General features: G+C 49.1%; 884 protein-coding genes, 9 tRNA genes, 2 other RNA genes, 35 pseudogenes, 3 riboswitches and 3 other annotated features (2 of these 936 running past the window's edge). Of the genes and pseudogenes, 435 read left to right on the forward strand and 495 right to left on the reverse strand.

The window, feature by feature from the left end; genetic code table 11:
- Window positions 1–134, forward strand: partial view of a VENN motif pre-toxin domain-containing protein gene (locus RS889_RS10490; protein ID WP_315710633.1) — the 3' end only. Its footprint begins 1,432 nt before the window's first position; the window shows 134 of its 1,566 coding nt (coding positions 1,433–1,566); the start codon falls outside the window, past its left edge; its stop codon occupies window positions 132–134.
- Window positions 135–151: 17 nt separating this feature from the next.
- Window positions 152–451 (forward strand): Imm40 family immunity protein, encoded by a 300-nt coding sequence (imm40, locus tag RS889_RS10495; protein WP_071598755.1) that lies wholly within the window; start codon window positions 152–154, stop codon window positions 449–451.
- Between the two features lie 39 nt (window positions 452–490).
- Here the strand turns inward: imm40 and RS889_RS10500 are convergent, their stop codons facing one another.
- Window positions 491–580 (reverse strand): SymE family type I addiction module toxin, encoded by a 90-nt coding sequence (locus RS889_RS10500; RefSeq protein WP_315710995.1) that lies wholly within the window; start codon window positions 578–580, stop codon window positions 491–493.
- 335 nt (window positions 581–915) lie between these two features.
- On the reverse strand, window positions 916–1,128 hold the full coding sequence (locus RS889_RS10505; protein WP_315710636.1) for a hypothetical protein: 213 nt from the start codon (window positions 1,126–1,128) through the stop codon (window positions 916–918).
- Here RS889_RS10505 and RS889_RS10510 point away from each other — a divergent pair.
- Window positions 1,120–2,064, forward strand: a complete 945-nt coding sequence (locus tag RS889_RS10510) for a VENN motif pre-toxin domain-containing protein (protein WP_315710637.1) — start codon at window positions 1,120–1,122, stop codon at window positions 2,062–2,064. The two genes, RS889_RS10505 and RS889_RS10510, sit on opposite strands and share 9 nt — an antisense overlap.
- Window positions 2,061–2,279 carry a hypothetical protein gene (locus RS889_RS10515; protein ID WP_315710638.1) on the forward strand — a complete coding sequence of 73 codons (219 nt, stop codon included), beginning with the start codon at window positions 2,061–2,063 and terminating at the stop codon, window positions 2,277–2,279. The genes RS889_RS10510 and RS889_RS10515 overlap by 4 nt, the downstream gene beginning before the upstream one ends.
- A gap of 39 nt (window positions 2,280–2,318) precedes the next feature.
- On the opposite strand, the gene RS889_RS10520 is transcribed toward RS889_RS10515, so the two are convergent.
- Entirely contained in the window at window positions 2,319–2,411 is a 93-nt protein-coding gene (locus RS889_RS10520) for a SymE family type I addiction module toxin (protein WP_315710997.1), read from the reverse strand.
- 56 nt (window positions 2,412–2,467) lie between these two features.
- On the opposite strand from RS889_RS10520, the gene RS889_RS10525 reads away from it, so the two are divergent.
- Genes RS889_RS10525 through RS889_RS10540 form a run of 4 tightly spaced genes read left to right on the forward strand, consistent with a single transcriptional unit; the run spans window position 2,468 to window position 5,588 of the window.
- Window positions 2,468–3,691 (forward strand): VENN motif pre-toxin domain-containing protein, encoded by a 1,224-nt coding sequence (locus RS889_RS10525; protein ID WP_315710639.1) that lies wholly within the window; start codon window positions 2,468–2,470, stop codon window positions 3,689–3,691.
- Entirely contained in the window at window positions 3,654–4,499 is an 846-nt protein-coding gene (locus RS889_RS23785) for a hypothetical protein (RefSeq protein WP_425475124.1), read from the forward strand. Before RS889_RS10525 ends, RS889_RS23785 begins: the two co-directional genes overlap by 38 nt.
- Before the next feature lie 6 nt (window positions 4,500–4,505).
- Window positions 4,506–5,147 carry a toxin C-terminal domain-containing protein gene (locus tag RS889_RS10535; RefSeq protein ID WP_315710640.1) on the forward strand — a complete coding sequence of 214 codons (642 nt, stop codon included), beginning with the start codon at window positions 4,506–4,508 and terminating at the stop codon, window positions 5,145–5,147.
- Between the two features lie 3 nt (window positions 5,148–5,150).
- A complete protein-coding gene (locus tag RS889_RS10540) occupies window positions 5,151–5,588 on the forward strand; it encodes a hypothetical protein (protein ID WP_315710641.1) in 438 nt (145 codons plus the stop codon).
- A 38-nt stretch (window positions 5,589–5,626) separates the two neighbouring features.
- Here RS889_RS10540 and RS889_RS10545 read toward each other — a convergent pair whose 3' ends face one another.
- Complete coding sequence (locus tag RS889_RS10545; protein WP_315710999.1) at window positions 5,627–5,719, reverse strand: SymE family type I addiction module toxin; 93 nt, start codon at window positions 5,717–5,719, stop codon at window positions 5,627–5,629.
- 381 nt (window positions 5,720–6,100) lie between these two features.
- Between RS889_RS10545 and RS889_RS10550 the strand changes: the two genes are divergently transcribed.
- From RS889_RS10550 to RS889_RS10570, 5 genes and pseudogenes are all read left to right on the forward strand, one after another.
- Window positions 6,101–7,696: a VENN motif pre-toxin domain-containing protein gene (locus RS889_RS10550; protein ID WP_315710642.1), complete on the forward strand. Its 1,596-nt coding sequence runs from the start codon at window positions 6,101–6,103 to the stop codon at window positions 7,694–7,696.
- A gap of 71 nt (window positions 7,697–7,767) precedes the next feature.
- On the forward strand, window positions 7,768–8,076 hold the full coding sequence (tnpA, locus tag RS889_RS10555) for an IS66 family insertion sequence element accessory protein TnpA (RefSeq protein ID WP_315707813.1): 309 nt from the start codon (window positions 7,768–7,770) through the stop codon (window positions 8,074–8,076).
- Window positions 8,076–8,444: an IS66 family insertion sequence element accessory protein TnpB gene (tnpB, locus tag RS889_RS10560; RefSeq protein ID WP_290180505.1), complete on the forward strand. Its 369-nt coding sequence runs from the start codon at window positions 8,076–8,078 to the stop codon at window positions 8,442–8,444. The genes tnpA (RS889_RS10555) and tnpB (RS889_RS10560) overlap by 1 nt, the downstream gene beginning before the upstream one ends.
- Before the next feature lie 45 nt (window positions 8,445–8,489).
- Window positions 8,490–10,087: pseudogene (tnpC, locus tag RS889_RS10565) on the forward strand (IS66 family transposase).
- A 227-nt stretch (window positions 10,088–10,314) separates the two neighbouring features.
- On the forward strand, window positions 10,315–10,590 hold the full coding sequence (locus RS889_RS10570) for a DUF6966 domain-containing protein (RefSeq protein WP_315710643.1): 276 nt from the start codon (window positions 10,315–10,317) through the stop codon (window positions 10,588–10,590).
- A gap of 50 nt (window positions 10,591–10,640) precedes the next feature.
- Here the strand turns inward: RS889_RS10570 and RS889_RS23790 are convergent, their stop codons facing one another.
- Entirely contained in the window at window positions 10,641–10,730 is a 90-nt protein-coding gene (locus RS889_RS23790) for a SymE family type I addiction module toxin (protein WP_241771509.1), read from the reverse strand.
- A 384-nt stretch (window positions 10,731–11,114) separates the two neighbouring features.
- Between RS889_RS23790 and RS889_RS10580 the strand changes: the two genes are divergently transcribed.
- The 6 genes and pseudogenes from RS889_RS10580 (at window position 11,115) to yqfB (ending at window position 12,808) form a co-directional block, all read left to right on the forward strand.
- Complete coding sequence (locus tag RS889_RS10580; RefSeq protein WP_315710644.1) at window positions 11,115–11,354, forward strand: hypothetical protein; 240 nt, start codon at window positions 11,115–11,117, stop codon at window positions 11,352–11,354.
- Window positions 11,339–11,575, forward strand: a pseudogene (locus tag RS889_RS10585) (site-specific tyrosine recombinase XerC); the annotation flags it as partial. The gene RS889_RS10580 and the pseudogene RS889_RS10585, both read left to right, overlap by 16 nt.
- Window positions 11,575–11,859, forward strand: a complete 285-nt coding sequence (locus RS889_RS10590) for a damage-inducible protein J (protein WP_315711000.1) — start codon at window positions 11,575–11,577, stop codon at window positions 11,857–11,859. The pseudogene RS889_RS10585 and the gene RS889_RS10590, both read left to right, overlap by 1 nt.
- Window positions 11,856–12,161 carry a type II toxin-antitoxin system RelE/ParE family toxin gene (locus RS889_RS10595; RefSeq protein WP_315710645.1) on the forward strand — a complete coding sequence of 102 codons (306 nt, stop codon included), beginning with the start codon at window positions 11,856–11,858 and terminating at the stop codon, window positions 12,159–12,161. Before RS889_RS10590 ends, RS889_RS10595 begins: the two co-directional genes overlap by 4 nt.
- Window positions 12,162–12,248: 87 nt before the next feature.
- Window positions 12,249–12,365, forward strand: a pseudogene (locus RS889_RS23795) (hemolysin); the annotation flags it as partial.
- Between the two features lie 101 nt (window positions 12,366–12,466).
- A complete protein-coding gene (gene yqfB, locus RS889_RS10600) occupies window positions 12,467–12,808 on the forward strand; it encodes a N(4)-acetylcytidine aminohydrolase (protein WP_425475148.1) in 342 nt (113 codons plus the stop codon).
- Window positions 12,809–12,892: 84 nt separating this feature from the next.
- On the opposite strand, the gene RS889_RS10605 is transcribed toward yqfB, so the two are convergent.
- Window positions 12,893–13,990, reverse strand: coding sequence for an NAD(P)/FAD-dependent oxidoreductase (locus RS889_RS10605; protein ID WP_315710646.1), 1,098 nt, complete (start codon window positions 13,988–13,990; stop codon window positions 12,893–12,895).
- Between the two features lie 292 nt (window positions 13,991–14,282).
- Here RS889_RS10605 and RS889_RS10610 point away from each other — a divergent pair, with 292 nt between their 5' ends.
- The 3 genes from RS889_RS10610 to RS889_RS10620 all read left to right on the forward strand — a co-directional run bounded on the left by RS889_RS10610 (window position 14,283) and on the right by RS889_RS10620 (window position 17,753).
- Window positions 14,283–15,008, forward strand: a complete 726-nt coding sequence (locus tag RS889_RS10610) for an ABC transporter ATP-binding protein (RefSeq protein WP_315710647.1) — start codon at window positions 14,283–14,285, stop codon at window positions 15,006–15,008.
- 82 nt (window positions 15,009–15,090) lie between these two features.
- On the forward strand, window positions 15,091–16,023 hold the full coding sequence (locus RS889_RS10615) for an ABC transporter substrate-binding protein (protein WP_315711003.1): 933 nt from the start codon (window positions 15,091–15,093) through the stop codon (window positions 16,021–16,023).
- A 74-nt stretch (window positions 16,024–16,097) separates the two neighbouring features.
- Window positions 16,098–17,753 (forward strand): ABC transporter permease, encoded by a 1,656-nt coding sequence (locus RS889_RS10620; protein ID WP_315710648.1) that lies wholly within the window; start codon window positions 16,098–16,100, stop codon window positions 17,751–17,753.
- A gap of 368 nt (window positions 17,754–18,121) precedes the next feature.
- On the opposite strand, the gene RS889_RS10625 is transcribed toward RS889_RS10620, so the two are convergent.
- On the reverse strand, window positions 18,122–18,400 hold the full coding sequence (locus RS889_RS10625; protein WP_315710649.1) for a YrhK family protein: 279 nt from the start codon (window positions 18,398–18,400) through the stop codon (window positions 18,122–18,124).
- Window positions 18,401–18,720: 320 nt separating this feature from the next.
- On the opposite strand from RS889_RS10625, the gene RS889_RS23800 reads away from it, so the two are divergent.
- From RS889_RS23800 to RS889_RS10675, 11 genes are all read left to right on the forward strand, one after another.
- The gene (locus tag RS889_RS23800) at window positions 18,721–18,870 is read left to right on the forward strand and encodes an asparagine synthase-related protein (protein ID WP_425475149.1); all 150 of its coding nucleotides are present in this window, start codon (window positions 18,721–18,723) and stop codon (window positions 18,868–18,870) included.
- 147 nt (window positions 18,871–19,017) lie between these two features.
- Window positions 19,018–19,182 carry a diguanylate cyclase gene (locus tag RS889_RS10630; protein WP_315710650.1) on the forward strand — a complete coding sequence of 55 codons (165 nt, stop codon included), beginning with the start codon at window positions 19,018–19,020 and terminating at the stop codon, window positions 19,180–19,182.
- Between the two features lie 535 nt (window positions 19,183–19,717).
- A complete protein-coding gene (locus RS889_RS10635; RefSeq protein ID WP_021016134.1) occupies window positions 19,718–20,056 on the forward strand; it encodes a PRD domain-containing protein in 339 nt (112 codons plus the stop codon).
- Window positions 20,057–20,115: 59 nt separating this feature from the next.
- Window positions 20,116–20,472, forward strand: coding sequence for an SFCGS family glycine-rich protein (locus RS889_RS10640; protein ID WP_315710652.1), 357 nt, complete (start codon window positions 20,116–20,118; stop codon window positions 20,470–20,472).
- 2 nt (window positions 20,473–20,474) lie between these two features.
- A complete protein-coding gene (locus RS889_RS10645; protein WP_021016132.1) occupies window positions 20,475–20,774 on the forward strand; it encodes a DUF4312 family protein in 300 nt (99 codons plus the stop codon).
- Between the two features lie 33 nt (window positions 20,775–20,807).
- Window positions 20,808–21,584, forward strand: a complete 777-nt coding sequence (locus RS889_RS10650; RefSeq protein ID WP_315710655.1) for a DUF4311 domain-containing protein — start codon at window positions 20,808–20,810, stop codon at window positions 21,582–21,584.
- 14 nt (window positions 21,585–21,598) lie between these two features.
- Entirely contained in the window at window positions 21,599–22,246 is a 648-nt protein-coding gene (locus RS889_RS10655) for a DUF4310 family protein (RefSeq protein WP_021016130.1), read from the forward strand.
- A gap of 56 nt (window positions 22,247–22,302) precedes the next feature.
- Window positions 22,303–23,436 (forward strand): amidohydrolase/deacetylase family metallohydrolase, encoded by a 1,134-nt coding sequence (locus RS889_RS10660; RefSeq protein WP_315710656.1) that lies wholly within the window; start codon window positions 22,303–22,305, stop codon window positions 23,434–23,436.
- On the forward strand, window positions 23,420–24,541 hold the full coding sequence (locus RS889_RS10665) for a DgaE family pyridoxal phosphate-dependent ammonia lyase (RefSeq protein WP_315710658.1): 1,122 nt from the start codon (window positions 23,420–23,422) through the stop codon (window positions 24,539–24,541). Before RS889_RS10660 ends, RS889_RS10665 begins: the two co-directional genes overlap by 17 nt.
- The gene (gene dagF / locus RS889_RS10670) at window positions 24,538–25,278 is read left to right on the forward strand and encodes a 2-dehydro-3-deoxy-phosphogluconate aldolase (RefSeq protein WP_315710659.1); all 741 of its coding nucleotides are present in this window, start codon (window positions 24,538–24,540) and stop codon (window positions 25,276–25,278) included. Before RS889_RS10665 ends, dagF begins: the two co-directional genes overlap by 4 nt.
- A gap of 141 nt (window positions 25,279–25,419) precedes the next feature.
- Entirely contained in the window at window positions 25,420–27,330 is a 1,911-nt protein-coding gene (locus tag RS889_RS10675) for a BglG family transcription antiterminator (protein ID WP_315710660.1), read from the forward strand.
- Window positions 27,331–27,452: 122 nt separating this feature from the next.
- On the opposite strand, the gene RS889_RS10680 is transcribed toward RS889_RS10675, so the two are convergent.
- Entirely contained in the window at window positions 27,453–27,797 is a 345-nt protein-coding gene (locus RS889_RS10680; RefSeq protein WP_315710662.1) for a DNA-binding protein, read from the reverse strand.
- Between the two features lies 1 nt (window position 27,798).
- Window positions 27,799–29,529: a pectate lyase gene (locus RS889_RS10685; protein ID WP_315710663.1), complete on the reverse strand. Its 1,731-nt coding sequence runs from the start codon at window positions 29,527–29,529 to the stop codon at window positions 27,799–27,801.
- A 232-nt stretch (window positions 29,530–29,761) separates the two neighbouring features.
- On the opposite strand from RS889_RS10685, the gene RS889_RS10690 reads away from it, so the two are divergent.
- Together RS889_RS10690 and RS889_RS10695 are read left to right on the forward strand one after the other, a co-directional pair.
- Window positions 29,762–34,771, forward strand: coding sequence for an AvrE-family type 3 secretion system effector (locus RS889_RS10690; RefSeq protein WP_315710665.1), 5,010 nt, complete (start codon window positions 29,762–29,764; stop codon window positions 34,769–34,771).
- Window positions 34,772–34,804: 33 nt separating this feature from the next.
- Complete coding sequence (locus tag RS889_RS10695) at window positions 34,805–35,227, forward strand: type III secretion system chaperone (protein ID WP_315711005.1); 423 nt, start codon at window positions 34,805–34,807, stop codon at window positions 35,225–35,227.
- 146 nt (window positions 35,228–35,373) lie between these two features.
- Here RS889_RS10695 and RS889_RS10700 read toward each other — a convergent pair whose 3' ends face one another.
- The 5 genes from RS889_RS10700 to RS889_RS10720 form a co-directional block, all read right to left on the reverse strand.
- Complete coding sequence (locus RS889_RS10700; RefSeq protein WP_315710667.1) at window positions 35,374–36,303, reverse strand: carbohydrate ABC transporter permease; 930 nt, start codon at window positions 36,301–36,303, stop codon at window positions 35,374–35,376.
- A 3-nt stretch (window positions 36,304–36,306) separates the two neighbouring features.
- Window positions 36,307–37,581 carry an extracellular solute-binding protein gene (locus RS889_RS10705; protein WP_315710669.1) on the reverse strand — a complete coding sequence of 425 codons (1,275 nt, stop codon included), beginning with the start codon at window positions 37,579–37,581 and terminating at the stop codon, window positions 36,307–36,309.
- Window positions 37,582–37,643: 62 nt separating this feature from the next.
- Window positions 37,644–38,444 carry a carbohydrate ABC transporter permease gene (locus tag RS889_RS10710; protein WP_290179108.1) on the reverse strand — a complete coding sequence of 267 codons (801 nt, stop codon included), beginning with the start codon at window positions 38,442–38,444 and terminating at the stop codon, window positions 37,644–37,646.
- Between the two features lie 11 nt (window positions 38,445–38,455).
- Window positions 38,456–39,580 carry an ABC transporter ATP-binding protein gene (locus RS889_RS10715; protein WP_315710671.1) on the reverse strand — a complete coding sequence of 375 codons (1,125 nt, stop codon included), beginning with the start codon at window positions 39,578–39,580 and terminating at the stop codon, window positions 38,456–38,458.
- Window positions 39,581–39,705: 125 nt separating this feature from the next.
- Entirely contained in the window at window positions 39,706–40,506 is an 801-nt protein-coding gene (locus RS889_RS10720; protein WP_315710672.1) for an SDR family NAD(P)-dependent oxidoreductase, read from the reverse strand.
- A gap of 215 nt (window positions 40,507–40,721) precedes the next feature.
- Here RS889_RS10720 and RS889_RS10725 point away from each other — a divergent pair, with 215 nt between their 5' ends.
- The 12 genes from RS889_RS10725 to RS889_RS10780 all read left to right on the forward strand — a co-directional run bounded on the left by RS889_RS10725 (window position 40,722) and on the right by RS889_RS10780 (window position 54,936).
- Complete coding sequence (locus tag RS889_RS10725) at window positions 40,722–41,522, forward strand: BtpA/SgcQ family protein (RefSeq protein ID WP_021016116.1); 801 nt, start codon at window positions 40,722–40,724, stop codon at window positions 41,520–41,522.
- Between the two features lie 24 nt (window positions 41,523–41,546).
- A complete protein-coding gene (locus RS889_RS10730) occupies window positions 41,547–43,064 on the forward strand; it encodes an FGGY-family carbohydrate kinase (protein WP_315710673.1) in 1,518 nt (505 codons plus the stop codon).
- A complete protein-coding gene (locus tag RS889_RS10735; RefSeq protein ID WP_021016114.1) occupies window positions 43,054–43,686 on the forward strand; it encodes an HAD family hydrolase in 633 nt (210 codons plus the stop codon). Before RS889_RS10730 ends, RS889_RS10735 begins: the two co-directional genes overlap by 11 nt.
- Window positions 43,687–43,878: 192 nt before the next feature.
- On the forward strand, window positions 43,879–44,730 hold the full coding sequence (locus RS889_RS10740; RefSeq protein ID WP_315710674.1) for a DeoR/GlpR family DNA-binding transcription regulator: 852 nt from the start codon (window positions 43,879–43,881) through the stop codon (window positions 44,728–44,730).
- A gap of 334 nt (window positions 44,731–45,064) precedes the next feature.
- A complete protein-coding gene (locus tag RS889_RS10745; protein WP_315710675.1) occupies window positions 45,065–46,789 on the forward strand; it encodes an ABC-F family ATP-binding cassette domain-containing protein in 1,725 nt (574 codons plus the stop codon).
- Between the two features lie 369 nt (window positions 46,790–47,158).
- A complete protein-coding gene (locus tag RS889_RS10750; RefSeq protein WP_315710677.1) occupies window positions 47,159–47,881 on the forward strand; it encodes a FadR/GntR family transcriptional regulator in 723 nt (240 codons plus the stop codon).
- Complete coding sequence (locus RS889_RS10755) at window positions 47,878–48,882, forward strand: ABC transporter ATP-binding protein (RefSeq protein ID WP_315710678.1); 1,005 nt, start codon at window positions 47,878–47,880, stop codon at window positions 48,880–48,882. Before RS889_RS10750 ends, RS889_RS10755 begins: the two co-directional genes overlap by 4 nt.
- Window positions 48,879–49,937 carry an ABC transporter ATP-binding protein gene (locus tag RS889_RS10760; RefSeq protein WP_315710680.1) on the forward strand — a complete coding sequence of 353 codons (1,059 nt, stop codon included), beginning with the start codon at window positions 48,879–48,881 and terminating at the stop codon, window positions 49,935–49,937. Before RS889_RS10755 ends, RS889_RS10760 begins: the two co-directional genes overlap by 4 nt.
- Window positions 49,938–49,970: 33 nt before the next feature.
- Window positions 49,971–51,488 (forward strand): ABC transporter substrate-binding protein, encoded by a 1,518-nt coding sequence (locus tag RS889_RS10765; RefSeq protein WP_315710681.1) that lies wholly within the window; start codon window positions 49,971–49,973, stop codon window positions 51,486–51,488.
- A 15-nt stretch (window positions 51,489–51,503) separates the two neighbouring features.
- Entirely contained in the window at window positions 51,504–52,445 is a 942-nt protein-coding gene (locus tag RS889_RS10770) for an ABC transporter permease (RefSeq protein WP_021016106.1), read from the forward strand.
- Between the two features lie 2 nt (window positions 52,446–52,447).
- Complete coding sequence (locus tag RS889_RS10775; RefSeq protein WP_315710682.1) at window positions 52,448–53,320, forward strand: ABC transporter permease; 873 nt, start codon at window positions 52,448–52,450, stop codon at window positions 53,318–53,320.
- Window positions 53,321–53,334: 14 nt separating this feature from the next.
- Window positions 53,335–54,936: a gamma-glutamyltransferase family protein gene (locus tag RS889_RS10780; RefSeq protein ID WP_315711007.1), complete on the forward strand. Its 1,602-nt coding sequence runs from the start codon at window positions 53,335–53,337 to the stop codon at window positions 54,934–54,936.
- Window positions 54,937–55,060: 124 nt separating this feature from the next.
- Here RS889_RS10780 and RS889_RS10785 read toward each other — a convergent pair whose 3' ends face one another.
- The 6 genes from RS889_RS10785 to RS889_RS10810 all read right to left on the reverse strand — a co-directional run bounded on the left by RS889_RS10785 (window position 55,061) and on the right by RS889_RS10810 (window position 60,679).
- A complete protein-coding gene (locus RS889_RS10785; protein ID WP_315710683.1) occupies window positions 55,061–55,540 on the reverse strand; it encodes an HTH domain-containing protein in 480 nt (159 codons plus the stop codon).
- A gap of 111 nt (window positions 55,541–55,651) precedes the next feature.
- Window positions 55,652–56,608 (reverse strand): HpcH/HpaI aldolase/citrate lyase family protein, encoded by a 957-nt coding sequence (locus RS889_RS10790; RefSeq protein ID WP_315710684.1) that lies wholly within the window; start codon window positions 56,606–56,608, stop codon window positions 55,652–55,654.
- Entirely contained in the window at window positions 56,608–57,687 is a 1,080-nt protein-coding gene (locus RS889_RS10795; protein WP_315710686.1) for a cysteine protease StiP family protein, read from the reverse strand. The genes RS889_RS10790 and RS889_RS10795 overlap by 1 nt, the downstream gene beginning before the upstream one ends.
- A gap of 1 nt (window position 57,688) precedes the next feature.
- Complete coding sequence (locus RS889_RS10800; protein ID WP_315710688.1) at window positions 57,689–58,462, reverse strand: HAD family hydrolase; 774 nt, start codon at window positions 58,460–58,462, stop codon at window positions 57,689–57,691.
- A complete protein-coding gene (locus RS889_RS10805; RefSeq protein WP_315710690.1) occupies window positions 58,455–59,597 on the reverse strand; it encodes a phosphoribosyltransferase domain-containing protein in 1,143 nt (380 codons plus the stop codon). Before RS889_RS10805 ends, RS889_RS10800 begins: the two co-directional genes overlap by 8 nt.
- Complete coding sequence (locus RS889_RS10810; RefSeq protein WP_315710692.1) at window positions 59,594–60,679, reverse strand: ATP-grasp domain-containing protein; 1,086 nt, start codon at window positions 60,677–60,679, stop codon at window positions 59,594–59,596. The genes RS889_RS10805 and RS889_RS10810 overlap by 4 nt, the downstream gene beginning before the upstream one ends.
- Window positions 60,680–61,030: 351 nt before the next feature.
- Here RS889_RS10810 and RS889_RS10815 point away from each other — a divergent pair, with 351 nt between their 5' ends.
- Genes RS889_RS10815 through RS889_RS10835 form a run of 5 tightly spaced genes read left to right on the forward strand, consistent with a single transcriptional unit; the run spans window position 61,031 to window position 64,963 of the window.
- Window positions 61,031–61,621: a TerD family protein gene (locus tag RS889_RS10815; RefSeq protein WP_290183002.1), complete on the forward strand. Its 591-nt coding sequence runs from the start codon at window positions 61,031–61,033 to the stop codon at window positions 61,619–61,621.
- Window positions 61,618–62,781 carry a TerD family protein gene (locus tag RS889_RS10820; protein WP_315710693.1) on the forward strand — a complete coding sequence of 388 codons (1,164 nt, stop codon included), beginning with the start codon at window positions 61,618–61,620 and terminating at the stop codon, window positions 62,779–62,781. Before RS889_RS10815 ends, RS889_RS10820 begins: the two co-directional genes overlap by 4 nt.
- A 24-nt stretch (window positions 62,782–62,805) precedes the next feature.
- Entirely contained in the window at window positions 62,806–63,261 is a 456-nt protein-coding gene (locus tag RS889_RS10825; protein WP_021016095.1) for a tellurite resistance TerB family protein, read from the forward strand.
- Window positions 63,262–63,288: 27 nt separating this feature from the next.
- On the forward strand, window positions 63,289–64,332 hold the full coding sequence (locus RS889_RS10830) for a TerC/Alx family metal homeostasis membrane protein (protein WP_021016094.1): 1,044 nt from the start codon (window positions 63,289–63,291) through the stop codon (window positions 64,330–64,332).
- Between the two features lie 52 nt (window positions 64,333–64,384).
- The gene (locus tag RS889_RS10835; RefSeq protein ID WP_315710695.1) at window positions 64,385–64,963 is read left to right on the forward strand and encodes a TerD family protein; all 579 of its coding nucleotides are present in this window, start codon (window positions 64,385–64,387) and stop codon (window positions 64,961–64,963) included.
- Window positions 64,964–65,125: 162 nt separating this feature from the next.
- On the opposite strand, the gene RS889_RS10840 is transcribed toward RS889_RS10835, so the two are convergent.
- Entirely contained in the window at window positions 65,126–65,809 is a 684-nt protein-coding gene (locus RS889_RS10840; RefSeq protein WP_315710697.1) for an HAD family hydrolase, read from the reverse strand.
- A 581-nt stretch (window positions 65,810–66,390) separates the two neighbouring features.
- On the opposite strand from RS889_RS10840, the gene RS889_RS23805 reads away from it, so the two are divergent.
- Together RS889_RS23805 and RS889_RS10845 are read left to right on the forward strand one after the other, a co-directional pair.
- Window positions 66,391–66,882 carry a DUF2946 domain-containing protein gene (locus RS889_RS23805; RefSeq protein WP_425475150.1) on the forward strand — a complete coding sequence of 164 codons (492 nt, stop codon included), beginning with the start codon at window positions 66,391–66,393 and terminating at the stop codon, window positions 66,880–66,882.
- Complete coding sequence (locus tag RS889_RS10845) at window positions 66,834–68,273, forward strand: PepSY-associated TM helix domain-containing protein (RefSeq protein WP_315710699.1); 1,440 nt, start codon at window positions 66,834–66,836, stop codon at window positions 68,271–68,273. Before RS889_RS23805 ends, RS889_RS10845 begins: the two co-directional genes overlap by 49 nt.
- 389 nt (window positions 68,274–68,662) lie before the next feature.
- Here RS889_RS10845 and RS889_RS10850 read toward each other — a convergent pair whose 3' ends face one another.
- The 4 genes from RS889_RS10850 to RS889_RS10865 are packed head-to-tail and all read right to left on the reverse strand — an operon-like array spanning window position 68,663 to window position 72,440.
- A complete protein-coding gene (locus RS889_RS10850; RefSeq protein ID WP_315710700.1) occupies window positions 68,663–69,808 on the reverse strand; it encodes an MFS transporter in 1,146 nt (381 codons plus the stop codon).
- A gap of 10 nt (window positions 69,809–69,818) precedes the next feature.
- Window positions 69,819–70,301, reverse strand: a complete 483-nt coding sequence (locus tag RS889_RS10855; protein ID WP_315710701.1) for an NUDIX hydrolase — start codon at window positions 70,299–70,301, stop codon at window positions 69,819–69,821.
- Between the two features lie 4 nt (window positions 70,302–70,305).
- Window positions 70,306–71,388, reverse strand: a complete 1,083-nt coding sequence (locus RS889_RS10860) for a DegT/DnrJ/EryC1/StrS family aminotransferase (RefSeq protein WP_315710703.1) — start codon at window positions 71,386–71,388, stop codon at window positions 70,306–70,308.
- An 11-nt stretch (window positions 71,389–71,399) separates the two neighbouring features.
- On the reverse strand, window positions 71,400–72,440 hold the full coding sequence (locus RS889_RS10865; RefSeq protein ID WP_315710704.1) for a zinc-dependent alcohol dehydrogenase: 1,041 nt from the start codon (window positions 72,438–72,440) through the stop codon (window positions 71,400–71,402).
- A 479-nt stretch (window positions 72,441–72,919) separates the two neighbouring features.
- Here RS889_RS10865 and RS889_RS10870 point away from each other — a divergent pair, with 479 nt between their 5' ends.
- Both RS889_RS10870 and RS889_RS10875 read left to right on the forward strand, forming a co-directional pair.
- Complete coding sequence (locus RS889_RS10870; RefSeq protein WP_315710705.1) at window positions 72,920–73,480, forward strand: recombinase family protein; 561 nt, start codon at window positions 72,920–72,922, stop codon at window positions 73,478–73,480.
- 49 nt (window positions 73,481–73,529) lie between these two features.
- Window positions 73,530–76,016 (forward strand): annotated as a pseudogene (locus RS889_RS10875) (Tn3 family transposase); the annotation flags it as partial.
- Between the two features lie 20 nt (window positions 76,017–76,036).
- Here the strand turns inward: RS889_RS10875 and tnpC (RS889_RS10880) are convergent.
- From tnpC (RS889_RS10880) to tnpA (RS889_RS10890), 3 genes are read right to left on the reverse strand one after another with little or no spacing between them, the layout of a single operon-like run.
- Window positions 76,037–77,623: an IS66 family transposase gene (gene tnpC / locus RS889_RS10880; protein WP_315710706.1), complete on the reverse strand. Its 1,587-nt coding sequence runs from the start codon at window positions 77,621–77,623 to the stop codon at window positions 76,037–76,039.
- Between the two features lie 45 nt (window positions 77,624–77,668).
- Window positions 77,669–78,037, reverse strand: a complete 369-nt coding sequence (tnpB, locus tag RS889_RS10885; RefSeq protein WP_290180505.1) for an IS66 family insertion sequence element accessory protein TnpB — start codon at window positions 78,035–78,037, stop codon at window positions 77,669–77,671.
- The gene (gene tnpA, locus RS889_RS10890; RefSeq protein WP_315707813.1) at window positions 78,037–78,345 is read right to left on the reverse strand and encodes an IS66 family insertion sequence element accessory protein TnpA; all 309 of its coding nucleotides are present in this window, start codon (window positions 78,343–78,345) and stop codon (window positions 78,037–78,039) included. The genes tnpB (RS889_RS10885) and tnpA (RS889_RS10890) overlap by 1 nt, the downstream gene beginning before the upstream one ends.
- 87 nt (window positions 78,346–78,432) lie before the next feature.
- Here tnpA (RS889_RS10890) and RS889_RS10895 point away from each other — a divergent pair.
- A pseudogene (locus RS889_RS10895) lies at window positions 78,433–78,969 on the forward strand (Tn3 family transposase); the annotation flags it as partial.
- Between the two features lie 263 nt (window positions 78,970–79,232).
- On the opposite strand, the gene RS889_RS10900 reads toward RS889_RS10895, so the two are convergent.
- From RS889_RS10900 to pth, 4 genes and pseudogenes are all read right to left on the reverse strand, one after another.
- Window positions 79,233–80,195, reverse strand: coding sequence for an NAD(P)H-dependent flavin oxidoreductase (locus tag RS889_RS10900; RefSeq protein WP_315710707.1), 963 nt, complete (start codon window positions 80,193–80,195; stop codon window positions 79,233–79,235).
- 507 nt (window positions 80,196–80,702) lie between these two features.
- Window positions 80,703–80,906 (reverse strand): annotated as a pseudogene (locus RS889_RS10905) (phage integrase central domain-containing protein); the annotation flags it as partial.
- Window positions 80,907–81,032: 126 nt separating this feature from the next.
- Window positions 81,033–82,124 (reverse strand): redox-regulated ATPase YchF, encoded by a 1,092-nt coding sequence (ychF, locus tag RS889_RS10910; RefSeq protein WP_315710709.1) that lies wholly within the window; start codon window positions 82,122–82,124, stop codon window positions 81,033–81,035.
- A gap of 128 nt (window positions 82,125–82,252) precedes the next feature.
- A complete protein-coding gene (pth, locus tag RS889_RS10915) occupies window positions 82,253–82,843 on the reverse strand; it encodes an aminoacyl-tRNA hydrolase (RefSeq protein WP_315710711.1) in 591 nt (196 codons plus the stop codon).
- 362 nt (window positions 82,844–83,205) lie between these two features.
- On the opposite strand from pth, the gene ychH reads away from it, so the two are divergent.
- The gene (gene ychH / locus RS889_RS10920) at window positions 83,206–83,472 is read left to right on the forward strand and encodes a stress-induced protein YchH (RefSeq protein WP_315710713.1); all 267 of its coding nucleotides are present in this window, start codon (window positions 83,206–83,208) and stop codon (window positions 83,470–83,472) included.
- 220 nt (window positions 83,473–83,692) lie between these two features.
- Here ychH and prs read toward each other — a convergent pair whose 3' ends face one another.
- The 3 genes from prs to lolB form a co-directional block, all read right to left on the reverse strand.
- Entirely contained in the window at window positions 83,693–84,640 is a 948-nt protein-coding gene (gene prs / locus RS889_RS10925) for a ribose-phosphate diphosphokinase (RefSeq protein ID WP_021016081.1), read from the reverse strand.
- A 131-nt stretch (window positions 84,641–84,771) separates the two neighbouring features.
- On the reverse strand, window positions 84,772–85,635 hold the full coding sequence (gene ispE, locus RS889_RS10930) for a 4-(cytidine 5'-diphospho)-2-C-methyl-D-erythritol kinase (protein WP_315711009.1): 864 nt from the start codon (window positions 85,633–85,635) through the stop codon (window positions 84,772–84,774).
- Window positions 85,636–85,647: 12 nt separating this feature from the next.
- On the reverse strand, window positions 85,648–86,271 hold the full coding sequence (gene lolB, locus RS889_RS10935) for a lipoprotein insertase outer membrane protein LolB (protein WP_315710715.1): 624 nt from the start codon (window positions 86,269–86,271) through the stop codon (window positions 85,648–85,650).
- 210 nt (window positions 86,272–86,481) lie between these two features.
- Between lolB and hemA the strand changes: the two genes are divergently transcribed.
- The 5 genes from hemA (at window position 86,482) to kdsA (ending at window position 91,660) form a co-directional block, all read left to right on the forward strand.
- Window positions 86,482–87,738, forward strand: coding sequence for a glutamyl-tRNA reductase (hemA, locus tag RS889_RS10940; protein ID WP_315710716.1), 1,257 nt, complete (start codon window positions 86,482–86,484; stop codon window positions 87,736–87,738).
- A 42-nt stretch (window positions 87,739–87,780) separates the two neighbouring features.
- Entirely contained in the window at window positions 87,781–88,863 is a 1,083-nt protein-coding gene (gene prfA, locus RS889_RS10945; protein WP_021016077.1) for a peptide chain release factor 1, read from the forward strand.
- Window positions 88,863–89,729, forward strand: coding sequence for a peptide chain release factor N(5)-glutamine methyltransferase (gene prmC / locus RS889_RS10950; protein WP_315710718.1), 867 nt, complete (start codon window positions 88,863–88,865; stop codon window positions 89,727–89,729). The genes prfA and prmC overlap by 1 nt, the downstream gene beginning before the upstream one ends.
- Window positions 89,730–89,957: 228 nt before the next feature.
- A complete protein-coding gene (sirB1, locus tag RS889_RS10955; RefSeq protein ID WP_315710719.1) occupies window positions 89,958–90,767 on the forward strand; it encodes an invasion regulator SirB1 in 810 nt (269 codons plus the stop codon).
- Between the two features lie 38 nt (window positions 90,768–90,805).
- On the forward strand, window positions 90,806–91,660 hold the full coding sequence (gene kdsA / locus RS889_RS10960) for a 3-deoxy-8-phosphooctulonate synthase (RefSeq protein WP_021016074.1): 855 nt from the start codon (window positions 90,806–90,808) through the stop codon (window positions 91,658–91,660).
- A 61-nt stretch (window positions 91,661–91,721) separates the two neighbouring features.
- Here kdsA and ydgH read toward each other — a convergent pair whose 3' ends face one another.
- Window positions 91,722–92,669 (reverse strand): DUF1471 family protein YdgH, encoded by a 948-nt coding sequence (gene ydgH, locus RS889_RS10965; protein ID WP_021016073.1) that lies wholly within the window; start codon window positions 92,667–92,669, stop codon window positions 91,722–91,724.
- Between the two features lie 532 nt (window positions 92,670–93,201).
- Here ydgH and pntA point away from each other — a divergent pair.
- Together pntA and pntB are read left to right on the forward strand one after the other, a co-directional pair.
- Window positions 93,202–94,731: a Re/Si-specific NAD(P)(+) transhydrogenase subunit alpha gene (gene pntA, locus RS889_RS10970; protein WP_315710721.1), complete on the forward strand. Its 1,530-nt coding sequence runs from the start codon at window positions 93,202–93,204 to the stop codon at window positions 94,729–94,731.
- A 10-nt stretch (window positions 94,732–94,741) separates the two neighbouring features.
- Window positions 94,742–96,130, forward strand: a complete 1,389-nt coding sequence (gene pntB, locus RS889_RS10975; protein WP_021016070.1) for a Re/Si-specific NAD(P)(+) transhydrogenase subunit beta — start codon at window positions 94,742–94,744, stop codon at window positions 96,128–96,130.
- Window positions 96,131–96,224: 94 nt separating this feature from the next.
- On the opposite strand, the gene uspE is transcribed toward pntB, so the two are convergent.
- The 4 genes from uspE to RS889_RS10995 form a co-directional block, all read right to left on the reverse strand.
- Complete coding sequence (gene uspE / locus RS889_RS10980; protein ID WP_021016069.1) at window positions 96,225–97,187, reverse strand: universal stress protein UspE; 963 nt, start codon at window positions 97,185–97,187, stop codon at window positions 96,225–96,227.
- A 125-nt stretch (window positions 97,188–97,312) separates the two neighbouring features.
- Window positions 97,313–98,065 carry a fumarate/nitrate reduction transcriptional regulator Fnr gene (gene fnr, locus RS889_RS10985; RefSeq protein WP_021016068.1) on the reverse strand — a complete coding sequence of 251 codons (753 nt, stop codon included), beginning with the start codon at window positions 98,063–98,065 and terminating at the stop codon, window positions 97,313–97,315.
- A 266-nt stretch (window positions 98,066–98,331) separates the two neighbouring features.
- Window positions 98,332–99,057, reverse strand: coding sequence for an SAM-dependent methyltransferase (locus tag RS889_RS10990; protein WP_315710725.1), 726 nt, complete (start codon window positions 99,055–99,057; stop codon window positions 98,332–98,334).
- A 10-nt stretch (window positions 99,058–99,067) separates the two neighbouring features.
- On the reverse strand, window positions 99,068–99,325 hold the full coding sequence (locus tag RS889_RS10995; RefSeq protein WP_315710726.1) for a YjhX family toxin: 258 nt from the start codon (window positions 99,323–99,325) through the stop codon (window positions 99,068–99,070).
- A 547-nt stretch (window positions 99,326–99,872) separates the two neighbouring features.
- On the opposite strand from RS889_RS10995, the gene RS889_RS11000 reads away from it, so the two are divergent.
- Window positions 99,873–100,463 (forward strand): hypothetical protein, encoded by a 591-nt coding sequence (locus tag RS889_RS11000; RefSeq protein ID WP_315710728.1) that lies wholly within the window; start codon window positions 99,873–99,875, stop codon window positions 100,461–100,463.
- Between the two features lie 176 nt (window positions 100,464–100,639).
- Here RS889_RS11000 and RS889_RS11005 read toward each other — a convergent pair whose 3' ends face one another.
- Both RS889_RS11005 and RS889_RS11010 read right to left on the reverse strand, forming a co-directional pair.
- Window positions 100,640–103,348 (reverse strand): response regulator, encoded by a 2,709-nt coding sequence (locus RS889_RS11005; protein WP_315710730.1) that lies wholly within the window; start codon window positions 103,346–103,348, stop codon window positions 100,640–100,642.
- Between the two features lie 257 nt (window positions 103,349–103,605).
- Entirely contained in the window at window positions 103,606–104,733 is a 1,128-nt protein-coding gene (locus RS889_RS11010) for an ROK family transcriptional regulator (RefSeq protein ID WP_425475151.1), read from the reverse strand.
- A gap of 523 nt (window positions 104,734–105,256) precedes the next feature.
- Here RS889_RS11010 and RS889_RS11015 point away from each other — a divergent pair.
- From RS889_RS11015 to RS889_RS11040, 6 genes are all read left to right on the forward strand, one after another.
- The gene (locus RS889_RS11015) at window positions 105,257–106,336 is read left to right on the forward strand and encodes an ABC transporter ATP-binding protein (protein WP_315710732.1); all 1,080 of its coding nucleotides are present in this window, start codon (window positions 105,257–105,259) and stop codon (window positions 106,334–106,336) included.
- A complete protein-coding gene (locus tag RS889_RS11020; protein ID WP_315710733.1) occupies window positions 106,333–107,187 on the forward strand; it encodes an ABC transporter permease in 855 nt (284 codons plus the stop codon). The genes RS889_RS11015 and RS889_RS11020 overlap by 4 nt, the downstream gene beginning before the upstream one ends.
- 4 nt (window positions 107,188–107,191) lie before the next feature.
- Entirely contained in the window at window positions 107,192–108,025 is an 834-nt protein-coding gene (locus RS889_RS11025; protein ID WP_315710735.1) for an ABC transporter permease, read from the forward strand.
- A gap of 31 nt (window positions 108,026–108,056) precedes the next feature.
- Window positions 108,057–109,172 carry an extracellular solute-binding protein gene (locus RS889_RS11030; RefSeq protein ID WP_315710737.1) on the forward strand — a complete coding sequence of 372 codons (1,116 nt, stop codon included), beginning with the start codon at window positions 108,057–108,059 and terminating at the stop codon, window positions 109,170–109,172.
- Between the two features lie 70 nt (window positions 109,173–109,242).
- The gene (locus tag RS889_RS11035) at window positions 109,243–110,004 is read left to right on the forward strand and encodes a glycerophosphodiester phosphodiesterase family protein (RefSeq protein ID WP_315710738.1); all 762 of its coding nucleotides are present in this window, start codon (window positions 109,243–109,245) and stop codon (window positions 110,002–110,004) included.
- Window positions 110,005–110,021: 17 nt separating this feature from the next.
- Window positions 110,022–110,786 (forward strand): inositol monophosphatase family protein, encoded by a 765-nt coding sequence (locus tag RS889_RS11040; protein WP_315710739.1) that lies wholly within the window; start codon window positions 110,022–110,024, stop codon window positions 110,784–110,786.
- Window positions 110,787–110,858: 72 nt separating this feature from the next.
- Here the strand turns inward: RS889_RS11040 and RS889_RS11045 are convergent, their stop codons facing one another.
- The 7 genes from RS889_RS11045 to RS889_RS11075 form a co-directional block, all read right to left on the reverse strand.
- Window positions 110,859–112,061: an IS256 family transposase gene (locus RS889_RS11045; RefSeq protein ID WP_315710741.1), complete on the reverse strand. Its 1,203-nt coding sequence runs from the start codon at window positions 112,059–112,061 to the stop codon at window positions 110,859–110,861.
- 74 nt (window positions 112,062–112,135) lie between these two features.
- Complete coding sequence (gene ltrA / locus RS889_RS11050) at window positions 112,136–113,659, reverse strand: group II intron reverse transcriptase/maturase (protein WP_315707905.1); 1,524 nt, start codon at window positions 113,657–113,659, stop codon at window positions 112,136–112,138.
- An 891-nt stretch (window positions 113,660–114,550) separates the two neighbouring features.
- Window positions 114,551–115,177: a LysE family translocator gene (locus tag RS889_RS11055; protein WP_315710742.1), complete on the reverse strand. Its 627-nt coding sequence runs from the start codon at window positions 115,175–115,177 to the stop codon at window positions 114,551–114,553.
- Between the two features lie 35 nt (window positions 115,178–115,212).
- Entirely contained in the window at window positions 115,213–115,815 is a 603-nt protein-coding gene (locus tag RS889_RS11060) for a formyltransferase family protein (RefSeq protein ID WP_315710744.1), read from the reverse strand.
- Window positions 115,816–115,847: 32 nt separating this feature from the next.
- On the reverse strand, window positions 115,848–116,156 hold the full coding sequence (locus tag RS889_RS11065) for a PLP-dependent aminotransferase family protein (RefSeq protein ID WP_315710745.1): 309 nt from the start codon (window positions 116,154–116,156) through the stop codon (window positions 115,848–115,850).
- Entirely contained in the window at window positions 116,128–116,388 is a 261-nt protein-coding gene (locus RS889_RS11070; RefSeq protein ID WP_315710747.1) for a hypothetical protein, read from the reverse strand. The genes RS889_RS11065 and RS889_RS11070 overlap by 29 nt, the downstream gene beginning before the upstream one ends.
- A 121-nt stretch (window positions 116,389–116,509) precedes the next feature.
- The gene (locus tag RS889_RS11075) at window positions 116,510–116,917 is read right to left on the reverse strand and encodes an SGNH/GDSL hydrolase family protein (RefSeq protein ID WP_315710748.1); all 408 of its coding nucleotides are present in this window, start codon (window positions 116,915–116,917) and stop codon (window positions 116,510–116,512) included.
- A 206-nt stretch (window positions 116,918–117,123) separates the two neighbouring features.
- Between RS889_RS11075 and RS889_RS11080 the strand changes: the two genes are divergently transcribed.
- Window positions 117,124–118,560 (forward strand): aminotransferase-like domain-containing protein, encoded by a 1,437-nt coding sequence (locus tag RS889_RS11080; RefSeq protein ID WP_315710749.1) that lies wholly within the window; start codon window positions 117,124–117,126, stop codon window positions 118,558–118,560.
- 226 nt (window positions 118,561–118,786) lie between these two features.
- Here the strand turns inward: RS889_RS11080 and RS889_RS11085 are convergent, their stop codons facing one another.
- The 5 genes from RS889_RS11085 to RS889_RS11105 form a co-directional block, all read right to left on the reverse strand.
- Entirely contained in the window at window positions 118,787–120,421 is a 1,635-nt protein-coding gene (locus RS889_RS11085) for a ferritin-like domain-containing protein (protein WP_315710750.1), read from the reverse strand.
- A gap of 113 nt (window positions 120,422–120,534) precedes the next feature.
- On the reverse strand, window positions 120,535–123,033 hold the full coding sequence (locus RS889_RS11090; RefSeq protein WP_315710751.1) for a putative virulence factor: 2,499 nt from the start codon (window positions 123,031–123,033) through the stop codon (window positions 120,535–120,537).
- Window positions 123,030–126,017 carry a virulence factor SrfB gene (locus RS889_RS11095; protein WP_315710752.1) on the reverse strand — a complete coding sequence of 996 codons (2,988 nt, stop codon included), beginning with the start codon at window positions 126,015–126,017 and terminating at the stop codon, window positions 123,030–123,032. The genes RS889_RS11090 and RS889_RS11095 overlap by 4 nt, the downstream gene beginning before the upstream one ends.
- Before the next feature lie 2 nt (window positions 126,018–126,019).
- On the reverse strand, window positions 126,020–127,363 hold the full coding sequence (locus RS889_RS11100; RefSeq protein WP_315710754.1) for an SrfA family protein: 1,344 nt from the start codon (window positions 127,361–127,363) through the stop codon (window positions 126,020–126,022).
- 237 nt (window positions 127,364–127,600) lie between these two features.
- Window positions 127,601–127,963 (reverse strand): winged helix-turn-helix transcriptional regulator, encoded by a 363-nt coding sequence (locus RS889_RS11105; protein ID WP_037382004.1) that lies wholly within the window; start codon window positions 127,961–127,963, stop codon window positions 127,601–127,603.
- A 170-nt stretch (window positions 127,964–128,133) separates the two neighbouring features.
- Between RS889_RS11105 and RS889_RS11110 the strand changes: the two genes are divergently transcribed.
- The 3 genes from RS889_RS11110 (at window position 128,134) to RS889_RS11120 (ending at window position 130,221) form a co-directional block, all read left to right on the forward strand.
- Complete coding sequence (locus tag RS889_RS11110) at window positions 128,134–128,991, forward strand: SDR family oxidoreductase (protein ID WP_315710756.1); 858 nt, start codon at window positions 128,134–128,136, stop codon at window positions 128,989–128,991.
- A gap of 721 nt (window positions 128,992–129,712) precedes the next feature.
- Window positions 129,713–130,126: a hypothetical protein gene (locus tag RS889_RS11115; protein WP_315711192.1), complete on the forward strand. Its 414-nt coding sequence runs from the start codon at window positions 129,713–129,715 to the stop codon at window positions 130,124–130,126.
- Window positions 130,057–130,221, forward strand: a complete 165-nt coding sequence (locus RS889_RS11120) for a cellulose-binding domain-containing protein (protein WP_315711012.1) — start codon at window positions 130,057–130,059, stop codon at window positions 130,219–130,221. Before RS889_RS11115 ends, RS889_RS11120 begins: the two co-directional genes overlap by 70 nt.
- Before the next feature lie 79 nt (window positions 130,222–130,300).
- Here RS889_RS11120 and RS889_RS11125 read toward each other — a convergent pair whose 3' ends face one another.
- The 3 genes from RS889_RS11125 to RS889_RS11135 all read right to left on the reverse strand — a co-directional run bounded on the left by RS889_RS11125 (window position 130,301) and on the right by RS889_RS11135 (window position 134,169).
- A complete protein-coding gene (locus RS889_RS11125; RefSeq protein ID WP_315710757.1) occupies window positions 130,301–131,578 on the reverse strand; it encodes a right-handed parallel beta-helix repeat-containing protein in 1,278 nt (425 codons plus the stop codon).
- Window positions 131,579–132,112: 534 nt separating this feature from the next.
- A complete protein-coding gene (gene gap, locus RS889_RS11130) occupies window positions 132,113–133,123 on the reverse strand; it encodes a type I glyceraldehyde-3-phosphate dehydrogenase (protein WP_315710758.1) in 1,011 nt (336 codons plus the stop codon).
- An 80-nt stretch (window positions 133,124–133,203) separates the two neighbouring features.
- Window positions 133,204–134,169, reverse strand: coding sequence for a GlxA family transcriptional regulator (locus tag RS889_RS11135; RefSeq protein ID WP_315710759.1), 966 nt, complete (start codon window positions 134,167–134,169; stop codon window positions 133,204–133,206).
- Between the two features lie 219 nt (window positions 134,170–134,388).
- On the opposite strand from RS889_RS11135, the gene RS889_RS11140 reads away from it, so the two are divergent.
- Window positions 134,389–134,994: a transglycosylase SLT domain-containing protein gene (locus tag RS889_RS11140; RefSeq protein WP_425475125.1), complete on the forward strand. Its 606-nt coding sequence runs from the start codon at window positions 134,389–134,391 to the stop codon at window positions 134,992–134,994.
- Between the two features lie 130 nt (window positions 134,995–135,124).
- A complete protein-coding gene (locus RS889_RS11145; protein WP_315710762.1) occupies window positions 135,125–135,373 on the forward strand; it encodes a cupin domain-containing protein in 249 nt (82 codons plus the stop codon).
- Window positions 135,374–135,622: 249 nt separating this feature from the next.
- On the opposite strand, the gene RS889_RS11150 is transcribed toward RS889_RS11145, so the two are convergent.
- Window positions 135,623–136,318, reverse strand: coding sequence for an AzlC family ABC transporter permease (locus tag RS889_RS11150; protein WP_315710764.1), 696 nt, complete (start codon window positions 136,316–136,318; stop codon window positions 135,623–135,625).
- Window positions 136,305–136,604: a hypothetical protein gene (locus RS889_RS11155; protein ID WP_315710765.1), complete on the reverse strand. Its 300-nt coding sequence runs from the start codon at window positions 136,602–136,604 to the stop codon at window positions 136,305–136,307. Before RS889_RS11155 ends, RS889_RS11150 begins: the two co-directional genes overlap by 14 nt.
- A gap of 293 nt (window positions 136,605–136,897) precedes the next feature.
- Between RS889_RS11155 and RS889_RS11160 the strand changes: the two genes are divergently transcribed.
- The 8 genes from RS889_RS11160 (at window position 136,898) to RS889_RS11195 (ending at window position 145,993) form a co-directional block, all read left to right on the forward strand.
- Window positions 136,898–137,170, forward strand: coding sequence for a YjbD family protein (locus tag RS889_RS11160; protein ID WP_021016026.1), 273 nt, complete (start codon window positions 136,898–136,900; stop codon window positions 137,168–137,170).
- Between the two features lie 267 nt (window positions 137,171–137,437).
- On the forward strand, window positions 137,438–138,265 hold the full coding sequence (locus tag RS889_RS11165) for a mannosyl-3-phosphoglycerate phosphatase-related protein (RefSeq protein ID WP_315710766.1): 828 nt from the start codon (window positions 137,438–137,440) through the stop codon (window positions 138,263–138,265).
- A gap of 16 nt (window positions 138,266–138,281) precedes the next feature.
- The gene (locus RS889_RS11170; protein ID WP_315710767.1) at window positions 138,282–139,508 is read left to right on the forward strand and encodes a glycosyltransferase family protein; all 1,227 of its coding nucleotides are present in this window, start codon (window positions 138,282–138,284) and stop codon (window positions 139,506–139,508) included.
- 95 nt (window positions 139,509–139,603) lie between these two features.
- On the forward strand, window positions 139,604–140,659 hold the full coding sequence (locus tag RS889_RS11175; RefSeq protein WP_315711014.1) for an aldo/keto reductase: 1,056 nt from the start codon (window positions 139,604–139,606) through the stop codon (window positions 140,657–140,659).
- A gap of 23 nt (window positions 140,660–140,682) precedes the next feature.
- Window positions 140,683–141,432, forward strand: a complete 750-nt coding sequence (gene ydfG, locus RS889_RS11180) for a bifunctional NADP-dependent 3-hydroxy acid dehydrogenase/3-hydroxypropionate dehydrogenase YdfG (RefSeq protein WP_290182928.1) — start codon at window positions 140,683–140,685, stop codon at window positions 141,430–141,432.
- 109 nt (window positions 141,433–141,541) lie between these two features.
- Window positions 141,542–144,307, forward strand: a complete 2,766-nt coding sequence (locus tag RS889_RS11185) for a cation-translocating P-type ATPase (protein ID WP_315710768.1) — start codon at window positions 141,542–141,544, stop codon at window positions 144,305–144,307.
- On the forward strand, window positions 144,304–145,383 hold the full coding sequence (locus RS889_RS11190; protein WP_315710769.1) for an AI-2E family transporter: 1,080 nt from the start codon (window positions 144,304–144,306) through the stop codon (window positions 145,381–145,383). Before RS889_RS11185 ends, RS889_RS11190 begins: the two co-directional genes overlap by 4 nt.
- A gap of 241 nt (window positions 145,384–145,624) precedes the next feature.
- Window positions 145,625–145,993 carry a DUF1283 domain-containing protein gene (locus tag RS889_RS11195; protein WP_315710770.1) on the forward strand — a complete coding sequence of 123 codons (369 nt, stop codon included), beginning with the start codon at window positions 145,625–145,627 and terminating at the stop codon, window positions 145,991–145,993.
- 76 nt (window positions 145,994–146,069) lie between these two features.
- Here RS889_RS11195 and bioD read toward each other — a convergent pair whose 3' ends face one another.
- The 3 genes from bioD to RS889_RS11210 all read right to left on the reverse strand — a co-directional run bounded on the left by bioD (window position 146,070) and on the right by RS889_RS11210 (window position 149,156).
- Entirely contained in the window at window positions 146,070–146,735 is a 666-nt protein-coding gene (bioD, locus tag RS889_RS11200) for a dethiobiotin synthase (RefSeq protein WP_315710771.1), read from the reverse strand.
- Window positions 146,736–146,903: 168 nt separating this feature from the next.
- Window positions 146,904–148,121 carry a sugar metabolism global transcriptional regulator Mlc gene (gene mlc, locus RS889_RS11205; protein ID WP_315710772.1) on the reverse strand — a complete coding sequence of 406 codons (1,218 nt, stop codon included), beginning with the start codon at window positions 148,119–148,121 and terminating at the stop codon, window positions 146,904–146,906.
- A gap of 141 nt (window positions 148,122–148,262) precedes the next feature.
- Complete coding sequence (locus tag RS889_RS11210) at window positions 148,263–149,156, reverse strand: LysR family transcriptional regulator (RefSeq protein ID WP_315710773.1); 894 nt, start codon at window positions 149,154–149,156, stop codon at window positions 148,263–148,265.
- 139 nt (window positions 149,157–149,295) lie between these two features.
- On the opposite strand from RS889_RS11210, the gene RS889_RS11215 reads away from it, so the two are divergent.
- Window positions 149,296–150,552 (forward strand): MFS transporter, encoded by a 1,257-nt coding sequence (locus RS889_RS11215; RefSeq protein ID WP_315711016.1) that lies wholly within the window; start codon window positions 149,296–149,298, stop codon window positions 150,550–150,552.
- 124 nt (window positions 150,553–150,676) lie between these two features.
- On the forward strand, window positions 150,677–151,615 hold the full coding sequence (gene tus / locus RS889_RS11220; protein ID WP_315710775.1) for a DNA replication terminus site-binding protein: 939 nt from the start codon (window positions 150,677–150,679) through the stop codon (window positions 151,613–151,615).
- Between the two features lie 144 nt (window positions 151,616–151,759).
- On the opposite strand, the gene fumC is transcribed toward tus, so the two are convergent.
- Window positions 151,760–153,163: a class II fumarate hydratase gene (gene fumC, locus RS889_RS11225; protein WP_315710776.1), complete on the reverse strand. Its 1,404-nt coding sequence runs from the start codon at window positions 153,161–153,163 to the stop codon at window positions 151,760–151,762.
- Between the two features lie 176 nt (window positions 153,164–153,339).
- On the opposite strand from fumC, the gene manA reads away from it, so the two are divergent.
- The 3 genes from manA to add all read left to right on the forward strand — a co-directional run bounded on the left by manA (window position 153,340) and on the right by add (window position 157,322).
- On the forward strand, window positions 153,340–154,524 hold the full coding sequence (gene manA, locus RS889_RS11230) for a mannose-6-phosphate isomerase (protein ID WP_315710778.1): 1,185 nt from the start codon (window positions 153,340–153,342) through the stop codon (window positions 154,522–154,524).
- An 81-nt stretch (window positions 154,525–154,605) separates the two neighbouring features.
- The gene (locus RS889_RS11235) at window positions 154,606–156,144 is read left to right on the forward strand and encodes a YdgA family protein (protein ID WP_315710779.1); all 1,539 of its coding nucleotides are present in this window, start codon (window positions 154,606–154,608) and stop codon (window positions 156,142–156,144) included.
- Window positions 156,145–156,308: 164 nt separating this feature from the next.
- On the forward strand, window positions 156,309–157,322 hold the full coding sequence (add, locus tag RS889_RS11240; protein WP_315710781.1) for an adenosine deaminase: 1,014 nt from the start codon (window positions 156,309–156,311) through the stop codon (window positions 157,320–157,322).
- Between the two features lie 277 nt (window positions 157,323–157,599).
- On the opposite strand, the gene RS889_RS11245 is transcribed toward add, so the two are convergent.
- The 17 genes and pseudogenes from RS889_RS11245 to RS889_RS11325 form a co-directional block, all read right to left on the reverse strand.
- The gene (locus RS889_RS11245; RefSeq protein ID WP_315710783.1) at window positions 157,600–158,052 is read right to left on the reverse strand and encodes an acyltransferase; all 453 of its coding nucleotides are present in this window, start codon (window positions 158,050–158,052) and stop codon (window positions 157,600–157,602) included.
- Window positions 158,053–158,116: 64 nt separating this feature from the next.
- Window positions 158,117–158,554: pseudogene (locus RS889_RS11250) on the reverse strand (recombinase family protein); the annotation flags it as partial.
- A 97-nt stretch (window positions 158,555–158,651) separates the two neighbouring features.
- A complete protein-coding gene (locus RS889_RS11255; protein WP_315710785.1) occupies window positions 158,652–159,530 on the reverse strand; it encodes a F0F1 ATP synthase subunit gamma in 879 nt (292 codons plus the stop codon).
- Window positions 159,527–161,074 (reverse strand): alternate F1F0 ATPase, F1 subunit alpha, encoded by a 1,548-nt coding sequence (locus RS889_RS11260; RefSeq protein WP_315710786.1) that lies wholly within the window; start codon window positions 161,072–161,074, stop codon window positions 159,527–159,529. The genes RS889_RS11255 and RS889_RS11260 overlap by 4 nt, the downstream gene beginning before the upstream one ends.
- Complete coding sequence (locus tag RS889_RS11265; RefSeq protein WP_315710787.1) at window positions 161,064–161,867, reverse strand: F0F1 ATP synthase subunit B family protein; 804 nt, start codon at window positions 161,865–161,867, stop codon at window positions 161,064–161,066. Before RS889_RS11265 ends, RS889_RS11260 begins: the two co-directional genes overlap by 11 nt.
- A 3-nt stretch (window positions 161,868–161,870) precedes the next feature.
- A complete protein-coding gene (locus RS889_RS11270; RefSeq protein ID WP_315710788.1) occupies window positions 161,871–162,152 on the reverse strand; it encodes a F0F1 ATP synthase subunit C in 282 nt (93 codons plus the stop codon).
- Window positions 162,153–162,170: 18 nt separating this feature from the next.
- A complete protein-coding gene (locus RS889_RS11275) occupies window positions 162,171–162,872 on the reverse strand; it encodes a F0F1 ATP synthase subunit A (protein ID WP_021016002.1) in 702 nt (233 codons plus the stop codon).
- Window positions 162,862–163,158, reverse strand: a complete 297-nt coding sequence (locus RS889_RS11280; protein WP_021016001.1) for an N-ATPase subunit AtpR — start codon at window positions 163,156–163,158, stop codon at window positions 162,862–162,864. Before RS889_RS11280 ends, RS889_RS11275 begins: the two co-directional genes overlap by 11 nt.
- The gene (locus RS889_RS11285) at window positions 163,151–163,486 is read right to left on the reverse strand and encodes an AtpZ/AtpI family protein (protein ID WP_021016000.1); all 336 of its coding nucleotides are present in this window, start codon (window positions 163,484–163,486) and stop codon (window positions 163,151–163,153) included. Before RS889_RS11285 ends, RS889_RS11280 begins: the two co-directional genes overlap by 8 nt.
- Window positions 163,479–163,883, reverse strand: a complete 405-nt coding sequence (locus RS889_RS11290) for a F0F1 ATP synthase subunit epsilon (RefSeq protein WP_315710793.1) — start codon at window positions 163,881–163,883, stop codon at window positions 163,479–163,481. The genes RS889_RS11285 and RS889_RS11290 overlap by 8 nt, the downstream gene beginning before the upstream one ends.
- On the reverse strand, window positions 163,858–165,288 hold the full coding sequence (atpD, locus tag RS889_RS11295; protein ID WP_315710794.1) for a F0F1 ATP synthase subunit beta: 1,431 nt from the start codon (window positions 165,286–165,288) through the stop codon (window positions 163,858–163,860). The genes RS889_RS11290 and atpD overlap by 26 nt, the downstream gene beginning before the upstream one ends.
- Before the next feature lie 289 nt (window positions 165,289–165,577).
- Complete coding sequence (locus RS889_RS11300) at window positions 165,578–166,576, reverse strand: bile acid:sodium symporter family protein (protein ID WP_315710796.1); 999 nt, start codon at window positions 166,574–166,576, stop codon at window positions 165,578–165,580.
- Between the two features lie 93 nt (window positions 166,577–166,669).
- Window positions 166,670–167,719, reverse strand: a complete 1,050-nt coding sequence (locus RS889_RS11305; protein WP_315710797.1) for an oxidoreductase — start codon at window positions 167,717–167,719, stop codon at window positions 166,670–166,672.
- Between the two features lie 280 nt (window positions 167,720–167,999).
- Window positions 168,000–168,941, reverse strand: coding sequence for an arabinose operon transcriptional regulator AraC (gene araC / locus RS889_RS11310; protein WP_315710799.1), 942 nt, complete (start codon window positions 168,939–168,941; stop codon window positions 168,000–168,002).
- Between the two features lie 99 nt (window positions 168,942–169,040).
- Complete coding sequence (gene araH / locus RS889_RS11315) at window positions 169,041–170,030, reverse strand: L-arabinose ABC transporter permease AraH (protein WP_315710800.1); 990 nt, start codon at window positions 170,028–170,030, stop codon at window positions 169,041–169,043.
- Window positions 170,031–170,048: 18 nt separating this feature from the next.
- Window positions 170,049–171,572, reverse strand: a complete 1,524-nt coding sequence (araG, locus tag RS889_RS11320; RefSeq protein ID WP_315710802.1) for an L-arabinose ABC transporter ATP-binding protein AraG — start codon at window positions 171,570–171,572, stop codon at window positions 170,049–170,051.
- Window positions 171,573–171,742: 170 nt separating this feature from the next.
- Window positions 171,743–172,726: an arabinose ABC transporter substrate-binding protein gene (locus tag RS889_RS11325; RefSeq protein WP_290182895.1), complete on the reverse strand. Its 984-nt coding sequence runs from the start codon at window positions 172,724–172,726 to the stop codon at window positions 171,743–171,745.
- A 375-nt stretch (window positions 172,727–173,101) separates the two neighbouring features.
- On the opposite strand from RS889_RS11325, the gene RS889_RS11330 reads away from it, so the two are divergent.
- The 10 genes from RS889_RS11330 to dtpA all read left to right on the forward strand — a co-directional run bounded on the left by RS889_RS11330 (window position 173,102) and on the right by dtpA (window position 185,147).
- Complete coding sequence (locus RS889_RS11330; protein ID WP_315710804.1) at window positions 173,102–174,787, forward strand: ribulokinase; 1,686 nt, start codon at window positions 173,102–173,104, stop codon at window positions 174,785–174,787.
- A 61-nt stretch (window positions 174,788–174,848) separates the two neighbouring features.
- Complete coding sequence (gene araA, locus RS889_RS11335) at window positions 174,849–176,354, forward strand: L-arabinose isomerase (RefSeq protein ID WP_315710805.1); 1,506 nt, start codon at window positions 174,849–174,851, stop codon at window positions 176,352–176,354.
- A 381-nt stretch (window positions 176,355–176,735) separates the two neighbouring features.
- Window positions 176,736–177,317, forward strand: coding sequence for an electron transport complex subunit RsxA (gene rsxA, locus RS889_RS11340; RefSeq protein ID WP_021015989.1), 582 nt, complete (start codon window positions 176,736–176,738; stop codon window positions 177,315–177,317).
- On the forward strand, window positions 177,317–177,895 hold the full coding sequence (gene rsxB / locus RS889_RS11345) for an electron transport complex subunit RsxB (RefSeq protein ID WP_315710808.1): 579 nt from the start codon (window positions 177,317–177,319) through the stop codon (window positions 177,893–177,895). Before rsxA ends, rsxB begins: the two co-directional genes overlap by 1 nt.
- Window positions 177,888–180,023, forward strand: coding sequence for an electron transport complex subunit RsxC (gene rsxC / locus RS889_RS11350; protein ID WP_315710810.1), 2,136 nt, complete (start codon window positions 177,888–177,890; stop codon window positions 180,021–180,023). The genes rsxB and rsxC overlap by 8 nt, the downstream gene beginning before the upstream one ends.
- A complete protein-coding gene (gene rsxD, locus RS889_RS11355) occupies window positions 180,024–181,079 on the forward strand; it encodes an electron transport complex subunit RsxD (protein WP_315710812.1) in 1,056 nt (351 codons plus the stop codon). It begins immediately after the preceding gene.
- A gap of 9 nt (window positions 181,080–181,088) precedes the next feature.
- Entirely contained in the window at window positions 181,089–181,718 is a 630-nt protein-coding gene (gene rsxG / locus RS889_RS11360; protein WP_315710813.1) for an electron transport complex subunit RsxG, read from the forward strand.
- The gene (locus tag RS889_RS11365; RefSeq protein ID WP_021015984.1) at window positions 181,715–182,410 is read left to right on the forward strand and encodes an electron transport complex subunit E; all 696 of its coding nucleotides are present in this window, start codon (window positions 181,715–181,717) and stop codon (window positions 182,408–182,410) included. Before rsxG ends, RS889_RS11365 begins: the two co-directional genes overlap by 4 nt.
- Window positions 182,407–183,042: an endonuclease III gene (gene nth, locus RS889_RS11370; RefSeq protein ID WP_021015983.1), complete on the forward strand. Its 636-nt coding sequence runs from the start codon at window positions 182,407–182,409 to the stop codon at window positions 183,040–183,042. Before RS889_RS11365 ends, nth begins: the two co-directional genes overlap by 4 nt.
- A gap of 587 nt (window positions 183,043–183,629) precedes the next feature.
- Window positions 183,630–185,147, forward strand: a complete 1,518-nt coding sequence (gene dtpA / locus RS889_RS11375) for a dipeptide/tripeptide permease DtpA (protein ID WP_425475126.1) — start codon at window positions 183,630–183,632, stop codon at window positions 185,145–185,147.
- Between the two features lie 58 nt (window positions 185,148–185,205).
- On the opposite strand, the gene cysB is transcribed toward dtpA, so the two are convergent.
- Together cysB and topA are read right to left on the reverse strand one after the other, a co-directional pair.
- Window positions 185,206–186,180, reverse strand: coding sequence for an HTH-type transcriptional regulator CysB (gene cysB, locus RS889_RS11380; RefSeq protein WP_315710815.1), 975 nt, complete (start codon window positions 186,178–186,180; stop codon window positions 185,206–185,208).
- A 341-nt stretch (window positions 186,181–186,521) separates the two neighbouring features.
- A complete protein-coding gene (gene topA / locus RS889_RS11385) occupies window positions 186,522–189,119 on the reverse strand; it encodes a type I DNA topoisomerase (protein ID WP_315710816.1) in 2,598 nt (865 codons plus the stop codon).
- A 432-nt stretch (window positions 189,120–189,551) separates the two neighbouring features.
- Here topA and RS889_RS11390 point away from each other — a divergent pair, with 432 nt between their 5' ends.
- Both RS889_RS11390 and RS889_RS11395 read left to right on the forward strand, forming a co-directional pair.
- Entirely contained in the window at window positions 189,552–189,821 is a 270-nt protein-coding gene (locus RS889_RS11390; RefSeq protein WP_021015978.1) for a YciN family protein, read from the forward strand.
- Window positions 189,822–189,848: 27 nt separating this feature from the next.
- On the forward strand, window positions 189,849–190,526 hold the full coding sequence (locus RS889_RS11395) for a class I SAM-dependent methyltransferase (protein ID WP_315710818.1): 678 nt from the start codon (window positions 189,849–189,851) through the stop codon (window positions 190,524–190,526).
- Between the two features lie 240 nt (window positions 190,527–190,766).
- On the opposite strand, the gene sohB is transcribed toward RS889_RS11395, so the two are convergent.
- Window positions 190,767–191,813 carry a protease SohB gene (gene sohB, locus RS889_RS11400; RefSeq protein WP_315710819.1) on the reverse strand — a complete coding sequence of 349 codons (1,047 nt, stop codon included), beginning with the start codon at window positions 191,811–191,813 and terminating at the stop codon, window positions 190,767–190,769.
- 317 nt (window positions 191,814–192,130) lie between these two features.
- Here sohB and RS889_RS11405 point away from each other — a divergent pair, with 317 nt between their 5' ends.
- Window positions 192,131–192,892, forward strand: coding sequence for a YciK family oxidoreductase (locus RS889_RS11405; protein WP_315710820.1), 762 nt, complete (start codon window positions 192,131–192,133; stop codon window positions 192,890–192,892).
- Window positions 192,893–192,937: 45 nt separating this feature from the next.
- Window positions 192,938–193,528: a cob(I)yrinic acid a,c-diamide adenosyltransferase gene (gene cobO, locus RS889_RS11410; protein WP_315710822.1), complete on the forward strand. Its 591-nt coding sequence runs from the start codon at window positions 192,938–192,940 to the stop codon at window positions 193,526–193,528.
- 68 nt (window positions 193,529–193,596) lie between these two features.
- On the opposite strand, the gene rluB is transcribed toward cobO, so the two are convergent.
- From rluB to rnm, 3 genes are all read right to left on the reverse strand, one after another.
- On the reverse strand, window positions 193,597–194,469 hold the full coding sequence (gene rluB, locus RS889_RS11415; RefSeq protein WP_290182869.1) for a 23S rRNA pseudouridine(2605) synthase RluB: 873 nt from the start codon (window positions 194,467–194,469) through the stop codon (window positions 193,597–193,599).
- A 173-nt stretch (window positions 194,470–194,642) separates the two neighbouring features.
- Window positions 194,643–195,263 (reverse strand): L-threonylcarbamoyladenylate synthase, encoded by a 621-nt coding sequence (locus RS889_RS11420; RefSeq protein ID WP_315710824.1) that lies wholly within the window; start codon window positions 195,261–195,263, stop codon window positions 194,643–194,645.
- A gap of 81 nt (window positions 195,264–195,344) precedes the next feature.
- Window positions 195,345–196,220 carry an RNase RNM gene (rnm, locus tag RS889_RS11425; RefSeq protein WP_315710825.1) on the reverse strand — a complete coding sequence of 292 codons (876 nt, stop codon included), beginning with the start codon at window positions 196,218–196,220 and terminating at the stop codon, window positions 195,345–195,347.
- Window positions 196,221–196,449: 229 nt separating this feature from the next.
- Window positions 196,450–196,553 (forward strand) — a sequence feature (Trp leader region).
- A gap of 22 nt (window positions 196,554–196,575) precedes the next feature.
- On the opposite strand from rnm, the gene RS889_RS11430 reads away from it, so the two are divergent.
- The 6 genes from RS889_RS11430 to trpA are packed head-to-tail and all read left to right on the forward strand — an operon-like array spanning window position 196,576 to window position 203,142.
- The gene (locus RS889_RS11430) at window positions 196,576–198,138 is read left to right on the forward strand and encodes an anthranilate synthase component 1 (RefSeq protein ID WP_315710826.1); all 1,563 of its coding nucleotides are present in this window, start codon (window positions 196,576–196,578) and stop codon (window positions 198,136–198,138) included.
- Window positions 198,138–198,716: a glutamine amidotransferase-related protein gene (locus tag RS889_RS11435; RefSeq protein WP_315710827.1), complete on the forward strand. Its 579-nt coding sequence runs from the start codon at window positions 198,138–198,140 to the stop codon at window positions 198,714–198,716. Before RS889_RS11430 ends, RS889_RS11435 begins: the two co-directional genes overlap by 1 nt.
- Before the next feature lie 14 nt (window positions 198,717–198,730).
- Window positions 198,731–199,729 carry an anthranilate phosphoribosyltransferase gene (gene trpD, locus RS889_RS11440; RefSeq protein ID WP_315710829.1) on the forward strand — a complete coding sequence of 333 codons (999 nt, stop codon included), beginning with the start codon at window positions 198,731–198,733 and terminating at the stop codon, window positions 199,727–199,729.
- 7 nt (window positions 199,730–199,736) lie between these two features.
- Window positions 199,737–201,143: a bifunctional indole-3-glycerol-phosphate synthase TrpC/phosphoribosylanthranilate isomerase TrpF gene (gene trpCF / locus RS889_RS11445; RefSeq protein WP_315711020.1), complete on the forward strand. Its 1,407-nt coding sequence runs from the start codon at window positions 199,737–199,739 to the stop codon at window positions 201,141–201,143.
- The gene (trpB, locus tag RS889_RS11450; RefSeq protein WP_021015966.1) at window positions 201,140–202,330 is read left to right on the forward strand and encodes a tryptophan synthase subunit beta; all 1,191 of its coding nucleotides are present in this window, start codon (window positions 201,140–201,142) and stop codon (window positions 202,328–202,330) included. Before trpCF ends, trpB begins: the two co-directional genes overlap by 4 nt.
- Window positions 202,330–203,142, forward strand: coding sequence for a tryptophan synthase subunit alpha (gene trpA, locus RS889_RS11455; RefSeq protein ID WP_315711022.1), 813 nt, complete (start codon window positions 202,330–202,332; stop codon window positions 203,140–203,142). The genes trpB and trpA overlap by 1 nt, the downstream gene beginning before the upstream one ends.
- 228 nt (window positions 203,143–203,370) lie before the next feature.
- Here the strand turns inward: trpA and ompW are convergent, their stop codons facing one another.
- Window positions 203,371–204,006, reverse strand: coding sequence for an outer membrane protein OmpW (gene ompW / locus RS889_RS11460; RefSeq protein ID WP_315710831.1), 636 nt, complete (start codon window positions 204,004–204,006; stop codon window positions 203,371–203,373).
- 282 nt (window positions 204,007–204,288) lie between these two features.
- Here ompW and RS889_RS11465 point away from each other — a divergent pair, with 282 nt between their 5' ends.
- The 4 genes from RS889_RS11465 (at window position 204,289) to yciA (ending at window position 206,694) form a co-directional block, all read left to right on the forward strand.
- Complete coding sequence (locus tag RS889_RS11465; RefSeq protein WP_315710832.1) at window positions 204,289–204,651, forward strand: YkgJ family cysteine cluster protein; 363 nt, start codon at window positions 204,289–204,291, stop codon at window positions 204,649–204,651.
- Window positions 204,652–204,767: 116 nt separating this feature from the next.
- A complete protein-coding gene (locus RS889_RS11470) occupies window positions 204,768–205,520 on the forward strand; it encodes a YciC family protein (protein WP_315710833.1) in 753 nt (250 codons plus the stop codon).
- 128 nt (window positions 205,521–205,648) lie between these two features.
- Window positions 205,649–206,212 (forward strand): septation protein A, encoded by a 564-nt coding sequence (locus RS889_RS11475; protein ID WP_021015961.1) that lies wholly within the window; start codon window positions 205,649–205,651, stop codon window positions 206,210–206,212.
- 53 nt (window positions 206,213–206,265) lie between these two features.
- The gene (gene yciA, locus RS889_RS11480; RefSeq protein ID WP_315710835.1) at window positions 206,266–206,694 is read left to right on the forward strand and encodes an acyl-CoA thioester hydrolase YciA; all 429 of its coding nucleotides are present in this window, start codon (window positions 206,266–206,268) and stop codon (window positions 206,692–206,694) included.
- Between the two features lie 56 nt (window positions 206,695–206,750).
- On the opposite strand, the gene tonB is transcribed toward yciA, so the two are convergent.
- Window positions 206,751–207,473: a TonB system transport protein TonB gene (tonB, locus tag RS889_RS11485; protein WP_315710837.1), complete on the reverse strand. Its 723-nt coding sequence runs from the start codon at window positions 207,471–207,473 to the stop codon at window positions 206,751–206,753.
- Window positions 207,474–207,704: 231 nt separating this feature from the next.
- Between tonB and RS889_RS11490 the strand changes: the two genes are divergently transcribed.
- Together RS889_RS11490 and RS889_RS11495 are read left to right on the forward strand one after the other, a co-directional pair.
- Window positions 207,705–208,001, forward strand: coding sequence for a YciI family protein (locus RS889_RS11490; RefSeq protein WP_315710839.1), 297 nt, complete (start codon window positions 207,705–207,707; stop codon window positions 207,999–208,001).
- A 130-nt stretch (window positions 208,002–208,131) separates the two neighbouring features.
- On the forward strand, window positions 208,132–209,799 hold the full coding sequence (locus RS889_RS11495) for a methyl-accepting chemotaxis protein (protein WP_315710840.1): 1,668 nt from the start codon (window positions 208,132–208,134) through the stop codon (window positions 209,797–209,799).
- 92 nt (window positions 209,800–209,891) lie between these two features.
- Here RS889_RS11495 and RS889_RS11500 read toward each other — a convergent pair whose 3' ends face one another.
- Window positions 209,892–210,068: a YciY family protein gene (locus RS889_RS11500; protein WP_021015956.1), complete on the reverse strand. Its 177-nt coding sequence runs from the start codon at window positions 210,066–210,068 to the stop codon at window positions 209,892–209,894.
- A gap of 208 nt (window positions 210,069–210,276) precedes the next feature.
- Between RS889_RS11500 and cls the strand changes: the two genes are divergently transcribed.
- Both cls and RS889_RS11510 read left to right on the forward strand, forming a co-directional pair.
- Window positions 210,277–211,737 carry a cardiolipin synthase gene (gene cls, locus RS889_RS11505; RefSeq protein WP_315710842.1) on the forward strand — a complete coding sequence of 487 codons (1,461 nt, stop codon included), beginning with the start codon at window positions 210,277–210,279 and terminating at the stop codon, window positions 211,735–211,737.
- Between the two features lie 55 nt (window positions 211,738–211,792).
- Window positions 211,793–212,116, forward strand: a complete 324-nt coding sequence (locus tag RS889_RS11510; RefSeq protein ID WP_021015954.1) for an HI1450 family dsDNA-mimic protein — start codon at window positions 211,793–211,795, stop codon at window positions 212,114–212,116.
- Between the two features lie 87 nt (window positions 212,117–212,203).
- On the opposite strand, the gene oppF is transcribed toward RS889_RS11510, so the two are convergent.
- The 6 genes from oppF to RS889_RS11540 form a co-directional block, all read right to left on the reverse strand.
- The gene (gene oppF, locus RS889_RS11515) at window positions 212,204–213,214 is read right to left on the reverse strand and encodes a murein tripeptide/oligopeptide ABC transporter ATP binding protein OppF (RefSeq protein ID WP_315710843.1); all 1,011 of its coding nucleotides are present in this window, start codon (window positions 213,212–213,214) and stop codon (window positions 212,204–212,206) included.
- The gene (gene oppD / locus RS889_RS11520) at window positions 213,211–214,200 is read right to left on the reverse strand and encodes an ABC transporter ATP-binding protein (RefSeq protein ID WP_416354407.1); all 990 of its coding nucleotides are present in this window, start codon (window positions 214,198–214,200) and stop codon (window positions 213,211–213,213) included. The genes oppF and oppD overlap by 4 nt, the downstream gene beginning before the upstream one ends.
- 17 nt (window positions 214,201–214,217) lie before the next feature.
- A complete protein-coding gene (gene oppC, locus RS889_RS11525; RefSeq protein ID WP_021015951.1) occupies window positions 214,218–215,126 on the reverse strand; it encodes an oligopeptide ABC transporter permease OppC in 909 nt (302 codons plus the stop codon).
- Between the two features lie 13 nt (window positions 215,127–215,139).
- Window positions 215,140–216,060, reverse strand: coding sequence for an oligopeptide ABC transporter permease OppB (oppB, locus tag RS889_RS11530; protein WP_021015950.1), 921 nt, complete (start codon window positions 216,058–216,060; stop codon window positions 215,140–215,142).
- 88 nt (window positions 216,061–216,148) lie between these two features.
- Complete coding sequence (oppA, locus tag RS889_RS11535; RefSeq protein ID WP_315710845.1) at window positions 216,149–217,786, reverse strand: oligopeptide ABC transporter substrate-binding protein OppA; 1,638 nt, start codon at window positions 217,784–217,786, stop codon at window positions 216,149–216,151.
- Window positions 217,787–218,766: 980 nt separating this feature from the next.
- Entirely contained in the window at window positions 218,767–219,411 is a 645-nt protein-coding gene (locus RS889_RS11540) for a YchE family NAAT transporter (RefSeq protein ID WP_315710846.1), read from the reverse strand.
- 538 nt (window positions 219,412–219,949) lie between these two features.
- On the opposite strand from RS889_RS11540, the gene adhE reads away from it, so the two are divergent.
- Together adhE and hns are read left to right on the forward strand one after the other, a co-directional pair.
- On the forward strand, window positions 219,950–222,649 hold the full coding sequence (gene adhE / locus RS889_RS11545; protein ID WP_315710848.1) for a bifunctional acetaldehyde-CoA/alcohol dehydrogenase: 2,700 nt from the start codon (window positions 219,950–219,952) through the stop codon (window positions 222,647–222,649).
- A 1,565-nt stretch (window positions 222,650–224,214) separates the two neighbouring features.
- On the forward strand, window positions 224,215–224,622 hold the full coding sequence (gene hns / locus RS889_RS11550; RefSeq protein WP_315710849.1) for a histone-like nucleoid-structuring protein H-NS: 408 nt from the start codon (window positions 224,215–224,217) through the stop codon (window positions 224,620–224,622).
- A 130-nt stretch (window positions 224,623–224,752) separates the two neighbouring features.
- Here the strand turns inward: hns and galU are convergent, their stop codons facing one another.
- The 3 genes from galU to rssA all read right to left on the reverse strand — a co-directional run bounded on the left by galU (window position 224,753) and on the right by rssA (window position 227,846).
- On the reverse strand, window positions 224,753–225,655 hold the full coding sequence (gene galU, locus RS889_RS11555) for a UTP--glucose-1-phosphate uridylyltransferase GalU (RefSeq protein WP_021015945.1): 903 nt from the start codon (window positions 225,653–225,655) through the stop codon (window positions 224,753–224,755).
- 199 nt (window positions 225,656–225,854) lie between these two features.
- Window positions 225,855–226,871 (reverse strand): two-component system response regulator RssB, encoded by a 1,017-nt coding sequence (gene rssB, locus RS889_RS11560; protein ID WP_315710852.1) that lies wholly within the window; start codon window positions 226,869–226,871, stop codon window positions 225,855–225,857.
- A gap of 72 nt (window positions 226,872–226,943) precedes the next feature.
- Window positions 226,944–227,846 carry a patatin-like phospholipase RssA gene (gene rssA / locus RS889_RS11565; RefSeq protein ID WP_315710853.1) on the reverse strand — a complete coding sequence of 301 codons (903 nt, stop codon included), beginning with the start codon at window positions 227,844–227,846 and terminating at the stop codon, window positions 226,944–226,946.
- A gap of 127 nt (window positions 227,847–227,973) precedes the next feature.
- Here rssA and RS889_RS11570 point away from each other — a divergent pair, with 127 nt between their 5' ends.
- The 5 genes from RS889_RS11570 (at window position 227,974) to RS889_RS11590 (ending at window position 229,953) form a co-directional block, all read left to right on the forward strand.
- A complete protein-coding gene (locus RS889_RS11570) occupies window positions 227,974–228,441 on the forward strand; it encodes a YchJ family protein (protein ID WP_315710854.1) in 468 nt (155 codons plus the stop codon).
- A gap of 77 nt (window positions 228,442–228,518) precedes the next feature.
- Complete coding sequence (purU, locus tag RS889_RS11575) at window positions 228,519–229,367, forward strand: formyltetrahydrofolate deformylase (protein ID WP_021015941.1); 849 nt, start codon at window positions 228,519–228,521, stop codon at window positions 229,365–229,367.
- Between the two features lie 151 nt (window positions 229,368–229,518).
- Window positions 229,519–229,603, forward strand: a tRNA-Tyr gene (locus RS889_RS11580).
- A gap of 46 nt (window positions 229,604–229,649) precedes the next feature.
- Window positions 229,650–229,778: non-coding RNA, RtT sRNA (locus RS889_RS11585), on the forward strand.
- Window positions 229,779–229,824: 46 nt separating this feature from the next.
- Window positions 229,825–229,953: non-coding RNA, RtT sRNA (locus tag RS889_RS11590), on the forward strand.
- 66 nt (window positions 229,954–230,019) lie between these two features.
- Here the strand turns inward: RS889_RS11590 and RS889_RS11595 are convergent.
- Window positions 230,020–230,640, reverse strand: coding sequence for a trimeric intracellular cation channel family protein (locus RS889_RS11595; RefSeq protein ID WP_021015940.1), 621 nt, complete (start codon window positions 230,638–230,640; stop codon window positions 230,020–230,022).
- A 21-nt stretch (window positions 230,641–230,661) separates the two neighbouring features.
- A riboswitch (glycine riboswitch) is annotated at window positions 230,662–230,758 on the reverse strand.
- A 233-nt stretch (window positions 230,759–230,991) separates the two neighbouring features.
- On the opposite strand from RS889_RS11595, the gene xthA reads away from it, so the two are divergent.
- Complete coding sequence (xthA, locus tag RS889_RS11600; RefSeq protein ID WP_021015938.1) at window positions 230,992–231,798, forward strand: exodeoxyribonuclease III; 807 nt, start codon at window positions 230,992–230,994, stop codon at window positions 231,796–231,798.
- Window positions 231,799–231,837: 39 nt separating this feature from the next.
- On the opposite strand, the gene RS889_RS11605 is transcribed toward xthA, so the two are convergent.
- The 3 genes from RS889_RS11605 to RS889_RS11615 all read right to left on the reverse strand — a co-directional run bounded on the left by RS889_RS11605 (window position 231,838) and on the right by RS889_RS11615 (window position 234,684).
- The gene (locus RS889_RS11605) at window positions 231,838–232,140 is read right to left on the reverse strand and encodes a DUF1496 domain-containing protein (RefSeq protein ID WP_315710855.1); all 303 of its coding nucleotides are present in this window, start codon (window positions 232,138–232,140) and stop codon (window positions 231,838–231,840) included.
- A complete protein-coding gene (locus RS889_RS11610; RefSeq protein WP_021015936.1) occupies window positions 232,137–234,059 on the reverse strand; it encodes a DNA topoisomerase III in 1,923 nt (640 codons plus the stop codon). The genes RS889_RS11605 and RS889_RS11610 overlap by 4 nt, the downstream gene beginning before the upstream one ends.
- A gap of 73 nt (window positions 234,060–234,132) precedes the next feature.
- On the reverse strand, window positions 234,133–234,684 hold the full coding sequence (locus RS889_RS11615) for an NAD(P)H nitroreductase (RefSeq protein ID WP_315710856.1): 552 nt from the start codon (window positions 234,682–234,684) through the stop codon (window positions 234,133–234,135).
- A 182-nt stretch (window positions 234,685–234,866) separates the two neighbouring features.
- On the opposite strand from RS889_RS11615, the gene sppA reads away from it, so the two are divergent.
- From sppA to pncA, 3 genes are all read left to right on the forward strand, one after another.
- On the forward strand, window positions 234,867–236,717 hold the full coding sequence (gene sppA, locus RS889_RS11620; RefSeq protein WP_315710858.1) for a signal peptide peptidase SppA: 1,851 nt from the start codon (window positions 234,867–234,869) through the stop codon (window positions 236,715–236,717).
- Between the two features lie 86 nt (window positions 236,718–236,803).
- Entirely contained in the window at window positions 236,804–237,823 is a 1,020-nt protein-coding gene (ansA, locus tag RS889_RS11625; protein WP_315710859.1) for an asparaginase, read from the forward strand.
- A gap of 11 nt (window positions 237,824–237,834) precedes the next feature.
- Window positions 237,835–238,473 carry a bifunctional nicotinamidase/pyrazinamidase gene (pncA, locus tag RS889_RS11630; protein ID WP_315710860.1) on the forward strand — a complete coding sequence of 213 codons (639 nt, stop codon included), beginning with the start codon at window positions 237,835–237,837 and terminating at the stop codon, window positions 238,471–238,473.
- Between the two features lie 78 nt (window positions 238,474–238,551).
- Here pncA and RS889_RS11635 read toward each other — a convergent pair whose 3' ends face one another.
- Window positions 238,552–238,827: a YeaC family protein gene (locus RS889_RS11635; protein WP_315710861.1), complete on the reverse strand. Its 276-nt coding sequence runs from the start codon at window positions 238,825–238,827 to the stop codon at window positions 238,552–238,554.
- A 63-nt stretch (window positions 238,828–238,890) separates the two neighbouring features.
- Complete coding sequence (gene msrB, locus RS889_RS11640) at window positions 238,891–239,307, reverse strand: peptide-methionine (R)-S-oxide reductase MsrB (protein WP_315710862.1); 417 nt, start codon at window positions 239,305–239,307, stop codon at window positions 238,891–238,893.
- Window positions 239,308–239,656: 349 nt separating this feature from the next.
- On the opposite strand from msrB, the gene gapA reads away from it, so the two are divergent.
- The 3 genes from gapA (at window position 239,657) to RS889_RS11655 (ending at window position 242,316) form a co-directional block, all read left to right on the forward strand.
- On the forward strand, window positions 239,657–240,652 hold the full coding sequence (gapA, locus tag RS889_RS11645; protein ID WP_021015929.1) for a glyceraldehyde-3-phosphate dehydrogenase: 996 nt from the start codon (window positions 239,657–239,659) through the stop codon (window positions 240,650–240,652).
- A 192-nt stretch (window positions 240,653–240,844) separates the two neighbouring features.
- Window positions 240,845–241,303 (forward strand): IS200/IS605 family transposase, encoded by a 459-nt coding sequence (gene tnpA, locus RS889_RS11650; protein WP_315711024.1) that lies wholly within the window; start codon window positions 240,845–240,847, stop codon window positions 241,301–241,303.
- Between the two features lie 143 nt (window positions 241,304–241,446).
- Window positions 241,447–242,316 carry a D-hexose-6-phosphate mutarotase gene (locus RS889_RS11655; protein WP_021015928.1) on the forward strand — a complete coding sequence of 290 codons (870 nt, stop codon included), beginning with the start codon at window positions 241,447–241,449 and terminating at the stop codon, window positions 242,314–242,316.
- A 47-nt stretch (window positions 242,317–242,363) separates the two neighbouring features.
- On the opposite strand, the gene RS889_RS11660 is transcribed toward RS889_RS11655, so the two are convergent.
- Together RS889_RS11660 and RS889_RS11665 are read right to left on the reverse strand one after the other, a co-directional pair.
- Window positions 242,364–243,218, reverse strand: a complete 855-nt coding sequence (locus RS889_RS11660; protein ID WP_315710864.1) for an aldo/keto reductase — start codon at window positions 243,216–243,218, stop codon at window positions 242,364–242,366.
- A gap of 117 nt (window positions 243,219–243,335) precedes the next feature.
- Window positions 243,336–244,085, reverse strand: coding sequence for a MipA/OmpV family protein (locus RS889_RS11665; protein ID WP_315707384.1), 750 nt, complete (start codon window positions 244,083–244,085; stop codon window positions 243,336–243,338).
- 469 nt (window positions 244,086–244,554) lie between these two features.
- On the opposite strand from RS889_RS11665, the gene RS889_RS11670 reads away from it, so the two are divergent.
- Entirely contained in the window at window positions 244,555–246,489 is a 1,935-nt protein-coding gene (locus RS889_RS11670; RefSeq protein ID WP_021015925.1) for a PrkA family serine protein kinase, read from the forward strand.
- Between the two features lie 37 nt (window positions 246,490–246,526).
- Window positions 246,527–247,801 carry a YeaH/YhbH family protein gene (locus RS889_RS11675; protein ID WP_315707385.1) on the forward strand — a complete coding sequence of 425 codons (1,275 nt, stop codon included), beginning with the start codon at window positions 246,527–246,529 and terminating at the stop codon, window positions 247,799–247,801.
- 162 nt (window positions 247,802–247,963) lie between these two features.
- Here RS889_RS11675 and RS889_RS11680 read toward each other — a convergent pair whose 3' ends face one another.
- The gene (locus RS889_RS11680; protein ID WP_315707386.1) at window positions 247,964–249,214 is read right to left on the reverse strand and encodes a D-amino acid dehydrogenase; all 1,251 of its coding nucleotides are present in this window, start codon (window positions 249,212–249,214) and stop codon (window positions 247,964–247,966) included.
- Between the two features lie 287 nt (window positions 249,215–249,501).
- Here RS889_RS11680 and RS889_RS11685 point away from each other — a divergent pair, with 287 nt between their 5' ends.
- Complete coding sequence (locus tag RS889_RS11685; RefSeq protein ID WP_315707387.1) at window positions 249,502–251,037, forward strand: SpoVR family protein; 1,536 nt, start codon at window positions 249,502–249,504, stop codon at window positions 251,035–251,037.
- An 82-nt stretch (window positions 251,038–251,119) separates the two neighbouring features.
- On the opposite strand, the gene fadR is transcribed toward RS889_RS11685, so the two are convergent.
- Window positions 251,120–251,839, reverse strand: coding sequence for a fatty acid metabolism transcriptional regulator FadR (gene fadR / locus RS889_RS11690; protein WP_021015921.1), 720 nt, complete (start codon window positions 251,837–251,839; stop codon window positions 251,120–251,122).
- A 230-nt stretch (window positions 251,840–252,069) separates the two neighbouring features.
- On the opposite strand from fadR, the gene nhaB reads away from it, so the two are divergent.
- The 4 genes from nhaB to RS889_RS11710 all read left to right on the forward strand — a co-directional run bounded on the left by nhaB (window position 252,070) and on the right by RS889_RS11710 (window position 256,552).
- Window positions 252,070–253,644, forward strand: a complete 1,575-nt coding sequence (gene nhaB, locus RS889_RS11695) for a sodium/proton antiporter NhaB (RefSeq protein ID WP_315707388.1) — start codon at window positions 252,070–252,072, stop codon at window positions 253,642–253,644.
- A gap of 318 nt (window positions 253,645–253,962) precedes the next feature.
- Entirely contained in the window at window positions 253,963–254,493 is a 531-nt protein-coding gene (gene dsbB / locus RS889_RS11700; RefSeq protein WP_021015919.1) for a disulfide bond formation protein DsbB, read from the forward strand.
- A gap of 542 nt (window positions 254,494–255,035) precedes the next feature.
- Window positions 255,036–256,022, forward strand: coding sequence for a TIGR00341 family protein (locus tag RS889_RS11705; protein ID WP_315707389.1), 987 nt, complete (start codon window positions 255,036–255,038; stop codon window positions 256,020–256,022).
- Window positions 256,023–256,330: 308 nt separating this feature from the next.
- Entirely contained in the window at window positions 256,331–256,552 is a 222-nt protein-coding gene (locus RS889_RS11710; RefSeq protein ID WP_021015916.1) for a hypothetical protein, read from the forward strand.
- Here RS889_RS11710 and RS889_RS11715 read toward each other — a convergent pair.
- The 29 genes from RS889_RS11715 to RS889_RS11855 all read right to left on the reverse strand — a co-directional run bounded on the left by RS889_RS11715 (window position 256,549) and on the right by RS889_RS11855 (window position 279,614).
- On the reverse strand, window positions 256,549–257,085 hold the full coding sequence (locus RS889_RS11715; protein ID WP_315707390.1) for a hypothetical protein: 537 nt from the start codon (window positions 257,083–257,085) through the stop codon (window positions 256,549–256,551). The genes RS889_RS11710 and RS889_RS11715 overlap by 4 nt on opposite strands.
- Window positions 257,086–257,087: 2 nt before the next feature.
- Complete coding sequence (locus RS889_RS11720) at window positions 257,088–259,160, reverse strand: tail fiber protein (RefSeq protein ID WP_315707391.1); 2,073 nt, start codon at window positions 259,158–259,160, stop codon at window positions 257,088–257,090.
- Between the two features lie 197 nt (window positions 259,161–259,357).
- A complete protein-coding gene (locus tag RS889_RS11725; RefSeq protein ID WP_315707392.1) occupies window positions 259,358–260,083 on the reverse strand; it encodes a baseplate wedge 1 family protein in 726 nt (241 codons plus the stop codon).
- On the reverse strand, window positions 260,076–261,278 hold the full coding sequence (locus RS889_RS11730; protein ID WP_315707393.1) for a baseplate J/gp47 family protein: 1,203 nt from the start codon (window positions 261,276–261,278) through the stop codon (window positions 260,076–260,078). The genes RS889_RS11725 and RS889_RS11730 overlap by 8 nt, the downstream gene beginning before the upstream one ends.
- On the reverse strand, window positions 261,278–261,628 hold the full coding sequence (locus RS889_RS11735; RefSeq protein ID WP_021015911.1) for a contractile injection system sheath initiator: 351 nt from the start codon (window positions 261,626–261,628) through the stop codon (window positions 261,278–261,280). Before RS889_RS11735 ends, RS889_RS11730 begins: the two co-directional genes overlap by 1 nt.
- 61 nt (window positions 261,629–261,689) lie before the next feature.
- On the reverse strand, window positions 261,690–262,292 hold the full coding sequence (locus RS889_RS11740) for a Gp138 family membrane-puncturing spike protein (RefSeq protein WP_315707394.1): 603 nt from the start codon (window positions 262,290–262,292) through the stop codon (window positions 261,690–261,692).
- Window positions 262,289–263,182, reverse strand: a complete 894-nt coding sequence (locus RS889_RS11745; RefSeq protein ID WP_315707395.1) for a phage protein — start codon at window positions 263,180–263,182, stop codon at window positions 262,289–262,291. The genes RS889_RS11740 and RS889_RS11745 overlap by 4 nt, the downstream gene beginning before the upstream one ends.
- On the reverse strand, window positions 263,175–263,465 hold the full coding sequence (locus RS889_RS11750) for a phage baseplate plug family protein (RefSeq protein ID WP_021015908.1): 291 nt from the start codon (window positions 263,463–263,465) through the stop codon (window positions 263,175–263,177). Before RS889_RS11750 ends, RS889_RS11745 begins: the two co-directional genes overlap by 8 nt.
- Window positions 263,462–264,100 (reverse strand): phage baseplate protein, encoded by a 639-nt coding sequence (locus RS889_RS11755; protein WP_315711026.1) that lies wholly within the window; start codon window positions 264,098–264,100, stop codon window positions 263,462–263,464. The genes RS889_RS11750 and RS889_RS11755 overlap by 4 nt, the downstream gene beginning before the upstream one ends.
- Window positions 264,101–264,102: 2 nt before the next feature.
- Complete coding sequence (locus tag RS889_RS11760; RefSeq protein ID WP_315707396.1) at window positions 264,103–265,806, reverse strand: glycoside hydrolase family 104 protein; 1,704 nt, start codon at window positions 265,804–265,806, stop codon at window positions 264,103–264,105.
- A gap of 51 nt (window positions 265,807–265,857) precedes the next feature.
- Complete coding sequence (locus tag RS889_RS11765; RefSeq protein WP_315707397.1) at window positions 265,858–266,289, reverse strand: hypothetical protein; 432 nt, start codon at window positions 266,287–266,289, stop codon at window positions 265,858–265,860.
- Between the two features lie 314 nt (window positions 266,290–266,603).
- Window positions 266,604–267,314 carry a hypothetical protein gene (locus RS889_RS11770; protein WP_315707398.1) on the reverse strand — a complete coding sequence of 237 codons (711 nt, stop codon included), beginning with the start codon at window positions 267,312–267,314 and terminating at the stop codon, window positions 266,604–266,606.
- 112 nt (window positions 267,315–267,426) lie between these two features.
- Window positions 267,427–267,612: a hypothetical protein gene (locus RS889_RS11775; RefSeq protein WP_315707399.1), complete on the reverse strand. Its 186-nt coding sequence runs from the start codon at window positions 267,610–267,612 to the stop codon at window positions 267,427–267,429.
- Window positions 267,609–267,995 carry a hypothetical protein gene (locus tag RS889_RS11780; RefSeq protein ID WP_315707400.1) on the reverse strand — a complete coding sequence of 129 codons (387 nt, stop codon included), beginning with the start codon at window positions 267,993–267,995 and terminating at the stop codon, window positions 267,609–267,611. The genes RS889_RS11775 and RS889_RS11780 overlap by 4 nt, the downstream gene beginning before the upstream one ends.
- Window positions 267,996–267,998: 3 nt before the next feature.
- Entirely contained in the window at window positions 267,999–268,403 is a 405-nt protein-coding gene (locus RS889_RS11785; RefSeq protein WP_021015899.1) for a hypothetical protein, read from the reverse strand.
- Window positions 268,404–268,409: 6 nt separating this feature from the next.
- On the reverse strand, window positions 268,410–269,567 hold the full coding sequence (locus tag RS889_RS11790; protein WP_315707401.1) for a DUF3383 family protein: 1,158 nt from the start codon (window positions 269,565–269,567) through the stop codon (window positions 268,410–268,412).
- A 7-nt stretch (window positions 269,568–269,574) separates the two neighbouring features.
- On the reverse strand, window positions 269,575–270,099 hold the full coding sequence (locus RS889_RS11795; protein ID WP_315707402.1) for a phage neck terminator protein: 525 nt from the start codon (window positions 270,097–270,099) through the stop codon (window positions 269,575–269,577).
- Between the two features lies 1 nt (window position 270,100).
- The gene (locus RS889_RS11800) at window positions 270,101–270,520 is read right to left on the reverse strand and encodes a hypothetical protein (RefSeq protein WP_315707403.1); all 420 of its coding nucleotides are present in this window, start codon (window positions 270,518–270,520) and stop codon (window positions 270,101–270,103) included.
- A 2-nt stretch (window positions 270,521–270,522) separates the two neighbouring features.
- Complete coding sequence (locus RS889_RS11805; RefSeq protein ID WP_315707404.1) at window positions 270,523–271,110, reverse strand: hypothetical protein; 588 nt, start codon at window positions 271,108–271,110, stop codon at window positions 270,523–270,525.
- Window positions 271,107–271,517, reverse strand: coding sequence for a DUF4054 domain-containing protein (locus RS889_RS11810; protein WP_021015894.1), 411 nt, complete (start codon window positions 271,515–271,517; stop codon window positions 271,107–271,109). Before RS889_RS11810 ends, RS889_RS11805 begins: the two co-directional genes overlap by 4 nt.
- A 41-nt stretch (window positions 271,518–271,558) precedes the next feature.
- The gene (locus RS889_RS11815) at window positions 271,559–271,936 is read right to left on the reverse strand and encodes a hypothetical protein (RefSeq protein ID WP_315707405.1); all 378 of its coding nucleotides are present in this window, start codon (window positions 271,934–271,936) and stop codon (window positions 271,559–271,561) included.
- A gap of 2 nt (window positions 271,937–271,938) precedes the next feature.
- On the reverse strand, window positions 271,939–272,874 hold the full coding sequence (locus RS889_RS11820) for a DUF2184 domain-containing protein (protein ID WP_315707406.1): 936 nt from the start codon (window positions 272,872–272,874) through the stop codon (window positions 271,939–271,941).
- 17 nt (window positions 272,875–272,891) lie between these two features.
- A complete protein-coding gene (locus tag RS889_RS11825; protein WP_021015891.1) occupies window positions 272,892–273,398 on the reverse strand; it encodes a structural cement protein Gp24 in 507 nt (168 codons plus the stop codon).
- Window positions 273,398–274,597 (reverse strand): DUF2213 domain-containing protein, encoded by a 1,200-nt coding sequence (locus tag RS889_RS11830; protein WP_315707407.1) that lies wholly within the window; start codon window positions 274,595–274,597, stop codon window positions 273,398–273,400. The genes RS889_RS11825 and RS889_RS11830 overlap by 1 nt, the downstream gene beginning before the upstream one ends.
- An 11-nt stretch (window positions 274,598–274,608) precedes the next feature.
- Window positions 274,609–275,475: a minor capsid protein gene (locus RS889_RS11835; RefSeq protein ID WP_315707408.1), complete on the reverse strand. Its 867-nt coding sequence runs from the start codon at window positions 275,473–275,475 to the stop codon at window positions 274,609–274,611.
- The gene (locus RS889_RS11840) at window positions 275,408–276,799 is read right to left on the reverse strand and encodes a DUF1073 domain-containing protein (protein WP_315707409.1); all 1,392 of its coding nucleotides are present in this window, start codon (window positions 276,797–276,799) and stop codon (window positions 275,408–275,410) included. The genes RS889_RS11835 and RS889_RS11840 overlap by 68 nt, the downstream gene beginning before the upstream one ends.
- A 2-nt stretch (window positions 276,800–276,801) precedes the next feature.
- A complete protein-coding gene (gene terL, locus RS889_RS11845) occupies window positions 276,802–278,442 on the reverse strand; it encodes a phage terminase large subunit (protein ID WP_315707410.1) in 1,641 nt (546 codons plus the stop codon).
- A gap of 5 nt (window positions 278,443–278,447) precedes the next feature.
- A complete protein-coding gene (locus tag RS889_RS11850) occupies window positions 278,448–278,933 on the reverse strand; it encodes a DUF2280 domain-containing protein (protein ID WP_315707411.1) in 486 nt (161 codons plus the stop codon).
- Between the two features lie 33 nt (window positions 278,934–278,966).
- On the reverse strand, window positions 278,967–279,614 hold the full coding sequence (locus RS889_RS11855; RefSeq protein WP_425475076.1) for a putative metallopeptidase: 648 nt from the start codon (window positions 279,612–279,614) through the stop codon (window positions 278,967–278,969).
- Between the two features lie 66 nt (window positions 279,615–279,680).
- Here RS889_RS11855 and RS889_RS11860 point away from each other — a divergent pair, with 66 nt between their 5' ends.
- Entirely contained in the window at window positions 279,681–280,142 is a 462-nt protein-coding gene (locus tag RS889_RS11860; RefSeq protein ID WP_315707412.1) for a hypothetical protein, read from the forward strand.
- 118 nt (window positions 280,143–280,260) lie between these two features.
- Here RS889_RS11860 and RS889_RS11865 read toward each other — a convergent pair whose 3' ends face one another.
- The 5 genes from RS889_RS11865 to RS889_RS11885 all read right to left on the reverse strand — a co-directional run bounded on the left by RS889_RS11865 (window position 280,261) and on the right by RS889_RS11885 (window position 282,911).
- Window positions 280,261–280,482: a hypothetical protein gene (locus RS889_RS11865; RefSeq protein ID WP_315707413.1), complete on the reverse strand. Its 222-nt coding sequence runs from the start codon at window positions 280,480–280,482 to the stop codon at window positions 280,261–280,263.
- A 326-nt stretch (window positions 280,483–280,808) separates the two neighbouring features.
- A complete protein-coding gene (locus RS889_RS11870) occupies window positions 280,809–281,324 on the reverse strand; it encodes a lysis system i-spanin subunit Rz (RefSeq protein WP_315707414.1) in 516 nt (171 codons plus the stop codon).
- Window positions 281,297–281,827 (reverse strand): lysozyme, encoded by a 531-nt coding sequence (locus tag RS889_RS11875; RefSeq protein WP_315707415.1) that lies wholly within the window; start codon window positions 281,825–281,827, stop codon window positions 281,297–281,299. Before RS889_RS11875 ends, RS889_RS11870 begins: the two co-directional genes overlap by 28 nt.
- 2 nt (window positions 281,828–281,829) lie before the next feature.
- Window positions 281,830–282,069: a phage holin gene (locus tag RS889_RS11880; protein WP_021015876.1), complete on the reverse strand. Its 240-nt coding sequence runs from the start codon at window positions 282,067–282,069 to the stop codon at window positions 281,830–281,832.
- 122 nt (window positions 282,070–282,191) lie between these two features.
- Complete coding sequence (locus RS889_RS11885) at window positions 282,192–282,911, reverse strand: Mom family adenine methylcarbamoylation protein (RefSeq protein ID WP_315707416.1); 720 nt, start codon at window positions 282,909–282,911, stop codon at window positions 282,192–282,194.
- Between the two features lie 351 nt (window positions 282,912–283,262).
- Between RS889_RS11885 and RS889_RS11890 the strand changes: the two genes are divergently transcribed.
- Window positions 283,263–283,781, forward strand: coding sequence for a hypothetical protein (locus RS889_RS11890; protein ID WP_315707417.1), 519 nt, complete (start codon window positions 283,263–283,265; stop codon window positions 283,779–283,781).
- A gap of 4 nt (window positions 283,782–283,785) precedes the next feature.
- Window positions 283,786–284,673: a Kiwa anti-phage protein KwaB-like domain-containing protein gene (locus RS889_RS11895; RefSeq protein WP_315707418.1), complete on the forward strand. Its 888-nt coding sequence runs from the start codon at window positions 283,786–283,788 to the stop codon at window positions 284,671–284,673.
- A 22-nt stretch (window positions 284,674–284,695) separates the two neighbouring features.
- Here RS889_RS11895 and RS889_RS11900 read toward each other — a convergent pair whose 3' ends face one another.
- The 12 genes and pseudogenes from RS889_RS11900 to RS889_RS11955 form a co-directional block, all read right to left on the reverse strand.
- Window positions 284,696–285,043 carry an antiterminator Q family protein gene (locus RS889_RS11900; RefSeq protein ID WP_315711030.1) on the reverse strand — a complete coding sequence of 116 codons (348 nt, stop codon included), beginning with the start codon at window positions 285,041–285,043 and terminating at the stop codon, window positions 284,696–284,698.
- A 41-nt stretch (window positions 285,044–285,084) separates the two neighbouring features.
- On the reverse strand, window positions 285,085–285,369 hold the full coding sequence (locus tag RS889_RS11905) for a DUF1364 domain-containing protein (RefSeq protein ID WP_315707419.1): 285 nt from the start codon (window positions 285,367–285,369) through the stop codon (window positions 285,085–285,087).
- On the reverse strand, window positions 285,366–285,959 hold the full coding sequence (locus RS889_RS11910) for a DUF1367 family protein (RefSeq protein WP_315707420.1): 594 nt from the start codon (window positions 285,957–285,959) through the stop codon (window positions 285,366–285,368). The genes RS889_RS11905 and RS889_RS11910 overlap by 4 nt, the downstream gene beginning before the upstream one ends.
- Window positions 285,960–286,000: 41 nt before the next feature.
- Complete coding sequence (locus tag RS889_RS11915; protein ID WP_021015870.1) at window positions 286,001–286,249, reverse strand: hypothetical protein; 249 nt, start codon at window positions 286,247–286,249, stop codon at window positions 286,001–286,003.
- 97 nt (window positions 286,250–286,346) lie between these two features.
- On the reverse strand, window positions 286,347–288,086 hold the full coding sequence (locus tag RS889_RS11920; RefSeq protein WP_315707421.1) for a DNA cytosine methyltransferase: 1,740 nt from the start codon (window positions 288,084–288,086) through the stop codon (window positions 286,347–286,349).
- Between the two features lie 281 nt (window positions 288,087–288,367).
- Window positions 288,368–288,841, reverse strand: a pseudogene (locus RS889_RS11925) (class I SAM-dependent methyltransferase); the annotation flags it as partial.
- Window positions 288,834–289,523, reverse strand: coding sequence for a hypothetical protein (locus tag RS889_RS11930; RefSeq protein ID WP_315707422.1), 690 nt, complete (start codon window positions 289,521–289,523; stop codon window positions 288,834–288,836). The gene RS889_RS11930 and the pseudogene RS889_RS11925, both read right to left, overlap by 8 nt.
- Window positions 289,520–289,804 carry a MarR family transcriptional regulator gene (locus RS889_RS11935; RefSeq protein WP_315707423.1) on the reverse strand — a complete coding sequence of 95 codons (285 nt, stop codon included), beginning with the start codon at window positions 289,802–289,804 and terminating at the stop codon, window positions 289,520–289,522. Before RS889_RS11935 ends, RS889_RS11930 begins: the two co-directional genes overlap by 4 nt.
- A 49-nt stretch (window positions 289,805–289,853) precedes the next feature.
- Complete coding sequence (locus RS889_RS11940; protein ID WP_084297634.1) at window positions 289,854–290,399, reverse strand: replication protein P; 546 nt, start codon at window positions 290,397–290,399, stop codon at window positions 289,854–289,856.
- Complete coding sequence (locus RS889_RS11945; protein ID WP_315707424.1) at window positions 290,308–291,285, reverse strand: DnaT-like ssDNA-binding domain-containing protein; 978 nt, start codon at window positions 291,283–291,285, stop codon at window positions 290,308–290,310. Before RS889_RS11945 ends, RS889_RS11940 begins: the two co-directional genes overlap by 92 nt.
- A 73-nt stretch (window positions 291,286–291,358) precedes the next feature.
- The gene (locus RS889_RS11950) at window positions 291,359–291,919 is read right to left on the reverse strand and encodes a toxin YdaT family protein (protein ID WP_315707425.1); all 561 of its coding nucleotides are present in this window, start codon (window positions 291,917–291,919) and stop codon (window positions 291,359–291,361) included.
- 2 nt (window positions 291,920–291,921) lie between these two features.
- On the reverse strand, window positions 291,922–292,152 hold the full coding sequence (locus RS889_RS11955; RefSeq protein ID WP_315707426.1) for a helix-turn-helix transcriptional regulator: 231 nt from the start codon (window positions 292,150–292,152) through the stop codon (window positions 291,922–291,924).
- A gap of 108 nt (window positions 292,153–292,260) precedes the next feature.
- On the opposite strand from RS889_RS11955, the gene RS889_RS11960 reads away from it, so the two are divergent.
- From RS889_RS11960 to RS889_RS12015, 12 genes and pseudogenes are all read left to right on the forward strand, one after another.
- A complete protein-coding gene (locus tag RS889_RS11960; RefSeq protein ID WP_315707427.1) occupies window positions 292,261–292,644 on the forward strand; it encodes a helix-turn-helix domain-containing protein in 384 nt (127 codons plus the stop codon).
- A 505-nt stretch (window positions 292,645–293,149) separates the two neighbouring features.
- On the forward strand, window positions 293,150–293,341 hold the full coding sequence (locus RS889_RS11965; protein WP_315707428.1) for a DUF1482 family protein: 192 nt from the start codon (window positions 293,150–293,152) through the stop codon (window positions 293,339–293,341).
- A gap of 473 nt (window positions 293,342–293,814) precedes the next feature.
- A complete protein-coding gene (locus tag RS889_RS11970) occupies window positions 293,815–295,458 on the forward strand; it encodes a RecE family exodeoxyribonuclease (RefSeq protein WP_315707429.1) in 1,644 nt (547 codons plus the stop codon).
- A gap of 320 nt (window positions 295,459–295,778) precedes the next feature.
- Window positions 295,779–296,441 carry an exodeoxyribonuclease X gene (exoX, locus tag RS889_RS11975; RefSeq protein WP_315707430.1) on the forward strand — a complete coding sequence of 221 codons (663 nt, stop codon included), beginning with the start codon at window positions 295,779–295,781 and terminating at the stop codon, window positions 296,439–296,441.
- Window positions 296,441–297,109, forward strand: a complete 669-nt coding sequence (locus RS889_RS11980) for a DEAD/DEAH box helicase family protein (protein WP_021017449.1) — start codon at window positions 296,441–296,443, stop codon at window positions 297,107–297,109. The genes exoX and RS889_RS11980 overlap by 1 nt, the downstream gene beginning before the upstream one ends.
- A gap of 17 nt (window positions 297,110–297,126) precedes the next feature.
- A complete protein-coding gene (locus tag RS889_RS11985) occupies window positions 297,127–297,831 on the forward strand; it encodes a hypothetical protein (RefSeq protein ID WP_315707431.1) in 705 nt (234 codons plus the stop codon).
- A 60-nt stretch (window positions 297,832–297,891) separates the two neighbouring features.
- Entirely contained in the window at window positions 297,892–298,110 is a 219-nt protein-coding gene (locus RS889_RS11990; RefSeq protein ID WP_315711032.1) for a TraR/DksA family transcriptional regulator, read from the forward strand.
- Window positions 298,111–298,207: 97 nt separating this feature from the next.
- The gene (gene xisR, locus RS889_RS11995) at window positions 298,208–298,462 is read left to right on the forward strand and encodes an excisionase family protein (RefSeq protein WP_315707432.1); all 255 of its coding nucleotides are present in this window, start codon (window positions 298,208–298,210) and stop codon (window positions 298,460–298,462) included.
- 33 nt (window positions 298,463–298,495) lie between these two features.
- Window positions 298,496–299,386 (forward strand): annotated as a pseudogene (locus RS889_RS12000) (Arm DNA-binding domain-containing protein); the annotation flags it as partial.
- 102 nt (window positions 299,387–299,488) lie between these two features.
- Window positions 299,489–300,661 carry an IS21 family transposase gene (gene istA / locus RS889_RS12005; protein ID WP_315707433.1) on the forward strand — a complete coding sequence of 391 codons (1,173 nt, stop codon included), beginning with the start codon at window positions 299,489–299,491 and terminating at the stop codon, window positions 300,659–300,661.
- Entirely contained in the window at window positions 300,661–301,458 is a 798-nt protein-coding gene (gene istB / locus RS889_RS12010; protein ID WP_315707434.1) for an IS21-like element helper ATPase IstB, read from the forward strand. Before istA (RS889_RS12005) ends, istB (RS889_RS12010) begins: the two co-directional genes overlap by 1 nt.
- A 74-nt stretch (window positions 301,459–301,532) precedes the next feature.
- Window positions 301,533–301,913: pseudogene (locus tag RS889_RS12015) on the forward strand (tyrosine-type recombinase/integrase); the annotation flags it as partial.
- Between the two features lie 26 nt (window positions 301,914–301,939).
- Here the strand turns inward: RS889_RS12015 and RS889_RS12020 are convergent.
- The 3 genes from RS889_RS12020 to RS889_RS12030 all read right to left on the reverse strand — a co-directional run bounded on the left by RS889_RS12020 (window position 301,940) and on the right by RS889_RS12030 (window position 303,786).
- Window positions 301,940–302,386, reverse strand: a complete 447-nt coding sequence (locus RS889_RS12020) for a YcgN family cysteine cluster protein (RefSeq protein ID WP_315707435.1) — start codon at window positions 302,384–302,386, stop codon at window positions 301,940–301,942.
- 100 nt (window positions 302,387–302,486) lie between these two features.
- Complete coding sequence (locus RS889_RS12025; protein WP_315707436.1) at window positions 302,487–303,143, reverse strand: fumarylacetoacetate hydrolase family protein; 657 nt, start codon at window positions 303,141–303,143, stop codon at window positions 302,487–302,489.
- A 364-nt stretch (window positions 303,144–303,507) separates the two neighbouring features.
- A complete protein-coding gene (locus RS889_RS12030) occupies window positions 303,508–303,786 on the reverse strand; it encodes a YcgL domain-containing protein (protein WP_021015854.1) in 279 nt (92 codons plus the stop codon).
- A gap of 136 nt (window positions 303,787–303,922) precedes the next feature.
- Here RS889_RS12030 and minC point away from each other — a divergent pair, with 136 nt between their 5' ends.
- Genes minC through minE form a run of 3 tightly spaced genes read left to right on the forward strand, consistent with a single transcriptional unit; the run spans window position 303,923 to window position 305,710 of the window.
- On the forward strand, window positions 303,923–304,603 hold the full coding sequence (minC, locus tag RS889_RS12035; protein ID WP_315707437.1) for a septum site-determining protein MinC: 681 nt from the start codon (window positions 303,923–303,925) through the stop codon (window positions 304,601–304,603).
- Between the two features lie 21 nt (window positions 304,604–304,624).
- Window positions 304,625–305,437 carry a septum site-determining protein MinD gene (gene minD, locus RS889_RS12040; RefSeq protein ID WP_021015852.1) on the forward strand — a complete coding sequence of 271 codons (813 nt, stop codon included), beginning with the start codon at window positions 304,625–304,627 and terminating at the stop codon, window positions 305,435–305,437.
- Window positions 305,438–305,440: 3 nt separating this feature from the next.
- Entirely contained in the window at window positions 305,441–305,710 is a 270-nt protein-coding gene (gene minE / locus RS889_RS12045) for a cell division topological specificity factor MinE (RefSeq protein WP_021015851.1), read from the forward strand.
- Window positions 305,711–305,915: 205 nt separating this feature from the next.
- Here the strand turns inward: minE and rnd are convergent, their stop codons facing one another.
- The 5 genes from rnd to yoaA all read right to left on the reverse strand — a co-directional run bounded on the left by rnd (window position 305,916) and on the right by yoaA (window position 312,507).
- Window positions 305,916–307,037, reverse strand: coding sequence for a ribonuclease D (gene rnd, locus RS889_RS12050; protein ID WP_315707438.1), 1,122 nt, complete (start codon window positions 307,035–307,037; stop codon window positions 305,916–305,918).
- A 232-nt stretch (window positions 307,038–307,269) separates the two neighbouring features.
- Entirely contained in the window at window positions 307,270–308,940 is a 1,671-nt protein-coding gene (gene fadD, locus RS889_RS12055) for a long-chain-fatty-acid--CoA ligase FadD (protein ID WP_315711034.1), read from the reverse strand.
- 206 nt (window positions 308,941–309,146) lie between these two features.
- On the reverse strand, window positions 309,147–309,728 hold the full coding sequence (locus RS889_RS12060) for a Slp family lipoprotein (protein ID WP_315707439.1): 582 nt from the start codon (window positions 309,726–309,728) through the stop codon (window positions 309,147–309,149).
- A gap of 98 nt (window positions 309,729–309,826) precedes the next feature.
- On the reverse strand, window positions 309,827–310,525 hold the full coding sequence (gene tsaB / locus RS889_RS12065; protein WP_315707440.1) for a tRNA (adenosine(37)-N6)-threonylcarbamoyltransferase complex dimerization subunit type 1 TsaB: 699 nt from the start codon (window positions 310,523–310,525) through the stop codon (window positions 309,827–309,829).
- A gap of 68 nt (window positions 310,526–310,593) precedes the next feature.
- Window positions 310,594–312,507 (reverse strand): DNA repair helicase YoaA, encoded by a 1,914-nt coding sequence (gene yoaA, locus RS889_RS12070; protein ID WP_315707441.1) that lies wholly within the window; start codon window positions 312,505–312,507, stop codon window positions 310,594–310,596.
- 165 nt (window positions 312,508–312,672) lie between these two features.
- Between yoaA and RS889_RS12075 the strand changes: the two genes are divergently transcribed.
- A complete protein-coding gene (locus RS889_RS12075) occupies window positions 312,673–313,017 on the forward strand; it encodes a RidA family protein (RefSeq protein WP_315711036.1) in 345 nt (114 codons plus the stop codon).
- Window positions 313,018–313,035: 18 nt separating this feature from the next.
- Here the strand turns inward: RS889_RS12075 and RS889_RS12080 are convergent, their stop codons facing one another.
- Window positions 313,036–313,233, reverse strand: coding sequence for a YoaH family protein (locus RS889_RS12080; RefSeq protein ID WP_021015844.1), 198 nt, complete (start codon window positions 313,231–313,233; stop codon window positions 313,036–313,038).
- A gap of 150 nt (window positions 313,234–313,383) precedes the next feature.
- Here RS889_RS12080 and pabB point away from each other — a divergent pair, with 150 nt between their 5' ends.
- The 3 genes from pabB (at window position 313,384) to RS889_RS12095 (ending at window position 317,052) form a co-directional block, all read left to right on the forward strand.
- Window positions 313,384–314,769, forward strand: coding sequence for an aminodeoxychorismate synthase component 1 (gene pabB / locus RS889_RS12085; protein WP_315707442.1), 1,386 nt, complete (start codon window positions 313,384–313,386; stop codon window positions 314,767–314,769).
- Window positions 314,770–314,787: 18 nt separating this feature from the next.
- Window positions 314,788–315,384, forward strand: a complete 597-nt coding sequence (locus tag RS889_RS12090) for a CoA pyrophosphatase (protein ID WP_315711038.1) — start codon at window positions 314,788–314,790, stop codon at window positions 315,382–315,384.
- A gap of 306 nt (window positions 315,385–315,690) precedes the next feature.
- The gene (locus RS889_RS12095) at window positions 315,691–317,052 is read left to right on the forward strand and encodes an L-serine ammonia-lyase (protein WP_315707443.1); all 1,362 of its coding nucleotides are present in this window, start codon (window positions 315,691–315,693) and stop codon (window positions 317,050–317,052) included.
- A 231-nt stretch (window positions 317,053–317,283) separates the two neighbouring features.
- On the opposite strand, the gene RS889_RS12100 is transcribed toward RS889_RS12095, so the two are convergent.
- Window positions 317,284–318,837, reverse strand: a complete 1,554-nt coding sequence (locus tag RS889_RS12100; RefSeq protein WP_021015840.1) for a TerC family protein — start codon at window positions 318,835–318,837, stop codon at window positions 317,284–317,286.
- Between the two features lie 832 nt (window positions 318,838–319,669).
- Here RS889_RS12100 and manX point away from each other — a divergent pair.
- The 5 genes from manX to mntP all read left to right on the forward strand — a co-directional run bounded on the left by manX (window position 319,670) and on the right by mntP (window position 323,818).
- Window positions 319,670–320,632 carry a PTS mannose transporter subunit IIAB gene (gene manX / locus RS889_RS12105; protein WP_315707444.1) on the forward strand — a complete coding sequence of 321 codons (963 nt, stop codon included), beginning with the start codon at window positions 319,670–319,672 and terminating at the stop codon, window positions 320,630–320,632.
- Window positions 320,633–320,699: 67 nt separating this feature from the next.
- Window positions 320,700–321,500 (forward strand): PTS mannose/fructose/sorbose transporter subunit IIC, encoded by an 801-nt coding sequence (locus tag RS889_RS12110; protein ID WP_315707445.1) that lies wholly within the window; start codon window positions 320,700–320,702, stop codon window positions 321,498–321,500.
- Between the two features lie 14 nt (window positions 321,501–321,514).
- Window positions 321,515–322,357 carry a PTS mannose transporter subunit IID gene (locus RS889_RS12115; RefSeq protein WP_315707446.1) on the forward strand — a complete coding sequence of 281 codons (843 nt, stop codon included), beginning with the start codon at window positions 321,515–321,517 and terminating at the stop codon, window positions 322,355–322,357.
- Between the two features lie 47 nt (window positions 322,358–322,404).
- Entirely contained in the window at window positions 322,405–322,863 is a 459-nt protein-coding gene (locus RS889_RS12120; protein WP_021015836.1) for a DUF986 family protein, read from the forward strand.
- 194 nt (window positions 322,864–323,057) lie between these two features.
- Window positions 323,058–323,196, forward strand: a riboswitch (yybP-ykoY riboswitch).
- Window positions 323,197–323,245: 49 nt separating this feature from the next.
- Complete coding sequence (gene mntP, locus RS889_RS12125; protein WP_315707447.1) at window positions 323,246–323,818, forward strand: manganese efflux pump MntP; 573 nt, start codon at window positions 323,246–323,248, stop codon at window positions 323,816–323,818.
- A 52-nt stretch (window positions 323,819–323,870) separates the two neighbouring features.
- Here mntP and rlmA read toward each other — a convergent pair whose 3' ends face one another.
- The 3 genes from rlmA to RS889_RS12140 all read right to left on the reverse strand — a co-directional run bounded on the left by rlmA (window position 323,871) and on the right by RS889_RS12140 (window position 325,151).
- Window positions 323,871–324,698 (reverse strand): 23S rRNA (guanine(745)-N(1))-methyltransferase, encoded by an 828-nt coding sequence (rlmA, locus tag RS889_RS12130; RefSeq protein WP_315707448.1) that lies wholly within the window; start codon window positions 324,696–324,698, stop codon window positions 323,871–323,873.
- 87 nt (window positions 324,699–324,785) lie between these two features.
- On the reverse strand, window positions 324,786–324,995 hold the full coding sequence (gene cspE, locus RS889_RS12135; protein WP_005968829.1) for a transcription antiterminator/RNA stability regulator CspE: 210 nt from the start codon (window positions 324,993–324,995) through the stop codon (window positions 324,786–324,788).
- 39 nt (window positions 324,996–325,034) lie between these two features.
- Window positions 325,035–325,151 carry a DUF2627 domain-containing protein gene (locus RS889_RS12140; RefSeq protein WP_071790862.1) on the reverse strand — a complete coding sequence of 39 codons (117 nt, stop codon included), beginning with the start codon at window positions 325,149–325,151 and terminating at the stop codon, window positions 325,035–325,037.
- Window positions 325,152–326,298: 1,147 nt separating this feature from the next.
- Between RS889_RS12140 and RS889_RS12145 the strand changes: the two genes are divergently transcribed.
- A complete protein-coding gene (locus RS889_RS12145; protein WP_315707449.1) occupies window positions 326,299–327,165 on the forward strand; it encodes a fructosamine kinase family protein in 867 nt (288 codons plus the stop codon).
- A 37-nt stretch (window positions 327,166–327,202) separates the two neighbouring features.
- On the opposite strand, the gene RS889_RS12150 is transcribed toward RS889_RS12145, so the two are convergent.
- Complete coding sequence (locus tag RS889_RS12150) at window positions 327,203–327,751, reverse strand: YniB family protein (protein WP_315707450.1); 549 nt, start codon at window positions 327,749–327,751, stop codon at window positions 327,203–327,205.
- 193 nt (window positions 327,752–327,944) lie between these two features.
- Between RS889_RS12150 and hxpB the strand changes: the two genes are divergently transcribed.
- Complete coding sequence (gene hxpB, locus RS889_RS12155) at window positions 327,945–328,610, forward strand: hexitol phosphatase HxpB (RefSeq protein WP_315707451.1); 666 nt, start codon at window positions 327,945–327,947, stop codon at window positions 328,608–328,610.
- Window positions 328,611–328,656: 46 nt separating this feature from the next.
- Here hxpB and RS889_RS12160 read toward each other — a convergent pair whose 3' ends face one another.
- Window positions 328,657–328,989, reverse strand: coding sequence for a cupin domain-containing protein (locus RS889_RS12160; RefSeq protein ID WP_021015830.1), 333 nt, complete (start codon window positions 328,987–328,989; stop codon window positions 328,657–328,659).
- Between the two features lie 337 nt (window positions 328,990–329,326).
- Here RS889_RS12160 and kduI point away from each other — a divergent pair, with 337 nt between their 5' ends.
- The 10 genes from kduI (at window position 329,327) to RS889_RS12210 (ending at window position 340,119) form a co-directional block, all read left to right on the forward strand.
- Window positions 329,327–330,163 (forward strand): 5-dehydro-4-deoxy-D-glucuronate isomerase, encoded by an 837-nt coding sequence (gene kduI / locus RS889_RS12165; RefSeq protein ID WP_315707452.1) that lies wholly within the window; start codon window positions 329,327–329,329, stop codon window positions 330,161–330,163.
- Window positions 330,164–330,245: 82 nt separating this feature from the next.
- A complete protein-coding gene (kduD, locus tag RS889_RS12170) occupies window positions 330,246–331,007 on the forward strand; it encodes a 2-dehydro-3-deoxy-D-gluconate 5-dehydrogenase KduD (RefSeq protein ID WP_021015828.1) in 762 nt (253 codons plus the stop codon).
- 258 nt (window positions 331,008–331,265) lie between these two features.
- Window positions 331,266–332,897 carry a pectate disaccharide-lyase PelW gene (gene pelW, locus RS889_RS12175; protein ID WP_315707453.1) on the forward strand — a complete coding sequence of 544 codons (1,632 nt, stop codon included), beginning with the start codon at window positions 331,266–331,268 and terminating at the stop codon, window positions 332,895–332,897.
- Window positions 332,898–332,939: 42 nt separating this feature from the next.
- A complete protein-coding gene (locus RS889_RS12180) occupies window positions 332,940–333,830 on the forward strand; it encodes a carbohydrate ABC transporter permease (RefSeq protein WP_021015826.1) in 891 nt (296 codons plus the stop codon).
- Complete coding sequence (locus RS889_RS12185; RefSeq protein WP_021015825.1) at window positions 333,823–334,725, forward strand: carbohydrate ABC transporter permease; 903 nt, start codon at window positions 333,823–333,825, stop codon at window positions 334,723–334,725. Before RS889_RS12180 ends, RS889_RS12185 begins: the two co-directional genes overlap by 8 nt.
- Before the next feature lie 13 nt (window positions 334,726–334,738).
- The gene (locus RS889_RS12190) at window positions 334,739–335,866 is read left to right on the forward strand and encodes an ABC transporter ATP-binding protein (RefSeq protein ID WP_290182778.1); all 1,128 of its coding nucleotides are present in this window, start codon (window positions 334,739–334,741) and stop codon (window positions 335,864–335,866) included.
- A 15-nt stretch (window positions 335,867–335,881) separates the two neighbouring features.
- Window positions 335,882–337,171: an ABC transporter substrate-binding protein gene (locus tag RS889_RS12195; RefSeq protein WP_315707454.1), complete on the forward strand. Its 1,290-nt coding sequence runs from the start codon at window positions 335,882–335,884 to the stop codon at window positions 337,169–337,171.
- Window positions 337,172–337,423: 252 nt separating this feature from the next.
- Entirely contained in the window at window positions 337,424–338,137 is a 714-nt protein-coding gene (locus RS889_RS12200) for an oligogalacturonate-specific porin KdgM family protein (protein ID WP_315707455.1), read from the forward strand.
- A 315-nt stretch (window positions 338,138–338,452) separates the two neighbouring features.
- On the forward strand, window positions 338,453–339,418 hold the full coding sequence (gene paeX / locus RS889_RS12205) for a pectin acetylesterase PaeX (RefSeq protein ID WP_315707456.1): 966 nt from the start codon (window positions 338,453–338,455) through the stop codon (window positions 339,416–339,418).
- A gap of 131 nt (window positions 339,419–339,549) precedes the next feature.
- Window positions 339,550–340,119: a metal-dependent hydrolase gene (locus RS889_RS12210; protein WP_315707457.1), complete on the forward strand. Its 570-nt coding sequence runs from the start codon at window positions 339,550–339,552 to the stop codon at window positions 340,117–340,119.
- A gap of 94 nt (window positions 340,120–340,213) precedes the next feature.
- Here the strand turns inward: RS889_RS12210 and osmE are convergent, their stop codons facing one another.
- Window positions 340,214–340,543 (reverse strand): osmotically-inducible lipoprotein OsmE, encoded by a 330-nt coding sequence (osmE, locus tag RS889_RS12215; protein ID WP_315707458.1) that lies wholly within the window; start codon window positions 340,541–340,543, stop codon window positions 340,214–340,216.
- 226 nt (window positions 340,544–340,769) lie between these two features.
- On the opposite strand from osmE, the gene nadE reads away from it, so the two are divergent.
- The 3 genes from nadE to RS889_RS12230 all read left to right on the forward strand — a co-directional run bounded on the left by nadE (window position 340,770) and on the right by RS889_RS12230 (window position 343,068).
- Entirely contained in the window at window positions 340,770–341,594 is an 825-nt protein-coding gene (gene nadE / locus RS889_RS12220; protein ID WP_315707459.1) for an ammonia-dependent NAD(+) synthetase, read from the forward strand.
- Window positions 341,595–341,676: 82 nt separating this feature from the next.
- Window positions 341,677–342,558, forward strand: a complete 882-nt coding sequence (gene yddG / locus RS889_RS12225; RefSeq protein ID WP_315711040.1) for an aromatic amino acid DMT transporter YddG — start codon at window positions 341,677–341,679, stop codon at window positions 342,556–342,558.
- A 153-nt stretch (window positions 342,559–342,711) separates the two neighbouring features.
- Window positions 342,712–343,068 carry a nitrous oxide-stimulated promoter family protein gene (locus RS889_RS12230; protein WP_315707460.1) on the forward strand — a complete coding sequence of 119 codons (357 nt, stop codon included), beginning with the start codon at window positions 342,712–342,714 and terminating at the stop codon, window positions 343,066–343,068.
- A gap of 125 nt (window positions 343,069–343,193) precedes the next feature.
- Here the strand turns inward: RS889_RS12230 and tnpA (RS889_RS12235) are convergent, their stop codons facing one another.
- The 15 genes from tnpA (RS889_RS12235) to icd all read right to left on the reverse strand — a co-directional run bounded on the left by tnpA (RS889_RS12235) (window position 343,194) and on the right by icd (window position 359,963).
- A complete protein-coding gene (gene tnpA, locus RS889_RS12235; RefSeq protein ID WP_315707820.1) occupies window positions 343,194–343,652 on the reverse strand; it encodes an IS200/IS605 family transposase in 459 nt (152 codons plus the stop codon).
- Window positions 343,653–343,833: 181 nt separating this feature from the next.
- Window positions 343,834–344,130, reverse strand: coding sequence for an integration host factor subunit alpha (gene ihfA, locus RS889_RS12240; protein WP_009112984.1), 297 nt, complete (start codon window positions 344,128–344,130; stop codon window positions 343,834–343,836).
- A 4-nt stretch (window positions 344,131–344,134) separates the two neighbouring features.
- The gene (gene pheT, locus RS889_RS12245) at window positions 344,135–346,522 is read right to left on the reverse strand and encodes a phenylalanine--tRNA ligase subunit beta (RefSeq protein WP_315707461.1); all 2,388 of its coding nucleotides are present in this window, start codon (window positions 346,520–346,522) and stop codon (window positions 344,135–344,137) included.
- 15 nt (window positions 346,523–346,537) lie between these two features.
- Complete coding sequence (gene pheS, locus RS889_RS12250; RefSeq protein WP_021015814.1) at window positions 346,538–347,521, reverse strand: phenylalanine--tRNA ligase subunit alpha; 984 nt, start codon at window positions 347,519–347,521, stop codon at window positions 346,538–346,540.
- A 110-nt stretch (window positions 347,522–347,631) separates the two neighbouring features.
- Window positions 347,632–347,755 (reverse strand) — a sequence feature (Phe leader region).
- The gene (gene pheM, locus RS889_RS23810; protein WP_157831396.1) at window positions 347,706–347,750 is read right to left on the reverse strand and encodes a pheST operon leader peptide PheM; all 45 of its coding nucleotides are present in this window, start codon (window positions 347,748–347,750) and stop codon (window positions 347,706–347,708) included. (Overlaps the previous feature by 45 nt.)
- A gap of 141 nt (window positions 347,756–347,896) precedes the next feature.
- The gene (gene rplT / locus RS889_RS12255; RefSeq protein ID WP_021015813.1) at window positions 347,897–348,253 is read right to left on the reverse strand and encodes a 50S ribosomal protein L20; all 357 of its coding nucleotides are present in this window, start codon (window positions 348,251–348,253) and stop codon (window positions 347,897–347,899) included.
- A 42-nt stretch (window positions 348,254–348,295) separates the two neighbouring features.
- Window positions 348,296–348,493: a 50S ribosomal protein L35 gene (gene rpmI / locus RS889_RS12260; RefSeq protein WP_021015812.1), complete on the reverse strand. Its 198-nt coding sequence runs from the start codon at window positions 348,491–348,493 to the stop codon at window positions 348,296–348,298.
- Window positions 348,494–348,589: 96 nt separating this feature from the next.
- Complete coding sequence (infC, locus tag RS889_RS12265; RefSeq protein ID WP_071790861.1) at window positions 348,590–349,132, reverse strand: translation initiation factor IF-3; 543 nt, start codon at window positions 349,130–349,132, stop codon at window positions 348,590–348,592.
- Window positions 349,133–349,135: 3 nt separating this feature from the next.
- Window positions 349,136–351,064: a threonine--tRNA ligase gene (gene thrS / locus RS889_RS12270; protein WP_315707462.1), complete on the reverse strand. Its 1,929-nt coding sequence runs from the start codon at window positions 351,062–351,064 to the stop codon at window positions 349,136–349,138.
- A 486-nt stretch (window positions 351,065–351,550) separates the two neighbouring features.
- Window positions 351,551–351,826: a YebO family protein gene (locus tag RS889_RS12275; RefSeq protein ID WP_021015809.1), complete on the reverse strand. Its 276-nt coding sequence runs from the start codon at window positions 351,824–351,826 to the stop codon at window positions 351,551–351,553.
- Between the two features lie 181 nt (window positions 351,827–352,007).
- On the reverse strand, window positions 352,008–352,799 hold the full coding sequence (gene kdgR / locus RS889_RS12280) for a DNA-binding transcriptional regulator KdgR (RefSeq protein ID WP_021015808.1): 792 nt from the start codon (window positions 352,797–352,799) through the stop codon (window positions 352,008–352,010).
- Window positions 352,800–353,008: 209 nt separating this feature from the next.
- On the reverse strand, window positions 353,009–354,175 hold the full coding sequence (gene ogl / locus RS889_RS12285; protein ID WP_021015807.1) for an oligogalacturonate lyase: 1,167 nt from the start codon (window positions 354,173–354,175) through the stop codon (window positions 353,009–353,011).
- 290 nt (window positions 354,176–354,465) lie between these two features.
- Window positions 354,466–355,350 carry a protease HtpX gene (gene htpX / locus RS889_RS12290; protein ID WP_315707463.1) on the reverse strand — a complete coding sequence of 295 codons (885 nt, stop codon included), beginning with the start codon at window positions 355,348–355,350 and terminating at the stop codon, window positions 354,466–354,468.
- 451 nt (window positions 355,351–355,801) lie between these two features.
- The gene (locus tag RS889_RS12295; protein WP_021015805.1) at window positions 355,802–357,973 is read right to left on the reverse strand and encodes a sensor domain-containing phosphodiesterase; all 2,172 of its coding nucleotides are present in this window, start codon (window positions 357,971–357,973) and stop codon (window positions 355,802–355,804) included.
- Between the two features lie 736 nt (window positions 357,974–358,709).
- On the reverse strand, window positions 358,710–359,963 hold the full coding sequence (gene icd / locus RS889_RS12300; protein WP_290182752.1) for an NADP-dependent isocitrate dehydrogenase: 1,254 nt from the start codon (window positions 359,961–359,963) through the stop codon (window positions 358,710–358,712).
- A 101-nt stretch (window positions 359,964–360,064) separates the two neighbouring features.
- Between icd and rluE the strand changes: the two genes are divergently transcribed.
- The 3 genes from rluE to mnmA all read left to right on the forward strand — a co-directional run bounded on the left by rluE (window position 360,065) and on the right by mnmA (window position 362,375).
- Entirely contained in the window at window positions 360,065–360,721 is a 657-nt protein-coding gene (gene rluE, locus RS889_RS12305; protein WP_315707464.1) for a 23S rRNA pseudouridine(2457) synthase RluE, read from the forward strand.
- On the forward strand, window positions 360,714–361,160 hold the full coding sequence (locus RS889_RS12310; RefSeq protein ID WP_315707465.1) for an NUDIX domain-containing protein: 447 nt from the start codon (window positions 360,714–360,716) through the stop codon (window positions 361,158–361,160). Before rluE ends, RS889_RS12310 begins: the two co-directional genes overlap by 8 nt.
- A gap of 102 nt (window positions 361,161–361,262) precedes the next feature.
- Complete coding sequence (gene mnmA, locus RS889_RS12315; protein WP_315707466.1) at window positions 361,263–362,375, forward strand: tRNA 2-thiouridine(34) synthase MnmA; 1,113 nt, start codon at window positions 361,263–361,265, stop codon at window positions 362,373–362,375.
- Window positions 362,376–362,637: 262 nt separating this feature from the next.
- Here the strand turns inward: mnmA and RS889_RS12320 are convergent, their stop codons facing one another.
- Entirely contained in the window at window positions 362,638–364,305 is a 1,668-nt protein-coding gene (locus RS889_RS12320) for a methyl-accepting chemotaxis protein (RefSeq protein WP_315707467.1), read from the reverse strand.
- A gap of 764 nt (window positions 364,306–365,069) precedes the next feature.
- Between RS889_RS12320 and hflD the strand changes: the two genes are divergently transcribed.
- The 5 genes from hflD (at window position 365,070) to RS889_RS12345 (ending at window position 370,711) form a co-directional block, all read left to right on the forward strand.
- Window positions 365,070–365,702 carry a high frequency lysogenization protein HflD gene (gene hflD, locus RS889_RS12325; RefSeq protein WP_315707468.1) on the forward strand — a complete coding sequence of 211 codons (633 nt, stop codon included), beginning with the start codon at window positions 365,070–365,072 and terminating at the stop codon, window positions 365,700–365,702.
- Between the two features lie 143 nt (window positions 365,703–365,845).
- Window positions 365,846–367,216, forward strand: coding sequence for an adenylosuccinate lyase (purB, locus tag RS889_RS12330; RefSeq protein WP_315707469.1), 1,371 nt, complete (start codon window positions 365,846–365,848; stop codon window positions 367,214–367,216).
- Between the two features lie 176 nt (window positions 367,217–367,392).
- Window positions 367,393–368,076 (forward strand): two-component system response regulator PhoP, encoded by a 684-nt coding sequence (phoP, locus tag RS889_RS12335; protein ID WP_315707470.1) that lies wholly within the window; start codon window positions 367,393–367,395, stop codon window positions 368,074–368,076.
- A gap of 1 nt (window position 368,077) precedes the next feature.
- On the forward strand, window positions 368,078–369,529 hold the full coding sequence (phoQ, locus tag RS889_RS12340) for a two-component system sensor histidine kinase PhoQ (protein WP_315707471.1): 1,452 nt from the start codon (window positions 368,078–368,080) through the stop codon (window positions 369,527–369,529).
- Between the two features lie 60 nt (window positions 369,530–369,589).
- Window positions 369,590–370,711 carry a ribosomal protein uL16 3-hydroxylase gene (locus RS889_RS12345; protein WP_315707472.1) on the forward strand — a complete coding sequence of 374 codons (1,122 nt, stop codon included), beginning with the start codon at window positions 369,590–369,592 and terminating at the stop codon, window positions 370,709–370,711.
- Between the two features lie 159 nt (window positions 370,712–370,870).
- On the opposite strand, the gene pepT is transcribed toward RS889_RS12345, so the two are convergent.
- The 8 genes from pepT to RS889_RS12385 form a co-directional block, all read right to left on the reverse strand.
- A complete protein-coding gene (gene pepT, locus RS889_RS12350; RefSeq protein WP_315707473.1) occupies window positions 370,871–372,139 on the reverse strand; it encodes a peptidase T in 1,269 nt (422 codons plus the stop codon).
- 274 nt (window positions 372,140–372,413) lie between these two features.
- Entirely contained in the window at window positions 372,414–372,644 is a 231-nt protein-coding gene (locus tag RS889_RS12355; RefSeq protein WP_021015792.1) for a FeoC-like transcriptional regulator, read from the reverse strand.
- A 55-nt stretch (window positions 372,645–372,699) separates the two neighbouring features.
- Entirely contained in the window at window positions 372,700–375,027 is a 2,328-nt protein-coding gene (gene feoB / locus RS889_RS12360) for a Fe(2+) transporter permease subunit FeoB (RefSeq protein ID WP_315707474.1), read from the reverse strand.
- A gap of 14 nt (window positions 375,028–375,041) precedes the next feature.
- Entirely contained in the window at window positions 375,042–375,281 is a 240-nt protein-coding gene (locus RS889_RS12365) for a FeoA family protein (protein ID WP_315707476.1), read from the reverse strand.
- Between the two features lie 11 nt (window positions 375,282–375,292).
- Window positions 375,293–375,541, reverse strand: a complete 249-nt coding sequence (locus tag RS889_RS12370) for a FeoA family protein (RefSeq protein WP_315707477.1) — start codon at window positions 375,539–375,541, stop codon at window positions 375,293–375,295.
- 328 nt (window positions 375,542–375,869) lie between these two features.
- Window positions 375,870–377,885, reverse strand: coding sequence for a carboxy terminal-processing peptidase (gene prc, locus RS889_RS12375; RefSeq protein WP_021015788.1), 2,016 nt, complete (start codon window positions 377,883–377,885; stop codon window positions 375,870–375,872).
- 19 nt (window positions 377,886–377,904) lie between these two features.
- Window positions 377,905–378,633, reverse strand: coding sequence for an RNA chaperone ProQ (gene proQ, locus RS889_RS12380; RefSeq protein WP_021015787.1), 729 nt, complete (start codon window positions 378,631–378,633; stop codon window positions 377,905–377,907).
- Window positions 378,634–378,717: 84 nt separating this feature from the next.
- Window positions 378,718–379,224 (reverse strand): GAF domain-containing protein, encoded by a 507-nt coding sequence (locus RS889_RS12385; RefSeq protein WP_037381569.1) that lies wholly within the window; start codon window positions 379,222–379,224, stop codon window positions 378,718–378,720.
- 962 nt (window positions 379,225–380,186) lie between these two features.
- Between RS889_RS12385 and RS889_RS12390 the strand changes: the two genes are divergently transcribed.
- The gene (locus RS889_RS12390; RefSeq protein ID WP_315707478.1) at window positions 380,187–380,378 is read left to right on the forward strand and encodes a YdfD/YebW family protein; all 192 of its coding nucleotides are present in this window, start codon (window positions 380,187–380,189) and stop codon (window positions 380,376–380,378) included.
- A gap of 418 nt (window positions 380,379–380,796) precedes the next feature.
- Here the strand turns inward: RS889_RS12390 and RS889_RS12395 are convergent, their stop codons facing one another.
- Entirely contained in the window at window positions 380,797–381,609 is an 813-nt protein-coding gene (locus RS889_RS12395) for a phage repressor protein CI (protein WP_037380923.1), read from the reverse strand.
- A gap of 637 nt (window positions 381,610–382,246) precedes the next feature.
- Between RS889_RS12395 and RS889_RS12400 the strand changes: the two genes are divergently transcribed.
- The 23 genes from RS889_RS12400 (at window position 382,247) to RS889_RS12510 (ending at window position 398,870) form a co-directional block, all read left to right on the forward strand.
- On the forward strand, window positions 382,247–382,756 hold the full coding sequence (locus tag RS889_RS12400; protein WP_315707479.1) for a replication protein B: 510 nt from the start codon (window positions 382,247–382,249) through the stop codon (window positions 382,754–382,756).
- 79 nt (window positions 382,757–382,835) lie between these two features.
- Window positions 382,836–383,063, forward strand: a complete 228-nt coding sequence (locus tag RS889_RS12405) for a DUF2732 family protein (RefSeq protein ID WP_315707480.1) — start codon at window positions 382,836–382,838, stop codon at window positions 383,061–383,063.
- Window positions 383,063–383,287: a TraR/DksA family transcriptional regulator gene (locus RS889_RS12410; protein ID WP_021015781.1), complete on the forward strand. Its 225-nt coding sequence runs from the start codon at window positions 383,063–383,065 to the stop codon at window positions 383,285–383,287. Before RS889_RS12405 ends, RS889_RS12410 begins: the two co-directional genes overlap by 1 nt.
- A gap of 96 nt (window positions 383,288–383,383) precedes the next feature.
- The gene (locus tag RS889_RS12415) at window positions 383,384–385,648 is read left to right on the forward strand and encodes a replication endonuclease (RefSeq protein WP_315707481.1); all 2,265 of its coding nucleotides are present in this window, start codon (window positions 383,384–383,386) and stop codon (window positions 385,646–385,648) included.
- A 105-nt stretch (window positions 385,649–385,753) separates the two neighbouring features.
- Entirely contained in the window at window positions 385,754–385,975 is a 222-nt protein-coding gene (locus RS889_RS12420) for a hypothetical protein (RefSeq protein WP_290182726.1), read from the forward strand.
- 840 nt (window positions 385,976–386,815) lie between these two features.
- On the forward strand, window positions 386,816–387,019 hold the full coding sequence (locus RS889_RS12425; RefSeq protein ID WP_021015776.1) for a tail protein X: 204 nt from the start codon (window positions 386,816–386,818) through the stop codon (window positions 387,017–387,019).
- A gap of 2 nt (window positions 387,020–387,021) precedes the next feature.
- Window positions 387,022–387,231, forward strand: coding sequence for an HP1 family phage holin (locus tag RS889_RS12430; RefSeq protein ID WP_021015775.1), 210 nt, complete (start codon window positions 387,022–387,024; stop codon window positions 387,229–387,231).
- Window positions 387,215–387,724: a lysozyme gene (locus RS889_RS12435; protein WP_315707482.1), complete on the forward strand. Its 510-nt coding sequence runs from the start codon at window positions 387,215–387,217 to the stop codon at window positions 387,722–387,724. Before RS889_RS12430 ends, RS889_RS12435 begins: the two co-directional genes overlap by 17 nt.
- On the forward strand, window positions 387,721–388,152 hold the full coding sequence (lysB, locus tag RS889_RS12440) for an Rz-like lysis system protein LysB (protein ID WP_315707483.1): 432 nt from the start codon (window positions 387,721–387,723) through the stop codon (window positions 388,150–388,152). Before RS889_RS12435 ends, lysB begins: the two co-directional genes overlap by 4 nt.
- The gene (gene lysC / locus RS889_RS12445; RefSeq protein ID WP_237160186.1) at window positions 388,040–388,276 is read left to right on the forward strand and encodes an Rz1-like lysis system protein LysC; all 237 of its coding nucleotides are present in this window, start codon (window positions 388,040–388,042) and stop codon (window positions 388,274–388,276) included. The genes lysB and lysC overlap by 113 nt, the downstream gene beginning before the upstream one ends.
- Window positions 388,242–388,709, forward strand: a complete 468-nt coding sequence (locus RS889_RS12450; RefSeq protein WP_315707484.1) for a phage tail protein — start codon at window positions 388,242–388,244, stop codon at window positions 388,707–388,709. Before lysC ends, RS889_RS12450 begins: the two co-directional genes overlap by 35 nt.
- 277 nt (window positions 388,710–388,986) lie before the next feature.
- A complete protein-coding gene (locus tag RS889_RS12455; RefSeq protein WP_315707485.1) occupies window positions 388,987–389,628 on the forward strand; it encodes a phage baseplate assembly protein V in 642 nt (213 codons plus the stop codon).
- Entirely contained in the window at window positions 389,625–389,972 is a 348-nt protein-coding gene (locus RS889_RS12460; protein ID WP_021015770.1) for a GPW/gp25 family protein, read from the forward strand. The genes RS889_RS12455 and RS889_RS12460 overlap by 4 nt, the downstream gene beginning before the upstream one ends.
- Before the next feature lie 4 nt (window positions 389,973–389,976).
- A complete protein-coding gene (locus RS889_RS12465) occupies window positions 389,977–390,885 on the forward strand; it encodes a baseplate assembly protein (protein WP_315707486.1) in 909 nt (302 codons plus the stop codon).
- Entirely contained in the window at window positions 390,878–391,489 is a 612-nt protein-coding gene (locus RS889_RS12470; RefSeq protein ID WP_315707487.1) for a phage tail protein I, read from the forward strand. Before RS889_RS12465 ends, RS889_RS12470 begins: the two co-directional genes overlap by 8 nt.
- Window positions 391,490–391,714: 225 nt before the next feature.
- Entirely contained in the window at window positions 391,715–392,818 is a 1,104-nt protein-coding gene (locus RS889_RS12475; RefSeq protein ID WP_315707488.1) for a phage tail protein, read from the forward strand.
- Window positions 392,818–393,432, forward strand: a complete 615-nt coding sequence (locus tag RS889_RS12480) for a tail fiber assembly protein (protein ID WP_315707489.1) — start codon at window positions 392,818–392,820, stop codon at window positions 393,430–393,432. Before RS889_RS12475 ends, RS889_RS12480 begins: the two co-directional genes overlap by 1 nt.
- A 259-nt stretch (window positions 393,433–393,691) precedes the next feature.
- Window positions 393,692–394,849 (forward strand): phage tail-collar fiber domain-containing protein, encoded by a 1,158-nt coding sequence (locus RS889_RS12485; protein ID WP_315707490.1) that lies wholly within the window; start codon window positions 393,692–393,694, stop codon window positions 394,847–394,849.
- Window positions 394,849–395,463 (forward strand): tail fiber assembly protein, encoded by a 615-nt coding sequence (locus RS889_RS12490; protein ID WP_315707491.1) that lies wholly within the window; start codon window positions 394,849–394,851, stop codon window positions 395,461–395,463. Before RS889_RS12485 ends, RS889_RS12490 begins: the two co-directional genes overlap by 1 nt.
- 325 nt (window positions 395,464–395,788) lie before the next feature.
- Window positions 395,789–396,925 (forward strand): phage tail protein, encoded by a 1,137-nt coding sequence (locus tag RS889_RS12495; RefSeq protein WP_315707492.1) that lies wholly within the window; start codon window positions 395,789–395,791, stop codon window positions 396,923–396,925.
- A gap of 1 nt (window position 396,926) precedes the next feature.
- The gene (locus RS889_RS12500) at window positions 396,927–397,136 is read left to right on the forward strand and encodes a hypothetical protein (protein ID WP_315707493.1); all 210 of its coding nucleotides are present in this window, start codon (window positions 396,927–396,929) and stop codon (window positions 397,134–397,136) included.
- Between the two features lie 14 nt (window positions 397,137–397,150).
- Complete coding sequence (locus tag RS889_RS12505; RefSeq protein ID WP_315707494.1) at window positions 397,151–397,357, forward strand: tail fiber assembly protein; 207 nt, start codon at window positions 397,151–397,153, stop codon at window positions 397,355–397,357.
- Window positions 397,358–397,517: 160 nt separating this feature from the next.
- On the forward strand, window positions 397,518–398,870 hold the full coding sequence (locus tag RS889_RS12510) for an esterase-like activity of phytase family protein (protein WP_315707495.1): 1,353 nt from the start codon (window positions 397,518–397,520) through the stop codon (window positions 398,868–398,870).
- Window positions 398,871–399,038: 168 nt separating this feature from the next.
- On the opposite strand, the gene smrA is transcribed toward RS889_RS12510, so the two are convergent.
- The gene (smrA, locus tag RS889_RS12515; protein WP_315707496.1) at window positions 399,039–399,602 is read right to left on the reverse strand and encodes a DNA endonuclease SmrA; all 564 of its coding nucleotides are present in this window, start codon (window positions 399,600–399,602) and stop codon (window positions 399,039–399,041) included.
- A 332-nt stretch (window positions 399,603–399,934) separates the two neighbouring features.
- Between smrA and RS889_RS12520 the strand changes: the two genes are divergently transcribed.
- The 10 genes from RS889_RS12520 (at window position 399,935) to RS889_RS12565 (ending at window position 410,151) form a co-directional block, all read left to right on the forward strand.
- The gene (locus RS889_RS12520; protein ID WP_021015754.1) at window positions 399,935–401,104 is read left to right on the forward strand and encodes a phage tail sheath protein; all 1,170 of its coding nucleotides are present in this window, start codon (window positions 399,935–399,937) and stop codon (window positions 401,102–401,104) included.
- 14 nt (window positions 401,105–401,118) lie between these two features.
- Window positions 401,119–401,640, forward strand: coding sequence for a phage major tail tube protein (locus tag RS889_RS12525; protein ID WP_290182699.1), 522 nt, complete (start codon window positions 401,119–401,121; stop codon window positions 401,638–401,640).
- A 64-nt stretch (window positions 401,641–401,704) separates the two neighbouring features.
- Window positions 401,705–401,995 carry a phage tail assembly protein gene (locus RS889_RS12530; RefSeq protein ID WP_315707497.1) on the forward strand — a complete coding sequence of 97 codons (291 nt, stop codon included), beginning with the start codon at window positions 401,705–401,707 and terminating at the stop codon, window positions 401,993–401,995.
- A 32-nt stretch (window positions 401,996–402,027) separates the two neighbouring features.
- On the forward strand, window positions 402,028–402,147 hold the full coding sequence (locus RS889_RS12535) for a GpE family phage tail protein (protein ID WP_071790860.1): 120 nt from the start codon (window positions 402,028–402,030) through the stop codon (window positions 402,145–402,147).
- On the forward strand, window positions 402,140–404,443 hold the full coding sequence (locus tag RS889_RS12540; protein ID WP_315707498.1) for a phage tail tape measure protein: 2,304 nt from the start codon (window positions 402,140–402,142) through the stop codon (window positions 404,441–404,443). The genes RS889_RS12535 and RS889_RS12540 overlap by 8 nt, the downstream gene beginning before the upstream one ends.
- A 13-nt stretch (window positions 404,444–404,456) precedes the next feature.
- Window positions 404,457–404,951, forward strand: coding sequence for a phage tail protein (locus RS889_RS12545; RefSeq protein ID WP_315707499.1), 495 nt, complete (start codon window positions 404,457–404,459; stop codon window positions 404,949–404,951).
- Window positions 404,948–406,141, forward strand: coding sequence for a contractile injection system protein, VgrG/Pvc8 family (locus RS889_RS12550; protein ID WP_315707500.1), 1,194 nt, complete (start codon window positions 404,948–404,950; stop codon window positions 406,139–406,141). The genes RS889_RS12545 and RS889_RS12550 overlap by 4 nt, the downstream gene beginning before the upstream one ends.
- A gap of 97 nt (window positions 406,142–406,238) precedes the next feature.
- Window positions 406,239–406,454: an ogr/Delta-like zinc finger family protein gene (locus tag RS889_RS12555; RefSeq protein ID WP_021015748.1), complete on the forward strand. Its 216-nt coding sequence runs from the start codon at window positions 406,239–406,241 to the stop codon at window positions 406,452–406,454.
- Between the two features lie 382 nt (window positions 406,455–406,836).
- A complete protein-coding gene (guaD, locus tag RS889_RS12560) occupies window positions 406,837–408,144 on the forward strand; it encodes a guanine deaminase (RefSeq protein WP_315707501.1) in 1,308 nt (435 codons plus the stop codon).
- Between the two features lie 237 nt (window positions 408,145–408,381).
- On the forward strand, window positions 408,382–410,151 hold the full coding sequence (locus RS889_RS12565) for a sensor domain-containing diguanylate cyclase (RefSeq protein WP_315707502.1): 1,770 nt from the start codon (window positions 408,382–408,384) through the stop codon (window positions 410,149–410,151).
- Between the two features lie 40 nt (window positions 410,152–410,191).
- Here the strand turns inward: RS889_RS12565 and RS889_RS12570 are convergent, their stop codons facing one another.
- On the reverse strand, window positions 410,192–410,845 hold the full coding sequence (locus RS889_RS12570; protein WP_315707503.1) for a metallophosphoesterase: 654 nt from the start codon (window positions 410,843–410,845) through the stop codon (window positions 410,192–410,194).
- Between the two features lie 371 nt (window positions 410,846–411,216).
- Here RS889_RS12570 and RS889_RS12575 point away from each other — a divergent pair, with 371 nt between their 5' ends.
- Window positions 411,217–411,621 (forward strand): hypothetical protein, encoded by a 405-nt coding sequence (locus RS889_RS12575; protein ID WP_315707504.1) that lies wholly within the window; start codon window positions 411,217–411,219, stop codon window positions 411,619–411,621.
- Between the two features lie 258 nt (window positions 411,622–411,879).
- The gene (locus RS889_RS12580) at window positions 411,880–412,113 is read left to right on the forward strand and encodes a hypothetical protein (protein WP_021015743.1); all 234 of its coding nucleotides are present in this window, start codon (window positions 411,880–411,882) and stop codon (window positions 412,111–412,113) included.
- Window positions 412,114–412,296: 183 nt separating this feature from the next.
- Here RS889_RS12580 and RS889_RS12585 read toward each other — a convergent pair whose 3' ends face one another.
- From RS889_RS12585 to RS889_RS12630, 10 genes and pseudogenes are all read right to left on the reverse strand, one after another.
- Window positions 412,297–413,853 carry a 2-isopropylmalate synthase gene (locus RS889_RS12585; protein WP_315707505.1) on the reverse strand — a complete coding sequence of 519 codons (1,557 nt, stop codon included), beginning with the start codon at window positions 413,851–413,853 and terminating at the stop codon, window positions 412,297–412,299.
- Window positions 413,850–415,124: an MFS transporter gene (locus RS889_RS12590; RefSeq protein ID WP_315707506.1), complete on the reverse strand. Its 1,275-nt coding sequence runs from the start codon at window positions 415,122–415,124 to the stop codon at window positions 413,850–413,852. Before RS889_RS12590 ends, RS889_RS12585 begins: the two co-directional genes overlap by 4 nt.
- A complete protein-coding gene (locus RS889_RS12595; protein ID WP_315707507.1) occupies window positions 415,121–415,714 on the reverse strand; it encodes a cysteine hydrolase family protein in 594 nt (197 codons plus the stop codon). Before RS889_RS12595 ends, RS889_RS12590 begins: the two co-directional genes overlap by 4 nt.
- Before the next feature lie 17 nt (window positions 415,715–415,731).
- On the reverse strand, window positions 415,732–417,615 hold the full coding sequence (locus RS889_RS12600) for an FAD/NAD(P)-binding protein (protein WP_315707508.1): 1,884 nt from the start codon (window positions 417,613–417,615) through the stop codon (window positions 415,732–415,734).
- Window positions 417,612–418,808 carry a pyridoxal phosphate-dependent aminotransferase gene (locus RS889_RS12605; protein ID WP_021015735.1) on the reverse strand — a complete coding sequence of 399 codons (1,197 nt, stop codon included), beginning with the start codon at window positions 418,806–418,808 and terminating at the stop codon, window positions 417,612–417,614. Before RS889_RS12605 ends, RS889_RS12600 begins: the two co-directional genes overlap by 4 nt.
- 48 nt (window positions 418,809–418,856) lie before the next feature.
- Window positions 418,857–419,864: a TauD/TfdA family dioxygenase gene (locus RS889_RS12610; protein ID WP_315707509.1), complete on the reverse strand. Its 1,008-nt coding sequence runs from the start codon at window positions 419,862–419,864 to the stop codon at window positions 418,857–418,859.
- Window positions 419,865–419,899: 35 nt separating this feature from the next.
- A complete protein-coding gene (locus RS889_RS12615) occupies window positions 419,900–421,837 on the reverse strand; it encodes an aconitase family protein (protein ID WP_315707510.1) in 1,938 nt (645 codons plus the stop codon).
- Entirely contained in the window at window positions 421,834–422,211 is a 378-nt protein-coding gene (locus RS889_RS12620; RefSeq protein ID WP_315707511.1) for a cupin domain-containing protein, read from the reverse strand. Before RS889_RS12620 ends, RS889_RS12615 begins: the two co-directional genes overlap by 4 nt.
- Before the next feature lie 29 nt (window positions 422,212–422,240).
- The gene (locus tag RS889_RS12625; RefSeq protein ID WP_315707512.1) at window positions 422,241–422,792 is read right to left on the reverse strand and encodes a TetR/AcrR family transcriptional regulator; all 552 of its coding nucleotides are present in this window, start codon (window positions 422,790–422,792) and stop codon (window positions 422,241–422,243) included.
- A gap of 486 nt (window positions 422,793–423,278) precedes the next feature.
- A pseudogene (locus RS889_RS12630) lies at window positions 423,279–423,520 on the reverse strand (IS256 family transposase); the annotation flags it as partial.
- A gap of 577 nt (window positions 423,521–424,097) precedes the next feature.
- Here RS889_RS12630 and RS889_RS12635 point away from each other — a divergent pair.
- Genes RS889_RS12635 through RS889_RS12645 form a run of 3 tightly spaced genes read left to right on the forward strand, consistent with a single transcriptional unit; the run spans window position 424,098 to window position 426,415 of the window.
- Window positions 424,098–425,012 (forward strand): TauD/TfdA family dioxygenase, encoded by a 915-nt coding sequence (locus RS889_RS12635; RefSeq protein ID WP_315707513.1) that lies wholly within the window; start codon window positions 424,098–424,100, stop codon window positions 425,010–425,012.
- 12 nt (window positions 425,013–425,024) lie between these two features.
- Entirely contained in the window at window positions 425,025–425,837 is an 813-nt protein-coding gene (locus tag RS889_RS12640) for a sulfite exporter TauE/SafE family protein (RefSeq protein ID WP_315707514.1), read from the forward strand.
- A 2-nt stretch (window positions 425,838–425,839) separates the two neighbouring features.
- Window positions 425,840–426,415, forward strand: coding sequence for a GNAT family N-acetyltransferase (locus RS889_RS12645; RefSeq protein WP_315707515.1), 576 nt, complete (start codon window positions 425,840–425,842; stop codon window positions 426,413–426,415).
- A gap of 225 nt (window positions 426,416–426,640) precedes the next feature.
- Here RS889_RS12645 and RS889_RS12650 read toward each other — a convergent pair.
- Window positions 426,641–427,635 (reverse strand): annotated as a pseudogene (locus RS889_RS12650) (transposase).
- Between the two features lie 182 nt (window positions 427,636–427,817).
- Between RS889_RS12650 and RS889_RS12655 the strand changes: the two are divergent.
- Window positions 427,818–428,219: a YybH family protein gene (locus RS889_RS12655; protein ID WP_315707516.1), complete on the forward strand. Its 402-nt coding sequence runs from the start codon at window positions 427,818–427,820 to the stop codon at window positions 428,217–428,219.
- A 376-nt stretch (window positions 428,220–428,595) separates the two neighbouring features.
- Here RS889_RS12655 and RS889_RS12660 read toward each other — a convergent pair whose 3' ends face one another.
- Both RS889_RS12660 and RS889_RS12665 read right to left on the reverse strand, forming a co-directional pair.
- Entirely contained in the window at window positions 428,596–429,048 is a 453-nt protein-coding gene (locus RS889_RS12660) for a hypothetical protein (protein ID WP_315707517.1), read from the reverse strand.
- Between the two features lie 32 nt (window positions 429,049–429,080).
- Entirely contained in the window at window positions 429,081–429,410 is a 330-nt protein-coding gene (locus RS889_RS12665) for a hypothetical protein (RefSeq protein ID WP_315707518.1), read from the reverse strand.
- 518 nt (window positions 429,411–429,928) lie between these two features.
- Between RS889_RS12665 and RS889_RS12670 the strand changes: the two genes are divergently transcribed.
- Entirely contained in the window at window positions 429,929–430,276 is a 348-nt protein-coding gene (locus RS889_RS12670) for a hypothetical protein (protein ID WP_315707519.1), read from the forward strand.
- Window positions 430,277–430,574: 298 nt separating this feature from the next.
- On the opposite strand, the gene RS889_RS12675 is transcribed toward RS889_RS12670, so the two are convergent.
- Window positions 430,575–430,757 carry a hypothetical protein gene (locus RS889_RS12675; protein WP_315707520.1) on the reverse strand — a complete coding sequence of 61 codons (183 nt, stop codon included), beginning with the start codon at window positions 430,755–430,757 and terminating at the stop codon, window positions 430,575–430,577.
- A gap of 94 nt (window positions 430,758–430,851) precedes the next feature.
- Window positions 430,852–431,082: pseudogene (locus RS889_RS12680) on the reverse strand (hypothetical protein); the annotation flags it as partial.
- A 24-nt stretch (window positions 431,083–431,106) separates the two neighbouring features.
- On the opposite strand from RS889_RS12680, the gene RS889_RS12685 reads away from it, so the two are divergent.
- From RS889_RS12685 to RS889_RS12700, 4 genes and pseudogenes are all read left to right on the forward strand, one after another.
- On the forward strand, window positions 431,107–431,385 hold the full coding sequence (locus RS889_RS12685; protein ID WP_021015725.1) for a type II toxin-antitoxin system RelE/ParE family toxin: 279 nt from the start codon (window positions 431,107–431,109) through the stop codon (window positions 431,383–431,385).
- Complete coding sequence (locus tag RS889_RS12690; protein WP_315707521.1) at window positions 431,385–431,669, forward strand: HigA family addiction module antitoxin; 285 nt, start codon at window positions 431,385–431,387, stop codon at window positions 431,667–431,669. Before RS889_RS12685 ends, RS889_RS12690 begins: the two co-directional genes overlap by 1 nt.
- Window positions 431,670–431,720: 51 nt before the next feature.
- Window positions 431,721–431,930: pseudogene (locus RS889_RS12695) on the forward strand (tyrosine-type recombinase/integrase); the annotation flags it as partial.
- A 266-nt stretch (window positions 431,931–432,196) separates the two neighbouring features.
- Entirely contained in the window at window positions 432,197–432,409 is a 213-nt protein-coding gene (locus RS889_RS12700; RefSeq protein ID WP_315707522.1) for a hypothetical protein, read from the forward strand.
- Between the two features lie 4 nt (window positions 432,410–432,413).
- On the opposite strand, the gene RS889_RS12705 is transcribed toward RS889_RS12700, so the two are convergent.
- Together RS889_RS12705 and RS889_RS12710 are read right to left on the reverse strand one after the other, a co-directional pair.
- Window positions 432,414–440,450 carry an LPD38 domain-containing protein gene (locus tag RS889_RS12705; protein ID WP_315707523.1) on the reverse strand — a complete coding sequence of 2,679 codons (8,037 nt, stop codon included), beginning with the start codon at window positions 440,448–440,450 and terminating at the stop codon, window positions 432,414–432,416.
- A gap of 91 nt (window positions 440,451–440,541) precedes the next feature.
- On the reverse strand, window positions 440,542–441,093 hold the full coding sequence (locus RS889_RS12710; RefSeq protein WP_315707524.1) for a hypothetical protein: 552 nt from the start codon (window positions 441,091–441,093) through the stop codon (window positions 440,542–440,544).
- Between the two features lie 497 nt (window positions 441,094–441,590).
- Here RS889_RS12710 and RS889_RS12715 point away from each other — a divergent pair, with 497 nt between their 5' ends.
- Window positions 441,591–441,917 carry a hypothetical protein gene (locus RS889_RS12715; protein ID WP_315707525.1) on the forward strand — a complete coding sequence of 109 codons (327 nt, stop codon included), beginning with the start codon at window positions 441,591–441,593 and terminating at the stop codon, window positions 441,915–441,917.
- A 57-nt stretch (window positions 441,918–441,974) separates the two neighbouring features.
- Window positions 441,975–442,661, forward strand: coding sequence for a hypothetical protein (locus RS889_RS12720; RefSeq protein ID WP_315707526.1), 687 nt, complete (start codon window positions 441,975–441,977; stop codon window positions 442,659–442,661).
- A 118-nt stretch (window positions 442,662–442,779) separates the two neighbouring features.
- Here the strand turns inward: RS889_RS12720 and RS889_RS12725 are convergent, their stop codons facing one another.
- Window positions 442,780–443,043 (reverse strand): hypothetical protein, encoded by a 264-nt coding sequence (locus RS889_RS12725; protein WP_315707527.1) that lies wholly within the window; start codon window positions 443,041–443,043, stop codon window positions 442,780–442,782.
- Between the two features lie 186 nt (window positions 443,044–443,229).
- Between RS889_RS12725 and istA (RS889_RS12730) the strand changes: the two genes are divergently transcribed.
- The 4 genes from istA (RS889_RS12730) to RS889_RS12745 all read left to right on the forward strand — a co-directional run bounded on the left by istA (RS889_RS12730) (window position 443,230) and on the right by RS889_RS12745 (window position 446,533).
- Window positions 443,230–444,402 carry an IS21 family transposase gene (istA, locus tag RS889_RS12730; RefSeq protein ID WP_315707433.1) on the forward strand — a complete coding sequence of 391 codons (1,173 nt, stop codon included), beginning with the start codon at window positions 443,230–443,232 and terminating at the stop codon, window positions 444,400–444,402.
- Window positions 444,402–445,199, forward strand: a complete 798-nt coding sequence (istB, locus tag RS889_RS12735) for an IS21-like element helper ATPase IstB (RefSeq protein WP_315707434.1) — start codon at window positions 444,402–444,404, stop codon at window positions 445,197–445,199. Before istA (RS889_RS12730) ends, istB (RS889_RS12735) begins: the two co-directional genes overlap by 1 nt.
- 195 nt (window positions 445,200–445,394) lie before the next feature.
- Entirely contained in the window at window positions 445,395–445,976 is a 582-nt protein-coding gene (locus tag RS889_RS12740) for a ComF family protein (RefSeq protein WP_315707528.1), read from the forward strand.
- Between the two features lie 2 nt (window positions 445,977–445,978).
- Window positions 445,979–446,533 carry a hypothetical protein gene (locus RS889_RS12745; RefSeq protein WP_315707529.1) on the forward strand — a complete coding sequence of 185 codons (555 nt, stop codon included), beginning with the start codon at window positions 445,979–445,981 and terminating at the stop codon, window positions 446,531–446,533.
- A gap of 9 nt (window positions 446,534–446,542) precedes the next feature.
- Here the strand turns inward: RS889_RS12745 and RS889_RS12750 are convergent, their stop codons facing one another.
- From RS889_RS12750 to RS889_RS12980, 47 genes and pseudogenes are all read right to left on the reverse strand, one after another.
- The gene (locus tag RS889_RS12750; protein ID WP_315707530.1) at window positions 446,543–446,668 is read right to left on the reverse strand and encodes a hypothetical protein; all 126 of its coding nucleotides are present in this window, start codon (window positions 446,666–446,668) and stop codon (window positions 446,543–446,545) included.
- 48 nt (window positions 446,669–446,716) lie between these two features.
- Window positions 446,717–447,160 (reverse strand): annotated as a pseudogene (locus tag RS889_RS12755) (transposase); the annotation flags it as partial.
- Between the two features lie 91 nt (window positions 447,161–447,251).
- Window positions 447,252–448,559, reverse strand: coding sequence for a hypothetical protein (locus tag RS889_RS12760; protein ID WP_315707531.1), 1,308 nt, complete (start codon window positions 448,557–448,559; stop codon window positions 447,252–447,254).
- 12 nt (window positions 448,560–448,571) lie between these two features.
- Complete coding sequence (locus RS889_RS12765; protein ID WP_315707532.1) at window positions 448,572–448,832, reverse strand: bacteriocin; 261 nt, start codon at window positions 448,830–448,832, stop codon at window positions 448,572–448,574.
- Window positions 448,832–449,215 carry a hypothetical protein gene (locus RS889_RS12770; RefSeq protein WP_315707533.1) on the reverse strand — a complete coding sequence of 128 codons (384 nt, stop codon included), beginning with the start codon at window positions 449,213–449,215 and terminating at the stop codon, window positions 448,832–448,834. Before RS889_RS12770 ends, RS889_RS12765 begins: the two co-directional genes overlap by 1 nt.
- A gap of 9 nt (window positions 449,216–449,224) precedes the next feature.
- Complete coding sequence (locus RS889_RS12775; RefSeq protein WP_315707534.1) at window positions 449,225–449,914, reverse strand: hypothetical protein; 690 nt, start codon at window positions 449,912–449,914, stop codon at window positions 449,225–449,227.
- Window positions 449,915–449,922: 8 nt separating this feature from the next.
- Window positions 449,923–450,294 carry a hypothetical protein gene (locus RS889_RS12780; protein ID WP_315707535.1) on the reverse strand — a complete coding sequence of 124 codons (372 nt, stop codon included), beginning with the start codon at window positions 450,292–450,294 and terminating at the stop codon, window positions 449,923–449,925.
- A gap of 9 nt (window positions 450,295–450,303) precedes the next feature.
- The gene (locus RS889_RS12785) at window positions 450,304–451,254 is read right to left on the reverse strand and encodes a hypothetical protein (RefSeq protein WP_315707536.1); all 951 of its coding nucleotides are present in this window, start codon (window positions 451,252–451,254) and stop codon (window positions 450,304–450,306) included.
- Entirely contained in the window at window positions 451,251–452,408 is a 1,158-nt protein-coding gene (locus tag RS889_RS12790) for a phage tail tip fiber protein (RefSeq protein ID WP_315707537.1), read from the reverse strand. The genes RS889_RS12785 and RS889_RS12790 overlap by 4 nt, the downstream gene beginning before the upstream one ends.
- Window positions 452,405–454,030: a hypothetical protein gene (locus RS889_RS12795; protein WP_315707538.1), complete on the reverse strand. Its 1,626-nt coding sequence runs from the start codon at window positions 454,028–454,030 to the stop codon at window positions 452,405–452,407. Before RS889_RS12795 ends, RS889_RS12790 begins: the two co-directional genes overlap by 4 nt.
- A gap of 127 nt (window positions 454,031–454,157) precedes the next feature.
- A complete protein-coding gene (locus tag RS889_RS12800; protein WP_315707539.1) occupies window positions 454,158–454,553 on the reverse strand; it encodes a tail fiber assembly protein in 396 nt (131 codons plus the stop codon).
- Complete coding sequence (locus RS889_RS12805) at window positions 454,553–456,061, reverse strand: prophage tail fiber N-terminal domain-containing protein (protein WP_315707540.1); 1,509 nt, start codon at window positions 456,059–456,061, stop codon at window positions 454,553–454,555. The genes RS889_RS12800 and RS889_RS12805 overlap by 1 nt, the downstream gene beginning before the upstream one ends.
- Before the next feature lie 12 nt (window positions 456,062–456,073).
- Complete coding sequence (locus RS889_RS12810) at window positions 456,074–456,706, reverse strand: phage adaptor protein (RefSeq protein WP_315707541.1); 633 nt, start codon at window positions 456,704–456,706, stop codon at window positions 456,074–456,076.
- Window positions 456,706–457,284, reverse strand: coding sequence for a hypothetical protein (locus RS889_RS12815; RefSeq protein ID WP_315707542.1), 579 nt, complete (start codon window positions 457,282–457,284; stop codon window positions 456,706–456,708). Before RS889_RS12815 ends, RS889_RS12810 begins: the two co-directional genes overlap by 1 nt.
- Window positions 457,284–457,721 carry an HWE histidine kinase domain-containing protein gene (locus tag RS889_RS12820; protein ID WP_315707543.1) on the reverse strand — a complete coding sequence of 146 codons (438 nt, stop codon included), beginning with the start codon at window positions 457,719–457,721 and terminating at the stop codon, window positions 457,284–457,286. Before RS889_RS12820 ends, RS889_RS12815 begins: the two co-directional genes overlap by 1 nt.
- A gap of 65 nt (window positions 457,722–457,786) precedes the next feature.
- Window positions 457,787–458,170 carry a hypothetical protein gene (locus tag RS889_RS12825; RefSeq protein ID WP_315707544.1) on the reverse strand — a complete coding sequence of 128 codons (384 nt, stop codon included), beginning with the start codon at window positions 458,168–458,170 and terminating at the stop codon, window positions 457,787–457,789.
- A 57-nt stretch (window positions 458,171–458,227) separates the two neighbouring features.
- Window positions 458,228–459,451 carry a phage capsid family protein gene (locus RS889_RS12830; protein WP_315707545.1) on the reverse strand — a complete coding sequence of 408 codons (1,224 nt, stop codon included), beginning with the start codon at window positions 459,449–459,451 and terminating at the stop codon, window positions 458,228–458,230.
- A 59-nt stretch (window positions 459,452–459,510) separates the two neighbouring features.
- The gene (locus RS889_RS12835; protein WP_315707546.1) at window positions 459,511–460,587 is read right to left on the reverse strand and encodes a hypothetical protein; all 1,077 of its coding nucleotides are present in this window, start codon (window positions 460,585–460,587) and stop codon (window positions 459,511–459,513) included.
- A gap of 323 nt (window positions 460,588–460,910) precedes the next feature.
- Window positions 460,911–463,034, reverse strand: a complete 2,124-nt coding sequence (locus RS889_RS12840) for a portal protein (RefSeq protein WP_315707547.1) — start codon at window positions 463,032–463,034, stop codon at window positions 460,911–460,913.
- Window positions 463,034–464,716 (reverse strand): terminase large subunit, encoded by a 1,683-nt coding sequence (locus RS889_RS12845; RefSeq protein WP_315707548.1) that lies wholly within the window; start codon window positions 464,714–464,716, stop codon window positions 463,034–463,036. Before RS889_RS12845 ends, RS889_RS12840 begins: the two co-directional genes overlap by 1 nt.
- On the reverse strand, window positions 464,713–465,585 hold the full coding sequence (locus RS889_RS12850; protein ID WP_315707549.1) for a terminase: 873 nt from the start codon (window positions 465,583–465,585) through the stop codon (window positions 464,713–464,715). The genes RS889_RS12845 and RS889_RS12850 overlap by 4 nt, the downstream gene beginning before the upstream one ends.
- A 63-nt stretch (window positions 465,586–465,648) precedes the next feature.
- Window positions 465,649–466,086 carry a RyR domain-containing protein gene (locus RS889_RS12855; RefSeq protein WP_315711043.1) on the reverse strand — a complete coding sequence of 146 codons (438 nt, stop codon included), beginning with the start codon at window positions 466,084–466,086 and terminating at the stop codon, window positions 465,649–465,651.
- 90 nt (window positions 466,087–466,176) lie between these two features.
- Window positions 466,177–466,557, reverse strand: a pseudogene (locus RS889_RS12860) (Gp49 family protein); the annotation flags it as partial.
- Window positions 466,558–466,600: 43 nt separating this feature from the next.
- Window positions 466,601–467,140 carry a hypothetical protein gene (locus RS889_RS12865; RefSeq protein ID WP_315707550.1) on the reverse strand — a complete coding sequence of 180 codons (540 nt, stop codon included), beginning with the start codon at window positions 467,138–467,140 and terminating at the stop codon, window positions 466,601–466,603.
- 75 nt (window positions 467,141–467,215) lie between these two features.
- The gene (locus RS889_RS12870; protein ID WP_315707551.1) at window positions 467,216–467,467 is read right to left on the reverse strand and encodes a hypothetical protein; all 252 of its coding nucleotides are present in this window, start codon (window positions 467,465–467,467) and stop codon (window positions 467,216–467,218) included.
- Window positions 467,464–467,784 carry an MFS transporter gene (locus RS889_RS12875; RefSeq protein ID WP_315707552.1) on the reverse strand — a complete coding sequence of 107 codons (321 nt, stop codon included), beginning with the start codon at window positions 467,782–467,784 and terminating at the stop codon, window positions 467,464–467,466. The genes RS889_RS12870 and RS889_RS12875 overlap by 4 nt, the downstream gene beginning before the upstream one ends.
- On the reverse strand, window positions 467,784–468,377 hold the full coding sequence (locus tag RS889_RS12880) for an N-acetylmuramidase family protein (RefSeq protein WP_315707553.1): 594 nt from the start codon (window positions 468,375–468,377) through the stop codon (window positions 467,784–467,786). Before RS889_RS12880 ends, RS889_RS12875 begins: the two co-directional genes overlap by 1 nt.
- A 144-nt stretch (window positions 468,378–468,521) precedes the next feature.
- Window positions 468,522–469,208 carry an Abi-alpha family protein gene (locus RS889_RS12885; RefSeq protein ID WP_315707554.1) on the reverse strand — a complete coding sequence of 229 codons (687 nt, stop codon included), beginning with the start codon at window positions 469,206–469,208 and terminating at the stop codon, window positions 468,522–468,524.
- A gap of 14 nt (window positions 469,209–469,222) precedes the next feature.
- Window positions 469,223–470,425 carry a TIGR02642 family protein gene (locus RS889_RS12890; RefSeq protein WP_315707555.1) on the reverse strand — a complete coding sequence of 401 codons (1,203 nt, stop codon included), beginning with the start codon at window positions 470,423–470,425 and terminating at the stop codon, window positions 469,223–469,225.
- A gap of 347 nt (window positions 470,426–470,772) precedes the next feature.
- The gene (locus RS889_RS12895; RefSeq protein ID WP_315707556.1) at window positions 470,773–471,363 is read right to left on the reverse strand and encodes a BRO-N domain-containing protein; all 591 of its coding nucleotides are present in this window, start codon (window positions 471,361–471,363) and stop codon (window positions 470,773–470,775) included.
- Between the two features lie 248 nt (window positions 471,364–471,611).
- The gene (locus tag RS889_RS12900) at window positions 471,612–471,875 is read right to left on the reverse strand and encodes a hypothetical protein (protein ID WP_315707557.1); all 264 of its coding nucleotides are present in this window, start codon (window positions 471,873–471,875) and stop codon (window positions 471,612–471,614) included.
- Window positions 471,868–472,326 carry a VRR-NUC domain-containing protein gene (locus RS889_RS12905; protein ID WP_315707558.1) on the reverse strand — a complete coding sequence of 153 codons (459 nt, stop codon included), beginning with the start codon at window positions 472,324–472,326 and terminating at the stop codon, window positions 471,868–471,870. The genes RS889_RS12900 and RS889_RS12905 overlap by 8 nt, the downstream gene beginning before the upstream one ends.
- Window positions 472,327–472,345: 19 nt before the next feature.
- Window positions 472,346–473,260 carry a hypothetical protein gene (locus RS889_RS12910; RefSeq protein ID WP_315707559.1) on the reverse strand — a complete coding sequence of 305 codons (915 nt, stop codon included), beginning with the start codon at window positions 473,258–473,260 and terminating at the stop codon, window positions 472,346–472,348.
- 193 nt (window positions 473,261–473,453) lie between these two features.
- Window positions 473,454–473,942: a hypothetical protein gene (locus tag RS889_RS12915; RefSeq protein WP_315707560.1), complete on the reverse strand. Its 489-nt coding sequence runs from the start codon at window positions 473,940–473,942 to the stop codon at window positions 473,454–473,456.
- A 39-nt stretch (window positions 473,943–473,981) separates the two neighbouring features.
- Window positions 473,982–474,284 carry a DUF1364 domain-containing protein gene (locus tag RS889_RS12920; RefSeq protein WP_315707561.1) on the reverse strand — a complete coding sequence of 101 codons (303 nt, stop codon included), beginning with the start codon at window positions 474,282–474,284 and terminating at the stop codon, window positions 473,982–473,984.
- Window positions 474,277–474,741: a hypothetical protein gene (locus RS889_RS12925; RefSeq protein ID WP_315707562.1), complete on the reverse strand. Its 465-nt coding sequence runs from the start codon at window positions 474,739–474,741 to the stop codon at window positions 474,277–474,279. Before RS889_RS12925 ends, RS889_RS12920 begins: the two co-directional genes overlap by 8 nt.
- 10 nt (window positions 474,742–474,751) lie before the next feature.
- Window positions 474,752–475,399, reverse strand: a complete 648-nt coding sequence (locus RS889_RS12930; protein ID WP_315707563.1) for a DUF1367 family protein — start codon at window positions 475,397–475,399, stop codon at window positions 474,752–474,754.
- Entirely contained in the window at window positions 475,396–476,061 is a 666-nt protein-coding gene (locus RS889_RS12935) for a phage N-6-adenine-methyltransferase (RefSeq protein ID WP_315707564.1), read from the reverse strand. The genes RS889_RS12930 and RS889_RS12935 overlap by 4 nt, the downstream gene beginning before the upstream one ends.
- Window positions 476,058–476,879, reverse strand: a complete 822-nt coding sequence (locus tag RS889_RS12940) for a DNA adenine methylase (RefSeq protein WP_315707565.1) — start codon at window positions 476,877–476,879, stop codon at window positions 476,058–476,060. The genes RS889_RS12935 and RS889_RS12940 overlap by 4 nt, the downstream gene beginning before the upstream one ends.
- Window positions 476,876–477,127 carry a DNA translocase FtsK gene (locus tag RS889_RS12945; RefSeq protein WP_315711045.1) on the reverse strand — a complete coding sequence of 84 codons (252 nt, stop codon included), beginning with the start codon at window positions 477,125–477,127 and terminating at the stop codon, window positions 476,876–476,878. The genes RS889_RS12940 and RS889_RS12945 overlap by 4 nt, the downstream gene beginning before the upstream one ends.
- Window positions 477,110–478,009: pseudogene (gene rdgC, locus RS889_RS12950) on the reverse strand (recombination-associated protein RdgC); the annotation flags it as partial. The gene RS889_RS12945 and the pseudogene rdgC, both read right to left, overlap by 18 nt.
- Window positions 478,010–478,012: 3 nt before the next feature.
- Window positions 478,013–478,822 (reverse strand): hypothetical protein, encoded by an 810-nt coding sequence (locus RS889_RS12955; RefSeq protein ID WP_315707566.1) that lies wholly within the window; start codon window positions 478,820–478,822, stop codon window positions 478,013–478,015.
- A complete protein-coding gene (locus tag RS889_RS12960; RefSeq protein ID WP_315707567.1) occupies window positions 478,809–479,762 on the reverse strand; it encodes a helix-turn-helix domain-containing protein in 954 nt (317 codons plus the stop codon). The genes RS889_RS12955 and RS889_RS12960 overlap by 14 nt, the downstream gene beginning before the upstream one ends.
- Window positions 479,759–479,956: a DUF4222 domain-containing protein gene (locus RS889_RS23815; RefSeq protein WP_315707568.1), complete on the reverse strand. Its 198-nt coding sequence runs from the start codon at window positions 479,954–479,956 to the stop codon at window positions 479,759–479,761. Before RS889_RS23815 ends, RS889_RS12960 begins: the two co-directional genes overlap by 4 nt.
- Window positions 479,899–480,105 carry a hypothetical protein gene (locus RS889_RS12970; protein ID WP_315707569.1) on the reverse strand — a complete coding sequence of 69 codons (207 nt, stop codon included), beginning with the start codon at window positions 480,103–480,105 and terminating at the stop codon, window positions 479,899–479,901. Before RS889_RS12970 ends, RS889_RS23815 begins: the two co-directional genes overlap by 58 nt.
- Window positions 480,102–480,458, reverse strand: coding sequence for a hypothetical protein (locus RS889_RS12975; protein WP_315707570.1), 357 nt, complete (start codon window positions 480,456–480,458; stop codon window positions 480,102–480,104). Before RS889_RS12975 ends, RS889_RS12970 begins: the two co-directional genes overlap by 4 nt.
- Window positions 480,459–480,474: 16 nt before the next feature.
- Complete coding sequence (locus RS889_RS12980; protein ID WP_315707571.1) at window positions 480,475–480,744, reverse strand: hypothetical protein; 270 nt, start codon at window positions 480,742–480,744, stop codon at window positions 480,475–480,477.
- Between the two features lie 104 nt (window positions 480,745–480,848).
- On the opposite strand from RS889_RS12980, the gene RS889_RS12985 reads away from it, so the two are divergent.
- The 4 genes from RS889_RS12985 to RS889_RS13000 all read left to right on the forward strand — a co-directional run bounded on the left by RS889_RS12985 (window position 480,849) and on the right by RS889_RS13000 (window position 483,159).
- Window positions 480,849–481,517: a LexA family protein gene (locus RS889_RS12985; protein ID WP_315707572.1), complete on the forward strand. Its 669-nt coding sequence runs from the start codon at window positions 480,849–480,851 to the stop codon at window positions 481,515–481,517.
- Window positions 481,518–481,538: 21 nt separating this feature from the next.
- Window positions 481,539–482,258, forward strand: a complete 720-nt coding sequence (locus tag RS889_RS12990; RefSeq protein WP_315707573.1) for a hypothetical protein — start codon at window positions 481,539–481,541, stop codon at window positions 482,256–482,258.
- A gap of 7 nt (window positions 482,259–482,265) precedes the next feature.
- Window positions 482,266–482,568 carry a hypothetical protein gene (locus tag RS889_RS12995; protein ID WP_315707574.1) on the forward strand — a complete coding sequence of 101 codons (303 nt, stop codon included), beginning with the start codon at window positions 482,266–482,268 and terminating at the stop codon, window positions 482,566–482,568.
- Window positions 482,569–482,841: 273 nt separating this feature from the next.
- Complete coding sequence (locus RS889_RS13000; protein ID WP_315707575.1) at window positions 482,842–483,159, forward strand: hypothetical protein; 318 nt, start codon at window positions 482,842–482,844, stop codon at window positions 483,157–483,159.
- 150 nt (window positions 483,160–483,309) lie between these two features.
- Here RS889_RS13000 and RS889_RS13005 read toward each other — a convergent pair whose 3' ends face one another.
- Complete coding sequence (locus RS889_RS13005; RefSeq protein ID WP_315707576.1) at window positions 483,310–483,588, reverse strand: hypothetical protein; 279 nt, start codon at window positions 483,586–483,588, stop codon at window positions 483,310–483,312.
- Window positions 483,589–483,682: 94 nt separating this feature from the next.
- Between RS889_RS13005 and RS889_RS13010 the strand changes: the two genes are divergently transcribed.
- The 12 genes from RS889_RS13010 to RS889_RS13065 all read left to right on the forward strand — a co-directional run bounded on the left by RS889_RS13010 (window position 483,683) and on the right by RS889_RS13065 (window position 491,309).
- Window positions 483,683–483,943 (forward strand): hypothetical protein, encoded by a 261-nt coding sequence (locus RS889_RS13010; RefSeq protein ID WP_315707577.1) that lies wholly within the window; start codon window positions 483,683–483,685, stop codon window positions 483,941–483,943.
- A gap of 125 nt (window positions 483,944–484,068) precedes the next feature.
- Complete coding sequence (locus RS889_RS13015) at window positions 484,069–484,323, forward strand: KTSC domain-containing protein (RefSeq protein ID WP_315707578.1); 255 nt, start codon at window positions 484,069–484,071, stop codon at window positions 484,321–484,323.
- 68 nt (window positions 484,324–484,391) lie between these two features.
- Window positions 484,392–484,772 (forward strand): hypothetical protein, encoded by a 381-nt coding sequence (locus tag RS889_RS13020; RefSeq protein ID WP_315707579.1) that lies wholly within the window; start codon window positions 484,392–484,394, stop codon window positions 484,770–484,772.
- Window positions 484,773–484,871: 99 nt separating this feature from the next.
- A complete protein-coding gene (locus tag RS889_RS13025) occupies window positions 484,872–485,018 on the forward strand; it encodes a hypothetical protein (RefSeq protein ID WP_315707580.1) in 147 nt (48 codons plus the stop codon).
- An 80-nt stretch (window positions 485,019–485,098) separates the two neighbouring features.
- Window positions 485,099–486,148, forward strand: coding sequence for a hypothetical protein (locus RS889_RS13030; RefSeq protein WP_315707581.1), 1,050 nt, complete (start codon window positions 485,099–485,101; stop codon window positions 486,146–486,148).
- Window positions 486,135–487,733 (forward strand): YqaJ viral recombinase family protein, encoded by a 1,599-nt coding sequence (locus RS889_RS13035; RefSeq protein ID WP_315707582.1) that lies wholly within the window; start codon window positions 486,135–486,137, stop codon window positions 487,731–487,733. The genes RS889_RS13030 and RS889_RS13035 overlap by 14 nt, the downstream gene beginning before the upstream one ends.
- Before the next feature lie 131 nt (window positions 487,734–487,864).
- Window positions 487,865–488,281 carry a hypothetical protein gene (locus RS889_RS13040; protein ID WP_315707583.1) on the forward strand — a complete coding sequence of 139 codons (417 nt, stop codon included), beginning with the start codon at window positions 487,865–487,867 and terminating at the stop codon, window positions 488,279–488,281.
- Window positions 488,282–488,297: 16 nt separating this feature from the next.
- Window positions 488,298–489,104 (forward strand): hypothetical protein, encoded by an 807-nt coding sequence (locus tag RS889_RS13045; protein WP_315707584.1) that lies wholly within the window; start codon window positions 488,298–488,300, stop codon window positions 489,102–489,104.
- Between the two features lie 85 nt (window positions 489,105–489,189).
- Window positions 489,190–489,384 carry a hypothetical protein gene (locus tag RS889_RS13050; RefSeq protein WP_315707585.1) on the forward strand — a complete coding sequence of 65 codons (195 nt, stop codon included), beginning with the start codon at window positions 489,190–489,192 and terminating at the stop codon, window positions 489,382–489,384.
- A gap of 41 nt (window positions 489,385–489,425) precedes the next feature.
- A complete protein-coding gene (locus RS889_RS13055; protein ID WP_315707586.1) occupies window positions 489,426–489,902 on the forward strand; it encodes a hypothetical protein in 477 nt (158 codons plus the stop codon).
- Window positions 489,903–489,982: 80 nt separating this feature from the next.
- Window positions 489,983–490,249 (forward strand): excisionase, encoded by a 267-nt coding sequence (locus RS889_RS13060; RefSeq protein WP_315707587.1) that lies wholly within the window; start codon window positions 489,983–489,985, stop codon window positions 490,247–490,249.
- Entirely contained in the window at window positions 490,224–491,309 is a 1,086-nt protein-coding gene (locus tag RS889_RS13065; protein WP_315707588.1) for a site-specific integrase, read from the forward strand. The genes RS889_RS13060 and RS889_RS13065 overlap by 26 nt, the downstream gene beginning before the upstream one ends.
- 311 nt (window positions 491,310–491,620) lie before the next feature.
- Here RS889_RS13065 and RS889_RS13070 read toward each other — a convergent pair whose 3' ends face one another.
- Window positions 491,621–491,959 carry a YebY family protein gene (locus tag RS889_RS13070; RefSeq protein WP_315711046.1) on the reverse strand — a complete coding sequence of 113 codons (339 nt, stop codon included), beginning with the start codon at window positions 491,957–491,959 and terminating at the stop codon, window positions 491,621–491,623.
- 232 nt (window positions 491,960–492,191) lie between these two features.
- A complete protein-coding gene (gene ftnA, locus RS889_RS13075) occupies window positions 492,192–492,701 on the reverse strand; it encodes a non-heme ferritin (protein ID WP_315707589.1) in 510 nt (169 codons plus the stop codon).
- Window positions 492,702–493,224: 523 nt separating this feature from the next.
- Here ftnA and RS889_RS13080 point away from each other — a divergent pair.
- Window positions 493,225–493,455, forward strand: coding sequence for a DNA polymerase III subunit theta (locus RS889_RS13080; protein ID WP_315707590.1), 231 nt, complete (start codon window positions 493,225–493,227; stop codon window positions 493,453–493,455).
- A 59-nt stretch (window positions 493,456–493,514) separates the two neighbouring features.
- On the opposite strand, the gene copD is transcribed toward RS889_RS13080, so the two are convergent.
- Together copD and copC are read right to left on the reverse strand one after the other, a co-directional pair.
- Window positions 493,515–494,390, reverse strand: a complete 876-nt coding sequence (gene copD, locus RS889_RS13085) for a copper homeostasis membrane protein CopD (RefSeq protein ID WP_315707591.1) — start codon at window positions 494,388–494,390, stop codon at window positions 493,515–493,517.
- Between the two features lie 3 nt (window positions 494,391–494,393).
- Window positions 494,394–494,771 carry a copper homeostasis periplasmic binding protein CopC gene (gene copC / locus RS889_RS13090; protein WP_315707592.1) on the reverse strand — a complete coding sequence of 126 codons (378 nt, stop codon included), beginning with the start codon at window positions 494,769–494,771 and terminating at the stop codon, window positions 494,394–494,396.
- 216 nt (window positions 494,772–494,987) lie between these two features.
- Between copC and RS889_RS13095 the strand changes: the two genes are divergently transcribed.
- On the forward strand, window positions 494,988–495,203 hold the full coding sequence (locus RS889_RS13095; protein WP_315711189.1) for a hypothetical protein: 216 nt from the start codon (window positions 494,988–494,990) through the stop codon (window positions 495,201–495,203).
- 61 nt (window positions 495,204–495,264) lie between these two features.
- On the opposite strand, the gene RS889_RS13100 is transcribed toward RS889_RS13095, so the two are convergent.
- Window positions 495,265–497,301 (reverse strand): S9 family peptidase, encoded by a 2,037-nt coding sequence (locus RS889_RS13100; protein WP_315707593.1) that lies wholly within the window; start codon window positions 497,299–497,301, stop codon window positions 495,265–495,267.
- A gap of 217 nt (window positions 497,302–497,518) precedes the next feature.
- Here RS889_RS13100 and purT point away from each other — a divergent pair, with 217 nt between their 5' ends.
- Window positions 497,519–498,697, forward strand: coding sequence for a formate-dependent phosphoribosylglycinamide formyltransferase (gene purT / locus RS889_RS13105; RefSeq protein ID WP_315707594.1), 1,179 nt, complete (start codon window positions 497,519–497,521; stop codon window positions 498,695–498,697).
- Between the two features lie 121 nt (window positions 498,698–498,818).
- On the opposite strand, the gene RS889_RS13110 is transcribed toward purT, so the two are convergent.
- Window positions 498,819–499,460 (reverse strand): bifunctional 4-hydroxy-2-oxoglutarate aldolase/2-dehydro-3-deoxy-phosphogluconate aldolase, encoded by a 642-nt coding sequence (locus RS889_RS13110; RefSeq protein WP_021015706.1) that lies wholly within the window; start codon window positions 499,458–499,460, stop codon window positions 498,819–498,821.
- A 160-nt stretch (window positions 499,461–499,620) separates the two neighbouring features.
- On the reverse strand, window positions 499,621–501,096 hold the full coding sequence (zwf, locus tag RS889_RS13115; protein ID WP_315707595.1) for a glucose-6-phosphate dehydrogenase: 1,476 nt from the start codon (window positions 501,094–501,096) through the stop codon (window positions 499,621–499,623).
- Window positions 501,097–501,461: 365 nt separating this feature from the next.
- Here zwf and RS889_RS13120 point away from each other — a divergent pair, with 365 nt between their 5' ends.
- Together RS889_RS13120 and pyk are read left to right on the forward strand one after the other, a co-directional pair.
- Window positions 501,462–502,331, forward strand: coding sequence for a MurR/RpiR family transcriptional regulator (locus RS889_RS13120; RefSeq protein WP_021015704.1), 870 nt, complete (start codon window positions 501,462–501,464; stop codon window positions 502,329–502,331).
- A gap of 186 nt (window positions 502,332–502,517) precedes the next feature.
- Window positions 502,518–503,960 (forward strand): pyruvate kinase, encoded by a 1,443-nt coding sequence (gene pyk / locus RS889_RS13125; protein WP_315707596.1) that lies wholly within the window; start codon window positions 502,518–502,520, stop codon window positions 503,958–503,960.
- Window positions 503,961–504,092: 132 nt separating this feature from the next.
- On the opposite strand, the gene lpxM is transcribed toward pyk, so the two are convergent.
- The 3 genes from lpxM to znuA form a co-directional block, all read right to left on the reverse strand.
- Window positions 504,093–505,067: a lauroyl-Kdo(2)-lipid IV(A) myristoyltransferase gene (lpxM, locus tag RS889_RS13130; RefSeq protein ID WP_290182667.1), complete on the reverse strand. Its 975-nt coding sequence runs from the start codon at window positions 505,065–505,067 to the stop codon at window positions 504,093–504,095.
- 154 nt (window positions 505,068–505,221) lie between these two features.
- Window positions 505,222–506,598 carry a murein DD-endopeptidase MepM gene (gene mepM / locus RS889_RS13135; RefSeq protein ID WP_021015701.1) on the reverse strand — a complete coding sequence of 459 codons (1,377 nt, stop codon included), beginning with the start codon at window positions 506,596–506,598 and terminating at the stop codon, window positions 505,222–505,224.
- Window positions 506,599–506,613: 15 nt separating this feature from the next.
- A complete protein-coding gene (gene znuA, locus RS889_RS13140; RefSeq protein WP_315707597.1) occupies window positions 506,614–507,591 on the reverse strand; it encodes a zinc ABC transporter substrate-binding protein ZnuA in 978 nt (325 codons plus the stop codon).
- Between the two features lie 74 nt (window positions 507,592–507,665).
- Between znuA and znuC the strand changes: the two genes are divergently transcribed.
- Complete coding sequence (znuC, locus tag RS889_RS13145) at window positions 507,666–508,424, forward strand: zinc ABC transporter ATP-binding protein ZnuC (RefSeq protein WP_315707598.1); 759 nt, start codon at window positions 507,666–507,668, stop codon at window positions 508,422–508,424.
- Window positions 508,421–509,206, forward strand: coding sequence for a zinc ABC transporter permease subunit ZnuB (znuB, locus tag RS889_RS13150; protein WP_315707599.1), 786 nt, complete (start codon window positions 508,421–508,423; stop codon window positions 509,204–509,206). Before znuC ends, znuB begins: the two co-directional genes overlap by 4 nt.
- Window positions 509,207–509,359: 153 nt before the next feature.
- On the opposite strand, the gene ruvB is transcribed toward znuB, so the two are convergent.
- The 7 genes from ruvB to aspS form a co-directional block, all read right to left on the reverse strand.
- A complete protein-coding gene (gene ruvB / locus RS889_RS13155) occupies window positions 509,360–510,364 on the reverse strand; it encodes a Holliday junction branch migration DNA helicase RuvB (RefSeq protein ID WP_315707600.1) in 1,005 nt (334 codons plus the stop codon).
- A 7-nt stretch (window positions 510,365–510,371) separates the two neighbouring features.
- A complete protein-coding gene (gene ruvA, locus RS889_RS13160; RefSeq protein ID WP_315707601.1) occupies window positions 510,372–510,989 on the reverse strand; it encodes a Holliday junction branch migration protein RuvA in 618 nt (205 codons plus the stop codon).
- A 178-nt stretch (window positions 510,990–511,167) separates the two neighbouring features.
- The gene (locus RS889_RS13165; protein ID WP_315707602.1) at window positions 511,168–512,217 is read right to left on the reverse strand and encodes a HoxN/HupN/NixA family nickel/cobalt transporter; all 1,050 of its coding nucleotides are present in this window, start codon (window positions 512,215–512,217) and stop codon (window positions 511,168–511,170) included.
- 268 nt (window positions 512,218–512,485) lie between these two features.
- Window positions 512,486–513,007, reverse strand: coding sequence for a crossover junction endodeoxyribonuclease RuvC (gene ruvC, locus RS889_RS13170; RefSeq protein WP_315707603.1), 522 nt, complete (start codon window positions 513,005–513,007; stop codon window positions 512,486–512,488).
- A 43-nt stretch (window positions 513,008–513,050) separates the two neighbouring features.
- Window positions 513,051–513,794 (reverse strand): YebC/PmpR family DNA-binding transcriptional regulator, encoded by a 744-nt coding sequence (locus RS889_RS13175; RefSeq protein ID WP_290182659.1) that lies wholly within the window; start codon window positions 513,792–513,794, stop codon window positions 513,051–513,053.
- A 23-nt stretch (window positions 513,795–513,817) separates the two neighbouring features.
- On the reverse strand, window positions 513,818–514,261 hold the full coding sequence (gene nudB, locus RS889_RS13180) for a dihydroneopterin triphosphate diphosphatase (protein WP_315707604.1): 444 nt from the start codon (window positions 514,259–514,261) through the stop codon (window positions 513,818–513,820).
- Window positions 514,258–516,069 (reverse strand): aspartate--tRNA ligase, encoded by a 1,812-nt coding sequence (gene aspS / locus RS889_RS13185; protein ID WP_315707605.1) that lies wholly within the window; start codon window positions 516,067–516,069, stop codon window positions 514,258–514,260. The genes nudB and aspS overlap by 4 nt, the downstream gene beginning before the upstream one ends.
- A gap of 286 nt (window positions 516,070–516,355) precedes the next feature.
- Here aspS and RS889_RS13190 point away from each other — a divergent pair, with 286 nt between their 5' ends.
- Window positions 516,356–517,189, forward strand: coding sequence for a DUF72 domain-containing protein (locus tag RS889_RS13190; protein WP_315707606.1), 834 nt, complete (start codon window positions 516,356–516,358; stop codon window positions 517,187–517,189).
- Between the two features lie 147 nt (window positions 517,190–517,336).
- Here the strand turns inward: RS889_RS13190 and RS889_RS13195 are convergent, their stop codons facing one another.
- The 3 genes from RS889_RS13195 to RS889_RS13205 form a co-directional block, all read right to left on the reverse strand.
- Entirely contained in the window at window positions 517,337–517,675 is a 339-nt protein-coding gene (locus tag RS889_RS13195) for a type II toxin-antitoxin system YafO family toxin (RefSeq protein WP_315707607.1), read from the reverse strand.
- Window positions 517,676–517,737: 62 nt separating this feature from the next.
- Window positions 517,738–518,031: a type I toxin-antitoxin system antitoxin YafN gene (yafN, locus tag RS889_RS13200; RefSeq protein WP_290182652.1), complete on the reverse strand. Its 294-nt coding sequence runs from the start codon at window positions 518,029–518,031 to the stop codon at window positions 517,738–517,740.
- 973 nt (window positions 518,032–519,004) lie between these two features.
- Window positions 519,005–519,163 (reverse strand): DUF3309 family protein, encoded by a 159-nt coding sequence (locus tag RS889_RS13205; RefSeq protein WP_315707608.1) that lies wholly within the window; start codon window positions 519,161–519,163, stop codon window positions 519,005–519,007.
- 745 nt (window positions 519,164–519,908) lie between these two features.
- On the opposite strand from RS889_RS13205, the gene RS889_RS13210 reads away from it, so the two are divergent.
- The 3 genes from RS889_RS13210 (at window position 519,909) to cmoB (ending at window position 522,125) form a co-directional block, all read left to right on the forward strand.
- Window positions 519,909–520,304: an MAPEG family protein gene (locus RS889_RS13210; protein ID WP_315707609.1), complete on the forward strand. Its 396-nt coding sequence runs from the start codon at window positions 519,909–519,911 to the stop codon at window positions 520,302–520,304.
- Between the two features lie 109 nt (window positions 520,305–520,413).
- Window positions 520,414–521,157: a carboxy-S-adenosyl-L-methionine synthase CmoA gene (gene cmoA, locus RS889_RS13215; RefSeq protein ID WP_315707610.1), complete on the forward strand. Its 744-nt coding sequence runs from the start codon at window positions 520,414–520,416 to the stop codon at window positions 521,155–521,157.
- Entirely contained in the window at window positions 521,154–522,125 is a 972-nt protein-coding gene (gene cmoB, locus RS889_RS13220) for a tRNA 5-methoxyuridine(34)/uridine 5-oxyacetic acid(34) synthase CmoB (RefSeq protein WP_315707611.1), read from the forward strand. The genes cmoA and cmoB overlap by 4 nt, the downstream gene beginning before the upstream one ends.
- A gap of 58 nt (window positions 522,126–522,183) precedes the next feature.
- Here cmoB and RS889_RS13225 read toward each other — a convergent pair whose 3' ends face one another.
- The 3 genes from RS889_RS13225 to RS889_RS13235 form a co-directional block, all read right to left on the reverse strand.
- Window positions 522,184–522,444 carry a hypothetical protein gene (locus RS889_RS13225; RefSeq protein WP_315707612.1) on the reverse strand — a complete coding sequence of 87 codons (261 nt, stop codon included), beginning with the start codon at window positions 522,442–522,444 and terminating at the stop codon, window positions 522,184–522,186.
- Between the two features lie 226 nt (window positions 522,445–522,670).
- A complete protein-coding gene (gene cutC, locus RS889_RS13230) occupies window positions 522,671–523,435 on the reverse strand; it encodes a copper homeostasis protein CutC (RefSeq protein WP_315707613.1) in 765 nt (254 codons plus the stop codon).
- 188 nt (window positions 523,436–523,623) lie between these two features.
- Window positions 523,624–524,208 carry a VOC family protein gene (locus RS889_RS13235; RefSeq protein WP_315707614.1) on the reverse strand — a complete coding sequence of 195 codons (585 nt, stop codon included), beginning with the start codon at window positions 524,206–524,208 and terminating at the stop codon, window positions 523,624–523,626.
- Window positions 524,209–524,399: 191 nt separating this feature from the next.
- Here RS889_RS13235 and argS point away from each other — a divergent pair, with 191 nt between their 5' ends.
- The gene (argS, locus tag RS889_RS13240; RefSeq protein WP_315707615.1) at window positions 524,400–526,130 is read left to right on the forward strand and encodes an arginine--tRNA ligase; all 1,731 of its coding nucleotides are present in this window, start codon (window positions 524,400–524,402) and stop codon (window positions 526,128–526,130) included.
- 145 nt (window positions 526,131–526,275) lie between these two features.
- Here the strand turns inward: argS and murJ are convergent, their stop codons facing one another.
- The 4 genes from murJ to rimJ form a co-directional block, all read right to left on the reverse strand.
- Window positions 526,276–527,811 carry a murein biosynthesis integral membrane protein MurJ gene (gene murJ, locus RS889_RS13245; protein ID WP_315707616.1) on the reverse strand — a complete coding sequence of 512 codons (1,536 nt, stop codon included), beginning with the start codon at window positions 527,809–527,811 and terminating at the stop codon, window positions 526,276–526,278.
- A 221-nt stretch (window positions 527,812–528,032) separates the two neighbouring features.
- A complete protein-coding gene (locus tag RS889_RS13250; protein ID WP_315711047.1) occupies window positions 528,033–528,926 on the reverse strand; it encodes a Gfo/Idh/MocA family protein in 894 nt (297 codons plus the stop codon).
- Between the two features lie 35 nt (window positions 528,927–528,961).
- Window positions 528,962–529,627: a YceH family protein gene (locus RS889_RS13255; protein ID WP_315707617.1), complete on the reverse strand. Its 666-nt coding sequence runs from the start codon at window positions 529,625–529,627 to the stop codon at window positions 528,962–528,964.
- A 30-nt stretch (window positions 529,628–529,657) separates the two neighbouring features.
- Window positions 529,658–530,242, reverse strand: a complete 585-nt coding sequence (gene rimJ / locus RS889_RS13260) for a ribosomal protein S5-alanine N-acetyltransferase (protein WP_315707618.1) — start codon at window positions 530,240–530,242, stop codon at window positions 529,658–529,660.
- 310 nt (window positions 530,243–530,552) lie between these two features.
- Here rimJ and mdtH point away from each other — a divergent pair, with 310 nt between their 5' ends.
- Both mdtH and RS889_RS13270 read left to right on the forward strand, forming a co-directional pair.
- Window positions 530,553–531,755, forward strand: coding sequence for a multidrug efflux MFS transporter MdtH (gene mdtH / locus RS889_RS13265; RefSeq protein ID WP_315707619.1), 1,203 nt, complete (start codon window positions 530,553–530,555; stop codon window positions 531,753–531,755).
- A 130-nt stretch (window positions 531,756–531,885) separates the two neighbouring features.
- Window positions 531,886–532,449: a lipoprotein gene (locus RS889_RS13270; protein ID WP_315707620.1), complete on the forward strand. Its 564-nt coding sequence runs from the start codon at window positions 531,886–531,888 to the stop codon at window positions 532,447–532,449.
- Between the two features lie 113 nt (window positions 532,450–532,562).
- Here the strand turns inward: RS889_RS13270 and tnpA (RS889_RS13275) are convergent.
- From tnpA (RS889_RS13275) to RS889_RS13285, 3 genes and pseudogenes are all read right to left on the reverse strand, one after another.
- Window positions 532,563–533,022 (reverse strand): annotated as a pseudogene (tnpA, locus tag RS889_RS13275) (IS200/IS605 family transposase).
- A 199-nt stretch (window positions 533,023–533,221) separates the two neighbouring features.
- Window positions 533,222–533,800, reverse strand: coding sequence for a TorD/DmsD family molecular chaperone (locus RS889_RS13280; RefSeq protein ID WP_315707621.1), 579 nt, complete (start codon window positions 533,798–533,800; stop codon window positions 533,222–533,224).
- Between the two features lie 30 nt (window positions 533,801–533,830).
- Window positions 533,831–534,568, reverse strand: a complete 738-nt coding sequence (locus RS889_RS13285; RefSeq protein ID WP_315707622.1) for a phosphatase — start codon at window positions 534,566–534,568, stop codon at window positions 533,831–533,833.
- Window positions 534,569–534,827: 259 nt separating this feature from the next.
- On the opposite strand from RS889_RS13285, the gene RS889_RS13290 reads away from it, so the two are divergent.
- A tRNA-Ser gene (locus RS889_RS13290) sits at window positions 534,828–534,917 on the forward strand.
- A 225-nt stretch (window positions 534,918–535,142) separates the two neighbouring features.
- Here RS889_RS13290 and tam read toward each other — a convergent pair.
- Window positions 535,143–535,913, reverse strand: coding sequence for a trans-aconitate 2-methyltransferase (gene tam / locus RS889_RS13295; protein WP_315707623.1), 771 nt, complete (start codon window positions 535,911–535,913; stop codon window positions 535,143–535,145).
- A gap of 173 nt (window positions 535,914–536,086) precedes the next feature.
- Between tam and RS889_RS13300 the strand changes: the two genes are divergently transcribed.
- Together RS889_RS13300 and RS889_RS23820 are read left to right on the forward strand one after the other, a co-directional pair.
- The gene (locus RS889_RS13300) at window positions 536,087–536,209 is read left to right on the forward strand and encodes a hypothetical protein (RefSeq protein WP_315707624.1); all 123 of its coding nucleotides are present in this window, start codon (window positions 536,087–536,089) and stop codon (window positions 536,207–536,209) included.
- A gap of 6 nt (window positions 536,210–536,215) precedes the next feature.
- Window positions 536,216–536,449 (forward strand): helix-turn-helix domain-containing protein, encoded by a 234-nt coding sequence (locus RS889_RS23820; RefSeq protein ID WP_425475077.1) that lies wholly within the window; start codon window positions 536,216–536,218, stop codon window positions 536,447–536,449.
- Between the two features lie 278 nt (window positions 536,450–536,727).
- Here RS889_RS23820 and RS889_RS13310 read toward each other — a convergent pair whose 3' ends face one another.
- The gene (locus tag RS889_RS13310; protein WP_315707625.1) at window positions 536,728–537,270 is read right to left on the reverse strand and encodes a flavin reductase family protein; all 543 of its coding nucleotides are present in this window, start codon (window positions 537,268–537,270) and stop codon (window positions 536,728–536,730) included.
- 152 nt (window positions 537,271–537,422) lie between these two features.
- On the opposite strand from RS889_RS13310, the gene RS889_RS13315 reads away from it, so the two are divergent.
- Together RS889_RS13315 and catB are read left to right on the forward strand one after the other, a co-directional pair.
- Window positions 537,423–537,511, forward strand: a tRNA-Ser gene (locus RS889_RS13315).
- 312 nt (window positions 537,512–537,823) lie between these two features.
- Window positions 537,824–538,462: a type B chloramphenicol O-acetyltransferase gene (gene catB, locus RS889_RS13320; RefSeq protein ID WP_315707626.1), complete on the forward strand. Its 639-nt coding sequence runs from the start codon at window positions 537,824–537,826 to the stop codon at window positions 538,460–538,462.
- A gap of 75 nt (window positions 538,463–538,537) precedes the next feature.
- Here the strand turns inward: catB and RS889_RS13325 are convergent, their stop codons facing one another.
- Window positions 538,538–539,440, reverse strand: coding sequence for a DMT family transporter (locus RS889_RS13325; RefSeq protein ID WP_315707627.1), 903 nt, complete (start codon window positions 539,438–539,440; stop codon window positions 538,538–538,540).
- Window positions 539,441–540,342: 902 nt separating this feature from the next.
- Here RS889_RS13325 and RS889_RS13330 point away from each other — a divergent pair.
- Genes RS889_RS13330 through RS889_RS13345 form a run of 4 tightly spaced genes read left to right on the forward strand, consistent with a single transcriptional unit; the run spans window position 540,343 to window position 543,962 of the window.
- Entirely contained in the window at window positions 540,343–540,531 is a 189-nt protein-coding gene (locus RS889_RS13330; protein ID WP_315707628.1) for a hypothetical protein, read from the forward strand.
- The gene (locus RS889_RS13335; RefSeq protein WP_315707629.1) at window positions 540,519–541,877 is read left to right on the forward strand and encodes an ATP-grasp domain-containing protein; all 1,359 of its coding nucleotides are present in this window, start codon (window positions 540,519–540,521) and stop codon (window positions 541,875–541,877) included. Before RS889_RS13330 ends, RS889_RS13335 begins: the two co-directional genes overlap by 13 nt.
- Before the next feature lie 18 nt (window positions 541,878–541,895).
- Complete coding sequence (locus tag RS889_RS13340) at window positions 541,896–542,999, forward strand: arginine deiminase family protein (protein WP_315707630.1); 1,104 nt, start codon at window positions 541,896–541,898, stop codon at window positions 542,997–542,999.
- A gap of 15 nt (window positions 543,000–543,014) precedes the next feature.
- The gene (locus RS889_RS13345; protein ID WP_315707631.1) at window positions 543,015–543,962 is read left to right on the forward strand and encodes a DMT family transporter; all 948 of its coding nucleotides are present in this window, start codon (window positions 543,015–543,017) and stop codon (window positions 543,960–543,962) included.
- Window positions 543,963–544,066: 104 nt separating this feature from the next.
- Here RS889_RS13345 and RS889_RS13350 read toward each other — a convergent pair whose 3' ends face one another.
- Window positions 544,067–544,801 carry an SDR family oxidoreductase gene (locus RS889_RS13350; protein WP_315707632.1) on the reverse strand — a complete coding sequence of 245 codons (735 nt, stop codon included), beginning with the start codon at window positions 544,799–544,801 and terminating at the stop codon, window positions 544,067–544,069.
- A gap of 82 nt (window positions 544,802–544,883) precedes the next feature.
- On the opposite strand from RS889_RS13350, the gene RS889_RS13355 reads away from it, so the two are divergent.
- Window positions 544,884–545,543: a TetR/AcrR family transcriptional regulator gene (locus RS889_RS13355; protein ID WP_315707633.1), complete on the forward strand. Its 660-nt coding sequence runs from the start codon at window positions 544,884–544,886 to the stop codon at window positions 545,541–545,543.
- A gap of 70 nt (window positions 545,544–545,613) precedes the next feature.
- Window positions 545,614–546,018 (forward strand): GFA family protein, encoded by a 405-nt coding sequence (locus RS889_RS13360; RefSeq protein WP_021015661.1) that lies wholly within the window; start codon window positions 545,614–545,616, stop codon window positions 546,016–546,018.
- A gap of 37 nt (window positions 546,019–546,055) precedes the next feature.
- Here the strand turns inward: RS889_RS13360 and dld are convergent, their stop codons facing one another.
- A complete protein-coding gene (dld, locus tag RS889_RS13365; RefSeq protein ID WP_315707634.1) occupies window positions 546,056–547,834 on the reverse strand; it encodes a D-lactate dehydrogenase in 1,779 nt (592 codons plus the stop codon).
- Window positions 547,835–547,989: 155 nt separating this feature from the next.
- Between dld and RS889_RS13370 the strand changes: the two genes are divergently transcribed.
- The 10 genes from RS889_RS13370 to RS889_RS13415 all read left to right on the forward strand — a co-directional run bounded on the left by RS889_RS13370 (window position 547,990) and on the right by RS889_RS13415 (window position 558,681).
- A complete protein-coding gene (locus RS889_RS13370; RefSeq protein WP_315707635.1) occupies window positions 547,990–548,874 on the forward strand; it encodes a LysR family transcriptional regulator in 885 nt (294 codons plus the stop codon).
- Between the two features lie 259 nt (window positions 548,875–549,133).
- Window positions 549,134–549,388 carry a type II toxin-antitoxin system Phd/YefM family antitoxin gene (locus tag RS889_RS13375; RefSeq protein ID WP_315707636.1) on the forward strand — a complete coding sequence of 85 codons (255 nt, stop codon included), beginning with the start codon at window positions 549,134–549,136 and terminating at the stop codon, window positions 549,386–549,388.
- Window positions 549,381–549,644, forward strand: coding sequence for a Txe/YoeB family addiction module toxin (locus RS889_RS13380; RefSeq protein WP_315707637.1), 264 nt, complete (start codon window positions 549,381–549,383; stop codon window positions 549,642–549,644). The genes RS889_RS13375 and RS889_RS13380 overlap by 8 nt, the downstream gene beginning before the upstream one ends.
- 424 nt (window positions 549,645–550,068) lie before the next feature.
- Complete coding sequence (locus tag RS889_RS13385) at window positions 550,069–551,715, forward strand: NAD(P)-binding protein (protein WP_315707638.1); 1,647 nt, start codon at window positions 550,069–550,071, stop codon at window positions 551,713–551,715.
- 16 nt (window positions 551,716–551,731) lie between these two features.
- Window positions 551,732–555,304: a pyruvate:ferredoxin (flavodoxin) oxidoreductase gene (gene nifJ, locus RS889_RS13390; protein WP_425475152.1), complete on the forward strand. Its 3,573-nt coding sequence runs from the start codon at window positions 551,732–551,734 to the stop codon at window positions 555,302–555,304.
- Window positions 555,305–555,466: 162 nt separating this feature from the next.
- A complete protein-coding gene (locus tag RS889_RS13395) occupies window positions 555,467–555,982 on the forward strand; it encodes a P-loop nucleotide/nucleoside kinase family protein (protein WP_315707640.1) in 516 nt (171 codons plus the stop codon).
- A gap of 146 nt (window positions 555,983–556,128) precedes the next feature.
- Window positions 556,129–556,437, forward strand: coding sequence for a BufA1 family periplasmic bufferin-type metallophore (locus RS889_RS13400; protein ID WP_315707641.1), 309 nt, complete (start codon window positions 556,129–556,131; stop codon window positions 556,435–556,437).
- Window positions 556,438–556,475: 38 nt separating this feature from the next.
- Complete coding sequence (gene bufB / locus RS889_RS13405) at window positions 556,476–557,399, forward strand: MNIO family bufferin maturase (RefSeq protein WP_315707642.1); 924 nt, start codon at window positions 556,476–556,478, stop codon at window positions 557,397–557,399.
- Complete coding sequence (locus tag RS889_RS13410) at window positions 557,396–558,154, forward strand: HvfC/BufC N-terminal domain-containing protein (protein WP_315707643.1); 759 nt, start codon at window positions 557,396–557,398, stop codon at window positions 558,152–558,154. The genes bufB and RS889_RS13410 overlap by 4 nt, the downstream gene beginning before the upstream one ends.
- Window positions 558,155–558,165: 11 nt before the next feature.
- Complete coding sequence (locus RS889_RS13415) at window positions 558,166–558,681, forward strand: DoxX family protein (protein WP_315707644.1); 516 nt, start codon at window positions 558,166–558,168, stop codon at window positions 558,679–558,681.
- 44 nt (window positions 558,682–558,725) lie between these two features.
- Here the strand turns inward: RS889_RS13415 and RS889_RS13420 are convergent, their stop codons facing one another.
- The gene (locus RS889_RS13420) at window positions 558,726–558,929 is read right to left on the reverse strand and encodes a zf-HC2 domain-containing protein (protein WP_021015650.1); all 204 of its coding nucleotides are present in this window, start codon (window positions 558,927–558,929) and stop codon (window positions 558,726–558,728) included.
- Entirely contained in the window at window positions 558,923–559,552 is a 630-nt protein-coding gene (locus tag RS889_RS13425) for an RNA polymerase factor sigma-70 (RefSeq protein ID WP_315707645.1), read from the reverse strand. Before RS889_RS13425 ends, RS889_RS13420 begins: the two co-directional genes overlap by 7 nt.
- Before the next feature lie 170 nt (window positions 559,553–559,722).
- Here RS889_RS13425 and RS889_RS13430 point away from each other — a divergent pair, with 170 nt between their 5' ends.
- Complete coding sequence (locus RS889_RS13430) at window positions 559,723–560,076, forward strand: carboxymuconolactone decarboxylase family protein (protein ID WP_021015648.1); 354 nt, start codon at window positions 559,723–559,725, stop codon at window positions 560,074–560,076.
- 116 nt (window positions 560,077–560,192) lie between these two features.
- On the opposite strand, the gene RS889_RS13435 is transcribed toward RS889_RS13430, so the two are convergent.
- Entirely contained in the window at window positions 560,193–561,314 is a 1,122-nt protein-coding gene (locus RS889_RS13435; protein WP_315707646.1) for an NADH:flavin oxidoreductase, read from the reverse strand.
- Between the two features lie 100 nt (window positions 561,315–561,414).
- On the opposite strand from RS889_RS13435, the gene RS889_RS13440 reads away from it, so the two are divergent.
- The gene (locus tag RS889_RS13440; RefSeq protein WP_315707647.1) at window positions 561,415–561,801 is read left to right on the forward strand and encodes a winged helix-turn-helix transcriptional regulator; all 387 of its coding nucleotides are present in this window, start codon (window positions 561,415–561,417) and stop codon (window positions 561,799–561,801) included.
- Window positions 561,802–561,872: 71 nt separating this feature from the next.
- On the forward strand, window positions 561,873–562,463 hold the full coding sequence (locus RS889_RS13445) for a class I SAM-dependent methyltransferase (protein WP_315707648.1): 591 nt from the start codon (window positions 561,873–561,875) through the stop codon (window positions 562,461–562,463).
- A gap of 32 nt (window positions 562,464–562,495) precedes the next feature.
- Here the strand turns inward: RS889_RS13445 and cueO are convergent, their stop codons facing one another.
- From cueO to cmoM, 6 genes are all read right to left on the reverse strand, one after another.
- Entirely contained in the window at window positions 562,496–564,196 is a 1,701-nt protein-coding gene (gene cueO, locus RS889_RS13450; RefSeq protein ID WP_315707649.1) for a multicopper oxidase CueO, read from the reverse strand.
- Between the two features lie 138 nt (window positions 564,197–564,334).
- Window positions 564,335–565,648 (reverse strand): NAD(P)/FAD-dependent oxidoreductase, encoded by a 1,314-nt coding sequence (locus tag RS889_RS13455; protein ID WP_315707650.1) that lies wholly within the window; start codon window positions 565,646–565,648, stop codon window positions 564,335–564,337.
- Between the two features lie 172 nt (window positions 565,649–565,820).
- Window positions 565,821–570,260, reverse strand: a complete 4,440-nt coding sequence (gene mukB, locus RS889_RS13460) for a chromosome partition protein MukB (protein WP_315707651.1) — start codon at window positions 570,258–570,260, stop codon at window positions 565,821–565,823.
- Window positions 570,257–570,991 (reverse strand): chromosome partition protein MukE, encoded by a 735-nt coding sequence (mukE, locus tag RS889_RS13465; RefSeq protein WP_021015641.1) that lies wholly within the window; start codon window positions 570,989–570,991, stop codon window positions 570,257–570,259. Before mukE ends, mukB begins: the two co-directional genes overlap by 4 nt.
- On the reverse strand, window positions 570,972–572,294 hold the full coding sequence (mukF, locus tag RS889_RS13470; protein WP_315707652.1) for a chromosome partition protein MukF: 1,323 nt from the start codon (window positions 572,292–572,294) through the stop codon (window positions 570,972–570,974). The genes mukE and mukF overlap by 20 nt, the downstream gene beginning before the upstream one ends.
- Window positions 572,291–573,076 carry a tRNA uridine 5-oxyacetic acid(34) methyltransferase CmoM gene (gene cmoM / locus RS889_RS13475; RefSeq protein ID WP_315707653.1) on the reverse strand — a complete coding sequence of 262 codons (786 nt, stop codon included), beginning with the start codon at window positions 573,074–573,076 and terminating at the stop codon, window positions 572,291–572,293. The genes mukF and cmoM overlap by 4 nt, the downstream gene beginning before the upstream one ends.
- Window positions 573,077–573,232: 156 nt before the next feature.
- Between cmoM and elyC the strand changes: the two genes are divergently transcribed.
- Window positions 573,233–574,027, forward strand: a complete 795-nt coding sequence (gene elyC, locus RS889_RS13480; RefSeq protein WP_315711048.1) for an envelope biogenesis factor ElyC — start codon at window positions 573,233–573,235, stop codon at window positions 574,025–574,027.
- Between the two features lie 5 nt (window positions 574,028–574,032).
- Here elyC and RS889_RS13485 read toward each other — a convergent pair whose 3' ends face one another.
- The 8 genes from RS889_RS13485 to tmaR all read right to left on the reverse strand — a co-directional run bounded on the left by RS889_RS13485 (window position 574,033) and on the right by tmaR (window position 583,772).
- Window positions 574,033–574,926, reverse strand: a complete 894-nt coding sequence (locus tag RS889_RS13485) for a YcbJ family phosphotransferase (RefSeq protein WP_021015637.1) — start codon at window positions 574,924–574,926, stop codon at window positions 574,033–574,035.
- 242 nt (window positions 574,927–575,168) lie between these two features.
- Window positions 575,169–576,434 carry a pectate lyase PelN gene (gene pelN, locus RS889_RS13490; protein ID WP_425475078.1) on the reverse strand — a complete coding sequence of 422 codons (1,266 nt, stop codon included), beginning with the start codon at window positions 576,432–576,434 and terminating at the stop codon, window positions 575,169–575,171.
- 447 nt (window positions 576,435–576,881) lie between these two features.
- The gene (kdsB, locus tag RS889_RS13495; protein ID WP_315707655.1) at window positions 576,882–577,634 is read right to left on the reverse strand and encodes a 3-deoxy-manno-octulosonate cytidylyltransferase; all 753 of its coding nucleotides are present in this window, start codon (window positions 577,632–577,634) and stop codon (window positions 576,882–576,884) included.
- Window positions 577,631–577,813, reverse strand: coding sequence for a Trm112 family protein (locus tag RS889_RS13500; RefSeq protein WP_021015634.1), 183 nt, complete (start codon window positions 577,811–577,813; stop codon window positions 577,631–577,633). Before RS889_RS13500 ends, kdsB begins: the two co-directional genes overlap by 4 nt.
- 51 nt (window positions 577,814–577,864) lie before the next feature.
- A complete protein-coding gene (gene lpxK / locus RS889_RS13505; protein ID WP_315707656.1) occupies window positions 577,865–578,875 on the reverse strand; it encodes a tetraacyldisaccharide 4'-kinase in 1,011 nt (336 codons plus the stop codon).
- Window positions 578,872–580,620, reverse strand: coding sequence for a lipid A ABC transporter ATP-binding protein/permease MsbA (gene msbA / locus RS889_RS13510; protein WP_315707657.1), 1,749 nt, complete (start codon window positions 580,618–580,620; stop codon window positions 578,872–578,874). Before msbA ends, lpxK begins: the two co-directional genes overlap by 4 nt.
- Window positions 580,621–580,659: 39 nt before the next feature.
- Window positions 580,660–582,912: a ComEC family protein gene (locus RS889_RS13515; protein WP_315711049.1), complete on the reverse strand. Its 2,253-nt coding sequence runs from the start codon at window positions 582,910–582,912 to the stop codon at window positions 580,660–580,662.
- Between the two features lie 521 nt (window positions 582,913–583,433).
- The gene (gene tmaR, locus RS889_RS13520; protein WP_315707658.1) at window positions 583,434–583,772 is read right to left on the reverse strand and encodes a PTS system regulator TmaR; all 339 of its coding nucleotides are present in this window, start codon (window positions 583,770–583,772) and stop codon (window positions 583,434–583,436) included.
- Between the two features lie 318 nt (window positions 583,773–584,090).
- On the opposite strand from tmaR, the gene sbcB reads away from it, so the two are divergent.
- Window positions 584,091–585,518: an exodeoxyribonuclease I gene (gene sbcB, locus RS889_RS13525; protein WP_021015629.1), complete on the forward strand. Its 1,428-nt coding sequence runs from the start codon at window positions 584,091–584,093 to the stop codon at window positions 585,516–585,518.
- Between the two features lie 63 nt (window positions 585,519–585,581).
- Here sbcB and RS889_RS13530 read toward each other — a convergent pair whose 3' ends face one another.
- The 4 genes from RS889_RS13530 to RS889_RS13545 form a co-directional block, all read right to left on the reverse strand.
- Window positions 585,582–586,037: a helix-turn-helix domain-containing protein gene (locus RS889_RS13530; protein ID WP_315707659.1), complete on the reverse strand. Its 456-nt coding sequence runs from the start codon at window positions 586,035–586,037 to the stop codon at window positions 585,582–585,584.
- A gap of 2 nt (window positions 586,038–586,039) precedes the next feature.
- Window positions 586,040–586,321, reverse strand: a complete 282-nt coding sequence (locus RS889_RS13535) for a type II toxin-antitoxin system HigB family toxin (RefSeq protein ID WP_315707660.1) — start codon at window positions 586,319–586,321, stop codon at window positions 586,040–586,042.
- 376 nt (window positions 586,322–586,697) lie between these two features.
- A complete protein-coding gene (locus tag RS889_RS13540; RefSeq protein WP_315707661.1) occupies window positions 586,698–588,059 on the reverse strand; it encodes an APC family permease in 1,362 nt (453 codons plus the stop codon).
- Window positions 588,049–588,192: a hypothetical protein gene (locus tag RS889_RS13545; RefSeq protein WP_021015625.1), complete on the reverse strand. Its 144-nt coding sequence runs from the start codon at window positions 588,190–588,192 to the stop codon at window positions 588,049–588,051. Before RS889_RS13545 ends, RS889_RS13540 begins: the two co-directional genes overlap by 11 nt.
- Before the next feature lie 190 nt (window positions 588,193–588,382).
- Here RS889_RS13545 and RS889_RS13550 point away from each other — a divergent pair, with 190 nt between their 5' ends.
- On the forward strand, window positions 588,383–588,703 hold the full coding sequence (locus RS889_RS13550) for a hypothetical protein (protein ID WP_315707662.1): 321 nt from the start codon (window positions 588,383–588,385) through the stop codon (window positions 588,701–588,703).
- 104 nt (window positions 588,704–588,807) lie between these two features.
- Here the strand turns inward: RS889_RS13550 and RS889_RS13555 are convergent, their stop codons facing one another.
- From RS889_RS13555 to RS889_RS13595, 9 genes are all read right to left on the reverse strand, one after another.
- Window positions 588,808–589,551: a flagellar brake protein gene (locus tag RS889_RS13555; protein WP_315707663.1), complete on the reverse strand. Its 744-nt coding sequence runs from the start codon at window positions 589,549–589,551 to the stop codon at window positions 588,808–588,810.
- A 254-nt stretch (window positions 589,552–589,805) separates the two neighbouring features.
- The gene (gene citG / locus RS889_RS13560; RefSeq protein WP_315711050.1) at window positions 589,806–590,666 is read right to left on the reverse strand and encodes a triphosphoribosyl-dephospho-CoA synthase CitG; all 861 of its coding nucleotides are present in this window, start codon (window positions 590,664–590,666) and stop codon (window positions 589,806–589,808) included.
- A 25-nt stretch (window positions 590,667–590,691) separates the two neighbouring features.
- The gene (gene citX / locus RS889_RS13565; protein ID WP_425475079.1) at window positions 590,692–591,234 is read right to left on the reverse strand and encodes a citrate lyase holo-[acyl-carrier protein] synthase; all 543 of its coding nucleotides are present in this window, start codon (window positions 591,232–591,234) and stop codon (window positions 590,692–590,694) included.
- Window positions 591,231–592,760, reverse strand: a complete 1,530-nt coding sequence (gene citF, locus RS889_RS13570; RefSeq protein WP_315707664.1) for a citrate lyase subunit alpha — start codon at window positions 592,758–592,760, stop codon at window positions 591,231–591,233. Before citF ends, citX begins: the two co-directional genes overlap by 4 nt.
- Window positions 592,761–592,860: 100 nt before the next feature.
- Complete coding sequence (gene citE, locus RS889_RS13575) at window positions 592,861–593,736, reverse strand: citrate (pro-3S)-lyase subunit beta (protein WP_021015620.1); 876 nt, start codon at window positions 593,734–593,736, stop codon at window positions 592,861–592,863.
- A complete protein-coding gene (citD, locus tag RS889_RS13580; protein WP_290182583.1) occupies window positions 593,733–594,026 on the reverse strand; it encodes a citrate lyase acyl carrier protein in 294 nt (97 codons plus the stop codon). The genes citE and citD overlap by 4 nt, the downstream gene beginning before the upstream one ends.
- A 33-nt stretch (window positions 594,027–594,059) precedes the next feature.
- Complete coding sequence (gene citC / locus RS889_RS13585; protein ID WP_021015618.1) at window positions 594,060–595,106, reverse strand: [citrate (pro-3S)-lyase] ligase; 1,047 nt, start codon at window positions 595,104–595,106, stop codon at window positions 594,060–594,062.
- 79 nt (window positions 595,107–595,185) lie between these two features.
- A complete protein-coding gene (locus RS889_RS13590) occupies window positions 595,186–596,064 on the reverse strand; it encodes a fumarylacetoacetate hydrolase family protein (RefSeq protein ID WP_315707666.1) in 879 nt (292 codons plus the stop codon).
- A 64-nt stretch (window positions 596,065–596,128) separates the two neighbouring features.
- Complete coding sequence (locus RS889_RS13595; RefSeq protein ID WP_290182580.1) at window positions 596,129–597,502, reverse strand: 2-hydroxycarboxylate transporter family protein; 1,374 nt, start codon at window positions 597,500–597,502, stop codon at window positions 596,129–596,131.
- Window positions 597,503–597,933: 431 nt separating this feature from the next.
- On the opposite strand from RS889_RS13595, the gene RS889_RS13600 reads away from it, so the two are divergent.
- Entirely contained in the window at window positions 597,934–599,577 is a 1,644-nt protein-coding gene (locus RS889_RS13600; RefSeq protein WP_315707667.1) for an ATP-binding protein, read from the forward strand.
- The gene (locus RS889_RS13605) at window positions 599,567–600,262 is read left to right on the forward strand and encodes a response regulator (RefSeq protein WP_021015614.1); all 696 of its coding nucleotides are present in this window, start codon (window positions 599,567–599,569) and stop codon (window positions 600,260–600,262) included. The genes RS889_RS13600 and RS889_RS13605 overlap by 11 nt, the downstream gene beginning before the upstream one ends.
- Before the next feature lie 112 nt (window positions 600,263–600,374).
- Here RS889_RS13605 and RS889_RS13610 read toward each other — a convergent pair whose 3' ends face one another.
- Window positions 600,375–601,028, reverse strand: coding sequence for a hypothetical protein (locus tag RS889_RS13610; protein WP_315707668.1), 654 nt, complete (start codon window positions 601,026–601,028; stop codon window positions 600,375–600,377).
- A 358-nt stretch (window positions 601,029–601,386) separates the two neighbouring features.
- A complete protein-coding gene (locus RS889_RS13615; protein WP_315707669.1) occupies window positions 601,387–602,211 on the reverse strand; it encodes an NAD-dependent epimerase/dehydratase family protein in 825 nt (274 codons plus the stop codon).
- Window positions 602,212–602,403: 192 nt separating this feature from the next.
- Window positions 602,404–602,524 (forward strand) — a sequence feature (His leader region).
- 67 nt (window positions 602,525–602,591) lie between these two features.
- Here RS889_RS13615 and hisG point away from each other — a divergent pair.
- The 8 genes from hisG to hisIE are packed head-to-tail and all read left to right on the forward strand — an operon-like array spanning window position 602,592 to window position 609,657.
- A complete protein-coding gene (gene hisG / locus RS889_RS13620) occupies window positions 602,592–603,491 on the forward strand; it encodes an ATP phosphoribosyltransferase (RefSeq protein WP_021015611.1) in 900 nt (299 codons plus the stop codon).
- A 5-nt stretch (window positions 603,492–603,496) separates the two neighbouring features.
- Window positions 603,497–604,807: a histidinol dehydrogenase gene (gene hisD, locus RS889_RS13625; protein ID WP_315707670.1), complete on the forward strand. Its 1,311-nt coding sequence runs from the start codon at window positions 603,497–603,499 to the stop codon at window positions 604,805–604,807.
- The gene (gene hisC, locus RS889_RS13630; RefSeq protein WP_315707672.1) at window positions 604,804–605,874 is read left to right on the forward strand and encodes a histidinol-phosphate transaminase; all 1,071 of its coding nucleotides are present in this window, start codon (window positions 604,804–604,806) and stop codon (window positions 605,872–605,874) included. Before hisD ends, hisC begins: the two co-directional genes overlap by 4 nt.
- Window positions 605,875–605,889: 15 nt before the next feature.
- Window positions 605,890–606,957: a bifunctional histidinol-phosphatase/imidazoleglycerol-phosphate dehydratase HisB gene (gene hisB, locus RS889_RS13635; protein ID WP_315707673.1), complete on the forward strand. Its 1,068-nt coding sequence runs from the start codon at window positions 605,890–605,892 to the stop codon at window positions 606,955–606,957.
- Entirely contained in the window at window positions 606,957–607,547 is a 591-nt protein-coding gene (gene hisH / locus RS889_RS13640) for an imidazole glycerol phosphate synthase subunit HisH (RefSeq protein WP_315707674.1), read from the forward strand. The genes hisB and hisH overlap by 1 nt, the downstream gene beginning before the upstream one ends.
- Window positions 607,548–607,553: 6 nt before the next feature.
- Window positions 607,554–608,291, forward strand: coding sequence for a 1-(5-phosphoribosyl)-5-[(5-phosphoribosylamino)methylideneamino]imidazole-4-carboxamide isomerase (gene hisA / locus RS889_RS13645; RefSeq protein WP_315707675.1), 738 nt, complete (start codon window positions 607,554–607,556; stop codon window positions 608,289–608,291).
- On the forward strand, window positions 608,273–609,049 hold the full coding sequence (hisF, locus tag RS889_RS13650) for an imidazole glycerol phosphate synthase subunit HisF (RefSeq protein WP_315707676.1): 777 nt from the start codon (window positions 608,273–608,275) through the stop codon (window positions 609,047–609,049). Before hisA ends, hisF begins: the two co-directional genes overlap by 19 nt.
- Window positions 609,043–609,657: a bifunctional phosphoribosyl-AMP cyclohydrolase/phosphoribosyl-ATP diphosphatase HisIE gene (hisIE, locus tag RS889_RS13655; protein WP_021015604.1), complete on the forward strand. Its 615-nt coding sequence runs from the start codon at window positions 609,043–609,045 to the stop codon at window positions 609,655–609,657. Before hisF ends, hisIE begins: the two co-directional genes overlap by 7 nt.
- Before the next feature lie 109 nt (window positions 609,658–609,766).
- On the opposite strand, the gene RS889_RS13660 is transcribed toward hisIE, so the two are convergent.
- Window positions 609,767–611,671: an amidohydrolase gene (locus RS889_RS13660; RefSeq protein WP_315707677.1), complete on the reverse strand. Its 1,905-nt coding sequence runs from the start codon at window positions 611,669–611,671 to the stop codon at window positions 609,767–609,769.
- 368 nt (window positions 611,672–612,039) lie between these two features.
- On the opposite strand from RS889_RS13660, the gene RS889_RS13665 reads away from it, so the two are divergent.
- Entirely contained in the window at window positions 612,040–612,129 is a 90-nt protein-coding gene (locus RS889_RS13665) for a SymE family type I addiction module toxin (protein ID WP_425475153.1), read from the forward strand.
- 222 nt (window positions 612,130–612,351) lie between these two features.
- On the opposite strand, the gene ihfB is transcribed toward RS889_RS13665, so the two are convergent.
- The 5 genes from ihfB to serC all read right to left on the reverse strand — a co-directional run bounded on the left by ihfB (window position 612,352) and on the right by serC (window position 618,001).
- Complete coding sequence (ihfB, locus tag RS889_RS13670) at window positions 612,352–612,636, reverse strand: integration host factor subunit beta (RefSeq protein WP_021015603.1); 285 nt, start codon at window positions 612,634–612,636, stop codon at window positions 612,352–612,354.
- A gap of 87 nt (window positions 612,637–612,723) precedes the next feature.
- On the reverse strand, window positions 612,724–614,406 hold the full coding sequence (rpsA, locus tag RS889_RS13675) for a 30S ribosomal protein S1 (protein ID WP_037381511.1): 1,683 nt from the start codon (window positions 614,404–614,406) through the stop codon (window positions 612,724–612,726).
- A 119-nt stretch (window positions 614,407–614,525) separates the two neighbouring features.
- Complete coding sequence (gene cmk, locus RS889_RS13680; RefSeq protein WP_315707678.1) at window positions 614,526–615,203, reverse strand: (d)CMP kinase; 678 nt, start codon at window positions 615,201–615,203, stop codon at window positions 614,526–614,528.
- Between the two features lie 182 nt (window positions 615,204–615,385).
- Complete coding sequence (gene aroA, locus RS889_RS13685) at window positions 615,386–616,675, reverse strand: 3-phosphoshikimate 1-carboxyvinyltransferase (RefSeq protein ID WP_315707679.1); 1,290 nt, start codon at window positions 616,673–616,675, stop codon at window positions 615,386–615,388.
- A gap of 240 nt (window positions 616,676–616,915) precedes the next feature.
- Window positions 616,916–618,001, reverse strand: a complete 1,086-nt coding sequence (serC, locus tag RS889_RS13690) for a 3-phosphoserine/phosphohydroxythreonine transaminase (RefSeq protein ID WP_315707680.1) — start codon at window positions 617,999–618,001, stop codon at window positions 616,916–616,918.
- 253 nt (window positions 618,002–618,254) lie between these two features.
- On the opposite strand from serC, the gene ycaO reads away from it, so the two are divergent.
- The 4 genes from ycaO to pflA all read left to right on the forward strand — a co-directional run bounded on the left by ycaO (window position 618,255) and on the right by pflA (window position 624,890).
- A complete protein-coding gene (gene ycaO, locus RS889_RS13695) occupies window positions 618,255–620,018 on the forward strand; it encodes a 30S ribosomal protein S12 methylthiotransferase accessory factor YcaO (protein WP_315707681.1) in 1,764 nt (587 codons plus the stop codon).
- Between the two features lie 549 nt (window positions 620,019–620,567).
- Window positions 620,568–621,425, forward strand: a complete 858-nt coding sequence (focA, locus tag RS889_RS13700; protein WP_315707682.1) for a formate transporter FocA — start codon at window positions 620,568–620,570, stop codon at window positions 621,423–621,425.
- A gap of 58 nt (window positions 621,426–621,483) precedes the next feature.
- Window positions 621,484–623,766, forward strand: a complete 2,283-nt coding sequence (gene pflB, locus RS889_RS13705) for a formate C-acetyltransferase (RefSeq protein ID WP_315707683.1) — start codon at window positions 621,484–621,486, stop codon at window positions 623,764–623,766.
- 389 nt (window positions 623,767–624,155) lie between these two features.
- Entirely contained in the window at window positions 624,156–624,890 is a 735-nt protein-coding gene (gene pflA / locus RS889_RS13710) for a pyruvate formate lyase 1-activating protein (RefSeq protein WP_315711053.1), read from the forward strand.
- On the opposite strand, the gene RS889_RS13715 is transcribed toward pflA, so the two are convergent.
- Entirely contained in the window at window positions 624,884–626,188 is a 1,305-nt protein-coding gene (locus RS889_RS13715; protein ID WP_315707684.1) for a cytosine permease, read from the reverse strand. The two genes, pflA and RS889_RS13715, sit on opposite strands and share 7 nt — an antisense overlap.
- 268 nt (window positions 626,189–626,456) lie before the next feature.
- Here RS889_RS13715 and RS889_RS13720 point away from each other — a divergent pair.
- The 4 genes and pseudogenes from RS889_RS13720 to RS889_RS13735 form a co-directional block, all read left to right on the forward strand.
- Window positions 626,457–627,128 (forward strand): annotated as a pseudogene (locus RS889_RS13720) (LysR family transcriptional regulator); the annotation flags it as partial.
- An 85-nt stretch (window positions 627,129–627,213) separates the two neighbouring features.
- Complete coding sequence (istA, locus tag RS889_RS13725; RefSeq protein ID WP_315707433.1) at window positions 627,214–628,386, forward strand: IS21 family transposase; 1,173 nt, start codon at window positions 627,214–627,216, stop codon at window positions 628,384–628,386.
- The gene (gene istB, locus RS889_RS13730) at window positions 628,386–629,183 is read left to right on the forward strand and encodes an IS21-like element helper ATPase IstB (protein WP_315707434.1); all 798 of its coding nucleotides are present in this window, start codon (window positions 628,386–628,388) and stop codon (window positions 629,181–629,183) included. The genes istA (RS889_RS13725) and istB (RS889_RS13730) overlap by 1 nt, the downstream gene beginning before the upstream one ends.
- A gap of 55 nt (window positions 629,184–629,238) precedes the next feature.
- Window positions 629,239–629,520, forward strand: a pseudogene (locus RS889_RS13735) (LysR family transcriptional regulator); the annotation flags it as partial.
- On the opposite strand, the gene RS889_RS13740 reads toward RS889_RS13735, so the two are convergent.
- Window positions 629,517–630,668, reverse strand: a complete 1,152-nt coding sequence (locus RS889_RS13740; RefSeq protein ID WP_290182552.1) for an MFS transporter — start codon at window positions 630,666–630,668, stop codon at window positions 629,517–629,519. The pseudogene RS889_RS13735 and the gene RS889_RS13740 sit on opposite strands and share 4 nt — an antisense overlap.
- Before the next feature lie 418 nt (window positions 630,669–631,086).
- Between RS889_RS13740 and RS889_RS13745 the strand changes: the two genes are divergently transcribed.
- On the forward strand, window positions 631,087–631,737 hold the full coding sequence (locus RS889_RS13745) for a DsbA family protein (RefSeq protein ID WP_315707685.1): 651 nt from the start codon (window positions 631,087–631,089) through the stop codon (window positions 631,735–631,737).
- A gap of 58 nt (window positions 631,738–631,795) precedes the next feature.
- Here RS889_RS13745 and dmsD read toward each other — a convergent pair whose 3' ends face one another.
- The 11 genes and pseudogenes from dmsD to lrp all read right to left on the reverse strand — a co-directional run bounded on the left by dmsD (window position 631,796) and on the right by lrp (window position 646,954).
- A complete protein-coding gene (gene dmsD, locus RS889_RS13750; protein ID WP_021015590.1) occupies window positions 631,796–632,410 on the reverse strand; it encodes a Tat proofreading chaperone DmsD in 615 nt (204 codons plus the stop codon).
- Window positions 632,411–632,561: 151 nt separating this feature from the next.
- A complete protein-coding gene (locus RS889_RS13755; RefSeq protein WP_315707686.1) occupies window positions 632,562–633,422 on the reverse strand; it encodes a DmsC/YnfH family molybdoenzyme membrane anchor subunit in 861 nt (286 codons plus the stop codon).
- 1 nt (window position 633,423) lies between these two features.
- Complete coding sequence (locus tag RS889_RS13760) at window positions 633,424–634,041, reverse strand: DMSO/selenate family reductase complex B subunit (protein ID WP_021015588.1); 618 nt, start codon at window positions 634,039–634,041, stop codon at window positions 633,424–633,426.
- A 10-nt stretch (window positions 634,042–634,051) separates the two neighbouring features.
- Complete coding sequence (gene dmsA / locus RS889_RS13765) at window positions 634,052–636,493, reverse strand: dimethylsulfoxide reductase subunit A (RefSeq protein WP_315707687.1); 2,442 nt, start codon at window positions 636,491–636,493, stop codon at window positions 634,052–634,054.
- A 251-nt stretch (window positions 636,494–636,744) separates the two neighbouring features.
- A complete protein-coding gene (locus tag RS889_RS13770; protein ID WP_425475154.1) occupies window positions 636,745–639,189 on the reverse strand; it encodes a DmsA/YnfE/YnfF family dimethyl sulfoxide reductase in 2,445 nt (814 codons plus the stop codon).
- Between the two features lie 339 nt (window positions 639,190–639,528).
- On the reverse strand, window positions 639,529–640,824 hold the full coding sequence (serS, locus tag RS889_RS13775) for a serine--tRNA ligase (protein ID WP_315707688.1): 1,296 nt from the start codon (window positions 640,822–640,824) through the stop codon (window positions 639,529–639,531).
- 107 nt (window positions 640,825–640,931) lie between these two features.
- Window positions 640,932–642,275, reverse strand: a complete 1,344-nt coding sequence (locus RS889_RS13780; protein WP_021015584.1) for a replication-associated recombination protein A — start codon at window positions 642,273–642,275, stop codon at window positions 640,932–640,934.
- Window positions 642,276–642,282: 7 nt separating this feature from the next.
- A complete protein-coding gene (gene lolA / locus RS889_RS13785) occupies window positions 642,283–642,897 on the reverse strand; it encodes an outer membrane lipoprotein periplasmic chaperone LolA (RefSeq protein ID WP_425475080.1) in 615 nt (204 codons plus the stop codon).
- A gap of 193 nt (window positions 642,898–643,090) precedes the next feature.
- Window positions 643,091–645,346: pseudogene (locus tag RS889_RS13790) on the reverse strand (DNA translocase FtsK); the annotation flags it as partial.
- Window positions 645,347–645,829: 483 nt separating this feature from the next.
- Window positions 645,830–646,255: pseudogene (locus RS889_RS23825) on the reverse strand (DNA translocase FtsK 4TM domain-containing protein); the annotation flags it as partial.
- A 204-nt stretch (window positions 646,256–646,459) separates the two neighbouring features.
- A complete protein-coding gene (lrp, locus tag RS889_RS13795) occupies window positions 646,460–646,954 on the reverse strand; it encodes a leucine-responsive transcriptional regulator Lrp (protein WP_021015581.1) in 495 nt (164 codons plus the stop codon).
- Window positions 646,955–647,163: 209 nt separating this feature from the next.
- Between lrp and RS889_RS13800 the strand changes: the two genes are divergently transcribed.
- The 7 genes from RS889_RS13800 (at window position 647,164) to treA (ending at window position 655,621) form a co-directional block, all read left to right on the forward strand.
- Complete coding sequence (locus RS889_RS13800; RefSeq protein WP_315707690.1) at window positions 647,164–647,379, forward strand: hypothetical protein; 216 nt, start codon at window positions 647,164–647,166, stop codon at window positions 647,377–647,379.
- Window positions 647,380–647,580: 201 nt separating this feature from the next.
- Entirely contained in the window at window positions 647,581–648,543 is a 963-nt protein-coding gene (gene trxB / locus RS889_RS13805) for a thioredoxin-disulfide reductase (protein ID WP_315707691.1), read from the forward strand.
- 351 nt (window positions 648,544–648,894) lie between these two features.
- Entirely contained in the window at window positions 648,895–650,661 is a 1,767-nt protein-coding gene (gene cydD, locus RS889_RS13810) for a heme ABC transporter permease/ATP-binding protein CydD (protein WP_315707692.1), read from the forward strand.
- Window positions 650,662–650,680: 19 nt separating this feature from the next.
- Entirely contained in the window at window positions 650,681–652,402 is a 1,722-nt protein-coding gene (gene cydC, locus RS889_RS13815) for a heme ABC transporter ATP-binding protein/permease CydC (RefSeq protein ID WP_315711055.1), read from the forward strand.
- Between the two features lie 194 nt (window positions 652,403–652,596).
- Complete coding sequence (gene aat, locus RS889_RS13820) at window positions 652,597–653,307, forward strand: leucyl/phenylalanyl-tRNA--protein transferase (RefSeq protein ID WP_290182543.1); 711 nt, start codon at window positions 652,597–652,599, stop codon at window positions 653,305–653,307.
- A 110-nt stretch (window positions 653,308–653,417) separates the two neighbouring features.
- Window positions 653,418–653,636, forward strand: coding sequence for a translation initiation factor IF-1 (infA, locus tag RS889_RS13825; RefSeq protein ID WP_002211347.1), 219 nt, complete (start codon window positions 653,418–653,420; stop codon window positions 653,634–653,636).
- Between the two features lie 329 nt (window positions 653,637–653,965).
- A complete protein-coding gene (treA, locus tag RS889_RS13830; protein WP_315707693.1) occupies window positions 653,966–655,621 on the forward strand; it encodes an alpha,alpha-trehalase TreA in 1,656 nt (551 codons plus the stop codon).
- Window positions 655,622–655,981: 360 nt separating this feature from the next.
- Here treA and clpA read toward each other — a convergent pair whose 3' ends face one another.
- Together clpA and clpS are read right to left on the reverse strand one after the other, a co-directional pair.
- Window positions 655,982–658,258, reverse strand: a complete 2,277-nt coding sequence (gene clpA, locus RS889_RS13835) for an ATP-dependent Clp protease ATP-binding subunit ClpA (RefSeq protein WP_315707694.1) — start codon at window positions 658,256–658,258, stop codon at window positions 655,982–655,984.
- Window positions 658,259–658,288: 30 nt separating this feature from the next.
- Window positions 658,289–658,609 (reverse strand): ATP-dependent Clp protease adapter ClpS, encoded by a 321-nt coding sequence (gene clpS / locus RS889_RS13840; protein WP_290183118.1) that lies wholly within the window; start codon window positions 658,607–658,609, stop codon window positions 658,289–658,291.
- Window positions 658,610–658,948: 339 nt separating this feature from the next.
- On the opposite strand from clpS, the gene cspD reads away from it, so the two are divergent.
- Window positions 658,949–659,170: a cold shock-like protein CspD gene (gene cspD, locus RS889_RS13845; protein ID WP_021015572.1), complete on the forward strand. Its 222-nt coding sequence runs from the start codon at window positions 658,949–658,951 to the stop codon at window positions 659,168–659,170.
- Between the two features lie 99 nt (window positions 659,171–659,269).
- On the opposite strand, the gene RS889_RS13850 is transcribed toward cspD, so the two are convergent.
- The gene (locus RS889_RS13850; RefSeq protein WP_315707696.1) at window positions 659,270–660,928 is read right to left on the reverse strand and encodes a DUF2813 domain-containing protein; all 1,659 of its coding nucleotides are present in this window, start codon (window positions 660,926–660,928) and stop codon (window positions 659,270–659,272) included.
- A gap of 195 nt (window positions 660,929–661,123) precedes the next feature.
- Between RS889_RS13850 and RS889_RS13855 the strand changes: the two genes are divergently transcribed.
- From RS889_RS13855 to RS889_RS13870, 4 genes are all read left to right on the forward strand, one after another.
- Window positions 661,124–662,026: a LysO family transporter gene (locus tag RS889_RS13855; RefSeq protein WP_315707697.1), complete on the forward strand. Its 903-nt coding sequence runs from the start codon at window positions 661,124–661,126 to the stop codon at window positions 662,024–662,026.
- A gap of 179 nt (window positions 662,027–662,205) precedes the next feature.
- Window positions 662,206–663,858, forward strand: coding sequence for a hydroxylamine reductase (gene hcp / locus RS889_RS13860; RefSeq protein WP_315711057.1), 1,653 nt, complete (start codon window positions 662,206–662,208; stop codon window positions 663,856–663,858).
- A gap of 70 nt (window positions 663,859–663,928) precedes the next feature.
- Window positions 663,929–664,936 (forward strand): NADH oxidoreductase, encoded by a 1,008-nt coding sequence (hcr, locus tag RS889_RS13865; protein WP_315707698.1) that lies wholly within the window; start codon window positions 663,929–663,931, stop codon window positions 664,934–664,936.
- Window positions 664,937–665,077: 141 nt separating this feature from the next.
- Entirely contained in the window at window positions 665,078–666,544 is a 1,467-nt protein-coding gene (locus RS889_RS13870) for a DUF2867 domain-containing protein (RefSeq protein WP_315707699.1), read from the forward strand.
- Here RS889_RS13870 and RS889_RS13875 read toward each other — a convergent pair.
- A complete protein-coding gene (locus tag RS889_RS13875) occupies window positions 666,541–667,380 on the reverse strand; it encodes an N-acetylmuramoyl-L-alanine amidase (protein WP_315707700.1) in 840 nt (279 codons plus the stop codon). The two genes, RS889_RS13870 and RS889_RS13875, sit on opposite strands and share 4 nt — an antisense overlap.
- 6 nt (window positions 667,381–667,386) lie before the next feature.
- Window positions 667,387–667,710 (reverse strand): heavy metal-binding domain-containing protein, encoded by a 324-nt coding sequence (locus tag RS889_RS13880; protein WP_315707701.1) that lies wholly within the window; start codon window positions 667,708–667,710, stop codon window positions 667,387–667,389.
- Window positions 667,711–668,025: 315 nt separating this feature from the next.
- On the opposite strand from RS889_RS13880, the gene artP reads away from it, so the two are divergent.
- The 5 genes from artP (at window position 668,026) to RS889_RS13905 (ending at window position 671,992) form a co-directional block, all read left to right on the forward strand.
- Entirely contained in the window at window positions 668,026–668,754 is a 729-nt protein-coding gene (artP, locus tag RS889_RS13885; protein ID WP_315711059.1) for an arginine ABC transporter ATP-binding protein ArtP, read from the forward strand.
- Between the two features lie 19 nt (window positions 668,755–668,773).
- Window positions 668,774–669,505, forward strand: a complete 732-nt coding sequence (gene artJ / locus RS889_RS13890) for an arginine ABC transporter substrate-binding protein (protein ID WP_021015563.1) — start codon at window positions 668,774–668,776, stop codon at window positions 669,503–669,505.
- 11 nt (window positions 669,506–669,516) lie between these two features.
- Complete coding sequence (gene artQ, locus RS889_RS13895) at window positions 669,517–670,233, forward strand: arginine ABC transporter permease ArtQ (RefSeq protein ID WP_037380860.1); 717 nt, start codon at window positions 669,517–669,519, stop codon at window positions 670,231–670,233.
- Window positions 670,233–670,904 (forward strand): arginine ABC transporter permease ArtM, encoded by a 672-nt coding sequence (gene artM / locus RS889_RS13900; RefSeq protein WP_021015561.1) that lies wholly within the window; start codon window positions 670,233–670,235, stop codon window positions 670,902–670,904. Before artQ ends, artM begins: the two co-directional genes overlap by 1 nt.
- A 353-nt stretch (window positions 670,905–671,257) precedes the next feature.
- On the forward strand, window positions 671,258–671,992 hold the full coding sequence (locus RS889_RS13905) for an arginine ABC transporter substrate-binding protein (protein ID WP_315707702.1): 735 nt from the start codon (window positions 671,258–671,260) through the stop codon (window positions 671,990–671,992).
- A 36-nt stretch (window positions 671,993–672,028) separates the two neighbouring features.
- Here the strand turns inward: RS889_RS13905 and rlmC are convergent, their stop codons facing one another.
- From rlmC to nfsA, 9 genes are all read right to left on the reverse strand, one after another.
- Window positions 672,029–673,165 (reverse strand): 23S rRNA (uracil(747)-C(5))-methyltransferase RlmC, encoded by a 1,137-nt coding sequence (gene rlmC, locus RS889_RS13910; RefSeq protein WP_315707703.1) that lies wholly within the window; start codon window positions 673,163–673,165, stop codon window positions 672,029–672,031.
- 64 nt (window positions 673,166–673,229) lie between these two features.
- Window positions 673,230–673,667: a YbjO family protein gene (locus RS889_RS13915; RefSeq protein ID WP_315707704.1), complete on the reverse strand. Its 438-nt coding sequence runs from the start codon at window positions 673,665–673,667 to the stop codon at window positions 673,230–673,232.
- 123 nt (window positions 673,668–673,790) lie between these two features.
- Window positions 673,791–674,636 (reverse strand): putrescine ABC transporter permease PotI, encoded by an 846-nt coding sequence (gene potI / locus RS889_RS13920; protein ID WP_315707705.1) that lies wholly within the window; start codon window positions 674,634–674,636, stop codon window positions 673,791–673,793.
- Window positions 674,633–675,592: a putrescine ABC transporter permease PotH gene (gene potH / locus RS889_RS13925; protein ID WP_425475081.1), complete on the reverse strand. Its 960-nt coding sequence runs from the start codon at window positions 675,590–675,592 to the stop codon at window positions 674,633–674,635. Before potH ends, potI begins: the two co-directional genes overlap by 4 nt.
- A gap of 16 nt (window positions 675,593–675,608) precedes the next feature.
- On the reverse strand, window positions 675,609–676,742 hold the full coding sequence (potG, locus tag RS889_RS13930) for a putrescine ABC transporter ATP-binding subunit PotG (RefSeq protein WP_021015555.1): 1,134 nt from the start codon (window positions 676,740–676,742) through the stop codon (window positions 675,609–675,611).
- Between the two features lie 116 nt (window positions 676,743–676,858).
- Window positions 676,859–677,968 (reverse strand): spermidine/putrescine ABC transporter substrate-binding protein PotF, encoded by a 1,110-nt coding sequence (gene potF / locus RS889_RS13935; RefSeq protein ID WP_021015554.1) that lies wholly within the window; start codon window positions 677,966–677,968, stop codon window positions 676,859–676,861.
- Window positions 677,969–678,358: 390 nt separating this feature from the next.
- A complete protein-coding gene (locus tag RS889_RS13940) occupies window positions 678,359–678,838 on the reverse strand; it encodes a YbjN domain-containing protein (RefSeq protein ID WP_315711061.1) in 480 nt (159 codons plus the stop codon).
- Between the two features lie 114 nt (window positions 678,839–678,952).
- Complete coding sequence (rimK, locus tag RS889_RS13945) at window positions 678,953–679,882, reverse strand: 30S ribosomal protein S6--L-glutamate ligase (RefSeq protein ID WP_021015552.1); 930 nt, start codon at window positions 679,880–679,882, stop codon at window positions 678,953–678,955.
- Window positions 679,883–679,894: 12 nt separating this feature from the next.
- Window positions 679,895–680,614 (reverse strand): oxygen-insensitive NADPH nitroreductase, encoded by a 720-nt coding sequence (gene nfsA / locus RS889_RS13950; RefSeq protein WP_315707706.1) that lies wholly within the window; start codon window positions 680,612–680,614, stop codon window positions 679,895–679,897.
- 343 nt (window positions 680,615–680,957) lie between these two features.
- Between nfsA and RS889_RS13955 the strand changes: the two genes are divergently transcribed.
- The gene (locus RS889_RS13955; RefSeq protein WP_315707707.1) at window positions 680,958–681,221 is read left to right on the forward strand and encodes a GrxA family glutaredoxin; all 264 of its coding nucleotides are present in this window, start codon (window positions 680,958–680,960) and stop codon (window positions 681,219–681,221) included.
- A 134-nt stretch (window positions 681,222–681,355) separates the two neighbouring features.
- Here RS889_RS13955 and ybjM read toward each other — a convergent pair whose 3' ends face one another.
- Window positions 681,356–681,724 carry an inner membrane protein YbjM gene (gene ybjM / locus RS889_RS13960; protein ID WP_315707708.1) on the reverse strand — a complete coding sequence of 123 codons (369 nt, stop codon included), beginning with the start codon at window positions 681,722–681,724 and terminating at the stop codon, window positions 681,356–681,358.
- A 314-nt stretch (window positions 681,725–682,038) separates the two neighbouring features.
- On the opposite strand from ybjM, the gene RS889_RS13965 reads away from it, so the two are divergent.
- Together RS889_RS13965 and deoR are read left to right on the forward strand one after the other, a co-directional pair.
- A complete protein-coding gene (locus RS889_RS13965) occupies window positions 682,039–683,733 on the forward strand; it encodes an aspartate:alanine antiporter (RefSeq protein ID WP_315707709.1) in 1,695 nt (564 codons plus the stop codon).
- Window positions 683,734–684,061: 328 nt separating this feature from the next.
- The gene (gene deoR, locus RS889_RS13970) at window positions 684,062–684,832 is read left to right on the forward strand and encodes a DNA-binding transcriptional repressor DeoR (RefSeq protein WP_315707710.1); all 771 of its coding nucleotides are present in this window, start codon (window positions 684,062–684,064) and stop codon (window positions 684,830–684,832) included.
- Here the strand turns inward: deoR and RS889_RS13975 are convergent.
- The gene (locus tag RS889_RS13975; RefSeq protein ID WP_315707711.1) at window positions 684,829–686,043 is read right to left on the reverse strand and encodes a serine hydrolase; all 1,215 of its coding nucleotides are present in this window, start codon (window positions 686,041–686,043) and stop codon (window positions 684,829–684,831) included. The genes deoR and RS889_RS13975 overlap by 4 nt on opposite strands.
- A gap of 558 nt (window positions 686,044–686,601) precedes the next feature.
- Between RS889_RS13975 and RS889_RS13980 the strand changes: the two genes are divergently transcribed.
- Window positions 686,602–687,420: an alpha/beta fold hydrolase gene (locus RS889_RS13980; protein WP_315707712.1), complete on the forward strand. Its 819-nt coding sequence runs from the start codon at window positions 686,602–686,604 to the stop codon at window positions 687,418–687,420.
- A 173-nt stretch (window positions 687,421–687,593) separates the two neighbouring features.
- Here RS889_RS13980 and RS889_RS23830 read toward each other — a convergent pair.
- Window positions 687,594–687,739 (reverse strand): annotated as a pseudogene (locus RS889_RS23830) (methionine ABC transporter permease); the annotation flags it as partial.
- Between the two features lie 551 nt (window positions 687,740–688,290).
- Between RS889_RS23830 and RS889_RS13990 the strand changes: the two are divergent.
- Both RS889_RS13990 and rimO read left to right on the forward strand, forming a co-directional pair.
- The gene (locus RS889_RS13990; RefSeq protein WP_315707713.1) at window positions 688,291–688,908 is read left to right on the forward strand and encodes a glutathione S-transferase family protein; all 618 of its coding nucleotides are present in this window, start codon (window positions 688,291–688,293) and stop codon (window positions 688,906–688,908) included.
- A gap of 177 nt (window positions 688,909–689,085) precedes the next feature.
- Complete coding sequence (gene rimO / locus RS889_RS13995) at window positions 689,086–690,489, forward strand: 30S ribosomal protein S12 methylthiotransferase RimO (RefSeq protein WP_021015543.1); 1,404 nt, start codon at window positions 689,086–689,088, stop codon at window positions 690,487–690,489.
- Between the two features lie 70 nt (window positions 690,490–690,559).
- Here the strand turns inward: rimO and RS889_RS14000 are convergent, their stop codons facing one another.
- Window positions 690,560–690,688, reverse strand: a complete 129-nt coding sequence (locus RS889_RS14000) for a hypothetical protein (protein WP_315707714.1) — start codon at window positions 690,686–690,688, stop codon at window positions 690,560–690,562.
- Here RS889_RS14000 and sanA point away from each other — a divergent pair.
- A complete protein-coding gene (sanA, locus tag RS889_RS14005; RefSeq protein ID WP_315707715.1) occupies window positions 690,687–691,451 on the forward strand; it encodes an outer membrane permeability protein SanA in 765 nt (254 codons plus the stop codon). The genes RS889_RS14000 and sanA overlap by 2 nt on opposite strands.
- Here the strand turns inward: sanA and yeiB are convergent.
- From yeiB to RS889_RS14020, 3 genes are all read right to left on the reverse strand, one after another.
- Window positions 691,448–692,626: a DUF418 domain-containing protein YeiB gene (gene yeiB, locus RS889_RS14010; protein WP_315707716.1), complete on the reverse strand. Its 1,179-nt coding sequence runs from the start codon at window positions 692,624–692,626 to the stop codon at window positions 691,448–691,450. The genes sanA and yeiB overlap by 4 nt on opposite strands.
- A 187-nt stretch (window positions 692,627–692,813) precedes the next feature.
- Window positions 692,814–693,479 carry a GTP cyclohydrolase I FolE gene (gene folE / locus RS889_RS14015; RefSeq protein ID WP_290182507.1) on the reverse strand — a complete coding sequence of 222 codons (666 nt, stop codon included), beginning with the start codon at window positions 693,477–693,479 and terminating at the stop codon, window positions 692,814–692,816.
- A gap of 449 nt (window positions 693,480–693,928) precedes the next feature.
- The gene (locus RS889_RS14020) at window positions 693,929–695,605 is read right to left on the reverse strand and encodes a methyl-accepting chemotaxis protein (protein ID WP_315707717.1); all 1,677 of its coding nucleotides are present in this window, start codon (window positions 695,603–695,605) and stop codon (window positions 693,929–693,931) included.
- 993 nt (window positions 695,606–696,598) lie between these two features.
- Here RS889_RS14020 and RS889_RS14025 point away from each other — a divergent pair.
- The 4 genes from RS889_RS14025 (at window position 696,599) to RS889_RS14040 (ending at window position 700,016) form a co-directional block, all read left to right on the forward strand.
- A complete protein-coding gene (locus RS889_RS14025; RefSeq protein ID WP_021015538.1) occupies window positions 696,599–697,465 on the forward strand; it encodes a LysR family transcriptional regulator in 867 nt (288 codons plus the stop codon).
- 92 nt (window positions 697,466–697,557) lie between these two features.
- Window positions 697,558–698,679, forward strand: a complete 1,122-nt coding sequence (locus RS889_RS14030) for an S-(hydroxymethyl)glutathione dehydrogenase/class III alcohol dehydrogenase (protein WP_021015537.1) — start codon at window positions 697,558–697,560, stop codon at window positions 698,677–698,679.
- A 20-nt stretch (window positions 698,680–698,699) separates the two neighbouring features.
- Entirely contained in the window at window positions 698,700–699,539 is an 840-nt protein-coding gene (gene fghA / locus RS889_RS14035; RefSeq protein WP_315707718.1) for an S-formylglutathione hydrolase, read from the forward strand.
- Between the two features lie 264 nt (window positions 699,540–699,803).
- Complete coding sequence (locus RS889_RS14040) at window positions 699,804–700,016, forward strand: KTSC domain-containing protein (protein ID WP_021015535.1); 213 nt, start codon at window positions 699,804–699,806, stop codon at window positions 700,014–700,016.
- A 213-nt stretch (window positions 700,017–700,229) separates the two neighbouring features.
- Here the strand turns inward: RS889_RS14040 and RS889_RS14045 are convergent, their stop codons facing one another.
- From RS889_RS14045 to RS889_RS14065, 5 genes are read right to left on the reverse strand one after another with little or no spacing between them, the layout of a single operon-like run.
- Window positions 700,230–701,303 (reverse strand): alpha/beta hydrolase family protein, encoded by a 1,074-nt coding sequence (locus RS889_RS14045; RefSeq protein WP_315707719.1) that lies wholly within the window; start codon window positions 701,301–701,303, stop codon window positions 700,230–700,232.
- 5 nt (window positions 701,304–701,308) lie between these two features.
- Window positions 701,309–702,046: a 2-oxo acid dehydrogenase subunit E2 gene (locus tag RS889_RS14050; RefSeq protein ID WP_315707720.1), complete on the reverse strand. Its 738-nt coding sequence runs from the start codon at window positions 702,044–702,046 to the stop codon at window positions 701,309–701,311.
- Entirely contained in the window at window positions 702,024–702,263 is a 240-nt protein-coding gene (locus tag RS889_RS14055; protein WP_021015532.1) for a phosphopantetheine-binding protein, read from the reverse strand. The genes RS889_RS14050 and RS889_RS14055 overlap by 23 nt, the downstream gene beginning before the upstream one ends.
- The gene (locus tag RS889_RS14060; RefSeq protein ID WP_315707721.1) at window positions 702,260–704,014 is read right to left on the reverse strand and encodes an HAD-IIIC family phosphatase; all 1,755 of its coding nucleotides are present in this window, start codon (window positions 704,012–704,014) and stop codon (window positions 702,260–702,262) included. The genes RS889_RS14055 and RS889_RS14060 overlap by 4 nt, the downstream gene beginning before the upstream one ends.
- Window positions 704,015–704,044: 30 nt before the next feature.
- Window positions 704,045–705,070, reverse strand: coding sequence for a 3-oxoacyl-ACP synthase III family protein (locus RS889_RS14065; RefSeq protein WP_315707722.1), 1,026 nt, complete (start codon window positions 705,068–705,070; stop codon window positions 704,045–704,047).
- Window positions 705,071–705,644: 574 nt separating this feature from the next.
- Between RS889_RS14065 and RS889_RS14070 the strand changes: the two genes are divergently transcribed.
- Entirely contained in the window at window positions 705,645–706,868 is a 1,224-nt protein-coding gene (locus tag RS889_RS14070) for a sugar transporter (protein ID WP_315707723.1), read from the forward strand.
- A gap of 148 nt (window positions 706,869–707,016) precedes the next feature.
- Here RS889_RS14070 and tnpA (RS889_RS14075) read toward each other — a convergent pair whose 3' ends face one another.
- The 3 genes from tnpA (RS889_RS14075) to yieE form a co-directional block, all read right to left on the reverse strand.
- The gene (gene tnpA, locus RS889_RS14075; RefSeq protein WP_315711063.1) at window positions 707,017–707,475 is read right to left on the reverse strand and encodes an IS200/IS605 family transposase; all 459 of its coding nucleotides are present in this window, start codon (window positions 707,473–707,475) and stop codon (window positions 707,017–707,019) included.
- 241 nt (window positions 707,476–707,716) lie between these two features.
- The gene (locus tag RS889_RS14080; RefSeq protein WP_315707724.1) at window positions 707,717–709,207 is read right to left on the reverse strand and encodes an amino acid permease; all 1,491 of its coding nucleotides are present in this window, start codon (window positions 709,205–709,207) and stop codon (window positions 707,717–707,719) included.
- 153 nt (window positions 709,208–709,360) lie between these two features.
- Window positions 709,361–710,230 carry a DNA-binding transcriptional regulator YeiE gene (yieE, locus tag RS889_RS14085; RefSeq protein ID WP_290182491.1) on the reverse strand — a complete coding sequence of 290 codons (870 nt, stop codon included), beginning with the start codon at window positions 710,228–710,230 and terminating at the stop codon, window positions 709,361–709,363.
- A 114-nt stretch (window positions 710,231–710,344) separates the two neighbouring features.
- Here yieE and RS889_RS14090 point away from each other — a divergent pair, with 114 nt between their 5' ends.
- The gene (locus RS889_RS14090) at window positions 710,345–711,427 is read left to right on the forward strand and encodes a YeiH family protein (RefSeq protein WP_315707725.1); all 1,083 of its coding nucleotides are present in this window, start codon (window positions 710,345–710,347) and stop codon (window positions 711,425–711,427) included.
- 69 nt (window positions 711,428–711,496) lie between these two features.
- Window positions 711,497–712,345 carry a deoxyribonuclease IV gene (gene nfo / locus RS889_RS14095; protein ID WP_315707726.1) on the forward strand — a complete coding sequence of 283 codons (849 nt, stop codon included), beginning with the start codon at window positions 711,497–711,499 and terminating at the stop codon, window positions 712,343–712,345.
- Between the two features lie 241 nt (window positions 712,346–712,586).
- Here nfo and fruA read toward each other — a convergent pair whose 3' ends face one another.
- From fruA to fruB, 3 genes are read right to left on the reverse strand one after another with little or no spacing between them, the layout of a single operon-like run.
- Window positions 712,587–714,272: a PTS fructose transporter subunit IIBC gene (gene fruA, locus RS889_RS14100; protein ID WP_315707727.1), complete on the reverse strand. Its 1,686-nt coding sequence runs from the start codon at window positions 714,270–714,272 to the stop codon at window positions 712,587–712,589.
- Between the two features lie 16 nt (window positions 714,273–714,288).
- A complete protein-coding gene (fruK, locus tag RS889_RS14105) occupies window positions 714,289–715,227 on the reverse strand; it encodes a 1-phosphofructokinase (protein WP_021015523.1) in 939 nt (312 codons plus the stop codon).
- The gene (gene fruB, locus RS889_RS14110; RefSeq protein ID WP_021015522.1) at window positions 715,224–716,357 is read right to left on the reverse strand and encodes a fused PTS fructose transporter subunit IIA/HPr protein; all 1,134 of its coding nucleotides are present in this window, start codon (window positions 716,355–716,357) and stop codon (window positions 715,224–715,226) included. The genes fruK and fruB overlap by 4 nt, the downstream gene beginning before the upstream one ends.
- Before the next feature lie 334 nt (window positions 716,358–716,691).
- Between fruB and RS889_RS14115 the strand changes: the two genes are divergently transcribed.
- The gene (locus tag RS889_RS14115; protein ID WP_315707728.1) at window positions 716,692–717,870 is read left to right on the forward strand and encodes a sugar efflux transporter; all 1,179 of its coding nucleotides are present in this window, start codon (window positions 716,692–716,694) and stop codon (window positions 717,868–717,870) included.
- Here the strand turns inward: RS889_RS14115 and RS889_RS14120 are convergent.
- Complete coding sequence (locus RS889_RS14120) at window positions 717,840–718,127, reverse strand: YkgJ family cysteine cluster protein (RefSeq protein ID WP_021015520.1); 288 nt, start codon at window positions 718,125–718,127, stop codon at window positions 717,840–717,842. The two genes, RS889_RS14115 and RS889_RS14120, sit on opposite strands and share 31 nt — an antisense overlap.
- 206 nt (window positions 718,128–718,333) lie before the next feature.
- Here RS889_RS14120 and yeiP point away from each other — a divergent pair, with 206 nt between their 5' ends.
- Together yeiP and RS889_RS14130 are read left to right on the forward strand one after the other, a co-directional pair.
- A complete protein-coding gene (yeiP, locus tag RS889_RS14125; RefSeq protein ID WP_021015519.1) occupies window positions 718,334–718,906 on the forward strand; it encodes an elongation factor P-like protein YeiP in 573 nt (190 codons plus the stop codon).
- Window positions 718,907–718,988: 82 nt separating this feature from the next.
- Entirely contained in the window at window positions 718,989–719,966 is a 978-nt protein-coding gene (locus RS889_RS14130) for a CobW family GTP-binding protein (RefSeq protein WP_315707729.1), read from the forward strand.
- A gap of 140 nt (window positions 719,967–720,106) precedes the next feature.
- Here RS889_RS14130 and RS889_RS14135 read toward each other — a convergent pair whose 3' ends face one another.
- From RS889_RS14135 to RS889_RS14210, 16 genes are all read right to left on the reverse strand, one after another.
- Window positions 720,107–720,781, reverse strand: coding sequence for a GIN domain-containing protein (locus RS889_RS14135; protein WP_315707730.1), 675 nt, complete (start codon window positions 720,779–720,781; stop codon window positions 720,107–720,109).
- 15 nt (window positions 720,782–720,796) lie between these two features.
- Complete coding sequence (locus tag RS889_RS14140; protein ID WP_315707731.1) at window positions 720,797–722,134, reverse strand: cytochrome P450; 1,338 nt, start codon at window positions 722,132–722,134, stop codon at window positions 720,797–720,799.
- Window positions 722,118–723,095, reverse strand: coding sequence for a beta-ketoacyl-[acyl-carrier-protein] synthase family protein (locus RS889_RS14145; protein ID WP_315707732.1), 978 nt, complete (start codon window positions 723,093–723,095; stop codon window positions 722,118–722,120). Before RS889_RS14145 ends, RS889_RS14140 begins: the two co-directional genes overlap by 17 nt.
- Complete coding sequence (locus RS889_RS14150; protein ID WP_315707733.1) at window positions 723,092–723,952, reverse strand: hypothetical protein; 861 nt, start codon at window positions 723,950–723,952, stop codon at window positions 723,092–723,094. Before RS889_RS14150 ends, RS889_RS14145 begins: the two co-directional genes overlap by 4 nt.
- Window positions 723,949–725,070, reverse strand: a complete 1,122-nt coding sequence (locus RS889_RS14155) for an acyl-CoA dehydrogenase family protein (RefSeq protein WP_315707734.1) — start codon at window positions 725,068–725,070, stop codon at window positions 723,949–723,951. Before RS889_RS14155 ends, RS889_RS14150 begins: the two co-directional genes overlap by 4 nt.
- A 210-nt stretch (window positions 725,071–725,280) precedes the next feature.
- Complete coding sequence (locus RS889_RS14160) at window positions 725,281–726,231, reverse strand: 3-oxoacyl-[acyl-carrier-protein] synthase III C-terminal domain-containing protein (protein ID WP_021015512.1); 951 nt, start codon at window positions 726,229–726,231, stop codon at window positions 725,281–725,283.
- Window positions 726,232–726,251: 20 nt separating this feature from the next.
- Window positions 726,252–726,941: a hypothetical protein gene (locus tag RS889_RS14165; protein ID WP_315707735.1), complete on the reverse strand. Its 690-nt coding sequence runs from the start codon at window positions 726,939–726,941 to the stop codon at window positions 726,252–726,254.
- Window positions 726,934–728,088, reverse strand: coding sequence for an acyl-CoA dehydrogenase family protein (locus RS889_RS14170; protein WP_315707736.1), 1,155 nt, complete (start codon window positions 728,086–728,088; stop codon window positions 726,934–726,936). Before RS889_RS14170 ends, RS889_RS14165 begins: the two co-directional genes overlap by 8 nt.
- 126 nt (window positions 728,089–728,214) lie before the next feature.
- Window positions 728,215–729,756 (reverse strand): AMP-binding protein, encoded by a 1,542-nt coding sequence (locus tag RS889_RS14175; RefSeq protein WP_315707737.1) that lies wholly within the window; start codon window positions 729,754–729,756, stop codon window positions 728,215–728,217.
- Entirely contained in the window at window positions 729,725–731,242 is a 1,518-nt protein-coding gene (locus tag RS889_RS14180) for an AMP-binding protein (RefSeq protein WP_315707738.1), read from the reverse strand. The genes RS889_RS14175 and RS889_RS14180 overlap by 32 nt, the downstream gene beginning before the upstream one ends.
- Complete coding sequence (locus RS889_RS14185) at window positions 731,239–731,499, reverse strand: phosphopantetheine-binding protein (RefSeq protein ID WP_290182474.1); 261 nt, start codon at window positions 731,497–731,499, stop codon at window positions 731,239–731,241. Before RS889_RS14185 ends, RS889_RS14180 begins: the two co-directional genes overlap by 4 nt.
- Complete coding sequence (locus tag RS889_RS14190; protein WP_315707739.1) at window positions 731,492–733,075, reverse strand: class I adenylate-forming enzyme family protein; 1,584 nt, start codon at window positions 733,073–733,075, stop codon at window positions 731,492–731,494. The genes RS889_RS14185 and RS889_RS14190 overlap by 8 nt, the downstream gene beginning before the upstream one ends.
- A complete protein-coding gene (locus RS889_RS14195) occupies window positions 733,072–734,028 on the reverse strand; it encodes a 3-oxoacyl-[acyl-carrier-protein] synthase III C-terminal domain-containing protein (RefSeq protein WP_315707740.1) in 957 nt (318 codons plus the stop codon). Before RS889_RS14195 ends, RS889_RS14190 begins: the two co-directional genes overlap by 4 nt.
- Window positions 734,015–734,890 (reverse strand): hypothetical protein, encoded by an 876-nt coding sequence (locus RS889_RS14200; protein ID WP_315707741.1) that lies wholly within the window; start codon window positions 734,888–734,890, stop codon window positions 734,015–734,017. Before RS889_RS14200 ends, RS889_RS14195 begins: the two co-directional genes overlap by 14 nt.
- 25 nt (window positions 734,891–734,915) lie before the next feature.
- Window positions 734,916–736,223, reverse strand: coding sequence for a type III PLP-dependent enzyme (locus RS889_RS14205; protein ID WP_315707742.1), 1,308 nt, complete (start codon window positions 736,221–736,223; stop codon window positions 734,916–734,918).
- Entirely contained in the window at window positions 736,210–736,509 is a 300-nt protein-coding gene (locus RS889_RS14210) for a hypothetical protein (RefSeq protein ID WP_021015502.1), read from the reverse strand. Before RS889_RS14210 ends, RS889_RS14205 begins: the two co-directional genes overlap by 14 nt.
- Window positions 736,510–736,884: 375 nt before the next feature.
- On the opposite strand from RS889_RS14210, the gene RS889_RS14215 reads away from it, so the two are divergent.
- Genes RS889_RS14215 through RS889_RS14235 form a run of 5 tightly spaced genes read left to right on the forward strand, consistent with a single transcriptional unit; the run spans window position 736,885 to window position 741,030 of the window.
- Window positions 736,885–737,745 carry a hypothetical protein gene (locus tag RS889_RS14215; protein ID WP_315707743.1) on the forward strand — a complete coding sequence of 287 codons (861 nt, stop codon included), beginning with the start codon at window positions 736,885–736,887 and terminating at the stop codon, window positions 737,743–737,745.
- A 12-nt stretch (window positions 737,746–737,757) separates the two neighbouring features.
- Window positions 737,758–738,012 (forward strand): acyl carrier protein, encoded by a 255-nt coding sequence (locus RS889_RS14220; protein ID WP_021015500.1) that lies wholly within the window; start codon window positions 737,758–737,760, stop codon window positions 738,010–738,012.
- The gene (locus RS889_RS14225) at window positions 738,009–738,680 is read left to right on the forward strand and encodes an acyl-CoA dehydrogenase family protein (protein WP_315707744.1); all 672 of its coding nucleotides are present in this window, start codon (window positions 738,009–738,011) and stop codon (window positions 738,678–738,680) included. Before RS889_RS14220 ends, RS889_RS14225 begins: the two co-directional genes overlap by 4 nt.
- 12 nt (window positions 738,681–738,692) lie before the next feature.
- On the forward strand, window positions 738,693–740,051 hold the full coding sequence (locus RS889_RS14230) for a hypothetical protein (protein WP_315707745.1): 1,359 nt from the start codon (window positions 738,693–738,695) through the stop codon (window positions 740,049–740,051).
- The gene (locus RS889_RS14235; RefSeq protein ID WP_021015497.1) at window positions 740,041–741,030 is read left to right on the forward strand and encodes an alpha/beta fold hydrolase; all 990 of its coding nucleotides are present in this window, start codon (window positions 740,041–740,043) and stop codon (window positions 741,028–741,030) included. The genes RS889_RS14230 and RS889_RS14235 overlap by 11 nt, the downstream gene beginning before the upstream one ends.
- Window positions 741,031–741,046: 16 nt before the next feature.
- Here the strand turns inward: RS889_RS14235 and RS889_RS14240 are convergent, their stop codons facing one another.
- The 5 genes from RS889_RS14240 to RS889_RS14260 are packed head-to-tail and all read right to left on the reverse strand — an operon-like array spanning window position 741,047 to window position 748,283.
- Entirely contained in the window at window positions 741,047–742,363 is a 1,317-nt protein-coding gene (locus RS889_RS14240; RefSeq protein ID WP_021015496.1) for a sensor histidine kinase, read from the reverse strand.
- Entirely contained in the window at window positions 742,363–743,814 is a 1,452-nt protein-coding gene (locus RS889_RS14245; protein ID WP_021015495.1) for a sigma-54-dependent transcriptional regulator, read from the reverse strand. The genes RS889_RS14240 and RS889_RS14245 overlap by 1 nt, the downstream gene beginning before the upstream one ends.
- 37 nt (window positions 743,815–743,851) lie before the next feature.
- Window positions 743,852–746,284 carry an ADOP family duplicated permease gene (locus RS889_RS14250; RefSeq protein WP_315707746.1) on the reverse strand — a complete coding sequence of 811 codons (2,433 nt, stop codon included), beginning with the start codon at window positions 746,282–746,284 and terminating at the stop codon, window positions 743,852–743,854.
- A gap of 10 nt (window positions 746,285–746,294) precedes the next feature.
- A complete protein-coding gene (locus tag RS889_RS14255) occupies window positions 746,295–747,002 on the reverse strand; it encodes an ABC transporter ATP-binding protein (protein ID WP_021015493.1) in 708 nt (235 codons plus the stop codon).
- Between the two features lie 12 nt (window positions 747,003–747,014).
- Window positions 747,015–748,283 (reverse strand): efflux RND transporter periplasmic adaptor subunit, encoded by a 1,269-nt coding sequence (locus tag RS889_RS14260; RefSeq protein WP_315707747.1) that lies wholly within the window; start codon window positions 748,281–748,283, stop codon window positions 747,015–747,017.
- A 347-nt stretch (window positions 748,284–748,630) separates the two neighbouring features.
- Between RS889_RS14260 and RS889_RS14265 the strand changes: the two genes are divergently transcribed.
- The 6 genes from RS889_RS14265 (at window position 748,631) to yejF (ending at window position 756,108) form a co-directional block, all read left to right on the forward strand.
- Complete coding sequence (locus RS889_RS14265; protein WP_315707748.1) at window positions 748,631–749,347, forward strand: phosphatase PAP2 family protein; 717 nt, start codon at window positions 748,631–748,633, stop codon at window positions 749,345–749,347.
- Between the two features lie 398 nt (window positions 749,348–749,745).
- Window positions 749,746–750,318, forward strand: a complete 573-nt coding sequence (mepS, locus tag RS889_RS14270) for a bifunctional murein DD-endopeptidase/murein LD-carboxypeptidase (RefSeq protein ID WP_315707749.1) — start codon at window positions 749,746–749,748, stop codon at window positions 750,316–750,318.
- Between the two features lie 261 nt (window positions 750,319–750,579).
- Entirely contained in the window at window positions 750,580–752,388 is a 1,809-nt protein-coding gene (locus tag RS889_RS14275) for an extracellular solute-binding protein (protein WP_315707750.1), read from the forward strand.
- Window positions 752,389–752,397: 9 nt separating this feature from the next.
- Window positions 752,398–753,492, forward strand: coding sequence for a microcin C ABC transporter permease YejB (locus RS889_RS14280; protein WP_315707751.1), 1,095 nt, complete (start codon window positions 752,398–752,400; stop codon window positions 753,490–753,492).
- Window positions 753,489–754,514, forward strand: a complete 1,026-nt coding sequence (locus tag RS889_RS14285) for an ABC transporter permease (RefSeq protein WP_315707752.1) — start codon at window positions 753,489–753,491, stop codon at window positions 754,512–754,514. Before RS889_RS14280 ends, RS889_RS14285 begins: the two co-directional genes overlap by 4 nt.
- 1 nt (window position 754,515) lies before the next feature.
- The gene (gene yejF / locus RS889_RS14290) at window positions 754,516–756,108 is read left to right on the forward strand and encodes a microcin C ABC transporter ATP-binding protein YejF (RefSeq protein ID WP_315707753.1); all 1,593 of its coding nucleotides are present in this window, start codon (window positions 754,516–754,518) and stop codon (window positions 756,106–756,108) included.
- Window positions 756,109–756,167: 59 nt separating this feature from the next.
- On the opposite strand, the gene RS889_RS14295 is transcribed toward yejF, so the two are convergent.
- The 3 genes from RS889_RS14295 to rsuA all read right to left on the reverse strand — a co-directional run bounded on the left by RS889_RS14295 (window position 756,168) and on the right by rsuA (window position 758,869).
- The gene (locus RS889_RS14295) at window positions 756,168–756,512 is read right to left on the reverse strand and encodes a YejG family protein (protein ID WP_021015485.1); all 345 of its coding nucleotides are present in this window, start codon (window positions 756,510–756,512) and stop codon (window positions 756,168–756,170) included.
- A gap of 374 nt (window positions 756,513–756,886) precedes the next feature.
- On the reverse strand, window positions 756,887–758,011 hold the full coding sequence (locus RS889_RS14300) for a Bcr/CflA family multidrug efflux MFS transporter (RefSeq protein ID WP_425475155.1): 1,125 nt from the start codon (window positions 758,009–758,011) through the stop codon (window positions 756,887–756,889).
- Between the two features lie 159 nt (window positions 758,012–758,170).
- Window positions 758,171–758,869, reverse strand: coding sequence for a 16S rRNA pseudouridine(516) synthase RsuA (rsuA, locus tag RS889_RS14305; protein ID WP_315711064.1), 699 nt, complete (start codon window positions 758,867–758,869; stop codon window positions 758,171–758,173).
- A 245-nt stretch (window positions 758,870–759,114) separates the two neighbouring features.
- On the opposite strand from rsuA, the gene RS889_RS14310 reads away from it, so the two are divergent.
- From RS889_RS14310 to rplY, 3 genes are all read left to right on the forward strand, one after another.
- A complete protein-coding gene (locus RS889_RS14310; RefSeq protein ID WP_021015482.1) occupies window positions 759,115–759,354 on the forward strand; it encodes a YecH family metal-binding protein in 240 nt (79 codons plus the stop codon).
- A gap of 3 nt (window positions 759,355–759,357) precedes the next feature.
- Window positions 759,358–761,118 (forward strand): DNA repair helicase RadD, encoded by a 1,761-nt coding sequence (gene radD, locus RS889_RS14315; RefSeq protein WP_315707755.1) that lies wholly within the window; start codon window positions 759,358–759,360, stop codon window positions 761,116–761,118.
- 136 nt (window positions 761,119–761,254) lie between these two features.
- Window positions 761,255–761,539, forward strand: coding sequence for a 50S ribosomal protein L25 (gene rplY, locus RS889_RS14320; protein WP_315707756.1), 285 nt, complete (start codon window positions 761,255–761,257; stop codon window positions 761,537–761,539).
- 85 nt (window positions 761,540–761,624) lie between these two features.
- Here the strand turns inward: rplY and RS889_RS14325 are convergent, their stop codons facing one another.
- Both RS889_RS14325 and yejK read right to left on the reverse strand, forming a co-directional pair.
- Complete coding sequence (locus RS889_RS14325; RefSeq protein ID WP_315707757.1) at window positions 761,625–762,143, reverse strand: GFA family protein; 519 nt, start codon at window positions 762,141–762,143, stop codon at window positions 761,625–761,627.
- Window positions 762,144–762,428: 285 nt separating this feature from the next.
- Complete coding sequence (yejK, locus tag RS889_RS14330) at window positions 762,429–763,436, reverse strand: nucleoid-associated protein YejK (protein WP_021015478.1); 1,008 nt, start codon at window positions 763,434–763,436, stop codon at window positions 762,429–762,431.
- A 176-nt stretch (window positions 763,437–763,612) separates the two neighbouring features.
- Between yejK and RS889_RS14335 the strand changes: the two genes are divergently transcribed.
- The 5 genes and pseudogenes from RS889_RS14335 to RS889_RS14355 form a co-directional block, all read left to right on the forward strand.
- Window positions 763,613–763,840 carry a YejL family protein gene (locus RS889_RS14335; protein ID WP_021015477.1) on the forward strand — a complete coding sequence of 76 codons (228 nt, stop codon included), beginning with the start codon at window positions 763,613–763,615 and terminating at the stop codon, window positions 763,838–763,840.
- A gap of 13 nt (window positions 763,841–763,853) precedes the next feature.
- Window positions 763,854–765,626, forward strand: coding sequence for an LPS biosynthesis-modulating metalloenzyme YejM (gene yejM, locus RS889_RS14340; RefSeq protein WP_315707758.1), 1,773 nt, complete (start codon window positions 763,854–763,856; stop codon window positions 765,624–765,626).
- Window positions 765,627–765,704: 78 nt separating this feature from the next.
- Window positions 765,705–765,781 (forward strand) — tRNA-Pro (locus RS889_RS14345).
- A 177-nt stretch (window positions 765,782–765,958) separates the two neighbouring features.
- Window positions 765,959–766,212, forward strand: a pseudogene (locus RS889_RS14350) (integrase arm-type DNA-binding domain-containing protein); the annotation flags it as partial.
- A pseudogene (locus tag RS889_RS14355) lies at window positions 766,201–766,449 on the forward strand (DUF927 domain-containing protein); the annotation flags it as partial. The pseudogenes RS889_RS14350 and RS889_RS14355, both read left to right, overlap by 12 nt.
- Before the next feature lie 74 nt (window positions 766,450–766,523).
- Here the strand turns inward: RS889_RS14355 and RS889_RS14360 are convergent.
- Window positions 766,524–766,673: pseudogene (locus tag RS889_RS14360) on the reverse strand (transposase); the annotation flags it as partial.
- A gap of 54 nt (window positions 766,674–766,727) precedes the next feature.
- Between RS889_RS14360 and RS889_RS14365 the strand changes: the two are divergent.
- The 4 genes from RS889_RS14365 (at window position 766,728) to RS889_RS14380 (ending at window position 769,563) form a co-directional block, all read left to right on the forward strand.
- Window positions 766,728–767,381, forward strand: a complete 654-nt coding sequence (locus RS889_RS14365; RefSeq protein WP_315707759.1) for a hypothetical protein — start codon at window positions 766,728–766,730, stop codon at window positions 767,379–767,381.
- Window positions 767,382–767,383: 2 nt separating this feature from the next.
- Window positions 767,384–767,725 (forward strand): hypothetical protein, encoded by a 342-nt coding sequence (locus tag RS889_RS14370; protein ID WP_021015472.1) that lies wholly within the window; start codon window positions 767,384–767,386, stop codon window positions 767,723–767,725.
- 679 nt (window positions 767,726–768,404) lie between these two features.
- Complete coding sequence (locus RS889_RS14375; protein ID WP_315707760.1) at window positions 768,405–768,959, forward strand: hypothetical protein; 555 nt, start codon at window positions 768,405–768,407, stop codon at window positions 768,957–768,959.
- Window positions 768,960–769,074: 115 nt separating this feature from the next.
- Window positions 769,075–769,563 (forward strand): hypothetical protein, encoded by a 489-nt coding sequence (locus RS889_RS14380; protein WP_021015470.1) that lies wholly within the window; start codon window positions 769,075–769,077, stop codon window positions 769,561–769,563.
- A gap of 242 nt (window positions 769,564–769,805) precedes the next feature.
- Here the strand turns inward: RS889_RS14380 and RS889_RS14385 are convergent, their stop codons facing one another.
- The 4 genes from RS889_RS14385 to RS889_RS14400 all read right to left on the reverse strand — a co-directional run bounded on the left by RS889_RS14385 (window position 769,806) and on the right by RS889_RS14400 (window position 773,775).
- A complete protein-coding gene (locus RS889_RS14385) occupies window positions 769,806–770,825 on the reverse strand; it encodes an NADP-dependent oxidoreductase (protein WP_315707761.1) in 1,020 nt (339 codons plus the stop codon).
- Between the two features lie 42 nt (window positions 770,826–770,867).
- The gene (locus RS889_RS14390; protein WP_315707762.1) at window positions 770,868–771,686 is read right to left on the reverse strand and encodes an oxidoreductase; all 819 of its coding nucleotides are present in this window, start codon (window positions 771,684–771,686) and stop codon (window positions 770,868–770,870) included.
- A gap of 140 nt (window positions 771,687–771,826) precedes the next feature.
- Window positions 771,827–772,609: an SDR family NAD(P)-dependent oxidoreductase gene (locus RS889_RS14395; protein WP_315707763.1), complete on the reverse strand. Its 783-nt coding sequence runs from the start codon at window positions 772,607–772,609 to the stop codon at window positions 771,827–771,829.
- 74 nt (window positions 772,610–772,683) lie between these two features.
- Window positions 772,684–773,775: an alkene reductase gene (locus RS889_RS14400; protein ID WP_315707764.1), complete on the reverse strand. Its 1,092-nt coding sequence runs from the start codon at window positions 773,773–773,775 to the stop codon at window positions 772,684–772,686.
- A 138-nt stretch (window positions 773,776–773,913) separates the two neighbouring features.
- Here RS889_RS14400 and RS889_RS14405 point away from each other — a divergent pair, with 138 nt between their 5' ends.
- Together RS889_RS14405 and RS889_RS14410 are read left to right on the forward strand one after the other, a co-directional pair.
- Window positions 773,914–774,468, forward strand: a complete 555-nt coding sequence (locus tag RS889_RS14405; RefSeq protein WP_315707765.1) for a TetR/AcrR family transcriptional regulator — start codon at window positions 773,914–773,916, stop codon at window positions 774,466–774,468.
- Between the two features lie 409 nt (window positions 774,469–774,877).
- Complete coding sequence (locus RS889_RS14410; protein ID WP_021015463.1) at window positions 774,878–775,360, forward strand: cold-shock protein; 483 nt, start codon at window positions 774,878–774,880, stop codon at window positions 775,358–775,360.
- 72 nt (window positions 775,361–775,432) lie between these two features.
- Here the strand turns inward: RS889_RS14410 and RS889_RS14415 are convergent, their stop codons facing one another.
- A complete protein-coding gene (locus RS889_RS14415) occupies window positions 775,433–775,621 on the reverse strand; it encodes a hypothetical protein (RefSeq protein ID WP_315711190.1) in 189 nt (62 codons plus the stop codon).
- A gap of 87 nt (window positions 775,622–775,708) precedes the next feature.
- Between RS889_RS14415 and RS889_RS14420 the strand changes: the two genes are divergently transcribed.
- Window positions 775,709–776,248: a DUF2058 domain-containing protein gene (locus tag RS889_RS14420; protein WP_315707766.1), complete on the forward strand. Its 540-nt coding sequence runs from the start codon at window positions 775,709–775,711 to the stop codon at window positions 776,246–776,248.
- A 172-nt stretch (window positions 776,249–776,420) separates the two neighbouring features.
- Here RS889_RS14420 and RS889_RS14425 read toward each other — a convergent pair.
- Window positions 776,421–776,572: pseudogene (locus tag RS889_RS14425) on the reverse strand (IS5/IS1182 family transposase); the annotation flags it as partial.
- Between the two features lie 317 nt (window positions 776,573–776,889).
- Complete coding sequence (locus RS889_RS14430; protein WP_315707767.1) at window positions 776,890–777,828, reverse strand: alpha/beta hydrolase; 939 nt, start codon at window positions 777,826–777,828, stop codon at window positions 776,890–776,892.
- Window positions 777,829–777,898: 70 nt separating this feature from the next.
- On the opposite strand from RS889_RS14430, the gene RS889_RS14435 reads away from it, so the two are divergent.
- Window positions 777,899–778,834 carry a LysR family transcriptional regulator gene (locus tag RS889_RS14435; protein WP_315707768.1) on the forward strand — a complete coding sequence of 312 codons (936 nt, stop codon included), beginning with the start codon at window positions 777,899–777,901 and terminating at the stop codon, window positions 778,832–778,834.
- A 13-nt stretch (window positions 778,835–778,847) separates the two neighbouring features.
- Here RS889_RS14435 and RS889_RS14440 read toward each other — a convergent pair.
- From RS889_RS14440 to RS889_RS14455, 4 genes and pseudogenes are all read right to left on the reverse strand, one after another.
- A pseudogene (locus RS889_RS14440) lies at window positions 778,848–779,114 on the reverse strand (hypothetical protein); the annotation flags it as partial.
- Window positions 779,115–779,320: 206 nt separating this feature from the next.
- Complete coding sequence (locus RS889_RS14445; protein ID WP_315707769.1) at window positions 779,321–780,919, reverse strand: APC family permease; 1,599 nt, start codon at window positions 780,917–780,919, stop codon at window positions 779,321–779,323.
- A gap of 727 nt (window positions 780,920–781,646) precedes the next feature.
- Window positions 781,647–782,087 (reverse strand): GNAT family N-acetyltransferase, encoded by a 441-nt coding sequence (locus RS889_RS14450; protein ID WP_290182417.1) that lies wholly within the window; start codon window positions 782,085–782,087, stop codon window positions 781,647–781,649.
- A 162-nt stretch (window positions 782,088–782,249) separates the two neighbouring features.
- On the reverse strand, window positions 782,250–782,948 hold the full coding sequence (locus tag RS889_RS14455; RefSeq protein ID WP_315707770.1) for a DJ-1/PfpI family protein: 699 nt from the start codon (window positions 782,946–782,948) through the stop codon (window positions 782,250–782,252).
- A gap of 107 nt (window positions 782,949–783,055) precedes the next feature.
- On the opposite strand from RS889_RS14455, the gene RS889_RS14460 reads away from it, so the two are divergent.
- Both RS889_RS14460 and RS889_RS14465 read left to right on the forward strand, forming a co-directional pair.
- Window positions 783,056–784,024 (forward strand): GlxA family transcriptional regulator, encoded by a 969-nt coding sequence (locus RS889_RS14460; protein ID WP_315707771.1) that lies wholly within the window; start codon window positions 783,056–783,058, stop codon window positions 784,022–784,024.
- Window positions 784,025–784,213: 189 nt separating this feature from the next.
- Window positions 784,214–784,714: a hypothetical protein gene (locus RS889_RS14465; protein WP_315707772.1), complete on the forward strand. Its 501-nt coding sequence runs from the start codon at window positions 784,214–784,216 to the stop codon at window positions 784,712–784,714.
- A gap of 36 nt (window positions 784,715–784,750) precedes the next feature.
- On the opposite strand, the gene RS889_RS14470 is transcribed toward RS889_RS14465, so the two are convergent.
- The gene (locus tag RS889_RS14470; protein WP_315707773.1) at window positions 784,751–785,092 is read right to left on the reverse strand and encodes a GlpM family protein; all 342 of its coding nucleotides are present in this window, start codon (window positions 785,090–785,092) and stop codon (window positions 784,751–784,753) included.
- Window positions 785,093–785,323: 231 nt separating this feature from the next.
- Here RS889_RS14470 and pemB point away from each other — a divergent pair, with 231 nt between their 5' ends.
- A complete protein-coding gene (gene pemB, locus RS889_RS14475) occupies window positions 785,324–786,646 on the forward strand; it encodes a pectinesterase PemB (RefSeq protein WP_315707774.1) in 1,323 nt (440 codons plus the stop codon).
- A gap of 149 nt (window positions 786,647–786,795) precedes the next feature.
- Here pemB and RS889_RS14480 read toward each other — a convergent pair whose 3' ends face one another.
- The 7 genes from RS889_RS14480 to RS889_RS14510 form a co-directional block, all read right to left on the reverse strand.
- Entirely contained in the window at window positions 786,796–787,257 is a 462-nt protein-coding gene (locus RS889_RS14480; RefSeq protein ID WP_021015453.1) for an Hsp20 family protein, read from the reverse strand.
- Between the two features lie 207 nt (window positions 787,258–787,464).
- A complete protein-coding gene (locus tag RS889_RS14485; RefSeq protein ID WP_315707775.1) occupies window positions 787,465–788,775 on the reverse strand; it encodes a purine-cytosine permease family protein in 1,311 nt (436 codons plus the stop codon).
- A gap of 102 nt (window positions 788,776–788,877) precedes the next feature.
- Window positions 788,878–789,855: a 5-oxoprolinase subunit C family protein gene (locus RS889_RS14490; protein WP_315707776.1), complete on the reverse strand. Its 978-nt coding sequence runs from the start codon at window positions 789,853–789,855 to the stop codon at window positions 788,878–788,880.
- Entirely contained in the window at window positions 789,845–790,726 is an 882-nt protein-coding gene (locus RS889_RS14495) for a 5-oxoprolinase subunit B family protein (RefSeq protein WP_021015450.1), read from the reverse strand. Before RS889_RS14495 ends, RS889_RS14490 begins: the two co-directional genes overlap by 11 nt.
- Before the next feature lies 1 nt (window position 790,727).
- Window positions 790,728–792,116 (reverse strand): acetyl-CoA carboxylase biotin carboxylase subunit, encoded by a 1,389-nt coding sequence (locus RS889_RS14500; RefSeq protein ID WP_315707777.1) that lies wholly within the window; start codon window positions 792,114–792,116, stop codon window positions 790,728–790,730.
- A 33-nt stretch (window positions 792,117–792,149) separates the two neighbouring features.
- Entirely contained in the window at window positions 792,150–792,398 is a 249-nt protein-coding gene (locus RS889_RS14505) for an acetyl-CoA carboxylase (RefSeq protein WP_021015448.1), read from the reverse strand.
- Window positions 792,399–792,417: 19 nt separating this feature from the next.
- Window positions 792,418–793,209, reverse strand: a complete 792-nt coding sequence (locus RS889_RS14510; protein WP_315707778.1) for a 5-oxoprolinase subunit PxpA — start codon at window positions 793,207–793,209, stop codon at window positions 792,418–792,420.
- 128 nt (window positions 793,210–793,337) lie between these two features.
- On the opposite strand from RS889_RS14510, the gene RS889_RS14515 reads away from it, so the two are divergent.
- Window positions 793,338–794,252, forward strand: a complete 915-nt coding sequence (locus RS889_RS14515; protein WP_021015446.1) for a LysR family transcriptional regulator — start codon at window positions 793,338–793,340, stop codon at window positions 794,250–794,252.
- Window positions 794,253–794,312: 60 nt separating this feature from the next.
- Here RS889_RS14515 and RS889_RS14520 read toward each other — a convergent pair whose 3' ends face one another.
- The gene (locus RS889_RS14520; protein WP_315707779.1) at window positions 794,313–795,482 is read right to left on the reverse strand and encodes an MFS transporter; all 1,170 of its coding nucleotides are present in this window, start codon (window positions 795,480–795,482) and stop codon (window positions 794,313–794,315) included.
- An 88-nt stretch (window positions 795,483–795,570) separates the two neighbouring features.
- Here RS889_RS14520 and RS889_RS14525 point away from each other — a divergent pair, with 88 nt between their 5' ends.
- Entirely contained in the window at window positions 795,571–796,065 is a 495-nt protein-coding gene (locus RS889_RS14525; RefSeq protein WP_315707780.1) for a MarR family winged helix-turn-helix transcriptional regulator, read from the forward strand.
- A 106-nt stretch (window positions 796,066–796,171) separates the two neighbouring features.
- Here RS889_RS14525 and tnpA (RS889_RS14530) read toward each other — a convergent pair whose 3' ends face one another.
- The 3 genes and pseudogenes from tnpA (RS889_RS14530) to ompX all read right to left on the reverse strand — a co-directional run bounded on the left by tnpA (RS889_RS14530) (window position 796,172) and on the right by ompX (window position 798,069).
- Window positions 796,172–796,630 (reverse strand): IS200/IS605 family transposase, encoded by a 459-nt coding sequence (gene tnpA, locus RS889_RS14530; RefSeq protein WP_315711024.1) that lies wholly within the window; start codon window positions 796,628–796,630, stop codon window positions 796,172–796,174.
- 251 nt (window positions 796,631–796,881) lie between these two features.
- Window positions 796,882–797,341, reverse strand: a pseudogene (gene tnpA, locus RS889_RS14535) (IS200/IS605 family transposase).
- A gap of 212 nt (window positions 797,342–797,553) precedes the next feature.
- The gene (gene ompX / locus RS889_RS14540; RefSeq protein WP_315707781.1) at window positions 797,554–798,069 is read right to left on the reverse strand and encodes an outer membrane protein OmpX; all 516 of its coding nucleotides are present in this window, start codon (window positions 798,067–798,069) and stop codon (window positions 797,554–797,556) included.
- 373 nt (window positions 798,070–798,442) lie between these two features.
- Here ompX and rhtA point away from each other — a divergent pair, with 373 nt between their 5' ends.
- The 5 genes from rhtA (at window position 798,443) to glnQ (ending at window position 802,947) form a co-directional block, all read left to right on the forward strand.
- Window positions 798,443–799,321, forward strand: coding sequence for a threonine/homoserine exporter RhtA (gene rhtA, locus RS889_RS14545; protein ID WP_315707782.1), 879 nt, complete (start codon window positions 798,443–798,445; stop codon window positions 799,319–799,321).
- A 582-nt stretch (window positions 799,322–799,903) separates the two neighbouring features.
- Entirely contained in the window at window positions 799,904–800,407 is a 504-nt protein-coding gene (dps, locus tag RS889_RS14550) for a DNA starvation/stationary phase protection protein Dps (protein WP_315707783.1), read from the forward strand.
- A gap of 391 nt (window positions 800,408–800,798) precedes the next feature.
- The gene (glnH, locus tag RS889_RS14555; RefSeq protein WP_315707784.1) at window positions 800,799–801,542 is read left to right on the forward strand and encodes a glutamine ABC transporter substrate-binding protein GlnH; all 744 of its coding nucleotides are present in this window, start codon (window positions 800,799–800,801) and stop codon (window positions 801,540–801,542) included.
- Between the two features lie 26 nt (window positions 801,543–801,568).
- On the forward strand, window positions 801,569–802,228 hold the full coding sequence (gene glnP / locus RS889_RS14560; protein ID WP_021015439.1) for a glutamine ABC transporter permease GlnP: 660 nt from the start codon (window positions 801,569–801,571) through the stop codon (window positions 802,226–802,228).
- Window positions 802,225–802,947 (forward strand): glutamine ABC transporter ATP-binding protein GlnQ, encoded by a 723-nt coding sequence (glnQ, locus tag RS889_RS14565; protein ID WP_021015438.1) that lies wholly within the window; start codon window positions 802,225–802,227, stop codon window positions 802,945–802,947. The genes glnP and glnQ overlap by 4 nt, the downstream gene beginning before the upstream one ends.
- Before the next feature lie 98 nt (window positions 802,948–803,045).
- On the opposite strand, the gene RS889_RS14570 is transcribed toward glnQ, so the two are convergent.
- Window positions 803,046–804,914 carry a M3 family metallopeptidase gene (locus RS889_RS14570; protein ID WP_315707785.1) on the reverse strand — a complete coding sequence of 623 codons (1,869 nt, stop codon included), beginning with the start codon at window positions 804,912–804,914 and terminating at the stop codon, window positions 803,046–803,048.
- Between the two features lie 45 nt (window positions 804,915–804,959).
- Window positions 804,960–805,925, reverse strand: coding sequence for a DNA-binding protein YbiB (gene ybiB / locus RS889_RS14575; protein WP_315707786.1), 966 nt, complete (start codon window positions 805,923–805,925; stop codon window positions 804,960–804,962).
- A 292-nt stretch (window positions 805,926–806,217) separates the two neighbouring features.
- On the opposite strand from ybiB, the gene RS889_RS14580 reads away from it, so the two are divergent.
- Window positions 806,218–807,696: a SulP family inorganic anion transporter gene (locus tag RS889_RS14580; RefSeq protein WP_315707787.1), complete on the forward strand. Its 1,479-nt coding sequence runs from the start codon at window positions 806,218–806,220 to the stop codon at window positions 807,694–807,696.
- A gap of 66 nt (window positions 807,697–807,762) precedes the next feature.
- On the opposite strand, the gene dinG is transcribed toward RS889_RS14580, so the two are convergent.
- Window positions 807,763–809,883, reverse strand: a complete 2,121-nt coding sequence (gene dinG, locus RS889_RS14585) for an ATP-dependent DNA helicase DinG (protein ID WP_315707788.1) — start codon at window positions 809,881–809,883, stop codon at window positions 807,763–807,765.
- 200 nt (window positions 809,884–810,083) lie between these two features.
- On the opposite strand from dinG, the gene RS889_RS14590 reads away from it, so the two are divergent.
- Window positions 810,084–810,191, forward strand: coding sequence for a hypothetical protein (locus tag RS889_RS14590; RefSeq protein ID WP_021015433.1), 108 nt, complete (start codon window positions 810,084–810,086; stop codon window positions 810,189–810,191).
- Window positions 810,192–810,356: 165 nt separating this feature from the next.
- Here the strand turns inward: RS889_RS14590 and bglX are convergent, their stop codons facing one another.
- Together bglX and RS889_RS14600 are read right to left on the reverse strand one after the other, a co-directional pair.
- A complete protein-coding gene (bglX, locus tag RS889_RS14595; RefSeq protein ID WP_315707789.1) occupies window positions 810,357–812,666 on the reverse strand; it encodes a beta-glucosidase BglX in 2,310 nt (769 codons plus the stop codon).
- A gap of 381 nt (window positions 812,667–813,047) precedes the next feature.
- A complete protein-coding gene (locus tag RS889_RS14600) occupies window positions 813,048–814,388 on the reverse strand; it encodes an aspartate aminotransferase family protein (protein WP_315707790.1) in 1,341 nt (446 codons plus the stop codon).
- Window positions 814,389–814,872: 484 nt separating this feature from the next.
- On the opposite strand from RS889_RS14600, the gene RS889_RS14605 reads away from it, so the two are divergent.
- Window positions 814,873–815,649: a DeoR/GlpR family DNA-binding transcription regulator gene (locus RS889_RS14605; RefSeq protein WP_315707791.1), complete on the forward strand. Its 777-nt coding sequence runs from the start codon at window positions 814,873–814,875 to the stop codon at window positions 815,647–815,649.
- A 112-nt stretch (window positions 815,650–815,761) separates the two neighbouring features.
- Window positions 815,762–816,448: a glutathione S-transferase family protein gene (locus RS889_RS14610; protein ID WP_315707792.1), complete on the forward strand. Its 687-nt coding sequence runs from the start codon at window positions 815,762–815,764 to the stop codon at window positions 816,446–816,448.
- A gap of 200 nt (window positions 816,449–816,648) precedes the next feature.
- On the opposite strand, the gene pbpG is transcribed toward RS889_RS14610, so the two are convergent.
- Window positions 816,649–817,611, reverse strand: coding sequence for a D-alanyl-D-alanine endopeptidase (gene pbpG, locus RS889_RS14615; protein ID WP_315707793.1), 963 nt, complete (start codon window positions 817,609–817,611; stop codon window positions 816,649–816,651).
- 324 nt (window positions 817,612–817,935) lie between these two features.
- On the opposite strand from pbpG, the gene RS889_RS14620 reads away from it, so the two are divergent.
- Window positions 817,936–818,616, forward strand: coding sequence for an epoxyqueuosine reductase QueH (locus tag RS889_RS14620; protein WP_315707794.1), 681 nt, complete (start codon window positions 817,936–817,938; stop codon window positions 818,614–818,616).
- A gap of 85 nt (window positions 818,617–818,701) precedes the next feature.
- Here RS889_RS14620 and cyaB read toward each other — a convergent pair whose 3' ends face one another.
- Window positions 818,702–819,241: a class IV adenylate cyclase gene (gene cyaB, locus RS889_RS14625; RefSeq protein WP_315707795.1), complete on the reverse strand. Its 540-nt coding sequence runs from the start codon at window positions 819,239–819,241 to the stop codon at window positions 818,702–818,704.
- A gap of 695 nt (window positions 819,242–819,936) precedes the next feature.
- Window positions 819,937–820,872, reverse strand: coding sequence for a tRNA dihydrouridine(16) synthase DusC (gene dusC / locus RS889_RS14630; protein WP_315707796.1), 936 nt, complete (start codon window positions 820,870–820,872; stop codon window positions 819,937–819,939).
- A gap of 180 nt (window positions 820,873–821,052) precedes the next feature.
- Between dusC and RS889_RS14635 the strand changes: the two genes are divergently transcribed.
- Complete coding sequence (locus RS889_RS14635) at window positions 821,053–821,538, forward strand: DUF2127 domain-containing protein (protein ID WP_315707797.1); 486 nt, start codon at window positions 821,053–821,055, stop codon at window positions 821,536–821,538.
- Window positions 821,539–821,682: 144 nt separating this feature from the next.
- Here RS889_RS14635 and rhlE read toward each other — a convergent pair whose 3' ends face one another.
- Complete coding sequence (gene rhlE, locus RS889_RS14640; RefSeq protein WP_315707798.1) at window positions 821,683–823,047, reverse strand: ATP-dependent RNA helicase RhlE; 1,365 nt, start codon at window positions 823,045–823,047, stop codon at window positions 821,683–821,685.
- A 472-nt stretch (window positions 823,048–823,519) separates the two neighbouring features.
- Here rhlE and hlyD point away from each other — a divergent pair, with 472 nt between their 5' ends.
- The 5 genes from hlyD (at window position 823,520) to clsB (ending at window position 829,832) form a co-directional block, all read left to right on the forward strand.
- Window positions 823,520–824,524, forward strand: coding sequence for a secretion protein HlyD (hlyD, locus tag RS889_RS14645; protein ID WP_315707799.1), 1,005 nt, complete (start codon window positions 823,520–823,522; stop codon window positions 824,522–824,524).
- Complete coding sequence (locus RS889_RS14650) at window positions 824,511–826,274, forward strand: ATP-binding cassette domain-containing protein (protein ID WP_021015420.1); 1,764 nt, start codon at window positions 824,511–824,513, stop codon at window positions 826,272–826,274. The genes hlyD and RS889_RS14650 overlap by 14 nt, the downstream gene beginning before the upstream one ends.
- Window positions 826,231–827,403 carry an ABC transporter permease gene (locus RS889_RS14655; protein ID WP_315707800.1) on the forward strand — a complete coding sequence of 391 codons (1,173 nt, stop codon included), beginning with the start codon at window positions 826,231–826,233 and terminating at the stop codon, window positions 827,401–827,403. The genes RS889_RS14650 and RS889_RS14655 overlap by 44 nt, the downstream gene beginning before the upstream one ends.
- A 9-nt stretch (window positions 827,404–827,412) precedes the next feature.
- Complete coding sequence (locus RS889_RS14660) at window positions 827,413–828,519, forward strand: ABC transporter permease (protein WP_315707801.1); 1,107 nt, start codon at window positions 827,413–827,415, stop codon at window positions 828,517–828,519.
- A 68-nt stretch (window positions 828,520–828,587) separates the two neighbouring features.
- Window positions 828,588–829,832, forward strand: a complete 1,245-nt coding sequence (clsB, locus tag RS889_RS14665; RefSeq protein ID WP_315707802.1) for a cardiolipin synthase ClsB — start codon at window positions 828,588–828,590, stop codon at window positions 829,830–829,832.
- 62 nt (window positions 829,833–829,894) lie between these two features.
- Here clsB and RS889_RS14670 read toward each other — a convergent pair whose 3' ends face one another.
- From RS889_RS14670 to moaA, 6 genes are all read right to left on the reverse strand, one after another.
- On the reverse strand, window positions 829,895–830,605 hold the full coding sequence (locus tag RS889_RS14670) for a Bax inhibitor-1/YccA family protein (RefSeq protein WP_315707803.1): 711 nt from the start codon (window positions 830,603–830,605) through the stop codon (window positions 829,895–829,897).
- A 263-nt stretch (window positions 830,606–830,868) separates the two neighbouring features.
- The gene (moaE, locus tag RS889_RS14675) at window positions 830,869–831,321 is read right to left on the reverse strand and encodes a molybdopterin synthase catalytic subunit MoaE (protein WP_315711066.1); all 453 of its coding nucleotides are present in this window, start codon (window positions 831,319–831,321) and stop codon (window positions 830,869–830,871) included.
- A gap of 2 nt (window positions 831,322–831,323) precedes the next feature.
- A complete protein-coding gene (gene moaD, locus RS889_RS14680) occupies window positions 831,324–831,569 on the reverse strand; it encodes a molybdopterin synthase sulfur carrier subunit (RefSeq protein WP_021015414.1) in 246 nt (81 codons plus the stop codon).
- On the reverse strand, window positions 831,566–832,063 hold the full coding sequence (gene moaC / locus RS889_RS14685; RefSeq protein ID WP_315707804.1) for a cyclic pyranopterin monophosphate synthase MoaC: 498 nt from the start codon (window positions 832,061–832,063) through the stop codon (window positions 831,566–831,568). The genes moaD and moaC overlap by 4 nt, the downstream gene beginning before the upstream one ends.
- An 8-nt stretch (window positions 832,064–832,071) precedes the next feature.
- Complete coding sequence (gene moaB / locus RS889_RS14690) at window positions 832,072–832,584, reverse strand: molybdenum cofactor biosynthesis protein B (protein WP_315707805.1); 513 nt, start codon at window positions 832,582–832,584, stop codon at window positions 832,072–832,074.
- Window positions 832,585–832,617: 33 nt separating this feature from the next.
- A complete protein-coding gene (moaA, locus tag RS889_RS14695; protein ID WP_315707806.1) occupies window positions 832,618–833,607 on the reverse strand; it encodes a GTP 3',8-cyclase MoaA in 990 nt (329 codons plus the stop codon).
- Window positions 833,595–833,742, reverse strand: a riboswitch (molybdenum cofactor riboswitch). It overlaps the preceding gene by 13 nt.
- 396 nt (window positions 833,743–834,138) lie before the next feature.
- On the opposite strand from moaA, the gene yvcK reads away from it, so the two are divergent.
- The gene (gene yvcK, locus RS889_RS14700; RefSeq protein ID WP_315707807.1) at window positions 834,139–835,089 is read left to right on the forward strand and encodes a uridine diphosphate-N-acetylglucosamine-binding protein YvcK; all 951 of its coding nucleotides are present in this window, start codon (window positions 834,139–834,141) and stop codon (window positions 835,087–835,089) included.
- Here the strand turns inward: yvcK and uvrB are convergent, their stop codons facing one another.
- Together uvrB and RS889_RS14710 are read right to left on the reverse strand one after the other, a co-directional pair.
- Window positions 835,090–837,102, reverse strand: coding sequence for an excinuclease ABC subunit UvrB (gene uvrB, locus RS889_RS14705; protein ID WP_021015409.1), 2,013 nt, complete (start codon window positions 837,100–837,102; stop codon window positions 835,090–835,092).
- A gap of 586 nt (window positions 837,103–837,688) precedes the next feature.
- Window positions 837,689–838,117: a TOBE domain-containing protein gene (locus tag RS889_RS14710; protein WP_315707808.1), complete on the reverse strand. Its 429-nt coding sequence runs from the start codon at window positions 838,115–838,117 to the stop codon at window positions 837,689–837,691.
- 418 nt (window positions 838,118–838,535) lie between these two features.
- Between RS889_RS14710 and RS889_RS14715 the strand changes: the two are divergent.
- Window positions 838,536–838,676: pseudogene (locus RS889_RS14715) on the forward strand (TonB-dependent siderophore receptor); the annotation flags it as partial.
- Window positions 838,677–838,874: 198 nt separating this feature from the next.
- Here RS889_RS14715 and RS889_RS14720 read toward each other — a convergent pair.
- Entirely contained in the window at window positions 838,875–839,879 is a 1,005-nt protein-coding gene (locus RS889_RS14720) for a LacI family DNA-binding transcriptional regulator (RefSeq protein ID WP_315707809.1), read from the reverse strand.
- 310 nt (window positions 839,880–840,189) lie between these two features.
- Between RS889_RS14720 and RS889_RS14725 the strand changes: the two genes are divergently transcribed.
- The 7 genes and pseudogenes from RS889_RS14725 (at window position 840,190) to tnpC (RS889_RS14755) (ending at window position 847,551) form a co-directional block, all read left to right on the forward strand.
- On the forward strand, window positions 840,190–841,386 hold the full coding sequence (locus RS889_RS14725; protein ID WP_315707810.1) for an L-talarate/galactarate dehydratase: 1,197 nt from the start codon (window positions 840,190–840,192) through the stop codon (window positions 841,384–841,386).
- Window positions 841,387–841,458: 72 nt separating this feature from the next.
- The gene (locus RS889_RS14730) at window positions 841,459–842,769 is read left to right on the forward strand and encodes an MFS transporter (protein ID WP_315707811.1); all 1,311 of its coding nucleotides are present in this window, start codon (window positions 841,459–841,461) and stop codon (window positions 842,767–842,769) included.
- A gap of 270 nt (window positions 842,770–843,039) precedes the next feature.
- Window positions 843,040–844,212, forward strand: a complete 1,173-nt coding sequence (istA, locus tag RS889_RS14735) for an IS21 family transposase (RefSeq protein ID WP_315707433.1) — start codon at window positions 843,040–843,042, stop codon at window positions 844,210–844,212.
- The gene (gene istB, locus RS889_RS14740) at window positions 844,212–845,009 is read left to right on the forward strand and encodes an IS21-like element helper ATPase IstB (protein ID WP_315707812.1); all 798 of its coding nucleotides are present in this window, start codon (window positions 844,212–844,214) and stop codon (window positions 845,007–845,009) included. The genes istA (RS889_RS14735) and istB (RS889_RS14740) overlap by 1 nt, the downstream gene beginning before the upstream one ends.
- 233 nt (window positions 845,010–845,242) lie before the next feature.
- Window positions 845,243–845,551: an IS66 family insertion sequence element accessory protein TnpA gene (gene tnpA, locus RS889_RS14745; RefSeq protein ID WP_315707813.1), complete on the forward strand. Its 309-nt coding sequence runs from the start codon at window positions 845,243–845,245 to the stop codon at window positions 845,549–845,551.
- Window positions 845,551–845,919, forward strand: coding sequence for an IS66 family insertion sequence element accessory protein TnpB (tnpB, locus tag RS889_RS14750; protein ID WP_290180505.1), 369 nt, complete (start codon window positions 845,551–845,553; stop codon window positions 845,917–845,919). Before tnpA (RS889_RS14745) ends, tnpB (RS889_RS14750) begins: the two co-directional genes overlap by 1 nt.
- Before the next feature lie 45 nt (window positions 845,920–845,964).
- Window positions 845,965–847,551 (forward strand): annotated as a pseudogene (tnpC, locus tag RS889_RS14755) (IS66 family transposase).
- A gap of 333 nt (window positions 847,552–847,884) precedes the next feature.
- On the opposite strand, the gene RS889_RS14760 reads toward tnpC (RS889_RS14755), so the two are convergent.
- The 6 genes from RS889_RS14760 to uvrY form a co-directional block, all read right to left on the reverse strand.
- Window positions 847,885–847,971, reverse strand: a tRNA-Leu gene (locus tag RS889_RS14760).
- A gap of 8 nt (window positions 847,972–847,979) precedes the next feature.
- A tRNA-Cys gene (locus RS889_RS14765) sits at window positions 847,980–848,053 on the reverse strand.
- Between the two features lie 37 nt (window positions 848,054–848,090).
- Window positions 848,091–848,166, reverse strand: a tRNA-Gly gene (locus RS889_RS14770).
- 141 nt (window positions 848,167–848,307) lie between these two features.
- On the reverse strand, window positions 848,308–848,856 hold the full coding sequence (gene pgsA / locus RS889_RS14775) for a CDP-diacylglycerol--glycerol-3-phosphate 3-phosphatidyltransferase (RefSeq protein WP_021015392.1): 549 nt from the start codon (window positions 848,854–848,856) through the stop codon (window positions 848,308–848,310).
- Between the two features lie 56 nt (window positions 848,857–848,912).
- Window positions 848,913–850,745 carry an excinuclease ABC subunit UvrC gene (gene uvrC / locus RS889_RS14780; RefSeq protein WP_315707814.1) on the reverse strand — a complete coding sequence of 611 codons (1,833 nt, stop codon included), beginning with the start codon at window positions 850,743–850,745 and terminating at the stop codon, window positions 848,913–848,915.
- Window positions 850,738–851,394 carry a UvrY/SirA/GacA family response regulator transcription factor gene (uvrY, locus tag RS889_RS14785; protein WP_021015390.1) on the reverse strand — a complete coding sequence of 219 codons (657 nt, stop codon included), beginning with the start codon at window positions 851,392–851,394 and terminating at the stop codon, window positions 850,738–850,740. The genes uvrC and uvrY overlap by 8 nt, the downstream gene beginning before the upstream one ends.
- Window positions 851,395–852,037: 643 nt before the next feature.
- Between uvrY and RS889_RS23835 the strand changes: the two genes are divergently transcribed.
- Window positions 852,038–852,208 (forward strand): DUF2594 family protein, encoded by a 171-nt coding sequence (locus tag RS889_RS23835; protein ID WP_425475082.1) that lies wholly within the window; start codon window positions 852,038–852,040, stop codon window positions 852,206–852,208.
- A gap of 446 nt (window positions 852,209–852,654) precedes the next feature.
- Here the strand turns inward: RS889_RS23835 and RS889_RS14790 are convergent.
- A tRNA-Lys gene (locus RS889_RS14790) sits at window positions 852,655–852,730 on the reverse strand.
- Between the two features lie 352 nt (window positions 852,731–853,082).
- Here RS889_RS14790 and cycA point away from each other — a divergent pair.
- Window positions 853,083–854,492, forward strand: coding sequence for a D-serine/D-alanine/glycine transporter (cycA, locus tag RS889_RS14795; RefSeq protein WP_315707815.1), 1,410 nt, complete (start codon window positions 853,083–853,085; stop codon window positions 854,490–854,492).
- A 107-nt stretch (window positions 854,493–854,599) separates the two neighbouring features.
- On the opposite strand, the pseudogene RS889_RS14800 reads toward cycA, so the two are convergent.
- Window positions 854,600–854,866 (reverse strand): annotated as a pseudogene (locus RS889_RS14800) (LysR family transcriptional regulator); the annotation flags it as partial.
- A 374-nt stretch (window positions 854,867–855,240) separates the two neighbouring features.
- Between RS889_RS14800 and RS889_RS14805 the strand changes: the two are divergent.
- From RS889_RS14805 to RS889_RS14845, 9 genes and pseudogenes are all read left to right on the forward strand, one after another.
- Window positions 855,241–855,316: transfer RNA gene (locus RS889_RS14805), tRNA-Asn, on the forward strand.
- Between the two features lie 161 nt (window positions 855,317–855,477).
- Window positions 855,478–855,621 (forward strand): annotated as a pseudogene (locus RS889_RS14810) (Arm DNA-binding domain-containing protein); the annotation flags it as partial.
- 75 nt (window positions 855,622–855,696) lie between these two features.
- Window positions 855,697–857,322 carry an ISL3 family transposase gene (locus RS889_RS14815; RefSeq protein WP_315707816.1) on the forward strand — a complete coding sequence of 542 codons (1,626 nt, stop codon included), beginning with the start codon at window positions 855,697–855,699 and terminating at the stop codon, window positions 857,320–857,322.
- A gap of 48 nt (window positions 857,323–857,370) precedes the next feature.
- Window positions 857,371–857,679, forward strand: a complete 309-nt coding sequence (tnpA, locus tag RS889_RS14820) for an IS66 family insertion sequence element accessory protein TnpA (RefSeq protein WP_290180506.1) — start codon at window positions 857,371–857,373, stop codon at window positions 857,677–857,679.
- Complete coding sequence (gene tnpB / locus RS889_RS14825) at window positions 857,679–858,047, forward strand: IS66 family insertion sequence element accessory protein TnpB (RefSeq protein WP_290180505.1); 369 nt, start codon at window positions 857,679–857,681, stop codon at window positions 858,045–858,047. Before tnpA (RS889_RS14820) ends, tnpB (RS889_RS14825) begins: the two co-directional genes overlap by 1 nt.
- Before the next feature lie 45 nt (window positions 858,048–858,092).
- Entirely contained in the window at window positions 858,093–859,679 is a 1,587-nt protein-coding gene (tnpC, locus tag RS889_RS14830; RefSeq protein WP_315707817.1) for an IS66 family transposase, read from the forward strand.
- Window positions 859,680–859,820: 141 nt separating this feature from the next.
- On the forward strand, window positions 859,821–860,123 hold the full coding sequence (locus RS889_RS14835) for a MarR family winged helix-turn-helix transcriptional regulator (RefSeq protein WP_315707818.1): 303 nt from the start codon (window positions 859,821–859,823) through the stop codon (window positions 860,121–860,123).
- A 30-nt stretch (window positions 860,124–860,153) separates the two neighbouring features.
- Window positions 860,154–860,363: pseudogene (locus RS889_RS14840) on the forward strand (NAD(P)-binding domain-containing protein); the annotation flags it as partial.
- A 23-nt stretch (window positions 860,364–860,386) separates the two neighbouring features.
- On the forward strand, window positions 860,387–861,055 hold the full coding sequence (locus RS889_RS14845) for a nitroreductase (RefSeq protein ID WP_315707819.1): 669 nt from the start codon (window positions 860,387–860,389) through the stop codon (window positions 861,053–861,055).
- 457 nt (window positions 861,056–861,512) lie between these two features.
- Here RS889_RS14845 and tnpA (RS889_RS14850) read toward each other — a convergent pair whose 3' ends face one another.
- The 6 genes from tnpA (RS889_RS14850) to RS889_RS14875 all read right to left on the reverse strand — a co-directional run bounded on the left by tnpA (RS889_RS14850) (window position 861,513) and on the right by RS889_RS14875 (window position 866,205).
- Window positions 861,513–861,971, reverse strand: a complete 459-nt coding sequence (gene tnpA, locus RS889_RS14850) for an IS200/IS605 family transposase (RefSeq protein WP_315707820.1) — start codon at window positions 861,969–861,971, stop codon at window positions 861,513–861,515.
- 185 nt (window positions 861,972–862,156) lie between these two features.
- Entirely contained in the window at window positions 862,157–863,452 is a 1,296-nt protein-coding gene (locus tag RS889_RS14855; RefSeq protein ID WP_315707821.1) for a 6-phospho-beta-glucosidase, read from the reverse strand.
- On the reverse strand, window positions 863,445–863,780 hold the full coding sequence (locus RS889_RS14860) for a PTS sugar transporter subunit IIA (RefSeq protein WP_021015381.1): 336 nt from the start codon (window positions 863,778–863,780) through the stop codon (window positions 863,445–863,447). Before RS889_RS14860 ends, RS889_RS14855 begins: the two co-directional genes overlap by 8 nt.
- A 35-nt stretch (window positions 863,781–863,815) precedes the next feature.
- Window positions 863,816–865,108 (reverse strand): PTS sugar transporter subunit IIC, encoded by a 1,293-nt coding sequence (locus RS889_RS14865; protein WP_315707822.1) that lies wholly within the window; start codon window positions 865,106–865,108, stop codon window positions 863,816–863,818.
- 124 nt (window positions 865,109–865,232) lie between these two features.
- On the reverse strand, window positions 865,233–865,538 hold the full coding sequence (locus tag RS889_RS14870; RefSeq protein WP_315707823.1) for a PTS sugar transporter subunit IIB: 306 nt from the start codon (window positions 865,536–865,538) through the stop codon (window positions 865,233–865,235).
- Between the two features lie 40 nt (window positions 865,539–865,578).
- The gene (locus tag RS889_RS14875) at window positions 865,579–866,205 is read right to left on the reverse strand and encodes a GntR family transcriptional regulator (protein WP_315707824.1); all 627 of its coding nucleotides are present in this window, start codon (window positions 866,203–866,205) and stop codon (window positions 865,579–865,581) included.
- A gap of 711 nt (window positions 866,206–866,916) precedes the next feature.
- On the opposite strand from RS889_RS14875, the pseudogene RS889_RS14880 reads away from it, so the two are divergent.
- Window positions 866,917–867,081, forward strand: a pseudogene (locus tag RS889_RS14880) (IS30 family transposase); the annotation flags it as partial.
- A gap of 267 nt (window positions 867,082–867,348) precedes the next feature.
- Here the strand turns inward: RS889_RS14880 and RS889_RS14885 are convergent.
- Complete coding sequence (locus tag RS889_RS14885; RefSeq protein WP_021015377.1) at window positions 867,349–868,515, reverse strand: iron-containing alcohol dehydrogenase; 1,167 nt, start codon at window positions 868,513–868,515, stop codon at window positions 867,349–867,351.
- Window positions 868,516–869,229: 714 nt separating this feature from the next.
- On the opposite strand from RS889_RS14885, the gene RS889_RS14890 reads away from it, so the two are divergent.
- The 4 genes from RS889_RS14890 to RS889_RS14905 all read left to right on the forward strand — a co-directional run bounded on the left by RS889_RS14890 (window position 869,230) and on the right by RS889_RS14905 (window position 873,649).
- Window positions 869,230–869,685 carry a MarR family transcriptional regulator gene (locus tag RS889_RS14890; RefSeq protein ID WP_037380807.1) on the forward strand — a complete coding sequence of 152 codons (456 nt, stop codon included), beginning with the start codon at window positions 869,230–869,232 and terminating at the stop codon, window positions 869,683–869,685.
- A 29-nt stretch (window positions 869,686–869,714) separates the two neighbouring features.
- A complete protein-coding gene (locus RS889_RS14895; RefSeq protein WP_315707825.1) occupies window positions 869,715–870,893 on the forward strand; it encodes an efflux RND transporter periplasmic adaptor subunit in 1,179 nt (392 codons plus the stop codon).
- 11 nt (window positions 870,894–870,904) lie between these two features.
- Window positions 870,905–872,431 (forward strand): DHA2 family efflux MFS transporter permease subunit, encoded by a 1,527-nt coding sequence (locus RS889_RS14900; RefSeq protein ID WP_315707826.1) that lies wholly within the window; start codon window positions 870,905–870,907, stop codon window positions 872,429–872,431.
- A gap of 195 nt (window positions 872,432–872,626) precedes the next feature.
- Window positions 872,627–873,649 (forward strand): sugar kinase, encoded by a 1,023-nt coding sequence (locus RS889_RS14905; RefSeq protein WP_315707827.1) that lies wholly within the window; start codon window positions 872,627–872,629, stop codon window positions 873,647–873,649.
- A gap of 147 nt (window positions 873,650–873,796) precedes the next feature.
- On the opposite strand, the gene RS889_RS14910 is transcribed toward RS889_RS14905, so the two are convergent.
- The 14 genes from RS889_RS14910 to RS889_RS14975 form a co-directional block, all read right to left on the reverse strand.
- Window positions 873,797–874,975: an acetyl-CoA C-acetyltransferase gene (locus RS889_RS14910; protein ID WP_315707828.1), complete on the reverse strand. Its 1,179-nt coding sequence runs from the start codon at window positions 874,973–874,975 to the stop codon at window positions 873,797–873,799.
- Window positions 874,976–875,180: 205 nt separating this feature from the next.
- Window positions 875,181–876,158: a SphA family protein gene (locus RS889_RS14915; protein ID WP_315707829.1), complete on the reverse strand. Its 978-nt coding sequence runs from the start codon at window positions 876,156–876,158 to the stop codon at window positions 875,181–875,183.
- Between the two features lie 36 nt (window positions 876,159–876,194).
- Window positions 876,195–877,553, reverse strand: coding sequence for an MFS transporter (locus tag RS889_RS14920; protein ID WP_315707830.1), 1,359 nt, complete (start codon window positions 877,551–877,553; stop codon window positions 876,195–876,197).
- 272 nt (window positions 877,554–877,825) lie between these two features.
- Entirely contained in the window at window positions 877,826–878,470 is a 645-nt protein-coding gene (locus RS889_RS14925; protein ID WP_315707831.1) for a 3-oxoacid CoA-transferase subunit B, read from the reverse strand.
- On the reverse strand, window positions 878,457–879,131 hold the full coding sequence (locus RS889_RS14930) for a 3-oxoacid CoA-transferase subunit A (protein ID WP_315707832.1): 675 nt from the start codon (window positions 879,129–879,131) through the stop codon (window positions 878,457–878,459). Before RS889_RS14930 ends, RS889_RS14925 begins: the two co-directional genes overlap by 14 nt.
- 2 nt (window positions 879,132–879,133) lie before the next feature.
- Window positions 879,134–880,303: a thiolase family protein gene (locus RS889_RS14935; protein WP_315707833.1), complete on the reverse strand. Its 1,170-nt coding sequence runs from the start codon at window positions 880,301–880,303 to the stop codon at window positions 879,134–879,136.
- A complete protein-coding gene (locus RS889_RS14940; protein WP_315707834.1) occupies window positions 880,300–881,172 on the reverse strand; it encodes a beta-keto acid cleavage family enzyme in 873 nt (290 codons plus the stop codon). Before RS889_RS14940 ends, RS889_RS14935 begins: the two co-directional genes overlap by 4 nt.
- A gap of 488 nt (window positions 881,173–881,660) precedes the next feature.
- A complete protein-coding gene (locus tag RS889_RS14945) occupies window positions 881,661–882,656 on the reverse strand; it encodes an enoyl-CoA hydratase/isomerase family protein (RefSeq protein ID WP_315707835.1) in 996 nt (331 codons plus the stop codon).
- A gap of 733 nt (window positions 882,657–883,389) precedes the next feature.
- Window positions 883,390–884,307, reverse strand: coding sequence for a LysR family transcriptional regulator (locus tag RS889_RS14950; protein WP_315707836.1), 918 nt, complete (start codon window positions 884,305–884,307; stop codon window positions 883,390–883,392).
- Window positions 884,308–884,881: 574 nt separating this feature from the next.
- The gene (locus RS889_RS14955) at window positions 884,882–886,396 is read right to left on the reverse strand and encodes an ABC transporter substrate-binding protein (RefSeq protein ID WP_315707837.1); all 1,515 of its coding nucleotides are present in this window, start codon (window positions 886,394–886,396) and stop codon (window positions 884,882–884,884) included.
- Window positions 886,377–887,411, reverse strand: coding sequence for an ABC transporter ATP-binding protein (locus RS889_RS14960; protein ID WP_315707838.1), 1,035 nt, complete (start codon window positions 887,409–887,411; stop codon window positions 886,377–886,379). The genes RS889_RS14955 and RS889_RS14960 overlap by 20 nt, the downstream gene beginning before the upstream one ends.
- Window positions 887,401–888,393 carry an ABC transporter ATP-binding protein gene (locus tag RS889_RS14965; RefSeq protein ID WP_315707839.1) on the reverse strand — a complete coding sequence of 331 codons (993 nt, stop codon included), beginning with the start codon at window positions 888,391–888,393 and terminating at the stop codon, window positions 887,401–887,403. The genes RS889_RS14960 and RS889_RS14965 overlap by 11 nt, the downstream gene beginning before the upstream one ends.
- Window positions 888,390–889,235, reverse strand: coding sequence for an ABC transporter permease (locus RS889_RS14970; RefSeq protein ID WP_315707840.1), 846 nt, complete (start codon window positions 889,233–889,235; stop codon window positions 888,390–888,392). Before RS889_RS14970 ends, RS889_RS14965 begins: the two co-directional genes overlap by 4 nt.
- Window positions 889,232–890,170 (reverse strand): ABC transporter permease, encoded by a 939-nt coding sequence (locus tag RS889_RS14975; protein WP_315707841.1) that lies wholly within the window; start codon window positions 890,168–890,170, stop codon window positions 889,232–889,234. Before RS889_RS14975 ends, RS889_RS14970 begins: the two co-directional genes overlap by 4 nt.
- 380 nt (window positions 890,171–890,550) lie before the next feature.
- On the opposite strand from RS889_RS14975, the gene RS889_RS14980 reads away from it, so the two are divergent.
- Window positions 890,551–891,306 (forward strand): LuxR family transcriptional regulator, encoded by a 756-nt coding sequence (locus tag RS889_RS14980; protein WP_315707842.1) that lies wholly within the window; start codon window positions 890,551–890,553, stop codon window positions 891,304–891,306.
- A gap of 102 nt (window positions 891,307–891,408) precedes the next feature.
- The gene (locus RS889_RS14985; protein ID WP_315707843.1) at window positions 891,409–892,308 is read left to right on the forward strand and encodes a proline iminopeptidase-family hydrolase; all 900 of its coding nucleotides are present in this window, start codon (window positions 891,409–891,411) and stop codon (window positions 892,306–892,308) included.
- A gap of 108 nt (window positions 892,309–892,416) precedes the next feature.
- Here the strand turns inward: RS889_RS14985 and RS889_RS14990 are convergent, their stop codons facing one another.
- The gene (locus RS889_RS14990; RefSeq protein ID WP_315707844.1) at window positions 892,417–894,453 is read right to left on the reverse strand and encodes a choline transporter; all 2,037 of its coding nucleotides are present in this window, start codon (window positions 894,451–894,453) and stop codon (window positions 892,417–892,419) included.
- Window positions 894,454–894,824: 371 nt separating this feature from the next.
- Between RS889_RS14990 and betI the strand changes: the two genes are divergently transcribed.
- The 3 genes from betI to betA are packed head-to-tail and all read left to right on the forward strand — an operon-like array spanning window position 894,825 to window position 898,621.
- The gene (gene betI, locus RS889_RS14995; RefSeq protein WP_021015359.1) at window positions 894,825–895,412 is read left to right on the forward strand and encodes a transcriptional regulator BetI; all 588 of its coding nucleotides are present in this window, start codon (window positions 894,825–894,827) and stop codon (window positions 895,410–895,412) included.
- Window positions 895,413–895,438: 26 nt separating this feature from the next.
- A complete protein-coding gene (gene betB / locus RS889_RS15000) occupies window positions 895,439–896,911 on the forward strand; it encodes a betaine-aldehyde dehydrogenase (RefSeq protein WP_315707845.1) in 1,473 nt (490 codons plus the stop codon).
- 24 nt (window positions 896,912–896,935) lie between these two features.
- Window positions 896,936–898,621 (forward strand): choline dehydrogenase, encoded by a 1,686-nt coding sequence (betA, locus tag RS889_RS15005; protein ID WP_315707846.1) that lies wholly within the window; start codon window positions 896,936–896,938, stop codon window positions 898,619–898,621.
- Window positions 898,622–898,787: 166 nt separating this feature from the next.
- Here betA and potE read toward each other — a convergent pair whose 3' ends face one another.
- The 9 genes from potE to RS889_RS15050 all read right to left on the reverse strand — a co-directional run bounded on the left by potE (window position 898,788) and on the right by RS889_RS15050 (window position 911,016).
- Window positions 898,788–900,116, reverse strand: coding sequence for a putrescine-ornithine antiporter (gene potE, locus RS889_RS15010; protein ID WP_315707847.1), 1,329 nt, complete (start codon window positions 900,114–900,116; stop codon window positions 898,788–898,790).
- A 78-nt stretch (window positions 900,117–900,194) separates the two neighbouring features.
- Entirely contained in the window at window positions 900,195–902,357 is a 2,163-nt protein-coding gene (speF, locus tag RS889_RS15015) for an ornithine decarboxylase SpeF (protein ID WP_315707848.1), read from the reverse strand.
- A 454-nt stretch (window positions 902,358–902,811) separates the two neighbouring features.
- Entirely contained in the window at window positions 902,812–902,916 is a 105-nt protein-coding gene (gene speFL / locus RS889_RS15020; RefSeq protein WP_157831385.1) for a leader peptide SpeFL, read from the reverse strand.
- 782 nt (window positions 902,917–903,698) lie between these two features.
- Window positions 903,699–904,187: an arginine repressor gene (locus tag RS889_RS15025; protein WP_021015354.1), complete on the reverse strand. Its 489-nt coding sequence runs from the start codon at window positions 904,185–904,187 to the stop codon at window positions 903,699–903,701.
- Between the two features lie 122 nt (window positions 904,188–904,309).
- On the reverse strand, window positions 904,310–905,713 hold the full coding sequence (locus RS889_RS15030) for a YfcC family protein (protein WP_021015353.1): 1,404 nt from the start codon (window positions 905,711–905,713) through the stop codon (window positions 904,310–904,312).
- A 130-nt stretch (window positions 905,714–905,843) separates the two neighbouring features.
- Window positions 905,844–906,848 carry an ornithine carbamoyltransferase gene (argF, locus tag RS889_RS15035; RefSeq protein ID WP_315707849.1) on the reverse strand — a complete coding sequence of 335 codons (1,005 nt, stop codon included), beginning with the start codon at window positions 906,846–906,848 and terminating at the stop codon, window positions 905,844–905,846.
- 100 nt (window positions 906,849–906,948) lie between these two features.
- Window positions 906,949–907,863 carry a carbamate kinase gene (gene arcC, locus RS889_RS15040; protein WP_315707850.1) on the reverse strand — a complete coding sequence of 305 codons (915 nt, stop codon included), beginning with the start codon at window positions 907,861–907,863 and terminating at the stop codon, window positions 906,949–906,951.
- A 22-nt stretch (window positions 907,864–907,885) separates the two neighbouring features.
- Window positions 907,886–909,106: an arginine deiminase gene (gene arcA, locus RS889_RS15045; RefSeq protein ID WP_315707851.1), complete on the reverse strand. Its 1,221-nt coding sequence runs from the start codon at window positions 909,104–909,106 to the stop codon at window positions 907,886–907,888.
- An 812-nt stretch (window positions 909,107–909,918) separates the two neighbouring features.
- Window positions 909,919–911,016: a linear amide C-N hydrolase gene (locus tag RS889_RS15050; protein ID WP_315707852.1), complete on the reverse strand. Its 1,098-nt coding sequence runs from the start codon at window positions 911,014–911,016 to the stop codon at window positions 909,919–909,921.
- 625 nt (window positions 911,017–911,641) lie between these two features.
- Here RS889_RS15050 and RS889_RS15055 point away from each other — a divergent pair.
- On the forward strand, window positions 911,642–911,986 hold the full coding sequence (locus tag RS889_RS15055; protein ID WP_021015348.1) for a SymE family type I addiction module toxin: 345 nt from the start codon (window positions 911,642–911,644) through the stop codon (window positions 911,984–911,986).
- A 98-nt stretch (window positions 911,987–912,084) separates the two neighbouring features.
- Here RS889_RS15055 and RS889_RS15060 read toward each other — a convergent pair whose 3' ends face one another.
- The 4 genes from RS889_RS15060 to efeU all read right to left on the reverse strand — a co-directional run bounded on the left by RS889_RS15060 (window position 912,085) and on the right by efeU (window position 916,364).
- Complete coding sequence (locus RS889_RS15060; protein ID WP_315707853.1) at window positions 912,085–912,771, reverse strand: hypothetical protein; 687 nt, start codon at window positions 912,769–912,771, stop codon at window positions 912,085–912,087.
- A 295-nt stretch (window positions 912,772–913,066) separates the two neighbouring features.
- Window positions 913,067–914,362: an iron uptake transporter deferrochelatase/peroxidase subunit gene (gene efeB, locus RS889_RS15065; RefSeq protein WP_315707854.1), complete on the reverse strand. Its 1,296-nt coding sequence runs from the start codon at window positions 914,360–914,362 to the stop codon at window positions 913,067–913,069.
- A gap of 11 nt (window positions 914,363–914,373) precedes the next feature.
- Entirely contained in the window at window positions 914,374–915,498 is a 1,125-nt protein-coding gene (efeO, locus tag RS889_RS15070) for an iron uptake system protein EfeO (protein WP_315707855.1), read from the reverse strand.
- 20 nt (window positions 915,499–915,518) lie between these two features.
- Window positions 915,519–916,364: an iron uptake transporter permease EfeU gene (gene efeU / locus RS889_RS15075; RefSeq protein ID WP_315707856.1), complete on the reverse strand. Its 846-nt coding sequence runs from the start codon at window positions 916,362–916,364 to the stop codon at window positions 915,519–915,521.
- 358 nt (window positions 916,365–916,722) lie between these two features.
- Here efeU and RS889_RS15080 point away from each other — a divergent pair, with 358 nt between their 5' ends.
- The 4 genes from RS889_RS15080 (at window position 916,723) to RS889_RS15095 (ending at window position 920,795) form a co-directional block, all read left to right on the forward strand.
- On the forward strand, window positions 916,723–917,040 hold the full coding sequence (locus RS889_RS15080) for a DUF134 domain-containing protein (RefSeq protein ID WP_021015343.1): 318 nt from the start codon (window positions 916,723–916,725) through the stop codon (window positions 917,038–917,040).
- On the forward strand, window positions 917,015–917,527 hold the full coding sequence (locus RS889_RS15085; RefSeq protein ID WP_315707857.1) for a NifB/NifX family molybdenum-iron cluster-binding protein: 513 nt from the start codon (window positions 917,015–917,017) through the stop codon (window positions 917,525–917,527). The genes RS889_RS15080 and RS889_RS15085 overlap by 26 nt, the downstream gene beginning before the upstream one ends.
- 197 nt (window positions 917,528–917,724) lie before the next feature.
- A complete protein-coding gene (locus RS889_RS15090; RefSeq protein ID WP_021015341.1) occupies window positions 917,725–918,066 on the forward strand; it encodes a carboxymuconolactone decarboxylase family protein in 342 nt (113 codons plus the stop codon).
- 770 nt (window positions 918,067–918,836) lie between these two features.
- Entirely contained in the window at window positions 918,837–920,795 is a 1,959-nt protein-coding gene (locus RS889_RS15095) for a methyl-accepting chemotaxis protein (protein ID WP_315707858.1), read from the forward strand.
- 66 nt (window positions 920,796–920,861) lie between these two features.
- Here RS889_RS15095 and RS889_RS15100 read toward each other — a convergent pair whose 3' ends face one another.
- Window positions 920,862–921,377 (reverse strand): Lrp/AsnC family transcriptional regulator, encoded by a 516-nt coding sequence (locus RS889_RS15100; protein WP_315707859.1) that lies wholly within the window; start codon window positions 921,375–921,377, stop codon window positions 920,862–920,864.
- Window positions 921,378–921,537: 160 nt separating this feature from the next.
- On the reverse strand, window positions 921,538–922,746 hold the 3' portion of the coding sequence (gabT, locus tag RS889_RS15105) for a 4-aminobutyrate--2-oxoglutarate transaminase (RefSeq protein ID WP_315707860.1). It continues 108 nt past the right edge of the window; the window shows 1,209 of its 1,317 coding nt (coding positions 109–1,317); its start codon lies beyond the right edge, outside the window — the gene reads right to left on this strand; its stop codon occupies window positions 921,538–921,540.

Raw genomic sequence — 922,746 nt, forward strand, 5'->3', positions numbered from 1 at the left:
TAATTACTGGTGGCGATGGTATAGAGCGTCTGAAGTTAGAGATATCAGGTAACTATCGTGGGAAAGAAGGCATTTTCGAATATATCCGGGAGCCAAACGGCTCTATAAATCATCGTCTTTTTGTTCCTAAATAATTGATAAGGTTAATGATGTGATTAATAAAATATTAGAGTTATATGCCCGGTGTGGGAAAAGTCTTTTGGATGATGGTATTAATGATGCAGCGCTGCCGATATCTGTCGTAAATGAGGCTCTGGAGTTATTTGAAAAAGCCAAATGGACAGTGCTTGGGGGGGATGTTTATCAATACGAAAATAATAAAATGAATAATTTTTATGCGGATTGGTACTGTAATTTGGTAACACCTTCTGATAGTTGCAATCATGCAAGAGAGCATTTAAGAAAACTACACGGTAATAATATTTATGTCACTTTTACAATAAAAGGTTGAAACGATCCCGGCCCGTGCCGGGATCGTCGTTTTTACCGGTTAGATCCTAATCTCCGCCTCAATCACTAATTTACCCCGCTCAGCGGTAATCATCACCGGCTGGTCGGTGTTAAAGCCGAGCTCTTCCAGCCAACATCCGAACGTGAACCGTTAATCAGACTCAACTGAAGGACAGGAAATGTTTTGTGGCCATAGCTACGCTGGCTGTGATCCCCAAAACAACCGGGTCAGGGCCATGCCCCGACACCCCAGCGCTAAAACAAACGGCGCAACTGATAGGGGGAAATAGGTGGGCAAGCCATCGACATCGTTCGGACGCAGGGGGCTATCAAGGCGGAGAAAGCGGCGGAAGCGAGCGGCGAGTCGAAAGTAAACCGCCCGGCGGATGATGCGCCGGAAAAAGACTGGGAAGATTACAAAAAGGCGCTGACGGAGACCCCGTCCTATAAGGCGGCGATGAAGGATTATGGCACGGGAGGGGATTTCCAGCGGGCGGCCCAGGCAGCAACGGCGGCGCTGACGGCGCTGGCGGGCGGGGATATCCAGAAAGCGCTGGCGGGGGCGTCGGCACCGTATCTGGCGCAACTGGTGAAAGCGGCCACGATGCCGCAGGATGGCAGCAAACCGACGGCAGCAAACCGACGGCATCGGATATCGCGGCGAATGCGATGGGCCACGCGGTGGTGGGGGCGGTGGTAGCCGAACTTTCCGGTCAGAATGTAGCCGCCGGTGCAGTGGGTGCCGCTGGTGGCGAGCTGGCGGCGCGAAGCATCATGGCGTATCTGTATCCGGGCAAGGAAACGAAAGACCTGACGGAAGAGGAGAAACAGTCGGTAAGCGCGCTGGCGACAGTGGCCTCAGGACTGGCCTCCGGGCTGGTAACGGGAGATACTACCGGCGCGGCCAGCGGCGCCCAGGCGGGCCGTAATGCGGTGGAGAATAACTTCTTCGCACCACCCATGCCGGTGGTCGTGGGAGGTGAAGCGGCTGCGATGGCGGGAGCGGTGGGACAAGGCGTTCGTCAGGGCGGTGGGAACGCTGATGACGAAGATATGGGTGGCAGTTGTGAAGGCACCCGTGAGCAGTGTGCGGTACGTGATGGAACCCGTGGGCCGGGGCATGTTCTAAATGGTGATGGTTCTTCAACTGATGCACAGCCGAATGTCAGTAAAAACCTAAGTGATCAGGAGAAAGCGGAACTGGGTGGCTCGGGTTCAGGTACACCAGGAGGTTGGGGGCCGCAGGATGAGGAGAACGCGAGGAATCAGACAGATAATCAAATCGGAAAATGGTCTATTGATGAGCTATCTGATGGAGCTAAACACATCGACCCAGCTTCTAAAAAAGGGGATTTGACTCTTGCTGGACGTGCTCTTCAAAAACATGGAAGTCGTGAGGGGAGCTCATTCCCTTCAGCAAAGGGCAATCCATCAGCTATAAATGAACAAGGCCAAAAAATTGTAGATAGCATTTTGAACGACCCTAATAAGTCAGTCGTTCGGAGTAATACAGGGCGTTATGGGCAAGTGACCGACGTAATTTCTTCTAGTGGGCGTGGGTTACGTTATGACGCACAAGGTAAACTTATAGGCTTCTTGGAACCACCGAAATGACTAGTAAATTAACTGCGCAAATAGCAAGTTTGCCAGACCGAGATAACGTTGTTTACGAGATTTATTATGGAACTAATCAAGTTGCAGAGATCTCAAATGAACCTGATCTTGGTCTGCAAATAGAGATTTTTACTTGCTCTGATGGGGGAAACTGGATTTTTAATTTTAATGAATTCCGCTCTCTTATTGAACAAGCAGAAATAAATATTACATAATGATGAATCCCGCCTCTGTTGGCGGGATTTTTGTACCCGTCAGATTACTCTAATCTCAGCCTCAATCACCAATCTGCCTTTCTCCACGGCAATGATCACCGGCTGGTCGGTGTTAAAGCCGAGCTCTTCCAGCCAACGTCCGAACGTGAACCGTTAATCAGATCCAACTGAAGGGCAGGAAATGTTTTGTGGCCACAGCTACGCTGGCCGTGATACCCAAAACAACCGGGTCAGTACGCCCCGACACCCCCGCGCTAAAACAAACGGCGCAACTGATAGGGGAAATTGGTGGGCAAGCCATCGACATCGTTCGTACACAAGGAGCCATCAAGGCGGAGAAAGCGGCGGAAGCGAGCGGCGAGTCGAAAGTAAACCGCCCGGCGGATGATGGGTCGGAAAAAGACTGGGAAGATTACAAAAAGGCGCTGACGGAGACCCCGGCCTATAAGGCGGCGATGAAGGATTATGGCACGGGGGGCGATTTCCAGCGGGCGGCTCAGGCAGCAACGGCGGCGCTGGCGGGCGGGGATATCCAGAAAGCGCTGGCGGGGGCGTCGGCACCGTATCTGGCGCAACTGGTGAAAGCGGCCACGATGCCGCAGGATGGTAGCAAAGCGACGGCATCGGATATCGCGGCGAACGCGATGGGCCACGCGGTGGTGGGGGCGGTGGTAGCCGAACTTTCCGGTCAGAATGTAGCCGGCGGTGCAGTGGGCGCCGCTGGTGGCGAGCTGGCGGCGCGAAGCATCATGGCGTATCTGTATCCGGGCAAGGAAACGAAAGACCTGACGGAAGCGGAGAAACAGTCGGTAAGCGCGCTGGCGACAGTGGCCTCAGGACTGGCCTCCGGCCTGGTAACGGGAGATACTACCGGCGCGGCCAGCGGTGCACAGGCGGGCCGTAATGCGGTGGAGAATAACTTCTTCGCACCACCGATGCCGGTGGTCGTGGGAGGTGAAGCGGCTGCGATGGCGGGAGCGGTGGGGCAAGGCGTTCGTCAGGGCGGTGGGAACGCTGATGACGAGGATATGGGTGGCAGTTGTGAAGGCACTCGTGAGCAGTGTGCGGTACGTGATGGAACCCGAGGACCGGGGCATACCGAGTTACCGATAGCGGATAAAGACCCGACAGGCGGCAAGCTGGAAAACCCGGCACCGGCGGAGAACACGGCCACCACGTTGACGACACCGGACCAGTCAGGGGAAAATGGTGCCAGCGATACCGGTAATCCGGAGGGCGCGCCAGCTACCGCCGGAAATACCACCACGACGCCTATCCCGGATGGGCCAAATAAAGATGATTTGGCTTATCTGGCTATAGGAGATAAACCTGCAAACTTATCGCCTGAAGGTTCAGCAAGAGCAGGGGCATTCAATGAGGCTAAAAGACAATCTGGCATCCCTGTTAGCTAAAGCCCGAGCAGAGTATCTCCAAACGTTGACAGACGCGACAATGTTCAACCCGGCTATATATATGAGTTTGAAGTACCGAAGCCTGGTGGCGGAACTCAAAAAGTATATATTCGTGATGATGCCGGTGGACATTTCTATGGGGATGATTCCAGCCAAAACCGTGGCGCACACTTTAATGATGAGAAAGGTAATCACTATGACTATTAATTATATTAAACGACATGCTGAAAATTTAAATGTCAAAAATGATATTGCTAATTTCAATGGGTTACTTTTTTCATTGGATGGTATTTCAGCTGTAAGCTGGGAGCTGCCGGGGTGTTCACGGAGAGAATATGGTGAGCAATTGTTGAAGGATATATATACTGCCATCACTGGTAATAATAGTGATGGTATTCATGTAATGGTGCAACTAGTGCCAGAACAGCCTGATACTGCAATAGTTAACTATAAAAAAACTTGGGGTTTGATTGAGCATTCAGGTGTGAATTTAGATAATATTTTCGATAAAAGATCCTTTATTGATAATGGAGTTAAAGGACTTGTGTTAACTGGGTTTGGATATATTTTTAATACAGAGGATGGTGAGATACAAAAATTAATAAACGTGGAAGAAAAATTGTTTTTTTCAAATTTATCGCCAGACATTGACATTAATAATAACTCTCAATCGGATCGTCTTACACAGTGGTTACATAATATTTTGCTCAATGATGGGATCATTTTTTTTCTCTTGGGTCGTTTTGATGAAAAAGACTCAGAGGTTGTTGCTTTAGGTAGTAAATATGCTTTGAGAAAAATCATGTAATTCATTTTGGAAAATAACTTCTTCGCACCACCGATGCCGGTGGTTGTGGGGGGGGGGGAAGCGGCTGCGATGGCGAGAGCGGTGGGACAAGGCGTTCGTCAGGGCGGTGGGAACGCTGATGACGAAGATATGGGTGGCAGTTGTGAAGGCACCCGTGAGCAGTGTGCGGTACGTGATGGAACCCGTGGGCCGGGGCATACGGAATTACCGATAGCGGATAAAGATCCGACTGGTGGCAAACTGGAAAATCCGGCACCGGCGGAGAACACGGCCACCACGTTGACGACACCGGACCAGTCAGGGGAAAATGGTGCCAGCGATACCGGTAATACGGAGGGCGCGCCAGCTACCGCCGGGAATACCACCACGACGCCTATCCCGGATGGGCCGAGTCAGGATGACATAGCGTATCTGGCCTTAAAAGGAAAAGAGGAGCAGGAAACGGCTGGAAAACTGGGTTTTGATCGAAGAATCCCAGCACCTAAAGCACCATTCAACTCACATGGGCGGCCTGTATTTTTTGATGGCAAAACTTATATCACACCTGATATTGACAGCCATAATATTACAAATGGTTGGAAGATGTTTGACCGTAAAGGAAAACGCATGGGTACCTATGACAGTGATCTAACCAGGATTAAGGATTAAGCAATGTTTGGTATATTTCCTAATGGTTCACCTATCAATGAAAATGATGAGATGGTTCTTCCTACATCTATTATTATTGATTCATTTACAGAACCAGTTCACATACCTTTATCATATTGGAATTTTGACGATTACAAGCAAAGCTGGCTGATGTCTCTTAAAGAAGGTATACACAGTAAAAAGCATGCTGCTTTAGCTGTGTCAATGTATGAGCCTGATCACACGAATTTTATCTTTGTCTGGGTGGTATATTTTTCTGATAATGAAGTCTTTGTTCAAAATAGCATTTTATTTTTAGATGAATGTCCGGGTTTTACTCCTAAAAATATAAATAACTTTATTGAACCACGTACTACACATAATGAAGACGGTATGAAAATATCTGAGTGGCATACTGATCTGAAAAGTATTTTAGATTTTTACAATACTCTTAAAGGCTGAGATGAATCCCGCCTCTGTTGGCGGGATTTTTGTACCCGTCAGATTACTCTAATCTCAGCCTCAATCACCAGCCGCCCGCGCTCCACGGTAACAATCACCGGTTGGTCGGTGTTAAAGCTGAAGTCTTCCAGCCAACGTCCGAACGTGAACCGTTAATCAGACCCAACTGAGGGACAGGAAATGTTTTGTGGCCACAGCCCGCTGGCCGTGCTCCCCAAAACCATCCGGTCAGGGCCATGCCCCGACACCCCAGCCATAAAACAAAACCCCCGGTATGGCCGGGGGGGACGTCGGTTACTCGGCGAACTTCAGGCCGCCGGGGTAATGGTTGAGCCAGTTGGCGGCGGCGTCCGAGTCAAAGGGTTCAATGCTGAGTCCTTCCAGACAGTACGGACAAAAACCGGCTGGATACCGGCACGCTGGGCTGGAGCGATATCGGCAATAAAGCCAGGTTCTCGGTATCACACACGGGTATCGGACTCAGCGCCAGCCCGTCGCTGAGCGGCACGGATATGCTGAAATCGGCGGCGTTGACGGTGCCGTCGGCACTGATGGCGATGGGCAGTGGCGGCAACGCCAGCAGCAGCACCTATGCAGCGGTCAGCGACGGTACGCTGACAGTCCGTAATCAGACTCAACTGAAGGACAGGAAATGTTTTGTGGCCACAGCTACGCTGGCCGTGATACCCAAAACAACCGGGTCAGTACGCCCCGACACCCCAGCGCTAAAACAAACGGCGCAACTGATAGGGGAAATTGGTGGGCAAGCCATCGACATCGTTCGGACGCAGGGGGCCATCAAGGCGGAGAAAGCGGCGGAAGCGAGCGGCGAGTCGAAAGTAAACCGCCCGGCGGATGATGCGCCGGAAAAAGACTGGGAAGATTACAAAAAGGCGCTGACGGAGACTCCGTCCTATAAGGCGGCGATGAAGGATTATGGCACGGGGGGCGATTTCCAGCGGGCGGCTCAGGCAGCAACGGCGGCGCTGACGGCGCTGGCGGGCGGCGATATCCAGAAAGCGCTGGCGGGGGCGTCGGCACCGTATCTGGCGCAACTGGTGAAAGCGGCCACGATGCCGCAGGATGGTAGCAAAGCGACGGCATCGGATATCGCGGCGAACGCGATGGGCCACGCGGTGGTGGGGGCGGTGGTAGCCGAACTTTCCGGTCAGAATGTAGCCGGCGGTGCAGTGGGCGCCGCTGGTGGCGAGCTGGCGGCGCGAAGCATCATGGCGTATCTGTATCCGGGCAAGGAAACGAAAGACCTGACGGAAGCGGAGAAACAGTCGGTAAGCGCGCTGGCGACAGTGGCCTCAGGACTGGCCTCCGGGCTGGTAACGGGAGATACTACCGGCGCGGCCAGCGGCGCCCAGGCGGGCCGTAATGCGACCGAGAATAACTTTTTGAGTGCGACGGAAGCCGACAGGAAAGCGGTGCTGGAGCGCAGGGAAAAAGCCGGAACACTGACGGCGGACGAAGCCAAAGAACTGGCGGATACCCGCAAGCTGGATAAAGACCGCGATCAGGCCATCCACGACATCTGTACGCAGGGCAACAAATCAGGCGGGGCGTGCTCGGCACTGGTGGCTCAGGCGCAGCAGGCGCTGAATACCTATGGCGGCAATGTCAGCTACAACCTGATATTTAAAGACCTGTACCCGCAGGACGCGACCAATGCGAGCGCCATCCTGAAAGGGCTGGATGAAGGGAGCATCACCCGCGATGCGGCCATCACCGCCATAGCGAAAGCGACCGGAAAAGGCTGGGATGAGGTGGCGTCGCAGTATGATTCCGTCATGACGGCTCATGCTATTACGGTAGCACTGGCTGGTGTGTATGGGATGAAATCGACTGTTCCAGATAGTAAGGGAATAACACCTGCTTTAGAGTCTGGAGAATATTCAGCAATCAAACCCGGCCCATTGAAACCTTCAATGGCGGAAACATTTTCCGGTGGACGTTATCAGGAAAAAACCTTTACTGAAGATACAATTTTGTATCGAGCAGGGGTGAGTGATACTCCCTTTGGGCAATATTTTAGTTTCGAGAAGCCGACAAGTGTGATTCAAACGCGAATTGATAAAGCGGTACTTCGTAAGCGCCCTTAAATCGGCATCTTTTTTTCAGTGATTAACTGCGCCACACTGCCGCTGTCTACCCTAAACACCGAGGCGCAATCATGACATCTCAACAGCGGGCCGAGCATTGGCGCGAACAGATCACCACCTGGCAAGCATCCGGTCTTTCTGGCCAGGTTTTCTGCCAGCAACAGCAGCTGACATACCACCAGTTTGTTTACTGGCGGCAAAAATATTGTACCGATAACCCGACTCAAGCGCGGGCCCCAGGGTTTGCCAAAGTCACCGCCGACATCACCCACGTCGACACCCCAACCGAGCTGACACTCTCATTGCCCAATGGCCTGGTGATCACCGGTCTTAATGACCGCAATGTTTCCCTGCTGGGCGCTATTCTCAGGCAACTCTGATGCGTAACCGTGACTTACGCCCGGCGCTGGCGATGCCACAGATTTTTCTTTATCGCGCACCCATCGATTTCCGCAAGCAGGTCAACGGGCTGGCGGCGCTGATAGAACAGGAATTGGGACACGATCCTTTTACCGGGGCGCTGTATGCTTTTACTAACCGCCAGCGCAATAAAATCAAATGTCTGATGTGGGAAGACAATGGTTTTGTCCTTTATTACAAGGCGCTGGCAGAGGAGAAGTTCAAATGGCCCAGTCTGGCCGATGACCTGTTACCCCTGACCGGGGAGCAGATTAACTGGCTGCTTGATGGTTACGATATCAGTCTACTCAATGGGCATAAAAAACTGCATTATGATGGCGTTAATTAGTCGAAACAGGAAGCATCAGGTGGCTGTTTTTGTTATAATTTAACCATGAAAACGCCCACTTTCCCGCCAGCCGAAAACCCGGACAACCGCAGTTTATCTGCGGTTGAATTGCTGGCGCAGGTCGAGAAACTTCAGCAGCAGCTTCAGCAGCAGCTTCAACATCGCGAATGTTATATTTCCCTACTCGAAGAACTGCTCCGCCTCAAAAAAGCCCAACAGTTTGCCGCCAGCAGTGAGCGGCATACTGACCAGATTGCCTTGTTCGATGAAGCCGAACTGGACGTGGCAATGGAGTCCTTGTTGGCTCAACTGCCGGATGACGTATCGCCGCCCCACCGCCGTCAGGCACCCAAAAACGCCAACGCGGTTTCTCCGATAGTCTGCTGCGTGAGCGTGTGGAGTTGTGCCTGTCCGACGAAGAAAAAGCCGGTGCCCGCACCACCTTCTTCAGCAAGGTTAAAGAAGAGCTGGCGTTTATTCCCGCCCAGTTAAAAGTCATCGAATACTGGCAGGAAAAAGCGGTGTTTGACCGCGATGGCGAGGAGTTTATCGTGGCTGCCCGCCGCCCGGTCCATCCGCTGGGCAAATGTTTTGCCACCACCGCCTTGCTGGCGTATATCATCGTCGCCAAATATGCCGATGGGCTGCCGCTGTACCGCCTGGAAAACATGCTTGCCCGCAGTGGCCACCCGGTAGGCCGCACCAATATGGCCCACTGGATCATCCGGTTAGCCAAGGTATTTGCCCCGCTGCTGGCCAGGTTGCGTGACGTGCAAAACAGTGGCCGTTACCTGCAAATGGATGAGTCCCGCATCCAGGTGCTGAAAGAAGAAGGCAAAACCGCCCAATCGGACAAATGGATGTGGGTGATACGCGGTGGCCTCCCGATAAACCCTCAGTGCTGTTCGAGTATGACCCGAGCCGCGCGGGTAGTGTTCCCGTGCGCCTGTTGGCGGGATTCACCGGTATTTTGCAAACCGATGGTTATGCCGGTTATGACGCGGTGTGCCGTGAAAACAATCTCGTGCGTATCGGCTGCTGGGATCATGCCCGGCGCAAATATATTGAAGCGGGCAAAGCGGTCCCCAAGGGCGCAAAATCTGCCAAAGGCAAACCCACTAAAGCGGATGTGGCGCTGGGCTACATCGGTAAACTGTATGGCATTGAACGGAGCCTCGCAGGGGCGCAGTGAAGCGGACAAATACCTGGCCCGTCAGCAATATAGCCTGCCGTTGCTCAATGCCTTTAAACTATGGCTGGAGCAGAATGTCGGCAAGATAATGAAAGGCTCGCTGACCCGTCAGGCCATGGACTACACGCTCAACCACTGGGCAGAATTGATAGGCTATTGCGATCATGGGCAGGTGAACATCAGCAATGCGTTGGCGGAAAATGCCATCCGCCCGTTTGCGGTCGGTCGCAAGGCATGGCTATTTGCCGACAGTTCGCAGGGCGCCAGCGCCAGTGCCGGGTGTTATTCCTTGATCGAAACGGCGAAGGCCAATCAGTTAGAGCCGACGGCGTATATCCAGTATGTGCTGGATCACATCGGCGAGGCGGATACGCAAGAAAAACTCGACGCGTTATTGCCCTGGAATGTGGACCTGGTCCCCTTTTTAAAAAATGTGTCGCAGTATGGATAGGGGGAGTACGTCGATTTAACGGCGCTTACGGTACTTCCTGTATGGCCTACTGGGGATAAGTCGCCTATAGATACCACATTCGGCATTAAAATCCCTGCCGGAACTAAATACTATGTCGGTGAGGTTGGTTCCCAAAGTGGATTTTATGTTGGGGGAACTCAGCAGGTTGTAATACCAACACCGTGGAAGTTACCCGGAGTTGAGATGATCTCTAAAGAGCCTTTGAAATGATAAAATCTGTTGAAATTAAAGAAGTATTGAATGAAATGGCGTTTTTATTGGTCGACTGTAATATGAATGACTGGTCACATATATTACTGCGACTGTGTAACTACATTGATGATGATCCACAAGATGCGATTTATAGAATTCTTAATTTGTACAGTGGCATGGGATCTTTGAATGATCTTGTGTTGTGTAAAAATGGACAAATGCTACAGGCTGAGAATGATATCTTTGATGAATTAAGAACTCGTTTATATGAGTTGTCTGTGTCTCATTAGCAACAAAAATCCCAGCCCCTAAAAAAGGCCGGGATTTTTATATTTAGTCGTCAGAACCTTAGCTCAGTCTCAATGACCAGTTTACCGCGCTCGACAGTGACAATAACCGGCTGGCCGGTGTTAAAACCGAGATCTTCCAGTCAACGTCCGAACGTGAACCGTTAATCAGGCCCAACTGAAGGACAGGACATGTTTTGTGGCCACAGCTACGCTGGCCGTGATCCCCAAAACCACCCGGTCAGGGCCATGCCCCGACACCCCACCGATAAAATAAACACCCCCGGTATGGCCGGGGGTGAAGGGTGATTACTCGGTGAACCGCAGGCCGCCGGGGTAATGGTTGAGCCAGTTGGCGGCGGCGTCCGGGTCAAAGGGTTCAATGCTGAGGCCTTCCAGACAGTGCGGACAAAAACCGTCTGGATACCGGCACGCTGGGCTGGAGCGATATCGGCAATAAAGCCGAGTTATCGGTATCACACACGGGTATCGGACTCAGCGCCAGCCCGTCGCTGAGCGGTACGGATATGCTGAAATCGGCGGCGTTGACGGCGCCGTCGGCACTGATGGCGATGGGCAGTGGCGGCAACGCCAGCAGCAGCACCTATACAGCGGTCAGCGACGGTACGCTGACAGTCTGTAATCAGGCGCAGCAGACGCAGGATGTGACGATGCTCAGCCACGACGTCGAACATGCCAACAACGCGCTGAGCCCCATCTTCGACAAGGAGAAGGAACAAAAACGGCTGCGATACAGGCGATGCTAGGGCATGCGAGTATCGAATCCACGCAACTTTACACGCAGGTCTCAATCCGTGCGCTGTCGGCAGTCCATGCGAGTACGCATCCGGCGGAGCGAGAGGTTGAGGAGAATATCGGGCTGCTGGCTGACCTGATGGCGGCAGAGCAGCCGGAGGTTGAGCGTGACAGGCCGGAAAATAGCCTGCATAATGACAACACAAATGACACCACAAAGGTGATGAGATGATGGGAACAATCCACTTCAGAATAGATGAGGAAACCAAGCGTCTGGCGATGAAGGCAGCGGAAAGACAGCAAATGAGCCTGACAGAGGTGATGCGTCAGCGGGCAGAGGAACTGGCCGCAGAGGAGCGACGCTATCAAAACAGTGAGCATGAGGGCTGGCTGGAGCAGCAGATACTGGACGCGTTCAGCCGTTATAAGGACGGGGAAGGCGAGTTTATCAGTAACGAAGAAATGAACCACCGTATGAATGAACTGAAAATGCAGGCAGCACGGGGTAAACTGTGACATCAGCCGTTCAGTGGGAAAAACAGGCACAGGCAGATCGTGAGGCCATCTTCCGTTATCTGTACAGAGAAGCGGGATTAGCGGTAGCCAGTGCCACGGATGAGCGGTTCGTCAGCATGGCCGACATCCTTCAGGATAATCCGCAGGCGGGAGTGAAAGCAGGGAAGACGGAGAAACAGCGGAAACTGGTGGTTCCACGCTTCCCGTTCATCATCGTGTATGCCGTTGAAGAGCATGTGGTTCGTGTACTGCGCGTACTGCATACCTCGCGAAAAATAGCGGGACATTACCGTAAGAGTTAGCTCTCACCGGGCGAGTGCGCCGGGAGCGGGAGCGGCAGTCAGCCCTGTGGGCGGGGGTAAACGTCCGCCCGGCCAGCGTTGTGCGGCGGCAACGCCAGCAGCAGCACCTATTCAGCGGTCAGCGACGGTACGCTGACAGTCCGTAATCAGGCGCAGCAGACGCAGGATGTGACGATGCTCAGCCGCGACGTCGAACATGCCAACATATGTTTTGGCTAGACTTGGTTTTTTTTGCCGGATTGCCGGAACGCGCATTGCTGGGTATCGCTTGTTGCTATGCGCTATTTCGCGAGATTCGCTTTACAATGGAAAATATTCACAGCCAACCAAGAGATAGCTACGTGAAAAACATTACTTTCTATAGCCGTTTTGAAGCAGACATCATCGCAGGACGTAAAACCATCACCTTGCGCGATAAAAGCGATGCAGATTATGTACCGGGCGATAAAGTCAGCGTGGCTCGCTATGAAGACAACCAGTTTTTTTGTGATATTTCGGTAAAGTCGGTCAAGCCAATCAATTATGACTGCCTGGACGAATCGCACGCCAGGCAAGAAAACATGACCTTGCCAGAATTGAAAGCGGTGATCGCCGATATTTATCCCGGGATCACCGAACTTTATATGATTGAGTTTGAACGTTGCTAAGCTCAGGACTATAGCAGCCAAGCCAAATGCGGCTATTCAAATTGATATCCTCAGACGCGCTTTCTATGGTGCTTGCAAACTACCTCAGTAAGCACGTTGTGGGCGGTAAGGTGACAACGCTTCCATCGTTTGTCCCACTATTTCTTGTGTGACCAGTCGAGCCAGTAAAGGTGACAGGGTCACCCCGCTGTGTGTGACTACCGTATAATATCCCGTTACTCCCTCCGTCGGGCCAACAATTGGATAGCCATCGACCGGTAAAGCGCGGATACCCATGCGTGCCTGATAATGCTCGGGTTTCAGCAAAGCAAGTTTTGGCCACACCGGGCTGGCCTTTTGCAGAATATCCTGAGCCAGCTCGTTTACCCGTGTAGCTGGCGTGCTTTCATTGATGTCATAGACGCCTTCATTGGGACAAATCAACGTGGCGCCATTACCATCAGGACGGCAATGGAATAGCGGCGTGGCCAACACGTGTTTCACCGGCGCATATTCGGCAGGAACGCTAATCAATATCCCGGTGGTAGGTGCTAATTTTGTTGCCAATGTATTGATATAAGGTGGTTTATCTGACCATCGACCGCTGGCATTGATAGTCATATCGGCATAGTGAATATGGCCGTCAGCCGTTTTAACCCCCGTAACAACGCTCTTCTCATGTAGCACTTCAACGACTTTGCTGCCGGTCACTATTTTCGCCCCAACGCTCGCGCTGGACTGAAGAAGCAGCCGGATGTATTGCTGAGTATCAACCCAGCCTTCAGAGGGAAACCAACCAATGATGCCTTGTTCGCCATCAAGCTGCATATCCGGTTCGTACTGTTGTAATTGCGCGGCGCTGATCCATTCAGCGGGATAATTCAATTGCTGGAGTTCATCCAGATTATCCTTCATCGCTTGTTGCTGATCGGTCGCGCGCCATTCTAGGCAGCCGGTCAGATGAAGCCAGGGTGCATGCCCAAATCGTTCAGCCAATTCTCGGTGCGCCTGCATACCTGAAGCATTGAGTCGATGATAGGCAACTGGCGGCTTGCTATGGGAATTTATCCAGGCGAAGGAATTGGCGCTGGTACCTTTACCGGCATCAGAAGCATCAAACAACGTAACGGAAAGACCGGCCTGTGTCAGTTCCCAGGTAAGGGAAGCACCAATCATGCCTGCGCCAATAACGATGATTTTCATGAGCTCTCCAGAAAGTGATGGATCTGCGCGGCCTAGGTACCGCAACGAACATGACTAAAAAGACAAATGGTCTTATTAATCAATAAAGTAGACAGAAAGTTCTCGGTGCGAAACTTTTTTATACCTTTAAGCCGCTCCCCATATATCGTCATATTTGTGCAATAAACCATCACTAGACTCGCAGCTAACAATAAATCCCAAAGAGGATAGTACCCATGACTAAACCAGTCCCTTGGCCGGTGGCGCTCGTCCGTGCATCTAACCGCGGAATTCCCTTCGCTTTGGTCGCACAATGAGTGAAAACGGCTTCACGCCCCCTGCTGCGATCCGCGTAGAAAATGTTTTCCATTATTTCTCCGCCAATCCTGTGTTAAACAATATCTGTCTTGAGGTGCCCAAAGGCGCCATTATGGCGCTGCTTGGTCCTTCCGGCTGCGGTAAAAGCACGCTGTTAAAACTGCTGGCCGGACTGCTGCATCCTGGCGCTGGTCGTCTTTTTTTTGGCGAACAAAAAGTCGTCGATGGCCGTTTCAGCCTGCCGCCTGAAAAACGCGATCTGGGGATGGTTTTTCAAGACTATGCTCTATGGCCGCATATGTCGGTGGCGCAAAATGTGGCATTTCCGTTGCGAATGCGTGGCGTCACGGCCCAATCACGTCGGTTGCGTGTATTGGAAGCCCTCGATCGTGTGGGGTTGGCCGACTTCTCTCAGCGTCAACCTGCAGAACTTTCGGGGGGTCAACAACAACGCGTGGCCTTGGCGCGCGCCATCATTGCCGAACCCCAAATTCTACTTTTCGATGAGCCGTTATCCAACCTTGATCGCAATCTGCGCGAAAGTCTTTGTGAAGAGATGGCGGCGTTATTACGGCAATTGGGCACCACCGCAGTATATGTCACTCATGACCCACATGAAGCACAAACTTTAGCTCACAGCATTGCCCATATGAATCAAGGCGCGATTGAACGAATCGATCAGCTGGACGTTGTTTCCCGAGTCACTCCTTTTGTTGCATAACCTTTAGTGGAATTACTAAATGAGCACATTTAAAAACAAAACTCGTCAACCTTCCTTTATCAAAACAGGTCTACTTACTGCAATGACGTTCACTTTTGCACTGGCAGCGGCTAACGCACAGGCGTTGACTGTCTATACCGCAGGCCCTGGTTCTCTGGCTAAAAAACTGGTGGCTGGTTATGAAAAACAAACTGGCGTTAAGGTCGAAGTTTTTCAGGCGACCACCGGCAAAGTCATGGCGCGTCTGGATGCCGAGCAAGCTAATCCACGCGCCGATGTGTTGATTTCCGCCTCCTGGGATACTGCTTCAAGTCTGGAGAAACGTGGCTGGCTGCTACCTTATCAAAGCCCTAACGCTATGCATGTGCCGGCAGCTTTTAAAACGCCTTATTATGTCGCTCAGGGGATATCTGCGCTGGGTATTGTCTGGAACACCAAAAGCGGCACGCCGGAGCCAAAAGATTGGCAAGACCTCGCCCAACCGGCATTTAAAGATAAGGTCACTATGCCAGACCCTTCACTTTCCGGTGCCTCTTTGGATTTGTTGATAGGTTTGCAAAATGCATACAGTGAGCAAGCATGGAAACTGTTTGGCGCACTCAAAGCCAACGGTATGATCATTGCGGGGCCGAATGCCCAAGCGCTTACACCGGTCTTGCAGGGCGCAAAAGCCGCCGTGTTTGGCGCGGTTGACTATGTTGCGTATAACAGAATACACGCGGGGGAAGCAATTAAAGTGATTTTCCCTGCCAGTGGAACAGTGATCGCCCCACGTCCAATGATGATCCTTAAAAGCAGCAAAGAGCCGGCGCAGGCAAAAGCCTTTATCGACTATGTACTGTCTCCGGAAGGTCAGAAACTGGTCGCTGATACCTGGTTAATGCCAGCCCGAGATGATGTTGCTGCCAAACGGCCTCTGTTTAATTCACTAAAAATCTTACCCGCAGAAGCCGCTAATTCGGTCGATCGCAAGTTGGTTCTGGATAAATTTGCCACCTTGTTTGCCGCCAAATAAGTCGACGATAGCGCGTGTCTTTATCTTCCTTGTAATGAGCCGGCGGAACATCCCGTCGGCATAGTGCTTCTGAAATGAATAAAAATACGCTGCTACCCCTATTTACCGGCAGTGCTTTACTGTTGTTGGTGGCGGTGCCTGTTACTTTTGTACTACTACAGGCCATTTTCCCCCATCTGGACAGTGGCTCCTTTGGCGCACCATTCAGCGCCTTTGCTCGCATTTTCCATGACTCACAGTTCCCCGTATTACTAAGTGGAACGCTTAAGCTCGGTCTCGGCGTGGCATTGGGCAGCGCGTTGGTGGGTATTCCGCTTGGCACCCTACGTGGCCTTTTTGCTCTACCTTGTGCCGCACTGTGGGATGTGCTGTTTTTGATCCCTTTCCTGTTCCCGCCATATCTGGCTGCGCTTTCGTGGATGTTGGCGCTGCAATCACACGGTTACGTTCAACAACTATTGTTGGTCGACTTCAACAACGTTCTGTTTTCTCTGCCAGGATTGGTGATGGTGATGACGCTGAATGTGTTCCCGGTGGTTTATTTTGCCGTTTCCCGCAGCATGGCAGCCAGCGGGAGCCGACTGGCGGACGTGGCGCGAGTACACGGAGCGGGTCCCTGGCGTGCATTTTTCAGCATCACGCTCCCGTTGGCACTGCCAGCGATTGCATCAAGCCTGTTACTGGCTTTTACTCTGGCAATTGAAGAATACGGCGTACCGGCCGCATTAGGCAGCCGCAGCGGGGTAGCGGTGCTGACTACCGGCATCGAACAACGTTTAGCCGACTGGCCTATCGATATGCCTGGTGCCGCGGGGCTTTCAGTCGTTCTGGTGGCCATTGCCTGCTGCGCCTACTGTGTACAACGCGCCATCATCGCCGGAAAAAATGTGGAGACAACCTCGGGAAAACCCACCGCTGTAGTGCCGAGATCTCTGGGTTATGGGCGTTACCCGGCTATTCTTCTGCTCAGCCTCGTTGCTTTGGTCTCTGTTGGCGTGCCGTTAGCCTCAATGCTGGCAACGGCTTTCACGCGCACGCTTTCTGGTGGGCTAACCTGGGACAACATCACCCTGAGGCATTTTATCGTGCTGTTTGATGTGCAGGGGGATGCCCTGGGCGCGCTGACAACCAGTCTCAGCCTGGCGATAATCACTGCCCTGATTGTTGGTGCAGTAGGTCTCCTCGCTGCCTGGCTTGTCGTCGCGCAACGCATCCGCTTTGCCGCCTGGATTGACGCACTATCGCTGTTTCCCGCGGCCTTGCCGGGTATCGTCGTTGGCGTTGGCTTGATCCTTGCCTGGAATCGCAGTTTCTGGCCGGTTACGCCTTACAACACGTGGGGAATTCTGCTACTGGCATACTGCTGTCTGCTGTTGCCTTATCCTGTGCGCTATGTCAGCGCGGCGATCAAACAGATTGGTGAAAATCTGGAAGCTGCCGCCAGAGTACACGGTGCGAGTGCGGCGCAGGCATTGCGGTTAATTATGCTACCGTTGGTCTGGCCGAGTCTGTTGGCGGCGATGATGATGGTGTTCGCCGTGGCATCACGGGAGCTGGTCACGTCGCTCTTGCTTGCCCCCGCCGGGGTACAAACCGTTTCTGTGTTTGTCTGGCGACAGTTCGAGCAAGGCTCGGTGGGTGATGGTATGGCGATGGCGAGCCTGGCTGTTTTACTCACCTTGTCCGTGATGCTGTTTGCTGTCAGATTGCAAAACCGGCAACTTCGTTAAGTATATGCGCCGCCAGCAAATCGTTTATGCAGGGCCGGCAATGCACAATGAGGATACTTCTAATGCCGGATATTGCAGTCGGCAGTAGTTTCAATCAATTTTCTGTTCTAAATGAAATGATACCGCAGACGTGAAGATGGTATCACTGACATCGGAGCACAGCGTTCGGTGGCTCGGTCGGCGATAGCAGAGTTGCAGGCTGACGTGTACCAGAAAGCTCGGAAATAGATTGAGCGGAGAGGGAAGCGTTCAAGCCAGAGGTAATCTGATAGTCATCTGTATCAATAACCGGTAATGGTTGGTATCAGGATACGCCATTGGTGAAAAACTGCTATCTTCTCACCAGTCGCTACTTAATCGCACATTCTCTAAGGAGAGTCTGCTGGCGCATTCTGTATTTTCCGGTAAATATTCCTGACATGGATAAGCCCTGCCAGTTTGATTGCCGGTTTTAGCATCAGTTGCGCACTGCCGACGATAAAAAGCCAAGTACCATCAATCACTAAGGTATTATCTAAAAAAAACACGCTGCCAACCAGAAACCATAACGCAATAAAAAAGTCATTCAGTGCCCCCAAAGCTTCATAGCGATGCTTAATAACAAGATGTTCTCCCGCTACAGAAAACACGGTTCTATCAGTTAACATAATGGCTCCATCTGTGTTGTAGCGTTCTATACGAAGTGGGTGGTCATAATGAAACCACGTCGCTTTACTGGGTGCATGAGTGCTCTTCTGCGTGAAGGAAAATTGATAGTTCCAGGTCTGATAGTGCCAGTGAAGCGTTGTTTTCAGTGGTTCTGGCAGGGCGTTGTCATCATGCCTCATTTACTGCCCACGAGTTGTTGACCATATAAGGACGTCCCGCGTTGTGCAAGTGCTGAATTAAGTCCCTGTGTGCATTTATCCCAGAGTGCTTAAGAGCCACGTTGATCTCTGCCACTCTTTTGCGTGCGGTTTTGCAACGGTTGTTACCGGAGAGTTCTTTTTCTATTGCAGCAGGATTCAGCGGTGGCCTGGATTCAAGTATTGTCGCGGCGACAGTGGCTCAATGCGGTTATCGTGTTCATACCTATGGGCTGTTTATGAGCGCTGAATTTTTTATATTTTTCCTCTGAGATTTACCTCGCTATTATTTGGACCTTTACCATATCAGGACTGCCGTTAAGAGATGGATTACTTGCTGCCTTTACGACACTGATATATATCTTTTTCATGGCATTCATGAGCCATATGGTGCCAGGTTTCCTGCTCCTTCATTTATTGTGGACTGGCTCGATATTGGCCATTTTAAACAAGTCAATGACGAATATGGTCATGCCATAGGAGATAACGTATTAATATATTTTAGCTCGTTAATAAAAAATCATATTTGTCGAAATGACTACGCCTTACGAATGGGAGGAGAGAAACGTTCTGTATTTTGCTAACCAATACTAACCTGTCTAAAGCTACTATCGTCATAAAAAATACATGATGCTACAAATACCCATCTGATCCCTATCGTAGGATATAAAACGGTGAGTATAGGGGTAGCTCAATATTATTTTGGGAAAACTAAAAATGTACTAAACAATGCTGATATGACTATGGAACACGCTAAAAAAATGGTCAAAATACTTATCAGATACTCTAATTTGAGGGGCGGTTGTAAAAGTCTTCGGTGAAGACGCATGTCAGTGACGCCTTTTTTATCATACTTCCTTATCCGCTTTACTGGTTTTTTCCGCCATTTTCCCACCAGGGATTTATTATCATAAAAATAGGTAGAGTGTCATAACCGTTTAAGATAGATGGATTTTCTCTGTAATGATCCCACTGGTGGGGGAGATAACTTATTCTTATTATTGTTCAATTTCCACTTTAAAGTGGAAAAAGTGTGTCTACAAACCTTACCGTGTCGGGGTTAGTTTATTTTCAACGCTAATTATTAATATTGTTCGTCACGGGAACAGGAGTATTGCGGTGAGTAATGGAGCGGTAACGGTAAATAACGTAGTGAGTCCCGAAAGTATTCAGATATTGGCAGACAACGTGATGGTGCAGATTGGTGATCTGTTTACCGCTAAAGCGATTCATCCAAACGCCGTACAGCAACAGATGTTGGCTTCCCATGTCCAGGCGATGGCGCGGCGTTCACTAACCGGTGAGTCCCTGCCAGATGTCGATGCGGAGCTGTTTGAGGAGATCTCCACCGATTCCATGCAACTGGCAGCCGAGGTCGTGGCGCTGTTCGGTAATCTTCCTGTTGAAGAGTCGTGGCTGCTTTCGGTGCATTTTGAGGTCGCCAGGGAAAATAAATAACGCGAGCAACATGGCCGCGTAGTCCCTGATTTTTGAACCAACATATTAAGGAACACAACATGGTAACCGTAGTCATTGGTGATCGTTTAGGTAAAGGTCAAAAAGTTGCCATCGGCGTAGAAAAAGCCGGCGGTCGGGCAGTGGTCGTGCCGGGTGTCGCGGCAGACATGAAGCTTGGTGATGTCATGAAAGCGGAAAACGCCGATTTTGGCATCTCCTTCTGCGGTAGCGGTGGTGCCGGCGCGATTACTGCACAGAATAAATATGGCTATAAAGCGAAACACGGCATGCGCTCTATTGATGAGGGGGTCACTGCGATTAATGACGGCGCCACGGTGCTGGGTTTTGGCTTCATGGATAAAGAAGAATTGGGTGAACGGCTGGTACAGGCCTGGAACAAGAAACACGGCAGCTAACCATGAAAGAACAATTCACCACCATGGTGAAGGTCAGCGGTAAAGGCGACAGTAAAGCGAAAGCCTTTGCCGATGCACTCAGCCAGGTACAGAACCAGGTGCTTCGAAACACCAATAAGATTCTGCTGCGTATTGAACCACAGAACGTGAAGGTGATTCGTGCGCAGGAGAGTGTGAGAAAGGAGCGCTTTCTGTTCTTCTTTCTGGCGCGTGAGCGGCGGAGCTACAGCGTGGAGCTGGAGATTACCGTCAACGTTACCGTAATTGATACTGATAAGGTGACATTTACGGCGGCGAAATAAAAACGTTAGGCGATAAGACGAAAGGAAAAACTGATGTTTTTAATAATTTTGTTCAAGTCGTTAATCATCGGCGGGTTAGTGGGTGTGGGTGTCGGCGCAGGGGCCGCACGCATGTTTCACGCACCGACCACGCAGGGGATGGGCGCATTTCGTACACTAGGTGAATTAAACTCATGTGAGGGCGATCCGGCTTCTCATTTCTCTTTTGGACTGGGTTTTTTCTTCAATGCCTGGGCGTCCTCAGTGGCGGCCGGCGCTTTTACGCAGGATGTTGATCATCGCATTATCCCCCATTGGGGTGCGGCGGCCTTGATGGTGAAAAACCGTAACGTGGCTGAAACCCTGCACGATCCGAAAAAAATGGCTATTGCCTGCGGCCTTATCGGCATGGTTGTGGTGGCCTTTCTCAACACCACGGCTTCTGCTGTACCGGCTGCGCTACAGGTTACAGCGGTGAAGGTGCTGGTGCCCGCGGCTAACCTGCTGGTGAATACCGTTATGCCGGTGATTTTCTGGCTGGCGGCGATCGATGCGGGTAAAAAATCGGGTTTCTGGGCCACGATTTTCGGCGGTCTGGCGCAGATGATCATGGGGAATGCCGTACCGGGACTGGTACTGGGTATTCTGATCGGCAAAGGGGTGGAAGAGAGCGGATGGCATAAGGTCACTCAGGTGATGATGTGCGCCATCATTCTGCTGTTTGTCTTGAGCGGCTTCTTCCGCGGCTTTGATATGAAACTGCTGCAATCTTTCCATTTGGGCATTCCGGGCTGGCTGGATCTGATTCACCACTCCCTGAGCGGTAAATAACGAGGACAATGACAATGGACGAAACAAAAAGCGGTTTTTGGTATGCCGACTGGTCTTTTCCCATCTTTGTCGGCTTGATCTCCTCCGGAGTGTTTGCCGGTACACACATGTATTACCTGTATGGTATCGGTGCTTTTAATGAAGTGGCTTTTGTCTCCATGCTGCGTTCCGGTATCTCGACCGGCGTGTATGGCGCGGTAGCGGCATTCGGCGCCAGTTTCCTGTTTGCCCGCATCATCGAAGGTTCGCTGGTGGGGATCCTCGATATTGGCGGCGCGATCCAGACCGGCGTCGGTCTGGGCGTTCCGGCGCTCTTGCTTGGCGCGGGCATCGTATTTCCGGTGGCCAACTTTGCCGCATCACTGGTGACGGGTCTGCTGCTGGGGCTGGCAATCGGCTACATCATCATTTTGGCGCGTAAATTCACCATCAATCAGAGTGATTCCACTTACGGTGCAGATGTGATGATGGGGGCGGGTAACGCTTCGGGCCGTTTTCTTGGGCCGTTGATCATCCTTTCTGCCATGACTGCCTCCATTCCTATCGGTCTGGGAGCGTTGGCGGGCGCGCTGGTGTTCTATCTGTGGAGTAAGCCTATCACCGGTGGCGCGATCCTCGGTGCCATGATCCTGGGTGCCATCTTCCCGATTACCATTAGCTAAGTTGTCCTTGTGGTCTGCCCTGGGTGGGCAAACCACTGTTCAAGGAGTTATAGATCATGTTCGATCTCATTATCCGGCGTGCGCGTCTGACCGATGAACAACAGGTCGATATTGCTATTCATGACGGTAAAATTGTCGCCGTCGGACAGGTAGTGGGAACGGCGAAATGCGAGCGGGATCTGGCGGGACGCTACTATCTGAGTGCCGGCTGGATTGATTCCCATGTGCATTGTTACCCCAAATCGCCGATTTATCATGATGAGGCGGATCGCATTGGCGTCAGTACCGGTGTGACGACGGTGATTGATGCGGGTAGCACTGGCGCGAACGATATTGATGATTTTTATGCCATTACCCGCAGTGCCGCCACGCAGGTGTATGCGCTGCTGAATATCGCCCGTACCGGCATTGTGACGCAAAACGAACTGGCGGATATGCAACAGATTGATCCGCTAGCGGTGCGCGATGCCGTGCAGCGTCTACCGGATTTTATCGTCGGTATCAAAGCGCGGATGAGCAGCAGTGTGGTGGGTGAACACGGTATTAAACCGTTGCAGCGCGCAAAGGCTATCCAGCAGGAGATCGGCGGTCTGCCGTTGATGGTTCACATCGGCAATAATCCTCCCGATCTTGATGAAATCGCCGGGTTGCTGACTGCCGGTGACATTATCACTCATTGTTATAACGGCAAGCCGAACCGCATCCTTACCCCGGCAGGCACATTGCGGGAGGCCGTTAAACAGGCGATTGAGCGTGGTGTCCGGCTGGATGTCGGCCACGGTAACGCCAGTTTCAGTTTTGAGGTAGCGCGCATCGCCATCGCACAGGGCATTCTGCCTGACACCATCAGTTCGGATATTTATTGCCGTAACCGCATCCACGGTCCGGTGCGTAACCTTGCACATGTGATGTCGAAATTCTTCAGCATCGGCATGACGTTGCCGCAGGTTATTGACCGAGTTACCTGGCGGGCTGCCGATGGTCTGCGCCTGCAAAACAAAGGTCGTATCGAGGTGGGTCTTGATGCTGATCTGACCATTTTTACTGTTAAACAGGGCGCTTGTCCGTTCATTGATTCCGAAGGGGAACATGTGCAGGGCGAGAAATATCTGATGCCGCTGGCGGTGGTTGCCGCCGGCCAGTGGATAGTGACCGACGAAGGGAAAACAAACGATGTGTTCGGTGTATGAAAAATATGGTTTAAAACAGGTTATCAACGCCTCCGGGCGGATGACCATCCTCGGTGTTTCCACACCGTCCGCCGATGTGGTGGATACTGTGCGGTACGGTCTTAATCACTATTTTGAAATGAAAGATCTGGTGAATAAGACCGGCGCTTATATCGCCGGGTTGTTGAATGTGGAAAACGCGGTGGTGGTCTCCTGTGCTTCTGCGGGCATTGCCCAGTCGGTCGCGGCGGTGATCGTCAAAGATAATGACTGGCTACTGGATAACCTGCATGCTTCACCACTGACCGTGCCGCATGACATTGTGTTGCCGAAAGGTCACAACGTGAACTTCGGCGCGCCAGTTGGCACCATGGTGGCGCTGGGTGGCGGTCGACTGGTGGAGGCGGGTTATGCCAATGAATGTTCGCCGGAACAACTTTCTGCGGCAATTACCTTGCAAACCGCAGCAATCCTCTATATCAAATCCCACCACTGTGTCCAGAAAAGCCACCTCAGCGTGGCGCAGGCGGCCGTCGTGGCGGCTGAACACGGTGTACCGTTAATCGTTGATGCGGCGGCGGAAGAAGATTTGCAGGGCTATTACCGTGCTGGTGCCGATTTGGTTATTTACAGCGGGGCGAAAGCCATCGAAGGGCCAACCAGCGGTCTGGTGATCGGTAAGCATCACTATGTTGAGTGGGTGAAACGCCAATCAACCGGGATTGGTCGCGCGATGAAAGTGGGTAAAGAAGGTATCCTGGGCCTGACGCAGGCGATTGAAAACTACCTGACCCAGCAGAAAGTGACCGGTGCGCAGATGGTGGAAAAAATGACCCCCTTTATCGCTGATCTCAATAGCCTGCAAGGTGTCCGTGCCCGCGTGGTGTGGGATGCCGCTGGACGCGATATCGCCCGTACTGAAATTCATTTCGACGAAGCGGTGATTGGCCGTACCACTGGCGAGGTGGTGCTGGCGTTGAAAACCGGTGATATCGCCATCTATTTCCGCGGCTACAAAGCTAATGAAAGCATTATTGAAGTCGATGTGCGCAGTGTTACTCCAGAGCAGCTAGATACCATTTTTATTTGCATGAAGACTTTATTAACAGGAGATAAAAGCGCATGACGTTGACACCCAAATTCTATAATGATCGTGTGTGCCTGAATGTGCTGGCGGGCTCCAAACAAAATGCGCGTGACATATGGCTGGCTGCCGATGGGTATGTGCTGGTGGGGGTGTTGTCGAAAAATTATGACAGCGTCGACGCCGCCGTGGCGGATATGCTCGACTATGCTCAACTGATCGATAATGCCATTTCCGTTGGGTTGGGTGCGGGTGATCCGAATCAGTCGTTGATGGTGAGTGAAATTGCTCGTCAGATTCAGCCGCAGCATGTTAATCAGGTATTCACCGGCGTGGGTACCAGCCGGGCATTGCTGGGGCAATCGCAGACGGTGGTGAATGGACTGGTATCACCAACCGGTACAGTTGGAATGGTGAAAATTTCCACTGGTCCGTTGAGTTCTCTGGCGCCTGACGGTGTTGTTCCAATAGAGACTGTCATTGCGTTACTGAAAGATATGGGCGGCAGTTCGATCAAATATTTCCCGATGGGCGGGTTGAAATCGATTGACGAGTTCACCGCGGTGGCACAAGCCTGCGCCAGGCATGATTTCTGGCTGGAGCCGACAGGTGGTATCAGTCTGGATAATTATGCCGAGATTCTTAAGGTGGCATTGGATGCCGGTGTGAGCAAAATCATTCCGCATATTTACAGCTCAATTATTGATCCAGCGTCTGGCAACACACGGCCTGATGATGTTCGAGCGTTATTGACGATGACTCAACAGCTACTGGCATAACAAACGTGTTGTATAACCCTGGGCGGCCAACTTTATGGTTCGGAGGAAACAGATGGATAACGGGCAATTCTCTGGTTTGCCGGGAATGAAGATGGCCGCTGCCGATCATATGTGTAAATTCGTAACATGGGATCAAATCACGTGAGATTTCCCAACCAACGATTGGCGCAGTTGTTTGATGCCCTGAGAAATGAACCTCTGCCGCAGGGAGAGTTGGCACGGCGTTTTGCCGTGTCGACACGCACTGTACGTACTGATATCACGTCGCTCAACGAGTTGCTGGCGGATCACGGCGCGAGTTTCGTGCTCAATCGTGGTGAAGGTTACCAGCTAAAAATTATTGATTCAGCCCGTTACGATGACTGGTTGCAAGCGTCGCCATCTCGGTTGAATGTGCCGCGAACTTCGGCAGAGCGCGTACATTATCTGTTAATGCGTTTTCTGACCTCCGCTTTCTCTCTTAAACTGGAAGATGTGGCGGACGAATGGTTTGTCAGCCGGGCGACACTGCAAAATGATATGGCTGAAGTGCGGGAATGGTTGAACCGTTACAGTCTGTCACTTGAGGCCAGACCTCGCTACGGCATGAAACTGTTTGGCGGCGAAGTCTCAATTCGTACCTGTCTGACCGATCTGCTGTACCAGATTGAGCAGAATGATAACGATAACCCACTGCTCAGTGCTGATGTGCTCGACCGTGGTATGATGTCGATGTTACAGCCGTTGCTACATCAATGTCTTTCTCGCAGTTCGATTCGCATGACGGACGACGGGGAGCGCTATCTGCAACTTTACTGCGCTGTGACGATACGGCGCATCAACGAAGGGTATCCACTTTCCGATTTCGTTGCTGAAGGGGTTGATGAGGATGTGTGCCATGCGGCACAAGATATCATCCAGGTCATGCGGTCGTTGACCAGTAAACCGATTTCTCTGCCGGAAGAGGCCTATCTGCGGGTGAACATTGCTGCACGCCGTGTGCAGGAGATTACACCGAGCGCCATCAGTGCTGACGACAGTAATTCCCTGGTGGATTACATCCTCAGTTACATCAACAAACACTACAATTTCAACCTGCAAAATGATCCACAACTGCGCGCTGACCTGTTTACCCATGTCAAAACCATGATTACCCGCGTGCGCTATCAGATTCATATTCCCAATCCACTGCTGGCCAACATCAAGCAGCACTATCCTATGGCTTACGACGTGACGCTGGCGGCGGTTTCCAGTTGGGGCAAATATACGCCTTATGTCATCAGTGAAAATGAGATCGGTTTTCTGGTCTTACATATTGGCGTTGGTTTGGAGCGCCACTACAACGTCGGTTATCAGCGCCATCCTCAGGTGTTATTGGTTTGTGACACTGGAAATTCTACCATCCGCATGATTCAGGCCGTGTTGATGCGTAAGTATCCGCAAATTGTGGTGAACACCGTTAGCTCGCCGCGGGAATATCAGGCGATGCCGAGCATTGAAGCTGATTTTGTTATTTCAACCACCCGCTTGAACGAAAAAGATAAACCGGTGGTGGTGATATCGCCATTTCCTACCGGCTACCAACTGGAACAGATCGGTAAGCTGGTACTGGTGGATCGCACCAGGCCGTACATGCTGGAGCGGTTTTTTGACGCACAGCACTTTCACATCATCAATACGCCGATGGATCAATCACAATTGTTCCGCTTGCTGTGTGATCAGCTTGAGCGGGAAGGGTATGTCGATGCGGCATTTTATCCTTCGGTGGAAGAGCGAGAAGCTATTGTCAGCACCATGCTGGGTGAAGGGATTGCATTACCGCACTCGCTGGGATTGTTAGCAAAAAAAACCGTGGTGTTTACCGTATTGGCGCCGCAGGGCATTGCCTGGGGCGATGAAACCGCTTATGTTATTTTCTTGTTGGCGATCAGCAAAACCGAGTACGAAGAAGCCATGGCGATCTACGATCTGTTTGTCACTTTTATGCGGGAGCGGGCGATGACACGTTTGCGCGAAAGCCCCGACTTTGCCAGTTTTAAAGCGGTCGCGATGGATTGTTTAAGTCGGCTGTAGCTTCGGTATTATCGCCATTTATCTGGCCGTTTCCCGAACATCAGCAACCTGCACATCGCGTGTTACACAATGAGAAAAGCCAGCAAATTATTGCTGGCTTTGGTGTGTAAATGGCGCTCATGTCACAGCACTTGTCGCTGCTTCTGTAAGGTTATTAGCTGGTCGGCAATAGAACGGATAACCCAGAAAGCTGTTTGTCCGATATCACTGCTTAAACCAGGCGAAACATCATTATCCTCATTTTTCAGAAAATCATTCTCCAGCGAATCAACAAAAGCATCAAAGTTAAACTGACCTGTTCGTGGCTGATCTTTCTTATTGAGCACCTGATTTAATCGACCACTAACCATTTGGATGGCTTGCTCAAAAGCCTGACGTTGTGCCGGGGTAATGTATCCCCCGCGATGAACAAGCTCGACCCAACGGGGTGGTGATTCCACATCGTGTTTACTTACACCTCTATGCATATTATTTCACCTGTAGATGGGTTGATTCAGGAACCTTGTAGTGATTTTTCACGTTGTTAAGGGTGGCATGGCTCACATCGACATTCAGACCTTCACTGTCACTTTTCACGAAGGAGAACTTGCCGTTTTCCGCATCGATGTTGCTCAGGTTCAGATTCCAGTTGCCTTGCTGGCCACCGTTCGTCCGGACAAAGGTTCCGAAATCTTTCGCCTTGAAGTTATCAACGTTGAAGTTGGCATCGGCATTTAACTGAAAGATTTTGTCAGATGCGCCCTGTGCACTGCTATTGGTGATGTTGACATTCGCCGGTTTACCACCGACGTTATCTTTCACGGTTAATGCGTCTTCACCAACGTTGGTCCAGTGCACGTTGTCAATGTTGGCATCACCATGCAGATGAATGCCGTCCGCCCCGTTAGCCCCCAAAATAATGTTCTTAACGGAACCGCCATCAGCGACTTCAAACAGCGGTTTCTGTCCTTCTTTCTGATCTCCCGTTCCTAACCCCGGGCCTGCGGTGTAAGTTTTACCTTTGCCATCAAAGACTTCACCGGCACCAACCTTGATAGGTTCATGGAGCACGATAGCATTGGTATTATCTGCAGTGGGGAAGGATACATCGTCAAGACCGCGGGTACCGCCAGTGGCCCCGATTCCGGTCAACGATGTTGGTGAAGAGTCGCTACCGGCAAATGAGGTATCACCGCCCACGGAAGGTGTACCGCCGCCAGTGCCACCACCGCCCACGGAAGGTGTACCGCCACCAGTGCCGCCACTGCCCACGGAAGGCGTACCGCCGCCAGTGCCGCCACCGCCCACAGAAGGCGTGCCGCCACCAGTGCTGCCACCGCCCACAGAAGGCGTGCCGCCACCAGTGCCGCCACCGCCGGCACCTGAGGTCGTCGGCGTAGACATACCACCGGAGTCACCTGATCCACTCTGTGGGTCACCAAATTGACTCTTTTGGTTGTCCATCAGGCGGGATAATAACTCCAGTATCATCATCAGCAATTTGTTATCACTGATCTGTCCACCACCATCCTTCGTAGGAGAAATGCCGTTATTCAGTGCACTTTCACCAGTATCTTGTAACAGTGAACGGCTGAGATCTTGCGGGTTCTGTGTATTTCCTTGTGTGCCGGACAGCGGTGAGGTGCCGGTGTTGTTGCCCAGACTATCTGCTGTGTTTTGGCCATTCGGTGTGCTTTGACTACTTTGTGCGCCTTGGCCGTTTTGTGTCCCTTGCTTTGGCATCAACACATCCAACATTTTCGCTAACAGATCGGTTAGACTGCCGCTGCTTTGGCTATTTTGACCGAGCCCGCTGCTCTGATCTAAACCACTTCCGAGTCCATTGCTACTTCCGAGTCCATTGCTACTTCCGAGTCCATTGCTACTTCCGAGTCCATTGCCACTTCCGAGTCCATTACCACTTCCGAGTCCATTGCCAAGCCCACTACCACCGCTGCCCAAGGCATCACTACTGCGGCTCAATGGGTTGGTCGCGCCATTCTGATTACTGCTGTTACCCAGCATGTTGGGCAACAACGCAGCCAGGATGGTTGCCAGTGCTTCAACTACCTGCGATTCCTGGGAGGTTGATTTACTCTGCGAAAGACCACCGCCAAGGCCGGTATTGTTGTTCAGCCCCCCCACACTGCCAAGGCCGCCTGGCCCTGATGAGCTCATACCGGCACTGGGAAGTGTCAATGAAAGATTAATGTCAGCCATAAATTCGCCTTTTTAAACAAAGAAGCAGATGCGCGTTCGTGAAAACGCGGTATGTGTAAAACGAACAAAACGCGCTTGCTCGTTGCTTTTATGTAAAAAAAATGGCCGGTAGGTTCCTGCTTCAGAACAGATAAGTAACAACACTATTTTTTATCCGACTGGAACCGATAGTCATCGACTGACACTTATCAGACAAATCCCCCCTAATCCATGTCAGCGCCGGGAGTCAGTTATGTTGGGCAATATCAATAATATTCAACATCAGCAATCTGTAGAGGAAATCCAGCCTGCTTCATCTCAGAGCACTCCGTTGACTCAGGGGAGAACAGCGTTAACACCGCAGAAAGGGGCGGCTTCTTTGGAAAAGGAAGGTATGCACAGTGTCAGCATGCCTAAGGTCAGTCAGCAAATGCAATTGCCTGAAAATAAGGGGGTGCAGCGTGGCCGATTTTCTAATCTGAAAGGGGCTTGGACGGAATTACTGAAGAGTGAAAAGACAGATAACACAACTGGCACGCATCAATCTGAAAAATCGGGAAAGCCGAGAATAGTAGCCAGCATTTCAGGTGCGCAGAAAAAAACCTCGGTGAGTCTGGGTAGCCTGATGATGGCTGACCGGACAAACGCTACCTTGTTGCGGGGCGTAGCGTCACCGGTAACACTGGATAGTAAAGGCAAGCTCGAGCTTGGTGTCGGTATTACCGATAATGTAAAGACCCTGTTGCAGCAAACGCTGGGCAAACACGACCAGCCATTTATTGCGGCGTATTCCAGTCAAGATAACCTGCAACATGTGTTGATGGATAAAAGCGGGAACCTGTTTAGCCTGCAACAACACGATAACGGATTTACCGCCTTGCATAGCAGCCAGCCCAGCGAGGCAAAACATGCACTGGATCAGCAACTGGGTAAAGAAGGTGGGACGTTTGCGTTACAGGTGGACAAAGGCAGTGCGCAAATCACCTTACAGGCGCAGCCTAGGAATGGTGTACCCGTAAAGTTGCAGGAAACGTTATCACTGCCGGGGAAACTCCATCATTCACTGTTGACCGGGATTTACCAGCAACCGGAAACGGCCAGACAGAGCGGTGGGGAGAGTCTGCGCCTGCACGAAAACAAGCTGTTTGCGTTAAATGATGTGACTGGTGAATGGCAGAAAAAAAGTGATGAATCCTATAACTATCTTTCCCGTCAGGCTGACGGCAATCTTTACGCCATAAAAGACGTTCATACGCTGAGCAATCTCTCTGATGGAGAGGAGTCAGTAAAGTTCGATGACAAAATAAAATCCTATGCTGCTAATACACAAGGGCAAGTGGCGCTACTCACGGCAAAAGAAATCGGCTTACCGCAACTGCGTTTATTGCGTTCAACCAGTGCGCCTCCGGATTTGCATCAATCAATTAAATTCAAGCTGGAGGGTACACAGGCGCTGGAGCGTGGTAGTGAGCATGTTAATGCCACCGTCGTTGGACTGGCCGAACAAAAAATTTTTATTGCGGATGATAAGGGCGACATTTTTACCGGGAGCTTACCCCAGGCAGGCGATCATATGGTGCAATTACAGCGACATGTCAGCGTAGATCTGGATGCCTTATTGGGCGTTGATCACAAGGTTCAGGGGTTTGTAAACGATGAGCAGGGGAAAATTCATGCGCAGGTTAGTGATGCTGCCGGACAAAAACATCTGGCCCCGATGGGCAATGATCCTCAGGCCGGATTCAAACCGGGTTGGAATCTGAGTGATTCACTGACGATAGATAATAAAAAAGGGTTGGATCAAGCATCGCCTCCTGCACATGAAATGCTGGACATGGGGCGCCTGGGCACCATGGCCTTGCATGAAGGCAAGGTGCATTACATGGACAATACCACCCAGAGCTGGACGAAGACGGATGTGGGGGCCAGTCAGTTAAAACGGGGACTGGACAACCAGGCTTATGTGCTTGATGGCGGTCAGGTCAAAAAGCTTTCTATCAATCAACAAGCTGACAGCGTCCAGCATGGACACAACAATGTGTTTGCTTTTAGCCAGGCCCGCAATACGTCTTCCGCGGGAGAAGCACTGCCGGGGTTAGAGAAAAACAGTGGTGTTATCTCCATGGCGGTGATTAATGCCAACAAATACATTTCCGCTAATAGCAAAGGTGAACTTCAGTTACATCAGGTAAAACCGGGCATGGATAGAATTGCCGTCCCTTCCCAGCCATTGCCCACGGCCGGGCTTGAAGGGGACGTTAAAGATCTGACACTGGATAAAGATCACAACCTGTTTGCGCTGAACAAAGAGGGTCGAGTATTCACTCTGGCGAGCCACGATTGGCAGGGTGGGGCTCAAACCCGCAGCGCGGCCCGTTGGCAGCTAGTAGAAACGCCGGCAGAGGGCAAAATCGATCGACTTGGCAGCACTAAAAATCATGAAGTCCTCGCTTCGACAGTCGATGGCTCCGGGCACTACTTAACCCCTGGTGGGTGGAAAGCGAAAGGTGCCGGGAACCAGACCGCGACAGCGCCGCAATCTCGTGAAGCAGAAACGGTTTACAATCGCCTGGCTGACGCGACCAAAACGGTACGTCTGCCCGGAACGGGCGTGACACTGACCGGCTCGGCCCAGATATTTGGCAAAATGTCACAGGAAAGCGCCAAGCTGGAAAGTAAATTCACTGATCGTGTGCGTGCTCATGTATTTGGACTTATCAAGGAAACGCCTGAAAACATCGGGGACAGCATTAAACACCACTTTAATGGTCGGGAGGGTTTGCAACCGCTTTATGATACCCAGGCCTCTCTGTTCAAACAGCTGGAAAGTGCCAATGCACCCTATAACCGTACCAAACCCCCTGTAGCTGAGGATTTGAAAACCAAACTGGATATGCTTGATCTGGGAGAACAGGGGAAAGCGTTGGTTGAAGCACTAAAATCTTTCCATAATGATCTGGAAGCCAGTTCGGCCAGGTCGGCGCTGATGCTGGGTAAACATCAGGGACTGGTGAAAGACGATGGCCGGATTAATCATGATTTTGCGCCGTCCGCCATTAAGTCTCTGGTGCAGGGGATTAATCCGCAGCGTTCCGGTAAAAATCTCAGCGAAGCGTTGATAACAGCCATATTGGTTAATCCGCCGTCACAAAACAGTAAGGCTATCAGTCTACTTAAACAGTTTGTGATGAAAAATGTGGATATGAGCTACCAAAATGACAAGGTGGCGACCAACTCGCATCGTGATATTCATGACCCGATGGCGTTGACCAAATCCCGTCTGGTACTGGATACCCTCACCGTGGGCGATCTGCATAAGGTTACTGACCAACTGGCAACATTGTCAGGGAAAAATCCCACTGCTGCGGATTTGCAACCGATGAAAGACGCGTTGACTCAACTGCGTGATCAGCAATATGGCGGCAATGAAGTGAAAAAAGTGACTGACATGGGCTTTACTAACTTCAAAACATTAGAAGCTGATTATGATGCGATCAGATCCTTTGCCAAAGCATTCCAGAATGAAAACCACGCCGTTAGTGTGACGTCACGCACCGCATTGCAGGCTGGCTCCCAAAAAGAATTGCTGCAAAAAATGAAAGACACCATTTTGTCGCTGGATAATGGAGAGAATCTGAGCTTTAGCCGTAACTATAACGGCGGGTTAAGTACGCTCTATGTGCCAGCACTGAAAAGTCTTCCCGTTCCCATCGTCCCAGGAGGTGGGTTGACGGGGGACAGAACCTATAACCTGAGCTTTACCCGCAGTGATAATGGAATCGATGTCAACTTTGGTCGGAATGGCGGAGTGACCGCCAAAGCTTCGGTGGGGACCGGTTATCAACCCATTGATACCCAAAAAACTGTCGCGTTGGATAAGGAACATAACCTCACGTTCGATCTGCGCGCAGGTGCCAGCGTTGCTGCCAGTGCAGGTTCCGTATCACAGAATGGGCTGACATTTACCTTGTCTGAAGATGAGTTGCCTGAGTTCATCGATTCGCTGTCAAAAGGCATGCTTAACCCGATGACGTTGGCGGAAAAAGGGACTCAGCATCGGGTACAAGAAGGTTTTTCAATACGTTTTAACGTTGATGCTGGTGCCACACTGGATGGACGAGCTGGTGTAAATCTTACTAACACCGGAGCTTCACCTGACTCAGTAACAGCCAGGGCATCGGTCGGCATCAGTGTTGGCAGTAATCTGTTATCGGCCACCCATGAACACAGCACATCGCGAGGCGAGTTTACCGAAGAAAATTCGACGACCAACAATCGGGCCCGTTTCTTTAATCAGGCGTCGGTTGGTGCTAACGCTGGCTTGTATGTAGGGATGGTGCATTCCGATAAAAATGGGGTATGGCCGATAGGAACGGCAACCGGGGTTTCCGGGACCATTTCGGTTGATGCCAAAACCAACCATAGCATCACTATGCAGGTGAAAGCGGCGGAGCCATTACAGCGTAAAGAGGTGGAAAAATTGATTACATCATTAGGGAAAGCGTTTAGTGACCCGGAAACCGCTCAAGTGCTGAAAGGCATAAACACCTTGACGGATACCGATGAAAAACTGGCCATTTTGAACAAACACTGTGCAGTCAAAACCCCTGATGATGACACTCAGTATGCGGCGCTGCAAAGTCTGAAACAAAGCACTGGTCAGCATGAAACCGCCAAAAAACAGGGGATTGTACTATCCGAATCCAGCTATATCACGACGTACACCAACCTGTCGAAGCTTGACAGTAATGGCATTCTGCATGCGTTACACCGTCTGGTTAGCGATAATTTACCGCCAACTAATGCGGATCGGATAAAGGGTTTTATGAATGAAAACCCGGCATTAAAAGCAGTGATTAATCATATGCAAACGCTAGGTAATGCAACCGCCAGTGTCACGCTGGAATTAAAAGATGATGTAAAAGCGAAGGTAGGGAAAGGCATTCAGGAAAGCAGTCTGGGCAAGAAGGATCTGGAAGCCATCTTCAAAGACAGTAATAACCTGCGAATAGCCTCTATCAAACTTAACCAGACGGTAAGCAAAAAAGAGGGATTGACGATCCCCATGCCACTACTCGGCGGTGCTAGCAGTGCCAATGTTTCCATGAGCAAACTGTTGGGGAAAGTTAACTTCAGCTACGGACAGAATCAGGAAACGCCGCGCAACTATAGTCTGGAAGGCAGCATTGCCAAAGCGGCACCAGAAGTCGCGAATGCACTGCATAATTTGCAAAAAGAAAGCATTGAACTTGCTAAAAACTAAGTGGCTTCAGGGACTATCAACAGGAGAGAAATGATGACATCAGCACAACAGAGAGCGGCTCATTTGCTGCATTACTTTGGCCGTTCCTGCCGGACGGAAATCACGCTTAATGAGGGTATTTGTGTTCTGCTTGGCGATGATGGTCAGGAAGCCGCAGTCATTGAAGTACCGGAACATAGCGATAGTCTACTGGTCCATTGCCAGATACTGAACCTGCAAGGGGAAGAGAACCCGGTTGTTTATAAATTGATGCTGCAACTGAACTTTGAAATGGCGGCGATGCGCGGCTGCTGGCTGGCGCTGGATGAATATCACAATCTGCGTCTTTGCGCCCAGCATTCACTGGAAACACTGGACGAAGTCAGGTTTAGCGCTATCTTGTCCGGTTTTATTCAGCAGGTGAAAGAGGCGCAGAGTTTCATCGCTTCATTATTGGAAAAAACACGCGCAGCCTGAGAATCGCCATCAGGTCTCGTATCACTCGATACCTGGCGAATAGTATTGTTGGATCTCGTCACCGGATGATGTTCCCGTGATGAAATCCAACCTCTTCCAGCAAGGGTTTATCGCCACAATTCCCTGGTGCGCCAGCGTTGATGCTTTCACTGACGGCGTCGTTCAAGCATGGCGAAAAAGATAACCGACATGATTAAAACGATCAGTAAGAGCATTAACGCCGCGGCGGCGCCTTCGTTGATGGTCAGCCCGAGGAAAGCACGGCGATAGGCAAAGAAACTCAGCACTTCGGTTGCCGACCCCGGACCGCCGCGCGTCAAGATATAGGGAAGATCGTAGGTTCTTAGTTCATTAATCAACTGAATCACTACGGCGATGGCGGAGACAGGACGTAACATAGGCAGCGTGATATACCAAAACTGCTGCCATCGACGTGCGCCGTCAATCTCCGCCGCCTCGTAGGGATCCTTGGGTAAGGCTGCCAAACCGGCAGCCAGGATCAGCACGACAAATGAGACCTGTTGCCAGATATCAATACCGGCCATGGTCCAGAACGCCAGCGTCGGGTTGCCCAGCCAATCCAGAGCGGGTAGACCGGCGCTTTGCAGCATGTGGTTAACGATCCCGAGGTTCGGTTGCAGCAGCATACGCCATATCAGCGCCACACTGACCGGCGACATCGCCATCGGGATAGTCAGAAGGGCAAAATAGACCGGGCGCATTTTCACTACCCGGTTGAGCATCAATGCTATGCCCAGACCAATGATAAATTCGCCGGATACAGTCAACACCGAATACCGTATCGTCAGCCAGGCCGCAGACCAGAACGCCTCATCACTGAGGACAGAGACGATGTTTTCCAACCCGGTAAAGGGCGCCATATGCGGAGCCAGCAACGTGTAGGATGAAAAGGCCAGCATGATGGCATATACCACCGGAAAACCAAGCACAATAGTCAGTGTCGCCATGCCCGGCGCGGCGAATGCCCATCCTGTCAGACGAAAACGGTCAATGCGGGAAAGCTGGCCGGGCTTGATGGCATTCGCCGTTGAATAAGAGGTTCTGATCGGCATCATCACTTATTTCTTCATCAGTTTTTTAAGTTGATCGGCGGATTGCGTCAGTGCGTCATCGATCGTGCTGTTACCGCCAGCGACCTGGGATAACGCCGTGCCCAATACGTCTTCATATTTGGCTGAATAGGTAAAAATCGGGAATGATTTGCCGGAAGCCACCACTTTTTCCGCATCAGCATAGTAAGGGTATTTTGCCAATACGCTGGCATCTTTATAGACATCCGCACGTACTGGGGCATGTCCTTCAAGTGCCCGAGCGATACTGATGTCTTTGCTTTGTACCCACTGAATAAAAGTCCAGGCGGCGGCTTTTTCTTTATCCGTGGTGTTCTTGGGTATGCCCCATCCCCAGCCGCCGCTTTCGCCGTGTCCACCCGGCATGGTGCTTAGCGCCAGTTTCCCTGCCACCGCCGGACAGGTTTTCGGATTGTCGAGCGTCGGCAGCATCCACCAGTAAGAGACCATGCTGAAGGCTTTGCCGCTGCACATCAGCCGAATGGTATCGTCCAGGGTGGCGGACAAGGCGCCGGTTTGTGCTCCGTTTTTGATGGCATCGACGTAAAGGCTCATGGCTTTTTTGCCAGCGGCGTTGTCGAGCACTACCTTGTTATTGGCATTCAGATAGTTGCCGCCTGCGCTAAACAGATAATTGGAGAATTCCATACTGTTTGGATCGCCGCGCTGTCCCTGCATGGCTGCGCCAGGGTTGCCCGTTTGCTGTTTGATGAATTTCACCAGGGTGACATAGTCATCAAGCGTTTTTGGCAGTTCCAGCGGTTTGTTGAAGGTGGCCTGGTATTTGGCCTGCAAGTGCTTATCTTTAAGCATATCGGTACGGTAAATCATCCCCATGGAGTAGTTATACATCGGGATAAGCTCGATCTTTTTCGGGTCGGTATTGAGCAGTTTTACCGTTGATGGAATGAATGCCGATATATCAAAGCCCGATTTTTTCACCCTGGGCGTCAGATCGGTCAGCCAGTTGGCGCGAGAGAACTCTCCGGCCCACAAAAAATCCACTTCAAGCAGGTTATAGTAGCTCTGTGGCGAGATAAGCTGCGGAACCAGCTTGTCGTGCATATCGCCATAACCGATTTTTTCAAACTCCACTTTGATGTGATATTTGTTCTCGAATTCAGGCAACATTTTTTCGATAATAGTGGTTTCGGGAACATCTTCCATCAGGGCCCGCAATACGATCTCTTTTGCCTGCGCCGTTGAGCAAAGCCCTGACAAAATCAAACCGGATAACAATGCTGTCTTTGTCTTGTTAAACATAAATAACTCCTGGTATATGAATGCCGGGATGCTAACGGCGGTGGTTACAAAAGCGCGTCTGGTTATTTCACACCACCAAAGGTCAACCCTTTGACGATGTAGCGCTGGATAAAATGTGAAGCGATAATCAGCGGCAGAATGGCCAATACTATGCCGGCCGAGACTTTACCTATCTGTATGCCATTCGAGGTTTGTAAGGCGGCAAGCGCCACTGGGATGGTGGCGGTTTGCGGGCCGCTTAGCACCAAGGCAAAGAGAAACTCGTTCCAGGACAGGATAAAGCCAAGCACGCCCGCGGCGGCCAGACCCGGCAGTGAGACCGGCAGTACAATATGCCAGAATGCCCCCCAGGCGGTGGCGCCATCGGTCATCGCCGCCCATTCAAGATCGACTGGTATCCCCTCGAAGAACCCCATTAAAATCCAGGTCAGGAAGGGCAGGTTGAGTGCGGTATAGACCAGGGTCAGACCGACCAGTGAATTGGTCAGACCCAATGAGCGCAGCACCGCAAAGGCCGGTAGAACCAACGCCACGGCTGGCAGCATTTGTGTGGCCAGCATGATAAACCGGGCCGACTTACCGCCGGTCTTGAAGCGAGCAAAGGCATAACCAGTCGCTGCGGCAAACGGCATTGCCAGCAAAACAGAACAAAAGGAAACGATCAGGCTGTTGCCGTAATGGGTAAGAAAATGGTTGCTTCCTATCAAACCTACATAATTTTCAGCAGAGAAACCCGGAAAGATATCGCTGCTGTAGGACATCGATTCCGGCACCAGGCTGGTGCGGACGATCCAGATAATAGGGGCGACCACCAGAAGGCAGGCGAAGATCAGGCCAAGATGCAATCCAAATTTACGTAACATGTCGGGATCCCTCAGTTCTGCGGATGAGAAATAGGGTGACGTGGAACCACATTCCCTGAATCCGGATCAAAAAGGTGCAGCGGATTGGGATCCATATAGACGGTAATAGCGTCATCGATTCGTGGTCGGCTATGTTGATCCAGTCGGACGATGACCGGTATGCCATCTATCATGCCGCTGACGATATTATCGGCCCCAAGGGACTCGACCGAGGTAACGTTCAGGTTCACCGGCTGCCAGTAGGGTTGACGCTGATGCGCATGAAAATCTTCCGGGCGAATACCCATAATCATCTTCTTCCCCCGAAGGTGTGCATAATCGGCGTACATGTGATCAGCAACTTTCAGCATTGGACCGTCTTTGAGTTGTAACCATAATGTGCCGTCGATTTCGGTAACGGCGCAGGCCAGCAGATTGATGGGCGGGGAGGAAAGAAACCTGGCCACAAAGGTGTTAACCGGATTTTCATAAACCTCCAGTGGCGCGCCGATCTGTATCAGATAGCCATCACGCATAATGCAGATACGATCCGCCATCGTCATGGCTTCAACCTGATCATGGGTGACATAAATCATGGTTTTGCCGAGCCGCCGATGTAGTTTGATCAGCTCACGGCGCATTTCCGCACGTAATTGGGCATCCAGATTGGAGAGTGGTTCGTCCAGTAAGAAGGCCTGTGGTTCACGCACAATGGCGCGTCCCAGGGCAACACGTTGACGCTGGCCGCCAGACAGCGCTGCCGGTTTGCGGTGAAGCAGCTTATCCAGACCCAGTAATGCCGCGCTTTCAGCGATTTTCGATTCGATGACGTCTTTTGGCGTTCCACGCATCTTCAGGCCAAAAGCCATATTCTCCGCCACCGTCATATGCGGATAGAGCGCGTAGCTCTGAAAGACAACCGCAATATTGCGGTCGCGTGGCGCGACATTGTTCATATTTTGCCCATCGATCAGTAAAGCGCCTTCACTGATGCTTTCCAGACCAGCAATCATCCGCAACGTAGTCGATTTCCCGCAACCAGAAGGGCCGAGGAAAATGACAAACTCCCCATCGCGAATTTTCAAATTCACATCACGAACACTGTACTGACTGTTGTTATAGGCTTTTGAAACGCTCTGCAACTCAATGGATGCCATGCTCTTATACCTCTGTCATACCCGTGATGTTCAGGCCGACCGGGCTTCCGATCCTGCCTGATAATGTTGATGAATCCAGTTTGATGTCAGACATGGCTGTCAACGTGTTGTTTGTATTTGTGCGTTTAACCGGTGTATACACCACCGGTCACGTTAACACCCTGGCCCGTCATAAAACGGGCGGCATCTGAACTCAGAAACGCCACCACATCGGCGACATCTTCCGGCGTCTGAAGCCGGCCGAGCGGTGTCTGACTGATATAATCCTGAACAACCTGTTCGGGTGATATACCACGCAGTGTAGCTTCCCATTCAACTTCTCGTGTTTGCATGCCGGTTTTAACAAATCCCGGGCAAACAGCATTCACGCGAATGCCCTCAACAGCCAGCTCGCGAGCCAAAGCCTGAGTCCAGCCCAATACCGCGAATTTGCTGGCGGAGTAATGTGCCAGCAATGGTGCGCCAACTTTCGCGGCCAGTGACGCGGTATTCACGATAACGCCCTGTTTTTGCTGTACGAACTGACGAGCGGCTATCTGATTGGTAAGAAAAATACCGCGAATATTGACATCAAAGTTGAAATCCCACTCTTCATCGGTGATATCCAGCGCACGCTGCATGGTGGAAACGCCCGCATTGGCTATTAACAGTTGATAACCACCAAGCATTGCCGTTACCTGGGAAAATCCCTCGATAACCGACTGACGGGAACGCACATCAATGCCGAAAGAGAAACAGTGTTCACCTAATGATGCAGCCGCGTTTTTGGCCGCCATGTCGTTGATATCGCCGATGGCGACAGTCATTCCCTGAGCCAGTAACGTGCGGGCAATTGCCAGCCCGATACCGGTAGCGCCGCCAGTGACAATCGCCGTTTTCCCCTTCAATCCTGGGTAATATCCAGGCACTGCTAATACGTTGTTCATCGTTTTTTCCTCCGGTGATGATTATTTATTACACTATTAAAACGGACAAATCAAAACAAAATTAACTTGATTAAAACATTTATCTTCATATTATATGTTAATTATGTTTGTATTTGTTTACATTATCCATGATCGCACGGTATGGCGTATGCGATCCGTGTCAGCTAATTCCTTAAGGGACTGACCAGTCCCCTGTTAACTATCTGGAGTACGTCATGATTTTCGATTTTTTCGGTAGCAAGAAAAAAGCAGTTATCGCTATGGCTCACATTGGTGCGCTGCCTGGAACGCCGCTTTATAACGCCGACGGAGGTATTAACCGGCTTATCGACGATGTGCTAAGCGATGTGGAGAAGTTACAAGAGGGCGGGGTCGACGCCATTATGTTTGGCAATGAGAACGATCGTCCGTACGTATTTAACGCCGCGTTGGAAGGCGTCGCGGCGATGTCAGCTATTGTTCAGGCGGTAAAACCGGTGTTGAAAGTGCCATTTGGTGTTAACTATCTGTGGGACCCGAAAGCCAGTGTCGCTATTGGCGCCACCACTGGGGCCAGTTTCGTACGTGAAATTTTCACTGGCGTGTTCGCCTCTGATATGGGGGTCTGGGCTCCAGATTGCGCCGCCGCATCCCGACTGCGTCACAACCTGGGGCGCGATGACATGAAGCTGCTTTTCAATATTAACGCGGAGTTTGCGCACTCACTCGATAGCCGTCCCATCGAGTTACGCGCACGCAGTGCCGTATTCTCCTCAATGGCTGATGCTATTCTGGTTTCCGGTCCCATCACCGGCGAACCGGCGGATCAATCCAACCTGCGTAAAGTGTGCGAAACGGTGCAGGATGTACCGGTATTTGCCAACACTGGCACTAACATTGATAACGTCAGTGATATCCTGAAAATGGCCGCTGGCGTGATTATCGGCACGCACTTTAAAGTTGATGGATGTACGTGGAACACCGTAGACGGTGATCGTGTGAAGCGGTTTATGGATGTGGTTGAACGTCAACGTTAATAGCCAGCAAATACAGGAGGTTGTATGAGCTGTTTACTGGGTATTGATATCGGAACGACATCGACTATCGGCATACTGATTCGTTTACCGGATCACGTGCTGGGCATTGTCTCCCGTCCGGTGACGTTGTCCTCCCCGAAACCGGGGTGGACGGAAGAGTCTCCTGACGAATGGTGGAAAAACCTGGGGGAAATCACGCGGGAGCTGCTGCAAAAAAACGACGTTGTACCCGCAGACATTGCCGGAATTGGCGTTACCGGCATGCTGCCAGCAATTGTTTTGCTTGATGATAGTGGCCAGTTGCTGCGCCCCAGTATTCAGCAAAGTGACGGGCGTTGTGGCGAGCAGGTGGATCAGATGCGTGGGGAAGTGGATGCTGATGCGTTTATCCGTCAGGCGGGGAATGGTATCAACCAGCAACTGGCTGGTGCCAAAATTCGCTGGCTGGAGCAATATGAACCCGATGTGTTTGCGCGTATCGCCACCGTGTTCGGCTCCTATGATTTTATTAACTGGAAGCTGACTGGTGAGCGATGTATTGAGCAAAACTGGGCGCTGGAAGCCGGTCTGGTCAATGTAGTCACCGATGAGATTGACGACCAACTGGTGAGCTTCGCACATTTACACCGTGATGCAGTGCCTCGACTGGTCAAATCTGATCAGATCATCGGTGCAGTGACAGAGGAGGCGGCGCGTTGCACCGGGCTGATGGCCGGTACGCCAGTTGTTGGCGGCGCGGCCGATATGATAGCGTCGGCACTAGGCGCGGGTGTGACACATTCGGGCGATATTCTGCTGAAATTTGGTGGCTCGGTTGATGTATTGACCGCATCATCAACGATTCGACCCGACCCGCGGCTGTATCTTGATTACCATCTTATCCCGGGGCTTTATATGCCCAATGGTTGTATGTCTACCGGTGGATCCGCCCTGAACTGGTTCGCGGATAATTTTGCGGGTCAGCATCTGGCCACCGCGACAGCGCAAGGGCTGTCCCTCCATCAGTATCTCGACATACTGGCCGCAGCTCAACCGGCAGGTTCGGACGGATTGCTGTGCTTGCCCTATTTCCTGGGAGAAAAAACCCCATTACACGATCCGCTGGCTCGTGGGGTGTTTTTCGGGCTGACGCTATCACACAATGGCGGCCATTTCTGGCGTGCACTGCTTGAGGCATATGCTTATGCCATCTACCATCATATAGAGACGCTGCGTGATATCGGCTATCCGGTTACGCGTTTTATCGTCTCGGATGGAGGTTCCCACAGTCGGCTATGGATGCAAATTGTCGCTGATGTGCTGATGGTTCCGCTCCAGCGCCTTAGTGGACATCCCGGCTCCTGTCTTGGGGCGGCCTGGACTGCGGCGATGGGCGTCGGGGTCAGCGAAGACTGGAACGGTGCCAGTGAATTTGTTCACTTCAGCGAGGTTATTATGCCGAATCCTGACAATGAGGTCTGCTATCGTGAGGGGTATCGGCTGTTCAGAGCGCTGTATGAAGGTTGCAAACCGCTCACGCATCGAGGGTTTAATGAAATTTAAAGCTGTTGCCTGGGATGTGGACGGTACGCTGGTTGATAGTGAACCGCTGCATCATCGTGCATTACTGGCCGTGTGCTCACGCTATGGGGTCGATCTCAGTGATATTACAGAGTCTCGCTTTTGCGGTGTGCACATCAACGATGTTTGGCACATATTACGCGCGCGCCTGCCTGAGGATCTGGCTCAGCAGGAGTGGTTGACCGCTATTGAAGATTATTACATCGCTCGCAGCGATGAATTGGTGCCGATAGCGCATGGAAAGGACGCTATTGTTACACTCAGAAATAACGGTATTCGGCAGGCCAGTGTCTCCAATTCATCTCGACGTATTGTGGAGGCTAATCTGCGCACCATCGGGGTGCTGGACATGATGGAATTTTTAGTGACGTTGGATGATGTCAGCGCGGGCAAACCCGATCCCGAACCTTATCGCCTGGCGACGACGCTTTTCGATTTGACTCCAGGCGACGTGCTGGCGGTGGAAGACAGTGTAACCGGCGTTTTGGGGGCTTGTGCCGCCGGGCTGACTGTCGTCAGTTATACTCAAGGCGCGCCTTTGCATCCCGGCAGCATTGCCGTCAAGGACCTGAGTAACATCACTGCGCTCGTTTTATCAGAATGATCTATTTGCCCCATTCCGAGTTTCATGCATCAGGATGGGGCAATTTCCGCACCAGAATCTTCCATCTCTCGCCATAAATCAAACAAAAACGAACATTTTTTGGTTTTAAAAAATGTTAATCTACCATAGAATTAAATGCCCGGAGAGCGGCATTCAAATAACGTCGCCGCTCATTTCTAACGGATTTGATGAATGACCGAGAGGCATATCGCAGTGGCAGGTGATGAATTTAAGGAAAATGGCGGCTCTGTCCGTCCGCGCTATCTTTCTCAGGAGAGAAAAAATCATATTCTGGAAGCGTTGATTGGAAAGGGGAGCGTTACGGTTAGCGATGTTTCCAAAACACTGAACGTATCAGAAATGACAGTGCGACGTGACCTGATAGAGCTGGAAACTGAAGGCCGGCTGTTGCGCGTTCATGGTGGTGCGGTGCTGCCCGCAACAGAAAGTCAGACAGTTATGGATAATGAGCCAGCCAACTTTGAGGAGCGACTGCAACTGCGTGCTGACGCCAAGTCGAGGATTGCGACGGCAGCGGCGGCAATTGCCAGTCGGCACCTAACCATCGCACTGGATATTGGTACCACGACTCTGATGTTGGCGGAACGCCTTCTCCATTGCGGCAGAATGAAAATCTTCACCAACAGCATCCGGGCGGCTTATATTTTGGGCCAGCGCGATGCATTGCCTGATGTTTATCTGGCCGGTGGCTTGGTTCGGCAGGACGAAATGGCCATTGTGGGCCCTTCAGCACTCGCACAGTTCGAACAGCTCTGGTTTGATGTATCGTTTACCAGCGTTGCGGGGTTGACCGGTGCGGGATTGTACGACAGTTCTTTTGAAGAAACGGAAATGAAGCGCGTTTACCTGCGGCGTTCAGGTTACAAAGTCGTGCTGTGTGATTCAGCCAAGTTCCAGCATATGTCGCTAGTACATATCGCTTCGTTGCAGGATATAGATATGCTGATCACGGATATTGCACCACCGCCAGCGCTGGCGACGGCGCTTGATGTCGCTAAGGTTGAGGTATTGATTGCGAAATAGACTGGCCCCCATTTTGCAATCCAGTCTGAGCGTAGTTATGGTTATGGCCATCATTTGGCGGGAGCAGGGCATAGTGGCAAGAAGCAAATATTGTCGCTACAATCCCTTTGTCCATTAACTAACGGAATACAAGGAGGATCATATGCTGCGCTGTGAATTGTTTAACACTTCATATCCTTTTGGTAATTGCCATAGCTCAAGCGTTATCGGTATCGTGCTGCGATAACTTCGGCTTGAGCGAAGCAAACCACTAATCTCCTTCCCTCGGGCTTACCGGGTTATCGTCAGCGATGTTTGACGAGGTACTGCTGTACCTATAACTTTTGAGTAAGCAATGAGCACTTTACTAACTGCACAATCTCTCTGTGTTGATACGCCTTTCGGTCCACTGCTGACTGATATCTCCCTTACCTTGAGTAAAGGCGACCGCCTGGGACTTATCGGTCATAACGGTTGTGGGAAAAGTACACTGTTAAAACTGCTCGACGGCACGCTCTCGCCGACTAGTGGCTGCGTGACCAAGGCAAACCACTGTCTGTTGGCCCGCGTTGAGCAACATCTTCCGATGGCGTTGCATTCCCTGACCATGCTGGATGCGGTTCTGATACAGCTCTCTGAGGCTGAGCGAGCCAGCGAAGGTTGGCGGGCGGAAGCTTTACTCGCCAGCATGGGTTTTAGCGATCAGGACTGGCGTCTCGCCGCTGGAACCTTAAGTGGTGGGCAGCATACCTGTTTGTTGCTGGCCAGGGCGTTAATCAGCACACCGGATTTGTTGTTGCTTGATGAACCGAGCAATCATCTGGATTTACCAACATTATTGTGGCTTGAACAGTTCCTGCAACAATGGAACGGCAGCTTTGTGCTGGTCTCTCATGACAGTCAACTGCTGGATAACGTCACGAACGGCAGTTATATCCTGCGTGATCAGACTTTGCACTTTTTTGCACTGCCTTGTACCGCCGCGCGTAACGCTCTGGCCGAACGTGACCGCAGCGACGCGTTGCGGCAAAAAGCGGAGCAAAAAGAGATCGATCGCATCACCGCCAGCGCTAAACGGCTGGCGATATGGGGCCAAGTCTACGATAACGAAGATTTGGCACGCAAAGCCAAGCAAATGGAAAAGCAGATTGGACGCCTAAAGCAGGAACAAACAGACGTGACGGCCGGCAGCCAGTGGCAGCTGACGCTGCATGGTGAAGCCCTGCCAGCCGATCGTTTGTTGGAAATGAAAAACCTACAAGTGAGTCCATCGCCTGACAGTTCAACGCTTTTTACCTTGCCCTTACAGCGCGTGAAAAGTGGTGATCGGGTGGCCGTTATCGGTCGTAACGGCTGTGGTAAGTCTTCATTATTGCGTCTGTTATGGCGACAGTATCAGCAACCGGTTGGTGGCGATGCCATTCGCCTGCATCCGCGGGTCGATATGGGCTATTACGACCAAACGCTGCATCAGCTGCGTGATGAGGACACACTGCTTAATGCTTTGGAACCTTTCGCTCCGCGAATACATGATAGAAAAATGGCGCTTATCAGTGCCGGTTTTCCATGGGAGCGTCAGCAGCAGACTGTTGATACTTTAAGCGGTGGCGAGCGCTCAAGATTACTGTTTGTGGGACTGTCTCTGGCGCGCTATTCGTTGTTAATGCTGGATGAGCCAACCAACCACCTGGATATTGAAGGCAAAGAGGCGCTGGTGCAGACGCTGCAAACTTTTGCCGGTGGTGTGTTATTGGTGACACATGACCGGGTGTTGATGAGCCAGAGTTGCAATCGCTTCTGGCTGATTGATAACGGTATGCTGAGCGAGTGGCATGACCTTGATCGCGTATACGAACGCTTAAGCACCATATCCCTCATCTCTGTTGAGGCAGTAAGTCCAACACCGCCAGTGATAAAGGATGCCTGTCATAATGAGGATAGGCTACTGGAGCGATTGATCGAGCTTGAGAAGACGCTGGCAGATGATCTGTCTCGCAAGGAGAAACATCAAAAACCGGCATTGCAAGTACAGTGGCGTAAGGAGATAGCAACGATCAAAACGCGACTGGCGCTGGAGTAATAAAATGTCCCCCTCGAGTAGAGGGGGATTTATCTATGTTGTACTCCATTCGGAGACTACTCAGAATCGGAAACAGGTTATCTGTCTTTCTGCACCATCATCCTTTTATCGCTTGATTTCCTTGCTCCAGCACTGTGCATGCATTGTCTGAAGACGGTGCTGTTCTTCAGGCCGGCTATCAATAGGTAGCAAGCTTCCCCTTACTTTTCATCACGCTATCGAAATCAGCCATAGCTTTTTCTGAACCAATAAACAATTGGTTCGAAATTTGCCTGTTATTTGTACGAACGCTATCAGTGATAACACATTGAGAAGTCGATAAATGCGTAATGACGGGATGAAATAAGACAAAAGGGGAATGAACCAATTATGACTGGTTCTGATGGTCTGAGGGCGAATTCCAGTTCCGCACTGGAAAAAATGCGTCAGCTGATTCAACAGCATGACGACCGACCTGATCAGCCGCTGCCGACCGAGCGCGAGCTGGCGGAGCTGTTTGGTGTCGGGCGGCGAGAAATCCGGCGGGCGCTGGATGTGCTGGAAGAGGAAGGACGTATCTGGCGCAAGCAGGGCAAAGGGACTTTTGTCGGCCCGGCAGCGCCGGTACAACCGCTGGTACTACAGGATCTGCCGCAGCAGTCAAATTTGCTGGAGGTCATGGAAGCCCGTTTGCAACTGGAGCCGGGATTGGCGCGATTGGCGGCGTTGCGGGCCAGTAAAGAGCAAATTGCGTTGATGTCGCGTTTACAGGAACGTATGCAACCGATCGCGCTGGACGATGGCGACCAACATGAGCTGTGGGACAGCGCTTTTCACCGTGCTATTGCGGAAGCGGCAGGCAATCGTCTGATGCTGAGTTTGTTTGACGCCATTGACGCCATTCGGCGTGAACCGGACTGGCAGCATCTGCGCATTCAAGCGCGTACGCCATCGCGTCTTGTTCACTACGACCAGCATCATCAGCGACTGGTGCGGCATATCGCTGCTCGTCAGCCAACGGAGGCCGCCGCAGCTATGCGAGAACATCTGTTGTCGTTGCAACAGGCGTTGATGGATGCGATTCACTGCAATGATGATGAGGAACAATTATGACGCATCCTAACCCGGTGCCGGTTCTGCACCTGCGTAATCTACAGGTGCAGTTTCAGGGTTCTCCCGTCACGGTTCTGGATGGTATCACTCTGACATTACAGGCGGGGGAGACGCTGGCGTTGGTGGGGGAGTCCGGCTGCGGTAAGAGTATCACCTCGCTGGCGCTGATGGGGCTGTTGCCGACCAGTGCACATATCATCAGCGGAGAAATGGTCTTCAACGGGCAGGATCTACGTGCGCTACAGGCCCGGCAATACGCCGATTTACGCGGTAATCAGTTGGCGATGGTATTTCAGGAGCCGATGACTTCGCTTAATCCGGCGTTCACCCTTGGCGATCAGTTAAGTGAGGCGGTGTTACGACATCATGCGGTTAGCCACCGAGAGGCGATGGAACGGGCGCGGGCGATGTTGCAGAAAGTACAGATTCCGGCAGCGGAGATGCGTCTGCGATCCTATCCACACCAGTTGTCTGGCGGCATGCGTCAGCGAGTGATGATCGCCATGGCATTGATCAATCGACCCGTGCTGCTGATTGCCGATGAGCCGACCACCGCGTTGGATGTCACTATCCAGGCGCAGATTCTGGCGCTGTTGCGACAACTACAGCAGGAAACCGGCACCGCGGTGCTGATGATCACCCACGATTTGGGTGTGGTGGCGGAAGTGGCGCAACGGGTCGCGGTGATGTACGCCGGACAGGTGGTGGAAACCGGCCTGGTAGCCGACATCTTTGACGATCCACAACATCCTTACACGATTGGACTGATGGGGGCTATCCCCAGTATGGGAACTCGCCAGCACGCGCTGTCCACTATTCCCGGTCAGGTGCCGTTGCCGGAAGCGATGCCAGCGGGGTGCAGGTTTGCCACCCGTTGTCCGTTTGCGCTGAAGGGGTGCCATCAGGAAAAACCACCGCTGCACAGTGTGAGCGATCAGCATGCGGTGGCTTGCTTCCGTGCCCCGCTGGAAACCCATGTCACCCCGGAGATAACCCCATGACCCAACCGATTCTCGAATGTCGCGATCTCAGCAAAACGTTCCCCGGACCGGCGCGACTGTTCCAGCGTAATCAAGAGGTGACGGCGGTAGATCGCATTTCACTACAGGTCAGGGTCGGGGAGACGTTGGCGATTGTCGGTGAATCCGGATCGGGCAAGTCTACGTTAGGACGGCTGTTGCTGCGCTTGTTGCCTGCTTCCGCCGGGCAAGTGTTATATCAGGGAGAAGAAATCACCCATGCCAGCGGTGCGCGCCTCAACCAGTTACGCCGAGAACTGCAAATTATCTTTCAGGACCCGTTTGCTTCGCTCAATCCGCGTATGACCGTAGAAAGCCTGGTGGGCGAACCGCTGTGGCTGCACGAATCGCTGTCGCGGGCGGAGCGCCGGCCACGGGTGGATGCATTGTTGCGTACGGTCGGGTTACCGTCAGCATGGGCGTCACGTTATCCACACGAGTTTTCCGGTGGACAGCGCCAGCGTATCGGTATCGCCCGGGCGTTAGCCTCCGGCCCCAAACTGCTACTGGGTGACGAACCGGTTTCTGCGCTGGATGTGTCGGTGCAAGCGCAGGTGGTGAATCTGCTGGAGAACCTGAAAACCCAGTTTGGGCTGACGCTGATTATCGTGGCACATGGATTGGCAGTGATCCGCCATATGAGCGATCGGGTCGCAGTGATGTATCTCGGTCAGATCATTGAGCTGGCGCCGGTGGACGATCTGTTCAATGCGCCGCTACATCCCTATACCCAGGCGTTGATGGCGTCGGCACCCCGATTGCAGCCCGGTAGCGACAGAGTATTGCCGGTGTTGCAAGGGGATCTGCCCAACCCTGCCGCGCCGCCGACGGGGTGTCGTTTTCATACCCGATGCCCCCACGTTCGTGACGAGTGTCGTCAGCGTGAGCCGATCGCACAGATATTACCTGGCGGACGGCTGGTCGCCTGCCATCGTTGGCGGGAACTGCAAACTGACCGTGGTGTTATCACTATCGCACCACCGTCTGCCGCTTTTTTACGCCGTCGCTCGCTGTTCGAGCAGGCGGTTCGTCAGTAATCGCAACCTTAACCCGTTTGGAGAAGCATAGTGATGAAAGCCCGTCATACCCTGTTGAGTATACTCGGTAGCATGCTGCTGCTGGGCACCGGTGCGGCCGCACAGGCCGAGAGCATTATCCGTATCGGGCTGGGGGCCGATCCAGACATGCTGGACCCTCATCTGGCGCGCACCTACTACGGCCGTTTTGTGTTTGCGGCGATGTGTGACCGTCTGGTGGATGTGGACAAAAATCTGAAGGTTGTGCCGGGACTGGCGACTGACTGGTCATGGAGCGCCGATGGTAAGACGTTGACCATGAACCTGCGCCATGGTGTCACCTTCCAGGATGGTGAGAAATTCGACGCTCAGTCGGTGAAGTTCAACATCAATCGGGCGATGACGCTGCCGGGGTCGCTGCGTAAAAGCGAACTGTCTTCTGTGGCGCGTATCGAGGTGACCGGGCCATATCAGGTGATGTTTCACCTTAAAAACCCGGATGCCGCGTTGCTCAGTCAGTTGACCGATCGTGCTGGTGCCATGCTGGCACCGCAAGCGGCAGCCAAACCGGATTTTGCCATGCATCCAGTCTGTTCCGGGCCATATGCCTTTGAAAGCCGCGTTCAGCAGGATCGCATTGTACTTAAGCGTTTTAATAACTACTGGAACAAAGCGGCCTACCATTTTGACAAAGTGATCTTCCTGCCGATTCCAGATGCCTCGGTGCGGTTGGCGAACCTGCGTGCGGGTGATCTGGATTTGACCGAAGGCATCAGACCTAGCGACGTGAAGACGGTGGCATCCAATCCGGATCTGCGCCTGGAGAAAGTCACCGGACTGGGGTATCAAGGCATTACCTTTAACATTGCCAACGGCAAGACGAATACGGCTAATCCCTTTGCCAAAGATGCCCGGGTGCGTGAAGCCTTCTCGCTGGCTATTGACCGAGAAGCGCTGAATCAGGTGGTGTTTGAAGGGCTGTTCACGCCGGCCAATCAGGCGTTTTCACCGGTCAGCCCGTACCATGTCAACCTCCCGGTGGCGGCACGAAATGTGGAAAAAGCCAAAGCGTTGTTGGCGGCGGCTGGCGTGAAACCACCGGTTAATGTGACGTTGCTGGTAACCAATAATCCTACCGCTCAGCAGGTCGGACAGGTGATTCAGGCCATGGCTGGCGAGGCCGGGTTCAATGTGACCTTGCAGATGAGCGAGTTCGCCACCTTGCTGGATCGCCAGCAACGCGGCGATTTTCAGATTAGCTTGTCGGGCTGGTCCGGTCGGCCAGATCCAGATGGCAATATTTTCTCCTTCATCTATAGCAAAGGTGGGTTGAATGATGGTCACTACAGCAATCCGCTCGTGGATAGCTGGCTGATCGAATCGCGTCAGGCTAACGATGTGGCGAAGCGTCAAGCATTGTATGCCAAGGTAGTCACCCAGCTACAGACAGATATGCCGTTGGCCTACCTCTATTTCGAGCCGCGTATTTTTGGTATGACCAAAAAACTCACCGGATTTACGCCATCACCGGACGGACTGGTGCGGCTTGCCGGTGTAAAAATGGCGCCGTGATGGCGGGGAGCGACCATGCTTGAGTTGATTGGGAAGCGTCTGTTGCTGGCAATCCCCACGCTGTTACTGGTTAGTATCATGGTGTTTGCTTTGCAGAAACTGCTGCCGGGCGATCCGGTGCTGGCGATGGCGGGTGAGGAGCGGGATCCCGCGGTGATCGCGCAACTTAGGGAAGCTTATCATCTAAATGATCCCCTTTCGTCGCAGTACCTTTACTGGATAGAGGATGCGCTACAGGGAAATTTGGGAATATCGCTACGCACCAAAGAGCCGGTAACGACGTTGATTGCCAGCAAGTTGCCAGTGACGCTGGAGTTGTCGCTGCTGGCGATGCTGGTGGCGCTGACGATGGGTATCAGTGCCGGCATTATCGCGGCGGTACGCAAGGACAGCTGGGTCGATCGCACTACCAATCTGCTGGCGCTTTCCGGCATATCGGTACCGCATTTCTGGCTGGGGATCTTACTGATTATGCTGTTTTCAGTGCACCTGCAATGGTTGCCGGCCTCCGGTTATGTGCCGCCGGGAGAGGATCTGGCGCAGAACCTCAAAACGTTGCTACTGCCAGCGCTGGTGTTAGGCACCGGGTTGGCGGCGACGTTGATGCGCCATACCCGGGCGGCGATGATCGACGTGTTGCAGGCAGATTACATCCGTACCGCCCGCGCCAAGGGATTGCTGCCGGGTAGGGTGATTCTCAAGCATGCGTTTCGCAACGCGCTGGTGCCGGTGATCACCCTGACCACGTTATTGTTTGGTGAACTACTGGGTGGGGCGGTGCTCACTGAGCAGGTATTCACCCTACCTGGTTTTGGCAAGATGATTGTCGATGCAGTGTTCAATCGGGATTATGCGGTAGTGCAGGGGGTGGTGATGGTGGTGGCGATCAGTTTCCTGTTACTCAACCTACTGGCGGACGTGCTGTACCTGCTGATTAACCCGAAAATGCGAGGCTGACGATGAGTGATGCGCTGGTTTCCTATAACGCTGTGCTGCGCAAACCGCGCAGTAGGGTGCTTGGCAAGTTTTTGCGCAATAAAAGTGCGCTGGCGGGAGCGGTGACTGTCACGCTGTTTATAACGCTGGCACTGCTGGCCCCCTGGTTGGCGCCGTTTGATCCGATTAAGACCAACTTTTTGGCGGTGCGCAAGCCGCCATCGACGTTGTACTGGTTGGGTACTGATGAGCTAGGGCGCGATATCCTCTCCCGTCTGATTTGGGGAGCGCGAACCTCATTACTGGCCGGGGGGGTCTCGGTGATGATTGCGCTGGTGATCGGCGTGCCGCTGGGACTGATTGCCGGTTACTGGCAGAAGCTGTGGGATGGTGTGATTTCACGGGTTATTGAAGCACTGTTGGCATGTCCGTTCCTGATTCTGGCGATTGCGTTGGGGGCATTTCTTGGCCCCAGCCTTAGTAATGCCATGATCGCCATCGGGTTGTCGGCGATGCCGATTTTTGCTCGTCTGACCCGCGGGCAGGTAATGGCGATCCGTAACGAAGAGTATATCGATAGCGCACGGGCTATCGGTCTGCCAGACCGCTGGATTGTGTTGCGCTACGTATTGCCGAATGTGTTATCGCCGATTCTGGTGCAGGCGACGCTGGCGATTGCGGCGGCGATCATCACCGAGGCCAGCCTGTCATTTCTTGGTCTGGGACAGCAGCCGCCTGCGCCGTCGTGGGGCGCGATGTTGAATACGGCCAAAGGCTATATGGAACAGTCTCCCTGGATGTCGGTGTTTCCGGGGCTGGCTATTTTTCTCACGGTGCAGGGTTTCAACCTGCTGGGTGATGGACTGCGAGATGCGCTTGATCCGCGTAACGACTGATAAAAGGAACCATGATGAGTGGAGCTGTTGATTTTTCCGTAGGGTATCCGTCCTGGCGTGTACCGATGATGGGGGATAACGCGGTGGCAACGTCGCAACCGCTGGCGGCACAGGCTGGGCTGCGCATGTTGCTGGCCGGTGGTAACGCCGTAGATGCGGCGATCGCCACCGCCATGACGCTGACGGTGGTGGAGCCGACGGGGAATGGTCTTGGCAGTGATGCGTTCGCCATCGTCTGGGACGGGCAGCAACTGCATGCGCTCAATGCCTCGGGTCGGTCTCCGGCTGCCTGGTCACCCGAGCGCTTTTCTCACCTGACAAAGATGCCTGAAAAGGGCTGGGAGTCGGTGATTGTGCCGGGTGTGGTTTCCGCCTGGGTGGCGCTGGCGGAACGTTTTGGTTCATTACCACTGACCACGCTGGCGCAACCGGCAATCGAGTATGCCCGCCAGGGTTTTCCGGTGTCGCCGTTGATCGCGCATCTGTGGCAGCGAGGTTATGACAAGTTGCACGATCAGCCCGGTTTCAGTGCCTGTTTTGCGCCGCAAGGTTGTGTACCGCGAGCGGGTGAGATCTTCCGTAATCCCGATCTGGCGGATTCGCTGGAAAAAATCGCTGCCACCAACGGCGAAACTTTTTACCGTGGAGAGCTGGCTCATAAGATCGCCGCGTTTGCCGATGAACACCAGGCGGCATTGACGCTGGCGGATTTGAGCCGCCACCGTGCCGATTGGGTGCCGACACTGTCCCGGTCGTTTGCCGGTGGCTCGGTGCATGAATTACCGCCCAACGGACAAGGTATTGCGACATTGATCGCGCTCGGCATTCTCGAACAGTGGGATATCGGTCGCTACGTGCCGGACTCCGTACAGTGGCTGCACCTGTCGATTGAAGCCATGAAACTGGCGCTGGCGGATCTGGATCGTTATGTGGCGGATGCCGCACACATGGCATTCCCGGCTGAAAAATTGTTGTGTGATGACTACCTTAAACAACGCGCGGCGTTGATTGATCCGCAACAGGCCGGTGATTTCACCTTTGGCGCCCCCAACCAGAGTGGCACGGTATATCTGTCTACCGCCGATGCCAGTGGCATGATGGTGTCGTTTATTCAGTCCAACTACATGGGGTTCGGCTCCGGAGTGGTGGTGCCTGGCACCGGCATCAGCTTGCAAAATCGCGGTGCGGGGTTTGTGCTGGAGGAAGGGCATCCGAACCAGGTGGCGGGCGGAAAACGCGCTTTCCACACCATTATTCCGGCGTTTGCGCTGGATACGCACGGCCAGCCGCTGATGTCGTTTGGTGTGATGGGGGGACCGATGCAGGCGCAGGGACACTTGCAGATGGCATTGCGCATCATGCTGCACGGTCAGAACCCTCAGGCGGCGATTGATGCGCCACGCTGGCGGGTGGAACAGGGACGTCGAGTGGTAGTGGAACCGTCGCTGGCGCGTAATACACTGGCAGCGCTGCGCGACATGGGCCATGACGTGGTGGTGGAAGATCCGCTGCAAACTTACAGTTTTGGCGGTGCGCAAGTAGTGATGCGCAATCCGCACGGCGGTTACATTGCCGCCACCGAAAGCCGCAAGGATGGTCAGGCGTTGGTGTTCTGACGTGTTATCCGATGGGGTCTGACGTTGAGCTCGCCGTTAAGCGTCAAGCCGACGTCGCCGGGTGTCCAGAAGACTATCCTTCAGGACACACCTCGTCATCTATCTTGACGGAGAGATCTCAACGTTACTTTTGCGCCTGTTGACCATTTGGTATTAGTGAAGAGGATAACGCTGCAATATGCCGGTCTACTAACAGTTCCACGACATCGCTGCGGGTGGTGTTGGCGAGAATGGATAACTGGTCGATTCTTCTTAACACTGACATCCGTAGAGAGAGCGAGACAGATTTCTTTTTTTCTTTGTCCAGAGATACTTGTCTCACAACATCTCCTGACTTTAGCTCTCCACTCGCGGTTAATACATCATTCATCCATTTTAAGGCTTTTTTATCCAGCAGCTTTGACTCGATAAGTTGATAAGTATGCGTTGCCTTACTGTATTTTATATCGGCTGAATAACTGTCTCGTAGCTCTTTCAGGGCACGCGTTAATGTGGGTTCTGAACAGGCAAGCTGAGTGATGATTTTCTTCGCCGATACAGGGTGCCTGGAACTCAACAGGATCGCCAATCGGAAAATGCGTGCTTGTCGGGTGCTGAGTTGCATGATTATTCAGTGCCTGTCGTCAATTTAAGGGGAGTGCTGTTGCTCATATTCAGGTATACATCTGGAGTGATGCTGAGCGCTTTTCGGAATATGAATTTCACTTGTCTATCCTCAGCTTTGATTTGTTAACGTGATGAACCTGACGGCATCTTGCGCGCTATCCTGGGCAATGCCGTAAATCTGTGCCTGTTCGAGGATTCGTGCGGCCCAGCGGCGGTGGGTCGCCGGTTCACACATCGCGCCCTGTGATTTGAAAACAGCCTGGCTGGAGTTAAGGATCCGCAGGGCATCTGCATGATCAGCAGATGACACCATGAGCGCCTGTTCGATCTTGGCGATTTGATTTGGGTGAATGGCCGTCTTGCCTACCAGTCCGTGCGCCATGTCGAGCGCCAGCTCACGCTCCATCACTTCATGGTCATCAATATGTTCACACACCGGTGAGGTCAGGGCGAAGTCACGTGAACCGAACACAGCCACCAGCATTTTAATGACATATCCCATAGGGCTGTCATACAACGTGAGATAGCGTGGACGGCGTAGCGAGATGACATTCATCAGGTCATTGCCACCGATACGCAATGCGATGATTCGATCATGACAAGGATGGTCTACCAGCACCGTGGCCAGCTTACGCATTTGTACTACATCAAAGACATCTTCGGTCTCCAGTGTTGGCATCATGCACAAGTGCGTGTCCTTTACGATAGCCCACCACACTGGCAGGGAAGCCAGGGTGAATTTGGGGAGCACCAGTCCGTCAATCGGAGTGAGACTTTCTGTTTCAGTCAGTAGCTTACCCATTTCAGCATGGCGCGGACGGATAAACACCAGCGGCCATTCGGCACCATAACCAGCCTCTTTCGCACGGGTTAGCGCTGACAGCACTTGCTTTACGTTGTGCAGGGCAACAGGCACGTCCGTTTCACTGACGGCATCCTCAAGACAGATGACGATAGAGCGTAGCCCCTCAATTTCATTATTCAACACACATTGGGTGATGTCAGTGCGCGTCGCAGGCATGTAGAGTGTGGCGCCCAGCCGATAGGGAGATAGTCTCTTTGTCATCAGTGAACCTTCTTAATAATGGTGACAGCGCGGTATTGTCCGATACGGTCACCCACTTCAGTGATGGTGATGTTCTTTTCGCGGGCCAGATATACCAGCAGGGCCACATCAGGATCGTCTACTGAACGAACCAGCACATGTTCCGGAACCCGGCGCAATACGGCACGCGTCGCTTCTGCAATACCGGGTTTAATCCGATTGATACTGGAAATATGGTACTCCTCGGTCAGCGCCGTAATGACTTGCTCGCTCTGCACTTTCAGGTGCGCGTAATTTTCTGGCTCCCACTGGCTGGGGGCAATCGCTTTGATATCGAGTTTTTCGCGACAATCCGCCACTGTATCAACCAACTGTCGGCTACATTCGAACGGGCTAAGGTGGTTGCACTTCACACAACCGTGCAGACCTTCTGACGACCAGATAGAGCGCGAGATGAGCCCGGATACGGGGGCTCCCATGATACCGAACGGGATCAGCCAATCATCGTCACTGGCAGCCAGCCACGAACATCCGCACGGATCAGCCAGCACCACTAATCGTGGTCGAAACGGGTAACCTGGACGCCCGGACAGCGACTGTTGTAGCTGACGGGTAATCGCGCCTTTTCCCGTCCAGCCGTCAACAAACACTACCCCATCGGTGCCGTGCTGTGCCTCGATCCAATCCATAGCGGTTTCATCAATACCCCGGTCGCGGATGATGCTTATCCCGTAATGATGTGAGCGCTTTCCCATTGCCCGTAACGTCTGGTGCAACATGACGCCCAAAGGGACGCCAGCACGCACCAGGCTGACCAAGACAATCGGTGTATCGCCAAAACGGTTCACCAATGCCTTGGCCAGCATAACCACTTCAGTCGCCAGCCGAACGGCCCCTTGATCGAGCGCTCGCGCAAACAGATCCAGATGCCAGTCCGTCGGCTCGGGTTCTTGACTCAACATGTCTGAGTAATGCCTGGCGCCAGACTGAATAAGTTGCTCCTTCATCTCGACCGGCGTCATTTCCATTTCCACCAGTTTGAGCAGAAAGTGAACGTCATTCGGGAGATATGAGCCAGAAAACGGGGTGAATGCTTGCATATTATTCCTCTCCGAAAATGTGGGTGCTGATCTGCCTGGCGAACTGGCTTTGTTGTGGCATCCCAAACCAGTTGCACAGCTTCATAAACCGATGGTCGCTGAGGCTATCTCCCAGCCCAATGACCGGAAACACGCCGCGTTCTGCCCGCAGCTTATTGAGCAGGAATTGTGTGGCGAGGCCTTTTTCTACGGGCATGGGTAACCACGCAATATTGTTGCTGTTGCGATGGATGTAAAACCCTTCGGATGAGAACTTGCCTTCGATTTCATCGCCGAGGGTGTACAGCTCTTCGAGTCGGGTACTGTCAGTGTGTTTCATCACCAGATACACGGGTGTATCGTTGTATTCGTAGTTGATCCGCGCCCAGCCGTTGACATTACGTTCTGCCATTAGCGTGGTGATGCCACCTTGTAGGTCGAGCAGACGTTCACGGTATACCGCCAGACTGGCCAACATGTGCGCTTTCCATTCCTCGTCAGGATCTCCTTCTGGCGTGAGGATCACTGCACCGTGAGTCGTAATAGACCATGAGCGAAAGGGGATAGTGACGCGGCTTATCTCTTCGGTGCCACGGGCCGTCACTGGAATAACGTCAGCATGTTCAAGCAACCAGTCCACCAGCATAGACTGCTCTTCACTCATAAAGCTGCGTGGGGTCATGGAGCGATCTAATGCACCCGGACGGAAAGGTTTCTGCGCCAGTTCATCGACCATCTTGCGACGCGTCTGAAACAGGGTGTCATCGAGATCTGAAAGAATAACGGGTTTATTCATAGGAGATGACTTCTACTGTGGGGGCAACACGGTTAAGCGCGTCCAGCAGTGACGGATCGACACTGTCGGCTGGTGTTTCGACACACAGCAGAATTCGGTCAAACAGCTGGTGGGCAACGTTATACACAAAGTTAGGAATACCCAAGCCATAGTTGTCTGCGAAGGCAATGGTCGATTCAATGGCAAACCCGGTAGCAATTGGTGACCGGGTCGTACAGCTGAATTTGACCTGCGCCCCTGCGTTTTCGAGACGTTCGGCCAGCAGTAATGGTTCCCAGACAAACTCCCCGGATCCCAGCACCAGGATCTTTTCTCCAGATGATGTTGTAATAGCATTGCCCAGATCACGTGCTGGTGCTGCCATCCCAAGGCGACCCCAACTCTGTTTGCCGGTGATCGGTACGTTTCCGGTGGCAGTCTTGCTAACGCAAGGCATGACTGGGATAGGGGCATTGGGATTTTTCTCCCAATGCCAGTCGCCCTGAATGAGAGAAACCGTGGTTACAGGTAGCGGACATTGTGCCTCAATTGCATTGCCGCTCCAGTCGGTCAACGTCACGGTTACAACGCGCTCCAGTTGCGTCAGGCCGGCATGCACGCGCAGCGACTCCAGCAAATTAATGAAGGTATTGCCGGTGGTGGCTTCGTCATCCACCAGCACCAGGCTGCGTGCATCACGCACGCGAGCACGCAATATCGGGTCGGTAGGGTGATAAAGAAGGTGATCCGTAGCGTGACTGTGGTTTTCTTTAAACTCACACAGCAGTTCACCCTTCATCGGATGACGTGTGGAGCTCAAATACACTGAGTGCTCAAAGTGACGCATTGCTTCATCAAAGACGCCGGCACCCAACCCCACGGCGGTTTCCGCCATACCAATAAAGAGTACCGGTCCAGGCAGGTCAGACGGAATTTGCTGCGCCAACTGCCGATAGGCCGAACGTATGGTAAAGGGGGATACCGGGATATGCCTCCCCAGCACTTTACTGACGAATAAAAATGCGCGCTTTGGGTTCCGGCGCTCAGCAATATCAAATAAGGTATCCAGAGAATGTGTGCCGCCAGTCGGAGTGACGGTCAGCGTACCGCTGGAGAGTTCCCGGCGATAGACAGGGAGTGCATTGAAAGTACTCATGTATCACCTTTACTAAAGGATAGATTATTCAGTGTCGGGTTGTAGACCCCTACATCGATGAATGAGCGCACGACAGCGGGGGTGAAATTGCCCGTTGTCTCGGCGATAACAGCTTCCGACTCTTCGATAAAACCGAGCTGGCGCATGGCAAATAGACCCGACAGATTTACGCCGCTATGGCGGGTATAACCAATGCCGCCTGATGGACGCAGGTTGATTTCAAGTAACACTGGCGCGCCATTGTCATTGTCTCGGGTCTGAACATTCACCAGACCATCAGCTTGCATAAGCTCAGCACAAGACTTTCCTAGTTCATAGGCCGGGCCTGATTGCTCAAGATATTGCAGAGCACCTTCTTTACGGCGGGCGACTGCCGCGATGACCTTTCCCCGCTCCACCAGCATGTCGACCGAGTACTCAGGGCCGGGCAGGTAGGGCATTAACACTAACGGTTCGAGGGCGTCCTGTTGCTCTAGCGCATGCAGGTAAATCTCAGGGTGTACTTCGCGGCTATCAGGATGTGTGAATGCTGCCATTGCACTGGCATTGTCATCAAAATGCCAGAATCCCATGCCATAAATACCGGTGACGGGTTTCACACAGAGCAATTTTTTACCGGAAGGAGAATGCCTATTAGTTTCAATATGATAACGCAATTCTCTGGCTGTCTCCACGCGAATGGACGGCACAACCGGGAGACCATGCTCTTTCATGAAATTGGCGAACTTGACCTTATCATTGGCCAGCTCAAACATAGCGGTGCTTGTGGCGCCGGTTGTCAACGCGACGCCCAAAACCTCAATATCCTGACGGTGTGTTTCGAACCACTGGCAGTTACGCCCCGTATGGATGACGCTAACGCCATAGCGCTTCACGGTTGCAGTAATAAAGGCCAGACGCTGCTCATCTTCATGAGGCTCGATCAACGCAATATCAGCTAGAGAAAGTATTTCATTTCGACTGTGGCGATGAGATGCAATAAGAGTGACGTTTTTATTAATTTTTTTACAATAATCTTTAATGCCTAAAATAATATCACGTTGTGATGACAAACCTTCCATTATCCAAATTACATGACTCATCGGTTTTTATATTCCAATAATGAGAGGTGAGGAAAAATCAATCTACGAGTCTAAGTAGACATTTTACTCATGTCAATCATGATATGATTTTTATGGCTGCGTGAATTATTACAAAACAATTCTTATATTTTCTGAAAAAATATGTCAGTTAGTGTAAAAAATAAAATAAAAATCAATTTAAAACAATATGTTAAAAATTAACATACAAAAGAAGACTAAATTATGGGTTGTGTGGTAACTGCATCATGATATGATTTTTTCAGTATATGAATTAAAAATTTAAGAAATAATGGCTCACCCTATCGCTGAAGGAATAAATAATGACTCAATCTATATCTGAAGGAATAAATAATGGTTTCATTAAGTAAAAACCAAACCGTTTCACTCAGCAAAAAAACATCTTCTCTAAATCAACTTCAATTTGGTTTGGGGTGGGATCCATTAAAGAAGAAAAAAGGGTTATTAAGCAGTCTGTTTGGCGGTGGTAGCGACTCAATTGATTTAGACGCGGGTTGCGTTTTGTTAGACAGCACGGGAAAAGCCCTCGATACTATTTGGTTTAGAAAACTGAAATCAAATTGTGGCTCCGTTGTGCATTTGGGGGACAACCTGACTGGTGAAGGTGAGGGCGACGACGAAGTGATCACCGTAGACTTGGCCCACCTGCCATCGCAAGTCGAGTATCTCGCGTTCACGGTAAACAGCTTCCGGGGCCAGACTTTCAATGAGGTCGATAACGCGTTCTGCCGAGTGGTCGATCAGGCTGGGGAAGAACTTGCACGTTACCAACTGACTGAGCAGGGATCTCACACGGGTATCATCATTGCCTCTTTGTATCGTAATGGTGGTAACTGGGATTTCACCGCTCACGGTAAAGCCTCAAGCGGCCGCACCATTGATAATATGCAGGCAGATATCGTTGCAACGGTGGTGCGCCAATGACGATGACGCCAGGGGGGAATGCTCCCGTACTTTCACAACTGCTGACCGTTCGTGTTATCTCTGGTGTTCCGGTCGACGCCTCTGCGTTCCGTCTCTATGCTTCAGGTAAAGTGCAGGGCGATGCCGACATGGTGTTTTACGGCCAGCCGGTGAATGACGATACGTCTGTTCGGCTCTCCGGGGCTGGAACGGATACCGCGTTTACCGTCGATATCAGCCGCTTGCGGCCAGAAGTGCAAAAGTTAGCGTTTACGGCTACTTGTGACGGTAATTTGACGCTGTCGGGCCTTAAGCACCTCTCCGTGCAAGTTGAATTGAACGGCAGCGTATTGCTCGTGGGGAACGTCGATATTCTCGGGCGTCAGGAAGCTGCGCTGATCCTGGGTGAACTCTATCGACGAAATACGGAGTGGAAATTCCGCTTTATCGCTCAAGGTTTCAACGGCGGGCTTAAACCCCTGGCTGAACATTTTGGCGTTGATATCAGTGACTCTCCGGCACCCACCGGTACGCCGAGCCCCGCGCCAGCCCCTGCACCGGAACCTGCAAAAATCAGCCTGAGCAAAGTGTCTCTGACCAAAGAGAAACCGGCTATCAGCCTTGCCAAGCGAGATAATTTCGGCCAAATCCGAATCAACCTCAACTGGAATCAGGGCGACGGTTCTTCTGGTGGTTTGCTCGGCATGTTCAGTAAATCCAAAGGTATTGATCTCGATTTGGGGGCGTTTGTTGAACAACAAAGCGGTACAAAAGATGTCATTCAGGCATTGGGTAATCGATTTGGGGCATTTGACCGTGAACCGTTCGTTGAGTTGCAAGGTGATGACCGCACCGGTCAGGTCAGCGACGGTGAATGGCTGCACATCAATGGTCGTGAATGGAAAAATATTCGACAAGTTCTAATTTTTGCCTTCATCTATGAGGGTGTGGCGAGCTGGGATAAAACAGACGGTGTGGTGACAATCCATATGCCCGATCAACCCCCGATCGAGTCTCGTTTAACGGAAGGATCTAACCGCCATAGCATGTGTGCGATTGCGCGCTTGGTGAATGAGAACGGGGCAATAAAGGTTGAGCGTATCAACCAGTTCTTCAGTGGCCATCGGGAGATGGATAAAGCATTTGGCTGGGGTTTCCATTGGACTGCTGGTTCTAAATAATTATTTAAAATAAGAGGATTAGACATGGGTATCTTCGACAAAGTTAAAGACGCAATCAATGCCGGTCGTAGTGAGTTGACCAAACAGGTCGGGCGTTATAAGAACAAAAAGTTCATGCAGGGTACGGTGGCCGTGTGTGCCCGGATCGCTGTAGCCAGCGATGGAGTCAGTGCCGAAGAAAAGCAAAAGATGATCGGCTTTCTTCAGGCTTCACCTGAGTTAAAAGTATTTGAAACTAAAGAAGTCATCGAATTCTTTAACGAACTGGTGACCAGCTTTAACTTTGACTATGACATTGGTAAAGGCGAAACCATGAAATACATTCTGGCACTGAAAGATCAGCCAGAAGCCGCTCAGTTGGCTGTTCGTGTCGGGATCGCTGTTGCCAAAAGCGATGGTAACTTCGATCAGGATGAGCAAAGTGCGGTTCGCGAAATTGCTGTGGCGCTTGGCTTTACCGCAGCGGAATTTGGTCTCTAACTTTAATACACTGGCTTAAGGGCTATTATGGTATCCACGCATATTGGTTTCCCGGCTGAAACCGTTACGGTTTTTGTTGTTCTGGCTATCGGGGCCATTTTTGTCGACTTGTTCATGCACCGTCATGACGAGCCGATTTCATTAAAAAGCGCGGCGCTATGGACAGTTTTCTGGATCGCCATTTCCATGCTATTTGCCGGTTTTCTCTACATTCATCATGGTGCTGAAGTGGCAAGCCTGTTTGTTACCGGGTATGCATTGGAGAAAGTCCTGTCGATTGACAACCTGTTTGTAATGATGGCTATCTTCTCGTGGTTTTCAATACCGGATAACTACCGGCATCGCGTTCTGTACCTGGGGGTCATCGGCGCCATCGTGTTCCGGGGCATCTTTGTTACCATCGGGGCCGGGTTGTTAACATTGGGGCCGTGGGTCGACATTGTCTTTGCGCTGGTCGTTGCCTGGACCGCCGTGATGATGCTCAAAAAGAGTGGCGACGACGAGGCTATTGAAGATTATTCACAGCACATTGCCTACCGACTCGTGAAGCGTTTCTTCCCTATTTGGCCCAAATTAAAAGGGCACAGTTTTCTGTTGAGCCAGAAGGAAGTAAATGCCGAGCTTGCCAAACCGGAAAACAAAGATATCAATGTCGGGCGTGCAGGAAAGGCACTCCTTTACGCGACTCCGCTGATGCTCTGTCTGGCGGTAGTTGAACTATCTGACGTGATGTTTGCCTTTGACTCTGTTCCGGCTGTCATTGCGGTGAGTCGTGAACCACTGATCGTATATAGCGCCATGATGTTCGCCATCCTTGGTCTGCGTACCATGTACTTTGTTCTGGAAGCACTCAAGCAATACCTGGTTCATCTTGAAAAAGCGGTCATCGTGCTGCTGTTCTTCATTGCGGTGAAACTGGGTCTCAATGCAACCGACCATCTGTGGCATCACGGCTACGAAATATCTGCCAATGTGAGTCTGCTGGTAGTTCTAGGGGTTCTGGCTCTGGGTATTATTATCAGTGTGCTGTTCCCCGGTAAACCTGAAGCTGAGGAAGGAAAAGCGGGCTAATCCCCCTTATCACTCCACTTTGAATATCAACGTTAATATTGAGGATGTAATTATGGGAGTTTCTCTTTCTAAAGGTGGTAATGTTTCTTTAAGCAAAGAAGCACCAACAATGAAAAATATGTTGGTGGGTCTGGGCTGGGATGCTCGCTCAACTGATGGACAGGATTTTGACCTTGATGCGTCAGCGTTTCTGCTTGCCAGCAATGGCAAGGTACGCGGAGATGCAGACTTCATTTTCTATAATAATCTGAAATCATCTGATGGTTCCGTTCTGCACACGGGTGATAACCGCACAGGTGAAGGCGATGGTGATGATGAAGCACTGAAGGTCAAACTCGACCAGATCCCGGCAGACGTAGATAAGATCGTATTCGTGGTCACCATCCACGATGCGACGGCTCGTCGCCAGAGCTTTGGCCAGGTTTCTGGTGCTTTCATTCGCTTGGTAAATGACGATAGTCACGTTGAAGTCGCTCGCTATGATCTGACTGAAGATGCGTCAACAGAAACCGCGATGTCGTTTGGTGAGTTATATCGCCATGGCACCGAGTGGAAATTCCGGGCAGTAGGTCAGGGTTATGCGGGGGGGTTGAACTCCGTGTGTGCACAGTACGGTATCAACGCGTCTTAATCGCGACAAAGTAAAACGCAGCAGGTGATTGCCTGCGCTAAGAGTATTTAATGTTACAGGCGTTCTGAATGGTAGTTTCTCTGATTAAAGGCGGCAACGTATTTAACTAAAGAAGCATCAGCCATGCCTAACAGCCCCGGTGGTAAAACATCGGGGCTTTTTTTATTGTTCAGAGGACTTGCTGTGTAGCGGTTTGATTATAGCGAGAGGCGGGTTTCGCCTGGCCCATGCACCGTGAAAGTGACGCCAGTACGGTTCCTGCGCCGCGGCCAGCATCTCATAGTCTCCGCGGGTATCACCCCAGGCTCGAAGATGGTATGCGGAAAGTGGACCGTACTCAGCTTCCAGACGCTTGACTTTCTGGGCACATCGGCAATTTTGACCGCTTATCCGCCCGGTAAGCACGCCATCTTTCATGTCTAAATTTGTACCTATCAGCCGGATACCCAGACGCGCTGCGAATGGTTTCAACACTATCGCCGGAGACGCTGAGCAGATCGTCACGACAGCACCAGAGTTGATCTGTGTTGCCACCGCTATCAGTCCGGATGGGCGCATTAAACGCATCCAGTACCGATCGCAAAATTCGGCAGCCTTCTGTTCAACCCACGTAGCCTCGACACCGCTTAGGAACGCGTGGATCAAGGCATCTTTCAGTTCATCGCGAGTCAACTGACGGCCAATATATTTCATTGCGGGTAATACCAGTCTCATTAGACGCCAGGCAAATACACGATTACCAAAGGCGAATCGCAGGAAAGGCACAAAGCTGTCACGCTTGGTCAACGTGCCGTCAAAGTCAAAGACGGACAGTAATTTTTTCTCGCCTGATACATCGCTAACCATCGTTTAATGCACTCCATCTATGGTGATTGTTACCAACAAACTGCGGGAAGGATACCAACTGCTATAGTCGATAGCGGAATTGTACTCATACTTCAGGCACTAGAAACAAAAATCCACGTAATTGTGTGGATTTTAATGGTTTCACCTGTCCGGCAAAGATATTCAGATATCTCTACGAGACGATGGCGTTGAACAGTGAAATAAATTCCATCTCATTGTTTTATAATATTTATTGGAATGGATGATCATTTCATACTCACTATTGTACTCAGATTGGTTCTTTTATTTTTGCTTTCTTTTTCCTTGGTCTAAAGATGACAGAGAGGAACTGAAACATGTGTCTTGCCTGGCAGGGCGCTAATTGATCCCGAAACCATATTGTTGGGAAAGTGGCAGCTTTTCAATTATGGTGTACTGCGTTCCTTTGTTTCGTAACATTCGATTTGTTTTTGGTTTACTTTTCTAAGCAAAACCTTAACATCTAGCCTCGTTTCCCTGACTCTGACGCATTCCTTTTAATGATGTATTCGCGCCGACTGATCGCTCGCCTGACCACATATGTTGCGATGTTCGCCATATTGATGCTGTCTGGTGCGCCCATAATCTCAAGGCATTTGCAGTGTGCGGGATTACTGACGTCTGTACAACATGACAAAGGTGAACCTACCGGGCACTCATCTATGCGTGTGTCCGGTATGGCGAACACGTCTATGGAAGAGGAGGCAGGGAATTCTTTAGCTCAACATGGTATCGCTGGAGAAGACAGTGCCTGCGGTTACTGCGATTTGTTGATTCATGTCCCGTTGTTACTGTGGTTATTCGTCCCAGCTCTCTGGCTTATGCTGTCCTCCCGGCGAGAAGCGGTTAGTATTACGGTTCCTACCCTTTATTTGTGTCTGAATGCGGTTTTCTTTCATAGTCCCAGAGCACCACCGTACGTTTCAGTTCGTTGCAAATTATCATCCGCGCGGAAAAGAGTGGCTTCCGCTGTCGGATATTTTTCGATAACTGAAACGGTGAAATCATGTCAAATTCTTCGACAAACACACTGGCAGTTTGTGGTGCGTTTTTAAATCTCATCCGGCGCCTGCACTTCTATATTGGGCTGTTTGTTGCGCCTTTTATTTTTGTCGCGGCACTGACCGGAACGCTTTATGTGCTTACGCCACAACTGGAAAATTACCTTTATAAAGATGCGTTGACTGCATTGCCCGTAGGTGAGGCAAAACCTCTGTCTGTGCAAATCACTGCGGCCCGCCGCTATGCGGGTGAAATGCTGAAAGTTTATGCGGTTCGGCCCGCGCCACAGGCGACGGAAACTACACGTGTGCAGTTTGTCAGCGGTGACCTGGGACCTTCAGAGTCGTGTTCCATATTTGTTGATCCTTATTCTCTGGACATAAAAGGTGATATGACCGTGTACGGGACTTCCGGTGTGTTGCCGTTGCGGTTGTGGCTGGATCGGCTACATCGCGGGCTATTGCTGGGCGATCCTGGACGAAACTACAGTGAACTGGCGGCATCCTGGCTCTGGGTCGTGGCGCTGGGCGGTGTTGTACTCTGGCTGGGAACTCGCCCTTGCCGCAAAGCGAAGAAGGTAAAGGGCCATTTTGCTGTTTCCCGATACTGGCATATTACGCTGGGGCTGACGCTACTCGCCGGATTACTGTTTTTTTCTGCAACGGGATTAACCTGGTCGCAATGGGCGGGCGGAAATATCGATCATTTACGCACCTCGCTGAACTGGCTCACACCACAGGTCAATACTGACCTCGGAGTTGCAAAACGGACTGCGCCAACCGATCTACATGCTGAGCATCATGCAAGTATGTCCCTGTCAGGAATGAACATGGCAAATACATCCCCTCATCAGATGGCGATAAATCAGCCTGACAGTGATTGGGATAAGGTGCTTGCCGCTGCGCGAGCTGCCGGAATCTCTGCGGCAAAAGTTGAATTGCGTCAGCCTAAAGGAGAAGGGAAGGCATGGACTGTAACCGAGGTGGATCGTAGCTGGCCGACCCAGGTGGATGCGGTATCGGTAAATCCGCGGACGTTTGCAATTGTCGACCATGTATGGTTTGACAACTTTCCGCTGGTTGCCAAATTGACTCGTTGGGGTATTGACGCGCATATGGGGATTCTGTTCGGACTGCCGAATCAGTTGGTACTGGCGTTTTTTGGCTTTGCACTGTGCGGCATGATCGTCCTGGGTTATCGGATGTGGTGGTTACGACGCCCCTCTATTGCACGAGTTAACCCGCTGGATACGCTTTCCGGCGCGTGGCTGATGTTGAATGGTTTGCAGAAAATGCTGGTGTTAGTTATCACGGTCCTGTTGGGATATGCGCTGCCGGTAATGGGAATCAGTCTCCTTTTCTTTATGCTAATTGATATCTGGCGTTGGCGACGCCTCAACCGTGATATTTCCCGACATAAAAAAGCACGCAAAATCTACTGTTGAGGCTGATTATGTTCAGGCGAAATTTGCCGGTAAGCTTGAGCAGGTATACAGATAAAGTTCAATCGAGTAACGCCACACGGGAACGTGTGGCGTTGTACAATAAAACCCGGCCCGGGCGACATTCAGTACCCGACACATTGTCATGACTCTCCATAGACATAGGGTAATGCCTGTGTCATTCTGGAAAACACATTGTTAACATTGCGGTGTATTAAGGGGGCTGAAGCCCAACCGTACGAAAACGTACGCTAAGTACGTTTTTTAACCACACATCAAAGCTATTAGGTCAGCCTGAAAAGCGGGTAACATCATGCGGCAAAGTTATTTATCATAAAATTCAGTGTCATCCTATGTTCTATATTTTCTAGATCCAAACTTAAGTTATTACGTCAGTTGCTACTACCCTCACCGCCAACGGATGTGTTCAAGCCTGACGTCACGTATCTTCTAATTCTCCATTGCGGAGATATCGCAAACAACACCAGCGGAATACCAATCCAAATCAAAGAATCAGCCACCCCAATTCTTCTGGCCAACTCAACAACCAGAGCGGATACCAGTAAATTTATAAAGGTTAACAATGAGGTATTTCGACGAGAGGAAAATAGGTTACTAGCAAGCACTTTAGCTGCTGTCCGGGACTGATAGACGCCAGCGATAAAATATACGATCCCTAGCATAAGAAACTCAACCCACATACTAGGGGTGTAATGGCAGAGAATAAATGTAAGAACTAGCCCGAAGGATAAAGCAGTTCCAGCAGCCGTCTTGATCCTGTGTTTGAGTAAGCTCCCCAGGCGATAAGAAAGGGCACTTGTTGTAATGCCGGCGCAGATCATCCATTCAGGATGTGAAGTATTCACACCGAATAATGTCGGGATAAGAGACAGGATGAAATACAGCATTGATGACCAGGATATCATGGAGATGACGTTGCAAATGAGGTTGGTTCTAGTGAGCGCTTCCTGCTTCCTTGTAATCCCTCTATCTTTCAGTGGTTTCCTGATAAACCCTGTCATCAGAAGAAAACAAGCCACACCATAGACTAACTGCAGCTTTAGCAGAAGCGTAAAAGATGCAAGGGTAATCACCGCTGCTGATAAAAAAGGGATTAGCGTCGCTACATACAACAGCGTCTGATTTCTTAACCGATAACTTTCTGCAATTTCCTCTTCATTTTCTGAATTTGCTACCAGCAGCATGCAGAACAGATAGATGATCCCGGCGCTAAAACCGGTGACAAAACGTGATATCAGGAACGACTGTAGACTGCTGCTTGAACCCGCGAAGAGAGACGCTACGCAAAATATCATGCAAAATAAAAGCGCAAAGAGGACATTTTTCCTGCCATTAAGCAAAAAAGCGCCAATCAGCTGACCTACGGCAAGTCCGCTCAGATAGGTTGAAAAAAAAACCTGCCCATTAAGGGCAGGTAAACTTTGCTGTAAATAGGGTATCGCAGGCGCTAACAAATCCATGCTTACCGGATTGATTGCAGCCAATATTACCACTGAAATGCGGTAAAAAAATGACATAGGGTTCCTGCTAAATATTTGAATAGGATCTTTTCACTGAAATAGCCCTTTTTATCAACGACGGGAATTCACGCGGTGTCGGTAACGATTCAATTTCAGAGACCGTCAGCCACTTAAATTCACCCTCAGCATTTATAAGGTTAGCCGGCAGGATACAAAGATAGATCATATCCAGGTGCCAGTGCCATCCACCCGTTTTTTCCGGGATTTTTTCGCAAAGTAGGGTGAGAGGTATTGGAAGTTCAGCTACCCTTGCGGGATCCAGGTCCAAAGACTGATGTTCCTGAATCTGGCACGATATAATGGTTGGCGTAACGCCTACTTCCTCGAACACCTCGCGTAACAGTGCCTCCTGCGGCTCCTCATTCTCCTCGATATGACCACCGGGATAGAGCCACATCTGCAATTTCTTATGAAAATGCATCAGAATGCGATCATGTTCATCTAGGATAATCGCCGAAGCGGTGAAATGCTTAACTCCCTCACGAAGCATAGGATTAAATCTCATTCAGAATGTTGGCGATTTGTTCAATATCCTGTTCTGTAATTCCAGGATGTACTGGGATCTGGATAAGCCGCTGAATCATGTTTTCTGAATTAGGGCAGTTGGCTGAAATATGGCTGTAAACCTCGCGCTTGTAAAACACGTTATAACCATATTTGACTTGATCGATAACTATACCGGCATCGTTCACTCTACGAAGCACTGTTCCCGGATCAGAAACGTCACTGTTCAGCTTAAATACCAGATTGTAGTAATTAGGACGCCCATCGCCAAAGCTGAGCTCGTCAAACGGCCGACCTGGCTTAAGCCGTGACTTAACTGCGTCAGCATTGGTCCTGCGAATGGAGACCTGTTCCTCGATATCAGGCAGTCTAGCAATACCCAGTGCGGCTTGTAGAGCACCCAACTTGTAGTTCACGCCGGATCTTTTACCTGACAGGTTGCCCAGTCGGGTAAATGTCGTCAGGTTTTGAGCGGTTTCCTGACAATCTGTAAGTACGAATCCACCTTCTCCGGTCGCGAGGATCTTACGATCATGCGTTGAGAAACAACTCATGTCACCAAAGGTGCCGGTAAACTTGTTGCCGAATTTAGCACCGTGGGCATGCGCGCAGTCTTCAATCAGGGGAATGCCATGTTCTGCCAGGATTTTTCGAGTTTCATCCTGATTGAAGGGATAACCCCATAAAGGAACGATCAATGCAGCCTTTGTTTTGCTGCTGATGGATTTGCGCAGGCTGTCCGGGCAAAAATCCAGACAGTTTTCACGTACATCAACGGGGACAGGGATTGCCCCATTTTCAGTAACTGGAAAGAGCGAAGGCAGGACCGCAGGTGCCGGGACGAGAATTTCATCTCCCGGGCGAACACCGGCACACCAGAGTGCTGCCTGGATTGCGGTGCTTCCGGAAGATACAGCTATAGCGTGTTTAGCACCAAAGTATGAAGACAGCGTATTTTCATAAATGCCAATAATGTCTGCTGTTCCAGATAATTGTCCATCGCGTAAAATAGACAGAATCATTTCTTCGTCGCGAACAGAATGATGCAGGTATTTGTCAGATATTTTTTTCATTATTACCGCACTCAGTATTTAATTATAATGCCGACATCATCGCTTTCACCCTGACATAATTCAGAGTAAAACTGCGGAATGTCTGCGAAATTTACTTCTTTAGTCAGGAGCGATTTCTCTGGCTCGATAATACCGCAATCCAGAAGCTTTCTGGTTGTCTCAATAAGGCGGTCTGCAGACCACTGAGGAAATCCCCGGTGAGGACATTCATTTACCGACATCGAGCTGATGAGTTCGACCCGGTTACGGTGGTATTCCTCACCGAGGTTGAGAGCATTAGCCTGACCGGTATAGGTCGACAAGGTAACGACGCGGCCGCCAACTGAAACTGAGCGAATACAGTCATTTAATGCACTGAAATTTGTCGAGGCTTCGATGGCGAAATCAACGCCAGTTTCCTTCGTATTTTGCTTGATGTACTCAGCCACGTTAGTGCTTATTGGGTCAATGACTTCGATCCCCTGAGCTGCTGCGACCCGCCTGCGTTTTTCACAAATATCTGTTGCGAAAATTCGGGTTACCCCGTTCACTTTGAGAAGTTGCGCGGTTAACTGCCCGACTACACCCAATCCGGTGACAAGAGCAGTGGCGCCAATGTACGGGCGTGCGTCGTGGACACCGGCCAGCGCAACTTTAGCAAGAACACGGAAAGTATAACGTCTGGGATCGACCCCCGGAACGCACAGCCCCCTTGCCGCTTCATTTTCAGACACAACGTACTCAGTCTGGTGAGGGCGATCGAGCCAGACATAATCGCCTTCTTTCACTTGTGTGACGTCTAAACCGACATTAATGACTTTGCCAACACAGCTATATCCCAGCGAGACAGGGAACTCTTTAAGCGCCCCATACTGATCGCCAAACAATCGATAATCATCTGACCACCCCTTATGAAAACGTGCGATAGAACCGTTAATCGTGCTTACTTCTGTTCCAGTGCTGATTAAAGAGTAAATACTATTTATGTGAACACTAGAGCTATTCATCTCTTTCAAAGTGGATTTTTCCAGAACCACTTTTTGTTTTTGCACTGCCCTTGCCAGTAATACCATCACTTCATTCCTTTTTTTAGTGGATTCGGTATTAATGCATATTTTTGTTAAAAAAATATTTCAGTTCTAACACTCCTGTTAACAGGAGGAATCATAAAGCCTAATTAACTTTACCTTTTATAGTAATCAAGTGTTTTTTTGTTTTATTCTAGAGAGTGAAGGTCTATGCCCGAGAAATTTCCGCTGATCAATCAGCCGGTTGCGGACTAAAAGACGCAAAAGGAACAACATCTGCGGTTGGTAAACTCAAACTGATTGAAAATTAGCCTCAACGTGGTTTGTTTTCCTAACTCCAAGCTGACCTCTGTTAAAAGGAATATGAACGGTGAAGTAAAAGCAATGCCTAGTTGAGTTATACCCTAACTTGACGTCAGGCCGGACAGTGAAAAACTGTCAGAATAAAGTCACTCTGCATATTTATTGACACAAGTAATTAAAGGTCATAGATTCTTTCCTGACACATTCAGTATTGGAGGCGTATGAAAGGTCAACGTATTGGCTATATCAGGGTAAGTAGCTTTGACCAGAACCCAGAGCGGCAATTGGATCAGACTCAGGTGGATAAAGTCTTTGTCGATAAAGCATCGGGCAAAGATACCCAGCGGCCAGAGCTGGATTCACTGTTGTCATTCGTGCGTGATGGAGACATCGTGGTGGTTCATAGTATGGACCGGCTGGCTCGTAACCTGGATGATTTGCGCCGTCTGGTACAAAAGCTTACCCATAAGGGTGTGCGTATCGAATTTGTTAAAGAATGTCTTACATTCACTGGCGAAGATTCACCGATGGCAAACCTGATGCTCTCAGTGATGGGGGCTTTTGCCGAGTTCGAACGTTCTTTAATCCATGAACGTCAGCGTGAAGGCATCGCTTTAGCCAGGCTGCGTGGAGCTTACCGTGGACGGAAAAAATCATTGTCCTCAGAACAACAAATTGAAGTTCGACGGCGAGCAATGGATGGTGAGAAAAAAGCCCAGCTTGCTCGCGAGTTTGGTATTAGCCGTGAAACGCTGTATCAATATCTGAAACAGTCTGATTAACATCTAATTTTTATGTATTCGTATGTGATCCGTAGCCAGGGAGGCACTTTTGCCAGCAGATTTTTTAAACGCGGAACAGCGTGCCAGTTATGGCCAGTTCTCTGGTGAGCCTAATGACATTCAGCTTGCTCGTTTCTTTCTGCTGGACGAAGTGGATATGGATTTCATTAACAACCGGCGCGGAAGGGCAAACCGGCTGGCAGTGGCATTGCTGATTGGCAGCGTTCGATTTCTTGGCACATGGCCTTATGACTTGTCAGCGATCCCGACCAACGTACTGTGGTTTGTTGCCCGACAGTTGGGAATATCCGATACGAGCGTTCTGTCCGACTACTCCAGAAGAGAAACTACGCTGCGTGAACATCAGGCACTGATCCGTCGTCAGTATGGCTATCATGATTTTTCGTGGCCGTGGACTTTCAGATTGAGCCGGTTACTGTTCACCCGCAGCTGGCTCAGCAACGAACGACCGGGTCTGCTTTTCGATCTGGCTACCAGTTGGCTTCTGCAAAATAAAATACTGTTGCCGGGCGTCATCACGCTGACCCGTCTGATATCCGAAATACGTGAAAAATCAGCAGACAGGCTCTGGTCACGTCTGTCCGGGCTGGCATCAGGTGAGCTGTGCTCATTACTTGAAGAACTGTTACAGGTGCCTGACGGAGTACGTACCTCACGTTTTGATCAGTTAAGAAAAGGTCCTGTTGCCATCAGTGGCCCAGCATTTAATCAGGCCGTTGCGCGCTACCTGAAACTGAAAGCATTTGGCATGCAGGATCTCGACTTCACCGGTATTCCTCCGGTGCGTTTCAATGCACTAGCCCGGTATGCTGATATGATTTCAGTGTACAAAATAGCCCGGATGCCGCCCGCAAGACGAACAGCTATGCTGGTTGCCTTTGTCCGTTCCTGCGAAATATCGGCACTGGATGACGCGCTGGACGTTCTGGATGGGATTATCGCTGATATTGGCCGGGAGGCGAAAAAAATTGGGCAGAAAAAACGACTGCGGACACTGAAAGACCTTGATAAGTCAGCATTAGAACTGGCACATATCTGCTCGGTGCTCCTGGATGAAAATATTGACAGTGAGTTGATCCGCTCGACAATATTCGGGAAATTTCCTCCGGCCAGGCTGGCCGATACCATCGCATTTATAAACACCATCGCCCGACCTTCTGACACCAGTTTTCACGATGAAATGGTGGAACAGTATGGGAGAGTCCGCCGCTTTCTTCCCTGTTTGCTGGAGAATATTGAATTCAGCGCCGCTCCGGCAGGTGAAACCACGCTGGAGGCTATACGCTACCTTGCGGCGATCCGGTCAACCCGGAGGCAGCATATTGATGATGCGCCAATGGCGATAATTACCGGCCCCTGGAAACGACTCTGCTATGGCAAAGACGGCCATTTATCCCGACAGGGCTATACCCTTTGTGTTATGAATAAGTTACAGGACAGTCTGCGACGTCGGGATATTTACGTCGCACGGAGCGAGCGCTGGGGAGATCCGCGGGCTAAACTTCTCCAGGGGCAGGACTGGCACACCAACAGAGTTCAGGTATATCGCTCCCTTGGGCATCCCCTCAACGCCGGAGAGGCCGTCAATGCACTGACCCGGCAGCTGGACTCTGTGTACCGACAGGTCGCTAAAAATTTTGCCGATAATCAGGCTGTTTCACTGGATTTCACCGGTAAACGCACGAAGCTGACCATTGCTCATCTGAACGGACTGGATGAGCCGCCGACGCTGAAGTTACTCTCGAAACGTATATCTGACCTGCTGCCAATTGTCGATCTGACAGAACTCCTTCTTGAGATTAACGCGCATACAGGATTTGCAGATGAATTTACCCATGCAAGCGAGGCGGGCGCGCGTATGGATGACCTGACAGTCAGTATATGCGCGGTATTGCTGGCTGAAGCTTGTAATATTGGCATGGAGCCCTTTATTCGACCCAATATTCCGGCGCTGACCCGTTATCGTCTGAGCTGGACCAAACAAAATTATCTCAGGGCAGAAACGCTGGTAAAAGCAAACGCCAGACTGGTTGATTACCAGTCTACTCTGCCTCTGGCTCAGAAATGGGGCGGTGGTGAGGTGGCCTCTGCGGATGGCATGCGGTTTATTGCCCCGGTACGAACGGTACATGCAGGCCCCAACCGAAAATATTTTGGCTCCAGTCGCGGGATCACCTGGTACAATTTCATTTCAGATCAGTACTCCGGATTTCATGGCGTTGTCGTTCCAGGCACGCTAAGGGATTCCATTTTCGTGCTGGAAGGGCTACTGGAGCAGCAAACCGGACTAAACCCGACTGAGATAATGACAGATACAGCCGGTTCCAGTGATCTGATCTTTGGCCTTTTCTGGCTGCTGGGCTATCAGTTTTCACCCCGCCTGGCCGATGCCGGGGCTTCTGTATTCTGGCGAGTGGATAAAGATGCAGATTATGGCGTACTGAATGACATCGCCCGCAATGCTGCCAATGCCCGAAAGATAGAGCAACACTGGGATGACATGATGGTAAGCGCCGTTAAATCGACGTACTCCCCCTATCCATACTGCGACACATTTTTTAAAAAGGGGACCAGGTCCACATTCCAGGGCAATAACGCGTCGAGTTTTTCTTGCGTATCCGCCTCGCCGATGTGATCCAGCACATACTGGATATACGCCGTCGGCTCTAACTGATTGGCCTTCGCCGTTTCGATCAAGGAATAACACCCGGCACTGGCGCTGGCGCCCTGCGAACTGTCGGCAAATAGCCATGCCTTGCGACCGACCGCAAACGGGCGGATGGCATTTTCCGCCAACGCATTGCTGATGTTCACCTGCCCATGATCGCAATAGCCTATCAATTCTGCCCAGTGGTTGAGCGTGTAGTCCATGGCCTGACGGGTCAGCGAGCCTTTCATTATCTTGCCGACATTCTGCTCCAGCCATAGTTTAAAGGCATTGAGCAACGGCAGGCTATATTGCTGACGGGCCAGGTATTTGTCCGCTTCACTGCGCCCCTGCAGGCTCCGTTCAATGCCATACAGTTTACCGATGTAGCCCAGCGCCACATCCGCTTTAGTGGGTTTGCCTTTGGCAGATTTTGCGCCCTTGGGGACCGCTTTGCCCGCTTCAATATATTTGCGCCGGGCATGATCCCAGCAGCCGATACGCACGAGATTGTTTTCACGGCACACCGCGTCATAACCGGCATAACCATCGGTTTGCAAAATACCGGTGAATCCCGCCAACAGGCGCACGGGAACACTACCCGCGCGGCTCGGGTCATACTCGAACAGCACTGAGGGTTTATCGGGGGGGCCACCGCGTATCACCCACATCCATTTGTCCGATTGGGCGGTTTTGCCTTCTTCTTTCAGCACCTGGATGCGGGACTCATCCATTTGCAGGTAACGGCCACTGTTTTGCACGTCACGCAACCTGGCCAGCAGCGGGGCAAATACCTTGGCTAACCGGATGATCCAGTGGGCCATATTGGTGCGGCCTACCGGGTGGCCACTGCGGGCAAGCATGTTTTCCAGGCGGTACAGCGGCAGCCCATCGGCATATTTGGCGACGATGATATAGGCCAGCAAGGCGGTGGTGGCAAAACATTTGCCCAGCGGATGGACCGGGCGGCGGGCCGCCACGATAAACTCCTCGCCATCGCGGTCAAACACCGCTTTTTCCTGCCAGTATTCGATGACTTTTAATTGGGCGGGAATAAACGCCAGCTCTTCTTTAACCTTGCTGAAGAAGGTGGCGCGGGCGCCGGCTTTTTCTTCGTCGGACAGGCACAACTCCACACGTTCACGCAGCAGGTTGGCGGAGAAACCGCGTTGGCGTTTTTGGGTGCCAGACGGCGGTGGGGGCGGCGATACGTCATCCGGCAGTTGAGCCAACAAGGACTCCATTGCCACGTCCAGTTCGGCTTCATCGAACAAGGCAATCTGGTCAGTATGCCGCTCACTGCTGGCGGCAAACTGTTGGGCTTTTTTGAGGCGGAGCAGTTCTTCGAGTAGGGCGATATAACATTCGCGATGTTGAAGCTGTTGCTGAAGTTCCTCGACCTGCGCCAGCAATTCAACCGCAGATAAACTGCGGTTGTCTGGGTTTTCGGCTGGCGGGAAAGTGGGCGTTTTCATGGTTAAATTATAACAAAAACAGCCACCTGATGCTTCCTGTTTCGACTAATTAACGCCATCATAATGCAGTTTTTTATGCCCATTGAGTAGACTGATATCGTAACCATCAAGCAGCCAGTTAATCTGCTCCCCGGTCAGGGGTAACAGGTCATCGGCCAGACTGGGCCATTTGAACTTCTCCTCTGCCAGCGCCTTGTAATAAAGGACAAAACCATTGTCTTCCCACATCAGACATTTGATTTTATTGCGCTGGCGGTTAGTAAAAGCATACAGCGCCCCGGTAAAAGGATCGTGTCCCAATTCCTGTTCTATCAGCGCCGCCAGCCCGTTGACCTGCTTGCGGAAATCGATGGGTGCGCGATAAAGAAAAATCTGTGGCATCGCCAGCGCCGGGCGTAAGTCACGGTTACGCATCAGAGTTGCCTGAGAATAGCGCCCAGCAGGGAAACATTGCGGTCATTAAGACCGGTGATCACCAGGCCATTGGGCAATGAGAGTGTCAGCTCGGTTGGGGTGTCGACGTGGGTGATGTCGGCGGTGACTTTGGCAAACCCTGGGGCCCGCGCTTGAGTCGGGTTATCGGTACAATATTTTTGCCGCCAGTAAACAAACTGGTGGTATGTCAGCTGCTGTTGCTGGCAGAAAACCTGGCCAGAAAGACCGGATGCTTGCCAGGTGGTGATCTGTTCGCGCCAATGCTCGGCCCGCTGTTGAGATGTCATGATTGCGCCTCGGTGTTTAGGGTAGGCAGCGGCAGTGTGGCGCAGTTAATCACTGAAAAAAAGATGCCGATTTAAGGGCGCTTACACATGATGCGCTTGGCGGGTTCTCTGACGCTGGGGACAATCCGGGCATCAGTTTTAATTCGTTCATTGTTGAGCAGCGATCGCCCTTCAGGGTTAACACAGGCCATTATCGAAGCTGGGAAAATTAATAAAACACTGTATCTGCTAAATTATATTGATGATGAGGATTACCGACGTCGCATTCTGACCCAACTCAACCGGGGAGAAAGCAGACATGCTGTCGCTAGAGCAATTTGTCACGGACAGAAAGGCGAGATCAGAAAACGCTATCAGGATGGGCAAGAGGAACAACTGGGCGCTCTGGGGCTGGTGACCAATGCCGTCGTGCTCTGGAATACCATTTATATGCAGGCGGCACTGGCACATTTACGTGATGGGGGCGAAGCCATTAATGAAGACGATGAGTTTCGGCTGTCACCACTGCGCCATGCGCATATTAATATGCTGGGTCACTATACATTCACGCTGGCAGAACAGGTAACAAAAGGACAGCTAAGGCCACTTAAGCAAGCGGAAGAGAGCGATGAATGGCCTTTATAATTATCTTTCGTCATGGCAGCGAAAACACCATTCTGGTTAAAAAATATACTTAACGTGCGTTTTCGTACGGTTGGGCTTCAGACCCCATTAATCAACGGAGAGCAGGTCGCTTCCTGTAAACGAAGATGAAAGTATTATATAAAACAATTAATTAAGAACACATGCTAAAAGAAATCATCGCTAAATGGTCATAATGATTCCCTTTGGGATGGGCACTATAATCCTCTGACTTTGAAATCATTGCCACTCGCTTTATATACCAATTAATGCGCTGAATCCCACTGGGATACATGTTCGTATCCTGCTATGAATTCCAGCATAATTTCGCTTGCGGGTAATATGGCATTCAACAACCCAACATTCTGACCAACTACCACACTTCCATTGACAATATCTCCCTCGACAGCAGCCTTGTGAAGCGACCCCTTACCCAGTTCACGGATGTGTTCGCAGGCATCAGCAAGGGGAAATTCCCGTTCCAGTCTTAACATTTCGTCTGTCAGATGATTTCTGATACCACGTACACCATCACTTGCACAGACACCAGTAAGTACAGTGTCTCCTTCTTTTGCCGAGATGATTGCATTTTTGTAATTTATGTGAACAGGGCACTCTTCAGCGAGAAGAAAACGGCTGCCAATCTCAACGCCTGACGCACCAAGCATAAATGAAGCGGCGACACCTCGACGATCAGCTATACCACTGGAATTGATGACAGGAATGGAAACGGCATCGGCGACTTGTGGAATCAGCGAGAATGTACCTGTAAAATCGAAAATATGTCCGCCACCATCACTTCCCTTGACTGATATGAAATCAATCCCAGCGGATTTGAAAAAAATCGCCTCTTCGACGGAGGATACCTTTCCGATGGTTGTTACTCCGTGGCTTTTGAGTTTGTCTACGTAATATGGGATTGTATTAAAGAAATCAGGCGATGTTTCAAGTTCGATGACCTTAACATTCTCACTCAGACAGATCTCAAGTAACTTATTGGCAATGGGCAACGCTGTGATAATGTTAAAACCGAACGGCGCATTAGTCATCGCTTGTGCCAAATGAATCTCTTTAACTACAACTTCTGGGGGACAAAACCCCAACCCCATAATCCCTAATCCACCGGCATTAGATACGCTGGCGGCAAGTTTACTGTCAGATGCCCAGGCCATAGGACCTTGTATTATTGGGTAACGAATACCTAACTTTTCACATATTTGATTGTTCATATAAAACCCAACCCGCGTAAACGGCCTTATTTTTAATAAAAATTTAACGACATGTCAGCTAATACATCAGGAAGCAGCGAGGCACCGACGCCCTTCTCATAATCTACATAATTACAAAGAACTGAGATGTACCACTTGTGCCCTTATATTTGGCAATCTGATTTGCGGTATTAAAAAGTATTAACTTTGTTAATTAAAAGGTGTTGTTATGTTGATTGAAGTTGATTTCACATTTCATTACTTGCTAATAGACAATATCAGTCAAGCAGAGTGGATGGTGAATCGTCACGGATAATCTAAATAGCTATATGGACACCTCCCCGATATAAGTACGGGCAGATCTTTTTCTGACAAAGTAGCCACACACATATATCCGGCTTCGTGAGCCCTGATGAACATCCGTACTCTCTGCCCTCATTAGTGCCATATTCGGTCGTTCATGATTATAAAACCACTGCCATTGCGTCGCGTATTCCTGCAATTCATTAAGTGATGAAAACAGATAACGGTTTCCTGAAGAATTTTAAGAATATGGTGCGAGGTGATTTCCCTGATAGGGAGTATGCCGATGGTAGGGAAAACCACACGCTCAAGCATATTAAGTAGGCGCGTTTTGGTGATGTCGGCCCAATCTTTCATCGGCAGCCACTCTTTGGCGATAAGCTCAAAGGTGTTGGATGCGTCGTTGACCTTGCGGATCTTATCTAACTTTGATTGTGCTTCTACGAGTTAATCTGAGACGTCATAAAAACAAAAATCCACGCAATTGCATGGATTTTATAGGGTTTGTCAGTCTTCATGAGATGCGTTGAGATCCCATGAGACAACACATTTTATTTAGACGTTGAACAGGAAGTTCATAACATCGCCATCTTTAACGATATATTCCTTGCCTTCGGCGCGCATTTTGCCGGCTTCTTTCGCGCCTTGTTCACCCTTATAAGTGATGAAATCCTCATAAGAAATCGTCTGAGCGCGGATAAAGCCTTTTTCGAAATCAGTATGAATTTTACCGGCTGCCTGCGGAGCCGTCGCACCGACAGGAATAGTCCAGGCGCGAACTTCCTTTACACCAGCCGTGAAATAGGTCTGTAGGTCGAGGAGTTCGTAACCAGCACGGATAACGCGGTTGAGTCCCGGTTCTTCCAGGCCCAGTTCAGCCATAAATTCATCGCGTTCGTCATCATCGAGTTCAGCAATATCGGATTCCACTGCCGCACAGACAGGCACCACGACAGAACCCTCTTTTTCCGCAATCTCACGAACTTGATCAAGATACGGGTTGTTTTCAAAACCATCTTCGTTGACGTTAGCGATGTACATGGTGGGTTTCAGCGTCAGGAAACTCAGATAGCGGATAGCCGCTTTCTCTTCCGTGCTCAGATCCAACGCCCGTAACATTTTTGCGTTTTCCAACTGTGGTAAGCATTTTTCCAGTGCTGACAGCTCGACTTTTGCGTCTTTATCGCCACCTTTGGCTTTTTTCTGTACGCGGTGAATCGCACGTTCACACGTATCCAGATCTGACAGCGCCAGCTCGGTGTTAATGGTGTCAATGTCGTCAGCGGGATTCACTTTTCCTGAAACGTGAATGATATTGTCATTTTCGAAGCAGCGGACTACGTGACCAATGGCTTCAGTTTCACGGATATTCGTCAGGAACTGGTTTCCCAGGCCTTCACCTTTTGATGCGCCTTTTACCAACCCGGCGATATCAACGAATTCCATCGTTGTTGGAAGTATTCGTTGAGGTTTTACGATCTCTGCCAGTTTCTCCAGACGCGGATCCGGCATTGGCACTACGCCGGTATTTGGCTCGATGGTACAAAACGGGAAGTTGGCCGCTTCGATACCGGCTTTGGTCAGCGCATTGAACAGTGTGGATTTACCGACGTTAGGCAGCCCAACAATACCGCATTTGAATCCCATGTTTATATCACCTTAAATAACTTATTAATCAGGCCATTAGATTCATTGGCCTGTCAAAATGAAAATATTCCGGCCAATTATACACATAATGATGCTTTAACTCGATCTGCCGTCATCATGCCGTATGACTATAATGACGCTTTAAAGGCGTGCAGACGGTTCATTGCTTTGGTCATGTTTTCTTTCAACAGAATATCCGTGCAGTAGATAGCTTCGTCAATCGCCTGATCAATCAGCGACTGTTCACTGACAGGCGGCTTGCCAAGAACAAAACCAACCACTTTATTTTTATCACCCGGATGGCCAATACCGATCCGTAAACGGTGGAAATTGGGATTGTTTCCCAACTTATTGATAATGTCTTTCAAACCGTTATGACCACCATGGCCGCCACCTAGTTTCAGTTTGGCTATCCCTGGCAATAAATCCAGTTCGTCATGGGCGACCAGAATTTCATCTGGTTGAATGCGATAAAACGTTGCCATCGCTGTAACCGCTTTGCCACTCAAGTTCATGAAAGTGGTAGGTACCAATAAGCGGATGTCGTGCCCGGCAAGTATCAGACGTGAGGTGTAACCGAAGAACTTGCTTTCTTCTTTGAGTGGCTGCCGGTGGGATTTTGCCAGACGGTCAACGTACCAGGCGCCAGCGTTATGACGGGTCGCAGCATATTCAGCGCCCGGATTTGCCAGCCCCACAATGAGTTTGATGCTGCTCACAATACAGTTCCAGATTACGCGTTACATACCGTAACGCAGAGTAAAGTCACTAAAACGGGTGCGTTAGTTTACACGGACAACCTGGCAATCACCAAGTATCGGCGATGTTTGCAAGAGAAAGAAGCGAAGCGCAGGGATAAGCGAGTAATTGAGCATAACCTGCGTGCCTGCAACTTGATAGATGGCGGGTATCGATTGGTTATTATTGACCTGTGTTTATTGTTTAACATGTGTACGGAATTTGTTTTTTATCTGTGACCTTTCACTCAATGTCAATAGGGATAATGTCTATAATTATAAAGAATAGTAATGGAATGCAGCGACATCCTCATTATTTCCACAGATATTTCTGGAGGTGAAATATGAAACATAAACATTCTGTAGCTGTAGGTAACATATTTATGGGGTTGGGTATGCTACTGATGATCCTGGGGATCGCTTATTCTATCATTGGTCAGTTGCCTAAGTTGGATTTGCCCGGCGCCTCAAATTACGTTGAACTGATAGCTATTTTCGTCGGAGCCATTTTATGGTTGGTGGGGGCGCGTATCAGTGGCAGAGAGCATGTGGCTGACCGCTATTGGTGGGTAAAGCATTTTGATAAACGTTGCCGCCGGCAAAATCATTAATCATGGTAATAAAATCATGTTGAGTGTGAGGTAATAAAAACCGGCAAGACTATAACGGTTCTTTATTGTCTCTCTATTTTTAGTATTTTGGGTTGTTGCTTTTTTCTTTACAGCCTTACAGCCAATTACATCGTTTAGTAGCTTATTGAAAATAATTAAAAAAACAAAAACGCCACCGATAAATTGGTAGCGTTTTTTTCTGCTTATCGTGTTGTGTGACTTAATGTTCAAACATGGCAGAAATAGATTCTTCATTACTAATACGGCGAATCGCTTCCGCCAACATGCCAGACAGCGTCAACATGCGTACATTCGGTAACGATTTGATTTTGTCAGTCAACGGGATGGTATCGCAGACAATAACTTCATCAATAACCGAATTCTTGATGTTGTCATAGGCATTGCCGGAGAAAATTGGGTGCGTAGCGTAAGCAAATACACGCTTGGCGCCGCGTTCCTTCAGAGCTTCGGCTGCTTTGCACAGTGTTCCTCCAGTGTCGATCATGTCGTCAACCAGGATGCAGTCACGACCGGCGACGTCACCGATGATGTGCATTACCTGGGAAACATTAGCGCGCGGACGACGCTTGTCGATGATAGCCATGTCGGTATCGTTCAGCAGTTTGGCGATAGCGCGGGCACGTACCACACCACCAATATCCGGAGAAACCACAATAGGATTATTCAGATCCTGTTGCAGCATATCTTCCAGAAGGATCGGGCTACCGAAAACATTATCCACAGGGACATCAAAGAAACCTTGGATCTGTTCAGCGTGAAGATCAACCGTAAGTACCCGGTCAACACCTACGCTAGAGAGAAAGTCGGCAACCACTTTGGCTGTAATCGGCACACGGGCAGAACGTACACGACGGTCTTGGCGCGCATATCCGAAGTAGGGAATAACCGCAGTGATACGTCCCGCAGAAGCGCGGCGCAGGGCATCGACCATGACAACCAGTTCCATCAGGTTATCATTGGTGGGTGCACAGGTGGACTGGATGATGAATATATCACCACCGCGTACATTTTCGTTAATTTGCACGCTGACTTCACCGTCACTAAAACGACCAACAGCGGCGTCGCCAAGGCTAGTGTACAAACGGTTGGCAATACGTTGTGCTAGTTCCGGGATGGCGTTACCAGCAAAAAGCTTCATATCAGGCACGAGAAGAACCTCAGGCTTGCGTCCAGAGAAATACCATATCGGCGTGAAACCGGGGTGCATGCCACGCAGATACAATATGCATACGGGTGTAGGAATAAAGGCGTTAAAAGACCACTGATGCCGGTGGTTTTTTAGCGACCCTCGAGTTGCCCGGAAAGCGTGCGTTGCAAAGGTGAAATGTTAACACCTTGTGCGACAAAGCCATTCAGCCATCCCGGGGCCCGGTCAAGCACCTGACGAGCAGCAGACTCAGTGTCGAATTCAGCAAACACACAAGCACCAGTGCCAGTCAGGCGCGCCGGGGCGTATTCTAACAGCCATGAAAGTAGCTGTTCAACCTCACGAAAACGTTTTCTTGCAATAGGTTCACAATCATTGACGAAAGTCTGCTTTAACCGTACCTCCAGCGGACAAACGGGAGAGTCACGTTTTAGGTCAGGATCGTTGAAAATGAGTGGTGTAGGAATATTAATGCCCGGGTGAGCGACCAAATACCATTTTTCCGGCGGTGACGCGGGGGTGAGTTTTTCTCCTACACCTTCAGCAAAAGCGGCATAACCGTGAACAAAGACTGGCACATCTGCTCCCAGCGTCAAGCCAATCTCTGCCAGCGTAGTGCGATTTAATCCACATTGCCATAGATGGTTTAGTGCCACCAGGATAGTGGCGGCATTGGATGAACCGCCACCCAGTCCGCCACCCATAGGCAGCCGTTTTTCAATGGCGATATCGGCTCCCGCCACGGGCAGTCCATGTCGTTGACCGTAACGTTGTAACAGGGTTGCCGCACGGATTATCAGATTTTGCTCGTCCGGTACCCCGATAATTGGGGTGAGGAGCTTAATAAGGCCATCCTGACGTGGCGTAATGGTGACAGTGTCACCATAATTCAGAAATTGAAACAAAGTTTGTAGATTATGATAGCCATCGGCACGCCGTCCGGTGATGTACAGAAACAAATTTAGCTTGGCGGGGGAAGGCCATTGATTATCCAGTGAATATGTCACTTACTGAACCGTCCAGTTATCCATCTTGAGTTTGATGCGTTGTTCACCTTGTGTCAGTTCCAGACTTTGTGGCAACGGCGGAATGCTGTCTTGCATATACCCCAGGTAAGTGACATTCCAGCGTTGATTCCCCTGATGATACGTGAGGTTACGCAGCAGGTAATGATCATCCAGTGAATAATCCTGGGCATCTCCCGGGATACCGAGCATCCATTGACGCAGACTGTCGAGCGGAATCGCCATGCCTGTCAGTTGCTGTACCATATATTCCGCATCTTTCCCTACATAGCGCTTACCTTGATTGTCGATAATCTGCACATTTTCAGGTTGAGCTCTCAGTTCCAGCTCGGTGCTACCCAACGGGCTGGTCAGTAGCAGGCGATAGCGTTGAGGTGAGAATTGCTGCAGGAAGAATCGGGCATAAAGTTTCTTCCTATTAGAGATATAGGCAAAGGATCCGCGTGTTTGATATTGGGTCAAATGCTGTACCTTGCTCAGGTGATCCTGCCACTGAGGTGAGGTCGGGCTTTTACCCGGAACGTTGGGTTGAGTAAGGCTACAGGCTGTCAGTAATAGACAGGCCAATGGCAGTAACCGCAGGCAACGGACGGGTTTTATGGTCATATTACTATTGTCCTATAAAGCATGATGGATTCATAACAATGCGTCACGCTAACGGGCTTGGTCCTCAGCGTCAATCATTGTTATTTTTCCCGTCAGATACAATTTCGAATAACGAGAGGCATATAGTGTCGCTTTTCTTGCTTGTCTGCATCAAGTAGAATGCTTAACAGATGAAACCCATACTAACATCGGTATTACTCAGAACTATCCATGACCCTGCTTGCGCTTGGTATTAATCATAAAACTGCACCTGTTTCTCTGCGAGAACGTGTAGCCTTCTCGCCAGATACTCTGGGGCAGGCGTTACATAGCCTGTTACAGCAACCGCTGGTGCAGGGAGGCGTGCTGCTGTCTACCTGCAACCGTACCGAGTTATATCTCAGTGTCGAGGATCGGGAAAACCAGCGGGAACAGTTAGTCAACTGGTTATGTGAATACCACCGGCTAGACCGGGATGATGTGCAAAAAAGTGTCTACTGGCATGAAAACAATGCTGCAGTCAGTCATCTGATGCGCGTCGCCAGCGGATTGGACTCCCTGGTGTTGGGTGAGCCACAAATTCTGGGCCAGGTGAAAAAGGCGTTTGCAGAATCACAGCGTAAACACTCTCTTTCTGGTGAACTTGAACGGTTATTTCAAAAATCCTTTACCGTAGCAAAACGAGTGCGTACCGAAACGGATATCGGTAGCAGTGCTGTGTCTGTCGCATTTGCTGCCTGTACGCTGGCCCGTCAGATTTTCGAATCACTGGCTGAGGTCAATGTTATGCTGGTGGGGGCGGGAGAAACTATTGAGCTGGTTGCCCGCCATCTGCGAGAGCATCGGGTAAAACGCATGGTTATTGCCAATCGTACTCGTGAGCGGGCCCAGGCATTGGCTAATGAAGTGGGGGCGGAAGTTATTACACTGGCGGAATTGGGTGAACAGTTGGCGTATGCCGATATCGTAATCACTTCCACGGCCAGTACGCTGCCAATCATTGGCAAAGGCATGATGGAAAGAACACTAAAGGCGCGACGTAACCAGCCCATGTTGATGGTGGATATTGCTGTTCCGCGAGATATCGAGCCGGAAGTAGGGAAACTGCCCAATATCTATCTTTACAGTGTGGACGACCTGCAAGCGATTATTCAGCATAACCTGGCGCAGCGTAAGGCTGCCGCCGTTCAGGCTGAGTCTATTGTTCAACAGGAAAGTTCAGAGTTTATGGCCTGGCTGCGGGCGCAGTCGGCTGTTGAAACCATTCGTGATTATCGAGCTCAGGCAGATAGCCTGCGTGCAGAAATGACAATGAAAGCCATGGTGGCAATTCAACAAGGCGGCGATGTTGAATCCATTGTGCAGGAATTGACATACCGCCTGACAAATCGCCTGATTCATGCTCCTACCAAATCTCTCCAGCAGGCTGCTCGCGATGGTGATCTGGATCGTTTGCAGATTTTGCGTGACAGCCTCGGACTGGATTAGCATTCTTTTCTCTTTATATTCAAACAGGATTTAACATCACGCATGAAGCCTTCTATTGTTGCCAAACTGGAAGCGTTACAAGAGCGCCATGAAGAACTCCAGGCGTTGCTTGGTGAACCTACTGTTACTGCCGATATGGATCGTTTCCGGACGTTATCCCGTGAGTATGCGCAGCTTACGGATATTACTCGTTGTTTTCAGCGTTGGCAGCAAGCGCAGGACGATGTCGCCACAGCGGAAATGATGCTGGACGATCCGGAAATGCGAGAAATGGCACAGGAAGAACTTAGAGACGCAAAAGTTTCAGGTGAAGTAATGGAACAAGAGTTGCAAGTTCTGCTCCTGCCCAAGGATCCTGATGATGAACGTGGCTGTTTTCTGGAAATTCGAGCAGGTACTGGTGGTGACGAAGCCGCGCTTTTTGCTGGTGATTTATTCCGCATGTACAGCCGCTACGCTGAGTCATGCCGTTGGAAAGTGGAAATCATGAGCGCCAGTGACGGCGAGCATGGCGGCTATAAAGAAGTGATTGCCAAGGTTATTGGCGAGGGAGCATACGGACAACTGAAGTTTGAGTCTGGTGGACATCGCGTGCAACGGGTTCCTGCCACAGAATCTCAGGGCCGTATTCATACGTCGGCCTGCACCGTGGCGGTTATGCCGGAAGTTCCAGAGGCCGAGCTGCCGGAAATCAGCCCGTCGGATCTACGCATCGATACTTTCCGTTCTTCAGGAGCGGGTGGGCAGCACGTCAACACGACAGATTCCGCTATCCGTATTACGCATATTCCGACCGGTATCGTGGTGGAATGTCAGGATGAACGTTCACAACATAAAAATAAAGCCAAGGCGTTGTCAGTGTTGGGTGCCCGTATTCGTGCTGCTGAAATGCAGAAACGCCATCAGGAAGAGGCTTCCACGCGACGAAATCTGCTGGGGAGCGGCGATCGTTCAGATCGAATCCGGACGTATAACTTCCCGCAGGGAAGGGTGACCGATCATCGCATCAACCTGACGTTATATCGTTTGGATGAAGCGATGGAAGGCAAGCTGGAAATGCTGATTCAGCCGATTGTGCAGGAGTATCAGGCTGACCAGTTGGCTGCGCTTTCAGAGCAAGAGTAATGGATTATCAATGCTGGCTGGCTCAGGCCATCGCACAACTCTCGGGTAGTGAAAGTCCGAAGCGGGATGCGGAGATTTTACTTGGTTTCGTCACTGGCAAGCGGCAGACATTTTTACTGGCTTTTGGTGAAACCCAATTGACAATAGAACAGCACCAGCGGTTGGATATGCTACTGGCTCGACGGGTAAAAGGTGAACCGATTGCTTATCTGACCGGCGAGAAGGAGTTTTGGTCATTGCCGCTGTCCGTTTCACCAGCCACGCTGATTCCTCGGCCAGATACAGAATGTCTGGTGGAGCAGGCTTTACGATATTTGCCTGCTACTCCGTCATCCATTCTGGATCTCGGTACTGGTACGGGTGCTATTGCGCTGGCTATAGCCAGTGAGCGTCCAGATTGCGATATTATCGGTATTGATATTCAACCAGAAGCTGTTGTGTTAGCCCAACATAATGCTGTGCGTCTGGGGCTGACGAATTGTCGGTTTTTAACCGGGAACTGGTTTTCCCCTCTTACGTCTCAACAATTCACGTTGATTGCCAGCAACCCACCTTATATCGATGCATCGGATCATCATCTCGCTGAGGGTGATGTCCGATTTGAACCTGCCAGTGCATTGGTGGCAACCGAATCGGGCATGGCTGATTTACGTATCATCATCAAGCGTTCGATAAATTTTCTGCAGGAAGATGGATGGTTACTACTGGAGCATGGTTGGCAACAGGGTGAAGCCGTGCGTCAACTTTTACAACAACAAGGTTTTTGTCAGATCGTTACCTGTCGGGATTATGGAGGCAATGAACGGGTTTCGCTTGGTCAATGGACAAAGCAGGATACTAACGCATTATCGTCTGCCATTGTGTAGCTGCATTATTCTGCTGGTGGTTACGCATTTTATCTGTTTTCCGTTGGCGAAAGCTGGCTGACGAAAAAACGGTTTGGCATTATTATTGACATTCCTTTGGCGCTATGGCGCGGAAGGTCACGCCTATACGGATCAAAATCCGCTGCTGGCGTTCGTAACTCACCTTGGTGACCTGTTCCCGATTATTCGGGTGCCGCTTATCAAGTTACCTGTGCTGATGGAATACCTATGAGTTCTATTGCTGATTTTGAATTCAACCGTTCACAGTTAAGTGAAGGCGTTATTTTAGTTTCTCAGGCCATACGTCGTGATTTCCCCACACAGCGTGTGCGACACGATCTACAACAGTTGGTTGATGAGGCCAGGAAAGTCATTCCTGAAAACCTGGATCATGATCAACGGCTTGAAAAGCTCATCGTGCTTTTCTTCAAAACCTGGGGCTTTGGTGGCGCTGGCGGAGTGTACTGCCTGTCTGATGTCTTGTGGTTGGATAAAGTGCTTGAGTCTCGCCAGGGGATGCCTGTCTCTTTGGGGATTGTTTTCCTGCATATTGCTCACCAGTTGGCGCTTCCATTGATGCCGGTCGTTTTTCCCACCCAGTTGATTCTGCGCGCTGATTGGCTGGATGAGGAAATGTGGCTGATCAATCCATTGAATGGCGACACGCTCAATGAACATGTGCTGGAAGTCTGGCTAAAAGGCAACATCGGACCTTCTGCCAAGTTGATCGATGAAGATCTCGACGAAGCAGAAAATATCATGATTGTCAGAAAAATGCTGGATACGCTGAAAGCGGCTCTGATGGAAGAAAAACAAATGGAACTGGCGTTACGCGCCAGCGAAGCTGCATTGCAGTTTGACCCGGAAGACCCTTACGAAATTCGTGATCGCGGATTGATTTATGCTCAGTTGGATTGTGATCACATTGCGATTTCCGATCTGAACTATTTTGTCGAGCAATGCCCGGAAGACCCGGTGAGTGAGATGATCAAGATTCAGATTCATTCTATTGAGCAAAAGCAGATAGTGTTGCATTAATCGCTGTTTTTTGATTTATCCGACATAAAGGTAAGAATATGAATAACAAAGTGGTCAAAATCGGGGATATCCCGGTTGCCAATCATCTCCCCTTTGTCCTGTTTGGTGGAATGAATGTGCTTGAGTCGCGTGACTTGGCAATGCGTATTTGTGAGCATTATGTCACGGTCACACAAAAACTCGGTATTCCCTATGTTTTCAAAGCCTCTTTCGACAAGGCCAATCGTTCATCCATCCATTCTTATCGTGGTCCGGGCCTGGAAGAAGGGATGCGCATTTTTCAGGAACTGAAACAGACTTTTGGTGTGAAAATTATCACCGATATTCATGAGCCACAACAGGCACAACCCGTTGCTGATGTGGTCGATGTGATTCAATTACCGGCGTTTTTGGCCCGACAGACTGATTTGGTTGAAGCGATGGCGAAAACAGGTGCGGTTATTAATGTGAAAAAACCACAATTTATCAGCCCGGGGCAAATAGGCAATATTGTTGATAAATTCAAAGAAGGGGGCAACGATCAGGTTATTTTGTGTGATCGTGGCACAAATTTCGGCTATGACAATCTGGTCGTCGATATGCTCGGTTTCAACGTGATGAAACAAGTGTCTGATGGTGCGCCAGTTATCTTTGACGTCACTCATGCGCTGCAATGCCGTGATCCGTTTGGTGCAGCATCGGGTGGACGGCGTGCTCAGGTCGCAGAATTGGCGCGGGCAGGAATGGCGGTGGGGCTGGCAGGCTTGTTTATTGAAGCACATCCTGAACCCAACAGTGCCAAGTGTGACGGTCCCTCAGCATTACCATTGGATAAGCTTGAACCTTTCCTGTATCAGATCAAAGCTATTGATGATCTGGTGAAAAATTTTCCGGAACTGGACACCAGCCATTAATTGAGCACGTATGCGTTCCATAAAAAACCCGCTTCCGGCGGGTTTTTTATGGGGTAAAAATTTACTTATACAGGTCGGCACTGATCGTGTAGCGATTGCCTCTTTCCTGCCACTCTCTGGTGATGTGATAGTACTTAGCCCCTTTCTTTCCCGCTTCCTTAGCAACAGCTTCGGAGATATCCGTCGGGGAAGTAAAATTGTCCCGCAGGGTAATAGAATCAAACGGCGCCATTTGGGCGGCGGTGGCATTGTTCAACTCCTGAACCTTTTTGCCATTATCCAGGGTGACAGTGTAACGGTTATTGGGTGAGCTTTGCGTCTGAAAGAAATTACCTACTTTATTACTTAAACTGGAGGAAAACGCTACACCAGGAATTTCCACTTTAGAAGCTGCCGCACCGCCTTCCGCTAAAGCAGCTTTGCCAGCATCAGAATCTGCCGGGATAACATCGGGACTCTGAACCCGACGCTTAGGTGCATCTTTTTTATAAATAAACGCCGTAATACTCTGACTATTGCCATCGGAGTTGATATCGACTTGTCGCACAATAAAGAATGAGTATGCACCTTTTGCTTTTGCCGCGTTGGCTATGCTTTCCTCGATGTCTGGCTGATTAGAAAAAGAGCCATTAACGGTTACGGTATCATAAGGTTCCAGCTTGACGGCTTCATTTTTGGGTAACTCTTTAACACCGTTAAATTCCCGATAAACGACATCGTGGGTGGCCGGAGGCGCATCTTTATGGTACAGATCTACCGTAACAGCCCATCGCCCACCGTTAACTTCCGAAGTGCCCTGAATATAAAACGCGTCAGCCCCATGTTTGTCAGCCTGTTTGGCAGCATCTGCTGCGGCTTGATAGATGGCGTCATAGCGTCCCATGAACGTGATACGCTCAAAGGGTTTTATTGATTGTGCTTTTTCTGGAGTAAGTTCCTGCGCAGCCTGCGCCGAAAACGTTAATATTGAAAAGAGGGTGGATGCAATAACGCTGGTTTTCAGCTTCATAAAAAATCCTTTCTTCTGACGTAATACGGTTAATTCGTACTGGCCACTCTAGGTTCTATGTTGTAGCGGATGATTATGACACGGAACAATCTCCATTGCTTCAGCATTTTAAGTAATATCCTAGAGGGAGTGGCTACGAATAATGGCGATAAATTGGCTGCAATGAAAACGATTAATAATAGTAGTGAATGGTATTTTTTGCATCATAAAGCATATTTATAGACATTAGCATTATTTAACAAGCATGTAACACGTGGTTTTTGTGAATTGGTGCAGAATATTGTTATGTTATTAATGCTAAAAAAGCGTGTAATAAGTGTTATATCTGACCGAAAATTGGGGTTGTCACCCGCCATAACTCCGCTTTTAGCACAAAATGGCTTTACATGTGGATTATCAATCATATTTTCAGTAGGTTATAACTGAGTTTGCCGTCATGGCAATGGGGTTGAACAGTGACGACAAACTGTTTTTCACGTGGGTGACAATAATAGATGGTCTTCGTTAAAAAATAAGCGAAAAGGGATTCAGTATGCGTATTGGTGTACCAAAAGAACGGTTGACCAATGAAGCCCGGGTCGCAGCTACACCGAAAACGGTGGAGCAGCTGCTGAAGTTGGGTTTTGAGGTCGCAATAGAAAGTGGAGCAGGGAAACTTGCCAGTTTTGACGATTCTACTTATGAACAGGCTGGCGCGACCATTCTGGGAAAAGAGGATGTTTGGCAAAGCGATATTATCCTGAAAGTCAATGCGCCGCAGGATGATGAAGTTGAGATAGTCCGTGCAGGCAGCACGATAATCAGCTTTGTCTGGCCGGCTCAGAACCCTGAATTACTGCAAAAGCTGGCTGAGCGACAGGTAACGGTATTAGCCATGGATTCAGTGCCGCGTATTTCCCGTGCGCAATCCATGGATGCGCTCAGTTCAATGGCCAATATCGCGGGTTACCGTGCCATTGTGGAAGCTGCACACGAATTTGGCCGCTTCTTTACTGGGCAGATTACCGCTGCCGGTAAAGTGCCTCCGGCAAAAGTCATGATTATTGGTGCCGGTGTGGCGGGTCTGGCGGCAATTGGTGCGGCGGGCAGCCTGGGGGCTATTGTCCGTGCGTTTGATACACGACCTGAAGTGAAAGAGCAGGTCAAAAGTATGGGGGCCGAGTTCCTCGAGTTGGATTTTGAAGAAGAGGCAGGCAGTGGTGATGGCTATGCCAAAGTCATGTCTGAGGCTTTTATCAATGCCGAGATGGCCCTGTTTGCGGCGCAAGCCAAAGACGTGGATATCATTGTCACCACTGCATTGATCCCTGGGAAGCCAGCACCACGTCTGATTACCAAAGAGATGGTATTGAGCATGAAGCCCGGAAGCGTGGTCGTCGATTTGGCGGCGCAAACAGGCGGTAACTGTGAGCTTACGGTCGCCGATCAGGTTACGCTTACGGAAAATGGCGTCAAAATCATTGGTTACACCGATCTGCCGAGCCGTCTACCAACCCAATCTTCACAGCTCTATGGCACCAATCTGGTGAACCTGCTCAAGTTGTTGTGTAAAGAGAAAAACGGTGAAATAGATATTGATTTTGAAGACACCGTTATCCGCGGTGTTACCGTGGTTAAAAATGGCGAAATTACCTGGCCAGCGCCGCCAATTCAAGTCTCAGTCCAACCGCAGCAAGCGAAACCCGATGTGGTAATGGAGAAAAAGGAAGTCAAAAAGTCTTCACCGTGGAATAAATTCATTTTCATGGCGGTGGCTATTGCGTTGTTTGGCTGGTTGGCTAATGTGGCTCCAAAAGAATTTCTCTCGCATTTCACCGTGTTTGCACTGGCCTGCGTGGTGGGATACTACGTGGTGTGGAACGTGAGTCATGCTCTGCATACCCCGCTAATGTCGGTCACCAATGCAATATCAGGCATTATTGTGGTGGGCGCATTACTGCAGATTGGCCATGGTGGATGGGTATCGTGTTTATCCTTCATTGCCGTATTGATCGCCAGCATTAATATTTTCGGTGGTTTTACCGTCACTCAGCGCATGCTGAAAATGTTCCGCAAGAATTAAGGGGTAGCACATGTCTGGGGGATTAGTTACAGCAGCGTACATTGTCGCTGCCATTCTGTTTATTTGTAGTCTCGCTGGGTTATCCAAGCATGAGACATCCCAGCAGGGAAACATTTTCGGTATTACCGGGATGGCTATCGCCTTACTGGCAACGATTTTGGGACCTCATGCCGGCAATATCGGCTGGATCATCATCGCTATGCTGATTGGTGGCGCGATTGGTGTCTATCTGGCACGTAAGGTGGAAATGACTGAAATGCCGGAACTGGTTGCCATTCTGCACAGTTTCGTGGGTATCGCCGCAGTACTGGTAGGATTCAACAGTTTTCTTGATCACGGAGAAATTACCGATGCAGTAATGGTAAATATCCATTTGACGGAAGTTTTCCTGGGGATCTTTATTGGTGCGGTGACCTTTACCGGTTCAGTGGTGGCTTTTGGTAAACTGCGCGGCCTTATTTCCTCTAAGCCGTTGATGTTGCCTCATCGTCATAAGATGAATCTGGCGGCGCTGGTCGTTTCTTTCCTACTGCTCCTGTTATTCGTAAATACTGGCAGTGTTGCATTGCAGTCCATTGCGTTGTTATTGATGACCGCTATTGCGCTGGTCTTTGGTTGGCATCTGGTGGCATCCATTGGCGGTGCGGATATGCCAGTGGTCGTTTCAATGCTGAACTCCTACTCTGGTTGGGCGGCGGCGGCGGCGGGTTTCATGCTGAGCAACGATCTGCTGATTGTCACCGGGGCATTAGTCGGCTCATCGGGTGCGATCCTGTCGTATATTATGTGTAAGGCGATGAATCGTTCTTTCATCAGTGTAATTGCCGGTGGATTTGGGTCTGATGGTTCTTCTACCGGAAGTAGTGAAGAAGTGGGAGAGCATCGTGAAACGTCTGCGGAAGAGGTTGCAGAGTTACTGAAGAATTCCAGTTCGGTGATTATTACTCCGGGGTATGGAATGGCGGTGGCACAGGCACAATATCCAGTGCATGACATTACCGACAAGCTGCGAGCTCGGGGTGTGAAGGTCCGTTTTGGTATTCACCCGGTTGCTGGACGTTTACCTGGACACATGAACGTGTTGCTGGCTGAAGCAAAGGTTCCGTATGACATCGTGTTGGAAATGGATGAAATCAATGATGATTTTGCTGATACCGATACGGTGCTGGTTATCGGTGCTAATGACACGGTAAACCCGGCGGCACAGGAAGATCCGCATAGTCCGATCGCAGGTATGCCGGTGCTGGAAGTGTGGAAAGCACAGAATGTTATCGTTTTTAAACGTTCAATGAATACCGGTTATGCGGGCGTTCAGAATCCACTGTTCTTTAAAGAGAATACTCAAATGCTGTTTGGTGATGCCAAAGCGAGTGTGGAAGCGATTCTGAAAGCACTGTAACGGGTGGATAGGCTATAGCGTTTCATTGAAGGGTGCACAATCAGGGGAAATTAACCCCCTGATTGTCAATAAACCCAGGTATGAGATCGGAATTTTACTCTGTTTTATCCTCGTTATTATCGTTTCCCTGAACGATTGGAGAAACGAAATCCTCGGGTTTTATCGCCAGCAAATCGCATTTCAGGTGATCAATAACATGCTCGACAGTGTTACCGATAAAGGCGGCGGACAGTCCTGTACGCCCCAGAGAACCCAACACCACCACCCCAGCCTGTAAGTGTTCCGCTAGATCAGGAATGACTTCTTCTGGCAGCCCTTTTTCAACATGGGTTAGTCGTTCATCCAGATTAAATTTCTGACGTAGCGCTTTCATGGCAATCAAATGTTGCCCACGAATGGCATCGTTGTAGACGCTGGGGTCAAAATCAGGCAGTTCAATGGCAATATTGATGGGGGTTACCGGGTAGGCACCAACAAGATGGACTTCTGTTTGGTTTACCTGCTTGGCCAATTCCAAGGTTTCGGTAACCAGTTTTACATTAAGTGGGTCGTGATAAGGGTCTTCACTCGCCAGATTGACAGCAACCAAAGCGCGTCCGCCTTCCGGCCAGGGCTGATCTTTTACCATCCATACCGGGCAAGGACATTTACGCAACAGTTGCCAGTCAGTAGGTGTAAAGATAACGGCTTCCAGCCTGTCATGCTGGTGAGCCATTTTGAGCAATAGATCATGCTTCCCGGTAATGACTTCCTGAATGATGGCTTCAAAGGGTTTATTGTGCCAGACTACTTTAATATCAATAGAAACGCCTGCATCAATATAGTGTTTGCATTGTTCTGCAATCCATTCAATACGTTGAGCGATGACGCCCTGTCGCATCTCTGTTCGTTCATCGGGTGAGAGCAGAGTGGTCATTTCGTAAGAAAAGTCGTAAATAGGCAGGAACGCCTTGATACGGCCGCCAAGCCGTTGAATCAGGTAAACAGCGCGACGTAATGCCGGTTGGTCATCTTGATCAGGGTCAATAGCTACCAGTAGGTTCTGATACTTCGCCATAGGGTCCTCCTAACGACTGTCAATCCACAGCCAGTAAATTAAGAGTACCTCAATGAAATCGCTTTGAACAACTGATGATGGGCGCTGGATCAATAATTCAGAAAAATCATTGATCCGGCAATAGGTTAGGCGTTGCTTTTGGCAGCACCCGCCAGCTCGGCCAGCGTCTCATTGTTTTCAATAGTGATATATTTCCCTTTCACCGCTAACATGCCGCTTTTCTGGAAGCGTCCCAGCAAGCGACTGATAGTTTCTACCGTCAGTCCCAGGTAGTTGCCAATATCGCCACGGGTCATGGTGAGACGAAACTCGCGCGGAGAGAAACCGCGTTGGGCAAAACGACGTGAGAGATTATAGACAAATGCCGCCAGACGTTCCTCGGCATTTTTCTTTGACAACAACAGTATCATGTCCTGATCGCCTCGGATTTCACCGCTCATCAGGCGCATTATCTGCTGGCGCAAATTGGGCATTTTACCGGAAAGGTCATCAAGTGTTTCGAAAGGGATCTCACAGACCATAGACGTTTCCAGAGCTTGCGCAAAACTGGGGTGCAGGGCACTGCCAATCGCGTCAAACCCCACTAGGTCACCGGCCAAATGAAAACCGGTGATCTGTTCGTCACCCTGTTCAGTAATTGTATAGCTTTTTATGGTGCCGGAACGAATGGCGTACAGCGACTTGAGTTCATCACCCGCTTTAAACAACGCCTGTCCTTTCTGGATTGGTTTTTTTCGTTCAATGATATTGTCGAGTTGATCCAGCTCGTGCTCGTTCAAGGTAAACGGGATGCAAAGCTGGCTTATGCTGCAATCCTGACAATGAATTGCACAACCACCAGACTGAATGCGTCGAATTATTCGCTTTTCCGGGATCATAGATTTTGCTCAGGCAATAATTGATATTGGTCAATTTTAACAGCTTTTATTGCGGCTGATAAGAGCCCTTATTCCAAGAACAGATTTATAAATAGTGAGCTAACTAATGTTTTAAGCGACTATTTATCAAAAAGGGATGCTGCGGGCGGGTGTTGCGTTATATCATTAATTTTATAGCGAAAGGTTTTCTGTGGCAGTAAATACCGTTTATTTCGTGGAAATTCTCCCCGCCTTTGAAAGGCGGGGAGGAAATTAGAGGCGAGGTCCTATAAAACTTTCCGCCCTACGATTTGGATAATGTTGAAATATTTTCCGGCCCCTGCCTGCATTATGGGAATCATTTTTTGAGTATGCCAACTGGGTGATTGCAGATATTCATCCCATGCCTGCTGGCATGAGTTCATTTCGCGCAGCATGGTGATTTTTATGCCAGGTTCTTTTCCCCATAAAGCCTTCCACCAGTTACAGGAATAAAAATACCAGTCTGGTGTCCAGAAAGGTTGAACCTCCTCCGGCAACTGACCTTCTGGGTAGTCTTGTATAAATCCAGGTACGGCAACCGCTATCAGTCCACTTTTTTTTACAAAAGGCAGGAGTTTTGACAGCATGATTTCGTTACTGCCGAAGTACTGATAAGCATCCACACTTATGATCATGTCAAAGTATTCATGAGCAAATGGGATCTCTTTCGTTGCATCTACCAAAAGAGGAATTATTTTAGATTCAAGCCCCAGCCCCGCGAACCGCTTCGCGTTTTCGGTAGGGGAGATCCATAAATCGGCTGCAAATACGGTCACATCATATTTTTCCGCAAGCAGAATGGAAGAAATTCCCGTTCCGCAACCGAGGTCGAGAATACGCATACCCGGAGAAATGGGGAGCATATTTGCCATTTCTTCCATAATGCGCATGGCATTCGGCCCCATCATCGTTTCCAGAAGAAAGGATTTGTCATAGTTGTCGGTAAAAGGTGTGCTCATCGTCATATTCATGACTTACTCCTTAGCGATTGTCCGGCTGGGCGCGAACGTTGTTCAGCCCGGTGGTATTGATGCGGTAGGGCTGACCATTGACAGACTTAATCAGCTTTTTAGTTTTGAGTTTTTTGAAAACGGCGAGTGTGCAGTCGCTGAGCAACAGCCCTTCGCGGCTGTAGCATTCAACGGATGTGACGCGGCCTGAAGCATTACGGACGTGCATGATACGTCCACCTTTGGCGAGAACATGTAAGGTACGTTGTTCCTGACGGGATAAATTCATACTGAAAAACCTGCTAATCATCATGTGCAAAAACGAACTAACACCCGCAGGTGTTTGCGTAAGGTTTAAGCGCAGCGATAACCAGTCCGGCCTGAGAAGGTCGGGAAGCTGATTATCTGATGATTACATTCTCCAGCATCAAAGCCTCGGTATGAGATGAAAGGTATTTACACCGTAAATGATAACACGCTTAAACTTCATGAAAATGATTTAACCTAAGAAATGTGACCACTGACGTCGTAGTACCGCAGTTCGGATTGTGGCAAATGGTGGTGGTATTCATGGTCAATATCCATCAGGAATGTTCAATACGTTGGGCTGGATGATGACCAAAGCAATGGTCAGAATGAAGATAGCGCTGGCTATCCACATAATGCCTCCGGGTAGATACGGGTTATTTCATGGTTCAGGTGTACGCTTTCCTTCAATGGAGTTAAATGCCGAAAAATCTTGGGGTTGTGTGACAACGACAACGAATTATACATCTCACAGACACACAGCTTTTGGTCTCAGGTATATTCATATTTAAATGAGGGAGGATGAATTAATGCAATTTACTTTTCTAAGTAAGCGTGTGATCTATGGAATGTTGCTGGCGCTACCACTGTATGGCTATGCGGATCAGAATAATGCTGATGTTATTGCCGGTTATACCACTCAGGATTTGGCTGCTGCATTACCCACTTCGGCCGATGGATTAAAACGGCGTAGTATTAACGTCGACCCCGCCAGTCATGCCGTTGAGGCCGAATATATTGAATCAGCGACCAAACGCAAAGCGCTGGTTACCCTTTATGCACTACCTATGGACAGTAGCGGCAAAATACCTGAAGCAAAAAACGAAGATGAGCCTTATTTGAAAGCTGTGCTTGCCAGTGCCGAGAAAGAGATGATTCGCCAGCGTATCAGACCGGAAAAACGGGAATTGGTGACGGATTCCGGGCTTACGTTTAATTGTCTGGAGACAATGATTAATAATAAGGTGCTGCATTTATTATGCGCAACCACTGTTAAAGGGCGTGTGATGGAAGTTCAGCCGGTGACCGTCGTTGATGATAAAACATTCGATGAGGCTAGCAAAAAGAGTGATGATTTAATTGCGGCGCTGGCCAGGAGTGTGGTGGGTTTCAAAAAGTGAGGGATTCATCCTGGCATAAGTTGGTACTTTTTATGTCTTCCAGAACGCTTGATGGATTTCATCAAGCGTTCTGTGGGTATTCGATTTCTCGTTGATTCACAGACATGGTATGACGCATGAGGCGTTCGTTATAGATCATTCGGGATTCATCAATTAAAGCGTCTTTCGTGGAAAAATCACCCTGTATAGCCGTCATCAACTATGGTTTGCAGCGATTTTAGCAGCCGGAAACTCAATGGTTTCAGTTCAATTGCCAGTTCATCAAGTTGGGTTAGATCATGCTGCCTGGCCGCGTGTTCTATCCGTTGCAATAGTGCTACCAACTCATCGCAACCAAAGTTGCTGCTTTCACCTCGTAATTTATGTGCTTCCTGCTGAACTGTTTGTAGTTCACGTTCGTTAATCGCGGTATGAAGCGTTGCGATCGAATCCGGGAACCTTTGGATGAAAATGGCTGACAACTCTTTCATTAATGCTGTATCGCCATAAAAGCGTTGTAATAGAGTCTGCTCATCCAGCGTCTCACGTGTGGGATCAGGCAATGGCGTAAGTTTCTGCTCTTGAGTCATCACCCGGTGAATTTCCTGCTGTAGTGCCTTCATGGTGATAGGTTTGGCAAGATAACCGTCGAAACCGTGTTGCAAACAATACTCCCGGTCTCCCTGCATGGCATGAGCGGTCAGCGCGATGATGATATGGTGCTGTAATGCGGGCTGATGGGACTCCATGTCGCGGATAATCTGTGTGGCTTTTCCGCCATCCATTTCCGGCATTTGCAAGTCCATAAAAATCAGGTCGTAATCAGTTTCATCGAGTTTTTCCAGCACTTCCATGCCGTTGTTGGCAACATCACATTGATGGCCCAGCTTATTCAAAAAATTGACCGCCAGTTTCTGATTTACCAGGTTGTCTTCCGCCAGCAGTATGCGGTAAGCCTCCAGGGAGTCTGGCTGGGGCGTTGCCGGTTCCTCTGGCACCGCCAGACAGTGCTTTCCGGTAAACGATTTGACGATAATGTTGAACAGTTCGCTCTGCGCGATAGGTTTACTGAGAACGTGGGACACACCAAGCGCTGTTAATGCGGTCGAATCCATAGCGCGACCCATGGAACTCAGCATGATAAAAGTACTATTGTGGAACGCGGGCATAACGGAAAGAGTGGCGGCTAGCGATATACCATCCATGTCAGGCATCTGCACGTCGAGCATAATCAATGGAAAATCACTGTTGCTTTCCACCAGTGATAGCGCTAATGCGCCACTGCTGACTGTAATGGGGCAGAGTCCCATATTGCGCAGCATATCTTTCATCAGACGCAGGTTAGTTGCATTGTCATCCACCACCAGTACCTGTGTACCGAGGAGTTCGGCGGGAAGTACCAATGATCGGACATCAGTATGGCAGGAAAGAGGAAAAGGTAGGGTAAAGCTAAAGGTACTGCCTTCTCCTGGCACGCTTTCGACCACTAGTTTCCCTTTCATCATTTCCACCAATCGGGCAGAGATTGTCAGCCCCAGACCGGTTCCGCCGTACTTGCGAGTGGTGGATGCATCGACCTGACTGAATGATTCAAAAATCAGTTTCTGTTTCTCGTCGGGAATACCAATACCGGTATCATGTACCAGAAACAGAAGACGGTCGTTGTGGGGGACCAGGCTGATTTTCAGTAAAATTTCGCCATGATGAGTGAATTTCAGCGCATTACTGACTAGATTGTTTAGCACCTGACGTAAACGGAGGTTATCACCCTGTAGCATCTGTGGAACATCTTGAGAGATATCGACCAGCAATTCGATGTTCTTCTCTGTCGCGTCCGGCATAAAAGGGCGGATTATTTCCTGAATAAAAGGGCGTAGCTCAAAATCCTCTTCATTCAGGACAATCTTTCCCGCTTCAATTTTGGAAAAATCGAGAATATCGTCAATGATGTGTAACAGGGAACGAGCGGAGTTATACACCATGGTGATGTAATCATGCTGCTCATGGGTCAGTTTCGTATCCAGACAAAGTTGTGCCATACCTAAAATTCCATTCATTGGCGTACGAATTTCGTGACTCATGTTTGCCAGAAACAGACTTTTGGCTTCGTTGGCGGCTTGCGCGGCAGCAGCAGACTGACGTGAGAACGCTTCAGCTTCTTTATGGCTGGTGATGTCCTGCATGGTACCGATAACTCGTTCTATTTTTCTTTCTATCGTCAAGCTGCTGATTTGTCCGGACAGCAGCATCCAGCGATAGTGACCGTCGAAATGCAGAATACGGATTTCACAGTCAAAAATAGGAAGTCGTTGGTTGCTGGCGGCATGTAACAGATTGGTGACGGTTTTCCGGTCATCAGGATGGGTTAGCGCAGCCAGCAGGTTGGAAGAATAATGCCAGGCGATGCGTGGATATCCTAACAGCGCCAAAAAAATATCACTCACCTGCAAGATATCTTCTCTGGCGTTCCAGTCCCATATGCCAATATGAGTGGATTCCGCTATCAGCAAAAAATCTTCATGGAGTTGTTTGCGAGAATTGAGGACTTCGCTGTAGCGGGTAATATCGGTATGCAGACTGACTCTGCCTCCATCCGGAGTATGACTGATCTGAATAAACAACTTGCGGTCAGGTAACTGCCGAACTTCATAGTGGCTGTCCAGACGGCTGCGTTTGGCCATAGCATCAATTAATGATTGTCTGTTTTCTGTGTCATCTGAAATGTATCCGGCAGAAATGAAACTGGCGACCAGATCATGAAGGGTGATGCCTACTTTCAGCACATCCTTGACTTCCGGATAGAACTCAATGGCTTTTTGGTTAAACGCTATCAGCCGGTCATCTACATCATAAACCAGTATGGCGGCATTCAGATGATCAAGCGCAGGGGCAAGTAGCTCAGTCATAAATCTCCCTAAGACAGATTGTTGGTAGCATCCCTTTAATGACGTAATTACGTAGCACAGTGTTAACCGAAATATGAGCTAATGGTGAAGGTAATTTAATGAGTGTAGTCGTCCATTACGCTTATGGCGCATTAAGATCTGAAAGTGTTTGATGAATAAAACCCATTTGGTCTGCGTAACCAAATGGGTTCAGGAACGGTATCTAAGAGAGAACGGCGCTTATGTTCAGGATGAGCAGCGTCGGAATGAGAAGATATTCAGGCAAAATAGCACGCTTTGAATGGCATCATCGCCGCGCCGACTACGGAAGGATCGCCTGGGATCTGACTGAGCAACATGCGCGGATAGTAGGCGTTGCATCCATAGCGCTGTATCTGGACCGTCAGTGGAATCTGTAACAGCATTTCTCCCAGCGCATGAGGCAGTTCACCACCGAACACAATGGCTTGCGGATCGATTATAGCGCGCATGGCATCGATAGCCCGATTAAGATAAGGGCCAATTTCTTCCACCCACTCGGCGACGCCAGGCCAGTCAGGATTGAAGTCGCGCCTCAGGGCACTGACGGAATGGATATCAATACCGCAGTTGTTCAACCGCTTGATGAGTTCTCCCAGTGCCGGACGGGAATGGCTCTCTTGTGCGGTATAAATACGGCTTATTTCACCGGCATTTCCAAATGAGCCAACAAATGGTTTGCCATCAATAATAATGCCGCCGCCAAAACCGTAATTAAAAGAAAAATAACCGAATGTGGGGTAATCCAATCCAGCGCCGAGTAGGGATTCGCCCAGTGCGCCAGTCGTGCCGTTATTTTCCGTCCAGACTGCCATATCGAACAGGGCGTGTAACTCATGTCTAAGATCTACCAGCGACCAGTCACGTAAGGGTTCGGGAGCATTAAACATACGCGTTTCCCCTATCAGGAAACCCGCCATGGCAAATCCGACGCCGACCACATCTGATGCAGAAATACATTTATCCAGCAGTGCCTGACGGACACGATCTTTTAGCATGATCATGGCACGGGCACGGTTATGAAGTGGGATATCCAGTACCTCTTCATGTATAACATGGCAGGCAAAATCACACAGGCAGAAAGAGACGCTATCCGTATTGACGGAAATGCCGATGCTATAGCGTGCTGTAGACATTAATGTCAGTGCCGGACTGGGTTTGCCGCGCCCATGAACAATGGTTTTTCCCAGCTTCAGTAAACCGCGTTCCAGCAAGGCGTCAATAATGCGGTGCACGGAAGGTTGAGTAAGGTTGGTTAGTGGCGAAATAGCTGAACGCATCACGTTTTTATGACGGCGAACTATCTCCAGTACCATCCGCTCATTTACTGACACGCTGTCATTACTCTTGCCATTCAGCAGAGGCATGTTATGGATTTTTTCATGGTTATTCATCATCAGTCGAAAGTGCATTTCCGTTGTATTTGAACATGTTCCTGCCGTGTTATCACGACCCCGAAAGTAACGGGTAACTCAGTTGGGTATTTCATTGTTAATTATTAAACACAATGAATGATAAATAAAATTTTTCACTTAAAAACATTAAGTATTGGATTAAATATGAACTTTATTGAGTAATTCCAATAAATATATATTGTTTTTCATTGAGTTAATTTTCTTGAAGGTATTTTCATTTTTATGAAATATAATTGAAATTATTATCATTCACAATGCATTATAAATAAAAAATCACGAAGCATAAAGACCGATGACATCAATACCTATCCAATAGATTGCGAGCCGCAGGAAGGTGGGAAGTGAAGGAATCCCGATGAGATAAAGGTGAGTGATTTGGGTAACTGAGCGCCGCCAGCGCACCTGCAACCTGCAACTTGCAAGATGGCAGGCATACCGTGACAGAAATTGACGCTTTGTTTAAGGAGATACAAACATGAGCAAGTTAGCGGTCGATGGTGTCAGCCTGCGCTTCGATAATACTCCGGTACTGAAGGAGATATCATTTAAGGTCGAAGAAGGGTGTTTTATTACGCTTCTCGGCCCTTCGGGATGTGGGAAAACCACTTTGCTACGGGCCATCGCAGGGTTTATTCCTTTGGATGCGGGGAGTATCCATATTGGTGGGAAGAATATGGCGGGGGTGACACCGGAACGGAGAAATACTGCGATGTGCTTCCAGTCTTACGCACTGTTTCCTCATTTGACCGTAGCGGAGAATATTGCCTTTGGCCTGAAACAAAAACGATTCCCACAGAAAGAGATTACCTATCGTGTTATGGAGACGGCGCTGAGCGTGTCGTTGGCTGGGCATCTGGATAAATTGCCGAGCCAGCTCTCCGGCGGGCAGCAGCAGCGCGTAGCACTGGCCCGTTCTATGGCGGTTCGGCCTGATGTAATGCTGTTTGATGAACCTTTGTCCAATCTGGATGCCCGGCTACGGGAGCAGCTGCGTCTGCAAATTCGAACACTTCAACGTAAACAGGGTTTTACTGCTGTGTATGTGACGCATGATCAGGCGGAAGCGTTGGCGATGTCCGACGTGGTCATTGTGATGGATGCCGGCACCATTGTGCAGATGGGAACACCGCAGAATATCTACTATCAGCCGGTAAATCGGTTTGTGGCTGATTTTGTGGGTACTGCCAATATTATGATTGGCAATGTAATTGCCCGTGACGAGGTCGGCGGTTGTTACCGAATCACCACCGTGCTGGGCGAAATGGTAGTCACGTCTGAAGAACCGCCGTTGTTTACTCGCGTTTATGTCTGTTGGCGGCCAGAAGATGCGGCTTTACTGCCCGAACGGAGCATAGGGCAGAACATTTTTCCGTTAAAGATTAAGCGACAAATATTTCTCGGTAATCTGACGGATATTGAGGGGTGCTCTGACAATAATGATAACGCTACATTCCGTGTGCAACAGCTGGGATATAAACCGCTGACAGAAGGGACGATCTATTCTTTCTCCGTTGCTTCCGACAAGCTTCATTTCCTGAAGGAGAGGGTGGCATGAGATCGCCATGGTATGCCTATCTGCTGTTACTTCCGGGGTTGGGAACCATTATTGTGCTGATAAGTGCCGTGATTGGCATGACTATCTCCCAGTCGTTTGGATTCTTTAACTTTGCGGGGCACAGCGGTTTTTCGTTGCATTTTTGGCAAACCATCCTGAATGACTCCCAGCTTTGGCGTGCCTTTTTCTATTCGGCACGTATCGCCGTGTTGAGCGCCATATTCTCTATCGGGCTTGCCTATCCAGCGGCTATCTGGTTGCGCAAGCCGTTTCCGGGGTCATCCATGATTGGCGCATTATTGAAAGCACCGCTGCTGGTGCATGGGCTGGCAGCCGCGTTTCTGTTTGTGAATTTCATTTCTTATCAAGGTTTTCTTAATGCTGCGTTGGTAAAACTCGGTCTGATTGAACGCCCGATACGGATGCAGAACGACAACTATGGCATTGGGGTGATCTTGTTGCAAACCTGGAAACAGATGCCGATGGCTTTGCTACTCCTCACCGGTTCCGTGCAAGCAATCAGTAGTGATCTGCTGGATGCGGCTCGCAATTTGGGTGCGGGTCGCTGGGATCGGTTTCGTCGCATCATCCTACCGTTGACACTGCGTGCGTTGCAGACAGCCACGGTATTGATTTTTATTGGTGCTGCTGGCGATTTTTCGTTTCAGGTGGTGGCCGGGCCTGTCAGCGTTAATTCCATGGCACAGTTCATGTTACGCACTCAGCAAGAGAGTGCCGCTGGCTGGAATATGGCGGCGGTAGTGGCCGTCATGCTGATGCTGTTATCCCTGTGTGGTGCTGCCCTGATGGCGCTGTCTGTTCAGTCATTTGTTCGAACCATAAGGAATTGATTTAATGCCACGTACCCGTCTGGATACCCTGAACAAATTGTTGGTTCTAGGGGTACTCGCACTAGGGATGGTCTGGATAATTCTACCGTTTGCCATGGCGGTGTTGTGGTCGCTGGTGGACCCGGGTCACCCCTGGTCTTATCCGGCAATTTTCCCGCCGAAGCTATCGTTTGAACGCTGGATAACATTGTGGAATACCACATCGTTACCGCTGACGCTGATGCACAGTTATTTGCTGGCCCCGACTGTTACAGTGATAACCTTATTGCTGGCATTGCCTACGGCATATGCCTTCGGACGGCTGACTTTTTATGGCAAGAATGTTGCCTGGCTATTGACACTGTTACCGCTGGTATTACCCAGTTTTGTGATTGCGGTCTTTTTTTCATCGTTGTTAACTCGGTTCAACATCTATTCACGTTTCATCGGGATTCTCATCGGTCATACGGTACTTTTTCTGCCTTATGCCATCCGTATCATCAGTGTTTCTTTCAACCAGGTTCGGCAGGATTTGATTGATGCCGCTCGCAATTTGGGTGCATCCAGGCTGTCGGTGTTCTGGGTAGCCCATTGGCCAATACTGAAGTCAGGGTTACTGGCATCTTTGATCATCGTGTTTGTTCTCTCAATTGAGGAGTTTTCTGTCTCCTTTATCATTGGTGCCCCTGATTTTATTACCGTACCTACCATGCTCTATTCGTATCTCGGATATAACTTCATTCGGCCTGACGCTGCTGTTGTCACGCTTATTCTGGTCGTCCCCAATGTACTATTGATGCTTATTCTGGAAGGTTTCCTGAAAAATGTCACACCAACAGCATTGATTGGAAAGGGCTAATGACGACTGTTACTGTTAAGGAAATCTACCGATGCTAAAGATTTTTACGGTCATTTTTCTGGCGACACTGTTTTTGCCATTTTCATGGGGATACGCCCAGGATCTGTCATCAATGCGCTGGGATGAGGTGGTGGCTGAAGCGCGTAAAGAAGGGCAACTTAACTGGTTTAACTGGTATTTTCAGGATCGTTTCCGACAGCAAGTAAAAGCGTTTGAATCGGAATACGGGGTTAAAGTCACGATTCCGGATGGTAGTTTACAGGCCAACATTAATAAATTATTGGCAGAAAAGAACCGGACTCAGGGCGATATCGATGTACTTTCCATTGGTGCGGATCAGCTTGATTCTTTTGATGTGACGAAATTGTTCTGGGGTCCATTGCAAAACCGGCTCCCCGATAGCGAAAAGCTTCGTTTCAAGATGGCGGGGATGGATTCGCATGGATACGCCGTCGCATTTTGGGGGAATCAATCGGTTATAGCTTATAATTCGGCCCGATTAAACGAGGCTGATGTGCCACGAACACTGGATCAGTTTGAACACTTTATCCGGAAAAACCCCGGAGAACTGGCCTTTAATGTGGAAAATGGTGGATCCGGGCCGGCATTTATTGAAGCGATTACCCGCAAACTGGTGCCTGATGTGAATTATCGCCAAGGTGATGCCTCGCCAGATGTATTGCGTCGTTTGGCTCCGGCCTGGGCATGGTTCAACAAATATAAAGGCGATTACGTGATTACCGCCTCCAATGCTGACAGCATCACCCGCCTCAATGCAGGTGAATTCGAATTATCCCCTTCCTGGGAAGATTTTGTGCTCGGGTTACAGCATCAAGGCGAAATTTCACGGGACATAAAATTTTATATTCCTGATTTTGGCATGCCCGGTGGCGGCAACGTGGTGGCTATCCCGGCGAATGCCAAACATAAAGCGGCCGCGCTGGTCTTTATCTATTGGTTGACCCGCAGCGACACACAGGCGCATTTCCATCAGGTATTCGGCTCTGCTCCACAGTCTAAAGATATGAATAACAACGTTAGTCATCCTTCCACTGAACTTGATCGCACCAAGTCGCTTGTCTGGGCAAAAAAGCCACTTGGGGATGAGATAAGAAAACAGTTTGTCGACAATGTATTGATGAAATAAACGCTGATTTTCATTCAAAAGTGCAGGTTGGCTCTGGCTACCTCTTATGCTCATACACCAGGGAAATATTATGTCTGAGACGATATGCCACTATCCGCAAGAACATCGGATTGTGGTGCCGGAAACGTTGATTGCACACCGTGGTGCATCGGCACTGGTTCCGGAAAATACGCTGGCCGCGATGCGCAAAGCGGCGGAGATGGGCGCCAAATGGCTGGAAGTGGATGTGAAGCTCTCGCGTGACCGCCACCCGGTGATCATTCATGATGACAAAGTCGATCGTACTACCAACGGTCAGGGGTATGTTGCCGGGCTGACGTTCGAACAGATTCGTTCACTCGATGCACGCGCTACGTTTGGCAGTGAATTCGCAGGGATCAGGATACCGTCTTTGCAAGAGCTGATTGAATGTGTATTGGAACTGGATGTTGGATTACAACTGGAGCTGAAACCTACTGCCGGGGATGATATCGAAACCGCAGAAATTTCGCTCAACATACTAAAAACCCTGTGGCCTGCTAATCGTGAACAGTTATTCATTTCCAGCTTCTCCATCCGTGCGATTCACGCTGCGGCGCGTTTGTTGCCGGATGTTCCCCGCGCATTTGCTGTTTCGGTGCCGCCACGAGATCCCCGGGCATTATTGCAGGAAACACACTGCCAGATTTTGCATTGTCAGGCACAACTGACGGATATCGAGGCGCAGAAACGGCTGGCTGACAGCGGTGTTGAATATGCGGTCGCGGTCATCAATGATGCCGGGCGGGCGCGCGAGTTTCTTAACGGAGGGGCGCAGACTGTTTTGTCGGATATTCCCGATCTACTTGGTTAACTTAAGGGAGGTTCTTCATGTCTGAATTACAGCGGCGTTTTGAAACGGCTAACTTGGTGGTTGACGAGGCTGCACAATTGGCACGCCAACTATTTGCCAAACGTGAAACCCTTATACCGGAACAAAAAGCAGTGCATGATTTTGTCTCTGATGCTGACCGACAGATAGAACAGCTTATCTGGGCGCGTCTGCGACATGAGTTTCCCAACGATGCCCTGTTAGGCGAAGAAAGGGGGGATGACGTGAATGACACATTCTGGGTAATTGATCCGATTGATGGCAGCAGCAACTTTTTACGGGGTTTGCCACTGTGGGGGATTTCTCTGGGATATGTCGAAAATGGTCTGGCGATGGTAGGAGCCATCGTATTACCGATGCTAGGTACAGCACTTTCGGCGGCAGTTGGATGCGGAGTATGGCGCAATGGTATGCCTTATAAACGGCAGGTGGATTTCCCAGAGGTTCGACTGGTGGGAATGGGAGACAGCTCAGGCTGGCCGATTACCGAAGTTATGCTGATGGATAGTTGCCTGCGGGATGAAGGATGGTCAGTGGCCAGATATCATTGTGCAACCATTGGCCTGAGTTTTGCCGCATTGGGGTTTACCGACGGTTATATCGAAAAGAATACCAGCATCTGGAATGTCGCCGCAGGCACGGTTATCTGCGCGGAAGCCGGACTGGTGGTGAAGTATCACGGTGCATATATGACGGGCAAAATGAATATTTCTACCGCGGTACCGGCGGTTCAGAAAGTGGTAGAACCATTTTTTTATTCATAAGACTGGCGCTGTATAAGACAACCTGATGATACCGAAGGAGAGCGTTCAGAATTCTGTGTCACGTTAAAAACTCTATAGCGTTATCACACTATTCAGTCGCCCTTCAAAATAAATGGCTAACTGCGACAATGTCAAATTCCAGCTCTGGATCGGCATTGTCCATTTCTCCTGTGCATTCATCAGTCCCAGATAAAGCAGTTTCAACAGGCTGTTTTCATTCGGAAAAGCGCCTTTGGTTTTGGTCAGTTTCCTGAACTGACGGTGCACCGATTCTATCGCGTTGGTTGTGTAGATCACTTTGCGTATGTTAGCCGGGTAGCGGAAGTACGCTGACAGGTTTTCCCACTTGCGCCGCCATGACTGGAGCACCACCGGATATTGCTGACCCCATTTGGCCTCCAGCTCATCCAGTGCCGTTTCTGCGGCTTCTTTTGACACTGCACGATACACCGGCTTCAGGTCGGCCATGAAGGCTTTATGGTGCTTTGAGGCCACGTATTTAATCGAGTTGCGTATCTGGTGAATAACGCACAACTGCACCTCTGTCTGCGGATAAATGCTGTTTATCGCCTCCGGGAACCCAGTCAGCCCGTCCACGCAGGCTATCAGGATGTCTTCAACGCCACGGTTTTGCAGATCGCTTAATACAGATAGCCAGAAGTTTGCCCCTTCGCTTTCCGACAGATACAGACCCAGAACTTCTTTTTTGCCTTCCAGATTCAGCGCCAGCACAGTGTAAAGGGCTTTGCTCTGGTAACGGCCATCCTCGCGGATTTTATAGTGAATGGCGTCCAGCCAGACGAAAGGATAAACTTTCTCCAGCGGGCGCTGTTGCCACTGTTTTAACTCAGGAATGACTTTATCGGTGACGGCACTGATGGTGGCGGTAGACACGCTGAATGCGTATAAATCTTCAATCTCCCGGCTGATATCCTGGTAACTCATCCCCAGCGCAAACAGACGAATGATTTTGCGCTCGATCTCATCGGACAGTGTGGTCTGATGCTTTTTCACCAGTTGAGGCTCAAAAGTGCCATTACGATCGCGCGGAGTCGTCAGTTCGAAGCTGCCGGTCGGGGCTTTAATGGTTTTTTTACCAGAGCCGTTTTTACGGTTGGCTTCCACATCTGAAGCCAAATGGGAGTCAAGTTCCGCAGACAGGGCTGCTTCAGTTAACTGTTTGATTAACGGGGTTAAGATGCCATCTTTGCCGGTCAGTGACTGACCGGACTGTAGCGCTTTCAGGGCTTTGTCGAAATCAAAGGGTTGGGACATTTGTCATTCCTTTTTGATGATATATTACTGGAATGAGTCGGATAAGAGAGCCGCATTTCTGCGACTCCCTCTCCTCAGAACCGTGCGTGCAAGTTTTCCTGCACACGGCTCAAGCCCTCCATAAGGCCAGAGATACCTGACCCAGCAACCCACTGTTGTGAAGGATATTTCCGCATTCGCTCTTTAAAGTAATCAAGGTATTCCACATCGTAAGGATTGGCGGCTGAACGGATTTGTCTGTGACGTCGTATTGGCGTTGCCGAAGCTTGTTTCAGGCTGATGGTCCTGATTTCGCCACTTTTCACCCGATAGACCGCGTGAAATATCCAGCGTCGCAATCCTCTGCTGCCATAATACTTTCGGCAGAGCCAGCCGGCCGATTTCCTGCTATGTTTTCGCCTTATCATCCGATAGAGCGCCCGAAAAATGACGGCGTCAATTTTACTGAAGACGGCTTTTGCCACCACGTGTCGATAATAGTTTACCCAACCCATCAGTTTGCGGTTGAGAAGGCCTAGTAACGTTGCAGTGGGTAAAGCTATGCCTGCTTTGATCTCTTTTCGAATAATATCAAGGAAAGATTTGATGCTGCTTTTTGCAGGTTTAATCAGCAATTTGTTTCCATACTTGCGAACATTAAACCCCAGAAAATCAAATCCCTGCGAGATTGAAACGATCGAAGTCTTTTCTTCAGATAACGTTAACCCTCTTTCCTGCAGGAATACCGTTACTGCCGGTTTGATCATGTTTTCCAGCTGTTCTTTTGAACTTCCGGTTATCACAAAATCATCGGCGTACCTGACCATATGAACTTTATCAGCGGGTCTCGTGATGCTTTTCAGCATTGATTCCATGCCGTCCAGAACGCCATTAGCCAGACAAGGGGAAATTATTCCACCCTGCGGCGTCCCTGCAGCGGTTGAGAAAAGCTGCCCTTTCTCCACAAACCCTGCCTTCAGCCACTGCGCGAGTACTCTGCGCTCGACGCGGAGATGTTGTATCATCCAGTCATGGCTGATGTTATCAAAACAGCCTTTAATATCCCCTTCGAGGATCCATTGCGCTGATGACCTCTGAGCCAGCACCACAAAACACCGTTCTATTGCATCTGCGGCTGAGCGTTTTGGCCGAAAACCATACGAGTGATGATCAGCTGTAGTCTCTGCCACGGGTTCTGTTGCCAATAGAAAAAGTGCCTGCATGGCACGATCATGCATCGTTGGGATCCCTAACGGCCTTGTTTTGCCATTCTTTTTGGGAATATGGATACGTCTTAGAGGCTGAGCCTGATAACCCCGGCAGGTCAGCGCTTGAGCCGCTTGCCATTTTTGCTGCGGATTTACCCATAATGCGCCATCAATACCTGGAGTATTACGCCCCCGGTTCGATGTGACGCGTTTCACTGCCAACAACTTCGCCTGATGAGACCGGGTAAGAAGTCGTTGGAGCACACACACTTTATTCCAGCGCTGTGCTTTGGTTGCCTTGGCGATACGCATCTGTGATCGAAATACATCATCCTCCACCTGTTGCCAGTCGATCGATGACCACATGGACGATGCTGAAGGTGCACCGCATTGGCTTGTGGCCTGCGTCATTTGCGTTCCCTCATAACGTCGATATTCCCGATTTTCTCGCCAGAGAAGACCCACTGGACGTCAGCCCCCTTTCGGGTCGGTTAAAAAAAAAAAACCGTATATCGGTCATTACAACCGATCATTCGCTTCTTCCAGCGTCCCGTTCCCGCACAACCATGGCTTGCTCTCACGAGTTCGCTACCTTACGGAGTTGTACGGGATTACCACGTTCCGTTCCTGTGACTCAAGAGGTTAGGTCCCCCGTTAACACCGGCGATACACCACTCACGATGTCCCATCTGTGAGAGAACATACCTGATCGCGTGCCTTTTTGGCTGAAGCCTGACAGCCGCTTTGGCTTCTTAAGTATTACGGTGCTTATCGGGGTTTGCTTATGCTGACCATACCCTTATCCCTGGCGCCTTCACCGCCTGCGGCTGGCAGTTTCAGATTGAACCTCACGGTCCGCTCTTACAGATAATCCGTGGCTACGTTGTCCCCGGCGCTTTGCACATTGAAATTACTCTCAACGCACAGCCGGGTAGGGAACTGCTGGTGAGACAGCAGGTTTCTTCGCACTGATTACTACATACTGGCTGAAACAATCGCAGGAACAGCCTCGTGTCGCACCACGGAATTTCTAACACTCCCTACCGAAGTGCTTAGCCATATTCATAATCTCTTCGGGAAACTGCCCACACACGGTTATTAATGTGTCTGAGGTAGGAAAAATAGGGATCTGGCATTGTCTCTCAGCATGTCTCATCTGTTCTGCTTACTCCACCATTTCGTCATGAAAATTATTGTTATGGGGCCGGCCTCATACCCCTACGCTTACAATGAAAAGGCCCGAGTCAATGGAATCTTGAACTCAGGCCTTTAACTGTCCATTATTTGCGAACAGCGCTTCGCTTATCGAAGTGAAAGCAAAAAGCCGATCGCCACCAGTGCATAGAAGCCGGCGCAGATTAAGTCAAAGCTGCGCCGGGCGCGGTTAAGGTACTTTTCTGCCGTGCGTGAGGCGAAAATCAGCGCATACAGGCCAAATATCACCACGCCTAAAAGCGCACACGTCGCTACCAGAAAGTAGCCTTCCCACTGCGGAGCGCCACTCGACAGCCCCACGCTGGTGACGGTAAACCAGGTTAATGCAGCTTTGGGATTGCTCAAGTGTAACCCCAGGCCCTGCAGATAATAGCCGCGCAAATATTGATGCTGTCGCGTCGTCCGGGCAGAGAGATCGCTCGGACGAAAAGCGCTGCGCAACGCTTTGAAAGCCAGCCAGAGTAAATAGGTCGCCCCCAGCAGTTTAAGCCAGACCATAAAACTCTGCGAAGAGATCAAGATGGCTGACACACCCAGGGCTGTTAACATTCCCCAGCAAATTGAGCCTGAAATCACACCGGTTGCCAGCATCAGACCGGCTTTACGGCCATAATTCATCGCCGCATTGGCGATAGAAAGATTTCCCGGGCCCGGCGAAGCCGTACCTATGCTGTAAACCAGCAGTGCCGCAAAAAACGAAGACATATCCCACATACATTCACCCGACTAAAGAGTACTTCTGAGCGGTATCACTTGAAGCAGCGGTGATCCGGTTCATTTTCCCGTACAGTTAACATCCAGTTTTTTAATTCAGACTGTTTATAAAGCCGCTCTCCCCAATGATATTCAGAAACCGGTAACGGTTTACCCTGAACGATATAGTCACACATCAATCGCGCAAATTGTTGCAGGCAGGAAATGCCAACGTGCATACGCAGTGAAGAGGCCGTTGCACCGGGGGCAATCGTAAAATTGGCAACGTCAATGATTTGTCCGCTGTCTACTGAATAGGCCATATGATGACAGGTTGAACCGTAGGTCTCATCACCATAATAAATCGCATAGTGCTGGCTGCCTAAACCCCGGTAACGAGGAGGGGCAGGGTGAAGGTTAATCGCCCCTTTACGCGCTCTTTTATAGATGCGCTCAGGAAAAATAAAGTCTCCGCGATACGAAATAATCCAGTCACCCTCCCAGTTTTCCAGGTGTTCTGGCCACGCATCACCGGGATCCCAACAGAATACTTCGACGTCTGAAAAGATCGTTTTCGCAAATTCAACGCCCAGGTCACACCAGTCCATGGTGCAGACTGAAAGTAATACTTTATCTTTACAACGTAAGTCTTCAGACATTGTTCATCCTCTTCCTGTTAAATTTCGTCTTTTTACTTCAGATATAATTTTGAAAGCACTGTGGTGAACCGTTCGACCATCAGCGCCAGCTCGTCATCGCTGGCAATAAAAGGGGGAGCAAACAAAATATGTTGCCCATTGACGCCATCGACCGTACCGGTACCGGGATACAGCAGCAGACCGTGTTCCAGTCCTGCCGCTTTTAAACGTGACGCGAAGTGTTGAGGTGGTGTTAAAGGGTTCATGCTGTAGCGGTCAGTGACAAATTCAATACCCGTGAACAAACCTCGCCCGCGGATATCACCTATATAATCAAGACCGTGCAGCGACTCTTTCAGCATGGCCCGAAAAAATTCTCCAGCCCGATATACGCGCGGAAGTAGCTGCTTTCTGCCTGCAAAAGCAAGCCTGCCAGGCTTTTTTAGCCTGCTCAGACCACGCTTTAATTTCAGCCGCCAATAGCTCAACGGAAGAAATAGCAGAAGAGATTTTTATTCTGATTGTCTCGGTCAGTGTCTCATCACCGATCCATATTTCTGGAACCTGCGTGTCTTTGAATTTTTTACGCCACACGTTACTTCCTTTTTAATGTCTTAAAACATGGGGTAAATTGAGGAGTCGCTCTTTTTTTTCTTCTTTTTTCGAGAGAAAACAGAGAGTATTTTTTTAAAAACTGCATCTTTCTTTCCTTTTGTTAAATAGCATCAAGGATAATTTGTGAAACTTTCCTGTGACCGTGGTCCGTAAAGTGGATACGATCCACAAATATCCATTCGTCGTCTTTAATGGCATCGCGAATTAATGGCGTATTATTTATGAAAGGAATGCCAAGTAAAGAACGCACTGTTGTCGCACCGATACCAAATACAGTCGAGCTTCCGGCTAAAAGTTTGTATCCCTTCTCACCATTATGTTCTGCAACAGAGAAGATTCTTTTATCTTTCTCTGCATATCTGAAGCCAAATTTATCAGTATTTACGACGGGAGAAACATGCGAGACAGGATGGAAATACATCAGGTAAGGCAACCATCTTACCAGCCCACCATCGGTAAATTTTTCTTCATATTCTCTCATGTAAGGAATAAGACTTTGACGATTCATGGTTACCGGCACACTCGCTAAAGGGTGATATTTACCGTGAATTAGTTAACCATGACGGTCTGACAGATATAAGATACAAATATAATTTTTTTTCATGATAATGTTGCGATAATTAACATTAAAAATCGGATAACTGATGTCGAACTGTGCTTTTTTTCAGTACAGTAATGTTAAAATCCCCCACTGTCAGGTTTAACTAATTAATCATGAAACTTTATATGAGCGTGGCAGAACACCTGCGTGAACGGATCGCAAAGGGCGTTTTTTCTGGCGGGACGCGTTTGCCTTCGGTACGGACCTTGAGCAACGATCACGGTGTCAGCTTAACCACGGTGCAACAGGCCTATCGTCAGCTTGAAAGTGATGGTTTAATCGAATCAAAACCCCAGTCTGGCTATTATGTTAAAACGATACAGACATTGCCTCACCCTGCAGAAGCCAAAGATAGCGTGGATCTTTCGACTGCGCACTCAGAGTTCCAGGAAAGCATGGCGTTTGAATACTATATGGAGCATCCCGGCCTGCTGCTTGGAACAGGCTATCCATGCATAAATGCGCCATCCATGACCCCGTTGTTTACCGCTTTACATCGCCAGACAAAATATTACGTTAAGCTTCCTCAGACACGGCGGGATCCTGCGGGTTTACTGGCTTTGCGCGAGCATATTTCGCGTTTGATGCTGGATGCGGGCTGCCAGAGCCAGGCAGAGGATGTCATTATTACCAACGGGTGTAAGGAAGCGCTGTTTGTTGCTTTAAAAGCCTGCTGCGAGCCAGGAGATTTAGTGGCTGTTGAATCACCTTGCTACTTTGGTATTCTGGAACTGTTCAAAATTGCGGGCGTTAAACCGGTAGAAATTCCTGCCGATCCTGTGCACGGTTTAAGTCTGGAGGCACTTACCGTGGCGCTGGAAACATTGCCGATTAAAGCCGCTTATCTTTCGCCAAACTGCAACAATCCGCAAGGATACACAATGTCAGATGTCCGCAAGCGCCATTTACTTAATATGGCGGATAAATATGACATTACGTTGATTGAGGACGATATCTACAGTGAGCTCAGCTACCTGTTACCCCGGCCACGGCCAATAAAATCCTGGGATAGCCAAAATCGCGTTATTTTATGCAGCTCTTTCTCTAAAACTTTGACGCCTGATATTAAAACGGGGTGGATCTATGCTACTCGCCAGCAGAATAAGCTACTCAATTTAAAATTGATGACCTCCGGTATGACGGCATTAACACCACAGCTGGCAATTGCTCAATTTATCGAACAGGGCCACTATGCAAAACATATTCGCAGAATGCGCCGACTTTATCGACAACACCTGACCATTGCTCAGGAGAATGTATTAGCGCATTTCCCTGAGGGCACGCATTTTACTCTGCCGCAAGGCGGCTACCATTTGTGGATTAACTTACCAGGTGAATTACGGGTTAGCGAACTCTGCAACCAGTTAGAGCTGAAAAAAATTAAAATTTCCCCGGGCACCCTATTTTCTCCACGAAAACGCTTTTCTTCTTCGATAAGATTGAGTTATTCCTCACTGCATCTGTGTGATGCTCACGGGATGATCGCATCACTGGCAAAATCAGTGGAGCAATGTCTTATCGAGGCAAAAACGCCTGCGTCTGGCCTTTAACATTTAATCAGGCAGACCGGGTCGGCAATGGCTACGACTCAACGATTGTTCCTGAGTGAATCAGGACAATGCGGACGGCAGAGCATTACTGGAACGCGTACCACACACGGTTATTAATGTGTCTGAGGTAGGAAATAGGGATCTGGCATTGTCCCTCAGCATGTCTCATCTGTTCTGCTTGCCCGTTCGTCGCAAGGACGGACTGCGGTGAAAACCGTAATCGTCGTTATGACGGGGGATGAGGTAGATCGGCGGGCAGGGTGGAAGCATGAGGCGCAGCCAGCGCAGCCTGAATGCGCATTGGGTTAAAATATTGACGCATCAAGGTGACTTTATGGTCATCATTGAATTCATAGCGGATCGCCCAGTCATAGCTGTAAGGTACCCGCGTAGATTTTGTAATACCTTGTTCGCCACCATAGGTCATCGCCTGGTTATCGCTGAAAAACATTTTATCGATGCCAACACTGCTGAACTCGACGGTTTGTTCCATCAGTGACCAAAACCGACTAAACCCTTCATGTCCATAGAACACCCCGGCATAGGGGACATCTAATGGGCCGGAAATATCCCAAATGATATTTTCAGCCATACAGGCCATCGCCATTTGCAGATTACCGGTGGAATAGGCATGTTGCAGCTTTTCCAGTGTCACCTGATTGTTGGCGAAAACCAGTGACTGACTTTTGACCGGTTTCGACGTTTTGTTCGGTGTATATTCAAAAGTAGGTGCACAGTGATACTCGTTATCACCAGGATACGGATTGGCGGTAATTGCCCGGAAATCGTCGCGCAGTGAACACATGGCGATCACGGCAGGCATCAGTTTTTGTGGCTTGCCGGTAAGACCGGTTTGCAGGTTTTCCAACAACTCACAGTAGTGGCGGTTAAAGCGAATAATAGCCTTACGAGCTTCACCTTCCGGATAATCACTGACTTTTGCACCACTGTGCGTTTTCACTGCACTATGCCATGGGATCTCCAGCGGTTCGCCGGTAGGGCCGCTGGCAATGGTATCGTCAAGGGTATAGCGGCGTTCACAGTGAATCTCGTTAAAACGGAAATAGTGGGCGAGTTCGTTATCTTCACTGCGCCAGATAGAATGAGCGGTACCTTCACCCTGGTGACTAATCAACCGTATCGCCTTAACTGCATTTTCCAAATTCAACACCGTAATGACACGACTACCCTGATTATACTGAAACTGCTCTGGGCAGATTTGCCGCTGAGGGTCGCCGCAAAATACGGCAGACTCACCAAAAGTAGCGACTGCTGCTCTAAGACGTGATTCGATGTAGATATAAAACTCACCGATGGTCATATCACTACAGACATGGCTGGCAATTACTTCGGGGCGGATATGTTTGGGATGCTCAATCTGCATCGCTTGCGCGATGGCGTGCTGAGAAAAAGCATGTAATTGTATTTCAATATCATCTATGCCGTAAGGCAAGGGGGCCGGGTAGTCAGGCAAAAAATCAGGGCTATTTACTGTAGGTGTACCACCGATAGCATTGAGAATATTGGCAACCAGAACAAAATGCAGCATCTCTTCAATAACCACCGAGCGAATAACGTCCGGTACCCGATTGTCTATGTGTTCATCCAGGCTGTAAAGCATGGTTAGGTAAGGCGGGATGGTGGCATGTTCCAAGACCATTGCCTTTTGCAGCAATGTTCTGATATCTGCCAGTTCCTGAGCCAAATCTTTATGACTGGTCAGTTTGACGTAGCCGTACTCCCTGAACATGACTTCCGACTGTTTTTGTGCGGTTTGCTCATGTAGATTCATGGTGATAATCCCGTCCTGATTAGATTTCAGCGGTCGCAATTCTGGCTGTGACAAATCGTCTGCTGTCATGATGAGCGTACCGGCTATAAATATCATGAAATCATAGTAGCTTCACGTTACATGCTGGTTTTTCGTTCGATATCGTGTGCTATGACACACTCTCTATTTACGCGGTCCAGGCATTATTTGGTTTCCGGTTTAATCTGTGCCAGTAATTGACTTAAGCGTTCACGCTGAACAGGGCTGACATCTTTTCCGGCGGAATAGCCCGCATTCTGAATAATCATCTCGTTGAGACCTATCAGCCAATCATAGATATAGAAGGCGGTATTGTTGGTTGGTGTGACTGACAGTTTTGTCAGTCGTCGTGAGGCTCCGAAATTGACTGCCGGTTGCTCCGGTTTGGCGAAAATTTTATGCCCCCGGTTAATGCGACTGTCAGGGCGATCGGTTTCTTTGATCTGATGGAAACCCAACCAGGCCACAAAGTCGCCTAATACAGTCAGCACCCGTGAAACCTGGCGATCAGCCTTATTCTCACGATTAATGCCCAACTGTTCGGAATCAATCAGCATGGTGCGAAGATTTTCTTCGATATTCAGCCGAATACTGGCAGTAATAAGTTCTTCAACCAGCATCTCTATGGTTGGTTTGGCGATGCCGAGCAGTTCTATCATGGCCGCATTTTCTGGCATGCTACGCAAGTAATTGATCCAGAAACGGTAGACGTTACGGGCAAACTCGGCTTCATAGCCATGATTTTCCAGTGGTTCAGTCTCAAGAGGAATCAGTGCTTCCTCGTTTTCTACTTCCGGTTCTTCGCTAAACAGATCGATATCCATCCCTACGCCAAAAGGCTCAAAATTTGCCAATGGTGTGACAATGTCACTATTTTTTTGATGATGGATATAATGGTGTTGCTGCACTTGCTGTTGCAAGTACAGCCGACGTAAATCGTCACGAGACGGAAGCAAACGCTCCAGTAATTCGCCGTGTACGCCGGTACGGGTTTGCAGCGATTTGAGCATGGTTTCGGCGATATGCTGTTTTTTTATCGGGTCATCAGCGCCTGTTGGTTGATACCAGCAGCCCAGCAGGTTATCCGCCAGATCACGTTGCAATTCACTCAGTTGTTCATCGATACGACCTAATTTTACTTCTCGGTGTACCTCTGCATTCAGCCAGGTGGTCATGCGATTGACACCTCGTTTGTCCATCGCCAGCATCGTTCCCCAGGCATCACCAGGACTCCCCACATAGCGCTGCACTGCTTCATCATTGTTTTGTCCATGTGTAAAGCGACGATCAAATTTGGTGACAGCCCATATCAGGCCGGGTTTACGGCGACTACGCGTCTGGGTATTTTCCCCCTGAGTGTGCCGCACCCAATAATCCAGTGCTTTTGCCACGGGTTTGACATCTGATTTATTACCGGCGGCAGTACATACCATCAGCAGGTTCATCTCTTGATTATCGGTATAACGCTCAAGTAGATAGGAGCGTTTGGCCCGTAACAGCATGTGCGCCAGCGGATGAGGTTGGATGTGGACGGATAGGTTAGGTTCATCGTCCTCATTTTTTACTTCATTCGAGGTGATGACTTCTTGACTAAATCCCGGAAAATCCAGCAGGTCAACTTGTTCAAATAAGGCTTCCCGGGGCGGTGACTGCAAGGGAATCTGTAATTCGGTGGTTAACATGACCAACTCGGCCAATGACAGCTCGACGGATTTTGCTGCACGACCATTGACTATCGGGCGTACCTGCACACTGAAATCGGAAGGGCTGTTAAGCTTATCCAGCATGGCGGCGTTAAGAATGCCATTGTCGGGCTGTAAGTTTTCATCCACCAGAATGCTGATCGGCGCCAGCACTTTGTGTGAGCCGGAAAGATGCTGAATTGCATAAGCAAAATGGCGATGAATAGCGGAAAGATCGCTGAGTTCTCCCCATAGAATGGAGAACAGGCTGGCGCGGTCATCAATACTAAGATAGGGTGCTAAATCGACTGCCAGCGGCCAGAATTTACTTTCCAGTTGTTTTTGCCTTTTTGCATCGTGTCGCACCATATAGTCCCATAGCGCGACCACGTCATCACCACTCATACCTGCAACGGGTTCTGGCTGGCGATGCATGACAAACATCTTCAGATGTTCGTCAATATGCTGTTCATCGAGCTCGTAAAACGTGGTGTGCTGATTGAAATCATGCAGAAAGACATTCGCAATGATTTTGGCGATATCCGTCTCATTCAACAGAAATAACTGAACCGGATTGGGGGTATTTTTACCTTCCACCTGTCGAGTGAAACGGGTGACAAACGCGTTAGGGCGATTATCCAGATTAAGGTGTTTCTGATAGTCCAGCGTTAATCCTCCCACAGAGGTTTCCAACTGGTTATTTTCACCGGATGCCAGTGAGGTAATGAGATAGGATTTTCCGGCTTGCGCGAGTCCAAAAAAGCCGATGGCAATTTCTTTTGGTGAAGAGTCGGCAAGACCACGCGTTTTGTTGCGGCTGCGGCGCAACTTGACGATCAGACGGTCGGCTTCCATATCCAGTCGCGGTACATGGCGACGGTTTTCCTCCACCCAATCTATCGCCTGATCGACACCTTGTAATACTGCCTGTAACTGGCGGCTGAGGCGGGTTGATAGCTGCTTGGGTGTTAAAGGTTTCATTTTCTGAATACGCTCCCGCTATCGATCCAATAATGTGTCATGCCGGGTCCAGTACTGGATAATGTGTTCAATCTGAGCCTCAAATGTTGTAGCGGGACAGGATGTCCATTGCCCAGGATGGCTTCTGCTATTTGAAAATATTCAGGCGTATCATGATTTTCACCTTTTACGACCTCCAGTCTGACGCGCAATACGCTGTCGCCAGCGACTTTACGCGCCAGTTCCGCATCAACAATAGATAGCATATAGAGCGGGGAGGCTGGCCAGCGTTCATTGTCCAGTTGGCGAAAGCCAAGGCACAGTGAACCCCGTACCTCGAAGCCGTCCTGAGCGTCGAGTGTGAAGTCGGTCTGGTCCAGATCAATGTCACTGTAGTAAACATTATCTGCAGTCAGGGCATTGTTGCTATCCAACATTCCGAGGTAACGGATGGTGGAATAGGGTTGGAAGTCGCCCGCTTTGAAATAGAAACCGGGTAAACGTAAATCCAATGCTAGCAGGCATAGCATGGCGCCTACTGCTGCCGTAGATTTCGGGTTTTCAATTCGTCCGCGTTTGTTGAATGGATACCAGTCACTGGTGTGATAGCCATCCAGTGACAGCATGCGATTGATCGGTAGTGGTTGCAGATGACGGAACAGCGCTTGAATGCCCGGAAAGCGAGAAGGTCGACCCGTTAGCAATAAAACATCACAGGAATACAGCGAAACCACCTCGGACATTAACCGCAAATGCTGGGTAATACTCATCCGATTAGACAGAAATTCGCCATGCAACTTGCTTAATCGCACAATCAGCGGTACCCGCAGGATATCAAAGGCCGTTCCTTCCTCGGGGAGTTCGCGCTGTACTTCGTTATTAACGTAATCCAGAACCTTTTGGGTCGGAACCTGAGACAAACAGTCGGCAAAAAGAGTATCAATCTCGGCATTGAGATCCAGAGGATCAAAACGTTCATAAGCTTCAAGAATGGCCTGTCCAATCGGAATGAAAATCTGCAATGTCACCTGCTGGCGCAATGTCAGTTGCCCATCCATCCGACCTTCACTGCCAAATAGACGTGTCATCAACCCGTCAGTGTTGGTCATCCCCGCCTTTTTGAGTGCGGCCTGTAGTGCTGGCAGAATGTACAGCTGGATCACATCCAGCAGAATATCGTCGCCGGCGACTTTGAAACCTTCACGAAACAACAGGCGTGGAATGATCTTGACGTTACTGCCAACGCCATCGTCCAGCCAATATTGGGTTATGGCCAGATCTGTCGTGCCACCACCGATATCAATGGAAGCGATGCGCAACGTCTTTCCTGGCTGTTCATCTTCAGTCAGCTCTTTGTCCGGGCGAGCCATACTGGCAAAAAACGCTTCCGCTCGCCCGCCGAAATTGACTTGCGCCTCATTATAGAGGTACACCATCTGTCCGCAGGTGGCTTCATCCCACTCCATTTGCACATCAGGGACTGGTACCTGGCTTCGGCGTTTATCTTCCGGTGTTTTGAAATCATCATCGGCGGGATGCCATCCGATGGCTTTCCATACCAGACCAATTGCTTCATTCATTCTGCGGCGGAAAATTTCACGCTCCGGTTTTGGCATGGCGGAGGGTAAGGTCAGAATGATATTACGCAATTGGCGTGGGGCGGTGGTATGGATCATTTTTGAGCGTTGTGTTGCGCTATTTATTTGCATCAACGCTTGCGCCAGCAGTTCAGACAACATGAAAGTCATCAGTGAACTGCGGCTGTAGAGCGGCGCAAACACTGGCAATCGGTCATCAAGTGGTAAATCGAATAAGGGCTGACCTTCGTCATTGACCAGCATTGTCAATGGCATAGTGGTCGCCAGCGGTTCTTGCATACTGGTTCCCATTACCTGACTGAAACGCCAGCCTGGAACATATGGCTCTTCATCCCACAGATAACGTCGTGGGCTTGAGATGCCGCTTGATCCTTCGGTTCCCTGACGTTGCAACGCCAGACGAATGGCCTCTCGGCCTACGCGGATAATGGAGGGCCAGACAAAAGCATCATCACGGCCACTTTCAAAGGAAAAATCCGGTTTGCCAAATTTGGCCGGAGAGAACTCGGCCCGGCTGTTAAACAGTTCGTTATATAAGTAGTGTGGTTGGCTGAGATCACGTATTTGCAATTCATAAGTTTGTTTCAGACCATTGCTTTCATCGGCATGATCTTCCACCAGAATACCGGCCGTATGAGAGTTGCCAACATCCAGAATCAGGTCGACATTGACCGCGGGCTCCTGCAATGTGCTGGCATTAATTCGGATTTCCGGCATATTGAGCTGACTACCCAGAATATCCAGTAGGTTGAGATAGTGTGCCTGATATTCAAACTCCCGCAGAGCAAGCTTGATATCACGAACGCTGCGATTCTCCAGCAACGTCGCCTGCTGAGTAAAGACTTCGCGCAGCCAACCGTCCACCCAGGTGAGATCCAGAAACTCATTCAGTTCGTCACTATGGTATGCTAGGGTAAAGCTGCACCCGCTCTTGATGTCGTTTTCATTGGGGGCCAGTGATTCATATTCATGGCCTTCCGGATACACTTTCGTATCAAAAGCTACACAGATGCGGTAGGCATTACCTTCATCATCGGGTTCATCCAGTGCTAAAATCTGTACTCTGGCCCAGTTATCCGGCCCGCCCATAAAAGTACGTGGCGGGTTGAAACGAAAAAAAGGCAGTGGTAACCAGACTTTATTTAGCAAAGTCAGTGACTGTTTCAGCGTGAAACTGGATTCGGGTTTTGCTATTTCAGGTAACATGCCCATGTCACCCGGCAGAATATATTTGCCGTTATTTTCATTGTAGATCAGTCGCAATAATGGCCCGTTACTGCTTTTACGCACGAAACGATTAGCCATACCCGCGTCTCCGTCTGACTTTAATGCAAAGTCCAGAAACTGAATCCCGCTGTTTTGAATCAGCGTAATGCGCTGTTTATAATCAGTGATTGTTGCCAGCATTATTATTTACTCTCACGCTTGATCGTTACCGGTAAGATAGTGTCAGCATCGTAATGGGCGTTACATTCGGCGACATCAGTCAATGCCTGCCGGGCACAAATAATCTCCGGTATCCGATATCTGGAACCATCGCTACAGTGGGCTTTATACCGGCTGTTAATCACCAGATTACCGGATCGATGTAAGCCGGCTGAAACGTCGGCCTGACAGGTAATTCCTTCGTTATAAGTGAACCGCACTTTACCTTTACCATTTTTGATCTGGTACTTCAGTACTGGCGGCGTGCCGGTAAGCGGATTCTTAACATTAACGGTCGCGCTCCACTTACCACTCAGGAAGCTGACTGACCCTATTTTTACGTCGGCTGCCGACATCATCAGCAGGTCTTTGGTTTTATCTATCGTGGCTGGCGTTTCCGGCGCTTTTTTAACCGGTGTGGGCGGTATATATAAAATGGCCTGGTCTACAGGCACGGATATTACTGGTAGCGCCTGAAGGGTTTCCTGCGGTTTTGTCACTGTGATTTCTGATGTACCCAGTACCCGCTTTTCCGGTTTGATAGTGGCAACGACCAAGGCCTTGCTCTCCGGTGTTTCAGACACGCAGCCTCTAATCTGCATTACCAACGTGACCAGCAGCGCCGCACCGGGAGCAAGCCACCAAAACCTGAGCCACGGGGTGCTGGTTGCCAACGTGACCGTCGGCGGAGTGGGTTCTCCGGGTAACGGAGCTGGTGGGGGCGTGAGGGGCTCTGGCACTATTGGCGTAACCGTGGGTTTATCATCAACAGATGAGACTGCTGGGATGGGCGTCGGTTCTGGCGTGATTTTTTCTTCTATTATTACTTCTGGTATCTCCGGCGGTTCAACCGGTCGGAGACATGCCAACGCATCCAAACGTGATTTTTTACCAAGATTGACGAATCCCCAGAATGTCAGTACCGGCTTGTCATCAACCAGATAAACATGATTAGGGCCTGGAAATTGGATGGCCTTGGCCAGCAGGACGCCAAACAGTTTCTGCGCCGGTTTGTCTGAACTTTGTGCTCTCAGGCTGATCTCAGCAACAATCTTCTGATATTGCTCAAGCTGTTGAAGTGCGGTCTCTCGTTGTTCATCGCTGGCCGCTACCCAGGATGTGACGTTGCCATCAATAGGCGAATACCAATTGATGCGTTCACCGTTTTCATTGGGTTGGGGGATGGCCAGACAGTTGGCAATGTGCTGTTGTTTACGAAGACGCAATGTTTCCCGTAGCTGAAGCGCTGAAGTATAAACCGGCTGACCGTTCTCACCCAACGCAAGAAAATCGTCTAAATTTCCACTGCGTAAAAATATTTTTGTCACGCCAAAGGGACCTTTTGTTATAAACAGCCAAGGCAGAGAAGCCGTGTGTAATCTGCAATTATAGATAGTCTAATTCTGATGATAGAGAATCAATGCGTTGAAGAAGTGACAAAACTGACAAATATTCGCGTCATTAGCATACGAATACATCAGTATTACGCTAATTGTGTGCGACAGAATGCCAAAAAAAATAGATGAGAGCCCGTTTAGGTGAAGAATGTCGGATTAGCATCGACTTCATTTATGGTTTTCATCATACAGATGGCGCTGTGCCATAATTTGGTGGATGTTGGTTTCCAGCCAGTCGGCCAATCCGGCAATTCGTTCCTGTATTTCTTCTCCTAACGGAGTCAGCGAATATTCAACGTGTGGGGGCACAACGGGGTAGGCGATACGTTTGATGAAGCCATCCTCCTCCATATAGCGCAGCGTCTGTGACAGCATCCTTTCGCTGACACCGCCAATTTTCCGACGTAGTTCGCTGAATCTTAGTGTTTCATCTTTTAGCGCAATGAAGATCAATACGCCCCAGCGGCTGGTGATGCGTTTAAGAATGTCTCTGGAAGGGCAATTGACATTCAGTAACTCTCCACGCTGCATCTTTTCTGAGAGTGAATCGAAAACAGGCTGATTTTTTTTCAAACTAACATTCCTGTAAGTACTTACTTAAAGTTAGTTTAAGCTATATGCTTTATTTCAGACAACTTTTTTTGTCATCCCCTCATCATGATCTACGCTTGATGTTGAAACTTTTTAAAAAGGAGTTCGTTATGATAGCGATCACAGGTGCGACAGGTCAGCTTGGCCATTTGGTTATCAATATACTGCTGAAAACTATTCCACCAGATCAAATTATTGCTGCGGTGCGTAATCCTGATAAAGCCAGTGAGTTGGCTGCACAAGGTGTCATTGTTCGTCTGGCGGACTATAACCGGCCTGAAACGCTGGAAGCAGCATTTGTCGGTGTGGATAAATTATTATTGATCTCATCCAGCGAAGTTGGACAACGGGAAAAACAACACAAAGCGGTTATTCAGGCGGCTAAAAAAGCAGGGGTTGGCTTGATTGCCTATACAAGCCTACTGCATGCTGATACGTCCCCGTTGGGACTGGGTGTTGAGCATCGTGCCACTGAAGCGGCTCTGAAGGATTCCGGTATTCCTTATGTGTTGTTGCGCAATGGCTGGTATACCGAAAACTATGCCGCCAGCACTGTGTCGGCATTAGCCCACGGTGCTTTTATTGGTGCGGCGGGAGAAGGGCGCATTGCATCTGCTCCGCGAAAAGATTACGCCGAAGCGGCTACCGTTGTTTTACAGCTTGATGATCAGGCGGGGAAAGTCTACGAACTGGCAGGGGATAGTAGCTATTCTTTGGCCGAGTTTGCTGCTGAAATCAGTAAGCAGAGCGGAAAAAACGTCAACTATGTGAATCTTTCCGAAGCCGACTTTGCCAAGGCTTTGAAAGATGCAGGGCTTCCGGCAGGATTGGCTGAGATGCTCGCTGATTCCGATGCCGGTGCAGAGAAAGGCGCTCTTTTTGATGACAGTCATACTTTGAGACATTTGATTGGTCGCACAACAACCCCCTACGCCGATGTTATTAAAGCAACACTGGCTACGCTTTAAACAGCTGCGTGAGATATCGTGCTGGACAAACCTGACCGCAGTTGGTTTGCTATTCTATTCTCTATTTCCCTATCCCTGCGTAGCAGGGATTTTTCTTGTACAGTCATCTTCTGATGACTGAATTATAGATTTCTGACATAACATTCTGTATTGAATAGTCCCTGCCGTATCAAATCATTAGTTAAATTTAATCTAACGGAAAGTTAATTACCATTTTGCTTTGAAATTCTATTTTTAATACGCCAGATATTATTTTTGTGCGGATGTAAATACGTTCTGGCACTATCATGAACGTGGTACTGGAAAGATTAACAATAAACCTTCTTATACGGTGGAACAGGCAGCGTCTCAGATTGAACGCGGGAATTCGAGCATAATCGTGCCGGTCCAAAGTCACGAAATAGTCACCCATACCGGCACTGCATATTGCGGATTATTATTTTGTTGAATCAAAGTCACCATTATAAAATAACATGCAACTATTAGCGCGTTAATTAGTCAAATAAAAAATCATTAAGTCATGAAATAAGCCAATACCTAAATATGACAGAACATCTGGATTTATAGGTGAATGTTTACTATAAATAATAATGCTTCATCATAATTCAGTATCATCATACTACTACATAAGTAATGATATAAAGAATAAATATAACCAAGCTATTTGTTTTTTAAAATCCAAAAAAACAGTATTTAACCACTGTGAAATGGAGATTCATATATGCCTCTTTTCTGTTTAAATGAAAAATCAGTAATCAATAGTGAAAACCATTTCCTCTGCAAAAACGTTTTTCTATCTTGCGTTTATTTAGGATTAAGTATTGTCTGTCTTTCCCATAATGAGTGGGCAAGCGTTGAGCCTTTATCTGTCAGCGGTAATAAAATTTATGCAGGTGAACAAGTAAAAAGCTTTGCTGGGAATAGTTTATTCTGGAGTAACAATGGCTGGGGGGGAGAGAAATTCTACAAATCCTCCACAGTTACCATGCTAAAAAATGAGTGGGGGTCAAGTATTATTCGTGCACAAGTGAGTCAACAACGTCTACAAGTTGTAATAATGTCAGTATTTATCCTGACTGGGTTAGTAAAGACTGGGATGGTGGACAAGCAAACCATAATGAAGCTGGTGAGTTAATCATCTATAAAGGCAATCTTTATAGTGCGAACTGGCATACGTCATCAGTGCCAGGTAGCAATAGTTCCTGGACTCTTATGGGGGTCTGTGACTGATATTCCAATCTTATTTAAGTCATGAAAAACAGGGCTGCATAATATTAATATGCAGCCCTGTAAAAAAATGAATAGCCGACTAATCCCGCTCAAATGCACCTAAATCAGGTGCACTTCCGGAATAACTGATGCCGCTTTCTTTAGACCCAGCATCAATTAATTGCGAGGTAGAGGATAAACGGAATAAGGCGGTGTCCGGTAATGACCCATCAGTGTTACGTGATGTTGTCGCCAATGACGTATCCAGGCTGACAAAATCAGAAGAAGAAGCGCTTGGGCCTGTATCCCATGAGTCATATTTTGCATTGGCATTTTTGACAGTGACCGATCCCGATAAAGACACGTTATTGCGGAAATAATGCGTTTGGCCGGAATCAACGCTGCTCCCAAAACCAAAATTAATACCGTTTTTGTATGCGGTGTTGTTTATAACGGTAACACCGCCGGCATTATTATTCTGATCGAAACCTTTATTTACATTGCCGAAAGCTACAGAGCGAGTGATAAGATGGTTACCAACAGCGGCATTTCCACCTAACTTGAAACCGTTGCCGTTACCACTGAATGAACTGTCATTCCAGTAGTCGATTCCATTACGAAAGGCCCAGCTATTTTTAATGACAACTTTCTCAGAACTGTCATATAGATCAAATCCATCATCAGAGTTTTCCCAGGCACGACAACCAACAAAACTATTCCCCGGTCCTTGAGTTTGTTTCGGTCCAAAGCCATCAGCCATACTGCCATTCTTCTTAGGATCATAGTTGCGGTAGGCATCCGAATTAATCACTGTGTTATATGAACCACCTTTATTAATTTCCAACCCCGTATTTCGGTTATGGTGAAAAGTCATATTTTCGAAAGTATTGTGACTGCCAGTAACGTAGGTACCTTGATAGCCAGCGCGAGTTACATCAATTCCTTTGAAGTACCAATAATTTCCTGTCACATAGAAACCGAAGGAGTTTTGTACCCACTGGTCATCCGGGAATGAAAAATCAAACACCGCCCGACCACAATTTGCAGTAGCAATATAAATGGGTGAGCTACTACTTCCAGACTTACTGAAGGTAATCGTATTTTTGTTGCCTTTGGTATAAGTAATCGTATAAGTACCGGGTTTCAATAAAATCATTTCTCCTGCTTTCACTGCTGTTACCGCAGTATTAAAACTCATCGGAGAATCAAAACTACTGCCACTATTACTGCTCGACCCCCCTGTAGTAACATAATAAATACGACTCGCACTAACACCACTGATACCACTGCTACTGCACGTCGCGGCTAATACGACTCCGCTGTTTGCCAGCATAAATATTGCCAATCCGGTATTGAAAATATAATTTAAATTTTTCATTTATTGCCTCATTACGTTATAAAAACCATATACTCAAGCAGCCTTAAGTGGTATTTCTTTATAAATATCACTTGGGGTAAAAAGACAGGCAGCAATTTGAGTGACAAGTGATACTTGTCGAAAATTCCCATTGGAAGGGAATACCATTCCTTCGGTTATATTCCACAACGATGGTGATAAGCACGCTATATCCTGCATATTGAGGTAGCTTGAGTATACAAGGTTTGTCGCATGGCGATATGCAGACGATCTAATAGAATAGTGACAGCTGTAGATGTATATTCGGTAAATAAATTTTTTTATAATAAAATGCCATTAGTAATAAAATTTCATAACTTAATATTGCACTAATAAAAATTGGCACAATTAAGGCGTTAGTTTCGATCGGTATCACACAATCATAAATTGGTAGAACAACCATTATTAGTTACAACATACAGTAGATAATTTAAAACAGAGCGCTCATCTGTAAGTCATGTAAAAATACCGCCAAAAGGCGGTATTCATTAAAACGTCTAGCAGGGAGAAAAGGGATTATAAGCCTCGTTTTTCCATCAGCAGGGCCAGATCAACCAGACGGTTTGAAAAGCCCCATTCGTTATCGTACCAGGCAAGAATTTTGACCAGCTTACCACCGATGACGAGTGTAGAAAGTCCATCGATAATGGATGAGCGCGGGTCGCCGCGGTAGTCGCTTGATACTAGTGGTTCTTCGCTGTAGCCCAGAATGCCTTTGAGCGGGCCGGATTCAGCGGCGTTACGGAACGCCGCATTAATCTCTTCAATTGTCACTTCACGTTTCAGATTTACGGTCAAATCGACGATGGAGACCACCGGAACGGGAACCCGCAGCGAATAGCCGGTCATGCGGCCATCTAGTTCCGGGATGACTTTACCTATCGCTTTCGCCGCACCGCTGGAATAAGGGACAATCGAAACCGCGGCGGCACGCGCACCACGTAGATTCTTTTCAGGTTGATCGTGCAACGCCTGACTGTTGGTATAGGCGTGAGTGGTGTTCATCAACCCGTGCTCAATCCCAAAGGTTTGATGTAGAACCTGGGCAGCCGGAGCCAAACCATTTGTTGTGCAACTGCCGTTGCTGACCACTTTGTGTTTGGCCGGATCGTACTGCCCGTCATTCACACCCATGACGATAGTGATATCGTCGTTCTTAGCCGGTGCGGAAATAATGACACGTTTCGCGCCACCTTTGATGATATGCACTTCAGCTTTGGCTTTTTCAGTGAAGAAACCAGTAGCTTCAATCACGATATCAACACCAACGCTACTCCATGGAATCGCTGCTGGATCTCTTTCGGAGAAAACCCGGATGGCTTTGCCATCGACCAGCAACTGGCCTTCACCAGCTTCGACATTAGCTTTTAACGTGCCGGATAATGAATCGTATTTCAGAAGATGGGCAAGAGTCTTACTGTCGGTGAGATCATTAATTGCAACCACCTGGAAATCGTTACGACCCAGCGCGGCGCGCAAGACATTTCGGCCAATCCGGCCGAATCCATTGATACCTACTTTGACCATGATCAATACCCCTTTGTTATCTGACTTGCATTTAATGTAGAGCGAAAGGAGATTGGCGTAAATGACAATAAAGAATCAATTTACGCCATCAGGCGTGAGTAGAAGCGTTCTCTGTATTCTGTTGGTGTGAGCTGCAAATTTCTTTCGAAAACACGCCGCAGATTGAGGCCATTGCCAAACCCAGTAGTGAACGCGATGTGTTCGATGTTTTGTTTCGTTTGTTCAAGCCGTTGTCTGGCGGCACTCAGACGAACTTCCTCAACATATTTAGCCGGGGTAATTCCGATTTCACGGGTGAACACACGGGTGAAATTCCGCGGGCTCATGGCAACGCGTTCCGCCAGATTTTCGACAGATAAGTCATCAGCAAGATTTTCAGAAATCCAGGACTGAAGATCACGAATCGGCCCTTCACTGGCCTGATTCAAAAGATAGCGGCTGAATTGTGACTGCCCTCCAGGGCGGCGGAGGAACATCACCAGATCCTGTGCTACATCGCGAGCCAGATTGAACCCATAGTCGTCCTCAACCAGAGCGAGAGTAAGGTCAAAACCAGAGCTGACGCCGCCTGACGTCCAAACATTCCCATCCTGAACATAGATCGGACCACGCTCGACCGTGACCTGAGGAAACTCGGCTTGCAAAGTATCGAGCAGTCGCCAATGCGTGGTGGCATGACGTCCGTCAAGCAGACCGGTTTTAGCCAAAAGCATTGCACCGCTACAGATGGAAACCACACGCCGAGTGTGGGGCGCCGCACGTTGAATCCAATCAACGACGCTGGCGCCTTCTTCTTCGGTCAGGCCTTTGCCGGTAATCATGATGGTATCACGCGGAAGTTCAGGGTTGAGATCGCAAAGTCGGTGGTCGGCCAGCAGGTTCAAGCCTGACGCACCGTGAACCACATGATGCGGTTGCGTGGTGGCAACGGTCACCTGATAGGCCGAATTTGGCATCAGGCAATTCGCCTGCATAAGAATGTCGGCGATACCCGCCGCTTCGAACAACAAGCCCCCATCCGGGACGATAATCAGAAATGTAAGCATGGCATTAAAAATACAATTTGTATTAAATATGTCAAGTGATGGATGTCTATGATAAACCGGATAGACAGAGAGCAGGGTACTGACGCAGATATTCGCACTTTTAGTAAACGAGATCAGCGTAAAACGCCATTTAATATATGACCCTCGGTAACGATAACGGTATCTTGTCAGTGTCCGAAATCACGTACTTACTTTTGCTTATTTAACCTTGGTAATTCCATGACTTCACTACTCAAACATTCGTCACGATTAGGCATGTTTATCATACTGATGATTTTGGCAGGCTGCTCCAGCAAACCTCATTATAAGAAATATGACCCGCACGCCTATGATGATGAGATTAAGGAAGCTGCTGACAATTATAAAGTTGATCAAAAACTTATTAAGGCGATCATCCAGGTCGAATCCAATTTTAATCCAGAAGCGGTAAGTCCTTCAAATGCAATCGGTTTGATGCAACTTAAAGCGTCCACCAGTGGCTGTGATGCGTACCGTTACAAAGGTAAACGTGGCTGTCCTGATGACGACGATTTACTGGATCCGGAAACCAATATTGACCTGGGAACGGCGTATATCAGCTCGTTGCAGCATCAACAACTAAATTGGATCAACAATCCGGTCACGCGGCGTTACGCAACCGAAGTAGCCTATGTCAACGGTGCGGGGGCATTGTTGCGGACTTTTTCAAGTAACCGGCAAGCTGCTATTCGGATGATTAATCAACTGACACCGGCAGCTTTTAGCTGGCATATCCGTCAACATCATCCAGCACCTCAGGCACCGAGATATATGGCGAAAGTTGAGAAGGCCTATGCCGGTTTATAGTCGTTAACGTATTAAATAGACGGATGCGCTACGTGAATTCTAAGATTTCATCAGTACTGCAATGCAGCAGAATTCACGTAGCGCGATCACATAGAAAGATGAAAAATACGCAGCGAAAGGAGATAGTTGAATGACAACCAATTTGCTCACCAATTTTCCTGAAGCGGCTCTTGGAAGAGAAGCTGAAACTTTCGAGGTATTACTCACGCGGCCAGATATTCGCATCGAGAGAATTATTTCAACCGGGCAATCGAGTCCACCAGGATTTTGGTATTGTCAGCCGCAAAGCGAGTGGGTAACGGTGTTACAAGGTTCTGCCGGGTTACGATTTGAAAATGAATCTGATGTGCGGGTTGTGAATATTCCGGCATCGTGTTGAATGGACAGATCCCCAAAAACCAACGATTTGGTTGGCCGTTCATTATAGTGTGGATGCGGCTCCGGATGAGGCAGGAGAGGCGTAATACCGTAATAGTTGCCTGGTGCATCATCATAAATCATATTTAACATAATATACATTATGCGCACCAACATAGAATCAGACAGAATCTGACGTTTTGTGGGTACCGTAACCCCAGCACCCCAGAGAAAGTAGAAATACATGCTAATAAAAACCCAAAAATAATGCTTATCGGTCATAGCAAAAACTTATTAAAAGCGTGATGGCGAGAACCATCATCAGATTGATAACGCCTCCCCACCATAAACTGACTGCGCAGGAAAGAAGCGCCACAATTTGTGCTAACAATTGGTCTCTGTCTTTGCCCATTTTTCCCAAAGAAGAAGCGATAAAGATAGCCACGATAATCGTTATATTTTCAGCAAAATCTTTTCCCGCTACAGAAGCAAAAAAATAACCGACCAGGGTTCCGGTCAGCGCCGTGCCATAAAGTGTGAAACTCACTGTATTACAGTAACGACGGGTCAGCGGATATTGTTCCCTGCGTAACGACATCAGGGTAAACGCCGCGTTCGCCATAACCAGAATGGAAGGAATATAACCAGCCACTCCTTCTTTCATGCTGCCGCGTAAACTCAACGTAAATACCATAAATCGCAGGTTGATGCTTAACGCAGAGATTAACACCATCACAAATGACAGAGTATGTTGCGAAACCTCTAGTAACGTCATCTGTAGAGGGGCTGACATTAGTGCTCCACTGAATAATAAACTGTGGAAAAAACCCAGCCCTTGTTGATAACTCAGCAGTCCAATCATGCTGAATGACAATAAAAGCGTAAATACAAATGGCAAAGCATCCCCTACCCCTTGTAAAATCTCACTCTGGCTACCAGGTATCATTTTGGAATCAGGCGGCAGCATTACGCATCATCTCTATTTTTTGCTGATAATCAGTTGCTTTCTTCAGATAAAACTCTGTGCTGTAACGGGGAATAAACTCCTCTACGACTGCTTTACAAATACGCCGTTCCCGGAGGGTCTTCTCTTGCAGATAATCATCAATGATAAGGTTATCCCACGTATTTATAAATTGTTTCCTGCTTCCCTCTGCTATATTTTTACATATTGATTGATATAAATTATTAATATGAAGGTAATAATTTTTACGGAAAGAATACATTTGTGTTGATAAATAATTATTTTCCATAGAGTAATAACCCGTCATCAGTCTATTGACCATAATGCATATCAAAATTCCATAATTAGTTTAAAAATAGCATTGGTTAATAAAAAGTAAACAATGTGTTCATGGCATGTTTGTTAAGAATTATTTCAGAATGATAATTTGCAGTGATATCAGAACAAAGCAAAAACAGATTACAGACTACCTAGCTAGCGCAGTTGATATGGACGCTTGATCACACAGTTTCCGATTTTTATGAGTTCAGCGCTGTTTTCCTCTACAATGATAGCACCCTCTCTTTTATCAGGCCGATTCTCATGCCAGAACCCAGACTGACCCAGAAGGACATGACGGAAAGTGAACAGCGTCAACTTAAGACACTGCTCGATCAGGAAAGAAAAAAACACGGACGTCCGCTCACTAATTCTGAAAACAATCATATTAAAGATGACTACATCGATAACCTCATGAAGGAGCGCGAGACTGCCGCGAAGCAACTCACCGCGCGTAGAAAGAAAAACAAATTCAAACCTGATACTTCCGTGACTTACGAATGGTCTGCCAACATTCATCTGCGTGGCCGCCGCTAGGTTTGTTATTGTTGACGATGTGAGTTTATGGTGGCTATGCCGTAAATTCACGTCGCTGGCCGCGTTACCTTTATTATCCAATATCTTATTGAAAAAACTGATTTAGTTCCCCTTCTCTATTCTCGCTGTTTCATGCTTGTTGGCGTTAATTATGATAACCGCTATTCTTATATAGAATAAGTAAATGTGATTTTTATTATATTTATCATATTGATACGATACATACCTCTCCAATTGGGAAACGGTTCAGAACCAGAAGGAGATTGAATGCCTGAATTGAGTTCTGCGTTGATAGTTTTTAGCGATTTGGATGGTTCTCTGTTGGACCACGATACTTATAGCTGGGAACCGGCAATTCCCTGGCTGGTCCGGTTGCAGCAGCATCAGGTACCAGTGATTATTGCAAGCAGTAAAACGGCTGCTGAAGTGGTACCACTACAGCAAGCAATGGGACTGCATGAATATCCTTTTATCGCTGAAAATGGTGCGCTTGTTACTTTACCGCGCAGTTGGTCATCACATCCCGATTATCCCCGTAAGATTTTTAATGCTGACTATTCGTTTATCTGCCAGGTATTAGGCACATTACATAAAGAGTATCAATTTGATTTTCAAGGATTCTCTGACATGGATGATGAGAAGGTCTCCGATATCACCGGTCTGGGGATCGAGGAGTCTGCATTAGCCCGTCAACGTGAAGCTTCTGAACCGTTGCAGTGGTTTGATGATGACATCGCTTTAGGTCGATTCCGGCAATCATTGGAGAAATACGGCTTGTCTTTGACACAGGGTGGCCGTTTTTATCATGTGATGGGTCGTGGTGTCAGCAAGGGAAATGCCGTCAATTGGCTGACATCACAGTATGTGCAACAACGAAAAACAGAAATGCTCACAATTGGGTTGGGCGATGGCCCGAATGATGTCTCAATGCTGGAATCCACTGATTACGCTGTCATTATCAAAAACAAATCTCACTTGCACGTGACAATGTCACAAAAAAATCATAATAAGATATACCTCACTCAGCAATCTGGCCCGTCAGGATGGAGTGAAGGCCTTAACCATTTTCTCGCTGATGGCGAGTCGATTATTTAACGTGAGGGGAACCGGTATGAGTGATTTTTATCAGGATGGCATTATTACGAACTTTCATAATCTTACTCAGCGCAGTGTGGAAGAGCTTGAATATGAACTACAGGTTTTTTCCGGGCAGAACAGTATGGGACTGATCCTCCCTTCCCTGTTTTCTGAACTGGAGGGACCGGCGCTTAGTAAGATTATTGACCTATTGGCACAGGTTCCCTATCTCGGTGAAATAGTGATCGGATTAGATCGTGCCGATCGTGATCAGTTTGAACATGCACGCACGTTTTTCTCTCGGTTGCCACAACGGCACCGTATCTTATGGAATGACGGCCCTCGCCTTACGGCGTTAAGTCAGGAATTGGCCGAAAAAGAGTTGGCGCCGATGGAACCAGGCAAAGGACGTAATGTCTGGTTTTGTGTCGGGTACACTTTGGCTTCACGGCGTTCGTCTTGCATCGCTCTACATGATTGTGACATTGTCACGTATGACCGTAGCATGTTGGCCCGGCTGCTCTACCCGGTCGCCAACCCAAACTTCCATTACGACTTTTGTAAGGGTTACTACGCTCGGGTAGCTGAAGGAAAGTTGAATGGGCGTGTCGGGCGTTTGCTGGTGTTTCCGCTGCTGAAATCGTTACGTAGTGTCTACGGTAATTCAGACTATCTGGAGTATATGCGCAGTTTCCGTTATCCCCTGTCAGGAGAATTCGCCATGCGCAGCCATGTGCTACGTAACTTGCGAATACCCAGTGATTGGGGGCTGGAAATCGGCGTGCTGTCGGAAATTTACCGAGGCACGTCAATCAGCCGCATCTGCCAGGTGGATATCGCTGATAATTATGATCACAAGCACCAGCCGATGTCGGAAACAGATCCAACGTCTGGCTTGCAACGCATGGCGCTGGATATCACCAAAGCGCTGTATCGTAAGCTGGCGATTCAGGGGGTGAATATTACTACAGATTCATTCCGGGTACTGCGCGCCACCTATTACCGAACAGCGCTGGATATGATCGATGCATTTGAACATGATGCGCGTATGAATGGTTTGCATTTTGATCGTCATACTGAAGAGTCTGCGGTGGAGTTGTTCTCGGATGTTATTACCCTATCCGGCCAGATTTATAGCGAAAGCCCCGGCGATAAACCGTTTGTTCCCAGTTGGAGCCGGGTTCAGTCAGCATTCCCCGATATTCTGGAACGCCTTTATGAGGCTGTTGAGGCAGACAATCAGGAAATCAACGACGGATGAATATTCAGTGATTGCTACGGTATCACTTTACTGGATTTTTTGTATAAAGTGGCACAGAGTCATTACTGTCTTGCAACCAATCAGGGAGTTAAATGATGGAATATCGTCTGTTAGGCCACTCCGGTCTCAAAGTGTCAGTCCTGAGTTTGGGCACCATGACATTTGGCGGTCAGGGAAAGTTTGCGAAAACCGGAAACACGGACCTGCAAGGTGCGCGTCGCCAGATTGATCGTTGTATTGATGCCGGGATAAATCTGTTTGATACCGCTGATGTTTACTCCAGCGGTGAATCGGAAAGAATTCTTGGTCAGGCAATCAAGGAAAAACGCCACCAGGTGTTGATCGCCAGTAAAGCTCGTTTTCCCATGGGCGATGGACCGAATGACCGAGGGTCATCACGCCATCATATTATTCGTGCTTGTGAAGCCAGTCTGAAGCGATTGGGTACGGATTATATCGACCTTTATCAATTGCATGAATGGGATGGCCTGACACCACTGGAAGAGTCGCTTGACGCATTGGACTATCTGGTACGCAGCGGTAAGGTTCGTTATGTCGGGATTTCCAATTTTTCCGGTTGGCACCTGATGAAAACGTTACATCTTTCTGAAAAATCAGGTACCGCGCGCCCAATAAGCCAGCAAATTCATTACACGCTACAGTCTCGGGAAGCAGAGTATGAATTGCTGCCTATAGCGCAGGATCAAGGCGTCGGCGTATTGATATGGAGTCCGCTGGCCGGTGGGCTGCTATCCGGGAAGTATCGGCGTGACCAGGCACCCGATGGTACGACACGGCATCTGGAACACTGGAATGAGCCACCGGTTCGGGATGAAGGTTTGTTATACAATATCGTCGATGTGCTGGTCGAGATTGCCGGGCAGCATGGTGTTTCGGCGGCGCAGATTGCACTAGCTTGGCTATTATCTCGCCCGTCGGTCAGTTCAGTGATCATCGGTGCTCGTACGGATGATCAATTAGAGGATAATCTTAAAGCGGTGGATATTGTACTTAACCCGCAAGAGATTGCACGGTTGGATGAAGTCAGTCGCCCGCCACTGATCTATCCCTATTGGCATCAGGCTCAGACCGCCGCTGATCGTCTTTCCCCCGCTGATTTATCGTTGATCGCCCCTTATCTGAAAAAATGAAATAGCCGTTAGAGGAAAACAGCATGATTATTTTTGTTACTGGTGCCACAGCCGGATTTGGTGAAGCCATTACCCGAAGATTTATTAAAGAAGGTCATAAGGTTATCGCCTGTGGACGTCGCCAGGAGCGTTTGGATGTACTGAAAGATGAACTGGGAGCGTCTCTGCATACCCTGCGTTTAGATGTTCGCAATCAAAAATCAATTGATCAGGCTATCACGTCGTTACCTGCTGCATGGCGTAACATCGACGTTCTGGTGAATAATGCCGGGCTGGCGCTGGGTTTAGAACCCGCTCATAAGGCTTATGTGAATGACTGGGAAACGATGATCGATACCAACAATAAAGGGCTGGTCTTTGTGACCCGCGCACTGTTGCCTGATATGGTAAAGCGTAATATTGGCCATGTTATTAATATGGGTTCCACTGCGGGTAACTGGCCATATGCCGGCGGCAATGTGTACGGTGCCAGCAAAGCGTTTGTACGTCAGTTCAGCCTGGGGCTGCGTGCCGATCTGTTTGGTACCCGTGTGCGAGTGACCAATATTGAACCAGGACTGGTCGGTGGTACCGAGTTCTCGGCGGTGCGTTTTAAAGGTAATGAGGACAAAGTTCATCAAACTTATGATAAAGCAGACCCTCTGATGCCGGATGATATCGCCGAAGCGGTATTTTGGGTTGCTACTCTGCCTGCACACGTTAACATCAACACACTGGAAATGATGCCGGTCAACCAGACTTTCGCTGGGTTGAAGGTGTATCGAGACGAGTGATAGCGTGGGTTTTACCCTAATACTGCTTACTTCAGCCGATTTTTAGAGAAAACATCACGTTTGGTTTCCAGAGGGACACTGAGCGTGATGGGTACATTAGGGTACTTAAATGGAAAATTCATCCGATCCTCTGCCTACATGGCACGCACTCCCGGTCGAACAGACCTTCAGTATACTGAAAAGCTCCGACGACGGCCTGTCATCGACGGAAGCCTTGGCTCGGTTGAACAAGCACGGGCCGAATTATATCGAGCGCGGACCACGCCGCGGTGTGCTTAAGATCCTGCTGCGTCAGTTGTCCGACCCGTTAATCTACGTGCTGATCGCCGCCGGGCTGATCGCTGCGTTGATGGGCAAGGTTACCGACGGAGTGGTCGTTCTGACGGTCGTGGTGATCAACACCTTGGTTGGTTTCGCGCAGGAAATGCGTGCGAGCAAAGCTATCGAGGTATTGAGCAACTTAATGCCGCAGCAGGCAACTGTCACGCGCGACGGCGATGCGACCGTTGTACCCGCACATGAACTCGTACCTGGCGACGTGTTGCTACTACAGCCAGGCGATCAGGTGTCGGCCGACGTCCGGCTGTTTGAAACCAACGGGCTACAAGTCGAAGAAGCAATGCTTACCGGTGAGTCGGTGCCAGCAAGTAAGTTCGAAGCACCGGTGAAGGCCGAGGCGGTGCTTGGCGATCGGCGCTCAATGGCGTTCGGCGGCACGCTGGTCGTTGCCGGCACCGCGAAGGGCATCGTCATCGCCACCGGTGCCCGTACCGAACTCGGCCGCATTTCGCAACTGCTGAGCGAAACGGTCGAGCTGGAGACGCCGCTGACACGCCGGCTAGGCCACATGGCGCGGACGATCACGCTGGGGATCGTGATGGTCGCCGTGCTGATCTTCGTCGTCGGACTGCTGCGCGAGTACCCGTTGATCCACAGCGCACTGGCGGCGATCACGCTGACGGTTGCATCAACCCCCGAAGGGCTGCCAGCTGTGATCACGATCGCCTCGGCGATCGGTGTGCGACGGATGGCGCTGCGCAAAGCGATCATCCGCCATTTGCCTGCAGTGGAGACGCTCGGCAGCATTACTGTCATCTGTACCGACAAGACCGGAACGCTAACGCGCAACGAGATGACCGTCAAAGCGCTGTGGACACCGACGGGAACCGTCGCAGTTACTGGAACCGGTTATGCGCCCGAAGGTGAACTGCATAATAACGATGATTTGGCACCTGCCGCGTCCGCAGTGGCGACCGAACTGCTGCGCGCTGCTGTTCTTTGCAACGACGCCACGTTGGAAAACGATGGCGGTCGCTGGAAGATCGTCGGCGACCCTACCGAAGGTGCGCTCGTCGTTGCCGCGCGCAAGGCGAAGCTCAATGAAGACGAGCTGCGCGAGGCTTACGCGCGCTTGGACGAGATTCCCTTCAATTCCGAACAGCAGTTCATGGTGACTTTACATACCAACGCTAAGGGTGGCCAGCTGGTTTGCATCAAGGGTGCACCGGAGGTGGTGGCCAAGCTGTGTCCGGTGATTGATGGTCAGTCGATTGAGTTCGACATTGTCCAAGGGGCAGCGCATTCACTGGCTGAACGCGGCATGCGCGTGCTTGGTGTCGCCACTGCCCAGGTCGACACTATCCCGAGCCTCGAAGACGCCACATGGCGGCGTGAACTGCGCCTGCTCGGTCTGGTGGGAATGGTCGATCCACCCCGAGAAGAAGCTATCGAGGCCGTTCGCGCCTGCCAGCGCGCCGGTATTGTAGTAAAGATGATGACGGGCGATCATCCGGCTACCGCACGTACGATCGGCACCCTGTTCGGGTTATTCGACGGCGAAGGTGATGGTGCACAAATTGTTACTGGCCACCAGATCGAGACGACCTCCGATGCCAATCTCGTCGCCCTGGTACGTAAGACGCACGTGTTTGCACGCGTGGAGCCCGAACACAAGCTACGGCTCGTCAAGGCACTGCAGGCCGATGGCCAGGTGGTAGCGATGACGGGCGATGGCGTCAACGACGCGCCGGCACTGAAACGTGCTGAGATCGGCGTGGCCATGGGAATAAGTGGCACGGCGGTGGCTAAGGAAGCCGCCGACATGGTGCTCTCCGACGACAACTTTGCTTCGATCAGCGCGGCGGTGGAAGAAGGCCGCCGCGTCTATGACAACCTCTTGAAGTCGCTCGCCTTCATCCTGCCGACGAGCCTTGGGCAGGCGATGATCATCTTGGTTGCCGTGTTATTCTTCCCGATCGTCGACGGACATTTGCAGATGCCGATCGAACCGGTGCAAATCCTGTGGGTCAACCTTGTCGTGGCGATCGCCCTCGCCTTACCGCTCGCGTTCGAAGCCCGAGAACCGGACCTGATGGACCGCCCACCAAAACCACCGGACGAACCGTTGATCGGACCTTTCCTGGTTTTTCGCACGTTTTTGGTCGGCGCACTGATGACCATGGGTGCAATGAGCCTGTTCTTCTACGAGTACCACTCCGACCTCGCGGCCGGCATTGCGCCCGTGCTCGCGCGTTCGCAGACAGTAGCCGTTACGACGATAATCCTGTTCCAGTGCGCTTACCTGCTGAATTGTCGGTCGCTGACGGAGAGTGCGTTCCGCATTGGGCTGTTCAGCAACCGCTATGTCTATTTCGGGATCGCCGCCACGCTCGTACTACAATTGTGCTTCGTCTATATGCCGCCACTGAACGCACTGTTCCACACCCATCCACTCGACGCGACGGACTGGATCGCACCCACGCTAGTCGCGCTGGCCGGGCTACCGGTGCTGTCGCTCGAAAAGCACTTCTGGCGTCGGCGAGGTAAGTCCGCACACGACGCAATGGCAACGCAACGAGAGGCACGAAGACCATGAACGAGTCCGATCCCGTCAATCGCCAGCAACCATCTGCTGCGGGCTTCTGGTCCGAGCGTGGATTGTCCAACCTCGCATTGCTCGCGCTCACCGTTCTGGCATTGCTGCTATGCTATCTGATCGCGCGACCATTCATTACCTCACTGGCTTGGGCCACGGCGCTTGCGGTGATCGGCTGGCCGCTGCACCGTTGGATTGTCCGTCGCATTCACTGGCCCACTGCCGCGGCCTCGCTGTCCGTCACCATACTCTCGTTGCTACTGATAGTGCCGTCCGGCATGGTCATCCCCAGCATGATCGACGAGGCTCTCAGCGGATACAGACTTCTCCGGACACAGATCGAGTCCAATGTCTGGGACGAAGCGCTCTCTCAGCATGTCTGGATCGCACCGGCATGGGAGTGGCTGCGACAGCGCCTGGATCTCGGCGATTTGTTGCAGCGTGCGGGATTGGTGCTGACTGCGATCGGTTCTTTTACGGTAAAGTCATCGTTCGTGGGAACGATCAAATTCGTTCTGACGTTCTTCTTCCTCTTCTATTTTTTGCGGGATCGTGACGAGTTGCTTGCGAGCGTTCGATCTTTGTTGCCACTGTCGCAGACCGAAACGGAACGGGTCTTCCGCGTGGTCAGCGACACTATCTTTGCGACGATGTATGGCAAGGTGCTCGCCGGTATCGTCCAGGGTGCTCTCGGTGGCCTCATGTTCTGGTGGCTCGATCTGCCGGCGGCTTGGTTTTGGGCGATCGTAATGGGGTTGCTGTCGATTATCCCGCTGCTAGGACCACCGATTATCTGGGCACCAGCAGCACTGCTCCTGCTGCTCAACGGTGAATGGGGACATGCATTGCTGCTGGTGGTCTGGGGCGCGGCCGTGGTCGGGCTCGCGGACAACCTACTCTATCCGATCATCGTCGGCAAATACCTGCGCTTGCATACTGTGCCGCTGCTGATTGCGCTGATCGGCGGGGTCGTCGTGTTTGGCGTGGTGGGATTCTTTGTCGGTCCAGTCGTACTCGCGCTTACCATGGTGGCGTTCGAGATCTGGCGTGCGCGAGCTGGGATCTCATCAACCTGACCGGCACTTGTGACGTAACAGCGCCAAGTTCAGTTCGCTACATCCATTCTCCAAGCTATTAACTTACAATTTTCCCGTTTTCTGAGATGAATATATTAGGATTTTCCCTGCGTTTTTGATATTTTCACCAAGCGGATGATGGTTTCATCAATATCAGGAATGGTATATCTCCTTTGTTGTTAAATAAGCGCTTGTATTTAATTAATTGTATTAACCAAAACTGTTTTGTCAGGGTGACAACATGAATCGAAAATTTCCCACATCATTGCTGCGTGCCTTGATTCCTCTGTCGCTGGTTGTGTTTGCTGGTATTAGCACTCCCAGTATTGCTGAAACACACCAGATTATTATTGATAATGGTAATAGCGCCATATCAAAAGAAGCTGTTCGTCAGAGTAAAGAAGATCGGAACGAGACTCGAAATCTACGTAACAAAAAAGTGAAGATCGAAGAAAAATTGGCAGATCGTCAGTTAAGAAATATCGATCGTGAAGATAGGGCGCTTGATTCTGCCGAAAGATGTAAAAATAGCAGCAATTTTAATGCCTACTGGGAAAGTTCTTCCGCACGTTGTCTGGACCGTAGAACCGGTCGTCCGATTAATCCGTAAACACGCCCCCTGCTTCCTGTTCCTTTTTAGGGCAGGAAGCAGTGATAGCCCAAACATCTTTTCGATACAGTAAACACTATTGATTGATGGCGGAAAGATCAATATAGAAGGACAAATCCCGCTGTTCCGCTCGAGGCAAATAAGGTAATTCGCCTAGCTGCGGGGCCGGGATTTTTTTACGCAGTGCATTAATGATGTCAGCATAATTAGCCAGACCAGGATTGATACGGTTGGCTACCCAACCAACCAGTGGCAGACCATCATTCAATATGGCCTGTGCGGTTAACAGTGCATGGCTGATACAACCCAGCTTGATGCCAACCACCAACACGACGGGTAATTGTTCCTGCACGACCCATTCAGAGTATATACGCATGTCGTTCATGAGTGTACGCCAGCCGCCGCTGCCTTCGACAATGACCACATCTGCCAGATTACTAAGTTGTTGCAAACCTTCAGTCATGGCACTGTAATTAATCGGTGTTTCGCTGGCACTGATCTCATCTTCCAGTAGAGCAATTGGATTGATGAGATTATAAGGAAGGTCCAACGTTGATGCCTGTTGCAGAATGAGCGCATCTTTGCTGCGTAGCCCTTCTGCAGTTTCCATGCACTCTTTGGCTATCGGTTTATAACCCACTACTGCCTTTTGGGTTTTCGATAGCGTTTGTAATAACGCTTTGGATACAACCGTTTTACCTACGGCGGTATCAGTACCAGTAACAAACATGCGTTTTAACATGAAAACACCACTCCAGAAGTACCATCTGAAAACATAGACCAAGAGCCTGAACAGACTGCTGAGAACCAAAGTCTAGGCTAAGGGAGATCAGAGCAGTTTGCGTTAGCTCAATGTTTTGTTTTTCAGTGGAAATCAATGGTATTTCTGCGAAAAGTCTGACGGGGAAGATTATCCCTGTAACAGTTTCACCAACAGCGATCCGTTATAGAGAGCATCTTTGACCAGTGCGGCACCCGGCATTGTGCCCTGGTTATAGAAATAAGTGGCTTCTACGTGAAGATTATGACTGTAAGCTGGCAACGATTGTTGTTGAATGCACGACATAATTGCTGGATAGAGAATACTTGACGCCTTGTTCAAGGGCGAGCCTACCAAGATTTTATCAGGGTTAAACAGGTTTACCATAATGGCCACGATGCGACCGACATTGTTCCCTACCCCGATGATAATGTCCTTTGCCAGTTGGTCACCTTTTAGTGCTGCTTCGCACAATGAATCAACCGTAAGCGGCGATCCATGTAATAGGGAACTCATGGAGGTATTAAGACGTTGTTGGGCTAGTTCCAGCATGTTTTCAGTGCTGGCAACGGTTTCCAGACAGCCATGATTACCGCAGTAACAACGTTTGCCATACGGGTCAACCTGCGTGTGGCCAATTTCCACCAGATTACGACTGCCAACATGCAGAATCCGTCCATCGGTGATAATACCCGCCCCTACGTTATGATCGATAACAATCTGAATGACGTTCCGACATCCGCGGGAAGCGCCATACAATGCTTCCGCCATTGTCCAGGCGCAAATATCATGCTGCAAGAACACAGGAACGCCGGTTCGTTGTGATAATTCCGGGCCGATGGCCATCTCTTCGACATCATAAAATGGCATCCGGTGGATAATGCCAGTGGTCGAATCAATCATCCCTGGAGCAGTAATAGCAATCGCGGTGAGACGTTCGAGCTTTTTCTGATGCCGAATGAAGAACTGATCGATTTCCAGCAGAATTCGATTCAGTAAAGGTTGTGGGTGTTCTGTGGGTAATGATACCGTCTCTTCAACCACCAGTTTACTGCTCAGATCACGCAGCGCCAGGGTAATGATATTGCGGCTGATCCGGATTGAAAGGTAGTGCCAAGCCTCGGTATCCAGTATCAGTCCGATGGCGGGACGGCCCCGACTGCCAACATCCTGATACTCTGTTTCCTGCACCAGATGGGCTTCCATCAGTTCCCGGACAATTTTGGTAATACTGGCTGGCGCGAGCTTAGCCTTTTTGGATAATTCTATGCGTGACACGGGTCCATGTTGATCAATCAATCTATAAACCGTTCCCGTATTCATCTGCTTGATTTGATCAATATGTCCGGGCTGACCGCTGGCTATCACTCTGACCTGACTCCTGGTTTTTAACGCATTGTTGGTATTTTTTACACTGCAAAATAAAAAAACTGTCGCTATGGTGTAGTTTTTATGAAAAGCCGTCAAATATTTGATTCGTTATGTGATTCGCTGCACACATTTACGACATTATTGACGCAGCATAAGTGAAATAAGCGTCTGTGCCGCTGTATTGATTGGCCGATTTCGATGAGTAACCAGCCACACCTCACTGATGGCATCCTGTTCAGACAGCGACAGATATTTCACGCCATCCACCCGGATACGCATAAATGAAGCGGGAAGAAGAGACACGCCCAATCCTGATGACACCAATCCAACAATGGTCATTGCCTCACCGACTTCCTGCGTAATATACGGTGTGATGCCATAGTTTTTCAGCAAGGTCAGTGTCTCATCGTAAAGCGCAGTGCCGACTTCACGGGCAAAAAAAACAAAAGGTTCGTTTGCTAACTGCTGAATGCTAATGGTTCTACCCGGTGTCGAAGCGAGCGGGTGTTCCTCATGAACCACCGCGACCATCGCTTCATGTAGTAACAATTGATGGCGCAGTGCATCCGGCAAAGGATTATTACGCATTACTCCCAGATCAAGTTTGCCGCTGAGTAATGGTTCAATTTGCTGCTTGGTATTGGTTTCCTGCATTTGGATATGCACTTCCGGGTAGGATTGACGGAAGTGCAGCAAACTTTGTGACACGGCCTTGATAAATGGGGCTGACGAGGTAAAACCAATATTCAGTTCGCCGATCTCTCCCCGCTGGATACGGGCAGCCCGTTCTGCGGCCTGATTGACCTGATTGATGATAGCCCAGGCTTCTTTTAGAAACTGGGTGCCGGCTGGCGTCAAACGTACAGTTCGATTGTTGCGCTCTAATAGCCTGGCGCCAATCTGCGCTTCCAGCAATTGTATTTGCTGACTCAACGGTGGTTGGGAGATCCGCAGTTTTTCAGCTGCACGTCCAAAATGTAGTTCCTCGGCGACCGCGATGAAGTAGCGAAGATGTCGTAGTTCAATATTCATATTTTAAACATATCATTTATTATTATTAATATATTATACAAAACAATCGATTAATCCTATGATCCCCATCACTAATTGATTATTGCTGTACCAGCTTGGATAAGGATTTATTTTGAGTACCCCGCTGTCTTCCCAGGGAATGCCGGTTTCCGTCATTGATGACATTCAGGATTACCGTGAGAAACACACGTTCGATCACAAAGTGAAAACCCCTTTTATCAAACGAGGTACTCCCGCTTTTATGCGAGTCACACTGGCACTGTTTTCCGCCGGTCTGGCAACATTCGCGTTGCTGTATTGTGTACAACCCATTTTGCCCGTGCTTTCGGCCGATTTTGGTATATCACCGGCAACCAGCAGTCTGTCATTATCCATATCCACCATTATGTTGGCGGTCGGTTTACTGTTTACCGGGCCGATATCGGATACGGTAGGACGTAAAAATGTAATGGTGGTTTCTCTACTGCTGGCATCAATTTGTACTCTGATCAGTACCTTTATGACCAGTTGGCATGCCGTGTTAATTATGCGTGCCATGCTTGGATTATCGCTGAGCGGCGTTGCCGCCGTTGCCATGAGCTACCTTAGTGAAGAAATACACCCCAGCGTATTGGCTTTTTCCATGGGGCTATATATTAGTGGTAACTCTATTGGGGGAATGAGTGGTCGTCTGATTACCGGCGTATTGACCGATTTTTTCTCGTGGCGGGTGGCTGTAGGTGCTATCGGCGTATTGGCATTACTGGCAGCGTTGACCTTTTGGCGCATTCTGCCTGAATCCCGCCATTTTAGGGCCGGATCATTACGACCAAAATTCTTACTGGTTAATTTAAAACTGCACTGGCGGGATGACGGTCTACCGCTGCTGTTTGTTGAAGGGTTCCTACTGATGGGCACCTTTGTCACGCTTTTCAATTATATCGGTTATCGTTTGCTTTCCGCCCCGTACAACCTGAGCCAGGCTGTCGTTGGTTTACTGTCAGTGGTCTATCTCACCGGCACCTACAGTTCACCTCGTGCGGGAGCCATGAGCGTCCGATTTGGCCGTGGACCCGTATTAATCGCGGCAGTATTACTGATGATGTTCGGTTTAATATTGACGATTTTTTCATCATTAGCGATCATTTTGATCGGTATGATGCTGTTCAGCGCTGGTTTTTTCTCGGCCCACTCAGTCGCCAGCAGTTGGATTGGTATACGTGCTCGACGGGGTAAAGGACAAGCATCATCAATGTACCTGTTTTTTTACTATCTTGGTTCTAGTCTGGCGGGTACCACCGGCGGTATTTTCTGGTATGCCTATGGCTGGACAGGAGTTACGTTATTCTTGATAGTCTTGCTTTTCATTGCATTGTTTATCAGCTATCGCCTCAAATTACTGCCGCGCCTGTCATAATAAAATCCATGTAATGATGGCCTGAATATCCTTTTTCCCCTGCTTAACGATAATGAACTCATTGTCTAAGTGGGGGATTTAAAGTATATATTAATGTATGTTGTAACTAAATGGTTCGATAATAATGTCACGCTACGATCTGATAGCTCGAATGAATACCTGTTTTACCACTCTGGAATATCATTTGACGGAAATGGTTTCTCTATTTTCTGGTTTCCAGTTACTGGCGGGGAGCGTTTTTGTTTTACCAGACATCCCAAAAGGTAAAGAACATGACCCAATAACCCAAATAACCGTAACCCCGTTGATGGGTTCTGCGGCTTGCCAACTGGGATTGGCGCATTTCCAACGTTTGTTTATCCACCATCACGCAGAATCAATTAGCAGTAAAGCTGCCATTCGCTTGCCAGGAGCGTTGTGCTTTTCCGTCGATCATCAACAATATCTGCAAGCCTATCAGCTGATTGACACCATCAATGCGCTGAAAAAAGAGCTGGAACACATGATTACCGTTGAATCCGGGTTGGAGCCAGAACAACGCTTTGATTTCGTGCATACCCACTTACGAGGGTTAATCACATTAAGCGTTTATCGAACCATTACGCTGATTACCAACCCCACCTCCGTACGTTTTGGCTGGGCCAACAAAAATATTATCAAGAACATCAGCCGGGATGAACTACTGGAAAAATTAGAAAAAAGCCTAAAAACCGGCCGTAGTATGGCCCCTTATAGCAAAACACAATGGTCAGAGTTACTGGAACAGGAAATAGCGGATGTTAAACGCCTGCCAGAACAGGCGACACTGAAAATAAAGCGACCAGTAAAGGTTCAGCCTATCGCCAGAGTCTGGTATCAGGAGCAACAAAAACAGGTACAACATCCCTGTCCATCGCCATTGATTGTGCTTTGTCAGCACGAGTACGGCGACTCAAAACCAACGATCGGAGAATTGAACGATTACGATGTAGATAACATTCAGTACAAACACAAACCCAAGGCGAAAGCGCTGCGTCTACTTATCCCCCGCCTGCACCTGTATACCGATGAAGAAGTGTCATAACGGTAATGCGTTCGCTATAAGTCATAGCCGAAGTGACACTGTCACAAATGTGTTGCTATCTACCTGCATGTAAACGTTCAGGTTTCAAATAGAAATGATGAAGCTGACATCGCTCACCGGCGGGGTCACCCGTCAGCATGACCTCTATGATTTCAATTTCAGGCTACCGACCATATCATCGGGACGAACCCATTGTTCAAACTGTTCATCGGTCAGATACCCTAGCTGTAGTGCAGAAGCTTTTAATGTCAGCCCCTCTTTATGGGCTTTTTTCGCAATTTCTGCGGCTTTATCGTAGCCAATATGCGTATTTAACGCCGTAACCAGCATCAGTGAATCATTCAGTAACTGCGTAATTCTGTCTCTGTTCGGCTCTATACCCACCGCACAATGCACATTAAAGCTGTTCATCCCGTCGGCCAGTAAACGAACCGATTGCAGAAAATTATGAATAATCATTGGCCGGAAGACATTGAGCTCAAAATTACCGGCAGCGCCCCCCATATTAACGGCAACATCGTTCCCCATGACCTGACAACAAAGCATCGTCATGGCTTCGCACTGAGTGGGGTTGACTTTACCAGGCATAATCGAGCTTCCTGGTTCATTTTCCGGAATGCGTAATTCACCAATACCGCAGCGGGGGCCAGAAGATAGCCAGCGTACATCATTGGCAATTTTCATCAGCGAGGCAGCCAATCCTTTCAGTGCGCCATGTCCATGAACCAAAGCGTCGCAGCTTGACAGGGCTTCGAATTTATTCGGTGCAGTCACAAAAGGATGCCCTGTCAGTTCGGCCAACTCGGCTGCCACTCGAGTGGCATATTCCGGATGGGTATTCAGTCCGGTTCCCACAGCAGTTCCTCCCAGAGCCAACTCGCACAAATGGGGAATGCTGTTCTCAATATGCCGGTGACTATGTTGTAGCATGGCGACCCAGCCAGAAATCTCCTGCCCCAGAGTTAACGGAGTGGCATCCTGTAAATGCGTACGGCCAATTTTCACAATGTTGCTAAACTGCCCAACTTTGGTGGTCAGCGTCTGTTGTAATGTTCGTAATGCCGGGAGCAAATGTTCAGTTAGCGCAATAACCGCCGCCACATGCATCGCCGTAGGGAAGACATCATTGGAACTCTGGCTCTTGTTAACGTCATCATTTGGATGCACCAACCGGCTATTGCCCCGCTCGCCGCCCAGTAATTCGCTAGCCCGGTTAGCCAGGACTTCATTCATATTCATGTTGGTCTGGGTCCCGGAACCGGTCTGCCAGATGGCCAAAGGAAATTCGCCAGCATGGTCCCCTGCCAGCACTTCATCAGTGGCCTGAATGATGGCCTTCCCACGCGCCTCCGGTAGTAGTCCCAGGTCAATATTGACTTTCGCCGCCGATCGCTTGGTTTGAGCCAGTGCATACAGCAATGCTTGTGGCATTTTTTCTTCGGAAATACGGAAATGTTCTAAAGATCGCTGTGTCTGCGCACCCCATAGCCGTTCAGAAGGCACTGTTATTGATCCCATAGAATCGTTCTCGATACGTGTAGCTGCCATTATTTTCCCCTTGGATAACGCGTTGATCGAATAGCAGAATCACCGTTACATCGTCTGGTATCGCGGCACATAAAGCATTACCATGATTGCAAACTGAAGTAGTTAATTAATACTCTCTTATTATTAACCATTTTCATCATAAAAATTAACAATCCTTTTAATGGCAGGAATCCGTTATGCAAAGAATGCTTAATCGCATCCAACACTATGCCTGGGGCAGTAAATGTGCATTAACAGAGAAATATGGAATTGATAACCCTGATAATTTGCCCATGGCCGAGTTATGGATGGGTGCCCACCCCAAGAGCAGTTCCTGCCTGGTTGATGAACAAGGACAACAACACAACCTGCGAGAGGTGATAGCCCAAGATTTAGCCGGCCATTTAGGGGCGGCGGTAGCACAACGATTCGGGGAACTCCCTTTTCTCTTTAAAGTGTTGTGTGCAGCCCAACCACTTTCCATTCAAGTTCACCCCAGTAAAACAGCATCCGAATTAGGGTTTTCTCGTGAAAATGCGGCGGGTATTCCTTTAGATGCGGCAGAAAGAAATTATAAAGATGCCAACCATAAACCAGAGTTAGTATTTGCGCTGACGCCGTTTCTGGCTATCAACGGCTTTAGAGATTTGTCTGAAATTGCCACCCTGCTACAGCCAGTCGCCAACGCACATCCCGCCATCACGACCTTTTTGGGCCAACCGGATGGCAAGAACTTGTCCATATTATTCGCCAACCTGCTGAGTATGGACGGAGAGCAAAAAGAAAATGCGATTGGCGTACTAAAGAATGTATTAAAGAACCGGAACGACGGCCCCTGGGCGGCCATTCATTACATTATTCAGTTCTATCCAGATGATAGTGGCTTATTTTCACCACTATTGCTGAATGTGGTTACGTTGCAACCGGGTGAAGCAATGTTCTTATTCGCAGAAACACCTCATGCCTATTTGCAAGGCGTAGCATTAGAGGTGATGGCCAACTCTGATAATGTGTTACGTGCCGGTCTGACGCCCAAATATATTGATATTCCCGAATTACTGGCTAATGTGAAATTTGAACCCAAGCCTGCTGACAAATTACTTACGGTGCCAATCAAACACGGTAATGAACTTGATTTCCCTGTTCCGGTCGATGACTTTGCTTTTTCTCTGCATTATCTTGCCGATGAGGCACACGCGTTGACTCAGGATAGCGCGGCGATTGTCTTTTGTATGGATGGAGAAGCGGTATTGGAAAAAGGCCGTCAGCAAGTTGTACTTCAACCGGGTGAATCGTGTTTTATCCCGGCTTATGAATCTCCAGTTCAGGTTCGGGGACAAGGATGCATTGCACGCGTCTATAATAAGTCATTAACTGCCTGATGTTACTCATCTCCAATTGCATGCATACCCTGGGTATGACAGGTATATTGCACAAAAATCGACTAAAAGGATGTATATAAAGTGACAAAAAAATCATTAGTGGCCGCTGGGATTATTGTTGCGCTTGGTGCCGTCTGGACAGGAGCGTCCTGGTTCACAGGAAAGCAAATAGAAAAAAATGTCGCTAAATTTACCGTCGACATCAATGCCCGGTTGAAAGAAGCTTACCCGAATGCCGGGTTAACTGTTGTTTATCAAGATTACCAGCGTGGCATATTCAGCAGTCACCTGACGTATGTACTGCAATCTGACGGCTCCGCTAATGGCCATCAACTCTTATCCGCCAGTGATAAAGTGATATTTAATGAAACTATTTCTCATGGCCCATTTCCACTGGCACAGATTAAAAAATTCAATCTGATGCCGGCCATGGCATCAGTACACAGTGAACTGGCGAACAGTGATCCCTTGAAATCGTTATTTAAATTAACCAAGAATAAGCCATTCTTCACCGCAGAAACCCGAGTTGCCTACAATGGAGATACCCGCTCTGAAATTGTATTGATACCAGTTGATTATCAAAGCGAAGAACAGAAGTTTTCTTTCAGCGGCGCAACAGTAGAGGCCGATATCAGCCACGATTTGCGAGCAGCTCACGCTGTAGGAACAGTCAGTGGACTGACGATTGAGAAGAAAAACCCGTGGGGACAGACAGAAACACTGAGTATTCAGGGATTGGCGCTAAACAGCGATACACACAAAGGCAAGTTTGATATCAATCTGGGTGATGGGAAAATTGTGCTAAAGAGTATGGAGCTGCAAGTTCAAGGTGGCGCTCCGGTCACTATCAACAATTTTGTGGTATCCAGCCATATAACAGAAGATCAAACCAATATAGCGGGTCAACTGGCATTGGGTATCGATTCCCTCATTCTGCGCGATCAAAATCTGGGATCAGCCAAGATGAACATCAGCTACGACAGATTTGACGGATTGGGGGTGAAACAATTCGCTGAAGATTACCAGAAAAAAGCCGAAGAGCTGATGCAGGTCGACCTGGATCCTGAAATATATCAGCAGCAGATTGCCATGTTGGTACTTCAGCATCTTCCTCAGTTGCTTAAGGGCAATCCCAGCATAAAAATTTCACCTGTCAGTTGGAAAAACGCCAAAGGGGAAAGTACATTTACCCTATCTCTGGATCTGACCGATCCATTGAAAACAGACGCAGCACCTCAATCTCAACTGTCTGATGAAGAAGCCATTTTCCGCAAATCAGTCAAAAATCTGGATGCGAAATTAAATGTGCCGATAGATATGCTGACAGAATTAATGGTTCAGGTTGCGCCAAAAACGTCAACCGATGAAGAAAAGAAACAGCTCGAAGCCATGGCCCGCCAGCAAGCGCAACTCATGGCCAGTCTGGGTGAGATGAGCCAGGTAACCGTAACCAAAAACAACGCCATTACCAGCTCACTGCAATACAGTGATGGTATGGTAACCTTTAATAATCAAAAGATCCCGCTGGCTAAATTTATTGCCCCACTCATCACGCAGCCGGAAGGAAATAACATAGAAGAACAGACGCCCAACGCTCAGAAAAAACCCGTAACACAATAACCATCTGATTGCCCCCGTGAACTGACTTTCACGGGGGTTGCTTTAAGTAATATCTACGTAGTGATACTCACTTTTTTCCCAACAAATGGTAATTCGGTGGTGTTTGTTCTTATACTGCACAGTAATTCACTGCCAATTGATTTTATTGATAACAAGAGTAAAAAATGATTGATCCGCATATCCCTTTGACGGATATCCACCGCCATCTTGATGGCAACATCCGCCCACAAACTATTCTTGAACTGGGACGGCAATTCAACATTGACTTGCCGGGAAATACCCTGGAATCACTACTCCCACATGTTCAGGTTACTGACACTGAACCCAATTTACTGAGTTTTCTGCAAAAGCTGGACTGGGGCGTATCCGTGCTGGGGTCGTTGGATGCCTGCCGACGAGTCGCTTACGAGAACGTTGAAGATGCGTTGCGCGCCGGTCTGGATTACGCCGAACTACGCTTTTCTCCATATTACATGGCGATGAACCACCAATTACCAATTGAAGGTGTAGTTGAAGCGATCATCGATGGCGTCGCTGCCGGCTGCCGCGATAATAATCATGACATCATGATCCGGTTGATTGGCATCATGAGCCGCACTTTTGGCACTCAGGCCTGTCAACAAGAGCTGAGTGCCCTGTTAGCGCATAAAGACCATATTATTGCACTCGATCTGGCGGGTGATGAACTGGGTTTCCCTGGCGAGTTGTTCACCCCCCATTTTAATCAGGCGCGAGATGCCGGTTGGCATATCACGGTACATGCCGGTGAAGCCGCTGGCCCAGAGAGCATCTGGCAAGCGATTAATCAATTGGGCGCGGAACGTATTGGTCATGGCGTGGCGGCTATCATTGATGCATCACTGATGAAGTATATGGCTGAATATCAGATAGGCATTGAATCCTGTCTGACATCAAACCTGCAAACCAGTACCGTAAACTCGTTGGCAGAACATCCACTGGCGCATTTCCTGCATCACGGCATCCCGGCTACCATCAATACCGATGACCCCGCCGTTCAGGGGATTGATATTGCCCATGAATACCAAATTGCGGCACCACTGGCAGGCCTTTCACCAGAAGATATTCGTCAGGCACAAGAAAATGGTCTCAGCGTGGCGTTCATTACCGACCAGGAAAAACTACAGATCCGTCATCGGGTTCAGCAGCGGCAGGCATAAATTATATTGAGTATAAAATAAATATCCTCCGGCATAGCCGGAGGTTTTTCATATGCGCCTATAAGGCTCTGTTACCAGCTGCGCCCTAACAGGCGCATCGCGATCTGACATTTGCATCTATGGATTACTTACAGCCCGTAAACGGGCTACCCGGATATGGGATCGAAGAGCGGGAATATGCGAGGGAAGTGAGAGAAAAAAGGTCGAAATATCCCTTAAAAAACAATGCCGACCACCTTAAGTGACCGGCATTAGCCGTAACAGTCCCTTTTTCTTTTCATAATGGCCGGATTAATCTTGCCGGGTTCCCTGCATAAACTCCTTTTATCTCGATCTGTTTAACCACGACGGAACCTGCACCAATGACGGAACCACTGCATATATATGGTGACAGAATGGCGGCCCCGCTGCCCACAGTGACCGAATCTCCAAGGGTAATGGTGATCCAGTTATCCGATGACGGATCCGGAGCTCCGGAACGAAACAGATCGTTAGCGAATGTTACGTTATGACCAATAAAGCAGTTCTGACCTAATGTTACGTTTTCACAAATAAATGTGTGTGACTGGATTCGGCTTCCAATTCCAATTACACACCCTTTTTGAATCTCAACGAAAGGACCAATGAATACATCATCCCTGAGTTCACATTCATAAATATTGGCAGGTTTGATGATTGTGACATTTCTCCCTGAAATCACGTCGCGAACTTCACTTTCTATCAATTTCATTGACTTATCCGGAATAAGGTCTAATTAATAAACCGGGATTATTGTATGTTAAAACTATTTATTCTCAGACTCCGACTTTATAAAGAGCCTGTATCCGGCAAACCTGTGAAGCACTGTAACCTGTTGCATCCGCAGTTTCCCGGATACTCAGGTTTTTCACTTGCCGGTAATACAATACTTTCTGGTGTCGCTCAAGATCGGCCTGTTTTCCCCGGTATTTCCCCAGCGTATGCGTCCGTTCAACCCCTTTTTTTTGCCTCTGACAGCAGCTCAGCCAGTCCTTATGCGACATTGTGGCCATCAGATCTATCAGCATATTGTTGATGGCAGTAATAACAGCACGGGTGATCGGATCAGACTGCGAGGGGTCTTTATCCGACAACGCTTGCCATGAAGTCGGAACATCCAGACTGACAATCCGAAGTTCATGTTGATCAATCTGCTTTTTCAGCGTCATCCAGTCGCTGTTACTAAGACGAGTCAGACGGTCTGCTTGGAAAACGGAATATCCTACGTTAAGCCCGTTTATCAGCATTTTTTTGCTGCAATCGGTTTGGTCTGCATATTGATGAGTACGTCGATTTAACGGCGTTTACGGATCACCGGTCATAAGCCCCAAAACCAGAAACAACGTCGAACAACTCTTCGTCGATAGCACTCTGACGCAATCGGTGAAAATCACTGCTCAGCGTTTCTAAAATCTCACCAATATTTTTTTCTGCACGTTGCATTGCCGTCAAACGGCAGATATTTTCACTGGCCAGTGATTCGGCGCATGCACGGAACAAAGAAACAAAAAAATACTCTCGCACAAATGCAAACATGGTTCGTGCAATATCCGGCATCACCTCTGGCAAGTTATTAGATGGCCAGTGACGACTGGCCATCTCACGGTACCATTCGTCATCCAGTGGCAATAAACGCTGACAGATCGGTTCACTGATAGCCCCTGAAATAGAGCGATTGTAAAACAGGTAAACAGGGCCAATTTTTCCCCGAGTTCGCCAACTTTCCATTTCAAGCAAAACATGTCCGACCAGTGATGTGATCGCACCGATTGAATTAGGTAACTGAAAGTTTGCCCCAACGCTGAGCTCGCTGTTGGCCAGACGAGCCTTGATTCGCTCCCCAACGGCCCAGACTATTTTCCGTCCAGGCAATTTTCCCAGCGTCTCGACAGCGAACTCAACAAGAAGATCATTGAACTGGCCAACCAGCCCCTGATCTGAACCGAAAATCACCGCACCGATGGCACCTTCACTTTCGCGTTTTAACTGACCGGTAACAGCGGGATGCTGCTGCTGACAGCAAGCAAGAAGGCCGAGTTGTATTGTTCGATTATAGTCATCCAATGAGCGTACGGCATTCTCATACTGGCTGATACTCGACGCCGCCATGGCTTTCATTGTGCGTACCACAGATTCGAGATCAGTCGCAGTGCCAATCTTGTGATGCAGGCTGACAGTGGTATTACTCAAGATCCCTCCTTGATAGCCAGTTCTGGCAAGAAGGCGATCAACGCCTGCTCCGCAAGTTGAGTTATCAACGCCTTGTCCGCCTCACTCAGTGTATCGGCCGTCTCTAATTGTGCCGCTAATTCGTCCGGCATATCGGCAGCCGCGGCATAAATGGCCAGCTCGGCGTCAACCATTCGGGTTAGCGGCACCCGGTCAAACAACCCGGCAGTCAATGCCAATAAAACCGTAATTTGTACGGGTACCGGCAATGGCGACAATTCCTGCTGCTTAAGACAAGCTCGTATACGCAACCCATGATCGAGCTGTTGGCGGGTTGATTCATCAAGGCGGGCACCGAAGCGGGAGAAACTTTCAAGTTCCTCAAACTGGGCATAAGACAATTTCAAATCACCCGCTACCATCCGATAAGCAGCGCGTTGCGCCTTACCACCGACACGTGACACTGATTTACCAACATCAACCGCCGGCAACACGCCGAGTTCGAAAAGCACGGGTGACAAGTAGATTTGCCCATCAGTGATTGAGATCAGATTGGTCGGAATGTAAGCCGATATATCCTGAGCCTCTGTTTCAATGATCGGCAAGGCAGTCAGCGACCCTCCTCCCAAATCTGGACTTAAATGGGTAGCTCGCTCCAGCAACCGCGAGTGAATATAAAAAATGTCGCCGGGAAAGGCTTCACGACCTGGTGGTCGACGTAGTAACAAGGAGAGTTCACGATAGGCGCGAGCATGGTGAGTCAAATCATCATAGACCACCAGCACATCCCGCCCCTCCGCCATGAAATATTCAGCTATGCTGGTCGCCGCATAGGGCGCGATATAAGCTAACCCAGGCGGGTCATTACCTTCCGTGACCACCACGACGGTATAAGCCAATGCGCCCTTTTCACGTAGCGCAGCGATAACTTTTGCCACACCGGAAGCACGCTGACCGATGGCACAGTAAACACAGAGGACGTTCTTATCGTGTTGATTGAGGATGCTATCAAGCGCAATGGCCGTCTTACCGGTCTGTCGATCTCCGAGGATCAACTCACGTTGACCACGACCAACCGGGATCAGCGCATCGATAACCTTGATACCCGTCTGTAACGGTACAGTAACCGGGGCCCGATCCATGATCGGCGTCGCCGGTCGTTCAACCGGCAAGCGAGTACCGCCCAACAGCGGCTCTAACCCATCGAGCGGTCTTCCTGTTGGATCAATGACCCGACCAAGCAACCGCTCACCGACAGGCACATCAACCACATGACCACCACGCTCGACGAGATCACCGGCCTGCAATAACCAGTAATTGCCAAGCAGGACAACGCCAATTTCGTCTTCGTCGACATTGAAGGCAATACCCTCAATGCCGCCAGGAAAATTAAGAACTTCCTCAAAACCCACACCTGGCAGGCCGGATACCTTGGCAATACCGGCCGCAATGCTAGAAATTCGCCCAAATTCACGAGGTTTCAGCTGTGGAGCGAACACTTCACACGCTGTGTCTATGCTGGAGAATGTCTGATCCAGGATATCGCTTAGTGGCTTAGTGCTCATTGACAATACCCTCTTCCGGGATGGCATTCTGAGCCGTCTTCACGTTGAGTAGTTCAATAACACCGTTTTCCATCTCGGCCAGGTATTCGGCAATACTCCATGCCACCTTTTGCCCATTGGCGCTCAACTCAATACCGCTGACCATTTCTGGGGCCGTTTCAAAACATAACGTCGTTTTAGCGCCAAACAGTTCTCTGACTTGAGTTTCAATAATCGTCCGGTCTGTGGCTGGCAGCTCAAAAACCGTACGCACAACAATCGGCTGGGCCGCTACGAGCAAAGCATCCACCAGCTTTTGCTTTTCATCCGTGCTCAAATTTTGTAACCGAGCCACAAAAACCAAAACCATCCGTGTTTCCAGCGTCACATCAGCCAGATCAACCAATGTTTTGCGAGCAATAGAAAATATCTGTTGTCGCGTGCGGCGGCTGATCTCCTGCTGTAATTCCTGCGCTTCACTTTGCAAACGTTCCTGACATTTGGCACTCAGAGCTATCGCCTCCTCACGGGCAGCATCAAGCAGGCGCTGACGTTCATCATTCGCCGTCTTCTTTGCCTGACTCAGCAATGAGGCTCTCTCTTTGTCAAAGGCCGTATTCTTATGTTGAAACTCATCGCGGGCCTGCTCTGCTTCCGCCTTCTTGGCATCAGCATAGGCCAGTTCTCTTTCTATCCGTTGCTCTCGTGCATCAATGGCATTAAGTATGGGAAGATAGAGAAAGTGCTTCAGTAACCAGACCAGAATCAGGAAGTTGAGAACCTGCGCGCCAACGGTGAACCAGTCTATAAGCATGGTCTACTTTCCAGTTATCTGAGTGATGGCATAGTTCCAGAATGGATTGGCGAAGAGCAGGATCATCGACACCACAAAACAGTAGATGGCTACCGACTCGATCATCGCAAGCCCGACGAATAGAGTACGTGTAATGGTTGCCGATGCATCGGGTTGTTGTGCCAAGGAACTGAGTGCTACGGCGACAGCCCGACCTTCGCCTAGCGCTGGGCCAATGCTGCCAATAGCGATGGTTAAGCCGGCTGTAATGATCGAGACTACCGCAATAACTGTCATACTATCCATGGTAATTCCTTTCGTTGTTTATGTTTTTACTTCAGCGCTATCTTCTTGGTTTGGTGTACGAGCGCGTGTCGCTGCCGCGATGTAAACCGCTGCCAGAATACTGAAAATGTATGCCTGCACCATGCCGGTCAACAGCCCCAAGACACTCATGACGATCGGAAAAATAAACGGGGTAATGGTCAGCAGGATGGCAAGGATCATCGTTCCACTCATCATATTGCCAAAAAGTCGGGCAGCCAGAGCCAGAGTGCGTGAGAGTTCACTGATGATATTGAAAGGCAACATGATGACTGTCGGCTTCAGATAGGTATTCAGGTATTCCCTTGGGCCACAATTGGCGATACCGAACATAGGGACGGCGATGAAAACACAGATAGCCAGTGCCGTCGTAGTAGATAACGAACCCGTGGGTGGCTCGTAACCAGGCACAATGGTGCATAGGCTGGCCAAGCCGATGAACAAAAACAATGTGCCAAGAAAGGCCAGGTACTGGCGTGGGTTTGTCAGGCCCACCTCGCCAATCTGCGTGACAATGCCCGTCACGACGATCTCCAACAGGTTCTGCCAGCGACTACGCGTGAGCCCGTGCGACAAACGCCGCGTAACAAGATAGGAACCCAGCGTCAGCACCAGCATCAACACCCAGGTATAAACAATGGTGGCATTGATATTGAACCAGCCCCACTGCCAGAAAATAATGCTGTCGGGACTAAGATGCATGATTGTTTTCCTTAATCACGATACTCGGACGGGTTACCCGTGAGATGGCCCATCGAGCCATGCTGAATCCGAGCAAGGCCGCTAGCCAGTTTTGCCAGTCTTTGCCGCAAACCCAATAGAAGCCGGGTAACACAATCATCAAACGGACCAACAGGCTGGCGAAAAACCACTGAGCCACACGCGGCGACGACATCGCCCGCTGAACCGTCCACCACAGGCCACCAAAAAATACGACACCAAATACAACACCCGCCAGCAACGGCACTAAAACTCCTGAGTCAATCATCGTCGTCAGACTCCTGTTTGCGTATTTCCTGACCTTCTTTGACCACCCAGCGCCACGCGCTAAAGCACCCCAACATCAAACCAGCGACCAGCAGTGCCAGTGTCCATGATCGTCCACCTGGGTACCGAGCATCCAGCCATAGGCCCAACGCCGCACCGAGCAGTGTCGGTAACGCCACAGACCAACCGATCATCCCCATCATGCCCAGCCCAGTCCAGACAGTTCGCGTCACATGGCGCTGCGCGTTACGCTTGCGTGCGGCCTTGAGGCCAACCCGCTGGCTGAAATCACTCTTGCCAGAGGAAGACTTGCCATTTTTATTACTCATGATGCCAGACAGTAAAATGGCGAATAAAACTGCTCTCAAGTTTCGCTAGTACCGAACGCACATTTTTTTCCTGTTCATTCAGCTTCAGAAACTCCTGTTCGATTGCCTCATGGAGCTCCTCCAGCGCCATGCCACCGATGGCATTACGCACGGAAACCAATACTTCCTTACCGGTTTTAACCAGTACGCCTTCGTCAACCGCAAGACAGACCTCGCCCTCGTCCGCAGTTTCATAAACCAGGATGCCTGGTACCAGCGACGAGACGCAGTCGAGTCGGTTTGGCAGCAAACCGAAGGATCCGCCAGGTGATTCAGCGACGATCCGCAACACATCATGTTTCTCAGCGAATACTTTAAAGGGCAGCAAGATCTTAAGCTGCATGCTCGTTATCGACATGTTTATCCTCCGCCGTTTCCTTGATAATCGCTTCGTCAATGGCTCCGATCATATACAAGGCGCTTTCCGGTACATCCTTGAACTCATCGCGCAGGATACGCTCACAACCGTCCAGAGAATCCTCAAGACTCACCTGCCTACCTTTCAGACCAGAGAATTGTTCAGTGGTAAAAAACGGCTGAGTAAGAAAACGCTCCAGTCGACGCGCCCGCCCGACTATCTGGCGGTCTTCGGTTGATAATTGTTCCAGGCCGAGCATAGCGATGATGTCCTTGAGGTCGGCATATTGTGCCAGCGTCCGGCGGATCTCCTGCGCCAACGCGTAATGCCGTTCACCTATAATACCCGGCGTCGCCATTTTTGAGTTTGACTGTAGAGGATCAATGGCTGGATATAGCCCCTCGCTGGACATTTTTCGTGACAGAACAATAGAAGCGGAAAGATGTGAGAAGGTATGTACCGCCGCCGGATCAGTAAAATCATCCGCAGGGACATAGACCGCCTGAATAGACGTGATGGCGCCAGTATCAGTATTAGCAATACGCTCTTCCAGTTGAGCCAGTTCCGTACTCATGGTCGGCTGGTAACCGAGCCGGGATGGCATCTGTCCCATCAGTCCAGACACTTCCATGCCAGCCTGAATAAACCGGAAGATGTTATCAACCAGCAAAAGAACATCTCGATGTTCATCGTCACGAAAATATTCAGCCATCGTCAACGCGGCATGACCGACCCGAAAACGGGCACCCGGTGGCTCATTCATCTGGCCAAAAACCATCACCATATTGTTAAGCACACCCGCGACCTTCATATCTCGATAAAGTTCTTCCCCTTCACGGCAACGCTCACCAATCCCACAGAAGATGCTGACGCCCTCATGCTGCCCCACCATGTTGTGGATCATCTCCGTCAACAACACAGTCTTACCCACACCCGCGCCACCGAACAGGCCGGCCTTGCCACCGCGTTCCAGTGGAACCAGAACATCAATAACCTTGATACCCGTTTCAAAAACCGTCGATTGGGTCGAACGATGCTCCAGTGAAGGTGGCGTGTTATGCACACTACGCCATTGAACTGCTGCCGGGGCGGGAAGTTGGTCGATAGCATTACCAAAGACATCGAACATCCGCGATAAAATTTCTTTGCCAACCGGTGCCAACAAAGGGCCCCCACTATCAACAACTTCCATGCCGCGGGCCAGTCCCTGCGTTGGCGTCAGGGCGATACCTCGCACACGCTGTGCATCAAGTTGCGACTGGATTTCAATAAAAATCTCGCCATCCTTCCCCGCATGCAACAGAGAATGAATTGGCGGTAGTATGGACTGAAAGAAAATATCGACTACACTGCCACGGATTGAAACGATGACGCCTTTATTTAATGAATTATCAATACTTGTCATACACTTCTCCTCGGCCCAGTATTAGTCTAGTGCAGAATCGAAGGATTTGTGACATGGCTGGAAACCAGAGCGGCCTAATCGATGGAAAAACATCATGATTAACGCGCTCTGAATGCTTCAGCTTATTTCAGGCAGGCATCAGCAACCTGATGCCAGGCGTGACGATCAGAAAGGTTGATAGTCGCCTCGATGATCACGACAGGTAACCCTGTCTGAAAAGGCAGGCGTAATCAACTGTCGTGTCGTCGAGAATATCAGTGGTAGCATTCCGTGATAGAACGCTTATTGATCAAGCTTTATCGGTCACCGCAATATCTTCATTTTCAGCACGCTTGGCATAGCGCTGTGCCAATGCAGCACAAACCATTAGCTGAATTTGATGAAATATCATCAACGGCAACACCATTGCCCCAACCGCAGCAGCAGGGAATAAAACATTCGCCATGGGGATCCCATTAGCCAGGCTCTTTTTCGAGCCACAGAACACAATCGTGATTTCATCTGCCGTGCTGAATCCCATTTTACGGGCCACCACCGTGTTGATCACCAGAACAATCGATAACAACACTATGGAGCAAACGACGACAGATAGCAGAGCCCAGCCATCAATCTGCTTCCAGATGCCTTGTACGACCGCTTCACTGAATGCGACATACACCACCAGCAATATAGATGACCGGTCAGTAATATTTATCCATTTCCGGTGGCGTTCCACCCAATGGGCAATCAGCGGACGGGATAAATGCCCCACCACGAAAGGCACCATCAACTGCATGATGATCGAGCCAATCGCATGCAGCGTATCGGTTTTCCCGCCCTGGGAGTGCATCAATAATCCCACCAGAACCGGCGACAAAAACACGCCCAGGATGCTGGAAGCTGACGCACTGCAAACCGCGGCGGCGATATTACCTCTGGCCATTGAGGTATAAGCGATGGCGGATTGCACCGTTGCAGGCAAGGCGCATAAATAGAGGAAGCCAAGATACAGTGTAGGTGTCAGTACACCAGGAACCAAAAAGGACATACCGATTCCCAACAATGGGAAAAGAATAAACGTGCTGCTGAAGACGACCAGATGCAAACGCCAGTGGCCAAGGCCTGAAGTAATTGCTTCGCGAGACAGTTTGGCACCATGCATAAAAAACAGTAATGCAATGGCCGCTGTAGTCAGTCGCTCGAAAAACACCTTCGCAATCCCTTCACAAGGGAAAAATGATGCAGTAACCACCACCAGAATTAAAACCAGTAAAAACTTATCAATTCTCAAGCGTTGTAACCATGCCATAGCCAGCTTATATCCTATGCGATAAAAAGACAGACAATCCTAGGATCATCTGCCTAAACAAAACGTTAATATCGACAATAAAAAGCAGAATCGCTAGCTATTTTTAAGCGTAACCGTTTTTTTCTGTTCATAGGAAATCAATCCCAGCTCAATTAACTCCATCACTTTGATAGCCTGATATATCGGGACCGGATTTTCCCCTTTTCCAAGTAGCGCACCGCTCACCGCTGCGTAATAAGCTGGATAGTTACCCGGTATGGTAGGTACGTTCTGTTCAGTAACAGCACCATCACGGTATAACGTTAACACGCCATCGCGTTTATCCTGCCCCCAATCTGCGTGTGCCTCCGGGCGCTCACCCGCTTTCAGACGGGCTTCCTGCGGATCCAGCCCGTACTTCACATAACTACCGTGGGAACCATGAATGATGTAACGAGCCGATTCTGCCGCCGCCAGCATACTGGCATGCAATACGACACGACGTTGCGGATAAATCAGCGTGGCATGAAAATAGTCGATGGACTTACCACCTGGACGTAACTGGGCCATATCCGCCTGAATCGCTACTGGCATACCAAACAGTTGCAGTGCCTGATCCAGCACATGGGGACCTAAATCGTACCAGATGCCGCTGCCCTCACTACCATCTTCACGCCAGCGTTGCCGTATTTCCGGACGATAGCGATCAAAATGGGATTCCATGTAGATGACATCCCCCAGAATTCGGGTGTGCAGCAAACTCTTCAACGTTAAAAAATCGCTGTCCCAGCGGCGATTGTGGAACACCGAGAGTAACTTGCCGACATGTTCTGCCAACAGATTCAGCTCATAGGCTTGTGACAACGTCACGGTAAAGGGTTTATCTACCACGACATGTTTACCCGATTCCAGTGCCTGCTTGGCCAATGGAAAGTGCGTATCGTTAGGGGTTGGAATGACGATTAAATCAATATCAGGATCGTTGAGCAGTATTTGCGGATCAGGTACAACCCGCATCGCTGGCCAATCAGTATGGACTTTGCTGGCATCACTGCTGGAAATCGCCGCCAGTTCCATGCCGGGTGTTGCGGCAATTAACGGCGCATGAAACGTTTTACTCGCATAACCATAGCCCAATAACCCAACACGAATGGTATCAGCCATAAAAATTCCCCTTAGCCTGAGAACCTGCCCGACAGGTTCTTATTTACGGTCATGAAACCTCAGTATATACCTGTCATCTTTCAAGTTGCAGGTATCGGCATCACTGCCCGGCTAAGGCATGTTTTTTGGAATTCACTGTAAGCAACATTCAAATCTGTTCCAGGCGGATCAAATCACGTAGGCAAAAACACCAGGACTTATTCGATTGTGTTTTCCCGCATTTTTGATATCTAGGGGGATACTTATGTTTCTATAAAAATTTATTTATCAGATAGTTCTATCATGTTGTTACCACCCGTACCCCTTTAGTCTCATCCACTTCCCAGTTAGCGGCGACGGTGATCTTCTCTGACAGATGATTAATTTCACTGTTGCGGCGGCGAAAATCACTTGGGCTGACACCCACACGTTTACGGAAAACACGGGAGAAATAGAGCTGATCGTCATATCCCACTACCCGACCGATGTTGGCAATGGATTCCTGCGTCGTCTGCAACAGAAGCTTGGCACGGATGACGCGCTGATCTTCACGCCAACGCAATATATTGATTCCCACCTGTTCGCGGAACAAATGCGCCAACCGTGACGGCGACAGACAAACATGCCGGGCAACTTCATCAATTCTCAATTCATCCGACAGATTACTGGTAATAAACTGACAAGCTTCGATCACTCGAGGATCCATGATTCTTTGTGGACTGAGCGGGTCTTCCTCCATCGCACGTAACAATAACCGCTCTAGCAGATTCATCGCCAGTTCTTCCGAAAAACGCCGTCCAGACTGATGGGTTTGCTCGATACTGGCAAATAGCTGGTCAAACTCTTTTAACAGGTGAGCCGGCAGGCTCAATCGTCCAACATCGCAACTCTTGCTGTGCCATTCCAGCCAATCCGTCCAGTAAGCCCGGGGCCGAAAATAAACCCAACGATGATACCAGCAGTCATTATCAGGTGAACGTCCATAATAATGACGCGATTTGGGTGGGAACAAGAGCAGGTCGCCAGAATTGCAATAGAACGTATTATCGCCATCCAGCACTTTCCCCTGCCCTTTAATGGTCAGGTTAATGATGTATCCTTTCATGCCGTCTGGACGATCGATAAAAAAATCCAACGGCCCACCTGCCAATATCGGTGTTAACCCTGCCACCAGATACGCGTTAAACGAGTAGCCGGGTAGCAACGGATTGGACTGAGATTCATGCGCCAAGCGGTGATACATTAAGCCTCCCGATCATACCGGGTAAGAGTGTACTGACCACGCCGATAGCGCTCAAAGTGCTATCGGCGTCTATGTTGTTAGGCATCCTTCTGCCAATAACTATACTGTCTTCTTCGAGAGTTGTTTGTAACGGTCAAAGATCACCGCCGCCAACAGAATCAAACCACGTACCACATACTGAGAAAACGGCGAAATGTTCAGCAGGTTCATGGCATTTTCTACTGTTCCCAGAATCAGGACCCCGGCGACCACATAGGAAATCTTGCCAATCCCCCCTTTTAATGACACCCCACCCAATACACAAGCGGAAATAACAATCAGCTCATAACCAATAGAGGTCATTGGCTGACCACTGGTCATACGAGATGCCAGAATGATACCAGCCGCCGCAGAAACCAGCCCTGACAGACCAAAAATAATGATTTTGGTACGCACGACGGGGACACCGGCCAGACGTGACGCTTCTTCATTACCGCCAATGGCCAGTGTATTACGACCAAATGTGGTTTTATTAAGCAGCAATCCAAATATGATCATACAGCCGATAGTAATCCAAATAGGCGCTGGCAGCCCTAACCAGTTGGCATAGCCAAGCGCGAAGAAACGCTCGTCTTCAATCCCAACCGCTTTACCATCAGAAATAATGTAAGCAAGGCCACGCACGATCTGCATCGTCGCCAGTGTGGTGATCAGTGCATTAATTTTCAGTCGAGCGATAACAAAACCGTTCAGCAGACCAAATGCCACCCCCAGTAACAAACCCGCCGCAATACCCACCAATAAACTGCCGCTGAAGTTAATTACCACGGCAGTGGTTACCCCAGCGCAAGCAATTATCGATGCAACCGACAGGTCAAAATCACCGGAAGCCAGGCAAAACAACATACCGCACGCTACCATGCCGGACATGGAAACCGCCAGCCCCAGTCCTTTCATGTTAATAAACGATCCAAAATTGGGAACAAACACAACACATGCAATAAATAACACTGCAAAAACCACCAGCATGCCGTAATTATCCCAGATACGGGATATCCCGATGCCACTCTTGATCTTCTTCTCTGGTGTGGTAGACGTAACCGTTGACATTATTATGCTCCTTTGCGGTTAAGCAACCGCGGAATCAATAGCAGGGGTTTGTAACATCGCCAGACTCAATGCTTTCTGTTCGCTGGCCTCATCGTGCAGGAGTTCACCGGAAACGGCACCTTCACGCATCACAACAATGCGATCCGCTAATCCAAGCACTTCAGGTAAGTCACTGGAAGCAAACAGGACCGCGATCCCTTGCTTGGCCAGCGTATAAATGACGTGATAAATTTCATGCTTCGCTCCCACGTCGATACCGCGAGTGGGTTCATCAAGCATGATGACGCGCATCTCTTCCGACAGCCAGCGGCCCAAAATAGCCTTTTGCTGGTTACCGCCGGAAAGATTCATGATCAACTGTTCTGGTGAAGGTGTTTTAATATTCAGCGCTTTGATTTGCTGATCTGCATTTTCGGCTTCCCAGCGATTATTAATAAGAAAACCACTCTTCACGCTTTTACGGCGCGCACTGATATTGATGTTATCGCGCACCGAATGTACCGGAATGATACCGTCCGCCTTACGATCTTCCGGGCAAAGCATCAGCCCCTGGGTAATGGCATCAATCGGCGAGGTAATTCGGACCGGTTGCCCATCCAGCAACACTTCTCCCCCGGTAATCTTCGTGGCGCCAAACAGTCCTTTCATTAATTCACTGCGACCCGCACCAACCAGTCCGAACAACCCGACAATTTCGCCACTGCGTACACTGAACGATATGGGGGATTTCACTCCTTCGGCTTTTACCTCATGCAGGGTCAGACGTTCTTCACCATGTTCCCGAGGTTCATATCCATAGATATCACCAAGATTACGGCCCACCATGGCTTTGACCAGCGACTCATGATTGGCCTGCCGTGTATCTTCGAACGTTTTTACATAACGGCCATCCTTGAACACAGTAATGGCATCGCTGAGCGTAAAGATCTCTTCCATACGATGTGAAACATACAGGATGACCCGTCCCTCACTACGCAACTCACGGATCACCCGGAATAATTGTTCAATTTCGCGGGCAGATAACGAGCTGGTCGGTTCATCAAAGGCAATGATTTTGGCGTTTCTGGCCAACGCTTTGGCGATTTCCACCATCTGCCATTGGCCGATGGAGAGATATTTCAGCGGGGTATCAGGATCAATGTCCAACCCCAGATGTTGCAGTTGCAACCCGGCTTCATAACGCAACAGGGAGTAATTCACCATCCCGCCTTTATGAGGTAATTGCCCCAGATAAATATTTTCTGCGACTGTCATCTCCGGTATCAGATGCAATTCCTGATAAATAATCGCCACACCGGCGTTTAGCGCCTCCATGGTGTTATTAAAGTGGACAGGCTCGCCCTTAATATGAACTTCTCCCTGTGATGGGGTATAATTACCGCTCAGAATTTTCAACAGCGTTGACTTTCCGGCGCCGTTTTCACCCATCAACGCATGGATTTGTCCTGCATGGCAGGAAAAACTGATATCGTCCAGCGCCTTAACACCGGGAAAGTTTTTACTAATCCCGTGAAACGATAAATAGGGTGACTGTGCTGTCATTTCGGCTTCCTCATGGTTAACGCCTGTGATTACCCTTGTCGGGCAAACACGGCAGCCTTTCGGTTACGGATCGGGTTTTTTAGTATTGTTATAATCCGCTGATCAACGATCTTGACACCAACACTGGCGTTTGGCTTGCCAGCGTTGGCGTCATACCATCCTGTCTCTGATTACATCAGGCCTTTTTTCTTCAGCTCGACTTTAAAGTTGTCGCGAGTAATTAACACCACGTCCGTCACTTCGGTGAATTTCGGCGGCGCTATACCTTTAGTCACCCAGTTAAACAGCATCTGGATACTCTTGTAGCCGTGGATGTCCGGGCTCGGCAGCAGAGAACCATAGAAGCCGGTGGCTTTATCTTTGGAAAGTTCGCTGATCGCATCCACACCATTAATCCCGATACCAATGACATTCTCGGGCTTGAAGCCTTGTCCTTCTGTCGCGCGTACGCCACCCAGGACCGTATTGTCATTCATCCCGACTATCAGCCAGTTTTTCACTTCAGGATGCTGTACCAACATAGAGTTAGCGGCATCAAATGCCCCAGGGATATCGTTGGATTTAGTCGGAACCTGATAAATCTGTTTTGCCGGGAAACCGGCGGCTTTCAGTGCATCCATCGACCCGGTGGTACGGCGGCGGGCCGTATCAAGTTCATCGGCTGTGATGGCCATAACCGCCGTGTCTGCCACTTTCCAGCCACGTTTATTCATCTCTTTCCACAGTTCCTGGCCCTGGCGCTCACCAATTTTGGTAGCCGCCATCATGACCAGTGGAACATTGGTCATCGGTTTGCCGTTCGCACCAACAAACTGATCATCAACAGCAATCACTTTCAATCCATAGCTACGGGCTTTCGCCACAATTGCAGGCCCCAATTTCGGATCAGGAGTACAGATAACAAAACCTTTCGCTCCATTGGCTGCCAGGCTGTCAATAGCATTCAATGTTTTTTCACCATCCGGTACAGCAATCTTGATGACTTCAAAACCAAGATCTTTGCCAGCCTTATCAGCAAACTTCCATTCGGTCTGAAACCAGGGCTCTTCGGGCTGCTTGACCAGAAAACCCAATTTCAGAGTTTCCGCTATAGCTGATTGTGACATAATTGCTGTCAGTCCAATCACCGCTAGCGCTTTAGTGAATTTATGCATGGTCTTCTCCGCTGTTTTTTTCTCTATAACACTTCAATGATTTAAAGTGTGTAAGCGTTATTAGTAAGGTAACGTCGGTCTGAACAACGTAAAAATGCACTGATTTATTGAGGTTGAGATATTCAGCATCGCTCAGACGCTGTTTGTTTTAGCTGTTATCTTCACCAAGAATGGAGAGCGTTATCACAGAAGAGAACTACAGCTGGTTTATGCATACATTTAGCGAATTTAACCTAGCGTTAACTTTTGACAGACGTCACAAAATGATTAGTAGTGACAGAAAAATGCATACATCTAGCTAACGGCTCCTCACGTCATGCCGACGTCCTGTCTATCGTAACTAACAGTTAAAATAGAATTAACGGGAGCAGAAAGATGAGTGCGGGTGCGATTACCATTGGTCTCGACTTTGGCAGCGACTCAGTACGTGCCTTAGCCGTCGACTGTCAAAGCGGGCACGAGCTCGAAACAGAAGTTATCTATTATCCGCGCTGGCGCCTGGGACAGTATTGCCAGCCTGCCAACAACCAATTTCGCCATCATCCTTTGGATTACATAGAATCACTGGAACAGGCCATTCGTGTGGTGGTATCACGGCTTTCCGTGGTTCAGCGTCAGCAGATTGTAGGTATCGGTGTGGACTCGACCGGATCAACGCCTGCGCCGATCGATGAACAAGGCGAGATTCTGGCTCTGCATCCAGAGTTTGCCGAAAATCCCAATGCCATGTTTGTGTTGTGGAAAGATCACACAGCAATAGAAGAAGCGGAAGAAATCAACCGTTTGTGCCGTAGCGGACAGTTCCCGGACTATAGCCGTTACATCGGTGGTGTTTACTCATCGGAGTGGTTTTGGGCCAAGATTCTACATGTTTCTCGGCAAGACCCTAACGTACGGCAGGCTGCGGTTTCCTGGATTGAACTGTGCGATTGGGTACCCGCGTTACTGTCGGGAACCACAGCGCCACAACACATCCGCCGTGGACGTTGCAGTGCCGGACACAAGTCACTCTGGCATCCTGACTGGGGTGGCGTTCCGCCAAAAGCCTTTCTGGAAGCGTTGGATCCCTGCCTGACAGAACGACTGCAATACCCGCTGTTTACCGATACCTGGACTGCCGATCTCCCTGTGGGGAAAATCACGCCAGAATGGGCGCAACGCCTGGGTGTCCCGGAAACAGTGATGCTTTCCGGCGGGGCATTTGACTGCCATGTCGGCACGGTAGGTGCTGGCGCCCAACCTTACACACTGGTTAAAGTCATTGGCACGTCTACTTGCGATATTTTAATCGCGGATGAAGCTACCGTGGGTGAAAAGACCATCGCTGGCATCTGCGGCCAGGTCGATGGCAGCGTGGTGCCAGGTTACATCGGGCTGGAAGCCGGTCAATCCGCTTTCGGTGACATGTATGCCTGGTTTGGTCGATTACTGAGTTGGTCACTGCAACAGGCAGCTAAAGATCATCCTGAATTAACGGCCCAGATGGAAGCGACGCAATCCAAACTGCTGGAGCGCCTTACCCAAGACTGGGCAGCTAATCCGACACTGGATCACCTACCGATTGTGCTCGACTGGTTTAACGGTCGCCGCACCCCTTTTGCCAATCAGCGACTGAAAGGTGTTATTACCGATCTGAATCTGGGCACTGACGCCCCTACACTGTTTGGCGGTTTTATCGCCGCGACCGCCTTCGGTGCACGCGCCATTATGGAATGCTTTGAATCACAAGGCATCCCGGTAGAGAACATTCTGGCATTAGGCGGCATTGCCCGTAAATCACCCACCATCATGCAGGTCTGTACCGATGTTATGAACCGGCCATTGCAGATTGTCTCTTCCGATCAATGCTGTGCTCTGGGTGCCGCTATTTTTGCCGCCGTAGCCGCTGGCATTCATGCCGATATTCCAACGGCTCAACGTCATATGGCCAGCAGCATCGAGCGAACATTGACACCAGACAAACACCGTGTAGCCCGTTACCAGCAATTGTATGAACGTTATCAACAGTGGTGCCAAATGGCTGAACCCGCTTACCGCGCCACATCAAAACCCGGGGCCTAGTCAGCCAACAACCGTATATAGACGATTACATCTCCCTCTGGGATAAGAAACAGGAGTTATCATGGATCACTTTAAGCAGCTTGAGGTCTGGTTTGTTATTGGCAGCCAGCATCTTTATGGCCCGGAAACTTTACGTCAGGTAAAAGAAAACGCCGAAAAAGTGGTAAACGGCCTGAACAGGGACGCTGCACTACCGGTTAAACTGGTGCTCAAACCGCTAGTCAAAACCCCGGATGAAATCACTGCGTTATGCCGTGATGCCAATTATCAGGACAACTGTATCGGTTTGTTAACCTGGCTACACACCTTCTCTCCCGCCAAGATGTGGATTGGTGGTCTAAGTATTCTGAACAAACCCTTGTTGCAGTTCCATACCCAGTTCAACGCCGAAATTCCGTGGGATACCATGGATATGGACTTTATGAACCTGAACCAGACCGCGCACGGAGGTCGGGAATTTGGTTTCATTGGTGCCCGTATGCGCCAGGCGCATCAGGTAATCGTCGGTTACTGGAAAGATAAAGCCGCTCATGAACGTATTGCCCAATGGATGCGTGTTGCGTCCGCTATTCAGGAAAGCAAACAACTGAAACTGGCCCGTTTTGGCGACAACATGCGTGAAGTTGCGGTGACCGAAGGGGATAAAGTTGGTGCACAGATTCAGTTTGGTTACTCCGTCAGCGCCTGGGGACTGGGTGATCTGGTCGGAGTGATAGACGATGTCGGCCAAGGGGATATTGATGCCCTGATTGAAGAGTATGAAGCGACCTATACCCTGACGAACGCCGTGCAACTGCATGGTCCAAAACGCCAGAATCTGTTAAATGCCGCACGCATCGAACTGGGGATGAAACGTTTTCTGGATCAAGGCGGATTCAAAGCGTTTACCACTAACTTTGAAAACCTGCATGGTCTGAAGCAGTTACCCGGTCTGGCTGTCCAGCGCTTGATGCAGCAAGGTTACGGTTTCGGTGCCGAAGGTGACTGGAAAACAGCAGCACTGCTGCGCATCATGAAAGTGATGTCCCATGGTTTAAGCGGCGGCACCTCGTTCATGGAGGATTACACTTACAACTTCCAGCCAGGAAACAATCTGGTTGTCGGATCACACATGTTGGAAGTGTGCCCCAGCATAGCGAAAGAACCAAAACCCATTTTGGATGCCCAGCATCTGGGAATTGGTGGCAAGGAGGATCCCGCTCGCTTGATCTTCTCTGCTCCGGCAGGGGCGGCGCTGAATGCCAGTCTCATTGACCTGGGAGATCGCTTCCGCTTGCTGGTGAATGCCGTGGATGCGGTTGAACAGCCCCACCCACTGCCAAAACTACCTGTCGCCCGAGCTATCTGGCAGGCACAACCCTCACTGGAAGTGGCAGCCGAAGCTTGGATTATCGCCGGTGGTGCGCATCATACGGTGTTCACTCAGGCCTTGAGCCTTGATTACCTGCGGATGTACGCGGAAATCAATAACATTGAACTGGTAGTGATCGACAATCAAACCAGCCTGTCTGCGTTTAAAGATGCGCTACGCTGGAACGAAGTCTATTACAAACTGTGCAGCCGATAAGATAACCGGCCATTATCAGTCAATAAGCTCGCGGTATATTCAGGGGTTTTCATCATGAGGCATCGGTTATCGGTGCCTCACATTGCTGATTCATGTCGTCCACATACCAAAATCAATCTGCTGTTTTGCGGCTTAACCGTGTCTTACTACCTACTGCTATTCCACTATTTTTCATTACTTCCGACAATCTCTAGGTCTGGCAGTTTTCTTTTTAGCTGTCACTGACGGCAGTCGTAATGCTTTTTCACCTTTATTTCAACAACAAACGATGTATTCTCTCCCTCAAAAGAATCTCTCAGCCGAATATCCCTACATTGGGTAATGTTGTCGAATGGCGGACAATGCCTGATAATATGCCGGTTTTGTTTCTTAGGCACTACAATGACCGATTACGCACTTTTATTTGTTGGCACCATCCTGGTCAATAACTTCGTTCTGGTGAAGTTTCTGGGACTCTGTCCGTTCATGGGGGTTTCCAAAAAGCTGGAAACCGCTATCGGGATGGGGCTGGCTACCACCTTTGTCATGACGCTGGCGTCCATTTTTTCCTGGCTGGTAAATGCCTTTATCCTGCTGCCACTGGATTTGGTCTATTTGCGGACACTGGCGTTCATTCTGGTATTCGCCGTCGTCGTTCAGTTCACCGAGATGGCCGTGCGTAAAACCAGTCCGGCGCTTTATCGCCTACTCGGTATTTTCTTGCCGTTGATTACCACCAACTGCGCTATCCTCGGCGTCGCTCTGCTCAACGTAAACCAGTCACACAACTTCTTTCAGTCCGCCGTGTATGGTTTCGGTGGTGCAGTCGGCTTCTCCCTGGTGCTGGTATTGTTTGCTGCTATTCGTGAACGTATTGCCGTTGCTGATGTGCCAGCGCCGTTCCGCGGCGCTTCCATTGCCTTGGTTACCGCCGGGTTGATGTCTCTGGCCTTTATGGGCTTTACTGGCCTGGTGAAATTCTGATGAGCACGATCTTCATAGCCATGATGGCATTAAGTGCTCTGGCGTTAGTGTCCGGGTTAATTCTGGGCTTTGCTTCCCGCCATTTTAAGGTAGAAGAAGATCCGATTGTCGAACAGGTGGAAAACATGTTGCCGCAAAGTCAGTGTGGTCAATGTGGCTATCCTGGCTGTCGCCCTTATGCACAAGCCATCGCCCTGAATGGTGAGCAAATCAATAAATGCGTACCTGGCGGCGAACCGCTGATGTTGAAACTGGCAGAGCGGCTGAATGTTAAACCACTGCCGTTAACCGATGCGGTGTCCTCACAGAAACCCGAACGTAAAATTGCCTGGATCGACGAAAGCAATTGTATTGGCTGTACCAAGTGCATTCAGGCTTGCCCGGTCGATGCCATTGTCGGCAGTACCCGCGCCATGCATACGGTAGTCAGTGATCTGTGCACGGGGTGCGATCTTTGTGTCGCTCCCTGCCCGACCAATTGTATTGAATTACGACCTGTCGCCCCGACGCCAACAAGCTGGAAATGGGATCTCGATACTATTCCGGTGCGCCTTATCCAAGTAGAAAACCATGTTTAAGCTGTTCTCAGCCTTCAGAAAAGACAGAATTTGGGACTTCGAAGGGGGAATACATCCTCCGGAAATGAAAACGCAGTCCAGCCGAATTCCTTTACGCCAGGTTCCGTTACCGGCATATTTCATCATTCCGCTCAAACAGCATCTCGGACCGGAAGGTGAACTGTGCGTTAGCGTCGGCGATAGCGTACTGCGTGGTCAGCCGCTGACTCGTGGCGTGGGAAGAACGCTGCCTGTTCATGCACCAACGTCAGGCACAGTTAATGCCATCCGCCACCATATGACGGCACATCCGTCAGGGCTGTCGGAACTCAGTATTATTATTATCCCGGATGGAGAAGACCGCTGGGGAGAGCGTCAGACTATGACAGATTATCGTCGCGCCTCCGCGGACACCCTGTTGGCACATTTGCATCAGGCCGGTATCGCCGGGCTGGGTGGTGCCGGTTTTCCTACTGCCGCCAAATTACAAGGTGGGTTGCCTGGTATTGAAACCCTGATTATCAACGCCGCCGAGTGTGAACCCTACATCACCGCGGATGACCGTCTGATGCAGGAGTGTGCGGATGACATTGCGCTGGGTGTGGATATCCTCGATCATTTACTACAGCCGCAACGCATTCTGCTGGGCATTGAGGACAACAAACCGGAAGCGATCACGGCACTAAAACAGGCATTGCAAAACTATCCCAACATTCAGATACGGGTTATTCCCACTAAGTATCCTTCCGGCGGTGCCAAGCAACTAACAAAAATTCTGACCGGGAAAGAGGTGCCTTTCGGCAAACACTCCTCCTCTATCGGTGTACTGATGCAAAATATTGGAACGGTATATGCGATTAAACGCGCCGTAATAGAGGGAGAACCGTTAACTGAACGGGTCGTCACGCTGACAGGGGAAGCCCTGCGCCAACCCGGCAATGTCTGGGCGCGTCTGGGGACACCGGTAAGACATTTGCTGCGCCACGCCGGATACCATGTTAATAACGCACGCCCGATGGTAATCATGGGAGGTCCGTTGATGGGCTTTACCCTGCCTGCATTGGATGTTCCCGTTGTAAAGATCAGCAACTGCATTCTCGCCCCCTCCAGTGATGAGTTTCAGCCGCCGGAAGATGAACTCGCCTGCATTCGTTGCAGCAAATGCGCAGATGTCTGTCCGGCGGGGTTATTGCCACAACAGCTCTTCTGGTTCAGCCAAGGTCAGGAGCACGAAAAAGCCCGTAACCATCATCTATTCGATTGTATTGAATGTGGTGCCTGTGCTTATGTCTGCCCCAGCAATATTCCACTGGTACAGTATTATCGTCAGGAAAAAGCGGAAATCAGAGCGCAGGATCAGGACGCCCAGCGTGCGGCACAAGCCAAAGCCCGTTATGAAGCCCGCCAGAGCCGCCTGGCACGGGAGAAACTAGCGCGTGAACAGCGTCATAAACAGGCTGCATCCACCACGCCAACGACAGATAAACAGGCAGTGATAGCCGCGCTGGAAAGAGTTCGTAACAAACAGACTGCACCAACACTGCAAGTGGCTATCCCCATTCAGCCAGGCCAAACACCGGATAACCGTGCCATTATCGCAGCCCGGGAAGCACGTAAAGCACTTGCACGGGAAAAGCAGGCAGAAAAATCACCCGATACGATAGCCGACACCGTAACTACGCCGCCTAAAGCTGCTGTGGCTACGGCGATTGCGCGTGCCAAAGCGCGCCAGGCTGAACAGCACATTCAGCCATCGGCCACAACGGCCGCCGTGTCACACGAATATCCCTCATCGACTACCGATCCTCGTAAAATAGCGGTTGCCGCCGCAATCGCCCGGGTGAAAGCCCGTAAAGCCGCACAGGCTCAGAACGGCGTTGATGAACCGAAGAACACCGCAGAAGACGCCCTATCACGGGTAAATCAGGCGGAGAACAGTTGTTCGTCGTCAACGGAAAACATACGCGATAAAGCACGAACAGTTGCTCAACAGCGCGAGGTCATTACCCGTAAAGAAGCGGAACCCGTCACGATCCCCCATGATGACGGTATTCTTGCTGATCCGCGTAAAGCGGCGGTTGCCGCCGCGATCGCACGGGTAAAAGCCCGAAAAGCCATACAGGCATCGCAAAAGTCTCAAGAGGAATAAATGGCTTTTAAAATAGCGAGTTCCCCGTTTACCCACAATCAGCAGACAACCCGTAATATCATGCTGTGGGTCATCATGGCCAGTATTCCCGGTATAGCGACCCAGGTTCATTTTTTCGGCTACGGAAACCTGATTCAAATCGGGATTGCCATCGTCACGGCATTGATGGCAGAAAGCCTGGTGTTGTCGCTCAGAAAATATCCAGTCATCGGCACGCTCACAGATAATTCCGCATTATTGACAGCCATATTGCTCGGTATCAGTTTGCCACCATTGGCACCTTGGTGGATGATCGTGCTGGGTAGCGCATTTGCCATTATCATCGCAAAGCAACTTTATGGTGGTCTGGGCCAAAACCCATTCAATCCAGCGATGATTGGCTATGTGGTATTGCTGATTTCTTTTCCAGTACAAATGACCAGTTGGCTTCCTCCGGCAGGATTCCAATCCGTGCCCATCGGTTTTCACTATACCTTGCTGGCCATTTTTACCGGCCACGATGCGTCAGGCATGGCGGTTCAACAGCTTATTCAGGGTGTTGATGGGATCACCCAGGCAACACCGCTGGACGCGATTAAAACCGGGTTACGTTCTGGCCATTCCGCTTCAGTTATCCTGCAACAACCGTTACTCAGCGGCATAATTGCTGGGCTGGGCTGGCAGTGGATTAACCTGGCGTTCCTGCTGGGCGGCCTGTTCCTGCTGCTGAGCAGAATCATCCATTGGCACATTCCATTCAGTATGTTACTGGCACTTTCCCTTTGTGCGCTGATCGGTTGGTTAATCAAGCCGGAAACCTGTGCGCCACCCATGATGCACCTGTTCTCCGGTGCCACCATGTTAGGGGCATTTTTTATCGCTACCGATCCGGTTACTGCCTCCACCACCAATCGAGGCCGCCTTATTTTCGGTGCATTGATAGGCGTGCTGGTATGGGTCATCCGCACTTACGGCGGATATCCAGACGGTGTGGCTTTTGCCGTTTTGCTGGCCAACATCACGGTGCCATTGATTGATTACTTCACCAAACCGCGGGCATATGGCCATCTTCGCTAAGGAATCATTATGTTGACAACCATGCGTCGCCATGCCGTGACGCTGGCGATATTTGCCGCGCTGACCACGGGTCTAACAGCTGTGGTTTACCACCTGACCCAAAACGCCATTTCCCGGCAAGTGCAGGAACAGCAAAAAATGCTGCTGGACCAGGTGATTCCTGCGACGCTTTATGACAACGATCCTCTGCATGAGTGTTACGTTGTCACTAATGATGCTCTGGGCAACATCGCCCCCCATCGAGTATTCATCGCCCGTAAGGGTGGCCAACTTATTGCTGCCGCACTGGAGAGCACCGCCCCTGATGGCTACTCTGGTTCCATTCAATTACTTATTGGCGCTGATTTTCATGGTACGGTATTAGGCACCCGGGTGATTGAGCAGCATGAAACGCCTGGATTAGGCGATAAAATTGATATTCACGTCTCGAACTGGATCCTGAGTTTTACTGGCAAAACAGTACAAGGACAAAATGACCCTCGCTGGGCAGTGAAAAAGGATGGCGGGGAGTTTGATCAATTTACCGGAGCGACCATCACGCCTCGCGCCGTGGTCAACGCGGTTAAACGCAGCACGTTATTCTTGAAAACATTGCCGCCACGTCTTGCCACCCTTACCCGCTGTGGAGAAATCCAATGAGTGATCCCAGAGAACTTTTTATACAAGGATTATGGAAAAACAACTCTGCATTGGTGCAATTGCTGGGGTTATGTCCGCTGTTAGCCGTTTCCTCCACCGTCACCAATGCACTGGGGTTGGGGTTAGCGACAACACTGGTTCTGCTGTGTACCAACGTTGCGGTATCGGCACTGCGCCGCTGGGTTCCGGCAGAAGTCAGGATCCCTATTTATGTGATGATTATTGCTTCGGTAGTCAGTGTGGTACAGATGCTGATCAACGCCTATGCGTATGGCCTGTATCAATCACTGGGGATTTTTATTCCCTTGATCGTCACCAACTGTATCGTCATTGGTCGTGCTGAAACATTTGCTTCTCGGAATCCCATAATACCTTCGGCGCTGGATGGATTAGCGATGGGACTAGGCGCCACCGGAGCCCTCCTCGTGCTGGGCGCCATGCGTGAGATTTTAGGCAATGGTACGGTGTTTGATGGGGCCGATCGCCTGTTAGGGAGCTGGGCCAGCGTATTGCGTGTCGAGGTGATCCACCTTGACTCTCCATTCCTGCTGATGATCCTTCCACCCGGTGCGTTTATTGGTCTGGGGCTGATGCTGGCGGGTAAATACGTAATTGACGAGAAACTCAAACAGCGCCATCAGGCGGTACAACACTCTGCGACATCTTCAAAGGCTGAGGCAAAATTATCATGAACAAGGAAAAGCGGATTACCATTTTAGCGCGACTGCGAGAAAACGATCCTCATCCCACAACAGAGCTTCATTACGCCTCTCCGTTTGAATTGCTGATCTCTGTATTACTCTCCGCACAGGCTACCGATGTCAGTGTGAACAAAGCCACGGAAAAACTTTATAAAATTGCCAATACACCACAAGCAATGCTGGATTTAGGCGTGGATGGAGTCAAAACCTACATCAAAACTATCGGGTTATTTAACAGCAAGGCGGAAAATGTGATAAAAACCTGCCGTATGCTGATAGAGCATCATCAGGGGCAGGTTCCGGAAGACCGCGCCGCACTTGAAGCTCTGCCCGGCGTAGGTAGAAAGACAGCCAATGTTGTACTGAATACCGCTTTCGGTTGGCCAACCATTGCCGTCGATACGCACATTTTTCGTGTATGCAACCGAACAGGGTTTGCACCGGGCAAAAATGTCGAACAGGTAGAAGAAAAATTGTTAAAAGTGGTACCCGCCGAGTTCAGAGTCGACTGCCACCACTGGCTGATTCTGCATGGTCGCTATACCTGTATTGCCCGCAAACCACGCTGTGGTTCTTGTCTGATTGAAGATCTGTGCGAGTTTAAAGAGAAAACATACGCGTAACATCGGTTACGCTCCTTTCCTCAACGCATGGCGCATCAAAGCATCGCGTTTTATGACCGTCACATCGTTTTATTTCCTTTTTGTAACTATTACCTAATCAACCAATAATTCTGGTCGATTTATTTTTTTCTATCGTAAATTTAGTCATGAAGTATTGATCTAAAACTCCGTTCATTTTTATCCAAAACCGATCACTTTCATTTTTTAGTTAATTCCGTATGAAATAAGTAAAACAACATATATATCTTGATAAATACACATAACTGCCAAATAAATTCCAACATATAGCTAATAGTCAAGATTATTATTCTTAATTAAATTTTACACTGATTGTTTCAATATAAAGATTCAAGTTAAAACGAAGATACAAAATTAAAATCTACATAACAATTCATTTTTAGTCTTATTACACTGTAAAAACCATATGTAACCAAACATGTCAAATGACTTGTCTGTGTCGAGAATAGAGTCAATATAAGCGCCCTTTGTCCTTCTCATAACAACAAAATCAGATACAGAACAGCTGTATCACGCTTGTTATTTTCTCGCTTAAAAAAACGAGATACCAACAATCAGAGGTTTTTTTAGTGTCTTCAGCAAACAAAAACAACACGCCTTCTGAAAGCGTCAGTATGAATGCGTTCAAACAACCAAAGGCGTTCTATCTCATTTTCTCTATCGAACTGTGGGAGCGTTTTGGTTACTACGGTTTACAAGGCATTATGGCCGTCTATCTGGTCAAAATGTTGGGAATGTCGGAAACAGATTCCATTACACTGTTTTCTTCGTTCAGCGCCCTGGTTTATGGCTTTATTGCCATTGGTGGCTGGCTGGGAGACAAAGTATTAGGAACCAAACGCGTCATTGTACTTGGCACAATGACGCTGGCGATAGGTTATGCCATGATCGCCTACTCCGGCCATGATCTATTTTGGGTTTATGCTGGTATGGCAACCATTGCGGTGGGTAACGGGCTGTTCAAAGCCAATCCCGCCGCCTTGCTCTCTACCTGTTATGCCAAGGATGATCCACGCCTTGATGGCGCGTTCACCATGTATTACATGTCGGTGAACATCGGCTCATTCTTTTCCATGCTGGCGACACCTTGGCTGGCGGTACATTATGGCTGGAATGTGGCATTTTCCCTCAGCGTCATAGGCATGGTATTAACCCTGGTCAACTTCATGTTCTGCCGTAAGTGGGTGAAAAAATATGGTTCACAGCCCGATTTTGTACCGATCAACATTCGAAAACTGCTGATGACGCTGGTCGGGATTGTTGCCCTGATCTGTATTTCAGTCTGGCTACTGCATAACCAACTCGTTGCCCGTTGGATGCTGGCTATTATCTCTCTGGGCATTATCCTGATTTTCGCTAGAGAAACATTCCGCTTGCACGGTACGGCACGTCGCAAAATGATCGTCGCCTTTATATTAATGATTGAAGCCGTCGTATTCTTTGTGCTTTATAGCCAGATGCCGACCTCACTTAACTTCTTTGCCATCCGCAATGTTGGGCACTCCATTTTTGGTATTGCCTTTGAACCGGAACAGTATCAAGCACTAAATCCGTTCTGGATCATGGTTGCCAGCCCGTTCCTGGCGGCAATATACAATAAAATGGGCGATCATCTGCCTATGCCACACAAGTTCGCTATTGGTATGGTGCTCTGTTCCGGCGCATTCCTGGTACTCCCCTGGGGAGCCAGCATGGCCAATGAACAAGGTATTGTTTCGGTTAACTGGCTGATAGCAAGTTATGCGCTACAAAGTGTGGGTGAGCTGATGATTTCCGGTCTGGGTCTGGCTATGGTGGCACAGTTGGTGCCGCAACGCCTGATGGGGTTCATTATGGGAGCCTGGTTTCTGACTACGGCGGCGGCGGCGCTGATCGCCGGTAATGTTGCCAGCCTGATGGCTGTACCGAAAAATGTGGTGGATGCTCATGAGTCACTGGCTATCTACAGCCATGTCTTTCTACAGATTGGTATCGTAACCGGCATTATCGCCATACTCATGCTATTGACCGCGCCGAAGCTGACGCGTATGACGCAAGAAGAACACACCACAGAAATAGCGACTGGTATTATCAACATCACCCAGTAAAACCTTCTCATATAAAAGCCTGAGATGTATATATCTCAGGCTTTCCATTTTTACTGCCTTACTTCACTGGCAGACTAATATCTTTAAACATCAATTCGATTTCTTCATTGGAACGTAATGCAACGGCTGTGTCGACGACATCCCGAGTAAGATGTGGAGCAAAACGCTGAATAAAATCATACATATAACTACGCAAAAATGTACTGCGACGGAAACCGATCTTCGTCGTACTATAGCCAAAAATGCTATCCGCATCGAGGGTCACCAAATCGGGATCGGTCAGTGGATCGACGGCCATATTCGCAATCACACCCACCCCTAACCCTAACCGTACATAGGTTTTAATCACGTCTGCATCTGTGGCAGTAAACACAATTTTCGGGGTAAGACCTGCACGGTTAAACGCGGTATCCAGCTCTGAACGGCCGGTAAAACCGAAGGTATAGGTTACGATAGGATAGGAAGCCAGTTCTTCAATAGTGATAGTGGTGTTAGACGCCAGGGGATGATCAGGGTTCACCACTACCGCACGGTTCCAATGGTAACACGGCAACATAATCAAATCGTCATAGAGGTGTAGTGCTTCCGTTGCAATGGCAAAATCTGCGGTGCCTTTTGCTACCGCCTCCGCTATCTGAGTCGGTGATCCCTGATGCATATGCAGAGATACCTGAGGATAACGTTCAATAAAGCCTTTAATCACACTTGGCAGCGCGTAACGAGCCTGAGTATGTGTCGTTGCGACATAAAGCGACCCTTTATCTGGATAAGTATGTTCTCCGGCGACGGCCTTGATGGCATCTACCTTGGATAACACTTCCCGGGCAATACGGATGATTTCCTGACCCGCAGGCGTTACCTGTGTTAAGTGTTTTCCGCTGCGGGCAAAAATTTGAATCCCCAGCTCATCTTCTAACATTCTGACTTGTTTACTGATCCCTGGTTGAGAAGTGTAAAGGCCTTCTGCAGTAGAGGAAACATTCAGGTTGTGATTAACAACTTCAACAATATAACGAAGCTGTTGCAGTTTCATAATATATTCCATCCCAGATTGAATAATGCGCACACCATCTTTAATTTTTTGATCATCACTGCAAAAGAACTCACTTCACCCCTAATAAACGGCATATTTTTTCACCATTTAAATGACATTTAATCATAAAAATATATTTTATATAACCACTTTCTTTTTCGCCCACAGAGAAACTATCAGTATGAAGAAAGCGTTATATTTCTCTCATGACCCTGGTAGCGTATTATCACCCTTGACAGATTACACTCACCTTATGCAGATCAAAAAAGCCAGCCTAAACAGGCTGGCCATAAAGCATTTGGTTTTATTAACCGGGATACCTGAGTCTATCGGCAAAAAAGCTATTTCTTTGTCTCAACCCATTTTCCGTCTACATAAAATGCTGACCACCCAGTAGCCTTACCCTCTTTCTCTGAAGAAACATACTGCTGTTTGGTCTTACGGCTAAAGCGGACCAATGTTTTATTCCCCTCGTTATCCGTTATCGGAGCATCAGCCAGATAACGTAGTTTCTCCGGCAACCGATCTTTGAAACGAAACAGCTCTTCGACCAATGGTGCCCTCGTCTCACGAGATTTCGGGAACGTATTGGCGGCCAGAAAAACACCCGCAGCACCATCACGTAGTACGAAATAAGCATCGGATTTTTCACAAGCCAATTCAGGCAGCGGTACAGGATCTTCCTTTGGAGGAGCAACCTCACCACTGCGCAAAATCTTGCGGGTATTACCGCAGCTCTCATTAGTACACGCCATATACTTACCAAAACGCCCCATCTTCAGGTGCATTTCCGAACCACACTTCTCACACTCCACCACTGGGCCATCATAGCCTTTGAGACGAAACTCGCCGTTTTCTATTTCATAGCCATCACAAGATGGATTATTACCGCAGACATGCAGCTTACGCTGATTGTCGATCAGATAACTATCCATAGCGGTGCCACACTTCGGACAACGACGGCGAGCACGCAGTGCATTGGTTTCGGCTTCATCACCTTCCAGTATGTTCAGCACTTCGGCTTCTGGAATCAGGTTGATGGTGGTTTTGCAGCGTTCTTTCGGCGGTAGAGCGTAACCTGAGCACCCCAGAAAAACGCCCGTACTGGCGGTACGAATCCCCATCTTGCGACCACAGGTCGGGCAATCGATGCTGGTTAGCACCATCAGATTGGGTCGCATTCCCCCCGCTTCCGGTTCCTGCTCAGCGGTTTCCAGTTGCTGGCTGAACTCGGCGAAAAACTCGTCCAGCACGGCTTTCCATGCCGCCTGATTGTTCGCGACCTGGTCTAAGCTACTCTCCATGCGAGCAGTAAAATCATAGCTCATCAGCTCGCGAAAATTATCTTCCAAACGGTCAGTAACAATTTCCCCCATTTTTTCGGCATAGAAACGACGGTTTTCAACCCGTACATAACCACGATCCTGAATGGTGGAAATTATTGATGCATAAGTGGAAGGACGGCCAATGCCACGTTTTTCCAATTCCTTCACCAAAGACGCTTCACTGTAACGCGCAGATGGTTTGGTAAAGTGCTGGCTTGGTAACAGTTTTTCTAACGTCAGTGTTTCGCCCACCTCAACGGATGGCAATGTACGATCTTCATCACCTTTGCGTAACGCCGGAATCACTTTGGTCCAGCCATCAAAACGCAAAGTACGGCCTTTGGCACGGAGCTGGTAATCATCGGCTTTCACCACCAGCGTGGTGGAGTCGTACTGTGCAGGCGTCATCTGACAGGCCAAAAACTGACGCCAGATCAGCTGATACAATTTCTGGGCATCCGCTTCCATATCTTTCAGTTGTTCAGACAAAACCTTGACATCTGAAGGACGGATTGCTTCATGAGCTTCCTGCGAATTCTCTTTACTGCTGTAAAAATTCGGCGACTCAGGCAAATAACGCTGACCGAATTCGTCGCTGATATATCCGCGCACCATATTCAACGCATCCTGACTCAGGTTAGTCGAGTCAGTACGCATATAGGTGATATAACCCGCTTCATATAAGCGTTGGGCCATCATCATGGTTTTCTTGACGCCAAAACCCAAACGGGTACTGGCTGCCTGCTGAAGCGTCGATGTAATAAAAGGAGCGCCAGGCTTACTACTGGTCGGTTTATCTTCACGCTCAGCCACGACATAACGGGCTTTTTCCAACAAACTGACGGCCGACTGCGTCTGAACCTGATTGACTGGCTTAAACGGTTTTCCGTTATGGTGTGTTACCTGCATTTGCAGCATGACGTCATGGGCCGTTTGCATCTCGGCGTGAAGTTCCCAGTATTCTTCTGGGACAAACGCCTTTATTTCTCGCTCACGATCCACCACCAAACGCACAGCCACGGACTGCACACGTCCCGCCGATAACCCTCGGGCAATTTTCTTCCATAGCAAAGGCGATACCATGTAGCCTACGACCCGATCCATAAAGCGACGGGCCTGTTGGGCATTAACACGATCGATGTTCAACTCACCAGGGTTTTTAAATGCCTGCTGGATCGCATTTTTGGTGATTTCGTTGAACACCACACGACTGAACCGTTTTTCATCCCCACCAATTATTTCCCGCAGGTGCCACGCAATGGCTTCCCCTTCGCGGTCAAGGTCGGTAGCGAGATAAACATGGTCTGCTTGTTCTGCCAATGTCTTCAGCTCAGAGACGACCTTTTCCTTGCCCGGCAGGATTTCATAATTCGCATCCCAACCGTGATAAGGATCGACCCCCATTCGGTTGACCAGCGCCGATTTTTCATCTTTTTTGACGGCTTTTTTAGTTTTGCCGTTGGTTGAGTCCGAACTCTTCTTACTACCGGAGCCACTGGTTGGCAAATCGCGCACATGACCGACGCTGGATTTCACCACGTAGTCATTGCCTAGATACTTATTGATCGTTTTGGCTTTTGCCGGGGACTCAACTATGACGAGAGCTTTACCCATATTTATGGTTACCTACTGAATTCTTTAAAAAAGTAAAAATCTTCGCAGGCATCTATCGCTACTTTCAGCATCAGATGCTCAATTAGCCGCCTGTTACGGGAAAATCGTTCTGTTATCGTGGTATCAGGCCGGATATCGCCGTCTACCTTACCGCAACTCTATGATCTATCTGTGGTATTCATTTACTACATTGTAGTCACAAACAAACGCAGGCAGCTATGGTGTAAAGAAATTATTCCGCTGACTATACAAAATCCCACACTCTACCTGATAAATAACGTCACGCAACCTAATTAGCATATCTCGCTCTTTTCACTGATGAAGAGACTAAGCAGTATCGGCAGATTGTATGAAAAAATGTAGTCCAATTGCGGGAAAGTCACGTCAGGCAGTACAATGCCCTGAAGATTGTTGATGCAGGAGTATGAGCACATGTCCGATTTTATACACTCAAATGAAGAAAAAATATCGATCGATCGCCAGGCACTACTGACTGAAGCCAACATGCTGATAAAAAATCATGACGATTATCTACATGGTATGGAAGCCAACGACGTGGAGCAGAAAAATGGCATACTGATTTTTCGCGGTGAGTATTTTCTCGACCAGGATGGACTACCGACACTGAAAACTACGGCCGTATTTAATATGTTTAAACATCTGGCTCATGTGCTGTCGGAGAAGTATTACCTTGCGGATTAAAGAAAGTTGACGCTATGAACAGTGACAATGTCTATTTATGAGCGGCTTTACCAGACATTAAAAAGTGAGGGTGACCCGGCCTGGACCGGCGCAGGTTACGAGAGGGCCTGGCATTATCTGACAGCCACGATACAAACTTTGCAACAGGCTGGCATTATACCTGCGCCCGGTTCCACCTGTCTTGAACTGGGATGCGGCAATGGTGCCATGGTATCATTGTTGCTGGCCCGGCAAGGATATCTGGTTGATGGTGTGGATATTTCACCTACCGCAATTACCTGGGCGCAGGAGAAATTTTCCGCCGAAGGCCTGACTGGTCGTTTTCAACAAGGGGATGTTTGCGTGCTGGATAACTATGCTTCCCAACAATTCATGGTGGTCTACGACGGCTGTTGTATCCACTGCCTGATTGGGGAACAACGGCCACGTTGCTTCAGCCAAATTAAGCGCGTCCTCAAATCCGACGGGATATTCATCGTCAGCAGCATGTGTGGAGAACCCAAAAGACCGCAGGACCGTGAAAATTATGATGCGGAACACTATCAGCTCAGGAAAGAGGGCCAACCCTGGCGAACGCTTATGCCTTTGCCATTGTTACGAAAAGAACTGGCTGAACATGGTTTTGAGGTATTCCATGAATCGGTCAATGATAACCCATGGTGGAACCATGCGACGCTTTGCTGCCGTATATTGGACAAAACCTGAGGGAACGTGTTAATTAACACTCTACTCCACGTCCACCCAGTTTCAATACTGACAATATATGATTATGGTGAGCAATAATTTGCTCAAAAGAGACGCCTCTCCCGCTACAGGTCGAATCGTCAACACCCTTTAAGACAAAAAAATCCCGCCTGATATTGATAGCCCTTTGCAGAGTTGTCAGTTATCCAACTCTTGTGGGCCTTGCAAAACGGCGGGCCTTTTCATTAACAATCGATTCAGTTACAACCGCGGCTGGTTCCCCCGCTGCCACCAGCGCAACATCATTCTCTCTACCGTGTCCCCGGTGCTACCTGTCAATCGATCGATCAGGCGTTTACGGCGGGTATAACGCACGGCCAACACCTCATGTGTGGCAATTTCCGCAATCAGTAAATCGTCGCTGGTACCAATGGCATCAACCAATCCCAGATCTCTCGCCTGTGATCCAAACCAATGCTCCCCTGTCGCCACCGCATCAATATCCAGTGAAGGGCGCATTTGTTGAACAAACTGTTTGAACAACTGATGAGTTGCATTCAGCTCCTCACGAAATTTCTCACGTCCTGCTTCCGTGTTTTCGCCAAATAGCGTCAATGTCCGTTTATATTCGCCAGCCGTATGTAACTCGACATCAATGTCTTTATTTTTCAACAGCCGGTTGAAATTAGGGATCTGTGCTACAACACCAATGGAACCTACAATAGCAAACGGGGCTGCAACAATGCGATCCGCCACGCAAGCCATCATATAGCCGCCGCTGGCAGCCACTTTATCCACTGCCACGGTAAGACGGATCCCGCCCTGGCGTAAACGCTGTAACTGAGATGCAGCCAACCCATAACCGTGAACCACACCGCCAGGACTTTCAAGACGCAACAAGACCTCATCTTCCGTTCTGGCTACTGCCAGAATGGCGGAAACCTCTTCTCGCAGTGAACTGACTTCGCCAGCATCCATACTGCCATTAAAATCAAGGACGTAAAGACAGGGTTTGATCGCTTTCGTATCCCCCCTTTTAACGCGCTGCTTTTCCTGTTTAGCGGTTTCCTTTTCCTCTTTTTTATTTTTCTTCAACAACACCTTGCGTTCAGCATCGCTTATCGCAGCCGCTTGCATATCCCGCTGCATCTCGCGATATTGCTCACCCAGATTAACGACCTGTAGCTCACCTTTACGCTGGCGTTTACGTTGGGTCATACTGAATATCAACACCACCAATACGCCGATTGCGACGACGATGGTCAGGATTTCTGCCAGGAATAAACCATACTGAGAAAGTAACTCCACAAATACCGCCTTCATTGACCAAATTATGAATATAATCTTGATTATTAACTAACTACAACATTGCGTACGTTGTACGCTGTCTCTATAACGTAACGTATGGCGCGACCAATGGCGATGATCTTCATGCTTAATCCATACTTTCCGCTACTTTTTGTGACGCAGTTTGAGGTAAATCGCCGCAGTCTCATTGAAACCCCTTATTGTTTCAGGCATAAAAAACCATCATTGCCTTTTCTATTATCAGGTTGTTCACCTGAGTAAAGACAATAGACAACCTGAAAACCGGCATGCCACAGCCAAGGCAAGAGGATATTGCTGTGTATTACACACCCAAAAAAGACCTTTTAAAACGAAGAATTATATTAGTTACCGGTGCTGGAGACGGTATTGGACGAGAGGCTGCACTCACCTATGCTCGTTTTGGTGCCCACATGGTTTTGTTGGGCAGGACAGAAAGTAAGCTACATGATGTAAAACGACAGATTGAGCAAGAGTGTGGTACGTCGTCGTTGGTAATCCCCTGCGATATGCTGACAACCACTTCAGAACAATTTTTCTTGATAGCAGAACAGATGTCTCAGTCCATTCCTCAACTTGATGGTGTGCTGCATAATGCTGGTCTGCTAGGTGATATTGCTTTAATGGCGGATCAATCAGTGGAGCATTGGCACCAGGTAATGCACGTCAACGTCAACGCGACATTCATGCTTACCCAGGCGCTGTTACCGTTATTACTGAAGTCCCCGAGCGCTTCATTGGTATTCACCAGTTCAAGCGTAGGCCGTCAGGGACGTTCCGGCTGGGGAGCCTATGCAGCTTCGAAATTCGCTACTGAGGGAATGATGCAGGTACTGGCAGAAGAGTATCGCCACAAAAACCTGCGAGTGAACTGTATTAATCCCGGCGGCACTCGTACCGCTATGCGCGCAGCTGCTTTTCCGAATGAAGACCCGGACAAGCTCAAAACACCAGCGGATATTATGCCGCTTTATCTTTATTTGATGGGTGATGACAGCCGACGTAAAACAGGAATGAGTTTTGACGCCCAACCCGGTAAAAAACCGGGGACCGTCGACTAATCGCGACATCCCACACCCTAAAATAAGCACTGGGGAAACCCCGACATGAATGATGAACGACATCAGCAGCGTCAGCAACGTTTGAAAGAAAAAGTCGATGCCCGCATTGCCACCGCAACCCAGCTACGCGGCATTATCATGATATTTACTGGCAATGGAAAAGGAAAAACCACCGCAGCCTTCGGCACGATAACTCGAGCTGTCGGACATGGACTGCAAGCAGGCGTGATTCAGTTTATCAAAGGAGAATGGCCCAATGGTGAAAAAAACCTGCTGCAACAGCATGGTGTCGAATTTCAGGTCATGTCTACTGGCTTTACCTGGGACACACAGAACCGGCAAACCGACACCGAGGCGGCACGTCTCGTGTGGCAACACGGAAAACGCATGCTGGCTGACCCGCAATTGGATTTAGTGGTGCTGGATGAGCTGACATACATGATCAGCTACGATTATTTACCGCTGGATGAGGTGATTGAAGTATTGAATGCGCGACCTTCGCACCAGAGTGTGATTATCACCGGACGAGGCTGCCATCGTGATTTACTGAACCAGGCCGATACTGTGACCGAAATGCGCCCGGTGAAACATGCTTTTGATTCAGGGATCCAAGCTCAGCAAGGCATTGACTGGTAATCACACAAATAACATCAGGATCAAATAACATCAGGATACTGTGCATTGTGCAAGTATCCTGACGCATGCTAACCGTTACGTTTAGGCGCGTTACGGCGCGTGGTACTCACTTGGCTATGTCGTTTCACGGCACGACGGATTTGATTGGCTTTGACACGCCGACGTTCGCGTTCCACGGGCAGTTTGCTAACGGTTTCTGGTGTAAGTTTAACCAATTCACGCAGATAATTGACATCCGTGAGGTTCATTTCTGCCCAGCCACCACGGGGTAACCCTTTGGGTAGTTGGATATCACCGTAACGAACACGGATCAACCGGCTGACCTGTACGCCAACGGCTTCCCACAAACGACGCACTTCACGGTTACGTCCTTCGGTCAATGTCACGTTATACCATTGGTTTAATCCTTCACCCCCCTGGTAGCGAATCTTGCGGAATGATGCCGGGCCATCATCCAACTGTACGCCCTTGCTGAGTTGTTTGATTTTTTCATCATTTACCTCACCAAACACACGTACAGCGTACTCCCTTTCTACTTCCTGGCTGGGATGCATTAATCGGTTTGCCAGTTCACCATCCGTAGTAAACAACAGTAATCCAGACGTATTAACATCAAGACGACCTACTGCTACCCAACGAGAACCTTGAATTTTTGGTAAACGGTCAAACACGGTAGGACGACCATCTGGATCGCTGCGGGTGCAAAGTTCGCCTTCCGGTTTGTAATACATCAGCACGCGGCATACTGTTTGCTCGGTATCCCGAACAACAACCACATGACCATCAATACGGATTTTTGTCGCGTTGGTGACCTCAACACGATCGCCCAGCGTGGCAATTTTACCATCAACGCTAATTCGTCCCTGCTGGATCATACTTTCAATTTCACGGCGCGAACCATGACCTGCGCGCGCCATCACTTTCTGTAGCTTTTCGCTCATCGAGCAACCTCTAAGTGTCGCCTTCCCAGGCGTCGGGGGATGGATCTGTTACCAGCTGTAGCGGTAACTCATGGAAAAATAATGAGTTATAAAAAATAATGGCGCGATTATACAGAGATTCGCGCCATTTGTATGCCAAATGTTAGCCCCAATGAAGGGAAATCCACCACCATCTATAGAAAAGGGGTGACATCTCCGGTACCTTCCCGAACGACCTGCGGCGACGTGTCGGTCAAATCAATCACGGTGGTCGGTTGTTGCCCCAAAGAACCACCATGAATAACCAGATCCACTCGTTTTCCCAAACGTTCCTGTATCTCCTCCGGATCTGACTCCGCAAAATCATTGCTCGGCAAGATTAATGTCGTGGACATCAGCGGTTCGTTCAACGCTTCCAACAGTGCCAATGCTATTGGGTTAGAAGGAACACGCAGACCGATGGTTTTACGTTTTTCATTCATCAGGCGGCGCGGAACTTCTTTTGTTGCTTTCAGGATAAAGGTGTAATTCCCAGGGGTATTGTTTTTAATCAGACGAAATGCCGTATTATCCACATAAGCATAGGTGGATAATTCGGACAGATCGCGACACACCAGTGTGAAATTATGATTATTGTCCACGTTGCGTATACGGCAAATCTGTTCCATCGCGGATTTATCTTCCAACATACATCCCAGTGCATAGCCAGAATCCGTAGGGTAGACAATAACCCCCCCCTTATGCAGCACTTCCACCGTCTGATTAATTAGTCGTAATTGAGGGTTCTGTGGGTGAATATAGAAAAACTGACTCATACTACCTTATGCCTCCCAAAACACAGCGCACCAGTCTTTTGCTCATCAGCAGTCCGCTGATCTGATCGCGCCAGCAGATACTCACCGTTGCGTCAGCGCCGCATGCTGCCACACCGGCTCAACATCGCCAGGTAACCACAACTTACGACCTAACTCAATCCAGGCACAGGGTTGATGAAAATCTGAACCCTGAGATCCCAGCAAACGATATTCCCGCGCATAACGCGCCAATTGCAAACGCTCATCAGGTGCCTGCTGGCACTGCGCCACTTCCATTGCATCACCACCACAATCGGTGAAATGACGCAGTAGCCGTTTCAACCACTTAGCCGTTAAATCATAGCGTCCAGGGTGAGCCAGCACTGCAACACCTCCTGATTGGTGTATTGCGTCTATAGCCTGTTGTATTGTACACCACTGTGATGGAACATAACCGGTTTTCCCTTTTGCCAGGTACTTCTTAAAGACCTGACTGATATTCTCCGCACGCCCTTGTTCTACCAGATAGCGGGCAAAGTGCCCACGGGTTATCGTGCCGCCAGCGGCCAGTCGGGCGGCACCGGCGAACGCGTCAGGAATTTGTGCCTTTTCCAACCGCAAGCCGATATGCTCCGCCCGTTGCAAGCGGTAGTCGGACTGTTGCTGCAACAAGTTTACCAGTGCCAGATGACTGCAATCCTGCCCCAGCCCAACAATATGAATTTCATGGTTTTCCCACAATGTTGAGATTTCAACACCGGTAATCAATCGCAACGGCAAAGAACACTGGCGAATCGCGGTCTGCGCCTCATCCAGTGCAGCCGTCGTGTCATGGTCGGTAATAGCCAGCACACCGACCCGCATCTCAACGGCACGCTGAACTAGTTCTGTTGGCGTCAGTAGTCCGTCGGATGCTGTCGTATGGCTATGCAAATCATAAAGCGGAAAAGAAGAAAGTATCGAAGACGCTTCTGGCACAGTGGTTATTTATCCAGTCAGGAGTGAAGACTTGACGGCATCATGCCATTAACAAAGGGAAAAGGATAAGAAAGAATCGGATTTTCTGACTATAGGTACTCTGTGTGAAACACCTTAAAAATAACCTGAATTTTTTATTGACTTATTTACTTCGTTCCAGTTAACTAGTACACAAGTTCAGCGAAACGCAAGGGATACGATAATGGCAATGCTGTTTAAAAAGAAAAATGCAGGTTGGTGGCGCTCTTCCCTTTCGCGGGCGGAGTAATCACGCATAGCTGTTATCAGAACATGCAGATATCCCAAAGCCCGCTCATCAGCGGGTTTTTTTATGGGCAAAACAAGAGTAAAGATAATGCAGACAACACAATCCGAACTTGAACTCCTGAGTACTGAGGCTACTTACCACAACAATCCCAGTGCGATGTTTCATCAGCTCTGTGGTGCCAGACCTGCCACACTGTTGCTGGAATCAGCTGAAATTGATAGTAAGCAAAACCTGAAGAGTCTGTTGATCGTTGACAGTGCATTGCGCATTACCGCACTGGGTCCCCAGGTTTTCATACAGGCGCTAACCGCTAACGGCGCGTCATTGCTACCATTACTGGATGATGCCTTTCCGCCCAGTGTGATTATTGAAGCGCGCCCCAATTGTCGCGAACTGACTTTTCCTGCTACAGACATGATACAGGATGAGGATGCACGTCTGTGTTCCCTTTCCGTATTTGATGCCCTTCGTCAGTTACTGACACTAGTAAAGTGTCCCCCCAACGAACGTGAAGCCATGTTTCTAGGTGGACTGTTTGCCTACGATCTGGTCGCCGGATTTGAGGCATTACCACCGCTGGGACAACAACAGCGTTGCCCGGACTACTGTTTTTATCTGGCTGAAACCTTGGTGATTGTTGATCACCAACAACAAGTCACTCACATTCAGGCCAGCCTGTTTACGTCAGACGGTGCCGAACGTCAGCGTTTGCAGCAACGACTGAAACAGTTACAGCATCAGTTGCTTCAACCCGCCCCGCCTCTGCCTTGTCAGTTCGTTGAGAGTATGACGCTGAGCTGTAATCAAAGTGATGAAGACTATGGTGAAGTAGTCAGTCAGATGCAACAGGCTATCCGCATCGGGGAAATTTTTCAGGTCGTTCCCTCCCGACGTTTCTCTCTGCCCTGTCCTTCCCCGCTGTCTGCTTATCAAACGCTGAAGGATAACAATCCCAGTCCGTATATGTTCTACATGCAGGACCAGGATTTCACCCTGTTTGGCGCTTCACCGGAAAGCTCCCTGAAATACTCAGCTGACAATCGTCAGATTGAAATTTATCCAATTGCCGGCACCCGCCCCCGAGGACGCCATGCGGATGGTTCCCTGGATCGCGATCTGGACAGCCGTATCGAGCTGGAAATGCGTACCGATCATAAAGAGCTGGCAGAGCATTTGATGCTAGTGGATCTGGCACGCAACGATCTGGCGCGGATCTGCGAGCCGGGTAGCCGTTACGTGGCCGATTTGACCAAAGTTGACCGGTATTCATTCGTGATGCATCTGGTTTCCCGCGTAGTCGGCACGTTACGAGCCGATCTGGATGTACTACATGCCTATCGCGCCTGCATGAATATGGGTACGTTGAGCGGGGCCCCCAAAGTACGCGCCATGCAGCTGATTGCCAATAGCGAAAAGAACCGGCGAGGCAGCTATGGCGGCGCCGTCGGGTATTTTACCGCACACGGTGATCTGGATACCTGCATCGTCATTCGTTCCGCCTATGTGGAAGATGGCATAGCCACGGTTCAGGCTGGCGCCGGTATCGTGCTGGATTCCGATCCCCAGTCTGAAGCCGATGAAACCCGTAACAAGGCCCGTGCTGTTTTACGCGCCATTGCCAGCGCCCACCACGCCAAGGAGGTGTTCTAATGGCGGATATCCTATTGCTCGATAACATCGACTCGTTCACGTACAACCTGGTCGATCAACTGCGGGCCAGCAAACATCATGTTGTGGTTTATCGTAATCAACTCCCCACCAGCGTGATAATCGAGCGTCTACAACAAATGGAAAACGCGATTCTGATGCTGTCTCCCGGTCCCGGCACGCCCGCTCAGGCCGGTTGTATGCCCGAGCTGTTGCAGCAATTACGTGGACGATTGCCAATCGTCGGTATTTGTCTTGGGCATCAGGCCATTGTCGAAGCCTACGGCGGTCATGTTGGTCAGGCCGGGGAAATCCTGCATGGTAAAGCCTCTTCTATCGAACATGACGGACAGGAAATGTTTAACGGCCTGCCAAAGCCCTTACCGGTAGCGCGTTATCACTCGCTGGTAGGCAGTAACATTCCCGACGAACTTATTGTCAATGCCCGCTTTAACGATATGGTGATGGCGGTTCGTCACAATGAACATAGGGTCTGTGGTTTTCAATTCCATCCTGAATCCATACTGACCACCCACGGTGCACGGTTGTTGAATCAAACCCTGGAATGGGCACTGGCATAGCCAAGGAAAAAATCATGAAAAGTATTCTCGAAAAACTCTATTGTGCAGAAACGCTCAGCCGCCAGGAAAGTCACCAGTTATTCCGTGCCATTGTCCGGGGTGAACTGGAGCCGACCCAATTGGCCGCCGCGCTGATTAGCATGAAAGTCCGTGGTGAACATCCAGACGAAATCGCCGGGGCTGCCGCCGCACTACTGGAAGATGCTCAACCGTTTCCACGCCCCGACTATCTGTTTGCCGATATCGTTGGTACCGGTGGCGACGGTACCAGCAGCATTAATATTTCCACAGCTAGCGCATTTGTCGCGGCCAGTTGCGGAGTGAAAGTGGCTAAACATGGTAATCGCAGCGTATCCAGCCGCTCCGGCTCTTCCGACCTGCTGTCAGCATTTGGTATTCGTTTGGATATGTCGGCACAGACATCTCGTCAGGCACTAGATGAACTTGGGGTATGTTTCCTGTTTGCTCCGCAATATCACACCGGGTTTCGTCATGCAATGCCGGTTCGGCAGCAGTTGAAAACTCGCACGGTGTTCAACGTACTGGGTCCGTTAATCAACCCGGCACATCCACCACTGGCGTTGATCGGCGTTTACAGCCCGGAACTGGTTCGCCCTATTGCTGAAACACTGAAAGCATTGGGTTATCAGCGCGCCGCAGTAGTACATGGCGGTGGTATGGATGAAGTGGCCATTCATGCTCCTACTCAGGTAGCCGAGCTACGTGACGGTAATATAGACGTGTATGAATTGACTCACCGCGATTTTGGATTGGACAGCTTTCCACTGGCGGCATTGCAGGGCGGCACGCCCGAAGAAAACCGTGATATTCTGGCACAACTGCTACAAGGTCACGGTGAACGTGCCCATGAAGCTGCGGTCGCCGCCAACGTCGCGTTGCTGTTGAAACTGTTTGGACAGGAAGATCTGCGACAAAACGCGCAACAGGCACTGGAAGTGATACATAGCGGGCAGGCATATCAGCGCGTTGTTGCCTTGGCCGCCAGAGGATAATGATGTGATGCAAGACACCGTATTAACTAAAATTGTACGCGACAAAGCGTTGTGGATCGAGGAACGTCGGCAACAGCAGCCACTGGCAGATTTTCAACATCTGGTGAAACCCAGCCAGCGCAGCTTTTATCAGTCACTAAAACGCGCTCACCCGGCGTTCATCCTTGAATGTAAAAAAGCGTCTCCCTCAAAAGGGTTGATTCGTACCGATTTTGATCCGGTGGCGATAGCCCGGGTTTATCAGGATTACGCGTCGGCAATTTCCGTATTAACAGATGAAAAATACTTTCAGGGCAATTTTGAATTTTTGGCCCAGGTCAGCGCAACAGTCCCACAACCGGTACTGTGCAAAGACTTTATTATTGACCCTTATCAAATCTATCTGGCCCGGCATTATCAGGCGGATGCCATTCTGCTAATGCTCTCTGTTCTGGATGATACGCAGTATCGGCAATTGGCCGCGGTGGCGCACAGCCTGAACATGGGCGTATTAACGGAAGCCAGTAATGAAAGCGAATTACAACGCGCTATTCATCTTGACGCGCAAGTTGTCGGGATTAATAACCGGGACTTACGTGATCTCTCCATCGATCTGAACCGAACCCGCACGCTGGCACCACGTTTACCCGCCAGCGTTACCGTGATTAGCGAATCAGGCATCAGCCGCTTTGCAGACATCCAGGCGCTCAGCCCGTTCGCTGACGGTTTTCTGATTGGCAGTTCCCTGATGTCTGAGCCGGATCTTGCCTTGGCCGTACGCCGGGTCATTCTGGGAGAAAATAAAGTCTGCGGGCTGACTCGACCCGAAGATGCTGCCGTCGCCTATCAGGCCGGTGCTGTTTATGGTGGGCTGATTTTTGTCGAGTCATCTCCCCGGTATATTTCCGTCGCACAGGCTGAAACCATCATCACGGGTGCGGCGCTGCGTTATGTCGGTGTATTTCGTGATGCAGCAATTGCCGATATCGTCACAACAGCAGAGAAACTTAATCTGGCTGCGGTTCAATTGCATGGACATGAAGATCAACACACCATTAACGCATTACGCCAACAACTTCCAACACAATGCAAAATCTGGAAGGCCCTGGGTGTGAATACCACACTACCTGACCTTGAACTGGAAAACGTCGATCGCATCGTGCTGGATAATACCCAGGGTGGCAGTGGTAAGACGTTTGACTGGTCCTTGCTGCACGGACACACACTAAATCATGTGTTACTGGCTGGTGGATTGAGCACAGAAAATACAGCCCAGGCCACTACGTTCGGTTGCGCCGGTCTGGATTTTAATTCCGGCGTGGAAAGCCAACCGGGTATCAAGGATCCACAGAAAATCGCGGCGGTGTTTAACATCCTGCGCACTGCGCAGCAACATCGCGCCCCATTGAATCAAATAAAGACAGGCTTATTATGACGTTACTTAATCCTTATTTTGGTGAGTTTGGTGGACAATACGTACCACAAATACTGATGCCAGCGTTGCGCCAGCTTGAAGATGCATTCGTCAATGCACAGCGTGATCCTGAATTTCAGGCCGAGTTTACTGATCTGTTGAAAAACTACGCCGGGCGCCCCACAGCGCTGACCTTATGTAAAAATCTGACGGCGGGAACCCGCACCAAACTTTACCTGAAACGGGAAGACCTCCTGCACGGTGGCGCGCACAAAACCAACCAGGTTCTGGGACAGGCATTGCTTGCCCTGCGTATGGGGAAAACAGAGATTATCGCTGAAACCGGTGCGGGTCAGCACGGAGTGGCAACGGCGTTAGCCTGTGCGCTTCTTGGGCTAAAATGCCGTATTTATATGGGAGCGAAAGATGTAGAGCGCCAGTCGCCGAACGTATTCCGTATGCGACTGATGGGAGCGGAAGTCATCCCGGTACACAGTGGTTCCGCTACACTGAAAGACGCCTGTAATGAGGCGCTGCGAGATTGGTCTGGCAGTTATGAACAAGCACATTATCTGTTGGGAACGGCCGCCGGCCCACATCCCTATCCCACGATTGTTCGGGAATTTCAGCGGATGATCGGCGAAGAAACCAAGGCGCAAATGCTCGAAAGAGAGGGCCGCCTGCCAGACGCCGTACTTGCGTGTGTTGGGGGGGGCTCCAACGCCATTGGTATGTTTGCCGACTTTATTGACGAGCCAACGGTTCGCCTGATTGGTGTTGAACCTGCAGGGTTGGGCATTGAAACCGGACAGCATGGCGCTCCGCTAAAACATGGCCGGGTCGGTATTTACTTTGGTATGAAATCGCCAATGATGCAGACGGCTGAAGGCCAAATTGAAGAGTCCTATTCACTTTCCGCCGGACTGGATTTCCCATCAGTGGGGCCACAGCATGCTTATCTCAATAGCATTGGTCGGGCGGATTACGTCTCAATAACCGATGATGAAGCATTGGATGCTTTTAAAGAATTGTCCCGCCATGAAGGGATAATTCCGGCGCTAGAGTCTTCTCACGCATTGGCTTACGCGATCAAAATGATTAAAGCAGAGCCAGAGAAAGAACAAATCCTGGTCGTTAACCTTTCCGGTCGTGGGGACAAAGACATTTTTACAGTTCACGATATTCTGAAAGCTCGGGGAGAAATATGATGGAACGTTACCATGCCTTGTTTAGTCGATTGGCAGAAAAGAAGGAAGGTGCTTTTGTACCTTTTGTGACACTCGGTGATCCTTCCCCTGAACTATCACTACAAATTATTGATACGCTGGTTGCTTCGGGGGCCGACGCACTGGAATTAGGCATTCCGTTTTCCGATCCGCTGGCGGATGGCCCAACGATACAGAATGCGACCTTGCGAGCCTTCGCTGCCGGAGTGACGCCTGAACATTGTTTTGAAATGCTCACGGTTATCCGCCAGAAATACCCTGAATTGCCAATGGGATTACTGATGTATGCCAATCTGGTGTTCAGCAATGGTATCGACGCATTTTACCAGCGCTGCGCCCAGGTTGGCGTCGATTCTGTACTGGTTGCGGATGTTCCTCTGGAAGAGTCAGCACCATTCCGTACTGCGGCGCAGCGTCACAACATTGCGCCTATCTTCATCTGCCCACCCAATGCAGATGATGAACTGCTACGTGAAATTGCATCTCACGGGCGTGGCTATACTTATTTGCTGTCCCGTGCCGGAGTTACTGGGGCGGAAACCCGGGCTCAGTTACCGCTGCACCATCTGTTGGCCAAGCTGCATGAATACCACGCCGCCCCACCGCTACAAGGGTTTGGCATTTCCGATCCCACCCAGGTCGAGCTGGTATTAAAAGCGGGTGCCGCCGGCGCCATTTCTGGTTCTGCCATTGTAAAAATTATTGAACAACACCAGAAGCGACCAAAAGAAATGTTGGAACAACTAAGTGAATTTGTCCGTAGCATGAAAGCGGCGACCCGCCCTTCACGCTAAAAGCGTCTCATTGTGTAATGAGTAATAATCAACTCATTCATCTGACATCATGCAGGAAATAAATACCCGACAGAATGAGATAGAAAAGCGGCGGGATAACTATTCCGCCGCTTTTATTTCACATAAAGTACCCTTTCGTCGTTAGTTTATTGTGAAATAAATTCAGTTAACAAGCCATACAATAACTAAGCGAAGGCTACCGCTTTTTCATCATATATTGATATCAACTCAGAACTTGTAACCTACGGCAAACATAAATAACCAGGGATCAAGACGAGTGCTGACAGTTTGATCTTGACCGCTCGCCTTGAATTTCACATCAGTGTTAATATCCATCCACCAGAGAGACATATTCAGTAACCAGTTTTTATTCAGGTTATAATCCAACCCAGCCTGGGCGGCTATCCCCCAGGAGTCAGTGAAACTTAAATCACTTAACCCATTGTTTTTGCCGGTTTCATTGAATTTTTCATCAAAGAAGGTCGTATAGTTCACACCAACCCCTAAATAAGGGCGCAGCTTGTCTTCTTTTTGTCCAAAATAATACTGAGCCATTAATGTAGGGGGCAGATGTTTCACTTCCGCAATTGTACCAAGACCATTTAAGCCTACTTTATGCTGGAACGGCGTAGCTGCCAGTAACTCCACACCAATATTATCAGTTGCCATATAAGTGAACGTTAATCCCAATTGAGTATTGTTATCAACGTTAAAAGACCCTAATGACCCCAGCACATTATCTGAACCTTCATTAGGACGTAAAATAGCCGTACCTGCACGAACAATGATATCACCCGCTTGATTAGCCTGCGCAAAAGCTGGCATTAACGCTGCTGCCATTAATAATAAAGACGCCTTTTTCATTACCCACCCCTTTTGTATGGTTTAAAGTCGAGCGCAATATACCCCCGGGTAAGTATTCTTGTTTTAATCCAGATCACATCTTGACATGTTTCTTGGTAAATTTTTACACACATCAATTTGCTCTAAGTCATTAAAAATACAAGACTTGATCTAAATCAAAAATCGACCTTAAGGCATAAAAACGGCATTGAAATAAAAACTGTCACAGGATTCATTTAGGCGTAAATTTCTTCTTCTACTGCGCATGATTCAATACTGACGAAAGTCGGCGGGATAATCAGAATGAGTGAATACATCAGCCCCTGTATGCAATGCGGTGCTTGCTGTAGTTATTTTCGCGTTTCTTTCTATTGGGCCGAAGCTGATGACGGTGTGGGCGCCGTTCCTGTCTCGCTAACGGAACCTATATCTCCTTTTCTGCGTTGCATGCAGGGAACAAACCGTAAATCGCCTCGTTGTTGTGCATTAGACGGTGAAATTGGTATTGCGGTCCGGTGCCGAATTTACGCCAATCGACCTTCCACTTGTCACGAATTTTCTCCGTCAGGAGAAAATAGCCAGATAAACGAAGCTTGCGATCGTGCCCGCGCCTATTACGGACTTCCTGCGCTTATAGCAACCAGAGTGATTAAACTTAAGGATTGAAGTTCGGAACAAAAAGAAACAGATAATCGTGATTACTGTCGGGGTGCCACTGTCTAGCGTAACGAGTTACAATCAGCCACCAAGTTAGATTGATAACCTTTTGCCAAGGAGTTTTCATGCCTATCACGGCCAGTACGTTGTACCGTGACACGATGTATTTTGCGCGTAACCAGTTTGCCAGCATCCTGATGCTGGCACTGTCGGCAGCGTTGATTACTGTCGTTATCAACCATGTTTTTACACCAGATAGCGACCAACTACAGCTACTGAACAGCAACAGCCTTAACCTCTCTTCTGTCAACCAGCCGGGATTGAGCGAGCTCATTCAGCAAATGACGCCAGAACAACAACTCGTCTTGTTAAAAGCGTCAGCGGCAGGGACATTTGCATCACTTGTCGGTAATGCATTGCTTACGGGTGGAGTACTGATGTTGATCCAGATGGTATCCGCCGGTGCCCGCACCAGCGCCTTGCGAGCAATCGGCGCGGCGGCACCATTATTGCCAAAACTGTTACTACTGCTCCTGATATGTACCTTGCTTATCCAGGTCGGTGTATTGCTGGTAATCGTACCGGGCATATTATTGGCAATTGCATTGAGTTTATCGCCCATCATAGCCATTAGTGAAAAGCGTGGGATTCTCTTCTCCATGCGCGCCAGTAGCAAACTGGCCTTTGCCAATTTACGGATTACCGCACCGGCGGTTATGTTATGGCTTATCGTCAAAGTTATTCTTTTACTATTGGCTGCTAAAATGCCGCTGGTTTCACCGACTGCATTGGCAGTGATAATAAATGGTGCCAGCAACTTTATTTCCGCGCTGTTACTGATTTATCTGTTCCGTCTGTATATGCTCTTACGCGCCTGACATCCAAGGTGCTACTATTCAAGTGGCACCAGCCTCTGGCTTTACCGGTGGTGATGTGACAGTATGACTTCTGATAGAGCCATAAGACGGTCTATCGCCAATACAAGGTTAAGCGACGGATTACCACAATGAAGCAACTTCTTGATTTTATCCCCCTTATTGTTTTTTTTACTTTTTATAAGCTTTACGACATCTATGTTGCCTCCGGCGCATTGATCGCCGCTACGGCCGCATCACTGCTCATCAGTTGGTTTATCTATCGCAAAATTGAAAAAATGATGCTGATTACCTTCGTTATGGTTGTCATATTTGGTTCCCTGACGCTGATATTTCATAACGACCAGTTCATAAAATGGAAAGTCACTTTTATTTATACCCTGTTTGCAGCTGTGTTATTAGTAAGTCAGTTTGTCATGAAGAGACCTATTATCCAGCAGATGCTAGGCAAGGACATCACTCTGCCACAGCAGATATGGGCAAAACTTAACGTCTCATGGGCGCTCTTTTTCATTATCTGTGGCCTGGCAAATATTTATATTGCCTTCTGGATGCCGCAAAGTGTTTGGGTTAATTTCAAGGTGTTTGGATTAACCGGTCTTACGCTGGTATTTACCTTACTGTGTGGGCTCTACATTTATCGCCATCTATCGATTGAACCGGGAAAGCCGGAACATGATGAACGCGATACCTAATTTGACGCTTAAACACGTATTCATATTACTCACACTTTTTAGTTGATACTACGATGAACAAACAAGACGTAATACTACCCCATGGTGAATTGGTACTCCGAACACTGGCGATGCCTGCGGATACCAATGCTAACGGTGATATTTTTGGTGGCTGGTTAATGTCCCAGATGGATATTGGCGGCGCGATTCTGGCTAAGGAAATCGCGGAAGGTCGAGTGGTTACCGTTCGTGTAGACGGTATGACCTTTCTCAAATCAGTGGCTGTCGGCGACGTAGTTTGCTGTTATGCCCTTTGTACCCGTACTGGTCGCAGTTCAATCACCATCAATGTAGAAGTGTGGGTGAAGAAAGTCTCTTCCGAACCCATTGGACAACGTTATCGAGCCACCGAGGCACTGTTTACCTATGTAGCGGTTGACGATGACGGAAGACCACGAGAATTGCCATCTGGAAAGAGCCATTTTACGCCAGATAAGGGATAATACCCTAGAATGGCGCTATCTTAATGATAGCGCCTAATCTCCCGATATTGAGACAATCACTCCATCGCCGCCCCACCATTAATTTTGAACATAATGGTCACCACCAAATCCTTGGCTGGCTTATTCTCTTCATAACGCCATTTACGCATCGCTTGTTTGATAGCACGCTCAAACATATTTTTAGGTTCAGCCGATAACACGCGCACATTATCCACTCTGCCGGATGCGTTAACGTCAAATTGCAACTTAACTCGCCCTTCAATGCGCAAGGCAAAAGCACGCGCCGGGTATTCCGGTTGCGTACGACTGAGAGGCCGAGGACCGGACGATGGCACGTTAACGGTTGGAGACTGCCTAACCGGCGCCGTGTTTACCGACAGTAACGGCTCATCACTGGTGAGATGTGACGGTGGCTGTTTCTCTACAGCGCGCTGGCGAATAGGCGGTTTGGATGGTTTGACTTTCTTCACTGGTTTTGGTTTTGGCTTGGGCTCAGGCAATGGAACCGGAACCGGCTCAGGTACGGGTTTTGGCTGTAGTTCAGGTTCATGCATTGACTCCGAAGGTGACGTTTCTTTGGGCCGTGGCGCCGGGGCTGCCTCCAGTACAGCGGGATTAACCATCACCACACTGATGGGTTGCGATTCCGTTGGTAAAGTTGTTGTGGGATTATTCAGGGATGCGTACAGCAGTCCGGCAATCACTAGACAATGAAAGCCAACTGAAAGAATGAAAGGCCATGAGAATCGACGAGCAAGGAAAAACTTTTTTTGCGGCATAGTATTACATTGTCCTCTTAGGACTCCGATTTTAAATGCAAATAGCAATCATATTCAATACCGTTAGGCTACATTGTTAAAAACCGATGATTAAGATGGATATTCAGCTACAGCGTCAATCAGTTTCCCTTTTACAGACATTCCCTATGCTAGAATCTCCGTTCTGAAACGTTATCTCAAAACATCTCCCGCTATCACTCGGCATAGCGATGACTACTGAGGGCTACTTTAATGCTTTATCTTATTTACGCTACTGACACACCTGATGCCTTACCGCAACGTCTGGCTGCCCGACCAGATCATCTGGCCCGACTGCAAACACTGCGAGATCAGGGCCGTCTTTTAACCGCTGGGCCGCTCCCCGCCGTTGACAGTGAAGACCCCGGCACAGCAGGTTTTACCGGTTCAGTTATCATCGCTGAATTTGACTCCCTGCATGAGGCCGAATTCTGGGCGGAGGCCGATCCTTACGCCGCAGCAGGCGTCTATAGCAGCGTCACGGTGAAGCCGTTCAAGAAAGTTTTTTAATTCTAAAATGATGGGGATCAATAGCAGTATCAATAAGTCAGATCTCCATTCCTTCGACTATTATCTGAAATATTTTAGTCATTTAACGATGATATTTTGACGACTCTTAATCTGTAGAGAGTCAAAATATATGTTAATGTCCACAACATCACAAACCAGGAAATGGCGCAGACTCCATCAATATCGGCTGAGTTTCCTTTCCGGTTTGTTGTTGATTATCGGGTTATTCTCTTTACTGCAAGTTTTTTCAGTCGGGATCATCTCAAAAACCATGACTCAGGTGCGGCTAGATAGCGCCGCCAATGAAACATTACGACAGCAACAAGCATTAATGGATCAATCCCGCATGGAGATCATGAATGCCAGTGACAAACTGAATCGCGCAGGCATCTATTTGATGGTTGATAAAGAGACAGGCTCTGTCGGCAGCTGGCACAGCCTGATGAGTGAGGCAGAAACGTCTTTGCAACAAGCCGAGAAACATTATCAACAACTCAATACCCGCACCGCCGCACAGAAAAATCCAGCCTTTGCCGCGTTGAAAGTCAGTTACCAACAACTCTATGCCGGTCTGCAAGAAGTGGCGGAAAGCATTAAAAAAAGCAATCAGATTGATATTTTCTTCTCCGTCCCTATTCAGGCTTACCAAAACGACTTCACCAAAAAGTACTTTCGTTATCTGCAGGACAATGACACTCGACAGAAGCAACACAGTCAGAAATTACTTAACAACCTGGATGAAGCGCATACCATTTTCATCATCGTGCTGGGGTTATTAATGATAGTATCCGCCATGGTATGGGCAGGCGTGAATAAAACCATTATTCGCCCCTTGAAGCGTATTACCGATCATTTGCAATTAATTGCCGCAGGTGATCTCTCTCATACGATAAAAACTGAAAAACGCGCCACCCGTGAAATATCCCAATTAAATGACAGTGTGATCCAAATGCAAAGCGGATTGGTTGACCTGATAAATCAGGTTCGCCAAGGCATCGAAAATATGGTGGTACAGCTTGATCATGTCACCAATGATAACCAGACGCTATCGACTCAAGCTAACCGTCAGTCACTGGAGCTAAAAGCCACCACTGAGCATATTATCCAGCTCAGTCAGCATTTGGAGCAGAATTCACATCATACTCAGCAGGCCAGTCACCATGCAGAAGAAACCAGCCACATCGCTGAGCGTGGCGAAGACATGATGAATGATGTCAAAAACGCCATGTTGAATATTTCCGGGCGCACCAAGGAGATGACGGAAGTTATCAGTATGATTGAAAATGTTGCGTTTCAAACGCACATTTTGTCGTTGAACGCTGCCATTGAAGCTGCCCGCGCCGGTGATATGGGGCGGGGATTTTCCGTTGTGGCGCGGGAAGTGGGAACACTAGCGGCACAGAGCAGCAACTCTGCACAAAACATTAATGTCCTGATTCGTGAATCTGATGACAGTGTAACCACCGGCGCACAATTGGTAACCCGTTTGAATGACAGTTTGCAGGAGATCATTCGGGCAGCTAAAGAGACATGCACATTCCTGAACGACATTGCCACTATTTCACTGCAACAAAACCAGAGTATCCACGAAGTCACCAACCGAATCAGTACGCTTAACGATACGGTCCGGCAAAATGCCGGGCAGGTAGCAGCATCGGCTCAAACTTGCACATCATTACTGGAACAAGCGGAACAACTAACCGCTTCGGTCTCTCTGTTTTCATTACCCCGACCGGCTGATCCCGCGCCACATGGTGCCGCCGCCGCAGCAGCATCAATGATACCGGTATTATCCTAGCGTCAAGACACCACTAACATTTCTATTCGGGACGATAGCTCTGCGCCAAGGATGGTGCAACATCAAACAGAGCGCATCAGACAGTATCGGTTTTACCATTCATACGCTACCGCATACAGTAAAGCTCGGCGCTGGTGTTTCTGCTGTAAGTAACGAGCATAGCGAATATGACAATAGCTGCGAGACTGGGCTTCAAGCCAACGGCTGCGGCGGCGTTGTATCTGACGCTGCATTCTCCAGCGACTGACTTCATTCCGACTGCGTTTCATAGCATGACTCTTTTTATCAAGTGATGATTTTTTTCGGGGAACGTGCGGCGCACATTATAGTCTCTTCAATTAATGCGCCAAGCCCTGTTTGAAATTTAGTGTGGTGTAATGCGCTATTTTATTCAGACTAAAGGAATTTCCCCTTTACGCAAACTATGCGTACACTCTGAAGACATACACTTGCCAAAAGGAATGATGTCTCTTAATCATGACAACATTTTATACCATGCTTAGTGGAGTAATTGTTTTCGGTTACTGGCTACTGATAGCAGGTGTCACGCTGCGGATTCTGATGAAACGGCGCGCAGTTCCCTCAGCCATGGCCTGGCTGCTGGTGATTTATATTCTTCCACTGGTAGGTATTGTGGCCTATCTATCTTTTGGTGAACTCCATTTAGGAAAGCGTCGGGCCGAACGAGCGAGCAAAATGTGGCCGTCAACCGCAAAATGGCTGCGTGAACTCAAAGAATATCACCATATATTTGCGACTGAAAACAGTGTGGTTGCCAGCGCACTGTTTCAACTTTGCGAACACCGTCAGGGTATCGGCAGCGTAAAAGGGAATCAACTTCAGCTGCTAACCTCGTTCGACGACACAATCAAGTCACTGGTCCGCGATATTGAACTGGCTCGTAGCAATATTGAGATCGTATTTTACATCTGGCAACAAGGCGGATTGGTAGAACAAGTGACACAGTCACTTATAGCGGCGGCACAACGTGGTGTTCACTGTCGAATTTTGTTGGATTCAGCGGGCAGTGTGCAGTTTTTTCACAGTACCTATCCTGATGAGATGCGAGCCGCCGGTATCGAGGTGGTACAGGCGCTAAAAGTCAACATTCTGCGTGCTTTCCTGCGCCGCATGGATTTACGTCAGCATCGCAAAGTCATTTTGATTGATAACCGCATTGCCTATACCGGTAGTATGAATATGGTCGATCCACGCTACTTCAAGCAAGATTCAGGGGTTGGGCAGTGGGTTGATTTAATGGCGCGCGCAGAAGGTCCGGTTACTACCACCATGGGGGTCATTTACAGTTGTGACTGGGAGATGGAAACCGGAAAACGTCTACTGCCACCGCCACCTGACGACAACATTATGCCGTTTGAACAAGAAAGTGGCCACACTACCCAGGTCATTGCTTCTGGTCCTGGCTACCCGGAAGAGCTGATTCACCAGGCATTATTGACGTCGGTATACGCAGCCCGAAAACAATTAATCATGACCACTCCCTACTTCGTGCCAAGCGACGATTTATTGCATGCCATCTGCACAGCAGCTCAGCGTGGTGTAGATGTCAACATTATTGTACCGGACAAAAATGACTCGGTGATGGTTGGTTGGGCCAGTAAAGCTTTCTTTAGCGAACTACTGGCCTCTGGAGTAAAAATCCATCAATTTAAAGGCGGTTTGCTACATACCAAGAGTGTGCTTGTTGATGGGCAGCTAAGTCTGATTGGTACTGCAAATCTGGATATGCGCAGTTTGTGGTTGAATTTTGAAATTACACTGGTCATTGATGATGAAGGGTTTGGGAGTGATCTTGCCTGTGTGCAGGAGGATTATATCGCCCGGTCTCAACGATTAAATATCAATGTGTGGCAAAAACGTCCTTATTGGCAGCGGATTGTTGAGCGTTTATTCTACTTTTTCAGTCCACTGCTATAAATGGGCTATGCCCTCGTGTTCTAATAGTCTCATTATATTTTCACAGGAATGTTGTATGGATTTAAATAATCGTCTGACCGAAGATGAAACCCTGGAACAGGCTTACGATATTTTTCTGGAGCTGGCGCCAGAAAACCTGGACCCGGCAGATATTTTGCTGTTCAACCTTCAGTTTGAAGAGCGCGGCGGTGCCGAGTTATTTGATCCGGCAGAAGATTGGCTGGAGCATGTAGATTTCGATCTGAATCCTGATTTTTTTGCCGAAGTCATTATTGGCCTGGCAGAACATGACGGTGAAGATATTAATGATATTTTTGCCCGTGTTCTGATTTGCCGAGAAAAAGACCATAAGCTTTGCCATATTCTATGGAAAGAGTAATCCAGGTAAATAATCATTCATATAAGCGTTGAAAACGATTGCACTACTCTTGAAAGTCGAGCCGGGATTATCCCGACCCGGCTTATTTCATTGTTGTGGCAGAGGGTCGACTTTCAAACATGAAACCGCATGGCGAAAACTACCTTCCAGCACGGGGCGTGTTTTAACACACTCCGGTCCGGCAATCGGGCAGCGGGTACAGAACACACATCCAGTCGGTGGGTTAATGGGTGAAGGAAGGTCACCTTCCAGCAACTGAATCTGCTTATTCCGCTCTTTATCCGGATCTGGAATCGGTACCGCCGACATTAACGCCCGAGTGTAAGGGTGCAGTGGATTATGGTACAGCTCATCATAAGTGCCCAGTTCTACCGCATGGCCCAGATACATGACCAACACCCGGTCAGAGATGTGTTTAACCACAGATAAATCATGCGCAATAAAGATCAATGATAATCCCATTTCACGCTGCAACTGCTGCAACAGATTCACTACCTGTGCCTGAATTGATACATCCAGCGCCGACACCGGTTCGTCGCAAATGATCAGTTTTGGCTCCAGAATCAACGCCCGGGCGATCCCGATTCGCTGACACTGCCCACCGGAAAACTCATGCGGATAACGGTTGATCAGGTTTGGCAACAGCCCCACTTTCATCATTATCGTCTTAACCCGATCCTTGACGTTCTGGCGGGATAACTTCGGATGATAGGTGCGCAGTGGCTCAGCAATAATGTCCCCGATGGTCATCCGTGGGTTCAGCGAAGCCAGCGGATCCTGAAATATCATCTGGATATCGTTGCGCACTTCCCGCCACTGCGTATTTCCCATTCCCAATAAATCGTTACCCATCCAGGTAATACTGCCACCGGTGGCTTTCACCAGGCCGATAATGGCGCGGGCCAGTGTAGATTTTCCACAACCGGACTCTCCAACGATCCCCAGCGTTTCACCTTGATACAATCGCAGAGTGACGCCATCGACTGCTTTCAAGCGCATTGGCGGCTGCCAGAACCACTGCTTTTCATCCCGGACATCAAAATGAACTTTCAGCTCGTCCACTTCAAGCAGGATTTTTTTATCGTCCATCAGGCTCATAGCAACTCCTCCACGCGTCTAAAACAAGCGCGCAGTCTACCTTCTCCAAATGGTGTCAATGCAGGTGGCTGATTGCAACGTTCCTGCGCATACGGGCAACGTGGTTGGAAAGGACACCCTTTCGGTAAACGCAGCAGATTAGGAGGATTACCTGGAATAGTGGCCAACACTTCATTTTCAGCATCAAGACGAGGAACTGCATTAAGTAAACCGATAGAGTAAGGATGTGTCGGATTATAGAACACCTCGCGCGCTGTACCGTATTCCATAGTACGTCCCGCGTACATCACCAATACCTTGTCACAGATACCGGCGACTACGCCCAGGTCATGAGTAATCATAATGATAGCTGTATTAAATTCACGCTTGAGCTCATTAAGCAACGTCATGATCTGCGCCTGCACCGTCACATCCAACGCCGTAGTGGGTTCGTCAGCGATCAGCAGTTTTGGGCGACATAACAGCGCCATGGCAACCATCACCCGTTGGCGCATCCCACCAGAAAATTCATGTGGATACATACGCATACGTTTTCTGGCTTCTGGCATTTTTACCGCATCCAACATCTGGATTGATTCTTCAAACGCTTCACTCTTGCTGAGCTTCTTGTGCAGCATCAGCACTTCCATCAACTGTTCCCCTACTCTCATATAAGGGTTAAGCGACGTCATCGGATCCTGAAAAATCATGGCGATTTCTTCAGCACGTAGCCGGTTCAACTCACGCTCAGGCAGATTCAGAATTTCCCGTCCATTGAAACGCGCCGAACCAGTAATATGTCCATTGGTGGCCAGCAATCCCATCAGAGCAAACGCGGTCTGGGATTTACCCGAACCAGACTCGCCAACAATCCCCAATGTTTCACCTGAATTCAGAGTAAAATTAAGATCATTCACGGCGGTCACATCACCATCCGGCGTATCAAAAGTTACGCGCAAATCTTTTACGTCCAACAACACGTCCTGGGGCTCTGACGTATTCATCATGGTCATGAAGCGCCTCCTTAGCGATCTTTCGGATCGAGGGCATCGCGCAAGCCATCGCCGATAAAGTTAAAACAAAACAAGGTGATTACCAGAAACCCTGCCGGATAAAACAGTAACCAGGGTGCAACCTCCATCGAGTTGGCACCATCGTTCAGCAGTGCGCCCCAACTACTTAGCGGTTCCTGCGTACCTAAGCCAAGGAAACTCAGAAAGGATTCAAACAAAATCATGCTGGGAACCAGCAATGATGCATATACCACCACCACACCCAACACATTGGGAACGATATGGCGTAATACAATCCCGCGCGTGGATACGCCACAGACCAGTGCGGCCTCGATGAACTCTTTGCGCTTAAGGCTCAGGGTTTGCCCACGCACAATTCGCGCCATATCCAGCCATGACACCATGCCAATAGCCACAAAAATCAACAGGATATTCTGACCAAAAAATGTCACCAACAGAATAACGAAAAACATAAATGGGAAAGAATTCAGAATCTCCAGCAGACGCATCATTACCGAATCGACTTTACCGCCAAGGTAACCGGACACCGCGCCGTACAACGTCCCCACGACGACTGCAATTAGCGCTGCTGCCACACCCACCATCAGGGAAATCCGGCCGCCGATGGCAACCCGTACCAGTAGGTCGCGACCCGATGAATCGGTACCAAAATAGTGTCCGGAAGCCAGATCCGGCGCACTAGACATCATGTTCCAGTCAGTATCGGCGTAATTAAATGGCGAGAGCATCGGCGCGAGAATGACAAACAGGGTAATGAGTATCAGAACGATCAAACTGGTTAATGCCGCCCGGTTATGTATAAAACGACGCCGGGCATCCTGCCATAGACTGCGTCCTTCAATTTCAAGTCGTTCACTAAAGCTATCTACTGCCTCAAGGTTACGTTTATTCCAGAACATCAGCTCCCCCGGTTCAGTAACGGATCTTCGGATCGATAACGGCATACAGCACGTCAATGATCGCATTAAACAGAATGGTCAACCCACCCACCAGGATGGTAAGACTAAGCACCAGCGAGTAGTCGCGGTTCAATGCCCCGTTGACAAACAACTGGCCGATACCCGGCAACCCAAAAATGGTTTCTACCACCATCGAACCGGTAATAATCCCGACAAATGCCGGCCCCATATAGGACAGTACCGGCAACAGTGCCGGTTTTAGTGCGTGGCGAAAAATAATATGTCGCATTGGCAAGCCTTTGGCCCGGGCGGTACGAATAAAGTTGGAATGCAACACTTCAATCATTGAGCCACGAGTAATACGAGCGATACTGGCGATATAGGCCAAAGACAGTGCCACCATCGGTAAAATGACATACTTTGGTGCCCCACCATTCCAGCCACCACCTGGTAGCCAATGCAGTGTGATGGAAAAAACCAATACCAGTAACGGCGCCACCACAAAGCTGGGAATCACCACCCCGGTCATGGCAAATCCCATTACGGTATAATCCCACTTGCTGTTTTGATGCAGTGCTGCGACCACGCCAGCGCTCACGCCCAAAACCACCGCCAGCAGAAAAGCCGCCAATCCAAGTTTGGCGGATACCGGAAAGGCACTTCCCACCAGATCATTCACCGAATAATCTTTATATTTGAACGACGGTCCGAAATCCCCATGCGCTAACTGCCATAAATAATCACCATATTGTTTAATCATGGGATCGTTAAGGTGATATTTGGCTTCAATATTAGCCATGACTTCGGGAGGAAGCGTTCGCTCTCCGGTAAACGGGCTGCCGGGTGCCAATCGCATCATAAAAAACGAAAGGGTAATCAAGATGAACAATGTTGGAATTGCTTCAAGACATCGACGAAAAATAAATTTTAACATTGACCTTACCTATAAAGCCGGTCTGAAAGTTTAACGTTAATTACCAAAACCAAACGGGACTGTGTGGTAACACAGTCCCGTAGGAATATTAATGTTTGATAATGTAAAGGTTCTTAACGTAGACATTATCCAGCGGATCTTTACCGGTTAAGCCACCCACATAGGGTTTCACCAAGCGAGTGTTGGCGTAGTAGTAAACCGGAACAATCGCGGCATCATTTTCTAACCGTATTTCCGCTTGTCGATAAAAATCGGCCCGTTCATCTTCGGTTTTGGCCGCCATTGCTTTTACCATCAACGCATCAAACACCGGGTTTTTGTAATGGGCGGTGTTGCTGCTGCTGTCGGAAATCATAATGTTCAGGAACGTGGACGGCTCGTTATAGTCTGCACACCATCCCGCGCGGGCCAGGTCATAATTCCCCTGATGACGGTTATCCAGGAAGGTTTTCCATTCCTGATTATCCAGTTTTACCTCAACGCCAATGTTGTGCTTCCAGATAGACGATGCCGCGATCGCCATTTTTTTATGCAGATCGGAAGTATTGTACAGCAGATTAAACGTCAATGGTTTTGCGGCAGTATAACCGGCTTCAGCCAGTAATTTTTTCGCTTCAGCATCGCGTTTTTCCTGCGTCCAGCTAAACCACGCCGGCGCGGTTAATTTCAGACCGTCAATATACGGCGGGGTAAAGCCATAAGCCGGAATATCACCCTGATTTTTCACTTTGTTAGTGAGGATATTTTGACTCAGACCTAAAACCAACGCCTTACGTACTCTGGGATCGTTGAACGGTGCCTTCTGATTATTAATTTCGTAGTAGTAAGTGCAAAGATAAGGATTGACTTTAACTTCGTTCGGGATCTCTTTTTTCAACTTCTGGAACAGTTCTATTGGCAGATAGTTATAGGTCATGTCGATTTCACCGCTGCGATAACGGTTAACATCAGTCACTTCAGATGAAATCGGCAAATAGGTAACTTTGTTAATCACAGTGTGGGCGTTATCCCAGTAATACGGATTACGTACCAGCACCATTTTTTCGTTAACCACCCACTCTTTCAGCTTATAAGCACCATTGCCAACCCAATTTTCTGGCCGCGTCCATTTTTCACCAAACTTTTCGACAACGGCTTTATTTACCGGGAAAGTCGATGGATGAACCAACAATTTATAAAAATAGGGAACGGGTTCGCTCAACGTCACTTCCAGCGTATGGTCATCCAGCGCTTTTACACCCAGCGTATCCGGGGATTTTTTACCGGCCACCACATCATCAATATTGACAATATGACCAAACTGCAAATAACTGGCATAAGGCGAGGCGGTTTTCGGGTCGGAAACACGCCGCCAACTGTAAACAAAATCTTGAGCGGTAACCGGATCGCCATTAGACCAACGGGCATTCTTACGCAAGTGGAACGTCCAGACTTTAAAATCCTTGTTATCCCAGCTCTCAGCCACCCCTGGAGCAGGATGACCATCAGGGTCAGTAACCAGCAAGCCTTCCAGCAGATCACGCGAGACATTGGATTCAGGCACCCCTTCAATCTTGTGCGGATCAAGCGAAGCGACTTCAGCACCATTATTACGCACCAGTTCTTGCTTGGCTGCCAGTTGCACACCGGCTGGCACATTAGCAGCCCAGGCAGAGGCACCAGCGGAGGCACCCAGAACTGAGAGAATACCGATGACAAGTCGTTTTTTTGTTGTTTTAGTTACCATTTTATTATTTTGCTCCTGTATTTACTATTATCGCGCCAATAAGCGCCACATAACCCTGCTTAAAGCACCAAACGTTTGACATCAGAGGAACGTATCTGGTGATTTCAACATTTAGTGATTGAGAGATCGTTTATTTATATAGCATCTGAACCGATTACCGACTGTACATCACTTAAAATAAGGCAGTGATTGTCTGAGGCAGGCGGGGTCAGAAATGTCATTACGCATCTCATCTGCTGCCAGAAATCAACAGCGTATATATGTCCTTCCCTACCTATAGAAAGGTGATTAAATACTCAAAATACATCTTTATAATATCGCAGTGACACATGCCATCTTTTCAAGAAAACACAAAGCGCTTTGGAAGCCATGGGCTGCCGATATCCGTTTCTGGGAAGCCACAAAATCAGAGATACTGTTATCTATCATTTGCCCTGTTATCTAATCTAGTATAGGTATGTTTTCCATAAAATTAACTTATGCATAACCACAGTATGAAAAGTAACGGTTCCGAACGTATCAAAAGAATTCACCTGCGCCAATAGATTTTATATGTTGTTACTTAATTTTCTTTTCTATCCTCATAACGATACACCTACCTTAGATTACTAACAGCAACGCTGTTCTGATGAATTCCACAAATAAATAAATTGCTTATTTTTTAGATTATAACTTTAACATATAACACGTTAACAACATAAAATTTACATAAATGAAATAAAACAATATATTATTCTTTGTCGTAAAATTGTGATCATAACAGCACAAAAACGTAGATTTGTGAAAAAATTAACAACATGCTCGTATGGGCGACAAGGATAGATTGTTCAGCATTCCTCAGTTCACGTAAGTATCAATGTCTTAACAGCATGAGAAATAGATAAGATTTTTTTATCTTAATATCCATAGTAAAAGAATGGAAAAGGCAGGATATAATCCTGCCTGATCATCAGAGGACATAATTAAAAGAGAGAAGAAAATTAAAGCAGCCCAGGGAAAATGGCTTTTATGCCTGTCACAATAAACTCAATGCCCAGAGACATCAGTAGTAACCCCATAATACGGGTGACAACGTTGATTCCCGTCTGCCCTAATACTTTGACCAAAATAGGTGCCACACGGAATAACAGCCAACAGCAAAAAGCAAAAATGGCAATCGCCAGAGAAAGTCCAAATAAATTCAACCAGCCATGGTACCTGGAACTCCATACAATGGTTGAACTGATAGCGCCAGGCCCGGCCATCAGGGGTAAGGCCAGTGGCACAACACCAATGCTTTCACGATTGGCAGTTTCCGTTTTTTCTTGCTTATTCTGTTTATCTTCCCCTAATTTACCGCTGATCATTGACATCGCAATGGTGACCACCAATATTCCTCCGGCAATACGGAATGAATCAATAGAAATTCCGAACAGCCGCAGAATACTGTCGCCAAAGAAAAGAGATCCCCACAGAATACCGACGACTGAAAGATTGGCGGTCAAATTGGTCTTGTTACGCCCAATCGTCCCTTGATAATTAGTCATGCTAATGAAAACAGGCAAGATACCAATAGGGTTGACCAACGCAAACAACCCGATAAAAAACTTGATATAGCCGGAAAAATCTAACATGGGCTGCATCACAAACTACCTCAAATGGATTAATGTGAAAGCTAGGAACCTTCGCGGCGCTACTGTAATGTAAGTAATGGCGCTAATCCATTACTTGATAGACATCTCACCTGTCATTTTTTCTCTATTTTCGATATAAACAGTGAAGTTTCGATATAAACAGTGAAGGATTGTATTTGATGATGCTGGTTGTTTTATCTACAGAGGCACAATGTTGATAATGATTCTCATAAACGCGTTGCTGAATGGAGTCAGCATGGATAATTTTAGATAGAGATCACAAAATCACTCTCTGTAAGTCGGTATGCTTCTTCTATAGCAAAGGACGGAAACCAGTAAGACATTCATAGACAGGAATTGACACCATTTGGGAAATTGAAAGAGAAAAAAGGAAACTACCAAGCTCTTTGAGTCAATGGAATAAGAACTAATGACACAAGTAATCCATAAGACTTTTGTCATCACCGTATAATCGAGTGTGGTTATCTATACTTCTTACTTGTTCGACAGACCATTGACTGAAAGAATTTAACATTATCAGGAGAGCACTATGGCCGTAACAAATGTTGCTGAACTTAACGCACTGGTTGCACGCGTAAAAAAAGCGCAGCATGAATTTGCTAACTATTCTCAAGAGCAAGTTGATAAAATTTTCCGCGCTGCCGCACTGGCCGCCTCAGATGCTCGCATACCGCTGGCAAAAATGGCTGTTACCGAATCCGGTATGGGGATTATTGAAGACAAGGTCATCAAAAACCATTTTGCCTCTGAATATATCTACAATGCTTATAAAGATGAGCAAACCTGCGGTGTCTTATCTGAAGATAAGACCTTCGGAACAATCACCATCGCGGAACCTATCGGTATTATCTGTGGTATCGTTCCTACGACCAATCCGACGTCAACCGCAATTTTCAAAGCATTAATCAGCCTGAAAACCCGTAACGGCATCATTTTCTCCCCTCACCCGCGCGCTAAAAACGCGACTAATAAGGCCGCTGATATCGTGTTGCAGGCCGCTATCGCTGCAGGCGCACCGAAAGATATCATCGGTTGGATTGATGAACCTTCTGTTGAGCTTTCCAATCAGTTAATGCACCACCCTGATATTAACCTGATCCTGGCTACCGGTGGTCCTGGCATGGTGAAAGCGGCATACAGCTCAGGAAAACCGGCTATCGGCGTCGGTGCGGGTAATACCCCGGTCGTCGTTGACGAAACCGCTGATATCAAACGTGCAGTCGCCTCCATCTTGATGTCAAAAACCTTTGATAACGGTGTTATCTGCGCGTCTGAACAATCCGTTATTGTGGTAGACAAAGCTTATGATGCCATGCGTGAGCGTTTTATGACTCATGGCGGTTACATGTTGAAAGGCAAAGAATTGGAAGCCGTTCAGGGTGTTTTACTGAAAAATGGCGCACTGAATGCAGCTATTGTCGGCCAGCCCGCGCCTCGTATTGCGGAAATGGCAGGTATCACTGTTCCAGCTGAAACCAAAGTGTTGATCGGCGAAGTCACCAATGTTGATGAGTCCGAACCTTTTGCTCACGAAAAACTCTCCCCTACGCTGGCTATGTATCGGGCCGATGATTTCGAAGATGCCGTCGTCAAAGCTGAAAAACTGGTGGCTATGGGGGGGATCGGTCACACATCCTGTCTGTACACCGATCAGGATAACCAGACTGCGCGGGTTAATTACTTCGGCGACAAGATGAAAACCGCCCGTATTCTGATCAACACCCCAGCATCCCAAGGTGGGATTGGGGATCTTTACAACTTCAAACTCGCACCGTCATTGACATTAGGTTGTGGTTCTTGGGGCGGTAACTCCATCTCCGAGAACGTCGGGCCGAAACATCTGATCAACCGCAAAACAGTCGCTAAGCGAGCAGAAAATATGTTATGGCACAAGCTCCCCAAATCAATCTACTTCCGTCGTGGCTCTTTGCCAATCGCACTGGAAGAAGTGGCAACAGATGGTGCTAAACGCGCCTTTATCGTGACCGATCGCTTCTTGTTTAATAACGGTTACGCTGATCAGATCGTTGATGTACTGAAAAATTGCGGATTGGAAACCGATGTCTTCTTCGAGGTGGAAGCTGATCCAACGCTGAGCATCGTTCGCAAAGGCGCCGAACAGATGAATTCGTTCAAACCCGATGTCATTATCGCGCTTGGCGGTGGTTCACCGATGGATGCTGCCAAAATCATGTGGGTCATGTATGAACATCCTGATACCCACTTTGAAGATCTGGCATTGCGCTTTATGGATATCCGTAAGCGTATCTACACCTTCCCGAAAATGGGTGTAAAAGCGAAATTAATCGCGGTCACGACAACATCCGGTACGGGTTCTGAAGTGACACCGTTTGCGGTAGTTACCGATGATGCCACTGGTCAGAAATATCCGTTAGCAGACTATGCACTGACACCCGATATGGCGATCGTTGATGCCAATCTGGTTATGAACATGCCAAAATCCTTGTGCGCTTTTGGTGGCCTGGATGCCGTTACCCATGCACTTGAGGCTTATGTTTCTGTCCTGGCGAATGAATATTCCGATGGTCAGGCTTTACAGGCGCTGAAACTGCTGAAAGAAAACTTACCTACGAGCTACCACGAAGGCGCAAAAAATCCGGTCGCCCGTGAACGTGTACATAACGCGGCCACTATCGCCGGTATCGCTTTTGCCAACGCCTTCCTTGGGGTATGTCACTCCATGGCGCATAAACTGGGATCTGAATTCCATATCCCACATGGTTTGGCTAACGCCCTGCTAATCTCAAACGTGATTCGCTACAATGCCAATGATAACCCCACCAAACAGACAGCATTTAGCCAGTATGACCGTCCACAGGCTCGTCGTCGCTATGCTGAAGTGGCTGACCATCTGAAACTCGGCGCTGCGGGTGATCGTACGGCACAAAAAATTGAAAAACTGCTGATCTGGCTGGACGAAATAAAAACAGATCTGGGCATTCCAACGTCTATTCGGGAAGCTGGCGTGCAAGAAGCCGATTTTCTGGCCAAAGTTGACAAGCTTTCCGAAGATGCGTTCGATGATCAGTGTACCGGCGCTAACCCACGTTATCCGTTGATTTCTGAATTGAAACAGATCCTGATGGATACTTACTATGGTCGCCCATTCACTGAGCAATCTGGCGCAGGCAACAAGCCAACGGTTACACCTGTCGCGACTGCGCCGGTAAAACAACAGGAAAAGAAAGCGAAAAAGTCCGTTAGTTAATCATGGACAATAATGTACTGATTTAACTTGCTAAAAAAGCCCTGTTTTCTATGAAAGCAGGGCTTTTTGTTTCTGTATGGTGATTCCTTGTATCTGTAGAATCCCTTCTACTGATACACCATAATTCCCGATGGACACCAACATCCTGCCATAGACAATAAAACGCTGTAAAACGCAACATAACGCGCTTATTGCTTTCTACATATAAACCCAAGCTTAGACCGTATAAATCGTTTCTGATGCCTATTCTGAAAGGTATATCAACAATCTCCCCATATCACCGACACGGCTAATCCGTTACAGACCAGCTACCGACAAAATGATAAGGGTGGTTAATACATGGCCAAATTATCCGTTACCAACAAACCACGTCCGCAATAAAATAGCGGCTGATATTTATCCATAACGCTGAAAGTCTGAGTCAGGTTGGTCCAAAAAATTTTCCTGTTATCAGGAACACGCTTCCATACCGTCCGTGCTCCCAAACGTAACGAATGTTAATTTATGCAACGCGTAATCCAATAAACAAATAGACATGCCTAGCCTAAAAATAAGGTCAATTATTAATATGGAAAGTTAACGTTTCCAGATGAATAACCACCTATTAATCGCCTTGTTCCGACCAGTCGTGATATACGTTTATAATGCTCATAGTAAACAAGTTTGCCGCTTTCATTCCCCCTGATACGGGACTGTCCACCATCAATATCAACCCACACCGAAGCATCCAGAGTAATACATTTACCCGCAACCGCCCCCTACAACACGCCGTTTTAAGTTCAACTCTTCGACAATACCAGCTAATAAATAATGACTATCACTAAATGGTTAGCAACAAAAGCCACTACCTGTACCATACAGAAAATGGAAATACTCAATGTGCTACAGCATCTGACTACCCGTAAAAATTACCAACCTTCGCCATATCAGTTAACACGGTGAATAGTTTGCTGGCGATACGCTTTCCTCAACAGGCCAAATAACATCAACCAACACTTCAAGCGATATTCCTGATGATTAAGAGGCCAGGTCACTGGTCTACTTACCCATTTCGACCTGATAATCTAATTCGTTTTACTGCCGCTAAACAGCCATACCCCTCGTCTGTCAGTTATAGGGAAATAACAATAGCATCATGAGTTTTCTGTGTTTCTTTGTTTGAATAGAAATAAAACAAGAACACATTGTACCGTACTCAAAAGCCCCCATATGCCACGATAAGATCGTTAAAACTTGTTGAAACATCGTCACATCAAACCAGTATCATGTCAGTATTATCCTATGGATTCGTCTGATAAACGTTCATCCACGCAGAAGATAAACAATTCCAATAACGTTTCCCTCTGTAAACTATATGCCCGGCGTTAACTGATTTGATACAGACGACATCTGTAACGGAATGTATTACGAACTCCCACAACTTTTATATTGAGTAGTCATAACGTGATTATCGTTTTAAATCTGCCAAATTTTATCATTATTACAAATCTACCTATTGCAGAAAATAAAATAGCGCTCTATTATCTTATCACTGCCACCAATAATATTATTTTGAGATTAAAACAATGAGCGAAGCACTTAAGATTCTAAACAACATCCGTACTCTGCGTGCCCAGTCAAGGGAATGTAGTCTGGAGACTTTGGAAGAAATGCTGGAGAAACTGGAAGTCGTAGTTAATGAACGCCGCGATGAAGATAACCAGGCTCAGGCAGAAATTGAAGAACGTACACGCAAATTACAGCAATATCGAGATATGTTGATTGCTGATGGTATTGACCCGAACGAATTGCTACAGTCACTGGGGTCTGCCAAAGTTGCAGGTAAAAGCAAACGTGCTGCACGTCCAGCCAAATATCAATATACTGATGAAAATGGCGAACTAAAAACTTGGACTGGTCAGGGTCGTACACCGGCGGTTATCAAGAAAGCCATTGAAGAACTGGGCAAATCTCTGGATGATTTCCTACTCTAATCGATATTGGAATAAATTCTGTTTTTTAAAATACCTCCTGTCAGACAGGGGGTATTTTTATATCATACGACTAGTCGTTTTTATCCCTCGGCAAGGTACTATGCCAAGGGATAAAAGGATATTATTTGGCTTATTTGTTAATCGTTTCTTTCAGCCATTGTGTAAATTCATTGCCTAGCGTGCCATGCCGCATACCATATTCAACAAAGGCAGACATATAACCAAGCTTATTACCACAATCGTGACTGATACCTTTTAGGTGATAAGCATCAACCGTTTCTTTTTCCATAAGCATGGCAATGGCATCAGTAAGCTGAATTTCGTTTCCTGCACCAGGAGGTGTCTTTTTCAACAGATCCCATATCTGGGCGGAAAGGACATAACGGCCAACAACAGCTAAATTGGAAGGTGCTTCAGATGCTTTTGGTTTTTCAACAATACCGACCATCGGCGCGCTATCACCAGGTTTCAACTCTCGCCCCTGACAATCTACAACTCCATAGCTGCTGACATTATCTACAGGCTCGACCATAATCTGGCTGTTTCCCGTATGATAAAAACGCTGCAACATTTCACTCAGGTTGTCGTTATTCAGATCGGATTCGTATTCATCAATAATCACATCTGGCAAAATAACGGCGACAGGCTCATCACCAACTAATGGATGTGCGCAAAGTACTGCATGCCCTAACCCTTTTGCCAATCCCTGACGGACTTGCATAATAGTCACATGCTCTGGGCAAATAGACTGAACTTCATCTAATAGCTGACGCTGAACTCGCTTTTCCAGCATGGCTTCCAGTTCAAAGCTAGTATCAAAATGGTTTTCAATAGAATTCTTGGATGAATGGGTAACCAGAATAATTTCGTTGATACCTGCTGCAATACATTCGTTAACAACATACTGAATTAAAGGTTTATCTATCAGAGGTAGCATTTCCTTAGGGATAGCCTTGGTTGCAGGGAGCATTCGTGTTCCAAGTCCAGCCACGGGAATAACCGCTTTTTTTACTTTTTTATTAACAATTGACATAAACAACCTCGTATATCTTGTTCAAATAATAAGCTTTATTTATCCGGGACGTAAAATAGCGAAAGTATATCAGCTTCAATGGGCAATACTCATCCAACCTAGCGTACTGACAAAATAGAACATCAATAAGTGACATAATAGGAAATAATAACGGCAAAGCCACATAAACTGCAGCAAACAGACCACAGTGACTATCAGATTATTCTGTAGAAAGCATCAAGCGTAGTCGCCCACCGCTCCCCCATATTTGACATTGCCATGACTCACAATGATAACTGAGCTGATTCAGATAAGCGCCGTTCATCGTCCCCAATGGAACACCACTGTTTAGTGCCAGCTGATTCTCGTTTACGTTTAACGTGGCATGCAAACCAGCAGAAATCAGAATCAATCTATTTAGTTCTCGATGATAATAACCCACCAAAAGTGGAAACTGGCCTTTTAGGCTGGCTTTACGTAACAGCTGATTTACCTGCTTTAGCAGAATAGGTAACTCTGGTAGCCGTCGTCGTTGGTGAGCCAAATGCTCCTGCAGCAATTCATTAAATAGAGTCCGCAATAATAATGCAGCCAGGACCCCATTATTATTGACTCCCTGGGTAACATCCAGGCAGTAGAAAGCCAATTCGTTTTCAGATAATGCAGCAATATCCAATACCAGCCCAGAATGGTCTGCTACGGTGAGTTGGCGATAATTGATCCGACATCCGGCAATAGTTTGCTGTACCGGCGGTTGTAATTGTTTAAGCAGTTTAATCGCGGCCGTTGGTGACTGATTCAGGGAATCCATGTCCTGCATTAATTGTTCCACTTCATTAGCCTGGGACATAAACATATCAGGATATAGACAGGACATCACGGATTCACGCAAGCGTGAATAGTCACGAATCGGTTTTAACAGCACATCCTGCACACCTAGACGTAATATTTTTGCGACATCAGCCATTTGACTTGTCGCTGAAACGACGAGAATGGGTGTAGTCGCATCATGTAATCTCAGACGCTCAACAAATTCAAATCCCCCCATTGTGGGCATATTGAGGTCACAGATAATCAAATCGGGTGGATGACGCGCTGCCAGACTTAGTGCTTTCAAGCCGTTTCCAGCTTCATGAATATTGGCTCCCAGTGATGTCAAATAACCCGCCAGCACAGAACGGAAAACAGCTTCATCTTCGACGATTAAAATATGTTTACCCGTTAGTGGTTGTGCCATTGGCGACCTCTTTCTCCCAACATATTTATTGTTACTCTTATTTTTTGTCTCAGGTTCACAGCCAAGCGAACTTTACACGGATCCATCTATAAGTAGTAACAACTCATCCCTTTTTTTTTCAACTGCCAGCCGTCCCGCATCAATAGCCTCTTGCGCACGGTGAAAATCAAGCGTAGAGATTTGAGGGCAATGGGGTTGAATCAGTATATCGGGAGGGTCACCCGCCATACGATTCATCTTGAGACGGTTTTCCAAGATATGGATAGACGTACTCATGATCTCCATAGCGTTAGGTATGTTTCCTGGCGTCCGTCGCAAACTGCGGGTTAACCGATCACGAATTCGTCGGGGCCAGCCTCGCAAGCGTCTATCAGTCTCATTTCCTATTAGCTTCTCTGACATGAGGTCATGGTGTTTCAAATTGGCATCATGTTGTAAATCAACGGCAATAACCACATCCGCCCCCATGGCCCTAGTCAACGAAACCGGAACCGGATTGACAACAGCCCCATCAACTAACCAGTAGCCATTAAACAACACTGGAGATAGCAACCCTGGCATGCTGCATGAGGCTCGGATAGACAGATGTAGATCTCCTTGCGTCAGCCACAGCTCTCTGCCAGTACTCAGATTAGTCGCTACGGCTCCGTATTTGATGGCACAGTCTTCAATATATCGTGTATCAAGCAAGTCTCTTATATAATTGAACACCCGATCACCTCTCAATAACCCTCCTTTACTCCAGGAAAAATCCATCATCCGAATAACATCCCAATAGCGGAAACGGCTGACCCAACGTTCCATGTCGTCCAGATGATGCGTAGCATATGCCGCACCAACCAATGCCCCAACCGAGCAACCAGCCACGATTTCGATCTCCACTCCCATATCCTTCAATGCGTTAATCACTCCGATATGAGCCCACCCCTTTGCCGCTCCCGAGCCTAGTGCCAGACCGACTTTTACCTTCCGCATGGTTTTGCCTCCATCTGTTTTCATTTTAGCTTACATTGCTACTTTCAGGACTTTGAGTAACATACGAGATGCCTTATTGAGGCTTTCTCATTATTTCAACGTTATACCAAGTCTTGTAGGAGATATTGTGTCGGAATGTTGCCCGTGTGGTAGTGGTCAGTCGTATGAAACATGTTGCCAACCCTATATAAACCAGATGATTCCTGCTCTCAATCCAGTCTTATTGATGCGTTCACGCCACACAGCCTATGTTAGACAAGATGTAAATTACCTGATCTCGACCTGGCACCCCGACTGCCAAGCAGAAAACTGGCGCAGTAGCATTACCGAAAGTTGTGCAGACACTCACTGGCTTGGTTTGACGATCATTGCCCAGACACCCGGTAAAAATAAGGATGAAGGCTACGTTGAATTTGCAGCACGCTACACCCCAACCCAGACACCCCGGCATTTGATGGTAATGCGAGAACGCTCGCGCTTCCTTCGTTATGATGATCGCTGGTACTATGTCGATGGTGTTCATCTACAGACTGGCAGAAATGACCATTGTCCATGTGGTTCCGGCAAAAAATACAAAAAATGCTGTGGACAGTAACATCTATAGGCAGAGACTCCGGTGCGATATAGCGATACAATCCGCCGATTTACGTTTTAGACAGGATTCACATTTCTATGCAATCCCATAATATACAAAGAAAAGTATTACGTACTATTTGCCCTGATGCGAAAGGGCTGATCGCTAAAATCACCAACATTTGCTACAAGCATGAACTTAATATCGTGCAAAACTCAGAATACGTAGACCACCGAACGGGTCGTTTCTTCATGCGTACAGAGCTGGAAGGTATTTTTAATGATACAACCCTGCTGGCCGATCTTGATGGCGCATTACCGAAAGGTTCGATCCGAGAACTGAGCAGTGCCGGCCGCCGCCGAATTGTTATTCTGGTAACAAAAGAAGCACATTGTCTGGGTGATCTGTTGATGAAATGTGCTTATGGTGGTCTGGACGTAGAAATAGCCGCAGTTATTGGCAACCATGATACCTTGCGGTCCCTGGTCGAACGTTTCGACATTCCGTTCCATCTGGTCAGCCATGAAGGGTTAAGCAGAGAAGAACACGACCTCAACATGATCGCTCAGATCGATCAGTTCAAGCCCGACTATGTCGTGTTGGCAAAGTATATGCGCATACTGACGCCGGCTTTCGTACAGCATTACCCGAATCAGGTCATTAATATTCACCACTCTTTTCTACCTGCCTTTATCGGTGCACGCCCGTACCATCAGGCTTACGAAAGAGGAGTAAAAATCATTGGCGCCACAGCGCACTATGTCAATGACAGCCTTGACGAAGGTCCGATCATCATGCAGGACGTTATCCATGTTAATCATACTTATACGGCAGATGATATGATGCGTGCCGGTCGTGACGTGGAAAAAAATGTATTAAGTCGGGCACTCTATCAGGTGCTGGCACAACGCGTATTCGTTTACGGTAATCGCACGATTATTCTGTAATTCTTACAGCTACGTTATTTTTCGCTCACAAGACCGACAGATGGCATAAAAAATCGGCAAACAGCTCTGTTTCTGCTGTTTCCGTCTTTACAGGGGCGCGACATTTGATATGATGCGCCCGCTTAACGCGAAAGACGATTTTTAGGCCAGTGGTGGGGTTCCCGAGCGGCCAAAGGGAGCAGACTGTAAATCTGCCGTCACAGACTTCGAAGGTTCGAATCCTTCCCCCACCACCATCTCAGATATACTCCAACACTCCCCCTTGTAGAGACAATTCAGAATGTTCCCGAGTGAAGGGGAAGGTGAAGAACCTTCGCCAAGGTTCGACAAAACCGTAGGTTTTGAACAATGCCTATGCATTGGCCCGCAGGGCAAGGAGCGCAGCGACGCGTAATCCTTCCCCCACCACCATCTCAGATATACTCCAGCACTCTCCCCTGTAGAGACAATTCAGAATGTTCCTGAGTGAAGGGGAAGGTGAAGAACCTTCGCCAAGGTTCGACAAAACCGTAGGTTTTGAACAATGCCTATGCATTGGCCCGCAGGGCAAGGAGCGCAGCGACGCGTAATCCTTCCCCCACTACCATCTCAGATATACTCCAGCATTCCCCCCTGTAGAGACAATTCAGAATGTTCCCAACGCTTGCCAGCGCTACTCTTTCCAGCGCCCCGGTATATAGGAGAATACCGGCAATTTCCAGGACCAGCGGATAGCGGCCAATCGCACAACCAAACCGATAACAAATGAGATTAATTGGTTGACGTCATGATTGAAAGACAGTTTCCCCAATCCCAAATAAATCAGGGCAACCAGTAGCGATACACTGGCATACAGTTCTTTGCGCAATACCAGCGGCGTTCGGTTACAGAAGATATCCCGCAGAATGCCACCGAATATACCAGTGGTAATCCCGGCCATCACCACGACAGTCACCGAGTACCCTAGCCCCAGAGCAACATTACAACCGATGATGGTAAAAGCGATCAACCCCATGGCATCCAGTACCAAAAACAGTTGCTGTAGATGATGCATAACCCGGGCAATAATAATAGTGAACAAACCAGCCCCGATGGTGAGGTAAATATAAGCCGGATGTTGTGTCCAACCGATGGGGTAGTTTCCCAGCAGGATATCCCGCACGGTGCCGCCGCCTAACGCAGTGATGAAGGCGATAAGAGAAACGCCAAAGATATCCATATTACGACGTCCGGCGGCCAGCGCCCCCGACATACTTTCCGCAGTGATGGCAATCAGATAGATGTAGGTCAACACACAAGAACCCCTGTGAAATGCGCCCCTCCCTCTGTCCTGTTTACCTGAGAGTTTAGCAGCCAACGCTGCTTGCCCCTTCGGTGGATTACCTGAGCAATCTCTCTCCAGTTGGCATCAATGGAATTCGCAGTATGGCAGCCTGAGCGATTATGGGAGTTTGCGCCTTCGGCGGGGTACTAAATTTAGTGCCCTCTCTCCTGCGAGTCGCGGAGTATACGGGCTCCGATAAAGGTGTTCAACCAACCATCAGTGATTCTTATTACAAAAAATACGCCTTCACATCCTGTGTCGTGACTCTGTGTACCGGTTTCTGCTAACATCAGTGCACATTCTTTAACAATGGCAGCGAACATGAAGTTTGTTTCTTTTAATATCAATGGACTGCGTGCCAGACCACATCAGCTGGCTGCACTCATCGAACAGCATCAACCTGACGTTATTGGCTTACAGGAAACCAAAGTTCATGACGACATGTTTCCACTGGAAGACGTTAGCCAGTATGGCTACCATGTTTTTTACCATGGTCAGAAAGGGCACTATGGCGTAGCGCTATTGACCAAAAATAAGCCACTGGACGTAAGACGCGGATTCCCCACTGATGAAGATGACGCGCAGCGGCGTATCATCATGGCTGATATTGCAACATCCCGCGGCAAACTCACCGTTATCAATGGTTATTTTCCTCAAGGTGAAAGCCGTGTTCATCCAGTGAAATTCCCGGCCAAAACCCGCTTTTATCAAGATTTGCAAGAATATGTTGAACAGCATCATAAAGCCGATCAGCCGCTGATTATCATGGGGGACATGAATATCAGTCCAAGCGATCTGGATATCGGTATTGGTGAAGAAAACCGCAAACGCTGGCTGCGGACAGGCAAATGTTCATTTCTGCCAGAAGAGCGTGAATGGATGGCTCGTTTACAGAATTGGGGGCTAGTTGATACATTTCGGGCCGCTAACCCAGAGTCAAATAATCAATTTTCATGGTTTGATTATCGTTCCAGCGGCTTCGACACTAACCGCGGACTGCGTATTGACTTGATATTGGCAAGTCAACCGTTGGCGGACTGCTGCACCGGAACCGGTATTGACTATGTCATCCGGGCAATGGATAAACCATCCGATCACGCACCAATATGGGCGGAATTTTCACTTTAAACCAATAATGGCCTGCGCATTTTGTGTTAAGGCCATTGCTTATTTGACTATCTGCCATATCAGGTTATTGGTACCCAATGACTGTTTGTCCCTCACGCATTGCAGCAAAACGCCTTCCGTTTTCAATACCGCACCTTCTGAATAGCTTTTATTCTGATAAATGCAGCAACTCATGCAGTTGGTGGGCACTTCACGTGATGTATTATTCCCGTTTCCCCAGACCACTTGTGGAGGCACGGGTACCACAATGTCAGTATTCGTTTGGCCCGTCTGATTGGCCTGAACCAATGAAGGCAGCATCGCAGCTGCACCGACAACGAACAGAAAAATAAACCGTCTCATGGATGTTGTTCCTTTGCTTTAGACTGTGGCTTCCGCCGTTTTTTCCCGCTCACCTGTGCAGGTGGCAATCCTTTAAACGCAGTAATATTACCGCTCTGTTTTGCCTGCTGAATCAACTCATATAGCGACTGAGTCAACGGTTGCATGAAATCCTGATAGCGGCAGTGCTTTTCGCTGATTTGTGTCAACGTCGCCTCCCAATGCGCTGTCATGTCCGGATGTGCCGCGCTGGGTGGTAATGAATGAATCAGAGCCCTGCCGGTTTCACTGGCGTGAATATAACGCCCTTTTTTGATTAGGAAGGCCCGTTTGAACAGTAACTCAATAATCCCCGCTCGCGTGGCTTCCGTCCCTAACCCATCGGTAGCACGCAGGATCTTCTTCAGCATTTTATCTTGTACAAACCGGGCAATCCCGGTCATGGCTGAAAGCAACGTCGCATCAGTGAAATGACGTGGTGGTTGCGTCTCCCGCGCCACGACCTCTCCTCGTTCGCAAAGTAATTCATCGTCTTTGGCGACAACAGGCAACGGCATTCCTTCATTCTCTTCATCCCGTTCTTTGCCTCCCAACAAGGTTCGCCAGCCCGCTTCCGCCAAAAAACGCGCTTTAGCCACAAACTTTCCCCCGGCAATATCCAGCTCGATAACACACTTGCGGAATACAGCATCCGCGCAAAACTGCATCAGATATTGTCGGGCGATAAGACCATAGACTTTGCTTTCATTATCAGTCAGCACCGTGCGGGTACTGCGTGCTGTTGGGACGATGGCATGATGCGCATCGACTTTACTGTCGTTCCAACAGCGATTGCGTCGTTCACTATCTACTGCCGGCTGAGGCAACAAATCTGGCTGATGCGTGCCAATCGCCTTGAGTACCGCATGACGTCCGGCAAAATGCTCTTCCGGTAAATAACGGCTATCAGATCGAGGGTAAGTGATCAACTTATGGGTTTCGTATAGACGCTGGCAAATATCCAGCACTTGCTGGGCACTAAGCCCAAAACGTTTGGCCGCTTCAATCTGCAACACAGACAGGGAGTATGGCAACGGCGCCGTTTCTGATTCCCGTTTATCACTATAGCTCGTAACAGTGGCTGGCTGCCCTTCGATACGTTTGACCACATGTTCGGCCAACGATCGATGTAACAAACGGCCCTCTTCATCCTGATAAGGCTCACAGGACTCACTGGGTTGCCACAGTGCGATAAAGCGTTCGCCAGCAGGTGTCAGAATATGGGCTTTTACTTCAAAATAATCTTTGGGTACGAAATGCTCAATCTCTTCATCGCGCCGGACCACCAGTCCAAGAACCGGCGTCTGGACGCGGCCAACAGACAACACACCGCTATAACCGGCGTTTCTTCCCAACAATGTATATGCCCGGGTCATATTGATGCCATATAACCAGTCAGCACGCGAACGAGCCAGTGCGGACACACATAATGGGATAAACTCCCGGTTTTCACGCATCCGGGAAACTGCACGCTCCACGGCTTGTGGGTTAAGATCGTTAATCAGACAACGATGTACATGCTGTCGCTTTTCATCCGAAAGTGAAAGATATTCCAACACTTCATCCACCAGCAACTGCCCTTCACGATCCGGGTCGCCAGCATGAATAATTTCATCCGCCTGCGCCAACAGCCGTTTAATGGCATTTAACTGCTTGCTGACCGACGGACGCGGCTGTAACAGCCATTTTTGCGGAATAATCGGCAGGTCAGCCAATGTCCAGCGCGTATAGCGGCTGTCATAGGCATCCGGCTGTGCCTGTTCCAGCAAATGCCCGATACACCAGGTAACAACATCGTGCTCACCACAGGCGATATAGCCATCACCGCGCCGATGTGGCTTGGGTAGAACATCAGCAATCGCACGAGCAAGGCTGGGCTTTTCGGCAATAAACAGTCGCATTTTTCACCGCAATACAGACAGTCATTTCTTGTAAGCCATCTTCATAAAGGAATGAAGATGGCGTTGATAATCATCAGAAATAATTAACAAACTTTTTCGTGTCGAGTGGCGTTACCGTTAGGGAGGCTTTGAGTTGAGGTGTACCAAGGTAAAGGAAACCGACAATCTCATCCTGCGGTCGACAACCAAATGCCTCACGTACCAGATTGTGATGAGTCCAGGCACCACTGCGCCAAATGCCATTAAACCCCTGGGCTTGCGCGGCCATTTGCATGGCATGAACGGCGCAACCAGCCGAAACCACTTGCTCCCACTGAGGAACTTTGGGGTTTTCTTCACAGTGCGCAATCACGGCAATGATCATCGGCGCCCGAAACGGAGACTGACGGGCTTTTTCTATAACCGCTTCATCCAGTCTATCCTGCTGTGCAGCCTGCATCAGTACAGCACTAAAACGGGACAGCCCCTCATCCTGAATAATAAAAAAGCGCCAGGGTTGCAGCGCGCCATGGTCGGGAGCCCGCATCCCGGCATGAATGATATTATCAAGCGCATCGCCGGATGGTGCAGGGGTAATCAATCGAGATGCCGAACGACGATTTAGTAATAATTCAAGAGCATCCATCACACTTCTCCTGTATTACATCGAGTGCCAGTGATAAGACAAATATGCGCGCCACGTTATCACAGGTAGAAGTTTTGTTACAAGTTAGCCACCTGACCGCATATTTCGGACATGATAAAAGCTGACTTTTTTCTATCGGCTCATTAGGATACTAAACTGTTTCTTCCGTTTTCGGAGTTATCATGCGCACGATGTGGCGAATTTTTAGTGGGTTAGTTAAGTGGATCTGGGGTCTACTCAATCTTATCCGTGAATTTATACTCAATATTTTTCTTATCCTATTGATTTTATTAGGTGTCGGGATTTATAACCAAATCAGAGCCCCTCAGGAAGAACCTTCCCGTGGCGCACTGTTGCTTGATTTAACCGGTGTCGTGGTAGACAAACCCTCAGTCAACAACAAACTGCGTCAGTTTGGCCGTGAGTTTTTGGGAGTTTCCGCCAGCCGGCACCAGGAAAATTCCCTGTTTGATATTGTTGACAGTATCCGCCAGGCTAAAAACGATAGTAATATCACCGGGATAGTCATGGACCTGACGGATTTAACCGGTGCTGACCAGCCTTCCCTGCAATATATTGGTAAAGCGCTGCGCGAATTCCGTGATAGTGGGAAACCCATCTACGCGGTCGGTGATAATTACAACCAGATACAGTATTACCTGGCTAGCTACGCGAACAAGATTTACCTGACTCCGCAGGGCAATGTCGATCTGCATGGTCTTGCGACCAACAATCTCTATTACAAAACGCTGTTGGATAAATTGAAGGTAACAACCCACGTCTTCCGGGTCGGCACCTATAAATCAGCGGTTGAGCCATTCATCCGTGACAATATGTCTTCAGCGGCTCGCGAAGCAGACAGCCGTTGGATCAACATCCTGTGGCAGCATTATCTGGATACTGTTGCAGCCAACCGTCAAATTACACCGCAACAACTTTTCCCAGGAGCTGAAGGGATTCTGGCGGGATTACGTGCAGTTGACGGCGATACGGCGCGCTACGCGCTGGAAAATAAGCTGGTCGATGAAGTGGCCTCACACACGATAATCGAACAGTCATTGATAAAAGCGTTCGGCTGGGATGCGAAAGACAGAAATTTCAATTTCACCAGTATCTACGACTATACACCGACTAAACCGACACCGGACGCCAACAAAATTGCGGTGATCTTTGCCGATGGAATGATCGTCGATGGGTCGGAAACCCCAGGTTATGTTGGTGGTGATACCACTGCCGAGCAAATTCGTGAGGCCCGGCTCAACCCTAAAGTCAAAGCGGTTATTTTACGGGTTAACAGTCCAGGTGGTAGCGTTAATGCCTCCGAACGAATCCGTTCCGAACTGGAGGCAGTTCGTCTGGCTGGAAAACCGGTTGTCGTTTCTATGGGCGGAATGGCGGCTTCCGGTGGTTACTGGATATCAACTCCCGCCAATTACATTATTGCCAGCCCCAGTACACTAACCGGTTCTATCGGTATTTTTGGTGTGATCAATACCTTTGAAAACTCCCTGGATAGCATTGGTGTTCATACTGACGGTGTAGCCACATCACCATTAGCCGATCTGGCTGTAACCAAGTCATTACCCCCAGTATTTAGTCAACTTATGCAACTAAATATTGAGCGTGGTTATAAAAACTTCGTGTCACTGGTTGCTAAATCACGGAAGAAATCGACTGAGCAAATTGATGAAATCGCTCAAGGGCACGTTTGGGTGGGTAGCGATGCCAAAGCCAACGGCCTGGTGGATCAATTAGGCGATTTTGACGACGCAGTGAAGAAAGCCGCTGAGCTGGCAAAACTCAATCACTACCAACTAAGCTGGTTTATGGAACAGCCAAGCCTGTTCGATGTCATGTTTAATCAGGTGAGAGGTTCCGTTTATGCCATGCTGCCTTCAGCGTTACAGGCCATGCTACCCGCACCAGTAGCGCAATTGGCGGAAACCATTCGTTCACAACCGTCTATCCTGAATAAGATGAACGATCCACAAAATCGGTATGCGCTCTGTCTCACCTGTGGAGATATCCGCTAAACATACTGACAGCCCGGTAAGACGCCGGGCTGTTTTCCTGCTGGTTACATTTATCGTCCAGCGTTTTATCTCTTGTAATGATATCCATGCAAAAAAAATCCATTTATGTTGCCTATACCGGCGGTACCATTGGTATGCAACGCTCAGAAAACGGCTATATTCCCGTCTCCGGTCATCTGCAGCAGCAGGTAGCCAACATGCCGGAATTTCATCGACTGGAAATGCCGTCTTTCACCATTCACGAATACACGCCGTTAATCGACTCTTCGGACATGACACCGGCGGACTGGCAATCTATCGCCAATGATATTCAGCAACACTATGATGATTATGATGGTTTTGTCATTTTGCATGGCACAGACACCATGGCATTTACGGCATCCGCACTCTCCTTCATGTTGGAGAATCTTGCCAAACCGGTAATAGTGACAGGGTCACAAATTCCATTGGCTGAACTGCGCTCGGATGGCCAGACTAATCTGCTGAATGCGTTGTATGTAGCCGCCAATCATCCAGTGAATGAAGTCAGTCTGTTTTTTAACAACAAACTGCTGCGTGGAAACCGAACCACTAAAGCTCATGCTGACGGTTTTGATGCGTTTGCATCCCCCAACTACCCTCCGTTGCTGGAAGCCGGTATCCATATCCGTCGATTAGCGCCACTACCACAAACACCAGCCTCCGGTGCGCTGATCGTCCATAACATTACGCCGCAACCCATTGGCGTTATCACTATTTATCCCGGTATTTCCGCCGATGTCGTCAGCAACTTTTTGCGCCAGCCCGTCAAGGCACTGATATTGCGATCTTATGGTGTCGGTAATGCCCCACAAAGTTCCGGACTGCTTAATGAACTTCGCCAGGCGTCAGAGCGAGGCATTGTGGTCGTTAATCTGACACAGTGCATTTCAGGACGAGTCAATATGGAAGGATACGCTACCGGTAACGCACTAGCGCAAGCCGGTGTCATCAGTGGTTTCGATATGACGGTTGAAGCCGCACTTACAAAGCTACATTATTTACTCAGTCGTGATGATCTCTCGCCAGTCGATGTCCGCCGTCTGATGCAGCAAAATCTACGCGGTGAGCTGAGCGACAAAGATTAAGAGGAACAGTTATGAACAGAGCGTTATTACTGATCGATTTGCAGAATGATTTCTGTCCAGGCGGCGCATTGCCGATAACTGACGGTGGCCAGGTTATTTCAGTAGCCAATCGAGCCATTGAAGCTTGCCAGGCAGCTACTGTTACAGTTATCGCCAGTCAAGATTGGCATCCGGCGAATCATAGTAGCTTTGCTATCAATTCTGGCTCAGTGGTGGGGGAAATAGGTGAATTAGACGGTTTGCCACAGGTTTGGTGGCCGGTTCATTGCGTACAAGAACAGACCGGCGCCGATTTTCATGCTGATCTCAATCGCCAAGCCATAAACTGGGTTGTACGTAAAGGTACGCAAAGCAATATCGACAGTTATAGCGCCTTTTTTGATAACGGGCATCGAGCTAAAACCTGCCTGGACGATTGGCTGAAGGCACACAGTATTAACCGACTCACCGTTATGGGACTGGCGACAGACTACTGCGTTAACTATACCGTGCTGGACGCTCTGTCCTTGGGATATCAAACGGAAGTATTGGTCGAAGGATGCCGGGGCGTCAATCTACAGCCGCAAGACAGCCAACTGGCGCTTCAAAACATGGCGCATCATGGTGCCACATTGATAGACTTGCCGACGTTTATCGACTCTCTTTCATAAAGTGTGTGAGCCGATCGGAATAACCCGTAGTAACATCAATTACGACGGGTTACTTAAAATCAGGATGCTTTCAGTTGCCTAATCCTGTGGTTTCAGTGTAATTATTGGTGCTTCCTGAAATTGCTGTTTCAGTGCTTGCTTACTTTTTATTTCAATTTCACCTTGTGTATTAATGCTCATGTGTTCCGCATCAATATTATGCTGGGACTGCCACAGCATCACTATTTGCAACGAATTTTCTTTCTGTTCCGCAGTCAGTGACACACCATCCGGCCATTTACCTAATTCGACAGCCGTTACCAGTCGCTGATAAATTTCCGGGGTCATAGTATTGATCAAGTCATCAAGTTGCATCTGTCTTCCTGCCATCCAACACGTTTTGCTGAAACGTTTCAAGTCATTAGATTATGAAACCCATTATCCGTCTATTTTTTCTCCATCGTCCGTATCAGTGAAACTGAGTGACGTGGAGTTCACACAGTAACGCTCACCGGTCGTCTCCGGGGGACCATCAGGGAACACATGACCTAAATGGGCATCACAATGACCACATCGGATTTCGATCCGTCGCATATTGTGTGAATAATCATCCAGATAACGAATCGCGTCGATGGATACCGGTTGATCGAAACTCGGCCAACCACAGCCAGAATCATATTTCCGGTCAGAGTAGAACAACGGCTGCTGGCAACACAAGCAGTGATAAACGCCAGTTTGCTTGTTATGAAGAAACTTGCCTGAATATGCCGGTTCGGTGCCCCGCTGTTGTGTGACATAACGCTGCATTTCAGTCAGACGCTCCAGCGCAGGTTGAGAAGATGTATCTTTTGTCATGGCTTTCTCACAGAGACTTAAAGCATTATCTACCGATGTGGTTTTTAATTCTAACAAAAAATTAACACCTGAGTAGGCCATTTTGGCCTACACTATGACCCAATAGCAGGGCATAATTTTAATTGTGATCTCCGTCTCAATTATGTTTGTGATAGGTGTTCTATTGATGAGGTATTCCTCATATCATTGAGGCATATGATCTAGTTACACTGATCGCTGTTTTATCGTGCAAAGATTGTTCAGAGTTTTGACTTATAGCAACTATTGACACGATTCCGCTTGACGCTCAGTAAGGTTTTTGTAATTTTACAACCAACCTTTATTCACTAACCCATAGCTGGTGGAATATATGACTATTAAAGTAGGTATCAACGGATTTGGCCGCATCGGCCGTATTGTTTTCCGCGCTGCACAAGAACGTTCTGACATCGAAATCGTTGCTATCAACGATCTGTTAGATGCAGACTATATGGCTTACATGCTGAAGTATGACTCCACTCACGGTCGTTTTAACGGCACCGTTGAAGTGAAAGACGGCCATTTGGTAGTTAACGGCAAAACTATCCGTGTTACCGCTGAAAGAGATCCGGCTAACCTGAAATGGGGCGAAGTTGGCGTTGATGTCGTTGCTGAAGCAACCGGTATCTTCCTGACCGACGAAACTGCTCGTAAACACATTCAGGCTGGAGCCAAGAAAGTCGTTTTGACCGGTCCTTCCAAAGATGCTACCCCGATGTTTGTAATGGGTGTAAACCACAAATCTTATGCTGGACAGGACATCGTTTCCAACGCATCTTGCACGACTAACTGCTTGGCTCCGTTGGCAAAAGTTATCAATGACAATTTCGGTATCGTTGAAGCATTGATGACCACTGTTCATTCAACTACCGCTACTCAGAAAACAGTTGATGGCCCGTCTCACAAAGACTGGCGTGGTGGCCGTGGCGCGTCTCAGAACATCATTCCATCGTCTACCGGTGCAGCCAAAGCTGTAGGTAAGGTCATTCCTGAACTGAATGGCAAACTGACGGGTATGGCGTTCCGTGTACCGACCCCGAACGTATCTGTGGTTGACCTTACTGCCCGTCTGGCAAAACCGGCTTCTTACAAAGAAATCTGTGCGGCTATCAAGGCAGCTTCTGAAGGCGAACTGAAAGGCGTTATGGGCTACACGGAAGATGACGTGGTTTCTACCGACTTTAACGGTGAAAAACTGACATCTGTGTTCGATGCCAAAGCTGGTATTGCTTTGAGTGACACTTTTGTGAAGCTGATTTCCTGGTACGATAATGAAACTGGCTACTCCAATAAAGTTCTGGATCTGATCTCCCATATCTCTAAATAACCGGGTGATCGATAGATGAAAAAGGGCGACACCGTGTCGCCCTTTTTATTGTCTATAGAAAACCCCCAGCTAGGCTGGGGGTTCCGTAAAGCTTTCAGCTATAAGTCGGTTATAAAAACCCCTTTCGATTTGTTAAAACACCTTGCGGTCTGGCAACTGCAAAAGTTAAACAAAAAATTGAAAGGGGGTCCCATGGGGGACGAAAAGAGCTTAGCGCACACCCGATGGAACTGTAAATATCACATCGTTTTTGCGCCGAAGTACCGAAGGCAGGTGTTCTATGGAGAAAAGCGTAGGGCAATTGGCGGCATATTAAGAAAGTTGTGTGAATGGAAAAACGTGAACCTCGTGGAGGCAGAATGTTGTGTGGATCACATCCATATGCTTCTGGAGATCCCGCCGAAGATGAGTGTGTCGAGTTTTATGGGATACCTGAAGGGTAAGAGTAGCCTGATGGTTTATGAGCAATTTGGCGATTTGAAGTTTAAATACCGAAATCGAGAATTCTGGTGTCGAGGGTATTATGTAGATACGGTGGGAAAGAATACATCGAAGATACAAGAATACATAAAGCACCAATTGGAGCAAGATAAGTTGGGTGAGCAACTCTCGATCCCATATCCGGGTAGCCCGCTTACGGGCCGTAAGTAATCCATAGATGCAAATGTCAGATCGCGATGCGCCTGTTAGGGCGCGGCTGGTAACAGAGCCTTATAGGCGCATATGAAAAACCTCCGGCTATGCCGGAGGATATTTATTTGCTGGTTAGTAACAAACAACAAACGGGCAATATCATGAACGATAAAGTTTTCTCTCTCCCCATCCTTCAACAAATCACACCTACAATCAGTCAACGTCAGTTAGATCACCTACCGGTGATCGTGGTGGAACATCCGCAAGTTCGTGCTGCCATTACACTACAGGGTGCACACCTGATAAGCTGGCAACCGCAAGGAGAGCACCCGGTATTGTGGCTGAGCGACAATACACCGTTTACAGAGAATGTTGCCATCCGCGGCGGCATACCAATCTGTTTCCCCTGGTTTGGTCCAGTATCAGAACCGAATCATGGCTTTGCTCGTCTGCTGCCGTGGGAGTTCACATCTCACAGTGAAGATGAGAAAGGTGTTCACCTGGCATTCACTCTGCGTGATAATGCCAAAACACGCGAACAATGGCCGCATGAATTCACGCTCATTGCACGTTTCAATTTAGGGAAAGAGTGTCACATTGAATTGGAATCACATGGTGATTACAGCATTACCAGCGCGTTACATGCTTACTTCCAGATTGGTGACATCAAGCAGATCAGTATTAGCGGTCTGGGCGAGACGTTCATTGATAAGGTTAATCAAGGGAAGATAGCAACTCAGCAGGGCGATTTGCGCTTCACCGATCGCACCGATCGCATTTATACCCAGCCACAAGCAATCAGTAAAATTCACGATCCTGAATTGCATCGCACTATTGAGATACACCACACTCATCACAGTGATGTTGTGTCATGGAACCCAGGTGCAGAATTGTCCCACACTATCGCGGATATGACGGATGACGGTTATAAAACATTTGTCTGTGTGGAAACTGCACGCATCAACCAGCCGTTTACCGCGACGACACATACGCCAGCCAGGTTATCGACGACCATTAAGATCAAAAAGTAGCCTACGTATTACGTCTATGGCTGGCAGATACCAGCCATATTTCTCGGTTACACCACGTCCAGCATTTGCTTGTGTGATAGTGCAGGGAAAGCCTTGTCCAACAAGGCAATATCTTCCGTGCTCAATGTTACCAACAGTACCTTTGCGTTTTCTTTTACATGTACTTCTGAGCTGGCTTTAGGAATGGCGATTACTCCATGCTGGCGAATCACCCAAGCCAATAGTACTTGTGCTGCCGAAAGCCCATGTCGCCGCGCAACCGTCATCACTGCTGGCGCTTTCAATAAATCACATTTCAACTTTCCAGCCTGTGCCAACGGGCAATACGCCATGACCGGAACATGTCGTTGTTGACACCACGGTAATAAATCATACTCAATACCACGCGAAGCCAGATGATAAAGAACTTGGTCGGTCATGCACTGTTCACCGCCATTCAACGACCACAATTCCTGCATATCATCCACATCCAGATTGGATACACCCCAACGGCCAATTTTCCCGGCCTGCTGCAATTGCTCCATGGCAGCAATCGTATCCACCAGAGGAATATCGCCTCGCCAATGCAGCAGGTAGAGATCAATATATTCCGTCTGTAAGCGCTTCAGACTACGTTCACAAGCCGCTATGGCTTTCTCACCTCCCGCATTATGCGGATAAACCTTGGAAACCAGATACACCTGGTCGCGACGCCCTCGAATCGCTTCGCCTACGACGTCTTCGGCCCCGCCCTCTGCATACATTTCAGCAGTATCAATCAGTCGTAATCCCTGTTCTATTCCAACTCGCAGCGCCCTGACCTCTTCAGCTTTTTGCTGCGGGTTTTCTCCCATATACCAGGTTCCCTGACCGATAGCCGGCACACTCGAACCATCAGGAAATGTTACCGTTTTTACTGCCATAATTGTCGGGCCTCTTTCTACGTGGGCAACACTAAACTTCACGCACTGAAAGTATGCAAATAGAGTAACAGCGCCCCATTACTGTGCAACAAGCGCACAATAGGTGAGCAGAACGACTCAGAAAGTATAACTAACCCCTGCACCAAACAGCAGACTGTAGTTTTTATCTACTATCGGGCTATTTTTTACCTCATCAGCCAGATGAGTGTAACGGCTGGTTACCCACGCGTTCCATTTTTGACTGATTTTGTAGTTTGCTAGCAGTTCCACATAAGGAGACCAACTGTCATTCGGGTTATAGCTACTCAAGCCCGAACGTGCGGATTCACTATCAGAAACACCATAATAATAGCGGTTCTGATTCTTGCTGTCCCAAGTTACCCCGACACTAGGTGTTATGCTCCAGTCGTCCATGTTAAAACGATACAAATAGGCGAGATCCCCGGTAAGACCATTACTGTTATCCAACGTATCCCCTACCAATGACGTGCGTATTGTCCCCCAATCTTCATCATGCATATATGCAATACCGGCCATCAACGTACTACGGCGTCTATCTAACTTCTGTACTTGGGCATCACTACTATCGCTGGGCTTGAAACCAAAGGGAAAATAACTGGCAGTTAGCGAAAGTTTGTTCCGCTCATCATTCCATAGGTAATATCCCCCTCCCAAGCCATGAAAATAAAAATTTTCACTCTCATAAGAAAAAAATGGAAGGGGATCTACATGAGTATCGTCTCCCTTATATATCGAGTTTTCCCCGATAATCCCTCCCCCTAATGCGAATTCGCCCGCATAAGCAGAGGATGCAACTAACGTTCCGGTAACCAATACCGTTAAAAGTGATAGTTGACATTTTTTCACAGTTATCTGTTTCCTGTTCAGATTTGCATCGTATTAAGATTGAGTCGTTATCATTTCTGGCAGTTACCCGGTCAACCACTTCTAGCAGTTACTTGTCCAACCAGATTGGAGGCCGATACATAGTAACCACTTTATCTGTTAAAAACGATAACAATTCGAATGCACATGTTAGCTATGGCAAATGATATTATATGTAATGCTACTGAAGTGAGTCATTGAAATATCTTAAAAAATGTTGGGGGAATAGAGGAAATTTCACGGATGCAAACTACGCTTTAAACAGAAGGAGAAATTTTCCTTGAGTTCATGCTGTAAATTTATTATCACAGCACTCTGCACCACAAGTTGGCATAAGGGTTGCTGTACTCAGAGAGAGTTTCTTCTTTTGGGAGAGCCAACCATTATATAGGCCACATGCATTCCATTCGCTCTCTTACTCTGTGTTAATCGACGAAGGACGGGCATCGCTATGAACATATTTGATCACTACCGTCAGCGCTACGACGCTGCCAAAGATGAAGAGTTCACTCTGCAGGAATTTCTTGCCATCTGTCAGCAGGATCGCAGTGCGTATGCAAATGCTGCCGAACGGTTATTAATGGCCATTGGCGATCCAGTAATGGTGGACACCGCACAGGAATCGCGTCTGTCCCGCTTATTTTCTAACCGGGTGATTGCCCGATATCCTGCGTTTGAAGAATTCTATGGCATGGAGGAAGCGATTGAACAGATCGTGTCTTATCTCAGACATGCCTCACAGGGTTTGGAAGAGAAAAAACAGATTCTCTATTTGCTGGGTCCGGTTGGTGGGGGTAAATCATCCTTGGCGGAACGCCTAAAAGTACTGATGCAGCGAGTGCCAATTTATGTGCTCAGCGCCAATGGCGAACGGAGTCCGGTTAACGATCATCCGCTAAGTCTGTTTAATCCACAGGAAGACGCCTCTATTCTGGAAAAAGAGTACAACATTCCCCGTCGTTATCTCGGCACAATCATGTCCCCATGGGCAGCTAAACGCCTACAGGAGTTTGGCGGAGACGTTACCAAATTCCGTGTTGTTAAGGTCTGGCCGTCAATTCTGGGCCAACTGGCTATTGCCAAAACCGAACCTGGCGATGAAAACAATCAAGATATTTCAGCACTGGTCGGCAAAGTAGACATCCGTAAACTGGAACATTATGCCCAAAACGATCCCGATGCCTACGGGTATTCCGGTGCATTGTGCCGTGCCAACCAAGGCATAATGGAGTTCGTGGAAATGTTCAAAGCACCGATTAAAGTGCTGCATCCATTGTTGACTGCGACTCAGGAAGGCAACTATAACGGTACGGAAGGCATCGCGGCCCTGCCATTCAACGGTATTATTCTGGCCCACTCCAACGAATCCGAATGGGTACAATTCCGTAATAATAAAAACAATGAGGCCTTTCTTGACCGTGTTTATATCGTGAAAGTTCCTTATTGTCTGAGAGTGTCTGAAGAGGTCAAGATTTACGATAAGTTACTGAAAAACAGTGAATTATCAGACTCTCCTTGTGCACCTGGCACGCTGGAAATGCTGGCTCGTTTCTCCATATTGTCGCGACTTAAAGACCCGGAAAATTCCAGCCTTTATTCAAAAATGCGGGTCTATGATGGTGAAAGTCTGAAAGATACTGACCCGAAATCAAAATCGTATCAGGAATACCGTGACTATGCCGGTGTGGACGAGGGAATGACTGGCCTTTCCACCCGCTTCGCCTTCAAAATTCTTTCTCGAGTATTTAACTTCGATCACGGTGAAGTGGCAGCAAATCCAGTACATCTGTTTTATGTGTTAGAGCAACAGATTGAGCGTGAACAATTCCCACAAGATATAGCGGAAAAATATCTGGAGTATCTGAAAGGCTATCTGATTCCAAAATATGCGGAATTTATTGGCAAAGAAATTCAGACCGCCTATCTCGAATCCTACTCGGAATATGGACAAAACATTTTCGATCGCTATGTCACCTACGCCGACTTCTGGATTCAGGATCAAGAATACCGAGATCCAGATACCGGACAATTGTTTGATCGTGAATCGCTTAACGCCGAGCTGGAAAAAATCGAAAAACCGGCTGGTATCAGCAATCCAAAAGATTTTCGTAACGAAATTGTCAATTTTGTGCTGCGTGCCCGAGCCAACAACAATGGGCATAATCCAAACTGGACCAGCTATGAGAAATTGCGCACCGTCATTGAGAAAAAAATGTTCTCCAACACGGAAGAGTTGTTGCCGGTCATTTCGTTTAATACCAAAACCTCGACAGACGAACAGAAAAAACATGATGACTTCGTTGACCGCATGATGGAAAAAGGCTACACCCGGAAACAGGTTCGCTTGTTGTGCGAATGGTATCTGCGTGTGAGGAAGTCGTCTTGATGCAGCATATCGCCAGGCAACATCGTTTGGGGGAATCATGGCCTATTTCATTGATCGACGGCTAAACGGAAAAAACAAAAGCGCGGTTAACCGCCAGCGCTTTTTACGCCGTTACAAGTCGCAAATAAAACAGTCGATTTCCGAGGCCATCAACAAGCGTTCGGTAACCGATATAGATAACGGGGAATCCATCTCGATTCCTAATGCAGATATCAGCGAGCCGACGTTCCATCAAGGCCAGGGGGGCGTGCGCCATCGTGTCCATCCAGGCAATGACCACTTTGTCGAGAATGACAAGATCGAGCGGCCGCCGAGCGGAGGTGGCAGCGGTTCTGGTCAGGGGGACGCCAGCCAGGACGGTGAAGGACAAGATGAATTTGTCTTTCAGATTTCAAAAGATGAATATCTTGACCTGTTGTTTGAGGATCTGGCTCTACCAAACTTGAAAAAAAACCAGCACCAACAGTTGACTGAATATAAAACACATCGGGCAGGCTACACCGCCAATGGGGTTCCTGCCAATATCAGCGTGGTGCGTTCACTGCAAAACTCCCTCGCCCGTCGAATGGCAATGACTGCTGGGAAACGCCGTGAACTGCATCAACGGGAAGAAGACCTCGCGTTACTGGAAAATACCGAGCCAGTGCAATTATTGGAAGAAGAACGCCTGCGTAAGGAAATTGCCGAACTACGTAAACGTATTGACAGAGTGCCATTTATTGACAGCTTTGATCTACGTTACAAAAACTATGAGCGACGACCCGAACCTTCGAGCCAGGCCGTCATGTTCTGTCTGATGGATGTGTCAGGGTCAATGGACCAGGCAACAAAAGATATCGCCAAGCGCTTTTATATTCTGCTGTACCTGTTCCTCAGCAGAACCTATAAAAATGTTGAGGTGATATATATTCGCCACCATACTCAGGCCAAAGAGGTCGACGAGCAGGAATTTTTCTACTCACAGGAAACCGGGGGCACAATTGTCTCCAGCGCCCTGAAATTGATGGAGGAAGTGGTAAAAGAACGTTACGACCCTGCACAGTGGAACATTTATGCAGCACAAGCTTCAGATGGCGACAATTGGGCTGATGACTCACCACTATGCCATGATCTGTTGGCTACCCATCTGCTGCCAATAGTACGGTACTACAGCTATATAGAGATTACTCGCCGTTCTCATCAAACCTTGTGGCGAGAATATGAACTGCTGCGGGATAAATTCGATAACTTTGCCATGCAACATATCCGCGATCAGGCTGATATCTACCCAGTGTTCCGGGAATTGTTCCATAAACAAACAGTTGAAAAATAATCAGTTATCAGCCAGCATTGGATCGTGCTGGCTGACCATCTCTCAATTATTCATCTCAGTTTAATCATTCTTTAACCAAGCGACTTGTGTTTTATCTTTCAATACGTCTTTAGCCTATTGCAGGTAGCGCATAAAATCGCCGGTCAGCGCAACATGGGAAGATTAGGCATAACGGGAAAATGATAGGTCATCTGATTCAATATCCGGCGTTTTTTCAGAGATAATATCCGCCAAGAGCTGCCCTGAGCCACAGGCCATGGTCCATCCCAATGTACCGTGACCCGTATTTAGATACAGATTTTGCAGCGGCGAACGTCCAACCAGCGGAGTACCATCTGGAGTCATCGGTCGCAGACCAGTCCAAAACGTTGCCTGCTCTATCGATCCGCAATGAGGGTATAGATCGCGGACCACCATCTCCAGCGTTTCACGCCGTTTAGGATTCAGCGAAAGATCAAACCCAGAGATCTCTGCCATACCCCCGACACGAATACGTTGATCAAAACGGGTAATCGCGACTTTATAGGTTTCATCCAGTACAGTAGAAACCGGAGCACTCGCTTCATCCGTTAACGGAATAGTCAAAGAGTAACCTTTCAAAGGATAGACCGGAATTTTGAACCACTGCTGCAGTAAATTGGCAGAATAAGAACCACATGCCACGACATAAGCATCAGCAGTGATTTTTTCGCCATCGCATTGCACACCGGTAACCCGCTGCCCCGCTACCTCCAGGTACTGGACAGTATGACCGAAACGAAACGTTACGCCTGCCCCCGCCGCCATCTGCGCCAATTGTTTGGTAAACAGCTGGCAGTCACCGGTTTCGTCATGAGGCAAGCGCAATCCCCCGGTCAGACGGTGACTGACACCGGCCAAAGCAGGCTCTACTGTTATCAGTTCGGATGTCTCCAGCAATTGATAGGGAACGCCTGCATCCTGCAACACCGCGATATCACGGTAAGCGTTCTCATATTGCTGCTGGGTACGAAACAACTGCAATGTCCCGCCCTGCCGGCCTTCATAATGAATAGCTGTTTTTTCACGTAATACCTGCAGGCAATCACGACTGTATTCCGCCAGTCGGACCATCCGAGCCTTATTAATCTTGTAATGCGAAGTGTCACAGTTGAGCAACATTTGCCACATCCAACGCAATTGTTCTGTCGAAAAATCGGGACGAATAGCCAATGGTGCATGGCGTTGAAACAACCATTTTATCGCTTTAATCGGTATACCCGGCGCAGCCCAGGGGGCAGAGTAACCGGGAGAAATCTGTCCGGCGTTACCGGCACTGGTTTCCTGTGCTGGTTCTGGTTGCCGGTCAACAACAGTGACCTCGTGCCCTGCCTGTGTTAGATACCAGGCCGAACTGACACCAACAACACCACTCCCTAAAATAACCACCTTCATCGTTACTTATCTCCCCACCCTTTGCTTTTTTGCCGCGAAATCTGCTGAATAAAGGCTCTAATACTGGAATAAAAGACTACTTTAGCATTTAGATAATAATTGTCATCAATTGCAGATATAGTTTTTATCTATTATGAGAGGCAGTAGACTGGACGTATGATTGAGTATCGATCCTAACTTGCTTTTTCTGCCAAGCTACCGATTTACCATCATTTTTCCCAGATTGAACTACGATTTAGTTATGTCGGCACGATAATGTGATGACAGCAATTGTGAGGGGCGCACTGATGGCTATAACGATTGATGATCGGATACAAAACCCACAACGTCTGAATGATGGACCTGACTGGACGTTCGATTTATTGCAAATCTATCTGGATGAGATAGATCGGGTAGCCAAACTGTACCGGTTGGATACCTATCCCCACCAAATTGAAGTAATCACCTCCGAACAAATGATGGACGCCTATTCCAGTATTGGGATGCCCATCAATTATGCACACTGGTCATTTGGTAAGAAATTTATTGAAACAGAACAGCGCTACAAGCATGGTCAGCAAGGGCTAGCGTATGAAATCGTTATCAACTCTGATCCTTGCATCGCCTACCTGATGGAAGAAAATACCATGACAATGCAAGCGTTGGTAATAGCCCATGCCTGTTATGGACACAATTCTTTCTTCAAAGGAAATTATCTGTTTCGTAGTTGGACCGATGCCAGTTCAATCATTGATTACTTAATATTTGCCCGTCAGTATATTGCACAGTGTGAAGAGCGTTATGGTGTTGATGAAGTCGAACGGCTATTAGATTCTTGCCATGCATTGATGAGCTACGGTGTTGACCGCTACAAACGTCCACAAAAGATCTCACTGGAAGAGGAAAAGTCACGTCAAAAAAGCCGTGAAGCTTACCTGCAAAGTCAGGTCAATGATTTGTGGAAGACGCTTCCACGCAAAGAGCAGGAAATCTCACCAGAAAAATCACGTCGTTTCCCATCCGAACCTCAGGAAAATCTGCTTTACTTTATGGAGAAAAATGCGCCGTTACTTGAACCATGGCAGCGTGAAATACTTCGTATCGTGCGGAAAATAAGCCAGTACTATTATCCGCAAAAACAAACACAGGTTATGAATGAAGGTTGGGCCACATTCTGGCACTACACCATCCTTAATCACCTCTATGATGAGGGGCGGGTATCTGATCGTTTTATGATGGAATTTCTGCACAGCCATACTAATGTCATTTACCAGCCGCCTTACAATAGCCCTTACTACAATGGTATTAATCCGTATGCATTGGGTTTTGCCATGTTCCAGGATATCAAACGCATCTGCCAGAATCCGACGGATGAAGATCGTTATTGGTTCCCGGATACTGCCGGCAAGGACTGGTTAGATACTCTGCACTTCGCCATGCAGAATTTTAAGGATGAAAGTTTCATCAGTCAGTTCCTGTCACCCAAGATAATGCGTGATTTCCGTCTGTTTACCGTATTGGATGACGACAACAACAATTACCTCGAAATTGCGGCAATCCATGATGAAAAAGGCTATCACAAAATTCGGCAGGAACTTTCTGCCCAATACAATCTGAGTAATATAGAACCTAATATTCAGATTTGGAATGTGGATTTACGAGGCAACCGTTCATTGACACTGCGCTACGTTCCACAGAACCGGGCTCCACTGGATAAAAGCGCGCATGAAGTGATGAAACACATATACCGACTGTGGGGGTTTGACGTTTATATGGAGCAAATGAACGAGGATGGCAATATCGAACTGTTAGAACGCTGTCCGCCTCGGAATAATTCGCTATAGCTAGTTTGCGTTATATTAACGTACACAACGATAAACGGGGAGTCTGCAGTGCAGATTCCCCGTTATTATTGCCTTCTGACGACTATCGATGACCTTCCGCCAGATCGTGTGGGATGGCACTCTGCATACTGTGCCAAATCACACTGCTTTCCTTGCCATAATGACGAACTGTCTCTAATACTTGCTCATAAAGCCCATCATGGCACATGGCATCCAACCGACGATAGAATGCCAACGCCAGCTTACGCGCATCCGGGTTAGAGAAATAGTAACGCCCAACGCGTAAATACATCCCTTTTAATCCATTCAGAATTAGCCCATATATCGGATTGCCGGAAGCAAATGCCAGCCCACGGAAAATATTGTAATCCAGTTCAGCGACAGCATCAGCGCTATCATTTACTGATTCAACTGGCTTAAGAACTTCCTGAGCTTGCGCTGGATTAATCCTCAGTGCCGTGCGAATAAAAATGCCGGCGATATTGGTACGAACAGCTAACAGATTGTCGATCAATTGTGGAACGCTGTCGTGATCCAGTCGAGCCAGTGTTTCAAGAATATTGAGACCTGACGTTTCCCAAAAGTTATTGATTTTTGTTGGCTTACCGTGCCGAATTGTTAACCAGCCATCACGCGACAACCGCTGCAATACTTCACGCAGCGTAGTACGTGTCACGCCAATCAGTTCGGAAAGCTCCCTTTCTGCCGGCAGAATGGACCCAGGAGGAAATCGATTATTCCATATACTTTCAATAATATACTCTTCCGCGAATCCCGCCGGACTTTGCGCCTTTATAACCATAAGTTTATATTCCGTAGCGATGTTTACCAATGAAAGTCAACATCATCATACCAAACGAACTCTTCAGCACATAGCATACAGGACTTTAAAAGACAAATTCGACATAAAAACTGTGATTAAAGACAATTCCATTCAAACAAACAGGGATATACTTTCCGTTCTGATATAAATTTCTTCAAATACAATTTATATTGTTAAACAATTTTAACGGTAAGGGAAAAAACACGACAATGTTGGACATACCTGTTCACAGTATTCTCCTCAAGAATTTTTTAGGTAAATCACCAGACTGGTACAAACTCGCCATACTGCTGTTTCTCGTTATAAACCCATTGCTGTTCTTTTTTGTCAGTACTTTCGCTGCCGGGTGGTTACTCGTCATCGAATTTATTTTCACTCTGGCCATGGCATTAAAATGTTACCCCTTGCAACCAGGCGGATTACTGGCACTGGAAGCGATATTCATTGGCATGACCAACCCAGACCAAGTGTGGCATGAAGTCACTGGCAACATTGAAGTTTTATTATTGTTAGTATTCATGGTTGCCGGCATCTACTTCATGAAACAGCTGTTGCTGTTTGTGTTTACCCGCTTACTACTAAATATCCATTCAAAAATTGGGTTATCTCTTGCCTTCTGTATTGCGGCAGCGTTTCTTTCCGCATTTCTGGATGCATTGACCGTGATTGCGGTTATTATTAGCGTAGCAGTTGGTTTTTATGATATTTATCATCGATTTGCCTCAAGTCAGGGTGAGTACACGGATATCAATGATGATAGCGGCCTGACAGAAGAGGCGCATAAACAATCACTAGAACAGTTCCGCAGCTTCCTACGCAGCCTGTTGATGCATGCCGGTGTTGGCACAGCATTGGGAGGAGTGATGACCATGGTAGGCGAACCGCAAAACCTGATTATTGCCAAAAGCGCGGGTTGGGATTTCGTCAGTTTCTTTCTGCGGATGACCCCTGTTACCATGCCAGTATTCTTATCCGGCATTCTGATTTGTGTTCTGGTTGAACGCTTTAAGCTGTTTGGGTACGGCAGTACATTGCCCGCCATTGTGCGCAATGTGCTGCAAGACTATGACCGGGAAGCAACAGCCAAACGTACGTCACAGGATCGTGCTCGTCTGGTAATACAGGCTCTCATTGGCATCTGGTTGATTATCGCGCTGGCGTTTCATTTTGCTGAAGTAGGATTAATCGGCCTATCGGTGATTATCCTTGCCACTTCTCTCGGCGGCATCACAGAAGAACATGCTATTGGGAAAGCCTTCCAGGATGCGCTACCTTTTACCGCCCTGCTGACAGTCTTTTTTACTATTGTGGCAGTGATCATTGATCAGCATTTGTTTAGCCCTATCATTAATTTTGTCTTGCGATCATCTTCCAGTTCACAGATGACGCTGTTTTATCTGTTCAATGGTCTACTGTCATCTATTTCAGATAACGTGTTTGTGGGTTCGGTTTATATCAATGAAGCGCGGCACGCCTACGAGCAAGGAAGCATTTCTCTGCGACAGTTTGAATTGTTGGCCGTGGCCATTAATACCGGGACCAATCTACCTTCAGTGGCAACACCAAATGGTCAGGCAGCATTTCTGTTTCTGTTGACATCTACACTGGCCCCCTTGATTCGGCTCTCTTATGGCCGAATGGTTTGGATGGCGCTACCTTATGCCATAACGATGACACTGGTCGGTTTGCTGTGCGTCGAGTATACACTGGTCCCACTTACCGATATCTTTTTGAAATTGCAATGGATTACCTATCCGACAATTCCTTTATCAGTCGGTCATTAATCCAGATAAGTTGTATATAGTATGGGGTAGGACTGGTAATATTAGCGCCGGTCCTGCCTCAGGCAGTATTGAAAACCAACGTGATTTTACGCAGCAAAAGCCTATCCTGTCAGGCGTTGTTGACACAGCCACTTGATAATGATTACAACACCCAGGCGCACCAGAAAAATATCTTTCTGACATTAGAAAACAGTCGTTGTTGCATGAGTATGATCTGATTCAATATGGTAAATGATTGCGTCCTAATGGGATAAGTTTTACATGATGGCAGTGAGTTTCCACTACCAATTCGATTGTTTCTAGTATGGAATTTTTGTTATGTTGCGATTTTTGAACCGTTGCTCCCGTAAGCGCGGCACTTGGCTACTAATGGCATTAACGGCCTTTGTCCTTGAATTGGTCGCGCTTTACTTCCAGCATGTGATGCTACTGAAACCCTGTGTGCTGTGCATTTATCAACGTAGTGCGCTGTTTGGCATTATGGGTGCCGGTCTGGTGGGAGCTATTGCTCCGTCAACCCTGCTGCGCTATCCCGCTATTGCATTATGGATATACAGTGCGGCAGAAGGCTTGGGGCTGGCCATAAAGCATACTGATGTTCAATTGCATCCTTCACCATTTAACACCTGTGACTTCTTTGTCAGTTTTCCATCCTGGCTACCGCTGGATAAATGGCTACCTGCTATTTTCAGCGCTACCGGAGACTGTGCTGAACGTCAATGGCATTTTATGAATCTGGAAATGCCACAATGGATGATAGTGATCTTTGGTGCCTATCTGCTGGTCGCTGTACTGGTCTTGGTTGCACAACCTTTCCGGCCTAAACGACGTGACCTTTTCGGACGTTAATCCACTCCCCGCCATGATTGGGCATTATTTGGCCCAATCATGCTTATAAACATAGCTAGCATTAAAAAACGTTGATCTGCTCCCCCTTTGGCTAGAGCTTGATAGCCGTTTCCTGTCACTACTATTTGTCATTTCGTCGTTAAAGATATTCAACCCGTGTTCAATTGGGCCAAGGTGATCCTGAGTTATCACATCTGGGACTTCTATTTGAACATTTAGCATCTTGTCCTCTTATGATTGACTACTATTTTTTCTTGAACCGTTCCCCTGCCACCTTATTCCCGGGATTCAGATCAGAGTGCAACGTCTTGACGAGGCGGTGAGCTCTTGGCCCCATTTTCTTGAGCTATTATTTATAATTGAAGCGCTAGAGAACGACTGGCATTGAGATTAACGCTGACAAGAGTGGAGTTTCCATCGGGAAGAAGTAACACAGCGTTACCCGTGTGGGAATTGCTAAAACAGATAACAATACGGTGACAGCCTGACTCGGTCGTGCATCAAAAGGGAGAGACTCAATGGCGCTACGCTTGCTCGAATTGGTGTTGCAGGAGAGGGATAGCGGCGACGTCCGCGAGCTTCTTAAGGATTGCAAGGTACTTGAACACCGACATATCCGGTTGACCGATGACGAAGTGCTGGTGCGCATTCTGTTGGATGCAGTGCAAAGTGAAACGGTATTGGATTTACTGGAGAAACAATACACCGGCAGAGAGGGCTACCGGGTAATGGTCCTGCCGGTCGAAGCGACATTGCCACGCGCCCAGGTGGAACCAGAGGAAACTGCCGCGCCCGAACCCTCTGCGCCAGAAGAAAAAACGCCCGAGCGGATCGGCCGCGAGGAGTTGTACGAAGACATTAAGAACGGCGCGCAATTGTCACGGGTCTATATGGCACTGGTGGCGCTGTCCACGGTGGTGGCGGCCATTGGCCTGCACCATAACAACGTGGCTGTCATTATCGGAGCAATGGTAATTGCGCCGCTGCTCGGTCCAAGCATTGCGCTGTCGCTCGGCATTACATTAGGCGATGTGTCGCTGCTTCGGAAAGGGCTCCTGACGGCGCTGGCAGGGAATGCGTCGGCATTGGTATTGTCCGTGCTCATCGGTTTACTTCTGAACGTGGACCCGACGTTGTCCGAATTGGCGTTGCGCACCCAAGTAGGTCTGGGCGACATCGTGCTGGCACTGGCGTCCGGCTGCGCAGGCGCGTTGGCATTCACAACGGGAGTATCGACTGCATTGATTGGCGTCATGGTGGCGGTAGCAATGTTGCCGCCACTAGTGACCTCAGGTCTGCTGTTTGGTGGTGGGCATCCTACCTTGGCCATGGGAGCCCTTTCGCTGTTTCTGGTGAACTTGATTTGTGTGAATCTGGCGGGAGTAACGACGTTTTTGATACAGGGTATCAAACCGACGAACTGGTGGGATAAGGTTCAGGCCAAGAAAGCCACGCGTATTGCGATTGCGCTATCGATTGTCCTGTTGGCGGTGCTGGTCGGCATAATCCTGCTAGTACACAAGGGTTGAATAGGATGGGAAAAACATGCCCCACTCATATTCTGTGTGACCAATAATACCATATAAATCAGATGTTCAACGCGCCCAATCAGGCTTGTTGAGGACAGGCAGTAGTATTTCTCAGCTCTGCGTCTTTGTCCGAATTATCTGAGTAAAAAGCCATAGTTACCGCAGTCGATTTATGCTCTTGCGTTCTCTTTTAGATCGTCTGCGGTACTTTTATGTCCCATCCATGCCCCACAGTCCGCAGCTCTCTTTATTCGTCACTCATATGCCTGTACTATCAATAGTGTTACTTCACATACAAAAACGAAATCATGAAAACCATTGATTATCACGGAACGACGATCTGCGTATTAGACGACAACGACATGCTGACAGATTGCCCGATAGGCTCTTATGCAGTTATCGAAGACTCTGGATTTTATGTTGCTGTTCGTGTCGATGAGAAAGACGCGCCAACAATTCACACAGACCCAGTCCCCACACTTGAGGATGCACTCGACATTATCGCCGAGCAGCATGCGTTCTTTTCTTAAGATGCGCGAACAATCCTATTAGTAATGTAGAAATAATCAATACCTCTATATCTCCAGTCAAATCTGAACCTGACCGCTCGACCGACAAAAAAACCGTTCAAGTAGAATCCGGAAAGATTTAGGCCGAGTCGTATTGGCGTAACTTTAGCTTTAAATGAAACGGGATTAGGATATGGAGTCTTGTAGGCTTCAGTGCCATTTGTAGCCATGGAATATTCCATGTCATCGTCATCTATAGCGACAACTTGCGAGCTAGTAAGTTGGTAATCAGTTCCTGTTGGATAGAATGCAAATCCGTCACCTGTTTGAGTCATAGTTACCCACGTAGATGTGGAGGGGGTAATATACAGGCTATTCCCCTCACTAGGGTCCCACTGAACCGATTCGGACGGAGTTGCGGGGAATATTTTTTTAAACGTCCCGTTATCATTAATCCATGCTGCAGCGACGGATTTAAATTTTCCACTATCATTGATATTCAGCGCAGTGACCGGGCCGAAAACGCCCCCAGAATTTTTGCGATAAATCGGCATGGTTATTCCTCCACCTGATACCAGATATGGCCTGCACTATAACTGCTGGCATCGGTCGGCACCGCATCGGTCGAAATGGTGTAACTCACTCCGAGGTTTTGTCGCGCCACTGTCGCATTCGTCACATCAGAAAGGTTATTAGCAGACGTCAAGAATTCGCTCCCCTCTTTTAACCACGAACTAAAAGCTGGCGTCGTGGCTGTGGTATCAACACAGTAGCGGTGATAAACCTCCGTTGTGTTATAGGGATAATAAATCTGGCGAATACCAGTGGCGGTGGTTTTAATAACGTCCAGCATACCGGCCAGCGCGACCGGATAATTCCGTGCCAACGTCGCGCTGGTTAAGGATTGAAACTTACGGCCCGGTGAAAGCACGGTATTCAGATTTTCAGTGCCGAGCGTTACGTTAGCCTGTGGAACGGCACCAACATCATCAGCGGTCAGACTGTCTTGGGTTGCCAGTGCTTTTAATCCCAGATTGGTTCGTGCCGTTGCTTGTGCTGTGCTGCCCTTTCCCGCTATTTCAGCGAGGTTTTCGTTAATCTGGAGATATGTTTCCTCCTCCTCAATTTCTATTGACGTAATCACTAATGACTCAGTGACTCCCGAGTTTGTCCCTGTCAGTGACAGCGTTGCCGTTCCTGCTCCACTGATGGTCAGCGTGCCACTACTGGACAGTGATGCGATAGATGAATCAGAAGATGAGGCGTTTACTGTCTCGGTATAATTATCAGGGAAATAGGTTACCGCGATCGAATAGCTGTTACCGGCAATCAATTCTGAAGGAGCAGAACCGATGGCAATGGCGGTCAGATAAACATGCTGGGTGATCGTTGCCGTTGACGCCAGGCCAGTAGAGATACTGGCAATGATGGTCTGCGTGCCGCTTTCGCCTGTCTTTGACGTATACAGACCGTTACTGTCAATACTGCCCAGCGAACTATCCGATACAGTCCACAACACTGGATAACTGTCAGCCAGGGTACCCGGTAATACAGTGGCCGAGAATAGCTGTGTCATCCCCGCATTCAGAGTTTTGGTTCCCGGCGTAATGACAATCGCAGTAGGTGTCTGTTCTCCGGCAACGGCCTCGGCCTTGTCGGTTTTAATAATATACATCGCAGCAATGTTGGTTGGTCGAGTTTCAGTGGCTGTACGCACCACACGTGACGCATCAAACGAATATTTACGCAACTCAAGATCGTCCTGATTGCCAGGATCACCAGTGCCGGCGCCGCCTTCATCAGCAAACGCCCCAGAGACTCCCTGACCCGCTCGACTGGTAGCCACAATATCAGCAATAAACGAACCGGTAATGTTCTGCAATGCATCGTCCTGATAAGACCCGATGCTTCTCGATGAGTCAGGATCAATGGTAGACCCATTGGCCCAGGCACGCACAAAACGCCCTCGCCAGTCAGGAACGCGCCCGCCTGGATATATTGCGACCAGCTTCGGGTTTTCTCTGATATCAAAACTCTGCCCGTTCAGTTCCAGCCAGCCATCCGGCGGTGTAGAAGCACTCCATAGGATGATCGCTCCAACTGGTAACAGGTAGGGTGCCATTGCCTCGGTAATGGTCGATTTCAGCTTGTTGTCCAGATAGGATGCCGCAGCATGCAAACGTCGGGGGGTGATCACCTGCGTGCTGCCTTCACCAGCAATCGCTTCCTCTTCGGTCGCCTCAAGCTGGATATACACCTGCCATTTAGTTTCGTCGACACCCGGTGTCGCGGTGTTATTGTCGACGAGCGACAGGTACAACACGCCGTTATATTCTACGACGACACCAGCATCATAGCCGAACGCGGCGCCGTTGTTATTCGCTGTCGTGATCCACTCTGGATATGTGTTTGTCTGATACTGACGAATAGCCGTGGTAATAGCGTTCAGTACACTATTCATCGCCTCGCGTTCAACGGGTTTCGCGTTCGCATCAGCCGCCGGGTCTTTTGCGTAGTCCGGCCCCCATCCCGAGGGATAGTTCACACTACCATCGCTGGTAGTAGTGTCGGGAATGGCCTGGGTATCTCCGCTTGACGCGAACGGCACACGGAAAAATTTCTGATCCATTTATTGATCTCCAGAAATGAAAAAACCGCGAGGTGCGGCCATTGGAATATTGGTTTAGTGGGTTATTGCAATTAGGGGTATGACGCCTCAACGTTCACCCATTCGCATAGTGGCGTCTGGACCTGAGCACGAGCTACAACAATGAAATCGGCGCCGACATTTGGTGTGGCACTAAAATTACCATCAGCATCGGTGACCTATCGTTCTGTCACCGTAGCGCCACTTGGCAGCGTGTAAATCAGCGTGATATCGACATCAGACACGATAATACCCGCATTCGCTGTCAGATCGCCGGATAACACGCTATTGGCGAGCGTGATGGTTAATTTCAGATTGGTGTAAATCTTAATGCCGTCGCCGTGCCAGAATGGAGCGCAGAAATTGGCATAGTGCTGGCCGAATCCGAACGGTTTGTATGTGAGAACGCGAACATCCTTCATCCCAACACCTTGCGGTCTGGGTATCAGATCGTAATCACGGATTAATTTTTGCGTGCCAACATCGACGTTATGCGTAAACCAGATCAGGCGCATTGTCATGTCCTGACCGTCCAATAACCGAGTTGGTTCATTCATGATGTAGTCGGCAGCAAACTGGATTTCGTCAATTGTGGCCGCGCTATTGTTCTTGAATATTTTCGCCTTGATCATTCGGCGAAATAGCTCGTCATTAACTGGTGCGGGTTGGCACGCTGGATAGAACGTCCCGATCGGGCGTGTGCGATAACCAACGATTCGCCCGCAGATATCAAGTTGCTCCCCCTCCGCCGTGTTGATATTCAGCATCTGTTGAATTTTGTCGGCCTGGTCTTCTATGTTGGCCTGTGCGATATCCGGTAATGTTTTTAACCATGCAATCAGTTTCGTAGCGTTTTTATACTGCCAATAGGCGCGGGAAAGTGCTTTTTTCTGGTGGTCATACATAGGTCACCTCGATATTGTCTACACTAAAAACACCGAGCTGGTTAAACGCAATATCGACAGCCACACCGTTCATTGTTGCCGCCGAGGTGCCAACGTAAATCGTATTCACAAATCCATCGCCAGCAACAATATAGTTAACAGGCGTAAACAGTCGCCCCGCGCCAACGTTCTCTCCGATATGAAACCCGGTTTTTGCAAACCCGGTAGTCCGTCCAAATCCAATACTGGCATATTCGACGATTGCGCTTTTGATGCTCGCGTCATCAAATCGACGATCACTGGCGATTTCGACACGGACAAAAATAGAAATGAACTCAGGTCGGAAAAATGTGGCATTAAAGGGATTTCCGCCAGGCGTAACCGTATCAATGCTGATCTTGTTGGGGATACCCTCGTTATAACGATTCAAACCACAACCAGGGTTTTTCCTTTTCGCCATAGTTGCCACGATGTCATCTATCTCACCACCATCGATGAAAATCGCCATGGAATGCCCATAAACACCGTTTTTATCCAGCACCGATTCGGTATTCTCGTAAATGCGACGCTGTTTAACCCCGTCCAGATTGACCAGCGCGGCATCGATATTGTCAATCTGGTTATTGCCGGGGAACGCAACAGATTCATTGCGGCGAATGCGAAATACATTATCGGATTCCTCATCCTTCCCCAGCGATGCCGGATTATTATTTGTAACTGAGGTGATGCCACCAATTGGAGTAGCAATAATGGACAGGTTGTTGCTATTCCCTCCCTGAGCACCGGCCGTTGTGCATGTCACATTAACGGAGGACGAACCGCTATTGTTTGTCACTACAGTGTTGTCGGTTGCCCACAGCGTGTTAGTAATACGATTGCGAACCAGCGTACCCACCGGGATTTCTACTAATGGGATGCCTGTAAATGTGACGGTGGCAGTGGAGAACGTCGCATCAAGCCGTGTAATACCAGCAAACGCCGCGATACGGTCAAGTTGCTGGCCGATGGCTGAATTCGGATCAGCGGAGTGGTAAGCGCTGATAACAGCCTCATCAAGATTTGCCAACATCTCGCACCATGCAGCAATAATGAGCCCGTCCGGTGATTCAGGATTGATATTCCAGCCATCATCAATATCCAGGTAGCGCTGACGCATCACCATAATATAGCTATTCAGCGTTTTGCCGGTTACACCGTCTTTGGTAATTTCAGCCATCAGATAATTTCCTCGTCAAACAGCAATTCGAACTGTTCGTTATTGATATCCATCAGCGCGGCGTAAATAGTGATTTTTCGTGTGGGCTGGTCGATGTTGAATTCAAAACGGGTGATACCGACTACACCCGGCGAAGTCAAAATTCGCTGCTTGATATTGGCTGCGGCAATGTCTGTTTGGGTTTTACCGAGGACGCTCTGAAACCACTGAGTACCCTCCGTGGCATCAAGAAAATACTCACTGAAAAATAGCCTCAACCGTCTGATAATTCCCTGCCGAGTCGCCTCTTTACCGGTTACAAAATGCTCATCGTGCGTGACAATGTCACCATCTGCAAAATTTCGGATCACGGCTGAATCCCCATAAAAAAAACCCAGCGGATGCCGGGACCTGATGTGTGATGGCTAGGTGTTACTGCGGGCCGTTAGTGTTGCCGCCACCTCGCTCTACACCGCTGTGAATGTGATCGCTACCGATGTTCGTACCGTTGTGCACCAGTCCGGAGGAAGTTAGCTCCAACGTCTGACCATCAGCGGTGAGCCTCACCCCTTTATCGGTGAGGTGAATTGTGACAGTGCCGGCGGAATTGCTCATGCCTATGCCAGACGTGGGCAGATCGGGAATGGCGGTTTTTAGTGAGCGATAACCAGGTGAGAAAAAAGCGTCACTCGCGCTGAACATTTCAGGGCCGGTAGGTGGTGCCGGCCCTCCCATATCCAGCCATGCATCAACTGAACGCTGACTAAAATGAATGTAACCCTCAGTACCTGCGGGTAACTCATGGAACACCGACCAATCAGCAGAGCCAGGGAATTGCACAGGGACATTGACGAGCAATGGCAACGTCTGAACAGTGCCATCGCTCATCTGGCGCTGAATACCACACTCTATCTGGGCTCGTTGAGTGCTGGGATAGTAGGCAACAACATGGCCGGGCATACCGATCATTAAGCCACCAACCATCTCCATGCCAGCGGACTGAATAGCTGAAAATAGCGGGTTCGTGCTTTTCATTGGGCTGTACTCCACTGGCAGCGCAACATAGTGCGCCAGTCATCATTCCAGAAATCGCCCTGATGTGTAGTTGATAGCACCCGGAATGATCCCGTCCTCCGCTGGATATTCGCCATATCATTTAGCCCGGTGTTGTACATACCGCTGTAATTTATCGTCCAAAAATCAGAGCGTATTTTTATCAAGTCACCGGGCTGGATAATATGGTTAAGGCGAACATCAACCTCCAAATCCTCTTTATACCAACGCGGGGAACTTTCCATGCCGTTATCCGCGTTGATTTCATAATAAGTAGTTGGGCGCGTAGCCCCCTCACGAATTAGCGTGGTTTTATTCTCAGATAACAGCCAGTCATAACGCCACGCCACTTTCATAGCATTTAAAAAGTTTCGGCTCGATGTATACGGCAACGTATATCCATGATTGAAGACGGGGAGATCGGAGAAGTTACCCACGGTTTCAACTGGTGGCCCGAATGAGCGCGCCACGTCCTGTAATATTTCTATTGCCTGCGTTTTTTCTCCCCACGTTTTGCCAATCGTTGCATCAGACCACATCACAGAGTAGCAATTTAAACGCAGGTATACACTGGCACCATCGCGACCCACTTCCACGCTGTTTATCTGGCCTGAGAATATGTCACCAGACGATTCCTCATAGCCCGCTGATAATCGAACCATTCCGTATCGTTGACTATTTTTATCGAATTTTTGGATAAATTGCCGATATTGATAAGATACTCCGTAAATCATAATCATGGCCGTTGCCACTTGATTATTGGGCATATTAGTAATCAGAAATTTAACCTGTGTGGGCGGCTCACAGGTCAACTTATTACCCTCTGCCGATGTAATTTCAAGATTGTAGGTTCGCCCGAATAATCTAGTCATTTGGATACCAAATCAGGTTATTAGTGACACCAAGATTAGTTAGTGTCGGCGTTTCACCCTCCAGCACGATTTTCCCGATGCTGGTATTCAAACCAGAAAGCAGATCAACACCGGCATGTAATCCACGACCGGGAGCGATCGGCTCGTTATTGGCATCACGAATATCAACGACGAAATAGCTATACCGAGTTAACCAGCGAACATTGAATCGTAGCAGCATGTTATTGAGCGTTGAGGTAAATGAAAAATCGGCCAGTCCACGAGTAAGAGGGATGGTCTTCATTGTGGTGTCACCTCCCCTAAATGCACATTTGCCTGCCCCTGAGTGGCCGCTGAATCACCAGTTGGAAGCCTACTATTTATCGTCGTCGCCGCGTCGTTATTTCGGTTTTTTATCAGCAGGGAGCGCATTTCCACAACGATTTCCTGCCCACCCTCGTTCTGCTTATTCTTTTGAACTCTGGTGTTAGTGATAATCATGTTGTCGTATGAGGAGTTAATGCCAACAACGGTTAATATGTTTTTTTCGACCTGTAATTTTCGCAGGTCCAACAACGCTGACTCTGAACGTTTTGTTCCCGATGCCACAAATGACAGCCCTGCTGATGCCGCTAACCCAGCCAGCGCCGCAGCGCCGCCTCCCAGAAGAGAACCTGCAGCACCGACAGCGACACCAGTACCGATCCCCGCAATACCTGAAAACTGCCCCATCAATGCTTTAACCGGATTGTCTGAAATCGCAACGGTCATCACGATAGTCATGGGGCGTGTGACAGCGTTGTCGCTTGCTTTCTCGCCCGTTTCTAACGGGTACTCGCTAACATCCGTTCGCAGCTCACTGGATTCCTCCAGTATTGCATCAAAAAAAATCCCGCCGATTTCCGGGCGGGATTTATTGAACACTCCGACGATTGACATGATCACCACCCGTTTCTGTTAAATGACTGCGCAAGGTTTTCCCCTGTCTCCGTTAATGCCTTTCCTATTGAGTCTTGCACTTGTTGTTCATTCAGACCCAATCCAGAAATATTCAGTTCTACATGCTGAGTAACGGTGACGGGCTGAGAAGACTCAGATCGGCTGGCAGATGGGTTGTACGGCGCGGCACTGCGTTGATAATTGTAGTCGGGTAGATAATACCCTTCCATTTCTGCAGCACTGCGTTTCGGTTGCGCATAGGGCGATGATGGTAGAGACGCCCATACGCCACCCAGGTGATTAGTCGCATCCATGAAATTACCGTTCAGCACGTTATCAAGCTGTCCCGCGCGTTGAATAAGCCATAGCGCAGCCAAATCCTGGTTTTGCGGTGAAAAGTCGTTTAACCCCAGTGTTTTTGCTGCCTCATCCCATGATTTTTGCGTGAATTGATAGCGCCCCGCTGCCGAGGTTTTATTCCACATTCCGTTTGTCTGCTGGAAGTTTTTCAATTGTCTAGGATGATCGGCCAGGCTGGCAACCTGCCCGCCACCAAACATCGTGTGATAACCGGAATTCATGTATCCACTGGTGCCCTCGGCGCGTGAAATAGCATCGAGATAAGAACGGGCGTTGGGATTGTTAAGGGCATCGTGAAGATTTACAGCTTTCTGCCTTTGGTATGCGTCAAAGGGAGTTACACCACCGCCTGGTAATGGTTTTCCGGGATTGCGCTGCTGCCAGTTCAAAGCCGGATTACTCATGGCGTGGGCATCATTGGGATCGACAAAGGCATTCTCAGGGATAAGAAGTCCCAAAACCGTCCGTTTGAGAAATTTAGAGCCTCCACTTGCCGCCGCACTTGCACCACCACCTCCGCCACCAAAACCAAGCATTCTCTTACCTATACCCAACGCGCCTACCGTTCCACCGATACCAGCAGCAGTAATTAGAGCTTCAGAAACTTCTGGGTTCGCTTGAATGAATTTATTGATGGCCTCAAGAAATGAGTTAACAATGGGCAGTAACTTCCCACCCATTGAATAGGCAAGAATCTCAAAGTTCCTGCTTAAATCAGTCATTTCGTCGTTAAATATTTGGGAATTTTTGAGTAATTTTTCATCTATCGCATATGGATTTTTATCTGACTTTTCTTGCGACTCTCTGAAAAAATTTGGCCCCATTTCCATCAGTCTGGTTATAGGCGAGTCTTGACCAAACCCGCCGCCCTCACGCAGGAATGCTCGTTGGTCATAATTCATTTTTTGATAACTATCTATCAGGTATTTCAGTCCATCTTGTTGGCTCATTTGGGAAAATGCTGTCGGGTTAAACGCCTCGCCCCAATACGCCTTGCTATTGAGCTCCCCGTATTTAGCCTTTCTTTGCAATTCAGGAATTATTTTTGCTATATCGTGTGCAGCATCTGGAGATAGATTTAAGCGACGCATCGCCACTTCCAGCCCCTGAATCTGGCGGATGGTAAAACCCGTATTGTCGCTGAGGCGTTTCATTTCTAACGCCGAGTTAGCCACACCACTAGTCAGAGCCTTAATACCAAGCCCTACACCGGCAGCAGCGGCCAGTTGCAACATCCCATCAGTTACGCCTTTTATCGCATCAGCGCCCTTTTGGAATGATTTAGCATCGGTTTCCAGCCCAAGCGAAACCAACAGGGAATCGATTGTTCCTGCATTTTCAGACATTTCACTTTCTCCAGGCATAAAAAAACCCGATCAATGTCGGGTTCTTGTTAATCAGTTTGTCTTTAATTTCCATTCGGTTATAGACACTGGCGATAACCTGAAAGACTCTATTCTTTTATCGTATCTAAGTTTCATATCCAAAGAGAATGAGTACTCTCCAACAGGAATGTTATCTATATTTGCAGGCCAAAAATCCTGAACAGAAACGATGTTACGATTCCGGTCATAAGATGATATCTTCATCTGAATACCTACGGGGCGAGTACATCCATTGTATATAGTCGCTGCGCCACGAAGATATTCAGATTCAGCCCTGTCAAATCCTGCATTAAAGGAGGTAACTGTTATTTTTGATATATCACAGATAGAAGTATTTTTTCTTGAAACTTCGTCTTCTTTAAAAAAACCAAAATACAAAAGCAAAAAATATATAACAGCAGCCAGCAGCACTAGTCTTATTAACTTATCAAAAAAAACACTCACATCCTTGCCCTCAATAAATAGATCCGTAGGAAGCCTATCGGCCCCAATCGCCCAATCTTTACGCTGTTATTTTGTCAGGATTTCGCGTCGTCAGGATCGGTGGTATTAGTGTTCTCTCTACCATTGATGATTTCATCTTCGCCCTTTGACGATGAGGGATGTTTTGTAACCGAACAGCAGGCCACCGGCCATATCAGTTAAGCGCTGAAGGATCCCCATAGCGCTAATAAACCAACACCATATTTCGGTAGGTTCTGGCGAGACTTGGGGTTCCTCAGCTCATCTGACGGGTTTTGTTGGTTTGGATTTACGTGCTATTCATCTTTGTCAAAGTTGTGATCGATAACTGACGGTCCACACCCATAAAACTTATCGCCAGCTTGGATAAGGAATTTATGGCGCTTTTCAGATGGATTAAAACGAGCCGTCATCCTTCCATTATTGAACGTAAAGGAATATTCATGGCCATTCCAATGAGCATTTCGCCCAATTTCAACCCCATCAGCGATGATTATGGCTGGAAACTTCCCGGTAATCATCGTTACGTCATTCCAAACAAGGCAGCTAGTGGTAAAGGCGTGTTTCTCCTTCATGAAATATTTTTTTGCGCGTGCTGAATCCATTTTCTCTACCATTTTCATTTCATTGTCAGCTTTTTCCTGTTCAGTTTGCATCCCATCTAACGCGGTACATGATGCCCATTGCTCTGTTGTTTTGGTTATTCGATCAGAAATAGCAAAGTTTGATTTATCGATATTAGCAGCAAAAACTTTTGTTTTGTCATCAAGAAAAATCATTCCATTACGTTGCGTCGTCAACGGAGGTGTAAAAATATAAGAGCCATTAGGTCGATATGCTTTAAATGATTTTCCATCAAACTCAACCCTGCCTTGCCCCATCAGAACCATTGGAGAATTAACGCCTTTTGATATATCGGCTTTAGCGTATTCACAATTCAGCAGGTCAGAAGCAAACGAATTACTGGTGGCTAATAACATTGCAACTACAACTAAACACTTCCTCACATCCCTATCCTCATCAATAAATAATGGGATTAATCTTAACAGAGATCGGGCAACAACAAAGTCTGCACAGCCGCCTTTAACTCTTCTTGAAAAAACATCCTTCTCGACTACGCTACCCTTTCGCCTTCTCTCTGGCTCTCTCAAATCCTTCAATCAGATCGTCGATCACATCATGCATCGCTTGCACATCATCGAGCGCATACGTTCCATCGAGCATATCCGACCATTTCGCCAGCGGCGGGCAGGCATCACCCGCCCCTACACACGGACGCCAGAGAAACCAATCTTTGACAGTCACTGGATTATCGGTGTTGCCTCTGCGCCGTTTTCGCTCCCTGCGCTGAGCCGCCAGAAAGGGCCTACATTCTCCCGCAGTAACAAGCCGACCAGCAGTAGGTAGTTATGCACTGAATCCTGAAACAGATTCTCCGCCACCGGCACACCGTCGCCATCACGAACGATATTACCGTTTTTGATGCACAGTTCTTTCAGACGATTGAGCGCTAGCGTATCAGCACTGGCAAGAGACACAACCAGCCCCATATCAGACGAGCCCTCGCCCAGCGCCGGAAGAATGCCGTTTTTAGTGGCAAGTTGTAGCATTTCGAGCTGATCTTTTGCTGATGCTGTGGCGCCGCTGTACATCACGCCGTCGATTTCAACTTCAATTTTACGTCCCATCGGTTAGGTTTCCTCACTGTCTGCAAATTCAAAAATAAACTGTTCGTCAGATATGCTGGTTTTACCGCCGCGCGTCACTGAGCCACGGTTGATCATCACGCCATCGAATCCGGCGAAATATTCATTGGTGCCGCTCTGATAAAATGTGAATGTCGCATCTACACCCGTTTTCTCCACGGCCAGCAACTGACGTACCTGGTCTGAGCCTGGCATTAGATTGATGGTGACTCGTTTGGCCCGGGTCTGGTTATCCAGTCGAACAGATGAGCCACCAATGCCGCGTTTTAACGTTGCTCGTGGTTCAAGATCTTCAATCGTAATCGGCGGGTCAGTATCACCAAACTCATCAATAGGGATACCAAAAATCGTGAGGTTAGCGCCGTCAGCGCCGTATTGATGCATTGTCATTGGGTATTACTCCACGTAGACGTTGATTTCAGCGACGTGACCAGCGCGGGAAAGAATAACGAGTATCTTGGTTGCCGGATATTCACGCGCTCGGCGCTGGGCAGTAGTCAGATTGAGAACATCTTCCGGTTTTGCCTGAACGACGAAGCCATAAGTCGCCGTTTTTTCTTCCCCGGTTTCAGAGTCCGTGTAAATTCCCTCACCGAGCACACCGTTGTCATAGAATCGCTTACACGTAGCCGACACAGCAGAAAGCAGCCCTGCGTAATCACGCGGCGTCAGGGCACGTTTTGAACCGGCATTGGCGATGTAGTTGTAACCGTCCACCTGGATATGATTTTTCAGCACATCCAAGTTAATTACGTCATCCATAAATTCGTCATACGACGACATGGATTTGGTATTGATGGCCCGGCAACTGTCCGTTTCTCCCGCCAGCTCGATTTCAGTGAAAAAAGCGGTATTTTTCGATTTCAGGGCAATGTAAGCACTGGTCGCCAAATCGTCGCCAGTAATACCAGTCAGCACCTGATATTCCGCAGTGATAGCCGAATTTTTGGACATGGGTTTGAACTTGTTGAAGGTGGCCGCAAGTTGGACCATCGTATAAGCCTGTGAAGCGTCGGTTTCGATGGCGCTTGCCAGTCGGTAGCCCATGAAGATATGGCGGTTTCCCTTCGCTGACATTACCGCTGCAATATCAGTGGTAGACGAAGAGTTGGTGGCACCAGCTTCACTGGTCGTCACCCATATTGGATGCGCAGAGGTATCCGACCAATCGCCCAACGGAAGCAGATTTGCCGACGTCAGGTCGCTATTTTTAAAAAAGTAGTGATAGCGCCAGGCGGTGTCTTCCGCTTTATTTACAGTCACAAGGATGGTGGCATCATCAGGATCCTTCATCCACACCGTAATGGTTTTTGGTTTCGGGATCTGCGTAAAATACCGGGTGGCAATCAAGTAAATATCACTAGTGGTGGCAAGGTCTTCAGCAACTTCAGTAGGTGAACTGTAATCCCGATACGTATCAGCATCGAATGTTACACCGTTCGCAAGATCGCTTTGGTCAGCAAAGACGAACGCCGTAGAAAAATCACCGTACCCCAGCCCGGCAGAGGTCAAATAAAGATTGACCGGAATAATATTATCAACGGAATAAGACATAATCCCCTCAGTTTATTTCGGTTTGAATGAGACTGAACCCCGCCGCACGCAGCACAGCGTACGTTACGGTTTGTTCAATGAATAAGTGGATGTCAGCCTGCCAGCGCGGCTGGATGCCCGCCTGTAATGTTCCGGTAAGGTTTCGGCATGTGCTGACGTGTCGCCAGGCTATTTCGTTGCGGTAAAGGAATTCACTGACGGGTTGGCGGAAATTGGCATTTTGCAACCGCATGATGGCCGTGTCTCCGCCCTCGTTAATGATGTTCACGGAGAGCATGAATTCCATCGATGTGGCGACGGTTTCGCTTAAGTCCTGCCACTGCCCCAGTTCGGAATCGACGTCCTCCGTTGCCAAAATTAATTCACGCCGCGTCTGTGACCAGCCATAGGCGCGTACCGGGATCGGTTTATAGGTGGCATACAAGCCAGTCGGGGCGTCACGCCCTTGGTCAGCGAGAATGACGGTTTGAACGCCCGACGCTAAGGAGACCAGTTGTTGTAATACGTCGTGCAGTTCGTCAATAGTCTCCATATCAGCCGGCACCTCTGTAACGCTCAACCACGGCACGGCAGAAATTACGCCACGGCCGGTTATCACACGACATCACCCTCCACTGCCGCACCGTCTGCCCGTCACTGAATTCCAGCAGGTCAGAGAATTTGCCGTTGTCGTCCGGATAGAGATAGGTCATGCCATCGTTGATATGAACCACACGCACATCCTGCGGGTTAGCCGTGCCGCCCATGCCCATTAGTATCTGTATGTCTTTCCATTTGGCGGTCTGTACGTTAATGCGTTCCAGTTTGATGGGATCATTCTGTTGCTGTTCCCATTTACCACCGGGTCCGGTATAACCGCCAGCACCGGCGCGAATCAACCAAACGCCACCAGGTATAGGGGAATTAAACGTTGAGTCGATATGTCCATGCATATCCAGACCGTTACCGAACATCGTTAATCCTCCACAACGTGCGTGATAGCGCCTTTCAGAGTGCCATGGTTGACCAGAGGCTTAGCCGAGCCTTTCTGACTGATTGTCGATGGTGCATTCGCTGGTTGAATCCCATGCTCAATGGCTTCCTTGCAGTAGCCAGCAGCCTTCGCCCCGATTTGATCCAGCATTTGAAAGGCGGTGATTTCTCCGCGTGTCACAGCGCCAGTAAGTGAACGAAAGGCTTTTTTGATGTTGTCCTGATTCTGACGTAGCGGGACGCGCAGAAAAGAACGCTCGGGAATGTTAATGGTGTGCGGGCCTGTAACACCCAGTTGCATGAGCCCCGCGCCATTTTTCATGAACCTTACTTTGCCAGCTACCGCATCTTTCTCGTTGCGGTAGCCGTAACTTGTGCCGCCTGGGTGTTGAATGGTGCCGCCGAACTCATTCACAGCGCCAATAACAACCAATGGCGTACCATCATCGCTATTGCCAGAGCCAGCAGGCAATCCCACCAGCACCTGTTTTTTAGCCATGACACGATCCTGAATCTGCTTGAGCTTCTGCGCGATTTTATTACCGCCACGCACCTCCGCATTGAATTTCATATCATCAGTCCCCCGGTACCCGCGCGACGACGCAGGCGCATAAACTCTACGCCATACGTTGTTAGCGGCAGATCGCCATTAATCGTCAGGTCATCCATGGTCACAGATGGCACAGCAAACGATGTGGATTCATCCCCCACAGATTTACCTGAAATGGCGTAGGCTGCACCAACATCACCCGTAGCTGAACGTTGGCGCATAATGATCCGGTGAGCGGCAAACGCGAACATGCCACGCTTTTTGATGCTCACCACCCGACCGTCCAGGTAAACGCCCCAGCGCTTACCGGTTTCTGCATCACCCTCTTCCAGAGCAATAATTACCGCCGAATTCGACCACGTAGTTTCGTTGCCAAATTCGGGGTAATAGTCTCGGAAATCAGTGACTATTTGCGCTGTGATTTCCATTGTTACCCCTGAAATAAAAAACCCCATCACAGTGACGGGGTTTATTCGGTTTCGGTGGCATCCGTGCTGACGCTGCTTTCACCAGAGTCAGAACCTGAACTATCGACAGCTGCCTGTTTCGCCGCCAACGCCTCATTAATGGCTTTCTGTAACGTGGCGGCTTTCGCTGCTGACGGCGATTTTTTGCCGATCAATAACTCATACTGCTCACGCAGCGTGGTAATGTCGGTCTCGATGGCATCCGTGCTGACGCGTTCTGTTTCCACTTCAATCACGGAAATCCAGCCCCGCTTAGCGAACAAGTGATCAGTAAAATCACCTTCCAGCTTGAATATCAGGCCCGGAGCAATGGTATGCCGTTTTCCTTTGGCATCCGTTACTACGACCGGGGCGCTACTCTTGTTCGTTACTTTCTGCATAATTACACCCCATCGACATAGTGAGCCGCCTTCGGGATACGCCACTCGGTACCACCTGTGCGCAAGATTGCGGGAACCTTGAAGTTCACATTATCTGCCGTCGCCGGAGCGAGAAAACGGAGAGGCATTACGTCATGCCCTTTCACTACGCGGATTTCTTTCTTGTACACCGCTATGCGATCCGTTCCACCCGTTCCTACACCTTTCAGCAGAATGTCGTCATCGAACGTCATGTCCTTAAAGTTAATTCGCAGGAATTCCAGCAATGTAACGTTTGACGCGTTCTGCGAGGACAGCAGCGTACGCATCAATAACTGAAACTGTTCAGGCGGCAATACGAATGCGCTGGGACGATGAACGGTCAGCGTATTATCCAGGTAAACCTGGTTATAGGCCGCACCGAAGAAATCGAGGATCGGCTGCGTACCATTCGTCGGAATAGCCGCGACCAGAGCAGCCAGCTTAGATGTGGCCACTTCGAGCGACACGTTAGAACTGGTATAAAGACCCTCGCCGATATCGTCATGACCCAGCATGTAGATTTTATTCAGCCCCTGCTCTACCACATCACGAACAGCTTGGCCGCGCTCGGCATCCAGATTGACGTTGTTCATCATGGCAAAGCCGATTTCTTCCAGCGTGTAGGTGTAACCCAGCGCCGCAGTTTTGATTTCGTGGAATCCCTGGTTCATCGCGATATCCACCGTCGGAACATCGGTAGAGTTAGGACCAAAAACCTGTAACTCGCCGCGAGCATCAATCGAACGAAAAGCGACCACTTTCACCCAGTCTGGTGCGCTATTATCAAGCGGTAGCAGCGAGCTGTATTTATACTGCGGATATTCCAGTCGATAAATTTCCGACTCGATATATGCAGCCTGCTGAACCAAAAATGACAACGCGGATACCGGGCTGACATCAAAAACACTTCGTTTCATGAATTTTTTCCTTTCTCTTATGCGTTCAGGATGCCATCAACGCGGATCTCGCCAATCTCACCAGCTACCACGTCATCAACCCATTTAACCTGATTAAGAACCAGCAGACCGTCCCCTGTTCCAGTGGTTAATCGCCCCTGATTTTCACCAGCAACCAGGTTTACACTGACCGTATCGCCTGCACTAGCACCATCAATGCACAGCGCAAACATACCGCCGCGCCGCAGGATCGATGCCGTATGATCAACGTCATATCCAGTACTATAATCAGGAGGGTTAACGGGCACGCTGTTACTGAACTCGGCCATCGAACGCACAGAAAACCCGATAATGTCGTTAGCGGTCGTAGTGGTGGAAACCGGTGCGCACGATCGGGCTGCTTCGCCCCGAACAACTGCACGTCCAAACTGAATCAGTGCGGTTTTCACGCGTCGAGACACAACCTCAACCACATCAATCGTAGAAATTTGCCCTTCGTACGCCTTACCTCGATAAAGTGTAAAATCACTCTGAGCAATAGCCATTATTTAGCCTCCTGTGTACCGTAGCGTTTATCCAGCCATGCCTGACGAACGCTGTCGCGTGTTGTCTGCGCGTCGCCAGTTTTGGCGCGTCTCATGTCTTTACTAAAACCACGTAGTGAGTCATTGGACGATTTATCAGGATCGCTTTTGTCTGGGTCTTCTTCTTCCTCGCTTTCCCGGCGCTCTTCTTCCGCATCAAAATAAGCGGTTACGTATGCATCGGGGGCTTTATCCCAGGATTCGTACTTGCGGCATTTAATGCCTGCCGAATCCAGTGCAGTGCGTTTGATTTTCAGCGGGTCGAGTGAATCACAGGAGAATTTTTCACCTGCGATTTTCACAGCGGAATCACGAACAGAAACCACTTCGGCTATCAACCGTGAAATCGAGTCTTCGGACGTTTTCTCCTTCAGCTTTTCGATCTCTTCGTCTTTCGCGTCAGCCTTGGCTTTTTCCTTTTCCAGTTCCTCTTCCGTTTGGTCTTTCGCCTCCTCGGCCTTTTCTTTCTCTTCCTCGGCATCCTTGACGCGCTGGCGCAGGCTGTCGATTGTCGATTGGATCAGCGTATGTGCGTTTTCGTCGGCCACTTCGACCTTTACGCCGCTGTCCAGCGTCACTTTTGGCATGGGTTTTACTCCCGTTGGTTTGTTGTCGAACAGACGTGCCTTGTGTCCGGCGCGAGCCTGGTCACACAACGCAATGTGATTAATGGTGATGTCGCGCTGGACATATTCGTATGCGGTACCGTCCGGCGCGATACCCGGCGTGTTGTCATATTCAGAGGTATAACCGGCGGATAGCTCCACCTTGCCTTTGTCTATTTCATCAATGGCCTGCTGGTCTTTGATTAGTAAATCGACAACGACATAGCCCTCATCATCTGTGCGTCCGGGCGATGTTGCATGTCCGGCAGTCACCTCCTTAAACGTGGTTGAGTTCACCAAGTTGTCGGGGTGATCAATGGTGACATCCATGTTGTCGTAACTCGCCAGACTATCCGGTTTAAACACCTCCTCCGGCGGTCTGTAGACATTAACGATTTGACCGGGTGGCCTGTCACTCAATCCCAACTCAGATGCCAGATACTGCTGGATACCGACGCGAGCAACCCGCCCGGGGACTTTTAAATAGCCCTCAGGAGTGATTTCGCGTTGAGACGGGATAGGATAGGACACGCGGTCACGAACAGTGATCCGCATAGTTTTTCCTGTTAGTAGTCGAGCCCTTTAATTTGGGGGATAGCGTGGCAGCGGCAACCGATGTGACATCTGCCGGGGAATAAGCCTGTCTGGCCGTTATATCTGGCTCCACGCGACCAGAGATAGACGCCGTCTCCATACCCGGCATTAGTGCGAGCAATCACAAAGCATTTGATTTTCGCCAATGGGTATTTGCCCGCCGGATTACCAGAAACGCGCACGTCCTGTGATGTTGACCAGCGAAAGCGATCAATACCGGCGTTCTGCTGCCTCGCACTGGTGATATCAGCCTGAATTCTTGCTGTCTGGTCACGGGCTATCAGATGAGCGCGGTTATAGGTTGCTCCAGTAACATGCTGGAGATTACGAACAATCGTAGTAAGAGAGTCGCCGCGCAGGATGCCGTCAAACACCTGCCTTTGAATGTCTTCAAAATAATCCGACGATAGCGATTTAATCAGCGCTACATTGCTCTCTATTGACGCATCGACATAATCAACAAGGTTGTTGTTGACCATTAACGCGGTCATATCGATACCGATGGCCCGATTGATTTGCTCGACGAACGCTTCTGTACTCGCTGACTCAGCACGACTGACAACGCGTTGGGAAAGCCGCTCGGTTTGCCGCCGAAACGTCATACTCATAAATCGCTCTGACGCCTGCCGTATGGCCTCTTTCAAAATGTCAGTGAGATAACTGTCTGCCGTGTAATTCCGGCGCAACACCGGAACCAACGCCTCATCTACCACCTGCGCCATTTGCTGAATGATTTCGCGCAACTGTGCCCGATAAAAGCGCTCAGCATCATCATTCGGTTGGATTGGCCGGATCGATGCCCGGCGGCGTATTGGCGTTTTCGCCAGCAGCGTTTGCAAGTTCTCCAAGCCTGAACTGATAATCACCTTCTCGTTCGGCCTTTTCGTCAGACTCGATGTTGGTAATATCAGACTCGTCGATACCATAAACACCTTGCTCCATCAGTTTACGCGCCACCTGAGACGGCCTGACAACGCGTTGCTGTAGTCGGATATCATCCGCCTGCGCATCAGCCAGCCGCTGTGCCGACAGTTCAGAGTCTGTCGGCTGTGCCAGTGGCGCAAACTCGAAATCAAGACCATCAGGCATCGTACCCAGCGTTGAACGAATTAACACCTCGTCAATAGGCTTCAGAAACGGTCGATACTGCGATTCCTGTCCCCCCCGAATGGTGTTGTAGTAGTTATTCATATCGCCCTGGCCACTGTCGCCCACCCCTTTTGATTGAACGCCAAACAATCGCGTCATTGGAATACCGGCGGCGCCCGAGGTCCACTCCATCAATGCATTGAGTATTTCACCAAGTCCGCCGAACGATAACTGCTTGCGGTCTAACTGCTCGTCTTTATCCAGCAACGCCAATCGGTACAGCGATTTCATCATGCCGAAAATGTTGTAGCGCTTCGCTATAGCGTCATCCATATCGCCGGATGATAAGTCGTTAGCTAAGTTAGCTCTGTTGATAACATCGATGTTCGCCTCTTGTATCAGAGCTGCTATACCGCCCTTGGCTGACACGGCATCTTTGATATCCTCCAGGCAGCGACGTAGCCGGCTATCATCCCATCCGGCATTAATCATTCTCAACCGCATGGGCAGCGGTGCGCCGGGGGCTTTAACGAAATGGCTGTAATGAATTCGCTGGGTACCGCCGTTCACAACATAGTAATCCGGCAACATGTAATTCTCTGCCATCGGATCGGTCACATTGAACGCCTGCCCGTTAATAAACATTCGATCCAGAACCAGAAGGCGCTTTAACGATCCTTTTTGTATTTTTTTTAGCTCCAGCGGCTTATCAAATGACTGATCGGTAATCATCAATATGCCAGCACCGCCGTACACCCCCGCCCACTTGAATGCTTCCTGCGTTACCGATTGGACGTTGTACTGCTTTTCGGCTTCACGAATTGCTGTAGCATCATCTGATGCGAACTCGCGCCACTCCCGGGTAGCGTCGTCAACCGGAAAATCAATAATTGCGCGAGCGATCCAGTTTTCGACGTAGGCCGCTTCCAGCTCGCTGAAATCCTGCATCATGCCAAACTGGAAACGGTTGAACATGCGGCGGTCACGATCAGTGCCCATGCCCGTCATCACGTTAGCGAGCCCGTCGCTAGTCACCCTGATTCGGGGTTTAGAACCGTATTTGTTATCGGTCATCGTTAAACCCATCCCCACCCGGCACCCGCACCGGAAATTAATTCAATATCAATCGCATCCATGAACGTATCCAGGATGTCATCATTTTTGTGACTATCGTCAGCTGAGAAGTCGGCGCATTCGGCCAGCGCAGGCATAACCCAGTCGGTTTTTGCTGCTACCGTGCCGTCTTCGTAATAAACCTGATCAATACGCTGTCCGTCGTCCGTCATTAGCGCAGGGATGAACACCTTCCCGATTTTCATTTGAGGAACAGTGTTGAGGCAGCGGATCAGTTTGTTCTGTCCCGCGCCGCGAGGAATTTCCAGCACAGGAATGCTCTTGCGTTTTTTCAGTGTGGTGATGAGTCCCTGTCCGGCTTGTTTGTCCTCGATCCCCATATGCCGCAGTGGCGCGGGTTTCTTGCGGTTAAATGGCTTCCACTTTTCCCACAGCTCGATGGCTTTTTTCAGCAGGTCTTCCGGGTCCCACTTTCCACGAACGCTATCGATGAGATAGAGATTGCCGTCAACGCCCATGCCCACCAGCGAAAACACGGTGTAATCGTTGAAGTCTTCTACCTTGCCAGAGTTGGTATCAACATAGACGGCGCGATGCGTCAATTGAGGGAGGTGCGAATAACGTTTAAACCAGTCGGTATCAATCAGCCCACCGGTCAGCGCGCGCGGCCGCTGCATGTACTGAGACATGAACGTGTATTCGTCACGCTCCCACAGCCGCATCAAATCGCCGACGTATTCGTTTACGGGCCAATACGACCAATAACGAACGCCACCGACAACAACACTTTCAGTATCCTTGACCGCAAACCAGCACAGCGAACGCCATGGCTCAGGCAGCGAATCGATGTATTCCTCGTTGACCAGCGCCGGAATAGTAACGTGATGGAAATCCATCCCCATGCCGCCCGCGAGCATGAATCCTGTCGCATCGTCTGTGTGTAGTCGTTGCTGGATACTGACGAACGGCGTCGGATGGTCTTTCGATTTATCGCCACGTCGTGAACGAATGGTGTTTACCAGCAGGCGATTTGCATTATCTCGCTTGGTGCCGGAAAACATATCCTCCGGTTTGTTGTAGTCGTCGAGACAGACAAACCCGGAAAAGTCAGCGCCTGGGTACCCGGCACGACCACCGGTAATTTGCCCGCCGCTGGAGCGTGAAACTGTCTGGCCTACAGTGCGCCCGCGAGCATTCACCACCTCCCATTCTTCCGCCTGGTTCACACCAAATCGGCATGGCCATAGGGATTGATATTCAGGGCTGGCGATAATGTCACGGGTGCGTCTGCTGTTACGCTTAACCAGCGTGTCAGCGAATGATATGTTGAGATTACGAAATCGCCGTAGCCGTTCCGTTTGCACCAGCATGTTGATGTATGCCGGAAGGTGAACAGAAACAAACTCCGTTTTTGTCCCGCCTGGCGGAACGTTGATAATCAAATTACGCGGTTGAAGCTTGTTGGCTAGCAAGTCGTCAATTTTCGACGCCATCATGCGGTGATGCCAGTTCACCAATAGGCGATCACCCTGAAGCATTTCGAACCACAAGCGCGTGAAGTTTAAAAATGATTTCTCAGACTTGGATTTCAGAGCTACCCGTGCTGGGAAATCCAGATTTTCCCATTCGAGTAGTTCGCTCATGATAGTCAATCCAGGTCAGGTAGGTTTTTCTCCAGCGCTTGCTGCGCCTTAGCGTAATCTTCCGGGGTGTAGCTAACTTGGTTAACCGGCCCACCATCTTTGCCTGTCAGCTCGACCTTATGCTTGTTTGAGTAAGCATCACCAACTTCCTTCGCCGCCTGCTCAATAAGCTGAGCGGTCAAGGCGAAGTTCCTCATCCCCTCTGTTCGGTCAGCCATTCGGTTAAGCGTGCGTAGCCGATACGCCTTATTTGCAATTGGGATATCACCAATTTCGCTCTGAAAACGCTCGCGGGTGGCATCAAATAGATCAATCCATTTTTGGCTAAGTTTTTTAGCCATTGCGTTCGTAGGATTGTATTGAGATACCTGCTGCCTCGTAACCTTGATGTTATATTCAACATTTACAAGCTCTATGACTTTTGATGGGGATTCAAAACACGCTAAAGCCTGAACAATGAAGGATTTGACCTCTGTTGATAGAGCCGCCATTGGCCGCCTCCATGACAATCTAAATAAAGCTAACTACGCCATTTTCAATAAACACGTTCCGCACGCTCTTGCGACATCAACGTGAGCAACCTCCGGTCTGTTATTTGCCGCGCCAACCATTTCCTGCACGTCTTTGTCAGCCCCATAGCGACGAACCACACCAACGAATTCTTCAACATCGTGGCCGCGCAGTTTAAGAACCGGCTGACCTTCTTTGTTGAATTTCGGCGCACCAAATTCATCTGTGACTTGGCAAATGTGGTAAAGCTCGTGTTCCACCAGGGCACAGAAATCCAAATCAGAGCATTCAGCACAATAATCGGCTGCCGAAGTGATGATGAATGTCGGGACTCGACCGAACCATTCAAGCATCTGCTGTTCCATTCTGGCTTTTTGCCACCCACCAGCGCGCATAGAAACCTGTTCGCATTGACCGAGTACAGTTCGCCCTTGTTTTTCAAATGTCGATGAAGCCCACATAATGCAAAGGTCAGCATCAAGCAGATGTGAGTGATCAGGATTATGGAGAGCGCCGTCTTCGCTAAGTATCTGCTCATTTATCCACTCGCTAATACCATCTGCAGGCTGAAGACTGATGTATGGATTTGGTATCAGAGGGTTCCAAAAGGACATCGACGGGTATGGCCTTTTACTTTCAAGGTCCCGGTCCGGTTTTACCATTGTATATTCATCCTAAATTTTTATCGTCACGCGCCGTTAATGTAAAAAAGGATATTGGAGTACCACATGATTGAATATTTACTGGTTGGCGGTGGAATATTAATCTTTATGCTGTTTGCTTACCTCATTTGCCACATCTGGCTTAGGCGCAACACGGGCAAACTATCAAAATTTACCTTTAAAGACAGAAGGAAGGCCGATGTTTCACTGCACATACAGCTAGGCAAATCACCGGTTGGAGATATGGCTGGGCAGTTAATGTTCTCGTACCTGAGGTCTGCATTACGTGAGTTGAAAGCTTGTGGTTACAAAACAGTTAAATTCAGAAGTCATTTGGTGCGTAGAGAGCATGAGGAAAGTTTCCGAACCTTTCTTATGCACGAAGGTATGTCCATATCAAAACTTTCTTATATTCCAACCCCACGTTACGACCGCTTATCTATCTACGCAGAAATGTTTGCACGAAGGCAGAGCAAACCCCACGTTCACCATGAAACGGCTCAAGTCGTCATACAATTAAAAAAATAAGAAACCGCCCGGAGGCGGTCATCAAAGGTATTTATCAAGCTGCTTTGAAGCACTCTATTCAGATTATCTGGATATCAGTAAATAAGCCGAATGTTGGTAACGAACTATGTTTGCCATATCAGACTGAAGGGTCCATTCCTATTTTTTTAGCCATAATTTCAATAGATAACTTCAAAGCTTCGCTTTTATAGTTATTTTTACTTGTGAGCCTCCACAGTTGATGCACGATGTCCTCTGATTTGTTTACTTGATCAAGAGCAACAACAATCTTCCCGTCGTACTCATCAATCACGATCAAGTCACCCTCATCATCTATATATGCCAGTTGTTGGTTATTCATTTATTTCCTCTGCTGTAAATAGTACACATAAGAAAATATAGAATATAAATTGTACTATCACAGGCATTCAGTGAATGCCTACTGTAATACCTACTCAACCAGTTGGCTGAATTTCGGCGTAGTATTCTTTGCCCTGTTCAAACTGGTTGAAAGCGTCAGAGTTTGAAATATGGATCTGGCCGCTTGGTGTGAACTTTGACCAGTCCTCATTCTTATGGCTGCCGGAAGTGACGGCGTTCACATGGATGGTGCTATTTGAATCGTCATCTGCCTTCTGAATGAAATGGCAGCGAAATCTTCGCTTTTACAGTCATGGCATTTTCCTGTCAGTTAATTTTACAATGCTTCTGGGCTTCAATGGCATAGCCCTGAAGGTATTGGATCACTTGCTCGTCTCTGCTGGTTGACTCTCTGAGACTGAGAACAGCTTGTCCACCTGCTGGCGTGAGGTCGATTTGTACTGCATCGCCCAAGCTGCCGGTGCCGGAAGTGCTGTTCCCGACGAGCTGGCAGGTAGCAAGGTTTGCGGTTGCGATTTGCACCCGACGAGTGCCAGCAGCGATATCAGCACGCAACTTCTCATTCTTAGCCTGTTCATCTGCCATTTCCTTCGTGTGCAGAGCATCCAGCGCTGCAAGCGCAATCTGTGCTGCTTCGGTGCGTTTCTTCTGATTTGTCAGGTTAATCACAGCTTGATCGCTTTGTTTTTTCAGCTCGGCTATGTGGGATTCATTCAGTTTTGAAACATCAACATCCCACCGCAAACCCTGAACGTACCAACCGATAGCTATACCGACCATCAATGCCACTACCGTTACTTTCCAGCTTGGGAGGATAGACATAACGTACGCTCCTTATCGCGACGAACCACCAGCCCCGGCAATTTTTTACCACCGCCATATACCCAACGCGGGAACTGCTCACACGCTGCATGAATATTTCCGGCCCGAAATAACTGGAACATCGTTGATTTTTGCATCGTCTGGCAGCCGGCATTAAAAGCGATACTTGAGGCAGCGCTGAACGCACCATCCGGCAACTTTTTCCCGTTTGCGTATCTGTCAACGCAACGTTCAGCGTCGAGTATATTTTTCTGCCAGTCTGCCGCGATTTGCTGATCGGTCTTTCTGGCTCCATCTACCACACCGTGAGTGTTTCCGATTCCATCAGTGAGAATGCCAGCTGGACACACATACGGATCACGACGACAAGATTCAGCATTGCCGATCAACTCTAACCCACGTTCATTTGTACGAACCTGTCCGTTAGAAACCACGATGGCAATTATTGTCATTACGGAACACACTACACCAACAGCACCACCCGCTTTCTTAAAGTTGGCCATGATTAATCTCCGCGAATAATCGTCTTCCCTAACGAGGCCGCTGCCTCTATTGCTCGGGTTTGTCTGCGTTGAAAATAAACATTCGTGAAATACGTCGCGATAGCCACTACGATCCCGATAATGACCGCCGCCTGGCTCCAGTCGATGTGGTGAAACCAATCGAAAAATTTTCCTAACGCGATTAGCAGGCCGGATGACGAATACGCCCCAGCCGTCGTTATTTTCTCAGGCATTTTAATCATGCTCCGGCCTCCTCGATGTTCCCGAGGGTAGTGAATCTGCCCTTAGAATTGATCGTCAGATTTTGCAGGGGCAGAAAAAGGAAAAGCCCACCGAAGTGAGCCTTGAAGGTTGTCTTTTTTGCTTACTTTGTGTTTGGCTTTGGATATGGGAGAGGGTTAAACAATTTCGTATTAAGTCGCTTCTTCGCTCTCTTATTAAGAAAACGTATATACCTGAATTGCGTAAATTTATGAGCTGTAGCTCGGTGGACGTTGGCCTGTAAGTGTGATGCCCTGGAACCTGCTTTCCCGGATTTCGTTGTCAGCGCAATTTTGTGATACCACTCACCATCTAATTCATAAAATGTGCTTTGATGGCTTCCAATGTACTCAAAATTACTGGCCTGATACACGACGCCGAACCGCCCACACCGTTCATCAGCAAACGTCTGTACCCATTCAACAGCAGGGTACAGTAACTTAATGGTTTTCAATGCGTAGCTAATTGAACGAGATTCTGTATTACGCGGCATCCGGTCATGAACCCACAGTCGGTTTAACTCCATATACTGTTTGTTGCCTGTTCCTGTAACGATTTTTGATGCGCTACTGGGGTTCATTGCGTATCCCCATTGCATTACGCCAACCAAATCCCGTCCGCAGAATATTCCGAGATGCAGGTAGGAGTTATTCACAACGCGCTTACTGTAGTGGAAATTACAGATGACCAAGCGCGCCAACCAAACAGGAATTTTTGCTACATGCAGATCTGAGCATCCAAAACCGACTGTTTCACCGGCATAAATGACAGGGACAGGATTACCTACTGAACGTGATACGTTCGTTTTATATTTACTGGTCATTTATACAGCATTCCGATATTATCGACCCGCTAGCTAGCTGGGCCTCGGTTTACTTCATGACCTTGCGCGTGAGGTAAATGATCGTTGATAGTCTGACTACTATCAGCGATCGCCCACTTTCCTGAAGACATAAAAAACCCCGCTCAATGGCGAGGTTTGACAAAAATAAGATATGTGGCTAAGTAACCACTCTTATCACGTTACGATAGTTTTTGCGTACGCGTTAGTTTTTTTTTATGCACATAGATGATAGGGTTAAAATTCTAACAAAAAAGGAATTTGGTGATGGATACTCGAGGTTCATTGACCTACAATACTGTATACATGAACAGTATTTGTAAGGATTAGCTTATGAACAAATTAGCCCGTTTATTATTAACAGCTAGCTCTATCGCCCCAGTTTGTCTAACGCTTATGTTTATTGGTTGGATGGAAGATTCAACGTGGCTATTAATTTATAGCTTTTATACATGTGTCACTAGCTGGGTTTTATGTATTTCACTCATAAAATTTGCTAAGTGTAAACTGGAAACACTTTATAAAAATATTAGTACTCTTTCTCCTGCTAACAAAGAAGTTACTAACTATTTCTTAAGTTATTTGTTCCCTTTGTTAGGAACGGGCTCAATTGCAGAAAATAAAATGTATGCAATTTTCTTTTACATCTCTCTTTTAATTTATATTTCTTTTTCGGAAAATTATAATTTCAACCCCGTATTATCTCTTCATGGATATAAATTTTATGAAGCCGAGGATGATACCGGAGTAGGTTTTGTATTAATATCTAAGGAAATAATAACAGATATTAAAAATAAGTCATTTTCAGTTGTGCAACTCACTGACTACACATATCTACATATCAAAAGGTGAATATATGCCTCTTTTTGCTTTAATGGATGATCAAAGCGCCACAAAGATACTTAGAATTCAGCTAGATCGAGCGGCTAATGCACTTGTGTCTAGAATATTTAGTGATCAAAAGACTCGTTTTGAAACACATCACATGACAAAAGTATCTTTTTTTGCTGGTTATACCCCCAGTTGCAGTGAATGTTTCGAGTTAGATAATTTTAACGATTCGACTCTTTTAATTGATGCCGTGACCAGAAACACTGCCATACCAGTGTGGGATCCAAACATTATAGGGATTGATCATATTAAAGCCTTGTTTGTCGGGGTTAGTGCACCAACAAATAACAATATCATTGCTATACAAACTTTCACCAAAAAGCAAATTCTAGACACTTCCAAATCATTCGTAATGCAGTTATTGGGAAATGCAAATACATTTAGCCAAGCTGCAAACGTTGGTTTTAATATTGATGACAAACTTGTCGCAATAATTGATGGGAATAAAATATTTTTTAAAAGCTTTTTCAAATTAAGAAGTATTTTTGATATGACTCCTTACTTTCAAGAAGCAACAGATGACCAACTGGATGATTTTGCCAATCATGCCAGCTTTTATTTACCAGCAGGCTTTGATATTAAGAACATTGCAGATACTCCAATAAGAAGCAAGGTTACATTAGTTAACAATAGTGGAATCCTCAATTCTCAAAACCTAGTAATCTTAAAATCTGCCGCCCAGAAAATAAATTTTCCGCTACAAACTCAGATCACTGGCACAATTGAGAAAATAATCATGCCATCTACAAAAAAAGAAATAAAAGCACTACTTGACTTCTTAGATGAGGATATATTTACATCTGATCTATCACAACAGGTATTTAAGTCAAATTCAAAACGCCCATATGTATAATGGGCGTCACTAAATATCAATATTAATACTTTAATATGGAAAATAGTCCTTCAATGAACCCTAGGGCTATTTGCAAATCTTTCCTAACCGTACCATCTGAGCATTTTCTTCTTTTCGCAATCGCCCTTAGCGATATATTGAAAACGTAGTGCAGAATAACTAATTCATACTCTTCAATTCTATATTTTTTTAATCGTGCAACACAACTATCAATCATAATGCCGTCATCATCACAGCACTGTGTCCGTGATTTATTGGTATACGGTAACAGCCCTTTAAACCCTGCGGCAATAGGTTGCCAATCCACCTGGCTATTATCATTGGCGGCCCATGCTCCCCAAAGCTCTAATAGATATTGAATATCAGGCATTGGTTTTTCCTGCTCTAGCGGCAAGCTTTTCGGCACTGAACTCATAACTTCCCTTCCTTTCGTAAAATATACTGTGTACGCATTACGCCCTCGGCGTGATAAAGATGGGCTGTTTCGGTGTTAATGTGACGCGTTCTACGGTCTATTTCGTCGTGGCATGCACTACACGCCCATGCGCCCTGGATATCATCTGGTTTGATTCCAGTCCCGCAGGTTCCAGCAAGGCGATAATGCGCTAACACCGTTGTCTCACTGTTGAAGTTGCACACACCTGGTATGCGGATCTGACAATCGCGGCCACATGCCTCTTTTTTGAAATTAGTCATGCGGTGTACTCCAGCAACTGCGCAGCAGCGTTTTCTGCGGCCTGCTGGGTGGGAAATGTGCGGCGGAGAATGAAATTCCAGAGCACATCAAGGGTGGATTTATACAGGTCGTTGAATTCCAAATCGTCCATTTTAGCGAACGACACGGAACGGGCTTCTTTGTGGATACTGCCATCTGGCATGATGAAAGCATCATAGTGACCAGCCTCAACAGTCACCCAGCGGCGGAAGGCATCAAAAGATTTAGCAGCAGAAATATTGACGACACGTTGCTGTGACACTTCATCGAAATAGGCGTCAGCAACAGTATTCAGGGCATCTTCTACACCAATTTGACCAGCAAGGAAGCGGACGTAACCGCGAACGAACTCTCGTTCAGGTTGTGAAATGGTACCGCCGACCGGTTCCCAGTAATCAAAACCGAGGCCCAGCAGGGAGAAGTATTTGCGATGAAAGGCCGGATTACGCGCCTTTTTGAAGTCAGCAGAAATAACCGAACCAATTTTCAATCGATTCAGGTAGTCGCGTGTATCTGGTGCAGATGGGATGAGTATTCCACCAGCGGATTTTATAAGTGATAGTTGCGCCATGGTGTTCTCCATTGGCGCAGCAGGTCATAGGTTGTTCAGGCCTATGAGGGAATGTTACCAGAGGTGCTGGTAATTCGGTAGCCTGCTTTCTCCAGCATTTGCATAAACAACGAGGGCGTACCCACTATTTCATCATGCTGCAGAGGCATAAACGAAACCATATCTCCACTCCTATACATTAGCGCCCGATCACAATCCGGGAAATCCATGAACTTCGCTACAACAACCTGATCACGGCACCTAACCACCGCATAGCCAGTGGCTGGCAATTGTTCCTGTTCTTCGGCCACTCCAACTCCCTTTTTTAATAACTGTACAAATATACAGTAATAATTATTGACCTTAGCTAACACAATTGCAACGAAAAAGGAGTTGTTGTGGACTTGATCACGCAGCTACCTCCTGCCGTGCCACGCACATTTCCGGCAGATTGGCGCGAACAAGCGCCTCTGCGAACGGCGGCGGTACAGCATTGCCGCAACGCGCCACCTGCTTATCTTTCGCGTATTTGGTTCCGCGATAATCTTGATCGATGATGTACCAGCTCGGGAATCCCTGCGCTGCGTAAAGCTCGTGCGGCTGCAACATGCGCATGCCGATATCGACGATCTGATAATCGACGCCCTCGACAGTGACTAGGCCGAACCTGTCATTCGTGGTGACTGTGTGCAAGGGCCCACCCAGGCTGACGCCTTCTTTCTCATTGCCATAATACTTGAGCAGGAAAGCACGAACTTCGCCGATGTGCAGGCCGCCGGCTGTGATAGTCGGTGCAGGTTCGGTGACTGGCTGGCCGTCTTTGCAGGTGCCGCGCAGCTTAATCAGGTTGGATGTGACCAGTGCGTGATGATCCGTTGTAGTGACCGTGTGCGCCGGTTCATCCATCGCTGCGCCAGGACCGGTGTAGTTGCCGCCGTAATGTTTCGCCAGAAACGCGGATACCAGCTGCGATTTTCCTCCGCCACCAGCCGTTATCGTGCCGTTGGGTTCATCAGCACCATGCCCCACGCTATTTCCGAACTGACGAGCAATGACCGGAGCGATCAGCGCGGTGTGGCATTCTTTCAGGATTGTGTTCATTGGTAGGTCAATACAGCGCGGCTTTGCTGAATATTTCGGGCCACCTGCACCAGCAAGAAACGGCTGTACCAGCGCATAGCCGGGCGTTTTAGTGATCGTCTGCAACGGCTCGTTCAGCGACTGCCCACGGAAACAATCGTATTTCGTCCGGTTGCTGGTGTGGTTGCACTTCACGATAAACGGCGATGGGTTATTGATGACAAACCGCTCTAACCCCCGCGCTATACGGCGCAACGTGTTTTCAGCCAGCGGCTTTTTGCGCTCGAAAATCGACGGGCAAGGAATCGACCAGTCGATACATTCGGCTGCTGTGCGCCACGGCGCCAGCTTCCCACTTTGCACGTCCAGTGATTTCGGATCCCCGTGGCTCGCAGCAGGCCATTCAACTGGCTGGCCGTCACAACGCATCACCATGAAGAACCGGCGCCGCCTGGTCGGCGCGCCGAAGTCGCAGGCGCGTAACTCTTTGTGGTCAACAACGTAGCCCAGACCGGCGACCAGGCGGCGAACATCGTCGCTGTTAACATTGATGTTCAGCACTTCGCAACACTCAGCAATTGCCGGATGATCCGCTGCAATGCCGGTGGTCAGCATACCGATGAAAGCAGCAAAGGTTTTACCAGCGCGCGCCGGATCCGGATGCTCTGTACCGTCGTCAGCAGTCAGCAGAGGTCCCCACGTTTTAAACTCCTCTACGTTCTCCAGCATCATCACTCTTGGCCGTTTTACCAGCGCCCAGCGGATCACAATCCACGCCAGACCACGAATTTCTTTCTTAACTGGTTTGCTACCCTTCGCTTTACTGAAGTGACGGCAATCCGGGCTGAACCACGCCAAACCGACAGGATGGCCAGCGGTCGCCGCAATTGGGTCAACATCAAACACGGACTCGCAGTAATGCAGCGTATCCGGGTGATTTGTGCTGTGCATCGCAATGGCGTTTTCGTCATGGTTAATCGCGATATCCACGCTGCGACCCGTTGCCAGCTCAATGCCGGTACTGGCCCCGCCGCCGCCCGCAAAATTATCAACAATGATTTCACTCACGAGTAATTCTCCATGGCATTGACCAGTGATTTGGTCGCTTTGACGATGTCCGGTACCGACATTTTTTCCAGCCACATACGATTAATGTGATGATGTAACCGACGCTGATGATGCGCCGGAATTTCCCCAGCGCGTTCAACCTGCGAGTAGACCATTTCAACTTCTGCAGGCCATACCGTTTCCGGCACATCCACCAGCATCATCGATTCCAACTCGATAATACGTCTGGTGGCGTATTGCAGGAGTGGATCGGTATCCTCCGCCACCGCTGGCAACACGCCGTCTTTCAGAAAACAGATCCAGTGTGTATTCGAGCGTTTGCCGGATTTATGCCCTATTACAGGCTTATGCTCCGTCAGAGTCAGAATCAGGCTTACAGGAATATGCGTTTCGTTCCATTTGAAAATAAGCGTACCTCTAGGCCGCAGCACCCGAAATGCCTCACGAAAACCAGCACGCAAATCATCTCGCCATGTTTCTTTGTTCAGCGCTCCATACTTGGCGCGCATGTAGCTGTCGTCACCAGCACGAGCAAGATGCGGCGGATCGAATACTACCAGGCTAAAATTTTCATCGGCGAACGGCAGGCTGCGAAAATCAGCGATCACATCAGGTGAAATCTCCAACGTCCGGCCATCACACAATGTATGCGTTTCCTGACGGATATCACTGAAAACGGCACGCTGATCGCTCTTATCGAACCAGAACGCGCGGCCACCGCAACACATATCAAGAATTGGTGATACATCAGTCATGCGTCACCGTCCTTACGTTCAGTGTGTCTGTGTAGCGTACCCAGCACGCAGCCGCGCCATCTTCTGTATCGAATATGCTCACTAGTATCCAGCCTGTGCCGTTCGGCGGTGTTGGGTTCCATGCCGAAACCGTGTCGCTGTCGTAAACGCATTCTTCGCAAAAATCGGAAGACATAAACGTGTAGTCGTGCTCCATACCACGTTCAGCGTGCCAATTACGCACATCTTCTGCCGTCGCCCCTTCTTCAAACGGCGGGTTGTATGCGGGGTGATACCAAAATCCACTCTCATCGCGCTCAGGGAGCACAGGCCTAATGCGGGGATCATTCACGGACTGCGGGTCGACGGCGTCATTGCAGGCTTTTTCGATTAATGGAATGACCTCTGGCGTGACACCATCCAGTAATTCTCTCAATTCCGATTGTTCAGAGCGTAGCGAAAGAATCTCCGCATTCAGCCGAGTACATTCCGTTACAACACCAGCCAGTACAGATTTGTCTGGTGGAATATCCAGCGCATGACGAATACATTCCACCTCACGTGACATACTGGATTCGGTAGACAAAAGCCGTTCAAGTCGATTGGCAATGGAAGCCAAAAACTGCCCTTTTAGTGATTGATCATCCGTGGCCATTGAGCGAACAACTTCAATCATCACCGCTGTAGACATTTCAGGTTTCATGCCCGTACCTCCGCCAATAGCTGATTAAATTGTTCCTGCCGGGGGTGTACGCCAAATTTCGGTACTTCAGCATATCCGTCGAACGTCGGATAATGCAGGTGACGACCATTAGCACCGGTGCCATTTACACAGACAATCCCTTCATCTTTCAATTCGCGGATTTCCTGGCTTACTACGGAGACACTCAAGTTTAATCGGCGAGCTATTTCTCCAATAGTCGCCCCCTCGCTGGTCTTGATATAGCGAGTAACACGCTGTTTAGTCGTTAATTTTTTGGTCATTGGTCAAATCTCGATTTGTTTATCATTCGCCCATAATTCGGGCCGATTATTAATCAAAATATCCAGCGGCTTTTTTCCGCAGATACTCCGCGTGCAGCAATTGCGCCGGTGTTGGCCCACTCGGGTGCTGGGGTGCTGCCAGTTGGCGACGAATCGGCGGGATACTCATGCCATTACTCACGTTTTTTACCCACTTCGTCAGCAGCCGTTCTGCTAGCCGCTCCAGTTCTCCAGTCGTCATGCGTTTCTCAACACCAGCACGCCGCATTTCGATGCAGATGTGATACAACACCGGGTGGTGCCAAGGGAATTTGTCACTGCTGGAATAGCGATATGACTCGTTTCTCCAGCGCTTGTATTCAGCCATTACGTCATCGGTATTCAGGCCAAACGGGTTGGCGCCGCACTCTGCGGTCAGCGCCATAAATTCGGCCAGGTCTGGTGGCCACGTGTTTCCAGCGGCACAACGCGAAACGCAGCCATTACACACTCGAGTTATCTGGTCACTGGTCATGCTCCCAATCTGAGTAATCCACAGCTCGTTCGGCCGATTGCCATTCTTCGTGATCCAACGGTTCGAATAGATCTTTCCCATCGTTTCCCACATTGCCCATGCCATTTCCTGCGCGTTCACGTTCCCAACGTTCACGTTCTGCCCTGATTTGCTGTACTGCTGTTGATTCGCCACTGTTGTTGGCCTGATTTGTTCCTGCATTTGAACCTCCGATTGATTTTCTCATTGACTCCTGACGGCGCTCGTACAGCACGCTGTCAGCAAATTTCTGTTCCCACTGGACGTGATTGAATACTTTCCCATCCGCTTTCCAGAACGCAGTAAACCTTTCCAAATCTGTAGTGGTGTACCCCGGATCCGGCCCGTCAAGAATTCGGTTCCAAAGCGCAACCCGTTTTCGGAAGTCCGGAGAAGGTTGCCAGCCCGAGTACATCGTGAATTTTCCAATCGGGATGTCTATGTCATCCAGGTAGTCCGGCAGTGTCGGTTCAGGTGGTGTTTGAGTTTCTGATTGAACCTCTCCGCTTAAATTTTCATCGCCCCCTATAGAGAGAGGTTTATCTTTTAGATCTTCTCTTCTCTTCTCTTCTCTAGTCCGCTTTTTGTCTGCATTGGGTGCGGACGATTTGCGGATGTTTCTTTTCCTGTCTGCCTCCTGCGCCCGACGTTTTGCCGATTGCCCGTTATGCTCAGAAAATCTTGGCATACATAGGCTTACATCAACGTAATCTAGCCAGCCAACGGCAATCATTGCATCAGCGAAACCGGGAAAACCGATCATGTCGTCGAGTGTCTTTGGTGAGTACCCGTCTAGCATTCCGTCAACTGAATGCGCGTCAAACAGACACCATGCGGCATGTAATGCGCCGATTACGCGCAATCTGTCCGCATTGAGTGCGGACGCAATGCGGACGACTTTCGGATGCGTATGCAAATCAGCGCGCATCTTTATCCAGTCTCCGGCCATCAATTAACTCCTGGTCATTAGTTACTAATGTCTCTCATTCAAAAGACGGTGTTGGTTATTGGTCAAAACTCGATTAAAAACATTGCCCCAGCATTGTGGCCACGCTGCTGAGAACCGGTCCCCAGCTATCCGGCGGCATTAAGCGCATCAGCGCTTCAACGCCTTCCCTAACTTCTTTTTCAAGAACATGAACCTTGGCACCGAGTATTTTTGCCTGTTGAGCTTCAGAACACTCCTTGATTGCAGCAGCCACTAGCTCCGCCTCCGTTCTCCCCTTCTTCAAGCCATACCGTCGGGCAATTTCAATCGGCATTACGTCGGCAATCACCGGAGTTAATTGCGCGATATATCCGGCGTATCGTGCCGAGTTGAACGGGTTGTCCAGCCAGCGAAAAATGTTCTGCCTGTTGTTGCGGGCAGAATCACCCAGTTGCAAGCCACGTCCACCATGACGACGCCATTCATCAACAACCAACTGCGCGATAGTGTCCTGCGCCCTGCCCGGCAATGTTTTCTGCCACGCTTCCACGGCTTCACGAACGACTGCATGAGCGGCGACAGAACGACGAGACTGATTCTGTGATTTCAAAAATCCTGATTTTGCATAGTTATCATCCTGAGAAGAGATGTGCATGGTTAGGCTTCCTGTTCCTTGAAAGCTTGATTTGTTGGTGGAAAAACGCTGTCTAACGAGCACTCAGCGCCAAGTCTGTTGAGTGTTTCAACGATAACGCGGCATTCCCTTAGCCCAGGTTTTCGTAACCCAGTCTCATAATTAGAGAGCCGGGATTGCCTCCAGCCAAAAGCATTAGCCATCTGTTTTTGAGTTAAGCCGAGCGCTATGCGCTCCTTTGCAATATTGTTCATTTTTACCTCGCTTATATGCTTCACCAAGATATTAAACACGAGTCGTGTTGATTTATCAACACCAAATGTATTTTGAACGATAACACGGTACGTGATAGAAATAGATACATGAATATCAATGAAAAAATCGCTGCCCGCTTAAAGGAAGCAAGAGAAAGGAAAGGGATATCTCAAAAGGTTCTGGCTGACTGGTGCGGCTGGGCGCAGTCGCGCATCGGTAACTATGAGACAGGCTCTCGTAGCATAGGTGCAGATGACGCAATGGTTCTCGCGTCAGTTCTGGACATCACTCCGTCTGAATTGATGTTTGGTGATAATGGCGATCCAAGTCAATGGATGGGTGATAGAGAGCAAAAGATGCTTGAGCTTTTCCGGCAACTTCCCGAAGCTGAACAAAACCGAATGATCGACCTCTTCCAGCTTCGATTGAAGGAACTGGATGAATACGTGGATAAGTACCTCAGGGGCAGATATAAGCCCGTTGATGAGTGATCTATGCTGTAGTAAAGCCATAGGTACTGTACTAGCAATACTGCGACTCGCCAAATTCAGCTTTTAATCTAACCTGCGTTTATACATCTCCTCATCCCGCCTAGGCGGGTTTTTTTGTACCTCGTCAAATCCCTCTCATTAAAAAAACACAACTCGTGTTGACAGTTAATATCTTTTTGTGTTTTATTATAAACACACAACGCAGTAACGCCACAACGCATAACCCACGGAGCAATACCCCGAGTTACTCAGTGATGCGAAGAGGCTAAGTAGCCAGCCCGAGGCGTATGAACATGACGGCAGTTGCTGAGAGGTAGCAAACGCGCAGCAGGTTAGAAACGTTCCGGCGACCCGCCGTTAAGGGCAATGAGGGACTGATGATTAACCACCAGCAGTTACGAGAAGCACAACGCATGGCCGCAGCCGCAGTATCAAGCCGCGACAAAAAAAAATGGGAAGAGGCTAAACGCCTTTTTCGGCAGGCAACAGGGAGGACTTTGCACTAATGGGAACATTATTCGCGCTCGTTATCAGCGTTTGCATGCTGAACGGCAACTGTGATGACGCAGTTCTGGGCGTTTATGAGTCCAAGCAGGAATGCGTTCAGGACATGTATGTTCAGCGCGTTCACGGTGAATGTTATCCAGTAGAAGGGATTGTCTCCACGGGCGATGGCCAGCGCCCCGCTACACGTTAATCGAGTTTTGACCAATTGCCATTTGTTGGCCTGTTTGCCAGCACTGGGGAAAACGCTACACGAACGGTGAGAGCCCGGGCCGGAGACGTAACCGGCAACTGAATTAGATTCGGAACGGGTCGCCCGACTTTAAGTCGGTGGTGTTCTGGAGAAGGCGAACGACAAGTAACCCTCCCTGTCACGGCAGTGAACGCGGTTTCGCACCATATCCCGCGTAAAGAATGCCCCGTGAGGCTCAAAGTGCCGTCCGCTCCACGTTACGGAGCACCAATTGCTGTGTGTAGTCTTTCGGCGGTGCGGGTTTATTACTTTACCAATCCGTCGCTTTTTAAAACGCAAAAAACCGCCGAAGCGGTTTAATGCGCCGATTCGCCGACCAAAGCAAATCGGAATCGAGTTTTGACCAATAACCACTCCCTAAGGGCGCAATCAATGGCTCAGGGGATTCTACAACCCGAAGGAGCGAAAACGCAATGACACCCTATGCGTATTTTATCGAGGCATACCAAAAATCAGGCAAAAAAAACCTGTTCATCACTCTTGACGCTAAAAACGATGCCCGTGCCGAGCGTGAAGTTCTCAATATTCTTGATGATAACGAGATCGCCGTTGGTCGCGGTACTGACTATAAAAATCCAGTCCGCACCCATTACCCCGTATTCGATGATCTGCCAGAAGATGGTGTTCTGGATGACACCTGGTGTGACAGAAACGTGTTGGAAGAAGACGGTCTGACATGGCAAAAAATCCCCAGCGCTGAACCCTCATCAATCAACATTCAGAACGACCATGCTGCTGTTACCAGTCAGCAGAAAAAAACAGTACCGGATGGGTTTATTGCTATTGAGGACGCCACATTTAACCAGCGCGTGCTGGCGGGATGGCTATTCGGCTCGTTCTCATCTGACGATCTGCTGGCACAAAGTCAGGTTCTTGAAATTAACATGTTACAACACGATATGGACGCTACTTACGCCCAGAACGTTCTGTTAGCACTGAACAACGCCAGAGAGCTATTGCAGCTACAGCACTGCTACATCGAAACGCTGTTTGACCTCATTGATTCTATAAAATCAATATGGCCGCTCAATGGAGCGTCGCCGAGCGTCGGCAGTATCGTCACGTTCGCAAAAGAATGGATTAACGCACACAACAATCAGTCCGAATCATCTAATGGTCCGTTACGTGAAGATATTACCGCGAAGTGGGTCGCAAAACAGGGCATAAAACGCACTAATGCAGGCACGAACGCAGGTGGTAACAATCAAACTGATCGCGGCAATGACATCACGCACTCTCTTGATTTTCTGAATAAAGAAATAGCGATGGCCACCCTGCCGATGGATTTTGATATCTATGAAATACCCGGCCCCATACTCCGCCGGGCCAAAGAGATTATCGCTAACAAAGAAGAGCCATTTAATACGTGGAGCCAAAAGTTACTCAACATGCCCGGTATTCTGGATTTTTCCCGTGCCGCGATTTTCGCGTTAATTCGCAATGCGATCCCAGACATCACCAAGATGCCCGCATCAATGCAGCCGTATATCAATTCCAGCCTCACAGAGTCAAACCACGCACACCCCTCACTGGAATTATTAACGCTAGCACGTCACCTGCCCGCCATCACTGAACCGGGCAACACCACCGAAACCAATAATGGCACCGATTCAACGTTGGAAAATACCAAACTAGGCAGCACTGACGCTCAGCCAGAAATGAAAAACCTTGGCGGCGGCATGTTCTCTATTGATGGATTGTCTCAGAAAGCCACCTCAAATGAGGGAGAAAAACCGGAAAATCATTCCGAGGAGGTTGGTGATGTGCAGATGGAAACGAATGTCGGTCAGTCAAGCGAAGCTGTTACTTCGTTACCACCAACAACGAACGAACATGGCACGGTTGAAGAAGCGGCCGCAAATCTGGCGAATGCGATGAAGCGCTGTACTGATGCTATCCCGTCAGTACAAAAAATCGAACCACGAAATATTGCAGAAAATATTCCTGCCAGGACTAATAGCGAACACGTCGAAAAACTCGAGGCCCGTATAGCTCGTCTTGAAGGGGTTCTGGCGTCATTTGCTGCTGCATTTACAACTGCGGAGGACACGCTGTGAAGAAATATTGCGACCATTGCCTGGTACAGCGTGAAAGTGACGAGCTAAGCACTTACCCGGTGAAACGCTATATGGGCATAACTCAGATGCACTTCTGCAAAGACAAGCCCTGTTATCAAGAGTACGTGAAAGCAAATTTTTCACGCCTCAATTTCCGGAGGCGGGCATGTTAACTCACCCACTAGAGCATCAGGTAGCGCTGCAGTGCATCGCGTTGATATGTCTAAACAGCGGCATTTCGCCCACAGACCTTGAATTTATCGCTCTCAAGCTCGCGGAGTATGACGCAGTTTGTGACGCCATTACGGATGGAGAAAATCATGTTACGAGTCATTGATACGGAAACCACCAGTTTTGAGGGTGGCATCGTCGAGATTGCCAGTGTCGACATTGTTGATGGCGTCATCTGTAATCCTATGAGCGATCTGGTTCGTCCACCCGAGGCTATCAGTTTTGAAGCGATGGCGATTCACCATATCACTGAGGATATGGTTGAAAGCGCACCACTAATTAGCGAGGTTGTTGGTCGCTATTTGGGGGCCGATGCTTACGTTGCCCACAACGCGGCGTTTGATAAAGCAAAACTGCCGCAAATTGATTCCCCATGGATTTGCACAATGAAGCTGGCACGGAAACTATTCCCGGATCATGCCAGCCACAGCAACCAGTACCTGCGTTACAGCCTAGGACTGAAGCCCGAATTACCGGAAGGTCTCTACGCCCACCGCGCACTATATGACTGTTATGTCACCGCTGAATTGCTCATCTATATGGGACGCATGGCGCAATGGACTATGAGGGAAATGCGGGAAATAACAAACAACCCGTCCCTGCTCCACGCCATGCGCTTCGGCAAGCACAAAGGGAAAACCTTTGCGGAACTGTCAAAAGTGGATCCCGGGTATCTGCGCTGGTTGATTTCCAGTGATATGGATGAAGACATCAAATACACGGCCAGACACTGGCTTAACGGGGGCATCTAATGGGAACGCCAGTGCTGATCCTCGGTGACTCTGGCGCAGGCAAGTCATACAGCTTGCGCAATTTCAATCCCGATGAAGTGATGCTGCTGCAATGCATTCCCAAAATGTTGCCATTCAAATCTGCAGGTTGGAAATTGCACGGTAAAGAATTGCCGGACGGAACTAAACAGCGCGGGAACGTTCTGCGCTCTGATAATTGGGAAATTGTACTGGATACAATTTATCGAATGGTCAAGTCACCTACACGCCGCGTGCTGATCATTGACGATTTCCAGGTTGTCATGCAGCACGAAAATATGAATCGGGCCTATCAGACCGGGTATGCAAAATTCACAGAAATGGCGGATCACGTCTGGCGGATCATTACTGCGGCCACGCTGTTACCTGACGATTTCCGCGTTTATTTCCTAGCTCACACAGAAGAGAGCGAAGGAAAAATCAGGATGAAAACCACCGGGAAAATGTTGAATGAAAAGCTGACGCCTGAAGGATATTTCTCAATCGTGCTGAGGGCTATCAAGAAAGACGGCAAGCACGTATTCCTGATTAAAGGCGATGACAATGATACGGCCAAGGCACCGCCAGATATGTTTCCAGATAAAACGGAAATGGATAACGACCTGAAAGCGGTCGATGTGGCAATCACCGAATTTATGACAGATTTATAAAGATTAAGGATCACACCATGAATCAACCAATGAGTTTTGTCTGGAATGCCGACGCTGCAGAAATGGCGAAAAAAGCTGGAACATCTGCCGGAATAAGTGAAACAGGTGCGTACGAGGGCGTCGTAACCTCTGCAATCTATACATTTGGCCGGGACGGAAGTCAGTCCCAGGCGCTGGAACTGTCTCTTGATTCGAATGGAGCCAAGGCTAACTACTTGCGCATTAATTTCATCGGCAAAGATGGGCAGCAAACGTTCGGAATGGGATTGGTCTCTGCTCTGATGTGGGTTGCTCAAGTGAAGCAAGCTCAACCTGTGCAAGTACCGACTGCCGAAGGCACAGAATGGCACTGCCCCGCATTGGAAGGGAAGAAAGTCGGTTTGTTTCTGCAGAAAGTCCTCTACACGAAACAGGATGGATCGGATGGATATAAATTTGAAGTGCGTCACGTGTTCCAGCCAGGAACGCGCCGGACGTATGCCGAACACGCGGAGAACGCGCCTGCAGAAGCAATAGTAAATCTTGAAAACTCAATGAAAGACAAAGACGAACGAAATCACGACCACCGGCAATCAACAGGTCAACGCGGCGGACAGCAAGGGAACCCTTACACATCAGGAAATCCCTATGATCGACAAAATGGCATTCCCCAATCCAAGCTCCAGCAGGCCGCAGCACAGCAACAATCAGAACCCCTTTACGACGACGATATTCCGTTTTGAGTGCCGGAAATTTTAATGGTCTGGGAGGTGGAAACCTCCCCATTAATAGAAGAGAAATTTATGGCAGATGATATCGATCGCGCTAGTGAAACTGAGGATTTACAACGTTCCGTGGCTATAAGCTCTCACCGCATAGATAGAACTGCTGTGTCAGCAACCGAATGCAAAGAATGCGGTGATGCCATTGAAGAGGCCCGGCGCCGGGCATACCCAGGCTGCACGCTGTGCCTCACCTGCAAAGAGGCCAGCGAGTCCCGCGCGAAGCATCGGAGGACATGATGTTCCGCCTTACCGATCAAACATACGCAGGCCGGTCAGATGGACTGTCTGATTTTGAATTATCAATGACCCCGGACGGGGCTAACTGAGGGAAATCATGGGTGAAGTAATGATGATGATCGTCTCCCCGGGAAAATGGGTTTCAGAAGAGCAGCTCATCGCTCTGAAAGGCATAAAAAAAGGAACCTTGAAGAAGGCTCGTGAGAAATCTTTTCTTGAAGGGAAAGAATACAAACACGTCTCGTTCGACGGGCAACCGTGGGATAACAGCCCCTGTTTTTACAATCTCGATGAAATTGATCGCTGGATCGAACGTCAGGCATCAGCGAAACCGCGTCGGCAATTTGCTTAAATACCCTTACCATCAACCAGGCGAGGAATCGTTATGAGTAAGTACCCTACAGGAGTAGAAAACCACGGTGGTACGCTGCGACTGTGGTTTATCTATCAGGGTGTGCGTGTAAGGGAAAGTTTGGGTGTTCCTGACACACCCAAAAACAGGAAAGTGGCAGGTGAATTACGTACATCCATCTGTTACGCCATAAAAATAGGGATGTTCAACTACGCGGTGCAGTTTCCGCAGTCACCTAATTTGCGTAAATTCGGTTTTGTTCAGCCAGAGGTCACACTGAAAGAATTGGCTGTACGGTGGTTGGAACTGAAACGCATGGAAATAACAAAGAATGCGCACACCAGATATGTTTCATATATCAAAATCTGTACAGAAATACTCGGGCCAGAGAAAACTGTCGGTAGATTTAACAATGAAGACATGCTACTTGTCCGAAAAGAACTGTTGACCGGTTATCAAATTTGCGGAAAGCATCAGAAAAACCGTTCGGCTAAAAAGGGGCGTACGGTAAGAACAGTAAACGTCTATATGAACTGTCTGGGCGGAATGTTTCGTTTTGCCGAACTCAATGGATATATAGAAAAATCACCATTTTCTGGCGTTGACCCTCTTCGCAAAAGCAAAGCCGAACCAGACCCATTAACGAAAGATGAATATGCTCGCCTACTTGACGCGTGTCCCTCTGAGCAAATCAGAAACCTATGGATCCTCGCGGTGAACACCGGTATGCGCCATGGTGAAATATGCGCACTGACATGGGAAGACATTGACCTAAAACACTGGACGATCACTATCAGCAGAAATATTGCTATCAAAGGACACTTCACGCCGCCAAAGACCGATGCGGGCAACCGGGTTATTAATCTGACTCAGTCAGCCATTCAGGCACTGAAAAACCAGATGGCATATACGCGCATGGGAAAACTGTTAGCGCCAGTGATATAAGACGGTAATTCACCATTAGTATTGTCCGCTCCACCCTACATGTTGTTTCCTTTAGGTTCTCACACCAGAAAGGACATCAACATGCTGAGCAGAGAGGACTTTTACATGATAAAGCAAATGCGCCAGCAGGGTGCGTACATTGTCGATATTGCGACTCAGGTGGGTTGCTCTGAACGAACTGTCAGACGCTACCTCAAATACCCTGAACCGCCAGCCAGAAAGACTCGCCACAAAATGGTTAAGCTGAAACCGTTTATGGACTACATTGACATGCGCCTGGCCGAGAATGTCTGGAATAGCGAGGTCATCCTCGCGGAAATTAAGGCAATGGGCTATACCGGCGGGCGTTCCATGCTGCGTTACTACATCCAGCCCAAACGTAAAATGCGCCCATCAAAAAGAACGGTTCGCTTCGAAACCCAGCCGGGATATCAGCTCCAGCACGACTGGGGCGAAGTCGAGCTGGAGGTTGCCGGGCTACGGTGTAAAGTTAACTTCGCGGTTAATACGCTGGGGTTCTCCCGACGCTTCCATGTCTTCGCCGCGCCAAAGCAGGATGCTGAACACACCTATGAGTCGCTGGTTCGCGCCTTCCGCTACTTCGATGGCAGTGTGAAAACTGTGCTGGTTGATAACCAGAAGGCAGCGGTGCTGAAAAATAACAACGGAAAAGTGGTGTTCAACTCCGGGTTCCTCTTGCTGGCCGATCACTATGACTTCCTGCCACGGGCCTGCCGCCCACGCAGGGCCAGAACCAAAGGAAAAGTAGAGCGGATGGTGAAGTATCTCAAGGAGAACTTCTTCGTCCGGTACCGCACGTTCGACAGCTTCGCTCATGTTAACCAGCAACTGGAGCAGTGGATGGCGGATGTTGCTGATAAACGGGAGCTTCGCCAGTTCAAAGAAACACCGGAACAGCGCTTCGCGCTGGAACAGGAGCATCTGCAGCCGTTGCCGGATACAGACTTCGATACCAGCTACTTCGACATCCGCCATGTGTCCTGGGACAGTTATATCGAGGTTGGCGGCAATCGTTACAGTGTTCCTGAAACCTTGTGTGGACAGCCGGTCTCAATACGGATCTCACTGGATGATGAGTTGCGGATCTACAGCAATGAGCAACAGGTGGCGTCACACCGACTCTGTTCAGCATCGTCTGGCTGGCAGACTGTGCCGGAACACCACGCCCCGCTCTGGCAGCAGGTCAGCATGGTAGAACATCGCCCACTGAGTGCTTATGAGGAGTTGCTGTGATGCATGAACTTGAAGCGCTGCTGAGTCGCCTGAAAATGGAGCACCTGAGCTATCACGTTGAAAGCCTGCTGGAGCAGGCGGCTAAAAAAGAGCTGAACTACCGGGAGTTCCTGTGCATGGCGCTGCAGCAGGAGTGGAACGGCAGACATCAGCGCGGCATGGAGTCCCGACTGAAGCAGGCGCGTCTGCCATGGGTCAAAACGCTGGAGCAGTTCGACTTCACCTTCCAGCCGGGCATCGATCGTAAGGTTGTCCGGGAGCTGGCCGGTCTGGCGTTCGTGGAGCGCTGCGAGAATGTAATCCTGCTGGGTCCTCCAGGTGTCGGGAAAACCCATCTGGCCGTTGCTCTCGGCGTGAAAGCGGCGGATGCAGGGCATCGGGTACTGTTCATGCCACTGGACAGACTGATCGCGACGCTGATGAAAGCGAAACTGGAAAACCGGCTGGAGCGCCAGTTACAGCAACTGAGTTATGTCCGGGTGCTGATCCTGGATGAAATAGGCTATCTGCCAATGACCAGAGAGGAAGCCGGCCTGTTCTTCCGGCTACTGAACCGTCGATATGAAAAAGCGAGCATCATCCTGACGTCAAATAAAGGCTTCGCAGACTGGGGAGAGATGTTTGGAGATAACGTGCTGGCTACGGCGATCCTGGATCGGCTGCTGCATCACTCAACCACGCTGAATATCAAAGGAGAAAGCTATAGGTTGAAGGAAAAACGTAAAGCTGGAGTGCTGACCAAAAACGCCACGCCAATCAGTGACGATGAAATGGCGGAAAGCGGACAGCATCAGTAAAGAAAGCATCTAGCGGGCATGAAAATGGCAAATAACGGTCAAAGATCGTGGCGTTGACAAAACAACACGATATAGAGGTGCATCTAAGGGAATTCGGGAAAACACGAATCGATTTATGCAGCTTCGTCTTTGTGCCTAAACTTACGGCGAGAAACGGGAAAGGGGGAGACTGGTATGCCCCAGGTTCATTCGGCGCGACATGGAATCAATTATTGAAACGTGCGGGTATTCGGCATCGAAAAGCATATGAATCCAGACATACTTTCGCGTGCTGGGCGCTCAGTGCTGGAGCAAACCCAAGTTTCATCGCAACACAAATGGGGCACACTTCGGCTCAGATGGTTTACAGCGTTTATGGAAAATGGATGACCGACAACAACGTGGATCAGATGAGTATTTTGAACGCGAGTTTTATCTCTGATGCCCCACCCATGCCCCACGCATATTCTGTGTGACCAATAATACCATATAAATCAGATAGTTAACTCGCCCAATCAGGCTTGTTGAGGATATGATCTTGCCAGTCCACCACGTCGTTTTCCCGTACGGCAATATAGCGTACCGATATTTGTGCCTGATGCATCGCCGCCTTTGAGCCAACAATCAGTGGATGCCAATGTGGCAAGCTTTTCCCTTCATGGACCAGACGATAAGCGCACGTTTCCGGTAGCCAATTGAACGTGACTAAATTCTCTCGCGTCAGTTTGATGCAATCCGGTTCATATTCAAAACGACGTGAATAATTGCGGCACTGACAATTTTTGATATTCAATTGATTACATGCCACATTGGTGAAATAAACCTCTTCGGTGTCCTCATCAATAAGCTTATGCAAGCAACAACGCCCACAACCGTCACAGAGAGCTTCCCACTCCTCATCAGACATTTCAGCCAGCGTTTTTTGTTCCCAAAAAGGTAATTGCTTCATTGAGGTATCCATGGTGACAAACGGGAAGCACTATATAACGGTTTTATTGATGCTAAACAAGAGCCCACCCCACCCGTTGTCACAGCAGGCAGCACCCTGCTCATATAACGCGGGTATTCAGGGTATTTTCGTTCAAGGTAATGGTCAGTATATCCCCGGATTGAAGTGGTCCCACGCCCTGAGGTGTTCCTGTCAGTATGATATCTCCGGCACGTAGTGTGAAAAAACGGCTCATGTAAGCGATCAACGGCAGGATCGGCGTGATCATGTCACGTGTATTCCCTTGCTGACGTATCTCGCCATTAATACTAAGCCCTAATTCAGTCTGCTGTGGATCACCAAATTCCGACACGGAAATAAAGCCAGAAATAGGACAAGAACCATCAAAACCTTTGGCCTTTTCCCACGGTTGCCCCGCCTTTTTGAAATTTGCCTGCAAATCACGCAAGGTCAAATCCAATGCCACCCCATAACCGGCAATTGCACGGGCCACAAGCTCTTCATTCGCCTGTTTTAGTGGTGTACCGATCAATACCGCCAGCTCCACTTCATGATGTACGGAACCCAAATGCTTGGGAATGGCCACAGGTTGACACATATCGCACAAAGCCGTTTCCGGCTTAATGAACAGTACTGGCTCAACGGGGGTCGCACTACCCATCTCCCAGATATGCTCCGAATAGTTGCTGCCCACACACACTACCTTGTTGACCGGGACATCCAACAACGCGCCCTGCCAGTCTCTATGCTGATACATGTTTCTTCTCCTGACCTGTTTATTAATGAACCATTGCGTCATTGACACCATCACCTTGATACCAATAGCAATTAAAGGCAACAACTCAAACCATGATAGTACAAAAACTGTCATATACTGAAAAGGGTCTGCGCTACATTCTGCGGGAGGAACCGGTCAGATATCTGAGCACAAAGCACGCCATATGATACAGAAAATGTGAAATAGCATCCTGCATCTTCAGCCTGACACCCCTGTATATAAATCAGTATAAAACAGATAAAAAGGACGATATTACTCTTTCCCCTGACTTATTCTGACTACAGACTTAATGAAATTAAGTCGCTAATTATGTCTACATCCTCAGGTATTATCCTAAAATAATTCAGGTATCACTTTTTACACTTACCTGATGAGCATTTAATAAATTTTCTGTCACTGGCGGTAACTGCAGATAAAATCCCTGCTCATTCAAACACTGCTTTACTTTTTCTATATCGGCTGAAGCCAGTTTTTTACTGCCATTCAGCGGTAATAACATTACCAAATGAGGTTCACCGAAACTTTTCATTAACGTTTCCGGCACACGGGAAAAATCGTCTTTTTTTTCGACATACAGATATGTTTGGTCGCGTTTAGCGCTTCGATAGATCACACAAAACATTTTTTTTACTCTAATTAATGGAAGCGGTGTCTTGCCTGTATATTCATGTAACTATAACATGCTTGCAGCGCTCTGGAATATCATGCCTCGAATGTTAGTTCGGGGATTTAAAGATGCTGAAACTGAGTCAGGATAGATGTCACAAACGCCAATTGAGCTAAAAGGCAGTAGCTTTACCTTATCGGTTGTTCATTTGTATGATCAACAACCCGAGGTGGTTTATCAGGCACTGCAAGAAAAGATCGAGCAGGCTCCCGCGTTTTTTAAAAATGCGCCGGTCGTAATTAATATTTCGATGCTGACTGCAGAAGCAAACTGGACAAAACTGCAGCAAGCCATTTCGTCCACCGGGTTACGTGTTGTCGGCGTCAGCGGGTGTAAAGATGCAAAGTTGAAAGCGGCGATTGAACAAGCCGGTTTGCCGCTGTTAAGCGAAGGGAAAGGCAAACATCGGGTGACGGAGCCTGTTGCACCAGCGACAATCAAAACCAAGGTGGTGAACACTCCGGTGCGTTCCGGTCAACAGATTTATGCTCGCAACTGCGATCTTATCATCACCAGCAGCGTTAGCGCAGGCGCCGAAGTGATCGCCGACGGTAACATACATATTTATGGCATGATGCGGGGCCGCGCCCTGGCAGGCGTATCTGGCGATGTTCAAAGCCAGATTTTTTGCACGCATCTGTCTGCTGAACTGGTATCCATCGCCGGTCGATACTGGCTCAGTGACCAGATACCGGAATCCTATTTAGGACAGGCTGCACGGTTAAATCTCAACCTGCTGGATAACGTTCTAAACATCAAACCTCTAGATTAAGCCCTTGACAAGGAATCATTTATGGCACGCATCATTGTTGTTACATCGGGTAAAGGGGGCGTTGGCAAGACCACTTCAAGTGCGGCCATTGCTACCGGTTTAGCCCAAAAAGGGAAGAAGACGGTTGTCATTGATTTTGACATCGGTCTTCGTAACCTTGACCTGATTATGGGATGTGAACGCCGGGTGGTTTACGATTTTGTGAATGTCATTCAAGGTGATGCCACTCTAAACCAGGCATTGATCAAGGATAAACGCACCGAGAATCTGTACATTCTGCCCGCTTCCCAGACCCGAGATAAAGAGGCGTTAACCCGCGATGGCGTGGAAAACGTACTTAACACTCTGGCCGAAATGGAGTTCGAGTTTATCATCTGCGACTCGCCAGCCGGTATTGAGACTGGCGCGCTGATGGCGCTTTATTTCGCTGATGAAGCCGTTATCACCACCAATCCGGAGGTTTCTTCAGTACGCGACTCCGATCGCATTCTGGGTATCCTCTCTTCCAAATCACGTCGTTCTGAACGCTCCGAAGAACCGATTAAAGAGCATCTGCTGCTGACCCGTTATAATCCAGGCCGCGTTAATCGTGGTGATATGCTCAGTATGGAAGACGTACTGGAAATTCTGCGCATTCCCGTGCTTGGTGTTATTCCGGAAGACCAGTCAGTGCTCCGGGCGTCAAACCAGGGTGAACCCATCATTCTGGATGGGGACTCCGATGCCGGGAAAGCGTATGCTGATACGGTGGATCGTTTGTTAGGAGAAGAACGGCCTTATCGCTTCATTGAGGAAGAGAAGAAAGGTTTCCTTAAACGACTTTTTGGGGGATAAATAATGGCCCTACTTGATTTTTTTCTGTCCCGAAAAAAAACGACAGCAAATATTGCCAAGGAACGGCTGCAAATTATTGTCGCGGAACGACGTCGGGGGGACAGTGAGCCCCATTATTTGCCGCAATTAAAGCGGGATATTTTAGAGGTCATCTGTAAATATGTACAGATAGATCCCGAAATGGTGACAGTTCAGCTAGAACAGAAAGGCGATGATATATCGGTGCTTGAACTGAATGTGACATTGCCTGAACCTGAAGAAACACCTAAATGATCCCTCCGTTCTAATTATCCCCTGCAGAAATTGCAGGGGATTCCATATTTATCTAGTGTTACTGCTTGTTCTTATTTTACCCTTCCTACGAACAATTTCATTACTATTAATAAGCCAGACTAATTATTCTCTCTGAATTACCATAACAGGACAGCAGCAGAGAATATTCATGGTGGGATAAAATATCACCTACGCTGACAAAAAATTAATAGTTCGCCAAAATTTCTCGCAATGCGTCACCCAATAATTCATTACGCCAACCAGCAAGCAGCTCGGGTTTGCTTTCCTGATGTGCTAATTTCCAGTGCCAATTCAACAGACGATTAATTTGGCGGCGGGAGGCCAGCAATTCAGCAGATAAACCACTATGCTCACTACAGCTTTGAATTAGCGACTTGATCTCTTTAAAGACTTTTTTATAACCAGGATATTCGATCAGATTGATTACTGGTGGTGGATAATCCGCCTCGGCCAAATTACGGCTCTCCTCCACCAGCATTAACAAGGTTTTACCATGATAGCGGATTTCCGGACCGCTTAATCCCAGTGAATCCATCTCACCCAATGAATTTGGCAGGAAACGGGCAACCTGCCAGAGATGCTCTTCTCTGACAATAAAATTAACCGCACTATCACGCTCTCGGGCTTTACGTAACCGCCAATCGGCCAATCGCTGCAAACAAGCCAGATGGCACCCTCGCAACTGCCAGGCATTATTGATATCTCGATACGCCAGCGCTGGATCGACAACCTCTTGACGACGCTGACAAAGCAGCTTGCATTCATCCAGTGCCGCCTCTAACCAGCCCGCTACTTTAGCTTCCTCCACCAGCCTCAAGGCCATCGGTAACAGATAAAACACATCGGCGGCGGCATAGTCACACTGTTTCTCACTTAGTGGACGAGCGATCCAATCCGTGCGTGACTCGCTTTTATCCAATGTAACCTGCATATACTCCTCTACCAGCGTTGCAAAACCACAAGAAAGCGGACGGCCAAGGAAAGCCGCCAGGATCTGGGTATCAATAAAAGGTGTGGGAGTCATACCGAACGCATTGAGAAACACTTCAAGATCTTCACTGCCTGCATGCAGAAATTTCACTACCTGCACATCCTGTAACAACGCCTTAAACGGCGTCCAATCGCTGATAGCCAACGGATCAATAAGCGAAAGCGCATCACCGTCATACAATTGAATCAATCCCAATTGCGGATAATAAGTGCGGGTGCGGACAAATTCAGTGTCCAGCGCCACATGAGTGACACGGCGCGCCTGCATACAAACCTGCTGTAACCCGGCATCGGTAGTGATTAACTGATAATTCAAAACATCGTTCTCTTGGTTGTGTCCAACAAATGGTTGTGACAATAAAAATAAAGCCGGTCAAACCGGCGTTCAGAATAGTGCGCCAGACTGCCCAATAATGGGCACAATACGAAGGAATGGGTATCACCCTTGGCTTAGAAACACTGGCTGTGACTGATGAGGCTATCATAACGTGTTCTGCTGATTCAGTCAGGCCTGTTCAATATACCTTTTTCGCAAGAGCAGGCATCATTCAGGCGGCTGATTGATCACTACGTAATTCCCGGCGCAGGATCTTACCGACCATAGACTTCGGTAATTCATCTCGAAACTCAAAAAGTCTGGGGACTTTGTAACCCGTAAGGTTTCGACGACAGTGCGTAATCAGTTCATCTTCCGTCAGAGAGGGATCCCGACGGACCACAAAAACTTTTACCGCCTCACCGGAAAACTCACTGGGCACACCAATAGCTGCAACTTCAGACACTTTGGGATGTTGACTGACCACTTCCTCAATTTCATTCGGATAGACATTAAAACCAGACACCAGAATCATGTCTTTCTTGCGATCGACAATTCGCAAAAAACCCTGTTCATCTGCGGTCACAATATCACCGGTGAGCAGCCAGCCCTCCTTCAATATATCCTCGGTTGCTGCAGGCTGTTGCCAATAACCCCGCATCACCTGTGGCCCACGTACCCATAACTCACCAGGTTCACCCGGTTCAACATCATTGCCATCTTCACCTACAATGCGAACATCGGTAGAGGATACCGGTAAACCGATACTGCCATTGTAATGTTTCAGATCATAAGGATTACCCGTTACCAGTGGTGAGCTTTCTGTCAGTCCATAGCCTTCCAGTATGTGATGTCCGGTCAGCTTTTCCCAACGCTCAGCCACCGTTTTCTGTACTGATGCCCCACCGCCCACCGACAGACGCAGTGTGGATAAATCCAGTTGTTGAAATTCACGGTTATTCAACAGCGCGTTGAATAGCGTATTGACACCCGTCATCGCGGTAATAGCGTATCGGCTGAACTCTTTCACCATTTCCGGGATGTCTCGAGGATTGGTAATCAGCAGATTCTGTCCACCCATTTCAACAAACAACAGGCAGTTCACTGTCAGGGCATAAATGTGATACATCGGCAATGCAGTGACAACCAGTTCATGTCCCTCTTGCAATAGCGGACTGTAGGCCGCCTTCGCCTGCATCAGATTAGCCTGCATATTGCGGTGCGTCAGCATCGCTCCTTTGGGTATACCGGTCGTACCACCGGTGTACTGCAAAAAAGCCAGATCATCGTTAGTAATATCCGGCTTCACATACTGTAGCCGGCGCCCCTGCTGCAAAGCGAGACGGAATGAGATGGCACCCGGTAGGTGATATTTCGGTACCAGTCGCTTGATATATTTCACCACAAAGTTAACCAGTGTCCCCTTGACCGTAGAAAGCTGATCTCCCATACGAGTCAAAATAACGTGCTTAACTTGCGTGTTATAAACCACTTTTTCCAGCGTATGCGCAAAATTGGAAACAATCACAATAGCACTGGCGCCACTGTCTTTAAGCTGATACTCCAACTCGCGAGGGGTATAGAGCGGGTTGATATTTACCACAACCATACCGGCACGCAAAACACCGAATAACGCCACCGGATATTGCAATAAATTAGGCATCATCAGTGCAATGCGATCACCTTTCTGCAGTTTCAGCTGGTTTTGCAAATAGGCGGCAAACGCTCGACTACGCTCTTCCAACTTACGGAAGGTCATCACCTCCCCCATATTAATAAACGCAGGTTGATCGGCATAGCGTGTCACCGCATTTTCAAACAACTCAATCAGGGATGAATAACGATCCGGATCAATTTCAACCGGCACATCGACCGGGTAACGGGCTAACCAGATTTTTTCCAAGGCGGCACTCCCGAGATTTTTTCTTAGTGGCATGCTCAGTCCCAGTCTTGAGTGGCTTTTAACATTATTTTAACGCGACTTGCTCACTGGAAAATAAACAATGTCCAGGTTGAGAGGCCGATCACTTATTTCAACATTTTACAATCAATGCAAAAAATAAGGCGACCAAAGTCGCCTCTACTACAACAAATAGCATTACGCCATTGTTATTCTGTCACTACTGACTCAATCTGGGCAGGTCCGTATTCCATACTATCGCCCCAACCAGGTCCCCAGCCATATGGATATCGCTGTCCCCACCACGGATCATAAGCACGTGGTGGCAGAACCACCTGTTGAACCACACGCCAACGCTTATAACCCTGAGCATCAATTACCACATAACGATAAGGCCTATGACCGATTGTGCCTTGTTCTGTCCCGGTAATAGGCCCGACAACTGTCACCAGTTGGTTTTTAAAATCCACCGGTTCGAGGAAACCTTTTACATAAGCAATAAAACGCCCATCGGAGAGTGCGCCCAGGCGCGGACGAGCGCCATCATCTAGCGGCATACTGCTGATTTCCAAGCGAGTTCTATCCGCCTCATTACGAATACCAACCACCCGTCCACCGAAACGTGACTCCTGACCGACGTACAACGAGGGAGCATTCATTACCCGAACCAAATCAGTCTGCGGTGTCGGAGAGGTTCCCCTAATCGCTTCCGGCACCGTCACACAGCCAGTTAACAATCCGCTGGTCACCAGCAGTACACCATATATTTTGAAACGTAGTGATGAATACATGATCTGAACACCACACAAAGAGTGATTGATTGCCATAGCACGCACTTTTTTCACAACCTGATAGTTAGACTATAAGGCATTCCTTAAGTTGCGGTTTACTACCGGCCCGGTAACTTCTTCCATGTGACTTCATTGCGTAAATAGCATGGCTGAGCCATCTCGACACTTACTGACAGCCCCGCCTGCCACTGCTGGATAGCCAGCGGCAACATATCTTCAGCATGTGGCAACAGCACGCCACTATCCTGTAATGAAATAACCGGATGACGCACTAAATCCGGATAAGTTTGCCAACCAGTACCTGCTGTGGCCCAGTTGCCTTCAAGTGTTGCCGTCTGCGTCTGTACCTGTTGCGGTGTCAACACCGCTTCCGTATCACCACCTAACCAGGCACCGTTAGCATCGTGGCGATACTCTGCCCAATACACTTCGCTCATTCTGGCATCGATAGCGGCCAGGACCTGGGTAGCACCGGTAAACCGGAATGCTCCCTGCGCCATTGTCGCCAGCGTGGAAATGCCAATCATCGGCAAATTTGCGCCCAAAGCCAACCCTTGCGCAATACCAATACCAATGCGAACGCCGGTAAAACTTCCCGGCCCTTGTCCGAAAGCCAGCACGTCCAGATCGCAGAGCGACAGACTGGATTCGGTCAGGATTTGCTGCACCATCGGCAATACGCGCTGGGTATGTTCGCGGGGACAGACTTCAAATAACGAATGGATTTCACCATCATTCCATAGTGCAACGGAACAGGCTTCTGTTGCGGTATCAAGCGCTAAAATTCGCGTAGACATGCCAACCTCAGGCAGGGAGAAAAAATCTTAACGGCGCGCATGATAGCACAGCGCCAAATGGATTGCCGTCACGGTTTCATCGTCAGGAAATCAATTGCCTGAGCGATATCCCGTGTGCGAGGCGCAGGTGGCAAGCTATTGAGAAAAACCTCGCCATAAGGACGCATCACCAAACGGCTGTCGCAGATAACCAGCACGCCTCGGTCATCAACATCGCGGATCAGGCGTCCCACACCTTGCTTCAGTGTGATCACTGCATCTGGCAGTTGTATTTCACCAAAAGGATCACCGCCATGCACACGACAATCTTCCATTCGTGCTTTCAGCAATGGGTCATCTGGTGAGGTAAAAGGGAGCTTATCGATAATCACACAGGATAGCGCATCCCCACGCACATCCACGCCTTCCCAGAAACTGCTGGTTGCCACCAGTAACGCATTGCCAGCGGAGATAAACTGAGACAACAACTGTGGTTTACTGGTTTCTCCCTGTAATAACACGGGTAGCGTCAATGATGCACGAAACTCAGCCGCCAGATCGCGCATCATCTGATGCGAGGTACACAACATAAAACAGCGCCCCTGATTCGCCTCAATTAACGGACACAATATGCGGGCGAGCTGTTTTGCCGCACCAGGGCGGTTAGTTTCCGGCAGGTAACGCGGGACACACAGTAATGTCTGACGCGTGTAATCAAAAGGGCTAGGCAATAACAACGTAGTGGCATTATCCAGACCAAGACGCGACGTAAAATGTGCAAGCTGATCATTCACTGACAGGGTGGCTGAGGTAAATATCCAACTGACGGGTTTTTCTTTCATCACATCACGGAAGCGATCCGCCACCGACAAGGGTGTCAGTGCCAATACAAAATGGCGGGCATTGCATTCATACCAGTAGCTATAACCTGATTGCTGAACATCCAACAGACGTTTCAGACGGCTACGAAACAGCGTTGCACGATCAAAAGCGGCATCCAGCAATGCCGAACGTCCCAGGGATAGTTTTGCCACGTCATAGCAAAGCTCAAGCGCATCATCAAGCAGTGTCAGTGAGCATTGAAGAGATGCGTCTGTGACAATGTCACGTAAGTTACCCCGAAAACCGGGATCACCCAGCGCCAGACGAAAATCCTGTGTACTTTGCATTAACCGATCAGCACTTTTCTGCAACTGTGCGGCATCACGGACTTCAGTGCGGTAAGCAATAATCATGTCTTTCGCCAGGTCCATCAGTTGGCGACTGGAAAGCTGCTGACCAAAATATTGGCTGGCGATATCCGGAATCTGATGTGCTTCATCAAAAATAACCACATCGCTATCTGGAATCAGTTCGGCGAAGCCACTCTCTTTTACCACCATATCAGCCAGATACAGATGATGATTTACCACGACAACATCCGCGTCCATCGCACGTCGACGTGCCTTGACGACGAAACAGTCTTTATAGTGAGGGCAATCGCTTCCCAGGCAATTGTCGTTGGTACTGGTGACCAACGGCCAGACCTGACTGTCTTCGGCTACTTCACCACAGTTACCGATGTCACCATCCAACGTTTCTGATGACCACCGCCGTAGCCATACCAGTTCTCTCAGGGTTTCCACCGGCAGATCCCCCCCCGCCAGTGATTGCTGTTCAAGCCGCTCGGTACACAGATAATTAGCGCGTCCCTTCAGCAATGCCAACGATCCCTGATAATTCAGAGCTTGTGCCACGGTAGGCAAATCGCGGCTATAAAGCTGATCTTGCAATGCTTTTGAACCGGTGGAGATAATGACTTTCTTACCGGCACGTAATGCCGGGGCCAAATAGGCATACGTCTTACCGGTGCCGGTTCCTGCTTCCACCACCAATGGTTGTTGTTGTGCGATGGCCTTTTCTACCGCCGCTGCCATTTGCCGCTGTGGCTCACGCGGTTTAAATCCGCTGATGGCCAGTGCCAACACACCATCGGTTGCAAAATCATCGCTTACTGATGCCACTCTGCCTCTCTTGATTTCTGATGTTCCAGAACGGATATTGGAGGCTGATTATGTCAAGCCTGTCCTCAGGGCACCACTTTAATCAACCGCTAAAGAATGCAGTGGTGAAAGAATATGGTAGTCTCATGCACTTTATCGTCATGACTGAATACGAGGTCACCAATGATGCCAATCACCCGCATCAATCCAGAACAACGCTGGTCGGATGCTGTCATTTACAATCACACGTTGTACTATACCAGCGTGCCGGAAAATCTGGATGAAGATGCACAGGCGCAGACTGAAAACGCGCTGACTGCACTGGATAGTGTTTTACAACAAGCAGGAACGGATAAAAGCCGTCTGTTGGATGTCACCATTTTTCTGGCTGATGCAGGGGACTTTGCGGCCATGAATGTCGCCTGGGATGCCTGGGTCGTTTCCGGCAGTGCCCCGGTTCGCTGCACCGTACAGGCAAAACTGATGAATCCGCGATTTAAGGTCGAAATCAAAGCTATTGCGGCGATCTGACTGACAGAGAATGCGGTGTTATTCCTGGTCCGCATTCTCATCATCTTCATCATCAAACATGGCGGAAACGTTCTCCCCCTGATGGCTCTGACGTAGCGCCGCAGCAACCAGAGCGATTGCTTCACCACTACTTAACCCTTCAGCCATAAGCGCGTGAATTTCCTCCACTGCCTGCTGTTGCTGTTCATGCGTCAACGCCGGGGTACCTGCGTACATTGTTATTCTCCTGAAACGGTTTTCATCATGATACGTTGTACGGCTGCGCCGTATGCCTACAATTTATGGTACGCTTACATGTCTGAAATTGGCCATTAATCTACATTAACCACATACTCCGGCCATCAGCATGATAAGAACCGAGAACCTATGCAAACCCCGATAGTCTACCATGCACTTCCATACCAGCCTGATGCTTTATTAACGCTTTTCGCTGCATTATCACACCGCCCCTGGTCGATGCTGTTGCATTCCGGCTTCGCCGAACACGTGCATAACCGGTTCGACATACTTGTCTCCGACCCATTAGTCACCTTGCAGACCCGTGGAAACAGCACCGAAATTGATGTAGATGGTCACTGTCATATTTCTGAACAAGACCCGTTCAGTCTGCTAAAACAGCAGATGGACACGCTGGGCCTTCACGCGGACTCCCATCCTGATTTTCCATTTCAGGGCGGTGCACTGGGATTGTTTGGTTATGACTTAGGACGCCGGGTAGAGCGAATCCCCAGTATTGCCCTTCAGGATATCGATGTACCGGATATGGCTGTAGGCCTCTATGACTGGGCATTGATTGCCGACCATCATAAGCAAACCTTGACACTGGTGGTACATGGCAATCCCGATGCCCGACTAACCTGGCTTAATGCGCTGCCTGCCGCGGTTCACTCCCGTGATTTCAGACTCAGTAGTCCCTGGCAAGCCAATATGTCCCGACAGCAGTACGGTGAAAAATTCCGCCGTATTCAGGATTATCTGCACGCAGGTGATTGTTATCAGGTCAATCTGACACAACGTTTCCACGCACATTACGACGGCGATGAGTGGCAGGCATTTCTACGTCTTTCAGCCAGTAATCGCGCACCATTTTCCGCCTTTCTCCGGCTACCTGAAAACACGATCATCAGCACCTCGCCAGAACGTTTTCTGTGGTTGCATGATAACCAGATCCAGACTCGCCCAATCAAAGGGACATTGCCGCGATTAGCTGATGCGAACGACGATGCCAGACAAGCTGAGCGGCTGGCATCGTCAGGCAAAGACCGAGCAGAGAATCTTATGATTGTCGATCTGCTGCGCAACGACATTGGCCGGGTGGCTGTTCCTGGTACTGTCAGCGTCCCTGAATTGTTCATCATTGAACCATTCCCGGCAGTACATCATCTCGTCAGCACCATTGAAGCCACACTACCGGACCACCAGCATGCCACGGATCTGCTTCGGGCCTGTTTTCCCGGTGGTTCTATTACCGGCGCACCGAAAGTCCGAGCGATGGAGATTATTGAAGAACTGGAGCCACAACGACGTACTGCATATTGTGGCAGTATTGGTTATTTGAGCGTCTGTGGCACAATGGATACCAATATTACTATCCGTACCCTGGTCACCGCTCAACACACGATTTACTGCTGGGCAGGTGGCGGTATTGTCGCCGACAGTCAGGAGCAATCGGAATATCAGGAAACGTTTGACAAAGTTGGGCGGATTTTGCCGTTACTAGAACAAACTATTCCGGACAAAAACAGGCATTGATTTGTGACACATTCAATAATGGAACACAACGTGTTATACCCTTACCCATTGCGACAGCCGTTCAGTCTGGAACGGTTCATCACCCGTTTTCAATTGCAAAGCGCACCTTTGCTGACCCCCGCCCGTAATCATCGCCATGCAGCGGTACTGGTGCCAATTATTCGTCGTGCCGAACCCACATTACTGCTGACCCGCCGTGCCCCCTGGTTGCGGAAACATGCCGGGCAGGTCGCCTTTCCCGGCGGTGCTGCCGATCCGGGAGATAGCTCTCTGATCGAAACCGCATTACGCGAGGCTCAGGAAGAAGTTGCAATATCACCCAACGCGGTTCAGATACTAGGCACGTTACCCGCACTGGACAGCAGCAGTGGCTATCAGGTCACGCCTGTCATTGGCTTATTACCAGCAGATACACCGTTTCATCCCAGCGAAGATGAGGTTGCCGAGCTATTTGAAATACCGCTCTACGAAGCATTTTCTCTGACCCGTTACCATTCATTGGACATTGAACGAAATCAACAGCGTCATCGGGTTTATCTATCATGGTATCAGCAACAGTTTGTTTGGGGACTGACTGCCACGATCATCTGTCAGCTTGCATTACAGGTATCCTAATTGGTCAGTACAGATCTTGCTCTTTATTGCGCGGATAATTGACGATTGCGTTCTTATGTTCATATCATTTCAATAACGGCTTAATCTATTAGTGGTATTTATTTTGCCCTGCATGCTAATTGCAACGTAACCCACCTTTTTCCCCTAAACAAAACAGATGTACTATAAGTTCTATTGCAAGATGGCATAAGTTTATTTCATGCGAAAAAAAGAACATGTCAGTATACTCCCCTCTACAATAGCGGCGATCCATCGAGTTTTATTCTAGCCATCGGCAGCATCCTGCGCTTTTAAAGGAGTTTCAGTGTGATAAGCGTATTCGACATGTTCAAAATCGGTATTGGCCCCTCTAGCTCTCATACGGTTGGACCGATGAAAGCCGGTAAGCAATTTGTCGATGAATTAAAACAGGCATCGCTATTGGTCGCCACTACTCGCGTATCAGTTGACGTCTATGGTTCCCTTTCATTAACCGGCAAAGGGCACCACACCGATATTGCGATTATCCTTGGTCTGGCGGGGAATATGCCAGATACAGTGGATATTGATGCGATTCCCGCTTTCATCCGCGATATAGAGCAACGCGAACGGCTGCTGTTATCCGGTGAACATGAGGTCGATTTCCCCCGCGAAGGTGGGATGGTTTTCCGCAGTGAAAATTTACCTTTGCACGAAAACGGAATGACTATCACGGCTTTTGCCGGTAACAAAACACTCTTCAGCAAAACCTACTATTCCATTGGTGGCGGTTTTATTGTGGATGAAGCCAACTTTGGTAAAACCATTGAGAGCACCATTAGCGTACCACACCCCTATCGCTATGCCCTGGAGATACTGGCTCACTGCAAACAAGGCGGTTTATCCATCTCAGGCATGATGATGCGTAATGAGCTGGCACTGCATAGCCGTCAGGAAATTGACGACTATTTTGCCGCCATCTGGCAAACCATGCGTGCCTGTATTGATCGTGGCATAAATACCGAAGGCGTACTACCTGGTCCGTTACGGGTTCCCCGTCGAGCAGCGGCATTACGCCGTATGTTAGTCTCTTCTGACAAACTGTCTAACGACCCGATGAATGTGGTGGATTGGGTTAATATGTTTGCGCTGGCAGTCAATGAGGAAAACGCTGCTGGCGGACGTGTCGTCACCGCCCCCACCAACGGCGCTTGCGGCATTGTCCCCGCTGTACTGGCTTATTATGACCATTTTATTGAACCAGTAGGTCCGGGAATCTATCTGCGTTATTTCCTGGCAGCCGGTGCCATCGGTACACTCTACAAAATGAACGCCTCGATTTCCGGCGCAGAAGTGGGTTGTCAGGGAGAAGTCGGGGTAGCCTGCTCAATGGCAGCGGCCGGACTGGCAGAATTGCTGGGTGCCAGTCCAGAACAAGTGTGCGTCGCTGCGGAAATCGGGATGGAACACAATCTGGGGTTAACCTGCGATCCGGTTGCCGGTCAGGTACAGGTTCCCTGCATTGAACGCAATGCAATCGCTTCAGTAAAAGCCATTAATGCCACACGCATGGCAATGCGTCGTACCACCGAGCCACGCGTTTCGCTGGATAAAGTGATCGAAACCATGTACGAAACGGGTAAAGACATGAACGCCAAATATCGAGAAACCTCACGAGGTGGCCTGGCAATTAAGGTACAGTGCGACTGACTACCATTTTCGACACCCGTCGTTATCACATCATTTCATCGTTCGATTATCTGCAACAAGATCAAACCTGGCGCGGGTAGTCGCCATACCCGCCCATTAAGACGAAAACCAGGGATGGCATACGGAGCAGCATCCATCAGCTAACTGCACCCGTATGCGCCCTTAATTATCACGTTCAAATGATTAGCATTACCGTGCTGGTAACACGTTCTTCTATCCACTATCTGGTAATTAACGCGCATCTTCCCGAGTCGGGTCAGGAATACGTTCAACCCGGACCAGCTCAACTCGATAGTCTGTCGCCGCTATAACCTGGAAACGCAGTCGATGCAGCTCAACGATATCCCCCACTTTAGGAAATTCATCACTGTGCGCCAGCAGCAATCCTGCCAGCGAAGTGTAGTCTTCTTTCGGGTCCACCAGCTCGCTGCTGTTGAGTACCTGCTGCAATGCGTGTAGCGCCGTTCCCCCTTTCACCAGCCAGCCATTGCCATCTGCCACAATATCCAGTGTTTCGTCTTCATCCGGAAATTCACCGGCAATCGCTTCAAGCACGTCCAATGGTGTCACCAGCCCTTGTATAACGCCAAATTCGTTGCTTACCATGACTAAACTGCCCTTGGCCCGGCGCAGTACCGGCAACAAATTAATGACGTCAAGCGTCTCCGGTACAACAATTGGCGGGTTGGCAGCGGCAAAATTTTCGACATCCGCATGTTCTTCCAAAGCAACCAGCAAATCTTTAGCGCGCACTACCCCAACCAGTTCATCCAACTCGCCCCGGCACACCGGAAACAAACTGTGCGGCGTATCTAGCAATTGTATGCGGATTGCCTCAACCGAACGCTCGCAGTTCACCCAGGAAATATCCGTGCGTGGTGTCATGACACTACGTAATGTTCGGGAAGCCAGCGTCAATACACCACTAATCATGTAACGCTCTTCCTCAGCGAATGTCTCTTCGGACTTCAGCAGTGGCTGAGCCTCATCATGCTCAATCATGGCTTTGCGAGCGCCCATCAAGCGCAAAATGGCTTCAGCTGTACGCTCACGCATCGGACGATGTGATTGATGCTTGATAAAGTTATGACGGGCTATCTGATTAAACATCTCAATAAGAATGGAGAAACCGATGGCCGCATACAGATAGCCTTTAGGAATATGGAAACCAAAACCTTCAGCCACCAGGCTCAAACCAATCATCAGCAGGAAACTCAGGCACAGAACTACCACCGTCTGATGAGCATTTACAAAACGAGTCAATGGTTTGGAAGCCAGTAGCATCATGCCCATGGCAATTACCACCGCCGTCATCATGATACCAAGGTGATTAACCATACCTACTGCGGTAATCACGGCATCCAGTGAAAAAACCGCATCCAGAATCACTATCTGCGCCACAACCACCCAAAAGCTGGCATGGGTTCGTCCATCATTTACATCAAGTGGTCGATTTTCTAACCGCTCGTGCAACTCCATCGTGGCTTTAAACAATAAAAATATCCCCCCGACGAGCAGAATCAAATCGCGGCCGGAGAAACTGAAATTACCTACATGAAATAATATCCGGGTCAGCGTCACCATCCATGAAATCAACGAGAGCAATCCAAGCCGCATCAGCAACGCCAGCAATAAACCGATAATGCGTGCTTTATCACGTTGTTTTGGCGGAAGTTTATCCGCCAGTATGGCGACGAAAACCAGATTATCGATACCCAAGACAATTTCGAGTACCACCAACGTCAGTAAGCCTGCCCAGATTGAAGGATCCAGCAAAAATTCCATGTCAGACTCCAGGAAATGAACGAGCAAATGACAACGATGTCACTGCAATGGGGGAAATTAATAAGAAAACAGAATCAGCAAAATGCCAAGGATCACCAAAACAGCTGATTGAAGGAAAAGGAAAAACGCCAGCAAAGGCTGACATAAAGAGAAAAAATCGTCGGTGACAGTCCATGGGATGGGCGTCCGCCCGAAACTCCTCTGAAATATTAGGGATATCAACTTTATCAGGTTGTTTATCCTTTTCACAAAGATTTTCTCAATCACTGTTTTTGGGCGTAAATTTGTAACATCTCAGTGAGTTATTCCATATTTGCATAACAGATCACTCATCGTTCCTCTAATTATGGAGCGATATCACATAATTTATTTTTTCACTCCGTAAAATAAATCCCGTTAATACATGTTCGCGCCTGTTTCGGTAGGCATATAATATGCTTCATAAATTTCAGGATGCAGGAAGACGACAATCGAGCCACTGGAGACAGACGACAAACGGCAACTTGAAAGATGATGGGTATATACAAACAGGTTGATTGCACTAACATTCAACCGTTGCAACACATCATATGCGCATGGAGATAGCGAGCCCAGTCCGATTCCCGGATCAATCGACTCACTGTTTGAAGTAAACTATTGAACAAGGAACAACCTGAATCGATTCATGAATAGTGCGATGCCATACATATATTTTTGTATCAAAAAAATAAGCAAGAAAGTTTCTTACGACCATACTGATATCACTGCGGATAAAAATTCATCCCGATGATTTATCCGCATTATCTGACACATTACACACTCTACGAGATAGTGACTAATGAGGAGGTAGCAAGTGAGTATTGCGATTATGTTGTGCACTCACGGAGCCACTGCCGGTCCGCTGTTAAAAACAGCTGAAATGATTCTCGGCGAACAGAGCAACGTTGCCTGGATGGATTTCGTGCCCGGAGAAAATGCTGAAATATTAATTGAGAAATACCAGGTCAAATTAGCTGAACTGGATACATCTCAAGGCGTACTTTTTTTGGTTGATACCTGGGGAGGTAGCCCGTTTAACGCAGCCAGCCGTATCGTTACCGATAAAGAAAATCATGAAGTTATTGCCGGGGTAAATATTCCTATGCTGGTGGAAACTTTCATGGCCCGTGATGATAACCCCGGGTTCGCTGAATTGGTTGCCATTGCAGTGGAAGCAGGTCGTGCTGGGGTAAAAGCACTGAAAACCGCCGATACGGAAAAACCGTCGGCACCCGAAGCAATATCACCAACAACAAAGGCTGTTCCCGTGGCAGGTGCTGGTGGACATATGGAAATCGGTCTGGCCCGTATTGATGACCGCCTGATTCATGGGCAGGTTGCCACCCGCTGGACTAAGGAAACCAACGTTAAACGCATTATCGTTATCAGTGATGAAGTGGCAGCGGATACCGTTCGTAGAACGCTGCTGACACAAGTCGCCCCACCGGGAGTCACGGCTCACGTGGTTGATGTTGATAAAGCAATTCGTGTTTATAACAATCCAAAATATGCCGCAGACCGCGTCATGCTGCTTTTCACCAACCCAACTGACGTGCTTAAACTGGTGGAAAACGGTGTCAAGATCACTTCGATCAACATTGGTGGTATGGCTTATCGTCAGGGAAAAATCCAGGTGAATAATGCCGTTTCTATTGATGAGAAAGACATTGAGGCCTTCAAGAAACTTAATGAACGTGGTATCGAGCTGGAAGTCCGAAAAGTCTCAACCGACAGCAAACTCAAGATGATGGATTTAATTAACAAGATGGCGAGTTAACGCAGCAACAAAATAGGGTTTATAACGGTTTAATTACTCAGAAATCTATTCTCACAGGAGAAGTACAATGGAGATCACCACACTTCAAATTGTGCTGATATTTATCGTAGCTTGTGTCTCGGGCATGGGATCTATTCTTGACGAATTCCAGTTCCACCGCCCGTTGGTCGCCTGTACGTTAATCGGCTTTGTATTAGGTGATGTAAAAACAGGGGTTATTATCGGCGGTACGTTGGAAATGATCGCGTTGGGTTGGATGAACATCGGCGCTGCTGTTGCGCCTGATGCCGCACTGGCTTCTATCATTTCCACCATTTTGGTTATTGCTGGTGGTCAAAGCATTGGGGCCGGTATTGCCTTGGCTATTCCTCTGGCCGCCGCAGGCCAGGTGCTCACCATTATTGTTCGTACTATTACTGTCGCTTTCCAACATGCCGCAGATAGCGCGGCGGAACGCGGTAATCTCTCCGCTATCAGTTGGATTCACGTTTCTGCTCTGCTGCTACAAGCCATGCGTATCGCCATCCCGGCAGTGATCGTTGCCGTTTCTGTGGGTACGGAAGTGGTACACTCCGCACTCTCGTCTATCCCAGAGGTGATTACCAATGGGCTGACTATCGCCGGGGGGATGATCGTTGTCGTCGGTTACGCCATGGTCATCAATATGATGCGTGCTGGCTATCTGATGCCATTCTATTATCTGGGTTTTGTTACCGCGGCTTTCACCAACTTCAACCTGGTCGCTCTGGGTGTCATTGGCGTGGTAATGGCTGTGTTATATATCCAGCTCAACCCGAAATACAACAAAATGCAAGGCTCCTCTGCTGAGGCATATAGCAAAAACGACCTTGATAACGAACTGGACTAACAGGAGTGAGAGAAATGGTTGATTCAACACATGATAAAAAACTCACGGCCAGCGATATCCGCGCGGTATTTATTCGCTCCAACCTGTTTCAGGGGTCGTGGAACTTTGAACGTATGCAGGCGTTGGGTTTCTGCTTTTCCATGGTGCCGGTGATCCGTCGCCTCTACCCGGAAAACTCGGAGGAACGGAAACAGGCTATCAGACGCCATCTGGAGTTCTTCAATACTCAACCGTTTGTCGCCGCCCCGATTCTTGGGGTAACGATGGCGATGGAAGAAGAACGTGCTAACGGTGCACCAATTGATGATGCTGCCATCAACGGTCTGAAAGTTGGGTTGATGGGGCCTCTGGCTGGTGTCGGCGATCCAATATTCTGGGGAACCGCTCGTCCGGTTTTTGCTGCCCTCGGGGCCGGTATCGCAATGAGCGGTAGCTTGCTTGGCCCGATTCTGTTCTTCGTACTATTTAACCTGGTGCGTTTGCTGGTCCGTTACTATGGCGTAGCGTATGGCTACCAGAAAGGCGTCGCCATTGTTGGTGACATGGGTGGTGGACTGCTGCAAAAACTGACTGAAGGTTCATCCATTCTCGGCCTTTTCGTCATGGGGGCACTGGTTAATAAGTGGACACACGTGAATATACCACTGGTGGTTTCACGAATAACCAACGCAAACGGACAAACAACCGTTACTACGGTACAGTCTGTTCTGGACCAGTTAATGCCCGGTCTGGTGCCATTATTACTGACCTTTGGATGTATGTGGCTGCTACGGCGTAAGATTAATGCGCTGTGGCTGATTATTGGCTTCTTTGCCATTGGTATTTTTGGTTATTGGATCGGCCTGTTGGGGCTGTAATTTGTACGTCCGGGGGGAAACCCCCGGCACGCTTCACGGAGCCATACATGTCAGTTACCGATATTGCCTTGATAATTTCTATTATCATTGCCCTGCTTTACGCTATCTATGATGAGTTCATCATGGCTCGACTTCAAGGCACTACCCAGCTCTGTGTCTATCTTCGTCGCAGCAATCGTCTGGATACATTTATTTTTATCGGTCTTATCGCCATTCTTATTTATAAAAACATCACCACTCAGGGAACACCATTGACGACCTTTTTACTTTCTTTTCTGGCGTTAGTGGCAATATATATCGCTTATATTCGACATCCAAAATTATTGTTCAAATCACAGGGTTTTTTCTATGCCAATATTTTTATTGCGTATCGTCGTATTAAAAATATAAATTTATCTGAAGATGGCATTCTGGTGATAGAACTTGAACAACGGCGTTTGCTAATTAACGTTCAACAATTGGATGATCTAGAAAAAATATATAATTTTATGATTGAAAATCAATAAGTTATATATTTTTTATTTATTCACATCAACCGAAAAATACTCCACAAAAAATATGGTGTTATTTTAACCACATTGATTTGTTGCTATTTTAACCAACTATTTCATTTATATCAGAAATGAAAATTATTATCACTTGCCATTATTAAACCCTACCATCTTTGCTGTTGTTTCCTGCCTGAATAATATGTTAGTGTTGCGCAGTCATTGGGGAGTAGCCGATTCCTGAAGAATTTATCAGGAATGTTCGTGTCAACATACTCGTTTTCTAAAAACGTGGTGCGAACGGCCAAGCTGGCAGGCGAGACCATAGACACGGGATTCACCGTTATGGTTGGGGGTGAATGACGTGGATATGGGAACCGTCCAGCCGAGGCTATGAACTATGAATTTATCTGCAACGCTTATTCTTGCTTTTGGCATGTCAATGGATGCTTTTGCTGCTTCCATTGGTAAAGGTGCCACACTGCACAAACCTCGCTTTAGTGAAGCTATCCGCACCGGTTTAATCTTTGGCATCATCGAAGCCATAACACCGCTTATCGGTTGGGCACTGGGGTTTTATGCCAGCCGTTTTATTGCCGAATGGGACCATTGGATAGCGTTTAGTCTGCTGTTAATACTTGGCGGACGTATGATTGTGGGAGGCATGAAAAACAAGGACACCTGTCAGTGCGAAAAGATCAGTAAACACAGTCTGTTTATTTTAATTTGCACTGCGATAGCAACCAGCCTGGATGCATTGGCAATAGGCGTGGGACTTGCTTTCCTACAGGTTAATATTTTTCATACCGCAATGGCGATTGGGTGTGCGACCATGATTATGGTAACGTTCGGCATGTTAATTGGTCGCCACGTTGGGCCTATTCTTGGCAAGAAAGCAGAGATTATTGGTGGTCTGGTGCTGATAGGCATTGGCTGTAATATTCTTTATGAACACTTGATCAATTTAGCCTGATATTTTATCCGCAGCAGTTTTTGTCTGCGGGTAAAACAACACTAGCTGTTTTTCATTCAACCTGACGCTGATGAGTACGAATGATAAAATCGGTTTCACACGCGAAACTTTCCCGTTCTTTTAATTGCTGTCCCACACCCGGCGCCGCCCGCCATGCGAATGGTGTCATCTGTAATAATGCGGCGCTTTCTTGCCCGGTGAGCACCATTTGATATTGCACGCTATGTTCATCAATTTGATTGAAACCAGACAATGTTTCTTCTCTGATCGGATGCAACATCACATCCTGATATACCTGGGCCTTCAATTGATAAAGATGTCTAGGGCCTGGCGATACCGTGATAACAATGCCGCCAGGTTTCACCACCCTCTTTAGCTCTTCGTCATTGCAAGGCGCATAAATTTTCAGCACAGCATCCATTGATCCAGGATTAAATGGCAAACGCTGGCTGGATGCTACGCAAAAACACACCTGCCGGTAACGTTTGGCGGCTCGCTGAATAGCCACTTTGGAGACATCCAGTCCATATACCTGTATAGCATTGTGTTGCGACAGACAGTCGGCTAGCGCCGCTGTGTAGTACCCTTCCCCACAGCCGATATCCAGAACGGTTGTCGCAGACGGAGACAGTCGGTAATCAAGATGACCCGTTAGATAGTCTCGCAATGGCTGATAATGCCCCGCATCAAGAAATACGCGTCGGGCCTGCATCATTTCGGCACTATCACCTGGCTGTTTTGAGCGTTTGAACTGTACTGGTAATAAATTCACATACCCTTCTCTGGCACAATCAAAGTGATGATGGCCACATGACCAACGTTGTGATTCCAGGTTCAAAGGCTGATGGCACAATGGACATTGGTATGGTGCTAAAAACATTCCCATTCTTTTTCTTTTTGATTAACTGTTGGAAACCAGAAAACAAAAAACCCGCACCAAGGCGGGTTTTGCTACGTAGGCTGAAAATTACAGCGCAGTAACGTTAACGGCAGACGGACCTTTCTGACCATCCTGAATTTCAAACTCTACATTCTGGCCTTCTGCCAGTGTTTTGAAGCCGTTACCTTGAATTGCAGAGAAGTGAACGAACACATCTTTGCTGCCATCAGCCGGAGTGATAAAACCAAAGCCTTTAGACTCGTTGAACCACTTAACCTGACCTTTAATCTTTGCCATTTCAAAATTTCCTTTAATAGTTTAAACCGCACAGAGGCGTCATACATACAAATCAGAGTCGTTACTGCTTGAGGCACTAAAATAAGGATCGGCAGAGAAGTGGTATTCAACGCTAACGTTTGTACTCATAACTTCTTTACTGAAAATGCCATTCATATACAGAACTGTACCTCGTTTTACCCAGATGCGTTATTACACACTCTGTAATCATTGGCAAGCCATTTTTTGCCAGTGATGGACATGCCGCACAAATTAGGTCTTTTAATGTCTTACTAATATATCAATTCGCATTAAGTTGCTATATTGAACACAGAAATACATCATCAGACGGCACGCCCAATGATTTGATTATGTGCATAATATCGTGATTACGCAAGTCGATACGCTTAATTAATTGAGCTGACACGTTAAACATAACAAAACATTATTACCATACTGTGTAGAATGTACAAATTCAGTACAGGAAATTGTGTTCGCGCCCACTAACTACTGTGTAAGTGGTGTTACTTATTCGTTGAAAATGATAAGAAAATCTTTCTCATGCGATCAGGTGCCAGAATGGTTTGTTACAGTTACCTCATGTGATTGCTTGTCAAGGCAATAATAATGAAACAAAGATGATATAAAGCCTCTTATTTTATTGTCATCACTACTTGCATGATGAAATTGTTTGCTAAAATAAATAGTTCAACGTTGCATCAGCACTTTCCCTAAACCGTTCGAATAGCTATTCAGTAATCTCGATAGTGAACTTTTTTAATGGTGATAACACTATTATTTCTAATCAGTCAGGTTTATATGCTTGGCAGCAAACAGAAGGAATTAACGCGCAATATGCCTGGTTAACTTAGCCTCACATTGATACCTTGAGGTGAATACAGTTTGAGCAGACGCGGCTGTAAGCCACAACATCAGGATTATCAATAAAATAAAAATTCGGTGCTGGCTATATTTTCTGTTTCATTGCTTATACTTTCATGCTCCCTGTTGGTTTCCTCATTCGGGCAATGTCGTTTCCGTCTATTGGAAGAGCAGCTAAGGGATGCCGATGAATCGTCGGTCATCACGTCAAAATGCACTGCCATACTCCGCAGTTGCTAATCGATCCCTGATGATTATTATTGTGGTTCACAGTGACAACAGCGGATTATCGACGATAGTGTATTCCACAGCATCACGACTTTTCGCTCAGCTATCCCGTTAATAAACACGTAAAGTCTCGGGTGTGCGTCAGATTCAGTTTTTGTACTGCATAAATCGCTAACGTAATGATATATCGGAAACATCGACAGGAGATGACCCCATGTGGCAGACAATTAGCCAATTACTGGAAGAACGGCTGGGACCTGGCGAAATGCTGGAACGTCGGGAGCTACCCGGAGGTGAGACTCACCCTGCATGGTACCTGCGCTATGGTGAGTATACGATTTTTGTAAAATGCGATGTACGGGAAATGCTGCCAAAATTCATGGCGGAGGCCGAACAGCTTGAGCTACTGGCTCGCAGCAAAACCGTAAATGTACCCAAAGTTTATGGCGTAGGTCACTTTCGGGATGACAGCTTTTTGTTGCTGGAATATCTGACCATCAAACCATTAGATGCCCACAGCGCCTGGTGTCTGGGGGAACAACTGGCACACTTGCATCAGTGGAGCGATCAACCCCAGTTTGGTCTCGATTTTGACAATGATCTATCAACAACAACTCAGCCCAATAGTTGGCAACGACGCTGGTCAACATTTTTTTCAGAACAACGCATTGGCTGGCAACTGCAACTAGCCGAGGAAAAAGGTATGCATTTCGGCGAGATTAATACACTGATTGCACAGGTCGAGGAGCGTCTCGCTGGACACCAGCCGCAACCTTCATTACTACACGGTGATTTATGGCCCGCAAACTGTGCCGCCAGCCCTCAAGGAGCCTATCTGTTTGATCCGGCCTGTTACTGGGGAGACAGAGAATGCGATCTGGCCATGTTGCCACTTTATCCCGCCTTACCGCCACAAATATACGATGGTTATCAAAGCATCTGGCCGCTGGATAAAGGGTTTGTGGAACGACAACCTCTTTATCAGATTTATTATCTGCTTAATCGCGCCAATTTATTTGGTGGTAGACATATTGTTGCCGCTCAACAGGCTATCGAACAGCAACTCTACTTAGCGGACTGACTACGGAGCCGACATTTATCTGCTCCGTAATAAACGCTCAGACCGCCAGCCCTAGCAGTTTCAATACCATATAGCCAATGGCGGCCACGATGACCGGCAATACATACAGGGGGAAATACTGAACCAAAATCGTATGTCGGGGCAGTATTATCAGCGATTCCAGTTGCGTTTTTGTTTTACCGTCGACGCCTTTTATTTTCTCCAGGATGAGTTGATCTTCCAACCCTTCACGGATGTGTATCACCTGCCGGGACAACCGAGCGCCGGATACTTGCATTGCCAAACCAACAAACATGAGCATGTAGATTAACCAGAACATTATGGTAGAAATAGCCTGTAACTGGTTGAAATCAGGAACCGGCGAGTTATACCAAAAAATATCCAGAAAAGGTGTATTAAAACGTAGAACTTCCACAACCAAATGCAGAAAGTCCTGCATCACCCCATTAATTCCTTGTTTTCTCTCTGTAAAGGCATGGATAAGATTTGCCAGTGAAATCAGTGTCGAAAGCATAGCCGGAATAAAAACAATCCATCCCGCGATACGTTTAACCACGGCAACACGGCCAGCCTGTTGATACGTCATGAGTTCCCCTTGTGAGTGACGCAGTATAAAAATGTCGCCAATCCGATAACAAACAGTGTAGACACATAAAAACCCGTTAGCAGGGTACTTCACGTTTACACCGAGTCAATATTTCTTTCTGTATCTCCTTTATTGGTAATACGTTAACGTATAATGATGGCTTTTAGCGTTTCTTTCCCCAAGGAGCTTGGTGATGACCCCTGTTTACCCGATTAACGCCGTGATTTTTGATATGGACGGATTACTGATTGACTCGGAACCACTATGGGAAATGGCTGAACTGGAAGTGATTGCATCACTGGGCATCGATACTGCGTTAAAGGAAACCATGAGCGACACACTGGGGCTACGTATTGATATGGTAGTTGATCTCTGGTATCAACTGGCTCCCTGGTCCGGTCCGGATCGCGAAGAAGTTGTCTCCCGTATCATCGATCGCGCAATAGCGTTAGTGGACGAACGTCGCCCACTCCTTCCTGGTGTTGAACATGCCTTACAACTGTGTCGCCGGCAAAACCTGAAAATCGGACTTGCGTCGGCATCTCCCGATCGAATGTTGCTGCAAGTACTACATATGTTTAACCTGGAACATTATTTTGACGTACTTGTATCAGCAGAACACTTGCCTTACAGCAAACCGCATCCGGAAATTTATCTACAGACGGCACGGGATCTCGGAGTTCATCCCTTGCAATGTGTCACGCTGGAAGATTCCATCAACGGTATGCTTGCCACCAAAGCAGCGCGAATGCGCTCAATCGTGGTTCCTGCCAAAGAATTACAACATGACCCACGCTGGGTACTGGCAGATAAGAAACTGATGTCTCTGCAACAGTTACATGTGAATGATGTGATGTGATGACGGAAAGAGCATCGGTCAAAACGTGACCGATGCTGACACACTGTCAGAGGAAATCTGCGCGTTTGGGAGAAAATGTGTCGATCAACACACTGCCCTCTTCCAATGAGATAACGCCGTGCATTTCATTTTTCACAGCCATATAAGCATCACCGGTTTTCAGAATTCGCTTTTCACCTTCAATCATCACTTCAAAGCTACCCGCTGCCACATAAGCAATCTGATCGTGGATATCATGTTTGTGAGGCGTGCCTATTGCCCCCTTGGCAAAATGTACGCAAACCATCATCAAATCATCGCTCCAGCTGATGATTTTGCGTTTGATGCCATCACCCAACTCTTCCCAAGGTGTTTCATCGTCAATAAAGTACCGTCTCATGCTTTCTATCTCCTTATTCATCGTATCTCTGGTCCACCTGCTGCTGATTTACAGGAATGGAATAATTGTAAATACCGACATTCTAGTAACATCGGTACAGGATGAAATATAAAATAAGCAAAACCATGACGATCCTCAAGAAATAAATAAAACATTATTTCATTTTTATTGAATTAACATCCCAACCACACTATCATCGCACTATAACAAGAAAGTACCGGGCAACACAGGCACAGGTGCCGTTGTCACTGCCACGCAATGACACTTGTGCCGCTTGGCGCTTTCATTCAGGGCTTAACACCCATTCTTTATTCTGTCTGAAAAACGAGGCTCATTAATGCAAGTTCGTCAAAGCATTCACTGCGACCATGCCAGACAACTCGATACAGCTGGCCTGCGTCGTGAATTTCTGATTGAGAGAATCTTTGAAGCTGATGCCTACACCATGACATACAGCCATATTGACCGCATTATCGTCGGCGGTGTTATGCCGGTACATGCTGTCATCACCATCGGTGATGAAGTTGGCAAGCAATTGGGTGTCAATTATTTTCTGGAACGCCGTGAATTGGGCATCATTAATATCGGTGGTGCTGGCGTTATCGTGGTTGATGGCGAACGCTATGACATCGACAACGAAGAAGCGCTATATATCGGCAAAGGAGCCAGTGATATTCGGTTTCAGAGTATATCGCCCAAGCATCCTGCCAAGTTTTATTATAACAGTGCGCCGGCACATACCACCTACCCGACACGCAAAATCACACAGACAGAGGCATCGCCGCAAACACTCGGTGAAGACGCCAGCAGCAATCGCCGCACCATCAACAAGTATATCGTTCCTGACGTTTTACCAACTTGTCAGCTCACCATGGGCCTGACCAAACTGGCAGAAGGCAGTCTCTGGAATACCATGCCGTGCCATACACATGAGCGTCGCATGGAAGTTTACTTCTATTTTGATATGGATGAGGAAACAGCCGTATTCCATATGATGGGGCAACCGCAGGAAACCCGTCACATTCTGATTCATAACGAGCAGGCGGTGATTTCACCGAGCTGGTCAATTCATTCCGGTGTTGGCACCAAACGCTACACCTTCATTTGGGGCATGGTTGGCGAGAATCAAGTTTTTGGAGATATGGATCCCGTCAAAGTTAGCGAATTACGCTAATCGCTATTAACCGGAATTACTGATATTCCCCTACAGTAACAGCGCACGACGAGGTATTGTCGTTTACAGAGAGATTAAGGCTATGATTTTAGATTCCTTCAATTTGCAAGGTAAAGTTGCACTTATCACAGGTTGTGATACAGGACTGGGACAAGGTATGGCTATCGGCCTGGCACAGGCTGGTTGTGATATCGTCGGCGTCAACATTGTTGACCCCAAAGATACCATTGAAAAAGTCACTTCCTTGGGGCGCCGTTTCCTGAGTCTGACTGCGGATATGAGCAACATTGCCGGCCATGCAGCACTGGTTGAAAAAGCGGTTGCTGAATTCGGCAAGGTAGATATCCTGGTTAACAATGCTGGTATCATTCGTCGTGAAGATGCGATTGATTTCAGTGAGAAAAACTGGGATGACGTGATGAATCTGAACATCAAGAGCGTATTCTTCATGTCTCAGACCGTTGCCCGGCAGTTCATCAAGCAGGGTCACGGCGGTAAGATCATTAATATTGCGTCTATGCTGTCCTTTCAGGGTGGGATTCGTGTACCGTCTTACACTGCATCCAAAAGTGCCGTTATGGGGATCACCCGCCTGATGGCCAACGAATGGGCAAAACACAATATTAACGTCAATGCTATCGCCCCTGGTTATATGGCAACCAATAACACCCAACAATTGCGCGCCGATGAAGAACGTAGCAAAGAAATTCTGGATCGTATCCCGGCTGGTCGTTGGGGTCTGCCGCAGGATTTGATGGGGCCATCAGTATTCCTGGCTTCCAGCGCCTCTGACTACATTAATGGCTATACCATTGCTGTTGATGGTGGCTGGTTGTCGCGTTAAGTTTTTTTGGATCTTTAATGTGATGCAAGGCACAATCCTGAATTGTGCCTTTTATTTATCTATCAATATCTTACTCATAAATTTCTATTTCTCTCACGCTTCCAAAGCCTTTCAAAAAATTTTCAAAACAACGTTCCGACTTTGATCACACTTTCGATATTGTGTGCATGACGGATGGGCGGGTAGCGCAATATAATCAATCGAAACAGCGTTTCTATTTATAAGGAACCGTCTAACAGTTCCATGAGAAGGTGCTCCATGAGTATTTTTAGTCACTTAGACACCAGCAAAGAAATACAGCTCGATTTATGGCTCGCCGCGCTGAACAGCCATATTGAAAAAATACAGCAATATGGTCACAGCCACAGTAATCCGACACCGTTATTGGCTGATGGCTTCGATGTACAAACGAGAGCGCCAGTTGTCTGGAAATTTCCTGATGGGCACGATGCTCCCATTTCTAATTTTGCCAGCCAGCAAAATTGGCTTCGTTTGTTAGATTCCATGAGTATCGTCACAGAAATAGAGAAATATCAGAAAACGGCTATTTCCCAATGTGAATTTTTCTTTTCTCACTTTGTTGACGAAAATAGTGGTCTTTTCTATTGGGGTGGACATCGCTTTATTAATCTGGACTCGTTGAAAAGCGAAGGACCAGAATCAAAATCTCTGGTGCATGAATTAAAACACCATTTACCCTATTACCCGTTCTTGCACCGCATTAATGCTGAAAAAACACTTCATTTTCTACAGGGCTTCTGGAACGCACACGTCGAGGATTGGAACTCACTGGATTTAGGTCGTCATGGTGATTATGCCAAACCACGCGATCCACACGTTTTTATGCACACGCACCATGATGTGGTAGACCCTGCAAAATGGCCTGAATTACCGCTGACGAAAGGGCTTACTTTTGTCAATGCCGGTACTGACCTGATTTATGCCGCCTTTGCCTATGCACAATTTAGCGGGGATAAACAAGCAGCCTTATGGGGAAAACATCTCTATCGTCAATATGTATTGGCGCGCAATCCGGAAACCGGAATGCCGGTGTACCAATTCAGCTCGCCCTTGCAACGCCAGCCGATTCCGGACGACGATAATCAGACACAGTCCTGGTTCGGCGATCGCGCCCAACGCCAGTTTGGCCCGGAGTTCGGTGCCATTGCCCGTGAAGCGAATGTGTTATTCCGGGATATGCGTCCATTGTTGATCGACAGCCCACTGGCGATGCTGGATATCCTGCATCAGCACCCTGACAGTGACATGCTGGAATGGGTGATTTCCGGGCTGAAAAACTATTACCAATATGCTTACGACGCTGACAGTAATACGTTGCGCCCCATGTGGAATGACGGTCAGGACATGACCGGTTATCGTTTCAAACGTGATGGTTACTACGGAAAAGCAGGGACAGAGCTTAAGCCTTTTCCACTAGAAGGTGATTATTTATTGCCACTGGTGCGTGCTTACCGACTGAGTGGTGATGTGGAATTGTACACACTGCTCACCACCATGCTGGAGCGTCTGGGAAAAGGCGGATTAAGTACGGTTGCGACCCCATTTCTACTGCTTGCCATGATAGAACTGGCTGAACATCAGCAATCAAAAAAATGGGCTGATCATGCCTGGGCATTGGCAGAAATATTATTTGAACGTCATTTTCATCATGGTCTGTTAACCCGTTCAGAAAAGCATCGTTATGTTCGTCTGGATGACCCCTTCCCTTTAATTTTGCTGGCGCTGGTTGCCGCCTGCAAAAACAAACTGAGCAAATGCCCGCCCATACTGACACCGGGGGGATATGTACACGGAGACTTTCGCATTAATGGGGAAAATAGGGTCATCTATGACATAGAGTTTATTTATCCTGAATTATTAACACATTAATTTTATTTTTACTGGTTCACAATTACTAAGTAGGTAAGCATTATGAATGAAAACAGAATGCTGGGGTTAGCCTATATCTCTCCTTATATAATAGGGTTGATAGTTTTTACCGCTTTCCCCTTTATTTCTTCTTTCATACTCAGCTTTTCTGAGTATGACCTGATGAGTCCGCCAACATTCACCGGTCTGGAAAATTACCACCGGATGTTTTTGGAAGACGATCTCTTCTGGAAATCCATGGGTGTTACATTTGCCTATGTATTTTTGACCATTCCTTTGAAACTGATATTCGCGTTGCTAATCGCGTTTGTTCTTAACTTTAAATTACGTGGTATTGGTTTCTTCCGTACTGCTTACTATGTTCCCTCCATTCTGGGCAGCAGCGTAGCCATTGCCGTATTGTGGCGAGCACTGTTTGCTATCGATGGACTTTTGAACAGTTTCCTTGGCGTACTGGGTTTCCATGCCATCAACTGGCTTGGTGAACCTTCTCTGGCACTGTTTTCTGTGACCCTATTACGTGTCTGGCAATTTGGTTCCGCCATGGTGATCTTCCTTGCCGCACTACAGAATGTCCCTCAGTCACAATATGAAGCCGCGATGATAGATGGGGCTTCCAAGTGGCAGATGTTCATGAAAGTTACCGTACCATTGATTACACCGGTTATTTTCTTCAACTTCATCATGCAAACCACACAGGCATTCCAGGAATTTACCGCGCCTTATGTCATTACTGGCGGTGGTCCTACCCACTATACCTATCTGTTCTCACTTTATATTTACGATACGGCATTCAAGTATTTCGATATGGGGTACGGCGCAGCGCTTGCCTGGGTTTTGTTCTTGGTTGTAGCCGTGTTTGCGGCAATTTCCTTCAAATCATCTAAATACTGGGTGTTCTACTCCGCCGATAAGGGAGGAAAAAATGGCTGATATGCATTCACAAATGTCTGCACAGGATATTGCAGCAGAAGAAGTACGCCGCACACTGCGTAAAGAGAAACTCAATGCAGGCATTCGTTATGTGATTCTGTTGTTTGTTGGCCTGCTGATGCTCTACCCATTGGTCTGGATGTTTTCAGCGTCTTTTAAGCCAAACCGTGAAATTTTCACCACGCTCAGCTTATGGCCGACACACATCACGTGGGATGGTTTTATTAACGGCTGGAGAACGGGGACGGAATACAACTTCGGTCACTACATGATTAACACGTTCGAGTATGTGATTCCGAAAGTCATCCTGACCATTATTTCCTCCACTATCGTGGCGTATGGCTTTGCCCGCTTCGAGATCCCGTGGAAAAACTTCTGGTTTGCCACACTGATTACCACCATGTTGCTGCCCAGTACCGTGTTGTTGATCCCTCAGTACATCATGTTCCGTGAAATGGGCATGCTGAACAGCTACCTGCCATTGTATCTACCGCTGGCATTCGCAACACAAGGATTCTTTGTGTTCATGCTGATTCAGTTCCTGCGCGGTGTCCCACGTGATATGGAAGAAGCCGCTCAGATTGACGGTTGTAACTCCTTCCAGGTGTTGTGGTATGTGGTAGTGCCAATTCTGAAGCCGGCCATTATCTCGGTAGCACTATTCCAGTTCATGTGGTCCATGAACGACTTTATCGGCCCGCTGATTTACGTTTACAGCGTTGATAAATACCCGATTGCGTTGGCTCTTAAAATGTCTATTGACGTTACAGAAGGCGCACCGTGGAACGAAATTCTGGCAATGGCAAGTATTTCAATCCTGCCATCCATCATCATTTTCTTCATGGCTCAGCGCTACTTCGTTCAGGGCGTTACCAGCAGCGGAATTAAAGGTTAATTGAGGATCTATCATGGCTGAAGTTGTTTTCAACAAACTGGAAAAAGTCTATTCCAACGGTTTCAAAGCAGTGCACGGTATCGACCTAACGATCAAAGACGGTGAATTCATGGTTATCGTTGGTCCGTCTGGCTGTGCTAAATCCACAACCCTGCGCATGTTGGCTGGTCTGGAAACCATCAGTGGCGGTGAAGTTCGTATCGGTGAACGCATCGTCAATAATCTGGTACCCAAAGCACGTGGCATCGCAATGGTGTTCCAGAACTATGCCCTCTACCCACATATGACGGTACGCGAGAACCTGGCGTTTGGTCTGAAGTTGAGCAAGATGCCCAAAAGCCAGATCGAAGATCATGTCAACGAAGCGGCTAAAATTCTGGAGTTGGAAGACTTGATGGACCGGTTACCGCGTCAGCTATCCGGTGGTCAAGCGCAGCGTGTCGCTGTCGGTCGCGCCATTGTAAAAAAACCGGATGTATTTCTATTTGATGAGCCCTTATCAAATTTGGATGCCAAACTGCGCGCCTCAATGCGTATCCGTATCTCGGATTTGCATAAAGAGTTAAAGAAAAGCGGTAAACCAGCCACCACAGTCTATGTAACTCATGACCAGACCGAAGCCATGACAATGGGTGATCGTATCTGCGTCATGAAGCTAGGCCACATCATGCAGGTGGACACGCCAGATAACCTGTATCACTACCCGAAAAATATGTTTGTGGCCGGTTTCATTGGTGCGCCGGAAATGAACATCAAACCCGGACAGTTACTTGAGCACGATGGTCAGATCGGATTGAAAGTCGGTCACTATCCCCTGCTACTCAACCAGTCACAACAGAGCAAAGTTCAAGATTATGTAGGCAAAGAGATCTGTTTCGGTATACGTCCCGAATACGTCACTGTTTCAGAAACCCCTTTCGAAACCAGTCACTCACAGGGTGAATTGGTCCGCGTAGAAAATATGGGCCATGAATTCTTTATGTACATAAAAGTTGATGGCTTTGAATTAACCAGCCGTATGCCTTCCGACGAAGCCAGGCTGATTATCAAGAATGGCCTGCATCGCCAGGTATTCTTCCAGTTTGATATGGATAAATGCCATATCTTTGATGCAAAAACAGAACAAAATATCTCTCTATAACAGGAGTAGTAATCGATGAAAAAAGTGATCCTACGCACATTAATTGCCTCATCTCTGGCACTGTTGGCACATCAATCTTTTGCAGCAGATCAGGTTAATCTGCGTGTGTCATGGTGGGGCGGTAACGGACGTCACCAAGCGACACTGAAAGCCATTGATGCATTCCACAAACAGTACCCAAACATTGACGTTAAGGCAGAATATACTGGTTGGGATGGACATCTCTCTCGTCTTACCACACAGATTGCCGGTAATACTGAACCCGATGTAATGCAGACCAACTGGAACTGGTTGCCTATTTTTTCCAAAAATGGCGATGGCTTCTATGATTTGAACAAAGTGAATGGCCCGCTGGATCTATCACAGTTCAGCCCCAAAGAGCTGCAAGCTACGACTATTGACGGAAAATTGAACGGCATTCCTATCTCCGTCACAGCCCGGATGTTCTACTATAACGACGAAACCTGGAAAAAAGCGGGGCTGTCCTATCCGAAAACCTGGGATGAACTGCTGAACGCCGGTAAAGTATTCAAGGAGAAACTGGGAGATCAATACTATCCCGTCGTTCTGGAACATCAGGACTCGTTGGCGTTGTTACGTTCTTACATGGTGCAGAAATACAACATTCCTGCCGTGGATGAAAAGGCGAAAAAATTCGCTTATACCGAGGCACAATGGGTTGAGTTCTTCCAGATGTATAAAAAAATGGTCGATTCCCATGTTATGCCATCATCGAAATACTATGCCTCGTTCGGCAAGAGCAATATGTATGAAATGAAACCGTGGATTGCGGGTGAATGGGCGGGTACTTATATGTGGAACTCTACCATTACCAAGTACTCTGATAACTTGAAAGCGCCTGCCAAGCTGGTACTGGGAGACTACCCCATGTTACCAGGTGCCAAAGACGCAGGTCTGTTCTTTAAACCTGCACAGATGTTTTCTATCGGTAAATCTACCAAGCATCCGAAAGAAGCCGCGATGTTAATCAACTTCTTACTGAACAGTAAAGAAGGTGTACAGGCCATGGGCCTGGAGCGTGGTGTACCATTGAGCAAATCCGCCGTCGCGCAATTACGTGCTGATGGCGTAATTAAAGATAGCGATCCATCGGTAGCAGGCCTGACTATGGCACTGTCTTTACCACATGCAATGAAAACATCACCTTATTTTGATGATCCGCAAATCGTAGTACTATTCGGTGATGCCATTCAGTATATTGACTACGGTCAGAAGTCGGTGAAAGAAACAGCAAAATATTTCCAGCGTCAAGGTGATCGTATTCTGAAACGTGCCATGAGATAATAATAGAAGTTATTTATTATATTAATAACCCTGCCATACCCATGGCAGGGTTATTTTATTAAAAATGAAACAGATCATATATTCCCATTGATCGCCATCACAAAATGAAACCAAGTTTCAATTTTTAATATTCAAACCGATCTTGATCACAAAATAGATTTAATATGTCCTTAAAATAGAACCTGCTTTAAAACGAAATATTGCGTCCTTCAATTTTTTGCTTCACTCCTTAATTAATAGGGAAAATTAAAAATGAAATTAAAACTACTCGCTCTGGCTGTAACGTCATTAATTAGTGTAAACGCACTGGCGGTATCAATTGATTACCGGCATGAATGGCGGGATACTGCGAAAGGTGACCAACGGGATCGCTTATTAATATCAAACCGATTCGCCAATGGTTTTGGATTATCTTCAGAAGTATCATGGAAACAATCCAGTGCAGACAGCACGCCGAATAAGCCGTTTAATGAACAGGTTAGCAATGAAACTGAAGTGATTGCGAGTTATCTCTATAAATTCAATCAAACTTTTTCGCTGGAAAGTGGCTTTAGCTTAGTCTCCGGGTCCACATACAATACTTATCGTCCTTATCTTCGCGGTGGAGTAAAATTTGCCGATGACTGGACTGCCACACTGCGTTATCGCCCTTATTACAAACGTATCAGTGGTAATATTGGTAGTTCAAGTAATACGGCTGAGAATGGTTATAATATTACCGCAAATGTCGGCTATACGTTTCTCAAAGATTATAATATTTCTTATGAATATGACTTCAAGAAAATTAACCATGCCGGAGCAAAGAGCTATGACAACCATAGCTACAATGCCGATCATCAGGTTAAATTATCTTATAAATGGGATAAAAACTGGAAGCCTTATATTTCTTTATCCAACCTCGCAGATAACGGCACCAGCGATCATCGTCAAACCCGTTATCGTGTAGGTGTAGTCTACACATTCTAATAGGTAACGGCAGACTGCCTTGCTTGTTATAGAAGGCGGTTTATATTCTCGGATAAATTAAATTGATAACTGGTTTGGTTTTAAATTACATATTTATAATCATTGCTTGTGAATTTATTTTAATAACGCTATCATTAATTGAGTTTGATATTCCTGTGTCTAACTACCCTCTTTACGAATGAACGTTATTTGTTTAGTCATCATTTTATAGCGGACATTTTCTCCGATAAATGTCCGTTTTTTTTTGCTGAAAAAACAATATATCGAAACTGACTCTTTTCACTATTGCACCTATTACAAACCAAAAGGTATATCATGATTCTCCGTTTATTAATTGCCGGAACCATTATGATGTCAGTTAATGGATTCAGTTACTCCCAGTCGACTTTCCCCGTCTGGCCACAAGAGGAAGCTCCTGGGGCAGCGACCTCACACGCACAACCACAGGTCGTGGAAAGAAGCAAAAACCCGGCGTTGCCCGATCGAGCCGCCACCGGCGTTCGTAGCCCGGAAATTACTGTCTATCCAGCGAGTAAACCTAATGGAATCGCGCTACTCATCACACCAGGCGGCGCCTACCAACGAGTTGTTCTGGATAAAGAAGGCAGTGTATTAGCCCCTTTCTTTAATCAACAAGGCTATACCCTGTTTGTGATGACCTATCGAATGCCTGGTGAAGGTCACAAAGAAGGTGCAGATGCTCCGTTAGCCGATGCACAACGAGCTATTCGTAGCTTACGCGCCAACGCTGGCAAATGGCATATCAATCCACAACAAATTGGCATTATGGGTTTTTCTGCCGGTGGTCATGTTGCTGCCAGTCTTGGTACACGATTCGATCAGGCTGTTTATCCCGCCCAGGATGCTATTGACAAACTAAGTGCCCGGCCTGATTTTATGGTGTTGATGTACCCTGTCATTTCCATGCAAACAGCTATTGCCCACAATGGGTCCAGGATTGCACTGATAGGTCATCATCCTACCAATGCACAGATTAATCGCTATTCTGCCGAAACACAGGTTACCGATCAAACACCCCCAACATTTTTGGTCCATGCGGTGGATGATCCTTCCGTTGCTGTTGATAATAGTCTGGTTATGTTTTCGGCATTACGGGCGCATCATATCCCGGTTGAAATGCATCTGTTTACGCAGGGTAAACATGGTTTTGGTATCCGTGGGACCCAGGGATTACCCGTCGCAACCTGGCCGCAATTACTGGATAACTGGATTAAATCATTGCCAGCCATAAAAAAAGAAAATGATCATGCGGGGAAATAATCTTTATTGATGAATGGTTACCAATAGTATGATTAATGTCATCAATAAAAATAAATAGTTACGCTGTCACTGCTTTCGTCACTCATCACGATCTCCTATACTGTATAAAATAACAGTTTTCGAGACGTTTCATGACTGCGGAAGGACACCTTCTCTTCTCTATTGCTAGTGTTATCTTGGCTAAAAAAATAGAACTATCGCCCGCGCTGGCCGCAGGAGACTGGTGGCATATTATTCCAGGTGCGTTACTGACGGCCTTGTTGCCAGATATCGATCATCCTAAATCAGTGCTGGGGCAACGGTTAAAGTGGATTTCCGTTCCTATCGCCCGGGCATTTGGTCACCGCGGTTTTACCCACAGTCTGTTGGCAATCATGCTCGGGCTCTATTTTATCCATACCCAGTTACCTACTGACTGGCTAATACCCACTGATGCCTATCACGCCATGATCGTTGGCTATCTTAGCCATATCGCTGGCGATATGCTGACTACCGCAGGAGTTCCGCTACTATGGCCATGTCGCTGGCGCTTTCGTTTGCCTATCCTGAACAGTCAAAAAGGTAATCAACTGGAGCGTATCCTCTGCATTGGATTGATTGCCTTTTCAATCTTTCACCCCCAACAACCGCTTGATGGCTGGAACGACACGCTGTCAATTAAGCTTTTCCAGCACCGTGTTCATCAATTACTCATCCCATAATATACAAAACTGGCACAATATTAATATCTGACCATTTTCACAAAAAAAACCGGAGGCGGTTACCCTCCTCCGGTATGATTATACTCAACCTGAATTAATGCTGTGGATTCGTATCGTACTCCTGACAGCTTTGGAAACCCTTGTTCATAACGTGGCCCGTTTCATCAAAGCTAACGAAATAATGCTGAACCTTGCCATCATGCGTTCCCAAGATATAAGTATCACACGTTCCCCTGGCATTGACCATTGTAACGGTCGTCGAAGGAGAACCGGCAATTTGGTTCACTTGCTGCCTGGTCATACCTTTATTCACATCTCTTACCACGGGTTTTGTTAAATAGTTTTCAGCCCGATTATATGCTGTACATCCAGAAAGCATCACCGCACCTGCGGCAATACACATGATGAGTCGACCATTTTTCATTGAGGTACCCCATTTTTATATCCATTAGACTTAAGACTAGATGAGAATGTGTGGCTTCTCAAACCGAAACGCTGCTTTTGATAAGATAAAAGTTGGCACCAATAACACTAATCTCGTGTAAAACTCTCCGCACATGACTTGTTCTTTTACTCTGTGGCAGTTAACGTTAATCTTTAGCAATGAGAATAATTATTCTGGCGTATCAATAAGTTCAGGAGGGGGTTGTATGTCATTACAGCAGGAAATCATCCAGGCGCTAAGTGTAAAAAGCACCATCGATCCAGCGCAGGAAATCCGTGTGAGTGTTGATTTTTTAAAAGATTATCTTAAAGCACACCCATTTATCAAAAGTTTGGTATTAGGAATTAGTGGTGGCCAGGATTCGACCCTCACTGGCAAACTATGCCAAACCGCCATTAGCGAATTGCGCAATGAAACCGGAAAAGACGATTACCAGTTCATCGCTGTTCGTTTGCCGTTCGGTGTACAGGCCGATGAACATGACTGCCAGGACGCCCTTGCATTTATCCAACCAGACCGAGTGTTGAAAGTAAACATCAAGCCAGCCATAGAGGCCAGTGAAGCGACCTTGCGTGAGCTAGGTATTGAACTGTCCGATTTTGTGAAAGGCAATGAAAAAGCACGTGAACGGATGAAAGCTCAGTACAGTATTGCGGGCATGAACGCAGGTCTGGTGGCGGGAACGGATCATGCTGCTGAAGCCGTAACGGGTTTCTTCACCAAATACGGTGATGGAGGTACGGATATCAATCCAATCTTCCGTTTGAATAAACGCCAGGGGAAAGCGTTGTTAAAACTGCTTGGCTGCCCGTCCCATCTCTATACCAAGACCCCCACAGCAGATTTGGAAGATAATCGGCCGGCTCTGCCTGACGAAGTGGCGCTTGGCGTCACTTATGAAAAAATTGATGATTATCTGGAGGGCAAACAGATTGATCCGAAAGATGCAGCAATCATCGAAAACTGGTACAGCAAGACCGAACACAAACGTCGTCCGCCAATTACCGTTTTTGACGACTTCTGGCGTTAATTGACATAACTCAATACGTTATGCGGATGCCATTATGACATCCGCTTTTCATTGGACCCCATCTTAAGCCCTCATCATGGAAATAACGTCACAACGCGCTACGCTGGTTGGATTAAGTGCCATACTGCTTTGGAGTACGTCTGTTGGACTAATACGAAGGTTGACAGAATCGCTGGGCCCTCTTGGCGGAGCCGCAATGATTTACTCCTCCAGCGCACTATGCCTTATTCTGTTCAATGGTTTTCCTCCCATTAGAAGTCAATCCAAAATCTATTTACTGCTAGGTGGAGCCCTGTTTGTCTGCTATGAGATCTTTTTTTCTCTGGCTATCGGTTTTGCAAGTAATCGTATGCAGGCTATGGAATTGGGAATGATTAATTATCTCTGGCCTTGTCTGACTATTCTGTTCGCCATCGTTATTAACCAACAGAAAAGTCGCTTTTTCCTGTGGCCAGGTATTGCGCTGTCATTAGCCGGTATCGTATGGATCATGAAAGGCGATGGTGTCTGGTCACTATCACTCATGTGGCACAACATTATTGCCAACCCCGTAGCTTACGGATTGGCCTTTGCCGCCGCTATTGTCTGGGCACTGTATTGCAATGTTTCTCGCCGTTTTGGTGGTGGTAAAAGCGGTATTTCACTGTTCTTTGTTGCGGTATCAGCGGTGTTGTGGCGTCAATATCTGTTCAGCGAAGAACCCGTGCTTTCCTTTTCTCTGACCACGGTGTTGGAATTGCTGTTTATCGCAGGCTCTACGGCATTATCGTATATGGCGTGGGACATCGGCATACAGCGGGGTAATCTCACATTGCTGGCCACCGCATCTTACTTTACGCCAATGCTATCTGCATTACTGAGTGCATTATGGCTGAATATTATCCCCACCTTTTCGTTCTGGCAGGGAGTTCTCATGATCACGGTAGGATCACTGCTGTCCTGGATGGCAACACGTTCCTCATAAACGTATTTTTTCGCCCCTTGATCGATAATGTGCATTCCATCTTTATTCTTGTGGTGTTGTGGTGTGAACCACTATTTCATCATTTATAAATTGCATATAAAATATATCTATTAACTCAAGCACTGTGCAGCAGGAGATGGGAGAAATAATATTATGCCGGGGAAACGAATCCAACGAGAAATCCATACTGTCAGCTTGATGATTGATCTGTATGAAAAAAGGCATCCAGCACCAGAAAACGATGCCGACCGTTATGTTCATCTATTCCAATATGCGGTGAATCGTCTGGAAAGATGTTACTTTAAAGAAGAAAAACCGGCCTGCAAACAATGCCCCATCCATTGCTATCAACCAGCAAAACGCGAAGAAATCAAAACAATAATGCGCTGGTCAGGACCACGAATGCTGTTGTATCACCCTATTCTGGCTATCCGTCATTTAATAGATGACTATCGCCCAGTGCCCCCTCACCTTGTACCCAAAACAAAGAAACCCTCTAGCGATACCTAAAGTTCATCGCTCACTCAAATAAATATCCTCCGGCATAGCCGGAGGTTTTTCATATGCGCCTATAAGGCTCTGTTACCAGCCGCGCCCTAACAGGCGCATCGCGATCTGACATTTGCATCTATGGATTACTTACGGCCCGTAAACGGGCTACCCGGATATGGGATCGAGAGTTGCTCACCCAACTTATCTTGCTCCAATTGGTGCTTTATGTATTCTTGTATCTTCGATGTATTCTTTCCCACCGTATCTACATAATACCCTCGACACCAGAATTCTCGATTTCGGTATTTAAACTTCAAATCGCCAAATTGCTCATAAACCATCAGGCTACTCTTACCCTTCAGGTATCCCATAAAACTCGACACACTCATCTTCGGCGGGATCTCCAGAAGCATATGGATGTGATCCACACAACATTCTGCCTCCACGAGGTTCACGTTTTTCCATTCACACAACTTTCTTAATATGCCGCCAATTGCCCTACGCTTTTCTCCATAGAACACCTGCCTTCGGTACTTCGGCGCAAAAACGATGTGATATTTACAGTTCCATCGGGTGTGCGCTAAGCTCTTTTCGTCCCCCATGGGACCCCCTTTCAATTTTTTGCTTAACTTTTGCAGTTGCCAGACCGCAAGGTGTTTTAACAAATCGAAAGGGGTTTTTATAACCGACTTATAGCTGAAAGCTTTACGGAACCCCCAGCCTAGCTGGGGGTTTTCTATAGACAAAAAAAAAGGCCGCTTACGCGGCCTTTGGTTTAACTCTTCATTCTTTGGGTGAAGCGTTTTCTACCCGACTTTTCAATTTCTGCCCCGGACGGAACGTGACCACACGACGCGCCGTAATCGGAATATCTTCGCCAGTTTTTGGGTTACGTCCCGGTCGTTGGTTCTTGTCTCGCAAGTCAAAATTACCAAAACCAGACAATTTGACTTGCTCGCCATTTTCCAAAGCGCGACGAACTTCTTCAAAAAACAGCTCGACTAGCTCTTTGGCATCCCGTTTGCTCAGCCCAAGCTTTTCAAACAGGTATTCTGACATTTCAGCTTTTGTAAGCGCCATAGGTTCAATCCCTCAAGGATGCTTGGAATCGCTGTTTTAATGCCGCCACACATTGCGCAACCGTAGCGGCAATTTCCTCTTCTGCCAGTGTACGAGAGGTATCCTGCAATATCAGGCTAATAGCCAGGCTCTTATACCCTTCCGCTACGCCCTTTCCTCGGTACACGTCAAATAAGTTTACGCCAACTAACTGATTTGCGCCAACTTTCTTGCATTCGGTTAAAACATCGCCTGCGAGCACGTTTTCAGAGACGACCACAGCGATGTCGCGACGATTAGACGGGAAGCGTGAAATGTCCTTCGCATCAGGCACCACGCGGTCTGCAAGCCGATCCCAGCAGACTTCAAACACTACAGTACGCCCATTCAGATCCAGTTTACGTTCCAGCTCAGGATGAATGACACCAATAAAACCAATGCGTTCTTCACCTAAATAAATTGCAGCACTTTGCCCTGGATGTAATGCCGGGTTCGCCTCAGCACGAAATTCAATGGCTGACTGCTTACCTGTCAATGCCAGAATAGCTTCCAGATCACCTTTCAAATCATAGAAATCAACAGCCTGACGGGTCAGATCCCAGTGCTCTTCATACCGCGTTCCAGTAATCACCCCTGCCAACATCATATCCTGACGAATGCCCAGGTCTGCACTTTGATCCGGAACAAAGCGTAAACCGCTTTCAAACAGACGTAGACGGCTTTGCTGACGGTTCTGATTATAGACTATCGCTTCCAGTAAACCGCTCCACAGTGAGAGTCTCATCGCGGACATTTCAACCGAAATCGGACTAGGCAGAATCAAAGCCTCTTCATCTGGATGAACCAGAGACTGAATTTTGGGATCAACAAAACTGTAAGTAATTGCTTCTTGGAATCCACGGTCAACCAACATGGTTTTCACTCGTTTGAGCGACAAATCCGCTTCACGATGCTGAGTCATTGTCAGTGGTGCCAGCGTCGCCACATTGGGAATATTATCATAGCCATATATGCGTGCGACCTCTTCCACCAGGTCCTCTTCGATTTCCATATCGAAACGCCAACTTGGTGCTACCGCCTGCCATCCAGCATTGGTTTTCGTTACCTGACAGCCCAGATGGCTCAGGATAGTGCTGACTTTTTCATCGGCAATATGATGACCAATCAGCCGATCCAGCTTTTCTCGGCGCAGTTCAATGGTGGCTCGAACAGGTAAGTCTTTTTCGCTAGTAACATCAATGACCGGCCCGGCATTGCCGCCACAGATATCCAAAAGTAAACGGGTAGCACGTTCGATAGCCTTATGTTGCAAGGCCGGGTCAACACCACGCTCATAGCGATGGGACGCATCCGTGTGCAGACCATAACGACGGGCACGACCAGTGATAGACAGCGGGTTGAAGTAAGCACACTCCAGCAACACATCCTGTGTGTCCTCATTTACACCCGAGTGTTCCCCACCGAAAATTCCACCTATAGCCAGAGCCTTTTGGTGGTCCGCAATCACCAGTGTGTCACTGTTCAATGTGGCATCACTACCATCCAACAGGCGCAGAACTTCGCCATCTTTGGCCATACGCACGACAATACCACCTTCCAGACGGCTCAGATCGAAGGCATGCATGGGTTGTCCCAGTTCCAACAAGACATAGTTGGTAACATCCACCACCGGATCGATAGAACGAATACCGCAGCGCCGCAGTTTTTCACTCATCCACAGCGGTGTTGTCGCCTTAATATTAATGCCCTTCACTACCCGGCCCAGATAACGCGGACAAGCTTGAGTCGCCTCAACGCTAATCGGAAACGTATCCTGAATAACGACATCAACCGGTGCAATTTCCGGTTCAGTCAACGCCAACGCATTCAATACAGCCACATCACGTGCGACCCCCAGGATGCCCAGGCAATCCGCACGGTTCGGTGTCACACTGATTTCGATAGTGTGGTCATTGAGCGCTAAATAGTCACGGATATCGCTACCTACTGGGGCATCCAGTGGTAACTCAATGATGCCACTGTGATCATCGGTAATAGCCAACTCCGAAAATGAACACAACATCCCTTCCGAAGGTTCACCACGCAATTTTGCCGCTTTGATTTTAAAATCGCCGGGAAGAACAGCCCCCACGGTTGCGACTGCAACTTTCAAGCCCTGACGACAATTCGGTGCGCCACAAACGATATTCAGCAGGCGTTCACCTCCAACATTAACCTTTGTTACACGCAACTTATCCGCATTAGGGTGCTGTGCGCACTCCATCACTTCCCCAACAACAACACCATGGAAGGCGCCAGCAACAGCTTCAACGCCATCGACTTCAAGACCCGCCATAGTAATTTGTTCAGATAAGGCATCGCTGCTGATTGCTGGATTAACCCATTCGCGTAACCAGAGTTCACTGAATTTCATGATGATGTATCCGCCTTATTTAAACTGTTTGAGGAAGCGTAAATCGTTTTCAAAGAATGCACGTAAGTCGGTGACGCCATAACGCAACATCGTCAGGCGTTCCATACCCATGCCGAATGCAAAACCAGAGTAAACTTCTGGGTCGACCCCCACATTACGTAGCACATTCGGATGCACCATGCCGCATCCCAAAACTTCGAGCCATTTACCATTTTTACCCATTACATCCACTTCAGCTGAAGGCTCTGTAAAAGGGAAATAGGAAGGACGAAAACGGACCTGTAAATCTTCCTCAAAGAAGTTGCGCAGAAAATCATGCAGCGTCCCTTTCAGATTGGTAAAGTTGATATTTTTGTCAATAATCAACCCTTCCATCTGATGGAACATCGGCGTGTGCGTTTGATCATAGTCGTTACGATAAACACGGCCTGGCGCAATAATGCGAATCGGCGGCTGCTGTTTTTCCATTGTACGAATTTGCACGCCTGAAGTCTGTGTACGCAACAAGCGCCCGGCATCAAACCAGAATGTGTCATGATCGGCGCGTGCAGGATGATGACCGGGAATATTCAACGCATCAAAGTTATGATAGTCATCTTCAATTTCCGGACCTGATGCCACTGAAAATCCCAGTTCGCCGAAAAAAGTTTCAATCCGGTCAATGGTACGGGTTATCGGATGTAGCCCCCCGTTTTCCATGGTTCTCCCTGGCAGAGAAACATCTATTGTTTCTGCGGCCAGGCGAGCATTCATTTCAGCTGATTCCAGTGCTTGTTTGCGGGTATTCAGCGCTTCCTGAACATCCTGCTTTGCCTGATTGATTACCGCACCCGCGGCGGGACGTTCTTCAGCAGGCAGCTCGCGCAGCGAGGTCATCTGAAGGGTTAAGTGACCTTTTTTACCCAGATATTCAACACGCACATTTTCCAGTGTAGTGATATCTTGAGTCTCTTCTATGGCTGTTCTGGCTTTGGCAACCAGCTCTGCGAGATGTGGCATTGCATTCCTCTTCTTCTGCCTGTATGTCCAATGATCATAATTGGAAAAGTATGGTTATCAGTGCGCATGTAACAACGATGATCCTGCCATTAAATACATTTCCGGGATCAAATAAAAAAGCCTCCACAGAGGAGGCTTAAGCGCTACTTTTTGTTTCTTTTCTTACGCGCAAAGCCCCTGGGATTCAGGCGCTAAAGAAAAAAAAGAAACGGAAAATAGCAGTTTGCATACTTGCGTTACCTTGTCATCGTCTAACTTGTTGAGAATATAAACACATTTTCTTCGTTTTCGAAAGACGGAAAATATAAATTCATTCATCAATACGATTTATCATAAAACGGAAAAGAGGGAGACAAGCTCCCTCTTTTAGCTGGCTTACACCAGTGCTAATTTCGCTTTTTCGACCAATGCACTAAAGGCAATTTTGTCGAATACGGCGATATCAGCCAAAATCTTACGGTCAATTTCAACAGAGGCTTTTTTCAAGCCATTGATGAACTTACTGTAAGACAAACCATTCTGACGGGCTGCTGCATTGATACGTGCAATCCACAGCTGACGGAACTGACGTTTACGCTGACGACGGTCACGGTAAGCATACTGACCAGCTTTGATTACTGCCTGGAAGGCAACACGATAAACACGCGAACGGGCACCATAGTAACCTTTCGCTTGTTTCAATACTTTCTTGTGACGTGCACGGGCAACTACACCACGTTTTACGCGAGCCATATGCTCTCTCCTAATGTCTTATTCTGAATTAAAAAAAGTTACTTATGCGTAAGGTAGGCACGCAACGACCAAGCCCAAATCTCCTTTGGAGACCAGACCTTTCGGACGCAGATGACGTTTACGTTTAGTCGCCTTTTTGGTCAGAATATGACGCAGGTTAGCATGCTTACGCTTAAAACCACCATTAGCGGTTTTTTTGAAGCGTTTCGCGGCGCCACGTACTGTTTTAATCTTTGGCATTATTATTTCCACTTCGCATTGTTAATTAACAACGAACCAGATAAGGCGAACAAAACGCGCCACATAAAAGTAGCGCGGATATGTTACTTGAATGCCTTACTGTTTCTTCTTCGGTGCAAGCACCATAATCATCTGGCGGCCCTCGATCTTCGTCGGGAAGGACTCAACAACTGCCAGTTCACTCAGATCGTCACGAACGCGATTAAGCATTTCGATACCAATCTGTTGGTGTGCCATTTCACGTCCACGAAAACGTAGTGTTATTTTGGCTTTATCACCATCTTCCAGAAAGCGAATCAGGTTGCGTAGTTTGACCTGATAGTCGCCATCATCGGTACCAGGTCGGAATTTGATTTCCTTGACCTGAATAACTTTTTGCTTCTTCTTCTGCTCTTTAGTGGCCTTACTCTTCTCATAGAGGAACTTGCCGTAATCCATGATTCGGCAAACCGGCGGCTCGGCGTTCGGACTGATTTCTACTAAATCGACACCTGCTTCCTCGGCTTTTTCTAACGCTTCATTCAGGCTGACAATACCAAGCTGTTCGCCATCAATACCCGTTAGACGTACCTCGTGTGCGCGAATTTCTCTGTTGATGCGATTAGGACGCGCCGGTTGAACTCGTTTTCCGCCTTTAATACTTTATTCCTCCAATTGATGAAGACTACGGCTGCGAATCTCTTCCTGCAGCTTACTGATCACTTCACGGACATCCAGGCTCCCCAAATCCTTACCACGACGAGTACGGACTGCAACTTTACCTGCTTCAACTTCTTTGTCGCCGCAGACAAGCATATAAGGAACACGCCGCAAAGTGTGCTCGCGGATTTTAAAGCCTATCTTCTCATTTCTCAAGTCTGCTTTGACGCGAATTCCTGCTTCCTGCAGTTTTCTGGTTAATTCGCTGACATAATCAGACTGATTGTCGGTGATATTCATAATCACCACCTGTACCGGAGCTAACCATGTTGGGAAAAAGCCTGCGTATTCTTCTGTAAGAATACCGATAAATCGCTCCATAGATCCCAGTATAGCCCGGTGAATCATTACTGGTACCTGACGTTCATTACTTTCTCCGACATAAGAAGCATTCAAACGTCCAGGTAATGAAAAGTCGAGCTGCACCGTACCACACTGCCAGGCACGATCCAAACAATCATGCAGAGTGAATTCGATCTTTGGACCGTAAAACGCCCCCTCTCCCGGCTGGAACTCAAACGGAATGCTATTTTCCGCCAACGCTGCGGCTAAATCATCTTCAGCACGGGTCCACATCTCATCAGTACCAATACGTTTCTCAGGACGAGTAGAAAGTTTCACTACAATCTTTTCAAAACCAAAAGTGCTGTACATGTCATAAACCATTTTTATACAGCTATTTACTTCACTACGAACCTGATCTTCAGTACAGAAAATATGCGCGTCATCCTGCGTGAAACCGCGAACCCGCATTAAACCATGCAGCGAACCTGATGGTTCATTACGGTGACAACTACCAAATTCGGCCATACGCAACGGCAAATCACGATAAGATTTGAGACCCTGATTAAAAATTTGCACATGTCCTGGGCAGTTCATCGGTTTAATGCAATATTCACGGTTCTCAGAAGACGTCGTAAACATGTGTTCTGCATAATTTTCCCAATGCCCCGTTTTTTCCCACAGGACACGATCCATCATAAACGGGCCTTTTACTTCCTGATACTGGTACTCTTTGAGCTTCATACGAACAAAGGCTTCAAGCTCACGGAAAATTGTCCAGCCATCGTTATGCCAGAATACCATGCCTGGCGCTTCTTCCTGCATGTGGTACAAATCAAGCTGTTTACCGATTTTACGGTGATCACGCTTGGCGGCTTCTTCCATACGTTGCAAATAAGCACTTAACTGCTTTTTATCCGCCCATGCGGTGCCATAAATACGTTGCAGCATTTTATTTTTGCTATCACCCCGCCAGTAAGCACCTGACGTTTTCTGTAATTTGAAATGGTGACAAAACCGCATATTCGGTACATGCGGACCACGGCACATATCGATATATTCTTCATGATGATACAGACCAGGATGGTCGTCATGGCTGATATTTTCATCAAGGATAGCGACCTTATAGACTTCTCCGCGGGTCATAAATGTATCGCGCGCTTCCTGCCAGCTCACTTTTTTCTTGATGACATCGTAATCTTTGCTGGCCAGCTCATGCATACGCTTTTCAAGCAGGTCAATATCTTCCTGAGTCAGCATGTGATCCAAATCGATATCATAGTAAAAACCATGATCAATCACCGGACCGATCGCCATTTTGGTGTCTGGCCATAATTGTTTAATAGCATGGCCTAACAAATGCGCACAGGAGTGACGGATAATCTCTAGACCGGCGTCATCTTTAGCGGTGATGATTGCCAGTTCGACATCCGATTCAATCGGATCGGTTGCATCGATCAATTCGCCATTTACTCGGCCAGCGATACAAGCTTTCGCCAGACCTGGACCAATATCCATGGCAACATCAAGAGGAGAAACTGAGCGGTCATAATGGCGTTGACTACCATCAGGAAGTGTAATAACAGGCATGATAATTCCCTTATTTGCAGTGGTGACCCACACGCAAGATCACATACAAAAGATAATTGTGTTTTATTTCAGTGAGTGAGAACTTTATTTAACCCACAATTGTTAAATATGTCCCAAACGGTTAATCCAAGAGATTACTATGGCTCGTCTAATTGGTTTGAAGCAACCAGTAAACTCACCCCGTAACTCGACGGCGTAGAGTAGCATCATGCAGAGACGCATTCCACCTACTATGGGCAAATATACTGCCATAACAGGCAATTATTCATGCTTATCTCTAACAGACTCCATTTCATTCATCATCAGATACAAGAGCACCCCATAAGATACATCCTCTAATCAATCAGGTCAGAATGCCAGTTCTCGGGATTCTACTTAAGAAAGCGCCTGTATGTTTTAACTGACATGTCATCGTTCTACTTTGCGCTGGGTTTGTATGAAAATTAGGGATAGTAATGCTCTATAACCCACCCTCAGCGTCCCATATCAACGTTCCGGGATCACATCTTTGAAATAAATATCTTCATCAGCGTTATACTCTGAATCCGACGGAGTATTACCTTGATCTCTGCCCACAGCCGTCACCAATGTCTGCAACAGATCAGATTGCAGCTTCTGTTGTTCCACGATTTCCTGTAGCAGTCTGATTTGTTCATTAGCTCGAACACTGATCCGATTAATAAAAAACCAGATGAACATAATCAACAACATGACCAAAACAACAAAAATACCCCCTAACGAGCTTGAAGCTACTTCACTCATGTCGAACCCTATTAACATTGGCTGATTAAAACGAATACTGTAGCACCGAGTCTCGGGTAAATTCGACCCCGAATTATGCTGTCCATACAATTACAGATAGATATGCTGCGATATATGATCGTTTTTTAATGGCAGTAAAAAGCCTGTCACCAAGACAGGCTAATCTAAGTCAAACCCAGATTCAGAATGGGTAATCGTGATATCCCATCTGTTCAGAAATATTGCGAGCGGCGGTATGCAGCATCGCTACATACTCCTGCTTATTGTCCTCAGAAAAGCGGATAGTGGGAAACGATACGCTCAAACCCGCGATAACCACGCCAAAACGGTCAAAGACAGGAACAGCAATACAACGCAACCCTTCTTCCTGCTCTTCATTATCCTCGCCATACCCTTGGCTGTGGACCAGGTCAAGCTGAGGTAACAGCTCCTCAGCACTGCAAAGCGTACGCGGTGTACTGCGTTTGAACTCTACCAGTTTCAGGATTTCTTTTACTTCCTCACGGTCACGCCAAGCCAGTAAAACCTTACCAATTGCAGTACTGTGTAATGGATTACGGCGGCCAATACGCGAATACATCCGCAAGTTATACATAGAGTCGATTTTATGGATATAGACGATACTGTCTTCATCCAACGCCCCCAAATGAATAGTTTCCCGCGTGAGTGCAGAAAGTTCCCTCATCTGAATATCAGCGCTGCGGATCAAATCGACGTTTTGTAGTGCCTTCGCTCCTAGTTCAAACAATTTTAGCGTAAGCGAGTATTTTTCCGACTCACCTTCCTGAGCAACATAGCCTAAAGACTTCATCGTTTGTAGGAAACGATAAACTGTACTTTTAGACATCATGACACGCTGTGAAAGCTCAGTGATACCAATTTCACGTTCTTCGCCTAACGCCTGCAAGATACCAAAAACCTTCAAGACAGACGACACGGAATCGGGTTGTTTATCTAAATCTGCAATAGCCATTTTGGTGGTTACCCTACTCAGTTTTTTTGTTTTAAAAAAAATAGAACAATGGTTTTAGTATAAAGGGAACACTTTGAGTATGGCAATGGAACAATCATCTATAATCGACACTCTCAATAAGTTGTTGGTTATAAGCGTTGCCTCTCTGATATTTACCTAACATCAAAAAGCTAGAAACCACGCCTGATTGCACGTGGTTTCTTGAAGCATTATTGCCAGACAGAGTCCGGCACTTTCGCCAGATATAATGCTGGCATACCATCCATATCAGATGTAAACAAAATTTGTTTATTATCCGGTGTAAAAGATGGATGCGGATGGGTTACTTGGCGATCTCCCTCCAGAACGTCCCAGGAGGTGTTATGTTGAGCGACCCGATGTTGTTTACCCGTTTTCATATTAAATACATACAAGAAAGGATCATTTTCAATCTTATAACCACCATCGTCCTTCACATCTACTGGCGCATTGGAGCCATCACCCACCATTAACGTACCGTCATAGTTACTCATCAAGTGTGAACAGGCTGGCATTTCCATCAATTGCCGGTTTTCTAATGTTACGGGGTCAATACTACAGATAAAACGATTCGTACTGCCTTTCATATAAGAGACATAAACAAGGGCGGAACCATCTGGAACCCAGAATTCATGAGTACAACTTTCACCCGGTGCATGCTCTTTCACCTTCCGCATGTTGCTACCGTCCTCATTAATGAACCACATACGGGCATCGACCAGATCATGCGGTCCCTCATGGCAGAAGGCAACGGTATTATCATCGCCAGGGCGATAGATTGGATGTCCAAGCCATTGGTTTTCTTTAAGAATGGTTTTTGCCTTACCCGTCTGTAGGTCTACACAAATCAAGCGGCAACATGGATTAGTGAAATAGAACTCCTGAAACTTTTTCCAATCAGTAAGCGGTTTCCAGTCCTCTTTTTTAATTTCAATCCCCACCATCTTGCTACAATCAGAATTAGCCACCCAAGTACCGTATCCAACCCAATCATCCGGAACCTGATAAATGGTCGATTCTTCCAGTGTTTCCAGATCCACGCGCATCAAGTTACGTGTCTTTTTTACGTAATAGAGTGCATCATCTTTCGGTGATAGAAATCCTCCAAACGTATTATCACCCGTCCCTTCTGTTAGCTGTGTTGCCTGTTGTTTTTTAAGATCCAGTAAATAATAGTTCCACGAACCGTCAAAAGCGCCACCAAATAACAAGTTACTTCCATCATTACTGAAACATTTCTGATAAAAATAATTGCGGTGACAGATGACATCGGGAGGAGTGAGACGTACAACGTCAGTACCAGTTACTGGATCCTGGTAGGTATGAAACGTGAAAGGAAGCTTATTACCTTTAGCCATCTGTAAATCCTTAGCGCTTATCATGAAGAATCTGATGTCGTCTGAGAACTATGTTGCAACGTAGCTCAAACAGTTCACCTGTAATATTGATATTTTAGAAACATCGTTTCACTTTTCCGTGATCGTGGTTTTATTTTATGAAATATTTCAGATGTTTTCACTCACTGTTTGATTTGAGGCAAGATTATTTTATCCAGTACTGGAAAATAGACAGTGTTGTCATTATCCCTGTTTTTCAAAAAAAAAGGCCCCATTCGGAGCCTTTATCGACAAACTAGAGAAGACGTTAGTTATTTCAGGTATGAGCCATTACGAAGTGCTTCGATGCGCTTATCCAGTGGCGGATGAGACATAAACAGTTCACTAAATGATTTAGACTTACCATTAATACAAAACGCCATCATACTGCTATCTTCTTGTGGCTCGTAACTGGTTTTCAGACGCTGTAAAGCAGCAATCATTTTTTCCCGACCTACTAACGTGGCTGAACCGGCATCGGCATGAAATTCACGATAACGGGAAAACCACATCGTGATAATACTGGCCAAAATGCCAAATAGCAGTTCCAAGACCGTCGCGACCGCAAAATAAACCAGTGGATTTCCACCACTGCCTTCCTCACCATCATCTCTGTTACCTGAAAGGAAACCAGAAACCACTTGGGCAAGAAGCCGTGAGATAAAGATGACAAAGGTGTTAACTACTCCCTGAATCAACGTCATGGTAACCATATCCCCATTGGCAACATGACTGATTTCATGGGCGATAACTGCTTGAGCCTCATCACGGTTCATATTCTGCAACAGGCCACTGCTGACAGCGACCAAAGAAGCATCACGGCGAGCACCCGTGGCAAAAGCATTGATATCAGGAGAATGGTAAACAGCAACCTGCGGCATAGTAATGCCTACTTGCTGTGATAGTTCTCTAACGGTGGTAAGCAGCCAGCGTTCTGTTTCATTACGTGGTTGTTCAATCACTTCACCACCGACTGAACGCAATGCCATCCATTTCGACATCAACAGTGAAACAAAAGCGCCGCCAAAACCAAACAGTCCGGACATGATCACTAATCCTTGTACACTGCTGGACTGAATTCCTGTCAGGCTGAGCACTAACCCGAATACCAACATCACCGCCAGGTTGGTGATAAGGAAAAGCGCAATACGCATCATATGGATCTGATTCCCTCACTCAATGAAAACAACACCAGAATGGTGTCTGAAACATTGATATCGTATGGTCTGCCGTAATGTTTTCAAGCATTCTTAACGTTTCAGTTACTAAATACACATAACTTTACATTCTCCTCTACCACCTCAGGCAAAAAGGAGGAATTTTTTAGGCACAAATACATTTATCTTTCCCATGCAATACACTTACTGCCACTTTGTACAAAACCATATGGAAGCCAAAAAAGAATCAATAAATGCCGGGATAGTAGTAAGGAGCGATATGATTTTTAATGCGGATATAAACATTATTTGCAAGTACGTTCTGGTTATTTTTTAATTGGGTTGCTCAAAAAGCGCCCCTTCATTAAGCAAAAAGGCAACTGATTAAAAATCATCACTCTACCAAAAAATGGTTGATTTTAAGACAGTGCCTTTCCGCTGTGGCCATCAATTACACTGTGTTAGATTCCTTACCTAATCCAAGTAATTTCTCAAACTCAACAGCAGGTACAGGACGCCCAAACAGATATCCCTGAGCCTGTTCACACCCTTTATTTCTTAATCGCTCATACTGTTCCTGCGTTTCAACGCCTTCAGCAATAACATTCAGACCAAAACTTTTGCCAAGGTAAAGAATAGCGCGAACGATTGCCGCATCAGGGGGAGAATCACACATGGCAAAAACAAAAGTCTGGTCAATTTTGAGCCGAGTTACCGGATAATTTTTCAACATACTTAACGAGGCATATCCGGTACCATAATCATCAAATGCGATACCAACGCCTTCGTCACGAAGCTCGTTTAAAAGCTGCAACATATTTTCATCATGTCGAAGAATGATATTTTCGGTGATTTCAAGCTCCAAAGCGTCCGGGGGCAATCCAGTGAGGGATAGTACCGACTTTATATTTTGTGCCAGCATTCCAGAACGGAACTGAGCAGCAAACAGATTAACACTGATACGAAAATCTTTGGCACCGGCATTGCGCCAATCCGCAGCCTGCCAGCAAGCTGTTTGTAAAACCCAGTCACCAACACGCTCGGCCCATGGACCTCGTTCCAATGCTGCAATGAAAGCAGCAGGACTCAGTAATCCTTTATAAGGATGTCGCCAGCGTAGCAGCGCCTCAGCGCCAACAATCCGATTATCAATCAGGCTGACCTGCGGTTGATAAAATACCTCAAATTCACTCTGTTCATACGCACGAATAAATTCCAGTTGGAAAGCATGCTTGGCTTGAAAAACTTCCCTTAACTCACGAGTGAAGAAACGGTAACAGTTACGCCCCTCTGCCTTAGCCTGGTATAACGCCAAATCAGCACTGGTTAACAGATCCTGCACCGATACTCCGTTGGACGGGTGCATGACCAAGCCAATGCTGGCACTGGTATTGATCTGCTTATCCTCGATAATAATAGCCTGAGAAATATCATAGATAATCCGTTCAGCAATATTTGCTGCCAGTCGGGGATCATCAAGTCGAGGCAGCAGCAAAGCAAATTCATCTCCGCCCATACGCGCCACAAGATCATCGCTACGGACACTGGCCTGCAACTTTTTTGCTACACTGATAAGAATTTCATCCCCGCTGGGGTGGCCCAAACTATCGTTAATATATTTAAAACCATCCAGATCGATTATCATCACGCACACGGAGGAACCGACCTTCACTACTTGCTCTAAAGTCGATGTCAGTAACGTCCGGTTGGCAAGCCCTGTGAGCGGATCACGATGAGCTTGAAGAAATAACCGTTCTTCATAACGCCGACGCTCCATCGCATCTCGCAAAATGGCGCAGTAACTGGCAGTATTATTCTCTTTCCACATAGACACGGAAATTTCGATCGGAAGTAGCGCACCACTCATGGTCCGGGCTTCACGTTTAATGCTACCGCCTTTGAGCTGCGCCGTGCTGTCCATAGAAAGATGATGAAGCTGAACCACAAACATATCAGGTACCACTGTGCTGATGTGCTGGCCAACTATCTGTTCTCTGGTATATTCCAGCATTTTTTCAGCCGATTCATTCCAGAAGGTGATAATCCCTTTCTCATCAACACATAAAACGGTGTCTGGTGATGTTTTTGCGATATGTTCAAAACGTATCTGACTATCCATCCTAGCCAATTGAAGCCGCCGCATTTCCAACTTATCCATAACTAATGCAGCCAAATCCTGCAAGTTATGAGCATCTCTTGCACTGAACGATGTTCGCGGTTTCTGGTCGATAATGCTAAGCGCACCAATAGCATAACCAGTGGACGTTCGCAGCGGAATCCCAGCATAGAACCTGATGTGGGGTTTTCCGATCACTAGAGGACTATTTTTAAAACGGGAATCTTTGCGAGCATCAGAAATAACCATAATCCTTTTTCTGAGGATCGTATGGGTACAAAATGAAATTTCACGTGGCGTCTCACAAGTTGAAACCCCTGTGCCGACCGCAATGAGCTGACGCTCTCCTTCCAGAAGAGAAACTAATACGATAGGAACATTAAAAACATTTGCCGCCAGGTTAGTCAGATTATTAAAACCAGAATCAGACAATGGGCAATTGATACCATACTCACTCAACGCCGCAAGCCGGTTTTGTTCATCTTTATTTACTGGGGCTCGACTCATGGGGTTCCCCTTACATTATCCATTGTTTTAGCTGTCAAAATTTGTAGCTGGTTGCCATAGAACTCAGTGCCGTTTCTTTTTGATCACACAAAAACAGGTTATCGATGGAGAAAACCACCGACCTGTTGATTAGTGATAATACGATAACTGTCTACTATCCTTTTTTGCCTGTTTACCTTGTTGAAATGGTTACATCACTCAATACAATTGCCAAGCAGTGTTTGACACAATAGCAAAATGCAGGCATTGAGAAAGCATTATGATAAAAAATTTTGCGCTGTTCTTACACCCTTGAGATCAGTAATCAAGGAATAAATACATTAAGTTACCTAAGTAAATTACTTTATGTTACAACGGAAAATGCCAAGATTTGCAAAAAATAAAGGATTAAAAATTATCATCTCTATGCATAGATAATAGTACATCTAATACTCATCAGCGAAATAGCAGACTCACCACGACAGCTAAATTAAGAACATTGTGGTGAAAAAACCACTCTTTGTCATTAATCTTCACGCTACTGGTGAAAGTGGGCACTATTCAATATTAATTGGGGAAAAACACGGCGTTACATACTCAGAGAGAGCACTTCCTCACATGAGAAACATGGACTCGATCAGCACAACTAAGAGGGAAAAATCCCATTAGATGGACGTAAATGCTGATTCAAAACTGACAAGTTGTAATAACGAACCCCACGAAACTCAAGTGTCGTGAGGTTCAAAATTATAATATCTTACATATTGTCAATAATATCTTGCGCAAACTCACTGCATTTACGCAATGTCGCACCATCCATCAGACGTTCAAAATCGTAAGTTACAGTCTTATTTTTAATCGCCCCTTCCATGCCTTGAACAATCAGGTCAGCGGCTTCAAACCATTCCATATGGCGTAACATCATCTCTGCAGACAAGATAATAGAACCAGGGTTGACCTTATCCTGGCCCGCATATTTTGGTGCAGTGCCATGAGTAGCTTCAAATAGCGCACACTCGTCACCAATGTTGGCTCCCGGGGCAATACCGATACCACCGACCTGCGCGGCCAAAGCATCTGAAATGTAGTCACCATTCAGGTTCATGCAAGCGATCACATCATATTCAGCCGGACGCAGTAAAATTTGTTGCAGGAACGCATCGGCAATAACATCTTTAACAACAATATCTTTACCCGTTTTCGGATTCTTGATTTTTACCCATGGTCCGCCATCAATCAGTTCACCGCCAAACTCTTCGCGAGCAAGCTGATATCCCCAATCTTTAAAGGCCCCTTCAGTAAACTTCATGATATTGCCTTTATGCACCAGCGTGAGGGAATCACGGTCATTCGTGATGGCATATTCAATCGCTGCGCGTACCAGGCGTTTGGTCCCTTCTTCAGAGCACGGCTTCACACCAATACCACACTGCTGTGGGAAGCGGATTTTAGTAACGCCCATCTCTTCACGCAGGAATGTAATCACTTTATCTGCTTCAGCAGTACCTGCTTTCCACTCAATGCCTGCATAGATGTCTTCTGCGTTTTCACGAAAGATCACCATGTCAGTCAGTTCCGGATGTTTTACCGGGCTTGGCGTCCCTTCATAATAACGAACCGGACGCAGACAAATATAAAGATCCAGTTGCTGGCGTAGCGCTACGTTTAAAGAGCGAATACCGCCACCGACTGGTGTTGTCAGAGGGCCTTTAATCGCCACACGATATTCACGAATCAAATCCAGCGTCTCTTCTGGCAACCAGACATCTTTACCGTAAACTTGTGTTGATTTTTCACCGGTATAGATTTCCATCCAGGAAATAGCACGTTTTCCCTGATAAGCTTTTTTTACTGCAGCATTAACAACATGAATCATGGCAGGAGTAACATCGACACCAATACCGTCCCCTTCAATGAACGGAATAACCGGGTTATCAGGAACCACCAATTTACCCTGACTATCAACTGTGATTTTCTGACCTTCCGCCGGTACAACTACTTTGCTTTCCATTAACCTCTCCTTCGAGCGCAATTTTGTTAATGAGTTGTAAGATGTATGCCGATACTACTTGAATATTCAGCTCACGCCAATCGCAAACCATTTCGAGTATAATGTTTTTGTCATTCGCAACCAGTAAGAAGATGAATAAATTCTCTGTTAGAAATCACAAGTTTAAACGTTTCAGCTCACGGTCGTTCAAAAAAAACACACCTGCTTCTCAGCTGCGTCGTATTGTGCTGTTTAATAAACCTTTCGATGTACTATCACAGTTCACAGATGAGGCCGGACGAACAACACTGAAGGACTATATACCATTCAGTGACATCTATGCGGCAGGGCGTTTGGACCGCGATAGCGAAGGGCTGATGATCCTGACCAACGATGGTGTTCTTCAGGCCCGTCTGACACAGCCCGGCAAACGAACACCTAAAATCTATTATGCGCAGGTTGAAGGTATCCCTGATAACACGGCACTCGCGCAGTTTAAAGCTGGTCTGGCATTAAAAGACGGACGCACGCTGCCAGCAGACGTCGAGATAGTTCCTGAACCAGCATGGTTATGGCCCAGAATCCCCCCTATTCGCGATCGGAAATCTATCCCGGTGTGTTGGCTAAAAGTTACTCTGTACGAAGGCCGCAATAGACAAGTACGCCGGATGACGGCTCACATAGGTTTTCCTACACTGCGGCTGATACGTTACAGTATGTTGAATCATACCCTGGAGGGACTACTCCCTGGGGCATGGAAAGAGGTAGATAATGTTTAGACCCCACGTCACTGTCGCCTGCGTTGTCCAGGCGGAGAGTCATTTTTTGATAGTGGAAGAAATTATTAACCATAAACGGCTCTGGAATCAGCCAGCCGGGCACCTTGAAGCCGATGAGACATTGATTCAGGCGGCCAGTCGTGAGTTGTGTGAAGAAACTGGCATACAAGCCATGCCACAGGCTTTTCTGCAACTGCACCAATGGATCGCCCCAGACCATACGTCTTTTTTGCGGTTCTGCTTTACTATCGATCTGCCTGAACGTGTTGCGACCATGCCACAAGACAGTGATATTGACTGTTGCCACTGGCTGACCGCAGAAGAAATCATTCATTCAGATCAGTTACGCTCCCCGCTAGTCGCCGAAAGCATCCGTTGTTATCAACGTGGTCTGCGTTATCCACTCGCTTTGCTGGAAGCCTTTAACTGGCCATACTAAAGCAGCAGCAGAAGGCGGTGCAGCCCAATAGTCAACATGCTAAAATGCACCACCCGTTTTTTGCCTTAACGCATTATATATTTTTCAGTTTGTGAGACTCTCATGTCAGATAACAGCCAGAAAAAAGTAATTGTCGGTATGTCCGGCGGTGTCGATTCTTCCGTTTCCGCTTACCTGCTTCAACAACAGGGATATCAGGTCGAGGGCCTGTTCATGAAGAACTGGGAGGAGGATGACGACACAGAATACTGTTCTGCCGCTACTGATCTGGCCGATGCACAAGCCGTTTGCGACAAGCTGGGTGTCGAGTTGCACACAGTAAATTTCGCCGCAGAATACTGGGATAACGTTTTTGAACACTTCTTGGCGGAATATAAAGCGGGACGCACGCCGAACCCCGATATTCTGTGCAACAAGGAGATCAAGTTTAAAGCCTTCCTTGAATTTGCCGCCGAAGATCTGGGTGCCGATTTTATTGCCACTGGGCACTATGTCCGGCGTCAGGATATTAATGGAAAAAGCCACCTGTTGCGTGGTCTGGATGGCAATAAAGACCAAAGCTATTTTCTTTATACACTCAGTCATCAACAATTGGCACAAAGCCTGTTTCCGGTCGGTGAACTGGAAAAACCGCAGGTCAGAAAAATTGCCGAACAATTGGATTTAGCGACGGCTAAAAAGAAAGATTCCACTGGCATCTGTTTTATTGGCGAGCGTAAATTTCGCGAATTTCTGGCTCGCTATCTACCGGCTCAACCGGGCGCCATTATCTCAGTTGATGATGGGAAAACGATGGGTGAGCATCAAGGGTTGATGTATCACACATTGGGACAGCGCAAAGGCCTGGGTATCGGTGGCGTGAAAGAAGGCGGTGACGATCCGTGGTATGTCGTAGATAAGGACGTCGTGAATAATATTCTGTACGTCGCTCAGGGTCATGAACATCCAAGATTGATGTCTGATGGTCTTATCGCCCAACAATTGCATTGGGTTGACCGCAATCCACTCACCCATGAACTGCACTGTGTGGTCAAAACCCGTTATCGACAGGCTGATATTCCATGCACGGTTATCCCCATCGACGGTGACCGGATTCAGGTTCGCTTTGGCAAGCCAGTCGCTGCTGTCACACCAGGACAATCTGCCGTTTTCTATCAGGATGAAATCTGTCTTGGTGGAGGCATTATCGAAGAGCGTCAACCCGCTTACGATTAACCGTGTTACTCTTTTCGCATGGTAAAGGATGCCAGGTGGTGTCCTTGAACTTGACAACAAAGTGCACATCGCGGCGATAATCGAAAGATTGTAAAGACACTGCAAGTACCTCCTTGTAAGCTCAAGCCGCGCCATCCTTGACGCGGATGCTTTACTCTTCTCTCCCATTATCACTGTTCTGACACCGCACATAAGTTTGCCAATGATCGGCAGGTGCCAGATGGCGCCTTTTTACTTATTGCATTAACGTATTCGGCAACAATCAGAATTTTTCCCAGTTGTTATCATTAGATACCATTTTTTTCTCTGACGTTGCGCCAGGGAGCGCTATTGGTTGTGATCTGCTGCTTTCTCTCTCTGGTGAACGTTCATCTGACTCCGACATCTGAAAAATAGAAACGATTTCCGTCAAACGTCGTGCCTGTTCTTCAAGCGATGCTGAAGCAGCCGTTGACTGTTCAACCAATGAGGCGTTCTGCTGAGTGACACTATCCATCTCTACAATCGCTTGGCCTACCTGGGAAATACCCTTACTTTGCTCATTGGAGGCGGATGCAATCTCACCCATAATATCGGTCACGCTGGTTACAGCTTTAACAATGTTATCCATTGCATCACCCGCACGAGTGACTTGCGTTGACCCCATGTTCACATTATTGACAGATTCCCCGATAAGTCCTTCTATCTCTTTGGCCGCCTGCGCACTACGCTGTGCCAGACTCCGCACCTCACTGGCAACTACAGCAAATCCTCGCCCCTGCTCTCCGGCTCGCGCAGCCTCCACTGCTGCATTCAACGCCAGAATATTGGTCTGGAAAGCAATACTGTTGATAACGTTAATGATATCGGCAATTTTCTGAGAACTGCTACTAATTGCCCCCATAGTTTTAATCACTTCGCCAACGATATCACCCCCTTCATGTGCCGTTTTCGACGCATTCTGTGCCAACACGCTTGCCTGGCTGGCATTGTCAGCGTTTTGTTTCACCGCAGCACTGAGCTGCTCCATGCTGCTCGCAGTTTCTTCAAGCGCAGAGGCCTGTTCCTCGGTGCGTGAAGACAAGTCGGTATTACCGGAAGAAATTTCACTGGTTCCACGATAAATAGCTTCAGAGCTGCCACGGATTTCCGAAACAGTTTTTACCCAGTTATCCTGCATTTGCTGCACATAAGGAACGAGCTGACCTACACAGTTTCTTCCGGTATTTACCATTCTGGTATACAAATTACCGACAGCCAGAACTTGCAGATGCTTTTTGATTAGCTCAAGTGGTTTGATAACATAGGTTGCCAGATAACGGTCGGTGAGCAATACAATGATAAAACCGACGATCAGCGCAGCAATCAACATTTGCTGGCATCGGTTCACCCATACAGAAATGCGGTCCTGAGCTTCAGCTTTTAACTGGAATATAGCCTTGTTGTATTGCTCGATGGCTACCGTAAAATTGTTACGCAGCGAAGGGAAAATTTGAGTCAGTTTTTTGGCATCATCAATCCGATTCGCTTTGATGGCATCCGCTAACGGCGTGACACCTTCGGTGAAAAGTTTATAGGAGCTGTTGTAGATTAAACCAATAATCTTAGGATCAATGTTGACATGATCAATAGATTTAAATTGATCAAGCCCTTCCTTTAATTTATCCATCTCTTTTCCAGCCATCATGAGCTGGATATCCGCTAGTGAAGAATTGTCCTTGATTCTTGCGTCTAACGCACTGTAAAGCTGGTTTTGAACACGATAATAATGTGCATTAGCATCATTTATAATATCGCCATTTCCTTGCTGAACATTCGTCAACTGTAACTCTTCAGTCAATTGATCCAGTGAGTAAAGCGCAAATGCTGACACCCCTCCCCATAAAATACAAAATAGGATAAGAATCAAAACCATCATAGTTCTTATTTTTATATCTCGAAGAAATCTCATAATTCTACCCCTGATAAAACGCGTTACGTATTAACCTCAATGAAATGAGGTAATTATGGCTTTTCCGCTGGAACTCGCCCTATGGAGAGTCTTGCATCCGGCTAAGAAATAAAGTTCTATTTTATTATCGGCACGCTGAGGAAAATCTTTGATCATTAATTTGAATCTGCTCAAACTTTTGATATTGATTTCACATGCATCATAACGTCTATTTAAATAACCACTCATATGGAAAAAATGAATAACAACGGTTAAAAATCAAAAACGCAAATAAAAAAAACAAAATACAGTTTTACTTATAATTATTACTGATAGATACCAACAATAATCATTTATTCCATATAACACTTCATGCAGAAAATGAATCTTCATTAAATGACAACCCATCATACTTTCTACATAAAAAGAGATAATAACGTAGGAAACCAATCCCATTCAGACTGTCTGTAGACAGTTAATCGATTACAAAGTAGTCAAGCGAAACAAAGATATGCACATTATCTTCTTGTATTGCCATACATAACCAGCAATTGGAAAAACTGCATCTGTATATTTCTCTCTATCTGGCCCTACCAGAGGCTGTGTTCAACCAGCGTTTTATGGCATGATCTACTGAATTCAGCATTGCACTCCAGTACAAATGTGGAAGTCCAACATCAATTCAACTATCACTACTGATAAAAGGATTGCTCAATACTTTCTCCATGCGCCATCCAGCAAGGCACCCATGCAGGCTATTATAAAGAACAATGACAGGAGCAATTGTGGCTAAAAATTATCACGACATTACGCTGGCATTAGGCGGTATCTGCCAATCTGCCTGTCTGGTTCAACAACTGGCACATCAGGGCAACTGTAATAGCGACGCTCTGAGAACCTCGCTTAACAGCATATTGATCGTGAACCCTGCCACTACACTGGACGTTTTCGGCAATGAAGAAAGTAACCTGACAACAGGGTTGAAAACCTTGCTAAGTATACTGAATAGCACCCGTGGAGATCTTAATACTGAGTTGTCCCGCTATACATTCAGCCTCATAGCACTTGAACGACGCCTCGATAAAAATCGTTCAGCATTCAATGAACTGGGTAGTCGTATCAATCAATTGGGCCGACAGACAGAACACTACGATTTGCTTTCCGATACTATCATCAATGTCCTGGCTGGTATTTATGTGGACGTTATCAGCAAATTAGGTCCGCGTATTCAGGTTACAGGTTCAGTTGATATATTAAAAAACAATCAGATTCAAGCTAAAGTCAGAGCCATCTTACTGGCGGGTATCCGCTCAGCAGTCCTGTGGCAGCAGGTCGGTGGTGGGCGTCTACAATTAATGTTTGCTCGCAACGCACTGGTAAAACACGCCCAACAGATACTGTCACACTCTTATGCCTGATTATGCCTGATGATCTCCCCGGAATGATGGAGATTACACCATAAGAGTGGTGGTCGCTTATTCCGGTTCGGCCACCAGCATGCGATACTATTACAACAATACATTTTATTTTTTGTTAAACCCAATCTCAGGAGTTGCTTGCAATGGAATTATCCTCACTGACCGCCGTTTCCCCTATTGACGGACGCTACGGCGATAAAGTCAGCATGTTGCGCACTATTTTCAGTGAATATGGTTTACTGAAGTTTCGTGTGCAGGTTGAAGTACGTTGGCTGCAAAAACTGGCGGCCTGTGCAGAAATCCAGGAAGTTCCTGCATTTGACGCTGACGCAAACGCTTTCCTTGATAGAATTATCAGCGAATTCAGTGAAGAAGATGCTGCTCGTATTAAAACCATCGAGCGTACCACCAATCACGATGTCAAAGCTGTAGAGTATTTTCTAAAAGAAAAAGTGGCTACCGTACCTGCCCTGCATGCGGTCAGCGAATTTGTTCATTTCGCCTGCACCTCGGAAGATATCAACAACCTTTCCCACGCACTGATGCTGGGTACCGCACGCCGCGAGATCATCCTGCCTTTCTGGCGTAATATCACTGATGCCATCAAACAGTTAGCCCATCAGTATCGTGATATTCCGCTGTTGTCCCGTACCCATGGACAGCCAGCAACACCGTCTACCATTGGGAAGGAATTTGCCAACACAGCCTATCGAATGGAACGCCAGTTGCAGCAATTGCAACAGGTTGAAATAATGGGGAAAATTAATGGTGCCGTCGGCAATTATAATGCACATATGGTCGCCTATCCTGATATTGACTGGCATCAATTCAGCGAAAGTTTTGTGACGTCACTGGGTATCACCTGGAACCCGTATACCACACAAATTGAACCGCATGATTACATTGCCGAACTGTTCGATTGCATGGCACGCTTCAATACCATTCTGCTTGATTTTGACCGTGATGTTTGGGGTTATATTGCCCTTAATCATTTCAAGCAGAAAACCATTGCGGGTGAAATTGGCTCCTCCACAATGCCACATAAAGTGAATCCTATCGACTTTGAAAATTCCGAAGGCAATCTGGGATTATCTAACGCCGTATTAGGACATCTGTCCAGCAAATTGCCGGTTTCACGCTGGCAGCGTGACCTAACGGATTCAACCGTACTTCGTAATCTCGGCGTCGGTGTAGGCTATGCCGTAATCGCTTATCAGGCTACGCTTAAAGGCATCAGTAAACTGGAAGTAAACTGTGCTCATCTGGCCGATGAATTGGATCATAACTGGGAAGTGCTGGCTGAGCCGATTCAAACGGTAATGCGCCGTTATGGTATTGAGAAACCCTACGAAAAGCTGAAAGAGCTTACGCGCGGTAAACGTGTCGACGCTGAAGGAATAAAGCGCTTTATTGATGGGCTGGCGCTGCCTGAAGCAGAAAAAGTCCGCCTGAAAACATTAACGCCCGCTAATTACATTGGTCGCGCGTTGAAAATGGTTGATGAACTGAAATAAGTTATTCCCTACTTGGCAGGCGAAACTCTGTCTGCCATCATTTCTACTTCCGTTTGTTTACCTGCCGTTTATGGCAGTTATGGATAATCTTATCCGTCATTATTGCCAACCGTGTGATATTGGCTCGCCGCTATAATCAAAACACCTTCCTTCAGGATCCACTCAGAGAAAAAACCATGCGTATTCTTATTGTTGAAGATAATGTTCTGTTACGCCATCACCTGAGTGTTCAGATGAATGAGATGGGACATCAGGTGGATGCGGCCTCTGATGCCAAAGAAGCCGATTATTTTCTCCATGAGCACGCACCAGACATTGCCGTTATCGATCTAGGGTTACCGATTGAAGATGGCACCAGTTTGATCCGACGTTGGCGGGCACAGCAGATCAAACTGCCAATTCTGGTATTAACCGCCCGAGAAAGCTGGCAGGAGAAGGTCGCCGTTCTGGAAGCCGGGGCCGACGATTATGTCACCAAGCCATTTCACATGGAGGAAGTAGTCGCTCGCATGCAGGCGTTAATGCGTCGTAACTGTGGCCTGGCATCACAAATTATCAGCATTCCCCCGTTTGAGATCGATCTGTCTCGCCGGGAATTACTGGTCCGTGGCATCAACGTAAAATTAACAGCTTTTGAATACACCATTATCGAAACGTTAATTCGTAACTGTGGAAAAGTCGTCAGCAAAGAATCGCTAATGTTACAACTCTATCCCGACGCCGAACTACGTGAAAGCCACACCATTGATGTACTCATGGGTCGACTGCGCAAAAAATTACAGGCCATAGACTCCCATGAAGTCATCACGACGGTCAGAAGTCAGGGCTATCGCTTCGATATCAGTATGCACCAGGACTGATATGAGCAAAAAAAAACCACTCTCACTACGCTTTCGCTTCTTGATCGCCACTGCAGCGGTCGTACTGGCGCTCACCCTTTCTTACGGCGGTGTCGCTATCGTGGGGTACAGCATCAGCTTTGATCAAACGTCTTTTCGCCTATTGCGTGGTGAAAGCAACCTGTTTTATAGCCTGGCGCAATGGCGGGATCACCAACTTACTATCACTATCCCCGCAGAACTGGATATTAACTATCCAACATTGGTATTTATCTACGATAAACAAGGAAAATTATTGTGGCGAGAACATGCTGTACCAGCGCTGGAGGCGCTGATTAAACCCGAGTGGTTACAACGGACCGGCTATCATGAGTTAGATACAGACCCCCGTACCAGCAGCGCCGTACTGTCCGGCAACGCACAGATCATGAACAAGTTACAGGCGTACAATTCCGAGGATGATGCGCCACTGACACACTCTGTCGCCGTTAACATTTACCCGGCATCTGAACGCCTACCGTCACTCACCATTGTCGTTGTTGACAAAATTCCACAAGAGTTGCAACAGTCTGATGTCGTATGGGAATGGTTCCGCTACGTTCTTATCGCCCACCTCTTGCTAGTGCTACCGTTGTTATGGCTAGCCGCACACTGGAGTCTGCGCCCCATCAAACATCTGGTTCACCAAATTGGCGAGTTAGAAAACGGCACCCGCGATCAGTTAGATGAGAGCTCGCCTCGAGAACTGCATAGTCTGGTACGTAACCTCAATACATTGCTGAATAATGAGCGTCGGCGCTATCACAAATACCGCACCACGTTAACCGATTTGACGCACAGTCTGAAAACCCCGCTGGCGGTATTACAGACCACATTAAGGACATTACGCACCGGCAAGGATATTACTATTGAGCAGGCAGAACCGATTATGCTGGCGCAAATCAGCCGCATCTCACAACAGATTGGCTATTATCTGCACCGCGCCAGTATGCGTACTGAGCATCTGGTGATAGGCCGGGAAGTTCATTCCGTCCCCGCCCTGCTGGATAGCTTGTGCTCCGCGCTCAATAAAGTTTATCAACGTAAAGGTGTTGTACTCACGCTGGATATTTCCCCGGAACTGACATTTATCGGAGAAAAAAATGATTTCATGGAAATAATGGGCAATATTCTGGATAACGCCTGTAAATACTGCCTGGAATTTGTGGAGATCAGCGCACAATATTCCGAACAGAGATTACATCTGATTGTTGAAGATGATGGCCCCGGTGTTCTTCATAGCAAACGGGAATTGATTTTCCAACGCGGACAACGAGCCGATACACTTCGTCCTGGTCAAGGTATCGGTTTGGCGGTGGCAATAGAGATTATTGAGCAATATCAGGGTGAAATTCTCATCAGCGACAGCTCGTTGGGTGGAGCACGCATAGAAGCCATTTTTGGCCACCAGCACCTTAATCAGAATGAGGGATAAAAGACAGTACATCCGGCTTCCGCTATAATTGTTGCCAGCTCCCATTACTGGAAATATGTCATGGACTATCAACTTAATCTCGACTGGCAAGATTTTTTAGCACGCTACTGGCAAAAGTGTCCGGTCATTATCAAAGGTGGATTCTCTCCTTTCCTGGATCCGATTACCCCCGACGAACTGGCTGGTTTGGCACTCGAAAATGAAATAGACAGTCGTCTGGTCAGTCATCAAGATGGCCGTTGGGATGTGAGCCACGGCCCGTTTGAAAGCTACGACCATCTGGGGGAAACCAATTGGTCTTTGCTGGTTCAGGCCGTCGATCACTGGCATGAACCGTCCTCTGCGTTAATGTCCCCATTCCGTAAACTGCCTGACTGGCGTATTGACGATTTAATGATATCTTTTGCCGTGCCCGGCGGCGGTGTTGGTCCGCATATCGATCAATATGATGTGTTTATCATTCAAGGCACTGGTCGTCGCCGCTGGCGGGTCGGAGACAAAATGCCAATGAAACAGCATTGTCCTCATCCTGATCTGCTTCAGGTTGGACCGTTTGACGCCATTATTGATGAAGAAACTTTGCCAGGCGACATTCTGTACATTCCACCCGGTTTCCCACATGAAGGCTATTCACTGGAAAACTCGCTAAACTATTCGGTAGGTTTTCGCGCACCCAATGCTCGCGAGCTGATAAGCGGTTTTGCCGATTACGTATTGGCTCATGAATTAGGCAACTATCGTTATAGCGACCCTGACATCCAAACACGTGAACACCCTGCAACTATCCTGCCACAGGAATTGGATGTTCTGCAGCAGATGATGCTGGATCTGGTGCAACAAAAAGACTCGTTTCAGCAATGGTTTGGTGAATTCATTTCCCAATCCCGTCATGAACTGGATCTGGCACCACCTGAGCCGCCTTATCAGGCCGGAGAGATTTATGATCTCATGCAGCAAGGAGATTCACTGCGTCGTCTGGGAGGGTTACGAGTCTTGTGGCTGGGAGAAAGCTGCTTTGTGAACGGAGAAGAGTTTCGAAGTCCACATCAGGATGCGCTTTCAGCCCTTGCCCAGCATTCTGTCATCGACATGACGATGCTCAACGGTGCATTAGACGATCCGTCATTTCTCGCTCAGCTTACCGTACTGATAAACAATGGTTATTGGTACTTTGCTGATTAACACGAAAAATGGGCAGAGAAATACTGCCCTCTTATTGACACAGAGTACGGTCAGTTCGTTCGATATCTACAGCCGAAGAGATCCCTGCGCTTTTCAGGGATAACAGGATTAACGCCGTACACTTATCAACCGGGGATGATGTTTCGACAACATTCCCTTTTATACTTTTGCAGAAACTGGACTACCGGCAGTGTGTAAGGTACGAGCCTGCAACGCGGTTAATTCTGCAATACGCATAATGACAGATACTGCGCTTTCCATCCCTTCTAATGTGATGAATTCATGCTTACCGTGATAGTTATAGCCGCCAGTAAATAGATTCGGACAAGGCACCCCTTGAAATGACAACTGAGCCCCATCGGTACCACCTCGGATTGGATTCAATATCGGTTCAATATTACAATCCCGCATAGCTTGTTGTGCCAGCGCAACGACATGTGGATGTTGTTCAATTTGCTCACGCATGTTGTAGTAACTGTCAGTAATAGTCACTTCAATATAACACTCTGGATGTAGACCTTTCCCGACCTTTTCTGCAATCTCGATCATTGTCTTTTTGCGTTTTTCAAAACCGTCACGCTCAAAATCACGAATGATGTAATGCAGTTCTGCACGCTCAACCGTTCCCTTGGCACTATGAAGATGATAGAACCCCTGATAACCGTCAGTATGCTCTGGAACCTCCGTTGCAGGGACTTCCTGATGATAGCGTGTCGCCAACGTTAGCGCGTTAACCATGACACCTTTGGCACTACCAGGATGAACATTGTTACCAACAATTTTTACCATCACGGATGCGCCATTGAAGTTTTCGCACTCTAGCTCACCGACACCACCACCATCTACGGTATAGGCCCACTGGGCATTGAACGCATCGACATCAAAAAAATGCGGGCCTTTCCCTACTTCCTCATCTGGCGTGAATGCAATACGAATTTCACCATGAGGTACCTGCCGCTTCTGAAGCCGAACCATTGATGTCACAATTTCTGCAATCCCGGCTTTATCATCTGCCCCCAACAGGGTTTTACCATCGGTGGTGATCAGCGTATGTCCAAGCAAATGGTGCAGAACCGGAAACATCACCGGCGATAACACCTCATCACCGATACCCAGTGCGATATCACCCCCACGATAGCTTTCGACAATCTGCGGATTGACGTTTTTCCCGCTGTAATCCGGCGATGTATCCATGTGGGCAATAAAGCCGATGTTCGGCACGTCCCAGGCCACATTGGTAGGTAGTGTCGCCATGACACACCCATGCTTACTTAATGAGACCTGTTCAAATCCCAGTTCAAGCAGTTCCTGCCGTAGTGCGTGAGCAAGCTTAAGCTGGCCTTCAGTACTCGGAACCTGCCGAACACCGGCTTTGGATTGCGTATCGAAAGAAACGTAATTTAAAAAACGATCGAGTAATTTATCCATCTTTGCCCCCCGGAGCCTGAATTTCATTATGAAGAGGGCAATAGGAGCAGATATTGCGTCAGGTCAGTTTTTGTTTTGTTTCACGACTTAACTATCACTAACCGAGTCGCGCCAGTATGCTGGCATGCCATGACGAAGACATAAAGCACATAAAAAACTTCGCTCGGAAACGCAACGCTTCGGCAACAAACTGGAAAAATATGAAAGGTGTGTATTCAGATAAAAAAAGGCAGGCGTTGCCTGCCCATAATAATAGTCAAAGGTGGGAATGGATCTATACAGATCCCAGCCATTCATAATATTGGCTAATACCTTTATCACAAGAACAGCAACTACCACATTTACCGTTATCCACTGTGCGATGACAACGTATTTTGCCCTTCTGAACCCATACATCCAGCATCCCTTCGACAACACCCGGTTCGGCGTGAAATGTCATGCTGATGTCACGTAGAGAAACCTTTTGTTTTTCACGCACAAAGTCACGCAATTCAATTAAGGTCATTCTTTTCTCCTTAACGTTCCCGGCGGGAACAATATTTCCCGCGGTCACAAAACTTTTATTTCAATTCGTCTGCCATTACACGCTGTCTCGGCGGAACACCTTTACGACGTAGCAGCATAATTGTGGTAGTAAATACCACCAGCACTCCCGCTATGGCCAACATGGAATATTGCGGATGCTGGGCAAACCGGCCAATTTGGTAAACAATGACAGCCGAGCCATACCCCAGTTGAATCGTCCAGGCTATGCAAAATAACGTCCATGCGGTGCCGACTTCACGCCAGACGGCAGAAACGGCGGCAACACAAGGCACATACAACAACACCATCAATAGGTAACTGAATGCGCCCAATTTGCCATCAAACAGTTGCGAAATTACGGTCAGTGAAGTAACCGAAAATTCATTCTTCGCTGCCACTGTCGCGGTATCACTTAAATCCCCGATCTCAATACCCAAAGGATTAAGCAGCGCATTGCCAAGCTTGCTGAAGTTCTCGGGAATAGTCGCCAGCGCTTCTGATACACCATCCACTAAACTGAATGGTTTTTTTTCTTCTTGCGTTCCGCCTTCCTGATGAGCCGCCATAGCACCATAAAGCGAGTCCAGTGTCCCTACCACCGCCTCTTTAGCAAAGATGCCCGTAAATACGCCGACAGCAGCCGGCCAGTTATCATCTTTGATACCCATGGGTTTAAACACCGGTACAATCTTCTGCCCAATGGCCGAGAGCACAGATTTTTGTGTATTCTGATTGCCAAATGATCCATCAACACCCATAGAATTGAAGAAGCTCAGGATCATGACAACCATTACAATTAGCTTCCCGGCTCGCAATATAAACCCTTTAAGCCGCTCCCAGGTCCGAATCAACACACTGTGCAATCCCGGTAAATGATAAGGAGGAATCTCCATCACAAATGCGGCTGCATCCCCTTTTAACGCCGTATTTTTTAGTATGAACCCCGTTGCTATAGCGGCGACAATACCAATCAGGTACAAGCCAAACACCAGATTTTGACCACCGCGGGTAAATAAGGCCGTCGCAAATAACACATAAACCGGCAATCTCGCGCCACAGGACATAAAAGGCGACATCATTACCGTAACCAAACGGTCACTGTGTCTCTCCATCGTTCTGGTTGCCATTATCGCCGGTACATTGCACCCGAACCCCACAATCAACGGGACAAATGCCTTACCTGGCAACCCCATGCTGCGCATGAAGCGATCCATCACAAACGCTGCACGCGCCATGTAACCAGAATCTTCCAGATAAGAAAGGAACAGATACAGACAACCAATAACCGGGATAAAAGTGGAAACCGTTTGAATACCACCGCCAATGCCATCAGCCAACAATGTTTTCAGCCACTCAGGCACATGCATATTCAGCAACAGTTCACCAAACCCATCGACAAAAATCGTACCAAACAGCTTATCGAAGAAATCAATGAATGCGCTGCCAACATTGATGGTGAAGACAAACATCAGATACATCACAGCCAGAAAGATCGGGATGCCGAAAAAACGGTGGAGAACAATGCGATCAATTTTATCCGTCATCGTTGCTGAAACTTCACCACCCCGGGTAATAGCAGCATTCGCTATAGTGGCGACAAACCGATAACGTGCGTCGGCCAAGAAAATGTCCAGTTCATCCTCATAATCCGCAACCAATGCAGCAATCGTCTCATCAGCCTTAGTCAACAACGGTTCAGGTACGCGACTGCGTACTGTCACGTCTCCCTCCATCAACTGGATAGCCAACCAATAGGCATTAGGAATATCAGCAACACCATGCAGTGTTAGTGCAATTTCCTGCGCAGCTAGTCGTAACGGTTCATCATACGGGATGGTTATCTGCGGTGTGGCGGGGTTTTCCAATGCAGTTTGACACATCAATCGCAGGTCATTAATTCCCTTCTTCTGACTGGCAGTCACAGGAATGACCGGACATCCTAATTGCCGTTGCAATTCTGCGATATCAATGTTCAACTTGCGGGAAGCTGCGATATCCATCATGTTCACCGCCACCACCATGGGAACATTCATGTCCAGTAATTGAGCGGTCAGATAAAGATTACGTTCCAGATTAGACGCATCAATGATATTAAGTACCAGATTTGCTTCACCGGAGAGGATGTAGTCACGTGCCACACGCTCGTCTTCTGAACTTTCGGATGACGGATTCAGAGAGTAAACACCGGGGAGATCCACCAGCGTCGTCAGTTGATTTTGATAACGGTAATAGCCAACTTTCTTTTCTACCGTAACACCCGGCCAGTTACCTACTGTCTGCTTACCGCCAGTAAGGGCATTAAATAAGGTTGTCTTGCCACAGTTGGGGTTACCTACTACACAAATAACAGGTTGTACATCCATAAAAAATTCCTTACCTACCGCGCACTTTTAACATTTTCCAGAATCAGAATCTGGACTTCGGCTTTACGGACACTGATCGCTGCACCACGCAGGCGTAATTCAATAGGGTCACCCAACGGCGCTACCCGAGAAACCGTAAATTCCACCCCTGGCGTAACCCCCAATGCCAACAGGCGCTTACGATAATCAGCCGATCCCTTTTGAAACCCGACCACTCGCCATTTAGTCGCGACGGACAATACTTCCTGTGCCATGGTTTTCCCCTTTATAAGCCTGAACCCTGAGGAGAAACCCAAACTTGTTTCCCCGTATCCCAATTGATTGCCACACGGCCATCACCGGCAGCCAACATCAATGGTTGATTAGCTTCACGTTGAATCACTCGAACATTGCCACCCACACGTATGCCCAGTTCAGTCAGGCGTTGCTGACTTTCTCCCGTCAAGCGGATTCGGGCAACAATGGCATTGGCATTAAGGGGAATATCGAGCAGAGTTTGAAGACTTAAGGCCATACATCATTCCTTCACTAAAACATCAATAAGTTCGCATTTACTGAAAGGGACTTTATCTCTCAATCACTTTGTGAAAATGATAAGTGATAACTATTATCAATAATATTCCTATCAATAGCTATTCTTTTGACGCACATCAAACTAAGAAGAAATAATCCTGGCCACAACTTTTCATTCGTGTCGATACATAGTCGATAGTGCTTTCACAAGCGGAGCTGAAAGGAAATTGCTAATCATCCCGGTAAGGCAGGAAGCGTGGGTATTCAGTAAGAAGTAAAAAAAACCCCGTCCAGATTACTGGTCGGGGCTTGATAGCCATCAGAAAAAACTATTTCTTCTGCTGCTGAGCCAAATCCTCAGCAATCTGTACAGTTTCATCCAGATACGGATCAGGGCCTTGATAATCCTTCGGTAGCGCATCCAGCGATTTCAACAATGGTTTGCCTTGACGTTTAAAACGCTCATTAATGCGCTGTAAACGCAACGCTTCATCTTCATTATTCTCTTTTTCGCGTTGTGCCAAATTGAGAGAAACATGATTAAGCTTATCTTTCATTTCATTATAACGGGCGACATCCTGCTCGATAAACTGGAATTCGGGATCCTTCGCAATCCGTTCCTGGTGCCGTTTAATCAGCTCTGGCAGTATTGATGAGAAATCACCGACTTTGCTGTAATTAGCCGCTTTAATGCTATCCCATGGCAAAGCGTTATCCTCAAACTTCTCTCCGGTGTCCACGGTCTCCGTACCGGTTGGCATCATGATATCTGGCGTGACGCCCTTTCGCTGAGTGCTGCCACCATTAATACGGTAGAACTTCTGAATTGTGTATTGCACCGACCCCAACGCTGGCCATTCCGGACGCAACATCTGGTCATAGATCCGGTTCAGAGAGCGATACTGCTGTACAGTCCCTTTCCCGAATGTCGGCTCACCGACGATTAATGCACGTCCGTAATCCTGCATCGCCGCAGCAAAAATTTCCGACGCCGATGCACTGAAACGGTCGACCAAAACAACTAGCGGTCCCTTATAATAAACGATGCCGTCAGTATCGCTATCCTCACGTATCTTACCGTTATTATCACGTACCTGAACCACTGGCCCACTTGGAATAAACAGACCGGAAAGGCTTACAGCTTCAGTCAACGCGCCACCACCATTGGCACGCAGGTCGATGACGATACTGCTGACATGATCTTTTTCCAGCTTCTGTAACTGAACCTTCACATCATCCGTCAAACCAACGTAAAAACCGGGAATATCCAGTACGCCGACTTTATCTTTCCCTACCTTTTTCAACGTCATTTTGACAGCACGGTCCTCCAGGCGGATACGCTCACGCGTCAGTGTCACCACCCGTGTCTTGGCACCTTTACCTGCTGGCAGAATTTCCAGACGAACCTTACTGCCTTTCGGGCCCTTAATCAGCGCAACAACATCATCCAGACGCCAACCGATAACATCCACCGTCGCTTTGCCAGCCTGTCCAACCCCTACGATGCGATCGCCGACATTAATATGTTTACTTTTTGCTGCCGGGCCACCAGGTACCATAGAGTTGATGACCGTGTAATCATCATCCATCTGTAATACGGCGCCGATGCCCTCCAGAGACAGACTCATTTCCGTATTAAACTGTTCAGTATTGCGGGGGGACAAATAGCTAGTATGCGGATCTATTTCCCGAGCAAAAGCATTCATGATCAATTGAAAAACATCTTCACTATTACTCTGCACCAAACGTCGAATTGCGTACTGATAACGTTTGGTCAATGTGTTTTTAATTTCCTGATCACTTTTGCCAGTCAGTTTCAGATTCAGCCAATCATATTTAACCTTGGCATCCCACAAGTGGTTCAGCTCGTCGACACTCTTAGGCCACGGAGCCTTGCTACGATCAAGATCGATAGTGTCATTACCATTGAGGTTTATCGGCTTGTTCAATAACGACAACGCATATTGATAACGTTCGAAACGTCGCTTCTGCGTCAAGTTATACAATGCGTAGGGCAAATCCAGTTTACCCGCTTCCAGATCCTCACCCAGTTCACCTTTTTTACTGGAGAATTGAGCTATGTCAGACGCCAGTAACACGTTATGACTGTAATCCAGCATATTGAGATAGCGGGCAAAAATTTTACCGGAGAATTGTGCATCCAGCGTAAATCGTCGGTAATGAGAACGCAGGAAACGCAAAGTAACACGATTACTCACTGTTGCATGCTGGGGTTCCGGATGCAGTTGAGGGATCTGATCGACGCGTGTAATGGTTTCACTGGCGAAACTGCCGCCCGCCAGCAGAAAGCAGGCTAATACGGTTGCTTTTACTAATTTGTTCATGCCCAGGTTGGCCTCCGTATCAGAACTGCAAATGTTCTGCGCGTACGATCATTGCCAAACCTGAAGTGAGTTGAACCCTGACTTCACCTTTAGCAATCTCAAGCACAGTGGCATCCATGGCATTTTTGCCAGCTCTGACTTTAATTTCCTGACCGATTTGCAGTTTAGATATATCCGTAACCACATCTCGCTGAGTCTGTTTTTCCTCACGGACAGGTTTGGACTGGCGTGATTGAGATTTGTCTGTCGACGAAGACGGAGGGGGAATCTGCGTTGGGCGAGAAACAGTCTGACGCGGTCGGCGAGCAGCAGCACCGGAGTCATCCCGATCACGACGAGGAGCAGAACGCTTGCGGACGGGTTCAGTCACTTCTCCCGCTTCACGTTTCTTCGCTTGTTGTTCCGCTCGCTGGGCCTGAACACGGGCTTTTGCCTCTTCCAGTTGTTTACGTGCATGTTCCACATGTTGCTGTTCAAGCTCTCCGCAAGGATTACCATCTAAATCAACACGCTGAGCACCTAGTTTGATGCCATACAAATAACGCCAACTGGAAGTGTAAAGCCTCAGAGCAGACCGCAATTGTGTTTTGCTGACATGATCTGATTCAGGTACATGTGCGACCAGATCCTGAAAGATTCCGATCTTCAACGGACGGGCTTCACCTTCACTGGTGAAGCAAAGCGGGAACCGCTCCGCCAAATAAGCAATAACTTCTTTACTACTGTTCAACTTAGGTTGATTTTCCATGAAATTTCCTGATTACAACGGGTTTGCCAACCAGCGCGGGCATGAACAGGCGCCATTATAATGACGCCATCGGCAATTGCTACGTTATCCGTGTCCCAACATGAGAGAATTAATAAAATTAGATATATCACTCTGTTCAAGCTGAGTGCAAAGTACCGCAACCAACGCCTTAAGCCCTTCTTCATCAGCGGCGTCAAACCGTTGATAAATAATGCTATCAATATCCAGTACACCAACAAGCTGCCCACCAACCTGCAACGGCAGCACAATTTCAGCATTGCTTGCCGCATCACAAGCAATATGGCCGGGAAATGCATGAACGTCCCCTACACGCTGTACCCGATTTTCCGACACAGCGTGGCCACAAACGCCTTTACCCGCAGGAATACGAACACAGGCGACATGGCCCTGGAACGGCCCAAGAAACAAGGTATCTCCTTCTAACAAATAAAACCCTGCCCAGTTCACGCCTTCAAGCCGCTCGAACAGCAAAGCGCTGCTGTTTGATAATATAGTGATAAACCGATTTTCACCTGCAATTAATGAGGATAAGTCACGCACTAACTCATCATAGAATTGTTGTTTTTTCATAAAAATACGTTTTTCTTTGTAGATCATTCAGCTACTGGTATCAAATTTATATTAAATAAGTATTCAGGTCAGGATGCTACAAGATTTATCTGTCTGCACAAAATATCTCTGTTGAATATCGACATAATACAGGAATGCCATTGTGCGCTCAGGTACTGATTATTGCGCGACAATAATCACATGATATAAATCATTCAAGTTACAATCATTAATACTAATAATACCCATCATGAACAATAAGATAACGTTAAAGTATCAACCCTTCTCATTATGTGGCTTATCCTGAGGAACACACAAGTGAGTAGTTTAACCGCATTTTTCGCCAGCCATCATTCAGTTAAGCTATGATAATCGTGGACCAGTTAACCCGTTGGCAAGAAATGTAAAAAATTCGCAGGATAATACATCCTGTTCTGTTAAGTTATTTTTACAGATCCGTCATGGCCGCGCCTCAGTAAGAACACGTTCCACATTACAGCTATCGTACTAATCCACAGATGAAGACCCACGCTCTCTTATCCTGGTGGCCAGCCTCGCTACTATAGGCCATTTATCTGCAATAGCAGCGATAATTCCCACTCCGGCATTCAGCGCCCATCGCACTCCTGACTTAGGATAAAATCCGTGGTTTCCTTAAAGGCTACCGTGGCAACATGAGGCCATCGTGGCGTAGCCGATCCATTTGCCGAACCGGCATTCTCTCCCAATCGTGAACAAACGTGTGACTGGTTCAAAGATAAAGATGCCCTCTCCAGATGATTCGCCGGCTCCCGCACGAATCAGTCCGCGATGGTGCATACGTGGGCGTCAAACATCGTTGATGGATTATTCAACGCTGATGACGGTTATCTCGTTCAGCACCGATATCACCACATTATGTATTTTCATCTACAATCTTTTTATGAACCAAGAAATAAAAAACAGTTATACCTATACCGGTCGATAAAAATATTGAGGAAAACATGTTCGTACTGGTGATTTTTGTTTGTTATCTGGGTAACGGCTGTGACGAACTTGTGATCGATGCTTATTTCACCGAATCGCAATGTCTCAGAGCCATGAGCGAACAGCGTATTCGTAATGGAGGTTGTTTGCCTATTGAAGACATCATTGATGGTTTCTGGATCCCCGCACAAACGTACAGCGATTTATGAACCTGATTGCCAAAGCTCACGTTTCTCAGTTCTCAGTGTTATAGTTTTGAAATACGCACATCTCAGTAAAAATACACAAAAAGTGGCAGCGACACAGATATACATTCACGACGCTGCCAAACGGGATGGTTACTACTCTATTTTTATTATAATTTTTTATATTCATTAGAATTCATGCGATTGCCGCCGTTCTGTATTTCAAAATCTATCGGGAGTAGACAACCATCATGTTGGTAATGATATTCACTTTATTTTCATATCGATACTGAACGCAATAATCGAAAGTAGAATGTTAAATATCATTAGCTAAAGCGCACTCCCATTAAAGTAGTGACAGGAAACAGGTTCACCACTCTATTTATATACAGTATTACACAATTTTAATATTGGGCAACAAAGTGCAGTTTGCAATAAACGATCAGATATTCATGGTAAGCGTCAATATTACAAAACCCAGTGGAGTCACCTCATCCACACCACATTGGAAGTGAGAAGAACTCCCCACCACATTAATCTTGCGACCCGGTAACAGCGCAACGTCATAAATATCGCTTTTACCATCAATATCCAGCAACCAACGCCCATTACTGACGCTCGTCACCCCAGTATCCACCAACCATGATGCGGAACTACTTTCGATCCGCAAAGGATTAAGCAATCCTTTGGGTAAAAACTGTGGGTCAGCCTTCCAGTGTGCAGCATCGTACAATTTGCCGACCTTAAGCATTTTGCAAGGGATCGGAATAATATCCGTTTCCTTATCCTCATCACTGCGACTTTCCGCCTGAACAGCCCGTCCCTTACCAATAGCTAACCATTCCAGCGAAACTCCAGTATCAAGTGCGCAAGCTATCACAACATCACCAGGGAAAAAGTCTCGACGAATCCAGGTGCTGATAGTACCAGGTGCGATTCCCAGTAAGTCACCTAACTCTTTTTGCGTACTAAAACCGTAGGCATCCAACATTCGACGGAGTACCGCTTTACCACCGGAAGATAAAATCTGTTCATAAAGTACCTTACCTTTCAACGGTGTTCTACCAAGCACATTATTTGAATTTGCGAAATTCCCCGTAACTAACCACCCAGCATCCGCGCCAGTATCAAGTGCACACTTAAGGATGATATTACCAGGAACATTTTCACGCTGAATCCAGTTACTGATTGTGTTTGTAGGAATTTCAGTAACTTCACTCAATTCCTTTTGAGTTTTTACCCCATAGCTTGACATGATACGTTCAAGTACAGAGGCTGCTACTGCAGTACTACTATTTATATTCAAAAACACCTCGAGAGTATTTACATATACACGTAATGTGTTCTATAGTGTCTCCACGCCACATGTATCACCATACAACACCATAACCTGCAGGAGATATTGCTTTATGTCTGATGACATTGCAATCCAATCACACCTTTCTAAGGGAAATCTTACTGTCGAATACCCAACGCCAGTGATACGAATACCTAAGCCATTCCATCGCCACAGTGGCGTAATCAAGTACACCATCACTCATCACGTTTCATTTACTAAATGAGGTAAATAGAGTGGCCCGGTGAACAGTTCAGATGTCTTTACATCCCAAAAATGGTGTATCAACAGGACTATATTACTGCTCAATTTCCTAACCAAAACTTTTATATTCATTCGCAAATGCAAAAATATGGAAAGAAACACGTTTTAGTGACAAGAAATCACAACAGATACTTGATAAATAGCAACTATTTGTGTCGAGAGGCCATCATAGAACAACTGGCTGTCACTATGCCAAACCATAATTCGACAAATCGAATTCCATGATAATAGCATCAATCGTTTCATCAAAATTGTTTCGTTCATCATGCAATTTATGACGGAGACATCTGTTATGACATCACATTATGCGGTTACAGCCACACATCTACAGGAAATGCCGGCAAAATTGCGAGCACTGATCGGAAAATATTTTGCAGAACCACGCTGGCGGCACACTTGCTATTTTTACAACCGGATGTCAGAGCGCTATCGGCGAACAATCTGCTTCCATGCCGGATTGGGCAATAGCGATACGGTGTATCAACTGGAAGAGATGGATGAAACCACCCGCGAACGGGTAATTAGCGCACTCGATGAACTACGCCAGGCCTTCAATCATCCACCGCGGCTATCAACACCAGTTCTTGGTTTTATTCATCGACTTTCTATCAGTGAGCGCCGAACACTGTTTTTCCATGCCGGATTATCAGCCACTGAATTTAACCAACCAATCCAAAGAATAGAGGACCAAAGTTGTACCTGGAGTACGTCATTGCTGGTGGCACTGGATGAGCTGAAAACACTGTTTGATGACACCCCGGCCATTCTCACCAGTGTAAAACCTGAAAATTATACCCGGTAACTCAAGCTAGATCAGATTAAAGCATTAAGCGCGGTCGCAATAGCGACAGGCTTCCTACCGTCTGAAAAGGATAAATATCTTGAAAAATCAATCATTATCACACCATTACCAGCCACAGGCTGCTTTTGACCGAGCGCTCATAACACGACGCGAAGAGCTGCTGTCAGAAGCGGCCCGTTTTTACGCAGGTTATCTAAAACAACTGGCCGCTCACGCCCAACATGAACACCTTTCCACACCTGAGATCGTCGAACTACTTTGTCTGGAAGCAGAAAAAATTCAGCATCAGGTAGGGGAACGGTGCTAATGGCAGACAGTATGGATATCTCCCAAGAACAACAAGCGTTAATACTATCAGCCCAGATTGCCAGTGCCCGCAAATTGCCGACGCAGATATCAGCACATACCTGTGAAGACTGTGATGCAATAATCCCGGAAGCACGCCGGCTGGCCATTCCTGGTGTCACTTGCTGTGTGTCATGTCAGGAAATTCGGGAACAGAAAAAACGCCGCGTTCAGGGGTCATCATGACAATTTCCCGACCCGTTGCTGTCCTGATTGACTGGTCGTCCGTCAGGACCATCTTTTTCTTTTGTATCAATTAATTGTCTTTCAGAGTGACTGCACATGACACGATCAGTCCGGGGGCGGTTCCCCCCGACACTGCCACCTCCGTTCCCCGGTAGACACGACACTACGTTCGTTGGGCCTTATCCATGGAATGCACCGCGTCCGGCAATTGGTCAAGAAATATCGTCGCTGTCTTGTGAAGAGATGCATCAAGGACAGGCTGTACTATTACGCCTGAATACATTGCCGCGTTTTCTTGCCACTCATTTCCAACGGCGTTTTGAATTTCTCAAACAAAATCAAGGATTACAGACTGCATTTCGTTATCTACGGATGGTTGATGAACGGCTTTGGTCACGTATTGAAGCTATTAACGCACGACATCAGATGAATATCAGCATGTCGCCCCGTTTTCTCAACAACGAGGATAATTATCAATGCTTACCGGATATGTCTGATAAAACCTTGCGCACATTTGCCAGTCATATCGCCAGACAAATGCATGACGCTTATAACGATCTCAGTGATGAATATCTTGCTATGCACCAAGGTGACAGACAGCAACTATTTACTGATGCGGCACAACAATGGCTATACGGAAAAGTTGCCGGAATGGCTCGGGCCTTTAACATTGCGCCCCTGCATTGGCATAAATATCAAAAAAAACGCCTCACGCAACGCAACGCCTTCGCAGCACTCATCCGTCTGGTTACAGAACGTTGGTGGGAGCGCCAGTTAAAAAGCCAACGTGCGCGTTGGCGTGAAGCGTTATTAATAGCTATTGGCCAGGTTACCAGAGCGACCTCTCCTTATGCCAGCCAGCAGGCGATACAAGACATCCATGCACGCCGGATATCTAACCTCGATTTTTTGAAAAGTTGTGAATTGGAAAATATCCACACTGGAGAACGCATTGAGCTCATTGACAAAGTTATGTCCAGTATCGCCAATCCAGAAATCCGACGAATGGAACTGATGAGCACCATTGCCGGTATTGAGCGCTATGCTTGCGAGCGGGGTGACATCGGTATGTTTATTACGCTGACGACCCCATCCAAATATCACGCTACCTGTGTCGTGGGCCAGGAAAAACGAGTTCTGCTTAATCGGCATTGGAATCATTCATGCTATACCCCAAAAGACGCTCAGCATTACCTGGTCAGAATGTGGGGTAACATTCGCACTGCACTGAAAGATCGCAAATTATCGGTTTATGGACTGAGAGTCGTAGAGCCTCATCATGATGGCACCCCACACTGGCACATGATGCTGTATTGCACCCGAGAACAACGGCAAGCCATCGTTGATATCCTACGCCACTACGCGCTGAAAGAAGATGGAAACGAAGCGGGTGCCCAACAAAACCGTGTCGATTGCAAACATTTGAATAAAGGCGGAGCAGCGGGATACCTTGCCAAGTACATCGCCAAAAATATTGATGGCTATGCTCTGGATGACGAACTGGACAACGAAACCAACAGACCATTAAAAGAAACCGCAGCCGCAGTCACTGCCTGGGCTTCAACCTGGCGCATTCCACAATTCCATTTTATCGGATTACCCACTATCGGCGCCTATCGAGAGTGCCGGCGTATCCGCACTATGTCACTGGAAAAGCACTTTGATAAACAAATCGAAGCCGTAAGGCAAGCAGCCGATATCGGCGACTTCGCCGCTTACATCCAAGCTCAGGGGGGAGCCAACACCCCCCGGATCCGACAATCTGTGCGCGTCGCCCGAACACTGAGCGATTCTCTTAATGTTTATGATGAAAAAATCGCAAAAGTCACCGGCATTTTTTCTCCCCGCTATGGTACGGAGCACATCTTCACAACGCGTCCAAATGAGTGGCGTATCGTTAGCAAATCTACTGAATCAGAGACATCCCATTTAACCCGCGATGTTGCAACGCCTTGGAGTTCTGTCAATAACTGTGGGTCGAATGCGAGACGTCCTCTTCTGCGGCAAGCGAATGTACAGTATCAACCCTGCAATGATGGGAACTCATCCACACAATCAGCTTCTATTGACTGGCAGGATGAGAACGTAATGCGGACGCTGGCCATTTCAGTTCTCCGACAAACCCCTCCGCGTCGTTTCCTGCAACAACCAGTGGATCCCACAAAGGATCTCCCACGAACGCCATCATCTCGTTTGACTCAAACGCAACGCCAACAGTTGGTTTATCTGAAAACGGCACTCCGGCAACAAGGTGTCGCAACATCACGTTGGGAACGGGAGGCACTGGCCCGTGGCGCTACCATAATTGTAGAAGGCCAGAGAATTCATAATCTTCAGAACTGGAATTCGATTAAAAAATGATTAAAGACACATTATATAGTCACATCTTATGAACTTATGTATTGACGAACATTTCAATATATAAAATACTGTATATAAATACAGTCTACCAATGGAAAAGGTATCGTGGAACAAACTGAGAACACAGGGTTATCCCTATCAAGGATTAGATTGATTGCTGATATGTCACTAATATCACAATGTAATCCTGAAGAAATGAAAATCGCCATGTCATTGATTGCGGATTTGTCTCACAACGCCATATCCACCGATGATTATCAAAAAATTCTTAAGAGTTATGGCAATTTTCAACTATTGGATACGTGGTTAGCGCAGCATGGACAGTAAGACATTATGATCAGTAATATTCAGCAGGAGTTCCACTGGCTAGAATTAAAAACATCATATCTCCCTTTCCCTTTATGTCCGCCAGATACAAAATCTTCTCCTCATTTCAGTTTTTTTGCTGAAACCATGTCCATGGGGCTGCCTTAACGCGTAGGCCGGTTTGATTATTACGTATCATCGCCCATGACTTTTTTTAGGTGTCATTTGGTAAACCACCGACCACACGTTTCTGCCTTTGCCGATGACACCTCCGGGTGTGAATATCTCTCTGTAACAATGAGTATATCCAACACAAAGATTGTATTGATCTTTCCCGTCTCTGAACTATCAACTCGTCGTTGAAAATAGTGTCTTTACACGCCGAACCCCGCTGATGTCAAAGGTATGTCGTACTCTCTGTAAGTATTGGCATCGGCTATTCCCCATCGCTACTCGCTCAGAAACCCATCGTCTGGCGCTTTCCCTTTTCATTTAGTGCTGAAACCCACCTTCGGTTTGACTTTCCATTTACACCGTCTTCATCGGTTAACCACTGAGCATCACGGCACATAGGTGGTTGTATGTAATAAGGAACAACCCCCCTTCGTTGCGATATGTTCCCTGGCCCAGGAGGATAGCAGGCCTGACATCCACTGTTTTTATTCATTCTGAGGTTTCATGTCCACACGATTACCTAACGCTCAATCAGAGCGTGATCCGTTGATAAAAAGCCTATTTTTCTGGCTTGGCGTTCAGCCAAAAATCATGTTCGTCAGACAAAGCATTAAAACGCCATGTCGTCATGCCGCAAACATCGAACAACTGTGCAATACCCGTTCTTCTCTGAGTGGAGATTGTTAAATGAAAATTTATGCCCACCAAGACGATACCCTTGATGCCCTATGCTATCGCTACTACGGCCGCACACAAGGCGTTGTGGAAACCGTACTGCAATCGAATCCTGGCCTTGCCGATTTGGGCCCAATCCTTCCCCACGGTACGGCAGTTGAGCTTCCTATTATCCAGTCCTCATCGACACGTGAAACTATCAATATCTGGGAATAACCATGGAAAAAGCCACCTCTACTATATCTTATGCTGTCGCCGTTTTTCTGGCCTGGTTTGGTGGATTGTCATCACAAGATATTGCTTTTTTCGTCGGTGCCGCTGTCGGCGTAGGAACCTTTCTGGTGAATTGGTATTACCGGCGAAAAAGTTATCAATTACTGCGGCGCACGAACTTGCGACCCGAGGTATTCGATGAACTCAACCGCTAAGCGCTGTATTGCCGCCACGGTATTGATGCTAGCGGCCCTGCTACCCGACTATTCCCGGCTACATACCTCCAGAAATGGATTGGCACTCATTGCCAATCTGGAAGGTTGCCAACTGTCGCCTTATAAATGCAGTGCACATGTATGGACTAACGGTATTGGCCACACGGCCGGTGTATCCCCCCATCACACCATTACGGAACAGGAAGCGGCGGCCAATCTCGTTTCAGATGTGATTAATGTAGAACATGCGTTGTCCCGCTGCATGCCGGTAAAGATGCCGCAGCCGATCTATGACGCAGTTGTAAGCTTTACCTTTAATGTCGGCTCCCGCGCTGCATGTCAATCCACGTTAGCCTTTTTCATTAACAAACAACGCTGGCTCGACGCCTGTAATCAATTATCACGCTGGATTTACATCAACGGAGTGATTTCTCCTGGCCTGGAACAACGTCGCAAACGGGAACGGACGCTCTGTCTAACGGGGGTGATGTGAAAACATTACTGATACTACTGGTGTTATCTGCTGGTCTCATCGCCGGATTGATATGGCAAACCCACCATCTGAGTCAAGAACTGGCTTCTGCTAACCAGACGCTGGGACAGCAAAAAAACACGCTGATAGCCCAGGAGGTCACTATCAATACGCTACAGGAAACATCGCAACACAATACTCAGGCACAGGCAGAACTTCAGGCTAAGACAGAGCAGGCCGGGCAGTTAGCTACTACCCGTAGCCGAGAAATAACGAGGTTGCTCAATGAAAACAAAAATCTGCGGCGTTGGTATCAGTCTGCTTTACCTGACGATATTGTCAGGCTGCACACACGCCCAGCCTTCAACCAGCCCAACGATTATTTACGCTGGCTGTCCGACCGTACACAGCTGTCCGATTCCGGGAAGCCAGCCCAAAAGCAACGGTGACTTAAGTGCCGATATCCGTCAGTTGGAAAGTGCGCTGATCAATTGCGCACTACAGGTGGAAACCATTAAACAATGTCAGGAAAACTATAATGCAAAAACCACAAAGTCTGCGCCTCGCGCTTAATGCCATGTTCCCCAGTTTGCAGGCGAACCCTGAGCTACTGCAATCTACAATAGAAAAAGGCGCTATTGCCTCAACATTGGCTACATCACTATCATTTGAATATCAGTACAAACTGGTATTATCACTGAATAACTTCAGCGACAATCTGGATACATTATTTGTGACGATTCTTTCCTGGTTGCGTACCCACCAGCCGGATTTGATGACACGGGAAGCCGTGCGTAATCGCGGATTCAGGTTCAATATCAGCCAGAATACGGATGGCACAACAGCAGTACGCATTACGCTAAAGCTCACTGAACGTAACTGGGTTCGGGAAGAAAACGAATCTCTCTACCTCACCTATGAACCTGAGCCCACACCACCAGAACCCGTCACGCGTCCAATGTCGTTATACATTAATGGTAATTTGATAAGCCAGTGGAGTAAGTAATTTACCTGTTATAGCGGGTCACTGAATTAACGTGGCCCGTTGATTACCCCAACGCCTTCCTATTTCATCTCAATTACGCTTGTCCGTTTCCATCCACTTTATTCCCACCCTCCTCCTTAATGCCTGTTGGAAGCCAATCCCGGTGCGGAGTGTACGTCTATCAACAATGCCAGTACCGGTATCATGACCGACCGCGTTTATCAGTAGTAATTGTGTCAGGCACCGGCGGACCACCTCGCATTGCGCCAAAACATTGGAAACTTCATGCTTTCCTCCCATGAATACATATGAATATCTCTCCGAAATCCAGCGCGCATTACGCAACCTGATCCGTGTCGGTGTTGTTACTGAAGTCGATACTCAACAGGCCCTCTGTCGCGTGCAAACCGGTGACATGGTTACCGGATGGCTCCACTGGTTGTCTCGCCGCGCCGGACGTTCCCGCGAATGGTGGGCACCCTCAGTGGGTGAACAGGTTGTACTGCTCTCAATGGGAGGTGAGCTCAATACTGCATTTGTTCTACCTGGCATATTCAGTGATAACCATCCGGCACCTTCGGTATCCGCTGATGCCTGCCACATCCGTTTTCCTGATGGGGCCGTCATGGAATATGAACCAGCAAACGGCGCACTCTCCGTTACTGGAATAAAAACCGCCAACATCGTAGCGACAGAATCTGTGGTCGTTACCACTAAAAACGTCACCATTAACGCCAGCGAAAAAATCACGCTGGATACACCCGAAGTAGTTTGTACCCACAAGTTGACCACCCAGACAATCGACATTCAGCAAGGCGGCACCATAACCGGTGATGTAGCCCACTCGGGTGGTAGCCTGACGTCAAACGGCGTGGTGGTACACACCCATCAACATAGCGGCGTGCAAAGCGGTGGCGCCACCACGGGAGGGCCATTATGACCACCAGTTATACCGGTATGAATCGCAACAACGGTGAGAGTCTGAGTGATATCAGCCATCTGCGTCAGAGCGTGCGTGACATTCTGATCACTCCTCAGGGCAGCCGGGTGATGCGTCGCCAATACGGTTCACTGTTGTCAACATTGATTGACCAACCACAAAGCCCGGCGGTCAAACTCCAGGTGCAGGCTGCTTGCTATATGGCATTATTGCAGTGGGAGCCGCGCTTAAAACTCACTGCCATTACGCTAGAAAGCTATTACGACGGCCAGTTAGTTGTCGATATTACTGGCGCCTACACCGATACCGGCGACACCCTTTCGTTAACCGTTCCTGTGAGTTGATACCATGCCCATCATTGATCTGAGCCAGTTACCTGCCCCCAGCGTGGTCGAAACGCTGGATTTTGAAACACTATATGAAGAACGCAAAGCAACACTGCTCTCGCTTTACCCATCGGACCAGCTTGATGCCATTTCTCGCACACTGGCGTTGGAATCAGAGCCGCTGGTGAAGTTGTTGCAGGAAAATACCTATCGGGAAATACTGCTGCGCCAACGCATCAACGAAGCCGCACTGGCAGGCATGCTGGCCTTTGCTCAAGGAAATGATCTCGACCAGTTGGGTGCCAATGTCAACGTTTCCCGCCTGGTAGTCACCCCGGCGGATGATACAACCATTCCTCCAACACCCGCGGTCAGGGAATCAGACTCCGATTTCCGGGTTCGTATTCAGCAGGCCTATGAGGGGCTGAGTGTCGCTGGCTCTGTCGGTGCCTATCAGTTCCATGGACGCAGTGCCGATGGTCGTATCGCTGATGTTTCTGTTATTAGCCCCAGTCCGGCGAGCGTTATCGTTTCAGTCCTATCCCAGGAGAATAATGGCAGCGCCAGCGATGAACTGATAGCTATTGTTAACACCGCACTGAATGCCGAAGACGTTCGACCGGTGGCCGACCGAGTAACAGTACAATCAGCGGTGATCGTTCCTTATCAAATTGAAGCGACGCTCTATCTCTATCCCGGCCCCGAAGCAGAACCGGTTCGTGCAGCGGCCGAACAAAAACTGACAAGCTACATCAGTGCCCAACATCGGTTGGGTCGTGACATCCGTCGCTCAGCCATTTATGCCGCGTTACACGCAGAAGGGGTTCAGCGAGTAGAGTTGGCGCAGCCCGCCGCCGACATTGTTCTCGACGAGACTCAGGCCTCATTTTGTTCTCATTACCAGTTAACCCTGGGAGGTACTGATGAGTAACAACTGCTTGTTACCACCCGGTTCTTCCACCCTGGAACAAGCTGCCGCTCAAACGGGTGCCGAGTTGGAAAAAACGCCGATCCCGCTGCGTCAGCTCTGGAACCCTGATACCTGCCCGGTCAGCTTACTTCCCTACCTGGCCTGGAGTTTATCTGTCGATCGCTGGGATGAAAACTGGCCAGAGACCACCAAACGTAAAGTCATTAAAGACTCGTTTTTTATTCATAGACACAAGGGAACCATTGGCGCATTAAAGCGAGTCGTTGAGCCACAAGGCTATCTGATCCGCATCAAGGAATGGTGGCAGACCGGTGGTGAACCAGGCACATTCCAACTGGATATCGGTGTGCAGGAGAACGGCATTACTGAAGAGACATTTCAGGAACTGGAGCGATTGATTGCCGATGCTAAACCGGTCAGCCGCCACCTGCTGGGATTAAACATCAATCTGGACAGTCGGGGCACGACCTATCTGGGGGCCAGCCTCTACAGTGGTGATGAACTCACCATCTACCCGTATTTCCCGGAAACCATTTCCGTGTCGGGCAGTGACGTGAACGGCGCAGCCGTTCATCTCATCGACAGCATGAGCATCAGCGTCTGACTTACCATTCCTGATTTCCAACCTCCTCCCACAGCCAGCTTCTGCTGGCTTTTTTTCTATGGGCTGTTGTGCCATCGGCATGACTACGCTCACGGCGTGTCCTGGCAGCCGCCAACAGGCATTATTGATTTGTTCGATTAGCCAAACACAAACAACTTATTCAGATGTTTTTCATCGATGTCGCACCACACATCATGTTCAATTACGGCGATATGAGAGGACTACATGAGTACGAAATATTTTACCCTGCTGACCAATATCGGTGCAGCGAAACTGGCAAACGCCACCGCGCTGGGTGAGCGTCTTGCTCTCACTCAGATGGCGGTGGGTGACGGTGGCGGCACACTGCCCGCTCCCGACCCAACGCAAACTCAACTGGTTAATGAACAACACCGAGCCACGATCAACACGTTGAGCATTGACCCGGGAAATACCAACCAGATCATCGCTGAGCAAATTATCCCGGAAAACGAAGGCGGCTGGTGGATCCGTGAAATTGGGTTGTATGACGGAGACGGTGATTTGATCGCTGTTGCCAACTGCCCGGAAACCTATAAGCCACAGTTACAGGAAGGTTCTGGCCGGATTCAGACTATCCGCATGATCCTGATAGTCAACAGCACCGATGCCATTACGTTGAAACTAGATCAATCGGTGGCATTAGCAACACGTTCATACGTGAATGGCAAATTTTCCGATGCAACACTAACTGGTACACCGACCGCGCCCACCGCCGTCAGCGGCAACAGTTCAGACCAGATTGCGACCACTGCGTTTGTCACGGCGGCGACCGACGAGGTGGATGCTGTTCTGGCGAAAAAGCTAGATATTGCCGAACTGGTTGGCATCCCGCTCCCCTGGCCGCAGGCCACCGCACCAACAGGATGGTTAAAATGCAACGGTCAGGCATTCGATACCGCGTTATATTCCAAGCTGGCCACGGCGTATCCGTCCGGCACTTTGCCCGACCTGCGTGGTGAGTTTATTCGTGGTTGGGATGATGGGAGAAGTATTGATATCGGCCGGGCGATAGGCAGCCAGCAATCCGCGACGGCCATCAGAACAGGTGTTATGGATTACAACGGGACTGATATTGATAGCTCTGGTGTGTATATCGGTATTGCGCATGCCGATCCGGATAGCTCGGTAAACACAATAAATTATGCAAATCAGAGATTTCCAAACGGGGTGTTAATGTCAACAAATAGCCTTTCTGTAGACAATGGAGTGGCGGGAAACGCGAGTAATTTCGTGTTCAAAGATGGCGTGAACTGGTTCACAGTTCGTCCTCGCAACCTGACATTTAGCTACATTGTGAGGGCTGCATAATGAGCGATTCAATTCAGGCACAAACACACCTCGATAATACCGGGCTGGCCGAAAACGCGGGCTGGATAACAGTCTATCATGTTGACCCTCAAACCCGTGAATACCGCGGGGCCAGTGATGAATACCTGATGCAGGGCGTCGGTATTCCCGCCAACAGCTACGCCGATGAACCCACGCCACCCGAAGCTGGTCAGGCATTACGCCGCACAGCAGACGGTAGCGCATGGGAACAGGTACCGGATTATCGCGGCCAGACGGTATACGGCACGCAAACTGGCCAGGCGCAAACCGTCACCGCCCTCGGTAATTTACCGGATGATGTGACACTGATAGCACCAGCAACGTCGTATGATAAATGGGATGGCAGCGCGTGGGTAACCGACACTGACGCCCAACACGCCGCCGCCGTCACCGTTGCACGGCAAGAACTAGCAACACGCCGCCGCACCGCCAATGACCGTATTAATGAATTAACCTATGCAGTGGATCTGGCGCTGGCAACCGACGAAGAAAAAACGGCCTTGACCGACTGGAAAAAATATGTGGTATTCCTAAGTCGCATTGATACCGCTACCGCGCCGAATATCGACTGGCCGACGGCGCCGACGTTGTAATGCTGAAATACCGCAACAACGTTCCTCCGCAACTAGACCAACGTTCTTATTACAGAGGGATAACACTGCTCGGTGTTGTCTCCCTTCTTATCCAACGCCTGTAACGTGCTTCGGCAAAAAACGCTCCCCATAATACCGTCACCCAATCACAGCGAAACATATCTGCCAAATAACATCCTTTTTCTTCTGCGATGTGCTTCGAAACTTCGCTGATGTCGCACTGCGGCATCATTCCATTCCAACCGTATGAGTAATCTGCATGAGTACAAAATACTTTGCTCTATTGACAACTATCGGTGCGGCAAAACTGGCGAATGCCACTGCGCAGGGTAATCGCCTTGCCATCACTCAGATGGCGGTGGGTGACGGTGGTGGCACGCTGCACGCTCCGGACCCCAACCAGGCCAAACTGATTAATGAACAACGCCGGGCCGCACTCAACACGTTGAGTATTGACCCGGAAAATACCAACCAGATCATCGCGGAACAGATTATCCCAGAAAACCAAGGCGGCTGGTGGATCCGTGAAATTGGTTTGTATGACGCAGATGGCGACTTGGTCGCTGTTGCCAACTGCCCGGAAACCTATAAGCCACAGTTGCAGGAAGGCAGTGGCCGCATTCAAACCGTGCGCATGATTTTGATTGTCAGCAGTACCGAGGCAGTGACGCTGACAATCGATCAGTCAGTAGCGCTAGCAACACGTCAATATGTTGATAACGCGATTATTGAAGTCAAGGCCTATGCGGATAATGTGTTGTCCGAACATGTTGCCACCGTTAATCCACATCAACAATACGCCCCGATTAACAGCCCGGCATTGACCGGAACACCAACCGCGCCGACCCCGGCACAAGCGACAAACAGCACACGGATTGCCACCACGGCCTTTGTTACCGCTACAACAACCAGTCTATCGGCTAGCGTCACATCGGAACTGGCGTTAAAACTGGGTATCAGCGAACTGGTGGGCATCCCGCTCCCCTGGCCGCAGACCACCGCACCAGCCGGCTGGTTAAAATGCAACGGTCAGGCATTTGATACTGCGTTATATCCCAAGCTGGCCACGGCGTATCCGTCCAGCACTTTGCCCGACCTGCGTGGTGAGTTTATTCGCGGCTGGGATGATGGGCGAGGTGTTGATAGTGGACGCACACTATTATCGCAGCAATCCCACGCGATGCAGCAAATGACAGGCAGTGTACCCGGGGTGCACGCACAAACATTGGGGGCCCAATTCGGGGGGTTAGGAGTATTAAAAACGTACCATGTTGACAGCACAATAGCCCCAGCAGCTGGGGGGGGCGACTATGGCGGGTTTGTTTTGGAATTCGATAACAATGTCACCGGTATAAACGTATCGACAGAGAATAGGCCACGCAACCTGGCATTTAACTACATTGTGAGGGCCGCATAATGAGCGATTCAATTCAGGCACAAACACACCTCGATAATACCGGGCTGGCCGAAAACGCGGGCTGGATAACGGTCTATCATGTCGACCCTCAAACCCGTGAATACCGCGGGGCCAGTGATGAATACCTGATGCAGGGCGTCGGTATTCCCGCCGACAGTTACGCTGATAAACCCACACTACCTGAAGCCGGTCAGGCACTACGCCGCAGTGATGACGGTAGCGCGTGGGAACAGGTACCCGATTATCGCGGCCAGACGGCATACCGTACCCAGACCGGCCAGGCGCAACCCGTCACCGACCTCGGTGATTTACCGGATGATGTCACGCTACTGACCCCGGTAACGGCGTTTGATGTGTGGGATGGCAGCGCATGGGTAACCGATACCAATGCTCAACACGCCGCTGCCGTCACCGTCGCACAACAGGAACTGACCACGCGTCGCGCAATCGCTAACGCCCGTATCGAGGAACTCACCTACGCGGAGGAACTCTCCATGGCAACCGACGAGGAAAAAACCGCATTACTGGCGTGGAAAAAATATGTGGTATTCCTGAGTCGCGTCGATACCGCTACCGCGCCGGATATCGACTGGCCGACGGTGCCGGAGAACTAACTTCGCCACAGTCTTTTCCACTCACTCCAACTTTACGTGGTGTGATATATCGTTCAGACGTGCGTTTATCACACCCGTATAAGCTGGCTTTTTGTTTTAAAAGCACCGACAACATTTCGTGTTTTTTATCGTCATCATCCACATAACAGTTTATCTGCCGAATATTCTTGTCGTGCCATACAGCTATAAACGCGCATTACGTGTCCTCACTCCAACCAACAGGCATCATTATTTTGTTCGCTTAGTAACAACCCCCGATTCTGATTTCCTTCACTGGTGTTGTACACCAACATCATTTTCAACCACAGTTGTATAAGTAGGTTATATGAGTACAAAATACCTTGCTCTATTGACGAACGTCGGCACGACGAAACTGGCGAATGCCACCGTGCTGGGTAATCGTCTTGCCATCTCGCAGATGGCGGTGGGTGACGGTGGTGGCACACCACCCACGCCCGATCCGGCACAAACCAAACTGATTAATGAACAACGAAGGGCTGCTCTCAGCACTCTGAGTGTTGACCCTCAAAATGCCAACCAAATCATCGCTGAACAAGTTATTCCTGAAAACGAGGGCGGTTGGTGGATCCGTGAAATTGGCCTGTATGATACTGACGGCGATCTGGTCGCTGTGGCTAATTGCGCCGAAACGTACAAACCCCAATTGCAGGAGGGTTCCGGGCGTATTCAGACTGTACGCGTGATTTTGGTTGTCAGCAGTACCGAGGCAGTGACGCTGAAGATTGATCCCGCCGTAGTGTTGGCGACACGTCAATATGTTGATAACGCAGTTATTGAAGTCAAGGCCTATGCGGATAATGTGTTGTCCGAGCATGTTGCCGCCGCCAATCCCCATAAACAATATGCCCCGATTAACAGCCCGGCTTTGACTGGCACACCGACGGCACCGACACCAGCGAACAACGACAACAGCAAGAAACTGACCACGACGGAGTTTGTGGCCAATGCTTTAGTGGGTAAACTGGCCAAAGACCAGAACGGCGCGGATATTCCCGACCCTGCGCTCTTTGTCAAAAACCTTGGTTTAGGAGATGCGGCAAAACTCGGGGTCGCTACAACGGTACAAATGCAAGCAGGAGTCGCAACAGATGTACTGCCTAACGTAGCTACAGTGATGGGATTATTTAGCAAACGTGCATTTGCTACGAATGACTACATCCGGATCCCGGATGTGCCAGGTGGCTTGATTTTGCAATGGGGAACTATCTCATCGGGGAGTGGTGGCGATGCAGCCTGGGTTTATCCCACCCCGTTTCCAACTGCCAGACTTTGTGCGCTTGGAACGATCTGGCGGTTAGGTGTTCTCCAGTCTGATTATTCAACTATTTCTTTGAATGATGCGTCCGATCCAACACCTAAAATCCTCAGTAACTTCAACTTGCGCGTTAACGGAATCGGTGGAGTAGGATATACCGCTTTTGTCTTGGCGCTGGGATACTAAAATGACAACCGCATATTTCTCACCATCCATGAATTCTCTCATTCCTGTAGCATGGAAAGACGATGGCACTTATACAGAAGATGCATGGTCATCTGATGCAGTGCTCGCGACAGATGAAGAGGTGATAACCTTCTGGAAACAAACTCCGCCAACAGGGAAAATACTGGAACAGTCGATGAACGTCCTGCATGGGTTGATGAACCAGCGTTAACCCAAGCTCAACAGGTGGATCTGGCTGAACAGAAAAGGCGACCATTGCGCAGTGCTGCTGATTCAGAAATCGCATGGAGGCAGGATGCTGTTGATTCAGCTATCGCCACAGAGCAGGAAGCAGCAGGCCTCGCATCCTGGAAGAAATACCGGGTACTTTTGATGCGAATTGATACATTAACCGCCCCCGGTATCGACTGGCCGATGGTGCAGACGTTGTAATTAATTTCGCCCACACATCCTAATTGCGGTGGGATATCTCACCGCATCTTATCCCGCGTTATTATCATTCATTACGCTACCGCTTTATCCCTCGTCATAAAACTGTCGCATTCCAGATTTAGTGTATTTCAGCCAATTCGATAATTATCGGGATACTACTATGCGCGTTTGCCTTTCTGCACTGGCTGTTGCCTTATTATTCCAAACCGCTCAGGCGGCGGATATTCATACTGAACATTATCAAATCACATTCCCTGCCAACGACCATGTTGCCTACAACGGTGCATGGAAGGCTAATTTCCCCGCTGGTTTCCCCATGGGGGTCGGTTCCGGGCTGGTATTTACCGGACGTAATGGCGATAAATTGACGTTTACAACCGTCACTGATCGTGGGCCGAACGCCGATGCACCGAAATATCAGGGCCATGACGCTAAAATTTTCGCCACGCCAGATTTCACCCCGTCATTAATGACGATTACCGTTGATGGCAAAACAGCGCAGGCAACGGCACTGCGTAAAATTCACGATGATCAGGGCCCCATCAGTGGCTTGCCGTTACCCAGTTCTCTAGTGGGAACTACCAATGAAATCGCCCTGAATGATGTTTTAAAACAACAATCTGATGATAGCCGTGGGCTGGATACGGAAGGGATTACGCCTGATGGCAAAGGCGGCTTCTGGCTGACGGATGAATATGGTCCATTTCTGATTCATATTGATGCCCAAGGAAAAATTCTGCAAAAATTCGGCCCGACGCCGGAGAAAAATGAACAAGGTATTGCGAGTGGATTACCCAATATCATCAAATGGCGCCAACCAAACCGCGGTTTTGAAGGGATAACCCGGATGCCAGATGGCCGCATTCTGGCCGCGGTGCAAAGTACGCTGAACATTGACGGGAAAACCAAAAATCGAGCGATATTTACCCGTCTGGTCAGTTTCGATCCGGCAACCGGTAAAACGGCGATGTATGGTTATCCGCTTGATGTTAATCACTGGAAAAAAATGGCAGATGCCAAGATCGGTGATATGGTCGCGCTGGATAACCATCAGGTGCTGGTTATTGAGCAAGGTGCGGATAAAGAGAAGGTAATGCACAATATTATCTATCGTGTTGACCTCAACAAAGCAACGGATCTGACACCTTTCGATCAGCAACCGGCCGAGTGGGATAATGCAGCAACGCTCGCCAAACGCGGCATCACTCTGGCAAAGAAACAGGAAGTTGTCGATCTGCGCAAACTCGGCTGGCAGCCGGAGAAAGCCGAAGGACTGGCGCTTATTGATGCCAAAACGCTGGCCGTCACCAATGATAATGATTTTGGTATGCAGGCCGTGCTGATTAATCCAGTGGATGGAGTGAAAAAAATCGGTAACTATCAGGCCGATGAAAGCGGAAAATTGTCGTTAGATGGCAAACCCACAGCAACGAGCATCGAATTAAAACCCTTACCTGCCAATGAATCATCTAGCCAGATTTGGATCATCCATCTGCCAAAAGCGCTGAAATAATTACCGTATTAACCGCATTTTCCTGTCCATCCCGGAGACTATTCCAGGATGGATAGTCTCCCGATTTTTCTCGCTGAGTCGCATTGCGTTGCCAAATAAGCGATTAACGGGTTGCAACGGCTACGACCGATCTTTTCAGGTACAGAACGTTATCATGGGGAATACCACTCACCGGCTGCGCTTGGCATGGCGTTCACGATTATCCAGACGGGACTGCTCAGATTTTCTCAGTGCCACATAACAGGCACCGGTCCCACCATGAAAAGGCTGTGCAACGCAAAAAGCCTGTACCGCATCAAACTGTGGCAACCAGCGCGACAGGTAGTTACGGATTACATTTGCATGTGATTTATCATGTCTGCTTTTACCATGAATAATCAATAAATTACGCAGATGATGTTTTTGCGACTGTTGCATGAAAGCAAATAAGTTCTGCCGGCAGGTTTCCACCGGCTGGCGTAGTAAATTCAAACTGGCATCCAGTTGATATTTTCCTTGATGCAATTTGTCCAGAACACCTTGCTGAATTCCATCACGCTTGAACTCAATCGGTTCGGCACATGGGAAAAGATCAATAAACCCGGTAATCAGAAAATTATCCGGCTCAGACACTTCACACGGCCTGACAGTCGTGTTGAGAGGCGAAGGCTTCAGATAAACGATGGATGAAGGTGCCAGCGGTTTGACGTCATCCATAGCATGTTGAAACAGCATTTTCTCGTCGGCGTTCATATTGATGCCCTCCACGCTCGCGCAGACAACCCCCCTACTATAACGGGAGTGATAGAAAATATCACACCCGTACTGCGCCGGGTTTTATACACCGATTTATTTACTGATGTCATGAGCAATGATAAACAACTATCGTCTTCCGCTTTTGATTCCCATTCTTTAATAATTGAATAATTTCAATTGGTTAAATAAATTCAGGAACAAATAACCTCACTATTTCGCACCAGATTAGCTCGGCATTGTTGTGTCATCCCGTGCTAAACCTGGTTTTGATGCTCCTGCTTCACAAACGCGGCACCATTAGCTGCACCCCACAACAGGAGACATTCTGGATGAGTGATTTTCATCACGGCACGCAGGTCGTCGAAATCAACGACGGAACCCGCGTAATTTCCACCGTATCAACCGCGATTGTCGGCATGGTCTGTACCGGACCAGATGCTGATGTCACAACCTTTCCACTCGACACCCCGGTATTAATTACCGATGTCATCACTGCCGCAGGCAAAGCAGGTAAAACCGGGACACTGGCCGCTGCACTACAGGCGATTGGTGACCAGACCAAACCAGTTACCATCGTTGTCCGTGTTGCTGAAGGCGCCGATGAAGCCGGAACGGTATCCAATATCATTGGCGGTTCCACTGCCGATGGAAAATATACCGGGATGAAAGCCTTGCTGGATGCGCAGGCTGTCACTGGCGTGAAACCGCGCATTCTTGGCGTTCCTGGGCTGGATTCTCTGCCGGTCGCCACAGCACTGGCGTCAATATGCCAGTCACTGCGTGCTTTCGGCTACATCAGTGCGTATGGCTGTAAAACGCTGTCAGAAGCGATCAAGTATCGCGACAACTTTAGTCAGCGTGAACTGATGTTGATTTGGCCGGATTTCATCGCCTGGGATACCACGGCGAATGCCAGCGCCAATGCCTATGCCACCGCTCGTGCTCTGGGTCTGCGCGCCAAAATTGACCAGGATACCGGCTGGCACAAAACACTGTCTAACGTTGGCGTTAACGGCGTCACTGGCATTTCCGCCAGTGTGTACTGGGATCTGCAAACCATTGGTACCGATGCCGATCTGCTCAACGACGCTGGCGTTACTACGTTAGTGCGTAAAGACGGGTTCCGCTTCTGGGGTAACCGTACCTGTGCAGATGATCCATTGTTCTTGTTTGAAAACTACACCCGCACGGCGCAGGTTCTGGCTGACACCATGGGTGATGCGCATATGTGGGCCGTTGACAAACCGGTAACCGCTACACTTATCCGCGACATTATTGAAGGTATCAAAGCCAAGTTCCGCGAACTGAAATCCAACGGTTACATCATTGACGCCGACTGCTGGTTTGATGACAGCGCCAATGACGAAGCCACCCTGAAGGCGGGAAAACTGTACATCGACTATGAGTACACCCCTGTTCCGCCATTGGAAAATCTCACACTGCGCCAACGCATCACCGATAAATATCTGGTGAATCTGGCCGCATCCGTTAACAGCTAAGGAGCCACAGACACATGGCACTGCCACGTAAACTGAAATACCTCAACCTGTTTAATGACGGTTTGAGCTACATGGGACAGGTCAATTCCATCACCCTGCCGAAGCTGACTCGCAAACTGGAAAACTACCGCGGAGGCGGTATGCACGGCGCGGCATCAGTGGATTTTGGTCTGGATGATGACGCACTGGTACTGGAATGGTCTATGGGCGGTCTGCCCGACGAAACCTTCTGGAGCCAATATGCTCTGCCGGGCGCCGATGCGGTGCCGCTACGTTTCGCCGGCTCTTATCAGCGCGACGACACTGGCGACGTCACTGCTGTTGAAATCGTTATGCGCGGTCGTCATAAAGAGATCGATAGCGGCGCAAGTAAGCAAGGTGAAGAAACCGAGGTAAAAATCTCCACCCAGTGCACGTATTACAAACTGACCATCGGCGGCAAAGAGATGATCGAAATCGACACCATCAACATGATTGAACGTGTCAATAGTGAGGATCGTCTGGAGCAACACCGTCGTGGTATCGGCCTGGCCTGATACATCACTCTAATCTGACCAGCTTCGGCTGGTCATCCTTTTGACCTTTTTTGAGATACTTATCATGACGGCTGAAACAACAGTACAAGACAATGTAGTTATCCTGAACACTCCTATCAAACGCGGCGAGATACTGATTGAATCCGTCACACTGATTAAGCCTACCACTGGCACGCTGCGCGGTATCGGCCTGGCTGCGCTAGCCAATGCCGATGTGGAAGCGTTAATTAAAGTACTACCCCGTATGACCTACCCTTCTTTGACGGAAGCTGACGTGATCGCACTGGAACTGCCAGATCTGATCGTACTGGCGGGCAAGGTGATCGGTTTTTTGTCGCCGAGCTTGGCACACTAACGCTGCCTTCCAGCCTGACGGTTGACGATTTGATGGCCGACATTGCAGTCGTTTTTCATTGGCCGCCATCAGAGCTTTACCCCATGAGCCTGGCTGAGCTTGTTCACTGGCGTGCCAAGGCGTTACAACGAAATGGACAACCCAATGAATAGTTCCCCTCAGCTGCGAGCATTTGCACTTGCCACTACTCAGGCGTCATACCGCCTTTATGACGCCGAGCAAGGCATTAAGTCGGTCAATGATAGTCTGGACACTATCCAGGCGAATTTTAAAAAACTGACCGAACTGGCCGATTTAGTCTCTCAGGGCAGCACGCATGTTATTGATCTCATCAATGATGGTAAAACGGCAAGAAGCCTGAAAGATCGGGTAAAGGCGCTTAAAGCGCCTTTTATTCCCACGGTTGCACAACGTAAAACACAAAACACCGCCACTGACAGCACTGAGCCATTAAAAAATGTAGATAATTCAGAGTCATCCAACAAAAACAGAAGCATTGAACAGAAAAACCGCCCCCAAAAAGTCAATGCAAAATCAAAACCGCGTCGCAATAAAAAACAGAAGCTGAAAACGGGAAATCGCCCGCAAGGTAACATCACCCGTCATCCTCAGACACAACCCGAAAATACGACTGGCAGCACTCCCCACACGGAAAAAAACAGCGTGGGAAAAGGACAGAAACTGATTGCCAGGGTCAGGAAAGGGGCAGGAACCGCCAAGGTATTTGCGCAGAAAAGCGCCGCTCTGGCACAAGCATTCGGTGAAAAAAGTGCGGAATTTCTTAAACCAGGCTATGACTTCTCCCAGAAAAACGCTGAATTACAGGCTAGCCTGGGCCTGAATTCAAACTCGACCGATGCCAGCAGACTTAAAGATCAAGCACGCCACATTGCTGACACCACCCCGCTTTCGCCTGCTGAGGCAACAGATGCACAGCTGACCATCAAAAAACTGGGCGGCAATAAAGATACCATACTGGCAGCAGCGCCAACGACAGTTGCCATGTCTCAGACTAATGGCGGAAGTATTGAAGATAATGCGGCGATGTTGCTTAAAACACGTGATGCATTTGGACTCGCCAGCAGTGCATTACCTCACTTGGGCGATGTCATTACCACCACACTTCAACAAAGCGAAACGACTTTCGACGGATTCAAAACCGCAATAGACACAGTCGCGCCGGTCGCCAAATCGGCCGGTATGAGTGTAGAAGAAACCAGTGTAATGCTCGGTGCTCTGGCACATGCAGGCATTACAGGAAGCGAGGCGGGAAATGGCAGTCTGGCAGTACTGGAGAGTTTAAAAAATCCGACAGAGGTGGCTCAACAAGCGCTGGGACAATTAGGTGTAACTACCGTTGATGCTAGCGGGCAGGCCAAATCTTTATTTGCCGTACTGGATGAATTGCATTCCAGTTTTAAACGCCAAAACATCGATGCTTCACAGCGTAACCAATACATGAATACCCTATTTGGTCCGCAGGGAGCCACTTCCGCTAACGCCTTAATGACCCAGTCGCAAAACGGCACGGTTTCACAACTGACCGATAATATCAGCAACGCAGACGGCAGTGCTAACACGGCGTTATCCGTACGACAGAACAGCCTGTCCGGCGATATCAGTGCGCTTCAGTCAAGCTGGGAAGGACTCAGAACCGACATTTTCACCCAGCAAGATGGAGCAATTCGTGATTTGACTCAATCAGCAACTCACTATCTGTCTCTACTCGACCAGTGGATCCAAAAGAACCCCGCCGTTGCCAGCACAATCGGCAATATTCTGGCTGCCGCAGAAACATTCGCTTCTGTCGTCGCAACCATTGGTTCGGTAGCGCAGACAGTGATTAGTGCCATCGATGGCATTATGTCAGCAGGCAAATTAATCGGGCCGCTGTTTATCACAGTTTTTCGTCTGGTTGGATCACTACTGAGCCTATTGATGACACCAGTAGGACTTATCGCCCTCGGTGTCGCTGCTGTTGTTGGTGGAGGATATGCCTTATGGAAATTCTTTAGTGGCAACGATGATGCGAAGAAGAAGCTAAATGAAGCCCAGGATCGCATGAGTAGCAACAGTGAAAATCCGCTTTTAGCGGAGTCCGCAAATAAATATCTCAGTGAACACAACAACGCCAAAGAAACGCTGAATCTGCCACAAAGCAACCCCATTACCGATGCGCAATCCGCTGTATCGTCCGGGAATGTGAGTGCCGACGCGGGGAATACGCTGGGCAACGCGACAGAAAACCGCAATTACACCGCGCTGGCACCCGTGAATAACAGAAGCTATACCGACAGCAGTGTCATCAATAACAACGTACAGGTAACCGTGCCGGAAGGTTCCTATCGCGAGCAGATAAAACAGTACATCGACGACGCGCTGAATAAACAAGCTCAGGAACATCAGAATCGCCAGTTGAATTATATGACCGCCGACGCCCTTAATTAAGGAATTATTGCTCATGATGTTAACCCTAGGACTATTTGTTTTTCACCTCCGGACCCTGCCCTATTCGACCTTGAAGCGAGATGTGAGTTATCGCTGGAAAGGAAACGAACGAATTGGATTACGTAATGCTTATCAATATCTTGGGAAAGGGGATGAATCGATAACTCTTGCCGGCACGTTAATGCCCGAGGTTTCTGGCATTACCAGCAGATTATCGATGGCAGCCTTGGAATATATGGCGGCGTCAGGTCGGTCCTGGCCGCTGATTGAAGGGAGCGGCACCATTTACGGCATGTTTGTCGTCGAAAGCTTTAACTATACCGGCTCTCAACTATTTTCAAACGGCAGTGCCCGCAGCATCGCATTCACCCTGACGCTCAAGCGTATTGATGAATCACTCATTTCAACATTTGGCGATCTTTACGACCAGGCAACACAGTTATACAACGACAAGGTCGCTCCCGCATTGTCTGAGGCGACGAGTGCTATTGGAGGATTGCTGTCGTGATTACCAATAATCGCATTGATATTGGCGCCCAAATGGCGCCAGATTTTCTGATCACGTTGATAAAAAACGAGACTGCCGCTTCATCGAGTACAACCGGGTCGCAACAGAACACCGTCAACATCAGCCAGCGTCTAATCTCAATGAGTCTCGAAGATAATATTGGTTTTGCGTCAGATAGCCTGACAATAACCCTGGATGACAGCGACGGACAGTTACAGATGCCGCAGCGTGGAGAAAAAATAGCCGTCAGTATTGGCTGGAAAGGTCAATGGCTAACGCGGAAAGGGAGTTATATCGTCGATCAAATCACTTATACCGGTGCCACAGATAAGATCACGGTGGTGGCCCGCAGCGTGGATTTTCGTGGCACGTTTAATAGCCCGCGTAGTGATTCCTATCACGCGACGACACTTGGCGATATTGCCAAAACCATTGCTGAACGCAATGAACTAAGTGTTGCGATCGACACGTCATTGTCCCTGAAAACCATCGAGCATGTTGACCAATCAAACGAATCGGATGTGAAATTCATCAGCCGGATAGCCCGTCAATATGGCGCCACGGTGACCCTTAAAAACGATGTGCTGATTCTGTTTATCGCTGGTTACGGGAAATCGATCAGCGGTAAGTCACTGGCCACCGGATTGATTGAGCGCCGTGATGGCGATTCGCATAAATTCTCTATTGTGGACCGGGAATCGAAACCGGTGGTGATAGCAAAATGGCACAACTACAGAGATGCAAAAACACATTTTGTGAAGATTTCAACCAGGGAAGTTCAAACGACTGACTCCAGCATTACACATCCCAAGGCACAATCAACGACCGCCACGCAACAAACATCGGGGAACTCGCTATCCGGCGATCAACAAAACACCATCACGCTGCCAAAAAGTTATGCAAACAAAGACGACGCCACGCAGTCAGCTGTTAGCAAGTGGGCACAGCTTCAACGCGAAAGCGTTCAATTCACGCTTAGGCTTGCCAAAGGGATGGAAAAACTGATCCCCGGCATGTTAGTGAATATCAAGGGGTTCAAGCAAATCATTGATGATAGGCTCTGGAATATCAAAAAGTTGACGCACACTATTTCCAGCACGGGTTTTGTCACCGAAATGGAACTGGATGTGATGATGCTCGACCTGGAATACGATATTGAGTACGGCATTGAGAATGAAAAAAAATTGTAGGTTTATTTTGCAAACTTTAAGTTTGCAAATTCGAATTTGGTGCTACAATGAACCTGTAACGTACTTGATTAACCCGAACATATAAGGTGATTTCAAAATGATGCATTGTCCATTGTGCCGCCACGCCGCCCATGCCCGCTCCAGTCGCTATCTTTCAGAAAATACGAAAGAACGTTATCACCAGTGTACTAATGTGAATTGCGGCCATACATTCGTGACGATGGAAGCGGTTACGCGTTCCATTATGGTTCCGGGAAAAACCGAACCCGTTGAAGAACAGCGCAGCGATAAATCCAATACTCTCAGTGTCTGAGTTTCTTTAGTCTCCTCTCCTTCTCTGTCCGTCTTCCCCACCGCCCGGTGGGGCTTTTTGATCATATCAACGCGCGCGTAATCCTTGACTGCCCCTCGTGATACCACCAGTTACATTAAAAAAACTTATTATTGACGCACAATCACCTGTGCTTTTAATATCAGTTTGCTTTTACTGATTTTCAGTCACTTGCCGTGCCAACACGTTCGGATAAACCGTTGAGCGCGGTAAGCAGATGAACCTTCATGACGATGGTGTTACTTCCCGCCTGCACTATCAAAAATCAGACTTTATTTCCATTTCATAAACTCTGATGTCAGGATTGATTTTTATGGACAAATTTCTTCGTTACACACTTGTAATTCTATTTATGGGGATATGCATGACTGCTGAGGCCGACACCCAGGCATACCGTGCCAGCGTGTTATATTTTGTCGCCGACCCGCAGCACGATGCACAGGCGACTCATTTCCTTGAAGATGGTTTACTGGTTATCCGCGACGGTAAAGTCGTTGAAGCCATTGATTACACCAGCGTACCGACTGCTCGCCTGAAGAGACTTCCCATCACCGATTATCGCGGCAAACTACTCTTGCCCGGATTCATTGATACGCATATCCATTTTCCACAAACAGAAATGATTGCGTCTTATGGTGAACAATTGCTGGCGTGGCTCAATACCTATACTTTCCCTACCGAACGCAAGTTTGCTAACGCAGACTATGCCCGGCAGCGTGCTGATTTTTTTATTCAGGAGCTCCTGCGTAACGGCACCACCACCGCGATGGTGTTCGCCACGGTATATCCACAATCGGTTGATGCTCTGTTCAACGCGGCGGCCCAAAAAAATATGCGGCTGATTACAGGTAAAGTGATGATGGACCGCAACGCGCCCGATTATTTGCGCGATACGACGCAGCAAAGCTATGAGGACAGTAAGGCGCTGATCAAAAAATGGCATCACCATGGGCGGCTGCTGTATGCGGTGACGCCACGCTTCGCGCCCACATCAACGCCGGAGCAGTTGGCGCTGGCGGGTCGGCTGCTTAAAGAATTCCCGGATGTCTATTTGCAAACGCATCTTAGCGAAAACAAAAATGAAATTGCCTGGGTAGAATCGCTGTTTCCAGAAAGAAAAAATTATCTGGATGTCTATGCACACTATGGTCTGACCGGGTCTCATTCCGTATTTGCACATGCAGTTCATCTGGATAGCGATGAAATCCATACGCTATCTGCCAGTCACTCTGCCGTAGCATTTTGCCCAACCTCAAATCTGTTTCTGGGCAGTGGTCTGTTCCGGCTGCGTCCGCTGAAAAACGCCGGTATCCGCGTCGGTATGGGAACCGATGTCGGCGCAGGAACCAGTTTTTCACTGTTGCAGACACTGAATGAAGGCTACAAAGTGCAGCAATTACAAGGCGAAAAACTGTCAGCGCGCGAAGGGTTATATCAGGCGACATTGGGTGGTGCCACGGCATTATCGCTGGATGATAAAATAGGGAATTTCTTACCCGGTAAAGAAGCGGATTTTGTGGTATTGGACTGGGCCGCCACACCGTTACAACAGTTGCGGCAGAGTCAGGCCCACTCGCTGGATGAAAAGCTATTTGCCTTGATGATGCAAGGTGATGATCGCAACATTCTGGCGACCTATGTCAACGGCACTCGCGTCTACTCGCGCTTATAGAGCGAAAAACCGGGTACGGCGGGTACCCGGTTTTTCTACGATCCCCGGCAAGCTGTCGTTACAGCCATTTAGCAGCGTAAATTCCTGGTAATCCGCCCTGCCACCGCTTTCCTGCATCTAAAGATATAGTCGTTATAATTATGTCATCACTATCGCATGGCTGGCTATCCCATGCTTTTCAACTCCACAGGAAGGAGAATTAACAATCCACAACAACTCAATATATAAGGCATAAACATGACGCCTCTTGGACCTGACAGTACTGAGGAACATCGGAGCACTCTTCTGCGAATGATGAATATTCTTGATGCGCAACCGATCGAAGAAATGGAACACATCACGCGCATTGCCCAGTCCTTTTTTCAGGTCAGTAATATAGTAATTTCGTTGCTGGATACTAAACGGCAGTGGTTTTTACCGCGCCAGAATCCGCCCAGGTCGGAGACACCGCTGATTGCCAACGATTCACATGAAAACGCGCATTTTTACAACGATCCGACAGTGACCGATGAAAAACACATCCAGTTTCATGCCTGCTATCCCTTGTGCTCTGTTCACGGTATCTCGTTAGGCACACTCTGTTTGTATCACAATAAATCGAGAGCATTTACCACTACACAACTTGAGCAGTTAGGTGACCTGGCATATATGATACAAACCTGCCTGCAGAAAATGGAGATAGAAGCCGAGTCAGCAATCACACATGATATGCTGCGCAAAACCAACTATATCAACACGCAGATTTTCTCACGGGCCGCCATCGGACTGGTGCTGATGTCACTGGACAAGCGACCTTTAAAAGTTAATCCGGCCATATGTACCATGCTGGGTTATAGCGAAAAGCAGTTATTAAACACAGCGATGAAAGATATTACTTTCCAGGATGATTTACCGATATCAAATGCGTTGTATGACCAAATACTGCGGGATAATGAGCATTATGGGGTGATCCAGAAACGGTATATCACCGCTGATGGCTCTCTGTTATGGGCAATGGTATCAATTTCCATGTTGTACAACCCGGATGGTAACCAATATGGGCTACTGCTGGCGATCAGTGATATCAGCGAGCAAAAAGGCGCGGAATCAGCACTCATCACCTTAAGTCATGACCTGGAACAGCGCGTTGAACAACGCACCCAGGAACTGCAACGCAGTCACAACTTTATTCAGGATATTACCGACCATATTCCGGCGATGATCTCCTGCATTAGCCCAGACAATACCTTTACCTTTGCTAACCGCCATCTGCGTTCACTATTGGGATACAGTGACAATAGTTTTTATCATCTGGATATCCGCGGTATTATACATCCGGATATCGTAAATCTCTTTATCAGGAAACTGGAAGAGTCACGTCAGCAACACAAACCGATATTTTTTGACCATTCCATTGATATTCCTCCGAAAAAGAAAATCACGCTCCATACTGAAATGGTCCCGGCCGAATCGCCGGAAAATGGTACTTACGTGCTTTCCACAGATATCACTAAACTGACATCACTGCGCGATCAGCTTGAGTTTGAAGCCAATCACGACCACCTGACCGGGCTACCCAATCGACGAGCGATAATCGCCTATCTGACCCATCTCGCCGGGAAACAACGCCACAGAGGTTTGGCTCTGCTGTTTTTCGATATTGATAACCTCAAATATTATAATGACCACTACGATCATGATTTTGGTGATCGGGTTATCAAGGCTTTTGCCCGTATTCTACGCAAACACACCCGTTCCGATGATCTGATTGGTCGATTATCCGGTGACGAATTTGTAATGATCGTCCATGAGAAAAAGAATCTGATTAAAGAGGTGGATGCCATTAGCAGGAAACTGAAGTTCTATATTGAAAGGCCCATACGGATCAAAGGGGAAACCCTGTCTTTGTCAGCCAGTATGGGAAATACCCTGTTGAGCAAAGATGTCAAATTAGATGTAAGTGAATTTATTCGTCAGGCTGATGCCGCGATGTATCAGGTTAAACGGAATAGAAGCCGGAAGGTCTGAACAAAACGGTGTCATTCTCACCAAAAGTTTACTGCTGGCTTCATTGAAGCTGAATCAGGGTTAATTTTTGGGAAAAAAACGCCCCGGTGTCGATGTAATACTGATTCCAGCAGGTTTCAGGTTTATTGGTCGGCGTGTGGCCGAAAATGAACAAATCGGCCCCGGTTATCGGACCGCCAATCTTGTTCATCGCGTTACTGATACGCTTCCTGTTCCAGAGAACCTGGTTCAGATCAATAGTTTGTTCAAACGCATAGACGTCCGACGGATAATCCGCGTGGGCGATCACCGTCACGCTTCCCCCCGTATTAACCTCGATGACATAGGGTAATTGAGCCGCGTTCACCAGCAACGCGTTGACCAATAGCGCCTGATTATGCTCAAGACGAAAATACCAGCCACCCCCGTTATACACCCAGTTGGTGATGTTCCCGTCGTCGCGCAGACTGTCGATCGCCATTTGCTCATGATTGCCTCGCACAGCCCTGAACCATTTCTGATTAATCAGTTCAAGGCATTCAACACTCTGAGGACCGCGGTCTATCAGGTCACCAACCGAAATCAGCAAGTCCTGTCCGGTGTCGAAGCCAACATCATCAAGTTTGCTCAGCAGCAACTGGTAGCAACCATGCAAATCACCTACAACATAGATGTGCGACCACGCTGAACCATCAATTCGTTGATAGATATCCATTGCCGTTGCCCCGCAAAAACAGAGTGATAGTCGCTTGGGTTACCATGATTATAATCACGTCAGCGGCGAACGCGCCCAGTTTCCCGATAAAAAAGTGAATAGCAGTGAAGTGTCATCCTTATATTCTATCGTTTTACACAGCACCACGAACAAATAGTGATTTTGACCCATTCAATATTGTTATCTACAGTTAAAGCGTTAGCTATATATACCCGATAGAATTCAATATGCAGGAAAGTGACACGCCTATAGGTACTGTCGTACTTACCCAAGTAAGTGATTCAGATAAATAATGGCACTGACATATTTGCAATTTAAAAAATATCGGGTGTCTCACTTAATGTAATATTCACGATACAGGAACAAATATAATGCAGCGAGAAATCACTCCGCGGTGTTGCGGTTTTGCTACCACTTCAGCGTTACTCGTGTTACTCGTCACCTCCGCTAGTGCGTTAGCCGCTAATATCAGCGGCACACTCACCAATTACAAGGGCAGAGGTACGAACTTTACTTATGTCGAACAAAGGTACGGTGGTGCTGGTGCGGGTCCTCGTGGTATCCGCATTATGTCGGGCACCCGTGACCAGACGTATAAATTCAACCCTAATCCGCATGATGATCGCTGGTATAACAAGAATCAGACGGCATTCTACAGGCAGGCTGCCGAAGCACTGGCCGACGCCTACCTGGCCAAGACGACCAATCCCATGTTCCCAAGATATGGTTTTAAATCCACCATTGGTAACGTTGAGTATACTTATAATCAGCCATAATGTGGCTGGTAGCACAGCGACGGACTCGACGATTTATCATGATAATCGTCTGTCCATTCAGAGAATGGATTCTAATGATATTGTCGATGGCCTGTAAATATTGAGCATTTATTTCAGGCCAGATAAAAACACCATACATTCACGCCGCGATATTAAATATCACCCGTATTGAAAGTACATTTCGTTTTAATAGACGCTATTCAGATAATGCAATCCGTATCATGTTATACTGTACATCCTTCTGTTGAGTACCCATTCATGAAATCAGATGACACGCTAGACTGGTATCCAGCCCAGCTCCCTCCCGTTAAAATCATATTAGGCAATGCGGTGCTTGAGGTTTCAAAACTCGGTCGCCCCATTAATACCAGAACGTTGCTTGAGTTTCTTCAGGTAACTCAGGAAAAACAAAAACGGCGTGATGACAAAATCGCCATGCAAACAGCCATTGATGTACTTAGAGATAATCAGAGAATACATGGACGAATTTAATGATTAAAAACCGTCGCCACCGCCCTCAAGACCGACGCCGCGGCGGCCTATTTTTGCGGTCCGTTATTCTGGCCATTTGCAGTCGGTTGAAATTGAAATAAGGAAGGCCCGCTAATGGACCTTCCTCTTCAGGAGTTACTTTTTATATTGGCAGGCACTCTGCTTTACTAAATATTTGCATCTTCACAGACAACGGTCTGTCTGGTTTTCTGTTACGGCTGGCAGTGACATAACCAGTTGAAACCAAGCCTTATTCCGGCTTTCAGCTTCGCTATGCCCCAGTCCAACCCCGAAGACAAAATCATTTTGCCATGTTGCCCAGACGTAACTCATAATCTGCGAATCCCTGGTCCGGTGGCTATCCCATTGTGGTTGCAAATTATATTGAGTGGCATCTGGTCGTTCGTCATCATGGCTGAATTTCTTGGCCTCAACGTCGAAGAAAGCCAGAAACTGGCGATATAAAAACTCGTGCCCCAGTTCCTTATTACAGATATCAGCCATCACCTGGATATGCTGTTGAAAACGAATTAACAGCGGACGGGGTGGACGAATACCGTAATAATAATCCAGTAAATACCCCAGCCCCCCTTTACCCGACTGTCCATTAATCCTGATGATCCCTTCGTAATTACGTCCTATATCATGTGGATCAAGCGGTAAATAAGGTACATCCCAGTATGTCCGATATTTTTGTAACTCCAGAGATTTACGGATTGCATCCTGATGCGAGCCAGAGAATGCTGTGAATACCAGACTACCGGCATAAGGGTGGCGAGCCGGTACAGCCATACCGGTGGAGGATTCATAAATATTCACCACTTTAGGTAGGGAGCGGAAATCGATCATGGGATCAATGCCCTGGACGAGCATATTAAGTCCAAGCGTCACCAGGTCGACATTACCGGTTCGTTCTCCGTTGCCAAACAGCGTTCCTTCGACACGTTCGGCACCGGCGAGCATGGCCATCTCCGCTGCTGCAACCGCACATCCACGATCGTTATGCGGGTGGATACAGAGGGTCACTTTATCCCGGTGATGCAATTGCCCAGATATCCACTCTATTTGATCTGCATAGACATTGGGTGTACTCAGTTCAACGGTCGCAGGGAGGTTGATGATAATATTGCGTCCCGTTTCGCCAACCCACAGATCGATAACCGCATTGCAGATTTCCACTGCAAAATCCATTTCGGTAGCAGTAAAACTTTCCGGCGAATATTGCAGAATCCAGCGTTGCTCAATGGGTTCCATTGCAGCCATCAGCCAACGGATGCCCTGCAATGCCAGTTCTGTCACCTGCGTACAGGAAAGATTAAAAACCTGCTCCCGCTGTTGTGGTGAGGTGGAGTTATAGAGATGAATGACCGCCTCTGGCACGCCGCGTAATGATGCTACGGTTTCAGCAATCAGACTTTCCCTTGCCTGTGTCAATACCTGTATCCGCACATCATCAGGAATCAACTGCTTATCAATTAATGCACGAACAAATTGATAGTCAGTTTCGGAGGCCGCGGGAAAACCCACCTCGATCTCCTTGTATCCCATTGCAATCAGTTGATGGTAAAGCGCCAGCTTCTGTTGCATTTGCATAGGCTCGGGTAATGCCTGATTACCATCACGCAAGTCAACGCTACACCAACGGGGGGCTTGCTTTAACATTCTGTCCGGCCACTGCCGTTCCGGCCAGCTAAATGGTGTTGAATGACGGTACTTCACACCAGAGAGTTGTGCTGTCATACCGTTTCCCTCGATGTTGTGACGTCCACTTTCGGAAAGAAAATCAGTGCAATAACGGCACACAATGCCGATGCCAGCCAGACGCTACTCCAGCTCATTGAGGTTTGTAGCCAGGGAATGGCAATTGGCGTGATAAACATCACCACAAAAACACTGGTATTTCCCATTGCCAGTGCGGTTCCTGCCCTCTTTGCCCCGGCCATTGAAGCAAGTTCCGTATATGCCACACCATGCCATGCTGAAACCACCATGCCAGACAGAATAAACAGGCCGACCAACAGTAAAACTATTTCCCGCGTGTGCGATAACGTTGGCCATAACCACACCAGTACACTCAATAGAACAAAGGAGAGGATGCTTAACAGCGTACAGCCACGAAGATAACCTTTGCGGTTTTTCTTCTTGTCGGTCCAGCGCCCGCTCCAGATACGCAGTACCATGGCACCGATCTGAATCACCGCAAGGCAGACGGAAACCACGACCACATCAATATGTGCAAAGTCATGCAGAAATACGGAACCGAACGTCAGTAGCGCAAACTGTGGGCCGCATAAAATGCCAATTGCCAGCACGATCTTCCAGATCGCCGGGTCATGCAATGGCCCTTTGCCGGTTATGGGGGCGGCAACGGCTGTCACATGTCTTTTTTCTCTTGCAAGATCAGGTTCGTGCAACCAGAGCCAGGCATAGTATCCGGCGACAACACACAGCAACGCGGAAACGATAAATAGAACGACAAACCCATAACGTGCTGCCAGCCAGGGCAGCAAAAGCGCTCCCAACCCATACCCCATAGGAACCGCCGTCTGGCGGATACTCATCGCCAGACCCCGTTCCCCTTCCTGAAACCAGGCCATGATCGCCCTACCACTGGAGCCATTGACACTACTTCCCAGCAACCCGATACCCAGAACGCCGGCAATCAACAGCCAATAGGCTGGCACAAAACCGTTATGCGGCGCCGCAAATGCCGCCATCAACAACAACATGGCACCGGTGCTTAACAGCCCGGTAATCAAAACCGGCCGATCACCCCACCGGTCTGTCATTAACCCCCAGGGCAGCTCACTGATAGCGATCCCAAGCCCCAGCATCCCGAGGACAAACCCCAACTCAGCATTAGTAATATGGTAATCGGCCCGCATAAAAACAGCCGTCGCAGGCAATCCGCCGACGACCATAGAGAAGCATGCATTGGCGGCCACACCAATACTTAGTACTTTCCAGCGATGGCGTACACCACGCAGTGTTGTTGTCACAGTATCAGTCATTGGATTGCCTCCGGTGATTTTTTCGGTGCTGTAATAAGCGAGAGTTCTGCCGTTGTAGACAAGGTTGCTATGCTGCTGATAACTTCCAGGCCAGCCTGATGTTTCACTTCACTGATTGCGGATACGGCATCCTTCAGCACTATGATGTTAAAACCACGATCATGAGCACTCATCGCCGTTGCCAGAACAACAAATTCGGTTGATATGCCAGCAAGGATCAGGGTATCTACGCCCATACTTCGCAGCGTTAGCTCCAGGTTAGTTTGGTAAAATGGATCAACGCGGTGTTTGCGAATAACGTTCTCTTTAGAAAGTGGCGCTAACTCGGCGATAATATCTGTCGACCACGTATTGAAGCACAGCAGGTGATTGTGGCGTGCTATGTCAAATATTTCAGATCCGACCGGACATTCGACATAGTTTTCAGAAAACCCGACCACCACATGCAATACAGGAATTTGGCTGGCGCGAGCAAGTTCAAGCGCCTGGGCTGCATGTTTCACCACATCATTTTCTTTGGCCTGCTGAAAATAGCCCATCTGTGCGTATACACCATGGGGGTGGACAATTTCATTGAGAAAATCCAACATCAGTAACGCCATTTTCTTCATTGTCTAATATCCTGATTCAGGTTCGGGACGACGGGTAAGGCCGTCAGAATGTGTTCTGCAATAGCATCCGCATCACAAATAAAATCCGTCCAATAGCCCGGACGACTACTCCCCGCAGACATAAACCATCGTGTGTGTTCACTGGGTATTCCGATAACATAGAGTTGCCGGACAGCTTCTCCCTGCTGGTTTAGAGGATGGAAAGGTGCACGTGTTACAGCGACGCCCCCGGTTACCACCCGTGTATTGCCATCGTCCGGCGTAAAGTTTTGCCAGATACCACGCCGGCAGAGTGCCCGGGTAAGCGGTGATATATCCCGTGCCAGATCCTGGGAAGGCACCCTGGCATCCAGGAGTGTCTGTACATGCCAGACGGCGCCTTCGACCTGTGGAGAGGTGAGTTCAAAACAGCCCGACGCATCATCACAGGAAATCTGCATATGTGGCCCGACGACATGCAGAATATTTGCATCTATCAGCGCCAGCATTTGTCTTGTGCGATACCGTGGTGGACCTGCGGAAAGCAACGCACTAACGGGAGAATAACGGTGGAGAAACGCATCCCTGAAGGATGACGGCGTCAATCCACCGAAGTCGACCACTCTGCGGACAAGGCCGCGCGTATCGCGCAGCGTATCCAGGGCAGCCTTCAGTGGGTTATCAACATTCCCTCCTTCGGCCTCCAGATAATCACGGACAAGCTCTTCGCGAAGTACGGCACGGAAATGGTCCGCTGAGATAAACTGGCGAGCACCGAACGGATCCCCAAGCTGATAAATATCCAGCGCAGGTAAGTCTGTAACACCAAAATTTCGAGCGATATCGGGAAGGGAGTCAAACGCCTCTTCAGGCAAGGACTGTATATAATGACGGAATTCAATTTCTGCCGATGCACCATAGCGCTGACGAATTACTGTTGCGTACCATGTCAGATTGACCTCTGCCATTAGCAGAGGTAACACCTCACGATCAAAGTCAACTTGTCCTCGCAGGGCAAGTGCCTCGGCATGCTCAGGTGTAAACAGAACACTCTCATAGCGAAAATTATGGTGCTTCTGATTCCGTCCACGGCCAGGAATCGGCAAACTACTCCGCGAACCGGCAATTAATTGAGGTTCACGACCCGACGGCAGGTAGCGCAGCGAACCGTCAGGTTGTTCTTTGAATTCGCCTCCTCGCGCGGTTGTCAACGCCGCCATTACATCCAAAAAAGAGAGTCCCAAACCCAGGATGCCGACATGACTCCCTGCCGGGATCGTATCCAGCGGCATATCTGCCGCCGAATCACCCTGGATCCAGTGCAGTCCTGGGTGGTTTTCAGCGAAGTTTTGCCATTGCTGTTCCTGAATTGAGAGCCGATTTTTAGGATGTCCGGTGGCAATGACGACGCGATCCACAGTCAGCGTCTTGCCATCCAGAAAATGTAAAGTTGCCTGCTGTTCGTCAACAGGAATGATATCGACAACCTCTGCTTGTCGAGGGAAAAAACGCTGTGTATCGGTGAGTGATTTTTTAATACAGTCCAGGACAAACTGCATGTATTCACCATAGAGTGCCCGTGGAGCCCAGGCATTGGTGCCAGGAAAATCATCGCGAGTCTGTTTCCACCAGATTGCCAGGGACGGTCCACTGCCAGGTCTGGCATTTTCGACATCTCCCTCGCCAGAAAAGGCGGACACCTCTTCGGCAACAGTGTTCATTACAAAGCAACTGTCTTGATCCTGGCGCCATATCCGCCCGGTTCCTGGATGCTGTTTGTCGATGTAGTGGATATCGATCTCGGCATTCGGCTGGCTCTGCAACCTGGCGGCTAAACGTTCCAGTACGGACAGCGCCCGTGGACCGTTGCCGATAATGGCAATACGTAGCGGCGTCGTCATGACACCTCCCGTAATACATCATATTTGGCAATAGACTGTGTGATGCTATCCATTGCAGCGACAATAGTTTCCATTGCTCCCGCAAAAGATAATCTGATCGCCATTGATTCTTCTTTGCCAAATGCGGTTCCGGGGGTTACAGCGACATGCGCATGGGTGAGCAACCAGTGCGTAAATGCCTGTGCATCTCCCATATCCAGCCCACTGATATCGGCATAGACATACAGTCCTCCCTCGGGGGCCCGGCATTCGATACCGTCTATCATATTCAGGCAACTGACCATAAAATCACGGCGTTTTCGGTATTCCGTTACCATATCAAGCATGGGTTGCCTATCACCTATTAGTGCGGCCAGTCCCCCTTGCTGGATAAATGAACCTGCGCAACCCACACTGTGTTGCTGTACCTTCAGCATTTCATTCAGCAGGTATTCCGGAGCGCAGAGATAGCCCAAGCGCCATCCCGTCATTGCCCAGGCTTTAGAGAAACCACTAATCGTTACCGTCCGCTCGAACATTCCAGGCTCGGCCGCAATGCTCCGATGAGGATCGGGAATGTAGCGTATGTGTTCATAGATCTCATCCATGACGACGAAAAGATCATGTTCCTGGGCAACCTGACAGACAGCCTGAATTTCATCCTCAGTAAGAATGCGCCCGGTTGGGTTATTTGGATTGTTGAGCAGTAATACACGCGTTTTGTTGGTGATACAGCTCTTCAATGCCTTACGGGTTAACTGAAACTGATTCTCACGCTTTAACGGTAAGGCAACTGCTTTTGCTCCAGCCATTTCAGCCATCGCTATATAACTCACCCAGCAAGGTGAAGGGATAACAATCTCATCTTCTGGATTAAGTAATGTCATCAGGGTAATAAATAATGCATGTTTCGCTGAGGGGGTAACGATAATATTTTTATCCCAACTAACAGGGAGATGATTTTCCTCAAAAAACTGATTAGCTATTGCTTTTAACAAGCTGGGAGATCCTTTGCTTGCTGTATAATGTGTAATACCATTTTTCATAGCTGAAACAGTAAAGTTTACTATATATTCAGGTGTGGCAAAATCTGGCTCTCCCCCACCCAAATCATAAATTACTTTACCTTCCGCTTTCATTAATTTCACTTTATCAAGAATGGCATAGGTTTCAGAAAGGCCTATGCGTTTAACACGATCGGCTACGCATCTCATATTAGATTTTCTGCTTTTAATAGATGGGAAAATTATTTTTATAACGAATTAATCATTAACACGTCCAAATATTCCGTTATCCCAGTAGTCCTTATACTGCGCTGCTTGTTTCTCGTCACGAAAGGCATATGTTTTTAATAGCCAGCGACGCGCAGCATTTTCTTTATTCTGAATATCAATTTTCTCCCGATTATGCAAACCATCCTGGTTAGCAAAAACCAACAGATCCCCCTGAATAATACGGTGGCGTTGTTTTTCTGCTTTTGTCATTGCCTGCATAAAAGCAATCAGTGCTTCTTTTGCCTGAACCGGAGCACATGGGGCAACCTGGGTCAATGTGTCCAAATAACGAATACTGTGATGGTTTTTAAGGATAGCATGGTCTGGCGAACTGATCTGACGGCTATTTGTCTCACGGGAATAAACATCAAACTCCGTTCTGTACCATGGCTGACGCAGTGCTTCCTGCAACTCTTCTGACAAATGCTTTATTAGCTCTTTGCCATCAATATAGCCGGTAAAAATCAGCTCTTCATCAGGACAACGCAAACCGAGTAGCGTGACAAAATCAGCACGTACCGCATGTGCTGTACGATCGTTGTGATAAACAAGTTCGCTGTCACTAAACCCGGTTAATTGTCCACTGTATTTCCGAATTGCAACGACATCAGTAAAGAAGTCTCCATTATGGCGACTGCCATATGCCAGAAGTGGTGTGCCTGTTAACAATGAAAAGGTTTCAAGTAATGCTTCACCAATAAACGTTTTTTTCTTTTTATATTTATCTGCAAGTGGATTGTCAGGGTCTAATTCCGGAATATCCGTATCTCGTGGACAATTACGTAAAACATGAATATCACTGATACCCTGTTTTCTTTCATCCTTTATTAAATTGCAAATATCAACAAAAAAGCGTGGCACTTTTTTTAATTGGCAAAGCTCACTGACTACATATTTAAATTCTTGATAGTGTACATAAGGACTTATAACAATTTGATTAAAAAAACGAGTTAATTGCTTATTCTCTTCATCTGAGAAATGATAAAAAGGCTTCATGATTTTTTGCATCCTGTCAATGGAATTGTAATTAATCAACCGTACTGAACTTTCAAATCATTGAATGAAATTATTTCACCCTTTATTGCACTGGCAACCACCGTAGAAGGACTGGCAAGCCAGACTTTTCCTGGTCCGGAACGTCCCGGGAAATTTCGATTAATCGCACTGATCGCTACTTGGTTGTTATTAATAGAGGAACCAGGGCCGCAATTTGCGCAGGCACCACAAGCAGGTTTCAATAATATTGCCCCGACTTTTTCGAAAGTCTCCAGATATCCTTGTTCGCGGCAATATTCATAAACATCCATAGTGCCAAATTGAAGATATAACATGACTTCTGATGAGCGTTTTTTCCCTCGCTGTACCGCCCAGTGGAGAACCTTATGATACTCATCAAAGTCATCCCGTTTGCCTGCAGTACATGATCCCCCGTAAGCAATGTCGATTTTTACGGGTTCAGTCAGTTGCGACAACGCCAGACCATTACCCGGATCGCCGGGATAAGCAACCATGGGGGTCAGTTCCCGACAGTCAATTTCTATAACGGAGGCATAACTCGCGCCTTCATCACTGCACATCCACGGTTCAATAGTGAAGTTAATACCACGACGCTCTTTCAGAAACGCAACCGTATTGGCATCAGGCGCAATCAGTCCGGACACACCGCCCAGTTCGGCAACCATGTTGGTCAGCGTGATACGATCATCAATAGATAATCGTTCAATAGTATCGCCACAGAACTCAAAGACCTTGCCAATCCCGTTGCCCTGACGGATCCATTCCGTAGCCAGCAGGCGAAGTATCATATCTTTTGCCCCGGTTCCTTCTGGCAAAATACCGGTGAAAACGACCCGCACGCTTTCAGGCAGCGTCAGACGAAAGGCTCCAGTTACCATGCTAGCTGCCATATCTGTGCTGCCAACACCGATGGCGAGGCAGCCCAATGCCCCACAATGCGGGGTATGGGAGTCAGTACCGATAATCAACTGGCCTGGCAGTGCATAGCGTTCAGCCATAAGGGCATGCGAGATACCTTCTGCGCCATCACCATCTGAATTATAACGGTGTGCATTAAGTCCCCATTCCTGGGTAAATGCCCGATGCACAGCCAGCAAATGTTCAAGATCGCCAGTTAATTGCTGTTCCACATGAACCTTACTTTGATACATGTAAGGAAGATGATCTTCGAAGGTAATGATCGATTCAGGCTGCCAAAGTGCCAGATCATGGCCAAAAGTGCGTTTTAACATATGGCCGCACATGGCGGTGTAGTATTCATGGATAAAACGCCAATCCGGGCGTAGTTGTACTACATTGCCTGAAGAATGCGTTTCAGCGAGTACATGGCGGGCGATAATCTTCTCGCATAACGTCATGGCTTTCCCTGCCATGACGGTTTCAGCCAGCTTTGGCTCGCCCTGCTGTTCCAGTTGTGTTTTCCACCAGGACAGCAGCCCACCAGACTGAATAATTCGACGAGAAGTCTCTTCTCGATCGGCAGTAATCTCCTCAAGCGTGATGGTTTCGCCTCGTTCCAGCCTGGCAATCAATCCCATGTCGGTCGATGTCAGCAGACCGATATTATCTGCATTCTGCCGATAGATACGCTCAAAACTTTCAGCGACTACCAGTTGGATCCCCGCCGCTTTTTCCGCTACCGGACTGTGTTCACGCGACGAGCCTTTACCGTAGCGCAAACCACCTACAACAATATTTATTCCGGCTTTTATAATGGCGTTTTTACCGATGGGGTTCTCGTTTCCGCATTTTAGTCCAGTCCAGGTAAAGCTCCCCAGTCGCTCGTCATAATATGCCAGCGCCGGAATGGGGGTAATTTCATCCGTTGAAATGTTATTGCGTAAAGGCCGGGAGGACGCCAGTGTTAATTCCTCCCCACGCAACTGAGCTGCGATTTTTTGAGGGTCCTCCGCCAGAAATAAAATTCTGGACTGCATCAGAATGGGTTTCATGCTACAGCACCCGTCAATTCTGACTCTACACGATCACCCCATGTTGCATATATCAGTGCACCCTGAGGTGTGCGCCAGGCATGCTGACTCCCTGGCGCATAACAGATAAGGTCACCTGGATGATAAACACCATTGTCGTCTTCAAATGATCCATCCAGAATCAGGAATGTTTCGTGTCCTTTATGGAAATGGGATTTTGCCGATGCTCCAGGAGCGCAATGCACCAGTGCAATGCGCTGTCCGGAATCATCATGGAAGATATCAAAAATGCGTGCGTTCTGGCGGCCAAGCGCACTATGTTCGTCCCATTTAATCGCATTAATGTCTTTAATCACCGAAAATAAATTCATGGTAACGGGTAAACCGTTATTCATTTCTTTTCTCCATAAGACCAGCATGACCTTTAGTTGAGCATTTCAGTCACTCCAGCGATGGCCTGTTTATAATAAGCTTCGGACTGTGTCGCCCGGGCAATAACAAACGCTCCCTGCATGACTGAAATAAGTGTTAATGCTGTATTTTTAACATTCAGATTGGCGGAGAACTCTCCGGATGCTTTACCGAATTCGAGTACTTTCTCTATCTCGCCAATCAACCATTCGAAATTATTTGCAATCGGTTCACGGAGTAAGTCATTACCGATAATTTCACTGTCCTGCGCCAATCCTCCCATTCGACAACCAGAAAGAATGTCGCGCTCACGCTGCAAGTAGTTCTCAATGCGTTCACGGGCACTTTTCTGGGTATGTAAAATTCCGGAAATCTCATGCTGCAATTCCTCGGCATTACGCAGAATTGTCTGACGAGCCAGATCTGCTTTACCTTTGAAGTGGTGGTACATGCTTCCCTGCCCTACACCAGAAACCTGCTGTATCTCTTTCGGGCTAGTGTTGGAGTACCCCTTCGTCCACAAAAGTTCTTGCATCGTTTTTATCAGTGCGTCTTTAGCTTTCATTTTGTACCTATTAGTATGTAAAATGGCAATCACAAAAAAATAAAAAGTTGTTAATTCTAAAATCATAAAGTTTGTCTATTGTTAATTTTATGTTTACTTTTGTGTCCAGCATAAAAAACCATTCCTTCATCCTTATGTGCGAGCGATCACAGTTAAGTGTCTTAACATCAATGCGTTTACTAACACAGCATTGGTAACAGTAAACGTCTTGGTAGTGTGTCTGATTGAGGTTGTTTTTCATTCCACCCTGCTCCTTAGCATGTAACAAAAATGGAAACTTTCGGAAGTGTAGCATGCTCAGAAAATAGGCTAAGCAGTCAGATGGCGAGCAAAACGAGGATGGAGTAATGGTGTTTGAACGACGCTCAACCCGATTTTGTCATAGTCTTTGTTAAATATATTATCGAAGCTCCTCACGAAGCACCATTCTGTAGATCTCAGGCACATGTTGAGAGCGTTAATAATTCTGTATCACGTTAAAACTCACTACAACGTAATCACTTTATTGAGGCAACCTTCAAAATAAATCACTAAGCGGGACAATGTCAAATTTCAGCTCTGGATCGGCATTATCCATTTTTCCCGCGCACGCATCCGCCCCAGACAAAGTAACATTAACATGTTGTTTTAATTAGTTAAAATGCCATTTTTATCAACTTTATAAATTGACGATACACCGATTCAATCGCATGTGTCGTGTAAATCACGTTACGGATAGTCGGCGGATGGGGGGCAAGCATTTTACTTAAAATGGCATCCTTGCGAGCCTGAGGTAAACGCGACATGAAGATACTCCTGCCCCCTGGATTGAGGATGAAATTCCGAAAAAGGGATCTTCTCAACTACTCTGACACGGGGGGCCTGAAAGGGAATCCCACTCCTGAGTCACGAAGTGCGAAGGTGGGGGAGAATGTCAAATATGACAAGCATGAATATTATTAGCATAAAAATATTATCATCATGAGAACAACTGCACACTTATCCTTACGTCTAAAAGACCCTATAATTTGTTGACATGCTAAAAAAGCGGTCTTTTTTAGTGATAAATATCACACTTTTTGTAAATTTTATGTAAATAAAAACATATATTTTATACAGTCTCCCGCCTTTATTTTTTCATACGGTATTACTCCCCCTGTCTTGATACACCTGTAATGTGTAGGTTATAAATTATAACGTTAATTTGTTATTACTTACGATTAACCAGTTTTAGTTTAGAGGGCGATATAAACACGAAAGAATATCACTTACAGTAAACTAGTAATTTAGACACATTAATGGAAGCTTTAAGACAAGGGTTGTTACATGAAAAATGGACTTATACTTGCTATAGCTGATCAAGTTCACGATGCGCTTCCTGTTCCGGTGGATCAATTCAGAAAGAGACTTGATGAGGAATATTTTGTTATATGGAAATTACCACACTTCAGAACTGAAACACTTACAGAAACTCCGGTCCTCCCAAGTTATGCCGACTACGTAGAATCAAAAAATGCAGACTTGCATGGTGCCTATTTGTCTGCACATTTTGAAGCAGGCCTGTGGCCTGTTGTTTACGAGGGGGAGAATGACGGGCATCTCATTCGTCATGTTTGTCCGATGATGCATTCAGAAAATAAAATCAGCTCGCAGGGAGCTAAACATGATTTTTATCCGCACGTTGATAACCCCGATTTGTCTATAACTGGAGAGGTACCCTCAAGGCTATTCGGTTGTTGTCCGGATACCTTAACGTTGCTGTGTTTACGTAAAGAGCCTGGCGTTAATACCAGTCTGTTGAAACTAGATCAGATTGTGTCTCAACTTTCTGAAAAAATGCTTAATACACTAGCACAACCGCTTTTTATAATCAGACGGCCAGCAAGTTTTTCTACATCGTCTTCAGTCGAGGGGGTACCTGTTATTGTCAATAAAGACGGGACTTGGTACTCGCGCTTCGACTGGCACAATACAATTGGTATGACGCCTGAAGCAGAACTAGCGCTAGAAAAAATCCGTTATCTTACACTTGAGCGCGATCTTTGGTTCGACGTACCTCTTGAGCCAGGTGATGCTGTTACATTCTTGAATCAAAGAACCCTGCATACACGCAATGCCTTCGAACCACGGTTTGATGGTTCTGACCGATGGCTACTCCGAATTTTCGGAATGAAAACTCGTCCATTAGAAACGCAACTCCTTGATCCGAATCGCTGTCTTCATCATTTACGTACACTGTAAGGGACATTCAGAATGTTTGAATTTGTGAATCACTCAATTTTTGTTGAGGGAAGTATTATTGCCCGATATCTTGTCGTTGGCATATTGTTGTTAATGATCGCTTCATTTGTGGCAGGATATATCGATGCGATTGCAGGAGGTGCAGGATTAATCCTTATTCCAGCTTTTATTCTTACGGGACTGCCACCACAACTTGCATTGGGTCAGGAAAAGCTTGTCAGCACTATCGGAACGATAGCGGCAATTAAAAACTTCATCAAAAATAAATCGGTGATATGGACCGTAATTCCTGCAGGGCTAATATCCGCTCTCGCTGGTGCCTATGTCGGTGCAAAGGTGATACTACTCCTTCCAGCCGAAACATTGTCTATTGTAATTGTGGGGCTACTTCCAGTTGGATTAATTGCAGCCACTGTAAAGGGGAAGATAAAGGAATCGACTGACAAACCGATAAGAACGAGTTTTATTGCTGTTTTTATCGTTTGTTTTATCGTCGGATTCTATGATGGTTTCTTCGGCCCGGGTACCGGAAGTCTGTTCATCATAGCCTTAACTGTCATAAATAAATTTGGATTATTACAGGCCTCGGCAACAAGTAAAATATTCAATTTCTCATCCAATATTGGAGCATTCGTTGCGTTTGCTATCGCCGGAAAAATGGCTTACTTGATAGGTATTCCGATGATTGCCGCCAGTCTGATTGGCAATCATATTGGTAGCATGCACGCAATTAAAACAAACGGAGAAATTATCCGAAAAGTTCTGTTTGTTTCCGTTGGAGCTATGATGGTGACTCTTTCCATTAAATACTTTGTAGGAATGTAAGCATGACTATCGAATCCGGTAATACTACAGTACGTCTGGCGAATAAAAATGATATTCAGCAGGTAAAAAAACTGCTCGAACGTTATCATGCCAAAAATCTTGAAGGTGAACAGCGGGAAAATGGTTTTGTCACCACCGATATGACAGAGGAGCAACTGACTGCACTGTGTGAAAGTGAACAGGGCGTGGTGATCGCAATCGATAAGAACAGCAACAACGTTATAGGACTGCTTTTAGGTGCGTCATGGCAGTTTCTGCAACCGTGGCCAATGTTTGATTATATGGCTAGCATTCTGAAAGAGTATTCATTTCAGGATAGAGCACTGGATGCAAAAAGTTCTTATCAGTATGGTCCTATTTGTATAGCTGACGAGTTCCGTAGTTGCGGAATTGGTGAGCAGCTTTTAGCTTATCAGCGTCGGGTTTTCGCTGCACGTTATTCCGTAACTGTTACCTTTGTTAACGAACTCAACCCCCGTTCGTATGCCTTCCATTCCCGTAATAAATTTGAAGATATCGGATTCTTCAACTTTAACGGTAATAAATACCACATGATGGCGCTACCAACATTTGACTGACCTCCTCCCCGCCCTTTACTGTTGTCTTGGATAACTTTAGGGCGGGGAAGGATGGCTCAAGCGCCCGCAAGGGCGCTATTGCGGCAAAAGCTTTGTAAGCACCAGGAATGGTTTTAATGTCCGGCCTAGGCGTCCTGCTTGAGATTAAGAGGTGCCACTCCCCGTCCTTCTTTACGTGTCAATACCGATTGAATTGTGGGTCTTCCGCAACTTGGGTGGAGCCCTTTACGCCAGAGGGCTCATTACTCGTCGTCGCAGTAACTCGAAGCTGGCCCGGCCATACATCTGCCGTTTTAGCATTCTCAGGCGATTTACATGCCCTTCGACTACACCGTTACTCCATCTGCTGGTAATAGCTTCACATATTGCTGCTGCATCAGCTTCCATCCCGGCTGCAACACGCTGAAGCTCAACAGGGCCGTTTTCGCTGACATGAGTGAACCATTTGCCTAGCTGTGGCTTGTTTTTGGTTTTCAGGATCTGGTAGAAGTCCAGCGCCAGTTGCTGCGCTATTTTCAACTGCGGTTCTTTTTCACACATCAGCCCGATGAAGCGGGAAGCATAATTTTTTTCGCCCCTTATTATTCGCCAGGGCATCAACCAACGGCTCACGCGCGAAGCTGATGGAAGCCTGGCTGGCGCAGTAACAGATGCGCTCCCGCCTTTACGCCATCGGTATCAAGATTGACTATTAACGTGCCGTAACGGTGACCCCGATGCCATGCCCATTCGTCGATACCAACATGGGGCGTGCCTGCCGGTTTCGGCTCCGGGGTATTGATCACCCTGCGAAGAAGAGTATCTGCACTGCTACAGAGACCAACTGCCGTTGCCGCCCGCCTTCCTGCCTCACCTCCCGCTATTAATCCCAAGTGACGCTGTAAATTTTGTAACGCCAGCGAAGACTGCTGCCGTGAACCTGCGAAGGGAGCCAACGACTCGGCAAAAATTTTGCGTGGACAGGCCGGGTTACGACAGTACCAGTGGCGGATGGAAAATATCAGCCATAGAGCCTGGCCTGAGCAGGGTAGATGCTGTATCCGGCGCCGGCGACAACTATGAACAGAGTCGCTGCGCTTAAGGCATTCAGGACATAGTGCTGTTTTGCGTTTGCCACGGAGATGGAGGGTTATACCATCAGGACTAATAACTTGTCGGCCGTATTGCCATCCGCAAGGTAACTGTAAAAGTGTCTTAAGTGAGGGCATTGCGTTATCCATAACTTAAAACAGCTTAGATCCTTGTTAACTAGAAAGTTTCATCAATATTTCTCCACCCAAGTTGCGGAAGACCCATTTTTACATCGGTACTAACAGTTATCAAACGGCACCCGCTGTTTTTATTGCTCCTCCGGCCGGAATATAGCACTCTGGGTTATCAACTTTACTAGCCAGGTGTTTTTATGGATCATCCGGTTAAAAAATTAATACAACATGCAGATATCGCTATAACAGCGGAGGATTTCGATACCTTAATGACCTTCTACTCCGATGATGCCGTACTGATTATCAAACCAGAGTTGCAAGCAGTGGGTAAACAGCAGATTAAAAAAGCTTTTATCGCTATCGCTGAATACTTCAACCACAGCATTGAAGTCAGCCAGGGTGACATGATGGTTATAGAATCTGGCGATACGGCATTGGTTATTATGGAAACAATGCTGAAGACTCAAGATATACATGGTATCCAGAATGACATAACCCGCAAGGCAACCTATGTCTTTCGTAAGTACGATGACGAGAAATGGCTATGTGTTATTGATAACTCCTACGGTACTGACCTGCTAACCAATACACATGAATAAAATGACAATAAAAAACCGCTCCGGTGAAATACCCAAGATATAAGGCTTACTTAATCAAAGCGACGAGGTTAATTTTTCAGTGTTTTTGTGTGGCTGTGGTCGTTTCACTGGCTCCAGCGTTGTTGGATACTCCAGCGCATTACCTGGTATTTTAGCCCCAGTCCCCGGCGGCCAGCTCATTATCCAGTATCTGATCACCTGGAGAGGCTTATAGGGCATGTGAGTTCACGCTAATCAGATAACATAAAACCCACCGTCAGGTGGGTTTTATGACTTGTTGAATAAATCAGATTCAGTGCAAATTCCCGGCGATAAATACATCTCAGGCAACAGGCGAATTATTAGGTTGCACTTACCGCTTACGACGACAAAATTATTACCACACACTCTCTTTTCCATCTATTACATATTTCAGTATATATTCAGTTGGTGATGTAGGGATCTTGGTATTTTTCTTATATTCCATATAACTTTCTACCGTCATCCATTTATGTAACCACCACACATGCTCTGGGCCAGCTGTAAAAAAAACCTCATTTGTAACTGGGTTAATGAGGGTAAAACTAATTTCTTTCTTATGCTGATGATCCGGCCACCACATTTTAGGCTGCCAGCTTTTGTAATAAATTCCAACTTCAGCGCCAAACCCACCCACGAGCCCCGGCATGTAAGATGGACAAAAACCCTTCCAGAGTTGGATTACCACATCACGACCATTAATCTTTGTGTCAATAACCTTAGTGTCATATTCAGGCCAATGCATTAGGGCCGTGCATGGGAAATGCTCTGCTAAACCTTCAGGAGGAAGCTCAGTGAATTTATAACTCATTATTTTCCCCTTTTTATATTTACTTTCTATATTCAAAGATTGTGTGTAGTAGTCAATAAAAATGGGCCATCTTTTTCAAGTTTAACGGCTTTGTTGAATAAATCGAACTTTTGGTCACTATTAGTGATTAGATCACTCGCTTCCTGATGACATCCTGGCATTCCGTAGCAAAACAGGCATGCAAAATTATCCAACTGAGAAAAATACAGCAAGGTGCGTATCGTCTGCTGGTTGGCTCCTACTTTTAAACTCTGGCATTCGGTGTCGATTTTCACTGACCGTGAGACAACCCGCCAGCCGACCACCTGATATTCCAGGTCTATAATTTTCGGTTGGCAACGCACCCTTTCCAGCTGTTCCATTTCAGTGGGGATAACCAGCATATTGCGACACGGTTGTTAGACAATACCCAATGCAGCCAGAATGACGTTGAGTTTTCCCTATTTTCCTGTTTTTTTGTCATCGGTGTTGAAATTCATGACATTCTCCTTTATTTTTAGGCCGTTAGTTAGTTCAACTCTATCTGACTACTTCTCAAAAGTGACAGTGTGCGGTTAAATGCTATCTATAACATACGAACAAATATGCACCATTCGTCAATGCCTGGACTACATATAAACAGTCTCTACCTTGAGTAAGTGAACGTTTATAGCCTGCAATTTAATTTTCCTCTGGAGGATAGCCAAATTATGGGAATGGCCAGGTGAACATTGAAATTTCACCAAAAATTTATTTGGGATGATGCAAAAAAGACACGTGCAAAAGAATTCTTCTCGAGAGAAGTATAGGCGCACGGCGGCTTCCACTGAGAAAACCCTGGGTTGATTTAGATGTGAGCCAGACAATCTACTTTCAGAAAAAAAAGAGGATGTTAACTATAATGGCAACGAGAATTAAAATGGAAAACCTCAAAACGGGCGAGTGTGTGGATGGTTTTTATGGCTATTCATGGACGAGTCTTTTCTTTGGTTTTCTTCCCGCGTTGTTCCGAAAAGACTTCATTACTTTTATTGGTTATTTCGTTATATGGGCGATATTAGCCACATTTACCTTAGGTGTGGGTAGTCTTCTAGTGACCTTAGCGTGGTCTTTCATCTATAACAAATACTATACGACGAATTTGCTGAAGAAAGGCTTTGCCTTTGCTGGCAATCATACTGAAAACGAGATAGCCGCAGGTCGTATCGGGGTAAAACTGAATTCTCAGAATTGTTTGACCGTCTCCTGAGACCAGCCAGTCTCTATCAGATAACAGCCTCATATCTATGGGGCTGTTTGTCTAATCCCGTAGATCCAGTGACACAAATCCTGCCTGACGACGGGGTTTTATACGAGACAGACGTTATTCTTGCGTTAAATAGAGAGAATCATTAAACGCATCTTTCTGTTCTTTCAAATAATCTCAACCGCAGTTATTGCGGCACTATAAGTGCCTGTTCCTACAGGGATATCAACGATCTTAGTCCCAATGTTCAGTATAAAATCTGGTTTGTACTTGCTGGAATATTTTACTGCTGTGGTTATCTCTAATTTAGCCGGGACGTTGAGGCTAATACTTTCCGGTAGCGCTTTTTAGCATCATCTTTTTTAGCGCCATTAATTGCATCAGTAAATTCCTGGATTTTATACTTAATAGCACTCTTATAATCATCGGCATTACCTTCTGGCATCAAGAAATCATTTGCGCTTTTGTCTTCAAATGTCTTCAAAAATCATTTCTACCGATATGTGGACAAGCTAAGAGCAAAAATTCACTGATATATTGAGAGTCCACCTGTAAGCATCCTGGTAAACCGAACCATTCAGATAATCAACCAGTAACTGAGTGCGGCGGTGCTCCTCTTCCAGATGTTCCCGTTCTTCTTTCCGTTTTGCGTAATACGTTTTCACGGTAAAAAATGCCGAGATAATAGCACCAATGGCAAAAATGTGGTCTTGAAGGCTTAGGGTAGAAAAAAATGCCAATGAGCCAGAGGTGGTTAATATAAAAATGAGTGTTGTGTTATACGCAACACCTGATATAGTGTTTCTCATGACGCAACAGCAGGAAAGCGATTAATGATTAAAAGCTTCAAGCATAAAGGGTTGCGTCAGTTCTTCGAAAAAGGCTCCACCGCAGGAATAGACGCAAAGCAAGCTGGGAAAATCAGACTTCGTCTCGCGGTTATTGATGCAGCGGAAGAGATAAAGGATATTGACCGCCCTGGCTACAGTCTCCACCCGTTAACCGGAGACAAAAAAGGGCAATGGTCCATAACCGTCACAGGGAACTGGCGCATTACATTTGAATTTATCGATGGGAATGCCTACATCGTTAATTATGAGGATTACCACTGATGACTATGCATAATCCCCCGCATCCGGGGGAAATTATTGCCGAAACCTTAGAAGAGTTGGGTGTAGGTATCAGAGAACTCGCCAGAGCACTCGGTGTAGCGCCTTCCACTGTGCAACGTCTTGTTGCGGGTAATGCTGCTATCAGTCCTGAAATGGCAATAAAGCTATCTGCCGTTCTGGGTAGCTCGGCGAAGTTCTGGCTAAACCTTCAGGACAACTACAGTCTATGGGTAGCTCAGCAGACCGTTGACACGTCAACCTTGCACAAACTTGTTGCTGCATGATAAGAGGCCACTACGGTGGCCTTCATGTAATTACAGGATGCTCTAAAATTGATGACAAAAGGATTTGTAACAGCGAGGAACGCGACAGGGAACACTTTTGATGAAAATCCACCGACATTTCATGAGATAAGAAGCCTGGCTGGCAGATTATATGAGAAAGCATATGGAAAGGAATTCGCTCAGAAGCTACTGGGTCACAAGTCAGCAAAAATGACCGATAAGTATCTGGATACAAGGGGAAAGGAATACACTTATCTGTAAAAGGCCGGATATCGAATTTCGGACAAATTTCGGACATTTTCGGACAAATGAAAATAAATCGTTTAAAATCAATGTATTAAAAAAAGACCGAATACGATTCCTATAGCTGAGAAATTATAAATATATTTTTATATATCAATTAGTTACGATGATTTTTGAGCTTTAGGCACCTATCAATACCATTATTATATGATCAATAATATCAAATGCTTATAAAGCATTTAGGAAAAATTCGGAAAATTTTCGTTCAACCTATAAGGATATATATGTCATCTACCATCTTTACTATTTGTTTAATTATGGCCGCCGTCATGATCACTATTCACCCGGTATTTTCGATTCCTTTTATCATCGGTGCATTTCTGATAACCAGCAAAGGAAATATGGAAATGGACAGCGCTACCAGCATCATTGTAGGCATTGCCGGTACTCTATTTTTGCTGTCCTTTATTATGATCATTCGCAGTTGGTTGAAGTAATAAACTACTTATTGAAATAAGGATGTACCCTTTCGACCACCTGCTGAACAATCACATTACGTTGGGCCAGCATCTTATCGATGCGCTCCCGCTTCTGCTCCGCTGTCAGTGATTTATCAATCCTGACCATTTCTATTTGGTCATTCAGTTGACGTACCTGTCGCTGCGTTGCTGTCATTGCCCGGCGCTGAGAAAGTACCGCCCTGTTATTCTGCGCCAGTTGGTTGGCATCCTCAATGCGGCCCTGCTTGCGATAGGCATTAACGGTGCTGTTAATCTGGTTAGCCTGGGCCATCAGCTTGTAGAAGTCATCGGCAAACTGCGACGATTTTGCCGGGTCAGATCCCCGCAGGAACGACTTGATGACCGGCAACTCATCCAACCGCAGAGCGGGAGACTCACCGTGATCCCCCAGATGACGCATGAATATATTCGTTACCCCCATAATGTAAGCGCCCAACGTTCCGGTATAGCCCTGGACAATATGATCCAGCATCTTCGGCGAGAGGTTAGTCGCCCCCCCAATTCCACGCATTAACAGGCTGCTTTGTTGGTTATATCGTGCGCCGGCAATCAAATTGCGGTCAGCCATGTTTTCTATTGGGCTGCCACGGAAGAAGTCATAGTTAACGTAAGCTTCTGCAATCGGCTTCACCACCTGCGGAATCGGATTGAACGCCATGGTTTCAAAAAACTGACGCGCCATAATCTGGCCGAATTTTGCCGCGCTGTCTTGACCATCCAACGCACGAGCAAATCGTTCCGGCAGCGTGCCGAACATAAGCCCTATCTCAAATGGTTTCGGTAACCGGATGTGCTGCCCGACGATCCATGCATGCCAATAGGCATCTTTATCCCAGTCTGGTAATTCCTCATACCGATCATCATTACGATTCATCAACCATAGCGCCAAGGTCGCAGCGGCAATCAGCCCACCACGTTTCAACACTTCGCGTGGGTTATCGTTGATAGCCCGGCCCAGTTTGCTCAATCCCTGTAGACGAGCGTTAAAGAACGGCAGCATATCGCTCAGGTTGATAATGGTATTACTGGCACCGTGCATGCTGAAATCCATTAAGTCACGGGCTTCAAACGCCGCCTGCGCCCGGCTTTTACCCTCCTTGAGCGCAACATCATAGGTAGCGATACGGTTTGCGTTTTCCGCCCCTTCACTGACCTTCTTGTATTTTTCCAACGCCCAGCCGATCTTATCCATGACCTCTTTACCGTTACGAACTATAGAGGAATCGAATTCCCGAATCTGACTATCCGTGTATCCTTTACGGCGCAGAATTTTACGGATATTGACCGCGGTTCCTGCCGGATCATAAACGTTGGAGTATCCACCACCAAAGGTGGCACCCGCAAACATCATGTCCAATAACGTGTCATCCTCACGCATCACTTTTTGCAAGCCATCCCATGAGGAGCGAATCGGTTTGAAGCCATCATTAATCGCCCATGAATGGAGTGAATCGCGGATAAAGTTGCGGATGATAAAATCAGGCATGGAAGTGGTGCCGACAGTGAGCACTTTTTTAGCCTGACGGGCTGCACGCATAAACAATGAGTGGCTGCGCTGCATATCGATCATGGTGAAAGCCCGGTATAAATCAGGGTCATTGACCTGGATCAGATGCTCTTGCCCATTGATATAGACCTTAGCCACACTCTTCCCGATCCGTTGGTAATCCATTTTGTTCGGGTTGTCGATAACCTCCAACATGCCGGTATCGGCCAGGTTAACCACCGACCGTCGCATGGCTTCGTTCTTCATGGAAGCATCAACAGATTTGGCGACATAGTTAAACAGGTTTTCGATGGGATCCTTGATAGTGAGTTCGCTGCCTTTCAGTTTGCGGATCGTACTGCTTTGGTTGGCAATACCGCGCGTTGTCCAGGGACCGTGCGTCTCGCCGTTTTCTGCTTCACGATAATACGGCAGATACCAGGCATCTTCCCACGTTGCCCGGTTTTCGGGATCAATCAGCCCCATATCCTGCTGCAGGTCGATAATGGACTTGATAAAAGCGTCATATTTTTTCTTCTGCTCGGAAAACAGTTTTTCATTGCCACGATCCAGTGACTTCATGTAGGCAATTTCATCAGCCGTGAAGTTGTTCTCTTTCCCTTCTGCCAGCAAGCGCTCTGACCGATGCCCGGCAATCCACTTGAGGAAGTTTTCGCGGTGACTGCCCAAAGCATCAAAGATCCCCATCAAAGCGTCTGCTTTGCCGGTTCCCGGTATTCGCTCGGTGATCCCCTCCTGCTTGTTATAACGCACCAGACCATGTTCCAGTGCCGCGGCAGAAACAGAACCGGCCCCCGCCGCCATGCGTGCTGCTGTATACCCGGAGACGGTAGCCGCTGATTTATCCACCTGATCCTCGGCATACTTCAGCGGTGCCAGGCCGTCAAAAGTTTTGGTATTCAGTTTGCGGAAAGTTTCTTGCCACCACTGCTTAAGCTCTGTCCGATCTTTATCGGCGGCCATTTGATAGAAATCTTTAGCTTTATCAAACCAGCCTTTTTCGACGTTGAAGCCCATTTTACGGGAGGTTTCAGCGTCCATCGCAGGGCTGGCAGAGCGAGAATAGCGCGCCCGATTCTTGCGGATATCGGCGGATGAGAGTATATTTTTACTTGATTCTGCGGGGTCGCTCTCCTTCGGCAATTGAAGCTCCTGTGAGTATCGGCGATTGGCAGAATCCGAACCCTGATAAGAACGCTCCTCCTTGGGCAATTGGAGCCCCTGTGAATGAGGGTTATCAGGGTTTTCTTTTTCTCGGCGATAAAGAATCAGTCCCTCCCTCTCCATTGTTTTAATTTTCTTACCATCCTCCGTGCCATAAACCGATGCGATCTTATTGACTTCAATACGTCGCAGAGCTGCGCTCAGGTGAACAGCCGAAACAACAGGATTTCCTTTCACGTCATTTGCTTCGAGCAGCGCCACCACAGCATTATCCTGAGTGGCCGAACGATATATCGCTATAGGATCGTGCATTAGCTCCGGTAACCGCTCAATGACAGAAATGGGAACATCATGTTTTACACCATTGGTCGACTTACGCACCGTATCGCGGTTGATGTATATATCCAGGTTCGGTGCGCCCAATGCCCGTAACACCGGTGGTGTTCTACCTATTTTGATGGACATATCACCCGACCTTAGCGAGCGCATCGCCTTATCCAGATCGGCACGATACTGCTCGGCCTCTTCCGGCAACGGTTTCAGTGGATCAACATCATCGGCTTTCGAGTACAACGCATCGGTACGCGAGAACGTATCATCAAATTCCCGTGTCCCCGGCTGTTCACCGTCATACATTGCCGTTTTCTTGAAGCGGCCAGAAATGGTATGCAGGATATTACGGACTTCTGCCGGAGTGATGTCGGCATGAGACAACAACCCCACCTTACGCAGCGCGTTGGTTAGCAACGAGACAAAACGATCCCACGCCATACCGAGTTTACCCAGTTCACTACGCTCAGCCATGTGTGCCAAAAACTCGTTGGCTTGCGTCTCTAATGGCTCCTGGCCATAGGATTCTTCTACCTGGTGCCACACGTCCTGAATGACTTTGTTCTTGCTTTCGCGTGTCTGGTGCAACACGCGCATGATACGGTCATATTCCACATCCCCGATCACTGACGCCAGACCATGATGCGCGATGATTTCATGGCGCAGTTTGGCGCGAAGCTCTCGGCCATTGGCAATGTTCTCAGCAATGATGATCGCCCGGCTGAGTTCCGGTTGATAAATCGCATGTACGGTACCGAATTCCTCGGGGATACCGTTAGGCATCATGGCAGCCGCTTCCGCCTGGGTTGCTACCGCTTTCACCTTGATCTTTGCCGCACCATTCAGATGGTGAACAAACATATCCGACGCCAGTTGAACCTCATCCCGCGTCATAGGCTTTGATGGTTTGTCGCCGCTTTTGCTGAAGCTGCCATCATGGATAATATTACCGTCGCCGATGTCGGTACCAGAAACAGAAACGCCCCCAGATTTGGAGGCGTTTTGTCGTGAATAGAAGGCGGTTCCCCGCGTTGTCTCTCGGGTTTTCAACGTTCGGAAAAGAGCATCAAAAGCGTCACGGACGCCGCCATCCAACTCCTGCTGTGTCGGGTAAGCATAAGTTTTCGGGTCGGCGTGCTCATTGGCCTTGCGAATATTCACCAGGTACTCATTACTGATGCCAGCGCGTTCCGCTTTGTCCAGAATGTAACGTTCGAATGCCCGTGCCGCCATTTCCAGATTCGTTGCCCAGTAAGGTTTGCTGCGGGCGCTATCCAGCACTGCCGCCCGCTCAGCCATGCCACTGTTTTTAACAGCCGTCATTGCCCTTTTAAAAGCATCATAAACTTCCGAGCGTACCGGATAAGTAGCCTCTACCCACTTCCCATTCTGAATGACACGATGGCGACGGGATGATGCCGACATAAAACCATCACCGCGTCCTTTATTGTCATAACCGTTTCGATCCGCCTGACCAAAGTAATTATCGAGCGCGTGGAACCACTCATGCGCCAGAGAACCCGCCCCCTTTCCCTTGGTCAAATTGATGACCACTTCACCCGGTTCATAGTGCGCTTTAGCACTATTGCTGCCGCCACGCCCACGCGCACCAAAAGCCAATCCCAGTTCACCATTCAGCGACAGTGCCTTTTCTGGCACGTTTAGCACGTCAGCCATGTCACTCAATGAATCAAATGCATCATTGAGATCAGCATGCCGCCTTACATCTTCAACGTAATTACCAAACTGGACACCACGAAAACCAAACGCATCACTGAACTGTTCGGGCGTCACATCCCCTTTACGACGTTCCGGGCCAGTACGTTTCTGATTTTCAGGATTACGCTGCTCTTCACGGGAGATCTTGCGCAATTTTTCCAGCTTTTCTTCCAGCACTGGTCGGTTATTTTTCAGATAATCTCGGGCCGCCGAGCTACTTTCAAAACCCGACTTTAACGGCAGAACATGAGAACCGCCTTTATATCCAAGGAATAGCTGACCATCGGTTCGGCGGCGGAACACCTCAATTTTCGACGGCTTACCTGATGGTTTTTCTGCTGTGATGTTGATCTGTGGTTCAAGATAGGCTTTCGCGATTGGCAGCAACGCCTCTAGTGTGTCGGCATTGACGCCCGGAATTGCCCTCCCGTTTATCTGACTCAGGCTATATATCGTTTTACCATGGGGGAATGTCTCCCCGTTGTACGTGGTGTAATGCCCCACACTGACACGGTATCTGGCGGCATCTTTCATCTGTTCTGGAGGAAACTGCGAAATAAGTTCTATCGTATCGGCCATCTGTCTCAGGTTTACCCGGCTGCGCATGTTCTTCTGAAAATCGTCAAACGGGACATGGCCCGATAGCAAATCATTGGCCAGTGATTTCATGCTAACGACATTTTCCGCCCAGGTTGCCACATGTGAAGGCCGGGCCGGTTTATTCGGAATATGCGCCCGTAATACGGCCAGTGAGGCAAGGATATGGTTACTCACGCCCGACTCGGCCATTTTGGTGTATTCAGGGTGAGGAAAGGTTTTAGATAATGGCTGCGTCTGCACATCAGAAGGACTGGTTTCCTCCTCCATCGCTTTTGAGAATTGTCCCCAGCGATGTTTTGCCGCCCCATGCAGTTCCTCGCCAAAATCAGTGATCTTGCTCTGGGGTTTTTCTTGGGTCGGTAAGCGAACGGCATAACCACCATCCACCGATTCCACCGTTGCCCCCGGCATTTTTGCCCACTTGGAAAAACGTGCCACACGTTCGCTGGAATAGGGCTGGTTTTCGGTAAACATCTTCAGTTCACCGGGCGGCTGACCTTTCGCATAGGCTTCCGTTTCTGCATCGACAGGGACACCCGCGACCTTGTGGCGGCCATCGGTCAATTGATGAGGTACAGACTCACCGCCCATGGTTTGGGCAAACTCACGAACCTGACGCTGGCTTTTCGTTTCTCCAGCCGTGAACTGTGGCGGCTGGCCCGTTTGCCCTTCGTCAAAGGTGGGTGAACCTGAGAAAATGATGTTTTTATCTTCAATCGCATTAGTCGGCGACGTTTCCCCATCATAAACCCGGCTGGCACGCCCCACGTCATTCCCTGTCTGGGGATTTCGCTCTGCTGGAATAAACTGCTGCCCACGGACTTGCTGACCATGATCAAACTGTGGCCCGCTCCCGACTTGCTGCTCATCCGTTACCGGTGGGTGGATATCCCCCGGCATGGCAATCACGGAGGTTTGCCCCGGCGCAGGAAGTCGCGGTGTGCGTGATGCCCGAATGTGTTCAGCCTGCTGCAAAATAGCCTGTTCTTCCGGCGTGTAACCCTGATCACCCTGCGTTATCTGCTGTTGAATCAACTCGTCAGCGGTCGGTGATGGTTGCTGTTCTGATAAAGCTTGTTGAACTTCGCTATCTTCAGCGAAGCCCTGGATGCGCGGATCTTGTCGGAGATAAGCGGGCGTATCGCGGAATTCATCGATCTGACTTTGCGGCGTACCCGCTACATTTTGCTGTGGCTTATCCGTACCACTGGTTACCGATATCACTGGCCCACCATCACGCCATTCGCCGGTATAACCCGGAGGCGGAGAATCATCGCCCATTTTTACCACCGGAATGGATGAACCGCTCCCTTCCGATGATTCCTGACCTGATGCTTTCCATTCAGGCACATCAACTTGTGGCGTATCACCATTGGCAGGTTGTTGATTACCGGTCGCGTCATCGGTTGCCGCTTCTGTTTCCGTTTGTCGCCCCGTTGTTTTCCCACGCATGCCACCTACCGCACCAATAGCACCGCCCATGCCCGCGCCGACTACTGCATTGTTCAACCCGGTATCAACAACCCCCTTCATCGGATCAATGTTTTGCCCGGCAGTGTCAATCAACTGCTGGTTTTGGGCATAGCGCTGACCTGCTCCTTGGGCAAATTCAGTTGTTCCTTCAGCTACGGCCCCGGCAGCAATTCCTTTCAGGACACTGGCGGCTGCTTTCCGGGTTAACAGTGACAGTAAGGTATGATCACCCAGTGTTGATGCCGCAATATTCACCGCCAGCAGGTGTGGGTCTGCCGTGACGGATGTAGCTGCCCGATCTGCCGTCATGTTGCGTGCCAGCGTCAGTTTTTGCGTGTCATCCAACTGGGCATGCTGAGGATCAGAATCAATGTCCGCGAAAGCCTGCTGGAATGTTTTGCTTTGTGCCAGGTCATTGAATGACAGCGAGTTGACCTCACGGCGCATATCTATTCCGCCCTGCCCCTGTGCAGATCCCGCCATGGTACTGACAAAGGTGGTTTTGCCCGCTACTGCCGCCGCACGGTCTGCCGTCTCTTTTGCAAGTTGTCGTGCTGCTTCTTCCGGCATCTTTTGGCTAAGCCGATTAAACGTGGCACGCTCAGCCATTTCCCTTGCGGCTGATGCTCCCAGTTTGGACATTCCACCCGAAGTTACAATCTGCGCGATGGAGGGGACAGCATTGAGCAACCAGGCATCTTTATCAAACAGACCTTCACCGGCGCGTAACCCGATAATATTGCCATCTTTGTCCCGCTCCGCATTAACAAAGTCCAGCGAGGCCGCTTTCTTCGCACCTTCGCTGTAGGAATCCTTGATTTTCTGTGATGCTGTCCCAGCAAGATTGCCCACGCCCTGAATAATCGCATTGCCTGCCCGCGACAAGGGATTACCTGCATTCTGGCGCATGACCTGCACCATCTGCTCATCAAGTCCCAGCGGGTTAGCGGCGCCCTGTTCAGCCTGTTTGTTATCCAGTATCTGGTTGCCTGCGCGAAATAGTTCCGCACCGGCCGCCACCATATCCAGCGGCGCAGCTACAACGGCTTTCCCAATATCGCCCAGCGTCGCACTGGCTTCTACCGGCTTTTTGTTCCAGTTATCAGGAGAAAAGAACTGGTGATCAAAATCTCTGGATTCACCGGGTTGCTGGATGTTCAGCCCTTGGCGGTTATTGTTATCAACCTGCTGTTCAGGGCGTTGCTGCTGCGGATCGTAGGCCATATGCTGTGCTACTCCAGATTACGGGCAAAAAAAAACCCCGCTGTTTAAAGCGAGGCTGGGTATCTTTGGGGAATTTAGCGCGTATCAGTGTTTATGGAAAGTTCAGAGCAAGGTTAAATGTTGTTTTTGACAACCAGCCTGCAACTTTTATTAGAGGAGTAAGGTCGCCCTCTGCATTTATGCTGGTAGTGTACTCTGCAATGTCGCGGCGCATTGCTTCGACAATCAAATGTTCATCATCGACCTGATCATCAATGCATCTGAAGTTGATGTCACCAATTTCATCGCCATTTACGCGAAAAAAAACAATGCACGGCAGTGCAATCTGATCTGCAACGCCTAGCGCCTGCATGAAATGCAAATTAAATGTGTTTGCGTGCAACTCAGTCGCCGCAGCATGGAGGTAAAAAAGTGTTATATCTTTACCTGTTTCCGCATTGAGTATTTCAAACCCCCGGGCACTTTTCAGAGCACTTCTCACGGGGCCATGGTTCATGTCATAAAAAATAAACGCAAAGGCCCTGGCACGCTTGTCTCTAACATGTTCTTGGCAGATCGTATCAAAAGTCTCAACGAATTGACTGTATCCCAGCCCCGTAGCACGGGCCCCATTGCCTTTTCCGTCTAAAAAGATCGTATACATAAATTTTTCCGCTCATCATCTATAGGCCCTATGATGTCATATATTCTAGTATGTCTCCTGACATTACCCTTTGATGAACTTATTATTTCTTTCACTACTTAGGCGGCATAATGCATTGGCAATGTGAGTATTGCGAACCAAACCGACCTAGTTCCTTAATCGTAGCAACTAACTTCCGCTTTTCGCTGTGAGTTCAACGGGCCGCTCCGTGCCAGAAGCGGAAGTAGCTAATAACAGTCTGTGTTGCTCAAAGGGGAGCAGGTTAACATTCGCAATTCGATCTCAGCCGCAGCCCCGAAACGGCAATTGCGGCGTTTCGGCGGCCTTGAGTCTGGCAGCGGCATGGGCATTAAATCTGGTGGGATACTTTCGATTAAAGCATCTCAAGTTAGTGTCGATAAGGGATAGGACAACAATTTGAACATCAAATATCCGTATCAAAAGATGCATTTTTTTATGTCCGTGTTAGACTGACGAAAAGAAATAGGAGGTGCGAAATGACTACATTACGCCGTATGCCAGCCCTCAGCCCGGAAGAAATCCGCAAAATTTCTGAAAAAGCCGTGGCGAATGTCGCTGCGCAGAAAATCGTTACGACTAACTCAAAAATGCCATCGGTACACAGTCCTGATGGTGGGGCGCTGTTACGCAAAGTGAACGCGCGAGCTTATCGCTGCACGAAAGATGCGGCTCCGTTAAATGCAGCGGCATCAGGCTTAGTTGAACGCGCTCGCGCGTTGGCTGGCTCTGTATTATCACAGAGCAGCGGGCGTCAATATATGCAGGATTCATTTAATCAGGTACGCAAAACCAAAAAAGCGTAACTCCGGTTTATCGACAAAAGCCCCTGACGAGGGGCTTTTTTTTGTTTTTGGTGAACTATGGCTCAGCAATCTAAAAAGTGGGTTTTTACCGAACTGGTAAAAGACCCCAATAACATCGAACAACTCATTTCATATGCAATTTATAAAGGGTTCAAGGACGAATTTGCCCGGAATGCCCGTGCTGCTGAAAAAACAGAACCAGAAATAGAAACGGAGCTGATGGCATATCACGATCAATGCCTCCAGTCGCCGAGACAGTTAGAGGTTTTCCGAAAGAGCGCTAAGGATACGCTGGATGGGTATATAGCCCGTGTAAATGGCGAATTGGAATTACGTTTGAATACAATATTTGCACAGCAAGAGGCGGACTACCAAAAGCAGATCAAAGCTCTGGAAAAGGACAAAAAGGCGGCTGAAAAAACGGCGTTGAAGCAGCTGCTGGCGGGGGCAGAGAAATATAGCAAACAGGTAACAAAGCCGGTGGGCGCTGTTGAACATATCCAGAAATATTGTAAGGCGTTCCTGAAATTCATGTTTTCGGGCGTCCCAAAACTTTTTGCGACAGCATTCTCAGTGTCATTAATGTTTGCTGTATATGGCTGGGCTAGCGGTGATGGCACATCTGCTGTCCGCATAGGCTTGCAGAAGTGGATAGATATGACGTTTCCGGCAAAAGAAGGGAAAAACGCGCCCAGCGAGGCAACCAATAATGCCCCGCGAAATGGTGCGGGGACAACTGATTAACGGCGGCGGCTCGATTCGGGACAATCTCGAACTTCCGTTTCTCACTCGCGGCGGACTTTCAGCTCAGTTAGCTCGTCCGCCTCGTGCAAAGGGCGGACGTGGCCAACATCATCCTTTGTTAAATAAAGGGGAGCAGGTCAACCGAGCGCGCTGCAGGGCTATAATTGCCGTCGCAATACATTCTTAGCATGGACGAAATCATTAACTTTCGTTTGGCCAGCTGGCTGCACTGCTTCTCATCGGCTGCGACCGTGGCGCAAAAAGTATTCAGTGGCATAACGCTCATGAAAAAGAGCGTGACGCCATAATGCAGGAGTTCATTAAAGAACCCAACCCGCGCGGAACCGAGAACTGCCGCAATGACATCGATGCCTACATACAAGGTGGTCACACCATCAAGAAAAGCAGCCCTAACCAGAAGTGGTAAACGTCCAACAGGCCACCGAGAGAAGTTTTTTACGCACTATTGTTAGCGCCAGTGATATAAGACGGTAATTCACCATTAGTATTGTCCGCTCCACCCTACATGTTGTTTCCTTTAGGTTCTCACACCAGAAAGGACATCAACATGCTGAGCAGAGAGGACTTTTACATGATAAAGCAAATGCGCCAGCAGGGTGCGTACATTGTCGATATTGCGACTCAGGTGGGTTGCTCTGAACGAACTGTCAGACGCTACCTCAAATACCCTGAACCGCCAGCCAGAAAGACTCGCCACAAAATGGTTAAGCTGAAACCGTTTATGGACTACATTGACATGCGCCTGGCCGAGAATGTCTGGAATAGCGAGGTCATCCTCGCGGAAATTAAGGCAATGGGCTATACCGGCGGGCGTTCCATGCTGCGTTACTACATCCAGCCCAAACGTAAAATGCGCCCATCAAAAAGAACGGTTCGCTTCGAAACCCAGCCGGGATATCAGCTCCAGCACGACTGGGGCGAAGTCGAGCTGGAGGTTGCCGGGCTACGGTGTAAAGTTAACTTCGCGGTTAATACGCTGGGGTTCTCCCGACGCTTCCATGTCTTCGCCGCGCCAAAGCAGGATGCTGAACACACCTATGAGTCGCTGGTTCGCGCCTTCCGCTACTTCGATGGCAGTGTGAAAACTGTGCTGGTTGATAACCAGAAGGCAGCGGTGCTGAAAAATAACAACGGAAAAGTGGTGTTCAACTCCGGGTTCCTCTTGCTGGCCGATCACTATGACTTCCTGCCACGGGCCTGCCGCCCACGCAGGGCCAGAACCAAAGGAAAAGTAGAGCGGATGGTGAAGTATCTCAAGGAGAACTTCTTCGTCCGGTACCGCACGTTCGACAGCTTCGCTCATGTTAACCAGCAACTGGAGCAGTGGATGGCGGATGTTGCTGATAAACGGGAGCTTCGCCAGTTCAAAGAAACACCGGAACAGCGCTTCGCGCTGGAACAGGAGCATCTGCAGCCGTTGCCGGATACAGACTTCGATACCAGCTACTTCGACATCCGCCATGTGTCCTGGGACAGTTATATCGAGGTTGGCGGCAATCGTTACAGTGTTCCTGAAACCTTGTGTGGACAGCCGGTCTCAATACGGATCTCACTGGATGATGAGTTGCGGATCTACAGCAATGAGCAACAGGTGGCGTCACACCGACTCTGTTCAGCATCGTCTGGCTGGCAGACTGTGCCGGAACACCACGCCCCGCTCTGGCAGCAGGTCAGCATGGTAGAACATCGCCCACTGAGTGCTTATGAGGAGTTGCTGTGATGCATGAACTTGAAGCGCTGCTGAGTCGCCTGAAAATGGAGCACCTGAGCTATCACGTTGAAAGCCTGCTGGAGCAGGCGGCTAAAAAAGAGCTGAACTACCGGGAGTTCCTGTGCATGGCGCTGCAGCAGGAGTGGAACGGCAGACATCAGCGCGGCATGGAGTCCCGACTGAAGCAGGCGCGTCTGCCATGGGTCAAAACGCTGGAGCAGTTCGACTTCACCTTCCAGCCGGGCATCGATCGTAAGGTTGTCCGGGAGCTGGCCGGTCTGGCGTTCGTGGAGCGCTGCGAGAATGTAATCCTGCTGGGTCCTCCAGGTGTCGGGAAAACCCATCTGGCCGTTGCTCTCGGCGTGAAAGCGGCGGATGCAGGGCATCGGGTACTGTTCATGCCACTGGACAGACTGATCGCGACGCTGATGAAAGCGAAACTGGAAAACCGGCTGGAGCGCCAGTTACAGCAACTGAGTTATGTCCGGGTGCTGATCCTGGATGAAATAGGCTATCTGCCAATGACCAGAGAGGAAGCCGGCCTGTTCTTCCGGCTACTGAACCGTCGATATGAAAAAGCGAGCATCATCCTGACGTCAAATAAAGGCTTCGCAGACTGGGGAGAGATGTTTGGAGATAACGTGCTGGCTACGGCGATCCTGGATCGGCTGCTGCATCACTCAACCACGCTGAATATCAAAGGAGAAAGCTATAGGTTGAAGGAAAAACGTAAAGCTGGAGTGCTGACCAAAAACGCCACGCCAATCAGTGACGATGAAATGGCGGAAAGCGGACAGCATCAGTAAAGAAAGCATCTAGCGGGCATGAAAATGGCAAATAACGGTCAAAGATCGTGGCGTTGACACTATTCCCGGTGTTCTGTAAAAACCGCCAATGAGACCGAACCTTTATCCCAGACGCTTTCATTAAAACCACACTTTAAGAATGTTCTTAATTGGCATATTTTCATTCATATCTTGTAACAAGTGAGGGAAACACCGATGGAAGTGAACATCAAAGACATTGCGGGCAACTGGAATCGTGGTGTGGTACTGGACAAGCACAGCAAGTACAGCGTGGTGATAAGGCAAAACGAGTGGGGCCATAACATTTACGACACTACGCGTACTGAAGTGGGCGAAGCTCTCTTTCAGCTTAAGTACAGGTCTGACTGGAGTCAGGTTTATCCGTTGGCTCAATGCCTTTATGATGAAGCATATCCACTGTTTGAAAAGGTTGGGTTCATCCTTCCTATGGCTGCTTCTAATGTCCGTGCACGACAGCCTGTTACAGAGATTGCTCAGGCACTAGCAAACTTAGCCGGTGTTCCCTGCTCTGACAATCTCCTGTTGAAAGCTCCTGGCGGTGTTTCACTTAAGAATCTGCATACCAAAGAGGAAAAAGTTGAAGCCATTGGGAACAGCTTTTCCGTAAACCCTATTATCACCAGTCAAGGACGATGGAACGTTTTAGTGATTGATGACCTATACCATACGGGAGCATCAATGGAGGCTGCTTGTGCGGCGCTACGCGGCTATAATAAAATCAATAATATTTACGTTGCGGCTCTTACTTGGAGATAACCATGACGACGATTTTCGTTGCTGGCTCTATAACCATCAAAGAACTTGATCCTCTCATCATTGAGCGGTTGAAGAAGATTGTAGACAAAAAGTATCGTGTGGTTGTTGGTGACGCTAACGGCGTGGATTCATCAGTTCAGCGAGCGCTTATGGCGTTGAATTGTGAAACCACCACAGTTTTCAGCAGTTCGCCAAAGCCGCGAAACAACTTAGGTGCGTGGCCCGTGAATGTTGTCAAAACAGATTACAAGCGCGGAACACGTGAGTTTTACACTGCTAAAGATATCCAGATGGCCGAGAAGGCTGATTGTGGTCTGATGGTGTGGGACTGCAAGAGTCCTGGTACGCTTAATAACGTAGTAGAGTTACTTCTGCGAAATAAGTATTCGGTGGTGTTCGTCAACAAAATGCGTGACTTTATTAAAGTTAAAACGCCTGACGATATTGATACGCTGATAAAAATGATGAAAACGACCGATCTGGAAAAGGCAGAAGACAAAATCAGTTTAAGCGGCAAGCTGGCGCGTTTGAAAAACAATCAGATGGCTTTGCTGTAATCATTCACTTCAATTCAGACAAAACCGCCGCCAGGCGGTTTTGTTACGCCCTTTTTCTAGCGTGTGATAAAGTTCACGATAGGCACAACTGTCATTGACCACTTCAGCTAACTGAAGTTCAATGACCATGAGCATTAGCTTACCTAGTTACCGCTCCATCGCGGCAGTGACGCAGCCATATGGCTTTTTTCTCAGGACCAGCAGGGCTGCCGCCTCCGCCAGGGCCTTTTCTTTGCGCGCCAATTCACGCTCCAGCCCTTTGATTTTCTTTTGGGCCTGTTTTTGCGACTGCCGGGTATCGACTTGTGGCGTCTGGAGAAAATCCTGTATCCACTGCGCTATTTGTTCAGGATAAAGCCCTTTGCGACGGCAGTATTCGCTCAGTTCGGCTTCACTGAGTGTCGCGGTTTCAACGATGACGGCAAAACGGGCTTCTGTCGACCAAAGGTCTGTGGTTTTATTGGCTCCGGGCACTGGTTTTCCCTCCAATTTGGCTTGGACCCGCCAATGATAAAGGGTAGCTTCTGATATCCATTCCTGTTGTGCAAGTGCGGTGACGGTCATGTTGTAAGGAGGAAGTAATTTAGCTAATACAGCGGCCTTACGCTCTGGTGAATAACGTTTCATAACAGGCTCCGTTGCCCCATAGAGATTTTCAGTTTGGGGTGTCAACTATCCTGCCAGAGGGGGACCCATTTAAATAATAGGTTATTAGATATTATTGCCCCAACCTCGGACTTGCCTGCTGCATTTCCCTCAGTTGCTGGGCGATCCCGGAATTTGTCTTCTGCGTAGCCAATTTTCTTTCTTCTGCATATTTCGCATCCAGATGATCTTTGGACAGATTGTTGCCAGGGGTATACGCAGCCGCGACCTGTTTTACAAACGCTATTTTATCAGGGTCACCATCTGCCCACTGAGCCAGTACAGGCGTTACACGGTCAGGCACCGCCTTTCCGTATGAGTGAGAAATTTGATCATCCAACTTGTCAAATTGAGCACTGATTGCATCTGCATTCGATGGATCTTTGGCAATCGCTTTGGCCCGTTCTTTTTGAGACGAGATCATGTCTGTGCGATAACCTTTGGCATCTTCTCGTTCCTGCTTAGCGTTCCCATTCACCAGCCGATTCATAAAATCAGCCCGAGCTGGTTGGTTTAACTGTCCCACCATTTGCCCATAACCTCTCAATTCATCCATAAAACGAGACAATGGAATGGGTGCTACCGCATCATTGGGATCAGTTGAACCGTATCGAGTCATGGGCTTCAGGGCTGATGTGCCGTCATTATAATTCACACGTACAGAAGGAATAATTGATTTACCGTCCTCAGAAACGCCCAATGCCCCCAGTTCTTTAGTTTTAATAATTTTCCCTGTTTGTGGATCTTTTTCACCGATATTACGCTGCAAATACGAGGAGAAGACACCGTTTGCAGCCTTCAACACATCCGGGTCATTAATATCTCGTTTACCGGTTAAAACCTCCGGCACCAAGCGATTAATGTTCATCACGTTATTGATCGCGTCTTTGCCATAGAAACGTGTCGGGTGGAGAGGGTTATCAGGAGAAATTCGCTTATAAAGTTCGGGATCAACATTGCCAGTTTTATCCAGGCCATCATAAAAGGCACGGACAACCGGCATTTCATCCTGAAATCGCTGATTGCGTTTGTTCTGCCCCTGTTGATAATTGAATTCAGTCTGGCGCATATTCAACTCTTGCTGACGTAATCCTAGCCCTGCCTTTTGGATGCCCACCTGTTGCTGATCTAACGCATTCCTGAGCGAAAAACGGTAGTCATCCTCTTTATCCCGCTTAGTTTGTCGCTCAAAGTTACGGCTATCCGCCTCTTTACCATAATTGAATTGCTCCTGAGCCAGTCCAAACCGTCGATCTGAATTCTGTTGCTGCTGGCGCAATACCACATCCCTGAGTCCCAGTTCTTTTTCCTGAGTAATCGCATTGTTAGCCATGGAAAACCCTGCGGTAAATCCATCCGCCAGCCCTCGTAAATCCGCCATATATCCCCCAGATTAAAATAAGTTACTCGCCAGCAAACCCACTGCGGCACCGACACCCATACCTACCGGCCCACCCCACGCGCCATACGTTGCGCCAATCGCCGCACCTGCCCCGGCACCCATGCCGGCCATCTGCATTTGCCCTTGCTTTTGCTGGGCTTTCAGTTGTTGGTTAGCCGATTCGCGTTGTTGCTCCAGTTCTGCCGACTGCTGCATGCCTTGCATAGCCTGTTGCCGGGTTTGTGCGGCGATATCCAGTAATCCATAGCCCATTATTGTGTACTCCCGCCGATATCCAGTAGATTGCGCAGTGATGTCGCGCCCCCGGTCAGAATTGAAAGTTGACGATCTGACTCCGCCTCACGAATGCCGTTTTTCGCTCCGGCTGTCGACAGCACCGCTTTCAATCCCAGGCTATTGTCACTGGCGTTATTCGTGGTTGTCGTTCCATAGCGGGCTTGCTGATTTGCTGCCCCTACGGTTGATGTGTTGAGCGCTTGTTGTTGTGTCGCGTCGGCTCTGGCCAGTTGGTTATTCATCAACTGCCCACTGGTTGATAGTTCCATCAACCCCTGCAAACGCGGGTAGTAACGTTGCATCCAGTCGGAATACTGCTGTCGGGTAATGTTGGCAAAAGTATCTGATGCGGCTCCCATAGCACCCCCTTATTGGTAAATACTGTTTCGGAAATTGGTTGAAAGGCCCATCGCACCAGAACCAGCATTTGATGATACGGAACCAAATACACCATTGGTGGCCGGTGTGGTTTGCATCGCAGGTTTTGTCAGGCTGGATAACCCATAATTGCGAACCGCTGCACCGCCCACGGCGCCAGCCAGGCTTTTTAGTGACTGGTTTTTTTCGAGGGCGCTTTGTGCATCTGAAACCGCCTTCTGCTGTGACGCAGCCGCGATGCTCTGATACCCCTGTAATGCCTCCGCTTTTTGTCCAGCCCCCAAAGCCTGAACATCTTGTAACCCGGCGACATACTTGTTTTGCTGCTCGGTCTGAGCCCGATTAGTCGCGTCGATAACCCCGGATGCCTGATCGGTTGCCAAATCACCAAGCGTGCCCTGAAATTTACCGCTGCTGGGATCAACCCCCGCCGCCGTCATCGTATCGGCTGCCTGGCGTCGTGCCTGCCCGAACTCTTGCTGATACCCCAGATTGACATCACCCGCGAGGTTGTCGTATTGGGTGTCATCATTAAGTTGATCGACCTTATCCATGAACAGGTTTTCATAAGGCTTCAGCTCATTCTGATAGAGGCTCCACTGTTGCCGGGCAACATCTGCCGCCGCCACCTGCTGTGATGTTTCCTGAACCTCGGTACTGCCACTGCCACTTTTTCCCATATGTCACCTCATACCGGTATACGAAATTTCATCAAACCAAACTCATCCGGTAGCCGCTCAAACCCCAGCCGCTGTGCCACCCGGATAAACCCTTTCCTGACGGTGTAGAACTCCGCCCAACGTCCGCCAGCCATGCGAGTGAGTTCCTGCACATGAGGCAGATAATGCGTCAATGCATCCTGTCGGGTACTCACACCCAGCCACACCACGACATACGGAATACCGTAGTAATTCCTTGGTCTGAGAACGATCCGGGTATCATCCGTACCAAAGCAAAACGCCCGCTTGTTATGGCAGGCGTTCTGTATATTTTTGATGAGATTGCCGTCACGGGTATCTCGCTCGACACGCCGGACTAACGTCAATAAATCATTTTTCATCAGCAGGGTTCAGAAGTGGAAATAATCAGCGGCATCAATAAAGAGGCTATTTAGTTCAGACATCTGTAAATAGCGGGTTGTTGTGTTCCAACGATACGGGACAGGTAAAATCGCATTACCACTATTCCCTAACGCATACTGGTAGTCTCCTTTCGTCGCCACATTCTGAGGGATAAACATCGGACGAGAGATACCTTCAAACACCGTTGCCCCAACATCCCGAATTCTTCCTATCCGACCGGTACCAACCTGTTTCTGGCCGGAAGCAAATGCCAGCCCACCATTGGCCGCATAGATATTAATCCCCCATGTCCCAGGAACGGGATTCCCTCTTTCGAGAATGACAATTTTGGCTTTCAGTGAATGACCGTGCGTGTAGTTGTCAGTTCCTCTCAAGAACACACGTAGCGCCAGATCGCTGGAATAGGTATGGATGATCGAATAGTTCTGATTATCGATATAGAAAAAACAAACGCTGTTCTGAGCGGTGTAGCGGGAATTAATTTTCACCGGACGCCATCCGGTATAAATATCAACTTCACCAACGAATGACGTATTGTAGATATAGTTATTGTCCGACAAACCTATATATCGATTGTTCCCATAGATATTAAATCCGTAGGAACCATAAGCACCGCCCGCTAACTGCGGAATAAGATAAATGATATAAAACAGGCCGTAAAACCAGACATTACTTCCCCCTGCGTCAATATAAAGTTCAACATGTCCCGATGCATTAATTCTGTAACGCATCTGCTTGGTATAATCAGTAGGCGATGGAAATGGGTCAGAAATATAAACCACCAGGTCATACCCTACAGGAGGCGTGTATTGTGTATCGTAGCGATAAATAACGCCCTGCGGGGTGACACCTGATGCCCCGATAGCAACAAACATCGAGTCTGCCGTAAACTCATACGGAATACCGTCATCTGGCGTGATCATGATGCCATACGTCATAGCCGCCCCACGCGAACGCGTAATACACCATTGTCATCAAGTACATCTAGCCGGTCATTGGATATCTTCATGCCTGTATTATTGGTAGAAGAATTGATCATTAGCTGCCCGGACGCCGATATGCTGACCAGCTGACCAAAGCGGGCATTTCCCAGCGGATCCACAGTAAACCCGCCGCTCTCTATCCGTGCAGTTTTGATGTACGGGGACACAATTTCGATACCGGCCTTCACGCTGTCTGCCACAATTTGCTGCGCGGTCAGAATTTTTATTACCGCGTCTTTGGCAACCAGTTCATCAATAATGACCTTACCATCGCTGTTGATAACAAACGGCGTGGCATACTTTCCTGAATCATCAGGATTATTCGGGTTAAATACGAAAAACTGGCTGGCCGCAATGGCTACCTGGCTGATTACCTTACCCGATGAATCAACACCTGCGACGATCCCTATTCCGGCGGTAACCTCTCCCGCCTGCGCTTTTGTGCTCCACATCGCCTGGTAGGCTGTAGAGCCATGTTCATCAATATTGGAAATTGCCTCGGCGTTTGTTTTGACTGCCACTCCGGCATCCTTCAACCCGGAAGCCAGGTCATCAATTAATGGCGAAGTATTAATCTCGTCATTAATCAGATCAACAATAGCGGCCACATCAGGTTTTGTTTCCGCATAGGTGCCAGCCGCTGAATTGTAGGGGCCAGGAATCCCCAGCGAATTGACATGCCTAATCCAGTAATACCCTTTCCATGCCGGATCAACCGGGTCGCTGTACACACCCGCCGCTGACGAGGCAACCAATACAGCATCCGCCAGATTATCGTCCGGAGAGCGGTAAATTTCCGTCAGTGAACGTCCTCGGTAATTCGGCATGTCCCACTCAAGCAGCACAAACGCAAAACCTCCCGTCACGTTGAAGCCCGTCGGCTTAGGCGGTTTTTGTATTGAGCCTCCGGCATTCCCATTGGTGGCTTCACCGGCCTGAATAAGCGTTACCTGCCCCCCGATGCGTTTCAGGTTCGCCAGTCCCAGCGTCACCAAATCGCCGTAGGTCACCGCCTTATTCTTGCCATCACCGCGCTGCCCGGTCAGTGTTTCAATATTCTCCGTCAGTGCGGCACTGTCTGTCCCGGCCCTGAATTTTGTTTTAGTCATGCAGGCATTTCCTGTAACGATGTCGATAATGTCAGGCGATCAACTTGAGCACTGCCATAAATAGCCACCTGCCATCGACTGCCCCGCACTGGCGATATTTTCGTGTTCGAACTGCGTATGCTGCCCGGTGGCAACTGTAATATGGCCCGGCCATCCACATAAATAATGACGCCGATTGCGGCCAGATCGCTCCCCATCAACCGTAAGCATGAAAAGGCGGTAGACTGCGGAGCCAGAAACAGTTTTGATTTCCACTGAAAGTTAACAGGCGTCTCGGCGGTACCGAATGTGAAAAGCTGCTGGCCTTTGACAATGTACAGTTGATCGCTTTTTTCCTCGTTAAAAGCGGCATCCCATGCACTGGTAAAATAACGGATATCCATATTCACGGGGTCGAAGATAAAACCAGATACCCCCAACTCATCATCAAACAGTGCCACATACTCATTTTCCAGACGCCAGGCGCGGATCGTCGTCGGATTGAATGATTTCCGCCACTGCCGGGCCTCAATAATGGAGGCGGTCGCAATAGCTGCTGAACCATCCGCGCCAATCGATACCAGACCATTAGGCGACGCATACAAGACAAAGCCATCCATCGCCACCATGCTGGCAGCAGATACACACGAAAGGCTACTCTGAGGATGATCCCCCGTGATGTTTGACGGTGTAATACCGCTGAAGATATACGGCTGGGCAGTGGTGCCCACCACCAGTGTGGTGCCAATGGCAGCGATGGACACAATTTCATGCTGTGTGGTCTGTTTGTTTGAATCCTTCCAGGCATAGGGCAGATAGGCTTCACTGAACATGACCTGATTGCCCATAAAACCGGCGGCGATGCCATTACTCATCATACACAATCCGCTCATCCCATCCGGTGGCATAAAGTAGTCATAGGTTTCCAGCGTGGCGCTGAGCTGAGAATCCGTAATATTGTCGATAAACGTCTCAACCGCGATATCCAGCTCGGCTACCAGCAAAAAGTCTGCGGCCTCGCTACTGGTCGCTGAGCGATAAATCCGCCGCTGGGTAATGTTGTGATTCTGCTGCCCCGGAGGTTGTAGTTTCAGCTCAACCGAACTGCCGGTGTAGGTGATCGTCAGCTCTGAGGATGCCGGTCCCGGTGGTCCTTCTTCTCCATACGCGGTGACATAAGTCTCCGTGTAATAGCGTGTCTCATCGTCAGTTGCCGAACTGTCAGTAACACCATCGGGGGGTGTTATTACGCCAATAACGATGGGATTGGCAGGTACCGGGACACCTAACCGGAAATACGCCGCCGGGTAATTCCCTTGACCGGCGGTAGCCATCGGCGCACTGGTCACTTTAGGAAATTCCCCATCCGTGTAATAAACCCGTGTATAGGCATCATTAGCCACCGGACTGCGAATTGCATACACCGTCTTATTCCACGCAAACCAAAAATCATCCCGATAGTGGAAAATGGTTTTAGGCTTAACGGCAAATGACTTGAGCTGATCTTCATCCTCTCGCATCGGCGTAATCACTCCTCGGCGAAAGTTGCAGTTCTGGGCAGAGACTGCCGCCCCGTCAGGCAGCATGTGTTCAACGCTGCGCGGCATTTCTCCACGCATAGAGGTGATATCAATTGCTGGCATTGGATAAAGCCTGAACAGTGATTGGCGGAAATAAAAAAGCCCCGCTGTTTGAAGCGAGGCTGGGTATCTTTGGGAAATCTAGCGCGTAATTACTGTGGACGAAAGTAAAAATTGAACATCGGCAAAGTTACATTACAGGGTGATCTGGCCAAACAATATCGGGTGCATGATTTATATCGATAGATTCAAGATTTTTCATATAGATCCGCCACGCCATTAAGTTGTTCTTGTCGCTATCACTGATGATGCCCAGTAATAAATCGGTTTGCCAGTTAAGGATACGGCCTTGAGCCTCTGTCAACAGAGCTGATTTTTTCTGTTCCGCCGCCGCCACTAATTCATGGGATGTTAGCTCTAATGGTGGCGGTTCATGGAACGCCGCCCCATCATATAGCCAGCCAATGCCTACCGGTACGTCAGCAAGAACCGTAGAGCCGTTTTCCGCTTTCCATTCTGTTTGCCCATCCCACATGACGGTATTGACGACGACGCCATTGTTTACTACAGCATATACGCTGGACATTATGCGTACTCCCAAATAATCAAACAGCCTTGTGTACCAGAACCACCCGGCATTCCTGCCAGCCCGGTGCCTGAACAAGCGCCCCCGCCGCCAGCACCATAGCCTGACCCATCCGCACCGCTGGATAAGTCATCACCTCTTCTATACCGGGGAATGCCACCACGCCCGAGCGGTGAATCGCCACCCCGACCAGAAATGAGAAATGTCCCCATGATGATGCCAGGTGTACTTGCTTCACCATGAACCGTCTCGATAAGCACACCACTGGCGTCAACAACCGGTGCATCAGCAGCAGAGAACTCAGAGGAGCAAACACTATTGGCTGGAAATGAATACGCCCCCTTGCTCATTTTGCCACCGGGGCAACGTAATAGCGTTCCTAGCGCTGTATCTCCGCCCGCCGTACCTTCTCCGACTGTACCCGATGCGGTTGTCCCCGCAACACCACCACTGCCCTTGGCTCCAATCGTGACAGCCACTGGTGCTGACGGAACAGGAAACTTGGCTTTTCCATAGGTTCCAGAAACACCACCGCCTGCAGCAGAGTACAGATTTTCGCTCGGAGATGAAGACCCGCCACCACCAGCCCCACCGCCAACACCGGCAACAATGATGAATGTTGTGCCAGTAGTTGGCGTATAAACACCGGAAGAGGTAAAGATCTGTACGTTCACTAGTCTTCCCGTACCATCACCTAACCCAAGGTGCTGAAGAAAAGCCGCCTTATCGGGAATATCAGCACCGTTCTGGTCTTTGGTCAGCTTCCCCACTAACGCGTTGGTCACAAACGCCGTCGTGGCCAGCGTCTTGCTGTTGTCATTGTTCGCTGCGGTCGGCGCGGTCGGCGTTCCGGTTAATGCCGGGTTTTCCAATGGGGCATATTGCGGATGTGGATCTGGAGCCGTTAAATGGTCGATGAGTTGAGTCGCGGATTGGCTGAGCGAGTTTGCCGCCTGCTCTGCCTTTTGCCTTGCGTCTTCTGCGGCGGCACTAAATTGGCCGGATTGATTAGCAAATGTCTGGGCGTTATTGGCTGATGCGTTTGCGCTTTCAACTGCCTCACTCAGGGTACGGGCATATCCCGCAGCGGCCAGCCTGGCGTCATTAGCCTCTTTTACGGCGGCGGAGGCAATGGCTTCTGATTGTTTGATAACCGCTTGTCGGCTCGTCACATCCGCCAGGATTTCACGAAAATAGACAATCGATGACGGCGTAACGGATTGCTCTATCATTTGCTGACGCAGCAACGCATTAAGCGTGCTGGGCGTAGTTTGATCGTTAACAGATACCGTGCCATATACGCTGTTCTGACCATTCGCTTGCAGGGTTAATGCGTATTCGCCTAACGCTAAATCAATGCGGTATTCACCCTGGCTATTGGTGATAATTGACGCCGAAAAACCATTCAGGACTGCGGCACTGTTAGCAATCGCGGTAAACGTAATTTCAGCGTTGGAGACAGGCTCACCCGCCGGAGTCACTAACACACCGGAGATTAAAACACTCATGAGGTCATTACCTTATTGTTTCTTCTGATCTGCGGCAGTGTCGGTCTGCGTTTTAACCCCGAGTAGATCGACAAAGGTTTGATAGTGCTGGGAGGCCAGTGTGGCGTTATTACCGTTCTCCGCATCCTTACTGAAGGCACGAAACAGGATCCACTCCAACACCGGATTGATATACAGCTCATTTAACGGAAATGCGCGTTCATTACCCGATGACAGATCAGCAATCACCGCTGCGGGCGGTAGCCGGGCCACATTGATTTCAAGTTGCGTCCCGGCTTGCGCACCGGGAAAACACCAGAACCATTGTGGCGTTTGTGCGTCATAGACATAACACTCCACGGCACCGGTCATGGTATGCCAGTCGGGGTAACTGCTATCCAGAACATCGCGGGCAATCGGCTTGACTGCCCTTCCGCCACTCACGCGGATAATATCCAGCAACCGGATAGCTTCTGTCGGTAACTGCTGTCGGGTACCGGGCACGCAGTCGAACACCTCAATCACCGAGCCAGCATCCGGGCGGATGATGATCACCGCATTGATAGCGTCGTTGAAGTAATCCAGCAGTTCCGATTTGGACCACCGTAACCACAGCGAGTCCATCAACTGCGTGTTGGCGCGGCCAATAATGTCGTTAATGGTCATCAGTAGAACTCATGCTTTCTGACTGGGTTACTGAACCCATTGATCGGTGAATTGTCGGCGGCGTCTCGATAGGCACGGCGGCACCCCTCAATGAAAATGGCATGGAAATAGGTGGCCCGTTGCGGATCACTCCACGGCTGATTGAGCATCAGAAATAGCTGTTCCAGCGCACCAGCGGCAATCACATCGGTATAATCATCCGCCAGCACATCAGGCACTTCAGTAGCACCACGCCGGGGCTGAAGCGCAAAGATGATCGTCACCTTCTCCAGCGACCGAAGAAATACCATGTCATTGGCGGTCACTGACGAAAAATCATCACCCGCCGTCAGGAGCCGGGGATCATCCCCCGCCAGCAACACCTGTAAGCGCTTGACGCATTTTACCGGTTGGGCCTCATCACACAGTTGATACACTTGCCCCGGACTCACCACGGGTAATGTCTGGCTGCCACGACAAAACAGCGATTCACGGCAGAATGACATCGAGGCTTCCAGAATCGCCTCCCGCATCATGAGATCCAGCGGGCCGGTAATATGCCGCCGGACAGCGGGGAAAAACACGTCAAGCGTAGCCATTACTCAGCGGCCTTTGCTTTTAGCGCATCACGCACCCGAGCACGGAAATCATCCACCTTTTCCTGTGCGCCTTGCTTCAGATCCAGATCTTCCGACTCCACCAATGTAGCCAGTTGTGTCGAGGTCAGTTTAGCCAGGTCAATATCATCATTCCCAACCTTCACCAAAAAACTATTGGCAGCTGCCAACGCCGCCAGTCGCGCTTGTTCGGTAGCCACCGCTTTTGCCTGTGCTTCAGCGTTTTTGTCTGCGTTCTCCAGTACCGCTTTCATCTCGTCTGAACGAACCCATACCGTGGGAAAATCCAGTAATTGATGTGCGATTGCGGGTTCCACCGCTACAGGTTGGTGACGTGGGAAGATCAAACGGGAACCGGTAATGGTGTCGCGTTTTTTATCTTTGGTGCCGATGTAGGCAATCGAAATGGTTTCAGCCATTGCTTTTCTCCGTAAAAAAACCCGCCAAAGCGGGTTAGCGATGATTCAATGATAAATGTCAGGACTCAGACACCCATAGCAACATACTGGACATTGACCACCAGCCGTCCAGTGGCCGCACCGCCCGCGATGACGGCCGTGATGATTTCACCATCATCGGCAGTAGTGTACGGAACAATCGGCACCGATTTAACAACGGCGGATGAGTGCGCCGCCGCCGGAACCAATGTCGCCTGGCCGCTCTTGATTTCGACTGTCACATCAGCGCCCAGCGCATCACTGATCACATCAACCGTATGAATACGCATACCCACCGGCATTTCCAATAGCTGCACCACATCATCCATTGCCGCCGCATTCAAACTGACCTGACCTACCGCGACCGAAACATTGCCATGCGTCCCCTGATAAACCGTGTCACGCATGGTTTTGGCTTGAATAGTTGCCATATTTTTAAGTCTCCAGATAACGAGAAAGCAGGCCGAAGCCTGCCTTGATGGATGGGATTAACGACCAGTAGTAATCGCCGAGTCAACCACGATCACGCCGTGGTCATTGATACGTCCATCCTTCTGCTGGAAACGGATTTTTTTCAGGCCGTTAATCCAGCGGATAGACACTTCCGTGCCATTGTCATGGTCCACTTTCTTTTCGTGGTAGCCGAAGTGACCACCACCTTCACCCGAACCATAAGCATTCGCCAACGCCTGCCCGCCCAGCAAGATTGCACGGTCAATTGTGGTTTTGGCTTCTTTCTCGGCAATGGTTGCCGCCAGATCGTTATTGGATACAACGACAGATGAACCCGGATTAAAACGTACCGGCATACCGGTGTACTTGCGCACCAGGATGTTACGCCACATGGCGCACTCGCCCTTAAACAGTGGATGGTCAAACCCTTTGGAACGTTGCATAACGCGGGACAACATCGCCTGCCAGTCTTTACCGGAAGTTGAGGTATACCAGTCATTCCACTGACGTGGGGTCACGTTCAGGACGTAATACGGATCCTCATTCGCCATTTCGTCTTTCGACATTTTGACCGGCTGAATGGGATGCGCCATTTCGTCAATGAACAACGACAGGTTATCCACCACGGACAGCGAGAACAGATCGGCGGCGTCCAGCCCTTCAAACGTCGCGGCATCACCGGCAAAGAAGTGACGATTGTAGGTCGGTGGGAGAACATCGTTAATCATGATTTTGCCAAACTCATCATGATCCGACAGCGGAAGGATGGTGTCATCGGCAATAAAATCACCGCGAGCACCGGCCAGATGCACCGTTGCACACTGATCCTGTAGATCGTTAAAATAGGTTCCCAGCAGGGTACGAGCCGTTTTGTTCAGGTTGTGCTTGAACCGCTGCTCAGACATCTTCCCACCCGCGTCCACCAGGTGACGGCCCTGGTTGATTTTGAGAGAGAAGTCAGCGAACGCCAGATTTTCGCCGCGCCCTTCCAGCTTCGCATCCCCCATGGTCGGACGTTTACTTAATTTGTGGACAATCTGCATATCCACTTCGTCGCCCTTGCTCTTTTGCAGATCAGTAATACGCACCACCGGTGCGGTATAGCTGGTTTGCTTAACGCCCTTTTGATCTGGTGTTACCGCTTTCGGCGCTTCTTGCTGCTCAGTCATTATGTTCACGAACGAGCGGTTACGGTTGGCTGCGGTAAACAGCGCAACCTGCATCAGCTTATTCGCCTGGGCGGAGGTAATGGTGGTCATAAAGACTCCTGAAATAAAAAAGCCCGCACAGCGGCGGGCTCAGGGATTAACGGTTATTGTCAGATGGCCTGTTCCAGCAACGCGTCAATCTGCGCGTCTGTCATCCCCGCAAACATCACTTGCAGTTGTTCAGGACTCGCATTAGCGGCCTGCTCAATCTGCGAAGTTGCTGAGGTAGCCGTTGAACCAATATCTGACGGTGAAGCGGGTACAGACGCCACGGCTGTCGCTGCCGCCAGTGCCTCTGCCGCTTTTTTCTGAAGTTCTTCGGTTGTCGGTGGCGTAACCTCCGGTGTGACGGAGGATTGCGGCGGACTCACGGCTTCCCCATAGGCAGCGCGAGTCCGCTTCACAACCTCACCAAATCGTTCAGTAAGTGGTTTGTCTTTCCATGCAGGATCATTTTGCAGTGCGCCATCGATATGACACGCCAGTGTGAATCGGTCCGGGTCATCGCCCTGCCACGCTTTGAGGTCCGGCGTTGCGTCCAACGCCATCATTAAGGGATCAGCAGTGGCGTGCGTCGTGGCAGAAGACATTGCCGGGGATGGCTGAGCGTGCGTTCCCTGTAGGTATTCCACTTTCTGCACCAACGCATCCAACACACCGGCCAGATCGGGGAATGACTCACGAACGGCGTTAATCTGCTCGGGTGTAATCTGCGTTTTTTCGGGTAACTGCGCGGGCTGTAATCCGGCAGCGTTAATTTGCCGGGTAAAGACCTCCAGTTGACGACGCGCATCGGCCAGTTCGGCTTCGGTACGTTGACCACTTTCGGCAATACGGCGGCGTTCAGCGCGTTCGGCTTCCAGCACGTCATACGGGATAACGTGTTTACCATCCTTACTGAGGATACCTTTCGGCTGCACGCCCGGATCATTATCCGCGTTGGTGCCGTTATTCTGTTGCTCCGCAGTCACGCCCGGCGTCGGCGTGTCATTACTGGTATCGCCCGCACTTGTCTGCGTTGCATTGGTCTGATCCGTAACCATCTGCTGGTTGGTTATCTCCGGTGTCGCTGTCGCCGTGGCTGGCGTACTGGCGGCAGTAGTATCAGAAATATCCACATCCCCCAGCGTCTCCAACAATGTTTCCAGCTCTTCCGGTGTTTCATTACCCGTTAATTCAAATTCCACAATATGACTCCTGCATGTCTATTTGTCGGATAGATCCGAGAGTGAGAGGCGTATCGCTGCCCATGCGAATAAACGCCCTGTGACCAAAGCGCTTATCGGCATAAACAAAAAAGCCCACCGAATGGCGGGCACGAATTTGTGGTATAAAAAAACCGGAGTGGCTTTTAAGGCATACTCCGGTATCTTTGGGGAATCTAGCGCGTTACTACTTATTATTCAATAGCTGGGAGTTTCGATTATGCAACTTAGGAAAATGATATTTTTATTCCGTCAGTGGTTTAAGCGCATATTTAAAACCTGCAAGGCTGAAATCCTACAAGAACTTAAAGAGGTATAGAGTCAATCTGTCCCTGAATGGTATTCATCATCTGCGCGTTAAGCGCGTCTATCTCTCGTGTCGTATTCTCCATGTCCTGAAGAATCTGCCCGGTTTCGGCCTGGGTTTTAGCGTCGCTGAAACGCTGACTTTCCGCCAGCACCGCGTCACGCTGGGCCTGTGCCGCAATACGTTTTGCTTCGGCCTCAATCTTGGCAACTTTGCCCGCCAGCTCCCGCATTGCCAGTTGTTGCTGTTGCATCTGTAACTGCTGTTGCTGTTGTGCCGCCTGCTGCTCTTCTGTTGTCATTTCATCCGGCGCTTTCGGCGTACCCAGCGCACCACGGATCCGCTCAATGAACTGGGATTTATTCGGCACATCCAGCAGCTCAATCCACATATCCAGCACCACCGCCTGCGCTTGTGGCGGCAAACCGGAAATCACCTGGGACATGCGCTCGGCCAGTTGCGATTTATAGGCTGGCGTCTGCTGGATCGGTGCCAGTGCGATATGCGCCCGCAGCCGGGAAACATCATTCGTCATCTGACCGGATTCATCCTGCGCATTAACCGTGACCACCTGTTTCCGTTGCGGATCATCGCGGTTGATCACCACGTTATAATTGCGTCGTCGGGTTAAGTCTTCCAGCAGATAAGACAGCAACAATTGTCCAACTTGCTGACAGGCGAACTGATAGTTATCGTTGATCTCCGCCAGCGTGGTCGCGCCCTGTTCAACCAGGTTACTGATCGCCACACCCGAAGAGGCGCTGGAGTCCTGCCCCAAAAAAGCCGAGTAAACCCCCATGCCATCCTGAATCAGTTTCATGCTTTCCTGCATAACCTGAAACTGTTGCTGTGCCACCTGAAAATCCTGTTGAATAGTCAGCGCATCCGCCGCGGTAGTTTTGTTCTTTCGATCCGGGTTGAGGTTAACGACGCCATCCGGCCGCTCGATTTCCTCCAGCAGTTGTTTATCCGTCATATTCGTGGCGTCAGTGTCTTTGATAACGCGCTTGGCCTGTAACAACCAGGTCAGTTTGATACGCCGAAAATTAACCTCATCCTGTGCCGGGATGGCACGGCAGGCCAACCCATAGGGCGCTCCGGATTTATCCTTGCGGTATCCCCAGAATGGGGCCAGTGGAAACATACCTTGCGGTGCAAAACACGGACGATCAGCAACGAAATGTGGCCCGACAAACCACGCCTCACGAATACGGCTGACACGCGCCATTGTTATCGTTACCCGACCTGTCGCCACTGCCACCGCATGCATGACGTTATGCTTATCAAACTGAACGACTCGACCGCTCTGTAACTCCATGACCGGCAATTGCTGGTATGTCCGATAATAGATCACTTGCAACATCACACGTTTGCGATTGGCCGATACCCATTCGGTTTCTTTCCGGCTCCACTGGGTATACTCCTCATAGGCGCTGATTAATGCCGACTCCTGACCTTCGGCCAGATCGGTTTGCACGAAGCCCAGCCAGTCGTTCAATGAGTAATTGATAACATCGGTCATCTGCGGGAAAGTGGCTTTCACCTCATCAACATCCACCCAGCGCTTACGCATCAACCAGCGACAATCACTCAAATCGGCTTCCCGGCTATGCCAGTCCCAGAACACCTCATTACGGTGAACTGTGCTCACCTTGTAACGGTTACCAAACGGATCGCTATTGCGACGCACTTCAACCCATGACAATCCCGCCTTAACCTGTTCGGCATAAGCATCGGCCCGCGCTTTATTCAGCCCGGACAGCCGACAGGCATCGGAGAATTCCGCATTCACCGCCTCGGCCAGCTTCTCCATTTCATCATCCGGATCGTCAGCAATCACCATCAGGTCGGTGCGTGTCTTGGCTTCCATACCCAGTACACCGTCAATGGTTGGCGCAATCAGGTTATGCATAGTCAACGGCTGGCCGCGTTCGCGCAATTTCGCTACCACTTCCGGCGCCAGTTGATCACCATCGTAATAGGCACATGCAGTATTGGCCGTGGTGCGCCAGTCTGGTTGCGCATCAATATCCGATGAAATATCCAGTAATTGACGCTGTGTGAAACGATCGCGGTTATCCTGCTGCGGCTGGGCCTCAGCTTCAATAATGGCTGTATTCATCAGTGTGACATCCAGTGAGTGAGGGTAGATCTGTCAATAGGTTTAAGTTTCGGACGGGCAGGCATCCGCGCCCGCATTTCCTGTGCGATGGCATAGCTCATCACCTGGTCATCGAAGCATCCGGTTTGCGCATTCATGCGGCCTTTCGGGTCATAAACATAGGTATTCAGTTCGTTGATGGTGCCGACCCAGCGAATGCCGGACGCAGTTTCGCGCAGCAATGTTTTCAGTCCTTCCACCACAATCGGCTTGCTCTGTGCAGTGGTCAGCCAGCCCAGCTTCGGCGTTTCGTCATCATTGTCCCGATCCAGATACTGTTCAGCATAAATAGCCCGCAGCGGGTAAATCTCGCGTAATTTCTGCAAGACAGCGTGGCCGTGGTTATTACGTTCCGGGCCGATAAACGCGGTGTTGTACCAGCGCCCGATATGGGCCAGCAGTTGTGCAAACAGTTCAGCATCCAAATGACCGAACCAATGGGCAACCTGCTCACCGGTGGATTTCTTCACTACATCAAATGAAGATCGGTCACCGTTTTCCAGCCCTTCGGCAATATCCGCACCGATGGCGTAATCTTCATCGGGATCGGGCAGTTCCCACACCAGCAAATGATTCAACAATGTGCGCTGAAGTTCGTCTTTGCTACCGTCTCGCAACGACTGAACCTTTGTACGCTTACCGGTGACCGGTTCAACGTCATACACAATGGCAGGCGGCTTACACTTCCCTTCGGCTTTCATCACAGTAATCGCCGCGAACACACGGCGACCAGAGGTCAGAAACGCTTCTTGCGGCGTGGAAGGAAACTCCTGCTTCATTTCCTCGCCCTGCTCAATCTCTTTGCGGATATACCATTGCTTTTGCTCGTCACTCAACGTGATGTGCATGGCTTCGTCAACTGCCGCAAAATATTCCTGATGGTATTTACTCAGGCGCAAGCCACCTGCCGGTGCCGGTGAGGAATACTTCGGATCCTGCCACCAGGCATAGAAGTGAAACTTGTAGTCTTGCGCGGACAGATCGATATTCGCCTGCTTCATTTCCATAGCCCGCGTGCTCATGGTATGGAAATCCCCGCCGACACCTTCCGCTGTAGATTCAATGAACACGATACATTTGTCAGCGATGGCATTCAGCGTACCGGTGCGCAGCTCTTGCGCTTTGGCCGGGTATTTTGCGCAGATTTTACCGTGCTCCGAGATATGCAAGCGTTGAACCGAACCGGAACGAAAAGACGTTGCTACCTGGATGCTGGAGCCGTGGGCAAACAACATATAGCCACCATTCGCTCCACTGCGACGCTCAGTCACTCGAAAGCAGCCGCGCAACCACTTGGGTAAATTATCGAATGGTACGGAAATCTTGGTACGGAATATCTCACCGGAGGCTTGCCGGTCCTGCGCCACAATGCCGCACTTCAGGTTATTGCTGAACAGTGCCTGATCCAGCAGGTAGATATCTATCGCGGTGGAAAACCCCAACTGCCGGGCTTTCAGAATAATGTTCTTGTTATGCATCTTCCTGAACAACGCGTACTGTGCGGGGCGCATTTTAAAGATCACCAGTTCGCCATACTCGTTCTCAACCTTGTACAGGTGATTCAACCGCCACCACGGATCGGCAAGATGTGACTTGATGAACGCGATCTGCTCCTGTTCCGTCGTCGCGTCAACGTCACTCACAACATCCCATCCTTGTTGCCTTCGCGCAGTTCATTGACAACACCTGACAGCGGTGTTTCCACGCCCTGATTTTCAGACGTGATTTTCTCTGTTTCAGCTTTCAACTTGGCGGTGGCGGCCTTAATGCGGTGAGTGTCGGCTGTCAGCCGGGGAACATTTACCGCATCGAGCTGTAATTTACTCAGGCTGTTTTCGATAGATTCAATGCGGGCAATGTTGCGGTCCAGACCGGCCTCCGCCTTGATCATCTTGTCGTACAGTTCGATGCGAGATTCGATGGACTCGGCGTTCTGCAAGTCCGTCATGATCTGATTCAGCGTTTTAGTGACCGACAATGCGCGGGCGCGGGTGAATATCAGTTCATCTTGCAGATCGGATTCTTTGGCGGCGTCGAAAAGCTCATCAGCATCGAGATACCGGGAATACGCAGAGTGTTTACGCGGGATTTGGTTACCAGGCTCGAACGCATTGGCCGGCGCGGCGAAATTTCCGCCTAGCTTATTACCCTCTGCAAAATGCCCGTTGGCGGCCCGTTGCGGTTGCGGCTCCGTTTCTGGTTGCTGAGGATCAACGTCGTCGTCATTCGCATTCAGCGATACATTTTCATCACTATTGCTGTTCCCACCAAGGTTTTCAGCACTTTTGCCATTCGCAGTTTTCTGTTTGCGAATTTGCGAATCACTCTTTTGCGAATTGCGAATCTGCGAATGCTGTTCAAAGAAATCTGTCGCAGCCTTTATCGTGATATGTCGCTTTGCAGAACTGTATGGCACGTTATTTCTTTCGCACCAGTCAGCCGGGGATATTCCTGTTTCTGAATATGCAGCGGCATACTCAGCCAGCAACTTTTTCCAATCGTACTTTGCCATAGCATCCTACTGAATAAGCATTATCGAGCCACCTCTGGGAAGTGACTCTGTAATGCCGCTGGATTATTTGAATGCGTGGACTACAGCGCGAAACAGGTAATCTTTCACCTGCTGTTCTTTAGGAAGCTGGTCATACGGGACAAAGCACGGGTGCTTTTTCTTCTCTGCGTCTTTTACTGGGCCATACGCCCAACCTTCAGCCTGTTTCTGTGCCAACCAACTGTTATGTGACGCTTCAGGGCCACGTTCACCATTTAGATGGAATTCTACGCCGTTACGGGCGCTATCTTTCTGCCAGTCTGGCGCATCATCCCACGACATTTGACTATGATCGCCCAACGCAACGCAGTAGGCGCGATTGACTTCGTGGGATACTCTGGCGATCAGGTCAATGTTATATCCTGCGCCTTCAGACTCAAAATTACCCGCACCGACACTCGACTGCTCTTCAAATGCCAGTGCTGTCCCGCCTTTACCGGTAGTTGCCTTTACATCTCCCATCAGAAAAAACGGAATGCCGTTGATGTTCACGCGCTGGTTACGTTGCAAAGTGGTAGACTCAACATCATCCGGTAGCGGTTCTGAAAGTGATTGCTCATAAAGGCGCTGCTTCAGCAAATACCCTTCCAACTGCCAGATTTTGTTAACCGCGTTCTGCCGGGCAATCTTGCGGCCAATCTCAGGATCAAAGTTTTCAGGTGACGCACAAGCTGATTCTCCAGTGACAGTGAAGTCATTTTCCAGCACCAAAACACAGAAAGTCAGCAAACGTAATGCGTCCGGTGATTGGCGTGATGCGGCTGCATTAATGGCACCACCAGAGAATGCTGTATCTTCCACAGACTTAGAGTCCCCCTGGTAAGCAGTGAAGTAATGTTCACTGCGAATAATGCTTTCAATATGCTCCAGTGTCACCCGAGGTGCGGTTAAACATTTGGCCTGAATCTCTTTTTCAATGTGTTGATCGGTGATTTGTGTCATGGGATTACTCTTTTCTGGTCGTAAAAAAGCCCCACTAATGTGAGGCTCGGGTTAATTCTGCTTCACGTATTCCCGTCAGTTGACTATTAGCCTGGTCAATCGCCGTTAATAGCGGGTCAATCCAGTAAATCGCCTGTGCGTATGTCAATCGGCAGGTGGTGGCAGCGGCACCAGCACTGGTTGTGTCAGTTCGGCTGGCAGTGGTGTGCATTGCGCTGGCACGTAAACGGTACGTGTGGTCGAGCAACCGCTTAGCCACATCATCAGGCACGCACTGGCGACCAGCCGGATCGCGTTTGATGATAGTGCGGTAAACAATCTGTTTTTCATCGGATTGGCTCTTAATGTTAATGGCGTACTGATTGGCCTCAGCCGCGATCTGGTTGAAGTGCTGGAACGCTAAAGCTTGCCCGGCAATGATTGATTGCTGACTGGTGCTAACATCCACTGCGTGCGTCTTATCGCGCTCCGCGATAGCTTTATCCCAGCGCAATCCCTGGATATACCAGCCCATAGCGAATGCAGCGACCATCATGCTGCTATCCAGTAACAGTTTGAATTTCGTGGTTAACATGGTTTCTCTGTTAAAAAGTGGAGGAATTGATGACGGTGGCAGATTCAGATCTTACATAGCGTTGTCATGTCGACTTTATTTTGTCTTTTTTTTAATCAATTTAAGGGTTTTCAGTACAAAATGCCGAATCGCCAGCATCGCTACACAGAGCAAAATAATGTTATCTGCCTGCCAGTCTGAACCGTCCCCACCAATCAACGCCCCGACACATGACACAGAAAGCGCCGAGTACAAAATCTTACCGATAATGCCGTCTCTAACGTGGTCGCTGAATACACACCATCCAGCCCACAACAGAATAGTGACGTAGGCGGTGGTGATAATCATTGCGCACCTCCACCGAACCGGGATCGGATAAGCCCCCATAAGTCGGCGACTTCAATGGCCTTGATGACAGCGGCAATAAGTGAGCCGCCGAATGCTCCCAGTAGAAAGCCAATCCCGCCAGCCGACGAAGGATTGATATTGAAATAATCGCCAACAATCCCAGTCAGGTAATGAGCACAAGCACTGCCCGTGAAAACAAAAATAGCGATACCTTTCGCCGTTCTCAGATCACGTTGAAACGGGATGGAAATCAATGCGCCAATAAGCCCAGCAACAGCCCATTGAAATTGATCCCATAGCTTGGCTAGCCATTCCATCAGGCCACCTCCTGATATTTTTTAAACGCACTGGCCAGCTTTGAGTCATACCGGTTTCTCGCGTAGTGAGTGCCATTGTAAATACGCGCAAACGTTGCCCAATCTCGCTCGTCCAGTGCTTTCAACAGGCGGCGATCTGCTTTAATGAAACGCACAAAGGTATCAAGCTGGCCCGCAGCGCTATATTGCGCATTGATGAAAGCCTGCATGGTGGCGTAACCACAGGTTTCCCAGTGATAGCCCATGATTTGGAATGCTCCCCAAGACGCAGACTCCAGCGCGCAGAAACGGTCGATGACATTCGCTGCCCGGTCCATATCCTTATCTTCTTTATCGAGAGGCTGGTAACTGCCTGGTTTACGGGAAACCAGATCGGGATATTTGGCAAGCTCAGCGTCAGCCCTTGCGGTATCAAAGCGCTTCTTTAGCCGCTGATACATCACATGGGGTTCATACTGAACTTTTACCCTTCCGTCTGGCAGGAAGCCGCTGCCATTACTTTCAACTTCGGTGACAGCTTTCACGGAAGCAACCGGCACTCCCAGCGCATCAGCCGCCACCCGGTAATCAGCGAGGGTGAGAGTTTTTGACATGTCGCACTCTGTATGTAGGAAATAAAAAAGCCCGCAGGGCGAACCATGCAGGCTTGAGGACTGACCAATAAAAAACCGGAGCAGCTTTTGAGGCATACTCCGGTATCTTTGGAGAATTTAGCGCGTTGTCAGATCAAATTCAATCTATTGATGCTTAAGCCGACAGGCATCTATAAAGTCACGCCCCAATTCTGTTCTGGTAACAACGTCAAAATTAACCCCCCCACCGTAGGTTGCTGTTGGATCGATGCAGCCTAATCTAGCTAAATTTGCAAGAGACAAAACAATTTCCTTGGATGGCCCATTTTGCATTTTTTCCATAATATTTGCAGCTATTCCTTTATCAATTCCTTGTGGCAAGTCTTGAATATAAATACCTTCTCGTCTATCTTCATCATCAGAGTATATTTTATCCAGGGTTAATACATCCAACGCGGATAAATTCTCCAATATAGATATATGGACTCTTTTAATTTCATTTTTCATCTCCGCATTTGACGCATTGATTAATAAACTTGCCCATTTATCTTGAAGATAATCATCCTCCTCCATGCTTGCTGCTTGAAAAATTGGTATGGCTATTTTCATTGGGACCGTTCTACTTGGCAACGCTAAGCCATACTCTGCTGATAATTCTTCCGTTCTCTTCATCAACCTTAGTTGTCTTTCATACCGAATAAACTTCAGCTTATCCTCATAGATCCCTATGCCTTGCTCAAGTGGGCCAGAAATGTATTTAGCGATAAAACCACCAAACTGTTTTGCCGCTTCAGTAATATTGCCGACAGCTTTAGACGCTTCCTGAACAGCCTTAGCTTCTTCATCAGCCATGTTAGCCAACCTCTTTAAGCACCAATTTCCATTTTGAACCGTGATGATAATATACTAACCGTAGTGCTTTCATTAACATACAACCACCCCATACAACGCTTCACCAGCGCCAGATACTGCGGCCACTCTTCCGCTGTTATCACAGCCCCTATGTTAGCCAGCGATCCCCGCAAATGTTCATAGGTTGCGGTGATTCGTCCATGCCCGCCACATTCATTGCAGAGCGCGATTGTTGGCCTTGGCGTTTGCCCGGTTCCACTACAGCGCGGGCAGATGTTACTACGCATCGCCTGCTGGGTGGCCCATGCTTTCAAACTCTGGTGTTCGGCGTCGATCCTCGCTGACAGCGTGGCAATTTGCAGACCGATAACCTGATATTCCTGGTCTGTAACTTTTGGCTGGCAACGCACCTTTTCCAATTGTTTTATTTCGGCACGGAGCAAATCACTATTCTTGCGAACCTGCGTGGCTTTATATCCATACCTGCATAATAATCTACTGACGTGATTAATCTGTGCGGGCAAATTACGCTCCAGCACCATGCTCAATGCAAGTTGGCAGGCGCTTTCCGCATATTTCAGATTAAACCGCCTATTTACCCAGTCTGTAATAGCAGATCGGATCCGCTGTTCGGCCTGGCTATCATGCCGATATTTTGTCATCAGCACATCATACCCCACTGAATTATGATGCTGTGCCGAGGCAAACGCGCCCAGTATTTGTTCTTTGCTAAGAACTGCTTGCCCGCGCCCTACATTCAGTGATTCAATGCTCATACAGCGCGGATCGTGCATCTTGATAAGTTGTTCTATGGCTATGGTCATTTGGTCAGTCCTGTTATGCATGGTATTAGCCAATATTATTATCCAAATAACATAATGCAACCATATATGAATCAAAAAAAAGTAGGGATACATAGTGACTTTTGAATTATTTTTTGGCGACAGACTACAATTATTATTCTGTATGATGGCATTTACTTTAGTAATAATAACTATTAGTTTGATTATTGACAAAGACACGCCCGCATCAATTGTGATCATAATTGGAATAATACTGATAGTAATTTCAGGCACCGCTCTTTGGTACATTGAGTGGATGAAAACCGCTATAGAATCATTGTATAATTCAAATAAGGTTTCACTAGATTTCTTAAATAAATTCAACAAGCGATCAAATGTATTTATGTATATGTTCCCGTTTGCATCTGCTGCCATTGGTACAAATTTAATTTCAGATGCAATAACAAAAAAATTACATTACAACAAACCACTAACATTGATTAAGATTTTGATTTTCACCTATGAGATGGCGATAGGACTTTTTAAATTCATTGTTGCAATTCCACTTATCTTACTTCTTCCGTTTATATTGTTAATTGAACTCATCATTAAAAATAGATGGCGATTATCTCTTTCCTGTAGTTGTTTGAAACGTTATCTTTTTCTTAAAATTCTCAAATCAGACATCATATTAAGGAATGTTAGAAAAAAATAATATAAATTTCATACAGTAAAACTATCTTAGCGCATCAATTATAGAGTTGATGCGCCGATTAGAACAACTAAACCCTAACCAACTTATCCCGGTTCACCGCCCCTTCAACAAACCCTGTCGGACGATAGCCGAGATCCGAAGCAATACCGTTAGCTATAGACTTAAATGTATTCCCCTTGCCTTTCATTTCTACGCAACCGCCAAATACGGTGTCATAAATGAACATCTGAACCAGATAACGGTATTCGTTATCCGTATTACTTACGGGGAAGTTAACTGAGGGACTGTGGTTAGCAGACTGGTCGCTGGTTAACTGGTGAGCTTTTTCAACTTCTCGATCCAACACATCCAGCACCCAGCGGCGAAACTCTTTGGCTACCGGTGTGCGGGCGAACATGGCGATCAGGTGGGCGCCGCGCAGTGAGAAGATGCGCACATCTTTTTCGCTGTTTCCGTTGCCGAACCCCTTGACGGTCAATTTGACGATCAAGGTCATCTGCGGGGAAAACTCGTTACTGTTACGCGCATAGATACGGCTAACTGAATCCGATGTCTGATATCCCAACGCACGGGTAATATCGGCGGCAGTAAGCCAAAGTTGGTTATTGCGAGTTACAACGTTGAATTGGTGATCGTTGAAGGATAAGGATGTAGTCATAGCTTTGCACCTTTCGATATTTTGAATTTACCCCTTTTGAGAGGGTGACCGGGCGCTCAAAACCGTCGAAAGTCGGCGGGCGTATTCCCCTTGCGGGTGTTGTATTAGCCACACGCCCGGCCATAGATTCAAAATTCAGGCACAAGAAATCCGCATAACTTTCGGGTGCGGTGTCCGCTTTCGATGTAAGGTGTTTTGAGCACCTGTGCGGAGTATGTGATAGCTAGCGCGGCGTTGTCAAGGCGAGATCATTTCAATCCATACCTGTGCATGTAACTGCGTATGCAGACATCATACTTTGTCTGCTCTTCTCCGTTCGCCCAAACATCACGGAAAATCGTGTCATCACTCACTACTTCTTTGGAATAATCGCGCTGGATGATGTACGGGCGCTTGCATGATGCATAAGCAAATGCATATCCTCTTAATACTGGCATCAATATGTATAAAACATATACGATTACTAGTGCAATCAATGCATAAACAACTTTCAAAGGTATTTTTTTAATCATTGTGACGTATTCCTTCCCCAACAAATCTTTGTATCCCATTAACTGCCTGATCAAATCCAAAACAGCAAACCGCACGATGCCCAGCAGACTCCAGACGATTAATCCATCGTTCTTGCTGTTTTGTCAGCTTACCGTCCTTCGCTTTCATCTCAATCCACAAGCCAGCGTATTTGCCGCGAGGAAGTGCCAGAAACAGATCCGGCCCACCAGCACGAACACCAAGCCGTTTTGCATTTTTCGCTGCTTTCGGCCCGCGCTTACCCTCGTTCGGAATATGTATCAGATAATCCCCGATGCAAATGCTATCAATCATGGTCTTATCTGCCCACTCAATCAACGCCGCTTGCTCTTCCAGTTCAGCCTGGTGATAGACTTTGCACACCTTACCGTTGCGGGTTTCAAGCTTGGCTTTGGTGCCGATTAAATTTATAGCTTCGAGTTGATTTATCATTCATCTATCAATCTAATGTCTAATCAAAAAGATAATTATATTTTTCTGGTAACAGTGCAAATTCACCCCAGCCAACGTGCCCTACGCAAAGACCAAGCCCATTGACAGTTACAATTCCGTACATTAATAAAATTCGCCCTCGGCTATTATCATCTATACCTTTATCACGAGAGTCTTTATTATTTTGCTTAAAATAAAAATCCTTATATTCACCACTGTTAGCCCAAGAAAGTCTTGTCATTCTTATTGAAGAATCCCATGGTTGACTAAAGCTACTTAGTATCTTTCCATAATAGAGCTTTGGCACATTTACAATGTCTTTGACGATATTTATATCTGTCAACAATCTATCTAATCTTTCTGCGTTTTTTTCATCAGGCAACACATAATACTTATAATAATTTTTATCAAAATTACGACATATACCTGCAACTGTGGTTATTTTTGAGGGTAACTTGAAACTTTCTCCACGGTGACGCCCAATAGGAACGTCACTTTCCTTTCCATCCATGTCTTCAATATGATTTTGATCGTAATCACCGCCCACGCCTTCTGGAAGTTCAGGCCTTTCCTTCATAAATGACTCAACTATTGCAAGTTGATCATTTGCAATTGCCTTTTTAACTTCTTCTTCTGAGTTATATTTTTTACCCTTGGCTGTTTTTGTGCGAAGGTTACAGTGTATATGAGAAAAAGAGGGTAAGTGGGCAAAGCTAGGATTTCTCCCGTCAGTTGCTCTGTCTTTATTTTGAGGTCGTCTTGATAAAGGAGTGGAACATTCTGGGCAAAAAATATGATGACTCATATCTACTGTAAATTCACTGGGTAATACTCTCTTTCCGTGAGTTTTCAGTTCAAGTAGTGAATCAGGATCAAACTTCCAATTAGGGTGGTAGAAAGCAAATTTAATTCTGAAGGTACTCTCATCTTCCATTTTGCACCTCACAAATAAAGTTTTTCTCTTCTATATCCCAATAAATCATAACTTACAATTAGTTAGATCATAATTTTCAGAAATTACAAATATCTAATAAAAGGTATGTAAAAGAGTTTTCTTCCTCTCCTGCTCACCAGTCATGTGACACTTGCCCATCAATCACATCATGACAAAACGAGCGGGATACAACTCACTCCTCCCAAACTCGAAGGTTTCCACTTCTCCATAGTTCACCATCCCAGGAAATAACATCACTGAGTTCTTTACACATAGGATGTTGCCTCAATCTTGGCGAACCATCTTTTTTAAACCATTTACTAACCAATGTTATAGGATTAGGTGGGTAAGACCTTCTCTTTTCGTTAAGTTCTGGTTGCCAGAAATAAATGATTATGGCCTCCGCAATCTCAAGAAAATGTCTTGATGCCTCAACAGGGTAAACGATAGAACCTAGCCAGAACTCCTGTTCCTTTGTCACTTCAAACACTTTATGGTGAGATTTAAACCTTCTTAAATAGCTACCTTCTGTAATTCCACAATACTGAATTGTCGCCTCCCTTTCATATTTTCTTTTCCCTGTTGCAAGATAAAGACCATTATCCCACTCAGGATTATTCTCTATGTCTGAATAAATATATGGTCCGCGCCAATCAATAACTACCGTAGTGTGTGCTGCCATCTTCCCTTTTTCCTTAAATACTTAGGCTTCTAATTTATATCAATAAGCCTGTGACCCATTTTTTATTGTTAAATACAGCGCCTGAAGCAACGCCTCTTCCTTCTCTCCCGGTCGCCAGTCATACGGTACTCGTCCATCAATAACATCATGACAAGACGAACAGCCGTATACAGCCCAGAAGTCATCGCCTTTATATCCCATACCGTGTGTAGGGCTGGGTAAATGGCACAATACCGTCGTTTCCGGATTGCTATTGCAGATGCCTGGGATCTGAAGCGTGCAAACCTGCCCACGGGCAGACTCACGTAACATTTTTGAACGGTATGCAGGTGACTTAAACATTCTTTTCCCTCATCAACTTAATATCACCTACCCGCTTCAGTACAAATTGCAGTTCCTGGTTCGCCGAATGAATCTGCCCATTAATCTCGCTGAGCCGGTTCTGCGCATTTCGCACACGGCCTTTACAGTTCGCTTCCTCGCGTTTCAGCTTTTCCAATCCTTCACGATGCGATTTAATTTCCAGCCTTAGCGAACGCAGTTCCCATTCAACCTTTGTTTCTTGCTTTGCCAGAGCCAGCATGTGATCAAACGGCTCCAGTATTGCGCCGCATAGACGGCACATCACCTGACGCTCATGCTCGGAAACCATAACCTGTTCATGTCGACAGGTTCGTCTTTCGGGCTTCGGCGCTTCAACGAAATTACGCATTTCTTTGATATCGGCATTACTATCAAAGTGTTTAGTGAATTGGAGCACATTATTGCTGTCGTCAGGAAAATCCGTATTGTCGCTCATTGGTCAGTCCTCAAAAATTCATCAACTGATTAACTGCGTTTTCCATTTCGTATTCATCAGAAAAATATTGGCTCAATGTCTCGTTCCAGATCACGCCAAATACGCCGTGATAAACCTTGTCGAACTTCTCCTGGCCCATGTTGACAAACGCAATGCTCCAGCGCTGTTTTAGTGTGCCGCCATCTGGGTTAGGTGCCAGATCGTAAAATCCGGCTTTAATCATGACGTGGTTTAAATAGGCATCCTTGGTCTTAACAGCTTCAGCATCAAACCGACGTCGGCGCTCATCTGCAACTTCGTCCAACGTTTCGGCAGCAATTCCTTTTGTGATGTTGTTGTAAAGCGATAGATCGTCGGCCATTAGCGCAAACTTCTTGGCAACCCGGTGCGCAATCCATGATTCTGATCTACTGACAAACGACCACGCCGGTTCCCAATACGCAAAGCCCAGCTCGAGCAATTTCCAGAATTTGCGGTGATGTTTGATATTGCGCCGGTCGCCAACTGGCGTAAGAGAGATTGGAGTGCCGATTGGCACCCCTTTCATTACTTCACGATCATGGTCGGTGCAGTATTTGATGGCGCCACCAGGTAGCAGCACACCTAATGCTTCGGTTTTATGCTTCTTCGTGGATTTTGTGCGCGTTGTAGTTGTCATGCGGCAACCTCCCCTGACAAGCGCCCTGCCTCCCTGCGAATCTGCACCAGAAACGCTTCCCCGTTCGACATCAGTTTCTCACGCTGAATGTAGCTAATCGCCGGGCCGTTCCATGTCTTATCAAAAACGGCGATTGCTGCGCCAAACCCTGCACTGCTGGCAACCTGAGAGGCATCTTTGGGTTTGAACCAGGTAGGAACCTCAAATCCTATACGACCACGAATGAATGCGACGTGATCAGCATGTTCCGGCCACCAGACTTCGGACGTTGCCGACTTGATGAGGAATACATACCGCCCGCCCCGCTCCCGCATTTCTGCGGCATGGGCCATGATGTGACGCATACCGGTGATGTATTCACCCTCATGCATTTTTGCCGTGCTGTAGGGTGGATTGGCAAATGCTGCGCCATTGAGTTCACTCAGCCGCACTGACCAATCCTGCGCCAGAGCGTTGGAGTCTGCGGTGTAGAAATCAGGACATTTGCTGTTTTCACCGTCCGTGAACAGATCCAGCACCAACGGCCCGAACATCGCATTGATACCCCAAAAAAGGGCGTCTGGCGTGCGCCACTGGTCACCGATATCTTTAAGTTTGTGGTCATTTCCCTGCTTTTGAGCGGACAACACCTGAGCATATTCACTATCGGAGAAGTTAGTCATACAGCACACTCCTTCGCTTCACATGACGGGCTGAACCACAGGCATTCCATGCGTAATGTCGTACCACGACCACCGCTTATACGCGCCTTTTTAGTCTGCTTTTTCCAACCTTTCAGATAATCGTTATAGAATTCGCTGTCGTAGCCGCTGATCATCACCATGCCTTGCAACGTATTAGCAACGGCTAATAGTTGCTCATGCCCTTCTATATTCATTTCATGGCGATAGGTGCCGCCACGCCATGATCTAACCTCTGGCAGATATGGCGGATCGATGTAATGCAAAGTTGTAGGCACGTCATGAGCGCGCATTATCTCCAACGCGTCCTTATTCTCTATAATCACGCCCTGCAGGCGCTGACAAAGAGCGGCCAAATTATCTGGGTAACGGGCCCATAAATCAGCGGCAGTGGCATATTTCCGCTTGGTATCTCCACGGAATCCCGTTCTAGCAGCAGCGCCACCGCTCCCAAACCCCATGGTCGCCCTTATCACCATCCGACGAGCACGCTCTACCGGTTCGTCGCAATACTCGTATGCTTTTGTAAATTCCTCACGGGAATACGGTGTCAGCAAACAGGCATCCCGCAGTTGACGGTTAAGATCCAGATCGCGCAGTACACGGAAAAAATTCACAACATCGCTATCAAGATCGTTGTACACCTCTGCATAGCTACGCGGCTTTTGTAGGAGTACACCAGCCGCACCGCCGAACGGTTCTACATAACACGTATGCACTGGCATCAGTTCAATAATCCATGGCGCCAGGCGGAATTTGGCACCGTGATAACGGATAGCGGGGTGTTTGATAGCGGTCATACTGCAACCTCCGCAGCCAACACCTTACGAATACCGTTATGTGCAGGTGCCGCGATCACGCCTTTGTTCTCCAGAACTTCAATCAACCTGGCCGCACGGTTGTAACCAATCCGAAAGTGGCGTTGTAGCTGGGAAATGGACGCCTCAGTTTTGCCGGAAAGGAAAGTGGCCGCATCGTTTAACAGCGGATCGTTGTCCAGCGTATCACCATCAGGTTCTGCCTGTACTTTGCGGGTTTCTCCGCCCAGAGCATCAACCAGCGCACTGATCAATGCCGCAAACTCTCCTGTCAGCACTACAAAATCAGCATCAAAACGCAGGGCGTAATCATCGTGGTCGATATCATCATTCTGCTCGAACAGCGCATCACTGAATTTCAACTTTTTCAGACTACCGTCGTCACTCAGAACAAAAGAGATCCGCTCCTGCCAGTCCAGCGACAGTTTGGTCACCAGCTTGCCCGCACGGATATGGTTGGTAATTTCGTCACTGGTCAGATCCTGATGCTTACTGCGCAGGATGCCGTCCTCTTCCAGCACCGCTTTCAGCTCTGCTTCGTCCTGTAATGCGAAATCAGCCGGCGCATTGCCGGAACGCACCCACTCGGTTAACGTCAGTTCAATCGGGGTTTCCAACGTCAGCGGCACAACCGGCAGCGAACCGAGAGTTTTACGCAGTAAGGCCAGTGCGTCTTCCGCTTTCTTGGCGCTGGCCGCATCAACAATGATCAACCCGGCCCCTGCGTTAACCCAAAGCTGGGTGATATGGTATTTACTGAACGCACGCGGTAGCAGCGTCTGGATCACCTCGTCTTTCAGCGCATCTTTCTCGGTTTTCTTCAGCTTGCGGCGTTGTTCGGCTTCCAGCTTTTCCACTTTCGTCGCCAGCTCGCGTTTAACGACTGGCGCAGGCAGGATTTTCTCTTCACGCTGTAACGTGAGAAGAATTTGCCCGGTAACGTGGCGAGATAATGCCTCACCCTCACCCATCGGCGAGATCCAGCCGGTTTTCGCGCTATCGTGGCGCCCACATGGCGTGAACACAAACGCTGCCAGTTGCTGTTCCAGATCGTCCAGATTCAAAGGGCGAGACAGGCGATAGATCAGTGCATTTTTGAAATTAATACTCATTGGTCAGTCCTTAAATTGGTTTTCATCCGCCGTACTGTGGTCAATAGCCTGGCGTAGTTCAGTGTGATACCGTGTTTCTAATGCCTTGTTGAGTTGCGCTTTTCGTTCCTCCCATTCCTGTTGCCTTTGTGCTTCCCGGTGTGTTTTCCGATCTAGCAAATACCCGGAAAACGCCTGTATTTTTTCCAGCATCTGTTCTCGCTTGTCCGGCTTTATCTTTGGCGGAGAAAGTCTGTCGGGAGGCGACAAATACTTATCCGCGACTGGTGCGGGCAGCAGCCCGGTATTAACCGCGTTCTGAACTGCGCCGGACACAGCCCCTTTGTTCCAGCCTTCAGAAACTTTCCATTCAGGTAGTGCTCCCAACGCCTGAGCCGCCGCTATCAGCCGGTCATAAGCAGCGATGAACGCCATCCGTGCGCCGACATGATCGCCATCAGTAAAAATCGGGCTGGCGATACTCCATGCCTGTGCAATCTCAGCGGTCCAGACAACCGTGTTGGCTTCATCCTGTGCCGGGAGTGCAATGGCCCATGCCTCATTGGCGCTGATCCACGATGGGCGGCCCATGATGCCCTGAATGTTACGGATGATATCGGCAGGTTTGGGGGCAAATCTCCCTTGCTCCGGATCAGTAATCCACTGGCTTAATGCCCGGCGAATCAGGGAAATATCGAATGATCCAACCGCGTTCCAGTACAAGCGGATCACCGGTTTGGATGAGTCTTTGCCATACACCGAAAGCGTCGCTTTCATCAGTTCGGCGAATTCCCGCATCATCGCCAGTTCGGTGGATTCATCAGTGGTTACCATCTGAATTCCTCCGATTGGCCAGTGCCTGAGCCTCTTCCTCCAGCCATTCATCGAAAACCTGCGTGTTTCTGGCTTCCAACGCTTCCTGACGGTTGAGCGGTACCGAATTTCGATTAGGCGAGTTTCGATTCTCCAGCCATTCGAATTTAAGCCCCTGCCACCCCGCCGCCATCGCTTCACCCAATGCCTGATCGACTGCCCATCCCGCATGAACGGCTGCCTTCGTCAGTTCCTGACCAAGGATATTCACCACGGTTTGCGTAATCGGCGCTCGTTTGGCTCTTCGGTGTTTTACGTAATCACGCCAGACCTGATCACTGGGCATTGCCGGGAATGACGAGAAATCAAAATCATCCAGAGGTGATTTCAGCGCGGTTTTACGCACGGACGTAATTTGTGGATCCTGTTTTGAATTTACTTGTGGATCATGTTTTGAATTTACTTGTGGATCATGTTTTGAATTTACTTGTGGATCGCCTCCAGATTCTGGAGGGTGAAAACGGTCTGAACCTCCAGATTCTGGTGGGTGAAAACAACTTGAACCTCCAGATTTCAGAGGGTCAGATTTTGAACCGTCAGATTCTGGAGGGTGAGAAATTGACATCCGTTTAGCTAGTCTGGCGGCTTTCACCTTGGCAATTTCTTGCAACGCGATTTCTTCCAGTCGTTCGGCATTCAGGTAATACAAATTTGAAGTGTTGCGATTACCTTTACGACGTCCTTCACGGTATAACCACCCAGCCTCCTCCAGCTCTGACATAGCGCCACGGATGGTGCTTTCGCCTGCGCCAAGTTGTCTGGCTATTGTTTCTACGCTTGGGTAACTTATGCCTTCATCGTTTGAATAATCCGCCAGTCGCGCCATTATCATGAGCTTTGTTCCCTTAATGCCGGAGACGGCACACGCTTCCCATACGTGGCCGAGTAACTTACTGCTCATTTGACCTCCGTATAATATTTTTTAAATTTCCACAGCGGTTGGCTGCATGGATGCTCATACCCGGTACGCATAAAAATGATCTGCTTGTTAGCCAGTGACATGAACCACCACGCCGCGCTGATCCCGAAAATACCGGTCAATGGTTTTGACTTCTTCTGACATTGCCGTCCCTCTTTTGGATTTTCAAAGAGCATTGCTGGCGGGAATAAAACACTCGAGTTATACCGGACAAAGCCCCTGAGATTGCCAAACTCCGGGTTTTATCCCCGGTAATATCCAGCTGTTCACCAACAATGCTGGCTATCAGATCAATAGACTCTGTAGTGCTCATTTTCTGTTTCATCGCGGTGTTCCTCCCAGTAATGGCAACAGCCAATCAGGAATGGGTAACCCAGCCGCATTTAGCTCAGATTGAACGTGCGCCAGCATTTCCGGGGACTCTTCAAACATCGCCAGAAAGCCGCGGATCGCAGCGGTGTTGGTTTCAACGGCGGGATTGGATGACATGGCTTCGGCAACACTTTTGATGGTTGTTGCTTCACTTTCGGTCCAGCGAGTTTTGATCTGGTTCTCTCGCAAAATATGGAACGGCAAACCAACCTTGCCGACTTTCTTGCGGGAAAGTAGATCTTTGCGAACGCTAGAACCGATCGCAGCCCCTGCCGTTGGCCCGGCAAGTTGATGTATGGTGGTCATTGGTCAGTCCTTAGTTTTACTGTTTTTCTGGTTTGGTCAGAACCAGGTTTAGGTTTTCGGGGTTACGCCCGTAGTCGGCAGGGTTGTAAATATATGGAATGTCTGTAGATATATGGCAGAGTAAGGCGACCTTTTCTGGTAACCCTCTCTTCCGATAGGTTTTTATTGCTTCATAAGAACATTCAAGGGCGGCTGCCGCCTGATAAGGACTATTAAAATGCCTGATTACTTTCTCAGCGGCATCTATACGTTCCTTAAGCCGAGTCGCCTTAACACTGTTTTCCATGGTCTTTTCACTCATTGAAAAGGTATAACTATACCGATATTGCAAATATATACCGAAATTATACCGGTAGCAAAGTTTATTGAAGTTGAGTTACTTTTATACCTATGAATAAATATGAAACTCTTGGTGAGCGCTTGCTAGCGCGACGTGAAGAACTCGGCATGACTCAAGAAACACTTGCAGACAAGGCGGGGATAACACGAATGGCTATAAGCAAAATCGAGCTTGGTGCTACACAAAAGCCCCGAGCTGATAATCTTTTTTCACTCGCTAAGGCTTTAAAAGTGAACCCAAACTGGCTTGTTTCCGGTAAGGGTGATAAGGAACTGGTGGTTTCTGATCTTGTGATAGATAACGCAACACCAGTAGAAGTTTTGACAAGGGAAGTTCCATTGATTAGTTGGATACAAGCAGGTTCATTTACGGAAGTAACCCTTCTCCCAAGAGAAGATTATTTATACTACCCTTGCCCAGTGAAGTGCAGTGAAAATTCATTTGCTCTGAAAATTGAAGGCGAATCAATGTTACCGAGATTTGAGCCAGGAGACATTATTTATGTTGACCCTGAGTTAATTGATCCACCAAGCGGAAAATATGTGATTGCTCGACTTAATGGCAACTTTGAAGCCACCTTCAAGCAGTTGCAGGTAATGGATGGGAAGCATTACCTTAAAGCTTTGAATCCTGATTATCCCCCTGAAGCAAGATTTTTAAAAGTTAATGGTGAATGTGAATTAATAGGAACAGTTATTTGTCATGTAAAACCAGTTTGAAATGACTAAAAGGATTTGGTTATGGACAAGAATAAAATAATAACCCCATATATAAATTTGTTGACTCACACTGTTTTGATTTCATTCATAGCCATGATGGCCGGTGAAGCGTTAAAAGGAACAATATCATTAAATATTTTGATTGCTAAATTTATACCGTATCTTTCCGTGGGGTTGGTTGGTCTTGTATTATCAGTCTTTATATCGAGAAAAAATAAAGAACAAGGAAATTCTATCATTCGGCTATGGATTATAGTCATAATAACAACATCTCTACTTACATACTCAGAACAACATAAGGCCGTTACGAAAAGAACCCCAGAGATCCGGGGACAAGCTGTTGTTAGTAACAATAAGACCACTGTTAGCAATGAAGAAACTGAGTTAGCGAAAAAATATTATTCTGAAATGATGTCAATGCCAGAATGGAATGGTTACAAGAAGATTGATATTCTTGATCGGTCTATCTCGGCAGCTAAGATAAAGATGAAGCGCGATACCATGAGAGAATCAGATTGGTATCTATACACATACATAACCGAATATCTTGGAAAATCATCAAAGGTAAAAATAGACAGTAGTGAAGTATTATCACAAATACGGCATTACCCATTACAATACTTATTACCTTTTAATCAAGATATATCGCAATCACTTTTTCAGAAAGAACCCAAAAAGGAAACTATGGAGCTTGCCATGAAAATAATGATTGACTCGGTCATAAATTCAGTACCGGAATAATTAGATCATGAAAAAAGGCGACATCAAAACAGAAAACATTAAAAAAGTAAGCATCGCTTATTACATTGTGATTTTATTTATAATATATGATAAAGAACCTGATGCTAGTCTATTTAGGCTTGTTGTTAATGCTGGATTCATGTTTTTCTGGTCAATATTTGTAGGTGGAGTCATTGCTATCATAGCATTTCCGATAGGGGGGATGTTCATCAGTGTAAGTAAAAAAACAAGCGACTTCATCATTAATCACTCGTTTTCCATCGTTATTCTTTTAGGATTTATCGCCATTCTGTTATCTCTTTACAACTAAACACTCCTCCAGCCTTAGATCTCAATTCAAAAAAATTTTTCCAGTAAATCAACAACAAACAAAAAATACCGAAACTTTACCGAAAATAACATTGAAAAAATACCGGTATAGTTATACCTTTAATCCATCCCAGACGGGAACGCTCTTTAACAGTCAGGTTAAGTTACACATACCAACGGTCTGCATGTACCGGTGTGACGGCTACGGCTAATCATGCTTATCACCAGTGCGTCTTTACGAGGATGCAGCGGTGACGAATCAGGAGATATACGGATGAAACGAATCGCGGTGATCTACGCAGAAAACGATGTGATTGGTGACAGGATGTTCACGCCTCTACTGGCGCAAACACTCCATCGCTATGCAGACATGATCCAAAATCAGGAAGCGGGACATACCTCTCCAGAAATTTATGAAGATCCTAACGGCACTCACCTGACCATTTTGGGCGGAGCCTGGGAAGGCGGGTTTCTACCGTCACCACTGCCACCGGAATTTAGGTTCAAACATGAAGAGCAGCAAAATGAGGAGCGGCGCGGCACAAATGGCAAGTTAAAAAAAAACTTCGGGCGTCGTGGAAAATCAAAGTAAACGGCGTTGGCAAATGGGACACACGTAGCCGCCGACGTTACGAAAGAGATATGGTGATATTTCACTCGTCTTCTGGCAAATCAACGCCAGAGCAAATCAAGAGGCATAAAAAACGAGCAATGAAATAGTCCAGCCCGCTGTGTTTGGTGATCATTTGAGCAAGTTGGTTTTGTCTATCACTTTGCTATCAAGGGCATTTTGATCATCAACTGATATATCCATAGCCTCGTGACCTTCCATTGCGCCTGCCCTTTCCGCAAGCGCTGCACGGATACTCGGAATACCAGCTAATAAGCGCTCAGCATGTAGGCTGATCTGAATAGTTTTGCACTTGTAGCACGAATACTGTTTGACGTTTTGGTGGTCAGCAAAGTTGTACTTGGTAGCAATCCCGCACAGCGGGCACTGACCGTTAAAAGAACCTTCCATATCAAAATCCTTACTTGTTGTGGTGACAGCAAGGATAGCACGGCCGGGCGTGGGTAAATAATCCCGGCACGAACCGAACGATAAGGACTGATCAATGACCAAATCACACCAGAAACGCCGTACTGCCATGACCAGGCAGAACAGGGAAAAGATCCAGCGCATCGCCAGGCGTAAAAGCGACCGTGTGGGTAAAGCCCTCCTGACCACCGTGCGCTGTAAACCGATGCCAGACTTGCCGCCGATCCGCAAAACCGGCAAGAAGCAGGAACCCGACAGCGACCATTACGCCGGTTTTACAGCAGTAGGACGGCAAAAATTGCGGGGTAGCAGCACCATTCCCCGTGGCATTTACTGATAACCCTCAAGCTCACTTCTGTGGGCTTTTTTTTCGCCTGAAAAGCGAATTTTACGCCTCACCAGGGCATACCCACTGGCCACCTTCGGGTGGCCTTTTTTATACCCAAAACCAAGGACCGACCAATGACCATCACGATGACCCCCGTCTCATCATCCCAGATCCACAGCATCGGCCACGACCCGGCGACCAATACGCTGGCGATCCGCTTTAACGGTCGCAATAACGTACCCGGTACCCTCTACCACTACAGCAACGTTAGTGCTGATACTTTTGCGGCATTTTCCGGCGCGAAATCTGTCGGCTCCCATTTCTATCAACACATCAAGCCCCACACCGATCGCTTCCCGTATCAGCGCATTGATGAAAAACAGTCTTAAACAGTGGTTTTATGCCATGCGTCCGCAAGCCGGGCGCATTTGTAAACCCATTCACAGAGAGATAACGCATGAGTGAATTCAACTATCAACGGATGTTAGAAGAACGACTGGAAGCCTATGAGCGTGTTTTAGCTGCCAGCCCAGACGAGCAAGCGCAGTTGGAGAAACGTATAGCATTCAAGCGCCGCTTCCACCGCATGAGTACGAGGTTAAAAACTATCGTTAAAAATTGTTCATCAGCAGGCAGTGATCACCTACCAGCATCGGCGATAGCCGAATCCCTCGCGATGGATAGTTATCTTGATGACGTTCAGGAAGAGATTTTCATGCGGGTGGCAAAGGCCGAACGTGCCATGGAGCTGGATGCTGCGGCAATGCTGAGTTGCGCAGCCCATTCGACTAGCACAGAAAGAGAAAAGCCCCAGCCGAAGCTGGGGCTATCCCGATAATGCGGCGACCAAACCGCAAAATCTTAAGGACTGACCAATGACCACGAAGGTCATTAGCAGCTGATCGGGGGACCAACCCCGATCGCTATGGAGAATACCATGCAAACCGACTCAATTAAACGCATCCAACATCATTACCGTCTTGGCAGCCACAATATTCACCACCATCCACAGCAAGAACACGGTCTGATATTCGTTATCGCCATCGTGGTCGCTGCATTTTCCACTCTGGCATTATTTTCTTAATCGTCCGGCTGCGAGGCTCAACGCCTCAGTCGTCCGTATCAGCGAATAAGCCACGATCTACATATAGGGACACTTTCACCATGAATTACCCCGAACCTCAAAACGCATTGTCTGTCCGCCAAGAGTTTGGCGGCACCAATAGCACACTGGCAGTACAGGAGACAGCATCAACAGCCGTAGCGGCACAAGCCAAGGCAATGGTTGAAGCGCGTTATGTGATGGCATTACAACGCCCACGAAATTGGGATCAAGTACGGCAAGATCTGATGCGTGAGTGCCGCCGCCCCAGTTTTGCTAATAACAAAAGCGCCTACTACCGCAAACCCATAGGAAATGGAGTGGAAGGTTTGGGTATCCGCTTTGTTGAAGTCGCACTGCGTTGCATGAAAAATGTGCTGATCGAAACTTCCATGATTTTTGAGGACGAAACGAAAGAGGTTCATCGGGTATCCGTCACCGACCTGGAATCAAACCTCACTTATCCGTTAGACGTGCGAGTATCAAAAACAGTCGAGCGCTCTAAGCCAATGGATGACGGCTCTTACATATCAGTGCGCAAAAACAGCTATGGGAAAGACGCCTACACCATTCCAGCTAATGATGACGATTTACTCAATAAACGTGGCGCCCAAATATCTAAAGCCATTCGAACACTTGGTCTGCGTATCATTCCCGGCGATATGCAGGACGAAGCCGAGGAGATAATTAAGGCGGTACGTCTGGATGCAGCGGCAAGGGATCCTGATGCAGAACGCAAACGGATCGCTGACGGTTTTGCTGGTATCGGGGTGAAGGTATCCGATTTAACCGAGTATTTGGGCCATTCGCTTGAAAGCTGCTCTCCCACTGAGTTGGTTAATCTTCGCGGGCTTTATGGCGCAATACGTGATGGTGAGGCCACATGGAACACGGTCATGGAAAACAAACCTAACCAGCCCACCACCAGTTCAAAAGTTACCGTTTACCCGGATGATCTCTTCGCTACCAATCTAAAAAAATGGCAGCAATTAATGGAAAGCGGCAAAAAATCAGCACAGCAAATCATCGCCACTGCCGGCAGCAAATACACCTTAAGTGAACAACAACTCAACGCCATTCGCGATCTGGAGCCAATCAATGCAAATCATTAATGTCCAACAGGGCACACCCGATTGGCACGCACTGCGTGCCAAATATTTCACCGCCAGCGAAGCCCCTGTGATGATGGCGGCCTCGACTAAAATGCGCCGCGACGAACTGCTGGCGATGAAAGCCACCGGCACCGAACGCGAGATCAGTGATTGGGTACAGAAAAATCTGTTTGATAAAGGCCATGAGCAGGAAAATTCCGCCCGCTCCATCATCGAAGAGCTGATCAATGATGAACTCTTCCCCGCTACCGGTATTGATGACGATGGCCGTTTGCTGGCATCGTTCGACGGCATCACCATGATGGAAGATACGCTGTTTGAACACAAAATGTGGAATACGTCGCTGGCTGAGCATGTACGTAACAAAGCGTTACCCGCTGAATACTATTGGCAACTTGAACAGCAGCTATTGGTCAGCGGTGCTGGTCATGTCATTTTTACCGTATCAGACGGCACACCAGACAACCTGGTCTGGATGGACTACCAACCGGTTGCAGGCCGGGCCGAATCACTCATCGCTGGATGGAATCAGTTTGAGCAAGATTTGCAGAACTATTCAGCCCCGGTAATCAATGAGTTGCCCCAGGGGAAAGCCATTATGCGCCTCCCGGCGTTACTGGTTGAGATTGAAGGCACGGTGAAACAATCCAATCTGGCCGTGTATCAAGGTCAGGCATTGGCCTTTATTCGCGCTATCAACACTGATTTAAGCACCGATCAGGATTTCGCCGACGCAGAAGAAACGGTCAAGTTCTGTGAAAAGGCGGAAAAAGAGCTGGATCTGATTAAGCAACAGGCTCTGTCCCAGACAGAACAGATCGACCTGCTGTTTCGCACTATTGATACACTGCGTGAGGAAATGCGTGGCAAACGTCTGGAACTCACTCGTCTGGTGAAATCGCGTAAAGATGAGATCCGGGCAGATATTATCACTGCTGCTAAAGCCGCATTAGCCGACCATATTACCGCGTTGAATGCCCAATTGGCGGTCGTTACATTACCAGTGGTCACCGCCGACTTCATCGCAGCGATTAAGGGGAAAAAGACGCTGACGTCACTGCAAAGTGCAGCCAATGACGAACTGGCGCGGGCCAAAATCGAAGCTAATCAGTTGGCGGCTCAGTACCAGCAAAACCTTAAATTGTTCGATGCCGTTCCACCAGAATATAAGAATCTGTTTGCAGACCTGAATCACATTGTTGGCAACGACTGGGAGCACCTGCAATTACTGATTGAACAGCGCATCGCCCACCAAAAGAAAGCAGAAGAGGATCGGCAAAGGGCTGAAGAGACAAGGAGGGAACAGGAACGGTTGGCAGCAGCGGCAATACCAGAACAAACCGTGCAGTCGATGCAATCAACACGGCAACCACTATATGCGCCGGGTACGATTAAATTTCCAGATACTTTAGGCACCAGTGAAACACTTGCGGTTATGCAACCCAAGCCAGATATGGACAAGTTGCTTATGGGGTTAATCGCCGACCTGGCTCAATCAGGAGTCAAAATCAGCAACTCCGCCAGCAAGAAGCTGCTTGAAGCTGTTCAGGCAGACAAGATCCGCGCATTCTCACTGCGTTTTTAATCCCCCCGCTCCAGCGGTATTTTCAGGAACCCCATTATGACAACCACCACAACCGTCGCTGACGTGTTGGAATCATCCCTGCGCCCCGTTCGGGCGCAACTCGACTGCCAAAAACGCCGCGAGGCCGCCTGATGGAAGAAGAATTGCACTTAGGTGTACTGTATAAGCCTGTCGATGACCACTGCGATTGGTTGCAGGTTCTCATTTACCGAATGCGGGTACGGGCCTCTATCCGTGAAAAAACACCTTATCGGCCCGAACCCAAACCTATTCATATTGGTGGCCGATGCCACTCAAAATCGCAGGAAGCACCACATATTGGTGCCAGACGATACTACTCAGCACCCATCATGCTATCTGTCTACCTGCTCCATCGCCGGGGCATCAACGAAAACCTGATCGCCAAAGAGACCAGTATTCCCATTGGAGATATTCGCAAACTGTTGCTGCACAAAACACAAGTTCAACGTAAACAATGGCAACTCGCCCAGCAATTACCACTGCCGTCGAAAGCGGTGATTTTAGAGCGTCTAGTGAAAGAAATGTGAAAACAAGGACTGACCAATGACCAATACCACACATGATGTAACCGTAAACGCCACCAGCCTGGCGACTGATATTGCAGCTCACTGTACCGCCTTTGAGCAATCGCCAGAATACGCGGAAATGATCCGCGTTCACGTAACTAAACTGTATGAAAAGGCTATCGAAGATACATTCCGTTGGGGAAAATTCCCTGATTCCGTCAAGAAGGCGCTGGAATCAGCCCTGCCCGCTAATATCAGTGAAATAGTTGATCTACCGCGTTATAACTTGCTGATGGCGAAAACGCTGGCTGCACAATGGGAAAATCAGGCTGTGTCAGACCAACTCATCACAGCGATGCGCGATAAAGTCACTGCGTTTATCAGCGATCATCAGATACCTGCTTTCATTAACGCTTCCGACCTCTGGACCGCTTACATTGAGGACCACAGAGAAGAAGCCGCTCAGGAAGGATGGGAACGCCCCGAAGTCCTTATGAAATACAGCGAATATGGTGGTTTCCAGGTTGGTTTAGAAAAAGAACCTTATAAAGAGCGTAGCTGGTCAAGTAGTAACCGCAAAACGCATCCGTTTGAGTTTAGTGACAACCTTTATTTATCTGAAGCTGTTGAATATGAAGGTAACAAGAAAAAAGTGATTACTCACGATGGGCACCCGTGCTATAGCCTTTACTCCGGCAAATGTGACGGCGATATATTGGGTAAAAAAATCATTTCCTTCCGTACCCGATTTGAAAAATTGGTCGCTGCTCTCTATTACGGTGACAGCCTGTTAGTGCTCGATCAGGATGATACCGACGACGTGTACTACCCCGGTTACGACTAACCACACAATACCTTCACTAAATATCACCACCCCGGACAGTGATGTGGTGATCCCCTATTTCTCAATAATACCGAAGGAGGCCACCTTGTTCGGTCTATTTCTTTATGTCTGTTACACGTTCCAGCCATGCCAGTACGAGCCACAAGGCTGGGTCTACCCTGACTGGCAAAACTGCGAAGCCGATATCCGGACGCAGAAGTTACCTCGTGCTTATGAGTGTCTGCCAGTGGAAGCTGTGCTGATAACCAAGGCAGATGACAATGAACATGTCGATGAGTAACCGCCTCAGCGATTTTTTATTTTCAATATAAGGAGCACAGCATGAGCGAGTCATGGGGAGTTCCGTTCCCAGAATCAGATAAGGGATATTGCGGATATCCTATTTACTGGAAGTATTTTGAAACGATCGAGGAAGACGGAATCAAGGTAATTTCTCAGCAATACATCGCATTTCACCAGACCGAGCATTACGCATTTTTATGCCCTGCTTTCTGGGCGAAAATCTATGACATAGAACGAGACAAGGAACGTTGGCTGACTGCATGGAAAAATAAGACTGCACGACACTCAATTAAAAAAGTGGCGAAATCAGCGGAGCGCTCTTTTGCATTTTCATCAAAACAATTAGCGCTTGAAAGTTTACTGCGGCGTAAGAAATATCATCTTCTCCGACTTAAGCAAGATATCGCGGTAATTAATACCGTTGTCCAAGAAATGGAAAAGTTAGATATGTCTTCACCGCAAGCATCCTACAACTTTGGACACAATGTCGAAACGGTAACCTGGCATTTCGAATAATCAAAGCCCCTTCCCTACACACACCAAACGACCACAATAAGGGCGTGTCATTGACATGCCCTTTTATTAAGGACTGACCAATGACCAAACTATTAACGCTAGAAGAATGGGCCAAACGAAATTATGAACAACCTGTCCCGTCCCAGCAAACACTCTGGCGCTGGGCGAGAAATGGGAAAATTTACCCTGCACCAGAAAAACACGGCAGAGAATATCGGGTGCATGAAGAAGCCTTTTACATCAACCCCAAAAGCTTCTCTCTGGCCCGAAAGTTAATTCAGGAAAAACAAATTCAGTCACCGTTAGTAGAGAGAATTTTCCATGGCAAAAAGGCCGGAAAAGTATGACGCCAATCTGCCTAGAAACCTTACTTACAGGCGCTCACGTAAGGTTTTTTACTGGAGAAATCCCATCACCGGTGAAGAGATATCGTTGGGACAGATAGCCCGCAGGGATGCTATATCTCAGGCTATCCAGGCGAACAATTATATTGAATCAAACTTTCATCCAGTGGCACTGCTGGAGCGGTTAAATGTCAGCAATGTGGTGACTTTATCAAAGTGGTTGATGCGGTATTCCGAATTACTAAAACGCAGGGATCTGGCACAAAACACGCTCAGAATGCGCACACTTCAGATTGGATATATTGACAAGAAACTTGGGAGGATGACGATTGATAAAATTACGACTAAACACATTGCGGAATTCATCAACAGCTACGTTGACGCAGGTAAAGACTCAATGGCTGCCGGATTACGCTCTGTTCTTTCGGATGCCTTTCGGGAGGCCATCGCTGATGGCCTGATCAGTAATAATCCAGTAGAACCAACCAGAACACCCTCCCCGACAGTTCAGCGAGAGCGCCTTACCCATGAGGCGTTTTGCAAAATATACCAGGCATCACTACATCAGCCTACGTGGGTCTGTTTAAGCATGATGCTCGGGCTGATAACCGGTCAACGTCGCGATGACATTCGTCAGCTAAAAAGATCTGATATCCACCATGGAAAGCTCTGGGTGATACAGCAAAAAACAGGAATGCAGATCGCGATACCACTTTCACTGAGATTAGCGAGTATGAATACATCAGTAGATGAAGTTATTCAGCGTTGCTTGGAGGATAGTAAGAGTGAGTATCTGATTAGCTCCAATAGTCGGAAATCGGGCAGAACGCCAGGCGCGCTTAACGCCGACTCAATCACTAAAGCATTCGTCAAAGCGCTCAAAGAAACGGATCTGACCTATCAGAAATCACCGCCGAGTTTTCATGAGATCCGTAGTCTCGCGTCCCGGCTTTATGAGGCCGAATATGGAAAAGAATTTGCTCAAAAATTGCTTGGGCACAAGTCAATGAAAATGACCAATGTCTACCTTGATAGCCGCAAAAATGAGTGGGTAGAAATTTAGGCCGGATATCGAATTTCGGACAAATTTCGGACATTTTCGGACAAATGAAAATAAATCGTTTAAAATCAATGTATTAAAAAAAGACCGAATACGATTCCTGTATCCGGTCTAGGGAAATGGCTCTAGGGAAAGAGCCGTGCGCTAAAAGTTGGCATTGTTCAATCTGTACTAGCTTACTGTTCAAGCATAGACAACCCTCACTGGTTTGCCAGTTTGTTGCGCAGGAAGGTTCTTAAAAACGGAATTTTATGTACACTTTGTGACAATTTGCGCAAACCAAAAATTTAACCGACATCAGTCACCGATATATGTTAAGGACACAGTAATAACGCCCGGTCAATAAAGGGTTGTAGGCTTTTTTTCTGACCCGGGTGTTCAGGATCGTCCCGTCGGATAATATCGATGGATTGCGCCGTAACCTTTCCGGTTTGCATCTGTACCTGGGCCGTATCATTGAGTGGATATTGCATTAGCGTACTGGGATTAAGCACGTACAATGCGTGGTCCGCACGACACATTAATTGAACTTCCTCTCGAGTAAACGCCCAACGTTCACCGTATTCCAGCTTACTGATAGTGACCAGTTGAGCCGCCGCCAATGCGTTGCCGGACAACGTGGTTAAAACAAGTGATAACAGTAGTTTCTTCATCATGATATTCCGCAGCAGTGTTGCTTTCAGCACAGTACATAACTGAGCGCTATTAGCCTGAAATTCAGTCGGTTGTTGGCGGATCATAGCCGCTGTATTCAATGAAGTCGAGCCAGCGGAATAGACCCGGTCAAAGGGCAGAGCAATCAGGCTAGGCGTGGGGGGCGATTCCTTTTGAAACCACCTCACGCCTTGATAATAGAAAGGAATATTATGCGGTGCTTAAACAAAATCAGGCCGAAGCGGACGTGCCGATCGACATTTTTTTGAGATCCTGGTCGATAAAGAACAGACCACCTTCGGTGTTGTTGACCATAGCCAGCTTGTCCAAAATAGATTTGAACAGTTTTTCTTCTTCATGCTGTTCGGAAACATACCACTGTAGGAAGTTAAACGTGGAATAGTCATGCTGCGACATCGCAGCGTGGGCCAGTTCGTTGATTTTACCCGTAATGAGTTGCTCATGTTCGTATGTCAACTTGAACACATCTGTCAACGATGAAAAATCGACTGGTGGCGCCGCAATGGTACCCAGCACAGGCATACTGCCGGTATCATTCAGATAATTAAACAGCCGATGCATGTGCTGCATTTCTTCCTGCGATTGCGATTTCAAAAATAGGGATGCGCCTTCAAACCCTTTGTCGCCGCACCAGGCGCTCATCTGCAAATACAAATTTGCAGAGTAAAACTCCAGGTTGAGCTGATCGTTCAACTGATTAACCATCGCTTTTTTTAACATGACAACCCCTTATTTTACTGGCCAAGTGACTGGTACTGCTTTCAGTATGCACTGAAATAATAAAATTAAAAACAGATCATCAACCCGATGTCGCCACCCTCGCTTACCCCCTGAAAGGCGACAGGCATAGCAGGTATTGTCTGGCAGCACTGCATATAGGCATACGTTAACCAATAGAAATATATACCCGTCATACTTCAAGTTGCAGGTGTGTTGACTGCGTTCGTTCACCCGAATCACTTACCTGAGTAAGCTCCTCGGGATTCACTCTCTTTCCGCCTTCCTGCAACTCGAATTATTTGGGGTATAAAAAATAGTGCAAACAATAAGTTGCCAGACTCATTTTCCACTGGGGTCATTAATTATTACCTGCATAGTTCGTTATAATTAATGCCATTGTTTTAGCTTAATTTCCCTACATAGCGTAAGTGTTCTTATTCTACCTACTCCTTGCCATTTGTCGGGGACTGATTTATTTTCTGTGCGCGGCATGTGTAACTGTAATAGACAGAGGAATATCAGTATGAGTCACAATCTGGCGGAACTTCCATTCGAAGAGATGGAAAAGGTAAATGTGGATCTGGCCGCTTCCGGTGTGGCATTCAAAGAGCGTTATAATATGCCGGTCATTCCTCAGGAGATTGAGCAACAACAGCCGGAGCATCTACGCAGCTATTTTCGTGAACAGGTGAGTTATTACCGCCAACTGTCACTCCAATTTTCCACCCTGCCCTATGAGCCGAAAGCCAAGTAATGCCATGTGCATCTGCATCATCAGGTGAAAGATACTGCCATGCTGGCCATTGGCGGGTATCAAGCCGGTGCCTGAGTGGCAAAAATGCTGACCAGCATGAGTACCACTGTCGCGAGAGCAAGTTCCAGTTGCGTCAGGCGTATAAGCTTGTGCCGTGCCGTTGCGCTTTCCTGCCGCAAACGAGGAACCAGCCAGTAACGATTAGCCAGGGCTATCATTACCATTAGTGCGACAAGAAAAATCTTCACCGACAACAGCTGGCTGTAAAGGGCGAAGCTAACCAGTGGCAAGCCAAGGATCATTACGCTATTGATGATCCCGGTCACGATGACAAGCGCCACAGCCAGATGTCCATAACGAGAGAAACGCATCATGATGCATATAGCATCGGTGCGGTTTTGCATCTGTCTATCCCGCATCAGAATCAATAGTGGCAATAGCCCGCCTACCCAAAATGAAGCGGCGATCAGATGCACAACCTGATTGATACGCTGTAGTGCGCCAGGCCAACCATCCAGCATCACTGCATGTCCGACAAACGCTAACCCACACAGTTGAGCGAGACCGGATACCAACAATACTCGTTGTCGCACCTCGCCATGCAAGGTAAATGCAATACCGGCGATGAGCGGCAGGATTATCTGCCAGCGCCATGCCATACCGAACTCGGTGCCCAGCACCGCTTGCCATGTTTCCCAGTCAGCGATGTTATGCCAGTCACCGCTCATTAGTCCGGTTTGCACTGCCAGCAGTGCGCTGGCGCTCAACAACGCCAGCCAGACCATGCTCATCAGGATCGAGTGCAAACGTGCAGCCAATTGCGGCCTGAAATGCTTAGGTGAAAGCAATGCGCTGTAAAATGCACTGCCCGTCAGTAACATCACCGAGGTAAAATGCAGCCAGCGTAACAGGATGTACAAGGTTTCTAGCGTCATGATCTACTTCACGCGGAAGGTATAGGCTCCTTTGGTTTTATGACCATCAACTGACAACGCATGCCACTTCACCTGATAACGTCCACTCGACAGCGGTTTTGCCAATACGACGCTCAACTGATTATGCATCCCTGGCGTGAGCTCGGTTTTAGCCGTTGAAATTCGTTGATGATTGCTTCCGGTGAGTTCAATACCAGTGAAAGCCGGCTCAATATCTTCAGAGAAGTTCAGCTTCAATACTTTTGGTGAGACATTAACTTGTGTATTGGCTGCCGGCTCCTGACTTTTCAGCTGGGCATGCGCCAACACCGGTGAGGAAAAAACGACAGTAATCGCTAATGCAGCAGTACTCAAAATGGCAGGTGATTTTAGGTTAAACACGGTTTTCTCCAGTTATATTGCGACGAGAGTGGCACCGGGAGGCGTCCCGGAGAATCCGCAGCATATCTGCCAGACTACGTTATGTCGAGACGGCCACTGATTGGGTACAACCCGACATGTCTTGTCAAACCACGCATCAGCCATCAGTACTATTCCAGCGCGGCGCGGCAAGCAGTGGTATGACAGGATTGTGGCATTATCCAGCGAGGTGTGCAGATGACATTTTTAGACATTAAAAACTGTTTTTTTCGCTTGCATCTGTACGCAAACAGGAGGTTAATGAACAGGCAAACCACACTTTTACCAAGAGAGGCGAGTATGAGTAAAGGAATGGACAGCAAGAAGGACGGTAAGAAAAAACCACAGAAAACGGCCGCTGAAAAGCGCGCTGAAAAACGTGCCAAAAAAGGCCAACAAACAGACATTGTTTAACCCCAACCTTGCCACGACAAGTAAACCCGCGCCAGCGGGTTTACTCTGAATAACCCTCTGACTAGACCTTCTCCCGAATCATCAGGATAAACGCATACTCCAGCGCAATATCTTCATAATGTGTAAAACGGCCAGACTTGCCACCGTGACCGGATTCCATATCGGTATAGAGCAGTAACAGGTTGTCATCGGTTTTAAATTCCCGCAATTTAGCTACCCACTTTGCCGGTTCCCAGTATTGCACCTGAGAATCATGTAAGCCGGTGGTCACCATCATGTGTGGGTAATGCTGGGCCTTCACACCATCATAGGGACTGTATTGGCCGATATAATGGTAATACTCGGGCTGGTTCGGATTTCCCCACTCATCATACTCACCGGTCGTTAGTGGAATCGACTCATCCAGCATGGTAGTTAATACATCCACAAACGGCACCTGCGCGACTACGCCCTTAAACAATTCCGGTGCCATATTCACTACCGCGCCCATCAATAATCCCCCCGCACTGCCGCCCATGGCAAACGCCTGTTGCGGGTCACCATACCCTTGTGCCAGCAGCGACTGGGATACATCGATAAAATCAGTGAAAGAGTTCATCTTGTTTAGCAAACGACCATCGTCATGCCATGCTTGCCCCAACTCACCCCCGCCACGAATATGGGCCAGCGCAAAGACAAACCCCCGGTCGAGCAGGCTGAGACGGCTGACACTGAACTCAGGGTCCATACTGCTGCCATAAGCGCCGTAGCCATACACCAACAGCGGATTTTTCCCCAGTTGGCACGTCTGGCGATGGTATACCAGTGATACCGGTATCTCTTCACCGTCGCGCGCGATAATCCATAGTCGCTCGCTACAATAGTCCTCAGTGTTGAAATTTTTCACTTCGGCCTGCTTCAATCGTTGCTGCTGGCCGGTAGCCATATCCAACTCATACAGTGTGCTGGGCGTCGTCATTGAGGAGTAGCCATAGCGCAGTCGTGAGGTTTCCGGCGTCGGGTTGTACGCCAGCCAGGTCACATAGCTGGGGTCGCTAAAATTGATGCACTGCGCCGTACCACTCTGCCAATCGATATAGCGAATATGGGTCAACCCTCGCGACCGTTCTTCCACCACATACCAATCGCGGAACAACGAGAATCCTTCCAGAATACATTCCGTTCTTGGAGCAATCAGAGTCCCCCACTGCGCCTCCTGCCCGTCAGTGGCACGATACAGGCCGAACGTTTTACCCTCTCTGTTGGAGCGGAGATAAAAATAGTCACCATAATGGTCGAGATCATATTCATGATCCTTACGGCGCGGCACAAACATCTGTGGCATGGCTTGCGGATCACGGGCATCGAGCAACAGGACTTCACTGTTGGTGGTACTGCTGAGATGAATCAGGATGTAACGTTCAGAGGTGGTTTTTTCCAGGCTGACGTAATAGGTATCGTCCTGTTCTTCGTAAATCAGTACATCTTGCTGAGGATCGCTGCCGATGCGATGGCGGTAAACCTGATATGGCAGCAGCGTCTGCGGATGTTTGCGCACATAATAGATGGCCGTGGAATCGGCGGACCATTCGGTGACAGCCGAAACATGTTCGATCAGGTCCGGCAACCATTCGCCGGTGGTGAGATCACGCAGGCGCACATCATATTGGCGACGGGAGAGGAAATCTTCCGAAACCGTCATCAGACGATTGTTCGGGCTGACATCCAGTGATCCCACGTCGTAAAAGTCGCCATTTTCCGCTCGTTGGTTGCCATCCAGCAACGTTTCCCACGGTTCCGTCGCTGACACTGGCTGGCGCAGATAAACCGCATAATCTTTACCCGACTCATAACGGTTCTGATAGCGGTAGCCATTCTTTACATAAGGTACGGAGGTATCTTCACGGGGAATACGCTGCACCATTTCATCATAGAGCGCCTGTTTTTGCTCTTGGCAGGGCGCCATAACCTGTTCGCTATAGCGGTTTTCCTGCTCCAGCCAGGTCAGTACATCCGGATTGTTACGCTGGTCATCGCGCAGCCAGTAATAGTTATCAATGCGGGTTTCTCCATGCCGGGTTAATGGATGGGGACGCTTTTCAGCGCGCGGGGCTTTCATGACACGTAATTCCTTCTGGTGAAAAAATAAAATTCGCTATACAGGAGCATCAGACAATGGGGGAAAAGAGTGGCACGAATTTTCATCCGAATCCAGGCGTGATCACGCATCCCGATAACAGTTGCTGTGCATTTAGCTATAATCCGGTACGGATGCGTACGCAAACGTTTTCGTTTATACTGCGGCGATTTTTACAACCCGATCAGGTACTAAAGTTATGTTAACAATGGGAACGGCTCTGCGTCCCGGCGCGACCCGCGTTATGTTGCTGGGCTCTGGCGAACTGGGAAAAGAAGTGGCGATTGAATGTCAGCGTATGGGGATCGAGGTCATTGCCGTCGACCGCTATGCTGATGCACCGGCGATGCAGGTTGCCCACCGCAGCCATGTCATTAACATGCTGGATGGCGAGGCGTTAAAGCAGTTGGTGGAAAGCGAACGTCCGGATTATATCGTGCCGGAAATTGAAGCCATCGCCACCGACATGCTGGTCGCGCTGGAGCAACAGGGACATCATGTCGTGCCCTGCGCGCAAGCCACCCGGCTGACCATGAACCGTGAAGGCATTCGCCGTCTGGCGGCTGAAACCCTGGGACTCCCCACCTCCCGTTATCATTTCGCCGACAGTGAAGCCAGCTTCCATCAGGCGGTTAACGCCATCGGTTACCCGTGTATTGTAAAACCGGTAATGAGCTCTTCTGGTAAAGGTCAGAGCCTGATTCGTGAACCACAGCAACTGGAACGTGCCTGGCGTTATGCGCAGGAAGGCGGTCGGGCCGGCGGTGGCAAAGTGATTGTGGAAGGGCTAGTGCAATTTGATTTTGAAATCACATTGCTGACTATCCATGCCGTTGACGGTATCCATTTCTGCGACCCGATCGGTCATCGTCAGGAAGATGGCGACTATCGCGAGTCCTGGCAACCGCAACAGATGAGCAGTGAAGCACTGGCGCGGGCCAGGCACATTGCCAGCGAAGTGGTGGAAGCATTGGGTGGTTTCGGTCTGTTCGGCGTTGAACTGTTTGTCTGTGGTGATGAGGTTATTTTCAGCGAAGTGTCTCCCCGGCCACACGATACCGGGATGGTCACGCTGATCTCTCAGGACTTGTCTGAATTTGCGCTGCATGTGCGGGCGTTTCTGGGCTTGCCGATTGGCGCCATCCGTCAGTATGGCCCATCCGCCTCAGCGGTGATCCTGCCGGAGCTGACCAGTAATGACGTTCGCTTCCACGGATTGGAACAGGCGCTGCAAGCGCATACCCAGATTCGACTGTTCGGCAAACCGGAAATTAGCGGTAAGCGCCGTATGGGCGTGGCGCTGTCCACTGCGGAAAATACGGATGCGGCGGTCCAACTGGCAAAAGCGACGGCCAGCGCGGTGAAAGTCAGCGGCTGAACGCCCCTGCGTGAAGATGGGTGGATCAGGCCAGGCGTTATCTTCGGGAAAGGATGTCTGACACCAACACGAATTGAATGAGTAACCGATAGATTCCCGCCCGTTGGGCGGGAATATGGCCTTATGCCTTGGCGCCAGCCACCGCTTCGCGAGCCAGTTCGGTGATACGCGCATAATCACCGCTTTCCAATGCATCCACCGGTACCAACCAGGAACCCCCTACGCACAGCACGCTTTTCAGTGCCAGATAATCACGATAGTTTTTCGGTGTGATCCCACCGGTCGGGCAGAAACGGATTTTCCCGAATGGCCCGGCAATGGCCTGTAGCGCCTTCACACCACCATTGGCTTCCGCCGGGAAGAATTTGAATTCACGCAATCCATAATCCATCCCCAGCATCAATTCAGACACAGTGCTAATACCCGGAATCAATGGAATGGTGCCGTCAATAGCCGCTTTCAGCAGCGGTTCGGTCAGACCCGGACTAATGGCAAACTGCGCACCGGCTTCAGTCACTTGCGCCAATTGCTGTGGGTTGGTCACCGTACCGGCACCGACAATAGCGTCTGGGACTTCTTTGGCAATCAGGCGAATCGCGTCTACCGCGCAGTCAGTACGTAGTGTCAGTTCCAGCACACGGACACCACCAGCTACCAGGGCTTTTGCCATAGGTACGGCATGTTCCAACTTGTTAATCACAATCACAGGAACAACCGGACCGGCTGTCAAAATCTGTTCCGCACTGGTCTTCCAGTTTTTCATCTAGGGTAATCTCCAGTCATGCCCGCAAGGGGCATCATTAATTGTCTGGCGCGCCCCTGCCACAGGGATCCACAGTTACCCACGGATGTCCGACCGCACCGTTAGCTACACAAAAAAACCCGACAAACGACCACCCCAAAAAACCAGGGTGGCGGCGCCATTACTCTACTTCATTCCAGGAGCGTCCATCGCGGGTAATCATCGCAACCGAGGCAACCGGGCCCCAGTTCCCCGCTGGATAAGGCTTAGGTAAATCATTGTCCATGCCCCAGGCTTCCATAATGGAATCAACCCATTTCCAGGCTTCTTCTACTTCATCACGACGAACAAACAGCGCCTGAATGCCGCGCATGGTTTCCAGCAGCAAACGCTCATAGGCGTCAGCCAGATGCTGTTGATTAAAGGTTTCGGAGAAACTCAGATCCAGCTTGGTGGTTTGCAACCGGTGTTTATGCTCCAGCCCTGGGATCTTGTTCAGGATCTGGATTTCAATACCTTCATCCGGCTGTAAACGAATAATCAGCTTGTTCTGTGGTAACTGCTGATAAGAATCATGAAACAGATTCAACACCGGATTTTTGAAATACACCACCACTTCAGAACATTTGCTCGGCAGTCGCTTACCGGTACGCAGGTAAAATGGCACACCGGACCAGCGCCAATCGTCAATATCCACACGAATCGCCACGAACGTTTCGGTGCTGCTGGACTTATTGGCGCCCTCTTCTTCCAGATAGCCGGGCACTTTCTTACCTTGTACAAAACCCGAGGTATACTGCCCGCGTACCGTGGTTTCATGCACGTTGGTACGGTCGATACGGCGCAACGAGCGCAGCACCTTCACTTTTTCATCACGGATGCGGTCAGTGCTGAGATCAGATGGCGGCGACATGGCAATGATAGTCAGGATTTGCAACAGATGGTTTTGGATCATGTCACGCATTTGACCGGCCTGGTCAAAATAGCCCCAACGTCCTTCAATCCCCACTTCTTCCGCCACGGTAATCTGCACATGGTCGATAGTGCGATTATCCCAGTTGTTCGCGAACAGCGAATTGGCAAAACGCAGCGCCAGTAGGTTCAGTACGGTTTCTTTACCCAGATAGTGGTCAATGCGATAGACCTGGCATTCGTTAAAGTACTCCGCCACCTGATCGTTAATTACCCGTGACGACGTCAGATCAGTACCCAGCGGTTTTTCCATCACCACACGAGCCGGTTCTTTGTTCAGCCCGGCTTTACCCAGGCCACGACAGATCGCACCAAAGGTGCTGGGCGGCATGGCAAAATAGTTAATGGTGGCGCGATTTTCTTGATCGAGCATCGCTCCCAGGCGCTCAAACCCGGCGGTATCCTCAACATCCAGTTGGCAGAAATCCAGCCGTTCGCTCAGTGTTTTCCATAATGTTGCATCCAGCGGCTCTTTGAGAAAGGTATCAAACGCTTCCTTCACCACCTCGATATAAGCGGTTTTATCCCACTCCGCCCGGCCCACGCCGATAATACGGGTATCCGGGTGAATATGGCCTGCTTTTTCCAATTGATACAGTGAAGGCAGCAATTTACGGCGCGCCAGATCGCCCTTCGCACCGAAAATCACCAGGTCACACGCCTGGGCTGTAGAAGTTACCGCCATTTTCAATCTCCTCATAGCAGGATGCTGTAATTTTATTACAGTAATAATGTACTCTTTTTGACTATAACCAGTAAACCCGTAATAAAATAACAAGAAATATTGCTTCTAATGTGACAATACTTCATATCGCAGGTGTAAACACGGGTAAATAGGCTACAAAATCATCAAAAAAAGAAATTTTCTGTCTTTTATGACAGTTGATTACTATTCTGAAAGTTAGACACAAGTCATGTTCTGGAAAAAAAGCACATAACTTCGCATGTTGTTCTCTAACAACCTTTACAGGGCCGTAGTATATTTCCACAAACCCCGTATTGGTTTCACCTTTGGCTGAAATCGAAAATACCATAGATGGTCTTTGTCTTATGAATATGCTGGAAAAAATCCAGAGCTATCTGGAGCTGCTGAGTAAATCTGAACGAAAAGTGGCTGAAGTCATCCTCGCATCACCCCAGACAGCCATTCATTCCAGTATCGCCACACTGGCCGGTGTGGCTGAAGTCAGTGAACCCACGGTCAATCGATTCTGTCGCCGCCTTGAGACCAAAGGTTTCCCTGATTTTAAACTACATCTGGCCCAAAGTCTGGCTAATGGCACACCTTATGTGAACCGCAATGTAGAAGAAGATGATACGGTGGAGGCCTACACCAGTAAGATCTTTGAATCCACCATGGCGGGATTGGAACACGTGAAATCCTGTCTGGATATTGCTGCCATCAATCGCGCCGTGGATCTGCTCACGCAAGCCAAAAAGATCTCTTTCTTCGGGTTTGGTGCGTCGGCGGCCGTCGCTCACGATGCCATGAATAAATTTTTCCGTTTTAATATTCCGGTGGTTTACTTTGATGATCTGGTGATGCAGCGTATGGGCTGCATGAACTCGGGTGAAGGCGATGTAGTGGTGTTGATTTCGCACACCGGCCGCACGAAAAGCCTGGTGGAAATGGCACATCTGGCCCGTGAAAACGATGCCACCGTTATCGCCATTACCTCAGACGATACACCGCTGTCCAGGGAAGCCTCACTCACTCTACGCGTGGAAGTACCGGAAGATACCGATGTCTATATGCCAATGGTATCGCGAATTGCCCAGCTTACATTGATTGATGTGCTGGCCACCGGATTTACCTTGCGTCGCGGCGCAAAATTCCGGGATAACTTGAAGCGTGTCAAGGAAGCATTACGAGAATCGCGTTTTGATAAGGAAGAACGATTCAGCAAACCCTTTGGTTAATTTGGTATGATGCAGGGTGAGGGTGTACTTCTTTTAGCGGTACGGGCAGCTCACCCATATAATAATCAATAACCTCACGGCATCCGGATAACAATGGTGAAATAGTTTTATTGTAAAAGTAGTATTTCATTCGCGTTATCCGACGTTACCGCACTACAACAGCTTCACTAGTCAACGGAGTTATACATGTCCAGACGGCTCAGAAGAACCAAAATTGTTACCACACTGGGGCCGGCTACTGACCGCGACAATAATCTGGAAAAGATTATTGCCGCAGGCGCGAATGTAGTCCGCCTGAATTTTTCTCATGGCATCCCCGAAGATCATATAATCCGTGCCAATAAAGTTCGTGAAATTGCGGCCAGACTTGGCCGTCATGTCGCTATTCTTGGCGATCTCCAGGGTCCCAAAATCCGCGTTTCCACCTTCAAGGAAGGTAAAGTTTTCCTCAATATCGGTGATAAATTTCTGCTTGATGCCAACATGACCAAGGGCGAAGGCGATAAGGAAAAAGTCGGTATTGACTATAAAGGCCTGCCAGGTGACGTCGTGCCGGGCGATATTCTGCTGCTGGATGATGGCCGGGTACAGTTGAAAGTATTGAAAGTGGAAAACATGAAGGTGTTTACCGAAGTGACGGTAGGTGGCCCGCTTTCCAACAACAAAGGCATCAATAAGCTGGGTGGTGGTCTTTCTGCCGAAGCGCTGACTGAAAAAGATAAAGAAGACATCATCACCGCCGCCAAAATCAATGTGGATTACCTGGCAATTTCCTTCCCGCGTACCGGCGAAGACCTGAACTATGCTCGTCGTCTGGCCCGTGATGCGGGTTGTAACGCTAAAATTGTTGCCAAAGTGGAACGTGCGGAAGCCGTCGCCAGCGACGAAGCGATGGATGACATCATTCTGGCGTCTGACGTAGTCATGGTGGCACGTGGCGACCTGGGTGTGGAAATTGGCGACGCGGAACTGGTTGGTATCCAGAAAAAACTGATTCGTCGTGCCCGTAAACTGAATCGTGCGGTGATCACCGCTACGCAGATGATGGAATCGATGATTACCAATCCAATGCCAACCCGCGCGGAAGTGATGGACGTCGCCAACGCCGTGTTGGATGGTACCGACGCCGTCATGCTTTCGGCGGAAACCGCGGCGGGTCAGTATCCGGCGGAAACCGTGGCCGCCATGGCAAAAGTGTGTCTGGGCGCGGAAAAAATCCCCAGCATCAACATATCCAAACATCGTCTTGACGTGCAGTTTGACAACATCGAAGAGTCTATTGCGATGTCTGCCATGTACGCGGCCAATCATCTGAAAGGGGTGACCGCGATTATTGCCATGACCGAATCTGGCCGTACCGCGCTGATGATGTCCCGTATCAGTTCTGGTCTGCCGATTTTCGCCATGTCTCGTCATGAACACACGCTCAACCTGACCGCATTGTATCGTGGCGTCACACCCGTACAGTTTACCGGCTACACTGACGGTGTCGTGGCCGCCAATGACGCCGTGCTCATATTGCGCGACAAAGGTTTTCTGGTGTCCGGCGATCTGGTGATCGTCACTCAGGGTGATGTGATGGGAACTATAGGCACAACGAATACAATCCGTATTCTGCGGGTGGAATAACCGGTTGATTCCCGCTCAGCAAGCGGGAATCCCCCTGTCTAATCAATAAAAAATATCCGATGTGACCCCCGTTTTTAACGGGGATCACCGCACTTGCTCTAAACACTCGCCCTGAATCCTGATGCGCCACGGTTACTTACGCGGATAAAGATCCTTGCGTAAATATGGCTCTGTCTCGCCTGATTTACGTGTTTTCAGTATTTTCAGAATCCAGGTGTATTGTTCCGGGTAAGGTCGCACCAGCGTTTCGACCTCTTCATTCATCCGCCGGGCAATATAAGTATCATCGGCACCGTCCAGATCGCTCATCGGCGGGCGAATATAGACTTCCAATCGGGATTCTTTCGCGTTATATACCGGGAATAACGGCACAATCTCGGCCCGGCACACTTTCATCAAACGCCCTACCGCAGGCAATGTGGCTTTATAGGTCGCGAAGAAATCCACAAATTCACTGTGTTCCGGCCCATGATCCTGGTCAGGAAGATAATATCCCCAATACCCTTTTCTTACCGAGTTGATAAACGGTTTGATACCGTCGTTACGTGCATGCACACGCCCACCGAAGCGGATACGCAATGCATTCCACAGATAATCCACCAAGGGATTTTTCTGATTATGCATCATGGCCGCGATCCGGTGACCACGCCAACTGATCAGCATCGCCGGGACATCCACAGCCCAGCCATGTGGCACCAGAAAAATAATATTACGCTGCTGGGCTTCCAGTTGTTCAATGATCTCATAACCATGCCAGCGCACTCGTTCATTCACCCGCCGGGGAGAAATGACCGCCAGCTCCATCATCAAAATCATGGACTGTGTGGCGGTGGCAAACATGTCATCAATGATTTTTTCCCGCTGTAACTCGGGTACATCCGGCATGCAATACAGCAGGTTGATGCGAGCACGTCGCCGTGCGCCACGTGACACACGCCCGACCAGACGGCCAAGCGCACCCAGTACCGGGTCACGCAGACGCCCAGGAATGCAGGCAACCACGATCATCATCCCGACACTCAGCCACACCCCCCAATAACGAGGATGAAAAAACTCGCGACGGAACCGGGGAATATATTCAATGTTAGCTTTTTGCTCTCTTTCCATGCATCAACTCTTCATAACAATTACGCGGCAATAATAATTGCTAACCATTGTTTCGCAATTAACCTCACCGATATAGCAGAAAATCGTGACATAACCGCGAATAAAAAACAGCCGGCAGCACACTGGCTACCGGCTGGATAAATGAACTCAGGTATTAATCAAACTGCAACTGGGGCGCCATTTTACGTACCTGGGCCAGATAATCGCGGCGCTCTTTACCGCTCAACCCTTCAGAACGTGGCAGTTTCGCCGTTAGCGGATTTACCGCCTGCTGATTGATCCAAACCTCATAATGCAGATGTGGTCCGGTTGAACGGCCCGTATTACCAGAGAATGCAATACGTTCACCGCGTTTCACCTTCTCACCGGGTTTCACCAGCAGCCGATGCAAGTGCATATAACGCGTAGTGTACTGGCGTCCATGACGAATAGCGATATAACTCCCTGCCAGGGGATCACGTTTAGCCACCACGACTTCACCATCACCGGTCGCCAACACTGGCGTACCAACCGGCATAGCAAAATCGACACCTCTATGGGGTGCCACACGCCCCGTTACCGGGTTAAGGCGCCGCGGATTAAAGTTGGAAGAAACCCGGAACTGTTTCATGGTGGGGAAACGCAAGAAACCGCGTGAGAGTCCTGAACCTTCCCGATCGTAGAATTTGCCGTCGTCAGCACGGAACGCATAATAATCTTTGCCGCCACTTCTCAGACGCACACCCAGCAGTTCGCTCTGCTCATTGTGGCCAGCCAGCACTTCGCGGGACATCAATACCGCAAAACTGTCATCTTTATGCAATTTGCGGAAATCCAACTGCCACTGCAATGCTTTGATGACTTCCCTAATCTCGTTGGTGGTTAATCCGACACTGCGGGCGCTGTTAACAAAACTGCTAGTCAGCCGTCCGGCGATTACACTGTTATGCCACTCACCTTCAACATTCTCGATGGACTCTTTGAAATTATCGCCAATACGTTGATAGGTACGGGATTCACGACGGGAAACCTGCCAGTGCAGGCTTTGCAACAGACCGGTATCACCCAGTTGCCAGGTGATCTGCTGACCGATTTTCAGATTACGCAATGCGGGATTCTGCTCAGCCAGTGCAGTGATATCGGCGATATCAATACCATACTGAGTCAGAATACTGCTGAGGGTATCACCAGCCGACACCACATACTCGTGAGATCCGCTATCATCAGACACTTTATCGTCCAGCTCATCAGACGGGATATCCTGCCCCGGTGCTGGCTGATCAAGTGGTTCGCTGTTCATTTCCGTAGATTCTGCAGACGCTGTCGGAGGCGCGGCAGGAGTGGCATCCAACGGTTCACTTGCAGACGGAGTGAGTGATTGTGAAGATAGGGTTTCAGTTTTACTGCCAGGCGTATTAGTAACCGGAGGATAAACAAATGGCCGCCAGACAGCGACGGCCAGGGTGACTACAGTTAGCGACCCCAGCATCACGCGGTGGGGTCTGGGTAGACTGTTATACGCCAGAGCGATAGTTCGGACTATCTGCTGCACTTATTCGCATCCTCATTATTTTTTCTCCAGGCAGCTCAGATATTCGTTAGACAATTTCAGCAGAAAATGCGTGTAGCTGTCTTTATCCAGAGCGACGTTGCTTCCCAATGGATCGAGTACGCCGATACGCACACCCGTTCCCTTAGCGACAGCATCAATAACTGCTGGCCTGAATTGTGGCTCAGCAAAAACGCAAACGGCCTTATGCTCAACCAACTGAGTTCGTATTTGATGTAAACGCTGCGCACCAGGCTGGATGGCCGGGTTGATCGTAAAATGACCAAGTGGCTTTAATCCATAGTGTTTTTCAAAATAGCCGTAGGCATCATGAAACACGAAATAGCCTTTCCCTTGCACAGGCGACAGCATATTACCAATATTTTTATCCGTTTGTGCAAGTTTCTCAGTGAAATAACGCAGATTGCCGTCTAATTTGTCTCTATTCTGTGGCATAAGTTCCAATAATTTATCATGTATAGCGACAGCGGCGGCTTTTGCTATCACTGGCGACATCCAGATATGCATGTTGATATCCCCGTGATGGTGCCCGTCGCCATCATCATCTTCCGCCTCCGCGGTGGCATCATGTGCAGAATTCGCTGTCATTTCATGCTCGTGATCCAGTGGCGCTTTCAACAATTCAGCCTTGATGGCCGGCACATCCGCCAGTGAAATCTGCCTGGCTGCGGCGACCTGCTGTAGTGGTTTAGCCAGAAACGCCTCCATGTCAGGACCGATCCAAATCACCAAATCCGCAGACCGTAAATGCTGGACATCAGACGGGCGCAGAGCATAATCGTGGGGCGATGCGCCATCGGGCAACAAGATATCTACCGGCGTGACGCCATCCGCAATCGCGGCGGCGATAAATCCCAGTGGGCGAATTGATGTCAGTACGGCGGCTGAGGCCACGGGTATTGACGCAACGGACGTCAAAAGCACGCTGGCAGTCAGTACAGATTTCAGCCAGTTATTTAAGTGATGCGTGGGCATAGCAAGTCTTCCATCGATTTCAACATGAATTTCGTTATATTATAACGCCATAAAGTACTTTCAAACTGAGTTATATGTCTACTCTGGTCACGCTTGATAATATTTCTGTGCAATTTGGCAATCGGCGCGTGTTGACCGATATTTCCCTCACCCTTCAGGCAGGGCGGATTTTAACCCTGCTCGGTCCGAACGGTGCCGGAAAATCAACACTGGTGCGGGTGGTTCTGGGTTTACTCTCTCCCGATAATGGCAATATTCAGCGTGTCCCGAATCTGCGTATCGGTTACGTGCCGCAAAAATTGCATCTGGACGCCACACTGCCGTTGACCGTCAGCCGCTTTATGCAGCTGCGCCCCGGCGTAAAAAAGCAGGATATTATGCCGGCGCTTAAACGCGTCCAGGCCGGACATCTGCTGGACCAACCGATGCAAAAACTCTCTGGCGGGGAAAACCAGCGTGTCCTGCTGGCCCGCGCCATTCTCACCAATCCGCAGTTATTGGTGCTGGACGAACCCACCCAGGGTGTCGACGTCAATGGTCAATTGGCACTGTATGAACTGATTAACCAGTTGCGACAAGAGCTTAACTGCGGCGTACTGATGGTTTCTCACGATTTACATCTGGTTATGGCCAAGACCGATGAGGTATTGTGCCTTAATCAACATGTCTGCTGTTCTGGAACGCCTGAAGTGGTTTCCCTGCATCCGGAATTTCTGGCGATGTTCGGTCAGCGCGGCGCGGAACAACTGGCTATCTATCGTCACCACCATAACCACCGGCATGACTTGAATGGACGCGTTATTTTGAAAAAACAGGATGGGAACGACAAATGATTGAGCTGTTGTTTCCCGGTTGGCTGGCGGGGGTTTTTCTGGCCATAGCGGCAGGCCCGCTGGGGTCGTTCGTTGTCTGGCGTCGAATGTCCTATTTTGGCGATACGCTGGCACACGCGTCATTACTGGGCGTCGCACTGGGTCTGCTGCTGGATGTGAATCTGTTTTATGCGGTGCTCGCTGTCACACTGGTATTGTCGCTGGGGTTGGTCTGGTTAGAACAACGCCCTAATCTGGCGATTGATACCTTGTTGGGCATTATGGCCCACAGTGCGCTGTCGCTGGGGTTGGTGGTGGTCAGCCTGATGAATAATGTTCGCGTGGATCTGATGGCCTACTTGTTTGGTGATCTGCTTTCCGTTACCACTGGCGATTTACTGCTGATTGGCCCTGGTATCGTGCTGGTGGTCATAGTTCTGTGCTGGCAATGGCGCGCGCTGTTATCCATGACCATCAGCCCGGAACTGGCCCATGTCGATGGTATCCATCTGCAACGCACCAAACTGTTATTGATGTTGATAACCGCATTAACCATTGGGTTGGCGATGAAATTTGTTGGGGCGCTGATTATTACTTCGCTGTTAATCATCCCTGCCGCCACTGCTCGTCGCTTTGCCCGCACGCCGGAACAAATGGCCGGAGTAGCGGTGATTATCGGGATTCTGGCGGTAACGGGTGGACTGGCGGTTTCTGCCGATCTCAATACACCGGCCGGCCCGTCGGTTGTATTGTGCGCATCACTGCTGTTTATGCTGAGTCTGCTAAAGAAGCAGGCCGCGTAACGCAACCTGTCTGCATCAACAATGAGTAGGATCCCCGTTTCGACGGGGATAACCACGGTGACGGATGCGGCGGTAGTCCGAATAACATGTTCGAATAACATGCACGAGTAACAGATAGTACGGATGGCCGAATCAAGGCAAGTGGCGAGGCCATTACTCCTCGCGACTCAGGCCAAAATGACGGTAAGCGTGCTGAGTGGCGATACGCCCACGCGGTGTCCGTTGCAAAAAGCCTTGCTGAATCAGATAAGGCTCCAGCACATCTTCAATGGTTTCACGCTCTTCACCGATGGCCGCTGCCAGGTTATCCAACCCTACCGGCCCACCCATAAATTTATCGATCACAGCCAACAGCAGTTTGCGGTCCATAAAATCAAATCCTTCAATATCTACCGCCAGCATATCCATCGCCTGAACTGCCACTTCCAGCGTAATCGTGCCATCCGATTTCACTTCAGAAAAGTCACGTACCCGGCGCAACAGCCGGTTGGCGATACGTGGCGTACCGCGGGAACGACGAGCCAATTCCAGTGCGCCATCTTCCGTCATCTCCAGCCCCAGACACAGTGCGCTACGGCTGACAATATGCTGCAAGTCCGCGACCTGATAAAACTCCAGACGCTGCACGATCCCGAAACGGTCACGCAGCGGAGAGGTCAGCGACCCGGCACGGGTGGTCGCACCAATTAGCGTAAACGGAGGTAAATCCAGTTTGATGGAGCGCGCCGCCGGTCCTTCGCCAATCATGATATCCAACTGATAATCTTCCATAGCCGGATAAAGCACTTCTTCTACTACTGGCGATAGACGGTGAATTTCATCAATAAACAGCACGTCGTGGGGTTCGAGATTGGTCAGCAACGCCGCCAGGTCACCCGCTTTCTCCAGCACCGGGCCGGATGTGGTACGCAAATTGACCCCCATTTCGTTCGCGACAATATTGGCCAGTGTGGTTTTACCCAGCCCCGGCGGGCCGAAAATCAGCAGATGATCCAACGCGTCACCACGCTTGCGCGCCGCCTGAATAAATATATCCATCTGCTCACGGACTTTCGGCTGTCCGACGTACTCCGACAACAGTTTAGGCCGGATAGCCCGGTCGAAGATCTCTTCCTCTTCAACAACAATCGGCGCAATCAAACGATCAGCTTCAATCATGAATACCTCACAGTACCGCGCGTAACGCGTCCCTGATCAGGGTTTCGCAGGTAGAATCCGGACGGGATACCTTGCTTATCATACGGCTGGCTTCCTGCGGTTTATAGCCCAGTGATACCAGCGCGGCTTCCGCTTCTGCCAGTGGATCCGCTACCGGTTCACTCACTGGCGTTAACGGTGGCAAGGCCATGCTACCCGGTGAATTGAACAGATCACCATTCAGCCCCTTGAAGCGGTCTTTCATTTCCACCACCAGCCGCTCCGCAGTTTTTTTACCTACGCCTGGCAGTTTGATCAGGACACCAATTTCCTGACGCTCCACCGCGCTGACAAACTGCTGCGCCGACATGCCGGACAAAATCGCCAGTGCCAGTTTCGGCCCCACACCGTTAACCTTGATCAGCTCGCGGAACAGTGAACGCTCCTGCTTGTTATTGAACCCAAACAGCAGTTGCGCATCTTCCCGCACCACAAAATGGGTGAAGATCACCGCTTCCTGGCCAAGATCTGGCAGTTCGTAAAAACAGGTCATCGGCATATGGACTTCATAGCCCACACCGTTGGCTTCAATCAATACCTGCGGTGGTTGTTTCTCCAGAACGATGCCTCTGATACGACCTATCACGTGTTGTTTTCCTTATGGGACTAACCGGGAACAAGGCGTATAGCTTATAACACAAAAAAATATCTGATACAAAAAAGCTGGATGCATATCCAGATATTGTTGAGAATAAAAGGAAAGTCTCCGGCATCGGTATGACCACCATAAAATACCGGAGATATCAGTGAAGAATCGCGGTTCGTCACCCCTGACGGCTGGGTTCTGCTGTCGGGTTATGCAGGGCGTCGTAATTTTTCCAGCGGTAGTTGCACAGCGAAATCACCCAGCAGGCGACAAACAGCGCCACGACATAGAATCCGGCGTTACCGAGTTGCGCATTGAAGGCCTCGACCACGCCCCACAGCCCGGCATGCAGGTCAAGTTTGTCCGCCAGTAGTCCCAGCGCTTCCATACCACCGATAAAAACCGCCACCACTACCGACGTCGCCGTAATGGTCATATTGTAGTAGAGCTTGCGCTGCGGTTTACTGAACGCCCAGCCATAAGCGCCGACCATCACCACATTATCCAGTGTATCCACCAGTGCCATGCCGCAGGTAAACAACGCCGGAAAAATCATGATCGACCAGATTGACATGCCCTGTGAAGCGCCGGCCGCCGAGATACCTAATACGCCAATTTCGGTGGCAGTATCAAATCCCAGTCCGAACAGCAGACCAACCAGATACATGTGCCAGCTTTTGCGCACCAGACGGAATGTTGAACGGAAAATCCAGCCCATCACCCCTGACGCGGGAATATCGTCCATCTGACCAGGCGCCTCGCCCTTCCCTTGTTTGAACAGTTGAAAACGTTTCCAGACATCGCGCAGAATCACCAGATTCACCAATGCCATCAACAACAGGAACCCGGCTGAAACCAGAGTGCCGATGACGCCCCCCACTTCATGAAACCAGGCCATATCATCCCGCAGCGCCGTCGCGGTGGCGGCCAGCGCCAGTGACGCCAGAATAACGATGGTGGAATGTCCCAGCGAAAACCAGGTCCCGACACTCAGCGGCCGTTTCCCCTCTTGCATCATTTTCCGGGTGACATTATCGATGGCGGCGATATGGTCCGCATCCACCGCATGGCGCAGTCCGAAGCACCAGGCCAGCAAACTGGTCGCCATCAAGGCGCCATGTTCATGAAACAGACTCCATGCCAGCAGCCATACCAACGCGTTAACCATCACCAGACCGCCCAGCATCACCATCGAGCGTGGATTGTCCCTGAAAAGCGAAGACAGCATGTGAAAACCTTTTGTCAGTCCGGCGGGCGATCACCGTCGGGTTCATTGCGAGTATGAGATTTTATAAATTGTTCATACATCACTGTGTTATCACAGATCAAAGGAAGGCTAATTATGACGGATGTGCTTGCCCAAAGGCGAAGATGTCATTGTTCAACAGCGAGAGTTGAACCGGATAACGGAAAGCGGCTCAGAACAAGGGGTGGGCTGCCTTTCCTGGTAAAAACAGCGCTTCGGTCAGGAAAGGCAGTAAAATATCACACGCCAATCAGCGAAGACGCCCGCGGGCCATCGTAAGCTTATCGGCACTGATATGAGTAAGATTCTGGCTGAAATGACAGTGCGTGATGGCAATGGCCAGCGCGTCGGCCGCGTCCGATTGCGGGCTGGCGGGTAACTTCAACAGCACGCGTACCATGTGTTGCACCTGCTTTTTGTCGGCGGCACCGGTACCGACCACGGTCTGTTTTACCTGACGCGCCGCATACTCGAACACCGGCAGATCCTGATTTACGCCCGCCACAATAGCCGCGCCGCGCGCCTGTCCCAGTTTAAGCGCCGAGTCCGCATTCTTGGCCATAAACACCTGCTCTATCGCCAGACAGTCGGGATGAAACTGGGTAATGATCTCACTGACGCCGGCAAAGATCAGCTTCAGACGGCTGGGGAGATCGTCCACCACAGTGCGGATGCAACCGCTACCGATATAACTGAGCTGCCTGCCCCGTTGCTGGACGATACCGTAACCGGTGACACGGGAACCGGGGTCGATGCCCAGAATAATTGTCATCAGTTACTCCCCGGCCACTGATTGATGCCATGTGGCAATGCCATCACAGCAATGCCGCCACCTCGTCGGAGATCTCACCGTTGTGGTAAACCTCCTGCACGTCGTCGCAGTCTTCCAGCATATCGATCAAGCGCATCAGTTTCGGTGCGGTTTCTGCATCCATATCCGCGCTGGTGGACGCGACCATTGATACCTCGGCGGATTCTGCCACCAGACCAGCCGCATCCAGCGCATCTTTCACCTGACCGAATGTTTCCCACGGTGTGAAGACATCAATAGCGCCATCATCATACGTCACGATATCGTCAGCACCTGCTTCCAGCGCCGCATCCATCACCGTATCTTCATCCAGACCCGGCGCATAGGAAATGACGCCCTTCTTGGTGAACAGATAGGCAACCGAGCCATCCGTTCCCAGGTTGCCGCCGCTTTTGCTAAAGGCGTGGCGAACTTCGGAAACCGTACGATTACGGTTGTCGCTCAGACACTCCACCATCACGGCAGTGCCGCCGGGGCCGTAACCTTCATAAATGATAGTTTCCATATTGGCATCATCATCGCCCCCTACACCACGGGCAATAGCGCGGTTCAGGGTATCGCGTGTCATATTATTGGACAGCGCTTTGTCGACAGCGGCACGCAGACGCGGGTTGGCTCCGGGATCACCCCCGCCCAGTCTGGCGGCGGTGACCAGTTCACGGATAATTTTGGTGAAAATCTTACCGCGTTTGGAATCCTGTGCTGCTTTACGATGCTTGGTGTTGGCCCACTTACTATGACCTGCCATAAAAATCTCCGAAAAAAGCCTGTTCAGGCCGGATAAATAACAAATTCTTCAATCGCCTGCCGGTTGCTCCACGACTTGGTGAGCTGCGCGGCACTGGGGGCATCAAGCCACTGGTAAGCCAGATGTTCGGTTAGCTCCACCTCACGCTCTTTGGGCAACGCCAGACAGAACCAGGATTCTGTGTTGTGCGTCACCCCCGGGGCATAGCGACGTCTCAGATAAGCAAATATCTCAAATTCCACACAGCGCTGGCAATCGATCAACGATAGCGACTCTGCGGCGATATCAATGTTAACCTCTTCCTTAACTTCACGCTGTGCGGTAAACCACGCACTTTCACCTTCTTCCAGACTGCCGGTCACCGACTGCCAGAAATCAGGATCGTCGCGTCGTTGAAGCATCAGCACCCGTCCGGTATCAGCAGCATAAATCACTACCAGCACCGAAACGGGTCGCTTGTATGTCATAGCTGTTCTCTGCTTTTCTCTGCGTCCTTCGCATCCTGTGCGGATTTCCCTTTACCCACCACTGCAATGGAAAGCTCTTCCAGTGCCGCCGAATTGGCAAAGCTCGGGGCTTCCGTCATCAGACAAGCCGCCGCCGTGGTTTTCGGGAAGGCAATCACATCACGGATATTATCGGTGCCGGTCAGCAGCATCACCAGACGATCCAGGCCAAAAGCCAGACCGGCGTGCGGCGGCGTACCGAATTTCAGTGCATCCAGCAGAAAACCGAACTTCTCACGCTGTTCCTGCTCGTTGATACCCAAAATACGGAACACCGTCTGTTGCATATCACCATTATGAATACGCACGGAACCACCACCCACTTCGTAACCGTTCAACACCATGTCATAGGCATTGGCAATGGCGGACACCGGGTTGGCTTCCAGCGCTGCCGGCGTCATGTCACGCGGCGCGGTGAACGGATGGTGCATAGCCGTCAGACCACCCTCACCGTCATCCTCAAACATCGGGAAGTCAATCACCCACAACGGTTGCCAGCTATTTTCATCGGTCAGTTTCAGGTCGCGACCCAGTTTCAGACGTAGTGCGCCCAGCGCGTCGGTGACAATGCTGGCACTGTCGGCGCCAAAGAACAGGATGTCACCATCCGTCGCCGCCGTGCGATCCAACAGCGCGCTCAGGATGTCATTGGTCAGGAACTTGGCCACCGGGCTTTGTATACCCTCCAGCCCCTTGGCCCGCTCATTGACTTTGATGTAGGCCAGCCCTCGGGCGCCATAGATTTCAATAAACTTGGCATATTCATCAATCTGCTTACGGCTGAGTCCCGCCCCGCCAGGTACGCGAATAGCGGCCACGCGGCCTTTAGGATCGTTAGCCGGGCCGGAGAAGACTTTGAATTCAACGTCTTTCAGCAGATCAGCCACATCCACCAGTTCCAGCGGGTTACGCAGGTCTGGTTTGTCGGAACCGAAACGGCGCATGGCTTCAGCAAACGTCATCACCGGGAAGTCACCCAGTTCCACGCCTTTGATTTCCAGCCACAATTCACGCGCCAGTTTTTCCATCACTTCACGCACCTGCGGCGCGGTCATAAATGAGGTTTCCACATCGATCTGGGTGAATTCCGGCTGACGGTCGGCACGCAGGTCTTCGTCGCGGAAACATTTGACTATCTGATAGTAGCGGTCAAAACCGGACATCATCAGTAACTGCTTGAACAGTTGCGGAGACTGCGGCAGCGCATAAAACTTGCCTTTGTGGACACGGCTCGGCACCAGATAGTCACGCGCGCCTTCCGGTGTGGCTTTGGTCAGCATCGGCGTTTCGATATCCAGGAAACCGTGGCCGTCCATGAAGCGACGCACAAAACTGGTAATACGGGCGCGGGTTTTCAGACGCTGCGCCATTTCCGGACGACGCAGATCCAGATAGCGATATTTCAGTCGCGCTTCTTCGGTATTGACCTGATTGGAATCCAGCGGCAGCGGCTCGGCGCGGTTGATAATGGTCAGCGTCGTCGCCAGCACTTCCACTTCCCCGGTAGCCATGTCTTTATTAATCTGGCTGTCCGGACGGGCACGTACCAGACCAGTAAGCTGAATACAGAATTCATTGCGCAGTTCAGAAGCCAACTTAAAGGCGTCCTGACGATCCGGGTCGAAAAATACCTGAACCAGACCTTCACGGTCGCGCATATCAATAAAAATCAAACCACCCAGATCACGGCGACGGTTGACCCAACCACACAATGTCACTTCCTGGCCCATATGGGCCGAGTTCAACTGCCCACAATATTCAGTACGCATTACGATGTCCTTTTACTCAGCCGCTGCTACCACGCCTTCCCCACTCAGATAGCTGATGGGAAAAAGCGGTCTGTTTTGCCGGACGGCATAGTTTTTCTGGATTACTGTCCGATGAAAAAAGGGGGACATTATAAAGGAAATTCCCCCCAACGATAAGTACGATGGTAGCGGTCTACGTGTTGTCCCGCCTACTCTTTTTTACTGTTGGCGTTATCGGTTAACAAAATGGAGGTTATTATGGAAGGAATTTGTTATCGGGCTGACGTTATTTTATCAGGGTTAACCTATGTATATCGGATTACCACAATGGCAACATCCCGCCTGGGGACGGCTGGGATTACGAGATCTGGCAGACTACGCGCGCTATTTTAACTGCGTGGAAGGCAACACCACATTTTATGCCCTGCCATCATCGGATGTTGTACTGCGCTGGCGTGACATGACCCACGATGACTTCCGCTTCTGTTTTAAATTTCCCGCGACCATCAGCCATCAGGCCAGCCTGCGCCATTGTCAGCAGGACGTATTGCAATTCTTCCATTGTCTTGAACCGTTAGCCGCCCGCATCGGCCAGCTCTGGTTACAGTTACCGGCAACGTTTGGCCCGGATCGACTGGACGATCTATGGCAATTCATGGCCGCGCTGCCGAAGAGTTTCAGCGCTGACGCCACCGGCTTCAGCTATGGCGTCGAAGTCCGCCATCCTCTGTTTTTTGCCAAAGGCGACGACGAACGCCGTCTTAATCAGGGCTTGCATCAGCGCGGTATCAATCGGGTTATCCTGGATAGCCGCCCGGTACACCATGCGGTGGCGGACAGTGCGTCTCTGCGCGAGGCACAGCGGAAAAAACCGAAAGTGCCGCTGCATGTGGTACTGACGGCCAACCAGCCGTTAGTGCGCTTTATCGGCAATGAAGATTTGGCTGATAATTTGCGCTGGTTTGCCCCGTGGATTGACAAGCTGGCCCAATGGCAGCGGCATACACCGTACTTGTTTATCCACACACCGGATGTGGGCGATTCCCCGGCATTGGCGCAACAGTTGTGGCCACGGCTAAGTGCCGTTATCCCCGGATTACCCCCTTGCCCTGACTGGCCACAGCAATCATCGCTGTTTTAAAGCGTTAGTATCGAAAACGGTTTTTTTCGATAACAGGGACAATACCTGACTACTATCATATTGATAGTATTAATTAATATTCCGCTTCAGCCATCAACATGCCCATAGATTTTTCCGCCCTGGCCGACAGAGTGTTTTCTGACCAACTCAATATTTCATTCTGAACGTTTCGGCCATCACCCCGATGTTGTGCATAAGATTATTGTTGCGGGCCATTTTGTGTGCTTCGGGTTTCAGAATGATAATCAGCAGGTAGGCATCGGGATCCATCGCACCTTGGCAGTAAACCAAATGTGCCTGATCGCTGGTTCGTTTGAACTGACGTAAAAACGTAGGAAAAGGTGCATCCGCACCGGCAAGGTGGAGATGGGCCACTCGCTCTTCTTTTACCAGGGGATAGGTGTGGTCATCATCATAGAGTGCGTCACGACCAAAGGTCTCTGGCAACACGCCGTCCTTTTTATAGGATAGAAAATCCGCCGCCAAATCATCAAGCTATTGCTGGCTTAATTGTTGGCGGATCAGCGTTGACTTGAAAAGTCTGATACTCATTCCGTGAACTCAGTCAGATCCTTGTCAGAAGCGTTTTGCAGCAGTTGCTGCCCGTTATCCGCAATATCACTTAAACGTTCAGCCGTTGGCCTGAAACGCGCAGCAGTATGAACCCAGCCCGGTTTCTTTTCTAACAAGTCGATCAACTCTTCAAACACCTTGGCACTAACCATGTAGCCAGCGGGACGGTTATTGGACAGAACGGCAACAGGTTCATCAATAAAATATTTCGCCGGATTTTTTCTTAACTCTGTGATATTAATTGATTTTTCCGCAAGAATACGTTCCATAGACCACCTTAAAATATGTTTTATTAAGCACATAATAGTGCACATAATAGTGCACATAATAGTGCACATAATGGTGCACATAAAAACATACATCAATTTTTTGTTTATAAAATACACAAAAACAATCAACGTCGACTAAACATAGAACAACGCCAATGATTTCAATTGATAAATTATCTAAAAAAATAAATCAGCGGAAAAAATTGAAACTGAATCTAAGTGTATTATCTCAGGCCTGAACTAATACAGATTCCGTCGGTTTTGACCAATGAAGGCGTGAAACCACATCTTATCGGGGTTTAAAAGGTGTCTGGATAGACGTCGGATAATATAATCGAATTGACAACCTGTTGGTGAGAATGCTTACCGTCATGAAGCCTCTCGCGCCCGGTACGATGTTGCCTGCTCAGTCGCCACAGCAATCATCGCTGTTCTGATTTTGCGTTATTGCCAGACTGTTAGTACATTTTCTTATAACGGGAATTTTTGAGAGACGAATTTCACACAAAGAATCAAGTCTTTTCAGGCGACAGTCAGGTGGCAGAAACGTTATTATTCTGCCAGCCGACGATCCTGATCGTCACCCCAGCAAAGCTGCTGTCAAAGACACGCAAAAATGGGCCAATGCGCTGCGCGAAAACTTGGATCCGAAGTCAATCTGCATCCGCGACGTGCTGGCTATCAATCTGCCGTTCTTCATGAACGACGCCGCCGCCATAGAGCGCGCCAAGGAAAAAATTCCGGCGCGCTCTACTACGACTAGATCTGGATCCTCGATGAGACGGACCTTGAAACAGCGCTCAATATTCCGACGAAAAACGCAAGTGCTTACGTGATTGTTCTGAATTCCGAAGGGCAGATCATCGCCTGCGTCAGCAGCGCTCCGACCGGGCAGCGCGTCAGCCAGAACATGCCAGCAGTTCGATGAGTCAAGTGATGGAGAGCTAGTCGAATTCAGGGTGGGCAAGTCGCATTACAGATGACCCGTCAGCAACAGTATGATTACAATAAGCAGAACCAAGCCCAAGCCTCCGCTAGGGAAGTAACCCCAGCTGCGGCTATGCGGCCAGGAAGGTATGGCACCGATCAGCATCAGGACCAGAACGATCAACAGTATGAATCCTAAACTCATGATGTACTCCAGAGGTAGTCAACGTAAAACAGGTTCTACCCCGTTTTCACGAACGGTTTTAAAACGACAGAGAACTTCAAATCCTGAGCAGCGACGCTACGCCGCATCCGAGGATTATGGAGTCACCCTCTATAATCAAAATAATCAAAGATATCACTGCGTACTTCATCTTGAATTCGGTACTACCGGTGGCAAACACGTTCCCACTTGAGCAGGCCTCGACCAACTTGCTGAACAAGCCGAGAACCACTCTTAGTATAGAACCTATCTTCCCGGTTGGCGGATTAATGTAATGAATGGCTTCAGGTTTGAATTCAGCGCTGTATTTCCTGCGTTGGGTCATAAACACGCCTTCGGCACAGAATGCCTCAGACCGTTGACAAATCTATGTATAGAGCCAGCGCGTTGATAATCAGGGAGAAGAGTAAAGCATCCGCGCCAGGGATGGCGCGGCTTGAGCTTGCCGGGAGGGACTTGCGGCGTCTTTACGATCTTCTCATTATCGCCGCTATATAGACGTTGTCATCAAACTCCGGCACAGAGTGCTTCTTTCTAGACGTGTACCGGTAATGAGGGAGAACCCATTCTGATTTTGCGTTATTGCCAGACTGTTAGTACATTTTCTTATAACGGGAATTTTTGAGAGACGAATTTCACACAAAGAATCAAGTCTTTTCAGGCGACAGTCAGGTGGCAGAAACGTTATTATTCTGCCAGCCGTATTGGTCAGGCAAGGGAGTAGAAAATGGTAAGCGCGCTTTATGTAGTGCTTGGCGCATTGTTGTTGATTAAGTTATCGATTGATGTAGTGAAACTACGGATGCAATATCGTGTGGCTTATGGCGATGGGGGTTTTTATGAGTTGCAAACAGCGATCAGAGTTCATGGCAACGCGGTAGAATACATTCCTATCGCCGCCATTCTGCTGGTACTGATGGAGATGAATGGCGCGATTACCGCCATGATCCATCTGTGTGGCATTCTGCTTATCCTTGGCCGGTTGTGTCACTATTATGGCTTGCGTAACCGCGAGATCAACTGGCGTCGTTACGGCATGGCCGCTACGTATCTATCACTGATACTGATGGTGATTGCCAATCTTTACTATCTGCCCTGGGAACTGGTGCTAACCCTGCGTTAATCCCGTCCGACGGTAAGGTCGCACCTTGCCGTCTTTCGCAATACCGCTTTACCGCCCCTTTCTGCTAGAATACGCGACTATTATTGTTTATTTGTGCGTTTTTCCCGCTATGTCAAACCGCGATATACTTTTTTCTGCTCCCGTCGCCAATCTGGGCGACTGGACTTTTGATGAACGTGTTGCCGAAGTTTTCCCGGATATGGTTCAGCGTTCCGTGCCGGGCTATTCCAATATCATCTCCATGATCGGTATGTTGGCGGAGCGTTTTGTCCAGCCAGACAGTCAGGTCTACGATCTGGGCTGCTCACTGGGCGCGGCGACACTCTCCATGCGGCGGAATATCCATGTTCCCGGCTGTACCATCATCGCCGTCGATAACTCACCGGCAATGGTGGAACGTTGCCGCCGTCATCTTGACGCATTCCGGTCAGAAACACCGGTAGAGATCCGCCAGGCCGATATTCTCGACACCGTGATTGAAAACGCGTCCCTGGTGGTACTCAATTTCACATTGCAGTTTGTTTCTCCTGAATCGCGCCTGCCGTTGCTAACGCGTATCTATCAGGGGCTGAGACCCGGCGGCGCGCTGGTGCTATCGGAAAAATTCAGCTTTGAGGATGAAAAGACAGGCGAACTGCTGTTCAACATGCATCACGACTTCAAACGTGCCAATGGCTATAGCGAACTGGAAATCAGTCAGAAACGCAACATGCTGGAAAACGTCATGCTGACGGACTCGGTGGAGACGCACAAATCACGTTTGCGTCAAGCCGGTTTTGAGCACAGTGAAGTCTGGTTTCAGTGTTTTAACTTCGGCTCACTGCTGGCGATGAAGGCGGAGAACGGTCGATGATTGATTTTGGCAATTTTTACCAATTGATCGCCAAAAACCCACTGAGTCACTGGCTCAACACGCTGCCCGCGCAAATCAGCAGTTGGCAGCAGGAATCGCTGCACGGCAAGTTCAAACTGTGGTTTAACACCGTCGATCACCTGCCGATGTTGACACCCGACACACTGGATTTGATCCACAGTGTTACCGCCACCACGCAACCCGAACTGAGCGATGGCCAGCGTGAAGGCATCGAAAAACTGTTACGTAACCTGATGCCGTGGCGCAAAGGTCCATTTTCCCTGTATGGCGTAAATATCGATACCGAATGGCGCTCTGACTGGAAGTGGGATCGCGTGCTGCCGCACATCAGTCCGTTGCAGGATCGGCTGATTCTGGATGTTGGCTGTGGTAGTGGTTATCACCTGTGGCGCATGGTCGGCGCTGGCGCAAAACTGGCCGTCGGTATCGATCCGATGCAATTATTTTTGTGTCAGTTTGAAGCGGTTCGCAAGCTACTGGGGGATGATCAACGTGCCCACGTCCTGCCGCTCGGCATAGAACAGCTCCCGTCGCTGGCGGCGTTTGACACCGTATTTTCCATGGGGGTGCTGTATCACCGCCGCTCACCACTCGATCACCTCTGGCAGTTGAAAAATCAACTGGTTTCCGGTGGCGAACTGGTGCTGGAGACGCTGGTGGTGGAAGGTGATGAACACTGTGTCCTGATGCCGGGCGAACGCTACGCTCAGATGCGCAACGTCTACTTTTTGCCGTCGCCGACCGCATTGATGGCCTGGCTGGAAAAATGCGGTTTTGAAGATGTGCGCCTGGTGGATAAATGCGTCACAACCCCCCAGGAGCAACGTCGTACCGACTGGATGATCACCGAGTCGCTGGCGGATTTCCTTGATCCAACCGATCAGACCCGCACAGTGGAAGGCTACCCGGCCCCGCTGCGGGCAGTATTTGTTGCCCGTAAACCCTGACGATTTCCGGCTGTCATTACGACCGCCGGAAGCCTCTGAGGACGGGCGCGAAATACCGCTAACGATTGACCGTTTTGACAATCAGTTCTATAGCGTCTTTCTCGGTCACGATGCCATCCTGAATTTCAACCGATAATTCCTGGCCGTTGGTTTCGTTCAGTAATACTGCATTGCCGGTAACATTCAGATCCCCGGTAATAGCATCTCCCCGTTCAGCCCCATAGTTGCCATTCAAACGGGCGACGATGACCCCGCCCTCAAGCTCGCGGATAACGATGAAACCAATGCGATGCTCATGATGCACAACGATTCCACGCATAACAGGATTCCTTATTGATAAGTCGGTTCTGCAACATAACACTCACCATAAAATATAAAATGCAGACGTATAACAATTCAGGAAATTAGCGTCACGCCGACTGTTGACGAAAAAAAGCCCCGGCAACATGCCGGGGCTTGGTACTCGCAAGCAGACGCTAAACGTCATGCTGCGCGGGAAAAGCCGCACCTGTAGGCAAATACTCGTACAGGTGCTTGATTTATCATTATAAAACCGGCAAGGACGCTTTATCCGGAGTCAAGGCGCTTTTCATGGCAGCCACCATATCGCCATCAACACAGTAGTGTTGGAGTTCATCCATACCGGCATCACCGTCAGAACACAACGTTACGCCAACCTTACGGTAACGCATCGGAGACGCTACCCACTGTCCCGCCGAGCTGTGCAGCTCCTGAATACCACATAGACGAAACTTGTTCAGGTTGGTTAATCGAATACCAGAACCAGCCATGATAATTGGACCCCGACTGGCCTGATTAAGTTCCCTTAATAAGATTAACCCGTTTTCTGCGCTTTGCTGCTGACCGGAAGTAAGAATGCGCGCGACCCCCATGTCGGTCAGTTGATCCAGTGCCAGACGTGGGTTCAGGCTCATATCGAACGCCCGATGAAATGTCACGGCCATGCCGTCACAGCGCGACATTATTTTTTTCATCCGCGGCAAATCAATATGTCCTTCTTCATCCAGCACACCGACGACCACGCCGGGAAACCCCATTTCACGGATGTGATCAATATCGTATTGTATGGACGCAAATTCCGCCGCGCTGTAGCAAAAATCCCCACCACGCGGACGCACCATTGGATGCACGGGAATAGAAATCCGCTCTCGGGCCTGACGTAACACACCATAACTCGGCGTCAAGCCACCGTCGCGTAGCCCTGAACACAACTCAATCCGATCAGCCCCCGACTGTTCCGCCGTTAGCGCACAGTCAATGCTGTAGCAGCATACTTCTAGTTTTGCCATCACCACCCCCCATTCAATCTACTGAAAAAACAGCAAATGATGCTGTGAAATAATCGTTTTACTTAGAGAAACAACTAACTATGACACTCAACGAAGAATTCGGGAGAGACAAAGGTCACAATGAAGGGGCTAATTCGCTACAGAATATGACCGGCCACACAATTTCAGATAATACCGGTGTCAATCAGCTAGGCTGACGGCCCGCTGGCGCCGTTCTGCTCACTAGTGACAACGTCACGGATATCAAATGGATGAAATTTAAGGGTGACGATGCCATCGGAAACCGCCAGCGTCGGATTGGGTAACCGTTCACGCTCGCCTTGTGGCGCGCTGAACTTCAGTTTTATCCCTGGCGTGGTAAGTGCCGCATCCGGTAAACAGGCCAGCGCCCGCTGATGCAGCGTCGCCGGATCGCCCGCCAACACCAGTTCCACATGCTCCCAACCCTCATGTGGGTAACGTTTGTTGCCCGGCCACGGCAGTTCCACACAATCCATCCGCCACGGCCCGACGACCAGCGGCTGCGCCAGAATAAACAGGCAAATAGGTCGGTGATTGATGATGTTCTCTGACAGCAACGTGCCGCAGGCCAGCAACTGCTCACGCCAGCGTTCGGCGGTCGCAGTCTGATGGCAGCGCAAGGCAATATGATCGGCCTGAAAGTGCGATAGATCCAGTTGTAACCGCTGCGCCAATGCCAGCACTGCCTGCTCAAAACGCACTAAATCGTCCAGCAATTTAGGCGGTAACAACGAATGGGATGGTGCGCGCATTATGACCTCATGTTTGTTGGCACTATTTTCCCGTCGTAATGTACCTATCAGGCTCATCAACATCCATCATTTTCTCCACTCCACGCGGGTATCCACGCCTTGTTTTGCGGGGGGTCTACAGCGTCGTGCTGCTGACGAACAAACCCGAATATGGTATAAGAACAACTTGATTTGTCATTTAAGGTAACCCGGTGAATATTCAGGCTCTTCTTTCGGAAAAAGTCCGTCAGGCATTGATCGCTGCGGGCGCGCCCGCTGATAGCGAAGCACAGGTTCGCCCATCAGCCAAGGCGCAATTTGGTGATTATCAGGCGAATGGCGTCATGGCCGTCGCTAAAAAATTAGGCATGCCACCACGCCAGTTGGCGGAAAAAGTGGTGCAGTTATTACCACTGGATGGTATTGCCGCCCAAACGGAAATTGCCGGTCCCGGTTTTATCAATATTTTTCTCGATCGCCAATGGTTAGCAAGCCAGTTGGAAACCGCGTTAACCGCGCCAAAACTGGGTGTCACGCCGGTTGAACCACAGACCATCGTCATTGATTATTCAGCACCGAATGTGGCGAAAGAGATGCACGTCGGCCATTTGCGATCCACCATCATTGGCGATGCCGCAGCACGCACTCAGGAATTTCTCGGCCACCACGTGATTCGTGCCAACCATGTCGGCGACTGGGGTACTCAATTTGGTATGCTGATCGCTTATCTGGAAAAAGTGCAGAATGAAAATGCGGGCGAAATGGAACTGTCCGATCTGGAAGTGTTCTATCGCGAAGCGAAAAAGCATTATGACGGAGATGCCGCCTTCGCCGAGCGGGCCCGTGGCTACGTGGTGAAATTACAAGGCGGTGACGAGTATTGCCGCACCATGTGGCGTCGGCTGGTGGATATCACCATGAGCCAGAACCAACGCAATTATGACCGACTGAATGTCACGTTGACCCAAAACGACGTGATGGGTGAAAGCCTGTATAACGATATGCTGCCGGATATCGTGGCCGATTTGAAAGCCAAAGGGTTAGCGGTGGAAAGTGAAGGCGCCACCGTCGTGTTCCTTGATGAGTATAAAAACAAGGATGGCGATCCGATGGGCGTCATCATCCAGAAAAAGGATGGCGGCTATCTCTACACCACCACCGACATCGCCTGCGCCAAGTACCGCTATGAAACGCTGGGCGCCGACCGGGTGCTGTATTACATCGATTCCCGCCAACATCAACATCTGATGCAGGCCTGGACCATTGTGCGTAAAGCCGGTTATGTGCCGGAGTCGGTCAGTCTGGAACATCATATGTTTGGCATGATGCTGGGCAAAGACGGCAAACCGTTCAAAACCCGTGCTGGCGGCACCATCAAGCTGTCGGATCTGCTGGATGAAGCCTATGAGCGTGCGCTAAAACTGATTGCCGATAAAAATCCGGATATGGACAGTAACGAACTGGCGGCACTGGCGCAGGTGGTTTCGGTTGGTGCGGTCAAATATGCCGATCTGTCCAAGAGCCGCACCACTGATTACGTGTTCGACTGGGACAATATGTTGGCGTTTGAAGGGAATACCGCGCCGTATATGCAATATGCCTACACTCGCGTGGTGTCAATCTTCAAACGTGCCGGGGTGGAAGCTGCCGACCTGACGCAACCGGTGGTGCTGAACGATGATCGTGAACAAGCGCTGGCAACCCGGTTGTTGCAGTTTGAGGAAACCATTACCACCGTGGCTCGCGACGGTACGCCGCATGTGATGTGTAGCTACCTGTACGATCTGGCCTGCCTGTTCTCCAGTTTCTATGAACACTGTCCGATCCTGAATGCACAGAGCGACGCCGAGCGTCAGAGCCGTCTGAAGCTGGCACTGTTAACCGCCAAAACGCTGAAGCAAGGGCTGGACACACTGGGTATCCAGACTGTCGAGAAGATGTAGCCACTATCTGAATAAAACGCCGGAGATGACGGTTTACTGTCATCTCCGGCGGCGGAGCCTGCTTTGAGAATCAATAGGTTATTATGATAGCTCCCCGCCTCATGGCAGACGGTGCGACATCAATGGCAACCGTGGCAGGAACCGCTCACATGCCATGACGAGCAAAATCCCGCAGACGGAATCCCAGCAACGCCAGCGTCGCAAAATAACTCCCCGCCCCGACCACGACCAGCAGCAGCAGCCGCAGAATACGTGACGTCATGCCACCCATATCCCAGGCAGGCATCCATGCGCAAATCCCCAACAGCACCAGCGACATCACGACAACGGCCACCACAAGCTTAATGAGAAACAGCCGCCAACCGGCTTGTGGCTGAAAGATCTGCTGTTTACGCAATTGCCAGAACAGCAACCCGGCATTAAGACAGGACGCCAGACCGATGGACAACGCCAGACCCGCATGTTGCAGCGGCCCGATAAACACCAGGTTCATCAATTGGGTACAAATCAATGTCACAATGGCGATTTTTACCGGCGTCTTGATATCCTGCCGGGCATAAAATCCCGGCACTAATACCTTCACCAAAATCAGTCCCATCAGACCAACGGAATAAGCCACCAAGGCACGTTGCGTCATGGCCGCATCAAACGCGTTAAACCGGCCATACTGGAATAATGAAACAATCAGCGGCTTGGACAAAATACCCAACGCCACGGCACTCGGTAACGCCAGCAGGAAACAGAGCCGCAGCCCCCAGTCCATCAGCCGCGAATAGTCCTCCAGATTGCCGCTGGCAACGCTTTTCGACAACGATGGCAGCAGAATCGTCCCCAGCGCCACGCCCAGCACCCCAGAGGGAAACTCCATCATGCGATCGGCGTAATACATCCAGGAAATCGCGCCCTGATTGAGGAAAGAAGCAAAGATCGTGTTGATGATCAACGAAATCTGGCTAACAGACACCCCGATAATCGCTGGCCCCATCAGCCGCATGACCCGCCAGACACTCGGGTCGCGCCACTTGAGGCGCGGCAGCACCAACATGCCGATTTTTTTCAAGTGCGGCAGTTGATAGCCCAGTTGCAAAAACCCGCCCACCAGCACCGCCCATGCCAACGCCAATACCGGCGGGTGGAAATACGGCGTGGCAAACAGCGCAAAGCCAATCATGCTGACATTAAGCAGTGTCGGCGCAAACGCCGGTACCGAAAAACGGTTCCAGGTATTCAGCACCGACCCAGCCATTGACGTGAGGGAAATCAGCAGAATATAGGGGAAAGTAATACGCAACAGCATCGACGTCAGAGCAAAGCGCTCTGGTGTGGCGGTAAATCCGGGCGCGGTGGCCATAATCACCCAGGGGGCAGCCAGCATCCCCACTGCCGTCACCCCGGCCAGCACCAGCGTCAACATCCCGGCGATATAGGCGAGGAAGGTGCGGGTCGCCTCTTCGCCCTCCTGGCTCTTGTACTCGGCCAGAATCGGGACAAACGCCTGGGAAAACGCCCCCTCAGCAAAAATGCGCCGCAACAGATTCGGCAGTTTAAACGCCACAAAAAAGGCGTCAGTCGCCATACCGGCACCAAACACCCGTGCCACGATCGCGTCCCGCACAAAACCCAACAGACGCGAGAGCATCGTCATAGAACTGACCGCAGCCAGTGATTTAAGTAGATTCATTTAAATTTTTCTGAATACCGGGAAAATCGGATGTCCGTCATCCCCGCACCGGCAGGGAGCCATTGCCAATCAATACGTTACTGTTCAGAATCTCTCCCGGCGTTCATCGGGTTGACAAAGAGAAACCGATCATGGTGCTCACACTCATCGCTGAATGCGCCGCCTAGTCTACGCATTGTGCGACCAATAGCTACACTCGTATGTCATGACCGCCTGTTTTTTCAGCTTTTTCCCAGCAGTGATTCAATAATGCGCTGCGCGCGCAACGCCTGCTCCCCCGAGGTTTGTGCCGGTTGTTGTTCAGTGACCGCATCGATGAAATGATTGACGGCGCCAACAAAACCACGCTGTTCCAGCGTAGTTTGCCATGCAGGAGCCGGAGATTGCAGCACGCATCCGTCACGTTCCTGTCGCCATTCGCACAAATTGGCTACCTGATACAGCGCCCCGGTCGTCACCGCCTGAATGGCTTCACGCTGACTGCCCGCCTGTCGATGCATGCTGGTGGTTATCTGACACGTCCCAACCTGAAAATGGTGTTCGGCATACACCAGTTGCCCTTGTGGATTACAGCGAATAATACCGTTACACAACGTAACGTCGCCTTCTGCCAGCCACAGTGCCGTATCCACCACATGCAGATAATCATCCAACAGCGTGAAACCGGCATCCTGTGGGCCAATGTCATCAAGGCGGTGCTTCTCCATACGAATAGCATCCGGCTGCACCAGACACTGCTTGAGTTGCAGATACAACGGTGCAAAGCGACGATTGAACCCAACCATCAGCGTCCGTTGCTGCTGCTGCGCCAGCATCACCAACGCCTGCGCTTGTCCCAGTGTTTCCGCCAATGGTTTATCCACGTACACATGCAGCCCGGCCAGCAACAGCGTTTCCACTATCGCATAATGGCTGGCGGTGCTGCTGTGAACAAAGACGGCATCACACTGCCCCATCAAGTCGTCCAGACTGGCAAAACAGGGAATACGATACGATTGACAGATCGGCTGCGCCCGGCGTTGATTAGGCGAATAGGCTCCCGCCAGTACCCAGCGTTCTGCCTGACTGAGAATAGGAAGATAAGCTTTGCGGGCAATCGCCCCCAATCCCACCATGCCGATGCGCAATGGCGTTATGTCCACGGAGCGGCTCAATTTGTTTTTTCCGATAAATATGTTTTTTCCGATAATAGCGCCGCCAGTTGCTGGCGTAGTTCAGCAACGTCATTTTCCAGCGCCGCCACCCGTACCGACAGACTGCTGTCAGTGGTGTCGTCCTCAGTTGACGACAGCACCTCATCCGTAACATCACCGTTAAAAAGATGCATAAACCGGCTTTCACGTTTTCCCGGCTCCCGCGCCAGCCGCACCACAAACGGGCCATCATCACGCTGTTGCAGTTGCTGGAGTACGCTTTCCGCTTCGCTGACATCGGCAAATTCATACAAACGGGCCGCGCGCGTGCGCAGTTCGCCGGGCGTTTGCGCCCCACGCAGCAACAAGGTACACACCAGCGCCACTTCCGCAGTAGAAAATTTCAGATCGCCAAATTCGGAATTGCAAAAACGGTGTTCATATTTGATGACCCGGTTGCCAAATCCGCTGACGGTACGTAGGAAATGCTTTTTCACCAGCATATCCAGCGTCTGCTGAACCTCGCTTTCACTCAGGTTCATGACCGGCTCACGATTGGTTTTCTGATTACAGGCGGCGGTCAATCCGTTTAATGACATCGGATACTGTTCTGGCGTGACGACCTGCTTTTCCAGCAGGCAGCCAATCACTCTGGCTTCCTGGGCATTTAACTGATATTTCATGACAGTTCCTTAGCGCTTGTCGGCATTATCTCACCGCATCGGCGTCCACTCATGGTTAGTCAGGGCGGTGAGCACGTGATCCTGCCACTTGCCATCAATCAACAAATAATGTTTGGCGTACCCTTCTTTTTCAAAGCCCAGTCGGGTCAACAGGTCCCCACTACGATGATTGTGCGGCATGTAGTTCGCCATAATACGGTGCATATGTTGCTGATGTTGCATATAGCGCAGCGCCGCCCGCAGCGCTTCATACATCAACCCTTGTCCCTGCCACTTTTGCCCCAGCGAATACCCCAGATAACAGGCATGAAACGAACCGTGCAGTACATTGCTGAAATTGGCGACGCCACACACCTCTTTTTCATCTTGATCAAGCAGTAAAAAATAGTAGGCAGTGCCCTGCTTGTGCATATCGCCAATGACACTTAAACGCGCTTGCCAACCGGAAGGATAGCAGTGACTGGCATCACGCACCGGTTCCCAGGGCTTCAGAAAATCACGATTTTCCGTGTAATACTCTGCCAGGCGCCAGGCATCACGCTCATAAGCCAGACGCACCACCAGACGGTCCGTCGTCAGACGTACTTTGTCCGGCATGGGACGATAACCAAACATTCCTCTCTCCCAAGGTTACTGATCGTCGATAAGTAAAATTCATTGAATAGACGGGGCCTACCTCTGTCGAAGGTAAATAGGGTAAGTAACCGTTAATCCTTACTATAACCACATAAATTCTCTGACGTAAAATCCCTATCGCCGAGTTATTATGCAATCAGAATGATAAAAATTCCTTTTCTTCAAAAATTGCTACTCAGATAACGCTAAGTCGATAAAAAAATATTATCCCCAATGATCTATCGTAAATGTTGAAGAGACGCCAGAATAGCCATGTTGGTTATTTTCTCTCTGCCTCTCGTGGTGAAACATGTCGTTGATGGCGCAGGCTCGCAGCCTGGGTAAATATTTTCTTCTACTGGATAACATGCTGGTAGTATTAGGTTTCTTCGTCGTATTTCCTTTGATTTCCATTCATTTTGTCGATCAGTTGGGTTGGGCCGCACTTACCGTTGGGGTCGCGCTGGGCCTTCGCCAGCTTACCCAGCAAGGTTTGGGGATTTTTGGCGGCGCGATTGCCGACCGGTTTGGTGCCAAACCGATGATTATTACCGGTATGCTGATGCGCTCCGCCGGGTTTGTGTTTATGGCGCTGGCGACTACCCCTATCATGCTGATCCTGTCGTGCATTCTCTCCGCACTGGGTGGCACACTGTTTGATCCGCCGCGTACCGCGATGGTGATCAAGCTCACGCGCCCACACGAGCGTGGTCGTTTTTTTTCGCTGCTGATGATGCAGGACAACGCAGGCGCCGTGATCGGCGCCCTGATCGGCAGTTGGTTGATGCAATACAACTTTACGGTGGTGTGCTGGGTGGGCGCATTCGTATTCGTACTGGCGGCCGGCATGAATGCCTGGCTGTTGCCGGCTTACCGTATCTCCACGATTCGAACGCCGGTACGTGAAGGGTTGTTGCGTGTTATGCGCGATCGCCGCTTTGTCGTCTACGTCCTCAGCCTCACCGGTTATTTCATGTTGGCGGTTCAGGTGCTGCTGATGATGCCGATTATGGTCAACGAATTGGCGGGCACACCAAGCGCGGTGAAATGGATGTATGCGATTGAAGCGGCACTATCGCTGACGCTGCTCTACCCGATTGCCCGCTGGAGTGAAAAACGTTTCCGGCTGGAGCAACGTTTGATGGCCGGATTGTTTATCATGACCCTCAGTCTGTTCCCGATGGGTATGGTTACCAGCCTGCAACTGTTGTTGATGTTAATCGGCCTGTTTTACATCGGTTCAATCATCGCCGAACCGGCGCGAGAAACGCTCGGCGCCTCACTGGCGGATGCCCGCGCCCGCGGCAGCTACATGGGGTTCAGTCGTATGGGACTGGCGCTGGGCGGCATGCTGGGTTATAGCGGCGGCGGCTGGCTGTTTGACATTGGGAAGTCGCTGGGACAACCCGAACTCCCGTGGTGTATGCTCGGCATTATTGGTCTGATAACGTTGGCGGCGCTGTACTGGCAGTTCCATCTGCGTCGCATTGAACCGGCGATGCTGGGCAGTTAATGACATCATAAGTATCACCCATTGGCGTTTTTTTTCGGCACTATCCGATTGGCGCATCGTCATGAATATCGCACGCTGCCCAGGCTCCGTACTGACGGAAGCACTGAGGGAGATTAACGAGGTTATAACAATGAAAAAATCAGGATGGGCAACGCTGGCGTTGCTCGGCACATTTTTGCTAAGTGGCTGTAATCAACTCACGCAGTACAGTCTGAGCGAGCAGGACGTCAATCAGTACCTGCAAAAACACAATGATTACCAAAAACAGGTAGGGGTTCCCGGCGTGTTGGATGCCCACATCGTTTTAACCGATTTATCAAGCCAGATTGGCCGAGCCGAGCCGGGTAAAGTCACGCTGACGGGCAACGCCAAAATCGATATCAGTTCACTGCTCGGCTCTCAGTCCGCCGATATGAAACTGACACTGAAAGCACAACCGGTATTTGATAAATCCCAGGGCGCCATTTACCTGAAAGATCTGGAATTGACCGATTACACCGTTCAGCCGGAGAAGATGCAGTCGGTAATGAAAACGCTGACGCCTTATCTTAATGAGTCGCTGAAAAGCTATTTCGACCAGAAACCGGCTTATGTGCTGAATGGTGATCACAGCACCAAAGAGGCGATAGCGAAAAAGCTGGCAAAAGGCATTGTAGTCAAACCCGGGCAACTGGTGATTATACTGACCGATTAAAAACAACTAAATATCCTCCGGCATAGCCGGAGGTTTTTCATATGCGCCTATAAGGCTCTGTTACCAGCCGCGCCCTAACAGGCGCATCGCGATCTGACATTTGCATCTATGGATTACTTACGGCCCGTAAACGGGCTACCCGGATATGGGATCGAGAGTTGCTCACCCAACTTATCTTGCTCCAATTGGTGCTTTATGTATTCTTGTATCTTCGATGTATTCTTTCCCACCGTATCTACATAATACCCTCGACACCAGAATTCTCGATTTCGGTATTTAAACTTCAAATCGCCAAATTGCTCATAAACCATCAGGCTACTCTTACCCTTCAGGTATCCCATAAAACTCGACACACTCATCTTCGGCGGGATCTCCAGAAGCATATGGATGTGATCCACACAACATTCTGCCTCCACGAGGTTCACGTTTTTCCATTCACACAACTTTCTTAATATGCCGCCAATTGCCCTACGCTTTTCTCCATAGAACACCTGCCTTCGGTACTTCGGCGCAAAAACGATGTGATAATTTACAGTTCCATCGGGCGTGCGCTAAGCTCTTTTCGTCCCCCATGGGACCCCCTTTCAATTTTTTGCTTAACTTTTGCAGTTGCCAGACCGCAAGGTGTTTTAACAAATCGAAAGGGGTTTTTATAACCGACTTATAGCTGAAAGCTTTACGGAACCCCCAGCCTAGCTGGGGGTTTTCTATAGACAAAAATAAACCGGTGGTCATGATGGCCACCGGTTTATCTATCTGTGTCTACTGCGTTTTATTCTGCTTCGTCAACGTCCGTATCATCTGACACCGCTTCTTCCAGCTCATCGCGCATTGCCCCCAGCGCTTCGCGGCACACTATCGCCAGCGTGCGATAAAACGCCGTCGTCGCGTGACTCTCCACCTGGCCCAGAAAACGGTTGCTCCACGGCAGCAAATAATTATCGAACAGCGCCGTCTGTGCAGCGATTTCATCTTCCTGCGCGTGATCTTCCAGCCAGGAAGCCGCCAGCAGTAAACCGCCGAAGTGATCTACCGGACCATCGCCCAACGGCATCCCGCGCTGTTGCAGAAAGGCGCGGATTTCCGTTTCAGGCGAAGCAGGTTCATAGGCGGACCGCCACGGCGACACCGATGCGGCTTCGCCGACGAACAACGCCTGATAATCCTCATTCAGCGCCGGTAGGTCGACACTTTTTTGCAGCCGTTCCAGCAACGCATCCTGCTCCAGAGGCCACTCCTGACGTAGTTTGCCTTCGCGAATCAGGGTAAACAACGGTGCCAACAACGGATCCTGTGGCTGACGATAAAACAGCGTACCCAGGATACGGCACACGATAGAAAACTCATTCATTTCACAACCTTGTAATTATTGGTGACAACGTCACAAATCCGCAAATTCAGGGATCACTGGCCTGCCGCGCTGTTCCAGAAAATCAAGAACCCGACGAGGGCTGACATTCAACACGCGTTGCTGTGGGAAATCAATATCCCGCAAAATCTGCTCGCACTGGGAAAATTCCCCCAGAGAAAAAGCGATGTGCGAATCTGAACCTAGCGCCAGATAGCCACCGGCATCCCGCACCGCTTCCGCAATCGCCCGACAATTCGGCTCACTGCCTTTACGGGAGTGAGTAAACGAAGAGTTATTCAATTCCAACGCCACATGATATTTTGCCGCCGCCTGCGCGACTGCGCGAATATCAATCGGAAATTTAGGGTTACCCGGATGGCTAATAATATGCACATCGCCTTGTGCCATCGCGGCAATCATCGCCTCGGTATGCGTGGCTTCATCCCGTGGCGGAAACACCGGTTCATGAAAACCAGCAATCACCACATCCATGCACTCCAGCATGGGACCGGTGCAATCGATTTCACCGGCCAGGTTTTTGATATTGGATTCAATTCCGCGCAGGATCCCTACTCCATCCACCATCCGTGGCCAGACCCGCATATTGATAAAATGCCAATGATGCGGCGCGTCCGCCATATCCGGACCGTGGTCGGTAATGGCAAACAGACGGATCTGCTTTTGCTTGGCGATAGCGATGTAATCATGCAGGGTACTGTAAGCGTGCGTACTGGCAACAGTGTGCATGTGTAAATCGACGGGATACATGATTTCTCCTGGTTCGGCATTTGATAGCCAGCATATCATTTATCCGCTGACGATACAGCGGACACGACCAGGACGTAACCACACATTAACATAATGGCAACCCATTCCAGCATGGCCCATATCGTGTTTTTCTGTCGGACTGGCGAGGAAAGCAGCAAATTGCGTTAAGTTTGGCTAAACGCACTGTTTCATGACACAAGGAGGTTGACGCTGTGGCTGAATTTCCCTAGAGTAGCGCCGGTCGCCGATAGGCGCATCCGGTGAGGTGTCCGAGAGGCTTAAGGAGCACGCCTGGAAAGTGTGTATACGTGAAAACGTATCGAGGGTTCGAATCCCTCCCTCACCGCCATTTCAGTCCCATCGTGTGTTGGCGCACGGAGCGCCGACATGATCGGCCACCAGACGGACAATGCGCTCGTCATCTTGGTCGCCCGGAAGTCCTGTTCAACACCGAGATGAACTTTCAGACTAACTCGTCCAATCCAGCACCCGCCGCGAGCAGCAACTCGTCGTCGGGCGGAAACTGCGCCACCTCGAGCGGCCGCCCCTCATCAGCAACGCGTCTCGCTGACTGTCAACGAGACGCCACGATGAACAATCGTGGGAAGGGCAGCAGCACAGTACCATCAGACAATGTCGGATATGCATCAGAAACGGCTGCACGATATTGAGAAAGATATCTCTCTTGTTCAATATCGTTGAGTGGTAAGAGGAAGGGACGAAGGCCGCTGCCTTTGAACCACTCCACCACAGCGTTCGCGCCTCCTGCGAGTGGGTGGTGATAAGTGGTCCGCCATATGTCCACTCTGCTGCAGAGCGGCCGCAAGAGGCTATAATACCAATCTGCACTTTCCACTATCGTACGCTCACCCGCAGACTTGGCGAGTTTGTCGACCCATGGCTGTTCGACGGCTATTTCACGCATAAGCCGGTGCGCGGGTTCGTTGAGGTTGTCCGGCATCTGTATGGCCAAACTTCCGCGACTGCTAAGAAATTTGATCAATCGCGGTAATAGAGATGCGTGGTTGGGCACCCAATGGAGAGCCGCATTTGCGAGAATGATGTCAAATGAACCGGGCCCATCCCAGGCCTCGATAGACTTGACCGTGAATTGGCATTTCGGGAGACGCTTTCTGGCAGATTCGATCATATCTGCGGAGCTATCTATTCCGCTGACCGATGCATTTGGAAATCTGTCTACAAGAATCCCAGTTGAATTGCCGGGGCCGCAACCGAGATCGATTGCCGCCATAACATCGGTAGTAGATACCGCATTGAGTAAATCGCGTACTGGACGGGTGCGTTGATCCTCGAATACAGTGTATTGTTTGGGTGACCAGCTCATTGCAAATTGCCTCCGACTTTTCCGAACTTGGCGATCGGCGCATTTATTGTCTTCTGACTTTGAGCCGGTTTATGCGCCAGAAATTCCAATGGGCTGGATGAGAGGCACGCGCGATAGCCCAATGCGTTGTGCTCGCGTCACTACCTCCCGTCAAGCGCCTCGGGATTAATCATGTGGATAGGTTGTCCCCGATCGAAGGCGACGATCTGATCGAAAACATCCGAGAATTGCAGATCCCGTTCCTCGAGCGTGACGTAGCCAATATGGGGGGTTGCCGTTACGTTCGGCAGGGTTAGTATGGCATGGTTCTAGGCCGGCTTCTATATTTTGTGACGATCGCGAAGGCGCGACATATCACGCACGCTGCGGCACAGCTCGGAATACAGCAGGTACCCCTGAGCCAGCAGATCAAGGTGCTGGAACAGGAAGTTGGCATTGGAACTCTATCACGGCAGCTCACCGGATCTCATCCGGAAGTTTCAGTCGCTGGAGCTATATGTCGCCTTTGCACGCACGACACTTCGCGTCCCTTCTGACCTTCAGGTCGTGCATCTCTTGGAAGAGCCGATAATAGGTCGCCATGACATATCCGAAGTGGGTCATGGTTCGAGCCTCCGCCGCTTGAGCCAAGCCTGATGGCGCGCAAGCGTGTAGAGGCCCGGCATTCAGCGGGCTATGGTGAACCGTGGCGGAGAAACGGCGGCTTGCAGCGTGCCGGATTTAGAGGGTGCATTCCGGCACTCCGGCGTCGGTCCAGGGGGTGACGATTGAAAAGAAGCGCGCCGCGCAGAAAGATGTTCGGAGACGATGCGGCTCACACCCCCGGAGGGAGTTTGGATCGCATCATGTCCTTGCGGTCGAGTCTGCGACCGTCCACAACGAAGGTGCCGTCCCCAACGGCGTGCAACATGCGCTTCTCCTTGCGCATTGCGTCCAGATAGGCCGCAACACCCTCCAGGACGACGATGCTATGCCGCTCGACGATGTCCGTGACGCGGCATTCGATATTCGCCAGACATTCCCCGATGAGCGGGGCGCGCACATGTTTCGCGGGCAGAGCCGTAAGGCCGAATTTCTCGAACTTGTCGGTATCTGCGCCGGAGCAGGTTCCTATTCCGACGACGGTGTCGATCATGTCCACCGTCGGGATCGAGATCACGCATTCCCGTGAGGATTCCAACGCGGCGTAGGAATAGTTCCAGGCGCCCGTGGTGATCGCGAACGCCGCAGAAAACCCCATGACCATTGTCCAGGTAATGGTCATGATATTGTTCTTCACACCGTCATTCGTCGTCACGAGGATGACGGGTCCGGGTTCGATCAGGGTGAATGCTTTTTCAAGGGAAAGCGTGTGCATGTCGCGCTCCTTCGTCGTGGATAGTCACATTATATACGCTTCTGCCGGATGCTCATGTCGGGTCTTGTCCGCTGTCGGGCTGCGGCAGACGGTGCAGACGCTCGATGCGCTTCGTCGCCGCTTCAAACACGGGCTGGACGAAGGCCGCATCCGGTGAGGTATCCGAGAGGCTTAAGGAGCACGCATGGAAAGTGTGTATACGTGAAAACGTATCGAGGTTCGAATCCCTCCCTCACCGCCATTTCCCGTCTACGGCACGATATAGCCGCCGCTTATCGCATCCGCATCAAAGGTGCATAGCGAACCGACAATTCTGCGCTAAAATCCGTTGATCCCAGAGACATGAGAACGAAACTACCGTTAGGATTTTAGCGCCAATTTGTACATGATCACGGCATAAAGTCCGCAAACTGTACCACCAACATATCGCTTCCGCGTTTTTAACGTGAGGTGCTCTTGGCGAGCAACCCAGAGATCGCTCGTCAATTTTCGCCTGCTAATAGGCGGGTGAAGTGCTGCCGCATGTGCGGCTTGCTAACGTATGGTACTTACTATGGATAATATCTTTGAAAGCCCCTTCAGGGGCATTAGTCTTGACCGCCTCGTCACCAATCCAAACATTCAGGTCGGGCGCTATAGCTATTATTCCGGCTACTATCACCGACACGGCTTCGATGAATGCGCCCGTTTCCTCTCGACAGACGAGGGTGTCGACAAGCTCATTATCGGTTCATTCTGTTCGATTGGTTCGGGCGCAGCCTTTATCATGGCCGGCAACCAGGGCCACAGAAATGACTGGATCAGCACGTTCCCGTTCTATTGGATGTCCGATGTCCCTGCTTTCGCAGAATCGGAGAATGGATATCGACCAGCAGGTGATACGGTGATCGGCAACGATGTCTGGATCGGGTCCGAGGCAATCATCATGCCGGGCGTCACAGTCGGGGATGGCGCGGTGATTGGAACCAGAGCCTTGGTAACAAAGAATGTTGAGCCCTACTCCATCGTGGGCGGCAACCCAGCCAAGGTCATCAGAAAGCGATTTGACGATGCTCACATCGCCAAACTGCTCGAACTTCGTTGGTGGGACTGGAAAGACGATGAGCTGAAGCTGTCCATGCCAATCCTGACCAGCGAAGACGTTCCCGCCCTCCATCGCTACTGGCGGGCAGTTATCGATCCAGCGGAATAATGCGCACCTTACTGTCAACTTCTACCCGCCTCCTTTTCAAAAGCAAACAGGCAGGTTTTCATCCTTTAGCGCCTATTACGCTGTTTTCAGTCTTCGTGGCAGGATATTAAATTCATGCAGGAAGATTGCAAAAAATACTAATCCACCGCCAATATATTGGGATATTGTTGATACCTGCCCCAAAAATACCATACTAAAAATTATTGCAAAAATAGGCTCGGACAATTCAATCAACTGAACTGACTGGCTTGATGTCAACGTCAGCGCTTTAGTTGTACACCAAAAGCCCCCTATCGTTGGAAGGATAGCGAGAAGAATAAGAATTAAAGTAACCTGTGGTGAGATATCGCTTATTTTTAACTCTTGATGGACTGGGAAGTAGAGATAAATTGAGCCAAATAATAGCAAGATGCACATTTGCGGTATGCCAGAACCCAACTTTAGTTTTTTTGACAAAAACAAGAAAAGCCCATACCCAAGCCCGGCTAACGTAGCATTAATAAGCCCCTTATCAAGAGAGAGATTAATACCACCATCATTAGAAAAAATAAGGTACAACCCAACAATGGATAAGACTATGGCCTGTATTTCTTTGACGTTAAAAAAACGTCTCTCAGAAATAGCTGACAGGAGAAATGAAAATACAGTAGCACTGCCGAATAGAATAAAAACGACTGTCGAGACATTCGTTGTAACGTAGGCATTTGTTTCAAAGTGGTATAGCACAAAGAAACCAAAGAATGCGCACACCGCGACGACTATCCATTTAGATCGGAAAAAAGTCACTAACGCCTTGCCTTTTCTAAAAGAAAACACAATTAGTGAAATAATGATCAGTCCAAGAGAGCATTTATAGAACGCAACTTGATTGGGAGATAAACCAGACTGGAATAATTTCACGCTGAATACACCCACGGTGCCATTGAATATAGCGGCCAGTAAGGCATATATTATTCCTGATAATCTCGTTGCTTTCATTACCTAACTCCTTGCCAACGTGTTTAGTCCTGCGTGGTTATTCAAAGATGACAGTGGAGCCAGCTTCTCCATAATTTCATTATTGAATTCAAATTTCATTATTAACCCTCAAAGCGATTTACGACAGATTTTGAATTCAATGAATATTGACATAGAAGTCTACCTTCAGAAGGATGACGATCCATTAAATCAAGGAATTTTCGTTCTGATGTACTGGCACTACCAAGGCTATCTTGCACCACCCCGACGAAACACTCACCACATTTTTCTTGTAAGCCCCAGGGGTTTAGAGCGTCAGTTGATGAAATAACAATTGACAATGCAGGCCCTATCAAGACGTTAAACGCCGTTCCATTTACAGTAAGCTCGGTCATTTTTGTTAAAAATATTTAATGTTACTTATCAGATTTGCAAAGTTACAACACTGTGAATTTTTAGTCAATAAATCTGATTTAAAATTCACTATTGTGGTTACTTTATATTTATAATCAAATATTTAAATTATTAGCATGCTATTTTTTTTCAAAAAAGGCATCTCAATCGCGAATTTTCTGCATGGTAAGCGTAAGCCTGTTTTTAACCAACGCAGTTATCACCCAAGTGGCGCGTTTGCGCATTCTATCTCCTGTTGAGCTGGCAACGCCAGATTGAGTAATCACCGCAGCTAACAGGTGCATATACACCTGTTGAAGCAGAAAAAGCGCACGACACCACATCTTTGATAGTCGAGATGCTGATAGTCAAAAAAATACGGATCAAAGAAGTATCAATATATTTTCTAATTTTTCAATTGATAAATATTCATTATGATTTTGTTGCATGGTTGTTTCCCGATGGTCTAGCATTTCCTTACCAAATATTAGAAATGTTAATTAATAACTGATAATCGAGAGAGAAACTTAATGGTTACCACAGATGCAATGTTAAAAAAGCTTGAGTCCGCCGTTGATACCTGCATGGAAGCGGAGTTTGCCAAAGACGAAATCATGGCGGAGTTTCACAAGGCAGACTGGTTCAATGAAGGGTATTTTCCGCTGACGAGGGTGAACGCCAACTCAGCCCAGAGCTACGCGCCAAAGTGCATCAGGTAATCAAGATTGACACCAGTGATTTTGACCTCCAGAAGGCGATGCTGGATGAACTGGGAAATATCAGTGCCATCCTGCCCGGCGTAGAGTATGCGGTGCCGATGGCCGCACGCTTAGGGGCTGCACAAGGGAAAATACATCTCAGTGATTACGCCGTGCAGCGGGTACGCAATAAATTTAACTTTCGCAGCCAACTCACTGAAGCAGGATTAAGCAATATTGGTTTTTTCCTGCTTTGTGCCGGACAGCCGGTGCAGATACCTTCTGGCTTCAGCTTTCCGGCGGTAGTTAAACCGGTTGATATGGCCGGCAGCATCAACGTGCGCAAGGTTCACAATCTCGGGGAATTAACCACCGCAGTGGACGCCTTCAGCCAGGCATTACCAAACGACGTAGGTTTCACCGCCAGCGGATGTGTCATTGTCGAGGAGTATATCCCCGGTAAAGAGTACAGCATCGAAGGCGTGGTGCGTAAAGACGGCAGCATTACCATCGCCTCTGTTACTGAAAAACTACTCGGTGCGGAGCCATACTTTGTTGAAATCGGACATATAGTAGGCCAGCGTTACACTGAAGCGTTTTACACGACCATGAGCAACTATACGCTGGCGGTGTTGGACGCCATACAGCTGAACGTCGGCCCATTCCACCTTGAACTACGCGTCACACCGGAAGGTCGTCCCGTGGCAATTGAGCTAGCGGACTTCACCGGCTATGAAGTCGAAGAGTATATAGAAGGCGATATTTATCACGTCGACGCTATTCTCGCCAACGGCAGCATGCCTTATTTTAAAGTGTCGAAATATCTCAACACCTGCCTGGACTTCCGCAATGGTCAACCGCTCGGCTCGGTAACCGTTGACAACCCCGAGTTTATCGCCACAGCGCAAATCTTCACTCAGGAAGTCTGTACCCGGTTGAACCTGGAAAACCAGGCTATTCATTTAGAGCTTATCGAATGCCACGGGGAACTGGTCTTCCTGGAGATTGGCGGTCGGGTTGGTGGTGGAGAGATTCCATTCATCACCTTGCGCAGCGAGGGGATCGATCTTTATGCGCTGTGGACTCAGGCCGCGCTCGGTATCGCCATTTCCCCAGTGAAAACGCGAATCACCGGTTTTGTCATGATGCCGAACCCGTTTTCCGGAGGTTATGCCTTCGATCCGAATATGAATCTGTCTCACCCCCTGCTGACATATCGCTGTATCCAGCCTGGAGGCGAAAATAGCGAATTCAGTTACGAAGATATCCCCGCCAAGCTGCACTTTACGGGAGATAACCAGGCCGAAGTGGAAAGCGCCATTACGCAGTGTATGAACATACTACAGAAATCGATCCGTGCGGTTTGAGTTAGCAGGAAACCATTAGTGAAAGTCCTTCTACAGCTACCCTCCGTTGCGCAACCCGTTACTATGTCGGTGTTTATGGAGACGCAACAGCCCTACTCGCTCCGGCAAGCTGATGCTGATGTGCTGGCGCTGGCGCTGGCCAGGTCGTTTAATGCTGCGGGTATCCTTACCGCTTTCTTATCTGATGCCCTGTTTAACGATGATGGGCCGCATGTTCCGATAGCAGAGATGCAGCGACTTGCTGGACGCGCGCTACGATTTGCCGATGACGTTCCGGAGACCCGCCAGCGCCTTGCCCATGAGCAACTTACTTGCATCAGTCGCCAGGCGCTGGCAGAGATTGTCATCCATCAGCCGAAACTGCGGTTGCACTACAATGATGAACTCGGTCGCATCAGTCCTGACGCTACATACGAAAGCTATGAAATTAACCCACTGTATGGGTTGTTGTTTCCGCGTGACCACTTTATTAACGTGGGTGGTCAACCGGTTTTCGGTCGTCTGAAACGCCAGGATCGGGCTCGGGAAGTCGAGGTCGTAAAGAAGGTCGTTACCGCTCACGGACATAGCCTCGTAGAGCTCGAACAATTACTTGAGGGAGGTGATTATCAGGAGAATGAATTCGTCTCTGTTATCAACGTCGGTTTCCGCACTGAAGAACAGACCCTACATTTTTTGCTTGCTTCCGGCCTGCTCAAAACCAATGTTGTGTTGGCGGTACAGGACACATGGCGCAATCCCGAACAGTTCCATCTCGATCACTATGTTTGCCTGCTGCGAGATACGCTGTTGATTGACACAAGAAGAGCGGACGCTATTGACCGTTCAAAGGTCAGCATTTATCGCAGGACACCATCGGGCTGGCGTGTGACGGAGGAAAACCTGACACTGCGTCAGGCAGCGCAGTCCGCCGATCTGAAGCCGATCCTGCTTGATGAAAAGATGATGGCGGCCTGGTGCGCTAACGCGTTCTCGTCGGGGAACCATATCTGGATTAATAACGCCGCACCATCGCGCCTGCTTGACCAACTGTCGGCCCGTGGCTATGACATACATCCGATCTCTTTTTCCGAGCACCAGAAGCAGTCTGGCGGCATACACTGCTCAACCCAACTTATATAATTGTAAGGACGCGTCATGAAGGTGAGTAATAATGCTTTACTTCCCGTTTTAGCATTAATAGTAAGTACCATCGGCGTTGCATCTGCGATTGCGTTCGTCAAGCTCAGTGAAGTCGATGCGACGTCAACGCTGATGTTACGCATGTTCCTGGCTGGCGGTTTAGCCTCCGCCGCCTTTGCCTGGCCTTCAGGCAAGAGCCAGGATATAAAACCCAAAAATTTCAGGCGTAGCAATCGGGCGATGCTCGGGTTGCTGGTGCTATCCGGCGCAGTATCGTCCGTAGATTTACTGTCAAACCACTGGGCGGTAAAGCTGACCAGTCTGGCAAACACGTCGATCTTAATGAACTTGTCTCCCGTCTTTGTGGCACTGCTGTCTTTTCTTTTCCTGAATGAAAAGATCGGCACATATAAGCTGCTGGCGCTGGCGTTGAGTATCCTTGGTGCCTGTCTACTGGTATTTGATGGCAGCGCCGGAGTCGCGTTTTCCAGGCAGTCGGTGACCGGCGACCTGCTCGCGCTTAACTCAGCATTTTTCTACGCTATCTATTTGCTACTGGTTAAGTCGCTGCGAGATTATTTCACCTCTCACCACATTATTATCTGGAACAGTTTCACATGCGCGCTGCTGCTATTACCCGTGGCGCTAGCCACTAGCGCGCAAATTCTGCCGGATACGCAGAAGGGCTGGCTGGTGATCGTCTTGCTGGCGCTGATCAGCCAACTTCTGGGCCACGGGCTGATGGCGTATGCGCTCAAGCACGTAGATGTGGTGCTGGCCTCGGTCTCGACGCTCGCCCGCCCGGTAGTATCGATTCTGCTTGGCTTTTTCATTTTTGATGAAAAGCTGGCATTGCTGCAATGGATTGGCGTCGCCGCCGTACTGTTGGGGATCTGGTGGTATAAAAGTCCGGCGCCGGCAACCCGTTCTGCGGTACGGGAAAAAACGTCCAGTGAAGTTTAAATGCGTGAGGCGCCAGGCGGGCGTCATTCACCAGTGCAGTCTTAACCGCGGCCACTGATTGCCGGAGTGGGCATAAAAAACCGTCTGCCCGCATGTCCTCTGTGTCACCAGGGTTCGCGACCTTCAGCGCTGAAAAACGCGCCCGTTGGACCGTCGTCATCGAGAAGCGCCAGGCGAATGGCTTCCGCCGCGCCTTGGGGAATGGTTTGGTGTCCCCGATAGCCATTGAGATCCGTTGCCGTAAAGCCGGGATCGGCGGCGTTAACTTTGATACCGGCATCGCGAAGTTCCGCAGCGAGTTGTACTGTCAGCATGTTCACAGCGGCTTTGGCGGCACCGTAGCCGATGAGCCGATAAGGGGCGTATTCCCAGTTCGGGTCACTGTAGAGTGTGAGAGAACCGAGGCCACTGGAGACGTTGACGATCCGCGCCGGGATAGACTTTTTCAGCAGCGGCAGCATGGCCTGCGTGACGGCCAACGTACCGAAAAAGTTCGTGTCGACGATCCGCCGAACGGCGTCCAGGTTGGCCGAGCCCGGTGAGCCATCCTGTGGGTCCGTGATGCCAGCGTTGTTAACCAGGATATTCAGTTGCCCTTCCCGGTTGTGAATATCCGCAGCGGCATCTTCTGCGGATACGGGATCAGTCAGATCGATGCGCAAAAAACGGGCTACAATCGCCTCATCCTGAAGAACCTGAGTCGCTTTCATTCCTCGCGCCCTATCACGAGCCGCCACGATAATGTGCAGCCCTGCTTTCCCAAGCTGACGGGCGATCTCCAGGCCAATGCCCTTGTTGGCTCCCGTGACGAGAGCGGTCTTACCGATAAACTGTGTCATCACTCATCCTCTTGCGAATTTGTTGAAGCGCATATGAATTGACTGTATTTTATGAAGTATTATTCAGCTTTGGAATTCGCCTATGCCGAGGATGTCTCCCGAACACCTAAAAGCCCGGAAACAGCCGCATCAGGCCCGTGCGAAAGTCACTGTCGATGCCATATTCGAGGCGACCATTCAGGTTTTGCTGTCGGATGGTTTATCGCGTCTGACCACTACGCGGGTTGCGGAGCGTGCCGGTGTCTCAGTCGGCACGATGTACCAATACTTCCCGCAAAAGCAGGCGCTACTTTTTGCTCTGCTACAGAGGCACCTTGAGGCTGTATCCGATGCGGTTTTGACCACTTGCGCGCGTTGTCGTGGCATGTCACTGAAGAGCATATCCGATACACTGGTCGATGCCTTTCTTGATGCGAAAACGCGGGATACCGACACGGCTCGCGCACTTTACGCCGTTGCAGCGGAACTCGACACGGACGACCTCATCGATAACATCGCCCGACGCAACCACGCTGCGATGCGTGATCTGTTGAAAAGCGCCAAAGACGCAACTTTCGACCACCCAGATGCGGTTGCCTTCACCTTGCGTGCTACATTGGTAGGCGCTACCCGCGCCGTGCTGGAGCGCAACGCGACACGGCAAGAACTCGCCGCACTACGTCGAGAACTGCCGATTCTGTGCCAGGCCTATCTCTTTGCAAGAGCGGTCGTTTTTGAGGATAACGGTTCTGTCATTACCTGACGTCCCCCGAAATTTAATCGTACTGCGGAACCCTCACTGACAGTGATACTAAATCTGGAGGAATTACAGCATGATCAAGAAAGTCGGAAAGACTGAAATTCAGCTAAAACACAAAGCTACGTGCCACTGCGGTGCGGTTGAATTAGAGCTAACGTTGCCAAATGGCATCGAGAATCCAAGACGTTGCGATTGCTCAATCTGCCGGAGAAAAGGGGCGATTGTTGCATCGGTTAAACTCGATGGAATTCGTATCGTGAAAGGTCAAGACATGTTGAAGCTCTACCAGTTCAATACCCATACCGCGAAGCACTATTTCTGCTCAAATTGCGGTATTTATACCCATCATCAACGACGCTCAAATCCGTCTGAATATGGCTTTAATGTAGGTTGTCTGGAGGGTGTAAATCCGTTTGATTTGGGTGAGGTTATCACTAACGATGGTGTAAATCACCCTGCCGATCGAACGGCTTCATAACCAACAGTTCGACCGGGTTATCAATGTGCGGCATTTATCAATCGACACGGTGGTCATGGCCACAATCACAATGCTCAGGTTGCCTGTAGTGTGACAGTTTTGAGGTGTGGCCGATCCCCGGATTGAAACAATTCAGCGGGTCCAGGTTTTCATAATGGGCCTTCAGCGCGGGTTTGGCATGATAGAGGTGACCAACATTGTGCTCAGCCGGATATTCAGCGCCGCGCTGGTCCAGTAATTTCCACATCTGATGCTCAATAGCCATGCAGTCGTTGCCTTTTTTTACGATGTAATCCTGATGGAAGACATAACACAGGAAGTGGCCGTAATAGAGTTTCAGCGTCAGTTTTTCTTCCATGTCTTTCGGCAGGGTTTCCCGCCACTGATGGGTATTTCTTGGCAAGGCGATATCAAGGGCCATAATATCTTCAACCTCCTGGGTGTGTACGGCACGATAGCGATTTGCCGCGCCCGCGGCGGCAAAACGGTGCAGAAATGCTTTGGCCCCCTCTTCATCCGTACATTCAAAGAAACTGCCGCCCGCCCTCTCAAAATAATCCTGCAAATAAGCGCGGGCTTCATCCACACCGGCAGCGGAGACTTTCAGCAGTAAATGGTGTTCATACTGATCCCGGAATTCGAGCATCCGTTTCGGTAAATGGCTCGGGAACAGATGACTCAGCCCCTGCATCACCCGATCGGTGAGATTTGCCGGCAAGAAAGGAATTTTCCCGAAGATCGCATCACATTTTGCTTTCAGAGCAAATAAACCGGGTAACCGGTTAGTGCCGAGCCACTCAATCATCAGGAAGGTATCTTTGCCGTAGATTTCCGCAATATTAAAAGCGTCGCGGTGTAGATATTCGCCAGAGATCGGCAGATATTTAAATTTGCCCAGAATATCGCGGCGAATATCTGTCAGCTCATCAGCACTGTTGGTGCCGATATAGAAAACTTTCGCTCCTTTTTCGATAGGGAACGTGTCCAGACGTACCGCAAACACCATGACTTTACCCGCAGAGCCGGATGATTCATAAAGACGGGCCGGATCAGCATTAAAACGAGCTGGCGTCTCCTCATCAATCTGGCGGACATGTTCAGCATAGTGATGATCCGACGCCTCACCGACATTGTGCTGAATATCTTCTGGTTTGAATGTGCCGTTATCCAGCGCCGCCAGAATCTGTTCCGGTTCATCGCCGAGTTGGATACCGAGGTGGTTGATGAGTTCCAGTTTTCCGGCTTCATTCACGCGGGCAAAGAGCGACATCTGAGTGTAGGCCGGGCCACGGTGCACCAGTGCACCGCCGGAGTTATTACATACCCCGCCGAAAACCGAGGCGCCGATGCAGCTTGATCCGATGACCGAATGCGGTTCGCGGCCATGCGGACGTAACGCTTCTTCAAGCTGGTTGAGCGTTGAGCCCGGTAAGCAAACCACCTGTGTTGCATCTTCAACCAAGTAGATTTTCTTCATGCGGGTCATACTGACAATCACGATTTCGCGGTCATAATCATCACCATCCGGGGTTGAACCGCCGGTCAGACCAGTATTGGCGGCTTGTGACAAAACGATCACATTCGCTTTAATGCAGGCGGTTAGCACATTCCATTGCTCCACCAGTGAACCGGGGCGAACCACGGCCAGTGCTTTGCCGTTGCCGAAACGAATGCCTTTCCGGTATTGCTGGGTAGCGCTTTCATCGGTCAGGACATATTGATGACCAACAAGGTGTTGAAGTGTTTCAATCAGTTGTTTATCTGTTGTTTTTTCGCAAGCCAGTTCAACTTCAGAGGTATGAATAAGCGTCGACATAACGGGTGCTCCTGATGGTCTTATGACCATGGACATTTAAAACCTTTGTAAAGTATATGTTAAATATATCCATATGAATCTGTGACGTCTAAGACTTTGTTATTGTCTTTTTAATATGGAAAAGATATTAATTACCCCATAACAGAGGTGCTCAAATGGAATTCAGACAATTACGGTATTTTCTGGCCGTGGCAGAAACCCTGCATTTCACAGCGGCCGCCGAGAAGATAGGCATTGCTCAGCCGCCGCTGAGCCAACAGATTCAGAAATTAGAGCATGAAATTGGCACACCGCTGTTTATCCGCAATAAGCGTCATGTTGAACTGACCGAGGCGGGCATCTTCTTTCGTGAAAAAGCACAGAAGATTATCGCGGAAACCGAAAGTGCGCTGGCTCAAATAAAAATGGTCGCCAGGGGAGAAAGCGGCCATTTATCGATCGGTTTTGCCGGTTCGATCGTCTTTCACGGTTTCGTCGCATCAGCGATGCGGGAATTCAGGAAAATATATCCAGATGTGGTTATCCATTCGAAAGAGAGCAACAGTATCGATTTGATGGATAGCGTTCGTGATGCGGCAATTGACTGCGCACTGGTTCGGCTGCCGCTAAAAATTGAACACCTCAATTGCGTGCAATTGGTCGATGAACCGATGATTGCGGTATTGCCGCTTGGGCACCAACTTGCACAAAACCCGGAAATCTCGCTGAGTGATTTGGCTGGCGATAGCTTTATCACCTTTCCCCGTGAAATCGGCCCGGTACTGTATGATTCGATTATCCGGGCTTGCCAGGACGCGGGTTTCTCCCCTCTCCTTAAAATGGAATCCCCGCAGATTTCATCCAGTATTAATCTGGTCGCGGCAGGGTTCGGGGTCGCGGTAATTCCCGAATCGCTAAAAAGCATTCATTCCGATGGCGTGACCTATCATGGTATCAGTCAACCGTTGACGACGGCGCTGGGGTTGATTTACCGCGAACAGGAGAAGTCGGCTGTGATCCGGAATTTTGTCAGAATGATGAGTCAGGCGGGCGGATCGTAACCAGGAAAATGCCGGGGCTAGTGCACATGAGTATTACAATATTGCACTAGTCTGCTTATTTAGTGTCGGCATGGTCCAGTAATCAGATGTATCCAGCAGACAAGCGGACAGATCAACGCATGCTTTTTGTCATCTCGCTGCGTGTCAAACCCGCCCAAAGCTGGGCGCTAACGCCAGGTAACGATCTTTCTGTTCCTTTATTGTACAAGTTTGATTACTGGGGTTATACTTGTCTTATTAAACGTACAAGTGAGGCTCTATGAAAATCGTCTCTTTTACCGAAGCTCGAAATAGTTTAAAAGCAGTGTTAGACGGTGTGGTTAATAATGCCGACACCACCGTAATCACCCGTAGAGATGCCGAAGATGCTGTTGTGATGTCATTAGACTATTACAACAGCTTAATGGAAACGGTGCATTTGCTACGTTCTCCGGCCAACGCCGCGCATTTGAATCGTTCAATTGAACAATATAAAATCGGTCAAATAGCTCAACGAGAGTTACTTGATGAATAGTCGTTTATTGTCATGGACTGATGAAGCATGGAATGACTATATCTATTGGCAGACCCAAGATAAGAAAACGCTGAAGCGAATCAATAAACTTATTAACGACGTTAAGCGTTCTCCCTTTGATGGTATTGGCAAGCCAGAACCACTCAAAGAAAACCTGACTGGTTTTTGGTCTCGTCGCATTGATGACACGAATCGTTTAGTCTATGCCGTTAGTGACAGCGCTATTACGATGATTTCCTGTCGCTATCATTATTAAATGAAACATTACGTCAGGCGGCTGGCAATGTATTTACGCAAAATTTAAAACCTCAGAATTCACGATTTTCATCCATATTGGTGTCAAAAAAAATAACTATTTTGTAGCTGCGTGCCAAACTCAGCCGCAAAGCGCTACATTAAAAAACGTAAATAATTCACCCTCCAGCAAAACACATTCCCCCCGGTTTTCATCCGGGGGTTTTCATTTTAAACCCGGCGAAAACGCCAGTTTCACGATAATGCATCACGATCTGTATAAATTTCCCGCCTAAACGAGCCATTCCCCGGATGTATGCCAGCACAAATTTGGGAGAAAATCTTCATGTACGCAGGTAGATCACGCCACCATGAACTACAGTTTCTTAATAAGAACCCCATCACTATTCTTCATGCCGAACATGGGTTTTCACAAAGGGTGTCATATGAAGAAATCGACTAATGATATGACCCAGCCGCCTGATTTACGGACTAAAACAGGCACGGGGCCGATCCGACGTACTCATCCCGTTTATCAAAATTCACTGCCGCCTTGTAATCAGGCCTGTCCGGCTGGCGAGAATATTCAGGAGTGGCTGGCGTTGGCACAGGAAGAGCGCTACGAAGAGGCCTGGCAACATTTGGTGACCAATAACCCGATGCCCGCCGTGCATGGCCGGGTTTGCTACCATCCGTGTGAAAATGCCTGTAATCGAGCCCAGGTCGACCAATCCGTCAGTATTCATGCCGTCGAGCGTTTTCTGGGCGATCAGGCGCTACTGCATGGCTGGAAAACCAAATTCACCGCCGTTCCGAGCGGTAAAAAGGTCCTGGTGATCGGCGCCGGTCCCTCGGGATTATCCTGTGCCTGGCAACTCCGTCGCCTCGGCCATGAGGTGGAAATTCACGAGGCCGGTCCGATGGCTGGCGGGATGATGCGTTTCGGCATCCCTGCTTACCGAATGCCCCGTGATGTGCTGGATCAGGAGATCCAACACATCCTCGATACTGGCATTACGCTGAAGCTTAATCAGAAAGTGAATGATGTCCTCAAGGTAAAAACCGAGTATGGCTTTGATGCCGTTTTTCTGGCTATCGGTGCGCATTTAGCCAAGAGAATCGACATTCCAGGGCGTGATGCCGGACGCATTCTGGATGCGGTCAGTTATCTTTCGGCGGTTGAACAAGGCGACGTGCCCAAATTGGGTCGTCGTGTCGCTATCTATGGTGGCGGCAACACGGCGATGGATGCGGCGCGTACCGCGCATCGTCTGGGGGCGGAAGAAGCGGTTATCATCTATCGACGAGATCGTGAACATATGCCGGCGCATCAGTTTGAAGCCGATGAAGCGTTAGAAGAGGGCGTCATCATTAACTGGCTGCGTACCATTCGGGATATTGATGGTACGACGTTAACCATTGAAGAGATGGAGATTGACGACAACGGGCGACCACAGCCAACCGGCCGATATGAAACGCTGGAAGCTGACAGCGTGATCCTGGCGTTGGGACAAGATGTGGATCTCTCGGTTATCGCCCGCATTCCCGGCATTGAATTACATGAAGATGGCGTGGTGGTGGTTGACGAACACATGATGACCAGCGTGCCGGGTATTTTTGCCGGTGGCGATATGGTGCCATCGGAACGAACCGTCACGGTCGCCACCGGGCATGGCAAGAAAGCGGCGCAACATATTGATGGCTGGCTACGTCATCAACCCTACCGAAAAGCCGACACTAACGCCGGCATTCCCTATTCAGCATTGAATCTGTGGTTCGACACGGATGCCGAGTCAACCAGCCAGCCGGTTGTCACCCCGGAACAGCGCGATGGATTTGACGAAATCATCGGCGGACTCACCGCCACACAAGCGCGTTATGAAGCGGCCCGCTGCTACTCCTGTGGCAATTGTTTCGAGTGTGATGGCTGTTACGGATCATGCCCGGAGGACGCCATTCTCAAGTTGGGTAAAGGACGGGGATATCGTATTGATTACGATAAATGTACCGGCTGCGGCGCGTGCTATGACCAATGCCCCTGTCATGCCATTAGCATGGTGAGTGAGGTGGTTGATAATGAATACACATTCTGAGACGTCCATCTCCGACATGGTGATGACGGATGGCAATGAAGCCGCCGCGTGGATAGCTTATAAGCTCAGTGAAATCTGCGCGATTTACCCCATCACGCCCTCTTCCACCATGGCGGAGCTGGCTGATGAGTGGGCGACGCAGCACATTCCCAACCTCTGGGGAAACATTCCAACCGTCGTTGAGATGCAGCATGAAGGCGGCGCGGCGGGAGCGGTTCATGGCGCATTGCAGGCTGGCGCACTGAGTACCACGTTTACCGCATCACAAGGGCTGATGCTGATGATCCCGAATATGTACAAGATTGCCGGTGAACTCACAGCGACGGTTTTTCATGTGGCCGCCCGTTCGCTCTCGGCGCAGGGATTGTCCATTTTTGGTGATCATCAGGATGTGATGGCCACCAGAACAACCGGCTTTGCCTTGCTTTCATCTGCGTCGGTGCAACAGGCACAGGATATGGCGATGATTGCCCACGCCGCAACATTACGCACCCGCATTCCGTTCCTGCACTTTTTCGATGGTTTTCGCACCTCCCATGAAGTCAATAAAATTTCCCGTCTGTCCGATGAACAGATAAGGCAGATGATCGACGATCAGCAGGTTCGTGACCATCGGGCCCGGGCGCTGAATCCGGATCAGCCATTCATCAGAGGAACGGCTCAGAATCCAGATACCTATTTTCAAAGTCGGGAAACGGTTAATTCGTATTACGATCGCGTGCCGGATGTTGTTGAACGGACCATGACCCAGTTCGCTGAATTAACCGGGCGACAATATCATCTGGTTGACTATCATGGCGCAGACGATGCGGAACACGTCATCGTCATTATGGGATCTGGCGCATCGACCGTGGAACAGACCGTTGCGGTGCTCAATGCCCAAGGGGGGAAATACGGTGTGGTGACCGTTCACCTGTATCGCCCCTTCCCCAACGACATATTCATTAAGGCGTTCCCGTCCACCACCCGATTTGTCACCGTCCTGGATCGCACCAAAGAGCCCGGTTCACAGGGTGAACCACTGTATAAAGACACCGTCAGCGCCTTCGTTTCCGCCACGCAGCATGGACAATTACCACACCTGCCGAGAATCACCGGCGGGCGATATGGTTTGTCATCCAAAGAGTTCACCCCCGCGATGGTCAAAGCCGTTTTTGAGGAGCAACAGAAAACCAGCGCGAAAGAGGGCTTCACCATCGGCATTATTGACGATGTCACGCAGTTAAGTTTGCCGTGGGATGAAGCGTGGCAAATCGAACCACCCAATCAGGTACGCGCCTTGTTCTTCGGTCTGGGAGCCGATGGCACGGTCGGCGCCAATAAAAACAGCATCAAAATCATCGGCGAATTACCTGATTACTTTGCACAAGGCTACTTTGTCTATGACTCGAAAAAGTCGGGTTCAAAGACCGTTTCACATTTGCGTTTCGGCCCTGAGCCCATCGACGCCCCTTATCTCATTACCTCGGCAAATTTTATCGGTTGTCATCAATTCAATTTCGTCGAATCCCTCGATTTATTATGTTACGCAGAAACCGGCGCCACCTTTCTGCTCAACAGTCCCTACCCGGCAGAGGACACCTGGTCACATCTGCCACGCCGGGTACAGCAACAGATCCAGCAGAAACAATTGGCGTTCCATGTGATCAATGCGGCGGAAGTCGCGCGACTGACCGGCATGGGAACACGCATTAATACCATCATGCAGACCTGTTTTTTCGCCTTATCCGCCATCATGCCCAAAGAGCAGGCCATCGCGCTGATCAAAGAGAGTATTGAGAAGACCTATCAAAAGAAAGGTCGCGACATCATTGAAAAGAATTTTGACGCTGTAGATGTCACATTAGCGCACCTGCATCCGGTGGATATTTCACAACACGGCACCGGTGCTTCAGACGCCGGCTGGAAACTGCCCGCCACCGCCCCATTATTTGTGCGCAACATCACCGCTGAGATGTTGCAGGAACGGGGTAATCAGATCCCGGTGTCACGATTACCGCCCGACGGAACCTATCCATCAGCAACCAGTCAGTGGGAAAAGCGCGATATTGCGCTGGCGATCCCAGACTGGCGCGAAGACCTGTGCATTCAATGTGGTAATTGCTCCTTTGTCTGTCCACATGCCGCTATCAGAGCCAAGTTTTATCATCAGGATTTGGTCGAAAACGCCCCACCAGGCGCCAAATGGATGCCGATAAGCGCCCGGGGATTTCCAGATACGCTCTACACATTGCAGATCTATCCGGAAGATTGCACCGGTTGTGGTCTGTGTGTAGAGGCTTGCCCGGTTCGAGCCGACGATACCGACCAGCGCGCCATTAACATGGTCGATAAGTTACCGATCCTTGAACGGGAAAAAAGGGCGCTGACGTGGTTCAACACCCTGCCCTGGCCGAAGCGCTCTGCGGTTGATTTTTCAACGGTACGTGGCGTGCAGTTTTTGGAGCCGCTGTTTGAATTTTCAGGTGCTTGCGCCGGTTGCGGTGAAACGCCCTATCTGAAAACGCTCACTCAGCTCTTTGGTGACCGCATGATGGTAGCCAACGCCACCGGCTGCTCATCAATTTATGGCGGTAATCTGCCCACGACGCCGTGGGCAAAAAATAGCGACGGTAAAGGCCCAGCCTGGTCAAATTCATTGTTCGAGGATAATGCCGAATTCGGCCTGGGTTTTCGCCTGACCGCCGATCATCATCGGATTCAGGCGGCGAATGCCTTGAGAGCCACCGCGCAGCAACTGGGTCCCGAGCTGATAGAGCAGATAATCAATGCGCCTCAGCAAGTCGAATCACAAATCCAACAGCAACGCGAACGCTTACTCAACGTCCGGGCGTTATTACAGTATGATTATTCGGAAGCCGGACGTAATCTACTCAGCTTGTTAGACCATCTGATCAGGCGTTCGATCTGGATCATCGGTGGCGATGGCTGGGCCTATGATATTGGGTCTTCCGGATTGGACCATGTGATCGCCTCCGGTCGTGATGTCAATATTCTGGTGATGGACACCGAGGTTTATTCCAATACCGGCGGCCAGATGTCGAAATCCACCCCCCTGGGCGCGGTGGCCAAATTTGCCGCCGGCGGCAAAACCATGGCGAAGAAAGATATGGTGTTACAGGCTATCGCTTATGGCAATGTGTATGTCGCCCAGATCGCTTTCGGTGCCAATCCCCAGCAGTCGCTTCAGGCCATGCGGGAAGCCGAAGCCTATCCGGGCCCGTCACTGATCATCGCTTACAGTCATTGCATCGCACATGGCATTGATATGCAGACCGGGTTGGCCCAACAAAAACGTGCCGTCGCGTCAGGTCACTGGCCGTTAATTCGCTTCAACCCAATATTGCGGGAACAGGGACGTAACCCCTTCACCCTTGACAGCCTGCGGCCCACACTGCCACTCAGCGACTATCGACAACATGAAAGCCGTTACCAGTCACTGGTACAGCTTCATCCGGAAGAGGCGCAGCGGCTCATCGATATTGCACAAAAAGTCGCTGAACAAAAATGGGCAACCTATGAAGGGATGGCGCGCTCTTCCGCCGAAGCGTTCCACCCCGACGCCCGAAAGAACCAGCAACACCATTAACCCGACACCCTGTGATGTCGTGGATTGACATGTTGCGCCTTCACGGAGTGATGCAACGCACCGTCAGAAAGAGATAACGGAAGAAATCAAGCTGCTTCTGTTATCAAGTGATAGGATAAAAATCACCAAAGATCGGCGCTAAACCTATGGGGAATAGCAGTTATGTTCATCATATTCGGAGGATTGCCCGCGACCGGCAAAAGCACGATTGCCCGACAACTGGCCTATGACCTCAACGCCGTTTATCTGCGCATTGACTCCATCGAACAGGCGATCCGCTCGTCCGGTATCCTCACCCCCGACGCTGACATGGGACCAGCGGGATATCTGGCGGCTTACCGCGTCGCGGCGGATAACCTCCGTATCGGCCGTATCGTCATCGCCGATTCGGTCAACCCGCTTTGCATCACGCGGGATGACTATCGCGCCGTCGCCCAAAAAGCCGATGTCGCCTTCCTCGAAATAGAAGTCGTGTGCTCCGACAAGACCGAGCATCGACACCGGGTGGAAACCCGGCGTTCCACAGTCGACGGCCTGACGCTTCCGACCTGGGAACAGGTTGAATCTCGTCATTATGAAGCCTGGAATCGCGACCATCTGGTGCTGGATACTGCCACGTTGTCTCCCGCCCGATGTGTAGCCATCATTATGGAACGCCGCCGCAATTTACCCCGCTAAAAATTTTTTTCAATTGCAGTGTAAGAAACCCGTGCCTTACTCCGACTATGTATGTGAAAGAGAGAATTGACGGTCCATCGCCAATTTCCCTTTGCCACATACACCTGCCCTTTGGGCGTTAAAAATAAATAGCCAGGAGAATCACCATGACGACAAAAACGACCGCCGCTGCACTTGCCCTTGCTTTGGGTACCGTGTTGACCATGAGCGCCTCTGTTGCACACGCTGCCGACAAAACAGGTATGAAGGGGATGGAGAAGTGTTTTGGCGTCGCCCTTAAAGGTAAAAACGATTGTAAAGCCGGCGCCGGCACGACCTGCGCGGGAACCGCCAAGAAAGATTATCAGGGCAATGCCTGGAAGTTGGTCCCGGCCGGAACCTGTGTGACCACCGCGTCCCCGACGTCACCAACCGGTATGGGTCAGTTGAAAGCGTTCACAGAAAAACAGGCTTAATCTTTTACCCACATTGCCAACACCAGGGAGCACCCAGGATGAAATCGACTGTTTCTTTTGCACCATCAGCCTGCGGTGCTTCTCTTATTACCACGGGTAGCGCATTACCCCTTCGGGCGGGAATCGGGCTTAAACCCGAGCATTTTCTGGCGATTATTGAGGAGCAGCCCGACCTGGGCTTTTTCGAAATTCACGCCGAAAACTATATGGTGGCGGGCGGACCTTTCCACCACTATCTGACCCGGATCCGGGAGCAGTATCCTTTATCCATTCACGGCGTTGGCTTGTCGATTGGCAGCGAGCGTCCTTTGGACAAACCGCATCTCGACCGACTGGCTGTCTTGATAGACCGCTATCAGCCCCAGTCGTTTTCAGAACATTTGGCCTGGTCCAGTCATGGCGGCACCTTCCTTAATGACTTGTTACCACTGCCTTACAACCATCAGACGTTACATCGGGTCTGTGAACATATCGATCAGGTGCAAAACCGGTTACGTCGTCCGATGTTGCTGGAAAACCCCGCCACCTATGTCGAATTTACCACCTCCGATCGTAGCGAGACCGATTTCATCCGCGAGGTGCTTCGGCATACCGGCTGCGGCCTGTTGCTGGACGTCAACAACGTCTATGTCACCTGTACCAATCATGGACGCGATCCTTACGCTTATCTTCAGGCGCTGTCCGGGTTATGGATTGGCGAAATACATCTGGCCGGGTTTGCCCGGGAAGAGGATGCGCTCGGCGACCCATTGCTGATTGACAGTCATGGCGCGCCGATTGCCGACGCGGTCTGGCAACTCTATGCGTTTGCCCTGTCTGAACTGGGGCCGGTTCCGACCCTGATCGAACGCGATAATGATATTCCCTCGCTGGCGGTGCTGTGCCATGAAGCCCGTCTGGCGGAACAGCGATTGAACGCCCATGCCGCCCGACATCATGATCCCATGGAGGGCACAGTATGAGCGGACAACACGCGTTTTACGATGCGCTGCGTGACCCCGATGCCCCGATGCCGCCAGATCTGTTCACCTGGAACGGGTCAAGCCCCCGGGCACGCTTTGACGTCTATCGCAATAATGTCATGGTTTCGCTTATTGATGCGCTGGCCGACACCTTTCCAGTCACTCAGCAACTGGTTGGTGAGCCCTTCTTCCGCGCCATGTCAGCGCTGTATATAACACATCATCCACCGCGTTCGCCGATTCTGGTGGATTATGGCGACACACTGCCCCACTTTATCGCTGATTTCCCCCCGGCGGCATCGGTGCCTTATCTGGCGGATATCGCGACGCTGGAAGTGCTTCTCGTCAGGGCTTATCACGCGGCTGACAGCGTGTTGTCGTCACACGACCATCTGGTCGCCGCGCTGTCCGATACGACATTGCTGTCGGATCTGCGCGTCGGTCTGCATCCCTCGCTGGGATTACTGAATTCACCCTACGCCATTGTCTCTATCTGGGCGGCACATCAGGAGACTGGCTCACTGGCCGACATCAACCCTTATCAGGCCGAGCATGCATTGATCATCCGACCTGCGCTGGAGGTCAATGTGCTGTCTATCGATAACGGAACGGCGCTGTTTCTCGCGCAACTACAGCAAGGTGCCAGCCTCGGGCAGGCACTGACGCAGGTTCAGCAGCACATATCCGACTTCGATCTGATTACCACGCTGAGCCTGTTAATTCACAGCCATACACTGGTGTCGTTGCATCCATAAGGAACATTCCCATGGCCATTACCTCTCTGCACTCCAAACCCGCCAACACGCCACGGTTCAGGTTATGTTCACGGGTTATCGCCGGTTTTAGTCTGATTCCGGATAGCCTGATTACCTTGCTGGCCCGATTTTCCATTGCCGCCATTTTCTGGCGCTCGGGACAGACCAAGATTTCCGGTCTGGCAATTGATCTTGTTGCGGGGAATATTCACGTAGGCTGGCCTCACCTGAATGAGTCCGCCTTGTATCTGTTTAAAGAAGAGTATCGCCTGCCCTTGATTCCCCCGGAGTTAGCCGCCCTGATCGCGGCCAGTGCCGAGCATGTGCTGTCGGTATTGCTGTTAATCGGTCTTGCCACCCGGTTTTCAGCCTTGGGGTTATTGATTATGACCCTGACAATAGAAATCTTTGTCTATCCTGACGCCTATCCAACACACGGCGTCTGGGCCGTGGCATTACTGTTTTTGATGGCTAAAGGCCCGGGACGGCTCTCCATCGACCACTGGCTTATTCGACGCTATGGCTGAACAAACCGCCCGCGTTCTCATCAAGAGAAAGGGGCGGTCATCCATCATTGCCCGTCATCGTCGGAATCGTCCCCTTTCCTTTTGGCATAAGCCTGCGATATCTGCCGGATAGAGAAAATTTGCTGATTAAAATTACGGCAGCCGGTACAGAGCATCAAGTGTAATCTGAGCGCTGCTTTTTCTTTTAAAGCCAGCGGACGATCCTGTGCCTCGGATAACAGGCGGGTGGCCTGACGACAAGTCAACATGACGATTTCTCCATGAACCAGTTTGCATCCAGACACAGCCGTAAACGCATGCGCGCGCGGTATAACATAATATTTAAATTGCTGACGGAGATGTTGACCGCCGTACAAATTTCATGGCTATCCAGTTCAATAAATTCACGCATCATAAACACCCGCGCCTGTTTACCAGGCAAATTCTCCAGACAGGCTTCGAAAACGCGCCAGAATGCGGCTTCCCGCACTGACTCTTCCGGGGTTTCCCATTTTCCGGGGCGTCCATCGGCGGGCCAATGTTCACGCTCGTCAAAGAGCGCCGCGAAATCCTGACTTTCGTCCTCTTCATGTAACAAACTCCGGGCTTCCGTCGTGCGCTGCTTCTGCCGCAAAATATCTGCAATCTTGTTTTTCAAAATGGCAAACACCCAGGTTTTCAGCGCGGCACGGCCACCAAAAGAAGCGGCGTTCTTTAATGCGCCAACCAGCGCTTCCTGCACAGCATCCTCAGCCTGATGATGTTCAGAAAGTTGTAATGTGGCAAACCTCAGCATTTGAAGCCGCAGGTTTTCTAAAAATTCGCGATCCATAAAGTGTGACGCGGCATCATCGTTTGAGCCACGTTTCTGATTTGCCGGAACGTCTGTCATGACTACTCTCTCTTCCCCGTATTTTCTATCGCTCATCTGGCAGCGGGTTCGGCACCATGATGGCGTATTTCCGATGCGCAATACAGCACTAAAGGATGCGTTAAAGTAGGCTATGCTAATACCAGAGAGCACATATCATCGTCCAACAGGACCGTCTATGCGGGGACATTATGAGAATCTCAACTGCGTTTCAAACCTTTCTGACTGAAGCTCCCGGTTATGCCAAAATCTGGATGAAAACTGTTCACGAACTCGGCGACACCAGTGCGCTCGACAACAAAACACAAACGCTTGCCTATCTTTCGGTACTGGCCGCAACCCGAATGACATCCGGCATTCCGTTTCATGTTGATTGCGCCAAAGCGGCGGGAGCCACGCGTGAGGAAATTACCGGCGCCATACTGATCGGCCTGCCTGCGGTGGGTAATACGGTTATTGAGTCGCTTTCTATTGCTCTGGCGGCCTTTGACCGGGCTAATGGTGAGAAACCCTGCTATCCGCGTGCGGGAGGCGATCCCTCCTGAGGCCGACACAGTAACGCCAGCACTATTCCCGCGACAGTGCAGGAATAATACTGGCGTTGATGTCTGTGGTGTCGATACCGACATCACGGCGTGAAACAATGTGGTTAATTAAAACCTCAGACCAACTCGCCCAGTGAGGCAGGCTCAAACCCTTGCAGGTGCTCAGTGTCATGCTGACGCACTTTCACGACCCAATTCGGATCGGTTATCAATGCACGGCCAATCGCGATTAAATCAAACTCGTCACGCGTCATCCGTGTCAGCAGATTGTCCAATTGTGCCGGCGTTGAGCTTTTTCCGCTAAACGCCGTTATGAACTCATCCGACAGCCCCACCGAACCCACACTGATCGTGGCGGCGCCAGTCACTTTTTTCACCCAGCCAGCGAAGTTCAGACCATTCTCGCCATCCACCTCGGGAAATTCCGCTTCCCAGAAACGACGCTGCGAACAGTGCAAAATATCTACGCCGGCTTCCACCAGAGGGACGAGCCAATCTTCTATCTCCAACGGTGTGCTGGCCAGACGTGCACTGTAATTCTGCGGTTTCCACTGACTGACGCGCAACAGAACCGGGAAGTCTGGTCCAACCGCCTGACGCACACCTTTTATCACGTCGGTCGCAAAGCGAGAACGTTGCTTTAGCGTGGCGCCGCCGTATATATCCGTGCGTAAATTGGTTTCTCCCCAGAAAAACTGGTCGATCAGGTAACCATGTGCAGCATGTATTTCCAGTGTATCAAAACCAAGTCGGACGGCATCTGCCGCCGCCCGAGCATAAGCCGCGATGGTATCGGCAATATCTTCTTCACTCATGGCCTGACCCCGCGGCATCCCTGGTGCCACCAGACCAGAGGGACTTTCAATCCCGGATTGTGGCTCCCACTCCGTTCCCGCAGAGTTAACCGATCCCACATGCCAAATCTGCGGCCCCATTTTGCCGCCGGCCGCATGGACTTCATCAATCACTTTCTGCCAGCCTTTCAGCGCCGCCTCACCATGAAAAAAAGGAATATCGGGATGATTACGCGAGCCGGGCCGGTCAATAACCGTGCCTTCAGACAGGATCAGACCCACCTCTCCCTCTGCACGCCGGCGATAATAGGCCGCCACATTGTCTCCCGGTACACCATTCGGTGAAAATGTACGGGTCATCGGCGCCATGACAATTCGGTTCTTTAATTCCAGCGATTTCAGTTTAAACGGACGAAACAGGATATCAATGTTAGGTATAGTCATCTGATTTAGCTCCTTTAATTTGCCACCATGATGGTATACATTGTAAACCTAGTGTCAATCAGGCACTCTAAAGTTACCAGGTAGCCTAGAGGAAACTTAAATGCCGTCCCCCGATAACTCACAACAGCATAACGCCTGTCACAACCGCTTTCTACTTGATCAGATCGCCGATAAATGGTCAGTGCTGGTACTGAATGTATTGTGTGAAAATCCACTGCGCTTTAATGAAATCAAACGCCGCCTGGATGGCATTACTCAGAAAGCGTTGACGCAATGTCTGCGGCGTCTGGAACGCAACGGTATCGTGGAACGTCGCGTGATAACCGCTTCACCGGTCGCGGTGGAGTATCGGATAACACCGCTCGGCCATACGCTTAAAGAACCATTTCAGGCGCTTTGTCTGTGGACGGTGAAATATCTGCCACAAGTCGAGCTGGCCAGACAGGCGTTTGATCAGAAACAATTCGAACAAGAGACGACATTGTGATGGGCTATTGTCTCATACACGCTGGCGTCGTCATCACAACACCGTGAGTTTTACTGTTATGGAGCACTTCAATGTGGAATGAAAAATATACCAGTGAACAGTTTGTTTATGGCACTGAACCCAATGATTTTTTGAAAGAAAGTAGCCATCACTTTGTTCCGGGTAGCCGCATTCTCTGTATTGCTGAAGGCGAAGGACGCAATGCGGTCTGGCTGGCGAGCCAGGGATTTGATGTCACGGCGGTGGACGCTTCCGACGTCGGTCTGGCCAAAGGCAAAAAACGGGCTGAAGCCAATGGCCTGAAGATCCAGTGGATACATGCTGATCTCGCGACTTATGATATCGGCAGACAGCAGTGGGGGGGCATCGTCGCGATTTTTGCCCATCTTCCGCCGACATTGCGCCATCAGGTGCATGGAAACTGCGCCAGCGGATTGCAGAGCAGTGGCGTGTTCCTGCTTGAAGCCTATACGCCGGAGCAACTGAAATTTAAAACCGGCGGTCCTTCCGATATCACCTGGCTGATGACCCCGGAAACCCTGCGTCAGGAATTACCGGGATTACGGTTTGCGCATTTACAGAAACTGGAACGTGAAATCCATGAAGGGATCGCGCATACCGGGCATGCCAGCGTGGTACAGCTGATCGCCCGGCGAGATTAGACCGCTTCCGGACACCGGCACAATGCGCGACGTCACGCTACCGTGAACGACGTCATCATGCCGGTGTCTTCATGTTCCAGCAGATGACAGTGCGCCATGAACGCCCGTTCTTTAGGGGCGGGATGATCGAACTTCACCAATACCTGGCTGACGCTCCCCTCCACCCGCACTGTGTCCTTCCAGCCACGACGGTGCGCTGCGGGTATCTGACCGTTTTCGGACAAAATACGGAACTGGGTGCCATGAATATGGAAAGGATGCAGCATCATGTCACCTACCGCGGAAACGGACCAGACTTCATATTCACCACGCTTGACGGCAAACATCGGCTGTCCCATCTGGAAGGCGACGCCATTGATACGGTTGGCGGTCATGATATCCAGTGGCTGTGACGTTGATTGATCATTCATCATGCCGCCAGATGTCGTTTGATCATCCATCATGTCGCCGGGAGATGTCGTTTGGCCATTCATTCCCTGGTGTCCTTCGTGGATGGGCATCTCGTTCGTGCCGGCACGCCCGCCATCATCGCCCATCATCCCTTGTCCTTGCATCATTCCCGACATGCCGCCATTCGCACCCATATTCATCTGCATGCCGGCCATAGCCTGCGGGCCATAACGCTGCATCAATGCCAGCATACCGAGCCGGTCAAGTCGTGGGTCCATCGTCAGTTGCAGGTTGCGGGTTTTCAAGCCTGACGTTGGCGGCAGAGCGGGAAGCCTAGCCAGCTTATCCGGCAGTTTTCCGCTACTGGTCTTCAATGTTGGCTGAATGTGCAGCACCGGCAGTGGTGCATCAAATGGTGGCAGTGTCATACCCATTTGCGAGACCGGCAACGTCACGATATCAAAGGCCTTACCATCGCGGGTATCCACCAGCACTTCAAAACGTTCGCCCATCAAGATCGGCAGTGACGTCACTTTCACTGGTTCCGCCAGCAGACCGCCATCACTGCCGATCACATACAGTGGCCGGCCGTCGCTGGTCGCCAGCATCAATGAGCGAGCATTACACCCATTGAGCAGACGCAAGCGCAACCATCCGCGTGGTGCCGCATGCTGTGGGTAACGCATGCCGTTGGTCAGCATCAGATCGCCAAACCAACCCACCGCCGCGGACATTTCGTCCAGATGGTAGTCGATCTGCCCTTTTTCGTTCAACTTTTTATCTTGCAAAATCAAAGGGATGTCATCCACTCCCCACTGAGAAGGCAGTGCAAGCCCGCGGCTTTCGCGATCCTGAATCAAGATCAAACCGCCCAATCCCATCGCCACCTGACGCCCGGTGACACCATGCGTGTGGGGATGAAACCATGCCGTCGCGGCTGGCTGATCAACCGTAAAGCGCGCAGTCCAGATCTTGCCCGGCGCGATCAATGCCTGAGGCCCACCATCGGCATCGCCCGGAATCTCCATGCCATGCCAGTGCATGGTGGTCACTTCTGGTAGCGTATTATTTACATTGATGGTGACGGTCTGTCCTCGTTCCAGTTGCAACGCCGGGCCGAGAAAACCCCCGTTGACGCCCCAGGTCGCGGTTTCCATTCCCGGTAGCCAGCGCATATTGCCGGTCTGTACTTTAAGAGCCAAATTGCCGCCCGCATCCGGCGTCAATAATGGCGGCACCGGCAACACCGGACGATCAGCGGCAAACGCGCTGCTGCTCCACCCAGGCAGCGCGCTGGCGGCCCCCAGCAGAGCGGTAATTTTGATAAAATCACGGCGATACATATCAATTTCCTCTGTACAGTAATAAAGCAGGAAGAAAAACGATAACCGCTGTCAGCCTGCACCTTCCCGTAACTGGAAGGTCAAGGCCTTTTATATCTTATATCCGCTGACGCGGCAGGTCCGAGACAGGCACGACGCCTAATACTCCTTACGCCCCAGCCAACGCTCTTTAAGTATGCTGCCTTGCACACCGAGATCAAGAAATGGACGTGGTGGAATATAATTGGGTTTTCCCAACGCCAGCATATCGGCAATCAACGGATTATCCACGCCAGTCGCCAAATCCGCCAATGTGCTGCCAGCCACCGTCTGTTTTGAAATTCCCGCCCCGTTGCATCCCACTGCCGCATAGACATTGTCGCCGTATTTTCCCCAGCCCGGCGCACCATTGCGCGTCACGCTGATCATCCCGGACCAGGTGTGGGCAATCTGCACATCCGCCAATTGCGGGAAGCGCGATAGAAAAATCTGGCGATGCTGCACGACCAGTGGTGTGGTTCTCAGCGCCGTCACCGTGTAATCCGGCACATATTTCACATGCTGACGAATCAAAAAACGGTGATCGCGGGTATAGCGCAACGTCGCGCCGGCAATCGCATTGGCCGGTGTCATGCCCCATGCAGCGATATTGCCGATGCGCTGTTGTTGTTCCGCAGTCAAAGGTTCGGTGAGCGTGGCGAAAGTGGAAAGCCCCACCAATTGGTTGGAAAATGGCGCCAACTGGCGGGCGCACCCATTAGTTGCCACCATCAACTGTCCGGCCCGCACTTCACCATAAGGTGTACGCACATGAATATCGCGGCCCGTGTTGATCTCCAGCGCCGGGGATTTTTCATACAGGGTGACGTTATCCGGCAGGCTGTCCACCAGCCCATACACCAAGGCAGCCGGATTAAGCAAGACACAGCTCGGCGTATAGATGGCGGCATGGTAATAATCGGTGCCCAGATTTTGCGCCAGTGACTTACCCTCCAGTCGTTGACAGGGCTCATCCAGCGCCTGTAGTTCATCAGCGTACTGCGCCAGCAACCCATCCCATTCAGGACGCACGATGCAGTGATATTTCCCGCTACGGTGCCAATCACACTCAATCTGATGTCGGTGTATCAACGCGTCCAACTGCGCCATCCCCGCCTGTAATAAGCGGCGGTAGTTGGCGGCTTTTTCCAACTCGGCGGTGGAGCTGCCGATGTTATGCGGCAAATCAATGGCAAAACCGGAATTACGCCCAGAGGCACTCTCTCCCGTCATGGCGGCATCGATGATCACCACCTGCTTATCAGGATGGTTTTCCGCCACGCGGCGGGCAAAGGCGAGCCCGGCATAACCGGCGCCGATCACCAGCCAGTCGGCCCGAACATGACCACGCAAAATCTTTTTCACCTGCCGGGCAGGAATGATCGCCGACCAGCCATTGATGTTGTCATCCAACGGTAATGCCTTGATTTTCAATTTTTCTCCCCTGAAGCTAAATCAGATTTCCGTTAACGCCATAACTCATCCGCCATCCGAACGATCCACATAAATGCCCGTCTACGCAAATTGCGCAATATAAAGGGTGTCCGTGGCGGGTATCGTGACCAAATAGTCGATGATGCCCGCTGGCGCGGGCATCGGTGAGAAATTATGATGCTTGCTGCGTTTGCTCGGGTTCGGTGGCGAAACCGCGCAGACCGACGACATGAACATGTTCGTGGTTCTGGAACATCTTACGCACCAGCTTATAGGTGGTGCCTTTTTCCGGGCTGATGTTTTCCGGCGCAGCGATGATCAGCTGCATTTCCAGCCGATCACACAGCTCAAACAACGTGGCGATGGATTTGGCATCCAGACGTGCGGCTTCATCGAGGAACAGCAAACGACAGGGTGAAATATCCTTGCCGCGCAACCGTTTCGACTCTTCCTCCCAGCTCTGTACCACCATCACCAGAATTGACATCCCGGTGCCGATGGCTTCCCCGGTGGAAAGCGCCCCGCTCTCGGCACGCAGCCAGCCGTCGGCACCCCGGTTTACCTCAACCTCCATTTCCAGATAGTTGCGATAATCCAGCAGTTCTTCACCGATGGTCTGCGGCGTGCGCTGCCCCATATCAATTTCCGGATTCAGGCGCTGATACAGTTTCGCCAGCGCTTCCGAGAACGTCAGGCGGTTGCTGTTGAACAGATCCTGATGCAGTTCCTGTTGTTCAGACAATACGTTAAGCAACGTGGTGTGCGTTTCCCGCACATTGACGTTAAGCCGCACGCTTTTCACCTGACCGAATGACACCGATTGCAGCCCCTGATTCAGCATGCGAATGCGGTTTTGTTCACGTTGAATGGTCTTGCGGATGATATTCGATACACTGCGCGAGCTGATGGCCAGCGTTTGTTCACGCGCCGTCAGCTCTTCCGTCAGACGGTTCAGTTCAATTTCCATCTGTTCGATGGCTTCCACCGGATCGTCGGTACGGATGATGTCCTGACGGATACGTTCACGCAGGTGTTGATATACCGCGATATAGAACTGGATTTTACGTTCTGGCCGTTTTGGATCTTCCGACAGGCGCAGTACATCGCGCAAATGTTCGTTATCGGCGACCGCCAGACGCAGCGCTCCCAGCGCCTTATCCGACATGGAGCGCAATTCGTCACCCTCCAGATAGGCCAGTTCACGCCGGTGCAGACGCCGCTCTATACCATTGTCTTTCACCAACCGCATCACCGTGCACCAGCCAGATTTGGCCGTCACCACCTGTTCGCGGTTAGCGTGATAATCACGCTCCAGCTTACGCAGTTTCTTCTGTAGGCTGTCCATTTCCGCTTCACAGAAGGTAAGTTGTTTTTCCAGCTGATTACGGCGCGCTCGATTATTACTCAGTGAAGCATGCAATTCATCCCGACGCTGGCGAGCACGAGACTCCGCCTCCGCATCCGCACGCACGCCGATATCCGCCAATTCCTGCGTTAACTCTTTGAGCATATCGCTCTTGGCATCAAAAGCGCTCTTCAACGACGCTTGCACCTGACTGTACTGCGTCAGTTGGCTCTGATGCTGCCGTAACTGCTCACGGGCCTGGGTACGTTCCGCTTCCGCCTGCTCCAGCCGTTGGCGCAGCTTGTCGTTCAAATCGGCATTGGCGTGCAACATCCCCGCCGAATCGGTGTAACCAAAGTGCGCGCGACGTTGCACCACTTCCGTCAGGGAAAACGCCTGCTGTTTCGCCAATCGCTGCGCGCTTTGCGCCTGCGTATAATCTTCCTGTAGTTGCTCATGCTGCTGCGGGTCATTCTGCAACACGCTAACCAGCGGCTCCAGCTTCGCCAGTGTGGCGCCATGCTGCTGTAGAAAACGGGCCGACGCTTCTGCCTCATCCAGTTCGGCGCGAATCTCTTCAGCACGATCCGTCAGGCTGTCGTCACATAACAGGCTGATACGCGGGATCAGTCGGTTCAACAGCGACACGCTCTCTTTCGCCTGTTCATACTGCTGACGCTGTTGCTGATTTTCGTTGTCAAAATTACTGATAGCGCGTTCCAGCTCACCCCGACGGCTGCTCAGTTGACGAATATCCACTTCCGGGTCGTCATCAAACACCACCGCCAGATGGGTGCCAATAAAACGGCTGAAAGCCTGATGCAAGCGTTGGGTTTTCTGCACGTCAAACGACAGCGTGGCATACTGCTCCGCCAGTTCTTCACGTTCATCGCGCAGGGTTTCCAGCCGTTGTTCTCGTGCGGCCCGGCCAAACAGCGGCACGTCGGGGAAGCGGGAATAGCGCCACTGGCGATCGGAAACTTTCACCACCACCGCTTTTTCCAGCTCTTCCATCGCGAACACGCTGTCATCAAATGACTGCGGATCGCCTTCAATCAGGTATAAATCTTCCGGACAATCTTCCAGATTCTCCAGGTGCTCGCGCACCAACGACAGATCCGTTACCACAATCCCATGACGGGATGGCCCGTATAACGCAGAGAAATACGGCGCGTCGTCCAGCGTGACATCGTCATAAATTTCCGACAGCAACACCCCGCCAAAGCGCTCCGCCAGCGCGTTCAAACGCGGGTCTTCCGAGCCGCCCGGTTGGCTGAGGCGCTCAATCTGCGTTTCTATCGCCCGTTTGCGGGACGCTACGTCATCACGCTCGACGGTGGTTTCCCGTTCACGTTCCAGCAGTTGCTGCATGTATTCCGTCACCTGACGGCTATCAGCAAATGTTTCGCCGCTCTGCTCGCAGAGTTGAGTCAGGGTCTCCTGTGCCGCCAGCCACACCGGCGCCCGAACAGTTAACTGCTGAATACGCTGTTGGGTCTGCTCTAGTTCCTGGCGCAACGTCATGCGACGCTCACCTGCTTCCTCCACCAACACCGACAGGCTTTCAATCCGCGCTTCCAGCTCCTGCTGCAAGCTTTCCAGCGCTTCCGGCTGATAGCGCGTCTGTCCGTTACGGTTATTGAAATCCTGCAACAACCGTTCGGCGTCCTGCTGCTCACGCTGGCGCTGTTCCAGTTCGGAAAGTCGCATGCGCAGGGGATGGACACGCTCGGCCTGATACCGCTGTTGTGAACTGTCACGCAGTAATTCGCGCGCCACTTGCCAGGCGTCACGACGACTGACGGCCCCGGCGATACTGCTCACCAGTTGATACGCCTGCTCGAACTGGCTGTGGGCGGCATCCGCCACGCTCAGCTTCTGTTCCAGCATCAGTAATAGTTCGGTGGCTTCCTGCTCTTTGGCGTGAATACTGTCGAGCCATTCATCGGCGTTATCGGCGCTCAGTTCCGGCAACTGGCACAACGTGCGAGCACGTTCCAGCGCCTGCTGCGCCTGCTGATACTGTATGGCGCGGGTTTGCTGTACATCCAGAGCCTGCTGATAGTCGGCCAACTGGCTTTTCAGCTCATCCACCTCCTGCTCGGCGGCATCGGCGCGGGCTTCGTTTTCCTGCTGTTGGTCACGCGCCTCTTCCACCACCTCATTCTGCTCTTCCAGCCGGTAACTCAGCTCTTCCAGATCGGCATTATAACGCTCGATCTTTTCCTGCTGGCGCATCGCCGTCTGTACCAGATTCAGGTGATCGCTGGCGGCCTGATAGTCGGTTTCCAGATCGTTTTCGGCTCCGCTCTGCTCCGCCAGCTCGCGCGCCATCTCCACATGGCGGATCTGCTCATTGCCCAGTTGTTTACGGCTACTGAACAGATCCCGGCGCAGTTCCAGAGCGCTATCCAGATGAATACGTCGCTCGTTGGCGTGGCGCATATAATCAGCGGCCACATAAGAGGTCGCTTCAGAAATCAGATGTTTGAACAGATCCCGGTCCGACTGGGTGACGCGAATGGCTTCCAGCGTCATGCGGTTTTCCCGCAGAGCGGCTTCCATATCCTGAAACGCCTTGCGTACCCCGCTGTTTTCCGGCAGCAGATAGTCACGCAACGAACGGGTAATGGCGCTGGAAATCCCGCCGTACAGCGAGGCTTCAATCAAACGATAAAACTTGCTGCGATCAGCCGAGGAGCGCAGACGTCGCGGCACAATGCCCAAATCAAACATCAATGAGTGATAGTCGGTGATGGATGTGAATTGCTTGAACTGCACGCCTTCCATCTCATCAAGGCGCTCTTTCACTTCCTGCAACGACAAGACCCGTGCCTGATGATCGCCCACCAGTTGAGTCAGAATTTGAGTGGGCGAAACCGATGTCGGCAACCCCTGAATGATGAAGGGCTTGATATCGACCTTTCGATCACGGCCTGCCACCTGTTGTAATCGCACGCCGACCAGCACTCGCTGATGGCGGGAATTGACGACATCCAACGCGGAGTAGCACACGCCAGCACGCAGCTTGCCATGCAGACCTTTATCACGGGAGCCGGAGGTTGCCCCGGCCTCGGTGGTGTTACGAAAGTGCAGTAACGTCAGATCCGGGATGAGCGCGGTGATAAACGCCGCCATGGTGGTGGATTTACCGGCGCCATTGCCGCCAGAGAGGGTGGTTACCAACTCATCCAGATCAAAAGTCCGGGCAAAAAAACCGTTCCAGTTAACCAACGTCAGTGAGCGAAATTTACCGCGTTCAATCATTCCTGTTCATCCTCAACACATTGGTCTTCACCGGAAAGGTTATCACCAGCCGACTCGCTATCATCGCTATCGTCCAGCGACAGGCTGCTATCCATCGGCATGGCTTCACCATCACGGATCATTCTCAATTGGGCTTCGCGCGGATCGTCACCGCTGCGCACATCAGCGCCAAAACGAAACGCCGCTTCGGTAATGCGAAATTTGCTGTTGTCATTACCCATAAAATAAATCATGCCCAGACGACGCAAGCGGTTCAGGGAGGTACGCACTTTTTCCTGCAACTTTTGTCGGTCCAGGTCAGAACCGGTGGAACGCTGGTTTACCAGCTTCAGCAGTTTGTTTTCATCCGCCAGACTCAGCAGTTCCTCATACAGTTCCTGTTGGCTGAAAATACCTTCGTGCGCCAGACGTTCCGGGCTGAGGTAGAGGTAGCAGAGAATTTTCCCCACCATCATATCCAGCGCAGACAGCACCGAACGTGGAATCAAGGTGGTGGAACGCGGACGCAGATAGAAAAACCCTTCCGGCGCACGGATCAGCTCCACATTATAACGGCTGTAGAAATGTTCCAGCTCATCTTGAAAATCCATCAGAAAGGCGTGATTTTCCAGTTCTTCTACGCCGATATGTCGACCAGCACGCAATTGACTGTCCAGTGCGGGAAACAGTGTGTTAGACAGCGCTGTCACCAGTTTGGCTGATACGATTGGTTCAATATTTGTCGATGACATGGGCCTGTACCTTGGCTCCGTATTCATTGATTGCCTGCCACAATGCTGGCAATCCGGTGAAATCTGCTTCGGCCACCCCCAGGCGTACTGCCTGGTCGACCACGATTCGGGCAACATCAAATTGTTGTGAGCGAGGATACTGCACCAGATAGTTGCGCATCACGTCGCTCAGATTCAACGGAACCTGTTGCTGTTTGTAGTGCAGTAAGGCCTGCTCCACCAGTGCCGTGATCTGCTCACGCACTTCACTGAACTCTTCATATTCCAGATCGGGCGGCAGTTCGCCGGTCACTTCTTCGCTGCGCAGCGCCAGCTCTTCATCACGCATATCCAGCAAACGGTCAGCGTTAGCGTAGGTCAAGGCCCAGGGGTTGTCGAAATAGTTCTGCACCGACTGACGCAACCGTTGGGAGAAGACCCGGTTTTTGTCCATATCAATCGCGGTACGGATAAATTTGTGTACGTGACGATCGTAACCGATCCACAGATCGATAGTTTGCTGGCCCCAACTGATAATGCGGTCCAGTTTGCCCTGTAAATCGAACACCAGATTATCCACAAAACCCAGTTCGGCGTTGCCGAGGGTCGCATCCTGAATGCGCAGCAGGCTGGTTTGCAATTTGTCGCCTGCCGCTTCCAACGTATCCTGCAACTCCCGCAGGGTATCGGAGGTCTCGGTCAGCAATTGTTCACAATTGAAAATGGCTGTGCGCCAGTCCTGACTGAGCAAGGCGGCGATATTGTCTTTCACCCCTTGCTGCTGTTCATCCATCACCCGCTGAGACAGATCGATACTGTCAAAAATTTCCGCCACCGAGTATTTCAACGGCGCGTAGACATTACGGTGCCAGTGGAACTCGTCACCGCCCTCTTCTGCGGCATCCGACGCCCGGCCCAATTCCTGAGCCACGAGCGAAAGCTGCATGGAAAGCCGCAAGGCGGAGAACTCCCGCTGACGGATGTAATAGTCGCTGATGCCGATCCCCAGCGGGGTCAGCCGATAAATAGCATTGCCATCCGCCAGTTCGCTGGTAAACCGACTAAGCAGCCGCTGGCGTACCAGATCGTTAATCGCATTATTGGCACGCACCGTAATGGTTTCGTGGGTCTGCTCAAATCCTCGGCTAACGTGGCGAAAGGCATCCACCAACTCGCCTTCGCTCATTTCGCCATCCATACGTTCGCTGTTCAGCGTGGCAATCGCCAGCAGGAAAGTCAGACGCTCCGTCGGGAGTGAAAGTGCAAAGTCATTTTTTCTAGCCCAGGCGACCAGTTCGGGTACGGTCTGGGAAAAGTCACTCATAATACATCCTTCAAAAGGGGCTTATTCGCCATGACATGGATGTAGCGCCCCAGGCTGACAAAAGGTTCCTGCCGGCAATAACGCTGTTCCAACGCCAGCAAAATGTCAAAATCGTCAATCTGTTGTTGCTTGTTCTGCAAATAGTCATGAAACACCCGCACGCCGGTTTTACCACTGATGGTCAATCCCAACGAATCAAGCCACTGGTAAACTTGCTGTGGGTCCAGCGGGTGATCGGGGGATAGCGAACGCCGTTTACGTTTCGGCATTCCCGACGCCACATAACCAAAGTTACCTAACACCATGTTTCGCATCAGCAAGCCATGATGATTATAAAACATCAGCGACAACGCGCCGCCGGGTGCCAGACAATTCGTCAGCGCCTGTAGTGCCTGCTGAGGCTCGGCTACCCATTCCAATACCGCGTGAAACAATACCAGATCAACCGGTTTTTCTATATATGAAGCGATATCCTGTGCGGCGCACTGCACAAAACGCATATTATGAGAAACGTTTTGCGCCAACGCCGCTGTTTTGGCGCGTTGAATCATCTCATCGGATAAGTCACACAACAAGACCTGATGTCCTAAAGCCGCCAGCTTGCAGGCCATGTAGCCAGCCCCGCCCCCGGCATCCAGAATCTGCAATGGCCGCGACGGCAACGTAGACAGCAAGGTCTCCAGATCTTGCCACAATACAGCCTGACGCAGTTTCCCTTTGGTGGTGCCGTAGATATTCTGGGCAAACTTTTCGGCGATGTCGTTAAAGTTACGATCCTGCATTCCACGGTTCCAGGTTATTGGTTCAGCGCCGTCAGATGTTAACGGGCTGTTTTTCTCTCAACCTGACATTTTGTCACAGGCTAGCGTAGAATAAATCGTCTTATGCCACTATCTTATTCCGGATGGCGTTTTTTCACTCAAAACGGACACTATTTTATGCTTTTTGCCGCCAAAAAATATATCGGCAGCTTGCTGCAACCGTTGCCTTTGCTGCTGCTACTGATGGGAATGGCTCTACTGCTAATCTGGTTTTCCCGTTGGCAGAAATCCGGGAAAACGCTGCTATCGCTAAGCTGGCTGACACTGTTGCTGATTAGTCTGCAACCCGTGGCCGACTACCTGCTGCTACCGCTGGAATCGCAGTATCACACCTGGCAGTCCAGCTCGCAGGCACCGCATGTCAACTATATTGTGGTCTTGGGCGGTGGTTACACCTTCAATCCAGACTGGGCGCCCAGCTCCAATCTGATCAACAACAGTCTGGCCCGTGTGGCCGAAGGCGTTCGACTTTATCGTGCCAATCCGGGTTCGAAACTGATATTTACCGGCGCGGCAGCACAGGGGAATCCGGTCAGCAGCGCCAAGGTCGCGTCACAGGTGGCGGAAAGCCTCGGTGTGCCGACACAGGATATGCAGTTACTGGATACCCCTCGGGATACCAAAGAGGAAGCCATGGCCACCTTCGCGCTGATCGGTCAGCAACCCTTTATATTAGTCACCTCGGCCAGCCATATGCCACGGGCGATGCGCTTCTTTCAGGCTCAGGGATTAAACCCGATTCCGGCTCCCGCTAACCAATTGGCAATCACTACGCCACTGAATCCGTGGGAAAAAATCTTCCCGTCCGCACTGTATCTTTCACACAGTGAACGCGCCTGGTATGAAACGCTGGGCAACTTATGGCAATACATTAGCGGCACAACAGAACCACAACCGCAGAAGCAGGAATAATCACGCTATTCCAGCCAGGGCAGCAGTTCGCGGGAAGCGATATCGAAGACGCTCCGGTCCAGTTGCCCGGTGTGGATATAGCGGGAAATCGCTTCCCAAATGGCATATAACCAGCGGCGATAGATGAAATCTTCAGCCACCGGTGCCTTGCTGAGGTAGTGATACAGCAATTGTTCCGGCATACCGGACTCACACAGCCGGAACAGTTCATATTCCCGTGGCGCCCACAGCACAATGCCGGGATTGATCATCGCCAGCAATTGATCGCTGCGGGCATCTTTCAACATACTGCGCAATGACAGATTGCCGTGCACCAATACACATCCATCATCGAAATCGTCAAACAATTCGGGTAAACACTCACGGGAACGATAAAGTAATGTGCGATCTTCCTGCGTTAACAGCGGGGCATTGACGTTCACCACGGTGGACCATAGCACCTCTAACCGCTGCTGATACCAGTTGAACCAGCTATTTTCCTGAATGCTGTCAACCGTACCGACGCAGCTGTGGCTATCAATCCGATGCCAGGCCAACACACTTTCCACGATCTGATCCATCAGTGACACCCAGCGCGCGGGGGTTCTGGGTGGCGCCTCCACCGAAACGCCGCGCAACCGTTCGATCAACAACAGTTCTTTATAAGGCGGCTGATGGGTAGTGACCAGCCCATATACGGTTGGCAAACGGACATCCCCCTCACGGGCCAGCATGGTCAGCTTGTAAGCTTCCTGTTGTGCGATACCCTGGCAGACATAACCTTTGGCAAGCAACGGAATGGCATTGCCTTCTTTATCGTACAAGGCATACAGGTTGGCGTAGGGTTGTTCACTGATACATTCGAGACGACTGAGCGATTCCCCCAGTACCGTACTTAATTCCGCTTTTAACAATTCCATAAACGGCCAGACCTCTGTTGAGCCGGAGTGCTCAAGCATTTATCATGCGGTCAGAAAATGACAATTTCTTCAATACAGATCAAATAAAGCGTAAAGCAGGCTTTGATTAATAATAATCTGATCAGGCGCGGATGCCCGCTTACGCAGAAATAACATGAAATGCCACGATTTTTCCGCGACAAGAACATCCGCGCCGCGCTCAACGATGATGCCCACGGACACACAGGCATTCGTCTTAAGGCTTACTCACGTTCAAACGCGCCAAGGTCCGGTGCGGATCCCTTGTATGGCAATTTGACATTACCCCCCTTGTCGATCATCCAACTGCCGGATGCCAGGTGCAGACTTTTCAACTCAGGCAGACTGCCGTCGGATTGGCGGGCTGCATCCCAACCGCTGGTGGATACGCTGCGGAATTCAGCATCGGACAACACATTACTGAAATTCCAGGAGTTATAACGCATGTTGGCACCGCTGCTATTGGACAGCGCAGTACCACCGTAGGCGATATTATTGCGCAATGTCCCGAGCGCAACGCCATTGCCGCTCGAATCAATCCCGAGCAGATTGAAGTTAGGATGATTTTTGTAGCCGGTATTGTTGAAGTAGTCATTTGCCAGCGGGTGATGATTGGTATAAAAACCAGCGGCTTTATTCAGGAAAGCCACCGAATTACGTACCGTATGTTTAGCGGCATTACTCACATATACACCGCCATACCCCCCGATCTTGAAACCATTCCCGTTACCCGCAGCAAGCGACGTTGTCGTACCCGGCAGATAGCCATGTAGCCAGGCCCAGGAGTTCTCAATAATCACTGATGAATAGGCGTTGATCAGGTCAAAGCCATCGTCAGAGTTCCACCATGCCCGACAGCCACTGAAAATATTGCCGGGCATATTGGCGGAAATATGAGCACCAAAGCCATCAGCACTTTGTCCTGCGCCGTTGGACGTCAACGGATCATAGTTATGGTGGGAATCGCTATTGAGAATGGTGTTGTAGGCGCCATTCTGTAAAAACAGTCCGGTCCCCATGATGTGATGAATATTGAGCTGTTCGAAGATATTGTGGCTACCTTTGATCCACACACCCCATGACTCATGGTTCTTGTTGTTATGTTGCGGCACGCCGGTAATTTCCAGGCCTTTCAGCGTGATCCAGTCCGCCACCACATTGAAGCCTTTGACTCGACAATCATCCGTCATCTTGCTGAAATCGAACACCGGCGTTTCCCCCGTGTAGGCCATATACTCGATCCGGCTACCGGATGATCCACTCTTGTTTAAGGTAATCGCATTCACCGTATCCGTCTGGCTGGAACAGCTATTCAGACCCGCCGTGAATGTATATTTACCACCACGGATCCACAACCTATCGCCCCCCGTGAGCGTTTGTTGTGCGCGCGCAAACGTTTTCCAGGGTGCGCTCTGGCTCCCCGATGCCGAGTCACTCCCCGTCGGGGCCAGATAGTATGTTTGTGCTAAACATTCAGAAAAAGAACCCATCAAGATGCATCCCAGAAGCAGTGAAATTCTATGCCCTTTAATATTCATAGCGTTAATCCATCCTTAGTCACATTAAGTTAAAATAACCATAGAAAAAGATAAGATTGGATTATCATTTAGACAAACATGAAGGCTGAATTTCTTGACACGACATGAATATTAATTGCAACAGGATGGTAAGGTCATAGCCTCGTCATCAAGGCCGGATGCCAAAATAGCGGTATAAGGTTTTGATGACACGTTCTTCATACTAATCAGCATCATCTCCGCACAAACCAGCATTCTATCGGCCAGTCAATACAGACTGTAGGGATGATGATGGGCATGTCAGGATAGTGGACATGCGGGATGGCGACCTTCTGTTATTCTCGCGAAACGAGACACCCTTACTGACATCGGTCTTTATGCCTGTTTTCACAGGCAAAGACCGACTTCACACCGAAGAACTCAACCAGCCGCCATTGCAATCCGCACGCGGGCCAAATCTTCCGGAGTATCAACACCCACGGAGGGGATTTCTTTTGCCACTGCGACATGAATTTTCTCGCCATACCACAGCACTCGCAGTTGCTCCAGCAATTCAATCTGTTCCAGTTGGCTCGGTTCCCATCTTACATAGCGGCGGATAAAGCCAGCGCGATAGGCATAAATACCGATATGACGCAGGAAATGATCACCAATGGTTGCTTTCGATTGAGCAAACCGTTCGCGATCCCAGGGGATCGTAGCGCGAGAAAAATAGAGTGCATAACCTTCAGCATCGGTCACCACTTTTACCGCATTGGGATTGAACGCTTCTTCGCTAGTGGTGATCGGGACCGCCAACGTTGCCATCCCGGCGACACTGGCCGCCAGGTTTTCGGCTACCTGCCGAATGATAACCGGCGGGATCATCGGCTCGTCACCTTGCACATTCACAATGATATCGTCATCAGCAAAGCCATACCGTTCAATGACTTCGGCCAGACGCTCAGTACCGGAATGGTGGTGTGGGCTGGTCAGGCACACTTCGCCCCCCGCCTGTTGGATCACCTGCTCGACATCCGGATGGTCGGTTGCCACAATCACGCGCTGAGCACCAGACTCTTGTGCCCGCTCCATCACATGCACCACCATCGGTTTACCATTGATATCCGCCAACGGCTTACCGGGTAAACGACTCGACGCAAAACGGGCCGGAATAATAGCGGTAAAATTCATCGTGAAATCTCATCCTGCGACAGTTTGCGCGCCTCATGTTCCAGCAACACCGGAATACCGTCACGAACCGGATATGCCAGCCTTTCTGTTTTGCAAATCAGTTCCTGCTTCTCTTTATCAAAGACCAAGCGTCCGTTACATACCGGACAGGCAATAATTTCAAGCAAACGGTGATCCATGCTTCCTCCATAAAGAAGCTATTTATAAGTGAAGGGAAACCCAGACCCGCATCAATCTGCACGATGCTTCCCCTGCTGATAATTCGTTAGCAGTTGTTCCAGCCGGGACAACAACGCAGCGGCAGGCACCTCGGATAATACCGCGTCTACTGGCAGATACCACCAGTTCGTCTGGGCGAAATGACGACATTTGACAGCATCCTTTTCTGTCATGATCAACGGCTGCGATTGATTGTCCGTCAGAGCACTGAGGTGCTCCGGTTGATAGCTTTGGTGATCGGCAAATGCCACTTCACGGCATAGCGTGGCCCCTTTCTCACGCAAGGTGGTAAAAAAACGCGGCGGATGTCCAATCCCCGCCATCGCCACCCATGCAGGAAAATCTGTCACGCTACGTCGTTCGCCACTGACCAGATTCACCGCTTCGCTCGCAATCAGATGCATGGCAATTTCACCCGCGCTGGCTTCACCGCCATTCACAATCACGGCATCAACGGTTTTCAGCCGCCCGGCTCGTTCACGCATCGGGCCGGCGGGCAACCACCAGCCGTTACCAAACCGCCGCACGCCATCTACCACTACCAGTTCCATATCCCGCGCCAGCGCGTAATGTTGCAATCCATCATCGGTGATAATCACATCCAGCGAATGCTGTGCCAGCAATGCGGCAACCGCCTCACAACGCTTCGGCGCCACCGCCACTGGCGCGCCGGTACGCTGATATATCAATATTGGCTCATCCCCGGCCTGTGCCGTGGTGACAGTATCACTGACCACCAACGGATAGTGATCCACTTTGCCGCCGTAGCCACGCGATACCACACCGACCCGGTAACCCCGCCGCTGGAGTTGTTCCACCAGCCAGATAACGACGGGTGTCTTGCCATTACCACCGGCGGTCAGGTTGCCCACCACCACCACCGGTAAGGGCGCGCGCCAGGCGCGACGCCATCCCAGGCGATAACTTAAGCGGATGAAACCGCTGATCAGCCCGAACAACACCGACAGCGGTATCAACAGCCAATACAGCCGCGATTGTCCCGACCAGATGCGCTCAATCATGCGCCGAACTGCATTCTATACAGCTGGGCATATGCCCCGTTGCGTGACAGTAATTCAGCATGTTCGCCACGCTCGACAATCCGCCCGTCTTCCACCACCAGAATTTCATCCGCATTTTCAATGGTGGAAAGACGATGGGCAATAACCAATGCCGTGCGATCTTTCTGCAATTCATCCAGTGCGGCCTGAATCGCTCGCTCCGACTCGGTATCCAACGCGGAGGTCGCTTCATCCAGAACCAGAATCGGGCAATCACGCAGTAACGCACGGGCGATGGCGATACGCTGACGCTGACCACCAGACAACAGCACACCATTCTCGCCAATGATCGTATCCAGCCCCTGCTCCATCTTGCTGATAAAATCCATCGCGTGCGCCATTTCAGCCGCGCGCTCAATATCTTCACGGCTGTAGCGATCATTACAGGCATAAGCAATATTGTTGGCGATAGTGTCGTTGAACAGATGCACATTTTGGGAAACCACCGCCACCTGGCTGCGCAGCGTAGCCAAGGTATATTCACGCAGATCATGCCCGTCCAGCATAATTTCACCGGACTGAATATCATAAAAACGGGTAATCAGGTTGGCGATAGTGGATTTACCCGAACCAGAGCGCCCGACCAGTGCCACGGTTTTTCCCGGTGGAATATGCAAACTGATATTTTTCAACGCCAACGTTTCCTTACCCGGATAGGCAAAATCCACGTTACGGAATTCAATAGTGCCTTGAACATGTTCCAGCGTCCGCTGGCCAGTGTCTTTTTCCTGTTCCAAATCCAGAATTGAGAACAGGGTCTGGCAAGCCGCCATACCACGCTGAAACTGGGAATTGACGTTAGTCAGCGATTTCAGCGGGCGCATCAGCGCAATCATGGAAGAGAACACCACAGTGATAGTACCTGCGGTGAGTGTCGCCATTACCGATGGGAAACTGGCGGCATAGAGCACAAATGCCAACGCCAGTGACGCGATCAACTGCACGATGGGATCAGAAATGGAAGCGGCGGATACCAGTTTCATGCCCTGTTGACGCATACGGTTGCTGACAATGTCAAAGCGCGCGGCCTCCACTTCTTGTCCGCCAAAAATCAATACTTCTTTATGCCCTTTAAGCATCTGTTCCGCACTGGTGGTCACCTGCCCCATGGTGTTCTGCATGTTTTTACTGATAGCGCGAAAGCGTTTGGATACCACCCGAATACAATAAGACACGACTGGGGCAATCACGATCAGAATCAGTGACAACTGCCAGCTATACCAGAACATCAGCACAAACAAGCCGATGATTGACGCGCCTTCTCTCACTACCGTGATCAGCGCGTTGGACGATGAAGAAGCTACCTGCTCAGAATCATAGGTGATACGAGATAACAGTGTACCGGTCGATTGCTGATCAAAGAAAGAAACTGGCATCCCCATGATATGGCTGAACAGGCGACGACGCATGTTCATGACTACTTTTCCGGAAACCCAGGCGACACAGTAGCTGGAAACAAAGCCCGACACACCGCGCATGACCATCAACCCGATAACCACCAGCGGCATCCATACCAGAATACTGCGGTCAGCTTTACCAAACCCCTCATCCAGCAGCGGTTTGAGCAGCGACAGCATCAGTGTATCGCCAGCGGCGTTGATCACCAGCGCAACGGCCGCCACAATCAACCCTGTTTTAAAAGGAGAGATCATCGGCCAGAGGCGACGAAACGTCTGCCACGTGGAGAGATCTTTATCATTCATCATGCAATAAACCTGAGCCTATTAAAGAAATAGCCGCCTATATTACTCATTATCCCGGCTACCGCCAAACCACCTGTGGAACCAACGAGGGGATATGTCCCTCCTGTAGCGCAATATTCGCCATGAATCGTTGAAAAAACGCACACTCAGTTGACCGAATGTCGCCGTGTCCGCCCACTGATATCCATAATCACGATAACGCCGCACAATCTTTGCAGACGGCAGCCGCCACGGGCTGTAGCGTGCCGCTGAAGCCAAAATGGTCGTGGCGCCAACGGCCCGTATGAACGGTGGCGATGACGATGTGCTACTGCCATGATGCGGTGCCTGCAATACTTCCGCCGCCAGCAAGGTGCGTTGGTTTTTTAATAACTCGGCTTCGGCTTCCGCCTCCAGATCACCGGTCAGCAACACCCGGTGCCTGCCATCGTCAATGCGAACGACACAGGAATCATTGTTTCCGGCGGATTGTACCCGTGATGGCGGCCACAGTACGCTGAATGTCAATGTCTGCCAGCGCCATTGTTGCCCGCGGACACAGGGTAGATGGTTATGCTGTCGCAGCGGACTATAAACCGGTATGGTGGGAAAAATACGCTGTAATGTCTGTAATCCGCCGATATGATCCAGATGGCTATGGCTGATAATGATTTTCTCCAGTTGTAACCCTCGCCATTTAAGATATGGCAGGATTTCCCGGCTGACCATATCCCCACCTTCCCAGCGATTACCGGTGTCATACAATATCGCCTTTCCCTGGCGCTCTATCACTACCGCCAGACCATGCCCGACATCCAGCATGTCCACCCGCCAATCGGGTGATGGCGGCTTCGGCCTGACGAGCACAAATAACAGCAGAGCGCCGATACTGACGGGATACTGTCGCCACCAGGCAAAACGCCAGATAATCACCGCCCCCCATCCAAAAGCACTGAACGCCAGAAAATCAGCCCCGCGATCCCACCAGCCATCCTGCACCACGGTCAACGGGGCGAACACCAGCGCCAGAGAACGATCCGCCAGCCACCACACACCGGCCCCGATATCCAGCACACCCGTCAACGGTAAAGCCAGCAGAATCAATGGCGTGGAAATAAACGAAACCAGTGGCACCGCCCACAAATTGGCCGGCAGCGATGTCAGGCTCATGCCATGGAACAATACAATCTGTAGCGGCAACAGCAACAGCGTGATCCCCCATTGTAAATGCAGCCAACGCAGTAGAAACCAACGTTTATCGCGCTGAAAACGAATGGGTAGCGGCGCCCACTGATACCAGAAAATTAATGATGCTACCGCCAGGCAGGATAACCAGAAACTATCCGACAGAATGCTGAGCGGATCACTGAACAGGATTAAGGCGACACACCACAACCACACTTGCCAGGGAGAGCAACTGATGCCGCGCAACCGCAACAGTGTCCAGATACTGAGCGCCAGCTCCGCTCTTACCGCTGGCGGGTTAGCGCCAGCCAACGCGACATAACCCCAGGCCACCAGCCAGCCAAACATCAGCGGAAAACGGTAACCAACCCAGCGTGGGGGAAAACTGTACTGAATTGCGCGGGCGATACCCCAGCCGAACAGCGCCGCCAACGCAACATGCAGCCCGGATATCACCATCAGGTGCATCGTCCCGGTATGCTGCAACAGAATACGGGTTTCATCCGCCAGCGTGGCCATCTCCCCTACCGCCAACGCCAGCAAAATAGACCGCCACGGCAGCGATGCCGTCTGTTGCTCAATCCGGGCGATCAATCGTTGGCGCAGGCTACAGTCAGCGGACACCACCGCTGCACTCAGCACCCGTCCGGTAAAGAGTTGTCGATGCGCCAGCGCCCAACGCTGACGGTCAAATCCACCTTCATTCAGGCGGCTGTGCGCTGGCCGCAAGCGCAGCCTCATCTGCCATTGTTGCCCGCCACACCAGTCGGTCATTGGCGGCATGGCATTCAACCGGACGTACAGCGGTGGAAATATCCAACGCTGGTTGACCTGCCACACACGCACTTCCGGCGTCTCAATACCCGCCTTAGCGAATCGCATACTGCTGATGCTGACCTGTGCGGTCACCGGTTTGACACTGAACGCGTCTATCTGCCCGAGCGTCATGCGGGCACTGTAGCTACTCCAGAACACGCCAACCGCTACCAGTCCAACCACATAAAACCGTGTTCGCACCAATAGCAACAACGGTAGCAACAGCATGAGCGTTCCTGTATCGGGAATCCTGGGCAACACCAGCAGAGGCAACGTGCCGACGACCAATGTGACCGCCAGTTGATTCAATGAAATTCTGATGGTATGTCCCTTTCCCTTTGATGACCGTCCTGTGCGTCGCTTTCGGTCACATTGCCATCACGCTGGCGACAATTCGTTACGGCATGCACTCTGCCAGACCGGTCATCGCCGTAACAGCATCAGAAAAGAAAGTCGGAATCACCACCGCAAATAGTCTTATCTGTTGCACTCTGTTTCAGTACATCAGGGAGTGCTGATGAGAGTATTGATCGGCTCGCTGTCTGTGCACATCACCAGCCAGCCAAGCCCGAACACTGCCTGAGGCCAAATTCGAGAGGGTTTATCCGGCGGCGAAGGATTACGCTTTAGCCATTATCAAAAAAAAACGAAGGGAATTATGTGTGGACAAGGCCGCATTCAGCCGTGAGTGGCGTTCTGTATGAGACAGAAACCGGCTTTGATACCCGAAATCACCGCCGGATCATCGGTCACGATCGAATACACCGCCAGTGACTTCAGGTCATTTGGCGGCGGATTTGATCAGGGCTGCCGGGCAGCCCTGGTGCAGAGCGGGGTTATTTTTCTTCAACGCTCGGTTTAATTTCACCCATTTCTTTGATTTTGTGTGATAACTCACGACGCTCTTTCGAAAGATCCGCGTTTTTGATGATGTATTCATCCACACGGTCTTCATAGTCACCACGCATGTTGGCGATAATGGCCTGAATATCTTCAATTGACATCCCTGGCTTGATGTACTCACTCAAGTTATCCAGCAGCAGTACACGCTTTTTGTTATCACGAATTTTCTTTTCGTTATCAATGATTTCACGCTGTAATTTGTTTTTACGACGGAACATACGCACGAACTCCAACACGTCCTGGAAACATGGTTTGTTGTTGCCCTTATCCATTTCTCTACCCTTACTTGACTCATATTAAGATTTGTCGACCTGTACTAAACATACAGGGTAGCAGCTATCGGCGACAAGACGGTTTTTTACTGTCATCCCGGTTTATTGATCTTAAACGGTAGGTTGACACGGTTTTATGACTTTTCTTATCGCCGGCGGTTACAAAATCCCCTTGATGTGGCTCTCCTTAATAGGATACGCGCTGGTACAGATTTTATCGGCGTATGACGTAAAACCGACAGGAAAGCGAAACAGGATGTGGAATCAATGATATCCTTACTTTTTTGCATCGCACCCAACGTTGATTGAAACGCAGATATGGCTGATAAAATCCAATCCACCTTCTTCATCCACGATTATGAAACCTTCGGCATACATCCGGCAAAAGATCGTCCGGCACAGTTTGCAGGCATCCGTACCGATGAAGACTTCAATATCATTAGCGACCCTCTGGTGATTTACTGCCAGCCTGCCGACGATTACCTGCCTGAGCCGGAAGCCGTGATGATCACCGGCATTACGCCACAGGCCGCACTAAGCCAGGGTGTCTGCGAAGCCGAGTTTACCCGTCAGATTCATGACGCCTTCAGCGTTCCTGGTACCTGCATTATGGGGTACAACAATATTCGTTTTGATGATGAAGTCAGCCGTAACCTTTTTTATCGTAATTTCTACGATCCCTACGCTTACAGTTGGCAAAACGGCAACTCGCGCTGGGATCTGCTGGACGTGCTGCGTGCCTGCTTCGCCTTACGTCCAGAGGGTATTATCTGGCCGGAAAATGACGACGGATTTACCAGCTTCCGGCTGGAACATCTGACGCGCGCCAACGGTATCGAACACGAACACGCGCACGATGCCATGTCCGACGTTTACGCCACCATCGCCATGGCCCGGTTGTTGAAACAGGCACAGCCGAAGCTGTTTGATTACCTGTATACGCTCCGCAATAAAAATAAGGTCAGTGCACTGATAGACGTCCCGCAAATGAAGCCCTTACTGCATGTTTCCGGGATGTTCGGCTCGGCTCGGGGCAATACCAGTTGGGTGGTACCGCTGGCATGGCATCCGGATAACCGTAATGCGGTGATCATGTGCGATCTGGCCGGAGACATCACACCGCTGCTGGAACTGGAACCCGAAGAACTGCGGGCTCGACTTTATACCCGCCGAGACAAACTTACCGAAGACCAGTCCCCGGTTCCCATTAAACTGGTGCATATCAACAAATGCCCGGTACTGGCGCCAGCCAACACTCTCCGCCCGGAAGACGCGGCCCGGTTGGGCATTGATCGCCAGCATTGTCTGAATAACCTGCATCAATTGCGTCAACACGCGCAGGTGCGGGAAAAGGTGGTCGCGTTGTATGCGGACGCCCCGGCGTTTGAAGTGGTGAACGACGTCGATATGCAACTTTATAATGGTTTTTTCGGCGACGCCGACCGTGCCGCAATGGCAATTATCCGGGAAACCGCGCCACAGAATCTTCCCGCACTGGATATGCAGTTTGTGGATAACCGCATGATGCCGCTATTGTTCCGCTATCGTGCTCGTAATTACCCCACAACCCTGGATGATCTGGAGCAACAACGCTGGTTGCAGCATCGCCGCGAAATACTCACGCCAGAGCGATTACAGGCATACATCACTCAATTGGATGCGCTGTACCAGCTTTATGATGGGGATGAAAAAAAGATAACGTTACTCAAGGCATTATTTACTTATGCCCAGCAACTGGCAGAGTAAACACCCTGCTTTATGCGTTGCTTGCCAGGCTGACGTCCATCCAGCCGATAACGCTCGCATGGTTTAGCGAGGATGCACCCGCAGACGTCCCCACGCGGGTGCCGCGTAACGGGGAGAAACGGTTCCAGTTGACGACGCATCCTCCGATGCATTCATATCCTGAATCAGGACTTCTGCCGGGATTCCCAGCCCTTCATGCAGTTTTCTTATCATCGTCAAGCTTAACGGACGTTTACGGTTAATCACTTCGGAAACCTTGGACGGTGAGCCGATGTATCGCGTTAAGTCAGCCTGAGACAACCCTTGTTGTTCCATGATGAGCTTGATGACCTCAATAGGATCGGGTTTTGCCAGTGGATAATGTGCATCTTCATAGTGACCGACCAACAGACTCACTAGCTCAAATTCGTCCAGTGCTTCACTACCCGGTAATAAATCACCGTCCGCCAACATGGCGAGACGCGCCATTCCTTTTTCATAATCCTCATGTGTTCGGAATATTTTCCAGGATGTCATCATTATTATAATCTCCATTTATCGTAATCTGCGTGGGTGCCAATCTGCTCAACAATGACCGTCCCCGCGACATAAACCACCCGCCGGAAAATATTACCTTTAAGATTAAATATCACCCGGTTATGCGCCAGAAAATCCGCACGTCGATAACGCCATTTAATATCCTGAGGTGTTGCCCACTCTGCACGGCTGACATCATCGTACCAGGCTTCAACCACGCCGCTGGCCTGATTATGCTTCATGCAAAAAGCATGAAGTTTGTCTCGTCCTCTTACTTTCATCGTCATCAAATTCCCTGTTTGGGAAACATACACCCACCATTCCCAAAAAGGGAAGCATACTTACCGATAAAATTTCCTGTTATGACCCGCGATCAGTGCGACTGAATCCCGGTATGGACAACCACGAAAGGTTCGCCGATAACTTATTGAAGGACAGCAGGTATTGCCAAGAGAATGGATGACATCAGGAATACGGGTCAGATGCCTGAACATTATAGTCGTGGCACTGATATTGAATCCGTTCTAAAACGGATGCATTGATTAGAAAGCGAATTTCTGCCTATGCAGGCATCCCGTTGCAAAACAAAGAAGCGTTTGTCACTCATGTCTCACGCAGCCAAGAAACAGCGTGAGACATGGCGCTCAGTGGATTTACGGGACGTTAAACCAACTCTTCATTACACTGTGGAACCGGCTGACGAAAGCGGCGTGTCACGACCACCAGATACAGCAGACCCACGGCAGCCCACACCAGACCCAGGGTCATGGACGTTTGTTCCAGATTGAGCCACAGCGCGCCGACAGCCAGCGCGCCCAGGATTGGCAAAATCAGGTAATTGACGGTGTCTTTCAGTGTGGCATTACGGCGTTCGCGAATATAGAACTGTGATATTACCGACAGGTTCACGAAAGTAAACGCCACCAGCGCGCCAAAATTGATCAATGCCGTGGCCGTCACCAAATCAAAAGATACCGCCGACAGCGCAATCACCCCGACCAACAATACGTTCAATGCCGGCGTACGCCATGTCGGATGAATATAGCCAAAGAAACGCGTCGGAAAGACGCCATCGCGACCCATCACATACATCAGGCGAGACACCCCGGCGTGAGCCGCCATGCCGGAAGCCAGCACCGTTACGCAGGAAAATACCAGAATGATCGACTGGAACAGTTTACCCGCCACATACAACATAATTTCCGGCTGTGAGGCATCCGGGTTTTTGAAGCGGGAAATATCCGGGAAATAGAGTTGCAGGAAGTAGGACACCACCACAAAAATGATGCCGCCAATCAGCGCCGTCAGGAAAATCGCTTTCGGGATAACCCGCCCGGCATCCGGCGTCTCCTCTGACAGAGAGCTGATACCATCAAACCCGAGGAACGAGAAACACAGAATGGTCGCACCGGTCACCATCGGCACCACATGGGCATTCTCCGACCAGAACGGTTTACGGCTGAGCAGCGTTCCGGTGCCTTCTCCATGAGACACACCGTGGATCACCAACGCAAGAAACACCAGCATAACCGCCACCTGCACCACCACAATGATGGAATTCAGGTTGGCGACAATATTGATGCCGCGCAGGTTAAACAGCGTCATCAGCCCTACCAGCGCTGCCACGAAGATCCATGACGGCACACCGGGGAAAATCGCTTCCAGATAAATTTTTGCCAGCAGAATGTTGATCATCGGCATAAACAGGTAGTCCAGCAGCGAAGACCAGCCAACCATAAAACCAATATGCGGACTGATGGCCTTTTGGGCATAAGTGTATGCCGAACCAGCGGAAGGAAAGCGGCGCACCAGTTTGCCATAGCTCAGTGCAGTAAACAGAATGCCGATCAATGCGAAAACATACGCAGTAGCAACATGTCCATCCGTTAACCCCGACACAATACCGAAAGTGTCGAAAATAGTCATGGGTTGTAAATAAGCCAGCCCCATCATGACCACTTGCCATAACGTGAGGGTTTTTCTCAATTGGATACGTTGACTGGACACCGTCGTCTCAAGCGACATGCTGCGTCCCTCCATTGCCAGCACCGGCGAGTGACGCCTCATCTGATACACCCGCTGTCACCATGACAACATCATCACGGATCTTACGGGATAAACCGGCGGGCACCGGCACAAAAACAACGACTTGCCCCATTTCTTTTTCCTCTGCGTTGCACTATGGCATACGTTTTACTGATATCTATCCGGAATGTGTTCCGGCCTCTTGCGGGAAACATGACTACAAAAAAATAACCGACGCTATCGACGTCGGTTACTTGTAGGGCGCGTATTTTGCCCCAGAGAAGTTGTGGTGACAAGACCAGGCAGACCTGGTTGTTTCCTCTATGGCAGAAGAAGCCGTATACATTGACAAGCCACATCCGATAATTCCGACGTCGGGCATGAAAGCGCATCTCGAGAAAGTGGCCTGGGCTAATTTTCCTGATATGACATTCGACACGTTGAAACTTTTCGGCTGCACCAACATCTACGCCTGGGAGTGGGCACTCCATGCGTCAACGTGTGGCGTGCTGGTTGGACAAACATCCGATCGGAACATCTATTGCGAGGGAGTGGACATACTGATGCTCAACGCAAGAGGGCAAATTGTACAGTCCGTTTGTCACCTCGACAGGAAATCCCTGTGGGATTCAGTTGTAAATTGAAGTGGTAACTCAACTGGGCCCCCACAGTGACAGTAGTAATAAAACGACGACTCACATTATCGTCGCTCAAATACAGGCGCTGTGTACCAGCGTCGCTATTATCATTACTGGAATCTTTTACGTTTATTGCTCTGTTCTAACTCCAGTTCAACAATCACCTGTTGAAGCTCGCGCTCCTCCAACGATGTCAACTGTGGAAATCGGAAACTCAGGCGTTGCATTTTCTTTATCTCACCTTTGTTACTCACCAACTTGGTGGTGACATGTCCCACCAACTCCAGATCCAGCGTAAAGTGACCATAGTTATTCAGGTCTATTTCCGCATTTTTAATCACATCACCGGGATTGATTAGCGTGTCAATATCGTCACGCTCCGTATACAGGCAGACACCGCCCAGCGAAAGGTCTTTAACCGTAAACTGGAACTGGCTTTTATCCGACAAAGTACCCCGGCAAACCATCGGCGGCCATGCCGGAGACGTGATACGGAAAAAATTACGGCGCTGTATATAGTAGAGTTCAGACGGGATATCAGCACAAAACGCCGGCAGGCCTTCATACATCATCGTGCGCGTGATATGTGATTTGAACTCGATTTTTGCACCGGCAGGTTCGGCCAGAAAATCCAGCTCGCCGGCAAACAATGCCCGGCTGTTTTCCTGCTCCAGACCACCCAAATCAAACAGAAAAATATCGTTATCAGGCTGGACATCCAGAACTTTACTGATGAACTGTCCACGTGAATGGAAAACCATTACGGTGGTATCGTTTTTCTTTAACTCCCGCAATGTCGCACAAATTGCCAGCTTGTTGCGCTTAACAAACTGCTCTTTCAAATTTTCATCCACTACATCCAGCCCCACGAATTAGTTGAATGGTAAATACCTGATAATTTCTCTACATCATTCACGTTACAGGAAGGCGGCAAGCGAAAAGATCCCGATGAACTTACTCAAGTAAGTGATTCGGGTATCATCGAGCGCCGCCAACGCACATGCAACGTGAAGTGTGACGAGTATAGATTGAATGAACCACAAGAGATCAATCCGTTCAATCGGTATCGGCATTTACCACATCAACTTTAGCTATCGCTGACAGAACGTCAGGCAGCCGGATAGTGGGACAGCAGCCAAGTCAGCGCCAACAAGTCAGCACTGCCTCCCGGGCTGAGATTGCGAACGACAAATGCCTGATTCATATCCTGTAGCGCCGCAATGCTGACTCCCTGCGCCAGCAGACGGCGAGCGGAAGACTGCACAAACGTCAGGCCTTCCATCCCACCCCGCGACACCACATTGGTATCCGGGTTGTGAGCCATCAACACCACCAGCGTGTGTAGCAACGCTTTTTCTTCATCCATACCCTGCTGTAACGCTTGCTGATATGCCGGTAGCGCATACTGCCGCACGGTGCCAAAACCACTGGCCGCTTCGCCCCGCGCCCCAGTCAACCCGTGACGCTGAAACAGCCGCTCCCCGGCGGTGACCGCACTGCCGCCCTTCTCCAGCTCATTGCGTACCAGATCACCACACATATCCGCCACGGCCTGACACAGCCGCGCTTGAGTTTGTGGCTGACCGCAGCCCACCAGCCATCCTGCGGCGGTACACAATAATCCGAATGCAAAAATCCCGCCTTTATGGGTGTTGACCCCGGACGTCGCCTTCAGCATCGATTGTTCGCAGGCAATTCCCACCGGGCGAGCGTAGCTGAGTAGCTGGCTGAGCGGCAGGGAAGCATGATGGAAACCTGTTTCGGTAAACCGCCGGAACCAGGGTGCTACCGCCGTAATGCTTGACTGAAACAGCGGCACGTCCATATCCCGGTGTGAACCGTTATTCTCGCTGTCCACCAGACCGGGTTTTGGTGTCAACATGACTTCAACGGTTAACGCCCGGGCGACCAGACGGTCGATATCGGGTAGCCCCGCAGCGACGGGATTGCGCATAAAGGCGTTTCCCATCTGATGGCAGGAGATCGTACCGGTATCAGTGCGGGTCGAAATAGGCATGAAGCATTCCTTCAATCTGTTGGATGAGCTCGGGCAGTGGATGACGCCGCGAGCGAGCGCAGGCATGCGCCGGTTCACCACACAACATACACGAACGCCCGGCATGCGCCAGCAGGGAACGACCAATAGAACCTTCTTGTGGGCAAAATACATCGAAATCCCACAACCGCCCCAATGCATGATGCTCTTCCAATGCTATCGCCGCTGCTTTTACCGACAGAGCGTCTTTCTTCACTACCCAGAACCCTTCGGCCCCGGTTTCCAACCAATGTAATTGATGTTCCAGCACACTCCAGCCCCGCGCGCGACACAGTGCATCGAAGGCACTTACCGCTTCGTGCATAGCCTGGCGGTACAATGTCGAATCCTTCACCGGACCCGGCGTCACCAGTGTCAACGACACCAGCGTGGCGCTATAACGCACCAGCAGCTCGCGCTGCCGGGCGGCGCGGCGATCCTTCGCCGCCAACAGGTTTTCCAGTGAAACGGCGACCGATTCGGTCAACGTATCATCACTCACTCGTTATCCTCTTTTACCTGACGGACTACATCGATCACACTGCCATCACGGTAGCGAATCACCCCGACAATGCGGTCGTGGAACGCAATCGCTCTCGGCTCGCCCACCAACGCGGTGGCGCGTTGATACAGCGCTTCTATCGACATGACGTTAAGACCGGCCTGTTGCAAGCGCTCTGCCACTTCCGGACGTGCCGGGTTAACTGCAATACCGTGATCGGTCACCAGGACATCAACACTCTCTCCTGGCGTAACACACGTCGTCACCTGACGCACCACCGTCGGAATACGGCTACGGATCAACGGAGCGACCACGATAGTCAGGTTCGCAGCGGTAGCCACATCACAGTGACCACCGGAGGCGCCACGCATCACACCATCCGAACCGGTAATAACGTTGACATTGAAATCGAGGTCGATTTCCAACGCACTCAGAATAACCACATCCAGTTGGTCACAGCAGGCCGCTTTGCCCGTCGGGTTGGCGTAGACATTGGTGGAAATTTCCACATGCTGCGGGTTTTTCGCCAGCGACGCAGTGGCGCCAGCATCAAAACACTGCGTATCCAACAGTGTCTCAATCAGTCCTTTCTCGTGCAGATCGACAATACTGCCGGTGATGCCGCCCAAGGCGAAACGCGCCACAATATTCTGCTTCTGCATGCGATCTTCCAGAAAACGGGTGCACGCGGTAGAGGCTGCGCCAGAACCGGTCTGGATAGAGAAACCTGATTTGAAGTAACCGGAGTGTTCAATCACGTCAGCGGCACTACGGGCAATCAGCAGCTCACGCGGGTTACTGGTAACTCGGGCCGCGCCGACGCTGATTTTAGCCGGGTCACCGACTTCATCCACCTGAACGATGTAATCTACCTGATCCTGAACAATGCTGGCAGGCATGTTCGGGAATGGCACCAGACTTTCCGTCAGCAGCACCACTTTGTGGGCAAATTCGGCATCCACCATGGCATATCCCAGCGAACCACAGCGGGATTTACCGACCGTGCCGTTAGCGTTACCGAATTCATCACTGCACGGTACCCCCAGGAACGCCAGATCGATCTTCAGTTCACCGCTCTGTAGCAGATGCACACGACCACCGTGGGAATGAATTTGTACGGGTTCTTTCATCAGACCGTGAGAAATGGCATCGGCCAGTTTGCCACGCATCCCGGACGTGAAAATACGGGTTACCACACCATTACGGATGTGCTCAATCAGCGGGGCATTGCAGCTCATCAGGGAGCTAGAGGCCAGCGTCAGGTTTTTGAACCCCATCTGTGCCAACGTATCCATCACCCGGTTGATGACTTTGTCACCTTCACGGAAATGGTGGTGGAACGACACTGTCATGCCATCTTTCAGTCCGCTTTTACGAATAGCGTCTTCCAGAGAGGCGCACAGCTTACGCTCATGCTTCTGCGTGATATCGTTCAGCCAGGGCGTGTGGTGATTGGCGCTGACGAACGGTTCTAAATGGTTTTTTTCCGGGTACTGCTTTTGCAGCGCTTCAATAAAGTTACTCATGATCTTATCCTGTCATTGCTGATGACCCGCCGGTTCGGCACTCAGTCCATACCGGGCCGGTCAGTGCATAAAACGGTCTGTACAGAAAAACGGGCGACGCTTATTTACGAACGCCAGAAGCCTTAACACGTTCCACTACCGTTCTGGCGTGGTTGATTATCGGGCCATCAATCATTTTTCCGTTGAGTGAAATCACGCCTAACCCGGCACGTTCGCCCTCTTCTGCCGCCTTGATCACCAGGTGCGCATAATCCACCTCGTCCTGCGTCGGGGCATACGCATTGTGCAGCAATTCAATCTGGCGGGGGTTAATCAGGGATTTACCGTTAAAGCCCAGCCGGCGGATCAGGTCCACCTCACGCAGGAAACCCTCATCATCGTTGACGTTGGAATACACCACGTCAAAGGCATCAATACCGGCGACACGGGCAGCATGCAGCACAGCGCAGCGGGCATAGAACAATTCGGTGCCGTCGCCGCGTTCGGTCTGCATATCCATCACATAGTCAAAAGCCGCCAGCGCGATACCGATCATGCGCTCGGACGAACGGGCAATGGATACGGCATTGACGACTCCGATTGCCGACTCAATCGCCGCCATAATACGGGTAGAACCGACTTCACGACCGCATGCCTTTTCAATGCGTACCAGATGCTGTTCCAGCTCGTCCACGTCGTCGGTGGAATCGGTTTTCGGCAGGCGAATGACATCAGCGCCACCACGTACTGCGGCTTCCAGGTCTTTCAGACCAAATGGCGTGCAGAGCTGGTTAATGCGCACTACCGTTTCAATTTCACGGTACATCGGGTGTTGTAGCGCATGAAATACCAGCAGACGCGCGGTATCTTTTTCCCGCAGGGACACGGCGTCTTCCAGGTCAAACATGATGGAATCGGGCTTGTAGATAAACGCGTTGGACAACATGGCGGCATTGGCGCCTGGGAGGAATAACATACTGCGGCGAAGTTTTTTCATGATAATTTCTCCCAGTCAATCTGCTCTTCATCAGCGCCACGTAATACCGCACTCTGCACACGGGCGCGGATAACACAATCCAGCGCGCCCTTGTCATCGACAATAATGGTGCCTTCCTGTACGCCCAGCGCTTGCAGGGTCTCGTTGATGACCGCTTTAATCTGGTGACCAAACTGTTTGATGACTTCACTGTTGACGACGACCGTCAACTGCCCTTCAGCTGGTGCGACCTTCACCAGCAAATCGCTGGATTCAAAGGTGCCCGCCAGGGCTTCCTTAATAATTTTCATCTCTTTTTCCTGCTCAATACTATTAAATGTGCATCACGCGCAGGCGGGTTCGCCATAACGCTGTAGCTGTAAATACTGAAAAGTGGTCGCGGGGACAATATCCTGAATAGAATCAAACTGACGCAGTTTTAACAGCTTGCGCACCTCGGACGCGGAAATCGCCCGTCCGGCTTCACACTTGCGTTCAATTTCAATCACTTTCAGAGCCGGGGCATTGACTAACTGCGACTGTTCCAGCCAATAATGCATGTCCTGGTTATACTGATGGGTGACCGGACAGAATGGCTCAGTCCCGACAAAGCGTTGGTTAATACCGAGAGCCGGCGCGATATATTGCCGGAAAATGATCAGATCCAGCGCGGAGTGCGCCTGGGTGATCAATTTTTCTTCTTTCAGGAAATAACCGGGGAAAGTGGCCTTGGAGATCATATATTCTGACCCGATATGCACCGTCAGATTTCGGATGTGGGCCACGCCCTGTCTCACCATATCCAGGCGTTCGGTAAACGGGAAAAAGGAGACATCTTCCCGCACCACAAAGATGTGTAGCCAATCGCAGGCCGCGGCCGCCTGCTCCGCCAAATAGCAGTGCCCCAGGGTAAACGGATTGGCATTCATCACGATGGCGCCAATGTTATCACCCGGTTGTCTCTGTTTGGTCAGTGTCTGGCAATACTGTTTGATGCCGATGGGCGTGTTTTCCATCAATACAGCGGCATTATCATACTGAGCCAGCGGGTAGAATCCGCAGCCACGGAAAATATTGATATTATCGGGTTTGGTATACAAAAACAGGTGAAACCGGCCACGCAACGCGGCCTGTTGCACCACTTCATTCACCACCTGGACACCCAGGTTGAGGTCACGAAAAGCGGGATCGACCGCAACACATTTAATGGTGTTAGCCGCCAGTCCGGCACAGGCGACCAGTTGGCCATCATGCCTGCCCACCACAAAGGTCTCAATGTCATTATCCATCCCCAGTTGGCAATGGGCCAGAAACTGACGCACAACCACGACATCCTGCGTATGGACGCCCACCTCAAGGGTGGTAAAAACAAGAGCCTCATCGGCATACATAACAGTAATCCTGCATATAGCTAAAGTAATTCAACATAAACGCTGACAGACGTCTTCGGGTCATCCCGAAGACTGATCCTCAGTGAGCCAGCGCAGCGGCGGGCATCGCTTTTGCCGGCCGGCTGGCTTCGGCGATGGTGTTACGTAAATGACCGACATTTTCAATCTCAACTTCGATGCAATCACCCGGTTTCATAAACAGCGGTGGCGTGCGTTTTTTACCTACGCCGCCAGGTGAACCGGTAATGATCACATCACCCGCGCTCAGGGCAGTGAAAGTGCTGATGTATTCAATCAGTTCGGCAATGGTATGGATCATGCTGCGGGTGTTGTCGTCCTGTACCATACGCCCATTCAGATAGGTGCGAATGGCCAACGCGTGCGGATCAGGGATTTCGTCACGGGTAGTCAGATACGGCCCGAATGCGCCGGTTTTCTGCCAATTCTTGCCAGCGGTAAACCAGCTGTGCTGCCAGTCACGAGCGGAGCCATCCATATAGCAGCTATAACCGGCGACGTGAGACAACGCCTCTGTACGGGAAATGTTCTGGCCATCTTTGCCAATCACAACGGCCAGTTCACCTTCATAATCAAATTCATTGGAGAAGGTTGGTTTGAGTACGTCGGTACCGTGGCCGGTCTGTGAATCGGCAAAGCGGACAAACAGGGTCGGTGCCGGGTTCAGTTCATTGAACTCTTTACGTTTTTCGGCATAGTTCATCCCGACGCACAAGATTTTGGACGGTGTCACAATCACGGGTAAGAAGGTAACGTCCGACACTGACACATCCGGTGTGGCATGGATAAATTCAGCCGCCTCGTGCAGGGCGTCACCCGCCAGCAGCGCTTTCAAATCTGCATAGCGCTGACCGAGTTTGCTGCCCAGGTCGATTAAGCCAGCCGGGGTGTAAATCCCGTAACTGTTTTTGCCGTTATAGCGATAGCTTGCAAGTTTCATAATAATTCCCGGTTAAAATGAAACTGCGGTGATTTGCAGTTTCATCTTTTTACTTAACAAAACATCAGACCAAAAAGTTGCCCAGAATCAGTAGTGCCAGAGAGACATTGATAGCCCCGCCGATACGAGTGGCAATCTGTGCGAAAGGCATCAGCACCATACGATTACCGGAAGTCAGGATAGCAACGTCGCCGGTACCACCCTGTCCACTCTGACAACAGGAGACAATGGCAACATCAATCGGGTGCATACCAATTTTTTTACCAACAAAGAAGCCGGTAGCGACCAGAGCGCCCACAGTGGAAACGATAACCAGCAGATTGGAAATGGTGAACGCATTCACCAACTCCTGCCATGGTGTAATCGCCACACCCACCGCGAACAGAATCGGGTATGTCACTGACGTCTGGAAAAATTTATAAACGACCTGTGAGCCTTCCTGAATACGCGGAGAGGCACCGTGAGCCAATTTGATCAATACCGCGATAAACAACATGCCCACTGGCGCCGGCAGACCGATCAGTTTGTTACCCAGCATACCTACCATGTACAGCAGTACCGCCAGCAGAGCGCCGGTAGCTATGGTAGTCACATCGGTTTTACCACTGGTTAACGCCGTCAAAGACGTGGGAATACTGCCTGTTGCATTACCTTTGTTCGGCATCAGTTCGCCTTCACCGGTCAGGTGCGGATAACGTTTACCCAACTGATTCAAACAGCCGGCGATGATGATAGCGGTCAGACTACCCAACATCACGATAGGCAGAATACGGCCCAAGGCGACACCTTGTTCCATATGCAGCAAGGTGGCATACCCCATCGACAGCGGAATGGCGCCTTCACCCACCCCACCAGCCATGATCGGCAACACCAGGAAGAAAAAGATATGGAACGGATTCATACCCAACGCCATACCGACGCCCATACCCACCAGCATACCGACCACTTCGCCACACACCATGGGGAAGAAAATACGCAGGAAACCCTGAATCAAGGTCTGCCGGTTCATGCTCATGATGCTGCCGACGATAATGCAGCAGATGTAGAGATACAGAATGTGGGTGGATTTATAGAACTGGGTAGTAGACTGAACAATGGTGTCCGGTAACAGGCCGTAATGCACCATTGCAGAAGGAATAAAGGTAGCGCAGATCGCTGCTGCCCCCATTTTACCCACGATAGGTAACCGTTTACCGAACTCGCCGCAGGCAAAACCAAAAAACGCCAGTGTTGCAACCATCACGACGATGTCGCTAGGCAGTTTCCCATTCAGACAATCAATTCCGATTAACGCACCAGCTAATAAAAATAGCGGTACCGGAATAATACCTACTTTATAGGTATCCAGAATGTGCCACCATTTTTCTTTTAATGATAATGAAACCTTTGCCGAGGCCTCATCTTTCACAACAATATACGAATCATCAGTGGTACTCATAACCTTCTCCCCTTGTTATTTTCCTGGGCATAGTAGGAGGTCAATGGCTATTATTATGTGATAATCATCAAATTAAAAAACGAGTTTTAATGGCACTTATGATTTTTATGGTTTTTATTAAAAAGTCATTTAAAAACAATGAATTAATAAAACAAAATTCATGCAGAAACTTTAAAAACTTTATGGTTTTTATGGTGTTAATTAGGCGTTTTATAATAATTTATTTTTATGTTGTGAAAAGGTAATTAACTTGTTTATCAAGACGGTTAATTTGGTCTAAATGTTACTAATAATAAATAACAAAAAAACACACGATTTAAAACTTTATCGCGTAGCGGCTCACAAGATTATATTCACCTCCCCTTCTTCTACTCCATTCATGATAAATTATCCACTCCAGCACAGATTGATTTGACGGCTTTTTAACGACGATGAAATACAGACTCACTTTCCATATCAAGTTGTTCATTTACTTGATTATTTTCTTCTCGGTACTGTTATTGATGGTAGGTGGCTACTACTATTACTCGGTGGACAAACAACTTTATACCGAGTTAGGTAATCGTGCCCAGGTGCAGGCACGGGAGATCGCCATCATTCCGTCGCTAATTGACGCCGTAAAAAAACGGGATATTGCCGCCATCCGCACGCTGGGTAATAAGCTAAAACAGCGCAGTGACGCCAGCTTTATCGTTATCGGCGATCAGCACGCCATACACCTGTACCATTCCGAAGATCCCGCGGCGCTGGGTAAAAAAATGGTCGGCGGAGACAATAAGGATGTGCTGGCGGGGAAAAGCATTATTTCATTGCGACGTGGTGGTATCGGCATTTCTTTGCGCAGCAAGGCGCCGATCATGGATGGAAACACCGTGATTGGTATCGTTTCCGTGGGTTACCTGAAAAGCCACATTGATAACCTGACACTCGGTAAAGTCGGCCACGTTCTGTTAGTCATTCTGTCCTTGCTGCTAGCGCTGTTCTGTTTTTCCTGGTGGTTCTCACGCAATCTGAAAAAACAGATGTTCGGGCTGGAGCCTCTGGAGATCCGCCTGCTGGTCCGGCAGCAAAAAGCGCTGTTGGAGTCCATTTACGAGGGCGTGATCGCCATTGATAAACAACATCGTATTGCCGTGATTAACCACGCAGCCAAAGAGTTGCTGGGGCTGGACGGACCATCTTACAAATTGCGTGGCAAACCGATTGAAGAAGTGATTAAATCCGTTCCCTTTTTTGCCAATGAGGACATGTGGGTGACGGACACGCACGACGAAATCTGTCGTTTCAACCATATTACGGTGATTGCCAGCCGGGTACGTATCATGCTGAAAGATGAGCTACAGGGTTGGGTCATTAGTTTCCGTGACAAAAACGACATCCACAGTCTCAGTCTGCAATTGAGCCAGGTAAAGCGCTACGCCAACAGTCTGCGTATTTTGCGCCATGAACAACTCAACTGGACGGCCACGCTAGCCGGATTATTACATCTGAAACGCTATGATGAAGCGGTGCAATATATTGAAGCGCAATCAGAAAGCGCCCAGGTGGTACTGGATTTCGTTTCGCGTCGTTTCTGTTCCCCCGCGCTCTGTGGTCTGCTACTGGGGAAATATGCCAGCGCGCATGAAAAAGGCATCGAACTACTGTTTGACCCACGCTGCCAGTTGAATGGAATTCCCGCCGCACTCAATGAAACCGAACTCATGTCGATTATCGGCAATTTGATCGATAATGCAGTGGAGGCCACACTAACCTGCCAGGAAGCCCATTATCCTGTTGAAGTTTACATTCATGACGGTGAGCAGGAACTGGTGATTGAAATTGCTGATCAGGGAGCAGGTATTGACCCAAATATCGCCGAACGGATATTTGAAATGGGTGTCACCAGTAAGTTGGAAGGCGATCATGGATTGGGTCTGCATCTGGTAGCCAGTTATGTTAATCAGGCTCACGGGGTGATTGAGGTTTCCGCCAACCAACCGCACGGAGCAATTTTTTCCATTTTTATTCCCAAAAATTCTTCCTTTAATCAACCTACAGAGACTCACAGGGATTCAGAGCACCATGCCTATTGATAATTTCAACGTCTTGATCGTTGAAGATGAAAACAAGCTGGCGACTATCCAAGCTGAATTTATCGAAAAAAACTTTAACATGCGGGTGGTCGGCATTGCCGCCACCTTATCCGAAGCAAAACGGTTGTTACAACTGTACAAGCCACGATTGATTTTGCTGGATAATTATCTGCCGGATGGTGAAGGTGTATCACTCATTGAAAGCGAATTGCTGAAAGGCATGAACTGCTCGGTTATTTTTATCACCGCCGCCAGTGATATGAACACCTGCGCGCAGGCTATCCGCTGCGGAGCGTTTGATTACATCATCAAACCTGTCTCTTACCCGCGTCTGCGTTCGTCGTTAGAGCGTTTTATCCAGTTTGTGAAAACCCAGCACACTTACAAAATCGTCGACCAGCAAAATGTGGATGTGCTTTATCAGCTTCAGGCGTCGACCGTACCAAATGGCCCCGGCAGCAAAGGCATTGAGGAAAATACCCTGAATCTGATTCAGCAGATCTTCCTCAATGAGTCGGAAACGCTATTCTCCGTTGATGATGTGGTCGATAAAACCGGACTGAGTAAAACCACTGCCCGCCGTTATCTCGAATTTTGCGTGGAAAACCAGTTTCTGGAAATCGAAATGCGCTATGGGAAAATCGGTCATCCACGGCGACTGTACCGCAAGAAAAACACGGATTGAACGGTTTTTTCTCGCCGTACGATACCTGCAAACGTATCGGAACCCTGCGTGGTAAAACCTGAACCCACGCAGGAAATAACGTCATCAAGCGTCATTTAACGCTGACTTTTCCTTACGCTTTCTTAGGCAGTAATACATACGCGATAATGGGTTCTATCTTTTGCGGTGCCTGTAACCAGCCATTGAATACGTTACCAATCCCTTTCGTTTTATAGGTCGCATCGCAACTTGCCGAGGTCCCCGTTATCCCCAGACCGTATGTACCGCCACCTTCCGCTTTAATTTGACAGTGGTGTTTAGTCGTGAAGTCATCGTATAACCAACCAGGCTCAATGGTACTGAACAGAATCATTACACCAGGATCTTTAATCGTCAGATAGCTCGCGGAATAATCATATTTCGGCGCAATACCGCAGAAACTTTCCTGGGAAACACAGGGTATTATTTTATATCCATTGGTATCAAATTGCTTATATTCGGCAATTCCCATACCTCGATACCAATACATTGAATCTGCGGCATCGCTATTACTTATCTCCGCTTTAGGATTAGTCAAAATAATTTTATTTGGTGTATCGGTTGTAAGCTGTAATGTTCCATTTTTATACATGGTCATGACACGGGTATTATCCAGACCATTACTCGCGATCACACTCACTATGGCAGGATCGGGTGCCGCCTGCGCACTACAAGCTAAAGATACGTAGAGTGTCATCGCGCTGAAAAGGCTTATTATGCCTCCCAGTATTTTTTCTCGTCTCAACATAAATTATTCCTTATCAGAAAGTAAATATGCTTAATATCAATAAAACCTGATAAAGCACAGCTCATTTATTCTGCTGACTCCGATAATAAAAATAGACCACGACACTTTACAGTGCAAAAAATAAATACGCTGAGTAATTCATATTTCTGAAGAGAGATTCAATTAAATATTATTCAATCTGGATTATTATGGTTGATATTATTTATACAAAATAGATTTTATGCTGAAGCAAAGCGGCGAGAAAATGAACCCGGAAGTGAAAATGATTCTACTCAAAAAGCCCCGAAAAGCCAAAACGCCTATCCGGGCCTGAAATTAAAGGGGAAAGGTCATCCCACCAGATCTTCCGTGGAATACCTTACCCCATCGGCATGGTCATCGGATCCGGGTGTTGATATTCAAACCCCAGCTCGCTACAGATTTTATGCCCGTCCACCAACCGCGCCAGTGCCGGATCACCCGGCAGAAATTGCGGCGGGTCCAGGTGCATGTTACGCGCCTGCGCCGGATAAAAATCCTGTTTGGCTGGATGTTCCGGTGCGCAAAGGTTGTAAAGATGACCACCCTGTGGCAGTTGTAATAACAGCAGGATCGCCGCTATCACATCTTCCTGATGGACCAGATTGACGCCGTGCGACCCATTCGGCAGATTACGCCGCCCAGCCAGAAAACGCCCTGGATGGCGATCCGCCCCCACCAATCCCGCCAGACGCAGAATATCCACCGACGTATTGGGCAACGCGTGCAGCCACTGCTCCAGTTCTACCAGCGCTTTCCCGGCCATGGTCTCTGGCTGTAGTGGACTGTTTTCTTTTACCCGGCCATAGGTTCGACCATAAACCGATGTCGAACTGGTAAACAGAATCCGCGGCACGCCATAGGCCAGCGCACTATCGACCAGTTGTTGCACCGCCTGCATGTAACTCTCTCCATTCTGTGCGGTACGGCTGGGCGGCAAGGTGATAATCAATGCGTCAGTCTGTAACAATACCGGTAAATCTCCAGCGCTACACTCCAGTTCCGGCGTCAGTTGCAAACGATAGCAGTCAATACCACTCAGCTGTGCCGCGGCCACACCATCATCCGTCGTTTTACTCCCGACAACGTGATACCCGCGACCAAGCAGCGCTAATGCCAGCGGCATTCCCAGCCAGCCAAGCCCAATAATCGATACTTTTTTCATCGTTCCTCTCCTGACCTACACCGACGCTTCACACCCACTATCCACGCCCTTTCAGTTATAGCAATATCAATTGACTACATCAGGTAAAAAAGTGTTGCATCACCACCGCAACATGGTTTAGGTTAGCTGACAAGCGACACAAACACTATTGCCAGAAAAGAGAAAATTCATGTTACGTATTCTGATTAACCACCATCATCACCATCATCCTGACTAGTCTTTCAGGCGATTGGTGCTGGAAGACACGCAGATCTTCCAGTGGTGCAGAACGTAAAGAGAGCCCTCGGAAGATCACTTCCGAGGGTTTTTTTTTATGGCCCGAACTTTTTAGAAGTCTATTTGAAAATAGACATTATCAGACAGGTTAAATTGAGGTTCACATGCTGGATAAAACACGTTTGCGCATTGCTATGCAGAAATCAGGCCGCCTGAGCGACGATTCCCGAGAACTGCTGGCCCGTTGCGGGATTAAAATCAATTTGCAACAACAACGACTTATCGCCTTTGCGGAAAATATGCCGATTGATATTCTGCGCGTGCGTGATGACGATATACCCGGTCTGGTGATGGATGGTGTTGTGGATTTAGGCATCATCGGGGAAAACGTGCTGGAAGAAGAGCTACTTAACCGACGTGCCCAGGGTGAAGATCCGCGCTATTTTACCCTGCGACGTCTTGATTTCGGCGGCTGCCGTCTGTCACTGGCCATGCCGCTGGATGAAACCTATTCCGGCCCGCAATGTTTGCAAAACAAACGTATCGCTACCTCCTATCCGCACCTGCTTAAAAAATACCTCGATGAACAAGGTATTGATTTCAAATCATGCCTGCTGAATGGCTCAGTGGAAGTGGCGCCGCGCGCCGGGTTGGCCGATGCCATCTGCGATCTGGTTTCCACCGGTGCCACACTGGAAGCCAACGGCCTGCGTGAAGTAGAAGTGATCTACCGCTCTAAAGCTGCGCTCATTCAGCGTGATGGCGAGATGCCCGCCGACAAGCAGCAACTCATCGATAGACTGTTGACTCGCATGCAGGGCGTGATTCAGGCGCGTGAATCCAAATACATCATGCTGCACGCGCCCAGCGATCGGCTGGAAGATATCGTGGCCCTGTTACCCGGTGCCGAACGGCCGACCATCCTGCCACTGGCGGGCGACAAGAACCGCGTCGCCATGCATATGGTGAGCAGCGAAACCCTGTTCTGGGAAACCATGGAAAACCTGAAAATGCTCGGTGCCAGCTCCATTCTGGTGCTGCCAATTGAGAAGATGATGGAGTAACCGCGATGGCGAACAGCTTCAACACTATTATTGACTGGCAGTCCTGTTCGAAGGACGAACAACAGCAGTTGCTGACGCGTCCGGCAATCTCCGCCTCCGAACGTATTACATCCATCGTCAGTGAGATTCTGGACCGGGTCAACGCTGAAGGTGACACCGCGCTACGTGACTACAGCGCGCGTTTTGACAATGTACAGGTGAGCGATCTGCGCGTCAGCCAGGCCGATATCGATGCCGCGGCGGATCGTCTGGATGATGACATCAAACAGGCGATGGCGACGGCGGTGCACAACATTGAAACCTTCCACAATGCGCAGCAACTGCCGCCGGTTGATGTGGAAACCCAGCCTGGCGTCCGCTGCCAGCAAATCACCCGGCCGATTGCCAGTGTCGGGTTATATATTCCAGGCGGCTCGGCACCGTTGCTTTCCACCGTATTAATGCTGGCGACACCCGCACGTATCGCGGGTTGCCAACGGGTGATTCTGTGCTCACCGCCACCCATCGCCGATGAAATTCTTTACGCCGCAAAATTGTGTGGCGTGCAGGAAGTATTTCAGGTCGGTGGCGCACAGGCGGTGGCGGCAATGGCCTTCGGCACTGACAGTATCCCGAAAGTAAACAAGATTTTTGGCCCTGGCAATGCCTATGTCACCGAAGCCAAGCGTCAGATCAGCCAACGGCTGGATGGCGCGGCGATTGATATGCCCGCCGGCCCGTCAGAAGTGCTGGTGATTGCCGACAGTGGCGCCACCCCGGATTTTGTCGCTTCCGACCTACTGTCACAGGCGGAGCACGGCCCGGACTCCCAGGTTATTCTGCTGACGCCGGATGCGGTAATGGCCCAGGCGGTAACCGATGCGGTAGAACGTCAGCTGGTCTCGCTTTCCCGAGCCGATATCGCCCGCCAGGCGCTGGCCAGCAGCCGGGTGATTATCGCCCGCGATCTACAACAGTGTGTGGAAATCAGCAACCAGTACGGCCCGGAACATTTGATTATCCAGACCCGCAATGCCGCCGATCTGGTGGATAGCATTACCAGCGCCGGTTCAGTATTTTTGGGTGACTGGTCGCCGGAATCCGCCGGTGACTATGCTTCTGGCACCAACCATGTTCTGCCGACTTACGGTTACACCGCCACCTACTCCAGCCTGGGACTGGCGGATTTTCAGAAACGGATGACCGTCCAGCAATTGAGCCCGCAAGGTTTATTACGACTGGCGCCCACCATTGAAATTCTGGCACAGGCGGAACAGCTTACCGCCCACAAAAATGCGGTTACGCTGCGGGTTAATGCCCTCAAGGAGCAAGCATGAGCATTGAAAATCTGGCACGTGACAATGTACGTCGGTTAATGCCCTATCAATCAGCCCGCCGTCTGGGCGGCAACGGTGATGTGTGGCTGAACGCCAACGAATTTCCTCAGGCACCGGAATATCAGCTCACGCTGCAAACGCTGAACCGCTACCCGGAGTGCCAGCCGAAACAGGTGATTGAACGCTATGCCAATTATGCCGGCGTCACGCCGGAACAGGTGCTGGTCAGCCGCGGTGCGGATGAGGGGATCGAACTGCTGATCCGGGCGTTTTGCGAGCCGGGCAAAGACGCCATTCTGTTCTGCCCGCCCACTTATGGCATGTACGCCGTGAGCGCTGAAACCTTCGGCGTGGAACGCCGCACCGCCCAGAGCACTGCTGACTGGCAACTGGATATGGCCTCCATCGAACGACAATTGGGCGGCGTGAAACTGGTTTACGTGTGCAGCCCCAATAACCCGACCGGCAATCTGGTGAAACAGGAAGATCTGCGTCACCTGCTGGATCTGACGCGCGACAAGGCGCTGGTGGTCATTGACGAAGCCTATATTGAATTCTGCCCGCAAATGTCCACCGTTGGCTGGCTGGCGGATTATCCACATCTGGTGATTCTGCGCACGCTGTCAAAAGCCTACGCGCTGGCCGGGCTACGCTGTGGTTTTACGCTGGCTAATCCGGACGTCATCCAACTGCTACTGAAAGTGATTGCACCTTATCCGCTCTCGTTGCCCGTGGCCGACATCGCCGCGCAAGCGCTGAGTGAAGACGGTGTAGCGCGCATGAGGCAGAATGTGGCGCACGTCGTGGAAAACCGCCGTTGGCTGGCCGACGCATTAGCGCCGCTACCCTACGTAGACACGGTGTTCCCCAGTGAAAGTAACTACCTGCTGGTACGCTTCATAACGTCCAGCACGGTGTTTAAAACCTTATGGGATCAGGGCATTATTCTGCGTGACCAGAATAAACAGCCCGGACTGGCGGGTTGCCTGCGGATCACTATCGGCAACCGTTATGAATGCGAGCGTGTCATCAGCGCGCTGCAAGCGTTATCCGCTACCACCGCTTAATCTTGAGGAACCATTGTGGGAGTAAACTATCTTTTTATCGACCGAGACGGCACCCTAATCGCTGAACCTCCCGAGGATTTTCAGGTCGATCGGCTGGATAAGCTGGCCCTGGAACCAGATGTGATTCCGTCGCTGCTGTCATTACAGAAAGCAGGCTTTAAATTGGTGATGATCACCAATCAGGATGGACTGGGTAGCGACAGCTTTCCGCAGGACGCCTTTGATGCGCCACATAACCTGATGATGCAGATTTTCACCTCACAGGGTATCCGCTTTGAGCGGGTATTGATCTGTCCGCATCTGCCAGCGGATAACTGTGACTGTCGCAAACCAAAAACTGCGCTGGTGGATGCCTTCCTGAAAGACAATGTGATGGATAGCGCCAACAGCTACGTGATTGGCGACCGGGAAACCGACATGCAGCTGGCACAGAATATGGGCATTTCCGGTCTGCGCTATCAGCCCGACGGGCTGAACTGGCAAGCGATCACTACTCAACTTACCCGCCGTGACCGTCACGCCCATGTTAACCGAGTAACACGCGAAACCGCCATTGACGTTAACGTTTGGCTGGATCGGGAAGGCGGCAGCAAAATCAATACCGGTATCGGTTTCTTCGACCACATGCTGGACCAGATCGCCACTCACGGCGGTTTCCGTATGCAAATTGAAGTAAAAGGCGATCTTTACATCGACGATCACCATACCGTGGAAGATACGGCACTGGCGCTGGGCGAAGCGTTAAATAAAGCGCTGGGTAACAAGCGCGGCATTGGTCGATTCGGCTTCGTGCTGCCAATGGATGAGTGTCTGGCCCGTTGCGCACTGGATATCTCCGGCCGTCCACACCTGGAATACAAAGCGGAATTCAACTACCAGCGTGTCGGCGACTTGAGTACGGAAATGGTGGAACACTTCTTCCGTTCACTGTCTTACGCCATGGCCTGCACCCTGCACCTTAGAACCAAAGGCCGCAACGACCATCACCGTGTCGAAAGCCTGTTTAAAGTGTTTGGCCGCGCATTGCGTCAGGCAATCCGCGTTGAGGGCGATACACTGCCCAGTTCCAAAGGGGTATTGTGATGAGCGTAGTGATTCTTGATACCGGTTGTGCCAACCTCTCATCCGTTATGTACGCCGTGAAACGGCTGGGTTATAAGCCACAGATCAGCCGCGAGCCGGATGTGGTACTGCGTGCGGACAAGCTGTTCCTGCCGGGCGTCGGCACGGCACAGGCGGCAATGGATCAACTGGCGGAACGTCATCTGATCGACCTGATCAAAGCCTGTACCCAACCGGTACTGGGGATTTGCCTCGGTATGCAGTTATTGGGTTCCCGCAGCGATGAAAGCGGCGGCATACCAATGCTGGGTATTGTTGATACCCCGGTGAAACAGATGGAAGATCGGGGACTGCCATTACCGCATATGGGTTGGAACCAAGTGGCAGCCCAGCGGGGACATCGCCTATTCCGTGACATCCCCGATAACGCCTATTTCTATTTTGTACACAGTTATGCCATGCCGGTGTGCGCCAACACGATCGCGCAGGCACAGTACGGCGACGCCTTTACCGCTGCCGTACAGCGCGATAACTTCTACGGCGTGCAGTTCCATCCAGAGCGATCCGGTGCCGCCGGGGCGCAGCTTCTGAAAAACTTTCTGGAGATGTAAACAGTCATGATTATTCCCGCGTTGGATCTGATTGATGGACAAGTGGTCCGTTTACATCAGGGTGATTATGGACAACAGCGTCAATATGGCAGCAACCCTCTGCCTCGGTTGCAGGATTATCAACAACAAGGTGCACAGGTACTGCATCTGGTGGATTTAACCGGTGCCAAAGATCCGGCCGCCCGTCAGATTTCCTTACTGAAAACATTGCTGGCCGGTGTCACGGTACCGGTACAGGTCGGTGGTGGTATTCGCACTGAGCAGGATGTGGAAGCGTTACTGGCAGCTGGTGCCCGTCGGGTGGTGATTGGCTCTACCGCCGTGAAACAACCGGCACTGGTCCAGCAGTGGTTTACCCGCTACGGTGCCGAAGCGCTGGTACTGGCGCTGGATGTGCGCATTGATGTCAACGGCGTTAAAAACGTCGCCATCAGCGGCTGGCAGGAAAGCGCTGGCGTTACACTGGAACACGCCGTGGAACGTTATCTGCCGTTCGGCCTGAAACACGTGCTGTGTACTGATATCTCTCGCGATGGCACACTACAAGGTTCCAATGTCGACCTCTATCGTGAAGTCAGCCAACGCTATCCGCAGGTGGCGTTTCAGGCTTCTGGCGGTATCGGCTCACTGGACGATATCGCTCACCTGCGTGGCAGCGGTGTGCAAGGCATTATTGTCGGACGTGCGCTTTTGGAAGGTAAATTTACTGTAGCGGAGGCGATTTCATGCTGGCAAAACGGATAATTCCCTGTCTTGATGTCCGTGACGGACAGGTGGTCAAAGGCGTACAGTTCCGCAATCACGAAATCATTGGTGACATCGTACCATTGGCGCAGCGTTATGCGCAGGAAGGTGCAGATGAATTGGTGTTTTATGATATCACCGCCTCGTCTGACGGCCGGGTGGTGGACAAAAGCTGGATATCCCGCGTATCCGAGGTGATTGACATCCCCTTTTGTGTCGCTGGCGGCATCAAAAGCGTGGAAGATGCCGGCCGGATGCTGTCATTCGGCGCGGATAAAATTTCCATCAACTCCCCGGCACTCGCAGACCCGGAACTGATTACCCGGCTGGCAGACCGCTACGGCGTGCAATGTATCGTGGTAGGGATTGATACCTGGCATGACGCCAAAACCGGTTGTTATCATGTTAACCAGTATACGGGTGACGAAACCCGAACCCGTGTGACCCAGTGGGAAACGCTGGACTGGGTAGAAGAAGTACAAAAACGCGGTGCCGGTGAAATTGTCCTCAACATGATGAATCAGGATGGTGTGCGTAACGGCTACGATCTGGAACAACTGAAATTGGTACGCAATATCTGTAAAGTACCGCTGATCGCCTCTGGCGGCGCCGGTACCATGGAACATTTCCTGGAAGCCTTTCAGATCGCCCAGGTCGATGGCGCACTGGCCGCTTCCGTGTTCCACAAGCAAATCATAAATATTGGTGAACTTAAACAATTCCTTAAGCAACAAGGCGTGGAGATTCGGGTGTGTTAAGCGAACAACAACGAAGCCAGCTAGACTGGCAAAAAACTGACGGCATGTTGCCCGCCATTGTACAGCATGCCATTTCTGGTGAAGTGCTGATGCTGGGTTACATGAATCAAGAAGCCCTGCACGTTACCGAAGAAAGCGGCAAAGTGACCTTTTTCTCTCGCACTAAACAGCGCTTGTGGACCAAAGGCGAATCCTCCGGGCACTTTCTGCACGTGGTATCCATCACGCCAGACTGTGATAATGACACGCTGCTGGTGCTGGCTAACCCGATCGGTCCCACCTGTCACTTGGGCAACACGAGCTGTTTCTCCCCGGCATCCAGCGAATGGCAGTTTCTGTATCAGCTGGAACAACTGCTCGCTGAACGGAAAAATGCCGATCCGGCCAGTTCCTACACCGCGCGACTGTACGCCAGCGGTACCAAGCGTATCGCGCAGAAAGTAGGGGAAGAAGGACTGGAAACCGCACTGGCGGCCACCGTTCATGACCGTGAGGAGCTGACCAACGAAGCTGCTGATTTGATGTACCATCTGCTGGTTCTATTACAGGATCAGGATCTGAATCTGGCCACTATCATCAACCGCCTGAAAGAACGACACACGAAATAGTCCGGTCATTCCGCCCATTGATTATTCACAATATCAGTGAACCACTCAGCTACAGGAATCCCTGTAGCTGACAGTAACCTTAGGTTTATTTCATCGACGCGTTATGGGTTTATGACTGATAGACCCGCCGACCGCCTTTCCAGGTTTCCATCACTGGAATATTACGCATATCATACACAGAATTGGTTTCTATTTTGCTTTGGTATGTCAGGGGAGAGTCAGCCAGCAGTACAAAATCCGCACACTTTCCTGCTGCCAAAGACCCAACCCATTGATCAGCATGGCACTGCCAAGCAGCATCATAAGTCATTGCTTTCAAAGCATCAAAACGCGAAATACACTCCTGCTCATTCAGTATCGGCGTGTTCTGATCTGTTGGCGCGCCTTCCATAACCCGAGAAATAGCCTGTTCCATCATACGTAACGGCCCCATCGGGGTGACGCTATTATCACTATGCAGGGTAATTCTCATGCCACGCGCTAATGCTGATTGGCAACGGTCAAGCAGACCGGAACGTTCTGTACCCAGAATCGTTTGCTGGAACACCCAGCCCCAATACCCCACGTGACCAATTAAAAAACTGGGTGAGATCCCCAACGTTTTCATATCGTCCAGATTCTGATCGGAAAGTAACGACGCGTGTTCAATGCGATCACGACGCACATCATAAGTCTGTTGCATCATACCTACGCGCTGAAATGCCAAGATGGTACGCTCTATCGCCTGATCACCATTAGCGTGAATCATCAACGGCCAGTCACGCTTTACCGCGTTGCTAACCAGCGTATCGAACTCTTCCGGATACCCAAAGTTAAACATCCCAATATTATCTGACGCAGAAATGGTGGCATGGTTATATTTTTCATAATTGTTATTGCAACAATAAGGTGAAAACTGATAACCCGTTAATCCCTGATTAGAGCCATCAGAGACTAATTTAATATTGGCTAAATTGAAGTGACTATTTCCCTTGTGAGGATAATATTTCCCATCGATTTTATCCTCAAAATCTTGTGGCTTGAGCACCACCAGAGCGCCACCTATTCTCACCGGACAATCAACGCTCTGCGCTTTTAACTTCAGTAGTAATGGCTGATTAAGTAAAGATTTACCGTCCCACGGCTCAATACCCGCGTCAAATAGATAAGTCACACCGCGTTTGCTGGCAGTATGGAACAGCTCATCAAGCGATTTATTGAGTTGAGAAGGAAAAATTTCATAATTTAAGCTTTTGCCGATAACGGCTGCTACCGGTGTAATTCCCTCAATTTCTTTGAGAATACCATCCTGATCGATAATAACCGTCTTGCCTTGATCTGCATAATATTGCTGTACTTGCGCAATGGCTGTGCTGTTAATATAAGCCAAATGCATGGACGCATTCATTATAAAAACCGGCTTATCCTTACCTATCTCTTTATCCAGAATATCCGCATTAAATGCCTTGTCATCACCAATAAAAAGCGACGGATCCACATTATGACCGATGACCCATTCCCCAGTGTCCGAACTGGCATCCATGACTTTTTTCAACTGAGTGGTGACCCAACGTCGGCTGTATTGATCCTCCGGATTTACCTCTATCTGAGTGCGTAACCTCTGACGTAGAAATGGCCCGACATCCGTCGCAATATCCAAAACCGCGGTAGGGATAATATGTAAATGCGGTTCAATCAAACCAGGGATGAGAGTTTGTGTACCAGACAGGACTCGCTCCCGTGTGTCTTTCGGCATCTGAGCTTTAACCTCGTCGTATGAGCCAGTGGCGACAATCAATCCCGTTTGAATACCAATCGCCTCAACCGACACATTCTGGCCATTTTCCATCGTCAGAATAGTGCCACCCGACGAATCCTCAGCGGTAATAGCCGTACGAACAATCAGCGTTTCTGCACCGATATCAGAGCTATTGGACCCCGAGAGATCGACGGCAACATCAGGAATAAATGACTTCCACAATGGACTACAACAAGAACAGGTAATACCACCAGAATGATTGCATGCGTGAGTCATACGGTTTCCTCTTTTTAGATACTCGATAGATTTCAATATATAGAGAGGCAGCGGCGCAGAGAACACCTAATTACTGACTTAAGTCAGCAGGCGAAACCTGTCGGGAACAGAGTTAAATATTACTCACAGCGGCCCCCAAAGAGGACAAGGCCAGATAGAGTAGCCAGTGCATCAACAACGTGAAATATGACGGATATATACGCCATGATCCAGCAATATCCTTCTAAACTATAGACTTGGCTCAGAATTCTTCAAGGGCTGCGGCATTGTGTAGATAATTTATCAAAAACTCGTTTGCGTTATTATCCCATCGGGGACGGCATGAAGGAGATAACCCGCCGACACAGCTCACCATAAAGGGACGCTGGCTGGGAGACCTCGGATTTAACACCGGCCAGCCGGTGATTATTACCGTGGAGAAGGGCAGATTGGTGATTGAAACGGGGCTTAAGTTTTGACCGGTAAATGTAAAAACCCCACCAGTAAATTCTTGGGTTTTCGTATCATGTGAATTTCTTTGATAGCGTGGGAAAATCCAATGTAGCAGGTCATTGCAGAGGGGAACATCAGCAAAACAAGCCGTCGAAGCGAGATAACTTGAGGATTGGAATTGGGATAAAAAAAATGGCACTCCTAAGAGTGCCATTTTAGCGAAATTGCAGGTAATTTACCGTTATTGATTAACCGTAGATATTGGCGCGATCACGTAATTCTTTGCCCGGTTTAAAGTGCGGAACATATTTACCTTCCAGTTCCACCTTATCTCCAGTTTTCGGATTACGACCAACACGCGGTGCACGGTAGTGAAGCGAAAAACTGCCGAACCCTCGGATCTCAATACGATCACCTTCAGCCAGCGTTGTGGCCATTTGTTCGAGTATCTCTTTCACTGCATCCTCAACCACTTTGGCCGGGATATGAGATTGCTGTCCAGCAAGTCTTTCAATAAGTTCAGACTTGGTCATGATTCCTCCAAGCATGTGGTTAATCACCACCACAATAACTTACTACCGTTTCAGGTTAAGCGGCAAGAGCCACTTAACCCACCGTGATTACTCGCCTTTTGCTGCTTTGAACGCTTCAGCCATCGCGCTGGAGAAATTGCTTTCTTCCTGCTTGCTGCTGCTGCTATTCACAGAAGCGATAGCGTCTTTCTCGTCAGCTTCGTCTTTAGCACGAACAGACAGGCTAACAACGCGGTTTTTACGATCAACACCAGTATATTTCGCTTCAACGCTGTCACCAACGTTCAGAACCAGAGTGGCATCTTCAACGCGATCACGAGAAGCTTCAGAAGCACGCAGATAACCTTCAACGCCGTCAGCTAATTCAACTGTAGCACCTTTGGCGTCAACTGCAGTAACTTTCCCCGTAACAATTGCACCTTTCTTGTTTACAGACAGGTAGTTATTGAACGGATCTTCCGCCAGTTGTTTCACACCCAGGGAGATACGCTCACGTTCTGCGTCAACCTGTAGTACAACAGCTGCGATTTCGTCGCCTTTCTTGTATTCACGAACCGCTTCTTCACCTGCAACATTCCAGGAGATATCAGACAGGTGAACCAGACCATCAATACCGCCATCCAGACCAATGAAGATACCGAAGTCGGTAATAGACTTGATCTTGCCTTCTACACGGTCATTCTTGTTGTGAGTTTCAGCGAACAGCTGCCACGGGTTGGATTTACACTGTTTCAGGCCCAGGGAAATACGACGACGTTCTTCATCGATATCCAGAACCATAACTTCCACAACATCGCCCACGTTAACCACTTTGGACGGATGGATGTTTTTGTTAGTCCAATCCATTTCAGAAACGTGTACCAGACCTTCAACGCCTTCTTCGATTTCCACGAAGCAGCCGTAATCAGTCAAATTGGTCACGCGACCGGTCAGGCGAGTGCTTTCCGGATAACGTTTGGCAATAGCTACCCACGGATCTTCGCCCAGTTGTTTCAGGCCCAGAGACACACGAGTACGTTCGCGGTCGAACTTCAGCACCTTAACGGTGATTTCGTCGCCCACATTGACGATTTCGCTCGGATGTTTAACACGTTTCCAAGCCATATCAGTAATATGCAGCAAGCCATCAACGCCACCCAAGTCAACGAATGCACCGTAGTCAGTGAGGTTCTTGACGATACCTTTGACTTCCATGCCTTCTTGCAGGTTTTCCAGCAGTTGATCGCGTTCCGCGCTGTTTTCAGATTCGATAACGGCACGACGGGAAACAACAACGTTGTTGCGTTTTTGATCCAGCTTGATTACTTTGAACTCAAGCTCTTTGCCTTCCAGATGAAGCGTATCACGTACCGGACGTACATCTACCAGAGAACCCGGCAGGAACGCGCGAATACCGTTCAGCTCGACAGTGAAACCACCTTTCACTTTACCGTTGATAATACCGGTAACCGTAGCTGCTTCTTCGTACGCTTTTTCCAGCACTACCCATGATTCGTGACGTTTCGCTTTCTCACGAGACAGCAGGGTTTCACCGAAACCATCTTCTACTGCGTCCAGAGCTACATCTACTTCATCGCCAACCTGGATTTCCAACTCGCCTTGGGCGTTTTTGAATTGCTCTATCGGAATAGCAGATTCAGATTTCAGACCGGCATCAACCAGTACGATATCTTTATCAATAGCAACAACAACACCGCGCACGATGGAACCAGGACGGGTTTCAATTTCTTTCAGGGATTCTTCAAAGAGTTGAGCAAAAGATTCTGTCATGTTGATAATCTTAGGGTTTTTAAATTTAACGTCCATCTGGCATCCTGCTCAATGGGGTTGTTTAACATACCTCGCTGCAAATCCTTACTGTGAGGTTGATATTCATTGTTTTTCGTTGCTCAGAATAAAACCTGACGTACGTACGCCAGTGCCCGTTCAACGACTTCATCCAGTGCCATATCTGTTGAATCCAGCACCAAAGCATCTGGGGCTGGCACCAGCGGCGCAACAGAGCGAGTCCGGTCACGGTTATCCCGTTCCTTTATCTCGGACAAAAGACGTTCAAAGTTAACACTAAAGCCACTTTCCTGCAACTGTAGCATGCGGCGTTGCGCACGTTCTTCCGCGCTGGCATCCAGAAATATTTTTACTGCCGCATCGGGAAACACCACTGTTCCCATATCCCGACCATCAGCAACCAATCCTGGCGCTTCACGAAACGCCCGCTGGCGGCGCAACAACGCCTCTCGCACCCGAGGAAAGGCGGCCGTCTGAGATGCCGTGTTACCCACCGCTTCAGTTCTAATTTCATTACTGACATCTTCACCTTCAAGAATGATCTTCAACTGCCCATTCTCTGGGATAAACCGTACATCCAAATGAGTTGCCAAGGGAACCAGGGCGTCTTCCGCAGTAATATCCACCTGATGATGCAGTGCTGCCAGCGCCAGTACCCGATAAATCGCACCGGAATCCAGCAGGTTCCACTGCAAAGCCTCTGCCAGCCCTTTGCATAAAGTACCTTTGCCCGCGCCACTCGGTCCGTCGACCGTAATCACTGGTGCAGTCGCCACCATTTCATTCTCCTTCAGGGAAAAACAATCCCGTCATTGTGTAGACAATATGGTAGAGCATTATACGCATCTCTGGCGATAATCGTTAAATTAAAGACTTATCCTCGCAATAAATAGGGCAAAATCCGAAGAGGGCGGAGGAAAAAACTATGTCCAGGGTATTCACCCACCCTAGACATTTTGGATTACACGTGTTGACTCAGCCGTTCCAACTGGTCGAAATAGTCCGGGAAAGTCTTCGCCGTGCATTTCGGGTCCATAATTGTGACAGGCGTGTCAGATAACGCGACCAACGAAAAACACATTGCCATGCGATGATCATTGTAAGTAGCAATGTTTGCCGCCTGTAGCTGCTGTGGCGGCGTAATACGGATGTAATCCTCACCTTCTTCAACCTCGGCACCGACTTTGCGTAATTCTGTCGCCATCGCAGCTAATCGATCGGTCTCTTTTACGCGCCAGTTATAGATATTCCGCAGGGTGGTCGTTCCCCCTTGAGCAAATAGCGCAGTAGTCGCAATCGTCATCGCCGCATCGGGAATATGATTCATATCCATGTCAATAGCATGAAGTTCACCACGCTGGCATTCGATATAATCGTTACCCCAGCGGATTTTCGCGCCCATTTTTTCCAGTACATCAGCAAAACGGATATCACCTTGCACACTGTTACGACCCACGCCGGTTACGCGGACTGTCCCGCCCTTGATCGCGGCCGCGGCCAGAAAATAGGATGCTGAGGACGCATCACCTTCCACCAGATAATCACCCGGAGAATGATAATGTTGATTCCCGGTCACCATAAAGTGCTGGTAATTATCGTTATCCACCTCAATTCCGAAGGTTTTCATCATATGTAGCGTGATGTCGATATAAGGTTTGGATACCAGCTCACCTTTGATACTGATCCGGGTATCGTTTCCCGCCAGCGGCGCCATCATCAAAAGCGCTGTCAGAAACTGGCTGGAAACGCTGCCATCGACACTGATTTCTCCGCCCTGAAAACCGCCGTAAAGACGCAGAGGCGGATAGTTTTCCTGCTCCAGATAATCAATTCTTGCACCACCTTGACGTAACGCGTCCACCAAATGGCCGATGGGGCGCTCTTTCATTCGCGGTTCACCTGTCAGCACAACGTCACCGGCAGTCAGGCACAGCGCGGCGGCCAGCGGACGCATTGCCGTACCGGCATTCCCCAGAAACAACGCTAGCGGAGTCTCAACCGTGAACGCGGTTCCCAGCCCAACGATGTCACACCGAGTACGATCGTCTGAGAGTTGATAACTGACACCCATTGCTTGCAGGGCATTGAGCATGTGACGCACATCATCACTATCCAGCAGATTGGTCAGGTGGGTAGTGCCTTCAGCTAGCGCAGCCAGTAACAGTGCACGATTGGATACGCTTTTCGAACCGGGCAAATTGAGGGTGCCATTAACTAATTTAATAGGATGTAGAGTCAGGGATTCCTGCATGTGAAACACATTCTCCAAAAGCATTGATATAAAAACCCCGGCAACACAACCGGGGGTTTTAAAATAACAGCGACGTTGTCGGTTCAGAATGAAGATAACCGCTCTGATGCTACACGGTGTCATTTCCGCATAAGCGAGGATTTATCAACAATATATCCACATCAGGTTGAAACCCTGCCTCAGCAGGGAGACGAAACCTTTATCAGCAATCTCGGAACATCGTCGCCTTGATGCGGGTTATCAGCCGTGACGGCGTTCAAAATCGACCATAAACTCAGTCAGTGCTTGTACACCAGCCAACGGCATCGCGTTGTAAATAGATGCGCGCATCCCTCCCACTACCCGGTGACCTTTCAGCGCATGCAGACCTGCGGCCTGAGCCTCCTGCAAGAACAGGCTGTCCAGCGCCGAATCCGCCAGCAGGAACGGAATGTTCATGCGTGAACGGTTAGCGGGTGACACATCATTGCGATAGAAGCCACTGCCATCAATCGTAGAATAGAGCAAATCAGCTTTCGCCTGATTGCGTTTCTCCATATCAATCAAGCCGCCTTGTTCTTTCAACCATTTGAATACCATACCGGAAAGATACCAGGCAAACGTTGGCGGGGTATTGAACATGGAGTCGTTATCCGCCAGTACCTTATAATCCAGAATAGAAGGCAGCTCACGACGAGCCTTGCCCAACAGATCGTCCCGCACGATGACCACCGTCAGCCCTGCCGGACCGATATTTTTCTGTGCGCCGGCATAAATGACGCCGTAACGACTGACATCAATCGGGCGGGACAGAATGCTGGAGGAGTAGTCTGCCACCACGACTTTGTCGCCAAAATCAGGCTCTTCTTCGATAGCCAGCCCGTCAATAGTCTCATTCGGACAATAATGAACGAAGGCGGCATCATCAGACAGAGACCACTCACGCATCGGTTTTACTGCGCGCAAACCATCAATCCGGGTTTTAACATCAATAGTATTCGGCGTGCAGTATTTTTCCGCTTCATTAATAGCGCTGTGTGCCCAGTAGCCGCCGTCAATATAGTCAGCTTTATCGCTGCTACCGAGAAGATTGAGCGGCACAGCGGCAAATTGCGCACGCGCACCGCCGTGGCAGAATAACACCTTATAGTTGGGAGGGACTTTCATCAAATCACGTAAATCTTGCTCGGATTCTTTGGCAACCTGAATAAACTCTTTACTACGGTGGCTGATTTCCATCACCGAAGTACCCAGACCATGCCAATTGCATAATTCCTGTTCTGCCCGACGTAACACTTCTACCGGCAACATTGCTGGACCGGCACTAAAATTGAAAACTTGAGTCATGTCCCCTCACCACATATCTATAACCGCGACCATATTTAGCACATTCGTGCCGCCGCATTTGTTTTTGCCCTGCTACCGGTTTTATCACTCGGCTTACGCTCCTGCAACGCTTATTACGCGCTGTAGACGAAAACTTTAGCACCGTATTCAGCGATCTTCCTCACTGTTACCCATCTGTTACAGAATAAATAGAGTCGGCACGCAAAAGCCCGTATTATGCGGTTTCTATTTAAAACATCACCGAGTGAGTGCCATGACTCAAACGTTTATCCCAGGCAAAGACGCCGCCCTGGAAGATTCCATCGCCCGTTTTCAACAACAGCTCCTCAATCTGGGGTTTAACATCGAAGAAGCCTCGTGGCTGAATCCGGTTCCTAATGTTTGGTCAGTACACATTCGTGATCGCGACTGCGCGTTGTGCTTCACCAATGGTAAAGGCGCGACGAAAAAGGCAGCATTGGCCTCCGCGCTGGGTGAGTATTTTGAGCGCCTGTCTACCAACTATTTTTTTGCTGATTTCTATCTGGGCAAGGAGATTGCCGAAGGCGATTTCGTGCACTATCCAGATGAAAAATGGTTTGTGCTGCCGGAAGATGACACGCTGCCGGACGGTATTCTGGATGCGCGCCTGCGCGCATTTTACGATCCGGAGCATGAACTGGCAGCCAGCGACCTGGTCGACCTGCAATCCGGTAACGCCGCCCGCGGCATCTGCGCGCTGCCCTTTACCCGTCAGTCCGATCAGCAAACGATTTATATTCCGATGAACATCATCGGTAATCTGTATGTTTCCAACGGCATGTCCGCCGGTAATACCGCCAATGAGGCCCGGGTTCAGGCGCTTTCCGAAGTTTTTGAGCGTTATGTGAAAAACCGGATTATTGCGGAATCTATCAGTTTGCCGGAAATTCCATCTGCGGTTCTGGCTCGCTATCCCACCGTGATTGAAGCGATTGCCGCACTGGAAAAAGAAGGCTTCCCGATTTTTGCCTATGACGCTTCTCTTGGCGGTCAGTATCCGGTCATTTGTGTCGTACTGTTTAACCCCGATAACGGTACCTGTTTCGCCTCTTTTGGCGCACACCCGGATTTTGGCGTGGCACTGGAACGTACCGTAACCGAACTGTTGCAAGGGCGGAGTCTGAAAGATTTAGACGTATTTACGCCCCCTACTTTTGATAGCGACGAAGTCGCAGAACACACCAATCTGGAAACCCATTTTATCGATTCCAGCGGTCTGATTTCCTGGGACATGTTCCGACAAAAAGCCGACTATGATTTTGCTGACTGGGATTTCAGTGGCACGACCGAGCAGGAATTTGCCACGCTGATGTCCATTTTCCGCAAGGAAAATAAAGAAGTGTATATCGCCGACTACGAGCATCTTGCTGTGTATGCCTGCCGAATCCTGGTGCCGGGTATGTCTGACATTTACCCGGCCGAAGATCTATGGCTGGCCAACAGCAGCATGGGCGCACATCTGCGGGATACCTTGCTGACATTGCCTGACAGCCAGTGGGAACCACAGAATTATCTGGAATTACTGCAACAACTGGATGATGAAGGGCTGGACGATTTCACTCGGGTACGTGAGCTGCTGGGTATTGCCTCCGGCAAAGATAACGGCTGGTTCACATTGCGCATTGGTGAACTGAAAGCCATGCTCGCGCTCGCGGGTGGCGATCTGGATCTGGCACTGAGTTGGGTCGAATGGTCGCAGGACTTCAATCAGTCTGTCTTCAGTGCCGAACGCAGCAACTATTACCGTTGTTTGCGCACACTGCTGCAACTGGCACTCGAACCAGAACGCGACCCGGCACAGTACTATGATGCTTTCGTAAAAATGTACGGGCAGGATACGGTAGATGTCGCCAGCGCAGCCATCGCCGGAGAACAGTGTTTCTATGGGTTGTTTGCGATAGATGCCGAGCTGAAGGCGTTGCCTGCGCATCAGTCACTGCTGGCCGCCTACGAAAAGCTACAGCAGGTTAAACGTAAACATTGGCAAAAGCAGTAGTCGCGCTGCATATCGACAGTGCTGACCGCGGCAAGCGCCTGTGCCACAGGAGCTTGCCATTTTTTTCGTAAAATAGAATAGCCATGCGCCGTAAAGAATACATTCCCATTAGCGGTGTTTTTATTTTACACTTCTGCATATTCTTTTTTTATCGTCAATTAACCTTGTTTTTATTATGGTTAATTTTACTTTTCTGACGATATGTCATTATTTATTTACCGCCATTTCGTTTGGTGAAAATATGCTGACAGCAATATTGTTAGCAAATGGTGAACAAGTAATTAAATATCGTCGAAGTAGCAAACTGAATTACTACAAAACCTTATTTTTTTTAACGCTTGATTGGTATTGAAGAACGGGTTCATTCAACTCTTTTTGTAAAATTTAAAAAAATTTTTCTTTTTATTTTTCATATAATTAGACATAAAAATAAGGATTAAACCCCGCTTAATAACCCCAATAGTTTCTGCCAATATGATCCATATCAATTTTTGGATTATACTGCTTTGTTAATATCTCGACGCTGATAAATTTTAAGAGAGAGTTAGTGTGAAAGCTGACAACCCCTTCACATTGTTATTACCTGCCGCCATGGCGAAAGCTGCTGAAGATGCCGGCGTTTATAAAGCGACAAAACAGCCGCTGACTACTTTTTATCTGGCAATTACTGCCGGTGTTTTTATCTCTATTGCATTTGTTTTTTATATTACCGCCACCACTGGATCAACCGTTATGCCATTTGGTGTAGCAAAATTGATTGGTGGCATCTGCTTTTCTCTCGGGCTGATGTTGGTGGTAGTCTGTGGTGCAGACTTGTTTACTTCGACGGTGTTGATCGTCATTGCCAAGGCCAGTGGCCGAATCACCTGGAAACAACTCGCCTTCAACTGGATAAACGTGTACATCGGCAACTTGATCGGCGCCCTATTCTTTGTTGCGTTAATCTGGTTTTCTGGTGAACACATGGTGGCGAACGGATCCTGGGGGCTGAATGTTATGCAAACAGCCAATCATAAGCTGGAGCATACCTTTGTCCAGGCGCTCTGCCTCGGTATTTTGGCCAATCTGATGGTCTGCCTGGCCGTATGGATGAGTTATTCCGGCCGCAGCCTGACCGACAAGATGTTCGCCATGATCCTGCCGGTTGCCATGTTTGTGGCCAGCGGCTTTGAGCACAGCATCGCTAATATGTTTATGATTCCGATGGGGATCGTGGTGAAGAACTTCGCCTCTGCCGAATTCTGGCATGCCATCGGCATGGTACCCACACAATTTGAGCATTTAACCGTTAGTAACTTTATTACTAATAACCTGATTCCAGTCACGATCGGCAACATTATTGGTGGGGGGTTGATGGTAGGCTTGACCTATTGGGTTATTTATTTGCGCGGTGGAGAAAAGCACTAAGGTGCTATCGGCCGCAACATCGGGTTCTAAGAAATCCATATCTAAAGGTAGGTGTAAAATGACCGAGCTGAATGAAAAATTGGCCAGTGCATGGCAAGGTTTTAGCAAAGGTGAATGGCAGGATGGAGTTAACGTTCGTGACTTCATTCAGAAAAACTACACGCCGTATGAAGGTAATGAATCTTTCCTGGCTGGTGCCACCAAAGCGACGACTGCGTTGTGGGATCAGGTAATGGAAGGCGTTAAACAGGAAAACCGCACTCACGCGCCTGTTGATTTCGATACCGATATAGCCGCCACCATCACGTCTCATGATGCGGGCTACATCAACAAGAATCTGGAAAAAATCGTTGGTTTGCAGACTGATGCTCCACTGAAACGTGCACTTATTCCGTTTGGTGGCATCAAGATGATTGAAGGTTCCTGTAAGGTCTATGGCCGTGAATTGGATCCGCAACTGAAGAAAATCTTCACCGAATACCGTAAAACTCACAACCAGGGCGTATTTGATGTTTATACCCCAGATATCCTGCGTTGCCGTAAATCCGGTATTCTGACCGGCTTGCCAGACGCCTACGGCCGTGGCCGTATCATCGGTGACTACCGCCGCATCGCGCTGTACGGTATTGACTACCTGATGAAAGACAAGTTTGCCCAGTTCACTTCTTTGCAGTCCAGACTGGAAAACGGTGAAGATCTGGAAGCGACCATCCGTCTGCGTGAAGAAATTGCTGACCAGCATCATGCCCTGAGCCAGATTAAAGAAATGGCTGCCAAATATGGTTGCGACATTTCAGGTCCGGCTACCAATGCATGTGAAGCGGTTCAGTGGACATACTTCGGCTACCTGGCTGCGGTTAAGTCTCAGAACGGTGCAGCGATGTCCTTCGGCCGCGTGTCCAGCTTCCTGGATATCTTTATTGAACGCGATCTGAAAGCTGGCAAAATCACTGAAGAACAGGCTCAGGAACTGGTCGACCATTTAGTAATGAAACTGCGTATGGTACGCTTCCTGCGTACACCAGAATATGATGAACTGTTCTCAGGTGACCCGATCTGGGCAACCGAGTCTTTGGGTGGTATGGGCCTGGATGGTCGTACTCTGGTTACCAAAAACAGCTTCCGTTTCCTGAATACCCTATACACCATGGGGCCATCACCGGAACCAAACATCACGATTCTGTGGTCTGAAAAACTCCCGCTGAACTTCAAGAAATTTGCCGCCAAAGTGTCCATCGATACCTCTTCTCTGCAATATGAGAATGATGATCTGATGCGTCCTGACTTCAACAGCGATGACTACGCTATTGCCTGTTGTGTCAGCCCGATGGTGGTTGGTAAACAAATGCAGTTCTTTGGTGCCCGTGCAAACCTGGCAAAAACCATGCTGTACGCTATTAACGGCGGTGTGGATGAAAAAATGAAAATGCAGGTTGGTCCTAAATCTGCACCTATCATGGGTGATTTGCTGGACTTTGATGAAGTGTTGGAACGTATGGATCACTTCATGGACTGGCTGGCTAAACAGTATGTCACTGCGTTGAACATCATTCATTACATGCATGACAAGTACAGCTACGAAGCCGCTTTGATGGCACTGCATGACCGTGACGTCTATCGCACCATGGCTTGTGGTATCGCTGGTCTGTCTGTAGCAGCTGACTCCTTGTCTGCCATCAAGTATGCCAAAGTCAAACCGATCCGTGACGAAGACGGCCTGGCTATCGACTTTGACATCGAAGGTGAATACCCGCAGTTCGGTAACAACGACTCACGCGTTGATGACCTGGCCTGTGACCTGGTTGAACGTTTCATGAAGAAAATTCAGAAACTGACCACCTACCGTGGCGCGGTACCGACTCAGTCCATACTGACCATTACGTCTAACGTAGTTTACGGTAAGAAAACCGGTAACACTCCAGATGGTCGTCGCGCTGGCGCTCCGTTCGGACCCGGTGCCAACCCGATGCACGGTCGTGACCAGAAAGGTGCTGTTGCTTCGCTGACCTCTGTTGCCAAACTGCCGTTCGCCTATGCTAAAGATGGTATTTCTTACACCTTCTCTATCGTTCCGAATGCGTTGGGTAAAGATGATGACGTGCGTAAATCCAACCTGGCAGGTTTGATGGATGGTTACTTCCATCATGAAACCAGCATTGAAGGCGGTCAGCACCTGAACGTGAACGTGATGAACCGTGAAATGCTGCTTGATGCAATGGAAAACCCGGAAAAATATCCGCAGTTGACCATTCGCGTATCAGGTTATGCCGTGCGGTTTAACTCACTGACCAAAGAACAACAGCAAGACGTTATTACCCGTACTTTCACTAAGTCCATGTAATTGGCTGACTGATACGGTGTAAATACTCCGGCTCCACTTTGGTGGGGCCTTTTTTTCATGCACGGTCAGAGAAACACTGTCAGAGGAAAAGATACCCTGAAAATACCTGTTTTCACTATTTCAATGCAGATTTGCCACGCATTTTATACCGAATAGAGGTAAAATTCAGACGTTGTGAATCTCCGGTGCATTCCGTAATTCAATCGTTCCTGCTCTAGTATGTCTTTTGCTTCGGAACGCTGGCTGATGCCACGCTCCTTAGCTCAATGAGAGGAATGCCACTATACTGTCCACAATGCTGAACCTGTTGGTGTCACTGATTATCTATGAATGAGTTAACCCAGAGCGTTACCCTTGAGTCTCCTGAAGCAACCAATGCCACCCCTGTGGTGAAAGGTCGCATCCACTCTTATGAATCCTGCGGTACCGTTGATGGCCCGGGAATTCGTTTCATTGTCTTTTTCCAGGGTTGCCTGATGCGTTGTCTGTATTGCCACAACCGCGATACCTGGGATACCCACGGTGGCAAGGAAATTACCGTTGACGAGTTGATGAAAGAAGTCGTGACCTACCGGCATTTCATGAATGCATCCGGTGGCGGCGTTACCGCTTCTGGCGGCGAAGCCATTTTACAGGCCGAATTTGTGCGTGACTGGTTCCGCGCCTGTAGAGAACAAGGTATTACTACCTGTCTGGATACCAATGGTTATGTCCGCCGTTACGACCCGGTGATTGACGAATTGCTGGATGTTACCGATCTGGTCATGCTGGATCTGAAACAGATGGATGACAGTATTCATCAGAATCTGGTTGGCGTGTCCAATCACCGTACACTGGACTTCGCCCGCTATCTGGCCAAGCGCAACCAGCGGACCTGGATCCGTTACGTCGTCGTTCCCGGTTGGACTGATGATGACAGGTCAGTCCATATGCTGGGGGAATTTACCAAAGATATGTCCAATATTGAGAAAATTGAGCTGTTGCCCTACCACGAATTGGGAAAACACAAATGGGTGGCAATGGGCGAAGAGTACAAACTTGACGGGGTAAATCCACCCAAAGCCGATACCATGGATCGGGTAAAGGCCATCCTCGCCAGTTACGGCCATAAAGTCATCTACTGATGTACGGCGGGGCGGGGCCGGCCCCATAACCCATAAATCCCCATGCCAACCAGTATCCCATCCAGCGAACTCACGGTAGTCATTGTCAGCAGATTAAAAAAATCCGGCGATGTGAGCAGACTAACCCCGCTACCGCCACACCAGGCGGCCATTGCGGTAGGGTTCAGCGATGAAGTCTGTGGGGCATTTGGCACCAAACGTGACACTCCCCAGACATAATATTCCACCAGATACACACCGGCGACGGGCGAGATCAGCACCCCCAGCAACGATAGAAACGGGGTAAAGTTGCGAACCATACCATTACGTGCCAATAACAGGCCGGCGACAGCCAATAACACTACCAGTACCGGACGCGGTAATCCCCTAACCACCACAGACAATCCCAGTGCGGCCGAAACCAGATTGCCACTGTTAGTGGTCCACTGAGCCAGAATCAGCACCACAATCGCGGAAATTCCCAGCCCGATGCTGAAAAATATTTCAATCAAATCATCGCTTCCCACCAAACGGGCTAATATCAAAGCAACCAGAATGGTGGCACTGTTACCGAAAAAGAACCCCAATCCGGCGCCCAACAGCACATCATGCCGCGTTTTGGCATAACGAGCGATATCCGGTGCCATCACCGCTGCTACAATCCAGATTGAGACAACATAGGAAATGGCGGCCCCCATACTAATAGGCGCTTTCACTGTCATCAAGGGTGGCGAGCCCTGAACGCCTGCCGCCACAACGATCCCGGAAACAATCAGTATCATCATCAGCGGTACGCTGAACATACTGAGTTTTCCCAATGCGCTGACACCCCAGATAGCCGTTAGCGCCATCAACGTCATACCAAAAATCAGAATTGGTAGTCGGCCAGGATCGAACTGATAATGTAACAACGCTTTTTGTAGCATCATGCCGAAGAAATCGAGCTGAAAAGCAAACCAGCCGAGGAGTGAAAGCGCGGCTATCAGCCCAATCAATTTGCCACCCAAACGGCCAAACACCGAGATACATAGTAGTGTGGTAGACACGCCGCAGCCATGACCGACATTGGCACATAAGGCAGCGATGACACCCAGTAATGCCGATCCGATCAGGGTTGCGCCGACAGCCTGAGGAAACAACAGTCCGCTGCTTAGAAACGTACCTAAAAAAAGACCCGAAATATCGAGTCCCATCGCCACCCAGATAAGTGTGATCACATACCAGCGTTTACGCGCGGTCTGTGGTACAATTTCGTATTCAAAATCATAGAGTTGTCGTTCTGATGGCAACGTTTCAGGTGCGGTATTTCCTTGAGACATAATTTCCCAATAACAATACAGGGTAAATAATTAGCGTAGAATAAGTATTCTATAGTTCAGACAGCAGATGACATAGAACAATTCTGCCGCCATTCGACGGCAGAATTGTTAATGAAAAACCCTGGGGTGACGCATAAACCACATTTTTTTGTGGTAACTGCCTCAAACATAGACAGTCTGAGCGTAACATAATGGGTAATTACATCGATTAAAATGAATTTATTTCAATGTTAACATCTAAATTATTTATGTTTATCAGAGACACTATATGCGCTTAGACAAACTTGAAATCCGCTGGCTGAAGCTTTTTTGTAAAATCGTAGAAAAACAGGGCATCACCAATGCTCAGGATACCACCGGGCTCAGCCAGCCGGTGTTAAGCCACTATCTTTCCCGATTGGAAGACACACTGGGGCTGATACTGTGTGAACGTGGTCGTGGTGGCTTTTCTCTGACCACCGAGGGTGAGATGGTTTATCAGGAAGCCAAATCGGTAATTGCCACACTGGATGATTTTGCTAATCGGTTGGCCAGGATTAAACACGAACTGATTGGTGAAGTCCGCATCGGATGCCTGGATAATATTGTCTCTCATCCGGCTCAAGCTGTCTCCAAGGCTATCCGCAAGCTTTACGATCTCAGTCCAGAAGCATCAGCGTACCTCAAAATCAGCGACTATCACTCCTTGATAGAACAACTGAAAAACGGCGATCTCGATGTGATGTTGACGGTACTGCCGGATGATGTTCCACCAGATATTTTTTTCCAGCCGGCGTTTACCGAGCACAGCTCTTTTTATGTGGCCAGCGAGCACGCCGTGCGCGTTGAACGGGAATGGCAGGAAGGCACCCTAAATCCCCGACGACTGTTAATAGGCGGTTACGCACTGAACGAAATTTGTAAAAAACTAGGTCCCGTTGCCAATGTTAGCGCCAGTGATATAAGACGGTAATTCACCATTAGTATTGTCCGCTCCACCCTACATGTTGTTTCCTTTAGGTTCTCACACCAGAAAGGACATCAACATGCTGAGCAGAGAGGACTTTTACATGATAAAGCAAATGCGCCAGCAGGGTGCGTACATTGTCGATATTGCGACTCAGGTGGGTTGCTCTGAACGAACTGTCAGACGCTACCTCAAATACCCTGAACCGCCAGCCAGAAAGACTCGCCACAAAATGGTTAAGCTGAAACCGTTTATGGACTACATTGACATGCGCCTGGCCGAGAATGTCTGGAATAGCGAGGTCATCCTCGCGGAAATTAAGGCAATGGGCTATACCGGCGGGCGTTCCATGCTGCGTTACTACATCCAGCCCAAACGTAAAATGCGCCCATCAAAAAGAACGGTTCGCTTCGAAACCCAGCCGGGATATCAGCTCCAGCACGACTGGGGCGAAGTCGAGCTGGAGGTTGCCGGGCTACGGTGTAAAGTTAACTTCGCGGTTAATACGCTGGGGTTCTCCCGACGCTTCCATGTCTTCGCCGCGCCAAAGCAGGATGCTGAACACACCTATGAGTCGCTGGTTCGCGCCTTCCGCTACTTCGATGGCAGTGTGAAAACTGTGCTGGTTGATAACCAGAAGGCAGCGGTGCTGAAAAATAACAACGGAAAAGTGGTGTTCAACTCCGGGTTCCTCTTGCTGGCCGATCACTATGACTTCCTGCCACGGGCCTGCCGCCCACGCAGGGCCAGAACCAAAGGAAAAGTAGAGCGGATGGTGAAGTATCTCAAGGAGAACTTCTTCGTCCGGTACCGCACGTTCGACAGCTTCGCTCATGTTAACCAGCAACTGGAGCAGTGGATGGCGGATGTTGCTGATAAACGGGAGCTTCGCCAGTTCAAAGAAACACCGGAACAGCGCTTCGCGCTGGAACAGGAGCATCTGCAGCCGTTGCCGGATACAGACTTCGATACCAGCTACTTCGACATCCGCCATGTGTCCTGGGACAGTTATATCGAGGTTGGCGGCAATCGTTACAGTGTTCCTGAAACCTTGTGTGGACAGCCGGTCTCAATACGGATCTCACTGGATGATGAGTTGCGGATCTACAGCAATGAGCAACAGGTGGCGTCACACCGACTCTGTTCAGCATCGTCTGGCTGGCAGACTGTGCCGGAACACCACGCCCCGCTCTGGCAGCAGGTCAGCATGGTAGAACATCGCCCACTGAGTGCTTATGAGGAGTTGCTGTGATGCATGAACTTGAAGCGCTGCTGAGTCGCCTGAAAATGGAGCACCTGAGCTATCACGTTGAAAGCCTGCTGGAGCAGGCGGCTAAAAAAGAGCTGAACTACCGGGAGTTCCTGTGCATGGCGCTGCAGCAGGAGTGGAACGGCAGACATCAGCGCGGCATGGAGTCCCGACTGAAGCAGGCGCGTCTGCCATGGGTCAAAACGCTGGAGCAGTTCGACTTCACCTTCCAGCCGGGCATCGATCGTAAGGTTGTCCGGGAGCTGGCCGGTCTGGCGTTCGTGGAGCGCTGCGAGAATGTAATCCTGCTGGGTCCTCCAGGTGTCGGGAAAACCCATCTGGCCGTTGCTCTCGGCGTGAAAGCGGCGGATGCAGGGCATCGGGTACTGTTCATGCCACTGGACAGACTGATCGCGACGCTGATGAAAGCGAAACTGGAAAACCGGCTGGAGCGCCAGTTACAGCAACTGAGTTATGTCCGGGTGCTGATCCTGGATGAAATAGGCTATCTGCCAATGACCAGAGAGGAAGCCGGCCTGTTCTTCCGGCTACTGAACCGTCGATATGAAAAAGCGAGCATCATCCTGACGTCAAATAAAGGCTTCGCAGACTGGGGAGAGATGTTTGGAGATAACGTGCTGGCTACGGCGATCCTGGATCGGCTGCTGCATCACTCAACCACGCTGAATATCAAAGGAGAAAGCTATAGGTTGAAGGAAAAACGTAAAGCTGGAGTGCTGACCAAAAACGCCACGCCAATCAGTGACGATGAAATGGCGGAAAGCGGACAGCATCAGTAAAGAAAGCATCTAGCGGGCATGAAAATGGCAAATAACGGTCAAAGATCGTGGCGTTGACACCAAACAAGGTTTGCAAAATACCACCTGGAACGAAGAAGGCAACTTACTGCTGCTACTGGCGGGGACACATATGGGATTCTTGCCGGATCACTATGCTACGAGTTGGGTTAAGGCTGGCCGACTCACAGCCATTGCCCCTGACCGGCTGAACCTGACCAGTATTTTTTACCTGGTGCGCAATGCCAAATATCGCCTAAGCCCGGTAGCTGAAGTGCTGTGGAATAGCATTATTGAAGCTGGTCGGCCTTCGTTAACCGAAAAAATACACCAGCCTTAGGCAGTGGCAAACGGTTTGGGATGGTGATCGCCCTTCTTCAACAGCATGACCAGATAGCAGGAAGAAACGGCGGCAATCAGCACAAACAACAACTTATCGGAGTAGTTTTGCATCAACATTGCCGCCATCCCCGGACCACATAAACTACCGATGGTATAACTGAGCAACAGCGCCTGGTTCATCGCCACCAGTTCATCTGGCAAAACTTTTTCACATGCCCAGGACATAGCCACCGGATACAGGGTAAAACCAGCGCATCCCAGAATAAACAGCGCCGGCACCATCACATAGTGACTGACACCCAGCATCACCAGACAACCGACAATCACGGCAAAGACCAATACCCGCAGCACCAGTAAACGGCCATACCGATCGGCCATCTTGCCTATCGGCCACTGCCCGACAATCCCGGCACTGATCAGCAACGCCATCCAATAACCTACCTGGGAATCACTCATGCCCTGATGAGATAAATACAACGGCATCAACCCATATAACGATCCGAGAATAACACCGGAAATGACGCATCCATGGATACCCAACCTGGCGTGACGGTATTTCATCATCCGCCATAAGTTAACATGATGTGTGACGGGTTGCGGCGGCGGGATCATGGTAAACAGTAACGGAAGCGATGCCAGCACAACCAGCGATACCACCCACGGCAATACGCTGAATATATTGGTAGGCAGAATGCTCAGCAATAATTGCCCGACCACACTCCCCAGATAGTAGGCAATCATATAAGCAGCCAACAGCTGTCCACGGTTGACTGACGTCCCACTGCACAGCAGCGCACTTTCCACTATCACCCAAATCAGCGCACAACCCACACCAGCGATAAAACGCCACAGCAACCAGTTCCAGATATCTGGTGACAGCACCAGAGCCGCCGAGGCGATGCCAAACAACAGAGAGGCAAAATAATAACTGCGGTTAAATCCGCAATAGCGAATTAATTTCCCGGCAATCAGCGTTCCCAGTAAATTTCCGCTGAAATAGAAAGACCCAACCATCCCCACTTGCCAGACTGAAACTCGTTGATAGTTAAGCCATAATGGTACCAGCGTATTCAACACAGCAATACATACCGTCAACAGCAAAAGACTGCTGAGCAGCAACAAAACTGGACGCGTGTAGGTGGACATGGGGACAGGTGACCGAGCAGAGATGATGATTTGCGCGCATCATGCCACTGGCAAAAATAAAGTCAATCGACACCCAACAGTGTGCCGCACAATTTGTTCATCACCAGGGAAAATCGGAGATGGAGGGGAGCCCATTATCCCGACGAGTATTGATGATACTTCATCCCTACAGTTTCATCGGTATTATCCACCATGGCTTACTCTCTCTTGCCTATGGGGCAATTTTATTTCCAACTTTGCGATCAACAATCAGAGAAAATTTTGCCTTGGTCTCCTAACTCTCAGGAAATAGGTAATAATATGAAAATAGCGCTACGTAATTCAGCGAGTTATCGTCGCTTTCCTCGGCAAGCAGGGATTTCAGACGCAACGACATCCAGCACCTCATTTTAACCCGTTCGGCATACGGAGCAGATACATGAACACGCTACACTATATTTTTGACCCGCTATGCGGCTGGTGCTATGCCGCAGCGCCATTGATACGCGCTGCACGTAAAATAGAGGGCCTGCCTATCATATTACATGCGGGCGGCATGATGACCGGGCCGGGCCGCCGCCGAATCACCGCCGAATGGCGCGACTATATTCAGCCTCACGATCGTCGCATCGCCCAGATAAGCGGTCAGCCTTTTGGCGATGGCTATTTCAATGGATTGTTGTGGGATATCACGGCCATCCTGGATTCAGAACCACCCATCACGGCGATTTTGGCAGCGGAAACGCTTGGCAAACGAGGGATCGATTTACTGGAACGATTGCAGAATGCACATTATGTAGAAGGATTGCGTATCTCCGACCTTCCAGTACTGATAAAAATGGCGGCGGAAATCGGTCTTGATGTAACGTCATTTGAAGCGTCCTACGCCCGCTGGTGCGGACTACCTACCCGAAAACATATTGAAGAAAGCCGTCTCTGGCTAACGCAATCGGGTGGTGCCGGTTTCCCAACGCTGGTGTTTGCCGTAGACGATATCTATACCACCATCAACATTGCCTCCTGGCTGGGACGCCCCGAGCAGTGGCATGATTATCTGACCAAACTGGTCGCCGATAACAAAGTGGAATGAACCCCGTCAAAAAGAATAACCGGTCTGAGGCGCACCCTGTCAGACCGGATTCCGGCTATTAATAAAACAGTGTTCTTTCGGTCAAAGTAATCTGGTAGCGTCCCTGCCAGTCCAGCAATGTCGTGCGGGTGAGCACAGCCAGTCCCTGGTAAAAAGGATGCTCAGCCCCCTGCTCCAGCAATTCGAGATAGCGCATAGCCCAAGGCAGCAAATGTTCAGACAGCAGCACCGGCACGCCATCTGGCTGGTTTTCCGCACACCAGGCCGCCAACATCAACATCAGCCCGATATGATCTTCCGGGTCACGCTGCTCGCTCTGTGGTTCAATACCTTGCTGGCGTAACCATTCACGCAATGCCAATGTGGAATCACCAAACAGTACATTTTCCCGATCAAGATAAACCGAACCCCACGGCGGGGCCGGCAGCGCATAAGGGCCGATGAACAGTTTCTGCCAGGCATCGGACAGTTTTTCATCGTAACCCGTCTGTAAACCGTCATTAATCTGCTGTGCCGCTATGGCAATCTGCTCTGCATCACCACAAGGCCACATCTGATACCAATCATGCTGCCGTAGTTGGGAAAGCAGCTCAGCGTTACGCTCGTCATCCGGAGCGTAATACAACAATGCACCTAACATGCGACCAGTCAGACTAACGATCTGTTTTGTCATGGGAAACCTCACTTACAAAGAGGCGGAAATATCTTCCGCCACGCGGTTATCCAGCATCCAAACCATAGTATTTCCCTCTGGAGGACACCATAAGGCGGTATCTGAATTCTCATGCATCAGAATATTCACCGCTGTCATGCGTGCAAACCGCTTACCCTGCCACCGCCATTCCCACCGTCATATGCAAACCATAAAAGATGACCCGGCCCAATAACTCACCGCCGACCACCAACACCATGGCGCCTATCAGCCCACTCAATGCCGGTGTCTTACCGCGGGATAACGGATAAATCCAGCATCCCAGCCCGGCGACCAGCAGTATCAGCCGACCCAACTGAATATCACCATACAGTGGTATCAGCTGCGATGCCTGCTGGACCGAGCTGTGGATTTCCGCCAGTCCGGCCGTCTGCATCAGGTTAGCGGCAATACTGGCTACCAGCCCCAACAAGCTGACCAGCGGCAACCAACGCATCAGGTTGTTCGTCTCTCCTGCCGAACGTAGCAGCAAATACCCCAGCAACGGCCCGCCAATCACGGCGGTCATGATAAAATGCACCGGCGTAAAGCTGTTGTACCAGGTCGGCACGGTGTCGATGTCATAGACATGAATCATCGCGTACATGTACACCAGCGCCGCTATCAGCGTGACCCATAGCCAGATCCGGCCAGCTACAGCCGGCAGTTTGCCTACAACAGACAACAACCAGTATAGTCCGCCAAGCGCCAAGAACAGGGAACCCGCAGCAATTTCATTGCTGAGTGACGACGATCCCAGTCGGTTCAGCGCGTTCATCGCCCGTAACGGCGACCCCAGGTGCAGGAACGACGCCACAAATCCCACCCCCATCAGCACCCACAGGAAAAACATCATCCGGTTAATACGTTGGGCCCGTTGCACATCCATGTCACGACTCAATAAGACCAGCGCCATCACGATAAACCCACCCGCCACACACTGTCCCAGTACGGTGAAGATCACCAGTGGCCATTCATACCATCCGCTTCCCATGTTACACCTCCCTCGGATTTGCCAGATAACCGGAAGTATCCCCTACCGGGCGGCTGTTAGGATTAGGTTTCAGTACAATATTGGGCTGCGTAAAATGAGCCTGTGGCAATGGGGCTATCTCCGCCAAGTCACCATATTTCGCCCGCAGCTCTTCGATCGGAGCCATATCCAGTGCCCGTAGCGGACAGGATTCCACGCAGATAGGCTTCTTGCCTTCCGCCACCCGCTGATAACACCCGTCACATTTGGTCATGTGTCCTTTTTGCGCATCAAACTGCGGCGCGCCATACGGGCAAGCCATTTCGCAATAGCGGCAGCCGATGCACACCTCTTCATTGACCACCACAAAATTGTCCTCCTGCTTGTGCATGGCACCACTTGGGCACACCTTGACACAGGCAGGATCACTGCAATGGTTACAGGCAATGGAGAGATAATAGGCGAACACGTTCTGATGCCAGGTCTCACCATCCTGTTGCCAGTTTCCCCCAGCATATTCATAAATACGACGAAAATTCACATCCGGTGACAGGTTTTTAAAGTCTTTGCATGCCAGCTCGCAGGTTTTACAACCGGTACACCGATTTGAATCAATATAAAAACCATATTGCGTACTCATCGGCTATCTCCTAAATTTTTTGCACTTCAACCAGATTGGTATGAGAAGGATTCCCTTTTGCCAGTGGAGAAGGCCGTTGTGTCGTCAACACATTAATACACCCGCCCTTATCGATACGCTGTGCGTCAGGGGAATACCATGCGCCTTCACTCAATGCGACGACACCGGGGATAATCCGTGGTGTCACTTTGGCTTCAATATCGACCTGTCCTCGATCATTCCAGATACGAACCTTGTCGCCACTTGCGATGCCACGCGGAGTAGCATCGACGGGGTTAATCCACATCTCCTGCGGACAGGCGGCTTTCAGTAACTCAACATTTCCATAAGTGGAATGCGTGCGGGCTTTATAATGAAAACCACTCAGTTGAAGAGGATATTTGTCGGCCAGCGGATCGCCATAACTTTCGAAACCCACATTGTAAACGGGCAACGGATCAATCACGTCCCCCGGTGATAACGTCCAGGTAGCCGCTATCTTCGCCAGTGCCGATGAGTAAATCTCGATTTTTCCTGATGGCGTCGTCAGTGGATGCGCCTGTGGATCTTCGCGGAACGCTTTATAAGCGACAAAGTGTCCTTCAGGATCACGCTCCTTGTAGAGACCTTCCTGGCGGAAAGTGTCAAAATCAGGCAATTTAGGCATAAGCGCCTGAGACTGTTGATGCAAATAGCGCATCCACTGTTCCTGTGTGCGTCCTTCCGTGAATGGCTGCTCCACACCCAACCGTTTTGACAGCCCGGTCATCATGTCATACACCGTACGGCATTCAAATCTTGGCTTGATGACCTGATCAGCAAAGATCACATAAGCCATGTTGCCGCAGGAGGCATCCAGACAAAAATCCATCTGTTCGGAAGCCGTGCAATCCGGTAGCAAGATATCCGCATATTTCGCTGACGCCGTCATGTGATTATCAATCACTACAACCATCTCGCATTTGCCGTCATCTTGCAGAATATTATGTGTCTGGTTAATCTGAGAGTGCTGGTTTATCAGACAGTTACTAGCATAGTTCCAGATGAATTTGATCGGCACATCCAGCTTGTCTTTACCACGCACACCATCTTTCAGCGCCGTCATTTCTGGCCCGCGCTCAATGGCATTAGTCCACATAAACATGGAAATACTGGTTTTTACCGGATTGGTTAATGTCGGCATACGGACAAATGCCGTTTCATAGGAACTTTCTCGCGCACCACTATTACCGCCGTGGATACCCACATTGCCGGTAAGAATAGGGAGCATGGCGATCGCCCGTGAAGTCAACTCGCCATTCGAGCGTCGTTGCGGCCCCCACCCCTGCGAGATAAACGCCGGTTTGGTACTACCGATCTCCCGGGCCAATTTAATGATATTTCCAGCGGGAATACCGGTGATAGCCGAAGCCCATTGTGGTGTTTTAGCGATACCATCCGGCCCCTGCCCTAGAATATAGGCCTTGTAGTGGCCGTTAGCCGGTGCTCCAGCTGGCAGCGTTTTTTCGTCATAGCCAACACAGTATTTATCCAGAAAAGCCTGATCCACCAGATTTTCGTTAATCAGTACATGTGCCATACCCGCCACCAGCGCGGCATCAGTACCCGGACGAATGGGGATCCATTCATCTTCCCGACCAGCGCCAGTATCCGTGTAACGGGGATCAATAATAATCATTTTGGCGTTGGATTTCTGGCGTGCTTGTTCCAGATAGTAGGTTACTCCACCACCACTCATTCGGGTTTCAGACGGATTATTGCCGAACAGCACCACCAGTTTACTGTTTTCAATATCGGATGGACTGTTACCGGGAGCCCAACCGCCATAGGTATAGTTCAAGCCAGCCGTAATCTGCGCTGTACTGTAATCACCGTATTGATTGAGGTAACCGCCATAACAGTTCATCAAGCGGGCAATCAGCGTTTTTCCTGGTGGCCATGAACGCGTCATGGTGCCGCCCAGCGTGCCGGTGCCATAATTCAGGTATACCGCTTCATTACCGTACTTTCCGACAATACTCTTCAGACTGGCGGCGATGATATCCAGAGCTTCATCCCAGCTAATTCGTTCAAACTTACCCTCTCCGCGCTTGCCTACACGTTTCATCGGGTATTTCAGTCGATCGGGATTATAGACACGACGGCGCATCGAACGCCCTCGCAAGCAGGCTCGTACCTGATGGAAACCGTCATAGATATCCTTACCGGTGTTATCCGTTTCGACGTAACGAATCTCGCCATCAACCACATGCATACGCAGCGGGCAACGGCTACCACAGTTTACGGTACAGGCGCTCCAGATGACTTTTTCCGCTGGTGCTACAGGAATTGTCTGCCCGGCAATGGCCTTGCTGACGAAAGGTAACGACAAACTACAGGCCGCCGCAGCGACGCCGCAAAGCGCACCGCTTTTTACCAGTGCACGTCGACTGACAGGCTGCATGAGCAAACGAGAATTTTTGGCATTGTTCATAGGCTAAACCCACTTTTCGTTAAGGGGGAGCAGGGAGTCAGAACGAAAAACGCTCCGGCTGGCAACATTTATGAAACTACTTTTTAATCAAAATGTTGTCACTAAAACCAGTTTAGGCTTACAGATGATATGGGTATTGATAACTATCAACAAAAAAATAGTTAGCATGGCAAGTAAATGGAAATGGGATCTGCAACGCAAAAAATCGCCACCGAGCGTAAACATGACCGGAATTCACGCTCGGCGGCACCCTATATTTTTTCTATTTGAACAAGATTGGTATGTTGAGGATTCCCTTTCGCCAACGGAGAAGGCCGGAGTGTCGTCAGTGTGTTGATGCAACCGCCATGATCAATACGATCACCGTTCATCTCCGCCTGATGCCAGGAGCCTTGTGGCATGGCCGTCACCCCAGGGATAATCCGTGGTGTTACTTTCGCCGGCAGACGTACCTCGCCCCGACCATTAAACACTCGCACTTCATCACCATCGGTGATACCACGAGATGACGCATCAACAGGGTTAATCCATATTTCCTGTGGGCAGGCTGATTGCAATACCGCAATGTTGGCGTAACTGGAGTGTGTTCTGGCTTTGTAGTGAAAGCCCGTCATTTGTAACGGGTACTGTTTACGTAATGGATCATTCCAGCCTTCAAACGTAGAGGCATAGATCGGTAACGGACTAATCACTTCATCGGGTTTCAGTTCCCAATTCGCGGCCACACTTGCCAGTGCTGACGAATAAATTTCAATTTTCCCCGATGGGGTTTTCAACGGATGTGCTATCGGGTCGTCACGGAAATCCTGATAGGCGACATAGTGCCCGGTAGGGTCTTTTCGCTTGTATATTCCCTGCTCACGCAGTTCCTCAAAGGTGGGCAACATGGGATCTTTTACCTGGGTTTTCTCATACAGATATTCCAGCCATTGTCGTTGTGTTCGCCCTTCGGTAAATTTCTGATAGACATCCGGCCCCAGCCGTCGCGCGACTTCACTCATGATTTCATAAATGGGCTTACGCTCATATTTGGGTGTCGTGGCTGGCTGAATGAAGATCAGATAACCCATGTTCCCGGCATAATCATTAGGAATAATGTCTTCCTGCTCAATGGTCATCAGATCCGGCAGCAGAATATCGGCATATTTGGCCGATGAGGTCATGAAATTTTCAATCACCACAATCTTTTCGCACAGATTTTCATCTTGCAGAATCTGGTGAGTGCGATTGATTTGTGAATGCTGATTCACCAGACAGTTACCGGCATAGTTCCAGATAAATTTGATCGGCACATCCAGCCTGGACTTACCGCGCACGCCATCTCTCAGCGCCGTCATTTCCGCTCCGCGGGCAATCGCATCCGTCCAGGTAAAACAGGATATTTTGGTTTTGACCGGGTTAGTCAGCACCGGCATTTTTTCAATATTAACCACATAAGTCGATTCCCGCGCACCACTGTTGCCGCCATGAATCCCTACATTTCCGGTAAGAATCGGTAACATGGCTATCGCCCGCGACGTTAGTTCGCCATTGGCCTGACGCTGTGGTCCCCAACCCTGACAAATATAGGCGGGTTTGGTACTGCCAATCTCACGCGCCAGATGAATAATACGGCTTTGTGGAATGCCGGTGATAGCCGCAGCCCAGGCTGGCGTTTTAGCCGTACCATCTTCTCCCTGCCCCAGGATATAGGCTTTGTAGTGACCATTGACGGGCGCATCAGCCGGCAGTGTTTTTTCGTCATAACCAACACAGTATTTATCCAGAAAAGCCTGATCCACCAGATTCTCGGTAATCAACACATATGCCATACCGGCCACCAGTGCGGCATCGGTTCCTGGTCGGATGGGGATCCATTCATCCTCTCGTCCGGCGGCGGTATCGGTATAACGGGGATCAATCACAATCATGCGGGCATTGGAACGTGCACGCGCCTGCTCCAGATAATAGGTAATACCGCCACCACTCATACGGGTTTCAGCGGGATTATTGCCGAACATCACCACCAGCTTGCTGTTTTCGATATCGGATGTGCTATTACCCATATTACTGCCGTAGGTATACGGCATGGCACAGGAAATCTGCGCGGTACTGTATGTGCCATATTGTCCCAATGAACCGCCATAGCAGTTCATCAACCGAGTCACCAGTGATGCAGAAGGTGATGAGCGCGTGATATTCCCGCCGACGATCCCCGAACTGTAATTAATATAGACAGCTTCGTTGCCATATTTTTTGACCACCTGTTTCAGGCTGCCCGCAATCTCGTCCAACGCTTCCTGCCAGCTGATACGCTGGAACTTGCCTTCTCCACGCTTGCCCACACGCTTCATCGGGTATTTCAACCGATCCGGATGGTTAATACGCTGGCGGATAGAACGTCCGCGCAGACAGGCGCGTATCTGATGGTTACCGTAGTGATCGTCGCCGGTATTGTCAGTCTCTACCCAGAGAATCTCATTGTCCCGGACATGAAAGCGTAACGCACAGCGGCTACCGCAGTTGACAGAACACGCGCCCCACACCAGTTTCTCTGGTGCGTTTTCCCCCATTACGGTAGTGGCATTATTGGCAAACGCCTGGCGATAAGGCAGCATAATCTGTCCAATCGCGGCGGATAACCCAGTCAACGCCGCGGTTTTGACAAACGTTCGTCTTTTGATTTTTTGCTGCAACAGACCATTCATATTTTCCATTGGCACAACAGGCTCCTCTAACCAGACAGAAACAGTTCAGCGCGCTTGATGACTTATCAGGCTTGCAGGAATAACGTGGGTACCCTTCTGTTTGCCCGGACCTGAATATTTTCAGGCCGTTTGTATAAAATTCTTTTCTATTTGTAAGAATTATCCCGTTGCTGATCTGTTTTATTGTCTAACATCAACAAAATAATAATGAGCAGACTTTGTTTTTGATGAGCCGGACAGAGAGCATGGCAGAGGAGCAGAAATGGCGGTGCGAGTAAAACAGCCCGTGGCATCCATAAAAAAAGCGCCCCGATGGGCGCTTTTCTAGCTGACTGAGTGCAATCGGGATTAGCCGATAAACGCCAGACCGTTCATATACGGACGCAAAACTTCTGGTACGGCAATACGACCATCGGCTTGCTGGTAATTTTCCAGCACGGCCACCAACGCGCGACCAACCGCCAGACCAGAACCATTCAGCGTATGGACCAGCCGTGTTTTCTTATCGCTTTTGCTACGGCAACGCGTCTGCATCCGCCGCGCCTGAAAATCCCCACAATTAGAACAGGAAGAGATTTCACGATATGTGTTCTGCGCGGGCAACCACACTTCCAGATCGTAGGTTTTGCAAGAACCGAATCCCATGTCGCCAGTGCAAAGCAGAACTTTGCGGTACGGCAGATTCAGCAGTTGTAATACCTTTTCCGCATGACCGGTCAGTTCTTCCAACGCCTGCATGGAATCTTCCGGACGAACAATCTGCACCATTTCCACTTTGTCGAACTGATGCACACGGATCAAGCCACGGGTATCTCGGCCATAGGAACCGGCTTCAGAACGGAAACATGGTGTATGGGCGGTCATTTTGATCGGCAATGAGGCTTCTTCCAGAATCTCGTCACGAACCAAGTTGGTCAATGGCACTTCCGCTGTCGGGATCAGGGCATAATTACTGGTTTCCGCTTCTTCATCCAGCGGCTTGGTATGGAACAAATCTTCACTGAATTTAGGTAATTGCCCGGTACCATACAGCGTGGCCTGGTTGACCAAATACGGTACATAAGTTTCCTGATAGCCATGCTCACTGGTATGCAGATCCAGCATGAACTGAGCCAGCGCACGGTGCAGATGCGCAATTTGCCCTTTCATTACCGAGAAACGCGCGCCGGTCAGTTTTACCCCGTCGGCCATGCTCAAACCGCCACACAGTTCGCCCAGATCAACATGGTCGCGTACCGGAAAATCAAATTTACGGGGTTCACCCCAGCGACTGATTTCCTGATTTTCTGAATCATCTTTGCCCAGCGGGACACAATCGTCGGGTAGATTGGGGATCGTCAACGCCAGATCACGGATAGCATTTTGCAGTTGTTCCAGCTCGACCTTGGCGGCATCCAGTTTTTCACCCAACTCGTTAACGTCGCGGCGTAGTGGTTCAATATCTTCACCGCGGGCCTTGGCCGCACCAATCTCTTTCGATCGGGAGTTACGTTCTGCCTGCAAACTTTCTGTTTCGACTTGTAGAGTTTTGCGACGTTCTTCCTGTTTACGCAGTGTATCTACATCCAGTTTAAAGCTTCTGCGAGCCAGTAGTTTTTCGGCAACTGCGTCTAGCTCATTACGCAGTAAATTGGGATCGAGCATGCTAGTCCTGTGCTTGTGATTATTAATGAATTATTGATGTTACACGCTACCTTACGAAGCATCGTGCAGCAGAAAGTATCGGGAATAACCTTACCGCAACGTCTACACTAGCGGTAGCGTTTTGTCGGGCTATTTTGATCCTGAGCAGCAAGCCAGGCTAGCTTTTCACCAATCTTGGCTTCCAACCCCCGGGAAGTGGGCTGATAGTAGTGTGTTTCCGCCATTTCAGGCGGGAAATAGCGTTCACCCGCAGCATAAGCGTTAGGTTCATCATGGGCATAGCGGTACTCCGCTCCCAGTCCCATTTCCTTCATCAGTTTGGTCGGTGCATTGCGCAAATGTTCCGGCACATCATAATCCGGTTTTTCCCGTGCATCATGCAGCGCAGCCTTAAAAGCCGTGTAAACCGCGTTACTCTTCGGCGCACACGCCAGATAAACAATTGCCTGCGCAATGGCGCGTTCGCCTTCTGCGGGGCCGACGCGGGTAAAACAATCCCAGGCGGAGATAGCGACCTGCATCGCACGCGGATCCGCATTTCCCACATCTTCAGACGCAATCGCCAGCAGACGACGCGCGACATAGAGCGGGTCACCACCGGCGGTAATAATGCGGGCATACCAATACAGCGCCGCATCTGGCGCAGAACCACGGACAGATTTATGCAGCGCCGAGATCAAATCGTAATAGCGGTCGCCCTTGTTATCAAACCGGGCACTGCGTTCACCAGAAATCGACTGCAACAGTTCGGCCGTGAGCACGCGTTGTCCCGTGGCATTCACTTCAGCCATATCCGCCATCATTTCCAGGCTGTTCAATGCCCGGCGCGCGTCACCATTCACCAGTTCAGCCAGCATCCGGCGAGTATCGTCCGGCAAGACGATATCCTGCCCACCCAACCCCCGATCACGATCCTGCATGGCCTGATCGATAACCTGACCAATATCTTCTGCCGTTAAGGCTTTCAGCAAATAAACGCGGGCACGGGACAACAAGGCGGAATTCAGTTCAAAGGAGGGATTTTCAGTGGTGGCGCCAATAAAAGTGATGGTGCCATCTTCAATATGCGGCAGAAACGCATCCTGCTGACTTTTGTTGAAGCGATGGACTTCATCCACAAACAGGATGGTCCGTCGCCCTGCATCGCGGTTCTGGCGGGCGCGTTCAATAGCTTCCCGAATCTCCTTAATGCCCGACGTCACCGCTGAGATACGTTCCACATCCGCATTGCCATAACGACCAATCAACTCAGCCAGTGTGGTTTTCCCGGTTCCGGGCGGCCCCCACAAGATCATGGAGTGCAGTTGCCCCGCTTCGATTGCCCGTGGCAACGGCTTACCCGGCCCCAATAAATGCTGTTGCCCGATATACTGCGCCAATGTCACTGGCCGCATACGCGCCGCCAGTGGCTGGAACGCCTGATCGGAAAAATCGAGTGACAGAGTACTCACTGGCACCTCACTGACGTTGATCGTCCACCGCAACACCTTTAGGCGGTGTGAAAGTAAACTTCGCCGCGTTTATCGCCCCATTTTGCTGGTTCTTCAACGTAAAGGTACTGCGCTGACCATCACGCTCGGTAGCAATAAACTGCTTGATCGTACCCGTGTCTGTCACATTGATAGCAAACTGCTTCAGATTGCCACCAGCTGACTTGGGTGTTAACTCAAAATCATCGCCTTTCCGGGTGACATTATATTTACCCCAGTCGCCAGCATTATTGCGGGTAATCAGCATAAACGGCGTATTGCCGGTGGCATCTTTCAGCCAGGTAGCCGTAACTTGTTCGACAAATGGATTATAAAACCATAGGGTTTTCCCATCAGACACGAGTACACTTTTATCAGGAGAAGTGGTTTCCCAGTTAAACAAATTGGGACGCTTCACCCACAGCTCACCTTCCCCTTCTTGTACTGCCGCGCCATCACCGGTAGTCACTCTCTGGGTAAAACTGGCGTGGAAACTGTTCACCTTGCTCAAACGATGTTGCAAATCACTGGCGGCATCGGCATAAACAGCCGTGGACAGCATGCCTGACAATAAACACCCCGCCATTAACCAATTTCTTATCATACTCAATCCTTTAACTATTCTGACCGGTTCAGCGGCCTCATCTAACCGGACGCTGTTTCTCTGTGCGCTACTGTAGCGCAGCTGTGCAGGACACAATAGGTGAATTCTCCGCTATTTACCGTGTTTACGCTTCTTTGCACAATATCTGTCTCGAACTATACCCATGAGCACAGAAATGGACCACACATGCTGATTATTCCATCGGCGGTGGCGCCAACACTTCACGGTTTCCGTTATGTCCAGGGCTGCTGACTATTCCCTGCGCTTCCATCTGTTCGACAATACGGGCTGCACGGTTATAACCGATACGGAACTGACGCTGTACACCAGAGATAGAGGCGCGGCGTTTTTCCACCACAAACGCAACAGCCTGGTCGAACAACTGATCCAACTCTTCATCACTGTCAAATCCCAGACTGCCGCCTTCGCCATCGTCTCCGCCTTTGACAACACTGTCGATGTATTCTGGTCGTCCCCGTGCTTTCCAATCCTGCACTACCGCGTGAACTTCCTGATCACGGACAAAAGCGCCGTGAACACGCACCGGAATCGAGGAATTGGGGGCCATATACAGCATGTCGCCCATTCCCAGCAGCGACTCGGCACCGCTCTGATCCAGAATGGTCCGAGAGTCGATTTTGCTCGATACGGTAAAGGCGATACGTGTTGGGATATTGGCCTTAATCAGACCGGTAATAACATCCACAGAAGGGCGCTGGGTGGCCAGTACCAAATGAATGCCCGCCGCACGAGCCTTCTGCGCCAGCCGGGCAATAAGCTCTTCAACTTTTTTCCCAACCGCCATCATCAGATCAGCGAACTCATCCACCATCACCACGATATACGGTAGTTTTTCCAGTATCGGCGGTTGCATATCCATACTGTCTCCCGGCTTCCAGAATGGATCAGGAATCGGGCGTCCCATCGAATCAGCCTGCATTACCCGCTCGTTATAACCACTGAGGTTACGTACCCCAAGGGCAGACATCAGCTTATAACGACGCTCCATTTCGCCAACGCACCAACGCAACGCATTGGCCGCATCTTTCATGTCTGTAACGACTTCGGTGAGCAGATGCGGGATCCCCTCATACACTGAAAGCTCCAGCATTTTCGGGTCGATCATGATAAAGCGGACATCCTCAGGCTTCGCTTTATATAGCATGCTGATGATCATCGCGTTTACCCCGACCGATTTACCCGAGCCCGTGGTACCAGCCACCAGCAGATGCGGCATTTTGGCCAGATCAGCCACCACCGGTTGGCCGGCAATATCTTTCCCCAGCACCACCGCCAACGGTGACGTATTGTCACGAAAACGGTCACAATCCAGCACTTCACGCAGAAATACGGTTTGCCGGTGTTTATTCGGTAATTCCAACCCCACATAGGGTTTGCCGGGGATAACTTCCACAATACGCACCGCGACTACGGACAGAGAGCGTGCCAAATCTTTTGACAGATTCGAGATGCGCGCCGCTTTCACCCCTGGGGCCAAATCCAGCTCGAAGCGGGTAATAACCGGCCCTGGATGGTACCCAACCACCGTCGCTTTAACCCGGTAATCAGCCAATCGGGCTTCTATCAACCGAGCAGTTTGCTCCAGTGCGAATTCATCGACCGGATCGTCATTAACCGAAGGCGGCGTCAATAGATCAAGAGACGGTAACGGTGTCGTGGGTTTTTGTAACGGCTGATCGTTACGTATCAGGAACGGGTGAATCAAGCTATCCATCACCGACGTCGCCGAGGTCTCTGTTTCGTCATCGTCTATCGGCGGATATTCAACCGGCGACGTCCCGGCCGGATCAAACGTCGATGGTGACGTGACAAACGACGGTTCACGATGGACAGGGGAAGATGGCGCATCGTCCTGCGACGGCAGGGTAAACAGAGGGTCGTTCGGTCCATCATCCATCAGATCGGCCAGTGGAGAAATGGCGAACAGGCTTTTCGGCACTGACGGTTCATGCGCGGCCGGGAGAATAGACGAATCATCATGACACTCCGGAGTCAGATCCGGTCCATAACGCACCTGCTGCCGGGCTGCAAAATCTCGCGCTAACTGAGCCTGTAACAGCGCTTCTTCATCGCCTTCATCCCCAGGATAAGCGTCATCGTCATAACGTTGACGCTGCTGTTCCACATACGCCTCGCGTAACGCAGCGTCCTGCAATAGATCATCATGCTCACCCGGTTCAGGTTCTGATGTTTTTACCGCATATGTCATCGGTGATGTAGCCGGTACACCATCGACTTCCTGCGATTGAGCCGCTTCACGGGCCTGTTGCTCCGCCAGCCGCTGGGAAGGCAGTTTTATTCCGTAGGAAGCCAGCTCACGCCGGGTAGGGATTCGTACCGGATTAGGACGTGGCAATTCTGGTCCCATGCCACGTTTCACCTGCGAATGTATAGCGTCGTCGGCACCGAAAATCGGCATAAAGGTAGTATCCCTACCGTAATCCGGCGTACTCCTGGCTTGCATGCCAATCGTCGGCGGTGCCGATTCAACAGAGTGTGGATGCGCCGCCGCAGGCTCTGGCATCTCGAAGGAGTACAGCGGTGGCAATGGTGGCTGGATTTCCTCCGCTTCTGGAGATGTCTGCACATCCGCTAACGTGGAGGAAGCAGACGATATTGCGTCAGTTTCCGCCGCCATACCTGATACGGCAGAGGCTTCCGCTTGCACTGATGTTCCCTGCGACAGAATCGCCGGCGCCAGGAGCAGCACATCATTATCATCTTCCGATGTCACTGATTCCATCTTGTCGGTATCGGAAACAGGATCAATAACCTTCAGCTCATCGTCGTACAGATCATCATCGGCACGGTGACGGCGGGAGAAAAACGACAAACTGGCCATTACCGCCGCACCGATTTTCTCTGCAATAGTCAACCATGACCATCCGGTAAAGAGTGTGAGTCCGGCAGCCCAAACACACAGCAGGATCACGGTAGACCCAATACTGTTAAAGTGCGGGATCATGGAACTACTGAGCAGACTGCCCAGCACACCACCGGAAGCGAAGTAGTAAAGGTCATCTGTATTTAACGCCGCCAATCCACAAGAAGTCAGGATCAGCGCCAGAGTCCCAATCAAACGTAGCGAAAAGGTAAAATAGTCGATGGTGTAACGTTGATCTCGCTGACAGTAAATCACCCAACACAGGGATACCATCACCGGTGGAATGGCATAAGCCAGTACCCCGAAAACGAAAAACAGCGTATCGGCTAACCAGGCACCAACGCCTCCCCCAAGATTGTGGATCGGTTCATGCCATGCGGTTTGTGACCAACTGGGGTCGGAAGGGCTGAAACTCAGCAGCGCTATCGCCAGATAAATGGCAAACAGCACCACAACGATAAGTATCGCTTCCAGTACACGTCGTCCAGCACTGAGTTTTTTCAGTGTGACGTCTTTATCTTCTGTATATTCCTGGCTCAAGCGTCTCTCCAGGGTCCTGTAAATGTTTTATGACAAAGCGCCGAGGATTTCCCGGCGCCATGACTGTATAAATTAACAGGAGTGTAGCTGAGTTTATCGGGTTTTGCACCCATACCGTTAACGGGTCTTGATAACCAGTCGGTTACTTTGCTTCACTTCTTCCATTACCACATAAGTACGGGTGTCATTAACGCCCGGCAGACGCAACAACGTTTCACCCAGCAGCCGACGGTAAGCCGACATATCCGGTACACGGGTCTTAAGCAGATAGTCAAAATCCCCGGAAACCAGATGACACTCCTGAATTTCTTCCAGCTTCTGAACTGCCGTATTGAATTGCTCAAAGACATCCGGTGCACCACGGTTAAGCGTAATTTCCACAAAAACCAACAGTGACGCATCCAGATAATGCGGGTTCAGCAACGCAGTATACCCGTTAATAAACCCCTGTCTCTCCAGACGACGAACACGTTCCAGACAAGGTGTCGGCGACAACCCCACTCGCTTGGAAAGCTCTACATTGGAGATACGACCATCTTTTTGTAATTCGTTCAGGATATTACGATCGATACGGTCAAGATCTTTTCCCGGACGTTTTTTCGTGTCTACCATTATTATTGTCTCTCTTCATTCATCCCTGCACTTGCTGTCTCCGACTCACGTCAATATGTCAGAGTTGCCCCTAAAGAAGACCGCTGACCATTTTGTATATAAAAAGTTCACTTTCCTTCAGCTTGCCACCGGTCGTCACCAGTTCCTGCCAGAAAAGCGCACCGAAGATCAGATTTGGCGACACTGAACTCATCACAATAGGTGCCAACATGCGTCAGGTCATAAAATACGAACACACGCCAACAAGCGCTATTGGGATAATGATCTATGTCATCCTGATCGGCCACATAAAAAATGAACGCGAAGCCGAGCTTTCAACCATTCACATACAAAAAATTTCCTCTTCCATGGAAGTTTTCGCAAAAGTACAGCCGATTGTCAAAGTAAAACAATTAAAATCAGAAGAAAGTGCCAGATTGGAGTAAAAACCGGTTATTGGCACTGTGTTTCCTGGCGCTGAAACGATTTGTATAGCATCAATCGGTGCGGCGTTAATCATGAAACCGTCATACGTGATTGTCGATAACCATCAGGCAAATCGTTAACAACATTCCCCCATACTTTTTTTACGTTGGTAATTTCCCTACAATTGACTAAATCGTCCGTTCAAATGAATTGAGGAACTCATGAGCACCGTAAAACACCGTAAATTATTGATTCTGGGCTCAGGGCCGGCTGGATATACCGCTGCCGTTTATGCTGCACGGGCAAACCTGAATCCGCTGCTGATCACCGGAATGGAGAAAGGCGGTCAGTTGACCACCACCACCGAAGTAGAAAACTGGCCGGGCGATCCCGATGACCTGACTGGTCCACTACTAATGGAACGCATGCATGCCCATGCCACCAAGTTCAATACAGACATTGTGCTTGACCACATTACTCATGTCGATTTGCAAACCCGCCCGTTTCGTCTGTCTGGCGACAGCGATGTGTACACCTGTGATGCATTAATTATCGCTACCGGAGCATCCGCACGGTATCTCGGCCTGCCGTCTGAAGAGGCGTTCAAGGGCAAAGGTGTATCTGCCTGCGCCACCTGTGACGGTTTTTTCTACCGCAATCAGAAAGTGGCCGTGGTCGGTGGTGGTAATACCGCCGTAGAGGAAGCGCTGTACTTGTCCAATATTGCAGCGGAAGTGCATCTGATTCATCGTCGTGACAGTTTTCGTTCAGAAAAAATCCTGATTGATCGGCTGATGGAAAAATCCACGAAGGGAAATATCGTACTGCATACTGACCGCACGCTGGATGAAGTGATGGGGGATGAAATGGGGGTAACTGGTGTACGTCTGCGTGATGCACACAGTGAGGCCACCGAAATGCTGGAAGTCGCCGGAGTATTTATTGCTATCGGCCACAGTCCGAATACGGCGGTATTTAGTGACCAACTGGAACTGGAGAATGGCTACATAAAAGTGCAGTCCGGTATTCACGGCAATGCAACCCAGACCAGCATCCCCGGCGTGTTCGCTGCCGGTGACGTGATGGATCACATTTATCGTCAAGCTATTACATCGGCCGGTACTGGTTGTATGGCCGCACTGGATGCCGAACGTTATCTGGATAGTCTGAACGATATAAAATAAATACGTTCTGTCATCCGCAGAAAGAATGTCACGCCATCATCCCAGCCTACACCGGGATCATTGGCGCAATGCCGTCGTTAAAAACAGACTTCTGCGGTATTGGAATAATGGTTAATGATGGCGGATTTATCAGCAAACGCGTCCGGAAGAGTCAACTTTTCGGACGCGTTTTTTCGTTCTGTTACGCAAAAATTGATCGAAACACACTTATGAGATGGTCTTTTCATTTGCAGACCGGCATTGTCAGGGTAACATGGCGCTATTCTGACCGCTGGCAAACAGTTGTGTTAACCAACGGTTATATAAGCGTTATTTTTATTAACGCCTCACTGAAAAGACAATCTGCTCCTGATGAAAAACACCCGACAACAAGAACTGACTCGCTGGCTGAAACAACAAAGCAAGCTGGCACAACGTTGGCTACGTTTATCGCTACTGCTGGGATTCGCCAATGGTCTGCTGATCGTGGCGCAAGCCTGGCTGTTAGCCTCACTACTGCAAGCGCTGATTATTGACCGAATTCCCCGCGATACATTACTCAACACATTTTTGCTATTGGCGATGACTTTCACTCTGCGGGCAGTGGTCACTTGGGTACGAGAGCGGGTCGGTTTTCATTGTGGCCAGGTTGTGCGCCAGCAGATTCGTAAAATGGTATTGGATCGCTTACAACAATTGGGACCAGCCTGGGTACAGGGAAAACCGGCCGGCAGTTGGGCGACAATGATCCTGGAGCAGGTGGATGACATGCAGGATTACTATGCTCGCTATCTGCCGCAAATGTATCTGGCCACCTTGATCCCGGTACTGATTTTAATTACCGTCTTTCCGATCAACTGGGCTGCCGGATTGATCCTGTTTCTGACCGCCCCACTCATTCCGCTGTTCATGGCACTGGTCGGTATGGGTGCCGCCGATGCCAACCGTCGCAATTTTCAAGCACTGGCGAGACTGAGTGGGAATTTTCTTGATCGCCTGCGCGGTCTGGAAACATTACGGCTGTTTTATCGTGCACAAGCAGAAACCGAACATATCAGCCAAGCGGCTGAAGATTTTCGCAGCCGGACAATGGAAGTCTTGCGCATGGCGTTTCTCTCCTCCGGCGTACTGGAATTTTTCGCTTCTATCTCTATTGCTGTGGTCGCCGTCTATTTCGGGTTTTCCTACTTGGGAGAACTCAATTTTGGTCATTACAGTACGAGCATTACACTGTTTGCCGGTTTTCTGGTATTGATTCTGGCGCCTGAATTTTTTCAGCCGCTGCGCGATCTGGGTACCTTTTATCACGCCAAGGCACAAGCCATTGGTGCAGCAGAAACACTATTCAGTTTTTTGTCTGCGGACAGTGAACAGGTCGGCGATGGGCAGCAGGCATTCACCAACACGTCACCAGTGGGCATAGAAGCTTGTGACCTGGTAATCCTGTCACCCACCGGCACACCGCTTACCAGCCCCCTCTCATTCGTGATTCACCCCGGTCAACGTATCGCACTGGTCGGCACCAGCGGCGCGGGGAAAAGTTCTTTGCTGAATGTCCTGCTGGGCTTCCTGCCCTACCACGGCACATTGCAGGTAAACGGCTGCGAATTGAGCTCACTTTTGCCATCATCATGGCGACAACACATAAGCTGGGTGGGGCAAAACCCACATCTGCCGGAGCAGACACTGCGACAGAATATTTTACTGGGTCACCCAGAGGCGGATGAAACACAGTTACAACACGTGATTGAACGCGCTTATGTGCACGAATTTACCGACCAATTGCCATTGGGTCTGGAAACACTGGTCGGTGAGGGTGCCGCCCGGCTTTCTGTTGGTCAGGCCCAGCGTGTCGCTGTGGCACGAGCATTGCTGCATCCTTGCCACCTGTTGCTACTGGATGAGCCCGGCGCCAGTCTGGATGCCCACAGCGAACAGCGTGTCATGCACGCTCTGAACGATGCCGCCAGGCAGCAAACGACCTTGCTGGTAACCCATCAACTCAATGATCTGTCGGACTATGATGATATCTGGGTAATGGCGAATGGCCGCCTTGTGCAACAAGGACGCTATGACACCCTGAGCACAACACCGGGCGCGTTTGCCGAACTGCTGAACCAGCGTAAGGGAGATCTGTGAGATGGAGAAGATTCAAGCTATGCAGGCATTAAAACCCTTTCTCGCCCTCTATCGTCGTCATATCTGGCGATTAAGTCTGGGCGTTATTCTGGCCATTGTTACCCTGCTGTCCAGCATCAGTCTGTTAACCCTGTCCGGCTGGTTTCTCGCCGGGTCGGCACTGGCGGGAGTCGGCGGATTATATACTTTCAACTATATGCTGCCTGCCGCTGGTGTGCGTGGCGCGGCCATTCTTCGTACCGTCAGCCGCTATGCGGAGCGGCTGGTCAGTCATGACGCCACATTCCGGGTTCTCCAACATCTGCGCGTGTTCACTTTCAAGCGTATTTTGCCTCTCTCCCCCGGTGGAATCGCTCGCTTTCGTCAGGCAGAATTGCTCAACCGGCTGGTGGCCGATGTCGATACACTGGATCATCTGTATCTGCGCGTCATTTCCCCGCTGGTAAGCGCCTTGCTGGTGATACTCGCCGTGGCTTATGGTTTAAGCTGGTTAGATACCACTCTGGCTACCGTGCTGGCGGCAATTATGCTGGCATTGCTGGTGATATTACCGCTGGTGTTCTATCGTGCCGGTCAGCCAGTTGGTTTCGCGCTGACAGACTTGCGAGCACAATATCGAGTACAACTCACGACCTGGTTGCACGGGCAAGCCGAACTGACCGTGTTCGGCGCTCTACTGACATTTCGCCAACAACTGGAACACCTTGAAAACCGGTGGCTCTCTCACCAACGCCACCAGGCGGCATTAAACGCGCTGGCGCAAGCTATCATGATATTCAGCAGCGGCCTGACCATCACCCTGATACTGTGGATGGCAGCGGATGGCATCGGTGGTGACAGCCAGCCAGGCGCGCTGATCGCCCTGTTCGTCTTTTCCTCTCTGGCAGCCTTTGAAGCGCTGGCTCCGGTTGCTGGCGCTTTCCAGCATATGGGACAAGTCACCGCATCAGCAGCACGAGTCAGCCAACTGATGGAACTTACCCCCGCTGTCGTTTTCCCGGAACATGGCCCCGCACGCCCACCACAAGTGACCTTGACACTGGATAACATCAGCTTCACTTATCCAGACCAACCACTACCGGTATTGAAGCAGATATCGCTATCCATTAAGTCCGGCGAGCATATTGCGTTGCTGGGACGCACTGGGTGCGGAAAATCAACCCTGTTACAACTGATTACCCGTGCCTGGGATTGCTCTCAGGGTGAGATTCGCATTAATGATGTCCCCATGACGCAATGGCGTGAAGAGACCCTTCGCAGCATGATGCGCGTGGTACCACAGCGCACCCATATTTTCAGTACCACGCTGCGGGACAATTTACGCCTTGCCGCGCCAGACGCCGATGATGAACAGTTGAAAACGGTGCTAAGCCAGGTCGGGTTAGAAAAATTGCTAGAGAATGAAGGGCTTAATGCCTGGCTGGGCGAAGGTGGACGCCAGTTGTCTGGAGGCGAACACCGACGCATCGGGCTGGCCCGAGCACTACTTTATTCAGCACCATTGATACTGCTGGATGAGCCAACGGAAGGATTGGATGCCGAAACCGAACAACACATACTGCAACTCCTGCGCCAGCAATGTATTGGGAAAACACTGATCATGATTACTCATCGGCTGCGCGGTCTGGAGGAGATGGATCGGATCTGTGTGATGGATGGCGGGCGTATCGTCGAACAAGGTAATCATCAGGCATTAATGGACCAGCAGGGACGATACTGGCAATTCCGGCAACATGTATAACGCCAGCCGTTTATAGTGTAATACAGGTCATTTAAGTAAACTGGCATCGACAAGCTATATGGGCCGTGCCAAGCCTGCATGGTTGATTCAAGATACAGAGGGAAACACAGAGATAAGGTTCCTGGATGGGGGCTTCACTCTGTGATCGCCCCTGGTATTCCGGTCTGTTAACTGACTGCTTTTGGAGGGTTATAGTGCCATTATTTGAACTCTCTCCGTACTCACTGCAGTTCCCCGATCCGGAAAATGCATTATGTGAACCTAACGGACTGTTGGCATTGGGTGGGGATTTGTCTCCTCAACGGTTACTCGCCGCTTATCAACAGGGTATTTTTCCGTGGTATTCCCCAGGAGAAGCGATCCTATGGTGGTCGCCCGATCCACGCGCAGTGCTGTTGCCAGAACAATTCCATATCAGCCGCAGCATGAAAAAATTCATGCGCAAAACAGACTATCAGGTCACGCTGAATTACGCTTTCGAACATGTTATCGCCGCTTGCGCCAGTGAGCGGGCGGAGGGCACCTGGATCAGCCAGGAAATTATGGCGGCTTATTGTCAGTTACATCAGTTAGGAAGGGCACATTCAGTAGAAGTGTGGCATAATCGCCAACTTGTCGGGGGAGTGTATGGTATCTCGCAAGGCGCGTTGTTTTGCGGAGAATCCATGTTTAGTCGGGCTGACAATGCCTCCAAGTATGGATTGCTGTCGTTCCAACAACACTTCATACGCTGTGGCGGTCGTCTGATTGATTGTCAGGTACTTAATGCACATACCGCCTCATTAGGGGCCTGCGAAATACCCCGCCACCAGTTTTTGCAGCGACTTTCCCAGCTTCAGAACACAGCTATTTCAGAGACCTGCTGGCACCCGCAAACGGTAGTGCGCCCTACCCTGGTGCCGTAAATAGTTGTTGATAAATCATATTCAGATTATCAACGCTTCTTTACATAACGCGGGTTTTTCGGCATTATCTTGCCGGTAAAAAACTAAGGTAGTTAAACCTAGAGGATTCGATGGCCAAAGAAGACAATATTGAAATGCAAGGCACCGTGCTTGATACGCTGCCCAACACCATGTTCCGCGTTGAATTGGAAAACGGCCACGTGGTCACCGCTCATATCTCCGGTAAAATGCGTAAAAACTATATCCGCATCCTGACGGGTGACAAAGTCACAGTGGAATTGACCCCGTACGACCTGAGCAAAGGCCGCATTGTCTTCCGTAGCCGTTAACCGGTTCGCCCATCGCTAACCATAGCGATCCCGAGGATATTTAATTTCTCTGCTTAGCCCTTTCCGTCCGCGGTAAAGGGCCTTTGCTCTCTTTTCGCCACGCTTGCTTACCATTTTCTATTGCAATATATTGTAAGAGTATACGTTCTTCGCCATGGGTGCGAAAGCCAGCAATCACGCGCGATGCACACCATCCTCGCTGGTCATTATCATAAAAGCCGATGATTCAATATCATGGTTTTTTTATTCTATCAGTCCCGAGTTGGACAATATCCCCTTAGCGTCTACTTTTCATTAACAGCCACATTTGCAAACATGGAGACTTGCCAATGATTTCATTCCGCGTAGTAAGGAGGTACCTTCTGCTAATTATTCTGCAATGTATTATCGCCAATAATGTTATACCTATTGCCTGGGCTGAACCCGTAACAGCTTCAGAAGTAAATTCACCGCCAGATGTTCTGTTTGGCCCACTGTTCAAAGCCGTACAACGCGCAAAGCTGTTCCCCGACCAAAAAACGTTTGCTGATGCCGTTCCCAAATATGAGCCATCAGCAATCATGGCGGATTACTACGCACAAAAGAATCAGCACCATTTCGATCTGAACTATTTTGTGCAAAACAACTTTACGCTACCTTCGGATGGGAAAGGCTTTATTCCCCCCGGCGGTCAGACATTGCGTGAACATATCAACGCTCTCTGGCCACATTTGACCCAAAGTACACCGGATATTGCCCGCTGGGACTCGCTGTTACCACTGCCTAACGCATATGTCGTGCCCGGTGGACGTTTTCGGGAGGTTTACTACTGGGACAGTTACTTCACCATGCTGGGGCTGGCCGAAAGCGGCCAGTGGGATACCATTCGAAACATGGTGAACAACTTTGCCTGGCAAATCGATCAGTATGGCCATATTCCTAACGGGAACCGAACCTATTATCTCAGCCGCTCTCAACCCCCGTTTTTCAGCAAGATGGTGGAATTGCTTGCCACACACGATGGCCAAAACACATTAGTAACTTATCTGCCGCAGATAAAAAAAGAATATGACTACTGGATGGCAGGTGCAGAAGATCTGAAACCCGGACAGGCCAGTGAGCGCGTGGTACGTTTGCCGGATGGTACCGTACTGAACCGTTACTGGGATGAGCGCGATGTGCCCCGTACCGAATCCTGGCTGGACGATGTAACCACCGCCAGTGCGGTCAAAGGGAACCAACGGGCTCGCCTCTACCGCAACCTGCGAGCGGGTGCTGCCTCAGGCTGGGATTTCAGCTCCCGTTGGCTGAAAGATCCCATGAAACTCTCTACCATCAACATCACAGAGATCTTGCCTGTTGACCTGAATTCGCTGATTTATCATATCGAAAGGGTTCTGGCAAAAGCCAGTCAGTTAGAGAATCATACTGACGCTGCCAGGCGCTATACCGAACTCGCTGCAAAACGCCGGCAAGCCATCAATCACTATTTCTGGAATACCGCCAAAGGCTACTACGCTGATTACGACTGGAAACAGAAAGAAGTACACAATCAACTCACCGCCGCGACCCTGTTTCCGTTATATGTACAGGCGGCAACCGATGAATATGCCAACAAAACAGCAGAAGTCGTCCGCGCCGAGTTGTTGAAAAAAGGAGGATTGGCTACGACCACCATTCATACCGGTCAGCAATGGGATGCGCCTAACGGCTGGGCACCGTTACAGTGGGTCGCAGTTCAAGGCTTACGTTACTATCACCATGATGCGCTGGCACGGGATATCGGCACCCGCTTCCTGAATAGCGTGGTTCAAACCTATCATCTTGAAAACAAACTGGTAGAGAAGTATGACATCGAAGGTGACACTGGCGGCGGCGGTGGCGGTGAATACCCGTTACAGGACGGTTTTGGCTGGACCAATGGCGTTACCATGAAACTGTTGGCGCTGTATCCGCTGCCGGAGGATCAACCAGGCACCGTGTCAAACGATAAACTCGCGCAGTGACCTAGTGGCACTATCCTGGCATCTCAGCGCCATGAGATGCCGCTCATTCGCCCAAAATCATGCCATCACACGTTGTCTGTCATGACTATTCTGGCAATACCCATTCAGTTGTCGTATTGATTGAATAGCGTTGCGGAATGACGCAATGTCATGACTGAAAACCGACCAAAAGAAAGGGCATCCGAAGATGCCCATATATGCTCGCCATACTTCAAGTTGCTGTGCGTTGGCTGTACTTAATCACTCGGCCCATCCCTGGGTTCGCTCCTTTGGAGCCACTGCAAGCCGCGTTCAAACGGCTCCCGACAGATTTGTCACCCAAACCACTTGAGTATTGGATGATGATGTCGGCAAAGAAACTCAGTGCACCGCACCTTCTGCCTTCTTCTTCTGCGCGCTAAGGAAACGGTAAGTCAACTGCTGTGCTTCCTTATCCAGTTCCACCGTGACGGAACCACCATCCACCAACGCCCCAAAAAGCAGCTCGTTGGCCAATGGTTTTTTCAGGCTTTCCTGCATAACGCGAGCCATAGGCCGGGCCCCCATCGATTTGTCATAACCTTTTCCTGCCAGCCAGTTACGGGCATCTTCACTGACTTCCAGCGATACACCTTTCGCATCCAACTGTGCCTGTAGTTCAACCACAAATTTATCCACCACTTGCTGAATAACCTCAGGTGAGAGATGGTTGAACCAGATAATGCCGTCCAAGCGGTTACGAAACTCCGGCGTAAACACTTTTTTGATCTCTTCCATTGCGTCGCTGCTATTATCCTGATGGATAAGCCCGATAGACTTACGCTGCGTTTCACGCACGCCGGCATTGGTGGTCATAACCACGATCACATTGCGGAAATCTGCCTTGCGACCATTGTTATCCGTCAGTGTGCCATTATCCATTACCTGTAGCAGCAGGTTGAAAACATCCGGATGCGCCTTCTCGATTTCATCCAGCAGCAATACAGAATGCGGATGCTTGATCACTGCATCAGTCAGCAGACCTCCCTGATCAAACCCTACATAGCCCGGAGGTGCGCCAATCAGGCGGCTAACCGTATGACGCTCCATATATTCGGACATATCAAAGCGTAATAACTCGATATCCAGCGCCTTGGCCAATTGCAGCGTCACCTCGGTTTTCCCGACCCCGGTCGGACCGGCAAACAGGAAGGACCCTACCGGTTTACGATCATGCCCTAACCCGGCACGACTCATCTTGATGGCTTCCGTCAAGGCTTCAATCGCCTTGTCCTGACCAAACACCAGCATTTTCAAACGATCGCCAAGATTCCTCAGCACATCGCGATCACTGGCCGACACCGTTTTTTCCGGAATACGGGCAATGCGCGCCACCACAGATTCAATATCTGCCACATTAACCGTCTTCTTGCGTTTGCTTATTGGCAACAAACGGCTGCGCGCACCAGCTTCATCAATAACGTCAATGGCTTTATCCGGCAAATGGCGATCATTGATGTATTTCACCGCGAGATCTACCGCGGCACGAACTGCTTTTGCGGTGTAACGGACATCATGGTGTGCTTCGTATTTCGGTTTCAGGCCATTGATGATCTGTACTGTCTCTTCCACACTGGGCTCAGTGATATCAATCTTCTGGAAACGACGGGCCAGTGCCCGGTCTTTTTCAAAGATATTACTGAATTCCTGATAGGTCGTGGAACCAATTACTCGAATCTTGCCGCTGGAAAGCATTGGTTTAATCAGATTGGCAGCATCCACCTGACCGCCCGACGCCGCACCGGCACCAATAATAGTATGAATTTCATCGATAAACAGAATGCTACTCTGATCTTGCTCCAGCTGTTTCAGTAGCGCTTTGAAGCGTTTTTCAAAATCACCACGGTATTTGGTACCAGCCAATAGCGAACCGATATCCAACGAATAAAGTGTACAGTCAGCCATCACTTCCGGAACATCGCCCTGCTCAATACGCCAGGCCAACCCTTCCGCGATAGCCGTTTTCCCTACTCCTGATTCACCTACCAGTAGCGGATTATTCTTACGACGGCGGCACAGTACCTGAATAGTCCGCTCCAGTTCTTTTTCACGCCCAATCAGCGGATCAATACCGCCGACACGGGCAAGCTGGTTCAGATTGGTGGTGAAGTTTTCCATACGATCTTCCCCTCCGGCCGGCTCTTCATTTACCGGATTTTCCAGGTTTGGTGACTGTCCGGATTCCTCTTTGCGCGTTCCATGTGAAATAAAATTCACAATATCCAGACGGCTGACATCATGCTTGCGCAGCAGATACGCAGCCTGAGATTCCTGTTCGCTGAAAATGGCAACCAGAACGTTGGCACCAGATACTTCACTGCGTCCCGATGATTGTACGTGGAACACTGCACGTTGTAATACCCGCTGAAAACTCAGCGTTGGTTGAGTATCCCGCTCTTCATCACTTGATGGCAACGTCGGCGTGGTCTGTTCAATGAACGTCTCCAACTCCTGACGCAAAACGGCCAAATCTACCGTACAGGCCTCCAGTGCTTCACGCGCAGCAGGATTACTGAGCAGTGCCAGTAACAGGTGCTCCACGGTCATAAACTCATGCCGGTGCTCACGCGCCCTGGCAAAAGCCATGTTGAGACTGAGTTCCAGTTCTTGATTGAGCATAGGCACCTCCCAAAATAAAATTGCCCTAATTCAGGCTTTTTCCAGCGTACAGAGCAACGGGTGCTCATTTTCCGTGGCGTAACGATTCACTTGCGCGACTTTCGTTTCCGCCACTTCGGCGCTGTAAACACCACAGATTGCTTTCCCTTCGTAGTGAACAGTAAGCATCAGTTGCGTTGCACGTTCAATATCATAAGAAAAGAACTTTTGCAGCACGTCAATAACAAATTCCATCGGTGTGTAATCATCGTTGTTTAATATCACTTTATACATCGATGGTGGCTGCACTGCTTCAGTATGTTTTTCTTTGATCGAGCCCTCGGTATGTGGCCCTGTACTGTTATTTCCCATCATCTGCCCATTGTGGTCTGACTGTCATCTACCAGCGACTTACTCTACTGCATTAATACTAGCCTACGTGATTTTCATTTTACATCGTCAGGCCAAACACGTCCCTATCAACCACTGCATTATGAAATAGTCTTGATCATTAACGTCGAATAAACATCTCAATAGCGTTACCTATATCAAACTTTGACAAACTCCCCTACGGGTGAAAAGCCGGATCGCTTGACGCCGAGATCGATTTCACTAGAGTGTAGAAATGAATTGATGGCGTTTTAATCAATTCAGATTCACCTTAACCAATAACCTCGCCTCAAAGAATATTTTTGAGAAGGATGGAGATGCATGGAGATAGGTACTGTTAAATGGTTCAATAACGCCAAAGGCTTTGGCTTTATTTGTCCTGAAAGGGGTGGTGAAGATATTTTCGCTCATTATTCAACCATTCAGATGGACGGTTACAGAACGCTCAAAGCTGGGCAGGTCGTGCAGTTCGATGTGCACCAGGGACCAAAAGGCAATCACGCCAGTCTGATCGTGCCAGTAGCCAGTGAAGCCATCGCCTGAGCATCCACAGCGCTATTCCCGGTTCACATTCCCTAATCCTGGTCTCAGGTATATATACAGATGCTGGTCACTTTCGCGACCAGCATCTTTTCCCCTGTCTCAGCCCGCCCGACCCCGCGCCAACCATAATACGTGGGAAAACATGGTACGGATCAACGGTGGAATTGCACCATTTCCCAATGCCATTGACTCCATCGCCACTTCAATAGCCAGATCCGGTTTGGAACTGCGATGAATCGCTTTCGTGATAACTTTGGAGGCAGAGAGCGGCACCGAGTCTGGTAACTGCGCCACTCGATGGTAAACCTGTCTGAAACCATTTTTATACATGAAATGTTCCATATCCAGTGATGGCAGCATCGTCAAATGGTCACGTTCCTGCTCTGCCTGGGCTGTCAGCAGACTGCGTGCCGTCGCTGCATATTTTTTACCGGCGTCGTCTCCATCCACCAGCACATACCACTCAATCCCCATCCGATGGGCAAACTTCAACAACGGCTTCAGTCCCGACTGGGCGAATTCAATCACCTTAATCCCTTCCGATTCAAAATGATGGCCGCACTGTCGAGCTAATTCACTGAGCATCCAGACTTCGGTTTCACCTTCCACCAGCAACCAACAACGAGCAAACAACGATGCTGGTCGGTTCAACCGAATATGAAAAGCGATACGGCGACTATCTTCCGGGCTCATCCCTGACCGTCCGATACGATAAGTGGAAACTTGTGATGACTCTCGCACCAGACGGCACAATTGCTCCACTGGCACCAGTGATAACAGCTCTCCTGAATTAGTGGTGGTCACTTTCTGCAATGGCAACTGATTCAGTAATCCCCACGCCACTGAAAGCATAATTGGATGCAGACGGGTTTCAGGGTCTTCTATCAGCAACAATGGCCGGGAGTGTGGATCCAATGACACCGAACCTTTCGCCTGCAACAGGGTAGAGAACAGTTCCAGCAGAATAATTCGTCGACTACGGCTGTTCGGCCCCGCAATCATCCGATTGATATTGTCCAGTGAACGCCAATATTTGCCGTTGCCGGAATGCGTATGACGATGATGACTATCACCCGTATCGCCACTCTGTGCGGAAAAATAGTGATCCACTAACTGACGTATTGCCGACATTCCCTGACGGAGATCCTGGTTGGTCAACTTGTTAGGATTTTGGTCCAGTTCCCGCATGAGGATTTCAAACTGACGGGACAGTTTTTTATCGACATCCAATGTTGGCATCAGCGCACCGGAGCGGGTGTGACGGATAAAGCGGGAATCTCGCATCCTTAATACTGGATGCAGGCGGATCACTTCACTCGCCAGCCAGTCAATGTTGTCCAACGCAAGCGCGTGTCCATTAGCATCCAGAAAGCTGCGCCAGGTGCATACCGACTTAGTTTCATCCACTTCGGCTTCCAGTCGGTAGAAGATACGGTATAGCCGTCCTTCTCCTTTTATCCACACAGGCTCGAGCGAACGGTAACGCGCGGCCAGATGATGGCCAGGCGACGTTTCACAAAAAGTGAAGACAATCTGCAAATGATGCTCCCGACTGGTTTCATCGCCGGGTGTAAAATGAAAGTCATGGAGTTCAAAATGATAGAGTGGTAACGCCGGAGCCAGTAAAAGCGACAGAGCATCCAGCAGGCTGGATTTTCCCCAGGCATTCTCACCAATCAGTACGGTGGTTTCATCCAGGGTCAATGACAGACGGTTAATCCCACGGAATCCGAGAATCTCTACTCTTTCCAGATGCATTCTCACCTCCTGTTCGGTTTTCCTTACATGAGCATGACGATAAAACGGTTGCAGGGTCAAGTTCTGTCGTCTGGATATGCTTTACTCCGCAAAATAATTTGTTTAATTTGAGCAAATTATCTCTGTGTGGTCGCGATTCTCCCGCCAGTTTTTATCAAAGCCTATCTCAATAGGCGTTAAGGATGCCGCTTCATCATGTATTCAGGATTATTGATCATCTTACTGCCGTTAATTCTCGGCTATCTGATCCCCCTGCGCGCAAAAAAGGTGTTACAGATTATCAACCGTCTACTGAGCAGCATGGTGTATATCATTCTGTTCCTGATGGGGATCAGTCTGGCGTTTCTGGATAATCTGGGCAGTAATTTGCTGGCTATCTTCCGCTATGCATCCGTCTGTTTTATCTGCATCACCGCAGCGAATCTATTGGCACTGTGGTTGCTGGAAAAGCGAACCCGCTGGACCGGCAGCAACACCGGTCAGGAGGCGTTACCTTCCCGTCTACGCATGGCGCTGGAGTCGCTCAGGTTATGTGGTGTGGTATTCGGCGGTTTTTTGTTGGGGCTCAGCCAATTATCTATCCTGACCTTTGCGGCCAAAGGCAGCGAATACGCCTTACTGTTTCTGCTGTTTCTGGTGGGCGTGCAGTTACGCAACAGCGGTATGACGCTACGTCAGATTGTACTGAACCGACGGGGAATGATTGTGGCGCTGGTGGTCGGCATCAGTGCGTTGGCGGGTGGCGCGCTGGCATCGGTATTGTTGCAATTGCCGCTGAATACGGCGCTGGCGATGGCATCCGGCTATGGCTGGTATTCGCTCTCCGGTATTCTGCTGACTGACGCTTTTGGACCGGTGATTGGTAGTGCCGCTTTCTTTAACGATCTGGCGCGGGAACTGACAGCGATAATGCTGATCCCCACACTGATTCGTCATCATCGCGCCAGTGCGCTGGGCTTGTGCGGCGCGACTTCCATGGACTTCACCTTGCCCGTACTGCAACGCAGTGGCGGCATGGATATGGTGCCACCCGCTATCGTGCATGGTTTTTTGCTGAGCCTGCTAGCCCCTATATTAATGGCGCTGTTTTCATCATGATTTGCGCCTCGCCGTAATCAGCCCAAAGGCTGATTGAGAGTCATTTTCATCCTCTGCCGCGAAAAATTGCGCTGCATCAACTTTACGTAAAATTGCATTAAAAAAGCCTTTTTACCGGAGGCATCCGGTTCTATGCTCTTAAACAGGTATTAAAAATGCAACTTTAAAAGGACGCGATGATGTATTGTGTGCAATGTGAACAAACCATGCGAACACCAGTTGGTAATGGTTGTGCTTACGCCCAGGGCATGTGCGGCAAAACGGCCGAAACCTCCGATTTGCAAGACCTGTTAGTGGCCGTCCTGCAAGGCTTGTCCGCCTGGGCACTGCAAGCCCGTGCACTGGGCATTGTTGATCATGACGTTGATAGCTTCTCGCCACGCGCTTTCTTTTCCACGTTAACCAACGTTAACTTCGACTCCCAACGCATTATTGGCTACGCCAAAGACGCCATTGCTTATCGCCAGGCATTGGCTACGCGCTGTCGTCTACTGGATGCCAGTGTCAAGGTCAGTCATCCGATGGCCGAATTGCAACTGGCCGGTGATGATATCCCTACACTACAAGAACAAGCACTCAGCTTTGCGCTGAATAGCGATAAAACCAGCGTCGGTGATGATATTCACGGACTACGTATGTTGTGCCTGTATGGTCTGAAAGGTGCCGCCGCTTACATGGAGCACGCCCATGTCCTCGGTCAATATGATGATGAGATTTATGCACACTATCATGCGCTGATGGCCTGGCTCGGTACTCGGCCTGCGGATATGGACACACTACTGAATAACGCCATGGACATCGGCAAGATGAATTTTAGCATCATGGCAATTCTGGATCGGGGTGAAACCGAAGCCTATGGCAACCCACAACCAACGGCAGTTAACGTGCGCCCGGTGGCGGGCAAAGCCATTCTGATCTCCGGTCATGATCTGAAAGACCTGCAAACACTACTGGAACAGACTGAAGGCACTGGCGTCAACGTCTATACTCACGGTGAAATGCTGCCAGCCCACGGCTACCCTGAATTGAAGAAATTCTCGCATCTGGTGGGAAACTACGGCAGTGGCTGGCAGAACCAGCAGACTGAATTCGCCAGGTTTCCCGGCCCGATACTGATGACATCCAACTGTATTATCGATCCTGACGTAGGCAATTACAGTGATCGCATCTGGACGCGCAGCATTGTGGGTTGGCCAGGCGTGAACCATCTGGAGGGTGATGACTTCAGCGCGGTGATCGCTCAGGCGCAACATCTGAGCGGCTTCCCATACAGTGAAATCGAACACCTGATTACCGTAGGGTTTGGTCGCCAGACCCTGTTGAACGCCGCTGATACCGTTATCGACCTGGTGGCACAGAAAAAGCTGCGCCATGTGTTTCTGGTAGGCGGATGTGATGGCAGCCGTGATGAACGCAGTTATTACACCGATTTCACGCTCAATATTCCACAGGATTGCCTGATTATGACGCTGGCCTGTGGGAAATATCGTTTCAACAAGCTGGATTTCGGCACACTGGAAGGTTTGCCACGGCTGTTGGATGTCGGTCAGTGTAACGACGCTTACTCCGCCATTATGCTCGCCGTAAATCTGGCGGAAAAACTAGGCTGCGGCGTGAACGATTTACCGTTGAGTCTGATGCTGTCCTGGTTTGAACAAAAAGCCATTGTGATTCTGCTGACGCTGTTGTCTCTGGGTGTAAAGAATATTTATACCGGGCCGACGGCACCGGGATTCCTGACGGAGAATCTGCTGGCCATCCTGAACGAAAAATTCGGTATGCGCGCCATCACGACGGTTGAACAGGATCTGAACGAGATTCTGAACGCCTGATCGCGACGATTTACGTTTCTGTCCCGTTGCACCGATGGCGACGGGAAGACCGGATAGACGGAGAATTGCCATGACTATGCCAACACCTGTGTGCCCTTACCGTATGCAGATACATTCAATTCATCAGGAAACGCCGGACGTATGGAGCATTTCCCTGATCAATCACGATTTTTATCCATATCAGCCCGGCCAGCATGCACTAGTCTGCATTGCCAACCGTGCGGATACTCTGCGCGCCTATACACTGTCGTCATCTCCAGGTCTGAGTCGCTTCATCACCCTGACGGTGCGTCGACTGGATAATGGCATCGGTTCACGCTGGTTGACCGGGCAGCTCAAACCTGGCGACTATCTGTGGCTGTCTGATGCCGAGGGAGAATTCACCTGTACCCACGCGGTAAGTGATCAGTACCTGATGCTGGCCGCTGGGTGCGGTGTTACGCCGATAATGTCTATGTGCCGCTGGCTGTTGGCTCACCGCCCGCAAACCGACATTAGCGTGATAGTGAATGTGCGCGATCCACAGCAAGTGATCTTTGCCAACGAGTGGCAGGCACTGCGCCAACGATACCCACAACAATTACAGCTGACGCTGATGGCGGAAAACAACGCCAGTGAAGGTTTTCTGCATGGCCGTATCACGCAGGACATCTTATCAAGACAGGTGCCGGATATTGCCCACCGCACCGTGATGACCTGTGGCCCCATCCCGTACATGAAACAGGTGGAAGCGCTGTGTACGCAAGCAGGTGTCGCGGCCAACCACTTCTATAGAGAACATTTTGGTGCGCCGGAAACGTCGGTTGATATTGGCAGTGAGCAACTCACCATGACCATCAGCCATCCATTGCGACAGGTAAACGTTCCGGTAGGCATCAGCCTGCTGGCCGCACTGGAAAGCCATAAAGTGCCGGTTAACGCTGCCTGCCGGGCCGGAGTTTGTGGTAGCTGTAAAACCAGGATACTCAGTGGACAGTACGTTACCACCAGCACCATGACACTAACCCAGGATGAGATCTCACAAGGTTATGTACTGGCCTGTAGTTGTCAGCTACAAGGGGACGTCGTTCTGGCCTGAAATATTACGGCGGACTCGTTTCCGCCACTGTTAGCATCTCACCTCGCGGTTCACGTTTTTGTTACACCGCTTTTTCCCCATACCGATTTCCCGCTATAGTAAAGGCTTCATCCGCACATTTGCGGTAGGGAGCTGACTGCTGTGATAACGAAACACGCACCAATTTTAATTCTGGGTGCCAGTGGCTATATTGGCCGTCATTTAACGTCCCGCCTGAGCCAGCAAGGTCATCAAATTATTGCTGCTTCCCGCCACGTTGAGTCGTTGGCATCACGCCAGTGGCCCGGCGTACAGTGCGAATATGTGGATTTGATGCGGCCCCACACCATACCGGAAGGATTGTGGCAAGCGGAAACCCTCTATTATCTGGTACACAGCATGGGAGATGGTCGTGACTTTATCGAGCGGGAGCGGCTGTCGGCACAGAACCTGCGGAAAATTCTGCGGACCAGCAAAATAAAGCACATCATTTATCTGGGATCAGTGCAGTCGAAAACAGACAGCTCCGAACATATGTATTCCCGCAGAATCACCGGAGATACGCTACGTAGCAGTGGTATTCCGGTCACTGAACTGCGTGCCGGTATCATCATTGGCTCAGGTTCTGCCGCCTTCGAAATCATGCGTGATATGGTGTACAACCTGCCGTTGTTGACGCCACCGCGCTGGGTAAGATCCAGAACATCACCGATTGCGCTGGAAAACTTGCTGATTTATCTCACTGAAATACTGAAACATCCCACCACACAGCACCGTATCCTGGAGGCTGCCGGGCCGGAATACATCAGTTATCAGACCATGTTTGAGCGCTTTATTCGTATCAGCGGCAAACGACGTTTACTGGTTCCACTGCCGGTACCAACCGGACTGATCTCCGCCTGGTTTCTGAATCTGATTACGTCCGTCCCCACCAATATCGCCAAAGCGTTGATCCAAGGGTTGAGGCATGATCTGCCGATGGACGACTCCGCATTGCAGCAATTGATTCCCCAACCGTTGATCAATTTTGATGATGCCGTGCGCATTACCCTGAAAAATGAAAAGGACATCGTGCATAACCCGGAGTGGGGCTACGATCCGGAAGCCAAAGAACGTTGGCAACCCGGTTACTGTTTTTATCCTAAACAGGCTGGATATAACTATAAAACCGGTGCCAGTAGTCAGGCACTGTGGCAGGTGGTGCAACAAGTCGGCGGAAAAAACGGGTATTTTTATGCCAACATTTTGTGGCAGATCCGCGCCCGCATTGACGATTTTTGCGGTAACGGTGTGATCTATGAACGCCCGAAACACCGGGCACTGGTGATAGGTGACCGCATCAACGGCTGGAAGGTTATTGCCATCAGACCCCAGCAACAATTGGTACTGTTGTTTGGCATGAAGGCACCGGGACTCGGTCGGTTGACATTTACCATTGATGATAAAGGCACCTATCGCACACTGGATATCCGGGCATGGTGGCATCCAGCCGGTTTTAGCGGCCTGGGCTACTGGTTTTTAATGATGCCGGCCCATCTGTTTATCTTCCGGGGCATGGCGCAACGTATCTCCACACTGGCCATTGATACCGAGCAGTTGCATGGGGACAACGTCCGATACCACGACTAACGTAATCCGCCGCCATACTTTTCCAACAGCGCATCAACGATGGCTTCCGTCTCCGCATCTGGATTGCCATCATAGCGTTGTGGGCGAAAATGCATCTGGAAAGCGCTGATCACTCGCCGCTGCTCTCGCTCAGTCATTCCAGCGCCTACCTGATAACCATAGCGCGCCAACTTTGCCAGCAAATCGGCTTGCGACACCGGTGCCGTCGTGTCGCGGCCCTGTAGATAAAACATCACCCGCGCCGGATCCGGCCAGGCACCGATACCGGCGGCGGCCAGGCGCTGCCAGGGAAACAGCGCCCCGGGATCTATCTTGCGCTGCGGCGCGATGTCACTGTGCGCCACCACATTTTGCGGTGCAATCTGATAACGCTGGATAATGTCACTGGCAAGATCGATCAATACCGCCAGTTGCGGTGCAGAGAAAGGTGCCCATGAGTAACCCAGTGGCGTACGATGATAACCCGGATTTTCCAACTCAATGCCGACTGAGACAGCATTCAGTCGCGTAAATCCACGCCAGTAACTGTTACCGGCATGCCACGCGGCCTGTGATTCCGGCACCAGTTGCCAGGCCACCCGCTTGCCATGCCGTAGTGGCGGCGCCGCCGGAATCAGGTAATGCACACTGACATCCGTATTCGCCAACGTGTGTAACGAATCAGGAAAGTCTTCCGCCGTATAATGGATCACCAGAAATTTGATCCGCGCTTCTTGCGACTGTGCCGCCACCGCCGTTTCTAACTGATAACGGCCATGATCCACCAACGTCGTCGGGGATGGCGTCTGACATCCGGTGAGTGCCAACAGCAGCAACACGATGATATATTTTTGCATCAAGATTCAACGACTGATTTTAACTGCCGTACCGCTGACGGAAACCATCAGCATACTGTTGTCCTTACCCACCGTTTGATAATCAATATCAATACCCACAACGGCATTCGCGCCTAGCGCTTCCGCCTGCTCCTCTAGTTCACGAAACGCAATCTGTCTGGCACGGCCCAACTCTTTTTCGTAAGCCCCGGAACGCCCACCAACGATATCGCGAATACCGGCAAAAAAATCACGGAAAACATTGACGCCCAGAATGGCCTCTCCAGTGACCACACCAGAATATTCGGTAATGACATACCCTTCCAACGTCGGGGTTGTGGATAATTGCATGACGCGCTCCTTAATCAAATGTTCCACACCTGAACAGCCTTTTGTGTCAAAAAATCGTGTAATGGCAACATAAAATCCACAATTAATTGTTTTGTGCAACGTTTGCATCAAGCGTAGCCAAGACAAACAAACTGAAGATTGTCTGTCGAATTCGTTGCCAACCCGACAAATCGGAGAACCGCTGTAGTAACGCACTATTTTATGCTGTTATTTGAGTAAAAAATCACATGTTTGCAAATTTTAACCCCTGGTGATTGCATAACTATTCTGTCGACGTTAACATTTGCGGCATCAATGTCTATTCAATTATTGCGCATGAGTATTCAACTAAGCAGCATCAACTGTTTTTATGGCGTACACCAGGCGCTATTTAATATTACCCTCGATTGTCCCGCCGGCGAAACGCTGGTGCTTCTTGGCCCCAGCGGTGCGGGGAAAAGCTCGCTACTGCGAGTACTGAACCTATTGGAAATGCCACGCTCGGGTACCTTGTCGATCGCCGGCACCCACTTTGACTTCAGCCATACTCCGGCGGATAACGCCATCCGCGAACTGCGCCAGAACGTAGGGATGGTGTTTCAACAATACAACCTATGGCCACATCTCACCGTGCAGCAAAACCTGGTGGAAGCGCCCTGCCGAGTGCTGGGTCTGAGTAAATCAGAAGCCCACGCACGAGCGGAGAAACTGCTGACACGCCTGCGGCTAAATGATTTTTCCGACCGCTATCCGCTGCATTTATCCGGTGGACAGCAACAGCGGGTGGCCATTGCCCGCGCATTGATGATGGAACCTCAGGTGCTGTTGTTTGATGAACCCACCGCAGCGCTCGACCCGGAGATCACCGCCCAGGTCGTCGGGATTATTCAGGAACTGAGCGAAACCGGCATTACTCAGGTTATCGTGACGCATGAAGTGAGTTTCGCCAGGAAAACCGCCAGCCGCGTAGTGTACATGGAAAACGGTCATATCGTGGAACAAGGCGATGCTGGTCATTTTATCCAGCCACAGACACCTGAGTTTGCCAGTTACTTATCACATTGATTATTATCAGGAACATACAATGAAAAAATTACTCGTTGCTGCACTGTTCGCTGGAATGAGTGTTTCTGCCAGCGCGGCTGAAACTATCCGTTTTGCTACCGAAGCTTCTTATCCTCCGTTTGAGTTCGTGGATGCCAGCAATCAGATTCAGGGTTTCGATATCGACCTGGCCAACGCCCTGTGTAAAGAGATTAAGGCTACCTGTACCTTCAGCAATCAGGCTTTTGACAGTCTGATCCCCGGACTGAAATTCCGCCGTTACGAAGCCGTTATCGCCGGGATGGACATCACGCCGGAACGTCAGAAGCAAGTTTGGTTCACTCAGCCATATTATGATAACTCAGCCTTGTTCATCGCCCGAAAAGGCACCATTGCCGACATCGCGGCACTGAAAGGTAAACGTGTTGGCGTACAAAATGGGAGTACCCATCAAAAATATCTGATGGATAAACATAAAGATATCATTACCGTACCTTACGACAGCTATCAGAACGCCGTGCTCGACCTGAAAAATGGCCGTCTGGACGCAGTATTCGGTGACACCGCAGCGGTGGCCGAATGGCTGAAACAGAACCAGAACCTGACTTCAGTCGGTGACAACGTGACCGACAAAGACTACTTCGGTGAAGGATTGGGGATTGCGGTACGCCAGAATAATGATCTTCTGCTGAAGCAATTCAACGATGCGCTGAGCAAAATCAAGCAGAATGGTACTTACCAGACTATCTATCAAAAATGGTTCCATCAGTAATCTGACACCTAATGATTGAATTTCAACCTTTAGCGAGCGCCGCCGGGATGACCGTCGGCCTCGCCGTTTGTGCGTTGGTGCTTGGTCTGATCCTCGCCATGCTGTTTGCCCTGTGGGAAACCGCACGCTGGCAGGTGGTAAGCTGGCTCGGTACCGCACTGGTGACCTTAATCCGTGGACTGCCGGAAATTCTGGTGGTGCTGTTTATCTATTTTGGCTCATCGCAACTGCTGTTAACCTTATCAGATGGCTTCACGATTAATCTGTATCTGTTCCAGATCCCGGTGAAACTGAATATCGCAAGCTTTGAGGTTAGCCCATTCCTGTGCGGTGTGATTGCACTGGCGCTGCTTTATGCCGCTTATGCGTCACAGACACTGCGTGGCGCATTAAAAGCGGTACCCCGCGGTCAATGGGAATCCGGCCAGGCGCTGGGAATGAGTAAAGCGGTGATCTTCCGACGTCTGATTATGCCGCAGATGTGGCGCCACGCGCTGCCGGGATTAGGCAACCAATGGCTGGTGCTGCTGAAGGATACGGCACTGGTGTCGCTGATCAGCGTTAATGATCTGATGTTGCAAACCAAAAGCATTGCCTCCCGTACTCAAGAACCGTTTACCTGGTATATGATTGCCGCCGGCATCTATCTGGTGATCACATTACTGAGTCAGGCGGTGCTGCAACGGATAGAAGCCCGCACCACCCGGTTTGAACGGAGGCCATCCTGATGCTCGCCTATATTCCTGATCTCCTGAAAGGGCTGCACACCAGCCTGACCTTAACCGTCGTGGCGTTAATTGTAGCACTGTTATTATCACTGCTGCTCACCGTTATCCTGACGCTGAAAACACCGCTGCTGGCGCCGTTGGCAAAAGGCTACATCACGTTATTCACCGGTACACCGCTGCTGGTACAGATATTCCTGATTTACTACGGCCCCGGTCAGTTTGACACGATAAAACAGATTCCCTGGCTGTGGAACCTGCTCTCTCAACCATGGCTATGCGCCATGAGCGCGCTGGCGTTAAACAGTGCCGCCTATACCACCCAACTGTTTTATGGTGCGGTAAGGGCTATTCCTGCCGGGCAGTGGCAATCCTGCGCCGCGCTGGGGATGAATCAACGTCAGACGATGCGCATTCTGCTACCGTTCGCCTTCAAACGCGCCCTTTCATCCTATTCCAACGAGGTGGTGCTGGTCTTCAAGAGCACCTCGCTGGCGTTTACTATTACGCTGATGGAAGTGATGGGCTACAGCCAGTTGATGTATGGTCGCACCTATGACGTGATGGTCTTCGGTGCCGCCGGGATCATTTATCTGTGTGTCAATGGACTGCTCACGCTGATGATGCGTTTGATTGAGCGCCAGGCACTGATGTTTGAACGCCGGAATTCATGATTGATCTATTGACCCGATAACCATAACGCTCAGCCGCAAGACCTCTGCGCTGAGCGTTTTTTATGCATGCCACGTCCTACTCCATTCGTAATGAAAAATCGTCGCCGCCAAGAATAAATAGCAGAAGATTATTTATTTTATAGTTTATTTATAGACAGTTACTTATATTATCCAGCCCATCCAAAACCTGACGGCGGTTCTTTTCTCTTGCCTGCGATCAATATAATTAAGAATTTATAATCATTTTATTTGCATATAAATTCATTAAGAGGCAAAGTAATTATCACTGAGCCGGAGGTATCCGCGCCTGAAAACAGCAACCTAAAAACAATAAAATGATCTGGAGTAACCACATGAAAAAATTACTGGCAGCTACGTTACTGGCAGGGATGGCATTCAGCGCCAGCGCGGCAGACACCATTCGGTTCGCCACATCAGCCACTTATCCGCCGTTTGAATCTCTGGTGGCCAATAATGAAATTGTTGGCTTTGACATAGATTTAGCTAAAGCACTGTGCCACCAGATGCAGGCCAGTTGTACTTTCACTAATCAGGCGTTTGACAGCCTGATCCCGGCGCTGAAATTCCGTCGTTATGATGCGGTCATTTCCGGGATGGACATCACGCCGGAACGCGCCAGGCAGGTGGCGTTCACACAGCCTTACTATGCCAATTCGGCTATCGTTATCGCCCAGAAAGGCAAATACCACTCTCTCGCGGATATGAAGGGTAAACGTATTGGCATGGAAAATGGCACCACCCATCAGAAGTATATGCATGACCAACACCCTGAAGTACAGACCGTCGCATATGACAGCTACCAGAATGCGGTACTGGACCTGAAAAACGGTCGGCTGGATGGGGTCTTTGGCGATACGGCCGTGGTGAATGAGTGGATCAAAAATAACCCGGAACTGGCGACCGTGGGGAAAAAGGTGACCGATCCTGATTATTTCGGTATCGGCCTGGGTATTGCGGTGCGCCCGGAAAACCAGGCGTTACTGAAAAAGCTTAACCAGGCGCTGGAGGCCATTAAAGCCAATGGTACCTACAAAACCATCAACGACAAGTGGTTCCCACAACAGTAATCTCTCTTGACGCGATTATCCTGTCACACCATCGTCTTACACTGCTGGCGCACGTTGCAGCAGTGTAAGGACTTCATAATGTGCCGTATGTGGGAACATATCGAACAGTTGTATCCGTACGGCCTGATAATCCGCCAGCATCGCCATATCCTTCGCCATGGTTTGCGCATTGCAACTTGAGTACAGAATGGCATCCGGCGCCATACGGCTCAGATACTGACACAACTCGACGCCAATACCCCGTCGCGGCGGATTAACAATCACCAGATCCGGCACATCCTCTTTGCCGATAGCGAACCCGGTTGAGTCCAGAGCTTGAAACTCAACGGCTGCCAATCCCAGACGTTCCGCCGAATGGCGGGCGCAGGCAATCGCCTCGGCATTGATTTCAATGCCAGTCAGGAGGGTATGTTGTGTTGCGCAATGCAGGCCGAATCCTCCCACACCACAAAATAGATCCCACAGGCTACGCACATTCAACTCCGCCACCCAATGCCGGGCAGTGTCATAAAGCGCGGCGGCAACCTGGGGGTTGGTCTGGAAAAAGCTCTGGGGACGGATATAGAGCGGCACCTGATTGAATTGCTCTTCCAGCGTTTGCTGCTCACTCAATGGGATCTCCCGCGCCCCTTCCATAATGGCCTGATGAACCGGCTGGATATTGGCGGAAATCACTAACAGTTGCGGCAATTGCTGTTGTAACCAGGGTAATGCATTCTGCAACTGCGCCAGTTTGGTTTCCGAACGCAATACAATGCGCAGCATGAACGCACCACTGAAGGTACTTTGCGTCAGCAACAGGTATTTAAGTTCACCACGACGCCGGGCCACGTTATAGGGTGTCAGACCCGCGCGGGCGATAAATATTTTCAGAACAGCAAACACCGCGGCGAAGCCAGGCGGATAGAGCGGACAATCACACAGATCCACGGCCGATCCATCACGGTGCAGCATTCCCAATAATGGTCGTTCCACACTGCCGCTGACCACCATTTTGGCCTTATTGCGAAAGGCAGACGGTTTCGACGCATAGGCCGGCAACCACTCACGAACCGGATGTGAAGCCAGTAACTCCGCCAAATGTTGCTGTTTATCCGCCAGTTGCTGTGGGTAGGTTTTTTCCAGCCATTGGCAGGAACGGCAGGTTCCTTCGTTGTAGCGTGCGCACTGCATAGCGTTGAGTCTGAAACCTATAAAGGAAAATGGGGGCCGATTGTACCACCCGGACAGAGAAAAGTTATTTCTGCCGCAGAAAAAACCGTTGGCTGCGACGGGGAATAAACAACAGCAGAATCACCAGAAAATCAGGCACTTTCTGCAATAATAACTGATTCAGCATCGCCGCATGTCCATCACCATGAAAATGAAATATTGGCGGTAAAACATCGGCCAGTAACGCGATAGCCATCAACAACGTGACCAGACACTGACACGCCAGATAGCACCAGCGTCCCCAGTTAATTCCGGCCAGGACGGCGAAACCACAGCGTATCTCAACACAGATCACCAACACCGCCGCTAGCAATATCAGGGTAGAATCCCAGGTTTCAGCACTGTGTCTTAACCAGCCGAGCAGTCCACTCAGTCCCAGTTCACCTACGATCAGGAAAACACTCACGCAGCGAGTGGCAATAATTGCCGTCCCCGCGACCATAACCGCAACCGGCGCACACATACCACGCCCCATGCCCTTTTTACTGTACAGAATAGTCGCAATCTCCCTGATACAACAACGCCACCAGACATTATGGCGGCGTTGTTAACATTGGCAAAATCCAGACAGAAAAACGATTGGCGATCAGCCTCGCCTCGCTTTTTGTAAATCCCGCTGACGCTGCTTTTCTGCCCGAGCCATAAACCACCACGCAATAAAGCCAATAATACCGACGACTAATAATATCAAGGAAGCCAACGCATTAATTTGTGGATTAACGCCCATTCTCACACTGGAAAAGACCAACATTGGCAACGTTGTCGCGCCGGGGCCCGACACAAAACTGGCGATCACCAGGTCATCCAGTGACAAGGTGAAAGCCAGCAACCAGCCGGAAATCAGCGCTGGCGCAATCATCGGTACAGTGATGATAAAGAACACTTTCAGTGGCGTTGCTCCCAAATCCATGGCGGCCTCTTCAATCGAGTGATCCAACTCACGTAACCGGGCGCTGATAACCACGGTCACATAAGCTGAACAGAACGTGACATGTGCCAACCAGATAGTCAACATGCCACGCTCAGCCGGCCAGCCAATAGCGTGTCCCAACGCGACGAACAGCAATAACAGCGATAAACCGGTGATCACATCCGGCATGACCAACGGTGCGGTCAGCATAAAGGCAAAACCGGTTGAACCACGGAAATGGCCAAAACGGACCATCACCACCGCAGCCAGCGTACCAATCACTACCGCCATTGATGCCGCCGCCGCGCCGATGGTCAAACTCAATATCACCGCGTTGATCATCGCCGTGTCTTCGAATAACGCGCTGTACCATTGTGTTGACACTCCGGCCCATACCGTCACCAGCTTGGAGCTGTTAAACGAATAGATAACCAGCATCAGCATTGGTGCATACAGAAAGGTAAACCCGAACACCAGAATCAGAATCCGCCACGGCGAACGCACCACCGGTAAGTTGTTCATCCCTGATCCTCCGTTTCCTTGTTCTGATACTTGTGGAACCACATGATGGGCATAATCAGCAATACCAACATGACGATCGCCACGGCCGAGGCAACCGGCCAGTCACGGTTATTAAAGAACTCCTGCCACAGGATACGGCCAATCATGATACTGTCTGGGCCACCTAGCAGTTCCGGGATCACGTATTCGCCCACAGCCGGAATAAACACCAACATAGAACCAGCGATAATGCCCCCTTTGGTCAGCGGCACAATGACACTGAAAAAGGTTTTCACCGGTCTGGCGCCCAGATCGAGCGACGCTTCCACCAGAGAGTAATCCAGCCGTGTCAGCGCGGTATAAATGGGCAGCACCATAAACGGCAAGTAGGAATAGACTACGCCGATATAAACCGCCAGATTGGTATGCAGAATCACCAGAGGATGATCTATCACCCCCAGCCACAGCAGGAAATTATTCAGAATTCCATTATTTTTAAGAATCCCCATCCAGGCATAAACGCGGATCAGAAAAGAGGTCCATGAGGGCAGGATCACCAACAGCAACAGAATATTGCGTGTTGCCGGTTTACTGTGTGCTACCGCCCAGGCCAGCGGATATCCCACCAGCAGACAGCAAAGCGTGGAAACTGCCGCCACCCTGAGCGATTGCAGATACGAGTCGATGTATAGCGGATCCGACAATAATTGCAGGTAGTTGCCAATATTGAGCGAAAGATCCAGCTTATCGTCCACCCAGGAGAGTAAATCAGTATACGGTGGCACCGCACGGGCCATCTCTGCCAGACTGATTTTGAAAACAATCAGGAACGGCAGCATAAACAGCAGCAGTAACCACAGATACGGCAGCGCGATCACCAGCTTGCGGCCATGCGCCATGCGCCAGTGCGTCAATGCGGTACGAACCGCCCCTACTCTGTGGTCCGGTGGTTCCTGTTGCTCAGAGAACATTGCCATCACACTACTCCTCCCACTATACCGTTAGCACCACACAACTATCCGCATCCCAACAGAGATGCACTTCATCTCCCCAGGTTGGCGCACCTTTGCGATAACGATAAGTATTTTGCAGTTGAGCACTGATAATCTGGCCACTGCTGAGCCGGACGTGATAAATGGAAAGATCACCCAAATAGGCAATGTGTACTACCTCACCCACCGCGAAATTACAGCCGTCGGCCGGGGCGTCATCACACAGCATGATTTTTTCCGGGCGCAAGGCAATAAAAACCGGCACACCATCCACAACGGACACATCGGAATCAACCTTGAGGGGATGAATCAATCCGGGGCTTTGGACGATCAGTGCATCATCCCGGCGTTCTTGCAACAACCCTTCAAACATGTTCACCGAACCGATAAATTCCGCGCTGAAACAGGTATTCGGGTGCTCGTATATCTCTTCCGGCTCACCGATCTGCACAAACTTGCCGCGATTCATGATGGCAATTCGGCCCGCCATGGTCATCGCCTCTTCCTGGTCATGTGTCACCATGACACAGGTCACGCCCACCCGCTCCAGAATATCCACCACTTCCAGTTGCATACGATCACGGAGTTTTTTATCTAACGCGCCCATCGGTTCATCCAGCAACAGCAGTTTTGGCCGTTTCGCCAGACTGCGTGCCAACGCCACACGCTGACGCTGACCACCGGAAAGCTGATGCGGTTTACGCCCGGCATATTCCTGCATATGCACCAGCGTCAGCATCTCTTCCACGCGATCTTTAATCTCCGAACGCGATAACTTGTCCTGTTTCAGGCCAAAGGCGATATTCTTTTCTACCGTCATATGTGGAAACAGAGCGTAAGACTGAAACATCATATTGATAGGCCGTTGATATGGCGGCACCAGAGAAAGATCCTGTCCATCCAGAACGATTTTCCCTTGGGTTGGATGTTCAAAACCAGCCAGCATACGCAGCAGTGTAGATTTACCACATCCTGACGCGCCTAATAGTGCAAAAATTTCACCCTTGTAAATCGTCAGACTGACATCATCAACTGCCGCCTGACCGTCATAGAACTTGGTTAGATTGCGAACTTCCAGCAACGGTATTGCCGCTTTCTGGAGTTTAGGCTGAGGGCGGGGAATTACATCGTTCACTTAATATTGCTCTCCGGTAAAAGCAGAACAACGTCACAGCCACAATGCTGCGACGCAAATAGCACAAACAGGCGGGTCTTGGCCGCCTGTTGAGTCATGACAATCACAATAAAAAATCACATACCGCTTTTTACTTTAGTCCAGGCACGGGTTCGTACTCGATCGATTTTCGGTGACTGAACTTTCAGCGTAAACAGTTTGGCACGTACATCAGCCGGTGGATAAATACCCGGGTTATTACGCACCGCATCGTTTACAAACGGAAGCGATTCCTTGTTCACATTGGCATAGAACACGTGATTACTGATATTGGCAATCACCTTGGGTTCCAGCAGATAGTTGAGGAACTTATAGGCTGAATCCACATTTTTGGCATCAGCTGGCATAGCAAAAACATCGAAAAACGCCAACGCCCCTTCTTTCGGGATGCTGTAGCCGATATTGACGCCGTTTTTGGCTTCTTTTGCCCGGTTGGCCGCTTGCATCACATCACCGGCCCAACCGATGGCCACACAGATATCCCCGTTCGCCAGGTCATTAATATACTGGGAAGAGTGAAAATAACGGATGCTGGGACGCAGTTTTAACAGTAAATCAGTGGCGGATTGCGTGTAGTCGCTGGCGATCGTGCTGTTAGGATCTTTGCCCTGATAATTCAACACCGTAGCAAAAATTTCTTCGGGGGCATCCAGGAAAGAAACGCCACAGCTTTTCAGTTTTGCCAGATTTTCCGGCTTGAGGACCAGATCCCAACTGTTAACCGGGGCATCTTTGCCCAATACGGCTTTCACTTTATCGATGTTATAGCCGATACCGGTCGTTGCCCACAGATACGGCACCGCATATTTGTGACCAGGATCATGCGGTTCTATCAGTTTCATCAACTCAGGATCGAGATTTTTGTAGTTCGGCAGCTTGCTCTTATCCAGTGGCTGAAAGACGCCGGCACTGAGCTGACGCTCCATGAAACTGGCTGATGGCACAACCAGGTCAAATCCCGTGCTCCCCGCCATCAATTTGCCTTCCAACACTTCGTTGGAGTCAAACACGTCATAGACGACTTTTATGCCGGTCTCTTTCTGAAAATTCTCCAACGTGTCTGGCGCAATATAATCAGACCAATTGTAGACATGTAGCGTTTTCTCTTCCGCAGACGCAGCGACGGACGCGGCCATCAGCACACTGACAACAACACCCGATAACCATTTTTTACGTTGGGTGAACATCCGTTCCTTCCTCCATAGCAGGGAGTGAATCAAGGGATTGATTTGTATCACCTGGATACAATAATACATACATACGCTGCCTGAATGAGCAGCATAACAGCGATGACCGATGAATGGTTATGCACTGACATCCATCCTGCCAAGTATAGGCGTAGACACGATGCGGTTACATTCCCATACAAAAATAAGCATAACTGTAGTAATACAGCCATACCATAGCTGAATGAAAAAAATGGGTTTTAGCGATTATTTATGCAGGTTCTGCCTATGAGCTACGTCTGTAACGCTTAAATGCCAATGAATATCTGGCAATTAAACGTTATCAGCGAAATAAAATAGGGTCTGATAAAAATAAGAAAAAGTGATTACAGTCATTGATAGATAAAGGAATCAATGCAGATTTGTGGTATTTATCTGGACAGTAGGGGTATCTTCATCATCATTCAAAAACAGCAGATTATTAGCACCAGCTTCCAGGATAACCATTGAGGTCTGCTGTTCCGCCTGCTGCATAAAGTGGCGGAACTGCTCCAGCGTGATACCTGCTCCGGCGCTGAACGTCTGGCAGACAATCAGTCTGGGCATGTTGTCGTCCTGAATATCAAGGAATACTTTGGCAGTCAATGAACTGGCGTTAATCTGACTGAGCTCCCCGACCAGCGGAATCAGTGCCGTCGGTTTCACTTCTGCCAGCGCAGAAAACAGGATGACACTGTCGGCGATATCAACTTTCGCGTCAAAGATACCATCAAAATTCTGCATATGAGGCAGATGCAACGCCTGGCAGGAATCACATTCAAAATAGATAATACCCAGTTGATCCAGCCACCGTCGCAGCAAATTCAAATCAGGGACGATGACCGAATCCATATTAACCTGCCTCATACACTAACCAATCGATGAAAAACAAAAAAGTGCGCCTAGCTTACGGAATATCACGTCTCGATGCCATGTCAACAGACGGAAACATCGAAAAGCGCCGCGCTAATACGGTTTTGGGCTATTATTGACCACACGATTACCGGCTGAACGGGACACTGCATGGCGATGTTGCTCAATGAATTCAATCATCATTCCAGCGATATCCAGCCCGGTGGTGGTTTCTATTCCTTCCAGCCCTGGTGACGCGTTCACTTCCATGACCAATGGCCCGCGCTTGGCCCTTAGTATATCAACACCAGCGACATTCAGTCCCAATGTTTTTGCAGCCTTCACCGCAATTGCCCGCTCCTGTGAACTAATTTGAACCCGATTGGCTGACCCGCCACGGTGCAAATTGGACCGAAAATCACCCGGTTTGGCCTGCCGTTCAATGGCGGCCACCACGCGATCACCGATCACCAGACAACGGATATCCTTGCCTTCCGCCTCGCGGATATATTCCTGCACCAGGATATGGGCATTCAATCCGCGAAAAGCATCAATCACACTCTCCGCCGCTTGTTGCGTCTCCGCCAACACCACGCCAATACCCTGAGTGCCTTCCACCAACTTGACCACCAGCGGCGCGCCGCCGACCATTTTAATCAAATCGCCAGTATCATCCGGCGAATGCGCAAATCCGGTGATCGGTAAATCAATGCCCTGACGCGCCAGCAATTGCAGAGAATGTAATTTATCCCGGGCACGGATCACCGCAACCGCGTTATTCAGCACAAAACTGCCCAGCATTTCAAATTGCCGCAACACGGCCGTGCCGTAAAACGTAATAGCCGTTCCGATGCGCGGAATAACGGCATCATATCTGTCGAGCTGTCGTCCGCGATAATGCACCGAAGGTGCCGCCGAATTGATATTCATATAGCAGGATAGTGGATCGATAATTTCAATACTGTGCCTGCGTTCTGTTGCTGCTTCACGTAGTCGTTCGCAAGAATAAAGGGAACCGTCCCGTGACAGAATGGCAATCTTCATAAGACTCCTGTGCTACCGGGTAGCCCATCCTTGTTGGTGTAAGTAGTCCAGCATAAACAGACGACGTTCTTTGCTCAGTGTCTGCCGAATCTGGTCACTCCAACTTTCATTGCGCGAGTGGTCACGGTGCAGATAGTAGTCGACAATATGTTGATCGTATTGTGCCAGCAAGGTGCTATCAATTGGCTGATAGGTGTTTTCATGTACCACCAGTGCAGCGGGCAACCGTGGCTTAAGCGCCGGTTGCGCATTCGGATATCCCAGACACAGACCAAACAACGGCAATACCTGCTTGGGCAGTGCCAGCAACTGGGTAACATCGGCGATATTGTTACGGATTCCACCGATGAACACACCACCCAATCCCAGCGATTCCGCCGCGATCAGCGCGTTTTGTCCCATTAACGCCGTATCCACACACCCCAATAGCAATTGCTCCGCCAGCCTGACTTCTGCCTGCGGAAAGATTTGCAGATGACGATTAAAATCTGCGCAGAACACCCAAAATTCAGCGGCCTGTCCTACATAAGCTTGTTCACCAGTCAGATGCACCAACGTTTGACGCACAGAATGATCGGTAATACGAATGATGGAACTGCATTGCAGAAAGCTGGAACTGGAAGCACTTTGCGCAGCAGCAATGATGGCATCCCGCTGCTCATCCGTCAGTGGCTGTGCAGTAAACGCCCGGATGGAGCGATGTTGCCGTAATAAATCGATAGTTGGCGTCACAATAGATATCCTTCGAAACAAGATTTTTATTTCCCGCAGCACTCACCACGTGTGCTATTCCGTCTGATCCGACTCCGCGATAGATGAGATGGAAAAGACACACGCCGCTATTTTGTCATATTATGACGGCGACAATAGTATTGTTGGTCAATCCAAAACACCAACAACTTGTAACCGGTATTCACTGTGTATCTGATAGATAACGCAAATCAGTACAACAGGCAGTGACTGCTTTTTTTCGTTGCCTGTTGCGAGCATAGTGCGTGCGGTTAGCGTTGCTTTGAGCATTATATTCAACGTTTCCGCTGGAAACTGCGACTGATTAATTAAGTAAGGAGTTTACATGTTTGCTGTTATTTTCGGACGCACTGGTTGTCCTTATTGTGTTCGTGCCAAGGAGCTGGCTGAAAAACTCTCAACTGAGCGTGATGATTTTCGTTTCCGCTACGTTGATATTCGTGAAGAAGGCATTTCAAAAGAAGATTTATCCAAAACTGTGGGCAAACCGGTCGAAACCGTGCCGCAGATTTTTCTGGACGAAAAGCATATTGGTGGTTGCACTGAGTTTGAAGCTTACGCTAAAGAACATTTGAACCTGTTCAGGTAAACCATAAGTCGATCAATCCCCACGGCAACAAAATTTATTAATAATAAAAAACGCCCTGAGACGTTGAACCGCCTTGGGGTAATCATTCTCTCTCCCGACAGTGTTGCATCACTCCCGTTTTACACCGACACACATTAACGAAAATAGCGCCGACCCGCTGCGTGCAAAAACAGCAGCATTAATCCCCCCATGAGGCTCCAGAACAAAGCACCGGCAACATAGGCCAGTTCTTGCCAGAATGAAATCACCGAGCCAATCCATAAATGCAGGATAAGCAGACATATCGGTGAGGCAATCAGTGAGCCAATGAAGGTATAGCGTAACCGTCTACCGCCAGCAAGACAGCTGGATACTACCCCCGGCAACAGAAATAACAGCATTCCGGGATCACCATGTAATGCGTCTCCCGCGACGCTGGAGACGACCATTTTCTGACTCAGGAAAATAAGGGTAAACAATATGAAACAGCTGACGACGCCCACCCAACCTCTATTGCCTGTCATACTTCGCCTCCCGACATGTACATACGTCATATCAACCTGACGGTAAATAGTTCTCCGACATTCAACACCGGCATAGATGTATATCCCTGATATGGTACGAAGCGAGGCTTATTACTATTTATCTGCACCGGCGACTGGTTGTCAGACTAATAAACCTCTAAAATGGCGACCGCCCCAACAATTGCTCTGAATAAGATCGGTTTTTGCGTTTTATAATGTGTTACCGGCATAGCCAACATCATGTGATTAGGGAAAATTTAGCCCTAATCACTTTTTATATCAAGAACTTACTAGTAAACAACAAGTTACATCCAATGAATATAAACGTCGCTGATTTGTTAAACGGGAATTACATTCTGCTCTTATTTGTGGTTCTGTCATTAGGACTTTGTCTGGGGAAATTAAGGCTGGGTTCTGTACAACTCGGTAATTCTATTGGGGTTTTAGTTGTATCGTTATTACTGGGACAGCAACATTTCACCATTAATACCGAGGCGCTTAATCTAGGTTTTATGTTATTTATTTTTTGTGTCGGTGTTGAAGCTGGCCCTAACTTTTTTTCCATATTCTTCCGCGACGGAAAAAATTATCTCATTCTGGCACTGGTGATGGTCGTCAGTGCATTAATCATTGCGCTGCTGCTGGGTAAGATTTTCGGTTGGGGTATCGGGTTAACCGCCGGGATGCTGGCGGGCTCGATGACATCCACACCAGTACTGGTCGGTGCGGGAGACACGTTACGCAACTCCACTAATCTTGGCCAACAACTGGGTATCGAACAGGAACACCTGAGTCTCGGTTATGCGCTTACCTACTTAATCGGTTTGGTCAGTTTGATTTTTGGTGCCCGTTACCTACCAAAACTACAGCATCAAGACCTGCCCACCAGCGCCCAGCAAATCGCTCGGGAGCGAGGCCTGGATCCAGATAGTCAACGTAAGATTTATCTGCCAATTATCCGTGCTTATCGTGTTGGTCCGGAACTGGTCGCCTGGGCTGATGGCAAAAATCTGCGGGAGCTGGGCATCTACCGCCAGACAGGGTGCTATATTGAGCGGATTCGTCGCAATGGGATTCTGGCCAGCCCGGATGGTGATGCCGTATTACAACTGGGTGATGAAATTGCCCTGGTGGGCTACCCGGATTCTCATGCCCGACTCAACTCCAACTTCCGCGATGGCAAAGAAGTTTTTGACCGCGATTTGCTGGATATGCGCATCGTTACTGAAGAAATTGTGGTGAAAAACCACAATGCCGTAGGTAAACGACTCAGCCAGCTTAAACTGACCGATCACGGCTGTTTTCTTAACCGCATCGTGCGCAGCCAGATTGAGATGCCGATTGATGATGGCGTCGTGCTAAATAAAGGTGATGTTTTGCAAGTCAGCGGCGATACCCGTCGCGTAAAAAGCATCGCTGACCGTATCGGTTTTATTTCTATCCACAGCCAGGTCACGGATCTACTGGCATTCTGCGCCTTTTTCATCATCGGTATCATGATAGGGCTGGTCACATTCAAGTTCAGCAACTTCTCATTCGGTATTGGAAACGCCGCCGGTCTGCTGTTCGCCGGTATTTTGCTGGGCTTTCTGCGGGCTAACCACCCCACATTTGGTTATATCCCACAAGGGGCGCTGAATATGGTGAAAGAGTTCGGACTGATGGTATTTATGGCCGGCGTCGGCCTGAGCGCCGGCGGCACCATTAACACCAGTTTTGGCGAAGTAGGTGTGCAAATGCTGTTTTCAGGATTGATGGTCAGCTTGCTGCCGGTAGTGATTTGTTTCCTGTTTGGTGCCTATGTTCTGCGGATGAACCGTGCGTTGCTGTTTGGTGCCATCATGGGTGCCCGTACCTGTGCCCCGGCGATGGAGATCATCAGCGATGCAGCTCGCAGCAATATTCCGGCGCTGGGATATGCTGGCACCTATGCGATTGCCAACGTACTACTGACATTGGCGGGTTCATTGATTGTGATTATCTGGCCGGAATTGCCCGGCTGGGGTTAAATGTAAAAATATGTCAATTTTTTTCAGTTTTATCTGAACTTTTCCAGATAGCTGGCGTCTGATTAAGTGCCACTGCTTTTCTTTGAAATCTCAATATTGAGGAGCCCATCGTTCACGCCTTTCAGGTTCAAGAACGATGGGCCTTTTCTTTTTCTGCTCAATTAGAATCCCTTATTAACTTCAACGTGTTATAACTTTTTCACTCCCCGTTTGCGCCAACCCGTCCCGAGAGGTTATAAAAGAAATATTGTGAAACTTCCGGGTAAAACAAGGAGAATACTTATCCTGCGTTTAACAATACATGGCTTATTTTTTATCGGGGAAAGAAATGGAAACGCGGCGTGAAAAACGAATCAATAAACTGGCCCAGGCTCTGAAAAAAGCAGACAAATTACATCTTAAAGATGCGGCCCAGTTACTCGGCGTTTCTGAAATGACGGTGCGTCGCGACCTTAATACCCGACCAGATTCCGTGCTACTGCTGGGCGGATATGTAGTCAATGGTCTGAAAAACAACAATCCCTCCCGCTATTTCGTTTCTGAGCAACAGACTAAACACGCAGCAGAAAAAAGAATCGTCGGGGAAATAGCGGCGTCACTGATAGAGGCTAACGATACGGTCTTCTTCGACTGTGGCACCACTACCAGTTACATTATTGAAGCCATTCCGCATGAATTGCCCTTTACCAGTATTTGTTATTCGCTGAATACCTTTTTGGCCCTGCAAGAAAAACCCAATAACAAAGTCATCCTCTGCGGCGGTGAATTCCATCCCGATAGCGCAATCTTCACACCGCTCAGCCAATGCAACGGCATGGACCACATCTGCCCTAACAAGGCCTTTATTTCCGCGGCCGGTATTGATCTGGATGTCGGTGCAACCTGCTTTAACTTTGCTGAATTGTCGATGAAGCACCGGGCACTGGCGATGTCACAACGTGCAATCCTGGTCGTTGACAGCCGTAAATTTGACCAGCGAAAACCCGCCCGCATCGGCCCTTTTTCGCTGTTTGATACGCTGATCACCGACCGTCAACCCACGGAGAATTACACCCATTACTGTAGCAATAATGGCATTGTGCTATTAACCCAGCATTAGCTGAACAGCTCGCCAAACCACTGCGTAAATTTCAGCACTACCTCATCCCATATCCGGCTGAGCAAGCCGGATTCCGGAATATCATCCATCACCACCAGCGGCCGTTGGGCGACAGATTTTCCGTCCAGTTGAAAATCAATACTGCCAACCACCTGGCCTTTCTTCAATGGCGCAGATAAGTAAGGTTGACTCAGCGTAAAACTGGCTTTCAAATTTTTCATCTGTCCTTTTGGAATGGTCAGTGCCGCATTCTGCGCCGTGCTTAAACGCGCGTCTTTAGTTGTGCCAAACCATACTCGTTGGGTTGTGAAAGGTGTATCGGCACGAAGAGGCGTAACGGTTTCAAAAAAATGGAATCCCCAGGTCAATAGTTCCTCACTATCCCGAAAACGAATACTGTCCGTTGGTGCTCCCAGCACCACCGAGATCAAACGCATATTCCCCTCCGTCGCCGACGCCACCAGATTGTTCCCGGCACCACTGGTGTGTCCGGTTTTCACACCATCCACATTCAGGTTGGTGCTCCATAACAGACGGTTACGATTAAACTGATGGATCTTATTAAACGTAAACGACTTCTCCTTATTCAATGCGTATTCATCCGGAACATCACGGATTAATGCTTGACTCAACAGCGCCATGTCACGCGCAGTGCTGTACTGCCCTTCAGCATCGAGCCCATGTACGGTAAGAAAATGCGTATTGACCATACCCAGCGACTTGGCATATTGATTCATTAGGTCAACGAACGCTCCCTGGCTACCGGCCACATAATCTGCCAACGCAATACTGGCGTCATTCCCTGATTGAATCACAATCCCTTTATTCAGTTCGGATACCGGGACACGATCTCCTGGCTTGAGAAACATTAATGAAGAGCCACGCAACACTGGGTTGCCGGTTGCCCAGGCATCATTACCCACAGTAACGATATCTGTGGGATGGATCTTTCCAGCCTTTATCGCCTGTCCGATTACATAGCTGGACATGATTTTGGTCAGACTCGCTGGGTCAAGGCGGTCATCAGCATGATACTCTGCCAAAACCTTACCACTTTGATAATCCATCAAAATAAAGGCTTTGGCATCAAGTTGGGGAACCTGGGGAACCACCGGAATCGACTCGGCATGAGCCGCGGCGGGAAATATGGCAACTAGCAGTGCCCACACTGTGGCAGCAGTTACTCTGGAGAGAAAAGTCATCATCTTCATGTGTTGGCTGCTCTTATTTAAAGGTCATCAAAAACGTTATGGATCAAACTGTTTTGAATTTACTGACCATACAAAAGTAGTCGGTCATCGCCAGTAATTAAACGCCCAACACTGTAAAGATAGTAAAAGACATAAAATAGTTATAAAAATCAAAAGGAAATGTAAAGCCTATGCCATATGATAGGTGCGACATGGCCCAGCCGTCATACTCATCCCCACGACGGTCATTGTTAACACATCGTACCACTAATTTTACGCCATATAATTTCACTGCTACATTATTTATGGCGATGCTTTTTATGCTCTATTTGGCTTTGGGAAGAGAAATAATCCGAATAAATTTCGTGACGTTTATCTCACTAAAGCATTGTGATAAATTCACCGTTAAGTTAATCAAGGGCAGGGTCTTTCGTTTCGATCGGAAATTAAGATAACACATACCGATTAAATCCAGACAGAACTACGTCAAACAGCATTCAATTTCATGTAATGTACTAGATCCAACTAGCGCAAGGTCTCCTTGTGCTGCAAGGAAGATTTAAATAAAGGGAATCGATCATGGCTATAGAGAAAAGTATTGTCAATTACAAGTCCTGGAATGTATATGTTGAAAAGCACATATCCAACCCTGATAATGAAACTGTGATAATGGTTAATGGTGCATTATCAACCACTGCTGCTTTTAAAAATACCGTCAAAAACCTTTCAGGAAAATTCAACATTATTCTTTTCGATTTGCCTTTTCTTGGTGAGTCACTGGAACATAATGATTTAAGTCATGTCATTACCAAAGATGATGAAGTCAATATCCTGCTTAATTTAATCGAAGTGCTTGAACCACAGTACATTATCTCCATTTCATGGGGTGGTTTGTCGTCATTGCTGGCATTGTCAAAAAAACCAGGACAAATCAAGAAAGCAGTCATTGCCTCATTTTCGGCCAATCTCAACGACAAAATGCGCAATTATGTTGAACAGGCCAGATCATGCATTCACGCTAGAAGATATGAAGATGCGGCGGTATTGTTAAATGAGGAAGTCGGTAAATTTTTACCGCCATTATTAAAGCATATCAATCTCAAACATCTTTCTGCACTGGATGAATTTGCGTTCCAGCAAGTCAGTTTTCATATTGATCAGGTTCTCAGTCTGAAAGAAGAAAATTATATTAATATCTTTAAAAATATTAACGCAGAGGTACTATTCCTCAATGGCGAAGATGATGAATACACAACAGCTGAAGATATTCAGAAAATGGGATGCTACATCAATAATTGCCAATTCAATACCGTACCAGAAGCAGGTCACTTCCTGGATCTGGAAAATAGAAAAGCCGCAAAGAAGGTTGCACAAGCCATTATTTCATTCCTGGCTTGATGATTTTCCCCTTTAGTTATCCCTCTTCCATGGCGCTAACCACCTCTTGTTGAGGTGGTTAATTATTTTCAAATCCAAACAATGACCAGACTAATTTTATGCACTCAATAATTCGAGTTGCAGGAAGATCAATACATCTGCAACGTGAAGTATGACGGTGATAAACTCAGCATTTAGCAATGCTCGCGCTTACCGGCACGTTTGGCAAACCAGTCCCCCAAGACCTGCACTACTACACCAGGATGATCAACGCGATAACCGTTACAACCATCACCGGCGTTTTATAACGATAGCAACCCAAACGTATTGCCAGATCGCCACCGCAATCGGTCCGATAGTGTTGCCGGGCAGAATTCAGGACAAGGGCAACAGCAAGACCAGCCACATTACAACGGGTATTGAACGAATGATATTTACCCGCACCGTACTGAACAGCGGTCTACCGTCCGCGTTCCTGCGCTTTGCCGGCGTCAGAGTGGGCCGAACATCATCACTGAATTCACGTACCACTATCTTACAGCCTTTTTCGGCAGTTCAGGCTTTACCGCCTCCTGGCACCCCCTTAAATATAATGGTATGTGAATCGTTTTGCGCCACGGCGAGCGGTATACTGGGAACTAACCGTCTACACAGTGCCGCACGGATCCGCTGGGTAAATGGCCATAAAATACTTTCCGGCCGGATAAATAACTGGCTGTCATTGTCGGGAAAGTTAACGTAATTCATAAATAGTAAAAATCTATATCATTATTTCCTATGCTCTGGGGTGTGACTACGGGACATAGCACTTTATGCCCGTAAAGATTTGACTTATCGCAACGACCTTACCGATATCAGGTTTGAGTTAATGAGAGACAAAGGAGATATTCAATGTTGAAAATATGGGGACGTGACAACTCCACAAATGTGAAAAAAGTACGCTGGTGTGCCACTGAATTGGGACTGCCATACGAACATATTCTGGCGGGTGGTAAATTTGGCCGCAATCATGATGCAGACTTTCTGGCCATGAACCCTAATGGATTGGTTCCTTGCTTGCAGGATGACGAGTTGGTGCTATGGGAATCCAACACCATTGTGCGTTATCTGGCTGCGCAATATGGACAAGGTTCATTGTACCTTGCTGATGCCAAAGCGCGTGCCAGTGCGGAAAAATGGATGGACTGGACAATGGCCTTCAGCATACCGTTTCAAAGTGTGTTTCTGGGCATGGTACGCACCGCGCCGGAAAAACGAGATATGTCAGTCATCGAAGCAGGGATTGAACGCTGTGAAAAACTGTTTACGATCATCGATATGACGCTGGCAAAACAGCCCTGGCTTTCTGGTGAAGCATTCGGTATCGGCGATATCCCATTAGGTTGTTATGCCTATGGCTGGTTTTCGATGGACATTCCGCGCCAGACGCATCCTCATCTGGAACGGTGGTACCAACAGCTCACCCAGCGTAATGCTTTCAAACAGACGGTAATGTTACCATTGAGCTAAAAACATCACACCCACCCGTTAAAGGTGGGTGTGATTTTGAATAAATCCAAATCCCGACCGGGCTGGCTGTTTTTTGAACATACGGGACTGTTTCTTCACGCCTATTCAGGTATAATCCGCCGACTTTTCCGGCACCACTCCGGCGCCACTCCGGCACAACACGATGTATGAGATGCTATGACTGTTAACACCTTTGATCCTTCACAGACCACAACACTTGCTGCCCCCCAGAAAACACTGACGACGATGGACAAAGGCGGCAACCCCTCCCAATCCCGAAAAATCGGAGTGATCAGTCTGGGGTGTCCGAAAAATCTGGTGGATTCCGAGCGCATCCTGACCGAGTTGAGAACCGAAGGTTACCAGGTCGTGCCTAGCTATGACGACGCCGATCTGGTCATCGTCAATACTTGCGGTTTTATTGATAGTGCCGTACAGGAATCACTGGAAGCCATTGGTGAAGCCCTCAATGAAAACGGGAAAGTGATTGTCACCGGGTGTTTGGGCGCCAAAGAAAATCGCATCCGTGAAGTTCACCCCAAAGTGCTGGAAATTACCGGGCCGCACAGCTATGAGCAAGTGCTCTCCCATGTGCATCACTATGTGCCCAAACCGGAGCACAACCCCTTTACCAGTCTGGTGCCCGCCGCCGGTGTAAAACTGACACCACGCCATTATGCCTACCTGAAAATTTCTGAAGGTTGCGACCATCGTTGCACCTTCTGCATCATCCCCTCCATGCGTGGCGATCTGGATAGTCGGGCCGTTGGCGAGGTACTGGATGAAGCAAAACGTCTGGCTGAATCCGGCGTGAAAGAACTCTTGATCATCTCGCAGGATACATCCGCCTACGGCGTCGACATCAAGCACCGCACCGGTTTCTGGAATGGACAGCCAGTAAAAACCAGCATGGTTAGCCTATGTGAACAGTTGGCAACGCTGAATATTTGGATACGCCTGCATTACGTCTATCCTTATCCACACGTTGACGAAGTCATCCCGCTGATGGCCGCCGGCAAAATCCTGCCTTATCTGGATATTCCACTTCAACACGCCAGCCCGAAAATTCTGAAGCTGATGAAACGTCCCGGCGCGGTGGAACGGACACTGGAACGCATTAAACGTTGGCGTGAAATCTGCCCGGATTTAACGTTACGCTCAACCTTTATCGTCGGCTTCCCCGGTGAAACCGAAGAGGATTTTCAGATGCTGCTGGATTTTCTGCAGGAAGCGCAACTGGATCGCGTGGGCTGTTTCAGATTCAGCCCGGTAGAGGGTGCCAGCGCCAACTTGCTGCCTGATCCGGTACCGGAAGACATCAAAGAAGCACGCTACCATCGATTCATGCAACTACAGCAACAGATTTCCGCCCAGCGTTTGCAGGCCAAGATTGGCCGAGAATTGCGGGTTCTGATCGATGAAGTGGATGAAGAAGGCGCGATCGGTCGCAGTATGGCGGATGCACCGGAAATCGACGGCGCGGTTTACCTGAATGGAGAAACACGCGTCAACGTCGGCGATATGGTGACAGTGAAAATCGAACACGCGGACGAGTATGATCTGTGGGGCAGTCTGATCTGAATCTTGGCACGCAAACCCTGAACCGATGTCCAGGGTTTGCTTTCGGCCAGAACTGGCAATAAATTCCCCCTCACCCCCAGACATGGCTGCCGTAAAAAGCGCCAACAACCCCGTCATCCAGACGCTTCACCTTGCGTCCATCGGATAGGTAAAGTAGCCTTGCCTGATGATTGTTTGTGCGGAGTAAGGCAGAAAGCATGTGGCTACGCCTGATATACGGTTTTTTCATCAGCTTTATCGTGCTGGTGTGCGCCGCATTTCTGCTTGACCGTTGTATAAGTTGGCGCACAGCGCCTTATATTTATGATCGGTTGCAGGACTTACCATCACGCAAAGTCGGCGTAGTTCTTGGCACCGCCAAGTATTACCGTGCCGGAGTCATCAACCAGTACTACCTTTTTCGAATTCAGGGCGCGTTGAACGCTTATAACAGTGGGAAAGTCAAATACCTGCTTCTCAGTGGTGACAATGCACAGCAAAATTATAACGAACCGATGACCATGCGGCGGGATCTGATATCCGCCGGCGTCCCTCCGGCGGATATCGTGCTGGATTACGCAGGATTTCGTACCCTGGATTCCATTATCCGAACCCGCAAAGTCTTTGATACCAACGATTTCACCATCATCACCCAACGTTTCCATTGCGAGCGTGCATTATTTATTGCCCTGCATCTGGACATTCAGGCTCAGTGTTATGCGGTTCCTTCGCCGAAGGATATCTGGCTGGTACGACTCAGGGAATTCGGTGCCCGTATCGGCACGCTGTTCGACCTTTACATACTAAAACGGGAACCCCGATTTCTGGGGCCGGTAATCCCTATTCCGGCAAAATACAAAATAGACACTAATGAACCGGGCTATCCAGTGGTGCTACCAGAGCAGATTGTCCCCTCGGTCACCAAAACGGAACAGCCACTCAATCCCCCCGAGACAACGATTGGCGACGACCCTCGACCTTAAACCGGCTTTTCCGCCACCCATCGGGTGAGATAACGCCACATCCACTCCATCGGTCCCTGCTGGAAAAACCGTAACCAAGCGCGGGCAAACAGAAAATTGAGTAACCATACACCCGGGACCAGCGCCAGCAATTGTAAACGGTCCAACTGCATAAATAGCCCCATACGGTTGAACAGTGTCGTGCAAATCAAGGTCTGCAACAGATAACTGCTCAAGGCCATCCGTCCAATATCGGCAACCCAGTAAGTGATTCGCCAACGACTTAATATGGGCCAAAAGCCGTAGCATAACGCCAGATAGCCAATCGCCTGCAATGGCGCGCCAAGTTCGCGGGGAATTTGCAGCAACAATCCACACCAGCGATATTCCCAGTGCAACTGCCATTGCAGCGTGATCCCTACCCCATTAATCACCACTGCCGGGATGATCGACCATACTGCGACCCGCCGATAATGGTTCTGGCTGAACTGGCCTTTCAGCCAGCCACAGCGCATCAACGCCGCGCCAAGCAACATTGCTCCCATCAACAACCAGCCAGACTGTACCCCCAGAGACAGCAGACTATCGCCCAACAACGATAACCGATTGCTCCAGGCCGCCGGCCCGCCGTGTGCCTGCCAGTATGCTTCATAAGCCATGTCGGCCACGCTTGGCTGCCAGAAACTCCCACCGTCCGTGCTAAGTATCTGACTGAGTATCGCCAGAATGCCTATGCCTGCCAGATAGATCACCACACCGCTTTTTAACAACACTTGGGTATTTTCTGCATAGCGCACCATGCCGTAACACACCAGCCCAATCAGCCCATAATCCAGCAGAATATCGCCATCCCAGAAAAACAGACTGTGGATCAGACCGATCAACATCAACCAGAATAGCCGGGCATGGATCCAGCGACGACCACGCGGCAACAGCAACTGCAATCCACCACCAAACAGTAGTGCAAACATGGTCAGGAATTTCGCCTGGGCCACACCATCCACAATGGCCCAAGTCCAGGCATCCCGTAATGGCGGTAATCCTCGATATGCAGGATTAAGGTAGGCCGCTTCAGGCAAACCAAACGCGGTGATGTTAAGTAGCAGAATACCCAGAATGGCAATCCCGCGCGCAAAATCCAGAGTAACAATTCTCGGTGGTGTCGTTGATTGTAGTGTCGTTGATTGTGGTGACATGGCCGTCAGCAAGCGATAAGTTTATCGGTGAATTGTAGTGACAGATAAGGCAAAAACCTACGCTTTTACTCACTATAAAATGAAGCTGGGTACTTCAGACAGGTGTAACGGCTGGCGCTATGACGAAAGGAAACGCACTAAAACCGTGCCCACCACGGCAGGCACAGCGTAAACGGCGATTTGTCGGTTAATTATGATGACGCACCGCGCGTAAAAATTCCTGACGAGTATTCTGGCTGGACTTGAATAATCCCCCCAGCGATGTCGTCGTGGTCGCACTGGTCGCATCACGAATGCCACGGGCTTTCACGCAGTAATGTACTGCATCAATGGATACCGCTACATTATTGGTGCCCAACAAAGCCTGTAGCGCGATCAGAATCTGTTGCGTCAGCCGTTCCTGCACCTGTGGGCGCTGCGAGAAGAATTGTACGATACGGTTAATTTTCGACAATCCAATCACCCCATCCTTGGGGATATAGGCGACTGTCGCTTTACCATCGATAGTAACGAAATGGTGCTCACAGGTACTGGTTAACGTGATATCACGCACCGTGACCATCTCATCCACCTTCATCTTGTTTTCGATAATGGTAATTTTTGGGAAGTTGCTGTAATCCAGACCAGCGAATATTTCGTCCACATACATTTTGGCGATGCGATCTGGCGTCTCGGCAAGGCTATCGTCTTCCAGATCAAGGCTTAGCAGGTTCATGATTTCCGTCATATGTTCCGCAATGCGACGTTTACGGATATCCCGATCCAGCATTTCGCCACGCAATGGGGTTTCCAGCCCACGCGCCATCAATGCTTCATGCACCAAGACAGCTTCTTTTGTTAACGGTGATGCCATTATTATTTATTCTCCAGCAGGTGTAACTTATTTTGGCGCAGAGCAGGATAAAACGCCGACTTCACTCTAGTTGAGAGCATAACGATTATCCAGTGATTGTTCCTCATGATTGATGAAATAGCTGCAATATAATTGATGAAATAGCTGCAATCACCCGCTGATCAATAACAGAAATGGGACAAACGCTTTTCAGCATCCGTCCCATTTTAGGCTGTCGAAGTTAGTGCGCCAATTGTGAGAAAACCGTCAGGATCTCTCACAGTGATCATAACGATTGGATTTGTGGACAGGTAATAACGCCAGACCGTTCCGATGCCGGAAGCGCTCTTTTGCCACCCTGATTCTTCGCTGCCGTCGGAACATTATCAATACGCCGCCATACAGCATATGGTATGGCGGTTGTCTGACAATAATTAACGCTACGGCAGAAGGTGTTTCTGACGAGCGGATCAGAATGTTTCCCAGTTATTGTCACCCGCTTTACGACCTGCAATAGACAATGCAGATGTCGATGCAAGTGTCGGGCGTTTTAGCGCAACGGCGGGTGTAATATTCCCCCCCGGGCGTCGTTCATCGCCGCCCAGTTGGAACACGGCTACTGCTTCAGACAATTGGCGGGCTTGTTCTTCCAAAGACTCCGCGGCTGACGACGCTTCCTGCACCAGCGCCGCATTTTGCTGGGTAACACTATCCATCTCATTGACCGCCTGACCAATCTGGTTGATACCGCGGCTCTGCTCATCAGAGGCGGAGGCAATTTCTCCAATCAGATCATTGACATGACTGATGGACGTAATGATGGTTTCCATCGCGTCACCCGCCTGTTTCACCTGGTTGGAACCGATATCCACACGAGAGACTGACTCCGCGATCAAAATTTCAATTTCTTTGGCTGCCTGGGCACTACGCTGGGCCAGATTACGCACCTCGCCAGCGACAACGGCAAAACCACGTCCCTGCTCCCCGGCACGCGCCGCTTCTACTGCCGCATTCAGTGCCAGAATATTGGTCTGAAATGCAATACCGTTGATAACACTGGTGATATCGGCAATCTTGCGTGAACTGGCCGTAATGCTGTCCATGGTTCCTACTACTTCGCCGGTGATTTCTCCCCCTTTTTTCGCAACGACAGAAGCCTCGTGCGCCAGTTTGCTGGCCTGGTGAACGTTTTCCGAATTCAGTTTCACTGTGGAACTGAGTTGCTCCATGCTGGCCGCGGTTTCCTGTAGCGCGGCTGCCTGTTGTTCAGTGCGAGCGGAAAGATCGTTATTCCCTAGCCGAATTTCACTAGACCCTTGAAAAATAGAGGAAGAACTGTCTCGGATAACCGAAACGGTATTACTCAGGCTATTCTGCATTTGCTTGATATAAGGGATCAGTTGACCGACACAGTTGCGACCGAACTCTTCCAGCTCGAATCCCAGTTTGCCCTCCGTCAGTAACTCAAGATGCTTTTTCATCATGCCAATCGGCTTAACCAGATAATTCACCAGATAACGGTCACTCAGTATCAGAATGATAATACCAAGCGCCAACGTAGCCATTAATATGTCCTTACTGAACATCGTTAGCACATTCACCTGTTCAATGGCACTGTCCGACTGAATGATTTTGGTGTATTTCTCCGCCTCGACGCCAAAACTCACACTCAACGAAGGGTAGACTTGGCGAAAAAGCTGATGAAAATCATCCATCCGGTGAGATTTTAGTGCGTTGTACATAGGTTCAATGGCGGAATCGAGTAACGCTGACCAAACTGAGATCATCGTGTCAATGGTTTGCTGTTCAATCCCCGCATGCGAAGCTACTTTGAATTGTTCAAGTGCATCTTTGGTATTTTTAATCGCAATACCCGCCGCATCCAGCGTTTTCTGGGCGTTATCCGTATCACCAATCTGTAAAAAATCAACGCTTCTTAGCATGCGTGTCACAGATCGGAAATACTGATCGTTTCCTTTCACCAGTAACGAATAGTTTTTTTTCTGCGTTTGGCTGAAATCCAGCAACGAGCTCATATCACTTAGTGTAGAAAAGGTAAAAAGTGACACACCACCCCAAAGTAATAGAAATAAACCGAGGATAACTAACATCATTGCCCTGATGGTAATGTTTTTTAAAAAATTCATAAGTAACTCCGGATAATTAATCAGCGTTTTCTGTTTGTGCTTTTAATAACCAGCACACTAGAATATTTGATATTTTGCTGTTCACCCTTTGATGAAAAAAAGGCAGACTACTTGTTAAAATGTGCACCAAAATTAATAACAATGAGATAAAAACAATACAGAAACATGATGTATTATTCTCTACGTCCGGCATTGTTCAGTTGCCGACGTGTTGGCGTAGTCCATTCACCAAAATCACTTACTTATGTTAGCTCGTCAGGATTCGTTTCCTTTTTATCTTCCTGTATCTTGAAAGCTGTTAAATATACATCGGCATTAAAATTAAATTCTTAATCGTTTTTTCACTAAATATTAAAAAACCCATTGTGCAATGGTAATTCGTTATGATTTGGTAAGCATTTTTTATTACAAAATTAATATCAACTCATTGTTTTAAAACAATTTTTAATTTTTATTCAAATAAACACATTAACTTATTTAATCTAAAACAGAATAAACCGTTAAACAGTAAGAACGATTGATTTTCAAATCAACTATCGTTGAATCAGATATACGGAATGAAATTTGACCATGATAAACAAACAAGAAATAGTACCCGCGGTTACTAAAATCAGTTTCACCGATATACTCCTGATAATTTCCTCACATTAATTGTAACTATTATCACAAGTAACCATGCCCACTGTCTTTACGTTGTGGACACGGGTGACTATGTTTATCCGCTTAAATTATTTATCCAGACAATAATATAATAATTGTAACTTCAAGAATTAATTCCTGGCAGACAATAAACCTCATCAGCAATACCGACAAATTCCCTGCGGTGATGTCTCCAGAAAAATGGAACTTCCGTCCATGTAGTATTTAACTGATGGATAACCGGCCTCACCAGCATTCCGTTTTTACTAAAGAGGTATTGCCAAGGCGTAACCCACCCACTACACTCATGAAAAGTGAATAACTAAGCAAAAGTTAATGACGTAAAAAGAAGACATGGACCTTATTCAACTGCGTATGTTTTGCCTGGTAGCAGAAACCAGCTCGGTTGTCCGTGCGGCGGAACAACTTCATCGGGTTCCATCAAACCTGACCACTCGATTACGCCAGCTTGAGCAAGAGCTGGGAGAGGATCTGTTTATCCGGGAAAAACAGCGACTGCGTCTTTCACCACTGGGGCATAATTTCCTCTGCTATGCCCAGCGCATTCTGGCACTGAGTGACGAGGCAATCGCGATGACTCACACGGGAAAACCGGCGGGTAATTTCGCGCTTGGTGCCCTGGAAAGTCTGATTGTCACACCATTGCCAAACTTATTGGCGAGCTTTCACCTGCGGTATCCACAAGTCAACCTGTCACTGGAATCCGGTACTGGAGATGAATTGCTTGATAGCGTGCGTACCGGATTACTGGCCACCGCGCTGGTTAACGGTCCGGTAAATGATGACGCGCTGAATGGTTGTGCTGTTTTTGTCGAACAATTGGTCCTGGTGACTGCCCTGGGAAATCCCACCATCACGCACGCCAGCCAGGTACGGAACCGGACCTTGTTTTCCTTTAGCCGCGGATGTGGATACCGACGCCGACTGGAAGCCTGGTTCCGCAGCCAGGGCATTGCGCATGGTAATGTTGTGGAAGTTTCATCCTATTCATCCATGCTCGCCTGCGTGGCTGGCGGTGCAGGTCTGGCCATCGTGCCGCGTTCCGTACTGGACGCATTACCGGTAGGGAATCAGGTATTACCACATGAGCTACCAGTCGAAATGGCTGAAGCCACCGCTTGGCTGGTATGGCGTCGGGAAGCTTTCGGCCCTAATGTAGAAGCATTGAAGAAACTGATCATTGAACAGTTCCCCCGCTGAGTGGTAAGGGTTTCCCGATCAGACATTGCATCAAAATCAGCCATTGATACGTTTTAAACCTTATGTTCCATAAAAAAATAAAGGAGCTCACCATGCAAATGATAAAAACCCGGGCCGCTATCGCCTGGGGTCCCAACCAACCGCTTTCTGTTGAAGAAGTGGATTTGATGCCGCCACAAAAAGGCGAAGTGCTGGTACGCATCGTTGCCAGCGGTGTCTGTCACACGGATGCCTACACACTGTCCGGCAAAGATCCGGAGGGCGTGTTCCCAGTCATCCTCGGACATGAAGGCGGTGGTGTTGTTGAAGCTATCGGTGAAGGCGTAACCAGTGTAGCCGTTGGCGACCACGTTATTCCGCTGTATACACCGGAATGTGGTGAATGCGAATTTTGTCGTTCCGGCAAAACCAATCTGTGTCAGGCTATTCGTGCCACGCAAGGCAAAGGTTTGATGCCGGACGGGACGACGCGTTTCTTCAAAGACGGTAACCCGATTTTCCACTATATGGGTACCTCCACCTTTGCAGAACATACGGTGGTGGCTGAAATTTCACTGGCCAAAATCAGCAAGGAAGCCCCGCTGGAGGAAGTTTGTCTGCTGGGTTGTGGTGTAACCACAGGGATGGGGGCCGTCGTGAACACAGCGAAAGTCCAGCCAGGTGACAGCGTGGCGATTTTCGGTCTCGGTGGTATTGGCCTGTCAGCGATTATCGGTGCCAGAATGGCCGGTGCCGGGCGCATTATCGGGATTGACGTCAACACCAGTAAATTCGATCTGGCCCGCAAGCTGGGTGCTACCGATCTGATTAATCCCAAAGATCATGATAAGCCGATTCAGGATGTCATTATCGACCTGACGAAAGGCGGCGTGGATTTCTCTTTTGAGTGTATCGGTAACGTTAATGTGATGCGCTCCGCACTGGAGTGCTGCCACAAGGGCTGGGGTGAGTCAGTGATTATCGGCGTGGCGGGTGCTGGTGAAGAAATTTCTACCCGGCCATTCCAGTTGGTGACCGGACGTGTATGGCGCGGATCTGCTTTTGGCGGTGTTAAAGGCCGCAGCCAGCTACCCGGCATTGTGCAACGTTATCTGGACGGTGAATTCCAGCTCAACGATTTTATTACCCATACCATGAAGCTGGAAGACATCAATCAAGCATTTGAATTAATGCATGAAGGAAAATCCATCCGCTCTGTCATCCATTTCGACTAAATCGGAGGAACACCGCAACAATGAATGTGTCACTGGAACTTCTGGAAGAACATCGTATTTTTGGCGGCTGGCAACAGCGCTACCGTCATGCTTCATCCGCACTGAATTGCGACATGACGTTCAGCATCTATTTACCGCCGACGTCCGATGATATACCACCTCCGGTGTTGTATTGGCTGTCAGGGCTGACCTGTACGGATGAAAACTTTACTATCAAGGCCGGTGCCCAACGGGTTGCCTCGGAACTGGGACTGGTGTTGGTGGTACCGGATAGCAGTCCGCGTGGTGAGAACGTAACCGATGATGACAGCTACGATCTTGGACAGGGTGCGAGCTTCTATGTCAATGCTATTCAGCCCCCGTGGGACACGCATTACCGGATGTATGATTATATCTGTCATGAACTGCCAGCGCTGATTCAACAACACTTTAACGTCAGTGATCACCAGTCAATCAGCGGACACTCTATGGGGGGACACGGTGCCCTGATGCTGGCATTGCGCAACCCTGGCCGTTATCACTCGGCGTCGGCCTTTGCCCCCATTGTCAATCCCTGTCGGGTGCCATGGGGCAGAAAAGCGTTTACGGCATATCTGGGCAGTGATGAACAGTTGTGGCAGCAGTATGACAGTTGTGCTCTGTTGGCAAACAGCACTGAGACCTTGCCAATACTGGTGGATCAGGGTGATTGCGACCAGTTCCTGGCCGATCAACTCCAACCCGCGCGGCTGGATGATGTAGCCCGCCAGCAGGGGTATCCACTGACGTTGCGAACACAATCCGGTTATGATCATAGCTACTATTTCATTGCCAGTTTTATTGAAGATCATCTGAGATTTCACGCTAAATACTTGCAATAAATAGTCGTGAGGTGTTGTTTACCCCTAATATTAGTAACAGAATAGCATCATGGAATGTTCAGCAGGCTTGAGCTTTTCAAGTTTGCTGGGTTTCCATGTTTATTTATAGTGCGGGATATCAGGGGGAAACGTATTACGTTAACCCTTTAACCAGGGTAAATGGTGGCTGATGCCCATAGATTGACCAAAAAAAAGACAACCAGTAACATGCTCGCTATATAGTCTGTTTATTGGCTGCTTAATAACAACAGGGAGTTATCGGCTTTGCAACGCAAACGTGTTTCATCAACAGAACTGTTCTCCGTGGGATATGATCCGGAAACCAGCACACTGGAGATAGAGTTTCTCAACGGAAGCTTGTATCAGTATAAAGGCGTAGCGCGCATGATTTATGAAGAACTCATGTCGACAAGTGCTAAAAATCGCTACTATACCCGGTATGTGAAAAATTCATTTCCTTATGAAAAAATCCAATAACGTAACAGAGCGGACACCTTATCCGCTCGGTTTGTTTCTGGCTTTATCGTTGTGTATTCACCGCTGACACCACCTGGTGGAACGCCGTCAGTGATGTAGTTTCACCCAATAGCTCCTGGCGCAGAAAGTGCGTAATGTGGTTTTATCTGCCCCGCCACCGGCGGAGGACAGCGTAACTGCACGGTACAGGCATGCAGATAACGCGAGATCAGATTATTTTTTCAAAAAACGCAGAATACGGATCCCACTTTTCGTCACCAGCCTGAATAAAGGCGATATTCTGAACGAATCCAGTATTGACCACAAAATATATACCTTGGCCGTCTTGTTATAATGAGGCGATCCATGAACATCTCTTAGTGAAAGAATATTATGGTGTCGGGATATTTTTTTGATGAACCCGGCTTCAACATTCGGGATAACTTCATCCATCAGACTCTGCACATAGTACAATTTAACGTTATTGTTAACCTCTGATGCATCAATAGTAAAAGTGGAATCCAGATAATTAAACACCTGCGCCGCATCAATCACTTTAGGTATTGTATTGATAATATTATGCTCAATAACCAGCCGTGTGACATACGGTAATTTGTTATAGACATCTGCATCATGATACAGCGTGTCGAAAGGTGTTCCCACCATGGTCAACCCGCTAATTCGACTGTCGATAATACTGTTCTTATACGCAATAAAACCGCTAAAACTTAACCCGATGATATGGCAATGGCATGTTCCCTGCTCGCTGCCGAGATAATCCAATATATCACTGTACATACTGAATGATTTATCACCATACGGTAATTTATTTTCTCCAACCCCAGGCATTTCTGCCAATACAATGTTGAAATCAAACTTGTCAAACAAGTTAATAATATTTACCCATTGTTCTTTTAAAGAAATGATTCCACCACTGATAATAATCACATTATTAGACTTTTTCTTCCTTATATAACAAATCTGTTTATCATCGGAAAGGCTAACACGCGTTACTATCCCCTTGTCGATATAAAGATACTTGAATAAACGCAAACAATGTTCATAGCATGCTTGTTGCAATTCTGTTTCTGCATAGGGAAAACGACTAAGATTATAAAGTGCACAGGCCTTGACACATTCTCCCTTTTTTTCACATGCCAGCGCTGCTTCAAAAAATGTCCGGCTCCAACTGGAGTGGAGATCATCACCCAAATGATCAATCCGGCTTAAAAGATTTCGGGTTTCATCATAAACACCGAGTACCTTACTGTGTAATAAAACAAAATTCTTTAATTCATCCAATACCATAATGATTAGTCCATTGGGAAATGTTCTATATTCTGTTTTACCTGTCCCAGCAGTTGCGATGCCAGCTTCCCATCAAGAACCCGGTGATCAAATACCATGACGAGATTTGCTACCCATGCAGCCACTATTTCCTCTCCAGCCACGAGCGGTTTTTCGCTAACTGCGCCCAGCGTAAAGGTAAATGTCGAACCGGATATGGGAATACACAGATCGGGGCCGTTTTTCCCCAGCGATGTTACCGTAAAGCTTCCCCATGTTTCTGCCTGTGTTTTTGATGAACGTAGCGCCAGCTTCATCAAAATAGCGGCTAAAAAACCGGGTAGTTGCTGAATCAACCTGATTTTACGGTAGTGTTCACTTTCCTTAACGTTCTCATGCTTAATCTCTTTTAACGCTTTTTCTATATCCATAACTGTTTTTATATCGGTATTTTTTATAACCCGCGAGTAGACCCCCGATACTCCATTCAACGTTTTTTCGAGCGTCAATCTGGCGCTGATATCATTCAAACAAATCAAAGTATTACTGCTGCCAAATTTCACCATTACATTCAGATCAGGAAATTTAGCCAGAGCATCACTGATTGCCTTGATAGTAATAGCGGTCATACTGCCAAGCTTGGCGCTTTTTACAATGTGCGAGACATTCACTTCCCGTATTAACGTGATGGCCGGTATGTTTTTGGAGATTGATAAAAAAGAAAGTGTCTGATTTCTTTCCTTAGAGACTTTCTGCAACTTCATCGCTGACCACCTGGTAAATATCATGAAGTGTTGTGCATTGTAAAATCCGCTCAACATTAAGTGTGAGCTTATTTTTCTTTTCAATTTCCATTAACATATAAACAAAGGTCAAAGAGTCCCACTCTGATAAATTGGTCAAATCAATATCCACATGTTCCTTGAGCAAGGACATCCCGGTTTTAACATTAATAAAGCTGATAAACTCGTCCAGATTCATATTACTATCTCCTCTTGAATAGCAACGGAATGACTCTTTCCTGCCAAGTGATAATTATCCTGACCAACAATATTAAAAATTGTGTCCTTTGTATTATTAAAACCACAGTCATGATAAAAAGACCGAAACTTTTTGTTTTTTTCAGTCGGAATGAATGCAGCTTCTATAATATTGATACTTTTTTGTTTACACAGATCAAACAACCATTGTATTGCAGCGAACTCCACTTGCCGACCAAATATCCGGCAACTCATGATGAAGTTATCAACATAACAACGTTCATTCGAGAATCTGAGAAACATAGCACCTATCGTGCCATAATCTCCAATGTTATCATGGCAATTTAATGTAACAATCAGGTTGTCGCTGTTACGGTTGAATTCAGCCACATCATTCATGCTCATTCGCCTGGTCGTCATATTAAACTGATTAGTTCTCAGTGTGAGCTGTGATACTCGATCAAACGTAGCATCATCAATCCTTCGGATGCTAAGCGTCATATTCAGACTGGCAAGAAAATCGTTGTTATCCGCATAGTTCTTTCGCATTTCTGTGCGGATTTTGTTCTGCGAATACGTCAGATTCCGTAGCCGGTCATCATTACTGATCGTTTCACGTTGAAAATAATCCCGGGCAATAATCCACGAGACATTCTCAGCAACGTCACCAGAGAAATCGACCACTGTAATTTCCGGACATCGAGTTTTGACCTCTGCGCATTCATAACCAGAATCATCAATGAACATCATGTGTTCTATTGATATATTCAACTCTTTGGCTATCTTGACGATATTGGTGCTTTTCTCATCCCAGTTAGCACTGATGACCGAAAATTTATCGAGTGAGATCTGTAATTCGTTTCTTCTGCGCTGAAACACCGCCTCGACATTTTCCAGGTTATTTTTACTGCATATCGCCAGAATAATGCCCTGATCGTACAAACTACTCAAAAAACGCTGGTAACGTAAAAATCCAGTACCGACCTGTTTATCGCTGATAATGATGTTATCGATACCATCATCAGCTAACGTGCCTTTCCACAGCGTATTATCCAGATCGGTGACCACACATTTAATGGTTTTCCCCATGGTCATTCGTAATGTAGAGGAAATCGATCTGGCCATGTCATCCAGTGTACCAAGGCCGACGGACAGCCCCAGCAATTGCGCCAGCTTGCCATCTTCAGCACTGCCACCCGCCGTGTTGAATTCTTGGATATCAATCACCGTGATATGACTGCCGATATGAGATTTTGACTGAATAAAGGCGTTGAAATCATTGAGCAACGACTTTATCTCGGCTCTTTTATTCAATGCGGTATACTGCTTTAAAACAACTTCACTGATATGAATCGTATTTATAAATGTATGTGCTTTACAGGTCTGGGTTGAAAAGTTCAGCACATACTCCAGTCTGTCCTTATATTCTGTGATTTTTTCTCTGATAACATCAGCTGACCGTGCGCAACCAATCCCATCTTCGATAAATGTGCCATCAATAATATAGACATGAAAATGTGCATTAAAATCACTGATCGCATCCATATTACCCAATATATGGGGGAAATAGTTGCTGTATACCTCATCATAAAACTCAGGAAAACATCCCATTTTGCCGATATTATAAGTAATCAGATCATTCAACGCTTTATGGTTGAAGTCACTGAATATTACGCCCCTAACAATACGTTTATCAGTAGAATCAATTTTTTTAGAAAGCGCTATTTTATCTAATGCTGTATCCTTTTCCATAAAAAATCCCTCTATTATTAATACACTTTCCTATAAAATTCCCTTTTTATTTTTCAGAATAAAACCACCCGACAGCCATCGTGACGACTCGACAGATACACCAATAGCTGTTTCATTTGGAGAGGAAACGTCACTAAATTCCTTTAACTGGAAAAATAATGCCGCATTTGCTGTATTGCCTATCTCATCAACCAGGCTGAATATTTCATTTGGTTCATAATCAGTATCAGACAATATTTTCTTAACCATACTCCCCGATAATTGTGGTGGCATGAGCCAATCTGCTTTTTTGTTTAATGAACTGGCTAAACCCTCGATCATTTCCTTTGTTATTTTAGGAACAAGACTTTCTATAAGTTTATACTCCTCCATCAGCATAGGCCCATAATCGATATCATTTCTTATTCCCCGCCAGTTCGCAAGTTGCCCCACATTCTCATCCAGACCGAGATACTTAAAACAAATATCAACTAATTCAATACCGGCACCATCAGCCGTATCAGAGATAATACACCCTCCGACACCATCACCAAACAAGGTATAATTTACTATCTCTTTCATTTCTTTCTTCCTTGTATCGTCACTGAAGAAATCAAGAAACTTAAAAGCGCACTCTACGCCGATAACAATCCCGCGGCGCAATGAGTTTTCAGGTGCAGAGACCAATTCACGGGCGAGCTTAAGCGCCTGTATTGCGCCGGAACAGCCCGACAAAATCTGATAGGTTTCTACATTTTTCATTCCCACCAAAAAACAAGCTTGATTGACACTGGTAGGAAGAAGGTAATCAGGCGTGGCGGATGAAACAATAACGAAATCTATCTCGTCTTTTGAAATATGATGATTTGATAATAATTTTTTAATTACTATCGATACCAAGTCAGCCGATGTTGAAGTTGGTTTTCCTGTATTTATATTTGCAGTGAAATGTCGACCAATGTTACCAAATAGTTTCTTTATCAATTCTGGTTTGAAACCAATTTTCTCACCAAGCTCATTATTAGTAACATTAGGTCCTGGCAAATACGTCTCCACCGCATTAATATAAACGCTCATTTGTGATCCCTCATTTTTAAGCATGAAATAAAACTCGCACACATTATGTGCTTTTGCAACTGTATTTCAACAACCATCAGAAAATCCTATTTCTAAAAACAGATATAATGTGCATTCGTTTTTAAATTATTATCAAGATAATAATTTCATATCATATACGCCCTACAGATAAAATTATAGCCAAAAAAATATCAATAACACTGAATTATATAAAGTTATATTGAATTATTTATGGATAGAAAAATCGATAAAAGTAAAAATAATGAAATAAAATATATTTATTTCATTATTGAAACAGAAAAGAAACAAAATATTATATTTATAATCCACACATTAATATCCGCATCATTATTCCACAAAAATATAGTCATGAAATAGTATTATTATATAATAATGCGTATCTAAAATATAAATATTTCCGGGATACAACAGATACGATGCCTTCCATCCATAAGCGACATGCGCTAAGCCCTCATTGTAAAAAAAACAAAAAAACGTGACACATGTCGCATTTCTAAGTTGAATTGACTAGAATGCGCTGTCCGTTATACCTATACCTGTTCAGGAAATACCTATGGAATCCGCCATTCCATCACGCTCCACAGCCTGGATGCGCGTTGTCACCCTGGCTATCGCTGCCTTTATTTTTAATACCACTGAATTTATCCCTGTTGGGCTACTGAGTGACATCGCACAAAGCTTTTCCATGAGAAGTGAGGATGTCGGACTGATGATCACTATCTATGCCTGGATAGTGGCCGGGATGTCGCTTATCTGTATGTTGCTGACCAGCAAGATAGAACGTCGTAAGCTGCTGATTGCCTTGTTTAGCCTGTTTATCGTCAGCCATATTCTCTCCGCAGTGGCCTGGAACTTCACGGTTCTGATCATTTCACGTGCCGGAGTAGCACTGGCCCACTCGGTTTTTTGGTCAATTACCGCGTCGTTGGCCATTCGCATGGCGCCACCGGGGAAACGTGCTCAAGCGCTAAGCTTGCTGGCGACCGGTTCAGCATTGGCCATGGTGTTCGGTCTACCGCTGGGCCGTATAGTTGGCCAGTATCTGGGCTGGCGCGTCACCTTTATCGCCATTGCGGTTGGCGCCACCATTGCCCTGATTCTGTTAGCCCGCTTGCTACCGGTACTGCCAAGTGAACATTCCGGCTCACTGGCCAGCGTACCAATGTTGTTCAAGCGTCCGGAACTGGTCACCGTATATATGCTGACCATTATGGTCGTGACAGCAAACTTTACGGCTTACAGCTATATCGAGCCCTTCATACAAAACGTGGCTGGACTGCCGGGAAGCTTCACGACGCTGATACTCCTGTTATTTGGCGCAGCAGGTATTCTGGGCAGCGTGTTGTACAGCCGTTACAGCGAGCGTTTTCCATCCGGCTTTATCATTGGCGCTATGGTGATGCTGCTCGCCAGCCTGCTGTTATTGTTGCCGGCAGCCGGTCATCCGCTTAGCCTGACGTTGCTCTGTGTGATATGGGGAGTATCGATTATGGCTATCGGTCTATCCATGCAGTCCAAAGTATTAAATCTGGCACCGGATGCCAGTGATATCGCCATGTCTATCTTCTCAGGTCTCTATAACTTTGGTATCGGTAGCGGTGCCTTGCTGGGCAATCAGGTCAGTCTGCATATCGGCATGGATAAAATCGGTTATGTCGGAGCGCCACTGGCATTGATAGCCCTTGGCTGGTGCCTGTTCAGCTTCTACCACAACACACGACTTGTTAATTTTCGGATGAAGAAAGCACACAACCCGGATGCACATTCAATCCGTTAAGCGCCATATTTAGGATTGTACGACCCATATCGCACCCCAAAATAAATATCCTCCGGCATAGCCGGAGGTTTTTCATATGCGCCTATAAGGCTCTGTTACCAGCCGCGCCCTAACAGGCGCATCGCGATCTGACATTTGCATCTATGGATTACTTACGGCCCGTAAACGGGCTACCCGGATATGGGATCGAGAGTTGCTCACCCAACTTATCTTGCTCCAATTGGTGCTTTATGTATTCTTGTATCTTCGATGTATTCTTTCCCACCGTATCTACATAATACCCTCGACACCAGAATTCTCGATTTCGGTATTTAAACTCCAAATCGCCAAATTGCTCATAAACCATCAGGCTACTCTTACCCTTCAGGTATCCCATAAAACTCGACACACTCATCTTCTGCGGGATCTCCAGAAGCATATGGATGTGATCCACACAACATTCTGCCTCCACGAGGTTCACGTTTTTCCATTCACACAACTTTCTTAATATGCCGCCAATTGCCCTACGCTTTTCTCCATAGAACACCTGCCTTCGGTACTTCGGCGAAAAAACGATGTGATATTTACAGTTCCATCGGGTGTGCGCTAAGCTCTTTTCGTCCCCCATGGGACCCCCTTTCAATTTTTTGCTTAACTTTTGCAGTTGCCAGACCGCAAGGTGTTTTAACAAATCGAAAGGGGTTTTTATAACCGACTTATAGCTGAAAGCTTTACGGAACCCCCAGCCTAGCTGGGGGTTTTCTATAGACAAAAAAATGCCAGTCAGCTAATGTGACTGGCATTTGAATCCGGGATATCACGCCTATTAAATCAACCATCCCTTGATAGTCAATGCATTACCACCAGTCTCAATCCGATACGTGATTGACCGATGTTTCAGGGAATGTCATTTCTTCGTATTTCACGACGCGTGTACCTTTCAGCAGCTTATATCCAAACCAGATAACCAGAAACAGCGGGATACCGATGTAAGTCGCGGTGACGGAATACCAGTCGATCTTATCTGACAGAAATGCCTGATAATTCTGGCCGAGGGTGATAATCAGGCACAGCACAAACGCAAAAACCGGTCCCAACGGGAATAAACCGGAACGGTATGGCAGTTCGCCCAGATCACGCCCTTGCTTAACATAACCACGCCGAAAACGGTAATGGCTGACGGCAATCCCAAGCCAGGCAATAAAACCTGTCATGCCCGACGTATTGAGCAACCATAGGTAGACCGTCTGATTACCATACATCGAACTCAAAAAGCAGAGCGCGGCTACTGCGGTGGTCGCATACAGTGCATTACGCGGCACGCCACCGGTGGACAATTTGGCGAACAATGCCGGCGCTTTACCTTCCGTCGCCAGGTTATACAGCATCCGGGTAGAAGCATACATCCCCGAGTTCCCGGCTGACAGCACGGCAGTCAGGATAACCGTGTTCATCATCGCCGCCGCAGATAACAAACCAGCGTTCTGAAACACCAACGTAAACGGGCTGACGCTGATGTCTTTCACGTCGTTACGCAGCAGATTGGGATCAGTATAAGGAATGATCAAACTGATAATCAGAATAGCGAGAACATAGAACAGCAGGATACGCCAGAACACCTGTCGGACAGCACGCGGAATGTTGATGTGCGGATCTTTAGATTCACCAGCAGCAACACCGATCAACTCGGTTCCCTGGAAGGAAAAACCGGCGATCATCGCCACGCCAATCATGGCAGAAAATCCACCGACAAACGGCGCATCGCCAATCTGCCAGTTATGCCACCCCGCATGCTCGCCACCCCGTAAAATACCGACGATCATCAGGATACCCACGCCGATGAAGACCACGACGGTGACGACCTTAATTAAAGAGAACCAGTATTCTGCCTCACCAAAACCTTTTACCGAAATGGCATTCAACAAAAACATCACTGACAAAAATAGTGCGCTCCACACCCAGCCAGGAAAATCCGGAAACCAATAGCCCATCACCAATTGTGCCGCCACCAGTTCCACTGCGATGGTGACCGCCCAGTTATACCAATAGTTCCAGCCCAGCGCGAAACCGAAGCCTTCTTCTACATATTGTGCGCCGTAGGTGGAAAAAGAGCCGGCAACCGGCATAAAAGCGGCAAGCTCGCCGAGGCTGGTCATTAAAAAATAAACCATCAAGCCAATCAGCGCATAAGATAATAACGCGCCTCCAGGCCCGGCCTGAGAAACCGTAGCACCGGAAGCCACAAATAAACCGGTACCAATCGAACCACCGATCGCGATCATGGTGAGATGCCGTGCTTTTAGCTCACGGCGGAGCATGGTGCCCCCTTCTCCCGGGGCTTGAATATCATACTGAGCCATTAGAATCCTGCATGCTCTTACAAAAATTGAGGCCGGATTGTAACAAATATGCCTGAGCTTAATAGCGGCGAACACCAATTATAAGAGAGCTTAATAACTCCATGGCTATCATAAGAAATTCATTTGGTCACAATATTCTTGAAGGAAAAAGGGCTACGCCGCCTGACAATATCCCAGAAAACATTGCAGCACACTGGAAAGATGTTTCTGCCGGTGATGTACCAGGTACAGGGTTCGGACCAGCCGAGGCAACGGTATTGGCAGCTCAACCAACGTCCCCGCCGCGAGTTGCTCGGCGATGACATGCCGGGATAAGCAGCTGATGCCAATGCCGTGCCGCACCGCATGTTTGATCGCCTCAGAGTTCCCCAACTCCATCACCAGACGGAAATGAGGCAGGCGCGTTAGCAATAGGTGGTCCAGAACTTCACGTGTACCCGACCCTCGCTCTCGCAGGATCCACGGTGCATCAGCCAGGTGTTGAAGTGTAAATGTCTCATTAATCAGCGGATTTCCGGGAGCACAGAACACCACCAGTTCATCTTCCATCCAGGGTGTGGTAATCAGATCCGGGTGATGGCACGGTCCTTCGATCAACCCCAGGTCTACACTCAACGTCGCCACCGCCGTGACCACATCCTGGGTATTACCCACATGTAACTCCAGGGGGATATGCGGGTAATCCTGGCGATAGCGGGCGATCATTTCGGGCATTAAGTAATTGCCAATGGTGCTACTGGCATAAATGCGCAACGCACCATTGCCTTTACGAAATAACAACTCAATCTCAGAGGATTGCTCCAACAATGACAGTGCTTTGGGATAGAGCAGACGACCATGTTCATTCACCACCAGTCGCTTTCCTACACGATCAAACAACTGCACCCCAAGTTGACTTTCCAAATCAGCCAACGCGGCACTGACGGCCGATTGAGAAAGCGATAACACGACGGATGCCTGAGTCGTCGAACCGCTTTTCAACACTTCAGTAAAAACTTCCAACTGACGTAATGTTATATGCATAGTGGGCTCTTATCGTAAATATCTATAGGTTATAAATATATAATCGATTTCTCTTTTAAGCACTCTGATTATAGGCTGTGCACTCAGCTCGATATATTCATAATAGGAACTGCCATGCTTTCTCTTGCTTCCAGGGTATTGCTTCAAAAACCACGATTTGCCGTCAAACACATCGCTACCGGTATGATACTGATCAGTTTGATGACCGTATTGATGATCTGTCTGGCCAACCAACCGACTATCGCCACCTGGGGTCTTGGCTCCCTGACGCTGGCTATTTTGGGGGGCATGGTACTGGGAAATACAGTTTATCCCCGGTTACATCCCCGCTGTGATGCTGGAGTACAGTGGGCAAAACACCACTTGTTACGATGGGGTATCATTCTGTATGGCTTTAAACTCAGTTTTCAGCAAATTACTTCAATTGGCGCAACTGGTATCACCATCGATATCCTGACGTTAACATCCACTTTTCTGCTCGCCTGCTGGATTGGGCAACGGTGGTTCAAGCTTGATCAGCAAACGGTATTATTGATCGGTGCCGGTAGCAGCATCTGCGGTGCTGCGGCAGTTCTCGCCACCGCACCGGTATTAAAAGGCCCCGCGGATAAAATAGCCGTTGCCGTTTCTACCGTCGTTATTTTTGGCACTACGGCCATGTTTCTTTATCCCTGGATTTATCACTTCATTCTTCATTATAGCGGCAGCTTATTTACCCCGCAGACTTTCGGCATATATCTTGGCTCGACCGTTCACGAAGTCGCTCAGGTGGTTGCCGCCGGTCATGCCATTAGCCCGGAAACAGAGAATGTCGCGGTAATTGGCAAAATGTTGCGAGTCATGATGCTGGCCCCCTTTCTACTGATCCTCAGCTTTTGGCTGAAACAGAAACAATCAGTGACGGAATCCACCGAAAAGGCCGCACCGTTGATTTTCCCTTGGTTCGCCCTGGGCTTTATTTTGATGGCGGCCTTTAATTCCTTTGCATTATTGCCCACATCATGGGTAAAGGGCATTGTTCACCTGGATAACATACTGCTGACCATGGCTATGGTCGCATTAGGTATTGCTACCCGCTTCAACGCGGTAAAACAGGCTGGTCTCAAACCCATTCTGTTAGCACTGTTGCTGTTTATCTGGCTGATTTTCGGCGGGGCCGCTATCAATCTGGGAATAGAACATCTATTTGCGGCATGAGTGTCGCAGGGATTTACCGCCTGACCATCAGACAATGCCATAATGCACGCACCAGCAAAGGAGAAAACCATGAAATATGTCGGTGCTCATGTCAGTGCATCCGGTGGTGTCGATCAGGCGGTAATCCGCGCCCATGAACTCAATGCCACGGCGTTTGCGCTATTTACCAAAAATCAGCGCCAATGGCAGGCGGCGCCGCTTACACCGGAGATTATCGGGCAGTTCAAAGCCGCCTGTGCCCAGTATGGCTATACATCCGCGCAAATACTTCCTCACGACAGTTATCTGATTAACCTGGGTCATCCGGATGATGAAGCACTGCAAAAATCCCGTATCGCATTTATTGATGAAATGCACCGTTGCCAGCAACTGGGACTGACGATGCTCAATTTTCATCCCGGTAGTCATTTACGCCAGATAACGGAGCGTCAGTGTCTGGCGCGGATTGCGGAATCCATCAACATTGCCCTCGAAGCAAGCCAGGGTGTCACCGCCGTGATCGAAAATACCGCCGGTCAGGGCAGTAACCTGGGATTTCGCTTTGAACAGCTGGCGGAAATTATCCACCAGGTTGAAGACAAAAGCCGGGTAGGTGTCTGTATTGATACCTGCCACGCATTTGCGGGTGGTTATGATCTGCGCACCGAAGCCGATTGTGACCATACGTTTGCCGAACTGGAAAACGTAGTAGGTTTCACATACTTGAAAGGGATGCATCTCAATGATGCCAAAAGCGAGTTCGGCAGCCGGGTTGACCGCCATCATAGTCTGGGAGAGGGCAATATTGGCAAAACGGTGTTCAGCTATATCATGCGTGATCCTCGTTTTGATGGCATTCCACTCATTCTTGAAACGATCAATTCCGCTATCTGGGCAGAAGAGATCGCCTGGTTGAAAGCTCAGCAGTCCGGCAACTGACCCCCTGAGAAAATGTTATCACCGCCGATGCTCTACTATTTCATTACGTAAACACCAATGTCATTCCCGTGAAAACGGGAATCTATCTGTTAATCAATTCGTTAGTATCAGAATGGATTTCCCTCTACACGGAGATGGCAAACATCGCGTCCTTGCCATCAAACGCAAACGCGCCAATCTATTTAGACTGGCGCGTTTGAAACAACATCTCTGTGTGACTAATACTTATAACAAATCAATATCAAGCGGCTTTCATCAACTGCGCGTCAGTGCGTTTCAGCACAGCGTACAGCAGACCGGTAACCACTGTCCCTGCCAGGATCGAAAGCAGGTAACCGAACACAGGTGTAATTGCACCTGGAATCAGCAGTACGAACAGACCACCGTGTGGCGCCATCAGTTTGGCATCGATAGCCATCGACAACGCACCGGTCAGTGCGCCACCCAGAATACAACTCGGGATTACACGCATCGGATCGCGGGCAGCATACGGAATCGCCCCTTCAGAGATGAAGCACAAGCCCAGAATCAGCGCGGCTTTACCCCCTTCACGCTCGGTATCCGTAAATTTCTTCCCGGCTACAATGGTCGCCAGCCCCATTGCCAGCGGTGGCACCATACCAGCCGCCATGACCGCCGCCATCGGTGCATAAATATGACTACTGAGCAGCGTGGTACCAAACACATAGGCAACCTTGTTCACCGGACCGCCCATATCGGTACACATCATGCCGCCAAGGAGCGCACCCAAAATGATGGCGTTTGCGGTTCCCATGGTTTGCAGCCAGTTCGTCAGCCCGGTCAAAATCTTCGCAACCGGTGTCCCTACCACATAAATCATGATCAGACCGGTAATCAGCGTAGCGATCAGCGGAATAATCAGGATAGGTTTCAACGCATCCATACTTTGTGGCAGCTTCACATGATTATTGATTGCGCGGGCCAGATAACCAGCCAGGAAACCAGCAATAATACCACCGAGGAAACCTGCACCCGTGCTGACCGCCAGCATACCGCCGACCATACCAGGTGCCAGACCTGGACGGTCAGCAATCGAGAAGGCGATATAACCTGCCAGTACCGGAACCATCAGTGCAAAGGCCGAACCACCACCGATCTTCATCAGTGCCTCAGCCAACGTTCCTGGTTCTTTAAAGGCAGTAATACCGAACACAAACGACAGTGCGATACACAAACCACCGGCTACCACGACCGGCAGCATGTAGGACACACCGGTCAACAGGTGACGATAAGGACCGGTACCGCCTTTCTGAGATCCGCCAGTAGAGGCACTACTGCCTTGACTGGAAGGCTGATACACCACGGCTTCTACCGCTGCCTTGTCCAGCTCTTGCGCCGTTTTCTTCAGCGCCAGTCCGGTTGAGGTACGGTACATTTTTTTACCGGCGAACTTACTCAAATCGACTTCGATATCGGCCGCCACAATCACCAAATCAGCCTGTTCGACCTCTTCTGGTGTAATGGGGTTACCGGCACCTACGGATCCGCGAGTTTCTACTTTAACCCACCAGCCACGTTTTTTAGCTTCGGTTTCAATGGCTTCCGCTGCCATAAATGTATGAGCGACACCGGTTGGACAGGCGGTGATCGCCACAATGCGCTTCGCCGCTGAAGGCGTAGCCGCCGCGATAGGTGATGCTTGATACGGTTTGGATTCAGCTTTGGCTTTTTCCAGGAACGCATCTGGCTGGCTAAGTGCCAGCTCTACATCACCGACATACACATTTTTGCCATTCAGACCACTGTCTGTCTGTGCCGTAGCACCCAACACAATAGCCAGTTCAGCATCTGAAAGTTGTTCGGTAAGAGTAAGACCCGCTTTCTCAGCGGCAGAGCCGAGTAGGTTCTTCACCAGACGGCTTTTCGCCAGTCCCAGTGATTTATCTATTATCAGCAGCGTTTTCATCGTTCATCTCCTGCTGTCAGTTAAAAGGTTTTAAATCGACACGCGCCATCATTGCGGCCAATTGTGGACGATCGGTAATGCCAACGTTACTTTGACTGACAGCTAACGCAGCGACTGCCGTTGCCAAACGTAACGTATGTTCACTGGACTCCCGCATCAATAAGCCATAAATCAATCCCCCCACCATGGAGTCACCCGCACCTACAGTACTGATCACCTCACAGGCCGGCGGTTTAGCCAACCATGCACCTGACGCATTCACCCACAGTGCGCCTTCCGCTCCCAGCGAAATAACGACATGGGCAATGCCTTGTTCACGCAGTGCATGAGCAGCGTCAACCACATCGGATAACGTTGGTAATTTACGTCCCGCCCAAATTTCCAGCTCACGACGGTTAGGTTTCACTAGCCAAGGCGATGCTTTCAACCCCGCCACCAGTGCTTCACGACTACTGTCAAAAATAATGCACGGACATTGGCTACGCAGCCGTGTCATCCAGTCAGTAAAGGCATCAGGATCAACGCCACTGGGCAGACTGCCGCTGACAGCAACCATATCGAATTGCCCCAACCAGCTCAGCGAATCATTGACAAACCGCTGCCAGTCCTGAGGCGTAACTTCAAAACCAGAGAAATTCAGATCGGTAACATCACCGTTTTTTTCGGTCAACTTAACGTTAATGCGTGTGCGTCCTGGAACGACCTGGAAACGGTTGGCAATGCCCAACTCGCTGAACAGTTGCTGAAATCCGTCCTGGTTGTCTTTACCCAGAAATCCACCCACCGTGACGTCAATCCCAAGATCTTTCAGCACTTTGGCAACATTGATACCTTTGCCAGCCGCATGCAGACCTGCAGTCTGAACCAGATTCACTTCGCCACGTTCAATTTCCGGGCAATAGCCAACCAGATCATAAGCGGGATTCAAGGTAATGGTGGCGACTCGCCTACTCATGCAGCCCCCTCACCCAAACCAGAGTTAATAGCCTCGCCAATGGCTTTCAGCGCAGCTTCAGCATCACTACCGCTAGCCGTAAAACGCAGATGGTGGCCACTCTTAACCCCTAGCGCTACCACTTTCATCAAACTGCGTCCATTCGCCGGTTTACCGCTGCCATCAAGGTTGGTCACGGTAATTTCGCTGGAGAATTGTTTAATGACATTCACCAGCATCGCTCCCGGACGCGCATGCAGCCCGTGCTCATTACGAACGGTGAATTCCGCTACCAGCGCATTGCTCTCTTCCACCACATCACTGGTCAGCAGTGCCAATAGTGTAGCGTCATCCGCAGCCAGTAATTGGCTAGCCTTACCGGCAATCATCAGGTTACTGAAGTAATCCAGCGGGGCGAAAATCTGTTCGTCTGCTGCCGCAACGGTTAGCAACATGGCGACGTTTTCACCATCAACGAGGAACGGTTCTGCCGGACGGCTCACCGCCAACGCGCTGATCACGTTGCCGTTCAGGCTGTCATTTAACCAGATACCCTGCCCCAGATTCAGAGGTTTGCCTGCCACGACATTGCTGACGAAGCTGGCATCCACCGCACCAATCTGTTGCAGACGGCCAGCATTCAGTGCCTGCAACGTCATCAGGTTGTCAGTAGCGACATTCAGGTTGATTAGCGAAGTATCAAAGCGGAATTCTCCGGCCAGTTTTTCGCCCATCAGCAAATGGTGTAACTCTTCGGCAGACGTGGTGCTGGCCAGGCGTTCGGCAACACGATCGTCACTCAGCACATGTGTAAGCTGACGCAGCAATTCCAGATGCTCATCAGAACGGGCGGCGATTCCCAGCACGACGTAAGCCGTCTGGTCATCTCCCCAGGGAATCCCCTGCGGGAACTGATAGACCTGAACACCTGTGTTCAGCACCAGATCACGCGTGTCAGTAGTACCATGAGGAATGGCAATGCCATTGCCCAGATAAGTGGATGTTTGCTTTTCACGCTGAAACATACCTTCAACGTAACCAGCGCTGACGCAACCGGCTTCAGTCAATGCGGCAGCCACCAGATTGATGGCCTCTTGCTTGCTGCTGGCGGTAGCACCTATATGAATATCGTGCTGTGACAACTGGAACATGGCTCTCCTCCTCCGCTAAAATTGAATCGTTTCAGCATTTGTGAGAAAAAAAAGTATCAATTTTCGGAAGCGTTTCAAAAAAAAACGCTGAAACGTTTCAAAAATTCTGAGGGATTCATCATATCGATGCAAGCATTCTCCATGAACTATGTTACGGATCTTAGAGGTCACGCACACTTTCATCATTTTATGGGATAGTTCTTAATTATTTTGTAACATTTGCTGAAGCTATGCTGAAGAAAAAATTCTGAAACTGTTTTTTGTTTTCTATTGGCAGGCGTAATATAGCGCGTCCTGTTTTATCTCTCGTTCACTTTTTAGCCAAAGAACCACCATGCACACGTCTGCCAATATTACCCGACGATTACCCGATATTACGTCGTCGGCATTTTTAGTGGTTGCTTTTCTGACCGGCACCGCCGGTGCGTTACAATTGCCGACGCTCAGTCTGTTTTTGTCAACGGAAGTTCATGCCCGCCCTTTTTTGGTAGGTCTGTTTTACACCGGCAGCGCGATCATCGGAATTACTGTCAGTCAACTGCTGGCCGGTCGATCAGATCGACAAGGCGACCGCAAAACGCTGATTTTTCAATGCTGTATATTGGGCGCACTCGCCTGTGCATTGTTTGCCTGGAACCGCAACTACTTCATTCTGCTGTTTATTGGCGTACTGCTTTCCAGTTTTGGCTCCACCGCGAATCCACAACTTTTCGCGCTGGCGCGAGAGTATGCTGACCATACCGGACGCGAAGCCACCATGTTCAGCTCGATGTTACGCGCCCAGATCTCCCTCTCCTGGGTCGTCGGACCGCCCATCGCCTTTATGCTGGCACTGGGGTTTGGCTTTCCGTTCATGTATCTGGCCGCCGCTGGCGTGTTTATCCTGTGTGGCCTGCTGGTATGGATGCTCCTGCCCTCAATGCCGAAGGTTCAGACAAAAACCCGCGATACGTTGGAATCCCCACGTCGCAACCGCCGCGATACGCTGCTATTGTTTATCGCGTGTACGCTGATGTGGAGTTGCAACGGTATCTACCTGATTAATATGCCGCTGTATCTGATTCATGAATTGCAATTGCCGGAAAAACTGGCTGGCGTAATGATGGGGACAGCCGCCGGGCTGGAGATTCCCACCATGCTCATCGCTGGTTATGTAGCTGAACGGTTTGGTAAACGTTTTCTGATGCGTCTGGCCATCACCGCCGGTTTATTGTTCTATATAGGACTGAGTGTGTTGCATGCTGAGTGGATATTGCTGGCGCTACAACTGCTGAACGCTATCTTTATTGGTATTCTCGCTGGCATCGGCATGCTGTATTTTCAGGATCTTATGCCTGGGCAGGCCGGTGCAGCCACCACATTGTTTTCCAACACATCTCGCGTTGGCTGGATTATTTCCGGCTCTCTGGCAGGCATAGTGGCTGAAATCTGGAGTTACCATGCCGGTTTTATCATCGCGATGGGAATGATCGTCGGCTCAGGTTATTGTTTGTGGCGGATTAAGGACGTCTGATCGTCCGGCGTGGTATCCACTTCAAGCTGAATCAAATAGATCAGCGCATCGTCACGATGGCTGTGACACATCTCCAGGCTGGCCTGCAAGCTGCCACAGACGGCCGGACGCAATGGAGAATGGAACAAGGCACAACGCATCTGTTCATCCAGATGGATGCAGCGGGTATTGGCAGGCTTCCCCTGCGGCATACCCGGTATAGGGCTGGATATAGAAGGGGCGATGCAGCAGGCTCCACAATCAGGACGGCAGTTCATCAGTGATGCTCCAGTGGTCTGGTCCTAACGGGGTTTCCCATTCCGCACCTTAGCAGGCTTATGCCGACAAGGCGAATGCTTCTCCCGTCATCTCCCGACAACGGCATGTTTAAAGTCACTGGCGCATCAAATCCTGCTTGCCTGAATCCGGCGGCACGAGTAACGTGACGCCACAAAAATTCAACTCCTTACACAGGTATTACTTCATGGCAAGAGCGAACGAAATTAAGCGTGGCATGGCTGTTAACTACAATGGCAAGCTGCTGTTGGTAAAAGATATTGATATTCAGAGTCCCAGTGCTCGTGGTGCCAGTACGCTATATAAAATGCGTTTTTCCGATGTACGCACTGGTCTGAAAGTTGAAGAACGCTTCAAAGGGGATGATATTCTTGACACCATCACCCTCACCCGCCGTTCCGTCACCTTTTCCTATATTGATGGTGACGAGTATGTGTTTATGGATAACGAAGATTACACGCCTTATAACTTTAAAAAAGAGCAGATCGAAGACGAGCTGCTGTTTATTCCAGAAAGCGGCATGCCAGGTATCCAGGTCCTGACGATGGATGGACAGATTCTGGCACTGGAACTGCCACAGACCGTTGATCTGGAAATTGTGGATACAGCGCCAGGTATCAAAGGCGCCTCCGCCAGTTCCCGTAACAAACCCGCCACCATGAGCACCGGCCTGACAATTCAGGTGCCGGAATATCTGAGCGCTGGCGAGAAGATCCGCATTCATATTCCAGAACGCCGTTATATGGGTCGTGCCGAGTAAGTGTTATTCGACCTGATGTCTGGCGCAATGCGTCAGACATCACCTCACCCTGATCTTTTAGCCTGTACCTCTGGGGGTTCTTTTGTTGACGAAAGTGAATTTGATTACCGGTTTTCTAGGTAGCGGCAAAACCACCACCCTCCTCCATCTGCTGTCACAGAAACCGGAAAACGAAGTCTGGGCCGTTCTGGTGAATGAATTTGGAGAAATCGGCATTGATGGCGCGCTACTGGCAGACCAGGGTGCCGTATTGAAAGAGATTCCAGGCGGCTGCATGTGCTGCGTGAATGGTCTGCCAATGCAGATCGGCCTGAATATGTTGTTGCAACAGAAGAAACCACACCGCCTGCTGATCGAACCGACCGGTCTCGGCCATCCTAAACAGATTTTGTCGCTGTTAACGGCAGAGACCTATCAGCCCTGGTTGGAACTCCAGGCCACGCTGTGCCTCCTCGATGCTCGCCAGCTCAGCAATAGCCGCTATACCGATAATGAAAACTTCCGCGACCAACTGGCCGCAGCAGATATTATCGTAGCCAACAAACAGGATACCTGGCAAGACGACGATCGCCGCGCACTGACCCAATGGTATCAAGCGTCTGGCGACAGCAGACCGCTTGTCACAGTGAGCCAAGGCCAGGTCGATATGCAGTGCCTGGAGCTGCCACGTGAAAATCTGCGCGCACTGCCGGATGCGGCGCATCATCATGCCACGACCCAAAAACAGGGGCTGGCCGCATTACGACTGACAGGTAATGAACCCTGGCGTCGGGCGCTGAATCAGGGTCAGGGCTATTACGCCTGTGGCTGGATTTTTGTGCAGGATACGGTGTTTGATACCGTCAGACTGCTCGATTGGGTACGGCTGTCACCGGTCGATCGGGTTAAAGGCGTGATGCGTATCGCTGAAGGTACGCTGATTGTTAACCGACAGGGTGCCGATCTGCATATCGAAACCAAACCCGTCCCGCCGATGGATAGCCGTATTGAACTCATCCATGAAGCCGAGGCGCCGTGGAATCACCTACAAGCCGGTTTATTAATGGCACGTTTAACGTAAGCGAGCTGAAATAGCGACAAAAACCGTTTCATACCGGCTACCATTGCCGCTATATGAAGATCAAAGACAGTGTCTGGCGGACATAAGACGCTGTCTTTTGCAATCTACGGGCCGGTTGTGGCCGAGAGAACGCGACAAACTTACCGACAGCTTTTGCTCATGGCACCCATGGCGGTGTCGAGATTGTTGGTGGTGTGCTGACCCAGATAAACAATCGCCCCCATAGCTGCACTGCCACTGACTTGCGCCACCTGACATAAATACGCTTCCGCCCCCATCGCCACACTGACATTGGCGCTTTGGGCTTTGAAATCATTCACACCATCATTAAATTTCGCCCCCATGGCCAGATCGGCATTCAGTTTGTCGGTTTCACCGGAAATCGCAAAGCTGGAACCCATGCTGCCATTGACGGTTAATTGATCCTTGGGTACGGCGCAGGCATCCACTGCCAGCTTCACGCCAAACATGATTTTCATGTTATCAATCGGCTTGTTGGTATAAATTTTCAACGTAGCCTTATGATCGGAAAAGTCCCAGGCATCATAATCTTGTGTTGTCCCGGTGACAGCCAGATGGTGGTTACTGACCTTTACTTCCAGCTTATTCATGGTTTCCGGTGAAGCACTGGCGACAATCTGTGGATGTGCGGCGCACATGACATGAACCTCCAACCCTTTCGCCAGCGTGATGGTATTAAAGTCACTGACATCAAACTGCTTTTCAACCTGGCTGGCATGCGCGGCCGCGGCAGGCAGAATTAGCAGTGTCAAAATAGAGGGAAGGACAGACAACATTTTTTTCAGCATATTCATAGTAACAGTTCTCTTTCAGGGGTTGAGCAGTACCGGTACCCTTTCCAGGGGAGACGCCGTCAAAGCGACATCGCCACGGGGTGCCAGATTAAGGTCGAATTGGGGCCGTAGATCGAGCGCCCGGGTTGACGCAGCCACTTGCCAGCGACAACTCAGCGCCAGTCGGGATAGCGTTATCGTCAGTTGATTCAGGGATAAGGTCATACCGACGCAATTACGTTTCCCTGTTCCAAACGGGAAAAAGTGGTGAGTGGGTACCGTATCATGCAGGAAACGTTCAATATCGAAGCGCAGCGGCTCCGGCCAGAGTTGCGCATTACGATGAACCAGCCACGGAGAGAACATCACGTTCACCCCTGGCGGCAACAGGTACCCCTCAATTTCCACCCGCTGCCGAGTGGTGCGCTCAATCAAAGAGGAGACGGGTGTCAGACGTAAACACTCCCGCACCGCCGCCAGCGTGACCGGACATTTTTGTATCGACCAGTTCCGGTAGTCCAGTCCTGCCGCTTCCTGACGGATTCGCGCCTGCACCTCAGGGTGCTGCGCCAGATGGATAAGACACCATTGCAGGCTGGTAGCCGGATTATCAATGCTGCCCGATAGATTACCTATCACCAGATTGACCAATGACGATTTCTGACTGGGATGCTGGTCAATCTCCATTGCGCGATATAACGCCGCCAGCATGGTATCCGGTTCGTTATGAATGTTAGCAATGGCACGATCCACCATGTGATTCATTTTTTGGCGGATATTCAGCAATTCGGGGGCCTGTAGCAGTGTTTCCCGATTGCTGGTCGTCGCTTTCTGAATCAGATCGAAAAACGCCTTATGTATTTCAGCGGCGAATAGCTTGCTTTCCTGTAGTGAAAAAACCTGCCCCATAAACGGGGGCATTACCGCCCGGACGGCCCATTCCCCGCAGACATCACGCAGGGAGTTCACCGCCCCGGACTGAAATTGCGCCACCAGCCACTCTGCGCTATCGGTGAGGGCCAACTGGATAGTGTCGAGTTTGGGGCTGACCAATGGCATGGTCAACCGGCGACCTTTGCGCCATTCATCACCATCGGCAGCAAACGTTAACGCGTCGCCCAGCAGTATCCTGCCCACAGCGGAGGAAGACGGTAACGTCGATATCTCTTTCGCAAAACTGTCGTAGTGATTTTGCCAAAACCGGACATGTTCGGCAGCGCCGAGAATAACCAGGTCTTCACTCCCGGCAAACTGTAGCCGCACCAACGGTCCATGCTGCTGTACCGCCTCTTCGATGATTCTTAAAATCCCAATGGCCTGTAACCGCTGTAGGGCAACCTGATGGGCCGGTAACGCATCATAGGGCAACGTCATGTCTGCCTCCCTCTTCCCATGAAACGGTGGATTGTGGTGGGAAATACACATTACAGGCGCCGATAAAAGCGCCTGCGCCAATCGATAACAGCGTGATGGGCTGCCGCTGGCGATCGGGTTGTTGCAGCCAGGAGCCCAGCATTAAAAAAGGATCACTCGCGCAGCAATGACCAACATCCGGCAGCAGGCTCAGATCAATTTTCTCTTTCAGTGCCGGATTAATCCGCTCATAGTTCATCCAGGTCAGTCGGTTGATATTATGCGGCAACAGCGCCCCATGGGTTTGCACCGAAAAGCCGATGGCACTTAGGGCGGCGTCAATCATGGCGTAATGTGCTTCATAGAATCCCCGGTTTTTATCCACGTCACCAAACAAGCCGGGGTAAAATTCAGGGCGATGATGCAGGTAGGGTCGTTCAAGCTGTACACCAGTGTGATGGTTATCCACGACTAGGGCGGCAAAACCATCGCCCAGCAGCGTACAACCGGGGATATAACGTTCTATGGGATCGAAGCTGGACAGACTGTCCCCCACCACTAACAATACCCGTTTAGCAATACCCTGCTGCAATAGACGATAGGCCAGCATCAGCCCCCAGAATCCGCCGCCACAGTTGTGCTGATTGATCTCATAGCGGCGTTGTACCTGATGCAGTGCAGCGTGACGACGGCAGAGTTGCACTGTTATAGACGCCTCACCCCCCGGTTGGATTGGCAACGCATGCACATAAATCAACGTGTCAATCGCCACGTCAGCATCCAGTTGCCCGGCAACGCGGTCGGTCAGTGCCAAAAAGCAATCCGTCAGGCTCTGTTCGGCACCTAGCGCTGCCACGCTTTCAATGCCAAACAGCTTGCAGAAGACTCTCGCTTCGCTGCGTTTGCCTCCTGCCGACTGAATAATCTCCATGGCATCAAGGCGATGCTCGGGGATATCACTGGCGAACGCGGCAATTCTCATGCCATCACCAGCTGGCCACGCAGACCGATCGCTGTCAGTACCGCATTTTCCCAGGTAAGCAACAGATAATCCTGCGTGGGATCCCCCTGCTGAAGAACGGCAAAGGGCGCGCTACACAATAGGCTGTCGTCAGAGGCGATCCGGTAGGCGGTCGACGGCAAATGGCTCAGTACCGCAGACGAGGCAACGATGCGGCAGTCACTCGGTGACAGGGAAAAATGCGCCAGCATCTCGTCACAGCATGATGCAAGCTGGTCAGCACTGATCTCGACCCGCCGCTGATAGCCCTGGTAACACCACCCTTGCTGTTCACGATTGATTGCCAGGATGCAGGCACTATTCGCCGGTTGCAGTTGCGCCATAAGCATTGAGCGATACAGTAAATGTTTTTGATCGGCAACCAGCAGCAGCGCCCGACGATTGTTGTTACAGACATAACGGTTAAGACAGTCAAAAGCGAAAAGTGACGCCGATAATCCCCGATCGCTGATAGCCAGACCAAAGCTCTGCTCAGACAAATTCAAGCTGTAAATAACATGGTTGACCACCGACGTTCCCAGGTGCAGATCCGGTGTCCAGTGCGCCATCAGCACGACATCGATATCCGCTGTGTCAATGCGCTGGCGCAGCGTTGGCAAAAGTTGGTTGAACATGCTGATAAAGGATGCTTTATCCGGTGCATGAATACACGACGTGACATTGCTCTGTGTAGCGTCCCATGTCAGGCCATTGGCTTTAAAAAAGGCCGCGATATAACTCTCCCAGTGGGGAATGTTATCGACCCACGCCGGGTTAAAGGTTTCCAACTGACCAAAGGTGTCCCAGATAATATGCTGCGGGCTCAGACAGATATTCATCGCACTCCTCGGCTCGATACGTAAGCGCGAAAAGCGTTTAAACGATGAATATGGGATGTCCCTTCCATGTATTCGAATGCGAAGGCATCACGATAGCGTTTCTGTAGCGCTGGCATATTCAGCCAGCGCACGGCGGGCAAACGCTGCGGTAACAGCATGGCGACCTGCTCTACAAAAGCGGTGGCTTGCACCTTCAACTGACTGGTCAGCCACACTTTGGACCGTCCCTGCTGATACTCTTCTCCCAATGCCAGCAATCGATAATAAAGCGCCCGATAGCACCGCCAGTACGACGCCAGATCATCGATGCCTTCAGCGTCAAGGGCATCCAACAGGCCACGCGCAGTTCCCAGCGCCATCGCGGCTACCAAGGGGCGATGCTTTTCAAACACCGTGCCCAACGCGTTGATTCCCTGATGTAAACCAGACAACTCTCGTCCGAGAATCTGCGCTTGAGCAACCGGGAAATCAGTGATGGTGATACGCGTCAACCCGGCACCGGCCAGCCCATAGGCTTCCAGCGCATCAACGTTAAACGCCTGTGGTGCGGTGTGTGGCTCCACCATCACTAGCTGAGTACGCCCCTGCCCCTGGCTGGCGAAAACCAAACCAATACTGGCCAGTTGGGCGCCGCCGATAAACATTTTTTCGCCGTTCAACAGATAACGGTCACCATGCGGTGTTAGCTGGGTGTGAATGGCTGACGCATCTGAGCCGACCTCTGGTTCACTGACGGCAAAAAATGTCCAGGTAGGACACTGTAAATACCGGCTGAAAAACAGCGCCTGCTGTTGTTCGTTACCGAGGGTCAACACAGCCCGGCAAGCCAGTGAAGTGCCCGGCATCGCCATCATGCTGCTGGCGTCAAAGCGCGAGAGATACTCCACCAAGACTAAATAATCGACGAAATTATCACTATCAATCGGTAACTCGCGCAGATATCTGTGCCACGGGTTGTACTTTTCCGGCAAGCCAATATGAGATATGGCCAGCAAGATTTCATCCTGAAGTCGCAGTCGTGCCGTATCAGGATCGGTTTCAAGTAATAGCCCTGCTGCCGTGAATTCACTCAGGCTGGCGTCCAGACGATGTAATTCCCATTTATGCTCGACCTTCACGTCATTCACCTCGGTCTGTTAACCGGTAGCAGGCAACCCTGCCAGATTAATTATCTGACAATAAGCGTAATACCGATGGTTTTTGACAATTGATTGAAATTGCATTCTGCTGAGAATAATCAAGCACCTGCCATCAGCCGACGGCGATTCGCTGATGCGGGTTTCCCCCACCGTTATCCGTTCGCTAACTGCGGTGTTTTACTGGCATGATCACGGTTTCCAGTGCTGCAAATGGCATTCGATCACGGCGGATGACGCGGTTGCGCCCAGTCCGACGCTGATGAGCATCACCTTGTCACCTTCAGCCAGGCGGCCTTCGGCGATCAAGCGCATTAAATTGATGAAGGGATCAGCCCCGAAACAGTGTCCATAGCGGGGAACATTATCGAGGAAGACCAGATCGGCAGGAAACATCATATTCTTGCCGATTTCTTTCCACGAAGAGCGGTTAACATTATGGGGAACCAGGTATTTTATCGCTGACATATCCATCCCACTTTTCGTCAGACTGGTCGTAATATGATGCTGGACGAAATCAAAATAGCATTGCTGAAAAAGTGTCGGATCATGTTCCTGACGATGACCACTATTAATGCTGAAACGCCCGTCGCGCGTGGTAGTGGTCTGTAACACATTAAGCTGCCTGCCAGTGCGAGTGATCAAAACGGCGCAGGCGGCCTCGCCCATAATCGTCGTCGCAGGGATCAGTTGTACCCACTGATGAAAGGCTTTTTCTGCAATCAACACAATCGCGCTCTCGCCCTCTTCCAGCAGGGTCGCCGTTTGTTCCAGTGCTACCAATCCGGTAGCGCAGTGACTCATGGTATAACTGGCGCACTCTGTGGTTGGACCAAAAAAATGGTTCACCAGCCCAGCCAGCGGCGAATCGTTAAACGGGGAAATCGTAGGGATGGTATGACAATGGACGCACAACTTCAGCCGACCAACCAGATCAGGATGACGATCGACGATACCCGACAGAGCTGGCGCAATCAACGCGGCCAGCGGCTGGTCATCATCATGGGGAAACTGCTTTAGACCATAAAAACGTTCGAACATTTTGCCATCAATTTTCGACAAGCCCAATTGCTCAACAGCCTGTGCGATAGTCTGAATTTTAGGGGCGAAGGCAACCTCGATATCCACAATATTAAGCAACATTTATCGCGCTCCCGATCGCGTTATGCTGCCGCGACATAATGCTGACTGAAGATACTGTCTTGCTGTCCGGGCTCACCGGGTAAACGCAACGTCAACGCCGCCGCCCGCGGTTTATCTGTCAGCCACTCGTCAAGCGTCTCCGAGGCCGGATGATCGGCAGATGGCTGTCGTATCCAGCGCCACCCGCCGGTAGTCAGGATTTTACCCGGATGAGTGAACAACAGATAATCAACCCGATTGGCGAAAGTGTCAGAAGATGAGGAAAAACGGGACAGCGCATCAACGATCAGCAAACAATCCTGCTCAGCCGTGACCATCGCGCCGGCTAATTGCAAATGGCTCCATGTCAATCCGCTGTCATCCATCTTCAGCCCCAGCACTTCATTGAAGTGGCCCGCGTTATAAAGGAGTTCAGGCAATAACGGTGTTTTGCAATCCGGTGAAGGCAAGCGATGCAGATAAATCAGTGACAGCGCGCCACGAGAGGTCAGTTGTCGACAAAATGTGGTCACGCTCTGATGGTGTTTGGCTTCCGGCCATTCGCCACCGGCAGAGTAGGAGGCGATGCGCAGCTGGCCGGAGTCCAACTGGGGATTTAGCGAAAACCAGCAATGTAATAACGCGATATCATCCTCTTCAGCATTACGCCACACCGAAGATACGGGTAGTGTTCCTGCCGCCCCGATCCATAACTCATCACATTTACCCATTGATTTTATTCTCCCGGAACACCCCGCAGGCGTTGAGGAAATGGATATTCCGCGTCCCCTCGGTGTACTCAAAACCTTTAATATCACGCATCAGTTTTCTCAACTGCGGATCGAAGAGAACAGCCCCCGCCTCACAACGGTGAACGGCCTGTTCCGCTACCGATTCTGCCGTACTGGTAGCCATCGCTTTTGCCAGACCAATTTGTCGGCTGATGGTTTCTCCACGATCCACCCGTTCTGTGCAGTGGATTAACTGCCCTAATGCCGCCGCCAGTCGCCGCTGCGCCTGCTGTAACCATTCCCGGTGGCGAGACGGCGTAAGCAGTCCGGCTTGTTGAACATGATCCACGATGGCGCGGGCCACGCCCAGTGATAGCGAGCCGACACAGGGACGCAAACTGTCAAACGTATTCATGGCCGCGGCGGAGAAACGCTGGACCGGTCGCAGATGTTGGCCGATCAGGGCATCATCATCCAGCCACATATCATCAAATACCAGATGTGAGATATTACTTCCCGGCACACCGAGGACTGGAAGTCGGGTGGCGGAAAAACCCGATACGTTGCGGGGTTCAAACAGAAAAAGGTTAATCCCCAAAGGCCCGTCATTGCTGCGGGCAAATACCACACCGATATCCGCGTTTATCCCATTGCCGATAAAATATTTTTCCCCACGGATCAACCATCCGCCATCCACTTTAATAGCCCGGGTCGTCATCTCGCTGGCATCAGTGCCGTGCATGGGCTCACTCATGGCGAAACAGCTCCAGCAGAGTCGCTGGCGAAAATGGGAAAAAAAACGCTCCTGCTCTTCAGCATTACCAATAGTTTGTAAAACAAAACCCGACATGCCCGGATTCGGACAGGAAAAAATAAGATTGGGTTCGACATACCCCAGTGCTTCGTAAAATAAACACCGTTGTGAAACCGTTAATTCATAAATAACGTCACCGTTACTCAGCACCAATGGTGCGGGATTATATTTCTCCGGCAGTCCCAGGCGGTTAATTTGTGGCGCCAACGCATAATTCACAGTTGCCAGATAATTATCCGGATCTTGCTCAATAAGTTGACCAATAGAACGCCCTGATGCCAGCGAAGATAAGGCCAACTCTCTTAACGCCATTTGCGGCACGCTCAACTTCATGGTTTCTCCCATTAAAAACAGCAAGATATCGGTAGTGTCATCTGCTAATGAATTCAGTCAGGCTGATTATTACTGTCAGCCGCATCACTGATTTACCCCTGCTTGCATGGCGTCAGTGTCTTTCATTCAGGACGGGCTACCCTGACGTTGATAGTTTTGCTGCCAGTATTGCAGTAACGCCTGATGATCAATTTTGCCATTCAGACTCAGCGGTAGCTGTTGCAGATAATGGAGGGACGTCGGCACCATATATTTGGGCAGGTGTTCACTAATATGACGTACAAAACCCTGCCGCTGTTCGGGCGTATCCTCATGTAGTTGCAGAAACATAATCACGTCAGCCAGTTTATTGTGCTGATAAACCGGTACGGCGGCCGCCTGGTTTACCCGCGGGTAGCGGCAGGCTACCGCTTCAATTTCCGCCAGTTCCACTCGGTTACCATGCCATTTGACCTGGCGGTCTATCCGGCCTTTTAACCACAGCTCGCCATGTTCATTGACGAAACCGTAGTCGCCGGTGCGGTAGAAACGCCTATCGTCATGACCACCGAAAGCGACATTTTTCGGATGCGATTCGGGCAAATATCCCAAGCCGACCTGTTCACCGTAAATCACCACTTCCCCGACCTCCCCAATGGGAAGCGGCTCACCACGATCATTTTCGATGCCAATCACGTTATTGCCACGGGGTTTGCCTAGTGGCAACAGTGTGTGTTCGCCGTCAGACAACCGCTCGATAGGGTGAAGATGTGTGAGGCAAGCAGTTTCCGTCGGCCCATAACCGTGCATCACCCGCACCTGTGGAAAGCGCTGATGGATTTTGCCAATCAGTTGTGGCGAGACAAATTCACCCCCGACGATCACCAGCCGTAAATGCGCCAAAACCTGCTGGTTGAACTGAGGATCCAGACACATGATCTCCAGAAAACTTGGCGTTGAAAACCAGCTGGTTACCGGCGCCGCTGTCTGGCATCTCATTAGATTGAGGTTCTGGCGCGGCATCGCATTATGCGCGTGACATAACATAATCACCGGTTTCGCCAGCGCGAGGCTGGTAAACAGATCGAGCAGACCCATATCAAAGGAGAGACGCGCATGATTGAGATGTGCGCCGGTGGGGGCTTCAATCAGCATGATCTCACGATACCAGGCGTAAAAGGCGCCAAACTGTGCATAGCCAATCTTGACGCCTTTCGGCAAACCAGTGCTGCCGGACGTTGACAACACATAAAAAATCGGATTATCCGCAGGCGGCTGCCACGCTGTCAGTTGGCAATCACTGTCGGGCAATAACGCCAGCGCCACTATCGGGTAGTGAGTGATCGCGTCATCGCCGACAGGCTGCGAAGCCACACGCCCATCCAGGATCAGGTCGGTTTGATAAATCTCGGCCATTCTCACCACTCTGGACAGCGGATTGGCGGAATCCGCTACAGTAAACGCGATACCGCAATAGGCGCAGGCAATCAATGCCGAGAGGGTATCCAGTTCTTTATGGCCAAGGACCAACACCCGTGTCGGCTTTAGCTGCTGTAAAACATCAACGATGGCCTGCACACGTCTGGCAACCTGCCGGCAACTGAACTGTCCATCCGGCGATATGATAGCAATGGCGTCACCCGATTGATCAAGATGACTAACGATCGCCTGCATCATTGACGAAAACATAATATTTTCCTTCACGGGTGGCCGACTCGCTTACCGCCTTGCGGTCGAGTTTACTGTTGAGGTTAAGAGACTGATGGGTAATGGCATACCAGCGTTTGGGGATCATATAGGGCGGAAAATGACGGCACATCGCCTGCCCCATCGCGGCAAAATCAGGCGGGTCATCACTCAATACAAAAGCGCTGATCCCCTGTAAGGTATCCCGGCGGTACCAGGGTTCGATAAAGGCTTCGCGTACCTGATCCAGGCTACGTAAATACCCTTCGATTTCATTAAGTTCGATACGGTAACCTTGTAGTTTTATTTCCCGATCAGTACGTCCCCAGAAATAAAACCGATGTTGACATACCGATCCCAGATCACCGGTGTGATAACCCCGAACTCCCGCCGCATCAATGAAGTAACGCGCCTGTTGCTGTGGCGTGGCGTTGAGGTAGCCGGCACCAACCGAACGGCCTTTGATGACCATTTCGCCCCGTTCCGCCGCGGCGGGCGCAATCTCGATGGCGGTTCCCGGACGCACACTGCCGAGTGGTAACGGTAATGCGTCCGCCAGATGCTCAGGCTGAATATCAACGTGCGTTACCGCCACGGTGCATTCCGTCGGACCATAGGTATTGGTGATTCTGCATCCAGGGAAACGTTGCCACAGCTCACTGACCAAGGCTTTCGACAACACTTCCCCACAAAAAATGAAGTGTGTCAGATGTGGCAGGGATACGGCGGAGAACATTTTGTCATTCAGGTAGTAACGCGTGATGGTGGGGGTGGATACCCAGGTCACCGTGCGGTAAGCTGCATGACGACTAATGTATTTACGGGTATTAATGAATTCCCGGTGATCCAGTGCAGAAAGGGGTTGCAGATTAAGCCAGGCCAGCCACAGCTCGAACAGAGAGACATCAAAACAGTAACGAATATTGCCACTCACGGCGCCATTCAGTACAAACTCCTCCGCCAACCAACCGACAAAGTCACTCACATTGTCATAACTGACCGCAATGCCTTTTGGCAAACCCGTGGTGCCGGAGGAGAACATAATATACATGGTGGCTGACGGCGGCACCTGCCGTAGTGCCAGCACGGGCTCCGCCTGACGACGGGCGACCAGCTCAACCGGCCACCAGGGGACATCCTTTTGCGTCAGATGAGCTGCATCAGCGGTGGCATTCAGTACCAGTTGCACATCAGCCCCTGCCATCACTTGCGTCAACCTGGCGGTAGAATTGTCGGTTTCCGCTGGTACGAATGCCCTGCCGGCGAGAATGCAGGCCCAGACAGCAATAAGATAACGTTTATCTTTGTGTCCGTAGATCATCACTGCGCCATCGCCCTGCGCAATCAACTGTCGGCTCAAGTCATTGGCGAGAAAATAGAGTTCGTCATAACGCAGATCGCCATCAACATGATGGTAAGCGGCCGTTTGACAGTGCCGAAAACGCTGAAATATCGCCCACAATACGGGTTGTCCCTGCACGATACTCATGAGGCCTCGGTAATCATTAATCCATTGATATAACGGGCAATCGAGCCAACGGTTTCAAAATGTTTGATATCCAGCGATGCCGGATCAAGATGCAACCCGTCAATCGCATCTTCCAGATACATGATCAATTCAATATACAAGCCGCTGTCGAACCCCAGATCGCGCTCAATCTGGATACCGCTGTGCAGTTCTGCGGTATCGTCGATATCCATCACTTGGGCAATGGCGTCAATAACCAAGCGTTCGTAGCTATCCATTCTTCACTCCTGACGATATGGTTGAATCCGGTGGGTCGAGGCTTAAGGCTTTTAGCGCCAGCCGATCGATTTTACTGTTGCTGTTTTTAGGAAGATGTTGGGTGAAATAAAAGCGGTGCGGAACCATGTAGGCTTCCATCCGTGTTTTGCACCACTCTTTAATTTGCTGGTGGTGGGTCGTGGCGGCTGACGCTATTTCTATCCACGCCACAATTTCATCGCCGTAAACCGGATGGGGCAAACCTATCACCGCGACCTGGCTGACGTTATAGAAGCCAGCCAGCACCGACTCTACCTCACGCGGAGCGACTTTCTCGCCACAGACATTGAGTACGTCATCCAGCCGGCTGACGAAATAAAGATAGCCCTCTTCATCCAGACGGCAGATATCGCCGGTATACAGTACCCGCTCGCCGGGAAGCGGCCCGGGCTTTAATTTTTCATCGGTTTTCTCCGGATTATTCCAATAGCCGAGCATCACCGTCGCGCCCCGGATCACCAGCTCGCCGGTGGCATTGCGTCGATGTGCGCGTCCCTGCGGGTCAACCACCCACATTTCAGTATTGGGAATAGCCTTCCCGACGCTTTGCTTACGGGTTTCCAGCATGGCGGGCTCAAGATACGTACAGCGATGACATTCGGTCAGTCCGTACATTGAGAACAGCTGGGCCTGACTGAATATTTCGCCAATTTTATCGATGTCAGCGGGATTTAACGCCGCGGCGGTATTGGTAATCAGGCGTAGCGAGGAGAAATCAAAACGCCTGGCCAAGGGTACGATCAGGCTCAGCATGGTCGGCACCAAAGGAAATACCGTTGCCTGCTGCTTCACCAGGCGATGCAGCGCAAACAGCGGCTGCGCAAACGATGTTTCAATAATCAGCGTGGCGCCGATCAGTGCCGACATAATCACCTGATGCAGGCCATAGTCAAAACTTAACGGGATGGCGCAAAAAATTCTGTCACTTTCCACCAAGTGCAAATAGCTGGCGACCGATTGCGATGCGGCAATCATATTCAGTTGTGTCAACATGACGCCTTTGGGTTTTCCGGTTGACCCGGAAGTGTAAATAATCGCCGCCAGATCCTGGCTCAATCGCTTTCCCGGCAATGCTGGTGCACCATTTGAGGCCAGAATAGCGGTTAACTGTGAGCACGGACGTTCACTCGGGCCATTGAGCAACAGGGTTGGCAGCCGGCGCATCTGTTCACCGGCCAGCTCAAGTTCACTCTCCAGCGCTGCATCAGTAATAATCAGGCTGGCGGCGCAATCATCACTGATCCACGCCAGTTTTTCCGCCCGAGTATCGGGGTGTATCGGCACATAAACGGCACCGATATATTGAATCGCCCAGAAACAGCGGATCAATTCCGGGCTGTTTGTCATCCAGACCATCACCCGGTCCCCACGCTGGATATTCTGCTCAACCAGCCAGGTCACGATCTTTAACGCATCGTTCCTCAGTTGTGCGTAGCTGATTTCGCTATTGTTACCGATGACGGCGATACTCTCCGGCCGCGTTTCCGCGCTGACATCAAGATATTGACTGAGTACCTGATAATTCATTTGCATCATGCTGCCTCCTGTCGACGCAATACCATGGCGCTGAACGTACCGGCCACTCCGGCGGCGACAGCCAGCATCCGGCCTTGTGGCTTAACAGCCGCAGGGTTGTGCATCACATCATGTAAGTTGATAAAGGCATCGCCACAGAAGCAGTGACCAAGCCGGTAGAGGTTGTCACGCATCACGCAGTTTCGCTCCAGACCAAGTCGGTCAGCAATGCGATCGAAAGTGGACGGACTCATATGATATGGCAGCACGGTTTCAATCATCGGTGCGCTGATACGGGCCGTCGCCATTGCCCGCTCGATGGCGGACATCATGGTGGGCATGAAATCATGGTCATAACGGTTCTCAACCTGGCGATCGGTGATTACCGTGCGACTACCGAGTCCGCCAATCATCGCCCATCCCATGCCTTCAATGACACTGCCGCCCGCATCAGCGGCGCGGCTTACCAGCACGGCACTGCACCCTTCACCAAACACGCCGTTCTGATCAACATACTGCACCGTTTGATGGAAACACTTGTCACCGGTTAACAGCACAGCGAAACCTGCCGACGCATCGGCTGCGGGCAATATTCGCTGTAGCAGCGCCAGTCCGGCAAACGAGGAGGCACAGGAGTTCTGCGTTACCGATAATACCTCCACGCTGGCAGGCAAATGTTCGGCCACGACGGTACGGAGCACATCGGCATCGAAGGGATACGTGCTGTGCAGTGAATGCGCATAGGCAACATGGGTGATCTGCTGTCGTTTTTCCGGGTGACGGGCCAGTAATCGAGCCAGGCATTCACTCAACATCCGGGATAATGCCAGATCGGGAAACAGGCAGGCGGATTCCAGCTTATGAAAGCGGCTGAAAATTTTCTGGTTTCGCGCTCCCCACTGATAGTGCTGTTGCAGCGTCGATAACGCCGTCAATTGCGGGTTAATCAGTGTCGCAATATCAATGATGTTCATCGACGTCCTCCAGTGAGAATGCCAGCACATGGCAATTATTATGCCGATGACAGGTCAGCAATAGGGTCTCTGCCGCTGGCTTTTCCGCCTGAAGTACGCTGGCCAGTTCAAAGAAAGGCGCGGCGCACAGTAACGCCGGCTGCGGGGTGAGCATGGCAGTGAATGCCATCGCTGAGTGACGCTGCGGCTCAGCAGTGATCAACAGTGTGCTTTCCGGCTTGATAGCGTGTTGTTTTAGCTGTGCCGCAAAATACGCGGGGGTGTTTTCATCATCACCACACTGCTGCCAGCGGGCTTTCAACCGACAGCGACCCGCTTGACGTTGAAATAACAACGCTGCGCCACAGTCCCTACCCGCCAGGCGATCCAGCGTGGGTGACTCATGCATCAGCAGATGTTGATCAACGATCAGCAACAGTGCTTTACCCTGCGTGGCAGGAAGATAGCGATCGATTAACTCCAGCGCGGTAAACGGAGCCATCAGCCCACAGTCGCTGACCGCGAACGCGAACGCCTGGCTGGCATGACATTGATGCAGGATAAAATTGGTGACAGAACATCCCATTAACGCATCAGGCGTCCAGTGGGCCAGTATCACCACATCCAGATCGCTCAGTTCCACTTCCGGTTGCAGGCGTGAGATCAGCGCGCCGGCGATGTCGGTAAACGTGACACGTGACTCGCCCTCAATCCATGCCTGCGCACGGCTACTGGTCGCGTGCCACGGTCGGTCGTTAGCCTGATAAAACGCCTGTAGCCACGCGTCAACCACCTCCACGCGATCAGTTGCCGGTAAGGAAAACGTCTCCTGATCGGTAAAAGTCAGGCAATGGATGTGGGCGCTATCCAGATAAAGATCCATAGTTACGCTCTGTCGTTGCAAACCGTCAGGGTTGCGGAATCTCAAGATCGACCGGTTGTTGCTGATTCAGCATATGTGCCACACCATCCGGTTTGCGGATCTGCGTCGCCCGATCACCATCAACCAGAATTTCTGCCGGATAACCAAAACTGAGAAAATAAACCGGGGAAGCCGTTGGTCCATAGGCACCAGAATTGAAAACACCAATCAGGTCACCAACCGCCAATCTGGGTAGTGTGACCGTATCAGCGATGATATCGGTCGGCGTACACAGTGGGCCGGAAAGCGTATAGGTTTGCATCGCACCTTCCTGCCTGGCAGCCAAACGCCGCACCGGGAAGTTTTTGCGAATGACCGACCCCAATCCCGCCGCGGCCCCGTGGCAGTTAGAACCACCGTCACAAATGGCAAACGTTGATCCTTTGGAATCTTTAAGATAACGGACTCGCGTAACGAAAATTCCCGCTCGGGCAATCATGTAACGGCCCAGCTCCATCATCAGTTGCATCTGTGGGAACTGTCGTCGAAACGCCGCCAGGAGCGGCGCCAGACTGTAGCCGAGAGCAGCCAGATCGAGCGGCTGTTCCTTGGCGTAGTAAGGCACACCCAGGCCACCACCGATATCAACAAATTGCAGCGGGAAAGACAGTTGCTGCTGAATCTTCTCCGCCAGTACCAGAATGTTGCGGGTATTACTGGCAATCGCCTCAGCATCCAGAATGCGTGTGCCAAGATAAATATGAATCCCGACCATTTTCAGATGTGGATAGTGATGCAGGCACGATAGCTCAGCCAGTGCTTGGGATTCATCAATACCGAATTGCCGAGGTTTGCCGCTCATCACCAGCCGGGCTTTCTCGGTGCTGAAATCCGGATTGATACGCAACATGAAGGTTTGCTGACGGTCCGCTTCGGCAGCGATGTCATTGAGCTGCCGCAGTTCCGCCAGAGATTCCACCACTACCGCTTTAATCCCTAACGCCACACAACGGCGTAGCTCTTGCGGCGATTTGGCTGGCCCGACAAAGATGATTTGCTGTGGCGTGGCGCCCGCTGCCAGCGCCATTTCCAATTCGGCGGCGGAACAGACCTCACAGCCGACGTCATATTGTCTGATAATTTTTATCAGCGACACATTCGGATTGGCTTTTAAGGAATAAAAGTAATTTAATTCTGCTGGCAATGTTTCTGTTAGTGTTTTTAGGTCATGTCGTATTTGATTGGCACTGTATATATAACATGGTGTCCCGGTTACCTGAACCAGCGCGTCGAAATTCAGTTTCTCAATACCATTCTGATGGATGAATGCTGTCTGGTAATTAAAGCGGTGCATGCTGAATACTCTCTGCGAGGTAGTGACTGAGAGAATTAATATTGAGGAAATTACCCAGGAATTCACCATCCATCTTTTCAAATAGATCAAATTCTCTACCGATAATTTTTTCAATACGTTCATTTAACCCAGCAATCAGCTCAACTAATTTCACGGAGTCGAGCACGCCAGAAAAACCATAAAGCTCACGACCGGAAAGCACCAGACTTATTCTGTGGTCATCTAACCCCAACTTTTCTAACTCTACTGTTATTATTGATACAATCTCATTTATGATGAGTGACATGATCTCTCCATCCAATAAAAACTCGCCAAATATCCGCGAGATATAAATCAGTAAGCTGTGGCATATTTCTGCATAGTAATAGGGTGTTTTTTCATAATTTTGACTAGAATTGTAAATATGGATTAAAAAATAGAAAAAGTATCACTCAGCAATTTCAGGCAAATCCCGTTAAAAAAAATGCATAATTTACTTCCTATCAAGACATTGTGCCCGTAGGTTCACGGTAATATTACGGTAATATTAGTGCCCGTGTTGACTTGCCATCATGTCGCCAGCGTTAGTTAATAACCAATATCTGGACAGCGGCTTATGCTCTTCATAAAGGACATTCAGTGTAGCCAACCCACTAGCTACCGTTGCAGGCCCTTACGGGAATTGGCAGAAAGTCATCAGCTTTCCGATAAAGAAATCAAGATTTATCAACGTATTTACCAACTGGACAGCGTGTCGATGATCGAGAAAAGTCATTTTGATATGCATCTTGAAACCTTATCGGAATTAGTGTCCAGGCATCCGTCACTGTGCAACAAAAAAGGTTATTTGATCTTTACCAAGACCCAGACGCACAATACGTTTTTCGATGATGAGTGGCTGAAAAATCTGGCTAATGCATGTGGTCTGACGCGCTGGACGACGTTTACACTCAGCCTGAATCATTGCGCTTCCGCATTAAGCGCGGTGCATTTGATTCGACAACTTCACACTACGGATTTTGATGGCGTGGCAATTATTCTGAGTGGCGAAAAAAGTTTTTCTCCTTACTTTAATAAAATGCCAGTGGGGTTATTAGGTGAAATGTCTGCCGCCTGTTTACTCAGCAGTAAAATAGGGAAATGGCAAATTACTGCATCAAAAGTGACACATATTAACCAGTATTACAAGAATCCAGAAAACACTACCGTGCAAGAAAGAAATGAAATGCGAAATGTCTTTTATGACCAATTGGTGACATTTCTTTCTTCTGATTCAATAAGGGATAACCCTCCCGACGTAGTGATTTCATATAATTTAAACCGGCCATTACTATCCCGTCTCGCTTTGGATATGGATTGGGAGGATAAACTTGATTTATCCCATATTGGTAAATATGGCCACACCTTTTGTTCAGATGTATTTTTTAATTTACAGATGATCACGGAACATCGCGATTTTAATTCAGCACTATTATTTTCGGCAGGGATGGGAATTACATTCTCCTCGCTGAATATTTTAAAACACACCGCAACCTTTAATTAGTGAGATGACAATATGGCAATTTTAGACGCAATCAAACTGGCTCTGGATGAAGTGTTAGATGGTGAGCCTGTTGTGCTGACTGACACCACGCGCTTTGATGAGGATTTGGATCTCGACTCCGTCAGCTTTGTCCAGTTCTTGTTGACACTGGAGGATAATATCGATGGATTGATGTTTGACCCTGATCAGATCAGCCAACAATCATTTAATACTGTCGGCACACTGGTTGCCTATATTGAATCCTACACTTGCACAGCCCAACAATGATGACGCTTTCCTCTCAACACGTTGAGCAAGCGCTGCACTGTGGACGCACGGCGCAACCGGCGGAAATATTAAGTCAGCTCACTTTATGGATAACGGGCAGCCAGGGTTATCTGGCCAGTAACGGTGTCGCGCTGTATTCCCTTCAGCCTCCGTTGCCGCTATTACAGGGTGATGGTTCGGCGGTGGCGGATACAGCGTTGACGACATTGGCTGATGATCGGCTGCTGAATTACCTGGGACTGGCAGTAGCACAAGTCGCCACCAGTCAAGCCGGCACCCCACAACAGTCTCTGCTAGTGGCGGCGCTACGACTCGGGCTGGCGGCAAAAATCCTCGACATGTCCTATACGCACCTTAATCAGCGGCAAAGTTTCGGACAAAAAACCACCCGGCATCAGCTGATCAAGGCCAGCTTCTCTGAAATATACGCCGACATCACTCAACTGAAATTTCAGTTGATCTTGCGTCTTGAAGAGGGCGATTTCACCGGCCTTGAGCAGGAACACTATGCGATCACACAGCTCACCAATAAAGCGGAAAAACTCATGGGCGGGCATGGTTTTCTGCTGGGTAACAGTCATACGCTGAGCCATTTTTCGATGTTGCTCTATAGCGCTTCGGGAAAAACAGGCAACGATATCTGGCATCAGCCGGCCCCCGTGATGTGAGGAAACCGTTTTATGACAACGTCCAAACAACCCGCACTTTATGCCGCGGAATATCCACGACAGAGTGATTTAAGACAAGTTGTCACCTTGGCCTGGCCAATGATCTTAACGGCCGTAGTGGTTTCACTGTCACAAAACGGCCAGATCTGGATTCTGGGTAACAATAGCGCCGGTAATGATGCACTGTACCTGCTTTCCATGTTACAGCCGTTTCATTTTCTGTTTATTGCCTTGCTTGAATGCCTGACGATTACGAATCAGATCTTCAGCGCCCGTTCCACGCAGCACTGGCCGCGCCGCAACGTAATAAACAGTACACTGCTTTTCGCTCTGGTCGGCGCGCTGTTTCTGGCATTAATTGCACTAGGCAGTTGGCTATTCGCCGCCCCACTGCAACATCTTTATGTCAGTAATAATACCCGGTTATTCAACACGATTTTGCCGGTTTATATGCTATCGCTGATTCCTTTTCTGATCTTTGAACTCAGCAATGCCGCACTGCGTGGGCAAAGTAAAAGCAAATCCAGTATGACGTTTATTATTGGTTTTATTCTGATCAATTTTATCAGTTGCTATATTGGTTTTAACTATTATCACCTTGGTTTCTCTGCTGTTATTTACTCCAATCTGATCGCGGCGCTGCTGCTGCTGCCGTGCTCATATATCACTATGGTGAAAACGGTTTCTCAAGGCGAACGCGCTCAGGCAAGGACCTATTTACCCCGACTGCTGGCGATCACCGCCGATGCTGGCGTGCCAATTTTTCTGTCAATGATGCTGGCTTTCGCCAGTTCAGCGGTCATTTTTCCCTTACTCAGTAAGTCAGGTCTCGGCTACGCCACCGGTTTTCTGATTGTGGTCAAACTACGCACTTTCTTTATTATTCCCGCCGTGGCTATCGGTTCCGCCATCGCTATCTGCGTAAACCAAAAGCTATCCAACAGCGCCACATCCGCCACGTTGAGCCGAATCCTCAGTAAAGGACTGGGTTGGATCGCCCTCAGCTACCTGGTTTTTACCCTGCTCGCCTTTTTCAGCCAACACCTGTTGGTCGATCTGCTGGCGGGTAGCGAAGAGATCCGCAAAACCGCCTATCTGATAATGGCATGGCTGCTACCCACTTTTTTCATGACATCACTGGTGGCAAGCATACAAACCATTCTGGAGCAATTAGGTCGAGGTAAACGGGTTCTGCTAGTGACGTTTGTGATGGAAGCCTTGTTGATAATGGCGGTGTTACTGGCCGACGGTGGACAGAATATTCACCGGCTGATTAACATCATCCTGGTTTTTAATCTTCTCTATTTGACCGTGTTTGTTTACGAGTACTACCTGCTGGTCAAAAAGATGGGAAAACTGAATGCTGTATGATCTCTGTTACCCATTATTGAAACTGGCCGCGGTGGCCCATTACCGCTACAACCATTGTCTAGTCAAATTGAAACGTCGCCCCAGCCTGCTGCTGAAAACGCAGATTACGCCGGAAACGCATTACGGCCACACTTGCCGTAGATTACGGCAGGTGGATATCACCATTCTGAACAGGATTTCACCGCATCGTGCCGTTGATTATGCCATCGCGCTGTTCGAACATCCGCACCGAATGCCCTGTAAAAATAGCGATCTGCTTTATCTTCAATCCTTGAATAAGGATTCTCTGGTGTTCGCCGGCCAACAGATCACCGTTTACCGGTCAGGGCCGGGATCCCACCAGCGCGTGCTGTTGGTACATGGCTGGGAGGGGCACAGTGTGATGTTTCGTCCGCTGGCTGAAAAACTGGTTGCTCAAGGTTATGAAGTGATTGCACCCGATCTGTTGGCACACGGCAATTCCGCCGGCGAGCGCTGTTCTTTCTATGATCTGGTGCAATTGCTGCTCATGCTGGGTAATCACTACGGTCCTTTCAAGACGGTTATTGGTCACTCATTCGGTGGTACTGCCGCAACCCTGGCGAAATGGAAAGGGCTAGACTGCCATCAACTGGTGAATATCAGCAGTCCAGACTCTTTTGCCTGTCTGCTGGATGCCTGGATTGACTATCACCGGGTTCCCTCTTCGTTACGCACTCAATTGGCAGAAGAGTACCATCAACGCTATGGCCTGCATCCTGATCTTATCTCCACCACATCCTGGAAGGCTATCCCTGTTCCCACGTTGATTTGCCATGATCGTGATGACAGTAATATAGACTTGCATCAGGCTTACAATATGGTCAGCGCTTTTCCCGACAGCCAGCTGTTTCTGACCTCGGGCCTGGGACATCGAGGCATACTGAAGGACCACGCCCTTCATCAACGTATCATCACGTTTATGCACGAAGGAAAAGAAAGCAGCGTTAACACGGAGTGAATGCAATGGAACCACTCTACACGGGAAGCGTAATACTCACCTTACATCCGGTTCTGTCCCGACGATTTTCCAGACTGAAATAACCACCGTGTAATTCCACAATTTGCCGCGAAAGCATCAGACCGATACCACTACCATTTTTCTTCGTACTGTAAAAAGGGACAAACAAATTGTCTCGGTTGCCAATACCATGCCCCTCATCGAGCACGTCGAGATGAAATTTGTTCTCTTTAATCTGCCAGCCTAATGTCACCACACCGTCGATCTCGTCAGTCATCGACTCATCCGCATTTTTCAGAATATTGATCATCAACTGTTCTATTTGTACCGCATCAATATTGATCATCGCCCGGCCTGAATCATGAAGCACTATTTTACGGTGCTCGAAAAGCGGCAACAGATTACGAATCAATTCACCCGCATCCTGTAATGACTTTTCGGGTTTGGGCAAAGAGGCCAACTTCCGATAACTTTCGACAAAGCTTCTCAGGTTATTGGCTCTTTCATGAATAATCTGTAATCCATCACGAATGTCCTGGTACTCTTCCTTCTCTTCCGTGGGGATCAATGACGTCAATACCTGGCTGAGTGAAGCGATCGGGGTCAAGGTATTATTAATCTCATGGCTCATGACGCGCAGTAGATTTCTCCAGGCCCGATACTCTTCCTCACGCAGTAACTGACTGACATCCGTAATAAACAACAACCGCTGGCGCAATCCGTCTTCAAAGTAGCTGTCATGCCCAATCTTGAATCTCCCGTGACGCTCTGGAAAATTCCATTCAATAACACTGTTTTCCGGCTGCTCAAATAGCGGTTTAAACGGCAGTGATTCCAGAGATTGTCCCTGTATGGTCTGAGGCGTGGTGTTAAGCAGTTTTGCCGCGGTGTTATTGAGAAAAGCCACTTCACCCTGATTATTGATAGCCACAATGGCCACATCAATATTATTAATCACGGTTTTAACCAGGTACTGCTGTTGCTTCACCGTCAAGCGTTGCTGCTGCATTGAAGAGGCCAGTTCATTGATCATGTCAATCAACCCATTCAAGGCGCTGTTTTTTTTCTGCTGCTTACCACGTAAGCTGAAATCATTGTGCGTGATGGCTTCAATTAAATTCATCAGCGTGGCTATCTGATAATGCAGGGATTGACGGGTCATGAGCACACAATAACCAATAGAGACACAGAGCATTAGCGCCACCAGCGCCACCAGATAACCGGAGAATCCATTCCAGATCATCAGAGCGATCACGCCAATGGCCGAGGGTAATGACGCCAACAGTATCAGCCAGCGCTGTAACGCTTCTAGCGAGCTCCAGGCTATATTCATCAGCTATTCTTTTTTAACCTGCGATAAAATGCGCTGCGGCTCAGGCCTAAAGACTCGGCGGCTTCAATGACATTCCCATCGAACTCCCGCAGACGCTGCTGAAGCGCCATCTGTTCAATATCGTCCAATGTTTGCCACGTACCCTCATCATCCAAATCCACTGCCGCAGAGATTCCGGGCAGATTATCCGCGCAGGTTGGCTCACACGGTAATCGGCTATCGGCGTTGTTAGGCGTGAAATCCATGGACAGTACCATTTTCAACAATGGTACATCCAGCGTCCCGGCCCGGCTAAGCAGTACGGCCCGCTCCAGAATATGATTAAGCTCGCGGATATTTCCCGGCCATGGATATTGTTGCAACAATTCCAGCGCTTCAGACGTCAGCACCAGCACCGGTTTGCGGTATTTTTCGGCAAATGCCGCCATCATTCCTTGTGCCAACGGACCAATATCCTCCGGTCTTTCACGTAACGCTGGCACGCGAAATTCAAAGGTGTTCAACCGGTAGTAGAGATCACGGCGAAACGAGCCATTGGCGATCATGGTATCGAAGTCTGCATTGGTGGCGGCAATAATACGGACATCAGCGAACTGCGTCTTACTGGCCCCAACTTTTTCGAACTGCCGTTCCTCCAGCATTCTCAAGAGTTTGACCTGCTGATTCAGCGGCGTGTTACCTATTTCATCGAGGAAAAGCGTGCCGCCATCCGCCAGTTCAAAACGGCCGATACGCTGCTGTTTGGCATCAGTAAACGCCCCTTTGACATGCCCAAACATTTCACTTTCAAACAGACTGTCAGGAATACATCCCATGTTGACCGAAACATAGCTCATCTCACGTCGCATCGAACGCTGATGAATATAACTCGCCAGCATACTTTTACCGGTGCCATTTTCGCCAGTCAGCAAAATACTGGCATCGCTTGGAATCACCTGGTCGAGCAGGTTTAACAGCTCCTGCATCGCCCTGGAGCAGGCAACAATGTTCTTCTGTAGGCACGGATGCAGTTGCTCCTGCAACAACGTATTCTGTTGCAGGAGCGAACGCTGTTTTTTTATGCCTTCCACCAATTGTAGCTGGGTATTGAGCACATGAACCAGACGCTCATTTTCCCAGGGCTTCTGAATAAAATCAGCGGCGCCATTTTTCATGGCGTCAACAGCAATATCTATCGAGCCCCAACCGCTCATGACGACCACGGGAAGATCGGCATCAATCTGCCGGATACTCTCAATCAGAGACAACCCCTCCTGACCCGAGGTTGTGTCACGCTGGTAGTTGAGATCAACCAGCGCAATATCCGGTGTTCCCTGGCGTACCTGGGTTAACACCTCTTCCGGCTGGGTTGCGGTAATCACCTCAAACTGATGCACTTTCAACATCAGTTTGAGTGTACTAAGGATGATGGCATCATCGTCGGCGACCAGAACCCGGTATCTTTTGCCCATACTTTATGTTCTCAGCCTTTTTTCATCTATAGCGCAGTTATTGATGTCGCAGGGCATCCATTGGACTGGTCTGCACTGCACGTTTTGCTGGTAACAGGATGGCGAACGTGACAACCAGACCAATCATCAATGATGTGATGGAAAACAGCATCATCATACCAATGCCGGGATACCCGAAGGTGACCAGAATCATCGGACTGATGGCACCAATGACCGGCACGCTAATCACTAATCCCAATACCAGTTGCCACCATCCTTGCCGCATAATCAGCGCGATAATATCGCCTCTGGTTGCGCCCAGGGCGCGACGGGTGCCAAACTCCTGATAACGCTGATTAATCGTTTTCGCCATCACACCATAGATGCCACTGCCCGCCAGCAATACCGCCATTATACCGAAAATGTTAAACAAAATAGAGATATAGCTTAACCCGGAGGTGTTACGGTCAATCACTTCCTGTAACGTTTTCTCCTGATATACCGGCAGTTGAGCATCAATGCTGCTGACGGCATGTCGAATCACATTGCTCAGGTTCTCATGCGGTACGCCGGTAACCACCACGGATATCTGCTCCTGGGGAACCTGAAGCATGGAACGGTAAACGGAAGGCATCCACTGGCTATGACCAAAAGGCCGGCCCTGAATCACATGCGGTATGACTCCTACCACCGTGTACCATGCATGATCTTCGCCATCGATCCAGCGGATACGTTTACCGACCACGTCTTTTTCATCTGGCCAGTAACGCTGGGCGAATGAGCGGGTTATCACTACCACCTTTTGCGATTGAGCATCATCATTCTGTGTCAGCAACCGGCCCTCTTCCGGCATAATTCCCAACGCGCTCAGCGAGGATGGATAAACAACCACATCGTTGGCTCGGGGGAACTGATTACGGTTGGATCGCGTGAAGCTACTACCTTCCAGTTCAATACTGCTGGCCGAGGTGAATTCCCCGGGAAGGCGGCTCATCAGCCCCGCTTGCACGACCCCGGGCTGGGTTTTCAAATCGCTCACCAGACGGTTAAAGAAATTCACTTTGCTGGCGTCATCAGGGTAATTAATCGGCGGCAGACTCACCTTTGCCGTCCAGACATTATTACTGTCCACGCCATAGTCAATTTTCGCAGCCTGAGCGACCACCAAAGCAAGTAGCACCCCCACGCAGAGCACCGAACTGGAGAGCGCCACTTCAAAAATCACCAGCCCGCGACTGATGCGACTACTATTACGGCTTTGAGCGCCGCGTGTACCATCCCGTAGCGCATCGTTGACATTACTGTGCACAATTTTCCAGGCAGGCAGCGCCCCGGTAATAATACTGGCAATAACCACCAGAATCAGGGCCTTCACCACCACATCGGTATCAATGCCGAGTTGCCACCAGAACGGCGGTTTATCCGGCACAACAGAGGTAATCAGACTGCCGGTTAATGAAATACCCCAGCCAGCCAGCAGCAGCCCCACAACGCCACCAGCGCAGCAAAGAATGGCACTCTCCCACATCATCTGCATCACTACGCGTAACGGCGGAGCGCCATGCGCCACACGAATAGCGGTTTCTTTACTACGCTCAATCGCTCTGACCAGCAGCATGTTGCCAACGTTGCAACACGCCAGCAGCAACACCAGCAGCACCGCCAGTAACATCACCAGAAAGATCGGTTTTGAATCTTCCCCCATGAAACTGTCCATAAAGGTGATGGCAAAAGCGGAATGCCCACCGTTGATTTCAGGAAAGCGCTGCTCACGCCCGGCCATGATATTTTTCAGTTCAACGTCCACATCAGCCAGCGTAAAACCTGGTTTGATCTTGGCGAAAACCTGGACCTTCGGTGCATTTTCGACCGTAATATGCGCAGGATTCAACGTGGTGGGCAGCCAGATTTGATTATTCATCGGGAAGGCATACCCCTTTGGCATGACGCCGATGATTTGGGTACTGACACCATTCACCAGCAGCGACTGAGCGAGAATATCCTGACGTCCGCCAAAATAGTTCTGCCATAGCGCATACCCGATCACCGCCACAGGATTAGCGCCTTCGCCTGCATCCTGTTGGTTGAACAACCGGCCTTTAGCGGCCTGAACACCAGTAAAAGGGAAAAAATCGGGCCCTGAACGAATGGCAATATAGCGTGAGGCCTGACCGTCGAGATTAATGTTCGCGACATCGCCATAATAGTAGCCCACCTGCTCCAAACGCTTGCTGTGCGCTTTGATATCAAGATAGTCCATAAAGCTGATAGGAGAGTCGCCCAGCCGCACATCGTTAATACTGGGGCTGATCATGACCATCCGATCGCCGTCCTTAAACGGCAACGGCTTGAGAACCAGGCTGTTAATAATGGAATACATGTAGATGCATAATCCCAGCCCGACGGCCATGATTAATATAGTGAACAGTGAAAAACCGGGCCGTTTCAATAACAGACGGCAGGCATAGCGAAAATCGAACAGAGTGGACATAAAACGCTCCTCAGGCCAGGCACATCGAGTTTCGCAACAGTCGATCATCAATGACCATACCATCAAAAATTTCAATTTGTCGCAGCGCCCTTGCCGCCGAACGAGCATCATGAGTCACCATGCAAATGGTCGAGCCCGTTTGGTGTAACTGATCAAACAGCGCGATTACCGCATCGGCGTTTTTGGAATCCAGATTACCGGTTGGTTCGTCCGCCAATACCAGCGTCGGGTTACCAACAATGGCGCGGGCCACCGCAACACGCTGCTGCTGACCACCAGAAAGCTGGGCTGGAAAGTGTTTACCGCGATGCTTCATATCTACTTTTTCCAATGCCGCCTGCGCCATCGATTTCATCTCTTTCTTATGCATTCCTTTGCGGTAGGTCAGCGGCAACATGACATTCTCTTCTACCGTCAGGTCGCTAATCAGATTAAATGACTGGAAAACGAATCCGATTTCCTGATTGCGGATCACCGCCTGCTGTTTCGCGTTGAGGTGGCCCACATCAATACCGTTAATTTTATATTCGCCTTCACTGGGTTTATCGAGCAAACCAAGGATAGACAGTAATGTCGATTTGCCACAACCAGAGGGGCCGGAAATGGAAATGTATTCACCTTTATTAATAGTGAAACAGATGTCGCTCAGTGCATGCGTTTCCATCTCCTCGGTATAAAACACTTTTTTAATGCTTTTTAACTCTACAATTGCTGACATACACTTATCCTCTTAACGAGTAATGCTAATCTGTTCGACATGCTCCCACGCATGATAACTGGATAAAACAATCCTATCCGCAACCGTCAGTCCGCTACTGATGGCAATTTCATCCGCTGAACCTTTGCCAAATACCACCTGGACCTTTTTGGCGCTTTTGCCATCAGCGGAAAGTTTATAGACAATGCCTGGCATATTATTCTGCGCATATAGTGGCCTGGGGACATAAAGTATATTGGTCAGGCGGGCGACCTGTATCGAACCTTCAATACTTAAGTCAGGCCGGGCTTCATCTGGCAGTGGACCGGTTAATTCGACATCAACCAGCACTGTGCCATTAATGACTGAGGGATCAATACGAGAAACGTTGCCCTGAATATTATGGATCTGCGTATTGATAGTGACCGACTGGCCGAGGGCCACATCACGGATTTGTCGTTCGGGCACTTTCAACTCGGCTATCAGCTGATCTTTGCGTGCCACACGGGCGATGTTGTAACCAGTGCTGATACGCTGTCCCACTTCAAGATTTATCGTCTGAATGACACCAGATTCTGTTGCCCGCACCGTTAATGAACGAATTTGTGACTCTGAACGAGCCAACATGTTTTTCAATTTACTCACGCGGGCATAGTTCGCATCCATATCTGCTTTCTGCGCAACTTTCAGTTTTTCCAACTGTAGACGGGTGAGATCCAGACTCTGTTTGTTTTGCTGCGTTGCCAGTTTGGAACGGCGGTAAACCAGCATGGATACCGAACCATTATTACGTTTATTTAAAATTTCAGCGGCATCATATTCCAGCTTCGCATGTTCATATTTTTGTCTGGCATCGACAATTGCCACCTGTGCGCCCAGCAGATTACTCTCATGCCGACTCTCAAGCGCTTTGGTATCCGCTTCCTTCGCCGCCAATTCCCAACGTAACTCTTCAGTAGCCTGCACCAAGTCCGGATTAACCATTTCGGCTATCACATCACCGGTATTAACAAATGCACCCGCTTTCACTTTTACTGACTCAACATGACCATCCACATTGGCGGCAATCCAGCTGATATTTCGGGGAATCAGCGAGCCATTACCTCGCACTTCTACCACCATATCGCCTCTCTTGACTGCGCCGATCAGCAGACTGGATGCGCTGACTTTATATCCGTCGGGGGTATAGCTCAGTGCATAGAAACTGGCGATGGCAATCACAATCAACAATGAAGTTGCCATTGCCACTCGCTTGATAGTGAATTTGCTGGTTTTACGCTGAACATCCATCGTCTTTTTCACTTAATTATTATTTGATTCAGACCAGCATCAAGCAGCATTCATGCCAATTATCATCTCATTGATATTTATGCATTTTATATTTAAAGACAACTAAATTCCCATTTCTGACAACACACTACAGATACAAATGGGACGAGTTCCAGAATATGGGACACAGACTTTACGCGTGACAGGGATGCTGATTTAACAGGAATGCAGCCCGGCATTATCGCGTCTCACCAGATAAGAAATATGACAGTAATATGTCATTAATATGGCGGAAATATGGCAAGAAATGATCATGCCGGCAATACTGAAATAGGTATTATTCGCTATCAACGAGCATTACAAAAATGTTATTAATTCCTATGTCAAAACGTAATCTTTTACTTATCTTGCTGTTAAATAGTGTGGGTATTATTCTGTTCTTTTCCTGGTATTTACCCATGAACCATGGATTCTGGTTTGTTATAGATAAAAATACCTTTTTCTATTTCAATCAGCATCTGGTCACCAGCCCTGTATTTCTTAAACTGGTGGCGCTTACCAACAACCGAGCCTTTGATGGGTGCTCCCTATTAGCTATGGGGTTATTGTATCTGTCCCTCTATGTAGCACGCGACTCGAATGGTCGGCGCCATATGTTGACAATCGGGGTGGTCATGCTGCTGACAGCGTTGGTACTGAACCAACTGGGACATGCACTCCCGGTACAACATGCCAGTCCTACGCTGTATTTCGATGGTATCAATCGTGTCAGTGAACTGACCGGTTTTCCGACCAAAGACAGTTCCAGCGACAGTTTTCCTGGCGACCACGGTATGATGCTGATGGTTTTTTCCGCCTTTATGCTGCGCTATTTTGGCGGTAAAGCGTTCGCAATAAGTCTGCTCATCACCGTCGTATTCTCTTTGCCACGAGTCATGATCGGTGCCCACTGGCTAACGGACATCATTGTCGGTTCTCTTTCCATCGTTTTAGTGGGATTGAGTTGGTGGTTATTAACCCCCGCCAGCGACCTCCTGATCGAAGCGATTGAACGTCGCTTACCCAGCAAGACCTCTTCGAGTACCACCACAAACTAGCCCTTTTACTTCATCTATTTTTACCTTCAGCCGTAGCGGACATCTTTCTCACTGCTACGGCGCTCATGCCAATCGACAATTTTTTGTGCTGTGTTATCAGCTCGAAATATCTGCGCTATATCTTGCATGGGGGGAAGGGATTTCATCATGAAATCATATAAATGAAATAAGCAAAAATACTCGCAATCTGTTTTCCAATACGGTAGGCTCATCGCGGCATACTATTTTTATGCACTTATCTGCTCAGTTGAGGGAATTATGTGCTGTATTGCACAGTTTGGCAGATCGGTAATTGTCCTATAAATAGTAGTGCTTTACGCTGAATCCCGTTTTTGTTTGGCATTAACACACATAACGATTGGTATTATCGTTAAGGACATCAAGGGAATATAATCGTAATGGTCAAATCTCAACCGATTTTGAGATATATCTGGCGGGCGATGCCAGCGATTGCAGTGGCCATGGTGCTCACTGCCTGTACTAACAACAATGCGAACCTGAATGCACAAACTGATAGGCATGTGGTTAATGGGGACCCTTCACTACAAGCCTCTCAGGATGAATTTGAAGCAATGGTTCAGAATCTGGATATTAAATCCAGACTACTTAACCAATATGCTAGTTGGAAAGGCGTTCGTTACCGTTTAGGCGGTGACAGCAAGCGCGGTATCGACTGTTCAGCTTTCGTACAGCGCACATTCCGTGAACAGTTTGGTATGGATCTGCCTCGGTCCACTTATGAACAACAGGAAGTCGGTAAAAAAATTCAACGCAGCAAATTACGCGTTGGCGATCTTGTGTTATTCCGTGCTGGCTCGACGGGCCGCCATGTCGGCATCTATCTCGGTAACCGGCAATTTGTCCACGCCTCCACCAGCGGTGGTGTGATGATTTCCAGCATGGATGAAAGTTACTGGAATCGCCGTTATCAGGAAGGGCGACGGGTTCTTAATAGAGATCCACAGAGTTAACGCTGTTTTCATTCCCTGTTCTGATGCCAAACGAAGTGAAACGCCGCTACCTCAACAGCGGCGTTTTTCTATATCTGTCCTGCGCCTTATGTGATCAAAGATAAGTTTCTCTGACTGATTCATGATAAAACTGCAATGGTGCCGGCGTGTTTATTGCTAAATATTTCAAACGCTTTATCGTGTCGTTCCAGCCTCCGACATACATGAGATAATACGTCTGGCAGGTTATATAACATTGGTTCTCAGGAGCTGAACACCCCGATGTTTAAACGTGTCGTTACTGCTGTGTTGTTAGCAACTTGCTCGCTGATCGGTCATGCTGAAACCATCAAACAGGTTTTTGCCTTTGCCCTGTTGGGCTCGCCTAAATATGATAAAAATTTTACCCACTTCGATTATGTCAATCCTGATGCTCCTAAAGGTGGTGATGTCACACTTTACGCACTCGGCACCTTCGACAATTTTAACCGTTACGCTTTACGCGGCATTGGCGCTATCCGTACCGACCAGCTCTACGATGCACTCTATACGTCTTCTGAGGATGAACCCGGCAGTTATTATCCACTGATTGCACAACGCGCGCGCCATGCCAGCGATGATAGCTGGATTGAAGTGGATATAAATCCCAACGCACGCTTTCATGACGGTTCACCGATTACCGCAGCCGACGTGGCTTACACCTTCAACATGTTTATGACTCAGGGTGTACCGCAGTTTCGTATTTATATGAAAGGCGTTACCGCCAAAGTTATTGCACCGTTGACGATACGCTATGATTTCGCCCAACCCGACAGAGTGAAAATGGTCAGCCTGCTGACATTACCGGTAATGCCTGAGAAATTCTGGAAAAAGCATAAATTCAACGAACCATTATCGTCCCCGCCGCTGGCCAGTGGCCCTTATCGCATTACCGACTATCGAATGGGACAATATGTCACCTATTCCAGGGTAAAAAATTATTGGGCGGCGAATCTGCCGGTCAATAAGGGTCGCTACAATTTTGACCATATTCGCTACGATTACTATCTGGACGACAATGTGGCCCTCGAAGCGTTCAAAGCAGGCGCGTTCGACCTGCGGATAGAAAGCTCCCCCAAACACTGGGCCACGCAATATCAGGGCGGTAACTTTGAGCGAGGTTACATTATCAAGAAAGATGAGCCAAACCGGAACGCACAGGATACGCGCTGGATGGCATTTAACATTCATCGCCCTTTATTTTCCGATCGGCGGGTCAGACAGGCGCTAACGTTGGCGTTTGATTTTAACTGGATGAATAAAGCGCTGTTTTTCAACAGCTATCAGCGGGCCGACAGTTACTTTCAGAATACGGAATATGCGGCGCAAGGCAAGCCTTCTGCGGCAGAACTGGCCTGGCTAACGCCGCTGAAAGGTAAAATTCCAGCGGAAGTGTTTGGCCCTCGCTATCAACCGCCGGTATCCGATGGTAGTGGCTACGATCGGCCTAATTTATTAAAGGCGCAACACCTGTTGGCACAGGCGGGCTGGATTATAAAAGACCAAACGCTGGTGAACCGCCAGAGCGGTCAGCCTTTCGCCTTTGAACTGCTTATTCCCAGTTCAGCCAATGCGCTGTATGTGCAACCATTCCAGCAAAATCTGCAACGACTCGGCATCCAGATGAGCATCCGTAGTGTGGATTCCCCACAGTTTAGTAACCGGTTGCGCAACCGGGACTTTGACATGATACCAACGCTATATAGTGCTGAGCTGTATCCCAATGCCAACCTGCAATTCAGTTGGAGCTCAAAATACATCAACTCAACCTACAATACCCCTGGCGTAGAAGATCCGGCTATTGACAGCCTGATCGACGACATCATTCGACATCAGGGCGATAGAGACGCATTACTGGCACTAGGTCGCGCATTAGACCGGGTGCTGACCTGGAATCAGTTCATGATACCGATGTGGTATTCCAACCATGATCGTTACGCCTACTGGAACAAATTTGCAATGCCGACGGTACGCCCCGCTTATTCGCTGGGTTTTGATAGCTGGTGGTACGATGCCAGCAAGGCCGCGACGCTACCTGAAGAACGCCGATAAGGAGTTGATGTGGGAAGCTACCTGTTACGTCGCCTGTTTCTCATCATTCCCACATTGTGGGCCATTATTACCATTAACTTTTTTATTGTACAGATTGCGCCGGGAGGTCCGGTTGATCAGGCCATTGCCGCTATTGAACTGGGTCAGGGTAGCGGTTTTACCGCTGGTGGCACCGGAAGTGGCATGGCCCGTTCAGGCGGTAGCGGCATGCCTTCAGCAGAGAATGCTTATCGGGGATCCCGCGGCCTGGACCCAGAGATTATTGCGGAAATCACCCAACGTTACGGCTTTGACAAACCTATCCATGAGCGCTATTTCAAGCTACTGTGGAATTATATCCGTTTCGATTTCGGCAACAGCCTGTTTCGCGGCTCATCCGTCATCGAACTGATCAAAGAAAGCATGCCGGTATCCATTTCACTGGGATTATGGAGCACGCTGATCATCTATCTGGTTTCCATTCCGCTGGGTATCAAAAAAGCGGTGAAAAACGGAACGGCTTTCGATACCTGGAGTAGTAGCCTGATTATTATCGGCTATGCCATTCCCGCGTTTCTGTTTGCCATTTTACTGATTGTACTCTTTTCCGGCGGCAGTTATCTGGACTGGTTTCCGCTGCGCGGATTGGTTTCCAGCAACTTTGATACCCTTCCCTGGTACGGCAAAATTACTGACTATCTGTGGCACATTACACTGCCAGTGTTGGCAACGGTAATCGGCGGTTTCGCTACCCTGACCATGCTGACCAAAAACGCCTTTATGGATGAAATCCGTAAGCAGTATGTCATCACGGCACGGGCCAAAGGATTGGATGAGAAAACCATTCTCTACCGCCATGTCTTCCGTAATGCCATGCTACTGGTCATCGCCGGATTTCCAGCCACGTTTATCAGCATGTTCTTTACCGGCTCGCTGTTGATTGAAGTCATGTTCTCTCTTAACGGACTGGGGCTGCTGGGGTATGACGCAACACTGCAACGCGATTACCCGGTGATGTTCGGCACGCTGTATATCTTCACCATCATCGGACTGCTGCTGAATATCGTCAGTGATATGACCTACACACTGGTTGACCCGCGTATTGATTTTGAGGAACGCCAATGAGCCGCTTAAGTCCGATGAACCAGGCGCGCTGGGCAAGATTCAGAAGTAACCGTCGTGGTTACTGGTCGCTATGGGTTTTTATGGTGCTGTTCATCACCACGCTGTTTTCCGAACTTATCGCCAACGACAAACCGCTGCTGGTGCGCTATGACGGCCAGTTTTATGTCCCGTTCATGGTAAATTACAGCGAGACCACGTTCGGCGGTGAATTTGGCACTCAAGCCGATTATCGTGATCCTTATGTAGCGGCGCGGCTGGCAAAGCACGGCTGGGCGATCTGGCCGCCGATCCACTACAGTTACCGCACCATCAACTACGCCACCCAGGCTTCTTTCCCTTCTCCGCCCTCACGCTACAATTTGCTCGGCACAGATAGTCAAGGAAAAGATGTACTGGCACAGGTACTGTATGGTTTTCGCATTTCTCTGTTGTTTGGACTGGCGCTGACACTACTCTCCAGTGTGATGGGTATCGTTGTCGGTGCGGCACAAGGCTACTATGGCGGGTATGTGGATTTATGGGGACAGCGCTTTATCGAAGTGTGGTCCGGTATGCCGACGCTGTTTCTGATCATTCTGCTATCCAGCGTCATTCAGCCTAACTTCTGGTGGCTGCTGGGTATCACGGTATTATTCGGCTGGATGAGTCTGGTGGGCGTGGTGCGGGCTGAATTCCTGCGAACACGTAATTTTGACTATATCCGCGCTGCCCAGGCCATGGGCGTCAGCGATCGGTCCATTATGTTTCGTTGCATGTTACCTAATGCCATGGTCGCCACCCTCACCTATCTGCCGTTCATCCTCTGTGGCTCTATTACGACACTGACTTCATTGGATTTTCTCGGTTTCGGGTTGCCAATTGGTTCACCATCACTGGGAAGCCTGTTGCTGGAGGGGAAAAACAATCTGCAAGCGCCCTGGCTGGGTATAACGGTATTTATTGTACTGGCGCTCATTCTTTCACTCCTTATTTTTATCGGCGAAGCGGTTCGCGACGCTTTTGACCCGAGCAAGGCGCATTAATATGTCCGGTACTCCGTTATTACAAATTAAGGATCTCAGCATCGCGTTTCGTCATGGTGCGGAAGAAAAACGCGTGGTTGATCAGATCTCACTGGAAGTGGAGCAAGGTGAAACACTGGCGCTGGTCGGTGAGTCCGGTTCCGGGAAAAGCGTGACCGCCTTGTCGATTTTGCGTCTGCTGCCTTCTCCGCCGGTGGTTTACCCGCAAGGCGACATCCTGTTTGAGGGGCAGTCACTACTGCACGCCGATGAAGCCACACTGCGGCAGGTGCGAGGTAACCGCATCGCCATGATTTTTCAGGAACCGATGGTTTCCCTCAACCCATTGCAATCCATTGAAAAACAGTTGGCGGAAGTGCTGTCACTGCATCAGGGAATGCGTCGTGAAGCTGCCAAAGGAGAGATTATCAGTTGTCTGGAACGCGTTGGCATTCGGCAGGCCAGCGCACGACTGGCGGATTTTCCACACCAGCTTTCTGGTGGTGAACGGCAACGGGTAATGATTGCAATGGCCTTGCTAACCCAGCCAGACCTCCTGATTGCGGATGAACCGACTACTGCGCTGGATGTGACCGTACAGGCGCAAATACTGACGTTACTGACATCGCTGAAACAGGAGTTGGGGATGGCTCTGCTGTTCATCACCCATAATCTGAATATTGTCAAACGTCTGGCCGATAACGTGGCCGTAATGAAATCAGGTCAGTGTGTCGAGCATAATTCGACCAGGATGTTATTTTCCGCGCCTCAGCACGCTTATACTCGGCAACTGCTGGATGCCGAACCTGGCGGTATGCCGTTACCCTTGACCGATGACCAAACCGAGTTATTGCGCGTCAATCACCTCAATGTTGCTTTTTCCATCAAGCGCGGTCTGCTGCGACGTACTGTTGATGAAAAAAAGGTGGTCAGTGATCTCTGCTTTACACTGCGGCGGGGGGAAAGCCTGGGATTGGTGGGCGAGTCCGGTTCCGGCAAGAGCACTACCGGACTGGCATTACTGCGGCTGCTGACGTCACGTGGGGAAATCTGGTTTGATGGACAACCACTACATACGTTTAACCGTAAACAGATGCTCCCCATCCGCCGCCGAATTCAGGTGGTTTTTCAAGACCCCAACTCCTCACTGAATCCGCGCTTCAATGCCGAACAGATTATTGCCGAAGGCCTGACCGTTCATCAAAAACTGAGCGCTGCCGAACAGGAGCAGCGCGTTATCCAGGCCATGCAGGAAGTGGGACTGGATCCAGAGACACGTCACCGCTATCCAGCCGAATTTTCCGGCGGTCAACGTCAGCGTATTGCTATTGCACGGGCACTGATTCTGCAACCAGAGCTGCTGATTCTTGATGAACCCACCTCATCGTTGGATCGTACTGTGCAGGCACAAATTCTGATGTTGTTGAAAACACTTCAACAGAAACACCGTCTGACCTACCTGTTTATCAGTCACGACCTCCATGTCGTGCATGCGTTATGTCATCAGGTTATCGTGTTGCGCCATGGTGAAGTGGTTGAACAAGGTTCTTGTCAGCACGTATTTGCCCACCCGGTACAGGAATATACCCGGCAATTATTACAACTCTCAGCTTAAGACTACAACGCAGACTTATCTATGGAGCAGAAGCAACAGGGCCAGCCGCTGTTGCTGTTTCAGAAGGGATGCTGAGCGGCGATAGACTCGGCAATGGCGACGCCAACGTTTTTCAGATGGCATAATGCTGTGCTTTCATCGTTCCGATGCAGAAACAGACAAGGTTCACTGTCCCATTCCAATACAGTGCATTGAACATGGATTTCATCCAGATATTGATCCAACTGATGCAGGATTTTCCATGCATCTTTGCCATCATGGCTTAACAGTTTGAAACCAATCAAATTATTATCATCGTCCTTGCCACTGAGCGGAATCGGTTCCACTTTCACACCGGTAAACCCAGTTAACCAGCGATAACTTTGCGGCAAGCGATGAACTACCGAAAGTTGGAGACTATTCACAACGGTTTTCCTCAGCTAGGCAGACTGCATAATTTACAAAATTATAACATATGTAATGCATACTTTTTTAATTTCACTTTTCTTTTGCTGTTTTTTTGCTCAAGAGGCTAACATTTTCTTAGCGTTTGATTAATATTTGTGCGTTTAATGGCTGTCAGGACGATTAATTCTGTTATAGGGATCACGAATCTGAGCTATTTTTCGCTATATGTAACCTTTTACGCCTCATATCTCAACTTATTTTTCATATCGTTCACTTTTAAAACAAATAAATTACAAGACAGGCAACAACTCCCTATTGCCTTGAGAGTATCAGCACTATAGTAGTGATGAGCGTGACAACCAGACGGGAAACGCCCCTTGTTCAAAAAGACTCAGGAACGACTGGCATAAAGATACAGGACAGCGGCGGAGACAGAACAGAATGCCATAGAGACCACCATCGGCCAGGCACTCTGAAACGACGACAAAGATAACACGGCACCGATCAGTGAACCCAAACCAAAACGTAGTGTACCCGCCAATGATGACGCGGTACCTGCCATATGAGGGAAACCATCCAGAATAACCGCCATCGCGTTGGATGCGACGGTGGCGACGCAACCGACAAACAACGCCACCCCGACAACCAGTGACAAAAATCCAAGATTGAACGCACAGACCAACAGCAGAAAAATGCCCATAGAAAACTGGATAATCAGCCCCAGCCGGAACATAAACATCGGTCCCATGCGGGAGACAATGCGGCTATTCAACAACGTCATCAGGAACAGAACAACAATATTCAGAGCAAAGTAATAGCCAAAATTCTGGGGAGACACCCCATTCAGATCGATATAAACAAACGGCCCGGCGCTCAGAAAAGAGAACATCCCGGCAAAAGAGAATCCGCTGGCCAGCATGTAGCCAAATACCCGCTTGTGACGACACAACTGAGAAAAGTTACCCAACGTAGTGCGCAAGTGAAAGCGCTGACGCCGCTCCACTGGCAGCGATTCCGGGATAAACAACCATACAAAAATTGTGGCCATCAGCGCTGCACCAGAAATAGTCCAGAATATTGCATGCCAACTGAACCAGAATAACAATGCACCGCCGATGATCGGCGCCAGCAAGGGGGCAATTGTCATCACCAGAATCACAAACGACATCATGCGGGAGAACTCATCTTTGGAGAACATATCCCGCATCAACGCATTAATCACTACGCTGGCCGAGGCGGCTGACAAGCCATGCAGAAAGCGCATGTAAATCAGTTGTTCCACGGTTTGAGATAGCGCACAGGCGGCAGCGGCGAGAGTGAAAACCAGAACGCCACCCAGGATCACCGGTTTGCGTCCTATACTGTCGGACATCGGCCCGTAAAAAAGTTGGCCGATGGCGAATCCCAACACGTAAGCGCTAAGCGTCATCTGTACCCGACCAGGGTCCACGCTGAACTCTTTTGCAATCACGGGTAATGCTGGCAAATACATGTCAATGGCTATTGGCATCAACATGGAGATCAAACCAAGGATAAAAATAAGACGCAGCCGGGACGAATGTTGTGGACGCACGGAAAACAATTCCTTTAGAGATGACAAAAGCCCGCTGCCAGTAGCATCAGCGGGGATAAATAGTTAATCATATTACAGGACGTCCGTTCCAAATGCAGGCAGTTACAACCCGACGCTGGCAACTTCCTCCGCCGTCAGCGCACGGTACTCTCCCGGTTTCAGATCACTGTCCAGCACAATGGCACCGATACGTTCACGATGCAGCGCCACAACATGGTTCCCCACGGCGGCAAACATCCGTTTTACCTGATGGTAGCGGCCTTCACTGATCGTCAACCTCACCTGATATTCTGTTACCTTATCCAGCAACGCGGGACGGGTCAGTGTTTTTTCATTATGCAATTGTATACCTGTCGCAAATTGCGCTGCGGTATCGGCATTCACTGGCTGTTCAAGCGTCACCAGATAGGTTTTTTCACAATGGTGTTTTGGCGACGTGATCCGGTGCGACCACTGGCCATCATCGGTTAATAACACCAAGCCACTGGTATCAATATCCAGCCGTCCGGCGGGATGCAATTTATACGCTACCGGCTCATCCATAAAATAAAGGATTGTCGGATGGTCAGGATCGTCGGTAGAACAGACATAACCCAGCGGTTTGTGCAGCATAAAATAACGTGGCCCGTTTTGCTGTTGCAGGGGCTTGCCGTCAAATTCAACCACGTGTTCCGGTAACAGCTTGAATGACCCGCTTTTTATCACTTCACCTTGCACCGTAACCCGCTGGGCGCGCAATTCCCGCACGATCAGTGAACGGCTGATCCCTAACTGTTGGGATAGAAATTTATCCAGTCTCATTAAACGTTTACTGCCTATATTACCCGGCTGACTGGCCAGGTTGAATCCGCCAGAAGCGCGAGATCTGCCCGTCAGCATAAAAAAGAAGAGTAGCGTTATACACCCTAAGCACACATTAGCATAACGGCGTGTTACGCCGATGGAGAGACTCGGTCGATCAGACACTATTGACCCACTGACCAAAGGGTCGCTCCCGCCATGAGTAACAGGCATAATAGAAGCAATTTATAATAAGGAGCGATACGATGTCATCTATTCATGGTCACGAGGTGCTGCAAATGATGCTGGCTGCCGAAACCCCTTTTACGACTGAACAGTTGATTACCGCCATAAACATCCGCTTTGGCAACGATGCCCGCTTTCATACATGCTCGGCCAGCGATATGACCGCCGCGATGCTGGTGCAGTTTTTAGCCAGGAAAGGCAAATTTGTTCCGCAGGGTGAGCATTTTACCACCCATGCCAGTAAAATCTGTCAACACTAGGCGATGTCTTTTACACTGCGGCCCTATCAACAAGATGCCGTAACCGCCACCCTCGACTACTTTCGGCACCACACCACACCCGCCGTGATCGTTCTGCCTACCGGCGCGGGGAAAAGTCTGGTGATCGCCGAACTGGCCCGGTTGGCCCGTGGCCGCGTGTTGGTACTGGCGCATGTCAAAGAGCTGGTAGCGCAGAACCACGAAAAATACTGTGCCCTGGGGCTGGAGGCCGACATCTTTGCCGCCGGACTGCAACAGCGACAGAGTCAGGGCAAGGTGGTTTTTGGCAGCGTACAGTCGGTCGCCCGCAATCTGGCCCTATTTGAACAGGCTTTTTCATTACTGATTATTGATGAATGCCACCGGGTCAGTGACGACGATACCAGCCAATACCAGCAGATTATTCATCATCTCCAACAATCCAATGCACAATTGCGTTTGTTGGGACTAACCGCTACACCCTATCGTCTGGGAAAAGGCTGGATCTATCAATACCACTACCACGGCATGATCCGGGGTGATGAGCACTGCCTGTTCCGGGACTGCATTTATGAGTTACCGCTACGCTACATGATCAAGCACGCTTTTCTGGTGCCGCCCCAACGTCTGGATATGCCAGTAGTACAGTATGATTTCAGCCAGTTGAGCGCTCGCAGTAACGGTTTATTCAGCGAGGAAGACCTTAACCGTGAATTGAAACGTCAACAACGGGTTACACCACAAATTATCCACCAGATTGTCGAATATGCCGCCGATCGTAACGGGGTGATGATTTTTGCCGCCACGGTGGAACATGCCGGAGAGATTGAACGTTTGCTGCCTGATGGCCAGGCCGCTCTTATCAGCGCTGATACACCAGCAGCCAGACGTGATGCGCTGATTGAAGCGTTTAAACAGCAACAATTGCGCTATCTGGTCAATGTCGCCGTATTAACCACCGGTTTTGATGCTCCTCACGTAGACGTTATCGCCATTCTGCGTCCGACCGAATCCGTCAGCCTCTATCAGCAGATCGTCGGGCGCGGTTTGCGATTGTCTGCGGGAAAAACCGATTGCCTGATTCTCGACTACGCCGGTAATCCACACGACTTGTATACGCCCGAAGTCGGCAAGCGTAAACCGCATAGCGATAGCCAGCCGGTACAGGTGTTCTGTCCACAGTGCGGCTTTGCCAATCTGTTCTGGGGCAAATGTACCGACGACGGCACCGTGATTGAACACTACGGGAGACGCTGTCAGGGGTGGAGTGAGGATGAGGATGGCCGCCGTCAACAATGTGATTACCGCTTTCGCTTCAAAACCTGCCCGCACTGCGGAGCAGAAAATGATATTGCCGCCCGCCGTTGCCATCAATGTGAAGAAATACTGGTAGACCCAGACGATATGCTGAAAGCGGCGCTAAAGCTGAAAGACGCGCTGGTACTGCGTTGCAGTGGTATGAGCATGGTTCATGGCCTGGATGCCAAAGGCGAATGGTTGAACATCACCTATCATGATGAAGATGGTGCTGAAGTCAGTGAGCGTTTTCGCTTACAGACACCGGCCCAGCGGCACGTTTTTCAGATCCATTTCCTACGAGTCCATCTGCGTGCGCCCGGTATTCCCTTCCACTGGCAGACCGCCGCCGAGATCACGCAGCAACAGCCGCTACTGCGGGCTCCTGATTTTGTTGTCGCACGCCAACAAGGCAAATTCTGGCAAGTGCGGGAAAAAATATTCGACTACCAAGGCCGTTACCGCAGAGCGAATGAACTGCGCGGCTGATTAAATGCCGGATTCATTTGCCCGCTGGGCCAGATTCCGATAGAATTCCGCCCGCTTTTGTCTAAACACAAGCGGAATATCCAACCTGTTGCTGGGTCGCCTGTAGCAGGATCATTTTTCTAAAGTCGAGAAAGACATGATTACTATCAATGCAGAAGTACGCAAAGAGCAGGGTAAGGGTGCGAGCCGCCGCCTGCGTAATGCGAACAAATTCCCAGCCATCGTTTATGGTGGTGCGGAAGCGCCGGTTTCTATCGAGCTGGATCACGATATTGTTAAAAACCAGGAAGGGAAAGGCGGTTTTTACGATGCCGTCATCTCCCTCGTTATCGATGGCAAAGAAACCAAAGTGAAAATTCAGGCTGTTCAGCGTCATGTTTTCAAGCCTAAATTGACTCACATCGACTTCGTTCGCGTTTAATCACGCTGAAGTTATCCGGTATCCCGGAGAGAAAAACGCCGCTGATGCGGCGTTTTTTTATTGCTATCGACAACGGCGGTGAACGTCAGTTCCGGGGTGAGGTTAAAGTAGCTCGATAAGCTTTTATTTTGGGCACCAACAGGGCCGCACGCCGCAGGCTCTCTTCTTGCCATACCGTTTGGCGGTCGTAATATTCGGCAAACGCCGGAGTTTCCGGCGGCAGAATCACCCATGGTTGTTTAGATTGGGTAAAAATATGCACATCTGGCGGCAACAGTTCCGGATGAGTAAGGGTTCCGACCCGCACGAACCGGGTCAGCGGGCCACTGCCAGCATAGTGGCTCCACAATGCCACATAGCATGTAGGACAGCGAGCGATCTGTTGCCCTTGTCCGCTGTTGGATGGCGTGTTCACCAGCAGTGGCTCACCACTGAGCAATTCCACGTTGTCTGACTCGATCATGGCATTCAAGGCAAATGCCGAGCCGCTTTCCCGCTGACACCAACTACAATGGCAGCAGTGCACTACCAATGGTGCGCATTTCAGACGGTAGCGGATAGCCCCACAATCACAACTGCCGTCCATAGGATATGGGTTTTGCATAAGTGTCCCTTATCTGCGATGGTTTTGCTGGTTTCAGTGATGGTTTCCCGGTATTAGTCCGCTAAAAACACACTCAGCCGAGGTACCGGATTGCCAGTAAAATACCGAATAATCAGTTATCAATACCTTGCCCTGCCCACATTTTTTATAAAAATCCTGATTCAATACAAATCCATATTGTTGCTATCGCCGGCAACCGATGCCAACGTTCACATCATGTATCGAAACTGACGCGAGGTAGGGCATTGGATTATCGGGGCCTCATAGCAATAATATCGCAACAGATCAGTTACCGCTGCCCAGGCGACGTTGTAGTTGATCACGCAAATTCGGTGGCGTTCCCTTGATAGTCAAAGTATCAGTCGCCGGATCCCAGAAAATACGTTCCCCCAACAGTAATGCATCGAAGTTAATACTCAGGCCGCCGCCACTGCCGGCAAACTTGGTCAGTTGCCGCAACGTGCTGCGATCTGCCGGGAAACTCTCCTCAAGTTCATAGCCTTGTCCGATGGAGAAGTCCTGAAAACTCTGCTCTCCTAAAGTCGGTAATTCACCGGACAATGCTGCCACGTCAATCTCATCTCCCGCTTGCAACTGTTCGTTGCAATAGCTGTACACTTGCTGACGGTATTGCTGACGCTCATTTTTATCCAATTGCGCATCAGCGCAATAGTCATCAACTGCCTTGAGCAAGCCACGGTTCTGCGCTTTGGTATCCAGCCCTTCGGCTGCGGCCAGGAAATCCATGAAAAAATCAGATACCTTGCGCCCGACCCGCCCTTTCAGGAAAGTGAGATAACGAGTTGATGACGGGTTCGTCTCCCATTCAGTCAAATCGATACGTGCCACAATATCGGCATGGTGAATATCCAGATAATGAGTGCTGCTGATATCCAACTGTTCGTTTACCCGCAAACTATTACAACTGTTCAACACCGCGATCAGTAAATACTCCACCGCCAAATAGCGATATTGGCAAAACAGGACCACACCCCCTTCCGCAAACGGATATTTTGCCAGTTCATCACGCAGACGCCCTGTCGCAGCACGGGTAAATGCCAGAAAGTCATCGTCTCCCTTGCGGCAGGCACGTAATGCATCCGCCAGTTCACTTTGCTCATTAAACAGGCCATAGGCCTTATTTTTAGCACTATAGACACGATGCAGTTCAGCCATCATTTCGTTAACGGCGTCATTGGTGGATAACAGCGAGTCACGCAACACCATTTCCAGTGTTTGCTCATCGCGTTTGATGAGCTGATGCAGGGCAATCTGGTCGATATCCAGACTCATGATAAACTCTCCTTTTAGCGGGGGAACGTATTCAAGCACCTAAGTATCCTCGCTGCAACCAAAAGCCGCCGCCACACAGAGATAACGCATCCACGGTCCGATATGATAAAAGTGCGGAAAAAGACGCTCTTATACGGTAATATGTTCGACTTTAGTCGCTTAAGAAGCACCATTTTATGCCACAATCATCCCGTTATAGTGACGAGCAAGTTGAACAGTTACTATCAGACTTGGTCAAGGTTCTGGAAAACCGCCGCACACCAACCGATCTCGCATTGATGGTGTTGGGAAACATGGTGACCAACCTGATTAACACTAGCGTGGCCCCGGCACAACGTCAGGTGCTGGCCCGCTCTTTCGCTGAAGCACTACAAGCTTCAGTAACAGCAGATAAAACACATTGATTTTGACCTGTATATGGTAACCAACCGCCAGCGCTACCGCGAAAAAGTTTCCCAGATGATCAGCTGGGGACACTGGTTTGCCTTGTTTAACATCCTCCTCAGCCTTGGGCTGGGTAGCCGTTATCTGTTTGTTACCGACTGGCCATCATCACTGACTGGACGTATTTATGCGCTGGTCAGTTGGCTCGGACACTTTAGTTTTATTGGTTTTTCCGCATATCTGCTGATTATTTTCCCGCTGACATTTGTCGTCATGTCGCAGCGATTGTTGCGTTTTTTATCAGCGGCGATAGCGACGACGGGGCTCACACTGCTCATCGTCGATGCTGCTGTTTTTACTCGTTTCCACCTGCACCTTAATCCCACCGTATGGGAACTGGTAACCACCCCCAACCAGAGTGAGATGGTCCGTGACTGGCAATTGATGTTTATTGGGGTGCCCGTCATATTTATGGTGGAGATGTTGTTCGGCACCTGGTGCTGGCAAAAATTACGCAGCCTGAATCGACGTCATTTTGCCAAACCGCTGGTGGGTATTTTCATTATTGCGTTTTGTGCCTCACATGTGATGTACATCTGGGCTGATGCCAATTTCTATCGCCCGATAACCATGCAGCGCTCTAACTTACCGCTTTCTTACCCAATGACAGCGCGCCGTTTTCTAGAGAAACACGGTCTGCTCAATGCACAGGAATATCAGCGCAGACTGCTGCGACAAGGCAATCCAGAAGCAGTTTCGGTGGAGTATCCACTGAGCGACATCTCCTTTAGTGATGCCGGCAGCGGCTATAACCTGTTAATCGTAATGGTAGACAGTATTCCTGATCAGGATACGCCACATGCTATGCCTAACCTGACCCGCTTTGCGTCTGAAAATATTCGGTTCAGTGACCATTACAGTGCCGGTATGCAACAGGACAGCGGGTTATTCAACCTGTTCTATGGTATCTCCTCCACCTATATAGACAGTGTTCTCAACAGCAGTAAGCCCTCTGCGCTGATTACCGCGTTAAGTCAGCAGGGTTATCAGTTCGGTCTGTTTTCTGCCAGTGGATTCGACAGTCCTCTTTACCGACAAGCACTTCTGGCTGACTTCTCACTGCCAACGCCAGATGCGCAGAGTGATGAAATCATCACCACACAATGGCAAAAATGGCTGGACAGTCGCGCCGGCACAACCGAACCGTGGTTCTCATTCATCGAGCTAAACCACACCAGTTGGCAGGCAACTACGTCTAAAAGCTCAGCGGCGGAACAACAACGCCTCTATCTTCAGGGTAATCAGCGTGTGGACCAGCAAATTGAACGGATCATCAGTGTGCTGCGTGACAAAAATATGCTGGATAAAACCGTGGTGGTCATCACGGCTGAACAGGGAAATGCCTTACGCCCAGGCGATAACTCTCCAACGCCGATGAAACGCTCGTTGTGGCAGGTTCCGCTGGTCATTCACTGGCCTGGCACACCCGCACAGACCATCAGCAAAATGACAGATAACAAAGACGTTATGACCACATTGATGCAACGTCTGCTACATGTAAAAACGCCATCCAGCGATTACTCACAAGGAGAAGACCTGTTTACGGCAGAGCGACGAGATAACTGGCTGGTCAACGGTGATGGGAATGATTTGATCATTACCACACCAAAACAGATTATTGAACTCGGGAGTCACGGCAATTACCGGGCTTATAATCAGGCAGGTCATGAATTATTGAATGAAAAACCGCAGTTGGATCTGTTATTGCAGGTATTGACCGACGAACGGCGATTTATTGCTGACTAACTGCCTAAATCTAAAGCAGTCGTTTCGTAAGGCTATTGCAATCAAAGCGGGAAACGGTAGTATATGCCCCCACAGCGTCGGCACGTAGCGCAGCCTGGTAGCGCACTGTCATGGGGTGTCAGGGGTCGGAGGTTCAAATCCTCTCGTGCCGACCAAATACAACTTCCGTTAGTACCGGTTATTGACGGAAACCCCACAGAAACCCGCATTCTCACTGAGTTTGCGGGTTTTTTGTTACCTGTTATCTGCCGGGATACCCCGTTTACAGCCGGAAAGTTTAGTTATACGCTTAGTTATACCGTCCCATATAACTACAAAAGCGTATAACTACGATGGCTCGTATAACTATCCCACTGACCAATACCGAGATCAAAGCCGCCAAACCTGCCGAGAAGGAATACACGCTACAGGACGGGGATGGGTTGTATCTGCGGTGAAACCGAGCGGTTCTAAAATCTGGCGCTTTAATTATTACCGCCCCGATACGAAGAAACGTGCATTAATCAGCTTTGGTTCATTCCCTGCGGTTTCTTTGGCCGAAGCCCGACAAAGGCGTGAAGCGGCAAAGGCACCGATCCACATTGGCAGTTCCTCTGCCAGAAAGACCACTATCGGCACCATCGCATCCTCCGTGTATGGCGATCCCAATATGCTTAAACTAATGTAGTATTCCACCGCGCTGGGGCTGGTGAACGAAGCCGCCGCCCACAATGACGGTTTTATGCCGCTGGATGAAATCGGGCAAGGCAGCAACCGTAAAGCCGTCGCGGATGCCGCTTATGCACTGTTTAACGGTGTTGGCAAGATTCAGAGGAGCGTGGAGTAAATGCGCTTTCTTTGTCTCATAGCAACGTCCTCCTTATTTAAAGATAGCGTTGCATCGACCAGTTGAACTCAAGATTTCTGACCACTTCGCTCGGTTACTGGCGCAATGCCAGCATAGTTTTGAATTTCTTCTGCGCTGTTAAACCGGTTTCGGCTATCCCTCAATGCCGCAAGCATTCGTGGGCCCATGCAGAACCCCATACCAAGAAGTGATTTAAACAGGGCATTACTCGTCTATTTAATAAAAAATTAAATTATATTGTTCTGCAGCCGATAATGAATACTGATATGTTTTTTACTGGCGTATCAATGTTCGTTGAAAATGACAAAATGGATAACATTTATATGGCGAAGATTTTACATTTTATTTTAATTTTGGCAGCTATTTCTTTGTCTGGATGTAAGGCAATTGAAAACAGCTTTGGTGATCGCCCGATATACCAAGAACCTTCAGATACAAAAAATGTATCAAGAATAAGATTTATAAAAAACATAAGAGGAACAGAAATAAAGCAAAAAGGATATTCCAAGACTTATACGAATATTACAGAATTCTCATGGCGAGGGTATGTAAATAAAACCAGAGACATCGGCATGCCTAAAATATCCTATCGAAAAGATGATTATAATGATTATTATTTTGAAACAAAAATAAAATCAGTGCCAACACTTATCTATATTCAAACCGAATCAACAGTAGCAGGCTCATGTCATGGTATGTTTTTTATTAAGCCTGAATCAGGTAAAGATTATGACATGAATTTTGACATAACTGAGAGTAGAACGAAGTGCATTATGCACTTCAATGAAATAGTAAAAGACGGTACAACTGGGGTTTATATATTAAAGCCTGCGCCGTATAAAAGATCATCGGCCCCACCTTGGGAACCAGCAGATAAAAATTACAAAACAGAGTTGGATGTTGATTGATTATGAAATTAATTTTAATTTTTCCTCTCTCCTTGATTCTATCTGGGTGTATTATAGATAGAACAAAGACATACAACACATCACTTTCTGATATAAATTCAAATAATGTCAATCATGTTTTTTTTGTTGGAAAAACCAAGAAAGATATTTTAGAGAAGCTAGGGCCGCCACAAAACTCATTAGAGTTTATGAAAGAGAATCATTGGTCGTATACTAATAAAGAGTCTATACATGGATTTGTTCTTATTCCACCCATTCCAGTAGGAATGAGTAAAACGAAAAAAATAGATCTATATTTTAATGAAAAGAATGAATTAAATAGATTCACATTTCACGAGGAATGAATCTGGTAAGAAATTAATGAAAGGAGTATGTTTATGCTGCATTGAATATACTCCCCATTAAGTTTTTTAGGATAAATTCATATAATCTTTATGCTATTGCTATATAATCAACCCATAACAAACAACTTAGAGCTAGAAATGCGTGATCTTGTGCTACCGAATTACTCCTATATCATACTTTAACGAGCCCAAATAACACCATTCATTTTCCACACCCATTGCGTTTACTGTCCACATGTGAGTGGTAAGTCCGGTTTCTCACGAGTTACAGCGAAACGGTGTGCAATAAAGTACGCAGCATCATGCGTTATTTTCAATTCGTACGACGATGCTAAACGTTCAGACATTTTGCCAAATGAGCCAAATTTACAGTGTTATCTCCCACCTTGAAGACCACCGAAAACTTGATTTTCAAAGCCATAAGCTAAAAATCACATATCACAACGACAAGCTTGAAGCATTTTGATTACACTATAACTGCGCAATCTGAATTGCCCAGTACGCAGCCCAAGTGCGCAAAACGAAACCGAACGGTAGCCATTCGCAAATTGGCCTCTAACCCTTGCTATGACTGGCGTTGGCAGGTATTGCGCACCGGTTTCCATTTTTGTCAGAATCATATTATTTCGTATTCAGATTGCGAACTCTGCGCATTGTTGATGCGCACTGGAGGCGGATAATGCGTGACCAGACGCGAAGTTACACCACCGATTTGCCGCGTATTAACCTGCAATTTCTCGCCCGTTTGCGCGATAAGTTGGGCAATGCAGCCCCAAACACGCAGGTTTACTGCGACACAGCGAGCGGAAGACTCTATTTATCCCGATATTCAGATGGCTACAGCGCCACAATTAACGGTGTCACGCAAAGGGTCGGTATTACAACCACACGCGTGGAGGATGGTGTACGTGAATGGTATGTTTGCCCCCACTGTGGCGAACGGGCAGCAAAGCTGTATACCGGGTGTAAAGATATTGGCTGCCGGAAGTGCTGGCATCTTCATTACGCCAGCCAAAGCAAAGACGAAGCCGACCGTTTATTACTGAGTGCGCGCCAGCAGCGCCGGGCGATTTGGGGCGATGATTACCCGCCCGCAGACAACTTGCTTAACCACGCTCGGTGGCTTGCAAAGCCAGCCCGTATGCGCTGGGAAACCTTTGAAAGAAAGTTAGCCAGGCTGATAAAAACTGAGGCCGCATACTGGCATACTGGCGGGTGTCAGATGCGAAAATGACAAGAATTCAGCGGTATGAGCAATGGTATACATCTTTCATAGATTAGTAGCGATATACCCTGGTTCTACCGAAACCTGATATCAAAAAACAGACCACCAGCAGCAAGGATTAACCATGTCTGGACTATTTAACACGCTCGATTCATCCAATATGTTCATTCATCTTCAGAAAAAATGGGAATCGTTTTACCACCACCCTTCCGAAGAAAGGCTGATTGATACGCTGCTCCCGCTGTACCATCTCAGGGAATGGATATGCCCAGGTGGCTCAGCAAGCTACAAAAACAAATACGAGTTATCAGCCGAAGAAAAATTACACAGTTTTCTGTATACCTATCCACCCTATGAGGTAGTCAGAGAACTTTGCAATCGAACGAAGCACTTCAAGAAAAAAAATGGTGATATAAATCTCAACATCCTTGAAGGAGCCAGAGCAGGACTGGCAAAAGCGGGGGACTCATTAGGGACAACATATTTTACCGTTGATGGAGTTGATATCCGGGATACCTTTATGGCTGTTTACAGGATCTATTACCAATATTTTGAGGCAGTGAAACAGGGGAAGTATCCTTCATTTGCCCCGTCCGACAGTGAAGATTGTTAGTCGAACGCTGAAAAGGTATACATGTTTTTATGATGCCCTTTTCAACGTGATTTTTCTCTATGGGACTACGATTGGGACTACAATGTTAAATTATTAAAAATAAAACAAATTAAAACCAATAAAATGAACCATTAATTCAATTTCTCTCGCAGCATGAGAGACGAAACACGCCAGCTATTGGCAAACGGTATTGGCCCTCTCGACAACCGTGGATTTGAATCTCTGTTGTTATCTGAAATGAATTACTCTTGTATCTTGACGACCACTTTTCCTTTCGCATGCCCTTGGGCAAGGTAGGTAAGAGCGCCCTTTGCTTCGAAAAAGGGGAATACCTTGTCAATCACTGGTCTGATTTGTTCAGCTTCTATAAGTTTTCCGATTTGAGTGAGTTGATCGCCTTCAGGTCGAACGAAAAGAAATGAATAGGTCATTCCTCGTTTTTTCGATAAACGCATAATCTTGCGGCTCATCAACCCAAAGACAAAAGTCAGCAACACGTTTAATCCTCGAGCCCGTGCGAACGCGGCATCTAACGGCCCAATGAGAGAAACAATCTTTCCTCCAGGCTTAAGAATTTGGGTGAATTTTTCAATCGCATCGCCTTTGATAGTGCCAACTACGACATCGTAGCCATTCAGCACGTTCTCGAATTCTTGCTTTTTATAGTCAACCACTTCGTCTGCGCCAAGATGACCGACCCATTCGACATTGCCCGTACTGGTGGTCGTTCCCACCGTTGCACCAAGGTGCTTCGCCAACTGGATCGCAAAGGTGCCAATTCCCCCCGAACCTGCGGGGATGAAAATCTTCTGACCAGGCATAAGCCTGGCGCGCTCTGTCAGTGCTTGCCAGGCTGTGAGACTCACCATCGGGAGCGAGGCCGCCTGCACAAAATCCAGGTTTGCTGGTTTCATGGCAGCAGCGTTCTCTGGCACTACTGCAAATTCGGCAAGAGACCCCATTTCCATATCGAAAATGCTGGCGAAGATTTCGTCGCCTGGCGTGAAACGAGTCACACGACTTCCCACAGCAATGACAATACCAGACAGGTCGCTACCCAATGTTGCAGGGAGCTTAAAATGCAGAACCGGCTTAAACATTCCGGTTGGAATCATATTGTCGATAGGGTTCAGACCCGCAGCGTAAACTTTTACCAGCATTTCATGAGCGTTGAGTGAAGGATAATCTACGTCATCGAATCCCAGTTCAGGAGATTTACCATAGCGTTTAAACGTGAAGGCTTTCATCGTCTTATTATTCATTTATGGTTTTCCTGTCGTGCTTGCCGATAAAATTCCATTTTTTTATTCTTTCGTATCAAGCTGAAGACTATTACGCACTACCTTATCCAGGAATTTTGCAGGCGCGAATCTGAGAATGAAATTCAGTTTTCCTGCCAATGCTCCCGCCGTGTAACGCAACTTTGGCCGTGAAGTCTGAGCAGCCCTAACAACCACTTCAGCCACCACCTCTGGACTTTCCGCTTCAGCCATTGCCTTGCTGACGACTCTCGTCAGCTTAGCCCGGATAAGCTCATACTCGTCAAGCTTAGCATCCGGCTCTATAGTATTGGCTTCAAACCGCGTTTTAATGTAGGCAGGCTCGATGACTGTTACCCTTATGCCGTGCGTGCGCAATTCATGATCCAGTGATCCCGAATACCCTTCGACCGCATGCTTACTGGCAGTATAAAGTGCCACATACGGCAACGGAACGACTCCCAGTATCGAACCGATGTTAATAATGTGTCCCCTGCCCTGACGGCGCATATAGGGAACAACAGCTCGCGTTAACCTGACTATCCCCAGAAAGTTCGTATCGAAAATGCTTCTGGCCTGTTCGATTGAACTTTCTTCTGCCGCCGCCGGAGCGACCCCAAAACCAGCATTATTCACCAGGATATCGATCCGCCCCTCCAGCCGCAGCAACTCATCAATGGCAGCTTCGACAGAAGCATCGTTCGTTACATCAAGCGTCAATAAATGAAAGGGATACGAACCAGACAGTGAGCCGCGTCGACTCGTGCCATATACCGTATAACCAGCCGCTAAAAGTTTGTTAGCCGACGCCTCGCCAATACCTGAAGAGGCGCCCGTCACAAGTGCTACACGTTTATTTGTCATGCTGAAATAAAACCTTCATAAGTCGTTTTGGGCATCTCATCACTGATGAGATGCCAGACGATATGGAATTTATTCTGGGATTAAATCCCTACAGAACAGCTCAATAGATCGTTATTCGTGTGTAAGGTGCACTTCATTGACTAAAGTGGTTTATATCGCTCTGCGGCTTCAGCTTGTTTGATGTCCGAAAGCAGAGCCTGTCGCGTAGCATCGAGGGCGTCCCAGCGTGCAGCATTATGCAGAGGTGGGATGGTAACGAGTTCTCGGCGATCAAAGCCGACCAGTGCTGCATCAACCAGCTCACCCACTTCCATCATTTTGGAAGAGGTACTGATGTCGATGCCTGCGCGTTCCCAAATTTCCGTGTAAGTTCCGGCAGGAAGCACAGCCTGGATATAAATGCCTTTGGATGACAGCTCTACATTCATTCCCTGAGACAGGAAAAGGACAAAGGCTTTGGTTGCGCCATAAACCGACATAGCAAATTCAGGGGCCAGACCGACGACGGAACTGATGTTGACGATCGATCCTTCACCCGTTTGCACAAACCGTGGCGTCACCGCACTGGCAAGACGCGTCAAAGCAGTGATGTTAAGCGCGATGAGCCGCTCAATCGAATCAGACGTCTGCTCTATAAAGCTGCCCGACTGCGCGATACCCGCATTATTGATAAGAATACCTATCCGTGCGTCATCACGCAGGCGAGTTTCGACAGTCGCTAAATCATGCGATTCCGTGAGGTCAGCAGGCAGAACATCTACAGAAATACCATTTTCTTGTCGCAAACGACCTGCAAGTATCTCTAACTTCGCTTTGTCGCGAGCGACCAGAACAAGGTTGTGGCCCCGATGTGCGAACCGTTCAGCGTAAACAGCACCAATGCCCGTGGAAGCGCCTGTAATGAGGACTGATGGTTTGGTCATAAGTTGTATCCTTTATTCATGATTAAACAGAATCTACAACGTGCGATGTATATAGGATCGTGACACTCACAGATCTACTTGCTGACCTCGATAAGCGTTGGGTAATCGGTGTATCCCTCTGCGCCGCCGCCATAAAGCGTTTCAGGAACAAGTGTGGCCAGAGGAGCTCCCGTCTTCAGTCTTGCGACCAGATCTGGGTTGGCGATGAACAGACGCCCGAAAGCAAACAGATCAGCCTTACCTTCAGCAAGTTGGGTAGCAGCCAACGTCAGGTCATAGCCATTGTTGCCAATATAGGTGTTTTTAAAGCGCCGACGCAGGGAGCCGTAATCAAACGGTGATACATCCCGATGGCCGCCGGTTGCGCCTTCAACGACATGGAGATACACGATGCCTAATGCATTGAGTTGCTCAGCGAGGTAGTCATATTGTGGCTGCGGATCACTGCATGAAATCGCATTAGCGGATGAAACCGGTGAAATGTGTACGCCAGTGCGTTCAGCGCCGATCTCATCTTTTACGGCCGCCGTGACGTCTAACAGTAGGCGCGCGCGATTCTCGACAGCACCGCCGTATTCGTCGGTTCGCTGATTGGCACCGTCTTTAAGGAACTGTTCCAGCAGATAACCATTCGCGCCATGAATCTCAACGCCATCAAACCCAGCGGCAATGGCATTGGCAGATGCCTTTCTGAAATCGTCAATAATGTTTTTTATTTCTCTCAGCTCGAGCGCCCGAGGCTCAGAGACGTCAGAAAAACCGTTGTTCACAAAGGTTTTAGTCTCGGCACGGACAGCGGACGGGGCAACCGGCGCAGCACCACCAGGCTGAAGGTCGACATGAGAAATTCGCCCTACATGCCACAACTGTACAAATATACGCCCGCCTTTGGCATGCACGGCGCCAGTCACTTTACGCCAGCCATCGATCTGAGCTTGCGTGTAGATCCCCGGCGTATCCTGATAACCCTGCGCCTGTGCTGAGATCTGCGTGGCTTCAGTAATCAACAACCCTGCAGTGGCACGCTGTGCGTAATACGTCGCCGCCAGTTCACTGGGTACCAGACCCACGCCAGCACGGTTACGTGTTAGCGGTGCCATCACAATATGATTAGAGAGCGTTACTGGCCCCAGGCGATAGGGTTGAAATAATTGTTGCTTCGTCATGTTTGTTTCCCTGCGAAGTGGTTGGTACAAGCATGGCTTTAATGATGATGATTATAATCTAAAAAGTCAACCAGTTTGATTATGGTCATCATCAATGTATACTTGTGACATGCATTTTTAGAGGAGGATGCGAAAACGATGAAAGTCGCTAAAGAGCAGGTTCGTGAAAACCGAAAGCGTATTGTCGAAACTGCCTCAGTGTTGTTTCGTGAACGAGGCTATGACGGTGTGGGAGTCGCAGAACTGATGTCAGCGGCAGGTTTAACTCACGGTGGGTTCTATAAACACTTTGGTTCCAAGGCTGATTTGATGTCGGAGGCGATGAACTGCGGTTTTTCACAATCTGCAGAAAGTACCAAGGGAGTGAGCCGGGAAAAATTTGTTGAATACTACCTCTCACGCCAGCATCGCGATGACATGGGAAAGGGTTGTGTGATGTCTGCACTGGGCACAGATACAGCACGGCTGCCTGAATCAATGAAGGCGACATTTGCAGCTGGTATTGAGAATCAATTGGCCATTTTAGCAAATGGAGGTGGAGGTGAAACACGTGCTGACCTGATCAACACTATTGCACATCTAGTCGGTGCCCTGGTGCTGTCTCGTGCTTGCCCTGATGATTCTGCTCTGGCTGATGAGATTCTGGAGGTTTGCCGCTCCCGTATTCTCAGTCAGGAAGTTCATGAGGTATGAATTTCCGGGTCATTCAGCGATTCAATAAAATGTCTCACCTATTTCTTGGTGGCATCTTAACAACGTGATACCAGATCCTGACACCAAAAAATGTCATTTCAATCGCAATATCACACAGATTGTAATCCGCGTGTCACTGGGCAGCTTTGCTACCTACATATGGTTGCCAAAGGAAAGTATCAAACCTAACGAATTTGCCAATAAATCTGCCGGTTGCCAGAATATGCAACCAACATGAAGCTGTTTTTCCCTGATTATGACTGGATCATATTCGGGTTCAGGCCAACCGCCCCGTTGCATACCAGAAGTTTATCATCAAGACTTAAACCAAAGACGTAGTCTGCGCAGGCATTGTGCTTTACACTGCGCGCTGCAAAAACTGAGTAGATAAACGATTAAGTAGGCGGTAATGGCGATGAATGGAACGATCACAACCTGGTTTAAAGATAAAGGTTTTGGATTTATCAAAGATGAAAATGGTGATAACCGTTATTTTCATGTGATTAAGGTCGCCAATCCTGAACTGATTAAGAAAGATGCGGCGGTCACTTTCGAACCCACCACTAATAACAAGGGGTTGTCAGCTTATGCTGTGAAAGTCGTACCGGAAAGCAAATACATCTATATTGCGGGCGAGCGCCTTAAGCTCACGTCGATCAAGTCTTACCTGGTTTACCGCGAAGAAGTGTCTGCCGATACCCGCATTGATAAAGAAAATGCGGTGCTGTCTGTCGGGGTCCTGATGGGTAATATCAGGCCGAAATCAGCCGCTAAGCCTGGTGAAATGCGCTCGCTGAAAAAACTGGCTATCACCACCTTCCAGGGAACAACGTTAATCTTCTCGGAAGATGAGATAGACGTGGATGCCACGGTAAAACTGCTCAAGGTCTGAAATAATTCGCACTGGCCCTGTGCCGAAATCCTGCGCCATTCATAAGCAGAATGTCGGCATCGCTTACTAGCCTCAGTGCGCCGTGATATATGGCGCGGTTACAAACGCTTCCAGTAACCAGACCATATCATGTAGCAGCCCGGTTAATGCTTTCGCCATGTTGGGCGGCAGTGTTCCCCCAGATGGCTGCGTTAATGCCGGCGTATCGTCCACTTGTAATGCGGTTTCCTGCCAGCAATTCGGTATCAACCCAAGCCACATAGTGATCAGGTACTGCGACCGACCTGGTACAGCCTCAGAAATTACAGGTATAATCCCACAAATTATTCAACTGGTTTAGAAACGAAGATGACAAAACTCACCTTACAAGAGCAGATGCTAAAAGCTGGGTTAGTGACCAGCAAAAAAATGGCCAAAGTCCAAAGAACGGCTAAAAAATCACGAGTTCAGGCGCGTGAGGCAAGAGAGGCTGTGGAAGAAAATAAAAAATCACAACTTGAGCGTGATAAACAGCTAAGCGAACAACAAAAACAATCTGCTTTAGCTAAAGAATATAAAGCTCAGGTGAAGCAGCTCATTGAAATGAACAGAATCGACATTTCAAAAGGCGATATTGGTTTTAACTTCACAGATAATAATTTAATTAAAAAAATAGTTGTGGATAAGCTTACTCAGGCTCAGCTGATTAGTGGTCGTCTCGCCATTGCTCGTTTGGTTGTTGATAACAGTGGCGAGAGTGAATACGCTATTATCCCCGCGAGCGTAGCCGATAAAATTGCGCAGCGAGATGCGAACAGCATTGTATTAAATAGTGCGCTTAGTCAGGAAGAGCAGGATGAAGAAGATCCGTATGCCGATTTTAAAGTGCCTGATGATTTGATGTGGTAATTAACGTTTTGCAGATGCTTATGTATGAAAAGTCCCTAAGGGCTTTTCATTAAGATGCTATGTTCAGCAAGTTCATGGAAAAACGTAAGGTTATTCTGGATAGTTAGCAATACCTTTACGACCAGCCCGACTGGATTACATCTTTCGACTTCCCTGCTTTCTATCTATCTGTGCCTTTATCAGCCAGTACGGTTACATCCGCCTTGGCAACAGCCTCCTGTGCTAATGTTGTCACAGCGGTTAAGCTGCCCACGGTCTTGGTGTATTTGTTACTTCATGTGCAACAATCAGGTGATGTCTGGTATCAACGGCAGTCTGAACGTTATCGGTTAACAGCCAGCCAATGATAAGCTACGGATACTGATAATACCTCTTCTTATAACGAAGCAGTGCCAGCATATGCCCGAATTGATATCGAGAATGTGGTGCTATCTGTGGGTGTACTAATGATGTGGGCGTACTAATGAATAGCATCAGGCCGAAACCCTGCGTCATTCATAAGCAAGAGTTCGGCATCACTAGCTGGCCCAAGGGAGTCGTGACATACAGTGGTAGTGAATAAATGAGACAATAGCCTCCATTTGCTAAAAGCACTCCCTGATGATTTATTCACAAATATTTAAAATATATCGCACGAACGTTTACTCGTTTAATTCCTTATCCTCTGTAAGAACATCCTCTAGGAAACGTACCGCATTGCGCAAAGCCTGATCGGCTTCAGGCAGGATCCCGGCTAGAAGATGCCATACATGGAACATTCCAGGCCAGACTTCGAGTGTGGTGCGTACACGCGCTTCCCCTAAATTTGAAGCTAGTCGGATAGCATCACTCAGCATGACCTCATTCTCACCAATCTGGACGAGGATCGGTGCAAGCCCTTGGACATCAGCATAAACGGGGGAAGCATCAGGATGTGTAGGAAGCTCACCGGCGAGAAAGCGCCTTCCCAAGATGTTAAGAAAATCCACGCTACAAATCGGATCAATCCCCTCGCGGGTGGTCGCAGACAAACCGCTATGGGTAAGATTTGCCCATGGTGAAATCGCCACCCCGGCGGCGGGTAGCGGAATACCAGCGTCACGAGCCTTGCGCATCATAGTGACAACCATCGCGCCACCTGCTGAGTCCCCCACCAGAACGAGATCGAGAGGATGAGTGCCGCTGTCTAGAATTGCACGATAAGCGGAAAAAACATCATTAATTGGCGTCGGAAATGGGAAATCGGGCGCCTGCCTATAGTCTGGTGTGTAAACCCTGGCTTTCAACGCGTTGGCAAGACGCCCCGTAATTCCACGGTATGCTTCGACACCGCCATGCACATAGCCCCCGCCATGAATGTATAGAACTACTCTGCTCCCAACGTGTTCCTCCATCTCGCTGATCATTGCAGGAGCATCGCCTAACGTAGTGGTCTTATAGGAAACACCCTCGATCGCAGGGAAAATTTTTTCAAGACTTTGCATATATTGAGTGCGTACTTCCGGCCAGCTAGCTTCAGACTGACCATAGAGCTTCTGAACAACCGGGCCAGCGGCCGTGATCCATCCATCAAGAGCATTTTGGGCATTTTTCGACAGCATTGTTGAAACCTCACTCAGTTAAATTCTACAATGACAGTATATTCAACATATTGACGAAAAAGGTTCCCCAATGGTGGGAAAGAAAATCCCGGTGGCTAAACCAAAAGGCTCGGATATAGATATTGGCGCACTGCGTATCTTTGTTGCTGTTGCAGAGGCGGGGAGTTTTGTTGCAGGCGGGAAGGCAATGGGACTGACGCGTTCTGCGGCGGGTAAAGCACTGGCTCGTTTGGAAAACTATCTTGAGACGCGGCTTTTCCAACGGACAACTCGTCGCTTGTCTCTCACGACAGAGGGGCACGAATTTTATCATCGATGTAGTCAGTTGCTGGAAGATCTAGAAGAAGCTGAAGCTACCATTCGTCAAAATCCACTACGGCCAAAAGGTATACTTCGACTTACCGTTTCAGAAGGCTACGGCAAAATGATTATTTTGCCGTTTCTCAATGAATTTCTACCGGCCTCACCAGAATTGAGCATCGAGGTAAGCTTCACTGATCGGGTTGTTGATCTTGTAGAAGAAGGATTCGATCTCGCCATCCGCGTAGGTAGTGCAACCACAAGTTACCAATACATAACGCAGGTGATTGACAGGGCATGGCCACACCTTTATGCATCCCCCGACTATCTCGAAAAGTGGGGAATTCCGGACTCGCTTGCTGAGATAAAAAACCATCGGCGTCTTGTCTATGGTCTGGGAACGGCGCCTACCGCATGGACACTGGTTGATAAAGAGCAAGGTCAGATAACTCTGGACTGCCGGGCTTATGCCAGATTTGACAGCGGAGATGCAATTCGCACAGCATCCATAGCGGGGCTGGGTATCGGATATTTGCCATCCTTTATGATTGAAAAGGATTTATTTGAAGGCCGCCTGGTACAAGTGCTGACTGACGTAAGAGGTGAAGAAATTGCTATCCATGCAATTTACCCAAACCGCAGAAATCTCTCTGTTCGAGTGCGGGCTTTCATTGATGATCTTAGAAAATTTCTGAATCACACTTAAAAAGTGACATTTCTTATCCTGCGGACATGAACTTCCGCTTCACGCCCTGAAACATTCGACAAGCTTTGTATGGCTTCAGTAAGGGCGAATGTCGCTCTTTGAGTGCTCAAGTATTTTGCTTCGTCGTAGCGGGTTCTGGTCTTCCAGCAGCGGTAAATTATCCTTATTCGTTTAAACGCCAGCGCCCGGATCGCGGATTGATGAAATTTCCCTTTTCTCGCTGCCCCTGATAATACCGTTTTGCCCAGTATGAGGAATTTACCGTCTTGGCTGCCCATTCACATCTGCCTGACGAATATTTACCTGGCTTTTCAGGAACCAAATTAAAAATTATATCCGAGACGCTGAAACGACCATTACGGAATGGTTTACTCTATATTCCAGATCATCTCGTGAAAAGATGAAAACCTCGCCCGGGTTGTGTCCGCCCGAACGGGGTTGCAGGCCCTTACCGTTGTTGATGGAATAGCCAATCAATCTGCTGCCTTACTGCACATAACCTTCTTGATTAATTTGCCCAGCTACCAGGGTTTCATTTTCTTCCTCAGTAATTTTTGGTGCGGCCAAACTGGTGCTGACACCCCAGTAGTAGCACACCAGGCTGACAATGGCAGACAGGATCATATCCATCGGCGAGCTGATAAGCCCTGTGCCACCAAAGGTTCCCAGGCCGGAAATCACCATTATGGCGATGTAATAAACCAACAACCACCAAGCACAACCGACATCACGCTGATGATGCTTACCTTTTTTCGCAAACAGCGCATACAGCACCCAGGCAGCAATCAGTATCGGCAGCAAAATCACGTTAACCGACCACCCGCTCCAGTAAACCAGCATTGTACTGGCGACAAATGCCAGCGGGCTTAACAGGCTAAACAGCGGCAGGCGGAAAGGACGATGTAAATTTGGCAGATGGCGTCGGAAAGCGCCTGCGGAAATCGGCCCTGGCAAATAAGTAAAGACCGTCGCCGATGTCACGGCCCCAATCAGTCCCCCCCACATCTGGAATTCAGAAGGCAGAGTCCAGGCGATCGCCAGCACAAGTGATAGCCAGAGCGCCCCACGCGGCACACCGGATTTCTCGTCCACTTTGCCAAAGACTTTAAACAGGTGGCCGTTACGCGCCCAGGCAAACAGTACGCGGCTTGCCCCCGCGAGATAAATATTACCGGTACCTGCCGGAGAGATGACAGCATCAACCAGGATCAGATTGATAAGCCAGGTGATCCCAAGGCTGCGCGCCAGATCAGCATAAGGGGATTGCAATACATGTTTCAGGCCATCCCAACCGTGGGCACTCAACGCTTCAGATGGCACCGCGCCCAGGAAAGCATATTGCAACAGCAGGTAAATAACAAAACTCAGCCCAATGGCAATTATGATGGACAGTGGTACATCACGCTGAGGATTTTTCGCTTCACTGGCGAAGTCCACTGCCTGGCGGAAACCCAGATAGGCGAACACAATCCCGGCACCGGTCAGCGAGGAGAAGATACCATGCGTTCCGCCCGGCGGCGGCGGTGGCACATTCAGGTTGGCAGCATTGAAGTACATGAATAAGGTGACAATGGTTAGCAATGGCACAACAAATTTAAAGACAGTAACAATGGTATTTACCCGACCAAAGACTTTTACACTCCAGTAGTTGAGCAGGAAGAACACCAGCAGCAGCCCTATCTGAACAGCAAAACCGATCATTGTCGGGCTGCCATCAGTATTCCCTAAGGCAGGCCACCAGTACACGGCGTACTGACGCACGGCTTCCACCTCTACCCCTGCTGTACTGGTATAGGCAAGTAACGAACTGACGCCAATCACGAAACCCACAACATTACCATGGGAATAATTAGGATAACGGACAAAACCGCCAGCACGTGGCAACGCAGCGGATAATTCCGCAAACACCAGCCCGATTAATAATACGATGATGGCCCCTAGAATCCATGCCCAGCCAGTCTGTGCGCCTGCATATCCGGCGCTGGTGAGCGCGGCATAAAGCCAGCCAGAGCCAATCATTGACCCTATCCCCAGCAAGGTGAGATCGACTAATCCCAGCTCTTTCTTAAGTCCGTGTTTCACCATCTGACATACCTCTTGTTTTCAGTTTCGGCACTCACTGGCCCGACTGTCTGAACCATTCGTTGATGTGATGTGTTGTGTATAACAAGACTAAATGAGCAGGTTACGTGCCATCGCAGGTATCTATAGGTAAATAAATATGTCTTTTTATAATTCAGGTATCGGTAGGTAACAGGAGAATGAAATTTGCAAACTACCGGGCACAAAACAATCCGGACAAAGAGCCATCTGGCAGGACGGTTCGTAAACTAAAAGCAGATCAGCCTCTCAACGCACTAAAAAAGTGCACATCCCCAAATAGGGACGTCGGAAGGCACAAAAATGGGGCATCATTTTTAATTGTCAGCTTTAAACTCACCTCCTCGCGGTAATCGCCAACGAAGTTGACACCCTTATTTGTTTTTACGCTGCAGATTTCAGCCTGGTTCCTGGCTTGTCCGGATTCAACATCACTACCTCAACTCGTTGTCATTGACGGCATGAAGTTGACCACCGTTCATGTAATACGTTGCGGTCCGCGGCTACGGCCCCGGTGATGCACCTGACTCTGTCGCTGCAGTACATACCATGACTATCTGATGCTCTTCTTCGGCGCTCAGTTTATTGACCGGTACCGGACGCACTGCTGTGGATCGATGGTCTTCAGCTTGTCCATTCCAGCGCCGCCAGGTACTTAGGCTGACGGGTATCCGTTTGCGGCGTCTGAATGTTCTGGATAAAGCCCTTTAACCTATTGCTGTGGTGTAAAGGAGAAACGGTACACGTTGCTCTCCCGCCGCTCAAAACCAAGCTTCTGATATAAAGTGTTGGCGGCCTCCCGCGACGGACGGGAAGTTAAATCCACTGTTCTCGCTCCAGCCTCTTGCGCAAGTCTCAACGCTTCTCGTGTCAGCATTTCCGCGAAGCCCTGCCCCCGGTGCTCAACATCAACAACGACATCTTCGATCATTGCTCTTATTCCCGTAGGGATTTCAAAGAGCACAAGCGTCAACATGCCAACGTAGGCACCGTCTTCTAAACGGGCGACGAGAAGAATTGTCGCAGAAGATTCTACAATTCTGGCGATCCTGTCGAGTGTTGGAGTGGCGGACGTAGTTGATAATTGAGATACCAACTGCGAAATCAGTCTCGTCACGGTTGGCGTCGCCTCTGTCACAACTTCAATCTTCACAAACCATTCCTCCAACTTTCTGAAACCCGCAATGATTTTAGCAATTAGTGTCTGCAACGATAAACCGCTAGTGCTTTAATTTGGTGACTACCCTGCGGTTTCTTTCGCCGACGCCCGTCTCATGAGAGACGAAACACGCCACACTTGGCAAACGCCACATATTTATCCAACCCGTAATCTACGCGCGGCTTCCCGCACTTCATCCTGCCGCTGTGGCGCTATATGCGCCATGGACTCTGTGTAGAGCGCCAACACGTCGGCTGGCGCAGTTTCGGGTCGTCCGGCATTGAACGGGGGTTCGGGCGCATATTCCAGTCGAAGTTGTATAGACTGGGCTACGGTATCTCCGGCAATCTCGGCCAACACCGTCAAGGCAAAATCAATGCCTGCCGTTACCCCGCCGCCGGTGATAAGCCGACCATCGCGGACCACACGCGCGGCGTCAGGAATAGCACCATACAGTGGCAGTAATTCGCGCAAAGCCCAGTGACAGGCGGCATGTTTGCCCTGCAAAAATCCAGCGGCCCCCAGGATTAGCGAACCGGTACAGACCGATGTTACATACTGAGCACTGTGACCTAGACGCCGGATATGGCCAATAAACTCCGCATCCAGCGATATCTGTGTAGCGGTCAGTCCACCAGGTACGCATATCAGATCACAGCGGTCGATGTCGGCCAGCGGTACAGTATTGGCAAATGCCAACTCATCGCCCGACACAGTGCCACCCTGTAAGCTGGCCACACGTGTTTCAGAATTAGGCAAACGCGATATGCATTCATAAGGACCGACAAAGTCTAAGGGCGTCATACCTGGGTAAATGACAAACACGGTGCGAAAATTGGCTTGGGACATATTCATGTTGGACTCCTGGAAAACGGATTACGCTTCTTACCTGCCGATATGCTATCTGTTGACAGATTGGCTTAAATGACATAAATACCTCTTTTTCAGCCAATATCAATTCTATGAAACGCATCATCGCTTTTTTCCTGTTTGACGGTTTCCAGATACTGGATGCTGCCGGGCCGATTGCCGCATTTGAAATGCCCACACGCTTCGTCCAGCCCGCGCCTTACACGCTCAAGCTGTTGTCACGCGATGGAGGTCTGATCACTAGCTCTTCAGGCGCAGCAATGCAGACTGAACCCATGCACCAGATCCGCAGTATCGACACGCTGATTCTGGCTGGCGGCATCGGTATACACGACGCGGCTCAATGCCCAGCCACGCTGGCATTTGTGCGCCGCCAAGCTGAGATAGCACGCCGCGTGTGCAGCGTGTGCTCAGGCGCGTATCTTCTGGCGACAACAGGTTTGCTGAACGGTAGGCAGGCCACCACGCACTGGCGACGCACCAAAGATTTTGCCCGGCGTTTTCCCAAGGTGCTTTTTCGTCCGGATCAGATATACACCCAAGACGACAAATTCTGGACATCAGCAGGCATCACCGCAGGTATCGACCTGGCTTTGGCATTGATCGAAGACGACCTGGGAGCAGAACTGTCCAAGCAAGTTGCGCAACAACTCGTGGTTTACCATCGGCGTGGCGGCGGACAGTCCCAGTTCTCTGCCCTGCTCGAGTTTGACACTCCTGGCAGCCGCTTTTCCGAACTTTTACCGTGGATTCGCGAGCACATTGCCGAGTGTCTGTCGGTGCAACGTTTGGCAGAACACGCCTGTATGAGCGAACGCAACTTCGCCCGTACATTCAGGAGCGAGACCGGTATCACACCCGCCAAAGCCGTGGAGAAAATCCGCCTGGAACTTGCTCGTAACCTGATCGAATCAACGCAGAAACCGATAGAAGCTATCGCAATCCAAACCGGATTTGTCGACGCCGAACGTATGCGTAAGGCTTTTCTGCGCATCTATGGGCAGCCACCTCAGAGCGTACGGCGTGCGGTACGTGCGCAAGCAGGAAATACATCAACCTGACCGGAGAAAAACAATAGGTAGATGGGCAAACCACTGACCATTCAAGCCATGCCAACAAAAAATAAAACAGTGTAATGAAAACAGTCAACGCGCGTAAAATAACGCGCTAGGTTTCATCACATAGACCCCATCATCAACCCGAATATGGCTGATGATCACAAAAAACATCAATCATTACCGAGGGATTCAATGCACCGGCTACAAAAAAACCTGTTAGCTATCGCCTTGCCACTGCTATCGCTAACAGCCTCCGCCACTGACGGTTATAAAAACATGAAATTCGGTTCATCATTCAACACCATAAAACAGCAGGCGGACTGTTCGATGACCGGCCCAGATACTATCGACGGGATGAAGGTTTACAGTTGCAAAAATTTTGAATTTTACGATAAGAAAACACTGGCGATGTTTGGCTTTAACAACGATAAATTTGTGCGACTGGCCATCACTATCACACTCGATGAAGTGCCCAGCGTGGTTGAAGGATTGAAAAGCAAATATGGTATGACATCTCCACTAACTGATGCCGATATCAACACTTTTATGAACACCCCTAACAGCCGCGTAGTGGCAAAATTTGACAAGAATCACATCACACTGGTGTTTGATAACGATGCCGACAATCAAAAAAACATCTATCTGGTGTATACCGCTGAAAACTATAGCGCGACAGGTGCCACTGATCTGTAATGTCTGGTATCGGGTTACACGCCGGTTACGGTCATACTATACGGCGTGATACCAACTCCATATTTTAATCAGCAATGCGGCAGATACACTCCAACACACCACAGCGGCGATGAGTGCCTGCGGAAGGCGCATCATCGTCGTCAAGTAGTACAGGGAAATGAGATAGATAAGATAAGGAATGACCGACCAGATACCAAAAAGGATCGTCGCGCGCAACGCATCTATTCCGCGTTCAGCACCTACAATATAATGTGCAATAAGGGCAAAAGTAGGAAATAGGGGAATCAGCCCGGCGATATAGTAATTACGTGTTTTTGCCAGTACGCCAATCAACAAAACAACAAGCGCACCAAGAACAGCTTTGATAAGCAGCGACATACTTTATTTTCATTCCGTTGGACAATCCCCATTTTTAACAGAAATACGCCCACAGAAAAGTGAAAATTGCGCTCAGATCGTTTCTGTTCAACCCCGCAGAATAAATTCAATAAATAAAACATCGGTTCATTTTTATAATACTTTGATCCCGCTCCGTTTTTTATGTCAAATGATTGACTACGCTTAACCTCCTTAGCAGAAAAAAACATTGAATAACAAGGAGTATTGAACGTGAGCCTGACTCGTTTTCCCCTCGCGGCAACAGCGGTGTCGGTATCCCTGCTACTCGCTGCCTGTAGCAATTCTCAACCACATGACACCGTTAAACTGCTATCTCCGGGAACAGCTACCCGCCCGGTGCTTTCCGCTCAGGAAGCTGAGCCGTTTACTCTACAACACTATCTTGCCGCCACCGGTCTTTACACTCAGCCACAAGCCGACGGTTGGTTCCCCGCGGCGGTGAATACCGGCAATATAGCAACACCTTACGTCGTCGGACCGAAAGCCGGGACAGACGGCGCCACATATACCCATATTCAACAGGCAGTCAATGCCGCGATTCGACAGTCAAAAAACAATCAACGCGTGTATATCAGAGTGTTGCCGGGTACTTATACCGGTACAGTTTATATCCCTGCGGATGCCCCGCCGATGACGCTATTTGGTGCCGGTTCACAGCCCGGCCAGGTAGTTATTCAGTTGGCGCTCGACTCGATGATTTCTCCCGCCACCTACCGTTCTACGGTCAACTCTGGTCAGGAATATCAGCCCAGCGATCCCGCCTGGTATATGTATGACGTCTGTGCATCCAAGCAGAAAGCCACCATCGATACCATCTGTGCTGCCGTCATGTGGTCCCAGAGTGATGATTTTCAGCTTAAAAACCTGACTGTCATGAACTCACTGCTGGATAAAATAGGCAGTGGCACACACCAGGGCGTTGCGCTGCGGACTGACGGCGACAAAGTACAGTTGGAAAACGTGCGCTTGATTGGTCGTCAGGATACGTTCTTCGTCAACACCAGCAACAGGAAGAACGAATATGTCACCGATCATTATAGCCGCGCCTATATCAAGGACAGTTACATTGAAGGCGATGTGGATTATGTGTTTGGCCGCGCCACGGCAGTTTTCGATAATGTTCATTTCCATACTGTTTCCAGCCGTGGACCACGTGGCGCCTACGTGTTCGCGCCCGATACCATGCCGCGGGTGAAATATGGTTTTCTGGTAATACACAGTAAACTCACTGGCGATAGCGGCTTTCGGGGCGCACTGAAAGCAAAACTGGGACGCGCCTGGGATCAGGGGGCGAGTAAAACCGGCTATCTGCCAGGCAACACTGCCAACGGGCAGTTGGTGATTCGTGACAGTACGATTGACAGCAGCTATGACCAACTCAACCCGTGGGGCGCGGCAGCCACCACCAACCGGCCATTTCACGGCAACATCAGCCCGACCAGAGACCTGAATGATGTGAAATTCAACCGGTTGTGGGAGTACAACAATGTGGTGATGACCGGACATAACACCGGATTACCGGCCGCAAAATGAGGTGGAAGTAAAAAACACACCATTCACTATCAACCAGTGAATGGTGCGATGATAGATACCTTGTAACAAGCCCCGGCAACTACCGGGGCCATAGCAGTGATATCAATACTGTTTAACGCTTAGTGCCAATGCACATCATCCGTTGGTATCTATGAAACGCTCTCATGATGTTTTTCAATAGCAATTTTTTTCGGTTTTTCATCTTCCTTGATTTCCTGCAGCAGGTTTACTGTCAGTAATCCACTGTCCAGATGCGCGCCCTCAACTTTGACATGATCCGGCAGCGAATAACGGACACTAAAGTCACTACGGCTGATACCACAATGCAACCAGCCATCTTCCTCCTTCGTAGACGTTTCTTCTTTGTGTTTACCAGAAATAAGCAGTTGCCCATTGTTGATGCTGACTTCCAGATCTTCATCGCGCCAGCCAGGTACGCTGAGTGTAATGTCGTAGTGGGTATCGTCGAGTCGGCGGATGTCATAAGACGGCGTGACGGATAAAGGCGTATCGCCTGTCAGCTGGCTGAACAACCGGTCTATACGGTCAAATCGGTCAGAGAAGAGTGAATCGGCAAACGCCGGAAATAAAGACACTGATTTGAATGCCATGGTTAACCTCCTGAATCGCAAAATACACATTCAAAAGTGCAAACCGCAAGGCAACGAAATTGTCTTGCCCTCACTCAATAAGATAATAGTGATTGTGAGACTTTCAAGTCCGCATGATTAAAAATTATGCAGAATGCCCATCAACGGTATAAGGCACAGGCATCCCTGCCTATGGTTCGTGCCAATCATTGAGCTTACGCCATTAATTTAAACCTGCCGACTGCGCGGCCAAACGCAGTACAGCACCAGCGCGGTCAGAAACGTCACCGGAGCAGAAAATGATTGCCACAGCGTGCTGCCATGCATCAGCACAATACCCGTGACCACACTGAGAAACCAGGCGCTCAGCCCATGCAGGTTGACGGTTTTTTCCGTAGGTTTAGGTAAAGGCGAAAACTGGCGAGCGGAAAAAATATGCCCTAACGCCACACCGACCCATGCCACAACAAAAACACCCTGATAGGCCAGCGCTTGCAGAATGTAGGCAAAGATATCGGCCAGCATCAATACATATACCGCCACGCCAACCACACAGGCCCAGACGATTTTGCGATAGCGAATACGTAACAACCGATCGAAAAATACCTGCATATTTACCGTCGCCAGATAGTAATTGGCGGTGTTGATACGGGTTTGAGTAATCCAGACAAACAGTAACCCCCATAACCCCAGTAAATTCAGGATCGCCACCACCACCGCTGTTTCACTGACACCACCTTGGTGGGCCACGCTACTGACCAGATAAATTCCGGCTATGCCGTTGAGCAAAAAGGTGATGAGATAAAATGGCATGCCAAAGTTGAACCGTGCATGGTAATGGCTGTCATTCTCTTTACCAAACCTAGCATAATCAAAGGTATACATCATCAAGACCCATACCCCCATGTAGTAAGTGAAGCAATTCCACCACCCATGGGCTGGAGGGGAAGTCGGCCCGAATTCCAGCCACCGTGGCTGATAACCATAATGATTAATGGACACCAGGACCGTAAGTAGCAGACCGATAAGATAGAACGGCAACAGCACACCATTGAATTTATCCAGCCAGTGCTGCACGCTACCGAAAATCAGCGGCACGCTGTAAAGTACCACCACCAACGCCGCCCAGTGATAAGCCACTTGTGGGAACAGATGATTGATGGCAAAGGCGATAACCGACCCTTCAAACACCGCATAGTAAATGGCAGTAGAGAAGAAAATCAGCGTGGCGAGCGCCGACCCCATACGGCCGAATAACAGATTGGAAAACAGTGCTACCGACAATCCACTGCGGATGGCAAAACGGCTGATCGTCCCATTGACCAAACCATAGCTCACCACCGATAGCGCCATACCAATGATGGCGTTTTTCGCGCCATAGCTCAGCGCCAGCGACGCCCCTACCACAATGTAGAAAATAGCACTGCATACTGCCCACCAGGCCATAGTCAGAGACAGTTTTCCCATTCGCTCTGCCCCGGTCACGGTTTCAGCGGAAATGGCGGAATAGGTCTCTTGCTCATGGGATAAATCAGCCATTGCAAACCTCCGGATACGCGGTTGAACATCATTTAAGGTTGAACAAATCCGCAGTTTGAGCAGAACCCAAACTGACAAAAAATATTTGTATGAATTACAAGATCAATCTATGAAAAGCTGCTCCAACCGCTGCAAACGGTTTCGGTATTGCTGTCGGGCCGCCAGTGCTTCTTCAAGACTGACCGGCACAAAACGTACCTGGTTATGCGGTTGTAACTGCCCGACACTATCCAGATCGGCACTAATAACCGTGCCCAGCGTCATGTAGCCACCGCCAGAAACCGCATCACGTAACAGAATAATCGGCTCCAGCCCACCGGGAACCTGAACAGACCCGATCGGATAGCAGGCATCAACGATATTGGAAGGATCCGATCCCGCGCCAAAAGGCGGCGTGCGGGGCTCAAATACCAGTGGTGCGCCACCTTTCAACCGATAACCGATACGATCGGCTTCGGTACCCACGGACCAGCTATCAGCAAAAAATTGCGCTACCGCCGCGGCTGTTAAACGATGAATGTACAAACCGGTCACCATGCGCAGCTCGACCGCTTTGGCAAATGTTGGAATGAAATCGTCAGGCACGCTAGCGCCCGCCTTTACCTTCATCCCCGCCATCCCAACCGTCAGCGTATCGTTAATCATCAAGCGGCGCCCCTGATACCCCCCCAACGCCCCTAACGTATAGGTGGAACGGCTGCCCAGGGCTTCCGGCACGTCAATCCCTCCGGCTACCGCCAGATAGCTGCGGCAGCCTGCCACGGCGTAATCGAAACGCAATATTTGCCCGGCCTTCACCTTGAAGACGGTATGCATCGGCATCTCTGTACCGTCGAGCGTTGGTTTCATCGACGCACCACACAATGCCACCAGCCCATCACCGGTAAACTCCAGTTCCGGTCCCAGCAAGGTTAATTCCAGTACCGCGGCCTGTTGCGGATTCCCCACCAACAGATTGGCCATACGCAGAGAATACTGATCCAGCCCGCCTGATGGCGGGATGCCAAGATGGTAATACCCTTCCCGGCCGGTATCCTGTACCGATGTCGCCAGCCCGGGTTTGAGGACATTAATCTGCATACAGAACCTCCTGAAGATAGTGCTTGTACCCTGTAGGATCGGCGGCAAATTTATCCAGCTCAAAAGTAACCGGACGAATACGCAGACGGAACGTTCCGTCCTCCACCTCATGGATGGCCTGCTCATAAGCGAGTTGATCGATGGGCTTGAACTGTACGATGTCGCCAGTCCGGAAAAACACCAGTAACTCGCTGAAATAATCCAGCCTCTGCTCCGGGTCATAGATAGGTGCCGGCGTCACACCAAATAACTGATAACCACCCGCGCCCCGTACCGAATAGATACAGCCGAAACAGCCGCCGTGCCCCACTGACAGCCGAGGCGTGTCAGTGCGCGGTCGCAAGTATTTCGGTACCTCAATCTGCTGTGCCCGTTCCACCATCTGAAACATGAAGGGTAATCCGGCGACAAACCCCACCATGGAGACAAACCACGGCGTACCACTGTGCGCGGCGATGAAAGCCGCGACATCTGGATAGCCATTACTGCGTGCCGCGTATTCCAGATCGGTTACGGTGGGATCCTGATGACGATCCCGAAAACGCATCAGCGTTTCCCGCGTCCAGGGATCGTCATATAACACCGGAATTTCAATGATGCGGGTTTCAAGTCGATTAACCGTCTGTGCCTGGTTTTCTGCCTGCTGCACCGCCTCCAGCAATGCCTGCGGCGCGATGATGTCCGGATTAAAGCGAATCTGAAAGGACGCATTGGCCAGACAAATATCCAGTATGCCGGGAATGGCCTGTCGCTCCATAGCGCGGGTAATCGCCATCCCACGGAAGAATGCGGGTAGAGACATCGATTCATCGACTTCAGCGAATAGATGTTCATCCCCACCGAAGGTGTAACGTATTGTGGCGTTTTCCATATCAGGCCTCCTGAGATATCGGGGTCTTGGAGTCCGCACGCTCTTTCAGCCAGGCTTCCAGCGTAGTGGTATCGAACTGCCCAGCCCGCAGACGTGGATCGGCAATCAGCCATTGATGCAGTGATTGTGTTGTCGTGATACCGGTCAGTTTTAGCTGATGCAACGCCCGCTCCGCTCGCGCGATAGCTTGCTGACGATCACGACCATGCACGATCAGCTTGGCCAGCAGGGAATCATAATACGCAGGAATCCGGTAACCGCTGTACAGATGACTATCAACCCGGACCCCCTCGCCTTGCGGCCATACCAGCTCTTCCACCACGCCGGGACACGGGAAGAACCCTCGAGCGGGGTCTTCGGCATTAATCCGCATTTCACAGGCGCTGCCGTTAATAGTGATAGCCTCCTGCGCCAACGTTAACGGTTCTCCCTGGGCGATACGCAGCATCCACTGCACCAGATCGACACCGGTGATCATTTCCGTCACCGGATGTTCCACCTGAATACGAGTATTCATTTCAATAAAATAGAACCGGCCGGTGGCGATATCGAACAGATATTCCAGTGTACCGGCACCGCGATAACGAATCTGTTGGGCCAGCTGTAACGCACTGTGGCAGATCGCCTCGCGTTGCGTCGGAGAAAGCGCGGGAGACGGTGCTTCTTCAAACACTTTCTGCCGCCGCCGTTGCAGCGAACATTCTCGTTCATATAAATGCACGACATGCTCGCCATCTCCCAGGATTTGCACCTCGATATGCCGGGCATGCTGGATAAAATGCTCCAGATAGACATCACCGGAGCCGAACGCGGCCCGGGCTTCACTCTGAGCAATAGGGAAATCACGTGTCAAATCGGCAGCATTGTGAGCGATGCGGATTCCCCGCCCACCACCACCAGCCGCCGCCTTGATCAGCAACGGATAACCAATTTCTTCTGCACACCGTAACGCGGCGGTGACGGTGTCCAGCGCCTTATCGGAGCCGGGAACCACGGGTACGCCCGCCGCCTGGGCAGTACGTCTGGCGACGGCCTTGTCACCCATCATACGAATGGTATCAGGCGTCGGTCCGACAAAAATATAGCCGGCCTTTTCCACTGCCTCGGCAAAATCAGCGTTTTCAGCAAGAAAACCATATCCCGGATGAACAGCGTCGACACCACATGTGCGGGCTCCCTGGAGCAGCGCTTCACTCTTTAAATAACTTTGATCCGCTCGGGCTGGACCAAGAATATAAACCTCATCGGCAAGACGGGCAGGCAGAGAATCGGCATCCGCCTCGCTACAGGCGGCGACAGTAGCAATACCCAGGCTTTTAGCGGCACGGATGATACGTACAGCGATTTCGCCACGATTGGCTATCAGCAATTTTCTTATTGGTATGTTCATCTCTACCTCTGCAATAAATCTTTATTGTTGTAATTATCTATCAGTTTTTATGATGGCAATAACTTGTCCCGGTTCAACAGCTTCACCATTGGAAACCTTAAACGTAATGAGACGTCCATCCTGCTCAGCATAAATTTCACTAAACTGTTTCATGACTTCAATTAAACCAATAACCGTATTTGGCGTGACCACATCATTTTCTTCAATATACACTGCCACATCCGGGGCAGGTTGCCGGTAGAAAATACCGGGTAAAGGAGAACAGATTTCATATTCTTTCATTACCAATGATTCCTTTAATTTAGTTATCAGATACCTGATTAAAAATCGATTTTACTGGCGATTTAATTTCAATATCAGCATTAATTAATACTTCTCGCGTGGTTTTAATTAATGCCAATGCGCCGGGGGTATCACTGTGAATACAGACCGAATCAAATGTAATCGGGATATCATCCCCCTCGACGGTACGGACTTTCCCTTCCAGGCAGGCACGCAACACTCGCTTTGCCGCCTGCTCCGGGTCAAGTGCCTCAACCCGGCGGGTGAAAACAATTGAACCACTTCGGTCATAATCCCGGTCACCATAAAATTCACAGATAACAGGATGTTGTGATTCTTTCGCTGCATGCCACACCGCCGAACCATGCATACAGAACAACAGGAGACCTGGCGCCAATGCATGCAGGGTTTCCACAAAAACCCGTGCTGCCTGAAGATCTTTTGCCAGATGCATATAAAGCGCGCCATGTGGCTTTATATGTTGCAATGGCAATTGATATAAATGGGAAAATTCCCGCAACGCCCCCAACTGATAAATAATATCGTTCACCACTTCTTGTGGCTGAATATTGACATGCCGCCGACCAAAACCCACCAGATCACGAAATCCGGGGTGTGCGCCAATAGCCACTTCATGATATTTTGCCAATGCAACGGTCTCTCGCATGATATTGGGATCCCCAGCATGAAAACCGGTCGCGATATTGGCGGAACTGATAAGAGACATAATATCTTTATCAACACTGTCACCGATGATCCACGGCCCAAAGTTTTCACCCATATCAGAATTAAGATCGACTGCACGTTTCATAATTATTTCTTATTTGTGATGGATTTGTTTAAAAATAATATAAAGTGAATTTTTTATATTCGGAAAGACATATTTTCAGATAGTAGAGTATCTGAAAAACAGATGGCTCATTCATCGGAGAAAACATCATGATTACGCTGCGCCAAATCCGGTATTTTGTCGCCACCGCTGAAATGGGGCAGATATCTCAGGCTGCCATTCAGTTGAACATTTCCCAGTCAGCGGTCACCGCCGCCATACAGGAGCTGGAAAGTTTATTGGGGAAACCGCTGTTTCTGCGCTCAGTACATGGCATGACACTGACGGAAAACGGCAGCTATTTTCTCAATCATGCCTATTCCATTCTACGCAGCGTGGACGATGCCACTAACATCCCACTGACCGACAACCGTATCAGTGGAACATTGAGAATAGCGGCCAGCTACACGGTGATGGGGTATTTCCTGCCATTTCACTTACAGCGGCTCTCTTATGGGTTTCCACATGTCAATATCAATCTGTATGAACGGGAACGCCGTGATATTGAGCAGGGCCTGATCAATCGCGCGTTGGATCTCTCTCTGGTGTTGACGGCAAACCTCACGCATTCGGAAATTATCTCTGAAACCCTGTTCAATTCCGAACGACGACTATGGTTACCCAGCCGACACCCATTATGCGAAAAAGCGGAAGTCAGTCTTGAGGATGTGGCAAAAGAACCCTTTATCATGCTGACAGTTGATGAAGCCGATCACAGCGCCATGCGCTACTGGGATCTTAATGGTCTCCAGCCACGGGAGATGCTGCGCACCAGTTCCGTCGAAGCGGTACGCAGCATGGTGGCGAATGGCTTGGGGGTAGCCATTCTGTCTGATCTGGTCTACCGCCCATGGTCACTGGAAGGTCGACGTATTGAAACCCGTTCGCTCAAGGATACCGTGCATCCAATGAGTGTCGGATTGGCCTGGCATCGTGACGCTGAATTTACCCCACCAATGCAGGCAATTCGGGAGTATTTCCGTAATGCGTTTCTGACACCGCACCTTAATTTTTCACGACGGTGACAACGCTCGGCGCAACTGACGATACAGAATCGTCTAATGTGATGACCCTTCCATCAGGCATCAGACATACGCCGGCTTACGGGGGCTAAAACGCAGCGCCATCAACATCAGAACGATCACACCGGCAGTCATAATCACCCATGCCTGTTCCAGCCCGGTTGAATGCTGGCGAATAAAGCCGGCCACTAATGGCATCAGGCTGGCGATAATGTAGCCGCCTCCTTGTACAAACCCCATTAACGCACCCGCCTGTTGGGGAATATCCACATTATCCAGCGCAATAATCAGTGAGAGCGGAAACAACGCTCCGATACCCAGCCCCAGAAGTATCATGATCGGAAATGCCAGCAAGACCGGTGCGAAAATCAGCCCCAACATCCCCAACAACAGTAACAGCAATACAGGAATCAACAGACGACGCCGATCCGGAAAATAGTTAATGGATGATGACACCAATAACCCGGCGACCACTTCTGTCAGGGTCAGTCCGCCCAGCAAAAATCCACTCTGAGAGGCGCTCCATCTCAATTGGGTGTAATACGGCGGTAGCCAGGCCAGCACCAGCGTGTAAGCTGCCGTACCGACGCCGAAGAAAATCATCAGTGACCAGGCGCGTGGCGTCAGCCGTGGAAAAGAGACGGAATTCCCTCCTGTGACCGATTTTGGCAGTGACGACATCTTTTTCCACGCCAGTGCCGCGATCAAAGCCAATATGCCCCAGAAAGCCAGCGCGCCAGACCATCCTATAACACCCGATAATGGCGACACCGATGAAGCCGCAATCGCCGCCCCGGCCATGATGGCCGTGGTGTAAATTCCCATCAGCGTACTACTTTGCTGACTGAAAAAATGTTTGATAAATGAAGGTATCAGCGCCTGAATCAGCGCAATGCCAATTCCCGCCAGTGCGGCGGTAATCAGCAACCCGGTACGGGTAGTGAACCACCAACGGAGGATGCAGGCGACGGCAATAATCGAAATGCCTAATGCAATACCGCGATATTCACCTAACCGCGCCTGTAACCAACCGCCAGACAAGGCACAACATCCCATCGCGAATACCGGCAATGTGGTGAGTAATCCAGCTTCTCCATCGCTCAACCCGGTTGCTGCCTGAATCTGATCCAGCAATGGGCCGATGCCTGCCAGCACAGGGCGTAAATTCAGCCCCAGTAAAACAATAGTTATTACAATAAAAAGCTGAGAGCGGGCGGTAAATTCTGTTGTCATGAGCATTCCTACTGGCTTGAGTCGATAACCTTGCTGGTTTAAACTGTTATATCTTTACACAAAGAATCTTAACGTCAAGATAAATACCATGACTAACAGAGCAGAAATTGCATTTGCACAATGGCAGCGGGAAAGGCCCGATGTGGATCCCTTTCCCATGCGACTGATTGGCCGCTTATATGAGGCATCGTTACGTATCGAACGTGACTACATCAATCCGCTGTTTACCCGTTTTGACCTGCGTCCCGGTGAGTTTGACGTACTGGCGACACTACGTCGCTCCGGTGCACCTTTTGCACTCTCACCCACTCAGCTTTATGAGGCGCTAATGCTCTCATCCGGGGGAATGACCAATCGTATCGACCGATTGGAAGACGCGTTGCTGGTCAGCCGCCAACGCAATCCGCAAGATCGACGTGGGACGCTGGTGGAATTAACTGAAAAAGGATTACAACTGGTAGATGAACTACTGGAATTACATGTCGATAACGAGCGCCACGTATTGTCAGTGTTGAACGCGGAAGAGCAACAGCAGTTGGATAACCTACTGGCAAAATTGGTGGCCGGATTAACTCAAGCATAATAAATATCCTCCGGCATAGCCGGAGGTTTTTCATATGCGCCTATAAGGCTCTGTTACCAGCCGCGCCCTAACAGGCGCATCGCGATCTGACATTTGCATCTATGGATTACTTACGGCCCGTAAGCGGGCTACCCGGATATGGGATCGAGAGTTGCTCACCCAACTTATCTTGCTCCAATTGGTGCTTTATGTATTCTTGTATCTTCGATGTATTCTTTCCCACCGTATCTACATAATACCCTCGACACCAGAATTCTCGATTTCGGTATTTAAACTTCAAATCGCCAAATTGCTCATAAACCATCAGGCTACTCTTACCCTTCAGGTATCCCATAAAACTCGACACACTCATCTTCGGCGGGATCTCCAGAAGCATATGGATGTGATCCACACAACATTCTGCCTCCACGAGGTTCACGTTTTTCCATTCACACAACTTTCTTAATATGCCGCCAATTGCCCTACGCTTTTCTCCATAGAACACCTGCCTTCGGTACTTCGGCGCAAAAACGATGTGATATTTACAGTTCCATCGGGTGTGCGCTAAGCTCTTTTCGTCCCCCATGGGACCCCCTTTCAATTTTTTGTTTAACTTTTGCAGTTGCCAGACCGCAAGGTGTTTTAACAAATCGAAAGGGGTTTTTATAACCGACTTATAGCTGAAAGCTTTACGGAACCCCCAGCCTAGCTGGGGGTTTTCTATAGACAAATAAATATCCTCCGGCATAGCCGGAGGTTTTTCATATGCGCCTATAAGGCTCTGTTACCAGCCGCGCCCTAACAGGCGCATCGCGATCTGACATTTGCATCTATGGATTACTTACGGCCCGTAAACGGGCTACCCGGATATGGGATCGAGAGTTGCTCACCCAACTTATCTTGCTCCAATTGGTGCTTTATGTATTCTTGTATCTTCGATGTATTCTTTCCCACCGTATCTACATAATACCCTCGACACCAGAATTCTCGATTTCGGTATTTAAACTTCAAATCGCCAAATTGCTCATAAACCATCAGGCTACTCTTACCCTTCAGGTATCCCATAAAACTCGACACACTCATCTTCGGCGGGATCTCCAGAAGCATATGGATGTGATCCACACAACATTCTGCCTCCACGAGGTTCACGTTTTTCCATTCACACAACTTTCTTAATATGCCGCCAATTGCCCTACGCTTTTCTCCATAGAACACCTGCCTTCGGTACTTCGGCGCAAAAACGATGTGATAATTTACAGTTCCATCGGGCGTGCGCTAAGCTCTTTTCGTCCCCCATGGGACCCCCTTTCAATTTTTTGCTTAACTTTTGCAGTTGCCAGACCGCAAGGTGTTTTAACAAATCGAAAGGGGTTTTTATAACCGACTTATAGCTGAAAGCTTTACGGAACCCCCAGCCTAGCTGGGGGTTTTCTATAGACAAAAAAAATCCGCTCATAAGAGCGGATTTCACATACTTACACTCAATAAGTACAAGTGTAGTAACGTTATTTAGAAGCGATAACCGACGCCGACATTCCAGCTGCCGATATCAACGCTACGGACACGGCTTTGTTCATAACCCACATCCAGTGCAACGTCTTCCCTTGGGTTGAACTGCAAACCAGCGCCGTAGACAAAGCCGACGTCACTGGTGCTGTGGTTAGCACCCCCCCCCGTTGCATTGTTAGTGAACTTAGCAGCACTTATCCCAATAACACCGTAGATGCTTGCCCAATCATTAATACGGTAAGCAGGACCGGCACTCAATCCATAGTACTGACCTTTCTGGTAGATACCGCCAGTAGTCTGGCTATCATCCAGATAAGTGAATGAACTAATAACACCCAATGGGCTATTATCAAATTCATAACGGTATTTCAGGTTAAAACCAGGGGCTTTATTTATTACGCCCTGCATATCACCTTGAGCATAACCTAACGACACAGTACTTTGACCCGCAACTGCGGAACCAGCACTCGCGGCCAAAACACAGGCCAAAGCAGAAAGACACGCGATCTTTTTCATATACAGCCTCGAATTCATCTTATGAAAGAATACTTACGCGCTATAAATATAACAAAAAAATAAGCACTTGGTTGCCTGGCAAATATTTTCCAAACCGGGAAAACATGTAACAAAAATTATCAAACACAAGATATCCGTATGATTTCAATTGATTTTTAATCATAATTATTAAATAAATACTTAATTTCTTGATAGCAAAAAAAACAGATAAATCTTAATTTTTCGCTTAGTTTTCAATCTGAAACTTATATTATGAAAATTTTCTCCAAACAGAGAGTAAATTAAGGTCAACAAGAGTAAACTAGATCTGAATAACTTGTTTATTTATGTAAAGCCCGGTTTTTATTAATTGCTCACTATTAAGGCCCCATGGATGACCTTATTCCCCACCCTGCGAACTTCCGTTTTACTCCCTGTATTGCTGATTTTTATCTCTATGCTATCCATTCAGAGCGGGGCTGCTCTGGCTAAAAGCCTTTTCCCACTTGTTGGGGTATCGGGTGTGACCGCATTGCGCCTGGGGTTTGGGGCGTTGATTCTTGCTGTCATCTTTAAACCCTGGCGAATGCACTTTGGCTCTAACCGTCTGCCACTACTCGTTTACGGTATCACACTAGGGGGAATGAACTATTTATTTTATCTTTCCCTGCGCACTGTTCCACTCGGTATTGTCGTAGCACTGGAATTTACCGGTCCCCTTACCGTCGCTATTTTCTCTTCCCGACGACTCTTCGACTTTCTGTGGGTCATACTGGCGATTGCCGGATTATGGTTGTTATTGCCTCTGGGGCAAAATCTGGGCAGCATATCTCCCCGTGGGGCCGCCTATGCCATCGGTGCCGGAGCCTGCTGGGCATTTTATATTCTGTTTGGACAAAAAGCCGGTAATAACCACGGTGCGGGTAGTGTCGCTATCGGAGCCTTAATTTCTGCGCTGGTTTTTTGTCCACTGGGTATATTTTTTTCCGATGCCAACTTGTTTTCTTTCTCGGTCTTGCCTATGGGAATCGGGGTGGCGATCCTCTCCACGGCACTGCCTTATTCGCTGGAAATGATAGCCTTGACACGTCTGCCGGCACGAACATTCAGTACATTAATGAGCATGGAACCTGCGATTGCCGCTCTCTCCGGCATTCTGTTTCTGGGAGAACATCTCATCCTGACCCAGTGGATAGCGTTACTGTTTATCATCATAGCTTCATTAGGTACCACGCTGACAATAAAAAAACCGAATCGGGCCAGGGAGAGTTGAAATAACCAATAGATTTCCCTATAACACAAGACTATAGGGAAACCTCAATATCTGCCCTTTCAGATAAAAAAATGAACTTAACATTCAGATATTGAGACTAATAAATAAGCTGAATATGTCGTGATGCAATTATTTTTGCATCAATATAAAAAATGGATTAATGTTATTTGGCATCACCTGTTAATTTATTTATTCCATTATTGCTCTTGTCAATCTATCTCAGCATGTCATCGTGTCACCTCACCATATAAATGTAATATAGAACAATAAGCCACAAATAAGACAATGACGGGTAATAGCAAGAATAGCAATTAACTCATTGTTAATAATGATAAATTATAACACAACGTTTAGTCATGTGAAAAAATATCCTGCTGGATGTCAGTCCTTCGTGTTACATGATAAAAATCAAATTCATGTGGAAGAAAAAATAATGCCACAGACTATTTGTATAATAGGTGATTCTTTGCGAACAACACTGGCAGAGTTGCTATAATTAACCATGTTGAACAGCAGAATTATGAACAATCAGAGCCAGTTGAAATTGAACTGGCAGTTAATAAAATCAAGAGGGTAACAATTATGCGTACAGCTAAACTGGTAAAATCCGCCCCTTCAGAATTCGTTTACACCCGGAATGATCTGGACGATGACGTTAAAGCCTCAACCATCAAACTGTTAAACCAACTGGTGATAGACTTTATCGATCTGTCACTGATCACCAAACAGGCTCACTGGAATATGCGTGGTGCCAATTTCATCGCTGTACATGAAATGATCGATACCTTCCGCGATGCTATTATCATCCACCTGGATACTTTCGCAGAACGTGTGGTACAGATCGGTGGTATAGCTACCGGCACAGTACAGGTGATTCATGAAAAAACCGCCCTGAAGAGCTATCCGACTGATATCCACAGCGTGCAGGAGCATTTGAAAGCGCTGGCAGAACGCTATGCCGTCGTCGCTAACGACGTCCGTAAAGCTATCAGTAAAGCGAAAGATGAGGATACTGCCGATATGCTGACCGCTGCGTCTCGCGATTTGGATAAGTTCTTGTGGTTTATCGAAGCGAACATTGAATAACTATCCTAAAATAAATCATTGCCCAACGGTCATCTGCCGTTGGACAACACTTATTCAAACGTCAGAAAAACCTACTTTTAGCTAGGTTAACCCTTTATCCTGCCAGCCTTTATGTACAAAAAATTAGCTTTTACCCACAATATTGCGATGTAACGCAAATCAACGGTTGTTTCCCCACTACAATTTAGTTAATCATAGCAGCGCGATACATAGGTATTTATGATGGCAGACGTTTCCTCCAGCTTATTATCTTGGCACGCGATAAAAACAATCAGGTTAAACACCATCTTTGACCACTAACCCCAGATGTTCACCACCGTGTCCGCGCTCTGCGGCTGGAGTGATGCAACCTATAAAATCGGGGCTCTTACAACCAATAGGAAGGATGTTGATGAAATCACTACTCAAAGCTTCAATTGCCGCCCTCGCGCTGGCCTTTAGCCTTTCCAGTCAGGCAGTAGATAAAACACTGATCGTTGCAACCGATACTGCGTTTGTACCGTTTGAGTTTAAACAGGGCGATAAATATGTTGGTTTTGATATCGATCTTTGGGATGCCATTGCCAAACAACTGAACCTGAGTTACACCCTAAAACCGATGGATTTCAGTGGCATCATCCCAGCACTACAAACCCGTAATATCGATCTTGCCCTGGCGGGTATCACTATTACGGAAAATCGCAAGCAAGCCGTTGATTTCTCGGACGGTTATTACAACAGTGGTTTGATGGTGATGGTTAGCGCCGATAATCATGACATTAAAGGCGAAAAAGACCTGAATGGTAAAATTCTGGCAGTGAAAAGCGGCACCGGCTCGGTGGATTATGCCAAGGCCAATATCAAAACCAAAGATCTACGCCAGTTCCCGAACATCGATAACGCCTATCTGGAATTAGCCACCCATCGTGCTGACGCGGTGCTGCATGATACCCCTAACATCCTGTATTTCATCAAAACTGCCGGTAATGGTAAGTTTAAAGCGGTAGGCGACTCCATTAAGGCACAACAGTACGGCATTGCCTTCCCGAAAGGCAGCGATCTGCGTGAAAAAGTAAACGGTGCGCTGAAAACCCTGCGTGAAAATGGTACTTATGCGGCCATCTATAAAAAATGGTTTGGCGTAGAACCTAAATAATCACCGTTTGTTGCTGGAGAAATTTAATGCAGTTTGATTGGAGTGTCATCTGGCCGTCGATTCCCCTCTTGCTGGAGGGGGCAAAAATGACCCTGCTGATTTCAGTGCTGGGTCTGTTCGGCGGGCTGGTTATTGGTGTGCTTGCGGGATTTGCCCGCGTCTACGGCGGTAGAGTGTCCAGCCATATCGCGCTGGTATTTATCGAAATTATCCGCGGTACGCCGATTGTTGTTCAGGTCATGTTCATCTATTTCGCATTGCCGATGATTCTGACGTCTATCCGCATCGACCCATTTTCTGCCGCGGTGGTGACCATCATGATTAACTCGGGAGCCTATATTGCGGAAATCACCCGTGGTTCTGTGCTGTCGATCCATAAAGGCTTCAGCGAAGCGGGTCTGGCGTTAGGCTTGTCCCGCCGCGACACACTGCGCCACGTCATCGCCCCGCTGGCGTTGCGCCGCATGTTACCGCCCTTGGGTAATCAATGGATTATCAGCATCAAGGATACTTCGCTGTTTATTGTTATCGGTGTGGCGGAACTGACCCGTGAAGGGCAGGAAATCATCGCCGGTAATTTCCGAGCCCTGGAAATCTGGAGTGCGGTAGCAGTGATTTACTTGATCATCACACTGACACTGAGCTTTATTCTGCGACGTCTGGAAAGAAAACTTAAAATTATATGATTGAATTTAAAAATGTTTCCAAACACTTTGGTCAGACAAAAGTTCTGCACGATATCGATCTGAAAATTGACCAGGGTGAAGTGGTCGTGATCATTGGGCCGTCAGGTTCCGGTAAATCCACGCTGTTACGCTGTATCAACAAGCTGGAAGAGATCACCAGCGGTGACTTGATTGTAGATGGTTTGCACGTCAATGATCCTCACGTGGATGAACGCCTGATCCGTCAGGAAGCGGGCATGGTATTTCAGCAGTTTTATCTGTTCCCACACCTGACGGCGCTGGAAAATGTAGCGTTTGGGCCCATCCGGGTGCGGGGAGCCAGCAAGGAAGAAGCTAAAAGGTCGGCCCTCGAATTGCTGGCTAAAGTCGGGCTGTCCGAACGCGCACATCACTATCCATCTGAACTTTCCGGCGGTCAGCAACAACGAGTGGCGATTGCCCGTGCGTTGGCGGTGAAGCCCAAGCTGATGCTGTTCGATGAACCAACATCCGCGCTGGACCCGGAATTGCGTCATGAAGTGCTGACGGTAATGAAAGATCTGGCCGAGGAAGGGATGACCATGGTTATTGTGACGCACGAAGTGGGCTTTGCCCAGAAAGTGGCGTCACGCTTGATCTTCATTGATAAAGGTCGTGTTGCTGAAGATGGTGACCCGGAGACGCTGGTCGCCAACCCACCCAGCGACCGTCTGCGTGAATTCCTGCAGCACGTTTCCTGACCACATTCTTCCTCCTCGATATCCCCGCGCTCCTGCGGGGATATTTCGCTTTCGGCTTAACATTCTGATCTTAAGATATCGCTACAGCACAGATACTTTTATTCCGCCGTAGCCGGATATTCCTGTTGTATCACCTCGGCAAAATCACGGCACATCACGTCATCGCCATGCAGATTATCTGCCAGTACCCGCTCACCATCCACCACCCGAATTCTGGCATTCAAATTAAAGTCCGCTGCTGGCTGAGGACGTTTTGCCGCCGCGGTGATAGTCGCTTCAGCCGCTTGCCAGACGTCATCCACTGTCTGGTTACAGACCGTCGCCAGATAATCCGGGTTAAATCCCTCACCGGTCAGGCTACGTAGGGTGTCGTCATGGCTGACACTGTTACCCGGGTTCCAGTAATGTTGCGCCAGATCCGGACCAATTAGTGGATTGTCCGTCAGGTAACCATCGCGTTGCAGGAAGAAATGGCGCGTCTGTTCAACGGCCATCAATGCCAGCAAGTATCCCTGATACGAACAGGCGGACTCCATTGACAGCAAATGCGGGATCGCCAGCGTAGGGCGTGGGCTGCCGTCGATGCCCAAAATACGCCGTTCCGTATCCCGCGCCAGCTCGGTAACGGCCTGCGGTGTGACCTGGTCATCATCCCAGGAATAGAGCTGCCATTCAAAATAGGGCACCAGCAAAATATGCCGCTCATTAAACGCTCGCATGGGTTGGCGAGTGCGGATATCCGCCTGAATTAGCGCATCGGGAATCACATCGCCTTCAACATTGGTGGCGTAGCGCTTCAACCAGTCAGCATCCTGCAATAAGCTGTCGCAAAACATTGATTGTGTCTCGGCATACGCCATCGACGTTGGTGGAAACTCTTGGGAAAAGCAGGGGGCATTCTGGCGAATATTGGCAAAATGCGCCGCATGACCGCCTTCGTGAAATAACGTATTGATGCCATTCGCCCCACTGCCGATCTGGTCTGGTTTCGCCAGACTGGTAAAATTGATACGCGCTGGCACCCAGTGTCCTTGCTGAATAAACGGTGGCACTGGTTCGTGCATAAACCCGTTTTCATATTTGCCCTTGCGCACCAGCAGATCGAGCTGCATGTCGGCGCCGTTAAAACCGATGTGCAGACGTTTGAAACTGTTTACCCAACGTTCAAGTGATGCGGCAAACGGGAAGTAAGGATCAAGCTGGCGGGTTACATCCCCTGAACTGGCATAACGGACATTCCAGGGTTGTAATGCGTCTTCCCCGTTTTCCGCCGACAGTTGACGCAGACTACGCAGATTGGCGTCACGGGTTTGCGCTTCAAAGCGGTCCAGAATGGCAAAGAGTTGCTCCGGCGTCATACGCTCGGTCTTATTGACCTTGTAATCGAAGTAATTACGATAGCCCATCTGACGTGCGAAACGATTACGCAGGCTGACCAACGTTAAAAATCCATGCTGTAATAACCACTGCTCCAGATCGCGTAATGCCTGCTGTGAACTACGCCGGGAAGCTTCGTTATCATTGGTGGCCTGATTGGTTAGCAACTCGCCCAATGAAGCCTCAACCCGCTCACCTTCTTCATTCAGATGGGTCATCTCATAGGTTTTACGTTGGGAATACAGCGTATTTTCCGCTGAGATAAGTTCATCCAGCAGGGATTGTGCCTGAGGATCTTCAATCACATTACAATCGAAAAAACGATACCAACCGCGTAAGCCGTGTAACAACGCTGCGTTATCCACGGTATGCGGTGCCGCCTCCAGCGTGGCAATATGCGCACGCAATGTCGCCAATTGCTGTGGTTGTGAGATAAAACGCTTGTAGGCACTTTCCGCCTCGGCAAAACGAGCCGCCACATCGTCGTTGCCGGTTCCCATATAGTATTGCCAGAACAGATCTTCTTTAGTCTGGTGCACCGCAAGATAGTCGCGGTTCAACGCATTGAAATAATCCACTACCTGTTGCATGACTGATCCTTCTCTTATTTTTGCCGCTGAGGGAAATATTCACCTTCAGCCCAGTTGCTTTCTGATGGCGGAGGCGGCCTGCTCCATCGTGGATGCGACCCCGCTTGCCACCAGGCAACAAGCCAGTTGTAGACGAATTGCCTGCGGTATGGCCTGTTCCCCCGCCAGGCATTGTGCCGTCCAGCGGGCTGTCGTCTCGGCGTCTTTTGTGGCGGGCAGCGCATCGGCAGCCACCACGATATCCTGCCGCAATTGCAGTACCTGTTGCTGCTGATGGATAAAATGTATCTCCGGACAACGCTCGGGATGGGCGTAGACTTCCCCTTCCGTACCGTGCATCAACAACGCCCGTCCACCCATATTCTGAAAAAATGAGGCAACCCGTGTCACATATTCCGGATGAGACACACTGGCTAACCGAAGCGCCGCCCCTTCGGCAAACGGAGTCGCTATTTTCGCCAGCGTATGCGCACTGTTTCGCACCCCCATCCGCCAGCGGAAATTCAGTTGCCGTTCCATCGGCGGACACAGGACGGATACCGGCATAAACACGGGCTTCCCACTGTCCAGCCGCTTCTGCGCCTCTATGTTGTCCTTTACCGGCATCACCCCCAACTCATGCAGAATTTCCGCACTGGTCACCCGGGTAGGATCCTCACTAACGCCGTGGATCAGCACCGGGAAACCGAGCTTTGATAGTAGTAACGCCAGCAATGGCGTCAGACAGGCCTGTTTGCGCGCGCCGTTATAGCTGGGAATCACGATGGGTGGTAAGCGCTGCGCGGGAGGGTTCAAATGCAGAGTCTGCTCACACATTGCCTGATAAAAACCACGCATCTCGGCGTCTGACTCCCCCTTGATACGAAACGCGATCAATAATCCCCCCAACACCAGTTCAGGAACCTGATCGTTGAGCATCTCACGGTAAAGTTCGTAGGCGGTAGTCTGGTCTATATCCCGGGCGTGCTGTTTGCCGCGCCCGACTTCTTTGATAATTTTAGTGAAATCCATGATGCGTCTCATCACTAATACGGTAGTCAATCGGCTAACTGCGAAAATACCATGTTTTTGTTTGATCCGTGTCACCAAAGCCATTATTATCGCCCGCGCATTAATAACAACCGATTAACGATTTATCTTTTATGCGTATTTCGCCACGCTGATCCATCCTTTTTTACAAACTGTACGCCCACACGTAACCATTTTCTGCGCAACATGCGCCTGTCGCCGATGAATCGGCGTCAACCGACAGACCAGTCGGTGTATTGATAATCGCTTTATTAACCAACAAGGCCTTATGACTATGTTGTTGTCTTCAAACCGCCAGGACTGGCTTGGCAATATCCGTGGCGATATCCTGGCGGGTATCGTTGTTGCTCTGGCGTTGATTCCAGAATCCATTGCCTTTTCCATTATTGCTGGTGTCGACCCTAAAATCGGGCTATATGCCGCGTTCTGCATCACTATCGTGATCGCGTTCATTGGTGGCCGTCCCGGCATGATTTCTTCCGCTACCGGCGCCATGGCGCTGCTGATGGTCACGCTGGTGAAAGAACATGGGTTGGAATACCTGTTTGCCGCGACGCTGCTGGCGGGTATGCTGCAAGTTCTGGCCGGTTATCTGAAGCTGGGCAGTCTGATGCGTTTCGTCTCTCATTCGGTGATTGTCGGGTTTGTGAACGCACTGGCTATCCTGATTTTCATGGCGCAGCTACCTGAACTGACGCATGTTGGCTGGCCGGTTTATGCCATGACAGCGCTGGGACTCGCCATTATTTATCTCTTCCCCTTTATCACCCGTAGCATCCCATCTCCGCTGGTTTGTATTATCGTGTTGACGATCCTGTCACTCAGCCTGGGGCTGGATATTCGAACCGTGGGCGATATGGGCCAGCTACCGGATACACTGCCGGTTTTCGCCCTGCCGGACATCCCGGTAAACCTGCACACATTGGCGGTGATTTTCCCTTATTCCGCAGGGTTGGCCGCGGTCGGATTACTGGAATCGATGATGACATCCACCATCGTTGATGAGATGACCGACACACCCAGCGATAAAAACCGGGAATGCAAAGCTCAGGGGATTGCCAACATGGTGACGTCACTGATGGGCGGAATGGCGGGTTGCGCCATGATTGGTCAGTCGGTGATTAATATTAAATCCGGTGGCCGTGGACGCCTCTCGACGCTGACCGCCGGTGTCTTCCTGCTGTGTCTGGTCATGTTTCTGCGCGACTGGGTATCCCACATTCCGATGGCTGCACTGGTTGCCGTCATGATCATGGTATCCATCAGCACCTTTTCCTGGCGCTCCATCCGTGACCTGCGGACGCATCCGGTTTCCACCAGCGTGGTGATGCTGACCACCGTCACGGTTGTCGTGACAACCCATAATCTAGCCTACGGCGTTCTGGTCGGTGTATTGATTGCGGGGATTAATTTTGCCAACAAAGTGGCTCAGTTTATGCTGGTAGACAGCGTTGTTTCAGAAAATACCCGGCATTATCAGGTTAAAGGGCAGTTGTTCTTTGCTTCAGCCGAACGATTTGCCAATAGCTTTGATTTTAATGACAGCATTAATCACATCGTTATCGATTTGCATCATGCACACTGTTGGGACATCACATCCGTCAGCGCACTGGATAAAGTGGTCATGAAATTCAGACGCCTGGGCAAGCAGGTTGACGTCACCGGATTAAACACCGCCAGTGCTACGATTGTCGATAAATTTGCCATTCATGACAAACCCATCGACGCGACGAAACTGCTGGAAGAACATTAACGGGCATCACGACTAAGTACGTCGTCTTTTCAGATACAACGGGCTGCCAGTCAACGGGTAGCCTGTTTATGTATCGGCTTTACCCTCTTCCGGCATATCGCGCTGTTCAATTGGAAATACCGGCAACGCCGCCAGTAATTGTGCCCCATAGCTTTTAGTCAGCAGACGGCGATCGTAGATCACTATTTCGCCGAAACAGTCATGACTGCGGATCAACCGTCCCACCTGCTGGATCAGCCTGAACGACGCACTCGGCAGGCTCTGAACCACAAACGGGTGGCGTTTCAGGCTTTTCAGCCATTCGCCTTCTGTCAGGATCACCGGACTGTCAATCGGCGGAAAGGCTATCTTGTGAATATGCACTTGCGTTAACAGCTCACCTTTCAGATCCAGCCCTTCCGCAAAAGATTGTAGGCCGACCAGCACGCTGGTTTGCCCCTCTTCTACCCGCTGGCGATGCAGTTCCACCAATCGATAGCGAGGCTGGTCGCCCTGCACCAGCAGCATTAACCGCAAATCGGTCACTTGTGTCAGAAACAGTTGCATAGCACGCTGGCTGGCAAACAGCATTAGCATGCCTTTATGGGTATTTTTCTGAAGTTCCGAGCGAAAAAAACGTGCCATTTCAGCAATATGTTGTGCTTCGCACGCCATCAGTGGCTCATAGCGCATTTTAGGGATCACTAACCGACCTTGCTCACGGTGATTAAACGGCGAATCCAGGGCAATAAACGTATCCCCATCTTCTTCACTCAGCCCCGACAGCTCTTTCAAACGGGTAAAACTGTTCAGTGAGCGCAGCGTCGCCGAAGTCATCACAACATGAGAAAGATTGCGCCACAGTAATCGGTCAAGCTGGTCGCAAACACGGATCCCAGCACAATGCAGATAAAGATGCGGCTGGCCGTCCCACATCTCGCGGACAATCCACTTGGAAACCGGCGCATTGGAAGATTGCTCCAGCGCCGCCAGACGCCATAATTTACTCACCGTTTCCAGATAATTCAGGATCCGGCTCATCCGCAACATGGTGTGGTGTAATCGCACTATATCGTGCTGGCCGGTTTTTTCGCCCAGATCATTGAGCATATACTCCGCCAGTCCGCGCAGACTGTCGGTCAGCTTGAACAGGCGGGAGCAGACATCACTCATTTCTTCCGGCAATTTTCCCATCGGGAAACGATAATCCGCCGATACGGCGTCAACGGGCAGGAACGACACGCACATCTGCTCAAATATCTGCATCCGTTCCCGCACTTCACCACAATGCGCTAACAGCCGTTCGGCGTTGGCCAACCGAGGCGGCGATTTCGGAGCAAACTGTGCCATGCAGATACCCATTTGTTGCACCAGCTGTTCCAACTGGTACTGAGTCACACTGTGGGTAATATCAGCGGATACCTCTAATGCATCCCGGGCAACATCAGGCACGTGATGTCCTTCATCCAATACCAGTAACAGATTTTTGGCGCTGGGCAACACCGAATCACTTTCCATCGCCGCCATCACCAAGGCATGATTGGTGACGACCACATCAGCCTCTTCAATCTCACGCCGGGCGATAAAAAATGGGCATTCGCGGAAATAGTGACAGTTACGCCCCAGACAGTTCGCCTTATCGGTGCTGAGCCTGGCCCACAGTCCATCGGTTATTGATGCCTGATAATGATCCCGAAGTCCGTCCCAGGTATGACTCTGCAAGGCTTTTGCCAGTTTTGTGCAGATGGCCTGCTCTTCGCGACTGGAAGGAACCCGTTCATCATCCAGAAACAGGGTTAAATCCCCTTGTGCATCGACATCCGTCGCCATGACCGCCAGATTACGTGGACAGATATAGCGTCCCCGACCAAACGCCGCCGTAAATTTCAAGTCGGGAATGAACGACTTCAGCAGCGGTAAATCCTTGCTAAAAAGCTGATCCTGTAGTGCGACATTGGCCGTACTGACCACCAGCGTTTTCAGTTCAGACCGACCGACCGCGATGCCTGGAATCAGGTATGACAGGGTTTTCCCCACCCCAGTCGGCGCTTCGATGACTAAATGGCGCGGATAATCGCCCGCCAGCGCTTTAGCCACTTCAGCTATCATCTGTCGCTGTGGAGTACGGGAAACAAAATCCGGAATTTGCTGCTGCAATGCCTTATACCATTGGCCGATCTGCAGTTTTAACGCGGGGGAAAGGGCCATGCCTGCTCAATATCAGTTAATTCAGCAGGCATTGTCCCACAGACGGCAGGTAATACGCCACTTTCGTTATGGAAGCGCAGGTTTACACCACGTCTTGACCACCGTGGATGATACGAATTCAAGAAACCGGCAGCGGCAGTTTACTTGTATCACCAGCGGAAGGCTTTATAATCCAGAGGAATTAACAAAAGGATAACCTGATGAGTTTAAGCAAGCTGGGTATGATCGGGCTATTTGCCCTGTGTGCATTGAGTGGTATTGGTGGCGTCATGCTGGTGGGTTATATCATTATTGTTCACAGCAACTGACCATACGATAACGGCAGACTCGTGTCTGAGGGGAAAAACTATTCAACCGCTATTGCCCCTGTACCATCATTCCCTGATGGCGTTTCCCGACCCCATCACGGTGGTCAGGAAACGGAATTGATGAAGGCATTAACGCCAAGAAAGGTGTTAATGCAAGGTAAGGTGTTAAAGCAAGGTAAAGTGCTGTGTTTTCACCCGTTCTGAATCCACGCCAATCATGACATCAAATCGGCCCGGCTCCACAACATGCTGCATTTTCGCGTTATAGAACATCAAGTCTTTAGGCGAGAGTGTAAAGCTGACGGTTTTTTCTTCTCCCGGTTGCAGCATCACCCGTTGAAATCCTTTCAGTTCTTTTACCGGACGGCTAACTGAAGCCACCACATCATGTAAATACAGCTGGATGACGGTTTCTCCTGCGCGTTTACCGGTATTTTTTACTGTCACTGACGCGGTTAATGTTCCGTCACGTTTCATGATCGGGCTGGAAAGCCGGATTGCCGACACGTCAAACGTGGTGTAACTCAGGCCATATCCAAATGGATAGAGCGGGCCATTGGCTTCATCATAATAATGCGAGGTGTACTTACCCGGATTCTCCGGCGTATAAGGACGTCCGGTTGGCAGGTGATTATAGTAAATCGGAATCTGCCCTACAGAACGCGGAAAGGATATCGGCAGTCTGCCGGAAGGGTTGTAGTCGCCAAACAACACATCGGCAATCGCGTTCCCGCCTTCCGTCCCGCTGAACCAGGTTTCCAGCAATGCGTTTGCCTGCTGATTTTCTCGTACCAGCGCCAGAGGACGTCCATTCATCAGCACCAGCACCAGGGGTTTACCCGTTGCTTTCAACGCGGTGATTAATGCTTCCTGACTATCAGGGATAGTAATATTGGAACGGCTGGAGGCTTCATGCGCCATGCCTTGCGCCTCACCCACTACCGCAACCACGATATCAGACTGTCTGGCCACGCTCACCGCTTCTTCAATCATCGCCTGGGGCGTGCGGCGATCTACCGTCACCGCAGGTTCATACTGATTCAGGAAATCAATAATCCCTTTATGATTACTGATGTTGGCACCTTTGGCATACAGAATATGGGCCTTATCGCCTACGGCGTTTTTAATCCCCTGATATACCGTTACCGACTGTCGGGCAACGCCAGCTGCCGACCAGCTACCCATGATGTCGCGTTTACTGTCCGCCAACGGCCCTATCACCGCAATCGTACCGGTTTTTTTCAGCGGCAGAATATTAAGCCGGTTTTTCAGCAAGACCAGACTTTCGCGCGCGACTTCCCGCGCTGCCAGACGATGCAGACGGCTTTCCGCATTAGTATCCACCGGGTCAGAACCTACTGGCCCAAGGTGGCGATATGGGTTCTGAAACAACCCCATATCGTATTTCATATTCAGCACCTTCCGACAGGCCGCTTCGACATCCTTTTCGCTTACCGCACCGCTTTTTACCAATCCCGGCAAGTAGCGACCAAAATATTCATCGCTCATGCTCATATCGATACCGGACGTAATGGCAATACGCGAGGCATCGCGCGCATCCGCCGCCACCCCGTGTTTAATCAGTTCTTTGATGGCGCCATGATCGCTGATAGTGACGCCGTTAAAATGCCACTGATCGCGTAGTACATCTTTCATCAGCCAGCGATTGGAGGTAGCCGGTACGCCATTGATGGAGTTGAGTGCGATCATGACCCCGCCACTCCCCGCATCAATCGCAGCCTTATACGGCGGCATATAATCCTGGAACATGCGCTGCAAGCTCATGTCCACCGTGTTATAGTCGCGACCACCTTCGACTGCGCCATACAGGGCGTAATGTTTAACACTGGTCATCAGGGAGTGCCGGCCCGTAAGATCGTCGCCCTGAAAGGCTTTCACCATCACACGGGCAATTTCACTGGTCAGCCAGGTATCCTCGCCAAAGCCTTCGGATACTCGCCCCCAGCGTGGGTCACGGGTAATATCCACCATCGGCGCCCAGGTCATGTTCAGACCATCTTCAGTCGCCTCATAGGCTGCTGTACGCCCAGTCAGCGCGATAGCATCCATATCCCAGGAAGAGGCCAACCCCAGCGCGATAGGGAAAATGGTACGCTGACCATGTACTACGTCATAAGCAAAAAACAGTGGAATCTTCAGGCGACTGAGCTGCATAGCCTGATCCTGCATCTGCCGGATATCGTGGCGAGTGACAGTATTAAAGATGCCACCCACTTGCCCGTGTCGAATCATTTCACGAATGGCTGCCTTCGGGTTATCCGCTCCCACGCTGATTAACCGCAACTGGCCGATTTTTTCTTCCAGCGTCATTTTTTTCAGCAGATCGGTTACAAAAGCATCGCGTTGCTGATGCGAAGTTGACATCACCGCAGGTGGTGTTGCGACCAACGGTTGGGCAGCAACAACATTACCGGCAAGCCCGATTACAATCGTCAGTGAAGTAAGCCATTTCATTATTTTTTCGTACTCAATCAATCCCTTGTTTCTGGCGATATCACCAAAACACGGCATAAAAGTTGGTGGGACAGGTCAGTTAATGTGCCATAACCCTGAAGTGGCAAGAAGAGTATTCACCCTCCACACGCCATTGTTGTGATGTACCACAGAATACATCGCACATCATGATAATGATTTTCAGACAAAAAATTGACTTAAAAGTGAAAGAATTATGCGAGTTGCTGCACAGATGACCATGATCATCGGGTGAAGTGACACCACGCCACATTACGAGCAGGATATTATTAGCAGGGCCGATAGCAGTATGACGTGATGGTGGAGGCAAGCACCCGGCCTTGTCCGGCCGGGCACAGGAGAGTGGCTAATTGGCAGAACACACTATAATGCAGTAGCAGTCAACGCCTTATCCAGCGAACCGACCAGCCAGTCAATATCCTGCTCCTGAAACGCCAGCGGTGGGCGCAGCTTCAATACGTTACCATACGGTCCGGCAACTGATGTCAGCACATGATCGGTTCGCAAACGTTCAATCACATCCAGCGCCAACGCTTTGTTTGGTGTTTTTGCATCACGGTCGCTGACCAGTTCAAAACCGATGAACAACCCGGCACCACGCACATCCCCGACACTCGAGTGCCGTTGTGCCAACAGTGCCAGTTCGCGACGTAGTTTTTCCCCGACGTTTTTGCTGTGCGCCTGCAATTTCTCTTCTCGGATAACCTGTAACACCGCCTGTGCGGCAGCAATCGACACCGGGTTCCCCCCGAACGTATTGAAATAAGGAATCTCATCACTGAACGCCGCCAGTACGTCCGGTCTGGCCAACAGTGCTGAGACGGGAATACCGTTACCCATCGGTTTTCCCATCGTGATGATGTCCGGCACGATGCCGTGGCGGGCAAAACCCCAGAAAGCGTCCCCGGTCCGGGCGAAACCAGGTTGCACTTCGTCAGCGATGAAAATACCGCCATTAGCGTGCACCACATCGACAGCCGGCTGCAAATAACCTATCGGTGCTGGCAGTACGCCATCTGATGAAAAAATGGAGTCGGCCAGAAAGCCGGCAAATTTAATACCGTGTGCCGCCATGTCATCAATCTGCTTTTGAATTTCGTTAGCAAACCAGATGCCGAGGTCAGGAGCATCGACCCGATAACGATCCGGGGCCGGAACCAGCCGGGTTGTTGCCGCCAACGGCTGACCGCTGCCCAACGCCGGTGAAGCACCTGATGTCAGCTCACTGGTCCCGTGGTAGGCTTCCTGACTGACAATGATTCCCGTACCACCGCTATAGGCGCGGGCGACACGAATAGCCAGGTCGTTAGCTTCCGACCCGGTACACATGTACATCGCTTTGGTAATTTCCGCTGGTACCGTCGTCAGTAAATCCTCGGTGTAATCCAGGATACGTTCATGCAGATAACGGGTATGCGTATTGAGCTGGCTCATCTGTTGGTGCACTGCGGCGATAACGGCAGGATGGCAGTGTCCGATACTGGCCACGTTGTTATACACATCCAAATATTTATCGCCAGCAGCATCCCACAAATACTGCCCTTCTCCTCGCACCAGATGCACGGGGTTACGATAAAACAGGCGATAGGAGTCTCCCAGCACCCGACTACGTTTATCAGTAAGTTTACGAACATCCTGACTCAACGCATCGGCATGTTCGGCTCGAAAGCTGTTGGTATCCATAATGGTTGAACGTGTTGCCATGATGACTCCTGTCTAGAAGATGAATGAAAAACCCAAGATGGGTTCTGCCAGCGGGTTATCGGGTATATGCCCGAGTGGCAGTACTGCCTATCACCATACAACAAAAACAATAAAATACACAAATACAAAAATAAGCACTAATAATCTGCCAAAAAAACCCACAATAAACCTAATTTACACACTCAAACTAAAATACTCATGACGCAACAAAAAAATTCAACTTATTGTTTTTTAACTTAAAATAAGATCTAATATTGACCTCTAAGCCGAAAATATCAATGCCATCGTCAAGTAATAAGCACAAAAATACACATTTATGCAATAATTTATCCACCCATCATCGTTGAACTTGCCGGTATAATGACACTGGGACACCCAGGGACATCAAGAAACAGAACACCAATAAACCTGACCCTAACGAGGTTTGTTATCTGTTACACACGATAATGCAAGCTTCGAAGATTTCATTCCAAGAGTGAGACTCATGCTAGAAGAAACCCGTCTACACCGTATCCGCGCCTTGCTGTCCACGTTAAACCGGGTCAGTACGGAGCAAATTATTCAGCATCTTGGCGTTTCCAGAGAAACGGTACGACGGGATATTCTTAAACTGGAAGCCCAAGGCGGACTGCGGCGGGTTCATGGCGGTATCGTGGCTACAGATAGCTCGCCAGAACCCCCGCTTGCCATACGTAATGCTGTGCGCGCCAAAGAAAAACACGCCATTGCCCGCGCTGCGGTACAACAATTACGGGCTGGACAAACCCTCTTCATTGATGCAGGCAGTACGACATCGCTGCTGGCTGATGAATTACTGTCGATGCCCGGCATGACAATTATCACCAACAGTCTGAACATTGCGCTTACCTTAAGTGCGGTCGACTCAGACAAACTGTTGCGCCATGACGTTATTTTGCTCGGCGGGCATATGGGCCCGTCAATGCAGGCAACCAGCGGTGCACTGACCGTCAGTGAAATTCAGCGCTATCGCGCCGATGTCGCGTTACTGTCCCCCGTCGGCATTGCCAGTCAGTCCGGCGCCAGTAGTTTTGCCCACCATGAGGCTGAGGTTGCAGGGGCGATGGCGCATCATGCCAAAACACGGATTATTCTGGCCGATCACAGCAAGATTGGCGTTACCAGTCGTATTATTTACGCCCCTATAAGCGATATCGACATGATTATTAGCGATGAAGCCGCCACCGATAGCAGCGACTGGGAATTACTACAGGTTGCCTGCGGACATGTCATTCTGGCGTGAACACCGTTATAAACGAATGGACGCTGACACCGTGGTTATCCCCACGGTCGGGATGTCAGCTGACATTTTTCGTGCTAAAGATAAGGTATGGATAACAAAAGGAGAATAAGAGATGTACCAGTTGTATATTGCAAACAAGAACTATTCATCATGGTCACTACGACCCTGGATCATGCTCAAAGCGTTGGAAGTTCCCTTTGAAGAAAAATTGGCTCCTTTTTCTCCCGGGCTTACACAACCTGCCTTCAAAACCTTTTCACCCACCGGTAAAGTGCCTTGCTTAATTGATGGTGATACCACGGTGTGGGACTCACTGGCGATTATCGAATATCTGGCCGAACATCATCCAGGCGTCTGGCCGACTGACGCCGCGGCCCGCACCTGGGCACGTTGTGCAGCGGCAGAAATTCATTCCGGGTTTAATGCCATACGCAACCAGTGCTCGATGAGTTGCGGCGTGCGGATCAAACTACATGACATCACGCCTGAACTGGAAAATGACCTGACACGCCTGAATACGCTGTGGAAAGAAGGGCTCTCCCGCTTTGGCGGTCCATTCCTGGCGGGCAAACAATTCAGTGCGGTCGATGCGTTTTTCGCGCCGGTGGTATTCCGCATCCAGACCTACAGTCTGCCACTGGAACCGGAGGTGGAAAATTACTACCGCCATATGCTGGGACATCCAGCCATGCGTGTCTGGATGGAGCAGGCATTGTCAGAGCCCTGGAGGGAAGCGACTCATGAAGAAGAAATCACCCGTTTTGGGGATATCACGCTAGATCTCAGGGTTCCGATATAACGCGGTGGGCGGGTAAATTGCTTCTTAAAAGCAAGCTTGCGCGATGGCGACATGCCTCGAGGCATAAAGGTATGCAGAGGCCGTCGCTACGGCTCGGAGTGGAAACGTAACCGGTAGTACTGCGGGGGCCACATTCCCGTCAGGCTTCCCGCGAATAATACCGGCTTATACAAACGTGGTATTTCTCTAATGTCGGAGTTTTACTTTGTCGCGGTTAACGCCATGTCGATTGTTTCTGCGTCATGAGACTCACGCGACGCCAGGGCTCTCTCCCTTTTATAACTCAGCGCAGCTGCCGGCACAGCACTGACCTTCCCGGTTTCCAGCCAGTTACGCAGACGATTGGCATCCGCGAAATGCGTATATTTTCCATACGCATCTAGTACCACCAGTGATACCGGACGATGGTTGATTACCGTACGCATTGCCAAACAATGACCTGCTTGATTGGTAAACCCGGTCTTCGTCAGCTGGATATCCCAGTCAGACCGATAAACCAGATGGTTGGTATTGCGAAACGGCAAGGTATAAGTCGGATGAGAAAACGTCTCCATTTTTTCGTGAGTGGTACTCAGTTGACTCAGTAGTGGGTACTGTCGGGAGGCAATCAGCAGCTTGGTCAAATCCCGGGCAGTGGAAACGTTATTGATCGACAGCCCCGTCGGTTCTACATAATGCGTGTGAGTCATTCCCAATGCTTTGGCTTTGGCATTCATGGCCGCAATAAAAGCCTGATAACCGCCACGATAATGATATGCCAAACTGGCCGCTGCACGGTTTTCAGAAGACATCAGCGCCAACAGCAACATATCATGACGGCTGATTTCACTACCAAGACGCACACGGGAATACACGCCTTTCATCTCTTTCGTCTGGCTTATATTCACGGAAAGAAGCTCATCCAACGGCTGATTGGCATCCAGCACTACCAATGCCGTCATCAGTTTGGTGAGAGACGCAATGGGTACCACGACATCAGGATTACTGGAATACAGCACCTTGTTGTTACTCAAATCCACCACCATGGCACTGCCGGAGGCAATCTCCTGATGGGTAGCAGTATGCTGCACAATATGTTGTTTCGCCATCGCAGCGGGAAGCAGCAAAAATGGCGAAGAAAGAAGCACGAGTCCCACACAGGGATATTTAAATTTTTTGTTCATTATTCAACAACTTAAACAGTAAACTGTTAAATTAAAAAGGAGAGAACGCGGCATTATAATTGACCCATTCCCTCGGTGCACTCGAAGTAACCATAAAGCTTTGTGACAAAGTTTGACTGACGTTGAAAAACTGATTACCCAACCATAAAAATCGGTCTGTCCCCGGTTACTCACGCCATCCCGGATCCGCTTTCCTGTTGTAGCACCGTAAGAGGCATTCCTGCATCGTTAACGCCCTTGGGGGCACCGCATTGTAAACACATCAACTCTGGTTAATAATTTGTCGCAACAAAGCTCGTTTTTGCTTAACAATGGATAATATTTATGCCCAATGAAAAAAACGCGTCAAACGTTCAACGACCGTTATTAACACTACCAGGCACGGCTGACAAATTGCTGCTTCATTCCTGCTGTGCGCCTTGTTCAGGAGAAGTGATGGAAGCGCTGGCGGCTTCAGGTATTGATTACACCATTTTTTTCTATAACCCCAATATCCATCCACAACGAGAGTATCTGATTCGCAAAGAAGAAAATATCCGTTTTGCCAAAAAGTATAGCGTGCCTTTTGTCGATGCGGACTACGATACCGATAACTGGTTTGCGCGGGCGACAGGTATGGAGTGGGAACCGGAACGGGGGATCCGCTGTACCATGTGTTTTGATATGCGTCTTGAGCGTACCGCGCTTTACGCACATGAACATGGCTTTAGCGCTATCGCCAGCTCATTGGGAATTTCGCGCTGGAAAAACATGCAACAGATCAATACCTGCGGGATGAACGCCACCCGGAAATATCCAGGAATGGTGTATTGGGATTATAACTGGCGTAAACAAGGTGGTTCAACCCGGATGATTGAAATTAGTAAACGAGAGCAATTTTATCAGCAAGAATATTGTGGTTGTATTTATTCATTACGCGACACAAATAAGCATCGAAAATCTCAGGGCCGGGATATTATTCGCATTGGGGAACGGTATTATGGTGATGATTCAACATCATCCTGATAAACATAATACCAAAAGAACAAACGTCGTTTGATGCTAAAACAAGGCTGTTCTATACAGAACAGCCTTGTTTTATATCGCAAAATCAATAGCCAAGCAATTGTCGATAAGACCGATGTTCCATATTATCCAGCAATAAACCCAACCGTAATGCACAGTCTTGGCATTTTTCTCCAAGAACATCCAATGCAGAATCATCTTCGGCCATACAAGATATTTTCACATAGTGACCCAGTGGTTCTATATAATCTATTGTAATATTGAATGTATCCAGGAAATAAATACTACGGTTTTTATTGAGCTCAAAAATCGGTTTGTAACCTAATGTTCTCAGGATACTGTCAGTTATTTCAAAAGACTCGACATTAACTGCTTCGCTCAACCCGGTACGTGGCCCCTTGACAATCCATAGCTTAATTCCCGATGGTGCCATACGACGCAGGACCATACTGATATTTTGCTGCTGAAGTTTATTTTCTTCAGAATCATAATAAATATCATACTCTTTATTTTCAAAAACATAAGATTCAGGGTGTTGGCTAAATAAACTCTCACGAAAAGTCCCAATTTCCTGAATGCGAAACTTCACGTCAACTTCATATTTCCCTCTGTAATACTCAGTCACTTTCACTCTCCACTATTAACTATCGATCTGATACTACAAACCACCAGGGAAAAGGATCGAACGGTCATTTTTAATGTGCCAACTAAAACAGAAATAATAATATATTTTTCCAGGCACACCGGGAATATACTATTACAGATAATAATTCTTATTTAACCTGATAAAATAAAAACTCTATCATAACAGTATATTGGTACATGCCTTAATGTATTTACTTGTTGGTTACTATCGGACAACTTACTGATAGTGCTATAAAATCAAGTAGTAATCTTATACCTTAAGCAAGAGCTAGTGTTTACTCAATAATTTTATTTAATAAAAAATTCATTCCCCCTCCACTAATGTGCCAACGAATGTACCCAATAAATTTCGAGTGGCAGGAGAGCACAAACAAAAAATCCTGATACGCTTACTCAAGTAAAGGTTGTCTCGTTCTGCCAGTGTTTTGTCCATACGTTATGGATAAATGGACAGTAAAGCTCAGTGCGCTGATCTACTCCTCAGAAAGACATATCAACGAAAACGCCCATTCGCTAACTATGTATAGATACGAAAGAGTGATAATACAATCTCTCCGACATTAATTTGTAAACTCAGTGCAAATAGCTGTGTAAATTTTCATTTCAAAGACGATCTGGGTTTCTGCCATGTTCTTACCTCATCCGGAACATGTTGAAAATAGGCAAAACTCCACTTCAACAAGCAACATTAATAACCTGCGCAATGGCCGCAGAGCGGTTCAATGACCGAATCTCACTAAACAACCCAGTCGCTTCTGCATATTCTTGACGTAAATATCCCAGCCACTGTTTGATGCGGGCGACGTGATACATGCCGGTATCCCCTTGTTTCTCCAGCCGAACATATTTTTGTAGTAGCGCCAACACCTGTGTCCATGGCATCCGAGGTTCATTATATTTAATCACCCGACCAAGATTGGGCACATTCAATGCGCCACGACCAATCATCACCGCATCACAACCGGTTATTGTTATACACGCCTGTGCACTTTCCCAATCCCGAATGTCACCATTAGCGATCACCGGAATGCGCAGGCGCTGGCGAATTTCACCGATTGCCTGCCAATTGATGCGATCAGAACGGTAGCCATCTTCTTTGGTGCGACCATGAACCGCCAGCTCACTGGCTCCCGCTTGCTGTACCGCGTCAGCAATCTCAAACCGTGCGTCACCGCTATCCCACCCCAAACGGACTTTCACCGTGACCGGCAAATGTTCAGGTACCGCGTCACGTATGGCTTTGGCGGCTTGATAAATCAGCTCGGGATCCTTTAACAACGTTGCTCCACCGCCACTGCCGTTCACCAATTTTGACGGACAGCCGCAGTTGAGATCAACACCCCAGGATCCTAACTCTACTGCCCGGGCAGCGTTCTCCGCCAACCACTGTGGATATTGTCCTAGCAGTTGTACCCGGACGGGTGTCCCGGAAGGCGTCTGGCTGGCGTGTTGTAGTTCCGGACAAATACGATAGAACGACTTTACTGGCAAGCGTTGGTCCACCACTCGCAAAAATTCGGTGATGCACAGATCATAGTCGTTCACTTCGGTAAGCAATTCCCGAACCAGGGAATCTAGCACACCTTCCATCGGGGCCAGTAAAACGCGCATAATTCAACTCAATCAATAACGGCAGGCAATGGTACTGTTGGTAGGCAAAACAACGCAATGGAAATAATGAGACAGGCACTTATCGGTTAAATGATGTTATTACCCTACTGTCTAACCGATTGACGACTTTGTACGATAATTATGCCATAAAATACGCAAGTAAAAACGGAGGGAGATAACTTGATTAGTAGAAAAAGTATCCACGTGGCTTTTGAGATAAGTTTACTTTTCAAGGCGCTGCTTGCCGTCTCTGAAATTGCCGCTGGTATTTTCACTTACTTTGTGTCAAAGCAATATATTCTCAATCTGGTGGAATCCATTACACACATCGAACTAACCGAAGATCCCCATGATGTTATAGCCACCTATTTGATGCATACCGCACATGGCCTATCCGTAACCAGTCAGATGTTCACTGCATTTTATCTATTAAGTCATGGAGTGATTAAACTGTGGCTCATCGGCGGGCTTTGGCGAAAAAAATTACATTATTACCCGATTGCCATCGCCATATTCTGCATTCTCATTATTTATCAACTCTATCGATACAGTTTTACCCACTCGTGGTTATTACTGTTAATCAGTCTACTGGATGTTGTGGTTATTGGCTTGACATGGTTTGAGTACCAGAATTTGCGCTATTTATCGCCTGAAGAACAAAGATAATATATTGGGTAATGACGCTGACACGCTACAGGAAAAACAGTCCAAATCTATATAGGCCGATTACCCAGACACATTGTTCAGACAAGCTATCCCATATTCAGTTGGCAGATCATAAAAAAGGAGCCTATTGGCTCCTTTATACTGTTAAGCTTTTGCTGAAGATTTCTGTTGCGGACGCGGTGAACGACGCGGTTGTCCATCCTGCTGGCGCTGACCGGCTCCTGCTGGTCGAGACGTCGCGGGTTTACGCGCCGAACGGGAATGATCGCCCTGCCCGCGCGGTCCCTGGCGATCACCCTGGCTACGCGGTGCGCTGGCACGACTATCACGGCCACCTTGACGGCCATTCTGGATCGGGTCGGCTTTAATCGTCGGGTCCGGCTCATAACCGTCAATCGCTATACGGGGAATTTCACGATTCAACAGCCGCTCAATATCCCGTAGCAACTTGTGCTCATCCACACACACCAGTGACAGTGCTTCACCAGTTGCTTCCGCTCGCCCGGTACGACCAATACGATGGACATAATCTTCCGGCACGTTCGGTAACTCATAGTTCACCACATGGGGTAACTGGTCGATATCCAGCCCACGAGCGGCAATATCCGTGGCAACCAGTACGCGGATGCCTCCGTCTTTGAAATTTGCCAACGCCCGGGTACGAGCACCCTGACTTTTATTACCATGAATGGCCGTGGCGGTAATACCATCTTTATTCAACAACTCGGCCAAATGGTTAGCACCGTGTTTGGTACGGGTAAAAACCAGTACCTGCTGCCAGTTGTGTTTGCCAATCAAATAGGAAAGCAATTCCCGTTTGCGTTTCTTATCAACAAAATGCACATGCTGCGCCACCAGTTCAGATGGCGTATTGCGACGCGCCACTTCCACCGATGCCGGGTTGGTTAACCATTTACTGGCCAGTGTTCTGATTTCATCCGAGAACGTTGCAGAAAACAGCAGGTTCTGACGTTTGGCCGGTAATTTTGCCAGTACGCGGCGTATATCGTGAATAAAGCCCATATCCAGCATCCGGTCGGCTTCATCCAACACCAGGATTTCCACCTGTGACAAATCAACCGCGTTCTGGTGCTCCAGATCCAGCAATCGTCCCGGCGTGGCGATCAGAATATCGACGCCGCCACGCAGCTTCATCATCTGTGGATTAATGCTGACACCACCGAAAACCACCAGTGAACGAAGATGTAGATATTTGCTATACGCCAGAACGTTTTCACCAATCTGTGCTGCCAGTTCACGGGTTGGAGTCAGGATCAGCGCCCGTACCGGACGACGCCCTTTGGGAGCTGGTTTAGTGCTGAGTAATTGCAACAAGGGCAGCGTGAAACCGGCGGTTTTACCCGTGCCGGTCTGTGCGCTGGCCATCAGGTCACGGCCTGCCAGCACAATCGGGATTGCCTGACGCTGTATCGGTGTCGGTTCGCGGTAACCCTGCTCTTCCACAGCACGCAAAATATCAGCGCTCAGGCTGAGAGATTCAAAAGACATAAAGAGAACAACTCCAGATCAACCCTGACCGAGCACAAGCCGGTGTAGTTTCCAGGGTGATATCAAGACGGGGTTAGCGCGGCATGTCATTCCAGCACGCATGCGCGATAATCTCGGTGAATGGGCACAAACTACGGTGCATAACTGCGGGCGATTGTAACAGAAAACCGCCGGTTTCAAGAATTTTTCTATGTAAATCACATTTTCTTTACTCAACCGACTCACAACTATCCATCACGATCTGATTAATATCAATCCATTGGCATAACTTTTACGCGATAGTGACCACCAAATTCTGATAAAGGCGTATACACTAAAAGTATTACCGCTGACAGGTAAACGCTGACTACCTGCGCCATAGTCACCCGTCGTTACTCTCCGACGCAGCCTGATAGCGGCCGATTCTGATTAACAGACTAATCCTTAACAATGGATTGAATTATCAAGGTGATAACGAGGAACCGGGAGAACCATGAACAAAAAAACAGGGATAATGGTAGTTATTGGTCTGGTGTTGATCGTCGTCGTTACTTATGGCGTAACCCTCTATCGCCAGCATCAGGAACAGCCGCTTACGCTCTATGGCAACGTGGACATTCGCACTGTCAATCTGGGATTCCGGGTCGACGGACGGCTGGCAGATCTGAAAGTCGATGAAGGCGACACCATCCAACCAGGGCAACTGCTGGCGCAACTGGACAGCGCTCCCTACCAGAATGCATTGCATGAGGCCGAAGCGGATACTGCCAATGCCCGTGCACAACTGGCGTTATTGCAAGAGGGGTATCGCAGCGAAGAAATAGCGCAGGTGCGTTCTCAGGCCGCGCAGACAAAAGCCGCTTATGATTATGCCAACAGCTTCTATCAACGCCAACTCGAACTATGGAAAAAGCACACCATTTCCGCCGATACGCTGGAAGACGCCAGAGCCTCGAAGGATCAGGACCGGGCTAATCTGCAAGCGGCGTTAGAAAAGCTGAGCCAGTATGAGCGGGGTAACCGACCTCAGGAAATAGCAGCGTCCAAAGCCTCGCTAGCGCAAGCCGAGGCTGCTCAGGCACAGGCGATGCTGAATTTACAGGATACGAAGCTGCATTCGCCTTCCGCCGGAGTCATCCTTACCCGCGCCGCCGAAGCGGGCAGTATGCTCAGCTCAGGCAGCACTGTATTTACGCTGTCGCTGACACGACCGGTCTGGATCCGCGCTTACGTCAGTGAAGTCAATCTCGGCCGTACGGTGCCGGGTCGTGAGGTACTGATTTATACCGACGGCCGGCCAGACAAACCCTATCACGGTAAAGTTGGGTTCGTTTCTCCCAGTGCCGAATTCACGCCAAAGAATGTTGAGACAGAAGATCTGCGCACTGCACTGGTATACCGTTTGCGTATCATCGTGAACGATGCGGACAACGGCTTACGCCAGGGAATGCCGGTAACATTACGTTTTGCACAGGATAGTCAGCATGCCGGAAAATAATTCCACGCGAATCATTTTTGAGGCGCTGGAAAAAAGCTTCCCCGGACAAGAAAAACCGGCATTGGCCCGTCTGACAGCAGAGATCGATAGCGGTGCAGTAACCGGTCTGGTGGGGCCGGATGGTGCCGGAAAAACGACACTGTTGCGCATGTTGGCCGGACTACTAACCCCCAGTTCGGGCACTATGCGGGTCATGGAACTGGATCCGGTGGCAGACGATCGTCAGCTACGCGCCATTTTAGGTTATATGCCGCAAAAATTCGGGTTATATGAAGATTTGACGGTAATAGAAAACCTGACGCTCTATGCCGATTTGCGTGGCATCACTGGCGAGAAGCGGCGTACGACATTTGAACAATTGTTGGCCTTCACCGATCTCACCCACTTTACTAAACGGCTGGCGGGCAAACTCTCTGGTGGTATGAAACAGAAACTGGGGCTGGCCTGTACGCTGTTGGGTCAACCCAATGTGTTACTCCTGGATGAACCCGGCGTGGGTGTTGACCCTATCTCCCGACGTGAGCTGTGGCGGATGGTGCATGAACTCGCTGACGACGGTATGTTGATTTTATGGAGCACCTCATATCTGGACGAAGCCGAACAGTGCCGCGATATTCTGCTGCTTAACGAAGGTGAACTCTTATATCGTGGCCCACCGCAGGATCTCACCCAAAAAATGTCCGGTCGCAGTATATTGGTCAATAGTATGACCGGCAGCCATCGACAGTTACTGCAAAAGGCACTGTGTCAGCCACAGGTCAGTGACGGGGTGATCCAGGGACGCTCTGTCCGGTTGATCCTGAAACCAGACGCCGATCGGGAAGCACTGTTTCAGGCACTGGCGTTATCGCCAGACAGTGTAGAGAACACAGAACCTCGTTTTGAAGATGCGTTTATCGACCTATTGGGCGGTGGCCCGGCCGAAACGTCGTCATTGGCAAAAATCATGCCACAGATTGAGATTCACGCAGACGAAACGGTGATTGAAGCTCAACAACTAACGAAAAAATTTGGTGACTTCACCGCCACCGATCATGTGAACTTTAGCGTAAAACGCGGAGAAATATTCGGCCTGCTTGGCCCTAATGGCGCGGGAAAGTCTACCACATTCAAAATGATGTGCGGACTCCTGGTGCCCACGTCGGGTAAAGCCCTGGTGCTGGATATGGACCTGAAAACCGGTTCTGGCAAGGTGCGTCAGCATCTGGGCTATATGGCGCAAAAATTCTCGCTATACGGCAACCTGACGGTGGAACAGAATCTGCGATTTTTTTCCGGTGTCTATGGTCTGCGCGGCACGCGTCAACAGGAAAAAATGACGGAAATGACCGAAGCCTTCAATTTCCGGCCTATCTACCACCAAACCCCCGACTCATTGCCGCTGGGTTTCAAACAACGGCTGGCGTTAGCCTGCGCCCTGATGCATGAACCCGACATTCTGTTTCTGGATGAACCAACATCCGGTGTCGACCCGATCACCCGCCGGGAGTTTTGGCTGCATATTAACGGTATGGTAGATAAAGGTGTCACGGTGATGGTAACCACCCATTTTATGGATGAGGCTGAATATTGTGATCGTATCGGATTGATTTACCATGGAAAACTGATTGCCAACGGTACACCAGACGACCTCAAACAGCAGGTCGCCAGTGATACGCTTTCCGATCCCACGATGGAGCAGGCGTTTATCGCGTTGGTACAGGAATATGATGAGGAAGCTGAGGAATCGTCCCATGTTTCAACCCCATGATGACACCCGCTTTTCCTGGCGTCGCCTGCGGGCACTGTGCCTGAAGGAAACCCGCCAGATTCTGCGCGATCCCAGCAGTGGATTGATCGCCTTTGTGATTCCGCTAATGCTGCTGTTTATTTTCGGCTATGGTATCAACCTTGATTCCAGCAATCTGCATGTCGGCATCTTAGTGGAACAACAGAGCGACGATGCTCACAGCCTGGTTCGTGCCTTTGCCGGATCGCCATATCTGGAACCCACTATCAGCGATAATCGACCCTATCTGATTTCTCTCATGCAGGCAGGCCGTATCCGCGGATTGATCGTCATTCCCAGCGACTTTGCCGAACAGATGGCCCGACCTCGGGTTAGTGCGCCAATACAGGTGATCACGGATGGCAGCGAGCCTAACACCGCCAATTTCGTACAAGGTTATGCCGAAGGAGTATGGCAAATCTGGCAGCAACAACGTGCCAGCGACCGGGGACAGGAATTCGAATTACCGATTGAGGTACAGACACGCTACTGGTTTAACCCCGCGGCCATCAGCAAACACTTTATTATCCCCGGTGCCATTACCATCATCATGACGGTAATTGGCGCCATCCTGACGTCTTTGGTGATTGCCCGCGAATGGGAGCGAGGCACCATGGAGGCCTTGCTGTCAACGCAGGTAACACGTGCCGAACTTCTGCTGAGCAAACTGTTACCGTACTATGTTCTTGGTATGGCCGTCATGGTGCTGTGCATGGTGGTATCCGTGTTCGTGCTAGGCGTACCATACCGGGGATCTTTGTGGTTACTGTTCGGCATCAGCAGTCTGTTCTTGGCCTGTACTTTAGGGATGGGGCTGTTGATTTCCACCCTCACCCGCAACCAGTTCAATGCCGCGATGGTGGCGCTGAATGCCGCCTTTTTGCCAGCCGTGATGCTCTCAGGATTTGTGTTTGAAATCGACAGTATGCCCGAACTGGTACGAGCCGTGTCCTATATCATACCGGCCCGCTATTTTGTCAGTACGCTACAGACCCTGTTTCTGGCCGGCAATATCGGCAGCGTACTGGTCGTCAACTTGCTATTTCTGATTGCTTCCGCCGTCATTTTTATTGGTCTGACCGCCTGGCAAACCCGGCGCAGGCTGGATTAGGGATCCATTATGTTTTATCGTCTGTGGACACTGATAAGAAAGGAATTACAGTCACTGCTGCGAGAACCACAAACCCGGACCATTTTGATAATGCCGGTGATCATTCAGGTTGTACTGTTCCCATTTGCGGCTACGTTGGATGTGACCAACGCGACCATCGCCATATACAGCGAAGATAACGGCCAGGCATCGATAGAACTGACACAACGGTTTGCCGAAGCCAAGGCATTTTCCCATGTGGTGATGTTACATAGCCCACAGGAAATAGTCCCCACATTGGATAACCAGCGAGCTTTACTGCTGATCCGCTTTCCTCCGCAATTTTCCCGCAATCTGGCCAGCGGCAATAGCACCGCACTCCAGGTAATACTGGATGGCCGACACTCTAACAGCGCCCAAATTGCCGCCAACGATATACAACACATCGTACGGAATTACCAGTTGGAACTGACGAATGACCAAACCCGCCTTAATAACAGCGAGCTGGTCGTTCGTAACTGGTACAATCCCAATCTGAATTACAAATGGTTTGTAGTGCCATCACTTATCGCCATGATCACCACCATTGGCGTGCTGATTGTGACATCCCTTTCCGTGGCCAGAGAACGTGAGCAGGGAACGCTGGAACAGTTACTGGTTTCACCACTCTCCACCTGGCAAATTTTCGTCGGCAAGGCCATACCCGCGCTCATTGTCGCCACGTTTCAAGCCTCGATTGTGCTGGCGGCAGGCATTCTGGCGTATCGCATCCCGTTTGCCGGCTCGTTGCTGCTGTTTTATGCCTCTATGCTGATTTACGGGTTGTCGCTGGTCGGATTCGGCCTGCTGATCTCCTCACTGTGCTCTACTCAACAGCAGGCGTTTATCGGGGTATTTGTCTTTATGATGCCAGCGATACTGCTCTCCGGTTATGTTTCACCGGTGGAAAATATGCCGCAATGGTTGCAAAATATCACCTGGGTTAACCCTATCCGACATTTTACCGACATCACCAAACAGATTTACCTGAAAGATGCCAGCTTTGACATTATCTGGCATAGCCTGTGGCCGTTGCTGGTGATCACCGCCACGACGGGCAGTGTGGCCTACTGGATGTTCCGACGCAAAATTGCATAAAACACAGAACAAATGCAATGCACGGTACGGCATACTGACAACACTGACTTATAGCAGGAACACAACTGATGAAAATGGCGTGGCGCGACGACAACCAGATTGAACTGCTGGTGAACGGTGACGAATTTTACCCCAGTGTGTTTACTGCTATTCGTCAGGCCCGTAGCCGGGTAGTACTGGAAACATTTATCTGGCATGAAGACAATGTAGGATATCAATTGCAGTCCGCCTTGCTCACTGCTGCACAGAATGGCGTCAGTATCGATGTTACGGTGGATGACTACGGTTCCCATGATTTATCCGCCGTGTTTCTTGCCCCCCTGATTAACGCTGGCGTGCGCGTGCGCTTCTACGATCCACAGCCACGCTTCTTTGGCATGAGAACCAATCTGTTTCGTCGCCTACATCGCAAAATCGTGGTTGTTGACGGTGAAATGGCCTACATCGGTGGGATTAATTATTCCGCTGAACAGATGATCGATTATGGTCCAGACGCCAAGCAGGATTATGCAGTGAAAGTCCGAGGTCCGATCGTGGATGACATCTACCGCAACGCGCTCGCGATGCTGTCCGGTAAAAAGGAGCCGCGGCAATGGTGGCGACACCGATTTCGTCGTCCGATTCGCAATAAAAACCCTGGCGATGCACAAGCCCTGTTCGTTTATCGGGATAACGGCGAACACCGTAACGATATTGAAAAACATTATCTGTATATGCTGCGCCAGGCCAAACGTGAAATTATTATTGCCAACGCCTACTTTTTCCCTGGCTACCGGTTACTGCGGGCCATGCGTAGCGCTTCACGGCGCAACGTGAGAGTCAAACTGATCATTCAGGGGCACCCCGACATTCCTATCGTCCGGACAGGCGCACGCCTGCTTTATCGCTATCTGATGGCTGCCGGAGTAGAAATCTATGAGTATCAGCGTCGCCCCTTACACGGCAAAGTGGCTGTTCAGGACGACCATTGGACCACGGTCGGTTCCAGTAACCTCGACCCGTTAAGTCTGGCGCTGAATCTGGAGGCGAATCTGTTCATTCATGATCGCGACTTCAACCAGCAGCTCCGCGACAATCTTCAGCAAATCATCAATGATGATTGCCATCTGATTGATGCCGATCAGTTGCCTAAACGCACTCACTGGCAATTCATCAAAAATGTTGTGGTATTCCATTTTCTGCGCCATTTCCCGGCGATGGTCGGCTGGTTCCCGGCACATGTTCCCCGGTTATCACTGGTTAGATCATCAAAATCAGCCACGTTGGAAGAGATGAAACCAGAGCATGTTGAAACCGACAATAAAGAGATATAATACTGAGTCATACCAAAAAAATGGGGCCAATTGGCCCCATTTTCATCACAATGATTCGGTCATCAGCGGCGGTTGCCAAAAATACGCAACAACATCAGGAACAGGTTGATGAAGTCCAGATACAGCGTCAACGCCCCCACAATGGAGTATTTGCGGAAGCTATCTTTATCATCCTCAGAAAGCTGTTCACCAATGTTTTTCAGTTTCTGAGTGTCATAAGCTGTCAGGCCCACGAACACAATCACACCGATATAGGTCACCGCCCACATCAGCGCTTCACTCTTCAGCCAAAAATTCACTACCGACGCCAGCACAATACCAATCAGCGCCATAAACAGCATACTGCCCATACCGCTCAAATCACGCTTGGTGGTATAACCATACAGGCTCATGGCGCCAAACATGCCCGCCGTAATCAAAAACGTACTGGCGATGGATGCACCGGAATAAAGAACAAAAATACTGGAGATAGTCAGACCGGTCAGCGCGGAATAAAGCATGAACAGGCTGGTGGCCACTGCACCGCTAAGGCGTTGCACCATGCCGGAAATCACAAATACCAGCCCCAGTTGCGCAATGATCAAACCAAAAAAGGTGATCTGACTGGAAAATACCAGATGGAGTACCGCAGGCGTATGTGCTGTATACCAGGCGACAAACGCCGTCAGCAACAGGCCACAGGTCATCCAGCCATACACCTGCGCCATATAGGCTTGTATGCCGGTGCCAACCCGCTGGACAATCGAATCGTTGGAACGTGGATATCGATCCATGATGCTACCTTTACTTTAAGTGAAACACACGGGACTCGATGAGCCCACCTCTTCGTCCATAGCTTAACACAAAATACCACAGCAATAGGTAACCCCAAAGACCTGCTCGCAGAGATAATCTCTGAATTGAGATATCCTCGGCAGACTTACCCACTCTGCCCCGCAATAGATCAGAACGATGAGTGCATGATTGTGGTGCTGGACTACTGACGGTCATTCGCCATAACATATATTTGGCCGGACATCCGCACCTTGCACTGATATCACCAGCGTTCGGCAGCCTGTTTGTCGCTATCGTGAGACTCGATCCAGCGATCACCCTCTGGCGTCGCTTCCCGTTTCCAGAATGGGGCGCGGGTTTTCAAATAGTCCATAATGAACTGAGCGGCATCAAAGGCGGTACTGCGATGCGCGCCGGTCACACCGACAAACACGATTTCATCGCCAGGATAAAGCGCCCCGATACGATGAATGACACTGACGCGTTGTAACGGCCAGCGGGAACGGGCCTCAGCCACGATGTCCGCCAGCGCTTTTTCCGTCATGCCGGGATAATGCTCCAGCGTTAACGCACTGACGTGTTCACCTAAATTGTGGTTACGCACTTTGCCGGTAAAGGTGACCACGGCACCATCTTCGTCACACTGGGCCAGCCAGTTATACTCTTCGCCGACATTAAACCCGGCTTCACCTACATGAATGCGTGTCTGCTCCATCATCAGCCTCCCGTCACTGGCGGGAAAAATGCCACTTCATCCCCATCCTGCAACGGATGGTGCATGTCCACCAGCGACTGATTCACCGCGGTCAGCAGCTTGCCCTCTTCCAGCGCCAGCGCCCAGCGATCCCCTTGCTCACACAATGCCTGGCGCAACACCTCAACCGTGGCATAGTCAGCGGGCAGAGCAAGTTGCCCGGTTCCGGTCAATTCCCGAACCTGCGCAAAAAACAGTACGTTAATCATGCTACGTCCGCCTTAAAATCGCCGGATTTACCCCCACTCTTCGACAACAGCCGTACCGGGCCAATCACCATATCTTTTTGTACCGCCTTGCACATGTCATAGATAGTCAGCGCCGCCACAAATGCCGCCGTCAGCGCTTCCATTTCCACACCGGTCTTACCGGTCAGACGACACACCGATTCAATGCGCACCCGATTGTGCTCGGGTTGAGCTTCCAGCTCCACCGCGACCTTACTCAATAATAGAGGGTGGCATAGCGGAATTAACTCCCAGGTACGTTTTGCCGCCTGAATTCCCGCGATGCGGGCGGTAGCAAACACATCACCTTTGTGATGACGGCCATCGATAATCATGGCCAGCGTCTGCGGCGCCATTTCCACGAATGCCTCGGCGCGGGCTTCCCGTACCGTCTCCACCTTGGCGGAAACATCCACCATGATGGCTTCTCCTGCGGCATTAATGTGAGTCAGTTGTGTCTGCGTCAGTTGTGTCATAGTTACCGCTATTTCTTCAGATGTGGATGAACATTGCAGGGTTTCTGGCGTGCATCGAGCTGCTCCTGAATGATGCGTTCCCAGGCGGTACGACAGGCTTTGGTCGACCCCGGCATGGCAAATATCACTGTACAATTTGCCAGCCCGGCAATCGCCCGCGACTGAATGGTCGCGGTACCGATCTCTTCATACGATGCCATACGGAACAATTCACCAAATCCTTCCATTTCACGATCAAACAAAACGCTGATGGCCTCTGGCACCACATCACCCGGTGTAAACCCGGTTCCACCATTGATCAGAATCACCTGCACGTCATCACTGGCGATCCAGGCAGAAATCTGGGCACGAATCTGGTATAGATTCTCTTTTACTATCGCGCTGGCAATAATCTGATGGCCTGCCTCCTGCGCCACTTCGCGCAGATAATCTCCCGAGGTATCATCAGCCTCAGTGCGATGCGCGGAGATCGTCAGCACCGCAATACGCAACGGGATAAACTCACTGCTGACCTTACTCATAACTGGCTCCTTACAAATCAATGAACGGCAGTATCAACCGCCAATAAAGGACAGATTCTGCGTGATACCGCTATTGCCATCATGCAGGAAATGGGTCTGCTTTTTCATCAGCAACCCACCGGAAATCCGCATCTTCAAATCGTCAAGCTGCCCGTCATCGGCCAGCAGATCGCGTAATGGGATTCCCTGTTCGCCAAACAGGCACAAATGAAGGTTACCGATCGCTGAAACTCGCAGCCGGTTACAACTCTGACAGAAATCTTTTTCATATGGCATGATCAGGCCGATTTCACCTTGATAATCAGGATGACAAAACACCTGTGCCGGGCCATCGCTGCGTTGACGTTCTTGCCGCTGCCAGCCTTGCAATAACAGGCGATCGCGGAGCACTTTGCCAGAAACATGGTGACGGCGAAACAGTTCCCGCCCATCCCCGGTTTCCATCAATTCGATAAACCTCAGTTGTATCGGCCGTGGTTTAATCCAGGCCAGAAACGTATCCAGGCTGCCGTCATTGACATCCCGCATCAATACGGTATTGACCTTGACCTTACTGAATCCGCAGACAAACGCCGCATCAATACCCGCCATGACCTGACGAAACTTGTCCTGCCCGGTAATGGCATGAAACTGACGGGCATCAAGGCTGTCCACGCTGACATTCAGTGCTGTCAGTCCCGCATCACGCCATTGGGCCACATCACGCGTCAGCCGATAACCATTGGTGGTGACCGCTAACGTGTGAATAGCCGGGTTTTCACGAATTGCGGCAATGATGTCGACAAAATCACGGCGCAGTGACGGTTCACCGCCGGTTAAACGCACCTTTTCCGTACCCAGTGCCGCAAAAGCACGGCTGACACGGCAAATTTCGTCTAGCGATAAAAAAGTGTGGGGGTTAAGTCCATGGGATTGATAACCATCAGGCAGACAGTAGGTACAGCGAAAATTGCAAACATCCGTAATCGACAGACGCAGATAGTAAAACTTGCGCGCAAACGCATCAGTCAGTTGACTCACCATAAACACCTTTCCAAATACGGGAGATGCCGGCATTTCTACCCTGCACCCTGGTGACCACAAGAGCCACGGCCAGGGCACCCTATTATGCAAACTCATACATAACGTAGGCACCAAGGCTAGGAGTTTGATCCTATAGCAACTGTCTTGACAGATGTCACCACAGAACCTTGATTACATCGTAAAGTCTATCGCCAAAATCGACAGATAGTCATTGAAAATACGGTATATAGTTGTGTATATAACGGATTTTCTTCACTTTATGTCCTGATAGCATACCGGAAAAAACTGCTCTCGGTTTGTTTCAGGTCATGCTCCACACGACATTTTCCATTTTTGTACTCACGATCATAATCACTCTATGTATGTTAAAAATTCGCACGTTTGGTAACAAATTGGCTAAGGTTATATCAAGGGTTATTCAGCACATCGACTTATGGCAAATAAATAAACAGTCGACTCTGATTCAGATTCAGTCCCCTTTCTGATATATATCATCGCGCCATTTTTTACATAAATTCGATAAGGGTATCTATGAGTAATCGCACGTTGACTGACCTTGATCGCGTGGTGGCTTTAGGTGGTGGACATGGACTGGGACGCGTGATGTCATCGCTCTCCTTTCTGGGTTCCCGGCTAACGGGGATTGTCACCACGACCGATAATGGCGGTTCAACGGGCAGGATTCGTCGTTCCGAGGGCGGCATTGCCTGGGGAGATACCCGTAATTGCCTGAATCAGCTCATCACCACACCTAGCGTGGCTTCCGCCATGTTTGAATACCGCTTTCATGGCAAGGGCGAACTGGCGGGGCATAATTTAGGAAACCTGATGCTTAAAGCACTCGACAACCTGAGTGTGCGCCCACTGGAAGCCATTAATCTGATCCGTAATTTGCTCAACGTAGACGCGTCCCTGATTCCCATGTCCGAACACCCGGCAGATCTGCTGGCGATTGATGCTCAGGGAGATCAGGTGTACGGCGAAGTGGAAATCGATAAACTGTCTGTTTTGCCGCAGGAGTTGATGTTATATCCAGCAGTGTCTGCCACTCCGGAAGCCCTGGAGGCCATCGCCGAAGCCGACTTGATACTGATCGGCCCTGGCAGTTTTCTGACCAGCCTAATGCCGCTGCTATTGCTGGACGATTTAACCTGGGCGCTACGCCAAACCCAAGCCCCCATGGTCTATATCGGTAATCTGAGCAGAGAGCTCAATCAGCCCGCCGCGAACCTGACGCTATTGCAAAAGCTGTCGATTATTGAAACCAAAGTAGGACGCAGAATTGTTGACGCTGTTGTGGTCAGCCCACAGGTGGATGTCAGTCTGATAACGGGACGAGTTATCATTCAACAGCCTCTGGAAGCTACCGATATGCCACATCATCATGACCGGCAACTGCTGCGCAAAGCGCTGGAACGAGTGTTACCGTTACTGGAAGTTTGCACATTCAGCGCCGACGAGTTGTCAGCGATAGTAAGATAATCAGGACACTGCGATAAATTGTTCCCGTAATGCATGAACCTGATCACGCAATTGTGCCGCCTCCTCAAATTCCAGGTTTTGCGCATGCATCATCATCTTACTCTCCAGTTCGTGAATTTTATGCTCCAGCGCTTTCGGCGTCAGTAGCTGATACTCGGCTACCGGTTCAGCCGCTTTCCTGCTGCGACCTTTACCTCTACCGTGGGCAGACTGACCAATCTGCAATATATCGCCAACTTTCTTATTAAGGCCCTGAGGTGTAATGCCATGTTTTTCATTATATTCCCGCTGTTTTTCGCGGCGGCGTTGCGTTTCACTAATCGCCCTCTCCATCGACGGCGTGATTTTATCCGCGTAAAGAATGGCTCGCCCCTTAAGATTACGGGCAGCACGGCCAATGGTCTGAATCAGTGACCGCTCGGAGCGCAGGAAACCCTCCTTATCGGCATCCAGGATTGCCACCAGAGATACTTCCGGAATATCCAGTCCTTCCCGCAACAGGTTAATCCCCACTAGCACATCAAACTCACCCAATCGCAGATCCCGGATGATTTCCACCCGTTCAACCGTGTCGATATCAGAGTGAAGATAGCGCACCCGTTCGCCATGCTCTTCCAGATACTCGGTCAAATCCTCCGCCATGCGTTTGGTCAGTGTGGTGACCAGCACCCGCTCATTAATGACGGCGCGTTTACGGATTTCCGACAACAGGTCATCCACCTGCGTCGTTACTGGTCGGATTTCAATTTCCGGATCCAACAAACCGGTAGGACGCACGACTTGATCGATCACCTCACCACCGGATTTTTCCAGCTCGTACTTACCTGGCGTCGCCGAAACGTAGATGGTTTGCGGCGCCAGCGACTCAAACTCCTCAAACCGCATCGGCCGGTTATCCAACGCCGACGGCAGACGAAAACCGTACTCCACCAGTGTCTCTTTACGCGCCCGATCGCCACGGTACATTCCCCCCAGTTGCGGAATGGTTACGTGTGATTCGTCAATGACCAACAAACCATCGGCTGGCAGATAGTCAAATAAGGTAGGAGGCGGCTCGCCCGGACCGCGACCAGAGAGGAAGCGTGAGTAGTTTTCAATCCCTGAGCAATAACCCAGTTCATTCATCATCTCCAGATCAAATTGGGTTCGCTGGCTCAGACGTTGCTCTTCTACCAATTTATTGTTGTCCAGCAACACCTTACGACGGTCAACCAGCTCAACCTTTATATCTTCCATCGCTTGCAGAATGCGTTCGCGCGGCGTCACATAATGTGTCTTGGGATAAATGGTGTAGCGTGGCACATTTTGCATGATCTGCCCGGTGAGTGAATCAAACAGCGACAACCGCTCCACTTCTTCATCAAATAGTTCGATGCGCAGCGCGACTTCATCCGATTCAGCCGGAAAAATATCGATAACATCGCCCCGGACACGAAACGTGCCGCGCTGAAAAACCTGATCATTACGGGCGTACTGCAATTCGGACAACCGACGCAAAATGGCTCGCTGGTCAATCAGCATGCCTTGAGTCAGATGCAGCATCATTTTCAGATAAAGATCTGGATCACCCAGACCATAAATGGCTGATACCGATGCCACCACTACAACATCGCGCCGTTCCAGCAACGCTTTGGTGGCGGATAACCGCATCTGCTCAATATGTTCGTTGACCGAAGCGTCTTTCTCAATGAAGGTATCCGAACTCGGAACATAGGCTTCGGGTTGATAGTAATCATAATAAGAAACGAAATATTCCACGGCGTTGTCCGGGAAAAACGATTTCATTTCACTATAAAGCTGGGCCGCCAACGTCTTGTTCGGCGCCAGCACCATCGTCGGGCGGTTGAGATCCGCAACCACGTTGGCAATAGTGAACGTCTTACCGGACCCCGTTACCCCCAACAAGGTCTGATGCGCCAACCCATCCTCCAGCCCTTCCTCCAACCGGCGAATAGCCTCAGGTTGATCGCCTGCGGGTTGAAAATCCGAATACAGTTTAAATACTTTGCTCATAGCCGGGGATACCTGATGAAAAAACGACAGAACTAGGACGACGATAACAGACACTCTGCATTATGAAAATCCGCCATCGATGTTACCACTCACATAATACTGAATATATACCCAGTACAGGAAGACGACAACCGAGTGAATCTCCCGCGGCTTGTGGTAGCCTTGTGCTGACCATGGTTGCTGTTTTGTCCGCACCCGACACTATTTTCTATTTTCCCCTCTGCTTTTGCCTGATTACACCAGCGATATAAAGTCACTTTCAATATCCCCATTCATTTGCGCAACTGAGGTAACATTCACGTTATACGTGGCAACATTTTGGTCAATGCGGCGGGACTTTTCGTTCCGATGAAATACATTTCATATCGTGTCCCCATCACTATATTAACGTTCTTGATAAGGGTGAAATGTATTCTGACTCTTATGACAGTAACCATCAAGATACATAAAGAAGTGATCGTGACTATATTGAGAATCATCATTACAACATATTTAAGTTATGACAGATATATTGATAAATAAATTCCCCGATAACGTATCAGGGAATATCAGAGTTCATCATTAAAATAAACAACGCCAGAAAATATTATTTTGGAGTCGCTAAAATCACATTAGATGCTTTAATTAAAGCAATCACTTCACTTCCTTTCGCAATCGCCATTTCATCCATGCTTTCATTAGTGATATTAGATGTCAGTTTTAATCCATTAGCAGTTTCGATATGCACTGTAGAATTCACCGCACCTTTAATCACATGTTTCACTGTCCCTGCAAACTGGTTACGCGCTGAAAAATTCAACCCACAATCTACCGATGCCAAAATAACCCAAGGCGCTTTGATCAAAGCGATCGCCGTTTTACCCGGAGCTAAGCCCAAAGAGTCACAACTCGCCTTGGTAATCACGGTTGCCAGTTGCTCCCCGCCATCCAGCGTCAGTATGACCTCATTATTAATCGCCCCAGGAATAACACCTGAAACAATACCTGTTAATTGATTTCTTGCAGAAACTGACATAGTTACTCCTTTTCATTTGTCTATTAAATGACACATGTCTAGCTCAATCCATATGGCGGTTACTACAATACCCCACACTTTATAGTGTAATACCTCACTATGACGCGCAACACAATGCTTCCAACACAACTCAATAAAATAGTGGCTGGAACACCTATAATAAAGCGTTCATCAGCCCGGCAGAACGCGGAGATCACGGTGGCTTATCGCCGCATTGATAATACGGTAAGAGTCAAGGAAGTTGTCACCCCTGATTAATGTAAGCGGCCTGTTTTGCCCGCTCTGGATTCAGGGTAACGGCACCTGCGGTTGCCTGTTTCTCATCTTGCCTGACCACCGCTCCGGGTGCGCCTGTCTTGCTATCCTCCGGTACACTTCATCACGCGACTTCAGCAGGGCTCAATCTTCTCCACGGTGCCGCTACCAGGTGACCCAAAACCTTACGGTGCAGACCAATATTAATAACCTGTTCGATAAAACCTATGATGAAAACCTGAATGGTTCCGTGGTGTACGGCGAACCGCGTAATTTCAGTGTGTCAGCAAATTACCGGTTTTAAGCATAACGGCAACAAGCACATTCCCGCCAGCAGGCCTGATTGCGGCGGGATACGGGTTTAACTTGCTTCCCGACACTGTAGCGGTACCGGGTGAATTCCCCTCTTGTAGCTGCGCATCAGCCCCGGGTAGCCCCTTGCAGCAAAATTTTTCGTACTGTGCGGACTGGTAAAAATCAACTGCTGCATGTTTTTATGTATTCAGGCAGATTCACGCTCAACCAGGTGGAAACCGATATCAATAATCGACTCCTCGCAGTGCTGTTGTTCAATACGGTTGGCCAGCAGGGAAGCTGCCCGCTGCCCAATAGCGCGCCGGTCCACACTGATGGTGGTAATCGCGGGCCGGTTGCTGGCTGCAAAATCCAGGTCGCCAAACCCCATAACGGCCAAATCCTGAGGCACCCGCATACCCCGGCTTTCAGCCTCCATGATTGCGCCTTGTGCCAAAGTATCTGAACTGCACACAATGACATCAAATGTTCCGTCGCCAAGCAATTGCGACAACCCGGAACGCCCCAGAGCCAGTGATGCCGGAAGTGCTACATCCACCTGGGGGATTGCTTTGCCGATATGGCCGGTAAGTACGTCGCACAGACCTTGCTTACGCTGGGCTGCACGGCTGTCTGATGTCCACAGTAACCCGGGGCGACAATACCCTTTACGTAGCAGATATTGCCCGGTTGCCTGCCCGACACGTTCATGAGAAAACCCCACCAGCATATCCAGCGGGGTTGGCGTTAAATCCCAAATTTCCACCACCGGAACGGCGGCATTAAGAATCACTTTTTTGAGTTCGGTTGTATGGTGAATACCCGTGATAACCACACCATCAGGGCGGCGGGAAAGCAACGTGGCAACCAGCTCGGCTTCAGTTTGTTCTGTATACCCTGCCACGCACAGCAACATATGGTAGCCCCGCAGTGCAAGCTCATCACTCAGTGCCTGGATGGTATCCACGAACATATTGTTGTTAATTTGAGGCACCACAACCGCCACCAGTTTACTGCGCCGCGATGCCAGCCCCCCGGCCATGGCATTAGGGATGTAACCCGTGGCACGAACCGCAAGCATTACTTTCTCAACTGTTTTTGGGCGCACCAACTGTGGGCTATTCAACGCCCTGCTTACCGTCATAGGCGACAACCCGGCATTGCGTGCAACATCTTCCAGCGTAGGGGCGCGTGGATGTTTGGTACTATTCACCGTTGATTCCCTGAAATCCGTTGATTTATCTGCACATTATTCATCATGCCTCTGGTCATTGCCAGCACCCCAACGTTCAGGCCATAAAAACAACAGCCCGGCATCTCCCCATCCATTAAAATGTTAACGCAACCATTTAGATATCCACAGACAATGCTAATAGTTGAAAATGTGATCTTTTTAAAAAAACTGCCAAAATATCGCCTTTATTTGTGATCTATTGTTCAAATTTACGTCTCATCGCTGGATAACCCGGTTCATTGAAAATAAAAATGTTAGCGCAATCATTTTAGTTAATCAGGAGAGAACGATGTCTTTAAGTGCAAATTCTGAATCTGTTACCTATGCAAAAGTGGCAAATGGAAAAACCGCCGCTGAAACCGGAGACCGGATTGAGTGGGTAAAACTGTCACTGGCATTTCTGCCGCTGGCAACACCTGTCAGCGACGCCAAAGTACTGACTGGCCGGCAAAAACCTTTAACTGAAGTCGCCATTATCATTGCTGAAATCCGCAGCCGTGACGGGTTTGAAGGCGTGGGTTTCAGTTATTCCAAACGGGCCGGAGGCCAGGGTATTTACGCGCATGCTAAAGAAATTGCCGATAACCTGCTCGGCGAAGATCCCAATGACATCGAAAAAATCTACACCAAATTATTATGGGCGGGGGCGTCGGTTGGGCGCAGCGGTATGGCTGTTCAGGCTATCTCCCCTATCGACATTGCTTTGTGGGATATGAAGGCCAAACGCGCTGATTTACCCCTGGCAAAATTACTGGGTTCCCATCGGGATTCTGTGCAGTGTTACAACACTTCAGGCGGCTTCCTGCACACCCCACTGGAACAAGTGCTGAAAAATGTTGTTATCTCTCGTGAGAATGGAATTGGAGGAATTAAGTTAAAAGTAGGCCAGCCCAACTGTGCCGAGGACCTGCGCCGCTTAACAGCAGTACGTGAAGCGCTGGGCGATGATTTCCCATTAATGGTTGATGCCAACCAGCAGTGGGACAGGGAAACGGCTATCCGCATGGGGCGCAAAATGGAGCAATTTAACCTGATATGGATTGAAGAGCCGCTGGATGCCTACGACGTGGAAGGCCATGCACAACTTGCCGCCGCCCTCGATACGCCCATAGCAACAGGCGAAATGCTCACCAGCTTCCGTGAGCATGAACAACTGATCCTCGGTAATGCCAGTGACTTTGTTCAGCCCGATGCTCCACGTGTCGGTGGGATATCGCCATTCCTGAAAATTATGGAACTGGCGGCAAAACATGGTCGTAAACTCGCGCCACACTTCGCCATGGAGGTTCACCTGCATCTGGCCGCAGCCTACCCACTTGATCCCTGGCTGGAGCATTTCGAGTGGCTGAATCCATTATTCAACGAACAGCTTGAATTGCGTGACGGGCGTATGTGGATTTCTGACAGGCACGGCCTGGGCTTCACACTCAGCGAACAGGCTCGCCGCTGGACGCAACTCAGTTGCGAATTCGGCAAACGCCCCTGATAACCCGAGGCGGGTAATGCCCGCCCTCTATCCCTACAGAGATCATTCTGCCCTTACCTGCGGAGTCGATAAATGAGCACAATAATAAAGCGCACTAAAGTGCGCTACAGCATTCTGATATTTCTGTTTCTCGCTACGGTATTTAATTATGCAGACCGCGCAACATTATCGGTCGTAGCCCCTATCATGGGAAAAGAATTGGCCTTTGATCCCGAAGCATTGGGCCTGGCCTTTTCCTCATTCGGCATTGCCTATGTCATTATGCAGTTACCGGGTGGCTGGTTACTCGACCGCTATGGTTCACGGCTGGTTTATGGCTGCGCACTGATTATCTGGTCACTGGTAACGATGCTACAGGGTACGGTTTATCTGTATACCAGCCCATTAATTGTTTTAGTTATTCTGCGTCTCTTGATGGGCGCGATTGAAGCACCCGCTTTTCCGGCAAATAGCCGTTTAAGTGTTCAGTGGTTTCCTAATAATGAACGCGGGTTTGTAACTTCAGTTTACCAGACCGCGCAATATATCTCGTTAGGGATTTTCACCCCACTAATGACCATTATTCTGCATAATTTAAGCTGGCATTTTGTCTTTTATTATATTGGCGCAACCGGCGTTATTCTTGGAGCACTCTGGCTGATTAAGGTAAAAGACCCGCTGAAGCACCCAAAAGTCAATCAACATGAAATTGACTATATCCGTGAAGGTGGCGGAGAACCCGCTTTGGGTAGCCAAAAAGAGACGCAGAAAATCACCCTGGCACAAATCAAAGGTGTCTGCCTGAACCGGATGATGGTTGGCGTATATATCGGCCAGTTCTGCCTCACTTCAATTACCTGGTTCTTCCTGACATGGTTTCCAACTTATCTGTATCAGGCAAAGGGGATGTCTATTCTTAAAGTGGGTTTTGTTGCCAGTATTCCTGCGATATGCGGATTTATCGGTGGCCTGCTGGGTGGCGTTTTTTCTGACTGGTTGCTCAAACGTGGCTACAATCTGACAATTGCACGTAAACTCCCGGTCATCTGCGGAATGCTGCTCTCCTGCGTGATAGTGATTGCCAATTACACGTCTTCAGAATTTGTGGTGATTGCCGCCATGAGCCTGGCTTTTTTCGCCAAAGGGTTTGGTAACCTGGGCTGGTGTGTACTGAGCGACACTTCGCCCAAAGAGGTTCTGGGCGTTGCAGGTGGCGTATTCAATATGTGTGGTAATATGGCAAGCATCATCACGCCACTGGTGATTGGTATCATCCTTGCCAATACACAGTCATTCAATTACGCCATTTTATATGTGGGTTCAATGGGGTTGATTGGGACGGTTTCTTACCTGTTTGTCGTCGGGCCGCTGAACCGGATTACCCTGGCCCCCACTACCGCCTGATTGCTCAGTGGTCACCACTTTACTCGCGCTGTTTCGGAAATAGCCGGAACGGCGTGAGTAAGATAGCCCAAAGTGCGTGCTTCAGTTTGCAGGGATGCTTACACAAAGAGTGGCGATATTGCTTTAAGCGCCTCTTTATAGTCCTGGTCGTTACGAATAGGTTTAACGTTGTTAGCGCCAGTGATATAAGACGGTAATTCACCATTAGTATTGTCCGCTCCACCCTACATGTTGTTTCCTTTAGGTTCTCACACCAGAAAGGACATCAACATGCTGAGCAGAGAGGACTTTTACATGATAAAGCAAATGCGCCAGCAGGGTGCGTACATTGTCGATATTGCGACTCAGGTGGGTTGCTCTGAACGAACTGTCAGACGCTACCTCAAATACCCTGAACCGCCAGCCAGAAAGACTCGCCACAAAATGGTTAAGCTGAAACCGTTTATGGACTACATCGACATGCGCCTGGCCGAGAATGTCTGGAATAGCGAGGTCATCCTCGCGGAAATTAAGGCAATGGGCTATACCGGCGGGCGTTCCATGCTGCGTTACTACATCCAGCCCAAACGTAAAATGCGCCCATCAAAAAGAACGGTTCGCTTCGAAACCCAGCCGGGATATCAGCTCCAGCACGACTGGGGCGAAGTCGAGCTGGAGGTTGCCGGGCTACGGTGTAAAGTTAACTTCGCGGTTAATACGCTGGGGTTCTCCCGACGCTTCCATGTCTTCGCCGCGCCAAAGCAGGATGCTGAACACACCTATGAGTCGCTGGTTCGCGCCTTCCGCTACTTCGATGGCAGTGTGAAAACTGTGCTGGTTGATAACCAGAAGGCAGCGGTGCTGAAAAATAACAACGGAAAAGTGGTGTTCAACTCCGGGTTCCTCTTGCTGGCCGATCACTATGACTTCCTGCCACGGGCCTGCCGCCCACGCAGGGCCAGAACCAAAGGAAAAGTAGAGCGGATGGTGAAGTATCTCAAGGAGAACTTCTTCGTCCGGTACCGCACGTTCGACAGCTTCGCTCATGTTAACCAGCAACTGGAGCAGTGGATGGCGGATGTTGCTGATAAACGGGAGCTTCGCCAGTTCAAAGAAACACCGGAACAGCGCTTCGCGCTGGAACAGGAGCATCTGCAGCCGTTGCCGGATACAGACTTCGATACCAGCTACTTCGACATCCGCCATGTGTCCTGGGACAGTTATATCGAGGTTGGCGGCAATCGTTACAGTGTTCCTGAAACCTTGTGTGGACAGCCGGTCTCAATACGGATCTCACTGGATGATGAGTTGCGGATCTACAGCAATGAGCAACAGGTGGCGTCACACCGACTCTGTTCAGCATCGTCTGGCTGGCAGACTGTGCCGGAACACCACGCCCCGCTCTGGCAGCAGGTCAGCATGGTAGAACATCGCCCACTGAGTGCTTATGAGGAGTTGCTGTGATGCATGAACTTGAAGCGCTGCTGAGTCGCCTGAAAATGGAGCACCTGAGCTATCACGTTGAAAGCCTGCTGGAGCAGGCGGCTAAAAAAGAGCTGAACTACCGGGAGTTCCTGTGCATGGCGCTGCAGCAGGAGTGGAACGGCAGACATCAGCGCGGCATGGAGTCCCGACTGAAGCAGGCGCGTCTGCCATGGGTCAAAACGCTGGAGCAGTTCGACTTCACCTTCCAGCCGGGCATCGATCGTAAGGTTGTCCGGGAGCTGGCCGGTCTGGCGTTCGTGGAGCGCTGCGAGAATGTGATCCTGCTGGGTCCTCCAGGTGTCGGGAAAACCCATCTGGCCGTTGCTCTCGGCGTGAAAGCGGCGGATGCAGGGCATCGGGTACTGTTCATGCCACTGGACAGACTGATCGCGACGCTGATGAAAGCGAAACTGGAAAACCGGCTGGAGCGCCAGTTACAGCAACTGAGTTATGTCCGGGTGCTGATCCTGGATGAAATAGGCTATCTGCCAATGACCAGAGAGGAAGCCGGCCTGTTCTTCCGGCTACTGAACCGTCGATATGAAAAAGCGAGCATCATCCTGACGTCAAATAAAGGCTTCGCAGACTGGGGAGAGATGTTCGGAGATAACGTGCTGGCTACGGCGATCCTGGATCGGCTGCTGCATCACTCAACCACGCTGAATATCAAAGGAGAAAGCTACCGGTTAAAGGAGAAACGCAAAGCTGGAGTGCTGGCCAAAAACGCCACGCCAATCAGTGACGATGAAATGGCGGAAAGCGGACAGCATCAGTAAAGAAAGCATCTAGCGGGCATGAAAATGGCAAATAACGGTCAAAGATCGTGGCGTTGACAACGTTCATCATTTCACTCCGGTTCTGACCCTGCCCCACAATCCTGATCCATTCAGAAACAGAATTCCGGCATGATAACGCCCACTAAAACGTAAGCGCCCTTAAATCGGCATCTTTTTTTCAGTGATTAACTGCGCCACACTGCCGCTGTCTACCATAAATGCAGGGCGCAATCATGACATCTCAACAGCGGGCCGAGCATTGGCGCGAACAGATCACCACCTGGCAAGCATCCGGTCTTTCTGGCCAGGTTTTCTGCCAGCAACAGCAGCTGACATACCACCAGTTTGTTTACTGGCGGCAAAAATATTGTACCGATAACCCGACTCAAGCGCGGGCCCCAGGGTTTGCCAAAGTCACCGCCGACATCACCCACGTCGACACCCCAACCGAGCTGACACTCTCATTGCCCAATGGCCTGGTGATCACCGGTCTTAATGACCGCAATGTTTCCCTGCTGGGCGCTATTCTCAGGCAACTCTGATGCGTAACCGTGACTTACGCCCGGCGCTGGCGATGCCACAGATTTTTCTTTATCGCGCACCCATCGATTTCCGCAAGCAGGTCAACGGGCTGGCGGCGCTGATAGAACAGGAATTGGGACACGATCCTTTTACCGGGGCGCTGTATGCTTTTACTAACCGCCAGCGCAATAAAATCAAATGTCTGATGTGGGAAGACAATGGTTTTGTCCTTTATTACAAGGCGCTGGCAGAGGAGAAGTTCAAATGGCCCAGTCTGGCCGATGACCTGTTACCCCTGACCGGGGAGCAGATTAACTGGCTGCTTGATGGTTACGATATCAGTCTACTCAATGGGCATAAAAAACTGCATTATGATGGCGTTAATTAGTCGAAACAGGAAGCATCAGGTGGCTGTTTTTGTTATAATTTAACCATGAAAACGCCCACTTTCCCGCCAGCCGAAAACCCAGACAACCGCAGTTTATCTGCGGTTGAATTGCTGGCGCAGGTCGAGGAACTTCAGCAACAGCTTCAACATCGCGAATGTTATATCGCCCTACTCGAAGAACTGCTCCGCCTCAAAAAAGCCCAACAGTTTGCCGCCAGCAGTGAGCGGCATACTGACCAGATTGCCTTGTTCGATGAAGCCGAACTGGACGTGGCAATGGAGTCCTTGTTGGCTCAACTGCCGGATGACGTATCGCCGCCCCCACCGCCGTCTGGCACCCAAAAACGCCAACGCGGTTTCTCCGCCAACCTGCTGCGTGAACGTGTGGAGTTGTGCCTGTCCGACGAAGAAAAAGCCGGCGCCCGCGCCACCTTCTTCAGCAAGGTTAAAGAAGAGCTGGCGTTTATTCCCGCCCAATTAAAAGTCATCGAATACTGGCAGGAAAAAGCGGTGTTTGACCGCGATGGCGAGGAGTTTATCGTGGCGGCCCGCCGCCCGGTCCATCCGCTGGGCAAATGTTTTGCCACCACCGCCTTGCTGGCCTATATCATCGTGGCCAAATATGCCGATGGGCTGCCGCTGTACCGTTTGGAAAACATGCTTGCCCGCAGTGGCCACCCGGTAAGCCGCACCAATATGGCCCACTGGATCATCCGGCTGGACAAGGTATTTACCCCGCTGCTGGCCCGGCTGCGTGACGTACAAAACAGCAGCCGTTACCTGTAAATGGATGAAACCCGCATCCAGGTACTGAAAGAAGAAGGCAAAACCGCCCAATCGGACAAATGGATGTGGGTGATACGCGGTGGCCCCCCCGATAAACCCTCAGTGCTGTTTGAGTATGATCCGAGCCGCGCCGGTAGTGTTCCCGTGCGCCTGTTGGCGGGATTCACGGGTATTTTGCAAACCGATGGTTATGCCGGTTATGACGCGGTGTGCCGTGAAAACAATCTCGTGCGTACCGGCTGCTGGGATCATGCCCGGCGCAAATATATTGAAGCGGGCAAAGCGGTCCCCAAGGGCGCAAAATCTGCCAAAGGCAAACCCACTAAAGCGGATGTGGCGCTGGGCTACATCGGTAAACTGTATGGCATTGAACGGAGCCTGCAGGGGCGCAGTGCAACGGATAAATATCAGGCTCGCCAGCAACATAGTCTGCCGTTGCTCAATACCTTTAAACTATGGCTGGAGCAGAATGTTGGCAAGATGATGAAGGGATCGCTGACCCGTCAAGCCATGGACTACACGCTCAACCACTGGGCAGAATTGATAGGTTATTGCGATCATGGGCAGGTGAACATCAGCAATGCGTTGGCGGAAAATGCCATCCGCCCGTTTGCGGTCGGTCGCAAGGCATGGCTATTTGCCGACAGTTCGCAGGGCGCCAGCGCCAGTGCCGGGTGTTATTCCTTGATCGAAACGGCGAAGGCCAATCAGTTAGAGCCGACGGCGTATATCCAGTATGTGCTGGATCACATCGGCGAGGCGGATACGCAAGAAAAACTCGACGCGTTATTGCCCTGGAATGTGGACCTGGTCCCCTTTTTAAAAAATGTGTCGCAGTATGGATAGGGGGAGTACGTCGATTTAACGGCGCTTACACTAAAACGGAGATAGTGCCGATGAAGAAGTCACGATTCACTGAAGAGCAGATCGTTTTTGCCCTGAAACAGGCGATTTCGGGGCATATGACAATTAGCCAGACAGCATGGTACGGATCGTAAAATACCGATCGCACCGGTCGTTGGCGGTCAGAATAAAGACTCAAAATAATTGCATATTCACCAAATGCGCAAAAATCATATTAGGAATAATAGTAGGAAAGGGACCTTCAGACGCAAAAAAACCACCTTGCGGTGGTATAGAATTATTTTATAACTTATTATTTTTATTAAATTAAATCAATGGTGCCCAGGGCGGGACTTGAACCCGCACAGCGCGTACGCCGAGGGATTTTAAATCCCTTGTGTCTACCGATTCCACCACCTGGGCCGAAAATTTGGAGGCGCGTCCCGGAGTCGAACCGAGGTAGGCGGATTTGCAATCCGCTGCATGGCCACTCTGCCAACGCGCCTTACCTTAAAATCTTTGCAGCTACTATAGGATAAAATTGGAGCGGGAAACGAGACTCGAACTCGCGACCCCGACCTTGGCAAGGTCGTGCTCTACCAACTGAGCTATTCCCGCAACGAACAGAATACTTTGTTTATCAAAACGTTCCAATAAACAGCGCCGCTGTCGATGCGGTGCATTCTACTTACCTGACGCAGTGAGTCAATAAAATTATCAACCAACTCTATCTGTTTGCTGTTTTTTAAGGCGCCCCGATCAATGTTCAAACAAATCGTGACGTGCAGCGTTCAAATACTGAAACATTGACCAGAAAGTGAGCACTGCCGCAATGTATAGCGCAATCACACCGATACCTTCAACAATGCGCTCAGGACGCCATAGTAATCCAAGTAACGCTATCATCTGCGCCATAGTCTTGATTTTGCCGATCCAGGAAACAGCCACACTGCTTCGTTTACCAATCTCAGCCATCCATTCACGTAATGCAGAGATAATTATCTCACGCGCGATCATGGTAGCAGCCGGTAACGTAATCCACCATGAATGGTAATGTTCGGCAACTAATACCAGTGCGACTGCAACCATCACCTTATCGGCTACGGGATCTAAAAAAGCACCAAACCGGGTAGTTTGTTTCCAACGTCGGGCGAGAAAGCCATCAAACCAATCAGTAACGGCTGCACACACAAAAATAATGGCACAAACCATGGGTGCCCAGGCGAATGGAAGATAAAACGCCAGCACAAAGAAAGGAATCAAAGCAATACGAAACAGGGTAAGCCACGTAGGTATATTAAATTGCATAGCGCTTAAGTCACTGTTGGCTGGAGTGATATTGTGAGTATGTTGCTACATTGTCCCTAGTGTTTCAATGCATAGAAGATTTTTTCTGCCAATGCAGGTGAAATTCCCGGCACATTAGCAATTTCCTCAACACTGGCATTCATTAAAGGTTGCAGTCCTCCCATATACTTCAGGAGCATCTGACGACGTTTCGGGCCAACACCTTCAATAGTTTCAAGCGTACTGGTGCTTTTCACTTTTGCCCTTTTCTTACGATGTCCACTAATGGCGTGATCATGCGAGTCATCACGAATATGTTGGATAACGTGCAAAGCGGGAGAGTCTGACGGTAAGGCAATACCATCACCTGTCGCTTCAAAGAACAACGTTTCCAGCCCGGCCTTACGATCACTGCCTTTCGCAACCCCTAACAGTAACGGCTTACTTTTGTCCCAAGGAACCGCTAAAGAGTCAAAAACGGCTTTCGCCTGCCCTAACTGACCTTTTCCGCCATCAATAATGATGACATCCGGGATCTTACTCTCATCCCACGCCTTGTCGTAGCGACGCCTCAGTACCTGAGTCATCGCCGCATAATCATCTCCCGGTGTAATCCCGGTAATATTATAGCGGCGATATTCTGAACGTAGTGGACCATTGGCATCAAAAACCACACATGATGCTACCGTTTGTTCCCCCATCGTATGGCTAATGTCAAAACACTCCATCCGTTGGATTTTTGGCAGCTTGAGTACATTGGCCAGTGCGGTCAATCGCTGATGGATAGTCGACTGCTGAGAAAGTCTGGTTACCAGTGCAGTTCTTGCATTTGTACGCGCCAGCTTGAGATAGCGGGCTCTGTCACCCCGGGGTTTACTCTGAATTTGTACTTTACGTCCGGCAATATCTGTCAAAGATTCCGTGAGAAGCTGTTGATCGGGAAGTGTGAAATCCAGTAATATTTCCGTCGGTAAAGTCCGGGATAAACTACCTTGCAAATAAAACTGCCCGACAAATGTCTGCACCACCTCTCCCAGCTCGGTTCCTCCAGGGACTCTCGGGAAATAACTACGGCTTCCCAATACTTTCCCCTGACGGATAAAAAGCACATGAACACATGCCATACCCGTATCAAAAGCGACACCAATTACATCCAGGTCATCGCCATCACCGGAGACAAACTGTTTTTCCGTTACCCGACGTACTGCTTGAATTTGATCACGGATACGAGCTGCCTCTTCAAACTTCAAACTCCGGCTTGCCAATTCCATGCGTTCAATTAACTTGGTCAATACCTGCTGATCTTTGCCAGACAAAAACAGGCGAACATATTCAACCTGCTGCAAATATTCTTCCTCACTTACCAGCCCGGCCACACACGGCCCAAGACAGCGACCAATCTGATATTGTAGACAAGGACGGGAACGATTGCGGTACACGCTGTTTTCACACTGACGGACTGGAAACAACTTTTGCAATAGCATTAAAGTTTCACGTACAGCGTTTCCATTAGGAAACGGTCCGAAATACTCTCCTTTGGCATGCTTAGCACCACGATGCACCGACAGACGTGGATGAGGATCTGCGCTCAAAAAAATCATCGGATAGGATTTATCATCCCGCAGCAGTACGTTATAACGCGGTTGATATAGCTTGATGTAATTATGTTCTAGCAGTAAAGCTTCAGTTTCAGTGTGAGTGATCGTGACATCGATCTGATAAATACTTCGAACCAAAGCCTCTGTTTTACGGCTGGGAACATGACTGCGGAAATAACTGGAAAGACGTTTTTTTAAATCTTTTGCCTTACCGACATAGATCACCGTGTTACTGGCATCATACATACGATAAACCCCAGGTCGACTGGTTACCGTCTTCAGGAACGCCAGGGAATCAAAACATTCACTCACTGCTAATCAATGTCTCCGCATTAAACAGGCCGTGTCGAATTGCCAGATGGGTCAGCTCCACATCACCATTAATGTTCAGCTTGTTGAACATTCGATAACGATAGCTATTCACGGTTTTAGGGCTCAGATTAAGTTGATCGGAAATTTCCGTCACTTTCTGCCCTTTGGTAATCATCAGCATAATTTGCAATTCTCGTTCAGACAGGCGTTCCAGAGGCGTTTCGGTCTGTGGCTCTAACTGACTCAATGCCATCTGTTGTGCAATATCGGAAGCGATATAACGTTTACCGGCATGAACGGACCGAATCGCATAGATAACCTCCTGAGGTGTAGCACCTTTACTTAAGTAGCCTGCCGCACCAGCCTGCATAACTTTAGCAGGCAAAGGGTTCTCTGTGTATATAGTCAGCATTATAACCTTTATTTCGGGAGAAAATCGTACGATTTTGCGTGTGGCTTCAAGGCCGCCGATCCCAGGCATATTCATATCCATTAAGACGACATCAACACGATTACTGCGGCACCATCTTACAGCATCTTCGCCACATTGAGCCTCACCAACGACCTTAAGGCCTTTGATATCGTCGAGAATGCGCTGTATCCCTGCCCGCACCAGTTCATGGTCATCAACAAGAAAAACGCTAATCAAAGAACAATTCTCCAAAAAAGAGAGTAACACTTACAGACGAAATGTTGCAGGTGATACTACGTGGTTTAAAAAAACAATGAATACACTTTTTAATTAAAAATGTACTTTATTTACCATGCGGTAATATGTTCTAAGCTCTAGTTAAGGATACCAATAGAGTACTAGAAATAGAACTCTCCTCCGTCACAGCATCAACATTTCAAACCTGGCTTTTAGAGAATGGGAGTCATACACTGACAAAACCCAATAAAAAATCAAAAATACTTTATAAATCAATATGATAAAGTCAATTTTTTTATGATAAAAATACGTGAATTTACTCTCTATAAGTCGATTATAACAATCACTTAGCTTTACTGCGACTATTTTCTATAGCTAGCATCTTTATATCCATACAGAATTTACTATGTTTGTTATCAAATGCATTTAAAGCTCAGCAGCCATATAATCAAGGACAGACAAATATAACCCAAAAGGTTCATAATGTGCGAAAAATATACATTTTTACTATTGGGAATTTATTCTGAATAGAAAGAACCCGGATTCCATATGTTATACTCGGCCCTAATTCCATAATCTGAAAGGTAATGATGTCCTGAAACTTATCAGATCTCAGTACCGACTATATTTTTTAAGAAAAAATATGGCCGATAGTGATTTCACTACAATAACTTCAGGAGAGGCTTCAGCATACAAAACGGCTTGTTTAAAAACGCTGTTGACACTAATTTCAAAAACGATTAGTCAGTTTGATATAGGTAAAGTAATCATAAAAATAGAGAAATATGCCACCCAAACGAAATATTTGACTTAGTAAGAAACATTTAGCAACAAAATAAAACAGACAAAGATAACCTGTTATAGATAACAGTATAATTTTTGATAAGAAGTCATAGTTTTTCTATAGAGTAATAGATCATTTTTTTATTTTAATCATCATATTAATGCATTCGTTTATTATCTATTTTTATTCTACGCCCAATAGGTTTCGAGGCGCAGAAAGACGGCAAGCAAAAGGATCCCGGTAAGTAATTTGAGTGGCTGAGCGCCAACAACTTGCAATATGACGGATATAAACTATATTTTGCAATTCAGTTTATAATACTGTCAATTGAGACTATTTCGTGCAAAATAATTAATTAGTGAAAATGCATTAATTAACATTTCCTATTGATGAAGAATTTAATCAGTCAACGCGAATGGATATCTTACATGCAGATGAAAAAAACAGAATGAAAATAAATGACATAAGGTAAGTGTTGGTGGGTCGTATAGGGTTCGAACCTATGACCAATTGATTAAGAGTCAACTGCTCTACCAACTGAGCTAACGACCCAACGGGGACGCATTATTCTCTGATTAACGCCATCTGTCAAATGGTTCGTATTGTTTTTTTAACTAACGGAGAGAGATAACTGTGTTTAAACAACACTCTCGCTGCCAAGTTTGGGTTTTCATACTATATCTTGTACTGTAGTGAACTTATTTGCTACTTACCGTCTAATTGGCTACAAAATAGGCAGACTCACATCGAACATTATTTCACCATATGAAATGGTGCTCACCCCTTATAAAATAAGTACAGCAGTGACACTATAATATTACTACTGGTTTAGAATGAAATATTACAGAGAGCCATTCAAGAGCATCTAACAACATCACAGACACGAGACAGGAAAAACAATTAAATGGTAGATCAATCAAAAGAGGTTGAAGCTAGTGATCTCACAGAAACCGGCCATGACGGTTTACAAAGAAATCTGACTAACCGACATATTCAGCTAATTGCTATTGGTGGTGCTATCGGTACCGGACTATTTATGGGTTCAGGTAAAACCATCAGTCTGGCAGGACCATCAATTATTTTCGTTTATATGATTATTGGTTTTATGCTGTTTTTTGTCATGCGAGCAATGGGTGAGCTATTGCTCTCAAACCTGAACTATAAATCATTCAGTGATTTTGCAGCCGACTTGCTCGGCCCCTGGGCAGGTTTTTTTACCGGCTGGACTTACTGGTTCTGTTGGATAGTTACCGGTATTGCAGATGTTGTTGCCATTAGTGCCTATACACAGTTCTGGTTTCCCGACGTTTCCCAGTGGATTTCCTCTTTGCTATGTATACTGCTGCTTCTGACGTTAAATCTGGCGACTGTTAAGCTGTTTGGTGAAATGGAGTTCTGGTTTGCGATGATAAAGATCATTGCTATCACTGCGCTAATCATTATAGGTGTCGTACTCGTTGCCATGCACTTTCCCTCTCCATCCGGCACCACCGCTTCTTTTACCAACTTGTGGAACGATGGCGGGATGTTCCCCAAAGGGATTACTGGATTCTTTGCCGGCTTCCAGATAGCAGTATTTGCTTTTGTAGGCATTGAATTGGTAGGTACAACAGCTGCTGAAACAAAAAACCCTCATGTTGTATTACCGCGTGCTATCAATGCCATACCGATTCGCATCATTATGTTCTACGTGTTCGCGCTGGTCATGATTATGTCAGTCACGCCCTGGAGTCATATTGCAGCAGATCGCAGCCCGTTTGTTGAAATGTTTGTATTGGTTGGATTACCAGCAGCTGCCAGCATAATCAATTTTGTGGTTTTAACCTCTGCTGCCTCATCTGCCAACAGTGGAATATTTTCCACGAGTCGCATGCTATTCGGATTGGCCAGACAAGGTGATGCGCCACAACGTTTCGGTGTTCTGTCAAAGCACGCAGTTCCTTCTACTGGACTTCTGTTTTCCTGTACCTGTCTGCTGTCAGGTGTCATTCTTATCTATCTGATCCCTAATGTAATGACTGTATTTACTCTGGTTACTACGGTATCAGCGATTTTGTTCATGTTTATCTGGAGCATTATTCTATTTTCGTATCTGGCTTATCGGAAACACCGACCTCAGCTACATGAAAGTTCGCAATACAAAATGCCATTAGGTAAATTCATGTGTTGGGTGTGCATCACCTTCTTCGCTTTTGTACTATTCCTGCTGATGCTACAGCCAGATACCCGGCAAGCACTGCTTGTCACACCAATATGGTTTATTGTGCTGGCTATTGCATATCTCTTCATCTATAAGAAAAAACAGACGATTTAATCGTTCTGGCAGGATATATGTGCTGAAGGAAATCAAAGAAATACCAGGAAGGTTGGATTAACGCGGTCAGCTATATCAGATAACTGACCGCGTTAAGATCAGGCATTTACCGTTTGCCGAACACCATTAACCGCGCTCTTTGCCTGCTCACATTGATTTAAAATAGTTTGCGCATGTGAATATAGAATTTTTCCTGCCTCAGTCGGCGTCACTCCACGACGACTACGCACCAGCAACTGTTTTTCAAGCTCACCTTCCAGCGTAGCAACTTGCTGACTCAGCGCTGGTTGCGCGATATGCAACATTTCAGCAGCCTGCGTCAAGCTACCGATATCAACGATTTTTACAAAATATTTGAGTCGTCTAAGATTCATGTGTACCTCCCGAATAGTCACCTTCTACAGGTAGCAAAAACCGCGCCATATTCCTTTTAGTCGCGAATAAAAAACATGGGATGAGCTTAAGAGGTTGTAAAAATAAGTAAAAGCAATGGTCCATTAAATTTAAGGTTATGAATTCGCTATGGTCTTTCCAATAGAGCCGCCCCTTGAATGCACCATTACAGTGCGCTATTTGCAATCTGCAAGTGCACCAGTTTGCTGGCGCACCGATTAGTCAGGCCAGAGTAAGGGATGCTATGACAATAGTTTCAATGAGTTGATTAGAAGTGCATCAAACGATTCCAGAAGAAGGTTCCATCCTTTGACAAGGCCAACTACTGCCGCTATCATCCCTCGCACTCAGCGATTCCTCTGTAGTTCAGTTGGTAGAACGGCGGACTGTTAATCCGTATGTCACTGGTTCGAGTCCAGTCAGAGGAGCCAATTTCCTGCTTTCATGCATCCTTGCGAATCACTATGTGATTCAGATTCAATAAGTTAGCGTGAAAAGTCTTCCCGGTGCATGTTCAGTTTTCCCTCCGCATCGGGAGAATGTGGTGGTCAGATTTGGGGTCAGGTTAGTTCGATGACGGAGTGACCCCCACATGTCTCTTAATGATTCAAAAATCCGCAACTTAAAAGTTTCCGCAAAACCCTTCAAAGTCGCCGACTCTCACGGTCTGTATCTTTTAGTCAATCCCGGCGGTTCGCGTCTCTGGTATCTCAAATATCGCATCAACGGAAAAAAGAGGGTCTTCCGCAACTTGGGTGGAGAAATATTGATGAAACTTTCTAGTTAACAAGGATCTAAGCTGTTTTAAGTTATGGATAACGCAATGCCCTCACTTAAGACACTTTTACAGTTACCTTGCGGATGGCAATACGGCCGACAAGTTATTAGTCCTGATGGTATAACCCTCCATCTCCGTGGCAAACGCAAAACAGCACTATGTCCCGAATGCCTTAAGCGCAGCGACTCTGTTCATAGTTGTCGCCGGCGCCGGATACAGCATCTACCCTGCTCAGGCCAGGCTCTATGGCTGATATTTTCCATCCGCCACTGGTACTGTCGTAACCCGGCCTGTCCACGCAAAATTTTTGCCGAGTCGTTGGCTCCCTTCGCAAGTTCACGGCAGCAGTCTTCGCTGGCGTTACAAAATTTACAGCGTCACTTGGGATTAATAGCGGGAGGTGAGGCAGGAAGGCGGGCAGCTACGGCAGTTGGTCTCTGTAGCAGTGCAGATACTCTTCTTCGCAGGGTGATCAATACCCCGGAGCCGAAACCGGCAGGCACGCCCCATGTTGGTATCGACGAATGGGCATGGCATCGGGGTCACCGTTACGGCACGTTAATAGTCAATCTTGATACTCACCGTCCCCTCGTACTGCTTCCTGGCCGCGATCAGCGTACGCTGGCTGCCTGGTTCAGAAAATATCCAGAAATACAGGTTGTCTCGCGCGATCGCGGCGGTATCTATGCCACAGCAGCACGTGAAGGAGCTCCTCAAGCCAGACAGGTTGCCGATCGCTGGCACTTGCTGAAAAACATTGGTGATGCGCTCGAACGGATGATGTACAGACATATGCCTCTGATACGTCTTGTCGCCAGTGAGTTGTCGCCAAAGAAACCATCTGAGCCAGAACGGGTTGAACCAGCTCCATATATCCGTCGCCCGGAGCGACTTAAGCAGCAGACTCGTGATAAACGCCACCAACGCTGGGTGGAGGTAATAACCCTGCATAAAAGTGGATGTGGGCTCCGTCAAATATCCCGCACCACAGGATTATCACGCGTAACGGTCAGGCGCTGGCTCCAGTCAGGTACATTCCCTGAAATGTCGACCCGTCCCCGGAAACCAAGCCTTCTGGATCCCTGGCATGGTTGGCTGGAGGAACAACGTGAAAACGGTAACCACAATGGCAGTCAGATATGGAGGGAAATGGTGGCAAAGGGATTCACCGGTAGCGAAACCACCGTCAGAGATGAGGTTGCCAAATGGCGTAAAGGCGGGAGCGCATCTGTTACTGCGCCAGCCAGGCTTCCATCAGCTTCGCGCGTGAGCCGTTGGTTGATGCCCTGGCGAATAATAAGGGGCGAAAAAAATTATGCTTCCCGCTTCATCGGGCTGATGTGTGAAAAAGAACCGCAGTTGAAAATAGCGCAGCAACTGGCGCTGGACTTCTACCAGATCCTGAAAACCAAAAACAAGCCACAGCTAGGCAAATGGTTCACTCATGTCAGCGAAAACGGCCCTGTTGAGCTTCAGCGTGTTGCAGCCGGGATGGAAGCTGATGCAGCAGCAATATGTGAAGCTATTACCAGCAGATGGAGTAACGGTGTAGTCGAAGGGCATGTAAATCGCCTGAAAATGCTAAAACGGCAGATGTATGGCCGGGCCAGCTTCGAGTTACTGGTAAGCGCCCTTAAATCGGCATCTTTTTTTCAGTGATTAACTGCGCCACACTGCCGCTGTCTACCATAAATGCAGGGCGCAATCATGACATCTCAACAGCGGGCCGACTATTGGCGCGAACAGATCACCACCTGGCAAGCATCCGGTCTTTCTGGCCAGGTTTTCTGCCAGCAACAGCAGCTGACATACCACCAGTTTGTTTACTGGCGGCAAAAATATTGTACCGATAACCCGACTCAAGCGCGGGCCCCAGGGTTTGCCAAAGTCACCGCCGACATCACCCACGTCGACACCCCAACCGAGCTGACACTCTCATTGCCCAATGGCCTGGTGATCACCGGTCTTAATGACCGCAATGTTTCCCTGCTGGGCGCTATTCTCAGGCAACTCTGATGCGTAACCGTGACTTACGCCCGGCGCTGGCGATGCCACAGATTTTTCTTTATCGCGCACCCATCGATTTCCGCAAGCAGGTCAACGGGCTGGCGGCGCTGATAGAACAGGAATTGGGACACGATCCTTTTACCGGGGCGCTGTATGCTTTTACTAACCGCCAGCGCAATAAAATCAAATGTCTGATGTGGGAAGACAATGGTTTTGTCCTTTATTACAAGGCGCTGGCAGAGGAGAAGTTCAAATGGCCCAGTCTGGCCGATGACCTGTTACCCCTGACCGGGGAGCAGATTAACTGGCTGCTTGATGGTTACGATATCAGTCTACTCAATGGGCATAAAAAACTGCATTATGATGGCGTTAATTAGTCGAAACAGGAAGCATCAGGTGGCTGTTTTTGTTATAATTTAACCATGAAAACGCCCACTTTCCCGCCAGCCGAAAACCCAGACAACCGCAGTTTATCTGCGGTTGAATTGCTGGCGCAGGTCGAGGAACTTCAGCAACAGCTTCAACATCGCGAATGTTATATCGCCCTACTCGAAGAACTGCTCCGCCTCAAAAAAGCCCAACAGTTTGCCGCCAGCAGTGAGCGGCATACTGACCAGATTGCCTTGTTCGATGAAGCCGAACTGGACGTGGCAATGGAGTCCTTGTTGGCTCAACTGCCGGATGACGTATCGCCGCCCCCACCGCCGTCTGGCACCCAAAAACGCCAACGCGGTTTCTCCGCCAACCTGCTGCGTGAACGTGTGGAGTTGTGCCTGTCCGACGAAGAAAAAGCCGGCGCCCGCGCCACCTTCTTCAGCAAGGTTAAAGAAGAGCTGGCGTTTATTCCCGCCCAATTAAAAGTCATCGAATACTGGCAGGAAAAAGCGGTGTTTGACCGCGATGGCGAGGAGTTTATTGTGGCTGCCCGCCGCCCGGTCCATCCGCTGGGCAAATGTTTTGCCACCACCGCCTTGCTGGCGTATATCATCGTCGCCAAATATGCCGATGGGCTGCCGCTGTACCGCCTGGAAAACATGCTTGCCCGCAGTGGCCACCCGGTAGGCCGCACCAATATGGCCCACTGGATCATCCGGTTAGCCAAGGTATTTGCCCCGCTGCTGGCCAGGTTGCGTGACGTGCAAAACAGTGGCCGTTACCTGCAAATGGATGAGTCCCGCATCCAGGTGCTGAAAGAAGAAGGCAAAACCGCCCAATCGGACAAATGGATGTGGGTGATACGCGGTGGCCCCCCCGATAAACCCTCAGTGCTGTTCGAGTATGACCCGAGCCGCGCGGGTAGTGTTCCCGTGCGCCTGTTGGCGGGATTCACCGGTATTTTGCAAACCGATGGTTATGCCGGTTATGACGCGGTGTGCCGTGAAAACAATCTCGTGCGTATCGGCTGCTGGGATCATGCCCGGCGCAAATATATTGAAGCGGGCAAAGCGGTCCCCAAGGGCGCAAAATCTGCCAAAGGCAAACCCACTAAAGCGGATGTGGCGCTGGGCTACATCGGTAAACTGTATGGCATTGAACGGAGCCTGCAGGGGCGCAGTGAAGCGGACAAATACCTGGCCCGTCAGCAATATAGCCTGCCATTGCTCAAGGCATTCAAACTATGGCTGGAGCAGAATGTCGGCAAGATAATGAAGGGATCGCTGACCCGTCAGGCCATGGACTACACGCTCAACCACTGGGCAGAATTGATAGGCTATTGCGATCATGGGCAGGTGAACATCAGCAATGCGTTGGCGGAAAATGCCATCCGCCCGTTTGCGGTCGGTCGCAAGGCATGGCTATTTGCCGACAGTTCGCAGGGCGCCAGCGCCAGTGCCGGGTGTTATTCCTTGATCGAAACGGCGAAGGCCAATCAGTTAGAGCCGACGGCGTATATCCAGTATGTGCTGGATCACATCGGCGAGGCGGATACGCAAGAAAAACTCGACGCGTTATTGCCCTGGAATGTGGACCTGGTCCCCTTTTTAAAAAATGTGTCGCAGTATGGATAGGGGGAGTACGTCGATTTAACGGCGCTTACAGTTACTGCGACGACGAGTAATGAGCCCTCTGGCGTAAAGGGCTCCACCCAAGTTGCGGAAGACCCATTTTTACATCGGTACTAACAACTAACCTTTCCACAGTATCTGGTGATGCTGGAATTGTTTAACGGCACTCCACGCACGGTGGGCGATATCGGGAATAAGCTCGGCATGGATACAGGAACCATCACGCCCGTTCTCAAACGGCTTGAAGCTGCCGGACGCATAATTCGTACCCGGGACCAAGCAGATGAAAGGCGGGTTCTCATTACCCTGACTGATGAAGGGAATGCGCTACAAAGCGATCTGTGGCGCATAACCGACAGCGTCAAATCAGCCTGTCAGTTATCGGATGCAGAACTCGCAGAGTTGCGAGATACCCTTAATAACTTTGCCCATCCGGCTGGTCACTAATCATTTGCCATACAGACAAAAGGTAATGGTATGAACATAGGCATTATTGACACCGGAAACATTGGCGCGACGCTGGCACATAAGCGCTCTGGTCAGGGCCACGCTGTTAAACTGGCGAACTCAAGAGGACCAGAAACGATTGCAGAGCTGGCGCGAAAGGTGGGTGCAGTAGCTGAACGTCAGGAGGCCGTTCGCGATGTAGACGCAGTCATCCTCTCAATACCTTTCGATAAGCATGCAGAGCGGGCGAGCCTGACGGACACGTGCTTTCATTTAGTGAAGCCGTCCGCAAGCGTCGTTCTTACCGTGGATTCCTGCCAACGCCGGTTCCGCAAGAAAAGCTTATTCGTATTCTGGAAGACGCACAGCGCGCCCCATCTAACTGCAATACACAGCCATGGAACGTACATATTGTATCAGGACAGAAACTTGCCACGCTGTCCGTTTTGCTTCACGAAAAATATCAGACCGGTGATATAACACCGGATTTTACGTTTGACATGAATCATTTTTATAGTGTGTACGGTGAACGTAAAGATTCGCAGGGCAAGGCATATTACGACGCACTAAACGTTGCCCGTGATGACTCAGATGGCCGTAAAAGGGCTTCAGGCTATAACCTGTCTTTTTTCAATGCCCCACATGTGGCCCTGCTTTTCGTGCCTTCTTTCGGTGATAATGTCAGGGTAGCTGGCGATATCGGTATGTATGGACAGACCCTGCTGCTGTCACTCACTGCTCACGGGCTTGGCGGCATTCCTCAGACCTCTCTTGGTTTCTACGCTGAACCCATACGGCAGTTCCTTAATATCCCTCGGGACATGAAAATGCTCTTCGGCATCTCATTTGGCTATCCCGATGAAAGTGCACCAGGTAATCGCATGAAAATGGACCGCGTCAATATCAACGAGTCCGTGACGTTTCACAGCTAAGAGATTGAATGGCGACATTTATAAATGTGTATTTTCTGATAGCGAGTAAAAGGGAGATAATAAAATAAATCCAGATGCGGATTATATCGTTCGTTTGCATCGTGCACGTTTCATGTAGGCAGCCCTGTATTCTGCCGGGAAAGACTGTTTCTCCGGCAGAATCTCCTGGGGATGAGCTTACACAATTATTGGCTTATAAATGATTTTTAAGCATCACATGTAATCAATGCAAAATACGATTTATTCAACAAAGCCACCTTAGTAATAATTTGCATGTAAAACACGCATCTTAATATTCAATAATAATTTATAATGACTGTTAATCTTGATGTCGTGATATAAAATCCATAATAAATATCCTCCGGCATAGCCGGAGGTTTTTCATATGCGCCTATAAGGCTCTGTTACCAGCCGCGCCCTAACAGGCGCATCGCGATCTGACATTTGCATCTATGGATTACTTACGGCCCGTAAACGGGCTACCCGGATATGGGATCGAGAGTTGCTCACCCAACTTATCTTGCTCCAATTGGTGCTTTATGTATTCTTGTATCTTCGATGTATTCTTTCCCACCGTATCTACATAATACCCTCGACACCAGAATTCTCGATTTCGGTATTTAAACTTCAAATCGCCAAATTGCTCATAAACCATCAGGCTACTCTTACCCTTCAGGTATCCCATAAAACTCGACACACTCATCTTCGGCGGGATCTCCAGAAGCATATGGATGTGATCCACACAACATTCTGCCTCCACGAGGTTCACGTTTTTCCATTCACACAACTTTCTTAATATGCCGCCAATTGCCCTACGCTTTTCTCCATAGAACACCTGCCTTCGGTACTTCGGCGCAAAAACGATGTGATATTTACAGTTCCATCGGGTGTGCGCTAAGCTCTTTTCGTCCCCCATGGGACCCCCTTTCAATTTTTTGCTTAACTTTTGCAGTTGCCAGACCGCAAGGTGTTTTAACAAATCGAAAGGGGTTTTTATAACCGACTTATAGCTGAAAGCTTTACGGAACCCCCAGCCTAGCTGGGGGTTTTCTATAGACAAAAAAACAAAAGAGACATTGCCCTTTTGTTTTTTTAACCTATTTATTTAAATTGAGGGAGATAATCCTTATTAATCTCAATCATTTCATCCAGAATCTGTTTAGTAACATTTCCTTTTCTCACTAGTGGGTTAATTGTCAAGGCCTGAAGAGCTGTACCGTAGTCACCTTCAACACCTGCCTTAACAGTTAATTCTTCAAAGGCTTTTTGCAGCTGCAATGTTCCACGAATTGCTGGGTTCTCAATGGCAGGAATATTTAATGGGTGCGCCCCAGAAGCTGTAATCAGCGATGTTACTTCAATCGCACAATCTGGAGGTAGTTCGGAAATAGTACCATTATTACGTGTATTTACGTGCATAAGGATACCTTTATTATTGTAAATGCTATTAATCAATTCACATGCTGCATCAGAATAGTAAGCGCCACCACGTTCTTCAAGCTGCTTAGGCTTAATATCAAGATTAATATCTTCATATAATTTAAACAGTTCTTTTTCGATCGCTTGGACCTCTTCCCCGCGCGTTACGAAATCTTTTGCATCCATTTCCTTATGCTCAGAATCATCCTGCATATAATAGTACTGGTGATAGCCACACGGAATTGCATTAAGTTGTCTTAGTTGCTCAGGCACCCATATTACCTTACCGAGGTTTTTGGGTAACTCGAAGTCATCCCCTTTACACATTCGATTGATGACTTCTTTAATATGATCTTTCCCTTTATTATCCCAAATGTGAAATGCATGGATAAAATGGTTTAGGCCAGCGAACTGTATCTGAACCTTTTCCCCAAGTAATTCCTCGATGCCATATTGAGTAATAACAGGAACATTGCACAAGCCAATAACTTTAACGCTGGTGTGCTTTAATACAGTTTCAGTAATGATACCTGATGGATTAGTAAAGTTAATAAGCCAGGCATCTGGACAAATGTTTTCAATATCTCGACAAAGATCTAATGTCACAGGAATGGTTCGCATTGCTTTTGCAAACCCACCGATACCATTTGTTTCCTGACCAATCATTCCATATTTATGTCCAAGACGTTCATCTTTAATTCGGGCAGGGATCATGCCTACCCTCATTTGAGAACATACAAATAATGCGCCTTCTAACGCCTCAGCACGATTGAAGGTAATCGTCAGATTAATTGGCAAGCCCGCTTTTTGAATCATTCGTTTAGCAAAAGCACCAACGGTTTCAACTTTATAACGACCTTCCTCAATATCATACAAGCAGATATCAGTAATAGGCAATTCATGGTACCTGTTGATAAACCCTTCAACGATTTCCGGAGTATAGCTGGAACCACCACCAATAATTGCTATTTTAAGCATTTTGTTTTTCCTTACATTGACGATACAACTCAACAAGTTCAGTTGCAATTTCTTTGCATAACATACCATTCATAATATGATCTTGGATGTGGGTTAAAATTAAGGTCATTTGTATTTTACCTTTACCCTCATCCATACTAATTAATTCAGTCTGACATTTATGGACCTCTTTGAAGATTTCATCAGAGATCTGTAACTGATGAAGTGCTTCCGAATGAGAACCCTCGCGAGCTTTAAAGATAGCGTCCATAGCTGCGCTTTTAGCAGCACCGGCCTGACAAAGTAAATTCATTAAATATTCTTCATCAAGAACAGAATTAGTTTCCATAGTTAAACCTATATTTATAATTTAAATTAGATCATTCAGTTTTTAATTTGTTGCGCCGACTCTTCTTTTAACAAAGATCTTTCATATATCTTAAAGAATGGAAAATATATAATAGTGGCAAGAGTAAAGTTAATTGCAATAACTACCAGTGCCTGAACTGACCAGTTTGTTGCCCACATAGCGCCAATCGGAGCAGGCGTGGTCCATGGCGGAAGAATAACAATCCGATGAAGCAGTTCAAGTTTAAATGCAAACCATGTTACGGTACCACAGACTAAAGGTGCCACGACCCATGGAATAAAGAATAAAGGGTTGAGCACAATAGGAGTACCGAATACCATAGGCTCATTTATATTAAAACAACCTGGAATCAATGATAATTTACCAATTGATTTTAAATGCAATGAGCGTGACCGCAAGAATAGTAGCACTAACCCAAAGGTCGCACCTGATCCGCCAAGCTGAATGAAAAAGTCAATTAATGGTTGAGCAAAAATCTTTGGTAGCTCTGTCCCTGGAGTACCTGCCGCAAGGGCTTGCTGGTTAACAGCTAAGTTTGATAAAACAAACGGAGCTATAACTCCGCTAGCAATCGTTGCCCCATGGACACCAGCCCACCATAGAACCTGAGCAACGAGGGTGATCAGCAACACAGCGCCCAGACTGTCTGAAGCAGAAATAAGAGGTTTGAATGCTTGCATTATTAACTCAGGAATGATCATCCCAGTTTGCTTGTAAACAATCACACTCAGTGGATATACAACAACCATGACTAAAGCTATTGGAATCAGTAAGTCAAAGGACTGCCTGATTTTATCAGGAACTTGTTCTGGTAGTTTTAATCCAATGTTGTTTTTTATTAAGAAGTGCATCATCTCAGGAATGAAAATCCCGATGATCATTGCCGTAAAAATTCCTGTCCCCCCCATATTTGCTATGGGTAGTGCTTCATTGCTCGTCATGGGGGCTGAAAGCATTAAAAACGTTACTAGTGATAAGATACCTGCAAGAAATGGGTTAAGTTTACGGTAGTTCTTGGCTAAGTTATAACCAAGTCCAGTTACTACCCATAATGCCATTATTCCCATAGTATAATTATATGGAGCCATAATTTCATTATGATATTTCGCGGCAAAAACGGTCCAAAAATTTACTGTTTGCTTTGAAAAAGGAGGGTACGCAATAACAAGCGCAAATGAACCGACAATAATAAAAGGGATTGCACCAATAAAGGCGTCCCTAATTGCCATAACGTGTCGTTGAGCCCCGATCCTACCCGCAAAAGGCGCAAGATGCTCTTCTAAGAAATAGAATAATTTGTTTTTCATAAGACACCTGGTAATTATATTTTTGACAAGGCTTGGTTTATGGCCGCTTTTTCAATAAACATGCCGAAATATTTCATTTATATTTTAAAATAAGGTAGTTATTTTTTCATAAAACACCTGGCGATTAGATTTTTGACAAGGCCTGATTTAGAATTGCTTCACCATTAAGCATCCCATAGTCTTTCATTTCTATTTTATAACACGCCTTACCAGACTCATCGCATCGTTTTTTAAAATCATTAAACTTATAACTTACCTGTGGAGCTACCATACAAATATCATAACGTGGCAGCATGTCTTCAAACTCAGAAATTGAATATGCTTCAATAGCGACATCAAGATTTTTCGCAGTTACGACTTTCCTCATGTTATTAACAACCATTGATGTCGACATACCCGCAGCACAACATAAAAAAATTTTAACCGTCATGATAAAGCCTCTTTAAATATGATTATATAATGCATCTCTCTTATCGTGCGTAAAACTCAAAGCTGTATTGATTTAATCGGAAAATATTGATGCTATACTCGAATACTTTTCCTTTTTCATATTCCCCCATTGAAATTACTTTCAAAAGTGGGTGGTTTACTTTGACATCAAGGACTTTGCTTAACCTTTTATCAGCCAGTTCAACTGATACGATTTGTTTATTCCCATAAATACTTATTCCTTTCGAACGGACATAGCTATATTTTGATCCTGACATAATCTTGACGGTTAGGTCAGAAAACATATTTACTGGCATGTATGTCCTTTCAAAAATCTCAGCTTCATTATTTATATATCTGATGCGCTCAATATGAAAAACCTGATCTGTAGGTCCTAAACAAAGCCGTTCACCTACCATTGCATCTGGATGAATGATCTCAAATGTTATGACTTTGGTAGTGACTTCTTTTCCTTGTTTCTTAATCTCTTGCTGGAAACCCGTTAGCTCAGCAGCGCCATGAATCGCTGATTTATTTTTCTTTACATAAGTACCTGACCCCTTCACTCTTACAAGCAAATCTTGCTCCGCCAGTAAAGCCAGTGACTTACGCAGGGTCATCCTGCTTACGTTATAAATCTCACATAGCTCGACTTCGGTGGGCAGCATGTCTCCTTCCGAATAGAAACCCTCATTAATTTTATAGACTAGGTCGTCGGCGATACTGATATAAACTGGCTTCATATTAACTCTTATACATACTCACTAATGTACATACCGTATACATTTTGCGGTTGTATGTATACTATTAGTATACTCATATTTTATAATTTTGTGATCGGACTCACATAGCTCACGCGCCACTATCTGAAGGCTGACGTGGTCCCCCTCAGTGTCATCATATAGATGTCACCCTCTATGAAAGAATGATCCAGAGAGTGATGAAGTGACACGTAAAGCGAATTTCCCCCGAGCATAAAGCTAGTGTGCTGGCAAAATTACGGGCATGGCCGTAGCCGCGGTTGCGCAGAGGGAAGGAACATCTGAAGCTATCCTGTGTAACTGGCGTAATCAGGCTAAATATGGGGAAAACCGGTGCGGGTGCAGACAAAACAGTGAACAATGACCAGCAGAAGCATTGGCGAAGGCAACAGCGATACTGTTGCTACGAAAACTATTACGGAGAAACTGAAGACGACTAACGCCGACGAATGAGCAATATCAATTTATCCGCCGGATAAATGAAGCCGTGGCAGTCAGTGCACATCATGCGTAGTCTGTCGTCAGTGGTGCGTGGTCGCTGGCATTATCTGTATCTGGTAGAAAATGAAAATGTGTTCAGTCGGAAAATAACTGGCGCTGAAGTTCACGAAAAAAAGAAATAGCCTTATTCGGCAATACTTCCCTAAAAGGACCTGTCTGGCTCAACATTCACAACAGGATCTTGATCAAGTCGCAGAACAATTAAATGACAGGTCGAGAAAAACACTGAAATTTAAAACGCCAAAACAAGTTTTTGAAAATGATATTGCGTTGACAAGTTGAATCTACAGTAGTCTTTTTAAAATATTGTTTTCCATTTCAACACGTTGTAACCCTCTTTCACGTTGCATGTGCGTTGGCTACGCTCAGTTACTTTCCCCATCCTTGGGTCTCGCCCCTTTATGGTCGCTGCAAGCAGCGTTCAAATCTACTCCCGGCAGATTTGCCCGATGAACTTACTTGAGTAAGCTCATCGGGACTCCTTCACATACCACCGCCCTGCAACTCGAAATCTATCGGGTATATATTAAATGGTAAGGAACCATTAGATTATATAGCCGGCTCACCTTCGTAAGCTTTTCTGTAGAGCTCGATAACTTGTTCTTTAGTCGCTTTACGCGGATTGGTCAGCTGACAAACGTCTTTTTTAGCATTTTCAGCCATAATGGCGAAATCTTCTGGTTTAACACCAAGGCTCTTCAGATCACGAGGAATACCAACTTGCTTGCTCAATCTTTGAATAGCGTTGATAGCTTTAACCGCAGCATCATCAGTGGAAAGACCAACTATATTTTCTCCCATCGCTTCTGCAATATCCTTGAATCGATTAAGATTGCTCATTAGGTTAAATGATTCTATGTAAGGTAATAGAATTGCATTACATACACCATGCGGTAAATTATAAAAACCGCCAAGCTGGTGAGCCATAGCATGCACATAACCTAAAGAGGCATTATTAAATGCAATGCCGGCCAAATATTGAGCATAAGCCATATTGTCTCTGGCTTTCATATATTCACCATTAGCAACAGCCTTAGGTAAATATTGGGTAATCATTTTAATTGCTTTTAATGCTGCGGCATCAGTAAGTGGATTAGCCATTGTTGATACATACGCTTCAATCGCATGGGTCAATGCATCCATCCCCGTTGCGGCAGTTAACGAGGGCGGCATACCTACCATTAACTCAGGATCGTTAATTGAAATTTGCGGTGTAACACGCCAGTCGACAATGGCCATCTTAACTTTGCGGTCGGTATCGGTAATGATGCAAAAACGCGTGATTTCAGAGGCCGTGCCGGCAGTGGTATTAATTGCCATTAACGGGATCATATCATTACTGGATCTATCAACGCCTTCATAGTCCCTTATATTTCCGCCATTAGCCGCAACCAGACCAATGCCTTTAGCACAGTCGTGTGACGATCCACCACCAAGCGAGACTATTGAATTACAGCCTTGTTCCCGATAGACCATAATGCCATCAGCGACGTTTTTATCTGTCGGGTTAGGTTCCGCACCAGAGAAGACATGAGTGTCAATTCCCGACTTTTTATAAATTTCAGCGACTTTATCCGCCATACCACTCTGAGCAAGAAATTTGTCAGTAACGATCAGTACTTTTTTAGCGTTTAGCGTTTTCGCTAATTCACCTACTTCTTGCACACTACCTTCGCCGAAAACATTGCGTGTCGGTAAAAAATAATAAGTTGACATGTATTTTCCTCTCATTGATTAGTCTTTGCATTGTGTCCATGAATATATTTAAGCTATCGCCACAAAAATAAAAAAACACCACCAAAATTTTCGGAAACATATTTTCACAGAAAATTGATACAAACTTATAATGTCACTATACCCGCGGCGACAGGACACCTGCTGGGAATAATATATGAAAATCAAATAATAATTGTGAACAACCTCACAAAATATAAGGTTTTTGTCATTAAAAGGTTACAGATATATCAGCACTATTGTTGCAAGATAATACGATGGTGCAACCTCATCTATTTATTTTATTGATAAAAATAACAAACGCTTTCATATTCCAATATATCCATTAATGCCACGTTCTTACATCATAAAAATATAAGTTATATTTCGTAGACCACCCTCTAAAGTAGCATAAAATGCCACCATGTGATTTCACCATGTAACATCAGCCGTGAATACGAAGGAAAGCATCATTATTAAATAAGGAAATGCCAAGCACCCAAAAACCTCGAAGAAAACTTTGATCTGCAACTGTTTTCCGCCACCACGGACAGGGGTATCCCCCACGCCATGTAACCGCCGTTTCTATGAGAAGGCTGCCGATTTAGCCTATAGCTTACCAATAAGAAACAAACTGTAATGATAATTAATATTGACATTTAGTTGATTAAACATTAGTTTCAGATGAAATAAATGCCTAGTCAATATGTTGTAAGCATGAAGAAAAAACTTGCTGAAAATACCTATCCACTTGGTTTGCTGATTCACTTGGCAAACCAATTTAAAGATCAATTAATTAATGAATACCTTGCCGGTAGTGACATTACCGCTGCCCAGTTCAAGGTCTTAATCAATATTCGTAACGGGTTTGTCAGTCCGGTGGAAGTGAGTAAGAACATGATGATGGACGGGGGTGCACTGAGTCGCATGATCGAACGGATGGTGAAACGGAAACTGATTCTGCGTCTGCCTCACCCCAGCGATAAGCGTCAAGTGATCTTGGCGTTGACTGAAAAAGGGACGACGATTTGTCAGCGTTTCGAGCTGGAGGGGATACAGATTTTACCGGTACAGATGACCGCCCGGCTAACCCCGCAGGAAACGGAACAACTCACACAGCTCCTCACCAAGATGTTGCCGAATGACGTCATAGAACGCTTTTTCCCTCAATAAACGAACAAATGGCAAAGGTCATCATCACCATGGAAACAAAACCAGATTCCCCTCTTCCACACACCAGTCGCCGTAAACGTAATTTTGCTGTTTTGCTGGTCATTTTGCTGTTGGCTGCTGCTGCTGGTGGGATCTACTACCAACTGTACGTGCGTTTTTATGAGACCACCGACGATGCCTATGTTGATGGCAACCAGATAACACTGACACCACAAATCGATGGTACCGTGACAAAAATCAGTGTTGATGTCGGAGATTATGTAAAGAAAGGACAAATACTGGTGCAACTCAGTCCGAGCGATACCTTCATCGCCTTGCAACAGTCGGAAGCGTCGCTGGCCAAGACCGTGCGCCAGGTGCGTGGTCTGTACAGTACCGTGGATAACTATCAAGCGCAGGTGAAAGCCAAGCAGGTGGCACTGCAACAGGCCATTGGTGATTATAACCGTCGTAAAGGACTGGCCGCCAAAGGCGCTATCTCCACAGAATCGCTGGCGCATTATCAGGATGCGGTCAACAGCGCCCGCAGCAACCTTAATGCAGTAGAAGAGTCTCTGCGCGTCAATCAGGCCATGGTCAATAATACCGTGGTCGACAATCATCCCGAGATCAAAAGTGCGGTGGCAGACCTACGTAGCAAGTATTTGGATTGGGCACGCTGCGCTATTGTTGCTCCAGTAAGCGGTTATGTTGCGAAGCGCTCCGTTCAGTTGGGGATGCACGTGAGTTCCGGCGCGACGCTAATGACAATCGTGCCCCTTGATCAGATATGGGTCGATGCCAATTTTAAAGAAAGCCAAATGCAGCAAATGCGGCTTGGTCAGCAGGTTACCCTGACGTCCGACCTTTATGGCGATAAGGTGATATACAAAGGTGCGATAGAAAGCCTTGGTATCGGGACTGGCAGTGCCTTCGCCTTGTTACCTGCCCAAAATGCCAGCGGAAACTGGATAAAAATCGTCCAGCGACTCCCGGTGCGCATTGCTCTTGATCCAGAAAGTATAAAGCAATATCCGCTGCGTATCGGTCTGTCGATGTACGCCAAAGTGGATATTCACAATGATCAAGGCAAATTATTACCCACAGAAACGGTCAATACGCCACGCTATCACACCGACGTTTACGACGTTACTCTTAAGCAAGCTGACGAACTGGTAGCGCAAATTCTCCATGACAACAGTTTACCGTTGACGAACACACATGGCTAAGGAAGGCAGTGATGAACGATAAGGCTGCTTTTACACCGCCGAGTCTGGCACTGGCGACATTTGCAATCTCGCTGGCTACATTTATGCAGGTGCTGGACTCCACGATTGCCAACGTATCGTTGACGACGATTGCCGGTAGTCTCGGTGTCAGTTCGGATCAGAGTACCTGGGTGATAACCTCTTTCGCCGTGTGCAACGCCATTTCCCTGCCATTGACTGGCTGGCTTTCCCGTACCATTGGTCAACTACGACTATTTATTGTCTCGGTTTTACTGTTCAGTCTTGCGTCTTTCCTTTGCGGTTTTGCGCAGAACATGACAGAGCTGATTATTTTCCGGGCCTTACAGGGTTTCTTTGCCGGTCCAATGTACCCCATGTGCCAAACGCTGTTGCTGATGATATTCCCACCATCCCGACGCAACATGGCACTGGCACTTTTGGCGATGGTGACAGTAGTAGGTCCGATCGTCGGCCCTATTACTGGCGGCTGGATCACCGATAGTTATTCCTGGTCGTGGATTTTTTACATCAACGTGCCGATCGGCATTTTTGCCTCGATCATTGTCTGGATGCAGCTACGTGACTGGCGGAATACCATAGAACGCGTCAGTGTCGATTATATCGGTATTGGGCTGTTGGTCATCGGCGTTGGTTTGTTGCAGGTGGTGTTGGATAAAGGCAATGATCTGGACTGGTTTTCTTCTACGAATATTGTAACGATGTCGATTATTTCCGCCATCGCGCTGGTGTCCTTTATTATCTGGGAGTTGGGAGAACGCCACCCGATTGTTAACCTACGGCTGTTTGCCGACCGAAATTTCACTGTCGGCACGCTATCGTTGATGCTCGGGTACGCCGCATTTTTTGCCATTAACGTGATCCTGCCTCAATGGCTTCAGAGGTGGATGGGATATACCGCAATCTGGGCGGGACTGGCAGCCGCGCCAATGGGGATGTTGCCAGTGATACTGTCGCCGATTATTGGACGTTATGGCAACCGGGTGGATTTACGGCTGCTCGCCACAGTGTCGTTTGTGATCATGGGAGTATCATGTCTGATGCGCTCTCAATTCAACACCAATGTAGATTTCATGACCATTGCCGGTGTGCAGCTATTCATGGGAATGGGCGTGGCGTTTTTCTTTGTGCCACTGACCTCTATTTTGCTCTCGAGTCTGCATGGCAAGGATGTGGCTGAAGGCTCAGGACTGGCAACCTTTTTGCGCGTATTGGGTGGGAGTTTTGCCTCATCGCTTTCCACCTGGATCTGGTCAAATCGTGAGATTTATCACCACGCGATACTGAGCGAAAGCGTGTCCATATATAACCCGGCGGCGGTAAGTTACCTCCATCGGATGGGCGGTATCACGCAAACCAATCTGGCGCAACTGGATAAAACCGTGCAACAACAGGCGTGGATGTCCTCGACTATCGATTACTTCCATTTATTGGGGTGGGGATTTCTGGGACTGATCGTGGTTATCTGGTTTGCCAAACCACCGTTTACGACGCCAGGAACAGTATCGTCAGGACATTAACTGGCTTAACGATATCAGAGCGTCGCTGATGAAGGAACAGAGGCGCACGCCATAATCCTTGCCATAAAGCGATCCTGAATACGTCAAAAACCCGCACACTCCCTTAATCTGTGTCACAACCGACTGCCGTCTGTCTGCAACGCCAAATCTATTGGGTATATAATTCGCTAACTTATTCAGAAATGGACGAAATAAATGAAAGTGTTAACTTTTGGAGAAATGATGTTGCGGCTGAAACCTGTTGGTAACAATCGCATTATTCAGTCTGATGTCTTTGAAGCCGCCTATGGCGGTGCCGAAGCCAACGTCGCGGTATCATTATCACTGCTTGGAAATAACGCCGCCTACCTGACCAAATTGCCCAAAAATCTATTGGGTGAAACAGCACTTTCCACACTGCGTAAATATGGTGTCGATACGACAAAAGTGTTACGTGGCGGAAACCGTTTGGGGATCTACTTCTTCGAGAAAGGTGCCAGCGTACGCGCTACCAATGTCGTCTATGATCGTGCTGGGAGCGCTTTCGCGGAAGTGAAACAGACAGAGTTCAACTGGGAAGCCATTTTCAGGGATGTCGATTATTTCTATTTCTCCGGTATCACTCCCGCCATTTCAGTCGAGCTGGAACAAGCCGTAACAGCTGCCTGCGTCTACTGCCAGAAGCATAATATCCCGGTGGTCTGCGACATGAATTACCGTGGCAAGATGTGGTCACCAGAAAAAGCGCAAACAGTGATGTCCAGGCTGATGCATTACGTCACAATTTGTATCGCCAATGATGAAGATTTCGAAGCGACGCTCGGCATCAAGGCATTTGATGGCGATATGTCCCGCGGCATCGAACAGATTGACGCGTTTAAAGACGGCATGCAGGAAGTCACTAAAAGATATCCAGGTTGCAAGATGGTAGTCAGTGTCCTGCGTAATATCCAATCCGTCGAAGACAGCCAGTGGATGGGGCTGCTGCTGAGTGAAGGTACATTCTATGAAACCAACCGTTACAATGTGCATGTAATGGAAGGCGTTGCCGCAGGTGATGCTTTTGGCGCCGGCTTAATGCACAGCCTGCTACACAAATTTGACACACAGGAAGCGATTGAATTTGCGATTGCAGCCAGCGTATTGAAACTGACCATCAGCGGTGATTTGAATCTGGTTCAGGAGTCAGATATCCGCGCGGTGATGAAAAAAGGCGGTGGCGCAAGCCTCAGCCGTTAAGCGGTAGGAAAAAGTATTCCGGCTGAAGCTATCGGCCGGAATACGCCCACCGCTGACTGAATGACATCTGACTATATAAAATACAACCCAGGTAATAGCTGCTTGTCCACAATTTGCCGCCACAATGCCGTGGCACGCCAGCGCAGGTTAAACACGCTCGACAATCATTGCCACCCCCTGCCCACCGCCGACACAGAGTGTTGCTAATCCCAATGTTTTATCCCGGTTAATTAATGCATATAACAGCGTTACCAGAATACGGGCGCCAGACGCGCCAATCGGATGGCCCAGCGCGATAGCGCCGCCATTAATATTGGTTTTATCCATATCCAGCTTCAACTCATTACCGACGGCGATAAACTGGGCGGCAAACGCTTCGTTGGCCTCAATAAGATCGATATCCTTAATCGTCAATCCCGCCCGGATCAACGCCTTACGCGTGGCGGGCACCGGGCCAATGCCCATTACGGCGGGATCTACACCACAGGTAGCATAGCTGCGGATTCGTGCCAATGGTTTAATTCCCTGACGCTGGGCGGATTCCTCACTCATCACTAACAGCGCGGCTGCACCATCATTAATCCCCGAGGCATTGCCAGCGGTTACCGAACCAGCGGGATCAAATGCCGGGGGTAATTTGGCCAGACTCTCCGCCGAGGTATTCACCCGTAGGTGTTCATCAATAGCAAAAAGGCTATCTCCACGCTTACTTTTCAGCGTCACCGGGATAATCTCTTGCCGAAATGCACCGCACTCAATCGCAGCGGCGGCCCGCTGTTGAGACAGTAACGCAACATCATCCTGAGCCTGACGGCTGACATGCCAGCGCTTCGCGACATTCTCAGCGGTGATCCCCATATGGTAATGATTTATGGCACAGAACAGACCGTCATTAACCATAACATCGGTCGCTGTCTGATCCCCCATTCGGTATCCCCATCTGGCATGATTAAGTAAATAGGGTGCGGCTGACATATTTTCCATTCCCCCCGCCAGTACAGTATCCGCATTGCCGGACACAATATTTTGCACTGCGGAAATAACGCTATTCAAACCGGAGCCACAGACCATATTTACACTGGTTGCCGGTGTGGTATCCGGCAGGCCTGCCAGCAGCGACGCCTGACGTGCAGGATTTTGCCCGAGTCCGGCTTGTAGCACATTACCAAAAATCACTTCATCAATTACCGACAGTTCAAGTCCCGCCCGATTGACCGCGTCTTTCATTACCAACGCCCCCAATTGCGGCGCGGTAAATGTACTTAGGCTACCGCCAAATTTGCCGATTGCCGTACGGACGGCACTGACAATAACAAGTGATGTCATAATTGCCTCTTGTAATGAAAAAATAAAATCGGATATTTTTCTAAAAATAAATAACAGAGATATTTAACACCATATAAGATCACCATAAAATAAAACACAGGAATGGCTATAGTTATCGCCAATTTTTATTTTCAGTCAGAATTAATCATCATAGATATTACTTATTTTCGGTCATATCATTTTCCGATCGTCACTCACCAACAGATTATTTAATTGGCATACTGAATCCAAGATGAAAGAATGAAACATCAGCATCATTCTTCGCCCGCAGCGAGAGCAATATCCTGGCATTTACTGAGAACGAACCAAAATCATAAGCCAGCAAAGGGCCAACCAGCACATGCTCCATTCTATTCCCCTCGCCATAAAAACCCGATATTGCCGATACCGTTTTTCCACCAAGCTTATCGTCAGTGATTTGCTTGGTATAATTACCAATCAATCCCACGGTAAAGTTATTAATATTTTTAGCTACAGTAACATCCAGATAATAGGTTATACCTGAACGATAGTCGGTCGTTTTATTAGTGGTATTAATATCCAGAATATTATTAAAAGTGATATTCCAGTCATCAGCTAAATACGTTAATGCCAGATTTGGTTCCACCGTCCAGTAATCATTGCCAATAGACGTAGAAGCCTTCACATTACGTCCAGTGGATGCATCATAGGTATAACGAAACTTGCCGTTACCGGTATAAAGGGTCAGCCCACTCCCCAGATAGTACCCACCGCCCAGATTCCATGACAGAATAGCTGGCGTGATGGCGGTATTGACCATACCACTACTGCTCACAATGCTACTGCTGTCCGCTCCGCTGATCCGTGTCCGCGCCCACTTGTATGGCTGTGCAACAGCGACGGCATAGCGCGCCCCCAACATCTCCCAGCCAGGCACCCAAACCAACGCCATCACGGAACTGACATTCGACGCCTTAATGCTTTGCCCGGCTGGCGTTCGGGCTGTTTTTCCCTGCCCATTCTTCAGCTTGCCCCCTTCATAATCGGTATCCATCATCAGGTACAATCCCGGTGGTGGCAGCACTCCGGCCGCATTACCCGTCGTTGCGCCGGGTTGCAGCGGACTGATGCCCTCTGCTGCGCTGGCGTAACCCGTGATAGCACTGATATAAAGCATCACCGAATAAATCATGTATTCAGACACTGATTTGCTATAAAACATCCGCCTTTCCTCGCTAAGATAGTTTTATGTCGTCACTTATTCAGTACGATGTGATGAATTATCAGTGAACACGCCAGCATCCACTGGCGTCACGTCAGTCTGCCAAATCAACAGCAACGCGATGGCCCCGACACCCAGCAATAGCAGGTAGGCGCCGGTATACCCCCCCAGATATGCCAGGCCAAAAGCCAGAATAGAAAATGCAAAACAGCGCACGACGGATTGAATGGGATGCACAATGCCGATCGCGCGCACATAGAGGCGACGGGGAAACTTGGTAGCAATCAGCGCAGTGCTTAAATTAGTGGCACCCGGCAGGCTAAAGCCGATCATCAGCAAAGAGACCCACAGCATGGCGGTATGCTGGGCAAACAGGTTGATCACCACGGAAACCATCCACCAGGCGGTGTAAATCAGCAATGCGCGCTTGACCCCAAGGCGGTCATTGATCCACCCCCAGCCGTATGCCCCCAGTGTGCCAAACAGCGCCGAAATGGACATATAGAAGATAGCGGTATTCAACGCATAGCCCATCTCCATTAACCGGGGAACAATCTGACTGACTACCCCTACCAGCATAATGTAGATGCCACCGGTGGAGATCCCCATAAACCAGACATCCCGCATGCGCAGCAATTGCCGGATACTGAGCGGGCAGACATAGCTGTCATGCTGCTGCATCCGATTACTCAGTTCGGCGACGGTGAGTTGTTCATTATCGGGAGCCTGTCCGACATCTTCGGGTTTATTGGCGACAAACAGCGACACCAGCGCAGCCATGACAAGCATCATGGTTGAGATACCCCAAAAACCATCCCGAACGCCCAGCCAGACGAACAACGTGGCCAGCGTGGGAACGAAAAACGCGCTGGAAAACGTCTGCCCCACCGTACACCACCCCAGCGCCCGTCCTGCCTTACGCACGAACCAACTGGTCATGATAGACGTGCCGCCCACGTAAGCAAAACCAGTACCAAAGAAACAGACGCCAGCGAACAGCAGGGTGAACCCCGTCAGCGAACTGCAGTGTCCCAACAGGCCAAAGCACAGCCCGCAGGCGATTAAGCAGAAAATGATGTTGAACTTTGGGCCTTTCTTTTCACATAACCAGGCACATATTGGCCCGGCAGGGATAGAAGCCCAGGAAGCGGGTGTCGCCAGCGCCAGTAGCGCGCTGTATTCCAGGTGGTAGGTCTGCGACAGCGCAGGCAGAATCACGTTCAGACCATGAGTCACCGCGCCGGCGGCAATCCAGAACATGACTGCCTGAAACACGATGATGGTCCAGCCGCGCGTACCAAAACCGTTGCGGCTGGCGGTAAAGAGAGGCGTATCACCCTGGGTAGAACAATCTGTGATCTCATTGAACGCAATATTATTTTTTTGCACAGTCATAAGGATATGCTCCCACAGCGCCGGTACGATAATGCGGCCAGACCGCTGTTATGCGTTGGTATCAGAAGGTTTTCCAATAATCCAATAGGTGGTCGTTCGGGAAGCGGGAGCGTATTGCCGTCCCGCTTCAGTGAGCTGCGCTATCTCTTCACGTCACATGCCGGCCTCTGCACACAATGATGGCGAAGCCGATAGTCAGAGGATGCGCATTTGGTCTAATCCACGTAGGCGTCATTTGCCAACGGCACCGCCCATGCATCATTCCTGGCAAGTCAGACTGGCATCGTGACCAACGAGTCAGCGATGATCAGACGAGGTTCAACCTGGCGCTGAATATCTTCGGGTGTCAGGCCTTCCAGCAGTTCGACCAGTATCAGTCCATCGCGAGTGACATCAATCACACACTGCTCGGTCACGATATGATCCACACAGCCTTTGCCCGTCAGCGGATAACTGCATGATTTAACAATCTTCGGCTCACCCTGTTTGGTACAAAGCTCCATGGTGATAATCACTTTCCGGGCGCCATTAACCAAATCCATCGCGCCACCCATGCCGAATACCCGGCCGGGTTGTGCCCAGTTGGCCAGATCGCCATTCTCTGCAACCTGCAACGCACCCAGAACAGAGGCGGCCAGTTTGCCGGAACGAACCAGAGCAAAAGATTCAGCGCTGTCAAACGCACTGGCACCAGGTACGGGCGCAAAGCGCATGGCCGTGGCATTGGAAAAACCCTCCACCGCCAGCACACCGGAGACCAGCGGCCCCATCCCCACCAGCCCGTTTTCCGTGTGAATCATCACTCCCGGCACGGCATAGTCACTGCACAGGCTGGGAATACCGATGCCCAGATTGACGACATCACCGGAAGAGAAATAACCTGCAGCGCGCTGGGCGATCCTGTCACGAGCGTTCATTGCGTAACTCCTTGTTTATCAGTATTTTATCCACATAAACACCGGGAGTAATAATGCTATCCAGACCCAATTCATCCACATCTACCAACATGTCAGCTTCCACCAGTGTCAGGCGGGACGCTTTAGCCACCAGGGGATTAAAGTTACGCATTGTGCCGCGGTAAGTGAGATTGCCCAGTGGATCGGCAGTGCGGGCACGTACCAGGCTAATATCCGCCTGCAGTGCTGTTTCTAGCAGATAGGCTTCGCCATCGACCATGATCTGTTGTTTGCCCTTTTCCACCACCGTACCGATACCGGTTTTGGTCAGCACTCCACCTAATCCCGATCCACCGCAACGCATACGTTCAGCCAGGCTACCCTGTGGTACCAATTCCAATTCCAGTTTTCCAGCCGCGACCAGCGCCACTGTTTCGGTGTTACGCCCGATATGCGACGCAATCAATTTGTCCACCAATCCGTGATGAATCAGGCGGCCCACGGTCAGATCTGCATCACCGCTATCGTTGGAAATCAGGGTAAAATGCCGGGCCCCGCTGTCTATCACGCACTGGATCAGTTGGTTAGGCACACCATGGTTGGCAAATCCACCACACATCAGCGTTTGTCCATCCTGAAACAGGCGGGTGATTTCATCTGTTAAAGCGAATTTTCCCGACATCATCATTCCCTCGTTAGCAGAACCGCGACACCCTGACCGCCACCGACACAGAAGGTGATTACGGCGTTATTCAGATGGCGATGTTGCATGTCATAAACAGCTTTGGTGGCCAGGATGGCCCCACTTCCAGCCAGTGGATGTCCCAATGCAATCGCCCCACCGTTCGGATTAACTCGATCTGGGTCCATCCGGATGTCGCGGATACAGGCCAAAGACTGAGCGGCAAAAGCTTCATTCAGTTCCCACAGCTCAATGTCCTTAACCGCCATACCGGTTTGTTTCAGTAGCTTGGCGGTAGCAGGCACCGGCCCCAGCCCCATGAAGTTGGGATCCACGCCAGCGGCGGCATAACCGCGGAATACCGCCAGGATCTCCAGACATTGCGCTTCAGCCAGCGAACGCTCCATAACGACCAGCGCACCTGCGCCGTCGCTCATCGGCGAGCTATTGCCAGCAGTAACCATTCCGTCTTTGCAAAAGCAGGGACGCAAGGATGCCAGTGTCTCCAGTGAGCAATCAGGACGTACTGATTCATCCCGCTGAATAATGATTTCCTGCCCTTTTTTGTCCGACAGAGAAACCGGCACCACTTGTCCGTCAAACCGCCCTTCCTGCCAGGCGGTGGCCGACAGCCAATGGCTACGCAATGAAAATTCGTCCAGTTCTCTGCGACTCAGTGCATAGCGACGGGCAATATTTTCAGCCGTCACACCCATCGGAGGGTTACCCAGCTGATCTGGTGAAGTGTGAATGTCCACAAAACGTGGCGGTTGTACCGAATAGGCGGTTTCAGTTTTCTCCAGTAACCAGGTACGGCGCGAATCACTCTCCACACCACCCACGACCACTGTCTCAGCAAAACCGGCCATAATCTGGATGGCACCATAGGCCAGTGCATTAAGTGAGGCAGCACACTGGCGATCGAGCGTAATACCCGGCACCGAGATAGGCAGACCGGCTTCCAACGCCACCATCCGCCCCATATTGTTGATCTCGTTATTCATTAAATTGGCAAAAATGACATCATCAATGCGTTCAGGGTCTATTCCGGCCCGACGCACTGCGTCTTTCACCACCAGCGCTCCCAGCACATGCGCGGGGACCGATGCCAGCGCGCCACGACAGCGGCCTATCGGCGTGCGAACCGCCGAAACAATGACTGCTTCTTTCATAATCCCCTCATACTTTCCGATGCAACTGACGACAGAGGACGGATCCCCAGCATTTTTCTGGCACTGGCTGGCGTAGCGACCTGTTTACCCACCAGGCGGACGGCCTGAGCGGCGCGATTAACCAGTTGTGCATTGGTTGCTTTCACGCCTTTACTAAAATAGACATTGTCCTCCAGCCCCACTCGCACATGCCCTCCCAGCGCCAGCGTGGCAAACAGCATCGGCAAATGATGCTTGCCAACACCAAAGGCTGACCACGTAGCATCAGTAGGAATGTGCGCCACCAGATAATGCAGATTCTCTACCGTAGCGGGCATACCGCCCGGCACGCCGAGGCAAAATTGATAATGCAAGGGGGACGAGAGTTTGCCTTCCCTGGCAAAGTAGTTGGCAATACCTAACATGCCACTATCGAAAATCTCTATTTCCGGCTTAATCGCCCGTGTCGTCAGAATTTCGCCCAATTGGCCTAAAAATTGGGGAGAATTGATGAACACACCACTGGGCATCCAGTTAAACGACCCGGCATCCCAGGATGCCATTTCAATACCATTCAAAATGGAAATATGTTCCATTCTCTGTGCATCACTCGCCCTATGATCACCTGAAGTTGTGCAATTTATAATCGCGTCACAGTCATGGTAACCACGCAGTAAGCGGATTGTTTCGGCAAACTTCTTACTGTCCATCGTGCCCAGTCCCTGATCGTCTCGCATATGGAGATGCACAATGGCAGCGCCCTGCTGCCAGCAGCGATAGGCGTCTGCAGCGATTTCTTCTGGTGTCAGAGGAATATGTTCATTGATGTTTTTTGGTGTCACCGCACCGGTTAAGGCGGCGGTAATAATGACATCGTCTCCTGTGTTCATGGAGTCGCTCCCGTTTATGGTTTGATAAGTTTTAACTGGTTGAATCGAAACGTACCATTGCTGTATAAACAGTAGAAATTCTTTTTATTTTTTCAGTTATGTCCTTTCTACATAACGGTGGCAGCGAAGATATCTGGTGATAAAAGCAACACTGATGGATTAAATTCATCGGGGTATTATCTTGACGAGAAATCGGTTATTGCTCGTAATACAGGCGGGTTAAAAAATGAGAAAACACGGAGTGACAACAGCGTTAAAACTGTTGAAAAAGACGTTGATGTTAGATTTTGAAAAAAACAACAGAATTGAGTGTCATATTAAACAATGGCTGTCACTTGTACATCGGAGAGCGTTACATGCGTCATAAAAAGAACCATGTCAGAGATCTGACATAGTCCTTTTATTATCGATTTAGGTGACCGCAGCCCCTGCCTCCTGCTGACTAAAGGACGATGGCTCAGAAGGAAATCAGGCTTAAATCAGGCCTTTTACTTGATTTCATCCTCTTCCTGACCACCGTCGATTCTCGGACGAACAACCTTGCCTTTCTTCTCGGCGGCTTTGACGAGTTCTGCTTCTTCGTGCGCCCAATTCCAGTAATTGACTTCGTGCGGGGAGTGCTCAGTGGCGGTCACGAACATCTCAGTGGAGAAAGCGTTACGGAGCTCGTTCGCTATGTCTTCCTTCCAAGCCTTACGCAGTTGCTGAGTAGTAATGCGGCGGGTGACACGAGTGCCAGTCCGCATGATGAGTTCGGCGATCTCCCTGGCCCGATCGTAAGCCGCTTCCGTATCAGGACAGATCTCGTTGACCATACCCAGAGCAAGAGCTTTGCGTGCCGTGATAATCTCCCCAGTCAGCTCCGCATAGGCATATCTCTTCCGACCCATGAGTTCCCGCCATGCAATCTGCACACCGTCACCGGGTACCATGTTCACCCGGAAATGCATCTCCGTTGTCCACGCATCTTCAGTACAAAGCGTGATATCGCTGAACAGGACAAGATCAGAGTGGAAAGCAGCACCGTTCCATACACCGATAGTGGGCACTTCAACATCGAAGACCTGCCCTTCTATGTCATTTGTTCCATCATAATACTGATATTCATACATCTTCCATGCCTCTTCCGGCGCAGAAGCAAACTCGGTAGCCGGTTGCCATTTTCCTTTATCATCCAGTCGACCAATACCCTTCATGAAATCCTTGCCCGTTCCGCCAAGGATAATGATTTCATTATCCGGGTCCCGTCCGGCCCAGTCGAAGAAGTAGTGAAGGGCCTGATGCGCAGGTGCCCCCCATTGCAGACTGTCGCCATTGGTATGCAGCCGGGCTTCAAGAATGCCATTCTCCCGCTTCATGGTGAAGCAGTGTTTCAGTCTTTCTGAGTATTCTTCGAAAGGCATATGCGGAATGGTTCCCAACTCCTTGTGTGACATTTCTTTCCGCTTCCCGGCATCGGACTCATAATTGGCTTTAATCACCATGATTTACTCCTTTTTTGGAAATGTAGTGAAATCTAACGACATTGATTGCCGCGGTATTGGCTTCTCGACATATCCCAGTGACTGAATTAACCCAGAGCCTGGTATATATCCCGTCGCCATCTGGCGGCATCTCGACATTCATTGGGCATAGATATACACAACCTGAAGATATTGATTTCAGGATATGACGTTACAAATTCTATTTCTTGCCATCATTTAAGTAATGATTATTCATATCTTATTTCCGTTGTGTTCCAACACAGGAAAACGTATCACCTCATGCTCAATCAGGAGAAATTCTTTTTATTTTTTTAGTTATGTCATTTCAACATAACCATTTGTCAGAGATGATAAATTTAAAGGCTAAACAGCAAATAGATAAATTAAAAATACAGAAATTCCGTTATTTAATTCATTCGAAAATAAAAAATTAGGTATATTATTCAATCGATCTTGGTTAATTCCCATTCTGATGTCTTTTATTTTTCAACGAAGAGAAACGACGATATTGAGCATGTTCTCAGAATAATTCGAGTTGCAGGAAGGCGGTAAGCAAAAGCCCTCCGGGTGCTTACATCAGTAAATAATTCTGATAAGTGGCAAATCTGCCAGGAACGGATTTGAATTAGTTTGCCGCGACGCCAGAAATGGCTCGGCCCGATTGACTCAAGTCACTAAGGACAGACAGCACAGCGACAATGTAAAAATGACAGATATAAACACGATTATCACGTTATGCCGTCAGAAGTTCTCCTTCACGATCCAGAAACACTTTGAACTTACGCGTAAACAAATTTACACACGGATTGCTATTATGCCGGTCCCACACCAGTTCCAGAATAAATTCACAATCCTGATCATCCACTTCCAGCAAAACACTGTTGTTACCCAGCAGATAACCGCGATGTTTAGGCATCAACAACACGGCATGGCGATTCATCTCCAGATCGAAACAACAGGTTTTCAGATTCGGGTATTCCTTGTATAACGTAAATTGAATGTCACGGCTGCTGAGAAAATGCGTACTGTAAAGCTCCGACAATGCAAACTCACGCGGATCAACTCGAATGATCGGCCAGTTGACAATCTCCTTCAGAGATACACGTTGACGATTGGCCAATGGATGATGACGATTCACTGCCACACACAGCGGGTCTGTCTGAAATGGCAATGAACAAAAATTTGCACGCTGCGGTATAAAATTGGGGCGAATGAGAAAGCCCAGATCAGACTTCCCCATATCCAGCAGAACCAGAGCCTCGTCCAGTTCACTGTCCCGACAGTCGACCACCACATCCAGATACTGGCACCGGAAACTATCCACCAGATCAATCAACAACTGACTGATGGCTTCCCCCAGAAAAACAATTGACAGATGGCGACGACTTTGGCCAGTGAACGTACGCATTACCGACATTGAGTCATCATATTGCTGGGTAATTTTACGCACTTCCGCAGACAATAGTTGACCGGCACCAGTCAATTCCACTTTATGAGTGTCACGGCGAAATAACTCTACATCAAAGTAGGCTTCCAGCTCTTTCATGTGTCGGCTGAGAACAGGCTGTGTAATATGGAGCTTTTGCGCCGACTTGGTGAAATTAAGCCACTCTGACAACATCAGGAATTCACGCAGTAACTGGATTTTCATAGAGCCCTCAGTATTAACACCGCTTCGTGATACAGGAATTTTTATCCTATATTGGTGAGCAAAAATAAGCAGTGAGAGGGGTCACAGCACATACATTCCCATCAGTCGTGATTTTTCCACAATAACGAGAGCGGGAAACGAGACGAACGGCGCCAATAAATGGAATTGATGGAACGCACAACATCGAAAAATGCAACACCCACCAAAGCGACTGAAACCAGGTGTCGTCGGGCTAATCTAAAGGCGTCAAATTTAGGGCGTTATACCAAAAAATAGGGTTCCAATAAAAGCGGCATGCAAAATAACAGTCCGTAACCAAATAATTTATATTATCATTTACCTGAGAATATAAATATTCATTGAAAGATATAATATTTAATGCCGCTTTGTTGCTTAAATTCATATGTGTTAAAAAATAATAATGCCGGGGATGGAAATTCCCCCCGGTACGGTAAGCCGTGCCAAACAACAAAAACAAAGCCCGCTTACGTTTTCTTAAGCGGGCTTTTAACTTTTGCTATTTGATACATTTTTTATTTTGGACGGTATCTATTTCCCCTGGAATGGCAAAAAATTACTCCTTCACCGTTTCTTCCAGCGTGAAACGGCCTAACGGGTTTTGGTGGAATCCTTTAATGTTTTTACGAGTAACGTTGCGGTACGGGCTGTAATAGAGATCGATCCAGTTCACATCCGCTTTGGCCATTTTTTGCAAATCGATATACATCTGCTTACGCTTGACCGGATCCATTTCGACACGAGCCGCGGCAACCAACGCTTTGACCTTTGCATTATAGTAACGGGTCATGTAATTCATGTTGGAATCATCACCCAAAACAAAGGTGGTTTTCTGATCGGGGTCGAGAATATCGTTGGTCCAGTACATCACTGCAATGTCATAGTCGCCAGCAACCAGCATGCTCCAGCTCTGGCTTGGGTCCACCTTCTGCAATTTGGCGGTGATGCCCGCTTTTGCCAACTGTTGCTGCAACAAAATGGCAATCTGTTCATCCACTTCGTCACCGGCATTCACCAGATAATTGAGCGTCAGATTTTTTACGCCGGCACTGGCTAACAACTGCTTGGCTTTTTGTGGATTGTAAGGCCGTTGCAGATTATCCGCGTAGTGATAAAGCGCCCCTTCAGGAATATAGGAATTGGCGATTTTACCGTAGCCAAACGTGATGGTATCGACGATGGCTTTTTTATCTATCGCAAAATCTATCGCCTGACGCACCGCCACCTTGCCTAACGGGCCATGTGAATGGTTAATTAGCAAGTGATCTTCGCGGGTTGAGCGGTCCAGATCAACGTTCAGGTTGGGATCTTTTTGCAGCGACGCGATGCGGGAGAAGGGGATAGACAAAGCCGCATCAATCTCGCCAGCCTGCACTTTCAACATACGGGTGTTGTCATCCGGCAGCGTCAGCCATTCCACGCCATCCAGTTTCACTTTGTTGGCTTCCCAGTAATAGGGGTTCTTCACCAACACCACCTTCTCGCCCCGATCCCATTCTTTGACACTAAAAGCACCAGAACCTACCGGGTGTTCGGCAAAGTCCTCTTCACCTTGCCTGGTCAACGCCTGTTGCGATATCACCGAAGCATTAGGCAACGCCAACTGTGACAGAAATGCCGCTGACGGCGTTTTCAAGGTGATCACCAACGTGTGCAGATCTTTGGCTTCCGCCTTATCAATAATGCTGTAAGAATCTCGCCACAACGATTCGGCATTGTCCCGGATACGCAGCAGGCTGAAAACGGCATCGGCCGCCGTCACCGGTGTACCGTCTGAAAATTTGGCGTCACGCATTTTCAGGGTATAGACCTTGCCATCCGGAGAAATACTCCAGCTTTCCGCCAGTCCCGGCACCAATTTTGTGCCACTGTCATCAACGCGAATCAACGGATCAAACACATTGGAGAACACCCAGTTATCCGCGTTTTGTGCCGATTTTATCGGGTCAAACGTGGTGCTGTCTTCATGGCGTCCAATAGTGAGAATCCCGGCAGCCTGTGCCATTTCACTGACCAGGCTGAACGCCAGCATCAGCCCGGCGGCAATAACGTTAAAATGCTTTTGCTTCATGTAACATTTCCTCAGTCAACGGATAAATCCTGTCGCTGCTGCTGTCATCAAGCACGCAGGCGAAGGCATGGTCGGCAATATGCCGGGTTTCGGGTACTGTGCCCTGACAGCATGACGGTAAGGCATAGGCACAACGTGGATGGAAAGCGCAACCGGCAGGAATATCCAGCGGACTAGGTGGCTCGCCCTGTAGCGAATGCCTGGGTAGTGGCCGGTCAGGGTCAATCTCGGGAATCGCTGCGACCAATGCCGCGGTATACGGGTGTCGCGGCGTGCTGAAAACGATGGGTGTTGGCCCACTTTCCACAATACGGCCGAGATACATCACCGCCACCCGGTCGCACAGACGACGCACAATCGCCAGATCGTGGGCGATAAACAGAATCGCCAGCCCCATACGCTCACGCAGGTCCATCAACAAGTTGATAATTTGCGCCTGAATAGAGACGTCTAGCGCCGCCACGCATTCATCGGCAACAATTAAACGCGGCTCGATGGCCAGCGCCCGGGCAATACCCGCCCGCTGGCACTGCCCACCGCTCAATGCCTGCGGACGGCGCGTCGCCTGCTCCGGGCTCAAACCTACCAGCGTCAACAACTCGGCAACCCGTGCCGCGATGGCAGATTCCGCCACTTTGTGATGCACACGCAGCACTTCGGCAAGGCTTTCACCTAGCGTCTGACGCGGATTCAACGACGAAAACGGGTCCTGGAAAATCATCGCGGTTTGCTGGCGCAACCGAGTAATATCCGGCCTCATCCCATCGGTAATCAATCGACCGTCAAAACGTACACGGCCTGAAGTGGCATGTTCCAAATGCAGAATCGCCCGGCCCAGCGTGCTTTTCCCGCTGCCGGATTCCCCCACCAGCCCCAGCGTTTCACCGGCCTGAATGTGTAAGGACACCTCATTGACGGCGTGAACATACCGTTTTTTAGGACTAAAACCACCGGACGCCGGAAAAACGACCGAGAGATCTTCCACTTCCAGCAATGGATACGATTTACTGGCCATGTTCCCTCCCACACAGCATGGCATGTAACGGATGGTGACACGCGGCAGCATGCGCACTGCCAGGCGTGGCAGTCTGCATCACCGGCTGAACACGTTGACAGTCAAGGGTGGCGTGCGGGCAACGTGGATGAAAACGGCAACCAGTGGGAAAACGCTGCGCCAATGGCGGCTGACCCGGTAGGGTGATCAATCGCCCTAATCCACCCTCGCTGGCGGGCTGGCAATCAATCAGCCCTCGGGTATAGGGATGGCGCGCCTGCGCAAGTACCTGACGTTTATCCCCAGATTCACACAGTCTCCCACCGTACATCACCGCAATGCGATCACAGGTTTGTGCCACCACGCCGAGATCATGAGTGATCAGAATGATGGCAATGCCCAGCCTGTCCCGCAGGTCGCTAAGCAGTCGTAGAATCTGCATCTGTACGGTGACATCCAGCGCTGTGGTGGGCTCATCGGCAATCAACACCTTCGGTTCACAGGCCAGTGCCACGGCAATCATGGCGCGCTGACGCATACCGCCAGAAAATTCATGCGGGTAGTTGTCCACTCGCCGAACCGGATCGGGGATGCCAACCTGACGTAATAATGTAATCGCCTGCTGGCGCGCATCGTGGCGACTGGCGCCGAAATGCAGACGCCGACTTTCGGCAATCTGCTGACCGATGGTCATCACCGGGTTCAGATGACTGGCTGGATTCTGGAAAATCATGCCAATTTCCCGACCGCGGATGGCAGTCATCTGCTTGTCGTTGAGCGTCAATACATCCGTGTCATTGAGCCTGATTTGACCCTCGCGAATCGTCAATCCCTCACCGGGTAAGAGACGCATCATCGCCCGGCAGGTCAGGGTTTTTCCTGAGCCGCTCTCCCCCACCAGACCGAGAATTTCCCCGGCGTCCAATGACAGTGACAACGTATCCACCAGCGTCGTACCCTGACGGTCTTCAATCATCAGGCCTGAAACCTGCAACAGTGTCATGGTTGTGCTCCCAGCTTGTCGCCCAATCCGTCAGCCAGCAGACTGAAGCCCATCGCCAACACAACAATGGCCAGTCCGGGAAACGTGGTTATCCACCAGGCGGTGGTGATAAAACTTTGGCCTTCGGCCACCATCACGCCCCACTCGGCAATCGGTGGCTGAACGCCAAGACCGAGGTAACTCACTGCCGCGCCATTGAGCAACACCAGCACGCAGTCAGACATGGAAAACACGATCGAGCTGGTAAGCGCGTTAGGTAATATATGTATAAACAGAATGCGCGGGTGGCTATAACCCAGACTTCGCGCCGCCAGAATAAAGTCCCGATGTTTAAGCGTCAGCACCTGTGAGCGCACCAACCGCGCATAAGACACCCATCCCACCATCGCCATAGCGATATAAAAACTGCCGAGTCCTGGGCCAAGAATGGCAATAATCGACAACATCAACACCAGAAATGGAAACGCCAGCACAATATCGATGATCCGCATCAAGATGGTATCCACCGCACCACCGAGATACCCGGAAAACGCGCCGATGACCGTACCGATGGTAAAGGGGAAAATCACCCCGATGATGCAGATTTGCAGATCCACCCGTGTGCCCCACATCACCCGGGAAAAAATATCCCGGCCAAAGTTATCGGTACCAAAAGGATGAAGCAGACCGGGCGGCAACAGTGTCGCGGCAACGTTCTGAGCGATGGGATCGTAAGGTGCCAACCAGGGACAAAACAGAGCCAGTAACACCCAAACAAACAGAATCGCCATGCCGGTTCTTAACGCCTGCTGGCGCGGTAGCCAGCGACGTTTGACACCAGAGAGGATGGTCATCGCGCTCATAGTTTCACCCTCGGGTCTAGCGCCACGGTCAACACGTCAGCCAGGAGATTCACCACCACCGTCGCCAGGGAAAATACCAGCACCACGCCCTGAACCACCATGTAATCACGGCTGATGATCGCCTTAACCAGCAATTGCCCCATGCCGGGAATAGCAAAAACACTTTCAATTACCACGGTACCGCCAATTAGCCACCCGATATTGACCGCCAGCAGATTGACAGTCGGCACCAGTGAATTCGGTATAACATGACGCCAGAAAATACGATTTTCGCTCTGTCCACGCGCCCGAGCGGCGGTGACATAATCGTTTTGTAATTCCATCAGCAGGCTGGCGCGCAAATTACGGGTCAGCACGGCGGACAACGCCAGCGCGACCGTCAGACAAGGTAAGAACATGTGATGCAAACGTTCGCCCCAGTCACTGCCATAGCCCGATACCGGAAACCACCCCAGCGAGAGGCTGAACAGCAAAATCATCATGATCGCCAACCAGAACGAGGGCAAACCCAGGCCAATGGTAGAGAATAGACGGACAGCCTGATCGGCCAACTTTCCGCGATGACGGGCGGCACTGGCGGCCAGTGGTACGGTAAACAGTATCGATAGCAGCACACTGCCCAACACCAGACAGAGTGTCGGTTCAAGACGTGACATGATCAGTTTCAGGGTATCAACCCGATAGATAATCGATTTGCCCATCTCACCGTGCAGCAAATTGCGCAGAAAATAGAAATATTGCAGCCACAGCGGTTCATCCAGTCCATATTGCGCACGAACGCGGGCGATAGCGGCTGGTGTACTGTGCACCCCCAGCAGAATGCGCGCCGGATCGCCGGGAATGGCTCGCACCATAATAAAAGTGAGCACACTGATGCCAAACAATACCGGCAGCAATTGCAACGGGCGCCACAACATAAAGCGGTAACGGTGCATGGCTATCCCCTCATGTGATGCTTAAAATTCGGTGTACGGTGGCGAAACAACGGATCATGGGTATGCCACCTGAATGTCGGACATGGCTGCGCACCGACTTGGTGCAACGCGGTATAACACGTCATACTGCCCAGACCTTCCATTCGGGCATTCCGCCTTTGCTGCTGCGCTGAATGGTCACGCTTTATCATGTTGCCCCCTGCTTCTGATGGATACTTGCCAGGCCCACGGCTACGTTAGCCTCTGTGGTATGCCGCCGGTAGTTAGTAAAAATACTAGTTTTTCGTAATGAGGAAGCTGGCACCGTGTTTGCATGATGTCTGATCGGTAGCAGTATTTGTGCCCGAATAGACAAGTGCCGATGAAGAGGAGATGGTTTCATGAAGGTCGCGGTGCAAGACAGAACCACACCAATGCGGGAAACAACGGTGGATAGCGCGTTTAGCCAACTTTTCGCGCAGACATCCCGTCTTGGTTTTGACGCGCTGATTTATGACTACACACCCGTGCCACGTTCGCTGGAAGGTGAGTTGATCACGCCGTCGATACTGCATATGTACAACGTGCCTGCCGATATGCAACGGCTGTGGAGTGAGAGCGGTTATTATCAGGTCGACCCAGTGCAACATTATGCGTTGGAAAGCTGTGCCCCTTTCATCTGGTCTTATCAACGGCCAGATAGCACCTCACTGCACAATCGGCTCAGCGACAAGAACAAACCCGTCACTCACTACATGTGTGACAACAATATGCCCAGTGGCGCGACCGTGCCGTTGCATCTGCCTCATGGTGGTTTCGTGACCGTGACGGGCATTCACACCGGTACCGGGCATGAGCTGGATATTCATGACGTACTGGCCGAATTCAGTTTGCTGGCACAGACCTTTCAAGAGCATATCTATCCGCTGTTTGATGATCGTGTTCTCACCTGCCATCATGTGCACTTGAGTAAACGCGAGCGTGAATGTCTGTCCTGGGCGGCCGAAGGACTGACGGCCAAAGAGATCGCTCGCAAACTTAACCGTTCGATCGCCACCGTGACGCTGCATCTTAATACTGCGGGGCGCAAACTCGGTGCCAATAACCGTGTACAAGCGGTGGTTCGCGCCCTGCACTATCGTCTGCTCAATAGTTGAACACGCGTCAGAACGCCGTGCTTTTTCTATCTTTTTTACTAGCTGTTCAACACCGCCCGGACGTTTACCCTGTGGTTATTATTCACCGACAAGGGAAACGTTATGTACAACATCACCGAAGGCTACGCGCCTTATCTGGAATATCAGACCTGGTATCGTATCTGCGGCAACCTTCACAATGGCATGACGCCGCTGGTCGTGGCACACGGCGGACCGGGATGCACCCACGACTATGTGGATGCCTTTCGTGATATTGCTAAAACCGGCCGGGCAGTCATTCATTACGACCAACTGGGTAATGGCCGCTCCACTCATCTTCCCGACCAACCCGCTGATTTCTGGCAGCCGTCACTGTTTCTGGCTGAACTGGATACCCTGTTGTGTCATCTCGGTATTGAAAACAACTACGCGCTGCTCGGACAATCCTGGGGGGGCATGCTGGGTGCCGAACATGCCGTCACCAATCCGCCGGGCCTGAAAGCGCTGATCATCGCCAACTCGCCAGCCTCAATGGCCTTATGGTTGCAAGCCGCATCCCGTCTGCGTAGCGAATTGCCAGAGGAGGTGCAGGCCACGCTACTGGCCCACGAATCTGCTGGTACGCTGGACAGCGACGAGTACAAAGCCGCGTCTCAAGTATTTTACCAGCGCCATGTGTGCCGCCTCAATCCCTGGCCAGACGACGTCAAGCGCACCTTTGACGCCATGGACCTCGACCCGACGGTCTATCACGCCATGAACGGCCCCACCGAGTTCCATGTCATCGGCAGTATGAAAGAGTGGACGGTGATTGATCGCCTGTCCGCTATCGACGTCCCGGTACTGCTGATTTCTGGCTATTATGACGAAGCAGCACCTGAAGTGGTGCAGCCTTTCGCGGATCACATCAAGGATGTGGAATGGGTGATTTTTGAACACTCCAGCCACATGCCGCACGTTGAAGAACGCGAAGCCTGCATGGCCAAAGTGGCGACGTTTCTGCAACGAAAAACGCCCGCCTGAACATTTCCCTCATTGGCAGAGATCATTTCAGACCGGTTTTTATCACCAGCCTGACGGGAGCCTGAAGCGGAATCACAGTAATATGATGACGCTTCAGACTACGCGGCATTACCCCGGGAAGGTCAGCGTGTTCCCCGGAGCCTCCCGATGGATATGCAGAAACTGCATATGACGTTCGTACTGATCAAGAATGTCATTGATGATCTGCTCTTTACTGTAATCCATCAGATCATTGCCCTGAGTTCCTTCCATAAGATAGGTTTCCAACCGGTAATAATGAGATTTGCCTGAGCGCGCCCGATAGGTAAATGCCGGTATCGAATAGCGTTGCGGCCAGATCTGATACACAAAGTTCTCCTCATCACCCAGCCGGACCAGCAATTCCAGATGGTTCAGGCGTTCATCGTCCTGCGGCGGCAGTTCGTTGAATTCCACTTTCGCCCCACGCAACGCCAACTCCCGGGCCACGTCCTGCATGGCCGGACGACAAACTGTATTCAACATCTCCTCGGTATGGGTAGTACCAGGATAATTCATCACCCGGGACAGACGCTGTTTCCAGTTCAGCACTTCATCGCCAGAAACCGGTATTGGTGCGAAGATTTGCTGCGACCCAGCTTTACGGTAATCCTCCACTTTCAATGATTTATATAAACCAACCATGACAAAAAACATCACAAAACTGAACGGTAATCCCATTATCACCGTGGTGTTCTGCAAAGCGGTAATACCGTCGGTCATCAACATGCCCAACGTCAGCGAACCGATAGCCAAAGACCAGAAAATCCGTAGCCAGTTGGGTGCGTCATTATTGATGTCAGTCAGGCGAGAGGTGAAGTTCCCTAGCACCAGAGAACCCGAGTCCGCCGAGGTGACGTAAAATAGCAGACCGGTGATGGTTGCCACTGACGCGCTGAAGGTAAATCCGGGATATTGTGCCAGCAAGCTGTAAAAACCACGCTCCGGATACGCCATCACTTCTTTGGCAAAACCGATATTGCCATGCAGAACCTGATACAGCGCACTATTCCCGAAGATAGACAGCCACAGCAAGGTGAAGATAAACGGAATAATCAGTGTTCCCGCCACGAACTGACGGATGGTCCGGCCTCGTGAGATACGTGCCAGGAACAAGCCGACAAACGGTGACCAGGCAACCCACCAGGCCCAGAAAAATAGCGTCCAGCTATTCATCCAGTCGGTCGGTCGATCAAAAGCAAAACTGTTTAGCGTCATCCCTAAAAAGCGATTGATGTAGTCACCCACATTGAGCACCAGTGCATTCAGCAGAAATGCCGTATCGCCCCAAAACAGCAGAAACAGAATCAGTCCCATAGACAGCAGCACGTTTAGCTCGGAGAGAAAGCGGATACCTTTGTTAACACCAGAGGTTGCCGAGACGGTCGCCATCACCACAGACAGCATAATCAATGCTGCTTGCGCCGTCAGGCCTTCCGGAATGTGGAACAGAACGTTGAGGCCGTAATTAAGCTGCACCACGCCGATCCCGAGTGTCGTGGCAATGCCAAAAATAGTACCGATGACGGCAGCGATGTCCACGCTGTGACCAATCGGGCCGTAAATACGCTTACCGAAAATCGGATAAAGCGCCGAGCGAATGGTCAGCGGCAAATTGTAGCGGTAACTAAAATACCCTAGGGCAATCCCCATCAACGCGTACATTGCCCAACCAGTCAGCCCGTAGTGAAACAAGGTCCAGACCATCGCCTGACGCGCCGCTTCCAGGGTTTGCCCCTGGCCTTCCGGCGGCATCATATATTGTGTTACCGGCTCGGCGACCGAAAAGAACATCAGATCGATACCGATGCCCGCGGCGAACAACATCGACGCCCAGCTTAACAGGCTGAACTCTGGCTTGGATTGTTCAGGCCCGAGTTTGATGGAACCATAACGCGAGGCCCCGATATAAATCACAAAGACGATATAGAGCGTGGCGGCCAGCAGATAGTACCAGCCAAACGTAACCGACACCCAATTGAGAACAATACCGATCCATTTATTGGAAAGTACGGGATAAAAAATAGTCATTAACGTGAACGCGAGGATCAGTCCTGCGGACGTAAAAAACACCACCGGATTTATCGTATCCTTTTGCGGTTTTGTGTCGATGTCTGAAGTCGCCATCGTTTCCCCTGCATAGGTTTAAAGTTAAAGCTCCAGAGTGAGTTGGGTAAGCGTGCCTTAGCGCATATCAGGATGAAGTAAGCCAATGACACCAGGCTAACCACGGGAGATCCGCTGAGTACACTTGCCTTCCTCCACTCGTTACGAACCCAAAAAATCATTAATTCTCTGTAGAGAATTAATGCCTGAAATTCAACAATCACCGACCACAAATCATACAATTTATTAACGCGGCGGTAATAAAATATATTCATTTTTGATTGAACGTTCAATCAAAAAAAAGTTTAATGGACATAATTGAAGACAGACGGTCCATCAGAAGACCGCTTTTCTGATGGCATTTATTGATTGGATTGATGGGAGTCAAACCCGTGCCCAAAGTAGGAATGCAGCCGATAAGACGGCAGCAATTGATTGAGGCGACACTGGCCGCAGTGAACGAAGTAGGAATGCACGATGCGTCGATTTCACAGATTGCACGTCGGGCTGGCGTATCTAATGGCATTATCAGTCACTACTTCCGTGACAAGAATGGCCTGTTGGAAGCGACCATGCGTTACTTGTTAAGTCGCCTTGGCGAGGCTGTCACACAACGGCTTGCCGCGTTGAACGACAACGATCCACGTACCCGTTTGCGAGCCATTATCGAAGGCAATTTCGATGAAAGCCAAACCAACAGCGCCGCCATGAAGACCTGGCTGGCATTCTGGGCCAGCAGTATGCATAGCCCTCAGCTCTATCGGCTACAACGGGTCAATAATCGCCGACTTTACTCAAATTTATGCACCGAATTCAGGCGGTGTCTGCCTCGCGATCATGCGCGACTGGCCGCCAAGGGAATGGCGGGCCTGATTGATGGATTATGGTTACGCAGCGCATTGAGTGAGCAAACCTTTAACCGCGATGAAGCCCTGCTGATCACCCATCAGTTTATTGAGCAGCAACTGAATGGCGTTTAATCGCCACGAAAAAGACTGGAGAAACCATGTCCCGCTACGGCTTACAAAAACTCTATATCAACGGTGCCTATACCGACAGCACCCGTGATGACACTTTCGATGCCATAAACCCGGCCAACGGCGAAATCATTGCGCAAATTCAGGCCGCCAGCGCAGCGGATGTTGACAACGCAGTGGCCGCCGCCGAGCACGGGCAGAAAATATGGGCAGCGATGACCGCCATGCAGCGTTCGCGCATCCTGCGGCGGGCGGTGGATATCCTGCGCGTACGCAACGATGAACTGGCGGCGATAGAAACTGCCGACACCGGTAAACCCCTGTCCGAAACCCAGACAGTTGACATTGTTACCGGCGCTGATGTGCTGGAATATTACGCCGGGCTGATCCCGGCACTGGAAGGGCGGCAGATCCCACTGCGTGACAGCGCGTTTGTCTACACCCGCCATGAGCCACTCGGCATTGTCGCCGGTATCGGCGCATGGAACTATCCTATCCAGATAGCCTTATGGAAATCGGCCCCGGCGTTGGCAGCAGGCAACGCGATGATCTTTAAACCGAGCGAAGTCACATCGCTGACCGCCTTCAAACTGGCGGAAATCTATACCGAGGCCGGTTTGCCGGATGGCGTGTTCAACGTATTAACCGGCAACGGTCAAGAGGTGGGGCAATGGCTGACCGGACATCCGGGGATTGCCAAGGTCTCTTTCACCGGCGGTGTCGTCAGCGGCAAAAAGGTGATGGCCAATGCAGCAGGTTCAACGCTGAAAGAGGTCACCATGGAGTTGGGGGGGAAATCCCCGCTGATTATTTTCGACGATGCGGATCTCGATAAAGCGGCGGACATCGCCATGATGGCCAACTTCTACAGCTCAGGACAGGTTTGTACCAATGGAACACGGGTGTTTGTGCCGCAATCATTGCTACGCGCCTTTGAGCAGAAAATTGTTGACCGCGTAAACCGTATCCGTATTGGCGATCCTACCGATCCGCACGTCAACTTTGGCCCGCTGGTCAGTTTTCAACACCGGGATGCGGTGATGCGCTATATAAATAGTGGTAAGCGCGAAGGCGCCACGTTGCTGACCGGCGGACATTGTTTGACGGAAGGCCCGCTGGCACAGGGCGCGTATGTCGCACCGACCGTATTTACCGACTGTCGTGATGAGATGCAGATCGTGCGTGAAGAAATATTCGGGCCGGTGATGAGCATTCTTGGCTATCAGCATGAAGATGAAGTTATCCACCGTGCCAATGCAACGGAATACGGCCTGGCAGCGGGACTGATCACCCAGGATATCAGCCGGGCACATCGCGTTATTCATCAGCTTCAGGCGGGTATCTGCTGGATCAACACCTGGGGAGAATCCCCGGCGGAGATGCCGGTTGGGGGTTACAAACAGTCTGGCGTGGGACGTGAAAACGGGATCAGTACGCTGGAACACTACACACAAATCAAATCGGTACAGATTGAGTTGGGTAATTTCAGCTCGGTTTTCTAATCCATAAACAGGAGGGAATATCCGATGGAATACGACTACATCATTATTGGCGCTGGTTCGGCCGGCAACGTGCTGGCAACCCGTTTGACGGAAGATCCGACCATAACGGTGTTGCTGCTGGAAGCTGGCGGGCCAGATTATCGGCTGGATTTCCGCACCCAGATGCCAGCGGCACTGGCTTTCCCGTTACAGGGGAAACGCTATAACTGGGCTTATGAAACTGACCCGGAACCGCACATGAACAACCGTCGCATGGAGTGTGGGCGCGGTAAAGGGTTGGGCGGATCATCATTGATCAACGGTATGTGTTACATCCGTGGCAATGCGCTGGATTTTGATAACTGGGCCACACTTCCCGGCCTGGAGGACTGGAGTTATCTTGATTGCCTGCCGTATTTCCGCAAAGCGGAAACCCGTGACTGCGGCCCGGATGATTTTCACGGTAGCGATGGACCGGTGAGTGTCACCACACCGAAGGAAGGCAACAATCCACTGTTCCATGCGATGGTGGAAGCCGGGGTTCAGGCGGGCTATCCACGCACCGACGATCTCAATGGTTATCAGCAGGAGGGCTTCGGTCCAATGGATCGCACCGTGACGCCGCAAGGGCGTCGGGCCAGCACTGCCCGAGGTTATCTGGATCAAGCCCGTCAGCGTAAAAACCTGACCATCATCACCCACGCACTGACCGACCGGATTTTATTTGATGGCAAGCGTGCCGTCGGTGTCAGCTATTTCAGAGGTGATGAACGCCGTGCCAGAAATGCCTGTGCCCGCCGGGAAGTTTTGCTGTGCGCTGGTGCCATCGCCTCGCCGCAAATCCTGCAACGTTCCGGAGTGGGGCCAGTTGAACTGCTCAACCGGCTGGATATTCCGCTGATACACGATCTACCCGGGGTCGGCGAGAACCTGCAAGATCATCTGGAGATGTACCTGCAATATAGCTGTAAACAACCCATATCGCTCTATCCGGCGTTGCAGTGGTTCAATCAGCCACAGATAGGCGTGGAATGGTTACTAAAAGGCACCGGTGTGGGCGCCAGCAATCAGTTCGAGGCGGGCGGATTTATTCGTAGCAGCAAGGTATTTGACTGGCCGAATATCCAGTATCATTTTCTACCGGTAGCCATTAACTACAACGGCAGTAATGCGGTGAAAGAGCATGGTTTTCAGGCACATGTCGGCTCAATGCGCTCACCAAGTCGTGGTCGTGTGCAGGTCAGGTCAAAGGATCCACACCAACATCCTAGTATCTTGTTTAATTACATGTCAACAGAGCAGGACTGGCAAGAGTTTCGTGACGCGATCCGCATTACCCGTCAAATCATGGCGCAACCGGCATTGGATCCCTATCGTGGTCGGGAAATCAGCCCTGGTGCACAAGTACAAAGTGATGAAGAGCTGAATGCCTTTATCCGCGAACATGCCGAAACGGCATTCCACCCGTCATGCTCATGCAAGATGGGTAAGGACAAAATGGCGGTGGTGGACGGTCAGGGACGTGTGCATGGTATTCAAGGGCTGCGGGTTGTCGATGCGTCCATCATGCCACAAATCATTACCGGCAATCTTAACGCTACCACCATCATGATGGCCGAAAAGATAGCCGATCGCATACGAGGTCATCAGCCGCTGGCGAAAAGCACGGCCAACTATTTCGTCGCCGGGGATACGCCGGCCAGAACAGCACCGGTTAGAGAAATTGCCTGACAGATTCTGATTTCGCCCACTCAGGCCGCTTTCGGACAAGAGTTGAAAGCAAACAGTAAAAAGTCCCATTGCATAACAATGGGACTGAGTTTGATGATAATCGTTCTGGTTCTGATCCCTTCCCTTGCCAGGGGATGGACGTTATTAACGACAGAGAGAGGGCCGTTTAACGCGTTCCTTCCGATATCCGCTTCGATGCCATAAACCGTGCAGAAACCAACCCGTACAGCGTCCAGCCGAGGAACGTCACAATCGCGCCCCACATCATCGCATCTGAACCGGAACTGTACAGTGCATAAAAACTGTACAAAGCACCGATAAAGGCAATCACATTAGCGATGCGCGCTTTACCCGCTTCAATACCAGACATTTTCTGAATAACCAGTAACGCTGCCATCGACAGAATATACGGAATGATATTCGTCACCACCGCCAGATTAACCAGTACATCAAACTGTTTACTCAGCGACGGACTAATTGTCATCAATGACATAGCACTTTGCAGGATAACAATGACCAGCATGCCTTTAACCGGCGCATCCGCTTTGGAGACTTTTGAGAAAATCCTGGGGAAAAAACCGGCATCGGCAGAAGACTTAAACACCTGGGCAATAGTGAACTGCCAACCCAGCAGAGAGCCCACACAGGACATCACCATTAATGCCATGATGATTTTACCCACTGTCGGATTAAACATATGGGCAAACGCCAGACCAAATGGTGCATTGGAATTGGCCAACTCCATGTTAGGCACAATCCCGGCGATAACATTGGTTGAGATAATATAAATGACCGCCGCGCTTAATGTCCCGCCCAATACTGCGATAGGGACGTTACGTTCAGGGTTTTCCACAGTTTCGGTGTTGGCGCAAGCGGATTCTAACCCCAGGAATGCCCACAATGTCATGGAGATAGACGACCCGATAGCTTCAAACGTTGGCACATGATGCGGATTCCAGGACGAAACATAGGCGTCACTGCTGAACCAGAACCAACCGAACAGGGATATTCCTACTACCGGGATAATTACCCCCCACACGGTGATACTACTAAGTTGCCCGGTAATCCGTGCGCCACCGAAGTTGGCGACAGTGGCCAACCATAGCACGCCGATGGTTGCGATACAGATACCAAACGGCGACAACGACGTATCCAGCAATTCGATGCCATAACCGACCGCCGAAATCGCGATGGCAATGTTGGCGATCAGCAAAGAAACCCCGTAAGTGTAATTCGCCATAAAGTTACCGGGCTTGCCGAAGGTATATTCAGCGTATCCACCCATTCCTCCGGGCTTACGACTTAGCATGCCACATTTGGCAAAAGCGAAAGCCAGTGCCATTGAACCAACCGCGGTTACCAGCCAGGATATAATGGATATCGTCCCTACTTCGGCTAATTTGGTGGGGAGCATAATAATACCTGACCCCATCATATTTACGGTCGTCAAAATCGTGAGCGAGACTACGCCCATTTTATTATTGGACTTACTCATAGTTAATCTCTCTTTCTGTTTTCCCTGGTGATAATGTATTACTGACACAGGGTATTTCAGTAAATTCACTGGTATTAATTAGCAATTAATGACATAGCCATAAGCTCTTTTTATTCCATCATCGTCCTGTTGGATATAGACACCCTGTAATTCTGGTGCGAAACCCGGCAATAAATTAATACCTTCTTCCAATGCCAGAAAATAATGCAATGCCGAACCACCCCATATTTCCCCAGGAACTACACATAATACGCCGGGAGGATACGGTAATGCGCCTTCTGCAGCGATCCGCCCTTCTGCTTTACACAGAGGAATTAATTCAACATTACCGCGAACAAGTTCAGTATTGGCATCTTGTGGATTCATGGCGATGGCAGGAAAATAATCTTTTCGGAACATCTCTTTCTGTAACTGTTTGACATTATAACTAACATAAAGATCGTGCATTTCCTGACAGAGTTTCCGTAGGGTATAATTTTTATAACGGATCTCGTTATTTTTATATATGGTAGGTAACACCTCGCTCAGCAATGTATTTTGTTCAATATGTTTTTCAAAACGGGCAAGCAATGCGACCAGATGCTGCATTTTGGCAATATCTTCCGCCGGAGTCAGCAGGAAAAGAATAGAATTGAGGTCACATTTTTCCGGCACAATACCATTTTCACGCAGGTAATTGGCTAATACCGTAGCCGGAATACCGAATTCAGTATATTCACCGGTATTGGTATCAATACCCGGTGTCGTCAACAGTAATTTACAAGGATCAATAAAGTATTGTGATTCGTCATAACCACTAAATGCATGCCATTTTTCACCGGGAATAAAATTAAAGAAACGCAGATCATTGGCCATGACAGAGGTATCGTAATCCTGCCAGGGGCGGCCATCCACAGTAACCGGCACAAAAGGCTTAATCATCTTACAAGCTTCCAGCAGCATCTTGCGCGCTTCGATACCCAGCTCAACACATTCGCGCCATAAGCGACGTCCACTCTCCCCTTCATGCATTTTGGCGTTGATATCCAATGCGGCAAACAATGGGTAAAACGGACTGGTGGACGCATGTAGCATAAAAGCATTATTGAAGCGTTTATGGTTGCAATAACGGGGTTGTCCTTTGATATGTTTATCTTTTTTATGTATTTGCGATGTCTGTGAAAAACCGGCTTGCTGTTTATGTACCGATTGTGTCACCAGAATCCCGGGATCGTTTTCGTTCAGTTCCAGCAGCAACGGCGAGCAGTCTTTCATCATGGGAATAAACTGTTCATAGCCAACCCAGGCAGAGTCGAACAGAATGTAATCACACAGATGGCCTATTTTATCCACGACCTGGCGCGCGTTATAAATGGTGCCGTCATAAGTACCGAGTTGAATAATGGCCAATCGGAATGGCCGTGCTTCGCTGGCGCGTTCCGGGGCAACCTGGCGGATTTGATCGCGCAGATATTTTTCCGTAAAACAGTGGGCATCAATACCGCCGATAAAACCGAACGAGTTACGGGCCGTTTCCAGATACACTGGCGTGGCGCCAGCCTGAATCAGTGCACCATGATGGTTGGATTTGTGATTATTACGATCGAACAGCACCAGATCGCCGCGGGTTAATAACGCATTGGTGACCACTTTGTTGGATGCAGAGGTTCCATTTAAAATGAAGTAGGTTTTGTCGGCGTTAAAGACCTTAGCCGCGTGAATTTGCGCGTCGCAAGGGGCACCTTCATGGATCAGTAAATCCCCCAGTTTGACATCTGCGTTACACATATCCGACCTGAATATCGTTTCGCCATAAAAATCAAAAAACTGGCGACCCGCAGGGTGTTTACGGAAGAATTGCCCCCCTTGATGCCCCGGACAGGCAAAGGTTGAATTCCCCATCTCCACATACTGTTTTAATGTATTAAAAAACGGCGGCAATAGTTCACTTTCATATTTTGCCGCTGCCGCTTCCAGTTGCCGACCATAAAAGTCAGTATTCGCTGTACACAGTTCAAATACCCCGGTCAACGACGATAACGTCGTACTGTCTAATTCTTCTTCACAGCAAACCGCAATAAATATCGGGATAGAGAATCCCGTATTTTCTACCTGTTTAATCATGCCATTATTAACGTCATCAACTGAAATCACGACCGCCGCAATATCAGTAAAATCAGTATGATTAATATCCACCACTTCCCTTTGTATTTCGAAGCAGGATTGTACCGATGTACTAGTGGCAATTTTTAATTTTTGCATCTGGTTATCTTCTTTTATTTTAGGGTGAATCAATCCCGTCAGACCGAATTAATCGGTCCAACTTATTACTTGCCTAATTCAGGGCGCAAGGAAGCCTGACAATTCTTGTATACTTTAAATAATTCGAGTTACAGGAAGGCGGAAAGCTAATAAATCCCGATGAGATTACTCACGTAAGTGATTCGGGTGAATAAGCTCGGCCAACACACATGCAACTTGAAGTATGACAAGTAGAATTGTTCTTCCGATTACCGTTGACTACGCAAACATGTAATGCCGTAAGTTACAGCAATGATTACAATAATTAAGGACGTATCCAGTGATACCAATTATTGAAGACAAAGCATCACCTTTCGAAAAAAATAATCGAAGTGAGTTTTTGTTTCAACAGAGATGGATGACAGTCCGTAATAATTGAGAATCAAAATTAACGGATGCCATTGAAGAAGGGCGACTATTTTTTATTGAAGTAGGCAAAAGTAAAGCAACTGCGACAAGACATCTTCATTAGATGAGTAACCCGCCTGATATGCGGCATAAAACGGTTATTATTTTCCATTTTCTGACACCTTCTTGGGTTGATGATTTAGCGCTAATTCTAGCGTTAAAAAGCCATCAAACGGTGATATAGATCAATTATTCCCGCTCATTATAAATAACCATGCAGTCAGAAATGGATTTATTTGCATAAAAAAACACTTATTTTGACTTTTATTTTCTCCTTTATTTATACGTTAATTTTATTATTCTATTTTTAAATCATTATTTCATTAACAGTCTGGAAACATTAATGGTTTCCTTGCTAAGTAATATGCCCCATTATAGTGCAATGCTGGGGGGACATGTTCATAAGGTGTTACCTGCCGGGAAGAATTTATGGCAGATGCGGAGAATCAAAACTGGAGTGCATAAATATTGCATAACTATGCACTATTGAAATTTAACCGAATTGTTGAATATGTGATGCAGTTCAAATAAATAGGTTGTAAAAAATACCCACATCAGAATGGGAAAAAGCGAAAACCAACAATAATTCATTAAATACAATTAGTTATATGAGTAACTTGTTGCATGAAGATAAGCATAATTTTATCGTTTCAGGGAGTAATGCTGTGAACAGGTGAAAATTTTCGGCCCTCGGTTCAAAGACAGGTCGTTATCTGGAATCAGTACACAGCACAAACAAAAAATCTGAGAACGGTATATCACCCCTCTCAGACCATAATCACTGCGCCATTTAAAGAATTCATCACTCAGACGCGGAACCGCTTACGTTGTTATTCCTGTGTGAGGGCTATCACGCCCTGCCCTTGCTGCACAGCCAGACAGGAAAGGCGACCGTTAGACGTCTTCCAACCCCAGAGAACGCAGAACCCGCTGGTGCACCTGCAAAATATTGCGGGTATCCCGTGGGGCGATCCAGACAATATTGCTGGTCGCCACCACGCCCAACACCTCTGGCAGAGCGTGGTGATCAATGACTCGCGCAACCGCCCGCGCATAACCGGAAACAACGGAAATCAGGATAAACTCATGGTTATGCTCAACATGTACCACCATATCGGCGATCGGTCGGGAAGCATCCGGTTCAGGTTGCCCTTGTGGACTAAGTGCATAGATTTTGTGTCCTTTCGCGTTTCTGATTTTAATGACGCCGAGCAGCGTTAACAGCCGGGAAATAGTGGATTGACTAATTCCCTGGTACCCACGCCGTTGCATTTCCTTACGTAGTTGCTCCTGAGAACTATAGCTATTGCCAATAATTAGCTGCTGGCAAAGAGCCAGTTGAGCCTGTTCCTTATCGAGTGTTGTTCGAGATTTCTTCACCATAACGACAATCCTGTAGACAATAGAGTGCCAAATTTATAGGAAATAAAGGGTTTACTAAGGCAAATTTGCACATCAGCCGCAGAAACGATTACGCAACGAGATACAGCCGAAAAACGGCGTGCTTACAGAAGTACCCCCAGACTCAGAGCGACCATCAGCAGTACAGTCAGGATCGCGATTAACGGCGCGACCCATTGCAACCAACGCACATAGGGAATACGGGCAATTGCCAATCCACCCATCACAACAGCGGAAGTAGGTGTAATCAGATTGACCACGCCGGAAGCGGATTGATATGCCGTGACGACCAGCTCGCGACCGACGTTGGCAAAGTCGGCCAGCGGCGCCATGATGGGCATGGTGAGCACCGCCAGACCGGAAGAGGAAGGCACCAGAAAAGAGAGCAAGACTTCAAGCAGGAACATCACGTTAATGAACAGCACCGAGGACAACCCGCTTACGCACTCTTCCGCCTGATTGAGAATCGTGTGTGTGATCATCCCGTTGTCCATAACGACCACAATGCCGCGGGCAATGCCGATAATCAGTGCCACACCCAGCAGATCCCTGGCGCCATCGATGAAAGTGGAGGTCAGTTCTGCTTCACTCATCCGGGCAATCAAGCCGATGATAATCGCTGCGGCCAGGAAAACGCCGGAAATTTCCCCCATCCACCAGCCCCGAACGGATACGCCGTAAATCATCACGGCGAAAGCCAGGGCAAAAAGGGTTAGCACCACTTTGCGGGTAGTGGTAAACGGCAGTATCTCATGGCTTTTATTGCCCAAAAAATGCTCACGATCGGCGTCCAATTGATCGGCTATTATCGACGCGGCAGGATCTCGTTTCACTTTACGGGCGTAACGCATGACATAAGCGACACAAATCAACCAGCCAATAATCAGAATGGCAATGCGCAAACCGATACCCGCCGTAAACGGAATTCCCGCCGCGTTGGCGGCAATCACGGTAGCGAAGGGATTGATGGTGGAGCCGAGTGTACCGATGCCCGCCCCCAGCAAAACCGTTGCTGCGGCAACAACCGCATCAAAACGCGCCGCCATCATGACGGGTACCATTAGACTGTAAAAAGGGAGCGACTCTTCCGCCATGCCATAAATGGTTCCCCCGGCGGCAAACAGGGCCATCAGAATGGGGATCATCCACTCTTCGCGCCCCTTTAAGCGCACTGTGACTCGTTCTATCCCGGCATCAATCGCACCAGTTTTAGTCACAATGCCGAGAAACCCCCCCACGATAAGAACAAATAGCGCCACATCAATGGCACCAGCTTCATTAGTACGATGATTGTATAGACCATCGATCGGCGCCAGCAGCACATCCGTGATCCCCTGTGGGTGGGAGGCCACCGGATGCCAGGTTCCGGCCACTGGCACCTCTTTGCCCAATGTGGGGTTCATCTTCATATCATATTGACCCGCCGGAATAACCCAACTGAGCATGGCCATGAGTGTGATAAGTAAAAAAAGAATGGTGTAGGCTGAAGGGAATTTAAATGTTTTCATGATGTTACTTCCTTGCGCAGTGCATTAAGCACTGACAGGTGTGGTAAATAACCATCGCGGAATAAGCACCGGAGAAAACGAGACACCCATCATCCCCGGTGGCGACAACTACCTTGACGCGGATCAGGCATTAACCAGCCAGCGTGGCAACCATGACGGCTTTGATGGTATGCATGCGGTTTTCCGCCTCATCAAAAACAATGGCGTTCTCGGACTCGAAAACGTCGTCCGTCACTTCCAGCCCTTTTAACTGGTAAGCCAGTTCAATCTCACGGCCTACCTGGGTGTGCTCATTGTGAAAAGCGGGCAGACAGTGCATGAATTTGGCCTGGGGATTACCGGTAGCCTCCATCACGGCACGGTTGATCTGGTATGGTTTCATCAAGCTGACTCGTTCGGCCCAGGCCGACTTGGGTTCCCCCATTGACACCCAGACATCGGTGTAGAGGAAATCGACCCCTGCGACGCCTTCATCGACGAATTCGGTCAAGGTAATACGGCCCCCGGTCTGACGAGCGATGTCCCGGCACTGCTGTACCAGCGTGTCTTCCGGCCAGTAGGTTTTCGGTGCCACCAGCCGGATATCCATGCCCATTTTGGCGGCACCGACCATCAATGAATTGCCCATGTTGTTGCGGGCATCGCCCAGATAGGCAAAGGAAAGCTGGTTTAGTTGTTTACCCGGCGCATGTTCCAGCATGGTCATCAGGTCGGCCAGAATCTGGGTTGGATGGAATTCGTCGGTCAGACCATTCCATACCGGTACACCGGCAAACCGGGCCAGTTCCTCAACAATGGCTTGACCGAACCCGCGATATTCAATGCCGTCATACATTCTGCCCAGCACGCGGGCGGTGTCTTTCATCGATTCTTTATGGCCAATCTGTGAACCGCTGGGGCCGAGATAAGTCACTCGCGCTCCCTGATCAAACGCGGCCACTTCAAATGCACAACGCGTGCGGGTGGAGGTTTTTTCAAAGATCAACGCGATATTTTTACCGGTTAATTTCGGTTGCTCTGTACCGCTGTATTTGGCCTTTTTCAAATCAATGGCCAGGTTGATCAGGAACTGGATTTCCTCGGTAGTGAAATCCAGCAACTTCAGAAAATGGCGGTTATATAAATTAATAGACATTATTTATTCCTTTAAAATCAATTACATAATTTTTACGCATCAGGAATTTGGCGCACAGTATTCCTGACCGTGAATAACGGTTTAATTAACCAGGTGTTATTTATGCGAAACGGATGAGGGTGCCTTTTTTCCCGGCCAGAATAGCCGCGCCATCCGCGAGTGATCCGATGCCTGCCACCCCATGACATTGATTGACAAACCCACAAGCGGCAGCGATTTTAGGCCCCATGGAACCGGCATCGAAAGACATGCCCGCCAGATCGCCGGGCGTGACTTTATCCAGGGGTCGCTGGGTGGCTTTCCCCCAGTCGAGGTAGACGGCGTCGGCGTCAGTCAGTATCAGCAAAGCATCTGCCTTGATTTGACGCGCCAGCATGGCGGCCGAAAGATCTTTATCGATAACCGCTTCGATACCCGATAGCTGGCCCTCGTGGTTACGGACCACCGGAACCCCACCGCCACCGTTGCAGATAACCAGATGGTCACGCGCAATCAAGGTACTGATGGCATCGCTCTCAACAATACGTTGCGGTTGTGGCGATGCGACAACACGACGGAAATGCCCACCATCCGCTTTCATGATCCAACCTTTTTCCCGCCGAATAGTTTCGGCCTGTTCCTGCTGATAGACCGGACCGATATATTTTGTTGGCTGAGTGAAGGCTGGATCGTGCGGATCAACCTCCACCTGCGTCAACAACGTACTGATCTCATGCTGCGGCAAATCATTGTGCAGGGCCTGTTGCAACAGGTAGCCAATCATGCCCTGACTTTCCGCCCCCAGAATATCCAGCGGATAAGGGGTAACCTCGGTATAGGCGTTATTCTGTAGTGCCAGCAATCCAACCTGTGGGCCGTTGCCGTGTACCAGCACCACACGCCAGTGTTCAGTTAGACCGGCAATGGTCCGAGCGGCCAGTTCGATATTACGGCGTTGAACCTCCGCTTCCAGCGGTTCGCCCCGTTTGAGCAAGGCATTGCCACCGAGCGCAACAACCAATGTTGGTTTTGTCATTCTGTTTCTCCTGTGATGTGGCTCAGATAGCGTCACGTTCAAGTGGGCAACTCATGCAACGCGCACCACCACGTCCCCGTCCGAGTTCATCACCGGGAATAGGTAACACCGTAATGCCTGCCTTATCATATTTCTCATTGGTCCATGTATTGCGCTCATAACCAATCACCACACCGGGGCGCACAGTCAGGACATTATTGGCATCGTTCCACTGCTCACGCTCTGCTTCAAAACGGTCGCCACCGGTAGTAATCAGCCTGACGTGATCAATACTTAGTGCCCGCTCAATGGCTTTCAGGAAATTCGCTTCCTCCTGACGTTTCAGCCCACCATGGCCGTCGTCGGTCAACGTCCAGCACTGGGTGTCGTTACTCACGATTTCGGGATAAACAGAGAACGTGTCGACATCAATATGTGTCATCACGGTATCAAGATGCATACAAGAGCGGTGTTTCGGCAATTCCAGCGCAATAACGCAATCGGCCTGTTTATGCTGGAATAAAGACCGCGTCAGGAATTCAACACCCTGGGGAGTAGTGCGCTCGGACATACCAATTAATACCGCACCACGACCGATAACTAATACATCGCCACCTTCCAGCGTGGCATGATCGTAATTATTGTTATCATCACCGAAATACTTGATAAACCCACCTGAGGCAAACAACGGATGCCAGCGGTATATTGCCCGCAGATTATTGGTTTCTCGCTGACGCGCAACTTTTGCCATTGGATTAATGGAAACACCGTTATATATCCAGCATGAAGTATCCCGGGTGAATAAATGATTGGGTAACGGCTTCATGATAAAATCCGTTTCCCGATTGGTGTCCACTACCATATTACTGAACGTTTCGGGAATTTCGTTATATGTCAGCCCGCCGGTCATAATCCGGGCCAACTGACGGTGTGGCTGATCAGCAAGCCAGCCACGAATGTCAGCTGCAAAAGAAGGGCCTAAACGGTAATCAGAAATCTGGGCATTTAACAGCCAGTCTTTGGCTTCTGGCAATTCCAGTGTTTCGGTAAGCAAATCTGTCAATAATAAAACCTCGACATTTTGCTGACGCAGGACATTAGAAAATATGTCATGTTCCTGACCAGCTCGTTCAACCGACAGCACATCATCAAATAATAATTCCTGACAGTTTGAAGGGGTTAGTCTTTTCAGACTTAAATTTGGCCGATGCAACATTACACTGCGCAATTGCCCTATCTCTGATCCGACATAATGTTTCTGCATGGTGATTCCTTTTAAATAAAACAGACAATATTAATTCGCGGTAAATAATGAATATTTACCAATTAACGTTTTTATTCCTGTCTGGAATACGTGGCCATATTATTTAATAGCGATGGGTTTATTGTGACTGAGATCACATGACGATATCTGAAATAAATAAACTTCTTTTTTATTGAGCCAGCGCATTGTTTTATTTATTTAAATAAAATCAAATTTGAATAGATAACATGAATAAGGACTTTTTATGTTCAAATGGAAATTTTTAATTTATGAATCACCATTTACACAATTATTTAACCGCTTGATATTTATCATATGTTTTTCTTATATTTAATAAATATACTTTCTGCGCGATTAATTATTTTACATTAGTCAAAATTATCAGAATTGTTATTCATAAATATGCAAAATATGATAAAACATATTCTCGTGACGCAGTCGTCATTTTTAATTCTCTATTAATAACAGCATATTGAAATAGTCACATAGATAGCGTGAGTAATTACCTATTCAGTATAGTTGCATAAGCATTTCTCTTTAATTTATCTCTGTTTGTATAATAAAGAAATAGTTATGTACTGTTGTCTGATTGAATATTGGAAAACCGATAGCAGGCAGAAGAAAAAAGATACCCCGGCGGTTTGAAATCCATACTCGTCATCTTTTAAATCACAGGCGTTTTATCTGCTGGTCCATCCCTGGACCTCGCCTCTTTGAGGCCGTTGTGAGCCACATTCAAACCAATCCTTCAGGGATTTATTCGTTTGTTTCTTTACAACAGATTGAAATATATTGGGTATATACTTTTTTGACTATTTCCCCAGTTCGCTATTGGCGATGGTGTGATAGACAGAAGATACCGGTTTATAGAATTTTCCATCCAGTGCTTCCCAATCCAGATCGTCGAGTCTAACTGCGGTGACTTGCGGTGAGTCGTAATAACGAATGGCATACACGTTATTTATCAGATCTTTGCTTACTACCCATTGGGTGTAATCTTCCGCTCCTTGTTCACCCGGTTCCTTGAGAACCCCTTTGGGAATGTCGGTTGTATTAAGGATATGGAAAGCCAAGTTCATTGCTTCATCCGAACTGACTGGTTGATCGGCAAAGCTGGTTATGGCAACAGCCCGGACAAAACGACTTGGCGGAGTCAGGTCACCGGGCATACCAAGCAACCCGGTTCCATTGCCTGTCGCCTCTACAACGTATGAGTTGAAGGAGGCCGTTGTAATATTGGTTTTTTGCAAATTGACATAATTTCTCAAATTTTGAAGATGCACTGGAAATTCAGGAACATTAGTACAAACATGCACCGGATTATTATATATGTGCATTTTCCCCGCGATAAATTCGATGACAATGCTATGTCCCGTGGCATCATTGATGGAGTAGTGAAGAGGAAAGAAATCATTCGAGTCACTAATACCAAGATCTTTATAAGAGATTTTAGAGACATTGACTTGTGGCTGCGTGCCCGGCAGAGGTTCATACTCAAAAAATGTGTGAAGGTCAGCCCCATCCGATACGTTTCTGCCTAGTGCGCTAATGACCTCATTGCAACGAGAAAAACTACTGAGCATCCATTGTAGAAAATCGACGCTGGAGATGGTGTTGGCTGGATTTGTATTCTCAGGATATTCGCTACCGGGCAACCATAGCATGCCACCAGAAAGTCCGTCGGTATTCATGCCATCGACTGCCACATCAAGATTAAAGGCATTCATGCTCACGAAACTATACTTTCCTATCCAACTAAATTGGCATCGCTCAAGGCGCGCCGTTGAGTGGTACGGGTATCCCGCCTTGCGGAAAAATAGTCTTGAACCCAGTTCATCGGCAAACTCCATTGAACGCCCATTTACCGCATATTCGTTACCATTTTTGTTAATTAAGAAATCTAAGCACATGGTGTGTATCCTTTTATTAGGTTTGCTGCCATCAAAAACAGTTAACACAGAGTCTGAACTGTAAGTCACCCGGATAATCCAGGTGATAGAGACTTATTCTTATCACTCTTACATAACGACACTTTATAAATAATAGCTGGTTTTTTATATCTGGCTAAAACGCTGGCAGAATACCAAGACAAACCACTGCCTTATTAAGGCCGCGCATTATCTCTGATAGAAAAAAAGGATGGCCATAATAGCCAAAAAAAACGTCACATACCAAAATTCGGATTATAAAAATTCTCATCGAGAATAATATCGATTTAATCCACTAAAAATTTACCATACCGACATATCCCCCTTTTTACTCAAGATTGTATCGATAAAACCGTGCAGCGCCATAGCGGAATCCGCTGTCTTAATAAAGATAGACATTATAGTTGCACTATCCTGTGAATTAGGATGGACAACATCCAGGTAAAACCATTACTTTATCTCCAGGCATGTTGAAATTGACTATACCCGTCACTTTTCAAGTTGCAGGAAAGCGGTAAGTGAAGGCGTCCCGATGGCTTACTAAAGTAAGTGATTCGGCTGACTGAGAGGATTTCCCGATGAGCCAGATAAAAAAGGAGAGTGTGCAATGAACGTTCAGTCTACGTTTCATAACAATGGACTACCAGAGCTGACCATGACAGGGCAAGCGTTGGATGACGCAGGGTTTACGGCGGGAACATGGTTTCATATCCAGCTATACCGCAACGGGTTGGTACTCACCCGGCTTAGCGACGATACCGACATTGCCGAGCTGATGACACAGTTGGATAGCACTGAACAGGAAGGCGCTGACTGGGTACATGACAACGGTGAAATTTATCTGGCGGGCGACTGGCTTACCCGTAGTGGGTTAATGGCCTCAACGCATAATATTGAGCTGTTGCCCGGTAAAATCATTATCCGAGCTGAACAACATAGTATGTTGGCGTAATATAAATCCCGGATATATAAAAATAGCCGGGAATATTTTATGATTATGTCGGGCTAAATGCCTGTTCTGCTTTTTCCTAAAGAATGAAATGACATAACCTATTTACCTGTTACTGCTAATTTACAGACATACATATCATTAATTAATTGGTTTACTTTTGCATCATCAATATTTTTGTTGGTTCTACCAGAAACGCCCGTCAGCGCTTTTTTCAAGGTATCCAGATCAGGTGTCAGAAGTTTTACATCAGATTGTTTCTTTTTTAGTTCGTAAGTGATATCGCCTAAATATCTTTTTTCTTCTTCTAATAGCCCTGGGAATAAATTAATGTTATTACTAGCACGCAAAAATTCACCGTTCTTAACTACCACATCATAAATACAATTTGCCGCTTCAGCAGCACTCCGGTAATTCATGGCCTGTGCGGAATACTGATATCGCTGTGGCAGAATAGAAGAACCTGCCGCTACCCCGCCTCCAGCCCAGGCAGTCGTTGTGGCACCATTAACCCCAGCGACCAATGCCGTGACCGTGCCGATAAAACCCAATTCACTAAAGGCATTCGACTGAGTGACAAGCCCGAATGATTTATTACTCCAGACATCACGATATAAAATCGCCAAAGTCGTCATTTTTTGATACTCATTTATATCTTCATTAAGTACATTATTTATCTCTTCAGAGGAAGGCTCGGTGACGGGCACGGGATAGGGACTAACACACCCTGTAATTAGCATACACATTATTAGCATATGTGTTCTTTTCTCTGCGTGAGTCGTTTTCATAATAGAACCTCTGCCATTGATGAAACATATCAGTGTCATACCCTATTTTTATATTTAGACTACTACGAATGTTTTTACATAAAAGGGCAACAATATATTTTCATGCAATTGTATAAATCCGAGAATACTCTATGAATAACGTACTAATATATTTGAATAGCTATGTATATTCTGAATAATTCGAGTTGCAGAATTCGGTAATACGTTGCGAGCAGGCGTAGTAGGAACACGTATCAGAAGGGATCTCGCTATCGTCTTATTCTCGATGTTGAGGGCGAATACATCGCCCCAACAATCAAGCCGTCAATAATCCACGAGCCAGATAGTCACCCGTGTTTTTCACCCCCGGTAGTACAAAGAAATAGCCACCACCGATCGGTTTGATGTACTCCTCCAGCGGTTCACCATTGAGCCGTTTTTGTACGGTCAGGAAGCCATTTTCCAGGTCAGCCTGATAGCAGACAAACAGCAACCCCATGTCGAGCTGGCCCGAGTTGGATACGCCCAGAGAATAACTGTAACCACGACGCAGCATCAGATTGACACGCGTCTCGGGTGTCCGTGGATTGGCAAGACGCATATGGGCATCCAGTGGGATCACCTTGCCTGCCGGATCCTGACGGTAGTCCGGTTCGTCATGCTCATGTTTCATACCAAGCGGTGCGCCGCTGTCTTTTTCGCGCCCGAAAATAGTCTGTTGTTCCTGAAGAGGAGTCCGGTCCCAGGATTCGACATAAAAACGGATAATTCTCACCGCCTGATAACTGCCGCCCACCGCCCATGACGGCTCCCCAGAGTGCGGACCAACCCACAGAATCTTATCCATCAGTGTAGTGTCGCCGGTGTTGGGGTTGGCTGTCCCGTCTTTAAAACCCAGCAGGTTGATCGGTGTCTCTTTCCCGTTAGTCCGCGCCGCATGGCCAGAAATGAACCCTTCCCGCTTCCAGCGCACACTCAGCAGGTCCGGTGTGTGTTTGATAATATCGCGCAACGCATGCAATACAGTTTCGTTGCTATTGGCACAAATTTGCAGTAGCAGATCCCCGTGACACAGACTGGCATCCAGCGAATCATGTGGGAAACGAACCATACGTTGCAGTTTCAGCGGCTTGTGCGCCTGTAGTCCAAAGCGCTCATCAAACAGAGACGTCCCCACCGATACCGTAATCGTCAGGTTATCAGGGTAAATCACCGGTCCCATGATGCCCGAATCCACTGGCGGCAACAGAGGATTAACCGCCGCCACCTCGCCCCCGGTGGTCAGAAAGGCAATGCGTTGGGTCAACAATTGAAACAGGCGCGTTAAATCGGCCTTGCTGGTCGCGAGCACATCAAATGCCACCAGCAACATCGATGCTTGCTGTGGGGTGGTAATACCAGCCTGGTGAAGGCCATAGAACGACTGTTTTCCCCAACGATCATCCTGTGGTGTCGACGGTTTTTCCTCCGCCTGTACCCCCCGGCCTCCCCCTAGCGCCAGTGCGCCACCCATCATACCCAGTCCTTGCAGCAAACGCCGGCGCGACGGTGATGCGGCTTCCGGCTGCGGTGCATGTGGCCCATTATGCGGGCCAGTTGTATGACGACTCATGGTAATCCGCCTCAGTCCAGTCCAAGCACACCGCGCAGTAGCGCCAGATCTTCCGCCAGCGCAGTAATCGGCCCTTTCAACGCCGTGCGATCCGCATCAGTCAATTTCTCATAAGATTCGAAACCGTCTTTGGTCCGGTACTTCGCCAGAATGCCATTCACAGTCTTAAAATTGGTATCGATCTTAGCCAGCAGTGGCTGATTGGCTTTTTCCAGCAGAGGGCGTAATAAGTTGACAATCTTTTGCGCACCGTCAACATTGGCCTGAAAATCCCACAGGTCGGTACGACTGTAGCGGTCTTCCTCACCACTGATTTTGCTGGCTGCCACTTCTTCAATTAGCCCAGACGCGCCGCCGACCACTTTACTCGGCGGGAAAGTCAGCGTCGCAATTCGTTGTTGCAATTCCAGCGTATCGCTGTACAGACGCTCGGCATACTTCGTCATGCCTTTAGTGGTGTGATCAGCAAATAGCGCCTTCTCCAGGCGGTGAAAACCAGTGAAGTTTGGATCTTCAGCTTTCTTCTCATAGTCATCTTCACGGGCGTCAATACTTCCATCCAGATCAGAGAACAGCTCCGCGATGGGCTCAATCCGTTCATAATGTTGGCGAGTTGGCGCATAGAGCTGCCGCGCCTCCTCCAGCTTGCCGGCTTTGATGGCATCGGTGAACTTTTTGGTCTGCTGTACCAGTCCATCAACCTCTTTAGTCACATAGACCTTGTATTCCGCGATCGGCCCGACCAGATCCAACAAATTGATTTTCGCTCCAGACATCTTGTCTGACGCCGCGGTAACTACAATCTTGCCTTTAGGATTACTGAGCAGACCGCAAGTCATGTCATATTCGCCCGGTTGCAGGTTGGCGGTCATTTTTTGGGTAAAACCTGGCGCGATATTTTCACGCTCTTCCACCACCATCACCCCTTTGAGGATTTCCCATTCCAGATTTTTCTGGCTGGCGTTCGATACCACAAACTGTGTTTTGCCCGCCTTCAGGGTGATTTGCATCGGTTCACACTGTTTGTCGCTAACCGTTACCTTAACTTGCGGAATATCCGCAGCCAGTACGCTAAACATGGGCAGGGTAAATAAAGCGGCGCACAACGATGTACGATTAAAGAATGGTGCAGACATAGACATATCCCTTTTTACAATTAATGATGATTTTTATGTTGTGCCGGAACCGCTATTGGCCCCATGCGTTGCGGAAAGAAAAAGAAAAACAGCACCGGGATCAAATACATAAAATAGACAACCACCTCGCTGACAGTTGGCGCTTCCTGATAGCCGAAGATGCCTTCTAGCAACGTGCCAAACAGTGTATGGGTAGAAAGTGTGGTACTGAAATCAAACGCTACCTGTTGAAACTGGTTCCACAAGCCCGCTTCGTGGAAGGCGCGGATCGCCCCCGCGGCCAGACCAGCGGCAACAAACAGGATGAACAGACTGCTCCATTTGAAAAAGCGGGCCAGATTCAGTTTCACGCCGCCCCAATAGATCATCATCCCCACCACGATGGCACACACGAGTCCGAGTACGGCGCCAATCGGTGCGGCAATACCGACATCCTGCTGAAAAGCCGCCAGAAGAAAGAACACCGATTCCAACCCTTCACGCGCGACGGCAAAAAACACCATCGCCACCAGCGTCCAACCCTGACGTTTACTGGCGCTGAGTGCCTGATCGATAGCACCTTCCAGATGCACCCGAACCGACCGGGACACTTTACGCATCCAGAACACCATGTAGGTCAGTATGCCAACGGCGATCACCGCGACAAGACCTTCGAACAGTTCCTGCTGTTTCTGCGGAAACTCTCCCGTAGTGGCATTGATAAACACCCCAAGCGCCAGACACAACACCACTGCCAGAATGACCCCGCCCCAGACCGCACCCTGCCATTGTTCGCATTGGGTACGTTTCAGATAACTGGCGATCAGGCTGACGATCAGTGCCGCCTCAAGCCCCTCACGGAACATGATGAGTAAGGGAACAAACATGAATAATGACTCCTTAAGCGGACATAATGCGTAGCGGAACACAGGTCCGCCGCAACAATATAAATGCAAACACAAGTGGTAACAATAATAGTTCTTATTTAACAATAAAAAGTAAGATGAGATAAAGTGATTTTTCTAATTAAATATTGTAGAAAGACGAACCCACCGACAGCCCAGCTATAGGCTTCCTGTATCACAGAAGCCGAAAAACACAGGTAATGCGCTGAAATACCGACGCTACTGGCCAGTAGTGCCAGCGCGTTATACATCAGCGCATCGGCTCGTAATTGAATATAATAATTTGCATATGCTATAAACGAAGCGTATATATGGCATATGCCACTATAAAGGAGACGTTATGCCGCGACCTAAAATTCCAAGAATCATTTGTGGAAGGCCCGCTAATAGCTGTTTCAAACCTAATGGCCGGTCAATGAATCAGCTTGAACGTGTCTATCTGAAAGAAGATGAGTTTGAAGCATTACGGCTGGTTGATCTGATGGGAATGCAGCAACAGGAAGCCGCCGTCGAAATGGGCGTTTCCCGTCAAACACTGGCCAACGTATTAAAAGCAGCCCGCTTTAAAGTCGTGGACTGCCTGTCTCAGGGGAAAGCCCTGATGATGTCCCATAATGAGAGGAGTATTGACAATGATCACAGCCATTCCGATGAATGAAGATCGTATTGCCGGGCACTTTACCAAAGCGCTGAGCATCGCGTTCATTAATGAGCATGGCACAGAGATAAGTCGCCATGCTAATCCGGCACTGGACACCAACTGTACCGGCAAGCAGCAACTGATTGAGTTACTTCTTGAACAACAAGCCGACCATATCATCGTGCGTAATATTGGTACACAGATGCTGGGACGCTTACTGGAACATCATTTCCAGGTATTCCAGCTGGATGGCCGTCAACCTGATACGCTCAAACCAGACGACATCCCCGTGACCGCATTAACTGAGGCCAGTCAAGGGAAAGCCTCGCCAAACCATGCTAACAAGCCGGAAGGTGGATGTGGCTGTCACCATCATGATGACAATCCCGCTACTGGCGGAATTGTCAGACGCTGCTGCCAGCAAGATGCCATTCATGCGCCTGGACATAGCGCCTGCCATTCAAGTGGGAACAAGTCCGGTCATGGTAAATGCTGCCATTCCTGATGTTCTATACCCAAAATAATTCGAGTTGCAGGAAGGCGGCAAGAGAATGAATCCCGATGAGCTTACTCAGATAAGTGATTCGGGTGAATGAGCGCAGCCAACACACCTGCAACTTGAAGTATGACGGGTATATACTTATTTATCTTGCGGTGGAAACACCCATTATCGAGCCATACGTTTGTTAACAGGAGCCAAGCATGAGCAAGAGCTACAAAACCATTAATCAGGAACAACGTCAGTTAAGCATGGCTTACCAAAAAGAGAGTACGGAGGTCATGGATGCGTTCATGACGCTACACAAAGCAGCCATAAAGGAAGGCGCGCTAAGCATCAAGCAAAAAGAGCTAATCGCGCTGGGCATCGCTATTGCCGCGCGTTGCGACGGTTGTATCGCTGCTCATGTTGCCGACTCACTCAAGGCCGGAGCCAAAAGAGAAGAACTGGTAGAGGCTATCGATGTTGCCATTTTAATGGGCGGCGGCCCATCGATGATATATGGCACCCAGGCACTTGCCGCCGTTACTGAATTAACTGAATAATTCCGACTGACTTCCATACCGCGCCTGAGTCTGTATTCATTGACTGCTTCCAGCGATTATCAAAAAGGCGCGGATGTAAAAACCAAAATATACCCTGAATAATTCAAGTTGCAGGAAGGCGGCAACACAGCGAATCCCCGGAGCTTACTCCCATAAGTGACCAAGGTGAGTGAGGAGAGCCAACACCCCTGCAATTTGCAGGATGATGGGTATAAGATAGGTATTAATGCGAATCTGCTGATAACAGCATTATTAATTTTTAGTTAAGGTTTATATTATTCATAGCATGAAACATTCAATAAAAAATAATAAAAAATATCACTACTCATACTAATAACAGATTGGGATAAACATAGTTACTGATCCGATGAATATACCTGTTATCTCACGTATTACAGGTATATTGGTATCCTTCAGTTACCCGGCACATCTCTGGGTTTCACCCCTTGGTGCAGCCGTCAGCCGCACGCAAACAACTCTATATAATATTAAATAAAATCAATAAATTATATTGAAAAATCAGAAACCACTTACCTCCTATCTTCCAGCATATTGAAACCTGTTGGGTATAACAGCATTGCGATATAATCTCGTAACATAGTTAGTACGGATAAAATAGTTATCGAAAAAGCGAAAACAGATAATTATTTCCACTGGATTAAAAAATAAAGATTGGTTGCTTAATTCATCGCGTGACACAGATCAACGTTATGTCATATCAATATACTTTACGATGATTTAACATTTACTCAAGGATAATGGAGAGAATAATGGGAATAATATCGTCTTTCCTCTCTGCTGCCGGTAAAATCGGCATTCACGGAACCAGCCCCACCAGTGGTAGCTTTGATTGTGATGCCCTGCCAACATCACTCCACGCAGTCGGTGTTCCCAATAAATCAGGTCTGCTGCTTACTTTCGTGCCTCCCAATGTGAATTTTCCGCAGGTCAGTGCTGCCTGGCAGCGGTTCTCCACCCCCAACAGAACCGTGATTACCCTTTCATCGACAGGAGCGTTGTGCACCAAACCAGACGCCTCCACCTACTGCGACATGGAGGGCCATCAGGGCAGTTGGTTATGGTTACCTCAGTCATTGATTTCCCAACATGAAGTCCACATGGTTGATCTGCACGTGCAGAGAAAAGCCACTGCACGTCAGCGGATTGATGCTATTCGCAAGGAATTGGAACGACTTGACGTCAAAATGCCGTTATCGGCGGACAGAACGTTTGCCCTGGTGTATTGCGATGGACTTTCTGCCTCGGAAGGTTTTTTGATGCAGGCCTGGTATGCCTGCGGACGCTTTCCCTGCCTGCCGATTGGTGGTTCTGCTGGCGGTAAACTGGATTTTAGCGCCACTTATATCGGTACTGGCGGTTCAGTACTACAGGGAAAAGCGGTATTAATTTTCTGCCGAATGGCTAAAGGCAAATCCTTTGCACCATTCAAAAGTCAAAACTTTGAACCGACATCAAAAAGCTGGCTGGTTGCCGAAGCCGACCCGGTGGCACGTACCGTTACCTCAGTATTCGATGATCAGGGCCAGACAATACCCATTGTTGCAGCATTAGCCGATTACCTCCGTTGTCCACCAGATCAAATCGGCAATCGTCTAGAGGGAAAAACCTTTGCAGTAAAAGTGGATAACGAATATTTCATTCGTTCTGTGGCGGCAATCAAAGCTGATCATATCGACTTTTTCTGCGATCTGGAGTTCGGCGACCGACTCCATCTGCTTCAGGCAACCGATTTTATCGCCACAACCCACAATGACTGGCAACAGTTCGTTTCCCACTGCGGTACAACACCCAGTGGCCTGCTGCTTAACGATTGTGTTCTACGACGAATGGGAAATCTCACAAAGCTGGGTAAGGCCAGTTTTTTCGGCAACGTCCCGGCCGCAGGCTTTTCCAGCTTTGGTGAAATTCTCGGTGTTCCTATTAACCAAACCTTGTCAGCGCTGGCTTTCTTCAATCGCGATATCCAGGCCATGACTCGCTTTCCTGTCGAATATGCGGCATATGCTGGTCATTATGCGCAACGTTCATTGCGCCGCTGGGAAGCGCTCAACAGCATTCAATCTCATGTTGTCAATCAGGTTGTAGACTATGAACGAACACTCGCGCCGTTATTAAGCACTCTGCCCCAACTCGAAGATGCGACGATGCGTCAGAGCAAAACACTGGAAATGGCGCAATCCAGTATCCGCGAAATCAGCGACAGTGCGACATTAACCCGCGCCGAACAGGATCGGCTGGAAAACGGTCTTAATGATCTGGAGCATATTTCGCTCGGTATCAGTCAAATCACCGGCGGTATCAATGCCATTGCCGATAAAACCAATCTGCTGGCGCTTAACGCGGCAGTCGAGGCTGCCCGGGCTGGCGAGGCAGGCCGGGGTTTTGCCGTCGTCGCTGAAGAAGTGCGCAAACTTGCCAGCTCGTCAAAAGAGCAGGTGGATGCCACCACAAAAAGCATTAAGGAAGCGGTGAATACCATTGCTCATATTCGGGAAATTGCCTCACAAACAGTCAGTACGACACAAGGAATGGCTGATAAGAGCATTTCTGCCGCGAATCAGATTGCCAGCATGAGTGCGGATACCAACAAAAACCACAGTAACCTCACCGCGAATCTGAATAATCTGAAAGAATTGGTCAAAGGGATGGATGCCATGCAGGACGCACTTGACCAATTAACCATGTTGCAACGATTAACATCATCCTGATGTACTGAATATTCGGCCCCCCTCCTACCCGTGACGAATACACGAGGGGGCCAGCATTATTAATGGTCAGGATAAAGGGAATTCTGCGTGAGTCTGGCGGGTAATCAGTGATCGCAGCGGAACACTGCTTTTCATAATCGGCGATTTAATAACAATATAACTAAAGTATTTATCGATACCGACCTTGCGGTCCAACAGCCCTTCTATCACGTCCTGATAATGCTCAATGCTGCGGGTAATGAAACGCAGCAGATAGTCGTACCCGCCGGTAATCAGGTGACACTCCATCAGTTCATCCACCTCGCGGATCGCGTTTTCAAACTTGATGAACTCCTCCCGGCGATGCCCTGCCAACGTCACTTCAGTAAACACCGTTACCGAATCGGTAATTTTAGTGAGATTGATATGCGCCTCATAGCCAGTAATAAAGCCTGCAGCTTCCAGTCTTTTTACCCGTTGTAGGCAAGGACTGGGGGAAAGGCCAACCGCGTCAGCAAGGTTCACGTTACTGATACGACCGTCTTTTTGCAGGTGTACCAGAATATTGATATCAATGCGGTCAAGTTTCATTAAACCGTTCATAACCCCCCTCATTGGCCAGTCAGGCACTATTACTCAGATGATATAGCACGACTCCGACGGTATAACACGCTTTCGGCCTGTTACGCCAGTGCTAACCCTGGGCATACCATCAGTATGTAATTTGTGAATAATGCTTTAAAATCAATGAGGAATGAGATAACTATCCCAACCGCCCCGAGGCACGAGCCAGTGCGATATCAAAGATATGCGAGGCTTCTTCCAGTTGCGAATCACTGATGACCAGCGGTGCCAGAAAACGGATGGTATTACGGTATAACCCGCATTTAATCAGTAACAACCCTTCCTGACAGGCATAATCCAGAATTTTCTGCGTCAATGCGGCATCCGGTTTACGGCTATCTGGATCAACTATTTCGGCAGCCAGCATAAAGCCCGTACCGCGCACGTCACCGATGCAGGCATACTTTTCCGCCAGTTGCTGCAATCTGGCCCGCAGTTGCTGCCCCAGCGTATTTGCCCGAACCAGCAACGTCCCTTCTTCCATCAGATCCAACACCGCCAGCGCAGCGGCGCAGGCCAGGGCGTTACCACCATAAGTACCGCCCAACCCGCCTGGCAGAGCGGCATCCATTATATCGCCGCGACCAATCACACCAGAAATCGGTAATCCGCCGCCAAGACTTTTGGCAACCGTGATCAGATCAGGCACGATGCCGCTGTGCTCATAGCCAAACATTTTTCCGGTGCGGCCAAAACCACTCTGGATCTCATCACAAATCAATACGATGCCGTGCAGCTGGGTTAATTGCCGCAGCGCCTGCATAAAATGGGGTGATGCGGGCAAAAAACCACCGTCCCCTTGTATCGGTTCGATAATTATCGCTGCGACCCGCTCCGCCTGAATTTGTGCTACAAACAGCGATTCCAGCGCCGCCAGACAGGTAATTTCACTGATGCCATGGAATGTATTGGGAAATGGAACCCGATAGATATCTCCCGGGAACGGGCCGAAATTCTGTTTGTAGGGCTGACTCATGCCGGTGAGCGCAATACCTAGCGATGTACGGCCATGAAAAGCGCCGTCAAAAGCTATCACACCACTGCGCCCAGTATAGGCTCGGGCTATTTTCACCGCATTTTCCACAGCTTCGGCACCGCTGGTAAAAAATATGCTTTTATACGCCACGTCGCTGCCTATCAACTGATTCAGCCGCCGCGCCAATTCAATGTAACCAGGGTACGCCGCCACCTGGAAACAGACATGAGAAACCTGCTGGAGCTGTTGCTGTACCGCAGACACCACCGCCGGGTGATTATGGCCCACATTCAGGACGCCGATTCCGGCGACAAAATCGAGATAACGATTACCTTCGATATCCCAGACCTCAGCCCCTTTACCTTTGGCGAT

It is taken from the genome of Brenneria uluponensis (assembly GCF_032395385.1).
Taxonomy (GTDB): Bacteria; Pseudomonadota; Gammaproteobacteria; order Enterobacterales; family Enterobacteriaceae; genus Prodigiosinella; species Prodigiosinella aquatilis.

Excerpts from the sequence above, each read along its gene's own strand:
- RS889_RS10510 (WP_315710637.1), top strand. The coding sequence starts at position 1,120 with ATGGGCCACGCGGTGGTGGGGGCGGTGGTAGCCGAACTTTCCGGTCAG.
- RS889_RS10515 (WP_315710638.1), top strand. The coding sequence starts at position 2,061 with ATGACTAGTAAATTAACTGCGCAAATAGCAAGTTTGCCAGACCGAGAT.
- RS889_RS23785 (WP_425475124.1), top strand. The coding sequence starts at position 3,654 with ATGAGGCTAAAAGACAATCTGGCATCCCTGTTAGCTAAAGCCCGAGCA.
- RS889_RS10540 (WP_315710641.1), top strand. The coding sequence starts at position 5,151 with ATGTTTGGTATATTTCCTAATGGTTCACCTATCAATGAAAATGATGAG.
- RS889_RS10550 (WP_315710642.1), top strand. The coding sequence starts at position 6,101 with ATGCTGAAATCGGCGGCGTTGACGGTGCCGTCGGCACTGATGGCGATG.
- tnpA (WP_315707813.1), top strand. The coding sequence starts at position 7,768 with ATGACATCTCAACAGCGGGCCGAGCATTGGCGCGAACAGATCACCACC.
- tnpB (WP_290180505.1), top strand. The coding sequence starts at position 8,076 with ATGCGTAACCGTGACTTACGCCCGGCGCTGGCGATGCCACAGATTTTT.
- RS889_RS10570 (WP_315710643.1), top strand. The coding sequence starts at position 10,315 with ATGATAAAATCTGTTGAAATTAAAGAAGTATTGAATGAAATGGCGTTT.
- RS889_RS10580 (WP_315710644.1), top strand. The coding sequence starts at position 11,115 with ATGCTGAAATCGGCGGCGTTGACGGCGCCGTCGGCACTGATGGCGATG.
- RS889_RS10590 (WP_315711000.1), top strand. The coding sequence starts at position 11,575 with ATGGGAACAATCCACTTCAGAATAGATGAGGAAACCAAGCGTCTGGCG.
- yqfB (WP_425475148.1), top strand. The coding sequence starts at position 12,467 with ATGGAAAATATTCACAGCCAACCAAGAGATAGCTACGTGAAAAACATT.
- RS889_RS10605 (WP_315710646.1), bottom strand. The coding sequence starts at position 13,990 with ATGAAAATCATCGTTATTGGCGCAGGCATGATTGGTGCTTCCCTTACC.
- RS889_RS10610 (WP_315710647.1), top strand. The coding sequence starts at position 14,283 with ATGAGTGAAAACGGCTTCACGCCCCCTGCTGCGATCCGCGTAGAAAAT.
- RS889_RS10615 (WP_315711003.1), top strand. The coding sequence starts at position 15,091 with ATGACGTTCACTTTTGCACTGGCAGCGGCTAACGCACAGGCGTTGACT.
- RS889_RS10620 (WP_315710648.1), top strand. The coding sequence starts at position 16,098 with ATGAATAAAAATACGCTGCTACCCCTATTTACCGGCAGTGCTTTACTG.
- RS889_RS10625 (WP_315710649.1), bottom strand. The coding sequence starts at position 18,400 with ATGTTAACTGATAGAACCGTGTTTTCTGTAGCGGGAGAACATCTTGTT.
- RS889_RS10640 (WP_315710652.1), top strand. The coding sequence starts at position 20,116 with ATGGTAACCGTAGTCATTGGTGATCGTTTAGGTAAAGGTCAAAAAGTT.
- RS889_RS10645 (WP_021016132.1), top strand. The coding sequence starts at position 20,475 with ATGAAAGAACAATTCACCACCATGGTGAAGGTCAGCGGTAAAGGCGAC.
- RS889_RS10650 (WP_315710655.1), top strand. The coding sequence starts at position 20,808 with ATGTTTTTAATAATTTTGTTCAAGTCGTTAATCATCGGCGGGTTAGTG.
- RS889_RS10655 (WP_021016130.1), top strand. The coding sequence starts at position 21,599 with ATGGACGAAACAAAAAGCGGTTTTTGGTATGCCGACTGGTCTTTTCCC.
- RS889_RS10660 (WP_315710656.1), top strand. The coding sequence starts at position 22,303 with ATGTTCGATCTCATTATCCGGCGTGCGCGTCTGACCGATGAACAACAG.
- RS889_RS10665 (WP_315710658.1), top strand. The coding sequence starts at position 23,420 with ATGTGTTCGGTGTATGAAAAATATGGTTTAAAACAGGTTATCAACGCC.
- dagF (WP_315710659.1), top strand. The coding sequence starts at position 24,538 with ATGACGTTGACACCCAAATTCTATAATGATCGTGTGTGCCTGAATGTG.
- RS889_RS10680 (WP_315710662.1), bottom strand. The coding sequence starts at position 27,797 with ATGCATAGAGGTGTAAGTAAACACGATGTGGAATCACCACCCCGTTGG.
- RS889_RS10685 (WP_315710663.1), bottom strand. The coding sequence starts at position 29,529 with ATGGCTGACATTAATCTTTCATTGACACTTCCCAGTGCCGGTATGAGC.
- RS889_RS10690 (WP_315710665.1), top strand. The coding sequence starts at position 29,762 with ATGTTGGGCAATATCAATAATATTCAACATCAGCAATCTGTAGAGGAA.
- RS889_RS10695 (WP_315711005.1), top strand. The coding sequence starts at position 34,805 with ATGACATCAGCACAACAGAGAGCGGCTCATTTGCTGCATTACTTTGGC.
- RS889_RS10700 (WP_315710667.1), bottom strand. The coding sequence starts at position 36,303 with ATGATGCCGATCAGAACCTCTTATTCAACGGCGAATGCCATCAAGCCC.
- RS889_RS10705 (WP_315710669.1), bottom strand. The coding sequence starts at position 37,581 with ATGTTTAACAAGACAAAGACAGCATTGTTATCCGGTTTGATTTTGTCA.
- RS889_RS10710 (WP_290179108.1), bottom strand. The coding sequence starts at position 38,444 with ATGTTACGTAAATTTGGATTGCATCTTGGCCTGATCTTCGCCTGCCTT.
- RS889_RS10715 (WP_315710671.1), bottom strand. The coding sequence starts at position 39,580 with ATGGCATCCATTGAGTTGCAGAGCGTTTCAAAAGCCTATAACAACAGT.
- RS889_RS10720 (WP_315710672.1), bottom strand. The coding sequence starts at position 40,506 with ATGAACAACGTATTAGCAGTGCCTGGATATTACCCAGGATTGAAGGGG.
- RS889_RS10725 (WP_021016116.1), top strand. The coding sequence starts at position 40,722 with ATGATTTTCGATTTTTTCGGTAGCAAGAAAAAAGCAGTTATCGCTATG.
- RS889_RS10730 (WP_315710673.1), top strand. The coding sequence starts at position 41,547 with ATGAGCTGTTTACTGGGTATTGATATCGGAACGACATCGACTATCGGC.
- RS889_RS10735 (WP_021016114.1), top strand. The coding sequence starts at position 43,054 with ATGAAATTTAAAGCTGTTGCCTGGGATGTGGACGGTACGCTGGTTGAT.
- RS889_RS10740 (WP_315710674.1), top strand. The coding sequence starts at position 43,879 with ATGACCGAGAGGCATATCGCAGTGGCAGGTGATGAATTTAAGGAAAAT.
- RS889_RS10745 (WP_315710675.1), top strand. The coding sequence starts at position 45,065 with ATGAGCACTTTACTAACTGCACAATCTCTCTGTGTTGATACGCCTTTC.
- RS889_RS10750 (WP_315710677.1), top strand. The coding sequence starts at position 47,159 with ATGACTGGTTCTGATGGTCTGAGGGCGAATTCCAGTTCCGCACTGGAA.
- RS889_RS10755 (WP_315710678.1), top strand. The coding sequence starts at position 47,878 with ATGACGCATCCTAACCCGGTGCCGGTTCTGCACCTGCGTAATCTACAG.
- RS889_RS10760 (WP_315710680.1), top strand. The coding sequence starts at position 48,879 with ATGACCCAACCGATTCTCGAATGTCGCGATCTCAGCAAAACGTTCCCC.
- RS889_RS10765 (WP_315710681.1), top strand. The coding sequence starts at position 49,971 with ATGAAAGCCCGTCATACCCTGTTGAGTATACTCGGTAGCATGCTGCTG.
- RS889_RS10770 (WP_021016106.1), top strand. The coding sequence starts at position 51,504 with ATGCTTGAGTTGATTGGGAAGCGTCTGTTGCTGGCAATCCCCACGCTG.
- RS889_RS10775 (WP_315710682.1), top strand. The coding sequence starts at position 52,448 with ATGAGTGATGCGCTGGTTTCCTATAACGCTGTGCTGCGCAAACCGCGC.
- RS889_RS10780 (WP_315711007.1), top strand. The coding sequence starts at position 53,335 with ATGAGTGGAGCTGTTGATTTTTCCGTAGGGTATCCGTCCTGGCGTGTA.
- RS889_RS10785 (WP_315710683.1), bottom strand. The coding sequence starts at position 55,540 with ATGCAACTCAGCACCCGACAAGCACGCATTTTCCGATTGGCGATCCTG.
- RS889_RS10790 (WP_315710684.1), bottom strand. The coding sequence starts at position 56,608 with ATGACAAAGAGACTATCTCCCTATCGGCTGGGCGCCACACTCTACATG.
- RS889_RS10795 (WP_315710686.1), bottom strand. The coding sequence starts at position 57,687 with ATGCAAGCATTCACCCCGTTTTCTGGCTCATATCTCCCGAATGACGTT.
- RS889_RS10800 (WP_315710688.1), bottom strand. The coding sequence starts at position 58,462 with ATGAATAAACCCGTTATTCTTTCAGATCTCGATGACACCCTGTTTCAG.
- RS889_RS10805 (WP_315710690.1), bottom strand. The coding sequence starts at position 59,597 with ATGAGTACTTTCAATGCACTCCCTGTCTATCGCCGGGAACTCTCCAGC.
- RS889_RS10810 (WP_315710692.1), bottom strand. The coding sequence starts at position 60,679 with ATGAGTCATGTAATTTGGATAATGGAAGGTTTGTCATCACAACGTGAT.
- RS889_RS10815 (WP_290183002.1), top strand. The coding sequence starts at position 61,031 with ATGGTTTCATTAAGTAAAAACCAAACCGTTTCACTCAGCAAAAAAACA.
- RS889_RS10820 (WP_315710693.1), top strand. The coding sequence starts at position 61,618 with ATGACGATGACGCCAGGGGGGAATGCTCCCGTACTTTCACAACTGCTG.
- RS889_RS10825 (WP_021016095.1), top strand. The coding sequence starts at position 62,806 with ATGGGTATCTTCGACAAAGTTAAAGACGCAATCAATGCCGGTCGTAGT.
- RS889_RS10830 (WP_021016094.1), top strand. The coding sequence starts at position 63,289 with ATGGTATCCACGCATATTGGTTTCCCGGCTGAAACCGTTACGGTTTTT.
- RS889_RS10835 (WP_315710695.1), top strand. The coding sequence starts at position 64,385 with ATGGGAGTTTCTCTTTCTAAAGGTGGTAATGTTTCTTTAAGCAAAGAA.
- RS889_RS10840 (WP_315710697.1), bottom strand. The coding sequence starts at position 65,809 with ATGGTTAGCGATGTATCAGGCGAGAAAAAATTACTGTCCGTCTTTGAC.
- RS889_RS23805 (WP_425475150.1), top strand. The coding sequence starts at position 66,391 with ATGCTGTCTGGTGCGCCCATAATCTCAAGGCATTTGCAGTGTGCGGGA.
- RS889_RS10845 (WP_315710699.1), top strand. The coding sequence starts at position 66,834 with ATGTCAAATTCTTCGACAAACACACTGGCAGTTTGTGGTGCGTTTTTA.
- RS889_RS10850 (WP_315710700.1), bottom strand. The coding sequence starts at position 69,808 with ATGTCATTTTTTTACCGCATTTCAGTGGTAATATTGGCTGCAATCAAT.
- RS889_RS10855 (WP_315710701.1), bottom strand. The coding sequence starts at position 70,301 with ATGCTTCGTGAGGGAGTTAAGCATTTCACCGCTTCGGCGATTATCCTA.
- RS889_RS10860 (WP_315710703.1), bottom strand. The coding sequence starts at position 71,388 with ATGAAAAAAATATCTGACAAATACCTGCATCATTCTGTTCGCGACGAA.
- RS889_RS10865 (WP_315710704.1), bottom strand. The coding sequence starts at position 72,440 with ATGGTATTACTGGCAAGGGCAGTGCAAAAACAAAAAGTGGTTCTGGAA.
- RS889_RS10870 (WP_315710705.1), top strand. The coding sequence starts at position 72,920 with ATGAAAGGTCAACGTATTGGCTATATCAGGGTAAGTAGCTTTGACCAG.
- tnpC (WP_315710706.1), bottom strand. The coding sequence starts at position 77,623 with ATGAAAACGCCCACTTTCCCGCCAGCCGAAAACCCAGACAACCGCAGT.
- tnpB (WP_290180505.1), bottom strand. The coding sequence starts at position 78,037 with ATGCGTAACCGTGACTTACGCCCGGCGCTGGCGATGCCACAGATTTTT.
- tnpA (WP_315707813.1), bottom strand. The coding sequence starts at position 78,345 with ATGACATCTCAACAGCGGGCCGAGCATTGGCGCGAACAGATCACCACC.
- RS889_RS10900 (WP_315710707.1), bottom strand. The coding sequence starts at position 80,195 with ATGAACAATCAAATATGTGAAAAGTTAGGTATTCGTTACCCAATAATA.
- ychF (WP_315710709.1), bottom strand. The coding sequence starts at position 82,124 with ATGGGATTCAAATGCGGTATTGTTGGGCTGCCTAACGTCGGTAAATCC.
- ychH (WP_315710713.1), top strand. The coding sequence starts at position 83,206 with ATGAAACATAAACATTCTGTAGCTGTAGGTAACATATTTATGGGGTTG.
- lolB (WP_315710715.1), bottom strand. The coding sequence starts at position 86,271 with ATGACCATAAAACCCGTCCGTTGCCTGCGGTTACTGCCATTGGCCTGT.
- hemA (WP_315710716.1), top strand. The coding sequence starts at position 86,482 with ATGACCCTGCTTGCGCTTGGTATTAATCATAAAACTGCACCTGTTTCT.
- prfA (WP_021016077.1), top strand. The coding sequence starts at position 87,781 with ATGAAGCCTTCTATTGTTGCCAAACTGGAAGCGTTACAAGAGCGCCAT.
- prmC (WP_315710718.1), top strand. The coding sequence starts at position 88,863 with ATGGATTATCAATGCTGGCTGGCTCAGGCCATCGCACAACTCTCGGGT.
- sirB1 (WP_315710719.1), top strand. The coding sequence starts at position 89,958 with ATGAGTTCTATTGCTGATTTTGAATTCAACCGTTCACAGTTAAGTGAA.
- kdsA (WP_021016074.1), top strand. The coding sequence starts at position 90,806 with ATGAATAACAAAGTGGTCAAAATCGGGGATATCCCGGTTGCCAATCAT.
- ydgH (WP_021016073.1), bottom strand. The coding sequence starts at position 92,669 with ATGAAGCTGAAAACCAGCGTTATTGCATCCACCCTCTTTTCAATATTA.
- pntA (WP_315710721.1), top strand. The coding sequence starts at position 93,202 with ATGCGTATTGGTGTACCAAAAGAACGGTTGACCAATGAAGCCCGGGTC.
- pntB (WP_021016070.1), top strand. The coding sequence starts at position 94,742 with ATGTCTGGGGGATTAGTTACAGCAGCGTACATTGTCGCTGCCATTCTG.
- uspE (WP_021016069.1), bottom strand. The coding sequence starts at position 97,187 with ATGGCGAAGTATCAGAACCTACTGGTAGCTATTGACCCTGATCAAGAT.
- fnr (WP_021016068.1), bottom strand. The coding sequence starts at position 98,065 with ATGATCCCGGAAAAGCGAATAATTCGACGCATTCAGTCTGGTGGTTGT.
- RS889_RS10990 (WP_315710725.1), bottom strand. The coding sequence starts at position 99,057 with ATGAATATGACGATGAGCACACCTTTTACCGACAACTATGACAAATCC.
- RS889_RS10995 (WP_315710726.1), bottom strand. The coding sequence starts at position 99,325 with ATGAATTTATCCCGTCAGGAACAACGTACCTTACATGTTCTCGCCAAA.
- RS889_RS11000 (WP_315710728.1), top strand. The coding sequence starts at position 99,873 with ATGCAATTTACTTTTCTAAGTAAGCGTGTGATCTATGGAATGTTGCTG.
- RS889_RS11005 (WP_315710730.1), bottom strand. The coding sequence starts at position 103,348 with ATGACTGAGCTACTTGCCCCTGCGCTTGATCATCTGAATGCCGCCATA.
- RS889_RS11010 (WP_425475151.1), bottom strand. The coding sequence starts at position 104,733 with ATGCCTCTGCTGAATGGCAAGAGTAATGACAGCGTGTCAGTAAATGAG.
- RS889_RS11015 (WP_315710732.1), top strand. The coding sequence starts at position 105,257 with ATGAGCAAGTTAGCGGTCGATGGTGTCAGCCTGCGCTTCGATAATACT.
- RS889_RS11020 (WP_315710733.1), top strand. The coding sequence starts at position 106,333 with ATGAGATCGCCATGGTATGCCTATCTGCTGTTACTTCCGGGGTTGGGA.
- RS889_RS11025 (WP_315710735.1), top strand. The coding sequence starts at position 107,192 with ATGCCACGTACCCGTCTGGATACCCTGAACAAATTGTTGGTTCTAGGG.
- RS889_RS11030 (WP_315710737.1), top strand. The coding sequence starts at position 108,057 with ATGCTAAAGATTTTTACGGTCATTTTTCTGGCGACACTGTTTTTGCCA.
- RS889_RS11035 (WP_315710738.1), top strand. The coding sequence starts at position 109,243 with ATGTCTGAGACGATATGCCACTATCCGCAAGAACATCGGATTGTGGTG.
- RS889_RS11040 (WP_315710739.1), top strand. The coding sequence starts at position 110,022 with ATGTCTGAATTACAGCGGCGTTTTGAAACGGCTAACTTGGTGGTTGAC.
- RS889_RS11045 (WP_315710741.1), bottom strand. The coding sequence starts at position 112,061 with ATGTCCCAACCCTTTGATTTCGACAAAGCCCTGAAAGCGCTACAGTCC.
- ltrA (WP_315707905.1), bottom strand. The coding sequence starts at position 113,659 with ATGACGCAGGCCACAAGCCAATGCGGTGCACCTTCAGCATCGTCCATG.
- RS889_RS11055 (WP_315710742.1), bottom strand. The coding sequence starts at position 115,177 with ATGTGGGATATGTCTTCGTTTTTTGCGGCACTGCTGGTTTACAGCATA.
- RS889_RS11060 (WP_315710744.1), bottom strand. The coding sequence starts at position 115,815 with ATGTCTGAAGACTTACGTTGTAAAGATAAAGTATTACTTTCAGTCTGC.
- RS889_RS11065 (WP_315710745.1), bottom strand. The coding sequence starts at position 116,156 with ATGCTGAAAGAGTCGCTGCACGGTCTTGATTATATAGGTGATATCCGC.
- RS889_RS11075 (WP_315710748.1), bottom strand. The coding sequence starts at position 116,917 with ATGAATCGTCAAAGTCTTATTCCTTACATGAGAGAATATGAAGAAAAA.
- RS889_RS11080 (WP_315710749.1), top strand. The coding sequence starts at position 117,124 with ATGAAACTTTATATGAGCGTGGCAGAACACCTGCGTGAACGGATCGCA.
- RS889_RS11085 (WP_315710750.1), bottom strand. The coding sequence starts at position 120,421 with ATGACAGCAGACGATTTGTCACAGCCAGAATTGCGACCGCTGAAATCT.
- RS889_RS11090 (WP_315710751.1), bottom strand. The coding sequence starts at position 123,033 with ATGAAACCTTTAACACCCAAGCAGCTATCAACCCGCCTCAGCCGCCAG.
- RS889_RS11095 (WP_315710752.1), bottom strand. The coding sequence starts at position 126,017 with ATGCTGGCAACAATCACTGATTATAAACAGCGCATTACGCTGATTCAA.
- RS889_RS11105 (WP_037382004.1), bottom strand. The coding sequence starts at position 127,963 with ATGCAGCGTGGAGAGTTACTGAATGTCAATTGCCCTTCCAGAGACATT.
- RS889_RS11110 (WP_315710756.1), top strand. The coding sequence starts at position 128,134 with ATGATAGCGATCACAGGTGCGACAGGTCAGCTTGGCCATTTGGTTATC.
- RS889_RS11115 (WP_315711192.1), top strand. The coding sequence starts at position 129,713 with ATGCCTCTTTTCTGTTTAAATGAAAAATCAGTAATCAATAGTGAAAAC.
- RS889_RS11125 (WP_315710757.1), bottom strand. The coding sequence starts at position 131,578 with ATGAAAAATTTAAATTATATTTTCAATACCGGATTGGCAATATTTATG.
- gap (WP_315710758.1), bottom strand. The coding sequence starts at position 133,123 with ATGGTCAAAGTAGGTATCAATGGATTCGGCCGGATTGGCCGAAATGTC.
- RS889_RS11135 (WP_315710759.1), bottom strand. The coding sequence starts at position 134,169 with ATGCTTACATTTCTGATTATCGTCCCGGATGGGGGCTTGTTGTTCGAA.
- RS889_RS11140 (WP_425475125.1), top strand. The coding sequence starts at position 134,389 with ATGACTTCACTACTCAAACATTCGTCACGATTAGGCATGTTTATCATA.
- RS889_RS11145 (WP_315710762.1), top strand. The coding sequence starts at position 135,125 with ATGACAACCAATTTGCTCACCAATTTTCCTGAAGCGGCTCTTGGAAGA.
- RS889_RS11150 (WP_315710764.1), bottom strand. The coding sequence starts at position 136,318 with ATGCTGCCGCCTGATTCCAAAATGATACCTGGTAGCCAGAGTGAGATT.
- RS889_RS11155 (WP_315710765.1), bottom strand. The coding sequence starts at position 136,604 with ATGGAAAATAATTATTTATCAACACAAATGTATTCTTTCCGTAAAAAT.
- RS889_RS11160 (WP_021016026.1), top strand. The coding sequence starts at position 136,898 with ATGCCAGAACCCAGACTGACCCAGAAGGACATGACGGAAAGTGAACAG.
- RS889_RS11165 (WP_315710766.1), top strand. The coding sequence starts at position 137,438 with ATGCCTGAATTGAGTTCTGCGTTGATAGTTTTTAGCGATTTGGATGGT.
- RS889_RS11170 (WP_315710767.1), top strand. The coding sequence starts at position 138,282 with ATGAGTGATTTTTATCAGGATGGCATTATTACGAACTTTCATAATCTT.
- RS889_RS11175 (WP_315711014.1), top strand. The coding sequence starts at position 139,604 with ATGGAATATCGTCTGTTAGGCCACTCCGGTCTCAAAGTGTCAGTCCTG.
- ydfG (WP_290182928.1), top strand. The coding sequence starts at position 140,683 with ATGATTATTTTTGTTACTGGTGCCACAGCCGGATTTGGTGAAGCCATT.
- RS889_RS11185 (WP_315710768.1), top strand. The coding sequence starts at position 141,542 with ATGGAAAATTCATCCGATCCTCTGCCTACATGGCACGCACTCCCGGTC.
- RS889_RS11190 (WP_315710769.1), top strand. The coding sequence starts at position 144,304 with ATGAACGAGTCCGATCCCGTCAATCGCCAGCAACCATCTGCTGCGGGC.
- RS889_RS11195 (WP_315710770.1), top strand. The coding sequence starts at position 145,625 with ATGAATCGAAAATTTCCCACATCATTGCTGCGTGCCTTGATTCCTCTG.
- bioD (WP_315710771.1), bottom strand. The coding sequence starts at position 146,735 with ATGTTAAAACGCATGTTTGTTACTGGTACTGATACCGCCGTAGGTAAA.
- RS889_RS11210 (WP_315710773.1), bottom strand. The coding sequence starts at position 149,156 with ATGAATATTGAACTACGACATCTTCGCTACTTCATCGCGGTCGCCGAG.
- RS889_RS11215 (WP_315711016.1), top strand. The coding sequence starts at position 149,296 with ATGCCGGTTTCCGTCATTGATGACATTCAGGATTACCGTGAGAAACAC.
- tus (WP_315710775.1), top strand. The coding sequence starts at position 150,677 with ATGTCACGCTACGATCTGATAGCTCGAATGAATACCTGTTTTACCACT.
- fumC (WP_315710776.1), bottom strand. The coding sequence starts at position 153,163 with ATGGCAGCTACACGTATCGAGAACGATTCTATGGGATCAATAACAGTG.
- manA (WP_315710778.1), top strand. The coding sequence starts at position 153,340 with ATGCAAAGAATGCTTAATCGCATCCAACACTATGCCTGGGGCAGTAAA.
- add (WP_315710781.1), top strand. The coding sequence starts at position 156,309 with ATGATTGATCCGCATATCCCTTTGACGGATATCCACCGCCATCTTGAT.
- RS889_RS11245 (WP_315710783.1), bottom strand. The coding sequence starts at position 158,052 with ATGAAATTGATAGAAAGTGAAGTTCGCGACGTGATTTCAGGGAGAAAT.
- RS889_RS11260 (WP_315710786.1), bottom strand. The coding sequence starts at position 161,074 with ATGAGCACTAAGCCACTAAGCGATATCCTGGATCAGACATTCTCCAGC.
- RS889_RS11265 (WP_315710787.1), bottom strand. The coding sequence starts at position 161,867 with ATGCTTATAGACTGGTTCACCGTTGGCGCGCAGGTTCTCAACTTCCTG.
- RS889_RS11270 (WP_315710788.1), bottom strand. The coding sequence starts at position 162,152 with ATGGATAGTATGACAGTTATTGCGGTAGTCTCGATCATTACAGCCGGC.
- RS889_RS11275 (WP_021016002.1), bottom strand. The coding sequence starts at position 162,872 with ATGCATCTTAGTCCCGACAGCATTATTTTCTGGCAGTGGGGCTGGTTC.
- RS889_RS11280 (WP_021016001.1), bottom strand. The coding sequence starts at position 163,158 with ATGATTGACTCAGGAGTTTTAGTGCCGTTGCTGGCGGGTGTTGTATTT.
- RS889_RS11285 (WP_021016000.1), bottom strand. The coding sequence starts at position 163,486 with ATGAGTAATAAAAATGGCAAGTCTTCCTCTGGCAAGAGTGATTTCAGC.
- RS889_RS11290 (WP_315710793.1), bottom strand. The coding sequence starts at position 163,883 with ATGTCGATAACGAGCATGCAGCTTAAGATCTTGCTGCCCTTTAAAGTA.
- atpD (WP_315710794.1), bottom strand. The coding sequence starts at position 165,288 with ATGACAAGTATTGATAATTCATTAAATAAAGGCGTCATCGTTTCAATC.
- RS889_RS11300 (WP_315710796.1), bottom strand. The coding sequence starts at position 166,576 with ATGGCATGGTTACAACGCTTGAGAATTGATAAGTTTTTACTGGTTTTA.
- RS889_RS11305 (WP_315710797.1), bottom strand. The coding sequence starts at position 167,719 with ATGGCTGATACCATTCGTGTTGGGTTATTGGGCTATGGTTATGCGAGT.
- araC (WP_315710799.1), bottom strand. The coding sequence starts at position 168,941 with ATGTATCACCGCTTGGCGCATGAATCTCAGTCCAATCCGTTGCTACCC.
- araH (WP_315710800.1), bottom strand. The coding sequence starts at position 170,030 with ATGTCAACGGTTACGTCTACCACACCAGAGAAGAAGATCAAGAGTGGC.
- araG (WP_315710802.1), bottom strand. The coding sequence starts at position 171,572 with ATGACAGCACAGTCACCCTATTTATCGTTTCACGGGATTAGTAAAAAC.
- RS889_RS11325 (WP_290182895.1), bottom strand. The coding sequence starts at position 172,726 with ATGCATAAATTCACTAAAGCGCTAGCGGTGATTGGACTGACAGCAATT.
- RS889_RS11330 (WP_315710804.1), top strand. The coding sequence starts at position 173,102 with ATGAGTGCGGGTGCGATTACCATTGGTCTCGACTTTGGCAGCGACTCA.
- araA (WP_315710805.1), top strand. The coding sequence starts at position 174,849 with ATGGATCACTTTAAGCAGCTTGAGGTCTGGTTTGTTATTGGCAGCCAG.
- rsxA (WP_021015989.1), top strand. The coding sequence starts at position 176,736 with ATGACCGATTACGCACTTTTATTTGTTGGCACCATCCTGGTCAATAAC.
- rsxB (WP_315710808.1), top strand. The coding sequence starts at position 177,317 with ATGAGCACGATCTTCATAGCCATGATGGCATTAAGTGCTCTGGCGTTA.
- rsxC (WP_315710810.1), top strand. The coding sequence starts at position 177,888 with ATGTTTAAGCTGTTCTCAGCCTTCAGAAAAGACAGAATTTGGGACTTC.
- rsxD (WP_315710812.1), top strand. The coding sequence starts at position 180,024 with ATGGCTTTTAAAATAGCGAGTTCCCCGTTTACCCACAATCAGCAGACA.
- rsxG (WP_315710813.1), top strand. The coding sequence starts at position 181,089 with ATGTTGACAACCATGCGTCGCCATGCCGTGACGCTGGCGATATTTGCC.
- RS889_RS11365 (WP_021015984.1), top strand. The coding sequence starts at position 181,715 with ATGAGTGATCCCAGAGAACTTTTTATACAAGGATTATGGAAAAACAAC.
- nth (WP_021015983.1), top strand. The coding sequence starts at position 182,407 with ATGAACAAGGAAAAGCGGATTACCATTTTAGCGCGACTGCGAGAAAAC.
- cysB (WP_315710815.1), bottom strand. The coding sequence starts at position 186,180 with ATGAAACTGCAACAGCTTCGTTATATTGTTGAAGTTGTTAATCACAAC.
- topA (WP_315710816.1), bottom strand. The coding sequence starts at position 189,119 with ATGGGTAAAGCTCTCGTCATAGTTGAGTCCCCGGCAAAAGCCAAAACG.
- RS889_RS11390 (WP_021015978.1), top strand. The coding sequence starts at position 189,552 with ATGTCCGATTTTATACACTCAAATGAAGAAAAAATATCGATCGATCGC.
- RS889_RS11395 (WP_315710818.1), top strand. The coding sequence starts at position 189,849 with ATGTCTATTTATGAGCGGCTTTACCAGACATTAAAAAGTGAGGGTGAC.
- cobO (WP_315710822.1), top strand. The coding sequence starts at position 192,938 with ATGAATGATGAACGACATCAGCAGCGTCAGCAACGTTTGAAAGAAAAA.
- rluB (WP_290182869.1), bottom strand. The coding sequence starts at position 194,469 with ATGAGCGAAAAGCTACAGAAAGTGATGGCGCGCGCAGGTCATGGTTCG.
- RS889_RS11420 (WP_315710824.1), bottom strand. The coding sequence starts at position 195,263 with ATGAGTCAGTTTTTCTATATTCACCCACAGAACCCTCAATTACGACTA.
- RS889_RS11430 (WP_315710826.1), top strand. The coding sequence starts at position 196,576 with ATGCAGACAACACAATCCGAACTTGAACTCCTGAGTACTGAGGCTACT.
- RS889_RS11435 (WP_315710827.1), top strand. The coding sequence starts at position 198,138 with ATGGCGGATATCCTATTGCTCGATAACATCGACTCGTTCACGTACAAC.
- trpD (WP_315710829.1), top strand. The coding sequence starts at position 198,731 with ATGAAAAGTATTCTCGAAAAACTCTATTGTGCAGAAACGCTCAGCCGC.
- trpCF (WP_315711020.1), top strand. The coding sequence starts at position 199,737 with ATGCAAGACACCGTATTAACTAAAATTGTACGCGACAAAGCGTTGTGG.
- trpB (WP_021015966.1), top strand. The coding sequence starts at position 201,140 with ATGACGTTACTTAATCCTTATTTTGGTGAGTTTGGTGGACAATACGTA.
- trpA (WP_315711022.1), top strand. The coding sequence starts at position 202,330 with ATGGAACGTTACCATGCCTTGTTTAGTCGATTGGCAGAAAAGAAGGAA.
- ompW (WP_315710831.1), bottom strand. The coding sequence starts at position 204,006 with ATGAAAAAGGCGTCTTTATTATTAATGGCAGCAGCGTTAATGCCAGCT.
- RS889_RS11465 (WP_315710832.1), top strand. The coding sequence starts at position 204,289 with ATGAGTGAATACATCAGCCCCTGTATGCAATGCGGTGCTTGCTGTAGT.
- RS889_RS11470 (WP_315710833.1), top strand. The coding sequence starts at position 204,768 with ATGCCTATCACGGCCAGTACGTTGTACCGTGACACGATGTATTTTGCG.
- RS889_RS11475 (WP_021015961.1), top strand. The coding sequence starts at position 205,649 with ATGAAGCAACTTCTTGATTTTATCCCCCTTATTGTTTTTTTTACTTTT.
- yciA (WP_315710835.1), top strand. The coding sequence starts at position 206,266 with ATGAACAAACAAGACGTAATACTACCCCATGGTGAATTGGTACTCCGA.
- tonB (WP_315710837.1), bottom strand. The coding sequence starts at position 207,473 with ATGCCGCAAAAAAAGTTTTTCCTTGCTCGTCGATTCTCATGGCCTTTC.
- RS889_RS11490 (WP_315710839.1), top strand. The coding sequence starts at position 207,705 with ATGCTTTATCTTATTTACGCTACTGACACACCTGATGCCTTACCGCAA.
- RS889_RS11495 (WP_315710840.1), top strand. The coding sequence starts at position 208,132 with ATGTTAATGTCCACAACATCACAAACCAGGAAATGGCGCAGACTCCAT.
- RS889_RS11500 (WP_021015956.1), bottom strand. The coding sequence starts at position 210,068 with ATGAAACGCAGTCGGAATGAAGTCAGTCGCTGGAGAATGCAGCGTCAG.
- cls (WP_315710842.1), top strand. The coding sequence starts at position 210,277 with ATGACAACATTTTATACCATGCTTAGTGGAGTAATTGTTTTCGGTTAC.
- RS889_RS11510 (WP_021015954.1), top strand. The coding sequence starts at position 211,793 with ATGGATTTAAATAATCGTCTGACCGAAGATGAAACCCTGGAACAGGCT.
- oppF (WP_315710843.1), bottom strand. The coding sequence starts at position 213,214 with ATGAGCCTGATGGACGATAAAAAAATCCTGCTTGAAGTGGACGAGCTG.
- oppD (WP_416354407.1), bottom strand. The coding sequence starts at position 214,200 with ATGATGAATACGTCAGAGCCCCAGGACGTGTTGTTGGACGTAAAAGAT.
- oppC (WP_021015951.1), bottom strand. The coding sequence starts at position 215,126 with ATGTTCTGGAATAAACGTAACCTTGAGGCAGTAGATAGCTTTAGTGAA.
- oppB (WP_021015950.1), bottom strand. The coding sequence starts at position 216,060 with ATGTTAAAATTTATTTTTCGTCGATGTCTTGAAGCAATTCCAACATTG.
- oppA (WP_315710845.1), bottom strand. The coding sequence starts at position 217,786 with ATGGTAACTAAAACAACAAAAAAACGACTTGTCATCGGTATTCTCTCA.
- adhE (WP_315710848.1), top strand. The coding sequence starts at position 219,950 with ATGGCCGTAACAAATGTTGCTGAACTTAACGCACTGGTTGCACGCGTA.
- hns (WP_315710849.1), top strand. The coding sequence starts at position 224,215 with ATGAGCGAAGCACTTAAGATTCTAAACAACATCCGTACTCTGCGTGCC.
- galU (WP_021015945.1), bottom strand. The coding sequence starts at position 225,655 with ATGTCAATTGTTAATAAAAAAGTAAAAAAAGCGGTTATTCCCGTGGCT.
- rssB (WP_315710852.1), bottom strand. The coding sequence starts at position 226,871 with ATGGCACAACCACTAACGGGTAAACATATTTTAATCGTCGAAGATGAA.
- rssA (WP_315710853.1), bottom strand. The coding sequence starts at position 227,846 with ATGCGGAAGGTAAAAGTCGGTCTGGCACTAGGCTCGGGAGCGGCAAAG.
- purU (WP_021015941.1), top strand. The coding sequence starts at position 228,519 with ATGCAATCCCATAATATACAAAGAAAAGTATTACGTACTATTTGCCCT.
- xthA (WP_021015938.1), top strand. The coding sequence starts at position 230,992 with ATGAAGTTTGTTTCTTTTAATATCAATGGACTGCGTGCCAGACCACAT.
- RS889_RS11605 (WP_315710855.1), bottom strand. The coding sequence starts at position 232,140 with ATGAGACGGTTTATTTTTCTGTTCGTTGTCGGTGCAGCTGCGATGCTG.
- RS889_RS11610 (WP_021015936.1), bottom strand. The coding sequence starts at position 234,059 with ATGCGACTGTTTATTGCCGAAAAGCCCAGCCTTGCTCGTGCGATTGCT.
- RS889_RS11615 (WP_315710856.1), bottom strand. The coding sequence starts at position 234,684 with ATGGATGCTCTTGAATTATTACTAAATCGTCGTTCGGCATCTCGATTG.
- sppA (WP_315710858.1), top strand. The coding sequence starts at position 234,867 with ATGCGCACGATGTGGCGAATTTTTAGTGGGTTAGTTAAGTGGATCTGG.
- ansA (WP_315710859.1), top strand. The coding sequence starts at position 236,804 with ATGCAAAAAAAATCCATTTATGTTGCCTATACCGGCGGTACCATTGGT.
- pncA (WP_315710860.1), top strand. The coding sequence starts at position 237,835 with ATGAACAGAGCGTTATTACTGATCGATTTGCAGAATGATTTCTGTCCA.
- RS889_RS11635 (WP_315710861.1), bottom strand. The coding sequence starts at position 238,827 with ATGCAACTTGATGACTTGATCAATACTATGACCCCGGAAATTTATCAG.
- msrB (WP_315710862.1), bottom strand. The coding sequence starts at position 239,307 with ATGACAAAAGATACATCTTCTCAACCTGCGCTGGAGCGTCTGACTGAA.
- gapA (WP_021015929.1), top strand. The coding sequence starts at position 239,657 with ATGACTATTAAAGTAGGTATCAACGGATTTGGCCGCATCGGCCGTATT.
- tnpA (WP_315711024.1), top strand. The coding sequence starts at position 240,845 with ATGGGGGACGAAAAGAGCTTAGCGCACACCCGATGGAACTGTAAATAT.
- RS889_RS11655 (WP_021015928.1), top strand. The coding sequence starts at position 241,447 with ATGAACGATAAAGTTTTCTCTCTCCCCATCCTTCAACAAATCACACCT.
- RS889_RS11660 (WP_315710864.1), bottom strand. The coding sequence starts at position 243,218 with ATGGCAGTAAAAACGGTAACATTTCCTGATGGTTCGAGTGTGCCGGCT.
- RS889_RS11670 (WP_021015925.1), top strand. The coding sequence starts at position 244,555 with ATGAACATATTTGATCACTACCGTCAGCGCTACGACGCTGCCAAAGAT.
- RS889_RS11675 (WP_315707385.1), top strand. The coding sequence starts at position 246,527 with ATGGCCTATTTCATTGATCGACGGCTAAACGGAAAAAACAAAAGCGCG.
- RS889_RS11680 (WP_315707386.1), bottom strand. The coding sequence starts at position 249,214 with ATGAAGGTGGTTATTTTAGGGAGTGGTGTTGTTGGTGTCAGTTCGGCC.
- RS889_RS11685 (WP_315707387.1), top strand. The coding sequence starts at position 249,502 with ATGGCTATAACGATTGATGATCGGATACAAAACCCACAACGTCTGAAT.
- fadR (WP_021015921.1), bottom strand. The coding sequence starts at position 251,839 with ATGGTTATAAAGGCGCAAAGTCCGGCGGGATTCGCGGAAGAGTATATT.
- nhaB (WP_315707388.1), top strand. The coding sequence starts at position 252,070 with ATGTTGGACATACCTGTTCACAGTATTCTCCTCAAGAATTTTTTAGGT.
- dsbB (WP_021015919.1), top strand. The coding sequence starts at position 253,963 with ATGTTGCGATTTTTGAACCGTTGCTCCCGTAAGCGCGGCACTTGGCTA.
- RS889_RS11710 (WP_021015916.1), top strand. The coding sequence starts at position 256,331 with ATGAAAACCATTGATTATCACGGAACGACGATCTGCGTATTAGACGAC.
- RS889_RS11715 (WP_315707390.1), bottom strand. The coding sequence starts at position 257,085 with ATGCCGATTTATCGCAAAAATTCTGGGGGCGTTTTCGGCCCGGTCACT.
- RS889_RS11720 (WP_315707391.1), bottom strand. The coding sequence starts at position 259,160 with ATGGATCAGAAATTTTTCCGTGTGCCGTTCGCGTCAAGCGGAGATACC.
- RS889_RS11725 (WP_315707392.1), bottom strand. The coding sequence starts at position 260,083 with ATGTATGACCACCAGAAAAAAGCACTTTCCCGCGCCTATTGGCAGTAT.
- RS889_RS11730 (WP_315707393.1), bottom strand. The coding sequence starts at position 261,278 with ATGGCTGAAATTACCAAAGACGGTGTAACCGGCAAAACGCTGAATAGC.
- RS889_RS11740 (WP_315707394.1), bottom strand. The coding sequence starts at position 262,292 with ATGAAAAGCACGAACCCGCTATTTTCAGCTATTCAGTCCGCTGGCATG.
- RS889_RS11745 (WP_315707395.1), bottom strand. The coding sequence starts at position 263,182 with ATGACTAGATTATTCGGGCGAACCTACAATCTTGAAATTACATCGGCA.
- RS889_RS11750 (WP_021015908.1), bottom strand. The coding sequence starts at position 263,465 with ATGAAGACCATCCCTCTTACTCGTGGACTGGCCGATTTTTCATTTACC.
- RS889_RS11755 (WP_315711026.1), bottom strand. The coding sequence starts at position 264,100 with ATGTCAATCGTCGGAGTGTTCAATAAATCCCGCCCGGAAATCGGCGGG.
- RS889_RS11760 (WP_315707396.1), bottom strand. The coding sequence starts at position 265,806 with ATGTCTGAAAATGCAGGAACAATCGATTCCCTGTTGGTTTCGCTTGGG.
- RS889_RS11780 (WP_315707400.1), bottom strand. The coding sequence starts at position 267,995 with ATGGGACGTAAAATTGAAGTTGAAATCGACGGCGTGATGTACAGCGGC.
- RS889_RS11785 (WP_021015899.1), bottom strand. The coding sequence starts at position 268,403 with ATGACAATGCATCAATACGGCGCTGACGGCGCTAACCTCACGATTTTT.
- RS889_RS11790 (WP_315707401.1), bottom strand. The coding sequence starts at position 269,567 with ATGTCTTATTCCGTTGATAATATTATTCCGGTCAATCTTTATTTGACC.
- RS889_RS11795 (WP_315707402.1), bottom strand. The coding sequence starts at position 270,099 with ATGGAGACTATTGACGAACTGCACGACGTATTACAACAACTGGTCTCC.
- RS889_RS11800 (WP_315707403.1), bottom strand. The coding sequence starts at position 270,520 with ATGTTCGGTAACGGTCTGGATATGCATGGACATATCGACTCAACGTTT.
- RS889_RS11805 (WP_315707404.1), bottom strand. The coding sequence starts at position 271,110 with ATGAAATTCAATGCGGAGGTGCGTGGCGGTAATAAAATCGCGCAGAAG.
- RS889_RS11810 (WP_021015894.1), bottom strand. The coding sequence starts at position 271,517 with ATGGAAATCACAGCGCAAATAGTCACTGATTTCCGAGACTATTACCCC.
- RS889_RS11815 (WP_315707405.1), bottom strand. The coding sequence starts at position 271,936 with ATGCAGAAAGTAACGAACAAGAGTAGCGCCCCGGTCGTAGTAACGGAT.
- RS889_RS11820 (WP_315707406.1), bottom strand. The coding sequence starts at position 272,874 with ATGAAACGAAGTGTTTTTGATGTCAGCCCGGTATCCGCGTTGTCATTT.
- RS889_RS11825 (WP_021015891.1), bottom strand. The coding sequence starts at position 273,398 with ATGGCTATTGCTCAGAGTGATTTTACACTTTATCGAGGTAAGGCGTAC.
- RS889_RS11830 (WP_315707407.1), bottom strand. The coding sequence starts at position 274,597 with ATGCGGATCACTGTTCGTGACCGCGTGTCCTATCCTATCCCGTCTCAA.
- RS889_RS11840 (WP_315707409.1), bottom strand. The coding sequence starts at position 276,799 with ATGACCGATAACAAATACGGTTCTAAACCCCGAATCAGGGTGACTAGC.
- terL (WP_315707410.1), bottom strand. The coding sequence starts at position 278,442 with ATGAGCGAACTACTCGAATGGGAAAATCTGGATTTCCCAGCACGGGTA.
- RS889_RS11850 (WP_315707411.1), bottom strand. The coding sequence starts at position 278,933 with ATGGCGGCTCTATCAACAGAGGTCAAATCCTTCATTGTTCAGGCTTTA.
- RS889_RS11855 (WP_425475076.1), bottom strand. The coding sequence starts at position 279,614 with ATGGTAAAACCGGACCGGGACCTTGAAAGTAAAAGGCCATACCCGTCG.
- RS889_RS11860 (WP_315707412.1), top strand. The coding sequence starts at position 279,681 with ATGATTGAATATTTACTGGTTGGCGGTGGAATATTAATCTTTATGCTG.
- RS889_RS11865 (WP_315707413.1), bottom strand. The coding sequence starts at position 280,482 with ATGAATAACCAACAACTGGCATATATAGATGATGAGGGTGACTTGATC.
- RS889_RS11870 (WP_315707414.1), bottom strand. The coding sequence starts at position 281,324 with ATGTCTATCCTCCCAAGCTGGAAAGTAACGGTAGTGGCATTGATGGTC.
- RS889_RS11875 (WP_315707415.1), bottom strand. The coding sequence starts at position 281,827 with ATGGCCAACTTTAAGAAAGCGGGTGGTGCTGTTGGTGTAGTGTGTTCC.
- RS889_RS11880 (WP_021015876.1), bottom strand. The coding sequence starts at position 282,069 with ATGATTAAAATGCCTGAGAAAATAACGACGGCTGGGGCGTATTCGTCA.
- RS889_RS11885 (WP_315707416.1), bottom strand. The coding sequence starts at position 282,911 with ATGACCAGTAAATATAAAACGAACGTATCACGTTCAGTAGGTAATCCT.
- RS889_RS11890 (WP_315707417.1), top strand. The coding sequence starts at position 283,263 with ATGAACAAATTAGCCCGTTTATTATTAACAGCTAGCTCTATCGCCCCA.
- RS889_RS11895 (WP_315707418.1), top strand. The coding sequence starts at position 283,786 with ATGCCTCTTTTTGCTTTAATGGATGATCAAAGCGCCACAAAGATACTT.
- RS889_RS11900 (WP_315711030.1), bottom strand. The coding sequence starts at position 285,043 with ATGCCTGATATTCAATATCTATTAGAGCTTTGGGGAGCATGGGCCGCC.
- RS889_RS11905 (WP_315707419.1), bottom strand. The coding sequence starts at position 285,369 with ATGACTAATTTCAAAAAAGAGGCATGTGGCCGCGATTGTCAGATCCGC.
- RS889_RS11910 (WP_315707420.1), bottom strand. The coding sequence starts at position 285,959 with ATGGCGCAACTATCACTTATAAAATCCGCTGGTGGAATACTCATCCCA.
- RS889_RS11930 (WP_315707422.1), bottom strand. The coding sequence starts at position 289,523 with ATGAAACCTGAAATGTCTACAGCGGTGATGATTGAAGTTGTTCGCTCA.
- RS889_RS11935 (WP_315707423.1), bottom strand. The coding sequence starts at position 289,804 with ATGACCAAAAAATTAACGACTAAACAGCGTGTTACTCGCTATATCAAG.
- RS889_RS11940 (WP_084297634.1), bottom strand. The coding sequence starts at position 290,399 with ATGGGAAAGATCTATTCGAACCGTTGGATCACGAAGAATGGCAATCGG.
- RS889_RS11945 (WP_315707424.1), bottom strand. The coding sequence starts at position 291,285 with ATGGCCGGAGACTGGATAAAGATGCGCGCTGATTTGCATACGCATCCG.
- RS889_RS11950 (WP_315707425.1), bottom strand. The coding sequence starts at position 291,919 with ATGCACATCTCTTCTCAGGATGATAACTATGCAAAATCAGGATTTTTG.
- RS889_RS11955 (WP_315707426.1), bottom strand. The coding sequence starts at position 292,152 with ATGAACAATATTGCAAAGGAGCGCATAGCGCTCGGCTTAACTCAAAAA.
- RS889_RS11960 (WP_315707427.1), top strand. The coding sequence starts at position 292,261 with ATGAATATCAATGAAAAAATCGCTGCCCGCTTAAAGGAAGCAAGAGAA.
- RS889_RS11965 (WP_315707428.1), top strand. The coding sequence starts at position 293,150 with ATGGGAACATTATTCGCGCTCGTTATCAGCGTTTGCATGCTGAACGGC.
- RS889_RS11970 (WP_315707429.1), top strand. The coding sequence starts at position 293,815 with ATGACACCCTATGCGTATTTTATCGAGGCATACCAAAAATCAGGCAAA.
- exoX (WP_315707430.1), top strand. The coding sequence starts at position 295,779 with ATGTTACGAGTCATTGATACGGAAACCACCAGTTTTGAGGGTGGCATC.
- RS889_RS11980 (WP_021017449.1), top strand. The coding sequence starts at position 296,441 with ATGGGAACGCCAGTGCTGATCCTCGGTGACTCTGGCGCAGGCAAGTCA.
- RS889_RS11985 (WP_315707431.1), top strand. The coding sequence starts at position 297,127 with ATGAATCAACCAATGAGTTTTGTCTGGAATGCCGACGCTGCAGAAATG.
- RS889_RS11990 (WP_315711032.1), top strand. The coding sequence starts at position 297,892 with ATGGCAGATGATATCGATCGCGCTAGTGAAACTGAGGATTTACAACGT.
- xisR (WP_315707432.1), top strand. The coding sequence starts at position 298,208 with ATGGGTGAAGTAATGATGATGATCGTCTCCCCGGGAAAATGGGTTTCA.
- istA (WP_315707433.1), top strand. The coding sequence starts at position 299,489 with ATGCTGAGCAGAGAGGACTTTTACATGATAAAGCAAATGCGCCAGCAG.
- istB (WP_315707434.1), top strand. The coding sequence starts at position 300,661 with ATGCATGAACTTGAAGCGCTGCTGAGTCGCCTGAAAATGGAGCACCTG.
- RS889_RS12020 (WP_315707435.1), bottom strand. The coding sequence starts at position 302,386 with ATGAAGCAATTACCTTTTTGGGAACAAAAAACGCTGGCTGAAATGTCT.
- RS889_RS12025 (WP_315707436.1), bottom strand. The coding sequence starts at position 303,143 with ATGTATCAGCATAGAGACTGGCAGGGCGCGTTGTTGGATGTCCCGGTC.
- RS889_RS12030 (WP_021015854.1), bottom strand. The coding sequence starts at position 303,786 with ATGTTTTGTGTGATCTATCGAAGCGCTAAACGCGACCAAACATATCTG.
- minC (WP_315707437.1), top strand. The coding sequence starts at position 303,923 with ATGTCACAAACGCCAATTGAGCTAAAAGGCAGTAGCTTTACCTTATCG.
- minD (WP_021015852.1), top strand. The coding sequence starts at position 304,625 with ATGGCACGCATCATTGTTGTTACATCGGGTAAAGGGGGCGTTGGCAAG.
- minE (WP_021015851.1), top strand. The coding sequence starts at position 305,441 with ATGGCCCTACTTGATTTTTTTCTGTCCCGAAAAAAAACGACAGCAAAT.
- RS889_RS12060 (WP_315707439.1), bottom strand. The coding sequence starts at position 309,728 with ATGTATTCATCACTACGTTTCAAAATATATGGTGTACTGCTGGTGACC.
- tsaB (WP_315707440.1), bottom strand. The coding sequence starts at position 310,525 with ATGTCTACGCGAATTTTAGCGCTTGATACCGCAACAGAAGCCTGTTCC.
- RS889_RS12075 (WP_315711036.1), top strand. The coding sequence starts at position 312,673 with ATGCCAATCACCCGCATCAATCCAGAACAACGCTGGTCGGATGCTGTC.
- RS889_RS12080 (WP_021015844.1), bottom strand. The coding sequence starts at position 313,233 with ATGTACGCAGGTACCCCGGCGTTGACGCATGAACAGCAACAGCAGGCA.
- pabB (WP_315707442.1), top strand. The coding sequence starts at position 313,384 with ATGCAAACCCCGATAGTCTACCATGCACTTCCATACCAGCCTGATGCT.
- RS889_RS12090 (WP_315711038.1), top strand. The coding sequence starts at position 314,788 with ATGGAACACAACGTGTTATACCCTTACCCATTGCGACAGCCGTTCAGT.
- RS889_RS12100 (WP_021015840.1), bottom strand. The coding sequence starts at position 318,837 with ATGGAATTTTTGCTGGATCCTTCAATCTGGGCAGGCTTACTGACGTTG.
- RS889_RS12110 (WP_315707445.1), top strand. The coding sequence starts at position 320,700 with ATGGAGATCACCACACTTCAAATTGTGCTGATATTTATCGTAGCTTGT.
- RS889_RS12115 (WP_315707446.1), top strand. The coding sequence starts at position 321,515 with ATGGTTGATTCAACACATGATAAAAAACTCACGGCCAGCGATATCCGC.
- RS889_RS12120 (WP_021015836.1), top strand. The coding sequence starts at position 322,405 with ATGTCAGTTACCGATATTGCCTTGATAATTTCTATTATCATTGCCCTG.
- mntP (WP_315707447.1), top strand. The coding sequence starts at position 323,246 with ATGAATTTATCTGCAACGCTTATTCTTGCTTTTGGCATGTCAATGGAT.
- rlmA (WP_315707448.1), bottom strand. The coding sequence starts at position 324,698 with ATGTTTTTAGCACCATACCAATGTCCATTGTGCCATCAGCCTTTGAAC.
- cspE (WP_005968829.1), bottom strand. The coding sequence starts at position 324,995 with ATGGCAAAGATTAAAGGTCAGGTTAAGTGGTTCAACGAGTCTAAAGGC.
- RS889_RS12140 (WP_071790862.1), bottom strand. The coding sequence starts at position 325,151 with ATGAATGGCATTTTCAGTAAAGAAGTTATGAGTACAAACGTTAGCGTT.
- RS889_RS12145 (WP_315707449.1), top strand. The coding sequence starts at position 326,299 with ATGTGGCAGACAATTAGCCAATTACTGGAAGAACGGCTGGGACCTGGC.
- RS889_RS12150 (WP_315707450.1), bottom strand. The coding sequence starts at position 327,751 with ATGACGTATCAACAGGCTGGCCGTGTTGCCGTGGTTAAACGTATCGCG.
- hxpB (WP_315707451.1), top strand. The coding sequence starts at position 327,945 with ATGACCCCTGTTTACCCGATTAACGCCGTGATTTTTGATATGGACGGA.
- RS889_RS12160 (WP_021015830.1), bottom strand. The coding sequence starts at position 328,989 with ATGAGACGGTACTTTATTGACGATGAAACACCTTGGGAAGAGTTGGGT.
- kduI (WP_315707452.1), top strand. The coding sequence starts at position 329,327 with ATGCAAGTTCGTCAAAGCATTCACTGCGACCATGCCAGACAACTCGAT.
- kduD (WP_021015828.1), top strand. The coding sequence starts at position 330,246 with ATGATTTTAGATTCCTTCAATTTGCAAGGTAAAGTTGCACTTATCACA.
- pelW (WP_315707453.1), top strand. The coding sequence starts at position 331,266 with ATGAGTATTTTTAGTCACTTAGACACCAGCAAAGAAATACAGCTCGAT.
- RS889_RS12180 (WP_021015826.1), top strand. The coding sequence starts at position 332,940 with ATGAATGAAAACAGAATGCTGGGGTTAGCCTATATCTCTCCTTATATA.
- RS889_RS12185 (WP_021015825.1), top strand. The coding sequence starts at position 333,823 with ATGGCTGATATGCATTCACAAATGTCTGCACAGGATATTGCAGCAGAA.
- RS889_RS12190 (WP_290182778.1), top strand. The coding sequence starts at position 334,739 with ATGGCTGAAGTTGTTTTCAACAAACTGGAAAAAGTCTATTCCAACGGT.
- RS889_RS12195 (WP_315707454.1), top strand. The coding sequence starts at position 335,882 with ATGAAAAAAGTGATCCTACGCACATTAATTGCCTCATCTCTGGCACTG.
- RS889_RS12200 (WP_315707455.1), top strand. The coding sequence starts at position 337,424 with ATGAAATTAAAACTACTCGCTCTGGCTGTAACGTCATTAATTAGTGTA.
- paeX (WP_315707456.1), top strand. The coding sequence starts at position 338,453 with ATGATTCTCCGTTTATTAATTGCCGGAACCATTATGATGTCAGTTAAT.
- RS889_RS12210 (WP_315707457.1), top strand. The coding sequence starts at position 339,550 with ATGACTGCGGAAGGACACCTTCTCTTCTCTATTGCTAGTGTTATCTTG.
- osmE (WP_315707458.1), bottom strand. The coding sequence starts at position 340,543 with ATGAAAAATGGTCGACTCATCATGTGTATTGCCGCAGGTGCGGTGATG.
- nadE (WP_315707459.1), top strand. The coding sequence starts at position 340,770 with ATGTCATTACAGCAGGAAATCATCCAGGCGCTAAGTGTAAAAAGCACC.
- RS889_RS12230 (WP_315707460.1), top strand. The coding sequence starts at position 342,712 with ATGCCGGGGAAACGAATCCAACGAGAAATCCATACTGTCAGCTTGATG.
- tnpA (WP_315707820.1), bottom strand. The coding sequence starts at position 343,652 with ATGGGGGACGAAAAGAGCTTAGCGCACACCCGATGGAACTGTAAATAT.
- ihfA (WP_009112984.1), bottom strand. The coding sequence starts at position 344,130 with ATGGCGCTTACAAAAGCTGAAATGTCAGAATACCTGTTTGAAAAGCTT.
- pheT (WP_315707461.1), bottom strand. The coding sequence starts at position 346,522 with ATGAAATTCAGTGAACTCTGGTTACGCGAATGGGTTAATCCAGCAATC.
- pheS (WP_021015814.1), bottom strand. The coding sequence starts at position 347,521 with ATGCCACATCTCGCAGAGCTGGTTGCCAAAGCCAGAACAGCCATAGAA.
- rplT (WP_021015813.1), bottom strand. The coding sequence starts at position 348,253 with ATGGCTCGCGTAAAACGTGGTGTAGTTGCCCGTGCACGTCACAAGAAA.
- rpmI (WP_021015812.1), bottom strand. The coding sequence starts at position 348,493 with ATGCCAAAGATTAAAACAGTACGTGGCGCCGCGAAACGCTTCAAAAAA.
- thrS (WP_315707462.1), bottom strand. The coding sequence starts at position 351,064 with ATGCCTGTTATTACACTTCCTGATGGTAGTCAACGCCATTATGACCGC.
- RS889_RS12275 (WP_021015809.1), bottom strand. The coding sequence starts at position 351,826 with ATGAGTGAAGTAGCTTCAAGCTCGTTAGGGGGTATTTTTGTTGTTTTG.
- kdgR (WP_021015808.1), bottom strand. The coding sequence starts at position 352,799 with ATGGCTATTGCAGATTTAGATAAACAACCCGATTCCGTGTCGTCTGTC.
- ogl (WP_021015807.1), bottom strand. The coding sequence starts at position 354,175 with ATGGCTAAAGGTAATAAGCTTCCTTTCACGTTTCATACCTACCAGGAT.
- htpX (WP_315707463.1), bottom strand. The coding sequence starts at position 355,350 with ATGATGCGTATTGCGCTTTTCCTTATCACCAACCTGGCGGTGATGTTG.
- RS889_RS12295 (WP_021015805.1), bottom strand. The coding sequence starts at position 357,973 with ATGAGTCGAGCCCCAGTAAATAAAGATGAACAAAACCGGCTTGCGGCG.
- icd (WP_290182752.1), bottom strand. The coding sequence starts at position 359,963 with ATGGAAAGCAAAGTAGTTGTACCGGCGGAAGGTCAGAAAATCACAGTT.
- rluE (WP_315707464.1), top strand. The coding sequence starts at position 360,065 with ATGTTTTTGTCATTCGCAACCAGTAAGAAGATGAATAAATTCTCTGTT.
- RS889_RS12310 (WP_315707465.1), top strand. The coding sequence starts at position 360,714 with ATGTTTAGACCCCACGTCACTGTCGCCTGCGTTGTCCAGGCGGAGAGT.
- mnmA (WP_315707466.1), top strand. The coding sequence starts at position 361,263 with ATGTCAGATAACAGCCAGAAAAAAGTAATTGTCGGTATGTCCGGCGGT.
- RS889_RS12320 (WP_315707467.1), bottom strand. The coding sequence starts at position 364,305 with ATGAGATTTCTTCGAGATATAAAAATAAGAACTATGATGGTTTTGATT.
- purB (WP_315707469.1), top strand. The coding sequence starts at position 365,846 with ATGGAATTATCCTCACTGACCGCCGTTTCCCCTATTGACGGACGCTAC.
- phoP (WP_315707470.1), top strand. The coding sequence starts at position 367,393 with ATGCGTATTCTTATTGTTGAAGATAATGTTCTGTTACGCCATCACCTG.
- phoQ (WP_315707471.1), top strand. The coding sequence starts at position 368,078 with ATGAGCAAAAAAAAACCACTCTCACTACGCTTTCGCTTCTTGATCGCC.
- RS889_RS12345 (WP_315707472.1), top strand. The coding sequence starts at position 369,590 with ATGGACTATCAACTTAATCTCGACTGGCAAGATTTTTTAGCACGCTAC.
- pepT (WP_315707473.1), bottom strand. The coding sequence starts at position 372,139 with ATGGATAAATTACTCGATCGTTTTTTAAATTACGTTTCTTTCGATACG.
- RS889_RS12355 (WP_021015792.1), bottom strand. The coding sequence starts at position 372,644 with ATGACCTTAATTGAATTGCGTGACTTTGTGCGTGAAAAACAAAAGGTT.
- feoB (WP_315707474.1), bottom strand. The coding sequence starts at position 375,027 with ATGGATGTACAACCTGTTATTTGTGTAGTAGGTAACCCCAACTGTGGC.
- RS889_RS12365 (WP_315707476.1), bottom strand. The coding sequence starts at position 375,281 with ATGGCACAGGAAGTATTGTCCGTCGCGACTAAATGGCGAGTGGTCGGG.
- RS889_RS12370 (WP_315707477.1), bottom strand. The coding sequence starts at position 375,541 with ATGGCCTTAAGTCTTCAAACTCTGCTCGATATTCCCCTTAATGCCAAT.
- prc (WP_021015788.1), bottom strand. The coding sequence starts at position 377,885 with ATGAACAAATTAGTAAAAGCAACCGTATTAGCCTGCTTTCTGCTGGCG.
- proQ (WP_021015787.1), bottom strand. The coding sequence starts at position 378,633 with ATGGAAAATCAACCTAAGTTGAACAGTAGTAAAGAAGTTATTGCTTAT.
- RS889_RS12385 (WP_037381569.1), bottom strand. The coding sequence starts at position 379,224 with ATGAAAAAACAACAATTCTATGATGAGTTAGTGCGTGACTTATCCTCA.
- RS889_RS12390 (WP_315707478.1), top strand. The coding sequence starts at position 380,187 with ATGTTCGTACTGGTGATTTTTGTTTGTTATCTGGGTAACGGCTGTGAC.
- RS889_RS12395 (WP_037380923.1), bottom strand. The coding sequence starts at position 381,609 with ATGTCAAGCTATGGGGTAAAAACTCAAAAGGAATTGAGTGAAGTTACT.
- RS889_RS12400 (WP_315707479.1), top strand. The coding sequence starts at position 382,247 with ATGACATCACATTATGCGGTTACAGCCACACATCTACAGGAAATGCCG.
- RS889_RS12410 (WP_021015781.1), top strand. The coding sequence starts at position 383,063 with ATGGCAGACAGTATGGATATCTCCCAAGAACAACAAGCGTTAATACTA.
- RS889_RS12415 (WP_315707481.1), top strand. The coding sequence starts at position 383,384 with ATGACACGATCAGTCCGGGGGCGGTTCCCCCCGACACTGCCACCTCCG.
- RS889_RS12425 (WP_021015776.1), top strand. The coding sequence starts at position 386,816 with ATGAAAATTTATGCCCACCAAGACGATACCCTTGATGCCCTATGCTAT.
- RS889_RS12430 (WP_021015775.1), top strand. The coding sequence starts at position 387,022 with ATGGAAAAAGCCACCTCTACTATATCTTATGCTGTCGCCGTTTTTCTG.
- RS889_RS12435 (WP_315707482.1), top strand. The coding sequence starts at position 387,215 with ATGAACTCAACCGCTAAGCGCTGTATTGCCGCCACGGTATTGATGCTA.
- RS889_RS12450 (WP_315707484.1), top strand. The coding sequence starts at position 388,242 with ATGCAAAAACCACAAAGTCTGCGCCTCGCGCTTAATGCCATGTTCCCC.
- RS889_RS12455 (WP_315707485.1), top strand. The coding sequence starts at position 388,987 with ATGAATACATATGAATATCTCTCCGAAATCCAGCGCGCATTACGCAAC.
- RS889_RS12460 (WP_021015770.1), top strand. The coding sequence starts at position 389,625 with ATGACCACCAGTTATACCGGTATGAATCGCAACAACGGTGAGAGTCTG.
- RS889_RS12465 (WP_315707486.1), top strand. The coding sequence starts at position 389,977 with ATGCCCATCATTGATCTGAGCCAGTTACCTGCCCCCAGCGTGGTCGAA.
- RS889_RS12470 (WP_315707487.1), top strand. The coding sequence starts at position 390,878 with ATGAGTAACAACTGCTTGTTACCACCCGGTTCTTCCACCCTGGAACAA.
- RS889_RS12475 (WP_315707488.1), top strand. The coding sequence starts at position 391,715 with ATGAGTACGAAATATTTTACCCTGCTGACCAATATCGGTGCAGCGAAA.
- RS889_RS12480 (WP_315707489.1), top strand. The coding sequence starts at position 392,818 with ATGAGCGATTCAATTCAGGCACAAACACACCTCGATAATACCGGGCTG.
- RS889_RS12485 (WP_315707490.1), top strand. The coding sequence starts at position 393,692 with ATGAGTACAAAATACTTTGCTCTATTGACAACTATCGGTGCGGCAAAA.
- RS889_RS12490 (WP_315707491.1), top strand. The coding sequence starts at position 394,849 with ATGAGCGATTCAATTCAGGCACAAACACACCTCGATAATACCGGGCTG.
- RS889_RS12495 (WP_315707492.1), top strand. The coding sequence starts at position 395,789 with ATGAGTACAAAATACCTTGCTCTATTGACGAACGTCGGCACGACGAAA.
- RS889_RS12500 (WP_315707493.1), top strand. The coding sequence starts at position 396,927 with ATGACAACCGCATATTTCTCACCATCCATGAATTCTCTCATTCCTGTA.
- RS889_RS12510 (WP_315707495.1), top strand. The coding sequence starts at position 397,518 with ATGCGCGTTTGCCTTTCTGCACTGGCTGTTGCCTTATTATTCCAAACC.
- smrA (WP_315707496.1), bottom strand. The coding sequence starts at position 399,602 with ATGAACGCCGACGAGAAAATGCTGTTTCAACATGCTATGGATGACGTC.
- RS889_RS12520 (WP_021015754.1), top strand. The coding sequence starts at position 399,935 with ATGAGTGATTTTCATCACGGCACGCAGGTCGTCGAAATCAACGACGGA.
- RS889_RS12525 (WP_290182699.1), top strand. The coding sequence starts at position 401,119 with ATGGCACTGCCACGTAAACTGAAATACCTCAACCTGTTTAATGACGGT.
- RS889_RS12530 (WP_315707497.1), top strand. The coding sequence starts at position 401,705 with ATGACGGCTGAAACAACAGTACAAGACAATGTAGTTATCCTGAACACT.
- RS889_RS12535 (WP_071790860.1), top strand. The coding sequence starts at position 402,028 with ATGGCCGACATTGCAGTCGTTTTTCATTGGCCGCCATCAGAGCTTTAC.
- RS889_RS12540 (WP_315707498.1), top strand. The coding sequence starts at position 402,140 with ATGAATAGTTCCCCTCAGCTGCGAGCATTTGCACTTGCCACTACTCAG.
- RS889_RS12545 (WP_315707499.1), top strand. The coding sequence starts at position 404,457 with ATGATGTTAACCCTAGGACTATTTGTTTTTCACCTCCGGACCCTGCCC.
- RS889_RS12555 (WP_021015748.1), top strand. The coding sequence starts at position 406,239 with ATGATGCATTGTCCATTGTGCCGCCACGCCGCCCATGCCCGCTCCAGT.
- guaD (WP_315707501.1), top strand. The coding sequence starts at position 406,837 with ATGACTGCTGAGGCCGACACCCAGGCATACCGTGCCAGCGTGTTATAT.
- RS889_RS12565 (WP_315707502.1), top strand. The coding sequence starts at position 408,382 with ATGACGCCTCTTGGACCTGACAGTACTGAGGAACATCGGAGCACTCTT.
- RS889_RS12570 (WP_315707503.1), bottom strand. The coding sequence starts at position 410,845 with ATGGATATCTATCAACGAATTGATGGTTCAGCGTGGTCGCACATCTAT.
- RS889_RS12575 (WP_315707504.1), top strand. The coding sequence starts at position 411,217 with ATGCAGCGAGAAATCACTCCGCGGTGTTGCGGTTTTGCTACCACTTCA.
- RS889_RS12580 (WP_021015743.1), top strand. The coding sequence starts at position 411,880 with ATGAAATCAGATGACACGCTAGACTGGTATCCAGCCCAGCTCCCTCCC.
- RS889_RS12585 (WP_315707505.1), bottom strand. The coding sequence starts at position 413,853 with ATGACAGCACAACTCTCTGGTGTGAAGTACCGTCATTCAACACCATTT.
- RS889_RS12590 (WP_315707506.1), bottom strand. The coding sequence starts at position 415,124 with ATGACTGATACTGTGACAACAACACTGCGTGGTGTACGCCATCGCTGG.
- RS889_RS12595 (WP_315707507.1), bottom strand. The coding sequence starts at position 415,714 with ATGTTGGATTTTCTCAATGAAATTGTCCACCCCCATGGTGTATACGCA.
- RS889_RS12600 (WP_315707508.1), bottom strand. The coding sequence starts at position 417,615 with ATGACGACGCCGCTACGTATTGCCATTATCGGCAACGGTCCACGGGCG.
- RS889_RS12605 (WP_021015735.1), bottom strand. The coding sequence starts at position 418,808 with ATGAGATGCGTAGCCGATCGTGTTAAACGCATAGGCCTTTCTGAAACC.
- RS889_RS12610 (WP_315707509.1), bottom strand. The coding sequence starts at position 419,864 with ATGAAGCCTTTTTATCATTTCTCAGATGAAGAGAATAAGCAATTAACT.
- RS889_RS12615 (WP_315707510.1), bottom strand. The coding sequence starts at position 421,837 with ATGAAACCCATTCTGATGCAGTCCAGAATTTTATTTCTGGCGGAGGAC.
- RS889_RS12620 (WP_315707511.1), bottom strand. The coding sequence starts at position 422,211 with ATGAATAACGGTTTACCCGTTACCATGAATTTATTTTCGGTGATTAAA.
- RS889_RS12625 (WP_315707512.1), bottom strand. The coding sequence starts at position 422,792 with ATGAAAGCTAAAGACGCACTGATAAAAACGATGCAAGAACTTTTGTGG.
- RS889_RS12635 (WP_315707513.1), top strand. The coding sequence starts at position 424,098 with ATGAAAAATGGACTTATACTTGCTATAGCTGATCAAGTTCACGATGCG.
- RS889_RS12640 (WP_315707514.1), top strand. The coding sequence starts at position 425,025 with ATGTTTGAATTTGTGAATCACTCAATTTTTGTTGAGGGAAGTATTATT.
- RS889_RS12645 (WP_315707515.1), top strand. The coding sequence starts at position 425,840 with ATGACTATCGAATCCGGTAATACTACAGTACGTCTGGCGAATAAAAAT.
- RS889_RS12655 (WP_315707516.1), top strand. The coding sequence starts at position 427,818 with ATGGATCATCCGGTTAAAAAATTAATACAACATGCAGATATCGCTATA.
- RS889_RS12660 (WP_315707517.1), bottom strand. The coding sequence starts at position 429,048 with ATGAGTTATAAATTCACTGAGCTTCCTCCTGAAGGTTTAGCAGAGCAT.
- RS889_RS12665 (WP_315707518.1), bottom strand. The coding sequence starts at position 429,410 with ATGGAACAGCTGGAAAGGGTGCGTTGCCAACCGAAAATTATAGACCTG.
- RS889_RS12670 (WP_315707519.1), top strand. The coding sequence starts at position 429,929 with ATGGCAACGAGAATTAAAATGGAAAACCTCAAAACGGGCGAGTGTGTG.
- RS889_RS12685 (WP_021015725.1), top strand. The coding sequence starts at position 431,107 with ATGATTAAAAGCTTCAAGCATAAAGGGTTGCGTCAGTTCTTCGAAAAA.
- RS889_RS12690 (WP_315707521.1), top strand. The coding sequence starts at position 431,385 with ATGACTATGCATAATCCCCCGCATCCGGGGGAAATTATTGCCGAAACC.
- RS889_RS12700 (WP_315707522.1), top strand. The coding sequence starts at position 432,197 with ATGTCATCTACCATCTTTACTATTTGTTTAATTATGGCCGCCGTCATG.
- RS889_RS12705 (WP_315707523.1), bottom strand. The coding sequence starts at position 440,450 with ATGGCCTACGATCCGCAGCAGCAACGCCCTGAACAGCAGGTTGATAAC.
- RS889_RS12710 (WP_315707524.1), bottom strand. The coding sequence starts at position 441,093 with ATGTATACGATCTTTTTAGACGGAAAAGGCAATGGGGCCCGTGCTACG.
- RS889_RS12715 (WP_315707525.1), top strand. The coding sequence starts at position 441,591 with ATGACTACATTACGCCGTATGCCAGCCCTCAGCCCGGAAGAAATCCGC.
- RS889_RS12720 (WP_315707526.1), top strand. The coding sequence starts at position 441,975 with ATGGCTCAGCAATCTAAAAAGTGGGTTTTTACCGAACTGGTAAAAGAC.
- istA (WP_315707433.1), top strand. The coding sequence starts at position 443,230 with ATGCTGAGCAGAGAGGACTTTTACATGATAAAGCAAATGCGCCAGCAG.
- istB (WP_315707434.1), top strand. The coding sequence starts at position 444,402 with ATGCATGAACTTGAAGCGCTGCTGAGTCGCCTGAAAATGGAGCACCTG.
- RS889_RS12740 (WP_315707528.1), top strand. The coding sequence starts at position 445,395 with ATGGAAGTGAACATCAAAGACATTGCGGGCAACTGGAATCGTGGTGTG.
- RS889_RS12745 (WP_315707529.1), top strand. The coding sequence starts at position 445,979 with ATGACGACGATTTTCGTTGCTGGCTCTATAACCATCAAAGAACTTGAT.
- RS889_RS12750 (WP_315707530.1), bottom strand. The coding sequence starts at position 446,668 with ATGCTCATGGTCATTGAACTTCAGTTAGCTGAAGTGGTCAATGACAGT.
- RS889_RS12760 (WP_315707531.1), bottom strand. The coding sequence starts at position 448,559 with ATGGCGGATTTACGAGGGCTGGCGGATGGATTTACCGCAGGGTTTTCC.
- RS889_RS12765 (WP_315707532.1), bottom strand. The coding sequence starts at position 448,832 with ATGGGCTATGGATTACTGGATATCGCCGCACAAACCCGGCAACAGGCT.
- RS889_RS12770 (WP_315707533.1), bottom strand. The coding sequence starts at position 449,215 with ATGGGAGCCGCATCAGATACTTTTGCCAACATTACCCGACAGCAGTAT.
- RS889_RS12775 (WP_315707534.1), bottom strand. The coding sequence starts at position 449,914 with ATGGGAAAAAGTGGCAGTGGCAGTACCGAGGTTCAGGAAACATCACAG.
- RS889_RS12780 (WP_315707535.1), bottom strand. The coding sequence starts at position 450,294 with ATGAAAAATGATTTATTGACGTTAGTCCGGCGTGTCGAGCGAGATACC.
- RS889_RS12785 (WP_315707536.1), bottom strand. The coding sequence starts at position 451,254 with ATGACGTATGGCATCATGATCACGCCAGATGACGGTATTCCGTATGAG.
- RS889_RS12790 (WP_315707537.1), bottom strand. The coding sequence starts at position 452,408 with ATGACTAAAACAAAATTCAGGGCCGGGACAGACAGTGCCGCACTGACG.
- RS889_RS12795 (WP_315707538.1), bottom strand. The coding sequence starts at position 454,030 with ATGCCAGCAATTGATATCACCTCTATGCGTGGAGAAATGCCGCGCAGC.
- RS889_RS12800 (WP_315707539.1), bottom strand. The coding sequence starts at position 454,553 with ATGTCCAGCGTATATGCTGTAGTAAACAATGGCGTCGTCGTCAATACC.
- RS889_RS12805 (WP_315707540.1), bottom strand. The coding sequence starts at position 456,061 with ATGAGTGTTTTAATCTCCGGTGTGTTAGTGACTCCGGCGGGTGAGCCT.
- RS889_RS12810 (WP_315707541.1), bottom strand. The coding sequence starts at position 456,706 with ATGACCATTAACGACATTATTGGCCGCGCCAACACGCAGTTGATGGAC.
- RS889_RS12815 (WP_315707542.1), bottom strand. The coding sequence starts at position 457,284 with ATGGCTACGCTTGACGTGTTTTTCCCCGCTGTCCGGCGGCATATTACC.
- RS889_RS12820 (WP_315707543.1), bottom strand. The coding sequence starts at position 457,721 with ATGGCTGAAACCATTTCGATTGCCTACATCGGCACCAAAGATAAAAAA.
- RS889_RS12825 (WP_315707544.1), bottom strand. The coding sequence starts at position 458,170 with ATGGCAACTATTCAAGCCAAAACCATGCGTGACACGGTTTATCAGGGG.
- RS889_RS12830 (WP_315707545.1), bottom strand. The coding sequence starts at position 459,451 with ATGACCACCATTACCTCCGCCCAGGCGAATAAGCTGATGCAGGTTGCG.
- RS889_RS12840 (WP_315707547.1), bottom strand. The coding sequence starts at position 463,034 with ATGAATACAGCCATTATTGAAGCTGAGGCCCAGCCGCAGCAGGATAAC.
- RS889_RS12850 (WP_315707549.1), bottom strand. The coding sequence starts at position 465,585 with ATGGCAAAGTACGATTGGAAAAAGTTGCTGGCTGAGTATGCCGCTGCA.
- RS889_RS12855 (WP_315711043.1), bottom strand. The coding sequence starts at position 466,086 with ATGGGAGATGTAAAGGCAACTACCGGTAAAGGCGGGACAGCACTGGCA.
- RS889_RS12865 (WP_315707550.1), bottom strand. The coding sequence starts at position 467,140 with ATGTTAACCACGAAATTCAAACTGTTACTGGATAGCAGCATGATGGTC.
- RS889_RS12870 (WP_315707551.1), bottom strand. The coding sequence starts at position 467,467 with ATGATTATCACCACCGCCTACGTCACTATTCTGTTGTGGGCTGGATGG.
- RS889_RS12875 (WP_315707552.1), bottom strand. The coding sequence starts at position 467,784 with ATGGAATGGCTAGCCAAGCTATGGGATCAATTTCAATGGGCTGTTGCT.
- RS889_RS12880 (WP_315707553.1), bottom strand. The coding sequence starts at position 468,377 with ATGTCAAAAACTCTCACCCTCGCTGATTACCGGGTGGCGGCTGATGCG.
- RS889_RS12885 (WP_315707554.1), bottom strand. The coding sequence starts at position 469,208 with ATGGCTGATGAAGAAGCTAAGGCTGTTCAGGAAGCGTCTAAAGCTGTC.
- RS889_RS12890 (WP_315707555.1), bottom strand. The coding sequence starts at position 470,425 with ATGGCAGCAGATGCAAACGGGAACATATACATAAATACATTTGATCGC.
- RS889_RS12895 (WP_315707556.1), bottom strand. The coding sequence starts at position 471,363 with ATGACTACATCCTTATCCTTCAACGATCACCAATTCAACGTTGTAACT.
- RS889_RS12900 (WP_315707557.1), bottom strand. The coding sequence starts at position 471,875 with ATGATTAAAAAAATACCTTTGAAAGTTGTTTATGCATTGATTGCACTA.
- RS889_RS12905 (WP_315707558.1), bottom strand. The coding sequence starts at position 472,326 with ATGATAAATCAACTCGAAGCTATAAATTTAATCGGCACCAAAGCCAAG.
- RS889_RS12910 (WP_315707559.1), bottom strand. The coding sequence starts at position 473,260 with ATGGAAGATGAGAGTACCTTCAGAATTAAATTTGCTTTCTACCACCCT.
- RS889_RS12915 (WP_315707560.1), bottom strand. The coding sequence starts at position 473,942 with ATGGCAGCACACACTACGGTAGTTATTGATTGGCGCGGACCATATATT.
- RS889_RS12920 (WP_315707561.1), bottom strand. The coding sequence starts at position 474,284 with ATGTTTAAGTCACCTGCATACCGTTCAAAAATGTTACGTGAGTCTGCC.
- RS889_RS12925 (WP_315707562.1), bottom strand. The coding sequence starts at position 474,741 with ATGAGCGACAATACGGATTTTCCTGACGACAGCAATAATGTGCTCCAA.
- RS889_RS12930 (WP_315707563.1), bottom strand. The coding sequence starts at position 475,399 with ATGACAACTACAACGCGCACAAAATCCACGAAGAAGCATAAAACCGAA.
- RS889_RS12935 (WP_315707564.1), bottom strand. The coding sequence starts at position 476,061 with ATGACTAACTTCTCCGATAGTGAATATGCTCAGGTGTTGTCCGCTCAA.
- RS889_RS12940 (WP_315707565.1), bottom strand. The coding sequence starts at position 476,879 with ATGACCGCTATCAAACACCCCGCTATCCGTTATCACGGTGCCAAATTC.
- RS889_RS12955 (WP_315707566.1), bottom strand. The coding sequence starts at position 478,822 with ATGGTAACCACTGATGAATCCACCGAACTGGCGATGATGCGGGAATTC.
- RS889_RS12960 (WP_315707567.1), bottom strand. The coding sequence starts at position 479,762 with ATGAGCAGTAAGTTACTCGGCCACGTATGGGAAGCGTGTGCCGTCTCC.
- RS889_RS23815 (WP_315707568.1), bottom strand. The coding sequence starts at position 479,956 with ATGCTCTTTGAAAATCCAAAAGAGGGACGGCAATGTCAGAAGAAGTCA.
- RS889_RS12970 (WP_315707569.1), bottom strand. The coding sequence starts at position 480,105 with ATGAAACAGAAAATGAGCACTACAGAGTCTATTGATCTGATAGCCAGC.
- RS889_RS12975 (WP_315707570.1), bottom strand. The coding sequence starts at position 480,458 with ATGACCACCATACATCAACTTGCCGGGCCAACGGCAGGGGCTGCGATC.
- RS889_RS12980 (WP_315707571.1), bottom strand. The coding sequence starts at position 480,744 with ATGGAAAACAGTGTTAAGGCGACTCGGCTTAAGGAACGTATAGATGCC.
- RS889_RS12985 (WP_315707572.1), top strand. The coding sequence starts at position 480,849 with ATGAATAAATATGAAACTCTTGGTGAGCGCTTGCTAGCGCGACGTGAA.
- RS889_RS12990 (WP_315707573.1), top strand. The coding sequence starts at position 481,539 with ATGGACAAGAATAAAATAATAACCCCATATATAAATTTGTTGACTCAC.
- RS889_RS12995 (WP_315707574.1), top strand. The coding sequence starts at position 482,266 with ATGAAAAAAGGCGACATCAAAACAGAAAACATTAAAAAAGTAAGCATC.
- RS889_RS13000 (WP_315707575.1), top strand. The coding sequence starts at position 482,842 with ATGAAACGAATCGCGGTGATCTACGCAGAAAACGATGTGATTGGTGAC.
- RS889_RS13005 (WP_315707576.1), bottom strand. The coding sequence starts at position 483,588 with ATGGAAGGTTCTTTTAACGGTCAGTGCCCGCTGTGCGGGATTGCTACC.
- RS889_RS13010 (WP_315707577.1), top strand. The coding sequence starts at position 483,683 with ATGACCAAATCACACCAGAAACGCCGTACTGCCATGACCAGGCAGAAC.
- RS889_RS13015 (WP_315707578.1), top strand. The coding sequence starts at position 484,069 with ATGACCATCACGATGACCCCCGTCTCATCATCCCAGATCCACAGCATC.
- RS889_RS13020 (WP_315707579.1), top strand. The coding sequence starts at position 484,392 with ATGAGTGAATTCAACTATCAACGGATGTTAGAAGAACGACTGGAAGCC.
- RS889_RS13025 (WP_315707580.1), top strand. The coding sequence starts at position 484,872 with ATGCAAACCGACTCAATTAAACGCATCCAACATCATTACCGTCTTGGC.
- RS889_RS13030 (WP_315707581.1), top strand. The coding sequence starts at position 485,099 with ATGAATTACCCCGAACCTCAAAACGCATTGTCTGTCCGCCAAGAGTTT.
- RS889_RS13035 (WP_315707582.1), top strand. The coding sequence starts at position 486,135 with ATGCAAATCATTAATGTCCAACAGGGCACACCCGATTGGCACGCACTG.
- RS889_RS13040 (WP_315707583.1), top strand. The coding sequence starts at position 487,865 with ATGGAAGAAGAATTGCACTTAGGTGTACTGTATAAGCCTGTCGATGAC.
- RS889_RS13045 (WP_315707584.1), top strand. The coding sequence starts at position 488,298 with ATGACCAATACCACACATGATGTAACCGTAAACGCCACCAGCCTGGCG.
- RS889_RS13055 (WP_315707586.1), top strand. The coding sequence starts at position 489,426 with ATGAGCGAGTCATGGGGAGTTCCGTTCCCAGAATCAGATAAGGGATAT.
- RS889_RS13060 (WP_315707587.1), top strand. The coding sequence starts at position 489,983 with ATGACCAAACTATTAACGCTAGAAGAATGGGCCAAACGAAATTATGAA.
- RS889_RS13065 (WP_315707588.1), top strand. The coding sequence starts at position 490,224 with ATGGCAAAAAGGCCGGAAAAGTATGACGCCAATCTGCCTAGAAACCTT.
- RS889_RS13070 (WP_315711046.1), bottom strand. The coding sequence starts at position 491,959 with ATGAAGAAACTACTGTTATCACTTGTTTTAACCACGTTGTCCGGCAAC.
- ftnA (WP_315707589.1), bottom strand. The coding sequence starts at position 492,701 with ATGTTAAAAAAAGCGATGGTTAATCAGTTGAACGATCAGCTCAACCTG.
- RS889_RS13080 (WP_315707590.1), top strand. The coding sequence starts at position 493,225 with ATGAGTCACAATCTGGCGGAACTTCCATTCGAAGAGATGGAAAAGGTA.
- copD (WP_315707591.1), bottom strand. The coding sequence starts at position 494,390 with ATGACGCTAGAAACCTTGTACATCCTGTTACGCTGGCTGCATTTTACC.
- RS889_RS13095 (WP_315711189.1), top strand. The coding sequence starts at position 494,988 with ATGACATTTTTAGACATTAAAAACTGTTTTTTTCGCTTGCATCTGTAC.
- RS889_RS13100 (WP_315707593.1), bottom strand. The coding sequence starts at position 497,301 with ATGAAAGCCCCGCGCGCTGAAAAGCGTCCCCATCCATTAACCCGGCAT.
- purT (WP_315707594.1), top strand. The coding sequence starts at position 497,519 with ATGTTAACAATGGGAACGGCTCTGCGTCCCGGCGCGACCCGCGTTATG.
- RS889_RS13110 (WP_021015706.1), bottom strand. The coding sequence starts at position 499,460 with ATGAAAAACTGGAAGACCAGTGCGGAACAGATTTTGACAGCCGGTCCG.
- zwf (WP_315707595.1), bottom strand. The coding sequence starts at position 501,096 with ATGGCGGTAACTTCTACAGCCCAGGCGTGTGACCTGGTGATTTTCGGT.
- RS889_RS13120 (WP_021015704.1), top strand. The coding sequence starts at position 501,462 with ATGAATATGCTGGAAAAAATCCAGAGCTATCTGGAGCTGCTGAGTAAA.
- pyk (WP_315707596.1), top strand. The coding sequence starts at position 502,518 with ATGTCCAGACGGCTCAGAAGAACCAAAATTGTTACCACACTGGGGCCG.
- lpxM (WP_290182667.1), bottom strand. The coding sequence starts at position 505,067 with ATGGAAAGAGAGCAAAAAGCTAACATTGAATATATTCCCCGGTTCCGT.
- znuA (WP_315707597.1), bottom strand. The coding sequence starts at position 507,591 with ATGCCCACGCATCACTTAAATAACTGGCTGAAATCTGTACTGACTGCC.
- znuC (WP_315707598.1), top strand. The coding sequence starts at position 507,666 with ATGTCTACTCTGGTCACGCTTGATAATATTTCTGTGCAATTTGGCAAT.
- znuB (WP_315707599.1), top strand. The coding sequence starts at position 508,421 with ATGATTGAGCTGTTGTTTCCCGGTTGGCTGGCGGGGGTTTTTCTGGCC.
- ruvB (WP_315707600.1), bottom strand. The coding sequence starts at position 510,364 with ATGATTGAAGCTGATCGTTTGATTGCGCCGATTGTTGTTGAAGAGGAA.
- RS889_RS13165 (WP_315707602.1), bottom strand. The coding sequence starts at position 512,217 with ATGCTGTCTTCGCTTTTCAGGGACAATCCACGCTCGATGGTGATGCTG.
- ruvC (WP_315707603.1), bottom strand. The coding sequence starts at position 513,007 with ATGACAATTATTCTGGGCATCGACCCCGGTTCCCGTGTCACCGGTTAC.
- RS889_RS13175 (WP_290182659.1), bottom strand. The coding sequence starts at position 513,794 with ATGGCAGGTCATAGTAAGTGGGCCAACACCAAGCATCGTAAAGCAGCA.
- nudB (WP_315707604.1), bottom strand. The coding sequence starts at position 514,261 with ATGACATACAAGCGACCCGTTTCGGTGCTGGTAGTGATTTATGCTGCT.
- aspS (WP_315707605.1), bottom strand. The coding sequence starts at position 516,069 with ATGCGTACTGAATATTGTGGGCAGTTGAACTCGGCCCATATGGGCCAG.
- RS889_RS13190 (WP_315707606.1), top strand. The coding sequence starts at position 516,356 with ATGTATATCGGATTACCACAATGGCAACATCCCGCCTGGGGACGGCTG.
- yafN (WP_290182652.1), bottom strand. The coding sequence starts at position 518,031 with ATGGAACGTATTCTTGCGGAAAAATCAATTAATATCACAGAGTTAAGA.
- RS889_RS13205 (WP_315707608.1), bottom strand. The coding sequence starts at position 519,163 with ATGAGTTTAGGATTCATACTGTTGATCGTTCTGGTCCTGATGCTGATC.
- RS889_RS13210 (WP_315707609.1), top strand. The coding sequence starts at position 519,909 with ATGGTAAGCGCGCTTTATGTAGTGCTTGGCGCATTGTTGTTGATTAAG.
- cmoA (WP_315707610.1), top strand. The coding sequence starts at position 520,414 with ATGTCAAACCGCGATATACTTTTTTCTGCTCCCGTCGCCAATCTGGGC.
- cmoB (WP_315707611.1), top strand. The coding sequence starts at position 521,154 with ATGATTGATTTTGGCAATTTTTACCAATTGATCGCCAAAAACCCACTG.
- RS889_RS13225 (WP_315707612.1), bottom strand. The coding sequence starts at position 522,444 with ATGCGTGGAATCGTTGTGCATCATGAGCATCGCATTGGTTTCATCGTT.
- cutC (WP_315707613.1), bottom strand. The coding sequence starts at position 523,435 with ATGGCAAAACTAGAAGTATGCTGCTACAGCATTGACTGTGCGCTAACG.
- RS889_RS13235 (WP_315707614.1), bottom strand. The coding sequence starts at position 524,208 with ATGCGCGCACCATCCCATTCGTTGTTACCGCCTAAATTGCTGGACGAT.
- murJ (WP_315707616.1), bottom strand. The coding sequence starts at position 527,811 with ATGAATCTACTTAAATCACTGGCTGCGGTCAGTTCTATGACGATGCTC.
- RS889_RS13250 (WP_315711047.1), bottom strand. The coding sequence starts at position 528,926 with ATGGTGGGATTGGGGGCGATTGCCCGCAAAGCTTATCTTCCTATTCTC.
- RS889_RS13255 (WP_315707617.1), bottom strand. The coding sequence starts at position 529,627 with ATGAAATATCAGTTAAATGCCCAGGAAGCCAGAGTGATTGGCTGCCTG.
- rimJ (WP_315707618.1), bottom strand. The coding sequence starts at position 530,242 with ATGTTTGGTTATCGTCCCATGCCGGACAAAGTACGTCTGACGACGGAC.
- mdtH (WP_315707619.1), top strand. The coding sequence starts at position 530,553 with ATGTCGTTGATGGCGCAGGCTCGCAGCCTGGGTAAATATTTTCTTCTA.
- RS889_RS13270 (WP_315707620.1), top strand. The coding sequence starts at position 531,886 with ATGAAAAAATCAGGATGGGCAACGCTGGCGTTGCTCGGCACATTTTTG.
- RS889_RS13280 (WP_315707621.1), bottom strand. The coding sequence starts at position 533,800 with ATGAATGAGTTTTCTATCGTGTGCCGTATCCTGGGTACGCTGTTTTAT.
- RS889_RS13285 (WP_315707622.1), bottom strand. The coding sequence starts at position 534,568 with ATGTATCCCGTCGATTTACACATGCACACTGTTGCCAGTACGCACGCT.
- tam (WP_315707623.1), bottom strand. The coding sequence starts at position 535,913 with ATGAGCTGGTCACCCAAACAATACACTGTATTCGAGGATCAACGCACC.
- RS889_RS23820 (WP_425475077.1), top strand. The coding sequence starts at position 536,216 with ATGGTTCTAGGCCGGCTTCTATATTTTGTGACGATCGCGAAGGCGCGA.
- RS889_RS13310 (WP_315707625.1), bottom strand. The coding sequence starts at position 537,270 with ATGCACACGCTTTCCCTTGAAAAAGCATTCACCCTGATCGAACCCGGA.
- catB (WP_315707626.1), top strand. The coding sequence starts at position 537,824 with ATGGATAATATCTTTGAAAGCCCCTTCAGGGGCATTAGTCTTGACCGC.
- RS889_RS13325 (WP_315707627.1), bottom strand. The coding sequence starts at position 539,440 with ATGAAAGCAACGAGATTATCAGGAATAATATATGCCTTACTGGCCGCT.
- RS889_RS13330 (WP_315707628.1), top strand. The coding sequence starts at position 540,343 with ATGGTTACCACAGATGCAATGTTAAAAAAGCTTGAGTCCGCCGTTGAT.
- RS889_RS13345 (WP_315707631.1), top strand. The coding sequence starts at position 543,015 with ATGAAGGTGAGTAATAATGCTTTACTTCCCGTTTTAGCATTAATAGTA.
- RS889_RS13350 (WP_315707632.1), bottom strand. The coding sequence starts at position 544,801 with ATGACACAGTTTATCGGTAAGACCGCTCTCGTCACGGGAGCCAACAAG.
- RS889_RS13355 (WP_315707633.1), top strand. The coding sequence starts at position 544,884 with ATGCCGAGGATGTCTCCCGAACACCTAAAAGCCCGGAAACAGCCGCAT.
- RS889_RS13360 (WP_021015661.1), top strand. The coding sequence starts at position 545,614 with ATGATCAAGAAAGTCGGAAAGACTGAAATTCAGCTAAAACACAAAGCT.
- dld (WP_315707634.1), bottom strand. The coding sequence starts at position 547,834 with ATGTCGACGCTTATTCATACCTCTGAAGTTGAACTGGCTTGCGAAAAA.
- RS889_RS13370 (WP_315707635.1), top strand. The coding sequence starts at position 547,990 with ATGGAATTCAGACAATTACGGTATTTTCTGGCCGTGGCAGAAACCCTG.
- RS889_RS13375 (WP_315707636.1), top strand. The coding sequence starts at position 549,134 with ATGAAAATCGTCTCTTTTACCGAAGCTCGAAATAGTTTAAAAGCAGTG.
- RS889_RS13380 (WP_315707637.1), top strand. The coding sequence starts at position 549,381 with ATGAATAGTCGTTTATTGTCATGGACTGATGAAGCATGGAATGACTAT.
- RS889_RS13385 (WP_315707638.1), top strand. The coding sequence starts at position 550,069 with ATGAAGAAATCGACTAATGATATGACCCAGCCGCCTGATTTACGGACT.
- nifJ (WP_425475152.1), top strand. The coding sequence starts at position 551,732 with ATGGTGATGACGGATGGCAATGAAGCCGCCGCGTGGATAGCTTATAAG.
- RS889_RS13395 (WP_315707640.1), top strand. The coding sequence starts at position 555,467 with ATGTTCATCATATTCGGAGGATTGCCCGCGACCGGCAAAAGCACGATT.
- RS889_RS13400 (WP_315707641.1), top strand. The coding sequence starts at position 556,129 with ATGACGACAAAAACGACCGCCGCTGCACTTGCCCTTGCTTTGGGTACC.
- bufB (WP_315707642.1), top strand. The coding sequence starts at position 556,476 with ATGAAATCGACTGTTTCTTTTGCACCATCAGCCTGCGGTGCTTCTCTT.
- RS889_RS13410 (WP_315707643.1), top strand. The coding sequence starts at position 557,396 with ATGAGCGGACAACACGCGTTTTACGATGCGCTGCGTGACCCCGATGCC.
- RS889_RS13415 (WP_315707644.1), top strand. The coding sequence starts at position 558,166 with ATGGCCATTACCTCTCTGCACTCCAAACCCGCCAACACGCCACGGTTC.
- RS889_RS13420 (WP_021015650.1), bottom strand. The coding sequence starts at position 558,929 with ATGTTGACTTGTCGTCAGGCCACCCGCCTGTTATCCGAGGCACAGGAT.
- RS889_RS13425 (WP_315707645.1), bottom strand. The coding sequence starts at position 559,552 with ATGACAGACGTTCCGGCAAATCAGAAACGTGGCTCAAACGATGATGCC.
- RS889_RS13430 (WP_021015648.1), top strand. The coding sequence starts at position 559,723 with ATGAGAATCTCAACTGCGTTTCAAACCTTTCTGACTGAAGCTCCCGGT.
- RS889_RS13435 (WP_315707646.1), bottom strand. The coding sequence starts at position 561,314 with ATGACTATACCTAACATTGATATCCTGTTTCGTCCGTTTAAACTGAAA.
- RS889_RS13440 (WP_315707647.1), top strand. The coding sequence starts at position 561,415 with ATGCCGTCCCCCGATAACTCACAACAGCATAACGCCTGTCACAACCGC.
- RS889_RS13445 (WP_315707648.1), top strand. The coding sequence starts at position 561,873 with ATGTGGAATGAAAAATATACCAGTGAACAGTTTGTTTATGGCACTGAA.
- cueO (WP_315707649.1), bottom strand. The coding sequence starts at position 564,196 with ATGTATCGCCGTGATTTTATCAAAATTACCGCTCTGCTGGGGGCCGCC.
- mukB (WP_315707651.1), bottom strand. The coding sequence starts at position 570,260 with ATGATTGAACGCGGTAAATTTCGCTCACTGACGTTGGTTAACTGGAAC.
- mukE (WP_021015641.1), bottom strand. The coding sequence starts at position 570,991 with ATGTCATCGACAAATATTGAACCAATCGTATCAGCCAAACTGGTGACA.
- mukF (WP_315707652.1), bottom strand. The coding sequence starts at position 572,294 with ATGAGTGACTTTTCCCAGACCGTACCCGAACTGGTCGCCTGGGCTAGA.
- cmoM (WP_315707653.1), bottom strand. The coding sequence starts at position 573,076 with ATGCAGGATCGTAACTTTAACGACATCGCCGAAAAGTTTGCCCAGAAT.
- elyC (WP_315711048.1), top strand. The coding sequence starts at position 573,233 with ATGCTTTTTGCCGCCAAAAAATATATCGGCAGCTTGCTGCAACCGTTG.
- RS889_RS13485 (WP_021015637.1), bottom strand. The coding sequence starts at position 574,926 with ATGGAATTGTTAAAAGCGGAATTAAGTACGGTACTGGGGGAATCGCTC.
- pelN (WP_425475078.1), bottom strand. The coding sequence starts at position 576,434 with ATGGGTTCTTTTTCTGAATGTTTAGCACAAACATACTATCTGGCCCCG.
- kdsB (WP_315707655.1), bottom strand. The coding sequence starts at position 577,634 with ATGAATTTTACCGCTATTATTCCGGCCCGTTTTGCGTCGAGTCGTTTA.
- RS889_RS13500 (WP_021015634.1), bottom strand. The coding sequence starts at position 577,813 with ATGGATCACCGTTTGCTTGAAATTATTGCCTGTCCGGTATGTAACGGA.
- lpxK (WP_315707656.1), bottom strand. The coding sequence starts at position 578,875 with ATGATTGAGCGCATCTGGTCGGGACAATCGCGGCTGTATTGGCTGTTG.
- msbA (WP_315707657.1), bottom strand. The coding sequence starts at position 580,620 with ATGATGAATGATAAAGATCTCTCCACGTGGCAGACGTTTCGTCGCCTC.
- tmaR (WP_315707658.1), bottom strand. The coding sequence starts at position 583,772 with ATGGATAAGGGCAACAACAAACCATGTTTCCAGGACGTGTTGGAGTTC.
- sbcB (WP_021015629.1), top strand. The coding sequence starts at position 584,091 with ATGGCTGATAAAATCCAATCCACCTTCTTCATCCACGATTATGAAACC.
- RS889_RS13530 (WP_315707659.1), bottom strand. The coding sequence starts at position 586,037 with ATGATGACATCCTGGAAAATATTCCGAACACATGAGGATTATGAAAAA.
- RS889_RS13535 (WP_315707660.1), bottom strand. The coding sequence starts at position 586,321 with ATGACGATGAAAGTAAGAGGACGAGACAAACTTCATGCTTTTTGCATG.
- RS889_RS13540 (WP_315707661.1), bottom strand. The coding sequence starts at position 588,059 with ATGTCGCTTGAGACGACGGTGTCCAGTCAACGTATCCAATTGAGAAAA.
- RS889_RS13545 (WP_021015625.1), bottom strand. The coding sequence starts at position 588,192 with ATGGGGCAAGTCGTTGTTTTTGTGCCGGTGCCCGCCGGTTTATCCCGT.
- RS889_RS13550 (WP_315707662.1), top strand. The coding sequence starts at position 588,383 with ATGGCAGAAGAAGCCGTATACATTGACAAGCCACATCCGATAATTCCG.
- citG (WP_315711050.1), bottom strand. The coding sequence starts at position 590,666 with ATGGGAAACGCCTTTATGCGCAATCCCGTCGCTGCGGGGCTACCCGAT.
- citF (WP_315707664.1), bottom strand. The coding sequence starts at position 592,760 with ATGAGTAACTTTATTGAAGCGCTGCAAAAGCAGTACCCGGAAAAAAAC.
- citE (WP_021015620.1), bottom strand. The coding sequence starts at position 593,736 with ATGAAAAAACTTCGCCGCAGTATGTTATTCCTCCCAGGCGCCAATGCC.
- citD (WP_290182583.1), bottom strand. The coding sequence starts at position 594,026 with ATGAAAATTATTAAGGAAGCCCTGGCGGGCACCTTTGAATCCAGCGAT.
- citC (WP_021015618.1), bottom strand. The coding sequence starts at position 595,106 with ATGTATGCCGATGAGGCTCTTGTTTTTACCACCCTTGAGGTGGGCGTC.
- RS889_RS13590 (WP_315707666.1), bottom strand. The coding sequence starts at position 596,064 with ATGAAACTTGCAAGCTATCGCTATAACGGCAAAAACAGTTACGGGATT.
- RS889_RS13595 (WP_290182580.1), bottom strand. The coding sequence starts at position 597,502 with ATGAGTACCACTGATGATTCGTATATTGTTGTGAAAGATGAGGCCTCG.
- RS889_RS13600 (WP_315707667.1), top strand. The coding sequence starts at position 597,934 with ATGAAATACAGACTCACTTTCCATATCAAGTTGTTCATTTACTTGATT.
- RS889_RS13605 (WP_021015614.1), top strand. The coding sequence starts at position 599,567 with ATGCCTATTGATAATTTCAACGTCTTGATCGTTGAAGATGAAAACAAG.
- RS889_RS13610 (WP_315707668.1), bottom strand. The coding sequence starts at position 601,028 with ATGTTGAGACGAGAAAAAATACTGGGAGGCATAATAAGCCTTTTCAGC.
- RS889_RS13615 (WP_315707669.1), bottom strand. The coding sequence starts at position 602,211 with ATGAAAAAAGTATCGATTATTGGGCTTGGCTGGCTGGGAATGCCGCTG.
- hisG (WP_021015611.1), top strand. The coding sequence starts at position 602,592 with ATGCTGGATAAAACACGTTTGCGCATTGCTATGCAGAAATCAGGCCGC.
- hisD (WP_315707670.1), top strand. The coding sequence starts at position 603,497 with ATGGCGAACAGCTTCAACACTATTATTGACTGGCAGTCCTGTTCGAAG.
- hisC (WP_315707672.1), top strand. The coding sequence starts at position 604,804 with ATGAGCATTGAAAATCTGGCACGTGACAATGTACGTCGGTTAATGCCC.
- hisH (WP_315707674.1), top strand. The coding sequence starts at position 606,957 with ATGAGCGTAGTGATTCTTGATACCGGTTGTGCCAACCTCTCATCCGTT.
- hisA (WP_315707675.1), top strand. The coding sequence starts at position 607,554 with ATGATTATTCCCGCGTTGGATCTGATTGATGGACAAGTGGTCCGTTTA.
- hisF (WP_315707676.1), top strand. The coding sequence starts at position 608,273 with ATGCTGGCAAAACGGATAATTCCCTGTCTTGATGTCCGTGACGGACAG.
- RS889_RS13660 (WP_315707677.1), bottom strand. The coding sequence starts at position 611,671 with ATGACTCACGCATGCAATCATTCTGGTGGTATTACCTGTTCTTGTTGT.
- ihfB (WP_021015603.1), bottom strand. The coding sequence starts at position 612,636 with ATGACCAAGTCTGAACTTATTGAAAGACTTGCTGGACAGCAATCTCAT.
- rpsA (WP_037381511.1), bottom strand. The coding sequence starts at position 614,406 with ATGACAGAATCTTTTGCTCAACTCTTTGAAGAATCCCTGAAAGAAATT.
- cmk (WP_315707678.1), bottom strand. The coding sequence starts at position 615,203 with ATGGTGGCGACTGCACCAGTGATTACGGTCGACGGACCGAGTGGCGCG.
- aroA (WP_315707679.1), bottom strand. The coding sequence starts at position 616,675 with ATGCAGGAATCCCTGACTCTACATCCTATTAAATTAGTTAATGGCACC.
- serC (WP_315707680.1), bottom strand. The coding sequence starts at position 618,001 with ATGACTCAAGTTTTCAATTTTAGTGCCGGTCCAGCAATGTTGCCGGTA.
- ycaO (WP_315707681.1), top strand. The coding sequence starts at position 618,255 with ATGACTCAAACGTTTATCCCAGGCAAAGACGCCGCCCTGGAAGATTCC.
- pflB (WP_315707683.1), top strand. The coding sequence starts at position 621,484 with ATGACCGAGCTGAATGAAAAATTGGCCAGTGCATGGCAAGGTTTTAGC.
- RS889_RS13715 (WP_315707684.1), bottom strand. The coding sequence starts at position 626,188 with ATGTCTCAAGGAAATACCGCACCTGAAACGTTGCCATCAGAACGACAA.
- istA (WP_315707433.1), top strand. The coding sequence starts at position 627,214 with ATGCTGAGCAGAGAGGACTTTTACATGATAAAGCAAATGCGCCAGCAG.
- istB (WP_315707434.1), top strand. The coding sequence starts at position 628,386 with ATGCATGAACTTGAAGCGCTGCTGAGTCGCCTGAAAATGGAGCACCTG.
- RS889_RS13740 (WP_290182552.1), bottom strand. The coding sequence starts at position 630,668 with ATGTCCACCTACACGCGTCCAGTTTTGTTGCTGCTCAGCAGTCTTTTG.
- RS889_RS13745 (WP_315707685.1), top strand. The coding sequence starts at position 631,087 with ATGAACACGCTACACTATATTTTTGACCCGCTATGCGGCTGGTGCTAT.
- dmsD (WP_021015590.1), bottom strand. The coding sequence starts at position 632,410 with ATGACAAAACAGATCGTTAGTCTGACTGGTCGCATGTTAGGTGCATTG.
- RS889_RS13755 (WP_315707686.1), bottom strand. The coding sequence starts at position 633,422 with ATGGGAAGCGGATGGTATGAATGGCCACTGGTGATCTTCACCGTACTG.
- RS889_RS13760 (WP_021015588.1), bottom strand. The coding sequence starts at position 634,041 with ATGAGTACGCAATATGGTTTTTATATTGATTCAAATCGGTGTACCGGT.
- dmsA (WP_315707687.1), bottom strand. The coding sequence starts at position 636,493 with ATGAACAATGCCAAAAATTCTCGTTTGCTCATGCAGCCTGTCAGTCGA.
- RS889_RS13770 (WP_425475154.1), bottom strand. The coding sequence starts at position 639,189 with ATGGAAAATATGAATGGTCTGTTGCAGCAAAAAATCAAAAGACGAACG.
- serS (WP_315707688.1), bottom strand. The coding sequence starts at position 640,824 with ATGCTCGATCCCAATTTACTGCGTAATGAGCTAGACGCAGTTGCCGAA.
- lolA (WP_425475080.1), bottom strand. The coding sequence starts at position 642,897 with ATGATAAGAAATTGGTTAATGGCGGGGTGTTTATTGTCAGGCATGCTG.
- lrp (WP_021015581.1), bottom strand. The coding sequence starts at position 646,954 with ATGGTAGACACGAAAAAACGTCCGGGAAAAGATCTTGACCGTATCGAT.
- RS889_RS13800 (WP_315707690.1), top strand. The coding sequence starts at position 647,164 with ATGCGTCAGGTCATAAAATACGAACACACGCCAACAAGCGCTATTGGG.
- trxB (WP_315707691.1), top strand. The coding sequence starts at position 647,581 with ATGAGCACCGTAAAACACCGTAAATTATTGATTCTGGGCTCAGGGCCG.
- cydD (WP_315707692.1), top strand. The coding sequence starts at position 648,895 with ATGAAAAACACCCGACAACAAGAACTGACTCGCTGGCTGAAACAACAA.
- cydC (WP_315711055.1), top strand. The coding sequence starts at position 650,681 with ATGCAGGCATTAAAACCCTTTCTCGCCCTCTATCGTCGTCATATCTGG.
- infA (WP_002211347.1), top strand. The coding sequence starts at position 653,418 with ATGGCCAAAGAAGACAATATTGAAATGCAAGGCACCGTGCTTGATACG.
- treA (WP_315707693.1), top strand. The coding sequence starts at position 653,966 with ATGATTTCATTCCGCGTAGTAAGGAGGTACCTTCTGCTAATTATTCTG.
- clpA (WP_315707694.1), bottom strand. The coding sequence starts at position 658,258 with ATGCTCAATCAAGAACTGGAACTCAGTCTCAACATGGCTTTTGCCAGG.
- clpS (WP_290183118.1), bottom strand. The coding sequence starts at position 658,609 with ATGGGAAATAACAGTACAGGGCCACATACCGAGGGCTCGATCAAAGAA.
- cspD (WP_021015572.1), top strand. The coding sequence starts at position 658,949 with ATGGAGATAGGTACTGTTAAATGGTTCAATAACGCCAAAGGCTTTGGC.
- RS889_RS13850 (WP_315707696.1), bottom strand. The coding sequence starts at position 660,928 with ATGCATCTGGAAAGAGTAGAGATTCTCGGATTCCGTGGGATTAACCGT.
- RS889_RS13855 (WP_315707697.1), top strand. The coding sequence starts at position 661,124 with ATGTATTCAGGATTATTGATCATCTTACTGCCGTTAATTCTCGGCTAT.
- hcp (WP_315711057.1), top strand. The coding sequence starts at position 662,206 with ATGTATTGTGTGCAATGTGAACAAACCATGCGAACACCAGTTGGTAAT.
- hcr (WP_315707698.1), top strand. The coding sequence starts at position 663,929 with ATGACTATGCCAACACCTGTGTGCCCTTACCGTATGCAGATACATTCA.
- RS889_RS13875 (WP_315707700.1), bottom strand. The coding sequence starts at position 667,380 with ATGCAAAAATATATCATCGTGTTGCTGCTGTTGGCACTCACCGGATGT.
- RS889_RS13880 (WP_315707701.1), bottom strand. The coding sequence starts at position 667,710 with ATGCAATTATCCACAACCCCGACGTTGGAAGGGTATGTCATTACCGAA.
- artP (WP_315711059.1), top strand. The coding sequence starts at position 668,026 with ATGAGTATTCAACTAAGCAGCATCAACTGTTTTTATGGCGTACACCAG.
- artJ (WP_021015563.1), top strand. The coding sequence starts at position 668,774 with ATGAAAAAATTACTCGTTGCTGCACTGTTCGCTGGAATGAGTGTTTCT.
- artQ (WP_037380860.1), top strand. The coding sequence starts at position 669,517 with ATGATTGAATTTCAACCTTTAGCGAGCGCCGCCGGGATGACCGTCGGC.
- artM (WP_021015561.1), top strand. The coding sequence starts at position 670,233 with ATGCTCGCCTATATTCCTGATCTCCTGAAAGGGCTGCACACCAGCCTG.
- RS889_RS13905 (WP_315707702.1), top strand. The coding sequence starts at position 671,258 with ATGAAAAAATTACTGGCAGCTACGTTACTGGCAGGGATGGCATTCAGC.
- rlmC (WP_315707703.1), bottom strand. The coding sequence starts at position 673,165 with ATGCAGTGCGCACGCTACAACGAAGGAACCTGCCGTTCCTGCCAATGG.
- RS889_RS13915 (WP_315707704.1), bottom strand. The coding sequence starts at position 673,667 with ATGTGTGCGCCGGTTGCGGTTATGGTCGCGGGGACGGCAATTATTGCC.
- potI (WP_315707705.1), bottom strand. The coding sequence starts at position 674,636 with ATGAACAACTTACCGGTGGTGCGTTCGCCGTGGCGGATTCTGATTCTG.
- potH (WP_425475081.1), bottom strand. The coding sequence starts at position 675,592 with ATGGCAATGTTCTCTGAGCAACAGGAACCACCGGACCACAGAGTAGGG.
- potF (WP_021015554.1), bottom strand. The coding sequence starts at position 677,968 with ATGTTCACCCAACGTAAAAAATGGTTATCGGGTGTTGTTGTCAGTGTG.
- RS889_RS13940 (WP_315711061.1), bottom strand. The coding sequence starts at position 678,838 with ATGGATTCGGTCATCGTCCCTGATTTGAATTTGCTGCGACGGTGGCTG.
- rimK (WP_021015552.1), bottom strand. The coding sequence starts at position 679,882 with ATGAAGATTGCCATTCTGTCACGGGACGGTTCCCTTTATTCTTGCGAA.
- RS889_RS13955 (WP_315707707.1), top strand. The coding sequence starts at position 680,958 with ATGTTTGCTGTTATTTTCGGACGCACTGGTTGTCCTTATTGTGTTCGT.
- ybjM (WP_315707708.1), bottom strand. The coding sequence starts at position 681,724 with ATGACAGGCAATAGAGGTTGGGTGGGCGTCGTCAGCTGTTTCATATTG.
- RS889_RS13965 (WP_315707709.1), top strand. The coding sequence starts at position 682,039 with ATGAATATAAACGTCGCTGATTTGTTAAACGGGAATTACATTCTGCTC.
- deoR (WP_315707710.1), top strand. The coding sequence starts at position 684,062 with ATGGAAACGCGGCGTGAAAAACGAATCAATAAACTGGCCCAGGCTCTG.
- RS889_RS13975 (WP_315707711.1), bottom strand. The coding sequence starts at position 686,043 with ATGAAGATGATGACTTTTCTCTCCAGAGTAACTGCTGCCACAGTGTGG.
- RS889_RS13980 (WP_315707712.1), top strand. The coding sequence starts at position 686,602 with ATGGCTATAGAGAAAAGTATTGTCAATTACAAGTCCTGGAATGTATAT.
- RS889_RS13990 (WP_315707713.1), top strand. The coding sequence starts at position 688,291 with ATGTTGAAAATATGGGGACGTGACAACTCCACAAATGTGAAAAAAGTA.
- rimO (WP_021015543.1), top strand. The coding sequence starts at position 689,086 with ATGACTGTTAACACCTTTGATCCTTCACAGACCACAACACTTGCTGCC.
- sanA (WP_315707715.1), top strand. The coding sequence starts at position 690,687 with ATGTGGCTACGCCTGATATACGGTTTTTTCATCAGCTTTATCGTGCTG.
- RS889_RS14000 (WP_315707714.1), bottom strand. The coding sequence starts at position 690,688 with ATGCTTTCTGCCTTACTCCGCACAAACAATCATCAGGCAAGGCTACTT.
- yeiB (WP_315707716.1), bottom strand. The coding sequence starts at position 692,626 with ATGTCACCACAATCAACGACACTACAATCAACGACACCACCGAGAATT.
- folE (WP_290182507.1), bottom strand. The coding sequence starts at position 693,479 with ATGGCATCACCGTTAACAAAAGAAGCTGTCTTGGTGCATGAAGCATTG.
- RS889_RS14020 (WP_315707717.1), bottom strand. The coding sequence starts at position 695,605 with ATGAATTTTTTAAAAAACATTACCATCAGGGCAATGATGTTAGTTATC.
- RS889_RS14025 (WP_021015538.1), top strand. The coding sequence starts at position 696,599 with ATGGACCTTATTCAACTGCGTATGTTTTGCCTGGTAGCAGAAACCAGC.
- RS889_RS14030 (WP_021015537.1), top strand. The coding sequence starts at position 697,558 with ATGCAAATGATAAAAACCCGGGCCGCTATCGCCTGGGGTCCCAACCAA.
- fghA (WP_315707718.1), top strand. The coding sequence starts at position 698,700 with ATGAATGTGTCACTGGAACTTCTGGAAGAACATCGTATTTTTGGCGGC.
- RS889_RS14045 (WP_315707719.1), bottom strand. The coding sequence starts at position 701,303 with ATGGTATTGGATGAATTAAAGAATTTTGTTTTATTACACAGTAAGGTA.
- RS889_RS14050 (WP_315707720.1), bottom strand. The coding sequence starts at position 702,046 with ATGAAGTTGCAGAAAGTCTCTAAGGAAAGAAATCAGACACTTTCTTTT.
- RS889_RS14055 (WP_021015532.1), bottom strand. The coding sequence starts at position 702,263 with ATGAATCTGGACGAGTTTATCAGCTTTATTAATGTTAAAACCGGGATG.
- RS889_RS14060 (WP_315707721.1), bottom strand. The coding sequence starts at position 704,014 with ATGGAAAAGGATACAGCATTAGATAAAATAGCGCTTTCTAAAAAAATT.
- RS889_RS14065 (WP_315707722.1), bottom strand. The coding sequence starts at position 705,070 with ATGAGCGTTTATATTAATGCGGTGGAGACGTATTTGCCAGGACCTAAT.
- RS889_RS14070 (WP_315707723.1), top strand. The coding sequence starts at position 705,645 with ATGGAATCCGCCATTCCATCACGCTCCACAGCCTGGATGCGCGTTGTC.
- tnpA (WP_315711063.1), bottom strand. The coding sequence starts at position 707,475 with ATGGGGGACGAAAAGAGCTTAGCGCACACCCGATGGAACTGTAAATAT.
- RS889_RS14080 (WP_315707724.1), bottom strand. The coding sequence starts at position 709,207 with ATGGCTCAGTATGATATTCAAGCCCCGGGAGAAGGGGGCACCATGCTC.
- yieE (WP_290182491.1), bottom strand. The coding sequence starts at position 710,230 with ATGCATATAACATTACGTCAGTTGGAAGTTTTTACTGAAGTGTTGAAA.
- RS889_RS14090 (WP_315707725.1), top strand. The coding sequence starts at position 710,345 with ATGCTTTCTCTTGCTTCCAGGGTATTGCTTCAAAAACCACGATTTGCC.
- nfo (WP_315707726.1), top strand. The coding sequence starts at position 711,497 with ATGAAATATGTCGGTGCTCATGTCAGTGCATCCGGTGGTGTCGATCAG.
- fruA (WP_315707727.1), bottom strand. The coding sequence starts at position 714,272 with ATGAAAACGCTGCTGATAATAGATAAATCACTGGGACTGGCGAAAAGC.
- fruK (WP_021015523.1), bottom strand. The coding sequence starts at position 715,227 with ATGAGTAGGCGAGTCGCCACCATTACCTTGAATCCCGCTTATGATCTG.
- fruB (WP_021015522.1), bottom strand. The coding sequence starts at position 716,357 with ATGTTCCAGTTGTCACAGCACGATATTCATATAGGTGCTACCGCCAGC.
- RS889_RS14115 (WP_315707728.1), top strand. The coding sequence starts at position 716,692 with ATGCACACGTCTGCCAATATTACCCGACGATTACCCGATATTACGTCG.
- RS889_RS14120 (WP_021015520.1), bottom strand. The coding sequence starts at position 718,127 with ATGAACTGCCGTCCTGATTGTGGAGCCTGCTGCATCGCCCCTTCTATA.
- yeiP (WP_021015519.1), top strand. The coding sequence starts at position 718,334 with ATGGCAAGAGCGAACGAAATTAAGCGTGGCATGGCTGTTAACTACAAT.
- RS889_RS14135 (WP_315707730.1), bottom strand. The coding sequence starts at position 720,781 with ATGAATATGCTGAAAAAAATGTTGTCTGTCCTTCCCTCTATTTTGACA.
- RS889_RS14140 (WP_315707731.1), bottom strand. The coding sequence starts at position 722,134 with ATGACGTTGCCCTATGATGCGTTACCGGCCCATCAGGTTGCCCTACAG.
- RS889_RS14145 (WP_315707732.1), bottom strand. The coding sequence starts at position 723,095 with ATGAGAATTGCCGCGTTCGCCAGTGATATCCCCGAGCATCGCCTTGAT.
- RS889_RS14150 (WP_315707733.1), bottom strand. The coding sequence starts at position 723,952 with ATGAATATCTGTCTGAGCCCGCAGCATATTATCTGGGACACCTTTGGT.
- RS889_RS14160 (WP_021015512.1), bottom strand. The coding sequence starts at position 726,231 with ATGTTGCTTAATATTGTGGATATCGAGGTTGCCTTCGCCCCTAAAATT.
- RS889_RS14165 (WP_315707735.1), bottom strand. The coding sequence starts at position 726,941 with ATGGGTAAATGTGATGAGTTATGGATCGGGGCGGCAGGAACACTACCC.
- RS889_RS14170 (WP_315707736.1), bottom strand. The coding sequence starts at position 728,088 with ATGAAGTTGAGCGTGCCGCAAATGGCGTTAAGAGAGTTGGCCTTATCT.
- RS889_RS14175 (WP_315707737.1), bottom strand. The coding sequence starts at position 729,756 with ATGTTTTCGTCAATGATGCAGGCGATCGTTAGTCATCTTGATCAATCG.
- RS889_RS14180 (WP_315707738.1), bottom strand. The coding sequence starts at position 731,242 with ATGAGTATCGTGCAGGGACAACCCGTATTGTGGGCGATATTTCAGCGT.
- RS889_RS14185 (WP_290182474.1), bottom strand. The coding sequence starts at position 731,499 with ATGGATAGCTACGAACGCTTGGTTATTGACGCCATTGCCCAAGTGATG.
- RS889_RS14190 (WP_315707739.1), bottom strand. The coding sequence starts at position 733,075 with ATGATGCAAATGAATTATCAGGTACTCAGTCAATATCTTGATGTCAGC.
- RS889_RS14195 (WP_315707740.1), bottom strand. The coding sequence starts at position 734,028 with ATGAACATCATTGATATTGCGACACTGATTAACCCGCAATTGACGGCG.
- RS889_RS14200 (WP_315707741.1), bottom strand. The coding sequence starts at position 734,890 with ATGGATCTTTATCTGGATAGCGCCCACATCCATTGCCTGACTTTTACC.
- RS889_RS14205 (WP_315707742.1), bottom strand. The coding sequence starts at position 736,223 with ATGCACCGCTTTAATTACCAGACAGCATTCATCCATCAGAATGGTATT.
- RS889_RS14210 (WP_021015502.1), bottom strand. The coding sequence starts at position 736,509 with ATGTCACTCATCATAAATGAGATTGTATCAATAATAACAGTAGAGTTA.
- RS889_RS14220 (WP_021015500.1), top strand. The coding sequence starts at position 737,758 with ATGGCAATTTTAGACGCAATCAAACTGGCTCTGGATGAAGTGTTAGAT.
- RS889_RS14225 (WP_315707744.1), top strand. The coding sequence starts at position 738,009 with ATGATGACGCTTTCCTCTCAACACGTTGAGCAAGCGCTGCACTGTGGA.
- RS889_RS14230 (WP_315707745.1), top strand. The coding sequence starts at position 738,693 with ATGACAACGTCCAAACAACCCGCACTTTATGCCGCGGAATATCCACGA.
- RS889_RS14235 (WP_021015497.1), top strand. The coding sequence starts at position 740,041 with ATGCTGTATGATCTCTGTTACCCATTATTGAAACTGGCCGCGGTGGCC.
- RS889_RS14240 (WP_021015496.1), bottom strand. The coding sequence starts at position 742,363 with ATGAATATAGCCTGGAGCTCGCTAGAAGCGTTACAGCGCTGGCTGATA.
- RS889_RS14245 (WP_021015495.1), bottom strand. The coding sequence starts at position 743,814 with ATGGGCAAAAGATACCGGGTTCTGGTCGCCGACGATGATGCCATCATC.
- RS889_RS14250 (WP_315707746.1), bottom strand. The coding sequence starts at position 746,284 with ATGTCCACTCTGTTCGATTTTCGCTATGCCTGCCGTCTGTTATTGAAA.
- RS889_RS14255 (WP_021015493.1), bottom strand. The coding sequence starts at position 747,002 with ATGTCAGCAATTGTAGAGTTAAAAAGCATTAAAAAAGTGTTTTATACC.
- RS889_RS14265 (WP_315707748.1), top strand. The coding sequence starts at position 748,631 with ATGTCAAAACGTAATCTTTTACTTATCTTGCTGTTAAATAGTGTGGGT.
- mepS (WP_315707749.1), top strand. The coding sequence starts at position 749,746 with ATGGTCAAATCTCAACCGATTTTGAGATATATCTGGCGGGCGATGCCA.
- RS889_RS14275 (WP_315707750.1), top strand. The coding sequence starts at position 750,580 with ATGTTTAAACGTGTCGTTACTGCTGTGTTGTTAGCAACTTGCTCGCTG.
- RS889_RS14285 (WP_315707752.1), top strand. The coding sequence starts at position 753,489 with ATGAGCCGCTTAAGTCCGATGAACCAGGCGCGCTGGGCAAGATTCAGA.
- yejF (WP_315707753.1), top strand. The coding sequence starts at position 754,516 with ATGTCCGGTACTCCGTTATTACAAATTAAGGATCTCAGCATCGCGTTT.
- RS889_RS14300 (WP_425475155.1), bottom strand. The coding sequence starts at position 758,011 with ATGTTGATGCCAATAGCCATTGACATGTATTTGCCAGCATTACCCGTG.
- rsuA (WP_315711064.1), bottom strand. The coding sequence starts at position 758,869 with ATGAGACTGGATAAATTTCTATCCCAACAGTTAGGGATCAGCCGTTCA.
- RS889_RS14310 (WP_021015482.1), top strand. The coding sequence starts at position 759,115 with ATGTCATCTATTCATGGTCACGAGGTGCTGCAAATGATGCTGGCTGCC.
- radD (WP_315707755.1), top strand. The coding sequence starts at position 759,358 with ATGTCTTTTACACTGCGGCCCTATCAACAAGATGCCGTAACCGCCACC.
- rplY (WP_315707756.1), top strand. The coding sequence starts at position 761,255 with ATGATTACTATCAATGCAGAAGTACGCAAAGAGCAGGGTAAGGGTGCG.
- RS889_RS14325 (WP_315707757.1), bottom strand. The coding sequence starts at position 762,143 with ATGCAAAACCCATATCCTATGGACGGCAGTTGTGATTGTGGGGCTATC.
- yejK (WP_021015478.1), bottom strand. The coding sequence starts at position 763,436 with ATGAGTCTGGATATCGACCAGATTGCCCTGCATCAGCTCATCAAACGC.
- RS889_RS14335 (WP_021015477.1), top strand. The coding sequence starts at position 763,613 with ATGCCACAATCATCCCGTTATAGTGACGAGCAAGTTGAACAGTTACTA.
- yejM (WP_315707758.1), top strand. The coding sequence starts at position 763,854 with ATGGTAACCAACCGCCAGCGCTACCGCGAAAAAGTTTCCCAGATGATC.
- RS889_RS14365 (WP_315707759.1), top strand. The coding sequence starts at position 766,728 with ATGAATACTGATATGTTTTTTACTGGCGTATCAATGTTCGTTGAAAAT.
- RS889_RS14370 (WP_021015472.1), top strand. The coding sequence starts at position 767,384 with ATGAAATTAATTTTAATTTTTCCTCTCTCCTTGATTCTATCTGGGTGT.
- RS889_RS14375 (WP_315707760.1), top strand. The coding sequence starts at position 768,405 with ATGCGTGACCAGACGCGAAGTTACACCACCGATTTGCCGCGTATTAAC.
- RS889_RS14380 (WP_021015470.1), top strand. The coding sequence starts at position 769,075 with ATGTCTGGACTATTTAACACGCTCGATTCATCCAATATGTTCATTCAT.
- RS889_RS14385 (WP_315707761.1), bottom strand. The coding sequence starts at position 770,825 with ATGAATAATAAGACGATGAAAGCCTTCACGTTTAAACGCTATGGTAAA.
- RS889_RS14390 (WP_315707762.1), bottom strand. The coding sequence starts at position 771,686 with ATGACAAATAAACGTGTAGCACTTGTGACGGGCGCCTCTTCAGGTATT.
- RS889_RS14395 (WP_315707763.1), bottom strand. The coding sequence starts at position 772,609 with ATGACCAAACCATCAGTCCTCATTACAGGCGCTTCCACGGGCATTGGT.
- RS889_RS14400 (WP_315707764.1), bottom strand. The coding sequence starts at position 773,775 with ATGACGAAGCAACAATTATTTCAACCCTATCGCCTGGGGCCAGTAACG.
- RS889_RS14405 (WP_315707765.1), top strand. The coding sequence starts at position 773,914 with ATGAAAGTCGCTAAAGAGCAGGTTCGTGAAAACCGAAAGCGTATTGTC.
- RS889_RS14410 (WP_021015463.1), top strand. The coding sequence starts at position 774,878 with ATGGCGATGAATGGAACGATCACAACCTGGTTTAAAGATAAAGGTTTT.
- RS889_RS14415 (WP_315711190.1), bottom strand. The coding sequence starts at position 775,621 with ATGTGGCTTGGGTTGATACCGAATTGCTGGCAGGAAACCGCATTACAA.
- RS889_RS14420 (WP_315707766.1), top strand. The coding sequence starts at position 775,709 with ATGACAAAACTCACCTTACAAGAGCAGATGCTAAAAGCTGGGTTAGTG.
- RS889_RS14430 (WP_315707767.1), bottom strand. The coding sequence starts at position 777,828 with ATGCTGTCGAAAAATGCCCAAAATGCTCTTGATGGATGGATCACGGCC.
- RS889_RS14435 (WP_315707768.1), top strand. The coding sequence starts at position 777,899 with ATGGTGGGAAAGAAAATCCCGGTGGCTAAACCAAAAGGCTCGGATATA.
- RS889_RS14445 (WP_315707769.1), bottom strand. The coding sequence starts at position 780,919 with ATGGTGAAACACGGACTTAAGAAAGAGCTGGGATTAGTCGATCTCACC.
- RS889_RS14455 (WP_315707770.1), bottom strand. The coding sequence starts at position 782,948 with ATGAATATGTCCCAAGCCAATTTTCGCACCGTGTTTGTCATTTACCCA.
- RS889_RS14460 (WP_315707771.1), top strand. The coding sequence starts at position 783,056 with ATGAAACGCATCATCGCTTTTTTCCTGTTTGACGGTTTCCAGATACTG.
- RS889_RS14465 (WP_315707772.1), top strand. The coding sequence starts at position 784,214 with ATGCACCGGCTACAAAAAAACCTGTTAGCTATCGCCTTGCCACTGCTA.
- RS889_RS14470 (WP_315707773.1), bottom strand. The coding sequence starts at position 785,092 with ATGTCGCTGCTTATCAAAGCTGTTCTTGGTGCGCTTGTTGTTTTGTTG.
- RS889_RS14480 (WP_021015453.1), bottom strand. The coding sequence starts at position 787,257 with ATGGCATTCAAATCAGTGTCTTTATTTCCGGCGTTTGCCGATTCACTC.
- RS889_RS14485 (WP_315707775.1), bottom strand. The coding sequence starts at position 788,775 with ATGGCTGATTTATCCCATGAGCAAGAGACCTATTCCGCCATTTCCGCT.
- RS889_RS14490 (WP_315707776.1), bottom strand. The coding sequence starts at position 789,855 with ATGCAGATTAATGTCCTCAAACCCGGGCTGGCGACATCGGTACAGGAT.
- RS889_RS14495 (WP_021015450.1), bottom strand. The coding sequence starts at position 790,726 with ATGGAAAACGCCACAATACGTTACACCTTCGGTGGGGATGAACATCTA.
- RS889_RS14500 (WP_315707777.1), bottom strand. The coding sequence starts at position 792,116 with ATGAACATACCAATAAGAAAATTGCTGATAGCCAATCGTGGCGAAATC.
- RS889_RS14505 (WP_021015448.1), bottom strand. The coding sequence starts at position 792,398 with ATGAAAGAATATGAAATCTGTTCTCCTTTACCCGGTATTTTCTACCGG.
- RS889_RS14510 (WP_315707778.1), bottom strand. The coding sequence starts at position 793,209 with ATGAAACGTGCAGTCGATCTTAATTCTGATATGGGTGAAAACTTTGGG.
- RS889_RS14515 (WP_021015446.1), top strand. The coding sequence starts at position 793,338 with ATGATTACGCTGCGCCAAATCCGGTATTTTGTCGCCACCGCTGAAATG.
- RS889_RS14520 (WP_315707779.1), bottom strand. The coding sequence starts at position 795,482 with ATGACAACAGAATTTACCGCCCGCTCTCAGCTTTTTATTGTAATAACT.
- RS889_RS14525 (WP_315707780.1), top strand. The coding sequence starts at position 795,571 with ATGACTAACAGAGCAGAAATTGCATTTGCACAATGGCAGCGGGAAAGG.
- tnpA (WP_315711024.1), bottom strand. The coding sequence starts at position 796,630 with ATGGGGGACGAAAAGAGCTTAGCGCACACCCGATGGAACTGTAAATAT.
- ompX (WP_315707781.1), bottom strand. The coding sequence starts at position 798,069 with ATGAAAAAGATCGCGTGTCTTTCTGCTTTGGCCTGTGTTTTGGCCGCG.
- rhtA (WP_315707782.1), top strand. The coding sequence starts at position 798,443 with ATGACCTTATTCCCCACCCTGCGAACTTCCGTTTTACTCCCTGTATTG.
- dps (WP_315707783.1), top strand. The coding sequence starts at position 799,904 with ATGCGTACAGCTAAACTGGTAAAATCCGCCCCTTCAGAATTCGTTTAC.
- glnH (WP_315707784.1), top strand. The coding sequence starts at position 800,799 with ATGAAATCACTACTCAAAGCTTCAATTGCCGCCCTCGCGCTGGCCTTT.
- glnP (WP_021015439.1), top strand. The coding sequence starts at position 801,569 with ATGCAGTTTGATTGGAGTGTCATCTGGCCGTCGATTCCCCTCTTGCTG.
- glnQ (WP_021015438.1), top strand. The coding sequence starts at position 802,225 with ATGATTGAATTTAAAAATGTTTCCAAACACTTTGGTCAGACAAAAGTT.
- RS889_RS14570 (WP_315707785.1), bottom strand. The coding sequence starts at position 804,914 with ATGCAACAGGTAGTGGATTATTTCAATGCGTTGAACCGCGACTATCTT.
- ybiB (WP_315707786.1), bottom strand. The coding sequence starts at position 805,925 with ATGGATTTCACTAAAATTATCAAAGAAGTCGGGCGCGGCAAACAGCAC.
- RS889_RS14580 (WP_315707787.1), top strand. The coding sequence starts at position 806,218 with ATGTTGTTGTCTTCAAACCGCCAGGACTGGCTTGGCAATATCCGTGGC.
- dinG (WP_315707788.1), bottom strand. The coding sequence starts at position 809,883 with ATGGCCCTTTCCCCCGCGTTAAAACTGCAGATCGGCCAATGGTATAAG.
- RS889_RS14590 (WP_021015433.1), top strand. The coding sequence starts at position 810,084 with ATGAGTTTAAGCAAGCTGGGTATGATCGGGCTATTTGCCCTGTGTGCA.
- bglX (WP_315707789.1), bottom strand. The coding sequence starts at position 812,666 with ATGAAATGGCTTACTTCACTGACGATTGTAATCGGGCTTGCCGGTAAT.
- RS889_RS14600 (WP_315707790.1), bottom strand. The coding sequence starts at position 814,388 with ATGGCAACACGTTCAACCATTATGGATACCAACAGCTTTCGAGCCGAA.
- RS889_RS14605 (WP_315707791.1), top strand. The coding sequence starts at position 814,873 with ATGCTAGAAGAAACCCGTCTACACCGTATCCGCGCCTTGCTGTCCACG.
- RS889_RS14610 (WP_315707792.1), top strand. The coding sequence starts at position 815,762 with ATGTACCAGTTGTATATTGCAAACAAGAACTATTCATCATGGTCACTA.
- pbpG (WP_315707793.1), bottom strand. The coding sequence starts at position 817,611 with ATGAACAAAAAATTTAAATATCCCTGTGTGGGACTCGTGCTTCTTTCT.
- RS889_RS14620 (WP_315707794.1), top strand. The coding sequence starts at position 817,936 with ATGCCCAATGAAAAAAACGCGTCAAACGTTCAACGACCGTTATTAACA.
- dusC (WP_315707796.1), bottom strand. The coding sequence starts at position 820,872 with ATGCGCGTTTTACTGGCCCCGATGGAAGGTGTGCTAGATTCCCTGGTT.
- rhlE (WP_315707798.1), bottom strand. The coding sequence starts at position 823,047 with ATGTCTTTTGAATCTCTCAGCCTGAGCGCTGATATTTTGCGTGCTGTG.
- hlyD (WP_315707799.1), top strand. The coding sequence starts at position 823,520 with ATGAACAAAAAAACAGGGATAATGGTAGTTATTGGTCTGGTGTTGATC.
- RS889_RS14650 (WP_021015420.1), top strand. The coding sequence starts at position 824,511 with ATGCCGGAAAATAATTCCACGCGAATCATTTTTGAGGCGCTGGAAAAA.
- RS889_RS14655 (WP_315707800.1), top strand. The coding sequence starts at position 826,231 with ATGATGAGGAAGCTGAGGAATCGTCCCATGTTTCAACCCCATGATGAC.
- RS889_RS14660 (WP_315707801.1), top strand. The coding sequence starts at position 827,413 with ATGTTTTATCGTCTGTGGACACTGATAAGAAAGGAATTACAGTCACTG.
- clsB (WP_315707802.1), top strand. The coding sequence starts at position 828,588 with ATGAAAATGGCGTGGCGCGACGACAACCAGATTGAACTGCTGGTGAAC.
- RS889_RS14670 (WP_315707803.1), bottom strand. The coding sequence starts at position 830,605 with ATGGATCGATATCCACGTTCCAACGATTCGATTGTCCAGCGGGTTGGC.
- moaE (WP_315711066.1), bottom strand. The coding sequence starts at position 831,321 with ATGGAGCAGACACGCATTCATGTAGGTGAAGCCGGGTTTAATGTCGGC.
- moaD (WP_021015414.1), bottom strand. The coding sequence starts at position 831,569 with ATGATTAACGTACTGTTTTTTGCGCAGGTTCGGGAATTGACCGGAACC.
- moaC (WP_315707804.1), bottom strand. The coding sequence starts at position 832,063 with ATGACACAACTGACGCAGACACAACTGACTCACATTAATGCCGCAGGA.
- moaB (WP_315707805.1), bottom strand. The coding sequence starts at position 832,584 with ATGAGTAAGGTCAGCAGTGAGTTTATCCCGTTGCGTATTGCGGTGCTG.
- moaA (WP_315707806.1), bottom strand. The coding sequence starts at position 833,607 with ATGGTGAGTCAACTGACTGATGCGTTTGCGCGCAAGTTTTACTATCTG.
- yvcK (WP_315707807.1), top strand. The coding sequence starts at position 834,139 with ATGAGTAATCGCACGTTGACTGACCTTGATCGCGTGGTGGCTTTAGGT.
- uvrB (WP_021015409.1), bottom strand. The coding sequence starts at position 837,102 with ATGAGCAAAGTATTTAAACTGTATTCGGATTTTCAACCCGCAGGCGAT.
- RS889_RS14710 (WP_315707808.1), bottom strand. The coding sequence starts at position 838,117 with ATGTCAGTTTCTGCAAGAAATCAATTAACAGGTATTGTTTCAGGTGTT.
- RS889_RS14725 (WP_315707810.1), top strand. The coding sequence starts at position 840,190 with ATGTCTTTAAGTGCAAATTCTGAATCTGTTACCTATGCAAAAGTGGCA.
- RS889_RS14730 (WP_315707811.1), top strand. The coding sequence starts at position 841,459 with ATGAGCACAATAATAAAGCGCACTAAAGTGCGCTACAGCATTCTGATA.
- istA (WP_315707433.1), top strand. The coding sequence starts at position 843,040 with ATGCTGAGCAGAGAGGACTTTTACATGATAAAGCAAATGCGCCAGCAG.
- istB (WP_315707812.1), top strand. The coding sequence starts at position 844,212 with ATGCATGAACTTGAAGCGCTGCTGAGTCGCCTGAAAATGGAGCACCTG.
- tnpA (WP_315707813.1), top strand. The coding sequence starts at position 845,243 with ATGACATCTCAACAGCGGGCCGAGCATTGGCGCGAACAGATCACCACC.
- tnpB (WP_290180505.1), top strand. The coding sequence starts at position 845,551 with ATGCGTAACCGTGACTTACGCCCGGCGCTGGCGATGCCACAGATTTTT.
- pgsA (WP_021015392.1), bottom strand. The coding sequence starts at position 848,856 with ATGCAATTTAATATACCTACGTGGCTTACCCTGTTTCGTATTGCTTTG.
- RS889_RS23835 (WP_425475082.1), top strand. The coding sequence starts at position 852,038 with ATGGCCGATAGTGATTTCACTACAATAACTTCAGGAGAGGCTTCAGCA.
- cycA (WP_315707815.1), top strand. The coding sequence starts at position 853,083 with ATGGTAGATCAATCAAAAGAGGTTGAAGCTAGTGATCTCACAGAAACC.
- RS889_RS14815 (WP_315707816.1), top strand. The coding sequence starts at position 855,697 with ATGGATAACGCAATGCCCTCACTTAAGACACTTTTACAGTTACCTTGC.
- tnpA (WP_290180506.1), top strand. The coding sequence starts at position 857,371 with ATGACATCTCAACAGCGGGCCGACTATTGGCGCGAACAGATCACCACC.
- tnpB (WP_290180505.1), top strand. The coding sequence starts at position 857,679 with ATGCGTAACCGTGACTTACGCCCGGCGCTGGCGATGCCACAGATTTTT.
- tnpC (WP_315707817.1), top strand. The coding sequence starts at position 858,093 with ATGAAAACGCCCACTTTCCCGCCAGCCGAAAACCCAGACAACCGCAGT.
- RS889_RS14835 (WP_315707818.1), top strand. The coding sequence starts at position 859,821 with ATGCTGGAATTGTTTAACGGCACTCCACGCACGGTGGGCGATATCGGG.
- tnpA (WP_315707820.1), bottom strand. The coding sequence starts at position 861,971 with ATGGGGGACGAAAAGAGCTTAGCGCACACCCGATGGAACTGTAAATAT.
- RS889_RS14855 (WP_315707821.1), bottom strand. The coding sequence starts at position 863,452 with ATGCTTAAAATAGCAATTATTGGTGGTGGTTCCAGCTATACTCCGGAA.
- RS889_RS14860 (WP_021015381.1), bottom strand. The coding sequence starts at position 863,780 with ATGGAAACTAATTCTGTTCTTGATGAAGAATATTTAATGAATTTACTT.
- RS889_RS14865 (WP_315707822.1), bottom strand. The coding sequence starts at position 865,108 with ATGAAAAACAAATTATTCTATTTCTTAGAAGAGCATCTTGCGCCTTTT.
- RS889_RS14870 (WP_315707823.1), bottom strand. The coding sequence starts at position 865,538 with ATGACGGTTAAAATTTTTTTATGTTGTGCTGCGGGTATGTCGACATCA.
- RS889_RS14875 (WP_315707824.1), bottom strand. The coding sequence starts at position 866,205 with ATGCTGCCCACCGAAGTCGAGCTATGTGAGATTTATAACGTAAGCAGG.
- RS889_RS14885 (WP_021015377.1), bottom strand. The coding sequence starts at position 868,515 with ATGTCAACTTATTATTTTTTACCGACACGCAATGTTTTCGGCGAAGGT.
- RS889_RS14890 (WP_037380807.1), top strand. The coding sequence starts at position 869,230 with ATGAAGAAAAAACTTGCTGAAAATACCTATCCACTTGGTTTGCTGATT.
- RS889_RS14895 (WP_315707825.1), top strand. The coding sequence starts at position 869,715 with ATGGAAACAAAACCAGATTCCCCTCTTCCACACACCAGTCGCCGTAAA.
- RS889_RS14900 (WP_315707826.1), top strand. The coding sequence starts at position 870,905 with ATGAACGATAAGGCTGCTTTTACACCGCCGAGTCTGGCACTGGCGACA.
- RS889_RS14905 (WP_315707827.1), top strand. The coding sequence starts at position 872,627 with ATGAAAGTGTTAACTTTTGGAGAAATGATGTTGCGGCTGAAACCTGTT.
- RS889_RS14910 (WP_315707828.1), bottom strand. The coding sequence starts at position 874,975 with ATGACATCACTTGTTATTGTCAGTGCCGTCCGTACGGCAATCGGCAAA.
- RS889_RS14915 (WP_315707829.1), bottom strand. The coding sequence starts at position 876,158 with ATGTTTTATAGCAAATCAGTGTCTGAATACATGATTTATTCGGTGATG.
- RS889_RS14920 (WP_315707830.1), bottom strand. The coding sequence starts at position 877,553 with ATGACTGTGCAAAAAAATAATATTGCGTTCAATGAGATCACAGATTGT.
- RS889_RS14925 (WP_315707831.1), bottom strand. The coding sequence starts at position 878,470 with ATGAACGCTCGTGACAGGATCGCCCAGCGCGCTGCAGGTTATTTCTCT.
- RS889_RS14930 (WP_315707832.1), bottom strand. The coding sequence starts at position 879,131 with ATGTCGGGAAAATTCGCTTTAACAGATGAAATCACCCGCCTGTTTCAG.
- RS889_RS14935 (WP_315707833.1), bottom strand. The coding sequence starts at position 880,303 with ATGAAAGAAGCAGTCATTGTTTCGGCGGTTCGCACGCCGATAGGCCGC.
- RS889_RS14940 (WP_315707834.1), bottom strand. The coding sequence starts at position 881,172 with ATGAACACAGGAGACGATGTCATTATTACCGCCGCCTTAACCGGTGCG.
- RS889_RS14945 (WP_315707835.1), bottom strand. The coding sequence starts at position 882,656 with ATGGTGATTAAAGCCAATTATGAGTCCGATGCCGGGAAGCGGAAAGAA.
- RS889_RS14950 (WP_315707836.1), bottom strand. The coding sequence starts at position 884,307 with ATGAAAATCCAGTTACTGCGTGAATTCCTGATGTTGTCAGAGTGGCTT.
- RS889_RS14955 (WP_315707837.1), bottom strand. The coding sequence starts at position 886,396 with ATGAAGCAAAAGCATTTTAACGTTATTGCCGCCGGGCTGATGCTGGCG.
- RS889_RS14960 (WP_315707838.1), bottom strand. The coding sequence starts at position 887,411 with ATGGCCAGTAAATCGTATCCATTGCTGGAAGTGGAAGATCTCTCGGTC.
- RS889_RS14965 (WP_315707839.1), bottom strand. The coding sequence starts at position 888,393 with ATGACACTGTTGCAGGTTTCAGGCCTGATGATTGAAGACCGTCAGGGT.
- RS889_RS14970 (WP_315707840.1), bottom strand. The coding sequence starts at position 889,235 with ATGAGCGCGATGACCATCCTCTCTGGTGTCAAACGTCGCTGGCTACCG.
- RS889_RS14975 (WP_315707841.1), bottom strand. The coding sequence starts at position 890,170 with ATGCACCGTTACCGCTTTATGTTGTGGCGCCCGTTGCAATTGCTGCCG.
- RS889_RS14980 (WP_315707842.1), top strand. The coding sequence starts at position 890,551 with ATGAAGGTCGCGGTGCAAGACAGAACCACACCAATGCGGGAAACAACG.
- RS889_RS14985 (WP_315707843.1), top strand. The coding sequence starts at position 891,409 with ATGTACAACATCACCGAAGGCTACGCGCCTTATCTGGAATATCAGACC.
- RS889_RS14990 (WP_315707844.1), bottom strand. The coding sequence starts at position 894,453 with ATGGCGACTTCAGACATCGACACAAAACCGCAAAAGGATACGATAAAT.
- betB (WP_315707845.1), top strand. The coding sequence starts at position 895,439 with ATGTCCCGCTACGGCTTACAAAAACTCTATATCAACGGTGCCTATACC.
- betA (WP_315707846.1), top strand. The coding sequence starts at position 896,936 with ATGGAATACGACTACATCATTATTGGCGCTGGTTCGGCCGGCAACGTG.
- potE (WP_315707847.1), bottom strand. The coding sequence starts at position 900,116 with ATGAGTAAGTCCAATAATAAAATGGGCGTAGTCTCGCTCACGATTTTG.
- speF (WP_315707848.1), bottom strand. The coding sequence starts at position 902,357 with ATGCAAAAATTAAAAATTGCCACTAGTACATCGGTACAATCCTGCTTC.
- speFL (WP_157831385.1), bottom strand. The coding sequence starts at position 902,916 with ATGGAAAATAATAACCGTTTTATGCCGCATATCAGGCGGGTTACTCAT.
- RS889_RS15025 (WP_021015354.1), bottom strand. The coding sequence starts at position 904,187 with ATGGTGAAGAAATCTCGAACAACACTCGATAAGGAACAGGCTCAACTG.
- RS889_RS15030 (WP_021015353.1), bottom strand. The coding sequence starts at position 905,713 with ATGAAAACATTTAAATTCCCTTCAGCCTACACCATTCTTTTTTTACTT.
- argF (WP_315707849.1), bottom strand. The coding sequence starts at position 906,848 with ATGTCTATTAATTTATATAACCGCCATTTTCTGAAGTTGCTGGATTTC.
- arcC (WP_315707850.1), bottom strand. The coding sequence starts at position 907,863 with ATGACAAAACCAACATTGGTTGTTGCGCTCGGTGGCAATGCCTTGCTC.
- arcA (WP_315707851.1), bottom strand. The coding sequence starts at position 909,106 with ATGCAGAAACATTATGTCGGATCAGAGATAGGGCAATTGCGCAGTGTA.
- RS889_RS15050 (WP_315707852.1), bottom strand. The coding sequence starts at position 911,016 with ATGTGCTTAGATTTCTTAATTAACAAAAATGGTAACGAATATGCGGTA.
- RS889_RS15055 (WP_021015348.1), top strand. The coding sequence starts at position 911,642 with ATGAACGTTCAGTCTACGTTTCATAACAATGGACTACCAGAGCTGACC.
- RS889_RS15060 (WP_315707853.1), bottom strand. The coding sequence starts at position 912,771 with ATGAAAACGACTCACGCAGAGAAAAGAACACATATGCTAATAATGTGT.
- efeB (WP_315707854.1), bottom strand. The coding sequence starts at position 914,362 with ATGAGTCGTCATACAACTGGCCCGCATAATGGGCCACATGCACCGCAG.
- efeO (WP_315707855.1), bottom strand. The coding sequence starts at position 915,498 with ATGTCTGCACCATTCTTTAATCGTACATCGTTGTGCGCCGCTTTATTT.
- efeU (WP_315707856.1), bottom strand. The coding sequence starts at position 916,364 with ATGTTTGTTCCCTTACTCATCATGTTCCGTGAGGGGCTTGAGGCGGCA.
- RS889_RS15080 (WP_021015343.1), top strand. The coding sequence starts at position 916,723 with ATGCCGCGACCTAAAATTCCAAGAATCATTTGTGGAAGGCCCGCTAAT.
- RS889_RS15085 (WP_315707857.1), top strand. The coding sequence starts at position 917,015 with ATGATCACAGCCATTCCGATGAATGAAGATCGTATTGCCGGGCACTTT.
- RS889_RS15090 (WP_021015341.1), top strand. The coding sequence starts at position 917,725 with ATGAGCAAGAGCTACAAAACCATTAATCAGGAACAACGTCAGTTAAGC.
- RS889_RS15095 (WP_315707858.1), top strand. The coding sequence starts at position 918,837 with ATGGGAATAATATCGTCTTTCCTCTCTGCTGCCGGTAAAATCGGCATT.
- RS889_RS15100 (WP_315707859.1), bottom strand. The coding sequence starts at position 921,377 with ATGAACGGTTTAATGAAACTTGACCGCATTGATATCAATATTCTGGTA.